Here is a 905,553-nt window from a genome sequence, read left to right as displayed (position 1 = left end):
TATCCGCAGGCAGCGCCTCGACGCCCAAGTCCGCCAGGGACAAGGACTCGACCGGCTTCTTCTTGGCTGCCATGATGCCCTTGAAATTCGGGAATCGGGCATCGGGCAATGCTTCGGTGATCGAAGCGACCGCCGGCAGCGGAGCGCTGACTTTGGCCGCGGCTCCGTCCAGCTCGCGCAAGCCGCTGATCGCGCCGTCGGCAATGTCCACCGAGGAGAGGGAGGTCGCCGCCGGAAGGTCAAGCAGCTCGGCCAGCATGACCGGGAGCATGCCTGCCGAACCGTCGGTGGACATGTTTCCGGTGAGGATCAGGTCGTAATTGCCCCGGCGCAAAGCCGCCGCAAGCACCTGCGCGGTGAGCACCAGATCGGCTCCGAGCAGCTCTTCATCGTTGATGTGCACGGCATCGGCGGCGCCCATGGCCAAGGCCTTGCGCAAGGTGGCCTGGGCCGATTCCGGACCCATGGTCAGCACGGTGATATCAGTTCCAGAATTAGCATCGGCATGCTTCAACGCGACTTCCAGGGTCCGCTCGCTGATTTCATCGAGCAACGTTTCTGAAGCGGCGCGGTCAGCCAGGCCGGTCTCCAGATCCAGCAGACGGTCCTCTCCGGTGTCCGGGACTTCCTTGATCAGAACCGCGATTTTCATCATTATCTCCTCTTGGCGCAGCAGTTTCCGCCCTAACCTCCGAGTGCCGGAAACCATCAAAGAATCCGCGATTCGCGGACCCTTACCACGGCCTTGGGCTGAAACTACTAGGAAATCCAAGTTCATTAATAGGCTCCGGTGCAGATTTCCTGCAGAACTTGAATCATTGTGTCGTAGGCTACATTCTTCTTTGCTGTTCATCTTGTCGGATCAAGTGCCAATGGTCAATGAAAGTGGACAAGAAAACAGCAAGTGAGCACGTTGAAGGACAAATGGTCTACAGATCGGCGGGGTATCCGAACGCGCTTTCGCGCAGGTGAGCCGCATCGCGCTTTTCGCCCGGTTCCGGGTGGGCACCGTAGGCTTTAACCAGAGACCCATTTCGGAATTAAAGGACGGCTCATGGCCAGCAAGAAGCGTCAAGGCAAGAAGAATTCGGGCGCAGGCAACCCTGCCAAGGCGGCAGCTCGCGGCCGCAGCGTGTTCAGAATCCAGGCTGAAGCGCAGGTCGACGCGCTTCGCGGCGACTACACGGCTTGGGTCGCGGAGCAGGTCCCTGTGTTCACTGCCGAACAGGCGTCACAGGCAGCGGGCATGCAGTCCGACCTCATCGGCCAGATCGCCGGCGAGTACGCCGACAACGCCCGCAGCTCCAACCTGTTCGACATGGACGTCGATGTCTTCGGCGAGACCCTGGCCATGCACCTTGGCAACCTGCCGGAATCATTGGCGCCAGAACCGATCTTCACCACCTGGCTGGAGTACTTCAACTTCGTCGATGACCGCAAGCTCTGGCAGGGTCCAGCGGAAAACCTCGAAGCCCTGCGCGAAATGCTGGAAGACACCCTCAACGGCTTCGCCGAAGGCGATGCGGAACTGTGCGAATTGCTGCGCGGAACCAAGCTGTTCACCCAGGTCAAGGCCTATGCAGAGGCGCTGGCCGACGGCGTGGACATGGAAGACTTCTCTGAAGCGGCGCAAGCCCCGCGCGCCAAGGTGCTGAATGCCGTTGGCCTGGATGCTGAAACCTTCGACCCCAATGGTCCGGCGCCGCTGGCTTTCAACTACATCTGGAGTGCCGGGCGCATGTCGGTCGTGGAGTCCGAAGGCTCGGTCCTGCGCACCGATCCGGACGCCTACGAATTGCTGATCGCCGGCGAGGAAGCAGGCAGCGCGCAACTGCTCTTCGAGATGGCTGTCGGCTGCGTCCAGGCGCACCTGAACCCGACCTTCGATGTGACCCTGCGCGATGAAGCCCATTACCTGGTGCTACGCAACCTGCTGGTCACCGCATCCACCGGACGCGAAGGGGACCTGGAAGGCTTGCGCCGCAACTGCGGCCCGAAGATCTACGATGAGGTGCTGCCAGAAGCTCGGACGGCCATGGATTCCTTGGCCGACTACGGCCTGATTTCCAAGGATGGCGAGCACTACAGCATCGACGAGCGCCTGGTTCCGGTCATCTCTGCCGGCATCACCGAGGTTGAGGTCTTCTTCGAAGAAGCCGAATAAAGCAGTACAGCAAGGCAGTTCAAGGCACCCGCAGCGCTATGGCCCTGCGGGTGCCGACCAAGGCAAGAAGAAATGCTCTAGTTGCAGATAGGCGGACCTGCCGTGGCCAGGACGAGCGAAAGGCCCATGAGGTGGCTCGCAGCAGTCAGCGGAATTTTCTTCGCGGTGTTGCTGATGATCGTTGATCCCTTGATCGCCGGAGCTGCCTGGTGGGCTGAGCCCGGCCTCTGGTTCCCTTTGGCCGTCCCGATGCTTCTTTGGCTTGCCATTGCCGCCGTCATGGCATGGCTGGGCGGCGCCAGCGACCGTTGGCTGCATGCGCTGTTGCTGAGCCTCGTTTCCTTGGCGGCCGGTGTGATTCCGGGCTTTTTCTGGACGCTTCTGCTCTTTGATGCCTTCCCCGAATCCGCCAGCCCGCAGCTGCCGATGACCGTCTCGCTCATCGCCGGCGCGGCAGTGATTGTGATGGGGGCAGTCGCAGGTTCCTGCGTCGCTCTCAGGCGCTTGAGCAAAGTTCGACTGGCCAGATAGCGCCACATCTGCGCGTTATTGGGCCTGGTCGTCCTGCCGCGAGGCGGCAATACCGATCAGCTTGCGCAGCACGTCCAGGTTGATATCCTCCAGCTTCTTCACGTACACGCAGCCGGCTCCTTCGGTGTACTTGCCCAGCTGCGGCAGCAGCTCGGCCCCTTCGGGCAGATCCTTCAGGCCATAGAGCGACAGCTGGGCCTTGCGCGGCGAGAAGCCAGTCTTGGGCCAGATGCCGGTGGTGCGCGCATTGGCAGGGGAGATATAGGTATAGCTTCCGTAGCCGATCATGCTCGGGCCCCACATCACCGGCTGCTCGCCGGTGGCTTCGCGGAAGATGCGGTCCAGCTCATGGCCGTCAATCCGGCGCTTGTCCGGGGTTGCCGCCGCGATGAACTCCTCAACGCTGGCGTCAGTTGGAAGGGTCTTCTGACTTGTTGGCAAGTGATGCCTCCTCGGGTGCAGCAGGCGATTCTGCCTGGAAAATTGCCGACAGCTTGCGATACTGGCTGGTGCCCATGGCCAGCAGCGCCACCACAATCATGATCAGTCCGCCGGCCAGGAAGATCAAGGCGATGCCACGCGCCTCGCCTTGCCCCACCAGCCAGCCGAACTGGGCATCGCCCTCGGGCGAACGCATGAACGGGATGACCAGGTACTGGGCTATGGGCGCGATCAGGAAGGCGGTAATCGGGGCCGCCGCAGCTTCGAGCATCTGTGCGAAGCCGAATACCCGGCCCTGACGGCGGAAGGCGACCACCTTCTGGATCACCGTTTGCTCCGAGGCTTCCACCGCGGGAATCAGCATCATGTAGAACCAGATGCCCAGCACATACAGCCAGGTCCACTCGCGGATGGTGAAGATCGCGCCGAGGAATCCCATGACGGCCACCAGCAGGAGCATGGTGCGGATCGGGTTGGCCCCCAAGCCGAACTTTGCGATGGCCAGGCCTCCGACGATGAAGCCGGTGGACGCCAGCCCGAAGGCGATGCCCCAGGCCTCGACCGGCATGATGGTCAGCCCGTAGGGGTCCATCAGCGCCATATAGGTGCCGCCGATGAAGTTGTTGAACATCGAGAAGATGATCAGGGCGAACAGTCCAGGAATGGCCATTACCGTGGTGAAGCCCAGGCGCAGGTCGCTGGTCTTGGTGCGCCCCTCCTCCTTTTCCGGCTCCTCCTCCGGGATGGAGATGCCCAGCAGGTGCAGCATCGTGATCACCACCAGCATGATGGCGATGGCCAGCGTCCACCCCATCCCCAGCAGCCCGATGGACAGCCCTGAGAACACGCTGGTGACGATGAAAGCGATGCCCTGCACCGTGCCCACCAGCCCGTTGGCATTCGCGTGGCGCTCGACCGGGATCAGCAGGGTGACGGTCGTGGACAGGGCGATGCCGCGCATCTGCTCGACGATCGCCCCGAACAGGATGACCAGGCAGAAGATCCAGAATTGCCACCCGCCGATGTCAAGGATGTCTTCGGTGGGCAGCACGAGGTAGATCAGCCCGGCCAGGCTGAAGGCCACCGCGGTGATGAGCGCGGAGAAGACGAAGACCGATTTCTTGCGGTGGTTGTCCACGATGGTCCCGAAAACCATGGAGAACAGGGAGATCAGCAGCATGAACGCGCCGCCGATGATGCCGGTGGCCATGACGTTCTCGGTTTCCAGGTACACCCAGAAGGTCAACGCGAACCACAGGTAGCTGGTGGTGAGGTTCGCAACGGCGGTATTCACCAGAATGTGCATGAATGAACGCTGGCCCTGCGGCGGAACCTCGGGGTTGCCGCTGCCGACCAGCGGATGATCCGTGGGTCCTTCATCGCGCATGGGGAGCCTGCTTTGCAAAAAGTGGGCTGGTGTTCGTATCAAAGAATACGCCGATGCATTGATAGGCAACAGGTGTTGACTCAGACGATCGAAAACATAGTAGTCAGATGACTAGCCCAAGCCTAGGCATAGCCCTAGTGTGACCGCGGGTACTTTCTGCCAAGGTTGAATCCATGCAAACCAGCTGCAGCGGTTTTCCCCTTTTGACGAGCATTGAATGGACGGAGCACGCCACGCCATGACCGAGACCCTGAACGAGGTATCCAGCCTGCTGGATAACGCCCTGGTTGACAGCCCGGAAACCGGAGAGTTCCGCGCCAATCGAAATATCTTCACCGACGAAGAGATCTTCGAGATGGAAATGAAGCACATCTGGGAAGGCAACTGGGTGTACCAGGCCCACGAATCCCAGATCCCGAACATCGGCGACTACTACACCACCAACATCGGCCGCCAGCCAATCATCATCTCGCGCAACAAGCAGGGCGAACTCAACGCCCTGATCAACGAAAGTTTATGCGAATAGTTATCCGCGTGAATACCGGTGAAAATCCCCAGTACCGGGAGTGGGGCAGTGGCTGTGGTTTTATCTGCTTGCTTGAGCCAGAGGGCGTGGCGGGCGCGTCAAGGCCGCGCGGAGGCCAAGGATTCCCATGGCTGCCAGCAATGCCAAGGCGAGGATGCTGGCGATGTACAGGGCCTCTTCCAGATTAGCAGCAGCGCCGGCGTTCCAGTCGGCAAAGGTATCGCCCACGGCGTTCATGTTGGCGAAGGAGCCGAAGAAATAGGCCGGTGCGCCGAGGGCAAGGATCAGGCTCCATGTCCCAATAGCGGCCCAAGCGGGCAGCTTGCGACCGGACGCGATGACGGAAACGAGCCAGGAGATGGCGAGGGCAATTCCGATTGCTGCGAAGACCCAACCTCCGATCGAGTCGTAATCCTGGTCCATAGCGGCCATTTCGGCGATTGTTTCATCCAGGGGGATTCCACTGGCTGCGACCACTGCCCAATTGTTCATGAGCAGTGCGCCGTAAACTGCGTAGGCCACGATGATGGCGGCACCGGTGGTGGCTAGAAGCTTGCGCATGCCGGTAGCCTACAGCGTGCAAGCGAAATACTTGGCATCACTAGCAGCTCGTGCGTCGGGTGCCGGTCTTGCATTGCAGGAGGCCGTGAAGCAGAGGCCCCGAATCGGTAAAGTGCATTATGTGCCGATCGGGAAAGCGCAGCGATCGCGCAAGCGACAACACCAAACGCTGCCATGCAGCGCTAATCGTCTGGAGGGGACTAGAAATGATCTTCACGAAGAAGGGCGACGCCGCTGTTCTGGCCAAGCTCAGCGCGGCGCCAGCACCTTATCGCGAGATTGCCGAGCGGCTGCATGCCATCATCGTGGAAAGCGCGCCGTCCCTGGAGCCGATCGTCCGCTGGGGACTTCCGTTTTATGTCCGGGACGGCAAGGATGTCTGCTATATCAAGCCTGACAAGGACTTCGTTGCCTTCGGTTTTGGCGAAGTGGTGAATCCCGCCTACGAGGAGGGTGCGCACATGCATCCGGTCGCCTGGACCATCACCTCGCTGGATGCTGCAACGGAAGACAAGATCCGCGAACTGGTGAAGAAGGCCGCGGGCTGACCCAGGGGGATCCAGCGGGCTGCGGCAGCGCCCTCGGTTGCCCTCAAGTGCACAGAAGGCCTCGGCAGGAATGGTCCTGCCGACATCGCGACGCGGGCGGCAAGATGGGTAAAGAAGAACGGGAGTACCGGTGCAGTTATCGCGGTCGGCGCCAGGTGCACGCTCAGAAGCGGTGGCAGGTCGGCCGGCAGTCAGAATCAGCTGGGCGTTGAAGTCGACGAGTTCGCCGAGATGGAGGATGGCTCCCCGGTATCGATCCGCTGGGACCGGGGATGCGCCATCAGTCTCAACGGATCCGGACGGCTCGGCGAGCAAGAGCTAGTGGAGCATCTCGATGGAGCGCTCCTGCTGGCGGAGCAAGGCATCAAGGCAATCGCCGAGGAGTTGAAGAGCTTGCCATGCTTCACCGAGCTGTCCTCCGATCTCAGGGCGCAGCTTCAATCTTGAAATCGCAGGTCGCACCGGTGCTTGGCAGCGCGGAAGGCCGCGGCTAGGGTGTGAATGTGACGCTGGGCACATCTTTCGTGCCCGCGCAGATTCCGACGAGGCGATCCATGAAGGGGTACGCAGATGAAGGCTTATGCCCAGGGCGAGAGCGAACCGCAGCTGATCGAAGAGACGATCGGAGCCAGCTTCGAACGCACGGCGGCCCGCTTCGGGCCGGCAGAAGCACTGGTCGAAGCCGCCACCGGACGGCGTTGGAGCTGGAGCGAACTGGACGCGCAGATCAGCCGCCTGGCCAAGGGCCTGCTGGCCGCCGGCCTGCAGGCAGGGGATCGGGTGGGCATCTGGGCGCCGAACTGCGCCGAATGGGTTTTCGCGCAGTACGCCACCGCGAAGATCGGCGTCATCCTGGTCAACGTCAACCCTGCCTACCGCACCCACGAGTACGCCTACGCGGTCAACCATTCGGGGGTGCGCCTGCTGCTGGCGGTCTCCGAATTCAAGACCAGCAACTACCGTGCGATGGTGGACGCGACCGGCGCCGACACCCCTGAACTTGAACGCGTTATCTACGTGGACACCGCGGACTTCGAGCAACTGCTGGCCGAAGGCGAGCGCATCAGCGACGAGGAACTGTCCCGGTGCCTGGCTGCCACCAAGCCGGAGGACCCGATCAACATCCAGTACACCTCGGGCACCACCGGATACCCGAAGGGCGCGGTGCTCAGCCACCGCAACATCCTGAACAATGGCTACCAGGTCACCGGCATGATCGACCTGGACGAGCATGACCGGCTGTGCATCCCGGTCCCGTTCTACCACTGCTTCGGCATGGTCATGGGCAACCTGGGCTGCACCAGCCGGGGCACTACGATCGTCATCCCGGCCCCGGGCTTCGACGCCGAAACCACGCTGCGGGTGGTGGCCGAGGAAAAGTGCACCGGGTTGTACGGGGTGCCCACGATGTTCATCGCGATGCAGAACCATCCCAGGTTCAAGGACCACGACCTCTCCTCGCTGCGCACCGGCATCATGGCCGGTTCCATCTGCCCCATCGAGGTGATGCGCCGCTGCGTCGATGACATGGGGATGAGCGCGGTCTCCATCGCCTACGGCATGACCGAGACTTCTCCGGTGTCCTGCCAGACCCGCGGCGACGACGATCTCGAGCGCCGCACCTCCACCATCGGCCGGGTGCACCCGCATGTGGAAATCAAGGTGGTGGATCCGGTCAGCGGCGAAACCCTGGAACGCGGGGAAACCGGCGAATACTGCACCCGCGGCTACTCGGTGATGCTCGGCTACTGGAACGACGAGGAGAAGACCCGGGCAGCCATCGACGACGAAGGCTGGATGCACACCGGGGATCTGGCGGTGATGCGCGAGGACGGCTACTGCACGATCGTCGGGCGCATCAAGGACATGGTGATCCGTGGCGGGGAGAACATCTACCCGGCGGAAATCGAGGAATTCCTCTACAAGCATCCGGACATCGAGGACGTACAGGTGATCGGGGTGCCCGATCAGAAGTACGGCGAGACGGTCTGCGCCTGCATACGCATGAAGGCAGGCCGCGAGCCTCTGGATGCAGCCGCGATCCGCGAGTATTGCGCCGGGCATCTGGCGCATTACAAGATCCCCGCGTATGTGCAGGTGCTGCAGGATTTCCCGACTACTGTCACCGGCAAGATCCGCAAGAACCAGCTGCGCGAGGATGCGGCGAAACTGCTCGAACTGTAGCCGCTTGCCGCCAGCCGGGGCATCAAGCCACAGCGATGCTTTGGGCGGAGGTGAGCTTCAGCACAAATACTGCGCGCGGGAATTTTCTGCATACTAGTTTTCCAAGTGGCTTGCGTGGGCTAACCTCGGGAGCGACAAGGAAAATCCTTACGTGAATGGGGTGCGTACGTGCAGAAGCATTTCAGCCGACTAGTGGGCATCGCTGTGATCATGATCGTGGTTCTCGCGGCCTCGCTGCTGGTGTGGGCGCTGAGCATCGCCGATCGCCCGGTGGGCATGTGGAACCCGATCGAGGTCCCCATCGGAAGGCTCTGGACAACCTTCTACAGCTCCGAACTGCCGGATTTGTCGATCCTGGTTTTCTCCGTTGCCGCCGCGGTGATCCTGGTGCTGGTGGTGGTCCTGGGCGAGCGTCTGGTCACCTGGCGCTATCGCCGGACGCCGATCGAGAAATCGAGCCGGCCGCTGGCGCCCAAGGCGGTGATGGCCCGCACCCGAGGCGTCTACGCAGGACCGGTCACCGTGACCGTGCTGATTCCGGCGCACAATGAAGAAGCTTCCCTGCCATACACCCTGAAAGCCCTGGAGGAGCAGAGCTTTGCTCCATCGCGCATCATCGTGGTCGCCGACAACTGCACCGACCGGACCGTGCAGGTCGCCGGCGAGCACGGGGTCGAGGTGTTCGAATCGGTGGAGAACAAGCACAAGAAAGGCGGGGCGCTGAACCAGGCGCTGCACTCCATCCTGCCCGGGATGGGCGATAACGACTGCGTCATGGTGATGGACGCCGACAGCCAGATCGGCGCGGACTTCCTGGCAACCGCCCGGGACCGCTTCACCTGGGACCGCGCGCTGATGGCGGTGGGCGGGCTGTTCCACGGCGAAGAAGGCCACGGGCTGATCGGCCAATTCCAGCGCAACGAATACACCCGCTACCAACGCGAAATCTCGCGGCGCGACGGCCGGGTCTTCGTGCTCACCGGCACGGCCTCGGTCTTCCGCGCCTCGGCCCTGCGCGAGGTGGCGGCTGCGCGCGGCAGCGTGCTTCCGGGAACCCCCGGCGAGGTCTATGACACGGCCGCCTTGACCGAAGACAATGAGCTGACCATCGCGCTGAAAACCCTCGGCGCGCTGACCACGTCGCCGCAGGACTGCACGGTAGTCACCGAGCTGATGCCCAACTGGAAGATGCTGTGGGCGCAGCGGCTACGCTGGCAGCGAGGCGCCTTGGAGAACCTGGGCGCGTACGGAGTCACCGCGCAGACCTCCCGGTACTGGGCGCAGCAGATCGGCATCGGCTATGGCGTGATCGCGCTGTTCAGCTATTTCGCGCTGATGATCATCATGCTGATCTCCATGGACACCTGGGTATGGTTCCCGTTCTGGATGCTGCTGGGCGCGCTTTTTGCTGTCGAACGCGTGGTCACGGTATGGCACGGCGGCTGGAAAGCCAGGATCGTCGCCGCACTGGTGATTCCCGAGCTGGTCTACGACGCCTTCCTCGATCTCGCATTCCTCAAGGGCGTCGGGGATATCGCCTTTGCCCGCAGCGCGGATTGGAAGCATGTCGACCACGCAGGTGCCGCACGGAAGGAAAACAACTCATGATGAATCTCATCGTCCAGATCCCGCGGGGAATCATTCTCCCCGAAAGCGTGCTGCTCAGCGATTGGTTCGCCGTGCTCGCCTCGTTCGTCGCGATCAACACCGTGCTCTATCTGGTCCTGGGCCTGGCCAAGCTGCTGCCGGTGATCCGGATCCGCAGCGCGCGGGGACGCGAACGCCGTTCAGAAACGCGGAATATCGATCCCGAGGCGTCCGTGTAGCTCATGCATCGCCGCGGGCAGGCCCGCCAGCTCGATGCCGGGGCTGAAATAGAAGCCTTGCGCATAGTCGAAGTCCAGCCTGCGGGCCAGCTCCAAGTGCTCGGCGGTTTCGACCCCCTCGACCAGCGTCTTGGCATTGATCTCGCGGGCGGCCGCCAGCAGGATGTCCACATGCTCGCGGGCCTCGGCCGATGCCAGGTAGTGGACGAACAGCGAACGGTCCAGCTTCACGATGTGCGGTTTCAGGCGCAGGATGCGCTCCCTGGTCGCGTAGCCGATGCCTGCATCGTCAACGAGCAGCAGGCAGCCGAGCTCATCGGCATCGACCCTGACCGCATCGCAAAGTTCCGGTGCGGACAGCTCGTGCAATTCCAGCCCCCAGTCGAGCCGGGGATCAAGTTCCGGGGCCGTGCGCGCGAAGGCTTTGATTGCAGGGCCCGAGGCATTCATGGTGAGCAGCAGCCCGTCGGGCAGCCCTTCGGCGGCGTGGACGATGCCCTCCAGGGCGCGCAGCTCCAGGGCCAGCAGATTGCCTTCGGCCCGGGCCTGGGCGAAATGCTCGTCCGGCCTGCGTCCGTCGCTGAATCGTGCCAGCGCCTCGAAGCCCAGCAGCGCGTCGGCGCGCAGGTTGATCAGGGGCTGGAATGCAAACTTCATGGTCCACCTAGGCTGGCGATGCGGATTGGCAACATGATGCTGGTTAGGCTGTTGTGTACGAAGGTGATATTACCCTGAAGCTGGCCAGGGATACGCGGTACTGATGAATTCACAAGGAAGCGGGAGCAGCATGCCCAGGACAAGGAACCGGCGGGCCAACGATGACGGAATCTGGTGGAGCCGGCTGCTGCCAGCCAGGCTCCGCAAGATCAAGCGACTGGAAGTTGCTGTCACAGGGATGGTGGCGGCCTTCCTGCTGGTGTTCTATCTGGTCAACCTGGGCAATGATTTCAGTTCTCCGCTCATCCAGACGCTTGCGGTGGCAAGGGTTGCAGGGACCTTGGCCATGGTGATCACCGTGTGGATGATGCTTGATCGTTTTCCACTGTGGATTGCCTATCTCGGGGCCCTGGCCGAGTTGTCGGCCTTTGTCGTCTTCGTGGGATTCTCGGTCAACCATGAGCAGATCGTCTTCAGGCTCCAGGAATTTCCGCTTATCGCGCTCTATATGTCCTGGCTCTTTCCGCCGCCGGTCACCCGGTGGACCATCTATCCGATCATGGCTTTCACGATTCCCTACGCGGTGTTCTTCGGCCCTGCAGTAGGCACCGAGCACCAAAGCGGGCCGTTGAACGTGCTGAGCCTGGTCTTCTTCACCGTAGTTGGCTTGTTCGTCGGCCACTACGTCAAGCGCCGGTTCCGCCAGCAAACCCAGGTTGATGCGCTGACCGGCGCCTTGAACCGCGTCGGGCTGTCAGCGCGTGGCGAGGCCGCCTTGCTCGCGTCGCGGAAGCACCGCAGGCCGCTGGTTGTGGCGCTGCTGGACATGGACGGATTCAAGGAGATCAACGACCAGGACGGCCATGACGCGGGGGACCGTGCGCTGAAGGAGCTGGTGCGGCATCTGCGCAGCTCGATCCGTGCCGGAGATCTGGTCTGCCGATTGGGCGGAGACGAATTCGTGCTGGTGTTCCCCAATACGACCCAGTGCCAGGCGCAGCTATTGATGGAGCGCATTGCGGGCTCATCCAAGCTGGCCTGGAGCTTCGGAACTGCGCAGGCCCGAGCCGACGACAACTTGAGCACCATGATCCTGCGCGCCGACCGGGACATGTACGCCTCCAAGCGCCAGCGTGCTGCCGAACGCGGCAAGCCCGCCGGGGAATGCTGAGTTCCGCCCCTATCCGAGCTTGCCGCCCATCCGGTCCTGCATCTTCTGGCTGGCCTCGTTCAGGCCCTGGATTTCCACACTCTTCCCGTAGCTGCCGTACTTGCTGCGGATCGAGTCCAGGGCGGCGACGGTCGAGGCATCCCAGAGGTGCGAGTCGGACATGTCGATGATGACCTTCTCGGGGTCCTGCGCGTAGTCGAACTGCATGTACAGGTCGTTGGAGGAAGCGAAGAACAGCTCTCCGTTGACCTTGTAGACGACGGCATCTTCGGTGGCGCTGCGGTCCACGGTGACCATATGCGCCACGCGATTGGCGAAGAGCACCATCGCCGCGAGGATGCCCGCGCCCACGCCGATGGCGAGGTTGCTGGTGATCACGGTGAGCGCCACGGTGATGGCCATGACGAAGGTTTCGCTCTTGGGCATCATCTTCAGCGTGCTCGGTCGGATGGAATGCCAGTCGAAGGTGGTCGCCGAAACCACTATCATCACCGCGACCAGCGCTGCCATCGGAATCTGCGCGACGATGTCGCCGAGCAGCACCGCCAGCATCAGCATGAAGATTCCGGCGAAGGCGGTGGAGAGGCGGGTGCGCCCACCGGAGACCTTCACTCCCACCATGGTCTGGCCGATCATCGCGCAGCCGCAGATGCCGCCGAAGAAGCCGGTGACGATATTCGCGGTGCCCTGCGCCCAGGACTCGCGGGTCTTGCTCGACGGGGTGTCGGTGATGTCATCGACCAGCTTGGCGGTCAGCAGTGATTCAAGCAGGCCAACGAAGGCCACCGCGATCGCATAGGGCGCGATGATCTGCAGCGTCTCCAGGTTCAGCGGCACGCCAGGCAGGTGGAAGATCGGCAGCGAGTCGGGCAGCTCGCCCTTGTCGCCCACGGTGGGCACGGAGACCTTCGCGAAGATGGTGACCGCGGTGAGCACCACGATCGCGATCAGCGGCGCCGGGACAGCCTTGGTGATCTTCGGGAAGAAGCAGACGATGGCGACGCCGAGGATCACCAGCGGGTAGACCATCCACGGGACATTGCGCAGCTCGGGCATCTGCGCCCAGAAAATCGAGATGGCCAGGCCATTGACGAAACCGATCATCACCTGGCGCGGGATGAAGCGCAGCAGCTTGGCCACTCCCAGAAAGGCCAGCGTGACCTGGATGATGCCGGCCAACACCACCGCGGCGAAGAGGTACTCAACCCCGTGGGTGCGCACCAGCGGGGCGACGACCAGGGCCACCGCGCCGGCGGCCGCGGAAATCATTGCCGGGCGCCCGCCGGTGATCGCGATGACCACCGACATGGTGAAGGAGGCGAAGATGCCCACGCGCGGGTCCACTCCGGCGATCACGGTGAACGCGATGACCTCGGGGATCAGTGCCAGCGAAACGACCAGTCCGGCGAGCAGTTCGGTTTTCAGCAGCCGCGGGGACTTGAGGGTGCGCAGCACCGATTGCCGTTGCAGGGGCGTCAATTCAGCGGTCGCGGTACTCACTGGGGCTCCGTTTCGTCAGGTGTCCCAGGAAAGGGAAGTGGGATCCCGTCTACGTTATCGCACCGGAGGTTGCCTGAGCCCGATCGGGCCCAGTGCTGCAGATTTGATGCGCGCGCTGAACGGCAAGTGGGACGTACGCGCTCGCCGGTTGGGAGAAGAGCAGATTGCTCAACAGTCAGTGTTCAAAAGCCCTCCGATGCCGCGAAGGTTGATTTCACCGACGTTGACTCTGTGCAGATATTGATCTGGTGCTTCTTGTTCAGCACTGTCACGACTGCAGTACAGGGCCGTAGGCTGCGGAGATTCCATGATCCCGAAGACTGGATTCCCATCGCCATCCTCGTCGGACGGCAACAAAGTAGTATGCGTGAGATACAGAATGCTGCCTGTTGCGACGTCCAGGCGTTCAGCGTTGTTCACCGTTCGTGCTTCCCAGCTGACTTCAGTTTCCGGGCACTTTTCTTGAATCTCAAAGCATTCACGCTCACTGGCCACGACCGCAATTATTGGCTCTATATGTTCCAGATCTGGAAATGGGCTGGGTTGTTTGCCATAGACAACGTAGACCGTCAGGTCCGCTGAATATTTCGGGCTAAGGTGATTCTTGATTCTTGACAGGATACTGCTCAGAGACGGCATGGATCTCACATTCTGTACAGGAACATAAGCATCAGCATAGTAAGTCCCGCCGTTTTAAGTTCGAAATCCCGGCGAATTGCTTCGCCGGGATTTCTCGATCATCACTCGCACCTTTATGAGGTACTTACCAATATAGGAGGCGAAGCTATGCCGGTGCTGAGCGCCGACTGCAGATTTGGGAAAACTGTGCCACCGGCTGCCTGCACAGAGATTGCATTCTGCGGGAGTCGCGGATTGCAGGACCCGGAATGGCAAATACAGTGCGCGCGCAGTTCGGGGTTTCGAGAATTGCTGGAGGCAGGCAAATGATTCTGCATACAGAAACTGGCACTGTCGCAAGACCGACAGTGCCAGTTTCCGCGTCATCACTCGCACCTTCATGAGGTACTTAAAACTCTAAATCGACATTCTGTGGATGCAATAAGCATGCACTGCGCGTAGGCCATGCATCGAGCGAGATGCTTCTGGTTAACCAGCAACTCCCGCTGGTTGCCCAGCGGGAGTTGCCTGATCAACCCTCGCACCTTCATGAGGTGCTTTCTACTCTAAGGGCGCTTCCTATGGCCCGGCTGGGATGTGGGTTCGGATTGCAGGAGTGCCGGGAGGCGCTCTAGTCGATGTCGGCCAGCTGTTCCGGCATGGCCTCGCTTTCGGACTTCGGTTTGGCCAGAGCCGGAATGCAGGCGGCTATGAGGCAATGCCAGCGGTGGAGAAATGCCAGAAGAAAAGGCCGGGATCAAGGGCCGTATCGCAGAAATCGAATATGAGCAGATCATGTTCAGCCGCTGCACCATCGCCCATCAGCTGTATTCGGGAGGGCTCGACGGCAGCTTGTACCTGTTGATGAGCCGCATCGATGGGCAGGGCCCGATGAGCATTACCGAACTGAGCCATGCCCTGCGCCTGGATAACTCGACCTTGCAGCGCCAGATGACCGCGGCCATCAAGGGCGGATACCTGGAACGCATTGCAGATCCCCAGGGAAATGTCGCCCGCACGATCTGCCTGACCGCGATGGGCGCCCAGCGGCTGTCGGATTCCCGCGCACTGTCGACCGCCTCGCTGGAGCAGATCCTGGGGGATTGGAGCTGCGCTGATATCGAGCAGTTCGCCAAATACCTGAATCGTTTCAACAGCTCGATCGAAGAGTACAGCGAAGCCAAGAGGGCTTAAAGAGAAGTTCCCGTTGGGCAATATCCAACGGGAACTCCTACGATCATCACTCGCACCTTCAAGAGGTGTTTACAACATTACTGGCAGTTTCTGTGCCGGCCCTTTGGCTCAGCTACGCATATTCGATGCTTCGGCACAGGCGGGCCGCACAGACTGCGCTTGGGCGAAATGCACATAGATCCACCGGCGGCCCGCAGCGAAACTTGGTCAAATTTCCATAGGCCCGCGAGCCGGTTCTCCCTAAGCTGGGAAGCATGACTCCAAAGCAGAAGCCAGCGCCCGCAGCTACTCGTCAGTTGAACGTGGCCATCGTGCCTGATTCCTTCAAGGGCAGCGCGCGGGCCAGCGAAGTGGCTGCGGCCCTGGCCGACGGCTTCGCCAAGGCAGCGGCCAGCCGCAAGCGCGACGTCGAGATCACCGCGGTGCCCTTCGCCGATGGCGGAGAAGGAACCCTCGAAGCCCTGATCGATGCCTGGGGAACCGAAGCGATCAGCGTGCAGACCACCGACGCCCTGGGCCGCCCTGTCGCGTCCCGGCTGGGACTGTCGGCCGACGGGAAGATCGCCGTGGTTGAAGCGGCCGAAGCTGCCGGCCTGCCGCAGGTCAGCGACGTCGAACGGCGGCCGCTGGAGGCAACGACCTACGGCCTGGGTGCGCTGGTCTCCCGTGCCCTGGAACTGGGCGTTTCGCAGATTATCTTGTGCTTGGGCGGCTCGGCCACCACCGACGGCGGCACCGGGCTGCTTGCTGCCCTCGGTGCCAGCTTCCTGGATGCCGACGGCGCGAAGCTGCCCGCTGGGGGCGGAGCGCTGCAGAATCTGGCCTCCATCGACGTTTCGGCGCTTGACCCGCGGGCGGCGAACGTCCAATGGCAGATCGCCTGCGATGTCACCAACCCGCTGCTCGGCGCCAAGGGCGCGGCCGCGGTGTTCGGTCCGCAGAAGGGCGCCAGCCAGGAGCAGGTGCAGCTCCTGGATTCCGGCCTTGCCCGGCTGGCCGATGTGCTGGAAGCCGATACCGGGCGCAAGCTGCGCGAGCAGCCGGGCATGGGCGCGGCTGGCGGCTTGGCCATCAGCCTCGGATCCTACTTCCAGGTGGATCTGGTCCCCGGCTGGGATTTGGTGGCGCAAGTGCTTGGCGCCCACGACATCCTCGAGGGCGCGGATCTAGTACTGACCGGGGAAGGGCGCCTGGATTCGCAGTCGCTGGACGGAAAGGTGGTCTCCGGGGTGCTGCAGGCAGCCGGCGAGAACGCCGAGGTGATCGTGGTTGCCGGGTCGGTGGACCTGACCGATGAGCAGTTGGAGGAATCCGGGATCCTGGCCGCTTATTCCATTGCCCCGGGGCCGGCAACGCTGGCAGAACTCTCCGCGCAGACCCTGTCCCTGGTGGAGCGCACCGCGTTCAGCGTGGCGCGCACCTACCTGCGCTAGCCTGCACGTCCGGGGTCAGCCGGCCGTGCGCAGGTACTCCTCGAGGGACATCGGCGGGGTGCCGGTGATGTTTTCGACGTGGTTGCTCACCTGAGACATCGCATCGCTGGCGATGGCTGTATAGGTGCTGACCCAGGCATCCAGCTGCCAGTCCGGGGCACCGAAGACCGCACGCGAAGCGTACGCCTCCTCGATGGTTTCGTTGTGGAACACGATCTGCTTGCCGCCGGCCCCGCTGAGGATGCGTGCCACATCGGCCCGGGCGACCGGAACGAAGCGGCCCTCGCCTGCCGGTCCGCGGATGACCCCGTCCTGTCCGGCAAGGTGCGGCATGAGGTCCTGGTAGAAGCTGTCGCGCAGGAAAGTCCAGCGCATCCCGGACTCCTTCAGGTATTGCTCGGTGGCGTGGTGCTCGCGGGCAAGGGTGAACAGCGCATCGGGTGCCGCGGCGGAAAAGGATGTATAGACGACCTGCGTGACCCCGGCCTTGCTGGCCGCGTCGATGAAGGCACGGTGCAGATCCATCCGCTGCGGTCCTTCCGGAGCGGAGACCATGAAGAGCACTTCAACGCCGTCAAGGGCCTCGGTGCTGGCGGACTGGTCGGCATAGTCGAATTGCCGTACCTCGGCCTCGGGCAATTCCGGGGCCTTCGACGGCGTGCGCGCCAGCAGGCGCTGGGCGATCCCGCGGTGGGCGAGCAGATGGGCCACCAGTGATCCGAGCGCGCCGGTGGAGCCGGTGACTGCAGTACTTGGCGTGGACCCCATGGCTGCTCGCTTCCCCTCTGGTGCAATGCCCAGTGCCAGCCTAGGCGAAGCGCGCCCTATTCGATACCCCAGCGTTGGGACGACTTCGGCGGCGTGAGGTGTCAACCGAGGGGTTGAGATCGGCTGCCCAGAATTACCTCAGCTTGCCGATGTCCTTGCGCGGGTGGATTTCTACGATTGAACCATGAACAAGAAAAGGTACCTCGTCGTTGGCTCCCTGAGCATCATTTCTGCGCTCCTGCTATCCGGATGCAGTGTCAGCGATCTGTTGTCGGACAAGCTGGATGAGTCAACGACTAGAACTGCGGAATCCTCCAGCAAAGCTGTGGCAGATGGCCTCTTGCCGAACTGGGTTCCTGAAGGCGGAACAAATATCGAGCTGGTGCAGCGCAACACAGGCAGCGAACGTATTTTCGTGATGGACTACGAAGGAAAACTCAACGATGGCCAGTGCACCGCTCTGAGCAAAGTCGGAGATCCAACCGACGCAGAATTGGCTAAGGCCTACGCTTCCGATCCGCGTACCAAGGATCTGGCAGCAGTCGAAATATCCAAAACTAGAACGCTGGATGCAGACTGGTGGCCAGACGACGCCCAGACGCGTACCACGGATCTCTGCGGACGGTTCTGGGTCCACCAGGCCGATGGAAAACTTTATGCCTTTGCCCCCGACTTGGTTGTCCAGGTGCAGGCCATTGAGAAAGAGCGCGCGGCGGCCGAGAACAACAAGTAGCTTTCAACTGGTCGGCCATGATTCGCAGGCCGCCAAGCCATTCTGCTGTGACCTGGCCGGTGGCTTGCGAATTCATGGTTCGAAGGAAGTCGGTCTCTAGCTGTTGGTGTTCGGAGCTAACCGAGTTGCGTACACAATGCAACCGGCCAGTCCGAGGAAGCTGAGCAGAATCGCAGAGAAACCGAGTAGGCCCGGAAGCTGCTGGCTCCAGGTCATATTGAACGTCACGAGCAGAGCGACCAAAAATCCCCCCGTCAGGTAGCTGACAGCTGAACTCATGATGAACCTTTCGTGGGGAGAACTTGCTTCAGCGAGCCTAGCATCTCCATGCGCGGGAGCCTAGGACCTTGAGCAGCTGTTTTGGACTTCCATGTCCGTATGGAAGGTGGCGGCTAGGATGAAGACATGAATCAAAAGGAGCAACCTCGGCTGGCCAGCGCATTGGCGCAAAAGGTCGTTGATACTATCGCTCCGACCATCAACCGCAACGTGAACATCATGAATGCTCACGGGGTCATCATCGCTTCGACCGATGCCGCGCGAATCGGCACCCACCACGACGGCAGCGCCGAGGCAATCAGTCGCAACGCCATCATTCGGGTCAGCCAGGCTGACGGTTCCGCGGGAACCCTGCCAGGGGTCAATGTCCCTCTGACGCTGAACGGCCAGCTGTGCGGAGTTGTCGGCGTGACCGGTGCTCCGCATGAGGTGGAGCCGCTGGCCGGCCTGATTGCCTTGACGGTGCAATTGCTCTTCGCCCAGGACTACGAGCACTCGCGCAGTGCGCGCCGCGAGACCGAGGCCCGCGACATCATTTCTGCGCTGATCGCAGGCCGCGTGGCCCCCGAAGTCATCGACCGCTCGCTGGCTGCCCATGGCTTGCGCGGGCCGAAGTGCATCGAAGCATGGCTCCCGCGAAGTGTCGAGGATCCGTTGCTCGGAGAACCTGCCAAGGAACACCACCGCACGTCTTGGATCAGCCTGTCCGGTGCGTTCTGGAGGCTGCGCGCAGCCCACGAGCCTGCTTTCGCTGAAGAACTCTTGAACGAGGAACGTTTCCTTGTGTCCATGCCGGTGGAAACTGCAGAGGAGCTCATGGCCGAAACCGAAGCGCTGCGCGTGCTGCTGGGGTACCCATCGCTCGTGCCCCGCCATGCCCAGCGCGGAATGTGGAGCCGGGAAATTGCGGTGGCTATCGCCCGCACCCCAGCGCGCAGCCTGGAACATGCCGCCGCTCCGGCGCAACAGCTCAACGAGGAACAAGCCAAAACCCTCTTGGTGGTTTCGACGGCTGCATCGATGAGCCAAGCCGCCTCGGATCTGCATATTCACCGCAACACCTTGGTGCAACGGCTTGAGCGGATCAGCCAGATCAGCGGTGTGGACATCCGGCAGTCCAGCGATTCACTGAAACTCCAGCATGCGATTTACGCCAGAGAGGCCTTGGGACAGCTGCATATTTTCTAGGACCCGGGAACTGGGTTGCGGTGACAGTTGTGGCAGTAGCCGGATATTTGCACACATTGACCCAAATCGAAAGAGGGCAAATATGGTCGTGTGCCCATAGGTAATCGGTGCGGGTTTTTCTAGTATTGGCAGGATGATCGATCTTTGCGCCCGAATTCCGTGGCGGCACGGAGGCATCTAGTCCAACAGCCAAGGCTTTGAGCAGCTTTGCCGACGGGGCTGATCCACCGGTTGTGCCATCGTGGGCCGGGAGCAGAGAACTACTGTTTTTGGCAAAGGAGCCAACCCGCCGTGTATGAACTTCTTGTTCTGCTGATCCTTGTCGTGGCCATCGTCATGGTCACGGCACGCTTGAAAATCAGCCCATTCCTCGCCCTCATTGGCGCCGCCATCCTGGCCGCCTTCGCCTACCGGATTCCGCTGGCCGACGTGGCCTCGACGGTCACCACGGCCTTTGGCAGCACCATGGGCAACATCGGTCTGGTGATCCTGTTCGGAACAATGATCGGAGTGATCCTGGAGAAATCCGGTGCCGCGATCTCCATGGCAGATGCGCTGATCAAGGTCCTGGGCACACGGTTCCCCAACCTGACGCTGTCGATCATCGGCTACATCGTTTCCATCCCGGTCTTCTGTGACTCCGGGTACGTGGTGCTCAACTCGCTGCGCAAAGCCATCACCCTGCGCACCGGAGTTTCCGCGCTGGCGACATCCATCGCATTAATGACCGGCCTGTACGCAACCCACACCATGGTGCCGCCGACTCCGGGCCCGCTGGCCGCAGCGGAAAGCATCGGGATTGCCTATAACCTGGGCCTGATCATCGCTGTCGGATTGCCAGTTGCCGCCATCTCAGCGCTGGCAGGTTTGGCCTATGCCAGCCGTTTCAACAAGTCCAAGTGGACCCCGCTGCCGAGTGAGGGCGAGGATGACATCTCCGAACTCGACTATGAGCAGCTGCGCGCAAGCTTCGGCAAATTGCCCAGCCCGGCATTGGCATTCATGCCGATCCTGGTTCCGCTGGTACTGATCTGCGCCGCCTCCATCGCGAAGCTGCCTTCGCACCCATTCGGCGAGGGCATTGCACTGGAAATCCTTTCCTTCATCGGCACCCCGGTGATCGCGCTGATCTTCGGCTTGATCTCCTCGACCTTCCTGCTCAGCGGTGACAGCAAGCTGGCGGTCTTCAACGAGCAGATGCATGAAGCCGTGCGTACCGCTGCCCCGATCTTGCTGATCACCGGCGCCGGTGCAGGTTTCGGCGCGGTGCTGGCGGCCTCGGATCTGACGATGATTCTGTCGGATTCACTCAGCGGCCTGGGCTTGGGCCTGGCGGTGCCGTTCCTGATCGCCGCTGCGCTGAAGTCCGCGCAGGGCTCGTCCACTGTGTCCATGGTGACCACCTCCGCGCTGGTCGCGCCAATGCTCGGCTCCTTGGGTCTGGGTTCGGAACTGGGCATGGTGCTCACGGTCTTGGCCGTCGGCGCCGGTGCGATGGTTGTCTCGCACGCCAACGACTCCTACTTCTGGGTCGTGTCGCAGCTCAGCCGCATTCCGGTGATTACCGCATACAAGACCTTGAGCGTGGCAACCGCCATCCAGGGCACCGCTGCTTTCCTGACGGTATTGTTCCTGGGCGCCGTGCTGCTGTAGCAAGACGCTGACCGCGCAAGCAACGGATCGCACCATCTGCCGATGGCGCGATCCGTTGCTTTAAGCATGTGTCTGAAAGTGGTAGCCGAAGAGCGACGGGCTGCCCGCTAGACGCCCCGCGCGGCCTTGTTCGCCTTGGCAGCCGAGACCATCAGCAACACGATAATGGCCAGATAACTTGCGCCGGTCGTGGCGAAGGCGAAACTGAACTGGCCCAGCACGCAGAGGATCGCTGCACCGGCCAGTATGGCCCAGCCGGACCAGGTAGCCGCGGCCACCAGCGGCGCAGCCCGCCGATGCCCTGCCAACCAAGCCTCGTCGCTGGCCAAGGTATGGCGTGTCTTGATGCCGATTGCCGCATTGCGCGCGAGCTTTCCATCCCGGGCCATGGGTGCGAGGAACGCTGCCACCACAGTGATGGCCAGCAACCCGAACATGAAGGGGATGACGCCTGCTGGATCCACGTTCCACCTGTTCTGCCTATTTGCCGTGAACAGCCATCCTATTCGGAAGCTGCGCAGTTCCCGGGTTCGAATTTCGTCATGCAAGTGTCATACGAAGGCCGCGCAGCCAGCGATCAGGCAAGCAGGAGGCTCGAAGGTGACGTATTCTGTCCTGCCGTTCCCTCGTATGACAGTGCCCTTCCGAGACTGCTGCCGGCATTTCACTAGTGACGCGGGAAAAGGATATCGTGTCCAGGTCGTTGGGCACGAGGTAGGTGCCGGAGAATTTCTCGGCGTGGGCCTCCCAGACTTCCAGGGGAGTGGTTCCGGGGACCAGGTGGTGCAGGGCCAGGGTGCGTGCCCCGGCCTCATGCGCAATCGCGATCGCCTGTTCCGGCGAGGTGTGCGAGGCGCGATGGTGGTCCATCGAGGCCTGGGCTTCCAAGGTGCCCAGCGAACCGTAGGCGCGTTCCACCCAGGCGAAGTCGATCGCTTCATGAAGCAGCAGGTCGGTGTCCTTCGCCAGGTCCACCAGGTTCCGGCAGGGCGCGGTGTCCCCGGAAATGGTCACCGAGCCTTCGGCGGTGTCGAAGCGGAAGGCGAAGGCCGGGGCGATCGGCGGATGCTTGACCAGCGTTGCGCTCACCGTGACCAGCTCGTCGCGGTAGATCTCGAATGGCGCGAAGTCCGCCGGGGTCGGGTTGGCATTGGGGTGGTACCCGGTGCAGGCAGGGATTTCGATGTCCGAGGCGATGAAGTGGTCCAGCGGGGAGGGGCGCAGCGCGTTGATCACGCGGTCGTTCAGGTCAGTGGCGTAGGCCTGCATCAGGTGCTCGAACATCGAGGCGGTGCCCGGGGGCGGGTTCTGCGCGAAGACCGGCTGCGGTGCGGTGGTGGCGCGTGGCGACGCTGGCGGCAGGGCGCCGCGGTCGCCCGGGCCGATGATGGCCAGCGACGCCAGGTCGATGGTGTGATCCGAATGCAGGTGGGTGAGGAAGATGCCGCGAAGGTTAGCCGGGGTGAAGCCCGCCTTCATCAGCTGGTTGCCCACGCCGGTTCCGGCGTCCACCAGATAGACGCTGTCGCCCACGACGACGGCGGTGGAAATGCCTGCGCGCTTTCCGGCGTTCTCGCCGGTCTACCGACGCTACCCCGCCGGCCGGCTTCGGCCGCCCTGACCTGACGGCCTTCGCGTCTCATCCCAATCGACCCTGATCGGGTCTGCAGATCCTCTCGACGAGAACGCAGCGACATCATAGCCACCCAACCCCGACCGTCCGGGAAGCCGGGGCACGTCGCATGGCCTGTGCTGCGGGCGTGACGAGTGGGGCGTCCAGGGGCGACGCAGGAGCGTCGACGCGACGTGCTGAGAGGTGGTTCTAAGGCATGGCGATAGGTCAGGAACGGCGTCGCTCCCTGCGCAGGAGGGAGCGCAGAGTCTCGGCATTCGCGTAGCCGACCCGTAGCGCGATTTCGGCGGAGGTGAGGTCCGTGGTTGCTGAGAGGTGCCGAGCTCGTTCGATGCGAAGCCGTTGGACGAAGCCGAGCGGAGTGAGGTTGAGCGCCGCACGGACTCGTCGTTCGAGGGTGCGCCGGCTGGTGCCGAGCGACTGCGCGACGAAGGCGACGTTGAACGGTTCGTCCAGGCGGGCGCGCACGAAGCGTTCGAACTCGACGACGATCGGGTCCTCGTGCCGGAGATGTTCGTAGGCGACGAAGGCCGCCTGCGACGGGCGCTCGTCGATGAGGAGGAGCTTGGCGACATGTTGGGCCAGGTCGGGGCTGATCGATCGCACGAGTGAGAGCGCGAGGTCGATGTGGGCGAAGGCGGCGCCGGCGGTGACGAGGTTCCCGTCGACCACGACCATGGTGTCGAGATCGAGGTCGACGGTCGGATAGCGCTTCAGGAACTCCGGCCCCAGGAACCAGCTGGTCGTCGCCCGTCGATGATGCATCCGTCCGGTCTCGGCGACAGCGAACACGCCGGTGCACGCCGCGGCGATCCGGGTGGTCGCCTCGTCGAGGCGTCCGAGCGAGGCGATGACCGAACGAGCATCCCGGCTCTGGAGGGCGTCGTTGGTAGCGGCGGTCGTAAGGGTTCCAAGCGCAGGGACGACGACCACGTCGCACTCTCCGGACTCCGACAGCGGGTGGTCCACCGACAGGGTCATCGATGCCGTCGTGGTCACTCGCCGTTTCGGTCCGAGGATGGCGAGTTCGATCGGGTCGATCCGCGGGTCGACATCGCCGCGGGCTCCGTCGGCCACCCGCACGATGTCGATGATCGACGCGATAGCCGAACCGAAGCAGCCGTCGATCGCGATCAGTCCTATACGCATGACGTAAACAATAGCATTACTGCCGTATACGCCACTTCTCACATGCCCTTGCTCGTCATAGACTGAACTAGCTTCACCAAGAAACCACGACACCTAGGAGAACCCCTCATGTCAACACCCACATCACTTCCGTATGCCTTCGTCGCCAAGATCGTCGCGGCCGATGGACAGCACGACGCGCTCGCCGATCTGCTCGCCGGCGCTGTCGCGCTCGCCAACGAAGAAGCAGGAACGATTGTCTGGTTCGCGGTCAGGACCCACGCCGACACCTTCTGGATCTTCGATGCATTCCCCGACGAGGCCGCTCGCGACGCCCACGCCAACGGCGCCATCGTCGCAGCCCTGATGGCCAACCAGCACCTCCTCGGCGCAGCACCCGAGATCCTGGCGGCCGACGTCCTCGCGTCCAAGCTCCCGTAGTCCGCCAACGCACGAGACCATCGCGCCCCGCCGAGCCGTCGCCAGGTCGCGACGCAACGCCACGCTGCGTTGCCGAGCGGTGCGAGGCCTATCGGCACACGGACAGGATGCCGGCCGCGAGCGCTCAGCCTGCGAGGGGTCCGTCGCAGAGGAGAGCGACGTTGGTGTCGGGCAGAGCCGTGAGGCCAGCGCATCGCGCGACCACCAGAACCGAACAGCCCCTGCCCTGCGTTTCCGCAGGTCAGGGGCTGTTCGCCGGAGCCGCCTGTCGAATTCGAACCGACGACCGAATCACGTCGGCTTTGCGTCTATCGCTTGATGCGCCCACTGGGCGAACGAGCCGCTGACCTGCGCAAACGCCGAGCGTGGGGACGCCGCCATCCGGTGGTGACCGACGACGGCCGACCAGTACCGACCGTTTCACCGGAGCTTGCGGCGGCGTCGAAGCCGAGTAAGCTCCATTCCTTTAGCTCACCGCGCCCTCCTCCTCGCCGGTCCCGTCGTCGTCGAAGACGTTTCAGGGGTCTTCTCAGATGACGGTGTAGGTCGGCCGGGCGCGTCGGTCCGCAGATAGACGTCGAGGTCTCCCGACGGCGGAGGTGCCTACGCCATCCATCCGAAAGACCTCGACGTGTCCGACGCTACCCCGCCGGCCGGCTTCGGCCGCCCTGACCTGACCGCCTTCGCTCGACTCGACGGCCTCGGTCTGAGCGTGACCGGACAACGACTTGAACCGGATCGTGCGGTCCTCGCGTGCCGCGTGGTGGAACCAGATCAGTGGTGCCGACGGTGCGGCAGCGAAGGCGCTGCTCGTGACACCGTGATCCGGCGGTTGGCCCACGAGCCGCTGGGCTGGCGACCGACCGTGCTGGAAGTTGTAGTGCGCCGCTACCGCTGTGCCGACTGCGGACACGTGTGGCGCCAAGACACCAGCGCCGCGGCGGAGCCACGCGCGAAGCTCTCGCGCACCGGGCTGCGGTGGGCGCTGGACGGGATCGTGGTCGCACACCTCACCGTCGCCCGTGTCGCCGAGGGACTCGGGGTCGCGTGGGACACCGCCAACAACGCGGTCCTGGCTGAAGGCAAGCGGCTACTGATCAACGACCCCACGCGGTTTGCGGGCGTGAAGGTCATTGGCGTCGATGAGCACGTCTGGCGCACACCAGGCGTGGCGACAGGTACGTCACCGTGATCATCGACCTCACCCCGGTACGCGATGGCGCCGGCCCAGCAAGGCTGCTGGACATGGTCGAGGGCCGGTCGAAGGCGGCGTTCAAGACCTGGCTCGCCGACCGCGACGACGCCTTCCGTGACGCGGTCACGGTGATGGATCCCTTCCACGTCGTGCGCCTGGCCGGTGACGCCCTCGACAGGTGCCGGCGCCGGGTCCAACTCGCGATCCACGGGCACCGTGGGTTCAGGGACGACCCGCTCTACAAGTCGCGGCGCACGCTGCACACCGGCGCGGACTTGCTCACCGACAAGCAGAGCGACAGGCTACGCGCGCTGTTCGCTGATGACGCTCACGTCGAGGTCGAGGCGACCTAGGGTGTCTACCAGCGCATGATCGCCGCCTATCGCCACGAGGACCGGCAACGTGGCCGCGAGCTCATGGAGAAGCTGATCACCGACCTCAGCGCCGGCGTCCCCAAGGTGCTCACCGAGCCCACCACCCTGGGCCGGACCCTGAAGAAGCGAGCCGCTGACGTGCTCGCCTACTTCGAACGACCCGGCACCAGCAACGGGCCGACCGAGGCGCTCAACGGACGGCTCGAACACCTGCGCGGCTCCGCACTCGGGTTCCGCAACCTGACCAACTACATCGCCCGAAGCCTGCTCGAGACCGGCGGCTTCAGACCCCAACTCCTACACCCCCGATTGGGATGAGCCAGATTGGTGGAGGCCATGGAATGCGCCCTTTCTTTCGTTCAAGTGCTGCAATCAATTATTATGCGCTGGATCACATCCGTAAAACTGTTTTTATCAACCAGCTAAATAAGTTTCACCGATGATTGGTTGGGTATGCTCATAGCATCGACGTACACCAAGGAGGGTCATGTCCGAGCCCGAACGCAGCCAGATCTCACGCTGGCTGCTGCCCGAGGGCAGCGAGCCCGACCCGCGCTTCACCCTTGCCAACGAGCGCACCTTCCTGGCCTGGGTTCGCACGTCTCTGACGTTCCTTGCCGGCGGCACAGCGCTGGAGGCCTTCGCCGCCGAGGCCTTCCCGTCGCCAGTTCGCACCTGGCTGGCGGTGCTGGTGATCGGCGTCGGCATCCTGATTGCCGCCGGTGCAGCCGTGCGCTGGGTCCGCGTGGAACGCAGCATGCGCACCGGGCGCCCGCTGCCGATTCCCGCCATTGTCCCATTGCTGGCCTTCGGTGCAGTGGTGGCCTCGCTGGCGGCCATCGCCATGATCTTCTGGTCTCTCGGCTCGTGAAAGACGAACCCATCGAGATCGCCGATGCGGGCCTGCAGCCCGAGCGGACCATCTTCGCGTGGAATCGCACGATGGTTTCCTTTCTCGTGGTCTCGGCCGTTTTCCTGCGCTGGCTGCCGCACTACGGCATCGGCATGATCCTGCTGATCGCGGTGTCCTCGTCGATGGCTCTGGGAATCCTGCTCTCGCAGCGTGCGCGCTATCGGCGCATGGCCCTCGGGGTGAAGCACGAGAAGGTCCAGGCGGACGTGGTCGTGGTGCTGATGACCACGCTGGCGCTCTGTGCGCTGGGCGGATACGCGTTGTTCCTGGTGCTGGGCCCCAACTAGTCACGGTGCGACCGCGTGCCGTTGATGCCGCTGCTGAAGGCATCGGAAAATCGCCGGATCCATTTGCCGCCAGCGGGCGTACAGTGGAACTACCGGTTCAGCTCGAATTCGCCGTAAAAGGGGATGATTTGCGATGCAGGCTGACGTTAGATTCAAGATGCCGTTCAATTTCGCCCAGGTGGTGATTGCGGCTTTCGGGGCCATGTCGCTGAGTGTCTTGGCCTACTTCATTGCCAGGGTCATCGGCGCATCCATGGAGTACTCCGGCGGCTTGTTCCAAAACCTGGACTTCATCCATATCGTGCGCTTCACCGCTCCGCCGATTCTCGTTCTCGGGTTTCTGACCTTCTTGATTGGCCGGGCCAAGCCGGGGTTCTGCCGCATCGCCCAGATCATCGGCGTTGCAGTCGTGCTGGCCTCGGCGGTGGTGCAGTGGTTCTTCGCCGAGGACTGGGGGACCGCCCTGACGGTGACGATCATGCACCTGGTGGTTGCGGCGTCCTGGTATATCGCGGTGAACTACTCGAATAGGAAGTTCAACGAGATCGCGGAACTGGACGGGCTGCGAAACTCGCAAAGGAGCGCCTGAGGCGGCGATTGCCTGGAACAAGCCGGTTGTGAGACCGATCGGGGAAGCCGGCTCTTCGTTCCGAGCCTTCCGAGAAGTTGGCGGACATGCCAACGGGCACGGATGAGTGTCGGCGTTTAGGAGTTTCCTCGCTTGTGAGATGGGCCCTGAATTGGCTGCATTTTTAGATGATCTAGCTGGACCCATCGGCGGTGGGGCAGAGTGCCCAGATCGAATGAGAAATCTTTGCCTGCGCAGGTCAATCAATGCATCCAATGCTGACAGCGTAAGAAACACGCGCAGAAGCGGAGGGTTGCCAGAACCATCCGGAGCCAATCGAAATTCCTCCGGATGCTCCGAACTTGATGGCCAAGGGTCAGGGATGCTGCTTGGGGAGGGGTGGCTCAGGATGCAGGCTTTCGGCCTGCCTCAAATAGTTATGATGTACATAAAGTGTCCATGTGAGTACGCTTGGAAACTATGAGTCCTTTAGATCCTAACTTCTACGAGATGTTCTTCTTCTATATTCTCCCCGCTCTTGTCGTGGTCGCCTTGGCAGTATTTGCAGTCAAGGCATACAAAAATTCGAAGAAGCCATCCGAGGGTCAGGGCACTGAAGAGCTCGATCCCATGGATCGGTGAACCGTTACTGCCGCAGGGGATCTGCTGGTAGATGCCATCAGCATTCGACTTGCTGCGCTGATCTTCTTGCCCGCGCCTTGCGGCCTTGGTTGCATTCCAAGCGTGCCATCGGCCCGGAACCAGGCTCGTGCGGTGAACTACTCGAACAGGAAGTTCAACGAGATCGCGGAGCTGGAAAACGTATAGTCACGCTAAGTGTCGCGGTTCTCACGGGCTATTGAGAGCCGTGGCACAGGTGCTCGGGAATAGAATGGTTGCGAACTTTCAACAATTCTAGGAGTGCCATGACGGCTCAGGGACAACCCAATAGCCCATTCAATTTCATCCAGGTGATTATCGGCGCGCTGGGTACCAGCTACCTGAACGTCATCATTTTCTTCCTGGCTGGCGCCGCTGGGGCATCCCGCCGGATCGGTCCGAACCCAACTGATGTTGTCGCCTTCGACCGCGTGCTGCAGCTCACCTTGATCCCGATCCTGTTCTTCGGCCTGGTGGTCTTCCTGATTGGACGGGCAAGCAAGGGCATTTGCAAGATCGCGCAGTGGGTCGGCCTGATTATTGCTGTCGTGTCGATCGCCTTCCCGATCATGCACGCAGCGGATGCCGCTACCGCCGTGGGCCTGAGCCTGATCCATATCGTGACCGGCATCGGCTGGTTCTTCTCGGTGCACTACGGCAACAAGAAGCTGCACGTTCCGTCGAAGGATGTAGCGGTGGCCTGAGCCTGAAAGCGAAACCTCGCAAAGCGATCAGTATTGATCTGCTCTGCGAGGTTTTTGCGTTAAACGGCCGTGCAGTAGTGGTGCCAGTCGGGCTATACCCCGACTTCTTCGAGCTGCGGATCATCGTAAGCCTTGCGCATGCGCGGCAGGAACAGCAGGCTCACGGCCGCCGCGAAGCACAGCGCCGCGGCGGTAATCCATGCGGCCAGGTAGCTGCCGGTGGTTTCCCGCGACAGCCCCGCGGTCAGCGAACCTGCGCCGGCGCCGATCATGTGGAAGGCGAAGACCCAGCCGAAGACCACGGTTGCCTTGACCGGACCGAAGTATTGGCGGCAGAGCACCACCGTAGGCGGCACCGTGGCCACCCAGTCCAGGCCATAGAAGATGATGAAGATCCACAGCAGCGGTTCGACGGTGGGCCCCATCAGCGAGTGCAGGAACAGCAGCGAGAGCCCTCGCAGCGCGTAGTACACCGCAAGCAGCAGCCACGGGCGTACGCGGTCGGTCAGCCACCCGGAGAAGATGGTGCCGAGGATGTCGAAAATTCCAATCAGTGCCAGCAGTCCGGACGCGGTGGTGGCCGGCATGCCGTGGTCATGCGCCGCAGGGATGAAGTGCGTTTGCACCAGTCCGTTGGTTGACCAGCCGCAGATCCAGAAGGTCATCGCCAGGACCCAGAATGCCGGGTAGCGCGAAGCCGAGAACAGGGCCTTGAGCGTCGCGGCGGCCATCGACCCTTGCTGGGGTTCGCCTGCCGGAGCGGCAGCGGCTTCGGTTCCGCCGTAGGGAAGCACCCCGGCTTCGGCAGGGGAGTTGGCAAAAGGCCAGCGCAGCAGCGGGATGATCAGCACCGCGAAAACGGCAACCACCAGGGCAGCGATCCGCCATGAATACTGCTCGATGATCACCACGATGCTCGGAAGAAACACCAACTGGCCGGCGGCATTCGCGCCGGAGAAGATGCCCATCACCAGGCCGCGGCGTTCGGAGAACCAGCGGTTGGCCACCACGGAACCGAAAACCAGCGCCATCGCTCCGGTGCCCAGTCCAACCAGCACGCCCCACAGCACCCACAACTGCCAGATTTGGCTGATGAACACCGATAATCCGGCACCCGCGGCCACCAGAGCTAGGGCGATGGCGGCCACCTTGCGCATGGAATAGCGTTCCAGCAAGGTCGCGGCGAAGGGTGCCGCCAGGCCGTAGACCACCAGGTTGATGGTCACCGCGGTCGACAGCTGGGTGCGGAGCCAGCCGAATTCGGATTCGAGCGGTTCGAAGAACGCTCCGGTGGTGGAGCGGAAAGCTGCTGTGGCAACGAGCGCCAGTGTGGTCACGATGGCAACCAGCCACGCTCTATGGATCCGCAATGGCTTTGGGGAACTCAATCGCACGCTCCTTATAGGTGATGCCTAAAACATTGCACCGGGGCCAACAGGCCTCGAAGTTCATGACACCCGCGGAACAAATATTGACTCCCCCGGTTGTGGAGCGCCTTGCATTACCGGGACTTGCTGCAACTGCCGAAGCGCAGTGGACGCAGGGTTCGCTATGCGGGGTCGTCGCCTTTGCCGGAGTTCTGGCGCCGGTTGCGAGGACGCCGGTCCTGCGCGGGCAGTGCACCCAGCGCCTGCCGCGGGAAGGTTTTCGGCTTGGACCCGGAGGGCAGTTCGTGCTTGCCCAGCGGATCCACTAGATCCGTCGGGCCAGCTGATGCGTGGCTTGCTGGGGTCGTCTTGGTTGTCTGGGCGGTGACCGGGGCATCGCGGATCACCGGCATCCTGCGCGGCGGCAGCGGGCGATGATGATGCACCAGATAAATCAGCATAGCCAGGGCCTTGTGCATGACAACGATGGTGAAGATCGCCGCTCCGGCATAGCAGCCCCAGGCGACCAGGTGCAGCGTGGTCACGTTCAGGACGTTCAGCTCCAATGCACTGTTGAGCATCATGACCGCGCCGATCTGCCCGATCACCACACCGAGCACGGCTAGTGAAATCGCAAACCAGAAGTACACCAGGGCATCGGCACCGGGTTTCTTCACCACAACCATGTGTACCTCCGTTGGCCAGCTGTCGGCGGTCATTGGTTCACACTATAGTGGCTCTTCGCAATCAAGGGTGTAACACCGGTCTGAACCCACCAGACTCCAACAGAGACCTCGCGATGCAATTCGAGAGGTTCCCGAACCCCAACGCCGAACCTCGAAGATGCTCCAAGCGCCCATTGATCGCCTCGGTTGGCCCGTTCGATGACCCCATATGATCGAAATACGCCAAGATATCCGACGCGCCGTTCTTCAACGTTGTCGCCAAGGACCTCACCTCGATCATTTCCTTAGGCAAGGCCTTGGCCAGGTCATGGATCAAATCCCTCAACCGTTCCTTCCCCTCCCGTAGGGAAGGAGCCCGGTATGCGGCTACCAGCCGTTGATAAACCTTCCACGTCGCTTCCACGAACGGGTCTGCTGAAGGTTTGGTTGACACCAAGGTTTACGCTGCCAGAGCGACAGACTCCTGTAGGCAGCTGAGCAGCTCAAAAAACACCGTTAATGGTGAGCCAACCGGTAAGATCTGCAAAATTCACTTGGACTGACCTGGAGAATCCACGCTAAGGGCTACCCAAACCACGTGCGTCGCTATGGCTGAGACGCGTCGCGTTCAAGAATCAGGGGAGGCCTTCGGCTTTTTCATCGAGACGCTCGCGCCAAGTTCCAAGCCAACTCTTGACCTGCAAATTAAGTATTGGATAGCAGTCAGACTCCTCGACATCAAGCAATCTGGCGAGGTGCGTTCTCGCCGTTGATTCGTCGGGTGCCCGATCAATGATCTCGAAGACCTCTGCTCTACGTTCCAAAGCCATTTTGAGGACATTCACCATTCGCAGGGTGTCCTGGCCGGAAGCGCGCTCGTCGTTGTTCATATCCAGAGTCTCCCATATCTTATTGTGCCTAAGACCGCATGGTTCCCCCCTAAAACGCCCCTTATGGGCAACCCTTGCTGGGCATCGAGGACGGTCAATTTTGGAAGCTCAACTCTTTTCCGTTTTGGACCGCCCGCGCATCCAGGAGAAAGAAACTCAATGGCAACAGATATTTGCCAGCACCTTGACAAGAATTAAGAAAAGCTATGTGGTGGAAATAACATATTCACACTGTGTAGGAAGGCATTAATGTTTACGTCAAAGATTCTTGCTTTGGCTGCCGTAATTGCGCTTTCGGCAACCATCGGCACTCCGAGCCTTGCGATGGAACCCGCGCAGCAGCTCGCACCGGACCAGGCCGAAATAACGACTCAGTTCGATGAGGCTGGAAATCAGGTGTTTTCGACTGAAGCAACAGAACTGACAATCTTGCCAGCAGAAGAATCTACATTCACGCAAGCTGAATATGCGTTGCTTGCTCCCAGCATTCGATGCGACCTCGGGGTCCACCACCCACACGGCTCACATCACGTAACCGCCACGATTAACGGCACCGCCAGCATCTCGTGCAGCGGTGGTAATGCCGTTAGCCTAACAATTCACTATTCGCTAATTCGTACAGCCCCCAACCCCACGCAGTGGGGCGGCTCCACAGAATCAAATTCCGGCAGGAACTATATCTCCACCAACCGAGGGGTCAGTTGCAAGGAAGGTCCTGGAGATTTTCGAGGATGGGGAAGGGTGAAATTAAGCCCCCTCCCGGATATGTACTCGACACTGCATCGACCTACCAAAAATACGGTTCCATCTTACCCATCGCCTGCGGCGCTGCTTCACTTTCTACACAATCAGAATCCGACTTGGCGTCTTTGATGACTGTCACGTTCGTGCGAGAAGGTCAAAAGAACTAAGTCTTCATTGCTCTTGGGGTGGGGCCGGCAGAACTGCTGGCCCCACCCTGTTGTACTACCCGGGGATGAATCTCCCGATTTCCGTCATCTCACCCATATTTGGGTCTCTCCCCTCAATGCGAATGAGAGCCGCCACCCGCGGCTTCCGATAATCATCGGGCACGGTTCCGTCTACCTCGACAAACAGCTCATAGGAGCGCCCTGCAGCATGGTCGCGTATCCATTCCTTCACCTGATTGACATCCAACGCGCCTGACACAACAAAGGCCTCTAGGTTAAAGCTCACCTGCCCCGGACCGCTCTGCCAAAAATTGACTCGGTAAGTCGGGTATTTTTCATAGTCTTCTGGCTCTGCATGCACGGTCGGAGTTACTTGCATACTCAGACAATATCTGGGCTTGAAACCATTCCGCCAGTTACCTTAGCCCAGGCCGTTAGTGCGTGTCGCGCACATCAGTGTTCGCTGTCAAAATCAGTCGTTTTTGGTGTCCCGTAGGAGGAACGCTAACTGGGAAGCTGACCCCGTCAATCTGGCGCGTAGGATGACTAACTTTCGTAGGCGTTGAGTCTTTCGGCAAGTCCGAATTTCACGGTTGGCCATTCGGCTTCGACTATGGAGAACACCACGGTGTCCCTGACGGTGCCATTCTCGAAGATCGTGTGGTTGCGAAGAACGCCGTCTTGCTTGGCACCGAGTCGCTCGATTGCGTGCCGGGATTGGTGATTGTGCCAATGCGCCCGGAACTCCACAGCGATGCATCCCAGTTCCTCAAACGCTCGCTGGAGCAACAGCATCTTGGCTGCGGCGTTGACTCCCGTTCCTTGAGCTTTCGACCCGATCCAGGTTGACCCGATTTCAAGACGACGGTTGGCGGGTTCGAGGTTCAAATACGTGGTCATTCCCACCGCACGAGAAGTCCGTGGATCGATGATGGCCCAAGGAACAATCCGACCCTCGGTGTGCAAGGAAACCCGACGTTTGATTTCCTTTTCCATGGTCGCAGGAGACGGGATATGCGTGTACCACGTCCGCCAAAGCTCATCGGTTTCAACTGCTGTAACGAGGTCGTCATGGTGCGTCTCGGAAAGCGGTTCGAGTCGAACGAACGGGCTTTCAAGCACGGCTACGTCTGTAAAGTCCACCTCTTGAGTCTAGCGTCGCTCAACATCAAGACGTTTTTCGGAGTGAAGGCTGGATATGTCCCGTATGACGGTCCCCGAGAGGAACGCCCGTAAGAGGAACCCTCACTGGGACTCCATCGCATGCGGTTGTGGTGGTAAACCGTAGTGGTTCCTAGTCATGCGTATTTTGGTGTGTTTCATTGCCTGATTGTGAGGCTTTGCAAGCGCTAGGAAGTGCCAGGCTTTCCGACAGAGAGTTCGCGAGCATATGCGTCAGCAGGATGATCCAGCACCGACAGAATCATCGTTGCCATTGACGCGGGATTGATTTCACGGTTGGGATCGTAAGAAGCCCCAAACGATTCACGAACTTTTTCCAGCATCCGAGTAGCCGTCCCCTTGGGGTAAATAGACGTGACGCGGATGCCGTTGCGTGATTCCTCCTCACGCAAAGAATCAGCAAACTCCCGTAGCGCAGCCTTGCTGGCAACGTAGCCTGACCAATTCGGAACACCTGACATTTTCGGTGCCGCATTGATAAATATCGCGTGTCCTTGTGCAGCCCGAAGCCCCGGCAGTATAGCAGTGGTTAACTTGGCCGGTGCCGAAACATTGACCCTGAACATTGTGTCCCATAGATCCGAAGACGTGGAAGCCACCGAAGCCACATCAGCCATGCCGGCGTTTTGCACAACCACATCCACCCGTTTCAAATTGAGAAGGATCTCGGGTGCCTCGGAATGAGTGGACATGTCCCATATAACGGGCATGACTTCCTCCGGCAATTCAGTCAACTTCTCATGGGACCGACCGACGGCAATCACTCGGTATTTCTGCTCCACCAACTGGGAAACCAGAGGAATTCCGAGGCCACCGGTAGCACCAGTGACGAGAGCTACGCGGTCGGTATGATCAATAACCATATACTGATCTTGACATGACGCTCGACAGGAATCGGGGACATCAAGCGCTGGTGTCGTGTTCCAAGGGCGACTGCAAATGCCGCCCGAAGCCCTCGGCACTTCGCTTGGGCGTCCGCAAGCCCAAGGCTCTACGGGACAGTCACACCAAAAATGTGGTTAGAGTATCGACCGCTGTTTCTCCCGTGTTGCTATGAGGTCCATTTTCTGACCGCGATGATCAATCTAACCTAGGTGATCAGCTTGAGCGATTTAGCTTATTCAAATGACTCCAGTATCCGACCAGCGGAACGACGGTGTAGACAACGGGAAATAAGAACACCACCAGCAAAGACAGTTCTAGCCATTCATTCCATGAGGCCACACGAACTCCCAAACCGACAAGCAGGAAGGCAATCAGCGCGATGACGCTGTAGCGAAGGTAGCGATCTCGATTTCGGGTAAGTTCGTCTCGTCGTGACTCGGCGGTGTGGATCGGAGCCGTTCCCGGTACTGCTTTAAAGATGTGCACGTCTCCCATCGAGATCACGAGCTCCCAGCCAGCCGCCTGGAAGATGTCGAAGTACTCCGACGATGCGTTGCTTTCGTAAGCGAGGTCGAAGACCGCCTCTTCGGGGACCCCATCGACGAAGCTCCATCCGTGACCCAGCTTCGCGATACCGTTCAGGTGTTTTCCCTGACCTGCCATGTCCGCGAACATAGCCAGGTCCTTCTCGGGGCTGACTGCCAGACCGTTGCTCATCTTGTTAGTGGTGCTCATGCTTCCTCCATGATGTGATCCGCCATGACCAGCAACTGGCGGCGACGTTCGATATTGCGGACGAGGACCTCGTGACCCTTCGCGGTTAGGTGGTAAGTCCGACGCGACTCGTCACCCTCGAGTTCCTTGATGAGGCCGGCGACGGCAAGCTTCTTGAGCGTCGTGTAGAGCGAGGCAGGCCCGAGTGTAATGGCCCCCTCGCTCTCCTGTTCGAGGAAATGCATCACGGCGTAACCATGGCGCGGGTGGACCAGTGCGAGCAGTACGTGCAGTGCAGTGTCGACAAGGTCTCCACTCTGATAACCAGAATTACGTCCCATTACGACACCTCGCAGAGAACGTATCATTAAACGATATATCCATGATAGATATATAAACACGGGAGTCCATATGAGGTCAAACCGACGACCGCCTCGTCGCATTACCGTGGTGCCCGTAAGCCGGTGGTGCAGTCAAACGGATAGACGCGACATTTCGCTACACAACTACTGACTCTCATCAGCCAAAGATCCGGGGATTGATGGGAGTCGGTAGTTTCCGAAGCGGGAGCAAATCCTCGATTCAATTGATCCAGAAAGTGGATGTCCCGCTCAGGGTTCCCCCATGGATAGGCAGTCGAGATTCCATCGCTACCCCTTAACCCCTTATGTACAAGCATCACCGAGACCAAGTGTCCAGGGCGACGACGACGCTCTCCGTCAGTCTGGCGAAGCTGCGCTCCAGGTCCACAGGAAGCTCGAATGCCCCGCGCGTTTCAAGATCAACGAAGCCATGGAGCGAGGACCGAAGGAATCGTGTGGCATCCACAGCGTCGTCCCCGAGGAGCCCGTAGCCCTCGAGGACGTTGAAAACGACGTCAGAGATTGACGATGAGGCACTAGCGTCATCGTCGTCGCCGGAAGCGGGCGCATGTACCGTCATCGGGTACTGTCCGGGATGTTGCAGTGCCCAACGACGATAAGCAAGCGCCAGCGCCCTGATGGCATCGTCTCGGGAGCGTCCGATGGCAGATTGTCCGAGGACGTGGGCCAGACTCGTTTTGGCACGGAGCATGATGTCGCGTTGCAGGCCTGGCATTCCGTCGATGTGCTTGTAGAGGGATGGGGTCCGCACACCTAGGCTCTCTGCCAGGACGGAAAGGCTCAATCCGTCTAGGCTACGGTCGAGAATCAGCGCCGCCCGCTCGACGACTATCGTTCTGTTCAGTCCGGGCCTAGACATGATTGGTTAGCGCGCTGAGGAACTTGATAATAGCGGTCGAGGTAATCCCTGGTTGCTGCGATTGGGGATAGTGGCCGGCCTCGGGAATGATGACGGCAGATCCGTGAAGTGTGTGCGCGATCCAGTCTGCTTCGGCCGTGGGGTCCTTGAAGTCCGGGTCTTTCTCTCCCATGAGGACAAGTGTCGGCGAATCCACCGCGGCTAGGCATTCGCCTGCCCGTAGGTGGTCGGTGCGCGTGGTGAGGCAGAAGGCCCTTCTGTAGCCGGGTCGTTTCATGCTCTTGATTGCTGCCTGGCGGTATTCGGCGAAGTCCGCGGGCTTGGTGCCGGCGTAGAGGGTAGGCAGATAAGCTTTCCAGGCCGCTGGTGCCCAGGGACGAGCCATCATGATCCGGAAGAGGAGGTTCTCGAAGGCGTTCGTGGATGGTTGGCGAACGAAGGGGCCGATCAGAACGAGTCCACTGATGAGCTCGGGGTGCTCAGCCGCAACGATTACTGCCGCACCTGCAGCCATCGAGTTGCCGACAACGATGGCGGGACCACCCAGTTTCCGTAGCAACCCCTCGATATCCTCGGCCGTGTCGACGTCGCCGTAGCTAGGGAACGAGGCATCGCTGTCCCCGTGTCCTCGCAGGTCCGTTGTGGCAACGGTGTATCCGGCGGCAACAAGCGCTGGGGTTAGGAAGCGGTATGTAGACCGCAGTTCGCCCATTCCCGGAACAAGCAGGATGAGCGGCCCTGCGCCTTGGATGTCGTAGGCAATTTTCCCCTGCGTTGGGAGCTGCAAGTATTTCGTTACGAGTCGCGATGCCATAAGGCTAATCTACTTAGCTGAAAAGATAAGTGCAATAGCCTTGAAGTTGTTGCGATGCCCCTTGCTCGGCGAAGCCTGGTGCTTCTACGCTTTGTCGTGAAATATGTGGAGCCCGAGTGTCCCACTTAACGTTCCTCTTACGGGCGGCAGTGCTGTGGACTATGGTGTGACTGTTAGTTTCATTTGGCGGGTTTTCACAGTTGGAATGGCGTATTGAGCAGCACGGGTACTGCCAGGACGATAACGCCAGGATCAAGCACACGGGCAAGGTGGAGCATAAAGGATGAGTAGCAGCCTCCAATTCTTCAAGGTGGCTACCCATCAATCGGTGCTATTTTTCGGGTTGGGCCTCTATAAACCATCATTTACGGGACGAAGAAAACCGCCATTCGAACGTCCGACTGTTAATTTCGTTTGGCGGTTAAATCGCAGTTTGGAGTGTCGGCTCCTAGTTCTAACACGTGAGATCACGCTAAAAGGGATTCCGGTTCATCCCATGAAAGCGCATCATCTCGCGCTTCAGGATCTGACCACCGCATTGCGTGGAAAATGCAGAAAGGACAGAAGAATCAGATTCTACCGCCCTCAATGCCCTTACAAAACCCTCTAATTTACCGGTCGAACCGTGATTGAGTCGATCGCATCGCTCGCATCTTTGGCCAAACGTTCTGGCATCGGCGCGCTCTTCGCAGAGTCAGCTGCGATCTTTTGCCCTTCTTCGCTGACCACGTAATGTCCGAAGGTTTTCACCAGATCAACGGTTTGGGCATCCGAGTATGAGCTACAGAACAGTAAATAGGAGACCAGCACCAACGGGTAGGCTCCGGGTGCGGTGGTATTGCGGTCCAGCTCAAGGGCAATATCGTGGGCGCCGCGGCCTTCGACGCGTTCAGATTCTGCCACGGCAAGGGCTGCTGCTTCTCCGCTGACCTCAACAAATTCGTCGCCCACCCTAAGCTTCGCCTTGCCGAGGCTTTGATCAACGAGCGAATCGTCAGCGTACGCAATGGTGCCAGGTGTGCGGGACACCGTGGTGACGACGCCGGCATTTCCCTGAGCCTTTTCCAGGGAGATATCGTTAGGCCAACTACCATCAGGCTCGTACCTCCACGCTTTTGGTGCGGCGCTGTGCAAATATTCGGTGAAGTTTTCGGTGGTTCCCGAATCATCGGATCGTGCCACCACTGTCATAGGAATGTCGGGCAGTTCTACGCCGGGATTTAGCGCTGCGATGGCAGGATCTTGCCAGCTGCGGATGTCCCTGTTGAAGATTCGGGCAATGGTATCCGCATCAAGGTTCAGTTCGCTGACACCGGGAATATTGAATGTGACGGCGATCGGGGAAATATAGGCGGGGATGTTGATGGCACCGCCTGGGCCGCAGGTCTGTTGGGAACGCTGGACTTCTTCGTCTTTGAGGAAAGCGTCGGAGCCGGCGAATTCGGTTGCTGCGGCGAGTAGTCCTTCGCGTCCTGCGCCCGAACCGACCGAGGCATACTGCACCTGGACTTTGGGATGGAGCACCGAGAATCCTGTGGTCCAAGCGTTCATCGCTGCATTCTGCGCGGTTGATCCGCCACCAGTTAGTGTGCCGCGCAAATTCGAGGTGTTAGCTTCGGCGGCCTTCTTCTGAGCTTCACCTAACGGGTAATCGGAACCGCACCCTGCCAGAAGCATGATGGATGCAAGACTGAACGCGGCAAGAGCACGAGGAGATCGAAGGAAAGGTTTTAGGGGTGATTGAGCGGGGCGCATTATGGCTCCTGAAGTACTCGAAGAAACGAGGATCGAACATGAGAGGGGTGGTGAGGCGGTGCCTGTTGCCAGACACCGCTTCACCAAGTAATCACTTGATATTACTTATCTGCTAATTCGGCGTTGCCGTGCAAGGTGCCGGTGGCAAAACCGATTGTGACCGGTTGCTTCGTGCCACAGCACGACTGCGCTGGCTCATCGCTCTGCTCGTTCGGCATTTCTGCTTCACCGCAGCCGGTAGCCGGTACAGCTCCCTCGGCCGATGTTCCGCAGCAGGCATCGACTGCCGCCGGCGCGCTTCCGCAGGAGCTGTCCTCAGCTGCCGGAGCATCGCACGATCCGCCAAGGTCGGTGGAGCAGACCCCTGTTTCGGGCAGGTCAAGCTCAACCCGGCGTGCAGCTTCAAGGTCCCCGGACAGGTGCGCCGCAATGGAGCGGACCTGCTCATAACCGGTGGCCATCAGGAACGTAGGGGCACGGCCATAGCTCTTCATACCTACGATGTAGAAGTTCGCCTCCGGGTGAGCCAGTTCCTTTTCACCGTGCGCGCTGACCGTGCCGCAGCTATGGAATTCCGGATCAATCAATGGACCCAGTGCGCTGGGAGCCTCGACTATCTGGTCGAGATTCAAGCGCAGCTCGGAGAGCATGCCCAAATCCGGGCGGAATCCGGTAGCCGGAACAATCCGGTCCACTTTCAGCACTCGCCCGTCGGCCAAGTTCACGCTCAGCTTGCCGCCAATCGCCAGGGAGCTGATTGACACGTTTTCCAGCAAGCTGACGTGGTTGTTTTCTACCAGTCGGCGAAGAGAAGTGCCCAGCTGCCCGCGTGCGGGCAGCTGGTCTGCGGCCCCGCCGCCATAAAGCCGGATCGGATTCGCCTGGCCACGTAGACCCCACAGTATTCTGGTGTCCGGCTGTTCCTTCTGCAAGCGTCCCAGCGAGATGATGGTGTTCGCCGCCGAATGCCCTGCGCCGAGCACCAGAATCGTCTTGCCTGCGAAGTCTTCTCTGTCGGTGCCTAGAGGGTCGGGCAACGGGGACGTGATGAAGCCTTGCGTGCGGGCCTCGGCTTCGCCGATTGCTTCGATGCCCGACCGGCCCACAGGGTTTGGCTGGCTCCAGGTACCGGTAGCGTCGATGACAGCACGCGCCAGCACATCCACATCGCCCAGCGCAGTTGTGGTGCGAACCAGGAACAGAGACTCATCACGGCCAGCAGTACGTGTCTTGTCGATGCCCCGACCATCTTGGTGCAGCCGGCTGATCTTGGTCACGCGGTGGCCGAACTTGATCTGCGAGGCCAATCGCGGGTGGTTTGCCAGTGGTTCGAGGTATTCGTTGAGCAGTTCTGCGCCGGTCGGAAGCTTGGTTTTGCGTGGGGCGACCCAGTCACCTGCGTAACTTTCGCTTGGGGTCTCCAGCAAACGCTGCGCCGCAGCATCGATATCAAAGCGCCACGGGGAGAACAGTTTGATGTGTTTCCACTGTTCAATGGCGGCGCCCACGCTCGTGCCGGCTTCGAGCACCAGAACATCTTGGTTTTGTTCGATGAGGTGTGCGGCGGCGGCCAGGCCGGTCGGTCCGGCACCAATGACCACTACGGGATGGGTTGTGTCCATCATGACTCCTTGAATTTTGGTGAACCGTCGTGAATCCTGAGAAGCGGATTTAGCCGGTGGGAAGCAGTTCTGCGATCAGTGCTTCGATGCGTGTGCGGATCTCGTCGCGGATCGGCCGGACAGCCTCAACGCCCTGGCCTGCCGGATCTTCCAGCTTCCAGTCTTCGTAGCGCTTGCCGGGGAAGAATGGGCAGGCATCTCCGCAGCCCATGGTGATCACGACGTCCGAGTCCTGTACGGCCTCGGTGGTCAGCACCTTGGGGATCTCGGCGGACATGTCGATGCCTTCCTCCAGCATTGCCTGGACGGCGGCCGGGTTCACCGAATCGGCCGGGGCGGATCCGGCCGATCGCACTTCGATGCGACCTTTGGACAGGTGGGAGAGGTAGGCGGCGGCCATTTGCGAGCGCCCGGCGTTGTGCACGCAGACAAAGAGGACCGAGGGCTTGGTGTTGTTTTCAGCCATGATTGTTTCCTTAGACAGAAGTGGTAGTTGGCTTGGCAGCGGGGAAGAATTTGCGCGACCACAGGGCCACGTAGACCAGGGCGACGAGGACCGGCACCTCGATCAGCGGACCCACCACCCCGGCCAAGGCCTGGCCGCTGGTGGCACCGAAGGTCGCAATGGCTACCGCGATGGCCAGCTCGAAGTTGTTGCCGGCCGCGGTAAAGGCCAGGGTGGTGGTGCGCGGGTACCCCAGCTTCAGCCAGTGGCCGATGAGCATGCCGGCACCGAAAACCACCACGAAGTAAACCAGCAGCGGGACGGCCATGCGCAGCACATCCAGCGGCTGGGAGATGATGTTATCTCCCTGCAGGGCGAAGAGCAGCACGATGGTGAACAGCAATCCGTACAGCGCCCACGGGCCGATCTTCGGCAGGAACTTGTTCTCGTACCAGTCCCGGCCCTTGGCCTTCTCGCCCAGGGTGCGGGTCAGGTATCCGGCCAGCAGCGGGATACCCAGGAAGACCAGCACCGAGGCGGTAATCGCGGCGATGGAGAACTCGGCGCTGGTGGTTTCCAATCCCAGCCAGGATGGGAGAAGCTGCAGGTAGAACCAGCCCAGGGCGCCGAAGGCGATGACCTGGAAGACCGAGTTGATGGCCACCAGCACGGCAGCCGCCTCTCGGTCGCCGCAGGCCAGGTCGTTCCAGATGAACACCATGGCGATGCAGCGGGCCAGGCCCACGATGATCAGGCCGGTGCGGTATTCAGGCAGGTCCGCCAGGAATACCCAGGCCAGCACGAACATGAATGCCGGTGCGAGTATCCAGTTGATCACCAGCGAGGTGACCATCAGCTTCTTGTCCGAGAGCACCTTGCCGGTTTCGTTGTAGCGCACCTTGGCCAGCACCGGATACATCATGACCAGCAAGCCAATGGCGATGGGCACCGAGACCCCCGCCACGGTGAAGCGGTCCAGCAATTCTCCCAGCTTCGGGAAGATGCGGCCCAGCCCCAAGCCCACGGCCATGGCGAGCAGGATCCACAGGGCCAGGTACCGGTCCAGGAAAGATAGTTTCGCCGCCACGGGGGCGGTATCGGGCACGGTCGCAGGTGTCATGCAATCATCACTCCAAGTTTAGACATCGACGAGCGTCGATGTTTCGAGTATGCTTGCCTATATCGATGTTTGTCAATTTCTATTGAGAGCCAAGAAATGAGCCGAGGCCGATGAGCACCTCCACCCTGAACCCCGCTGGCGAACACCCAGCCGCGGCAGCCGAATTATGCTGCGTCCCCTCGCAGGGCGAAGCGATCCTCCAGCTCGAAGAAGCCGAGCTGCTGGCATTGCGCTTCAAGGCCCTGAGCGACCCGAACCGCTTGCGCATCCTTTCCATCGTCTCAGCGAGCGAAGCAGCCGAAACCTGCGTTTGCGATCTGTCCGAGCCCCTGGAGCTCAAGCAGCCCACCGTCTCGCACCACCTGAAGATCCTGGTTGATGCCGGAATCCTGCACCGCGAGAAGCGCGGGGTGTGGGCCTACTTCTCGGTGATCCCCGGCGCCTTGGAATCCCTGGGCGCCAGCTTGGTGGCCAAGAAATGAGCGCAGCAGCCAAGCCAGCGGTGCTCTTCGTCTGCGTCAAGAACGGCGGCAAATCGCAGATGGCCGCTGGCCTCATGAACGCCCGCGCAGGCGCGCAGATCGACGTCTCTTCCGCGGGGACGCATCCGGGCTCGAAGATCAACGCCCTGTCAGCCGAAGTGCTGCTGGAACAGGGCATCGACATCACCGCAGAGCATCCAAAACAGCTCACCGAAGCACAGATGCGCCAAGCCGGACTGGTCGTCGTCCTGGGACGCGAAGCCCAGGTCCCGGAAGCGGACGGGGTGGATATCGAAATCTGGGAACTCGATGAGCCAAGCTCCCGCGGCATCGAAGGACGCGAACGGATGCTGCTCGTGCGCGACGAGATCAGCCGCCGCGTCGCAGACCTGGCCACCCGGCTGCTGTCCTGAGCAGCGAATACGCCATTACACCACTGGAGAAAGAATTCTTATGACCCCTGAAGAGATCCGTGAAGTCATCATTGTCGGCTCCGGCCCGGCCGGTTACACCGCCGCGGTTTATACCGCCCGTGCGAATCTGAACCCACTAGTCATCGCAGGCTCAGTCACTGCCGGCGGCGAATTGATGAACACCACCGACGTGGAAAACTTCCCAGGCTTCCCCGAGGGCATCATGGGCCCTGATCTGATGGACAACATGCAGAAGCAGGCCGAGCGCTTCGGCGCCGAGATTCTCTTCGACGACGTCACCGAAATGAACCTCGAAGGCGACATCAAGACGCTGTCCCTGGCTGACGGCACCGTCTACCGTGCCCGTGCTGTCATCGTCTCCACCGGCTCCGCCTACCGCGAGTTGGGCCTGCAAGACGAAAAGCGCCTCTCCGGCCATGGCGTCTCCTGGTGCGCCACTTGCGACGGGTTCTTCTTCCGCGACCAGACTATCGCCGTGATCGGCGGTGGCGACTCTGCCATGGAAGAAGCACTGTTCCTGACCAAGTTCGCCGCCAAGGTTACCGTGGTGCACCGTCGCCACGAGCTACGCGCATCGAAGATCATGGCCGACCGCGCCCTGGCCCACGAAAAGATCGAATTCATCTGGGACTCCGAAGTCATCGGCATCAACGGCGAAGACAAGGTCAACGGCCTGGTCCTCAAGAACCGTACCAGCGGCGAAGAGAGCACCTTGGACGTTACCGGTATCTTCGTTGCCATCGGTAATGACCCTCGCGTTGATCTGGTCAAGGACCAGCTCGAGCTCACCTCCGAGGGCACCATCGCTGTCGAAGGACGCACCTCGAAGACTTCGCTGCCAGGAGTTTTTGCTGCCGGCGACGTCATCGATTCCACCTACCGCCAGGCAATCACCGCAGCTGCTTCCGGTTGCGCCGCTGCACAGGACGTGGAGCACTACCTGGCCAACGTCACCGAAACCCTCGCTACCGTCTAATCAAGTTTTTTCAGAAAGGGGTTGTCTCTTATGAGCAACGCAAAAGCAGTAACTGAAGCAACCTTCCAGGCCGATGTCCTGGATGCCGACAAGCCAGTCATCGTTGATTTCTGGGCAGAGTGGTGCGGCCCTTGCCGCCAGCTAGGTCCAGTTCTGGATCAGATCGCAGAAGAGCACGCTGCGAAGGTCGACGTCGTGAAGGTCAACGTCGATGAGAACCAGGCCATCGCCGCGAAGTACGGCATCACCAGTATCCCAGCCGTATATGTCTTCAAGGGTGGCGAGCATGTTGCTACTTCCATCGGTGCCAAGCCTAAGGCTGTCATCGAGAAGGACTTCGCAGAATACCTGTAGGCCGGTACCAGCTGCTGAGAAGCGGCGCGCCGGGATTGCTGCCCGCCGCGCCGCTTCTGCCTTGGGCAAGCAGCTTGGTCAAAGCCGCAGTTCGTACAGGAAAGTATCCAGCCACTGCCCCGCCACTGCCCCTCGGGCACCCTGGGCAATCCGCTCGCGCCGGCCAACCTCGCGGAACCCTGCCCTAGCATGCAGCGCCCTGCTGGCTTCGTTGCCGGCGATGACGGCCGACTGCACCATCCAGTAATCTTCTTTCCTGGCCCGGGCGATCAGCTCGGCCAGCAGCCGGGCGCCAACGCCGCATCCGGCATAATCCGGATCAATGTACACCGAGTGCTCCACCACGCCGCGGTAGGCCGGGCGGGCTGAAACCGGGCTGGCCGCCGCCCAGCCGAGAACCTTGGCATCGGGCGCAATGGCCACCAGCGACAATGCAGGAATTTTCGCCGCGAAGAACTTCTGGCGTGCCGGCACCTCGGATTCGAAGGTGGCCAGGCCGGTCTCGATGCCGCTGGCATAGATGCGGGCGATATCCGCCCAGTGGCTCTCTTCCATCGCGGCTAAGCGGGTCTCCATGCTTCCGGCCTACTTGGTGCGAAGATCTGCGATGAAGGACTCGGCGCGCTGCAAGTTCAGCGCGAGCTTGTCGCGCTTGGCGCTGGCACGCTGGGTGTAGTCATCGAGCTTGGCCCGGGCGACGGTGTCCTGCGGATCTGCCGCGAGCGCGTCCACCGCGTCAAGCAGCTCCCCCATTTCCTCGAGCGAGAAGCCCAGCGGCTTCATCGAGCGGATCACCAGCATGCGGGCCAGATCCGAGTCGGTATAGATTCGGAAACCACCTTCGCTGCGGGTGCTCGCCGGCAGCAACCCCACCTCGTCGTAGTGGCGGATGGTGCGATGCGACAGGCCGGTGGCCTCGACCATGTCACCGATATGCATCGAACCGCCTGCACCTTCGGTCTTCGCTTGATCCATGAAGTCCTCCGTTTCCTCCAATTACAACCCTACCCTTACGTTAGGTTAGAGTTGTATTCGATGGCATCTGGTCTACGACCGCTCCGGCTGCTCTTGCCTCGTCTGCGGCGCAATGATGCCCATCCCATGAATTCTACGCACTGCACGTGCCCCACGCTTACTGGCTTGAAAAGAAGGGAGCTCACCTATGAGCACCAGCACCACAGCGGATCCTTCCGCACTGAGTCCGGCCGAGCGCCAATCGGTGTTGCGCACCCTGAAATCCCCGAGGTTGCTTAAGACCGAGGTCCTCGCCGGCCTGGTAGTAGCGCTGGCCTTGATCCCCGAGGCCATCGCCTTCTCCATCATCGCCGGAGTGGACCCGCGCATCGGGCTGTTCGCCTCCTTCACCATGGCGGTATCCATCTCCTTCTTCGGAGGCCGTCCTGCCATGATCTCCGCCGCCACCGGCGCCATCGCGCTGGTCATCGCGCCTTTGGTAGCCAGCCATGGAACCGACTACTTCATCGCCGCGGTCATCATGGCCGGGATCTTCCAAGTGGTGCTGGCACTGCTGGGCGTGGCGAAGCTGATGCGCTTCATCCCGCGTCAGGTAATGGTCGGTTTCGTCAACGCGCTGGCCATTCTGATTTTCCTGTCCCAGGTCCCCGAGCTGCTCGGGGTGACCTGGCTGGTCTATCCGCTGGTGGCGTTGGGCCTGTTGATCGTCTTCGGCCTGCCCAAGCTGACCACTGCGATCCCGGCCCCGCTGGTGGCCATCGTGGTGCTGACCGCGATCACGGTCATCGCCTCGCTCGCCGTCCCCACCGTGGGCGACAAGGGCCAGCTGCCCGAATCCCTGCCGACCCTGTTCATCCCTGATATCCCGCTGAACCTCGAAACTCTGCAGGTGCTCTTCCCCTATGCGCTGGCCATGGCCTTCGTGGGCTTGCTCGAATCGCTGATGACCGCCAAGCTGGTCGACGATGTCACTGACACGCACTCGAATAAGACCCGCGAATCCTGGGGCCAGGGTGCGGCGAACATCATTACCGGATTCTTCGGCGGCATGGGCGGCTGCGCGATGATCGGGCAGACCATGATTAATGTGAAGGCGTCCGGGGCGCGCACCCGCATCTCGACGTTCCTGGCCGGGGTATTCCTGTTGATCCTCGTGGTGGTTCTCGGCGATGTGGTGGCCTTGATCCCGATGGCCGCACTGGTGGCAGTCATGATCTTCGTTTCCATTGCGACCTTCGACTGGCACAGCATCCGGCCCTCGACGCTGCGGATGATGCCCAAAAGCGAAACCACAGTCATGCTGATAACTGTGGTTTTCACGGTGGTCACCCACAATCTGGCTATCGGCGTCGCCGCTGGAGTACTCACGGCCATGGTGCTCTTCGCCAACCGCGTGGCGCACCTGGTCACCGTCACCCGCAGCGTCGAGGAGCACTTCGGCGAGAAGATCGCCAAGTACGTGGTCAACGGGGAATTGTTCTTCGCCTCCTCTAACGACCTGTACACGCAGTTCAACTACGCCGAAGACCCGCAGAATATCGTCATCGACATGCACGACTCGCACCTGTGGGACGCCTCGACCATCGCGGCCCTGGACGCGATCACCGGCAAATACGAGAAATATGGCAAGACCGTGGAGGTCGAAGGACTGAATACCGCGAGCCTGAAGATGCGCGAACGCCTGGGCGGGAAGCTGGGCGGCGGGCACTAGCAACCAGTCCGCGACGCTTGCTCAACTTCCGTCTGGTGCCGGCAGGCTCGGCAGATTCCGGAGAAATCGTGGAAAATCCATGCTGATGGAAAGCGCCAGCTCTCCAGATCTCCGGTACAACAGCGACGGTGCGGGACGCTGATTGAATTCCGTGCAAACGCTCGACTGGAGTCCATTATCCAGTCGAGCGTTTTGCGTGGGCTTGAACCGCGCAGCTCCCGCGATAATGAGCACTAGATGGAGCGGGATCTGCTGCCTTTCCCGCCGTTCAACGATCGGTTTCACACTTCTATTGCCCAGCGCCAAGCTAGGCGTTCATAAACATTCGTTTTTGAAACGAGCGGCGAACCCGGGCGGCACACCGGGGTTTTTTGTTTCAGAAAGGTCTTTCAAAACCGAAGTGTTGCACAACCTGGCTGTGTACCGTTTTTTGATATGGCAGTCATTGGATACGCGCGAGTGAGCACGCGCGAGCAGAACCCGCAGGCGCAGGCGGCCGAGCTGCGCGCGGCCGGGGCCGAGCAGATATTTACTGACTGTGGGGAGTCGAGCAGGGAGGCTGCGCGGCCGCAGTGGGTCGCGTGCAAGGCGCAATTGCAGCCAGAGGAACTTTGGTCATCCGCGCCCTGGATCGCGTGGCAGGTGAAGAGCGGATGGCCATTGAGATTATCCGTGAGCTGGGGGAGCGCGGCGTGAGAATCAAAAGTCTTACCGAGCCATTCTTGAACGTGGACATACTCTACGCCGATGGGCGAAGTGTTCCTATTCCAATTTCCTTGCTTCTATTAAACCCGGTGCGATTCACTCCTTGGGATCCTATTAGTGCCTGCCTAAAGTGGCCCGGGCTTGGCGCAGCAGCGGTTCGTCGACCATCTGCCCCTCGAAAGCGAACACCCCTGGGTTCTCCTTGGCGGCGTCAAGGATCCGCCTCGCGCGGTCCAGTTCCGCTTCGGTGGGCGCAAAGGCCTCGCGGATGACCGGCATCTGGTTGGGGTGGATCGAGGCTTTCGCCGCGAATCCCGAAGCCTTGGCATCGCGGGACTCTTCGCCTAGGCCTTCCAGGTCGGGGATGTCCAGGTATACGGAATCAACCGCCGCCTTGCCGTTGGCCGCCGCATGCAGCAGCACCTGCGACCGCGCGAACCGCGCCACCTCGCGGTAGTTGCCGTCCTCGCCGCGCGAGGAGGTGCCGCCGATCGAGGCGATCAGGTCTTCGGCGCCCCACATCAGCGCGACGACATTCGGGGCCCCGGCAATCTGTCCGGCATTGGTGATGCCCTTGGCCGTTTCGCATAGCGCCAGCACGTCGTATCCGGCCAACGCGGACGGATCCTCCGCGGACTCGCACTTGGGCAGCATCACGGTGCGGTAGGCGGTCTGCTCCAGCGCTTCGAAGTCCTTGGTGAAGTGCTCGCTGTCCACCGGATTCACGCGCACAATCACCCGTTCGGGATCCAGCGGTGTTTCAAGCAGTGCGCGGCGGGCGGCCTCCTTGTTGGCGGGGGCCACCGCATCTTCCAGGTCGATGATGACCGCGTCGGCGCGCTGCGCCGCCTTGGCATAGCGCTCGGGCCGGTCTGCCGGGCAGAACAGCAGGGAAGGACCCATCAGGAAGCTAGCCATGGGCATTCTCCTCCTTGGCTTCCAGCGCGTCCTGGTGCGCCTGCCTGGTCCACATCAGGCAGGTGCGGGTGGCGGTGGCCACGATGTCGCCGTGCTGGTTGCGGCCGGTGTGCGTCATGGACGCCAGTCCCTGGCCGGGGCGCGACTTGGATTCGCGCAGCGCGGTGATCTCGGTTTCGGTGTAAAGGGTATCGCCGTGGAACATCGGATGCGGGAACTTCACGTCGTTGATGCCCAGCTGCCCCACAATGGTGCCTTCGGTCAGCTGGCCCACCGACTGCCCGATCATCGTGCTCAGCGTCAGCAGCGAGTTGACCAGCGGCTTGCCGAAGGGCTGGGTGGAAGCCCACGCGGCGTCCAGATGCAGGCCCTGGTTGTTCATGGTCATCGTCGTGAAGGCGACGTTGTCCGCTTCGGTCAGGGTGCGTCCGGGCTTGTGCACGTAGGTGGCCCCGAGCTGCAGCTCGTCGAAGTAGAGGCCGCGCTGCTCAACACGGTTGGGGGTTTGCTCGCTCATGCGTCCTGCTCCTGATGCTTCGCTTCGGTACTCTGCATTGCTTCCACGGTGGCCACGACCTGCTTGGCCTTGACCAGATCCCCGGACTTCAGGCCGGTCATCCGCACGATGCCATCGGCGGGGGATAGGAGCTGGTGTTCCATTTTCATCGCCTCGATGCTCAGCAGCAGCTGGCCGGCGGCGACCTCATCGCCATCGGCAACCTGCACGCTGATCACGGTGCCGGGCATGGGAGATTCGACATGCGGGGACAAGGTCCCGGACTCGATGGCGAGGGTGGCCAGGTGGCGTTCGAGGACTTCTTCGCGGGAAAGCTTGCGCACCGCCGCAGTCCACCCGTCCTCGCACAGCCACAGCGTGCCGTCTTCGGCGAAGCCATGCTGGAGTGCTGTGCGCTGGCCGTTGACCGACAGGGTTCCATCCGGTTCCTGGCGCACAGTGAATTCTTCGCTGCCCACGCGCACCAAGCTGGCATCCTGCTTCCTGAGCAGCGCGGTCTTGCCTTCGGCGGCCTCGGCATCGAAGTGCTGGATGCTGGCCCGGCGCTGCTGGGCCCGCCAGCCATCGCGCAAGCCCCACGGCGTATTCGCCGCAGGAATCCGCTGGTCCTCAAGGTGCGCTGCCAGTGCCAGTTCGCGGGGCCCGAGCTTGCGGAAAGCGAACTGGTCCAGCTTGCGCTCGATCAGGTTGGTGTCCAGACGCCCGGCCGCCACATCCGTATCGGCCAGCAGCAGCCGCAGGTACTCGCTGTTGGCCAGCACGCCCAGCACCACGGTGCCGGCCAGGGCCTGATCCAGCCGGGCCAGCGCCTCGGTGCGGTCCTCGCCCCAGGCGATGAGCTTGGAGAGCATCGGGTCGTAGTGGGCGCTGATCTCCAGGCCGTCGCGCAGCGAGGAATCCACGCGGACATTCTCCGGCTCGCTCACGCGCAGCACGGTGCCCACCGAAGGCAGGAAGCCGGAAGACGGGTCCTCGGCGTAGAGCCGGGCCTCGACTGCATGGCCGCACAGCGCCACCTGGTCCTGGGAGAAGTCCAGCGCCTGGCCGGCCGCGATGCGCACCTGCCACTGGACCAGATCCAGCTTTTCGCCGTTGACCCGCACGACTTCCTCGGTGACCGGGTGCTCCACCTGCAGGCGGGTGTTCATTTCCATGAAGAAGAACTCGTCGGGGTTCTGGTCGCTGACCAGGAACTCGACGGTGCCCGCGCCAACGTAGCCCACGGATTGCGCGGCGGCCACCGCGGCGGCGCCGATGCGCTCGCGGATCTGCGCGCCGTGCTCCAGGTTCTCGAACAGCGGGGCCGGGGCTTCCTCGATGACCTTCTGGTGGCGGCGCTGCAAGGAGCATTCGCGTTCGCCCAGGTGCACGGTGTTCCCGTGCGCGTCGGCCAGGATCTGCACCTCGATATGGCGCGGATTGCGCACCAGCCGCTCGAGGAACAGGGTGTCATCGCCAAACGCGCTGCGCGCGGTGCGCCGGGCGCTGGCCAGCGCCTCGGGCAGCTGCGCGGCGGATTCCACCGCGAACATGCCCTTGCCGCCGCCTCCGGCCGAGGGCTTGATCAGCAGCGGGAAGCCGACATCCGTGGCGGCCGCGAGCAGCTGCTCGTCGCCCAGGCCGGGTTCGGCGATGCCGGGAACCACCGGCACCTGGTGGGAGAGCACATGGTTCTTGGAGCGGATCTTGTCGCCCATCAGGTTGATCGAGTTCACCGGCGGGCCGATGAAGGTGATGCCGGCGGCTTCCAAGGCGCGGGCGAAATCCACGTTCTCGGAGAGGAACCCGTAGCCCGGGTGGACCGCCTGGGCGCCGGTGCGCCTGCAGGCGTCGATCACCGCGTCGATATCCAAGTAGCTTTCATTGGCCGGGGCCGCGCCGATGCGCACCGCGCGGTCGGCTTCGGACACGTGCAGGGCCCCGGCGTCGGCATCCGAGTACACGGCGACGGATTCGATGCCCAGGGCGCGCAGGGTGCGGATGATGCGCACCGCGATTTCCCCGCGGTTGGCGATCAGGACGGTATCAAAGAGCTTGGCAGTCATGGTGGTTTCCTCGCACTACATCCGGAAGAGGCCGAAGCTGGTCTCCGGCAGTGGCTGGCGGGCGCAGACATCCAGGGCCAGGCCGAGCACCCGGCGGGTATCGGCCGGGTCGATGACCCCGTCGTCCCATAGCCTGGCGGTGGAGTAGTAAGGGTTGCCCTGGGTTTCGTATTGCTCGCGGATTGGCGCCTTGAACGCTTCCTCTTCCTCATTGCTCCAGCTGCCGCCGGCCGCCTCGATCCCGTCGCGCTTGACCGTGGACAACACGGATGAAGCCTGGGCCCCACCCATCACCGAGATCCGCGCGTTCGGCCACATCCACAGGAAGCGCGGGGAGTAGGCCCGGCCGCACATCGAGTAGTTGCCGGCGCCAAAGGAGCCGCCGATGATCACGGTCAGCTTGGGCACCCGGGCGGTGGCCACCGCGGTGACCATCTTCGCCCCGTGCTTGGCAATGCCATCGGCCTCGTAGTCGCGGCCCACCATGAACCCCGCGAGGTTCTGCAGGAAGAGCAACGGAATGCCGCGCTGGTCGCACAGCTCGATGAAATGCGCGCCCTTCATCGCGGATTCGGAGAACAGCACGCCGTTATTGGCGATGATGCCTACCTGATGGCCATGGATGTGCGCGAAGCCGGTGACCAGGGTGGTGCCGTATTCGGCCTTGAACTCGTGGAACTTGCTGGAATCGACGATGCGGGCGATGACCTCGTGCACGTCGTAGGGCGCGTTGACATCCACCGGCACCACGCCGGCCAGTTCGCTGCCCGGGTACAGCGGCTCGGCCACCTGCTCCTCGACGCTCCAGGCAGGGGCCGGGTTGGCCGGCAGGGTGGAGACGATATCGCGGATGATCATCAGCGCGTGCTCGTCGTTCTCGGCCAGGTGGTCCACCACTCCGGAGGTCTTGGCATGCAGGTCGCCGCCGCCCAGTTCCTCGGCGGTGACGATTTCCCCGATGGCAGCCTTCACCAGCGGTGGGCCGCCGAGGAAGATCGTGCCCTGGTTGCGCACGATCACCGTCTCGTCGCTCATCGCCGGGACGTAGGCGCCGCCGGCGGTGCAGGAGCCGAGCACCGCTGCCAGCTGCGGGATCTTGGCCGCCGAAAGCTGCGCCTGGTTGTAGAAGATGCGCCCGAAGTGGTCGCGGTCCGGGAAGACCTCGTCTTGCATCGGCAGGAACGCGCCGCCCGAGTCCACCAGGTAGATGCACGGCAGGTTGTTCTCCAGCGCGATTTCCTGGGCGCGCAGGTGCTTCTTGACCGTCATCGGGAAGTAGGTGCCGCCCTTGACGGTGGCGTCGTTGGCGATGACCAGCACGTGCCGCCCGTGCACCAGGCCGATGCCGGCAATTACTCCGGCGCCGGGGCTGGCGCCGTCGTACATGTCCTCGGCGGCCAGCGGGGCGATTTCCAGGAAGGGTGAACCGTCATCCAGCAGCGCGTCCACCCGCTCGCGGGGCAGCAGCTTGCCGCGATCCACATGCCGTTGCCGGGACTTCTCGGAACCGCCACGGGCGGCGCGTTCCAGCCGTTCATGCAGTTCGGCCAGCAACGGCGCCTGGTCGGCGGCGTTGCGTTCGAACTGCTCGGGGTTCAGTTGGGAGGAAAGGGTCTTCACGAAGTCAGTCCTTGCTGGTCGGTTCGCTGGCGATTACCTGGGGTACGGGCAGCTGCTGCGGTGGCAGCGGGAATTCGTCGGGTACCGCGAGGATGCGCATGGCCAGGGAGATGAAGTTCAGCTGCACCTCGGCCAGCGAGAGCCGGCCGCCCTTGCGGTACCAGTGCGAGACGCCGGTGCCCATTTCCATCAGTGCCAAGCGGGCGATGCCCAGGTCCGCCGTGTTGAAGCTTCCCTGGCGCTCGCCGGCCTTCAGCGCATCGGAGAAGAGCTGCTCGTATTCGTCGCGCAATGCCTGCATCTGCTCGCGAGCGGAGGGGGACAGCGCGCGCATCTCGTGTTCGGTGACGCGTGCGGTGCTGGGGTTGGTGGCCGTGAACCCGACGTGGAAGGCCATGAGCAAGGCGAGCTGCCGTACCGGATCCGTGCTGCCGTCAAGCGCCTGCTTGGCACCGGAGATCATGGCGGACAGGCAGTCGTTCATGATGCCCAGCAGCAGGTCTTCCTTGCCGCCGACGTAGTGGTAGAGGGTGGCCGAGTTCAGTCCTACGGCGCTGCCCAGTTCGCGGATGCCCGTGGCAGCAAAGCCGCGCTGGGCAAAGCAGGCTACGGCTGCTTGCTGGACTCTTCCCAGTTCCATGGACACCACCCTGTGACTCAAAAGCCAATCAATCGATTGACAGTCTCCATCCAACCGAAGATTGGCTGTGGTGTCAATCACAGTCTTTGTTCGCCAAGATACTAAGTTCTGCCGAAATGTGACGCCTGCTATTCATGAATCAAATGCATAACACTAGACTGCTTGATGTTATTTACTGACAAACTATAGTTAATTCGGCTTGTCAGCTTGTCAGCTCATCAGGCGCGACAGGAAGGCATGATGCCGCAACCAGAATCAGCAACCCCCAAATGCAACGATGCAACCTCGACCGGGCCTTCGCGCCGCGGTCTGCTCGCCGGCGCTTCCGGGCTCCTTGCCCTCGCCGGGCTGGCAGCCTGCGCTTCGCCGCAAGCCCCGGATGCGGACCGCGCGCATCTGGCCGAACCGCCGCAGACCTCCGACGAGGTGCTGCAGGTGCTGCGTGCCGGAAACCAGCGCTATTGCGCTGGCAAGCCGGAGCACCCCAACCAGGCAACCAGCCGGCGCAGCGAGCAAGCCGAGCACCAGAGCCCCTTCGCCTTGATTCACGGATGCGTGGATTCCCGCGTCACCCCCGAGCTCCTGTTCGATCAGGGGATCGGAGACCTGTTCGTCACCCGGACTGCCGGAGCCGTGCTCGATGACACCCTGGTTGGCAGCATGGTATTCGCTGTCTCCAGTCCATACTCGGTACCGCTGCTGGTGATCCTCGGGCACACCACATGCGGAGCGGTAACGGGCACGTTGAAGGCGATGGAGAAGGACGCCGGGAATCCGCGGTTGCCCGGTGAGATGGATGACTTCGCCGAGCAGATTGCTCCCATAGCCCGCACGGCAGGAGTCGAGGGCTCGGGAAGCGAAGCGGTGGACACGGTGGTGCAGGCCAATGCCCGCGCCGTGGTGGAGCAGCTGCTCGAGCGCTCTGCCATCATCCGCAAGGCGGTGGAGGAACAGCGGACCCGGGTGGTACCGGCGGTCTACGATTTGGGCACCGGAGAGGTGAGCTGGCTGGAGGGCTGACCATCTGGAGACATCCAACTCGCAGGCTTAACGGCACGGTGCCGTGATGTGCCTGCAGTGGCACTGGTACTCTCGACGCTGGATGCCATTGCGGCATTCGCCAGTGACCAGTCCGCAGGAGCTGCGGTGAAAGGCCCCATGACAGCCACCGAATCCAGTGCCAACTCCCGCGCCCGTGCAGCAGTCGCCGCCCTGTTCCTCACCAACGGAGCACTTTTTGCCAATATGGCGCCGCGGCTTCCCGAGCTGAAACGGGAACTGGGATTGGACACCGCAAGCTACGGCTTGCTGGTTACCGCGTGGCCCATCGGGGCGATCCTTGCCGGTTTGGCCGCAGGCGCGCTGGTTCGCCGTTTCGGTTCCGCGCAGGTTGCTGTCTTCGGCACGATGGCTACCGGTGCAGCATTGCTCGCCGCCGGCAGCGCCCCGGGGGTGCTCTGGGTGGTGCTGGCCTTCGCCGTGGGCGGTGCCATGGACTCGATTACCGATGTCGGACAGAACGCGCAAGGCCTGGTGGTGCAACGGCGTTATGGTCGTTCGATACTGAACTCCTTCCACGCCTTGTGGTCTGTCGGAGCGGTGCTCGGCGGCTTGATGGCCGCCGGGGCGATTCAGCTGAACCTGGCGCTGCCGGTGCATTTGGGCATATCGATGGCGCTGTTCGCCGTGGTGGCGCTGATAGCATTGAAATTCTGCCTGCCCCGGTCCGCTGAGCAGGGGGCCATCGAACCCGTTGTGCCACCGGCCACCGGGACCGTCCGGACTGCGGGCCCAGCAGGATCCCGCGGCCGGATGCTGCTGATGATGAGCGCCTTGGTCTTAATCTCCGTGGCTGGAGTGATGGTCGAGGATGCCGGAAATTCCTGGTCAACACTGTATCTGGGAGAGCTCGGGGCACCAGCGGCGCTGGCGGCCAGCGGGTTCATCGCCTTGGTCGGCGCCCAGTTCATTGGCCGAATCCTCGGCGATGGGATGGTCAACCGCTTTGGACAGCGCAGCATGGCCCAGTTCGGCGGCGCACTGATAGCGCTCGGCATGGGCTTGGCGTTGCTGTTCCCCAGCGTGCCGGGCACTTTGCTGGGTTTCGCGGCGGCTGGATTCGGCTCGGCAACTCTGGTCCCGGCGGTGATGGACCAGGCCGACAAGCTGCCGGGGCTGTCCCCGGGAACTGGCCTGAGCATTGTCTCCTGGCTCATGCGATTGGGCTTCTTGCTCTCGCCGCCACTGGTCGGATTTCTTGCCGAGAATATCGGGTTGCGGCTGGCTCTGCTGGTTTTCCCAATCGCGGGTCTGGTAGTGCTGATTTGCTCGCCGGTGCTGCGCGGAAAGAAATCACCTGAGGACGGGGACGTGCAGAAAAGCGGTCGCGACTAGCGCTCATCTTGAAAACCTGCGGATAGGCTTGGAGCATGGAAGATGCGCTGAAGAAGATCAGCTGGCCGGTACGCACCGAGCGGCTGAGCTTGCGCCGGGTGACGTCGGATGATGTGGAAGCACTCTGGCGCTACCGGCAGCTTGCGGAAGTTACGCAGTGGATCACCGCTGGTCCTGGGACAATGGAAGATTTCCGCGCCATGTTCATTGCGAAGGACTATCCGCTGAAGGACCTGGCGGTAGAACTGGATACCGGCCAGGGGACCGAGCTGATTGGCACGGTCATGCTGAATATCGTGGATGGCTGGGGCCAAAGCGAAGTTGAGCAGAGTGCCAAAGGCGTTGAGGGAAACCTCGGCTGGAGCTTCGACCCGGCCTACTGCGGCAAGGGCTACGCCACAGAAGCCGTCTGTGCTGCCATCGGCCTGTGCTTCGGCCCTCTTGGCTTGCGCCGGGTGACTGCCGAATGCTTCGCTGCCAACGAGCCATCGTGGAGATTGATGGAGCGCGTGGGGATGCGCAAGGAATTCTACGGCCGCAAGGACAGCCTGCACCGCAACGGGGAATGGATGGATTCCATGGCCTATGCGCTGTTGGCCGAGGAATGGACGGACTCGACTTCCTGCTGAAGGGGCTCTTGGAGTTTTAGCATGGGAACCTCATCAAAGTTACCGAGACACAGCAAGACCCCATGACCACAGCTGGTCATGGGGTCTTGCTGTACTGAAATTTCGCGAACTCAGTAGTACACCGCCAGCGGGCCATTGGGGCCCGGAACGACGTTGACTGGGGTCTCGAAAACTTCGCTGAGGATCTCGTCCTGCATGATCTGCGTCGGGGTGCCGAAGTGCACCACCTTGCCCTGCTTCATGGCGCAGATGTAGTCCGCGTAGTGCCCGGCGAAATTGATGTCGTGCAGCACGATCACGATGGTGCGGTTCAGCTCGCGGGCAGCGCGCTGCAGGTGCTGCATCATCACTACCGAGTGCTTCATGTCCAGGTTGTTCAGCGGCTCATCGAGCAGCACCGTGTCGGTGTCCTGAGCCAGAACCATGGCCACGTAGGCGCGCTGGCGCTGGCCACCTGAAAGCTCATCCAGGTAGCGGCCTTCCAGCTCGCCCAGATCCAGGAAGTCGATGGAGCGCGAGATGATCTCTTCATCGGCCTGGGTCAACCGGCCCTTGGAGTGCGGGTAGCGGCCGAAGCCCACCAGCTGGCGCACGGTCAGGCGGGTGACGAAGTGGTTCTCCTGGCGCAGGATCGAGACGATCTTGGCCAGGTCCTTGGAATTGGTCTTGGACACGTCGTAGCCGGAGACCTCGATGGAGCCCTGGTCGATGCCCAGCAGGCGCCCGACCATGGTGAGCATGGTGGACTTGCCCGCTCCGTTCGGGCCCACCAGCGCCGTGATCCCGCCGGTGGGGATTTCCAAGCTGACCGGGCCGATGGAGACCGTGGAGCTGTACTGCTTGCTGACGGAATTGAGGGTAATCACAGCCGGCCCTTTCGCAGGATGAAGATCAAGAAGGTAATGCCGCCGACGGCTTCGATGATGATGCCAACCACGCCTTCGGCGTAGAAGACGTTCTTCATGATGAAGTAGGCGCCGGCCAGGACCACGAAGCCGATGAGGAATGACATCGGGTAGATGAAGCGGTGGTCATAGGTGTCGGCCAGCTGGTAGGCCAAGGTGGCCACCAGGAACCCGAGGAAGGTCAGCGGGCCAACCAGCGCGGTAGTGACGGCCATGAGGATGGAGATGAAGAACAGACTCTTCATGACTTCGCGGCGGTGGTTGATGCCCAGGTTGATGGTGGTTTCCTTGCCCAGGGCGAGGATGTTCATCTTCTTGGAGGACAGCACCAGGTAGCCGCCGGCGATCAGCACCAGCGGGATGGCCACCGGCATGTAGCTCATGTCGGCGTTGGCCATCGAGCCGAAAAGGCGTGCGGTGAGCACGTCGAATTCGCTCGGGGTCAGCAGGCGCTGCATGAAGGTCGAGATCGAGCCCAGCCCGGTGCCGATGATGATGCCCACCAGCAGCATGATCTGGATGTTGCCCAGCTTGCCGGACAGCAGCCAGCCGTACAGTGCCACAGACAGGCCCACCATGATCGCCACTTGCAGCACGAACTGGCTGACCCCGGTAAAGAAGGTCACCCCGGCCACCCCGAGCACGAAGATCGCGCCGGTCTGTACCACGCGGTACAGAGCTTCGAAGCCCATAATCGATGGGGTGATGATGCGGTTGTTGGTGACCGTCTGGAAGGCGACGGTGGCGATGGCTTGGCAGGCCGCCACAATCACCATGGTCAGGATGTTGCTGGCGCGCAGCTTGGCGATGATCCAGAATCCGTCGGAGCCAAATGGCATGGGGTTATCCCAGGCGAGCAGGCCGATCCCGAAGAACAGGGCCAGCCCGATCATGATGGACAAGGTGATCCAGTAGCGCTTGCGGACCTGCTTGGTGGGAAGCGGTCCTGCCGAGCGTCCGGCGTGATGGGTGCCCAAGGCGGGGTGAGTCATGAGATTAGCCAACTTTACGCTGCCTCAGTAGCAGGAAGATGAAGACAACCGCGCCGAGCACGCCCAGGATCAGCGATACCGGGACCTCGAACGGCATGATGATGGTGCGGCCGATCAGGTCGCAGGCCGTGGTGATCGCTATGCCCAGCAGGCAGACCCAGGGCAGGTTGCTGCGCAGGTCGTCGCCGCGGAGCATCGAGACGATATTCGGCACGATCAGCCCGAGGAACGGCAGGTTGCCGATGACCACGGTGACCACGCCGGTGGCGACAGCGATCAGCGCGGTGCCCAGCAGCATCACCTGGCGGTAGTTCAGGCCCACGTTAGTGGCGATTTCCTCGCCCAATCCGGCCACGGTGAAGCGGTCGGCAACGATGTAGATGGCCACTGCCACGATGGCCACGATCCACAGCACCTCGTACTGCCCGCGGATCACCGAGGTGAAGGAGCCGGCCAGCCAGATGCCCATGGACTGCAGCTTGTCGGTGGACAGGGCGAAGAAGGTGGAGAACGCGCCGACCACGGAGCCGAGCATGATGCCCACGATCGGCACGGTCAGCGAGGCCTTGAGCGAAACCCGCTGAAGGAACAGGAAGAAGATCATGGTGCCGATGAAGGCGAAGACAATCGCCACGCTCATCTTGGCCAGCAAGGTGGCGGTGGGGAAGAAGACCAGCATGGCCAGCAGGCCAAGGCCAGCCCATTCGGTGGTGCCGGTGGTGGTCGGCTCCACGAAGCGGTTCTGGGTCAGCAGCTGCATGACCAAGCCGCTCATGGCCATGGCGGCACCGGCGAGCACCAGTGCAATGGTGCGCGGAATGCGGGTGACGGCGAACATCATCCCGCCGTCATCCTGGCCGAAGATGTCGTAGACGCCGGTGAACAGGGAGAACGCCAGCAGCACGAGCACCGCGAGGATGCCCAGTGCGAGTTTGCCGGTGAGGACCTTGCTCTTGGTCCGGACCGGGAGGGTCGTGCTTGTCATAATGCCGCCGTGGAAATATGTGGTGGGAATACAGCTTTAGTGGCGAAGCCGGAATCCGGTTTCGCCACTAAAGGCCTGGGGAGGTCAAGACGCTTACTTTGCTGCTTCCAGAGCGTCAGCGAAAGTGTTCAGGAACTCGGTGTAGGTCTGGATGCTCTCGTTGGTGTAGGTGTCAGCCGGCATCACGACAACCTGGGCTTCCTTGGCGGCGGTGACGTTCTGCAACGCTTCGGAGTTCTCCAGTAGTTCCTTGGCAGGCTGGTAGTCGGCACCGTCAGCGCCAACAGCTGCGTCGCGGTCCATGACGATGATCCAGTCAGGGTTCGACTTGGCGATGGCCTCGACCGAAACGTCGTCGCCCTCATGGTCGGCGGAGGACTCTTCGAGCTTCAGTGCCGGGGTCAGGCCCAGGAAGTCGAACATCGGGCCGACGGTGCGGCCGGTGGTCGGAGCCGAGTAGCCCAGCTCGCCGCCCGAGGCAATCAGGCCCATGACGGTCTCGTCCTTGTCATAGGCGTCGGTTACGCGTTTTTCAGCAGCCTGGAATTCCTCGACGAGCTTCTTGGCCTCGGCCTGCTTGCCGAAGACTTCGCCCAGGGTGGTGACCTGGCGTTCCAGCTCGGTGTTGAATGGCTCGCCTTCGCGTGGGTCAAGGGAAACGATGGTGGCTTCCGGAGCCAGTTCCTTGAACTTCGGTGCGTGCTGGGTGTAGCGCTGTCCGTTGATGATCAGGTCAGGTTCTACGGTGACGACTGATTCCAGGTTTGGTTCCTTGTGGCTTCCCAGATCCAGGATGTTCTCGTCCTTGGTGTAGGAGATGGTGTCCGGCATCAGGGACACGGCGCCTGCGGTGAGCTCGATGCCCCAGGAATCAAGGGTTTCGAAGGTGCGGTTGTCGGTTGCAACGACGGACTTGGCGGGAACCGGGATGGTCTTCTCGCCTTCGTTGTCGGTGATGGTGACAGTCTTGGCGTCGCCGGCCTTGGCCGCGGCAGCGGTATCGGTTGCGGATCCGCAAGCGGTCAGGGACAGTGCGGCGATGCTCAGCAGTGCGGCAGCGCGAAGCTTCATGGAGGACATGTATTCCTTCTTCGAACAGCAACCGACTTTGGTTGCGCTATTGAGTGATCTGTTACTTAGCTTAGCCTTATCTGAGCTAATTAAGCTAAGTCGCCCTTATGTTAGCCCGGTCACTTTAAAGCGCTGTTTGGCAAGGCTGATCGACGCGAAACTTGGCGCTCGCTGAGCCTAACCCCAGTTGACTGGGAGATTTCCGAGAAAAATAAAAACCATCAGCCTTGTTTAATTAGTCCATATTTCTTGGGTGGCCGCGTCAGGGAACGTTATGAATTGCACCGGTAACGATTCCATGACGTAATAAAGGGCATTAATGCCTAATCTTTCCCGCGGCGTATCAGGCGGCCGGGTAGGTAATCCTCAGCTGCGGGCAAATCACGGCTCCAGGGCTCAGCTCAGCTGCCTTGGCCTCGGGTCCATCAACGATATGGAGAACTTCGGCGCCGCGGGCCAAGAGATAATCGGCAATGATGCGGCGGTGGCAACGCCACCACACCGCTTCGGCGCACATGATCGCAATCTTCTGGCCGACGGCCCGCTCCTGGAGTTGCTGGATTGCGTGGAGGAATTCATCGCCGAGTGCGTGGTCGGCGTAATTATGAAAGCTGCGGTTCCTCCACCACGCGTTGACCTCGAAATCGACGCTCTGGCTCACCGGGCGCCTGCCGGCCAGAGCCTCCTCGCGATGCAGGCCGATTCCTGCCGCTTTCAACGAGGCTTGCAAGGCATCGGAGTTGAACTGCGGGAACTTGCGGGATCCGGCCAGCTTACGAACGTCCACCACCTGCATGATTCCGTGCTGCATCAGCAGAGCGAGGAAATCCTCAATGGATCTTGTTGAGTGTCCAATGGTGAAAATCCTGGCGGGCAAAGTGCTGGCTCCTTGGAAGAGAATAGGAAACGGGCTAGTGCTGTTCGTGCTTGGCGGAGCTGAGCACCAGTTGTAGCAGCTCCTGGACCTCGGCAGCGCGGGACTGCCAGTATCCGGTATCAAGCCCGAAGCCGAGGGACGCTTCATCGGCACGTTTCTTGAAGTAGTCCCGATGGTCTTCAAGGGCATTGGCCAAATCTGCGAACTGGTCGTTGCTGAGTTCCAAATTCAGGGTTTTATGCTTCATGAGCTTCATCCTCGGTTGAGTGCGAATGCAATAAAGCAGAGAATACGCCGATTGCCAGCAAGAATGCTGTCAATTGAGCTGCCACTCAGGAAGAAGTCGGCGACACGGAAAGGGAATAGGCTCAGGGCAGGCCTCGTTGTGCCAAATACGAGCATCAACCAGAAGGAGCAATTCATGGCTGAAGGAAATCGAGTAGTACTCATTGGCGGACACGGCAAAGTCGCCCTGCTGGCGGCTCCCAAGCTGGCTGACCGCGGCTACGCTGTCGATTCGCTGATCCGCAACCCCGAGCACGCCGCCGATATCAAGGCAACAGGTGCCAAGCCGGTGATCCTCGATATCGAGAGCGCCGAGGTGGACCAGCTGGCGGAAGCCTTCACCGGTGCCAGTGCCATCGTGTTCTCGGCGGGAGCCGGCGGCGGCAACGAGCAGCGCACCCGCGCCGTGGATTACGAGGCGGCAGTGCGATCAATGAAGGCTGCAAAGCAGGCCGGGGTGGACCGTTTCGTGATGGTCTCCTACAGCCGTGCGCTGGTCGACGTGGACAACTTGGACCCGTCCAACTCCTTCTACGCTTATGCCAAGGCCAAGCATGACGCGGATGCCTTCCTGCGCAGCACCGACCTGGACTACACGATCCTGGGCCCGGGCGCGCTGACTTTGGAGCCTGCAAGCAAGCATGTGGTGCTGGCCGACGAGGCGGGGAACCTCAAGGATTCGGACGCTGACGGCGAGGGGATGCAGACTTCCCGCGAAAATGTCGCGGAAGTGATCACCCATGTGCTGGCCAACAATGCGGCACGCCGGGCCACGGTGAACTTCTACGACGGCAAGATGCCGATCGTCGAAGCGATCGTCTAGGTCGTGCGCGGGACAGGAGTCCGCGGCTTCCACTGAGTGGATGCCCGGGCTTCTGCCTGCGGGCCCTCGGTGGGATCATGTGCCCATGACCAAACTAGAACCTGCAGCGAACCACTAGGGACGCGATGTCTCGGCCAGGATTGGAAGCGCCGCTCCGAATCTGTTCGAGCAGTACCCGTTGCTGGCGGCGCTGTGGGAGGACGCCAAGAACCTTCTAGCGGTCCGGAGCAATGACGCCCACACGCTGTATTCGGTGTCCATTGCCCATCAGCTGCTGGAGCACCACCCGCATGCGGAGGCAAAAATCGTGTTGCCGGCCATGCTGCTGCACGACATCGGCTGGTCTGCCGTCGATCCGGACCTTGTGCTCAGTGCGATCGCGCCGGGTGCGGGCAACCCGGAACTCGTGCTGCAGCACGAAAAGGAAGGCGCCAAGCTGGCTGCGCGGCTGCTGGAAAAACATGATGTAGCGCAGGAAGATATCGAACGCATTGTCAATATCATCGATGGCCATGACTCCCGCGCCGAATCCACCGGCCTCGAGGATTCCCTGGTCAAGGACGCGGACAAGCTCTGGCAGCTGACCGGCCATGGGCTGGTACCATCATGGACTGGGAAAGGTCTACGCGGCGATGGGGCACCAGGACATCTTCCCCGAGCGCGGGATCGACCGGGCCGGTGCCTTGGTGGTCGTCCGCCCGGACATGTATGTCGCCCAGGTGCCTGAATTCTCCTAGTCCAATCCGGTCCTCGATGGAGAGCGTGCAAGAAGGAAACCCCGACGCCGAAGCGCCGGGGTTTCCTTTTGTCATCACTCGCACCTTCATGAGGTACTTACCACTCTAGAACGGCTGACTGTGAACTCTCTGGGCTGAGCCTGCCATTTAACTTGGCATTCAGCGGTTCGCCAGGCCGGCGACCACCGGGGCCATCGGAAAGCCGGTCACGGTCTTGGGCCGCGGAGGGGCGTAGGTGCGTACCTTGGAGGTGCTCAGCCCCATGCGGACCAGCGATTCGGCGGTGGTGACCGCCGCGCGCACGCCATCGACAATCGGCACGCCGGTGGCCAGGCGCACCTGCTCCTCCAGCTCAGCCATGCCGCCGCAGCCCAGACAGATCACCTCGGCCTTGCCCTGCTCCACCGCCTGGCGGGACTGCTCGACAATCGCCGCCACCGCACGCTGCGGATCGGATTCCAATTCCAGCACGCCCAGCCCGCTGGCACGCACCGAGGCCAGCCGGTCGGTCAGGCCTGCCAGCTTCAGCCGGTCCTCGATCAGCGGCACCGTGCGGTCCAGCGTGGTGACCACCGAATACTTGTGGCCGAGGAATTGGGCGGTGGAGGCAGCGGCTTCGGTGATGTCCACAACCGGGACATCCAGCAGCTCCTGCAGGCCCTCGCGGCCATGCCCCCTCGTAGCCCGCCTGGATGACCTTGTCCACTACGGCGATGGCGGCCAGGTAGCTTTCGAAATTGCCTTCGCAGGAATCGGCCCCGAAGTCCGGGGTGAGCTCGATAATTTCGGTGCCGGGCGAGGCGACCCACCGGGCTGAATCCCCGATGGCGCGGGTCATGGATTGCGTGGTATCGACGTTCAGTATCAGAATGCGCATGAGTAGTCCTAGTGGGTTGGGGCCACTGCGATCGGCTCGCCATCGATGCCTGCCAAATCGTGCTGGCGCTTGGCCATGGCCAGATAGGCCAGGGGACCGGCGCCCGAACCCAGGAACCAGGCGAACGGGCCAACAACGTGCAGGGCGGGAACTAAGGCCAGCACCAGTGCGATGACCGAGCTGATCACCAGCGCTCCGACGGCCCGGTAGTTCACGCCGCGGGGGAAGTAGTCGGCGCCATCGGCATCCGAGCGGTACAGGTCCATGACGTTGATCCGGGCTTTGCGGATCAGCCAGTAGTCGGCCATGATGATACCGAACAGCAGGCCGAGCAGCGCGCCCAGGCCGCCGAGGAAGTAGTTGATGATTTCGGGGGAGTTGTACAGGTTCCAAGGCAGGATGACCAGTCCGATGACCCCGGAGATCAGAGCGGCGGCACGGAAGTTCAGCTTCTTCGGGAACAGGTTGGTCAATGCGTAGGTCGGAGCCACGAAGTTGGCCATCAGGTTCACCGCGATAGTCAGCACCAGCAGGGCGGCGGAGGCCAGCAACAGCAGCATGGTGTTCGGGATGGCTTCGACAATATCCGACGGCGAGGTGATGACCTGGCCGTTAATGGAGAACTGCGTGCCGGTGAGAACCACCACGATGGCACCGAAGAACAGCATGTTCAGCGGAATGCCGAAGAAGTTGCCTTTGACGATGGCCTTCTTGGAGGATGCGCCGCGGGTGAAGTCGCAGAAGTTCAACACGAAGGTGCCGTAGATCGATACCCAGAGTGCGGCCGCACCGAACATCGAGGTACACATCCCGATGCCGGACTTCGGCTCGCCGGTGCTCATCGACACGTTGACACCGGATTCGAACAGCATCCAGATGGCCAGGCCCAGGAAGGTGGCCAAGATGACCGGGCCGGCGAAGGCCTCGTACTTGCGGATCATTTCCATGCCGTAGCTGACGATCACCAGCTGCACGGCCCAGAGGACCACGAAGCAGATCCAACCAAGCGCATTGAGCCCGAGGAAGCTGGTTTGCTCTAAGGCCGTGCAGCCCGGTGCCATCGCGATCACCATGACCGAGAGGACCTGGGCGGCGAGGTAGGTCTGGATGCCGAACCAGGCGATGGCCACGGCCCCGCGCAGCAGCGCCGGGACCTGGGCGCCGGTGATGCCGAAGGCGATGCGGCTCATCACCGAGAAGGGGACGCCGGTTTTCTCGCCCATGAACCCGGAGAAGTGCAGCAGCACGAAGAGCAGGACCGCTCCTATGCCCAGCGCGCCGAGGATCTGCCATCCGCTCATGCCCAATGCGAAGAGCCCGATGGCGAAGGTGTAGTTGCCCAGCGAGTGCACGTCGTTGGCCCACAGGGTGAAGATGCTGTAGGAGTTCCAGGTGCGTCCCTTGCGGGTGGCCGGTGCCAAATCCTGGTTGTACAGCGAAGCGCTCAGCTCGAAGGGATTGGCCCGGTCGATGGCGGGCGGGTTTTCCTGCGGTGCGTCCACGGGCACCATTTCAGGAGTCTTTTGCGACATGATGGACATCCTTGTCGAAGACTCATGTATCCGGGCAGGGCACAATAGGGCGTACTGCTGCAGGAAAAATGACAGATCTGGGGAAGCGGAGCGTTGGGTGCAACGGCCCGTGCCTGCCGTGCGGGGACGCAGGGCAGCGAGGCGGGCCCGCTTAAGGGTAGATCGGCTGTCCGAAATTAACGTAGAACTCGGCCCGCGAGCCGAGAAGCGGCATGGCCGGGCGCGGTGCGGCGGTAAGCCGCAGCGCGGTGTGCGCGAAGCACGATGGATAAAGCATGGCTGCTCCTGAGCTAGGAAGTCACTCCGAGATATGTGCCAGGTGAGTACCCACCACTGCATGCACTGGATCATATTACCGCAATAGAAAATGAAAATTTCGCAAAGCGGTATTTCTCCCGCATTCTGGAGCTTTCTATTCCATTCCGGGAAGCTGCAGGTGAACAGATCTTTGCCGCCTGCTTGGCCCTGTCGTCCACGCTAACCCCATGAAGACAGTTATTTAGGCAGTCTTCGGGCGGGTCGGCAAATTGCCGGGAAACCTTCTTGACAGTGATCGGCGTCTCGTCCTAGAGTTTTCATAAAGCAAAAGCTAACTTCCATAAAGCGGAATCTTTGGAAGGTGTTCTTGAAGGGAAATCCAGTGTCCTACACTCTGAACTGCTCGATCCTCCTCAGCGAGTTGCCACTGCTGCAGCGCGCGGATGCCGCCAAGCAGGCAGGTTTCGACAGCGTCGAATTCTGGTGGCCATTCAACGAAGCGGCGCCTTCCGATAAGCAGGTCGACGAATTCGTCGCTTCGCTGGCCAACGCCGGCGTCCAGCTGGACGGCCTGAACTTCTTCGCCGGCGACATGCCGGCAGGCGACCGCGGCCTGGTTTCTTGGCTGGGACGCGAAGCCGAATTCAAGGACAACATTGATGCCGTAGTGGCCATCGCCGAAGCCACCGGCTGCAAGGCCTTCAACGCCCTGTACGGCAACCGCATCGAGGGTGCCGACCCGGCGGCCCAGGATGCGCTGGCCTTGGAAAACCTGGTGGCCGCGGCCCAGGGCGTGGCCAAGGTGGGTGGCACCGTGCTGATCGAGCCGGTCTCCGGCACCGAGGCCTACCCGCTGAAGACCGCGGCCCAGGCGCTCGCTGTCGTCGACGCCGTCAAGGCGCAGGGCGAAAGCAGTATCGCGCTGCTGGCCGACTTCTACCACCTGTCGGTCAACGGCGATGATGTACCAGCCGTCATCGAAGCGCATGCCAAGGACTTCGGCCACATCCAGATCGCCGATGCGCCCGGCCGCGGGGCTCCGGGCACCGGAAGCCTGCCGCTGCTGGACTGGATCGCCCGCTCCCGCGAGCTGGGCTACGCCGGCAATATCGCCCTGGAATACAAGCAGGACGCCGCTACCGCCTTCGACTGGCTGCAGGCCGCCAGCAGCAGCACAACCGCCTAGAGAACACCTTTCGCACAAGACTTTTTGGAGAATCGCATGTCGCAGAACATCGCCTTCATCGGACTGGGCATCATGGGCCTGCCGATGGCAAAGAACTTGGTCAACGCGGGCTACAACGTCACCGGATACAACCGCAGCGACAGGGCCGGCAATGAGCTGGCGGCCGCCGGCGGAACCAAGGCAGCATCGATCGCGCAGGCCGTGGCCGATGCCGATGTCATCATCACCATGGTCCCTGACTCCCCGGATGTCCAAGGCGTCACCCTCGGCGCCGAAGGCGTCTTCGCCAACGCCAAGCCCGGCGCCTTGTGGATCGACAACTCCTCGATCCGCCCGGATGTCGCAGCGCAGCTCTCGGACGCGGCCCGCGAAGCAGGCCTGCGCCCGCTGGATGCCCCGGTCTCCGGCGGCGAAGCAGGAGCCATCGAGGGCGTGCTGTCCATCATGGTCGGCGGCGAGCAGGCGGACTTCGACGCCGCCAAGCCGGTCCTGGAAGCAGTGGGCAGGACCATCGTGCTGGTGGGCCCCTCGGGCTCGGGCCAGACCGTGAAGGCCGCCAACCAGCTGATCGTCGCCGCCAACATCCAGGCGCTTTCCGAAGCGGTGCTCTTCCTCGAAGCCTACGGCGTGGACACCGACGCAGCCGTCAAGGTTCTCGGCGGCGGCCTGGCCGGCTCGAAGGTGCTTGACCAGAAGGCCCAGAAGATCCTGGACCGCGAATTCACCCCGGGCTTCCGCCTGGCCCTGCACAACAAGGACATGGGCATCGTGACCTCCGCAGCCCGCGAAGCCGGCGTCGTGCTGCCGCTGGGTGCACTGGTGGCCCAGCTGGTCACCTCCACCGTCGCAAGCGGCGACGGCGCACTGGACCACTCCGGGCTCTTCCGCGGAGTGCAGCGCCTGGCCGGCAAGGTCGAGGCACCGGTTCCTGCCTAGGGGGAGATTCCCCAGGGCAAATGACTTCCTGCGGCGGGGAGGCCAAGGTATCTCCGCTTCCTCGGATGCCGGCCGCGCCATCGCGGGCCCGGCCGATGCAGGCCGCTTGATGACACGGCAAGCGGCCGGCGCAGGCCCGGCCTGCTGCGCAATGAGCTTTGTTCCAGTTCATTGCCGGCATCCGATGCTCAAGGAAACGGCGTTGTGGTGACTCATGCACCTTTCCGCCCCGCCGCAGGTTTCCTTATCTTTCTCCCAAGCAACCCACCTGCACCCTTGCCGGTGCTCCGAAGGACGTGACTGAAATGCCAAAGATGCGCGCAGTAGATGCCATCGTGCAGATCCTGCAGAAGGAGGGCACCACCGAGGCCTTCGGCCTGCCCGGCGCCGCCATCAACCCGCTGTACTCGGCCATGAAGGCCCACGGCGGAATCCGCCACACCCTGCACCGCCACGTCGAGGGCGCCAGCCACGCTGCCGACGGCTACTCCCGGGCCACCGGCAAGATCGGGCTGTGCCTGGGCACCTCGGGCCCGGCCGGTACCGACATGATCACCGGCCTGTACGCCGCGATCGCCGACAGCATCCCGATGCTGTGCATCACCGGGCAGGCGCCCACCAGCGTGCTGCACAAGGAAGACTTCCAGGCCGTGGACATCGAGTCCATCGCCAAGCCGGTCACCAAGTACGCCTCCACCATCCTGGAGCCGGGCCTGGTTCCGGGCACCTTCGCCAAGGCCTTCCAGATCATGCGCTCAGGTCGTCCGGGCCCGGCGCTGATCGACCTGCCGATCAACGTGCAGATGGCCGAGATCGACTTCGACATCGACGCCTACGAGCCCTTGGCTCCCTCCAAGCCGCAGGCCACCCGCGGCCAGGCCGAGAAGATCGTGGACCTGCTGGCCGGCGGGAAGAAGCCGATCATCATCGCCGGCGGCGGCGTGATCAACGCCAATGCTTCAGCGAAGCTGGTCGAGCTGGCCGAGGAATTGAACATCCCGGTCTCCCCGACGCTGATGGGCTGGGGCGCCATCCCGGATGACCACCGCCTGCAATCGGGCATGGTGGGCATCCAGACCCACACCAAGTACGGCAATGCCACGTTCCTGGAATCCGACGTGGTGCTGGGCCTGGGCAACCGCTGGGCCAACCGCCACACCGGCGATCTGGGCACCTACCGGGCAGGACGCAAGTTCATCCATGTGGACATCGAGCCCACGCAGATCGGCCGCGTCTTCTCCCCGGATCTGGGAATCACCTCGGATGCCGGCGCCGCCATAGATGCCATCCTGGACGTGGTGCGCGAGCGCAAGGCCGCCGGCACCCTGCCGGACTACTCGGCCTGGGCCGATGAGGCCACCGCTCGCAAGTCCACCGGCCACCGCAAGACCAACTTCGAGAACATCCCGATCAAGCCGCAGCGCGTGTACCAGGAGATGAACGCCGCCTTCGGCCAGGACACCACCTATGTGTCCACCATCGGCTTGAGCCAGATCGCCGGCGCGCAGATGCTGCACGTCTACGGCCCGCGCAAGTGGATCAACGCCGGCCAGGCCGGCCCGCTGGGCTGGACCGGACCGGCCGCCCTGGGCGTGGTGCGCGGCAAGCCGGGCGAGAAGGTCGTGGCCCTCTCCGGCGACTACGACTTCCAGTTCATGATCGAGGAATTGGCAGTCGGCGCGCAGTTCAGGCTGCCGTACGTGCACGTGGTGGTCAACAACTCCTACCTGGGCCTGATCCGCCAGTCGCAGCGCGTCTTCGAAATGGATTACCACGTGTCGCTGGGCTTCGACAACATCAACTCCCCGGAAACCAACGGCTACGGCGTGGACCATGTGAAGGTCGCCGAAGGCCTGGGCTGCAAGGCGGTGCGCATCGAGGATCCGAGCCAGCTGGCCGCCGGATTCACGCAGGCCAACGCCCTGGCCGAAGAGCACCAGGTGCCGGTCGTGGTGGAAGTGATCCTGGAAAAGGTCACCAACATCGCCATGGGCGCGCAGCTGGATGCCATCAATGAATTCGAAGACCTGGCCTTGGAGCCTGGCGATGCGCCAACCGCGTTGGTGCCGCTGGCAGCCTCGGCCACTGTGGGTGCCTGAAAGGGAAGTCGTCGCTGACCTGCACCCCGCAACGTTGGGCGCGGGGCACCGGTTCACCTTTTCGGGTGTGCCTCGCGCCACAGCAATCTAGACTTGGCATAGAGCTGCCGAGCACCAAGAAACCTGAGCTATCAACGAGTAGGAACGCCTCATGAGCATCAACGAAGCTGTCGGACGCGCATCGACCCAAGGCACCACCGGAACCACCTATGACCTGGTGTTGCGCGGGCAGCAAGTGCTGGCCGGACAGGACATCGCGCCGCGCGAGATCGGCGTGTGTGGTGGGAAGATTGCCGCCGTTGAGCCCTACGGCACCGCGCTGGCCGGTACCCGCGTGATCGAGGTGGCAGCCGACGAGGTGCTGCTTCCCGGACTCGTTGATACCCATGTGCACGTGAACGAGCCGGGCCGCACCGAATGGGAAGGTTTCGAATCGGCCACCAAGGCCGCGGCCGCCGGCGGCGTGACCACCATTGTGGATATGCCGCTGAATTCCATCCCGCCCACGGTGAACCTCGAAGCGCTGGAGATCAAGCGCGAGGCCGCTGGCAAGAACGCCTACGTCAATGTCGGCTTCTGGGGCGGTGCCATCCCGGGCAACAAGAAGGACCTGCGCGAGTTGCATGAAGCAGGGGTCTTCGGCTTCAAGTGCTTCCTCCTGCACTCGGGAGTGGACGAGTTCCCATCCCTGAGCGTCGACGAGATGGAAGAGGACATGGCCGAACTGGCCTCCTTCGACTCGCTGATGATCGTGCACGCCGAGGATGCCGAGATCATTGACAATTCACCGCAGCCGGTGGGCGGAAAATACGCCGGATTCCTGGATTCGCGCCCGCGCGATGCAGAGAACACCGCCATCGCCCAGGTGATCGAGCGCGCCCGCACCACCGGGGTGCGCGCCCACGTGCTGCACCTGTCCAGCTCGGATGCGCTGGAAATGATCCGCCAGGCGAAAGCCGAGGGCGTGAAGCTCACCGTGGAAACCTGCCCGCATTACCTGACCTTGCTGTCGGAGGACATCCCAGACGGGGCCACCGCCTTCAAATGCTGCCCGCCGATCCGCGAGAATGACAACCGCGAGCTGCTTTGGAGGGGCCTGGAGCAAGGCGTTATCGACTGCATCGTGTCGGACCATTCGCCTTCGACCATCGACCTGAAGGACGTGGAGAACGGCGACTTCGGTGTCGCCTGGGGCGGCGTGGCGTCGCTGCAGCTGGGCCTGCCGCTGATCTGGAGCGAAGCTAAGCAGCGTGGGCTGAAGCTGGAACAGGTTGTGCAGTGGATGGGCGTCAACCCGTCCAAGCTCGCCGGCCTGGGGGCCAAGGGCAGCATCGAGGAGGGCAAGGACGCCGACTTCGCGATCTTCGCTCCAGAGGACACCTTCGAGGTGGACGTGCAGAAGCTGCACCACAAGAACCCGATCTCCCCGTACCAGGGCAAGACCCTGCATGGGGTGGTGCGCCGCTCGATCATTGCCGGCAATGATGTGGACTTCCAGACCCCATCCGGCCAGCTGATCCGCCGCGAGCACTAGGCACTGGGAAATGGCTTCGGCATCCTGCAACTGGCAGGTTGCCGAAGCTTTTTTCGTGGGGAATTGCTTCTGATCAGGCACGGCGGAACACCGGAGTTTGGCGCGTATTCATCGCGTGGTTGCCAGGGGTCTGGGACATCCGTAACAAACGCATATCGATTGCCGTGTCCTGGCCCATTCCACTAACACAGCCCATAGACTAGCAGCCACGTGGGGATGAAGCAGACGCAACTCTAGATACAGGAATTGGGTATGGACACGATTACTGTTGCATCGGTGTTGACCCAGGAAGTCGAGGACCTTTCCTTGGGCGAGGTTGTCCAGGCTTCGGTAGTCCTAGGCTTCTCGGTCTTGGCAGTGTTGCTGGCCTTCGGCATCAAGACCTATGTCCATTGGCGTCGCCGCCTGAAGAACACCAAGCGTATCGGAGTTTCCCCGCCAGCTGGTTTCACTTGCCCCGGCAGCGAGGGTAATCAGCACCGGGCACCGCGACTGGACGTGCTCTCAGCCCTCGGGGATCTGCGTCGGCCGGAAACCTTGAAACGCAGTTTCGAGGATGGCAAATGACGCCAGCGCTCCGGCCTGCTGCAGCGCGGTGGCTAGCCAAGCGCGGTATTGGTACTCTCAAGGCCTAAGCAGGGCTGCAACGTCCGCGACCTGCGCGATAGTATCCCGGGGATTCAGTGATGCTTGAAGACCCCTTATGGGCGCCCTCTCGAGGCCAGGTCTGTGATTGCATACCGGATGTTTTGCAATAGCTAGTTTATGGTCAACCTGGGTATTTGCTGCGGCTATGATCTAGGCATGACAGAAAATTCCGTTCCTGACTTACCTCCTGTCAATGCAGAAGCTGCGCAGCGGATGTGGTCCGAGTATCTGGAGAGCAAAGGAATTCCGCTGGCCGATGCGCCGCATCATGTTGCCGAGTCGTTCGGGGACCATCCTGCGCTTGCCGATGAGCTGCTACACGAAATGCTGTACGGAACCAAGAGGGCGACGTCATCTCTTGCTAGCGACTACGCCTACTACAAAGAACGTGTCCCGCAGCCTGAAGACCGCTGCATCGTCTGCGACGGGGCCGGGCAGCCTCGAGCAATCTTGCGCGTGCTGTCCGTCGAACGCTCCTCATTCATCGATGTGGATGCCCAGTTTGCAGCAGCTGAGGGCGAAGGGGATCTCTCGTTGGAATATTGGCGTGCCGAACATGAGAAATTCTGGCGCCGTACGCAAAAATCAATTGGTGTGGATTGGAAACCTGAAGACACTCTCCAGCTAGGGGGAGAACTGATCCTGGAGCGCTTTGAAATTTGCTGGCCCATGGAGCATGCCGACTAGCCGTTCCAAGTTCGTCACGCCGGCCTGCGGCGAAGAAAGCGCAGGCGTAGGGTGGAAGCAAAGAGTTTCCCTGTCATCGAAACTCGGTCACGAAAGGTTGAACATGTCGATTGTCGTCATCAATGCCCTGTCGGTTCCTGGTGAAGCCGGACCGGAACTGGAGAAGCGTTTCGCCGCTCGCAAGCATTCGGTGGATTCTTCGCCGGGCTTTGAAGGGTTCAAGTTGCTGCGTCCGGTCAACGGTGGAGACAAGTACTTCGTGTACACCCAGTGGGCAACCCGCGAGGACTTCGAGAACTGGCGCGCGCAGCGCGCTGATGCGGCGCATGCCGGCAGCGAAGCCAAGAAGCCAGTGGCCACCGGAACCGAACTGCTGGAATTCGAGATCGTCGAACTCTAGGCACCCCCGAATCCAGAAAGCGTCTCGATGCTATCGCGGCATCGGGATGTTTTCTGCATCCAGGCTCGGCGGCTATCTCTTCCGCTTTTGCTGGCATCGTGCGGAATCTGTCAGCAGCGCCACGCCCAGAGCGATGCACAGTAGGGCGCCGAGCAAGAAAGTCATGTTGATGCCTTCGGGACTGGCCTCACCGTTAAGCCCTGGGTGGGTGGCGATGATTGCGGCGGAAATCGCTGTGCCGAAGGAGGAACCCACGGTGCGCAGCACCTGGTTGAAGCTCACGGAGCTGCCCAGTTCCTGTGCCGCCACGCTGCGCGCAATCAATGCCGGCATCGCCGCGTAGCTTGCGCCCATGCCGATGCCGAAGACCAGCATGCTCAGCAAGATCTCCCAGAGCGCCGCATGAAGCAGCCAGAGCATGGTTCCGGCAGCAGCCATGATGATCGCACCAATGGGAAGCATGACCTGGATGCCAACGTGCTTGGCCAATACCCGCACCGTGCGGTTGGCGGCCAGGCTTCCTACCGAGAGCGGGAAGATGACAAATCCCGCCCAGAAGACCGGGAGGCTCAGCCCATAACCCGTGGAGGCATCTGCTTGGGCAACCAGGGACGAGACGGACATGGCGATGTACAGTGCCGCACCCAGTGCGATGGCCGAGATATTGGCCAAGAGGACTTCGCCCTGCTTCAGCGTGCGCAGGTTGATCAAAGGGTGGTCCAGGCGGATTTCCACCCGTACCCAAAGGCCCAGCACGATGATCGAGAAGACGGCCAGTGCGAGGGTGATCCCAGATGCCCAACCCCACTTGGGGCCCTCGGATATTGTCAGAAGCAGGGAACCGAGGCCCACAGCCAGCAAGCAGGAGCCGGCGAAGTCGAAGGGGTGCTGCTCTGCGTGGTTATCTGGGCCGGAGGGGACGACTTTCCATACGACGAAGATGGTGGCCAGCACGAAGACAGCACCAAACCAGAAAGCGAAGGAGTAGTCGAAAATGCCGGCGATGATGCCGGTCAGCGGATAGCCGATGCCGATTCCGGAGGCAACGGTCACCGACAGGGTAGAGATGGTGTTCTGCGCCTGCTCAGCAGGCACATAGCGCCGTGCGATGGCGATGGTGACAGGGACAATTCCGTAGGACAGGCCTTGGAGCACGCGTCCGGCAAGAAACACCCCGAAGGTTGGGGCGGCCGCCGCCATGACCGACCCGGCGAACATGGTTGCCAGCGAAGCGAGCAGCAGCCGTTTCTTATGCGGACCATCGCTGAGGCGACCCATGATGGGTGTTGCCACGGCGCCAGCCAGGAGATTCGCTGTGAGCATCCACTGGGCGGTGGCAACGTCGACGTTGAAGCGCTGTGAAATCGAGGGGACCAGCAGCATGCCCAGCGAGGAGACGATGGCAGTGGCGAGCGCGGCAAATACCAGCGTCGGCACCAGCGGATTTCGGGCGGTTGCGGTGCGATTCATGGGCGGACCGCCGTGTTGATTTTTTTCAGTGCAGGCAAGGCGGCACGTATCAAGGAGAGCTCTTCATCGCTCAGGTTCTCGCTGATGGCTTGCGTCAATGCGGCCTGGCCAAGCTGGATTTCATGCTCCAGTTTTTGCCGGCCGGCATCGGTGAGCTGGAACCAGGGCTTGCGTCGGTCGGCTTCATCCCGGTGCCGCTCGATTAGTCCGAGGCCTTCCAACTCCTTGGTGGTCAGCAAGATGGCTTGCTGGCTGACCCCGATGTCCTGACGCATCCCGGCGGCACTTGCCCGGCCTTCGGTGGCGAGGGTGTGCAGGATGCCCAGTTTGCCCGGGGACATGGACCGGGCTGTGCGTATCAGGCTCAGCAGTGGTGAAAGCGCTTCATGCATCTGCTCGGAAAGGCCTGCCGACTCGTGCTCAATTTCCATAGCTACAGAATACAAATAACTCGTACAAGTATCTTGTGAAACTATTCGTGAGATAGGGCACCGCCTTTGGACGCTGGAACGCAAACGCAATCCCCGCCTGCATCTGTTGAAAATGCGGGCGGGGATTGCGTTGGCTGATTTTGTTCACGAGGAGAAGGACTAGTCTTTCGCCTTCACTGCAAGCACCGGGCAGTCGGCCTCGATCAGGATGCGCTGGGCGATGCTGCCCATGATCAGCTTGCCTACGCGCGAGCGCTTGCGCAGCCCGAGGACGATCAATGCGGCGGAATGCTCCTGCTCCGCCTGGAGGACGAAATCGGCAGCGTCGTGGACCGGGCCGTTTTGCGGCAGGATCTGCAGCGGAACCCCGAGATCCAGCAGGGCATCGAGGTCGATGCCCAGATGCTGCTCGGTGATCGGCTCCTTGTCCAGGTTCGCGATCAGCAACCGGTCCTGTGCCTTGTGGGCCTCGGCCAGCCCGCGCCGTACGGCCAAGCGGCCCGCGGGGGTGCCGCTGTAGCAAGCGATGATTGCCATGGTGTTCTCCTAGTGGATCTCGTGATCAGAGCCAGTTGGCCAGCAGGCCCTGGGGCAGGTCGATGGGAAGCAGGGATGGAAGAACCAGCATCAGAATGAACAGCACAGCCGTGTAGATGATGGTGGTCTTCAGCTTGGCGCGGGCCACGATGAGCAGGAAGGCCGGAACGAAGACCGAGATGGCTGCCAGGTATCCCACCAGCGAGGTGAGCACGAGGAACCCAGCCATCCAGCTGAAGGTTCGCAAGGCGAAAGATGCATCGCTGGTCCACTTGGGGCCCCAAGCCGAGTCGCGGCCAGTTCCAGCTGAGCTGGTTCCAGCCTGATATCCAGTGCCCGGATTGGTGTCCGGCTGCTGGATCGCAGCCGTCGCCTGGGCAGTGCCGGATGGTGCATGCCCTGCAGCTGCGGGGACGGTTTCGGCAGGCGCGGTGAAGTAGGCGGCGGCCGATACGTTAACCCGCCGATCCGCGGCCATTGCGGCCTTGCGGGTGCGCAGTTCGAGCACCAGCAGGATTCCGGACATGATGACTCCAACCCAGCCGACCAGCTGCGGGACAAGTTTCGCATCCGGGGAGTAGCTGGAGGAGAGCAGCAACGATCCGGCGAAGACCAGCAGCGGCACCGCGGCCGCGGCCAGAGACCACACCGAGTTCTTCAGCGGCGCTACGGCATCCGGAGCGCTGTCCGACTTCGGATCGTCGTCGACGCCGGCGGCGGTGCGGGCGTAGATCACCCCGCCGGTGCCGTTGACCAGCACCGGTTCCAGCTTGTCGAAGAAATAGCGCACCAAATCGCGGTCCAGCACCCACGGCACCACGGTGGTTGCGGTGCTCACCTGCAGTTCGGTCCCATCATCGGCGGCCGAGCTGGCGAAGCGGTTGCTGCCGGTAATGCCTTCGCCGCCGGCTTCGTTGATCGGGGCGAATCCTGGTTCCCCGGGAATGTCGTGCACCAGTTCCTGGCCGACGAAGCGAAGTGGGCCGTGATGTGGAGTTCCTCAAGGTGGGCGACGTCGTCTCGATGCCCTTCAACATCTCCTGCGGCCGCTGCCGCAACTGCAAGAGCGGCCAAACCGGCATCTGCTTGAATGTGAATCCCAACCGCCCGGGCTCGGCCTCCGGCGACGGGGACATGGCCGCCTGGCTGTCTTCCTGGACGATCTTCTACTGGGCATGGTGGGTTTCCTGGACCCCGTTCGTGGGCCTGTTCATCGCGCGGATCTCGCGCGGGCGCAGCATCCGCCAGTTCGTCACCGGCGTGCTGCTGGTTCCTTCCACCGTCACGCTGATCTGGTTCGCGATTTTCGGCGGTGGCGCCATCGGCCTGCGGGAGCGGGCCGAGCGCAACGGGGACATGGGCCAGGCGCTGGCGAGGATGGTGGATGGGGCACCGGACATCGACTTCGACTCGGTGCTCTTCGAGCTGCTCGGCGCGCTGCCGTTCCCCGAGTGGTTCTCCATTGCGCTGATGGGGCTGACCGTGGTGCTGATTGCCATCTTCTTCGTCACCGGGGCGGACTCGGCCTCGATCGTGATGGGCGCGCTCAGCGAGCGCGGCGCCGAGGATCCGTCGAAGAAGTCGGTGGTCTTCTGGGGTGTTTCGGTGGGCGCGGTGGTGGCGGTGATGCTGCTGGCCGGCGGGGATCATCCGGCGGAAGCCTTGAACGGGCTGACGAACATCACGATCGTCTCGGCGCTGCCCTTCGTGCTGGTGATGCTGCTGCTCTGCGTGGCGCTGTGGAAGGACCTGAGCCGCGATCCGCTGGTGCTGCGCGGCAAGGTGGCCATGGAGGTGCTGGAACAGGCAGTGGATGACGGCATCGACCGCCACGCGGGTGAGCAGTTCTGCCTGATGACCAGGGAGAACTCGATTGTCGCCGCCCCGGCGCTAGAGGCCGCAGCACAAGCGCCGGAAGCGCCGGCGGATGAGCTGGCGGACGATGGGCAAGAAGCCGAGGTGCGCGAAGCGCAGCAGCATCCCGATGCGGATCTGGAGCCCGAGGGTGCCGTACGCTAGCGTGCCGGCCGCGTCCCGGAGCGTCGGCTACGGGGCACGGCGCAGGGCCTGCTCGAAGTGGGCCACGTGCTCCGAGACCAGCCGCGAGGCCAGCTCCGCGTCGCCGTCGAGGATGGCGCGCAACAGGGCTGAATGCTCGGAAATGTGCTCGGCGATGGGCGGCATCTGGTCGATGACCAGGCACCAGATCCGGGTCACCAGGTTATCCAGGCGCACCAGGGTTTCCTCCAGGTGCTTGTTGGCCGCGGCCTTGTAGATGAGCCGGTGGATGTGCACATCGAGCAGCAGCAGCGAACGCTGGTCCAGCGTAGGGTCCAAGGCATCGATCTGCTGCAGGGAGCCGGCCAGCTCCTCGCGGATCAGTGGGTCCTTGTTGGCCGCCGCGTTGCGGGCGGCCAGCGGCTCGAGCACCTGGCGCATCTCGGAGATGTAGTTCAGCTCATGGAAATCCACTGCCGTGGCGAAGGTGCCGCGGCGCGGATAGGACACGACCAGGTGGTCGGTTTCCAAGCGCTTGAGGGCTTCGCGCATCGGGGTGCGCCCGACGCCGAGCTCTTCGGCGAGCTGCGGTTCGTGGATCGGATGGGTCGGCGCGATTTCCAGCAGCACCAGCCGGTCGCGCAGGGCGTTGTAGGCGCGATCGGCCATCGAGCCTTGCTCCGTGGCGGTGCTGGTCAATCCGGTGGGCCTTGGCATATTGCTCTCTTCATTGCTCAAAAATCATTTTGCCGACACACAAAGAGTATCGCCCCGGCTCCGAATTGGGCGCTTTTTCCGCGCGAATGCGCCTAATCCGCCGTTCGCTGCTGGTCGGCAACTGGGCTGAAAACCTGCTTGGAACCCTGCAGAAATCCAGCAGGAAAAGTCATTGACGCTGTGCTGGGGCACACCTAGTATTGCGATCAGCAACTGATATATCAGAGTCTGTCCGCGGATGCCGGGCATGCCGGCATCCGCTTTGAAGGGCAGTGCAAGGCGCGGATTATCGGCAGGTAAACCCCTGGCCCGGCGGCCCGGATTCCGCGGGGCAAAGCGGGCAAGCGGGCGCACTGCGCGACCGTATTCCTTTCATCTGAAAACCACACGAGTCATGGCGAAGCTATAGCCATCTCGGCGAAACCAAGGAGCGGCACGATGACCGAACCGAACAACAAATACGTCCTGACCCTCACCTGCGCCGAGCGCCCGGGCATCGTGCATGCGGTCACCGGTCTGCTGCTCAAGCACCACGGAGATATCCGGGAGCTGAAGCAGCATGATGACCAGCGTTCAGGAACGCTGTTCATGCGCATCGAGTTCGAAGTCGCCGAGTCGAAGGAAATTGCCGCGGAGATCTCGCAGCTCGAAGCAAGCCTCGGGCAGCTTGCCGAAGAGCACCAAGCTACCTGGGGGCCGCGCCCGGCAGGCCGTAAGAAGCGCGTGGTGGTGATGGTCTCCAAATTCGGCCACTGCCTGCACGACTTGCTGTTCCGCGCCCGGATGGGGGAGCTGCCGGTGCAGATCGCGGCAGTTGTCTCCAACCACCCCGATCACCGCCAGCAGCTCGAGTGGAACGGGATCCCGTTCTTCCATATTCCGGTCACCGCGCAGACGAAGCCCGAAGCCGGGTCCAAGCTGATGGACCTGGTGGAGCGCTTCGAGGTGGATCTGGTGGTCCTGGCCCGCTACATGCAGGTGCTCTCCGATGACCTCAGCCGCAAGCTCACCGGCCGGGCCATCAATATCCACCACTCGTTCCTGCCCTCCTTCAAGGGCGCCAAGCCTTACCATCAGGCGTTCGAGCGCGGCGTGAAGACCGTGGGCGCCACCGCGCACTACGTGAATTCGGAGCTGGACGAGGGGCCGATCATCACTCAGCGGGTCCAGGAAGTGGACCACAGCTTCGAGCCCGAGCATCTGGTGGCCGCGGGCCGCGATACCGAGTGCAAGGCGTTGTCCGACGCGGTGCGCTGGCACTGCGAGGACCGGGTCTTCCTCAGTGGCTCACGCACCGTCGTGCTGCGCTAGTTGCAGCAGTTCCAGACAGCCAGCCATGTTGCCATCGCTACGTGGCTGGCTTTCTGCGTCCCGGAGTTCCCGCGGACCCTTGCGGTGAAGTTTGATTCGTTTCCGCAATGCCGGTGCCGAGGCAGTCGTGGAGATTCGTGGAAATCTTGGCGTTACAGCGGACGGTAGAGCAGCGCGCCGACCACGGCGATGACCAGAATGACCAGCGTGGACAGCAAGGCCAGCACCAGCGAGCGGCCGCCTGAATTCACGATTGACTTCAGGTGCACGCCCAGGCCCAGTGCGAACATCGAGGCGGCCAGCAGCACGGTCTGCGCGGTCGAGGCCAGCTGCAGCAGCGTTTCGGGCAGGATGCCGGTGGTGCGGACCAGCATGGCTACCAGGAACAGCGCCACGAACAGCGGGATGACCGGTGGGCGCTTTCCGCCTTCGATGTTGTGCTTGCGGCTCATGTACAGCGACAGGCCCGCCATGATCGGGGCGAGCATGACCACGCGTGCCAACTTGACCGTCACGGCCACGCCCAGCGCGGTGGCGCCCACGGCGCCGCCGGCGGCGACCACCTGGGCCACCTCGTGGGTGGAAGCGCCGATCAGCACGCCGATGCTGGTTTCGCCCAGGCCCAACAGCGCGCCCAGCGCCGGGGTCAGCGGGATCATCAGGGTACCGAAGAGCACCACCAGGCCGATGGCCGTAGCCACCTGGTCCTGCTTGGCGCGGGTTGCGCCCTCGGCACCAGCCACGGCAGCAGCACCGCAAATGGAGAAGCCGGCGGCGATCAGCAGGCGCTGCGGCAGCTCAATGCCCATGCGTCCGCCGATCCACACGGTGGCCAGGAAGGTCACGCCCACGCAGAGCACCACGATGACCAGCACGCCCGGGCCCAAGGCCAGGATGGCGCCGAGCGAGAGCTGGAAGCCCAGCAGCACGATGCCTGCACGCAGTAGCGTCTTCGCGGAGAAGGTTACCCCTGGCTCGAAGACCGTGGGTACCGGCGCCAGATTGCGCCACAGCGCACCGAGCAGGATCGCGATCAGCAGTGCGCTCATCCCGGGGATGAGCTTCGCGGCGGCCAGCGCCACGCCGCCCATCACCAGGCACAGGAAGATGCCGGGCATGAATCCGCCTACACGCGTCGACAGTGACGGCTTGGGCTCGGCGGAAGTCGGGGTTTGGGTTCGCTGTGAATGTTCAGGGGCCATGCTTTTGACTCTTCCATGACTGGCCAGTGAGCAGTGAGGCCCTCTTGGCTATCACTGTCATATCACATTCATATGGCCCGAGGCTTGTCGTATGGGCATCCGGGCTTAGTGCACCGAGTCCCGTCGAATCGTTGCTGCGTAGTCGTCCAGAATGCGCAGGATGTGATCATGCTGCCAGACGCGCATTTTGCGCAATCCTGACTTCTCCTTCGCCGCGGGCGCCAGTGGTGCTTTGCTGAGCAGCGGACAGGAATCTCAATGCGGTCGTCGCTGTCGTTGTGCTTCATCGCTTCGTGCATCCTAGGTGATAGTTAACGACTCGCCTTACTATCACTTAGTCTTCTGCGGATGCAGGTACTGGTACTTCGCGGGCGAAATTGGGCCAATGCGCTGGAGTGCCGAAGTGGAGTTGATGCAATGGATGAAGAGGGCCCCTAGAGCAAAGTCTGAGCGGAGGGATTGACGTTGATGAGGCCGTTCAGGCGGTCGCCGTCGTGGCACTAGAAAACAGCCGGGGCGCGGATTGCTAGCGGCGGATCGAGTCCCCCGGAACTGATTGGCGGCGGCGAGGGCCATGAGCCCGGAAGAGCACTGGCGGTCGAGGCTCTGCCCAGGGACGCTGGCGGGCAGCCCGGCGTGCTGTACCCTCGTACGAGAACTCGGTAATCGGGCAAAGGACTTCATTTCATGCTCATCAGCAATGCCCGCCCTTGGGGCGGAGCGCCCAGCGACATCCTCATCGAGGGCGCCAAGATCACCTCGATCGCCGCCCATGATCCGCAGCGGATCCCGGAACCAACTGATGTGGATGGCAGGGGCCGCATCCTGATCCCGTCCTTCTCGGACGTGCACGTGCATCTGGACTCCACGCGCATCGGCCTGCCCTTCCGCGAGCACACCGGCCGGCCCGGTGTGTGGGGAATGATGAGCAACGACCGCGAAAACTGGCGGGATGCCGAAATTCCGCTGCCCGAGCGCGTTGCCGGAACCCTGGAACGGATGATCGCCCGCGGCACCACCCGGGTGCGTTCCTTCGCCCAGGTGGATGTGGATTCCAAGCTGGAGAAATACGAGGCAGTGGTGGCCGCGAAGGAGAAGTTCTCCAACGAGGCCGAAGTGCAGATCATCATCTTCCCCCAGGCCGGGATTCTGCGCGAACCGTGCACCGAAAAGTATCTGGAGGATGCACTGAAAGCCGGTGCGGATGCCATGGGCGGCATCGACCCCTGTGCACTGGACCGCGACCCGGTCCGCCACCTCGATACGGTGTTCGGGCTGGCCGAGAAGTACCAGGTGGATATCGACGTGCACCTGCATGAACCCGGCGCGCTCGCCGTGTTCTCCACGGAGCTGATTGCCGAGCGCACCCGGGCACTGGGGATGCAGGGCAGGGTCAACCTGTCCCATGCCTACGAGCTGGGCGGCGTCAGCGAGGCCACCAGCCGCCGGCTGATCGAGACCTTCGCCGAGCTGGATATCTCGCTGACCTCGGTGGCGCCAAGCACCTCCAGCCATTTGCCGCTGGTGGACCTGGTTGCGGCAGGGGTGCGTTTCGGTCTGGGCGAGGACGGGCAACGCGATTACTGGAGCCCCTACGGGAACTGCGACCTGCTGGAGCGGACCTGGCAGCTGGCGTTCGTCAATGGGTTCCGCAAGGACGAGCTGATCGAGCACGCGCTCGCCGTGGCCACCATGGGCGGCGCTTCGATCATGGACCGTGAGGTGCCGCGCTTGGCTTCGGTGGCCGACCGCCCGGGACTGGCTGCGGGAGACCGGGCCGAGTTGGTGCTGGTGGACGGCGAAACGATTTCCTCCACCGTGATGGACCGCGGCACCGACCGCACCGTCATCCACGACGGTCGCGTGGTGGCCGACGGGTTGAAGGTGCTGTCGGTTGAGACTGCCTATTAGCTACTGAGGAGTTTCCCTGCGGTCCGCGCATAATCCGGACCCTACTCTTCTCTAACCGAGCAGGGAAATGGGAACTGACAGGTGCTCGTTCAGAACCAGAGCCAGCTAGGAGCCGGGTCGCAGGGTATGGCCTAATATGCCAATTATCTGTAGCTTGGAAGGATCAGGAGGAGCTCATCATGCAAATTCGAAATGTTGTTCTGACCGAGCGCCGGAAGCAAGAACATGAGATCAGGCTTGCAGTCCTGCGCGAGCCCGTCCTTGCCGGCGCCGTGGATATCGACGCTGGCCGATGTGCCAAACTCGAGCACACTGACATCGATGATTTCGTGATGGCCTTGAGCCAGGAAGCGCGGCGCGAAGCGAAGCGATAGCAGTGTCCCCGGCCGTTGGCTCTGCCGCAGCCGGATACGCCGAAGGCCGCGGCGCCGGAACAAGGGAGTTCCTTCGCCGCGGCCTTCAATGGCAGCAATCTATTTGGCTCTCAAGGAGATGAAGGTCGCCGAGGCGACCTCGGTGACCGCTTGCTCCCAGTCGCCCATCAAGCCCAGCACATTCTGTCCGTCGGCGCGGCGGGCTTCCACCTGCCCGGCCAGTGCGGCCAGCGTCGCAGTGCGCAACTCGGTGTTCAAGTTGACCTTGCCCACTCCGAAGGAAATGGAACGCGAGAGGTCCGCAGGCGCGATGCCCGATGCTCCATGCAGTACCAGCGGAACCGCTGATTCGGCGTGGATGGCTTCCAGCACGTCCCAGTGGATTTTCGGTTCGCCCTTGTATCTGCCGTGGACGTTGCCGATGGCCACTGCCAGCAGCTGCGCGCCGCTGTCCTGGACGAAGCGGGCCACCTGGGCCGGATCGGTCAGCTGCGAGGCCGACTGCTCGAAGGCCTTGTCCTCGTTGCCAGGCAGGGCGCCTAGCTCGGCTTCCAGCACCACCTGCGGGCCGATCAGTGAACGCACCTGCTGGACGAAGGCGATGTTCTCCTCCAGCGTCCCGGCCGAACCGTCGGCCAGCACCGCGGTGGCGCCGGCCTGCACGGCGCGGGCAATCAGTTGCGCGTCGCTGGCATGATCCAGTTGGACCGCTACCGGCACGGCTGCCTGCTCGCCCAAGGTGCGCAGGGCCGAGATCAGCCGCAGTCCCGCGGTGCTTCCGGCGGTCTTCGGCGCGACATTCAGGATGACCGCGCGGCCCTGCTTTTCGGCTTCGGCGACCACTGCCAGTGCGGTGGTGAAGTCGTAGCAGGTGAACGCGGGGACGGCCTGTCCGGAGGCAATGGCCTCGGCGACCATCTGGTTCATGGGGGTGAGCATCGGGAAATTACACTCCTGCAGCGGTGATAATGGCGTAGGTGATGGCGGTGAGCGCGAATCCTGCCACGCCCAGCACTGTGGTCAGCACGGTCCAGGTGCGCAGGCCGTCGGCCACGGACAGGCCCAGGAAGCGGGTGACAATCCAGAAGCCCGAGTCGTTCACGTGGCTCAGGCCGAAGGCGCCGAAGCCCACGGAGGCCAGGATCAGCGCGGTCTGCACGGTGGAGTAGCCGCCGGCTTCCACGGCTGCGGCCAGCAGGCCGGTGGTGGTGATGATCGCGACGGTGGCGGATCCCTGCGAGGCGCGCAGGATCGCGGCCAGGACGAAGGCCATGACGATGATCGGCAGCCCGGCCTCGGCCAGGGATTCGGCCAGCACGGTGCCGATGCCCGATTCGGTGAGCACCTTGCCGAACACGCCGCCGGCGCCGGTCACCAGGATCACGATGGCCGCCGGGGCCAGCGCCGAGTCCATGACCTTGCCGGTCTGCTCGCTGCTCCAGCCGCTGCGAACGCCCAGCAGGTAGTAGGACACCAGTACGGTTACCAGCAACGCGACGGATGGCGAGCCGATGAAGCCCAGGAAGTTCGCCGCGGTGGATTCTGCGGGCACCAGGGAGCCGCCCACGGTGCCGAGCATGATCATCACGATCGGCAGCAGGATCATGGAAATAACCATGGAGGAGGTCGGGGCCTTGGTCTTGGTGGCCACTGCACCGTCATCGCCCTCAGCGGTGCCGAAGGATTCGAACTGCTCGGCGGTTTCGGCCAGCATCGGGATCTCGCGGCGGTTGATCCGCTTGGCCGCGAAGTAGCTCAGCACGCCCAGCGGGGCACAGAAAGCCAAGCCCAGGATGGTGGCCCAGCCGATGTCGGCGCCGAGGATCTCGGCACCGCCGACCACGCCTGGATGAGGCGGAACCACCACGTGGATGGCCAGCATGATCGCGCCGACCGGCAGGCCGATCTTCACCGGGGAGACGCCCAATGCCTTGGCGAAGCCGTAGATGATCGGCACCAGCACGATGAAGCCCACGTCGAAGAAGACCGGGATGGCCAGCAGGAAGGCAGCGGTGGTCAGCGCAGCGATCACCCGGCGTGGGCCGAAGAGCGCGGTGAAGCGGGTGGAGAGCACCTGGGCTCCGCCGGAGATCTCGATGACCTTGCCGAGCATGGCGCCCAAGCCCACCAGGACGGCGACGCTGCCCAGCGTGCCGCCCATGCCTGTGGTGACCAAACCGGCCACTTCCTGGATCGGGATGCCGGCGGCCAAGGCCACGAGGATGCTGACCAGCAGCAGGACGATGAAGGCGGGCATCTTGAATTTGATGACGCCGAGCAGCAGCAGGGCCACTCCGGCCACCGCAATCAGTAAGAGCATTAGCGGGCTCATGGGTTGTGTCGTCTCCTTTGACGCAGTGCGCGGGTGTCGAACCCGCGCGCTGATGACTTTACTGGGCAGCCTTCGGGGCCACTACCTTGATGACTGCTGAATCGTCGGCGGCGGCCAGCTCGTGGGCTTCGCCCAGCAGGTAGAGCTGCTCGGCCGCGGAGGCCACCGGGGTGGACAGGTGCAGGGAACGGGCCGCGCTGGTCACGATGCCCATGTCCTTCACGAAGATGTCCAGACGCGAGAGCACCTCGGCGCCGTCCTCGCTGTAGGCTTCGAGCATGCGCGGGCCGCGGTTGCCGAGCATGAAGGAATTCGCGGCGCCGGCCTGCAGCGCTTCGAGGGTGGTGGCCTGGTCAAGGCCGAGCTTGCCGGCCAGGGCCAGGGCCTCGGCGGCGGCTGCGATGTGCACGCCGCACAGCAGCTGGTTCACAGTCTTCAGCGCCTGGCCATCGCCCGGCTTGTCGCCCACGATGCTCAGGGTGGAAGCCAGCAGGTCCAGCACGTTGCGGACCTTGGCCAGTTCCGCCGGCTCGGCGCCGACCACGATCAGCAGGTCGCCTTCGCCGGCGCGCACCGGGCCGCCGGACAGCGGCGCATCCACCAGGCCGACGCCCAGTTCGGCCAGGCGCTTGGCGGTGGCAGGTACCGCGTCCAAGCCAACGGTGGAGGTCAGGATGACCACCGCGCCGGCCTTCAGCTGCCCGGCCACGCCCTGCTCGCCGAAGAGCACGGCGTCCAGCTGCTCGCCATTGCGCACGGCCAGCAGCAGCGCATCGGCGCCGGTGACCGCTTCGCGGGCGGAAGCAAAGGTGGCGATGCCCGCGTTGCTGGCCAGTTCCATGCGTTCAGCCGAGATGTCGAATCCGTTGACCTGAAGCTCGGTGGCCAAGCGGGTGGCCATGGGCAGGCCCATGGCGCCCAGGCCGAGGACTGCAACTGTAGTGGTGCTCATTGAAATCTCCAAGGAGTAGTAAAGATGGTTAGAAAGTGACGCTCAGCTTGGCGGTGACGGCAGTCAGCGAACTGTCATCGCCCACATTGCCGGCGAAGACGATGTAGGGGATGCCGGCTGCAGGCCCGTCCACCGATTCCCAGAGCGAGACAATGCCCGGGAGCATCGGTCCGCGCACGATCGCATGGCGGATTTCCAGGCCATGCGCGGCGACATCCGAAGAAGTGATCCCGCCCTTGGCGATGACGAAACGCGGGGGAGTAGCGTGCAGGATCTGGTTGACCACCGAAACCACCGCGGCGCTCACGGTGCGGGCGATGTCCAGCGATTGCGCCGCGTCGTCGGTTTTCACCAGCTTGCGCGAGGTGTGCACAATGACATCCTGGGTGGCCAAGGCGGCACCGATCTGCTCGGCCTTGCCTGCCAAGTAGGCCTCGGCCCCTTCGGCGAGGATGGCCGGGACATCCAGCTCGATGACCGTGGCATTCGAATGCTGGCCGGTCAGGTCGGCCAGCTGGCGGGTGGTCACGCCCACGTGCGAGCCCACGACGATCAGCCCGCCGGCGGTGCGCTGCTCGGCACCGTTCTCGGCATAGATCTCGTCTGCGGTGAGCGGCTGGCGCTTTTCCTGCCCGATGCGGGCGCGCATGAATGGCGGGCCCACGCGGTACAGCACGCGGGTTCCGGACGCTTCGGCCTGCTGCAGACCTTCGGCCAAGGCCAGCAAGTCGTTTTCGGTGACGATATCCGCGGTGGCCACCTGGGCGTTGGATGCTTCGGCCAATCGGCCGGCGATGGCTGCGGCGCCGGAGCGGATGGTATCCAAGTCCAGGATCATCACGTCTTCGGGCGCGATGCGCCCGCCGGTCTTCTTGGCGACGTAGTCAGGCAGGTAGCTGGTGCTGAAGCCGAAGGTGGCATCCTTGGCGAATTCAGTCTCGCTGACCTTGGCGACCTGGCCGTCGGTGGTGCGCATGTAATGCTCGCCGGCAACGGTGATACGCCCGGCTTCGCCGAAGGCGGGAACCATCAGCACTGCATCTACCGAGGAAGACGGATCAACGGACGCCGTGGTGGCCGCCAAGGTGTCGGTTTCCAGCGGGAAATGCCCGCGCAGGGTGGAATCGCTGCGGCTGACGAAGGATACCGAGAGGCCGGCTTCTGCAGCTGCCTGCAGGGCTGCCCGGGCTACCTGCTCATTGCGCAGTGCGGCATCGGCGGCATCCAGGGAACGCGTGTTAGTCAGCACGTAGACGGCCAATGGGCGTTCGCCATCCAGTTGCAGGTCGAAAGCCCAGCGGAAATCCTCGACGTCCCAACGAGTGAGCACCGGCAGGTTGCTCACGGACTGGGTTCCGGTCGGGTCGTCATCCAGGACCACCAGCACGCTGCCGGTGGAACGCGCCGTCTCGGCAATCTTCGCGGGCGCGATTTCGCGCTCCGGGAGATATCCGGCGAGCAACTCGGACTCAAGCATGGTCAAGGACTCCTTCGTCATTGGGCACCACATCTGCATCATAGGTAAGATGTCAGACATCTGTCATGACGAATAGTTTTACACGGATCGTGGTCTGCTGCAACTGCCTGCGGGACATAGACTAGACAGGTCTTTGGCGGGATGAGCAGTCCCGGGGATGGAGGAATCGTGGCCCGGAAGTCACTGGTCGTAGAGGTAGCGGACAGCGTGTTGGACCGCATAGTCAGCGGTGAACTGCCGGTTGACGAGTTGATTCCTGGCGAGCTGGAACTCTGCGAAACCTTGGACGTCAGCCGGATGACGGTCCGCGAGGCGATCAAGACGCTGGCGGCGCAGAACATCATCCGCGTCGAGCGAGGCCGTGGAACGTTTGTGAATCCGATCAATATGTGGAATTCACTGGAGGCTGTCGTTCGTGCCACGACCGCCGGCGTGGGTGCCGCCGCGGCCGCTGTGCAGCTGATCGAGTTGCGCCGGATGCTGGAGACCGGCGCCTGCGAACTGGCTGCCTCACGGATCACCGAAGGGCAGCTGGCAACGATGGGCGAACTGCTTGATGCCATGCGTGCTGCCCATGCATCTGCGGATTTGGATGGGTTTGTCGAAGCCGACTTGGAATTCCATGATGTGATCCTGCGGGCTTCCGGCAATGTTTTCGTTTCGGCGCTCTATGAGCCGCTGGGCCGCGTCCTTTCTTCACGCAGGCGCGAAACCAGCGCCTTCGAGCAGATCCAGAAGCATGCAATAGCGGAACATGAGCAGATCCTTGCCGCGCTTCGGCAGGGCGACAGCACACAAGCCCGCCAATCCATGGACAGCCACATGCAGCAAACGCTCGATGATCTGAACACTTACGTGCTCAAGCAGTAAGCGAGCCAGCGCATTGGAGTTGGCGAGGTGCACCCCTGAGAGCTAGGCGTTAAAGCACTCTGCGAGCAGGTGATAGGACTGCAGCCGGTCTGCCGGGTCGCTGACCAGGGTGTTGAGCATCAGTTCATCGGCACCGTGGGACTGCGCCAATGCCAGCAGCTCATCGCGGACCTTCTCAGGAGTGCCCACGATCAGCGCATGGCTGCGTTCCGTAGCCCTGGCACGTTCTTGCGCGCTCCACTCGTAGTTCGCTGCCGTTGCGGTCGAGGGGATTGGTCCATCGTGTCCGAGATCCTTGCGCACACGCCACAGCAAGAGCGCGTTGGCCAAGGCTTGGGCCTTCTCCTCGGTGTCAGCGGTGGCGAAGCGAACCGCCAGCACGGTATGGGCGGCGTGCCCGGAGTTGGCCGCGGCCTCGCGGTAGGCGCGGGTGGCAGGCTCGCCACCGGCAGGCCGCAGGAAGTGGCCGTGCACGTAGCCAGCGCCGAGCGTTCCGGGCAGGGGAGCGGTGGAACCGCCCGCGCCCAGCACCCAGACCCGGCCTGCCGGCTCAGTGTCCGAGGCTTCGTGGACTGCATCGAGGTCTTGCACGAGCGCGGCGATCTTCTGCGCGTAATACGGGTCGGATAGCGCAGCGCGGCCCACGCCGACATCCACCCGGTCCGGGTGCACAGCGGCCAGCAGGCCCATGGCTTCGATGACCTTCTGCGCCTGGTAATAGGGCAAGAGGATGGCTCCGGTGCCAACCCGGATGCGTGAGGTACGTTCCAACGCCAGTGCGGTCATCATTTCAGGGGCGGCGCTGGCGAAGGACTTGGAATGGTGGTGTTCGGCAAACCAGATGCGATGGTAGCCCAGTGCTTCGGCATCCTGCGCCAATTGCAGGGCGCTGGACAAGGCATCTCTCACGGTAGTGGCATGCTCGGTGAGCGGAACCTGATCAAGGATGGAAAGTCTCATGACGGCAGCCCTGCTATGCGATTATCAGGGGCAAACTGCAGCTGCATCATCAAGTCCTTTCAATGGCGGGGATCCGTGGGCGAGTTTACCCGCTTGTGCAGAGCCGCAGGACATCCAAGACGCGGAGCCCGAGAGGTGCTGGCGATGCAAGTCTCCACCCAGAGGCGGACGCCAACGAGCAGAGATCATTCTCGGCGTTGAGGACAGCAGGTGCGTACAAAACTAGTGTTGATCAGTAGATAGAGCATTACCCGCTTCAACCTCGGAAAAAGGAAAACCATGCACGGCACTTCCCGTTCGGCAATCAATCGCACTTCGACTTGGCTGGCAGCCAGTTCCGCGGCACTCGTCCTCGGCATGGGACTGACCGGCTGCGGTGCCGTTGATGATTGGGACAAAGCGACTGCGGATGCCTGGGCAGTGACCTACCAGGTGACCGTGAGCGGGGAAAACGCTGATGCGCTGAGCGATGTGTCCTACCTCGATTCGCCCAGCCGCGGCGAAGACTCTGCCGAGGTGACCGAGGACTCGGTGGCCACCACCAGCGACGCCGGCAAGAAGGACGGATCAAGCTGGACCGCCGAAAGCGTCATCACCGCAGAAAAAGACGCGGCCATTGCGGCCACGCCTGCCGAAGGCAGCACTGCTACCTGCCGGATCCTGCTCGACGGGGTGAAGGAAATTGCGGCGCAGACCGGCAAGCCCGGAGAACGCGTGGAATGCGCGGTCACGACCCCTGCTTTCGGCGAAAAATAGAGCCCGGCATCAGCCAAACCGAGGATCGGATCGGGTGCCGGAAGCATCTGGTGAGTAATTGGACTGCTTCGAAACTAAGCGAGCACCCCCAGATGCCGGTGGCGTCACGGAGCCCAGCTGGCAATAGTCACGAAGATGAAAAGCCGAAGTCCTGCAGTTATCACATGGCTGGCACCCTGCTGCAGTCAGCGAATGCAATGGCTCTTCGTCAAGTTAATTTCGACGATTTACAGAAAGCAAATTCTTTAGTAGTTGACTCATTCGCCATAGGACGCCATCAGCGCGACGGTGCGTTTCGGAAGTCGGTCCTTGAATGGAGATGGGGTATAAGATGTCACCTTCAGAGAAGCCAGTGCAAACCACCACCGATGGGCGCTACCTGATAATCAAGGGGCGGCGGTGGAGAGCCAGTGATCCCTCGATCCCTGCGAGACTGCGCCAAGAGCTGGTCAACGAGCTGATGTTAGCCCGCCGGGCCGTCAAGCAAGGCGAAGACGGAGCGAGAAAGCGTGTGAATGATGCCAAGCTCGCACTTGGCGAACGTGGACAGCCGTGGTGGGAGGATCCGGACTCGGATTCAATGGGAGAGCGAATTCGCGCGACCATTCGCACCTTGCTGAGCCATAGAGTAGACACGTCAATCTGCCCGAGCGATGTTGCACGCATAGTGGGTGGGCCGGACGAAGGGTGGCGCAAGTACATGGGCCAAGTGCGCCAGATTGCGGCGGCATTGGCCACGCAAGGTGAAGTCGTCGCAACACAAAATGGCGAGCCCGTGGAAGCTGACGGTGCCAAAGGCCCAATTCGGATTAGTCGCCGACGCCCAGACGAATAAAATAGCCCGATCTCTGGGGGGAAAACCGATGATATGCCGGTGCCAAGCTTTCATGCCCGATGCAGAGGGAGTGCTTCGGGTAAGAAACCGACCCTCCAGATGTCGTGCTCGGCAACCATGGGCCGGCTCTGGCTACTGAAGGTATCGAAAGCAATCCTGGAGCCCCTCGAAGAGGCAGTAGATCTCGTCATGCCGGTCAATATCGAGCACGACTCGGTAGGGGATAAATTTTTCGCTGAGCTCATCCAATTCATCCTGAAATGCCCAACTGCCGACGTTGCGATGAAAGTCGGCAGTTGATTGAAGCGGATGCTGCGTCCCAGGCAGTTTTCCGCGCTGATGGTGAGCTTTTCCTAACGCCTTTCACGAGAAGACGTCATTGAGAGGGGACTGGCAGGCAGAAGAGTCCGGTTCGAAGGCTACGAAGGGGGAGCGTCCTCGCTTCATGGGTGATGCCAACACGGTTTCGGGGCCTGTTTCTGGCCGCTGAGTTGTGACGGGTCCTGATATCCGCAAACCTGGATAAAGGACCGAGGCCAACAACTAGCCCCAGACGGCGCCCGGTTCTGGCTCGCCAGCCGTTCCACGGGGTATTGGCTGGCTGGCCAGGGGAATGAGCCAGAACCGGGGTTAAGGTGTTTACCTGCTAGTGCCCGCCGCGACGCGCTCGGCTCCAGATTGGTGTGCTGGCATCGGGTATCGAGCCGATGAGGTGGTTCGCGACTGCATCGCGGGGCAGGCCGGGATCTTGTGGGCGACGGCAGTGTTCTTCCAGAATTTCACGCGGAACTCAGCAATGAGCTCGGTTGCCAGGCGTTCGAAGAACTCTCCCATGGTGAGTCGATCAGCGCAGGCCTTGGTGACTTTCAGTGCTGCTTGGGGGACGGTGACATGCATCATGTGCAGTTCCTCGGTCTGCGGATCGAGCATGGCCACCAGCACTGCGCGGCCAGGGATCGATGCCATTCCCATGGCATCGTTGAGCGTTTCGTCCGGCTGGGTCATGACGATCGGCATTCCCTGCGCCCAGCCGTAGTCGGACAGGTGGGCTTTGCCTTCACGGGTGGCGAGAAAATCAGCGACTCTGACTGCGGTTCGGGTTCGTACGATTCGACCTGGCATTTTAGATACTTCCCTTTCTTGCACTGCTCATGAAAATAGCGATGTTGACGTAAGGCTCCGCGGCGGGATGCGCTTTGGAAAGGTTCTTTCGTTTTGGTGCTGCCGCTCTTAGCGGGCGGCGGGTGCTGCAGGTCCTAGGCCATGCTCAAATCTGCAGGGGATGCATCTGATTGACTTCCCGAACTGGCGGGTTCGAGACCTAACCCGGGGGTGGGGGTCTGCTTCGGTGCGGCGAAAGGCTGATCGAGCCAATGCGCGGGGAGTTCGGCCTCGGGTGCGTGCTCTGGTGCTGCGAGAAGGCTCTCCTTGCCCGCGACGGCGAACTGCAGATTCTTCACCTCGAAGCGGACACCGAGCGCTGTTTCCATCTGCGGCAGGAGGGTGTCGTTGACGTACTGCATCAACTCGGACACCTGGTCTTCGCTTTTTGCCGTGCATGCCAAGTTGATGACCAGCTGCTCTGGGGAGCCGGTAATGGTGCATATTGCTGAATGCACGGTATCCCGGCTCTGGCACTGTTCAGAGGCGAAGGTGGCGATCTTCTGGATTCGCGTGCTCCACGCGTTGCCTTGCTGCGGGGAGGTTTCTACGGGAACTGCTAAGGATTTTTTCATCTTTCACTCCGGTACTGATAGCTGTTTCGTAGTAGAATATCTTTAGACAGGCTAACTATTAGCTAGGTTACATGAATTTTTCGGTATTAGGCAAGCTGGACCTCGCGGAAAGGCATTGGAAGCCCCGGGTGTTGCAGGCATGGCGTTCGTATCCGGTGGAAGGAGTTCTTCTCATGAGCAGCTATCAAGCCAGCGGGTATTGGTATGGCGAGGGCGGTTCGGTGCCCGAGGCAGTGGATTTGCTGAATCTGATGCGCAGGTACCGTGAGGCCGAGCGCAGGATGCGAGCTGCGACCCGCGGTTCGATGGGGATGAACGAGACCGATATGTCCGCGCTGCGATTCCTGCTCGCCGCGCACCGCAAAGGGGTGACTCCCCGCCAGCGCGATTTTGCTGAGGAACTGGGGATTTCCAATGCTTCGGTGTCGGTATTGATCGACCGGTTATGCCGCGATGGGTATGCCGAGCGTGTCGTGCATCCTGCGGATCGACGGTCTGTGGGAATTGTGCCCACGGATTACAGCGATACGGAAGTTCGTGGAACGCTGCATCGGATGCATGAGCAGATGATGGATGCCGTGGGTACGCTCTCCGAGGCCGAGCGGGTTGCGGCAGCCAAGTTCCTGGAGGCTATGATCCGCAGTGTCGAGATCGATGACGAGCCAAGCCGGCCTTCTGTGGCAGGGGCGCGGTGAGGGAGAGTGCCCTGCTTTCGCGGTAGGCGCAAGGCGCAGGGCATGTGATTCGCCCATGGTGCGCAGCGTGGCTGCCGGCTTGACTGCCAGCTTTGCCGCGGGGCGGTCCTGGCTGGTCGGCTAGGGCATTTATCGGGCGAGTGTCAAATGTGCGAAAGAGCCCATTTCCGGGTTTCTGGGGAAAAGCTTATGGCTACTGCCATGGATAACCCAGGGCCGTAGGGTAGGGGCAGCAAAATTATTTAGCCGGTCTAACAAGTTAGGATGATGCAAATGAGACGAAAGCACCTTGACGTCAGTGTCAGCCATGACGAGTTCGAAGATCTGAATAACGCTCTGGAGGACCATCGAGATGGTTTCAAGAGGATGGCCGAAGAGGCGGCCAATGGCTTCGGCTTGGAACCGGAATACTGGGAAGGGCGAGCTGCGGAAGTCGAGGGTCTGCGCGAGACGATTCACGAGCACAGTACTGACGAGCTCGAACAGGGCGAGTCTTCCACCAAAAAAGCGGACACTGGCCCCGAGGTCGATTCGGCTCGGGATCGGGACTTCGAGTCTGATTCTCGTCAATGAACATCCGGCGCAGGCATGCCAGATGCGCTTCCTCGCACGGTAACGGTCCACCGCGATTCCGTGGTGGACCGTTGCTCTGCAGGTGCAGTTAGGCACGCTTTCGCGTGAGCACGCCCCAAATGACCAGTACGATCAACGAACCGCCGATGGCCAGAAGCCAACTGGACAGGGACCAGAACTGATCCACTCCTTCACCGAAGACGGCTGAGCCGATCCAGCCACCTACGACCGCGCCGACGATGCCCAGCAGTAAAGTAGCGAGCCATCCGCCGCCCTGCTCTCCGGGTTTGATGGCCTTGGCAATAGCACCGGCTATCAGTCCCAGAACGATCCAACCTAAAGTACCCATGAGCTCTCCTCCATTATTTTGTATCGGGTCTTGTTCGTCGTCGGCGACACTCGCCCCTTGTCCCGTAAGTTACCCGCAAGTAAGAGCCACTGGCTGATTGCTGGAAGATTCTTGATGGCTGAGGGAATGCGAAAGGGGCGTAAACGCCATTGCGTACTACCACGTTCAGAGGGTGGGAGACAAAAGTCCTCACGCTGCAAAAAGAGCAACATGACCCGGCTGCCGGGCTAGTAGGACGCTATCTGGCTTTCTCGGAAAAGAAAGCACTCTGAGAGCCTAAGAATGATTGACCGGGGATATTGATTAATATCTTATTGATATATCAGTAATCTGTTTCACACAGGAGGGAAGATCGAGCTGGTGGTCAATGGTTTTGCGGAAGATTACGCGCAGGTGGTGCCAGCAAGGGAGGCGGCTCCCGCAGGCAGGGTGGCCTGGCCGTTCAGCTTTCATCCAGCAGGCGCACGGCGAACGGAAGATGGCGGCGATAGAATTGCAAGCAGCCGCCGAGGCGTTCCCGGCGGGCGGAAAGGCAAATCAAGCAGTGGCCCCCAGGATTCCATCGAGCAAGCACAGTGCGAACTTTCCTGCCGCTGCGCTGCCCTCGGGCCGCGGGCTGCCCTTCCTGAAGCAGATCCTCAGATTCCTGCTGCGCGTGCTGAAGCTCAGCCATGTGCGGGTGCTCCGCTACCTTGCGGTCATCACCGCCCTGCAGGCGGCCAATGGCTTGCTGGTCATCCCCGCGATCAAGTACCTTTTCGGGCTGGCGCTGGAAAGCAGCAACCTGGGCAACGTCACCGACCGCACCTACACCGCGCTGCTGGCCCACCCGGTCTCGGTGCTGCTCCTGCTGGCCATTGCGGTGCTGGCTCTGGGTGCGGTGAGCGTGCAGTTCGTGGCGCTGATCGTGATGGTCAACCGCCAGCAATCCGGGCAGACTCCCAATCTGCGGGCCGTGTGCCGCGAAACCGCCTCCTGCCTGCGCCGGATGCTGTCCTATCCCTCGCCGCTGATGATGGCGTACTTCTTCCTCGCCCTGCCCCTGGGTGGTCTGGGCCTGTCGTCCGTGCTGATCCAGGGCGTGGGCATCCCGCCGTTCATCACCCGCGAATACCTCAAGGCGCCGCTGAGCACCGGCCTCTATCTGCTGATGATCGGCGCGATCATCTATGCCAACCTCCGTCTGGTGCTCACCTTGCCGCTGCTGGCCGTCGGACCGAAGAAGCCGCTGGCCGCCCTCGGCGCCAGCCTGAAAGCCACCCGCGGCAACAGCCTGCGCCACCTGCTGCTGATCGGGATCCCGCTGGGTGCCAGCGCCCTATGCGCCTCGCTGCTGGTCGAGGTGCTGGTATGGATCTCGGATCTGGCCACCCGCCTGCTTGGCGAGCAGGACTCGGCGCTGGTCGCGACCTTGTGCATCGGCGTGGGCCACACGCTGGGCTTCCTGCTGATCGGGGCGGCGACCGTGGTGGCGATCCAGGTCGTGGTGGCCCTGTGCCGCGAGCATCTGGAGCTGCCGGTCACCCTGCAGGAACGCTCGCAACGGCATCGCCGCGCGCAATCTCTCGTGCTGAAGGCCGCGGCCGGATCCGCGGCTGCCGCACTGGCGCTTTCGGGCAGCCTGGCCGCATCCCCGGCCCTGGGGCAGACCGCAACCGGAGCCGGGGAAGCGAAGATCCTGGCCCACCGCGGCTACTCGGCCGGCGGGGTGGAGAACACGCTGGCCGCCCTGGACGCCGCTGCGGCGCATCAGGCCGATATCGCCGAGGCGGATTTCCAGGAAACCGCAGACGGGCATTTCGTCGCCAGCCATGACACCAACCTGCTGGTGGTGGCAGGGGTGAACCAGAACATCCATGAGATGACCCTGGCCGAAGTCCGGAAGGTCACGGTCCGCGAAGGCGACTTCACCGGCCGCATCCCCACCATGCAGGAATACCTGAAGCGCGCCGAGCTGCTGGGCATCCAGGTGCTCGTGGAACTGAAAGTCACCGGCCATGAATCCAAGGACTATCTCACGCGCTTCCTGGCGCAGGCCGATGCCGCCGGAACAGCCACGGAGAACATCTACCATTCGCTGAACCCCCGTGCGGTCAAGGAAATCAAGCAGCGGCGCCCCGAGCTGCGGGTCGGGCTGACCGTGGCCATGAGCATGGGCGGGCTGCCGAAAACGAAGGCCGACTTCTACACGCTGGAGCAGGCATCCTTCACCCCCGAGTTCCTGGCCCAGGCCCATGCGCTGGACCGCGAGGTGCATGTCTGGACGGTCAACGACGAGTCGAGCATCCGCGAGCTGCTGGGCGCCGGCGTGGACGGCATCGTCACCGACAACGTCGAGCTGGCCATCCGCGACCGCTACCTGGTGGCCAACCATCCGGCCGCGGACTACAGCGTCGGTTCCACGCTGGCCTACCTGGACATCTTCCGCTAGCCTCGGCTGCTCAGGGCGTCTCCGGATAGGTGCCGTCACCCAGATCCGGATCCGCCAGGGACTGCAGCGGATCATGCAAGATCACCCGGCGCCCCTCATTGCGCAGCCGGCGCAGCCCCTCCAGCGTCATCCGCCGGGCCACGTCGGTGAAGGAGAACACCCGGGAGATATCCAGGTGCGCCGGCCCGTCGAAATCCGATGCGGCGAACAGGTCGAGCAGCTCGGCCGCGGCGGTGAACTGCACATTGCCCTGCAAGGTGAACGTCTCGCGGGTGCCCCCGCGCCGCACATCGACGACGTCGAGCCGTCCATGGCTCGGAGCCAGCAGATGCATGCCCATATCCGTGGAGAGCCTTTCGAAGGCCCGCCGCGATCGCTGGCTGTTGCCGTGCGGATCCAGCCGCGGCGAGAACGCGCCGATGCCCACCTGGTCCGGCAGCACGCCCACCAGCCCGCCGGCCACCCCGCTCTTGGCAGGGATCCCGACCCGGGTCAGCCAGTCGCCGGCCCCGTCATACATGCCGGCCACCGCCATCACCGACATGACCTGCCGGGCGGTGGCCTCGTCCATGATCCGCTCGTGCGTGCACGGCTGCACGCCGCCGTTGGCCAGGGTGGCTGCCATCGCCGACAGGTCGGCCACCGTGACCAGAATGGAGCACTGCAGGGTGTAGCCGGCCACCACCTCATGCGGGTCATCGGCAATGATCCCGTGCTTGCGCAGCATATGGGCCATGGACAGGTTGTGGTCGGCGGTGCCCAGCTCCGAAGCGAAAACCGACTCGTCGATGCGCAGCTGGCGTCCGGCCAGTGCCGAGAACAGCTGAAGGGCCCGGTCGACCCGTTGCTCGCCGGTGGCGTCGGCGCCGACCAGCAGCCCGTGGGCGGCGATGGCCCCGGCATTGATCATCGGGTTCTTCGGCCGGTTGGTCCCGGCTTCCAGCGACAGCTCGTTGAACGCCTCGCCCGAGGGTTCCACCCCGATGTGCTCCAGCACCTGCTCCAGGCCGCGGTCCATGATCGCCGCCGCGTAGGCGAAAGGCTTGGAAATGGACTGGATGGTGAACTCGATGCCTGCATCCCCGGCCGTGTAGGTGCTGCCCATGGCGGTGGTCACGGCCAAGGAGAAATAGTCGGGATTGGCTTCGGCCAGCTCGGGAATGTAGCCGGCGCGCTGCCCGGAGGTGTCATCGCGCAGCGCATCGAGCACTTCGTGGAGGTAATCGGGAATCGGATTCTTCATGGTGCCATGTCCTCTTGGATCTCGGGCGGATTCTGCCATTGTTCCGGTTATGGCCCACCCTATCGGCAAGAGCGCCCCATGCCGTGTGCCCATGCTTCTGGCAGGTCAGGAAGTGCCTGCAGAAGTTGCTGGAACTCTGCGACGTTCTGCCGCGCAGGGCTCTTCCCGTGCGGGACTTCTATGGGGCCAAAAAGCTGGCCCCGATCATGAGCAGAGCGATCATCAAATGCAAGCTGGCCATGCGTGCAATTTCGGCTTCATCGAGCCTTCTGGCGGATCCGCCAATGCCTTCGCCAATTACAGCGCAATTCAGCGCTTCGGAATCATGAGCGTCGAAGAAGGCCACTCAGCCGAAGATAAGGTTGAATCGGGACCGGATTGTCCCCATGCAACGAATATCCAGTTTTCTTAAGCGCGCCAGGTAAAACTAGGAAAAGGGCAGGATGAGCAAGATCTGGCCCCGTAGGCTGGGCTAGCTAAAAATAGTCCTGCACCGTACTAGCGGGGCCGCCGGGGGCTGCCGTGATGGGCGATGAGGATCTGGCCGGCAACCACTCGCTGCTGAGGCTGCTCTGATTTGGATTACACTGCCACTATCGCGCCTTGAGTCTCGGACAGGATGGTCGCTGCAGGACACTATTGTCCTCTTGGGATGGCCGCATTCTCGCCTGTCGATAATGCGTATAGGCCCAGCCGCGCGGCACCGGGGAAACTGGCATTAGACCCTGTTTCTGCAGGGATGTGCTACTTACCGAAAGGACGTCATCTTGTACTTTATTGTCGTTAAGTTCAAAGTCAAGCCGGATTGCTCGGACCGCTGGCCGGATCTGGTGCGCAATTTCACCGAGTCAACCCGTGCGGAACCAGGCAACCTTTGGTTTGATTGGTCGCGCAGCCTTGAGGACCCCAACGAATTCGTTCTGGTTGAAGCTTTCCAGGACGACGCAGCTGGAGACCACGTGGGCAGCGACCATTTCAAGCAGGCCATGATCGACATGGCGCCGGCCTTGGTTGAAACTCCGCACATTATCAGCCGGCAGATCGAAGGCGATACCTGGGATCGCATGGGCGAATTGGAAATCAGCTAGCAACTTTTGCGATGAACCCTGAAATTGCTGGGGCAAGGCCAGCGGCAGCTGCGACTCATATTGAAGTTCCCAGCTCACCTCGACAAGATGGGGTTATGGGATATAACGATTCACTAGCTGGCCTTGCTTCAGTTCAAAAAGCATTCGCCTTGCTGGACGTGGTGGCCGCGCATAACCGGGGTATGGCCGCCAAGGAGATCGCTGCAGAACTGCAGATGCCCTTGCCCACCGTTTATCGCCTGCTCAAGACGTTGACCCTGTCGGGCCACCTGGTCCACCTGCGCGATGAAGGGCTCTATGCCCTGGGCTACAAGCTTCACGCCCTGGATAACTCGTTGCGCCGGCAGGTAGGCACCCCGCCTTCGGTGGCGCGCTTGATCCGCGAATTGCATGTGCGGGCCGACGCCGCCGCCTACTACGCAGTGCACCGCGGGGAAGATATCGTGGTGGCCCACGTCGTTGAGTCGCCACTGCGCCCGCGCATCACCCCCATGGGCTTCGGGTTCAACAATGGTGCCCATGCCACAGCCTTCGGCAAAGTGCTGTTGGCGGCCATGGATGCCGAACGCTGCCACGCGTACCTCGACAAGCACGGCATGCCCGGAATGACCTCCGCGACCATCTGCGATCCGCAGGTCTTTGCCGCAGAACTGGACGCCGTGCGCGAGACCGGCATTGCCATCGAACGCGAAGAATTCATCCGAGGCGCCTCCTGCATGGCCGCCCCGGTAACCACGGGCGCCGGGCAAGTCATCGGATCGGTGGCAGTTTCCATGGACCCGGCAGAATTCCAGACCCGCCACCGAGACGTCTCCGTCCTGCTGCGCGATGTGGCTTCGCGGGTGAGCCGCGCGCTGCGGGGCACCTCGATGCTCGGCGCAGCTGGCGCCGACTGACGAGGTGCCCGGACAGCCTACAACTTGGCCTGGGCCATTTGCTCGACGATGTACTCGGCCTGGCGGATGGCTAGCGCCACGATGGTCAAGGTCGGGTTGGCCGCGGCGCCGGTGGTGAATTGCGAGCCATCGGAGATGAACAGATTCGCAACATCGTGGGCCTGGCCGAAGGCGTTGACCACCCCGTCTTCCGGACGCTGGCTCATTCGCGCCGTACCGAGGTTATGCGTCGAGGGGTACGGGGGCGTGTGATGCGTGGATCGCGCGCCCACCGCCTCGAAGAGCAGCGAACCCTGCTGGTAGCCGTGCGCTCGCATGGCGATGTCATTGGAGTGGTCGTCAAAATGGACATTCGGCACCGGCAGGCCCAAGCGGTCGGCCACGGTGTTGTTCAACGTGATTCGATTGCTTTCCTGCGGCATATCCTCACCGGTAATCCACATGCCCGCAGTGTTCAGGTAATCGTCCAGCAGCGTAGTGAATTCCGGCCCCCAGCCGCCGGGCTCCACGAAGCTGGCGAGGAACGCCGGCCCCAGCGCGATGGTTTCCATGTAGTAGCCACCGCAGAACCCGCGGTCCGGATCATGGCGGGATTCGTCGGCAATCAGCCCGGCCATCGTCTCGCCCCGGTGCATGTTCACCGGCTGGTCGAACTTGGCGTAGACGCTGCCGGTGGTGTGGCGCATGTAGTTGCGGCCCAGCTGGCCCGAGGAGTTCGCCAAGCCATCGGGGAACAGCGGCGAAGCGGACAGCATCAGCAAGCGAGGGGTTTCAATGGCGTTGCCGGCCACCGCCACGATGCGGGCTTTCTGGCGCTGCGGGTTCCCTTCGGAATCGATGTAGATGACTCCGTCCACCTTGCCGGCAGCGGTATGGGTGACTTGAACAGCATGCGATTCGGGACGCAAATCCAGCAGGCCGGTGCGCAGCGACTTCGGGATCTCCGAGACCATTGTGGACCATTTGGATTTGTTCTTGTCGCCCTGGAAGTTGAAGCCATCCTGAATGGATGCTGGCCGGCCGTCGTAGGGTTCGGCATTGGTTGCGTAGGGCCCGGTGGCGTACTGGCGGTAGCCCAGGCGCTGGGCGCCATTGGCGAAAACCTTGTAGTTATTGTTGGCCGGCAGCGCGGGACGCCCGTGGCGGTGGGTGCTGCCCATTTTCTGCTCGGCACGGTCGTAGTACGGTGCCACATCGTCCAGGGTGATGGGCCAGTCCAGCAGGTTGGCCCCGTCGATCCGGCCGTAGGTGCTGCGTGCCTTGAACTCATGTGCCTTGAACCGCGGGGTGGCCCCGGACCAGTGGGTGGTGGTGCCTCCGACCGCCTTGACGATCCAGGCTGGCAAATTGGGGAAGTCGCGGGCCACGCGCCATGACCCCGAGGTGGTTCGCGGATCCAGCCAAGCCATCTGGTTGAAGGCGGCCCACTCGTCCTGGTGGTAGTCCTCATTCTTCAGATACGGGCCGGCCTCGAGCATGACCACCTTGACTCCCTTGGAAACCAGCTCATGGGCCAAGGTTCCGCCGCCGGCGCCGGAGCCGATGACGACAACTACCGAGTCGTCGTCATGGTCGTGCATTGCCGATTGCTCTTCGGTGCTCATCGGGTTGTTCCTTCCTCGAGGATTCCTGAATCACCCAGGACGTTGTCCACGGGCTTGCCGCTGGTTTCTGGTGCGTAGGCTTTCACGGCATAGGGAAGCGGGCCCTGGTCTTGCACGGGCTCTCCGCTTTCCTCGATGCGCGGTTCGGGCAACCAATTCAGATCATTGAAACCGCGGTTAATGTAGCCGCCCTTGGAGAAGGATTCGCCTTCGTAGCCCAGGGCCTGATGCACTTCGGGGTCATCGTAGAAATTGAGGACTACAGTGCGGCGGATGAAGGCGAAGAACTCCAGATCCGCGATACGCTTGAGCGCCGCCAGTGCACGGTCATCGGGTAGATCCAGGAAGTGCTCTTCGCTGAGCGTATCCAAGGTCATCAAGCCCTGGGTCAAAGCCATGCGGAACCAGCTGGATTCGGCTGAAGCCTCGATGATTTTCTCTGTCATGCGCTCGTAGGGCCCATTCGGGAACTGCGGGTGCGGAAACGAAACCCGAATGATCCGGGTCAAGATCCGCCGAGCCTCATCCGAGAGCTCCAGGGCGTTGAGAGATGAATATTTTGCCGGGAACACCATTGTTGTCACCTCGATTATTAGACGGTTAGGTCAGTTCCTGCGCTGATTCTGCAGGGAAACCGGCAGTGAAGCCTTACTTGGATTATGTAACGCACATCACGGTGCTGCCAGCGTCGTTATCGGCTGGTGAGAATGGCCCGGCAACGCGCTCGGCGTCACGTTCCGGGCATTATCGCTCTGCGAGAACGAAGCTATCCCCGCAGCGAGCGCGGGGCCCGAGCTGGGCAGACTCGACGGGCTAAGGGGCCGCTTCAAAGTCCGAGCAGCATCTATCAGGAGGAATCACCGTGGCAGGATCCACCGCAGCGGTCGGACTCATCACCGGAGCAGGACGAGGGATTGGAAGGGCTATCGCCGAGCCTCTGGCTGATGACGGGCAGGGCATCATCGTTGCCGATATTCCGGGTGCGAAGAAGAATGTGGATGAGGTCATCGCCGCCGTCCAGCAGCGTGGACGCCGTGCAGTCGGGGTGGTCGGAGACGTGTCGAACCCCGAAGGCGTGGAGCGGATGATCAAGGAGGGTACCGAAGCCTTGGGCGACTTGACGGTGTTCGTGGCCAACGCCGGCATTGCGCAGGTTGACGAGATCCTGGACGTGAAACCCGACGCGTTGGACCGCATGCCCGACGTAAACTTCAAAGGCGTCTTCTACTCCTGCCAGCTGGCGGCCAAGCGCTTCATTGAGCAGGGCAGCGGTGGGAGAATCATTGGCGCGGCATCCATCGTTTCTTTCCGTCCGTTTCCCATCCTCGCCTCGTATTCGGCCCTAAATCGGCGGTGCGCGGACTGACCCAAGCGGCCGCCATGGAGCTCGCCAAGCACAACATCACCGTCAATTCCTATGCACCGGGCGTGGTGGGAACCGCGATGCGGAGTTTGATTGACGAGCGGCTCACGGCGCGTGAAGGAACCCCGAGAGGCAGTGCCCTGCAGGCGCAGGTGGACAACATCCTGGCTGGCCGGGTTATCCGAGCCGGAGAACGTCGCAAAGCTGGTGAGTTATTTGGCAGGGCCGGACTCGGACCACCTGATTGGCCAGACCGTCTTGATCGATGGCGGCATTAACTTCTCCTGACCCATGGGCATTAAAGAGGTTCGCCATGGAGCACTGTAGCTCCGCGGCGAACCTCTTCTCTGTCGGGTGAGCCGGCAAGCGACCGGCTCAGTGCCCACCGCCCAGCTCCCGCCAGGCATTCGCGGATCTTCAAGCTCGCGGTAGTCAGTCCTTCGATCTCCGCATTCTTGAGAGCCCTGCCTGTCGATAGCGATATTCTTCGGCGTAGTTGAACTGCGGGTCCAGGTCGTTGGAAGAAGCCAAGAGCAATCCGCCAGTGAGCCACGCCCGTCAGAAACTGGTGAAGACGGTAGTGCTCGGAAATGGAGCTTCTCCCTCTTGGGCGCCATGCGCCGGACCAGCGTCTTCCGCGGACTTAAAAGAAGCCAATGGATCTGAACCGAAGATACAGGTTTTGTTGCATCTCCGGCATAGCCGATCAGCTCGGCTGCCGGTAATCTTGTGAAATCTCTATGCAAGAGCAGGGGATTGGGAAAACAATTGTACGGTTCAACCAATTTGGCGCGCAGTATGCCGGATAATTGATGGAACACAGCAGGCCGGAGGAAGATACCCCGGCCGGAAGGGAATGATGGACGCTTCAGGCGACAGTAGATCTCATAGTTCCAGCCCTCTGCCCGGCATGATTGCCGGCCAGGCTTCGAAGGACAGGGGGTGCAGATGATGGAATGGATTTCTCTGGCTTTGGCCGTGCTCCTCATTCTCGGATGCGGGCTCTTCGTAGCCGCGGAATTCGCGTTGATCACGGTTAACCGAAATCAAGTCAAGCAGGCCGCCGCCGATGGCGACCGCCGCGCCCAGGGCGTGCTCAAGGGCATGAGCACCCTGTCCACCCAGCTTTCAGGTGCCCAGCTGGGCATCACCCTGACCAACCTCGGCATCGGCTTCCTGGCCGAACCCGCCATTGCCGCCCTCGTGGTGGGCCCGCTGCAGGACGCAGGCCTCGACGCGGCCCTGGCCCGCACGGTCTCCGTTGCCATCGCGCTGGTGCTGGCCACGATCCTGACTATGGTCTTCGGCGAGCTGGTCCCCAAGAACCTGGCCATTGCCAAGCCCTTTGCCACCGCCAAGGCGGTAGTTGGCTTCCAGCGCGGCTTCAGCACCGTCACCAAGCCTTTCCTCTCATTCTTCAACGGCAACGCCAACTGGATTGTCCGCCGGCTCGGCATCGAGCCGCAGGAAGAACTGGCCTCCACCCGCTCCGCCGAGGAACTCGTCGCGCTGGTGGGGCATTCCGCCCGCGAGGGCGTGCTGCCTTCGGAAACCGCGGAGATGCTGCGCCGGACCGTGGCCTTCGGCAACCGCCGTGGCCACGACGTGATGACCGCCCGTTCGCGGATGATCACCGTGACCGCGCAGCAGAGCGTCGAAGACGTGCTGCAGCTGGCCGCGCAAACCGGGCATTCGCGCTTCCCGCTGGTGGCCGAGGACGGCCACCGGGTGCTGGGACTGGTGCATATCCGCGCCTTGCTCGCCGTGCCTTTCGAGCAGCGCGCGCACACCGCGGTGGGGGACTACGCCCAACAGGCCCTGCTGGTCCCGGATACCATCGAGCTCGATGAGCTGATGGACCAGCTGCGCGGCGGCGGGATGCAGCTGGCGGTGCTGATCGACGAGACCGGCGACGTCGCCGGCATGCTGACCCTGGAAGACCTTGTGGAAGAGATTGTCGGCGAAGTGCGCGATGAGCATGACCCGCAGGACTCCAGCGTCCAAGTCCTTTCGGAGAATAGATGGCGGCTGGATGCGGCACTGCGCCCGGATGAAGCCAGCGAGCTGCTGGGCTGCCAGATCCCCGAGGACTCGGACTACGAGACCTTGGCCGGGTTGCTGACCGTGCAGCTGGGCCGCTTCGGCCAAGTCGGCGACGTGGTCGCCCTCGTAGTGCCCGGCGTTCCCGGCGGGCCGCGCAAGCAGCTGGAATTCACCATCCAGGCCACCGATGAGCAGCGGATCGCCGTCGTTGACGTGGAAGTGTCCGAACTTGATGAGGAAGAGGCCGGGCGATGAGCGATCTAGTCGGAATCCTTGTGACGATCCTGCTGCTCGCAGCGAACTTCTACTTTGTCGGCGCGGAATTCGCGCTGATCTCGGCACGCCGAAGCATCATCGAGCCCAAGGCGATGGCCGGCAGCCGCAGCGCCAAGCTGACCCTGTGGGCCATCGAGAACGTCTCGCTGGTGATGGCCGGCGCCCAGCTGGGCATTACCGTCTGCTCGTTGGCGCTGGGCTATGTCACCAAGCCGCTGGTGAAGTACGCGGTGGCCGGTCCCTTCGAGGCCATCGGGATTCCTGAGGGCATGATCGATGCGCTGTCCTACGCGATTGCGCTGATCGTGGTCACCTACCTGCACGTGGTGCTCGCCGAGATGGTGCCTAAGAACATGGCGCTGGCCGGCCCGGAGCGCATGGCGCTAATCCTCGGCCCGAGCATGGTGGTGCTGGTGAAGATCCTGCGCCCGGTGCTGTGGCTGATGAACGCCATGGGCAACCTGGTCCTGCGGATCTTCGGGGTGGCCCCGAAGAACGAGGTGGCCAGCACGTTCACCCGCGACGAGGTCTCCTCCATGGTGGCAGAATCCCGTGAGGGCGGTGTCCTGGACGAGCAGGACGAGCAGCTGCTGATGGGCGCCCTGCACTTCGATGCGCGCAGCATCGAGTCGGTGGCGATCAGCTTCGAGAAGGTGCAGACCTTGCCGGTGGATTGCACGGTGGCCGATATCGAGTCGGCGGCCGCGCACGGCTTCTCCCGCTTCCCGCTGGTGCAGGCCGATGGCACCCCGGTGGGCTATGTCCACGTGAAGGACGTGCTGGGTGCCGATGCGCACACCCGCAAGCGGCCGCTGCAGCCCAGCGACATCCGAAAGCTGCCGTCCTTTGCCCCGGAGCAAAGCGTGCGCACCGCGCTGCAGGAAATGCAGCTCACCGGTGCCCACCTGGCGCTGGTCCGCGAAGGCGGAACCGGAAAGGTCACCGGCATGGTGACCTTGGAGGACATGCTCGCAGAGCTGGTCGGCCAGATCAGGGATGAGCGCCGCAGCGCGCACTAGCGGCACAGCGCGCACTAGCGGCACAGCGCAGAAAGAATGCAGGGACATGGGGCTGGAGGCAGGACGGGAAACCGTCCTGCCTCCAGCCCCTTGCTGGTAGAGGGCGTCAGTGCTGCTGGTAGAGGGCGTCAGTGCGCCTTGGCGAACGGCGAATTCCTGCGCGAGAGCACCAGTGTCAGCGACGCGCCGAGCAGTGCGAAGAACGTGGTTAGCCACCAGGTGGCGTTCCACCCTCCGGTGAGCGTCGCCGTGGCTGCGAGCAGCATCGGGCCGGCGAAATTGCCGATATTGAAGATCTGCTGGGTCAAGCCCATCGAGGCAGGGGCCGAACCGCCGGGCGGAGCCAGGTCGACCACCACGCGGGTCATGGTGGTCGGGACGGCTGCTCCGGCCAGCGAGAAGAAGCCGACGCAGACCATTTGGATCAGCAGCAGCTCCGAAGGGTAGTCGATGGCGAAGGTCAGGATGGAGGTCAGTGACATCACGGCGAAACCGGTGAGCAGCAGGGTGCGCCCGTTGATCCCGCGCTGGAGCAGCGCGCCGCAGATGATCGCGCCCACCGCATTCAGCCCGCCGATCACAGCAGAAGCCAAACCACCGGCCACCGGATCCAGGCCGAATTCCTCGTAGATCGTGGGCAGGAACCCCACTACCGCCATCCATTGCACCGTATAGCAGCCGAAAATCAGTCCGCTGATCCACACGCGCGGTGCCCGGGCGGTGATGGCAATGCGCCGGGCAGCTTCGCGCAGGGCCGCCGAATCCGAGGGCCTATCCGCTGCCACGAACTTCAGTATCAGCGGAATGGGCAACAGGGTGATGAACGCGAGCAGGCCCCACCACAGGTGCCAAGACAGGTGCTGGAGCACCAGTGCGGTGGAGAAGACGCCGATGAAGGTGGCCATGCCCATGTAGGCGGCCCACCACCCCACTGCCATGTTCAGGTTCCTGATCGGGGCATGCAGGCGCACGAGTCCGGGCCCCATGACGGTGGCCATGATGACACCCGCGCCTTCCAGTATGCGGGTGGCCAGCAGCAGCGGCGCGCTGGGGGACAAGGCGCCTAGCGTGCTGCCCAGCACCAGCAGCAGCAAGCCGAGGATCAACGTGCGGCGCTGGGAGATGACTTCCGAAAGCAGGGAAACGGCCAGGCCGCCGACCATGCCGGCCACCTGGACCACGCCTAGCAGCACGCCGGAGAAGATCAGCGAGAAGCCCAGTTCGTCCTGGATCACGGTCAGCGCGGGGGCGAGCTTCCAGATGTGCAGGCCGGCCATCACACCGGAGGCCACGATGATGATCCAGGCCGCGTTGGCCCGTTGCTGGACCTGTTCCATTTTGGCTTGCACTGCCGCCGATGCCTCCTCGCATAGGACGCGCCAACTGGTGCTCGGCGCTATTTTCCACTTCGGATTGTGGCACGGGCCGGGCAGCGATCCGGCGTTCGTGTCATTGAACGGGAAAGCCCGTGGAAGGAAATTCCTTCCGGACCCAGTAGTCCAAAACGGAATCCGCGATCGGGATGGCGCAGGCTGGCGCGTGGCGCGAGGGGGAGCGCTCCGATGGCTGTCCGGGCTGGCCCGCCGGGCTAGCCGATGTCAGTCGTCGACCGGGTTGCCTGGACAGGCCTGTCGTTGCGGACAAAGCAGGGAATTTCGTGGAGTGCCGCGCTATGGGACCAAAAAGCTACGCGAAACGGCATCAATTTGTCCGTGCGGTGCATGTTGCACAGTTCGCTGATTGTGGTTCCCGCTGGCAGTGGCGGAACTTTGGGAAAAAGCGGGCTGGGCACCGTGATGTGCCATAGCTGCAGCTCATCGGTTTGGCCGTCATCAACAACCATGAGCACTGCCCGTCCATGGACCGATACGAAGCCCATGACTTCATCTACTGGATCGGCGTATTGGGCGAATACCACCGGCGTCCCCTCGAACCAGCCGTACGAGGTGAGAAGGGTTCTTGCCTCAGGGCAATGCAAAAGTTCTTCGACGCGTTGCATGGCGCGAATACGGCGTTCGGGCATGTTCATATAATCCTCCGCTGATGGCAGCTCTCCGAAAGGGGACCGCCCACGAAACCCTGTGGCGCGAAGCCGAGGGATCCCCGGGTTTCGCCATTGGCGCTCGGTGATCATCGTGGAGTGTTCTTCTGAGGATACCTCATGCCACGCAGGTGGACACGAATTCCGCGGAGCGCAGCCGCACCCGACTAGGTCGCAGAGTCCAATTGATTGCCTGCCTTGGCGGCTTACCTTGGCCTTTCCTCCTAATGGTGGTGATCTCCGGGGGATGCTGGCACGGTCATCCTCAAGCCGCTATTGCCGGCTGTGCAACCAGCGACACCGAAGGAGCGTCATGCATTTGCCCGTACCCCGCGGAGACCTGTCCCGAGAGCTGGCCAACGCGTTGCTGTGCAACCCTTCGGGAGAACACGCAGCCTACCTGGCAACGGTCGCAACCGGGCGGTTGGCTTCGGCTTCGGATGTGCTTGACGACGGGGACCTGCAGTTGAGCCTTTTCATGCTCTATGAGCTGCACTATCGGGGTTTTGCAGGCGTCGATGATCGCTGGGAATGGAACCCTGGGCTGATTTCGCTGCGGACCCAGATCGAGGAGGTTTTCGAGCAAGCGCTTCGCGAGGCTGCGGGCCCGGTTCCAAGGGTGGAGCCCAGCTCCTCGGAGGTGGCCCAAGCGCTGTTTGCGCTCGCTGCAAGTGATGCCGGGCCGTCGGTCTCGAAATTCATCCAGCGCAAGGCCAATGCCGCCCAGGCACGCGAATTCTTGATTCTGAAGTAGATCTACCAGCTGAAGGAAGCTGGCCCTCATACCTGGGCGATCCTGAAACTCGAGGGACGTGCAAAAGCTGCAATGGTGGAGATCCAGACCGATGAATACGGAAATGGGCATCTGCCTCGAATGCATAGCGAGCTGTTCAGGCAGACGATGAGAGGGGTCGGCCTGCGTGATGACTTCGGTGCCTACATCAATCGCATTCTGGCGGTGACGCTGGCGGCTGTCAACATGATTTCGCTCTTCGGCATGCACCGGCGCCATCGGGGAGCCATCACTGGCCACTTGGCGCTGTACGAGATGACTTCCTCGATACCCCAGGCGGCTTATGCCCGCGGCTTCCGGCGCCTGGGCTATGAATCTGCGGTCACCGATTACTTCGATGAGCATGTGGAAGCTGATGCGGTCCATGAGCAGATCGCCGGCTGCGACCTGGCTGGGGGACTGGCCGAAGACGAACCGGAGCTGGTCCCCGACATACTGTTCGGAGCCCAAGCCGCGGCGACCGTTGATGCGTTGGCCGGCGAACAGTATCTGGACGCGTGGGAAGCTGGCAGCTCGGCGCTGCTTGCCGGGGCCGGGGCCGAGGCCGGAGCTGGGGCAGTCGCATGAGCGGCGGGAACCGTGCCTCGGAAGCGGCCACCATTACAGTGTGCCCGCAGGGACCGTTGCTGCTCAGGGGAGATTTTGAAATCGTCGATGCCGAGGGGCAATCCATTGAAGCCCGGCAAGGGCCCGTAGCGCTATGCCGCTGCGGGGGCTCCGCCATCAAGCCCTTTTGCGATGGCACGCATAAGCTCACTAAGTTCGAGCGCCCGAAATAGGGCACTCGCCCGTGCCTGCAAGCAAGGGCCGCGTGGCAAACCCGCCTAGGGCTTAGGCGCCAAACTGGCGCCAAGGGATTCCAAGGCGCCGGGGACCACGGAGAAGTAGGCCCAGACCCCGCGCTTCTCGCGGTGCAGGATCCCGGCATCCACCAGGATCTTCAAATGGTGCGAGACGGTGGGCTGCTTGAGGCCCAGCGGCTCGGGCAGGTCGCAGACGCAGGTCTCGGCCGCCTCGCTGCTGGAGACAATGGACAGGATGCGCAGACGATTGGGGTCGCTCAGCGCCTTGAATCGCAGTGCCAGCAGTTCGGCTTCCTCGGCGCTCAGGATTGCCTCCCCGGGGGATGGCACGCAGCAGGCATCGGCAGCCGGCGCGGTGCAGGTGCCGTCGGCAGGATTCGCGGTGGCTGTGCTCATGGACCTCGGCTCTTTTCTTGTCTTGGCGTCTTGGCCGGCAGCAGAGATTGACAAACGTCGATATGTTTCATCATACTCAAAACATCGATAATCGTCGATGTCTATTCTTGGAGTGATGATTCAGTGGCACCTGCCCCTGCGCTAGACACGGCCCCCGTGGCGGCCAAGCTTTCCTTCCTGGACCGCTACCTGGCCTTGTGGATCCTGCTCGCCATGGCCGTCGGCCTGGGCCTGGGCCGCATCTTCCCGCAGCTTGGCGCCTTGCTGGACCGCTTCACCGTGGCCGGGGTGTCGGTGCCCATCGCCATCGGCCTGCTGGTCATGATGTACCCGGTGCTGGCCAAGGTGCGCTACAACGAAACCGGCCGCGTGCTGGCCGACAAGAAGCTGATGGTCACCTCGCTAGTGATCAACTGGATCCTCGCCCCGGCATTCATGTTCGTGCTGGCCTGGATCTTCCTGGCCGACCTGCCGGAATACCGCACCGGGCTGATCATCGTGGGGCTGGCCCGCTGCATCGCCATGGTGTTCATCTGGAATGACCTGGCCTGCGGGGACCGCGAAGCGGCCGCCGTGCTGGTGGCCATCAACTCGGTATTCCAGGTCATCGCCTTCGGTGCCCTGGGCTGGTTCTACCTGCAGGTGCTGCCTTCCTGGCTGGGACTGGAAACCACCAGCGCGCAATTCTCCATTGCCGCGATCACTGCCTCGGTGCTGGTCTTCCTGGGCATCCCGTTGGTGGCCGGCTACCTGACCCGCACGCTGGGCGAAAAGGCCAAGGGCCGCGACTGGTACGAGGGAAAGTTCTTGCCGAAGATCGGCCCGTGGGCGTTGTATGGATTGCTGTTCACCATTGTCCTGCTTTTCGCACTGCAGGGGGACAACATCATTTCCAAGCCGCTGGATGTGCTGCGCATGGCGATCCCGCTGCTGGTCTACTTCGTGGTGGTCTTCGGCGCCGGCATGGTCATTGGCCACTGGCTGAAGCTGGGGTACCCGCGCACCACCACCTTGGCCTTCACTGCGGCCGGGAACAACTTCGAGCTGGCCATTGCGGTGGCCATCGCGACCTTCGGCGCCACCAGCGGACAAGCCCTGGCCGGGGTGGTCGGCCCGCTGATCGAGGTGCCTATCCTGGTCGCCTTGGTCTACGTGGCCCTGTGGGCCCGGAAATTCTTCCCCGCATCCAGCACCGTCACAACTTCTGCCTGAGGAAAATAACCATGACTGCAACCGAGAAGCCTTCAGTTCTCTTTGTCTGCGTGCACAACGCCGGACGCTCCCAGATGGCCGCGGCCTTCCTCTCCCACCTGTCCGAAGGGCGGATCGAGGTCCGCTCGGCCGGCTCGGCTCCCGCTGATTCGGTTAACCCGGCGGCGGTCGAGGCCATGAAAGAAGTCGGCATCGACATGTCGGCGGAAATTCCCAAGGTGCTGACCACTGAAGCGGTGCAGGACTCCGATGTGGTGATCACCATGGGCTGCGGGGACGCATGTCCATTCTTCCCGGGCAAGCGCTATGAGGACTGGAAGCTGGAGGACCCTGCAGGCCAGGGCATCGACGGCGTGCGCCCGATCCGCGATGAAATCCGCACCCGGATAGAGCAGCTCATCGCCGAACTGCTGCCAGCCAGCTAAGCGGCACCCGCCACCCGGAATCCAGCAGCCAAGGAGAAATCCATGAACCAGAACCTTCCAGTGATCGTCATTGGCGCCGGACCCATCGGGCTGGCCACCGCAGCACACCTGCGCGAGCGCGGGGAGGACGTGCTCGTTCTGGAAGCCGGGGACAGTGCCGGCGCCGCGATTACCCAGTGGTCCCATATCAAGCTCTTCTCCCCATGGCGCTTCAATATCGATGGCGCTTCCCGACGGCTGCTGGAAACCCCCAGCGAAGGATACGCAGGGGATTGGGAAGCGCCGCGGATCACCAAGCTGCCCACCGGTGCGGAACTGGTCAGCGAGTACCTGCAGCCGCTGGCAGCCCACCCAGCACTGGCGCCACGCATCCGCTACGGCCACCGCGTGGTGAAGATCAGCCGCGTGCTGGCCGACGGCCGCGGCGCCGACAAGGCCCGCACCGCGAACCGCGACGACGCACCGTTTTTGGTGCGCACCGAAACCCCTGGCGGCCTGGTGGATCTGCTCGGCCGCGCCGTAGTTGACGCCAGCGGCACCTGGAACCAGCCAAGCCCGGTAGGCCGTGGCGGCATCGAGGCAATCGGCGAGGCCCAGGCACGCGAACAGGGCTTCATCACCGGCGGGCTTCCCGATCCGTTGGGCGCTGATGAGCAACAGCTGGCAGGCAAGGACCTGCTGGTGCTGGGCGCTGGGCATTCGGCGGCGAACACCATCATCGCCCTGGGCCGGTTGCAGAAGCAGTATCCGGACACCCGCATCCGCTGGGGCCTGCGCGGGGACGCCAACCCGATCCGGCTCTACGGCGGCGGAGCCGCAGACCAGCTTCCGGCCCGGGGCCAGCTGGGCACCTCGCTGCGCCGGCTGGTGGAAAACGGCCACGTGGAACTGCTGGAGAATGTCTCCGTCGCGTCGATGAACGCAGGGGAGCAGCTGGCAGTCGTGCTGGCTGATGGCCGCAAGCTGGCCGTTGACCGCATTATCGCCGCCACCGGTTTCCGCCCCGATCTGCAGATGCTTTCCGAACTGCGCCTGGAGCTGGACGAATGCGTCGAGGCTCCGCGCCAGCTCGGTCCCTTGATCGATCCGGAGTTCCACAGCTGCGGAACGGTCAGCGCGCACGGCGCCAAGGAACTGGCGCACCCGGAAAATAACTTCTACATCGTTGGCATGAAGAGCTATGGGCGGGCCCCGACGTTCTTGATGGCTACCGGCTACGAGCAGGTGCGCTCCATTGCCGCCGCCCTCTCCGGAGATGCGGAGGCGGCCGGCCGGGTGGAGCTGGAGCTGCCGGAAACAGGTGTTTGCTCAACGGACCTGGGCGGCTCCTGCGACGCTCCGGCCAGCGAAAACTCCTGCGGAACGGAACCGGCCGAGCCTGCCGAATTCAGCGGCTGCTGCAGTTCGCCGCAGCCGGTAAGCCTCGGGCTGTCCACCGGAACGCTGCACGGCAACAGCGAACTGGCAGCTGAACGGTAGGCCCGCCGTTCAGTTCACCGGCACCGGAGAGCTCCTGGACTGCGCCTCCAGCTTCTTCGAAGGGCCGCGGGAACCGGCACGCCGTGGCACCGGAATCCCGGCGAGTGCCACAGCGCACACGGAAGTCAGCACCAGTGCGGCGGCCGGTGCGATGGCTGTGAACGGAGCCCGCTCGACATAGTCGATGCCTTCGGCCAGCAGCAGCCCCCACTCAGGGGTGGGCGGCTGCGCCCCGAGCCCGAGGAATCCCAGGGCGGCCAAGGCCAAAGCCACCCCGGGCAGCCGCAGCATTCCATGCCGCAGCAATGCGGGAATCACCGCTGGCAGCAAATGCTGGATCCAGATCCTGCTCCGCGGCACCCCCGAGAGCGGAAGCCAGCGGATATGCGGCATGGCCCGCGCCTCATCAAGCAGCGAGGCCGCATGGGTAGCCAGCGGCGGCTAGCTCACGCAGAGCACGGCCAGCGCGGCACCGCCCACCGATGGGCCCACCAGGGCCGCGATGACGACCCCGGCAAGAATCGGCGGCGTCGCGTTGGCAATTACCGCCGGTCCGCGCGAGATCTCGCCGGCTGCCGCCCCAGCGGCAGCAGCGGGTGCAGGGCATCTTGGCCGCGTTGCGGAATGCAGCCAATGCGGCGCGAGTCGGCAATGCGGGTGCCGGAGAATTCCAATCCGGGTGCCCAGTGCCCGGTGATCATGGACAGCAGCAGCGACTTGCCAGCACCCGAGGGGCCGGTGATGACCACGCGCTCGCCGGGAAGAAGCGTGAACACTTCGATTTCCAGCAGAGCGCGGTTCTCCGTGCGCAGTCCCAGGCGTGCGTTGCGCAGGAGGAACACCGGAGCAGGCGGCTGGTGGGCGCCAGGCTGGCTGATCGATGGGGAATCCACATAAGTCATAATGAGAATCATTATCACTTAAACTTTTGCGGCGAGGCAAATCAATGGGCCCGGCCTAAGCGGCTGGGAATGCGTTGGGATAAGCACCGACGGGTTTGAGAAGCGCAAAAATGTTGGAAAGATGTTTGACTGGAGTTTACGAACTAGTTGAAACGTACCCCTATAATCCAGGAGCTGTTGTGCGCCCCACCCGCTTTGCCCCTCATTCACTTGCCCGCCGGGCAGGAGCAATCACCGCTTCCAGCCTTGGCCTGGCCCTGCTGCTCTCGGGCTGCGGTTCGGATTATCCGTTGGGGGAGGAGCAGCGCAAGGCCGCCGAAGCCAATACCTCCAACCTGGAAGGCACCCTGACCGGAGGCGGATCCACCGCGCAGAACTCGGCCATGAACGCCTGGAGCACCGAATTCTCCACCCTGCACCCCAAGGTCCAGGTGCAATACGCTTCGGTGGGATCCGGCGCCGGACGCGCAGGGCTGCTGGCCGGCGGTACCGAGTTCGCCGGATCCGATGCGTATCTGAAGGACGAGGAAGTTCAGCGTTCTATCGAAACCTGCGGGCCGCAGGGCGCGATCAATATTCCGGCGTATATTTCCCCGATCAGCATCGCCTTCAACCTGCCGGGCATCAAGGAACTGAATATGGATGCCGAAACGATCGCCCGGATCTTCTCCGGCGAGATCCGTTCATGGCAGGACCCGGCCATCGCCAAGCTGAATCCCGAGGTTCAGCTGCCGGATATCCCGGTAACCGGGGTGGCCCGTGCCGATGACTCGGGCACCACGGAGAATTTCACCGAATACCTGCATAGCGTGGTTCCCGAGGTGTGGACTCATGAGCCCGATGGCGGCTGGCCGGATGCCACCGGACTGGAGAAAGCCCAGGGCAATGCCGGTGTGGTCACCACCGTGACCCGCGCTGTCGGAGCGATAACCTACGCCGACGATTCGCTGGTGGATCAGTCGCTGGGCAAGGTGAAGCTGAAGGTCGGAGATGAATTCGTCGCCGTTAGCGGGGAAGCCGCGGCCAAGGCCGTGGCCGAATCCGAGCGTGTGGAAGGACGCGGGGAGCACGATATCGCCCTGGAACTTGACCGGAAGACCACCGCCGAAGGCGCATACCCGATGGTGCTGGTCTCCTACCTGCTGTTCTGCAGTGGTTATGAGGATCCGCAGACCGTGGAACTGGTCAAGGCTTTCGGGCAGTACGTGGTCAGTGATCAGGGGCAGAAGACGGCGGCTGACTCGGCCAAGAGCGCGCCCATGCCACAGCAGCTGGCAAAGGAAGCCCGCGAGGCCATCGATTCGATTACTGCGCGCTAGCAGGTCCGTTGACGCGTCTTGCTGCATCCGTCCGAGTGGCGGATGCAGCAAGACTTGCTACGCGCGCGAGGCGGCTGCCGCTCGGTACAGGCGATTTCGCGCCCCGAGGAGCATCGCGCCAATGAATGCGGCCAGCAGTGAGCCGCACAGCACCCCGACCTTGACATACTGCGCTTCATCCCCGCCTTGGCCGAAGGCCAGTTCGCCTACCAGCAGGGAGACGGTGAAGCCGATGCCGGCCACGAAGGAAAGGCCCAGAACGTCCGGCCACTTGATGCTGCTATCCAGCTTGATTCCGGGAATCCTGGTGACCAGGAAAGTGGAGCAGGTGATTCCAATCGACTTGCCCAGGACAAGTCCGAAGATGATGCCCAGCGCAACCGGACTCAGCAGCGATTCTCCCAAGCCGGAAAGGCCCCCGAGTGGAACCCCGGCCGCGAAGAAGGCGAACAGGGGAATTGCGAAGATCGATGAGGGAATGGACCATCGGTCGGCGAAATGGGCGGCCAGTCCCTCATGGATTTCGTCGCCCTGTTCGTTGGTTCCGATTCGGACATGGGCTCGCTGGGTAGCCACTACCGGAACCATGAAGCCCAGCAGTACGCCGGCTACCGTGGCATGGATTCCCGAGGCGTGCACCAATGCCCAGACGGCTACTCCGAGCGGGATGAGGATCCACCAGGCCCGGACCCCGCGCTGCACGGCGAAAGCAAACGCGGCTAGCGGGAGCAGGGCGATGAGCAGCGGCAGCCACGACAGGTTCTCGGTGTAGAAGATGGCGATGATGGAAATGGCCAGGAGGTCATCGACCACCGCCAGGGTGAGCAGGAAAGTGCGCAGGGCCGGTGGGAGGAACTTGCCCACGACCGCGATAACGGCAATTGCGAAGGCGATGTCAGTGGCCGCGGGAATCGCCCAGCCGTTGATGGCGGAGCTGCCCGAAGCGGAGATGGCAAGGACGTAGAACAGTGCAGGCAGCGCCACGCCTCCCACGGCGGCCGCGACGGGAACGATCGCCGTGCGTGGATTGCGCAATTTGCCGACAACGAATTCTTCTTTGAGCTCCAGGCCGACGACAAAGAAGAAGATGGCGAGCAAGCCATCTGCGGCCCAAGATCCTACCGAGAGGTTCAGATGCAGGGCCTCGGGGCCGAAACGGAAATCGCGCAGCCCCTCGTACCAGAGGGCTGCCGGGGAATTAGCCAGGATCAGTGCGGCGAGGGTGGCGCAGAGCAGCAGCAGTCCGCCCATCGAATCCTGCTTGAGGGTCTGGTGGACACCGCGCCAGATGGCGTGGGGTGCTTGGCGGGATACGCCAGTTGAAGGGTATGGCAAGGTAACGGGTCTTTCTGGGATCCGGGAAAAAGGGGCACGACGGCGCGCGGAATCCACGAAAGAAAGAAACAGGTGGTGGGACCGCGCAATTAGTGGCGCGGTGGCGGGCAGCCGGCGATCTCGCCGTGGGCGTTGGTTCCCCAGGAACTCAACCACCCGTTGGTGCCGCTGGCAAGTTTGGTCAGCAGTTTCCCGTTGGGGAAAACGGCAGCGCGAAGCCGCTGCGCATGCGTTGAAAGGACCAAAGCCATGCTTCCATTCTACAGATCGACGATGCTCTGGCGTAACCCGGAACGGCCCAGCTGCTTCGGGTCTGGCGCTAGTGCATCAGGCTGGCGAACATCTTCAAGCGCAGCGCCTTGGCGGTGGACATATGCTTCTGGATGAGTACGCTGGCCTTTGCGCTGTCGCGTTCGCGGACGTGATCCACGATTCGCTGGTGCTCGTCCAGCGATTCGGTCCAGCGCGATCCGACGGACAGCGTGGATGATGGGGCGTGGATCTGGTGGGTGGCCAGGCGCTCCAGCAGATCCTCGAGCACCGGACTGTGCGCTGCGCGCCAAAGCGCGCGGTGGAACTCGATGTTGGTGGCCAATCGGGTGGCATCATCCGGCTCGGCAAGTGCGCGGTCGCGGTCAACCAGGGCCTGCAGGCGCATCAGGTCCACTTCGGTGCGCACCGAGGCGGCTTCCTGGGCGGCCGGGCCTTCGAGCAGGATGCGCAGGTCATAGACCTGCATGATCTGCTCGGGGTCGATTTCCTTGACGAAAAGTCCACGGGCGCGGCGCTCTAGCAACCCTTCGTGCAGCAGGCGGGTCAGGGCTTCGCGCACCGGGGTGCGGGACACGCCAAAGCGTTCGGCCAAAGCAACCTCGCGCAGGGCGTCTCCGGGCTGGAATGCGCCTTGCAGCAAGTCGTCCTTGAGCTGGGCATGAACTGCGCCGTGCACTGACCGTGTCGGAAGGCGATATTGGAATCCTGGTGGACAGCTCCATCACGGTCATCCTCTACACCATCCTCGTGCTGGCCCTGGCCTTCACCGGCATCAAGCACATTTGCGAGAAGAAGGAGGCCAAAGCCCTGGCCGAGGAGCAGGGCCAGCCGGCCAACGCCTGAGCATCCTATGACCTGCACAGCAGGCCTTGCCGACTCCACGGTGGCAAGGCCTGCTGCATGCAACCAAGCCTTGCAGCAGGCAACGTCCCCCATTCGCAGCCGGCAGCTGGATGCTTCCTGAGCGCGGCTTGCCTTCGTTGGTTGCGCAAAGCACAGTGGGCAGTGGTCGATGAAAGGAGCATGAATATGCCAGATCTAGCAGGCAAGAAAGTCCTTGCGGTAGTTTCCAACCGCGGAGTCGAGCAGGATGAGCTGAAGAAGCCAGTGGAGCACTTGCGCCAAGCCGGTGCTGAGGTGGTGATCGCGGCCCCGGAGGCCGGCCAGGTCAAGTCGCTGGTTGGCGATTGGGATCTGGGGGAGGTCTTCGAAGCCAGCGAAGCACTGGCGGCAGTGGACGAGCAGGATTTCGACCTGCTGCTGATCCCCGGCGGAACGCTGAATGCCGACAACCTCCGCTTGGACGCCGACGCCCAGCGCATTGCCAAGTCCTTTGCCGGTTCAGGCCGGCCGATCGCTTCCATCTGCCATGGGCCATGGCTGCTGGTGGAAACCGGATTGGCCAAGGACAAGACCTTGACCTCGTACACCTCGATCAAGACCGATGTGGTCAATGCCGGCGGCACCTGGAAGGACGAACAGGTTTTCCGCTGCCCGGCGAACGGCTACGTGCTCATTACCTCGCGTAATCCGGACGACCTCGACGCGTTCAGCAGTGCCATTGCCGAGGAGCTCAGCTCCTAGCAATTGGCGGCCAGTCGGTCCAGCCGCCGTCCGAGCCAGCTTTCCGGACGGCGGCTTGGCTGTGCTGGGACCAGAGCCCGGCATCCAAGTCCTTGGTGATCCAAGGGCACGAAACCGCCGTCGAGGAAGAGCTGAGTATTGAAATCCTCCCGCAAACTGCGGGTGAGTTCCGCTGCCCCAGCTGGAAATCCTGCGACAGCGAACTCGCCTGGATTCCTGGGATTCCCGGTGTCTGGCGGTCTCGGCTTTTCGAACCGTTGCGTGTAGCGAAGGCGCTGAGGGCTTTGCCATGAACTGCATTGCCGAAGCGGGCACCCCTGCATGCCGGGTGCCCGCTTCGGCAATTCATCGTCTTGTCATGCCGCGTACGGGTCCCGAGGCTGTCCGGCCGTCTTCCGGGAGAGGAACAATCCCAAGGCAATCATGAGCGCACCGAGCCCGAGACGCAGCCAGTTATCCGCATCATTCAGGGGAATGAGGTTGGCTGCACTGTCGAAATCAATGACCAGCTCTAGACCCACAAGACCAGATAGATGATTCCGCTGCCGATGAGGTAGCTGCGAGAAGCAAGCAGGTCCGAGCCATCAGGTAGCCGGCGACCCCGAAGAGCAGATGCACGGCATTGTGCAGGTACGAGACCTGGAAGATTCCCCGCAACTTGGCCTCGGAGTCGTGGCCGGCACCTGAGAGCGATGCGTAGTTGGTGGTGATTCCCGGAATGAATCCGAGGACGCCGACCAGGAAGAACACGATGCCGACCGCCAGCGCGGCCTTTTGCACCAGCGGACGTTCTTCTACGACAGGATCTTTTGGATGTTCCATGATCTTGCTCCTTCACTCTGGCTGTTGCGATCGGAAGGAAACGCTGGACCGGCATGCTGGCCGCCGTCATGCTCTCCACGCTAGAGAATTGCCAGTTGGATGGCAGGGGAGTCTTCAAGTACCTAGGGAACGTCCAGCAATGGCGGTGCGCGGATCGGGGCGGAATCCGGCGCAAGCCTGATTCCGCCCCGATCACCGCTGCGTGCAGGTTCGGCTCCGGCGCTAGCGGGTCTGCCGGCCGCCTTCCCAGCCCTCGGCTTGCGCCTGTTCCATGCGCAATTGCGCTTCGCGGCGCTCTTCCTCGGTGATTGCTTCCTCTTCCAGGCTGACTCGCTCGACCGGATCAACAGCCTTCTTTGCAGCGGGGCGTTCCTCGTCCAAGGCCACCTTCTGCTCGTCCCCAGCCAGTTCGCCGCTTGTGCCGGCGGCTGCGGAATCCGTGATGGGCTCGCGCTCATGCCGCGCTTCCCCATGGCTTAACGGCACGGTGGTTGCCGCATCCCGGGTGACCACGTGCTTGCGCAGGCGCACTTTGCCGGTTTCCACGCCTTCGGTACCCACCTGCGGCTGCTCCTCGGAACGGACGGCAGAGGACCTTGGAGCGCCGGCTCCCGGACCGCGCACGTCTTCCCGCGAATACTCGGCGCGGGCATCGGTGTCCGAGACGCCCGGCTGCACGGCGGCCTGGTCCGCTTCATGATAGGACAGGCTGTAGTAGTGGTAGAGCTCCTGCTCCTGCTCTGGCGTGAGCTGGCCCTCGGGGTCGATGTTCGGGGCGTCCTTGACGGTCTGCTTGTCATAGGGCACCGAGAGCGTATCGCCTGCGACGGTCGCCTGGCTGAGCGGAACGAAGCTCTCGGAGAGGCCGAAGAGTCCGGTGCGGACAGTCGCCCATTCCGGCTGCCCGTTGCGGTCATCAAGGAAAATCTGGCCGAATTTGCCGATCTTCTGGCCGTCGGGGCCAATGACGGTGCCGCCAATTGCACTGAGTTCCTGAAGCTGTTCTGTGCTGATCATGGCTCTGTCCTCCTGCTGCGTTCGACTTCGGATCAATCCAGTAATCTCGATCCGGCTGGCCAGTAGCCGGCCGGGTGAAGCTGCGCCTCCAATTAGGCGTGACAGCCCGCAACTCTGCGTCTTGCGGTGCTTTGCCGAGCCGCGGTGAATCGATCGTCGCACACTACGCAAGCGCCCGCGCCAGGGCTTGTACTTGCATAGCCGCAAGCTCGGTAGCAGCTGTGAAAAGCAGGCAGCAGGTGCCCGGGGCAGCCATCGGGCGTAGGGCCAGAAGGTGAACGGGTGCCTGTGAACAGCCGCGTGCGTCGCTGCGGCGAAGCTGGAAAATCGTTGGGCTTCGTGCCTGGAACGGCCGTCCCGGCTAGCTGCGGTCTAATGTTCAGTTCGTACTGCTGCCCAGGGAAGGCGAACCAGCATCCATGAACAGGACCTTTGGGATCGAGGAGGAATTCTTCCTCGTGGATCCGGCAACTGCCGCCCCGGTGCCGATGGCCGATCCGCTCAGCGCCCAGCTGCTCGGCCTGGAACTGCCGGGCACCACGGTCCACCGTTAACTGCTGGCCAGCCAGCTGGAAATCGTCACCGGGATCTGCGCCTCGGCGGACGAAGCCCTGGAAGCGCTGGTGCGGCGGCGGACCGCCATTGAGCGGATATGCCGCGAACACCAGGTGCTTCCCTTTGCTTCTGGAACGGCGCTGCAGCTCCCGAGCGCTACGGACTTCACCACGGGCCAGCGCTACGCGACCATTCATGAGTTCGTCCCGGGGATCGCCCGCGAGCATTTCATCAACGGGCTGCACATCCATGTGCATATCCCGGATGCCGCAGCCGGAGTCCGGGCGCTGAATGCCTTGCGGCTGGTTGCCGCTGATTGCGGGAATTGGCGCGAACTCTCCCATCTGGAACGGGGAACTGACGGGTTTCGCGTCATGGCGGACGGTGCACTACCGCAGGTGGTCTGCGACAGGCATTCCGCCGGCTTTTGCGACAGTGCGTGAATACCAGCAGCGGGTGGAGGACATGATTGCTTCCAGAGCGCTGCTCGATCCGGGCCACATTAGCTGGGTCGCCCGCTTGTCGGTGAACCATCCGACCATTGAAGTCCGCGCTGCGGACACACAGATGACAGCCGGCGAATCCGTGGCCCTGGCCCTGCTCATCCGGGCCATTGTGGATACCGCCTCGGAAACTGACGGCTCTGCCGTCACGGCAGCATCCGAAGTGCTTGACCTGGGCCTGTGGCAAGCAGCGAAATCTGGAGTAGAAGGCACATATTTCGATAGCGAATCCAGGACCTCCGTGCCTGTCAAGGCCGTGATCCAGCGGGTGCTCGACTATACGGGCCGGGCATTGCATCGCAATGGCGATGAACAGGTCGTAGCCAATTACCTGGACTCGCTCGCCACTTTCGGCAATGGTGCCACGCGCCAACGTGAGAGCTGGAACCAGGGCGGAGCGAAGCAGGTAGCCGCTGATGCTGCCAAGCTGTTCGCGCAAGCCTGACAGGTTCTTGCAGGAGCAACGCGAACAACCAGGGGAGCGGCGCGCATGGAGAAATACCGCGGGTTCGGCAGAGGCCTACTATCAAGGCAGGGAGTCGATCCTGCATGAACGGCCAGCACGGGGGTGCTCGGACGGAGGAAAGTGATTCCTGCATACTCGCAACATCGAGGGGGAATCATGAGCACTCCAGCTGCAGTACCCGGGAGCATGACCAAGGAGCAGAAACGCGTCGCGGGAGCGACCATGGTGGGCACCACCGTGGAGTGGTACGACTACTTCGTCTACGCCAATGCGGCGGCCCTGGTCCTGGCCCCGCAATTCTTCACTCCCGCCGAAGCGTCGCTGGGATCCATCATCGCTTTCGCCACCGTCGGCAACAGCTTCCTCTTCCGCCCGTTGGGCGCGATCGTGATGGGCCGGGTGGGCGACAAGTACGGCCGCCGAGCGGTGCTGATCATCACCCTGGTCTTGATGGGTGTCGGCACCACGCTGGTCGGCCTGCTGCCGACCTATGCGAGCATCGGCATCTGGGCTCCGATTCTCTTGATTATCCTGCGTATCGTCCAAGGCTTCTCCGCCGGCGGGGAGTAGGGCGGTGCGGCCCTGATGGCAGTGGAGCACGCGCCGGATCATGCCCGCGGCAAGTTCGGCGCCTTCCCGCAGCTCGGTGTTCCCGCCGGCATGCTGCTCGCCTCGGCCGTCAGCGCGATCATTGCCGCAATGACATCGCCTGAGCAGTTCAGCGCGTGGGGTTGGCGTATTCCGTTCCTGCTCAGCTTCGTGCTGATCCTGGTGGGCTACTACATCCGGCGCAGGGTCGAGGAATCCCCGGTCTTCGAGGAAATGGCCCGGACCAATCAGACCGAGTCGGCCCCGCTGTCCACGCTGTTCAGCAAGCACCCCAAGAAGGTCATCCAGACGACGCTGGTTTTCATGGGCAACAACACTGTCGGGTACATGCTCACCGGCGGCTTCATCCTGGGCTATGCAACGAACAAGCTGGAACTGCAGGCTGGCGACATGCTGAACATCATCACCATCGGCTCGCTGGTCTGGCTGATCTCCACCTGGATCGGCGGAGTGGTCTCGGACCGCATTGGCCGCAAGAAGATGTTCATCATCGGCTGGGTGCTGTTGCTGGCCTGGCTCTTCCCGTTGTTCCTGCTCATCGAAACCCGGAACCTGGCCTGGGTCACCGTGTCCCTGGTAGTCTTCGGCGCTTTCATGGGCTTCTCCTACGTCCCGTTGCCGGCGCTGTATGCCGAGCTGTTCCCGGCCCGCATCCGCCTGAGCGGTTCCTCGATCAGCTACGCCCTGGGCTCGGTGATCGGTGGCGCGTTCGCCCCGACCATTGCCGCGGCGCTGGTGGGCCAGTTCAATACCACCGTGGCGGTCTCGACCTACCTGTTCATCTAGGTGGGCGCTTCGGTGATCGCAACTCTGACCTTGAAGGACCGCACCGGAGCTGATTTGTATCCGCAGGAGGACATCACCGGAGAATCGGGAGGCCACACAGAAGAAGCCGGGCCCGAGCATTTATGAGGTCTGATGGCGATAGGGCAACTAGCTGCCCGTAACATCTCTGATACAAACTGCTGATAACTTGTCGCTCATGACGTTGTCCATTGAACCCGCAGACTTCGAGGACCCCTCCCTGAGAGCTTTCCTTGAAGCTCACCTTGCTGACATGGCGCCGCAGTCGCCGCTGGAGTCCCAGCATGCCTTGGACTTGGCTGCGCTTCGCCAGCCAACCGTCCGGCTCTGGGCAGCGCAGAAGGACCATCGCATAGTGGGCACTTGTGCGTTGGCGGTATTGGAGCCGGGCCACGAGGAGCTCAAGAGCATGCGGACGGACCCGGACTTCCGCGGGCAAGGCTTCGCTTCCCGGTTGCTGCTCCATGCTCTGGAGGATGCCGCGCAGCGCAAGCTATCGCGCATATCCCTTGAAACGGGAGCGATGGAGTTCTTCGCACCCGCGCGCTCGCTGTACCGAAAGCACGGCTTCAAGCAATGCCAGCCCTTCGGTTCCTATCAGGAGGACCCCAACAGCATCTACATGACCCGGATCCTCAAACTGGACTAACTCTTGGGCAGGGCGCTGCCAGGACTTCTTGTGCCCGTTGGGACAATGGCAATGTAGGACACCAGATTCGGTCGATTCCGGGCAAGGCTGGAGTGCCGCCAAGGACTGGCTGCAGCAAGCTTGCTTTCAGACCCGCCAAGAGCCCGCCACTGGCAGATAGCTCTTGGCCATGGCGGGCTGATTGGATGTTTGAGCAGGCCGCACCGGAGCAGAGTTGTCTCCGCATGACCGGGCGGGCGTCGGCGATTCGGGCGGGGAGGCAGGGCCGAAGCACCTGTGACTTTTCTGGTGGTACAGGTCAAACCCAAATGGCACGACTGAATCGTTGGGGCTAGGCCCGGCTGCCGGGCTCAGGATCATATGCGGAGTAGGATGGGCTAATGAATCCATCCCCGTATCTGCAAACCCGCCGCCGCTTCGTGGCCGCCTCGCCTTCAGAGATCTTCGAACTGCTCAGGGATCCGGCCATGCACCCGGTCATTGACGGATCCGGAACGGTGCGGGCCTCGAACACCCAGGAAAGCAAGCTCACCCTGGGCAGCGAGTTCGGCATGCAGATGCGCTTAGGGGTCCCGTACCGGATCAGTAATACCGTGGTGGAATTCGAGCAGGACCGGCAGATCGCCTGGCGGCACTTCAGCGGGCATCGGTGGCGCTACGAGCTGGAAGCTGTCGGGTCCGGGACCATGGTCAGCGAAACCTGGGACGCGAGCCGGTTGCGGCACAAGTGGCTGCTGCGGCTGATGGGCTTTACCCGGAGCACCGGGCCCAATATGGAACGCACCTTGGAACGGCTGGCAGCGCAGTTCCCCGAGACCACCGAGTAGGCCCCCTTTGCCCTGAGTAGCTCGTTGATAGGTGATGGCCGGACTAATTGCGGCTTCAACGGTGACTGAGGGGTGATCGAAAAGTCCGTCGTGTGACAACGGGGTTTGTCCGATATCCGTGAAAATGGCGTAAGCAAATATTCTATCAATGAGGGCCATTATCCAGAGACTTACTCAATATGGTGTAGATTCCGTGGTTTACATTGATCGGAAGCCGTTCATGATGCTCCCGCAGTCCCCGCATGTACTCCACGCCTACGTATAAAGTCCCGGAACGAGTTCCATTGGGACGCCACCGGACATCGACCTGCACGTCGTCGAGAACAACCTGGAGCTGGGCCGCCACACTGGGAAAAGCATGTTTAGATTCGGCAGGGATGCGAAGGAAGCTCCGCGTACGGTCCTTGTCCGTAACTGGTTGTGAGTGAACCCATAACTCGGCAGGCGAAGCATCATCGGGTTCCATGGAAGTATCGCTTGGTGTTGAATGCGCCGATACTTTGCAGTTCAATAAACCGTGGCGCTTACGCTGGCCGTTGCCTATGTCAACATTGGCAAATGGAGCCACCCTATCAACGTCAAACAACTGCCGGCGACGTTCGGGTTCCACACTGGCGGCAAATGCAGCCAGCATGGTTTGTTCACGGCTAGAGACATCGTCGCACGATGCGAAATGAACGTACAACTGATCGAGACTTTCGAGAGTCTTCAGCCACCAACCACCGGCATGTGGCGCTCGCGCGCCTAACTCAGTCGAGTAGTACTGTTCAACTCGACTTCGAATTGAAGTGCTTGCCATGCCGATGTAGAGGAGTGGTTCGTTGGGGATCCAGAAGCGTCCAATCCGATCGGCCAAGGTGCTCGGCGTCGCTAGAACTCCGTCGACGCAGGCCTTGGGGCAAGCCGACAGTAGTTTGGCGAAGGCTGAGGGTGAAGGTGAATAACGATCGTGGTCCACGAATCGAGAATCCGGGTTAGCGGCCAGGCTGACGCAGTAAACGCCCGGAACGTTTGGAAGTTCGAGTTCACCCCATTTTGTTACGCCAGAGGAGTGTAGATCTGCAACGGCAAATAGCTCTCGAATTGTTAATGGCACGATGACAATTTATCGCAAGTTTCCCGCTCAGCTGTCTGCTCTCGAACGTTAACGCTGCTCTTTCATGCCGATCCAGACAGAACAAGTCAAGGACGATAAGGTAAAGCCCTGGAGCAGCACGTGCAGCGACTCAAATAGTCCCCTCTGTCCAGTAACCTAACATCATGGATATCGGTAATGACCAAAACGCGTTCGTCTTGGGTGAAGGAATCTTTGAGAGTCTCATTACCGATCACTTCGCAGGCCGGCTTCAGTCGCTGTCGGACTACAAGCAAACAGTAGAATCGATATTTCCGAAGAACGCACCGGGTGAACTGGCCAGCTATCTTGGTCGCGTAATTGAGCAGCGGTTTGGTGCGCTCCAACCGGACCAAATGATTGATCTGTCTAACCAGATACTAGACATGGTCGGGCACTCTGAGGATGTACTTCCAGGCCCTCAGAAACTTTTGGAGTTGCAGCGTGACGATGCAATTCGGGTGCGTTCATTTAAACGGCCCCAGACGTCATTGAGCGCCGCTGCGCTGCTCACGAACAGCCGCGAAGACCCACGACTTGCAGTTGAGCTGCGGGCAGAACTTTCCTCAGCTGACCGCGTTGACTTGCTTTGCGCCTTTATCAAGTGGGAGGGTCTGCGGCTGCTGTCTGAATCGCTTGCGACGCTCAAAGACCACGGCATCCCAATAAGAGTGCTTACCACAACATATATGGGTGCCACCCAGCGCCACGCAATCGATGAACTGGTTCGCCGTTTCGGGGCAGAGGTCCGTATCAACTATGAGACTAATGCGACGAGGCTTCATGCCAAAGCTTGGATGTTCCACCGAAATTCCGGTTTCGACACTGCCTACGTCGGAAGCTCAAACCTTAGTCGTCCCGCACTGCTCGACGGACTGGAATGGAATGTCCGACTCTCGGGTGTAGCAACACCAAGCTTGCTGCAAAAATTCTCGATGACCTTTGACAGCTACTGGGAAGACGACGCCTTCGTTCCATACGATCCCGATACCGACGCAGAGCGACTGGACGCTGCACTGAAACGTGCAGGCGGAACAACGGCTGAACGAATGCTCGGATCCACTGGCTTGGAAGTACTTCCGTTGCTGCACCAAAAGGAAATGCTCGAAGAACTAGAAGCTGCCCGCACAAACCGCAACGAGCACCGAAATCTGGTGGTCGCGGCGACCGGAACTGGCAAGACCGTACTTGCGGCACTCGATTACAAGCGATTGTGCGAAGCTGCTGGCCGGGAGCTCACCCTCCTGTTCGTGGCTCACCGCAAAGAAATCCTTGACCAATCACTCAAGACGTATCGCCGTGTTCTGGGTAAGGGTTCCTTTGGCGAGATGTTCGTTGATGGGCAAAAACCAAAAGTTTGGAAACATGTTTTTGCCAGTATCCAGTCCCTAGCCGCTTTCGGGCTGTCCAAGATCGACCCGCAGGCCTTCGATGTAGTCGTGATCGATGAATTCCACCATGCCGAAGCATCTTCATACCGCAAGCTCATTGAGCATCTGAAGCCCATCGAGCTGCTGGGACTCACCGCAACACCCGAACGTGGCGACGGCGTCAATGTGGCGGACACCTACTTTGGCGGACGCATTGCCGCGGAACTGCGCCTGTGGGATGCCCTGGACGCAGATCTCCTGGTTCCTTTCCATTATTTCGGTGTGGCGGACGATGTAGACCTCACTTCCATCGAATGGAAGCGCGGCTCCTACGATTTGGAACAGCTGAGCAATGTGTACACGGGCAATGACATGCGTGCGCTGAAGATCATCAACGAACTGCGCGATAAAGTGCTCAGCACGTCCATGATGCGTGCACTGGGTTTCTGCGTCTCGGTCCAGCACGCGCAATACATGGCCAAAGTCTTCAACGAGGCGGGAATCCCTTCAGCCGCGATATCAGGTAATTCAAGTACCGAGGAACGCGAGGGAGCGCTGGCTAAACTGCGTGCTCGCGAACTGAACTGTATTTTTGCCGTCGATCTTTTCAACGAGGGACTCGACGTTCCGGAGATCGACACTATTCTTCTGCTACGCCCCACGCAGAGCTCGACCGTCTTCCTGCAACAACTCGGCCGTGGCCTCCGACGAGCAGATGACAAGGCAGTGCTTACGGTCTTGGACTTCATTGGCCAACAACGTCGGGAGTTCCGATTCGACGTGAAGTACCGTGCCTTGCTGGATGTTCCGCGCAAGAAATTGGAGCGCATCATTGATGACGGTCCGCCCGGACTTCCCTCGGGTTGCCAACTCATGCTCGACCGAGTGGCGCGCACGATCGTGCTAGAGAACATTCGATCGCAACTAAAGCTCAATAAGCCTGCATTGGTAAACGAAATCAAGTCGCATGGGCTGACTGCCTTGGACGACTATCTCGATGAGTCCGGTCGGGATGTCAAAGACATCTATCGCAAAACGGGAGATTCGTGGACTGAATTGATTCGTCGAGCAGGATTGATCTCATCGCGTTCACCTTGGGAAGAAGAGCTGAAGCGAATTGGCGACGACCAATTAAATGAAGAACGTGAGCTTCTTAAGCGGGTTACTCGGTTCCTTCACGTTGACGACGCGGAGCGCGCTGATGCGTACTCGGCGTTGCTTTCAACAAGTGCCCCACGCTATGCAGAGTTGGAACCGCGAGTCCAAATATTTGCTCGCATGCTGTTCTATACTTTTTGGGACAACGGCGGTGGGTTCGTTACCTATGACCAGGGACTGGATTACATTCGTGCCAACGGATACTTGGTTGAAGAGCTGCGAGCTGCGTTTGCACGAGGTGTGGACCGCGGAGCTCACGCACCTAGGAGACTTCCTCTAGGACTGCAGCAGATTCCGCTGTATTCGCATTCCACATACTGGCGCTCTGAGGTCCTTGCTGCACTTGAATACGGATCTTTGGAACTTGGCAAGGGAGTCAACCACCGTGAAGGGGTTGCATGGTGTCCTCAGTCGAATACGGACGCGCTCTTCGTGACACTGGACAAGGATGAATCCGTTCACAATCCAAATACCCTCTACAAGGACTATGCGATCAGCCCGCAGCTATTTCACTGGGAATCACAGAACGCCACAAGTCCAACCAGCCCTACCGGTAAACGCTACTTGAACCGAAAAGAGCATGCCTCGCATATCTTGCTTTTTACCAGAGACGCCGCGAGGGACATTGACGGGCTGGTATTGCCTTTCACGTGCTTGGGCACAGTCGATTATGTGAAACACGAAGGTTCCAAACCCATCGCCATCACGTGGAAGTTGCATCGAGAGATGCCGGTCAACGTATTCACATCAGCGAATGCAGTGGCTCGTTGAAAATCTGGCGGTTATCTTGATGACAGTGAGGACTACCTGAGAAGTTCTGCGCAATTAGGAAGATGGGGAAAGGCATGCCGGAAAAGCTTGTAGCCGCAGACGGAGCCGAACAACGGCCGCCGATCCGTCTTCTGATCGACAACGACACCGGAATCGACGATGCCTTGGCGCTCGCGTACCTCTGCGCCTGCGATCATGTGAAGATCGAGGCCCTCACCAGCACGCCTGGAAATGTCGACGTAGAACAAGTCGCTGCGAATAATCGTGCTCTGCTGGCGTTCTGCGGACGCCCCGAAGTTCCGGCACTCATCGGTGTAAGGGAGCCCTTGCAGATTCCTCTAGTCACCACACCGGAAACTCATGGTCCGCAAGGCGTGGGCTACGCGACTCTTCCAGACCCAATGTACCCAGTGTCGATGGATCTCGATGCAATCGATTATTGGATCGAAGCAGCCCGCGCGAACCCTGGCGAATTAACCGTTCTCCTAAGTGCACCGCTGACAAACTTCGCTCTGGCACTTCGCCGCGAACCACGTCTTCCCTGGCTGCTGCGCAAGATAGTGATCATGGGTGGTGCTTTCTACTACCAAGGCAACACCACCCCTACCGCGGAGTGGAACACTCACGTGGATCCGCATGCGGCAAAGGAAGTTTTTGCTGCCTATGCAGCGGCGGCGGAACAAGGACTTGATTCCGAAAGGCTTCCAATCGTCTGTTCTCTGGACACCACGGAACGGTTCGAAATGCAGCCGGACTTCCTGACGAAGCTCTCCATTGAAGCAGAATGCGCTGAACCGGAAATAGTCGAGACCAGCGACCCGGAAGGGACATTGAGCACGTCATCGAATCCGCTGGTACGCTATCTCTCCGATGCCCTGCGCTTCTACTTCGAATTCCACAGGCACTACGACCAGGGCTACATCGCTCACGTGCACGACTACTTTGCAGCCGGGGTCGCAGCAGGAACCTTGGATTACGAAACGCGTCCCGCAACGGTGGACGTTGAGACAGAATCGGAAATGCTCTTTGGTACGACAGTGGCTGACTTCCGCGGGCTGTGGGGCAAACCGGCGAATGCACAAGTGGTCGTGGCAAATAATCCCGAGGCGGGATTTGCCGAGCTGGTCCAACGACTCGGTGCGCTGGCAAGAAAACTCAATGAGAATTCCTGAGCGCAGGCAGGTGGGCTAGAATCTTCTACCGGGTCGAGGTGACATAGACCCGCCATTCGAGCGTTGCGGGAGCAATCCTGCGCGCAATTAACTCGTATCCTCAGGATTGCCTCATCATGTCACCGAATCTTCTTTTGCCTGAAGCATCACCGACCCAGCTCCTGCGCCGCCGGGTGCTCGGTGCCGCGGGAACCTTGCTTCTCGTTGGAACTTACCTGTTTCTGGTCATCACCCAACCGGCGGGAATCGTCGAAGGGCTGGGCCAGGGAGTTGCTCTGGCAACTTTCGCCGCTTACCTGATCGCTGCCATCCTGCTGCTGCTCGCAGTCCTGCCGGATCTGCCAGTTTCTGCCCTGACGCTGATCCCGGTCGCCCTGGCGTTGAACATCATCCTGGGCCAATTCGTCGGATCCGTCATGGTCCCGCTCTACCTGGATTCCATCGGCACCGTATTGGTGGGCTTCCTGGCCGGACGCCGTGCCGGTGCCGCCACCGGTGTGCTCAGCACCCTGATCTGGTCGCTGTTTGCACCTACCGTATTGCCATTCGCAGCCGGAGCCGCGCTGGTCGGTTTCCTTGCGGGAACTGCCGCCCGCTACGGAGCCTTGCGCCGGCCATACCTTGCCCCAATCGCAGGTCTGGTTTCCGGTGTGCTGGTGGGCGTGGTCTCTTCCCCGGTAGCCGCGTTCGTCTACGGCGGCACCTCGGGAGTCGGTACCGGCGCAGTAGTTGCAGCCTTCCGTTCCATGGGTGATTCGCTGCTCTCCGCAGTCACCAAGCAGGCCCTGATCTCTGATCCGGGAGATAAGGCCATTGTCTTCCTTATCGCAGCACTGCTGGTCTTCGCCCTGCCGAAGCGCCTGAGCGGTTCCTTCGAATTCATCCGTCGCTACAAGGTGCTGGGCAAGAGCGGAAACAAGTAGTACACCGATGAAGCGCCGCATCACCGAGTTGCACCCTTTTACCGTGCTTTGCCTAGCCTTGTTCACGGTTGCCGTAGCCACGGCTGCCAACGTATGGTGGCTGAGCTGCGCGGTGATAGTCCTGTGCATGGCCATTGGCGCGGTGGCCGGCAAAGCCCGCAAACTCGCGGCGCTTAGCGGTGCAATCATGCTTCCAACCCTGCTGTCCTTGCTGATGATTCATGGACTGGCATCCCGGGATTCGTCTCCGGTGATCGCAGCGTGGGGACCATTAAACCTGACCTTTGGGGGAGTGGAAATTGCCACGGCCCTGGCTTTGCGTACCGGAGTACTGGTGGTGGTTGGCTTGCTCTGCGGTTTGCTGATCGACAAGCACCAGCTGGTGGCGGCCATCGACTTGTCGCCAGCTCCGCCGCAGGCGGGGTACTTGCTGGCGTCCACCTTGTTCCTTCTTCCGCAGATGATGGAAAAGCAGCATGCCATCGGCGAAGCCCAAGCTTTGCGGAAGGCAGGAACCGGCGGTGGCTTGGCTGGCTGGCTGCAGCGACTGAGGCTACGAGCTGTGCCGCTGGTGCTCTCCTCGGTGCAGGATGCCCATGACCGTTCGGTTCATCTGGCGGCACGCGGTTTTCCAGCCCGCGGCGAGCACAGCAGATTGCGCCAGGTCGCAGACTCGCGAATACAGCGAGGAGTCCGCTGGGTTGCCCTGGTGTGTTCGGTGCTGGTGCCGGCAGCGATTCTGGTGCCATTCGGAGGAGCCGCATGATGAACATGGAACACCGTGCACCAGTCGAAAGCACGTCGGCGCTGGACCTCAGCTTGGCAAGTTTCCGCTATGAAGACTCCGAATCCGATATCTTGCACGGAATCGAACTGGAATTGCCACCGGGATCCCTGACTGTCATTGCCGGTGCTTCGGGATCCGGAAAGTCCACACTCGGTGGGGTGCTTGCTGGCATGTTGCCGCGGCAGGGAACCGATCTATGCGAGGGAACGCTTATCCAGGCCGGGCAGCGGATAGATTATTCTCCGGAGCATTCGCCGCGAATAGACATCGCCGGCTGGGCCAGACATGTGGGATTGCTGCCCCAGGATGCTGGTCTCTACCTTTCGAGGATTCGCCAGACGGTGGCCGAAGAGCTAGTTTTCTCCTTGGAGAACGAGGGCATGCCCCGCGAAGAGATGAGCGCGCTCATCAATGAGCTATCGGCGCGGCTGTCCTTGGGGCATCTTCTGGAACGCGATCCATCCAGGCTTTCGGGCGGACAGGAACGCCTGGTCGCCATGGCCGCGCTATCGGCAGCCAAACCGTCCATCATCGTGTTGGATGAACCACTGGCCGGTTTGGATTCCATGGCAACTTCGGCAGTGACCGCGATGATCACGCGGTTGCGCGCAGGCGGCACCGCGCTGGTGGTGCTAGCTCGCACCACTGAAGCATGGGAAGCCGAAGCGGACGCGCTGTGGAACTTGGAGGACGGTACTTTGCGGCCGGCAGCTGAAACCGCCAGAATCACCTCGCTGCATGCCAGGCCAAAGGAGTCATCCGTTGTAGCAGCATCGGCCAAGCCGCTGTTGGCCTTTGCTGGTGTACAACTCGGTTACAAAGGTGCCAGCGCCCCGGTTCTTTCCAACCTTGACCTCGAAGTCCATGAGGGAGAATGTGTTGGGCTGGTGGGAGCCAACGGTACGGGAAAGACTACTCTGCTCAAAGCTGCTGCGGGGCTGCTTAAGCCGGTTGCCGGACAGATGCGGGTGGCAGCTGGTTCCGGGCTGCTCCTGCAGAATCCTGCGGATCAGCTCTTCGAACGCACCGTAGCCCGGGAGGTAGCTTTTGGTATTCCCAAGAAGAGCATCCAACGTGCCAGCGTACCGATGGTTCTTGAGCAACTCGGCTTGGAATCCTACGCTCAGACGCATCCTTACGAGTTGCAGGCATCGGCCCGACGGCTTGTTGCCTTGGCCACCGTACTGGTCCGTGAACCACGGCTGCTGCTTCTTGATGAGCCGACCGAAGCTCTGGATTCGGCTGGTCTTCGAATCCTCCATGAGGTCATCGATTCGGTGCTTGAACGCGGGGGAGCGGTGCTCTTCTCGTCCCATGATGAGCGGTTCACCGCGCGCACCGCGCACAAGGTGCACGAACTACGGAACAGCGGCCGAGCTCATGAGGATTTGGATGGCGCGTCGCCCGCTGATGCGGCAGTCGCGGGTGCCTTCAGAACTATGGGCAAACTGAAATCCCCAAAGCAACCGGAAGCGGGGATAGGGCACCTTGCAAGCATCGTTCCGATCCTCACTTCGGAGACCGGGCCCGCAGTTCCGCCTACGTGTCCGCGAAGCCTGCAATGACCGGTCTGGTCAACAACGCCGCAGTCGAGTATGCGACCCAGCAATAGCGGTGCCGTGGTGCATTTATCGAACGCACCCACGGCACCGTTTTTGACTGTTGTTCTTGCTACGACTGCTTCACCGATGCCAGTGCGTCGTGGTGGCGCTTGGCACGGGCGCCCGGGTTCCAGAACGCGTAGATCGTGGCGGCCAGAACCGGAGTGATGAAAACACCGAGGTTTGCACCCCATGCGCTGCCTGACTGGACCATTGCGATACCTACTGCGGCGGAAATAACCCAAGCGCTGACTCCGGCGGTATTGAACGCCGGGAACGTGCGATCCGGCAGGTTAGGGCTATCGGGCTGCAGTGCGAAGCGCTTTTCATAGCGGATGTGCATCAATGCAATGGAGACCCAGCCGGTGACCAGCGCACCCTGCAAGGACAGTGCCAACAGCAGGTACTGCACGACTGGCAGCAGCATGAGCAGGTAGATGATGACCGCACCGATGAATACCCACGCCCGGCTCGGCAGCTTTAGGCCCAATGCCCGGGTGCCGAATTCCTTCAGGTTCGAGATGCCAAGAGCATAGTTCGTGGTGTTGATACGGGTCTGTGAGACGAAGATGACTAGCAGGCCCAGTGGTCCCATGAGCTGAACCAGTGCCCCAGCGACACCAGTCTCTGTGGCCTCCGCTCCTGGAATGGTGAACGTCAGGTAGATGCCGATCAGCGAGTTGGCTCCGAAGGCGAGGATGTAGAACAGCCAGCCGAAGGTGAAGCGCTGATGGATCCTTACGTCCTTCGCGCGCCCCAGCGAGGCGAAGTCCACGGTATACATCATCAGGATCCACACGCCCATGAACGCGGCGCTTTGGTAGTCCCAGTCGCGGATAAGCCGCCGGTTCGATGATGGATGAAATCATCACCAAGTCAGAAACTCCGAGGGTTGGCCTGCTTGCAGCCGTTCTAGAGAGGATGGAATCTTACGTCATCAGTCAACACGGCTAGCTCGTGTTTTTCGTTGTCATAGGCTGAGTCTTTAGCTCTGCGGCAGAGACCAGGAATGCAACCAACAAGCAAAATCTCCTAAATGGATTTTCTGACGCCGTATGGGACTTTCGTAATGTCATGGCGCATGGTTCAACATCACCGAATCGACTTGCGTTTGGCATAGTATCAATAGATGGGGAGACACTTGATTTTCACGATTAAGTTTCCGCCCCACGGCACCACAAATACGCAATGATGGGGGAACCATGTCAGCTGTCCTGGACGGACTAAATATCGCACCAGGATCGGTCGTCCGGGTTCGTGATGAGGAATGGTTGGTGACTTCTACCGAACCATCGATCGACGGGACTTTGGTTCGCGTGCAAGGACTAACTGAGCTTGTGCGGGATACAACAGCAGCCTTCTACTCAGCGCTGGATCATATTGATGTGGTTGACCCTAAGGAATCTGAGGTTGTCGCAGATGGTACTCCCGGTTACCGGAAGGCGAGACTTTTCTTGGAAACTACGCTGCGGAAGACTCCGACTCCGCAGTTTGACGAGCACTTGACGGTCTCCACGGGAATGCTGGCCAACCAGCTTAAATATCAGCACCTTGCTGTTCAGAAAGCTCTCGACCCTAGAAACGTTCGTCCACGTATCCTGATTGCTGACGCAGTCGGCCTAGGAAAGACGTTGGAGATCGGTATGATTCTCAGCGAATTGGTCAAGCGTGGTCGTGGCGAGCGGATCTTGATTGTCACGCCCCGACATGTGCTGGAACAGATGCAGCATGAAATGTGGTGCCGCTTTTCGCTTCCGTTTGTCCGCCTGGACTCTGCCGGCATCCAGAAGGTGCGCCAGAAGCTACCTGCAACGCGCAACCCGTTCACGTATTACAAGCGTGCAATCATCTCGATCGACACCCTGAAGAGTGCCCGATACCGAGCACATCTGAGCAAACTGCGCTGGGACGCAGTTGTCATCGATGAGGCCCACAACGTGACCAATGTCGGTGTGCAGAACAACGAACTGGCACGTCTCCTGGCTCCGAACACCGAAGCCCTCATACTCGCCTCTGCAACCCCGCACAACGGTCGCAACGACTCCTTCGCGGAGCTCCTGCGTCTCCTGGATCCGACGGTTGTTCGTCCGGATGGTTCCTTCGAGGTCAAGGACGTTGAACGGCTCATCATCCGCCGACACCGACATAGCCCGGAGGTAGCGCAAGAAGTCGGCGCAGACTGGGCCGAACGAAGCGAACCAGATAACCGACTGATTCCCGCCTCCGGCCCGGAAAATTCCGTTGCACAAGAACTATCTGAAACCTGGCTCTATCCAGAAAACGGGGCATCCCCTTATTCGGGGAACACGCCTGGGCTCTTCGGATGGACATTGGCCAAGGCGTTCCTCTCCAGCCCCGCCGCGTTGGCAGAAACAGTCAGAGAACGCTTGAAGAAGCTGGACGGCAATCTTGCTTCGGAAGCCTGCGAAGTCGAAGCACTCAACAGACTCCAGGGCCTCGCCGAGGCATCGAATGCTGGCGAATCGGCAAAATACAACGAACTTGTGGCTTACCTAAAACAGATTGGCGTCAAGAAGTCCTCACCAATGCGCGCAGTCGTCTTCGCCGAGCGTGTGGCAACGCTCAAATGGCTCAAGGAGAAGCTGCCGAAGGCGCTTGGCCTGAAGCCGGAAAACATTGGCGTGCTGCATGGTGGCCTCAGCGACGTTGAGCAGCAGGACATCGTTGACCAGTTCAAACGAGGCAACTCCGATTTGCGCGTGCTAGTGACCGGTGACGTCGCTTCGGAAGGTGTGAACCTGCACTCGCAGTGTCACCACCTGATCCACTTTGACATCCCGTGGAGTTTGATCCGAATCGAACAGCGCAACGGGCGTATCGACCGCTACGGGCAGAAGCACAGCCCGCAAATTACCACGCTGCTGCTCGATCCTAACGATTCCCAGTTCTCTGGTGACCTGAAGGTCATTACCAGGCTCATGGAACGCGAGCACGAAGCCCATACCGTTCTCCAGGACGTCGCCTCGCTGATGGGCAAACACTCGGTGGCCCAGGAAGAAGACGCAATCCGCGACGTCTTGCTTGGCAAGAAGAAGTTTGAGGATGTCGTCCACGAACCCGATGAGGCTGAAGGCCTCGATGCCTGGTTCAACGAGTTCGACATCGAGGCACAGGAAACAGGCGTTGCCACCACCGATGTGCCTGTGGCCACGCCCCTGGGCCTGTACAAGTCTGATTTGGATTTCTTGGATGAGGCCCTCACCCAGGCCTTTGCCGATCCAGCCAAGAAGGTGGGGTGGCAGGTCCACAAGGCACACAGTATCGCCGAGCTGACACCGCCGAGGGACCTGCAACATCGTCTCGGCCACCTGCCGCAGGACTACCTCAGTGAACGCAAGGTCACCGAGACCCTTAAGCTGGCCACCTCACCGGAGGCAGGCCAGCGCGAACTTGACCGTGCACGTGAGTCGCAGGAGAATATGTGGCCCGAAGCCCACTTCCTGGGCCCGCTGCACCCAGTCCTTGACTGGGCCAGCGACCACGCACTTGCGGAGATTTCCCGCAGCCAGGTGCTCGCCGTGCGCGGCGACGTTGACACCCCGCAGGTGCTGCTCATGGGAACGCTGATGAACAAGCGCGGCCAGGTTGTCTCCAAGGCCTTCTACGCCGTGACTTTCCCGAACCAGGATAACCCGGCGTTCAGGATGTCGATGCCACTCCCGGACCTGGGCGCTCACCTAGCCGAGATTGGTTTGGGTGCCGGGGCTGCTAATCCCGGGCCGGTGGCCGGCATCAAGGACCTGCAGGCCCTTATCCCGCTGGCCGTTGACAGTAGTTCCCAGGCCATGGAGGCGACTTTTGAAGCCGCAGCGGATTATGCCAACGCGCGTCTCGACGCGTGGCGTCAACGTGCCCGTGGTTGGGAAGAGCTGTCTCACAACCTGGCGCAGAACAGCTCGGTCAAGACCCACCGGAAACGGGTGTCCGACGAACAAAAAATCGTCGAGTCACTCGCACCCGCGCAGCGGCTAATACGCCCGTTGCTCGTGATCGTTCCACGCAATACCCCGGCCGCAGGCCCCTCGGAAGGAACCAACTAACATGCCGTCCTTTGACTCGATCATCGTTGGCGAAGACTGGATCAGCGAGCACTACTTCACCACCGACTCCACCAAGGAATCCTTCCAAGGAGAAGTGCTCAAGCGCCGGAAAATGTGGGACGAGGATGCCAAAGCAGGTCATCCCTCCGCGCTGAGCCGATTCTCCCAGCACCGCGGTGAACTGCAGGTCCGTCTGGCCGCACTGGCCGAGGATCCTTCCAAGGTGAGGGAAGCATATGGGCTGATGCGCACCGCGCTGGGATTCAACGGTGCCACGGCGCCTTTCACAGCGGAGCGCAGTGGTACCGAGACAGTAGTCCCGGACGTGTGGAACGGAACCGGGGGAGAAATCATATTCCTTGAATCCGAGCCCGCGGATTCCATCGAGGACTTCCTGGGAACCGGCAAGCCACTCGGAAAAGTCATTGTCGATGGCAAGGAAGACACCGAACGAACCACGGCTAAGCTCATCTCCGAGCTATATCTCGCGGATGTAGCGCCGAAATACATTGTTGCGATGGCCGGGAAATGGCTGGTGCTCACCGAACAGGAACGCTGGGCCGAGGGCCGGTACCTCGCAGCGGACGTATTGCTGGTGGCCGACCGAAATGACGGCAAGAAAGGCCAGGAGATTGACCGTTTCCTGGCAACCTTTGGCCGTGACGCGCTCATGCCTTCCCCGGATGGAACCATCTGGTGGGACGACATCCTCGAGAGCTCCGTGAAGCACACCGTCGGAGTTTCCAAGGACCTGCGTGAAGGCATCCGTCGCTCAATTGAAATCATCGCCAACGATGTCCTGACCCGTCGTGCTACCCAGGGCCTTGCGCTTGAAGAGATCGATGGCCAAGAACTGGCCCGTCAGTCACTGCGTTTCCTCTACCGCATTCTTTTCCTGCTCTACGCAGAGGCATCGCCAGAACTCGGGGTGCTTCCGGTGGGTGCAGGCGAGTACAACGAAGGCTACGGCCTTGACAGGCTGCGCGAGCTAACGCTGGTTGAGATCCATGAGGACCGCTCGCTGCGGGGAACTCACTTCTTCGAATCCTTGAACGTGTTGTTCGAACGTGTCGATAACGGGCACAACCCCGAGGCCGGCTTGGAAGTGGACTCGGCGACCGTATCCAACGAAGGGTTGCGGTTCGATGCGCTGAAGGCTGACCTCTTCGCGGAAAAGGCCACGTCGCTGATTAATGAGACCAAGCTCAGCAACAGTGAGCTCCAACGGGTCCTGCAGCACCTACTACTGAGCAAGGAATCGCGTGGCAAGGACCGCGGCTTCATCTCCTATGCAGAACTGGGCATCAACCAGCTGGGCGCGGTGTATGAAGGACTGATGTCCTACACAGGGTTCATCGCCGAGACCGACCTGCACGAGGTCGCCAAGGACGGCGACTCATCGAAGGGATCATGGGTGGTTCCCGTGGACCGCTCTGAATCCATCGAGGCCAAGCACTTCATCAAGGAACGCAATGAGCGCACCGGCGAGCTGGAAACCGTAGTACACCCGAAGGGCTCCTTCGTGTTCCGTCTTGCGGGCCGTGAACGCCAGCAATCCGCGTCCTATTACACACCCGAGGTCCTGACGAAGTTTGTCGTATCCCAGGCTCTTGAAGAGCTGCTGGACCAGGACGGGAAAACGACGCCGGCCGACGACATTCTCAAACTCACAGTATGTGAGCCTGCTCTGGGTTCCGGCGCGTTCGCCATCGAAGCCGTCCGACAGCTGGCCAGTGAGTATCTGAAACGCAAGCAAGATGAGCTCGAGGTGAAGATTCCTGCCGACGAGTATCCGCAGGAATTGCAGAAGGTTAAAGCGCAAATCGCCTTGCACCAGGTACACGGTGTTGACCTAAATGCGACGGCTGTTGAACTTGCTGAAGTCTCTCTCTGGCTGGACACCATGACCAAGGACCTGCAGGCACCCTGGTTCGGCCTGCGGCTCAAACAAGGCAACTCGCTGGTCGGTGCCCGGCGTGCGACCTACTCCGTTGACCAGATTAGGTCTAAGAAGCACCTGGTGGAGGAACCGCAAACGAATCCACTGACGGGGCTGGCTGAAGCGCTTGAGCGTGACACACAAGATTCTTCGATTGTGGGCAGGGTTCACCACTTCTTGTTACCTGGCGAAGGTTGGGGTGCGGCAGCCGATGCCAAGGAAGTCAAAGACCTAGCCGGCGAAGAACAAAAGAAGCTCAAAGATTGGACGAAGAGCACCCGGCTAATGCTCACCAGGAACCAGATCGCTCGGCTGCAGGCTCTCGCAGAACGTGTGGAAGTTCTGTGGCAGATTACTTTACGACGAATGCGCATCGCCAGCGATGAGGCCAAGCGATTTGTGGACTACTGGCCGCATGAACGTGACTTGGAATCGACCAACGTATCGCGCGCGCAGATTGAGGCGGCCCTCAAGGACCCAGAGGGGTCATATCAGCGTTTGAAGCGAGTCATGAACGCATGGAATGCGCTGTGGTTCTGGCCCCTGACTGAACACGAGGTTAAGCCTCCATCTGTTGATCAATGGATTGACGGACTGGAAGCAATTCTCGGGAAGCCTTATGTGAAGGACAAGAAACCTCGAATTCAGCGACGTAGTTCTGGCCGTCGTTCTACTCCTACCAAGGTTGCAATCAATCAAAGTTCGATCTTTGATGAAGCCTCAATCGCTGCGATGAGGCAGAGCGATACTGGTCAAACCGAAATGCACGTCCGGGTGCCGAGCATTCAAGATTATCCTGAAGCCGTTGGCTTCGAGTCGGAGTTCGTGCAGGTTGATGCGCTCTCCGTTTCAGATTGGAACGGAATCGAAGTCTTTGAGATTTATGATCGGTCATCTGCCGAGCTGCTTTCTTCGGCACAACTCGATGAAGAATTCCCATGGTTGCGCATTTGTGATCGTGTCGCGTCCGAACAGAGCTTCTTTCACTGGGAGCTGGAATTTTCGACGGTCTTCGCAAATGGTGGCTTCGACCTTCAAGTAGGAAACCCTCCATGGGTTAGGCCCGATTGGGATGAAAGGTCCGTCTACGCCGAATTCGATCCATGGTGGCAACTCAATGACAAGACGCCTCAGCACGAGCAGAAGAAACGCAAAGAACTGGCTCACTCGGATGAAAACCAGCTCGTCTTCTTGAAGGATACTGCTGGTGGCATTATCGCTCTTCGAGCATTCCTCACAAGCGCGACCAATTACCCGATCGTTGCCGAGCTTCGGCCGGATCTCTATCGTTCCTTCATGGAACGAACCTGGAATTCGGCCTCGCAAAGAGGCGTCGTGTCGCTGATCCATCCGGAATCGCACTTCACGGAAAAGAAAGCTCAGAATCTTCGCGCCGCGACCTACCGACGGCTTCGGCGCCACTGGCAGTTCAACAACGAACTTGTCTTGTTTGAAATTGGTCACACACGAACATTCGGTGTCCATGTGTATGGAGTGGTTAAAGATGAACCTCACTTCAAGATGGCGGCTTCTCTTTACCACCCGGATACCGTGGCGCGATCTCTAACGCATGAGGGTGGCACCGAAGTTCCCGGGCTGAAGACTGCCGAAGGAAAATGGGATACCCGCCCGCACCCAGAACGCATCGTCAACGTGGATCTAGACGTACTCAAAGTCTGGGCCGACATCCTCGATGAGCCTGATACCTCTCCATGGCATGCGCGTATGGTGTACCCGGTCAACCGTGCCAGCATGACCGTGCTGGAAAAGCTGAGCAAGGCTTCGCGCGTACGCGAGCTCGGCCTACAGTACTCTTCGGGCTGGAACGAGACCACTGACAAAAAGAAAGGCTACTTCGAGGTTGGGTCCAAGGTTAACGACTCCTGGGACGACGTCATCCTTCAAGGCCCCCATATATCACTGGCGAATCCCCTTTATCAAACTGCAAACGAAACTATGAAAAATTCGCACGATTACACTCCCATAGATTTGGAGTCGTTGCCGAGTTCATTCATTCCAAGAACAAGCTACCAGCCTGTGAATTCCCCGGAATCTCGGGCCTATGATGATGGCTATGCCAAGTGGACGACCAAAAATGGAGGCAAATCACCACGAGAGTTCTTCCGACTTGCATGGAGGAAGATGGCTGCTCCAACGGGCTCACGTACCTTCTTCAGCACGGTGATTCCACCAGGAACTGCACATGTGAACTTGATTATTTCTGGAGCGCGGGCCGATAATCTCGATCCAGTACTGCTCCTTGGACTGCTTGGACAAATGTCTTCGTTGACTTTTGATTTCTTGGCTAAAACTGGTGGATTTAGCGACTTTTATGGTTCAGCTGTTGATGGATTCCCGCTCATCACAGATCTGAACATACTTCGTATGCTTGCCGTGCGCGCGGCCAAATTAGTCTGCCTGACAGAAGAATACTCGTCGCTCTGGAACGCAGTAATTTCAGCACCTTGGACGCCAACGGGGCCGTGTCGAGTAGCTCAATCGAGAAGACAATTGTTGATCGAACTCGATGTCATCAATGCGATCGGTCATCAGATTACGGCGGAGGAACTTTGCACTATATACCGAACTCAATTTCCCGTTTTGCGAAAGAATGAAAATTTTGACGTTTATGATGCCCAGGGCCGTGTTGTTCCATCGGCTATCTTGAAAGCGCATTATGAGACAGTCGGGTCCGAATTGACGAATGATGAGCGAACTTGGACCCACCCGCAAAGCGGCGTCGATTACCTCTTCGAGTTCCCTTTCCAGAGCTTCGATCGCGAAGAAGACATGCGTAAGGCCTACGCTCATTTTGAGCAGCTACTTGCGGAGAAACAGATCGAGGAACTGGCGAAGTGACCGAACTACTGCCTACATTCCAAGCCGACGACCTGCGGCGAGGGCTCTCCGACTACCTGGCAACCACGTTCGCACTGACGGATGGCACCGCGCAGGGAGCCATCAAGGATTTCCTTGGGCACCCCGATGACGGCTTGTTTAAGGGACCCTATGTTAGGTTGCGACTACCGTTCGAGCCAGCGCAGCCAGGATGGCGAGACTGCCTGGATTGGTACCAGGGATTTGACCCATACGGACACCAAGCGCGTGCATTTGCACGCCTAAGCAGTAAATCTGAAAATGGTCGCCATAGACGGCCTCAACCGACGTTGGTCACCACCGGCACAGGTTCGGGTAAGACAGAAGCATTCCTGTATCCGATTCTTGATCATGTCCTACGCGCCAAAAAAGAAGGCGTCGCAGGGACTAAAGCGCTTATCTTGTATCCCATGAATGCGCTGGCGAACGACCAAGCCAACCGATTGGCCGCGTTGTTGACGACCCATCCGGAGCTCTCGGGAGTCACTGCAGGCATTTACACCGGGCAAAAGGACTCCTCTCGCACCAAGGTTTCCGCTGACGGTCTCATCAATGATCGTGATGTCTTCCGTGAGGATCCACCGGACATTCTGCTGACCAACTACAAGATGCTTGACATGCTTCTGTTGCGTCACCAGGATGCACCGATCTGGCAGAAGTCGGCTACCAGCCTTCAGTACGTGGTCCTTGACGAATTCCACACCTATGACGGTGCCCAAGGCACCGATGTAGCCATGCTTTTGCGCCGTCTCGGAATCACGCTCAAGAGTCACTGGCCGGTAGAACTCGACGGCCATCCTAGCCTCGGGGAGAGTGACCGGCAGCGACCGCTAGGACAGGTAACCCCGGTGGCAACCTCCGCGACGCTCGGTAGCAAGGGCGATCCCGAAGCGATGCTTCGTTTCGCTGAAACCGTTTTTGGCGAGCTTTTTGACCACGACGCGGTCATCACCGAAACGCGGCTTTCCGCACGTCAGTGGTGTGCTTCTGGAGACGAAGCGGAGTCGTACAGCATCGATGAAATCGCCGAGTACCTTTCACAGTCAAACCACCATATTAGCCAGGCTCTCGAACTCAATCCTATTCCCGACGATCCAGACCCCGATGTCGATTATTGGGAACGACCGGACCTCTCACAGCTACACGGGGCCGTAGCAGAAACACTTTTCCGTCGAGTACCCAGCGACCTTGCGCGTGCCATAAGACGGCACCCACTTACCGAAGCAATACTTGAACATGCCACTGAAGCAATCTCATTGGCTGAACTTGCCAAGCGTATCTTCGGTCGTCGCATCCTCTTGTGGGATGTAACGTTGGCGGATGCCGAAGAGTATCTTTCCTCAGTCCTGGGACTTTACAGTCATATCCGAGCTGAAGAAGGCCGCTCAGAATTAACCGTTGAGACTCATTTATGGATCCGCGAAATGTCCCGAGTCGATGCAGCCGTGGACCCCGCGCCACGCTTCCGGTGGTCTGATGACGGAGTAGACCAATCGGACGCCAGGTTCTTCCCTGCCCTTTACTGCCGCAACTGTGGGCGTAACGGCTGGGCGGTGTTGCTGGCTCCCACCGGAACCGATCTGGAACTGGACGACTCCAAGATTCGCACCGCACGTCTGGCTAACAATGGTAGGTTCCGTGCCCTGATCTCCGCTGCCAACGAAGCCGACATGATTGAGTACGGCAAAGAAGGAGCAGCCGAAGTCCAAGGACTGCGCTGGCTGCATACAATCAACCGAACCTTGAATAAGGAAACTCCTGCCGCGGATGACCCCGATCTCAGCGAGGGCAGGATCATGCCCGTGCTGATGCTGGACGGTTCCGACGCCGATACGCTGTCGATGCAGGACACCTGCCCGTCGTGTCTTGCCAAAGACGGCATTGCCTTTATTGGTAGCGCCGTGGCCACCATGCTTTCGGTGACCATTTCCAACCTCTTCGGCGCTGAGGCCCTCGCCGACGGGGAAAAGAAGGCACTGGTCTTCACTGACAGCGTCCAGGATGCTGCACACCGCGCCGGATTCGTGCAGTCCCGGTCCCACACCATGACCCTGCGCACCGCATTACGCCGCGCATTGGGCAATGGGCCGGCGACGTTGGCCGAACTCGTGGACAACGCCATTTCCAGCGCCGCAACGCCTACCGACCGCTATCAGATCATTGCCCCGGAGTTTGTGGACCGTGAACTTTTCCGGCCCTTCTGGGATTCTGCAGCCAAGCCGGATGATCACATGCGCGCCCGCCGTGCAGCAAAAAAGAGGCTGCTTTTCGATGCAGCCTTGGAATTCGGCCTGCAATCGCGCACCGGCCGGACCTTGGAACTCACCGGCAGCGTTGTCGCAGAGACAGACGCCGGCAGTGCGGCACGAATTGTCCAGCTGGCTAGAAGCGCTTACGACTCGACATTGCATCAGCTGTCCCTTGACTACACACCACCCACTGATGCGGAACTAGTCCAATGGGTCCGTGGCACACTCGAACGCATCCGAACCCGTGGCGGCATCCACCACCCGTGGTTGGCCAAATACATCTCCACCGACGGCAAACGTTTCCAGATATGGGGAGGCCGCCCCAAGCACGAAGGCATGCCGGCATTTCCCAAGGGACGCCCGGCCCCGGCTTTCCCGCGCCTGGGCAAGGCTGAGGACGCCACCGACAACCTGGACCCGGTCAGCTCCTCCACCAGTTGGTACGCTCGCTGGACCGAACGCTGCCTGCGTGCCAGCCGGGCCGACAGCGGCTTCATGGCCAAAGCCCTCATCCTGGCCTTGGTGGAAGACGGCGTGCTAGGAACCTCGACCACCGGTTCCGGTGGTGCCGTGTACTGGCTGGACCCGGAGAAGATCGTCCTTCGATCGCCCTCCGCCGATGATCTTGCTGATGGCAAGCATCTGTTGGCGTGCAATACCTGCAAGGCAATCACGCCCGGCAGCGAGGCAGTCATTGAGCAGCTTGATGGCGCGCCCTGCCTGTTGGTGCGCTGTGCCGGCACCTTGGAACGCAAAAACGGCGAAATCCGCAACTACTACCGGGACCTGTATGCCTCCACGGAAAGCAAACGGGTCGTCGCCCGGGAACATACCTCCCTGCTGGATGATGAGAAACGGTTGCAGTACGAGCGCGAGTTCCGCGACGGCGCCGACAACCCGGATGCGCCAAACGTCCTGGTGGCCACCCCGACGCTGGAGATGGGCATCGACATCGGCGACCTGTCCTGTGTCATGCTCGCCTCCCTGCCCACCTCCGTCTCCTCTTACCTGCAGCGTGTTGGGCGTGCGGGCCGTCTGACCGGTAACTCGCTGGTCCTGGCTTTTGTCCGTGGACGTGGTGAACACCTGCCCAAATTGCATGATCCACTCTCCGTCATCAATGGGGAAGTTCGCCCACCGGCGACGTATCTGGACGCCGACGAAATCTTGCAACGCCAGTATGTTGCCCACCTGGTGGACCGGTTCGCACGCTTCAAGGACCGCCCGCACCCCAAGGACGCTGTGCAGGCCCTCGGCAAGGTCGATCCCGGATCATTCCTCGGGGACCTGATCGAGGACGCGACCGAAAACGCTGCCATGTATCTTGTGGAGTTCTTCGGGCAGTTCGGGGAACACCTTGCGCCGGAAAGCCGAGAACATTTATCTCTGTGGGCTTCGGCGCAGGAAGATGGGGAACCCAGCAATCTCTCTCGTCACCTGATCAGGGCATCCGAATTGTGGAATGCCGACGTGGCGGAGTTGGCGGAGCGTCGTAAACACATCGAAGAAGCTCTACCGGAACTCGAGGCCGCGATCGAGCGTACCAAGCAGCTCGGGGATGACGAACGCGAAGACATGCAGGCACTGCGGACAGCCAAGGCAACCCTTGGCATGATCGGCGGACAGCTCAAGGAATTACGCGGAGGTTACTGGATATCCGTTCTGGAAGCCTATGGCATCCTGCCGAACTACACCCTGCTGGATGACACGGTCACCCTGGACGTGGGGCTCTCCTGGAAAGATGCGGACACCAACGAATTCCAGACCGACTCGCTGAGCTACAGCCGCGGGGCATCCATCGCCTTGTCCGAACTGGCGCCCGGCGCCACGTTCTATGCGCAGGGGATGGAAGTTCTCATTGATGCCGTGGATCTTGGACCGCAAAACAGCCACATCCAAAAGTGGCAGATGTGCCCGAACTGTGGATGGGCTAAAACCGACGTGGCCACCAGCGTCATCTCCTCCACCTGCCTGCGTTGTGGCAGCGCAGGGATCGCCGACATGAGTCAGGTGCTAGATGTCGTTGTCATGAAAAAGGTCTCCGCGGAAGTGCGTCGCGACGAGGCTGCCATCGGCGACCGGAGGGACAACCGCATCCGCGAGCGCTTCAACATCCTTGCCGCCGCGGATATCGATCCACAGCATGTGCAGCGGACATGGTTCCTCGAGGGATATGACTTCGGTGCCGAATACCTGAACCGAGTAGACATCCGATGGGTCAACACCGGCAAAGCAGTAATGTCCGGGGGAACCCGAACGCTGGCTGGGGAAGAGATCAAGGCCCCCATGTTCCGGCTCTGTTCGCACTGTGGGCAGTTGGATCAATCGGCCAAGGAGAACAAACCTACCGAGCACCGCTTCTGGTGTAAATACCGCAAGGCAGAAGAGGAAAGCGTCAAGGAAGTTGCCTTGGCCCGCACGCTCGGAACCCAGGGCGTCGTGCTGCACCTTCCGCTGGAGGCCACACTCGGTGATGACTTCTCCGTTCCAAGTTTGCAGGCCTCGATTCTGCTGGGACTGCAAAAAGTCATTGGCGGCGCACCCGACCACCTGGATGTCATCCGGATCAGCGATCCGGCATTCGACGGTGACCGGATCGCCCTGCTGCTGCATGACAAGGTCCCTGGCGGTACAGGTTATCTTGCACGATTCGGAGACCCCCAGCGTGTCTGGGAACTGCTCGAAGCTGCCTGGAAGACGGTGTCCGGCTGCGCTTGCCGGCATGAGGAACGCCTTGCCTGCCATAACTGCCTGCTTCCGTTTGCCGATCCATGGAATATTGACCAGGTTGCCCGGGCCACCGCAGAACGTCTGCTGGGCAAGATCCTGCGCGCCGGCAATACGGCGGAGGATGCTGGCGTGCCGCCGACATACGCGGCCGACTGGACAGTGACCGAGGAAGCCCCGGTCCACACATCAAACATTGAATCGCTGTTGGAACAGCGGTTCCGTCAGGCATTCATGAAACGGCTCAAGGATTCTGGCGCGTTCCATAAGGTCATCCCAGGAGCGGGTGCGGACACAATTAATTTCCGTATCCCTGGTCAGCCATACACCTGGCAGCTGATCCCACAACTCGACCTGCACGGCACCCGGCCGGATTTCCTGCTCAAAGCTCCGGATCCGAATATCCCGGACCTGGCGATCTACACTGATGGGTTCCAGTTCCATGCCTCGCCCGAGCACAACCGCTTGGCCGATGACGCGCGCAAACGGGAGACCCTGCGGGCTCACGGTATTATTCCGTGGGCTGTGACATGGCAAGATGTGGAGGCTTTCTCTGCGACAGATTCGGTGAGTACACCACCTGACTGGGTCAATACCCAGCTGAACATGAAGCTCCAGGCGCAGTTCTCGCCGTCGGCCGCGCTGATGGCGTTGATCGGACGCGACGCAATGACGCAGCTCTGGCACTGGATTCATGAACCGGACGCCTACGCATGGGGTAGATTCTCCGATTTAGTGCCGTTCATGTTGCGTACTGGGAGCGCTGGAAAAACCGATCCGGATGCTGTTCCCCTGCTGGCCCAGGAATTTGCGCGGGGAACCCAACCAGAGCTTCCAGCTGGTGAGGCGATATTTTGGACGAGGTCCTTGGGAAGTGTTGCTTTCGCTTGCGCTGCCCAAGGGAAAAGTCCCGCGACGTTCTCTGTGGGGTTGTGTTTAGATGATCGTGAGCAAACCGTGGCCGGTGAAGAATTCGCCACGTCGTGGCGCGAATGGTTGCGTCTATCGAATCTCATGGCGTTCAAAACGGTTGGCCTTTCGATCAACACGGTTGAGCAAATAATTTCCGCTGGATCTATCGGGCAGGAATCAGCGCTCAAGGGGCATATCGAGCTGCCAGCAGGGTGGGAAGGACTCTTGGCTGACGCACTTGAAGAAGAACGACTTTTGTTGGTGGGCTTGGCAGATGCCGGGCTCATCGTTCCACCAGAGTTGGGGTTGGAATCCACATCGGGTTACGTACTATCTCTAGGTTGGACTGAGCAAAAGGTTGGTGTGCTCATCGAACAAGATTCGGAAACACAATCCGCATTGGAAAGCGAAGGCTGGAAGATCTTTGGGCCAGACGTAACGGCCATCATGAGCGCATTGCAGACCAACGACAATGTCGTGGATGTGGGTGCAAACCCCGGTGAAGAGGTTTCCCCAGCCTGGAGATCATTGTTGGAAGAAGCTTTGGAGAACGAGCGTGCCCTCATCACAGAGCTCGCTGCCGCGGGCGTGACGACGTTGCCAACACTAGGAGCTGAGATTGGCGACGGATATCCGATGATGTTGGTCTGGGATGAACGACAGATCGCAGTCACTTATATGGATGAAGAAACGCCAGATGGTTTGTTGTCGGATGGCTGGACAATAGTTGAACCTGATGCACAGCTCATTCTTGAATCATTGAACGAAAAGGGAATCAAATAATGCCCGGAATTATTTTCGCCAAAACTAAAGACAAGCTCGACAACTCGGTCAAGTCAGCGGTTATGGGCTTCTTGGAGAAGCTACAGATCGACGACTCGATACCAGGACTGCATATCGAGCCTCTCAAGAACGTCGTTGATGCACGTGTCCGTACAGGTCGAGTCAATGATATGTGGCGTGCTGTTCTATTCCGGCTGGAAACAGACAAGACACCAACCTACGTTTACTACGGAACGTGGCCTCACGATAAGGCCATTGAAGTAGCCGGCCGCAGTACACTACAGATGAACCCGGTCTTTGGTATTCCGGAAATCATCGAACAGACGATGCCCGAGCCTACGCACCCTTCACCGGAATTAGCGCCAACCCCTCAGAACAGCCCTACCCATGAAAATCCAAGAACCGAGGACTATGTTCCGCAGCCCACATGGACTAACGGTTTGGTCGAACATGGCTATGTATTGGATTTCTTGACTGATGCTGCAGGTCTGGACCCACAGATAGCTAAGAAGGCCTTACAGGCGAAAACAGCGCCTGAATTTCATAAGATAACTGACAAGGCGCCTGACTGGCAGGGGTTGCTTATCCTTGACCTTGCGGCTGGTAAAAGCCTGGAGGATAGCAAAGCAGATCTCGGCCTGGTGGATGAACGAGAAAATCCGGTAGAGACCGAGACCCCTAAGACTGAAGATGAAAAAATTATGGATGGCTTCAATAAAGAAGCTGCCAAACTTCAGTTTGCTTATATCGGAGATACTCCTGCTGCACTCCGTGAAGTCATTGAGGGTGGTAACGCGGATGCGTGGCGTACCTTCTTGCATCCTGAACAGCGTCGTTATGCTGACGGTTCCTGGAATGGGCCGTTCCGATTGACCGGTGGAGCTGGCACAGGCAAGACTGTGGTGATTTTGCATCGCGCCAAAACCCTGGCTGAGCGCAATCCAAATTCTCGTATTGTTCTGACAACCTTCACGAAAACGCTTGCTTCTTCTCTGAGCAGCAGTCTTTTGAAATTAGATGATGGATTGCCACTGGCGGAGAAGGTTGGCAACGCCGGCATATATATCAAGGGCATCGACGCGTTAGCTTGGCAGGTCTTTGATTCTGCGACCCCGGCTGAACGAAAAGAAGCGATCACATCAGTTCTGAGTGAAGCACATTCGGCTGCAAACTTACGAGCCGGAAACGGTGAAAAGAATCCTTGGAAGTCTCCTATCCAGGATACTGAGCACGGGCTCGATTCAGAACTAGCGAATCCTACATTCCTGGAACAGGAATATACCTCTGTCGTTCTCGCCAACTTCGTTACTAGCCGTGAAGAATATGTAAAGGTTCCTCGAGTGGGGCGCGGAACTGCGTTGACTCGGCCCAAACGCCTTGGTGTGTGGAAGATTATCGAGGCGTATCGTCAGCAACAGCGCACCAATGAAAGCATCTCGTTCCCTGAACTGGTGGCTGTCTCAGCCTACTTGCTAAAGCAACGTTCAAAGTCAGGCAAGCCCGCGCTTGCAGACCACGTTCTCATCGATGAAGCCCAAGACCTACACGCAGCGCACTGGCTATTCCTCCGTGAACTGGCGAGCAATGGCAAGGATGACCTCTTCATTGCCGAAGATGCACATCAAAGGATCTACGGTCAAAAAATTCCATTATCGCGGTACGGCATCGCGATCGTTGGGCGGTCCCGTCGTTTGTCGTTGAATTACCGTACAACGGCTCAAAACCTGGACTATGCTGTCAGCGTGCTCAGGGGCACTGAGATTGAGGACCTGGAAGGCGACAGCCAGGATTCAGCGGGCTACCACTCAGCTCGTAGCGGTCCCACTCCGGAAGAGTCTGGCGCCAAATCCTTGGCTGATGAACTTGATGTAGTAGCGAGGCACATCAGTCAGTGGAAGAAACAGGAAGTACCCGGCGAAATGATCGGCATAATCGCTCGTACCAAGTACCAACTGCAAAAACTTCAAACTGGCTTGGCTGAACGTAATGTTCAGGTACGAGATGTCGACTACCCCGGTGACGGAACGGCCCCGCTATACATGACAATGCACCGAGCAAAGGGCATGGAATTCTTCAAAGTAATTCTCTTTGGCGTCAACGAATCAACTGTTCCGTTGGCAGCAGCAACAAACGATCTAGCAGAAGCAGAGCGGAATGACAGTCTTCTACGTGAGCGGTCGCTACTTTACGTAGCTGCAACTCGTGCAAGAGACGAACTTGTTGTCAGCTGGAGCGGAACTCCATCGGAGCTCTTACCAGGAGTCAACTCTAAGATGTCGGTACGCTGAGCTAACCTGTTCAAACGCTTGCATTACAGGTTCAAATAGGGGAATGAACGATGACGTTAGTCAGCCAGAAGGGGGATCCTGTGGTTGTTGTTGAGCAAATTGATTATGAAGCTTGGAATGATGCCTTGGCTGGCGCATTCTTCAGTTCTGATCACTCTGGACAGATGGTTTATCTGGATCAAGACGACCATGCTTTTGAAACAGCTTACGTTTCGCTCGGCCTGGCTTCTGTCAACGAAGCTATCACGTCGCTGGCAGAGGCAGTGGCGAACAGGCTGTGTTGGTACCCTTCTGGTCGAGAAACATTCGCCGAATACGACATGCTCACGAAGCGATGGCTGTATGGACGTAAATCCGCGCTTGGGAAGAAGCAACCTGTACCAGCGCCACCGCATATTGCGTTGCTCATGTTGTTGTCCATCGCTGCAGAAAGGATGCAGACTTCTGCTTCTGGTGGAGCTTCAGGGGATGGAAGCTACTATGTTCAGTTAGAGCGCCTCTTAGAAATTCCTAATTCGGAATCTATACGATTGCGGCGTTCCTTCGCTATGTCGAGCGAGACATACTGGGAAGCGCTCAGCGTTTGGCTTGAAGACTTTTCCGGGACAAAGGGGCTGCCTAGCGCTTATGCATTGATGTACCGCTATGTTGGCCTGCCTATTTCTCAGGCGCTTATTCGCAATACCGAACGTCGAAATATAAATCGATTCTTTGCAGAGCAGGGATTTATCGCAGGTTCATCTGTATCGCATGCAGAAATGTTCGCTGCTTTGGACGTCTGGCTTACATTACCTGGCAGTAGTGCGAACCAGGCGCTTCGAATTATTTGGGCAAAACCTGGAAACCAGGACAGAGTAACTGAGCTTGCACTCGCTCAATTTGGAGTTTGGGAAGGCCCCAAGGCCACCGGATTCGGTGAGCGTCATGTTTCGAGAGCGGCGCGATGTATTCTGAGCTGGAGAAACGAACGACAGCTTCTATCGTCAGTCGCAAAATTCGGATTGATTGCAACCCATGGCGTCCCCGAAGATGGTGTCGGTCAAGTCATCGTTGAAGATGGGACTCATGCGACTGTCAGTTTCAAGCCTGCAGGTAACAACTCCTATGGTGTCAGTTTCGACGGGCATCAGATTGAGCCGGGATCGCTGGTGGGCTCCACAATCTCCATTACGACTTCCGAAGGCCAAAAGCTTCAACGTGCTCCCAAACGCATTGTCATCTTTGCTAAAGATGCACTGACTGCTTCATACGTCGAAGTTGACCGTGCCGTAGCTGGACTAGAAACACGCGTATTGCTCAAAAACGAAGAACGACTTGTCTCGAACGTTGAAGCAATCCTAAAAGATTCTGCTCAGCCGTCGTATAGAAAAGTTGAAGGTGGAGGGACAGAAGGAATCCCCCAAGGATGGGTCGCATACGTTGATGTCACACTTCTGCGCGCACCCAATGAAAAGCTTGTAGAACACACTGATTTCTCAGCTTTCCAACCTCGTCTGACTACCCAAATGACGTTGCAGGGCGGTCTGCGACTTCCCGGAAGAACAAGACGTTGGAGTTCACTCGCGCCTATGTCATTGATCATTACCTCGGAAGATCAAGGCCCAGTCGATCTATATAGGATCGATCTAAATCCAGACTCTCTAAAAACTACTGATGTATTGCTCCATGAGAACATTGTTCCGCCCTTCAAAGTCGGCGTGAAGAGTTTGTCGGGAGGACATGCTGATTTCACGCTCTCTTTGCGCCGAAAGAAGAAGACTCTCCAGAATTTGCAGCTCAGGTTACGCCACGCTGATTCATCGGACAGTGCCGATCCAGAACAACTTCGCTCAATTGCTCATGCAGTTGGTACCGCGCTGTGGCCACTTACCGCTGTTGAAGAAGCAGATACAGCAAAGGGATGGATTATGGGCGCCAATATCGATGCATCTCCTTTTATTGGTGATCTACAGGATTGTTCAATTTCCGCCAAAGTTATGTGGTCCGGTCGCAAGAACTTTGGTATGACACGTGCGAAGTTGAAACTCCCAAAACCTGGTGAAAAAAGCTGTGTCGTAACCGGAAGGCATGTTTTCACCGTGCCAACTTTCGATGGTAAGTACCCTAAAACTCCTTGGATGTATGCACAATGTAACGAATGCGGAATCAGCAAGCGCTATCCAACCCGTATTAAGGACGCTCGAAAGAAAGAATATTCAGGGACTGTGGCGAGAAAGTCGCTACCAAAAATTTCAGCAGCTCAAGCCAATCCAAACTTGAACGCAATGCTTGATGCAATGATGTTTTTAGGAGAGGGGACGCGTAAAGAGTTCTCCGTTCTGGCGAGGCAATTGGAAGATTCTGCTCTATTTGAGCGTACGCTACTTCTGTCGTTGGAATCCTTGGCTTTTATTGAGGTTGAACGTGATGAACGATTAGAAATTGTTGCTTGGGAGTCCGCTTATCAGTGTGTCGCAGGTGCCGATGACGGAACATGGCTCTTGACTGGTCCATGGAGTAATGCACTTGTTAAGGAGATTTCTGCGGGAGTCTCCTCAGCCGGAGGAATCGTGAAAGAATCGGACACGAACGACATGATCCTTGCGCATTTTGCCGACATTTCCAGGTCCAAACTAGTAGGAATCCTTGAAGAATATGTGGACGAAGAGGACATTGTTCCAAGAAACGGCCTCGCTCTTGCCGAAGCACTACCTCCTATGTCTACCCTCGTCCGTGATCTGAAGCGAGAGCCTTTCCCCTCCCTGAACCAGTATGAGTATTTCCTTCTCGACAGCGCGACCTGGATCGAAAGCCAGGCCGCAGAGATTCCAGGGTTATATCGACTTTCGCGTGTTCAAGGGGCTGGTTATTTTCTGAGAACTGAAGCGGATATCGAGAGTGGAACTGGTGCTCGCGTCTGGGCAGAACTAGGTAAACATCTATCCGCAAATATTCTTAAGAAACCTTTGTTGTCCTATGATTCAAATGAGAGAAAACTGCGGGTCCCACTAGGCGCTTCTTTGCCGGGACTATATGGACGGTCAGCAGTGCTGGCTTCGGGTGGTTTACCTGATGAAGAAACTCGACTTAATTCAATAACTTATAACGGGATTTCGCCAGAAACAGCCACCGTTATCATTAGAAAGGTCATGTCTTGAGCAAGAAGCCTAATCCTATGAGCGTGTCTCAGGATCTGAAGGAAGCATTTCTCCGTTATTTCAATACGAACTATCGTTTGCGTTCGAAAGGATTGTCAGCTGACCGCGAAGATCTTGTCGCGAAAGAAGGACAGATTTTTCGCGAAGCTCTTATCGAGCCGGTCTTGCCGTATCCAGCAACCGATGATTTGCTCAAGACGGCGGTTGCAGCGGGGTATTCTGAGAATGTAGCAAGAGTTGTGGGCACCGCGTTCTTTGGTGATTACATCAACGCGGAGAAGGGTGAACGCCTGATGCTGCGCAAGCACCAGGCTCTGGCGATAACTACCAACCGCGACGTTCATGACACCGGGAAACATAATGTTGTCGTGACCTCAGGAACCGGTTCAGGTAAGACTGAAGCTATGCTCCTCCCAATCTTGCTGAGACTGGTAGAAGAATCGGAGAACTGGGAAAAACCAGGCCCAGTCGAATGCTGGTGGCGAGGAACGAATGCCAAATACCAGCGAATGCGTGCGAGTGAAAGCCGTCCTGCAGCTGTTCGCGCAATGATTCTTTATCCAACGAACGCATTGGTAGAAGATCAGCTGACTCGTTTGCGGTCGGCTTTCAGACGTATCGCGAAAGATCTGCCTCAGGCGCGATTGTGGTTCGGGCGTTACACCGGCGCGACTCTAGGCAATAACCACCTGCCCACATCAAAAGATAAGAGCCGAGTCGGAGCGATTAGCAAAGAAATTCAGGAACTGGAGAAGGAATTCAACAGTTTGCAGGATTCTGCTCATGTGCATGAAGCAGACTTAGCGCTGTTCACGGATCCTACGAGAAACGAGATGGTTACGCGGTGGGACATGGTCCAGGATCCGCCCGACGTGTTTGTCTCGAACTTCTCAATGATTAACGCAATTTTGATGCGTGAATTTGAATCTCCAATTTTTGCTAAAACGAAAGCTTGGCTTGCTTCAGATCCCACTCACGTCTTCACTTTGGCTGTTGATGAGCTTCATTCATATCGTGGTGCATCCGGCAGTGAAGTCGCGTTGTTGCTCCGCCGTATCCTGGACAAGCTAGGGCTGGAGCCAAACAGCCCCCAGCTTCGAATTGTTGCTGCTTCTGCTTCCTTGGAAGGTGACGCCGATGGGCTGAACTTCCTTGAGGAGTTTTTTGGTGTTGATGCCTCGACTTTCGTTGTAACTGCCGGACAGCCACTAGAGCTCGAATCTCTGGAACCAATTGCCCGAAGCAGCGTACTATCTGCTGCCGAAAACGGCACACTAGTGGGACAAGCTGAAGAGCTCTCCAAAATAGTTGCGCAGGCATGCTTTGACCCTGAAGAGAAGCGGTACCGCGCGCAGTTCCTTAGCACTATCGCTGAGAGAATTTTTAATGAAGAAGATCAGGACCTCGCGGGCCTGGAAGCTGTATTAGCTGCAATCGGTGAAAAAGCAACGACACCAGTTCCTCTTCGCGGCCATATTTTTGCCAGAGTACTTTCGGGTTTGTGGGCCTGTACTAATCCCGAATGCAGTGGTGTATCGCCCGACAGGCGAGACGCGGAACGTCGCGTGGGAAAGATTTTTGGGCAGCCGCTGTCAACCTGCGACGATTGCGGGTCGCGTGTATTGGAACTCATTCTTTGTAGTGAATGTGGCGATGCGAGCCTTGGCGGTTATGTTCTTCCTCTTCATGACAACGAAGAAGCGCTAAGCGCTACTCCGACAGGTGTCTTGGGGGATGCCCCGGGGCTGACCACTAATCGTGCGCGAAAGGATTATCGATGGTTCTGGCCGTCTAGCGAACAAGTTCCTGTCGGTGCGAACAAAAAGTGGACCGTACAGGGGTTCAATGCATCATGGTTGCCAGCTGACCTGAATCAAGCGGGAATACTGAGTCTTGGCGGCTTTGACTGCAACGGTTGGGTACTTCAATTGGGCGGCCAGGAAGTAGGCGACGCACCAGCTATTCCACCGCGTTGCCCTCATTGCGGACAATCTGATACTCAGTCCGTGGACTTTAAACAGGGCCGTGTTGTATCTCCTCTTCAGGGGCATGCGACTTCTCCAGCCCAGGCAACATCTATCTACCTGCGTCAGTTACCTCGGACGCTAGGGTCGGAGCCCAAGGATTATCGGACCATAGTCTTTACTGATAACCGTGATTCTGCAGCCAGAACTTCAGCGTCCCTTGCGACGCGACAGTACGGCGATATTCTGGTCCAGATGTTGAGAAAGGGACTGAAAGAAGCATCGGCGACCAGCACCGTGGACATTCTGGAGCGTAGGGCAACAGATCCGCTGTCGCTGTCACCTCAAGAAGCTGCACAGACTGATCACATCCTCACTTCGAACACAGCCTTATTTATGGCAGTTTTGGCGCGAATGAGTGGGGCGGCTACGCCCGAACAAGTAGCTCTTATTGAATCTGCGGAAGCGGGCACAGAAACGGGGATTAGTTGGTCTGATCTGCGTTCTCGTGTTGAATCGCAAATGGTCCGGATTGGTTTGAGTCCTGCCGGCAGTTCCGCAAGCGCCCAATCTTCGTTCGGTGAACCTTGGTATAAGTTCTACGCGCCACCTTCTGCAGGATTATGGGAGCAGATGGACCCTTCGTCGACAGTTCGTACCCAAAGCCAATTTAGCAAGATGCTTGATAGTGAACTTGCTCGGCAGGTCTTCGACGCCGGACGTCGTGATGTTGAATCCACCCATCTTGCTTGGTTCCCTGTTTCTGTACCTGACGATGAAGCTAGCCCATTAGACGGTCAGATTTCTACGGAAGTACTTTCTAGTTGCGTACGCATACTAGGCCTTTCACGGAACTACGAAGGTCACTGGGCAGCTGATACTGCCACGAGTAAAACACCAGTTGCGATCAAGAGTTACCTGACTAAGGTTGCAGCAAAGCATGGAGTTGATGCTGATGTCCTAGAAGCCTGGGTCTATTCAGTTCTGGAGAGAATCGGTGTGACTTTGGGCTGGGTGCTGAAGCTCAACGGGAATTCAGGGAAAGTACGTTTTGCACTGGCTGGGGACAACGTTTGGGTTTGCAGTAAGTGCGCTTTCCAACATTTACATGGTTCAGCGGGAGTATGTGCGAACAAGGGTTGCGAATCAGTTGAGCTTCTTCTGCAGCCTTTGGACACTAGTGCCCAAGATTACTATGGCTGGTTAGCTGACCAAGAGGTGCGTCGCATCGCAGTAGCCGAGCTAACTGCACAAACAAAACCTGCTTCTGAGCAGCGTCGTCGTCAGCGTTGGTTTAAGGGTGTGCAGCTGCCTGCGCCGGACGAGAATTCGTTAACCTGTGAGCTCGATGTTCTTAGCGTAACCACCACAATGGAGGTCGGGGTGGACATTGGATCACTTAACGCGACATTGATGGCAAATATGCCGCCTCAACGGTTTAACTATCAGCAGCGCGTTGGCCGTGCTGGCCGCTCCGGCCAGGCGTTCTCATTTGCAATTACTTCTTGTCGTGACTCCGCGCATGATGAGTACTACTTCAATCATGCCTATAGGATGACCGGGGACTTGCCGCCTCAACCCTTCTTGGATTTGGGCCGAGTACGAATTGTTCAGCGAATTGTTGCCGCCGAGACACTGAAACGTGCTTTTGCGTCCTTACCTACCCCACCAGAGTGGGGGCCCGAAAGCCTCCATGGAACCTTCGGTACCGTTGACGAATGGGCAACTCGAAAAGCCGGAGTTGCTAAATGGCTGGCGTCGAATGACGATGTCGAGAGTATCGTTCATCGTTTGACTTCGTATACACGTCTCAACGACGACGAAGTCAAATCGGTCATTGAATGGACCCGTCATGACATCGTCAGCGAAATTGACAAGATTATTGCCCAACCTGACATTTCGGAGAATGAACTTAGCAAGGCACTTGCCTTGGGCGGGCTTCTGCCTATGTTTGGATTCCCAACTCGGGTGCGTCAGCTGTATGGGGATAAGTCTCCAACTGCCAAGTCTCTGGAATCCAAGACTGTTTCTGATCGCCCATTGAGCATGGCAATTACTAACTATGCTCCTGGTGCAGAAGTAGTTAGAGACAGAATGATCCATGTTGCCGCCGGGTTTGTTAACTACGAACACCGAAATGGGAAAGTGTTCTCGAGCGACCCGTTGGGCAAGGAACACACCGTATCAGGCTGTCCAGAGTGCTCGACTACCGTCATCGATAAGCCCAACGTGACTGTTTGCCCTAGCTGTAACTCGCAGATGAGAGTCTTTAGCCTTTATGAGCCATTGGGGTTCCGCACCACTTACATGCCAAGGCCGTACCGAATCGATCAGGCTCGTTCTCAGACGAAGAGCCTTCCGTCCTTTGTTTCAACTGGGGATGAACCTCAGGGTGAGCCGGTCGGCGCGGTAGACGTGCGACTTTACGAACAAGGAAAGTTGCTTCAATACAACGACAATCGGGGTCGTCTATTCGAATTGGTTAAGACCGATGACGATGACTCAGTTGTTGCAATTAATTCGGAATTGTACCGACGGGGTTGGAAAGGAAAACCAGAGAACGGCAAGGACCTCGGCAAAAGCGCTATCGGCGAAATCCGCACCACGGATGCCATGACGGTGGATTTCTCGCGTCTTGCCACTAGCGGAGGCTTTGTTCCTACGGCGCCACATGTGGTCCCCGCCGGTGAAGCCGCTTTGTGGTCTATGGCAGAAGTGCTGAGGACTGCAGCTAAACAACAGCTCGATATTGACCCTCAGGAGATGCAGGCGGGACTGCAGCACAGAACGGCCAACGGTGTTTCGTCAGCTCGTGTGTTCCTTGCAGACTCGCTTGAGAATGGCGCTGGATACGCAGCTCAAATTGCTAAGCCGGATGTCTTCGGCAAGCTCATCAAAGAGACTCGTCAAGCTCTTCAAGAAGAATTTGAGGGGAAGAGCCATCGTGCATGTTCAACTTCGTGCCCTGATTGTCTTCGTTCTTGGGATAACCAGCGGCTTCACGGCGTTCTTGATTGGCGCCTAGCCTTGGACGTATTGGATTTATCTTCGGGGCTTGAGCTGAATCTGTCGCGTTGGTTTGACCGTATTGATGAAGTTCGCTCGATCGCGGAAAGCCTGCACTCCGATATCAGAGTGGAGCGTGTGGGCGAGGACGGCACACCGATGATATTGCTGGATGATGCACGCGTTGGCGTTCTCATCGGCCATCCACTGTGGTTCCGCGATCGTGACAACCCGCTTCAGCAGCAACTGGCAACGGAGCGAGCAGCCGTGGCTCATGTTCCAGAGTATCGGGTATACCCAAGCGACTTTGTTGAGTTTGGACGAAAGGCCTTGCCAATCTTGCAAGCTGCGGTCAACGGGAAATCTGTGGCACTCAAACAGACCGTGTGATGAGCCTGTCAGTTTGATTGTTACGAAGCCCTGAATAACGGACGTGACTAGGGGCTTACACAATCAAACTGACAGGCTCTGCCGCGATAACAGCGGGGAAACTGCTCACTGGACCTTGTTCAACAGACTGCCCTGGCCGTTAGCCAGCTCATAATTCCAGCCGAACTGGAATACGTCAACGGAAAACCTAGTTGGACTATGCAAGTACAAATTCCACTTCAGGAGTCTTATCCCATGGATCTGTTTTCCCCTCTCGCCCTCGGCGACCTCAAGCTGTCCAACCGCTTGGTCATGGCACCGCTCACCCGTTCCCGTTCGGGCAAGGACGGCGTGCCCAACGCAGATGTAGTCGAGTATTACCGCCAGCGCGCGTCCCTGGGCCTGATTGTCAGCGAGGGCACCTACCCGAGCTTTGCCGGCCAGGGATTCGTCCGCCAGCCGGGCCTAGTCACCGAGGAACAGATTGCCGGCTGGAAGAAGGTCACCGACGCGGTGCACGCCGAAGGCGGCCTCATCGTCGCCCAGGTCATGCATGCTGGCCGCGTCACCCACCCGGAAACCACCGGTGTCGACTACGTCGAAGCACCCAGTGCCATCGCGGTTGAGGGCGAGTCGCGCACCTACACCGGAAAGCACGCCTACCCGGTTCCGCATGCACTGGGTTCTGAAGAACTCCCACGGATCATCGAGGAATTCGTGACTGCTTCGCGCAACGCCATCGCCGCCGGATTCGACGGCGTGGAGCTTCACGGTGCCAACGGCTACCTGTTGCACGAGTTCCTGGCACCTTCGGCCAACACCCGCACCGATAACTATGGTGGCTCCCCGGAGAACCGGGCCCGCTTTGTCATTGAAGTAGTGACCGCGGTTGCCAACGCCATTGGCGCCGGGAAAACCGGCCTGCGCATTTCGCCGGAACACAACGTCCAGGGTGCGCTGGAAAACGATCGCGCGGATGTGCTGGCTACCTACACCGAGCTGGTCCAGGGCATCGCGCCACTGGGGCTAGCCAACCTGAGCATCCTGCACCACGACCCAGCCGGCGAGCTGGTCCAGTCGCTGCGCAAGGAATTCGGCGGTCCGGTGCTGCTGAACACCGGCTTCGCTGAGATCACCACCTATGAGGAAGCCGCTCGCGTGGCTGCCGAAGGCTGGGGCGAAGCCGTTGTCGTGGGCCGCCCTGCGATTGCCAACCCGGATCTGGTGCGCCGCTGGAAAGAACAGCTGCCGCTGAACGAACCGGATTTCGCGACCTTCTACACCGAAGGTCCCAAAGGCTACATCGACTACCCGTTCTGGGAGAACTGATCACGCCAGCTCAATAGCAATGCCAGCGGCTCCGTCCAACCTGCATTGGATGGAGCCGCCGGCTTATTGTCCTGTTCTAGCTTCGAACCTACCCAAACCAGGGCTTCTCGGCCGCGGCGAGCGTTCCGTCGTTCTTGGCCATGTTCGGCCACTGGTTCACGTACTCCTGGAACTCGTCATCACCCAGCGGTAGCAGGGTAGGCCTTCTGGGAGAAGTTGAACGGCTTGTCCGGGTGCACTGCGCACAGCTCGGGATGCTCATTGGTCACCCACCGGGTTTCCGAGGCATCGGTGGTCATCACATCCGCCCGTGCGCTGCTGAAGTATCTGGCGACGCGATCCCTGGTTGCAGCCGAACGCTGGAATGATTTATCCATTGGACGCCGGCCGTAGCTTCACTTACCTCAGGTGCCGCAGCTGCCCTGTCCAGTTGGCCCGGAACGTGCCAGCGTGCCGAGGCCGGCGTGGAGGTCTTCAGCTTGCATCCCCTCGGAGTTTCATCTGCTCGTAGGCGTCCAGGGCGTCGAGCCGTGATTGCTTCAGATCCACGATGGGCTCCGCGGCCAACGGTGCGAATCGGGAGGCATAGCTTCCTTGCGGGTCGAATTTCTTGGCCTGCAATTCCGGATTGAAGACCCTGAAATACGGCGCAGCATCGGCGCCGCTGCCAGCAACCCATTGCCAATTGGCGGTATTGCAGGCAATGTCCGCATCCACCAAGGTGTCCCAGAACCAGCGCTCGCCGACCTTCCAATGCACCTGCAGGTTCTTGACCAGCAGGCTGGCTGCAACCATGCGCACCCGGTTGTGCATCCATCCGGTCTGCCAGAGCTGCTGCATGCCCGCGTCGACCAGGCGAAAGCCCGTCTTACCGCGCTGCCAAGCGGCGACGTGGTCCGAAGTTTGCGGATCGTCCTCCGGCCACGCCCAGTCGAAGTGGTCGAACTCTGCGCGAAGGTTCCGCTCCGGCAGGTGCGGGTGATGGTAGTACAGGTGCCAGCAGAAGTCTCGCCAGGCCAGCTGGCGCCGCATTGCGGTGGCCCCTTCGGCTGCTTTGGGATTCTCAGCGGCAAGCCGGCCCAGAGCATCCCACATCTCGTGGGGGCCCAGATGCCCCCAACGCAGCGCAGGGGACAGGGCGGAAGTTCCGTCCAGATCGGGCCGGTCATGGTGAACCGGATAGTCTTCGGCAATTGATTCCAGGACCTCTTCGAGCCGTTGGCGCGCAGGCGCTTCGCCGGGTTCCCACCGCTCTGCCAATCCTGCAGTCCAATCCGTTGTTGCCGGCAGCAGTTCGAGTTCTTCCAGTTCGAGACCGGAGGGGATTGCCGATTCGGTGACGTGATCTTGGGCTGCAGGTGCTGGGAGCGCGGGCCTGATGGTGCTGTCGCGCAAGGCATTGTAGAAAGGTGTGAAGACCTTGTAGCCGGTTTCGTTCTTGGTCATCAGTTCCCACGGTTCGTGCAATAGCGTGCCGGGATAGCTGTGAGCTTCGAGTCCGAGGGCGCGTAGTGCGGTTTTGGCTTGGGTATCCACCTCGCGTTCCGGTTGACCATAACGGCGGTTCCAGTGAACAGCCCCGGCCTTGGTTTGCTTGGCCAAATCCGTGATTTTTTCGTCCGCTGAACCTTTGAGTAGGACAAGCGGAATGCCCAGTTCCTCCAGCGACGCTTGTAGGCTTTTCAACCCCTGGTGCAGCCACCACTTGGCCGCACCACCCAATGGGCGAATGCCCGGGGAATCCTCGTCAAGAATGAATACTGCGATCACTGGTCCTGCGGATAAGGCGGAGGTTAGTGCGGGATTATCTGCGGTGCGCAGGTCATCGCGGAACCACATGAGCTGGACTGGCGGTGGCGAGTGGTTCATTTGAGAGCTTCCCTTTCGATGCGCTATTCAGGTAGTTAGCTTAGCTAATTAGATCCATGCACGGTTTCAACCTGTGTCGTGCGTCGGAAATTTCGGGCACTGAATCATGTTTTCCCTCGTCAAGTCAGTGGCAGAAACCTTGGGCTTGCCTGTGCGAGGGTGACGGCAGTGCCCGACACGGACTCGGCTGAGTACAGCTGAATCACGGCTGCAATGAATACTGGTCATTAGGCGGCATCTGCTTGCCAAACGCCCAGGCATTGCTGGCAGACTGGGCTGTGGACACTAATCGATGCGAAATCCAAGGAGCGGCATGAGCATGTATGCGGTAACCAACCCTGCCACCGGCGTCGTCGAGGCAACCTACCCGACCGCCACCGAGGAGCAGATCCAGGAAGCCATTGCCAAGGCGCATAACGCCTACACCCAGTGGTCGGTCTCCGCGCTGGAGGAGCGCGTCGCCCTGCTTGAGCGCGTGGCCGACATCTATGAGGCACGAGCCGAGGAACTGGCCGCGATCATCACCCGCGAAATGGGCAAGCCCATCAAGCAGGCGCTGGGCGAAATCGGCATCGTGGCGGCAATCTACCGCTACTACGCCAAGAACGGCCCGAAGTACCTGGAGGACGAGGAGCTGGAAATCGCCTCCGGCGGCACGGCGCTGGTGCGCAAGGAAGCAGTGGGCGCGCTGCTGGGCATCATGCCGTGGAACTTCCCGTACTACCAGGTGGCCCGCTTTGCCGGACCCAACCTGATGAACGGCAACACCATCCTGCTCAAGCACGCTCCGCAGTGCCCGGAGTCGGCGCTTGCCATGGAAGAGATCTTCCGCGAAGCCGGTGCGCCCCAGGGCGCGTACGTGAACATCTTTGCCACCAATGAGCAGGTCGCGGACATGATCGCGGACCGCCGGGTGCAGGGCGTCTCGCTGACCGGTTCGGAGCGTGCCGGCGCTGCCGTGGCGGAAATTGCCGGACGCAACCTGAAGAAGGTCGTGCTGGAACTCGGCGGCTCGGATCCATTCATGGTGTTCGAGGACGCAGACGTGGCGCGCACCGCCAAGCTGGGCATGCGTGCACGCTTCGGCAACACCGGGCAGGCCTGCAATGCCGCCAAGCGCTTCATCGTCGACTCCTCGGTCTACGATGACTTCTCCAAAGCGCTGGTGGAGCAGGTCTCCGGGATCGCCGTGGGCGACCCGTCCCAGCCAGAGAACTTCCTCGGCCCGCTGTCTTCGGCCGCAGCCCGGGACGGACTGGCCGCCCAGGTGCAGGATGCCATCGACAAGGGTGCCCAGGTGCTGGCCGGTGGCAAGCCGATCCAGGGCGATGGCGCATTCTACGAACCGACCGTGCTGGCCGGGGTGACTCCCGAGATGCGTGCGTTCTCCGAAGAACTCTTCGGCCCTGTCGCCGTGCTCTACAAGGTGGACGGCGAAGAGGAAGCCGTGGCCCTGGCCAACAGCACCGACTACGGGCTGGGAGCTTCCATCCACACGCAGGACATGGAACGCGCGCAGCGCGTGTCACTGCAGCTGCAAAGCGGCATGGTGGCCATCAATGAGCCATCCGCTACCTACCCTGAGCTGCCTTTCGGGGGAGTGAAGCGCTCGGGCATCGGCCGCGAGCTGGGCAAGTACGGCATGGACGAATTCATCAACCACAAGCTGGTGAAGATCGCCGGCCGCTAAGCCGCCGAAAAACTGCAACGGTCCTGCCTCCCGAAAAACTCGGGAGGCAGGACCGTTGCAGTTCACGGCACTTTTGCTGGTGCTAGATGCCCAGCGAATCGCGCAGGCGGCTGACATGCCCCTGGGCATCAACGCCGTATTCGATCTGGCTGATGGTGCCGTCTTGGCCAATAACCGCGGTGGAGCGCAGGGTGCCCACGAAGGTCTTTTCCCCGAAGGTCTTCTCACCATAGGAGCCGTAGGCCTTGGCTACTTCGCTGCCCGGGTCCGAAAGCAGTGGGAAGTTCAGTGCCTCGTCGCTGGCGAACTTGGCAATCTCTTCCGGCTCATCCGGGGAAATTCCCAGCACCGCGTAGCCGGAGCTGCGCAGCGAGTTGAGGTTGTCGCGGAAATCGCAGGCTTCGGTGGTACAGCCCGGGGTGGCAGCCTTGGGGTAGAAGTACACGATGACGTTCTGGCCGGCATAGTCGGACAGAGCTATGGTCTGACCCTCAGCGTTGCGTAGGGAAAAGTCTGGCGCTTGCTGGCCGACAGACAAAGGGGAGGACAGTTCTGACATGATTCCAACTTTCGTATTGTGGTATTTGGTTTTCATTATATGACCACTCGTAGTCGGAGGCTAGAGGGAAGCCTGGAATAAGTCTTACTGTGCGTTGCACGCCGGGATCCTTAACGCCACCTGCCAATGCATGATAGGCAATGAAAGCCATCGTAAAAGATGTTGGACTGTGCCGATGAAAGCTTGTTCGAGCGAACCAATTTTCCACGCACTGTTACGGATACCTTCGGCTGACCCCTTGCGCAGATTTGGCAATGAAAGTGCTGCTGGCCAGCAGGACCCTGAAGAAGAAATCAGGACCAAATGAATCAGCCGACGAAATCCCAGCGAACCGTCGGCCTGATCGCTGATCCGGGCATCGCCCGAGCCTTATCAAACCGCGTCTCCAAGCGATTGGAAATCAAGCTTAACCACGGTCATGAATCCGACTACGAATGGCAGGTTTACAGCGACACCTATACCCTGCCGCTCGGGGACAGCGGACGCGTGGCGCTGAACGACAAAGTACCGGAACTGAGGGAAAGGCACGGTTGGGACTTCATCATCTATCTCACCGATGTACCGCACTATGTACAGGAACGCCCCGTGCGTTCGGTGATCAGTCCGCAGGATGCTTCTGCGGTGTTGAGCGTGCCGACGATGGGCTTTTGCAGAATCGGAGTCCTCGCACAACACCTCGTCGAACTCGTGCAAGAGCTGACGACCGGTCAGGAACCACTGCGCACCGGCTCTCAACTAGCCAAGACCATCAGCATCCAAGGCAGTCTTCCCGACGGAGACCAGTCCCAAGATCGGGCCACCAGTATTGAGGGGCTGCGCGGGCGGATCTTGCTCATCGGAGGCATGGTCAGAAGCAACAGGCCGTGGAGACTGATGCCGAGGCTATCCTCAGCCATGGCTGGCGCCGTAGCCACCGGTGCCTTTGGCGTGTTCTACACCAGCATCTGGTCCATGGCTGATTACCTGTCGACACCGCGTCTGGCGGTGATCACGGTCTTCAGCATCGTTGTTCTGACCATGTGGCTACTGCTGCACAATCGGTTATGGGAGAGCCCGCAGGGCAGTCGCCGGCGAGAAAAGCTGGTGGTCTATAACGCAGCCACCTTGCTCACCGTCGGCATAGCCGCAGGCACCATGTACATCCTGCTGTTCCTGGCTCTATGGCTCGGTTCAGTGGTGGTCATTGACCAGGAGTATTTGGCTTCCGAGCTGGAACACCAAGTTGGCATGGCAGAGTATTTCAACCTCGCCTGGCTTGCCTCATCGTTGGGATTGATGGGCGGCGCTGTCGGTTCAAGCTTCGACGACGTGGCGCGCGTGCAGCGAGCGACCTTCAGCCAAAGGGAATGTGAACGCAGGAATATGGACTTTTCACTGGACGGGCCAGTTGAGGGCTCCGCATAAGTTGCGGAGCCCTCGATGGTGTTAATTGGTTGGTCAAAATCGGAATGTTAAGTCACGAATAATCCAGGATCTAGGCAGTCCGTGAATTGGGTGCAGTGGCGACACAGGAAGTTGCATAGGCTAAATTAGATGGACGTTCCCTGCTGCAATAACGCATATTGGGGTGAAGGAGCGTCTGACCATACATAGCTTCCATTGTTCGCAAGCGTTTCAATACAGAATCATGCGGCGCGTGCAGCCTTGTTCGCCACCGAAGTCGCATAAACGAGAAGGCCGACGTTGATCAGGACGCCTACCCAACCGGCCACTCCGGCCACGTGAGCGTTTCCGAGTGCCATCAACAGTCCGGTAGTGATGGCGCTTGCGGCTGCGACCGCTACCGTGCCCCATAAGATGGGGTTGGCCGCCCTGTGCCCAGCTTTCCAAGCATCGTCGGAAGCGAGAGTGTGCTTGGTTTTCAGCCCGAAGACGCGATTAGCGGAAAGCGAGTCTGTTCGACTCATATATGCCAACAGCGCGCAGATGATTACGAACAGGATACTTACGACGAGAGCTCCAAATGCCAGATCTTCCATGGTTCTTCCTTTAGATAGAGGTTGTTAATCGCTCGTCACGTACGCGATGAGCATCTTCATCCGGGATGGTTGTAGTTGGTGCTTCAGGTACCTCCGATACACGGGTACGTATCGCAATAGTTGGCATTTTCGCAGGAGTTCCTGCCATTGCTGCGACAACTCCGCCAATCATCACTAGAGCGAAGGACCAAAGACCGATGACGATAATAATTCCGACGTGCAAGGCTACACAGAGGCCTAAAGACACCAACCGAAAGCGATTTTTCCCAAAAAGCAGGAAGTAGGCGATCGCTAGTTCAGTAGCGATTGTTCCCCACGTCAGAGAAAGTTCGAGCCAGGGCACGGATGTTACCCAATGAACCGCGTTCTGGAGATGAGTTGGTGCTCCGAAAAATTCTCCACGAGTTACGTAGTAGATCGCAGTTCCGTCTTTCCATTCCTGTACGGAAAGTTTGGGAATCGCGGCATTAATATATATCCATGCCATCTGTAGCCGAATTACCCAATGAGCGGCCCACGTGAATCCCAACATTGGACCCTGCGGGGCGGTTCTCAACGACGCACTGTCCCAGTGGCTTCTCCTGCGATCACCGATTAGCAGGAAAACCAAGAACAGGGTGATCACTTGTGCTGCGGCCTCGCCACCGTCAGGAAGTGAGATTCCTGTTGAGATGGAAATCGTTGCCCAATAATGTGGCACGGCCGTTAGTGCGGGAAAAATTCCTACGATAACTAATAAGAGTATGGCAATAAGTAATACCGTGATCCACGGACGTGATTCCTCATTGCCGAGGCAGTATGCAGTAAGGCTCTTCCATCCATCACACTGTGGTTTTGGAGTTTCGCCAGCAATTGGCACAAAAAGAAAACGAGTTGGCGTAAAGCAAAGAACCGTTAGCTGTGCGATGGCGATTAGTGATCTTCCTGTCCCGACCCAGCGATCCGCACCTAAATAATTTTGGGTCGCGTTATGGATTCGTTGAAGTGTCACCGTCAGCATGACACCTCCATGATTGCCGCCCGCTTCGCAGTGCGTGTCGACGAGGAAAATTCTCTAAATGACCACCGAATTGGCTCGGTCTCGAGGGCAACGACTTTCCCGCATAATGTGGGAGCAGGAGTTATTGCATCGAACTCTTGAGGGGTCATTCCTTTATCCAGGGTATCTTCGGCGCAAATCTGGGGTTCGTTCGAATCGCAGTCTACCCACCGGGTAATCTCGTTAACGTAGCCAGCCAATTCAGGCCCCTGTGCACGTTGCGCGCGCGATAGCCCGAGGAGGTTTTTGAGTTCCGCCTGAGGCGGAGCTAACGCTGATACCGGCCCTGAATTAGCTCCCACGGAAAAAGGAACAATTTCGCTTTCGCTTGGGGGCTTGGTAAAAAAGGCCCATCCCTGTGGGAGTAATTCGGTGCTAGTCTGCCTCAGTGGGGAACCATCACGAGAAACAAGTACGTTACTCGGCAACGACATGATGATTGATATCAGTAGGATCAGAACAAAAACAGCCAATGACAGTAAGCCTCCCCATGCCGGGCCACGATTCGGTGATGCGCCTGTCTGAGTTTCCTGCATAGCGACGACTAGTTATTCAGCGCACGAGTCATTTTTGCGATGAACTCGTCTCGTTCAAAGGCAGTGCTCTGAGTAGGGTCATCCATTAGGTAGACCCAAGCCACAGCCAAGGTTGCCACCGCGAATGTGGCTGCCGCAACATTTGCATATACCACGCCATTCGCAACAGCAAGCACAGTGACGCCTACGCATACTTTAAAGGCACCACAACCAGCAGCGTTGGCCACGGGAATACCTGAACTATTTGATGAGGCGGCGCTCTTGCTCTTCAGATAATCTTGAAACGAAGATGTCAAATCGGACAGGGCTTTTTCAACTTCTCTTGGCTGTCCGGATGCGAGGCGATTTTGTACTGAAGCTGTGGTCTTTGGCGCAAATTTCACATAATCAGTGATCAGTTCTTCGAGAGCTGCTTCATCTGTTGCGGGGCGATCATCTGCGAACCCAAGGAGTCTAACCAGTTCGGGGTTTTTTCAGCTACGGGTCCCGTGCCAGCTAGAAGCAGTTTGAGAGTATCTTCTACTGAATATGAGCCGACGATATCCAGTTGGCTGGTGGCGGAAGGGATTGATTTTGGGGTCGATGTCTGTCCGGCAAATGCGCTTGTTGGAGCGACCAGAAGTGCGGACGTAACCAGTAGCGAAATGAGCTTCTTGTTCTTCAAGTTTGGATCCATATTCCTTATTGTGTTCTCAAGGAGACCAGCAAGTGTGAGCAATGATGGGCATGAACAATCAATTAGTAGTGATCAAATAAACTAACTGATAGCTCAATCCCTCTGGTTACGAGCGTAAATAGATTTATTAAAATTTGCAATCATACTTAAGTATGAGGGTAATGCCGTCGGTTCCAACTTCGACCACGTGGCGCTCGTGCAGCAAGTTACTTTCAGCCAAAGGGAATACGAGCGCAGGAATATGAACTTTTCACTGGACGGGCCAACCGAGGACTCCGCATAAGTTGCGAAGCCCCCGGACAGGCTACGGCTGGTTCTTGCCACCGTTAACATGCACGGTGGATCCCACAACATACGATGCCTCGTCACTGGCGAGGAAAACATAGGCCGGTGAAACTTCCACAGGCTGTCCAGCCCTGCCTAACCAGGTGTCGTGTCCGAATTCCGGCAGGGCTTCGATGGGCTGGCCATCCGAAGGCTGCAACGGAGTCCAAATAGGGCCCGGCGCCACTGCATTGACTCGAACGCCTTGTTTAGCTGCCTGCGAGGCCAAGGACTTGGTGAAATTGCTGATGGCACCCTTGGTGGCGGCGTAGTCCATCAAATGATCCGACGGGTCAAAAGCCTGGATGGAAGTGGTATTGATAATGGAGTCACCTTTGCCGATGACCTTCAGTGCGGCACGGGACAGTGCAAACATCGCAAAGATATTCACGTCGAAGGTCGCTTCGACCTGTTCATCGGTCAAGTCTTGGAGGGAGTCATCGCTGATCTGCTTGCCGGCGTTATTTACCAAGATATCTAATCCGCCCAAAGCGATGGCGGCATCATCTACCAATGAATCCCGATAGCTCCTCTCGCGCAGATCTCCGGGCAGATGCTTAACCTCCACTCCAGCGTCCTTGAGTACTTCAGCCACGGTCCGGGCATGGGATTTTTCCGCCGGAAGATAAGCCAACGCAACGTCAGCACCTTCACGGGCAAAAGCAATGGCCACCGCAGCGCCAATTCCCGAGTCGCCACCGGTGATCAGAGCCCGCTTGCCCTTGAGTCGCCCGTGGCCCTGATAACTGCGCTCGCCGTGATCGGCCTTGGGCTCCATCTGGCTATCCAGCCCAGGTTCCGGCTGGCGCTGTTTTGGTGGACTGATGCGTTCTATGCCCGCCCGCTGAGTATCTGGTGTGGGATCTTGTATGAGAATTCCTCCTGCAGCTGGTGGATGGTGCGGGGTATCTAGCCCGGCCATTTCGATCAAGGCCTAGTCTTCGCACAATGCGATCGAACTGACAGCTTCTGTATTGATCGTGGAGGCAACGGCCAGAGCATGCCCTGTTCGAGTACAGATTCACGCCCCGGCAGAATCTTCGTGGTATCGAGGAATCTGTGTCCGAGCGCAAAACCGTCTGCACCCCCTTTTATCTGGCCGTCGAGTTCGTTAGCGTGGGGCGCACAAGGTCCTGCACCCAACCGAGGTCTTGCAACAGCAAGCAAAGAACGGAGAGACGAATTGGCAGGAAAACCCCAAAGCCCCATCAAGGACGAAGAACTCTACGAAGAACTGCGCAAGGATGGGAACTCCAAGCAAAAGTCGGCCCGCATCGCCAACGCGGCAGCCCGCGACGGCCGCTCCGCAGTCGGCCAACGCGGAGGCGAGGCCGGCGACTATGAAGACTGGACGGTCGCTGAACTTCGCAAACGCGCCGCGGAAATAGGCATTGACGGTCGCTCGAAGATGGTCAAGAAAGAACTGATCAAAGCCCTGCGCAACTCGTGATCCTCGAATCAGAGCGAAAATCAGGAGGCCGGAATGAATGACCGAAAGACTCCAGAAGAGCCAGCACGCACCGCTGAATTTGATGAATCCACCGAGCCGGGGGATGAACGAGTAGTCCGTCGGGGCGAAATCAATAACGATCCTGATCAAGCAGAAACATCTGCAAACGACGATGGCCGGTTCGACGCCGGTTAGCACGATGAAGACAAAACAAAGCTGTCTTCACGCCTTACTAGGAATGGAGAACAGCCATGGGAATCATGGACAAGGTCAAAGAACTTTTTGGGCAGGCCACGGACAAGTTGAAGGATCCGGACCAGAATCTGGTTGAAAAAACTTGGCCAATGGGAGAACCCGACGATGAGCATCTGCCTCAAGAAGGGCAAGACCTCGAAGGCGAGCAGACCGCAGGTGAAGAATTCACTGACTCCATGGAAGGCGAAGAGCAGCCTTCCTCATCAAACCAGGGTGAGCCGGTCACTGGGGCAGACCCTGAGCTGACCGACCCGGAACGGGACAACTACTAGAAGCCGGCTCGGCCAGGGAGCTGGAAAAGAGGTGAACCATGAGCGGTACGGACATTCTCGACACCCAACAAGTTAATGAATACCTCCAAGAGCTTCCCGAGTGGCGACGCATGCCCGGAGCCATTGCGGTGGTATTTGAAACCCAGACTGCAGCAGCTGCTATCGAGCTGTTCAATGACATCGCCCGGGCGGCGGAACTCGACAACCACCACCCTGATGTTGACTGGCGATACAACCGTCTATTCGTGACCACAACTTCCCATGACGTGGGCGGAGCAGTCACCACCAGGGATATTGCCTTGGCAACCAAGATCTCCGATTTTGCCAAAGAGCGAGGAGCGACCGCCCGAACAGATCTCATCAAAGCTGTTTAAGTCGTGAGGGAGGCTGACGGTTAACAGAACGTCAGCTTTCAGTGAGCGTCGAGGTGCAAGATTGCCGGCGGTTGTAGCTTTACGGAGCTGAACCAGAATCCGCCGCGAGCAGGATCGGTAAACCGGAGAACGCGGCAGGCACTCAAACGAGCAGCGAGCTGGCAGATCCTATGATCTGCACCATCAGTGCCCGGATGTCTCCCGGAATCGCGGGGTTTATCAGAAGTTAATCAACGATTGGCGAAAATCAATCGCAAGGATGATTCAACTTGTCGGTGGATCAAACTAGACTGACATTTGCTCTTCAATCACCGCGCCCTTAATCCGAAGTGGCCTGGTGCCGGAGAGCGTGATGCCAGCGAGGATTTTCCACATGCTTCTCAAGCTCATCTTGAAACACTCCAAACCCTATGCCGGGTGGATCGTTGCAGTAGTCATATTGCAGCTGGCCACCACCATGGCTACGCTCTACCTTCCCAGCCTGAACGCCAAGATCATCGATGTCGGCGTGGTCAATGCCGATATCGACTACATCTGGCGCACCGGCGGACTGATGCTGGTGGTGGCCCTGATCCAGGTGGCCACCGCCGTCGCCGCCGTCTACTTCGGTGCCAAGACCTCCATGAGCGTCGGACGCGATGTCCGCCAGGCGGTCTTCGAGAAGGTCTCCACCTTCTCCGCCCAGGACGTCAACAAGTTCGGTGCCGCCACCTTGATCACCCGCGGCACCAATGACGTGCAGCAGATCCAGATGCTCACCCTGATGGCGCTGAACTTCATGATCACCGCGCCGATCATGTCCATCGGCGGCGTGATCATGGCGATCCGCGAAGACCCGGGGCTGTCCTGGCTCGTCTGGGTATCCGTGCCGCTGGTGCTCATTGTCGTCGGCCTGCTGGTCATCAAGCTGATGCCGTTGTTCCGCGACATGCAGACCCGCATCGACGGGATCAACGGCGTGCTGCGCGAGCAGATCACCGGCATCCGCGTGGTGCGCGCCTTCGTGCGCGAAGAGCATGAAACCGAACGCTATGCCGACGCTAACCAGAAGCTGACCGACCTGGGCGTGAAGGTCGGCAACCTGTTCGTGCTGATGTTCCCGGCGATCACCATGATCCTGCACCTGTCCACCGCCGCCGTGCTCTGGTTCGGTGGTCACCGCGTGGACAACGGCGACGTGGAGGTCGGTGCGCTGACCGCGTTCCTGCAGTACCTGCTGCAGATCCTCATGGCAGTCATGATGGGCACCTTCATGGCCATGATGGTCCCGCGCGCCATGGTTTCGGCCGACCGCATTGCTGAGGTGCTGGACAGCGAGCCGAGCATGCTCGACGCCGCCGAAAGGCAGATCGAGCTGCCCACCCCGGGCACCGTGGAATTCAAGAACGTCACCTTCGGATACCCGGGAGCCGAGGCTCCGGTGCTCTCGGACATCTCCTTCACCGCGAAGCCCGGGCAGACCACTGCCATCATCGGGTCCACCGGTGCTGGCAAGACGACCTTGCTGAACCTGATTCCGCGTCTCTACGACGCCACCGAAGGGGAGATCCTCATCGGCGGGGTGCCCTTGAGGGAGCTGGGCCGTGACACCATTTCGCGGAACATCTCCGCGGTCCCGCAGCGTCCGTACCTGTTCTCCGGAACCATCGCCAGCAACCTGCGCTTCGGCGCCCAGGAGGCCACCGAGGACGAGCTGTGGGAAGCGTTGCGGGTCGCCCAGGCCGAAGGGTTCGTGGCAGAGCGCGAGGGCCAGCTGGATTCCAAGATCTCCCAGGGCGGCACCAACGTCTCCGGCGGACAGCGCCAGCGCCTGTGCATCGCACGGGCCTTGGCCGCCAAGCCGAACACCTATCTCTTCGATGATTCCTTCTCGGCGCTGGATGTGAACACCGATGCCAAGCTGCGTGCCGCCCTGGCCGAACCGACCAAGGATGCCGCGGTGATCATCGTGGCCCAGCGCGTCTCGACGATTACCGGTGCAGACCAGATCCTGGTCCTGGACCATGGAGAAATCGTCGCCCGGGGAACCCACGAGCAGCTGCTCGAAACCTCGGAAACCTATCAGGAAATCGTTGCATCCCAGCTGAGCGTGGAGGAGGTGGCCTAAGTGGCGAAGAAGCAGAAGAATATCGATTCGGCGCAGCTCGAAAGCGAGCTCGCAGACGTCAACGAATTCGAAGCCGCGGCGGGAGCCGACGACTGGTCCGGCGGCGCCCCGGTGCGCAAGGCCCAGCACTTCTGGCCATCGGCCAAGCGGCTGATCGGGCTGATGTCCCCATACAAGCTGGGCATGGTGCTGGTCTTCGCCCTGATCACCGTATACGTGGTGCTCTCGGTGATCGCCCCGCGGATCCTGGGCAAGGCCATGGACGTGATCTTTGCCGGGCTGATCGGCAAGAACATCCCCGAGGGCACACCCGCGGAACTGGTCATTGCGCAGCTGCGCGACTCCGGGCAGGACACCCAGGCCGACATGCTCTCGAAGGTGGACTTCGTCCCCGGTCAGGGCATCGACTTCACCCAGCTCTCGCAGTACATCCTGATTGTGCTGTCCATGTACTTCATCGCCTCGCTCTTCTCGTGGGCCTCGGGCTGGCTGCTGAACAAGCTGGTCATGCGCGTGGTCTACAACCTGCGCAAGGACGTCGAGGACAAGATCAACAAGCTGCCGCTGAACTACTTCGACACGCGCCAGCGCGGCGACCTGCTCTCGCGCGTGACCAACGACGTGGACAACATCCAGAACGCGCTGCAGCAAGCGCTGAGCCAGCTGGTCTCCTCGATCATGACGGTGCTGGGCATCGTGATCATGATGTTCGTGGTCTCCTGGCAGATGGCGCTGATCGCGCTGGTGGCCCTGCCGCTCTCGGCAGTCGCCGCGGGCGTCATCGGCACCCGGGCGCAGAAGCTGTTCACCGCGCAGTGGAAGAACACCGGTGCGCTCAACGGCCAGATCGAGGAATCATTCTCCGGCCACGAGCTGATGAAGGTCTTCGGCCGTGAAGAGGACATGGTAGAGCGCTTCACCGCACGCAACGAGGAGCTGTACAAAGCCAGCTTCGGCGCCCAGTTCGTCTCGGGCATGATCATGCCGGTGATGAACTTCGTTTCCTACCTGGCCTATGTGGGCATCGCCGTGGTGGGCGGCTTGCGCGTGGCCTCGGGCACCATGAGCCTGGGCGATGCCACCGCGTTCATCCAGTACTCGCGCGAGTTCACCCAGCCGCTGGGCCAGATTGCCGGCGTGGCCAACATGCTGCAGTCCGGCGTGGCCTCGGCCGAGCGCACCTTCGAGCTGCTGGATGCCGAAGAACAGGAGCCGGACCGCGCGCAGGACACGCTGCCTGCCCGTACCGATGGCCATGTCTCCTTCGAGAACGTGTCCTTCTCCTACAGCGAAGACAAGCCGCTGATCGAGAACCTGTCCTTCGATGCGGATCCTGGCCACACGGTGGCCATTGTCGGGCCGACCGGCGCCGGCAAGACCACGCTGGTGAACCTGGTGATGCGCTTCTACGAGCTGAACTCGGGCAAGATCATGCTCGATAACCGCGACATCACCGAGCTCTCGCGCGCCGACCTGCGCTCGAAGGTGGGCATGGTGCTGCAGGATGCGTGGCTGTTCGGCGGAAGCATCATGGAGAACATCCGCTACGGCCGGCTGGATGCCACCGATGAGGAAGTCATCGAGGCGGCCAAGGCGACCTTCGTGGACCGCTTCGTGCGCGCCCTGCCCGATGGCTACGACACCATCATCGACGAGGAAGGCACCAACGTGTCGGCCGGCGAGAAGCAGCTGATCACCATCGCCCGCGCGTTCGTGGCGAACCCGTCGCTGCTGATCCTGGACGAAGCGACCAGCTCGGTCGATACCCGTACCGAGCTGCTGGTGCAGCAGGCCATGGCCGCGCTACGCAGCGACCGCACCAGCTTCGTGATTGCCCACCGTCTGTCCACCATCCGCGATGCCGACACCATCCTGGTGATGGAGGCTGGACGGATTGTGGAGCAGGGCAACCACGAGTACCTGCTGGGAACGAAGGGCGCCTACTACCGGTTGTACCAGTCCCAGTTTGCCGGCCCGGCCGAGGACGTGGATGCGAACCCGGATACGGCTGCGGTGCCTGCTACCGGCGGAATGCCGCTGTCCGACGCTGCGGTTCCTGCATCGGATCCGAAGCTGGATTCCTAGGAACCAGCGGTATCAGGGCCGCGGCCGGGATGGACTTTGCTTCATTCCGGCCGCGGCTTTTTGCATGCCCCGGACGCGCGACCCGTGGCGCGCGTGATGCAATGGACGGGTGATGTTTAGGCAATTGGAGTACTTCGTGGCGCTGGCCCGGGAACAGCATTTCGCGCGGGCCGCCCAGGAGTGCCGCATTTCCCAGCCGGCGCTGTCCGAATCCATCAGGAAGCTTGAAGCCGGGCTCGGGGTGCCGCTGGTGCGCCGCGGGCACGCGTTCCAGGGGCTGACCGCGGAAGGCGAAACGGCGCTGCGCTGGGCCCAGCGGCTGCTGGCGGACCGCGGTGCGCTGATCCAGGAAGTGGCGGCGCTGCAATCCGGGCTGACCGGCACGTTGCGCCTGGGTGTGGTGCCCGCCGCGTCCTCCACGGTCGCGCAGCTGGCCGATGCCTTCGCTCGTGCCAACCCGAAGGCCAGGGTCCACGTCCAGGGCAGCCTGCGCTCCACCGGCATCATTGCCCAGGTCCGCGGCTACGAACTCGATGCGGGGCTGGTCTACGCGGATCCTGCGCAGTTGAGTGGACTGCTCGCGCTGCCCTTGTACCGTGAGGAGCACGTGCTTCTCACCAAGGCAGGGATGTTCGCTGGCGAGGGGCAGCCAACCGCCGTGGACGAGGTGCTCTCGCTGCCGTTGTGCCTGCTGGATTCCTCCATGCGCGGCCGCCAGCTGCTGGACGAGGTGCTGGCTTCCCACGGGCGCAGCGCCGAGCCGCGCATCGAGTGCGATTCGATGATCACGCTGCTGGCACAGGTGGCCACCGGCCGCTGGGCGAGCGCGGTCCCGAAGCAGTGGCTCGAACCCCTGGGCGAGCTGCCGGGCCTTGTCCAGACGCCCCTTGCCGTTCCCCGCATCACCAGCCAAATCAGCTTGGTGATGGCCGGGCACCAGCCGCTGCCGCTCATGTTACGCGCATTGCTCTCTGTGACGGGCGACCTGTATCCATCCGTAACAAAGGATCTTGACTTGGCTTGATAAGTTAGTCCGATTGAAACATCAGAAATAATGCTTGGACATGATCAAAGTGTTGATGCAACTCTGAAGTGGCAGAACCGCTCCTTTTTGCAGGAAGCTGGACGACCCGCAAGGAGCGATCATGGCGAATTTCCGGAGCGTGGCGGCCGAGCAGGCCAGCATCCCGAAATCGGGAATCCTGGCCCCGGCGTTGGACTCCGCGGTGTGGCGGGGTCTTGTGCTGTCCCACAGCCCCGAGATCCGCCCTGCACTGCGCGTCGGCTTCGGATTGGCGATCCCCGGCGCCGCACTGCTGTTTTTGGGGCAGGTGGACCTCATGGTCTACGCGGTCTTCGGTTCGGTGGTCGGAATGTACGGCCGCAGCCCGCACCGGGTGCAGCGTCTCAAGGACCAGGCCCTGGCCGGAACCATGATGCTGTGCGCCGGCATATCCGGCATCGTCATCGCGCCGTGGGGACTTGACGGATGGGCGCTGCTCGCCGGAGGCATTTTCTGGGCCTGCACCAGTTCGCTGGCCACGGACCGCTACGGGCTCAAGCCCGGCGGCTCGTTCTTCCCGCTGTTCGCCTTTGGGGCGCTGGCCAGCCTCCCGGTAGGGCAATCGCCATCCGTGGCGGGCCTGGCGGCGTTCGTGGTCACCGCGCTTTTCTGCATCATCCTGGGTCAGGCCGCCAGGTTTGGCTCTGCGACCAGCGGTTTTCCCGGGCTTGATCCGATCGGCTGGCCGGAAGCGCTGCGCCGCGCCGCCTGCTACGCCAGCGTGGTGATGCTGGCAGGCACCCTGGCCATCGGGCTGCACCTGGAACACCTGCAATGGGTCATGGCCGGTTCGGTGGTGCCGCTGGCGGCGGGCAACGCCCGTGGCCGCCTGAGCAGGGGACTGCACCGTGTGGCCGGCACCGTCGCTGGACTGGGGGTGCTGCTGGGCATCTACCATCTGCAGCTGCCTCAGCTGGCCCTGGGGCTGGTGATCATCGTGCTGATGTTCCCCACCGAGGGCTACATGACCCGAAACTACGGGCTGGCACTGAGCTTTTTCACTCCGCTGATCATGCTGATGCTTGAGCTCGCCGACCCGAGCGTCAACGCGGAGGTTTTGTGGGAACGCGCCGGGGGCAACATGTTAGGTGTGCTCGCTGGCATCGTCGGTGCGCAGCTCTTCGATCGCAAACCCCGCTGACGAAGCACCGGGTTCGGCCCAGACGTTGCATGATTAACTAGGTCAGGCGTCGATTCGGCAATCTCGCTCGTATCGGGAACGGCTTTGCGCAGGACACCATCCAATCCGTGCCCAATGGAAGATTCCACCGCCGTGAAAACACAGTTCGGTTCTCCGCGACGATTAGCTGTTTCAACTGCCAGCGCACTGCTGGCCGGTGCGCTGGCCTTAGGCGGCCTGGTGCCGGCCGGTGCCGCGCAGCCGCACTCGGTTGCACAGCAACCTGCGTCTGCCCAGCCATCCGCGTTGCTATCAGCCCCCGGAGCACAGCGGTGCCTGCCGCCAAACGGGTAGTGCAGGTCAAGACCACCAGTAACCTGAATATGCGCTCCGGTTCCAGCACCAAGTTCCGCGTCATCCTGGTCATCCCGAAAAGCAGGACCGTCACCGTCAAGGCGCAAGCTTCCAATGGCTGGTACCAGGTCACGTACAACAAGAAGACCGGGTGGATCTCCAACAAATACACCAAGGTCACCAAGACCTCAGGCACCGGCGGAACGCCGAAGCCAGCGAAAAGCGTGAAGCTGTGGGTCACCCCGACATCGACGATGAATATCCGCAAGGAGGCGGGAACACAGCATGCAGTCGTCGGCAAGATAAGCAAGGGGCAGCCTGCCTACGCGACTTCCATGGCGGCCAACGGCTGGTACAAGATTTCCACCCAGGGCAAGACCGGATGGATCTCGGGTGCCTACGTCACGACCTGCTCCACGGGATGCGCCATCGACGCCGGCCCGTACACCACCAATCGCGCAGGACTATCGGACCGCTACTTCACCAAGACTTCGGGCGCAGACCTGTTTGCATCGGTCAAGGGCAAGAAGCGCATCGGCGACATCCCGAAGAACTCGATTGCCTATCGGGACAAGGCCTGGGAAAAGAAGGCCGGGCCGGTCTCCGGCTGGTACTACGTGCGCACCCAAGGGGCGGACGGCTGGATGAAAGCCTCGGCACTGAAGCGCGGCACCAGCACTAAAACAAGCAACACCGCGAAAATCACTCGTGCCACGGTGCTGAAGCAAGCCAATGGGAAGTTGCTCTCCTCGATGCTGGTAGCCCTGCCCTGGGACGAAGAGAAAACGCTGATCGCCGCACCGGCGGCTGCGGATCTGGGCCGGTTGAACGCGGCCTTCAAGAAGAAATTCGGGAAGAATCTGGATATCGATCTGGCCTACCGCACCCTGGATACGCAGAAATTCCTCTATCAGGAGCTCGGCCCCTACATCGCGGCAAAACCGGGCACCTCGAACCACGGTTGGGGTTTGGCCATCGATGTGCCGGAGACCTACAACTATTCGTTCAAGGGCAAGTACTACAAGTGGTTGAAAGCCAACTCGAAGAAATACAACTGGATCCACCGGAGCAATCTGGAAGAATTCCGTGCCAACGGAAGCAGGAACCCGTATGCCGAGGCATGGCACTTCGAATATGTGGGCAAATGATTCCCGGGCCATGAATGATCAAGAATCATTCGGGGCATGGCGCCGGGGGCTTCACACAGACTGGGGCTGTTTCATACCAGTGTGAAACAGTCCGAGGCCGTTGTTGCTTGAGTGCGTCAAACCCCAAACACAACGGATCCCCAGCAAGGGCAGATAGGCTAGGAGATATGCATCAGCTGCCTGACTACCCGAACTATCCTGTTCTTCCCCGACGCAGACAGCGTGTATTCGATGCAGGACCGTTCACCAAGGGCGACCTCTGGACCGTCATTGCCTACCTCGTCTTCTTTGTCGGCGGCGCGGCAGCCCTCATCGGCTTGATCCCCGGCTACATGAGCGCGTTTACGACCCAGGAACAGGCGCTGTTCGGGATCAACCTGATCCTGTATGTCACCTTCTTCATTCTTGCGATGATCCAGTGCGGCCCGCAATTCTTCGAATCCTTCAAGACCATGCGGTACTACCCCTGGGCCAAATGGCTGATGCTGCCCGGAGGCTGGTTCCTGACCATCATGGTCAACGGGATCATCGCCGCGTTGACGGGCCAGGCTGCCACCAGCGAAAACCAGGCGGCCCTGGAATCCATGGCCGGAACGGTGCCGCTGCCGGTCATGCTGGTAGTCACCGCGCTCTTCGGTCCATTTGTCGAGGAATACCTGTTCCGCCACCTGCTCATCGGCAAGCTGTCACGCAAGCTGAACGTCTGGCTGTGCGCGTTGATCTCCACGGTGCTGTTCGCCAGCATCCACTTCATTGGCGCAGACATCGCATCGTGGCTGGAAGTGGTCCCGTACTTCATGCTGGGCGTCATGATGGCTGTTGCCTACATCCTCAGCGGCAAGTCGTTGGCCTACTCCTACATGCTCCACGTCATCAATAATTCCATCGCGCTGCTGGTGGTCTACCTGATCTACCCGCTGCTTCCTGCCGGGGTCTAGGCCGTGGCATTTACCGGACTGGAACCGAATACTCCCGCTTATCAAGGCATGCTGCTGGCACTCTTTGCCGGCGGTGTCGCCACCTTCTCCCAGCTGTATGCGGTGCAGGGGCTGCTGCCCGTCATCGCCAGCTACTTCGAGATCACCTCCTCGCGAACGGCGTTGGCGGTGTCTTCGGCAACACTGGGGCTGGCCTTGGCGGTAACCCCTTGGGCGATCATCTCCGACAGGGTCGGGCGCCGCAAGGTCATCAGCATCGCCTTGGTTTCTTCGGTAGCCCTGGGATTGATCAGCTGCCTGGCGCCAAGCTTCGAGTTCCTGGTGGCGATCCGCTTCTTCGAGGGCATCGCCCTGGCCGGTGTGCCCGGTTCGGCATTGGCCTTCCTCGTCGACGAGGTCAATCCGCGAGCGGTCGCGGTGGCCAGCGGAACCTACATTTCCGGCACTACGCTTGGCGGGCTGGCCGGACGCTTGGTCGCCAGCTTTGTTGCGGACCCCGCAGGCTGGCGCTGGGGCATCGCGGCCGTGAGCATCATGGCAGGATTGGCGACGCTCTTCTTCCTGCTCAAAGCGCCCAGTGCTCAGGGTTTCGCCCCCATCCGGGACCAGAATTTGCGCAGCATCGCCAGGAAGTTCGCCCAGGCCTTCCGCGGCAAGATGGCGCTGGTCTATGCCCAGGGATTCTTGCTCATGGGCGGTTTTGTCGCCGTTTACAACTATCTGGCGTTCCGGTTGGAAGCCCCGCCTTACCTGATCCCGGCCTCGTGGGCGGCACTGGTTTTCCTGGCCTACCTGTCGGGAACCTATACGTCGGTGGCCAGCAGCAAACTCGTGGCCAAGACCGGACGCCGCACTACGCTGCGCATGAGCATCCTGCTCAGCGCGCTCGGCCTGCTGCTGACGCTGGCGGGGAACCTGGTCCTCGTCATCGCCGGGTTGCTGATCTTCACGGCCGGCTTCTTCGCCGCCCACGCGGTGGCCAGCGGGTGGGTTCCGGTGCTGGCGACGGGAGCCCGCGCCCAAGCTTCTAGCCTGTACAACCTGTTCTACTATGTGGGCTCATCGCTGCTGGGCTGGCTCATTGGCATCCCGTTCTTGCACCATGGGTGGGCTAGCGTGGTGCTCTGTGTGGGTGCGTTGCAGCTGGTTGCCCTGATCCTGGCTTCCTTGCTGTCCAAGAAGGATCCGTCCATCCGCAGTTGATTTATATTCCACTCAAGGAATATGAATTTCTGGATGGGTTATCAGGTCAGATCGTCGAATTCGCCGGATACCCAGCGCGCATAGCGGTCAGCGGAGAATTGCACCACCCGGTGGGCATCAGATCGGATGGAAGAGGCGAAGTTGTTGTAGAGACGGTCGAACTCCACCGGTTCCAGCGCCTTGGACATGCGCCGAACCACAGCAGCCGAGAGCGGGATGCGATTGGGATAGCTGCGCAAGAACGTCACATTGCCATCCGCCACGGGAAAAATCGCGTCACCTGCCAGCAGGACGCCACGGCCATCGGCGCCCGCTTCCCAGATGGCCACCGTGCTGCCGGGGAAGTGCCCTCCGAGCTGCATCAGCCTGATCCCGGGCAGCACGTCAAAGGGATCGGACCAGATGGAGATCGCGTCAGATGAATGCTGGACCCACCTGGCGTCCTTCTCAGCGACGAAAATCGGCACATTGCCCAACGCCTGGCTGTACTGCTGCTGCACCCCGTACATGTGCGGATGGCTTGCCGCAATCGCCGCCAGCTTTCCGCGGCTCTTGAGCCAATCAATGATGTCTGCGGTGATCAGTCCCGGCACATCGAAGAGCAGGTTGCCCCCGGTGGTCTCCACCAGCAGGGCGCTTTGGCCGATGCCGATCTCGGGAGATGCAATTGCATGCATTCCCGGTTCGAGCGACGTGATCGTCAGCTGATGCCCGGCCGCCGCCAACACTTCGGTGCGCACCCAGCGCTGGGTACCGCCGGGAATGTACTGGCGCTCGTCGGCGCAGATGGGACACAGGCCGGATGGTTGCGCACCCGGCGGAAATTCCACGGCGCAGCCTGCGCATTGCCAATGGCTGATCTGTTCTTCGCACATGGATGAATCCGTCCTCTATGGAGGGTGATGACTGCGCCCTGCTTGCCATCCAACCTAGTGCCCGCATGCGACACAGGAAAGAGCACCGCCTCAGGAGTCTTCTTGCCGGGGACGCAAATGGTGAAACTGCACGCCGCTTCGTAGAGTTGGGGTTGTGAACCCTTCAACCCCCACCGAATCCCCGCGGAGCCTAGGCCGGCAGATTCTTGCCCTGGCCGTTCCCGCATTGGGCGCGCTGATTGCCGAGCCGCTGTTCCTGATGGCTGATTCGGCCATTGTCGGCCACCTGGGTGTGGCCGAGCTGGCCGGCGCCGCGTTGGGCACCACGGTGCTGCATACAGCGGTGGGACTGATGATCTTCCTGGCCTACGCCACCACCCCTGCAGTGGCCCGCGCCCTGGGTGCCGGCGATCCGGGCAAGGCCATGGCCGCAGGCCGCGACGGCATGTGGTTTGCCGTCGTCCTGGGCGTGGTGCTGTCGCTGGCCGGATACTTCGGCGCCGGAAGCCTTGTCGGCTTGATGGGCGGAGAAGGGGAAACCGCTCGATTCGCCGTGGACTACATCAACTATTCGATGCCTGGCCTGACCGCGATGCTGCTGGTCCTGGCAGCCACCGGCGTGCTGCGCGGCATGCAGGATACGAAAACGCCGCTGGTCGTGGCCACCGTCGGCTTCGGATTGAATATCGTCCTGAACTTCATCCTGGTCTACTGGGCCGACATGTCGGTAGCGGGTGCAGCACTGGGCACTTCGATTGCCCAATGGATGATGGCACTGGTGTATTTGTGGATGATCATGCCGCGGATCAGGGCTCAAGGAATCTCCCTGGCACCGAGCTGGTCCGGGTTCATTTCCACCGGGCAGGTCGGCTCCTGGCTGATGCTGCGCAACCTGAGCATGCGCGCGGCCTTGCTGCTGACGGTTCTGGTGGCGACCAATGCCGGCACCCAGACGCTGGCCGCACACCAGCTGGTCTTCACCATCTTCAGCTTCCTGGCCTTCGCGCTGGACGCCTTGGCCATCGCGGCCCAGGCCCTGATTGGCCAGGAGCTGGGCCGCGGGGATGCCGAACAGGTCCGCAAGCTCACCGGCATCATGAGCCGCTGGGGCATCTACTTCGGCGTAGCCACGGGCGTCCTGCTGTTTGCCACGTCGTGGGTCTTCCCGATGATGTTCACTCCGGATGAGCAGATCCGCCAGCTGACCACCGTCGGGCTGTGGGTGCTGGCATTGTCCCAGCCGTTGTGCGGCTTGGTTTTCGTCCTGGATGGCGTGCTCATTGGTGCCGGGGATGCTCGCTACCTCGGCCTAGTCGGTGTCGTGAACCTCGCGGTGTACGCACCGATGCTCTGGGCGGTCCACGTCTTCGCCCAGGACGCCACCTCGGCGATCCTGTGGATCTGGGTAGCCTTCGCCCTGGGCTACATGGCGGCTCGCGGTGTGACCCTGTCGCTGCGCGCCAAGAACTCCGCATGGATGCGGCTGGGCAGCTGACAGCTGGCCTGGCCCAATGCCAGGTCTGGACTTTGTTCCGCTCGCTGATGGCTTCGGCATTTCTGCCCTGCTCGTCGGATACTGTGCCGCTGTTTCCCTCAAGGAGTGCAGATCCAGCATGGGCCGCAGCGAACGAGTGGAATGTAGCGTGAGCAATGCAGAATCAATTTCAATTCTTCTGGGGGCAACCAACGACGTAAAGGAATAAAGCATGTCATCAGACCAGTTGGGCCGTAAGGTCAGCGATTATCTATCCAGGCTGCACATGGGCGAACGAACAGAGCTTGGACCTGCCGAACTGGCCGCTGGGTATTTACGCACCTATCTCACTGGTGAGGACCCATTGCTAACGGACGTTTGGCCGGCAGTAGGGCGCCATTTCAACGAGCAACTTGAGTCGAACTCCGATCCTCTGGTGATCTCTGCGTCGGATGTAGTGGCTGTCTCGTTCCTTTCCGTCAACTTGCCCGCTAAAGCTGCCTGGACGATCCTTACTGATCTACGGGCGCAACTGACTAAGACGCTGGTGAAGATCCCGGACGACCTGTTCATCGAGGATCCACGATGCAACTATGAGCTGTATGCCACGGAAGGAGCGTCGGGTGAGTTGGCGCCTCTGCAGGAGCTGTGGGACCTGCTGCGCCGTGATCCCCAAGGCCGCAAGTGGGGCATGGGAGCCACAACGACGAGCAAGCTGATGGCGCGGAAGCGTCCGGGCCTCGTGCCAGTTCAGGACTCCGTGGTGGTGAACGCGCTGGGAGCCGAGGACTCCACGTACTGGCTCATGTGGTGGCAAGCTATGCATCTCAGGGACGATTCCGGCAGTGCCTTCGTGGCGAACTTCGCCCGTGCAGCGCGCGAGGCGGTGCCTGCCGCAACGAACCTGTCACTCTTGCGCGTGCTGGACATCGTGATCTGGATGCACGCCTCGTACCAGGTTGGGCGGTACGAAGCCCGCGTTCAGGACAATTGAGGTCCCAGCATTGCGGTGCGGATGGAGCCAAGGTGTGCGCGCATTGCTTCCTCGGCAGCTTTAGCATCACTCCGGGCCACGGCATCGAAGATCGCCCGGTGCTCGGCCAGCTCGTCCGATTGGGACATGTACGGCTGCATGGAAGGCAGTACGTAGTGGGCGCGGGCGGTTTGCGCGAAGCAGTTCTCCAGGCTGGCTACCAGGCGCGAATTGCGCGAGGCCGCCGCCAGTTCGCTGTGGAAGCGCTGGGCCGCATGCATGGAGGCGATGGGATCGCTGACCGACAGCTTCTCCTGGGCCTCCAGATGACCGGCCAGGGACACGACGAGCGCCGCCGAGTGCATGCTGGCCACCTGTCCGGCCACATGCGGTTCGAGCAGGCTGCGCAGCTCTAGGACTTCGTAGACATCGTTCAGCGAAATGGCGCACACCAGATAGCCCTTCTTGGGCAGGATCTGCAGCAGGCCTTCGCTGGTGAGCTGGCGCAGGGATTCGCGTACCGGGGTTTTGGAGACGTCGAATTCCTGGGCCAGTGCCGGCTCGATGATCAGGGTGCCTGGGGCGAGCTCCCCGCGGTTGATGCGTTCGCGCAAGGTGATGGTGAGCTGTTCGGAGAGTGAGCTGGCCATGATTCTCCGATTCTCCTGCGCGTAATGTAGCTACCTGATCTAGGTGTCGCCCTGGGCAACACTCTAGTCTTGGATGAAATATATTTCAGGAATCTTACGGGAACACTACTTCATCGCAAGGACTATGGCTGTGCCGATCACCCAGAACTCAACCAGCGGGCAGCAAGCGCGCAACCGGCGTCGAGCCCTGTTCGCCTCCGTCTTCGGCACGGCCATCGAATGGTATGACTACGCGCTGTATGGCGCGGCCGCGTCGGTGGTGATTGGCCCGCTGTTCTTCTCTGGGGCCGGCGACTCGGCGGCATCCATCGCCTCCTTTGCCACATTCGCGGTGGGCTTCGTAGCCCGCCCGCTGGGCGGAGTGGTCATCGGGCATCTGGGGGACAAGTTCGGCCGCCGCCCAGCGATGCTGCTCTCGGTCATCCTGATGGGCGTCGCCACCGTGGGCATCGGCCTGCTGCCCACCGCGGCCAGCTGGGGCGTATGGTCCGTGGGCCTGCTGGTGCTGCTGCGCCTGATCCAGGGCTTCGGCGCCGGCGCCGAGCTGACCGGGGCAATGACCCTGGTAGCCGAATACGTGGAGCCGAAGAAACGCGGCCTCTACACCTCGCTGGTGCTCGCCACCCCTCCGCTGGGCATTGCTCTGGCCACCGTGTTCTTCTTCCTGGTCTCGCTGGCCGGCGACGAGGCCTTGCTCGGCTGGGCCTGGCGCATTCCCTTCCTGATCTCGGCGTTGCTGTTCGTGGTGGCCATCTACATCCGCAACAAGCTGGAGGAAACCCCGGACTACGCCGCCGCCATGGCCTCGGCCCGCGCGAGCCAGCAGCAGGCCAAGCTGCCCATCGTGCAGGTGTTCGCCGGGCACTGGCGCCGGGTTACCCTGGGCTTCCTGGCCATCACCGGGCACAATGCGGTGAACTACATCCTCGCGGTCTTCGCGCTGAGCCTGATGGTCACCAGCGGCATGGAACGCAGCCAGGCGCTGCTGGCGGTCACCCTGGGCTCGCTGGTCTCCGTGGTGCTCACGCCGGTCGGCGGCTGGCTGGCTGACCGGTTCGGCGCCTCCAAGGTGCTGGCTGCTGGAAACATCTCCGGCCTGGTCCTCGCCTTCCCGATCTTCGCGATGGTCTCCACCGGCGAATTCGCCTACGGGCTATTGGGCATCGCCGTCGGCTACGCACTGGTGATTCCGTGCACCTCAGGTGCCCAGGGCGCCTTCCTCACCGAGCTGTTCCCCGTTTCGATCCGCTTCTCCGGGATCGCCCTGGCCCGCGAACTGAACGGCGCCATCGTCGCCGGACTCTCGCCGCTGATCGCCGCCGCGCTGCTGCAGGCAGGCAATGGCTCCATCGTGATGCCGGCCGGCTACCTGGCCCTGTGCTGCCTGTCCTCGGCCGTGGCGATCTTCATCGGCACCCGCGCGAGCACGCGCAACCTGTACTGAACGAACGCATTTCCACCGAAGAAGGAACAACCAATGGGTAACCTCAAGCGCCAGCTGCCGGACGTCGCCGAACTGGTCAGCCTGATGAAGTTCAAGCTCCCCACCACCGATCGCCGGGCCGCCCGCCTGGCCAGCGCTGCTGACCTCTGGGATCTGCGCAGGATCGCCAAGCGCCGCACCCCCGCCGCGGCCTTCGACTATGTCGACGGCGCCGCCGGCCGCGAGATCACCGCGAGGCGCGCCCGCGAGGTATTCGACAACGTCGAGCTGCTGCCGCGCATCCTGCACGGCACCGCGCACTCGGACCTGTCCACCACCATTGCCGGTGCGCCATCGGCGCTGCCTTTCGGCATCGCGCCCACCGGCTTCACCCGCTTCATGCACTCCGAGGGAGAAATCGGCGGATCCAGGGCTGCCCAGAAGGCCGGGATTCCCTTCAGCCTGTCCACCATGGGCACCCGCTCCATCGAGGAAGTCGCCGCGGCGGCACCGGAGGGGCGCAAGTGGTTCCAGCTCTATCTGTGGAAGGACCGCGAGAAGTCCAAGGCGCTGGTGCAACGCGCGGCCGCGGCAGGCTATGACACCCTGCTGGTCACCGTGGATACCCCGGTAGCCGGCCAGCGCCACCGCGATGCCCGCAACGGCATGAAGATCCCGCCAGAGCTGACGCTGAAGACCGTGCTGGACGCGTCCTACCGTCCGGAGTGGTGGTACAACTTCCTGACCACCGATTCGCTGAAGTTCGCTTCCCTGTCCGATACCTCGGCAGACCTGCCGACCATCATCAACTCCATGTTCGATTCCTCCCTGGACTTCGAGGACCTGGAATGGATCCGCGAGCTGTGGAAGGGCCAGCTCTTCGTCAAGGGCGTGCTCACCCGCGAGGACGCCGCCAAGGCCAAGGCCGCCGGTGCCGATGGCCTGGTGGTGTCCAACCACGGCGGACGCCAGCTGGATCGGGCGCCGATTGCTTTCGAAGCGCTCACCGAGGTGCGCGCCGAAGTCGGTGAGGGCATGGAAATCATCCTGGACTCGGGCATTATGTCCGGTGCGGACATTGTCGCCGCGCTGTGCGCGGGAGCCGACTTCGTGCTCATTGGCCGCGCCTACCTCTATGGCCTGATGGCTGGCGGCGAGGAAGGCGTCAGCCGTGCCATCGAATTGCTGGCCAAGGAAGTGGAAGTGAATATGCAGCTGATGGGCGCTGCCAGCATCAAGGATCTGGACGAGTCGCTGATCCGCCGCCGCGGCTGATGTGATTAACCCCGGGCGAAGTGGCGGTTAGTTCTATGAGCGGTAGAATAGAAATTGTGCCTGCACCAAAAACCACCCCAGTCCAAGCGTCAGATGTATTCCGCCCAGTGTTCCTGCGCGGTCTGGCAGCTCTGGCCTATGCCTTGATGTCGATTTTCTGGATCGGCGCAGATGAGAAGGTAGTGACCTACTCGACGGCAGCGTTCCTCGTTGTCACCGGCGTATTCATGTGGCAGTACGTATCGGTGGAAAGCGCACCCGAGAAGTCGCGCGCCCCCTACGCACTGGGTGCTGGCCTGATGCTCATGGCTGGCATCGCAACCATCTTCGTCAGCTCGATCAGCTGGGTCGGCTACGTGGCAGCGTTCGCTTTCCTGGCTGGCGGCATTGCCGAGCTGGTGGTCTTCGCCAAGCTCCGCGAAGCCTTCCCGCCGTTCAGGAACCAGCTGGTAACCGGCGCGGTGGGCGTGATCTTGGCCATTGCGCTGTGCTTCAGCGGCGGCATGGATGCACACGCATTGTTCGGCCTGATTGGCGGCGGCGCCATCGTTCTCGCGGTCTTCGCGCTGATTGCCGCCTTCGGCCATCGCCATGAGATGAAGACGGCCGCACCGGCCACGACCATTACCCCGGACCAGGACAACAAGTAGTCCTCAGGTCAGCAGCAAGAGTAGAAACGGAGTTTCTGGTGGGAAACAATAAGAAGAAGCAACCGTGGAGCCAGTCAATCAAGGGCCCACTGAGCTTCTCGCTGATCTTGGGCCTTGTCTCCGGCGTGGTCGGCCTGATCAGCTCCACCGGCGGATCGCAGAATCCACCGCGCTTCGACATCGGCTTGGCCGCTTTCGGAATCGCCTTTGTCGCCAGCCTGCTGGTCATCTCGGTATTGACCATGGCAGCCAAGGACAATGATCCGGAACTTGGCAAGGGCACCGGGGTCAATCGTTCCTCTGCCAACCCGGACAAGAAGTTTGAAGACTGACCATAAAGCTTAGCCACGCGGCATGACGCGCTGGGACTGTCCATCCTCGGATAGTCCCAGCGCGTTCTCTTTTTTTTGCCTCGCCCTATGGGGCAGCGGATCCCCCGGGCCCATGCAGCCGAGCTGGAGCGCTCAACCTTTCGTCATGCTCTGGGGCTGTGCACGCAAAGGGCTAAGCTGTGTGGTGGGACACTATCGCGGCTCAAGGAGGAAAACCATGCACCAGGAACCGATCAGCACTGCCGACCTCTACGACCAGCATGGAGATGCGCTGCAGTCTGTTTCGACGCAGTTCCAGGACTTCGGCGGGCGGCTGTCGTTCTACGGCCCGGCACGCACCGTGAAATGCCATGAAGACAACGGCCTGGTCAAGGAAATCCTGAGCTTCCCGGGCAACGGCGAGGTGCTCGTGGTCGATGGGGGAGCATCCCTGCGCTACGCCTTGCTGGGCGACATGATTGCCGAGAGCGCCGAAGCCAATGGCTGGGCCGGAGTCATCATCAGCGGCGCCGTGCGCGACCGGGCCGCACTGGCCGAACTGGAGCTGGGCATCAAGGCGCTGGGCAGCAACCCGCGCAAAACCGTCAAGCGCTCGCATGGCTCAGTGGACGAGACCATCAGCATCGGGGATGTGAACATCCGACCGGGCGCGATGGTGTACGCGGACATCGACGGAATTCTCGTCGAGCGCTAAACGGCCACTGGCGCCGCTAGGATTTGTCGCCGGCGCCTTCCCACTCCGCCCTGAACTCGTCGGTGCTCAAGGTTTCCAGGTCCTCGCGGATCTGGACTACCAGACGTTCAGCCTCTTCCAGGCTGGAGGTCGTGATGCGCAGGACTACCGAATCGTCCTGGCGCGAATGCACGACGACCTGCGGCTCATTCGCCTCGTATTCGGCGTCGCCCAAGGCTGCCGATGCCAGGGCTACGACCCAGCGGGCGGCGGCTTTCAGCGGGCCGCTCTCAGCCGCTTCGATCCGTGCTTCGTAATCATCCGAAGCGTGGGTTTCCTGAGTCATGGACTGCCCCTTCCAGTACTGCCATTGCCGGTGTCCCGGTTGTGTGTTCATCATATGGCCCGGGTATGGCAAAAGGCGAGGAGCACCGCGCAACGCGATCCTGGCCGGAGCGTCAGCCGGCCGCTACCTGCTGGCCTGAGCGCTTCGACGCCTTGCGCGCACGGTACGCGCGCACATGCTCGCGGTTCGCGCAGTTGCCGGTATCGCAATACAGCTTGGAGCGGTTGCGCGACAGGTCCAGCAGCGCCGCCTCGCAGTCCTCGGACGCGCAGATCCGCAACCGCTGCAACCCGCCGGAGCGGATCACTTCGGCCAGCGCCATCGCGGCATCCACGGCCATGCGGTCGTAGAGCGGGGTGCTGTTGGTGGTGGCGTGCAGGTGGTAGCCCATCGATTCGCTCTTGATCAGCTGCGGCTGGGCGTTGGCGTTGCGCAGGATGGCATTGACCCGGAACACCGATTCTTCTTCGGTGCCGATCCAGATGTTCTTCAGCTGGGAACGCAGCTGGCGGATGGAACGCAGCTCGGCCTGGTTGTGCGCGCGCGAGCCGTCGAAGTTCTCCGCCTCAAGGAACTCATCGAGATCAGCGACGGTGGAGAGCATATCCACGATTTGCACCTCGGTATTCAGCAGATTCACCACGGTCTTCAGCGACGCTTCGATATCTGGGGCAAAGGTCATAATTCGTTCCTGGAGGGTGGGTGGATTGACTGCCCCTCAAGCCTAACCGTATCGTCATGCTCATAGCCCCATTTGCCCCTGAACGGGGCATGAAATTCTGCGCGAAAGACCTTCATGAGCGACCTGCCTACCCACGGCGTGCCCGCGGCTTCCACCACCGCTGCGACCCGCCATCCCAGGCAATCGAAGGGCATTTGGATTGCGCTGGCCTCCTCGGCGGCCTTCGGGTTGTCGGGTTCCTTCGCCAAGGGGCTTTTCGATGCCGGGTGGACCCCTACCGCCGCGGTAGCCGCCCGCATGGCCGGCGCGGCACTGGTGCTGGCCGTCCCGGCCCTGCTGGCGATGCGCGGACGGTGGGTGCTGCTGCGCACCAACTGGGTCTCGATTGTGCTCTTCGGACTGTTCGGGGTGGGCGCTTGCCAGCTGTGCTACTTCCTGGCGGTGCAGCGCTTGGATGTGGGCGTGGCCCTGCTGCTGGAATACCTGGCTCCCGTGCTGATTGTGCTGGTGCTATGGGCCAGGCACCAGAAGAGGCCGTCCATGGTGACCATCGCCGGAACCGTGCTCTCGCTCGCTGGGCTGGTGGCGGTGCTCGACCTGACAGGCACGGCGCGGATCGATCCGATTGGCGTGCTCTGGGGATTGGGAGCCGCCATCGGGCTGACAGTCTACTTCTTCATCAGCGCCAAGGTCGATGGCGCGCTGCCGCCGATCATGCTCTCTGCCGGAGGCATGGCAGTCGGTGCGCTGACCGTGCTGGCTGTGGGGTCCCTGGGTATCCTTCCCATGCACTGGGCTCCCGGAACCGGGTCATTTGCAGGCTTCGAAACCCCGTGGTGGCTGGCGCTGACCGGGTTGATCCTGATCGCCACCGTGTTCTCCTACACCACCGGCGTGATGGCTGCGAGGGAACTGGGATCCAAGGTGGCAAGCTTCATCTCATTGACCGAGGTGCTCTTCGCGGTGCTCTGGGCCTGGCTGCTGCTGGCCGAGCTGCCCGGTGCGGTGCAGCTGTTCGGCGGGCTGCTGATCGTGGGCGGGGTGGTCCTGGTCCGCATCGACGAATTGCGGGCTGCCCGGATCCGCAAATAGGCGACGCGGCCCCGAACGGATAATGCGCACGCATTGCCAATTGCCGTGCGCCAGATGCTAATGGCGAAACCGCTGACCTGTACTGACTCGGAGAAACACGTTTCGCAGGCACCTCAAGGTGGGGGAGTATCCATGGGCAGCACATCGGTCATTGTCGTTGGAGCAGGTTCAGCAGGTGCGGTCGTCGCGCGCCGGCTGGTGGATTCCGGAGCGCAGGTGACCTTGTTCGAAGCCGGATCCGAGGACACCAACCCCGCCATCCACGACCTTTCGCGCATGGGCGAGCTGTGGCACAGCAAGGAAGACTGGGATTACCACACGGTCCCGATGGCCGGGGCCGCCAACAAGCCGATGCACCTGCCACGTGGCTAGGTGCTCGGCGGATCGCACGTGCTGCACGCAACCATCTGGGTGCGCTGCGCCCCGCAGGACTACGACGGCTGGGCCAAGGACTGCGGCGAGCAGTGGGCCTGGAAGAACGTCTTGCCGATCTACAAGGATATCGAGAACTCCTCTCCGGCGGCGCCAGCAAGTTCCACGGCACCGAAGGGCTGGTGCCGGTGGACAACGACTACGAGCTGGATGAAATCCACCATTCGATTATCGACGCGGCAGTGCAGTCCGGCATCGAGTTCAACCCCGACTACAACGGCGAGCAGCTGGACGGCGTGTCCAAGGAGCAGATCAACGTCGTTGGCGGCGAACGCATCAACACCTGGAAGGCCTACCTCAAGCCGGTACGCGAGCGTCTTGAGATCATCACCGACGCCGAAGTGCATTCGGTGATCCTGGAATCCGGCACCGCGGGGGCGTGCGCTACCAGAAGGACGGGCAGCTGCAGGAGCTGCGCGCCGATGAGGTGGTGCTCAGCGCCGGCGCCCTGGGCTCCCCGCAGATCCTCCTGCGCTCAGGAATCGGCCCGGCGGCCGAGCTCCGGGCAGTGGGCGTAGAGCCGCTGCATGAGCTGGACCAGGTGGGCAAGAACCTGCACGACCATCTGCTGGCTCCGATGATCGCCGAAACCACCACCCGGGACATTCCTGCCCCGCGCACCGGGGTCTCGGTCTCGCAATCGCACATGTTCTCCCGCTCCCGCGCAGACCTGGACCGCCCGGACACCCAGCCGATTTTCTTCGCCGTGCCGATGTACTCCCCGGGCATGGAACCGATCGAGGGCACCGCATCCACCCTGCACTCCTGAATCGTGACCCCGCACAGCCGTGCCGAGATCACCCTGAGCGGACCTGGACTGGAAGATCCGGTGAACATCGATTTGAATGCCCTGGATGATCCGCGGGATCTGGAGGCGTTCGTGTACTCGATGAAGCATTGCCGCGCGATGGTCTAGCAGGACGCCTTGGCCCAGGACTGGGGTGCCCGGGAGGTGTACCCGGGCAACGAGGTCCAAAGCGATGAGCAGCTCGCCCATGGCGCGCATGACGAAGAAGAGCATGAAGCCGATGATCATGTAGACGAAGATGACCGACGGGCCGGCGACCGAAATGGTCTTGCCGGAGCCCATGAACAGGCCCGTGCCGATCGCGCCGCCAATGGTGATCAGCTGGATGTGTCGATTGGAGAGCCCGCGCTCGAGAGTGGGGTCAGAACTGGTGGTACTCATGCTGGTTGCCTTCCAGGAGTGTGGCGTGACGCCCCGAAGCTGATCTGCCTCCAAGCCGGGTTGGCTTGGAGTGCAGTCTCGCTTCGATGAACACTTCCGTATCGGAGCAGTCCAGCAGGCTTGCCCGGCACGCTGCGCAAAGAGCAGGGACCAGGCCAGCCACGGGGAGTACCTCGAATCCGGTGCGCTCGGTGCGGCACTGTTCTTGGTCCCTCCCCAATCTGCATGTCGACCTGAGAGTTTTCACTTCGGCCCGTTTACTGGGCGAAGCTTGCTCCTTCGGTGAGTGCGGCCGTACCGCACTGCTTTCCAGATTTGCCTAGTCGTGGCGGTACGGGTGCCTGAGAGTTTTCCGGGGAGGAAATTGCTCCTACGGCGCCCGCCCATGGTGTGGGCGGGTTTCTCCCGCCACGCATCAGCGGCATATGTGGTGATTGCCATCACAGTATGCGCAGAAGCTTCAATGTGGCGCAAATCGCATTTTCATATTTCGCACCCCGCTAATTCGCATGGCTAGACGATTCCCCGGAAAAATGACGCGGAAAACCGTGTTTGGGCTTTCGTAATGATTCGCATCCGGCGATCTCCCGCTCCGGGAATGCACAGCACAGATCTCCGCCTCCCACGCCGTAGGCCACCGGTATGACGAAGGCCATGGGCAAAACCCCTGGGACATGCAGCGCAATTTCTCACGCGGCACGCCCCAGGGGTTGTTCCCGGCTGGTGCTAGTGCTTTCCGAAACGGCGCAGCCGTAGCGAGTTGAGCACCACCAGCACGGAGCTGGCTGCCATGGCTGCACCCGCGATCATCGGGTTGAGCAGGCCCAGGGCCGCCACGGGGATGCCCGCGGTGTTGTAGGCGAAGGCCCAGAACAGGTTCATCTTGATCGTGGACAGGGTCTTGGCTGACAGGTCGATGGCCTGGGTGACCTGGTGCAGGTTATTGCCCATCAAGGTAATGTCGGCTGCCTCGATGGCCACGTCGGTGCCCGAGCCCATCGCGATGCCCAGGTCCGCCTGGGCCAGTGCCGGCGCATCATTCACGCCGTCACCCACCATGGCCACGACCTTGCCCTGCTCCTGCAGCGTGCTGATCGCCTTGGCCTTGTCGGCAGGGAAGACGCCGGCGAAGACATCTTCTTCCTTGATGCCAACCTGCCCGGCCACCTCGGCGGCCACCGACTTGTTGTCGCCGGTCAGCAGCACGACGCGCAGGCCGCGTTCCTGCAGTTCGGCAATGGCCTTCGCGGAGCTGTCCTTGATCTTGTCTGCCACAGAGATCACTGCCTGGAACTGCTGGTCCACCGCGACCAGGATGGCGGTCGCGCCGGCCTGCTCGGCCTCGTGGAGCATCTGCCGGGCGGATTCGTCCAGCATGACGCCCTGGGATTCGAGCCATGAGGGGCGCCCGACGACCACCAGCTGGGTGCCTACGGTGCCCTTCACGCCGCCGCCTGGCTCCGCATGGAAGCCGGTGACCTCGGCCAGCGGGGCCTGGGCGGACGCCGCGGCGGCGATGGCCTGGGCGATGGGGTGCTCGGAGTGGTGCTCCACGGCTCCTGCCAGCGCCAGTGCGGTGGCCTCGTCGATGCCATCGACGGTGCGGGTTGCGGTGTGCGCCATGACGCCGGTGGTGACGGTGCCGGTCTTGTCCAGCACGATGGTGTCCAGCTTGCGGGTGTCCTCCAGAACCTGGGGTCCGCGGATCAGGATGCCCATTTGGGCGCCGCGGCCGGTGCCGACCAGCAGGCCGATCGGGGTGGCCAGGCCCAGGGCGCAGGGGCAGGCGATGACCAGCACGGTGACGGCTGCGACGAAGGCCGCGTAGGTATCACCGGTGACCAGCCACCAGGTGAGGAAGGTGAGCACGGCGATGCCCAGCACGATCGGCACGAAGACCGCCGAGATGCGGTCAGCCAGCCGTGCGATCGGGGCCTTGCCGGACTGGGCCTCCGAAACCAGCCGGCCCATCTGGGCCAGCGTGGTGTCCGAACCGACGCGGGTGGCCTCGACGACCAGCCGCCCGGAGGTGTTCAGCGTCGCACCGGTGACGTTGGTTCCGGGCTGTGCCTTCTGCGGCACCGATTCGCCGGTGATCAGCGAGGTGTCGATGGCGCTGGTGCCGGAGATGACCACGCCGTCGGTGGCGACCTTCTCGCCCGGACGCACCACGAAGTGCTCCCCGATGCGCACCTGGTCGGCCGGGATCTTCACTTCCTGGCCCTCGCGCAGCACGGTGGCGTGCTTGGCGCCCAGGTTCAGCAGCGACTTGAGCGCATCGGAGGCCGAGGACTTGGCCCGGTGCTCAAGATAGCGCCCGAGCAGCAGCAGTGTGGCCACCACGCCTGCCGTCTCGAAGTACAGCTGGTGCTCGCTCATGGCCATGCCGGTATGGGCGGTCATCTGCGGATCGAGGAACAGCTGAATGGCGGAGAACAGGTAGGCGGCCAGCACGCCCAGCGACACCAGCGTGTCCATGGTGGAGGCCAGGTGACGCGCGTTGATTGCGGCCGCCTTGTGGAATGGCCAGGCGCCGTAGAGCACCACGGGGGTGGCCAGTGCGAAGGCTACCCAGCCCCAGTGCGGGAACTGGGCGGCCGGAACCATCGAGATGATGAACAGCGGAATGGTGAAGACCGCGGAGACCACCAGCCGGCGCAGCAGGTGGTTGGGCACCAGATGCTCGTGCCCGCCGTGCTCATGCTCTTCGTGGTGCACGGGGGCCTTGGCCTCGGGCTTCAACGAGGCGCCGTAGCCGGCGGCCTTGACCGTGCTGATCAGCTCGTCATCGCTGATCCCCGCGGGGACCTGGACCTTGGCGCTTTCCAACGGGAGGTTGACCGAAGCGGTCACCCCGGGCAGCTTGCCCAGCTTGCGCTCTACGCGGCCAACGCAGGAGGCGCAGGTCATGCCCTGGATGTCCAGGTCTACGGTGCGCAATTCGGGGGAGTGGGTGGGGGTTTCGGAAGTCATGATGAAAATACCTTGAACTTTCCCGCCGCCGCCGCCGGCGGCGGCGGCGGCGCGGGTGCCTGTGCCGTGCGGTGGCTAGGCGTTGATGGCTTCGACGGTGTAGCCTGCCTCGTCGATAGCCTGGCGAATGGAATCCTCGGCGAGCGCCGAGGCGGAAGTGACCTTCACGGTGGAGATTCCCTGTGCGTCCAGTGCGACGTCCACGGAATCAACCCCGGCGATCTCCTTGAGTTCTTCGGTGACCGAAGCGACGCAGTGCCCACAGGTCATGCCCGAGACCTTGATTTCGGTCTGGGTCGGGGCCGCGGCGATGTCGGTGCGCGGCTGGATCTGCAGGCCCTGGTTGGAGTTCTTTTCCGAGGAGCATCCGCAGTTGCAGTTGTGGCTCATGATCTTGCTCTCTTTCGATGAATTCTGTGTGAATTGGAAAATTGGTGCGTGGGCGCGGGCTTAGCGCACCAGGCGGGATATGGCGGCCGTCGCTTCGGCAATCTTGCCTTGCACGATGGACGGGTCGCCCTGATCGATGGAGGACTTGGCCGCATCCACCACGCAGTGGCCGATATGGTCATCGATAAGCTGCACGCTGACCTTGTGCAATGCCGCGTTGATGGCGGAGATCTGGGTCAGGATGTCGATGCAGTACTTGTCTTCAGCTACCATCTTGGCCACTCCGCGCACCTGGCCTTCAATGCGCTTCAAACGTCGTTCCAAGGCGCTTTTGTCCGCGTGATAGCCGTGGTGCTCGGCTGTTTCATGTGGCGTGTGGTTGGTTTCCATACTCCGATGATACCCCCTAGGGGTATTAAGTCAAGTACCCCCTAGGGGTATCTGGCATCCCCCAATACGGAAGGGAAGCACGGTAGGATTTCACCCGTGAGCCACAACGAACTTCATGTGCGTCCGATATCCGGTACCGAGCACTCAGCATTCCTGGAGACCGCCCACGACGTCAGCTTCCTGCAGCGTCCCGAATGGGCTCAGGTCAAGGGCGGCTGGCGGGGCGAATCCCTCGGTTTCTTCGAGGAAGACGAACTGGTCGGCGCCGCATTGGTGCTGCACCGTGCGGCCCCGGTGATCAAGAAGACCCTCGCCTACCTGCCCGATGGCCCGGTCATCGACTTCGGCGCCTACGCGCCGGAAGCGGTCATCCGCCCGCTGGCCTCCTACCTGAAGAACCGCGGCGCCTTCCAATTGAAGATGGGCCCGGGACTTGCAGTGCGCACCTGGGGAGCCTCCGCCGTGCGCAAGAACCTGGGCAAGGAAGGCTTCATCCAGCTGAACGACATGGAAACCAAGAGCACATCGAGTACCGCACTGGCACTGAATGACGCGCTGGCAGATCTGGGGTTCACCAAGGAAGACGTGGGACTGGACTTCGCCGCTGGACAGCCCGAGTACGTGGCCCGCGTGGCGCTGCAGGATGAGGAGGGCAACCAGCTGGATGCCGAGCAGGTCATGGACAGCTACTCCTCAACCACCCGCAACGAGACCCGCAAGGCGCTGAAGAGCACCCTGGAAGTCGAGATCGGCGAAACCAAGGACATGGCCCGCTTCCATGCCCTGTACAACCACACCGCCGACCGCCAGGAGTTCACCGGCCGACCGCTGAGCTACTTCGAGAAGATGCACACCGTGCTCAACGAAGCGGTGCCCGGCTCCTGCACCCTGTACATTGCCAGCAATGAAGGCGTGGACCTCGCGGCCGCCATAGTCATCCGCTCCTCGAATCTTGCCTGGTACCTCTACGGCGCCTCCTCCTCGGAGCAGCGCAAGCTGTTCGCCCCGAAAGCGATCATGCACCACATGGTCAGCGACTCCATCGACGCCGGCTGCCGCTATCTGGACCAGGGCGGCGTGAGCGCAACCCTGGACAAGGAGCACCACCTGTCCGGGCTGACCAAGTTCAAGACCAACACCGGCTGCGACATCGTGCAGACCAACGGCGAATGGGACCTTGCGCTGAACAAGCCGCTGGCCTGGGCCTTCGAAAAGTACATGAACTGGCGCAAGAAGTAGGGAATCCACCACTGTGGCAATCGATCCAACCCAGCCCTTCGTCCCCGTCATCCTCGGCGGAGACATCGGCACCTACACCCTGGCGCGCGAATTCTACGAGGCCTACGGCGTGCGCTCGGTGGTCCTGCCGGCCGCCGGCAACGGCGTCATCGAGCACTCGGTCGCCATCGAGCTGTGCCCCATCGGCTCCATGGCCGATGAGGGACGCGTGGTCGCGGCCCTGACCGAGCTGGCCGATGAGCTGAAGGCCGAGGGGGACCGGCCGCTGATGCTCTTCGGCTCGCTGGACTTCCACATCATGCTGATCGCCAAGCACCGTGCGCAGCTGGAAGGCCAGTACGTCATCCCGTACCCCGAGCTGGAAACCATCGAGGGGGCGGCGCTGAAGGAGAACTTCTACGCGCTCGCCGAGAAGCTGGGCATCGCCCACCCGCGCACCGCCGTGTACTACCCGGGAGCCGAGCTGGAATCCCTGGTCGGCTCCTTCGACTACCCGGTCATCGGTAAGCCATCGAGCTCTGCTGAATGGATTGCCGCCAAGTTCGAGGGCAAGCAGAAGATCCACACCATCAGCAGCCGTGCGGAGCTTGAAGCGCTGCTGGCAAAGATCGATGGCAGCGGCTACGACGCGGGCTACATCCTGCAGGAATACATTCCCGGTGGCGATGATGCGATGCGGCTGTGCACCTATTTCGCCACCCAGGAAGGAAAGGTCATCTTCGCCGGTTATGGCGAAGTCGTGATCGAGGAGCATGCCCCGCTGGTGCTGGGCAACTCCGCCGCCATCGTCACCGGCCGGAACGACCAAATGGCCGCGGATGGAGCCCGTATGCTCGAGGAGCTGGGCTGGCGCGGGATCGCCATGATCGATGCCAAATACGACCACCGCGATGGCCAGATCAAATTCTTCGAGATCAACCCGCGCTTGGGCCGCAACCACTTCTACCTGACCGCGGCCGGGGTGAACCCTGCCCGTTTCTACGTCACCGAGTTCCTCGGAGCCCAGTTCGATGATTCGGACCCGGAAACGGACGCCGTGGTGGAGACCGGGGCAGGGGTGCTGCAGCTGTCGCGCCAGCGGCTGTTCACCGTGCTGCCGCACCATCTGCTGGGCCGCTTCTTCGACAGCGATACCGGCCGCAAGGCCGAGGCGCTGCTCAAGGCCGGCAAGGTGTCGAACCCGTTGAAGTTCTCCGCCGAGAAGCACCCCCGCCGCAAGCTCTACCTGCTGCTGAATGCGGTCAACCACTACCGCAAGTACAAGGCGTTCCCGCCGCGCGAGCAGTAGGCAACCTCGCCTAGGGCCTTGGCCGGGCAGGGGATTGCTGGGCGAAAGCGTCGGATGGAACTGTCCACCCGTCGCGGGCCTGGACCCACGGGCTCTGCGTGATCCACGCGCCATCCAGGATGTCAAGCGTTGTGGGCTGGCCGTCGAAGGCCGGTGCGAGCTCGACCGGTGTCATGCCCCTGGCCGCGGCAATTCCCAGCGCCACGGTTTCATCCGGATCCAGGGATGTCGACATGGCATTCCACTCCAAAGTCGAGATCACCGCTTCGCCGGCAGGGATGGCAACGCGCTCAAGGAGGATGCCCGGCTCGGGCTGCAGCTGGACATCCGGTTGGGCGTCGCCATCCGCGTTGAGGAAAGCGATCTGCGGGTAGGAGCGCAGCGCGCACGGGCCGGCAGAAATGTTCTTGGCAAACACCGGCAGGTACCGGGAACCGGCAGCCGCGTCGGGTGTTCCCAATGCAATGTCCACATCACCCTCCGCACACCATGGGGCCGACGGGTCCTGCGGCCAGCTGGTGACGTTATCGGGAAGAACCACCGGTCGGGGAATGAGCGACTCGGGTTTCTTGCCGCCAACCCAGCCTTCGGCAAGAACCTCATATCCAGCCGAGAACAACTGGTAGGGCATGGCCTCGTCAAATGCTTCATGCTGCTCCAGCCACACGCGGGTTTCCTGCTCGGCTGCTGCTGATGCCTGGTTGCCAAGGGTCAGGTTCAACCCGGAATTATCAATGCTGGCGTTCTGGAAGATCCCCCGCTTGGCGCCATCGGCAAGGAGCTGGAGCTCGGACATATCGGTGCGATCCGTGGGCGAATAGCGCACGCTGTGATCGGCGAGGACCAGCTCGGCCGGGTGCTTGGCTTGGGCCGTGAATTCTCCCAGCTTCAGCAGCTGCTCCAGATTGTCCGCCGTGGCCGAGCCATTGATCACGCTGGCCGCGCCATGGTTGCGCAGGCCGAAAGCAAAGGCTGCTTTCTCGCCGAGCAAGGCAGGTTTCGCTTGTTCGTCAGCGGCGGCGGGGGAGATAATTTCGCTGACTTCCAACGGGTAGGCCTTGGTCTTCGACCTCTGGATTTTCCGCGAGGGGCCTGCAACGAAAGAGAGGTGGATTACATTCATATCCAGCGCCGGGGCTCCGGCCTGGATGTCTTGGGCCATCTGGGTGACGGCTTCTCTGGCTTGCCCGGGGTCGAGCTGATCTGAGAGCTCGAATTGCACGTCAACTGACAGCTCCGGCGCGGCTAAGGCATCGTGCTCCGACACTCTGGAGGACACCTGGGAGCCCAAGACGCCATCTCGATCCGCGACGGTTGCCAGGAAATCGCACACGTCATCGGGAGCATCACAGGAGTCCCATGGTTTCCAGACCACCAGGAGAACTGCGATCAGCGCCAGCGCGGCAACGATGGCGCCAGCGCGCAGTGGTTTCATCTGGTCACTGTATCAAAAGCGTGTGCGTGCATCCGGGATGGCCCAGTGGAAAACAGCGTGGAAGCTATGCGAGTAAAATTTCAAGCACACGAAGTGAAAGGCAGTTCCCATGACTTTGAAAGATCGCCTGCGCGATGACAGCATCGCCCACCTGAAGGCCGGCAACGAGCTGGAGAAGACGACCCTGCGAAATATCCTCAGCGCCATCGGCACCAAGGAGAAGTCGGGGAAGAACCCCACGGAACTGAATGACCAGGATGTGGAGAACCTGCTGCGCAAGGAAGTTAGCAACCGTGAGGAAACCGCTGCCCTGGCTGCCAAGGACGGGCGTGCCGAACATGCCGAACGCGAGCTGGCCGAAGCCGCCTTCATCTCCACCTACCTGCCGAAGGCGCTGGGCGAAGCAGAAGCCCAGGAGATTGTCGACCGGGTCATGGCTGAGCTGGCGGCCGATCATGAGCTGACCATGAAGGATATGGGCCAGGCGATGAAGCTGGTTGGCGCCGAAATCGCTGGCCGCTTCGACGGCAAGGCGCTCTCGCAGATGGTGCGAGCCAAGCTGGGCTAATCCGCTGGGGTTGCCCGCGCCACGAGGCCGTCCCGTTTTCCGGGGCGGCCTTTTAGCGTAGTGAAGGCAACGGATATGGGATCCGTGAATTGAAGCGGATAGTCTGTGGATACCATGCCTGACTTCCCGAAAAACCACGCCACCCTGTCTAAGGGGTTTGGCGCGTTGCTGATCCTCGCGATCATCCTGGCCTCGCTGAATCTGCGGCCAGCCGTCACTTCCCTGGGGTCGCTGCTCGATCTGGTGATCGAGGACCTGCAGATGAATGGGTTCGTGGCCGGAATGATCACCGGCATCCCGCCGCTGTGCTTTGCGCTGATGGGTCCCTTGGCTCCGCGGCTGGCGGGCAAGCGCGGCCCTGAACTGGTGGTGGCCGCGGCCATGGCAGCTGTGCTGCTGGGCATCGCCCTGCGCGCGGCCTCGCCGGGAACCGGGTTCTTCCTGCTGTGCACCGCATTGGCATTGGCCGGCATCGCGGTCGGCAACATCCTGATGCCGGTGCTGGTCAAGCGCTGGTTCCCGGGAAAGATCGGGATCGTCACCGCTGCCTACACCACTGCGGTCGCCTTGGGCGCGTCCGGGGTGGCGGGCATCGCCGTGCCGGTGAATCAGCTGCTGGGCGGGAACTGGCGTGTGGGCCTGGGCTTCTGGGCGATATTGGCCTTGCTGGCGTTGGTGCTGTGGCTGCTGGTGTACTTCGGCATGCGCAACCAGATCGCGGCCCAGCAGCAGCTGGCCGGCAGTTCAACTGACGGGGCAGGCATCGGGCCGATGCGCAAGAATGCCACCGCGTGGTGGGTGGCCTTGTTCTTCGGCGGCCAGTCTGCCGTGGCCTATATCTTCATGGGATGGCTGCCCAAGATCTTCATCGACTTCGGAGTCTCCCCGACGTTTGCCGGATCCCTGCTGGCGATCCTGCTGGGCGTGGGCGTTCCCTTGTCCTTCGTGATGCCGGCGCTGGCTGCCAAATTCTCGAATCAGGCTCCGCTGGTGATCTTCAACGGGGTGGTGGGCATCATCGCGATCATCGGCATGCTGCTGGCCCCGGTCCAAGGCGCGGTGCTCTGGGCGGTGCTGCTGGGCATTTGCGGTTCGAACTTCCCGCTGGCGCTGACCATGATCGGATTGAAGGCCCGTACTGCGGCCGGGGTGTCGAAGCTGTCCACCTTCGGCCAATCGGCCGGCTACCTGATGGCCTTTCCCGGACCGTTCCTGGTCGGGGTGCTGCATGAAACCTCGGGTTCATGGGTTGCCCCGATCTGGCTGATCGCCGGCCTGATCATCTTCCAGACCCTGGTCGGGATCATGGCCGGGCGTCCGCGCTACATCGAGGACACCCAGCTTCGGGAAGTGCGCTAGCTGGCGACCTCGCCCGGAGAGGCCGAGTCGACGTGCTTGCCGAAACCGAGATCCGCCTTGAATCCTGCCACGCGTCCGGCCAATGAGGCATTGGCGCTGCCGGAGGAGGCGCGGTTCCGGCTGCGGCGCAGGAACGGGTAGTTGCTGCTGACGTAGTCGTCCACCTGCTCCTTGCGGCTGGCCAGGACGAGTTCGGTGCCGCTGCCGTTCTGCTCGCTTTCTTCCTGGTACAGGTTGGCGATGCGCGAGGCGACCTGCAGGTAGAAGCTGCGCTGGAATTCGCGGCGCTCGATGGTCTTCTCGGAGTCGGTGTACCAGTTCGTGTAGAGCTTGCCCTCCTGCGCCCACCAGTGGGCCATGGCGGCGGTGGCCTGGAGAACCAGGGAAGCGAAGAGGTTCTTGACCGTAGCGACATCCGATTCGTGGCCGATGATGTACAGCCGGCACGAGTTCGAGTAGTTGCTTTGCAGCATCGACACCGTGCGGAAGGCACGTCCCACCGCGGACAGCCCGTCGCGCTGGCCCAGCCGGTAGACGCCGCGCATATCGAAATGCTCCTCGACGATGGCTTCCTTCTTCTTGCCCCGGTCAGCCGAATCGGCATCCAGCTCGGCGCGGCCGATGCCGTAGCGCACCATGAGCCGTTCGGCATGCTCCTGGAACGCCTGCGCCTCATGCGGGAAATTGGTGTTCTCTGCCTTGTTCAGCAACAGGGTGATGCGTTCTTTCAAGCGGTGCAGCTTCTGCTCTGACGTGCTCATGGCTTCTTCCTTGGTAGCGGTCCTGCGGTGGCGAAACGGTGCGCTCCGGTTCTCTGCCCTAGTTTGCCACGAGGTGGCTGAGCCTGCTGGCGGGGCTGTGGGTAACTGCGTGCGGAAGACCCTAGCCGGTTGTGCGTTCCGCGCGTAGAGTGAAGGCACCAAGCAGGTCCAGCAGGCCGTGAGCGTCGCTTCGCGGCTGGTCATCGGGAGGTTGTGATGGGTGATTTTCGGGCATACACCATGGAAGAGCGGTCCACGTACCTGGCCCCTTCGTGCGAGCGCTGCGGGCAGCACCGCCACGTCGTGTGGGAACAGGTGGAGGGAACCGACACCTACCTTCCGCGCGATGCCGGTTGCTCCAATGAGGCTTGCACCGCGTAGCTAGCGCAGCCGGGCGGCAGGTGCTGTTTCAGGAGCGGACACCGAGGCTGGCGGAGATGCGCGCCGACGCGGCCGCGAGCACGTGGGCAATGCGGTTGCGGTCGCGTTCCAACGGCGGGTAGATCACGGCAATGGCCGCCGGCTTGCCCTGCGGAAGCAGCAGCGGAACGGCAATCGAGGTCAGCCCCGGGATCACTTCGTCATGGCTGAATTCGAATTCCTTGGCTGGATATTCTTCGGGATTGAGCATGGAGCGGATGACCCGTCCCGGTGCGCCGTTGTCGATTGGGTGGCGGGTGCCCGGGCGCTGGGCCACGGTGGCATCGGCCAGCCGGGGTTCTGCGGTGCTCAGCGTGACGGCCGCTTCGCCGTCGAAGACCACTAGCAGCGCGGTCATCTGCAGCTCATCGGAGACGGTGGCCAAATGCGGTGCGGCCGCGGCCTGCAGGGACTTGGCGACATTGCGTGCCAGGGCGCCCAGGCGTGCGCCCAATTCAAGTTCACCTGCCGGGTTGCGTTCCACGAAGCCGTACTGCTCGAAGGTCTTGACCAGCCGGTAGGCCATGGAGCGGTGCACGCCCAGCAACCCTGCGAGTTCCGAGACGCTCAGCGGCGCCGCGGATTCCCCGATCAGGGTCAATGCTTCCAGCCCGCGACCCAGGGTCTGCGAACCGCCTTCGGTGGTTTTGCTCATGATCCAATCATTTCATCTGGCATGCGCGGATGCTTCCCGCACTGTTCCCGGTGTGACGTACGTCTTGCCTCCAGCCTACGCGAAAGCTACGATTGTTCCTATAGTTACAACAGTGTCGCAACTATAGAGACAAAACAAGGTGGCGACACGGCACAAGGAGCCAAATAATGCAGATTCACCACAGGGGATACGTCTCCGGCGACCCGCGCGTCAAGGAAGCCGCCGGCTACGGAATCAACCGCGCCGAGGAAATCCCCGATGAAATGGATGTGCTGATCGTTGGCACCGGTCCGGCCGCCGCTGTGGTGACCGCGCAGCTCTCACGCTTCCCGAGCATCAACGCCCGCGCCATCGAGATGCGCCCGGGTCGCCTGGAAGTAGGCCAGGCCGACGGCATCCAGGCCCGCTCGGTGGAGACCTTCCAGGCCTTCGGCTTCGCCAACGAGGTCATCGAAGAGGCGTACCGCAATGTGGAGATGTGCTTCTGGACCCCGGACCCGGAAAACCCGGCCAACATCAAGCGCCACTCGCGCGCCGCGGACGACTCAACCGGCATGAGTGAATTCCCGCATATCTACGTGAACCAGTCGCGCATCCTCGACTACTTCCTGCGCGACGCCGAACGCGCACCGGGCAAGATCACCCCGGACTACGGCGTTGAATACGTCGGCTGCGAGATCGACCCGTCGGCCGAATACCCAGTCTCCGCGCACATCAAGTACGTGGCCGGGCCGCGTGCCGGCGAAGAGCGCACCGTGAAGGCCAAGTACCTGGTCGGCGGCGACGGCGCGCGCAGCCAGGTGCGCCGCTCGCTGGGCCACAAGCTGCATGGCGATGCCGCGCTGCACGCCTGGGGCGTCATGGACGTCATGGTCAACACCGATTTCCCGGATATCCAGGTCAAATGCTCCATCCAGTCCCATGACCAAGGCAATATCCTGCTTATCCCGCGCGAAGGCGGCTACCTGGTCCGCTTCTACGTGGACCTGGGCGAAACCACTGCGGAAGACGCAGGCGCCATCCGCAACACCCCGGTCGAGCAGATCGTGGACACGGCCAACCGGATTATCCACCCGTACACCATGGACGTGAAGAACGTCGCCTGGTTCTCGGTCTACGAGGTGGCGCACCGCATCACCGACGGCTTCGACGACGTCCCGGACGAACAGCGCGGCACCCGCAGCCCGCACGCCTTCATCATGGGCGATGCCTGCCACACCCACTCGGCCAAGGCCGGCCAGGGCATGAACGTGTCCATCCAGGATGGCTTCAACCTGGGCTGGAAGCTGGCCGCCGTACTCGAGGGCCGCGCCCCCGAGTCGCTGCTGGACACCTACGCCGAGGAACGCAAGGTCATCGCGCAGAACCTGATCGACTTCGACAAGGAATGGTCCACGCTGATGGCCAAGTCCGTCGAGGACTGGACAGACCCGGACGAGCTGGAGAAGTACTACACCCAGACCCAGGAGTTCCCTGCCGGATTCATGACCCAGTACACCGATTCCTCGATCACTACCGGCCTGGAGCACCAGGATCTGGCCCCGGGCTTCCCGGTGGGCAAGCGCTTCAAGTCCGCCGAGGTCATCCGCCGTTCGGATAACCGCTGGCGCCACCTGGGCCACCTCCACGAGGCCGATGGCCGCTGGCGCGTCTACGTCTTCGCCGACGCGGCCGCCCCTACGCTCGAAGGCACCAAGATGGCTGACTTCGCCGCCTGGTGGGCGCAGGACGCCAGCTCGCCGCGCAACCTGTACACCCCGGCTGGTGGCGACGAGGATGCGGTCTTCGATACCAAGGCCATCTACCAGCAGGACTACACCGAGGTGGAGCTGCATGACGTGCCCAAGGCCTTCCAGCCGCTGAAGGTCCCGTACGGCCTGCACGACATCAACCAGGTGTTCGCCGCCGGCCACGGCCGCGACATCTTCCGCGACCGCGAGGTCAGCACCGACGGCGCCATCGTGGTGGTCCGCCCGGACCAGTACGTCGCAGGCATCTTCCCGCTGGATGCGCGTGATGAGATCGCCGGATTCTTCGCCGGGAACATGCTGCCGGTCAACCGCTAGGAAACCGCTTGGGCCCGGTGGCCGCACCCTGCTCATGCAGTGGCGCGGCCCCGGGGCCCAGTGCTGTTCTGCGGGTGCCGAGCTGTCGCGGGCTGCTGATAGCCTCAGATTCATGAGCGCACCTTTCGACACGTTGCCGGTTCGCCGGATCACCGAGCATCCCAAGGCACCCATGGATCGCTCGGACTGGGCCGCCCGGATCCCGGCCGTGCGCCAGCTGCTGGACGAGGGGCTGGAACTTGGCCAGCTGACTGTGCTGGTCGGCGAGAACGGCGCCGGAAAATCGACGCTCGTCGAAGCAATCGCCGCGGCTTTCGGGCTGAATGCCGAGGGTGGAACCAACCACAGCATGCACCAGACGCAGTCCACCGAGTCCGGGCTGTCCTCGCATCTGCAACTGGAACGCGGAGCCGGGGCGTCCAAGGCAGGAGTGTTCCTGCGCGCGGAAACCATGCATGGGCACTTCGCCTATCTTGGATCCATCGGTTCGCACGGAAAGCACAATTTCCAGAGCCATGGAGAGTCCTTCATTGAGTTCTTCACCGAACGCTCCGCGGTGAACGGATTGTGGGTCTTCGACGAAGCCGAGTCCGCCCTGTCCTTCAACGGCTGCCTGATGCTGCTCTCGCATATTGCCGATCTGCTGCGTGCCGGGTCCCAGGTGATCCTCTCCACCCACTCGCCAATTCTCGCTTCCCTGCCGGAGGCGAAAATCTATGAAATCGGGGAATGGGGAATCCGCGAATCGGGCTATGACGACTTGGACATGGTGCGCAATTGGCGGCTTTTCCTGGACGCCCCGGGCCGGTACCTGCGCCATTTAACGTAGGCAGTTTCCCGACGCAGAAGGATCTCTGGTTAGAGCGCCACCGCTAATTCCCCTAAGCTTTAAGCAACGGAAGATGAAGGGACGCACTATGGCCAAGAAGCGCTCAATTTGGGCTCGGATTTTCGGTATCGGCAAGGCTAACGCCAACGCTGCCTTGGATGCCCTGGAGGATCCGAAGAAGATGCTGGACCAAACGGTCCGCGATTACACCAACAACATTGCCCAGGCCGAGCAGGCAGTTGCCCAGACCATCGGCAACCTGCGCATGGCCGAAGACGACCACGCCAAGTTCCTGCAGGAAGCCAGGGACTGGGGCGGCAAGGCGCTGGCCGCATCGAACAAGGCCGATGAATATGCCGCCGCCGGCGATTCCGCCAACCAGCAGAAGTTCAACCAGCTGGCCACGGTAGCGATCCAGCGCCAGATGGACGCCGAGAAGCGCGCCAAGAACCTGGAATCCACCATCACCACCCAGCGCGAAGTCGTGGACAAGCTGAAGACCGGCCTGAACACCATGCAGACCAAGCGCCAGGAACTGGTGGCCAAGCGCGATGAGCTGGTAGCCCGTGCGCGCAATGCCAAGACCCAGAACCAGATGATGGACACCCTCAAGGCCTTGGACATCAACGACCCAACCAGCGAGATCAGCCGCTTCGAGCAGAAGATCCGCCAGGACGAAGCCAAGGTCCGCGGTGCGCAGGAACTGGCAGCATCTTCCCTTGATGCGCAGTTCGCGCAGCTCGACGACCTCGGTGCGTCCACCGAAGTCGATGCGCGCTTGGCGGCTTTGAAGGCCAGCAACGCTCCGCAGGACATCCTGGAGGAAGGCGACGGCGCAGCGCAGATCGAAGCCGGCGAACCGCAGGTTTCCGAGATCGAAGCACGCCTGGCCGCCCTGAAGAAGAACCAGGCCTAGGCTCCAGGCTCGTACAGCAAAGCGTCCCTTCCTTCGATCAGTGAACTGATCGTAGGAAGGGACGCTGTTGCTTGTCCGGGAAAACCGGGACTAGCGGTCAATCGATTCCTTATCGGTGCCTTCCGGGTACAGGATGGCATTGCCGGCAGCCACCTGGATGGTGATCTTATGCGGCGAGTTCGGATCGGTGGCGAGCTGGTTCTCAACCGAACCGGCGGCCGTATTCTGCCGCAGGTCGTAGGTTCTCTCGGGCAGCTGCAGCTCCAGCGAGCCGGCGCTGACGCTGCCGTCGATGCTCTTGGGTGCCTCGCCCGACAGTTCGCCGATCAGTTCACCGGCCGAGATGTCGAACCGTGCGCTCTCGACATTCTCCAGCCGGATGGTTGCTTCGCCGGCACCCAGATCCACATCGGCGGTTTGCGCGCTGCCGGTGAGGTTCAGCTCCCCGGCGCCGACCTCCACCACGACGTTCTTGTAGTTGCCGATGGCATTGAAGGATCCGGCGGACAAATCGAAGCCGGCATCCAGGGTTCCGTTGTTCAGGGATTCGGGAAGCACCAGTGTTGCCTCGTTCGCGTCGAATCCGCAGCCGAAGAAGCAGAAGTTGTCCCAGGCGTTCGGGGCCTCGACGACAAGCCGGTTGCCCTCGCGATGCAGCTTCCAGTCGGCGGCCTTGGCGCTGCGGACCTCAAGGGTTGCCTTCTCGGTGTCTGCGAAGACCAGGTCGAAGCGTCCCGAGCTGGCCGAAACATCCAAGGCGGTCACCCCGGAGACCGCGGCTTCGTGGATCGAATGCTCCCGGGACATCGAAGCGAAAGCGCTGCGTGCCGTGGCGATGACCAGGGTGAGAATGACCAGCCCGCCTAGCACCGCGAGGATGATGTTCAGCGGTTTGCCGTTGTTGGAGGGAGCTGGAGGGGTTGGGGGTAGCGGCATGGCGTGCGTGGAAGTCATGATCCTGTCCTGTCTGTGCGGTTGGTGCCCAGGGTTTCGATATGGGCCAGGGCTGCCAGCACGCGCCGGTTGCCCGTTCCGTCGGCTTCCAAGCCGAGCTTCTGGAAGATGGAAGTGATGTACTTTTCAACGCTGGCTTCCGAGAGGAAGAGCAGCGCGGCGATGGCCTGGTTGGATTTTCCTTCGGCCAATGCGGCCAGGACTGTGCGTTCCCGGTCGGTCAGGTTCTGCATGCGGTCATCGTGATTTCGCCGGGTCAACAGCTGTGCCACCACTTCCTGGTCCAGGATGGTTCCGCCACCTGCAATCTGCTCCAGCGAGGCAATGAACTCGCTGACATCCGCAACACGGTCCTTGAGCAGGTAGCCGATCGCTCCGGACTGGGTGGAGATCAGTTCAGAGGCGTAGCGTTCCTCCACGTACTGGGAGAGCACCAGCACCGGCAGATCCGGATACTTCTTGCGCAGTTGAAGCGCCGCGCGGATGCCTTCATCCGTGTAGGTGGGCGGGAGGCGGACATCCAGGATGCAGATCTGCGGGAATTGCTCCGCGGCCGCGGTCTCCAGGAAATCCATCAGCTCGCTGGCCTCTGGCAAGTCAGCGACCACCTGGTGGCCGCTATGCGCCAGCAATCTGACCAGTCCTTCGCGCAGCAGGACCGAGTCCTCGCATATCAGTACGCGCATGGCACGTTCACCTCCACTGCGGTTGGCCCGCCGGCCGGGCTGTCCAGGTTCAGGGTGCCGCCGGCGGCGAGAACCCGGTTGTTGATTCCATCCAGGCCGCCACCGGGGGTGATGCGCGCCCCGCCGGTGCCGTTGTCCTCGATACGGGCCCACAGGCTTTGCTGCCACTCGTGCTCGCGCACCCTCACTGTGACCTGGCAGCGCTGGGCCCGCGAATGCTTGGCCGCGTTGGTCAGCGCTTCGGCGATGGCGAAGTACACCGCCGCTTCGGCGACCCGCGGGTAGCGGCCATTGAGCTGGACATCCAGGCCCACCGGGATGTGCGAGCGGCCTGCGATGGCCGAGAGCGCCGCATCCAGTCCACGGTCATCGAGCACCGAGGCGTAGATGCCGCGGGTGAGCTGGCGCAGTTCGGTGATTGCCGACTTGGTCGAAGCGTGGGCTTCGGCCACCAGTTCCTTGGCCTGCTGCGGATCGGAGTCGATCTGCTGGTGCGCTAGGCCGAGGGTCATGGCCACGGAAACCAGCCGGGGCTGGACCCCGTCGTGCAGGTCTCGTTCGATGCGGGTGCGTTCCACCTCTGCGGCGCGCACGGCGCCCTCGCGCTGCACCGCGGTAGTGCGAACGCGTTCCACCAGTGCGCTCTCGCGGGCAATCGAGCCGACGATTCCCACGGTGACCATGCGGTGCAAGAAGACCAAACCGACAACTACTGCCAGTCCCAGCAGCGCGGCCAGTACCAGCCAGGGGGCCTGGCCTACCGGGATCTGGAGGCCCCACAGCCCTGGAACGCTCGCCAGCGGATCGGCCTGATTCGATTGCAGGACCGGGGCGAAGGCCACGATGCCGGTGCGGACTGCCAGCTCCATTGCGCTGAGCATCAGTGAACCGGCCAGGCAGGAGAAGAGCAAGCTTCCCAGTAGCGCCCACATGCGTCCGTTGGCCAGGTTGCGCCCCAGCGAGCGGACGTATTCGCCGAAACCTTCGCGGCGGCGGGGCCGCCAGATCAGCGCACTGACGTCTATGTCGTAGAGGTTGCTGACTCGCATGAGCTCGAAGCGGGCGATGCCGAAGAGCGCATAGACCAGGCCGGCCAGGAAGAGCAGGCCCAGGCCGAGCAGCGGGGTCAGCGCGATGCCGAGCGAGAGCCATCCGAGCAAAAGTGAAAACATGATCAGGCCGGCGGAACCGAGCAACGCCATGTGCAGCAGCGTCAAGCCTAATCTCAGCGGGGGACGGGCCGGTGCGGTGCCCGGTGAAACCTTAGGTGTCGAAGTCATACCTCAACACTAGAGCGCGCAGGTCAGCGCCAACACCGAGGGAACCGGAGATCTTCCTTATGGAAAACCCGAAGAATTTTCCTGTCGGGTGTGCCATTGTGCCCATTCGAAGCGCAGGATGGACAGATGGACACGAATCTGGAACCGCAGACCGCCCGACCAGCGCCCATCGAGGTCAGACCCCTGACCGAGGAACGCATGGAAGACTTCGCCACGGTTGTGAATCCGAACCATCGCGAGAAGCACTGCTGGTGCTTGTCGCATCGGCTCAGTGCCAGCGAAATCAGGGAACGCGGCGCAGGTGACCGGTTCGAAGCCATGCGCTCGCTGAGCGCCGAGCCGATTGCTCCGGGCGTCATCGCTTATCGCGGCGGTGAACCGGTGGGCTGGTGCAGCATTTCGCCACGCTCGCAGATCCCGCTGCTGGCGAAGTCCAAGCTCATCAGGCCCGTGGATGAGCTGGAAGTCTGGAGCATCATCTGCATGGTGGTGCGCAGCGGCCACCGCCGCCAGGGCGTGAACCGGGCTATGCTCCACGGTGCAGTGGAATATGCGCGCGACCTCGGAGCACCAGCGGTCGAGGCCTACCCGGTGGATCCTGCAGGACGCATGGACTTGACCATGGCTTTCGTCGGAACGCGGAAGATGTTCGAGCAGGTCGGGTTCGAGGTCGTTGGAGTCAGCGACGCCCAGGCCAGCAAGATGCCGCGGCTGATCATGCGCAAGGTTTTCTGAACCGCCAGCGTTTGCCAGAATTTCAACAGCAAGCTTCCTGCTAGGCACTTTCGGCTTCTAGCGTCGGTAGCATGGGACGGCTGTTTATGGCGATCGGGGATTCCTTCACCGAAGGCGTGGGGGACTGGGAACCCAGGCTGCCCAACGGGGTGCGCGGCTGGGCTGATCGCGTGGCCAAGCAGCTGTCCAAAGCGGATCCCGAATGGCAGTACGTGAATCTCGGCATCCGCAGCCGCCGGCTCAAATCGATCATCGACGAGCAGATCCCGGTGGCCTTGGAACTCAGGCCGGAGGTGATTACCTTCTATGCCGGAGGCAATGACATCCTCGAGTTCCGCAAGGACATGAAGGAGTTCCTGGCGCAATATGCCCGAGCCGTAGACGCTCTGGTCTCAACGGGGGCCAAGGTCCTGTTGTTCACCGGGTTCGATATCCCGGTGCACCCGGTACTCGCCCCGTTCAAGCGGCGCAATTGGCGTTTCAACGAGTGCGTGCGCCAGCTGGCGGAACGCTACCCGGATTCGGTGGTGCTCGTTGACTACTGGAACTGGAATGCCTACCGGGACAAGCGCATGTGGGATATCGACAAGCTGCATATGAACCGTGCGGGCCACCGCTATATGGCCATCCGGATCTTGGAGCTCCTCGGGTATCCGCACCAGCTGGTTTTCGATCCCTTTGGCGACGCGGACCGGGTCGGGTTCTGGCAGGCCACCCAGCGAGATGTGGAATGGCTGAGGCAATGGGTGCTGCCGATGTTCGGGCGGCGCATGCGCGGCATTACCCTAGGCGACCAGCTGCAACCCCGCTGGCCTGAACCGATGTATCCGGCACAGGGGATGAAGAAGCAATTCCGCAAGCGCCGCAAATCAGAAGAGTCACGACACCTGCGGAATTCCGAGCTTGGCTAGCGGGTCAGCCGGCAGGGTTCTCCATTGCTTCGGGGCTCATCCACGCGATTTCCCAGACGTGCCCGTCCGGGTCCTGGACAGCTGCCTGGTACATGCCCGGGAAGGGCTCATCCGCTGGTCGGTAGACGCTGCCGCCGCCGGCCTCGGCCCGGGCGACAAAGTCGTCGACGCCTTCGCGAGTCTCCGCAGAGAGGGCATTGAGCGTTTCGCGCACGCCATTTCCGAGTGCCGGCTGATCACCATTGACCAGGAAGCTGGAGAAGAACTCCTGGCGCAGCACCATCACGAAGATGTTCTCGTCGATGATCCAGGAGGTGGCATTCTCATCGGAGAACGTCGGGTTCTTGGTAAAGCCCAGTGCCTCGTAGAACTTGTCGGCTCTGGCTAGATCTGCGGTCGGGAGGTTAACGAAAATCATCTGGCCCATGGGTTTCTCGCTTCTGCATAGGTGGGAATTCCTCGGTGCAAAACAACTTTGCTGGACGCGTGAACCCAGTGCAAGAGCGTGAGGTGAATTGCCTGCAAATAAAGCAAGGTCCCGCAGGGACACGCAACGAGGTGCGGCCGAGCGGGACCTTGAATTAAACCCTTGGTTTATTTAGGGCTTCGGGCAATCAGACGGAGGCTAGATCAGCGCCTTGGTGATTTCCAGCGGGATGCGATCGCGGGTGTAGGTGATGTGGTCATAGCCATGGGGCTCCGGCTTTCCATCTTCGCCGATGTTCACGAAGACGATCTTCTCGATGGTCAGGATCGATTCCTGGGTGAAGATGTTGCGCACCTCTGCGCGCAGGGTGATCGAGGTCCGGCCGAAGTCGATGGCGGTCAGGCCCATCTCGATCAAGTCACCTTCCTTTGCGGAGGCAATGAAGTTGATCTCGGACATGAACTTGGTGACAACGTGCTTGTTGCCCAACTGGATGATCGAATAGATTGCAGCTTCTTCATCGATCCAGCGCAACAGGCTGCCGCCGAACAGCGTGCCGTTTGCGTTCAAGTCTTCTGGGCGGACCCACTTGCGCGTATGAAAAGTAATACCCTTAGCCATACACAAAATGCTAAGTCAGGCGGAGGACTTTGCGCTGTTAGTTGCTCCACAATGTCGGGGAAAACACAGGGGATTCTCCAGTTGGAGGTCCGCGGCGAGCGTGATTCTGTCCGCTTCGAGCTTGACGCGAGGTGCCAAGCGCCGGAGCTGTTGATAAGGTCAAACCAAGCAGCATGGATCAATGGACTCAGGACCAGAGGCAGGTGAGAATGACCTATCCTTCGGAAGGGAATAACGAGACTATTCCTACCGACTTCGACGATGTCGTTCAGCAGGTTTCCACCGGTGAGCTGGAGCATAATCGCATCGACTCCTTGCTCAAGGAAGCCCATGAGCGCTACGCGGATGTCGATGATGGACTGCTGGCCCACTACATTCCGATCCTGGGCCAAGCCGATCCCGACCTCTTTGGCATCGCCATGTCCCACGTGGGCGGCTCGGTCCACACGGTGGGCGATTGCAGCCATCTCTTTTCGATCCAGTCGATCTCGAAGATGTTCGTCTATGCCCTGGTAGTCCAGGAGCACGGCCGCGAAGTCGTCCGGGACCGCATCGGAGTGAATAACACCGGCATGTCGTTCAATTCGGTCATGGCAGTGGAATTGAACAACGGGTTGCCGATGAATCCGATGGTCAATGCCGGTGCCATCGCCACCACCTCGCTGATGCCGGGGAAGACCGCTGCCAAGAAATGGGAGAACGTGCGCGAAGGACTCTCCGCCTTCGCCGGCCGGTCGCTGAGCCTGGATGACGAGGTCTACCATTCCGAGTCGTTGGCCAACGAGCGGAACAAGGCCCTGGGGCATTTGCTCAAGAGCTACGGCCGGTTGGATGGCGACCCCTATGATGCTGTGGATGTCTATACCAAGCAGTGCTCGCTGAACATCAACGCGCACGATTTGGCCATCATGGGAGCGACACTGGCTGACGGCGGCGTGAACCCGGTGACCGGACAGCGCGTTGTGGATGCTGATGTTTGCCGCGACACCTTGGCGACAGTTGCCTCCAACGGTTTGTACGAGCGCTCGGGTGAATGGCTGTTTGAAATCGGTATCCCGGCGAAATCAGGTGTTTCCGGTGGCATCGTCGCGGTGGCTCCGGGCAAGGGTGCAATTGGCGCGTTCTCGCCACCATTGGATATGGCGGGGAACTCGGTGCGGGCGCAGCTTGCCATCGGGCAGCTCTCGCGCGCCATGGGCCTGAATCTCTTTGCCTCGGCCCCGGACAGGGACAACTGATTCCCGGATTTTCTGAATTTATCCATAAGGGTGGATTGATTCGCTACCTAGCCAGGGTTTCATGGACAAACGGCTAAAACTTGCTGGCTACTAGCCGGCATCCGGCGTCAGGGTGTTGCTTGGGCCGGAAATTTCATGTTAAAAATACTGGCCAACTGCAGATTAAACAGAAGTGACGGTAGTCTGCACGCGCTCGTCTGCAGAAGCTGCAGTTCCCAGTTTGCGGGATCTGACGGCCGCAATGGCGAGTGGCGTGCAGGGGTTGAAAAACCTACTAAAAAGCTTTACTTAAAGTGTGTGTCACTGGGGGGCACGTGAACTTTGAGGATGCGTATTTCATGAAGAAAGTTACCAAGGCAACCATCGCTGCAGTCGCTGCCGAAACCGGCCATTTGAATTTGACGAACTATTCCTATATCAACCATCTGGTGACCAACGGCCGGGTAATCACCTGCAGCTTCGATGACCCCAACGACCAGCAGGCAGCTGGCATCCTGGCCGCCGACTATCCCGGCCGCCAGGTGGTTGGCGTGGATGCGCGCGAGCTGTTTGCCCGAGGCGGCGGCATCCACTGCCTCACCCAGCAGCTGCCCGCCGCTGCACGGGAACAGGCGGCTAGCTGATGCCTACTGCGTGGCGGCGCTGCAGGAAGACTGGCTTCGCCACCGTGCGGTTCGCCGAGAACTTCGGTTCGGCCGTGCGCCGGCCCAAGGCCAGCTCGGCCAGGTGCTCACCGATGGCGGGCACGAACTTGAATCCGTGGCCGCTGAACCCTGCGCCGACGGTGATCGGACCAAGCGAGTCGAGGATGAAGTGCTCGTCCTCGGTATTGGCGTAGGTGCAGGACACCGTTTCATAGCGCGAGGGATCGACCCCTGGAAGCCAGCGTTCCGCGTAGTCCTGCAGCCCGCGCAGCTGCTCCTCGCTGGCTTGGTGCGGACGGTGCTCTGGATCGATGATCTGCCCTGAGCCGTGCCAGCCCACCTTGATGCCTTCGCCGGGGGTGCGCATCCCGTAGACGGGACCGAAGATCCGGGAACCGATTTCCCGGTTCGGGTCCAGTATGTGGTTGAATCCCGGCCAGTGCGCAGGCAGGTCCTTCTGCGCAAAATGCACCGGATGCTCTTCGGTGACGTGGATGGCTGGCAGCCTGAGCCCATCTCCGAGCAGCGACCGGGTCCAGGCACCCGCGGTGACAATGGCATGACGGGCCCGGACGCGCGAGCTGGTTCCCCGGTGCTGGATCTGGACCTCGACACAGTCATCGGCAAGCACCTGAACGCTTGCCACCTGGTGCCCATGCTCCACGGACGCACCCTCGGCAACTGCCAGCTGCTGCAGAGAGGACACAGCGAGGTCGGCATTGATCTGGCCGCCGGTAGGGATATGCAGGACTTCGGTCTCGAACTTCATGCCGGCGAAACGCTCTTCCGCAGCTTTAATGGACAACAGCTCGCTGTCGAAACCTGCCTGGCCCAGCACCTCGTGCATGGCGCGCTGAGCTTCAACGATTCCGTGATTGACCAATCCGGTGCGCGTCAGGAGCGGCTTGCCGGAGCGTTGTGAGATCTCATCCCACAAGGTATTGGAGCGCCGCAGCAGGCGCAGGTACTCGGGTTCGGTATAGGCCGGATTGAAATTGCGGGTGGCCCCGTGCGAAGCGCCTTCCCGATGCCCCGGAGCAAAACGCTCAAGCAGCAGCACCTCGTGTCCGCGAGCGGCCAGCGACCACGCAGCGGCCGAGCCCATCGCCCCGCCGCCAATTACCAGGAAATCCACGTCATTGCGCATTCCTACAGCGTAGAACTCCAGCTGAAGCGTGCTCCATTCAAATGACTCATTGGCCGTGGACTAACGTAATAGTGGACAGCGACGAGGGATAGCGGAGGCAGCGTGGAGCAGGGCGTGCAGTTAGCGGCGATCATCGGCTTGGCAGCCGCAGTCTTCGTGGGTGCCTCCACACAGCGTATTTCCGGCATGGGATTCGCCCTGGTCGCTTCGCCCTTCCTGGTCATGGTCCTGGGGCCGCACGAAGGCGTCATGCTGGTCAACTTGCTCGGCGCCTGCAGCAGCCTGCTGATCTTTGCGCAGGTTTTCCGACAGGTCGAGTACCGGAAAGTCGCTTTCATGCTCATCCCCGCCATGCTCATGACCATCCCCGGGGCGTGGGTAGCGAACTCGCTGGATGGGCCGTGGTTGAATATCGGCATTTCCTTCATGGTGATCCTCGCGCTGTGCTCGAGTTTCGTGATCCGGAACCTCGCCATGGCCCAAAGCAGGGGATTGGCGATTGGCGCCGGGGCTGTCTCCGGTTTCATGTCCGTGACTGCCGGGGTCTCCGGTCCGGCCATTGCCGGATATGCGGTAGCCAGCCGCTGGCCGCAAGCCCAATTCGCCATATCCGTCCAGCTCTATTTCCTGGTGCTGTCCTTGACGTCGCTGATCGCGAAGGGCGGCATGCCGCAGCTGCATTGGCAGCAATGGGGCGCCTGCTTCGGCGCGATGGTGCTGGGCATCGTGCTGGGCAATTTTCTGGCCCCGAGGATTCCGCAGAAGTTCAGCCGCGCTTTCGTGGTGCTGATTGCCTTCAGCGGCGCGGTGAGCCTGATGGCCAGCGGCTTGCTCGCGTTGTCCCCGAACTAGCGCAAGGACCTGTTCCGCGGAGGACGGCCGGGCCGCGGACGGTACACGTTCTTCAATGAAATGAGAGAATGTACTACGTGCATTCCCAATATCCCGATGTCACTCTCAGCAAGCGCGTCACCGAACTGGACATCGAGCGCCGTGCCCTGTGGGCCGGCCTGCTCTGTTCTCTCTTCGGGCTGGTTGTCGGTTTCATCGTCTTCGCCGGTGAGCGTCCGCCGCTCTTTGGCGATCTGTCGGTAGGCATTGTTTCCGCTGTTTGCGGTGCCGTCTCGGCCGGAACCAGCAGCGCCTATGCGTTCCGCACCATGCTCCGGGCCCGCGAGACGTGGCTGAAGAAGATTCCCGCATGGCGCCAGATGGTTACTGCCCTTGGCCTCGTCTTGGTGCATATAGCCAGCACCATCATGATCATGCTGGTCGTGTTCCACCTGCTCCAGCAGGCTTTCTACGGGCTGCATCTGGACGTGCTTGCAGGGGCTCTGGCAGTCAGCGTAGCCACGGGCATCAGCGCCTACCTGTCCCTGGAGGCCACCGCGCGTATCAACGCGGAGTCCCTGTCGGTGGTGCTGGGGGTCTTCATGAGCGCCGGTGTGCTGATCAGCATGCTGCTCGCCGAAGACCAGAACTGGTGGAGGAGCATGTTCTCGTCGCTGGGGACCACGCAAGCCGGCATGGGATCCTTCTGGACCTTCAATCTCACCCTGGTGATTTCCGGCTTGGTGCTTGCCGCCTTCACCGAGTTCCTGACTCGCGACCTGGTCCGTTTGGCACAGACCTACCGTTGCCGCCCTGCGTTGGAACGCTACAAGATTGCACGCATGGTGCGTCCTCGTCCGAAGCTGGTGCGCTGGTGCCTGCTGCTTGTCTCCGTGGGAATTATCGGCATCGGCTTGGTCCCCTTCGACGTGGCCATGGAAGTGCATTCGGCCTTCGTGCAGATGGTCTCGGTGGCCATGATCTTCCTGCTGCTGGGCACTATCGTCCTGCTGCCGGGCTACCCGGTGGTGTTCCATCTGCTGTCCTATGCGGCTATCGGCGCGATCTGGGGCGCCTTCCAGCTGTGGACCAAATGGTCCTATTACAACCTGACCGGTTTCGAGCTGTCGGTGGTGGCCATCATGTTCAGCTGGATCTCGGTCTTCATCCGCACCACCTCGGCCATGACGCAGGATCGCTCCGAACCCCGGACCACCCATTTGCCATCCGAACTGGCCAAGGCCAATAAGAAGCCCACGGCCAAGGGCGACTGAACCTGAATATCCGTCGCAAGGCTGAAGATCTCCTCCAGTGCGGGCAGGTAGCCTGAGAACATGTTGATCGCAGAAAAGCTCTACTTGCTCATGGCCGATGACTCCGAGAAACCAGAAGCAGTTGTTTCAGCTACGGGATACGGCATGAACGCCGCCATCATCACCGACCTGATGATTGCCGGGCGTGTGGCGCTCAGCGAGGATGAGCAGCGGCAGATCCAGCTCATCGGTGCCGGACCCTGCCCGGATCCTGTGCTTGCCGCGCCATTGGAGCAGCTGGAAAGGCGGGGCAGCCTGAGCCTGGATGACGCAGTGAAGATCAATTCCCTGTGCGATGTCCGGTTGCTGACCGATTCCCTGGCCAAGGGCGGAATTATCGAATACGGCGAACGCACGATGCTGGGCTTGGGAAAGCAGCGGGTGCGCATCATCAACCAGCAGATCCAGCGCCAGATCAGAACCGACCTGCACGGTGCCCTTCACGGGCAGAAAATCCCTGGAACCAGCGATACCACCGTGCTCGCAATCCTTCAGGCCGTAGGCCTGGTTCACCCTGTGCTGGAGGAAGAGCTGGCGCCCATGACTTCGGCCCAAGCGCAGTCCCGGATAGCGGAACTCGCGCAGGATTCACCAGCAGCGGACTCGGCGCAGCGAGCAGTGGCGGCGATGAACGCCGCGATTGTCAGCGAGCGCGTCATTCCGCCTGCGCCAGGCAAGAAATAGCCGAACGGCGCACGCCTTTCAGCTCAGGGTGCTCAACCCAGCATCAATGACCACTTCGACGGTGGAACGGTAATGGTTTCCGAGCAGGTCGGCATCACGAGCCATAGCGGCATCCAGGATTTCCTGGTGCTCCTTCTCGCCGTTGCGCTTGCCTGCCACCCTCGACGGGGCGGCCCAGCGCCGGTAGAGCTCGGTGAAGTTCGCCAGGTCAGCGATTCGCGGATCACCGTCGTGCTGGTTTCGAATTGCACTGCCAATGCGGTCGGCTGCAGGCGGTCGCCGGGCGACCAGAAGCCATCAAGGATGGTCCGGCGGATACCCTCCAAGGAATGGGCTGATGCCTTTGCCGCGGAGCCTCTTTCCTGCTCGAGAGATTAAATCTGGCGTTAGAAACAATAATCATATTCTTCGCCGAAGATAGATAATCCACGCGTTGAGGGCAACAGAACATCGGGTGAATGCTGGCAATTCGCCGAAGCTGTTTACCATCGCTGGCAACGGCCCTAGGCTCGGGGCATGCCAGTGAAGATCCGCACGATCCAGACCGCAGTTCCCGCGACGCAACTTGCCCAGGACGAAATCCGTGATGTCTTCGCCAGCCAGCCGAATCTGAGCCGGCTGGGCGAACGGCTCATCGCCACTTCATTCAACTCCGCCGCGATCAGCACCAGATACAGCTGCGTCGACGAATTCGACCTCGCTCTGCCCCAGCCGAAACAGCCGATGTTCTATGACCGGACTGCCGGACTCCTGCTCTCCCCGAGCACCGCCGAACGCAACAACGTGTACGCGAAGCAGGCCGGGACGCTCTTCACCGACACCGCGAAGAAGGCGCTGGATGCCTGCGAGGACCTGGCCCCGGAAGACATCACCCACGTCATCACCGTCTCCTGCACCGGGTTCTACAACCCCGGTCCGGACTACCAGATCGTGCGGGCGCTGGGGCTTGCACCAAGCACCGTGCGCCATCATCTGGGATTCATGGGCTGCTATGCCGCCTTCCCCGCATTGCGTGCGGCCCGCGACTTCTGCCTGGCCGACCCGGACGCCACGGTGCTGGTGGTCTGCGCAGAGCTGTGCACCTTGCATGTGCACAGCTCGAATGACCCGGACACCATCATGGGCTCGGCCATCTTCGCCGACGGGGCGGCCGCGGTGATCGTTTCGGCAAAGGGCAGCGGGCCGCTGCAGATGGACGGCTTCGAAACCGTGCTCACCCCGGTAGGCGAAGAAGCAATGGCGTGGAATATCGGCGATCACGGATTCGAGATGGTGCTGGGTACCTACGTCCCTCACATCATCGACGAGCACATCACCGCAGCCCTGCAGCCGCTGCTGGACAAAGACGCGGATCCGGAACTCACGGTGGGCAGCATCCAGCACTGGGGACTGCACCCCGGCGGCCGGGCCATCCTTGACCGCGTGCAAAACCGGCTGGGCCTGGATGACCGGCAGCTTCAGCCGGCCCGCGCGATCCTGGATCGCTACGGAAACATGTCCAGCGCCACGGTGCTGTTCGTGCTCAAGGAAATCCTGGATTCCGCTGCAGCGGACAGCGGGGAACGGATCTGCTCCATGGCTTTCGGCCCTGGGTTGACCGTTGAAACCGGGCTGTTCACCGTATCCAGGAGGGAATGATGCTCCGGCTGAAGCGGGCCGCCGAAGCCATCGAGGAAATGGACCGGCCGGATTGCGACCCGGTGCTGCTGCACCGCACCTACGCCCAATTCCCCCTGGTGAACCGGGTCGTGGCGGGCTGGCGGGGCAACTACCTGGAATGCATCCGTCCGTTGCTAGTGCACCGGGCACGGGCCAGAATCCTGGACGTGGGCTGCGGCGGCGGGGATATCGCGGCGAATCTGGCCCGCTGGGCGCTCGCCGACGGATTCGAAGTCGCAGTGCACGGCATCGACCCGGATCCGCGGGCCATCAGATACGCCCGGCAAGCGTTGCACCGCAGCAAGCTGCCTGGCGGGGTGCTGGAATTCCATGAAACCACCAGCACCCAGCTGGCGGCCGCCGGCGAGCGATACGACCTGGTGCTCTCCAACCACCTGCTGCACCACCTGTTGCCGGATGAACTGCAGCAGCTGCAGCAAGACACCGAGCAGTTGTGCACCGGTCTCGGATTGCATAGCGATATCCGGCGCTCGCCGATGGCGCTGGGACTCTTCGGCCTGGCGACCCTGCCCTTGGCCGGCAGCTCGCTGATCCGACGCGACGGCCTGACCTCCATCAGGCGCAGTTATGAGCCGGAGGAGCTGGAGCACCTGCTCAGGGCCGGCTGGGAAGTGCGCACGCAGCGCCCGTACCGCAACCTGCTGTTCTGGGACGCTGGACGCCGTGGATGACGTTGCGATCATCGGTGCCGGACCGGTGGGCCTGGCCTTGGCCATCCTGCTCGCCCAACGCGGGCGCAGCGTCCGGGTCTTCGAACAGCGCAGTGTCCCGGCATCCCACTCGAGGGCCTTCGGCTTGCACCCTCCTGCGCAGCTGGTCCTGGATCGGCTCGGAGTGGGGGAGGCCGCGCAGTGCCACGGGGTGCAGATCCGTAGCGGGGTGGGGATCTCGCGAGGGCGGAGCATCGCCGCGATGGATTTCGCCACGATCGGCGGGCGGTACCCCTATGTGCTGTCCTTGCCGCAGCAGTCCACCGAGCATTTGCTGCGCGAGCGCCTGCAGCAATTGGCGCCGGGTTCGCTGGTGCCCGGATGCGCTTTTGAGAAGGTGCTGGGACAGTCCGAGCGATCCGTGGAGTTCGCAGCTGGCGGCGCTGCCGGCCGGGCACGATGGCTGGCCGGTGCCGACGGGGTCCGCTCCGCAGTCCGCACGGATCTCGGGGTGGATTTTGCCGGTTCTGCGCATCGCGACCGGTATCTGATGGGGGACTTTCCCGATACCACGGGACTGGCGCATACGGCGGCGTTGTTCCTGCATCGGCAGGGGATTGTCGAATCCTTCCCGTTGCCCGGTGCACGGCGGCGCTGGGTGGTGCGCGTTGAACAGAAGCTGGACAATGATTCACCGGGAATCTTGACCGAAATGATCATGGACCGGACCGGATACCTGCTTGACCCCGGGGCCTGCACCATGACCAGCTATTTCGGCACTGCTACCCGGATGGTGTCCTCGATGGTCCATGGGCGGGTGGTGCTGCTCGGGGACGCGGCCCATCAGATCAGCCCCATCGGCGGGCAGGGGCTGAGCTTGGGGCTGGCTGATGCGCAGGCAATAGCCGACCTCATTGCTGCCGGTGCACCAGCTGGTTCACTGGATGATCTGCGGCTCGCGGCCGCCCGCAGTGCTGCCCGGCGTGCGCAGGTCAACATGCTGCTGGGGCGGGCCCTGCCGAGCTGGTCCGTCCCGCTGCGGGATAGGGCGATTTCAGCATTGGCTGCCAGCGGATGGTTGAAGGAGAATGTGGCGCGAAGCTTCACGATGACCTCTCCCGGGCAGTGGACAATTCCCTTGGCATGACGAAATGGCAACGCTTCGGTTACTGATTGCGTGATTGCATCTATCAGTGCGATACCCGGCGACGCGATGATCACCCGGGAGCACTAGGAAGGGCTCCGCCACTGGAGCCAGGACCGCCCTGCCGCTGCCACCAGCAGATGCCTGGGGGGGCAGGGACCTGGCCGGGGCCGTGGGCAACATTGCCCACCTGAAGGAATCCTTCAAGTACTGAATACCCGTATGCAGCCGTGCCGCGCCGCCGGTAGATTGGCGGTGCGGCACTGCTTCGCGCGTGCCCAAACTCACCGCCAAACTCTCGCGGATACATGAAACAATAGGTAGCAATGACTTCCATCGATTCCACCCCACTTTCCGCCGAAGAACGCAAGGCGCTGCGCAACGAGCAGGCCGCGGCCCAGCGCGCCCAGCAGCTGCGCATCTCCAAGTCCCGAGCCGAAGCCGAAGGCCGCGCCCAGGTCGTGCCGACCGCCGAAGGCTGGAAGCAGGAGATGGGTGCCGATGGCCGTCCGGAGCTGCAGTTCTCCACCAAGCGCCGCGTCTCCCAGCCGCCAACGCACCTGGCCGACCTGTCCCTGGCCGAACGCCAGGCCAAGTTGAAGGAACTGGGACTGCCGGGCTTCCGCGCCAAGCAGCTCTCCGTGCATTACTTCCAGCACTACACCACCGACCCGGAGAAGATGAGTGACCTGCCGAAGAACGGTCGGGAGGAACTCGTCCAGGCGATGTTCCCGAAGCTGCTCACCGAGGTCAAGCGGCTGGAAACCGATGATGGCAAGACCATCAAGTTCCTCTGGCGCCTGTTCGACGGCTCGCTGGTCGAGTCCGTCTTGATGCGCTACCCGGGCCGCATCACCCTGTGCATTTCCTCGCAGTGCGGCTGCGGCATGAACTGCCCGTTCTGCGCCACCGGCCAGGCGGGCTTGACCCGCAACATGTCCACCGCGGAGATCCTGGACCAGATCGTCCAGGCCAACCGCGTGATCGCCGAAGGCGGCCTGGGCGGCCAGAAGCACCCGGATGAGCGTGTGGGCAACATCGTGTTCATGGGCATGGGCGAACCGCTGGCCAACTACAAGCGCGTGATGAACGCCGTGCACCGCATGGTCGCCGAGGCCCCGGAAGGCCTGGGCATGAGCGCCCGTGGCATTACCGTTTCCACCGTCGGCCTGGTTCCGGCGATCCGCAAGCTCGCCGACGAAGACGTGCCGGTGACCTTCGCGTTGTCCCTGCATGCTCCGGATGACGAGCTGCGCGACGAACTGATCCCGGTGAATTCGCGCTGGAAAGTCGACGAGGCGCTGGATGCCGCCTACGACTACTACGTGAAGACCGGACGCCGTGTCTCGATCGAGTACGCGCTGATCAAGGACATGAACGACCACGAGTGGCGCGCGGAAATGCTGGCCAAGAAGCTCAACGCCCGCGGTCGCGGTTGGGTGCACGTGAACCCGATTCCGCTGAACCCGGTGCCGGGCTCCATCTGGACCCGCAGCGAACCTGATATCACGTCGAAGTTCGTGCGCCGCCTGGACGAGCTGGGCGTGCCGACCACGTTGCGAGATACCCGCGGCAAGGAAATCGACGGCGCCTGCGGCCAGCTGGCCGCCGACGGCGACAAGTAGCAAAATTCGTGGAGACCAGCTTTCGCTGGTCTCCACGGTTCTTTAACCGGATGCCTTCGGGCAGGAGGGCTGCACGTGGATGTATGGTTCAACTATGGCCGTTTCAGACCCGATGCTCCTCGACAAGACCAATCCTGAGCTATGGACCTCGATTGGCCGATTCTCCAAAGATGTCGCCAACTCCTACCGCGCCGCCGGAATCAGCGACCGCACCGCCGAACTGGTCAACCTGCGCGTATCCCAGATCAATGGCTGCGCCTACTGTCTGGACCTGCATGCGCGCAAGGCACTGGAGGCCGGCGAAAGCCTGCAGCGGATCACCCTGCTGCGCACCTGGGATGAATGCGGGGGATTGTTCACCGAAGAAGAATGTGCAGCATTGGCCATCGCCGAAGCAGCCACCGACCTGCCTAACCCGGAAGAACGGATTGCAGCGGTGGCATCGGCCCGGCTGGTGCTGAGCGATGAGCAGGTGGCCGCGATCCAGTGGATCGCCATCGCCATGAACGCTTTCAACCGGATTTCCATCCTTTCGCGCCACCCGGTCAAGGAACGCGAACTGGGCACCACGGGCAAATAGCCAAAGGCCGCCGTATCCCGCTTGGGGATACGGCGGCCTTTGCATCGGATGCGCGCTGGGCGTTCAGCCTACAGCTTTTCCTGCGGGCTGGCTGCGCGCACGGCTTCGGTGAAGCGGCGCTCGAATTCACCCGCAGAAACCAGTTCGCGCTCGACACGGAACGAGGGTTCCTCGATGCCCAGCACCGCTGCGATCAAGGAGCGGGTGTAGAGGGAGATCTTGCGCGACTTGCGGGTGGAAGTCACATGATCCAATTCGGGAACCCAGATGTTCCACCAGCCGGCTTCCTTGGCGACTACTGCCTTGAAAACGCGCTGTTCACTCATGTCTTGTCCTGCTCCCTGCGCTGCTGCGCTCAGTGGCCTTTGCTCACTTCAATAGTCCACTACCTGCAGCCATGGCGACAAGTCGCCTGCTCCGCCAGAGCTACTTTGCCAGTGGCACCCCGTCCTTGCCTACCGCGAAGCGCACGACATCGTCATAGGCCCGCCGCTCGGTCTTCTCCAGCTGGTACTGCGAATCCAGCAGCGGGAAGATAAGCACGGGGGCCAAGGTCAGCTCGGCGCCCTGCGCGGTATTGGCCACGTCGATCTGCAGGTGCCCGTAGTGCACGCCGCCGGAGACCAGCTGCGGAACGCCGTTGGCATCCTCGGCCCAGGTTTCCGGTTCATCGGCCGGGGCCGACCACTGCGAATGCGAGTTGAAGCGCAACGGCTCGTACTCGCCTTCGGCATTCTGCACCAGCTTCTCACCGCGCAGGCCATCGGCTGCCACTCCGACGTCATAGGAGTGGAAACCGCGTCCGTCGCCGTCCTCATCCACCCAGGAACGCTCGAACATCTCATCGTGGCCGGAGATCACCGCTGCCACGCCGTGCTCCTCGAACATCGGAGTGTAGGCGCGCATTGCGGTGCCCGACTGGATATCCGGGTGCTCATGGTTGGGCAGGGTGCCGTGCACGCCGTTGGGGTAGGCCGCGTGGTGGAACTGGAGCAGCACGATCTGGACCTTGGCGCGGGCATCGGCCAGCTGCTTCTAGGCCCAAGCCCACTGCGCCGAAGCGGCATCCATGTTCGGCAGGTCCACGTCCTTATAGGTGGATCCGGGGAAAAGCTCCTTGAAGCCCTGGACGTAGGACTCGAAGGTGAACTCGCCCTGGGTATCGGTGGACAGCTTCTCTGCGTCCATATTCGTGTTATCGCCCAAGAACTTCTCACCGGACAGCTTGCCGGTCTTGGTGTTCTCCTCCGGGCGGCCGTTGGTGGAATCCAAGGTCATCACGGTGACCGGCCCGTGATCCACCCGGTAGTAGGAGCCCTTGTACTCGGGGTGCTGCGGATCCCGCGGCAGCGAGAAGTAATCCAGGAAGCGGTTGCGCGAAATGACCGCCGGGGTGCGGCCGGCATCCGTGCCGTAGCCGCCGTTCAGCGCGGCATAGGTTTCCCAGTTGCCCAGCGCCGGAAGCAGCGGGACATTGGAGGCCAGGTCCGAATGCTCCCCGGCCACATGGCCGAAGAACTCATCCCAGGCCGGCTGGTAGCCCGAACCCTGGGTGAGGTCGCCAGCCATCATGACCAGGTCCGGATCGGCGGCCTGGATGTGCTTGAGGTTCTCGTTGAAGGCGGCGGACTGGTCCAGCAAGTAGCGCAGGGTCGGCTGGCCGTAGCGGGTGGTCATGCCGAACTCTGGTCCCAGGCAGATCCCGCACCCGGGCGCTGCAGCGAATCCGCGGTGTAGCCGTTGACCGGAGAGAGTTCCCATTCGCGATGCTCGGTGCGTCCGCGCGGCTCGGTCTCGGAATCGGAGAACGCAATGATGCGCACGTTCTTCCAAGCGTCGCCCTTCGGCGCCGTCTTGAAAGCCGCACTGTGGGTTTCGCCGGACTGGGTCACCGTGTAGTTGTAGGTCTTTCCCGGCTTGAGATCTTCGAAGGTCACCGAGTGCTTGTAATTCGAATTCGACTTCAGCCACGAGCCCTGCTCCAAGCCCGCGATCTGCTCATCGAGCTCGGCCTGGGTGTATTCCATGAGATCCAGGTATGCCGGCTCGCTGCTCTGCTGGCCGGACTTGCCCAGGCCCGGTCCGCTCATGCCGATGGTGCCCGGCTCATCGGTTTCGCTGATCCAGTTGATGGTCATCGAGGTGGAAGAAGGGGCTTGCAAATATGGCAATACGCGGAACCCCGGTGAGGGGTCCTTGGCAACTGCCGCCGGAAGGGCAGCAGCCGCGGTTGCAGGCGAGGCTGCCGCTCCGGCGGTTGGCGCCAGGGCCAGGGGGAGCAATACTGCGGCGGCCAGGGCGGCTGAGAATGGCTTGTTCATGGTTCGTTCTCCTGTGCGAGGTGTCGCCTGCAATAGGCGGATACCTCGAGGATGCTCGGGGCGAATGCTCCAACGGTTGAGGGGAGGCAAACGGAGGGTGAACCGGGACAGTGAGCCTGCTCACCGGCTGTCCTTGGGCGCAATGCCACGCTGGAGCCGATAGCCTTGAAGCAGATAGCGCAGAAGGCCGCGGCGAGGATGCTCCGGTTCTTCGATGCCTGCGGAAAGAAGGACAAATAGTGCAAGCCTCCCAGCGTTCCAAGGTAGCCCCCTTTGAAGTGATGCAGATTGTCGAGAAGGTCGCCACGATGCGTACCGCTGGGCACGACGTGATCTCCTTGTGCGTGGGCGAACCCGGCGGCGGCGCGCCAGCTGCGGTCAATGAGCTGGCCGCCCAGCTGCATGCCGGGCACGCCGACTTCGGGTATACCTCCACCGCGGGCCTGCTCGAAACCCGCCAGGCGCTGTCCCAGCACTACCTCGATACCTATGGGGTGCAGATCCCGGCCAAGAACTTCGTGATGACCACCGGGTCCTCCGGAGCCTTCCAGCTCTCGTTCCTGGCGGCCTTCGATGCCGGAGACGTGGTGGCGCTGGCCCGCCCCGGCTACCCGGCCTACGCAAACATCCTCGGTGCCCTAGGACTGGAAGTGGTGGACCTGCCCACCGGCGCGGCACAGCGTTTCCAGCCCACCGTCCAGCTGCTCGAAGCGGCCAAGACGCAGCATGGCCGCCTGGATGGTCTGGTGATCGCCTCGCCGAATAATCCCACCGGAACCATGTTCAGCGCCCAGGAGCTCTCGGAGTTGGCCAGCTGGTGCGAAGCCAATGACGTGCGGCTGGTCAGCGACGAAATCTACCACGGCATCGAGTTCGTCCCGGACCGCAAGGGCCACACCTCGTGGGAGTTCTCCCGCACCTCCATCGTGGTCTCCTCTTTCTCCAAATACTGGGGGATGACTGGCTGGCGTCTGGGCTGGATGATCGTGCCCGATGACCTGGTGGCCACCGTTGACGCGCTGGCTTCGAACCTTGCACTGTGCGCTCCGGCGCCGGCGCAGCGTGCGGTGGTGGCCGCCTTCGAGCAGCCGAGCCTGGATGAAGCCAATGAGCGCGTGGCCGAGTTCGCCCGCACCCGGGCCCACGTGCTGGAGCACCTGGGCAGCCTGGGGACCAGCGAGGCGGCTCCCGCTGATGGGGCCTTCTACCTCTATGGCCGGTTGGCTCCCGAAGTCCTGGAGCATTTCGGTTCAGCGGGCCAGTACTGCCAGGCGGTTTTGGAACATGCGCATGTGGCGCTGACCCCGGGAGGCGACTTCGATCCGTTCGAGGGGCACCTGTTCATCCGCTTGTCGTTCGCGGCCGGATATGAGCGCGTGGCAGAAGCCGTGGAACGGGTGGCCGCGTTTTTGCGCCAGGCGCTTCCGGCGGATTAGTCCTTCATAGTGCACGAAAACAGCAGCCAAACGCTGACCGCGTTTGGCTGCTGTTTTCGTGCGCCAGCAACGAGAGAATTCCGTTGAGAAAATTCCTCGGGACCATTGTCAGCTAGTAACAGTGTTATGTACCATTTTACATGTTGTGATCCAACTTACTCCGCAAGCGTCTCACCTCGATGCGATATCTTCGAATGCTCTGAGGAAAATACATGGAAACTTTGACCGCGATTAGTGATGGACTCTGGAATCCCATGGCGTATTTCGCCCTGGCGGTCGGACTGTTCTTCACTGTTCTTACCCTTGGCGCGCAATTCAGGTTGCTGCCACATACCCTCACCCTGCTCTTCAAGCCCAAGGTGGACGATGCTGGGATTGCCCCGCTCCAGGCCCTGTTGCTGACCATTGCCTCACGCGTGGGCGTGGGAAACATCGCCGGAGTCGGAACGGCGATCGCTGCGGGCGGACCGGGCGCGCTGTTCTGGATGGTTGTCTGCGCGCTGCTCGGAGCTGCAAGCTCCTTCGCGGAATCATCCCTGGCCCAAGTCTTCAAGCGGAAGGTCAACGGCGAGCATCGCGGCGGCATGCCGTTCTACGTGAAGTTCGGTCTACGCCTCAAGTGGCTGGCGGCAGTTCTCGCGGTCATGACAGCTGTCGGCTACGGTATCGTGTTCCCCGGCGTGCAGTCGAACAACATCGCTGCCAGCATGAAGAACGCCTTCGGCATCGACCCGTGGGTCAGCGCCGTGGTTGTCACTGGCATTCTCGGCGTGGTCATCTTCGGTGGCACCAAGCGCCTGGTCAAGGCCGTGGATTTGATGGTCCCATTCATGGCGCTGGGCTACATCGTGGTGGCCCTAGTTGTCGTCGCTGCCAACTACTCCGAAATCATTCCAGCACTGCGGTTGATCTTCGAGAGCGCCTTTGGCTTGCATGAGCTCTTCGGGGGGATGGCTGGCATGGCTGTGGCCTGGGGCGTGCGCCGCGCCGTGTTCTCCAATGTCGCCGGCGTCGGCGAAGGTACCTACGGTTCGGCCGCGGCTTCGGCAAACCACCCTGCGACCCAGGGCCTGCTGCAGGGATTCTCGATCTTTATCGACACCGTGGTGGTCTGCTTCGCAACCGGCATCATGATCGTGATCACCGGCTCCTACAACGTCTTCTCCTCCGATGGCGGCACCGTGGTGGAAAACCTCCCCGGCGTCGAGGCCGGCGCGGGGTACACCCAGAATGCCGTTGACCAGGTTCTTCCGGGCTTCGGTCCAGGTTTTGTCGCCATCGCGCTGTTCTTCTTCGCTTTCACGACCTTAGTTGCGTTCTACTACATCGCTCACACCAACCTGGTATTCCTTTTCGGCAAGGAGCCGGGCTCGGTGGCAGCAATTCTGCTGAAGCTGGGCATGATGGCGATGACCTTCTACGGTTCGGTGGAATCCGCTGCAGTGATCTGGACGCTGGGTGATATCGGCTACGCTTCACTGGGCTGGGTCAACATGGTCTGCCTGCTGTTCCTCGCGCCGGTGGTCCGCAAGGTGATCCGCGACTACGACCGCCAGCGCAAGCTGGGCGGGGAAGTGCATTTCGACCCGCGCCCGCTGGGCATCGAAGGCGCAGAGTACTGGAAGGTGCGTGCCATCGAGCGCGAGCGCGGCTACGTGACCACCGAGCACGCGCCCCTGATTCAGCGCGATGATCTCGACGGAACAGGGAACTAGAAAATAATTCGCTTCTGCTATTGCACTGTAAAATTGTACATAGTACCTTAGATGTAGTGGATCGCACATAGAACCCCGGTGGCGGGGCTCAACCCCACCTCATCACAAACTTCATTGAAAGGAAGATCAAAGATGTCTCAGACCCGGAAGCCATGGCAGGGTGTACACGTAGCATCGTCGCTGCAATTCAACGAAGACCTGAGCGTTGACTACGACGGCTTTGCAGAGCACGTAGCCTTCTTGGCCGCCAACGGATGCGACGGAATCGCACCGAACGGCTCGCTGGGCGAGTACCAGGCACTGACCGAAGAAGAGCGCGCCCGCGTCATCACTACCGCGGTCCAAGCGGCACCGGACGGCTTCACCGTCATGGCAGGCATTGGCTCCTACGGCGGCCTGCAGGCACGCCACTGGGCCAACCAGGCCGCAGAAGCGGGTGCTTCCTCGGTGATGCTGCTGCCACCGAATATCTACCGCGCCAACGACGACGAGGTCATGGAGCACTACCGTCTGGTGGCCGAGGTCGGGCTGCCGGTGGTTGCCTACAATAACCCGATCGACACCAAGGTGGACCTGACCCCGAAGCTGATCGCCCGCCTGTTCGAGGCGGGATACATCGTGGGCGTCAAGGAATTCACCGGCGATGTGCGCCGCGCCTACGAAATCAGCGAACTGGTTCCAGAACTGGACCTGCTGATCGGCACCGACGACAGTGTGCTGGAAATGGGCATCGCCGGCGCCGTGGGCTGGGTTTCGGGCTACACCAACGCCTTCCCGCAGACCATGATGGAACTGTACAACCTGTCCACCAGCGGGGATCTGAACGACTTGGAGAAGGCCAAGGCCCTGTACCGCGAATCGCACTCGCTGCTGCGTTGGGACACCAAGACCGAGTTCGTCCAGGCCATCAAGCTGTCCATGGACATCGCCGGATTGAAGGGCGGCGCATGCCGTCCGCCGCGCGGCCCGCTGAGCGCCGAATTCCGCAAGGCGATCACCGCTGACACCGAAGCCGCGCTGGCCCACGGATACAAGTAAACAGCATGACTTGCCAGCCGGTGCCGAGGGGGCCCAGAATTTCCCTTGGCATCGGCTTAGCCCACCAATTCCACTAAGGACTTCAATGCGCACCACCCGTGTATTTCACGCTGTTGATTCCCACACCGAAGGCATGCCCACCAGGGTCATCACCGGTGGAGTAGGAACGATTCCAGGCAAGACCATGGCCGAACGCCGCCTGTGGTTCATGGAAAACAGCGACCACATCCGCAAGTTGCTGATGAATGAACCACGCGGCCACGCAGCCATGAGCGGCGCTATCCTGCAGCCTCCCACCAGGGATGACGCTGACTACGGCGTGTTGTACATTGAGGTCTCAGGCCTGCTGCCGATGTGCGGGCACGGAACGATCGGGGTAGCCACCGTGCTGGTGGAAACCGGGATGGTCGAGGTAGTGGAGCCTGTCACAGAGATTCGATTGGACACCCCGGCCGGCCTGGTCATCGCCTCCGTGCAGGTCAACGACGGCCATGCCACCGCGGTGACGATCAAGAACGTCCCATCCTTCGCGGACAGGCTGGACGCCTCGGTGCAGGTTCCGGGCCTGGGCGCCGTCAACTACGACCTTGCCTTTGGCGGGAACTTCTACGCCGTGGTCGACTTGGAATCCATCGGGCTGCCCTTCGAGCGCGAGCGCAAGCAGGAGCTGATCGAGGCAGGGCTGTCAATCATGGCAGCCATCAACGAGCAGGACGAACCGGTGCACCCCGAACGCGATGACATCCGCGGCTGCCACCACGTCTATCTCAAGGCCCCGGACTCCGACGCCGAGCACTCGCGCCACGCCATGGCCATCTACCCTGGCTGGTTCGACCGCTCGCCTTGCGGCACCGGAACCAGCGCGCGCATGGCGCAGCTGCACGCCCGCGGTGAACTGGAGCTGGAGACCGACTTCGTGAACGAATCGTTCATCGGCTCGCAGTTCACTGGCCGGCTGGTGGGCACCACCACCGTCGGTGGCAAGCCCGCAGTGATCCCGACAGTCACCGGACGCGCCTGGGTCACCGGCACCGCACAGTATTTCCTGGATCCCACCGATCCATTCCCGGAAGGATTCATCCTATGAACCTGCCCTACTTCGACGAGGCGACCCTCACCGAGAAGATCGACCCGGCCACCGCCGTGCAGATCCTGGCCGATGCACTGGCCGCGGGACTGGATCCGGAACTGGATTCCCCGCGCTTATTCGCACCGACCCAGCGTGGCGAGTTCCTGATCATGCCGGCGCTGGGAACCGAGCGCAACGGCGTCAAGGTGCTGACCATCGACCCGCAGAACACCGCGGCGGGCCTGCCCAAGATCCAGGGTTCATACCTGTTGTTCGACGCTGAGACCAGCGCGGTGCTGGCAGTGCTCGACGGTACCGTGCTCACCGCGCTGCGCACCCCTGGCACGACGGTGTTGGCGCTGCGCGAGATGGCCAGAGCCACCGCATTCTTCAGCTCCAAGCCGCAGGTGCTGGTCTACGGCACTGGCATCCAGGCCAAGAACCATATCCGCTACTTCCATGCTCTGTACTCCAGCTCGCAGTTCGCGCTCGTAGGACGCAGCCTGGATAAGGCGCAGGCTGCCGCAAATGAGTTGCGGGCCGAGGGCATCGGCGTTGTTGCAAGCCAGAATCCGGCCATTGAACAGGCGGATGTGATCATCTGTGCCAGTTCCTCGCCGACCCCGCTCTTCGACGGTTCGAGGGTCGCCTCCCACGCGCTGGTTGCGGCCATCGGCCAGCACGGGCTGGAGCATCGTGAACTGGATGCCCAGCTGATGCTTCGCAGCGACGTGGTGCTCGAAGGCCGTGCCTCAGCGATCCGCGAAAACGGCAACGCGGTCGACCTGCATGCCGACGGTGCATGGCATGGCCAGGCGCCGCTGAACGTGCAGGAGCTAGTGCTCGGAAAGTTCACCCGCACACCGGGCCGTCCCGCGGTGTACACCGGTGTCGGCATGGCTTGGGAGGATCTGGCCATGGCCAGCGCGGCGGTGGATTTATGCAATGTAGCATTGCAGTAAGTCGATAGCAGCTACATATGATGGGGGAGCCATGAACGCCTTGGCACTGGAACCACTGAACGAGCGCCGCAGCCTGCGGGAGACCGTGGCAGAAAAATTGCGTGCCGCGATCATCTCCGGAGACTTGGTTGAGGGCCAGCTCTACTCTGCGCCCGTGCTAGGCGATGCACTGGGGGTCTCGGCCACCCCGGTTCGCGAAGCGATGATGGACCTGACCCGCGAGGGCTTAGTTGAAACCATCAAGAACAAGGGGTTCAGGGTCACCGGCATGACCGACACGGAGCTGGAGAACATCGCAGCGATCCGTCTGCTGATCGAGCCGGAAGCCACCCGTCTGGCCGCAGAAAACCACACGAAGGCCAACATTGCGAAGCTGACGCAGATGGCGAAAGTCATCGTCGACGCAGCGCAGGCCGACGATATCGACGGCTACCTCAGCGCCGACCGCGCGTTCCACCACGAGCTCATGACACCCTGCGGCAATGCGGAACTGGTCGACCTGGCCACCAGCTACCGCATGCGCACCAGGCAGTACGGGCTGAAGTCACTGATGCGCGAGCGCAAGCTGACCACCATGGCCGCTGAGCACCTGCAAATGGTCAAGCTCATGGAAACGGGCGACAGCACGGCGCTGCACGCACTACTGATCAAGCACATCTCGCACGCCCGCGGTTTCTGGAATGTCGGAGACCCGAACGACGAGGTCAAACGCAAGGACTAATGAATGGCTCAAGGCACTGACGTTCTCATCATCGGCGCCGGCATCATCGGCAGCGCCATCGCCTATTTCGCCGCCCAGCAGGGGCTGAGCGTCGTAGTTCTCGACCGGGCCGGACCTGCATCGGGTACCAGCTCGCGCTGCGAGGGCAACATCCTGCTCAGCGACAAGGAGCTGGGCCCGGAGCTGGAGCTCTCGCAGTACTCTCTGGGCGTATGGAAGAACGATTTGGCTGAATTCGCGCACCTATGGGAATTCGAGGCCAAGGGCGGCTTGGTTGTCGCCTCGCAGGAATCCTCACAGGCTTCGCTTGACCGTCTGACCACCGCACAGCGCAGCAACGGCGTAGTTGCCGAGATCCTGGACCGCGACCAGCTGCTGTCGGCAGAACCGCACATCAGTCCCGATGCCCTGTCCGCGGCCTACTACCCGCAGGACAGCCAGGTCCAGCCCATGCTGGCGGCCTCCTGGCTGCTCCGCCTCGCCTGTGATGCGGGGGCGAAGTTCGTCCCCAACGCCCAGGTCACCGCGCTGCGCCGGAGCAACGGGCGGGTCATCGGCGTGGACAGCACCGCCGGCGCCTTCGCCGCAGGCAATATCGTGAACGCCACCGGCACCTGGGCCTCGTCAATCGCCGGCCTGGCCGAGGTGGCGGTGCCGGTGAACCCGCGCAAGGGCTTCGTCATGGTCACCGAACCGCTGCCGCCGAAGGTCTTCCACAAGGTCTACGCCGCCGAGTACGTGGATAACGTCGGCAGCTCGGATGCCGGGCTGCAAAGCTCCCCGGTGGTCGAAGGCACCCCTGCGGGCTCCATCCTGATCGGCTCCAGCCGCGAGCGCGTGGGCTTCGACGGCTCGGTGAACCTCAGCGCGCTGAAGCAGATGGCCAACAATGCGATCGGCCTCTTCCCGTTCCTGCGCGACGTCAAGATCATGCGCCACTACCACGGCTTCCGCCCCTACTGCCCCGACCACCTGCCGGTGATCGGGCACGACGAGCGCGCGCCGGGGCTGTGGCATGCGGCCGGGCACGAGGGCGCCGGTATCGGGTTGTCGGTAGGCACCGGCAAGCTGCTGGCCCAGGCCCTGGCTGGGCAAACTGCCGACCTGGACCTTGCGCCCTTCGCCCCGCACCGATTTGCCGAACACCCACTAGTGAAGCAGGAGTCGTGAATCCCATGGAGCAACCAATCACCATCAGCATCGATTCGTCCCTTGTCACCGTTGAGACCGGCACCACCGTGGCCGGCGCGATGATCTCCCAGGGCACTACCGCCTGGCGCAGCACCCGCAACAACGAGCGCCCCCGCGGCCTGTTCTGCGGCATCGGCGCCTGCTTCGACTGCCTGGTCACCATCGACTCAGTGCCGAACCAGCGCGCCTGCATGGTGCGCGTGTGCGAGGGGCAGCAGATCGATACTGACACCGCCAAGGAGCGCGCATGAGCCAGCAGATCCATGTGGCAGTGATCGGCGCCGGGCCTGCGGGTCTTGCCGCTGCGGCCAACGCACTGGCCCACGGGGCGCGCGTGACCTGCATCGACGCCAACGACCAGCCAGGCGGCCAGTACTGGCGCCACCGCTACGAGCAACCAGGCGTGAAGTCGGATTCCACCGGTCACCACGACTGGTCCACCTACCTTTCGCTGCGTAAGGCATTCGATGCCGGCATCAGCACCGGCACCCTGTCCTACCAGCCCAATACCCAGGTCTGGATGGCCCAGCAGGAAGCCGACGAAACCATCACCCTGCAGCTGACCAAGGCAACTGAGGCAGGCCATGAATCAGGCATGAGCACCCTGGCTGTGGACCGGCTTGTCGTGGCCACCGGCGCCTACGACCGGCAGATCCCCATCCCCGGTTGGGACCTCCCAGGGGTCATGACCGCGGGCGCCGTGCAGGCACTGATCAAGGGGCAGGGCGTGCTTGCCGGCGAGCGGATTGTGCTGGCAGGCACCGGCCCGTTCCTGCTGCCGGTGGCAAGCAACGTCGCCCATGCCGGAGGCAAGGTCCTGGGCATCTGCGAATCTGCCGACCTGACCGGATGGCTCAAGCACCTGAAGGAACCGCTGGCAGTTCCGGCCAAGGGCGTCGAGGGCGCTGGATACGCCTGGGATTTGCTGCGTCACCGCATCCCTTACAAGCGCAGCACAGTGATCACCGCCATCCACGGCACCGACAAGGTGGAAGCTGTCAGCATCGCACGCACCGACAAGTCAGGTGCTGTCATCGCCGAAAGCGAAGAGCGCATCGAGAACGTTGACTGCGTGGGCCTTGGTTTCGGCTTCACCACCCAGCTGGAGCTGCTCACCGCCTTCGGCGTGGATACCCACGTGGATGTCGACGGTTCCCTGGTAGCCGACGTGGACCAGTTCCAGGCAACCAGCCGTGCCAATATCCTTGCCGCCGGAGAGGTTACAGGCATCGGGGGAGCAGCGCTGGCAGTCGCCGAAGGCACTGTCGCCGGCTACCGTGCAGCCCTGGGCCAGGGACAGTACCCGGACCGGGCGCTGGTGAGCCGCGAGTTGAAGACCATCAAGCGCCACCGCGCCTTCGCCCGTGCCATGCACCAGGCACACCCGGTGCCCGAGTACTGGAGCGCGAACCTCGAAGAAGACACCGTGGTGTGCCGGTGCGAGGAAGTCACCGCGGGGCAGATCCACGACGCTCGCGACCACCTGCAGGCCACGGATGCGCGGAGCATCAAGTCCACCACCCGTGCTGGCATGGGTTGGTGCCAGGGCCGCGTGTGCGGCTATGCAGCTTCCTGCCTTGCCACCAACGGCGATACGGAAGAGCGCTTCGCCCAAGTTGTCGCCAGCACCTACAAACGACCGATTTCGATCCCGGTGCCGCTGGGCGAAATCGCAGACCTCGACGAATCACCGAAGGAATAGGAACATGCCGCAGAACACCATTGAACAGACTTCGGCTGAGCAGCTGGAACAGCTCCTGCAGCGTGCAGCGCTGGCCAGCGCACAGTGGGCCCAGATCCCGGCCGGCGAACGTGCCAGGATCATCGAGCAGGCAGCTGCTGCGCTGGCCGAAGCCGGCGATACGCTGGTGGCCATGGCCATGGAAGAAACCAACCTCCCCGAGCCTCGTCTGCACGGCGAGCTGAAGCGGACAGTATTCCAGCTTGGCCTCTTTGCCGAGACCATCCGCGATGGTGCCTGCTTTGATGCACGCGTCGACCATGCCGACGCGCAGTGGCCCATGGGAGCCGCCCGCCCGGACCTGCGCCGCATCCTGATTCCTGTGGGCCCGGTGCTGGTCTTCGCCGCCAGCAACTTCCCCTTCGCCTTCTCCGTGGCAGGCGGAGATACCGCCTCTGCGCTGGCCGCTGGCAATGCAGTCGTGCTCAAGGCGCACTCCGGTCATCCGAAGCTTTCGCAGGCCACCGCCTCCATCTTCGCCGCCGCGCTGGAAGAAGCAGGTGCTCCGGAAGGTCTCTTCTCCGTCATCTTCGGCACCGCCTCAGGCAGCGCGGCCATCGAGGATCCGCGCATCAAGGCGGCTGGATTCACCGGGTCGATCCCTGGAGGCCGCGCCCTATTCGACAAGGCTAGCGCCCGCCCGGAGCCGATCCCGTTTTTCGGCGAATTGGGCAGCAACAACCCGGTCTTCGTTACCAGCTCCGCTGCGACGGCGAATGCCGAGGACATCGTGGACCAGTTCATCGGTTCCTTCACCATGGGGGCCGGACAGTTCTGCACCAAGCCGGGAACCTTGGTGGTTCCAGAAGACTCGAACTTTACCCAGATCCTCGCTTCAAAGGAACTGCCAGCGGTTCACAAGCTGCTCAACGAGCGTATTGAGGCCGGCTACCTGCAGACCTTGTCGCAGCTAAAGGCCCATGAGGGAGTTGAAGTCCTGGCCCAGCACCCTGAGGCGGAAAATGACCATATCCAGCCCACCTTGCTGGTCACCACTGGCGAGCAGCTGCTGGCTGACCCGCAGGCGCTGCAGGAAGAATGCTTCGGCCCCGCCGCCTTGGTTGTGACCTACAAGGACGAGGCACAGTTGCTGGAGATCGCCAGCAGCTTCGCTGGCCAGCTCACCGCAACGATCTGCGGCGAAACAGGCGACGATGTGGCACAGCTGCTGGTCATCCTGCAGAACAAGGCAGGCCGCGTGCTCTGGAACCAGTGGCCCACCGGAGTTTCGGTGACCTACGCCCAGCAGCACGGCGGGCCGTACCCGGCTTCCACCGTGTCCAACTCCACCTCGGTGGGAACCGCCGCGATCACCCGCTTCCTGCGACCCGTGGCTTACCAGGGCTTCCCGCAAGACCTTCTTCCTGCAGCATTGCAGGATGATGCGGAAGGGGTCCGGTTGCTGGATGGCCAGCGCCAGGGGTAGTGTCCTGCAACTGAAGTCCCATTCATGAAACGGCCGAGCGATTCCAGGATCTGCTCGGCTGTTTTCGTCCACTCCAGCAGCTACGGAGACCCATTCCATCCCGTGGTTCATCGTGCAGGTCCCGGTCCGGTGCTGGCTTGGGCAGACCCCAGAACGGGCTGGCCAGGCAATATCAAAGACGCTCTCATGCTGAAAATCTTTGCATGGGCACGGAGTTGCCAGGCCGAGGCGTTCCCGGGGTTCCAGTGGGCCGCAACCGATGTTCGATGTTGTGCACCGATGGAGGTGACCGCCAGCAGCGATATTGTTCGACTGCACGCCGGGGAACACGATTCCGTAGCCGACAGCTGTCATGACCGCGAGAACTGCCGTCAGCTGACTTCCCGGTGTGGGTTAAAGCAGACCATGAAGAGCACACCCGGTAAAAACACTACAAATTAGTCCTTTACACGTTTTCACCGGGTAGCTTATATGCAAGCACATCGACGTTCTCAATGTTCGGGTCTACGCTGAACAGATCTGCACCCTGGGCAGCGAGCGCCTGACCAACGCCTCCAGATAAGTGAGCCTGGCGGGCCTCGTCGTCTGGGAACACGTCAAAGATCCCGAAGGTCGATGCATCGAACTTCAAGGCGAACCAGGCTCTCGTGCCTTCTTCTTGCTCGACAATGGAGCGCGCGCTACGGAGAAACTCCGCGACTTCCTCTTCTTTGCCTGGCTTGGCTCGCAGTTCTCCGCGATGTCGGAAGCGTTTTCCATGCTCTGTTCGGCCTGGTCTTTCTGGATGGTCATATCGTGTTTTTCCTAGTCTCTTTCTATCAATTGACTAGCCCAACTTTTTCATGACGGCCCGGAAACCCACCAACGCACGGCCTAAGCCACGCACTGGTGGGTTTCCCCATTCCTGGGCACGACGAAGAGCGCCAACCACTGGCGCACGTGCCGGCCACCACCCGCCGAAAAGCATTGCTGTTGAAGGAATCAAGAACCAGGAACCAGCGGCTCAGGCCGCCAAGTGCCCATTCCGCCACTGACCAGCCAACAGGCTGATCCGCTCCTGCAACAGCAGCACCAACCCCGCTTCCGGCGCGTCCTGGTTGACCAGGAGCCGCGGCTGGCGGCTGCCGGTGACCAGCTTCCCCGCCAGCGACCAGACGCGGTACCGCCACCTCTTCAAGTCCCAGCACCCAGCTATGTGCTCGGCTGGCAGCACGGCCAGTTGCAGCCATATCACCAGGTTCAAGGCGAACATCGCCAGGTTCGCCCAGGCCTGGTTCGCACCGAACGCGAAGAACGGCAGCTTGCCCAACCCGGCAGCCTTCAGCGACTTGATCCGATTCTCGCAACGGCCCCGCGCCCGATGCCGCACGTCCAGGAACGCCGGATCAAACCGCGGAGCATTGGTCAAAAACGCAGTCACCCGATTCCCGTCCGTGTCGAATAAGCTGGCCTTCGCCCCGGGATGCAGGGGCTCGGCCCGCAAATAGATCCTGGTGCCCGGCGGATAATCCCTCAACCCCAAGATCTTGGTCGCGTCGATCACCCACGCATCCTCACGCTGCTCGCCGGTGGCGGTCAGCGCCGGCTCCCAATACTTCTTCTCATTGATCCACCCGATGAACCGCTCATTGACCACCGGCAGCGCGTACGAAGTGGAGAACTGCAAACCCAGGGCATCCAGGTGGTGCAAAAACTCGCGGGACGCACCAGCACTATCGGTGCGGACCAGAATCTTCTCACCGATCAGACACCCGTTTTGGTCATAGAAATCATCGGGCAGCTGAGCCAGCGCCTCGGTGAGGATGCTGATATGGTCCGCCGCGCTGTTGGCTCCCTTATTGCCGGGGCGCATCCTCACCGCCAGCACCTCGCCAGTGCCGTGGCCCTGGCCGTAATCGGCCATGGCGATCATCGGAGCGAAGCCGTACCCGCGCTTATAAGTGCCCTTGGCACCTTCCTTATCCGAGTGCACATGCACCAACGACGCATCAATATCCACAATAAGAGGATGGGTGCGGGTCGCCCGGACGGCGGGGCTACGCTTTCCTGCGGCAGCCCAGAGCCGGGAGCGAACCTCCCTTTGCATGGTCGCGAAGGCGTAGTCGAACGCGCCGGGATGCTCGGCGAGGCGGGTGAAGAAGCGGCTGAACGTCGCCTCGGAGGCAACCTGCCCGAACACGCCTGGAGTGGTGCGTAGCTGATCGGTATCGGTCACGTGTTCCCCGCCAGAGGCGAGCATCAACACCAGGTCGCTGATCATCTTCCCTGGCCGGTGGGTCGCGGTGGCGGGGACGAACTGGCTGAGCCGGTCCTCGGCCAGTTGACGGAACCCGAGGGTGTTGAGCAGGCCGGTCAGCGTGGACAGTCCTGCGTGGGACACCAGATTCTGGGAGGTGGTCATGGTTGGGAGCTGGGGGTAAAGGCCGGTATGATTGTTCATTGAAAGAGTGATCCTTGAACTCATGGAATTTTGGCTTAGACACCTTTATTTTCCCAGTTCAGATCACTCTTTCGTCTTTAATGACAGTTAATGACGTGGCCCATCATGAAACACCCGGGCTAGGGGTCTTACACAATCCATCTGACAGGCGCGCGCTCATAGCTAAATAACCTTTTCGCGAGGTCGAGCTAAAGCGTTCCGGGGACACCCCGGAACGCTTTCTCATATTCACCCGAGCATCGAAAAGTCCGATGGCACGAAGCCTTTACCCCTATGAATTCAGCCAGTTGACCTATGAACGCTTCCAATGGAAGATAAACGCTATTTTCCTTAACTTTTCTAGAGAAAAATCAATGAAAGATATCACACCCACGATTCACATTCGTTCGTTATACTCTCAAATAACGAGAAAAGGTTTGGGGCGAGCATAGCTGCGGCCACAGCTCCTCAACGGAGAACGAAGCACCTATCTTCGGCCCGTCCCACCACTCCCACACTCTGAGGTATCCCTATGCGCAATCCATCTGCTCGCACCACTAAAATTGTCGGCTTCGCCGCGGCTCCCGTAGCCATCCTGCTAGCCGGCGCCATGGTGTGGCAGGCGTCCAACGCCGCTTTCACCGCCACCACTCGCAACTCCGGCAACTCTTGGGCCACCGGCCAGGTCGCACTGACCGACGATGACAAGGGCACCGCGGCGTTCACCGTCGATAAGCTTGTCCCAGGACAGAGCGGCACCAAGTGCATCGTCGTTACCTCAAACTCCACTGTTCCCGGCGAGGTGCGTTCCTACGTACAGAACCTCGCCACCTCAGCCGTAGGCTTGGAAAAGCACATCAAACTGAAAGTCGAGCGCGGCACCGGCGGAACATTCGACGACTGCGCCGGGTTCACCCCCATTGGTATCGCCCCGGAGGCCTACTCCCTCGAAGAACTCGCCACAGCAAACCAGGACTACGCCACCGGCGGCACAGCCACTGCGTGGGAGACTACGGGCACCGTCGGAGAATCGACCGTTTACCGTGGCACGTGGACTTTCGACGCTACAGGATTGAGCCAGCCGCAGCTCGACGCCCTGCAAGGTGCCCAAACCAGTATCGACCTGGTCTGGGAACTGCAGAGCGACGCGCCAGCCAACTAACTCCAACGCACTGAGTGGGCCATAGAAAACAACACCGAAAACCTGCAACACCCCGAATACCGGGGTGGGGCAGGCTACTTGGTTTTGCGCTAGCCGAAGGTTACCTCGTCGCCTTAGCCACTCTCGCCGCCATCGCTTTCGTCCCGGTGCTCTTTGGCTGGCACGCGACGATGGTCCAAACAGGCTCGATGGAACCACACATCAGTCCGGGCGATGTGGCTGTTGCCTCTCCTTGGGATGAGAACGATCCAGTACCCATGGGCGGCGTCGTACAGTATCGAAGCCCAGCAGCTGCCGAACCCGACGGGATTGAACGCCTACGCCTGCACCGCATCGTGGAAGCTAACGACGACGGAACATTTGTCACTGCCGGCGATGCGAATCACGATGTCGACAGCAGCTCACTGAAACGATCCCAGATTACTGGGCAAGCACGCATCTTGATCCCAATGATTGGGCTCCCTGGCTTCTGGTTGAACACAGGAAATTACGGTCCGTTGATTCTCTGGGGCCTAGTTACTTTAGCAGCCCTGATATTGGCTTTCAGAGGTCCCGGGCGCCACCCGGATACAAATGACGATTCCGAGGGGAAACCGGACCTACCCGAAGAAGAAGTGGCTGAAGAGCGTGTGGGTGTCACGGAAATTCTCTCGCCACGGCGTTTAGACCGGCGGACTGCGCTCACACTTATTGGCCTAGCCGCTGCGGGAAGCATCGTCGGTACCCAAGTACCAGTCTCGAGTGCGGCGTTCAGCACCAGAACCCGCACCAAGGCGAGCTGGTCCGTTGCGAAGTTGCCCGAACTCACACTGGGCAGAGCAGCCACGTACCTGCTCATGGCACATGAAAGCATTCAGCACAGCCCGACGCTGGGTGTCGGCACCACAATTTGGGGCAGTGTTGCCACGAGCCCGGGAACAAAAATTGAAGGATTCTGGCCCTGGGACATTACTGGAAGCACCGACCGCAATACCACCGGCGCACGCAACGCTAAAACAGACCTAATGGTTTTGTATGCAGCTCTGGACAAATATCCCGCGACTGCCATCCGAGACCCAGTGCTCTCGGGAACAATCAGACCAGGGGTGTACACGAGTTCCACCGGAAGCTTCACTATCAACGGCACGGTAACCCTTGATGGCCAGGGCGATCCCAACGCACGGTTCATTTTCCGCGCGAACACCATCACTTCCGCCAATGGAAGCACCGTTGTCTTCACACGAGGTACCAAAGCGGCCAACGTGTACTGGCGTAGCACCGGAGATATCACTCTTGGATCATCAAGCACTAACCGAGGCATCTACTTAGCCAACTCTCACGGTGTCATGCAGTCCCGCGCAGAACTATTCGGTTATCTCTACTCATGCACCAGCTCGCTGACGATAACGCGATCCACCATCCAGCCGGCGTAAAACCATAAATATTCAGGCTGGTGCTCTCAGCAGTTTCCGAGACACACTGCTTTGCAGCTAGTGGAGCAAAGAAACTCTCACTGACGACAGCGCGGGCAAGGAGAAAAGAATAGAGCGGGACATCAGCCAATCTCCGACTAGATGCCCCGCTCTATGAGAGGCTTGCAAGTACACTCCTATACCTACCATTTGATCATATCTTTGTTCAGCTGAGACCCACAACGCATCTAGAATCCGTTCAGGCAACACTCAGCTCCTAGTCGCACGCACACCTCTAGCGGACAATGCATTTCGTGCTCTCTGCTGACATCCAGCATCGCATAAGTCCAAATCTCAGCTCTTGAGCTACCCGGTGCGGTTACCTGCGCATGGGAAATGTCCGATGATTGAGCGGGTGAATCGGGATTGGAGAACGCCTTTGCTGCGCTCCACCCCGGCGACACGGGAGTTATTTCTGCTCTGACGCAACTCGGGGAGCTTGTCAGATTGTTTGTGTAAGCCCCTAGTCACATCCGTTATTCAGGGCTTCGTAACAATCAATTCAAATACGGCTCAATGCGCTCCGGGTCAGCCATCGCCAGCTGCTGCAAGGCTTGCTTCCAGCCGTTCGTTCCGGCCCCTTCCACCAGATGCGCTCCAGCGCCGGCCCGCGGGGTCCGGCCCTTCTTCTGCGCATCCTTGAAACGCTCCATCGCCCGCTTGTCCTCGATATTGCAGATCGCCAACCACAGCATCTTCACCGCCGCCGCATCGATAAGGAAATGGCCTCGGGACTTGGTGACCTTGCGCAACTGGTAGTTCATCGATTCGATCGCATTGGTCGTGTAAATGACCTTGCGCAGCTCCGGCGGGAACTCCAGGAACGGGGTGAACCGCTCCCACGCGTTGCGCCAGGTGGCCACCGCCGATGGATACTTCCTGCCCAGCTCGGATGCCTCGAAATCATCCAAGGATTTCAGCGCGGATTCGATGCTCGGAGCGGTGTAAATCGTCTTCAACTGCTTGCTGACCGCCCGACGATCCCCGTAGGAGACAAACCGGTTCGCCGCCCTAATCAGGTGCACCACGCAGGTCTGCACGGTTGCCCGCGCCCACGTCGCCTCGATCGCCTCCGGGAACCCGGTCAGCCCGTCGCAGCAAGCGATCAGGACATCCTTGACCCCGCGGTTGGCCAACTGCGCGCAGACCTGCGCCCAGAACTTCGCGCCTTCGTTTTCGGTGACCCAGATGCCCAGGACATGCTTGATGCCTTCCACGGTGACGCCGATGGCCATATGCGCGGCCTTGTTGCGCACCTGGTGCCCGTCGCGGACCTTGATGACAATCGCGTCCAGGTAGAGGATCGGGTAGAACTCCTCCAAAGGGCGTTCCTGCCAGGCCGCGACCTCGTCGAGCACTTCGTCGGTGATCTTGGAGATCGTGTCGTGGGACAGCTGGGTACCGACGGTAGTTTCCAAATGGTAGGCGATATCCCGGACGGTCATGCCTCCGGCGTAGAGGGAGATGATCATCTCGTCCAGGCCGCCGGTGCGGCGTGACCCTTTGGGCACCAGGGTCGGGGTGAAGGTGCCGGCACGATCCCTGGGGATCTGCAGGTCGATATCCCCGGCCACTGTGGACACGGTCTTCGGGTAGGAGCCGTTGCGGGAGTTCGGCGCGAACCGTCCTTGCCCGTCGCCTTTGTCGTAGCCCAGGTGGCTGCTCAGCTCGGATTTCAGGCCGCGTTCCAGGCCGGCGCGGATGATCTGCTGGATAAATCCGTCCTTGCCGTCGAGCTGGATCTCTCCGCGGTCGATGAATCCCATGAGTTCGTCGAAGGCTCCGGAGTCCTTGACGGCGTCCATGGAGCCGAGGGCTGCGATTTTCTCGGCGATGTCGGAGGCGTTTTCCATGCTCTGTTCGGCCTGGTCTCTCTGGATGGTCATAGCGTGTTTTTCCTAGTCTCTTTCTATCAATTGACTAGGGGTCTTACACAATCCATCTGACAGGCTCTCTGGTTGCCGGACGAGTTCCAGCATCTGCCCGGGTAGCTATCGGTCACCACGGAGATGCCCGGAAAGCTGTGCGGGCAGCCACCTCGGGGCTACCCGCACAGCTGTAGCAGGATCAAGCGGTGCGCACGCGCGCGTCCAGCCTGGTGTAAGCGATGTCGACCAGGATGTTCGCCACCGCGACGAACAAGCCGCCAAGCAACACCACGCCGATGATCACCGGGCGGTCCTGGGTCTGGACCGCCTGCACCGCCAGCGATCCGACACCGGCCAGGCCGAAGACCTGCTCGATCACGATCACTCCGCCGAGCATCACGCCGATGTCGATGCCCAACTGGGTGACCAGCGGGGTCATCGCGCTGCGGAAGGCATGCTTATAGACCACCGACGACTCGCGCACGCCCTTGGCGCGGGCGGTGCGGATGTAGTCCTCGCCGAGCACTTCAAGCATCTGTGCACGAGTCAGCCGGGCATAGACGGCGGCGGTGACCAGCGCCAGGGTGATCCAGGGCAGGACCAGGTGCCAGGCCCACTGCAGCGGATTTTGCCCTAGCTCGATGTACCCGCTGGGCGGGAAGAGCAGGAAACCGGCCTTGGCGGGCAGCGAGTACAGCGTGTAGAGCAGGATCATGCCCAGCACGAAGGTCGGGAAGCTGATGCCGGTCATCGCGAAGCTTTGCCCGATCCGGTCTCGCAGGCTGCCCGGTTTGCGAGCCGAGGCCACGCCCACCGGGATGCCGATCAGCAGCCAGAGCACCATCGCCCCGCCCACCAGGGACATGGTCACCGGCAGCCGGTCGAAGATCAGCTCGGTGACAGGCTGCTGGGAGCGGTAGGAGAATCCCAGGTCTCCTTGCAGCAGCCGGGAGGCGAAGTCGAGGTACTGCTGGTACAGCGGCTGGTTCAAGCCGAGGGTGTCGCGGATCTGCGCGAGCAGCTCCTCGGTGGCCTTGTCTCCGGCGATCGCCCGGGCCGGATCGCCCGGGGCCACGAAGAAGAGCAGGAAGACGAACAGGCTGAGCAGAAAGAGCACCAGCAGCCCGAAGCCCAGGCGCTTGAGAAGGAAGAAGAACATTTTTACTTGGCCTTTCTGCGGGTGCGCGGATCCAGTGCATCGCGCAGCCCGTCGCCCAGGACGTTGAACGCCAGGGTAGTGAACAGCAGCGCCAGGCCTGGGAAGAGCACCAGCCACCAGGCGGTCAGATAGATGGAGTTCCCAGAGGCCTCGGCCAACATGCCGCCCCAGCTGGCATCGGGTGGGACGATGCCCATGCCCAAAAATGACAGGGTCGCCTCGAAGACGATGGAGCTGGGGATCATCAGCGTGGCGTAGATGATGATCGGGGCCGCCAGGTTGGGCAGGATGTCGCGGAAGATGATGCCCCAGTGCCCGGCCCCCAAGCTCCGGGCCGCCTCCACGAATTCGCGTTGGCGCAGGGCGATGACCTGTCCGCGGATCACCCGGGCCAGTGAGGTCCAGGAGAAGAACACGATCACTCCCACGCTCAGCGGCAGGCTGGCGCCGAACACCGAAACCAGCGCCAGGGCGGCAAGCAGGAAAGGCACGGACATGACCAGGTCGATGCAGCGGCTGAGCACCGTATCCACCTTCCCGCCGAAGTACCCGGCGACCATGCCCACCATGATGCCGATGCTGGCCGCGGCGAGGGAAGCCACCACGCCGACGATCAGCGAGACCCTTGCGCCATAGGCCAGTCGCACCAGCACATCGCGGCCCAGCTGGTCAGCGCCCAGCCAGAATTCAGCGCCCGGACCCACCGGCACGCCGGCCGGGGTCAGCCCGGTCTCGCGGAACTGGTCATTGGCCGGGTGGCCGGTGATGGATGCCAGCAGCGGGGCGGCCAGTGCAAAGAGCACCAGCAGCACCAGGAAGCTGGCGGCGATCAGCGAGGCGCGGTCCTTGAGCAGGTAGTCGACGGTCATGCGCATCGAGCTGCGCTGTTTCACCTCCGGTGCGGCGGCGGCCGCGTCCGGAGAAAGTGTTGGTGCGCTCATTCTCAGCTCCTTGCGCTGGCGGCCAGCAGGGTCTTGGTGAAGTCGGTCTGCGGGTTTTCATAGAGCTGCTGCGCGCCGGCAAGCTCGATGATCTGCCCATGGTCCATCACGGCTACCCGGTCGGAGACGTGGCGCACCACCGACAGGTCGTGGGAAATGAAGATGTAGCTCAGCCCCAGCTCGCGCTGCAGGTCGGAGATCAGGTTCAAGATCTGCGCCTGCACCGACACGTCCAACGCTGAAACGGGCTCGTCGAAGAGCACCACCTTGGGTTTGAGTGCCAGGGCCCGGGCGATGCCGATGCGCTGGCGCTGCCCGCCGGAGAACTCAGAGGGGAAGCGGTTGTAATGCTCGGGGTTCAACCCCACCAGGTCCATCAGTTCGCGCACCCGGGACTTGAGCTGCTCGCCGCGCAGCTCCGTGTGGATCATGAAAGGGTCGGCAATGATCGAGCCCACTCGGCGCTTGGGGTTCAGCGAGCCGAAGGGGTCCTGGAAGACCATCTGCACCAGGTGCCGCGCCTGCTTCCAGGATTCGGTGTTCGGCGCTCCGAGCTGTTGGCCCTCGATCAGCACGCTGCCTTCCTGGGGCTGCAGCAGGCCCGCGATCACGCGGACCAGGGTGGATTTTCCGCAGCCTGATTCCCCCACGAGGCCCAGGGTTTCGCCTTCGTGCAGCTGCAGGTCAACGCCCTTGAGCACGTTCACCTGGCGCTTGTGCGGCCAGGAGCCTGCGCTGAAGGACAGCTTGATGCCCTGGACGCTGATGATCGGCGGCGTCCCCTCTTTTTGCCCGGCGCTGCGGGTCATGACAGGTTCGGGCGCAGCCAGCTCGGTGTCCGGGTGGAAGCAGGCGGCCAGCCGGCTAGGCCGGTGCTCTTCAAGCGGCGGCAGCGCGCCGCGGCACCGCTCGTCGGCCAGCTCGCAGCGCGGGGCGAAGGCGCAGCCCGTGGGCGGGGCCAGGAGGCTGGGCAGCGAACCGTCGATGGGCCGCAGCCGCTGGTCGGTATTGTGCACCGAAGGCGTGGCCGCCAGCAGCCGGGCGGTGTAGGGGTGCGAGGGACTGGCGAAGACCTCATCCGCAGCACCGAGTTCCATGCAGGTGCCCGCGTAGAGCACCATCATCTTGCTCGCCACCCGGGAAACCACCGACAGGTCGTGGGAAATCATGATCACCGTGGTTTTCAGCTCCCGCTGCATGGCCGCTAGCAGGTCCAGGATCTGGGCCTGCACCGTGGAATCCAATGCTGTGGTCGGCTCGTCGGCGATGATCAGCTCCGGTTCAAGCAGCAACGCCATGGCGATCATGATGCGCTGGCGCATGCCGCCGGAGAACTGGTGGGGGAAGCTGTCGGCGCGGCGTTCGGCGTCCTTGATGCCCACCTTGCGCATCATGGAGACCGCCTGGGAGCGGGCCTGGGAGGTGGACACCTTCTGATGGGTGGTGATCGCCTCAACCAGCTGCTGGCCCACGGTGTACTGCGGGTGCAGGGAAGAGAGCGGGTCTTGGAAGATCATGCTGATCTTCGCCCCGCGGATCCTGCGCAGCTCCTCGGCCGGCAGCCCGATCAGATCCCGCCCGTTGAACAGTGCCTGCCCGCTGAGCTTGGCCCCGGGCACCAGGCCCAGGATCGCCTGAACCAGTACTGATTTGCCGGAGCCTGATTCGCCGACGATCCCGAAGAAGTCGCCTGCCTCGACGTTGAAGCTGACATCGCGCACCACGTGCAGCGTGCCGTCCGCGGTAGGGAAGGAGACGCTGAGGTTCTTTACTTCAAGCAACGCCATGACTAATCCTGCAGCCAGACATTGGTCCAGTCGCCCTGGGTGGCCAGGGCGTAGGGCTGGAAGTTCTGCACGCGCTCGGAGTGGTAGAGTCGGGTGGTCGGGGCTGCCACCGGCACGATGATCGCATCGCCCATGACAATCTCATCCACCTGCGCCCACAGTTCCTGTGCCTTGGCGGCATCCGGTTCCTGGACCGCCTTGGCGGCCAGCTTGTCTGCTTCTTTGTTGTCGTAGTTGGTCAGGTTGTAGGTGCTTTCGGTACCGTTGTAGGTGAATAGCGGCTGGAACACGGAGCGGGCTGCGCCGCCTTGCCAGTCAGGGCTCCAGCCCATCGGGGCGATGTCCCACTTGCCCGACTTGGTGCCCTCGCGGTTAATCAGGAATTCGGTGTAGTAGTCGGTGGGGCTGACCGGGATGAGCTCGATCGTGATGCCGGCTTTCTCGTAGCCCGCCTGCAGGGTCTGGGCGATCTGCGGCTCGATGTCCTTGTTGCGGTACGGCATCTTCAAGGTGATGCCCTCCGGGTATCCTGCCTCTGCCAGCAGCTTCTTGGCCTTTTCCGGATCTCCCCGGTGCCCTTCGGTCGGGTAGAGGTCGAAGTCGTGGTAGCCCAGCACGCCCGGGCCGAAGATGCCGTTCTGCACCTTGGCCACCGCCTCGCCGCCCAGGGTCTGGACTACCGATGCCTTGTCGGTGGCGTACTGGATGGCTTCGCGGACTTTCTTGTCCGCCAGCGCGCCGTCGTTGCTCGGGGAATCCACGTTGATCCACAGGAACGGGTTGACCGAGCCGGCATCGATGGTGGAGAAGTTCGGGTCCTTGGCCGCCGCCAGCTGGGCCGCCACCGACGGGGCCAGACCGGTGTCGAATGACATATCAAGGGTGCCGGCCTGCAGCTGCTGGGTCACTGCATCGGCGCTCAGGCCCATGGTCATCTCGATGGAGTCCACATAGGCGTGGCGCAGGCTGTCGGTCTCCGGGTTCCACGCCTCGTTGCGCACCAGCTTCATCGACTTGTCAGCGGTGTACTCCTCGATTGTGTACGGTCCGGAGGCGACGAAGTTCTCGCGGTATTCGGGGGAGTCGGGCAGGTAGTCGAGCACTTCCTCAGGGGCCGGAGTGGCCGTTGCGAGGGTCAGCATGTAGATGAAGTCGCCTGCCGGTTCCTTGAGGTTGAACTCGACGGTGCGCTCATCCACCGCGCGCACGCCGGGCAGCTTGGCTGAGTTGATGTACTTGGCCATCGGCTCGGGCTTCGGATCGATCTTGGCGAAGCCTGCGCAGTATGCATCCATGCCGGTGAGCAGTGATTGGAAGTAGCCCAGCAGCGGGCTGGAGCGGTAGGGATTGCACAGGCGCTTGAAGCCGCGCACCACGTCTTCTGCGACGATCTGTCGGGCTCCGTCCGGTGCGTCCCAGTTCGCGCCTTCCTTGATGGTGAAGGTGTAGGTTTTGCCGTCATTGGTCGCTTCCGGGACTTCTTCAGCTAGGTCGGCCTTGACCTGGATGCGCGTGTTCTCATCGGTGGATGCTTCGTAGCTCAGAAGCTGGCGGTTGGTGGCGCGGATGAAGTTCTGGGTGGGCACATAGGAAGTCAGTGCCGGATCAAGGTGGTCGTTGTCGCCGTTGCTGCCGACCTTCAGGATTCCGCCTTTCTGGGCTTCGCCGGTAGGGGCCGAGCTGTTGCCCGAATCGAGGGCGCAGCCAGAGAGCAGGAGTGCCGAAGCGGCGAAGAGCGAGAGCGGAACCATAAGGCGTTTTTGCGGTGTCATTGGGTCCTCCAAGGGTGTGTGGGTTGGCTCACAAGTGGTGATCGAAATCCAGACTAGTGCCATTGCACTGTCACTGGGGGAGTTCTTTCAAAAATTGCACGGCGTAAACCTGACGTGCCTGACGGGGTGGCGACAATTGGTCAAAAACCATTGCAGAGCCCAACTGCCGCGGCCTAACGTTCAACCCCATGGGGCCGTGATGCGGATCGCAATCACGGAAGCAAGCAACAACGTGAAAAAATCGCGAAAGAGGAAAAATGCAAAGTTTGACCAAATCCGCGCCGCTGCGGCGAATCGCCGCAGCGGTCTCGATAGCGGCCCTGGGCCTGGGGCTGACCAGCGGCATCAGCCCGGCGCTGGCCGAGAAGCCGTCAACGGACAAGGGATCCGACAAGGGCGCCGCTACGGCTCCGAGCTTCGTGCTGGGAGAGTATTCTCCCGAGCTGGATCCGGTACTCGGCAAGGACGAGGCCCCGCGTCCGCTGGTGGACATGAAGCTGGTTGAAAAGAACCAGAAGGAAATCCAGAAGCTTGAAAAGAAGGCCAAGAAGAGCAGCGCCGGGCCGGAGTCTTCCGCCGGCGCCGCTGGGGCTGCCTGCAACCCGGGAGAGCTCGGGAACTTGAGCGGCTCGGCACTGGTCCAGGCGGTCAAGGCCGCGGACATGGAGTGCATCAACTCCCTGTTCAACGCCACCGGGAACACCGCCCGGGACCTGTTCAACCAGGCCGACATGCTCACCGTCGCCCAGGCGTTCAAGACCGACGCGCAGAACTTCAACGGCAGCAATTCCCAGTCGACCATGCAGCTGGTCTTGTTCCTCCGCGCCGGCTACTACGTGCAGTTCTACCAGTCCTCGACCGTGGGCAACTACGGCACGCAGCTGAAGTCAACCGTCGGCGATGCCCTGGAGCGGTTCTTTGCCAACCCCAAGTCCATGACGGTCAACGAGGACAGCGCCCAGGTGCTCTCCGAAGCTGTCACCCTGATCGATTCCTCGGAGAACAACGCCCGCTTCCTCGGCGTCCTGGTGGATCTGCTGGAAGACTTCAACGCGCAGCGCGAAGCAAGCTGGAACTTCCGCAACGCGACGAACAACGTGTTCACCGTGCTTTTCCGCGGACACCAGTTTGACGACTTCTCCGCAGCCGTCGTGGCCAACCCGCAGATCCTGACCACCCTGCACCAGTTTGCGGTGGAGAACATGGACCTGATGGGCGGCGACAGCGACTTCCTGGTCGCCAACGCCGGCCGCGAGCTGGCCCGCTTCCTGGGCGACAGCCAGCTGAAGGCGGCGGCCAAGCCGAAGGTGATCGACCTGCTCTCGCGCAGCTCGATGACCGGGGACACCGCGAAGCTCTATGTAGGCCTTGCCGACATGGTCGAATACTTCGATGCAAGCAACTGCTCGGACTACGGCACCTGCGATTTCTCCAGCACGCTGCGTGATACGGTGCTCAGCCAGGACCGCGATTGCAGCCCGAGCATCCGCTTCAACACCCAGTCGGTGAGCAACGCGGAATTCGATGAATCCTGCACCTCGCTCAAGGAGCAGGACGAGTACTTCTACGGTGCCGCCGCAACCCGGACCCCTGTGGCCAACGACCTGAACACCACGATCGACGTAGCGGTCTTCTCCTCCAGCAGCGACTACCAGACCTACGCAGGCGCCATCTTCGGCATCGACACGAACAACGGCGGCATGTACCTGGAAGGCGATCCAAGCCAGGCAGGCAACACCCCGACCTTCGTCGCCTACGAGGCCGAATGGATGCTGCCGACCTTCCACATCTGGAACCTGAACCACGAGTACACGCACTACCTCGACGGCCGCTTCAACATGCATGGCGACTTCGGGGCAGGACTGACGGTGCCGACGATCTGGTGGGTCGAGGGCTTCGCGGAATACGTGAACTACGGCTACCGCAACGAGGAGTACACCGCAGCCCACCAGCTGGCGGCGCAGAAGACCTACAAGCTCAGCGAGCTGTTCGACACCACCTACGAGAACAGCGACACGGACCGCATCTACCGCTGGGGCTACCTTGCGGTGAACTTCATGCTGAACAAGCACCCGCAAGAAACGCAGACCATCCTCGACTTCTACCGCCAGGGCAAGTGGCAGGAGTCCCGCAACTACCTGAAGAACTCCATCGGCACCATGTATGACGCCGAGTTCGCCAACTTCCTGGACACTTGTGCCGCCGGCGACTGCAAGCCACCGGCGCCAACCGATCCTGTCGACCCGGTGGAGCCAACCGACCCAGCTGAGCCAACCGACCCAGCTGAGCCTACCGATCCAACTGATCCGGAAGACTGCTCAGGAACCAGCGGCCAGACCTTGGCTTCGGGTTGCGCAGCGACGAACCTGTCGGGCAACAGCGATGACCTGAATTACTTCTACATCTACGTTCCCGAGGGAACCGAGGAGCTGGTGATCAACACCAGCGGCGGCACGGGGAACGCTGACCTGTTCTACAGCCCGTGGAACTGGGCCGGTCCGGACCACCACAACTACAGGTCCACCGAGTCCGGCAACAACGAATCGATTACCGTTCCGCACCCACCAGCCGGCTACAACTACATTTCGCTGAGCACCGATGGCGAATACTCGGGGGTGAGCCTGAAGGCAACTACCCGCTGATGAGCTGAAGAACGCCCCGGACCTGCGTGCACTGTCGCACAGGTCCGGGGCGTTCGGCTGCTTCAGTGTATCCGAGCCGGGGAAAATTATCGGCACCAGGACGGTGAACCGGATTTCCCTATCCACCGTCATTCAGGAACCTCCACACGACCGGCACTGATGAAACGCGGCAGAATCTGTGCGGACGCTCGGCTGCGCCGATGCGAGCACGAGGCGAACTGAAAATACCCAACCGGTTATTCGTAGTCAAAACACGTAAACAGCGTGTTGTGCACTATTCTTTCGAGAAGTCATGGAAAATTTTGCTGGTCCAGGGAAGACAGTGGCACAGATGCAGAACACCGCAGGGAAATCGGCAGTTCGCTGCCCGGGCTGGACGCTGGTCATGATGGCCCTGGCTCTTGCATCGCTGCTTGTGCTGGTTGACTGGAACGGTACAGGGGTGGCGAAACCACTGTGGATGTTTGCCTTTCCGCTGGCATTCGGCGCAGCAGGAGGCATTGTCGCGGCGGTGAAGAAAGCCCATGGGTGGGCTGCCGTCTCGGCAGGTTTCGGAATCATCCTGCTTCCGATCATGACTACGGCAATAACCCTATTCCAAGGTCCGTAATTCTCCAGTTTTGCCACTGGGCAGGACGCCAACAGCGGCCCGGCCATCATGGCCGAGCCGCTGTTTGAGTATGCGCCTGACTAGCAGTCCTAGCGCTGCAGCGGACCACCGAGTGCCTCCAGATTCTTCAGCAGACGGCGCAGCACCGACGGATCGTTGATCCCGTCGTGCTCATGCTCATTGGTCACCCATGCATGCAGATTGCCCACCTTTGACGCTGTATCCAGGGACAGGCCGGCATCCACGTACATGTCGTCGTGGTAGACGGCAGCTGCGACAGGCACCTGGTTGGCGGCCAGCTGTTCGCGGTCGTAGATCTTCCGGTGGGTACGGCGCACCGCCAGCTCCTTGACCGCAGGCAGGAAGGGCCGCAGCAGCTTGGTCTCATCGAAAGTACAGCGGAACATCATCTCCCCGGTGAACAGCAGCGGCTGTGCCTTGGTGGAGAACTCTGGATGCAGCTCCAGTTCGGCCTCGGCGGCGAAGCGAGCAGCCCCGTTGGCCCCGTCGCCGTAGATGTCTTCCTGCAGCACGGCGAACAGCGGGTTGGAAGCGAAGCTTGTGCGGTTCTGGACTTCCTGCAGCAGCGCATTGCTGATGTTCGTGCCGTCCCCGGAGAGTTCAAGAAGCCAGTGCAGACGCTCGAAGCCCGGCCCCATGCCGAAGTCGATGCCTAGCGACTGCAGCCGGCGCACGGTGAAGCGGTCGCCGTCCGGCAAGAAGTATTCGTCCTCGTTCAGCGTGCGGACAAGGTTTTCCACGCGGTGGCGGTCAGCCGGGTAGAGGTTGTAGAACTTCTCATTCTTGGCCCGCACCCGGGGGATGGTCCGCGCGTATACCGAGGCTGCACAAGGAGTAAGGCTGGGCAGCCCGCCAGTGATCAGGCAGCCTGCCAACGCCTCGGGGAAGAAGCTGAGATAGCTTAGCGTGAGGAACCCGCCGTAGCTCTGGCCCAGGGTGACCCATGGCTTGGAACCATAGCCGTGGATGCGGATGGCTTCAGCATCGCGGATGATCGAATCTGCGCGGAAGTTCTCAAGGTAGGCCGCGCCCGCCTCGCCTGAGTCGAAGCCCTCGATGACCTGCGTGGTCACCGGGGTGGAGGCGCCGGTGCCGCGCTGGTCCATGAGGATCACCCGGAAACGTTCCAACGCCACCGACAGCCAGCCGGAATCTCCGATGGGGCGCGGGCCTGCCCCGCCCGGGCCACCCTGCAGGTAGATCATCAGGGGCAATTCTTCATGCTGGCGGTGGGCTGCGACAACTTCGCGGTAGAACACGGTGATGTGTTCGCCCTCGGTGTGCTTCCAATCCAGCGGGACCTGCAACGAGTAGTCGCTCAAGTGCCTGCCTGCCACGGTGAAGCTGGCAATCAAGGTTGGTTTCATTTCATCCCTGCCAGCAAATCCAGCCCATCGATGCTGGCGGCTCCAGCCTGGATGACGGTGCGTGCCTTGGCTTCGGAGACGAGGTAGTCCAAGTTCTCGCGCGGATCCCCGTCGAGCACCAGCAGGTCGGCGATCTTCCCAGCAGCCAGTTGGCCGATCGAATCGTTGCCGATCAGCTGCGCATTGACCGAGGTGGCCGAACGCAGGACGTCGTCCACGGTGGAGGCGGCCGCCTGCAGGGCCAGGCCGTGCAGCTGTTCGTTGCCCAGCTCGCCCATCAAATCGCTGCCGAAGCCCACCTTGACCCCAGCATCCAGCGCATGGCGCACGGCTTGCTGCCCGCGTTCGAGCACGATCCGGTTCTTCTGCTGCGAGACCTCGGCCAGGCCCAGTTCTTCGCCGCGCAAGTCCATGGCAGCATAGGCGGCAAGGGTGGGGACCAGGAAAGCGTCGTGCTCTGCCATGAGCTTGGCGGTGTCTGCATCGAGCAGGTTGCCATGTTCGATGCTGCGCACCCCGTTTTGAACCGAGTGGCGGATGGCAGGCACCGAGTAGGCATGCGCACAGACGTAGGAGCCGCGGCGGGCCGCCTCGGAGGTGATGGTGCGGATTTCCTCGGGGGAGTACTGCGGAATTTCCAGCGGATCGGTCAGCGAGATAACCCCGCCGCTGGTCATGATCTTGATGGCGTGCGCCCCGGTGCGGAAGGCATCGCGCACGGCCACTCGCAGGGCATCACAGCCATCGACGATACGGCACATGTGCCCGTGGGTGAAGCAGGAGTCGAGGTGCGCTTCCCGCGGGTCGCCGTGGCCGCCGGTCTGGCTGAAAGCAGGCCCGGTGAAGTAGTAGCGCGGGGAGGCGAAGAGCTTCTCCTCGATGGCCCGGGCCAGGCCCAGGTCTCCGCCGGCCACATCGCGCACGGTGGTGAAGCCGCGGCGCAGCGCATCGGCCAGCCGGTGCGAACCTGCCAGCGCCGAATAGGACAGCGGACCCAGCTCGTTGTCCAATCCCTGCAGCGCCACCGCATAGGCGTGGAAGTGCGCGTCGATCAGCCCGGGCATCACGCAGCGCCCGGCCGCGTCGACGACCGTGCCCTCGCTCTGGGATCCAACGGCGGTGATCACGCCGTCGGCGACGGTGATATTGGTTGGGTTCTCGAGGAATACCCGGCCGTCGAAGACCAGCGCATCGGCTAAGGTGTATGTGCTCATGCGCTGGCTCCGCTCATTGCCTGATTCATCCAGTTCTGCAGGCCGGCGGCATCCAGCGGCAGCTCGGCAGAGAGGTTCTCATAGCCAGTCGCGGTGATCAGCAGGTCATCCTCGATGCGCACGCCCAGGCCGCGCAACTCCGGCGGAACCAGCTGGTCATGGGCGTGGAAGTAGAGCCCCGGCTCGACGGTGAGCACCATGTTCTCCTCAAGCGCCGCGCCCTGGTAGTCCTCGTATTGGGAGTGCGAGCAGTCGTGCACATCCAGGCCCAAATGGTGGCCCACGCCGCAGACCAGCCAGCGGCGGTGCTGCTGTCCGGTGGGGGACAGCGCCTCGTCCACGGAGACCGGCAGCAGATCCCAGTCGTGCAGACCCTGGGCGATGACCTCCATGCAGGCGAAGTGGAAGTCGCTGAAGGAATTGCCCGGGGCGAGGGTGGCAAGGCCTGCGCGGTGCGACTTCTCCACCAGGTCGTGCACTAAGCGCTGGGGCTCGGAGAAGGAGCCGGCCACCGGGAAGGTGCGGGTGACATCGGCGGTGTAGCAGGAGCGTTCCTCAACGCCCATGTCCAGCAGCAGCAGCTGGTCTTCGCTCACCGGTCCGTCGCAGCGGGTCCAGTGCAGGGTCGGTGCGTGGATGCCGGCGCCGATGATCGTGGCGTAGCCGGGCCCGTTGCCGTAGGTGCGGGCCACACGGTCGAAGGTGCCCTGCAGCCAGCGCTCGCCGCCCTCGGCGATGGACTGAGGGATGGCCGCCAGCACCTGGCGGAAGCCCTCCACGGTGTGGTCCACCGAGGCGCGCAGCTGGCCGATCTCCCAGGCGTCCTTGACCATGCGCAGCTGCGAGAGCACACGGCGCAGCACCGGCGAATCCTGCGCATTCAGCTTGGCCAGCTCGGAGGCCTTGGCGGAGCCTGCAGCGGCGAAAGTTCCTGCGCGCACAGCAGTTTCCAGCTCGGTGATGGAACGGACGGGAATGCCCAGGGCGGCGCTCCATTGAGCGGTGTTGTGGCTTGGGCCCACCCACAACTCACCATGGATGGCATTGGAGAAGAAGTCAGCGGTGCCAGGGGTGAATGGCACCGGCAGGAACAGCTCAAAATCGTGGCCGTGGCCGGTTGGATGACCCACCAGCACTGCGTCCTCGATCTGTGCGTTGATCAGGTAGATGAAGTCTGAGTGCGCACGGAACTCGTAGTAGCAGTCATTCGAACGCACCGGCGCGGAACCGGCAAAGACCATGATGCCCTGCCCTGTGAAAGCCGCCGAAAGCTTCTCGCGGTGGGCGGCCGCCGCTGCCGCAGCATCGGGGGCCACCGGGGCAGGCAGCTCGGGGGAGGCCCAGCCGGTGGCCATGAAGTCCACAAACGGCTGGCTCGATGCCAGACGCGGGATCGCGTTTTCGGTGGTGGTTGGTGCTGGCATGGACTTAGGCAGTTCAGCGCTCATTGACTAGATGCTCCTTTGACAACTCATCGTTGCATCTAGCTTTTCATGGTGGACAGCCCTGCGGTGTGCAAATACGTTGTCGTAAAACCGCCAAGTCGTTAACTGCGCCTAGTTGTCCACAATCAGGTGTTGGGCGCTGATGGCACCGAGCTGGAATCGGCTGGCCGCGCCGAAGTTGCGCTGCAGCGTCTGGATCTTGCGCTGGACCGTACGGACGCTCACACCCAGGGCGCGGGCCACCGACTCATCCTTCTGCCCGGCGGCCAACAGCCGCAGGATCTGAATTTCGTCATCCTCTAGGAAAGTACCGGATTCAAACTTGCGGTTGCTCACCTGCAGGGCGTTGTCCCAGACCTTGGCGAAGGTGTCGTTGATGAACTCTGCGAGCACCGGTGAAGACAGCTGGACCGCTAGGTAGTCCACCCCTGAGGCAGGGGTGGTGTGGATGATGAACTCTTCACGGTCGCGGATCAACAGCCTCGTGTTGAAGTTGGTGGAGACTCGGGCCTGTTCTCCCTGCCGCACCGATTCAAGCATGGCACGGGTGAGCTCTTGGCGCTCGAAGACCACTGGGTCGTAGACCACCCGGAAGCGGACTCCGCGCTTGAGCGCAGCAGGCTGCGAACGGGCCTGTGATTCGGCGTTCTCCGGCCGAGTGCCGCAGTCCAGTGCGTCGATGGAATGCACCGCACGGTCCTGGAAGGAATTGAAGGTTTCGACCAGATCGCTGCGCGAATAGATCAGCCGCAGGCTCAGCCCTTCGACCTGTTGGGCGCTGGGCAGCCCCGGGCTCGAATTCTGTCGAAGGTCATCAGCCAGCGACGCAAGCTGTTGGGAAAGCGAAAGCAGGGAATCAGCATCCATTAAACGCAGGTACCTCGATGATTAATTCGGCGGGCGGTGATGGTCATTTGATCATGGCATACAGCCAGTGCGCAGCCGTCCTAGATTGCACGGCACTTTCGCGCCAATGCTGTCGCAAAAGCGACGTGCCGCCCGGCTGTGCACAATCCGTTCCCGCAGAACTCCCAAGACCGGGTACGCGGGTGAGAGTGGAATTACATATCTACTACAACCAAGAGGAGTCGGCCATGACTGCTTTACCAGATCCCGTTGAGCACGAATGCCTGCCCTGCTATCTCTACAGGGTGTCGCTGGATAACAGCTGCCCGGGGCAGCTTGAGGCAGTGAAAAACTACAGGGACCACAATGCGCCACGTGCCACGGCGTTGGAACGCAAGATTATGCTTCTGGGCGGCTACTGCGACTGCGAGGTGCTGACCAATGCCTTCCGTCCCATCACCACTGCAGCTGCATTCACCATCGACGCCCGTGAAAATTTGGTCTGTAAAGGAGTACGCCGCGGCAGCATTCAACCCTGCGAACAGTGGGTGATGCGCCGCGGCGTACAGTGGGGCGGCGGACAATTCCGCCGGAGAAGTGCTTGAAAATCAGTCTTCGATGGTCTTGCTCTTCGGCCTGCGGGCCTTGAGCAGTTCGACACCGATGGGGATGACCGAAATGAGGACGATCAGGATGAAGATCAGGTCGATGTTCTCTTCGATCCAAGTGAACTGTCCCAGCCAATAGCCCAGCAGCGTGACGCCGATGCCCCACAGGGCAGCGCCGATCAGGTTGTAGATGACGAAGGTCTTGTGGTCCATCTTCGCAACGCCAGCGATTACCGGGACGAAGGTGCGGACAATCGGAACGAAGCGTGCCAGGATCACCGCGCGGCCGCCGAACTTCTCGAAGAACTCGTGGGCGCGCTCAACGTTCTTCTGCGAGAAGAAGCGGGAATCCGGCCTCTTGAAGACGGCAGGGCCGGATTTCTTGCCAATGATGTAACCGGTCTGGTCGCCAGCGAAGGCGCAGACGAAGATCGCGGCGCAGAAAAGCCACAGCGGGATATGGATAGTGCCGGTGGCGATGAGCATGCCGACGGTGAAGAGCATCGAATCGCCGGGTAGGAAGAATCCCACCAGCAAACCGGTCTCAGCGAAGACAATGGCGCACACCAGCAACAGTACCCATGGGCCAAGCGCAGGGTTGTTCAGGAAGACGGCAGGGTTCAACCAGTCGGGCAGGAATGCCGCGCCCATGGTCGGGGCCGCGTAATCGGTCACAAGGGAAAGAAACGAAGAATGATCTAGCACAGCAAAAATCCTACGGGAATACGCTGTGAGTTTCCCAGAGAGGAATCCGTAAAGCCTGATGGGGGATAACCCGACCACAAGGGCGGAAATTTCCAATTTGTTCGTTGACCCGGAGGATCATGGCATTTTCCAGGGCCTGCATACCGAGGCGAAGGCGCATCGCGCAGCGGCGAGTTGCCAAGCTCACAGCAGGTTTTCCAGCAATGATCAGCATAGTTGCGTCGAGCAACTGGTATTGGTCCATGACAACGGTCATGGGCAACCCATGACTTTCTGCTCTTCTGCCCGCCTGGCAAACGGAGAAAACTGGGAGTCATGGAAACGCTGACTAAAACCAATGCAGTTTCGCTCAGCGGCTTGAAGAAGACCTTCTCAACGCCGCGCAGCAAGGTCGAAGCCGTCAAGGGCATCGACCTGCAGATCCAGACCGGTCAGATCGTGGCCTTCTTGGGGCCCAACGGAGCCGGCAAGACAACAACCGTGGACATGATCCTCGGCCTGACCCAGCCCACCGAGGGATCGGCGCAAATCCTCGGCTTGGACCCGCGCCAGGCGGTGTTGGCTGGCAGGGTCTCGGCAGTGCTGCAAACCGGCGGGCTGCTGCGCGACATGACCGTCAAGGAAACGGTGTCGGTCATCGCCCACATGCATGAGCAGGCAGATCGCATTGGTGAGGTCATGGAACGCACCGGACTGGACAAGATCGCCAAGCGACGCGTGGGCAAATGCTCGGGCGGCGAGCAGCAGCGCATCAAGTTCGCGTTGGCGTTGCTGCCGGATCCGGATGTGCTGATCCTCGATGAGCCTACTGCAGGGATGGACGTGATGGCCCGCCGGGATTTCTGGGCCGCAATGCGCGTCGAAGCCACCGAAGGACGCACCGTCATCTTCGCCACGCACTATTTGGAAGAAGCGCAGAACTTCGCAGAACGCACCGTGCTGATGAACCACGGGCGCATCGTCGCCGACGGCGCCACCGAGGATCTGCGCAAGCTCATCTCCGGACGCACCGTCAGCGCTTCCTTCCCCTCGGCCGAGCATGCCGAACGAGCCGCCGCCTCCAGCGATTCGGTGCAGGTGGCTGAACGCAATGGCTTGCGCTTCGCCTTCCGCAGCTCCGACTCCGACAGCTTCGCAGCCGCCCTGCTGACCGAGTACCAGGGCTACGACCTGGAAATTTCCTCCCCGAGCCTCGAAGACGCCTTCATCCAACTGACCAAGGAAGCATCATGATGAGCACCTACATCCGCGTGGAATTCGCACGGCACTTCCGCGACGGATACAACCTGATCTTCGCCCTGCTGCTGCCTGCGGCAATGTACATCCTGTTCGGCAACATCCCCAGCTACACCGAGTTCGAGCTCGGCGCCGGCAACGTGAAGTTCTATCTGATGATTTCCATGGCGGCCTACGGAGCGGCAGTCAGCACCGTGGCCATCGCTGGCACCGTGGCCACCGAGACCATGCAGGGGTGGGGCCGGCAAATTTCGCTGACAAAAATGCCGCCGAGCATGTTCGTCAGCAGCAAGATGATAGTCGCGGCCACCGTTGCCGGCGCCTCGGCAGCGCTGGTCTTCGCCCTGGGCGCCGCTACCGGAGCCGAAGCGCAAGAAGGCTGGATCTGGGTCGCGAGCTACCTGATCATCCTGCTCGGTGCCATGATCTTCGCCTGCTACGGGATCGGGGTGGGCATGGCGTTCAAATCCGAATCGGCCCTGGGCTTGGCCTCGGGACTGATGGTGTTCTTCGCCTTCTTCGGCAACGTGTTCATGCCTCTGGAAGGAGGCATGCTCGACGCGGCCCGCTTCACCCCGATGTATGGCTACGTCGCGCTGGCCCGCTACCCATTGCTCAAGGACATGCCTGCCGGGGTCGATATGGCACCGGATGCGTTGTGGATCCCAACCGCTAATCTAGTGGCATGGGCACTCATCTTCGTTCTCTTCGCGGTCTTCGCCACCCGCAAGGCCAAGGCGCGCCAGTGAGCCCACGCCAGCCTGGCTCCGCGCCGGTGGACGACCCGCTCTGCGGCCTCGACGAAGACCAGAAATTCTGGGATCGCCGAGGCTGGCTGGTGGCCGGGGTCTGGGTGATCTTCCTGGTCTTCCCGGTGCTGGACCTGCTCGTCGAGGACCATTCGCTGCCCACCCGGATCATCGGCTTGGCGCTGATTGCCCTCTTCGCCGCCGTGTATTTGCAGTCCTATTCGAAATTCTCCTCGAAGATCGGGCAGGGCGGAACCAGTGCTCGCCGGGCGCACGTGAACTTCCTGGTGCTCTGCGCGATTATTGTGCTGGGCATCCCGGTCGTCGGGTTGACCACCATGGGGCTTTTCCCTTTCATCACCTCCTTCGCGATCTTCCTGCTGGGCAGGAGGTGGGCCATCGCGGCCTACTCGGCGGTGCTGGTGCTCAGCTTCGCGTTGCCAATCATCTACGGCCAGTTCATGGACGCGATCTTCCTGATCGGCCTGAACCTCGTGCTGATGGTGGTATATGCGATCACCGTGGCGGCCATCCGGCGCTCGACCGAAGCCGAAAAGATGCGCAGCGACTACCTGCTGGTCGCCGAACAGGAACGCGTTGCCCGGGACGTGCATGATGGGATCGGCCATTCGCTCACCGCATTGAACCTGAAGGCGCAGCTGGCCCTGCGCCTGCTGGACCAGGAGCAGTACGCCCGGGCCCGCGGCGAACTGGAACAGCTCAGCGCCTTGGCCGTCGATGCGCTGGACTCCGTGCGCACCACGGTGCAGGGGCTTAGCCGCCAGGACCTGGTCGCGGAATTGGCTGAGCTGCGGCAGGCCTGCAACGACAACAACCTCGAATTCACGGTGGCCGGATCCGCCGAGCAGGTCCCGATGCAGCTGCGTTCGCACGTGGCATGGATCCTGCGCGAAGCGGTCACCAATGTACTGCGCCATGCGCACGCCAGCAGGATCGTGCTGCAGCTGGAACCCGGACACGTCAGCATTGAAGATGACGGCGACGGCCTGCAGGCCAGCACGCCCGGCCACGGGATCCGCGGAATGCAGGAGCGTGCCAAGCAGTTCGGGGCCAGCTGCACGGTGGGGGCCTCGCGGCTGGGCGGAACCAGCGTGCAGATAGCCTTTGCGGCAGAGGGGAACGCCCGATGATCCGGATACTCATTGCCGATGACCAGCATCTGGTGCGCGGCGCGCTGGCAGCCTTGCTGAACCTCGAAGAGGACATCGAGGTCGTTGCGCAATGCGCCGACGGAGACGAAGTTGCCGCGGCGCTGGATGCGCATCGGGCCGATATTGCATTGCTGGATGTGCAGATGCCCCGGCAAGACGGGCTGAGCACCGCGGCAGAACTGAAGGACAGCCACCCCGAGGTGAAGGTGCTGATCCTGACCACCTTTGACCGTCCCGGGTACTTCCGCCAGGCTTTCGAAGCCGGAGCTCATGGTTTCCTGGTCAAGGATTCTCCGCCAGCCGAGCTGATTGCCGCCATCCGCAGGGTCTATGGCGGGGACAAGGTGGTGGATCCGCAGCGTGCGATGCTCAGCGTGGAGAGCCGCAGCAACCCGCTGACCGGGCGCGAACGCGAGATCCTGGCCTTGGCCGCGTCGGGTGCGCCGGTCTCGCAGATCGCCTCGACGGTGCACCTGTCGGTGGGTACAGTGCGCAACCACCTGTCCAATGCGATCGGCAAGACCAGCACAGCTAATCGCATCGAGGCCGCGCGCTATGCCAGGGAGATGGGCTGGATCTAGCGCATCACGAAGTGCATGATCATGCCGATGACCCAGATGGAGGACGCCAGCAGCACGCAGCCGAACTCCACTACGATGCCCAGGCCCATGGCCTTCAGCGCAGCCCAGGATGAGCCCAACGCCCCGGAGACCTCGCGGCGGCGCACGCTTTCACCGGCGAACAAGCCCACCGCGAAGCCGATGAACATGCCGACAACCGGGATGATGAACGCGCCGGCGATGGCGCCGACAACGGCGAAGAGGATGGATCCCTTGGGGATCTGATGCTCCTTGAGCTTCTTGCCGGTCAGGATTGCTGAGGCCGACCAGCCCAGCAGGGCAATCGCCATGCCCAGTCCGGCTGCCCACCAGGAGGCGCCGGATCCCAGCAGCCAGCCCCAGGCCAGGAGCGTGCCGATGGTCAGCAAGGACCCGGGCAGCACCGGGAAAATGGTGCCCAACGCGGAGACGACGAGCAGCAGTCCGGCGATGATGGTGTAAATAATCTGTGCATCCACACGCCTAGTTTCGCACAGGTGCCACCTGTTCAGAGGCCAGCGGAGCGTGGAGAGGTTCCGCAAGCTGGCTTATTCGCGATAGATTGCCAGAGACGCATGATGAATCGGGGAGGATCCTGATGGGCAAGGACAATAATGCACGGGTCAGCGTAGGGATTGCCGGGTCCACCGCAGTGGTGCGGCTGGAGAATCCGGGCCAATTCAATGCGCTCACCAAGGACATGTGCCTGCAGCTGGTGGGCGCCTTTGCCGGCCTGGCGACCAATGACGAGGTCGCTTCCATTGTGGTGCGCGGTGCCGGAGGGAACTTCTGCGCCGGGATTGCCATCGATGAAATGGACCAAGTGCTCTTCGATCGGGATGAGGACGGGGAACTGATCAACCACTTCGATCTGCTCGACAAGATCATCGTGCGCTGTCCGAAACCCACCATCGCGGTGGTGGAAGGCCATTGCTTCGGAGGCGCCTGGCAGCTGGCTTCCGCCTGCGATATCCAGCTGGCCTCGGACAATGTGCGCATCGCGATCACCCCGGCAAGAATCGGCCTGGTGTTCCCGCGCCCTGGCATCGAGCGGCTGGCGCGCACCGTGGGGGAGCACCGGGCCAAGTACCTGCTGCTCTCCGGCGCGGAGGTGTCCATTGCCGAAGCCGAACGCTGGGGAATGTTCACCAAAGTGGTTTCCCATGGGCAGCTCGAGGAGCAGCTGGACGCCTTGCTCGGCCAGCTGGCGGCGAACTCGCCGTATTCCATTTCGCGCACCAAGGAAGCGATCAACCTGGTGAGTGCTGGGGAAGCCGCCGACAGCTGGTGGGAAACGCTGTGGGAAGAAAACGGGGCGAACGCGGACCTGGCCGAAGGCAGATCCGCGTTCCTGGCACGCCGCACCCCGGACTACAGCGGGCTGCGCAAATAGGGTCCGCTAGCGCTGCTCGGCGGTGAACTGCGCGACCAGTTCGCGCTTGAGGATTTTCCCGCTGGGACCGAGCGGGAACTCGGTGACGATCTCGATCAGTCGCGGGTATTTGTAAGCGGCCATCTGCTCGCTGGCCCACGCCACCAGGTCCTGCGCGCCCAGGGTGGAGCCTGCCTCCAGCGTCACTGAAGCGGCGATCTCCTGCCCGTGGGTTTCATGTGGCACCCCGTACACGGCGGCGTTGGAAATCTCCGGGTGGGACACCAGCACCTCCTCGATTTCGCGCGGGTACACGTTGTAGCCGTTGCGCAGGATCATGTCCTTGGTACGGTCCAGGATGCGCAGGTAGCCATCCTCGTCCTTCGTGCCCAGGTCCCCGGTGCGGAACCAGCCATCGACCACCGCTTCGGCCGTGGCCTCGGGCCGGTTCAGGTAGCCGGAGAACAGGTTGTGCCCGCGGACCACCAGTTCGCCCAGCTCCCCGCGCGGCAGCAGCTGGATCTTCTCCGGGCTGGCCGGGTCCGCGATTTCCACATCCACTCCCCAGACCGGGGTGCCGACGGTGCCGGGCCGCGGTTCGATGCCCACATGGTTGAAGCAGGCCACTGGCGAGGTCTCGGTCAGCCCGTAGCCTTCGTGGATCCGCGCGCCGAAGCGCTGCTCGAAAGCGGTGAGGATGGATACCGGAAGCGATGCTCCGCCGGAAATGGCGTAGCGCAGCTTCTGGGGCGTGTCCGTGCGGTGCTTGCCCGCTTCGAGCAGGGCCACATACATGGTCGGCACCCCGAAGAAGACATCGATGCCCGCGTCCAGCAGCAGCTCCAGGGCGCCTTCGGCGGTGAACTTGGGCAGCAGCATCAACTCGGCGCCCGCCCGCAGCCCGGTATTGAGCACACAGGTCTGGCCGAAGGTGTGGAAGAGCGGCAGCCCGCCGAAGAGCCTGTCTCCGCGGCGCAAATCCATGGTGTTCAGCAGCGTGGTGTGAGTCTGCTCAACCAAGGCAAGGTGCGTGCCCATCGCACCCTTGGGCTTGCCGGTGGTGCCCGAGGTATACAGGATGGTGGCCAGGTCCTCCGGGCGCCGCGGCAGGTAGGTGGCAATCGGCGTAGCCTCCCGGGCCCGGTCTTCCAGCCGGTCGGTGCCCGAGCCTTCCGGAGCCAGCACACTGAACACCGGGACGCCTGAAGCGGCTGCTCCGGCAGCCCCCTCGGCGAGCAGTGGCGCCGCGCAGATCATCAGCTTGGCCTCGGAGTTCTCCAAGATGTAGGAGATTTCGCGGGCCTTGAGCAGTGCGTGCACCGGCACCACCACGGCGCCTAGGGCCAGGACCGCGTAGTAGGCACGGGCGAAGTCCGCGACATTGGGGATGAGCAGCGCCACCCGGTCCCCGGCAGTGATGCCATGGGCCTGCAATGCTCCGGCATATTCCCGCGTCTCATCCCACAACTGCGCATAGGTGGTGCTGTGGCCATCGACGGTGATGGCGTTCAGCTCACCGTAGCGGGCAGCCCCTTCTGCGAGGATGGCTGCCACTGAAACAGTGAGATTGGATGTGGGAACGCTCATTGTTAACTCCTCGGGTGAACCAACGATGCCATGTGTGTTATGTCACATTAAAGCATAGTGAAACCGCGGTTCATCGCAAGGCATCCAGTTTCGTAATATCTTGGTTGGCAGCAAATTTTCCGTTGCTGACATGAATGAAAAGGACATAGACTCAGGCCAAGCGAGCTTGATGAGTTCTGGAATGGGGAAGCGATGCCGGCACCAAGGGATCCACGAGCCGAACCCTGCTGGGTTGATCTGCTCACCAGCGACATGGAAGGCTCCGCCCAGTTCTACGCGCAGCTATTCGGATGGGAAATGCGCCGAGACGAGCCAGACGCGGACGAAGGATATGCCGAGGTCTATCTCAACGGCTCGATGGTCACCGACTTCATCGCCAATGACCCGGACTCCGAGGTACCGGACTGCTGGACCACCTACCTGAATGTCACCGATGTGCACGCCGCCGCCTACGCCACCAAGTTGCACGGCGGCAAGGTCTATCTCAAGCCCCTCGAGGTTCCTGGACAGGGAACCATGGCCATCATTGGGGATCCAGCCGGCACCGGAGTGGGACTCTTCCAGTCCTTCGCGCCAGCAGGAACGGCCACGAGCCGTGCACCGGGCACGCGGGTCTGGAATGAGCTGCACACCAAGCGCTTCGAGCCGGTGGCCCGCTTCTATCGCGAGGTCTTGGGTTGGATTTTGTCCCCAGTCTCGGACACGGACGAGTTCCGCTACCACACCTATGGCCAAGGGCCCGAGGCGGTGGCGGGCATCTTCGACATCTCCGGCTATCCGGACTCCAAGTCCGGCTGGCGCGCCTACTTCGCGGTGGCGGACACCGATGAAACCGTGGCGCTTGCCGAGAAGCTCGGCGGCACGGTCATCCATGAACCCCATGACTCCTTTTTCGGCCGCATGGCAGTGCTCGGCGATGTCACCGGAGCCGAATTCGCGATCATCTCCCCGCCGAAAAGCTAGCTGGAAGCGGCTAGCTTCCGGTTGACTCGCGTTTCCAAAGGTAAGGGGTCGTGGTGGAAACCTTCACCAGGCCCTGGCGTTCAAGGATCGGACGGGAATATTCGGTGCTGTCGCTGTGCACGTACTTGCGGCCCATGGCGATCGCGCTGCGTGCCCGGGCACCAACCAGGGCCCGGTAGACACCGCGTCCGCGGTATTCAGGCAGCACGCCGCCTCTCCAGAGGCCTGCGAATTCGGTGCCGGGCATCGACCTGGGCCCGCACCCGCCATCCGCCCCTCCAGCCAGGCGACCCACAGTTCCATGCCGTCATTGCGAGCCATGCGTGAAATCAGGGCTTGGGTGGTGGCGGGATCGTAGGGTTCGCCGAAGGCCTGGTCGACCATGCGGCACATTTCCTCAATTTCTTCTGCAGCGCTCACACGCCGCAATTCCAGCCTAGCCGGACCGGGGTCGCCACTGGGCAATGCCTGCAGCGGTCCGATCATGATTGATTCGCTCTCCTCGGCATTGAATCCCTATGCTTGCAAGCGCTCGGGCAGACCGGGTGCATGGTCGTGTCCGCGGGTCTTGAATTCCACCTTGGCGATCTGCGGCTGCGCCGCGAAATGCTCCAGTGCTGCTCCAGCCAGCTGGGCCAAGGTTTGCGGTTCTATTCCGTTGAAATGCGGATAGGTGATGAAACCGCGCCCATTGGCGTAGGTGGCCAGGCGCAGCGGACCGAGCCGGGCGATGGACTGGGCGCCCGGAGTCTCGGCATCGGTGCGCAGCTGCTCGTCGTAGAGCCTGAGGAGGCGGTCGCGATCGGTCTGCATCTGCATAGTTTACGGCCGCTGCCCCTCCACTTTGCCTCCTCTGGTCAACGGTGCCACACTCGGGGGATAAGGACAGCAGGCAGGAGATTTTCATGGGCCGCAAGATCGCGCGCCGCCGCATCGTCAGGGCAACGCTGGAGGGCTCGCGCGTGCGCGAGGAGAAGCTGGCCGGCGAGGAGCCGCTGGAGATCCGCTTCGGCCACACCTCCTACACCACCTCCATGCGCACGCCGGGCGACGACTTCGACATGGTCACCGGCTTCCTGGTGGGCGAGGGCATCATTTCCGCTCCCGAGCACCTGATCTCCCTGCGCTACTGCGCCGGCACCGACGAAGCGGGCAACCAGACCTACAACGTCATCGAGGTGCAGCTGGGCCCGGCAGCAAAGCACCCTGATCTGCTGGCCGCCCGCAACGTGGTCACCAGTTCCGCCTGCGGGATCTGCGGGACCAACTCCATCGACGCGGTGCGCAAGAAAGCCGCCTTCGCGCCCGCCCCGGAGGCCGGGCAGGTGGAGCTGGAAACCCTGCTGGGCCTGCCCGACGCCCTGCGCGAATCGCAGCAGCTGTTCTCCTCCACCGGGGGTGTTCATGCGGCCGGGTTGTTCTCCGCCTCCGGGGAGCTGCTGATCCTGCGCGAGGACGTCGGGCGTCATAATGCCGTGGACAAAGTCATCGGGGCTGCCCTGCGCGAGGGGTTGCTGCCGCTGGGCGACGCCGTCCTGCAGGTCTCCGGGCGTGCCTCCTTCGAGCTGGTGCAGAAGGCCGCGATGGCCGGAATCCCGGTGCTGGCAGCCGTCAGCGCGCCCTCGTCGCTGGCCGCGGATTTGGCCGAGGAATCAGGCCTGACGCTCGCTGCGTTCTCCCGCGGACGCAGCGTGAACATTTATACACATGCGCATCGGGTAATCACAGCGTAGCCTTGTAATATGTGAGCTGGATATCAGTCCCGCCCGCGCCAGCAACCAGGAGGGTCTCATGCATCGCTCGGCACCCAAGAAAGACATCAATGAAGATGATTTGAAGGTCAGCGAACCAAAGCACGCCGCCGCTGGCCTCAAAGCCGTGATGGTATCCATGGAGCGCGGCTTCGCCGAAGCCGGCCCGTCGCGCACCCTGCGCTCGATGCTGCGCGTCAACCAGCACGACGGTTTCGACTGCCCGGGCTGCGCCTGGCCCGAATCCATAACCGGAAAGCGCAAGCCCGCCGAATTCTGCGAGAACGGCGCCAAGGCCATCGCCGAGGAAGCCAGCGCCCGCACAGTCACCCCTGAATGGTTCGCGCGGCACTCCATCGAGGACCTGCGCGACAAGACCGAATACTGGCTGGGCTCGCAAGGCCGGATCACCACCCCGATGATCATCCGCGAAGGGGACACCCACTACTCGCCGATCAGCTGGGCCGAGGCCTTCTCGACCATTGGCGAGCACGTCAATGCGACCACCCCGGACAAGTGCGTGTTCTACACCTCCGGGCGCACCGCGAACGAGACCGCGTTCATGTACCAGCTGCTGGCCCGCAGCCTGGGCACCAACAACCTGCCCGACTGCTCGAACATGTGCCACGAGTCCTCCGGAACGGCGCTGAACCCGACCATCGGCATCGGCAAGGGCACCGTGTCGCTGGAGGACTTCGAGCACACGGATCTGATCTTCGTGGTGGGGCAGAACCCCGGCACCAACCACCCGCGCATGCTCTCCGCACTGTCCGACGCGCGCAAGCGCGGCGCCCGCGTGGTCGCGGTGAACCCGCTGCCCGAGGCCGGCTTCTTCGGCTTCAAGGACCCGCAGACCGTGGGCGGCATGCTGGGCAAGGCGGACCCGATTTCCAGCGACTTCCTGCAGATCAAGGTCGGCGGCGACCTGGCCCTGTTCCAGGCCTTCGGCCACCTGCTGCTGGAAGAAGAGAAGAAGAATCCGGGCACCGTGGTGGACCACGAGTTCATCGCCGCGGTGACCGACGGCTTCGAAGCCTACAAGGATGCGCGCGCCACCTTGGACTGGGACGCCACGGAAAAGGCCACCGGCCTGACCCGCACCCAGATCACCGAGATCGCAATGCTGCTGGCCAAGTCCAAGGCCACCATCATCTGCTGGGCGCTGGGGCTGACCCAGCAGCCGCACTCGGTGCCGACGCTGAAGGAAATCATCAACCTGCTGCTGCTCCAAGGCAACTTCGGCAAGCCCGGCGCCGGCGCCTGCCCGGTGCGCGGCCACTCGAATGTGCAGGGCGACCGCACCATGGGCATCTGGGAGAAGCCCACCGAGCAGCTGCTCGCCGCCTTGGATGCCGAATTCGGCATCGAATCCCCGCGTGCCCATGGCTACGATTCCACCGAAGCGCTGCACGCCTTCGAAAAGGACGAGGTGGATGTGTTCGTGTCCATGGGCGGCAACTTCGCCCTGGCCAACTCGGATACCGAAGCCCTGGAAGCCGGAATGCAGCGCGCCAAGCTGACCGTGCACATTTCCACCAAGCCCAACCGCTCGCATGTGGTGCACGGCAAGACCTCGCTGATCCTGCCGACCCTGGGACGCACCGACAAGGACGACAAGCACCCCACCGGTGCACAGTTCCTCTCCGTGGAGGACTCCATGTCGGTGATCAAGTCCACCCGCGGCCGGCTCACCCCTGTCTCGGACCACCTGCTGGCCGAACCGGTCATCGTCGCGCGCATGGCCCAGGCCATCCTGGGGGATAACCACCCGGTGAACTGGCGGGCGATGGCCGAGGACTATGACGTGATCCGCGACCACATCGAGAAGGTGCTGCCCGGCTTCGAGGACTTCAACCGCCGGGTGCGCGACAAGAACGGCTTCGTGCTGCCCAACCCGCCGCGCGACACCCGCTCCTTCGCCACCGATATCGGCAAGGGCCGCTTCACGGTTTCGGAATTCGAGGCTTTGGAAGCACCCGAGGGACACCTGATCCTGCAGACCATGCGCAGCCATGACCAGTACAACACCACGTTCTACGGGCTGGATGACCGCTACCGCGGAATCAAGGACGGCCGCCGCGTCATCCTGATCAACCCGGAGGACCTGGCCGAGACCGGATTCAGCGACCGCGACCTGGTGGACGTGATTTCCACCTTCGCCGGAACCGAGCGCCGAGCCAACCGTTTCCGCCTGGTGTCCTACCCGACCGCCAAGGGATGTGTGGCCGCCTACTACCCGGAAGCCAACGCGCTGGTGCACCGAGATCTAGTGGCACGCGAGTCCAATACGCCGGGCTTCAAGGCGATGATGGTGCGCTTCGTCGAGCACACCCAGCAGCCAGGGCGCACGCTGGACAGCTAGTTTCAAAGTGGCGAAGCCACGGTCGGGGGAAATCCATCCCGGCCGTGGCTTCATTCAGTTCAGCCGCTGTCGCCAATTCTTCTTGCGGCTCAGAGCAGTGCCGAGCCAATGGTCGGGCATTTGGATATCCGGCTGGAAATCCTGCGTCCAGCAACGCTCGTAATTGATGGTCGTTTCGGATTCATCTGGTAATCCTGCGACAGGATGTTCCGAGGGAATAAGCGGGACAGTGAGTTCAAGATGGACTGCCAGCATCAGCAGCAGCGGTAACGCCGCGCGGCCCACTGGCAATGCAAACTGCATCACATCAAGCGCTTGCCATAAGCGCTTGGATTTCTTATTGCGACACAATATAAAGTGTTCGGCGCCCTGACCAAGGTGCGCCAATCCGCAGTCCACCGAAGAGGAAATCCCCCATGAGTGCTGCCCGCAGCAATGCCGCTGAGAGCATCAGACCCGAAGACGAACGCCTGCCCGCTGCGAAAACCGTGGCCTACGGTTTCCAGCATGTGCTGACCATGTACGGCGGCATCATCGCCCCGCCACTGGTGATGGGCGGCGCCGCGGGCATGGACACGGCCGAAATGGGCGTGCTCGTTGCCAGCTGCCTGTTCATCGGCGGCCTGGCCACCATCCTGCAAACCCTGGGCGTGCCGTTCTTCGGTGCCCAGCTGCCGCTGGTCCAGGGCACGTCCTTCTCCGGCGTGGCCACCATGATCGCCATCCTCAACGGCGGGGGAGGCATGCCGGCAGTGTTCGGAGCGGTGCTTGCCTCGGGCGCCATCGGCATCATCATCGCCCCGTTCTTCGCCAAGCTGCTGCGCTTCTTCCCGCCGGTGGTCACCGGCGTGGTGATCACGATCATCGGCGTTTCGCTCTTCCCGGTCACCGCCGACTGGGCCATGGGCGGCGCCGGCGCCGGGGATTCCTACGGTTCGCTGGAGAACATCGCCCTGGCCGCCATCACCCTGCTGATCCTGCTGGCCTTGTCCAAGTCGGGCGTCCCTGCGCTTTCGCGCCTGTCGATTCTGCTGTCCATTGCGCTAGGCACCCTGGTGGCAGTGTTCATGGGCATGGCTGATTTCTCCCAGGTGCTCACCGGAGACATCTTTGCGGTGCCGACGCCTTTCGCCTTCGGCCTGCCGGTCTTCGAGATCGGTGCCATCATCTCAATGATGATTGTCATCCTGGTGACCTACACCGAAACCACCGCGGACATGCTCGCCGTGGCCGAGGTGACCGGGTCCAAAGTGGATTCGCGGCGCATCGCCAACGGCCTGCGCGCCGACATGCTCTCCTCCACGGTCGCCCCGGTCTTCAACACCTTCACCCAGTCGGCCTTCGCGCAGAATGTGGGACTGGTGGCGATTACCGGTGTGAAGAGCCGCTTCGTGGTGGCCGCCGGCGGCGGCATCCTGGTGGTCCTCGGCCTGCTGCCGGTGCTCGGCCGCGTGGTCGCCTCGATCCCTTCGCCGGTGCTGGGTGGTGCCGGCGTGGTGCTGTTCGGCTCCGTGGCCGCGGCAGGCATCCGCACCCTGTCCAAGGCCAAGGATGACAACATGAACATGCTGATCATCGCGACCTCGCTGGCCTTCGGCTGCATCCCGATGGTCAAGCCTGATTTCTACGCCGAATTCCCTGCATGGGTGAGCACCATCTTCCAGTCAAGCATCTCCTCCGCCACCATCATGGCCGTGCTGCTGAACATCATCTTCAATGAGCTGAACTGGGGCAAGAAGGAAACCTCGCTGCGTACTGTCTACAAGTACCAGCTGGCCGGGCTCGAAGACGGCGACCGCCTGATCGACGGGAAGCTGTACGACTCGAAGGGCCTGGAAATCCAGGTCATCTCGGAGCAGCCGGGCCACGCCGGCGACCGTCCGATGCCGCAAGGCTAGCGGAAGGACCCAGCCTAGACAGCCAAACGCCCCAGTTCAATGAACTGGGGCGTTTGGACGTGAAAGGCTTTACTGGCTGGAGTCCTTCTGCTTGTCACCGGTCATGGTGATTGGCTGGACGCCTGAGTTGGGGAAGCAGCCAATGGGGCTCTGGCCGGACTCGGCGACGATATCCAGACACTTGGACGTCAAGGTCTCAGGGGTCAGCGAGCGTTCTAGGATCTTGTTGGCTTCGGCTTCGGCTTCGCTGGTCTGCTTGCGCTGCTGGGCCACACGGGTCTTGGCGGTTTCCGCCTGCAGCTCGTTGATGCGGTTCTGAGTCGGCTCATCGAAATTGATGATCGGCAGGGTGACCGAGCGGATCTCGATCTGGGTCTTGACCTTGGCCTGCATCTTTTCCTGCACGGACTTCGCCAGTCCCTCCAAGTCCTGGCCGCCGCTGGCGGGTTCGCCGTATTCCAGCGGATCGTAGGTGGCCATGACCTCATTCAATGCGGCACGGAAGTTGCGATCGACCAAGTTGGACTGGATGCCTTCGAAGGTGCGGTAATCCAGGAAAACGTCCATGGCATCATCGGTTTTCAGCTGCCACTGGATGGACGCATCCACATCGGTGCGGCCGTTGTTGCCCAGTCGGACCGGGATGGCGCTGTCGGCGGAGTAGACATCGTTCTGCACCGAACCGTCCAGCTTCTCGACCTTTTCCCATGGCCACTTCAGGTGGAAGCCGTTGCTGACCACGGAGGTCGGCTTGCCCAGCGCGACCTTCACGCCGACGGTGCGTGGCTGCACGATGGTGGTGGACATGATGGCCAAGACGATCAGGGACACGACGAAAACGGTGATTCCAGTGAAGCGCGTGGCAGCACGGTTCTTGTTTTCCGGCTTCATGGCCTTGCCGGCAAGCAGGACAAGCAATCCTGCGATGGCGCAAAGGACGGTAATGATGGTGGGGAACATGATCTCCTCGATGACGTGATGGTATTCAATATTCTATCGTTTAGATAATTGAGAACCGATTTGGACACGGCAACGCGTCGAAGGAGATTTTGCCATCCCAAGGAAATCGTGCTGCGCAAACTAGAATTGTTGGCATGCAACAACGAGAACTTGGACGTACCCACCGCAACGTATCGGCCATTGGCCTGGGCACCTGGCAGCTCGGCGCCGACTGGGGGTCAGTCGATGAAGCCGACGCGCTGGCCGTGCTTGATGCCGCCTATGACGCCGGGGTGAACTTCTTCGACACCGCCGACGTGTACGGGGATGGCCGCAGCGAGCAGCTGATCGGCACCTGGCTGAAGGCCAACCCGGATGCGGACATTACCGTCGCCACCAAGATGGGCCGCCGCGTGGAGCAGGTGCCCGAGAACTACAACCTGGACGCCTTCCGTGCTTGGAACGACCGTTCCCGCAAGAACCTCGGCGTGGACACACTGGACCTGGTCCAGCTGCACTGCCCGCCCACCCCGGTGTACTCCAGCGATGAGATTTACGATGCACTGGACAGCATGGTGGATGAGGGCCGGGTCGCGAACTACGGCGTTTCGGTGGAAACCGTGGACGAGGCGCTGACGGCGATTGCCCGTCCGAACATCGCTACCGTGCAGATCATCATCAACGCCTTCCGCCACAAGCCGCTGGACACCGTGCTGCCGGCAGCCCGCGAAGCCGGTGTAGGCATCATCGCTCGTGTGCCGTTGGCCAGCGGACTGCTGACCAACCGCTACACCCTGCAGACCGAATTCGCCAAGGACGACCATCGCAACTTCAACCGCGATGGTTCCTCCTTCGACGTCGGCGAGACCTTCTCCGGCGTGGACTACGCCACCGGCCTTGAAGCCGCTGGCGAGTTCGCCAAGCTGGCTGCCGCCGAGGCACCGGAGGCAACCAGTGCGCAGGTGGCATTGGCCTGGCTGGCCGCCCATGACGGGGTGAGCACCATCATTCCCGGCGCCCGAAACGCTCAGCAGGCCCGCGCCAACGCGGCAGCCGGTTCGCTGCAGATCTCCGAGGGCTTCAACGCCTCGGTCCGCGATCTCTACGACGCCAAGCTGCGCGAGCAGATCCACCCGCGCTGGTAGCAGCGCGGGTGGGAAACAGCTCCTAGTTCCGCGGCGCCCCGACAGGGATGCTGGCACCTAGTGTCACCGGCTCGGCGGGGCGCTGCTGCCCCCGCTCCGAAACGTATTCCAGCGCGGTATCCGGAGCTGCGGTGTTCACGAAGGAGCGGAAACGCTTGAGCTTCACCGGGTCGGCCAGGGTCGCCGCCCACTCGTCCTCGTAGTTGGCCACGTGGGCTTCCATGGCATCTTCCAGCTCCTGTGCCAAGCCCAGCGAATCATCGATCACCACCTGCTTGGCGCGCTCCAGCCCGCCATCCAGGTCCTGGAGCCAATGCGCGGTACGCTGCAGCTTGTCCGCGGTGCGGATGTAGTACATCAGGTAGCGGTCGATGTACTTGAACAGCGTCTGCTCATCCAGGCCTCCTGCAAGCAGCTGGGCATGCGCCGGGTTGGCGCCGCCATTGCCGCCCACATACAGGTTCCAGCCATCGGTCGTGGCGATGACGCCGATATCCTTGGCGCGGGCCTCGGCGCATTCGCGGGCGCAACCCGATACGCCCATCTTCAGCTTGTGCGGTGCGCGCAGGCCGCGGTAGCGCAGCTCCATCTCGATGCCCAGCGCGGTGGAATCGAGCATGCCGTACCGGCACCAGGATGAACCCACGCAGGTCTTCACATTGCGCAGCGACTTGCCGTAGGCCTGGCCGGATTCGAAACCGGCATCCACCAGCTCGCGCCAGATCTCCGGCAGCTGCTCCAGCCGGGCGCCGAACATGTCGATGCGCAGGCCGCCGGTGAGCTTGGTGTACAAGCCGTACTTCTGCGCCACCGCTGCGATCACGCCCAGCTTTTCCGGGGTGATCTCCCCGCCCGGGATGCGCGGGACCACCGAGTAGGTGCCGTCCTTTTGCATGTTTGCCAGCACGCGGTCGTTGGTGTCCTGGGCACCGGCAAGTCCTGCATCCATCGGGTGCACGCTGGTCTGCGAGGAAAGGATGTTGGCGATGACCGGCTTGCAGATATCGCAGCCCTTGCCGGTGCCGAAACGCTCCATCACCTCGGTGAAGGTCTGCAACCCGGCCACGCGGATGGCTTCGTAGAGTTCCGGGCGGGAGAAGGAAATATGCTCGCACAGGGCGGTGGATACTTCAGCTCCGTCCTTGAGCATCTGCGCTTCCATGAGCTTCTTGAGCATCGGAACGCAGGATCCGCACTGGGTGCCGGCACGGGTGCACGCCTTCAGCCCGGAAACGGTAGTCACCGGAGCCTCGCCCTCGAAGCAGCCGCAACCGGAGACGGCATCGCGAATGGTACCGGCGGTGACCGAATTGCAGGAGCACAGCACCGCGTCATCGGGCAGTTCGCCCTCCGGTGCCTCGCCGCCCAATGCGCTGAGGTAAGCTCCTGGCTCGCCGGGCAGTTCCCGGCCGAGCAGCGGACGCAATGACTGGTACGGGGTGGCATCTCCCACGAAGATGCCGCCGAGCAGGGTCTTGGCGTCGGAGGAGACGACGAGCTTCTGGTACAGGCCGCGCGGGGCATCAGCGTAGACCACTTCCAGTGCCCCCTCGGTGCGGGCGAAGCCATCGCCGAAGCTGGCGACGTCCACCCCGGAGAGCTTGAGCTTGGTGGCGGTGTCGAAACCGGCGAATTCGGCGTCACCGCCGGCCAGCTGCTCGGCAACGATTTCCGCCATGGCGTTGGCCGGTGCGACCAGGCCGATGCAGAACCCCTCGTAGTTCGCGACCTCGCCAATTGCCCAGATGTGCTCGATATCGGTGGCGCAATGCGAATCGATGACCACGCCGCCGCGCGGGCCCATGCCGAATCGTGGTGCCTGGCTGCCGGCCTCGTCCAGGGCCGCGTTGTAGTTGCGGATCAGCTCGTCGCGGGGACGCACGCCGATCGACACGATGACCATGTCGGCTTCTATCACGCGTTCATCTGCCATCAGCACTCCGGTGACTACCGGGCTGCCGGAGTCCTGGCTGGTGAGGATTTCCTGCGGGAAGACCCCGTTGTGGACGGTGAATCCGGTCTGCTCAATGAGCCGGCCCATGGCTTGACCGGCACCTTCATCAAGCTGGGTGCCCATCAGCCATTTGCCGCCGTCAATGACTACAGCTTCTGCCCCCAGCGCCTGGGCACCTGCTGCGGCTTCCAGCCCGAGCAGTCCGCCACCGATGGTAGCCACTACCGGGGCGCGGCCCAGCGTGGTTGACAGTTCCTTGACCTTCTCAGCGATGGACCAGACATCTTCCAACGTGCGATAGACGAAGGTGTGCTCGTTACCGGCAATTGGCAAGGTGGCGGCGTTGGAACCGGTGGCGAGCACCAACTCGTCATATCTGAAGGTGCGTCCATCTTCGGTGGCGACCGTGCGCTGTGCACTGTCGATAGCCACGGCCTTTGCGTTGGTTTCCAAGGTGACATGCTCTGCTGCCCACAGCTTCGGATCGCCGAGGGTGAGATCGACCCCGGGGTTGGTCAACGCTTGGGAGAGCGCCACACGGTCGTAGGGGAGGTGGGTTTCCTCGGTCAGTACCGTGATGTGCAGATCTTGCGGTGCGCGGCTGGCCAAGGCTTCGGTGAAGCGGTGGGCTGCGGGGCCGCCGCCAATGACCAGGATGTTGCGTGCAGTGTGTGGTGTACCCATGATCTATTTCGACTTTCGCTGGGAAACGGTGAGTTTCTGGCTGATGAGACAACTGTAGAAAGTTCGTTTTGCACGGCAATTACCCTTGTGTTTCGGTCGGCGCAATTCTCTCCACCATGAGTCACTTCCCTAGTGAAGGCGCTGAAACATGAACGAATCATTCGGCAAGGAATTCGATTTCTCCAAAGGAAGGCAACATCAAAAATCCGGCGGAATTCCGGCAGGATTTTCGATTCACGTCGATCGAAATTGCTGTTAGTGATGCTTTACCGACCAGCAATCGCGTTGGGCATCGAGCGAAACATGCGGCTTCTAAGCTCGATTTGTCAGCGAAAACCAAACACGAAGGACTGGGAATCATGAGCACGCAAATCGAAGAAGGCACAAGTGAAGCTACGTTGAGCTTGGAGCCGCTGTGCCGCAGCGCAGAGCTGGAGCGCGGATGGGGAGAAGCGCTCTGGCTCGAGACCACGCAGCTGGCCCTTTTCCGCACCGAAGAAGACGCCTTCTTCGCAACCTCGCATCATTGCCCGACCAGCGGCGCGAAGGTCATGGCCCGTGGAATTCTGGGGGACACCGTGGTCGATGGCGATTCCGTGGCCACGGTAGCCTGCCCGCTGCACAAGGAAGTGTACCGACTGGATACCGGGGAATGCCTGAACGCCGATTCGCTGCCGCTGCCGGTGCAGCGGCTCATGGAAATCGAAGGACAGCTATGGATGGAGCAGATCAAATGAGCATCAAATCCGAGTGCAGCCTGAACGTGGAACATTTGGCCTGGCAAGGCTGGTTCGAAATCCTCGACGAGACGGAATCGCTTGCAACCAATTAGCTCCAGTCAGCGTACTGTCCAGCAACGGGGCGGAAGACCTAGACAACCCGCATCATCAACTAATCGCAGGGACGAAAGCCAGAGGCTTTCGTCCCTGCGTCAATTGGCAGCGTGCAGCATCCGGTTAGGAGCAAAGATGCCAGCAGGGTGGGGCCACGGACGTAGGCAGCCACAGCTGCGTGATGCTCCGCAACGGGGGTCTAGCCAGCGCACCAGCGGCTGCCCTAGGGTGGCACGTAGCAAGGCGGTCGGCTCGCTGGATTCCTGGCCGAATATCGTTGACAGCCTTTCCCTGGTGAAAAGGATCGAAGCAATAGCAACTGTGATTATCCATGCGACCATCACCTTCGATGGGTATCTCACTGATGCTGAGGGCGGGGTGGACTGGATGTTTGGCCGTCCCTCCGCCCTCGAAGATGATGGGGTCGTTGCCTTGGTCGTGGAGAAGATCGGAGCCATTGTCGGCGGTGCGAATCGGACGCAAACGATCGAGGAAGGCGAAATCCCTTATGGAGGGATGCTTCAGGTCCCGGTATACCTGATGACTCATAGAGCCACTGAGCCGGTGGTACGCGACGGCATCACCTACACCTTCGTTGTTGATGACATTGCAGGCGCAGTGGAACCAGCCAAGCAGGATGCCAAAGACGGTTTTTTCAGCTTATTGGACGGGAAAATATCGCGGCAGTGCCTTGCCCTGGGATTGGTCGACGAGCTGCACCTGGATATCGCCCCGGTATTGCTTGGCGGTGGCATATCCTTGTTCGAAGGTTTGGGGCAGCATATCGAGCTGGAACGCATTCAGACTTCGGCTTTCGCTAGCGAAGTGCATCTGGCGTACCGGGTGCTTCGCTGATCAGCTCTGCAACGTACCAGGAGCCGACAGCCCTCAGGATCGTTATGCCACGGCGGGAGCGTTGGCCAGCAGTTCCTCGATTTTTGCTTTGCACCCTCCGCATCCGGTGCCCGCGCGGCAGCTTTCGCCCACCTGCGTGACGGTGGTGCATCCGGCGTTCACCGCGTGGGCCACCTGGCCGTAGGTGGCGCCAGAACAACGGCAGAGCTGGTCTTCATCGCTGGGGATCGCAGAGATCTGTTCAGTTGCCGGATCATCCAGCCGCAGCAGGGTCGAACGATCTTCAGGAAGCGCGGTACCGCGCTCATAAGCCAGTGCAAGTTCGGCGCTGGCTTGCGGCAAGCCCATGGCCAGGAATCCGGTGACCGCATCCTGCCGGGTGACGATCTTGAGATAGCGTCCGCGCGCAGGATCCGCGTAAACGGTTGCCTGCAGGTCTGAGTCGTCCCAATACCCGGCGCTGATATCTCCGGCCGCGGTTACCTTGATGCCTTGGCCCTTGAGCATCAGCACATCGGACGCGGAGAAGTCCGGGGCAGGAAGCGGTTCGGCAGGTCCCGAACCAAACAGCTGCGAAAAGTACTGGGACAACCATGCGGCCTGGGCCCACCCCGGGGCCAGCAAGCCAACCGGCGGCCGCCCGGCAACTTCGGCGCAGTCACCCACGGCAAAAATTCGTTGCTCGGTATCGGCGCAGAGGAATTCATCGGTCTTGATGCCACGGCCTACGGTCAAACCGCAGCCGGTGGCTAGCTCGGTTCTCGCCCGCACGCCGGTGGAAATGAGCAGGGCGTCAGCTTGGACCAGTCCGTGGGTGGAGGTCATCAGCCCGGCGAATTCTTGCTCATCCTTTTGAATGCCAGTGGCCTTCACTCCGGAGATCACCTCGACACCGGCGGCGCGCAGATTCTTAGTCAGCAGCGCTCCGCCGTCGGCATCCACAACCCGTCCCAAAGGTGCAGGACCATGGTGCACCAGCACTGGTTGCGCCCCCGTAGTGGCAATGGCCAAGGCGGCTTCGATGCCCAACACGCCGCCGCCTAGAACTGCAATGCGCCGGCCGGCACCGAGCGATTCCCGCAGCTGATGGGCATCATCCACCGTGCGGAGGGCAAAGACCCCGGCAGGCAGGGAAGTTTCCGCATGCGGATCGAAGTTCAGGCCGTTGAGCGTCGGGACTACAGCCCGGGCACCGGTGGCGAAGACCAGACGGTCATAGGAAATATGGCCAGCGTCCTGCAGGTGGACCCGGCGTCGCGAACGGTCGATGCCGGTAGCCCGCACACCCAAGCGCACCTCGACTCCGGCATCTGCCAGCCGTTGCGGATCCACCATGCCCAGATGCTCGAGCTCGGCGGCTCCCACGGCCAGCTCAGCGAGCAGCACGCGGTTGTAGGCCAGATGATCTTCGGCGCTGATGACGGTGATGGCGCACTGGCCGGAAGCCGCCGCGGGCAGCAGCCCCTCGACGAGGGATGCGGCGACGGGGCCGAAGCCGATGATGACGATGCGTTGCGGGCGATGCTCGGTCATTGTTCCTCTTCCACAATGTTCAGCGAAACATGGGCGTGCTTGAATTCAGGCATCCTGCTGTGCGGGTCGACCTTCGCCTCGGTCAGCAGGTTCGCGGTCCCCGCCCCCGGGTAGTGGAACGGCAGGAAGACCGTGTCCAGCCGGGCATCAGCGGTCAGCAGCGCTCGGGCGGTCACCTCACCGCGTTCATTGCTGATCACGACCTTCTGTCCCTGGACAATCCGGTGCGCCAAGGCGGTTGCCGGATGGATTTCAAGCATTGGTTCTGGTGCGGCGTGGGCCAGCTCGGGAACTCGGCGGGTCTGCGCGCCGGACTGGTAGTGCTCCAGCAGGCGGCCGGTAACCAAGGAGACGACCGCGGCGCTCTTCCTGGGCGCAGGCTGGAATGCCACCGGAACCAGCACCGCACGCTGATCTGCGTGGGCAAAGCCGTCTAGGAACAGGCGCGGGGTGCCGTTGCGGATTCCGGGTTCGGCCGACACCTCGGTGCCTGCAGGACAGGGCCAATAGATGGCGGCACCGGCATCGAGATCATCCCAACGCACCCCCGAGTAGTCAGCCAAGCCGCCGGCTGACGCTTCTTTGAGTTCTTCGAAGACTTCCCGCGGATCGGAGGAGAAGTGGCCGGGAGCGTCCAGCCGCTGGGCAAGCTGGGAGAGGATCCACAGTTCGCTGCGCGCATTTCTCGGTGCCTCCAAGGCGGCGCGCCGGCGCAGGATCCGGCCCTCCAGGTTGGTCATGCTGCCTTCCTCTTCAGCCCATTGCAGCACCGGCAGCACCAGGTCCGCCTGCGCCGCGGTTTCCGAAAGGAAGAAGTCGCAGACCACCAGGAAATCCAGGCTGGCCAGGGACCTGCTCACCTTCGAGGCATCGGGTGCGGAGATCACTGGGTTGGCCCCGTGGATCATCATCATGCGCGGACCGGTTGGGGTGCCCAGCGCTTCGAGCAGCTCGACGGCAGGAAGCCCGGGACCGGGGATGGTTTCCGGGTCAATGCCCCAGACGCGGGCCACCTGCGCGCGGTGTTCCAGGTCGGTGATCTTGCGGTAGCCGGGAAGCTGGTCGCACTTCTGCCCGTGCTCGCGGCCGCCCTGCCCATTGCCCTGTCCGGTGATGGTGCCGTAGCCGCCGGCCATAGTTCCGGGCAGGCCGAGCAGCAGGGCGAGGTTGATTGCGGCGGTGACCGTGTCGGTGCCGTTGGCATGCTGTTCAATGCCCCGGCCGGTGAGGATGTAGACCGGCTTGCCGCCGGTCTTCGCTTCGCTGGACGCCTGCGCCAGGGCCCGGGCGGTGCGCCGGATCTGTTCGGCAGGAACACCAGTGACCTGGGCGGTCCGTTCCGGCCACCAGCCGGCCAACGAGGCTTTCACCGCGTCGAAACCATTGGTGCGGGCGGCCAGATAACCGGTGTCGACCAGGGACTCCGCCACCAGCACGTGGGCTAAGCCCAGCAGCAGCGGCAGGTCGGTGGCCGGGGTGGGCTGCAGGTGCCAGCCGGCATTATCTGCGCAGAGCTTGGCCGTTGCCGAACACCGTGGATCAACCACCACAAGCCCGCCATTCTCGCGCGCCCCGGCCAGATGCCGGACAAAGGGCGGCATAGTGTCGGCCACGTTGGAACCGAGCATCAGGATCATCCCGGCTTCATCCAGATCCGCCAGCGGGAACGGCAAACCGCGGTCCAACCCGAAGGCGCGGTTGGTGCCCGCGGCAGCCGAGGACATGCAGAACCGGCCGTTATAGTCGATGCGCGAGGTGCCCAGGGCCAGCCGGGCGAACTTGCCCAGCAGGTAGGCCTTCTCGTTGGTCAGCGACCCGGAACCGAAAACCGCCAGGGCATCGGCTCCGGATTCGTCCCGGATGACCCGGGCCTTGTCTGCCACCAGATCCAATGCCTGCTCCCAGCCGATCGGTGCAAGGCTGCCATCGGCTTGGCGGAGCATAGGTGCCTGCAGGCGTTCGGGATGATCCAGCAGCGTCGCGGCGCTGTACCCTTTCCGGCACAGCGCCCCGCCGTTGGTTTCGAAGTCGCGGCCCTTCAAGCTCACCGGCTCAGGGGCTTCGGCCTGCGTGCTGCGTTCGAGGGTGATGCCGCACTGCAGGGCGCAGTAGGGGCAATGGGTGGCGGTCATCCTAGACTCCGTGCTTCGCGAAGCGGGTGCCGGGCCGCGCATAGGTGAACCATGCGGTGGCCATGAGCAGCAGGTAGGCGGCGATGAAGATGATGAATGCCGCGGTGTAGGCTCCCGTCGTGGAAACGGACAGGCCCAAGGCTTGCGGAATCAGGAAGCCGCCGTAGGCGCCGATGGCCGAGATCAATCCGAGTGCGGCAGCAGCCTTGCGGGAAGAATCCACTTGTCCGGACTGCTGTCCCTGGCCGCTCAGGGCAAAGACTGCCGGGATCATGCGATAGGTCGAGCCATTGCCGATGCCGCTTGCGGTGAAGAGCAGCAAGAACAAGGCGAGGAAGACCCAGAAGTTCGCCCGGGGCAGGCTGATCACCAGTGCGGCGGTAATCAAGGCCATGGCCGCAAAGGTGGCCACGGTGATGCGTGCGCCGCCGAGCTTGTCGGCGATCTTTCCGCCATATGGGCGAGCCAGCGAGGCGACCAGCGGGCCGAGGAAGGCCAAGGTGATGGTGGCGGTGCCCAGCGGTAAGGCAGCGTATTCGGGGAAGGTGTCAACGATCAGCTTGGGGAAGACTGCCGAGAATCCAATGAAGGAGCCGAACGTTCCCACATACAGTGCCGAGATGACCCACAGGTGCTTTTCCTTCAGGCAGGCCACCGCGCCGCGGATATCCGAGCGTGCCGATGACAGATTGTGCATGTACTTCCAGGCGCCCCACGCGGCGAGCAGAATCAGCGGGATCCAGAGCAACCCCGCCAGCGGGAGCTGCAGCGCTCCGGCGGCGAACACCGTGACAATGACCGGCACGAGCAGCTGGGCGACGGCCGCGCCTAGGTTGCCGCCGGCAGCGTTCAGCCCCAGCGCCCAGCCCTTGCGGGCGGCCGGGTAGAAGTAGGTGATATTTGCCATCGAGGAGGCAAAGTTGCCGCCGCCGAAGCCGGTCAGCGCTGCGAGGCTGAGCATGACCCAGAACGGCGTGGACGCATCGGCCAGCGCGAGCGTTATGCCGCCGGCAGGAATCAGCAGGAGCAATGCGGAAATCACTGTCCAATTGCGTCCGCCGAACCGGGCGACCATGAACGTGTAGGGGATGCGCAGGGTCGCTCCGACGAGGCTTGGGATGGAGATCAGCCAGAACAGTTCGGTGGTGCTGTAGTTGAATCCGGCGGCCGGGAGATAGACCACGATGATGGCGAAAAGCTGCCATACGCTGAAACCGAGGAACTCGGCGAAGATGGACCACTTGAGGTTTTGGCTGGCTACCGCTGATCCTGTGTGCTTCCAGAAGGCAGGATCCTCCGGGGTCCAATTGCTGACCCAGCGTCCCGGCTGGATGTCCAGTGCCTGCGATGTGCCAGGTGCTTCTAGCTGTGCGCTCACGCTACCCGATCCCTTCTCTAGCGTTTGATGCTTCTGAGCTTTTCAAATCGGTATTTCACCGAGGTGCTCATGTTGTTGCGCCGAGGGGAACTTAATTTCACCTGAGGGATCGGGGAGTCGATAGGCGGCTGTAACGTGTTGGAAACCCGGCTGTGGCCCGAGCAGATCCGCGAGATCAACTCCAAGCGGTTCTCCAGCGCCATGCCGGCGTTGCCCACATCGAATACGAAGCCGATGGCCAGTTCAGTTGCCACCGGCATCGGCGCTGGGCTACCTGGAATACCTCGCCGGAGAGCCCAAGGCACCCCTACTGGCCTGAGCCGATACGGGCTATAGTAAGGATCCATCGAGGTGGCCTGGATCACCTTGAAGAGTTGGATGCATGTTGAACATCCGAATTCTGGAGGGCAATCATGGGCGGATGCCTCGCCTGGTCCAAGGGCCAGATCGCGCACGGACACTAATCACGCCGCGGCATGCGGCGGCACCTTGCCGAGCCTTGAATCGCCGGCAGGGAGCCAGATCCCGACCATCATCCAATTCATACATGGTGCGTCCGGAGATACCCGGGCGCAGGAGGTGTCAGCGGCATGAGCGCCGAGGCAACGCAAGAGACAAAATGCCTGGTTACCGTCAATGGGACGGTGCGGGAATTCGACGGACCGCCGCATGCCAACGCGCTGGATTTCCTGCGCGGACAGCAGCTGATCGGATGCAAGGAAGGCTGCGCCGAAGGCGAATGCGGCGCGTGCTCCATCCTGGTGGCCCGCAGCGACGGGGAGGGCAGCAGGTGGACCGCAGTCAACGCCTGCCTGTTGCCAGCCGCATCCCTGGACGGCCAGGAAGTGATTACCTCCGAAGGGCTGGGCAGCGTCGCGGACCTGCACCCGGTGCAGGTAGAGATGGCCAACCGCGGAGGATCCCAGTGCGGATATTGCACCCCCGGTTTTGTCTGCTCCATGGCCGCGGAATACTACCGCCCCGAGCGGACCTCCAATCCCGCAGTCAGCGCGGAGGACGGCGGCGAGCACGAGTACGGACCCAATGGCTTCGATCTGCACGCGCTGTCGGGGAATCTCTGCCGCTGCACCGGATACCGTCCGATTCGCGACGCCGCCTACGCGCTGGGCGAGCCCGAGGAAGATGACCCGCTGGCCGTCCGGACACAGCGCAGCGCCCCGGACCCGGTCGCCACGGACATCCAGCGTGCGGACACCCCCACCGGGGAACTGGGCCGGTTCCGCCGGGCCACGGACCTGGAATCGGCTCTGCAGATCCTGGCTGATGAACCTGACACCGTGCTGGTGGCCGGGGCCACGGACTGGGGCGTGGAAGTCAACATCAAGGGAGCCCGCGCCCGCTCGGTGCTGGCCATCGACCGGCTGCCCGAACTGCGCCAAATCCACTGGGGCGAGCAGTACCTGGAGCTCGGCGCAGGCTGCACGCTCAGCGAGCTGGAACGCCAGCTCGCCGGGCGCGTTCCGCTTTTGGGCAAGCTCTTCGGGCAGTTCGCTTCCCGGCTGATCCGCAATAGCGCCACCCTGGGCGGGAATCTGGGCACCGGCTCGCCCATCGGAGACACCCCGCCAGCGCTGCTGGCTCTGGAAGCGCAATTGGTGCTCTCCAGCATTCGGGACAACCGGATGGTGGCGCTCGCCGAGTACTTCACCGGTTATCGGCAGACCGTGCGGGAGCCGGGGGAGATGATCACCGCGATCCGCATACCGCTGCCGCTGGCCGAGCTGACCAGCTTCCAGAAGATCTCCAAGCGGCGCTTCGATGATATCTCATCCGTGGCCGTCGGCTACGCGTTGACGGTGGATGACGGCGTGATCTCCAAGGCGCGGATCGGGTTGGGCGGCGTGGCAGCCACCCCGCTGCGTGCCCGGGCCACTGAAGTGATGCTGGAAGGCAAGGAATGGGACCTGGACACCATCCGGGCCGCCGCACGGACCATGGGCCAGGAAGGCACCCCGATGGATGATCACCGGGCCAGCGCCAGCTACCGCAAGGCCATGCTGGCCTCTTCGCTGGAACGGTTCTACGCCGAGCAGCTGTCGCGCTCGGGTGCAGGGCAGGAGCAGAACTCATGAGCCAGCTATCCCAACGCCCCGATAACGCCGTGGTCGGCCAGCGCCACCGCCACGAATCCGCCGCCGCGCACGTCACCGGTACCGCACTGTATACCGATGATCTTGCGCAACGCCTGGTCGGGGTGCTGCATGCCTACCCGGTGCAGTCCACGTGCGCCCACGCGAAGATCCTGGGCCTGGATGCCAGTGCGGCGCTGGATGTGCCCGGGGTCGTCCGGGTGATCACTGCGGCAGATATTCCCGGGGTCAATGACCAGGGCGCCAAGCATGACGAACCGCTGCTCCCGGTGGACGAGGTGATGTTCTTCGGGCAACCGGTGGCATGGGTCTTGGGTGAAGACCTGGAAGCGGCGAAGGCCGGAGCCAAGGCGGTGAACGTCGACTATGAGCAGCTGGATTCTCTGATCACCATCAAGGAGGCCATCGCGGCCGGCAGCTTCCACGGCATCCAGCCCGAGATCGCCAAGGGGGACCCGGAGGCAGGCTTCGCGCAGTCGGCCCATGTCTTCGACGGAGAATTCGAATTCTCCGGACAGGAGCACTTCTACCTGGAAACGCAGAACTCGCTGGCCATGGTGGATGAGAGCGGACAGATCATGATCCATTGCTCCACCCAGCATCCCACCGAAACCCAGGACATTGTCTCGCAAGTGCTGGGCATCAGCGCCCATGAGGTGACCGTGCAAGTGCTGCGCATGGGTGGCGGATTCGGCGGCAAGGAAATGCAGCCCCACGGCTATGCCGCGCTGGCGGCCTTGGGTGCAGTGCTCACCGGGCGTCCGGTGCGGGTGCGGCTGGACCGCACCCTGGACATGACCATGACCGGCAAGCGCCACGGTTTCCATGTCACCTGGAAAATAGGCTTCGACGAGCAGGGCAGGATCCTCGCCCTGCAGGCCCAACTGACAGCTGACGGCGGGTGGAGCCTGGATCTGTCCGAACCGGTGCTGACCCGCGCCATGTGCCATATCGACAATTCCTATTGGATCCCGAACATCAAGGTTTCCGGACGCATCGCCAAATGCCATAAGACCTCGCAAACAGCGTTCCGCGGCTTCGGCGGTCCTCAGGGCATGCTGGTCATGGAAGACATCCTGGGCCGGGTGGCCCCGCAGCTGGGATTGGACCCCAAGGAACTGCGCCGCCGCAACTTCTACACCGAAGGCCAGGACACTCCCTACTACCAGCCGGTGAGGCATCCCGAACGGCTGGAAGCCGCCTGGAACCAGGTGCTCGATTCGGCAGCCATCGCCGCGCGCGAGCAGCAGATTGCGCAGTTCAACGCCACCCATGAACACGTCAAAAGAGGATTGGCCTTGACCCCGGTGAAGTTCGGCATCTCTTTCAACCTCACCGCCTTCAATCAGGGTGGGGCCCTCGTACTGGTCTACAAGGACGGTTCGGTGCTGGTCAACCACGGCGGTACCGAGATGGGCCAGGGCCTGCACACCAAGATGCTGCAGGTGGCCGCCACCGCCCTGGGCGCGCCGCTGTCCATGGTGCGCAACGCGCCAACGCGCACCGACAAGGTGCCCAACACCTCGGCCACCGCGGCCAGCTCGGGCAGCGACCTGAACGGCGGGGCGGTCAAGGATGCGTGCGAGCAGATCCGGGGACGGCTGGCTCAGGTGGCCGCCGGCATGCTCGGGGTTCCGTCCCAGGATGTCCGCTTCGGCGGCGGCCGGGTCGCCGCGCTGGGCAAGGGCGAAACCCTGGAATGGGCGGACGTGGTCAAGACCGCGTACTTCCAACGGATCCAGCTTTCGGCTGCCGGCTTCTACCGTACCGAGGGGCTGCATTGGGACCTGTCGCGGATGACCGGCAGCCCGTTCAAGTACTTTGCCTACGGGGTGGCGGCCAGCGAGGTGGAAGTCAGCCGCTTTGACGGCTCCTACGTGCTGCGCCGCGTGGATATCGTCCATGACGTCGGGGACTCCCTCTCGCCGCTGGTGGATTTGGGGCAGATCGAGGGCGGGTTCGTGCAGGGCACCGGCTGGCTGACCTTGGAGGACCTGCGCTGGGACACCTCCGATGGGCCGGGCCGGGGACGGGTCGCCACCCAGGCCGCGAGTACGTACAAGATCCCGAGCTTCTCCGAGATGCCCGAGATCTTCAACGTCAGCCTGCTACAGAAAGCGCATGAGGAAGGCGCGGTCTACGGTTCCAAGGCTGTGGGGGAGCCGCCGCTGATGCTCTCCTTCTCGGTGCGCGAGGCGATCCGGCAGGCGGTGGCCGCATTTGGGCCCGCCGGATGCTCCGTGCAGCTGGCGTCCCCGGCAACACCGGAAGCAGTGTTCTGGGCGATTGAATCGGTGCGGGAGGGGCAGTAGCCATGCGCTCGTGGATTGAAGCGGTCACCGTGCTGCGCAATGAGCGTCGGCCGGGCGTGCTGGCTACCGTCATCGCGGTGCGCGGGCATGCCCCGCGCGAGGCGGGAGCCAAGATGGTGATCTCCAGCCAGGAAATCTTCGGGACCATTGGCGGGGGCAACCTGGAGATGGCTGTGATGGAACGGGCCCGCCAGATGATCGCCGTGGGCGAGGGCCAGCCGCAGAGCATCAGCATGAAGCTCAGCGACAAGGCTCCAGCCAAGTTCGGCCGCCAATGCTGCGGTGGCGAAGTCACGGTGCTGCTGGAGCCCCTGCCGGTTGTTGCCACGGTTGCGATCTTCGGGGTGGGCAATGTGGGCATGGAATTGGCCCGCATCCTCTCCCGCCATGACCTGGAATTGCATCTGGTGGATTCGCGCCCGGAATTCCTGGAGGAGCTTCCCGTGCTTGAACCCAGCGTGGCGCAGATCCATCCGGCGGTGGCGGTGCTCGGGGAGCAGGTGCTCAGCGCCCTGCCCGACGGTGCCCACGTGCTGATCATGACCCATGATCACGCCGAGGATTTCCACCTGTGCGATGCCGCCCTGCGCCACCCGGGATTGGGGTCGATCGGGCTGATCGGGTCCAGCGCCAAGTGGGCGCGTTTCCAGAAGAATCTGGACGCCAGCGGCTTCAGCGATCAGCAGATCGCCGCGATCCAGTGCCCCATCGGGATCGAGCAGGTGCGCGGCAAGCAGCCGGCGGTGATTGCCGTGTCCGTGGCTGCCGAGCTGCTGGCGCGCATCACGGATGCCGCGACGCAGCCGGTGCCCGACGCAGAACCCGCGCAGAACCCAGAGCCTGCGCGGAGCGAAGCGAAGATGAGAATAGTCTAATGCGGGGAACAAGGAGCACTGCTGGGGAGTTTAATGATGTGAGAGCGGTGCCCCAGCGCACCGCGCCCGCAAAGCCTAGGAGGCCGATTTCATGTCCATGTTCGACAAGCTGCTGCGCAAGGGCAAGCAAATGGCTGGCCAGTATGTCCGGGAACAGCTCAGCCAGCGCAGCTCCAGCAGCAATCAGCGCGGTTATGATCGCGACCAGCGCGGCTACCAGCAGAACACTTCCGGCTACCAGCAGCCTTACCAGCAGCAGCGCCAGGACTACGGCAACCGCGGCTACGGCAATCCGCAGGCTTCAGCCCCTTCGCGCGAAGACCAGGCGGCGATCGAGAAGTACCGCTACATGCTGCGCACCGCTCCGCCGCAGGATATGGAACGCGCTCATGCCGAAGCCTTCGCCCGGCTGACCCCGCAGCAGCGAGAACTGCTGCACCACGAGCTGAACGAGCAGCTACCGCCGGCAGAACGCCCGAGGTCGCAGGATCCGCGGGACCTGGCCCGCTCGGCAACCCGAGCGGAAATCTCGCGTCCCGGATTCATGGACAAGCTCCTGGGCTCCGGCGGCAAGGGCCGCGGTCTGGGCATGGCTGCCGGGGCGGCCGGCGGCCTGGGCGTTGGCCTGCTCGGCGGCGTGGCAGGCGCGTTCATCGGCACCGCCATTGCCGGGCCGCTGCTTGACGGCTTTGCCGGCATTGGCGAAGAATTCGGTTCCATGGCCGATGGCCTGGGCGAAACCGTGGCCGGTGCCGGGGAACAGCTCGGCGGCCAGGCCGAGGGCATGTTCGGCGACTTCCTCGGCGGCGCTGGCGGAGACTTCGGCGACTTCGAGTTCTAGCCCCAGCACAGCGAAGCCGGCAGCAACTGCACGTTGCTGCCGGCTTTTTCGCGCCTACTGCTCCACGGACTACTGCTCCACAAGCGGAAGGTGCACCAGGGTGCGTTGGCCGTTTTGCACCATGAACCCGCGCCCCGGCGGGAATTCGTGGCGCTTGACGCGCGGGAACGGCACCTTGAACAGCGAGTCCCCGTCGTAGGCGTCGGGCTTCAGCGCGATGCCGTGGCGGTTGGACTTCAGCTCGCCGAGCAGCCCGAAGCTGGAGGAGAACGAGTTGATATCCCCATCGGCAATCAGGAAATGATCCGAGCGGTTAATGGCCTTGAGCAGTTCCTTCATCGGACGCTCCGCATCCGAATCGGCGAACTCGGTGAAGTTCTCCACGACAAACACCATCTTGCCCGGCATGGAATCATCCGAGACCAGATCCAGCATGTCCTTGGCGAACTGCCGGGTCTCGGTCGGGCCCGAAGCGGTGCCATTCCACTGCCGCCAGCCGCGCAGCTCGGCGCGCCGGCCGCCGAGGTGGAAGAACTGGGTGGCCGGGTTGGCGCGTTCCAGCGCGGTGACCATGGCGCGCATCGCATTGGTCTTCCCGCTCTGCGGCGGGCCGGCGATGACGAAGGTGCCGATGGACTCGAAGCCACACGGACCCAATGTGGTGTCGGAAAGGCCGATGGCCGGCAGCCCGTTGACAGTGTCGGGCAGCGACGCCGCCGCGAATTCCTGGGGGAGGGTTTCGACCCCGGCCGCCTGCGGGGCACCGGAAGCCGTGAGCTCCTGGGCCCAGCTGGTGGTCAGCGCGGTCTGCTCGGCCACGTTGGCGGTGCCGCCAAGCACCGCAATCTGCGCCTCGTGGCCCTTGATGATGGCCCGGCCGGGCACGCTGCGCTCATTGAGCACATCCTTGGCCACGCCCAGCACGTTGTACGCTTGCTCGTCGGCCATGCGCAGCACCACGCGCTGGGTGATGTTCGCGCTGATCGCGGTGGGCACCGCGCCGAAGCGGTCAGCGGTGGCCACCACGTGGATGCCCAGCGGACGGCCCTCGCCGACGATGCGCATGAACACCTGGTAGAACTCGCCGCGGCCGTGGCCCAGTTCCCAGTCGTTGCGGAACTGGCCGAAACCGTCGATCAGCAGGAAGATGCGCGGTTCGGACAGGTTGCCTGTCACCTGGCGGTACTCGCTCAGCGAAGCGGCATTCGCGTCCGCGTACCGGGTCGAACGCTCATCGAGGTGCTCGGCCAGGATGCGGAAGACGCGCTGGATGCGTTCCACGTCCTCGCCGCCGATGACGGCGCCGAGATGCGGCAGCGGTTCAAGCGAGCGCAGCGAGCTGGTCCCGAAGTCCAGCGCGTACACCGCCGCGGTGCCGGCCGCCGGGTTGGCTCCCGCGGCGATCGCGATGCTGCGCAGCGCCGCGGACTTGCCGGCGCCGGAGGTGCCGTAGACCAGCAGGTGGCCGTCGGTGTCGGGTTCGAACCAGGCGGTTTCCTGGGCCTGGTGCTCGGGGATGTCGGCCAGCGCCAGCGGGATCCGGCTGTCCGAATCCGGGGCGAGCTCGCGCAAATCCACGGTGGCCGAGAGGTCATCGAGCCATGGCCGGCGCGGGGCCGGGATCCCGGCGCCGTTCGAGGCGGCGATGAAGCTGGAGACCAGGCGTTTCTGGTCGTTCGGGCCGCTGTTCTCCTCGATGTCCGCATTCTCCGTTTCGGGCTGCTCCCAGACGCGCGCCCCGCCGAAGCGCAGGTCCTCCACGCGCACTTCGGCGGCTTCGGGCTCGTCGGTGGTCCAGCCGCCGGCGTACCCGGACTGGAAGGGCACCAGCCGGCCCGGGCCGGTCTTGGCGATGCCGCGCCCGGGCAGCGACGGGTCGAATCCGGCGGCGATCGGGTCCTCCACCACGTCGTTCGAGTCCGCGGCATCGGCCATGCGCAACGCCACGCGCAGGTTGGTGTTGGCGCGCAAATTGTCCTTGATCACGCCCGCAGGGCGCTGGGTGGCCAAGATCAGGTGGATGCCCAGGGAGCGGCCGCGCTGAGCGATGTCCACCACGCCGTCCACGAATTCCGGAACCTCTCCTGCCAGGGCGGCGAACTCGTCAACCACCAGCACCAGGGCCGGCGGGGTTTCCGGGTCCTGGCGCTTTTCCAGTTCCAGCAGGTCCTTGGCCTTCTTGCGGTGGAAGAGCTTCTCGCGGTGGTGCAGCTCGGCGCGCAGGCTGGTCAGCGCGCGGCGGACCAGATGCGGGGAGAGGTCGGTGACCAGCCCGACGCAGTGCGGCAGCTCCACGCAGTCGGCGAAGGCCGAACCGCCCTTGTAGTCCACGAACAGGAAGGTCACCCGGTCCGGGCTGTATTCGGCGGCCATCGCCAGCACCCAGGCCTGCAGGAATTCGGACTTGCCCGAGCCGGTGGTGCCGCCCACCAGGGCGTGCGGGCCCTGGGTGCGCAGATCCAGGCTCATCGCATCCGGGGTGCCCTGGCCGATGAAGGCGCGCAGCGTCCCGGCGCGCTTCAACCGCGGCCGGGGGCCGGTGGCGGCGCGGTCGATCACCGAGTTGTTCTGCTTCCAGCGTTCGAGCACCGCATCCGGGGATTCGGCCAGGTCCGGGCCGAGGATGCGCAGCAGCGACACCGAATCCGGGATGTCCGAGGAATCCGGGACCAGCGAGCTGGAGTCCACGATCGGCGCCAACCGGCGGGCGAAGTGCTCGGCATGCTCGCGCGAGACCCCTTCCACCGACACCTTGACGGTTTCCTCGCCGGCACGCACCCAACCCACGCGGGCATCATCCAGGCCCTCGGTGACGTCCACGAAGGTGCGGCAGGCGGCGGGCAGCGACTGCACGGTGGGGGCCACGAAGATCGTGTAGATGCCCACGGCCGGTCCGCGCTCGATGATCTGCGAAAGCCGGGCGCGGTCCACCGGGGCGTCGTTGGTCACGAAGAGCACCAGCGAAAGGTCCTTGGCCGTCGGCACGCCGGTGGACTGCTCGCCGGCTTCCCTGCCCAGCTCCATGGAGGTGTGCCGGGTAGCCAACGGGCCCAGCCGGTAGGACGACGGGTCGTTGCGCCGGGCGATGAGCTCTTCGAGCGCGTTGACCAGCACGGTGCCGGAGGTCTGCGTATCGGCCAGCGCCACCTGGGCCAGCGGGGAGCGCGGGCCGGTGGTGTGCGGCAGCCATTTGAACCATTCAAGGTCCTCGGTCCAGGCCGGGTCGATGATCGCGGCGGTGCACAGGTCGTTGGGCGCATGCAGGCCGAACAGCTGCACCGCAAGCGCGCGCAGCGCATCGGCTGACTGCAGCCGCGGCCCGGCAATGCCGACGGCGCCGGCCGAGGGCAGCAACTCGATGATCGGCACGTCCTCGATCATCCGGTATTGGGCGGTGAGCGCGTCGACGCGTTCCACGTATTCCTGCAGCCCGGTCCGGTCGGCCAGCGCGGCGACGGTGGTGCGGCTGCGCGCGGTACCCGAGCCCAGCCGCAGGGAGAGGAAGTTCCAGTGCTCCGGGCGCCGGGTCCACAGAAGCGGGCCCAGCGATTCAGCCTGCTCGAAGACGGTCGCGGTGGCCGGGGCCTCGCTGCGCCGGTGCGCGCGTTCGGCTTCCTCCCCGGCCAGCAGGGAATCTTCCAGCGCTTCGAATTGCCGTTCGAAGGTCTCGATTTCGAGGCGCAGCTTGTTGTTGTTCTGGGTGCGCTGGCCGATCAGGTTGCCCAGCATCATCAGCGGCGAGATCAGCACCACGATCAGCGACAGCGCGCGCTGGGTGAGCGAGAAGATTGTCAGGCCCATGATCAGCGGAGCGAAGATCATCGGCCAGGGGAAGAGCTTGGGGCTGGCCTCCTGCGGGATCGCCGGGCGCGGCAGTTCCTCGCCGGGGTAGCGGACCTCCACCCGCGGGGAACGGTTGAAGAGGATCGAGCCGCCCTTCTCATAGACCGGGGAATGGCCGGTGGCGCTCCCGGGCAGCAGCTCAAAGAAGACCTCGGTGGCGCCCAGAGTGATCAGCTGGCCGGGGATCACCGCGACGCGCTGGGCCAGCCCGCCATCGACCAGGATCCCGTTGGCGGAGTTCAAATCCACCAGCTCGATCTTGCTTCCCACCTCGATGCGCGCATGCCGGGTGGAGACCATGCGGTCGTTGAGCACCACGGTGGCCTTCTCCGAACGCCCCACATAGGAGGTGCCGGCGGGCAGCGCGAAGGCCATGCCCGCATCCGGGCCGTTGGCCACGCGCAGCACCGCTGCCGCCGAGCCGCCCGAGACGAAAGCATCGGTGGTCGGCACGACCTCGATGGTGAAGCCCGAACCCAGTTCCGCCTCGGCCAGCGGGGTGTGCGGATCCAGCTGGACCGGTGCGGTGCCAGCGGCGGTGGCCAGCAGCGTGGGATGCTCGGGAACCTGCTCCCCGGCCAGGGCCCGGGCGGCATCTCCCACGGTGGCGGTGGCATCGCAGGTCAGCACCACGTCGATGGTGCTGGTGTCCTGGCGCCGGAGCGTGGCCTTGATTTTCACTTCGCTGTCTCCTGGAAGGTAATGCGGAAGGTGCGGCTGCCGACCTGGACGACGTCCCCGTCATTCAGATGCAGGCGGACATGGGGTGGTGCATTGCGCGGGGTGCGGGAGGCGGTGGTGACCTGCGTGCCGTTGCTGGAACCCAGGTCCATGATCCAGGCATTCGCCCCGTCGCAGCCGAAGGCCAGATGCGTCTTGGACAGCAGCCGTTCGGGGTCCTTCAGCGCGACCAGCAGTTCATTACTGGACTCTTCCGTGGCCTGGGGCGCGCGTCCGATCAGTCCGGATTCGGGAACGGGGAGGTAGGATCCGTCGTCAAAGGCGAAGGCCGCGCGGCGGATGGTTCCCGTCTGCGGCGCAGCTGGCGAATGCCAGTCGCTGTTCTGCGCTCCGATGATGCCCGCTGTGGATCGGGGACGCGCGGGTACTGCGGCGTCATCGTATATGTCGTCCTCGGCGGACGTGCCCAGCGACGGCAGGTGCTCCGAAATATCCCGGTCCGGGCGGGAGATCAGGTATTCGGCACGGGCCAGCGCCCGCGGGTTGGTCGGATCCAGGCCCTTGCGGATATCAACCACGTAGGTTTGGGCGATCTTGTCCAGCCAGCTGCGGCGGTGCTCCCGGTCGAAGAAGCAGGACAGCAGCATCAGCAGTGGGCCAATGACCGGGATCAGATGGCTGAGCAGGAAGACGAAGGCGGCGAGGAGGATCCGGCCGAAGCCGGGTGCGGAAAAAGAATCCAGCCGGGCGGCGCGCAGGCGCATGGCGGACTTGCCGGGCGAAGAGCCCCTGCGGCTGTTCATCACGAGCAAGACAACCAGGTAGGCCACCAGCAGCAGGGCGCTGACTCCGGACAGGACCAGCGGGACCGTGGAGTAGTGACCTGTCACCAGGAAAATCACGTATCCGATGCCGGCGGGCAGCAGCGCGGCCAGCGAAATGGCGTAGTCGATGAGGCAGGACCAGATCCGGAGGCGTGCTTCGGCTGGCTGCATTCCGAGGGTTGAGGATCTGGCCAGTGCTGCTGCTGAAACTACGTCCATGGGATCTTTCTACTTCAGTTCAATGCCGGCGTGCCACGGGGAGTTCTCCCCATTGAGAGCAAGTCAGCTGCCACACTAGTCTAGTCTGTGGACGAAAAAAAGTGGCCCGGCAGCCGGGCCAGTCGACAAGTTGAGGAGCATTGTTGTGACTGATTTCAAGGCTAATTATGGCGAAATGGAAGCCATGGCATCGAAGCTTGACACCGGGCGCGAGGACTTGGACGGCGTGCTTGAGCAGCTGCAGTCCGGCGTGGACAAGCTGCTCGGCGAGGACTTCACCACTGAGCACGCTTCGGGCCAGTTCGGCGAAGGCTACAAGGACCTGAACGACGGCTTGAAGACCGCATTCGATGGCATCAACGACATGGCCACCGCGCTGCGCGACATGATGACACAGATCCAGGACACCGACCGCGGTATGGCCGGCCAGTAGGACCAACTGGGCCTTTCCGGTCATGTGGCCGCCCCGTTATTCACGGGGCGGCCACATTCTCGATCATGCTGTGTGCATGAGTCGAATTGGACGTTTGGATTTTAAGGAGTCGTTGCCCCGTGGCCGATGAGATATACCTGGCTCGCCTTGACGAGATCGTGACCAACCTGTACACCGGCATCCAGGAATTCAAGGATGCCTCCGACATCGCCAAAGGCATCGCCGAATCCGTAGGCTCGCCCATGGGAAAATCCGATCTCAAGGATCGCGTCAGGGACTTCGAGAATGACTGGAACAAGAACCGCGGTGAGCTCGTGGATAATCTCACGACCGTTCATGATCATTTGAAGGACATCAAGGAGGGGTTCGAAAAGTGGGACGAGGACACCATGAAAGCTTTCCTGAACTCCGCCGCTGATGATCAACCCAAACCCAAGAAGTAGACGGGAATTGCATCGAGAATGAGCTTGCAGTCACCATATACCCAGATCACCCTCCAGCTCATTGAGGGGGACGCCGGTAGCCTCCTGACAAGCGCAGAATCCCTAGTAGATTCGGGCAAACGGATGGACGTCTCCGCCAACCGCCTGGAAGCGATCAGCGAGGGAACTGGCGACCTGAAATCAGAAGCGGTGGACAAGGTCCGCGAGGCTGCGGGCGAGGTGTTCCCAGATCTGCGCAAGGCCGCAGACCGCTACCGCCTCACCGGCACGGCGCTCGAGAAGTATGCCAAGAAACTCGATAATGTCCAGAACTCGATGAATGGCGAATCAACCCCGCGGGGCGGCGCGGACTGGTACCCGTCCATGAGCTCCTTGATCAACGCCATCGAAGAAGCCAACCAAACGGTGGAGAACAAGAGGGATGCCGAGGAGACCGCACAAGACTCTGTGGATGATGCCGACGGAGGGCTCTTCGGAATTGGCGAGGGCACTGATGAGGAAAAAGAGCAGGCAGCCAGTGACCTGACCACGGCTACCACTGCGCGTGAGGAGGCCGAATCCGAACTCAACAAGCTCTGGGGCAAGTTCGATGGCCGAGTTTCCTACTGGGAGGACGCCTTCGACGATGCGGTATCCGACATCGAGAGAGCGTTCGAGATCGCTGACAACCAGGACAAATGGTATGACCACCTGGCTGATGCCCTGAGCATTGCCGGCTTGGTCCTGTTCGTTGTTGCGATTGTGGCGACCGGGCCGTTGGCCCTTGTAGCAGCCGCTCTGGCCTTGGTAGTCGGGATCGCGGCGCTGGGCATCGAAATCTACAAAATGGCTATCGGCGATGGTGATTGGACATCATTGATCATCGCGGCAGTGTCGATTATCCCGTTTGGCAAGGCCGGGGGCGCGCTTTTCAAGTTCGCCAAGACGCCAATCAAGTCGCTTGTCAACGGCTTTGGCAAAGCCAAGGGACTACCCAAGGCCATCAAGAACTTGAGCTTCAAGGATTTGAAGGGCTTCGCCATGCCATTCTCGAAGGCCAAGGGACTCGTGCGCAACTCGGTCGGCGATGCCCTCCCGGTGGCCTACAAGAAGCCAACGGGAAGCACATGGAACAAGGTCAAGACAAGCTTCTCGAATTCTTGGAGCGAGCTAGTGCATCCCTTCCGACAGCGGCAAGCCGGCCGGGAATTCATCGAGGGCTACGAGCACAAATTCCAGAACCGCCAGTTCGCTGAACGATTCACGGAAAACGTACTTGTGGGTTACAAGGACTCGCGGAACTATGTGCTTGCAGATTACATCATTGAGAATTCGAGAACTGCCGGTCCTGAAGCTATTGAATGGGCCACGAAAGTCCGTGGCGGTCGCGACGAAGCATTGCTCACCGGTACTGTTGATTTCTTGGGTGGCACGTTCTTCACCGTTTACGGAACCGGCCAAACGGCCAAGAACATGACGGTGTAACGTTCATGATGCATCCGGAGCAGGCCGGAGGAAAGGATACGATGGCTGAACTGACGCCCAAGAACAATCGCGGAATCGGATATGGAATGCTCTATCCCAAAGGCTGGCGTGAGTATCCAGTTACCGTGGAGGGCGAAGCGCAGCTGGCCAAGGTCGCGACTGACAAAGCCAAGAAGCTAGGTCGGGCCGATATCGTCCTGCTCATTCGCCGGAGCGTCCACGACACGTTCGAACGATTGCGCCGGCAGGGGGCGATTTCGACCGTCGTGCCCACCGAGACCATCAGCGAGAATTCGGTTATTCCGTCGTCATTGATCATCACACCGGTACGTGCCAATGCAGGCACGAGTCTGGAGGCTGCAGTGGCCAAGGCGGCCTTGGGGCAGCACGTCGCTACCGAGGAGATTGACGGAGCGCAATGGTTCCACTGGCTTGGTGCCGAAAAAAGGCATGAAGATGGCCAATTCGTGCAGGCGGAAGTGAATTTCGTTGTGCCGCGGCCCCGACAGGACGGCTCCATTGACCCGGCACCCGAGGTTGGCCTGCGCATCATCTACACCTATGGATTCCTCGAATCCCAACGCGGCTCGGAGGAGATCGAGTTGCTGCGAGAACTTGGCTACGGAATTATCGGCACGTTCAAGTGGGTGGGAATCGAATGACAAACTACACGGTGGAGCCGAATCTGGCTGATTGGATTCCCCTTCCCGGGGTGTTCCCGAACGAAACGTGGCGAACTCCTGAAGAGTGGGCGTCATCGATCGCGGAAGCCGCGATCAAGGACGACGAGGAAACCCGGGGACTGTTCAGGAAGTACGCAATCGATGTTATTCAGCATCGGAATGACCAAGCAGATCATTCATTCTGGTTTGCTCCCGAAGATGGCAGCAACATGGGCGTAGCAACCTTGAATGTCTATGTCGACGAACCCGGCATGACACTTGAAGAGGTCGTCGCACCGCCTTATGAGTCGTTGTCCCGCCAGCAACTCGATTCGGTCGCCTCGGAAACTTTCGGCGAGATCATCCAGTCGTTCACAACTTTTTCCACCGAGCAGATCGTCCCCGGCGAACCGGCGCAGTCGGTGGTGGGGCATATCAGGATGGCAGGACGGGCAGGGCGCGGACTCTTCGTGCTCAACGCCTTCGATTCGGACACGGTGGCATTGGCATTCATGGTGGATCCAATGGTGGAGTTGCTCGAATCGATCACCATCACCTCATGACCGCAGACCTGCCACCTACCGAAAGCCGATTAGTGAAATTCATCAGTACTCCGCAACTGCATGCCAAACGCCTGAAGCGCGGAATCATCCTGACCGTGCTGGGCCTTGCCTCGGCCGCCGCAGGATTCTGGATCCTGGGCCAGAACATCCGAGTGGGCGAGAGCAGCATCGCCACCAATTGGCTGAACTACGGGCTGATCGTCATCGCTGCGGCGTTGCTGACCTTCGGCATCGTGGGCATCGCAACCGGCCGGCAGGGCACGCGCCGCAGCGCCGGCGATGACTCGATCGACGTGATCGTCACCGAGCAGGGCCTGGTGACCCGTGGCGGCCGGGAGGTGCCGTGGTCGAATATCGGCCGCGCCGAGATCATCCGCTACATCAATGACTCGATGGTGCCGCTGCTCTGGGATTACTCGGTGCTCAACCGCGTGGTGCGGATCAACCTGCTGGACAACTCCGAAGTCGATCCGACGTCTCCCGGAGTGCGCGGGCGCGCGCCAATGCATTATCTGGAGATCGACCTGCGGCGTTATCCGATGGCCGAATACCAGGAGCACCTCGATGCACTGGTCGCCACGCTCAAGGAACGCCGCTTCCACACCAAGGAACGGTTCAAGCACAAGCAGTTCTGAATAGGACCCGACGACGTCAGGAACGCACACTCATGGCCAACGGCCGCACTCGGCGCCAACTGCCTAAGCACTTCATCACCGCCAAGGCCCACCATTGGCCGCGGGTGCAACGCAGTTCCCAGCTGCTGATGGTGGCCTGGATCCTGCTGCCGCTGGGGTTGTATCTGGTAGCCAACGACCTGCCGGAGACCTCCATCCGGCGTGCGCAACTCATGGCGAGCTACACGCCGACGCTCTTCGGTGCCATTCTGCTGCTCTTCGGTGCCTGGGGCGTGGGGACCGCGGTGCTGGCCATGCGCCGCAAGGGTGTCGATGCCATCGATGCAAAGATCCGCGCGTCCGGGCTCATCCTGCGTGGCGGGCGAAGGGTGGCCTGGGGTGACATCGGCTCGGTGACCGCGATCAGCTTCCAGAATGATGCCAAGGTGCAGCTGCTCTGGGACCGGGCCGAACTGCACCGCCGGCTGGAGGTGCAGCTGAAGCAGCCGGAAACCGGGACGCTGCGCATCGACCTGGTGCGCTATCCGGCCGTGGACTACCTCGGGCTCTATGAGTCGCTGCTGGACGAGTTCGAGCGCCAGCGCATCCCGGTGAAGCACCGGAAGAAGTGGATGCAAGCCTAGCCGGAGGGACTGGTCCCCGCCCCTGCCCGCTACAGCGAGCGCCCCGGAGTGAGGATTCCTGCCGGATCCAGCGCGGCTTTGACCGCCAGCTGCGCCGCACGGGTCGGCTCGTCCAGCTGCCAGGGCAGCTCGTGCTGCTTGACCTTGCCGATGCCGTGCTCCCCGGTGATGGTGCCGCCCAGCGAGAGGGCCAGCCGGGTGATCTCATCGATGACCTTTTCGGCGGCCGCATGGCCTTCGGGGGTGTCCTCCGCGTCGACGGTCGGGTGCAGGTTGCCGTCCCCGGCGTGCGCCACCACGGAGATCATCCGCCCGGTGCGCTGCGCGATCTCGTCGATCCCGCGGAACACCGCGGCCAGCTCGCCCACCGGAACCCCCACATCGCAGGAGACCCGCAGCCCGTTGGCGCTGAGCGCGGGATTGGCCAGCCGCCGCGCTTCCAGCAGCGAGTCGCCCTCGCCGATCAGCACGTCCGCTGCGCCGAAGCTGCGGCATAGCGCGGCGACCGACTGCGCGGCCTGCAGCGCATGGCGGCTGGTGAACTGGCCGATCAGCAGCGCCTGCCCGTCCACCGGCAGCCCGGAAGGGTGGAAGGCCTCGATGACCTGGACGCTGTGCGCGTCGAGCAGTTCGAGCACCTCCGGAAGGTACTCGCCGTTGACAATTGCTGTTACGGCGCGGCCGGCGTCCTCGACGGTGCGGAATCCTGCGCGGAAGGTCTGCGCGGCGCCCTCGGGTACAGGCTTGAGCCGTACCGTGGCCTCGGTGATGACCCCGAGGGTGCCCTCCGATCCGACGAACAGGCTGGTCAGGTCCAGGCCGACGACGTTCTTCCGGGTGCGTGCCCCGGTGTGCACGACGCGGCCATCGGCCAGCACCACGGTCAGTGCCGCGACCGAATCGCGGGTGACCCCGTGGTTCAGGCAGCGCAGCCCTCCGGCATTGGTGGCGATGTTGCCGCCCACGGTGGAGATCCGCGCACTGGCAGGATCCGGCGGGAAGAACAGGCCGTGGCCGCGCGCCGCCTCGTCGAGGTCCGAGTTGATGACCCCGGGCTGCACCACGGCCAGGCGGTTCACCGCGTCGATGTCCACGATCCGGTTCAGCCGTTCCAGGCTGATGACCAGCCCGCCCGGGTAGCCCGCCGCACCGCCGGAGAGCCCGGTGCCCGCCCCGCGCACCGAGACCGTCACGCCGTGGCGGTGCGCCCAGGCCAGCGCCTGCGAGACTTCGTCGGTGGATTCGGGGAAGACTGCCGCTGCCGGGCGCCCCTCGGGCTGGTAGCGCGACTGGTCGCGGGCCACGCGGTCCAATTCATCCGCTGCGGTGCTCAGTCGGGGACCGAAGACGGCGGTCAGTTCATCGAGTGGCAGAGTCGGTGCTGCGTGCTGGGTCATGGGTGCTCCTTTGCATGCGCGGTCCGGCAGGGGAGCCGCTGGGTGATTCCCGTTACACACTTTATATTATAAAATCTGAGGGTCAATCCGCGAGTGAAAGCAGGAACCATGGCGGCAAGCGAAGCGCAAGCGGAAAGCAAGCGCGGCCGGAGCAAGGCCGATCTGGCCTACGACTATTTGCGCGAACAGGTGCTGGGTGGCACGCTGGCACCGCGCCAGCGGGTGCGGGTCGGGCCTATTGCCGCACAGCTTGAGATCAGCGCCGTGCCGGTGCGCGAGGCAATCCACCGGCTGGCCGCCGAGGGCCTGCTGCAGATTGAGCGCAACGTCGGCGCGCGGGTCGCCGAAATCGACGAGCTCGCCTACCGCGAGGGCATGGAGGCGCTGGCGGTGCTCGACGGGTCGGCTACAGCGCTGGCAGCGCTGGCACTGGGTGGCGCCGCGCTTGATCGGGCGGAACAGATCAATGAGCAGCTCGCAGGTCTGTTGGGGGACTTCGACCCGGCCGAATACACCCGGCTGAACACCAAGTTCCACGCGGTGCTGCATGCCGGGTGCCCGAACGCGCGGCTGCGAGAGCTGGTCGAGGCAGAATGGCGCAAGTTCTCCGCACTGCATGCGGCGGAGCGTGCGGTGGATGCGCAGAGGGCGCACGCCGCTGTGGATGAGCACCGCGAACTGCTGCGGCTGATCCGCGACGGCGCGCCCGCGGCCCGCATCGAACAGGCCGCCCGCGACCACGTGCTGTCCTCGTTGCATGCGCGCACTGGATTCGTCAGCCAGCTGCGCTAACGCCGTAGCCCGGTGGCTGTTCCTTAACTGGAAAGCCGGGCCCGGTACGTCGAAATTCGACGTACCGGGCCCGGCTTTGCCGTGGGCTACTTCTTCAGGTGGTCAACCAGCTGCGAAGCGATGCCATTGTAGGTGCCCGGGGTCAGGGACTGCAGGCGGGCTTCAGCATCGGTGGACAGGCCCAGCTCGCCAACGAATTCCTTCAGGCGGGCTGCATCCACGCGGTGGCCGCGGGTCAGGTCCTTCAGGCGCTCGTACGGGTTGTCCATGCCCTCGACACCGGCGATGGCCTCGGCGCGCATGACCATCTGGATGGCCTCGGCGAGGACCTCCCAGTTGTGGTCCAGATCCTCGGCCAGCACGGCTTCGGCGACATCCAGGCGGTCAAGGCCCTTGGCGACATTGGAGATCGCCAGCACCGAGTGGCCGATGGCGGTGCCGATGTTGCGCTGCGAGGAGGAGTCGGTGAGGTCGCGCTGCCAGCGGCTGGTGACCAGGGTGGAACCCAGGGTGTTCAGCAGGCCGTTGGAGATCTCCAGGTTCGCTTCTGCATTCTCGAAGCGGATGGGGTTGACCTTGTGCGGCATGGTCGAGGAGCCGGTGGCACCAGCCACTGGGATCTGCGCGAAGTAGCCGATGGAGATGTAGCTCCAGACATCGGTGCACAGGTTGTGCAGGATGCTGTTGAAGCGGGCGATGTCTGCGTAGACCTCGGCCTGCCAGTCGTGGGATTCAATCTGGGTGGTCAGCGGGTTCCAGGTCAGGCCCAGGTGCTCGACGAAGTCCTTGGAGACCTTCTGCCAGTCGGCGGTTGGAACCGAAGCGTAGTGGGCTGCGTAGGTGCCGGTGGCACCATTGATCTTGCCCAGGTACTCGGTCTTCTCGACGCGGTCCAGCTGGCGGGTCAGGCGCCAGGCCAGCACTGCCAGTTCCTTGCCCAGGGTAGTCGGGGTGGCTGGCTGGCCATGGGTGCGCGAGAGCATTGGCACGTCACGGGATTCCTCGGCCATCTTGGACAGCTGGGCCACCAAGTCGCGGGCTGCCGGTAGCCATACCTGCTGCACGCCGCCTTGGACGCCAAGGGCGTAGGACAGGTTGTTGATGTCTTCGGAGGTGCAGCCAAAATGCACCAGCGGCTTGAGGTTGCCGATGCCAATCGCTTCCAGGCGGTTGGCGATGTAGTACTCCACTGCCTTAACGTCGTGAACGGTGACAGCCTCGATCTCGGCCAGTTCCTTCACCGAGTCAGCATTGAAATCGGTGACGATCTTGCGCAGCGCAGCTTTCTGGTCCGCAGTCAGCGGGGAGGTGCCTGGAAGAACGGAGTTGTCGGTCAAATGGATCAGCCATTCAACTTCAACGTGAACGCGGTCGCGGTTCAAAGCCGCTTCGGAAAGGTAGTCGACCAGCGGTGCCACGGCGCTGCGGTAGCGTCCGTCGAGGGCCGTCAAAGCCAGTGGTTCATTAGCAAGGGAAGTGCGCGCAATCTCAGCCATGCTCATATTCTTCCATCCTCGGCGCTGCATCACATCTTTTACACCGTTCCTGTTTCCACAACCGGGCCCAAATTTTGCTGGCACCGAATCGCGGCTGTCCATGATGGTGGACAAATTCTCAAGGATGCGGAGCAGGAAAATGATGTTTCAAGCGACGCTGCTGACGGTGGCGAGCCAGCTCGATGACGCACGGAAAACCACTCAATTCGCCATCGCGCAGTTGGGGTCAATCCATTCATTGACTTGGAACTCCAAGGCAGGCAAGGCGTTTTTGGACAATGTCGACGAGCTGAGCCGTCGGCTGGAAATGCTCAACAGCGAACTGGGCGACGCGGAAGAGTACGTGGGGGTAGCCATGCGGGAGATCCAGAACCTCGAAGCGCAAATCATGAACCAGCGAATGGCCTCGTAGCCATGGGATATGAAGTCAATTACAACTCGCTGGATTACGCCGAGGCCGGGGAGATCTGCCAGCGGGTTGCCAACGATATCGATGGCATATGCGATGTACTGCTCAAAGCCGCGCAGGCAGCAGATAGGTGCCAGCGCGACCTGGATCTGCAGTGCATGGTGTCAGGCATCGGTGCCAGGGGGTATAACGTCGGGTTGTTGGGCGACTTGATCAGGGACGCCTACCAGCAGTCCAGAGAAGGGCAAATTACAGCGTTCGATCTGACCGCAAAAGTCTCCGAAGCCATGCGGAACTATGAAGTTGCCGAGTCCGCTGCTGAACGGATGGTGCTAGCCAGCACGGGAGCCGTGCTGGTGGGAGACTTCATTTCCGAGACCCGCGACAACGACTGGCGTCCGCCCCTGGAAAGCATGGAAATGTTCCTGCGCCTGGTGTTCTCGTATCTGCCGCGCTTGCCCTTCGGATCGAACCTGACGCTGACCGAGCAAATCGAAGATGCAGCCAAGGATCTGTCGGGCTTTATCCGGCGGCTGGGAGAAGATCGCAATACGGAAATACAGCTCACCGGCCAGGATCCACCGCAGACGGTTGAAATCGATGGAAAAATGCAAAGCTATTTCCAGTTGCACCAAATGCTGGAAGGCGAAGGGACGGAGAACAACGGGAAAATCATGATCGTGAAGGCTGACGACGACACGTACATTGCGATCTTCCCGGGGACGCAGAATGACTCGGAAGTTCCTTCGCCTTTTGGCCCGGAAAGCATCGCCGACGGCTTCGGGGTGGAATCCGAGAACTTCGCGAAACCGCTTGATGAGGCACTGGAGATCAGTGGAGCGAAAGAGGGAGATGAGGTCATCCTCTCCGGGTATTCGCAAGGCGGCATTCATGTGGCCCAGTTGTCGAAGAACAAGTTCTTGAAGCACAAATACAAGCTGAATAAAGTCCTGACCCTTGGATCTCCCATCGGGACCATTGACCTGCCGGAAGACGTACGCAGCCTGTCAGTTGAAGACCAGAAGGATATGGTGCCCGGCACCGATGGCGGGCCCAATCCCGGAAAGGGGGAGCATTACACCACAACCTTCCCGGGCCCGCGGGAGCACATGGAGGACATCTTGCCCGACGATGGCATCTTTGGCGCTCCGCATAACCTCAAGAATTACGGTGACCACCTTCTGGAACTCGATGAGAACCCGAAGCTGGAAATCAGGGAGCACCTGAAGAAGTACTACCTTCCCGAATCCTTGGTGAAAATCCGCATGTTCAAGCTGGAGCGGAAACCAAAAGAACCTCGGCCTATCACGGAAGAGGAGAAGCAACGGCTCAAGCATGTGGCGCCGCCCCATTAAGATGCCCAAAGTTGCAGCGCGCTGTCCAAGGCCAGCATCTTCCGACGCCACAGTAAAAGGCAGCGGAAACGGGGAGATGACCGGGCCGGCGAATTGGGAAGTAACCAAAGAAGACGGCACCTGCCGGTTGCCGTCTTCTTCTTGCCGTGAGCGGTAGACCGCTTAGTCGTTATCGCTCTTGACGAATAATCCGAGGACCGCCGAGACAATGGCGATGATGATCGTGCCGGCGATGGCATCCCACCAGAACTGCTCGATGACCAGTTCGATGGGCGTGAAGGTCGTCAGCCATGAAGTCAGCAAGAGCATCAGGGCATTGATCACGATGGTGAACAAGCCCAGGGTGAGGCAGGTGATCGGCAAGGAGAAAAGCTTGACGATTGGACGGACCAAGGCATTGACCAAGCCGAAGATGACAGCAACGACCAGATAGGCGATGACCGTGCTCATGGTGCCTTCGCCTGCCGCGACGATCTTGAGGCCGGGCACCACCCACACGGCGGCGGCGAGGGCAAGCGCATTGACTATGACTCGAATCAGAAAGCTCATGGCTTAACTTTGGCACAGAAATCTGGGATTCGGATGAACCTTGGATATCGCTAAACCCATAGTGAAGACTAGGCTTTGAGGTATGACTGAGAACCCGGTGACCCAAGATCAGGTGCAGCCACGCTCCGTAGTTGCACGTTTGCCAAAATACGCTGCGGGCAAGCCGCCTGCTCCAGTTGAAGGCGTCCAAGCTTACAAGCTGTCATCGAACGAGATTCCCTTTGGCCCGTTGGAAGCTGTGCATCAGGCAGTCGTCGAGCAGGACAGCCTGAATCGCTATCCAGACCCGCTATCGACCAAGCTTCGTTTGGCCCTCGCCGACTATTTGGATGTGCCGGCTGAAGATATCGTGACCGGCGCCGGTTCCCTCGGCGCGCTGGTGCAGATTCTGAATACCTTCGCAGGCCAGAACGAGGACGGCATCCAGGATGAAGTCATCTATGCGTGGCGTTCCTTCGAGGCCTACCCGATTCTCGTGCAGACCGCCGGTGCGCTGCCGGTGGAGATTCCACTGCTGGAAGATGGGCGCCACGACCTGGAATCCATGATCGCCGCGGTGAACGAGAACACCTCAGTGATCTTGCTGTGCACCCCGAATAACCCGACCGGACCGGTACTCACCCAGGCCGAGGTCGATGATTTCCTGGCACGCGTTCCGAAGAACGTGCTGGTGGTCCTGGATGAGGCCTACACCGAGTTCGTCCGGGATGAGAAATCGGTGGATGGCATCCATACCTACAACGAGAACGAAAACGTCGTTCTGCTGCGCACTTTCTCCAAGGCCCACGGCCTGGCGAATCTCCGGGTCGGCTACTCGGTGGCCCACCCGCAGATCACCGAGAACATCCGCGTGGTCGCCACCCCGTTCGCCGTCTCCAGCGTGGCTGAGGATGCAGCAGTCGCTTCGCTGGCCAATATTGACCAGGTGCTTGAGCGTGTCGAGGGGCTGGTGGCCGAACGCGAACGGGTGGTCGCGGCCTTGGCCGAGATGGGCTGGAAGGTTCCTTCCACTCAGGCGAACTTCGTCTGGCTGCCGCTGGGAGAAAAGACCGGCCAGTTTGTCGAGCGGGCCAACGCAGTGGCGTTGTCTGTGCGCGGCTTCTCGAACGAGGGAGTGCGGGTCTCCATCGGCGAAGTTGAGGCAAACGATCGTTTTATTGATCTGTGCAAGGAATCACTCGACCTGGCATAGGGGTAACGGGCGCTGATTTCTCGCGTTTTGGCGGTCTAAGCCTATAGGCTTAGGAACTGGACAAGCCGTATATGTCCCATGCGGAATGTATTCCGCGTGGGGCATATTTATGACCGAAGGATGATAAATGACGCGAGCTGCGACCGAGGCGACGGAGCCGGATCTGATTCAGATCCTGACTCCGGACGGCCAGCGTCAGTCCCACGAAACGTACGATGCGTATCTGGGCGACGTTGATGATGACATGCTTCGCGGTTTCTACCGCGACATGGCATTGACGCGTCGATTCGACCAAGAGGCCACGGCTTTGCAGCGTCAGGGGCAGTTGTGCCTCTGGGTCCCGCTGCGCGGGCAGGAAGCGGCGCAGATCGGTTCCGGCCGCGCCACCCGCCGAAGCGACTACATCTTCCCCACCTACCGCGAGCACGGCGTAGCGCTGACCCGCGACGTCTCCTTCTCGGAAATGCTGCGCCTGTTCCGCGGCATCTCCGGCGGCGGCTGGGATCCCCGGGAAAACAACTTCCACATGTACACCATGGTGCTGGCCGCGCAGATGCCGCATGCCGCCGGCTACGGCATGGCGTTGAACATGGAGCAGCGCGGATGGGACGAAGCCCGCCGCGCCAAGGAAGGCAACGCTGTTGTCGCCTACTTCGGCGACGGCTCCTCCACCGAAGGCGAAACCCACGAATCCATGGTCTTCGCCAGCTCCTTCAACGCACCGGTGGTCTACTTCTGCCAGAACAACCAGTGGGCGATTTCCGTGCCTTTCGAGGTCCAGTCCAAGGTGCCGCTGGTCAACCGCGCCGCCGGCTACGGGATGCCCGGGATCCGCGTGGACGGCAATGACGTGCTGGCAGTCTTGGCGGTGACCCGCTGGGCGCTGGAACACGCACGCAGCGGCAAGGGCCCGGTGCTCATCGAGGCCGTCACCTACCGTCTCGGCGCGCACACCACCGCCGATGATCCGACCAAATACCGCATGAGCGAAGAGGAAGCCAAGTGGGCCCAGAAGGATCCGCTGGTCCGCCTGGAAACCTACCTGCGCGATAACAACCTGGTTGATGATGCCTTCTTCGAGCAGCTGTCCGCCGACACCGACGCGATGGCCGCCAAGGTCCGCGAAGACGCCATGGCCTTCCCTGTCCCGCCGCTGGCCAAGTCCTTCGAGCAGGTCTACGCCGAAGCGCATCCGCTGATCCAGGAAGAACTGGCCTGGCATCTGGAATACGAAGCAGGATTCGCCGATGCGGCTGAGGGAGAGCACTAAATGACCACCACGATGACCCTGGCCAAGGCCATTACCAGCGGCCTGGACAAGGTGCTGGAAACCAACGACAAGTCCTTGCTGATGGGTGAGGACATCGGACGCCTTGGCGGCGTATACCGGATTACCGACGGGCTGATCGACAAGTACGGCGAGCACCGCGTCATCGACTCGCCGCTGGGCGAGGCAGGCATCGTCGGCACCGCTGTGGGCATGGCCCTGCGCGGCTTCAGCCCGCTGGTGGAAATCCAGTTCGACGGTTTCGTCTTCCCTGCCTTCAGCCAGATCACCACCCAGCTGGCCAAGATGCACGCCCGCTCCGAGGGCCGGCTGACCACCCCGGTGGTCATCCGCATCCCGTACGGCGGCGGCATCGGCTCCATTGAGCACCACTCGGAATCCCCGGAAGCGCTGTTCGCCCACACCGCGGGCCTGCGCATCATCACCCCGTCCAACGCGCATGACGCCTACTGGATGATCCAGCAGGCAGCCAGCTGCCAGGATCCGGTGATCTTCTTCGAGCCCAAGCGCCGCTACTGGCTCAAGGGCGAAGTGGACACCGAGACCCCGGCGCTGGATGCGTTCAAGGCGCAGGTGGTCCGCCCTGGCACCGACGCGACCATCGTGGCCTACGGCCCGCTGGTGCCGATCGCCCTGGCAGCCGCGGATGCCGCTCTGGAAGACGGCCGCTCCATCGAGGTCATCGACCTGCGCTCGCTCTCGCCGATCGACTTCGACACCATCACCGAATCGGTGCAGAAGACCGGACGTCTGATTGTCACCCACGAAGCGCCGACCTTCGGCGGCCTGGGAGGCGAAATCGCCGCCCGCATCACCGAACGCGCCTTCCTCTCGCTGGAAGCACCGGTGCTGCGCGTGGGCGGATTCCACATGCCATACCCGATTTCCAAGGTGGAATCCCAGTACCTGCCGGATATCGACAAGTTGCTTGAAGCCCTCGACCGGTCCTTCGCTTACTGAGCGGAATCCAAGGAGTAGAAATGACAGTCTTTAATCTCCCCGATGTGGGCGAAGGATTGACCGAAGCGGATATCGCTTCCTGGAAGGTCAAGATAGGGGACACCGTCGAGGTCAACCAGATCTTCGTCGAGATCGAAACCGCCAAGTCGCTGGTCGAGCTGCCCTGCCCCTTCGCCGGTGTAGTCACCGCATTGCACGCGGATGAAGGCGACACCGTGCTGGTGGACAACCCGCTGATCACCATCGACGAAGAGGGCGGCAAGCCGGCCCCGACCGGCACCCCGGAACCAGCCGAGGCGCTGGCTACCGCGGCGCCGCAGGCCAACGAGGAACCCGGCCCGCTGGTCGGTTCGGGACCGACCGCTGATTCCCCGGTGCGCCGCAAGCGCACCAGCCGTCCCGCTCCGTCGGCTGCCGGTGCGCGCACCGCAGCGGTCCGCGCTTCCGGATCCGCACTGGCCGAGACCATCTCGCGCCGCGCGCAGTCCCTGGGCACCGCAGTGACCCGCGAAGTGGATCGCCGCAAGCCGGCGATGGCGAACTTCGTTGACCGCGTGCTGGCCAAGCCGCCGGTACGCCGCCTGGCCAAGGAGCTGGGCATCGACATCAACGATGTGGTGGGCACCGGAACCCAGGGCGAAATCACCCGCGAAGACGTCAACAGCTACCAGGCCCAGCGCGAAGCCGAGCATGCGGCGGCGCCAACCTACTGGGCCCACGGCCAGCTGGCCGACGCCCGCATCGAGCGCACCCCGGTGCGCGGCGTGCGCAAGGCCACCGCCAAGGCCATGGTCGACTCTGCCTTCACCGCACCGCATGTCTCGATCTTCGTGGACGTGGATGCCAGCCGCACCATGGAATACGTAGCCCGGCTGAAGAAGTCCCGCGACTTCGAGGGAATCAAGGTGTCGCCGCTGCTGGTGCTGGCCCGGGCCGTGATCTGGGCTGCCGCCCGCAACCCTTCGGTGAACGCCAGCTGGGTGGAGACCGAGAACGGCGCGGAGATCCACCAGAAGCGCTTCATGAACCTGGGCATCGCCGCTGCCACCCCGCGCGGTCTGCTGGTGCCGAATATCAAGGACGCGCAGAACCTGAACATGAAGGAACTGGCCATCGCGCTGAACGAGCTGGCCACCACCGCGCGTGCCGGCAAGACCCGCCCGGAGGACATGCGCGACGGTTCGCTGAGCATCACCAACATCGGCGCGCTGGGCATCGACACCGGTACCCCGATCATCAACCCGGGCGAGGTGGCCATCGTCGCCTTCGGCACGATCCGCCAGAAGCCGTGGGTTGTCGACGGCGAAGTGGTCCCGCGCTGGATCACCACTCTGGGCGGATCCTTCGACCACCGCGTGGTTGATGGCGACCTCTCGGCCCGCTTCATGGCCGATGTGGCATCGATCCTGCAGGAACCAGCCATGCTGCTGGACTGAGCTGCGGATAACAGCACCCCGGAGAGAACTTATGAAAAGAGTTCTCTCCGGGGTGTCACAGTTTAAGTCCCGGTTTCGACGTACTTTTGGAGGGTAGGAACTTACCCGGAAATCGAATGACAGGAGACACGCCATGCGCATGAATCTGAGCAAAACGCACAAAATAAGTGGTACGCCGCCGTACTGGGACTGGAAGCCTACGCCAGCCAGTCGGTGCCCAAGGAGCTCTACGAGCTGGTGAAGCTGCGCGCTTTGATCCTCAATGGCTGCTCCTTCTGCACCGATATGCACTCCCACGACGCGATGGAGATGGGCATGTCCATCGCGAAGCTCTTTGCCGTGGCTGCCTATAACGATTCGCCGCTGTTCACCGACGCCGGGCGCGCTGTTCACCGACGCCGAGCGCGCTGTCCTGCGGCTGACCGATGCGGTGACCCGGCTTGATCCTGCCACCGGGGTCAGCGACGAAGTCCGAGACGCAGCCGCTGACGAATTCAGCGAGGAAGAAATCGGCAACTTGATCCTGGCGATCGCCACCATCAATGTCTGGAACCGCATTGCCATCCCGACCCAGCTCGAACCGCCAGTGCGCGACTAGTGCCGGGAAGCGCAGGTAGAATCCGGCGCGTGGAGCAACCAACGGAATCTGCAGCGCTGGCGCAGTGGGACGCCGAGAAGCGTCGGTTGACCGTCTTGGCCTACAACATGCTCGGCGTGTGGGCGCAGACCGAAGACGTGGTCAGCGAAGTGGCCGAGCAGCTGCTCAAGCTCACCCCGGCAGCCACCGAACAGGTGCGGAACTGGCCGGCGTTCCTCACCACGCTTGCCACGCGCCGGGCGATTGACGTCCTGCGCTCGGCCCAGCGCCAGCGGACCGAATATGTCGGGGAATGGCTGCCCGAACCGGTACGGCAGCTGGCCCTTCCCGAAGAGGAGGCCCTGACTGGATCCATGCTTCGCCTCGGCGTGCTCTTCCTCCTCGAAGAGCTCTCGCCCCAGGCCCGGGCCGCCTACGTGCTGCACCATGCCCTGGGCCACAAGGCCGCGGAGATCGCCGAGGTGCTGGAGACGTCGCCGGACGCGGTCCGGCAGCTGTTGAGCCGTGCCAGCAAGGAACTGGGTCACGCCGAAGCGCCCAGCAGCGACGCAAACGAAACATGGTCATTGCTGTCTCACGTCGTTGCTGCAATACGCCACGGAGATGCTGAGGAACTGGTCAGGCAATTGGCCACGGATGCGGTGCTTTACTCCGATGGCTGCGGCAAGGCCAGGGCCCCGTTGAACCCGGTGCTTGGCGCGCAGCGCATTGCCCGCTTCCTGGTTGGCGTTGAGCGGAAAAACCCAGGGCGCAGCGTCTTACTGGGCGAAGCGAATGCGGCGCCGGCGCTGCTCTTCAAGCTCCATCACCGGCAGGATTTGGTGGCGATCGAAGTGTCCGCAGGACACATTCAAACCATCTTGCTGGTGTCCAACCCGAACAATCTCACCCATGCCAACGCGCAGTAGACATGCTGCACGGGTAGCGGCCGACGTGTTCCACGTGGAGCGAAGTTTCTCAAATCCTTGTTGATACAGTAGTTTCCATGAATCGACCCCGCAGTTTCGGTCCGTCGGCACTGGGCAGGATCCAGTGCGCATGCCTGCTGGCAGCCGCTGTCGTGCTCGGCCTCGGTACCGCCACCATCCCAGTCGACGCGTCCACTGCGGCCACGGAATCCGAAGCTCCGGCACCGGTGTACCCCTCGGCGACGCCCAGCGATGAGGCCGAAGACGAGGGCACGGTGCTCATCCCGTCGGTGACATCCCAGGAAGGCAACTTCTACCTTGCGGTGACCGACGCGGCACTCGATGACGTGGATTCGGAAAGGATCATGGACCAGGTCCGGCAGGCCGTGGGCGAGCAGGACGCGAAAATCCTGCTCGGGGTGGACCAGAAACCCAACAACCTCAAGGGAGCCGCGCAGCTGGTGCGCGGAATGTTGATGTTCGGGGACAGCGACGCGCTGAGCGATGACTGGCTGGAGAACGGAAAGACCCTGGGCTACGTGGGCAAAGGCTGGATTGCCATCGGCGTGATGCTGCCCGAGGACCCCGCCGATGAGGTCGAGGTCTTCGTGGATCCCGGGCGCGATATCCGCGAAACGGAACCCGGGTCCAGCCAGAAGATCCTGGCAGCCGGGGACGAGGCATTTAGGGCAGGGGACTACACCGCAGGCATCACCGAGGTCGCGCTGGCCACGACTCAGCACCTGCAGGCGCCGCCTGACCGGACGCTGGCCAAGGTGATCGCCGTGGGCGTGCTCGCGGTGGCAATCGTCTTCATGCTCGCCTGGGCGTGGCGCGCCAAACGCCGCAAGGCCAAGAAGGCTGCGGCCGCCGAACGACTCAAGCAGGCCGAAGTGCTCGAATCGCGGATCCAGCAAGCAAGCCGCTACCTCGGCAGCAACCCGGTCCCCGATCTCGGAGTGCAGGAACAGACCCGCTTGGCCGAGGCGATGGCGGAATTGGAAAAGCAGCGTGCCGGCACCCAGCACGGTGCCCAGCGGACACAGGACCTGGATCCGGGGATCGCCCTTCAGGGACAGGTCTCCGAAAAGCAGCTGGCAGATCTGCGCCGCCGCGAGCAAGAACTCTCACTGCTGCGCGGCGCGGTCCAGCTGGCCCACGACGTCTCGGGCCGGCCGCGGGATGCACGCGAAGCCTGGGACCCGATGTTCGAATACCACCGTGAGCGGCTGGAAGACCTGGCCTTGTTCCTCGACCTTCCAGCAGCTGGGCAGCTGGGCTGCGCCCAGGCCGCACGCACCGTGATTATCACCCATACCGATGAGTTGCAGCTGCTGCGCGCCCGAGCGGGCCGGCGGGGCACCGGGGCCCAGGACGCTCCTGGAATCCTTGAACGGCTCTGGGAGTTGCGCGACGAGCTCGATAGCGTGCTGCGCGATGCGCTGTCGCAAGCCGGACAAGCGCGGATCAAAGTACCTCTGGGGCTAGGGAAGCGGATGGCTGGGGCCCAACCTTCCGCCGATGCGCTGGAGAATGATCCCATCGCGGTGCTCAGGAATTTCCTGCCGGGAAGCGAGGTCCGCTGATGCCTGCTCGCTTGATGCATGATTCCACCGGCCGGCGCCTGCGCCGCCCCTTCCACTGGACCGCCATCGCTGCCATTTTCATGGCTTTGGTGACCACGGCCCTTGGCGTGCGCGCGGTGCTTGCGGTGCAGGCAGCCAACGTCCCTGCACCCTATGAGGTCACGGTAGTGGTCCAGGGTGAGAACGGCTTCAACATCACCCAGCAAGCGGTGGACGCTGAGCTGGCCCAGCACCCGGTGCGGGCTACCGCCCCGCTGGAACTGATCATCACCGATCGCTGGCTGAGCGGCGATGAATTGCTGCGCGGGGAAGTGCCCGAGAACCAGATCATCGTCTCGACCAAGATGGATAACAGGGATTCCGGGCAAAGCGAAGCCGTACAGCGCTTCTCCGGAGTGGGCCTGGACCGGAATCTGGTTGCCTCCGACGATGCGCATACCGACCTGCGCTTCGATATCGAGAAAGCATTCACCAAGAACGTATCGGTGGGCCATGGCCCCAAGGCCGCGGTGGCCGCCGCGCATACTGCCGCCGTGCTGCTGGATGATTCGCCCAGCAACTCGGCGATCTTCTGGTTCGCCGTGGTGGGCGCCAGCGCCATGGTCACCGCGGCGCTGCTAGCCAGCGCCCTGCGCTTCCGTTCCCGGTGGGCTTCCCGGCACCGGAGACTGGCCGCGGCCCAGCGCAAGCTGGCCCGTGTGGTCCTGGATCTCGAAGCGCTGGAAGCAACCTACCAGGCAGCTGATCCGGGGCACCGCCCGGCTGGCTTCACGAAGGCCTGGCAACAGCTCGAAGCGCTCTCCCTGGATGCCGCACGGCGCGAAGACCCCTTGGTACGCCAGATCTTCGACCGCGCCACCTGCCTGGACAAGAAGACCGGTCAGCAGCTGGCCGCCTTCGAAGCCGACGCGCGCAAGTTGACCGAATTGGCCGACTCCCTGATGGGCGCCGGCTCGGTGCATGCCGACCTGGCCGGCACCGGGTCCACGTTCGACAAGCTCAGCGCCCCGATCAATGATGCCGCCACGACGCTGCTGATCCGGCTGGAAACGGCCCCCGGCACCATGGTTGCCGGCAAGGACCTGGAGGATTTCCGCGGCGCCTTGGGCGAACTGCTCAACGCCGCCCACGGCGACACCGGCCAGCGCACGGCCGTAGAACGCTGGGCCGACGCCGAAAAGCAGCTGGCCAAGCTTGCCGCGAAGATCTCCACCCGGTTGCGCCGTTATCCGTGGGGCCAGAAGCAGGAGGTGCCGCCGATTGGTGCCCAGCACAATGAGCTGCGCGCCAGCCTGGGACTGCCGCCGGTTACCGAGCAGAGCGCTTTGCTGCGGATCGCCACGGCGAATGCGCTGGCCCGCGGGGTGCTCGGCGACACGCTGCAGACCGACCAGGCCGCCGGAGGGACATCGGGCGAACCTGCTGGCTGGCAGCGCATGCTGGCCCGGCTCGCCGGTACCCGCAAGGCAGCTGGCGATGAACCGCCGAAGCTGCGCCGGGCGTGGAAGTTTGGACTGCTTGCGGCCCTGCTGGTGGGCAGCCTGATCGCCTCGGGACTCATTGTCTCCTCGATAGCCAACGAACCCGAACGCACCTATGAGGGGTCCGGCCGGGGAATGGAACTTGAAATCGATGACCAGGGCCAGCTTGTTGACGAGGCAGAGATCCGCCGGTACATGGAGGAAGACTTCGACACCCCGCAGCGGATTCTGGTCGCGGTGCGCGATGCGGAGGTGTACCTGGATCTCAACGAGGTCGAAGGCTATGACTTCCGCGAATCGACACCCGAGAGCGTGCGCGCGGCGATCTTGCGGATCAAGGATGAATACTCCGATCGCGCGGATCCCGCCAGCGGCGAGCTGCCCGAAAACCTGACGATCATTCCGCTGCTGATCACGGATGAAGGCAAGGGCATCATGCCCGGGCTGATTTCCGGTGCGGTCATCAGCGGTACCGCCTCGTGGGGAACGACCGGCGGGTGGGAGCACGGAAGCATCTACGAGTCGAACTATCCGGCGATGGAAGCGGCCGGTGCGGCCGAGGACTTCGCCGTGGTGCTCAAGCGGGCCGGCTATGAGCAGCCGGACTACAACACGGCCTTGCTGTACTGGATGCTCGTGTTCATGCTGTTCTTCACGGTAATCAACGTTTTCCAGGTGATCCAGTACCTGCTCGGGGCCAGCACGCAGCTGACCCGGTTCTCCCGCGGTTCGCGGTCGGTGCAGCAATCACGTCGGCAGCTGGAGCAGCTGGCCATGGGCCTGGAGGATTCGCAGATCAATGCGGTGGCAGTGCTCGGTGCCAGTGAGGCGGGGACTGCCGACGAGGCAGGCCAGCGCTTGTTCGAGCGCGCCCTGATGATGGCCTGGCGCGAGGCCGAGGAATTGTCCTCGATGACCTTGGGACAGCGCCTGCAGGCCGGCTATGCCCAGCGTGCGGCGCATCTGGCAAAGCTGGTGGCATTGCTGGGCGAACGCGATGCCGATGTGGCGCGGCGGGCCAAGGCGCTGGTGCTGGCCAGCCGCGGTGCCGGCGGGGATGCGCCGGCGGAAGTCCAGCTGCCGGGACGTTAGTGCTTCCGCCCCGGCAGCCGGATTCTGCTCGGACTCAGCCCAGCAGCTCGGGCAGTTCCTGCGCCTCGTTGCCCAGCACCTTCTGGGAGAGGAACTCGGTGACGACCTGGTACCAGATCTTGGCGTGCTGCGGGGTGAGGATCCAGTGGTTCTCGTCCGGGAAGTAGAGGAACTGGTGCTCGGTGCTGCCGTCTTCCTTTTGCGGCAGCCCCGAATCAGCCAGCAGCTCGTACCACAGGCGCAGGCCCTCGCCGATGGGCACCCGGTAGTCCTTGTCGCCGTGGATGACCAGCATCGGGGTGACGATGCTGCCCACAGAATGATGCGGCGAGTTCAGCTCGCGCATTTCCGGGCTCATCTCGCGGGTCCAGTAGAACGCTGCGTCGGTGGTCTTCCCGAAGCCTTCCAGTGCCCACAGGCTGGCGTGCGTGACGATGGCCTTGAAGCGGTCCGTATGCCCTGCCACCCAGTTGGCCATGTAGCCGCCGAAGGAGCCGCCCATGGCCGCGGTGCGGGTTTCGTCGATGTCAGGGCGCGCCTCGGCCGCGTCGGTGATCGCCATCAGGTCCGTGTACGGCGCCTGGCCCCAGTTGCCCCAGCCGCGCTGGATGAAGTCCTGGCCATAGCCGGTGGACAGGGCAGGATCCGGCAGCAGCACCGCATAGCCCTGGGCTACCAGCAGCCATGGGCTCCAGCGCCAGCTCCAGGCGTTCCACGAGCCCAGCGGTCCGCCGTGGATCCACAGCAGCAGCGGCGCCTTGTTGGCAGCAGAAGCTGATTCAGGCAGTGCCAGCCAGGCGCGGACGCTCGATCCGTCTTCGGCCGTGGTGGTCACCTCGGTGAGCGTGCCGGGCAAGGAAGGACGGACAACCGGTGAGCGCAGCTCGGTCAAGGCAGCGAATTCGCCCGGCTCCAGGTCGCCGGTGTGCGCCAGGTCGATGGCTACCGGTTCGGCCGGGTGCAGATAGCTGGAGCGCAGCGCGTAGGCGGTACGGGAATCGCTGCTGATCACCACATCGGTGAACGCGCCCTCGTCGGTGAGCCGGGTGATCTTGTCGTTGTACAAGCTCAGGTGGAAGACCGGGGCATGGCCGTGGTCATCCGCGGTCAGCACCAGCGAGCGCCCATTGGGAACCCACTGCAAATCGCTGACCCAGCGATCCCATCCGGCGGCGATCCGATGGGTGGCACCGTCGGCCAGGTCCATCAGCCACAGCTCGAAGACCGGGGCGGTATCGGCGGTGGAACGCTCCCAGCGTGCGTAGGCCAGCTGGGTGGAGTCCGGGCTGATCTTGCCCAGCGTGTATTCGTACGTGTCGTCCGGGGCCAGCAGCATTTCGTGGGCGCCGGTGTGCAGGTCGATCCGCATCAAGCCCGGGGCCGAGGAAGCCCGGCCTTCGGGAACCTGCCATTCGGTGATCAGGAAGGCCCCGTTGGCAGCGACATCGTAGTAGGTATCCTCCAGGTTCGCGCCGATGCCCGGGGTGAGATCGGTGAGCTGGGTGCCGCTGGTGTCCTGGGGGTCCGGCAGGGAGCCGGTGTAGAAGTGCGGGGTGGACGGGCCCAGGTCTTCGTCCCAGAAGCGCACCGGGTAGCCGGTGTGCAGGATGGCCGAGACCTTCTTGTCCTTGCGGCCGGTGCGCAGTGCCGCTTCGGCCTCCAGGTCCTTGGCGCGGCTGAAGGCCGAGGTGCGCAGCACGATGGTCTGCGGTGACTGCTTGCAGATCCGCAAGGACTGCACCCCGGCCGGGTGCGAGATCACCGAGCGGGCTTCGCCTCCGGCCACCGGAAGGATCCATCCTTCGGCCTTGGCGTCTTCCTTGGAGGAGCGCTTGGCGACGAAGAGCAGGTCGCCGTTGGCGGTGAACTGCGGCTGCGATTCGCCGTGCTCGCCGAAGGTCAGCCGGCGTGCCGGTTCCTGGCCTTTGGGGTCCATCAACCAGAGGGCGCTTTCGTATTTCGTCTCATCCTCGGACAGTGTGCTGAGGGTGGTGACGAGCTTCGTGCCGTCGGGGGAGAGCGCCAGGCCGCTGAGCCGGCCCAGGCCGATAAAAGAATTTAAATTATGAAATGAATGCTTAGAGTGTTCCACTTCACATATCTTGCCACTGTTCGCGGCCGGGCACTACCGCATATCGAAAATTACGCGGCATCGGAACGAAAGGGCCGGTGCGACTTGTAACCAAGGCATGATGGCACAGCTATTGGAAAAACTTGCAAGGCCATGGAAGATGGGTTCCATGGGGGAGCTCGCGATGACAGCTGCATGACCGGATAATCGATCAAGGAGCTGGAAAAGATGAACCGTGCCAGAACCCGTCTAGGCGCGCTCCCGATGATGTGCGCGGCAACGCTGATGCTGGCTGCCTGCCAGGGAGCCGAGCCGGAACCAGCCGAAAGCCAGAACCCAGCACCCAGCGGAACCTCGCCATCGGCAAGCGCCAGCGCGCCGACCGCTTCCAGTCCCGAATCCAGCCCAACTCAAAGCACCGGAAGCCCGGATGCGCCAAGCTCGGCGGCGCCAGAGCTGAGCCAGGTGCATGAAGTGCATGGCATCCGCTTCTTTACCCCGGAACAGTGGACTGCCACCGGGGATGACTGCGACGGCGAATGCACCGAATGGGACGAATGGGAGATCAAGGATGCTCAAGGCAAGCACGTGCTGACCCTGATCCCCACCACGGCAACCTCTCCGGATGGAGACATGGCGCTGTATGAACGGGAACTGCTGGATCGCAAGGGACTTGAAAATCCCGGAACGGACACCGGATTCCATCCCACCAGCCTGATCGCCGAGTTCTGGGAATCGACGGACCAGGAAGACAGCGAGAAGGATTCAGGATTCGACATTGCCCTGATCGATGACGAAGAGCTCGCGAAGCGCGATGAGAATCCGGACCTGAACTTCTTCAGGATCGGCGAGCAGTCGCCGATGATGTGGGTTGAAGAGGATTACCTTGAAGACCATGGTGTTCCCGGCGACCCGACCAAGCAGCAAGCGCAGCAGTTCCTGGACACCGAGCAGTACGCGTTAGTGCGCGAGATCTTGCTCAGCGTGGAACCTGCCGTCGGCTAACCCAGCTGCGGAACGCAGAAAACCGGCCCGGACACAGCGCGATGCTGCATCCGGGCCGGTTCTGCGATCCTGCTATCCCTGGATGGCCGGCTGCTCGTTGCGCAGCCGTGCCTCGGCGATCTCGTTGATCCGTCCGCGGCACAGGTACCAGCCGCCGATGATCAGCGGGATGATGATCGCCAGCGAGGCAATGGTCCAGGTGCCCACCGGATTGTCGAAGGCCATCATCACCAGCACCAGGGCCAGGAAGCCCAGGGTGACCCAGCCGGAAACCGGGGCGAATGGCATCCGGAAGCTCGGTCGATCCTGCTCTCCGCGCTTGGCCGATTTCACCAGCGCCATCTGGCACAGCACGATCATCGCCCAGGAGGCAATAATGCCGATGGCAGCGAAGTTCAGCACGATCTCGAAGGCCTTGGCCGGGACCACGGCGTTGAGCACCACGCCGAGCACTGCCACCACGGCGGTGATCACGATGCCGCCGTAGGGCACTCCTGCCTTGTTCATGCGTCCGGCGAATTTCGGTGCCGACCCGTTCAACGACATGGAGCGCATGATGCGCCCGGTGGAGTAGAGCCCGGCGTTCAGCGAGGACAGCGCCGCGGTGAGCACCACCAGGTTCATCACCACGTCCATGCCCTGCACGCCGATGGATCCGAAGAAGGTCACGAACGGCGATTCCCCGGCGCTATAGGCCGAATAGGGCAGCAGCAGCGAGAGCAGCACCAGCGAGCCGACGTAGAACACGGCGATGCGGATGATCACGGTATTGATCGCCTTCGGCATGACCTTTTCCGGGTTTGCGGTTTCGCCTGCGGCGGTGCCGATCAGCTCGATGGATGCGTAGGAGAAGACCACGCCCTGCATCAGCACCAGCACCGGCAACAGGCCGTTGGGCAGCAGACCCCCATTATCGGCCAGCAGCGAGAAGCCGACCTCATGCCCGTCCAGCGGCGTGCCGAAGATGACGAAGTAGCAGCCGACAACCAGGAAGGCCACCACGGCCAGCGCGGCCAGCGCCCAGAGCCACTGCGGAACCGAGCTGATCCACCCCACGTATTTGCCGAAGAAGCCCATGTACAGGGCGACCGCGGTGATGTCCACGATGGCGGTCATCACCCAGTTCAGCCAGTACAGCCAGCCGGTGGCGAACGCCGCCTTCTCGCCGTAGAACTCGCGGGCGTAGGAGACGAAGGAGCCGGTCGACGGACGGTGCATGACCAGTTCGCCCAGCGCCCGCAGGATCAGGAAGGCGAAGAAGCCGCAGACCGCGTAGCTGATCACGATGCCCGGGCCTGCCGCCTCCAGGCGTCCTCCGGCGCCCATGAACAGGCCGGTGCCGATCGCGCCGCCAATGGCGATCATCTGCATCTGCCGGGAGGACAGGCCCTTGTGGTAATCGTTGTCGCCGGCAGTCAGCGCGGCATCGGGGACGTGCGCCGCGGTGGCGTGCGGGGTGGAATTATCCATAGGATTCCTTGGGTCTAGTCGGTGAGGTTGGCAAGCCGCTCGGGGGAGAGCAGCTCATTGAGGTCTTCGGCCGAAAGCAGGCCGCGTTCGAGCACCAGTTCGGCTACGCCGCGTCCGGTGTGCAGCGCTTCGAGGGCCACCGAGGTGGACGCCGCATAGCCCAGGCGCGGGTTCAGCGCGGTGACCAGCCCGATGGAATTCTCCACTTCGCGGCGCAGTGCCTGCTCGTCCACGGTGATCCCGTCAATGCACATGCGCGCCAGCGTCAGGCAGCCGTTGGCCAGGTGCTTGAGCGACAGGCCGATGGAATGGGCGATGACCGGCTCGAAGGCGTTCAGCTACAGCTGCCCGCCCTCGGCGGCCATGGTCACGGTCAAATCGTGGCCCACTACCTGGTAGGCGATCTGGCTGACTACTTCCGGGATCACCGGGTTGACCTTGCCAGGCATGATCGAGGATCCGGACTGCACGGCCGGCAGCTGCAGGTCGTTCAGGCCAGCGCGGGGTCCGGAGGAAAGCAGGCGCAGGTCGTTGCAGATCTTGGAGATCTTCAGCGCCACTCGCTTGAGCACGCCCGAGAGGTGCACGAAGGCTCCCACATCGCTGGTGGCCTCGATCAGATCCGGGCTGGTAGTCAGCGGCAGGCCGGTCAGCTCGCGCAGGTGCCGGCAGGCGGCCTCGGCGTAGCCGGCCGGGGCGTTCAGCCCGGTGCCGATGGCTGTGGCGCCGAGGTTGATCTCGGTGACCAGCGACAGGGATTCCTCCAGCCGTGCCCGATCCTCGCCCAGGGTCACGGCCCAGCCGCGGAACTCCTGGCCTACGGTCATCGGCACGGCATCCTGCAGCTGGGTGCGTCCCATCTTCACCACGGTGCGGAATTCTGCGGCCTTGGCGTTGCAGGAATCCTGCAGCACCTCGATGGCCGCCAGTAGCGGCTGGGTGGCGAAGTGGGTGGCGATGTTCACCGCGGTCGGGTAGGCGTCGTTGGTGGACTGCGACAGGTTCACATGGTCGTTCGGGTGCAGGTGCTGGTACTCGCCCTTTGCATGGCCGAGGATCTCCAGCGCCAGGTTGGCGATGACCTCATTGGCGTTCATGTTGGTGCTGGTGCCAGCCCCGCCCTGGATCGGGTCGATGATGAACTGGTCGTGCAGCTCGCCGGCGACGATGCGCTCGCAGGCCGTGTCGATGGCCGCGGCGCGCTGGGAGTCGAGCAGGCCGAGCTCGTGGTTGGCGCGGGCCACTGCCTGCTTCACGCGCGCCAGTGCGCGGATCAGGTGCGGGTTGCCGGACAGCGCGGTGCCGGTGATGTCGAAGTTCTCCTTGGCGCGCAGGGTGTGCACGCCCCAGTAGGCTTACACCGGGATCTCGCGGTCGCCGATCAGGTCATGCTCGGTGCGGGTCTGGCCGCTGAGCAAAGTTTCAGGCATGGTGGATTCTTCTCCAGTGTTCAGTGAATGGGTGGGAACGGGAAACTTCACAGTGCGGCCAGCAGGCCTACGGGCTGTCCGCCGCCGAGGGCCGGGCTGGTGGCCAGCGGCTCAAGGGCCAGAGCTGCTTCGGAGCCAAGGTGCTCGGCGAGCAGCTTGGCGGTGATCGGCATCCGGGCGCGGTCCGAGCCATCGGCGATCTTCACGGCCAGCGCGCTGCCATCGGGCAGGCCCACGGCCTGGATGCCTTCGAAGCCGTCTTTGGCCACGGCGCCGGGCAGCACGCGCATCAGCTCGGTGACGTCGCGGCCTTCGCCTGCCACCAGTTCCGGGTAGCCGGACATGGCCGCGGCCACGCGATGCTCGGCGGTGCCTTCGGCGGCGCTGGCCAGCTTGCCGAAGGCGCGGGCCAGTCCGGCCAGGCTCATCCGGTATACCGGGGTGCCGCAGCCGTCGGTGCTCACCCCGCTGATCTCTTCGCCGGCCAGCTCCTCGACGGTGTCCTGCAGCAGATCCAGCAGGCGCTGGTCATTCAGGTAGTCTGCGGTGTCCCAGCCCTTGAGCTGGCATAGGGCGGCCAGTGCCGCGTGCTTGCCCGAGCAGTTCTGCGCCAGCTGGGTGGCTTTGCCGCCGGCGGCAAGGTGGCGCTGGCGCTCGGCGGCGCCGTAGGGCAGGTCGCTGGAGTTGCGCAGCGCCTGCTCGTCCAGCCCGGCCGCTGCCAGCGTCGAGGCGGCAACCTGCTGGTGGCGTTCTGCTCCGGAGTGGCTGGCCGAGGCCAGGGCCAGCTGCTGGTCATCGAGCTGCAGCCCGGCGCGCAGCATTCCCACGGCGAACAGCGGCTTCAGCGCCGAGCGCGGGTAGAACACGGCCTGGGCATCGCCGCGGCTGGCGGCGATGGAGCCGGAGGCATCCAGCAGCACTGCCGAGCCGTAGTGGATGGACTCGACGGCGTCACCGCGGGTGGCGATGACCAGCGGTTCGTGCTGGGGCAGTGCCTGATTGGCCAGCGATGCGCGCAGGGTCTGGGGATCGGCGGAGGTCACTTCTTGCTCCTGACTATGGTGGATACTGCGTGCTGCACCGCGTTGAGGTGCTTGGCCATGGCAGCGGTGGCGGCTTGCTCATCCTGTGCTGCGATGGCCTGGTAGATCTCCTGGTGCTCCGTGTTCGAGGGCGCGCGGCGGCCGGCGACCAGGTTCACTGTCTCGGACTGGCGGGCCATGGCCTCGCGGATGTCGGCGACCACCTTGGTGAACACCGAATTGCCGCTGGCCTGCGCGATTGCCGCATGGAAGGCGGCATCCAGCTCCACCCAGGCGGCCGGGTCATCTTCCTGCTCCATGGCCTCGAGCAGGCCGCTGATCCGCTCAAGGTCCTCGGCGGTGCGCCGGGTGGCGGCGAAGGTGGCGGCCGGGATCTCGATGTGCGGGCGGGCCTCGTGCAGGTCATCGGATGAAAAGCTGCCCAGCTTCAGCTCGCGGGTGGGCCGGTGGGAGACCACGAAGGTGCCGCGTCCGGTTTCGGTGCGCGTCAGCCCCAGGGCTGCGCAGGAGCGCAGCGCTTCGCGGATGACCGAACGGCTCACGCCGTAGTCGGCCGCGAGGGCTGCTTCGGATCCCAGTTTCGCGCCAATGGCGATTTCCCGGGCTTCAATAGCTAAGCGGAGTGCATGGAAGACGCCTTCGGCAGCGGATCGGCGTTCGATCGGCTGTTGTCCGGGTGTCCAGCTGTCTGACAGGTTCACGCCTGTCAGTCTGGCAGTGTGATCCACCCAACGTCAAGTCGCTCCATTCGTGATCGCGAACACTCTAGTCAGTGCAGTGGCCTAGTGCGGGAACGCAGGAGTAGAACACCTGCGTCCCCGCACCTGGCTGAGCGTTGTCCTGCCTCCAGGACACGCTTGAGCATCCGCAGATCGGCGGTGTTCGCTCGGCGCATCATCGGGGTAGCGCTGGCGCCCGTCCTTCCTGGCGTTGAGCAAACCGGCTTCGATCAACAGCAACAGGTGTTGGGAGATGGCGGACCTGCTGACCGGGAAATGCCTGGCCAGCTCCGTCACCGTTCGTTCACCGGAGCCGAGCAGCTGGATCAGGCGCTTGCGTGTCGGTTCAGCGGCGACTTCCAGCACATCGAGCATATGCAATGCGTTAGCCGTTGCTAACGCATTGCATAAGGTCTGCCGGGAAATTAACCGCAAAAGGCGCACGGGCAGATTGCCAGTGCGCCTTTCGCGAAGAAGGAAGCCTAGGGAATGGTGACGATCTGGCCTGCGTAGGCCAGGCCGCCGCCGAAGGCGAACAGCAGCGCCTTGGACCCCGAAGGCAGCGGCTCATCCGAAGCCATCAGCTTGGACAGTGCCAGCGGCACCGAGGCGGCCGAGGTGTTGCCTGAGTAGACCACGTCGGTGGCCACGCGTGCGTTCGGTGCGCCGATCTTCTCGGCCAGCGGCTCGATGATGCGCAGGTTGGCCTGGTGCAGGACGATGGCATCCAGCTCTTCCGGCTTCATGCCCGCACGCTCGATAATCTGCGAAGCGATCTTCGGCAGCTGGGTCACGGTCCAGCGGTAGACGCTCTGGCCGTTCTGCGCGAACTTCATGTCGTTCTCGGCCTCGATGCGCACGGCATCGGACAGCGACGGGACTGAACCCCAGACGACTGGCGAAATGCCGTTGTCTTCCGACGCGGTGATCACGAAGGCGCCAGCGCCATCGGCGGTGAGCACGCAGGTGGTGCGGTCGGTGAAGTCGGTGTAGTCGGTGAGCATTTCGGAGCCGATAACCAGAGCGTTGGTGGCGGTGCCTGCCGCGATAGCACCTTGGGCGATGCCCACTGCATGGGCGAAGCCAGAGCAAGCCACGTTGACATCCATGGTGGCAGGGCCCTGCTCCATGTTCAGTGCATCGGCAACGCGGGCCGCCATATTCGGCGAGCGGTCGGTGGCGGTGCAGGTCGCGACAACAATCAAATCGATATCTGCTGCCTTGATGTCTGCCGAATTGCCGAAAGCCATCTCGGCGGCCTTGATGGCCATGGAGTCGACGGTTTCAACACCGGTGCCCCAGCGGCGTTCCTCGATGCCGACGCGGCGGGTAATCCACTCGTCGCTGGTTTCCACCAGCTTCTCCAGCTCGGTATTCGGGACGATGCGCTCTGGCTGGAAATGGCCAAAGGCGACGACTTTGCTGCCGGTCATGGATATAGCTCCTCGGTGGATTCAAAACTTCTCTCTTCAAGGTTAGTCGTTTTGAATGCTACTCGCTGTTCATATGCGCCATAAAGCATGTAATACGGGGTTTTCCCTGTCTTAGATAGCCCATTTGTCCGGCATTCGGGGAACCTTGATTCTTCAGGACTTCATATGGTGTCGGCGCCCTGTTCACCTGCTGGCCAAACCTCCGGCGTTCAATGGGATGAAATGCGGCAGCCGCACGGGAGGGAATAGATGGAGCCTCTGACGATCATCCAATTGAGCGACACCCACCTGCACTCCGAAGGGCAGCTGCTTCACGGGACCATTGATTCGTGGCAGCGCACCGAGCAGGCGCTGGAAGCGGCCGCATGCCTGGAGCCGGATGCCATCGTGGTGACTGGCGATATCGCCGACCGCGGTTCGCCCGTCCATGAGCGGGCCGCCGAGCTGTTCAACCGGACGCAGCGTGTACTGGATTGCCCGGTCATCAGCGTACCGGGCAATCATGACCCGTTGGGAGCGGTGGGGGAGTTGTTCAACACCAGGCGCCTGTCCACCGGTCCCCGTCCAGCCGACACGGTGCACGAGGTCCACGGGCTTCGAATCATCGGACTGGATAGCGGGGGATTCCAACTGGCCCAGGGGAACCTTGAGCGCGAGCAGCTCGATTGGCTTTCCGCGCTCCTGGTGGCGCCAGCGCCGCTCGGATCCCTCCTGCTGTTGCACCATCCTCCGGTGGAGGCCACCAATGAGGCCCGTGCTGGACGCGGACTGCAGAACCCCATGGAGCTGGCGGCCATTACAGCCGGTAGCGATATCCGTGCGATCCTTTGCGGCCACTACCATCAGGCGTCCACCAGCCAGCTGGTGAACACACAGGTGTTCATGGCTCCTGCAGTGTCCTACAACATGAATCCATTCGCCCCGACCCAGATCGTTGCCGAGCCCGCGGCGGCATTCAACGTCATCAATGTCGGGGCAAAAACAGTGGATGCGTTCGCTGCGTCCAGCGACCAGTGCTCTGCGCTGAACGAAAGCTCGGCCCTGCCCGCGCCAGTCAAGAGTTCGCAGACCAGCAACTGACTCGAAGAACAGAACTGAGCACCGGGCGCGTGTCGCCGCGGTGCAGGCCAGAAAGAAGAAGACGATGAGTGCACAGAAACTAGTACTGATCCGCCACGGACAGACCGAATGGAACAAGGCAGGACGACTGCATGGACGCAGCGACCTGCCGATGAACGACACGGGCATTCGCCAAGCCCAGCAGCTCACCGCCGAGCTGGCGCCTCAGGCACCGTGGGATGCGGTGTATTCCTCCCCGCTGTTCCGTGCCCGCCAAACCGCGCAGATCATCGCCAACAGCTTGGGCATCCGCGCCCTGCACGAGAACCCGGAACTGATGGAGCAGGACTTCGGCAATCTGGAAGGCACCTTGGTTGCCGATGGTGCCGATGAGCAGCGCCAGTTGCTGGTGGGCACCGGCGAAACCGAGGAGCACCTGGTGGGCCGTGCAGTGAATGCCCTGTTCAAGATCTGCCATCAGCATCCGGGACAGAATGTCTTGGTCGTCAGCCACAGTGCCTTGATCTGCTCGGTAATCGCTGCGCTCACCGCAGAAAGCAACCCGCGGATGGCCAATGGAACCTACATCGAACTGGACCCGCAACTGCTGATCAACCACGTATCGCGTGAGCCGCTCTGGCATTAGAAACGAAGCGCAAGGCACAGCATCGAAACATCAGGCGAGCAGCTCGAGAATTCTTGCTCGTGATCCACCGGGACAACGAAAAGCCGGTGCGGCCTGATCCCAGCAGGACCTGGCCGCACCGGCTTATCGGGTAGTTGCTACAGCGAGCGCAGGACCAATGCTGTGCCCTGGCCGCCGCCACCGCAGATGCCGATGGCGCCCAGCGAACCGGCAGGCAGCTCGTTCAGCTGGCGGGCCAGCGTACCGACGATTCGTGCACCGGAAGCACCGATCGGGTGGCCCAGGGCGATGGCGCCGCCATGCGGGTTCACGATGGAGGCATCCAGGCCCAGCACCTTGGTGGACTGCACCGACACGGCGGCGAAGGCCTCGTTGATTTCCACTGCCTTCAGGTCCTTCGCTTCAGCGCCTGCCTTCCGCAGGGCTGCGCTGATCGCGTTGGATGGCTGCTCGTGCAAGGTACGGTCCGGACCGGCAACAAAAGCATGGGAGACGATTTCCGCCAGCGGCTTCAGACCCAGGCGCTCAATGGCCGCGTCGCTGGCCAGCACCACTGCCGCGGCGCCATCGGTGATCTGCGAGGAGTTGCCCGCGGTGATGGTGCCTTCCTTGGCGAAGGCCGGGCGCAGCTTGCCCAGGGACTCCACGGTGGTTTCTGCGCGGACGCCGTCATCTTCGCTGATGGTGGTGTCGCCACGACGGCTGGAAATGGTGAAAGGCGCAATCTCGCCGGCTGCGAAATCGCGGGAAGCGGCAGCGCGCTGGTGGGAAGCAGCCGAAACCGTATCCTGGGCCTCGCGGGTCATCGACAGCTTGGCGTTGTGCTCCTCGGTGGAAGCACCCATCGAACGCTTCTCGGCGGCATCCGTCAGGCCGTCGTATTCCAGGGTGTCGATCATTTCGATGGCACCGTACTTGGCACCGGCACGGGCGCGCTGCACGTGCGGAGCCAGCGACATCGATTCCTGGCCGATGGCCAGGACAACATCTGCTTCGCCGCTGTTGATCAAGCGGGCACCTGCCACCACTGCTTCTGCACCTGAAAGGCACACCGCATTCACCGCGATAGCCGGAACATCCAGCGGAACACCGGCGCCCACAGCAGCTTGGCGGGCCGGATTCTGGCCAGCGCCGCCCTGCAGCACCTGGCCGACGACGACCTGCTGCACCTCGCTGGGTGCTACTCCAGCGCCTTCCAGTGCCGCCTTCGCGGCGTGCGCGCCCAGCTCGGTGGCGGGAACCGCGGCGAAAACGCCATTGAACTTCACGAACGGGGTACGGGCGTAGCCCACAATCTTTGCGGTCATGCTTTCAGATCCTCCACAATATCCACGGCAAATTCCGCTGCCGTGATTTCCTTGATGCTTTCCACGCTTTCCCCCGGGGCCACTGCACGCAGGGTCAAGCTCGAGTCCTCTATATCAAACACTGCTCGATCGGTGATGATGCGGTTGACCACGCCGACTCCGGTCAGCGGCAGGTCGCATTTCTCGACGATCTTGGATGTTCCGTCCTTGGCCACGTGATCGGTCAAGACGATCACGCGCGGGGTGCCGGCGACCAGATCCATGGCGCCGCCCATGCCCTTGACCAGCTTGCCCGGGATAGTCCAGTTGGCCAGATCGCCGTTGGCGGCGACCTGCAGGGCACCGAGGATCGCGGTCTGGACGTGGCCGCCGCGGATCATGCCAAAGGAGGTCGCCGAATCGAAGAAGCTGCCGCCGGGCAGTATCGTCACGGTCTGCTTGCCGGCATTGATCAAATCAGCGTCCTCTTCGCCTTCATAGGGGAAGGGACCCATGCCCAGCAGGCCGTTTTCGCTCTGCAGCTTGACCGATACGCCGTCCGGCAGGTTATTGGCCACCATCGTGGGGATTCCAATGCCCAGATTCACGTACTGGCCATCGGTCAGCTCGCTGGCGGCGATGGCCGCCATTTCATCTCGAGTCCACATGTTCATGCCTCCTTTCGGCTGCGCACGGTGCGCTGTTCAATGTCCTTGACGTCATCGGCCTGGACCAGCGTCTGCACGAAAATTCCCGGGGTTTCCACCAATGACGGGTCCAAATAGTCATCGAGGATCTCTTCGGCCTCGGCGAAGGTGTGCCGGCCCGACATGGCGGCCAGCGGGTTGAAGTTCTTCGAGGTCATCCGATAGCGCAGGTTGCCTTCCGCATCCGCCTGGTGCGCCTTGACCAGGGCGATGTCGGCGAAGATGCCGCGTTCCAGGATCGCCGGCTTGCCATTGAATTCCATGACTTCCTTGCCTTCGGCAATCGGCGTTCCCACGCCGGTTGGCGTGAAGAACGCGGGGATGCCGACACCGCCAGCACGCAGGCGCTCGGCCAAGGTGCCTTGCGGGCAGAATTCAACTTCCAGATCTCCATCAAGGAACTGCTGGGCGAACAACTTGTTCTCCCCGACGTAGGAGGCCAGGACCTTGGAAACCTGCTTGTTTTCCAACAGGACGCCCAGTCCCTTGCCGTCGACGCCCATGTTGTTTGAAACGATCGTCAGGTTGGTTGCCTTCGAGTCCCGCAACGCGGTGATCAGCCGGTTCGGGATGCCGGATAGGCCGAATCCGCCTACTGCGATGGTCATGCCATCCTTGACGACGGCAGCCAGGGCGGCGGCTGCGTCATCCTGAAACTTCGTTGTCATCGATTCCTCCATGTGTCCACTATGTGGAGCTCGGATCTGCTTAGTCCCTAACGTACGTAGTCGCAGGTGAGCATGCAATAGACCCGGAGATTTGCCGGTGAATTGGTCGGATGGTGAGGAAAAGCGGGCACCCTGTCCATATCATGGACGCATATGACGGGAGCTAGACGATGTCGAACTCGTTGCCTTCGATATCGAGCATGCAGATGGCGAAATGGCCCATCTCGGGCATGTCGTGAACGGTCTGGACCTTTGCCCCCAAACTGACCAGGCGCTCTGCCTCGTCGGTGATGATCTGCCGGCGCTGCTCGAAGCGGACACCGCGGCCGCCGCTGACTAGCAAATCCAGATGCAGGCGGTTCTTGACGTGCTTGGCTTCCGGCACCTGCTGGAACCAAATCCGGGGCCCACCACCGTGCGGATCGACCAGCGACTCCGGAACGTCGCCGGCGCCGGGCGGCAATTCATCCTCGGGCACACCCATCGACTGCCAGTAGGCGCGCCATGTCGCATGCCCGTCCGGGGCCGGTTCGGGAACATAGTGCAAAGCCTCAGCCCAGAAATCAACCATTGCTTGCGGATCAGCGCAGTCGATGACGATCTGCCATGTATTTTCCATATGCCGAATTATCCGCCGATCGGCCCCACGGCAACAGGGGTGCGGCGACAAAGTATGAAGCCGGAATTTAGCAGGCCCGAACCCCCATCGTCCATAATGTGGTCATGAGCAATTCCCCGGCTGGAACCCAGGTCGTTGGACGGCTGGCCGCCGTGCTGCGCGCCGTGAGCACCTCCATGCCCGAGGGCATCACCACGACGCAGGCCGCCCGGAGCACCGGGCTGGCTCGCCCCACCGTGCACCGGCTGCTCAGTGCGCTGGCTACCGAAGGATTCTGCGACCACGATAACCGCACCGGCCGCTGGCTGCTGGGACCCGAGCTCTACCTCATGGGCGCGGTGGCCGCCGAACGCTACGACATCAGCGAACTGGCCCGCGAGCACGTGGCAGCGCTCGCCGAAGCCACCGGAGAAAGCGCGTTCCTCTCGGCCCGCCGCGGGGACGAAACCGTGTGCCTGCTGCGCCAGGACGGGGCCTTCCCGATCCGCTCCTTCGTCCTGTATGAAGGCCGGCGCTTCCCGCTCGGTGTCGCCTCGGCCGGCATCGCCATTCTTGCGTTCCTGCCCGAGCAGGGGATCGAACGCTACCTGCGCAACGCTGACCTGGAGCCCGAATACGGGCCGGCGCATTCGCGCGACGAGCTGCGCAAGAAGGTCGCCGAAACCCGCCAGCTGGGCTATTCGGTGAACCCCGGCCTGATCGTTGAAGGCAGCTGGGGGATGGGTGCCGCCGTATTCGACAACTCCGGACAGCCAGCCTGGGCGCTGAGCCTGACCGGCATCCACACCCGCTTTGAAGAAGGCCGCCGCCAGGAATTGGGCAACCTCTTGCTGCACCACGCCCATGAGCTGTCCACCAAGCTGTCCAGCCGGCCAGGCACGCTGCCACGCTAGTTCTTCCTTCCCCTATACAAAGCTCCCTGCGGTAGTCTTTCAGATCGGCGGGAACGGAATTTCCAAGGTTCCCTGCGACGCAGTACACGTGCAAGAAGGACAGAAAATTTGGGCATTATCCCGGCCGGCATCAACACCCCGCAGATCATCGTTGACGTAGCGAAGCTCCAGCAGAACATCGACCGGGTGGCCCATCGGGTGGCAAGCCAAGGGCTGAAACTGCGCCCGCATGCCAAGACCCATAAGATGCATGAGATCGCCGAACGCCAGTTGAATGCCGGTGCCGCCGGACTCACCGTGGCCACCGTGGGCGAAGCCCTCGCCTTCGCGTTGCACGGTGTCGCCAAGATCTTCATCGCCTACCCGCTGTGGGTCAATGAATCCCAGGCAGAGCGGATCATGGAGCTGATGCGGCGGGCCAAGCTGAGCATCGGCACCGATTCGGTCGAAGCCGTCCAGCAGATGGCCAAGATGCTGGGGGAGAAGGCCTCCAAGGTCAAGCTCATCATCGAGATCGACAGCGGCCATCACCGAAGCGGCACCAGCCCGCAAGGAGCAGTCGAGATTGCCGAGGCCGCCCGTGCTTTGGGAATGCGCGTGCACGGGATCTTCACCTTCCCCGGCCACAGCTACTCGCCGGATGGCATTGACGCGGCCTTGAACGATGAGCACAAGGCCTTGGCCGAGGCGGCTTTCCTGCTGCGCGAGGCAGGGCATAAGATCAAGCGGATCAGCGGCGGCTCCACCCCGACGGCGGAACTCAGCGACAATTCGGTGCTGACCGAAGTGCGTCCAGGGGTCTATGTCTTCGGCGATGCGCAGCAGTTCGAACTAGGGCGCGTGCGCTGGGAGGATATTTCGCTTTCTGTCGCATCCACCGTGATCAGCCGGCATCAAGGCGATGCGCGGATTCCACGGCGCATCGTGCTGGACGCGGGCAGCAAGGTGCTGGGAGGCGACCGCCCGGCCTGGGCTACCGGCTACGGGCGCATCGCCGAATGCCCGGACGCCCGGATCAGTGCGCTGTCCGAGCACCATGCCACCGTGCTGTGGCCCGAAGACCAGCCGCTGCCTGCCCATGGCCAGCAGCTGCAGGTCATCCCCAACCACGTCTGCGTCGCAGTGAACCTGGTTGATACCGTGCTGGCCGTGCATGAGGACGGCACGAGCGAGGAATGGGATGTGGCGGCCCGCGGGCTGAATTTCTAGCCGCTCACGGTGTCCGAGGCGGGCCGCCAATCCAGCGCCGCGTCCAAGGAAATTTGCCGATTCGCGCCACTGGCCTCATCGATGAGTTCCTTCTCGCCGACAACCACCAGCAGGCTGCGTGCCCGGGAAAAGCCGACGTAGAGCTGCTCGGTAGCGCGCTGCATGTCCTTGAAGCCGTTGACGCAGAGGATCACCACGCTGCGTTCCAGCCCCTTGAAGCCGAGCACGTGCCCATAGAATTCCTCCTCATCCTGGTGGAAGGCTGGCCAGTACTCGCTGTCGATCGTTCCGTTCTCGAAGTGGTCCTGGTGAATGGGGTGGCGCCGGTTGGTGGTCAGCAGCGCGATCTGGTTGTTCGCCCACCCCTCGTCGAGCAAGGCGTCAACGCAATCGGAAGCGATATCCACGGCGTCTTCCGTTGCGCAATTGACGTAGCGGACAGCATAGCCCTCGCCGCCGCGAAGCTTTGAATGGTTGCCGATGATCTGCTTGAACGTATCGGCGATTCGGCGTGTATTGCGCAGGTTGTCGTCGACGTGGATCGGAACCAGCGGCATGCCATCTCCGGAGAACTGCCCATCCCAGCGCTGGTACACATCCTGGCGGTCATCCATGAAGGCGTAGACGTCGCCGTTTGCCGGATCCTTGGTGCAGGCCAGAAGCGCTTCCCACCAGCTGCCGGCGAAGTCCTGGGCTTCGTCAACAATCAACGCATCAAGCTTCTCTTCTTCGGGCAGGGTCCGGCTCAATGCGAGCAGATGCTGCGGCAATTCCACCTCGAAGTATTCTTGGCCGGTCCCATCGGGAACACCGAGCTTCCGGGCATATTCGTGGAATTCGCCAACGTGCACCGGCTTGTTCTGCCGCCAGGTTCCCACCTCGGACTGCAGGTATAGCCCCAGGCCCTTGTTGTAGCAGAACAGGCCGACGCGCTTGTCGTCCTTGGCGAGTTCCTTGGCCTTCCGCAACGCCATCCAGGTCTTGCCGCTGCCGGCACCGCCAAGGAACTGGACACGCTTCAGGGAGCGGGTGCAGGAGAGCAGGATGGACTGACGGGCGGTGAGCGTTTCCTGGATGTCCTCGTTGGACATGGCCTGGGCGTAATCGACCTCGGCCGGCGTCGCCCCCAGCGGACCGGTGTCCCCATTCAAATGCCTGATCATGCGTTCGGCGAACTCCGGAGCGAGCGTAGAGGACCCGGCACCGCGCTCATTGATGGCGTGGTGCACATGGGTGACGAGGCTTTCGACCTGGCCCCGGTCGATCACCAGATCGCGCGGAAGGCCCACCGATGAATAATCGGCTGGCCAATCGGTATAGGGGAAGCAGACGAGATCAGCGATGCGGCTGGTGAAGCGGCTGCCCATATGCTTGCCCAGCAGCTCGCGCAGCGCATGGGATGCGCTTTGCACCTGGGCCATGGGACTTTCCTTCAACGGATGCTTGTCCTTGGCCCCGGACTGGTACCAAGTGCCGTTCTCCACGCTGACCAGACCGCCCTTGACCTCGATAACTGCCACGCCGACTCCGGGCAGGAGTACCAGAAGATCAATTTCGTGTTCCGCCCGCTGATGGCGCAACTGCACGGAATGGAAAAGCAATGCGTCATCCGGCAAATCGCGACGCAGAATTTCCCACACCTTCTTTTCTGCGGCGGTCTTGTCGGTGAATTCAGGTTCCTGCGGGTAGCAGCGCACCATCATGGCCTCCTCATCTCCTATTGGCAGTCTATCCAGTGACGCAGGCAACATGCGCAAGATATTTCACCGCGCACCGCCGCCCTGAAATCGCGCCAGGGGCTGCAACAAGGCATGATTGGAGATATGGAAAATAGTGCTGCGCCCGCATGGGTGGCGAATTACCAGCCCGGAGTCCCCGTCGAAATCGAGCTGCCAACCGAACCGCTCAGCCGCATGTTCGAGCGCTCGGTTCGCGAAGCCGGTGACAGCCCGGCCACCGAATTCTTCGGACGCCGCACCAGCTACGCGGATCTGGGGGACCAGGTGGCAAAGGCCGCCGAAGGCTTGCGCAGGCTCGGCGTGCGTGCCGGGGATCGCGTCGCATTGGTCCTGCCCAACTGCCCGCAGCATGTGGTCGCGTTCTACGCGATCCTGCGCCTTGGCGCCGTCGTGGTGGAGCATAACCCGCTGTACACCTCGCGCGAACTGCGCCACCAGTTCGAAGACCACCAGGCGCGCATCGTGATTGCCTGGGACAAGGTCGTGGCCAACCTCCAGGAATTCCCCAAGGACGTGCAGCTCGACTCGATCGTCTCGGTCAACCTGCTCGAAGCTTTCCCTGCGGTCAAGCGCTTGGCGCTGAACCTGCCGGTGAAGAAGCTGCGCGAGACCAAGGCATCGCTCACGGCCCGCACCTCGGGCACTGTGGCCTGGAAGGAGCTGCTCTCCGGGCCGGCACTGGATGAAAGCCATCCGCATCCGGATGTCAACGACCTGGCGGTCATCCAGTACACCTCGGGCACCACCGGGCACCCCAAGGGCGCCATGCTCACCCACTTCAATCTGTACTCCAACGCCCTGCAGGGCGAGGCCTGGATGCTCGGTGCCAAGGAACGCGAGGAAATCCTCTACGCGATCCTGCCGATGTTCCATGCCTTCGGCATGACCCTGTACCTGACCTTCGGCGTGAAGAAGCAGGGCCTGCTGGTGCTCTTCCCGAAATTCGACCCGGACATGATCCTGGATGCCTGGAAGAAATCCCCGGCCACCGTGTACTGCGCGGTGCCGCCCATCTACGAACGCACCGCCCTGGCCGCCAAGGAACGCGGGATGTCGCTGAAGAGCGCCAAGTACTGCATCTCCGGGGCAATGAATCTGCCGGACCACGTGGTGGAGCTATGGGAATCGATGTCCGGCGGCCTGCTGGTGGAAGGCTACGGAATGACCGAGTCCTCCCCGGTGGCACTGGGCAATCCCTTCCACCCGAGCCGGCGCACCGGCACCATCGGTGTGCCCTTCCCCTCGACGCTGATGAAGGTCGTCGACGTGGAGGACCCCTCCCGCGAAGTGGCCCAGGGCGAGCCGGGTGAATTGCTGGTCAAGGGCCCGCAGGTGTTCCAGGGCTACTGGAACAACCCGGAGGAGACTGCCAAGGCCAAGACCGAGGACGGCTGGCTGCGTTCGGGAGATGTGGTCACCGTGGACGAGGACGGCTTCGCCCAGGTGGTGGACCGCGCCAAGGAACTGATCATCACCGGTGGCTTCAATGTTTCACCGACCGAGGTGGAGATCGCGTTGCGCCAGCATGCCGATGTTGCCGATGCCGCAGTCTTCGGCAAGCCATTGGCCCGTGGCGGCGAAATGGTGGTTGCCGCGGTGCAGCTCGAAGAAGGCGCCGGGCTGAACGAGGACGCGTTGCGCGCCCACTGCCGCGAGCTGCTGGCCGCCTACAAGGTGCCCAAGCGCATCGTGCAGATCGATGAGATGCCGCGCTCGCTGCTGGGCAAGATCCTGCGCAAGCAGGTCAAGGACCAGATGTCGGACCTGGTCTAAGGACTCAGAGCCTACGGGTAGTCGTGAGTGGCTGGAGTGCGGTGGTGTTCCGATTTAACGTATAGCGTTATTGACGCTCCGCGTTAAGCGTTGCATGCTGTAGGTGTGATCAGATCCTCCGCCGACAAGGCGACTGAGCGACTTTGGCATCGCGATAAGGCGCCGTCGGTCGATCCCCGTGTCCAGAAGGCAGCCATTCGAAAGTTGACGCAGATCCATGCCGCTCGATTCCTCGACTCGCTGCGCGTGCCACCTGGCAACCGGTTGGAGTCGCTGAAAGGCGACCGTGTGGGACAGCACAGCATCCGGGTCAACGATCAGTGGCGAATCTGTTTCAGCTGGCCAGAAGGAGGTGCCGAGAATGTCGAACTCGTCGACTACCACTGAGAAGTGGGATCCCGTTCATCCAGGTGAGGTTCTCATGGAGGACTTCATCGAAGGGTTCGGGATCACCCAGAACAAGCTGGCTGTATCTATCGGCGTGCCGCCACGCCGCATCAATGAGATCGTGCACGGCAAGCGTGCGATCACTGCTGACACGGCGTTGCGCCTTGGGCGCTACTTCGGGATCGACCCACAGTTCTGGCTCAACCTGCAGGCGCACTATGAGCTGGAGCTAGCCCGGGACCGGGTGTCGGAGCAGATCGAGGCGATCACACCTCTAGCCGTCGCCTGACCAGTACAGGATTCGTTGTTCGGCGCGACCGGCAGGCGCCTGAGGACGTCGCGAAGTTGCTCGCCACGGTCCCCGAGTGATTCGCGCGGCCGGATTCCAACGAGCATTACATCGAGGCAGCTCACTCCAAGGAGACGTGGGGTATCCGAAGCAGTGAGGGGACGGTCGTCGGCGTCACGCTGATCGATCGCCACTTTCCGCGTGTCGCTGAAGTGCATCTCACTGTCGTCATCGAGGCTGCTGAAGGCGGGTTTTGCCGAGGGCCGAGTGCTTGCCCCTCGCGAATTGAAGTCGTTGGTGCCCACCGTGAAGCGAACTGTCCAAGTCCCGTACTATAAGGTCCCAATCGGTGCCTTTGGCCTCCACGCTGGGGCTCGAGTGAGTGAGATCTACATTGGGATCGATGAGGAACCATCGCCGCTCATCGATTGACCTCTCGACGGTGCCCGCGCCTGAGGATCAACACAACCAGTTCAACGTCCACAACGTCATGAACGACTCGGTAGTCACCGGTTCCGATGCGATACGCCACGAATCAGTGGCCGACCTCGGCGGCGAGATCCTCGTGGTAGATGCGTTCGGTCTCTTGGCGCGCGGCCGCCGCGGCACGAATGTCGGCTTGATCTTCCAACGCCTGTAGCGCGCGATCGCAGAACTCCGGAGATACGACGACTGCGCGTCGACCAGCCCCGCGGGAGGTGATCACGACAGGCTCACGCTGTGCTGTGGCGATGAGATCGGCCTGGCGGTTGCGGACGTCGGCGGGGGCTACGGAAATCATGAACCCATGGTAGATCTTGTACAAGAAGGCAACATGGGTTTTGGCTTACAGGGGTTGTTATGAGCGGCGGCAATGCGGTGCACCTGCACTATCCCTTCACCGGGCTCTGGCTGGTCCAGAACAGCCCGGCGGACCGGGTGCCCAGCCACGGAACAACCCTGTTCGCCTCATCCTACGCCATCGACTTCGTCCAGGTCGCTGAGCAGGGAGGGTCCGCGCCAGTGACCGCCAGGACCTGGTTAGGCACAGAGGAGCCAACGATTTTTTTCGGTTTCGGGGTGCCCATCCTGGCGCCGTGCGCCGGGACCGTGATCGCGGCGGACGACTCGATGCCCGACCATCGCGCCCGACGCGGGCTGGCATCAGTTGGCTATGCGCTGACCCAACGCCAGCGGCTTGCCCAAGGGTGGCAGGCGCTCGCCGGGAACCACGTGATGATCCAAACCGGTGCAGCGGTAGTTGTGCTATGCCACCTGAAGCAGGGAAGCCTCGAAGTTGGCGTCGGAGACCACGTCGCGCTCGGGGATCTCATTGCCGCATGCGGCAACTCCGGCAATAGCACCGAACCGCATGTTCATGTGCAGGCTATCGACAGGCTGCCCGTGCACGCAGCAGAGGCGGTGCCGATGCTTTTCGACGGCCAGCTTCCGCGCAACGGCATGATTCTGGAAATTCCTTGAATAGCCCAAGTGTCGTCAAGCCAAGTATGGATGCCAGCATACTTAGCACGGGAGTCTAATGTGTGAAAAACATTATCCAGTTCCCGAGATGTTTCGATTCGCAGCAGAACAAGCACACAACACATGCTCGAACTGATGGTGTTGGTGTAAGTGCGTGAGTACCTCTCGGGATACGAATGACCCAAGCGATACTGGGGACGCGGTTAGAGGCCCTCAGCGCAACCGCGGCATGGCGGAGAGCAGCAGCTTCGTGTATTCCTGTTGCGGAGCTGCGAAGACCTGGGCTGTCGTACCCTGCTCGATGATCTTGCCCTGATGCATTACCGCGACGGTATCGCTCATATGCTCGATGACCGATAAATCGTGGCTGATGAACAGGTAGCTGGTCCCGGTCTCGACCTGGATCCTATCCAGCAGATCCAGCACGGTGGCCTGGATGGAAGCATCCAGCGCGGAGACCGGCTCGTCGAGGACCAGCACCGATGGCTTCGGCGCCAGTGCACGGGCAATGGCCAGACGCTGGCGCTGCCCGCCTGAAAGCTCACGCGGATTGCGCTCCAGCAAACCAGGGGATAATTCAACCTGTTCCAGTAGTTCGGCCACCGGGACCCGGTATTCGGCAGCGCGCTTGGACTTGCCCCGGCTCAGCGCATCGGCCAGTAGCTGGCCCACGGAATAGCGCGGGTCGAAGGATCCCAGCGGGTTCTGGTAGATCGCGCCCATTTGCTCGCGCAGCTTCCGGCGCTGCGGCTCATGGGCCGGGACGAAGCGTTCGCCGAGCAGCTCGACCGTGCCGGCATCCGGTTGCTGCAAGCCCAGGACCATGCGGGCAGTGGTGGTCTTGCCCGATCCGGATTCGCCAACGATGCCCAGGGTCTTGCCGCGGGGCACCTCGAAGCTGGCCGACTCGACGGCCGCCTGCTTTCCGAAGCTCTTCGACAGCCCCTTGGCCGACAGCGCGCTGGAAGCCGGCGCGGCATCTTTCTGCATCGGTGCGGCCAACGGCCTGCTGGATGCCGACAAGGGTGCGAAGCGCGGCACGCCCGAAGGCACGGCGCGTAGCAGCTGCCGGGTGTACTCGTGCTGCGGGTTGCCCAGGATCTGTGCGGTGGTCCCGGCCTCGACAATCTCGCCTTGGCGCATCACCGCGATGTCATCGGCCAGGTGGCCTACCTGGGCCAGGTCGTGGCTGATCATCAGCACGCCGCGGCCCTGCTTCTTCAGCTCGCGCAGCTGTGCGAGAACCAAGGCGGTCAGCGCCGAGTCCAGCGCGGTGGTGGCCTCATCGGCGATGACCACCTGCGGGTTGCCGGCCAGGGCCTGGGCAATCAGCGCGCGCTGGCGCATGCCGCCGGAAAGCTCGGTGGAACGCTGCCTGGCGCGGCGTTCGGGTTCGGGCATGCGCACGGACTCAAGCACCTGGATGACCCGCTGCTGCCGCTCGGCCCGGGGCAGCTTGCCGTGGGCCTTGAGCGCGTCGCCGATTTCCCGGCCCACCGGACGCAGCGGATCCAGCGCCATCAGGGCATCCTGCAGGATCATCGAGACGGAATTGCCGCGGATCTGCTGCCAGCTGCGCTCGGACAGCGACAGGGCATCCTGCCCGCAGACTGCCAGCTTATCCGCGGTCGCGATGCCGCCGGAGAGTCCCAGCAGGCTGCGTGCGGTCACGGATTTGCCGGAGCCTGATTCGCCCACCAGGGCCAGGCAACGTCCAGCCTGGACGGTGAAGGAAACGTTCTTCACCGCCACGGTGGAACCGAAGCTGACCGACAGGTTCCTGGCGGTGATCAATGCTTGCCCGTTCATACGGTCCTGGCCTTTCCGCCCAGCGCGCGGCCGATCAGGGTGGCGCCGGCGGCCACGAAAACAATTGCCAGACCGGGGAACAGGCTCATCCACCAGGCCAGGTGCAGGTAGGTGCGCCCGGCCGAGAGCATGGCGCCCCATTCGGGCGCTGGCGGCGGAGTGCCCAAGCCCAGGAAGGACAGCGCGGCGGCCCAGATGACCGCCTGGCCAATCCCCAAGGTCACCAGTGCCAGCAAGGGCTTCAGGGCGTTGGGCACCAGGTGGTTGCGCACGCGCAGCCAGGTGCCGCGGCCCAGCACGGTGGCCGCCTCCAGCATTTCCGAGCCCTTCAACGTGCGGATCTGGCTGCGCACCAGCCGTGCGTAGCCCGGCGCGGTGGACAGGCCTACCGCGACGATGGCAGGCCCGACGCCGGGCCCGGTGAAGGCGATGAGCAGCAGCGCCATCAGCAGGGAAGGGATCGCGTACAGCGCTTCGAGCACCCGCAGGATGATCTCATCAAGCCAGCGCGGGGACAGCGCCGCGGCGGTGCCCAAGACGATGGCCAGCCCCATGCCCAGCGCGGTGGCGGCCAACCCGATGGCCAGCGAGTCGCGGGCGCCATGGATGACGCGGGTATAGATGTCGCGGCCGGATTCGTCGGTGCCGAAGAAGTGCGAGGTGCCGGGCGCCTGGAATGCCTCGGCCGGGTTGATTGCCAACGGGTCGCCGGGAGCCAGTACAGAGGGAGCCAGCGCGACGAGCAGCCACAAGGCGATGAAGCTGAGGCTGAGGATCTTGGCGGTGCGGCTCATGAGCTCGCTCCTGCCGGGTCGATGGCACGTTCGAGGCCTTCGGTGATGGCCATGACCACGATGTACACCAGTGCGGAGAACAAGGCGATGCCGGTGACCATGGGAATGTCGCGGGCCAGCACCGCAGAGAGCAGCGAGCGGCCCAGGCCCGGGCGGGCGAAGACCGCTTCGACCACCACTGCCCCGGAGAGCAGCGAGGAAAAGGCCCACCCGGTCAGACCCAGTGCTGGCAAGGCCGCATGGCGCAGGCCATGGCGCCAGAAGACTGCCAGCCGGCTCTCGCCGCGGGCTCGGGCGGCCAGCGCGAACTGGCTTGACATGGCGTAGCTAAGCGAATCGCGCATCAGCTGGGTGAGGAAGCCGGCCAGCGGCAGAGCCAGGGTCAGCACCGGCAGGATGAGGCCCTGGGTCGTGCCGTTGTCCACCGCCGGCAGCCAGCCGAGCATCGAGGAGAAGAGCATGATCAGCACCGCGCCAAGCCAGAAGTGCGGCACCGCGGCGGCAATGATTTCCACGATATTCCCCACCCAGGCGCCCACCCGGTTGGCGCGCATGGCCAGGGCGGCGAAGCACAGGGACAGCACCCACGCAGCGGCCAGGGCGAGCAGCGCCAGCCAGAGGGTGTTGGGCAGGACCTCGCCCATGATGCCGATCACCGGCTGCTTGAGCGAATAGGAGGTGCCGAAATCGCAGGTGGCCAGCTTGCCCAGGTACATCAGGTACTGGGCGATGAGCGGCCGGTCCAGTCCGTACTCGGCGCGGGCAACGGCCAGCGCTTCGGCCGAGGCCTGGGAGCCGGGGCCGCCCATGATTGCTTCGGCCGGGTCGCCGGGGATCAGCCGGATGGCGATGAAGATGGCGGTGGCGACCAGCCACAGCACCACCAGCGCGCCGCCGATCTTGCGCCCGGCCCAAGCAATCGTGCCCACCGGTTGCTACTCGGTGATGAAGGTGTCGTAGTAGATCGGCGAGGACACGGCGGTGGTGGCGCCGACTCCGTGCACGTTCTTGCCGTAGAGGAAGTGGTTCTGCTGGTCGTAGAGCGGCAGCACGTAGTAGCCCTCGAGCACCAGCTTCTGCGCCTGCTCGTACAGCGAAGCGCGTAGCGCCTCGTCATTGGTCTGCTCGGCCTCGGCCAGGATCCCATCCAGCTTCTCGTTCTTCACCTGCGCGTTGTTGGCAAAGTAGCCTGATGGCGCAGGCACGGTCGAATTGGAGTGGTAGAGGATGCGCAGCACCGACGGGCCGACCTTGGTGTACGGAGCGGAGACCAGGTCGTATTCGTGCTTGGCCAGAGCGCCGTACCAGCTGGAGAGGTCCAGCAGCTGGATCTTCACCTCGAAGCCCACGGCCTTGGCCTGGGCCTGGAACTGCTCGAACAGCGACTGCTCGGCGGGAACCGACTGGTTGGTGGAGACCGGGAAGTCCAGGGACAGGCGCTTGCCGTCCTTCACGCGGTAGCCTTCGGCGTCGCGTTCGGTCCAGCCAGCTTCATCGAGCAGCTCATTGGCCTTGGCCGCATCGGTGCCGAACAGCGACTCGTCGGAGTAGCCCAGCGGCTCCACGGAAGAAAGCAGCGAGTAGCTGCGCTGCGCGGTGCCGAAGTACAGGGCGCTGATGCCGGAGTTGGCATCCACGGTGCGGATGAACGCTTCGCGCACGCGCTGGTCATCGAATGGCGCCTTGGAGCTGTTCAGCTCGATGCGGTTGGAAGCGCCCGGGCGCGGTGCATCCAGGTGGCCCAGCGAGTTGTCCTTCGTCGCGGTGGCAATGGTGTCCGGCTGCGCGTTGTCGATCACGTCGACCTCGCCGGACTGCAATGCGGCGTAGCGGGTGGCGGCCTCCGGGATGAAGCGCCAGGTGATGCCATCCAGATAGGCCTTGTCATCGGCACGCTCCGCGTCGCCCACCGGCAGGACGTAGTCGTCGTTGCGGACCAGGTTCACTGCCTTCTGGTGCTCCCAGGACTCGACCTTGAACGGGCCGGTGCCTACCGGGGAGGCGCAGTTGGTGGCCTGGTCGCGTTCCAGCGCCTTGGGGGATTCGATGGCGGTCCACGGCATGGACAGCGATTCGAGCAGCGCGTTATCCGGGGAGGAGAGTGTCAGCTTGGCGGTGAGCTCATCAACAATTTCGATGTCCACTACCTTGCCCACGGCCAGGTAGCCGGTGGAGGAGGCGGTATTCGGATCCTTCAGGTGCTGGATATTGGCCTTGATGGCCTCGGCGGTGAGCTTGGTGCCGTCGGTGAAGCTGATGCCGTCGCGCAGGGTGATGGTGCGGGACAGGCCGTCCTCGGACACTTCGGTGCTTTCAGCAAGCCACGGGATGATCTTCCCGTCCGCATCCTTGGTGAACAGGGATTCGAGGTACTGGCTGGCCACCAGGGCCTGCGGGTAGTTGCCGCCCACATGCGGGTCCAAGCAGGACGGCTCCGCATCGCCCGACGCGTAGACCAGGGTGCCGCCGGCTACCGGCTTCGCATTCTCTTCGGTGGAATCGGATCCGGCTCCAGCCGAGCAGCTGGCCAGCAGGGCTCCAATGAGCGGGAGCGCGATAGCGCAGCCGAGGATCCGGGATGCGCGCGAGTTTCGTTGCATGGGGAAGTGCTTACCTCGATGAACTAGTGGTGATGACCAAACCAACTCTAGTCATCCGGAACGCATTCGTCAGATCGGAGCGTCCCGCTCCGATCTGGCGAATGGCGGGCAGCGGCAGTCTGCGAAGCGGACTACTTTTCGCTGGCTACGGTCATGCGGCGGTTCTCGTGGACCGGGGTTTCGATCTCATCGAGGATCGCTACGGCGAAGTCCTGGGAGGAAACGAAGTCGCCAGCCGGCGAATCGGTGCCCAGGGTGTAGCTGCCGGTGCGGCGCGCTGGCATGATGACCGGGGCCGGGGCCACGACGGTCCAGGTGATGCCGGACACCGAGGTGAACATGTCGTAGACCTCGGCGCTGGTGGTAGCCTCGGCCTTGTATTCCTCGGGGAATCCCGGGGTGTCGATCAGGCGCACGCCCTCGACTTCGGTGGCGCCGGCGCCGCCGACCACGACCAGACGGGCCGGAACAAGGGTTTCGGTGATCTGCTCGAAGGCATCCAGGTATTCCTGGTGGTCGCCGCCGGTGCGCGATGGCGGCACGGCGATGACGATTACGTCGTTGCCCTTGCCCAGATCGCGGTAGGTTGCGCCGTCGCCCAGTTCGGCTGCCACTGCGGTGGTGCCTTCGACGTCCTTGCCCGAACGGGTGACCGAGGTGACCTCGTGGCCGCGGGAAATGGCTTCGGCAACAACTTCCGAGCCGACCATGCCGGTCGCTCCGTAAACTGCAATCTTCATGGTGCTCTCTTTCCTTGGGGAAGCAGGTTCGAGTCAATGGTATCTTTTAGATACCGGCCACTACAACGAAACCAGGTTTCCTCATGGATAGCCATGAACCCTTCGACGTGTTCGTGCAGGAATGCCCTTCACGTGAAATTATGCAGCGTCTAGGCGATAAATGGACACCGCTGGTGCTTCTGGCGCTGGCTGGCGGACCGCAACGTTTCTCTGCGTTACGCCAACGCGTCGGAGCTGTCACGCCCAAGGTGCTCACCCATACCCTGCGCAACCTGGAACGCGACGGGCTGGTGCAGCGCACCGTGTTCGCCCAGGTGCCGGTGCGGGTGGACTATGAGCTGACCGATTTGGGCCAGGGGATCCTGGAACCCATGGAAATCCTGCGCCTGTGGTCAGAGGAGCATGTGCCCAAGGTGCTCGCCGCCCGCGAACGGTTTGACGCGCGCGGCTAATGCTCCGCTGAAACGGCCGGGTCCAGGGGCAGGAACATGAAGTGCAGGCCCACCAGCCCCTGGATGGGATGCCTGAATGCTCCCGGGATGGTGCCCAGGATCGTGAAGCCCAGCGATTGCCACAGGTGCACTGCCGCCTCATTGGTTTCGACAACCGCATTGAACTGGATGCCGTGGTAGTTTTCCTGCCGTGCCCAGTCGATTGCGTAGCGGCCCAGCGTTCTGCCCACGCCGCGGCTGCGGGCTTCCGGATCGACCAGGAATGAGGCGGTGGCTATGTGGGATCCTGCCCCGGGCTTATTCGGGCCCATCTTCGCAGAACCGATGATCCTGCCGTCTTCCACGGCGACTACCGTTTGGCCTGGCGGCTCTTCCATCCACCACGGACGGGCTTCCTCAAGGGACTGGCCCTGCGGGAAAGCGTAGGTTTGCCCTTCATCCATGATCTTGCGGTAGAAGCCGTAGATATCAGGCCAATCCTCGGCGGTGCTTGTACGGATCTGCATGCGGTGAGCCCAACTTTTCGAAATGGATGCTTCGGAATTCAGCTGATTCGCCCCCAAGTGTATCTTGTGTCACATAGACTGAGGTCAAAGACGCAAGGTGCAGGCAAAGGAGCCGGTGTTGTTTGAAGTAAGCGATGACCAGAAGTCATTGATCGAAATGGTTCATGATTTCGCTGAGACCCGGATTGCTCCCAATGCCCTGAAATGGGACCAGGAGCAGCACTTCCCGGTGGATGTGCTGGCTGAGGCAGGCCAGCTGGGCATGGGCGGCATCTATGTTTCGGAAGACCATGGCGGATCGGGCTTGACCCGCAGCGATGCCGTGCTGGTCTTCGAGGAACTGGCCAAGGCCGATCCGACCCTGGCCGCCTACATTTCCATCCACAACATGGTGGTGTGGATGGTCGACACCTTCGGCAATGACGAGCAGCGTGCCGCTTGGCTGCCGTCGATGACCACGATGGAAGACCTGGGCTCCTACTGCCTGACCGAGCCGGGCGTCGGCTCTGATGCGGCGGCCCTGTCGACCCGGGCCCGCCGGGACGGAGACGAGTATGTGCTCAGCGGGGTCAAGCAGTTCATCTCCGGCGCCGGCAGCTCGGCGCTCTACATCGTCATGGCCCGCACCGCCGATACCGGTTCGCGCGGGATCAGCGCCTTCCTGGTTCCAGGAGATGCCGAGGGCCTGAGTTTCGGGCCGAACGAGAAGAAGATGGGCTGGAAGGCGCAGCCCACCCGTCAGGTGATCATGGAAGGCGTGCGCGTTCCCGCTGGCAATCTGCTGGGCGCCGAAGGGCAGGGATTCTCAATGGCCATGCAGGCGCTGAATGGCGGCCGGCTGAACATCGGTGCCTGCTCGCTGGGCGGCGGGCAGAGCGCGCTGGAGAAGTCGGCGCTGTACCTGAAGGAGCGCCAGGCCTTCGGCGGTCCGCTGACCAGGCAGGAAGCGTTGGTCTTCAAGCTGGCCGAGATGGACATGGAACTGGAAGCTGCCCGCTCGCTGCTGCGCCGTGCCGCGGCCGCCCTGGACGCGAAGAGCCCGGATCGGGTGCGGCTGTGCGCGATGGCGAAGAAGATGGCCTCGGATGCCGGCTTCAATGCCGCCAACAGCGCGATCCAGCTGCACGGCGGCTACGGCTACCTGGCCGACTACGGGATGGAGAAGATCGCCCGGGATCTGCGCGTGCACCAGATCCTGGAAGGCACCAACGAGATCATGTCGCTGATCGTCGGGCGCTCACTGCTGGAGTCCTGAGCCAGGACGGCGGCTAGCGCCTGGGTTGCCGCTCCGAGTCCCGCACCGGGTTTGACGACTGCGAATCCTCGGGATTCGGATGGACCGGGGAAATCACCGGCTTGCTGGACAAGATCCGCTCGATGCTGCCCAGCTCCATCGCATCCAGCAAGGTGCGTTGGGTGGGGCGCATCATCTTGACCTCGCCGCGCTCAAGCGCAGCGAACAGCGCCTCTGGACTGGTCCACTTGGAAATCACCGCTTCGGTGGTCTGGTGGACCGGTTCTTGGCCTGCGCGCAACGCGGCGACAAAGAAATAGGTGTCGAAGCGACGCGGGAATCCGGCTGGGGTGACCCAGTTGGCCCATGGGTGCAGCTGGCCAGGATCCAGCAGCAGCCCGGTTTCCTCGAAGACTTCACGCCGGGCGGCGAAGAGGACCTCACCGGCCAGGTGCGGCGCGCGTTCCGGGCCTTCGGCAAGGACCGAGGTGTACGCCCAACGCTGGACGTGGTCGCTGAGCACTAGAGGATCCAATTCGGCCTCTCCTGCCGCCTGCCCGTCCTGGAGATCAACACGTCCGCCGGGATAGACCACCATGCCTGCCGCGAAGTCCATCGTGTTCACGCGGTGCTGGATGAACACTTCGAATCCGGCGGCTGCCTGGCGCAGTAGCAGAACGCTGGCAGCCTTGCGGATGGGGACCTCAGCGGGGGTCGCAGGTATCGGGGAAGTCGTCATTGCCTACCGTGTCCTTGGCTCGTGGATTGCGAAATAGCCTTTGAATGCCAGCTTAGCTTCTGGTGCGCAACCAACGCGGATCCAACGGCAATCACTGTGCAAGCCTGCACATTTGCCTGCGGAATCTGCACAGCCAATGCCGTTGACCGGCTTGCTTGCCGGTGCCTACTTTGAAACGAAGGGCGCTGCACGCAACTGCGGCCAGCGCACCGGCACGATCCAGTGGAGCTAAGCAGAGGATAGGCAGCATGGCTGAAGAGAACAGGCAGAGTCCTGAAGGGCTGGCAGGGCGCCGCGCCTTGATTACCGGCGGCGCGTCGGGCATTGGCTTGGCCAGCGCGACGGCATTGACCCGAGCCGGCGCGGCCGTGACCATTGCCGATGTGGACGAGCGGGCGGCCGGGCAAGCAGCACAGGCACTTGGCGGGAAGGCATGGGCCGTGGATCTCTCGGATACCAAATCCTTGGAAGAGCTCAGCCTAGATATCGACATCCTGGTCAACAACGCCGGCGTGCAGAGGGTGGCTCCGATCCATGAGTTCGATCCCGAAGCCTGGCGGCTGATCCACCGGCTCATGCTGGAATCTCCCTTCCTGCTGATCCGTGCTGCATTGCCCGGCATGCGCGAGCGCGGCTTCGGGCGCATCATCAATATTTCTTCCATCCATGGGCTGCGGGCCAGCGCTTTCAAGAGCGCCTACGTGGCGGCCAAGCATGGGCTGGAAGGGCTGTCGAAGGCCACGGCGCTGGAAGGCGCGGACTTCGGGATTACCAGCAACTGCGTCAACCCCGGGTATGTGCGCACGCAGCTGGTCCAGAAGCAGATTGCCGATCAGGCCAAGGTCCACGGCATCGAAGAATCCGAGGTGGTGCAGAAAATCATGCTGACCGAGGCGGCGATCAAGCGGATGGTGGAACCCGAAGAGGTGGCGTCCCTGGTGGCTTGGCTGTGCGCTGATGCGGCGGGCATGGTCACCGGAGCGTCCTACGCCATGGACGGCGGATGGAGCGCGCGGTAAAGAAAATGGCTGTGCTTTCGGCAGGCGGCCAGTCCGACCTATCGAGTCGCCGCAGGCATATGATCGTGATATGGAAAGCGATTCACCCTCATCGAAAAGCCTGTCCCACTGGCTGCAGATCTCCTCGCTGGAATTGCTGGTGGGCATTGCCGACCACGGTAGCCTCAGTGCCGGGGCGCGGGCGGCCGGCATGGCGCAGCCCAATGCCTCGCGGGCCTTGAAAACCCTGGAACGCCGCTTGGGATATTCGCTGGTCACTCGAAAAACCACCGGCTCCACGCTGACCGCCGAGGGCGTGCTCACCGTGCAATGGGCCCGGGAAGCACTGGCCAGCTTGGAAGCCTTGGCTGCCGGTGCCAGGTCGCTGGCCGATGCGGAGGGATCCGAGCTGCAGTTCGGGGCGAGCATGACGGTGGCCGAATACTTGGCCCCGCAGTGGATCGGTCGGCTGCACCAGGTGCTGCCGCAGATCACGCCGCGCATGCGGATCATGAATTCGCAGGACGTCATCCGTGCCGTGCAGCAAGGCGAGCTCGGCCTCGGCTTCGTGGAAACCCCGCATATACCGCTGGGGCTCACGAGCAAGCCGGTGTTCCGCGACGAGATGCTGATTGTGGTGGCACCCGGGCATGAATGGGCGCAGCGCGAGCAGCCGCTGACCTTGCACGAGCTGCAGGGCACGCCGCTGATCGAGCGCGAGGAAGGCTCGGGCACCCGCGCATTCCTGGATTACATCGCCCATGCCCAGCGGCCCAAGCCGGTGGCCGAATTCAACAGCAATGCGACCATCTGCCAGTGCGCGGCCGGCGGCATGGGCCCGGCGGTGCTCAGCCAATTGGCCGTAGAAAGCCAGCTGGCGGCCGGAACCCTGGTGGAAATCGCCTTTGACGGACCCGCCCTGCTGCGCGAGCTGCACGCCATCTGGCCGGCGGCGCAGGTGCTGGGCCGCACCGAGCAGACGCTGCTGCAGATCGCCGCGGATCACGAGTCCCACTCCGCCTGAAGCAGGAAACCGGGCAGCTGCAACTGCAGCTGCCCGGTTTCGGCTGGGACCTGTGGCTGGGTCTTGCCTCTAGTTGGAGACCTTTTCGACCTTGCTGCCCAGCTCCGTGGTGGGCACCCTGTAGGTTTCGCGCGCGGTCATCGCCGCGGCGGAGGCGATCAGCGAGATCGCCGCGGTGAAGATGCTGATCTGCACCCACCCATTGGCTTCCAGGCCGCCCAGGGCGGCGACGATGGACGGGGCGAAGCCTGCCATCAAGAAGCCGATCTGGGTGCCGATGGCCAGGCCGGAGAAGCGGACCTGGGAGGAGAACATCTCGGCGTAGAAGCTCGGCCAGACCGCATTGGCCGCGGCATAGGCGCAGGAGAAGACCAGCACCGAGAGACCGAACTGCGCCAGCGCGTTATCCGTTTCCATGGAGCGCAGGTAGAAGGGCATGAAGGCCGCGGAGCCCAGCGCACCATAGATGAATACCGGCTTGCGCCCGATCTTGTCCGCCAGCATGCCGAACAGCGGCTGGGTGAATAGCGCGCCGATGTTGCCGGCCACCACCAGCCACAGGGTGATGGACTCGTCCATGTTGCCGATCGTCTTGCCGTAGGAGATGGCCAGCGTGCCGTAGACGGTGGACACCGCGGCGATGAAGGCGCAGAGGATGACGCGCAGCACGTCCTTCCAGTGGAACTTCAGCAGCACCGCCAGCGGGAGCTTGGCGATCTCGTTGTTCTTCTTGGCTTCCTCGAACTCCGGGGTTTCATGCAGCGAACGGCGGATGAAGAAGGTGACGATCACGACGACGGCCGAAAGCCAGAACGGGATGCGCCAGCCGATGCCGTACTTGATCTCATCGGGCAGGGCGACCACCGGAATGAAGATCAGCGCGGCCAGGATCTGCCCGCCCTGGGTGCCGGTCAGCGTCCAGGAGGTGAAGAAGCTGCGGCGGTGGTCCGGCGCATGCTCCAGCGACAAGGAGGAGGCCCCGGCCTGCTCGCCGGCGGCCGACAGTCCCTGGCACAGGCGGGCGAAGACCAGCAGGATCGGGGACAGCCAGCCGACCTGGTCGAAAGTGGGCAGGCAGCCAATCAGGAAGGTGGAGGCGCCCATCAGGATCAGCGTGAACATCAGCACCTTCTGCCGGCCCGGGCGACCTCGATGGGACGCGTGCTGATCGCGCAGCTGTCCAAGGCCGAGCAGGAATCCTTCCTGGAACGCGTGCAGCTCAAGCGGTACACCGAGCATACGGTGGCGGACCTGGATGCGCTGCGCCGGGAACTGGACACGGTGCGCGAGCAGGGCTGGTCCCTGGTCAACCAGGAACTCGACGAGGGGCTGCGCGGCCTGGCCGTGCCGGTCTACCGAAAGAACCAGCTGCTCGGGGCGCTGAACATCTCGGTCCAGGCCGGGCGCAACAATCCCGAGGCCATCAACCAGACCCTGCTGCCCAAGCTGCGCGAAGCCGCCGCCGCCATAGCAGATGACTTCGGCGGCCGGCTGGCCTGAGCATCCCTCCAATCATGCCGCCACGGCGACGGGAGCACCATCACCGCTACGGCCAATCCGGCGGGCCCATCGTGGCGCTGCACCACGAGCGGTTGCGGCGCGCCACTGCTACGAGCCGGACGGTGCAGGAGCTGTCGGGGCGTTGCCGGGAGGCATGCCTCCCGGAGCCCAGCTACCGGAAGGCCCGGTGTTCGTATCCACATTGACCGTGAGGCTGACAGCGTAGCCGGAGCCGGTGTTCCCCGTGACGGTTGCCAGTTGGGTGGCTCCCGAATCCTCGCCGAAGACGTTGTCCGACTCCAGGCTCACCCCTTGCATATTCTTCACCGACTGCTCGTAGCCGGTGGTTGCGTAGACCGCGGTGCAGGTATCCTGCGGCAAGGCGACCTGCGAGGTGGCGATCGCAGTGGTGTGATCGGTAATCGAATCGGTATCCGGGTACACCTCGAAGTGGATGTGCGGCCAGCGTCCGGCATAGCATGCCGGGAAGATGCTGGTGTAGCGCACCATGCCGTCGGCATCCGTCACCTGGACCCCGCGCAGGTAGTTCTCATCTTCCAGTCCACTGGAGTACATGGAGTATCCCCCGGACCGGTCGCAGTGCCACACGTACACTGCCACACCGGCGAAGGGCTGGTTGTTGTTGGCCATGTCCACGATCTTCAGCTCAAGGGTCATTTCGATGCCCTCGGCCGTGGTGGTGCTGGTGCCGAAGCTGGAACGGATGTCGCTGCGGACGATTCCGCTTTGCTCCAGCACGTCCGGCCCGTTGGACCCGTCGCCCGGATAGGGGCCGGCGGTCTCGTCAGGGATCTCCGCAGCGGTGGACGACGAAGCGGTGCCCTTGGTGCCGGTTGGGGAGCAGTCAGCCAGGGCGAACGCGAGCGTGCCCACTCCCACACCGGCCAGAACCTTGCGTCGCTCGATCAGGGTGCCGACGTCGAAGGACAGCCCCTGGTCTTCGAGATCTTCCTCGGGCCTCGGTAGCGGCCGGTTTCCAAACCAGCGCGGTGGGGGATTCATAGTGCACCCCTTGAGCCAGGTGAAATGGGGCTGTTTGCCGTGATCACTACCGTATGCAGACGGATCATGGCCCAGCACAGGAGGCACTGTGGGTTTTCTGAGAAGGGTTGGCCGCTATCCTTGGTTAGAGCCGATGGCCTGCTCAAGCAGCAGCGAGAGCCGGCGCACGCCCTCGGCGATGGTTTCCTCGTCTACCGAGCAGAACGCCAAGCGCAGCTTATTGCTGGCCTCGCCAGAGGGGCTGAATGCCGCACCCGGAATGAAGATGACCCCGGCCTTCACGCCCTGCTGGAGCAGCGTGTAGGTGTCGATGCCTTCGGGCAGGGTCAGCCAGATGAAGAATCCGCCCTCGGGGTGGGTGTGGCTGACCCCAGCAGGCAGGTACTTGGCCAAGGCGACGAGCATCGCATCGCGGCGCGAACGGTACAGGTCGTTGTACTTGGTGATCTGCCCCTTCCAGTCATGCTCGTTGAGGTAGGCGCTGATGATCATCTGGTTCAGGGTCGGCGGGCACAGGGCTACCGCTTCGCCGGCGAGATAGAAGCGGCGGAACAGGTGGGTGGGGACCGCGGCCCAGCCGATGCGCAGGCCCGGTGCGAAGATCTTGGAGAAGGAACCCATGTAGATCACGTTCTCCGGATCCAGGCTGCGCAGCGTAGGCGCCGGGGTTCCCTCGTAGCGCAGCATGCCGTACGGATTGTCTTCCAGGATCAGGATGCCGGCCTCACGGCAAATCTCCACGATTTCCTGGCGGCGCTCGGCAGCCAGCGTGATGCCGGAGGGGTTGTTGAAGTTCGGGATGGTGTAGAGGAACTTGATGCGCTCGCCGGCTGCGCGCAATTCGGCAATGCGCTCGCGCAGGGCGGAAGGAATCAGCCCGTTCTCGTCCGTGCCCACCGGGCGGGCGGTCACCTGGTAGGCCTCGAAGGTGTTCAGCGCGCCGACGTAGGTCGGGTCTTCGCAGAGCACCGTGTCGCCGGGATTGCAGAACACCTTGCATGCCATGTCCTGGGCTGATTGGGAGCCGTTGGTGACCACGACATCCTCGATGCCCACATTCGTGATTCCCTCGGCCGCCATCACGTCGATGATCTGCGCACGAAGTTCTGGGGTGCCCAGCCCGGAGCCGTACTGCAGAGCTTCGGGGCCCTGCTCGACGATGATGCGCTGGGCCATCTCGCCGATCTTTTCCAGCGGGAGCAGCTGCAGGAAGGGGTTGCCTCCGGCTAGCGATACCAGCGAAGGGTCCAGCGACAGTTCGAACACGTCGCGCACCGCAGATTGCTTGATTCCCGCCGCGCGCTCGGAAAGCAGGGACTCGTGCAAAGTGGTCAGCGATTGTGATGCGGTGGTCATGGTTCTCCTCGGCCGGGGCTCCCGCTGGCGGGGCGCGTGATTCCTGCGCTGGGTGCGGCACAAGAATTGTTTTCAAATAGAATACTTTGGTATTCCAGCAGGAAATTCAGGGCTTGGCAAGACCTGGGCATCTAGCAACGCGATTCCGTGCCTCAGCGCGAGGCATGGCGCTCCTCGATGGACAGCTGGGCCAACGCCGCGTTCACGCGATTGCGGAGTTTCTCCGCAAGATTCCGCGGCTTGCTCCCCGCCAGCCAGCACTGCGTGGCCAAATGGGCCAGCAGCTCGACGCAGTCCGCAGAAGCACGGAAATATCCGGACCGGGACAGGGGGATGGCAGCATCGATGATCAGCAATGACGCATCCAGTGCGCTATCGGCGGCTTGCGTGGCGCGCTGCCCGCTGGGTGCGTGGCGTTCGCGCATCACCAGCTCGCGGATCTCCGTGAGCTTTTCGGGAATGGAAACCACCGCGCGGTGCGCCCGGTTCTGCACCCCCATGAGCTGCAACGGCCTGATGGCGGCCAGCAGCATGCCGACCATGGCGAAGGCCGACAGGCCTGCAGCACCGAGCTTGGCCAGCAGGATTCCTACGGCGATGGCCAACCCTGCCACCCCGAGAACGATGAGGAAGATGGCCAGGCTGCCGAAACGCGGCTTCTTCGGTTCCGGGCGAAGCGCGCGGGTCCTGGTGATCCGGTCGAGGCTCGCGCGGATTTCGGACAGGTCGGGAAGGCCCAGCCGGCCTTGGGAGATCCGCTGGGCGTCGCGCCACGTCTGGATGCGCCGGCAGCTGCGCAGGACCTGGAAGATTTGCCACCCGGCCAGCAGGGGAAGGGCGAGCGCGAAAAGAGCAGCGCCGCGGTTCCCAAGCTGATGTCGCCTGCCTGGTGCATGCCGTAGGCGCCCATCCAGGCGAACAGGGAATACCCGGGAAGGCGGATCAGCAGGCGATCCCACCAGGCGACTTCCTGCGGAGCGCTGGCGGATGCGCCGGCCGGCTTGCTCATTTTCCGGTTTCGCCTCGCGAATCCAGCCATGCCTGAATGGCGCTCGGGCGAATGCGGCGATGCGTGCCGCGGTATTCCACCGGGATGATCCCGGCGTCGGCCAGCTTGCGCAGGTAGCTGTTGGAGATGCCTGCCATCTGGGCCGCTTGGGAAGTGTTGAGCAGCAATTCGGGAGTGCCAACGCTGACCGACTCGCCATCGGCGAAGCGGGACAGCACCTCGATCAGCGCCTGGTGGGCTTCCTTGGGCAGCTGCAAGGCAGTGCCGTTGACGAATACTGTTGTGTCATTCGACTCGTCCAACGCACGGCGCAAGCGCACCGTGGTCTTCTCGTCCAACGCTTCGAAAGTGCGGACCCTGCCCAGTGCTGAAGTCGGTGATGCCATGGCCCCAATTTTGCCCGAGATGCGCCTGAACCGCACCTCATGACGCTGGGCCTGGACCACCTGCGGCGCTTCGTTTGTGACGCGCATACGACGAAAGGGGGTTGAATTGCGGCAAACGGTTCCCGTATGGTGGAAAACGTAGGTCTAAAGAAAGTACTGACCAGCCATCTTCCGGCACACCATGACGGATCCTTCAGCCTCACCCGGCGTAGCCCAATTGGGAATTGTGTACATGGAAGCCTGACGCCCTCCTTAATTGACTGTGGGTCACGCTCCGTTGCGGTCGGATGAATGGTCATGCGCGTTCCTACGCTCTGCCACCAATTTCGTGGGTGCTGCGTTTTCGTCAATCAGAACTTTCTTGAAAGAAGAGCTATTCAATGTCTGTTGAATCCACCAAAGACCTGTCCACCATCACCGATGCAGAAGTTTTCGACGCCCACCTCGGCGGCAAGCTTTCCGTCTCCTCGCAGATGCCGCTGAATACCAAGCGCGACCTGTCCATCGCCTACACCCCAGGTGTCGCAAAGGTGTCCCAAGCGATTGCCGACGATCCAGCCAAGCACGCCACCCACACCTGGGCCTCCCGCCTGGTCGCTGTGGTTTCCGATGGCACCGCGGTGCTGGGCCTGGGAGACATTGGGGCCGCCGCTTCGCTTCCGGTCATGGAAGGCAAGAGCGCGCTGTTCAAGGAATTCGGCGGACTGGATTCCATTCCGCTGGTGCTGGACACCACCGATGTGGACGAAATCGTCGAGACCGTCATCCGCCTGCGTCCGAGCTTCGGCGCAGTGAACCTGGAAGACATCTCCGCCCCGCGCTGCTTCGAAATCGAGAAGCGTCTGATCGAGGCTCTGGACATCCCGGTCATGCATGATGACCAGCACGGCACCGCCGTCGTGGTGCTGGCAGCGCTGATCGGTGCGGCCCGCCAGACCAACCGCGACATCAGCTCGCTGAAGGTTGTCATCTCCGGCGCAGGTTCGGCCGGCGTCGCCGTCACCAACCTGCTGCTTTCGGCCGGCGTGGATGATGTCATCGTGCTCGACTCGCGCGGCACCATCCACCGCGAGCGCGACGACCTGAACCCGGTCAAGGCAGACCTGGCAGCGCGCACCAACCGCGAAGACATCATGGGCGGCTTGGCCGAGGCCCTGGACGGCGCAGACGTCGTCGTGGGCCTTTCCTCGTCGACCTTTGCTGAGTCTGCGGTGGCGAAGATGAACGAGAATGCGATCATCTTCGCGCTGTCCAACCCGACCCCGGAGATCATGCCGGATGTCGCCGCGAAGTATGCAGCTGTGGTCGCCACCGGACGCAGCGACTTCCCGAACCAGATCAACAACGTGCTGGCCTTCCCAGGCATCTTCCGCGGAGCCCTCGACTCGGGCGCCAAGAAGATCACCGAAGGCATGAAGGTCGCGGCGGCCCACGCCATCGCCAACCTGGTCGGCGATGACCTAGCTCCGGACTACATCATTCCTTCGGCAACCGACGACCGCGTAATGCCTGCGGTTGCGGCAGCTGTGGCTGCGGAAGCCGAAAAGAACCAGTAGATATTTCACGCGAAAAAGCTGCCTGCAACCTACCGTTGCAGGCAGCTTTTCCGTGCCCGGCACCCCTGGATGCGTTGAGCGAAGCTATCCACAATCGCGAAAGATTCTGCTGCGGGTGATGAATGAGCGCGAAACTGAATGGAATCGATTCACCCCAGAAGGAACGCCATGCCAGATCCTGCAGATTTCCACCTCAGTGTCCGCACCTCATTGCCCGACACACAGTTGATTGGCCTCGTTGCGGCCCTGGAAGCGGACGAAAATGGCTATGCCATCATGCTCTGCCATTCCACCAAGCATCAGCAGGTTTCTGCCTACACGCTGGGGCTGACCACGTTTGAGCATCCTGAAATCACTTGCGTTGGGGGAAACGAGGATGATGTTTTCGCCCTGGTCTCACATGTAGCCGAACAGGTCGTCGAGCACGGGCAGGTCTTTTCCGCAGGTACACACAGCACGTCATTGTTCAGCAAGCTCGCTTTTCATGATTCTTCGGCGAATTGGCACGAGCTTCCATACTCGCGCCTGATTCTTGGCGACGCTCCAGTCTCGTGGATCCAGTGCATGATGCCGTTGGACTTCATTAATATCCAGCCACAGACGCTGTCCGCGGATCTACGGCGCGTTGCTTGAACTAGAGCAAGAGTCCGCTGCGTTCATAGACAGGCACGGTAGGAGATTTTTTGTTGCGCTGGGTCGGGCTTGCCAGTCGTGGGCGTGCGCTGAAGGCCTGAGTCGGAGGTCCCATCCAGGCTTCTTCGGTGCCCGCAGGACGTGGCTGGAAGTACCGCGCTGTTCGGCGGGCTTCTGCTCTCGTGGCGGAGCGAAACTCGCGGTTGCATATTCGTGCCGAGCTACTAGCCTGCCCGATAGACCTCAGCTGCCTCGTTCTCCGCGGCAACCTTTGCCCGATGCGCAGCTCGCAGTGCCTGATGGCCTTCGGACTTGCGCACCTTGGCGTAGGACAGTCCAACGACGAAGAACCACAGCGGAGTAGCCAGCAACGCGGCGCGCGTATCGGCCTGAGTGGTCAATGCCCACAGGATGAAGACGAAGAAGGCGAGCACCATGTATGGGGCTCCCATGCCCCCGGGGACTTTGAACTTCGAGGCATCATGCAGGTGCGGGCGACGCTTGCGGAAGGCCAAATAGCTGATCAGGATCATTGACCAGACGAACATGAAGCACGACGCGGACACCGTGGTGACCAACGTGAACGCCTGGGCCACCGAGTCGCCCGCGTGCAGCAGGACCACGGCGGCAAGCAGGAACATGCAGGAGAACAGCAACGCATTGCGCGGCACCCGCGTGGTCGATAGCTTGCTGAACTTCTTCGGAGCATCTCCATCTTGGGACAGAGCGTACAGCATGCGGGAGGTCGAGTAGATTCCGGAATTGGCGCTGGACGCGGCCGCTGTCAGGACAACGAAGTTGACCAGCCCCGCAGCCGCGGCCAGGCCGGCCATCGAGAACATGCCAACGAAGGGCGATGCATCAGCGGAGAACTTGTACCAAGGGGTGACGGCCATCAGGACGGTCAACGCTCCGACGTAGAACAGGATCACGCGCAATGGAATTGAATTGATGGCCTTGGGCAGATTCTTCTCAGGATCCTTGGTCTCGGCCGCCGCAGTGCCAACCAATTCAATGCCAACGAAGGCGAAAACAGCGATCTGGAAGCCGGCGACAAAGCCCATGAAACCGGTGGGGAACATGCCGCCGTGCGCCCAGAGGTGGACGAAGGACGCGCTGTCTCCCTCTGCTGAGTTGAAACCGGTGACGATCATGGCCAGCCCGCAGACGATCAAGGCCAGGATGGCGACGATTTTCACCAGCGAGAACCAGAACTCGGTCTCGCCGAAGGCCTTGACGGTTGGCAGATTCAATCCGACCAATAGCAGGATGCAGCACAGCGCAGGAAGCCACAACGGGATCCCGGACCACCAGTAGGCGACGTACTGGGCGATGGCGACTACGTCGGCAATCCCGGTAACGACCCAGCAGAACCAGTAGGTCCAGCCGGTGAAGAAGGCGGCCCAAGGGCCCAGCAGGTCTCCGGCAAAATCTGCGAAAGTCTTGTAGTTCAAGTTGCTGAGCAGGATTTCGCCCATGGCGCGCATGACGAAGAAGAGCATGAAGCCGATGATCATGTACACGAAGATGACCGATGGTCCGGCGACCGAGATGGTCTTGCCGGAGCCCATGAACAAGCCGGTGCCAACTGCTCCGGAGATCGCCATGAGCTGGATATGCCTGCTGGACAGGCCGCGCTCAAGTTTCGTTCCGGCGGAATCGGTTTTCAGTTGCGTGGAATCGTTCGCCACGGCTGCACCTTTCATGAGCAGATTCCTTCGGTTTTCGAAGGAGACGGCCCTCGGGGAGGAAAGGACTAGACCGCAAAACGAGGTTATCGCAGATGCATTGACCGACTATATTTGGCCGTCACCGCAGACTGCGAGCAGGTTTAACAGTTGTGAAATTCGTTATATGCACCTGGCTCAAAGGATGATGCAAGCTGCTTCGCGCAATGGCTGGGGGAGCAGGCCTCGCCCTTGGGAGCGCTTAATCGAAGTGGCCAGTCGCAAAGCTGGCAGGAACGAGCAAGGAAGAAAGCCAATCAAATATCCATGAAGGAATTTCTCCGGTTCCGGCGAATGGAATTAGCGTGATGTGCTTGATTAGCTGATTTCGGATAATCGATGATCATTTCCAGCTTTGTGCGCATTGCCATCGAATATCGGAAATGGCAGATCCAAGTAAAGGTGAAACACCAGGATCACTACGAAATCCAAGCACATTTCCGCTGCAGAACAGCCAGTCTGGCGCGCTGGAGCACCACGAAACCCGGTTGCTTTTGCATTGTATTTCAAGGTAGCTGGTTCACTTGAAGCAAATACTGTACATGGCCAGTGGAAGCCATGCGTGGCAAGTGAGTAGTGTAGGACTTATGGCATTCCGAAATCGTCGAGCTGCGGCTCTTCCTGCAAAATTATCCCGTTCCTGGCTCTTGGTCAATGCTGCCAAGGAGGAAACTTTCGCCCCTTCACTAGCATGTGAAGCGGACTCGGTGATTTTCGATATGGAAGCTGCCGTTCCTGATGATCAGAAGATCCAGGCTCGCGACAACGTGGTACGCGCCCTGTCCAATGGCATGACTGCCTGGGTGCGCGTCAACGGCATTGACACAGATTTCTGGGCCGATGACCTTGCCGCCCTGTCGGGGGCCCCGGGCCTGCGCGGAATCATGCTGGCCATGACCGAGCAGCCTGAGCAGGTGACCTACAGCGCGATGCGCCTGCGCGCAGGCACCCCGGTACTTGCCTTGATCGAAACCGCCTTGGGCATCGAGAACGCAACGAAGATCGCTTCAGCGCCGGGCACCTTCCGCTTGGCGTTCGGCATCAACGACTTCCGCAAGGACACCGGCATCTCCGATGAGCCGATGGCCCTGGCCTACGCACGTGGCCGCCTCGTGATCGCTTCGCGTGTCGGCAAGCTGCCCGGCCCAATCGACGGACCACCGCCAGCGGGTGCCGACGCGGCCAAGGTGACCGAGGAAACCCGCGTCACCGCTTCCATGGGCATGACCGGCAAGCTGTCCCTTTCCGCTGACCACGTGGACGGCATCAACGCCGCGCTGGCTCCAAGCGAAGACGAACTGTCCTGGGCCATGGAACTGCTCGAAGCGCACGCTGCCGGCGCATCGGTGGGTGACGGCTCCTACCTGCCTCGCCTGGCCCGTGCCCAGAAGATTGCCGACCTGGCCGACTCCTACGGCTTGTGGAACGCCTAGGGCTTCAGCCGCAGTCCAACTGCAAAGGACCCGTTCGGCATCTGGAATCAACCAGATGCCGACCGGGTCCTTTTCGCTAGCTGCGCCTATGCCTCGTGGGCACCGCGGTTGCGCGAGGAGCCGACGACGTCGCCGGCCTTCCACTCGGCCCAGCCCGGACGATCGATCATGAAGTCCTCGATCTGCGCCTTGGTGGCTTCCAGCTTCGGGTCATGCTTGAGGTACCAGCGGGTTTCGCGTGCCACCATGCCCGACAGGATCAGCAGGCCGATCAGGTTCGGCAGCGCCATCAGGCCATTCATCATGTCCGAGAAGTTCCACACTGCGGTCAGCTCGGTGGTGCAGCCTACGTAGACGACCAGCGAGAACACGACGCGGAACGGCATGACCAGCTTGCGGCCGAACAGGCGCTCGATGTTGCGCTCGCCGTAGTAGCTCCAGCCCAGGATGGTGGAGAAGGCGAACATGACCAGGCCGATGGTCACGATCCAGTGGCCCCACTCGCCAGGCAGGCCGTTGGTGAAGGCCTGGCCGGTCATCAGCGCGGCGGAGATCTGCTCGCCGGTGGCCTCGTCGATCAGGTTCCAGGTGCCGGTGGTGATGATGACCAGGCCGGTGCAGGTGACCACGATGATGGTGTCGATGAAGGTCTGGGTCATGGAGACCAGGCCCTGGCGAACCGGGTGGGTGGTCTGTGCCGACGCGGCGGCGATGGCAGCCGAGCCCATGCCGGACTCGTTGGAGAAGATGCCACGGGCAACACCGTACTGGACAGCGATGATGATGGCCGAGCCGGCGAAGCCGCCTACAGCAGAGGTGCCGGTGAAGGCGTCGGTGAAGATAGTGGCGAAAGCGGCAGGGATGCCTCCGATGTTGGCGATCAGGATGTAGATCGCTGCCGCCACGTAGAAGACGATCATCACCGGAACGAAGCCAGCGGTCACTCGGCCGATGGACTTGATGCCGCCAACCAGCACCGCGATGGACAGCACGGTCAGGACCACGCCGGTAACCCATGGGGCCACGCTGAACGAGTTCTCCAGGTTCAGGGCGATGGAGTTGCCCTGAGTCATGTTGCCGATGCCGAAACAGGCCAGAGTGGCGGCGATGGCGAAGAACAATGCCAGGAACTTGCCGAAGGGACCCTTGATGCCGCGTTCGAGGTAGTACTGCGGACCGCCGGACTTTTCGCCGGCGGAGTCAGTGCCGCGGTAGCGCACGCCGAGGTAGGCCTCGGCGTACTTCGAAGCCATGCCGAGCAGGCCGGTGACCCACATCCAGAACAGGGCGCCCGGGCCGCCGATGCCGATGGCCGTGGCCACACCGACGATGTTGCCGGTGCCGACGGTGGCGGCCAGCGCGGTGGTCAGTGCCTGGAACTGCGAGATGTCGCCCTCGGCCTCAGCGTCCTTGCGCTTGAGCAGGCCAAGGCGCAACGCGGCGGCGAGCTTGAAGAACTGCAGGCCGCCCAAGCGGATGGTCAGGTACAAGCCGGTGCCCAGAAGCAGCGGGATGAGGACAAACGGTCCCCAAATGACGGAAGAGATATCCCCGAAGAGGGTGCCCAAAGCGTCCATGGATTCAATATCCTTATGTGCGAGTGACTGATGATGAAGAGTCTCAGGCGAGACGCCGATTCCCCTATGTGAGTGCCATCATATGGCACTCGGGAGAGGTGTGTCACAAAGCGCGCTGATTCAAGTCATGTCCAGTTCATTAACTTGTTTTCACCAATGGACCAGCTGTTTGGGCCGAAAAGGCTTGCCGGCATCCACTGCGGTGGATGCCGGCAAGCTGTGGGGCTTCAGCCCTGCCGCGCTTTCATGCGCGGATTCTTCTTGTTGATCACGAAGACGCGGCCGCGTCGTTTGACCACTTGCGATCCAGGTGCCTTCTTCAGTGCGCGGATGGAATTCCTAACTTTCATGCCATTCACCTCCCTCGTGATTCGCGGAGTTGAACAGCCCCTTGAGCTCTTCCTCGGTGACCTGGCACTGCTCGAAGACCTTTTCAAGCTGCGAAGCTTCATGCTCGGATCCGTAGAGCAGCAATTCTGAAACGGCGATATGCGAATGCCAGGCCCCAGTGTTCTCCATCCAGATGCGCGGACCGGCTCCGCCGATGGCAACGCGTTCGCTCAGCGCGCTGGCTACCCAGAGGACGCCGCGGATGCAGGTGCAGGACTCAGCCAGAGACGGCAGGGCTTGGCGGAAGCGCTCGGGGTGAAGCGGACGTTCCGCGTGCAGACGGATCGGCGCGCTGCTGGCATCAAAGGGTGTTCGCGGCAGATGCCCGGCGCTGGTGCGCTGCCGTGCCGCGGCGGGGTGGAAGGAGCCGAGTTCCCCTTCGTTCACGCAGATTTGCGCATGCGGCGCCATCTGCCGTGCCAGGCCGAGACCGGCTTCGTAGCTGGTGCCGCCAGCACGCCGCGGACCTGCAGCATCCTCAAGCAGCTGGGCTTCCAGGCCTTCAACAGGAATGATCGTATCTGCCTGCATCAGTTCGGTGAAGAAGAACTCTCCGGCAGTCCGCGCATCGTGCTCCATGGCGTTGAATCCCGATTCCCAGAGGGTATGCCGATCCCACATCTGGTTTTCCAATTCGGCTGGATCCAAGGCCAGCGCGATGCTGCTGATCTGCAGATCCAGTGGTTCGAGTTGCGTTTCGAGCATTTGGAGCACCGTGGCGCTATGCCAGGTGGAAGGCAGGCCCAAGACCATGGTGGATTCGGAATCCTGGGGTGCCAGGCGCCTGATGGTCGGCAGGATCTCGAATTTCGTGGCACAGCCGATGCAGGGATGCTCAAGCACTGCTTCGGCTCGTTCGGCGGCCGCCGATCCAAAGACGTGGCGCACCAGCCGATTGCCGTCGACGAAGTCATAGCGCAGGAAGATGGAATCTGGGCAGTAGCGTCGCAGGTGCTCCAAGCCGGTGTCGCGGCTGGAGGTGTCAAGTGCGGAGAGAGCAATGAGGTTCACGCATCACAGCTTATATGAGAATGAGTCTCAATAACAAAAGAGTTGCGATGCTTAACGGCCAGGGGCCTGCCCGCAATCGCGGACAGGCCCCGAGAAGCAGGTGAATATCAGTGCTGCGGCGCGTGGAAAACTACCGTCGAGGTTCCCAGTCCCTCAATCGAGGTTTCAAGCGCGTCGCCGTGCTTGAGCCACGGGTGGCGCCCATTCTCGTCCCGGCGTCCCAAGGCGACACCGGAAGGCGTGCCAGTGAGGATCACGTCGCCCGGCCGCAATTCGTTGAACGTCGAAAGATAGGAAACCAACTCATCCGCCGAGAAAATCAGGTCATCGATCTGCTCGTCCTGCACCACGGTGCCATTGACCTTGCTGCTGATGCGCGCCGAAGGATTCAGCTCATCAGGGGTCACGAGCCAAGGACCCAGGGGAGTCGAGTGGTCCCAGATCTTGCCCTGCAGCCATTCCTGGGTACGGCCCTGGTATCCGCGCATCGACACGTCGCTGGACACTGCATAGCCGGCAATATGCGCTGACGCATCTTCCTGGCTGATGCGACGGCCAGGCTTGCCGATAATAATGGCCAGTTCTGCTTCGTAGTCCACACGGTGGTCCTCAACGGGAATCTCAATCGAGTCATTGGCACCGCAGAGGGTGGAAGCGAACTTCGCGAAAACCGTCGGATACTTCGGCAGCTCTTCGCCGACCTCGGCTGCGTGGGTCTTGTAGTTCAAGCCGATGCAGTAGATTTTCTCCGGCTTGGGAATCAGCGGCGCGTAGTCGGCTTCGCCCTCGGCAATGGAATCACCCACCAGGGCCCGGGCAATGACTTCCTGCTGGAAGGCTTCCTCGAGCCGCAGGAAACGCTGCACCGAATCGAGGTTGTCCAAATAGTAGGCACGGCCATCTTCAATGACAGCCGCGGTGGTATGGCCTGGTTCGCTGGCGTGGCGGAGCGTGGCAAGTTTCATGAATCTATCTCACTACATTTCTCGCTGAAAGTGCACCATATTTCGTACCCGTCAGGAGATTCCCATCCTTGCTGAATACGGCCAAGCCAGAGCCGTGTTATCGAAACGTGGCTTGGTCAGGCTACGGCAACCCGGCTAAACTCAGGGCAAGCTCGGGTTGCAGTGACCAGTCCTGAAACAAAGATCTAGATACGAAACTAAAGTGAAGCAGGTTTTAATGTGGGTGACTTTATTGGCGAGAGATCTCGCCATATCCTCTTCGCCTCCTGGCAGCATTTCTCGCTCGTCGCGCAGTGCCTGATCCTGGCGACAATTATTTCTGTCCTTATTGCCGTACTGGTTTACCGCAATAAGTCCTTATCCGGTTTGGCCAACGGTATTAGCGCCATCGGCCTGACCATTCCATCCTTCGCCTTGATCGGTTTGCTGATTGTTCCCGTCGGCTTCGGCGTCACGCCGGCCGTCATCGTGGTGACGTTCTTCGCGGCCTTGCCGATTCTGCGCAATGCGATCGTAGGCCTGAACAACATCGAGCCAACCATTATCGAGTCGGCACGCGGCATCGGCATGAGCCGGCTGAAGACGCTGGTCTCCGTGGAAATACCGATGGCGTGGCCGGTGATCCTCACGGGCATACGCATTTCTGCCCAGATGGTGATGGGCGTTGCCGCAGTGGTCTCCTACGCCTTGGGCCCAGGCCTTGGCGGATTCATCTTCCAGGGACTGTCGCGTCTTGGCGGCGCGAACTCCCTGGAATCCGTGGTTACCGGCGTCGTTGGCGTCGTTATCCTGGCGCTCATCCTTGACTTGATTTTGCTCGGCATCGGCCGACTGACTACCCCGCGAGGTATCCGTGTCTGAAAATAAGATTTCCGAAAACGCCGTGGCCCAGAATGTCACCGGCGCTTCGATCATGCTCGAAGAAGTAACCAAGACGTATCCGGGGCAGAAGAAGTCGGCCGTCGGCGGCCTGACCCTCGAGATCCCCGCAGGATCCATCGTGATGTTCGTCGGGCCATCCGGCTGCGGCAAGACGACCACGCTGAAGATGATCAACCGGCTGATCGAGCAGACCAGCGGCAAGATTGTCATTGACGGCGAAGATGTCACCAGCATGAACGGCGACGAGCTGCGCCGTCGCATCGGCTACGTGATCCAGGCCGGCGGGCTGTTCCCGCACATGACCGTGGCTGCCAATATCGGCATGGTTCCAAAGATGCTGGGCTGGCCCAAGGAGAAGATCGCTGCCCGCGTGGACGAGCTGCTGGAGCTGGTCTCGCTGGACCCGGACCTGTACCGGAACCGTTTCCCCAAGGAACTCTCAGGTGGCCAGCAGCAGCGCGTGGGTGTGGCCCGTGCGCTGGCAGCGGATCCTCCGGTGCTGCTGATGGATGAGCCATTTGGTGCGGTCGACCCGATTACCCGCCAGCGCCTGCAGGATGAGCTGCTCAATATCCAGTCCGAGGTCCAGAAGACCATCGTGTGCGTGACCCACGACTTCGACGAAGCGGTGAAGCTCGGCGACTGGATCGCGATCTTCAACGAAGGCGCGCAACTGGAGCAATACGATTCCCCGGAACGGATCCTGGCCAATCCGGCCAGCGAGTTCGTGGAGAACTTCATTGGCTCGGGCGCGGGCCTCAAGCAGCTGACCCTAACGCGGGTGAACGAAGTGGAGCTGGAAGACGCGCTGACCACTATCCCGGGCAAGAACGCTTCGGATGTGCTCTCGCAGCTGCAGGGTGCCGGACGCAAATACGCTGTGGTGCTCGATTCGCGCGGACGTCCGCTGCGCAGGCTGGACCGCAGGCAGCTGTCGCGTGCCCAGATCATCGAGGGCACCTACGACGAAAACATGCCGGTAGTCGGCGAGCAGGCAACCTTGAATGACGCATTAGACACCATGCTGGTGGCCAGTTCCGAGTCGGCCCTGGTGACGGGGCGTCGTGATGTGCTCACCGGTGTCATTACCGTGCAGACCGTCATGGAGGCGATCGCCGCCGCCAACAATTCCGAGGATGCTGACCACGAAGCTCCGGTGGGCCTGAATTCCGGTGCCATCAATGTCGTGGACATCGACGGTGCCGCCGCCGGGCAGGGTGGTGAACCGGCATGAGATCCGAAACCCGCAGCTTGATTTGGCAAATCGCCGGAATCGCAGCTGCTTTTGCCATCCTGATGGGTTGGCTGGTGACAGCCGATCTGACCGAGACCGAACGGCAAACGCTGGATCCCACAACAATTTGGGGCTATACCCTTGACCACCTGAAGATCACGGTCATCGCTGCAGTCATCGTCCTGTTGATCGCCATCCCGCTGGGCGTGCTGCTGACCCGCCCGGGACTGCGCAAGGCCGCCCCGGCGGTACGCGCCATTGCAAACTTCGGCCAGGCGGCACCCGCCATCGGCGTTATCGTGCTCTTGGCGTTCTGGCTCGGCTTCGGTCCGAAAACCGCAATCATCTCGCTGGTGATCTACGCGATTCTCCCGGTGCTCTCCAACACCATTGTCGGCCTGCAGCAAGTTGATGCGCGCCTGGTGGAAGCCGGACGGGGAATCGGCATGAGCCAGATGGCGGTGCTGTTCAAGGTTGAACTGCCGTTGGCCGTCCCGGTGATGCTTTCGGGCATCCGCACCGCACTGGTGCTGCTGGTAGGCACCGCGACGCTGGCCACCTTCATCAATGGCGGTGGGCTGGGAATCCTGATCACCACGGGTGTGAACCTGAATCTGAATGTGGTGCTGATCGCCGGTTCGCTGCTCGTGGCCTTGCTGGCCTTGACGGTTGACTGGCTTGGCCGCGTCGTCGAACAGGTGGCCCGACCGAGAGGACTTTCGTGAACCGCAAACTGAAATTCGCTGTCCTGTCCATGGCCGCGCTGATCGGGTTGACCGGCTGCGGGCTGAGCCCCTCGACCGGCACGGTGCCCCCAGCTGGCCCGGCCGAGATCAAGCCGCTGGTCGACAACGCTGCAAGCACGTCCGTGACCGTGACATCCAAGGCCTTTACCGAGCAGCTGCTGCTGGGCAAGATCACCGTGATCGCACTCGAAGCCGCCGGGTATGACGTCACCGACCTGACCAATGTTCCCGGGTCCCAGCCGGCACGCCAGCTGCTGCTTTCCGGAGACGCGAGCGTGCTCTGGGAGTACACCGGTACCGCGTGGCTGACCTACTTGGGCCATGAGAAGCCTGTCGTGGGCGAGGAGGAGCAGTGGCAGGCCGTGCATGATGAGGATGTTGCCAACGGAATCGTCTGGGGGAACCCGGCTCCGTTGAATAACACCTATGCGTTGGCGATGAACGAGGAAACGACCAAGCGGTTGGGGATTAGCAAGCTTTCCGAGCTGCAGAAGCTGGATCCCGACGAACTGACGTTCTGCGTCGACCCGGAATTCAACTCCCGTCGCGACGGGCTGACACCGATGCTGGAGCATTACGGCATCGACCGTGGCTCTGAGGTGAGCGAGGACAATATCGGCTTGTATGATGTTGGCGCCATTTACCAGGCGACTGCTAATGGCGCGTGCAACTTCGGCGAAGTCTTCACCACTGACGGACGCATCAAGGCATTGAACTTAACCGTCCTGGAAGATGACCGGAAGTATTTCCCGAGCTACAACGCTGCCCCGGCTTTCAATGGAGAATTCCTTGACGAGCACCCGGAGATCCAGCAGATCATGGATCTGATCGCTCCATTGCTGACCGATCAGGTCTTGATGGACCTGAATTACCAGGTCGATGTCGTTGGACGTGAACCAGCCGATGTTGCCTTCGAATGGATGGTCGGAGAGGGCCTGGTCTCCGAACCCTGATCCCGGCAACGCAAATTGCAGGCAATAAATACTGGATCCCCGGCATCTCGATGCCGGGGATCCAGTTTAATGTTGCCGAGGATTCACTGGGGAGTGGTTCCGCTCCGATGGTTTTGCTTGCAGGATGGAGATAGGTGGATGCCCTCTGCCTACGGCTGATCACGGGTGCCGAGCTCGCCGTCGACTTCATCGGCGATTTCGGTGCTGGCAGCGGTAGTGATGGATTCTTCCTGCCAAATTTCCTCTAGCTCTGCAGATAGCTCGGCTTCCTCTTGGACATGATTGGGGTCTGGGTTATTTGCGTTCATGGCCTCAGTCTAGCCATGAACGTGCAGGAGTAAAGGGGTGATTGAAAAATAATTTCATCGGAAAATTTCCTAGTCAGATTCGAAAAATGAACCTTGCGACGATCCAGTTTGAACTTTTCTTGCGAAAAGAAGTTGACGCTTCAACTTCATTAGTGTCATACTGGTATCAGCAAAACAGATTGAGGCGTCAACTACTTGGCGGCCCGACGAAAGGATGTAGACATGACTGCAACTGCACTGACCACCGGAACCTGGAACCTCGACGCATCGCACTCCGAGATCGGCTTCTCGGTTCGCCACGCAGGCATCTCCAAGGTGCGCGGCAGCTTCACCGAATTCGATGCAACCCTGACCACCGGCGAGACCCTAGCCGACTCCTCGGTTGAGGCAACCGTCCAGATCGCATCGGTCAACACCAAGGATGCCAACCGCGACGCTCACCTGAAGGGCGAGGACTTCTTCAACGCTGAGCAGTTCCCAACCATGACCTTCAAGTCCACCGCAGTCAAGGGCGACGCCGGAGAGTTTGTTCTCGTTGGCGACCTGACCATCCGCGGCGTGAGCAAGGAAGTTGAATTCGAAGCTGAGCTCGGCGGCGAAGCTGTTGACGCCTTCGGTGCAACCCGCGTTGGCTTCTTCGCATCGACCACCATTTCCCGCAAGGAATTCGGCATCACCTGGAACGCAGCACTGGAAGCCGGTGGCGTTCTGGTCAGCGACAAGGTCAAGATCGAAATCGACGCTTCGTTCGTACTGCCAACCGCAGAGTAATAGTTTCCCGAAAGCCGTCATGGGGATGACGGCGCAAGGGCCGATACCGGAAAGCCCCCGGCTCACGAAAGTGAGCCGGGGGCTTTGCCGTTAAGAGCGTAATTGCGAGGTGCCTAGAACTCGCTGAATGACGGTTCCATGGAGAACATCAGAGCGCCGAAGATCATGAGGGCGAAATACGCAACCCAAAGGATGCCGAAAATGGTGCCGATCCAGCCGGTCACCTTGCCGACCGTGGCTGCCGTGTTGAATTCTCTCTCGGCTTTGTTGGCTTTGGAAATAGCAATCGGCCCAAGAATCACGCCTGCAACGAAAAGGGACAAGATGCCAAGAATCATCGAAGTCTGCGCCAACTGGGCGCCTTCGAAATGGGCTGCAGGCGGATAGCCGAAGTTGCCCTGGGGATATGGACCCGGCTGGCTGTGAGCCTGCTGGTTGTAGTACGGCTGCTGAGGCACGCCATTGAGCTCGTAGTAGCCAGGCTGCTGGTACTGCTGGTTCTGCCCCTGCTGTCCCGAAGAATAAGGGTTTCTCGGTTCTTCGCTTGGACTGGTCATGACAACCTGCTTTCCGTTCGTGAAGCTCATGCGCCTAGTTCAAGATTCTCTCATGCAGATGGCCAAAGCGCCTGAGCGATAGGAACTTTCCGCAACGAAATGAAGGCGCGAACCTGTCAGGATGCCTAGCTTTCAGGATGCTTTCGGCGCCACAGCGCATGGGTGCCGGTCGCCAACGCCACGAGCAGCAGGCTGAATGCCAACCCGAAGCCGAAGATCTGGCCGTAGCCGCCATGCTGCGCCAGATCCGCGGTGAGGTAGGTCGCCGCAGAAGCTCCGGCAAACAGGGCAAAGACGAAGAGCGAAACGGTGGTGGCCCTCGCGTCTGGCGAGATATCGGTTGCCCAGCCCTGCATGGACGAGTGCATGATGGCATTCGTGGCGCCCAGCAGGAATGCCGTGACGGTGTACGAGGCGGGGGATGGTGCGAATGCTGAAGGGAGGAACGCCGCGCAAAGCACCAGTCCGCCAGCGCCGATAAGCCACGTTCGGCTGAAACGTGCCACCAATTGGCGCATCAAGCGCGCGCCCAAGATGACTCCCAAAGCGAAAGCGCAGCCCAGCGCTCCGGCCAGCCCGATGGAGACACCTGATTCCTGCAAGGCCGGGACGATATAGGTCAGCAAGCCCATCAGCAGGCCGCCTTCGAGGAAGACGATGCCATAGAGGGCCAAATTCATTGGACGTAACGCGGCACGGAAATTGAACCCGGACCGGGAACGCTCCGGCTCTGCGGACTTCCGCAGGGAATACAGGGCAGCAATGCAACCGAGTGCAGGCAAGAAGAACACCAGCCGCCAATCGACAAAGGACGCCAATGCTCCCGAAGCTAACGTCGCCAAGGTCGTGCCCAGCGAGGAATAGATCTGCAGGTCGGAAAGGCCCCGCGCGCGTTCCACGCCGGTGCGGGTATCGCCCAACAGCGTCAAAAGGGTCGGGTACAGCGCACCGAACATGAGCCCGGTGACGGAGCGGGCAATGAGCAGCGGCAGGTAGTTGGTAAACAGGATGCTTGCGATTGCGGCCAGCGCGGCACCGATAAGCGCAGCACGCAACACCGCCAAGCGCCCGAAGCGGTCACTGAGCATGCCCCAGATCGGCTGGCCAATGGCATAGAACAAGGCATAGGACGCTACCAGTTGGACCGCTTGCGCGAAGCTGAGCGAGGTGCCGACCGACAAAGCGACCAGCATCGGCGGGGTGCCATAGCGGTCGAAGAAGGAGAGGAAGCCTATGAAGCGCAAAGCAGGATCGGGAACGCCATGTGCCCGAGACTGGAGGTCCTGATCTTGCCGCATTCCGGCCTTTCGCATCTATTTCTTCTGCTTACCTACCCATGTAAGCAGAGCGCACCATGCACAACTGCCATTCATGACAGTGGTGCAGGGCACAAGACGAGCCTCACGTCAGGCAGTCACCACGGTTCCGGCCATGAATCGGGCGAAGAACTCCGTCAGAGCCGAGGTGCCGTCCAAGGGCAGCACCATGGCGACGTACTGGTCCGGGCGAACGACCACCAGCGCCCCGGTGGCACGGTCGATGCCGCGAACCTCGTAGATTTCCTCCCCGCCATCAACCAGGTGCGAGGCAAAGGCCTTTTCATAGTCGCGCAGGCCGTACTTGCCCTTGGCCGGAACCAGCAGCGCCGGCAGATCCGCAACGGTGGTCTCGGTGTGCGAACCCTGGTGCACGCTGCGCAGGTCGAACACCACGTCGACATCTGCGCCGGCCGGCGTGAACCGCCGTAGCGGCGAGTCCGGGTCCTGCGCCAGGAACTGGATCAGGGCATCGCGCGTTCCACGGCCCACCGGCTCCTGGCCATGCTGGTGTACCGCGGTTTTGCCGACCAGGATGCCGCTCATCGATACATTCCCGGTCCGGCCTTGGGCATGGCACCGACGGGAATGAGCTGGACGGCAGAGCATCGCCGCCGCGTGCATCCGCACCTGCAGGCACTGGGCCATGAGCTGGACGAGACCGTGAACCTGATGGTCCGCGCGGGCACGCAAGCGCGTTTCCGGGCCACCGTCCAAGGCGCGTGGGGGATCGGCAAGGCGAGGTGATGCCGGCGCATTCCGCCTCTGCCAGGAAGGCCATGCTCGCCCAGCTGGGTCTCCCAGCGGTCAAGGACCTCTGTACCTGCTCAAATCGAGAATCAATGGCACCGACTTGCCGCAGTCCTGGTTTGCCGGTTTCAAGCAGGAGCTTATTACGGCCAACCGGCGGGGCTTTGCCGTGAACTTGGAAGAGACTGAAATCGGCGCCACCGCATTGGGCGTGGCCATCCGGGGCGGGGCCGGCGAGGTGGTCGCGGGACTGAGCGTTTCCATCCCGCCGGCGCGCTTCCGCCAGATGTTCGAGGCTGGGCGGTCCTCGGCGGTCTTCGCGGCGCGTGAGCGCATTGAAGCCGGCTTGGAAGATTTCGTTGCCGGGCAGTAACCGGCAATGGCAGCTGGAAGGCATTAACAACTCGCGGCCGGTTCCCTGGAGGTTTAGGAGGGGAACCGGCCGCGATAGTTCGGTGAGCTGGCTTTAGAGGCCGCGGACCATCAGGACGTCCAGCGTACGCGGGCCGTGTACGCCTTCGACGCGTTCCAGCTCGATATCACTGGTGGCCGACGGACCGGAGATCCAGGTCTGCGGACGGCTGATCGTCAGCCGAGGCATGGCTTCCGGCAGCAGGCGCACGATCGAGGAGATCGGCACGATGCACACATGGTGGTCTGGCACCAAGGAGATCGCCCGGCGTCCCTGGTCCGGCTCGCCATCAAGGATGATGGTGCCCGACTCGGCAACCGACACTGCCGAGGAGGTGACCACGGCGCTGGTTTCATCCAGCTCGGTGATGCCCAGGCGTGCGCCCGGGGCATCCACGCGCTGCTCAACGCTCTCGCCCAGCGCGGAGAGCCAACTGGTGTCCAGGCCGTGCGGGTAGACGACGCTGGAGGCGCCGGCCAGCTTGGCGGCCACGAATTCCGGGATCTGCGCGGCGTTGATGACGTCCACGCCGGCCTTGTAATCGACCAGGCGGTCGACCAGCAGCTCGATGAGTTCGGCTTCGCCCATATCCGAGGTCTTGCGGTATTCGCGGGGAATCTCATCGGCGACCGGAGCGTCGGCCAACGCTGAACGGATCCGTCCTAGGATTTCGTCTTTTGCGCTCACTTGGACTCCTTCTCGTCGCTCCACCAGTCGCGGAAGGACTTGCTTGGCGGGGCTGGAATGTCGCGGCTCTGGGTCCACCCTGCGGCGATACCCGGAAGCTTCTTGATCTTCTTATCCTTGCCAGCAGCCAAACGTCCCAGTGGCAAGGCTTTTTCGAGCAGGCCCAGGTTCTTGCCCTTGCCCAACGCCCAGGATCCGCCCATCATCAGCAGATCCATCTGGGTAGGGAGCTTGTGCTTATCGCGGTTGGCATCCACATCTTCGCCGCGCAGGTGCACGAGGATTTCCGGGATGTTGATCTTCACCGGGCAAGCGTCGTAGCAGGCGCCGCACAGCGAGGAGGCGTATGGCAGGGAGCCGTTTTCCTCGACCTCGATGCCGGTCATCAATGGCGAAAGAATCGCGCCAATTGGGCCCGGGTAGGTCGAACCGTAGGCGTGGCCACCGGTGCGCTCGTAGACCGGGCACACGTTCATGCACGCCGAGCAACGGATGCAGTTCAGTGCGGTACGGCCGAAGCGGTCAGCCAACGCGCGGGTGCGGCCGTTATCCAGCAAGACGATGTGCACGTTCTGCGGACCGTCATCTTCGGTCACGCCGGTCCACAGAGAGGTGTATGGATTCATCCGCTCGCCGGTGGAGGAGCGTGGCAGCAGCTGCATGAAGACCTCGATGTCTTCCCAGTGCGGGAGGACCTTCTCGATGCCCATGACGGTGATCAGGGTTTCTGGCAGGGTCAGGCACATGCGGCCGTTGCCTTCGGATTCCACAACGCCCAGGGTGCCGGTGTCAGCCAGCGCGAAGTTCGCACCAGAGATGGCGACCTTGGCGGAGAGGAACTTCTTGCGCAGGTGCTTGCGGGCGGCCTCGGCCAGCTTGGCTGGCTCGTCGGTCAGGTCCGGATCCACGACCGGCATCTCCTTGAGGAAGATGTCGCGCACCTCGGTGCGGTTCTTGTGGATGGCCGGAACCAGGATGTGGCTTGGCTTGTCGTTGCCCAGCTGGACGATCAGTTCGGCGAGGTCCGTTTCGAATGCGTCGATGCCTTCGGTTTCCAGGTGCTCGTTCAGGCCGATTTCCTGGGTGGCCATGGACTTGACCTTGACGACCTCATTCGAGCCGGTGGCCTTGACCAGCTCGGTGACGATCTTGTTGGCTTCGGCCGCGTCACGTGCCCAGTGGACAATGCCTCCGCGGGCGGTGAAGTTCTTCTCGAACTCCTCCAACCGATCTTCGAGGTTGGCCATGGTCGTGTTCTTGATTGCGCTGCCGGCGTCGCGCAGTTCTTCCCAGTCAGGAAGTTCGCCCACGACGTTCAGGCGCTTGTCGCGAATGGTGTGGGTGGCGTGGCGCAGGTTCTTGCGCATCTGGGTGTTGCCCAGTTCGCGGTGCGCCGCCTTGGGGAAGGGCTCGGTCTCGAACAGGTTGCCCTGTCCGCCGGCTGGCATGCCGAGGAATACCTGAGTCACAGTGACACCGTCTCTTCCATGGTGCTGGCCAGGATGTCGGCCAGGTGCAAGGTCTTTGGCTTGGCTCCTGTGCGCGAAAGGCCGCCGCCGATGTGCATCAGGCAGGAGGCATCGCCGCCCGCGCAGGCCGAGGCGCCTGTGGAGCAGATGTTCTTCATCTTGTCTTCGAGCATTGCCGAGGACACATCGGAGTTCTTGATCGCGAAGGTGCCGCCGAAGCCGCAGCACTGGTCGGCTTCCGGCAGCTCGTTGACGGTGATGCCGCCGACGGTCTTGAGCAGATCCAGCTGGCGGTCGCCGAGCTTCAGCGAACGCATGCCGTGGCAGGAAGGGTGGTAGGTGATGGTCTGCGGGAAGTAGCTGCCCAGCTGCTCTGCTGCGTTGGTGATGCCCAGGACATCCACCAGCAACTGGCTCAGCTCATAGGTGCGTTTGCCGACTGCAACTGCGCGGTCCTTCAGCTCGGGCTTGCCCAGGCGCTCGGCCAGGTAGGGGTGCTGGTGCTTGACCGAAGCGACGCAGGAACCCGAGGGGGCGACCGCGACGTCATAGTCTTCGGTGTCGAAGGCGTTGATGTGGTTTTCGACAACGGGCAGCGCTTCAGGCATATAGCCGGAATTCATATGCATTTGCCCACAGCAGGCTTGCGCCTTGGGGAAAATGACTTCATGGCCCAAGCGTTCCAGGATTTTCACGGTCGACTTGGCGGTTTCCGGATACATAGCATCCACAATGCACGTGGCAAAGAGAGCAATTCGCATAATAAATGACTCTTTCAGGGTGTGGTCAGACCATGCTATTCCACCCGCTTCTTGATAGTCAAGACTTGTTGTGATGGCTCTCACCTTGTACTCTTGGTGGTCGGACCACATATGGTCAGACCACCTCGAGTAAGGACGCCCACACCGTGTTTACACCATCCACGGATCCGATTGCGGGGAGCATTGCTGTTTCAGCACTTGTCGCGCTGATCCCGCTTGTAGCATTTTTCGTGCTCCTGGCAGTTATCAAGGTCAAGGCCCACTGGGCAGGCCTTGGCTCGCTAGTTGTAGCTATTATTGTCGCCATTTTCGGCTGGAACATGCCAGTCGGAATGGCATTGAATTCCGGACTGATGGGCATGGTCTTCGGTGCCTTCCCAATCGTCTGGATCGTCGTCATGGCGATCTTCCTCTACCAGGTCACCGTCAAGTCGGGCCGCTTCGAGGACCTGCGTCGCGTATTCGACGTCATCGGCGGCGGCGATGTGCGCATCCAGGCAGTGCTGATCGCCTTCTGCTTCGGCGGCCTGCTTGAAGCGCTGGCCGGATTCGGCGCCCCGGTGGCGATTACCGCCACCATGCTGCTGGCCCTGGGCCTGTCCCCGCTGCGCGCTGCCTGCGCCGTGCTGATCGCCAACACCGCCCCAGTAGCCTTCGGCGCCGTGGCGATCCCAATCACCACCGCTGGTGCTTTGACCGGCATCCCTGCTGCTGACATCGGTGCCATTGTCGGCCACCAATCGCCACTGCTGGCACTGTTCGTGCCATCGATCCTGGTGCTGATCCTCGACGGCTGGCGCGGTATGCGCCAGACCCTGCCAGCAACCCTGACCATCGGCATTTCCTTCGGTGTCGCGCAGTGGCTGTGCTCGACCTACTTCTCCTACGAGCTGACCGATATCGTCGCGTCGCTGGTTGGCCTGGCCGCAGCCGTCATCCTGCTTCGCTTCTGGACCCCGAAGGGTGCCGATGAGGCTCGCCAGCGCGTACTGACCGCTGAAGCCGCAGCAGTTCCCCATGAGGACAACACCAAGCTGCACATGGGCAACACCTGGATGGCTTTGTTCCCGTACCTGCTGGTTATCGTCATCTTCGGCGTTGCCAAGCTGTGGAAGCTGGGCGTGGACATTCCTGCATGGCTGGCAAGCACCGACATCAAGTTCGGCTGGCCGGGCCTGGATGGCAAGATCCTGAACGCCGAAGGCGAAGCGGTCACCTCCACCATCTACAACTTCCAGTGGCTGTCCTCCCCGGGCACCCTGCTGCTGATCACCGGCCTGATCGTGGCCCTGGTCTACTCGAAGAACGACGGCAACGGCGAATACAAGATGACCTTCGCCGAGGGCGTCGCCGAAATCGGCAAGACCATCTACAACATGCGCTTCGCGGCACTGACCATCCTGTCGGTTCTGGGCTTGGCCTACGTGATGAACCTGTCCGGCCAGACCATCACCGTTGGCACCTGGCTGGCGGGAACCGGCGCGTTCTTCGCCTTCCTCTCGCCAATCCTGGGCTGGATCGGCACCGCGGTGACCGGCTCGGACACCTCGGCCAACGCGCTGTTCGCCAAGCTGCAGCAGACCGCCGGCGTCAATGCCGGCATCGATCCGACCCTGCTGGTTGCCGCCAACACCTCCGGCGGCGTGGTCGGCAAGCTGATCTCGCCGCAGAACCTGGCCATCGCCGCCACTTCGGTGAAGATGGAAGGCCAGGAATCGGTGATCCTGAAGAAGGTTGCCGGTTGGTCCGTAGGCATGCTGCTGGTGCTGTGCTGCTTGGTTTACCTGCAGTCCACCCCGGTACTGTCCTGGATGCTGCCGTAGCCCTGACCGGCTAAAATAGATCCGATGTCAATGAATCCAGCTCCGCGTGCGTACCAGATCGTTCTCCAGGCAATTGAAGAAGATCTGCGTACAGAGAAGCTATCCGTAGGGGACCAGCTTCCCGGCGAGCGTGCGCTCGCGGAGCGGCATGGGATTTCGCGGGCTTCGGTCCGCGATGCCATCCGCATCCTTGATGTGATGGGCATTATCAAGACGTCTACCGGCTCCGGGCCCAACTCCGGAGCGGTGATCATCTCCAACCCCTCGGCCGGCATTTCGCAGGCCTTGCGGCTGCACTTGGCGGCCAAGGGCATCAACGTCCGCGAGATCGTCGAGTCGCGCATCCTGCTGGAAACCTGGGCCGCGCAAATGAACCCCCGCGACCCGGTTTACGCCCAGCAGGTCATCGACCGCACCGCGGTGCTGATCATGCGCATGGATGATCCGCAGCTTTCGCGCGAAGCCTTCCACCGCATTGATGCCGAATTCCATGTGCGCCTGGCATCCATGGCAGGAAATTCGGTGGTGGAATCGATGATGGAATCGCTGCGCAATTCGATCAGCGACTACGTCTCCGACTCGGTGCCCAGCGACGAGGCCTGGCAGCCGGTGGTGCGCGTGCTGCGCCGCCAGCACAAGGCCATCCACCACGCTTTTGCGACGAATCAGCGTGAACGGGCAGCCCAGCTGCTCGAAGAGCACATCAACTGGTTCTACTCGCAGACGCGGTAAGGATAAGCAAGAATTCAGCACGCGCATGGCGCCCCGCATAACGGTTCGGAAATTTTCCGATCCGGCCCCGGGGCGCCATTGCCGTATTTGCTAGCTGGCGATGCTCACCGCGGTTGTCACCGGTACCGGGTTGGCGAACAGGTCCAGTACCGGGCAGTGGGCATCCACTGCCTGGCGCAGTTCTTCATAGCGTTCGGCCGATTCGGGGCCGGAGATCTGGATATCCAGTTCTACCGATGAGAAGCCCGGGCGGATGGACTTGTCGATGCCGAAGAGGCCACGGACATCGAGGTGGCCGTTGGCCTGGATCTTGACCTCATCCACCTGGATGCCGAGGTTCTGCGCGTACAAGCGGTAGACCACAACCTGGCAGGAGATCAGCGCGCCGAGCGCATATTCCACCGGACTTGCCGCGACATCATTGCCACCCAGGGCAGCTGGCTCGTCGACCTGGAAGGTGTGCTTCCCGGAGACAATGTTGCTGGCTACCGAATCGAAACCCTCGCCCTGAACGGTAAAGGTCAATTTGGCGCTTTGCGGGGCCGCCGAGATGCGTTCGCCCCAGCCCTTGCCTGCTTCCTGCAGGCGCTGTGCGCGGTCTTCGGACACGGTCAGGGTAGATGCTGCATTAGACATGAGGAATTGATCCCCTTTCTGGCGCAAGGGGCGCCATCGCTTACGCACCTTGGCGTTCAAGATGCGTCGAATCTTCACCTGGGGCACCCCGCACAATGACGCAGGAGGGTTGCCGTCCGCTCAGCCAGGGCTCAAAGAGCGGAACTCGTGATTCTGTAGTTCTTTTCTATCGGCTGCGGTGCCAGCGTGTAAAGGGCAGGGGTAACTTTTCGTCATCGGGCATCTTGTCTGGCTGCTCGCTAAGATGGAATCGAGCTCTCGGGCACCCACTGCACGAACAATGAACGGCGAGTATGGAATTCCAGCTGACACTTTCTGCGGCCCAGACCTTGGTGACCGAATCCGAATACAATCTGGGCCAGTTCCTCTGCGATTCCGGAAAAGTGGAGATCGTCCACCGGGACATGAAGCCGGGATTTTCCCGCATTTCCGCAATGGTGCTGCGCGAATCGGTGATGGCCGAACTGCAAATCAACCGCGGCAATATCAGCTTCACCAGCTTCTGCAGCAAGCATCCGGGCGTTCAATCCTGCGAGGATGTCGCCGCCTTGCTCATTGAAGTCACCACCGAAGAGGACCAGGGCTTCTTCGTCTCCGACTCCGGCGCGGACCCTTTCGCATGGAAACGCAACAGCAAGCCGCAGTGGGAACGAACCCTTGACCGTCTGCTTCCAGCAATTCCAGATGAGCAACTGGTTGACGAGGAACCGCTGGGATTGATCCTTAAAGTGGTCAGCGAACCCCGCTACGGCGGCGCGGACGCGCTGACCTTGCAGGCGCGGCCGGCGCGCCGAGGCACCAAGAGCCCTTGGGTCCAGACCGGAGTCAGCTGGCGCAACGTCGCCTTCGATGAGCGCTTCTCCAAGAAGCAGCGCCGAGCGGTCGTTGAACTGGACCGATTGCGCGAACACGTGGAACAGAACACCTACCGGCATTCATGGGATCCCAAGGACTGGATCTCGCTGATGGATCTGCCTGGCCAAGACCTGCTGGATGCCTTCGAGGCCCTGCGCGACGCCGGAGTGCAGATCGTCAACGGCGGTTCCGCTGCCAAGCTCCCGGTGGAATTCAGTGCGCAACCTGCCATGGCCCACGTGGATGTGCGCCGCACTGAGCAGGGCCTGCGCATGGAAGGCAAGCTGCGTGGGCCGCACGAAGAGCACCACCACCTCTTGCCGATCGGTACGCCGCCGACCCTGCTGGCCTACGCTACCAGCCCGTTGCCGAAGGCCAAGGAACTCGGCTTGGCGCAGTTCGCTGAACCGGTCACGAAGGAACTGGCGGCGTTCATCGAATCCGGTGCGCACATCGTTCCGGATGGAGCCATCGATCTTTTCGAGACCCAGCATGTGGACCGATTGCGCTTGATGGCGCCGCTGAAGAGCGAAAATGGCAGCTACCGCATCCCGGTACCCGCGCGGCCCAGCCTCAAGCTGTCCTTGGAGAGCATCCAAACCCCGCTGACCGTGCGCTATTCCTGGGAGTACTCCACCAAGGGACCTCGCCAGCATGCCGTGGAAAAGGATATTGCCGCTTCGGTGCAGGACAAGCTCGGCGAGCTGGGTTCGCTGGGGAAGCTGACCTCATCAGGTATTTTCCCGCCGAAGGAATTCAGTACTTCTGAATCCATCGACTTTCTGGTCCACGCACTGCCACTGCTGGAAGAGCATCCCGATGTCATCATCGAGGAGCAGAACCGGCTGCCCAAGTACCGGATCAGCGATGCCCCGGCCACCGTCAGCGTCGAAGCGGGTGAAAGCACGGGGGACTGGTTCGACCTGTCCGTGGAAGTGCTCCTCGGCGAGATCAAGGTGCCGTTCGCGCTGTTGCTCGAAGCACTGACCAAGCAAGATGAATACCTCATCCTCGATGACCTGACGGTGATCCCGATTGATGGTGCGGACTTTGCCCAGCTGCGCCAGCTGATCTCCGAAGCCGGGGAGCTGGGCACGGTGCAGGGCGATACGATTCGCATCCACAAGTTGAGCATCGACTGGTGGCAGGAACTGGTGGATCTGGGAATTATCGAAGCCCAGCACAACCAGTGGCTGCAGACCATGAAGGCTTTGCAAGGCGGCGAAGAGATGAAGCCTGTTGAGCTCTCGGATACCTTCAATGCGCAGTTGCGCCCCTACCAGAGCCGTGGGCTGTCCTGGCTGGACTTCTTGCGCTCCCATGGCCTGGGCGGGGTCCTCGCCGATGACATGGGCCTGGGCAAAACCGTGCAGCTGCTGGCCTGCCTGGAACAGGCACGCGTTGAAGATCCCAGCCAGAAGTTCCTGGTGCTTGCCCCTACTTCGGTGGTGGGCAACTGGATCAACGAGGCTCAGCGTTTTGCCCCGCAGATGAGCGTCACTGGCATTACCTCTACGGCAAAGAAGAGCGGGCAGGATTTGGCTGCGCAGATCGGTGATGCGCAGCTGGTGGTGACCAGCTATACGATCTTCCGCTTGGCCTATGAGGATTTCGAGGCTGCCGGTTTCAACGTGATGATCATGGACGAGGCCCAGCAGCTGAAGAACCACGCGTCCAAGGGCTACAAGCAGGCCCGGCAGCTGCCGGTGCCGTGCAAATTCGTGGTCACGGGCACGCCCATGGAGAACAACCTCACGGAACTGTGGGCGTTGGTCTCGCTGGCCGCACCTGGCCTGCTGGGTGGTGCGAAGTCCTTCAAGGACAACTACCAGAAGCCAATCGTCGACGGGGACCAGGAACGGATGGAACGCTTGAAGAACCGTCTGCGACCGTTCGTGCTGCGCCGCACTAAGGAACAGGTCGTTCCCGAGCTGCCGGCAAAGACCGAACAGGTCCTGGAAGTCGAGCTGGAGCCAGGGCACCGGAAAGCCTATGACCGCCGCTTCCAGCGCGTGCGGCAAGAAGTGCTGGGCCTGGTTGGCGATGTTGATTCGAATCGGTTCCAGATTCTCCAGTCGCTGACCTTGCTGCGTCAGCTGGCTTTGGATCCCTCGCTGGTAGGCGAAGGCAATGCGCCCAGCGCGAAGCTGGAAATGCTGCGCGAGCTCATGGGGGATGCGGTTTCCGAAGGACACAAGATCCTGGTCTTCAGCCAATTCACCAGCTTCCTGTCCAGGGCACGCGACGTCGCCGAGGAGCTGGGCATTGAGCACGGTTACCTTGATGGCTCCACCAGTGGACCCAAGCGCAAGGAACTGATTGACGGTTTCAGCGAGGGGGATTTCCCGGTCTTCTTCATCTCGCTGAAGTCCGGTGGATTCGGCATCAACCTTACCTCAGCGGACTATTGCATCCTGCTTGACCCGTGGTGGAACCCCCAGGCCGAAGCACAGGCGATTGACCGTGCTCATCGCATCGGTCAGACCCGGCCCGTCTATGTGTACCGTTTGGTAGCCAAGGACACCATCGAATCCAAGGTGCTCGCGCTGCAGGCCAAGAAGACTCAGCTGTTCAACGATGTCTTGGGCGACACCGCCGAGGGAGCACAGAGCGCTGCGCTTAATGCCGATGATTTCTTGGCATTGATGGATTGATGTGCAAAAAGCTGAAGCCTTGGAAACCAGATGGTTTCCAAGGCTTCAGTTGCTTGTGGGGCATTAGAGTATCTCGTCAAAGCTGTGGTTGAGGCGATGCAGGAGATCTCCGAAGTTCTTCAGTTCGGATACTTCCCATTCCTTGAGCTGGCGGCGCAGTTCCTCACGCAACGTGTTGCCGCTCGAACGCCATTTTTCCTTGGCAATATCTGTTGCCGAGACCAGCTGGGCCCGGCCATCGGCAGGATCCTGGGTACGAGTGACGAGGTCCAAGGACTCAAGGTGCTGCACGAGGCGCGAAATGGTTGCCTTGTCCAAGCGCAGCTTCTCTGCGAGCGCCCCCTGCTGTTGCGCCTCATCACGGATGACCACTGCAAGCAAGCGGTACCCCGGGTCCTGCAGATCCGGATGGATGATCTTGGCACGACGGATCAGCATTTGGCGGGCACGCAATAAGATGGCGGTGAATTCTTCTTCGACCGTCTGCATCAATTCTTCTTCTTGCATAGAAACCATTCTAAAGTTCAACGGCCAATAAGTCTGATATTGGACTCCGTAGCCGTACTAATCCGAAGCGTGAAAAAAGGGACACACTAGCTGAACGTCATTCAGTGCCCGGAAAAGACGAGGTCGGCAAAATCGTCTGCGATTGTCGTTCTTCTGGGGGCGATCATGGATTCAGTAACAATGCCAGTAGAGGGGCCGAATAATAAAACTTGACGCTTCAACTAACGATTGCTAACTTTGAATCATGACTCAGCGATCCGACACACCTCCCGTCTTGTTCCTTAGCCATGGTGCGCCTCCATTGGCCGACGACCAGCGCTGGACCGGCGAACTAGCCGAATGGTCGGGCGCTTTCGAGAAGCCCAAAGATATTCTGATGATCTCCGCGCACTGGGAAAATGCGCCCGTGACACTGAGCGCCACCCGTCAGAAGAATGAACTGGTCTACGACTTCTGGGGTTTCCCGCAAAAGTACTACGACGTGCGTTACGACGCCCCGATGGCACCGGACCTGGCTAATGAAGTCGAGCGCCTCACTTCGGCCTACGGCCACCATGTGGAACGCGATGAGACCCGCGGTTTGGACCATGGAGCCTACGTGCCACTGAAGGAAATGTTCCCGGAAGCCGATATCCCGGTGGTGCAGATGTCCATGCCAACGCTGGATCCCTCGGGGCTTTTCGATTTGGGCAAGTCCTTGGCCCCCCTGCGGGATCGGGGAACCCTGATCGTCGGCTCCGGATTCACTACGCACAACCTCAAGTGGTTCAACCCGGCCGGCGGAGCGGATGCGGCCCCTCCTTCGGCCTCCAGCGAGTTCGACCACTGGGCCGAAGAATCCATGGCCCGCGGCGACGTGGACTCCATCCTCGACTTCCTCCACAAGGCTCCGGCAGCGCGCGAAGCGCATCCGCGTTCGGAGCACTGGGCTCCGCTGTATGTTGCACTGGGGGCGGCGTACGCCTCGGGAGGCATCGATGCCAAGACCGCAATTGACGGTTTTTGGTATGGCCTGTCCAAGCGCTCCTGGACCCTGAGCTAGTCGCTGCATGAAGCTTGACCGGCAGGAAGTGCGGCACCGCAAGGTGCCGCACTTCCTGCATTTAAACAGCTTCATCGAGGTGAAAGGCATGGGGGCTGGTGGAAATCTTAAAAATTTTCCGGCCCCGGCTCGCGGGGGGACTTGGATCAGAAGAACAAGGTCAACCCAAGTTGCTGTCTGGATAAATAGCCCGTGAATATGTTCTGCATCCGCGATTATTCGTGATGAGGCTCACCATGGTGACGTGTTTCACGTTATGCTCTTATGGTCAGACCATAGTGGTCTGACCATACATAGGTCATCTTGCTGCAATGATCGAGTCCACGCATGGGCGGAGTTCTGCGCGAGTATGGTCAGAAAGGACCATGGATATGGACAACTTAGGTGTGCTCGCACTGTTGGCATTGGCACCGATTCTTGTGGTGGGCATTCTTCTCGCCGGGCTCCGTTGGCCCGCAAAATACGCCATGCCCGTTGGATACGTCGTTGCGGTAGTAGTCGCGCTTTGGGTGTGGAAAATGGACTTCAACGGGGTGCTCGCAGCGTCCATTGAAGGCCTGGTTATCGCATCAACCATGCTGTATATCGTCTTCGGCGCATTGCTCTTGCTCGCGACCCTGACGGTCGGTGGCGCGATGAACACCATCCGGGCGGGCTTCAATAACATTTCAGCTGACCGACGGGTGCAGGCCATCATCATCGGCTGGCTCTTTGGCAGCTTCATCGAAGGCGCGTCCGGATTCGGCACTCCAGCTGCGGTGATTGCACCGCTGCTGCTCGCTTTGGGTTTCCCGGCGATGGCCGCGGTCATGGTTGGCCTGATCATCCAGAGCACCCCGGTCAGCTTCGGTGCTGTGGGCACCCCGATTCTGATCGGTGTGAACCAGGGGCTTGGCGGCGATCCTGCTGTGGCCGAACGCATCAATGTCCTCGGATTGACCATGCCCGAATTCATCAGCAGCATCGGTTTCCAAGTTGCATTCATGCACGGCATTATAGGCCTGCTGATCCCGTTGATCATGGTCTGCATGCTCACTGGATTCTTCGGGCCGGAACGCCGCTTCAGCGACGGCTTGAAAATCTGGCCATTCGCCATCTACGCTTCACTGGCCTTCACCGTGCCTTCGGTTCTGACCGCACGCTTCCTCGGCCCGGAGTTCCCGTCGCTGTTCGGTGCGCTGGTTGGCCTGGCACTGGTGATGTTCACGTCCAGCCGCGGCTTCCTGATGCCGAAGGAGATCTTCGACTTCGGACCACGAGCCAGCTGGAACGAGCGTTGGAACGGCAAGCTCGATCCGGAAAACGCCGTAGACAACACCGTTACCATCAGCATGAAGAGCGCCTGGGCACCGTACATCCTGATGGGCGTGCTGCTAGTGCTGACCCGTGTGATTCCGGAAGTGAAGACCTTCCTGACAGGACTCCAGATTCCGGTTGCCGACATCCTCGGCACGGGAATCACCACTTCGATCCAGCCGTTCTACCTGCCTGGATTCATGCTGATCTTGGCCTCCTGCCTGGCCTTCGCCATGCACAAGATGAGCGGCGCGCAGATCGCCCGTGCCTTCAAGGTTTCGGCAGCGCAGTTGTGGGGCACCGCGGTAGCGCTGCTCTTCGCAGTGCCCCTGGTGCGTATCCTGATCCAGTCCGGCCCCGAGCTGAATAACTCTGGTCTGGCCAGTATTCCGGTGACGCTGGCCGAGGGCGCCGCGGCGGTTTCTGGTGGCGTGTGGCCGCTGATCGCGCCGTGGATTGGCGCCTTGGGTGCATTCGTCGCCGGGTCCAACACCATCTCCAACCTGACCTTCTCGCAGTTCCAGTTCTCCACCGGTGCGCAAATCGGTGTTGCTCCAGAATCGATTGTGGCAGCCCAGGCGGTTGGCGGGGCCGGTGGCAACCCCATCTCGATTCACAACATCGTGGCCGCATCGGCAACTGTGGGATTGCTGGGCCGCGAAGGCGACCTGCTGCGCAAGACCATTTTGGTCACCAGCTACTACTGCCTGGCCGGTGGCGTCATCGCGTACCTGTTCGTCTACGGCATCGGCATGAATCCGGGAACGATCATGCTGGTGCTGCTCCTGTTGGCTTTGGCCGGCATCGGGGCATGGATGCTCAAGCGTGATTCGATTGCGGGACGAGCAGCCGATCTGCGCTAGGCACCGCAGATGAGCTAGAAAGCGAAGAACAGTGGGGCGCCGGATAATTCCGACGCCCCACTGCACTTAATTGGTAACCAGATGGAGATTCAGGGCTAGCTGATGGCTACCGCTGCATCATCGATGCGGAACAGCGTGGCCTGGGAGCTGTCTTCCACGCCCTTGAAGCGCAGGGTGACGGTCTTTCCGCGGAAGTTGCCCAGGTCAACGGTCTGCAGTTCGTAGGATGAGCTGGCATCCAGGTTGGACCAGGTTCCCATGTTGTAAGTTCCGTAGTTATCCAGGACCTGGACGGTCAGCTTGTCATACTGGCTGTAGGCGGTGGTTTCATTGGTCAGCACATGCAGGTAGAACTCCAGCTGCGCAGCAGAGGCATCTGCCGGGATGGTGACCTTCTGGTCCAAGGTGTAGGTGTTGGAGTTGCCCCAGCCATTCAGGCCAGCCAGGCCGTTGCCGGAACGGGCAGCCGAGCCGGTCTCGAAGGTGTCGGCGCGGTTAGCAGTCCAGTATTCCGAACCATTCTCGAAGCCCGCGTTCTTCAGCAGGTTGCCGCTAGGCTCCGGATCCGGGGTTGGCGTGGGGTCGGTGCCTTCCATGGCGCTCATGATCTTGGCAGCATCCACCAGACCGGCACCGCAACCGATGCTGCAACCGCCTGGCATCGCGCGGGTGCCCTGCTTCAATGCGGTTTCCACTGCAGCCGGGGACATCGACGGGTCGACCGACTTCATCAGCGCGACCATGCCCGCTACGTGCGGGGTGGCCATGGACGTGCCCTGGTAGAAGGTGTAGCCCTGGCTGGACGGGGTGGTGGTGCCGGTGTTGATCGTGGACAGCACGCCCTGGCCCGCGTAGCGGGTGTCGCCGCCTGGCGCGGTGACGTCAATGGCCGAGCCGTAGTTGGTGTAGTACGACGGAGCGCCCGATGGGTTGCTTGCCGCTACGGTAATGACATTCTCGCAGTTGGCCGGACGGGAATTCGAAGCGTTCTGGCTTTCGTTGCCGGCGGCAACAACCACCGACGTGCCACGGGACACCGCCGAGTTGATGGCTGCCTGGTAGGTGGAGCCGCAGGCGCCGCCACCGCCAAGCGACATGTTGATGGTGTCGGCCGGGGTCGGGTTGTTCGGAACGCCAGGGACCGAACCGCCCGAAGCCCAAATGATGGCATCGGCGATGTCGGAGAGGCTGCCGCCGCACTTGGCCAGAACGCGCACCGGCTGGATCTTGGCATCCGGAGCAACACCTGCCACGCCGCTGGAGTTATTGGTGACCGCGGCTACGGTGCCGGCCACGTGGGTGCCGTGCCAGGAGGAGCTGCCAGAGTAGCTGCCACCGCATTCGCCGGCGGCGTACCAGTCGCCTTCATCCTGCGGGTTGGCGTCGCGGCCGTTGCCGTCGCGGGCCGAGGCGGAGCTGGAGACGAAGTCGTAGCCGGAAACGACGTTGGCATTCAGGTCGGAATGCGAGGTAATGCCGGTATCCAGGACAGCGACGATGCTGCCTTCGCCGGTGGCGACGTCCCACGCCGACGGCAAGCGCATGCCGTTGGTGCCGCTGTAGTGCCACTGCTCGCCGTAGCGGGTGTCGTTGGGAGTCATGGAGATCTTCATGATGGCATCTGGTTCCACCGATTCCACGAGGCCGGACTGGGCGATATCGGCCATGAACTCCTTGGCGCCGTTGCCCTTGAGTTTCTTGTCGGCCTTCACCACGAAGCTGCCGGTGGCCATGGCGCGCATCTCCTTGACGGAAACGCCTGCCGCCTTGGCTGCCTTGCCCCAGGCCTTGGCGCGGGAGGACTTGCCCGCTTCCTTGGCTGATGCCTTGTAGGTGACGATGAACTGGTCGTAGGCTTCGCCTGATTCAACCGAACCGATCTTGACCTTGTCGTCTGTGCTGGCCTTGGGGAGGGACTTTTCAGCGGGAACCGGAACAGGGGAGGCAGTGGCTGGCAAGGCGCCAATGCCGAAGCCGCTCATGCCGATCACTACGGCCGCCAAGACGGCCAAGGTCCTCCGAAGAGGGGTGGAAAAACGTGCCATTGATGTTCTCCTTGTAGGGTTTTTGGGCGCACAAAAGCCGGTGATCAATCGATGTGGTGTGTGCCGGTAGGAGCGTACCTGCTCTCCAACTCCTAAAGGAAGTACTTTTCAAATAAATCTTTTATATTCACACATGTACTAAAAAGGTGTTTCACATATTTCAGTGCCTTAATGTGGAGGAAAATGCGGGTCTGCGAAATGAATGGAAGTTACTTTGCATGCGAAGTGGATAAAAATTTTCAGATCGATCTGACCACGGTAAATTTGTATGAGAATATTTGAAACATAGTCATTTACCCGCGACTGGCGATGGATTTCCGGATGGATCTCCTCACCCTCTATCGACTTCACCAAGTTCATGGCGTTAGTATCGAAGCAAAGCTAATCCATTGAATAACCTGTGTTCGGGGATGAGGATGCAGTGGCGGCGATGTTCCTCCGGGAGGTGCAATCGGGAAATCATGCTGTGGGGGACATGAACCGAGGTACAGAACCCAGGCATTTTCATCGAAAAACACATCAGCAACGAAATCGAGCGGGTTCAGAACACAGGTTCGCCAGCAGGCGTAGGCTAATGCTGATTGTGAAGGGAGAAGTGTCTATGGGGCAACGTGTCCTGGCAGTAGACGGCGGTCAGACAGGCATCAAGATCCGCTTCGAACACCGCGGCGAAGACCAAGAGCTGTGCTTTCCCGGCGTGCAAACCAGCGAACCGGTCCTGCCGCAACTGGCACGAGCTATCCGCCACGCGTTGGCCGAGACCCCCGGAGTAATCACGATGATTGGTGTCGGCACCACCGGCCTGGTGAAAGCCGAACACGACGCACGGCAGCTCTTTGAACTCATCGGATCCCCAGAGATCACTGATATTGCGCTGGCGCATGATTCGGTGACCAGCTATCTCGGAGCACTGGGCGACCGCCAAGGTGCGGTCGTTGCCGCCGGAACCGGTGTTGTCACCCTAGCGGTGGGCCCTGGCTCGGTTGCGCGAGTCGATGGCTGGGGCTACATCATGGGAGATGCCGGCAGCGGCTACTGGATTGGCCAGCAGGCAATGAGCGCCGCCATGCGGGGCTTTGACGGCCGTGGCCCAGCCACCGCGCTGACCGAGGAGCTCGCACAGCTCTGGCCGGACCTGACCGAGGCATATATCGACCTGCAGGCCATGCCCGACAAAGTGGCCACCGTAGCCGCCTTTGCGAAGAATGTTGCCCAGCTGGCGGCCACCGATGAAATCGCTGCCGGGATCTGTGCGCGGGCAGGAGAGGAATTGGCAGCCTCAGCCGCAGCGGCATTGCGCCGCGCGGGGTTGGAACAGGACGCCGGATCACTTCCGGTGGCGGCCATCGGGGGAGTGCTCGCCGGGGAATGCGTCAGGAACCGCTTCGAGCAGCAGCTGCAGCTGCTCATCCCGGCTGCACGCGTCCAGGACTCGACGGGCAATGGGCTGGATGGGGCCCAAGGTCTGGCGCTCTTGCCGGAGGACCACCCATTGCATCAGCTCGTATCGCGCTTTCGTGCGCAACAGTAAGTCGTGGACAGCGGTGAACACGGGCCATCAAATAGGTGCTGGCAAACAATAAGTGACAAGATTAGCTCAGAACCTAGTGATTATTAAGGAGTCATCGTGAGTTTCCGAGTTGGTCCCGTAGATCTTGTCCCAGAAGGCGAATCGCTGCTGGTTGAAGCCAAAGACAGCGGCGCAAGCGAAGACATCGCGATCTTCCATGCCGAAGACGGCAACTTCTATGCCCTGCAGGATGAATGCACGCACGAGGTCGCGTCGCTCTCCGATGGCTGGATCGAAGACTGCACGGTGGAGTGCCCATTGCACTCATCGAGCTTCGACTTGAAGACCGGCAAGGTGCTGTGCATGCCAGCTACCGTAGATGCCCGGACCTACACGGTGAACGTTGTGGATGGCTTCTTGGAGCTTGAAGTCTAGATGCCTTCCGTGCACATCATCGGGGGCGGGGTCGCCGGATACACCCTGGCCCGGCATCTGGTGCAGCAGAACTACCCCGGATCCATCAAGATCAGCGATGCCCAAGGCCTGCCCTATGACCGCCCTCCGCTGAGCAAATCCCTGCAGTTTGAACCGTTTGCACCGGTGTCCTGGTACCAGGACAATAATGTCGGGCTGATCCAGGAAGAGGTGGAGCGCCTGCAGCTGCCTCAGGCGGCCGATGACTGGGTGGTGCTGGCGACCGGCACCCGGCCCAAGGCATTGGAGATTCCCGGCGGGCACCACGCGCGCAGCCTGCACAGCGCGGTCGACGCGGCCTGGATCTCCGAGGTCCTGGAATCGGGGATGTTCGGCCAGCGCGTGCTGGTCATCGGAGCGGGACTGGTCGGGGCCGAGTTCGCTTCCACCGCCAAGATGCTCGGCGCGCAGGTCACCCTGGTTTCCAACTCCAACGCGCCGCTGGCCTATGTTCTGGGCCAAGAACTTGCCGAACAGCTGCACGCAGACCATGCCAACCACGGCATCACCACCGTGACCGGTGCGGTCACGGAGCTCGGTCCGAACCATGCCCTGGTCAACGGCCAGCGCCATGAGGCAGAGCTGATCGTTGCTGCCATCGGAGTCGAACCTGAAACCGCGCTCGCCGAGCAGCTGGGCCTGGAGGTGGATGACGGGATCCTGGTGGATGCGCAGCAGCGGTCGCTCAGCTGCCCGCAGGTGCTGGCCATCGGCGACGCCGCCCGGGAAGAACACCAGCCGCGCACCGTGCATTGGGAAGCCGCGATGGAAGATGCAGCCCAGGCGGCGGCGACGATCATGGGCACTGCCGCTGTGCAACGATCGGTACCGTGGTTCTGGAGCGACCGCCACGAAATGCACGTGGAAACGGTCGGAGACTTCAGCCAGGCCGCCAGCACCGTGACCCGCCTGAACCGGCGAGGCAAGATCCAGATGGTCTTCGGTCTCGATGCCAATGGCTCATTGGTATCAGCCTCGATGATCGATGGAGGCCTGATGGCCAAGGCAGTGAAACGGCTGATCGCCAAGTCAGCCACCCCAAGCATTGAACAATTGAAGGACCCAACCGTGGGTCCGCGCGAGTTAGGCCGGTAGGAAACTTATGAGCGCAGCCGAACCGATGGACGTTCCCGCGGCCCTGCGGACGCCCATCAAACGAGTTGGCCCCGGCTGGATCGCCGCGGTGGTCATTGTCCACATCGGCATCAATGTCGGCTTCTTCGCACCGATCCAGGTGCTGCTCGGCTTGCACGCCGAAGCGCTGGACGCCAGCCAGAAGAATGCGATCCTCTCGCTGGTCACCGGTGTCGGCGCGGCCGTCTCGCTGGTAGCCAACCCGCTGTTCGGCGCCCTGAGCGACCGCAGCACCTCGAAATTCGGGCGTCGCATTCCGTGGGTGTTCTTCGGAACAATCTGCGCTGCACTGGCCCTGCTGCTGATGTCGACGGCGCACACCGTCAGCACGCTGGTCATCGGCTGGGCGCTGACGCAAGCGGCCGGCAATGCAGCATTGGCAGCGATCTTCGCGGCCATCCCGGACAAGGTGCCGGTGGAGCAGCGCGGCATGGTTGGCGGCCTGGTGGCCCTAGGCCAAACCTGCGGTTCCCTGATCGGCGCGGTGATCGGCATGGTCGCTGCCAGCAACCTGGTCTTCGGCTATGCGATCGTCGCAACCGCTGTGGCGATTTGCTCCATTCCTTTCGTTCTGATGCGCCAAGACGTCGCACTGCCCAAAGGAGCGCTGGAGCCGCTGAAGCCGCTGGAATTCCTGCGCAGCTTCTGGATCAACCCGGTCAAGCACCGCGATTTCGGCTGGGCCTGGCTGACCCGCTTCCTCCTGTATCTGGGCTGCCAGCTCTGCCTGGTCTACCTGCTCTTCTTCCTGCAGGACGCGATCAAGCACCCGGAACCGGCACAGGGAGTGCTGGTGCTGACCGCGATCTACGCCTTCTGCGTCATCTTCTCCTCGGTGATTTCCGGCAAGCTCTCGGACAAGGACGGCAAGCGCAAGAAATACGTTATCCTCTCCTCGGTGATCGTGGCTGCCGCGGCAGGCGTGCTCACCTTCGCTACCTCGTTCACCACGGCCATCGTCGCAGCAGTGCTGTTGGGCATCGGCTTCGGCGCGTATCTGGCGGTGGACTTCGCGCTGCTGACCCAGGTCCTGCCGAATGCCGATTCGCGCGGCAAGGATCTGGGCATGATCAACATTGCCAACTCCCTGCCCCAGGTGGTCGCCCCGCTGATCGCCTGGCTGGCGGTGACCTGGTTCGGCGGCTACCCGACCCTGTTCCTGTGCTCGGCGGTAATCAGTCTCCTCGGCGCCGTGCTGGTACGCCAGATCAAGAGCGTTCCCTAGAACCCGGGCCAAGAATCCTGCTGCATCGCGCAGCCAAAGGCAGGGAAGCTGCGCGTCGCCGGGAACTGGTGGCGGAAAAGGGCCATGGGGCGCTACCTGAGGTCGTATGATGAATCCAGCGATCCGCAATTACAAGAAGCAGGTGCGGCCGAATGCCACTGAACGAACCAGGACGGGAAAGCCGTGCGCCGCAGCTTGACGGCATTGACCGCAAGCTGCTGGCGCTGTTGGCGAAGAACTCGCGGCGGACCAACAACTCCCTGGCAGAAGAGCTGGGCATCGCGCCGTCGACCTGTCTGGCCCGCTTGAACGCCTTGCGAGATTCGGGAGTCATCTCGCGATTCACCATCGAAGTCGACCCGGCGGTGCTGGGCCGCGAATTGGAAGCGTTGATCTTCGTGAAGATCCGACCCGGAGCGCGTCACCTGATGTCGAACTTCGCCAGTGACATGCGAAGCAAGCCCGGGGTGCGGCAGCTGTTCTTCCTTGGCGGCGCCGACGATTTCGTCCTGCACGTCGCGGTGCGCAACTCCTCGGACGTGCGCCAGTTCGTGCTCGACAACCTGTCTGCGAATCCTGCCGTCGCGACGACGCAAACGTCCCTGGTTTTCGAACACGGACATGGCAGTGGAGGTTTCTGACCCGCATTCTTGCCATTTTTCGACCGTTCGGTGTTCGCAGGAGCAGTCTGCCTCACGGCATTGATCGAAGAAACATGCTAAACTTGATGTTCTTCTCGTAGCATGGCTGCGGCCCGTTGGCCGCTGGGGACCGGTTCTCCAGCACGGCAGTGGAACCTGCCGCAGCTGCGACTGAATGAATGGGGAGGTTGAGAAGTCCATGAATTTTGACGCAACTCTGATCACCGCAGTGGTGACGTTGATTGTTCTGGCCGTTGCAACTGCTGTGCTGGTCATCCGGTACAAGCGCACTCATCAGGCGGAAATCCGCCAGGCGCTGATTGCCAAGGCGCGCAAGCGCGGCGTTACCTCGCCGGAAGACCTGTCGAACCACGACCTGGCATTGCAGATCCGCGCAGCGAAGCGCCAGCGCAAGCAGGATGGCAAGGATCTGAAGACCGCATAGGGTTTGGTCCTTTGCGCTGATTGTGCTGAGCCCCAGTCCATTTTTGGACTGGGGCTTTGCCGTGCCACGGGCCATGTCATCCGCTGGCCTGCGCATTTATCGAAGGCGAATAATCCATGAAATGGTACCGGTAGCAATTCCCTGCGACCTGCGAAATACAGGCCAATAACCACTGCGGAAAAATTGCGGAAACTATGCTCCCCGTCACCAGGAAAGTCGATTTAGCCCCAGAATCATGCGGATTGCATCACAAGAGCGTGTGGGCTTCTGAACAAACCACTTCTCAGTAGATAGACGGTCGGAAATGATGGATATGACTGGAAATGCGCAAAATGATAATTCCCTAGGAGCAGCAGCAATGGCCTCGATCCCACTCGGTGAAGACATCCTCTTGGCACGCCACGGCGCCAATATCGTCAAGCTTCGCCAGGATCGAAAGAACCGCATGACTGTTGCCTATTTGCGCAGCGGGGCAATCGATACTGCCTCGAACCTGCTCACCGCTCCGGTTCCCGCATTGACCCCGGCAGCCAGCATCACCGAAGGCGCAGCTCGCTACCTGAACGATGAAGCCGAGATCAGCCGCGGCGAGGTCCGCTCGCTGGTCAAGATCTCCCTGGGCTTTTCTGCCCTGATGGGCGTCGTGTTCGGCGGCCTGGTCCTGGCGTTGTACAAGGTCGGCGGCAACGAAGCGCTCCAGTCGCTGAGCTACATGAGCGCTGTACAGTAGCTTTCCCAAGCATTTTCAGAAGACGGGATCCCGGGGCAACTCGGGGTCCCGTTTTCGTGCGTCCCCGATTGGCATCGGTTATGCCTTGGGACTTGCGGCAAGTCTCGTATTTCTGGCCTTGCGGGCATAGGATGGCGGCAACCGACAAGGATGGGAGCAGGCCATGCGTTTTGTTTTGGAAGTCAACTTCGATACCGAGAACATGCAGCTCAAGCCGTTGGAAGAGCTGCAGAAGATTCTGCGGGACTGGTCGACGAACATCACGATGTATCCGATCGTTGCCGGTGCCCAGGAGGACGTCTACGACTCTGACAACGAGCAAGTAGGGGAGTGGGCTATCCTCGACGACTAGTTCCGTCGCTTTGAGAACCGCCCGATGGCGTAGCCTGCCGCCAAGGTGATCAGCAGGATCAGCCACAACGGCGCGGCGGTGTGGAAAAAGAAGAATTCCACGCGCACATAGGTCAGGTTCTGCAGGATGAAGACCAGCGCAATAGCCACCAGTGCAATTGAAGCCCACTGCTTGCCGGTGATCCGCGGCGTCGGCTCATTGTCCATGGTCATCAGCTTCCGTTGGCCAGCAGTCCGGATACCAGGGCCGCGAGCCCGCGCTGGAACGAATCATCACTGGTATCGAGCTTCGAGCGGCGTTGCGCCGCCACGGCCCGGGTGAAATGCGGAGTCAGATCCTGGTGGTTGCTGGTATCGAAAATATCATGGGGCGCGGCGGTGTCCATGGCCGAGCCGAAGATGAACGACTCCAGTGCGACAATCGTCGGCACAATCTCGTTTTCCGCCATGCCGAAATCCGCCAGTGCTTCGGCCACGCGCTCGTACATGCCTAGGGTGCGCGGGGAATCGGTGACCGGCAGGACCGCAATGACCGGGATCAGCGGAATGTGCCGGGCGAAGACGTTGCGGTAGCTCGTGGCCCACCGCAGCAGTGCTTCCTTGATGCCCGCCTCGTCGAATACCGAGGTGTCGATATCTGCCATGACCCATTCCTGGATCCACTGCAGCAGGTCGTGCTTCGAATCGACGTGGTTGTAGAGCGCCGAGGGCGAGACGCCAAGGGATTTTGCCAGCCGCTGCATGGTCAGCGACTCGTAGCCGTCCCCCGAAACCAGTTCCAGCGCATGCTGGGTGATGCGCTCCCGGTTCAGTACCGCCTTGCGTGGGCGGCCGGCTCGTCTCGCTTCCGTTTCGCTCATGCGGACCTCTTCCTGACGTGGGGTGCTTCACAACTGGATGTTCGTACCCTATGCTATATGACAGGTAAATGAACAATATTCATTTAATTGTGCAAGGGAGCGATCATGGAACATCTGGAACGCGACGTCGTTGTCATCGGGGCGGGGCCATCCGGGCTGACAGCGGCCTATGAGCTGAGCAAGGCCGGCAAGTCCGTCGCCGTGCTCGAAGCCCGCGACCGCGTGGGCGGCCGCACCTGGACCGATGTCATGGACGGGGCGACCATCGAAATCGGCGGCCAGTGGATCAGCCCCGACCAGACCGGCCTCTACTCGCTGATCGAGGAGCTGGGCATCGAGACCTTCGAACGCTACAAGGCCGGCAAGAGCGTCTATCTCACCGAGGACGGAGAGCGGATCGCCTACGAGGGCGAGGACTTCCCGGTGGCTGCCAGCACCGTAGCCGAAATGGAGAAGCTGGTGGCGCTGATGAACCAGCTGGCCGCCGGCATGGACCCGGACAAGCCATGGGAGCACCCGCAGGCCGAAGAGCTGGACAAGATCTCCTTCCACCACTTCCTGCGCCAGCACTCTGCCGACGAGCTGGCCTGCAACAACGTGGGACTGTTCATCGCCGGGGGCATGCTCACCAAGCCGGCGCACACCTTCTCCGCGCTGCAGGCAGTGCTCATGGCATCCTCGGCCGGCTCCTTCGACAACTTGGTCGATGAGGACTTCATCCTGGACCGGCGCATCGTGGGCACCATGCAGGGCGTCTCCAAGACCCTGGCCGAAAAGCTTGGCGAGGGCATCGTCTTCCTGGACAACCCAGTGCTCAAGCTCGAATGGTTCGACGGCGGCGTGGTGGCCCACGGCAGCACCGTGACAGTCTCGGCCAAGAAAGCGGTGCTGGCGGTGCCGCCGAACCTGTACTCGCGCATCTCCTACCTCCCGGCGTTGCCGCGCAAGCAGCAGGTCACCCACCAGCACCAGTCCATGGGCCTGGTGATCAAGGTCCACGCCGTCTACGACACCCCGTTCTGGCGCGAAGAAGGATTGTCCGGCACCTGCTTCGGACCGGCCAACCTTGTCCAGGAAATCTACGACAACACCTACATCGGCGAGGAAACCGGCACCCTGGTCGGCTTCATCTCGGACCTGCAAGCCGACGCCATGTGGGAACTGGACGAGCAGCAGCGCCGCGCGGCGATCCTCAAGTCCATGGCCGGCTACCTGGGGGAGAAGGCCCTGGATCCCAAGGTCTTCTACCTCTCGGACTTCGCCGCCGAGGAATGGACCCGCGGAGCCTACGCCACCAGCTACGATTTGGGCGGCCTGCACCGCTTCGGCCCGGCGCAGAACGAGAATGTCGGACCGATCTACTTCTCCTCCTCCGACCTGGCCGGCGAAGGATTCCAGCACGTGGACGGCGCAGTGCGCATGGGCCGGCGCTCGGCCGCGCGCATCATCGCCGCCCTGGACGGCACCGATTATGACCAGAGCTATGACGGGGTGGCCACGCTGACCGGTGCCAAGGAAGAGGCGAACGCCTAAGCCATGGAATTGCTTGTAGGCTACACCGCTGACCAGCGCGGCGCCGAAGCCATCGAACTGGCCAGCGCTCTGGTGGCCGGCACCCGCGATGCATCCTTGAAGATCGCCATCGTGCTGCCAGCCTCCACCCCCTTCAATGCCGTCTACCCCGGCGGGGATCATGGATTCTCCACCATCCTCTCCGCCCAGGTGGACCGCTGGGCGGCCGAAGCCCTGGCCCTGGTGCCAGACGGCATCGCCGCCTCGGTGGTGGCCCGCTCGGTGCCCTCGGTGGCCGAGGGACTCATCGCGCTGGGCGAGGAATACGGGGCGCACGGGATCGTGCTGGGCGGGCGCAAGCGCCACCGCGCCGGCTTCTTCAGCCCAGGGGCGATCGCCAACGCGCTGCTGCATTCATCGCCGATGGCAGTATTCATGTCCTCGCCGGCATCGTTGGCCACGCTGCGCGCGGCCAACGGAAAGATCACCCGGCTGACCGCTTTCGTCGGGGACCGCCGCGGCGCACGCGAGGTCATCGGCCTCTCGGCGCGGATCGCCGCCGCCTGCGCTTTGCCGCTGCGCGTGGCCACGCTCATCTCCCAAGCGGAGCTGGCCAACCCCGAGCAGGAGCTGGGCGACTACCTGGCCAAGACCCGCAGCTATCTGGAGGAACTGACCGAGTCCCTGGGCCTGGACGCGGCCATCGAGGTGGTCTCCGGGCAGGGACTGGATGAAGCCACGGCCCAGCTGTCCTGGCAGGACGGGGACCTGGCGCTGCTCGGTTCCGCCCGGCTGGCCGCTCCGCGCCGTCTATTCATCGGGCCCAAGGCCCAGCGGATACTCGGCCAGCTCAATGTGCCGATGGGCGTCATCCCGAGCCTGGATGCGGCCCGCTAGGGAACACCGCAACAATCCTGCACCACCCCTTAATTCCCCGGACGCCTGCCGCGAAACTGCGCGGACGGCGCCTCACTGACCCCTGACGGAAGGTGGCTCGGTACTTGTAGCCGACGCACGCGCACCCCGCTGAAAGTTTGAAGGTAACCACCATGTCGCAAGACCTGAGGCAGGCATCGACGCCTGCACGCTCCGAGAGCGGACTGCACGAAAAAGGACTGCCCAAGGGCACCGTGGGCGTATTGGGACTTGTCGTTATCGGCATCTCCTGCATCGCCCCGGCCTACACCCTCACCGCGGGGCTCGGCGCCACCGTGGCCGAAGTCGGTACCAGCCTGCCGGCGATCCTGCTGGCCGGATTCCTGCCGATGCTCCTGGTGGCCCTGGGCTACCGCGAGCTGAACAGCGCCATGCCGGATTCGGGCACCTCCTTCACCTGGGCGACACGTGCTTTCGGCCCGATGATCGGCTGGATGGGCGGCTGGGGCCTGATCGCCGCTACGGTGATTGTGCTCTCGAACCTGGCGGCCGTGGCCGTGGACTTCTTCTACATCCTCCTTGCCCAGCTCACCGGGCAGGATTGGATTGCTGAGCTGACTACCAACTTGTGGATCAACATTCCCACCACGCTGGTGTTCATTGCGGTGGCCGCCTGGATTTCCTATCGGGGCATGAATGCCACCAAGGTCTTCCAGTACGTGCTGGTCGGGTTCCAGGTCGCGGTGCTGCTGCTCTTCGCCATCATGGCGCTGACCTCCAGCCAGCCCAATGATCCGACGCCGATTACCTGGCAGATGTTCAACCCCGCCGGCATCGATACCTTCTCGGCCTTCGCCGCGGGCATCTCGCTGTCCATCTTCGTCTTCTGGGGCTGGGATGTCACCCTGACCATGAACGAGGAAACCACCGATCCGAAGAAGGTCCCCGGACGCGGCGCCACCTGGACCGTGCTGGTGATCATCGCGCTGTACCTGGCAGTGTCGCTCGGGGTGATCTACTGGGCAGGCGTGGGCACCACTGGCCTGGGTGCCGGCAATCCGGAGAACCAGGAATCGATTTTCGCTGTGCTGTCCGGTCCGATCATGGGCCCGCTGGCCATGCTGATGTCCCTGGCCATCCTGTCCTCCTCGGCCGCCTCGCTGCAGTCCACCATGGTCTCGCCGGCGCGCACCTTGCTGGCCATGGGATACTACAAGGCGCTGCCCTCCAGCTTCGCCAAGATCTCGGCGCGCTTCATGTCCCCGTCGGTGGCGACCTTCGCTGCCGCTGCGGCAGCTGCTGGCTTCTATGTGATCACCCGGCTGCTCTCGGAGAACGCGCTATGGGATACCATCACCGCGCTGGGCCTGATGATCTGCTTCTACTACGGGCTGACCGCGTTGGCCTGCGTCTGGTACTTCCGCGGAGAACTGTTCGATAATGCCCGGAACTTCTTCTGCAAGTTCTTGGCGCCGTTGATCGGCGGCATTGTGCTGCTGGTGATGTTCTTTGCCACCGCCGTCGAATCCATGAATCCGGAGTACGGTTCGGGCTCCGAAATCGGGGGAGTGGGCATGGTGTTCATCCTCGGGGTTGGCGTGCTGCTGCTGGGCGTGGCCATCATGCTGTGGATGCGCCTGCGCGACCCCGCATTCTTCAAGGGCGAAACCATCAAGACCCGCAAGCGGCTGAAGTAGCTCGGAAGCCACAAAGCCCAATGACCTGCCCATGAGCGAATCATGGGCAGGTCATTGGGCTTGCTGCATTTTTGGGCAGCAAACTACCGCGGTGCTGGATTCGGCAAGCCTAGGCCAGTAACGGGACTAGACGTTAGTTTTGGCCCCGGCCATGTGCATGGCTACTCCGATGGCTGCCAGCACGACGCCGAACGGGGTGAGCGCGTTATTGATCAATGCGTTAATGAAACTCAGCGGGACGTTGGCCAGTAGGGTTCCGCCATAGCCGGAATTCAGGCCCCACGACATCAAGGCCGGAATGAAGCTGCTGAGGAGAACACCAATCAGCATCACGACTACGCCGGTGACAATGATCTTCTTATGCACAGCGAGCATCTTTTCCTCCTGTTGCCGTGGGCTGAGTAGTCATAACCGTAGCCACATCCCCAGCTTTTAGCCATAGCGGCAGGACAACGATCTTGCGTAATGGGGCGCGGCACGGCACATTTCGCAACCTTTCCGTTGAAAGGCCACCAACCTGCGGGTCAATGGTTCAATAGGTTCATGGCTAACTCGGTACTTTTCATCTGCTCCCGCAATGCCGGCAAATCGCAAATGGCCGCCGCATTGATGGACTACATTTCTGAGGGGAAGGTGACCAGCTACTCGGCTGGAACCAACCCAGGTTCGGGCATCAACCAGGAAGCGGTTGAATCGCTCTCGCAGGCCGGCGCCGACATGTCTCAGGGCACGCCCAAGGCCATTGATCCGCGCGTTGTCGAGCAAGTCGACCGCGTGGTGATCCTTGGAACCGACGCGAATCCGCAATTCGATCCGTCCATTAAGACCGAACGCTGGGTCACCTATGAACCCAGCGAAGACGGCATCACCGGTGCGGAACGCATGAACATGATCCGCGATGAGATCGCCGACCGCGTGCGTGAACTGTTCCACGAGCTGGAGCGGTAGGAATTACTGTTCGCGATGCTGCCCGTAAGACGACTCCGTGGTGGCTTCCCGGCGTGTGCCTGGTGCTCACCGGATGGTGCGCCAACCAGTATGTTTCGCTGATCAGCTGGTATCAGCAATTCCGCGAACTTAGCGAGTTCGAGGCGATGCTGGTCATGGGCAGCTACCTGGCAGGCATGATCCCTGCCTTGGCATTCGGCGGTCCCTGGGCCGACAGATATGGACGCAAGCCTTTTTCGCTGCTTGCCTTGGCCTGCTCGATTCTAGGATCCTTCGGGCTCATGTTCGGATCGCTTCAGGAGTCCGGCCTCTATGCGGGCCGCATCTTCACCGGCTTCGGCATGGGCTTGGCCATGGTCGCCATCACCAGCTGGGTGAAATTGCTCAGTCCCGGTGCTGCCGGTGCAACGCGGGCCGCGCTGTGCACATCGCTGGGATTCGCCCTTGGCCCGGTCATTTCAGGGGCCATCGTCGGAGCCAGCGGTAGCCCGGAACTGGCGTATATCGTTCATGCCGCCACCGCTTTTGCCTGGCTGCTGCTGATGTTCACAACCCGTGAAGCTCCTGCGCTTGAACCAGCAGGGCGCAGTTCGCGGGGTGAAGCGACCACCCCGGCAAACCTCCAGCGGTTCTACCGTGTTGTCCTGCCCGCAGCCCCATGGGTCTTCGGCATGGCAGCGACAGGCTTTGCGGTAGTCCCCGCGCTGAGCAGTGGTGCGGGCGAGTCCAGCCTGTTCTACACGACCTTGGCTGTCGCGGTCACCATGGGCATGGGCACAGTGATCCAGCCATTCGTCAAAAGATTCAACGACCTGGGCAAGATCAGGCTGATCATGGCTGGGCTGGCTACCTCGCTGGCGGCGCTGCTGTTGATGATCGCCGTGTCGCTCAGCGGTTCAGAAATCCTGGGAATCATTGCCTTCGCCGTGGCCGGTTCTGCCAATGGCATCTTGCTGGTTGCCGGGCTGAGCCAGGTCCTGGATCTTGCCGGCAGCGCGGACGTTGGCAAGCTCACCGGCAGGTTCTACATGTGCTGTTTCATCGGTTTCACTTTCCCGACATTCTTTGCACTCTGGCGGACGGTCGCGCACCCGGCGTTATTCATCTCGATGCTTGCTGTGCTCTGCATGCTGTCAATGCTGCAGGTGCTCCGCTCGGCGAAATACCTGCCCGCTGCCAAGCTCCAGGAAGTGCCATCCAGCTCATAAAAACAAACGCCGTTGCCGGCGACCTTTCGGTGCCGGCAACGGTATTGGCGATTCTGCCCGTTGCTCGCTTGGAATCAGTCCTTGCTCAGCTTCTTGAGCAGCTCGGTGGTGCGGAACGGAATGACATCGCGCAGGATCATCGAGGTCGAAGTGCGGGTTATGCCCGGGCACAAGCGGATCTCTTCGCTGACACGGTAGAGGTCATCCGGGTCGGTCGCGGCCACGCGAATCAAGAGGTCGGTATCGCCGGCAGGAGCGACGCACTCGAGAACTTCAGGGATCTGGCGCAGCGCGACGATGGCCTCATTCAAGCTGGCCTGGTTCAACTCGGCGCTCACGAAAGCGCTGACGCCTCGGCCCATGGCCGCTGGAAGGATTCGCGACGTGTTCGGACGCAAGGCACCTGAATGGGCCAGGCGTTCCAAACGCGTCTGCACAGTGCCGCGGGCAAGGCCCAGCTGCTGGGCCAGCATCATGATGGGCACACGCGGATCCGCATCGAGTGCCATAAGGATACGCCGGTCGGTTTCATCGAGCTGATACGTATCCGAATTCATGTGGTGGTCTCCTGAGACAGGTTGTGTTGCGCGTGCATAAGTGCCAACCTTGACTTTAGTCAATATGACCAGTGGATCCCAAATGTATTGCGCGGATTGGCTGATATTGTTGCGCGCGACTCGGCTACTGCGGCCACTAGGGAGAACGGCCGGGCGGAATGCCGTCTTTAATCCACAAATTCAGCAAGCTGGGATCAAATGGACGCTAATCACAGTAACCTGTTGATATGAGGTTTTTGCGGTTGGAAGACGTGGCAGAAGAACTGAACGTGAAGCTGCCGCAGGTTCGCGCTCTGGTGAAAAGCGGCGAGCTGCCGGCCATTCAAATAGGCGGGCGCGGGATGTGGCGAGTGGAACGCGTCGCCTTGGAGAACTACATCCAGGAACGGTACGCGCAGGCCCGCGAGGATATTGCGAACGAAACCCAAAGCTGACCGCGCTGGGCGCGGCTGTTCCCGAGCGCATCGGGAACAGCCTCAGGCTAGTCGAGCTGGTTAGTGCGTTCGGCAAAGATCTGCAACGCGTCGTGAACGAATTCCGCATATCCGCCGTAGTTCTTCGCAAACCGCGGATCAGCCACATACATCTCGCCGAGGTTGCAGATATATGCCTTGCGCTGGGCCGGATCACCGGAATCCAGCGGGGTGCCCTTGGTGCTCTGAAGCCAGCGCACATGGCGAGCGGCTAGTTCCTGGGCTTCGACGCTGTCTGCTGGGACGGAATTCTTGCCCGCCTCGATCCAGGCCTGGTTTATCATTTTGACCTCTTCCATGAATGCGCTTTGCTCGTCTCCTGATTTGGAGCGCCACCAGCGATTCGATGTTTCGTAGGCGTCGGCGCCCCAGCGTTCGGATACCTCGTGCTTGTACTGCTCGTTGAAGCCGTCAAAGCTCTTTTCTGGTTCCATTGCTCCTCCTGTAATTAGTGTTGAAATGCTGTGATCCAGGGCCGCGATTTGCCGGTCCAGCGCCTCACGTTGCCTGTGGAGCTGTTCCTTGTGGGTGCGCAGCGCGGCTAACTCATTGCGTTGCTCGTCCAGGATTTCAGCGATGGTTTCCAGCTTCATGCCCAACTGCTTCAGCAAGAGAATCCGCTGGAGCCGGACCAGCTGCCTGTCGGTATAGAAGCGATACCCGTTGGCGGCCACGTGATCAGGCTCCAGCAAGCCGATCTGGTCGTAGTGCCGCAAAGTGCGGCTGCTGACTCCAGCGGATTTCGAGACCTGTGCGATCGAGTGGCGGACTTGTTTCGGACGGCCAGTTGAATCGTTCATGGCTACCACGCTACTGGTTGACGTTACGTCAAGGTCAAGTGCTTTGCTGGCAGGTTCAAACTGATTCTTGTGATTCAGCTCTCATGGCAGATTGGTGAATAATCGCGATATATAACTTGTCCAGTTGATCATATTGACTAATTGCATGCTTGCCTGTTGCACACGGTGATCTATGTGTTGTTCACTGAAAGTAGAGAAAGTTGAACGGGTTACCGCCGAATTCGACGAAGACCGCCTGATGACGTAAACCACCTGCATTTACGCAATCCAGGAGCAGTGGCCACCCACGCCAAGGCACGGTGAAAGCAGTAGTCCAGATGGCTCGTGGGCATTCCAGTTGGGTGGAATGCGCACGGGCCATCTGGCGTTCCCGGCGCAGTTCCCGGTGCGGGAGTCTGCTGTCTGGAGCAACTTGGGGGAAACGCCTGCCGGGATTCGCGATGCTCCGCGCTGGCTCTGGAACAATGAGCGCGTAGGAACACTGAGGAGTAAGAGTGGGTTCAATGAGACGCATCTGGCACAACTGGTGGATGCAATTGGTCGCTGGATTGCTGATCACTGCGATCGTGGTGTTGCCGTGGTTGTGGATTGGGGAAGAAGACCGGTCGATTCTCCCGCATGCCAGCGACGACGCCCAAGGGCTGTTGGTAGTTTTCTCCGTCATAACCTTCTGGGGCAGCTGGTTTGCCCGGCGCATTGGGTATGGGCGTACAGCGTTCACCGTTGTGACATCCGTGGGCATGGTCCTGGGACTCTTGGGGCTCGGGTTCCAGGGCCTTCACGCATTGGAGCCTGGGCTCGTGGGCGGGGAAATCTCCGCGGCATCGATTCGACATCTTTGGGTATTCGGGGGTCTGCTGCTGGTCAGCCAAGTCTGGTACTTCATGGCAACCAAATTGCGGCTGCCCATTGCAGTGCTTTTCTACGCGACGCTTACGGTGGGCGTCAGCTATTGGCTGCAGATCATCGTGTCGCTCGTCGCCGGCGCCCAGTCGTACTATGTCTACCTCTGGTATGCCGGGCCGCTGATCCTCGGCCTCATATTGGGCTTCGTCGGATTCTTGCGAATATTGAACCTGCTGATGTGGGTATTCGCGCTGGCGATCCAATGGGTCATGCCGGCCGTCGTGGAAAGCACCGCTCGAGTTATCGAATCGAAGGCAACAGGCTGGGATGCCATTGGTTCCTTCTGGAAAAAATTCGCCGGAAGCGTCCTGGACGTTCCGTGGCAGACTCCGCTTCTGGTCAGTTTGGCCACTGCCATGCTGACCAGCTTCGTGCTGCTGATCGTGCGCAAAGTTCGGCGACGCTAGGAAAATCTCTGCCATTGACGGTGCGGTCGATGAATAATTGGGTGATGTGATCCGTCGGTAAGGCAGCCTTGTGCGAACCATGACGGGGTACTGGCGCTAGCGAAGTATTGAAATTTGTTACGCACACCAAGAACAAGACCGAGGTGCGATGCGGGTCGCGCGCTGCAGTTGCGTTGGCAGCACACATCCCGACGGCAGCCTCCGTAGCCAGGGCGAGAATCTCTATACTGCGAACCAAGGTGTGAGACTCTGCAGTGCGAGAACGCGAACAGCGTCTTGATTCAGGCTTCGATCTTGGTAGAACCCGGCACGTCACGGTCCCCGGATGGATATCACTTTGTCGAGATGAACGCGTTGCTTCTACTTGCGGCTGTCGACGAGACCGGCATTAAAGCAAGGGGCGGCAAGTTTCACGAGACAGTTGGCTCCTGAAGCGAAAAAAGAGCATGCTGGTAGTTAATTCGACGTGGATTCAAAAGCACCGGAAGGCGGGAATTGCCTTGACTGAAAATATTATGGACGGACAATCTGAGCTGATTTCGTTGTCAGCGGCGGGCAATGCCGAGCGCAACCCAATCAAGCCAGGCAAGTATTCAGCCAAGAGAATTTTTGCCGGCGAGAAAGCGCAGATTACGGAGATAGCTTTCGACTCAAATGTTGAGCTGAAAGAGCACGTAGCGCGCACCCCGATCATCGTTTCTGTCATTGAAGGGGAAATCGAGTTCACGGTGGAAGGACGCAAGTTCCCGTTGGCTGTTGGGGGTAGCATCTTCGTTGAAGCCAACGTCCTTCACGCGGTGTACGCGCAGATCCCGGCGCGCATTACGGTGACCTTCCTCAGCGCATAGTATTAGAGTTGCAAGCTGAAGCTTTGCAGTCCGAAAATTCGGTTCTCTCATTCGCCATAGAATAAAACCATGACTGAACTGCGCGATCGCGACCCCGGGGAATTGATACAGCCCATCATCCTGCGAATCGACAAGGAGGATCCGTCGAGCGAGGATGAGGGCCTCTCGGCGGTGGCCCGCGCAGCCGTGATTGCCTACCTGCAAGATCCGCAGAACCCGGATTGGCAGCAGTGGGCTTCACAGGCATTCGCCAAGTCGGTGCGCCGGGCCAATCCCAAGATGTTCGCCAAGGTGCTGGAGATGTTCCCCGAGCAAATGGTCAGCGAAGTGGGCAAGGCGCAAGCTGTCGGCCTGCCCCCATTGCCGGCCGCCGACTTGCCGAAGCTGATCGCCAAGCTCCAGGTCTCCGGCACGCAACTGCCAAAGGCCGACGAGGTTTTGAACGCGGAAATCAACATCGTGTTGAACAAGTCCCTGGATATGTCCACCGGAAAGGCTGCCGCGCAGGCAGCACACGCGCTGTTCGCATGGCTGACCGAGGCCCCCGCCGAATCTGTCGAAGCGTGGCTGCAATCCCATGCACCGGTAGGCATCAGGCACCTGCCACGCAAGGACTTCGAGCAATTGTCTCGGCAGGCTGCCGGGCCTGTCATCCAGGACGCCGGACGAACCGAAATCGAGCCGGGTTCCGTGACTGCTTTCGTCATGCCCAAGGCGAGCTAGGTTCTTCAGATCACGGCAGGGCGAAATCGCCATTGCTGTGTCATTTTTTTCTTGGCGATCGCAATATCGCCGCCCACAGCGGAATGCCTTGGACTTCTGCTGACCGCAGGAATCGGCAGTTTGCCCTTGCTCGAAAGCACCCACATTGAAATATACGAATCGCATCCTGGGCCTGCTGCTGGCCCTGGTCCTGGCCTTTGGCACCGCAGCTGGCGCCAGCGCATCAATGCAGGCTCCAGCCGGTGTCGCCCAGCTTGCTGCGGCTCCTGCGGCAGTCGCCAAGCAGACCACCGCCAACTTGAATCTGCGCAAATCGCCATCGGTCCACTCCGCGTCGCTGCTGGTCATTCCCAAGGGCGCCAAGGTTCTCGTCTCCGGGGGTTCTTCCGGCTGGGTGCAAGCAACGTACAAGAAGAAGTCCGGCTGGGTCTCGGCCAAGTACCTAACCTCGCCCGCAGCGCCGGCCAAGCCCAAGAGCTCAGCCACCCGCTATCTGCTTTCCTTCCAGCCGGTCCGCAAGAAGGCGACGTCCGCCTCCCCGGCCTTGGCCGGAGCCATGCGCAAAGCCAAGGTCCAGCGCCTGGGTGCAATTGGATCGTGGAGCCGGATCAAGATCGGCAATGTCACCGGTTTCGTGCCTACAAGCCAGCTGTCCAGCTCAATGCCGGCACCCGTGTACCGGTATGCGAAAACTGCCCAGATTTTGCGGAAGTCCACCTCGTCCAAGGCAGCACGCGTGGCAAGTATTCCGGCGGGTGCCAAAGTCGAGTGGCTGCGCACCTCTGGCTCGTGGAGCTACGTAATTTCTGCCGGGAAACGCGGCTGGCTGCCTGCTAAGCAGCTGTCTGCCCAGCCCGTATCAACGCGCAAGACGATAGGGAACCGTTGGGTGCTCAGCACCAGCGTCCTGCGCCGATCGAATCACAGCTCCTCGGCTTCCCTTGGACGCCTCGCGCCGGGCGAAAAAGTCGGCTTGTACACAACCAGGGGATCCTGGTCCCAGATCAAGTCCACCCGTGGCATCGGCTGGGTGCCAACCGCCATCCTGTCCAGCACCGCCTATAAGCCCACCAACCCGGCACCACGCTGGATCCTGTTCAGCACGGCCGTGCGCGCCAACGCTTCGGGTACCGCCAAATCCCTGGGGACCGTGGCAGCCGGATCCAAGCTCACCCTGCACGGAACATCGAACGGCTGGGCGAGGGTGAAAACCGCCAAGACAACTGGGTGGGTTCCATCCAGCGCACTGGTGGACAATGCCTACACGCCGCTGAAAGCTGCCAAGCGCTGGACGACTGCCAACGTACACCTACGCTCCGGTTACTCCACCGGCTATAAATCGCTCGCGGTCATTTCCAAGGGGCAGCAGGTCAGCATCCTGGGAACGGCAAACGGCTGGTCACGCGTATCAACAACGAAGGGCACCGGATGGATCAGCAATGGCTATCTGGCAACCCGCAAACCCCAAGCGCCGCGACCGGCCCCGACGACCAAATACCGCTGGACCACTGCCAACGTCAATCTCCGGGCCGGCGCGGGAGTCAGCCACCTGAGCAAAGCCGTGCTGCCGGCCGGGCAGAAGGTCAGCTATCTGCGCAGCGATGCCGGCTGGGCCGAAGTCTCCGCGCCTCAAGGACGCGGTTGGGTCAGGGAAACCTACCTCTCCGAGAGCCAGCCGGGCGTCTTGCAACCCGACGCGCAACGGGTCATTGCAGCGCTAAAGGGGAGAACCGGCGATACGGTCAGCACTATCCACACCATTCGAAGGGGTTCTTCCGGGCACAGCTCCGGAAAGGCCGTGGACCTGATGATCCGAGACTACAAGAACCAGGCGCGCGTCGCACAAGGCGATAAATTGGCCCAGTTCCTGCTGGACAACCGAATCCAGCTGGGGATCTACTACCTGATCTGGCAGGACCGGATCTGGCTTCCCACCACTGGCTGGACACCGTATTCCGATTCGGGGAAGTACGGAAACCAGTTCACCGGCAACTGGAATGACACCACCCGGCACATGGATCACATCCATGTCGAGGTCTACGGCAATGCGGCCACGAAAGGGCCGCTGGACTACAGTGCGCTGAGTACCCGATAAACATCTTCTGTCCGGTGTTTCAGACGGAGAACCGCAGAAGGCATGGCGCGCTCGGGGCGCATCTGGTCAGCTGGAAGCATGGAGAATTTCGAGTTGCAGCTGGCGGTTGACCGGGCACCTGCTATCTGGACCGGACGCAATGACGGCACCGGCGAGCAGCATTTGAGATGGCACCAGCAGGTGAACCGCCAGCCTGCTGGCACCCCAGATGGGCGAAAGCCCGCGGCGTTGCTCGGTTTCGCCTCTGATGCGGGCGTGCTGCGCAACGAAGGCCGAGTTGGTGCCGCCCAGGGACCGCAGGCGCTGCGCGCCGCCCTAGGCTCGCTGGCCATTCACGAGCCGCGCCCGCTGGTGGATGCTGGCGATATCGAGGTGCTTGGTGACGAGCTCGAATCGGGGCAAAAGCGACTGGCGCAGTCGGTGAGTGCATTGCTCGCTGGAGAAAGGCTGCCAGTGGTGCTCGGCGGCGGCCACGAAACAGCCTACGGTTCATTCACCGGGCTGTTCGAGCATTTCAGGGACGAGCCGGGAACCCGGCTGGGCATCTTGAACCTTGACGCGCATTTCGATTTGCGCAGCGCACCGCGCCGGAGCAGCGGCACGCCGTTCTTGGATATCGCCCGGGATCTGCAGGCCGAAGGGCGCAATTTTAACTACGCGGTAGTGGGAATCAGCAAGCCGAACAACACACCGGTGCTCTTCGAACGGGCCCGCAGCTTGGGCGTCCGCTACCTGCTTGACGAGCAGTGCACGGCAGGTCAATTACCTGCCGTCCTGGAATTCGTCGAGGACTTCCTGGCTGGCATCGACAAGCTGTATCTGACCATCGATCTCGATGTGCTGCCTGCGTCGGTGGCTCCGGGGGTCAGTGCCCCTGCCGGTTTCGGGGTGCCACTGGAAGTGATCCACGGGATCTGCGCAATGCTGGCGGGCAGCGGCAAACTGGCATTGATTGACGTGGTGGAACTGAACCCGGGATTGGATATTGACGGGCGTACCGCACGCACTGCCGCCCGTCTGGTCAATACCCTGCTGGGGGTCTGAGACAGCACCCACAGCGAAATCTGCCGACGCGAACTTGCAATATTCGACCCCTCGAACATTATGATTGAGAGGGGCGAACTAATCGCCAGTTCGAGAAGCGGAATGGTGTGCAATGGTGCAAACGGCGAAACGTCGATCAGGGGCGGGGCAACGCGTAGGGTTTCTGGCCGCTGTTCTGTCCTGCCTGATCGCCCTCGCTGGCTGCGCGTCCAAGTCCAGCACTGAGCCCGCAGCCAGCCCGGACGACCGGCCGGTGGTGCTGACAACCTTCACGGTCCTGCAGGACATCGCCCAGAACGTCGCGGGCAAGCATTTGCGCGTTGAATCAATTACCCGACTTGGTGCAGAGATCCACGGATACGAGCCGACACCGGATGACTTGCGCCGCGCCTCGCATGCCGACCTCATCCTCGATAACGGCTTGAACCTCGAAGCCTGGTTCCAGCAATTCGTCGAGGACAATGACGCCCCGCACGCCACCGCCAGCCGGGGGATCAAGCCGATCGATATCGTCCAGGAAGAAGGGGCCGGAAAGTCCAACCCGCATGCCTGGATGAGCCCGCTGAACGTCAAGATCTATGCGGACCGCATCGCAGAGGCCTTCAGCGAACTGGATCCGGCCAATGCCTCCAGCTACCGGGAGAATGCAGCGGCCTACCAGGCCAAGCTGCAAGAGGTGCATGACGAGCTCGAGGCGGCGCTGGAGGAAATCCCCGAACGCCAGCGCGTGCTGGTGACCTGCGAGGGAGCCTTCAGCTACCTGGCGCGCGATGCCAACATGGCCGAGAAGTACCTCTGGGCCGTTAACGCCGAATCGCAGGCCACGCCGCGCAAGGTCGCCGCGGCCATCGACTATGTCAGGGACAACGATGTTCCCGCGGTCTTCTGCGAATCCACGGTCTCCGATGCGGCCATGCAACGAGTCGTGGAATCCACCGATGCCGCCTACGGCGGAACACTCTATGTGGATTCGCTGTCCGAACCCGGCGGTCCGGTGCCCAGCTACCTGGACCTGATCACGCATGACACCAGAACCATTGCCCGTGCTTTGAAAGGCGAAACACCATGAACGCGAAGCCTGGCACCGCCCTGGCCATCGACGTGTCGGGCGCGACCGTCCACTACGGCCCCGTGCTGGCCCTGGACCACGCCTCATTGCAGCTGGGCCGCGGCCGGGTCTGCGGATTGGTCGGGATGAACGGCTCGGGCAAGTCGACGCTGTTCAAGACCATCATGGGGCAGGTCAAGCCCGATACCGGCAGCGTGCGCATCAACGGCACCGACCCGCTGCAAGCGCGGAAAAGCGGCCAGCTGGCCTACGTGCCGCAGAGCGAAGCGGTGGATTGGAGCTTCCCGATCTCGGTGCGCGAGGTCGTGATGACCGGACGCTACGGGCAGATGGGATGGACCAGGCGCGCCAAGAAGCAGGACCATGCCGCCGTGGACGAGGCCCTCGAACGGGTGGAGCTGGCCAGCTTCGCCGATCGGCAGATCGGCCAGCTCTCCGGAGGGCAGAAGAAACGCGCATTCGTGGCCCGGTGCATCGCCCAGGGCGCCAGCATCATGCTGCTCGATGAGCCTTTTGCCGGCGTGGACAAGCGCAGCGAAGCGACTATCACCAAGCTCTTGCGCGAGGTAGCCGACGGCGGCGGCAGCGTGCTGATCTCCACCCACGACCTGCATGCGCTGCCGGAACTGGCCGATGAAGCGGTGCTGCTGATGCGCAAGGTCCTGATGCACGGACATCCGGACGTGGTGCTCCAAGCGGAGAACCTGGCCCTGGCCTTTGGCCTGGATCCGATGAAACGAGGCGGGGAATGAACCTCATTGAATTGCTGGCCGAGCCCTTGGGGTACACCTTCATGGTGCGCGCCCTGCTGGTGACCATCATCGCCGCTGCCCTGTGCGCGGTGCTTTCCTGCTGGCTGGTGCTCATCGGCTGGTCGCTGATGGGCGACGCGGTGTCGCATGCGGTCCTGCCCGGGGTCGTGCTGGCCTACATCGCCGGCGCTCCCTTTGCCCTGGGCGCACTGGTCTTCGGATTCCTCGCGGTGGCATTGATCGGGGGAGTGCGCGACACGACGAAGCTCAAGGAAGATGCGGCCATCGGCATCGTCTTCACCACGCTCTTCTCCATCGGGCTGGTGCTGATCTCGGTCACCCCGAGCCATGTGGATCTGAACCACATCATATTCGGCAACCTGTTGGGAGTCTCGGGCAGCGACCTGTGGCAGGTTCTGCTGCTTAGCGCGATCACGTTCGCGATCCTGGTGCTCAAGCGCAAGGACTTCACGCTCTATGCCTTCGACCAGACGCACGCGCATGCCTTGGGAATGAACCCGCGGCTGATCGGTGCCGTGCTCCTGGGGCTGTTGGCCATGACCTCCGTGGTGGCGCTGCAGGCCGTGGGCGTCATCCTGGTCGTCGCCATGCTGATCATTCCCGGCGCCACGGCCTACCTGCTGACTGACCGTTTCGGGAAGATGCTGGTTATTGCACCGGTACTGGCAACCTGTGCCGGAATCCTGGGCGTCTACGTGAGCTATTACCTCGATGCATCAACCGGTGGAATGGTGGTGCTGGCCCAGGCAATGATCTTCGCAATCGCCTATCTCTTCAGCCCGAAGCAGGGGCTGATCGCCACCCGCCTGGCCCGCAAGGGACGGCGCAAAGCGCTGGCCGCCAGCCGCTGAGCGGCGGCTGGCCAGCACTCCTTCCCGACCCGCAGGCGCGGGCGTAGGTTGAGAGCCACGCGCAGGATCCTGACGCGCGTCCGTGCAGTGCTGCCAAGGTCCGCGTGACAGGCAGCCGGGTGCCGCGGTATTGGGAACGGCAGTCACGATGCGGCGGTCCTTGCGCCCGCCGGACCGTCCATCCGGGGAACCGGGTGCCAAGCGAGGGCAATCCCTCGCGAACGGTTCGTGACAAGTGACATTCCGATGACTGGCAAGGCAAGAACTCGCATTTACGCTGTGATCACCGCTGCCTGCGCGGCCTGGCTGGCACCGGCCGCCGCGCAGGCGGACCCGGAAGGGAGCATCAGCTATGTGAACCTGGGTGATTCCTGTTCGGCAGGCTTCGGATCGGGGGCCATCGTGCCCGGGCCGCTGCCCGGCTGCCTGCAAACCACCGGCCCCTCCCATGTCAGCCAGATTGCGGCGCTGCCCGGGGTGGACCTGGGCATCAACGCGGCCTGCGCCGGGTTCACCGCCGAACAGGTGGGGATGGCGGCCGCCGCGCTGGCCGTCCCGCTGTCCACCGCCGACCTAGTGACGTTGACCCTGGGCGGCAACGACCTTCCCCGGGGGCAAGCAGTAGCCGCGTGCAGCACACAAGGCAGTGACTCCGGCTGCGACCAGGCGACAGCCGCCTTGGCGGCGGCCATCGGGTCCGTCGAACCACGGGTCCACCGGACACTGGAACGAATCGACTTGCTGAGCGCGGCAACCATCCTGGTAGCCGGATATCCACGCCTGTTCACCTTGTCCACCGGCGACCAGCCGCTGATCAGTGCCGCACATGCCCGGATGCTGAACCGCCTGGGCGATGAGCTGAACCGGGAGATTCGCGCGGCCACCCGCGGCACCAGTGCCAAATTCGTTCTGGTGCTCGGGGCATTCAACAACCACGGGGTCGGGGCGAGGGAGTAGTGGATCTACTTCAATCCGGCCAACCCGGTCGACCCCTTCAACCTCCACCCGACCAGCACCGGATACAGCCAGGGATATTTTCCGGCACTGGCGCACCGCATCAACCTCGGGGAACTGGCCGGCTGAGCGGAGCGCAGCGGCGCAAGGCGCTGGCGGGCCGGGCGTGGGAGAACTGCAGAAGGTCCCACGCGTGGACGTGAATCCACCCATGGGGCCTGCACGAGTGCTGCTGAATGAGCGGGCTAGGTGTAGTTCCCCGGGACGTTGTGAACACTAGCGAATGAAGAAGACCTCCGGCAGGATGTGGGTTACCACACTCACCATCGTGCACGGAGGTCTTCATGTCCCACGCTAACGCACCACTGACGCCCGAAGGAAGACGACGCCTAGCTTCCTTGATCATCGATGAGCACTGGCCCATCCGCCGCGCCGCCGAACGATTCCAGGTCTCGCCCGCAACAGCCAAAAAATGGGCAACGAGATACCATGCCAACGAATCCCTCGGCGACCGCTCCTCACGCCCTGTTTGCTCTCCGACACGACTGTGCCGCAAGAGCGAACGCCGCATCATTGCCCTACGCTTCAACCGGCAATGGGGACCGCACCGGATCAGCTACCACCTCGGCATTCCCCGTAGCACCGTCGGACGCGTCCTGGACCGCTACCGGATGCCCAAACTGGCGCATCTGGACCAAACCACCGGGCTGCCGGTACGCAAGCCCCGCCCTGTGCGCTACGAGAAGCAGGCACCGGGCGAGCTGGTGCATGTGGACATCAAGAAACTGGGCCGCATCCCAAAGGGCGGAGGCTGGCGCGCGCATGGTCGCGGTTCAGCCCAAGACCGCCAGGCCGGTGCCGCGCGGGACCGTGCGGCACGCCAGGGCGCCAAGGGGTCACGGGGCTATCTTTTCCTGCATCACGCGGTCGACGACCATTCGCGGCTGGCCTATTCCGAAATCCTCAACGACGAGAAGAAGGAAACCGCAGCCGGGTTCTGGCAGCGAGCCCGTGGATTCTTCGCCGCGGCTGGCATTGTCGTCACCGCGGTGATGACCGATAACGGTTCCTGCTACCGTTCCAAGGTGTTCGCCCAGGCGTTGGGGCCGGGCGTGAAGCACCGGCGCACCCGACCGTATCGACCTCAGACCAATGGGAAAGTCGAACGGTTCAACCGGACGTTGTCGCAGGAATGGGCGTACGTGAGGGCTTATGACAGCGAAGAAGCCAGGGCCGCAGCCTACGGCGCCTGGCTTCATCACTATAATTATCATCGACCCCATACCGGGATCGGTGGTCTTACTCCGTCAGATCGTGTTCACAACCTCACGGGGAACTACAGCTAGGTGAGAACCGGCAGACGGCAGCTAAATCCGCCAGCGCAGTTTGCCGTTGGCATCGGTTTTGCAGGTGTAGTACTTGCCGGCCTTGGACTTGCCGCGCTTTCCCTGATCCGACTTCTTGCAGTAGGCGCCAGGATGCACGGTGCCCTTGACCACGGAAGGAGCCTTCTTCGCGTCCTTCTTCGGCGAGGCCTTGGGCTTGGACCCGGCAGGCTTGATCGGGGTGACCTTCGCGGCCTTCTGGTTGCGGCACGTCTTCAGCACCTTGGACATGGCATTCTTCTCGGCTTTGGTCACCGACAGCGCGTACTTCTTCTTGACGCTGATCTGGGTTGCCACATACTGGCACCGGAAGGACTTATTCTTCGGGAGCCATTCGGCGGTGTTCTTGTCGCCCTTCTGGCGATTTGCCGAGGCGCTGGACGCCATCAAGTTCAGCGGGTCATTGGCCAGGGCCTGGCGCTGGGCCTGCGACAGTTTCTGGCCGCCGGAAATCCACGCGTTCTTCAGGGAGACCACGTGGTCGATGTCGACGCTGCCTGACTTGACCTTCCAGTTGATCTTCTTGCCGGTGTAGCTGTCATGCAACGTGCCCGAAGCCACGGTGCACTTCTTGCGGTCCTTGAACTTCACCTTGGACATGTCCCGGGACAAGGTGTCCTGGCGCTCGTCGCACTTGTCCTTGTCGAAGTCCTTCCAGCCATTGCCGAATTTCTTGTTCCGGTTGTATCCAGTGGCGGCCGCCTTGCCCTTCACCGGCAGGGTCGCCAGCATCGCGGTGGCTTTCGGGCCATTGAGCTTCGCCCCGGGCTTGACCTTCTTGCTGCTGGTGGCAACCCGTTCCACCTGCAACGGCTGGTCTGCTGACAACAGGTTGTCGGCCTGTGCGAGTTGATTGTTCTGAAGAGCAGGAGGATCTGCCGGTGCGCTGCAGCAAGCAAGCACCAATACTGCGGCGCAGAGCGCAGCGAAAAGTTTTCTAGGCAAGGCGGAGTCTTTCAAATGAAACGCAAAGTGATGGATGGCCAAGGATGCTGCAATGCACCCCCATGTAAAACTTGTACATTGCAGTATCCCGGGCTAGTCAACACTGTATTCCATGAAACGGACAGATTATCTGTTGGTGCTGAAAGGCGACGATGCCGCCAGGTCAATGACTAGATGGTATGGGGCGTAAAAAGGCTACACGGAGGAACGCGAGACCCACACCGCGGCAGCCGCACGCGATCCTAAGCGCAAGGTTTCCCCAGTCGCGCAGACCTGGACGTTCACCGTCTCGGAGAACTGCTCGCCGGGCGTTACCTGCAGACGCGTGCCGACAACGATCCGATGATCGGAGAAATACTGCAGCAGCTGCGAATCATCATCGGCAATGCGCTCGACCTCCACCCGGGCGTCATCGACGGCTTCGCTCAAATTGAAAGCCTGCGGAATGGAAATGCGGCCTTCGGCGGTCGGGATGGGGTCGCCATGCGGATCGCGGGTGGGATGCTCCAGCAGGCTGTCGATGCGTTCGATCATGAAGTCGGAGACGGCATGTTCCAGGCTCTCGGCCTCTTCATGCACCTGGTCCCAGCGGTAGCCCAGCATCTGCACCAGGAAAGTTTCGATCAGACGGTGGCGGCGGACCATGGTCAGCGCATACTCGCGTCCCAGCTCGGTGAGCGTCACGGCTCCATAGGGCGCATGGTCGAGCAGGCCCTGCTGGCGCAATTTGCTCAAGGCGCCGGACACCGTGGAGAGCTTCATTCCCGACTTGCTGGCAATGATGCTCGTGGTGACCGGATCGCTGGACCACTCGGTCAGGCCGAAAATGATCTTGAGGTAATTCTGCGCGCTATCTGAAAGCTGGTTGACCGACACAAACACTATCTTAGCGACCGCCGCGCCTGCTGGCTCGAAGTGACTTTGGTTATGGGAGGTTTTGCTTTGAAACCACGAGGCAACTAAAAGCAACTAGTCACCAACTTGAAAAATATAGTCTCTGGGTAGGGATTATTGGTAGGCCAGTGCAGTGTATTGACTTAATTTTCTTTGTGAGGAAAACTGTGTAATCGATTCCATGGAATCGATTGCACAATAAGCAAAGGGGCTTATCGCCATGAACGCTGTCACCATCAAAGATGTGGCACTTGCAGCCGGAGTATCCTCCGCCACTGCCTCGCGGGTGCTCTCAGGCCACCCCGCCACCTCGGCAGCTTCCCGGGAAAAGGTGGCAGCCGTTGCCAAGGAACTGGGATTCGTTCCCAACGCCCAGGCCCGCTCCCTGCGCTCCACCAAAACCGACACCATCGCGCTACTGATCTCCGATGTGCGCAACCCCTACTTCTCCGACCTTGCCCACGCTGTCGAGCAGCAGGCGCACGCCGCGGGAATGATGACCTTCATCGGCAACGCCAACGAGGACACCGAGCAGCAGGACCAATTCCTCGCAGCGATGCTCTCGCGCCGCGTCGACGGTCTGATTGTCGTGCCCCAGGGCCTCGACGAAGATGCCGACCGGCCCAGCCCGATGATGCAGCGCATCATCGCCTCGGGAACCCCCCTGGTCTTCGTGGACCGGACCCTTCCAGAGCAGCGCATCCCATCGATCACCGCCTCCAGCACCGGCGCCCTGGAAGAAGTCATCGCCCAGCTGAAGCACCTGGGCCACACCAGCATCGCCTTCCTCGGCGGCCCGGACCACGCCTCCACCGCTCGCGAACGCCACAGCGCCTTCGATTCGGCGATGGCGGCCAACGGCTTGAGCATCAATCCCGCCCTGCATTTCGCCGGCGACTTCCGTGCCGCCTCCGGCGCGGATGGCGCCCGCTGGCTGCTGGAGCATGAACTGCAGCCAACTGCGGTGGTCATCGCCGATGCGCCGATGGCCATTGGCGCACTAACCGTGTGGCGCGAAGCCGGCATTCGGGTTGGAAAGCAGCTTTCGGTGATCGCCTTCGACGAGGTGGACGCGATGCTCATGCACGATCCACCGATTGCCACGATCAGCCACGACCTGACCAGCATGGGCCGCGCCGCGGTCACCGCGCTGCAGGAAGTGATGGCCGGCAAGAGCCCGCAACCCCAAGAATTCATCAGCCGATTCACCGCTCGTGAGTCGCTGGCCCCAACGCAAGCAGCCACCGGCGCATAGGTGAGGATGGAAGGAACGAGAATGGGTAATGACGCTCTGCTGGTCCTGGACAAGGTCTGCAAGTCCTTCGGCCCGGTACAGGTGATCGACGAGGTCACAGTCGAGGTGCACGCGGGCAAGGTCTCCGTGCTGCTCGGCGAGAACGGCGCAGGCAAGTCCACGCTGATCAAGATGATCGCCGGCGTGCACGAGCCGGATGCCGGCCAGATCCTGATGGACGGCAAGGCCGTGAAGATCCCCAACACCAAGGCCTCCGAAGCCCTGGGCATCGCTACCATCCACCAGGAACTGAACCTGGTGCCGTCGATGACCATTGCCGAGAACATCACCCTGGGCCGCGTGCCGCGCAAGTTCGGCATCATCAACCGCCGCGCCATGCGGCAGATCGCCCGCGACGCGATGGACAAGCTCGGGCTGAAGCTGGATGTGGATACGCCGGTGGGCGAGCTGGGCCTGGCCCAGCAGCAGCTGGTGGAAATCGCCAAGGCCCTGAGCCTGGACGCCCGCGTGCTGATCCTCGACGAGCCCACCGCGGCCTTGACCAAATCTGAAATTGCGCACCTGTTCTCGGTGGTCAACACGTTGAAGGCGCAGGGAGTCGGCATGGTGTTCATCAGCCACCACCTCGATGAGATCGCCGAAATCGGCGACTTCGTGAACGTGCTGCGCGATGGCAAGTTCATCGCCACCGTCCCGGCCGACACCGAGGAGAACGAACTGGTCAGGCTCATGGTCGGCCGCGACATCGACGCCCAATTCCCGCGCGTGGCCACCGAGCCGGGAGAGCAGCCGCTGCTGAGCGTGAAGAACCTGTCCGACGGCATGCTCAAGGACATCTCGCTGGAGGTCCGCCCCGGCGAAGTAGTGGCCCTGGCCGGCCTGATGGGTGCCGGGCGCACCGAGCTGATCCGCGCGATCGCCGGAGCGGACAAGTACTCCAGCGGCAGCGTGGCGGTGAACGGCAAGAAGCTGGCCAGCTTCGACGTCGCGGCAGCCACCCGCGTCGGCATCGGCCATGTGCCCGAGGACCGCAAGACCCAGGGCCTGGTGCTGGATGCCTCGGTGGCCGAGAACATCGGCTACGCCACGATGGCTTCCACCGCCAAGAGCGGCCTGGTCGACCGCAAGGGCCAGAATGCCCGCGCGCAGCAGGTCGCCGAACGCCTGCGCATCCGCATGGGCAGCATCGACCAGCCCATCCGCTCGCTCTCGGGAGGCAACCAGCAGAAGGCGGTCTTCGGCCGCTGGTTCACCGCAGGAGCCAAGGTGCTGCTGCTCGACGAGCCGACCCGCGGCGTGGACGTGGGCGCGAAGGTCGAAATCTATGAACTGATCAATGAGATCACCGCCTCCGGAGGCTGCGTCTTGATGGCCTCCAGCGAACTGCCCGAAGTGCTGGGCATGTCCGACCGCGTCCTGGTGATGAGCCAGGGACGCATCGCCGGGGAACTGGCTACCGAAGAAGCCACCCAGGACGCCATCATGTCCCTGGCCGTCAGCAATGTGCACCGCGAAGAAGAAATGGGAACCAAGTAATGAGCAGCGTAGCTACAGCCCCGAAGAAGGGGTTCGACTTCAAGGCATTCCTTGCCAATAACGGAGCCTTGGTGGGCCTGGTCATCCTGTGCCTGGCCCTGTTCATCGCCACCCCGCGCTTCTTGACCGGGCCGAACCTGCTGAACATCGGCATCCAGGTCTCCACCATCGCGGTGATGGCCTTCGGCATGACCTTCGTGATCGTCGCTGCCGGCATCGACCTGTCCGTCGGCTCTGTGGCCGCGCTCTCGGCCATGGGCTCCTCCTACGCCATCACCACCGCCGGCCTGCCCGACGGGCTGTCCATCCCGATCGGCCTGGCCGTCGGCGCGCTGTGCGGCTGGGTCACCGGCGCGATGAGCGCCTACGGCAAGCTGCCCACCTTCATCGCCTCGCTGGCGATGCTCACCGTGGTGCGCGGGCTGACCCTGGTGATCTCCGACGGCCGTCCGATCTCCACCAGCTCCTCGGTATCCTGGTTGGGCGATGACCTCGGCCCGATCCCGATGCCGATCGTGATCCTCGTGGTCTCCGGCCTGCTTGCAGCCTTCGTGCTCAACCGCACCGTCATCGGCAAGAACGCCTTCGCAGTCGGCGGCAACACCGAAGCCGCGCGGCTCTCCGGCATCCCGGTCAAGCGCGTGCTGGTCACCGTATTCGTGATTTCCGGCGTGTTCGCCGCGCTGTCGGGCATGATCCTGGCCGGACGCCTGGACTCCGCCCAGCCGACCCTCGCCTCCGGCTACGAGCTGGATGCCATCGCCGCAGTGGTGATTGGCGGCGCCTCGCTCTCCGGCGGCGTCGGCCGCATCTCCGGCACGCTGATCGGTGCGCTGGTGCTGGCAGTGATCCGCAACGGCCTGAACCTGCTCTCGGTCTCCGCGTTCTGGCAGCAGGTAGTCATCGGCGCCGTGATCGCGATCGCCGTCGGCTTCGACGTGCTGCGCCGCAAGAACGTCAAGCACTAGATTTTCCACCCCGAACCCAATAATCCAACAGCAGTTCAAAGGAGAACCCCCATGAAGAACATCGTGCGCAAGACCGCAGCCGTCACCGTCGGCCTGGTCCTGGTGCTGGGCACCGCCGCCTGCAACCGCGGCACCGACGCCGAAGCCGGCTCGGCCACCTTGGCAGTGTCCACCCTGAACAACCCGTTCTTCGTCGACCTGCGCGATGGCGCCGAAGCCGAGGCCGAAGCCCAGGGCATCGACCTGTCGGTGGTCGACGCGCAGAACGACTCAGCAACCCAGGCCAACCAGCTGGCCACCGCCGCAACCAACGGCTCCGCCGGCCTGATCATCAACGCCGTGGACACCGAAACCGCCGAAGCCGGTCTGGCCCCGGTTGTCGAGGCCGGCCTGCCAATCGTTGCCGTGGACCGCGCCGTAGGCGACACCAAGATCGCTTCCTTCGTGGCGTCGGACAACGTGGCCGGCGGCGAGCAGGCAGCCAAGGCGCTGGCCGAGTCGCTGGGCGGCAAGGGCAAGATCATCGTGCTCGAAGGCGTTCCCGGCGCTTCGGCAACCAACGAGCGCGGCGAAGGGTTCGACAAGGGCCTGGCCGAGTACAAGGACATCGAGGTCGTCTCCTCGCAGACCGCCAACTTCGACCGTGCCGAGGCATTGGACGTGGTCACTAACCTGATGCAGGCCAACCCGGATGCCACCGGCATCCTGGCGATGAACGACGAAATGGCTTTGGGCGCCATCCAGGCGCTGGGCGACAAGGCCGGCAATGACGTCAAGGTAGTCGGGTTCGACGGCACCGAAGACGGCTTCAAGGCTGTCGAGGACGGCACCCTGGTTGCCACCATCGCGCAGAACCCTGCCGAGCTGGGCAAGCAGTCGGTGCAGATCCTGGCCAAGGCCATCAAGGGCGAGGAAGTCGAAGCCAACGTGCAGGTTGCAGTTGACACCGTCGACGAGAAGAACATCGCCGAGTACGCAGGCGAGTAATCTGCTTTCATAGCAGGAATCAAGCAGGACACCGGCACCCATCGGCCGCCGGGCAACGAGAACCAGGGGAATAACCATGCAGCAGCACATCCAGGTCACCATTGTGGGCTCAAGCAACGTGGACATCACCGCGTTGATGGCCCGCCTGCCCGGACCGGGAGAAACCGTGCTGGCAGATTCCTACCAGCTCTCGCCCGGCGGCAAAGGTGCCAACCAGGCGCTGGCCGCGGCCCTGGCCGGCGCCACCACCGAATTCATCGGCGCGGTCGGCAACGACTCGCACGCCGGCATCGCTTTGGGACAGCTTGAGGAAGCCGGCGTCAAGCTGGATCGCGTCACCCGCGCCAGCGAGCCGACGGGCGTGGCCATCATCCAGGTGGACTCCGCTGCGGAGAACTCCATCGCCGTGGTCTCCGGAGCCAACTCGACGGTCACCGGTGAGGCAGTGCAGGCCGCCGGGAGCATCGAGGGCATCCTGGTGCTGCAGGGGGAAATCCCTGCCTCGGGCATCAAAGCAGCCATGGATGCCGCCACCGACCGCATCGTGCTCAACCTGGCGCCGGTGATCGAATTGGACCGCGAGTACCTGCTCAAGGCCAACCCGCTGGTGGTCAACGAGCATGAGGCAGAGGCAGTGCTGCAGCAGCTGAACCCGCAGCTGAACCTGGAATTCGCGGGCAAGTATGAGCGCCTCGCCGGGTTGCTGGTGGACGAAGGCATCGACAGCGTGGTGATCACCCTCGGCGCCAACGGCTGCCTGGTCGCCGACCGCGCCCCCTTGGAAAACGGCGGAGCGCAGGTTCGCGCGCTGCCCGCGGTAAAGGTCAAGGCCGTGGACACCACCGGTGCCGGCGACGCGTTCACCGGTGCGCTGGCCGCCCGCCTGGCCAATGGGGACGACTTGGCGCAGGCAGCGGAATTCGCCGGCAAGTTCGCGGCCCTGACGGTGCAGGCCCACGGAGCCCAGACTTCCTACCCGCGTTCCCTGCAGAACCTCTAAGCCCCCTTATTCGAGCAAGACCTTAAGGAAGCCTCTGTGCTGAAATCCGAAATTCTCAACGCTCCGCTGCTGGCCGCCTTGGCCACCTGCGGGCATACTGACACCGTGGTGATCGCTGACTGCGGACTGCCGCTTCCGCACGGCCCGCAGGTCATCGACCTGGCCCTGGTCCAGGGGGTGCTCAGCTTCGAGCAGGTGCTCGATGTCCTGTCCCGCAACCTGGTGATCGAGAACAGCACCTTGGCATCTGAAGCAGAGAATGGCCCCGTGCAGGAACTGTGCCGCACCAAGGGCCTGGATCCCCAGTTCATCTCCCATGATGAGCTCAAGGCACAGCTGCCCCAGGCCAAGGTCATCGTGCGCACCGGCGAGGCGACCCCGTACGCCAACGTGATCCTGCACTGCGGTGTAGCTTTCTGACCAGCCAGCCGTGAGCCGGTGCCCGCCGCAAGTGCGGGCGCCGGCTTTCGCGTCCCAGCGGCTGCCTAGAATGGGATTATGGAGCACAGGAACCAGTCCGGAGAAAATGGCGAGCTGTTTTCCCGGATCGCGCCGGAAGCCGGGCTGCTGCTCGGAGCCGGCCGCGCCATCCTGCTCCAGTTGGCCCACCCGCAGATCGGACGGGCTATTGCCGAGCACTCGGGCTTCGCGGCCAACCCGCTGAGCCGTCTGGTCCATACCCTCGGGTACATCTATGCGCTGAGCAACGGCACGGCAGCACAGCAGCGAACCATCATCGATTACGTCAACGCGGCGCATCGGCCCGTGCGCGGAACGCGCTCGAACGGCATGCCCGCCTATTCAGCGCTGGATCCGAAGCTGCAATTGTGGGTAGCGGCCACGCTCTATGATTCGGCACGGACCATTGCCGGCCAGATCCTGGAAGAAAGCAAGAACGAGCAGGAAGAGCTCTACTCGCAGTACGCGCGGCTCGGCGATGCCTTGCAGATGCCGGGAGATTACTGGCCCAGGAACCTGAGCCGATTCGATGAATACCTTGCGCAGAACCTCGCCACGCTGCACGTCACCGAGCAGACCCGGGCGCTGGCCCGCGAGCTTTTCGAAGCCCGCAACACTCCGTGGTGGATCCGGATGGGCATGCCGCTGATGCGGGATGTGACCATCGCGCAGCTGCCGGCCTCGGTGCGCGAGGACTTCGGCTATCGCCTCACCGGTACGGCCGCGAAGCGCAACGCCCGAGTGATCGCTGTTGCCAGGGTGGCCACGCGGATTCTGCCGCGGTTCATCCGGCATGCCCCGATGCGCCTGGTCTTGCGACGGGTCGAGAAAATGGCCCGTGCCGGCGGAAACTCACGTCCCTGACTTGTCCTGTGCATGGTCCGGGATCAGGATCCGTGGCAGCGCCAAGAGCAGGAACAAGGCCACCAGGATCAGCGGCCCGCCGACCCACGCCCCGATCTGCCAGCCGAAAAGAACTTGCAGCACAAACCAGACGCAGCCCGAGACCAGCAGTCCCACGCCAATGCCCACGATCTTGACGATGACATGTCCCAGGTTGACCGTCTGCTGCTTCAGCCGCTGGCCGAAGAAATAGCGGTGCACTGCCACGGGCGTGATCAGCAGCAGAATCAGCAAGGTGGCAGCGACCAGCAGGATGATGTAGACGATTTCGTCGGTGCGGCTAAGCATCTCGAATCGTGCCTGGAACGGCAGCACCACGAGGAAAGCTGCAAGGATCTGCACACCGGTTTGCATCACGCGCATCTCCTGCAGCAGCTCATTCCATTGCCGGTGCGGTGCGCCATCGCTGGTATCGGGGTGGGAACGCCCGGTCATAACTGTTCTCCTTGGCCTCAATCCGTCGGCTGGCTGAACCTGCCGACCCAAAATGACTATGCCAAGCAAAGCCGTTGCGGGCAAGAGGCTTTTAATCCACCGAGCCAAACTGTAGGCCGCGGCCAGTACATTGGGGAGCCCAGCCAGACCTGAACATTGGAGGACAAGATGGAAATCGAGAGCTCCGCTGGGAGCAGTTTAGACGTGTGGTCGATGCCCAGCCGCGGCTTGGCCTGGTGCGATTGCGGCAAAGGCCATGAACTCACGGAAAGCATCGTGTACCGGGCCTTCGGTGAAGCCGGATACGAACCAAGCAGGCCGCTGACGCACGAGCAGCTGGTCGACCTGATTGCCCAGGTGTGGCACTACTCGGAAGTCTGCCGGTTCTTCCACTTGGCAGTCGAGCAGGCGGCAACGCGCATCCATGGCAAAGTCGATGCGTACTACCCGCTGGACCACAGCATCGACATCGTTGGGTTATTCTCGAAAACCTGGCAAGGCTGCCCGGATGCGGCCTGCCAGGCCGAAGGGTGAGCCAGCGGCCGGCGAATTGAGTCGAGCGTGCACGGGCGCATAGTGTGGGGAAGATGAACAGCTTTGCATCCTCCCGGGCCCCTGCCGAGCACGACGGATTCATCCATGTGCGGGGCGCCAATGAGAACAACCTGGACAATGTCGAGGTGCGTATCCCGCGCGATGCCATTGTCGCCTTCACCGGGGTTTCCGGTTCCGGGAAATCCTCCCTGGCCTTCGGCACGATCTTCGCCGAATCCCAGCGCCGGTTCCTGGAGTCCGTGGCGCCCTACGCCCGAAGGCTCATCGCCCAGGGGCACACGCCCAAGGTGGAATTCATCTCCGGACTTCCACCGGCCGTGGCCCTGCAGCAACGGCGTGGCTCCGCCAGTTCGAGGTCCACGGTCGGAACCCTGACCACGCTGTCCAACTCGGTGCGCATGCTGTTCTCGCGCGCCGGCGACTACCCCGACGGGGCAGCACGCCTGGATTCGGACGCCTTTTCCACCAACACCGCAGCGGGTGCCTGCACGCACTGCCACGGTGCGGGGACGGTGCATTCGGTCAGCGAGGCCTCGCTGGTTCCAGATCCCTCACTGAGCATCAGGGACGGGGCCATTGCCGCCTGGCCGGGGGCCTGGCAGGGCAAGAACCTGCGGGACATCACCACGCACCTTGGCTACGACATCGACGTCCCGTTCCAGCAGCTGCCCGCTGAGGCACGGCAGTGGCTGCTGTTCACTGAGGAACAGCCCGTAGTGGAAGTGACCCCGGAACGCGACCGCGTGGCCAAACCCTACAAGGGACGGTTCTGGAGCGCCGAACGCTATGTCCGGCACACGGTCACAACCTCTAAAAGCGAAAACTTGCGCACCAAGGCGCTGGCCTTCATGCATTCGCAGGATTGCCCGGAATGCTCGGGGACGGGCTTCCGCCCCGACGCCCTGCAGGTCACCTTTGGCGGCCTGGATATTGCGCAATTCAACCGCAAGCCGCTCAGTTCGCTGGCGGGGCTCTTGCGCCCCTTCGCAGCCGAGGCTGGGACTGAAGCGCAGGCCGAAGTAGTGAGCACCATCAGCGCCGACCTGCTGGGCAGGGTCGAAGTGCTGGTGGAGCTCGGGCTGGGCTACCTGAGCCTGGACCGCGGCACGCCGACGCTGTCGCCGGGGGAGATGCAGCGCTTGCGTATTGCCACCCAGCTGCGCGCAGGCTTGTTCGGTGTCATCTACGTGCTCGATGAGCCATCCGCAGGGCTGCACCCGGCCGATGTGCAGCCGCTGATCGAGGTGCTCGATGCGCTCAAGGCCGAAGGCAACTCGGTGTTCGTGGTGGAGCACAACATGGATGTGGTCAGCCGTGCGCAGTGGATTGTCGACGTCGGGCCGGGTGCGGGCAGCAACGGCGGGCAGGTGCTCTACAGCGGAGAAGTCGCCGGCCTGTCCGAAATCGAAGCATCCGTGACCCGGCGTTTCCTGGATCCGGGGCCGGCGCCGCGGCGCGAGCAGCGTGAACCCGGTGGATGGGTGCGCCTTCGCGGAGTGGAACTGCACAACCTTGCGGGAGTGGATGCGGCGTTCCCGCTGGGCGTCTTCTGTTCGGTCACCGGTGTTTCCGGCTCCGGAAAGTCCAGCCTGGTCTGCGGGGCCCTGGCCCAGGCTGCGGGCGGCCCAGTGGCCGAAGCGGAAGAGCTTGAGGTGGCAACGGAACGCGCGGTGATCGCCGAGGTGACCGGGGCACAGCAGCTCAGCCGGGTGGTGCTGATGGACCAGAAACCCATCGGACGCACCCCGAGATCCAATGTCGCCACCTACACGGGCCTGTTCGATGCGGTCCGCAAGGCGTTTTCCGAACTGCCGCTGTCCAGGGAACGCGGCTACAGTGCTGGCCGGTTCTCCTTCAATGTCGCCGGCGGACGCTGCGAAACCTGCCAAGGCGAAGGCTATCTGGAAATCGAGTTGCTCTTCCTGCCCGGGACCTATGGGCCATGCCCAGAATGCCACGGAGCCCGGTACAACGAGCAGACCCTTGAGGTCGAGTACCGGGGCAAGAACATTGCCCAGATCCTTGAGCTGGATGTGAGCGAAGCCGAGGAATTCCTCTCCGGGATTCCTGCGGCGGCTCGGGCGCTGGCTACCCTGCGCGAAGTCGGCCTCGGCTACCTGCAGCTAGGCCAGCCAGCTACCGAAATGTCAGGTGGCGAGGCCCAGCGCATCAAGCTGGCCACTGAGCTGCAGCGGCAGCGCCGTGGGCACACGCTCTACCTGCTCGATGAACCGACCACCGGTTTGCACCCTGCCGACGTGCAGCTGCTGGTATCGCAGCTGCAGCAGCTCGTCGACCAAGGCAACACCGTTATCGTGGTGGAGCACCAGATGGATGTGGTGGCCGCCAGCGACTGGGTGATTGACATGGGACCTGCCGGCGGAGATGGCGGCGGGCGCATTGTTGCCGAGGGGACCCCGACGCAGGTGGCGCACAACAAGGCCAGCCGGACTGCGCAATATCTTGCGCGCCGGCTGGCCTTGTGAAGCTGGATTACTTGCTGTTCAGCAGTGCGTGCGGCGGGGTCTGCACCCCGTCGGCCACTGCCTCGGCAGGGTCATCACCCAGGTGGATGATCCGGTTATCGGCATCCACATGCACCACGCTGGGCACGTAGCTGCGCGCCTCGGCATCTTCCATCTGCGCGTAGCTGATCAGGATGACCAGATCCCCTGGGTGCACCAGGTGCGCGGCCGCGCCGTTGATGCCGATAACCCCGCTGCCAGGCTCGCCGGCAATGGTGTAGGTTTCCAGACGTGCGCCGTTGGTGATGTCGACGATGCTGACCAGTTCACCGGGCAGGATATCCGAGGCTTCGAGCAGCTCGGAGTCAACGGTGACCGAGCCTACGTAGTGCAGGTCAGCCTGCGTGACAGTCGCCCGGTGGATCTTGGACTTGAACATGGTGCGTTGCATTAGATGATTCTTTCACGCGAGGTAAGTGGTTTCCCGGTATCCAAGTTTACGCCCCTTGCCCGCAGAAGCCTCAGCAATGTCCGGCACCCCACACAGTTGTCCTCGAACAGCTACTTCGCCAGATGGGTTTCCAGCACGCGATGCACTTCGCCGGTAGCCAGCAATTCGCAGGCCGCTTCCAGCTCGGCAGAGAGGAAACGGTCTTCGCCTGGACCTGCGACCTTGGTGCGCAGCAGCTCCAGCACGGCACCGGTGGCCGGCCCCGGCTGCAATGGCTTGCGCAGGTCCAGCGCACGGCCGGCAATCAGCATTTCAATGGCGAGGATGCGGCGCAGGTTGCCTACCGCGGTGCGCAATTTGCGGGCCGCATGCCAGCCCAGGGAAACATGGTCCTCCTGCATTGCCGATGACGGGATGGAATCCACGCTCGCCGGTACGGCCAAGCGCTTATTCTCGGCAACCAATCCCGCCTGGGTGTACTGGGCGATCATCATGCCCGAGTCCACGCCCGGGTCATCAGCCAGGAAAGCCGGCAGGTCGCGGGACCGGGCAGGGTCGAGCATGCGGTCGGTGCGGCGTTCGGCGATGGAGCCCAGATCGGCAACCGCGATGGCCAAGAAGTCCAGGACATAGGCGACCGGAGCGCCATGGAAGTTACCGTTGGAGGTGACCTCGCCCGAAGGCAGCACGACTGGGTTGTCGATGGCCGCCGCCAGTTCGCGGGTGGCAACCAGGCGTGCGTGGGCGATGGTGTCGCGCACGGCGCCGGTCACCTGTGGTGAGCAGCGCAGCGAGTAGGCATCCTGCACCCGGCCGTCGCCTTCGCGGTGCGAGGCGACAATGGGGGAACCGGAAAGGAAGTTGTACATGTTCGCCGCGCTGCGGCCCTGTCCCGGGTGCGGGCGCAGCGGCTCGTGCAGTTCGGCGCGGAAGACCTGGTCGGTGCCCATCTGGGCTTCGACGCTCATGGCGGCGGTGGCATCGGCAATGTCTGCGAGCTCTTCGAGATCCGCCAACGCCATCAGCAGCTGGCCGAGCATGCCGTCGGTGCCGTTGACCAGCGCCAGGCCTTCCTTCTCCGCCAGTTCCACAGGTTGAAGTCCTGCCTCTGCGAGGAGTTCCGGCACGGGGCGCTGCACGCCCTCGCGGTCGGTGGCTTCGCCTTCGCCCATCAGGACCAAGGCGCAGTGGGAGAGCGGAGCAAGATCGCCCGAGCAACCCAGCGAACCGTATTCGCGGACCACAGGGGTGATGCCGGCGTTGAGCAGTCCAACCATGGTCTCCAGCACGACCGGGCGTACGCCGGTGCGGCCGGAGGCCAGGGTCTTGGCGCGCAGGAACATCAGCGCACGCACCACTTCTCGCTCCACCGGTTCCCCCATGCCGGCTGCATGCGAGCGGATCAGCGAACGCTGCAGCTTGGCGCGGTCCTCGGGCGCGATATGGCGGGTAGCCAAGGCGCCGAAACCGGTGGAAATGCCATAGACCGGGGTGTCGGCCGAGGCGAGGGCATCGATGTGGGCGCGAACCGTGGCCAGTTCTTCGAAGACCTGTGGTGCGATGCGGATCTGCGCGTTGTGCCGTGCTACCGCAATGACGTCATCGGCGGTGGCGCCAGCCAGGTCGAGGGTTACGTTCGGGGAAGCAGTCATGATGTTCAATCCGTTCTCTGCGCTGCAATGAGGTCTCTAAACTCCATTGTTCGGCAGAACGGGATGGCACGGCATCGATAATCGGGTCATCTGTCCGAAATGCCAGACAGCGCCACGGAGGCAGAAGGGAACGGACCGCAATTGGCATGCCAATCGCGGTCCGTTGAAAATTCCGGGTTCTAGAAGGTGATGCCTTCGAAGGCGTCCTCGCCGAACTTGTTCGACGAACCGTTGTCAGTGAACTTGGCGTTCTCGTTGAGGGATGCGGCCGAATTACCGATGCCGCTAAAAGTTGCCTGCTTGATGTTCTTGACCGCTGCGATATTTCCGATGCCGCTTAGCTCGAGGTTCGTGATGTGCGGAGCGACGATCATGTTTCCGTCTCCAGAGACGGTGACGTTTTCACAATCACCGACGAGCTTGAGCATTTGGCCCATGTCGGTGATATCCATGCTGCCCGTGCATCTGACTTCGGTCGCTTGCGCATCGAGGAAATCATAGACGGACTGGAACGAGCTGTCCGCAGGTGATTTCGGAACATTAGGCGTGCCGGTAGCCGCGCCCTCCGAGGCCTTGGCGCTCGGGGTGACGGTACCTTCGATGGGACCAGCATTCTCCAGAGCCTTGGTCTCTTCGCTGGAGGATTCAATGCTCACGCAACCTGACAGCGCTACGGCAAGGAATCCAACCGCCAGCGGGCCAGCGAAGCGATTGGCAATTTTCGAGAACATTTACATCCTGTCAGTCGAACCGGCCAGCACATTCGGATACACGGTGCCTATATCCATTCTGCGTCGAACAGCAATTAATAACCAACGGGAGTGGAAGAGGAACGAACGAGTATTCAGGTCTGGGAGACCCAACCCGAGAAGATCTGCTGGCGATTCTGCGTCGCAAAAAGAATAATCGTTTCACCACTTGCCCGGTGCAAGCAGTGAAGCGATTACAAGTGCCCAACTGCAGAATGGGCCACAAATCTGGCTAGCAGGAGGACCTGCCGAGCTGCAAGCTCCCTAGGACTCTTGGCCTTGTTCTTGGGAACCAAACTGGCTTTCTTCGTTGCCGTACGCCTGGCCAGATTGGCTATCGCCCAAGGATTCCTGCCCCGAGTTGCTGCTGCCGTAAGACTGGCCCTCGTCCTTTCCGGATGATTCTTGGCTGGATTCGTTGTCGCCGCAGTAGGATCCTCCTTGGCTTTCGCCGCTGAATGATTCCTGGCCGGATTCGTTTCCGCCTCCAAAGGACTGCTGTTCTGACGGCTGGCTTTCAAATCCGCCATTGCTTCCTGAATCGAAATCTGAATTGGACTGGCTCTCATAGCCTTCAGATTCGTTGTTGTCGAAGTTCCCGAATTGCTCGTTTGCATCCTGCTCAGACATGTCGTCCTCCGTGGATCGGTGATTCCTTACGTGCCTAGGGCTAGGTGCCTGAAGGTGCCTGCTCAAGCTTTCCGGGAAGCTCTGAGCAGCTGGCAACCTGCAGATAATGCAATCCCCATGCAACTTGCAGAGACAGGCCAACATCCACCAAGTTGTGCTGCGACTGGAGCTGGCTCCAGCCAATTCCGTGAATCCGAAAGGCAGGCAGCATGGCTCGCGCGGGGATTGCAGGAGAACCTCAGCACGAGAGAAGAGAAAGCTGGACGTTGCCCGAAAGAAAGATCCACTCGTTCGGAATCGGGGTGCCAAGTCGATAGTGTCAAAAGTGGGACACCGAGAAAGGTCTTGCCCCAAGCGTCCATGACAACGTAAGGAGAAGCATTGGCTAATTCGAAGAATACTCCAGCGAAGAAAACCGATCGCGAGAACGCAGAGAATGGCTTCGTGGCCCCGGAGGTGCTGCGCGATTCCTTGCAGACCGTGCTGGTCCAGCTGCTGGATCTGCAGTTGGTAGGCAAGCAGATCCACTGGAATGTTGTCGGTCCCAACTTCCGCGACCTGCATCAGAACCTTGACGAAATCGTTGATATCGCACGTCGCGGTTCCGACGAAATCGCCGAGCGGATGCGCGCATTGCATGCCACTCCCGATGGACTGGCGGCAACGGTCACAAAGTACACCAAGTTGGAACAACCGGTGAACACCGAAATCCTCACGACTAATGCAGTGGACATGGTTGTCAAGGCGTTGCAGACAACCGTGGGCGTCATGCGCGAGGTCCATGATCCGGTAGACGAGGCGGATCCAACTACGGCCGACATCCTGCACCAGTACATTGCGGATCTGGAACAGCAGGCATGGTTCATCAGTGCCGAAACCCGTAAGCCATAGTGCCGGAAGTGATGACCAGCAATTAGATGACAATAGCTTGAGGCGCCACCTCGGTGGCGCCTCAAGCTGATTTAAAAGGGTGCTACTTCTCCTGCGCTGCCATCGGAATGCGCACTCCGCGCTCGGCGGCGACCTCGGCGGCACGTTCGTATCCGGCATCCACGTGGCGGATGACGCCCATGCCCGGATCATTGGTGAGCAGCGCTTCGAGCTTCGCGGCAGCCAGTTCGCTGCCATCAGCCAAGGAAACCTGGCCGGCGTGGATGGAACGGCCCATGCCGACGCCGCCGCCATGATGGATCGATACCCACGAGGCACCGGAGCTGGTGGCGGTCAGCGCGTTCAGCAGCGGCCAGTCGGCCACGGCATCGCTGCCGTCCCTCATGGCCTCGGTCTCGCGGTATGGCGATGCTACCGAACCTGAATCCAGGTGGTCGCGGCCGATGACGATCGGAGCGGACACCTTGCCTTCGGCCACCAGCCGGTTGAACAGCAGGCCCGCCTTGTGGCGCTCGCCGTAGCCCAGCCAGCAGATGCGCGCCGGCAGGCCTTCGAATTCCACATGCTTCTCGGCGGCATCGAGCCAGCGGTGCAGGTGCTCGTTCTCCGGGAACAATTCCTTCAGCGCCTGGTCGGTGACCTTGATGTCTTCCGGATCTCCGGACAGCGCGACCCAGCGGAATGGGCCCAGTCCCTCGCAGAACAGCGGCCGGATGTAGGCCGGGACGAAGCCCGGGAATTCGAAGGCGCGGGTGAAGCCGCCCTTGCGCGCCTCGTCGCGGATCGAGTTGCCGTAGTCGAAGACTTCGGCCCCTGCATCCTGGAACCCGACCATGGCCTCGACATGCGCGGCCATCGCGGCCTGCGACTTCTTGGTGAAGCCCACCGGATCCGCTTCGGCTTCGGCGTGCCACTGCTCCATGGTGTATTCCACCGGCAGGTAGCTCAGCGGATCGTGGGCGCTGGTCTGGTCGGTGACGATGTCGAAGGCGAATTCGCGGGCTTCGTGGCGCTTGAGCAGTGCCGGGAAAACCTCTGCGGCGTTTCCGACGTAGCCAACGGACAGCGGACGTCCCTCGGACTTGGCCGCCAGCACCTTCTCCAGCGCCTTGTCCAGATCCAGCTCGACCTCGTCGAGGTAGCGCTTGGATGCACGGCGGCGCAGGCGGGTTTCATCGACGTCGACAATCAGCACGGCACCGCCATTGAGGGTTACCGCAAGCGGCTGGGCGCCGCCCATTCCGCCGCAACCGCCGGTCAGGGTCAAGGTGCCGGCCAGCGTGCCGTTGAAGCGCTTCTTGGCGATCGCGGCGAATGTCTCGTAGGTGCCCTGCAAGATGCCTTGGGTGCCAATGTAGATCCAGGACCCGGCGGTCATCTGGCCATACATCATCAGGCCTTCGGCTTCGAGCTTGCGGAAGTGCTCCCAGTCGGCCCAGTCGCCAACGAGGTTGGAGTTGGCAATCAGCACCCGCGGCGCCCACTTATTGGTCTTGAAGACGCCCACGGGCTTGCCGGACTGCACCAGCAGCGTTTCGTTCTCTTCCAGATCCTTGAGAGTTTCGACAATTGCGTCGAATGCTTCCCAGGAACGGGCCGCCTTGCCGGTTCCGCCGTAGACCACGAGATCCTCGGGGCGTTCGGCAACTTCCGGATCCAAATTGTTCATCAGCATGCGCAGTGGGGCCTCGGTGGCCCAGGACTTGGCGGTCAGTTCGGTGCCGCGCGGGGCGCGGACGACTCGTGGTTCGTGGCTCATGGCAATTCCTTAAGAGGTAACGTAGCTAACTGATTCCATCATTGGCCATGAGCCATGGGTCGGACACCGGAGAATCGGCAGAGCTGTCCGGTATTTCAGAATTGCACGAATTTGCGGGTGTGTTCGGCTGTCATCTGGTTCAGATCAGCGCCAGCGCGCTGCTCTCGATCTCCTGCGGTCTAGGCAGGACGCTTGCCCTGCACCCGAGCGGTGATCGCCGCCGTGGTGGCGCGGATCTGGGCCAGCAGGGCCTCCCGCTTCTCTTCGGGAACCCGGTCAGCCAGGAAGGTGACGGCCACAGCAGCCACCGGCCAATCATTGGAGTCCCGGATTTCCATCGCCAGCGAGTGGAAATGCGGGGTGACATCCCCGCGCTCCACTGCGTAGCCGCGCTGCGTGCTCTGCTCCAGCTCGCGGCGCAATTGCGCGTAGCTGGAGATTGATGATTCGGCCACGCGCTCAGAGAAGCTGGCGGCGCTGGGGTAGAGCGCACGGACCTGCGATTTGGGCAGCGCTGCGAGAATGGCCCGGCCTGAGGCGGTCAGATGCGAGGGCAGGCGGACACCCACGTCGGTGACCAGTGATGGGCGGCCCTTGGCGCGTTCCTCGACGATGTAGAGCACGTCCGAACCGTGTAGCACTGCCAGGTGCGCGCTTTCACCGACCTTGTCGACCAGCTGGGCAATCAGCGGAGCGCCCAGCCGGGCCAGCGGTTCCTGGCGGGTATAGGCGCTGGACAGCTCGAACGCCGAGACCCCCAAACCGTAGGACTTGTCCTCTGGATAGTGGCTGATGAATCCGTGTTCCAGCATCACGTTCAGCAGCTGGTAGACGCTGGAGCGGGGAAGCTCCAGCAGCGTGGCGATCATCGCCGCCGGGGTAGGGGTCTTCCGGCTGGCCAGCAGCCTGAGGATCCGCAAGGTGTTGTCGGCGGCTGGAACCTTGCTCCCCATGGGGCCTCCTCGATGAATAAGGCAAATGCACTGCTAAGGAACTCTAGCAACCTGATCTGCATTTTTCGCGCTGCATCCAAGCCGCCCCGGCAGAACACGCCAGCAAAACACCTTCACCCACAACGGATGAAATGAAAAGCCGCTGGGATCAGCGCCTTTTCCAGGCGCAGATCCCAGCGGCCAGCTGCCATAACCAGAAGGTGCTAGCGCGTCGTAGTGCTGAGGAACTGGTTGAGCTCGTCTAGCGTTGGCGGGTTGGCGCCGGTGCGCGAGACGGTGATTCCCGCGCACACCGCAGCGATCTGCATGACCTTCTCCAGCTCCACGCTGTCCAATTCCGTGCCATCGCGCAGCGACTGGGCCAGCGAGCTGTCCAAGATGGCGTGCAGCAGCCCGGCCATGAACGCATCGCCCGCGCCAACCGTATCTTCTGTGCGCACCGAGATCGACGGGACCATGACTTCGGTGTGCTTGGTCCGTGCTTCCGCGCCGCGGGCACCGAAGGTGATGACCGCCAGGGATGCCCCGCGATCCAGGAAGTGTTCCAGGATGCGGTCGGTATCCCACCCCGGGTAGAGCCAGAGGGCGTCCTCGTCGCTGAGCTTGACGATATCCGCCAGCCCGGCCAGCTTCTCGATCTGCTTGACCGATTCGGCCCGGTCCTCAACCAGTTCCGGGCGCAGGTTCGGATCGAAGCTCAGGATCTGGCCCGCAGGGGACGCTTCGAACGCCTCATGGATCCGCGTGGCGCTGGGGCCCTGGAACGCTGCCACGGAACCTGAGTGGAACAATGCGGCCTGGGTTGACGCCATGCTCTGCAAGGTGCAGTTGAGCTGGAACTCGTAATTGGCGTCTCCGGACTCGTCGAGCATCACGGTGGCACTGGATGTCTGCGCATCGGTGTGCGATCCGGCAGCGAGTTGAACGCCAGAGGCCGCCACATGCTCAGCGATCAGCCTGCCATGCTCGTCATCGCCGATGTCGGTTTGGAGCAGGACGTCGTGGCCCAGCCGGCCCAGTCCAACAGCAACATTCATCGGGGAACCGCCGGGATGCGTTACGCCATCGACGATGTCGACTAGCGCCTCTCCGGCAACCTGAATAGTAACCATGACACCGATCCTACGTAACCCGGCGGGAAAAAGCCCATTCGGGCGATCAAACGTTCAGCCGATACCCGCGTTTGATGACCGTGGCGATGATTTCCGGCTGGGGCAATGCCTTGCGCAGGCGGCTCAAGGTCATGTCCAAGGCATGCTTGGAACTGGCTTCGGGCAGGGCCGCCCCCAGCTCGTCGCGTGAGAGCACGCTGCCGCCAGCCTCGATCAGCACCCGCACCAGCTCGGCTTGCCCGGGTGTCAGCTCGCAGTCCTCGTCCTGGACCGTCAGGGTGCGCCCGCGCAGCTGCACCTGGCCGTGGATTGTCTGTGCCTGCAAGGTGCCCAGCGAATCCAGGTGCTCCACGAGCTGCCCGATCATGGCACCCATGCGATAGCGCTCGGGCACCAGCGGGCTGATGCCAGCATCGATCAGCGGCGCCGCGGTCACCGGTCCAACGGTGGCCACAACGACGCGATCGGTCAGGGAGCGCAGCAGCGCGGGCAGGCGGTTGCGGGCCTTGGCGGCAGCGAACAGCGCGTGCACGCTCGGCGCGCTGGTGAAGGTCACCGCGTCGAAGCGGGCAGTGCACAGCCCTTCCACCAGGGCGGAGATCCCGCTGTCGCTGCTGGTGTCCTGCCAACGGTAGGGCTCCACCGCCATCACCCGGCGAGCGCCGAGCTCACGCAGGCTTTGCGGCAGGCCGTGATCGGAATCGGCATGCAGCTGCAGGGCGACGGTGGCCCCGTCGAGCTTTCCTTCAAGCAGCTGGAGCATGGAGGCGCTGCGCCCGTCCGCGGCGACGGCCGCCGGCTCCAGCCCCAGGGCCTTGACGGCGCCGTGGGCCTTGGCGCCGCGGACGTAGAGCCGCGCCTGGCCGAGCGCATTCAGCAGCTCGTCGCCGATGCCGGCCGCTTCGGAGGTTTCGACCCAGCGGCGCAAGCCGTAGGCGGTGGTGATGACCACTGCCTGCGGGCGCAACTCGATCAGCTTGCGGGTTTGCGCGATCAGCTGCTGCTCATCGTCCAGCGGTGCCAGCTGCAGCAGCGGGGTATGGGTGACTTCTGCTCCGCGGCGCTCGAAGGCTTCGATGAGTTCTGCCGAACGCCGGTCGCTGGTCACTGCCAGCCGGAAGCCGGCCAGGGGCTTGGGGCTGCCCATCAGGCCACCTCCAATTGCGGTGCCAGCAGGCTGGCCGGCAGCCCGGCAACCTCGCCGATGACGATGACCGCAGGGTTTGCATGGCCGCGGGCGGTGTCGGCCAGTTCGGCCAGCCGGGTGCAGCTGGTGCGCTGGATGTCGGTGGTGCCGGATTCGATGATGGCGCAGGGCATGCGCGGGTCCATGCCGACCCGGCGCAAGCCAGCGGCGGTCTGCTCGACGGTGCCCATGCCCATGAGGATCACGATGCTGCCGCCCAGCTTGGACAGGTGCTCCAGCTGCGCTTCGCTGAGCGGGTCGTGGGCCGAGACGACCGTGAACATGGTGTTCACGCCGCGGGCGGTCACCGGGATGCCGGCCGCTGCCGGAACGGTGATGCAGGAGCTCAGCCCGGGGATGACGCTGACCGGGATGCCGGCTGCGGTCGCGGCGGCGACTTCCTCGAAGCCGCGGCCGAAGACGAAGGGATCTCCGCCCTTGAGCCTCACTACTCGTGCTCCGCCGCGGGCGGCATCGATCATCTTGGCTTCGATGTCGCGCTGGGTGAGCTTGTGGTGCCCGGGGCGCTTGCCGACGTCGATGATGTCAGCTTGGGGCGCGAGCGCCGGCAGGTGCGCTGCGGGGCCGAGCCGGTCGGCGAAGACGATCTCGGCTTCGGCGAGCGCCCGGACCCCGCGCAGGGTGAGCAGATCCAGTGCGCCGGGCCCGCCGCCGAGCAGCGTGATGGATCCGGATTTGGGTGTGGGGCGCAGGCGAATCACTGGGATGCACGCTGCTTGCGCCAGGGAGGTGAAGCGCAGCGGGTCGGCATCGCAGATCACCAGCATTCCTGCCTGTTCCAGCAGCTGTATTGCCTCGAAGGGCTCCTCGGCGGCGAGCACCGTGGCGCCCTCTGCTTCGAAGCGTTTCGCGGTATTCTTGCTCCCGGATTTACTTCCAGCGATCAGTACCGTGCATCCGTGCAGTTCGAGGTCGATGCCAATCATGGTGTCCTTGATTCTGCTTGAGTTGCTCGGGGTGACATGGGGTTCTCCTTGAACTAGTGGATGCACTCAGCTTAGGTGCCCAGGTTTTCCCAGAGGTATCGCAATTGTTTCAAGCGCAATAAATCGAATAAGGGTTAACCTCTTCGAAATCTTTGCGGGGGCAAGACGAAACACAAAGTCACTATCGTCAATATTGTTGCAAGGCACCGTGCCGGCTTATCGTGCAAAGTTCAGTGAGCGAATACGCAGGAGACTTGCCGAGCCCTGCCCGCAACGGGCACGCTGGAAGCATGGAGTCGCTTTTCGATGACAGTGCATTGCCCCGCACAGGGGGAGCGGTGCGCCCTGGCGCCTGGCACTTGCCGGGATGGCTGGACGCGGCTGCGCAGCAGTGGATCGTGCGGCGTTTCTTCGGGTGGGGCAGCGGGCCGATTCCGCCGCACCGTACTCGTATCAACGGGCATCCGATGAGCGTGCAAAGCCTGTGCCTGGGCTGGCATTGGAGCCCGGGCAGCTATTCAAGGACCGCTGGTGACTTGGGTGGCCAAACCGTGGCGCCCATGGAAAACTGGCTGGTCCGCCTGGGCAAGCAGGCGGTAGCCGAGGCTACCGGGGATCCGCAGCGCGCGCAGGAGTACCAGCCGGATGCCGCCATCGTGAACTACTACGATGCGCACGCGGTGATGGGCATGCACCAGGACGCCGAAGAGCGGATTAACGCGCCGGTGGTTTCATTGTCCATCGGCGATTCGGCAACGTTCCGCTTGGGCAATACGGAGAACCGCAACCGGCCATGGCAAGAGATCCGGCTGGCCTCGGGAGACCTGTTTGTCTTCGACGGCCCCTCACGCTTCGCCTATCACGGGGTGACGAAGATCCATGCCGGGACCGCGCCGGCAGGCCTCGGACTTGGTGGCGGGAGGATCAACATCACGCTGCGCCAGACCGGGCTGGAAGCGGTCTAGTTCCCCAGATCGATGGTGGCCGCCAGCGCGTAGTGGTCGGAATCGCCGATTTCCAGACGCTCCAAGCCGGCTGATTCGACTCCGCGCAGCATCACATGGTCGATGCCGAGCATCGGGAACAGCGTCCGCGGCCAGGTCAGGGCCAGGCCCCAGTCGCTGTAGTGGGCTTCCTGCAACTGGTTGGCGACCGGTGCGAAGTGGCGGTCGGAACTGGTGGCGTTGAAATCGCCGGCCGCTACGATCTTCGAAGAATCGTCTTCGGCCAAGTAGCCGGCCAACGAACTGAGCATCATGTCCCGCTCGTGGTGACCGGTAGGCCTGGCCGACGCTGCATGCACCGCGTACAGTCGCACGTCGCCATTGCCGCTGGCCACGTCAACCCGCAACGCGCGGTCCCAGCCCAGGCCCAGGTCCAGGGGTTCCGGGTTCTTCAGCGGATAGGCGCTCCACACCCCGACGGTGCTGACCATGTAGCGGTAGGGGTGGGTTTCGGCCAGCTCGGCGGTGATCTCAGGTTCTTGGCCCTCGCCGATTTCCTGTAGGGTGATGACCTGTGCTCCGTGCGCGGCCAGCTCGCGGGCGGCTTGCACACCGGCGGACTCGTGGACGTTTTGCGTCCCGACCTGCAGCGAAGCGTCCGGGACGCGCTGATCCGAGGGCAGGAACGCCGGTCCGAAGAGGACCGCCCAGACCGCCATGGGCACAAGCAGCGCGATGAAGCTGATGCGCCCGCGCACCACCAAGGCCATCAGCAGGAGCACTGGAATTCCCAGGCCCATCCACGGGGCCAGATTGTCGACGATCAATCCAAGGCCCATGACATCGGGGATCTGCTGGTGGAACACCATCAGTCCGGCCAGCGCGAGGCAGAGCAGGGCAAAGAAGAACCTCGCGATAATTCGCGAGGCCGACAGGCGTTGATGCGATGAATGAGCCATAGGACTTAATAGAGTGGCACAAAATACTGTGGGAATCGTAATTTTCGGCTAGGGGATTGCCAGTCTCGCACGATGCAGTCACTACGATGGGTAAGAGCGCCGAGGGAGCCGCGTCCCAAGACCCTGCCACGAATTGAGAACTTGAATGACTGCCTACTTATCTGGCGGAAAATTGCTGCTGGCAATCCTCGCCTTGGCGATGGGCGGCGTCGGCATCGGCGTCACGGAATTCGCCATGATGGGCCTGCTCCAGGAAGGCGCTGCCGATCTTGAGGTGAGCTATGCGCAGATGGGCCTGATGATCAGCGCCTACGCGATTGGCGTGGTGGTGGGCGCGCCGGTGCTCACCGCGCTGGCCGCCAAGATCCCGCGCAAGCGTGCGGTGCAGCTGCTGATGCTCTTCTTCACGCTCGCCAACCTCTCCTCGTTCTTCGCCCCCGACTACAGCACCATGCTGGTGACCCGTTTCCTTGCGGGCCTGCCGCACGGGGCCTACTTCGGGCTGGCCGGTGTGCTCGCAGGCAGCCTGGTTCCTGCCACCATGCGCGGACGCGCCATCGCCTGGGTCATGCTCGGGCTGTCGGTGGCCAACGTTGCTGGTGTTCCGCTGGTGACCCGCTTGGGCCAGGAATATGGCTGGCGTTCGATGTTCCTGGTAGTCACCGCGGTTGGCGTGTTGACCGCCGTGCTGATCAGCGTGTTCGTGCCGTGGCGCAAGATTGACGCCGGAGCGAGCATCCGCCGCGAGCTGTCTGCCTTGCGCAGCGCCCAGGTCTGGTTGGCGATGCTCACCGGCATTGTCGGATTCGGCGGCTTCTTCGCGGTGTACTCGTACATCTCGCCTACGCTGACCGAAGAGGCGGGCCTGCCGATCGAGCTGGTACCGCTGGCCCTGGCGCTCTACGGCGTGGGCATGGTGGTCGGCTCGCTGGTCGGTGGCAGGCTGGCCGACTGGTCGATCTTCGGCGCAATCAAGCTGTCGTCGGTCTTCATGATCGCGACCATGCTGATTTTCGCTGCCGTGACCAGCTGGGTCGTTCCCACGATGATCATGGTCTTCGTGATGGGGGCGGTGGGTTCCCTGCTGATCCCTGCATTGCAGACCCTGCTGATGGACTCGGCTCCGCATGCGCAGTCGCTGGCCGCCTCGCTGAACCACTCGGCGCTGAACGTCGCCAATGCGTTGGGCGCCGCGCTGGGTGCCGCGGTGATCGCTGCCGGCTATGGCTTCCGTGCCCCGTCGGTGGTCGGTGCCGGCTTGGCCACCCTGGGCCTGCTGATTGCGTGGATCACCCAGATACGCGCGAAGAAGGTGGGCCTGCTCGTGGGCCGCGAAGCCTTGGAAGCCCGCGAGCAGGCACGCACCCACTAGCTGCTTGGGCTAGCTCGCGACCGCGGTGATGTTGAACATCCAGATTACGCCGAACTTGTCGCGCAGCTCTCCGAAGGAGTCGCCCCACGGTGCCTTCTCCAATGGCATATTGATCTGGCCGCCCTCGGCCAAGCCTTCCCACCACTTGGTCAGGGTTTCTGCATCGGCTCCGGTTGTCCCGTCGCTGCTCAGCGCCATCACGCCGTTGCCCCGGACGTCCATTTCCGGCGGGGTGTCCGAGGCCATGAGGTGCAGGCCGCGCTCGACGAATAGCGAGGAGTGCATGATCTGGTCGGCGAAGGCTGGATTGCCCTCATTCGCGCCTTCCCGGAAGGTCATCATGGAAAGCTCGCCACCTAGCACCTGGTGGTAGAACTCCATCGCTTCTTTGGCGTCTCCGGCGAAACGCAGATAGGGGGTCAGTCCGATGCTCATGGGAATGCGCCTTTCGAAGGAAGCGGCGGGACCGGTAGGTCCCGCCCACATTCTTCCACTACGAGGGCATCGTGTGAATAGCCGGATGTGATCAGCGTCTCGAGTTCCCGGTTTGGTGTTTTCGATAAGGCTCCGGTAGAGTTTTATCTCGGTTCAGGGGTTGTTCAAACTGCTGAAACCGTCTCATCTGGGGGTATGGCGCAGTTGGTAGCGCGTCTGCATGGCATGCAGAAGGTCAGGGGTTCGAATCCCCTTACCTCCACCCTTGTGAAGAGTCGAGACATCGTTGACAGATGAGTCGAGACATACTTTACAAATTTTGATCGGAATCCCTCGGCCACCGGCCGGGGGATTTCTGCTTATCCGGCCAGTAGTTTCGCTCCGCGTCAATCAAATGTCTGCTCAGGATTTCTGAGGTCTCGAGATCCAGCACGGTGACTTCGACGGTGTCGATGAGCATCATGACTTTCTTTCTGCGATGGACTTTGCGTACCCCTAAATGGTGCAGTTTTCCTTCGTGCCTCAGGGTTACTTTGCCGTCCTTGTCGATGCGATCGTAGCGGATGCGAAACTCGCGATCACGGGTTACAGCTATGAGGTTGGGGCGTGCTTTGAGGGTGCGCTGGTACCACTGTTCTGGCGTGTTTCGATTCAGTGCCCGGTGCGGTCGTTGGGTGTTGTAAACGTGCTGGAATTCGTCCAAGGTCGCTTGCAGCTCTGCGATCGATTCCGCTGGTGGTCGGGCATTGACCCATAAATGCTCGGTTTGGTGGAAGCGTTCAATTTTTCCTTGGGTTTGCGGGTGATAGGGGCTACCGTTTTTCTGGCGGATCCCGAGGGTGATGAGCAGTTTTTCGAACTTGTTCAGTCCTTTGAGCAGGCGGGTAGTGTAGACCAGCCCGTTGTCCGTCAGGGTGCTTTGCGGCGGTCCGTAGTGGTTGATGCACCAGGTGAAGCTGTCGATCACGATTTGCGTGGTGATTTCGTCGTGGACCGAGGCGTGGTGCAGGTAGCGGGAGTGGTCATCGATCCAATGCAGGATTTCGACTTTATGCCCGGTGGCGAGGGTGGCTTCAGTGAAGTCTGATTGCCATGTTTCATTGGGTTGATCTGCTTGGAAGCGGTGCAGGCTGCTTTTGGGGCGTTTCTTGGGTTGTGGTGTGATCAGGCCGTGCGCGTGCAGGATGCGGCGGATGGTGGAGTCTGAGGGGACGGGGACTGCCATATTGCCCAGGTGGTATTGGATGGTCAGTGGGCCGGCGTCGAGCCCTGCTGCGGTGAGTTTGGTGCGTAGTTCAAGGATGAGCTCGACAGTTTTCGGGTCGGTAGCTCGTGGGTTGCTCAGCGGCCGGCGTGATTGTGGTTCCAGGGCTTGATCGCCGCCGGCGTCGTACGCTTTGAGGAGCTGGTAGATGCGTTGGCGGGAGATTTTGTATTGGCGTGACGCGGTGGTGACGCTCATCCCGGCATCGCGGATTTGGTGGACGATGACATGATTCTTGGACATGTTTCAGTGTCAAGGATGACGCAGCTCATAGGTCAATGGGTGAGTGTCTAGGATGACTGGACTCATGTGTCTAATATGTCGTGAATCTACACACCCTTACCTCCACCCTATGCACAAGGCTCGAACCCTCGCCAACGGAAACGTTGGTCGAGGTTCGGGCCTTGTTCGCGTCTGCGGCCCAGGTCAGGGCGTTGGCGTTCACCTTCGGGGCTATAGGCAATAAATGGTGTCTGGCCCGGGTGTGTCACCCGGGCCAAACCCCGTTCTAGGTCCTAGTTCTAGCGAGTTCTTCCAGCCCAACCAGCCCTGGAATACAGTCCTTCCTCAGCCACTGCTGCTGTCCCGTAAAGTTCCGGCCCAACAGGTTCCTCCGCAGCTTTCTGCTTTGCCTCTGCCTGTTCTTGTTCGTAGGCCGTGGTGGCCTTGATCAGCGCTGGCAAGGTCGGGCCGTGAGCTCTTGTCCGCCTGCGTCCAGCAGAACCATTCGCACGCCCGCCTCCGGTGCTCAATCGGCATCCCGCGATGGTTGCGGATCATGTCCCGGATCCCGGAGTTGATCGCTCCTTCGATCATGTTCGTCGTCGCGTTGATCCCTCATCCTTCCAAATCGTGGTCGAGGTAGGTGAACAGGTGGCCACGCCGCAGCGCCCGGTTCATGCTCTCGTAGGCCTTGCGCAGCCTTTCGTGCGTGTACCACCAGGTCCGGGTCTTGCGCAGCCTTTTAGGCCGCGGGCCGGCCCCGTCGCGATCGTAGGTGCGTTCAGCGAGCAGGTCCTGGTGCTCGGTGTGCCAGGCAGCGAACGCGGCCATCCATGCCGCGGCTTCTTCTTGGGTTCGGATGGGCGTCAGTTGCAGGCTCAACTTGCGCAACGTCTTGCCTGCGGCCAGGCGAGGGTTCAGGGTCAGGTGCGTGCGCACGTTGCGCTGGATATGCACCAGGCACCGCTGGACCTTCACCTCGGGCCAGAGGTTCTTCAACGATTTCATCAGTCCTGAGCCGCCGTCGGTGACGATGACTTTCGGTTCCGGAAGATGCTGCAGCAGCGCGGTCCATGCTGCTGCTTTCTCGTGGTTGCACCATTGCCAGGAGATGACTTTGCCGTTGGTGATGGCGATCAAAAGGCACCAGCCGCGGCGCAGGTAGATTCCGTCGACTTGGATCTCGTCGAAGACTTCTCCGCTGTGCTTCAGGTAGGGGTAAATGTTCCAGCACCATTGGGTTTGGTGGCGGAAGGTGCGTCCGGTGCCACCGGCGTGTTCGGCTTGGGTGAGCTTGCCCATCAGCCAGGTGATGAAGCTTGCCAGTTGGTTCCGTGCGGTGACGTCTGGGCGGTTGTGTGTGGTGGAGGCGTTGCAGTTGGTGCAGCGCCAGCGTTGCCTGCCGTTGCGTCTCCCGTTCTTCTTTTGGGGGGCTTTGGCAGATACTACATGGGTGGGTGTTTTTTCTGTTAAGGGTCACGCCTATGGGAACAACATCCATAGTCGACTTGATTCTGCCCCGGATTCCCGGGGCAGGATCAGGTCGCGCGACACCACTTATTGCCTATAGGCCCACCTTCGGATCGAGGAGCATCTCGAAGGGTCGGCCCAACTCGACGCGCAGCTCGTTGTCCTCGTCGATGAAGACCTTGGTGAAGAATGCTTGGTTGCACAGGCGCAGATTGGTGTCGTCGCACCTGCGGTAGATGTTGGCGCAGTCACCCAGCAAGCCGAGCGCGTCGTCGAGGTGGGCGCGGGCTTCGGCATAGTCGCCAAAGTGGGCGTCGATGCGGCGGGTCACCTGGTCGAGTTCAGCGAGGATGCGGTCCTGCTCACGTTTGAGCACGGAAAGCGGGATCGCGTCGGCGTAGTGCGCCTGCATGAGCCGGTCCTGCTCGCCTTCGAGCCGGTCGCGGTTGTTGGTGAGGCGTTCCAGTTCTTCGGTTTCGGCGGCCATGAGCCGGTCGAACTCGTGGTGGAGGATGCCTGACAGGGCGTCTTGCTGGGCAGGCATGATCTGGACACGCGAGTAGTAGTCCTCAATGAGCTTCTCGACGTCCTCGATAAGCATTGCCTGGCGCGTGCAGTCAGTGCGCTTGGAGTGCCGCCCGGAGCGCACGAAATAGCAGTAGACGTTGCCGTGGCGGTTCTTCACGTTGGAGACGATGAGCCGGGAGCCGCACTGTCCGCAGTGGACGGTGCCTTTGAGGTAGTGGCCGTGGAATTGGGTCGCCTCGACGGCGCGCTGGTGCGCGGTGAGCACGGACTGGACCTGGTACCAGACCTCGGCAGGAACGAGCGCCGGGTGGTTGCCTTTGTAGCGGGTGCCTCGGTTGATGACATCGCCCTTGTAGTACGGGTTGGTCAGGAGCCGGTGGATGGAGGACACGGCCAGCGGCTTCGCGGGGCGTTTCGGCGTGGGCAGGCTGCCGTGCAGCAGCATCCCGGAGGGGGTCTCGTCGATGTTCTCGGACGCGGATACGAGCAGGACCCGCACTGTTGGAGTGCGAGGTGGATGCTCACGTCGTCGGCGCGGTTGAGGGCGAGCCGGTCGACCTTGTGAACGATGCAGTACGCGACCTTTTTGGCCTTGACGTACTGGATCATCCGCATCAGCTCGGGCCGGTCGGAAGACTTGGCTGACGCTCCCGCATCGACAAACTCCTCGACGATCCCGGCGCCGAGCTGTTCGGCCTTGCGCTTGGTCGCTTCGCGCTGGGCTGGGATCGAGAAGCCTTCATCGGTGCCGCCCTTCTCAGCCTGCTCGCGGTTCGAGACCCGCAGGTAGGACACAGCGGCGGCCATTGTCTTGGGCGGGTCGATGAGGCTGGCAGCCGGATCGTTGGCAATGGTGGTCATCGGGGGCTCACTCTCACGCGGTTCGACCCTCGCGCTCCCAACTGTTCGTGGGAGGGGTGTTGATCGTGAGAGCAGCCGGTGAAGACTGTAGGGCGAGACCCGATGGTCTCGGTGCGAGTTGCCCGCCGAGCGGCGAGGTTTAGGCCACAACACCCCGCATTGCGAGGCTTGCAGTGTTCATTCTACCGGGCGGCTTCAGAAGTGGCCAGATCATCCGTAGCCGCTCGGTAGGTGTCGGGTACCCGCGTGGCCGCGCGGGCCGCGCGGCTCTCGCCGGTCTCCTGCAAGGTCAGCCGGATGAGAACCTCGGCGAGCTTGTGCAGGTCGGCGCGTTCGCGGTGGACGGCCCGAACGGAGAACGAACGCTCCTCGTACGGGCGACGGTCGGTCTTCTTGGCATAGCGGCTCATCGGTCTACGGGCCCTCGTCGTCAGCCAGGTTGGCGTAGAACTCGTCTTCGGCCTCCTGGCGCTTGCGGACTTGGGAGATGACGAACTAGACGAACTCGGTGTCCCGGTTGGTGAATGTGAAGTCCTGGATCGCGGGTGCCGGGTCCTCACCGGGCCACGCAGCTTGCCGGGGCGGGCGGTCACGATCGCCACGAGTTCCACAGGCGGTGACTCAGTAGCGAAGGCGCTCGCGTGCGTCGGCGAAGTCGCGGTGCCAGCCGAGCGGCGCGGATGCGTTCTGCTCGGGATCGTAGGCCGCGAGCCAACGCCGATAGCTCCCAGACCATCTCCGGGTGCTGGTGCCAGAACGGCGGCACCACCGCGACGGTGAGGCCATAGGTGCGTCGCAGCCAGTCAACCCACCGGTTCAGCGCGAGCCATTCCTGCTCTAGCTCGTGCGCCCTCAGCAGGTTCCAGTTCACTGGGTGAGGCGGCTCGGGCATGTCCGCGTTGGTGACGCGGGGCGGTCCGTCGAAGACATCCGGCTCACCATCTCATGCTGATCGTTCATCGCTGTGGCTCCCGAACTCACATGCTGACCGGGGCGTGCGCCGTGGTCGCTGCTCGTTTCGTCGGCTCGTATGCCGCTGCGTCTCTGCCGACTCCGTTGCGCGGTGTGCGGTCCACCTCGTAGCGGGTCCGGGCCGCGTCGTGGCCGATCTTCTTGGCGACGAACGCTTCGCCTTCGATCGCCTGGCCGTTGCGCTCGTAGTTGACCGGCCGGGTGTAACCCTCGGCGACGAAGCTGTCGCCCTTGAAGAAGTTTGCGTGCGCGTGCTCAGCGGAACGCCCGAACATCACCAAGTGGTGGTAGGTCGTCTCGGTCTGCGTGAACGATCCGTCGTCCTCGCGGCGGAAGTGCTCCTTGCCGATACGTGCGAAGAATCCGGCGTCTCCCTTGGCTGTCTCGGTGAGTTGCGGCTCCGAAGCGATGAAGCCTGACAGCGATTCCTGGGTGTGAATGGCCATAATGGCCTCCTCCTGACTCGGGCGACCAACTGTGTGTCGATTGCTCTGTCAGGCAGGTGCGCCGCGTCCACGCGGTCCCGTCCTGGGGCGGGAACGGTGTTCCATCGACTGCGGCGGTGAGAGTGCCATCTTCTGCGACGGTGACGAGGACGTGCGGCAGGTCGACAGGTGCGGTCGTATCGTCGTTACTCGGGCTTGTTCGGCGCGGCCTAGTGCCAATGCCGTTCAGTTAAGTCACGGCCCCGGCTGTCAACCCCGTTTCCGCACCGATGATCTGCACGCGCAGCCGGGCCGGCAGGGTGGGGCCGTGTGGCTTATGAGCCCTGGCCTGGTACTCCGAGATCGCTCGTTTCACCGTGCGTGGCCCGGTGCGCAGCCTGCGCGCGGGCAGGAGTCCAGCCAGGATGCGTTGACCGATTGGCCCGGCCAGCGCACGCCACCCGGTGCCCGTGGGCCGGGTTCCGGGCCCTAGTACTACAGTCGCGTTTCGCGGGTGAACCCCCGCGCCCTGAAATGGCACTCCCGCGCCCGGAACTGATGCGCACGCCTCCACCGAGAACGATCCAGCACCAGTTCCGGGTCCGGCATCCGGGGCAAAACAACCAAACACAACAACCTGCGGATCTCAGGCAACGACAGCCTCACCAAAGCCCCGGAACCTGGATCAGAGCCCCCTTTTTAGCCCGCACCACGCTCAAGAACGCGTGGGCGAACATCGACAAGGTGATATGCCGATACCAACCGGTGTACTGGCGCACCTGGTAGTGATCCAGCCCGGCCTGGCCCTTGGACGTCTGGAAAGTTTCCTCGATCGACTACCGGGCCCCGGCCACCAAGGCCAGGGTGATCAGCGTGATGCCCTTGGGCGCGTAGCACACGAAATACGCCAGGTCTGTCGGGTCCTTCACGGACCGGCGGGGCAGCAGCCAATGCTCTCCGTCCTCGCCGGAGCCGTTAATCCGCAGTTTCGCCCACGCGTAGATCGGTTCGCCCTTGGCCCCGGTGCCGGCGGTGCGCTCCCTCCACGCCCGCGGATCCAGTGCGGCCACCAGCTCATCAACCCGCACCTGCACGCCGACCCCGTCGGCGGCCGGGGTGATGACCTGCTGGTTCATCGGCACGGCCATCACGTAGTGCATGCCGCGGGCTTCCAGCCGGCGGCGCAGTCCAGAATGCTGCCCGTAGACCGAGTCTCCGGTCACCCATTTACCCTGGACTCCGGCGTCCAGGGCCCGTTCGACCATCTGCGCGGCCAGTACCGGTTTGGTGGCCATGGCCCGGGTTGCGGGGATCCCGGCTTTGGCGCAGCGGGCCGGGTCATCCATCCAGGCCTTGGGCAAGTAGAGTTCCTGGTCTAGGAAGGTGCGCCCGTGCCGGGTGGCGTAGGTGAGGAACACGCCGATCTGGCAGTTTTCGATCCGGCCGGCGGTGCCCGAGTATTGGCGGGCGACCCCGGCCGAGGCGGTGCCCTTTTTTAGGAAACCTGTCTCGTCGATGGCCAGGATCCCCTCCTGGTCTCCCAGATGCTTGATAACGTAGCCGGTCAGCAGATCCCTGACGGAGTCGGGGTCCCAGTCCGTGGTGGACAGCAATCGTTGCATCCCGTCGGGAGTGCCGTGTCCGGCGCGTTCGGACAAGGGTCCAGGAGTTCTTGCGCTTCTCATCGGACAGCAGGCCTTCGATGTATCCGATGGCGTTGTTTCTCGGTTCGGTGCGGGCGAACTGCCCGCCGATCAGCTCACGGATTTCATTGAGTCCTTGGGCCCATTCACGTATTTCTGCCACACAAGTATCATCGCTCACGGATCAGGTTTAACAGGATTCTGGTGTGAAGTCCGATTAAACCGCCGTGAGCGATGAAAATAAACGCGACTGTAGTACTAGGATCGGCGTTCGGTGTCACGCTCAGCCTCGCCGTAGTTGTCATAGGCATCGCCCACGCTGCAGGCCACCTCGACCTCATGCACGCCATTCAGGCCGTCTACGACCCGCTGTCCGTCCTCACTTTCGTGTTCCTCTGCGCCGGGTTCGCTGTCCAGCCAGCTGCGCGCGGCGCCAAGCACCGATCCCGGCGTCAGCACACCATCTCGTTCACGGAGCAGTTGGAGCCGCTTTGGCTCCGAGCGACACACGCACGACCCGGGCTCAAATAGGCCGCCCCCTCGCCGCCAGCAGCGACGCCCCCAAGGGACACCTCCACCGCGTGATCGTCGAGATCCGCGACGCGATGATCGACCCCAGCATCACCTTCGACATCGGCGCCGACGACCGCGACCTACTCGAACGCGCCGAGCGCCACCTCGTCGGAAACGACATGGCCGTCGCAATGACGTTGCACGTTCCCAACATCGACGAGCGTGTAGCATGATCGGCTGCATCACTGTCGGTGCGGGGGGCGCAGCGGTAACGGCTGCTAGGGTCAGGTGGGCCATCGCTCGGCGGCTCACCACACCCGTCGGCCCACTCACGTTCGACCTCACTAATCGAGGTGTTGAGCACGACGGCAAAGATGACCTGATCGTGCTCGGCCACACCGACCAAACCACCGCGCCTGGCAGCTACCATCTTTGGTCCGAGCACGGAAGCTGGGCCAGCTATCCACCGAGATCGTCGATCGCGGAGCTACTCGCGTGGCGCGAGGGATCACCGGCACTGCACCTGGCCTCACCCCGAAGATCGGCGACCGTGTCTCCTGAAGCGGCATCTGCTAGGCCACACCAGCCGACGCCGGGCTCCGTACGCGCGAGATCACCATCACCACTCCGGCTGGACCTTGCCCGGCGTGGCGCATTGACGGCAACCCTTCGACGTGGGCGATCCACGTCCACGGGCTCGGCAGCACTCGATCAGGCACCCTCCGCGGCGTCCTCGCCGCGACCGAACTCGGCTACACCTCGCTCGTCCTCAGCTATCGCAACACCGCCGAAGGGCCGCGAGTCGGCACCGGGCGATCAACCCTCGTCGATACCGTGACTCCTGACGTTGACTAGGCCATCGGATACGTCGTACGACGCAGAGCCCCAAGAATCATTCTCTTCGGCTGGTCAATGCGTGCCGCCGTCGCACTCCAACTCGACGACCGGCCTCGCCACGAGGGACTAAACGCCGCGCCCGTCCTCGACTCACCAATCCTGAACTGGAGCGAGGTCATCAAGGCCAACTGCGCCCGAAGCGGACTGCCCGCACCAGCCGGGCACCTCTCGATTCGGTGGCTCACCATCACACCACTGGGGCGCGCAGACGGGTTACCACGCCGCGTCCCGCTCCGCTCCTTCGACTGGACTGCGTGGGCCCCAGACATAACCAAGCCGACCATGATCCTCCACGGCACCCGAGACGACAACGTACCGATCCGGCTCTCACAAACACTCCACGACGCACGCCCAGACCTTGTTGATCTGGCGACCTTTGACGCTGGCCACACCGTCTGCTGGAACGCCAACCCCGACCGGTGGCACGAGACAGTGGACCTGGCTCAAGGCCCGTGTCCGGGACTGATCGGCAGAACGCAGCGACCACCCTCGGCAGCCCACTCGTTCGGCCACGCCCGCAGAAACCCAACTCAAGCCGTACCTCCACTGGTATCATCATTAGTGTTGGCCTGCAAAGGCCAGAGCGAGGGAGGACCAACGTGGCTGAGCCGTGGCTGTCAGCAGACGACATCGCCGCCCACCTTGGGGTCACCAAAGACACCGTCTACACCTGGATCGCCGAGAAGGCCATGCCCGCTCACAAGGTCGGCCGCCACTGGAAGTTCCAAGCCTGCGAGATCGACGACTGGGTGCGACGAGGGGCTGCAGCCAGCGACCACGAGGCGCCGCAGCATGTCACGCCAATGTCGGTGGTCGTTCCTACGATTATGACGAAGAGCACAGGGAGGAGAGGCGATGACGCTGCGTGAAGTCCAGCGCTTAGTGAAGTCCAAGCAACGCGTTGCGGATCACGGCGAGGTGTTCACACCGGGGTGGATGGTCGAGGACATGCTCGATCTCGTCAAGCATGAGTCTGAGCGGATCGACTCTCGCGTGCTCGAACCCGCTTGCGGCTCGGGCAACTTCCTTGTCCCGGTCCTGGCTCGTAAGCTGGCGACCGTCCGGCTTTGCCACGGCAAAAGCGAGTTCGAGAAGCGCCACTACGCGCTATTCGCGCTGATGTGCACTTATGGTATCGAACTTTTAGTAGACAACGCCAACGAGTGCCGCGACAACCTTGCCGAGTTGTTCAACTTGTTTCTGGGCATCAGCAACGATGACCGGTGGGCGCAAGCAGCACGCGCGGTTCTAGCGGTGAACATTGTCCAAGGCGATGCCTTGACCATGACCGTGCCCAGCGGCCAACCGATCACTTTTCCTGAGTGGGGTTACCTCGGTAAAGGAAAATTCCAGAGGCGCGACTTTCGTTACGAAGACCTCACCCAGCGTGCTTCATACGAGGGGACCCTGTTCGGCGAACTCGACGAGGACGACCTATTCATCCCCGCGCAGACTTACCCGACGATGACCGTCAGCCAGATCGCGGAGGCCGCCGCGTGACCCTTGCACCATTCACCCTCCGACGGCATAACCCAGATGTCTTGACCTGCATCGCGAACCTGTCCAACGACGAGGTCTTCACCCCGCCAGAGTTCGCGAACCAGATGCTCGATACGCTCACAACCGCGTGGGCAGACGCCAACGACGGTGCGGACATCTGGGCTAACCCCGATGTCACGTTCCTCGATCCGTTCACCAAGTCCGGCGTGTTCCTCCGCGAGATCGTCCGTCGGCTCACCGACGGACTGGTCCGGGCAATCCCCGACCTCGACCAACGCGTCGATCACATCCTCACCCATCAGGTGTTCGGCATCGGGATCACCCAGCTCACTGCGCTGCTTGCGCGCCGGAGCGTCTACTGCTCGAAGTTCGCCAACGGCCCGCACTCGATCGCCAAGTCATTCACGACCGAGGACGGCAATATCTGGTTCGAGCGCACCGAGCACACCTGGGGCGGTGGGAAACGAGAGTTCCGATCCGATCCGCTGACCAGCGAAGAAGTCATCGTCTATACCAACCGCAAGTGCATCTACTGCGGAGCGGGCGAGGATGACTACGCACGTGGTGACGACCTTGAGACTCACGCCTATGCCTTCATTCATACCGACGACATCAAAGCTCGCATCGCGGAGCTGTTCGGAGACAACATGCAGTTCGACGTCATCATAGGCAACCCGCCGTACCAGCTCAGCGATGGAGGGGGTGCTGGGTCAAGTGCACGGCCAATTTATAACGCCTTTGTGGATCGCGCTAAAGCACTTGACCCTAGATTCTTGGCCATGGTGATCCCATCACGCTGGTTCGCTGGCGGCAAAGGCCTTGACGGTTTTCGAAGTGAAATGCTCGGTGACCGACGTCTTAAGAAGCTAGTGGACTTCCCCAATTCCAGGGACGTGTTTGGTGGCGTCGACGTTGCGGGAGGCGTGTGTTACTTTCTCTGGGACCGGAGCTGGCAGGGTCTCTGTTCTGTCGAGACCGTCGGGTCCGGTGGCGTAACGCGCGCGGAGCGGCAGTTGGACGCGTATAGCGTGTTCATCCGTGACAATCGGGTGCTCGAGGTCGTCGAACATGTCAATTCCTTAGGCAGCGATTCGTTTTCGACCATCGTGTCGAGCAGGCGCCCATTCGGGCTCGATGCTTCGCTACGTGCGTCGGCCTCTGGGAACACGCGTCTCTACTCGAGCTCGGGGGACGGGTGGACAGACCGCAATAATGTGACGCGGGGCGAAGATTTGGTCGACAAGTGGAAAGTGCTGTTGTCCAAGACGTCGAGCGAGCATGCCGGTCAGACGGACAAGAACGGAATGAAGCGCGTGCTATCACGTGTGGAAGTGATGCCTCCGGGGTCCGTCGCAACGGAGTCCTATTTAATCGTAGGTCCATTCGAGTCTGAATCAGAAGCCGAAAGCGCCGTTTCGTATTTACGCACGCGTTTCGCGCGGTTCCTTGTGTCGTCGATACTTCTCACGCAAAACATCACGCGGGCGATGTTCGAGTTTGTCCCGCTCCCTCCACTGGATCGAGTATGGACAGATGACGCCCTTTACCACGAGTATCAGTTGAGGGCTGAGCAAGTTGCACTGATCAACGAGACCATCAAGGAAATGGAGGAGGCAGGCCAATGACTAAACTTGTGTACGGCAAGAATCAGCAAGTGAGATTCATGAATGAGGCGGAGAAGAAAGAGGCGTTTGAGTACCTGATCAATTCTGAAGACGTGGAGTTTTACCATGAACAGAATCAGGAGCAGGGGGCTTGGGCGCCGGAGAAGCGGATTCACTTCTATTCCGAATCCGGCGTTCCCGTAGGCCTTACACGCAACTGGACGGCGGGGCGTGGTACTCGACTCAAGGCTCGAATCAACTGTGGTGAGCTATACGACGAGGTGCTCCCATTGCGTGATGATGCGCGGCGTTGAGGGTCTGCTCCCTGCAAAGCCCGAAGTGCGTCTTCGCATTTACGCGTGGTCACCGAAAACTCCACCGGTCGGATACGCAGGTCTATTGAAGGTGGGGCAGACGACGAAGACGGACGTTAATGCGCGCATTCGCGAGTCGCAGGGCCAGATGCAGCAAGCCTACACGCTGCACGTTGATGAACTTGCCGAGCGCCACGACGGGTCCATCTTTCGTGACTCAGATGTGCGCCAACGTCTGATCGACAAGGGCTTCGCGAACCCGATCTTCGGTTCGGCGCGAGAGTGGATGCGCTGCACTCCGGACGATGTGCGCGCAGCGATCACAGAGCTTCGCACCGGCGTGAAACTCAGTGGCACCCATCATGAGACGTTCCCGATGCGCCCGGAGCAGGCCAGCGCCGTGGACAAGGCCGAGGGGTACTACGAGTCCATATGGGCCGAGGATTCCCAGGCGGTGCCGCGGTTCCTGTGGAACGCCAAGATGCGCTTCGGGAAGACCTTCGCCTCCTACCAGCTCGCGAAGCGGCTCGGCGCGAGACGCATCCTCGTGGTCACCTTCAAGCCTGCGGTGGAAGATGCCTGGCAGACCGACCTGGAGTCTCACGCTGACTTCGACGGTTGGCAGTACCTCTCCTCGGCCACCGGGGGTAGCCCGGACGATGCCGACAAGACGAGACCGCTGGTCTACTTCGGCTCGTTCCAGGACCTGCTCGGGCGCGACCGGAAGACCGGGCTCATCAAAGCGAAGAACGAGTGGGTCCACACCACCAACTGGGACCTCGTCATCTTCGACGAGTACCACTTCGGTGCCTGGCGAGAGTCCGCCAAGGAGCTGTTCGAGGGCGAGGACGAGAAAGTCAAGCAGAAGGAACTGGCCGCCGAGTACAACGACGGCCTCATGGCCTTCGACGAGGAACTCGACGAGCTCGGCAACGACGAGGACGACTTCCTGCCGATCACCACCCGCGCCTACCTGTACCTGTCGGGAACGCCGTTCAAAGCACTGGCCACAGGTGAGTTCATCGAGGAGCAAATCTTCAACTGGACATACACCGACGAGCAGCGCGCCAAGGCCGAGTACGCAGTCGCGCACCCGAACGTCTGGAACCCGTACGGGGCACTCCCGGAGATGCGCCTGTTCACCTACCAGATGCCCGACGAGCTCATCGCCGTCGCGAACCAGGGAGAGTTCGACGAGTTCGACCTCAACGAGTTCTTCGAGGCGAAGGGCATCGGCAAGGACGCCGAGTTCACGCACAAGACCGACGTGCAGAAGTGGCTCGATCTCATCCGCGGTGCTCACCTGCCCACGCAGGTTGACGCGATGCGGATGGGCACCCGCCCGCCGTTCCCGTACTCCGATGTCCGGCTCCTGCCGTACCTCCAGCACTCGTTCTGGTTCCTGCCCAACGTTGCGGCGTGCCAGGCGATGGCGAACCTGCTCGCGGAGAAGCAGAACGTGTTCTGGCACGACTACCAGGTCCTCGTCGTCGCGGGTGCCGGCGCGGGCATCGGGCTGGATGCCCTTCCACCGGTACGGGCGGCGATCGGCGACGGCCACGACACGAAGACGATCACCCTGTCCTGCGGCAAGCTCACTACAGGCGTCACCGTCAAACAGTGGTCCTCGATCCTGATGCTGCGCAACCTCAACTCGCCCGAGACCTACTTCCAGGCAGCGTTCCGCGTGCAGTCACCTTGGTCGATCAAGAATCCCGACGGAGACAACCCGAGCGCCGAGGCCGTACTCAAGCCGGTGTGTTTCGTGTTCGACTTCGCGCCGACCCGGGCGCTACGTCAGATCGCCGACTACGGTGCCGGTCTGTCACCAGAGACGCCGAACCCGGAGCAGGCCGTCGAGGAGCTCGTGAAGTTCCTGCCCGTCTTGGCCTACGACGGGTTGAACATGACCCAGGTCGATGCCGGTGGCATCCTCGACATCGCCATGTCGGGCACCTCCGCAACCCTCCTGGCCCGCAAGTGGGAGTCCGCGATCCTCGTCAACGTCGACAACGACACCCTGCGCAAGATCATGAACAACCCCGACGCCCTAAGCGCCGTCATGAACATCGAAGGCTTCCGCGCACTCGGCAACGACATCTTCGAGACCGTCGTGAACAAGAGCGACGCCGTGAAGAAGGCTAAGAAGGAGAAGGGCGACGACATCACCCCGGCGGAGAAAAAGGAGCTCACAGCGGAGGAGAAGGAGTACAAGTCCAAGCGAAAGCAGATTCAGGAGAAGCTGGTCAAGTTCGCCACCCGCATCCCAGCGTTCATGTACCTGACCGACTTCCGCGAGAACACGCTCCAGGATGTCATCACCAAACTCGAGCCCGGCCTGTTCCGCACCGTCACCGGACTGACCGTCGAGGACTTCCACCTCCTCGTCAACCTTGGCGTCTTCAACGCGACCCACATGAACCAGGCTGTCTTCGCCTTCCGCCGCTACGAAGACTCGTCCCTGTCCTACACCGGGATCGAGTCCCACAAGGGGCTGCGGCGCTACGGCCTCTACGACACCGTGGTGGCCGTAGATGCCGACGCCATCGCCTGACCACCTGCCAGCCTTACCGAGAGAATCCACATGTCGTTCCAGACCCCGCGCAGCATCGAGGAGATGCTGACCGCTATCCACAAGCGCGAGTACCTGATGCCGGCGATCCAGAGAGAGTTCGTCTGGGGTGCCGATCAGATCACCAAGCTCGTCGATAGCCTCATGCGCGGGTACCCCGTCGGGTCCTTCCTGCTCTGGGACGTCAAGCCTGAAACCGCGCAGTCGTACACGTTCTACAAGTTCCTGACGAACTACCACGAGCGCGATAACCCCTACGCGGACAAGGCGACTGTTCCCGCCGGGAGCGGTACGACGGCGGTGCTCGATGGACAGCAGCGGCTCACCTCCCTGAACATCGCGCTGTACGGCAGTTTCGCGGAGAAGAAGAAGTACGCGTGGTGGAACAGCGCGGACGCGTTCCCCGTCAAGCGCCTCTATCTCAATCTCGTCGACGATCCCGACGACGAAGAACTCGGCACGAAGTACGACCTCCGGTTCCTCACCGACCAGGAGGCCTCTGCGGCGGACGGCGAGGCTGACAAGTGGTTCCGGGTCGGAGCGGTCCTCGATCTCGCCAACGCTGGCCCTGCGATCATGCGGGAGCTGGAGCAGCGGGGTATCGCTGGATCGGCTGACGCGTTCCAGCGGCTCTACGACCTGTACGAGGCGGTGCGGGTTCTCAAGCCGATGAACTACTTCCTGGTGACCGATCAGGACGCCGACAAGGTGCTCGAAATCTTCGTCCGCGTCAACAGCGGCGGCACCACGCTCTCCTACTCTGACCTGCTGCTGTCGATGGCGACGAACCAGTGGCAAGAGCTGGATGCGCGGGAGGAGGTCCGATCGCTGGTCTCGGAGATCAACAGCAACGCCGGCCGACAGTTCTCGTTCTCCAAGGATGTGGTGCTGAAGACCGCGCTGACGATCGCGGACGTGGACGTGCGGTTCAAGGTCACCAACTTCACCCAGGGGAACATGGCCAAGGTGGAGGCCGCTTGGCCGCAGATCAAGGGAGCCTTGCTCCGCGCCGCGACGCTGCTTCAGCAGTTCGGGTACAACGAACGCAACCTCACTGCTAACAGCGTGATCGTCCCGGTCGCGCACTACCTGCACCTGCGGGGTGCAGGCGACTCCTACCTCGACTCCACCGCGGACGCTGCCGACAGGCTCGCCCTCCAACGGTGGGTGACCCGCTCGCTGGTCAAGCGTGGCATCTGGGGTTCGGGGCTCGACACGCTCCTCACCCGCATCCGCGATGTCCTCCGGAGCAACTCGACGAATGGCTTCCCGGTTGTGGCGGTTGAGGAGGCGATGGCGGCCGTGGGCAAGAGTCTCGCGTTCGACAACGCCGAGATCGACGAGCTGCTCAACCTCAAGTACGCGGGCCAGCGGACGTTCTCAGTGCTGTCCGTGCTGTACCCGGGGCTGGACCTGAGCAAGAAGTTCCACGAGGATCACATATTCCCGAAGTCATGGTTCACCAAGAAGAAGCTTCTCGACGCCGGTGTCCCGCTCGACAGCGTCGACGACTATCTGGCTGCCGTGAACCTCTTGCCGAACCTCCAGTTGCTCGCCGGGACTGCCAACATCGAGAAGCAGGACGGCCTGCCTGCGGAGTGGATCGACACCGCCTTCCCGAGCGAGGACAAGCGCGCCACCTACCTCGCCGAGAACGACCTCGACGGCCTTCCGCTCGACCTGGCCGACTTCACGTCGTTCTTCGAGGGGCGCAAGCAGCGAATCCGGACCCGTCTACTCGCCGCTCTGGGAACAACACCGGGCGCACCGGAGGGCGCGGTTCTCTCGTAGCCGACGTTCACGCGGCGAGCAGCGACAGTGCGGACACGGCTTGGAGAGGTAGCACTCCGTTGCCAAGCGCGGTGATCTGCTGGTTCTGCGTCAACTCATCGGTGTCCGTGACCCATCCAGTCGGCAGGCCCATGAGCCATTCGACGAATGCTGGTGCCGGGCGGGGGCCGTCGGCGTCGTTCAAGAGGGCTGGCGCTGGCGCGGATCGTCCGGTGACGTGTTCCCAGCGGGTGATGGCGTCGGCGTAGCGTCCCCAGCGCTGAACAGTCCGTCGATCAGAGACCACAGAGTCTCCGATTCGGCTCTCCTGCTCGGCGAGCCAGCCGGTCCGTGGAGTGCGAAATCGATGATCTGGTGCGAGAGCGCGATCGTCCCTCGCCTCGCTCGCACCTGATCGCGAGTCTCCCCGCCGCGCGAGGAGTCCGTCGCCAGCGGGGTGCGGAACAGCGCGCCGGGCGAGGGCGAAGATGCGGAAGCGTTGGTGAGGAGCGCCGACAAGGGAAGCCGGCAGGCCGATCCATCGCGCATCCAGCCGCAGGTCGGCCAGATCGCCGAGAACGGCGCCGAGAGCCTGTAGAGGTCGAGCTGCGTTGTCTCCCAGATGCCACGGGTCGGATTCCACGCCGTGAAGGGTTGCGCCGTTGGGGTTGCATCGCCGGGGTTGCGTCGGTCATGGTCGTCTCCTTGTGCGGGTGGCCGCGTCGCGGGTGAGGACAGCAGCCCGCGAACGTTCTCGAGGACGACCCACTCGGGTTGAAGTACGTTGATGGCTGCCGCCATGTGCGCCCAGAGCCCCGAGCGCGTGCCGGGTGCGAGGCCGGCGCGCTTGTCGACGGTGGACGCGTCGTGGCACGGGAACCCGCCGATGAGGATGTCCACGGGCTCGACCTGGCTCCAGTCGATGGCCGTGATGTCGCCGAGGTTCGGTGCGTCGGGCCAGTGGCGGGCGAAGACGCGGGCGACGGGCGCGTTGAGTTCGGAGAACCACACGGTCTTGGCGTTGAAGACGTGCTCGACCGCGAGGTCGAGGCCGCCGTAGCCGCTGAACAGCGACCCGATCCTGAGTTCTGAGCCGCCGCTGGCGTCGAGGTCGTGCATGAAGTCCGCTCCGGTGACGGTCGTCCCCTGCATCGCCTCATCACGAAGCTGATGCAGCGCTGGTCACCTGTCAGGTGCACGGCTCCAGCACGCGCCCGCTGCTCAACCGAGCTCTCGCTTGTCGCCGCCCGATGCCTCCACCTCCGGCCTCCGCTCCGACCGCCGTCCGAGGTCACACGCCTCTTGCAGGTCGAGGTAGAAGTCACATGGTACGGGTGCTCACCTGCTCGCCAGGAGCGGAGGTGAACATGACGGTTTCGATGCGCGTGATGTCGGCGGGTGATGGCTACAAGTACCTGCTCAAGACCGTCGCGGCAGCCGACGGAGACCGGCCGCTCTCGACGCCGCTCACGCGCTATTACATGGAGGAAGGCACCCCGCCTGGCCGATGGCTCGGCGCGGGCGTCACGGCCCTGGGTAAGGGCGAGATCCAGGTGGGCGACCGAGTATCTGAACACCAGCTCCAGCTCCTGATGGGGAGGGGCCATGATCCGATCACCGACGAGCCGCTGGGTCGAGCGATCCCGACCTACCGGAGCCAGGAAGAACGAATCGAGGCGCGAATCACCGACCTGGACCCAACGATGACGCCCGGCGCCAAGGGCGAAGCAATCGCACAGATCGTCGCCGAGGAAACTGCCCGGAGCACACGCCGGGCGGTGGCAGGATTTGACTTCACCTTCTCAATCCCAAAGTCCGCATCGGTGCTGTGGGCCGCCTCCGATGCCGGGGTTCAGGCACTCATCGCCGAAGCCCACCATCGAGCGGTTGCGGAGGTGGTTGCGTTCATGGAACGCGAGATTGCGGCCACCCGCACGGGTGCATCCGCCGGGGACGGAGCCGTTGCACAGGTGGATGTCACCGGGCTCATCGCAACCGCCTTCGATCACTTCGATTCCCGCGCTGGCGACCCCCACCTCCACACACACGTCGTCATCAGCAATAAGGCAAAGACCGTATTCGATGGGAAATGGCGCTCGCTCGACGGCAGGCCGATGCATGCGGCCGTCGTTGCGCTCTCCGAACTACACGAAGCCGTGTTCGCAGACCACATGACACGCGTCTTCGGTGTCACGTGGGAGAGCCGAGAGATGGGCCGCGACCGTAACCCGGCATGGGCAATCACTGGGGTGCCCGAGGAACTGATCGCCGAGTTCTCGACCCGCGCCCATCACGTCAACGCAGAGACCGATCGCCTCATCACCGAGCACGTCGCCGCGCACGGACGACGCCCGTCACCAGCAGTGATCATGAGGTTGCGAGCGCAAGCCACACTCGCAACCCGGCCTGAGAAGGAGGTTCGCTCCCTTGCCGAACTCACTGCAGAGTGGCGATCCCGCGCAACGAAAACCCTCGGCAGGGACTCGACGATGTGGGCAGGTGAGGTCATCGACAACGACAGGCCGCTGCTACTGCGCGCCGACGACGTGCCGCTTGATGTGATCGGCGAGCTGGGTCGGTCGGTCGTTGAGGTGGTCGGTGAGAAGCGTTCGACCTGGCGTCGGTGGAATCTCATGGCCGAGGCATCCCGGCAGACGATGGGCTGGAGGTTTGCCACCATGCAGGATCGGGAAGCTCTCGTCTCGATGGTCGCCGACGCCGCCGAACTCGTGTCGCTCCGGCTGACGCCGCCTGAACTCTCCGCTTCGCCGGTCGTGTTCCGGAGGCCCGACGGCACCTCAGTGTTCCGTCCAAAGAGCTCAACCGTGTTCACCTCCGAGTCCCAGCTCGCGGCCGAAGACAGACTCCTCGAACGAGCAGCCAATCTGGCCGGCCCGACGGTGCAGCTCTCGACGGTCGAAAAGATCACGAGCAGACCAGACGCAGATGGTCGGATGCTCGGCGGCGACCAAGCAGACGCTCTGACCCATATCGCAGTATCGGGACGCGTGCTGGACGTGCTGGTCGGTCCCGCCGGGGCTGGAAAGACAACCGCGATGAATGCGCTCCGCCGCGCCTGGGAGGTCGAGCACGGCACCGGTTCCGTTGTCGGGCTTGCACCGTCAGCGATCGCAGCCCAAGTCCTCGCCGATGATCTCGGGATCGCGACGGAGAACACAGCGAAGTGGTGGCAGAACCACCTCATCAACGGCACCACCTTCGATGCAGGCCAGCTCGTCATCATCGACGAAGCCTCCCTCGCCGGCACCCTGTCACTGGACAGAATCACCTACCTCGCCCAAGACGCTGGCGCGAAGGTCCTGCTGGTCGGCGACTACGCCCAACTCCAATCCGTGGACGCTGGCGGTGCGTTCGCGATGATCGTCAGAGACCGGGCCGATACGCCCGAATTGGTCGACGTGCATCGTTTCACTCACGCCTGGGAGAAGTCCGCCTCACTTGAACTGCGTCACGGACGCACGGCGGCTATCGACGCATATCTCGCCCACGAGCGCGTCACCGGCGGCGACGCCGCGGCCATGACCGATGCCGCCTACAACGCATGGCGCGCAGACCGCGACGCCGGACTCATCTCGGTACTGATCGCCGAAACCCACGAAGGCGTGACCACGCCCGCGCCCGCGCCCGCGCCGACCTGATCCTCAACAAGACGCTGAACCCCGACCGCGAAGTCGAGCTGCGCGACGGCACTGCCGCAGGCGTCGGCGACACCATCATCACGCGGCTCAACAACCGGAAACTCCGCACCCTGACGGGGCGGGACTGGGTGCGCAACGGCGACATCTGGACTGTCACCGCCGTAGGCGACGACGGGACTATCACCATCGCACGCGACTACGGAACCAGCACCGCGGTCAGGGAAGACGGCACCATCAAGACTCGGAAGCGGGGGGCGCAGGTTTGGTGGCACCATCGTGATTCCGGCGTCGTACGTGGCTGAGCATGTCGATCTTGGATACGCGGTCACCGCCTACCGCGCTCAAGGCATCACGACCGACACCGCACATGTGCTGGTCGAACCGACCTCGACGAGAGAGACCCTCTACGTCGCGATGACCCGGGGGCGGCACTCGAACCACGCCTATGTGACGCTCGCCCGCGCTGACGACCACACGCATCCACATCCCGGCGACGACCCACGTGCCACCGTGCGAAGCGTGCTCTATGGCGTTCTACAGCACAGTGGCGCCGAGCTCTCAGCGCACGAGACCATCGTCGCCGAACAGGAACAGTGGGGTTCGATCGCTCAGCTCGCTGCCGAGTACGAGACCATCGCAGCAGCCGCCCAACACGATCGCTGGGCAACCCTCATTCGCAGCTCGGGGCTCACCGACGAGCAGGCCGAGTACGCCATCGAGTCCGACGCGTTTGGCCCACTCGCGGCTGAGCTTCGCCGGGCTGAAGCGAACCATCAGAACGTCGATGCGTTGCTTCCGCGCCTCGTCGCAGCGCGTGGATTCGCCGACGCCGACGACATCGCGGCCGTACTCCACTACCGGGTCGCGCGGGCGACCGCCACTCCCGCAGGCTCCGGCAGGCCTCGCAAGCCACCACGACTCATCGCCGGCCTCATCCCATCGGCGCACGGAGTCATCGATACTGAGATGCGATCAGCCCTCGACGAGCGAGAAGAACTCATCGAGGCTCGCGCCGACGCTGTACTCGAAGCGGCACTGATAAATAGCGCACCGTGGACGGAAGCTCTTGGAGCGCAGCCGAATGATCTACGACGGGCCGCAGCCTGGCGCAAGGCCGCCCGCGTGGTTGCCGCCTACCGCGACCGCTACCGGATCACCGATGACACATCCCTCGGCGCCCCACCCGAGTCTGCCGTTCAGAAGATCGACGCCGGGCGAGTGCGGGCAGCCCTCGATCAAGTGCGAGTAGTCGCTGAAGCAGTGGGTGATGCTCATACGGCCCGAAGCCCGTCGCGAGGTGGGCCATCGCGTGCAATGTTGTGGCAGTGTCAGCTCCCGAGGTCGGAGACCTGCGAACATCGGCGCGGCCAAGTAACTTCAGGGCCACATGGCAGTAGACTTGAATCCACATGACGACACGCGATTGAAGGAGGCGGAGGATGGCGCGCGCCGATCTACTCCTAGACCTCGTCGACGCCGAACGCCGTGGTGATCGGGAACGCTTCAAGGTGCTGGTTGAGTCCGTCATTGCCGAGGAACGCGCCAATCAGCACCATCTTCTCGCCGATCGACTCTCCCAACTCATTACGACGACCGGACAGGGGTCCGTCCGTGACGACCGGGCAGCGGCGATCCGCGACCTCGTGCATGAGGTCGTGCCAAATCGTCGGCTGCATGAGCTCGAACTTGCGCCGGTCCCGCAGCGAGTCGTGGCCGAATTGATCGAGGAACAGAAGCGCGCGGAGCTTCTACGTAGCTACGGTATTGAGCCGCGCAACCGACTTCTGCTGTCAGGCCCGCCTGGAAACGGCAAGACGAGCCTGGCGGAAGCAATCGCGGCAGAACTGATGCTTCCGTTCTACGTGATCCGCTACGAGGGAGTGATGTCGAGCTTCCTCGGCGAAACGGCCGCGCGGCTTGACAACGCGTTCGAGTTCGCTCGGACTCGCCGTTGCGTGCTGTTCTTCGACGAACTGGACACCATTGCCAAAGAGCGATCGGATGAGCACGAGACCGGCGAGATCAAGCGGGTGGTTTCGACGCTGCTTCTCCAAATCGACAGACTCCCACCTCACGTGATCTTCGTTGGCGCAACTAACCACGGCGAGCTGTTGGATCGGGCGGCATGGCGGCGGTTCCAGATTCGCACAGAGTTAGGTGCCCCTAGCCGTGCACAGGCGACAAGATTTCTCGAACGTCTTGCTGAACGCTTCGGGGGTGACCTTGGTTTTGCTCCTCGGACACTCGCCGACAAGTTGGCGGGGGCGAGCTTCGCTGAGTTGGAAGAGTTCGCACTTGATGTGCGCCGCCGTGCGGTGCTTGAACTTCCGGATGACAACATCCGCCGGATCGTGCAAGAACGCCTTGAACACCGCCGAGGTCAGGCGGCAGGGTGACGATTGAGTGGAGACCGCTTCTTGCGTTCGGGCCGGCGGAAGTTGTGGCGCGGCCAACCCAGACGCCGCGCGATCTTCCACGTCTGGCAAAGCCGGGCGCCGGGCGGCAAGGTGAACGACTCACTCCTCAGTTCAAGGACTTGGCCGTAGCTTTCGAAGCCGAACGTGCTCGTCTGAGCGCCGACACCCCAGAGGAGATCGACCCCGCGCTTGTGGTCGTATTTGATCTGGCAGGAAGCGTCAAGGACTTCCACAATGCAATCAACCGGATCGATGGCCTGGAGTTTCTGTCGGAGCTTCTCGGGGACCAATCTGATCCCGATGACGATTTTCACATGACGGAGCGTGAAACTGGACGGACAGACAAGCGCGTTTCGCACTCGCTGTACCTGGTCATGTCCAACGCCAAGGCGACCGACGAACTAATTCGGCTCTTCACTCAATGGCAGGCCGACCCGTCCGCGTCGTTCGAGCACGGGCTCGGCAAGTTCAAGTCGGCCTTCCAGCAACTGACAGCGATACGTCGGTGGGGCGCTGAGGATCGCATCCGTGAGACTGGTCTGCGCGAGCGCTGGGAAGAGACTCTCAGCTTGGTCGGTCAGTCGGTCAGCACCGTCCTCGTCGAGGTCGAACTTTGGCACAGGCGTGATGCCCCCCAGCGTGCGGCTGCCGAGGCGCACGTCGAGGAAGTCATCACTTCCAGCGCCGGCCGAGTCTTGGATCGCTCGCAGATCGGAGAGATCGAGTACCACGCGCTCCTGGTTGAACTCCCGATCCAGCAGGTCCAGTCGGTGTTGACCAACGGAGCTTCAGCCATTCGGCTTCTCACGACTGATGACGTCATGTTCGTCAGCCCCTTCACCCCGATGAGCGTTGCGCCAGGGACTCTTGAGCCAGTTGCTCAAACCCTCCTTGCTCGCAGCGACAGAATCGAAGGCAAGCCTCGGATCGCGCTGCTCGACGGGCTGCCGTTCACCAACCACGACGCGCTCCAAGGTCGGCTCTCGATCGATGACCCTGATGGGCTTGGTGAGAACTACCCCGTCGCGGCTCGCCACCACGGAACCGCCATGGCGTCACTTATCATTCATGGCGATCTCACGGATGGCGGTCCCGCGCTTGATCGTCCTCTCTACGTGCGCCCGATCCTGCAGCCCCACGAGTTCATGCCTGGGAACGAGCAGGTAGTCCCGAATCGTCTGCTCACTGACGTCCTTCACCGCGCGATCAGACGGATTGTGAAGGGCGAAGGCAATCAACCTGCCGCAGCGCCGAGCGTTCGCGTTGTGAACCTCTCCATAGGCGCGCAGACGCGAGCACTCACGCGTCGAATGAGCCCCGTCGGGCGCCTCCTAGACTGGCTCGCCCACTCGTATAACCTGCTGTTCGTCGTCAGTGCGGGTAACCACACAGACGAGTTCACGATCCCCGCCGTCGCCGCGCACGACACCGACGCCGCTCGCTTGGCTGCAATGCGGGTCGGCTTCGAGAAGGCGCTGCTACGCGGCATCCTTCCGCCTGGCGATGCACTCAACGCCCTCACCGTCGGTGCCACGCACTCAGACGGCCTCGGCGAGATCGCGGTTCCAGATACGGTGTGGGACATTACCAACCCGGACGCTCCCGCACACTACGGGTCGGTTGGGCCCGGCGCCGATCGGTCGGTCAAGCCGGACATTCATCACTCTGGAGGCCGCGCCTTCTACACGCGTCCCATCGTGCTGCCCGGTCAGACTGCCGTTGCAGTCGGCCTGGCGCGCACCGCCACGACGGGACCTGGCTTGCAGGTGGCCGCTCCTGGACGCGGCGGCGTTACCAACAGCACGGTTTTCACGAACGGCACCAGTAACGCGACGGCGCTCGTCACCCGTGAAGCCAGCAGGTTGTTTGACCTCCTTGAGTCTCGCAACGGCGATCCCGAAGACGCACCGCTTCCTGATCCGCAATACCACCCGCTGCTCGTGCGCGCTCTCCTTGCCCATGCAAGCAGTTGGGGTGCTTGGGAAAACAGCTTGCGCAACGATCTTGGCCTCAATGGTCAGGATGCTCGGCGGCAGTTGACGGCTTTGCTTGGCTACGGCCGTCTCGACCTCAGCAGACTCGGTGACGCCGCATCCAATCGAGCCGTCCTCGTCGCGGGCGGTCAAATCGCACGGAACGAGCGCCATACTTACGCCTTCCCACTGCCTCCCTCGCTCCGCGCGAAAGCGGAATGGCACCGCTTCACCATCACGTTGGCATTCATGGCGCCAACGGTTGGCCAGCTCACTCGGTACCGCAGTGCCAAGGTCTACTTCAGTACGCCAGACACGAAGCTCGCGGGCGGAGACCGAACCGATGCAGAGCACAACGCAGTGAGGCGCGGAAGCCTTCAACATGAGATCGTGCAGGGCACGCGTTCGATGTCTTTCGTTGATGGCGATGTCTTCCCGATCCACGTCGAGTGCATGGACGATGCCCAAAGACTCCGCGCCGGCAACACCATCCGATATGCGCTGGTCGTGTCGGCAGAGACTGCCGAACAGACCTCCAACACTATTCACGATGAAGTCCGCGACAGGCTGCGACTCCGCGCGCGTGACCGTGCCCGTGATCGAATCCGCCCGTAGACGGTCTAAGGCAGCGGCTACAGCTGTCGAACTTCCCGAGCGCTGCTGACAGTGCGTTCAGGCGTCAACAGACATGCAGCACTCCCGCTCTCGACATCGCGAGTCTCCAAGGCGCAGTAGAGGTCAGCAGCATTAGTGATGACCGCGCACTCCTTGTCGCGTAGCAGGCGGTGCGGCCCTACGCTTGGTGCGCTGGTCACCGGACCTGGTACCGCACCAACAGTCCGTCCCAACTCCTGGGCGTGCTCTGCCACCCTCATTGAGCCGGAGCGAGCTCCGGCCTCGACTATCACGGTCGCTGTGGAGAGCGCGGCCATCAGCCGTGTCCGAGCAATGAAGCGATGGCGCGTCGGCACCGCGCCCGGCGGAACCTCACTGACAAGGAGACCGAGGCCTGCCACTTGCTCAAGCAGTTCACGGTGACCCATTGGGTACATGCGGTCCACGCCGTTCGCCATGACAGCGATCGTGTCGCCGCCTGACGCGAGGGCCGCTCGGTGCGCAGCGCCGTCGATGCCGTACGCACCGCCGGCCACGATGATTCGCTCAGAACTGGCGAGGTCGGAGGCAAACTGACCGGCCACATGCTCGCCGTAGGAGGTCGAGGCCCTCGCGCCGGTGATCGTGACGAGATCGTTGAGCGGTCGCGCGAGGAACGACGTCGTGCCACGAGTCCAGAGGACGTACGGGCGCCGGTAGCCAAGATCGTCGAGCGCGGAAGGCCATTCTTTGTCGCCGGGAATCAGGGTGCTGATACCGGCGCGCTCTGCTCCGACGATGTTCTGCTCAAGTGTCCGAGCATCTGACCGTTGGAACTGGGCACGCCACACCTGAGCGTCAACGGTACTGAACCCCGGCACCGCGCTTTCACCCTCGGCAAGCCGAAACAGCTCAATCGCACCGAGCTCGCCCAGGAGGCGACCGGTCACTGCATCGTCCGGTTCAACGAGCATCGAAAGCGCCATCCGCGCCGTGCGCTCGTCCTGGACTACCTGGCTCAAGATCCTCATTGTCGGCTCCTCTCGCTTCTACAGAGAGGTGCGCGCGGCGACGCGGGAGCCGGAGGGTTCTGTGAACGCCAACCCCGGCGTACAGTGGATAGTGAGGCAGGTTCTCCTCATATTGCGGGTCCTCCGGGACGGCCTTCGGGCACTCACACACGTTCTGTCTTCTCGACGGAGTAACACGTGTGACGAGAGGTCAGCCATGTTCCGCTTTCTCTGGACACTCAGCGTTCGCACCCGCGATTATTTGCACCGCTACATGCCGAGCAACCGACTGCTCGCTGCCATCCGCACCCGTCGCGGACTCAAGTGGGGGACACCCGCGATGCTGGTCGCGCTTCCGTACATCTTGATCGCGAGCGTCTGCTCTGATGCGGCAGCCGATGGCGGTCCCGGTTGGCTCCACCTCATCGTGCTGTGGGCCTGCTGGAACGCACTGAAGTTCATCATCATGGGACCCGTGAGCGTCGTTCTGCTCATCCGTGCGCGCCTGCGCGAGGCCCCGATCCGTCGTCACCAGCGCCGCGAGGCGGTCGCCGAAGCAGACAGTCGTGTGCCAGTCCTTCATTCCTAGGCTCAACCGCCGACGGCAGCGGATGCCGTGATTCGCGAACGACGCCCTCCGCCAGGCCGGATCGCGACACCGTGCAAAGCGAGCGCTCGCCGGACAGCCTGAGGCCCCACCCCAACCTTCACGCCGACCTCTACCAGCGTTAACACGCTGAGGTAGAGGTCGGCTGCTTCATGGATACGGGAAGGATCGAACCGACCACGACGGTTCTTCACTTCCCGCCGGGTAAGGTGCATGGCGACCGTCCGGCGGTTCACTCCGAAGTTGGATGCCAGCTCGACGAGCGTCGCACCCTCGCGGTACTGAGCCACCAGATCGTCGACCTGCTCGGGGCGCAGCTGGGTTTGAGCCATCCCAAGTGATCGCACTACCCGTCCCCCGGAATCGGAAACGGTAGGCTCCGAGGAGCGCCGGTCGTGGTCGTAGAAGCCCCGCGACCTGCGCAAAGACAAAGTTTTCAGCGGTTGGCAGGGGTTCTCAAACTCTCTACGGAGGTCCACCAAATGAAAAAAACCGGGAAGCATCCAAAAGATGCTTTCCGGTTTTTTGCATTCTCCCCAGCTCGCGCTCGCCAGTGCTGTAGGGTTAGCCCAGAATTCACCTGGCCTCCGGCCATGAGCCAAGGGAGAAGAATGCGGGAACTGACCTACTTCGTTGCAATGAGCCTGGACGGATACATTGCCGGTCCGAACGGCGAATTCGATGCTTTCGCAGTCGAGGGTGAGCACGCAGCGCCCATCTGGGAGCGCTATCGCGGCACGGCGCCGACCCAACTGGCGGAGGCAGCCGGACTGCCCATCGACGGGTGCCCCTTCGACACGGTGCTGATGGGTTGGAATACCTACGCCGTCGGCTTGCCGGCACTGCCCAACCCCTATGCGCATCTGAAGCAGATTGTCTTCACGAGAGAGCACTCGTCACCCGAGGGGAGCGAAGCGGTGCAGTTCACCAACGCGGATCCGAGGGAGGTCGTCCGCGATCTCAAGGCCCAGCCAGGGGAGGGCATTTGGCTGTGCGGCGGCGGGCAACTGGCGGCCAAGCTGCGCACAGACATCGACCGGCTGGCGTTGAAAATCCAGCCGGTGATGTTCGGGTCGGGAGTCAGGCTCTTCGGGGACACCGGATATGCCCCGGAGAGCTGGAAGCTGGAAAGCATGCAGTCCTTTGCCTCTGGTGTTTCCCTTGCCGAGTACTCGCGGGCCTAGCGGCCGTTAGCGGCGACTACATACCTTCGTCGCCGATATGGCCCGCGGCGGTTGAGTCGAGCACACGCTCTACGAACGCCGCATACTCGCCCATGTAGTGGGCCAGGAACTTCTCTGTGTCAGGGTTGCTGATGCTCCCGTCCTCGCCGAAATCCTCGGGGCGGTATTGCAGATAGACCTCGGGGGAGTTCAACTGCGGAGCATCCAGGAAGCTGAGCACGCTGCGCATGCTGGACTGCATGACCGCTGTGCCGATGGCTCCGGGCGAGGCGCCGAGCAGGCCGGTGGGTTTGCGGGCGAAGGAATTGGTGCCCCACGGCCGGGAACCCCAGTCGATGGCATTCTTCAGCGCACCGGGAATCGACCGGTTGAACTCCGGGCTGATGAACAGCAGCCCGTCCGAGGCTTCAATGGCCTTTTTCAGAGCGGTCCCTGCTTCAGGGTAGTCGGCATCGTAGTCAGCACTGTACAAGGGCAGGTTGCCGATCTGGATTTCCGTGAAGCTGAGGTTTTCGGGTGCCAATGCAATCAACGCCTTGGACACGACGCGGTTGATGGAGTTCGAAGCGAGCGAACCAACGAAATAGCCGATGTTGTAACTCATGGCACCACTTCAGCACCGGGCATGCACCCAGCAAAAGAGCCTTGGGCATACTCCCAGCTAAGCCACGCGGCCGGCCCGGGCCCGTTGCGCTAGCTGGTGCGAACCGAAGGCCGAGAAGTCGGCATCGCCCGGAGGACCCCAAACGACCAGGACTCGCAGGGCATCCGTGCCGGTATTGCGCAGGTCGTGGTCCACCCCTGCATCGGCCAAGATGCTGTCGCCCGGGCTCAGCTTGTATTCGCGCTCGCCGACCCGCATCGTCGCCTGGCCCTCGATCACCTGGTAGAACTCCTGCAACGCCGCCTGTCCCTCGTGGCGGTGGAAGCCCTCGAAGCCGCCTGGTTCAATCACCCAGGTCTGGATGGCCATCGGCATTCCGGTGTGCCCGGCGAAATGGTAGCTGACTTTCATGGCCGAGCCTTCGTGCATCCGGTAGTCGAAGGCGTAGGAATCACGGGTTTCGAACGGGTCCATGGTTATCCTTCCGTGTGGTATCCGAGCCTCGTGCTGATGCGCCGTGCCGCGATCCGGGTGCTGGAGCACAGCTGCTCCAGTTCGTCGGCGCCGATGCGGTAGTACGGGGCGGCGGTCATGGCGCAGGCGACAAGCTCACCCCGGTGATCGAGAATTCCAGCGGCCACCCCGACTTCTTCTGCGGAGGTCTCTCCGTAGTTGACCGCATAGCCGCGTTCGCGCACCAGATCCAGGCGTGCCTCGTATTCGGCCGGGGAGGTACCGGCCAGATCGATCTCGCCGCTGGAGATCAGCTCCGCGCGGCGCGTTGGTTCCTCGTTGGCGAGGAATACCTGAACGGTGGCGCTCAGCCCCGAACGGTACCGGGATCCCATGACCGAGGTGTGCTTGACCGGATGGGTGGATGAGAGCTGTTCCACGGAAATCGACTCGCTGCCGTCCCAGATGTTCAGCACTGCGGTCTCGCCGGTCGCTTCGCGCAGGTCTTCCAGTAGGGGGTAGGCAACCTGGCGCACGTCCAGATTGGCCAGCAATGGGCCGGCGATGGCAATCAGTCCTACTCCCAAACGGTACTTGCGGGTTTCCTCTTCCCTATCCACCACGCGTTCCTGCTCGAGCGTGTTAAGGATCCGCGAGACGCTTGACTTGTGAAGGCCTACCTGTTCAGCGATTTCGGTGACGCCGACTACCGGATGCTCAACGGTGAAGCATCGAAGCACATCGAGCACGTTGACGATTACCGAGGCACCTCGTGTCTCGCTACGGGTTTCAGTCATTTTCCCTCCTGAGTTGCTACTATCCTACGGCTCATGCCAACGGTTTGCGGCTGGTTTCCACTGAGCAGGCTACGGCCACGAGCGAAACAACGGCTGCAGCCATCAAGTACCAACCTGGAGCCAGGACATTGCCGCTGGTGGCAATCAGCAAGGTTGCGACGAATGGCGCGGTTCCGCCAAAGAGCGCATTCGAGAGATTGAACGAGACCGCGAAGCCCGAGTAGCGGACCTTGGTCGGGAACATTTCGGCGAGGTAGCTTGGTAGCGTGCCGTCGTTGAGTGTGAGCATTGCGCCGAGCAGAATCTGGACCAGGACGATCACTAGGAAGTTTCCCGATTCCAGAGCCATGAAGGCTGGCACGGTGAAGAGGACGAACAAGACTGATGCGCTGATCAATACCCGCCTGCGGCCGAAGCGATCCGAAAGCATGCCGGTGAGGAAGATGAAACCAACATAGGTCAGCAGTGCAACGGTGGTGGCCAGGTAGGAACGAGTGGCGTCCAGTCCGAGTTCCTCGGACAGGTAGGTCGGCATGTAGGACAGGATGACGTAGAACCCGACGGCGTTCAGCAGGACCGCCCCTGCGGCCTGGAGCAGCTTGCGCCAGTGGTTCTTCAGCAATGACCCGACCGGGGAGCTTTCAGGTGCACCGGACTCGGATGCTTCAACGAAGGCTGGAGAGTCTTCCAGCTTGGTGCGGATGTAGCGGCCGATTAGCCCCAAGGGAGCCGCCAGCAGGAACGGAATGCGCCAGCCCCAGGTCTCCAGATCCTCAGTTGAGAGCAACCCGGTCAGCCCGGCGGCCATCAACGAACCGAAAAGCAGGCCGGTGGCAGTGCTTGCCGGAACGACTGCTGCGTACAGGCCGCGCCGGTTGGCTGGGGCGTACTCGACTAGGAAGGCCGAGGCTCCGGCATACTCGCCGGCGGCGGAGAAGCCTTGGACCAGCCGCAAGGCCAAGAGCAGCAGCGGCGCTCCGAAACCGATGGACGCGTAGCCAGGCAGCAGCGCGATACAGAAGGTGGCGCCGGTCATCAGCAGAATCGACCAAGACAGGGCCTCGCGCCGGCCAATCTTGTCGCCCAGATGCCCCCAAATGAAGCCTCCAATGGGGCGGACCAGGAAGGAGAGGGCGAAGACCCCGAAGGTCATCAGCAGACCCGCCTGCGGATCGTCGCTGGGGAAGAACACCGCGGCGATGGTAACGGCCAGATAGCCGTAGGCCGCGTAATCGAACCACTCCACGAAGTTGCCAATGAAGCTGGCAGTGATCACCTTGCGACGGGTCTTCGAATCAATGGTACGGGATGCAGCTGTGCCGGTGGCCGGCGCGGCCGCGGTTGCGTCAGTGGCTTGCAGTGGGGAGTTGCTGGAATGGTTCATGGTGCGAAACCGCCTCTGGAGGGTAGCGGCTTGGGCCAGTCCTGGCTTCTTTGCCGCTGGAATGATGAAGTGTTCCTATGGACCAGGTAGGTGGTCCTCGGTTCTTGGCGCAGCCCCCGTGCATGCCGCGCATCAGTTGGTTAAGGCAACCGTGGGGCGGGGTTCGGGCCCCGCCCCACGGTTATCGCTCGCCTTTAGGCGTCGATGATGTTGTTCTCCGGACCGAAACCGAACTTGGTGATGTTCTCAACGGTGTTATCCTCGCCGATGACCAGGATGTCGTGCTCGCGGTAGCCGCCGGCACCTGGCTCGCCGTCCATGACGGTGATCATCGGTTCCATCGAGACGACCATGCCTGGCTCCAGGACAGTCTCAATGTCCTCGCGCAGCTCCAGACCGGCTTCGCGTCCGTAGTAGTGCGAGAGCACGCCGAAGGAGTGGCCGTAGCCGAAGGTGCGGTTCGGCAGCAGGCCGTGGGCGATGTAGATCTCGTTCAGCTCGGCGGCGATGTCCTTACAGACGGCACCGGGCTTGATCAGCTCCAGGCCGCGCTTGTGCACCTCGACGTTGATGTTCCACAGTTCCAGGCTGCGGGCATCCGGCTCGCCCAGGAACAGGGTGCGCTCCAGTGCGGTGTAGTAGCCGGAAGTCATCGGGAAGCAGTTCAGCGACAGGATGTCGCCGCGCTGAAGCTTGCGGGTGGTGGCCCAGTTGTGGGCGCCGTCGGTGTTGATGCCGGACTGGAACCAGACCCAGGTGTCGCGCACTTCGCGGTGCGGGAAGGTCTTGGCGATCTCGTGCACCATGGCCTCGGTGCCGATCAGTGCGACCTCGTATTCGCTGATGCCTTCGCGGATCGCTGCCTTGATGGCTTCGCCGCCCAGGTCGCCGATGCGTGCACCGTGCTTGATGACCTCGATTTCCTCGGCCGACTTGATCATGCGCTGGCGCATGGCGTCCTGCGAGACATCCACCAGGGTTGCGCCGTCGAAGGTGTCGGCGATCTGCTGGCGGGTGCGGCCCGGCAGGAAGTCGTCTTCCACGCCGATCCGGGTTGCCTTCACGCCGTCGCGCTTAAGTGCTTCCTGCAGGCCGTAGAAGAAGTTGTCGCGCTTCCAGTCGGTGTACACGATGTTGTCGCCGTAGCTAGTGCGCCATGGCATGCCGGCATCGATGTTCGCGGTGACGGTGGTGGAGTTGCTGGCGGTGACCACCAGCGCGTAGTTGCGGCCGAAGGTGGTGTACAGGAAGTCCGAGTAGTACTTGATGCCGTGGTAGCTGGTCAGGATGACCGCGTCCAGCGACTTCGCGGCCATGATCTGGCGCAGGCCGGCCAGGCGGCGCTCGAACTCGGCATCCGAGAAGGTCAGCTGCTCCTTGGCGCCGTTGTGTAGGGTCTTCAGTCGGGCCAGTTCGGAAACATTGGTGGCGATATTGGCGGTAGTCATGGTTTTGGCTCCTTGTGGGAAATCAACTGTCAAGGGAGGCCGGCCCAATCAGATGGATTGCGAGGATTCATGGGAATCGCCGGAGAAGAAGTACGTGTTGCGCTCACTGCAACGCCGTTGCATTTAGATTATGTGTGCCCCGCGTCACTGTCAAGGGCGATTGTGAAAACTTTTTCTGCAGAGCGGTAAATCTGGAATGATCTGCATGAATCCCGGAAGTGACCGGAAAATGCGAAGGCCGCGGAACTCAATATGACGAGTTCCGCGGCCTTCGTTCCGATGCCGGATCCACTGCCTAGGTGTGGCGTTCCTGTCCTGGGACCTCCTTGAGGATCGCACCATCGCCGTCGGGGTCAGCGACGAAAACAAGGTTCGGGTCGGGATTGTTGATGTCCTTCTCCAGCTGCTTGATTGCCTTGTCGCGCTTGATCAATCGCCGAATCAGGTTGATGATCATCAAGATGATCACGAAGGAGAACGGGAAGGCTCCGATGATGGTGCCCGTCTGGACCGTATCGACCACCGCCGTGCCGCCTAGGGTGAGCAGCACCGTGGCGACGGTGGCGATGCTCAGCACCAGCACCACGCGGAAGACCGGTCCGGACTTATTTGGCGCCGAGACGAACTCGCTGAGCGCATAGATCCCGGAATCCAGCGAGGTGACATAGTAGGTCGCGACCAGGATGGTGGAGACCACCAGCAGGATCGTGCCGACCAGCGGAAGGTGCTCGAGCATCGCGAACAGGCCGGCCGAGGTGTCCGCGGACACGGCATCGCTGATGCTCCGGTTGCTCGCATCGTCATAGTAGATCGCGCTCGCCCCAATGACTCCGACCCAGATCATCACGATGAGCGTGGGGATGATGGTCACGCCGATGACGAATTCGCGGATGGTGCGGCCGCGCGAAATCCGCGCGATGAACCCTGCCACGAACGGCGAAAAGGCGATGACCCAGCACCAGATGAATACCGTCCACCAGCCATTCCAGCTGTCCTGCCAGCTGGCCAGGGGGCTGGAGGTGATGCTGGCATCGGTCCAGAGGCTCATATTCACGAAATTGGCCATGAAGCTGCCAAAGGTCTGCGAGAGCATCGAGACGATATACAGCGTCGGGCCGAAGACCAGCACCGCACCGACCAGCACAATGCTCAGAATGGAGTTCAGGCTGGAAATGCGCGCCATGCCCTTGCTGATGCCCACGATAGCGGAGATGCAAGTGATGCCCGCGAAGATCGCGATGACGACCAGCCACAGGGCAGGACTAGAAGACAGGCCGGTGAACGAGGAGAGCCCGGAAGTGAATTGCAAGGTGGCGAATCCGAACGAGGTCGCCAGGCCCAGCACGGTGGCGATGATGGCCAGCAGCTCGATGACCACGCCCGCACCGCGTCGCGACCAGCGGGGCAGGAGGTCCACGGTGGCTTCGCGGAAGGTCAGCGTCTTGCCCAGGTTGTGGTGCGAATAGGCCAGGCAGACCGCCACCACGCAGTACATGGCCCAGGCGGTCAGTCCCCAGTGGAAGTAGGTCCACACGATCCCGCCTTCGGCTGCGCCGGCAGGCGTGGTGGACGGGATGACAGGGTTCTCGTCGCGCAGCATGATCGGTTCTGCGACGGACCAGAAGATCAGGCCGATGCCCTGGCCGCATGCGAAGAGCATGGAGTACCAGGCGAACTTGCTGTGCTCGGGCTTGGCCTTGGGCCCGCCCAGGCGGATTCTGCCGACCTTGCTCATCGACAGCCAGAGGCACATCACCACGGTGAAGACCGAGTACAGGATGAACAGCCAAGTGAATTTCCCGGTGACAAAGGTGCGCATCTCGGAGATGGCCGCCGATGCCTGCTCGGGGGAAAGCAGTACCCAGAGCAGCACCGCGACGATCAATGCGGGCGGGATAATCCGGATGAGCAGGCGATCCAAGGGCGGGATCACGCGTCCCATGAAACGGGGCACTTCGACGGGCGCCTGGCTTGAGCCCTCGCCCTTCCGGGCGTTCTTCCGTTCGGTTTCGTTGAGGGACATGCTACTCGACCTCCACCTGGATGGATCCCAGGAGCAGCTCGCCCTGGAGCGAATCGGCTACGGCAGCCGTGACCGCATCCAGCAGCAGTTGGCCCTTTTCGGCGCTGGCGCCGGCGGCGCTGGAGAGGCAGCCGGTAGGCGGGGTGCGCGCGGGATCCTCGGGGAAGATGTCGTACGGGGTCAATTTGGCCGGCGGGTGGTCCACCACGCGGGTCATGTCCACTTTCTGCGGATGCAACAGGAGCATCAGCGAGGTCTCAAGCACCCCTCCGTGCTCGATATCCCATCCCAGGAAGCCGTCAGGGAATACCTTTTCCAACGTTGCCTCGTCGACGAAGTCCCAATAGGACAGCAGTACGGCACGGGATTCGGACCCCGTGGCGCGGGCGCGGGCGACGGCGTTGTCAAGGCCCTCGTAGATGAACTGGTAGTTCTCGAAATGGCCGTTGAGCACGACTACGTTCGTGAAGCCCTGGGCGATTAAGGACGTGACCACGTCGTCGACCATGCCAGTCAGGGCCGCGGCGCCCAGGCTCGTCGTGCCGACCCGGTGGTTGCCGCCGCCGGAACGCGGCTGGGACTTGTATCCGTAGGAGAAGACCGGAGCAACCAGGGCGCCGATCTTCTCGGCCACGATGCCGGCGATGGCCCTGGACAGCATGGCGTCCACGCCTAGTGGCATGTGCGGGCCGTGCTGCTCGGTGGCTCCGGTCGGGATGATGATGGTCGAGCCTTCGCGGACCACCATTGTGGCGTAAGATTCGGCGTCGAGTTCTTCGATGAACACAGAGGGCATCGTTGCCTCCTAGGCAATGGCAGGAGTTGGGAAAGGGTGATCGCCTTGCGAGATCCAGGAAAATTTTGGTTGCGATGAGTGCAACACTGTTGCACTGAATCATTCCAGTGGTGCATCTCACAGTCAAGAGTGTTAATTGCCAATAACTGCTGAATTCCTTTCGCGGGCCGCGGCAAGCGCTCAGCTGCCAGCCGGCTCCTCGGCAATGTCCTCGTTCCAGATCTCGGGGTGCTCGGCGATGAAGCGCTCCATCAGCGCTTCGGCGCGCTGGTCCTGAAGGACCTCGACCTGCACGCCGCGCTCGCGCAGCCAGGCGATCTCCCCGCTGAAGGTGCGGTCCTCGCCGACGATCACCCGCGGGATCTTGAACAGGACAATGGCCCCGGAGCATAGGGCGCAGGGAGCCAGCGTGGTGTACAGCGTCAGGTCGGGGTAGCTGCTGCGCCGCCCGGCCGCGCGCAGAGCGTCGATCTCGGCATGCGCGGTCGGGTCGCCCTGCTGCACCCGCCGGTTGTGCCCGGCCGCGATGACTCCTTCCGCTCCGGCCAGGCTGGAGCCGATCGGCACGCCGCCTTCGGCAGCGCCGGCGCGCGCAGCCTGCAGTGCCGCCTCGTAGCCTGTCTCGTCCATCGTTTCCTGGGTCATCGGGTCGTCCTTTCTTTGTACGTGCTTGGCGCCGCGTCCGGGGTTCCGGAGTCGGCGCCAGCCGAATATTCTATTCCAGCAGGTTAGCTGCCAGCCGGGGCCTTCTCTGGAGCGGCATCTGGTTCGGGAAGAGCAGCCGGCCTGCTGGCCACATGCTGCTCCTTGCGCGGGTCCTCGGCGCTGCTGAACTCCTTGATGAATGCACCCTCGGACAGGTCCATCTTCAGTCCCAGCGGAACCCTGGCGTTGATCCGGGCCCGGAAGCGGGGGTAGCCCAGGGCGAAGTAGACCGCGGCGCCGGTGAGCGTTCCGCCCGGCCATGAGAAATCGATGCCGCCCACGGCGCTGGCGATCGGGCCCTGCAGTGCGGGAACCGAGCCGTACATGCACATCCAGGTCATCACGATGCCGGCGGCGAAGGCGACGAACGCCGACCAGTTGACCGACTTCAGGCGTGAGGACTTCGGATCGAGGAACAGGTAGGAGAAGTCCTTGTGCTTGCGCTCGAAAATGAAGTAGGGCACTGCCATGATGCCGCCCCGGGTGGCGACCCGGGCCGAGATGGAGGCAATGGAGTTGTGCAGAAGTTCGGCATTGCAGGCCTGCTGCACTGCAACGAGCCGCTGCTCACGACCGGGGAAGCCGTTTTTCACCTGAAGCCCGAGGCACAGCTGGCCTATCTGGATTCGCTGTCCGAGCGCAGCGTGGCGGCCTTGTTGCTCGAGCCGCTGGTTCCGGAAACCAGGATCCCGGCGCGGTTCATCGAGCATGCCCAGCAGATCGGGCTGCCGGTTTTCCGGCTGGAAGTCACCGTGCCCTTTGTGGAACTGGCCGAGGGAACCAACCGCCGCATCGTCTCCGAGTACGCCTCGGCCCTGCAGCAGGACGACGAGATTGCCCAGCTGCTGGCCAGGCACATGGCCTCGGCTGGACCCAACTTGCGGCAGCTGCTGGAAATGATCGAGCAGGCACTGGGATCGTGCGCGGTGCTGTAGGAATTGGGCGGCCGGATGATTGCCGAATCCAGTCCGGCGGCCGAGGCTGGCGTGGCGCAGGCCGAAGCGTTGGAAGTGGCCACGGACCTGTTCATCGGCAGCGATACTGCAGCCCGGCTGGTGCTCCTCGGCTCCGAGTCGGTGTCCGCTGAGCGGCTGGAGCTGGTGGCCGAACGGTTGGGCAGCATCGTCGGCCTGGCCTATGCCCAGCATTACCGGTCGAGTGCGGTGCAGGCGGCCAATACGTCGCTGCTGCAGGCCATTGCCATCGGCGCCGACGGGCTCTTCGTGGCTGACTTGGCGCGGCAGGCGCCGATCGGCAGCGACGAGCCGTTGATGATGCTGGTATTCCAAAGCTACGACATGGCCAGGATCCGCGCCGGCTCCAGGCGCTGCTCGCGCTCGCCTCGGGTGATCCGCGCGGGGCCCGGAGGGAAGCGATCGCCAGCCTGCGCCGCGGCTTGTCGGGACTGTCGGTTGAATGCTGCGCCGGCCCTTCGGCCGAGGGGATCTGGCGCGCGCAGTGGTCCCTGGCCGAGGCACTGGTCGTGGAATCATTTCCCGAGTCCACCCTGGACCAGGGCAGGGTGCGCGATGCGTCGGACCATGCGCTGGAGAGGCTGGCGGCGAAGTTCGGGCACCGGGAGGATCTGGATCATTTCATTACAGAACAGCTGGGGAACTTGCTGCAGTACGAGGACCAGCGCGGCAACGTGCGGCTGGCCACGCTGCTGGTGTGGCTGGATGCCGGATGCAATACGACGAATGCAGCCCATCAGCTCTATCTGGAGCGCCAGACGCTTCATAAGCGCCTGGCGAGGATCTTCGCGCTGCTCGGCGGCGACCTGCATGAAGGCGGCCGGCTGCTGCGGGTGCATCTGGCCCGCTGGCTGGCCATGGGCAGGCCGCAACACGTGCGCACGCCACGTGTAGGGACCTAGAGAACGGATCGCACCGACTTCTCGAAATGGACGATATGCTCCCGGGCCAGTTCCTGCGCGCGTTGCGCGTGGCCATCGAGAATCGCCTGGAGCAGCGCTACGTGCTCGCCGATGTGCTCATCGATACTGGGCAGGCGATCCAGCGCCATGCACCAGATACGAGTGGCCAGATTATCCAAGCGGATCAGCGTCTGCTCCAGATGATGGTTGCCGGCTGCCTGGTAGATCAGCCGGTGCACTTCGAGGTCGTTTTCCATGAGCGTGCGTCGCAGATTTTCGCCCGAGAGCTGCTGGACCGCCTCCAGGGTGGCCTGGATGCCAGCCCGCGCGCTGCCTCCCTGGAGCGTGGCGGCTTTGGCCGCGGCCAAAGGCTCGAGGGCCTGCCGGACTTCGGTGATATCAGCTAGTTCGGTGATATCCACGCGGCTAGCGAAGGTGCCGCGGCGCGGGTAGGACTGCACCAGGTGGTCGACCTCCAGGCGCTTGAGCGCTTCACGTAGGGGAGTGCGGCCGATTCCGAGCTCGGCGACCAGCTGGGCTTCGTTGATCGGGTCACCGGGGGCGATGTCCATCATGATGAGCCGGTCGCGCAAGACCTGGTAGGCGCGCTCAGCCATCGATTCGGCACCCAGGGGGAGCTGCGTGGTGATTGTCATCCTGACTCCGATTTCTTTGCTCTGTTCCGCAGGGTTACTGCGTGCTGAAATATTTTCGGTTACCCATTGACCGGGGTGTGAGTTCCATCATACAGTGAATTGCAGATTGATATATCAGTTGTCGGCAATTCATACATTTAGGAATGGGCAATGGCACAAGCTTCAACACTCGCGGCAGATTCCCTGACCGCAGACCTCGCGCATCTCGACCCGGAGGTGGCGCAGCGCATTGACGCTGAGCTGGCTCGCCAGCAGCGCGGCCTGGAAATGATCGCCTCGGAGAACCACACCGCGCAGGCCATCATGCAGGCGCAGGGTTCGGTGCTGACCAACAAGTACGCCGAGGGCTACCCGGGCCGCCGTTACTACGGCGGCTGCGAGGAAGTCGACGTCATCGAGACGTTGGCGATTGAGCGCCTCAAGGAGTTGTTCGGGGCGAAGTTCGCGAACGTGCAGCCGCATTCCGGTGCCCAGGCTAATGCGTCGGTGTACCACGCGCTGGTTCGCCCAGGCGACACCGTACTGGGCCTGAACCTGGCTCACGGTGGACACCTGACCCACGGCATGAAGATCAATTTCTCCGGCCGCCTGTTCAACATCGTTCCTTACGGCGTGAACGAAGAGACCAACGTTGTGGACATGGACGAGGTCGAGCGCCTTGCCGTGGAGAACCAGCCAAAGATGATCGTTGCCGGCTGGTCGGCGTACCCACGCCAGCTGGACTTCAAGCGCTTCCGCGACATCGCTGACAAGGTCGGCGCCTACCTGTTCGTGGATATGGCGCACTTCGCTGGCTTGGTGGCCGCCGGGTTGCACCCGTCTCCTGTGCCGCATGCCCACGTGGTCACCTCGACCACCCACAAGACCCTCGCCGGTCCTCGTGGCGGCATCATCCTGTCCAACGACGCTGAAATCGCCAAGAAGCTGAACTCCGCAGTCTTCCCAGGCCAGCAGGGTGGTCCGTTGGAGCACGTGATTGCTGGCAAGGCTGTAGCCTTCAAGATCGCTGCGTCCGAAGAGTTCAAGGAGCGCCAGCAGCGCACCTTGGCTGGTGCCAAGATCCTTGCCGAGCGCCTGACCCGGGACGACGTGGCAGCCAAGGGCATCAGCGTGCTGACTGGTGGTACTGATGTGCATTTGGTGCTGGTGGATCTGCGTGACAGCGAGTTGGATGGCCAGCAGGCTGAGGATTTGCTGGCGCAGGTGGAGATCACGGTGAATCGTAATTCGGTTCCGTTTGATCCGCGTCCGCCGATGGTCACCTCGGGCCTGCGCATTGGTACTCCGGCATTGGCGACGCGTGGTTTTTCCGAGGCTGCGTTTGCTGAGGTTGCGGAGATTATTGCGCAGGCGTTGATTGCTGGGGCCGACGGCAATACGGCTGCACTGCCAGAGCTGAAGGAACGTGTTCTGGCGTTGGCTGAAGCCCACCCACTCTACCCAAATCTCAAGAAAGTAGCGGAATAATCATGGCTGATTTGCTCCCAGAACACCCGGAATTCCTCTGGAACAATCCGGAACCGAAGAAGTCCTACGACGTAGTCATCGTCGGCGGCGGCGGGCACGGCCTGGCCACCGCCTACTTCCTGGCCAAGAACCATGGCATCACCAATGTGGCGGTACTGGAAAAGGGCTGGCTGGCCGGCGGGAACATGGCCCGCAACACCACCATCATCCGTTCCAACTACCTCTGGGACGAGTCGGCAGGCATCTACGAGAAGTCGCTGAAGCTGTGGGAACAGCTGCCCGAGGACCTGGAATACGACTTCCTGTTCTCCCAGCGCGGCGTGATGAACCTGGCCCACACCCTCGGGGATGTGCGCGAATCAGTGCGCCGCGTGGAAGCCAACAAGCTCAACGGCGTGGACGCCGAATGGCTGGACCCATCGCAGGTCAAGGAAGCCTGCCCGATCATCAACGTGAGCGACAACATCCGCTACCCGGTCATGGGCGCGACCTGGCAGCCGCGCGCCGGCATCGCCAAGCACGACCACGTGGCCTGGGCGTTCGCCCGCAAGGCCAACGAAATGGGCGTTGACATCATCCAGAACTGCGAAGTCACCGGATTCATCAAGGATGGCGAGAAGGTCACCGGCGTGAAGACCACCCGTGGCACCATCAATGCCGGCAAGGTCGCTCTCGCCGGTGCCGGGCACTCCTCTGTGCTGGCCGAAATGGCAGGCTTCGAGCTGCCCATCCAGTCCCACCCGCTGCAGGCCCTGGTCTCCGAGCTGTTCGAGCCGGTGCACCCGACGGTGGTCATGTCCAACCACATCCACGTCTACGTCTCCCAGGCTCACAAGGGCGAACTGGTCATGGGCGCGGGCATCGACAGCTACAACGGCTACGGCCAGCGCGGCGCGTTCCACGTGATCGAGGAGCAGATGGCCGCCGCGGTGGAACTGTTCCCGATCTTCGCCCGGGCACACGTGCTGCGCACCTGGGGCGGCATCGTGGACACCACCATGGACGCCTCGCCAATCGTCTCCAAGACCCCGATCCAGAACCTGTACGTGAACTGCGGCTGGGGCACCGGCGGATTCAAGGGCACCCCGGGCGCCGGCTTCACCATGGCGCACACCATCGCCCACGACGAGCCTCATGGGCTGAACAAGCCGTTCAGCCTGGAGCGCTTCGAAACCGGCCACCTCATCGACGAGCACGGCGCAGCAGCCGTCGCACACTAGGAGCAACCGCCATGATGCTGATTGATTGCCCGAACTGCGGGCCACGCAACGAGAACGAATTCAAATACGGGGGAGAAGCCCACGTTGCCTATCCGGAGGATCCGAACGCGCTGAGCGACAAGGAATGGTCGCGCTACTTGTTCTACCGGCAGAACAAGAAGGGCATCTTCGCCGAACGCTGGGTCCACTCCGGCGGCTGCCGCAAGTGGTTCAACGCCCTGCGCGACACCGTCACCTACGAATTCAAAGCCGTCTACCGTGCCGGCGAAGCACGTCCAGAAATCCAGGCCACCGAAGGAGGCACCCGATGAGCAAGTCCCAGCGCCTTGCCGCCGCGCACAGCGCCGGCGCCCGCATTAACCGCGAGGAAGCACTGGCCCTGAGAGTGAACGGGCAGCAGCTTTCCGCCTTCCGCGGCGACACCGTGGCCAGCGCAATGCTGGCCAACGGGATGCGTTCATGCGGCAACTCGCTGTATCTGGACCGCCCGCGCGGCATCTTCGCCGCCGGCGTCGAGGAACCCAACGCGCTGATCACCGTCGACGCCCGGCACAGCCAGGACATCGCCGAGTCGATGCTGCCTGCCACCACCGTCCCGGTCACCGAATCGCTGAACGCCACCCTGCTCTCCGGACTGGGCGTGCTGGATCCGAACGAGGACCCCGCCTACTACGACCACGTCCACGTGCATACCGACGTGCTGGTGGTCGGCGCCGGGCCTGCAGGCCTGGCCGCTGCCCGCGAGGCCTCGCGCTCCGGCGCCCGGGTAATGCTGCTCGACGAGCGTGCCGAAGCCGGTGGCACCCTGCGCGATGCGGCCGGCGAGCAGATCGACGGCGTGGACGCCGCGGCGTGGATCGACACAGTCGCCGCCGAATTGGCAGCCGCCGAGGAGACCACCCACCTGCAGCGCACCACCGTCTTCGGCTCCTACGATGCCAACTACCTGATCGCCGCGCAGCGCCGCACCGTGCATCTGGACGGGCCGGCCGGCGACGGCGTTTCCCGCGAACGTATCTGGCACATCCGCGCCCAGCAGGTCGTGCTGGCCACCGGCGCCCACGAGCGCCCGATCGTGTTCGAGAACAACGACCGCCCGGGCATCATGCTCGCCGGCGCGGTGCGCAGCTACCTGAACCGCTACGGCGTGCGCGCCGGTCAGCAGATCGTGGTGGCCACCACCAACGACTCGGTCTACCCGCTGGTCTCCGAGCTGGCAGCCACCGGCGGGGTGGTTGCAGTGATCGACGCACGCACCACCGTCTCTGCGGCCGCCGCGGAAGCAGTGGCCGACGGGGTCACCGTGCTGACCGGCTCCGTCGTGGTGGACACCGAGTCCGACGCCTCCGGCGAGCTGTCGGCAGTGACCGTCGCCGAGCTGGACGAGCAGCGAAACCTCGGCGCGCCGCGGCGCTTCGAGGCCGACGTGCTGGCCGTGGGCGGCGGCTTCAACCCGGTGGTGCACCTGCACTCCCAGCGCCAGGGCAAGCTGGACTGGGACACTGCGATCCACGCCTTCGTCCCGGCCGCCGCAGTGGCCAACCAGCACCTGGCCGGCGCTGTCACTGGCCGTTTCGACACCGCCAGTGCGCTGAGCACCGGGGCCGCCACCGGCGCCGCGGCCGCCAGCGCAGCAGGCTTCCAGCGCATCGCAGAAGTTCCGCAGGCGGTAGCAGCCCCGGCCGGGGAAACCCGTCCGGTCTGGCTGGTGCCGTCGCTGAACGGCGACGACGCCGCGAACTACAAGACCCACTTCGTGGATCTGCAGCGCGACCAGTCCGTCGCCGACGTGCTGCGCGCCACCGGCGCCGGCATGCAGTCCGTGGAGCACATCAAGCGGTACACCTCGATCTCCACCGCCAACGACCAGGGCAAGACCTCGGGCGTCGCGGCAATCGGTGTGATCGCCGCGGTGCTGGGCATCGAGAACCCGGCACAGATCGGCACTACCACCTTCCGCGCACCGTACACCCCGGTGGCCTTCGCGGCGCTGGCCGGACGCACCCGCGGGCAGCTGCTGGATCCGGCACGCATCACCCCGATGCACTCCTGGCATGTGGAGCACGGCGCCGAGTTCGAGGACGTCGGGCAGTGGAAGCGCGCCTGGTACTACCCGCAGCCGGGCGAGAGCATGGACGAGGCGGTCTACCGCGAATCCGCCGCGGTGCGCGCTTCTGTGGGCATGCTCGATGCCACCACGCTGGGCAAGATCGAGATCCGCGGCAAGGACGCCGCCGAGTTCCTCAACCGCATCTACACCAACGGCTACACCAAGCTGAAAGTCGGCATGGGACGCTACGGCGTGATGTGCAAGGCCGACGGCATGATCTTCGACGACGGCGTGACCCTGCGCCTGGCCGAGGACCGCTTCCTGATGCATACCACCACCGGCGGCGCCGCCGACGTGCTGGACTGGCTGGAAGAATGGCTGCAGACCGAATGGCCTGAACTGGACGTCACCTGCACCTCGGTGACCGAGCAGCTGGCCACCGTCGCGGTTGTCGGGCCGAAGTCCCGGGAGGTCATCGCGAAGCTGGCCAGCTCGGTGGACGTGTCCAACGAGGGCTTCAAGTTCATGGCCTTCAAGGACGTGGTGCTGGACTCCGGGATCGAGGCGCGGATCAGCCGCATCTCCTTCTCCGGCGAACTGGCCTTCGAGATCGCGATCCCTGCCTGGCATGGGCTGCGCGTCTGGGAAGATGTGTACGCCGCCGGCGAGGAATTCAACATCACCCCGTACGGCACCGAAACCATGCACGTGCTGCGCGCCGAGAAGGGATTCATCATCGTCGGCCAGGATACCGACGGCACGGTGACCCCGCAGGATGCAGGCATGGAATGGGTGGTCTCCAAGCTCAAGGACTTCGTCGGCAAGCGCTCCTACAGCCGCGAGGACAATGTGCGCGAGGACCGCAAGCACCTGGTTTCGGTGCTGCCGGTGGACTCTTCGCTGCGCCTGCCCGAAGGCGCCGCGCTGGTGGCCGCCGACGCGCTGGCCACCGATGGCATCACCCCGATGGAAGGCTGGGTCACCAGCTCGTACAACTCGCCGGCCCTTGGGCGCACCTTCGGCCTGGCGCTGATCAAGAATGGGCGCAACCGCATCGGCGAAGTGCTCAAGACCCCGGTTGGCGGCCAGCTGGTCGACGTCCAGGTCTCCGAACTCGTTCTCTTCGACCCGGAAGGAAGCCGCCGTGATGGCTAACGACACCCTGATTGACACCGACGTGCGCCGCTCGCCGGCGCAGCACCTGGCAGCCCAGATGGACGCGGCCAGCGTCGCCGGCCGAGTGTCCCTGCGCGAAATCGCGTTCACGACCCAGATCTCGCTGCGCAACGCACCGGGCGGGGCAGCCCACGCGGCGCTGTCCGCGGCCACCGGCGTGGGCCTGCCCGCCACGGTGGGCCAGGTGGCCGGCGACGTATCGGGCACTGCGGTGCTCTGGCTGAGCCCGGACGAGTTCCTGGCCACCAGCCCGGAGAACGCCGAACTGGCAGGTGCGCTTGCCGCCGCCCTGGGCGATGAGCCCGGGCAGGTAGTCGACCTCTCGGCCAACCGCTCGGTGCTGGAACTGGAAGGCCCGGATGCGCCGCTGGTGCTGCGCAAGAGCTGCCCGGCGGACCTGCACCCGCGAGCCTTCGGCGTGAACCAGGCGATCACCACCTCGCTGGCGAACATTCCGGTGCTGCTGTGGCGCACCGGCGAAACCAGCTGGCGGATTTTCCCGCGCGCATCGTTCACCGAGCACACCGTGCACTGGCTGATCGACGCCATGGCGGAGTTCGCCGCACCACCGGTTCCGTAGCCGCACCACCGGTTCCGTAGCCGCACCGGCTGATCCGGCCCCGTCCCGACGCCGGGGCGGGGCCGGACTGGCCTGTACCCGCAAAGACCAAAGCACAAGCACGCAAAGCCACAATCCGGCCAGTTCGTGGCGTTCGGACACCGGCTCTGGCACAGTGCTGTCTAACCCGCTAGCCGAAAGGACCTGAAGCAATCATGAGCGAGCAAATCCGCCACGTGCTGACCCTGCAATGCCCCGAGGGAATGGGGATCGTCAACGCGGTCACCGGATTCCTGCTGAAGCACGAACGCACCATCGTCGAGCTCAAGCAATTCGACGACATGGCCGCCGGCCGGCTCTACCTGCGCGTGGACTTCGCCGGCGAGGGGCAGGCCGACCTGCTGGAGCAGATGCGTGCAGAATTCGCCGAGGTGGCGCAGCAGTTCGAGATGGACTGGCAGCTGCGCGAACGCGGTGAGAAGACCAAGGTGCTGATCATGGTCTCGAAGTTCGACCACTGCCTCAACGACCTGCTCTTCCGTGCCCGCACCGGCGAATTGCCGATCGAGATCGTCGCGGTGGTCTCCAACCACCAAGACAGCCGGTCGCTGGTCGAGTGGCACGGCATCCCGTACTACCATGTGCCGATCTCCAAGGAGACCAAGCCGCAGGCCGAGGCGGAGCTGCTCTCGCTGATTGCCAAGCACGAAGCGGAGCTGGTGGTCCTGGCCCGCTACATGCAGGTGCTCTCCGACGAGCTCTCGCGCGAGTTGACCGGCAAGACGATCAACATCCACCACTCCTTCCTGCCTTCCTTCAAGGGCGCCAAGCCATACCACCAGGCCTGGGAGCGCGGCGTGAAGACCGTGGGCGCCACCGCCCACTACGTGAACTCCGAGCTGGATGAGGGCCCGATCATCGCCCAGCAGGTCGTCGAGGTGGATCATACCTTCGGCCCGCAGGACCTGGTGGCTGCCGGCCGCGACACCGAGTGCAAGGCGCTGTCCAATGCAGTGCGCTGGCACTGCGAGGGCCGGGTCTTCCTCTACGGAAACCGCACGGTCATCCTGCGCTAGCTAGCTAGCGCTCCTCGCCGATCGCCCGGTAGTGCTGCTCGGCATCCACCGATTCGACCGCGTCGAGCTGGCGCAGCGCTGCGGCCACCTGCTCGCTGCCCTCGCCGATAATCTGGCCCAGGGCAGCGAGCACCTGTTTAACCCGCAGCCCGTGGGCCGCCAGCTCATCAACGATGGACTCGGGGGCCACCGTGGCCGCCACGGTGATCACATAGATATGCACTGTGTCGCCGCACATCCTATTGGCCTTCCGCTCCGGCCGGGGCCTGGACCAGCCCGGCTCCGGCATCCATGGCCGGCAGGGAGACATCGCGGGAAGTTGCCACCAGCTTGTCCCACAGCTGCTGGGAGCGCAGGCCGGTGGATTCGGCCAGCAGCGCTGCCACGCCGGCCACATGCGGGGTGGCCATGGACGTTCCGCTGATGGTGTTGTACCGCTTGGCGCCGGGCCACGAAGAGTAGATAGCAACGCCAGGGCCTGCAATATCCACCTCGCCGCCGTCGGTGTCCAACGCCTGGGCCGAGAAGTCCGCCACGGCCAGCTTCGAGTCCAAAGCCGCTACGGCCATGATGTACGGGCTGTTGGCCGGTGCGCCGACGAATCCCGGGTTCCCGGCAGAGCGCTGTGCATTATTTCCGGCGGCCGCCACGATCAAGGAGCCCAGCTCCAAGGCGCGGCGTCCGGCAGTGACATAGGGCGGGTGCACAGTTCTCACATCAGCACCCAGCGACATGGAGATGACCTCGCACTTGTTTTCCAGTGCCCAGTTGATGCCGGCCAGGATCGTGGAGTCCGAACCTGAGCCATCGGCGCCCAGCACCTTTCCAGCGAATATATTGGCTTCCGAGGCGACCCCGTAGCCCGGACCCTGCTGCGGTTCGCGCGGACCGCAGGCGCTGCCGATGCAGTGGGTGCCATGTCCATGGCCGTCAGTGGCGTCCTCGCCTGCGACAAAGGACTTGGCGGTCACCGTGCGGCCTGCGAAGTCCGGATGCGCACTGTCAAAACCGGTATCCAAGACGGCCACGTTGATGCCCTTGCCGGTGTAGCCCGAAAGCGAAGCGCCTACGGCCTGCAGGCCCCAGGTGAGTTGGCCGGTGTCCGCATAGGAGTGCGTAGCGGCCGGGGCGTCGGGCAGGATCCGGTAGACCAGCTCGGGTACCACCGAGGCTGGCAGCTTGTGCCCTGCGCAGCGCTGGCGGAAGTCCTCAAGCTGGTCAGCCGAGCTGGTGACCACAGCGATGCCCAGCATCGGGAAGTACTCGGTACTGGAATAGCCCTGTTCAGCCAGCAGCTGCGGAAGTTCTGATTCGCGCTGGGCTGCTGCGATGCCCGGGGCTCCGGATTCCTGCCGGTCGAAGACCAAGACGTAGCGGTTGGGAATTTCGGCGACGGTCGCTTGACGGGTCTGGTTGCTGTACATGACGGGGCTCCTTGCTGGTTCCGAGAGACTTTCATGCCAAGGCCTACGAGGTACCTCGCACTGTACCCGGTGGCATGGACAAACTGCCATGCCTGGCAACAAGCACCTATGCAGCGCACAGCAACCGCGGCGCACTGCCCGGCGATGCCCGACTGGCAGAAAGAAGTCACTATTCTTCGCTGGCCACTTGAATCTTCGCGGCGAAAGAACAAGGGTGGAAGTCCTAGGGCATTTCTCTGAGTGAAGGAGCCTGGACCATGACGAAGAACATTGACGAAGTTGAACCTCCCGAAGCAGATAATGGGCAGCACGCAAATGCTGCGCTGGAAGCATCCCCGCATACCGCGCCGATCCCGGTGCACATGCACATTGCCGAGGACGACACCGACGAGCAGATCACCGCGAAGCTGCGCCGGCAGGGCGTGCGCCTAGGCAAGGGCGGGATCGCCCCTGCGGTCTTCTGGCCGGCGCTGCTGGTGATCCTGGCTGTGGCGGTCTTCGCGATCCTCGCGCCCAACGCGGCGGACACGACTTTCAACGCCGTGCAGAACTGGATCGTAGCCAACCTGGGCTGGTACTACATGCTGATCATCGGCGGCTTCGTGGCGCTGGTGATCGCCATCGGCTTCTCCAAGCTCGGGCGGATCACCCTGGGCAATGACGGAGAGAAACCCGAATTCGGCTTGTTTAGCTGGTTCGCGATGCTCTTCGCCGCCGGCATGGGCATTGGCCTAGTCTTCTACGGGGTCGGCGAACCTCTGATGTACGCCACCGTGGATCCGAAGCCGGGTTGGGAAGGCAGCGAATCGGAGCTGGCCGGACTGGCCATGGCGCAGACCTTCATCCACTGGGGCCTGCACCCGTGGGCCATCTACGCGGTGATCGGCTTGGCTTTGGCCTACGCGATCCACCGCCGCGGGCGCCCGGTGTCCATCCGTTGGGCGCTGGAACCGATCCTGGGAGATCGGGTCAAGGGCTGGCTTGGAGATGTGATTGATGTACTGGCCATCTTCGGCACGGTGTTCGGCGTGGCCACCTCCCTGGGCCTGGGCGTGCAGCAGATCAGCTCGGGCATGAAGGCGATCGGACTGGTCGGTTCGGTGGATAACACGCTGCTGGTCATCCTGATCGTGGTCATCACGTTCCTGGCCACCATGAGCGTGGTCAGCGGCCTGGGCGCCGGGATCAAGTGGCTGTCGAACATCAACCTGTCCATGGCAGGCCTGCTGATGATCAGCGTGCTGCTGCTGGGCCCGACGCTGTTCCTGTTCCAGAATTTCGTGCAGTCCCTGGGCGTGTACCTGGCCAACTTCATGAACATGACCTTCGACGTGGGTGCCTTCCAGCAGGGTGAGGAATCGGCCACCTGGTTCTCCAGCTGGACGGTCTTCTACTGGGGCTGGTGGATCGCCTGGGCACCGTTCGTGGGCATCTTCATTGCCCGCATTTCGCGCGGGCGTACCGTGCGCCAGTTCGTCACCGGCGTGCTGCTGGTGCCGACCATAGTCGGTTTCCTCTGGTTCTCGGTCATGGGCGGGTCGGGGCTGTACCGCCAGTTCTTCGGCGCCGGGGATATGGTCGAGGATGGCGCGGTCTCCGCGGAGGGGTCGCTGTTCCAGGTGCTTGAAGCCTTGCCGCTGGGTTCGATCCTGTCGGTGGTGGCGATCTTGCTGGTCGCGATCTTCTTCATCACCTCTTCGGACTCCGGCTCGCTGGTGGTCGACATGCTCGCCTCCGGCGGGCACCCGAACCCGCCGACCTGGTCCAGGGTGATGTGGGCGGTGCTCGAAGGCGTGCTGGCCGCTGCCTTGCTGGTGGCCGGCGGGCTGCAGACGCTGCAGGCCGGTTCGCTGGCCACGGCCTTGCCATTCAGCATCATCATGATCATGATGTCGGTGGCCACGATCAAGGGGTTGCGCCATGAAAGCCGGGCCTTGGAAGTCATCGAGCAGAAGCGCCGGCTGGCGCGGGTCACCGAGCACGTCTCCGATGAGCTGTGGGGCGCCTTGGACGAGCAGCCCGAACTGCGCCGCTACGTCGATGACCGTATCGACTACCGGGTCTCGCGCACGCGCGGGATCTTCGGCAAGCGCGTGGAATCAGAAGCAAAATCCCGGCACGTGAAGCCAAGTGACGACTAGGTCCGTGGTCTGGCCTCCGATGCCTTGCCAAGCAGGGCATCGGGGTGTGAGGATCAAGGTGACAAGCACTATCCACTGGCCGCGGGCCGTCACCGCGGCGGGAAGCAGAGGGGTTGTTCCATGGACCAGGAGTCGATAGTCATCGTTGGTGCCGGGCTTGCCGCCGCCAGTACGGTGGCAGCACTACGCGAGCGGGGACATGCCGGCCCGATCATCCTGATTGGCGAGGAATCGCACCTGCCCTATGAGCGTCCGCCCCTGTCCAAGGGCTTCTTGCAGGGCAATGACGAGCCAGAAGACTTCACCGTGCATGACGCGCAGTGGTACGCAGCGCAGGAGGTCACCCTCCGGCTGGGAACCGCCGCAATCAGCGTGGAGACCGGCAAGCAGCAGGTGCTGCTGGCTGATGGCAGCGCGGTGGATTACGGGCAACTGGTGCTGGCCACCGGTTCGCGGGCCAGCGTGGGCGGGGACTCGCCAATGCCCGGTTATGACCTGCCAGGCGTGCACGTGCTGCGCACGCTGGAAGATGCCCAGTCGCTGCGCGAAAAACTGGTCGAGGGCGCGCAGGTGGCGGTCATCGGTTCGGGCTGGATCGGCATGGAAGTCGCTGCCACCGCACGCCAGCGCGGAGCCCGGGTCACCGTCTATTCACCGTCCGAGGTGCCGTTGGCCAAGGTCTTCGGAGAACGCTTCGGGAACCACCTGCGGGAGCTGCACCAGTCCAATGGAGTGGATGTGCGCACCGCACGCGTGCAGGGCATCGAGCAGGTCGACGGGCACCTGCAGGTGCTTTCGGATGCCGGCTCATCGCGTGCCGATGTGGTGCTGCTGGCTATTGGTGCCAAACCCAATCTGCAACTGGCCGAGACTGCCGGGCTGGCAGTGGATCACGGGGTGGTGGTCGATGCGTCGCTGCGCAGCAGCAACTCTAAGATTCTGGCCATCGGGGATATCGCCCAGGCGTTCAATACCAAGCTGCGCGCCCAATTGCGCGTGGAGCACTGGGACAACGCGATCCGCCAGGGCAAGCTGGCGGCCGCGACGCTCACCGGTGCCGACGCATCCTATGACTGGTTGCCGTATTTCTTCACGGACCAATTCGATCTGGGAATGGAATATGTGGGGCATAATTCCCCAGATAACGTATCGGTAGTCCGCGGCAGCATGGAAAGCGGAGAATTCTTGTTGTTCTGGCAAGATGGCGAGAAGATCACCGCGGCGGCAAATGTGAATATCTGGGACGTCAATGATCGCCTGCGTGAGCTGGTGGGTAAGACGGTGCCAGCCGCCTCGCTGGCGGATCCGGATATCGACCTCGGTGATTTATAGGATTTTCAGCAAGGAATGGACCGACTAGGAAAGCAGGAATAGCTGATGAGCACCATGGTCGTTGGCGTGGAAAAAGGCATGTCGCCGGCGGTATTGGCGGCGGCCGCCTCGCTGGCTCGCGGGCTGGATGCACGATTGGTGTGCATCCATGCAGATTACGGACGACTGGTGACCGACAAACTGTCCGAAGGCGACTTGCTGGCCTCGGCAGATTCGGTCTCCGAGGAGCTCGCCTGGGAAATCGCTTCGGTGGTGACCGGCGTGGAGTTCGAGAGCTATACGGTGCCCGGTGAACCGGCCAAGGTGCTGGCGGCGGTGGCGGAGCAGCTGGATGCGCAGATGATCGTCATCGGCACCCGCCGTCCGGGGATCCGCAGCAAGATGGCCCAGCTGCTCGACGGCTCGATTGCCGTGGCGCTGGCCCACAAGCAGCATCGGCCGGTGCTGGTGGTTCCGCAACAGCCTGCAGAGGAGAACGACCTGCCGTGGGACTAGGCTCCAGATTCCACCTCGAAGTACAGGTGCCGATGCGCCTTGCAGCCGGGATTGAATAGCGCCTGGCAGTTGGGGCAGGAATCGGCTTCCAGATACTGGGCAGGGCTCAGCTGCGTGCTGCAGACCCCGCAGAGCACCGCAGGCTCATCAAATTTGTCCGCCGGCCACGGCATCGCTTCGTGGCCGGCCAGTTCGCCATGGCATAGGTGGCAGGGATAGTAGATGCCGCAGCAGTGGTGCTTCAACGCAATCACATCGATCAGCGAGTGGTAGTGGGCGCAACGGGTGTGCACGTCCATGCGCACGCCGCGCAACGTGACCTGGTGCGCTGGGTTTTCCCAAGCTGTCATCGTCAACCCTTCCGCGAGTGGCCATGCCATGTGCAAAAATGCACGCTGAATGTGCAGAAACTGCCTCCAACTATGCCTCTTTCCGCCTATCTTTCGCCATGTGATCTAGGCCATACTCGCTGATGAAGCTGGTCCCGCAGGAGGTACTGGCGAAGGCGGAAGGAACGCACAGTGGCAAGCGAAACGTCATCGAAGGCCGAGCGCAAGGGATTGCGCCGGGTCGTAGCAGCCTCCATGGCTGGCACCGTCGTCGAATGGTATGAATTCTTCCTCTACGCGACGGCGGCGACGCTGGTCTTCAACAAGATCTTCTTCCCGGATACGGGCAACGATCTGGATAACATCATCAAGGCCTTCCTGACCTACGCGGTCGGATTCATCGCCCGCCCGATCGGCGGCATCGTCTTCGGCCACTTCGGTGACAAGTACGGACGCAAGCACCTATTGCAGGTTGCCATCGTTCTCGTTGGCGCAACCACGTTCCTGATGGGCTGCCTGCCCACCTTCGACTCCATCGGCTACGCCGCGCCGGTGCTGCTGATCGTGCTGCGCTTCGCCCAGGGCTTCGCGGTAGGCGGGGAATGGGGCGGCGCGGTGCTGCTGGTTGCAGAGCACGCACCAAACAAGGAACGCGGATTCTGGTCTTCCTGGCCGCAGGCAGCAGTGCCGGTGGGCAACCTGCTGGCCACGGTGGTGCTGCTGGTGCTCTCGGCAACGCTCAGCGAGGCTGCCTTCCTGGCATGGGGTTGGCGCATCGGCTTCTGGCTTTCGGTGGTCATCGTGGTAGTGGGCTATTACATCCGCACCCGTGTTTCCGATGCCCCGATTTTCAAGGAAGCCAAGGCGGAGCTGGAACAGAACGCGGCCGCCGGCTATGGCGTGGGCGAAGTATTCAAGCGCTACCCGCGCGGGGTGTTCACCGCCATGGGGCTGCGCTTCGGCGAGAACATCATGTACTACATGGTGGTCACCTTCTCCATCACCTACATGGCCACCCAGCTGAAGATGGACACCTCCACAATTCTGGGCCTGATGCTTGTGGCACACGTCTTCCACGCCATCCTGGTGCCAATTGTTGGACGCTTCACCGACAGCCGCGGACGCCGACCGGTCTATGCCACCGGCGTGGTGCTCATGGCAGTGTGGGGCGTGGCAGCCTTCCCGCTGTTCAACACTGGAAACGATGCGGTCATCCTGGCCACCATCATGCTGGGTCTGTTCGTGCATGGCCTGATGTATGCCGGGCAGCCGGCCATCATGGCGGAAATGTTCCCGACCCGCATGCGCTACTCGGGTGTCTCGCTGGGCTACCAGGTCACCTCGATTGTTGCCGGTTCGATGGCACCGATCATCGCAACCTTCCTGCTGAAGGTCTACGGATCCTGGGTACCGGTCGCCGGGTACATTGTCTTCGCCGCAGCAGTCACCTTGGTGGCGGTGTACTTCATGAAGGAAACCAAGGGGCTGGATCTCGGCGAGATCGACGAGGCTGACCGCTTGGCGTTGAACGGCGGGGACGCTTCGAGCGCCGAAATGAAGATGCAGAAGTAAGTCGGAGGAGCGAACATCAAGCCGGAGGCCAGTTCCGTTGCAGGGACTGGCCTTTGGCGTGCCCGCATCCAACGGGCAGAGAGATTGTTTGCCGGGACTGGTTCGATCTGCAATTCTGGTAGCCACATGCTGCTGGTGGCATCGGAGCCATCGGGAGAACAATGAGAAAGCAGCCAGGCAGGGGATCTCCAGATGAAGCAGTGCAGGCTGAATATCTTCGGTGCCAGCGGTAGTGGTACGACGACTCTTGCCCGTGCCGTGGCGAACGCCTGGTCAGTTCCGCATGCCGATAGCGACGACTATTTCTGGCCCCCTACTGACCCGCCCTACTCCCAGCAGCGAGCGCCAGCTGAACGCTCCAAGCTCATGCATGAGATCTTCATGCCACGCAGCGCATGGGTGCTTTCGGGATCCATGCAGGGGTGGGGGAATGATGTGCTGGCCGAATGCGATGCCTTCGTGTTCTTGACGCTGGATCCCGACGAGCGCCTGCGACGGCTTGCCGAACGCGAGCAACTTCGGCAGTCCGGGCAAGACCCGGATCCAAAGGCTGTGGAGCAATTCATGCTGTGGGCGGCTGGCTACGATGACTCGGAGTTCGCCGGACGCAGCCGCGCGCACCACGAGGCATGGTTGAAGGACGAGTCCCGTCCGGTGCTCCGCCTGGACAGCGCGCAATCAACAGCACGGATGTGCCAAGCCATCATTGACTGGGAACCAGCCCGAACGCCCTAGCTTCCGGACGTGCTCGGCACGGGGAACGGCGGAATGAACCAGTCGCCGGCGGTGGCAGCATCATTCAGTGCGCGAACCGTTTCCTGAACCGCACGGCTGCGCAAAGCCTCGTCGCGTCCCACCAGCCAATATTCGGAGCGGAAGGTGAACTCGTCGTGCAGCACCGGAATCATATTGGGGTAGTGCCGGGAGAGGAATGTTGGCAGCAGCCCGATGCCGGCATGGTTCATGGTGGCCGCATATTGCACCGCGATGCTCGTGGAAGAAATGGAGCGGCGCATCGGTGGCAGGGCGCTGGTGGCATCATCAAGCTTGTCCACCGTCAGAGCGGTATCGATGTAGTAGTTCAAGCTATGTCCTGCCAGATCCTCGATGGATCTTGGCGTTCCGTGGCTTTCCAGATATTCGGCAGTGGCGAAGAGCCGCAACTCGTAATCCAGGAGCTTCATCGAAGCCGCCTTGCGGACATGGGGTTCGCCGATGACAATCTCCAAGTCCATGCCGGTACGCGTCTGCCGTGCACGGGTGGTTTCCGAGACGATCTCGAAGACCAATTGCGGATGCTTTACCTGGAGCCTGGCCAGTGCCGGGGCAGCTAGGTGCGCGCTGAATGCATCGGGGGCAGCGACGCGCACATGGCCTGCCAGCGCTCCGGAGTCCTTCTCGGCGCCGATGGCCTCCACTGCCTGCTCGATGGTTTCCGCGCTGGCCATCGCCCGGCGTCCCAGATCGGTCAGTTCCCAGCCGTTGGGGGTGCGCGTGAGCAGGTGGCCGCCCATCGCCTTTTGCAGGGCATCGATGCGGCGGGAAATCGTCGAGTGGTTCACCCCGAGGACATTCGCGGCGGCGGTGTAGCGGCCCAGTCGTGCAACGGTCAGCAGGGCAATGAGTGATTCGAGATGGCGGTAATCGATCTGACGGTCCATAGACCACAGTCTGCCATGGACGGTGTGCGCTAGCGCACACCGGGCTTGCGCAATTGCCGTGCCGGGGTCCATTGAGTCCGGCCCGACCGTCATCCTACGCTGGCCTGAACGGGTAGTACACAACGATGAAGGGTGTGCAGATGAGCACGTACGCATGGATTGGCCTGGGCAACATGGGCGGACCGATGACAGCGAATCTGGTGGCCGCCGGGCACCAGGTGCGCGGCTACGACCTGGACGCGGAGGCCTGTGCCGCCGCGGCTCGAGGCGGGGTGCAGATCGCCGGCTCGGTGGCCGAGGCCATGGAGCATGCCGATGCTGTATTCACTATGCTGCCCAAGGGCGCGCATGTGCGCTCGGTATACGAGGGCGAGGCAGGCATCTGGGCCAACGCCACCAAGGACATGCTCCTGCTGGATTCCTCCACGGTGGACATTGAAACTTCCCGCTACATCCACGCAGGCTCCACCGAACGTGGACTGCACTTCGTTGATGCCCCGGTATCCGGCGGCATCTCCGGGGCCGCGGCGGGGACCCTGGCCTTCATGCTCGGCGGTGCACCGGAACTGATGGAACGGGCCGCCGGATTCATCGCCCCGATGAGCGGCAAGACCATCGTCGCAGGCGGGCCCTCCATGGGCATTGCCGCCAAGATCTGCAACAACATGATGCTGTTCATCGACCTGATGGCCAGCGCCGAGGGTTCCCAGCTGGCCGAGGCATTGGGCCTGGATCCCGAGGTCTTCTGGCAGATCGCCTCGGTCTCCTCGGGCCGTTCCTGGGCCCAGCAGACCTGGTACCCGGTGCCCGGCATCATCGATACCGCTGCGGCGAACAACAACTTCGAAGCGACCTTCCGCACCGATCTGGCACGCAAGGATGTCGGGCTGGCCTTGGATGCCGGCGAAAGCACCGGGGTGCGGCTGCCGGCAGCAACCCTGGCCCGCGAACACTTCGACGAACTGATCGAGCAGGGGCTGGGGGACAAGGACTGCTCGCTGATTGTGAAGAATCTGCTGCCTGATGGCGCCGCGCGCGGGTGGAGCCCGGAACCGGCCAAGGCCAAGCAGCCAGCTGAGGGCTGAGCATGCGCCAGATCCAGGCAGCGGTGCTGGGGCACACGCAGAACCAGCGCCCCTATGCCGAGCACCGGCCGCTGGCCATCCGCCAGCTGAAGCTGGGCGACCCCGGCCCCGGGGAAGTGCTGGTGCGCATTACGGCTGCCGGACTCTGCCATTCGGATTTGTCGGTCATCGACGGGAACCGGCCGCGTCCGGTGCCGATGGTGCTCGGGCATGAATCGGCCGGCATCATCGAGCAGGTTGGCGAAGGGGTTCAGCTGGACATCGGCCAGCAGGTGATCTCGGTCTTCCTGCCACGCTGCGAGAACTGCGCAGCCTGCGCCACCGGAGGCAAGCTGCCGTGCAGCGCCGGCACCGCGTCCAACACCGCTGGAACCCTGCTGACTGGCGCTCGCCGGCTGATGCTCGATGGCAAGCCGGTCCACCACCACCTGGGCGTCTCGGCCTTTGCCGATTACGCGGTGATGGATGCGCGCAGCCTGGTTCCGGTGGGCGTGGATGTGCCGGCCGAGGTGGCTGCGGTGCTGGGGTGCGCGGTGCTCACCGGCGGCGGCGCGCTGCGCAATGCCGCCAGGGCAACAGGTGCCGAGGATGTGGCCATCATTGGACTGGGCGGAGTGGGCATGGCCGCTTTGCTGGTGGCCGCCGGGCAGCGGACTACCGGCAGGATATTGGCCATTGATGCCAATGATCAGAAGCTGGCGGCCGCGCTGGCCTTGGGTGCCGATGAAGCCTGCACGCCGCAGGAGCTGGGGCAGCGCAGTGCGCAGATCGTGGTTGAGGCCGCCGGTCATCCGCGGGCCTTCGAAACCGCATTGCAGGCCACAGGCGTGGGCGGAACCCTGGTGACTGTGGGGCTGCCGGCCCCGGGCGCGATGAGCAGCATCGAGCCATTGGCCCTGACCGCCGGCGCCCGCACGATTATCGGCAGCTATATGGGCTCTGCGCTGCCAAAGCAGGATATCGGCTACTACGAGCAGCTTTGGCGCGCAGGCAGGCTCCCGGTAGAGAAGCTGGTGGAGACCAGGCCGCTGGCGCAGATCAACGAAGCCCTCGACGATCTGGCTGACGGGCGCTCGGTACGCCAAGTTCTGCTGCCCGGAATCGGGGAGGAAGCCCAGTAGGATTGGTGGGTGACTGATTCCACTGAGGGGCCCCGTGCCCTGGCAACCCTGACCGACATCCGGGTCTTCGACTACCTCTGCAAGGCCCCGGCGACACGGACCCGGATCGCCGCGGATCTGGGCATCTCCAAGCCCACCGCATCGCAGGCGATTTCGCGCCTGCAGGAGAACGGGTTGGCGTTGGCCATCGAGCGGGAAAACGAGCCCAAGCGCGGACGCGTACCAGAGCACTATGCGCTGGACAGCAGCTTCGGCCACCTGCTGGCCTTGTGCCTGCAGGCTGAATTCCTGCAGGTCCGCGCCACCGACCTGGCAGGGGAAACCCTGGTGGACCGCCTCTACCCGCTCACCGCGCAAAACACCGCAGCGGAAGTAGCGCAAATGGGTGCCAGGGAGATTTCGCGCGTGGCCGCCGAGCTCGGCTCCCCGCTGCTGGCCGCGGCCGTGAGCCAATCGGCCCCGGTGGAGCGCGATGGCGAGCTGCGCGTGCTGGCTACCCCGATTTTCCCTTCCTCCGGAGCTGACCTTGCAGGCCAATTTGCTGACGGTGTTCCGGTGCTGCTGGATAACGACGTGAACTGGATGGCCCTGGCCGAAGCGGGGGAGCAGGCAGACTCCTTGATGATGATCTATATCGGATCTGGCCTGGGCGCAGGACTGGTCATCGACGGTGCGCTGCACCGCGGCAAGCACGGCACCGCTGGCGAGCTGGAGACCCAGCTGGTGGGCGGGACAAACCTGCGCGAAGCGCTCGCCGAGGCGGGGATGTTCCAGACCCGCGTGCTCTGGGAGAAGCTGGCCGACGAACGGAACTGGTCGGCATTCCTTGCGCCGTTCGGCCAGGTCCTGGCCAACTTGATTGGCTTCGTCGATCCGCAGCGGGTGGTGGCCATCGGTCCGGGCCTGACCCCTGAATTGTGCGCCGCACTGGAGAGCGAGCTGAATGGGTTGCTGCCCAAGCCGGTCCATGTGCAGCTTTCCGCATTGGGAACCGAAGCCGCGGCACGCGGGGCACTGGCTGGTGCCCGGGAGCTCGCCATGGGCAACTTGTGGGAAAATTACCGGGCACGTTGACCAAAGTGATCCAAGCTATATATTGTAAAGAGTCCTTAAAATTCTATTTGCATCACCGGGGAGACCACTGATGGCACCATCTGACGCATCGGCATCCACGTCGCAGTTCGCTGCCATCGGCCTTGATCTGGGCGGCTCGTCCATCAAGTACGGATTGGTTGGAACCGACGGCAAGCTCGTTGAGAGCACCTTCAGCAAGGCCGCCACCCCAGAAGGCGCGCATCCGGAGGCCGTCGCCCAGGTGATGACAGGAATCATTGCCGACCTGCAGGAGCTCACCGGCGATGAGCTGGCCGGGATCCCCGCCGGTGTCACCGTGCCCGGCATCGTCATCGACGGCGTCGTGCACTCGGCGGCCAATATCGACAAGGCCTGGATCGGCTTGGATGTCACCGCCTCGTTCAGTGCGCTCCTGGGCCGCGACGTCTTTGTGCTCAATGACGCGGATGCCGCCGGCGTCGCCGAGGTCTACGCGGGTGCGGGAGCCGAGAATGGCAAGCCTGTCAAGGGCAGCACCTTGCTGCTGACCCTGGGCACCGGCATTGGCTCGGCCTTCTTCCGCGACGGAGTGCTCTTCCCTAACGTCGAATTCGGCCACCTCGAAATCGACGGCTTCAATGCCGAGAGCAAGGCCGCCGCGCGAGTCATGCGCGAGGAAAACCTCAGCTGGGAACAGTACATCGCCCGCCTGCAGCGCTACCTGTCCCATGTGGAATTCCTCTGCAGCCCGGATCTGATCATTATCGGCGGAGCGATCTCCGAAGACCACGAGAAATTCCTGCCGCAGCTGGAACTGCGTGCCAAGATCGTGCCCGCCCGCTTCAACAACGCCGCCGGGGTATTGGGCGCCGCGCATCGCGCGCTGAATCCCGGCAACTAGGAACCTATGCATACGATAGACCCGAACGCCCAGATCAAGCTCGTCGCCGTCGACATGGACGGCACCTTCCTGGACGGCGAGGGTCAAATCCCGGAGGCATCCTGGGCGCTCATCGACCGGCTCCAGGAACGCGGCATCAAGTTCGTGCCGGCTTCCGGGCGCCAGTTCGCCACCCTGCGCGAGCAGTTCGCCCCCTTGGGCGAGATCGCGATCATTGCCGAGAACGGCACTGTCGTGATGCATGGCGAGAACGAGATCTACTCCAACATCATCGGCAAGTCCTCGGTTGACGCGGTCATCCAGGCCGTCCGCGCGCAATCTGCGCTCGATGCCGGATTGGTGCTGTGCGGACGCCGCACCGCCTATGTTGAGCGCGCCGATGAAGCGTTCGCCGCAGCCATTGCCCCGTATTACCGTGCAGTGCAGGTGGTGGATGACCTGGCTTTGGTCGCGGACTCGATCATCAAGATGGCCGTCAACGTCGGCACCGGCGCCGTGCAGGAAATGGCGGCAGCGCTGCAGGTGCCGCTGCAGGTGGTGATCTCCGGCAGCCACTGGGTGGATGCCATGAACCACGGCGTGCACAAGGGCTTGGCCCTGAATGCGCTGCAGGAGAAGCTGGGAATCAGCGCCGATGAAACAGCAGTTTTCGGCGACTACCCCAACGACCTGGAAATGATCAAGGCCGCCACCTACTCTTTTGCGATGGCCAATGCCCATCCCGTGGTGGCAGAAGCCGCGAATTTCACTGCGCCGTCCAACCTTGAGCACGGCGTGCTGCAGGTGCTCGGCGCCTACCTCGACGGGCGCGCCCTGCTCTGACACGCCGGGAGCTGAAACAGCTCAGGGCCTGGGTGAAGGAAATTTTCCTTCACCCAGGCGCTTCGCGCTCTTGTTGGCTAGTTAGGCGCCGAGATAATGGCGTATTCCGGCCAAGGCTGCGCTCACGCCGGAATCCAACGCTCCACGGTACCCAGGCAGGAAGAACGGGGAGTGGTTGCCTGCCGGTGCCGGGTCCTGCGGGTCGGCGCCGCCGAACATTCAGAACACATTCGGCACGCCGATGGCATCGCCCAGCGAACCGAAGTTCTCGGATCCCATCAGCGGCGGCACCAGGCGGACCTTCTCCTCGCCGAACTCCTGGCGCAGCGCGCCGACGACTTTGCCGGTGTGCTCCGGGTCGTTGTACAGCCGCGGGAAGGTGTAGAGCTGTACGATCTTCGGCTGCGGTGCTCCCGAGGCGTCCGCTTCGGCATTGATGATCCGGGTGACTGCTTCCAGGACCTTCTCGCACACCGGCTCGGTGAGCGTGCGGATGTTCAGCGTGAATACCGCGGTGTCGGGGATGATGTTTTCCTTCAGGCCCGCGTGGAAGGAGCCGCAGGTGACCACGGCCGAATCCAGCGGAAGCAGCTCGCGCGAGGTGATGGTCTGGAGCCGGGTGATGATATTGGCTCCGAGCACAATCGGGTCGATGGAATCCTGCGGCTGGGAACCGTGGGCCTGCTTGCCGTAGAGGGTGACCTCCAGCGAGTTGGCCATGGCCATCGCCGATTCCGGGGTGATATGGATGGTCCCGGTGGCAAAGGGGAGTACGTGCTGGCCGAGGACCGCGGTTGGCCGCGGTGCCCGATCCCACAGGCCGTCGGCGAGCATTGCGGCGGATCCCGCGCTGGTTTCCTCGCCGGGCTGGAAGATGAACACCACGGTGCCAGCCCACTCATCGGTGCCGCGCACCAGCACCCGGGCCGCGCCCAGGGCGCTGGCCACATGGGTGTCGTGGCCGCAGCCGTGCATCACCGGGACCTCGGTGCCATCTGCCAAAAAGCCCTTGGCGGTGGAGGCGTACTCCGCCTTGGTGTCCTCGGCAATCGGCAGGCCGTCGCTATCGGCGCGGAAGGCCACCACCGGGCCCTCGCCGTTGCGCAGGATGCCCACCACGCCGGTGCCGCCGCAGCGGAAGTGCTCGATGCCCAGTCCGCTGAGCTTGGATTCGATGAACGCAGCGGTGTTGTGCTCCTGCATGGACAGCTCCGGGTCGCGGTGCAGGTGCAGATAGTCCTCGTGCAGGGCCTGGGTTTCGGCGTCGGTGAGTCCGTAGGTGTTCAGCATGCGATGATCCTCTAGCTTTCTGAAGTGTGGATTTTCTTGCGGTCGCGCAGGACCCAGGAGAAGATGATGGAGCTGATGACCACGGTGGCGGTGGCGAACATGCCCGTGGCAGGCGCCGCCGGAACCACCACGAAGTTCATGACCAGAGCCAGCGCCAGGGCGATGACGGTGGGACGCAGCGACTTCATGGCTACGATGCTCTGGACCAGGACCGCGCCCATCAGCGACGGCAGGATGTACAGGTGGCTGCTGCGCGGCGAGCACATCAGCATCCGCGCGCTGGTTGACCCGGCACTGATGGGGTTCAAGGTCGAAGCGCTGCTCTGGGTCCAGGTCTCCCCGGCCGATGTGGATGCGCTGGGAACCCTGCTCGCTGGATTGCCGCAGGTCAGATACGTTGCAGCGGTGGCCGGTGATGCCCAGTTTGCTGGTCGATGTCACCGTGCCGACCCAGCGGGATCTCTATGAATTCATTGCCAAGACCAACTGGGGTGAAATGGTCCAGCTGCGCACCTCGATGGTGCTCGGGGCGCGCAAGCGCGGCGGGCAGCCCGCGGAATCCTGAGCGGCGGGCAACGCAAAAGAATTCAGCGATAATTCACCGGTTTCTGGCTCTTGCTTCCGGTTCATTCCACCTGCGGCAAACGCTGGGTGAACACTTCATCGAATGACGAAAATAATGCGTAATATCGCCGAAACGGTTCGAAACGGTCCCGGAAGTGGCATAGTCTCACGATACCGAGCGGGGCAGCTGTTCTCGCGCGGTTAACAACCAGTTAACTCTGCAGGGGCGAAAGGAAGACCGGCAACCGTGAGCAAGAGGTTGACCTACGGGACGAACCAAGGAACGGCGACGCCCGAAAGCGCGTGGCGCAAGCGCAAGGATGCGTGGGAGCACTTGGGTTATGTACTCAGCGAGATTTCTTCTGAATACCAGGAGGAAGAACGCCGCACAGAACATGAGCTGGAAGCCGGCCGGTTGATGGGGCTACTGGCAGCCATCGAACCGTACTGGGCGAATCCCGGCATCGACTACTTCAACGAGGTTTCACGGCTCATGTCCGGCGGGCAGTATGAAGATGCCATGAAGCTGGTCTACCAAGCGAACCATACCTTCAGGAACCAGACCCAATATGTGGACATGGACAGCCATGAAGGGGCGGAAGCGGATCCGGCCCAGCTGGGCAATGTCGCACCGGGCCACGGCAAGGCACAGGTCCCGATGGTGGAAATCCTGCTGGTGGACAATGGGCCTGCGGAAGAAATTGAGCGTTTCAAGGACGAAATCGCCGAACAGCGCCAGCATACCGATCCTTTCCACTACAACTTTGTGGTGGTGCCCAGCGTGGAAGACGCCTTGGCCGCGATCCTGATCAATCCCGGCATCCAGGCGGTCGTGCTGACTGCCCGCTTTGATGTCTGCACGCGCCGCCGGCTCTCCTCGACGCTCAAGAATTTCATTGCCCGGCGGATGGAGGGCTACTTCCAATCCACCAAGCAGATCCGCGGCCTGCTGGATTTGGAAAACATCCTTGACCAGTTGCGGCCCGAAGTTCCGGTGTACCTGATCGCGGGAGTTGCGTTGGAATCCATCGCCCACGAAATCACCGGGCGCTTCCGCAGGATCTTCTCGCGTAACGACCGGATGGACCTGCACCTGTCGATTGTCTCGGAAGTGCTCGAACGGTACCAGACCCCGTTCTTCAATGCCCTGCAAAAGTACGCCAAACGGCCCGGTGGAGTCTTCCATGCCATGCCGATTTCCCGTGCCGGATCGGTGCAGAACTCCCCGTGGGCACGGGACCTGGTGGACTTCTACGGCAAGAACCTGCTGCTGGCAGAAACCTCGGCTACCTCCGGTGGGCTCGATTCCCTCTTGGATCCGCAGAGTTCCATCAAGAAGGCCCACGAGCTGGCGGCCCGCGCCTTCGGCAGCCACCGCACCTACTTTGTCACCAACGGCACCTCGACGGCGAACAAGATCGTGCACCAGTCGATCCTCGCGCCGGGGGACATCGTGCTGGTGGACCGCAACTGCCACAAGTCCCACCACTACTCACTGGTGCTTGCCGGGGCGAACGTCAGCTACCTAGAGGCCTACCCGCTCAACGAGCACTCGATGTACGGTGCGGTGCCGCTGGAGGAGATCAAGGGACGGCTGCTGCAGCTGCGCCGCGAGGGGCTGCTGCACAAGGTCAAGATGCTGACGCTGACCAACTGCACCTTCGACGGGATCATCTATGACCCGCGCCGGGTGATGGAAGAATGCCTGGCGATCAAACCCGATTTGGTATTCCTCTGGGACGAGGCCTGGTTCGCCTTCGCCGGGTTCCACCCGGTGTACCGACGGCGCACCGCGATGACCGTGGCTGGGGTGCTGGAAGCAGAACTGGACAGCGCCGAATATCGCGAGCGCTACGCCGCGCAGCAGGTTGCGCTGCCGGAACCCGGCACCATTGTGCACCCGGAGAACGACCAGGCCTGGCTGGACACCCGGTTGATTCCGGATCCGGAGCAGGTCCGCCTGCGCGTGTACTCCACCCAGTCCACGCACAAGACCCTGACCTCCTTGCGCCAGGGCTCGATGATCCACATCTATGACCAGGATTTCGCGGTGCGCAACCTCAACGCCTTCCGCGAGGCCTACATGACCCACACCTCCACCTCGCCGAACTACCAGATCCTTGCCTCGCTGGATATCGGCCGCCGGCAGGCCGAGCTGGAAGGCTATGCGCTGGTGCAGCGACAGGTCGATTTGGCGCAGTCGATTTCGCGGGCCATGGCGCGCAACGAGCTGCTGGGCAAGTATTTCAAGATCCTGCACTCGACGGATCTGATTCCGCAGAAGTACCGTCAGTCCGCGACGCAGAACCCGGTGCGCGACGGCCTGGCGGCTTGGGACGAAGCCTGGGCGGCAGACGAGTTCGTGGTGGACCCCTCGCGCTTGACCCTGGACATCAGCCGCACCGGCGTGGACGGGGACACCTTCAAGCACGAGTACCTGATGGATGGGCACTCGATCCAGGTCAACAAGACCAGCCGCACCTCGGTGCTGCTGATGACCAATATCGGCACCACGCGTTCCGCAGTGGCGCACCTGATCGAGGTGCTGGTGAAGATCGCCGAGGAACTGGACCGCAAGCGCCGGCTGGATGGCCGCGTGCTGGCGCTGGGGAAGAAGCCTGCGGCCGAAGAGATTCCACTGCCGGACTTCAGCGCCTTCGCTCCTGAATTCTCCGGGGGCGGCGGAAGCGGCGACATGCGCTCGGCCTACTACCTGACTTACCAGGATCCGGCGACGCATTTCCTGTCCTCGGCGCAGATCCGTACCCAGCTGCTGGCGGGGGACCGCGTGGTCTCGGCGGTGTTCGTCACCCCGTACCCGCCGGGCTTCCCGGTGCTGGTTCCGGGGCAGGAGATCACTTCGGGCATCTTGGACTACATGGACGGGCTCGATACCCGCGAGATCCACGGCTACCACCAGGACTTGGGCTACCAGGTGTTCACCTGCGAAGCCCTGGAACAGGTTGCGGCGCAGCAGTCCTGAGCGTGCAGAGCGGCTTGAGCTGAACACAGTGCGAATCCGCCCGGTTTTGCCGGGCGGATTCGCGCATCAGTTGTGCAGGGACTGGAGCGCTGGATGGCCGCCGGCGCAACGTCCTAGGCCCTGGTTCGCGCACGATACGCAAACCAAGGCCTTGGCCAGTGGCCTGGAGGCTATATTTTCCGTTCCGCCAGATGCGCCGAGATCGCCTCGAACGCGCGAATGGTCGGGAACAGCTTGGAAGCATCCTGCGGCAGCGGCCAGCTGGAGAGCTTGACCGCGACCAGCTTCGTCGCCGGATCCATGTAGATCATCTGGCCATGGATGCCCAGGGCCACTGCGGCCCCGGTGGCAGGGTTCGGGAACCAGATCTGGTTCCGGTAGTGCCCGCCGGGCATCATGTTATCGCCCGGCGATTGGGCAAATGCCTGGACCAGCGCGGGATCATCGATGAAGGTATCGGCAATCCATTCCTCGGAGAGCACCTGCTTGCCGGTCAGCGCCCGCCCGCCATTGACATAGAGATGGCCGAACCGCGCCAAATCGCGCAGGCAGGCGTTGAATCCGCCATCGAACATCCCGGTGCCGAACTGGTCAACACCCATCACCAGGTCTTGCTGGGCTCCGAGCTTCGACCACACAAAGTCCGACAGCAGTTCCTGCATCGGGGCGCCGCCGGCGGCTTCCAGCACCCAGCCGAGGGCATCTGTTTCGCAGGAACGGTATTCGAACACCGAGCCGTGCGGTCCCTTGGCCTTCAGGGTCAGCAGGAACTCGTACATCCCGATCGGGCCGATGCCGCCACGCTGCGGCGCCCAGCCGATGGCTTCTTCCAGCTGGCGCACTTCGGCCTGCGGATCCAGGTATTCCTCGGAAAACCTGATCCCCGAACGCATATCCAGCAGGTCGCGCACGCGGGCGCCGGCATAGCCGCTGCGCTCCAAGGCCGGCACGTAGGTGGTCACCGTCTGCTCGGTATCGAGCTTTCCGGCATCCACCAGCGCACCGGCCAGGGAGCCCACCAGGGTTTTGCTGACCGACATCAGCAGATGATCGGTCAACGAGGTCATGGTGTTGTAGTACTTCTCCCAGAGGATCCGCCCATTGTGCATGACCAGCACGGCATCGGTATTCGTCGCGTGCATTACCCCGCGCACGGTCAGTGCAGGGTCGGTAATGCTAGCTTTGGCAACTTCCAGCTTGCCCAGCTTCTCCTCGGCCAGGTGCAACCTGACGATCGGGCCGTCTCCGCGCGAAACCTTCACGGTGGGATGGATCCGGGCGATGTTCTGGAAAGAGCGCTTGATGTTCTGCGGGTACTGCCAGGTGGCGATGTTCAGCGCCTTGCTGGGAGGACCTGCGAGGTTAGCCGCCATCTCCCCGACGGCATCAGTCGCTTCAGTTGCCATGCTCTGATGGCGGAACGTCAATTCCCTTGTACTGGGATCGGATGCAGGAGATGAAGTGCTTGGCATCGATGCTGAGCTTGGTTTTCTTCTTGCCTTCGTACTGCAGCTTGGACTTGGTGACCAGGACCCCAAGATCGGCTCCCTTCCATCGGTAATCCTCAACGCCGTAGATGCGCAGGAAGAATGCTTCCTTGTGGGTCTGCAGCTGGTGCCAGTCCAAGGCGGAACGGGAAAACTGCAGCTTGCCGCGCGAGTCGAGGTAGTAGTTTCCGGTGCGCGGCGCGTGGGTGATGTACTGCAGGATGTCATCGGTTTCCTTGATGATCATGTGGCTCCACACATCTGCCCCGCTCATCTCTTCCCACCGGGCGTTGATCTCGTCGACATCCAGTTCGAAGTCCACGTCGAGGTATTCGAGCAGGTGGAAGAGGAACAGTGGAACATCGGCGTAGGCTCCGGCGGTGACGTTGGTGATGGCGCTGGCTCCTGAGATGCGTGGGTTCAGCTCGCCGAGGTACACCTCGTCGGTGTCGGTGTCCACCAGCACGTCCACCTCGAAGAAGCCGCGGTAGCCGGTGTCCTTCAGGCCGTTGCCGACCTTGCGCACCAGGTCGATGGCGCGCGAGCGCTGGGAGTCGGTGACTACATCCGGGTGCATCTCGTTGCCGCACCAGCCGCCCTTGTACGGGGTCAGCTCCTTGTATCCTGCCAGTTCGGTCAGGATCGGACCGACCACGGTGCCGCATTCGGTCAGCACCGCTTCGACGGCCACCGGCTGGTTGTTGATGCGCTTCATGATCTTCAGCTGCTCGCCGATGATGTTCTTGGAGTGCTGCTTGAACTGCGCCTTGGAATCGATGAAGAAGGTCGTCTTGCCCGAATCGCCGTAGGGGGTTTGCACCACCAGGTCATCGCCCAGGCCGGCTTCCTCGGCCAGTACCATGAGCTCCTCGTAGCTATCGGCGGTGCCCAGCACGTTGGGCACCGATGGGGCGCCGGCCGCATTGCCCAGCTTGGTGGTGACGATCTTGGAATCCAGTTCGATGCGCAGTGCCGCCGAAGGCAGGATCAGGTCGTAGCCCAGCTCCTCGCAGATCGCTTCGGTTTCCTCGTCGAAGAAGACCATCGCGATCTTCGGCCGTGGACCGCCCGGGGTGCACTGGGAATCGATGTATTCGCGGACTTCGGAGTTCTCCAGCAGCCAGTTGTTGATCTCTTCGGCGCTCTGGAAATCGACATAGGGCTTCTCGGCGGGGGTGAAGACCCGCGGGTGATGGCCATCCCAGCCGTCGTAGTAGGTGATGTAGCTGAACTTGCGGACCCAGCGGTCAAGGCCCAGCAGGTTGACCGGGGTGGCGCCGAGGAAGAAGATCGGGGTGGTGTTGGTGCGGAAGAAATGGCGGACTTCGCTCATGTTCTTCAGCTTGCGGTCCATGCGCAGGACCTTGGCCGGGAGATTTTCCGGTTCGGACTCGTTGTAGGCCGCGTCGACCGCGACGTTGGCGCTGAGCTGATCGGTGACGGTGCGTGCCTTGTGGCGCAGCTTGTCGAGATCGCTGGGTTTGGGCATGCGGTGGCGAGAAGCCGGGGCGTGGGCTTCAAGAATGTTGGCCATGATGTGGAGATGTCCTTTGAAACTGTCCGAAGTAGGGCAATGGCACGGCGCAATGCGTGACAGTTTCATGCTCAGGGCTCTTTGCAAGCACCGGCACACGTTCTGCTTAACGGGTGGTGAACATTGCGCCAGCACCCGCTGTTGCAGCTTGTGACTTGGCATGCAACGGCGGGCGCGGGATCAATGCGCGGTGAAGATCACTCCCCATTGCAGCAGCGCACGGACGCTAGCTGGATACCGTGGCCGCGAAATCCAGCTGCTGGAACTCGAATCCTGCCTGCTGCAGGACTTCGCTGGTGACCTTGCGTCCGGTCAACGCGACCCGGGCGTTGGAGCCCATGACTGCGGCGCCGACCTTCGGAAGCACCGAACCGGTGGGCAGGCCAGGCAACCCAGCGATGGAGCGCAAGGCTGCCATGACCTCGGCATTGCGCAGCGGTTTCGGGCAGGCTGCATGCACCAGGCCGGCAGGGATGGCCGGCTCCTCGAAGCCGAGCAGGCGGCGGATCAGGCGCAACCAGTCTTCCAGCCCGATCCAGCTGAACCACTGCTTGCCATCGCCCATCGGACCGCCCAGGCCGGTATTCACCAGCAGGTTCAGCGGGCCGAGCAGCGGAGCGTCGGGGTGCATCACCATTGAAGTGCGCAGCAGGTAGCGCTGCTCGGCATTGACCTCGGCCTCGGTGAAGGCCTGTTCCCAGGCGGAGGCGACTCCGGTCATTTCCGGCAGGGCGCGCTGGTCGGTGGGGACCGGGCTGGATTCGGTCAGCTCCTCTTCGCCGGCATCGCCGAAGATCGCGGTGGTGCTGGCCTGGATCCAGGTGGCAAGCTTCGGTGCCGTCGCAGCGGCTTCGGCCAAGGTCTGGGTGGAGGCCACGCGCGAACCGGTGAGCGCCGCCAAGTTTTCCGGGGTGTTGCGCTTGTCGACGCGCTCGCCGGCCAGGTTGACCAGGTGCACCGGATTCTTGCTGGCCAGCACATTGGCCCAGGCACCCTGGTGGACTCCGTCCCAGCTGTACTGCTCGGCAGGGAAACCATCCTCGGGGTTGCGCGTCAGCACCGAAACCGAGAGTCCGCGGCAGACCAGGTCCGCGACCAGATTGCGGCCGAGGAATCCGCGTCCGCCGGAGATGACCACCTGGGCATCGCGCTTGCGGTGCGCGCTCGGGGCGATGATCCGGTAGAGGCGGGCCGCGGCGATGGCGAAGTCCTTGCACAACGCGTTGGCCACGGTGAATTTGAAGGCGGTGGTGCCCGGGCCATTGAGCTCAACGGTGAAGCGCAGCACGCAGCCGTGCTCAAGCGGCTCGACCTGCCAGCGCAAGACCATCTCGCCGGCGGGCTGCGGCTGGGTGAATTCCACCATCAGGGTGTCCAGGTTGCGCCGGGTGATGGAACCCGACGGGGCGGTGCTGCGGTGCAATGGGCCGAAGAGCTTGCCCGGCGGCAGCAGGTCGACCTTCGTGCCCACCCCGCGCTGGTCATCGTGCACGATGAAGCCGTCGAAGCTCTTCATCCACTGCCCGGTCTGCGACAGGTTGCCCACGATCGAGTAGACGGCTTGCGGGTCAGCGGCCAGGAATTGCGACTCAGTGCGCTGCCAGTGCGTGAACTTGCTCGTGGTGCTCATCTTGGAATCGTTCCTTCCAGCTCGGTTACTCGGGCATAGCTCTAGGCTACTGTGCCCTGTGCGCTTCGGCTGGCAGGAGCTGAAAGCCAGGCCGAACTGTTACACCGGGCCCTGCAACGGGAAAGCTCCCCTGGCCCAGAAGACCAGGGGAGCTTTGCACCGGGATGCCGGCTAGGCGGTGACCTTCGCGCCGACTTCCTGTTCCATTTCGGTGAACTCGGCTTCGATCTCCGCGTTCGGGCGGTAGGTGGCCTTCGAGACCAGCCATGCGACCACCAGGGCGGCGAGGAAGCCCGGGACGATCTCGTACATGGCCGCGGACAGCGGCTTGACGTTGCCCCAGATGAAGACCACGACGGCGCCAGTGACCATGCCGGCGAAACCGCCTACGGCGGTCAGCTTGCGCCAGTACAGGGCCAGCAGGACGACCGGGCCGAAGGCGGCGCCGAAGCCCGCCCACGCGAAGGAGACCAGCTTGAGAATGGACGAGCCAGGGTCCAGCGCCAGCAGGGCCGCGATGATGGCCACTAGGAGTACGCAGGCGCGGCCCAGGTTGACCAGGGCCTTCGGCGAGGTCTTGCGGCCGGTGATGTTGTAGAGGTCCTCCACCAGTGCCGAGGAGCAGACGATCAGCTGCGAGGACATGGTGGACATGATGGCTGCGAGCACCGCTGCCAGCACCAGGCCGGCGATCAGCGGGTGGAAGAAGATCTGGCTGAGCAGCAGGAAGACGGTCTCGCTGCTGGCCTCATCCAGCGGCTCCTTGGCAAAGTAGGCGACGCCGATGAACGCGGTGGCCACGGCGCCCAGGGTGGTCAGGAACATCCAGCCGATGCCGATGCGTCGTGCGGTCTTGGCCTCGGCGGGGGTGCGCAGCGCCATGAAGCGCACGATGATGTGCGGCTGGCCGAAATAGCCCAGGCCCCAGGCAGCGGTGGAGAAGATGGCCACGGTGGCAAGGATCGCACCGTTGTCATTGAAGGAGGAGAACAGGTTGAAGGCTTCGGGATTGACTTCGGTGACCTTCGAGGTGATGTCCCCGATGCTGCCGATCTGGATGACTGCCACGATTGGCACGGCAATCAGCGCCGCGAACATCAGCACGCCCTGGACCATATCGGTCAGCGAAGCTCCGAGGAAGCCGCCGAACAGGGTGTAGAGCAGGGTGATGACTGCGACGAAGATCATGCCCGCAAGGTACTGCCAGCCGAAGGATGCCTGGAAGAACTTGCCTGCGGCCACCATGCCCGAGGAGACATAGAAGGTGAAGAACACCAGGATGATCAGCGAGGAGCCGATGCGCAGCAGGTGCGCCTTGTCCTTCAGGCGCTTTTCGAAGAAGCTCGGGATGGTGATGGCGTTCTGCGCGATTGCGGTGTAGGAGCGCAGGCGTGGGGCGACGAACTTCCAGTTCAGCCAGGCGCCGATGAGCAGGCCGATGCCGATCCACGACTCGTGCAGGCCGCCGAGGTAGATGGCGCCGGGCAGGCCCATGAGCAGCCAGCCTGACATGTCGGAGGCGCCGGCGGACAGGGCGGCAACCCAGGGCTTCAGGCCGCGGTCGGCCAGCATGTAGTCGTCAATGTTGTTGGTGCGGCGATATGCAATGTAGCCGATGCCAAGCATCGCGGCCATGTAAATTGCGATCGCAATCATCTGGAAAGTCTGGTCGGACATTTTTCCTCATTACCGTTTGTGCCCGCGGCTATTCCCAGCCGCCAAAGGCGCGGATTTCTGTGGTGCGAGTCACCACTATGGCACTATTTCCCGGGTTTGTCGCCGGGTGTCATTCGGTCTGTGATCTATCTGTCATCTAGTCGACCGTATCGAAGTCTGCAGGTGTAGCCAAAATCGCCGAGTTGCTTGCATCACTCATTCCGGGCTGCGCATGCAGCGATTTGCGTACCGCGCGGATGGCCGGGGACTGGACGGAAGAATGCCGCATGGCGGTGAAGATCGTGCGCTCGGGAGCGCCGGGAAGATCTACCGTGCGCAGCGCGTGGCGCTGGTCGCGCAGCACCAGTTCCGGGAGCATCGCCACGGCATTGCCTGAGGCGACAAGCTGCACGTGAGCCTGCAAATCAGCGGTTTCGTAGCGCAGGTCAGGCTCGAACCCGGCCAGCCGGCAGGCCTGCAGTGCCCAGTGCCGGCTGGCGGCCCCGTCGGGCTCGACCACCCAGGGCAGGGAAAGGGCATGCTCCAGGTGGTGCACCCGGTCGAATTCGGCGTTCCCGGCTCCGCCTCGCGCCGGCAGGGCCAGGCGGATCGGATCGTGAGTCAGAACACGCCGGTCGAGGTTGTCGTAGTGCGGCGCCGAGTGCCCCGAGTACTGCTCGGCGACCACCAGATCGAAGTTGCGGCTGCTGGTTTCATTCAACGCATCGGCTGGTTCCTGCTGGCTCATTTCCACCCGCAGGTTCGGGTGCTTGGTGCGCAGCTCGCGCAGCACCGGCGGCATGAGACGCAGCATGGCGGTCTGGAAAACTGCCAGCCTGACGGTGCCTGACACCGTGGACATGGCCGAGGACAAATCGGCTTCGGCACGTTCCATCGAGTCGAGCAGCTCTTCGGTGTGGGCCACCAGGATCTGTGCCTGCGGGGTGAGCTTGAGCGTGCGCCCTGTGCGCCGCAGGAGCTCCACCCCGGTTTCCGCTTCCAGCTGGCTCAGCTGCTGCGACACCGAGGAGGGCGAGTAGCTCAGCGCATCGGCCACCTCGGCAATGGTTCCGCGGATATGCAGCTCGCGAAGCAGGCGCAATCTTCTCAGTTCAAGCAAGGTTTTCCCGCCATTCAGTTAATGCGGACTCACCGAGCCCGGATACTTTGGCAAAACCGAACGATTATCTTCAGCTTTGTTCACTTTTGCTTAAGACAATAAGGGTTCATACTCGATCTTGCACACAGCTTTTTCTTGCGCTCCGCCGGCAACGGCCAAACGCCGGGAAAAGCCATAACGACATCAGCGTTCGGTGCCGAACCACAAGTACGAATTGCATCGAAGGGACCACCAGTGTCTTTCACCCATACCCAGCAGGCAGTGCCAGCCGCACTAGATGCCGACGGGAACCCGCTCACCTCGCCGGCCGAACTTGCTGACGACGTCATCAAGCTGGTGCGCCGCTGGCTCACCGAAGCCTCCGACTACCCGGTGGATGCCGCCGCCGCCCGCCTGGCCGGCGTGCTCAAGGATCCCAAGGGCCTGGACTTCACCGTGGGCTTCGTCGATGGCGTGATCCGCCCCGAAGACCTGAAGGTCGCGGCGGCCAACCTCAAGCAGCTGGCCCCCATGGTTCCAGGCTTCCTGCCCTGGTATATGCGCAAGGCCGTCGCCGTCGGCGGCGCCCTGGCCCCGGTTATGCCGCAGGTAGTTGTCCCCATCGCCCGCAGGGTCCTGCGCGAAATGGTGGGCCACCTGATCATCGACGCCTCCGACGCCAAGCTCGGCGGCGCGATCTCCAAGATCAAGCGCGAGGGCGTGCACCTGAACGTCAACCTGCTCGGCGAGGCCATCCTCGGCGAAGGCGAAGCCGCCCGCCGGCTGGATGGCACCACCAAGCTGCTTGAACGCGATGACGTGGACTACGTCTCGATCAAGGTTTCCTCCACCGTCGCCCCGCACAACCACTGGGCCTTCGACGAAGCAGTGGAGCACATCGTTCAAAAGCTGCAGCCGCTGTACCAGCTGGCTGCCAGCAGCCCGAAGAAGAAGTTCATCAACCTGGACATGGAAGAGTACAAGGACCTGGAGCTGACCATCGCGGTCTTCACCAAGATCCTGTCCAAGCCGGAGTTCAAGGAGCTGCCAGCCGGCATCGTGCTGCAGGCCTATCTGCCCGATGCCCTGGGCGCGATGATCCAGCTGCAGGAATTCTCCGCGGCCCGCGTGGCCGACGGCGGCGCGCCAATCAAGGTCCGCGTGGTCAAGGGCGCCAACCTGCCCATGGAAACCATGGAAGCGGACATCCACGGCTGGCCGCTGGCCACCTGGCACACCAAGCAGGACTCCGACACCAGCTACAAGTCGGTGCTGGAATACGCACTGCGCCCGGAACATGTGGAGAATATCCGCATCGGCATTGCCGGGCACAACCTCTTCGATGTCGCCCTGGCCTGGCTGCTGGCCAAGTCGCGCAACGTCACCGATGGCATCGAGTTCGAAATGCTGCTGGGCATGGCCACCGGCCAGGCCGAAGCGGTGCGCAAGGAAGTTGGCTCGCTTCTGCTCTACACCCCGGTGGTGCATCCGCAGGAATTCGACGTGGCCATCGCCTACCTGATCCGCCGCCTCGAAGAAGGCGCCAGCCAGGAAAACTTCATGTCGGCAGTCTTCGAGCTGGCCAAGAACGAGGAATTGTTCGAACGCGAGAAGAACCGCTTCCTCGCGTCGCTGGAAACCATGACCAATGTGGTTCCCGCCCCGCACCGCGTGCAGAACCGCCAGGTCCAGGACCCTGAGCTGGGCGCCCGCGTGGCAGGTTTCGCCGACGGCACCACCAAATTCTTCAACACCCCTGATACCGACCCGGATCTGGCGCAGAACCGTGCCTGGGGACGCGAGATCCTGTCCAAGATGCAGGACTCGCCGCTGGGCAAGGACCTGGTGAAGGGCAATACGCTGAATAGCGCCGGCGAGCTCGACGAGGCTATCGCCATGGGCGTGGATGCGGCAGCCGGCTGGCAGCAGCTGGGCTCGGCCGAGCGTGCGCAGATCCTGCACCGCGCCGGCCTGCTCTTCGAGGAGCGCCGCGCCACCCTGCTGGAGGTGCTGGGCTCCGAATGCGGCAAGACCATCGACCAGGGCGATGTGGAAGTCTCCGAAGCCATCGACTTCGCGCATTACTATGCCGAACTGGGCCGCGAACTGGATGACGTGGACGGCGCGAAGTTCGTCCCCTCGAAGCTGACCGTGGTGACCCCGCCATGGAACTTCCCGATGGCGATCCCTGCCGGCTCCACGCTCTCGGCGCTGGCTGCCGGGTCCGCGGTGATCATCAAGCCTGCCACCCAGGCCGCCCGCGTGGGCGCCGTCATGGTGCAGTGCCTGTGGGATGCCGGTGTGCCCAAGGACGTGCTGCAACTGGTCTTCGTGGGCGACCGTTCGCTGGGCCAGCAGCTGGTTGCCGATGAGCGCGTTGACCGCCTGATCCTCACCGGCGGCTACGAGACCGCCGAGCTGTTCCGCTCCTTCCGCAAGGACCTGCCGCTGCTGGCCGAGACCTCCGGGAAGAATGCCATCATCGTCACCCCGAACGCGGACCTTGACCTGGCCGCCCGCGATGTCGTGGCCTCGGCTTTCGGCCACGCCGGCCAGAAGTGCTCGGCCGCCTCGCTGGTGGTGCTGGTGGGCTCTGTGGCAGAATCCCGCCGCTTCAACAACCAGCTGATCGACGCGGTGAAGTCGCTGAAGGTCGGCTACCCGTGGAATCCGGAATCGCAGATGGGCCCGCTGATCGGCGAACCGGGCGAGAAGCTCAAGCGCGGTTTGACCACCCTGGGCGCCGGGGAGCGCTGGGCTATCGAGCCGAAGCAGCTCGATGATTCGGGCAAGCTCTACTCGCCGGGCGTGCGCTATGGCGTGGCCCGCGGCAGCGAATACCACAAGACCGAATACTTCGGCCCGATCCTCGGCGTGATGACCGCCGATACGCTGGAAGAAGCGGTAGAGATCGTCAACGAGGTGGACTACGGACTGACCTCGGGCCTGCACTCGCTGGATTCGGCGGAGATGGGCTACTGGCTGGAGAACATCCAGGCGGGCAACATCTACGCCAACCGCGGCATCACCGGCGCCATCGTGCAGCGCCAGCCATTTGGCGGCTGGAAGAAGTCGGCCATCGGCGCAGGCACCAAAGCCGGCGGCCCGAACTACCTGGTCGGCATGGGCTCGTGGACCGATGCCCCGGCCAAGCAGGGCGCGGCGCTCTCGGCCTTCGACGAACGCCTGCTGAACACCGCCGAACTGGAAGCCGAGCAGGCGCAATGGCTGCGCTCCGCGCTGGCCAGCGACAAGCTGTGGTGGAACAACGAGTTCAACCAGGCCAAGGACCGCTCGGGCCTGCTCGCAGAACGCAACATCCTGCGCTACCGTCCGGTCGATGTGACCGTGCGCTTCGAGGAAGCCACCAGCGGCCACGGCCTGGCCGAGGCGCTGCGCGTTATCGCCGCCGGCGTCACCGCAGGGTCCCGCGTCCTCTTCTCCGCTGATGTGCCGCTGCCGCTAGGCGTGCGCAACTTGCTGGCCGAGAACTCGGTCACCGTGGTGCGCGAGGATGCCGCGGCCTTCGCCGCCCGCGCGGCGAAGCTGGCTGCGAAGACCGGCCCGGATTCCGCTGCCCGCATCCGCCTGATTGGCGGCTCGGTGAAGGCGGTTGCCGAGGCCACTAACGGCAAGCCGGACGTGGCCGTCTATGCTTCTCCGGTTACCGCTGCCGGGCGTGTGGAGATGCTTCCGTTCCTGCATGAGCAGGCGGTATCCATTACCGCGCACCGCTTCGGCACCCCTAATCACCTCAGCGATGAGTTGATCTAGCGAGTAAGCACATATGGCTGTGGCCAGCATCCAGGTGAATGGATGCTGGCCACAGCCTTTTTCTTGAGAACTATCTACTTCTTGCGTTCCTTGAGCTTGGCGGCCAGGGAATCGGCCGCGGCGGCGAGCAGCGCAGGAACAAGGTAGCGCGCCAAGGTCGCCAGGGTGAAGGCGAAGACGGATCCGCTGGCCGAACCAGCTACCGACAGGGCAACGAAGCCCAGGCCCACCGCGGAGAGCAGGCCGACAATCCAGCCGGCGAGCTTGCGCGGACGCAGGATGAACCAGCCGGCCAGCGACAGCACAGGGAGCACGATGCCCCACACGGTGAAGTAGCCGGTGTACATGCCGGTCAGATCCAGCGCGGAGACCAGGAACCAGTCGCCGTACTCCACGGTGTCCAGCACTGGCAGCTTCAGCAGGATGTCCAGGACCAGCGACAGCAGGACCAGCAGCATCGCGAAGATCTTCGTGTCCTTGCGTGCTTCGAGCAGCCAGAAGCTGCCGATCGCCACGAGCCTGATCACCCAGAGGGCAATCAGCGAGAACAGGCTGCCACCGGTGACATAGTCGGCGGTGGACAGCAGCGTGGATCCGGTAATGCCAACGATCAGCACCAGCCAGACAATGATCAGGCGGGCCGGCAGATGCAACAGTGGTTTTTCTTCGCTCACTTGTTCAAGTCTAGTGACGCTGGCTGTGCAACGTCTTGGTCCCGCTTCACCGGCTCAGACCTCGAGCTTCAGTGCCTTGCGCAAAGTCAGCGCGCCACCGGTGTGCATTACCGCCCGGCGGTAGATCCGCTCCGCGAACAGCAAGACGAGCCAGCAGGCGGCAAGCAGGATAGCCAGGGAAAGCACCGGTTCCCAGATCGCTACCTCGCCGGAGAGCAGGCGGATGGGCATCGCGGCCGAGGAGACGATGGGAATGTAGGAAGCGACCACCAGGAAGCTGCCCTTGGCATACAACCCGATGAACAGCACCGCCATCAACAGCCCTACCACCGGCCCGCTGGACTGCTGCAGATCCTCGGTGCGGGTAGCCAAGGACCCCAGGGCCGCCCAGATCCCGGCCAGGAGCAGGAAGCCGCCGAAGAAGAACACCACGAACCATCCGGCCACCTGGGTGACAATTCCGAGGAACGGAATCTGGATCGGGGAAATATAGGCGGCCAGCAAGCCGATGCTGAGGAAGGACAGCAGCTGGAGCATCGCCAGAATGACATTGCCGATGATTTTTCCTGCCAGCAGCTGGCGCAAGCGGATGGTGCTGGCCAGTATCTCGACCACGCGGTTCTGCTTCTCCTCAATTACCGAATTGGCAATGGGCATGCCGAACAGGAACGCTGCCATGTAGAAGAGGAAGGAGAAGACCAACCCCATGACACTGGCCATCGCCGCCCGTTCGGAATCGCCGTGAAGCTGCTCAGTGACCAAATCGTCGTTTTCCGGCATGCTGGATGAGTCCAGCCCGGCCTCGGCAAGCAGCCGATCGGTCATCACCGTTTTCATCGCCTCGCGAACCAGTGAACTGAGCTCCTGGTCAACCTCGGCGAAACCGGTCAACGTGAATTCCTGTGCGTCATCCGAAGCGGACAAGATGGCGCTCAGCTGCTCGGCGGAGAGCTGCTGCTTTGCATTCTCGGCAGTGAGCCGTGAAATGCTCAATTCCACATCGTCGGGGCGATCCTTGATCACCTGCTCCAGCACCTGGTAACTCGTATCGTCGGTGGCCGCCACGGCGAAATGCGAGGTGCGATTTCCCAGGACACCGGTAATGGCCACCGAGCCGACGATGAACAGCAAGGTCACGATGGTGCTGATGATGAAGGCCTTGTCGCGCAGCTTCGTTTCTACTTCGCGCAGGGCAACGATGAGCCATGGGGCTGTGGAAGCGTTCACTTGATGATCTCCCGGTAGATGTCGGCCAGCGAAGGGCGGTGGACCGCGAACTCTGCCACCGGGCCGCGGCTCATGGCGGTGGCCAGCACTCGCTGGGCATCTGATTCGGAATGGAAATTCACCAAAGCCTCGTGGCCTGAAATATCGATGACGGTGACGCCCGGTTCGCTGCGCAGCCACCCGGTGTCGGATCCCAGGGAGAGCCGGTGCCGGGAAGCCTGGGTTGCACGGAGCTCGGCAGCCGAGGAATTAGCCAGGATCCTGCCGTCCTGGATGATCACCAGGTGATCCACCAGCACATCGAGCAGGTCCAACTGATGCGACGAGAAGAGCACCGGAACGCCGCGCGCCGCATAGTCGCGCAGGATGGAGCTCATTGCATCCACTGCGATCGGGTCGAGGCCGCTGAAGGGTTCGTCGAGGATCAGCACGTCGGGTTCGTGCAGCAAAGCAGCGGTAACCTGCACGCGTTGCTGGTTGCCCAGGGACAGCGATTCGAGCTTCGACTTGGCCCGGTCATCGAGTCCGAAGCGGGCCAGCAGGTCCATGGCGCGTTCGCGCGCACCGGACCGGGAGATGCCATGCAGCTGCCCGAGGTAGACCAGCTGGTCGATAACGGGCTGCTTGGGATACAGTCCGCGCTCCTCGGGCATGTAGCCGAAGTTGGGGCGCGTAGCCCCGGTCAGCGGCTGGCCGTTGAGCGTCACGGAACCCGAATCGGCACTGAGCAATCCCATGATGATGCGCATGGTGGTGGTCTTCCCGGCACCGTTGGCGCCGACGAATCCGGTCAGCGCCCCGCCGGGAACGGTGAAGCTGATGTCGTTCAGGACTGGATTCTGCGCGAATGACCGCGAGACATGATGTAGCTCAAGCATGCTTTCCTCTGCCAGATATTGTTCCTGGTCATCAGCTTAGGAAAAGACGGAGCATTTGCGCTCCCTCTGGGGAATGAAACTATTGGATGAGTCCGGCGCGGTGGGCGAAGAGGACACCCTGCACCCGGTCGCGCAGGTGCAGTTTTGCCAACAGGTTGGACAGGTGGGTCTTCACCGTGGCTTCAGACAGCGAGAGCACCGCGGCGATTTCCTGGTTGTTCTTGCCCTGGGCCAGCTCGGACAGGACTTGGCGTTCGCGTTCGGTGAGCGTTTCAAGCTGCTGTGCTTCGGCAGATGGCTCTGCCGAATCCGCGCCAGCGTCAGCCCCGGTCCCACGCTGGATGAGCTTCAGCGTGACTTCGGGGGAGAGCAGCCCATGGCCGGCGGCGACCTGGTGCACAGCGGTGACCAGCATTTCAGGGTCGGCATTCTTCAGCAGGAAACCGCTGGCGCCGGCATCCATGGCGTCAAAGAGGTAGTCGTCGCGGTTGAAGGTGGTCAGCACGATGACCTTGGTCTGCGTGGTGCTGGCGATGAGCTTGGTGGCTTCGATGCCGTCCATCTGCGGCATCTGGATATCCATCAGCGCCACCGTGGGATTCAGGTCGCGGACCATGTCCAGGCCCGCTTGGCCGTTCTCTGCGGTGCCGATGACCTGGATCTGCGGGTCGGTTTGCAAGATCAATTTCAGCGACGACAGGATCAGGGACTGATCGTCGCAGATCACCACGGTAATTTTGCTCATGATGACAGTCTAGTTGCCGCGTCGGAGACCACCCGCAACCGGGCTCGGGTACGCCAGCCGTGCGGAATGCGCGGGCCGATTTCCACCAACCCGTGATGCAGCTTGGCACGTTCGCGGATGCCTCGCAGACCGTAGCCGCCTCCGGCTGAATCGGGACGCGGGCGGCCGTTGTCGGTGACTTCGACTTCTACCCATGCGCCCTCCGCATCGGTTCCCGAGCGCAGCGAGAAGGTGGCTGTGCGGGCAGTGGAATGCGCGCGGACGTTGGCCAAGGCCTCGCCGCTGATGCGGTAGAGCGCGAGAGACAGGCCGGCTGGCAGGGAAGAAATGAAGCCGGGCTGGTGCTCATCGCACGAGAGCTGGATGCCCAGTCCCTGCCGTTCATTCGTGGCGATCAGCTCATCGAGCTGCGCCATGGACGGTTCGGGGTTCCGTGCGCGCTCGGCCGAGCCCGGCACATCATCCGGGTCGTCATGTTCGCGCAATACGCCCAGCAGGGCGCGTGTTTCGCTGACCGCGCTGCGCGCCGAGGATTCGATGCCGCGCATCAGCTCGATTGACTGCTGGGGATCCCGGTCATGCACCATGCGGGCGGCCGAAGCCTGGACTCCCACCGAGGCGATGTGGTGCGCGATCACATCGTGCAATTCGCGGGCAATGCGCAGCCGTTCCTGGTTGACCGCGCGGTCTGCCAGCTGCTGGGACTGCTCGGCAATGCGCTGCGCCTGGATTTCGACGATCTGGCTGGCGTAGGCGTTGGTCCAGCTGACCATGCCAAGGAAGATCGCACCACCGAAGAACATCAGGTTCATCAGCAGGTTGTAGAGGACGAAGGCCGTGGCTGCGGGCAGGACGCCTGCCGGTTCTTCGACCATGGAGGTGCCGGTCGACTTGAACAAGTCCGAGGAGAAAAAGGAAATGATCAGCCAGGTGGCCATGAACAACAGCACCAGGCTCATCGCTGTCCACAGGCCCCGGCGGTTCTTCGACCAGGTAACCGCCGTGTAGATGCCAATGAAATAGGCCAGCTGCGCGCAGAGTTCCATGCCGACCCGGTAGGTGTTCTCGTTACCGGCGCCGAAGAAGGCAGCCGAGCCGATGAGCATCATCGAAATCGGCCAGCGCCGGCGGAACATCAGCGGCACGATCAAGGACGCCAGGACCAGGTAGGCGAGCAGGCGATCTGGCGCGTCCTCCCGTTCGGTCAGGGACTGCATGAGTTCGTGCATGGCCAGCGCCAGCAGCAGGAAGCCCGCGGCAACGATCACATCGCGGCGCAGTCCCTTCCGACCGGGAGCGGGGCGTTCCCAATCCACCGGAGGCAGCGTCGGGAGCCGACGGTGAACTAGCTCGGGCAGTCGGCGCATGATGTTCCTTGTTTGTTGCGTTGGCGAGGCATTGGAACCGATTTTACCGTTTTGCGCTGTTCCGGGCATGAGCCTGGAGGCTTAGTCTCGATGCTGAGCTGGGAAGGACATGATCTAGGAATAAAGGTTACTAACGAGTAATGTGATGGTATGCACATGATTTTCCGAATCCTCCTGGTCTACCTGAAAAGCAAGACGGCTTCCAAGCTGACCTTGTTCGACACCAGCTCAGTGGACATGCGCGCCACGCTGACCGATATCGACTTTGCCGGCCACATCAACAACGGCATGTACTTCTCCATCTTCGACCTCGGACGCTTCGATCTGATGTTCCGCTCAGGCGTCTGGGACATCATGTCCAAGAACAAGTGGGTTCCGGTCGTGCAGACCGAGACCATCACCTTCCGCAAGTCGGTCCGCCTGGGAACCAAGTTCTCGCAGGAAACCCGGCTGATCGGCATGGACGACAAGTGCATCTACTTCGAGCAGCGCATCGTGGTGAAGGGCGAGATCTACGCCCGCGCCTACATTGCCACCCGCATGACCTCGAAAAAGGGCGCAGTTCCCAATGAGGAAATCCTGGCGGCTGTCGGCTTGGAAATGCCGGAAGACCTGGTGCTGCCTCAATGGCTGCACCAATGGCGCGAGGACGGTGCGCTGCCCAGCACCCGCAAGCCCGCCCCGCATAACTGGATCCGCTGAATCAGCTGTCGCGGGGAGCTTGGCTAGGACTTGGCTGCTTCGATGAAACTGGCGATCAGCTTGGGATCCTTGACCCCGCGCGCTGACTCCACGCCGGAAGAGACATCGGCGCCGAAAGCGCCGGAGGTGTCCAAGGCTTCAGTCACATTCTGCGCGGACAGCCCGCCGGCCACCAGCCAGCGGCGTCCCGCGGCCAGGTCCTTCACCGCCGCATAGTCCCAGCTTTCGCCGCTGCCTGGAACCGAGGCGTCGATGAGCAGCAGCTCCTCGCCCCAATCGGCGAACTGCTCTTCGGGGTCATTGCGGCGTACCGCACGGATGACCTTGAACCCCGCCTCGTGGGCGGCGGCCACATCCGTTGCGGTGCGCTGGCCATGCAGCTGCACCCAGCCCACGCCGGCCTGTCCGGCCCGCTCCAGCACCTTGCCGATGTCCTCGCCGCGGAAGACTGCGACGGTGGCAATGCCTGCGGGAACCGCCTTGACCAGTTCGGCAGCGCGCTGGACCGGAATTTCGCGGACGCTTTCGGTCAGCACGAACCCGACGGCATCGGCGCCGTGGGCCACGGCGACGTCCACGTCCTGGGCTGTGGAGAGGCCGCAAACCTTGACGAATGGCTTATCTGTGCTCACTTGGCGTTCTCCTCGGCCAGATGCACTGGGGTGTAGCCGCCGGGCGCGTTCGCGCGGATGGCCAGCAGATCGCGGGCGTGATTCCAGAGCCGCCGGTCCTCCTCGGAGACCGGGACCCACGGCTTGACCGGAACAGCAGTCCCGGTTTCATCCCGCGTGACCATCACGGTCAGGCAGTAGGTTGTCAGCTGCATGTCGGTGGTCTTCGGATCGCCCGAACGCACATGCACGGCAATGTGCATGCCCTTGTTCCCGGTGTAGACCAGGCGGGCTTCGACCTCCACCAGGTGGCCGATGAACAGCGGCCGGTAGAAGCGCACCCCGCCGGAAAACACCGCAACGGTTTCCTGCTGGCAGTAGCGGGCCGAGCACAGCTCCGCGGCGTCATCGATCCACTTCATCACAATGCCGCCATGCACCTTGCCGCCCCAGTTCACATCGGTCGGCGCGGCCAAAAAGCGCAGGACCACGCGCTCGGCGGTGCCCTCATCGGTGTAGACTTGGCCATTCATGGACGCGACAATCTGCTCGCGGATCTCGATACGGGCCAGCGCATTCTCGCGCATGGCGATTTCCTTGGCCGTGCCCGGGGTGAACGTTGGAACCGGTGTCGGCTTGCCCTCCTCGTCCACGGCTACGAAGATCACCAGGCAGCTGCTGGATTTCACTGGCCGCAATTCGCGCGGATCGCTGAAGGACACCTCGGTATGGATATGCATCGAGCTGGTGCCGGTGTACACCACCGAAGCGGTGACCTCCACCAGATCCCCGGAGTGGATCGGGTCCTCGAAATGGATGTTGCCGACATAGGCGGTGACGCAATAGCTGGAGGACCATCCCACCGCTGCGGCGTAGGCGGCCTTGTCGACCCATTCGAGAACGGTGCCCGCAGCCACAATCCCGGTCACATCGACGTCGGTCGGCGCGGCGAGGAACCGCAAGGTGACAGAATGCGGACGTTGTTTCAGCTCCGGAGTGCTCATGCACTCCAGTTTCGCGCACTTCGCAGGCCACAGGCAACGTATGACGCTTCACGGCCCGCGCTTTGACGGCACATTCCGCGGCGGGCGGCTGCCGGGTGGCTCTGGCCTAGGATAGGAGGGTGCGTAGGGTCTTTGGAATTTTTTCGGCGTCAACAGCCATAGTGGTGGCACTGAGCCTGATTGCCGCGGCCGGAACCGCCGGCCTGGTGATCGTCGTGGGCCAGGGCCTGGATGAGCTCTTGTCCCATCGCCAGCTGGGCGCCCAATGGTATTTCAGTGCTATCGGCGAGCTGCTGGCCATGGCCGTCGCCACCTTCCTGATTCCCGTGGTGATCTCGCGCAACGGCCAAGACCTCACCGAGCACCACCGCCTGAAGCTGCTCAAGCACTATCTGTCCATAGGCCCGCTGGCGGCGCGTGCCGCAGGCGAGGGGGAACTTGTCCATGCGGCCATGGATTCGGTGGAACGATCGGTGAAGTACCGTTCCAGCTTCATCGGCCCGGCTGTCTCCGCAGTGGCCACCCCGGTGTTGATCCTGTGCTTCATCGCCTTTGCCATTGACCCGCTCAGCGCACTGCTGATGCTGGTTCCCACCGCCCTTGTCCCGGTCATCGTGCTGGGCTTCCAGCGACGCTTCGGCGCCTCGAACGGAGAATACCGCCGAGCCCAGGGCATCCTCTCAGCGACCTTCCTTGATGCGCTGCGCTCCCTGGGCATGCTTAAGCTCAACGGCGGCAGCCGTTGGATGGGCGCCCGCATCGAAAAGGCAACCGAAAGGGTACGACAGCAGGTGATGAAGCTGCTGGCCCGCAACCAGCTGATCCTGCTGGTCATCGATTCAAGCTTCGCCGTGTTGCTGCTTGCCACCGCCTGCCTGCTGGCCTGGTGGCGCGCCGGCTCCGGGGCCATCTCGCCCGGTGCAGCGCTGTCCCTGGTGATCCTGAGCTTCTTGATGCTCGCCCCGGTGAACTACGTGGGCAGCTTCTTCTACATCGGGATGACCGGTAAAGCCGCCGAGAAGAAGCTGGCGGAAGTCGCTGGCATCCCGATGCACCGTTCCATGGCCAACCCGCTGGACGTGGACCTGCGCCACCGCGATCTGATCCTAGAAGGCGTCAGCGCCGACTACGACAGCGGGCAGCATGCGCTATCCGGCATTTCCTGGCATTTCCCGGCAGGCTCGCGGACGGCCATCATCGGGCCTTCGGGCAGCGGCAAGACGACCCTGTTGCGCGTGCTCCAGGGCCAGCTCGAGGCGTCAGAGGGCACTATCCGCGATGCCCGCCAGGCCATGGGCCCGGCTACCCTGAAAGCCAGCACCGCCGTGGTGGAACAGCAGGCAACGCTCTTTGGCATGAGCCTGCGCGAGAACCTCCTGCTCGGCGCGCCCGGCGCCAGCGACGGCGGCCTGCTCCACACGCTGCGCCGGGTCGGGTTGGGACCGTGGTTCGACGGACAGCCCGATGGATTGAACCAACGCCTGGGCGAAGGAGGGGCACGCCTCTCAGGCGGCCAAGCCCAACGCCTGGCGCTTGCCCGGGCTTTGCTCGCGCAGCGTCCGATACTGCTGCTCGATGAACCGACCAGCGCCCTGGATGTGCAGAGCGAAGCGGAGGTGCTCGGAACCCTGCGTGGCTTGGACCGCAGCACCACGGTCATTACCGTCACCCACCGTCTGGGTCTGCTCGCCGACTACGACTATGTGCTGGTCATGGACCAGGGACAGCTCATCCAGGCCGGAAGCCGCGAAGAACTGCTTGCCACCGATGGCTATCTCAAAGAGGCAATGGACGGATTCCGCCACCGCGCCGAAGCCTTGCACACCGGTGGCCGGACCGAAATAGGGGAGGGAAACTGATGCATACGCGGAAAACCTCCACGCTCAAGACCGTCGCCTGGCTGCTGGGCAGCACCAGGGATCTGCTCCCGCCGCTGCTGCTGGCCTGCGTGCTCGCCTGCGCTACCCGGCTGGCGTCCCTGGGAATCTACGTCATCGCCGGCCTCGGCCTGGCCAAGGCCGTGCAGCTGGACACCGGGATGCTGCCAGCCGGCACCGGCTGGGGCATGCTGGCAGCCGCGGTGATCTTCTTGGGACTGGCCAAGGGAGCACTGCGCTACCTGGAGCAGTATGTTGGCCACCGGGTGGCGTTCCTGTCGCTGGCACGATTGCGCAACCGCATGTACGAGGCCTTCGAACGCCAAGCGCCGTTCACCGCGGGCACCAAGAATTCCGGCGGGATGCTCGCCAAGGCCACCAGCGACATCGACAAGGTCGAGGTGTTCTTCGCGCACACCCTGCCCCCGGCCGTGGCGGCCGTGGTGGTCAGCGTCCTGGCAACATGGGGCACCTGGACGCTCTTCGGCAGCGAACCAGCCCTGGTGCTGCTCGCCGGCTATGTGCTCATTGGCGTGCTCATCCCGGCCATCGGCGTCGGCTCCCTGCGCTCCAGCGCCAGGAGCACCGCCGCCGCCCGCGGCGTCCAGAATCAGCTGCTGACCGACACGCTGGCTGGCATCGACGTGATCCACGGCTTCAACGCCGGCAAAACGGTCATGGAGAGCCTGCGCGGCAGCCTGCAGCAGACCAGGAAGGCCGCCCGCTCGGCCGGTATCTGGACCGCAGTACGGGCCACGCTGACCCAGCTGGTGATCTGGGGCAGCCTGCTCACGCTCTTTGTCCTGCTGGGATCCGCCGGGGAATTCGGCACGCTGCTCCTGGTGTGCTGCGCCCTGGTCCCGTCCTATGAAGCGGCGCGCGCCGTGGACGGCTTCATCCTGGGCCTGCAGGATTCGCTGGCCAGCGCTCGCCGGCTGCATGCCACCGCAGCAGCAAGCCATCCGGTGCATGAAACGGCCAACCCGCTGCCACTGCCTGCCACCGGCACCTTGCGCGTTTCGGATCTCTGTGTTGAATTCGACGGCTGTCGCGCCGTTCAGGGCGTGGACTTCGACCTCGAACCGGGATCCTTGATCGCCATGGTGGGCGAGAGTGGCTCCGGCAAGTCCTCGATCGCCGCCGCCCTCGTGCGGTCGGTGGAAGCGGAAGGCATGACGAGCTTTGCTGATGTGCCGCTGGAAGCGGCGAGCTTGGCGCAATTGCGCCAGCGAATCATCCTGGTCTCCCAAGAGGCGGTGATGATCCGCGGCACGCTGCGCGAGAACCTGCTGCTCGGTGCCGAGGGGATCAGCGACGCGGCGATGGAAGCGGTCCTTGAAGAGCTGGGAATGGGGCCATGGCTGCGCAAGCAGAAGGACGGTTTGCAGACCCGGCTGGGGGATCGCTTTGCACGGCTTTCCGGCGGCCAGCGGCAGCGGGTGGCCCTGGCCAGGGCGCTGCTGCGCCAGCCTGCGGTGCTGATCCTCGATGAATCCACCAGCGCGCTGGACGCCAGCAGCGAGCAGCTGGTCCTGGATGCTGTGGAGCGCCGGCGCGCCGAAGGGATGGCGGTGCTGATGATCAGCCACCGGCTCTCGATCCTGCACCGGGCACAAAGCGTGCTGGTGCTCCGCGATGGCCGGGTGTGCGAACGCGGTGCGGCGCAGGATCTGCTGGCCGACGAGCAATCCTTGTTCTCCCGCATGTCCGTGCGCGAAGCAGACAGGGTCCTGCCCAGCTGATTCATGGGCGCTGGCTTGAGGGGACTGACAAGCTGGAAGGGACGTACTAGGCTCGCAATATGATGCGAATAGTGGTTCTCCTGTTTCTGGCTGTCCTATTCACTGGCTTCGTGGTGACGGCGATCCTTGCCGGCACCTCCGGAGAATGGGTCTGGTGGATCCTTGTCGTGCTGACCGGCTTGCTGGTGCTGCTGGGCATCAGGGACCTGTGGCAGAAGAAGCACGCGATCCTGCGCAACTTCCCGATCGTCGGGCACGCCCGCTACCTTTTCGAGTTCATCCGCCCCGAGATCCAGCAGTATTTCATCGAGCGCAATACTGATGGACGTCCCTTCAGCCGCGATACCCGCTCGCTGATCTATGCACGGGCCAAGGGCGCAGATAGCCACAAGGCCTTCGGCACGGAGCTGAACGTCAATGAAGTCGGCCACGAATACCTGCTGCATTCGGCGGCCCCGGTGGCTCCGGCAACCTCGCAGCACCGCGTCCGGGTGGGCTCCAGCCAGTGCTCGAAGCCCTATGAGATCTCGCTGATGAACATCTCCTCGATGAGCTTCGGTTCGCTGTCCGCCAACGCCGTGCTGGCCATGAACAAGGGAGCGGCTATGGGCGAGTTCGTCCACGAAACCGGCGAGGGCGGGCTGACCAAGTACCACCTGGAATACGGTGCCGACCTGTTCTGGGAAATCGGTTCGGGCTACTTCGGTTGCCGCACCCCGGAAGGCCGTTTCAACCCTGAAACCTTTGCGGCCAAGGCGAACCACGAGAACGTCAAGGGCATCACCATCAAGCTCTCCCAGGGCGCCAAGCCCGGGCTCGGTGGCGTGCTGCCAGCTGCCAAGGTCACCGAAGAGATCTCCGCGGCCCGCGATGTCCCGATGGGCGTGGACTGCATTTCGCCCGCAAGCCACGCAGAGTTCTCCACCCCGCGCGAATTGATGCATTTCGTGGCGAAGCTGCGCGAACTGAGTGGAGGCAAGCCGGTGGGGATCAAGTTCTGCGTCGGTTCCCGCACCGACGTCATGGCCTTGTGCAAGGGCATGCTGGAAACCGGAATCCTGGTGGATTTCATCACCATTGACGGTGCCGAGGGCGGCACCGGCGCCGCCCCGCTGGAATACGAAGACCATGTCGGCGCGCCGCTGACCGAAGGGTTGATGCTGGTGCACAACACCCTGGTGGGTGCCGGATTGCGCGATGAAATCCGCCTCGCCGCCGCGGGCAAGGTCGCCAACGGCTCGGACATCATCAAGCGGCTGATCCAGGGTGCGGACTTCACCTTCTCGGCACGCTCCATGATGATGGCCACCGGCTGCATCCAGGCCCAGCAATGCCACACCAACCACTGCCCGGTGGGCGTTGCCACGCAGAACAAGCGCCTGATGCGCGCACTGGATGTGGAGGACAAGGGGCACCGCGTCTACAATTACCATCGCCTGACTGTGACCGAATGCGCGCAGATCATGGCCTCGATGGGGCTGACCAGCCCGGAACAGCTGAACACCAGGATGCTGCGCCGCCGGGTGAACCTGCAGTCCACCCGCTCCTACGCTTCGCTGTTCCAGTGGCTGCGTCCTGGCGAGCTGCTAGAGGACATTCCAAGTTCCTGGAAGGACGATTGGGACGAGGCGGATGCGGACCACTTCGGCGAGCATGCACCGCTGGACTATGCGGCACCCAGGAGCGTGGACATCACCCCGTCGACGGTCTATGAACCAGAAGATGCGGTGAGCGCACCGCGCATCGAGCCGCGGGAATCAGCGAAGGTGCGTCCGGTGCATGCGGATGTGACCCGGCCAGAAGGCAAGCCCGGGGCCGACAGCTAGCCTTCGGAACCAGTAGCCAGGGACCGCAAGGCCGCGTGGTCGACTTCGTCCAGCGAAGACGGAATCCATGTGGGATTGCGGTCCTTGTCAATGACCTGGGCACGGATTCCCTCGGCAAGATCCGGGCGGTGCATCAGGTAGCGGGCCGAGCGCAGTTCGCGGTCCAATGCCGAACGCAGGTCCTGCTCAGCACGGGCGGCACGCACGTTGTAGAAGGCGCTGGCCATGCTGGTGGGGCAGTTCGCTGCCAGTAGCTGCGCTGCACGCTGCGCCGCGGGATGGATCATCTGCTCCAGTCGCTCGATGACTTCCTGCGGGGAGCCGGCGCTGAAAGCATGGTCGATCCAGCCGCGGTCCATCTCCAGGGCGAAGGATTCCGGGGCTCCGTGCATGACCTCGATGGCTGCCGCGATCTCGCCGGCATTCAGCCCGGCGAATTCCTCTAGCTCATCGAGGATGTTCGCGGCGAATTCCTCGGTGATCACGACGTCGGCGAAGCCGAGAAGCACTGCATCTGCTCCGGTGAAGGACTGCGCGCTCATGGCGTAGTATTCGCCGAAGTGTCCCGGTGCGTTGGCCAGCAGGTGGCTGCCGCCCACATCAGGGGTGTAGCCGATCTTCGCTTCGGGCATTCCCATGGTGGCGTTCGGGGTCACCAGACGCACCGGTGCGTGCGAGGCCAACCCGATGCCTCCGCCCATGGTGATGCCGTGGGCCAAGCTGATCAGCGGCTTGGGGTAGGCGGAGATCAGATAGTCGAGCTCGAATTCGGCGGAGAGCAGATCAACAAAATCCTGGTGCCGTCCGGTGGTGACCGCTGCATGGAAATCGGCAATATCCCCGCCGGCGCAAAAGGCGCGCTCGCCGCGGCCGGTGAGCAACACCAGGGAAATCGAAGGGTCCGCGGCCCATGCGCGCAGCACCCGGCCCAGCTCGGTAAGCATTTCCAGAGTCAGCGCATTGAGCTTGCCGGCGCGGTTCAGCTGGATATGGCCAATGGGGCCATGCACGGCCGAGATGACCACGCTGTCGCTGGAGGATGCAGGGCTTGGGTTCTCCACCGGGATACTCCTCTTTCTTGGGACTCAGGCGGCCATCGCTGGGGCCGCGGCGCAATGAATTAGCGGGAGAGGACCTGGGCGAGCCGGTCCAAGACCAGCGCTGCCTTCGGTTTCCTTGAATTCTCAGGCTTCAGCGCGAAGATGGAGCGGGCCAGCCGGATTTCGGGCGCATCCACGATGCGGATGCCTTCCGGAGCGTTGGCCATGGCCAGATCGGGGACCAATGCGGCTCCCAGACCCGAGGACACCAGGCTCAGCGACGCATTGAAGTCATCGCAGTAGGCGGCCACCTGCGGGTGGATGTTGTAGGACGAGAACAACCGGGAAATCAGGGTGGCGTCCGAGGTGCCCGGGTGGTGGAAGATCCATGGCCATTCGGCCAACTGGTCCACGGTCAGCTGGGAGTCTTCGGCGATTGGCCAGGATGCCGGGATGACCACGCGGAATTGGTCATCGCCCAGCCAGGTGCGTTCAAGGGATGCCGGCCAGGACAGTCCGCCGGGTCCCACCTGGAAAATCAGTGCGAGGTCGAGGTCGCCGCCGGTGCCGAGCCCCGCGACAGTCTGCTGGGGTTCGCCGATCCACAGGCGCAGGTTGATGCCCAAGGAGGACCAATCCGGGGCCTTGAGAATTTGCGGCAGTGCGTAGGTGGCCAGCGATGGGAAGATGCCGAGCTTGATTTCCTCAAGGTCAGTAGGCTCGGTGGATATCGTGGCGACGTCTGCCATGAGTGCGTCGAGGTCGGTCAGGACTCGTTTGGCGTGGCGCACCATGCGCACCGCCCCTGGCGTCGGGGTGATGGAGCGTGCGCCGCGCAGGAACAGCGTGGTTCCGGTGCTCCGCTCCAATGCTGTCATCTGCTGGGAGACAGCGCTGGCCGTGTAGCCCAAGCGGGTTGCGGCCGTGGCAAAGGAACGATGCGCCACCACTTCGAGCAATGTGCGCAGATGAACTGGATTAATCACTTCTAAAGTCTATGGCCTTTAGCCCAAGGTTTGCTTAGCCCGCGGACTAGAGTTCGTCCTCAAGATCAACGAGCTCCGAATTTTCCCCGTCCTCGTCTTCTTCTGAGGTGAATTCGTTGTCCAGATCATCCTCGGTTTCCAGATCATCGTCATAGAGGTAGTGGCGTTGTGCCAGCGGGTCGAGATTGCGCATCGTCTCGGGCATGTCGCTGGAGCCCTCATAAGCCTGGGAATCCCGACCGTCATCGGGTTCGTAGATATCGTTGCCGTACTCCGGCGCAAATTCTGTAGTGTCGAAATCCTTGCTCATTGCGTACTCCTTCGTCGAATACGAGGGATCCGCCGGAAGCCGGGGATTTACCTCGTGACTTCTCGTATTCCCAGAGTAGGACCCGAATACTCGAAACGAAAGACTTGTTTTCTGCAGTGGATAGTGAATGACTTCCTAGTGGTCATGTTCCGCATAATGCTCCAGCAGGGGAGCGGCACGGTAGGCCAAATGCGTATGGAGCGCGAAGGTGGTTTCCGAACGGGTGACCCCCTTGATGCGCAGGATCTGGCGCAACGCCGACTGCAGCTGGTGGGTGTCGGTGGCGATGAGCCGCACCCAGACATCGCCGCGTCCGGAGGTCTCATGGATTTCGAGCACGTTGGGGATCTGGCGCAGTGCGGTGATGACCGAATCCAGGTCGCGGTGGTTCACCTCCAGGGTCACGAAGGCCAGGACGTCATAGCCGAGCTTGCTCAAATCGATGTCACGGCCGCCATCACGCAGGATTTCGGCACGCTGCAACCGGCGCAAGCGCGACTGCGCTGTGTTGCGCGCAACACCGACCTCATCTGCGAGTTCAGAGATCTGGATGCGGGGATCCTTGATCAGCGCGAGCAGCACTTTCAGGTCTACATCATCTAATCGCACTATATGCTCACTCCGGGTCAATTGCAGGGCCAATTTTTTGAACAAACTGCTCAAATTCTAGCAAGAAATATCCCTGGTTGCTTCTGACGAGCGGATATTAGTGATTGAACGGTCTGTTGCAGTAGACAAACGCAAGCAGAACGCTCAACTCACCGGTGGGGTAGCGAGTGGCCCCACCGGTAAAAACTTTTCCGGGCACCGTTCTTGCCCAATTGGTAGTGGCTACTTTGATTCTGGGAGTGAATTTGTCGGTCATCAGCGAGCTGCGCATGCAGCCCATGAACCATCGCGTCCTCTCTTGGAACCCGGGGCTCACCGCCCGGCTGGTGATCACCGTGGCAGTCAGCTTCCTGCTGCTGGTCGGGGCCAACCTGGCTACCCCCTTATACCCGGCGCTGCAAGCCGAATTGCGTCTGGGTGCCATGGGAACCACAGTGGCCTTCGCAAGCTATGTCTGTTCGCTGATGCTCTTCCTCTCGACGGTGGGACACTGGTCGGATCATATAGGCCGCCGTGCAGCGCTGGTGGTAGCAGTCGTCGTCTCGATCGCCGGTACCCTCGTGTTCGCTTCGGCCAGCAATCTGCTGGAACTGTGCCTTGGCCGTGGACTGCAGGGCACCGGGGTCGCCTTGGCTACAGGCGCCAGCGCAGCGGCGCTTCGTGAGCTGCTTCCATCCCGGCCCGAGTGGGCCTCGCGCTTCACGCTGCTGGCATCTTCTGGAGGTGTCGCCTTCGGTCCGGTGCTCGGCGGCGCCCTGGCGGACCTGCCCGGCGGACGCCACACAGTGTTCGTGGTGCAGGCATTCTTGCTGCTGCTGGTCTTGATTCCCTTGAGCACCCTGCAGGCACGTCCCGCAATCGCACTGGTCGAACGCGGTCAGCGGAGCAAGGCGCTGGCCCCACGCCCCTTGGGGATCCCCAGCTCGGCCCGGGAGCAATTCTGGCTCGCTGCCCTGGTCGGCTTCTTGAGCTTTGCCATCTTCGGGTTCGTGCTGTCGTTGGCCCCGGGCTATTTCGCCAGTGCCTTCGGCCTGGAGTCGCTGTTGGCCATTGGCCTGATTGCCGGCCTACCCCTGGGCATCTCCGCCCTGTCGCAGCTGGTGGTGCGTGGCGGGAAGGAGTTGCTGCCGATTGGACTCGGGCTGTTGGCAACCTCCACCGTAGGGTTGGCGGTGGCCGCCGAGCATCGTCAGCTGGCCTGGGCGATCGCTGCCTTGGTGCTCCTTGGCCTGGGCCAGGGCATCGCCTTCCGCACCGCATTCGCCTCCGCTGTGGATGCAGTCAGCGACCATCAGCACGCCCAAACGGTGTCCACCATCTACCTGGTGACCTACCTTGGCAGCGCTGTTCCGGTCATCGCGTTGGGCTGGGCCGTGGGAGTCTTCGGACAGCAGCAAAGCATCTTGGTCTTCTCCCTCTTCTGCTCCGTGGTGGCCGCTGCGCTCACGATCTGGGCATGGACGGGACTGCGCCGAGCACGCTAGGATCCGGCGTACTGTGGAAGCATGACTAGTTCTTTGCACGCGCTTGCCAGCACGGGCGCCAAGTGCGCTATGGCCGCACGGATCTACATTCCTGCACTGTGGCTCGGCCTGATTATCGGCATCTCGTTCATCGAGGCTCCACTGAAATTCACCGCACCCGGGATTACCATTCCCTTGGGCTTGGGCATTGGCCGCCGGGTCTTTTTCGCCATGAACATGGTCGAGATCCTGTTCTTCATCGCCCTGCTTGCCGGTTCGCTCAAGCGTGGTGCCGGCAAGGCATGGAGTTGGGGCGTAGGGCTGGTCGGATTGATGCTGCTGCTTAAAACCGCAGCGATCCGCCCTGGACTTTCCGCGCGTACCGATGCGGTACTTGCAGGAAATTCGGATGGCGGATCGCTATGGCACTATGCCTATATTGGCGTCGAGTTCTGCTTGACCCTCGCCCTGGTGGCGCTGCTGGTGATGGCAGCAAAGCGCTGGATCGGAATTACTGGGCAATAGCCAGCTGGCAGGCCTCGGCGGTAATCATCACCGAATCCAGCCGGGCCTGCTCCTCGGTGGGGTAATGGATGGTGATCAGTTCATCCGCCTGCGCTGCCGAAGCGAAGTGGCGCAAGTATTCAGCTACCTGCTCCCCGGTGCCCACTGCCGTGTAGCGCATCATGTCCAGGATCTGCTGCGCCTGCGGAGTATCCATGAGCATATCGACCTCTGCTTCGGTGAACTCCTTCTTCGCCGAGCGGCCGATGAAGCTGGCCACCCGATGGCGCTGGGCAACTTCCAGCAGTTCATGCGCGCGCTGGGCAGTTTCCGCAGCCAGTACGCCTACTCCGGCAATGACATACGGTTCAGCCAGCTGCTCTGATGGGGTGAATTCGTCGCGGTAGATGCGGATTGCCTCATGCAGCGCCGCAGGTGCGAAATGCGAAGCGAAGGAATATGGAAGGCCCAGCTGGGCTGCGAGCTTTGCGCCGAAAAGCGAGGATCCCAAAATGTACAGCGGGACGTTGGTCCCTGCACCCGGGGTGGCTGCCACGGTGGGAACCCGGGATTCGCCGGCCAGGTAAGCCTGCAGTTCCAGCACGTCATGCGGGAAGGAATCAGCGGCCGAGGGATCGCGGCGCAAGGCGCGCAAGGTGGTCATGTCGGTGCCCGGGGCGCGGCCCAAGCCCAGGTCGATGCGGTCGCCGTAGATTTCGGCCAGCGTGCCGAACTGCTCGGCGATCACCAGCGGGGAGTGGTTTGGCAGCATGATGCCGCCCGAGCCCAGCCGGATGGTTTCGGTGTGGTGGGCAATGTGGCTGATCAGCAACGAGGTCGCACTGGAAGCGATGGTGGGCATATTGTGATGTTCCGCGTACCAGACGCGTTCATACCCGTGGCGTTCTGCGGTTTGCGCCAGGCGGACGGAGGACTTGAAAGAATCGGAAATCGTTGACCCGGGTGCAACCGGTGCCAGATCCAGGATAGAAAGCTTCACATCCGGTACAACCGCCGATGGCTAGGAAATATTCCTTCAATTTCTGCCGCAGACGCAGGAAACGGCTACCCGCTGTGCGGATAGCCGTTTCCTAGGCTAAGTCTGGCGTAAGTGCCAAAGCCCTGCTTTAGAGAGCGCGAATGTCTGCAGCCTGCAGACCCTTTGGACCCTCAACGACTTCGAACTCCACCTTCTGGCCCTCGTCCAGGGTGCGGAAGCCCTGGGTCTGGATTGCGGAGAAATGTGCGAAGACGTCTGGATCGCCGCTGTCTGGAGCGATGAAGCCGAAGCCCTTTTCAGCGTTGAACCACTTGACGATTCCGGTTGCCATATTCTTATTTGGTCCTTTCAGACGTTTCTCGCCGTTTAGCCGGCGAGCTTGGTTGTAATCTACGCACCGTTCGGCATCCGGGAAGGATTACGAATGATGCGAAGCAGCCAAGTCATTCACTTCACGTCTAGAAGGGGCTCGCGTCAACCGAGGTGGTAAGACATTCACAAACTTCTAACGGGTACTTCGCGAATTACTTTGGAACTACATTGCCTAGCCTACGTGTTTGCTGACGACAAATGAACAACTTTGAACCAATTAATCAAAAATTTGGGTAACTGGTTCGAGGAGTTCATCGAAATGCGGGTTTGATAACGCGGAACACCACTGCTGCAGCGACCAGTGACAAGACTGCGGCGATACCGGAAGTGAGCACCACGCCGTGGTCGAAAGCCAGCGCGGCGGAGTCCAGCAGGGCCTGCGCGTCGGCAAGCTGCAGCGAAGCGGCCACATGGTGTGCACCACCCAATGTCTCACCTGCCAGCTGCGCCTGGGTGTCGGTGAGCGAGCCCGGAACCAGCAGCCGCGAGGAATAGACAGTATTCAAGATGGTCCCCAGCACCGCGACACCCAGTACCGACCCCACCTCGTAGGCGGTTTCAGAGATGGCCGAGGCCGCGCCGGCCTTGGACGCTGGAACCGCTGCGAGCACCATGTCATTGGACAAGGTCTCGGTCATGCCGATGCCCGTGCCCAGGACTGCAAATGCGGCCAGCAGCAGGAAAGTGTTGGAACCTTCTCCTGCCATGATCACCATGAGGTAGGCGGCCGCGGAGAGGATCAGACCAATGGCCATGACATTCGGCGTGCCGAAGTGGCGGGACAGTGCCACCGAGAGCAAGCCGAAGCCCATGGTCAGCACCAGACCGGGCGTCATCCAGAGCCCCGCCTGGAGCGGGGAGAACCCTGCAATGAGCTGCAGATGCTGTGAGACGAAGTAGATGAAGCCCACCAGCGAGAAGATGCCGATCAGGTTGACCATCAGCGCGCCCGAGAACAGCGCGTTGCTGAACAGCCGGACATCGAGCATCGGCTGCTGGGTCTTGAGCTGGCGGCGCACGAAAGCAACGCCGCACACAATGGCGAGGACGATGGCCGCGGCTGAGAAGTACCACGGCGCGCTGACCGCGGTCTTGATCGCGTAGACGAAAGGCAGCAGGGTGAAGACCACGAGCAGGATCGAGAATGGATCCACACGGCCAGGGTTCGGGTCCTTGGATTCGGGAACAAGGATCATGCCGCCGATCAGCAGGGGAAGCAGCATTGGCACGGCCATCAGGAAGACCGAGCCCCACCAGAAGTGCTCCAGCAGCACGCCGCCGACAATTGGGCCCAGCACTGCGCCGCCGGAAAATGCAGCCGCCCAGACCGCAATGGCGGTGCGGCGTTCAACATCATCCGGGAAGATGTTTCGGATCAGCGACAGCGTGGCCGGCATCAGCATGGCGCCGAAGATGCCCAGCAGGGCGCGGGCTGCGACCAGCTGTGTGGCGTCCGTGGCGAAGGCTGCCAGTGCCGAGACCAGCGCGAAGCCGGTAGCGCCGATCAGCAGCAGCTTGCGCCGGCCGATGCGGTCGCCCAGTGAACCCATCGGCACCAGCAATCCGGCCAGGATCAGCGGGTAGATGTCGATGATCCACAGCAGCTGGTTTCCGGTTGGGGACAGTGCTTCGGTGATTGACGGCACCGCGAAGGACAGCACAGTGTTGTCGACAGAAATCAGCAGGACGGGGAACAGCAGGACAACCAGCGCCGCCCAACGGCGCGGCTTGCTGAGCATGAGTGCGCGTTCGGAGATATTCGAGGTCATGACGTTCGCCCTTGGGTAGGAAGTGGAATGCGCGGCTCTCTGCCGCAGTTAATAACTGTACCGTCTAGACGGTATAGTTACAATTGTTGGTAAAGTCAGATCGATCACGAACTATGCCCTGGAAAAGGAGAACTATGGCTCGCCCACCCGCTGCCCGCGGCAAAGTGCTTGACGCCTACATCGCACTATTGTGCGAAGAAGGGGAGCGGGCTGCCACGCTGGACGCCACGGCCGCACGCGCTGGAGTCTCCAAGGGAGGGCTGCTGTACCACTTCGCCTCCAAGGAAGTCCTGGCCGACGCAGTCATCGAAGCCGCGGAGGAGCATGTTGCCCGGGATGCGGAGTCGATGCGCACCGCGGCGGAGGGCGCGTCGGTTTATTACGTGCGCACCAGCGCGGAAGTCGATACCGAATTGGACCGGCATCTGGTGGCCCTGCAACGCCTGGCCCAGGCCGGGGTCAAGGCGGCGACGGAGAAAATCGAGAGCACCAATGAGCGGTGGTACCGGTGCATTCTGGATGAAGTCGGCAGCAAGGACATCGCGCATCTGGTGATGCTTGCCGGCGAGGGGCTCTACGCAAACCTGGCCCTGCCCGGGACTTGGTACGAGCGCAATTTTGATGGTGAGCTCGATCGCTTACTAGAGTTAGTTTCGAAAATAAAAAAGTTGGGAAACCTCAACGAATAGCGAGCAGGTAGAAATCAATGAAGAACCAGAGCGTCGCTTCTCCAATCAGAGGACGAGTTGGAGCACTGCTTGGCATCCTGCTGCTGGCGCTCTCGCTCCGCGCCGCAGTGGTCTCCGTATCCCCACTGCTCTCCCGCATTGAGTCGGACATTGAATTCACGGAGTTCACCATCGGCCTGCTGGCCATGCTCGCACCCATTGCGTTCGCGGTCTTCGGGCTGCTCACCCCGCGGCTGATCAAGGCGTTCGGTCTGGAAAAAACCCTGATGATCTCGCTGGCATTGGCAGTCATCGGCCAGGTCGCCCGGGTCTTCATGCCCGAGGTCTACTCCTTCCTCGCCCTGTCGATCATTACCTTGGCCGGCTACGGCATGGGCAACGTGGTGCTGCCGCCATTGGTCAAGAAGTACTTCCCGGACCGCATCGGCATGGTCACCAGCGGCTATGTCACGATGCTGGCCGTCGGCACCTGGATGGCCCCGCAGTTCTCTGTCCCGCTGGCCAACCTCAGCGACTGGAAGGTGTCCATCGGCTCCTGGGCCGCCCTGTCGGGCATCGTTCTGGTGCCCTGGGTGGTGCAGCTTTTCGCCGACCGCGGGACGCAACGCCCGGATAACCCGGTGCACCCCAGTGGGCTACCGCAGCCGATCGCCAAGATCAACCCGTGGAAGTCCAAGGTGGCATGGGGCCTGGCGATTTTCCTGGCGGGCAACTCGGCGCAGACCTACGTCTACTTCACCTGGCTTCCGCCGTACCTGCAGGACCGCGGCCTGGACGAACTGGCTGCCGGCAACATGCTCGCGCTCTTCGCGATCCTCGGCTTGCCGGTCAGCCTCCTGGTCCCGCTCTGGGTACCGCGCTTGAAGCATCCGATCATTGCAGTGCTGGTCTTCACCGCCTGCTGGGTCTCCGGCCACCTTGGCATCTACCTGTCGCCAACACAGAATACGGCGCTGTGGATCTGCCTGGCCGGGCTCGGGCAGGGCACCTTTGCCGTCGCCTTGCTGATGATGAACTTGCGCTCGCGCACTACATACGGCTCGGGGGTACTCTCCGGTTTCGCCCAGGGACTGGGCTACGCAGGCGCCGCAGTGGTTCCGATGCTCTTCGGCGTGGTGCAGAAGGCCACCGATTCGTGGGGAGCAGCCTTCTCCATGCTCGGTGGCTGCGTCGTGGTGATGCTGATCGGTGCGATCATCATCAACCCGCCACGCACCATCGAAGACGATTCGCCAGGCACCGAAGAGCTGGGCAAGCTCGAGCGCATCGACTAATAGTGGCGCTGGGGACCATCACTGGGCCCCGGCGCGGGATGGGATCGATGCCAATGGCCAGCGGCCAGCGGCACCGACCAACTGAAGCGGATGGATGCGACGCGGATAGCGAAAGCCAAAGCGGCAATGCCCGCACCCACCGGAACGTTCATCACACCCAGATGCCATGCCACGGCGGTAAGCGCCGCGCCCACCATGGCGGCCAGCGCATAGATGTCGCGCGGGTTGAACAAATCAGGGGTGACATTGGAGATGACATCGCGCATCAAGCCGCCGCCCACGCTCGTGATGACACCGAGCAAGACCGCCGTAACCGGATTAAAGTTGTTTTCAAGGGCCTTGAGCGTACCGGTGACGCAGAACAGGCCCAGCCCCGCCGCATCGAAGAGCTGGACCAGTCGGTGCAATTTCTGCACCGCTGGGGTAAACGCGTAAACGCACAGTGCAGCGAGCAGCGGGGGCACAAAATACACTGGGTGCTCGAACGTCGCCGGTGATTGATTGAGAATCAAATCCCGGACCACTCCACCGCCCAAACCGCAGACTCCGCCGAGGAAGGCGGAGCCGAGCAGGTCAAATCCGCGGCGCGCGGCCATCAAGGAACCCGCGACGGCGAAGAAGAAAATGCCAATGAGTTCGATCAGGATGTACATTCCGAAGCCTTTTGCAGGTCAATCAGGGGGACAAGGCTCAATTATTGCTCACCGGCGATCTCAGCCAAGAATCTTTGCGACCTTGACCAGGGTGTTGTGGTTCCTGGTCGTCACCAGGCGTTGCTTAGCCTGGGCGTCCATGAGCTTCCCGACGGGATTCGTGGTGCTCTGCCCCTTGCGGACAATCCATGCCACGGCACGGTCCTGGACCAGATGGGCTGCGGGCTCAGCCAGGTCCTGGATGGCAGAGCCCAACGCCTGGGCATCCGCAGCTGATTCGCAGAGCGAGTAATACCCGTGGTGCTCGCTGGCCGGTTCAGGCAAAGGCAGCGGGAAAGGCTGGGAGAGCCGTTGGATTTCCTCTACGGTGCAGACAATCGTGGGAATCGGCCGCTGATAGTGTTCGGCCAGGACCGCATCGCATTTTTCCTTGACGGCCAGCAGGTCAGCACTGCGCGCGCTGAGCACGACATTGCCACTGGCCAGAAGCGTTTTCACATCGGTGAAACCAGCATCTTCAAGCAGGCGGACCAGATCTTTCATCAGGACCTTGACCCCGCCGACGTTCACACCACGCAGGAAAACTGCATATCTCGTCATGGATCAATCCAAGCGCATGGAATTGATTCTTGTCGAGGGTCGTGATGAATCGCAAAAATCGCTAGGATCAAGAATATGCCTACGCACTTGCCATTTGGATCCTGGCCATCATCGATTTCCGCGCATGACGTTGCAGCTGGAACCAAGCCACTGGGCGGTGCCTGCTTCTACGGGGACAAATTGATTGTCCAAGAAGGCCGTCCCGCCGAAGGCGGGCGCATCACGCTCATGGAATACGGCACCGACGGCACGCCCGGCGCAGAACTCATCCAGGCCCCGTACAACGTGCGCTCCCGAGTCCACGAATACGGCGGCTCCAGCTGGATGCTCATTGAAAGCAGCACGCCGGCCATTGTCTTCGCGAACTTCGCTGACCAGCGGGTGTACTCCCAGACTGCAGGCACGCACAACCCCACGGCACTGACACCGGCCAGCGGCAACGGCGCAGACCCGCAGCTGAGATTCGCAGAATTCACCGAAGGCCCGGAAGGCACCATCCTGGCCATCATGGAAGACCTGCGAGCAGATCCGGTACGCCATATCGTGCAAATCCCGCTGGACGGCAGCGCAGCCGAAGACCTGGACAAGATCCGCATGCTCAGCGCCCCTGCGCGATTTGTCGCAGCGCCTCGGATGAATCCAGCTGGAACCCGGTTGTCCTGGATCAGCTGGGAACACCCGAATATGCCGTGGGACTCCACCGAACTGCACCTGGCCGATTTCGCTGGCGAAGGCGAACTCAAGGACACTGTCATTGCCGGTGGAACCGATATCTCGGTCATGCAGCCAGAGTGGCTTGACGATGACCAGTTGACCTTCATCTCGGATGCCAGCGGCTGGTGGAACCCTTATCTCTACCAGGACAGCTCAGCGCGCATCACCCGGCTCGTTGACCGTCCCGCAGAATTCGCTGGCCCGCTCTGGCAGGTAGGTACCGGGTGGTACCTGGCAGAAAGCGCCCGCACCATGCTCTGCTCCTACGGCACGGGAACCACCAGACTGGCACGCCTGCACGCGGATACCGGTGGACTGGAGGACCTCGACCTGCCGTTTACCCGCGTTCGACCGTTCGCGGTGCGTGAGGGCTGGCTGCTCGCCGGCACGTCATCGATGACCCAGGGCGAAGAAATTACCTTAATCAACCTAGATACGCTGGAGCATCACGCGGTGACCCGAGCGATCGCCCAGCTGCCGAACCCAGCGATGCTTCCAGACGTCGAGGAATTCGAGTGCAAGAACCTCGCGGGACAATCCGTCCATGCCCTGCTCTACCGCCCATCCCAGGAAGGCTATGCAGGAATGGAAGGTGAACTGCCGCCATTCGTCACCTTCGTGCACGGCGGGCCAACCAGCCAAGCCTCGCCGACGCTCAGCGCCACGGTGGCCTACTACACCTCGCGCGGAATCGGTGTTGTCGACGTGAACTATGGCGGCTCCACCGGCTACGGACGTGAGTACCGCAACCGCCTGCGCGGTGCCTGGGGCGTGGTTGATGTGGCCGATACGGTCGCCGTGGTCAATGCGCTGGTGGCGCAGGGGATCGCCGACCCGGCACGCATCGGCATCGAAGGAGGCAGTGCTGGCGGGTGGACCGTGCTGTGCGCACTGACCTTCTCAGACGCCTTCACCGCAGGCATCAGCCGCTACGGCGTCTCGGATCTGGTGGGATTGGTACAGGACACCCACGACTTCGAATCCCAGTACATGTTCTCGCTGGTGGGACCGTACCCTCAAGCCGCTGAACTGTATGAGAAGCGCGCGCCAATCAACCACGTATCCAAGATTTCCTGCCCGGTACTGCTGCTGCAGGGTGATGAAGACAAAGTGGTGCCGCCGGCGCAGTCGCAGGTGGTAGCTGACGCGCTCGCCGAACGCGGCATCGACCATGCCTACATCCTCTTTGAAGGGGAACAGCACGGTTTCAGGAAGTCGGAAAACATCATCAAGGCGTTGGAAAGCTCCTTGGCTTTCTACGCGCAGATCTTCGGATTCACCACCGACGTTCCGGCGATTGAACTGTCCTAGAACAGATCAGAACCTGATTGAGGGGCCTGCCAGGAATCCCGCAAGCGATCCATTTCGCGGCGGTCCTTCTTGGTGGGCCGGCCGGCGCCACGCTCGCGAATCGGTACCTGGGGAATGACCAGGCGCTCGCGGGGCGGCGTGTGGTCGATGTAGCATTTGGCGGCAACTGGCGCGCCAACACGCTTCGAGATCAGCCCGCTGACTTCCAGGTCACGGTCGAAACCGTCTTTGCGCACACGGATGCGATCACCGGAAACCACAGCTTGCGAAGCCTTAACCGGGTCGCCGTTCAAGCGGACATGCCCGGCGCGGCAGGCAGTGGTCGCAGCCGAACGGGTCTTGTAGATGCGCACCGCCCACAGCCAAGCATCGAGACGTACTTTGCCGCTTGTTGGAATGTCGACCATGAGAGAAGTCTAGATCACCGGATACTTGGTGCAGCCCACGGCGGCTAGTTGGAAATTTCCGCTTCGTCGCAAATCTGGACCAGGCGCTGCTGCAGGGCTTCGGGTGCCTGGTCTCCGGAGTTCGCCAGCTCTTGGAGCACATCAACCAATTCCTGTGGCAGGCCGCCACCTTGAACTGATTTCACTATGGATGAGAGGACGCGAAGTTCGCTTGCGTCGATCGTGCCGTCCTGGACGGGAGCGCACGCCTGGCGCACGATTTCCTTGGACGCTGCATCAGTCAACTGATTGGCTGCATCGGCTGCAGTGTCCTCGACAAATGCGCATCCGCTGCTCAAAAGCGCCATGCTTGAAATAGCAATTAGCGCCGCTGACTTTCGAACTTTCACAATCCCCATAACAACAAATCATAGCTACGGAGATTGAGTTTCTGCTGAATGCCAACCGAGTCGATCATCAGAAGATCGGACCGCATGATGCACAATGGATCGGTGACTAGCGAGCAGAAGAACACCGCAAAAGACAGCGCGACCGGGCAGCACATCATTGCCCAACTGGCCAGGGAACTTTCCAGCGAATCCGCTGTGGCACCATGGCAGATCAAGGCAGCGATCGAGCTCTTGGACTCCGGATCAACGGTTCCCTTTATTGCCCGCTACCGCAAGGAAGTCACAGGCATGCTCAGCGATAGCCAGTTGCGTTTGCTCGAAGAACGTCTGCGGTACCTGCGCGAGCTGGAGGACCGCCGAGCGGCTGTCCTTGAAGCCATTGCCGAAGCCGGAAAGCTGACAGACCAGCTGGCCCAGGCCATTCGTGCGGCCAGCACCAAGGCGGAGCTCGAAGACCTTTACCTGCCATTCAAGTCAAAGCGCCGCACCAAAGCCCAGATTGCCCGCGAAGCCGGATTGGAACCCCTGGCTGATCTGCTGCTCTCTGATCCATCGACGGATCCGGTGCAGGCAGCTGCCGGCTACCTGAACCCGGAGGCAGGTTTTGCCACCGATGCCGATGTGCTGTCTGGCGCGCGTTCCATCGTGACCGAGCGGGTATCCCAAGACGTTGTTCTCGCTGGGGAATTGCGCGAACGCCTGTGGAAGACCGGAAAAATCGGTGCCAGCGTCGCTGCCGGCGCGACCGCAGAAGGACAGGGAAAGTACTCCGATTACCTGGACTACGTGGCAGATCTTGATCGCTTGCCCTCTCACCGGGTCCTTGCCCTGTTGCGTGGCGAACGTGAAGGGGTGCTGAATCTGCAGCTTGCCGAAGCTGACCCACGAGATGAACAGGCTTTGGCCGACGCCCGAGGCAATTACGAGAACGCCATTGCCGCGTCCCTGGGGCTGAATGTTCCTGGCGATGCACCTGCAGCCAAATGGATTGCGCAGACCGTTCGGTTGGCGTGGAAAGCCCGCCTGCTGACCCGTTTCGAATCCGACCTGCGTTCGCGATTGTTCGAAGCCGCCGAAGATGAATCGGTGAAGATCTTCGCGGCAAACCTGCGCGACGTCTTGCTGGCTGCACCGGCTGGCAACAAGGCCGTGCTGGGCTTGGACCCAGGCCTGCGCACCGGTGTGAAGGTTGCCGTGGTGGACCTGACCGGCAAATCGGTGGAAACCGCGACGATCTATCCGCACGCACCAGCAAATAAGTGGAATGAATCCATCGCAGTGCTGGCTAATCTGGCAAAGAAGCACGACACGACGCTGATTGCGGTGGGCAATGGCACGGCCGGGCGTGAAACGGACCGACTGGCGGCTGAAGTCATCAAGGCGCTGGGCGGCGAGGGCATCAGCAAGGTGATCGTTTCAGAAGCTGGCGCTTCTGTGTACTCGGCCTCGGAACTGGCCAGCCAGGAACTGCCGGATATGGACGTGTCACTGCGTGGCGCGGTATCGATTGCCCGCCGCTTGCAGGACCCGCTGGCCGAGCTGGTGAAGATTGATCCGAAGTCCATCGGCGTGGGGCAATACCAGCATGATGTCACTGCCTCGAAGCTGGACCGCGCACTGGACGCGGTGGTCGAGGACTGCGTGAATGCCGTGGGTGTCGATGTGAATACCGCATCTCCGTCGCTGCTGGCCCGCGTGGCCGGCGTGGGACCGCTGCTCAGCCGCAACATCGTGGATCACCGCAACGCAAACGGACCGTTCGCCACCCGCAAGGATTTGCTGAAGGTACCGCGTCTGGGAGCCAAGGCTTTCGAGCAGTGCGCGGGATTCCTGCGCATCACTGGAGGCAAGGAGAAGCTTGACGCTTCCTCGGTGCACCCTGAAGCCTACGCGTTGGCCAAGACCCTGCAGGCCAGCGCCGAGGCCCAGGGCCGCCGGCTTGAGGAGCTGAACCCGCAGGACTTCGCCACTGAGCAGTTTGGCGAGCCAACCATTCGCGACGTGATCGCGGAGCTGCGGCGGCCTGCCCGTGACCCCCGTGGAGAGTTCGTGACGGCCACGCTGAAAGAAGGCGTGGAGACCATCAAGGACGTCAAGCCGGGGATGATCATGGAAGGCACAGTCTCCAACGTCGCGGCTTTCGGTGCGTTCGTGGATCTCGGTGTCCACCAGGACGGCCTGATCCACGTGTCGGCCATGAGCAACAAGTTCATTTCGGATCCTCGCGAGGTGGTCAGCTCCGGCCAAATCGTCAAGGTCAAGGTGCTGGACGTGGACATTGCACGCAAGCGCATTTCGCTGACCTTGCGCCTAGACGATGAACTGCCCGCGGCCGGGGAAACAGCCAAGGGCTCCGGACCGCGCGAGCGGAAGGGGCAGGGAATCGATGGTTCTGCACGCACTGGCCAGCACCGGAACGGGCAGAACCGCAATGCCCGTTCCGCCCAGGGCAAACCTGCTGCACCGGGCAACACCGCGATGGCTGAGGCACTGCGTCGGGCAGGGTTGGGCAAGTAGATTGCGAGCGGTTCGGTTGACCTAACCTAGGTTAGTATCGGCTATGTTAACTTGATCCCAACTTGGGATGATTCCCTAATTCAGGTTGGACTAAGTGAGTCCAAACTTCGGTGACAAGGCCCTTGTCCAGGGTTATTCTGGAGGCATGGAACTTACAGGAAAACTGGCAGAAGCCTTCAGCACCCAGGTAACTCTCGAACTAACCGCAGCCACGGTTTACCGTCAGCTGGCAGTTGAAATGGACGTTTTGAGCCTCCCAGGCATTGCTGGCTGGTTCCGCGCCCAGGCTGGCGAGGAAATTGTGCACGCGGAAAAGTTCATGACCCACATGACCGACCGTTCGGCCCACCCGAAGATTGGCGAGCAGCCTGCACCGACCGTCAACGTGAACAGTGTTGCCGACGCGTTCGCTGCCTCGTTGGCGCACGAGCAGAAGGTCTCCGAAGCAATCCGCGAGCTGTACCGCTTGGCACAGACCGAGGGAGACATCGACTCCATGCCGCTGCTGCACTGGTTCATCGACGAGCAGGTGGAAGAGGAAGCCACTGTTGGCGAAATCCTGGACCGCGTCAAGCTGATCGGCAGCGACGGAAGCGGCCTGCTGCGACTGGACGCAGAACTCGGTTCGCGCTCTTCCGCATCCTAAGAGGCTGCGAAGCACGCATCTTCTAAATATGGAATAAACTTAGGGAAGCAACCGGTGGTTGCTTCCCTAAGTTTTTCAGTTGAGGTGGTCGTGAACCAGGTGGGCTTTCCACATCAGTCGGCGCGGACGTCGTCCGTTGCCAATACCCACCGGACGACTGCCCCGCTCAAGCTGCGCAAGGGCGCCGGCCGCCACTATGTAGTGCAAAGCCATTTGGAGCAAGGCACCGAGCTGGTTCTGATCGAGGTCAAGGGCTCGTGGGCGCACGTTCTCGTGCACCATACGTATGGTTGGTTGCCGAATATCTATCTTGAACCGATTCCAGCGGTATTCGACGAGCCGGCAGTTGCAGAAGACGATGACGAACTGGCCGAGCCGGTTCTTTCACGTTATTCATTGATCGAAGCCACCCATGTGACGACAGCTACGTTGAATCTGCGCAAGGGCGGCGGCACCGGTTATCCGGTACTCAAGGTCATTGACCAGGGATCCAAGGTCCGCTCGATGCTCCAGCAGGGCCTATGGTCCCAAGTGCAGTGCGGCAAATTGCTCGGCTGGGTTCCAAGCATGTACTTGCAGGAGATTCCATCGCGTCCAGCCAAGGGCGGTTTGATTGCCGTTCCCAACCAGCGTGCACTGACCACCATTGGCTTGAACGCGCGTCGTGGTCCTGGCGACCATTATTCGTTGGCGCGAATCCTGCCTGTAGATACTGCAGTTGTCATTGTGGCCCGACAGGGCGCGTGGCGGCGGATCGACCGTGACGGCGAAGAAATGTGGATCCCTGCCAGCCAGCTGCGTACGGTGTATTAACGAACCGGGCAATAACGCTAGGCGATCTGCAGATCTGCTGAAGAAACTAGTCCGCATTCTGTAGCAATGACCGCAAGCTGCACCCTGTTGGCACATCAAGTTCCTCCATGATGCGTGCCAAGTGGAGCTTAACCGATCCCTCGAAGATGTGCGAGATACGCGCGATCTGCGAGTTCGTCATCCCCGCCGCGACCAAGCGTGTAAGGCTGCGATCACGTTCACTGAGTTTGCGTAAGGCAGTTTGCTGCGTTGCTCGGCGGACAATACTCGTTGTCGGCTCCCAGCCATCTTCGGGTTGGGTAAACAGCTGGTACCCGGCGATGAGCATCCGCAGCGCGCTGGGCAATTCAGTGCTGATGGAGCTTTTCGACAGCAAAGCAGAGCTGCCAGCATCGTAGGCCTGTGTGATCTCGTCGCGACGGTATCGGGTAGCCGGTACAACGATCTTGGTAGTTGGGGTTTTTCGGATATTTCCCGGATCGAGCAGAGCAGGTCTGTCCCGTTGAGCGACGATTCCAAGATGACAACGTCAGGCTTCAACTCGCTCGCCGCCTGAACAGCTTCTGACATGCAATCCGAACCATACTCGATATCCATGTCATTGGCAGCAGCCAAGACGCCAGCAATCCCGGCCCGTGAAAAAGGTCACTATCGGCCAGATTAATACGCTTATTCGCACCACGATGGGATGGTCTGTGGCCATCGCGAGTATTGGATCAATCGTTCTGCAAGTCAGCTTCCCAGGGGCACTGCTATTCCGGTGGACACGAGTACCGGTGCTTTTCGCGATGGTGTCGTTCCATATCGGTATTGCCATCTTTATGGGTCTTCCGTGGTTCTCCTTGGCAATGGTTGGCGTAGATGCCATCTTCATCCGTGACGTCACCTGGAGCCGCTTAGCGAATTGGTTCAAGAAGGCAGCCAAGGATACGCCTGCCGATGTTGCCGTTCCAGAGGGGAAGAGGACTGTGGACGACGAACGGAATGAAGAGCTGCACGAAAAAGTCAGCGTCTAGTACCCGATAAAACCGAGGGGCCGTCTCCTGAATAATCAGGAAACAGCCCCTCGCTGCGCTTGGCGGACTATTCGCCTACGTAGAACAGGCGCTTGTTCACGAACTCGTCCATGCCTAGCGGGCCAAGTTCGCGGCCGAAGCCTGAACGCTTCACGCCGCCGAATGGCATTTCTGCACCTTCCGCGCTGGCTGCGTTCACGTTGGTCATGCCGGACTGCAGCTTCTGCGCCACCTTGGAGGCGCGCTCGACGTCGGTGGAGTGCACCGAACCGCCCAGGCCGTAGATGGTGTCGTTAGCCAGCTCAGTGGCTTCCTCATCGCTGGAGACCTTGTAGACCACGGCTACAGGGCCGAACAGCTCCTCGTAGTAGGCGCGCATGTCCTTTGTGACACCGCTCAGCACCGCAGGGGAGTAGTACGCGGAAGGGCCGTCGTGCAACACACCGCCGGCATGCAGGGTCGCACCCTTGGAGACCGCATCCTGCACCTGTGCGTGAAGATCCTCGGCGGCCTTGCGCGAGGACATCGGGGCGAACGTGCCTTCCTCTTCCTTCATCGGGTCGCCGGCCTTCAAGCCCGACGCACGCTGGGTCAGCTCGGCAACGAAATCATCGAAGATGTCTTCCATGACGATCATGCGCTTGTTCGAGTTGCAAGCCTGACCGGTGTTGTCGATGCGGAAGCCCCACGCGGTCTCGGCAATGCCGGCGACGTCGTCGGAGTCCAGCACGACGAAGGGATCCGATCCGCCCAGTTCCAGCACTGCCTTCTTCAGGTTGCGGCCCGCCTGTTCGCCGATGATCGCGCCCGCGCGTTCCGAACCGGTCAGCGAAACGCCCTGGATCCGGGGATCAGCGATGATGGTCGAGATCTGATCGTGGGTGGCGAACAGGTTGTTGTAGACGCCCGCAGGCATGCCGGCCTCATCCATGATTTCCTGGATGGCCAGAGCCGAGCGCGGGCAGGACTCTGCATGCTTCAAGATGATGGTGTTGCCCAGCATCAGGTTTGGCGCCGCGAACCGGGCCACTTGGTACAGCGGGAAGTTCCACGGCATGATGCCCAGCAGCGGGCCCACCGGGCGCTTCTGTACGATGGCTTTGCCGCCGGAGAAAGACTTGATCTCCTGGTCCGCAGCCAATGCAGGGCCCTCGGTGGCGAAGTACTCGAAGATCTCCTGGCAGAATTCTGCCTCGCCTACGGCCTCGGACAGCGGCTTGCCCATCTCGGTGGTCATGATCTTGCCGAGCTCGGCAGCGCGCTCGGCGAAGAGCGCTCCGACCTTGGAGACGATCTTGGCGCGTTCGTTGATGTCAACGTCCTGCCATGATTCGTAGGCGGTCTGCGCTGCAGCCAATGCCTGCTCGACTTGCTCGTCGGTTGCTGCGTCGAACTCCTCGACAACTTCACCGGTAGCCGGGTTCAAGACCTTGTAGGTTGGGGCGCTCATCAATGCTCCTGTCGTTTGCACAAAAAGTGGCCAGCGAAAGCCGCGTGGCCCTAACGGTAGTGGACTCCACACAATAAATGAATGTAATTCACTTCATATTGCGTCTACTCCGAGCTTATCCGCAGAAACAAGTTTCAGCCACCAAGGAACAGCAGGAATTTCGCTTGCGAAAAAGATGCAGACAGAAGCGAGCGAAAAAGCCGTGGTTTCCAAGTCATGTCTTGGAAACCACGGCTTCAGAACACAGATAAATACACTGTGATCAGTGGATCGCTAGCTGATAGCGGAAGTTCGCCACCAATCGATTCCTGCATCGCCCTGGGCAATCGTGGCAATCTGGGTCAATTCAGCCTCGGAGAAGTCGAGGTTCTCCAACGCACCAAGGTTCTCGTCCAGCTGCTTGGTGGACGAAGCGCCAATCAAGACTGAGGTTGCCGCACCATCGCGCAGCAGCCAAGCCAAGGCCATCTGCGCCAGCGACTGCCCGCGCTTCTTGGCGACCTCGTTCAGGTTTCGGATCTTGGCGAGGTTCTCATCGGTCAGCTGGGCTTCGAGCGTGCGGCGTCCGCCCTGGCGCACCACATCGGTGGTTTCCAGATACTTGTCGGTGAGCAGGCCCTGGGCCAGCGGGGTGAAGGCAATGGAGCCCATGCGTTCCTTCTCCAGGGTCTCCAGCAGGCCGTGCTCCACCCAGGGGTTCAGGATGTTGTACGACGGCTGGTGGATGACCAGCGGGGTCCCCAGGTCCTTGGCGATGGCGGCGGCTTCAGCAGTGCGTTCTGCCGAGTACGAGGAGATGCCCACATAGGTGGCCTTGCCTTGGCGGACCAGAGTGTCCAGTGCGCCGATGGTTTCGTGCAGGGGAGTCTTCGGGTCGAAGCGGTGCGAATAGAAGATGTCCACGTAGTCCAGATTCATCTTCTTCAGCGAAGCCTCGCAGGAGGCCAGCAGGTACTTGCGCGATCCGAAGGTGCCGTGCGGGCCTGGCCACATGTCGTAGCCGGCCTTGGACGAGATGACCAGCTCGTTGCGGTAGGGCTTGAAGTCCTTGAGCATCATGCGGCCGAAGTTCTCTTCGGCTGAGCCTGCCGGGGGGCCGTAGTTGTTGGCCAGGTCGAAGTGGTTGATGCCGTGGTCGAAGGCGTGGCGCAGGATCTCGCGCTGGGTGTCGAAGGGGCGGTTGTCGCCGAAGTTCCACCACAGGCCCAGGGACAGCGGCGGCAGGCGCAGGCCGGACTCGCCCACGCGGCGGTAGCCGAAATGCTCATAGCGGTCTGCCGCGGCGGTGTAGGGGCGGTGCAGTTCAGGGATGGACGGGAGGCGTTCGTATTCCACGAGGCACCTTTCTGCCAGGCCAAGCACTGGCGTGCGGAAGTCGATGTGAAGTCAATTTCCACAATAGGCCAGAGGCTGAACTAAACAAACAGAGGGCAGATAAATCCGCTGTGTGCGTAAAGGATTAGTGGATCGCGTTAAATGATGAACCGACCCGCCAGGCCAAGGAGGTAACGCCTGTGCGGGTCGGTTCATCTAGATCACTCGCACCTTGAGAAGGTATTAACAACACTAGGAGCTGATTCTTGTAAATAGCTGAGCACTACGTGTGCGGTCTCTCAGGGAAATGTTGTTGCTAATAATTCGAGGGCGGATCCGAAGCGGGGAATGATTCGTCTTCCCACTCTTCAACGAGCGCTTCATCGTGCTCGTCATGGTGCTTCTTTTCCTCTTCCGCAAGCCGCAGCTTTTCCTCTTCAACGCCTTCGGGCTGCCCAGCAGCTGATTGTTCAGGCATGCTCTTCCTCCCAACTTCCGTGGGCCACCCCCAACGGGTGGCTTGACCCTGTGTCTTCAGTGTTCACCTATTCGGCGCGGTTGTCGAGGGCGGGACGGAACTCTGATTTCGACTTCACCGTCGCCACAGGATTTAATCGGAGGCATGCCGATGATCAATAATCCCGCCGACGGTTCCGAAATCTTCTTTGACGATGACGGTGCTGCCGGGGAACCGATTCTGTTCCTCCACGGCTCCGCCCTGTCCCGCTCCATCTGGCGGGGACTCGGCTATACCAAGGCGCTGGGCAAAGACCGCCGCACCATCCGCATGGACCTGCGCGGGCATGGGAAATCAGCCAAATCCCACGACGTTGCCGACTACACCATGGACAAGGTGGTCAGCGACATCCACGCCATGATGGATCACCTGGGCATCGAACGCATCCATATCGTCGGCTACTCCTTCGGCGCACGCACCGGATTGCACATGGCCATGCACCACCCGGAGCAGGTGATTTCGTTGATCATGCTCGGCGGCACCTATGAAATCACCCCCGGGGAAATCGGGAAGCTTTTCTTCCCCGGATATCTAGATGTCCTGCGCAGCGGCGATATCGAAGGTTTCGTCACCGGGCAGGAAAAGAATGGGCGTCTGGATCCATCAACCCGTCTGGCCTTCAGGTCCAATGACCCGCTGGCGCTGGCCGCCTACTACGAGGCTGCCGAGACCCTGCAGAACATCTATGTATCCGAGCTGGCGAAGATCCGGATCCCTACCTTGCTGCTGATCGGCACCCGGGACCAGCCGCGCTTCGACCAGAACAAGATCATGGTCCGCACCCTGCCCAATGCGCGCATGGTCGCGCTGCCGGGCAGGACCCATGGCAGCACCTTGTACCCGATTGAACCGGTAGTGAGCGCCATCGAGTCCTTCTGGGCAGGTCGTCAGGCATGAGTTTTGCCCCCTTCGACCTGAACCGGATCTCCTCCGGTCTGGCCTTCGGGCCCAGCAGGGAAGTGCTCTTCGCATCCGTGGCGGCCAATCCCGCGCAGCCGCTGGTGATCCAGGCTCCGCCGGGATCCGGCAAGACGACCATCGTTCCGCCCACGGTAGCCAACGCGCTGCATCAGGCCGGGTTAGCCGGCAAGGTCATCGTGACCCAGCCGCGCCGTGTCGCAGCACGCGCGGCAGCCCGACGCCTCGCCCAGCTGGATGGATCGGAGGTGGGGCTGCGCGTCGGCTTCGCCGTGCGAGGCGAACGCAAAGTGTCGGCGCAGACCCGTGTGGAATTCGTGACCGCCGGACTGATGCTGCGCCGGCTGCTGGCGGATCCGGATCTTGATGGTGTGAGCGCGGTGATCATTGACGAGGTCCATGAACGGTCGATTGATACCGATTTGCTGCTGGCCATGGTCAACCAGGTCAGCGAATTGCGCGATGACTTCTCGCTGATCGTGATGAGCGCTACCTTGCATGCACGCGAGCTGTCGGCGCTGATGGTGCGCGATACGGCAGCACCGGTGCTCAGCGCGCAAACCGCCCAGTTCGAGGTGCAAGAAGCCTTCGACAGTTTCGCGGGGATCAGGAATGCCGAACGCGGGCTGAACGACGGCTACCTGCGCCATGTAGCGTCCGTCGCGGTACGCCATGCGGCGGAGGCCAATGCGGCCAGTGGCACCCCGGTGGACACGTTGGTCTTCGTGCCCGGCGTTCGGGAAGCCGAACGCGTCTGCTCGCAGATCACTGCCGCCGGCCTGCAGGCCTTTGCCTTGCACTCGCAGATTTCTTCCAAGGAACAGGACCGGATCCTGGGCGAACCGGAACCCGGCAGCGACCCGCGCATCATCGTCTCCACCTCCATCGCTGAATCATCGGTTACGGTGCCGCGGGTGCACCTGGTCATCGATGCCGGCTACGCCCGCGAGCCGCGCCGAGACAGCTCGCGCGGATTCTCCGGGTTGATGACCGTGGTGGCCAGCCGTTCCGCAGCCACCCAGCGGGCGGGCCGTGCAGGACGCCTGGGGCCGGGCAAGGTGGTGCGCACCTTGGATCCGAAGTCCTTCGCGGCGGCACCGGAGCACTCCACGCCGGAAATCCGCACAGGAGATCTGGTGGCAGCGGGCTTGTCGCTGGCAGCGTGGGGAACCCCGCGCGGCGAGGGGCTTGCCATGTGGGAGGCACCGCCAGCTGGAGCCATAGCCAGCGACGAACAGGTCCTGCGCAGCCTGGACGCAGTGGATGAGGCAGGCCAGATCACCTCGCTGGGCGAGCAGATGATGAAGATTCCAGCGGACCCGCGTGCTGCCCGCGCGCTGCTGGAGGGAAGCCGGATCTTCGGTGCCCGGGCTGCTGCGGATGCTGTTGCCTTGCTGGCCAGCTCCGAGCGCATCGCGAGCGCGGACCTGAACGAGCTGCTGGCCGCGGTGGCCCGGAATTCGCATCCGGCGCACCGCGCCTGGAAGCATGAAGCGCAGCGCCTGGAAAAGCTCGTGGGAGCTACGGGGCCGAGCACCGGAAGGCAGGCAGCATCGGCAGCCACGGCGTTGGCAGGGGTGTGCGCGTTGGCGTACCCGCAATGGATTGCCTGCAAAGCCGGGCCGGACGAGTACCTGCTGGCCTCGGGAACCCGGGCCACACTGCCTCGGGGCAGCGCGCTGATGCATGAAGAATTTCTCGCGGTCGCCGAGGTGTCCCGCACCGGATCCAAGGCCATGATCCGGCGGGCTACCGGCATCGACTTGGAGACGGCCATAGACCTGCTGCCGCAGATGCACCAGATGCGTGAGGTGGCAGAAATGTCCGACGGCAGGATCACCGCCCGCCGGATCGAAAGCTTCGGCGAGATCGAGCTGGCAGCCCATCCGATCAAGGCCACCGAGGAACTGGGGATGCAGGCTGTGGCCAGCGCCCTTGCCACGCATGGTATGCGCTTCTTCGGTACCCACGAGAAATTCGATGCCTTGCGCCGGCGCATGGCAGTGGCCCACCGCTTGCTCGGGGAACCTTTTGTTCCGGTTGACGACCAGAGCCTGGTTGACGCGGCGGATCACTGGCTGCAGCCGGTCCTGCGGAAGATTGCTTCCGGCACGAACGCGGCCAAAGTCGACCTGTATTCGGCATTGCGGACATTGCTGCCCTGGGAGCATGCCCATGACTTCGATTCCCTGGTGCCTGAGCGGCTGCAGGTGCCTTCCGGATCGAGAATTTCCGTGGCCTACCCCGAGGTCGGTGAATCTGGTCCTGCGGTTGTTGCGGTGAAACTGCAGGAATGCTTCGGGCTGGAGGATTCGCCCCGCTTGGTCAAAGGCAAGCTGCCGGTGCAATTCCACCTGCTGTCGCCAGGTGGCAGGCCGCTGGCGGTAACTGATGACTTGGTGAGTTTCTTCAATGGACCCTATGACCAGGTGCGTGCCGAAATGCGCGGGCGCTACCCGAAGCATCCCTGGCCGGAGAATCCGTGGGATCACGTGGCCACGGCAAAGACCAAGAGGCGCTTGGGCGAGCAATAGAAAAAGCACGCCCGGACCGCGGCTCAGAAGATTGAGTCAGGTCCCGGCGTGCTTTCCTGCGTCCGGGTACTAGGCGAAGGCGGAGAAGCCGGTGATCTCGCGGCCCATGATCAAAGCCTGCACGGTTTCGGTGCCTTCATAGGTGTGGATCGCTTCCACATCGGCGAAGTGGCGGGCCACGCGGTTGCTGGTCAGGATGCCGTTGCCGCCGAGCAGGTCGCGGGCATTCGCCGCGATGGAGCGTGCGGTGCGGGTGGCGGTGTACTTGGCCAGCGAAGCCTGCGGCCCGGTCAGCTCACCGGAGGTTTCGCGCTTGGCCGTCTGCATCACCAGAACCTGGATGGTGGCCAGCTCGGACTGCATGCGCGCCAGCCGTTCCTGGACGATCTGGCTGGCAGCCAGCGGGCGGCCGAACTGCACGCGCTGCTTGGCATAGTTCACTGCAGACTCGTAGCATGCGGTCGCGTGGCCCACGGCAGACCAGGCGACGCCCAGGCGGGTGGCGAACAGGACGCGGGAGGTGTCCTTGAAGCTCTTGGCTTCCGGCATCACATCCTCATCCGGAACGAAGACGTTGTCCATGCGGATGTGCGCCTGCCAGATGGCGCGAAGGGACAGCTTGTTCTCGATGGTGGTGGCCTTGTAGCCCTCGGCATCTTGGTGGACGATGAAGCCGCGGACCTTGCCCTCGTCATCACGAGCCCAGACGATGCTCACGCCGCCGATGGAGCCGTTGCCGATCCATTTCTTCTCGCCGCTCAGACGGTAGCCGCCCTCGACCTTGGTTGCGCGGGTTTCCAGCGATACCGAGTCGGAACCGTGGGTGGGCTCGGTCAGCGCGAAGGAGCCTGGGAGCTCGCCGCGCAGCATGGGGATGGCGTACTTCTGGATCTGCTCTTCGTTGCCGCAGTACAGCACGGAGCGGAGGGCCAGGCCGCCCTGGACGCCGACAATAGTGGAGACGGAGCCGTCGCCACGGGCCATTTCCATGTTGACCAGGCCGGCAGCCAACGGACTCATTTCCTCGTAGCCCTCGCGATTCAGGCCATCGCGCAGGAGATCTGCATCGCCAAGCTTCTTGACCAGGTGCAGCGGGTAGTCGGCCTTGTCCCAGTACTCGTGGATGTCGCGCTTGACCTCATCGAGGATGAACTTGCGGGCCTTGTTACGCCAAGCATTGTCCGCTTCGCCGACTTCGGCAAAGACTCCGGTCGGATCGATGTTGACGTCCTCCGACCACAGGTCGTATTCGGGTTCGACAACGCCTGCGGGAAATTCGAATTCGGGCTCCAGCTGGGACATTTCGGGTGCTCCTAATAGCTAGGGTGAAAAAGCTTCACTCACTAGACTAGTGGAACGCAGTGCCATGTCAAGAAACTAGGTTTCAAAGTGTGGGGATTGATTATTCTCCGTGCTCTTTGAGCGCGCGCGATACCGCCTGGAGAATATCCTTCTCCTCGGCGCCGGCGTCCAGCACCGAGACCACCACGCTGGGGGCCACGGGCTTGGCAGGGGCTGCATTCTGGTCCGGATCGAGCAGATCTGCGAAGCGGTTCAGGAACTGGCGTACATCGTTGGCCAGCTTGGTGCGGTCAGTGCTGTGCGCATCTTTCAGCCAGCTGCGCAGATGGTCATTATGGATGGCCACCAGACCGGCGCTGACGCCTAGGCACAGCGACTTCTCCGATGCGGTCTTCGCCAAGTCGCGGCGCTTCAAGAATCCATAGAAGGCGCGTTCGTATCGGTGGGTGGAAACCAGCTCGCGCTCGCGCAACGATGGCACCGAGGAGAGCAGCTTGTGGCGCAGCGTGGCTCCTTCGGGATTGACCGTGTACTGGTCGAAAACTACATGCGCTGCATCGATGAGCGTAGTGATTGCATCCACCGACGAGGCTGCAAGCGTGGTCTCGACGTGGGCAATGATCATTTCCTGGTCGGCAAAGACCATGTTCTCTTTCGAACCGAAACGGCGGAAGAAGGTGGAACGGGAAATACCGGCGGCAGCTGCCAGCTCGTCGACGCTGGTGGCATCGAAGCCCTGCGTAATGAGCAGATCTAAGGCTGCTGGGGGAACTGCGGAAGAAGCGATCATGATTCACGAATTTAGCATGATTCAAGCTGGGAGATTCTTGGGTTCAGCTTTGCGCGCCGCCCAAATGATTGTGAACTACTGCGCCCATGACTACGCTGAACATCAGGGCGTTCTATAGAAGATCGCCATTTCTGGACGAAAAGAAAGAGGAGTGAGGGCCCATGGGAATCTCGATTGCAAACGCCGCGCTACGTTTGGTCAGTGGCGCGTTCATTCTCAACAGCGGCATCAACAAGTTGCGCATCGATGAAGCGAGCGCGTCAGGCCTGCAGCAGATGGCAGCCAACGGCGTGCCGCAGCTGGCCGAGCTGGAACCAGCAGTTTTCGGCAAGGCTGTCTCCATCAGCGAGATCTCGCTGGGTAGCGCCCTGCTGCTTCCCTTGATTCCATCGCGTCTTGCCGGCTTGGGCCTGGGTGCCTTCTCCGGCGTGCTGCTGGCTTCCTACCTGCGCACCCCGGGCATGACGGAATCCGATGGCATCCGTCCGACCCCGGACGGCACCGCCTTGGCCAAGGATGTCTGGCTGGCAGGTATTGCTGTGGCCTTGATCTTTGGCCGCAAGGCAGCCAAGAAGATCAAGAAAGCGAAATAAACGCTTGAGCAAAGTGCTCAGCTGGCCTTAAGTTGATCTTGAAGACTGCGGTTTTCAGCGGCCATATTTGAACCACAAGCTAAGAGGAGAACCAATGGGTTTCTTAGATGAAGCAAAGAAGAAGCTGGGCGAGGCAGTCGAAAACGCGAAGGAATTCGCCGGAGACGCCAGCGAGAACATCAAGAGCTTCGCAGCTGATGCCCAGGAGAAAATCGGTGAGAAGGTCGACGAGTTCAAGCACGGCGACAACGAAGAAGATCCTGAAGACAAGGTCTAAGGGCCATAAGGCAAGCGCCTGATCCACCGACGTTCACGTCATTGATCAGGCGTTTGCCTTTTACGCTTTGCCTAGCGACGGGCTTTCTGGCCGTCGCTGAGGAACGACACAACCAGCACGGCGGCCACGGCGATGAAGCCTGGCAGCATCAACGCCTGCCCCAAGCCGAGAGACATGGCTTCCATGATCACCGCAGGTTCCTTGGAGTCCGCTTGCGCGATCTGCGCAGAAACGCGGGCATCCATCATGACCGCGATCAGCGCCGAACCAAGGACCGAGCCGATTTGCCGGGTGGTGTTGTAGATTCCCGAACCGGCACCGGCATCACGTGCGGTCAGATCCTTGGTGGCTGCCAGCGACAAGGACGGCCAGATCATGGCTGAACCGACGCCTTGGACCGCCGATGGGATGAGCAGGGCCCACAGCGGGATATCGGCGTGCATCATTAAGGCATAGGCCACCGTGGCACCGCCAAACAGGAAGAACCCGGGCACTGCCAGGATCCGCGGACTGAGCTGATTGACCTTCTTGCCCAGCTGAGGAGCGATGAAGATCGCCACCAGGGCCATTGGGGAAATCATCAATGCGGATTCGGTCGGACTCAGACCGCGCACGTTCTGCAGGAAGAACACCATAGGCAGGGCGATGGTCGCGATCGTCAGGCCCATGAACGTGATAGCGACGTTGGCCAGGGAGAAATTGCGCACCGTGAACAAGCGCAGCGGAACCAGCGGTTCGGACTTGGTCTTCGACTGCCACCAGACGAAGACACCCATCAGCACAATGCCGATGATGATCAGATGCCACGAATTCAGCGGGCCAATGAATGGTTCCCAATTGGTGGCGTCGCCTTCCTGGATGCCGAAGACCAGGCAGAACATGGCCAGCGCCGAGAGGAAGACGCCGAACCAGTCGAAGGAATGCGCATGGGCTTCAAGAGCGGGAACGAACTTGAAGACCATGGCCAGACTGAGAACCGCGATGGGCAGGTTGATGAAGAAGATCCACTCCCAGCCAACGGAGTCCACCAGCAAGCCGCCGGCAATCGGTCCGATCAGCGAGGCGATGCCCGCTACCGCACCCCACAATCCCATGGCCGCGCCGCGGTGCTGATACGGGAAGAGCCGGGTAATCAGGGTCATGGCCTGCGGGGAAATCATCGACGCGCCCAGGCCTTGGACGGCGCGTGCTGCCACCAATGAACCGAGGGAATCGGACAGGCCGCACCACAGCGAGGCCAGCGAGAAGACCACCATGCCGATGAGATAGATGTTGCGCGGGCCAAAGCGGTCGCCGAGCCTTCCGGTGACCAGCAGCGGCACGGCGAAGGTGAGCAGGTAGGCGCTGTTGACCCACAGGATGCTGGAGATGTCGGCATCCAGCGATTTCATGATGGCAGGCATCGCGGTGGACACGATGGTGGTGTCCAGCAGGATCATGAAGAAGCCGATGACCAATGCCCAGAGGGCGCGCCACGCGGTTTTTCTGTCGAAGTGTGATTCGGGATTCGCAGTATCAGGCACCGCTCAAGGCTAGTCCCTATTCGCCGGATGCGGAACCGATAGCGAACCTATGAAGGTTAATCAGTCGAAGCTCACATCACCGGAGATGCGGGTGGCGACATCACCGCTGACCCAAACACCACGTTCGGTCGCTTCGATATGCAGGATCGCTGCACGACCCAGGCGGGTGCCCTGGCGTACCGTATAGCGCTGCGGCGCATACCCGGATTGCGTCAGCCAGGTACCGAACGCCGCGTTCAGCGAACCAGTGGCAGGGTCTTCAGGAACGGCCTCGCCGGGGATGAAGGCACGGACCTCATAGTCGGCCGGAGGCTGGAGCACAACATTGCGGAAACGCTCCTCGGAACGCTCGAAATCAGAAAAGTCCAAGGGACGCAGTTCTTCACGAGTCCCGGAAACCCGCGGGATGACCGATCCGTGCGGTTGCCACACGCTCTGCGAGACGCTGGAGGCCGTGTAGGGGCCGATCACGCCGACTTCCAACCCCTGGAGCGCCACGTAGTCCGGTTCGATACCCAGCACGATATCGGCGTCACGCAGCACCAGGCCGGCAGGATGCGGGCCGTTGACCAGCCACTGGTGGTCCACCACGTCTTCCTCGCGAATGCCCAGACCGGCAATCGCCCATTGCAGGACATCCGGCTCCAAAGGACCGGAGCGGGTCAGCGGGGGAGCGAGGAAAGCCAAGCGCCGCGAGTGCCGGTCGTTGCTCTCGCGCTCCACGCGCACCGGGATCAAGCCGGCGCCGCACTGTTGGATCAGATGGCCGGACAGGCCGGCTTCCCCTCCGGATTCCAGCCAGGCATGAGCCGCGCCAAGGGTGGGATGGCCGGCAAAGGGAAGCTCGGTGCTCGGGGTGAAAATGCGGATGGCGTAGTCGGCTTCCTCGTCGGTCGGTTCGACGAAGAATACGGTTTCAGCAAGATTCATCCACTGCGCAAAGTGCTGCATCTGGACATCGCTCAGGCTGTCAGCATTGAACACGACTCCCAGGCCATTGCCGTTGAAAGCAGTGGGTGCAAAGACGTCAACCTGCTGATATGAGAATGTGCGCGACATATTTAGCATGGTGGCACATTAACCAGCAGGTTGACCCGGTGTTACGTGGTAGGTCACGCAAAAAGTTGCGAACGCATCATGCAAGCGAACCTTCTCTACCAATGATGCGCAACATCGATGACCAAGCGGGAACCGTCGCCAGGTCCAGCCAGGGTGAACACCCGCATCGGAAGCCGGGCCCTGGTGGAGATCCCCACCTTGGTCTGGCCTTCAAAGCTGCCCAGCCAGATCAACTGGCGGAACGTCGTATAGCCCAGGTTCTTCACCTTCGCTCCAAGATTGAACCCCGGAGCTGTTGGTGCCTGCACCAGGATTTCCAAGTTGGCTCCGCCCGTCGTGGCCACCGGCAGGCCGGAACCGATTCCAGTCAGTTCGCTGACATATCTGGCCGAGTAGCTGGCAGCCGGTCCTGCCAGATCAATGACCAGCCGGTCAAAGCACAAATGGCGTCCGGTACGCAGATCCTGAACCGTGGAATGCGTGGACAAGGAACCGGTTTTGGCCAAAGAACCCCAATAGACCGTTGGACAGGAGGTGGATGCCTGGGCGGCCGGTGCGGGAGCCGCCGCGGAAGCCGGCGTCACTACGAGCAAGGCCGCCGCCACCGCGCCCAGCGCGATTCCGATTTTTCCGTGGCGCATAGGGATCACCGTCTTTCTTGGTTTGCGCCTGCAGGCAGAGCATACTGCCAGTGAATCTACTAAAGGCCTGGAGCATGTGAAGCACAAGGGCAAAAAGGAATTGGAACCACACTGAGACGGTTCTGCAATGGTGCTGGAAATCTCCCGATCCCTAGGGTGGAAAGAAGGTTCCGCACAGCATTTATTTAGCGCCATATGACATGCTTAAAGCATGTCTCCTACCCCCGTTGAACCTCTAGACGAAACCGTCGAGGAAGTCATTACAGCATCAAGCTTCCTCCCCGAATCGTTGCAATTCTGGGTTGTCCTGCTGATTGGTGCGCTCGTAGCCGCAATCTTGGCATTCGTTTTCAGCGGCGTGGCACGCCGCGTGCTGCGCCGGATCGGCGTGGATGAAGCCGATGTGAAAGCCACCAGATTCCCGTTCTTCGGCATGGTCACATCGATCATCGCGAAGTCGGCCTTCGCGGTCTTCTATAGCGATCGTCCCTGGTACAACCCCTGGCAGTTCGCCATCCTGATCGTCCTGGTCTTCTTCCTCACCTGGTTCATCATCAAGCTGGTGCGCGTGATTGAAGCCGGAATGATGGCACGCTTCGAGTCGAGATTTGGCCCAGGTCGCAGGCTTGCCAAGGTCCAGACGCAGGTCGGCCTGATGCGCCGCGTGCTGATTGCGGTGCTGTGCATCCTTGCCGTCGCCGCGGTTCTGCTGACAATCGAACAGGTCAGGGCGCTGGGCGCCGGCCTGTTGGCTTCGGCCGGTCTGGCATCTGTGGTCGTCGGCTTGGCCGTGCAATCAACCTTGGCCAACGTCTTCGCCGGCTTGCAGGTCGCCTTTACCGACTCCATCCGCGTGGATGACACGGTGGTGGTCGAAGGGGAACGCGGCACCGTCGAGGAAATCACCCTCTCCTATGTCGTCGTGCATCTGATCGATGGGCGCCGGATGATCCTGCCATCGACCTATTTCACCACCACGCCGTTCGAGAACTGGTCGCGGCGCAGCACCGAGATTTCCGGAAATGTCGCACTGCAACTGAAGCTCAATGCGCCGATTGCCTACCTGCGCCAGCGCAGCACCGAACTGCTTGAGTCCTCCGACTGGTGGGACGGACGGGATAATGAGCTACTCGTGACGGATGCCCAAAATGGCTTGCAGACAGTGACCATTTATTTATCTGCGCGCAACGCCGGGGACCTGTGGAACCTGCGCAACATGCTGCGGGAGAAGCTGCTGGCCGAGCTGGTGGAAAACTACCCTGACTGCCTGCCAGATCCCCGGATGATCCCGAGCAACCCGGTCTGATGGCAAAGAGATAGCCACTGATTCCAGTCCTTCGAACTGGTTTCAGTGGCTATTGCCGTTTTCCGGTGAAATCAGAGCCGCAACGCCGCAGGCCCGTAGTCGTTGTAGCGCTCCTGACGGGCCGTCGCCTCGCGCAATGCGTCGATCAGCGACTCGGCCTTGCTAATCAGATCGCTGATCAAATCATCGTCCCGTTCCACCCAGAGGTATTCTGGAACCGCGCGCACCGGCACGAAATTGTCGTGTTCTTCCCAGACGAACAGCGTGCGTTCGGCACCGATCACGTGCTGCTGCCACAGGATCTGGCGCAGATAGTTCTTCGGGATCTTCTTGAACGGCTTATTGGTGGTCTTGATTTCAGCCAATACCGGAACCCCCGAAGCGTCAAAGCCAAGGCCATCGGGAGTCGCCAGATGCAGCTTCGATTGCTGCGAGTGGAAGAGCTGGGTGGAAGGAAAAATATTGAAATTCTCTTGGACCCAGGCGGCAATGACCGGTTCGCGGCTGCGCCCATGGTCGGTGTAGGGATTGCCGGAGAAGCCATTGCCGTACAGCTTGTCCCACGCGGCATTCTTGATGGACTTCTCGGTGGACAGCTTGGCCACGTCCGTTGCCGTGATGCCCTGCGCTCGTGCCCGCAGCCACTCGATACGGTTGGAAGAGTCAGCTAAAACACGTTCGAAGCATTCATGGTGGACGCCGGGCACAGTAATCACTTGATCCATTCTTCCCCATGAAGGGGCAAGAATCGTGCACCTTGGCCTCGCAGCCGGCGTGAGACTACTCGCTGGATCCGGCGATAGCGGTCAACAGCTGATTGATAGTCGGCGTCTCACTGGCACGGAATTTCTCTGTGCCATCCTGCAATAGACGGATGACCGGGGTGCTGGTGATTCCCAATTCCTCGCCACGGGTCACCTGCTCCACGACGTTGATCTCTTCGACCTCCAACGCGGGCAGCAATTCCTGCACTCGGGCGACGGTTTGCCGAGTGCGGACGCACGGCGCGCAAAATGGCTGCGTATACAATTCCAGCTTCATTTGCCGCTGACTGCTCCTGCTGTAGTTGTGAACAAGGTGCCGGCAACTCCTACCGGGGGATGAGCCCGGCTGGAGGCGACTTGGCCCCCTGCGCCGATGCGCGCGAGGACCCATGATTGAAAACATTGGGTCATGCTTGAAAATTCCCTTGGCCATCCAGCCGTCCTCGACGCTCACGGACTCTACCGCAGCTTCGGCTCCACCGCCGCACTGAACGGCATCGACCTGCAGATTGCACTGGGCCAATCGCTGGCCATCATGGGTCCCTCGGGGTCCGGCAAATCCACGCTGCTGCATGCACTGGCCGGTATCGAACTTCCGGATGCCGGCAGCATCATGCTGAGCCTCCCGGGCCGAGCACCAAAGGATATCCAAGGGCTCAAGGACAAGGCGCGCACCAAGCTGCGCCGCGAATCCTTCGGCTTCGTCTTCCAATCCGGACTGCTGATTCCCGAGCTTACCGCCGAGGAGAACGTGGCCATGGCCCTGATGATCAACGGGGTGCCACGCAATGCCGCCATTGCCAGCGCCGGATCGGCGTTGGCCGAACTGGGCCTTGCGGGGATGGAGCAACGCCGCATCGGCCAGCTCTCGGGCGGGCAGCAGCAACGCGTTGCCATTGCCCGCGCGCAGGTCACCGGGGCCATGGTGGTCTTCGCCGATGAACCCACCGGCGCCCTGGATTCAACCACGGGATTCGAAGTGCTTGATACTTTGCTGCGTTGCACAGTCGGTGCTGGAAAATCACTGGTGATGGTGACCCATGATCCCAACGTGGCCGCACGCTGCGACCGCATTGTGCAGCTGCAGGACGGCCAGCTGACCAGCGACAGCCTACACCCGTCGAACGCCGCGAAGGGCGGTGTCCAGCAGTGAATATTCTGCACCTTTCATGGATGCTCGGCCGGCCGGCGAAATCCCGGCTGGCACCGCAGATCCTGACCGCCAGCGCCTACGCCATGGTCAGCGCGATCCTGCTGATTGTGCTTGGCGGCGCGTACTCCTTCACCAGTTTCGAGCTCGAAGCCCAGGGGACCTATCTGCCATTGGCCATCTTCGCCGTGGTGCTGCTGGTGGTCCCGCTGCTGGTGCTCGGCTCGGCCGCGGCCCGGCTTTCCGCACGCTCCAATGACCGTGCACTGTCATCGCTGCGTTTGCTCGGCGCCACCGGTGCGCAGATCAGCCTCGTGGCAGTGCTCCAGGCAGCAGGCACGGCACTGGCAGGTGCGCTCGCCGGTATCGCGCTGTATTTCCTGGCAGCCCCGTTGGCGTCCTTGATCCAGTTCCAAGGTGCGCCGCTTGGCACGGCCATCTACTTGCCGCTGTGGGTGCTGGCGATAGCAGTAGCCGCTATCGTGCTCCTCTCGGCGGGCAGTGCAGCTGCCGGCCTGCGCAAGCTGGTCATCACCCCGCTGGCAGTAGCAACCCGCAGCACGGTGCCCACGCCCAGCTGGCTGCGCGCGGTGATCTCCATCGGCGGCATCCTGCTGCTGTACGCGCTGTTCTCGAACATGGGCCAGTTCATGCAGTCCATCGCCGCGATCATCGCAGTGATAGCTGGCGGTTTCGGCCTGGGCTTGCTGGTGATGAACCTTCTCGGCCCGTACCTGGTGGCCAAGGTGGGCAAGGGCAAGCTGCGCAAGGCCAGCACTCCGCAGCAGCTGCTGGCGGCCCGCATGATCCTGGAAAGCCCTGCCGAGTCATGGCGCCAGGTCTCCGGGGTGGCCATGGCTTCCTTCGTCGCGGTGGTGGGCGGCAGCGGTGCCGCCCTGATGGCATCGCCCGGCAATGAATTCGGCCAGGGCACCTGGATGGAGCATGTGCCGGCAGATATCGTCACCGGCGTGCTGGTGACCCTTGCCATCAGCTTCATCTGCGTGGCCGCCTCGGCAGCGATTTCGCAAAGCGCCAGCACCTTGGACCGTGCCCCGCTGTATCGGGGGCTGAACCGCTTGGGCATGCCCTACACGACGATGAACGCCGCGCGCACCAAGTCGATCATGATCCCGGCGCTGACTGCCTCGATCGGTTTCGCCATCGCCTCCACAATCCTCGTGCTGCCCTTGGCCGGGGCCGCCGTCCTGCTCCAGCCGCTGACGGTCATCACCGTCATCGCCTGCGTCGTGCTCGGATTGCTGCTGGTGCGGACGGCAATTTCTGTTGCCGATCCGCAGAAGCTGCTAGCAAGTAGAGAATAAATTCTCTGGTCAGCACACCGAAATAATGACCCGATTTGGTTAGGGTCACTTCCGGGTCGGTGATTAGAGACGTTTCGTGTTGCGTAATGCTGATAAAAACGCGTATTGTGGCATACGGCCCGGATAGGCTTGCCTAACCTTGCTGACCGATACGCTTACAGTAACCTCGCATAGTCTGGAATTACCGACCCATGAAAAATTCACGTCGCGCCGGAATTTTCGCCGCATCATCCGTCATCCTCGCCCTCGGCCTGACCGCCTGCGGCGCGTCGAGCAACTCGGCGGATCCATCGGCTGACACCTCTGCCAAGGCTGCAGAAGACTTCACCCCGGTCACCATCGAGAACATCTATGGCGAGACCACCATCGAAGAAGTCCCAGAACGCATTGCGACCATCTCGTGGGTCAACGCCGACACCCTGCTGGCACTGGATACCGTGCCGGTTGGCATGGACACCGACACCTACGGCATGAACGAGAACAACTCCACCGCGTGGAAGGACGACGCGCTTCAAGAGCAGGGCGCCGCCATCGGCTCCGAGAACGCCCCCGTGCAGTACAAGGTGGGCGACGACATCGACTACACCGGCATCGCCGCCAGCGACCCGGATGTCATCTTCGCTCCATACTCGGGCCTGAAGAAGGAGCAGTACGAGAAGCTGCAGGAAATCGCCCCGGTCGTTGGCCCCATCGAGCCGAACTACCTGACCAGCTGGGAGCAGGCAACCGAGGCCGCCGGCCAGATGCTGGGCAAGGAAGAAGAAGCCGACGCCCTGATCGAAGAGATCGAAGGCAAGCTGGCCAAGGTCGGCGAAGACAATCCAGTGCTCAAAGACACCACCTTCATCGCCGCCGACCTGTCGGCTCCGGACACCGCCTACGTCTACTCCGAGGGCGACACCCGCCCGCGCTTCCTGAGCGCGCTGGGCATGACCCAGGCCGAGTACGTGCAGGAGAACGCCGCCAAGGACACCTTCTTCTTCACCGTTTCCCCTGAGAAGGTCAACGAGTGGGATTCGGACATCGTCTTCGCCTCGGCAGTTGCGGGCAACACCATGGACGACATCGTCAAGGGCCAGCCGCTGTACGGCCAGATCCCTGCCGCGAAGAACGATGCGGTGGCACTGCCAGGCACCGACGAGGCAACCCTGGCCATCTCCGCGGCGTCGCCGCTGTCCATCGAATGGGCACTGGAGAACGTGGTTCCAGGCATCGTGAAGGCTGCCGAAAACGCGGCTGCCGCGAAGTAGCTTCGGGCTAGGGATTCACTGACAGATAGTGCAATTGCGCTTCCAGGGAATGGGTAGCCGCGCCCACCAGGCGCGCGTCGAGGTCGGGGTAGACATGCTCCAGCAATTCTGCTGGCTGCGTGTCCGCCCCGGCCTTGCCGAGTTTCTGCAACGCCGCACGCACCTGGTCCAGCCGGGACTGGCGGTGCTCGATATACATCTGCAGCAGTGGTTGCGAGGACTCATGCTGTTCGCCGTGCGCCGGATGCAATGCCATGTCGGGCAGCGCCAGCAGACGCTGCAGGGAATCCAGGTAATCGGCGAGCGTGCCATCGGGATGCTCCAGGATGGTGGTGCCGCGGCCCAGCACCGTATCCCCGGTGAACAGGTGGGCGCGTTCGCCCTGGCGGATGAAGCACACCGAGTCCGAGGTGTGTCCCGGGGTGGAGAGCACCTGGATGCTGGCCCCGGCCGCGTGGATCACCTCGCCATCGGCGAGGACCGGCGCATCCCGGCAGTACTCGGGGAGCTTGGCGCGCACCGGCGCCGCGGCCATCCGGTAAAGCGCATCGATGCCTCCGGTGTGATCGGCATGCCGATGGGTAATGAGCACCAGCTGGATGTCGAACACCGCCAAGGCCTGCAGATGCTCTTCGAGCTCGGGGCCCGGATCGATCAGCACCACCGGTGTTCCCGGCGCAAGTTCGCCCGCAGCCGGGTCGAACAGCAGATACGAGTTGGTCCCGTCCAAAGTCATTTCAGAAGGATTCGGCGCGCACAGCACGCCAATGCCGGGGGCGATAATAGTGGGCAAGGGAAGAAGAGCCATAGCCATGAGTGTAGGAACCAATGACCGCGACTGAAAGCGTGACGCGCCAATCACCGGGGGCCGGGCCGGCGAAAACCACCCGGAAGCTCGGCGCCGTGCTGCTGCTGATCGCGCTGCTCGCACTTGCGCTGTTCGCCTCGCTGCTGCTGGGTGCGCGCAGCGTCTCGATCGGCACCGTCATCGATGCCATCTGGAATTTCGACCCGTCCAATGGAGACCAGGGCGTGGTCGCCTCGCGCTTCGCACGCACCGTCGGGGCCATCGTGGTTGGCGCCGCCCTGGGGTTGGCCGGGGCCGGTCTGCAGGGGCTGACCCGCAACCCGCTGGCCGATACCGGCATCCTCGGACTGAACGCCGGATCCTCCATGGCAGTGGTGCTGGCGATCGCCTTCCTCGGGGTCAGCTCGCTGGGCGGAATCATGGTCGCCGCCTTCGCCGGCGCCGCCGGGGTGATGGCGCTGGTCTACCTCGTGGCGAATGTGGGCCGCGACGGCGCCACCCCGATCAAGCTGGCTTTGGGCGGCGCCGCCATGGCGGTGGGCGTCGGCGCGATCACCAATGCGATCCTGATGATTTCCGATGCCACCGTGGACCGCTTCCGCATGTGGCAGGTGGGCACGCTGTCCAGCAGCGGCATCGACACCTTCCTCGGCGCCATTCCGGTGGTAGCCGCCGGCGCGCTGATCGTGCTGTCCACCGCCAGGGTCTCCAACGCGGTGTCCATGGGCGATGACACCGCGATCGCCCTGGGCTTCAACCTGAACCGCGCCCGGCTGATCGGCTCCATCGGGGTGGTCATCCTCGCCGGCACCGCCACCGCGGTGGCCGGGCCGATCGCCTTCGTCGGCCTGATGATCCCGCATGCGGTGCGCCTGCTGGTCGGTTCCGACTACCGCTGGCTGATGCCGGCATGCCTGGTCGCCGGACCGATCCTGCTGCTGGTCGCTGATACGGTGGGACGGGTCATCGCCCCGCCCAGCGAAATCCAGGTAGGCGTCATGTGCGCCATGCTCGGCGGACCGATCTTCATCATCATGATGCGCAGCGGCATAAAGTCGGTGAGCCTGTGAGCACGAGCGAAATGGAAGCAACCACCATGACCCAGCCGACCAGCACCGGGGAAGCGGACGTGCCGGCGAACCCGGCTGCCGCCCAGTCCGGCACGACGCTGGCGGTGCGGCGCCGCTCCCGCATGCGCCGCACCGCCCAGTGGATGGTCGTGGCGCTGGCGCTGGCCATCGTCGCCTACCTGTTCTGGGGACGGGACCGCCTTCCGGCGGCCGAGGTGCTCCAGGTGCTGGGCGGCGAGAAGGTGCCGGGCACCAGCTTCATCATCATGGCCGACCGCCTGCCGCGCATCGCCGTGGGCGTGCTCGCCGGTGCTGGCCTGGGCATTTCCGGAGCGTTGTTCCAGCGCTGGCTGGGCAACCCGCTGGCCAGCCCCGACGTGATCGGCGTGGGCTACGGCGCCTCGGCGGCCGCCGTCTTCGCCATGATCATCCTCGGCTACACCGACTGGAAGCTCAACGCCTTCTCGCTGGCCGGCGGGCTGCTGGTCGCAGCGCTGATCTATTGGCTCTCAGCCGCGGGCAAGCGCACCGGGTCCCGGCTGATCCTGGCTGGCTTGGCCATTGGCGCAATGCTGCAGGCGCTGATCCAGTACTTGCTCACCCAGGCGCAGGTGAACACCGCCAGCGATGTCATGCACTGGCTGACCGGTTCACTGGCCAGCAGCAACTGGGAGAACGCGCTGCTGCTGCTGGTCTCCCTCGGCGCCATCGGCATCTTGCTGCTGCCGCTGGTGCTGCGCCAGCTGAAGATGCTGGAGCTGGGTGAGGACGCCGCGGCCGCCCTGGGCCTGCATGTGGGTTGGGCCCGTGCCCTGCTGGTCTTCGTGGCCGTGGCCATGGGCGCCCTGCCGATCGCCGTCACCGGGCCGATGGCGTTCGTCGCCTTCCTGGCCGGCCCGATTACCGCCGCGCTGACCCGCGGACCGATCAACATCCTGCTGGCCGGCCTGACCGGAGCCACGCTGGTGACCATCGCCAATTTCTTTGCCGCGAACTTGTTCGCGGACCTGTCGCTGCCGGTGGGCGTTATCACCGGCGCATTCGGCGCACCCTTCCTGATTTGGATTCTGGTGCGCGCCAACTCAACTGGAAGCGGGGCATAACCCATGGCCACTTTGCAGGCTAGCGATCTGACCTTGGCCTATGACAAGGTCACCATCGTCGACGAGCTGTCGCTGGATATCCCCACCGGGCAGGTGAGCATCGTCGTCGGAGCCAACGGCTGCGGCAAGTCCACCCTGCTGCGCGCCCTCTCCAGGCTGATGAAGCCGGCCGGGGGACAGGTGCTCCTGGACGGCGCGGATATCCACTCGAAGCCGGCCAAGGAGGTCGCCAAGACCCTGGGCCTGCTGCCGCAGTCGCCGACAGCGCCGGACGGCATTACCGCCCGCGAGCTGATCAGCCGCGGCCGCTACCCGCACCAGGGCCTGTTCAAGCGCTTCTCCGCCGAGGACGAGGCGGCGGTGAACCGCGCGATGGAACTGACCGGAACCACCGAGCTTGCCGACCGCTCGGTGGACGAGCTCTCCGGCGGGCAGCGCCAGCGCGTCTGGATCGCCATGGCCCTGGCCCAGGAGACCGACCTGCTGCTGCTCGATGAGCCGACCACCTTCCTGGACGTGGCGCACCAGCTCGAAGTCCTGGATGTGGTCAGCGAGCTGAACCGCAGCCGGGGGATCACCGTGGTGATCGTGCTGCACGATCTGAACCTGGCTGCCCGCTACGCCGACTACCTGGTGGCCCTGCGCCACGGCAAGATCTACGCCGCCGGCCACCCCAACGACGTGGTCACCGAAAAGACGGTCAAGGACGTCTTCGGCATGCCAAGCCGCGTGATCCCGGACCCGGTCGGAGGCACCCCGCTGGTGCTGCCCATTGGCCGGCACCGCGTGCTGCGCACCGAACAGGTCCTGGCTTCCAAGGGCATCTACCGCAGCGAAGCGTCGGCGCAGGACACCGCGGTGAAGCAGGCCGCCAGCGTGAAAGAAGCTGCCGAAGTCGCGGCGCAGCTCGATCCGCAGGCCATGCGCCCGGCCCATGAGCATGTGCCGACCCTGGCCTTCGACACCACCGTGGTCAAGAGCCAGCAGCTGGCCCCGTCCTTCCGCCGGCTCACCGTCAGCGGCGAGGATCTGGAATACTTCGGCACCAACAGCCACCCGCTGGATATGCGCATCAAGCTGCTGCTGCCGCCGGCCGGCGGAACCGCGCTGACCGATGAGATCGCCTCGATGCGCCCCGAGGCGCTGACCAGCCCGGCTGAGCAGCAGGGCTGGTACAAGCGCTGGCTGTCCATTGATCCGGACACCCGCGGTTACATGCGCACCTATACGGTGCGGGCCTTCCGCGAGGCAGGGCACCGGGACAATATCGGGGCCACCGCGGAGCTGGACATCGACTTCGTGATGCACGGGCATATTGTGGACGGCCAGCTGCAGGGCGGACCAGCGACGGAATTCGGCGACCGGGCCAAGGTCGGCGACCAGCTCTTGCTGCTGGGCCCGAACAAGACCCTTAACGACTCCACCTACGGCGGTATCGAATTCCGCCGCGGCGAGGCAACCCGGGTGGTGCTGGCCGGCGACGAAACCGCCGCCCCGGCGATCTGCGCGATCCTCGAAGAGCTGCCATCGAACGTGACCGGCCATGCGCTGATCGAGGTTCCGGAGACCACCGATATCCTCGGTGCCTCCACCCGCTCAGGCGTTTCGGTGCAGTGGCTGACCCGCGGCAGCCATGAGCATGGCGAATTGCTGCAGGCCGCCTTGCGCCAGGTGGTCGCGATTCCGGCCGCCGGAGTGGTGCATACCAATGCCGAGCCGGAAGATATCGATGTGGATGCCGACATCCTGTGGGAGACTGGCCAAGCGAACACCGCGCCGTTCTACGCATGGATTGCCGGCGAGGCCGGCACGGTCAAGGAAATGCGCCGTTATCTGGTGCGCGATGCCGGTGTGGACCGCAAGCAGGTGGCCTTCATGGGCTACTGGCGCCGCGGAAAGACCGAGAACTAGGCGGCAGCGTCAACCAGTACCAGGGCCCCGGCACACTGTGCCGGGGCCCTGGTTCGTTCTGGCAGCGGTCCGCTATTTTTCTTTGGCCGGGTTCTGGCACGTGCCGCGTGCAGGCCGCGGGTTTTCGCGGTCGAGGATTGCCAGCAGCCGGGCGAGCTCTGCGCGGTCCTCGTCGCCGAGCTTGTCGAAGTAGCCATCCATGCTGGAACGGCGCAGCTCCGTGATTTCCCCGAGCTGGGCACGGCCCGTGGCGCTGAGCGCGATCAGCGTGGCCCGGCGGTCCGCTGGATCAGGGGTGCGCACGACCAATTTCTTGGCCTCCAGCTGGTCGACCACCTCAGTGGTCGAGCGGGCGGCGATATGCAATCGTTCTGCAAGCTGCGAGTTGCGCAGCCCTGCGTCTTCGGCGCGGGCCAACAGGGCCAGCACCCGTGATTGGTGCGGAGTGATTCCCAGGGGAATCAAGCTGTCCCGCCACCTGCCGCGAAGCATGCGCGAAACGTGAAGGAAAAGATCTGCCAAGTCAGGCTTGGACTCGTCGTTCTGCATGTCTTCAAGAATAGTGTGTTTCCGCGGACATTTTCAAGAAGCAACCTCATAGTGAGGTTCCCTCTGTTATTCTGGACTTGAGAAATCCAGGACGAGGAGGGGGCTTATGAGTGCCATGGGAATGCCAGGTCCGCATCCAGGCGGTGGCGGACGGGGCCGGTCCGCGAATGCCGCAAGGGACAAGCAGTGGCTCTCCGAGCATCCGGTGTCGCTCGCACGCATCGCCGGGCTCTTCCGTCCTCATCTGGGGTCGGTGATTGCCGTCATGCTGCTGATTGTGGCATCCTCGATCATCGGCTTGGCCCAGCCGTTCATCATCCGGGAACTCATTGACGACGCCATTCCCAACAGCAACGTCCGATTGCTGCTCTGGGGCGCCGGGGGACTGGTGCTGATCGCCTTGGCCACCGCGATCCTGGAAGTCCTCCAGACCTGGCGGGCGACCCTGATGGGCCAACGCGTGATGCATGGCCTGCGGACCGGACTGTTCACGCACCTGCAGAAGCAATCCCTGGGATTCTTCACCAACTCCCGCTCCGGGGACGTGCAGTCCCGCCTGGTCAACGACGTGGGGCAGATGCAATCGGTGATCACCAATTCGGCCACGAGCATTGCCTCGAACCTGACCACGGTCGTTGCCACCGCCTGCGCGATGGTGGCGATTTCGTGGAAGCTGAGCCTGATCTCACTGGTCGTCCTGCCGCCAGCTGTGCTGCTGGCCAAACAAACCGCGAAGCTGCGCCGCGCCGTGACAGGAAAGCGCCAGCGCGAGATGTCCAACTTGACCTCGCTGATCGAAGAACGCCTGAGCATCTCCGGGGTCCGGCTCTCCAAGATCATGGGCACCGGCACCGCCGATGCCCAAGCTTTCGGAGACTCCAGCCGCAAGCTCATCGACTTGGAAATGAAAAGCGCCTTGGCCGGGCGTTGGCGCATGGCCACGATGAGCATCATCTTCGCTGCCATCCCCGCGGTGCTCTACATCGTGGCTGGCCTGCCCGTAACCGGGCAGGGCATGAGCATCGGCACCCTGGTGGCCTTCACCGGACTGCAGGCCGGGATCTTCCGTCCAGTCATGGGGCTGATGCAGATTTCGGTCCAGTGGATTTCGGCCTTGGCCCTGTTCAGCCGCGTCTTCGAATACCTCGATACCGACCAAGCGCTGCCGGTACCCGAGCACCCGCGGGTGATTGAGCCCGAGAAGCTGCGCGGCGAAGTGCAGTTGCGCAATGTCAGCTTCCGCTACCCCGAAGCCGATCGCGCCACCCTGGATCAGCTGAATCTGGAGCTGGAAGCCGGGACCATCACCGCGGTGGTTGGCGCTACCGGCTCGGGCAAATCCACCCTGGGATCCTTGCTGCCCCGGTTGCTTGATCCCACCGAGGGCCAGGTGCTGCTCGACGGCATTGATCTGAAGGAATTCGACCCCGAGGGGATCGCGCAGGCAGTCTCCGTGGTGGCTCAGGAAAGCTACCTGCTGCATGCCTCGATTCGCGAGAACCTCTTGTGGGCGGCGCCGGAGGCAACGGAAGAAGAGCTCTGGGATGCATTGGAAGCCACGCAGATTGCGCCACTGATCCGCAGTCTGCCACGCGGCCTGGACACCCAGGTGGGGCAGCGCGGGCACCGCTTCTCCGGTGGTGAGCAGCAGCGACTGGCCATTGCCCGCACCATGCTGCGCAAGCCGAAGGTTCTGGTGCTCGATGAAGCCACCAGTGCGCTGGATACTGTCACCGAGGCACTGGTGCAGCGGGCGCTGGATGAGCTGGCGGTGGGGCGCACCACCTTGCTCATCGCGCACCGGTTGAGCACGGTGATGCGGGCAGACCGCATCGTGGTGCTGGAGGATGGCCGGATTGCCGAATCCGGTACCTTTGATGAACTGGTCCAGCGTCGGGGCCAGTTCGCCCAGCTGGTAGCCAAGAGCGAACTAGCCCAAAAGGCCAGCTAGTACCCGTCCGGCTTCAGGCCCTGCTACTCCAGGGAAGCCAGGATCTTGGGCAGCGCCGATTCGAAGGCGGCGCGCTCGGATGGGTCCAGCGAGTCGAAGATGGTTTCACGCACGAAGTTCACGTGGCTTGGCGCGGCCTCTTCGATGGTCTGGCGCCCTTCGGCGGTCAGCGTGATCTGGTGTCCGCGGCGGTCGGTTTCATCCGAGCAGCGGCTGATCAGGCCCTTGGCTTCCATGCGGCGCAGCAGGTGGGAGAGGCGGGAGCGATCCCAGCGCAATGCGGTGGCCACGTCGGCCGGGCGCAGGCTCGGCTCGGTCGTTTCCGAGAGTACGGCCAGCACCGAGTATTCGCCGGTCTGCATCTTCGAATCGCGGAGCATCTGGCGGTCCATGGCGCTGGGGAACTGCCAGAGGAATTCGCGCAGGGTGCGCCAGAGGTCCTGCTCGCTATCGGTGAGCCAGCGGGTCTCTTCGCTCTTCATTCTCTATTCCTAACCATGTTCTGCCCAACGGGGATGTTGAAATTTTGTTGACGCATCAATTATCTCCTGTATGGTGGGAAATGGCAAGAGATGATGACGTGTCAACTAAATTGGTTGGCCGCAGAGCTCCAAGGAGAATTGAATTGTCGAAGATCGCTATCGTTACCGGGCCCACCCGTCCAGGCCGCGTCAACCAGTCTGTCGCGCATTGGGTTCTGGCCAAGGCCGAGGAATTCGGCGGTGCCGACTACGAGCTGGTGGACATCGTGGATTTCAACCTGCCGATGCTCGATGAGCCGTTCCCGGCCGCCTACCAGAACTACCAGAACGAGCACACCAAGGCCTTCGCCGCCAAGATGAGCGAATTCGATGGCTACATTTTCAATGTTGGCGAGTACAACCACTCTGTCCAGCCTGCCTTGGCCAACGCACTGAGCTACCTGAACGCCGAGCTGAACAACAAGGCCGCAGGCATGGTCGGCTACGGCTCCGCCATGGGCTCGCGCGCGGTGGAGCACCTGCGTGGAATCCTCTCCGAACTGCAGCTCGCCCATGTGCAGAAGACCGGCATGTTCTCGCTGTTCACCGACTTCGAGAACTTCTCAACCTTCGCACCGACCGAGCAGTCCGCTGGCAGCGTGCAGCCGATGTTCGAGCAACTTCTTGCCTGGAGCAAGGCCATGGCTACCGTGCGCGACAGCGCCTCGGTCAACGCCTGAGGAAGGTCGAATATGGCGGGTGCTGGCAATCGGCACCCTGCCATTTCCAAACTTGTCCAACTGCCATAGTCTCGACATGAATGGTTTATGCACGGGACCGCAAAATTCTTTGGAAGGAATGCGATGAGCGACGAATACTCGACCAAGGGCTCCTACGTCACCGGCGGAGAATTCACCCGGGACACCAACTACATCCAGGATCGCATCGTCGCTGATGCCAGCGCCGAGCACTATGGGCATAAGGACAGCCACAGCAAAATCGGGCATCCCGACGCAGGGATATCCGAAGGTGCCCAGCTCTGGCCGGTGGAGGCCGGCCGCTACCATCTGGTGGCTGCCCGCGCATGCCCATGGGCCAACCGAACCCTGATAGTCCGCCGCCTGCTCGGCCTGGAAGACGCGCTGTCCATCGGACTGCCCGGTCCCATCCACGATGCGCGCAGCTGGACCTTCGATCTGGACCCGGAGGGCAAGGATCCCGTGCTGGGCACCGAGCGGATCCAGGAAAACTACTTCAAGCGCTTTGCCGATTATCCACGCGGGATCACCGTTCCGGCCATTGTCGATATCCCCACCGGCGCGGTTGTCACCAACGATTACCCGCAAATCACCTGGGACATGTCCACGCAGTGGAAGGAATTCCATCGTGAAGGCGCACCGGATCTCGTTGCCCATGACCAGCTCGATGAGATGCTGCCGCTGATCAAGCGGATTTTCACCGAGGTGAATAACGGCGTCTACCGTGCCGGGTTCGCGGGGGACCAGAAGTCCTACGACGACGCCTACGACAGGCTATTCACCACGTTGGACCACCTCGAAGAACGGCTATCCACCCGCCGCTTCCTCATGGGCGATTACATCACCGAGGCCGACGTGCGGCTGTTCACCACTCTGGTGCGATTCGACCCGGTCTACCATGGCCACTTCAAGGCCAATCGCAACAAGCTCATCGACATGCCCAACCTCTGGGGCTACTCCCGGGATCTGTTCCAAACACCAGGCTTTGGCGACACCATCGACTTCGAGCAGATCAAGGCCCACTACTATGTGGTCCACGAAGACATCAACCCGACCGGGATCATTCCGAAGGGACCGGACTTGGCGAACTGGCTCGAAGCCCCTGACCGGGAAGAACTGGCAGAGCACGGCCCATTCCTGAACGGCACGGCACCGGACGAAGTCCGTGCCGAGGAACGTGTCCAGTCGGGACACAACCCGCTGTACCTTGCCTAGGCTCCGGAAGAACCAGCCTGGCGGCCCGGGATCCGCTCCATACTATGGAGCGGATCCCGGGCCGCTGTGCTTTATTCGAAGTCGAAGCCCTGCGCTTCGCATGCCTTCTGGAATGCTTCCAAGTCGGTGATCTTCGGCGTGCCGGCGTTATCGGTGGCCACGGCGGCGCTGATTTCTCCGGTGGCTGCCTTCGCCCCATGCTCAGCGGCTTTCGCCATGTTCGTCGCGCCCATGCCCTCGGGGTCAACCATGCCCCCGCCAAAGTGCACGCACGCCGTATGGCCCTGCGGATCTTGCTCGCGCAGCTCATCGATCGACGGGCTGCCGCAAGCGGTGAGCGCCAAGGCTAGGGTGGCCAGTACAGGCATAATTTTCTTCATAACCCAATCCTAGGCGTGGATCAGCTGGGATGCTGCGATCCTCTCTGCAGGAATTCGCTGGCGACATGGCCCTATGCCTGAAACCCCGCGGTGCGGTGAACGTGGCAGGATTAAACCATGACAATCATTGCAGCGGCGGATGGATCAGCCTTAGGGAATCCCGGACCAGCAGGTTGGGCCTGGTACGTGGATCAGGACAACTGGGCCGCTGGCGGTTGGGACCACGGAACCAACAACATGGGCGAGCTCCAGGCGGTGCTCGAGCTCTTCCGGGCCACCGAGCACCTGCCAGATGAAGAACTGAAGATCCTGTGCGACTCGCAGTACGCGATCAACTGCATCAGCAAATGGATGCCAGGGTGGAAGAAAAAGGGCTGGAAGAAGGCCGACGGCAAACCGGTACTGAACCAGGACATCCTCAAGGAACTGGATCAGGCTATCTCGGGGCGCAAATACACTTTTGAATGGGTTAAGGGCCATGACGGCCATGAGCTGAATGAAGCAGCAGACGGACACGCCCGCGCAGCAGCCACCGCGCACCAGCAGGGTACGGCAGTAGAGGCTGGACCAGGCTACACTGCCGGTGGATCAGCCCCTTCCAGCTCACCGGCCGAGGCGGATGCGGCACCGGCACCGGTGGAAGAAACCGCTGCCACGCCAGAACCCGGCATGGACATCGCGGCCGCCGTCTACGAGTTGGAGCAGGGTTTTCTCGACCCGCAGATCCGCGCCAGCTTCGCCGAGCTCACTGACTTCCTGCATCCTGGGTACCAGGAAGTGACCCGCCATGGTGGTCTGCTGGATGTGGCGACGGTCCGATCCATGCTGGAATCCGGGGCAGCTTTGCCAAGCACCGGTGCGGTGCAGGTGCTTGCCGCGCGTGAAGTGGATGCGCAGATGGTGCTGCTTGCCTACCGCATGAAGCCCTCGGATTCCCCGGTGCTCGTGGTCTCGTCGTGGTGGCAGCGCACCGAACGGGGCCTGAAGCTTCGTTTCCGCCAGGAAACCGTCGAGCAGGCGGCGTAGAAAACGCGCTTGACGCAGCGATGCCCGCCGAATCAATCGGCGGGCATCGCTGCGTCAAGAACCAGGGATCAGTACTGGCCCGGGCGGGTTTCAATGACGCCCTTCTTGTAGCTGATCCGGTTGACCAGCCAAGTGACGGCCCACAGTGCAACGCCGATCACCAGCAGTAGGCCGGCAATCTCGTACTGTACCCAGTCCTCGCGCGCACGAGCCCACGGGCCGGCAAGGAACAGGCAGAAGACCACGCCGAGGATCGGGATGATCGTTGGCGCACGGAATGCGCCAGGCTCCGGCTTGTCGCGGCGCAGCACCAGCAGGGCGACGTTCACGACAGCGAACACGCACAGCAGCAGCAGCGCGGTGGTGCCGCCCAGCGAGCCGACGATGCTGCCGGTATCCAGGTTCACGTAGGCAATCAGTGCGATGGCCAGCGCGGTGCTGAACAGGATTGCAACCCATGGGGAGCGTCGGGTCGAGTGCACTTTGCCCAGGAACTGCGGTAACACGCCCTGGCGGGCCATGCCGTAGAGCAGGCGGCTGGCCATCAGCATGTTCATCAGCGCCGTGTTGACCACCGCGAAGACGGTCAGGAACGGGAAGATCGTGTCAACCGGCAAATTCGGCAGGCCAATGCGCACCACATCCAGCAGGATGCCGGCGTCCGGGTTCTTCGGATTCAGCAGATCACCGGTAGGGATCACCATGATAACGGTGACGGCCACCAGCATGTAGATCACGGCGCAGATGCCCAGGCCAATGAGCATGATCTTCGGGAAGACCTTCTTCGGGTTCTTGGTTTCCTCCACCAGGTTCACCGAGTCCTCGAAGCCCACCATGGCGAAGAACGCAATGGCGGTACCCATGGTCACTGCGGCGAAGACGCTGCGATCGGTCGGGGTCTCGAAAACCACCAGACGGGAGATGTCCCCGTGGCCCGAGGCGATCGCGGCGAAGCCGATGCCGATGATCGCGGCCATGATGGCCAGCGACACGATGGTCAGGAAGAGATTGAACTTCACGCTCTCGCCGACACCACGGAAGTTGACGATGGCGAGGATGACGATCACCGCAATAGCCGCCCACATGCCCGCTTCGGGCGTGTTGGGAACGCCCTCGACGAACTGGCCGATGCCGATCAGCAGGTTCCGCCCGACCAGGGTGGCCGAGGTGGCGGCGCTGGTGATGCCCGAGCAGGCAACGGTGAAGGCCACCAGGAAGGTCACGAAGTGGATGCCGAAGGCCTTGTGGATGTACAGGGCGGCACCCGCTGCGTGCGGGTACTTGGTGACCAGTTCGAGGTAGCTGAAGGCGGTGAGGGTCGCGATCGCGAAGGCGATCAGGAACGGCAGCCAGGCGGCTCCACCCACCTGGCCGGCAACCTTGCCGGTAATGGCGAAAATGCCGGCGCCGATGATATCGCCCATGATGAGGAATAGCAGCAGCTTCGGGCCAATCACCCGGTGGAGTTCTGTTTCCTTGCCGTCGGTAACGGCCGTGTCACTGTTCACAGTCATGCGATCGAGATCATCTCCTTCAAATTTGTAGGCAAACGTTACAACTTTAGGGTCAGCGCATGAAGTGGGCAAACCGGGATCTGAGCTGGCTCACAGAATCGCGGGACGAAAGGCATTGCTACGTCGGCGAGTGGCTTAATTGCTTCAAAGGTGTGAGCTGACCTACCTATATGCTGGGTGGTGGACAGCATGTGGAACCTTCGGGAAATGGGAGCACTGCGGTTAGGGTTGGTTGTTGAGGAACAAGCACTTTAAGGATTTAGATGCAATCGGTGATCACTGAGGATTTCGCGCCCCTGGCCCAGGCTTTGGAAGCGCGTGCCGCTGAGGAAGAAGGCTACTCGGCGCAGCTGGCCGTATACCACCGCGGAGAACTGGTGCTCAGCCACACCGTCGGAGAGCACCTCTCGGGCGACGCGTTGACCTGTGTTTTCTCCTGCACCAAGGGCCTGGGCGCGCTGGTCGTGGCACTGCTGGTGCAAGATGGCCTGATTGATCCGAATGCGCCCATGGCCACCTACTGGCCTGAATTCGGAGAGAACGGGAAATCCAGGCTCACCGTCGGCGAGGTGCTCAGCCACCAGGCCGGCGTGCTGGGCGTTCCCGGGGGCGTGCCCAGCAAGATCCTTCTGGACTCCGCCGAGTACGCCAAGGTGCTCGCTTCCATGCCCAGTGTCTGGCCGCTGGGGCAGAATATCGTCGGCTACCACGCGATCACCATGGGCGTGCTCATGGAAGAACTGGTCCGCCGGGTCACCGGCAAGGAGCTCAAGGAGGTCTTCGAGGAGCGCATCCGCAAGCCGCTGGGCGCCGAGGCCTACATTGGCCAGGACCCAGCGCTGGAATCGCGCTACCGCGATGTGCTGCCAGCTGCCGAAGCTGCCACCGAATTCTTCGACCCGTTTTCCCCGGCCGGTCTGGCGGTGAATTCGGCCTCCGGGTTCGCGCTGGAAACCGGCCCGGTCTACAACTGGCACGAACTGGCCAACGCGCCGCAGGTGCGCGAACTGGGTCCGGCATCCATGGGAGCGGTGGCCAACGCCCAGGGCCTGGCCGCCATCTATGCCGCCTCCTTCGGTGCAGTTCCGGCACTGGGAACCACGCGCGGATTCCTTTCCGCCGACACCTGGTCCCAGGTATCCACCGAACTGGTCTACGGCCATGACCGGACCAATGGACTGCTGCAGGCCTTCGCCCTGGGATTCATGAAGGCCACCGCACGCAACAATTACGGCTCGATTTTCGCCTACGGCCATGACGGTGCGAACTCCTCGCTGGCCTTCGCCGATCCGGCCCACCAGCTGGGCTTCGGATTTATCCCCTCGCGCAATGAAGGTCTCAAGGAGACCTCCACCGGGGTGAAGCTCAGCCAGCTGGCGCGCCAGCTGATCATGCAGAAGAACATGGCGGCCCAGTCTGCCGGCAACAACGCATAGCCGCCCCACCGGGCAAGGAACGAAGCAGGAGCGAAGTGAAGAAGTTTGTGGCACTGGGTGACTCGTTCACCGAAGGCGTTGGCGACGCGGATCCGGTCCGCCCTAACCAGGTGCGCGGCTGGGCGGATCGGGTGGCCGAGGTGCTCTGCGCCGAAGGAGAATGGGAATACGCCAATCTGGCCGTGCGCGGCAAGAAGATCGGCCAGGTGATCAACCAGCAGCTGGACCAGGCCCTTGCGTTGGGCCCGGACCTGGTCTCCATCTACGCCGGCGGCAATGACATCCTGCGGCCCAAGGCCGACCTGGATGCGCTGATGCGCGGCTATGCCGGCATGGTGCGCCGTTTTTCCGAAGCCGGAAGCACGGTGCTGCTGTTCACCGGTTTCGACACCGTGGACTCGCCGCTGTTCTCCAAGACCCGTCCGCGCACTGCCGTCTACAACGAGAAGGTCCGCGAAATCGCGGACGAATACGGTGCGCTGATCGCCGACTACTGGCGCTGGCGTGAATTCTCGGACCTGCGCTACTGGGCGCCGGACCGGCTGCACATGAATGAGCTGGGCCACACGCTGATGGCCTCCAAGGTCCTGGACGTGCTTGGCGCCGGGCAGATCACCGAGGAGAACTGGTCTGCGAAGATCCACCAGCCGTCGCTGCCGGAGCTGGCGGTGAACTCGCGCGGCGAGAAACTGAAGCAGGAATTGGGCTGGGCCAGGGAGCATTTGGCTCCGTGGATCAAGCGACGGCTCACCGGCACCTCATCGGGAGATTCCTTATCAGCGAAGTATCCCGATTACATCCGTTTAACTGCCGGCGCAAACTGAACGCGTTTATGACTTTTCCTGTTTCTGCTCCTGTTTGACGTTGGGGGCGAGGCGGGTAACATGGTGGTGTGCTGCAGGTCTCCGGCCGGCAGTACACGCCATAGACGGATGGCGGGAGAGTCCCGTTCACACCATGGACGGGCGCCGTAGGAGCAATTCCTCCCCAGGAAACTCTCAGGCACCCGTACCGCCATCATGAGGCAACTCTGGAAAGAAACCGGCCCGTTCCGGTTCACCGAAGGTGCAAGTACCCGGCTTGGTTTGCTGGATGCGTAAAACTCTCAGGTTATGAAACAGGGATGGGGAGGTAAAAAGACCTTCCTTTGGCATGCGCCAAGACAGATCCCATGGAGATACCCGCACCATGACCATCACGCAGACTTCGGCACCAGCGAATACTGAATTCGTCTCCCGCCATATCGGCCCGCGTCCTTCCGACGTTGCCACCATGCTTCAGACCCTGGGCTACGACAGCCTGGAAGCACTGATCGATACCGCCGTTCCGGCAGGTATCCGCCAGGACTCCGCACTGGATATCCCTGATGCGCTGAGCGAAACCGAAGCCTTGGCCCACCTGCGTGCGCTTGCCTCGAAGAACGTCATGAAGACCCAGATGATCGGCCAGGGATTCTACGACACCATCACCCCAGCGGTAATCCGCCGCAACATCGTGGAAAACCCTGCCTGGTACACCGCCTACACCCCGTACCAGCCAGAAATCTCCCAGGGCCGCCTCGAAGCCCTGCTGAACTTCCAGACCATGGTCATGGACTTGACCGGCCTGCCGATCGCCAACGCTTCGCTGCTGGACGAATCCTCGGCCGCCGCCGAAGCCGTGCTGATGATGCGCCGCGCCAACAAGAAGAAGGCCAAGGGCAAGACCGTCCTGGACTCCAACATCTTCCCGCAGACCCTGAAGGTCGTGCAGGGCCGCGCCGACGCGCTGGGCTTCGAGATCGAGGTCGCCGACCTCTCCGCCGGCCTGCCCGAGGGCGACATCTCCGGCATCGTGCTGCAGCAGCCAGGCAACAACGGATCGATCGCCGACCACGCCTCGATCATCGCCGCCGCCAAGGAAGCTGGCGCCATGGTGACCGTGATCGCCGACCTGCTGTCGCTGACCATGATCACCCCTCCGGGCGAGCAGGGCGCCGACATCGCCGTGGGCAACACCCAGCGCTTCGGCGTGCCGCTGTTCTTCGGCGGACCGCACGCAGCCTACATGGCTGTTGCCGACGGCCTGACCCGCTCCATGCCAGGCCGCCTGGTGGGCGTTTCGGCCGATAACGCCGGAGTTCCCGCCTACCGCCTGGCGCTGCAGACCCGCGAGCAGCACATCCGCCGCGAGAAGGCCACCTCCAACATCTGCACCGCGCAGGCCCTGCTGGCCATCTGCGCATCGATGTACGCCGTCTACCACGGCCCAGCCGGCCTGAAGCAGATCGCAACCCGTGCCAACAACCACGCCCGCGTGGTCGCCAGCTCGCTGGTCGCAGGCGGCTTCACCCTGGCCTCGGATACCTTCTTCGACACCGTTGTGGTGAACGTCGAGAACGCAGATGCCATCATCGCCAAGGCCGTCGAAGCAGGCATCAACCTGCGCAAGGTCGGCGAAACCCAAGTGGGCATCTCCACCGACGAAACCACCACCTCCGCCGTGGTCAAGACCCTGCTGGAGGTCTTCGGTGCGGAACTCTCGGCTCCGGAAGGCTTCGAGCTGCCCGAGTCGATGGTGCGCACCAGCGACTTCATGACCCACCCGATCTTCAACTCGATCTCCTCCGAGACCCAGATGATGCGCTACCTGCGCCGCCTCTCGGATCGCGACCTGGCACTGGACCGCACCATGATCCCGCTGGGCTCGTGCACCATGAAGCTGAACTCGGCCGCCGAGATGGAATCCATCACCTGGCCTGAATTCGCATCCATCCACCCCTACGCACCTGCCGCGCAGACCGCCGGCTGGCGCGAGCTGATCACCGACCTGGAAGGCCGCCTGACCGCCATCACCGGCTACGCAGGCGTCTCCATCCAGCCGAACGCCGGCTCGCAGGGCGAGTACGCCGGCCTGCTGGCCATCTCGGACTACCACCGTTCGCGCGGCGAAGGCCAGCGCGACCTGTGCCTGATCCCTGCATCGGCGCACGGCACCAATGCCGCTTCGGCGGTGCTGGCAGGCATGCGCGTGGTCGTCGTGAAGACCGCGGCCGACGGCACCATCGACGCCAATGACCTGGATGCCAAGATCGAGGCCAACAAGGACGTCCTTGCCGCCATCATGATCACCTACCCATCCACCCACGGTGTCTACGACGCCGACGTGCGCGAGGTCTGCGACAAGGTCCACGCCGCCGGCGGCCAGGTGTACATCGATGGCGCGAACATGAACGCCATGGTGGGCCTGGCCCAGCCGGGCAAGTTCGGTGGCGACGTGTCGCACCTGAACCTGCACAAGACCTTCTGCATCCCGCACGGCGGCGGCGGTCCGGGCGTTGGCCCGATCGGCGTAGGCGAGCACCTGCTGCCATTCCTGCCAGGCGACGCCTCGGGCACCTACTCCGAGCGCGACGGCGTGCCGGTGGTGGCTACCGCCTTCGGATCGGCCGGCGTGCTGCCGATCTCCTGGGCCTACATCGCGATGATGGGCGGGGACGGGCTGACCGAAGCCACCAAGCATGCGATCCTGAACGCGAACTACATCGCCAAGCGCCTGAACGAGCACTTCCCGATCCTGTTCACCGGCAATAAGGGCCTGGTAGCCCACGAGTGCATCCTGGATCTGCGCGAACTGACCGCCAAGACCGGGGTCACCGCCGAGGATGTCGCCAAGCGCCTGATCGACTTCGGCTTCCACGCACCAACCCTGTCCTTCCCGGTAGCAGGTACCTTGATGGTCGAGCCGACCGAGTCAGAAGACCTGGCCGAGATCGAGCGCTTCATCGAAGCCATGATCACCATCCGCCAGGAAATGGACGAGGTGCTCTCCGGTGCCTACAGCATCGAGGAATCCCCGCTGCGCAACGCCCCGCACACGGTCTCGGCAGTGGTCAACAGCAACTGGGACCGCAAGTACTCGGTGGAGCAGGCAGCCTTCCCGGTAGCGAGCCTGAAGTTCGACAAGTACTTCCCGACCGTGGGCCGCATCGACGGTGCCGGCGGCGACCGCAACCTGATCTGCTCCTGCCCGGCTCCCGAAGCCTTCGAAGACTAAGGAAGAGTTAGAGATGACTGAGACTACCCGAGCACTCAAGCACACCGCACTGCACGCCCAGCACGAAGCTTTGGGCGCGAACTTCACCGACTTCGGCGGCTGGGACATGCCGCTGAAGTACGGTTCGGAACTGGCAGAGCACAAGGCTGTGCGCTGCACCGCCGGCCTGTTCGACCTGTCCCACATGGGCGAGGTCTACCTCACCGGCCCGGAAGCCGGCGTCGCGCTGAACACCGCGCTAGCAGGCAACCTGAGCATCATGAAGGTCGGCAAGGCGAAGTACTCGCTGATCCTGAACGCCGAGGGCAAGATCATCGACGACCTGATCGTCTACCGCCTGGAGGAGGAGAAGTTCCTCGTCGTGCCGAACGCCGGCAACGCACCGGTGGTCGCAGCAGAGCTGGCAGCCCGCGCCGCTGATTTCGATGTTGTCGTCGATGACGCATCGGGCCGGCAGTCGCTGATCGCGGTCCAGGGTCCGAACGCCGAGGCGATCGTGAGCAAGCTGGCCTCCGATGAGGCAACCGCCCAGGCCGTCGCAGAGTTGAAGTATTACGCGGCTGTGAAGCTGGTGCTCGGCGGCATCGACGTGCTGCTGGCCCGCACCGGCTACACCGGCGAGGACGGCTTCGAGCTGATCATCGAGAACGAGGATGCGGCAGCCCTCTGGGAGAAGACCGTTGAGGCAGGCAAGGACCACGAGCTGGTTCCTTGCGGCCTGGCAGCTCGCGACTCTCTGCGCCTGGAAGCCGGCATGCCGCTGTACGGCAACGAGCTGTCCCTGGAACGCACCCCATTCGATGCGGGCTTCGGTCCGGTGGTTTCCTTCAAGAAGGAAGAGAACTTCGTGGGCCGCGAGGCACTGGAAGCGCTGCGCGGCACCACCCCGCCACGCAAGCTCGTGGGCCTCAAGGGACTGGGCAAGCGCGCCGGCCGCGGCGGCTACGCCATCGTCAAGGATGGCGCCGTCATTGGCGAAATCACCTCCGGACAGCCATCGCCAACGCTCGGCTACCCGGTGGCACTGGGCTACGTCGATGCCGAATTCGCTGGGACCGGAACCGAGCTGGAGGTCGATCTGCGCGGTAAGACTTTGCCATTTGTCGTAGTCGAACTGCCGTTCTACACCCGAGCCAAGTAACGTTAAACATCAGTAGGGCTAAGCTAAGCGCCCGCTAATTCCCTTGGGAGAGGAAATACCGTGAGTAAAGTTCTTTCGTCATTGCGATACTCGGCTGAGCACGAGTGGATCGATGCATCGTCCCCAGCAAAGATCGGCATCACCCAGGTTGCCGCTGACGCCCTGGGCGACGTGGTCTACGTCGACCTGCCAGAGGTTGGCGGCGCCGTGACCGCAGGCGAGACCTGCGGCGAGGTCGAGTCCACCAAGTCGGTCTCCGACCTGTACTCGCCAGTGACCGGCACCATCGTTGAGGTCAACCAGGAAGCCGTGGACAACCCGGCCATCCTGAACGAGGACCCATACGGTGCCGGCTGGCTGTTCACCGTTGAGGTCACCGAAGAAGGACCGCTGCTCTCGGCAGCAGACTACGCAAGCGCGAACGGTGGAAACGTCGAGTAATGAGTAACCAGACCTTTGAAACCGTTGCCTCGAGCTCGCTGACCCAGTCGCTGGCATCGCTGGACCCGGAGGTGGCGCAGCGCATTGACGCTGAGCTGGCTCGCCAGCAGCGCGGCCTGGAAATGATCGCCTCGGAGAACCACACCGCGCAGGCCATCATGCAGGCGCAGGGTTCGGTGCTGACCAACAAGTACGCCGAGGGCTACCCGGGCCGCCGTTACTACGGCGGCTGCGAGGAAGTCGACGTCATCGAGACGTTGGCGATTGAGCGCCTCAAGGAGTTGTTCGGGGCGAAGTTCGCGAACGTGCAGCCGCACTCCGGTGCCCAGGCTAATGCGTCGGTGTACCACGCGCTGGTTCGCCCAGGCGACACCGTACTGGGCCTGAACCTGGCTCACGGTGGACACCTGACCCACGGCATGAAGATCAATTTCTCCGGCCGCCTGTTCAACATCGTTCCTTACGGCGTGAACGAAGAGACCAACGTTGTGGACATGGACGAGGTCGAGCGCCTTGCCGTGGAGAACCAGCCAAAGATGATCGTTGCCGGCTGGTCGGCGTACCCACGCCAGCTGGACTTCAAGCGCTTCCGCGACATCGCTGACAAGGTCGGCGCCTACCTGTTCGTGGATATGGCGCACTTCGCTGGCTTGGTGGCCGCCGGGTTGCACCCGTCTCCTGTGCCGCATGCCCACGTGGTCACCTCGACCACCCACAAGACCCTCGCCGGTCCTCGTGGCGGCATCATCCTGTCCAACGACGCTGAAATCGCCAAGAAGCTGAACTCCGCAGTCTTCCCAGGCCAGCAGGGTGGTCCGTTGGAGCACGTGATTGCTGGCAAGGCTGTAGCCTTCAAGATCGCTGCGTCCGAAGAGTTCAAGGAGCGCCAGCAGCGCACCTTGGCTGGTGCCAAGATCCTTGCCGAGCGCCTGACCCGGGACGACGTGGCAGCCAAGGGCATCAGCGTGCTGACTGGTGGTACTGATGTGCATTTGGTGCTGGTGGATCTGCGTGACAGCGAGTTGGATGGCCAGCAGGCTGAGGATTTGCTGGCGCAGGTGGAGATCACGGTGAATCGTAATTCGGTTCCGTTTGATCCGCGTCCGCCGATGGTCACCTCGGGCCTGCGCATTGGTACTCCGGCATTGGCGACGCGTGGTTTTTCCGAGGCTGCGTTTGCTGAGGTTGCGGAGATTATTGCGCAGGCGTTGATTGCTGGGGCCGACGGCAATACGGCTGCACTGCCAGAGCTGAAGGAACGTGTTCTGGCGTTGGCTGAAGCCCACCCACTGTACCCGGACCTGCCAAAGGTTTCCGAGTAGCAGCAAGCTAGTGAAGATGCGGGCCCGGAAGGTGGAATTAGGCGCTTTTCGGGCCCGCAGTCTCTCACCATCCAAAGTTCCACCAGCCGCCGCGATACCTGCAGCGGCCCGGGGGGAATTTGGAACCACACTTCATAGATCCGGGGCCCAAGCTCTCGGATTACCAAAGTTCTAAGGATGTGACCCGCATGGCGGTTAGCGTATTCGATCTTTTCTCGGTTGGCATTGGACCATCGTCCAGCCATACCGTGGGACCAATGCGTGCAGCGCACGCATTCATTGCCCAAGTAATCCGAGAAGGCCAACTGGACGCACTGGAAAATATCCGTGTGGACGTCTATGGATCTCTGGCTGCTACCGGCCGCGGCCACGGCACCTTCACCGCCATCATGCTCGGGCTCGAAGGCTTCGAACCTGAAACGGTGCTGCCAGCACAGGTCGATCAGCGCCTGGCAGACATGGAAGCCACCGGCGTGCTGCGCTTGGCCGAACAGCTGGACCAGCGCAAAGACCTGGACTACAAGGTCGAGGACATGATCCAGCACCCGCTGACCGTGCTTCCGCGCCACACCAACGGGGTAAAGTTCATTGCCCTGGATGCCGAAGGCAACGAAATCGCCAACGAGACCTTCTTCTCCGTGGGCGGCGGCTTCATCGTGCGCGAAGGCGCCGAAGACCGCATCGAGAAGAACCTCGAAGAGAAGCTGAACAAGCAGCCTTACCCGTTCACGACAGCAGCCGCACTGCTGGAACATGTGAAAGAAACCGGCTTGTCCATTGCCGAGATCATGATGGCCAACGAGGAAACCTATCGCACCCGCGAGGAGATCCGATCAGGCCTCATCCACATCTACGAAGTGATGGAAGGCTGCAAGGACTCCGCGCTGGAACGCACCGGCGTGCTGCCCGGCGGCCTGAAGGTCCGCCGTCGCGCTCCAGAATGGCATGAACGCCTGCGCAAGGAAGACAAGGACCGCGATCCGGTCTACTGGCAGGAATGGATCAACCTCGTCGCGCTGGCCGTCAATGAGGAGAACGCCTCCGGCGGACGGGTTGTCACCGCTCCCACCAACGGCGCCGCCGGCATCATCCCGGCAGTGCTGTTCTACGCCACCCACTACGCGCCGGGCGCGAAGTACTGGAACGAGGAGGAAAAGCACGACGCAGTCGTACGCTTCCTGCTCACCGCAGGCGCCGTCGGCGTGCTGTACAAGGAACAGGCATCGATTTCCGGAGCGGAAGTCGGCTGCCAGGGCGAAGTCGGTTCGGCCTCCTCGATGGCCGCCGGTGGCCTGGCCGAAATCCTTGGCGCCACCCCAGCCCAGGTGGAGAACGCCGCGGAAATCGCAATGGAACACAACCTCGGCCTGACCTGCGACCCAATCGGCGGCTTGGTCCAGATCCCATGCATCGAACGCAACGCCATTGCCGCTTCGAAGGCAGTGAATGCGGCGAAGATGGCACTGATGGGCGACGGCGAACACCACGTCACCCTCGATGAAGTCATCATCACCATGCGCGAGACCGGCAAAGACATGAGCGACAAATATAAGGAAACTGCGATGGGTGGCTTGGCCGTCAACGTGGTCGAATGCTAATTCGCTAAAACTACGCAGCGTGCCACCGGATTTCTCCGGTGGCACGCTGCGTTTTTGGTGGTTGAGGGGCTTTAGGATTTGGCCGTTATCAGGGGCGTCCATTCTTGGGGCTCGCCGATAGTGTTGGCACCTGCCTGGAAAAACAGTGCAACGGTGACCGCTCCTGGATCCAGCACACCGCGGGCCAATTCGCCCACGTAGCTAGCACGCCCGCGGGCGGCAATCAATTCTTCGGTGGATTCGGCTCCCTTGCGAGCAGCCTGCGCCGCAGCCAGAAGACCTTCGGCCAGCGTGCTGCCCTGTTCTGCCGAAGCGCTCAGGGCTACAGATGCCGGTTCTAACGCGTCAACCATCGTATTGTCGCCCACCTTGGCGCCACCAAGTTTCTGGATGGTCGCCAGACCAGCAGCGATACCTGCCGCGAGGTCTGAAAGAGAAGCGCTCTCATCGGTGGCACTCTTGGCAATTGAACGGAACCACATGCCAAATAGTGGACCGCTGGTGCCGCCGGTGGCCATGAAACCACTACTTGCGCCCTTGAACACGGAAGTGAAAGTGGCCTCGGATTCAGCCGGTAGAGCCTCGTGGGCCCTACCCAGGGCCGAGGATATATTCGTCCCGAAGTCGCCATCACCGGCAAGTCGATCCAACTCAGTCAGACTTGCCTGAGCCGAGTCGAAGTCTTGGGCAAAGGACGTGAACCAAGCCAGAGCCAAAGTTCCGTTGATTTGCGTAGTCATGTTCTCTCCTTGATAAGTAGTGGTGGTTACCAGCTCAGGGCACTGGTGCGTACCGGAGCATCCCAGAGCTTGACCAATTCGTCATCGGCGACAGTGAGCGTCACCGATAATCCGTGCATATTCAGTGAGGTCACGTAGCTACCGGCCAGTGAACGAGCGACGCTGATACCGCTGGCGTTCAGCAGCCCGTGCACCCTGCGGGCAGCGATGGATAGCTCGAGTGGGTAGGCTCCTCCGAGTCCGTTCACGAGCGCGATTACCGACTGACCGCGTTTGATTTCCAAACTTTCCACTAATGGGGTGACCAGCTGTTCAACTAGTTCATCTGCGCTGGCGTAGTTGATGCGTGCGGTACCGCGTTCACCATGAATGCCAATCCCGAATTCGACCTCATGTGGTTCAAGTTCAAAGGCTGCGGTGGACTCACCCGGGTGTGCGCCAGCGTCCAAAGCGATGGCCAGGCTGCGCGAACGAGAAACTACATCGCGTCCGATCGTAGCGATAGTTGCACGGTCAGCTCCGCGTTCGGCCAGCGCTCCACAGATTTTTTCGACGGTCAGCACCGCGGCAGTCCCACGACGTCCGGGCCCACCCTCACTTTTCTGCGAGGCCAGATCATCATCAACGATGATCTGCTCGACAGCGATGTTCTCATCGTCAGCCAATTCGCCGGCGATACTAAAGTTCAAAACGTCCCCGGTGTAGTTCTTCACGATCTGCACCACACCTGCTCCGGTGTCTGCGCCGACGGTGCCAGCTAGCACTTGAGCAGCGGTGGGACTTGCAAAGACTGCGCCACAGACTGCGACGTCCAGCATGCCGTTACCGACAAATCCGGCATGCAATGGTTCGTGGCCAGAGCCTCCTCCGGAGACCAGCCCGACTTTTCCTTGCGCCGGATTCTTGCGCAAAATCAGGTTGTTTTCTGGATCAAAATTCACCAGATGAGGATTGCTCAAGGCGAAGCCTTCCAAAGCTTCATCGATGACATTTTGTGGGTTGTTGATGATGTGACGACGCACTGCGTTGGGCATTGGACTGCTCCGATTCCTATTGCGTGGTGAAATGGGATTTATGGTCGGACGGGGTTAGGCGATAGCTGGCCAAAACCCTGACGAACCAAGTTTTTTATGGCCTGCACGGCTTGGGTGGCATCAATGCCTTGGGCTTTGATGAGGATTTTGTCGTTGTTCTGGGCTCCGAGGGAAAGAAGCTCAATAAGACTGCTTGCGTTGGCTGGTCCTCGTCCAGAAGTGGTATCGCTCAACCAGATCTCAGAGCGATACTCGGCTGCCAGTTGCACCAGCGCAGAAGCAGTGCGGGTATGGATTCCGAATTGGTTGATCAGTACCTCTTGGCTGCTGGCTACCTCGGTGCCCCGGGGCATATTCGAGCTAGCAACATCGGCTGCTGCACCGGAGCCGACCGTGGATTTGGCCGCCAGCGCGTTGTCCGCCTCATAGGCAACTTCGGTTAAGGTTCTTCCCGACCTTGCACCAATCACCGCTGCCATGGTTCCTTCAATAAATGGTCCGATGCTGATGAGCACCGGGTGGTTGGTAGTACGAAGATCCATGGCCAGCGTCGTACTCAGTTGCGCCGATCCAAGATCGGTCATGACCACCACACCCTGGGTTTCGGCCAGATCATCAATGGCTTGAGCGATGGCCGTGGCGTCGGTACCGAATCCTCCATCAGCTCCTGCAGCAATCCGAATCGGTGGTGGTTGCCCCTGAATCATCTCCAATGCCAGTTCCATCGTTGATTGCGCAAGTGCCAAACTATGCGAAACGAGAACGATGCCAATCACAGGACTGATCCTGCCCGAATACTGGCGTGCAGTGCATGAAGCAGGATATGCGCAGATGCTGCTCCCGGATCGATATGATCGACACTGCGTTCGCCTAAATACGAGGCCCTGCCCTTGCGGGCCACCAGCGGGAAGGTACTCTGGGTGCCCGCATTGGCTGCACTGACCGCTGCTGCGATCGAGTCGTTGAGTCCCACGCCGTTCGCTATTGATTCTGTGAGCACTAACGACGCGGGTTCCAGTGTGTCAATCATGGTCTTGTCGCCAATGACTGCCTGTCCGCGGGAGACCACCGCGTTAACTCCGGCGCGGAAAGCTACCTGAAATTCTGAGGCCTGAATCTGTGTTCCGCTCGGGCTGCTAGTACTCATCTCTAGGAACAACGTTCCGTACAATGTGCCGCTGGCTCCGCCAACACGAGAAATCAGGGTCATACCCACGACATTGAACGATTCGCGGATAGTGTCCGGTGACCCCTTAGCAAGTAATGACGAAATTGCTTGAGCTCCGCGAACCATATTAACTCCGTGGTCGCCATCCCCGATGGCAGAATCAAGTTCGGTCAACCAGGGTTCATTGTTGATGATCTCGGTGGAGAAGTGGTGCATCCACCCTTCGATTGCTTCTAAAGTCAGATTCTCGGACATGTTAATCCTTCCAACGCAGTGCAGGTGTGTTTACGGGTGCATCCCATAGGTCAAGCAATTCGTCAGTCACCGGAACCAAGGTTAAAGAACACCCTGCCATGTCCAGGCTCGTCATGTAGTTACCGACAAGTGAACGTGCCACGGGAATTTGGCGTTCGCTCAGTCGGTCGTGAAGTTCGGCAAACATTGAATACAGCTCGATCAGTGGTGTTGCGCCTAGACCACTGAGCATGGCTATCACTTGCCGGCCTTGAAATGATCTCTCAGCGGTAATCGACTCGACTATCGTTTGGGAAAGTTGGGTGGCGGACTGCAAAGGAACTCTTTGTCGTCCAGGCTCACCGTGGATGCCGACTCCTAGTTCCATTTGCCCCTCCGGGAGATCGAAGGTTGGTCGGCCAAGAGCCGGGAGACTACAACTGGAAAGTCCCGCACCCATTGAGCGTCCAGAATCCGCGACTTGTTGGGCAATTTCTCGGACCTGCTCCAAAGGCAAACCTCGTGCCGCGGCAGCGCCAGCGATCTTGTCAACGATCAGGCTGGTTCCCATTCCTCGTCGGCCTGGGCCGTCGTTAATAGCCTCGGGTGTTGCTTCATCACCAACGATGACGGTTGCGACATGAATGCCTTGTGCTTGGGCTAATTCTGCAGCCATTTCGAAGCTGAGTACGTCCCCTGTGTAGTTTTTGACTACGAATAATACGCCAGCACCGGTGTCTACCTTCAGTGCTGCACAGAGGATCTGGTCGGGGGTTGGTGAGGTGAAGATTTCTCCGATACAAGCGGCGTCCAGCATGCCTGCTCCGACAAAACCACCGTGCATGGGTTCATGACCAGATCCACCACCGGCGACAATGCCGACTCGACCAGCACGGCTTATGGTGCTGAAGATAATGCGCTCTTCAACGTCGACCATGAGCTGTGGGTAAGCAGCGCTGAATCCTCGAAGCGAATCCGCGATCAGCGTGCTCGCTGAATTTTGTAGTCTGTTCATACCTTCACGCCCTGCATAGTCAAAAGACGTGACTGGTGAAAAAGGTTTGCCTCGGTGCCCCTAATGGTTTCCCGAATTGAGTCAGCAAAATGCTGGACGCTGGGGGAGGAGGTAGGAGCAGAAAGTATTGGTGTGTTAACAAGAACGCGCTGAGCTGTACCGATCACTTTGGTCGAACTCTGGCGCTGCATACGGTTTTCACCCATGCCTTCGGTTCTCCTTTGAACAACGAACGTCAACGACGAAAAATAAAATTCGACAATGTCGAATTCAATTCGGTAATATCAAATAATGCCGTTCGGGTTCCTTGGTTGTCAAGGGTTCCAACGGATATGTTGAACAACGAAGTCAACGGATGATGGGAGCATGCGCTGTGATTCAGTCAATTGACCGTGCAGCGAAAATACTCGGTCTACTCCAGGGCGCAAGACGTCTGGGTATCTCGGAATTAGCATCTGCGTTAGAGCTCCCGCCATCGACGGTTCACGGGATAGTTAAATCCCTTCAGGCCCATGGATTGGTGGCCCAAGAAGCAACAGGAAATCGCTACGTTCTCGGCCCGGCACTACTCAAACTTTCCAGTGTCTATCTTGATACGCTCGATGTTCGGGCCCGTGCCATGCGATGGATGCACGAACTGTCGCGGAGCACAGGTTTTGCCGCGCGACTCGGTGTGAACCTGCTTGGTGAAGTACTGATCATTCATCATGATCCTCGCCCAGATGGAACCGAACAGATGCCTGAAACGGGGCTCAATCTGCCAGCTCATGCCTCCGCTCTAGGCAAGGTCCTGCTTGCGCACATCCCAGAGATGCAACTCGACGTGCACAGCCGCCCGTTGACCGAACTTACCGGTTGTACGATCACTGAACCAGAACTCCTAAATGCCGAACTTGAGCAAGTGCGCTTTAACGGAATTGCGCTGGAAAATGAGGAAGCCGTCATTGGTGAGTCCTCTCTGGCGGCGCCGGTGTTTGGTGAGAATTCTATGATTGTCGCCGCCCTGTCTCTGGTGGTTCCGGCTAACCAGTGGCCAGTCGACGAGAAAATAGTTCAAGATCTTCGTGATGCTGCACGGACGATTTCCAAGGAGCTGGGAGCGCAGGTTCGAGCTGTGAACCCCGGAGAATAGCCAGGGGTTCCCGCTGTTCTTTTGCTTCACTTTGATAAGTGACTAATCTACTGAATATTGTTCGTGCCCATGTCTGTGGTTCTTTGGGGGAAACCGCGGAATCACCGGGAATATGATGAATTGTGGAATTGAAAACCGGTTGACTTTTCAGTTAGTCGCTCGGGGAGTGAGCGTTAAATCGGACTGTGGCTGTTGGGGTGGACTTGTTGCTGTTTTTCTGACCGTTGAGTCAGAGGTAAAACGCTTTATTGCTGATCCTGTTGAGCGTTTTTTGAAATTCGTTGCAAGCGCGGGAAAAATACTTGCGCGCGCAATGTCGTATCAGGTATGCCTGAAAGCAAGTTATTTAGCCCCGTAACCATTCCAACCAAGTCCGGCGAAGGACTGACGCTACGCAACCGCGTTGTTTTGCCACCAATGTGCCAGTACGTCATTGATGAGCGCAACGGCGTTCCAACCACCTGGCACCTAGCCCATTTGGGCTCCATGGCACACGGCGGATTCTCTCTGGTCATCACCGAAGCCACCGCAGTTGCTGCCGAAGGTCGAATCTCAGACCGAGACGCTGGGCTGTGGAACCAGGCACAGGTTGAAGCGTGGAAGCCTGTGACCCAGTATGTGCGTTCGCACGGCGCTGCCATTGGCGTTCAGTTGGCTCATGCCGGCGCCAAGGCTTCAACCTATGGATGGCTCGAAGAGCTAGAAGATGCCGGCAAGCTCGGCAGTATCAGTGCAGAAGAAGGTGGCTGGGATACGGTCACCGCAAGTTCCAGCGAGATTTTCGGTTTGAAGCCCTCGACGGCAATGAGCACCGAGCAGATCGCTGCTTCGGTCCAGGACTGGGCCGCTGCCGCACAGCGTGCCGACGCTGCAGGTTTTGATCTGATCCAGATCCATGCGGCCCACGGCTACTTGATCCACCAGTTCCTCTCTCCGCTGACCAATAAGCGCACCGACGAATATGGTGGAAGTTATGAAAACCGAACCCGCTACTTACGCGAAATAGTTCAGGCTGTCGCCAAGGTTTGGCCGGCCCACAAGCCGCTGGGAATCCGCTTCTCCGGCGAGGACTGGGTCGAGGAAGGCTGGGGCATTGCCGATACGGTCAAGCTGGCCCAAGAATTGTATGAGCTTGGTGTCCGTGCCTTTGATCTTTCCAGCGCGGGCATCGGCGCATTCCATGGCCCAACCGGACCCGGCTACCAGGTGTCGCTGGCGCAGGCAGTCAAGCAGGCACTGCCTGAAGACGCGTTTGTCACCGCGGTGGGAGTCATCACCGACGCCATCCAGGCAGAACATATCGTGGTCTCGGGCCAGGCCGATGGCGTGAGCATCGGACGGGCCGCCCTGGGCAATCCGCAGTGGCCGAATCACGCCGCGCAGCTGCTTGGAGCCGAGAAATCACACCCTCCGCAGTACTGGCGCGGCCGCTGGTAAATTGTTGCCGCCATGCTGATTTCTTCCAAATCACGAGTTAGTTTCTGGTTAACTCTTCCAGCCGCTGAATAGTGATGTTAGGTTAGTCCCACGGATCTAGTCGCAACGCGGCCAAGGGTCGCGTGCGGAAGGGAGTCAGCATGGCACTACGCGCGGATTCTAATGGAATCGACGCTTCGCTCTATCGGAGAAACGGCTCGTGGAGCACCGCCCTCGTGGACGCATCGTTGGGAACCACTGCCGCCCAAGAAGCCGCAGATCGGCTTCCGGGCGAAGTAGCCAAGCTGCTCAAGAGCCAGCAGGCACAGCCGGACGATGTCCAAGCACTGATCGGCGCACTGGAACCAGCCGAGGGCCTGCGAGCACCCGTAGCAAGATTCGTCGCCGTTCATGACGGCGAAGTCGTGCTCAACGAAATCATTCCAGGACTCAAGGTCCAAACTCCATCGGTGGATGTGGGTCCATTCCCGAACTTCACGGCGCTGGCTCGCGCTCGTGGCGGATCGTTCTCCTACCTCGTAGCCGAAGTCAGCAGGGACGGAGGTGAAGTGCACCTCTATAACACTGCGTCCCCTGAACGCCTTGGCAGCCGTGGCATTGTCGGATTGCCCGAGGAAATCCACCATGCGCGCAAGGTGCCCGGCGAATATGACCAGCCGAAGGCCCAGGCGGCCGCCGATGAGATGGTACGCCGAAATGCTGATGAGGTCGCCGGCCTGATCAGCGAGATGTCCACCGAGAACTACGTCCGTCTGGTCATTCTTTCCGGCGATATCAAGGCCCGTGAAATAGTGTTCGGGGCACTTCCGGTGGCACTGAAGGAATACGTAGAAGTCATCGACTCGCATACGCGTACCGGAGGTGCGGACGCCAAGCAGGTCGATGCCCAGATCACCAAGCTGGTGGAGGAGGTCAAAGCCAAGGATCTGGCTGAATTGGAGTCGAAGGTTGCCGCCCAGTCCGGCAACGGCCGAGCTCAATTGGCTGTCGGATTGAATGAAGTCGTCACTGCACTCCAATCGGCGCAAGCCGAAATGGTGCTGGTTGGGCAATACCAAAGCGAGCATACCCTGCGGGCCTTGAGCGCAGAACCGTGGATTGCCCATCAAGATGGGGATGACCATGCAGAGTTGGTGGTCGGCGAGTGGCCAGCGCCGGAAGTGCTCTTGCGCGCGACCGCGCTGACGGACGCCAGCATCCGATACGTACCGGAATCGATGATCCCTGACGGAGCAGGAATCGCGGCCTTGCTGCGCTGGGCCAAGTCCTGAATAAGCACACTAGATGAAATTGCAGGAAACGAAACGATCCGCACAGGAGCTCCTGTGCGGATCGTTTTTTGCGCTTGAGCTGCGTGATGCCTAGCGGTCCGATGGGTCGGGTGCCCGAGGCGCTGGTGGGGAATCCACCGGCGGATTGCCGGCGTTCGGCTGCTGCTCTGGCTGATATGCCGGAGGAGCCCAGTATGGCTGGTTAGGGTGAAGCGACGGCTGGTTCATTTGCCATGGCTGCAGCATCGGACGGCGGTCTGCAACCGGGATTGGGCCAGCCGTGCGGGCGATGCCCTGCCTGTCCGCAAGCTTGACAAGCATGAAGGTCAACAGAGCCATGAAGCACACCGAGAAGACTAATGAAACCGGGTTGGATTCCGTGGCGTTCAGATCGACAACGCCGACTGCGCCGAGCAGGAACAAGAAGGTGTTGTTGATGATGTGCATGGCCATCGCCGCTTCCAGGCCGCCGGTGCGCCACGTCAGATAGCCTGCTGCGATAGCGAAGGCTGCCACATCGAGAAGCCCCCAGATGTCGTAGAGGTGGCCGATGGTGAACAGCGGCACCGGTAGCAGGATGGCGAACAAGGGATGCTTCAGCCAGCTGCCGATGACCTGCATGAACGCACCGCGGAAGACGAGCTCTTCGGCTGCGCACTGGAACGGTGTCAAGAGGATAACCAGCAGGGCATAGAACAGCGGATCCGTGGGCAGGCTGCTGGCAGGCACGGGCTCGGACGCGCCAATTCCCACTGCGCCCAGCCCGAAGTTCACCCCGAAATACAAGGCGAACAAAACGGCGCTGGCAGCCAACGCCAGGCCGAACCATCGCCAGCGCAATTTGCCGGTGACCGAAATCAACAGGCCGACAGGCTTCGGCCCGATAAGCAAATAAGCGAAAAAGACCGCAGGGATCATGATGATCAATGAGGCCATGGTCATCGAGAAGTCCGTCGCCGATGCCATATTCAGCATTGGATCCATGAGGAATTGGCCGGGGGCCTCTTCCGAATTATCGGCAGCCCACGTCATCGGGTTCATGAGCAGTGCGGCGAACATCGCCAGCATTGCAATGAGCAAAGCTGCGAGGTAGAAGCCAATGCCGACGCCGGAGAACGCCAGCGGACGCCACCAGCGATAGTTCGCACTGCGTCTCATCAGGCGATGGAACGGATAGCTCATTTCACCTTCGGCGCCCTGCGGCGAGGGTGGCAAATTCATGGGTAAGCTCATGGCTCAATTCTCTCGTTCCGCGACGCTGGAAAGCATGAACCTTGGGGAGGATTTATCGCGTCATCCTTTTGAGCGTCCACGCACAGCGCGGGAAGACGCGGACTGCGTCCATATGAAACTCCCAGGGGTCAGCTCTTAGACTTGGTAAGGACGATTCGCCTTTATTGATTTGGAGCAGCGCCACGTGGGCCAGCATCACCATGACGAACCGATTTTGCAGGATCCCAAGCGCCGACGGCGTGCCTCGATTATCCTTTGGGCTCTGCTTGCGCCCATAGGTGCTTTGGCCATGGTCATGGTCATCCTGTTGTGGCCGCAAGGCAACTAAGACAAGTTCGCCCTCAACGGAGCCATGGATACTACCGGCGGAGCGACGATGGAAGTTGGCACCGTTACGCGCAGCGCCGTCCAGGATTGCCCTTCCTCCCAAGGGTTGGAAGAAGTAGGCGGCAAGGTGCTCGAATGCCAGGTCACCTATGTGATGCCCGAATCCGGTGGCGCTGAAATCCAGTTGGAGATCCCGCCGGAAATGCTGCAATCACGGGATGCGCGCGCGGGCGACAGCATTCGTTACCTAGATCTTTCCGCGGTCGACACCACCAGCGGTAGCCCGTACGTGTTCGTTGACTTCGTCCGGACATTGCCCATGGCCCTGCTGGCCATCGCCTATGGCGTGGTGGTGGTGCTCGTCGCCGGTTGGCGCGGCACCCGGGCCATGATCGGACTGATCGGCGGCATCGCCTTCATGATCGTCTTCATGGTTCCGGCCTTGCTTGAAGGCGGCAATCCGGTCTTGGTGGGACTCACGGGCTCCACCGCCATCATGTTCGTCGCGCTGTATTTCGCCCATGGACTTAACGCGAAGACATCCACAGCGCTGCTGGGAACGCTCTTCGGTCTTGCGGTGACGGCAGGGATGGTGCTCTGGTTGACCGATGCGGCCGCGTTGACCGGGGCCAATGATGAATCGACAATCACCTTGTCGACGGTGGCCCCGCAAATATCTTTGCCCGGCTTGCTGATCTGCGGTGTCCTGGTCGGCGGCATGGGTGTGCTCAATGACGTGACGATCACCCAATCGGCCACCGTGTGGGAATTGGCCGAGAGCTCGCCGAAGGCTTCTGCCAGGGAATTGTTCTTCCGGGGCATGCGCATAGGCCGCGATCATATCGCTTCGACTGTTTACACGATTGCTTTCGCCTATGCTGGTGCGGCCCTGCCAGTCCTGGCCATTGCCGCATTGAGCAACCAGAGTTTCGGCGTCACCCTGGGCTCCGGCGCCATGGCCGAAGAAGTCATCCGCATTCTGATCGGCTCCATTGGATTGGTCCTGGCAATTCCGGTAACGACCGCAATTGCGGTCATGGTCGTGAAGGCGACCGGCACCGGCGGTGCCCACGGCAAACGCTCCTTGCAACGCGTGGGTTCCGACTCCTAGGTGCGAACCATTCTCATATGTAATGTAGAATAGTTCTCAATAGCGATCCGATTTAGATGGAGACACCCATGAAGAACCACCGCTCGCTGCTCGCAGCGGCTGTCGCCCTGCCTGCTGCTGGACTGATCCTCGCCGGATGCGGTAGCAGCACAGCCAGCGAATCAACGGAAGCGGATTCTGCTGCGATCAGCGTAGTGGCCACGACGAACGTCTACGGACAGATCGCCCGTGCCATTGGCGGAGAAAGCGTGGAGGTCAGCGAGATCATCACTTCGGCTGCGCAGGATCCGCACTCCTACGAGCCAACCGCCCGAGATAAGCTGGCGATCTCCAATGCCTCGTTGGTGCTGGCTAATGGCGGAGGGTATGACCAGTTCATGGACTCCCTGGTTTCCTCGATTCCAGAAGGCAAGGCTGGCGAGATCACGCTCGTGCACGCGGTGGATTCCTCGCCGGTAGCCGAGGACTCGGAAGCAGCTGGGCATGAGGGTGAAAGCGCCGAAGAGCATGCGCAGCACGCCGAAGAGGATTCGCATGAGGGCCACGACCACGCGGCCTACAACGAGCACATCTGGTATGACCTGGAATCCATGGGCGACCTGGCTGATGCGCTGGCTGAATCCTTCGGAAAGGCCGATAGCGCCAACGCCGAGCAGTACCAACGGAATGCGGTTTCCTTCAACGAAGGAATCGACAAGCTGGAGCAACAGCTCGCTACCGCGAAGCTGGATGGCAAGAGCTTCGTGATGACCGAGCCTGTACCATTCCACTTGCTGCATGCTGCAGGCATGGAGGATGCCACCCCGGAAGGGCTGAGCGAAGCCATTGAAGAGGGCGAAGGCATTGCACCGATGACCATGAAGAAGGCCGAAGACCTGCTTTCCGCAGGCAATGCTGACGTACTTGCCTACAACGTGCAGACTGAAGGCAGTGAAACCAAGGCGCTGAGGAAGAGCGCAGAGCAGGGGCAGATCCCCGTGGTTGACTTTGCAGAAACCATCCAGGATGACTCCAGCTACCTCGAGTGGATGGAGTCCAACATTTCCGACTTGGCTTCCGCGATCAACGGCTAAACCTACGTAGACTAAATGCATGGCATTGTTCTCCTCCCAGATAACTGAAGCGACAGGAAAAGCACGCTCCCTCCTCGCGGAGCGGTCAGTCCGAGCAGAAATCGCCCACTTGGACCGGGGAATCGAACAAGCCGACCATGTGCTGTTCTTCGCCGAAGGCCCCGGCCAGTTCTACCAGCTCGGAGTCTGGCTGGGGACCTTTGAGCGATTGGCTGCCCAGGGCCTGAGCATCGGAGTGGTGCTCATGGACGCCCTGAGCGCACGCCAGGCGCTGGAAGCGACGACTCTGCCGATCATGTTCTCGCGTTCCATGGAACAGATCGAGAACAAGCTGCGCGAGTGGGATGCCAAATCCATCAACTATGTGAATAACGCCCAGCGGAACTTCACGATGCTGCGTTTCAATGGGCCGGCGCACATTCACCTGAACCACGGTGAAAGTGAAAAGGCGTCGATGGTCTCCAACCAGCTCAAGGCCTACGACTTCGCCTGCGTGGCGGGTGCCGCTGCGGTCGAGCGCATCACCGAAAGCATTGCCCGTTTCGACCCAACGCATCTGGTGCAGATCGGCCGCCCGCAGCTCGACAGCCTGGAATGGCCCGAGCCATCCGAGAAGATCCGGGTGCTCTACGCGCCGACATGGGAAGGCGATTCCCAGGCCATGGCCTACTCGTCCGTGGCCACATTGGGGGAGCGGATCCTCGCCCAGCTGAGTAACGATGAACGCTTCGACGTGCGTTTCCGACCTCATCCGAAGACCGGAGATGTTTCCGCTGAAGCGAAGAAGGCAGTCCTCGGCCTGAAGAGCAATTATGCCGCCACGTTGGACCCGATCGGCGATGCTGCGCAGTCATTGGTGTGGGCGGACGTGGCCATCTGCGACACCTCGGCGATGGCCTATGACGCGGTAGCGCTGAACATCCCGCTGCTGTTGTCGGGGGATCCCGAAAGCAAGCTCCATGCCGGGCTGCCATTGAACCAGCGGCTGGGCAACGCGAACGCCCTGGCCCAGAAGGTAGCTGACCTGGCCGCCTCGCCCGTGGCCGGGGCGCAAAAACAGCTGGCCCAGTACTTTTTTGCCACCACCGAACCAGGGGTGGCAACCAAGAAGCTGAACCAGCTGCTTTCCAGTCTCTAGTATTTCGCGCCTAGCGGTGCTTGAAGACCGTATCCTGCCATTCACGGTGGGCACGGGGATCGTGGGAGATCATCACGTGCTTGACGTTGGTGTACTCATCGAAAGAATACTGGCTCATGTCCTTGCCCATGCCGGAAGCTTTGTAGCCGCCATGCGGCATGTCTGAAACGATCAGAATATGCTCGTTGATCCACACGCAACCGGCCTGGATCTCCGCGCTGGCACGCATCGCCCGGTCCACGTTCTTGGTCCATGCGCTCGCCGCCAGGCCATACAGGGTATCGTTAGCCAGTTCGATGGCCTCATCGTCGGTGCTGAACGGCAGAGCCACCAGAACCGGTCCGAACACTTCCTGCTGCACGATCTCCGAATCCTGGGCGGCTCCAACCACCAAGGTAGGACGGTAGAAGAAGCCATCGCCCTCAAGCTGACGGCCGCCAGCCAGTACCTGCGCTCCTTGATCCTTGGCCCGCTGGACCATCGAGGAGACCTTCTGCAGGTGCGCTTGGCTGATCATCGAGCCCATGTCGGTTTCGGGGTCGGTGGGATCTCCCACCACCATGGCCTCCATCAGCTCGGCCACACGGCTGGTGAACCGCTCGAAAACCGAGGAATGCACATAGGCGCGGGTGGCCGCGGTGCAATCCTGGCCTGAATTGATCGTCGAGCCGGCTACCGCACCGTGCGCGGCGGCTTCGATATCCGCATCATCGAAGACCACCAGCGGGGCCTTCCCACCGAGCTCCAGATGCACCCGGGTACCGCTCTCGGCGGCCATGGACATGATCTTCAGGCCCACCGTGGTGGAGCCGGTGAACGAGGTCATCTTCACCAGCTGGTGGCGCACTAACGGCGCACCGACGCTGGGACCGTCGCCAACCACAATATTGACCACCCCGTCCGGGAGCCCTGCATCCTTGGCAGCCCGGGCAAAGAGCACCGAAGTGCCCGGGGTCAGCTCGCTGGGCTTGAGCACAATCGTGTTGCCGGCGGCGATCGCGGGCAGGATCTTCCATGCAGCCATCTGCAACGGGTAGTTCCAGGGGCTGATCGAGCCGATCACGCCGATGGCTTCGCGGCGAATCATCGAGGTGGTGTTCCCGGCATAGTCCCCGGCGGCCAAGCCCTGCAGGTTGCGTGCGGCGCCAGCAAAGAAGTTCACGTTGTCGATGGAACCGGGCACATCGAACTGGGTGGACATGCGGATGCTCTTGCCGGTTTGCGCGGTCTCCACCGTTGCAATCTCATCGGCATGCTGCTCAAGTTCGCGGGCGAAGGCCAGCAGGTGGTCGGCACGCTCGCCCGGGGTGAGCTTGGACCAGGTTGTGAAGGCCTCGGCTGCCGCCTGCACCGCCTGGTCAACCTGCTCAAGGCTTGCGGTATCGACGTCCAGCAGCTTTTTCCCGGTGGCAGGATTCACGCGTTCCAGCACTGGGCCGAGCCCGCGGACTTGCTGGCCGTTGATGAACTGGTGTCCGAGGGAACTATCGTAGTAGGCCATGTGGATTCTCCTAGGGATGCTCAGAGGGTGAAGTAGATCTTGCGCAGGGTTTCGGTGACGGTCCAGAGCGTGCTCATGCCAGCATGAAGCCTGGCAAGGCTGCCCGGAACCAGCCGGAGTTCCTGGGCGCCGAAGCCGCCGGCTTCCAGGATCTGCACGGTGGCGCGGCCGGAAAGCACAACAAAATATTCGTCGGATTCGATATCCCGCATGGCGCCGCCAGACATTTCCCAGATGCCGACTTCCGCATCCCCGAGGGTGCCCAGTTCCGCATAGCCTGTGGTCGCGGGTGCCTGTCCGTCAGCCCGCTGGTCTTCGCCGATCGGTTCGTGGCTCAGCTCCGCATCGCCGGCCTGGACGATACTGGCTCGAAGGTCTTTTGCGGGCATCAGGAATCGAACCCCATTCCGATCTTGTCCATCAGCTTCAAGAAGGCCGAGCGCTCGCCGTGATTGCGGTCGGCCTTGGCCAGCTGGCTGGTCATGAGCTTCACGCCCACCCAGGCGGCAGGCTCGGGCGGGAAAGGGATCGGCTTGGTGCGCACCAGTTCCAATTCGGTCAGCCCCGTTTTCTTCCCCGAGAGCAGATCCAGCATGACCTTGGCACCGAAACGCGTGGCACCCACACCCAGGCCGGTGAAGCCTGCGCAGTAGGCGACCTTGCCGCCATAGGCCAGATCGAAGAATGAGAAGAAGCGCGAGCAGGTATCGATAGCGCCACCCCATGCGTGGGAGAACTTCACATCCATCAGGTCCGGGAAGCTGCCGAAGAAATGCGCGACGAGCTTTTCGAAGGTCCGCTGGTTGGTGTCGTAGCTGGAGCGCACCTTGCCGCCGAAATGGTAGACCGCGTCGTAGCCGCCGTAAAGAATGCGGAAGTTCCCCTCGGCATCGATGGTGGGGCGGGCATAGTGGAAGCGGTTGTTCAGATCTGCCAGGCCCACCATGTCCGCCCAGCCGATGGCTGTGCGCTGCTGGGCTGTGAGTGGTTCGGTCATCAGCGCGTAATCGTAGACCGGGATGATGCGTGCGCGGTGGCGCTTGAGCAGCGAGGGGAAGACGTTGGTGGCCAGGGCTACGCGCTGGGCGGTGATCTGGCCGTCGGCGGTGAGCACCTGGACCTGCGTGCCGGTATTCTCCATCTCCAAGGCGTGGGTGTGCTCGTAGAATTCAACGCCCAGTTCGCGGCACACGCGGGCCAGTTCCCAGACGAGCTTGGCCGGGTGGATCAGCGCGGTGGAATGGTTGTCGCGGGCGCCGGCCAGGAAATCCGGGGAGTTGATCAGCTGTTTGACCGCGTCGGCGTCCAGGTAGTCGACGCCCGGGGCTTCAGCTTCCTCGGCCACCCACGCGATCTGATGCTGCTCGGTGGCCACGTTGATCGAGCCGTGGCGGATGAAGTCCACGTCCATGGCGTAGCGCTGCACCGTTGCTTCGAACTCGTCGAGGTTCTGCGCCCCGAGCTCGGCGAGCAGCTCGATTTCTTCCGGCAGGTGGTTTGCGCCATTTGCTTCGCCGTGGACCAGCGATGCTTCGCAGAAGCCGCCATTGCGCCCCGACGCGGCCCAGCCCAAGCGCTGGCCCTCGATCAGCACCACCTTGCGGGCAGGATCCCGTTCCTTGGCTTGAAGCGCGGTCCATAATCCGGTGTAGCCGCCGCCGATAACCAGCAGGTCGGTGGTGATTGACCCGTGCAGTGCCGGGTGGGGCGCGGGGCGCTGGACGTTGTCCAGCCAGTAGCTGGTGCGCTTGGCATCTGCCAGTGCCCGGGCGACTAAGGCGGGGGAGACTTCGGCTTCATGCCTGTCAAACGTCAGTTCATTGGTGGTGGCCATTGGTACTTTCCTCGAAGATAGCTGGTTCGGTGGACGCTATCGATGCAGGGGAACGACCAATGGTCCTTGCGGCTTTGTGGTCTGCTGGGCACCGAGGATGCCAGATGAGTGCCTGTCGGCGGTCAAGGCTATCCCTCTTCTCGGAAAAGTTGAACACAAATTGAATGTGATTCATTACTCATCTAAGCCGGTGCATCTCGGGGTTGTCAAGATCCGGGAGCAGGCAGAAACCCGGCCTTGAGAACAGCGGAGCGTTGCATTCAAGACCGGGTCTGGCTAGGCGGGAAGAGCCGCGGGTTCTGAGCTATCCGGTTGATCGGCACGGCGTAGGACGCTGCCTGCGGTGTGGCGGCTGAGCCAAGCGGCGCCGAACATCACGAGGAATTCGGCAGCCGCGATGCCCAGCATCACCGGCGCATGGTGCGTGACATGCCCCGCATGCGCTCCGTGATGGCCGGTGAACCAGGGCATCCCGATCACCATCGCCACGTGCGAAGCACCCATCAGCGCGCTCATCACCAGCAGGCTCATGGGAGAGCCGCCGCGCAGCACGCACCAGGAGCATTTGACGCACCAGACCGCCATTGCCAGCAAGGCCAGGGTCCACCACAGCGTGTGCGGCAGCACTGTCAGCACCAGCAGGTGGGCCGCCGCCAGGCACAGCGAGCCGATGCCCAGCGCGCGGTGCCCGGCGGAAACCCTGGCAGTGAGACTAGTCGCCGCTGCCACAGCAGCCGTCGGATTCCGTAGTGGCACAGCAGCCGTGCTGGACCGGTGCCGGGACATCAAGCACAGGGGAGCGGTCGAAGAATCCTTCGGGGCGGATGGTGAATCCGACCTTGTCCACGGGCATCATCGGCCAGTCCTCGGTGCGCGGGAAGTGGGTCAGCGCGAAGGTGTGCCACAGGCTGATCTGCTCGCCATCGATGTTCTTGTCGTCCTCGATCCAGGAGCCGATGCCGTCAACGCCAGGGTTCTGGTTCACGAAGTCGCCGGTGGGGTAGCGCTGGCCATCCTCGCGCTTGGTCACCCACAGGGCCTTGGAAGCGAACTCGGCGCGGCGGTGGATGGAGGATCCCTCGGCGGCCAGCAGGGTCGGGAGTCCCTGGGACATCAGCTTGTAGCCTACCGGCTTGCCCAGGTAGTTCTGCTTCTCGGGGTTGGTGACCACCCAGGTGCGCCCGGCGGTCGGGTTGTTCTCGCGTACCGCCTGCTTTTCGGTGGCCAGCACAGTATGGCTGCGGGTAAAGGCGTTGCCGCGCGGATTCTCCTTGCTGATCGGCAGGCGGACGGCTTCTTCCTCGATGACGCGGCTCGGGCCGCCATCCAGCGCGAAGTCCAGGCGGGCGCCGAAGATGTGCTGGTGGAACGGCGCGGTCAGCCCCGGAGCGATCTCGGATGAGAAGCGCTCGTCGCCCATGGCCGAGGTGAACACGATGCCGGTGGCCTTGGCCTCGAATTCGATGGTGCCATCCAGGTAGAGGTACCAGTAGAAGCCATAGTCGTAGTTGCCCACGGTGGTGAAGAAGCTGATCACCAGGCGGCGGTTGCGCCGGGTGTACTTCACTCCGGACCAGTCATCGGCATGCTTGGAGAGGATCGAGGCGTCCTCCTCATGCATGCAGATGCCGTTGGCGATCGTCTGCGCATTGCCGTCGGCATCGGTGACCACCGGTGAGATGTAGTGGATTTCGCCCAAGCAGTCGCAGCCGAGCTCCAGGGAGTTGGCCAGGCGCCCGATGAGGTATTCGCCGGTGTCGAAGTAGTTCTGCCAGCTGCGTACCGGCGACGGATCCCCGTAGGGCACGACCATTTCCGCGATGGAGGCCCGGTCGGCTCCACCTCATACACATGCGCAGTGCCGTCCAATGCAGCGATTTCGGCTGCCAATCCTGCGCCATCGGCTAATACGGTGAAGTAGATGTGGTTCATGGTGACTTCGGGCCGATAGTTCGAGGGGAAACCGGGAGATAGCAGATCCCCGGGGCGCAATGCTGCCTTGGTGCCGTGGAAAAAGGTCCCTGGTCAAGATCCTGGCTCATGCGCACTGAGCTTAGCCGATGCACTGGCAGAGCGAAAGAGCAACCCAAACGTGCCCTGATTGCCGTTGCGGCTTTGCGGGATGCACCAGTCAGTGCACGTATATTGGAGATGAACCGGCCACCACCACTGGAGATCCCCGCGTGCCCATTTTGAACAAAGACATGTCCCTCTGCATTTCGCTCTCCGGGCGTCCATCGAATATCGGGACGCGTTTCCACAACTACCTGTATGACGAGCTCGGCCTGAACTTCATCTACAAGGCCTTCTCCACCGAGGACCTGCCAGGAGCAATCGCCGGGGTACGTGCCCTGGGCATTCGCGGCTGCTCGGTCTCGATGCCGTTCAAGGAAGAAGTCATGGAACTGGTAGACGAAATCGAGCCTTCTGCAGCTGCCATCGATTCGGTCAACACGATTGTGAATCACGGTGGCCGGCTCGTGGCATCGAATACCGACTTCGAGGCGATCGCCGCCCTGATTGCCCGCCATGGTTTGAATGCGCGCAGCAGCGTCCTGGTGCGCGGTTCCGGCGGCATGGCCAAGGCAGTGGTTGCCGCTTTCCGTGAGGCCGGATTCAGCGACGTGACGGTGCTGGCACGCAATGCGCACGCAGGCAAAGCGCTGGCAGACAAGTACGGCTACCGCCACGCCTCGGCAGATCCAGTTCCAGGCCATCAGATCCTGGTCAACGTCACTCCATTGGGCATGGATGGGGAGAATGCCGAAACGCTGTCGTTCACCGCTGAGCATATTGCTTCGGCACAAAGCGTCTTCGACGTGGTCGCCTTCCCCAGCCAGACGCCGCTGATCCGTGCCGCGCGAGACGCCGGCAAGCAGGTCATCACCGGAGCCGAGGTCATCGCGCTGCAAGCCGCGGCGCAGTTCGAAAAGTACACCGGGCACCCGCTGACCGAAGAACAAGTCCTGCGCGCGTCGGAGTTCTCACGGCAGTAGGAACGAGGCTACGGTTCCGCGCCAATTTCGGCAATTGCAGACGGAGTAGGTAGAAAACTTTCCAGTGACACGAATAAAGTGATTGGAACCAGCTGAACAGAGTCAAGGCAACAGAGGGGTGGCCAGTTTGCGCGGCAAATTATCAACGCTCAAGGAAATGGAGTACGACAACTATTCAGCTTGGAAGCGCCACCGGCCGTGGATATTCCGTGTGGCTTCTGCCTTACTCTTCTTCTGCGCCAGTTGGTTGCTTCTGCTCAATGCGTTTTCGCTCACCAACACGATTGACAACACTGCCCTAGCCGGGATGGCTTTCGGCTCGATTATTCTGTTCGGTGTTGGACTCTTCTTCTTGATGACTTCGTTCGGGAAGATGCGACTTGCCTGGCGGGCATTTCGCCGTTCTAAGGGACACTACACGAAATCCGAAATGGTGATCGTGAATGAAAGAGCGGAGCTTGCGCGGGCACAGATTGCTGCCGCCCAGTTGGCGGGCGACCTTTATGACGGAACATGGCGACCTCAAGACCCGCCATGGGACGTTGTTACGGAGTCGAATGAACTTGTAATTTGCGCCGCCAACGCCAACTATGCGCGATTTTACGGTTCCGATGTCACCTACATGCAGAGTTCGGGATTCCTGATGGGGCATCCAACTTTCGTCGCAGTTGGCGTACTGGCTATGGCGTGGGGAAACAGAACGCGTCGTACTCAAGCCGAAGCGTTGGCAAAGGAACAGTGGCGTGAGCAGCAGGAGGTGTTAGCAGTGATCACGAATCACCGGGTGATCTGCCGACGCCAAGATGGCGTTTGGCTAAGCTTCTACTTCCACGGAGCCAGCAGCATGGACATCGACAGCTCAACGGGCACGATGATCATGCAGTTCCCGGATACCCAGCCGCTGATACTAGGAGGTACCGGTGGTTTATACGCTGCCGTAGCCGCAGTCTGGGCAGTACGTGGAGCACGTGGGTTGGAAGGACATCCAGGGCTTGCCTACCTGCGTTCTTTGGAAGAGGCTCCCAGCGCCTGACCGGTCAAGCAAGCAAGAGGGCCCGGCGCTTGCGCGCCGGGCCCTCACCGCTGGTCAGCTGCTAACCGCGCAGCACAACCTCAACTTCTTCCATCTGCTGTCCGGCAGGATATTGGCCGTTGAACAGCTTCGAGCCAGCCTCGGTGAGCACCGCCGAGAAACGGGTCTTGACCAACCCAAAAGCGTTCGAAACGCTGGTTTCGGTAAGCTCGGCAATGGCTACGCGCTCGCCGGCCTCGTCAATGGTGAGGGTGATGCGGTCATCGTGGTTCACGATGCGCGGCTCAATGAGATCCAGCTTCATCATGCCTCCGTGCCCGGAGAAGGAAACACGGCCGTTGAACCAGATTTCATTCTCCGGAACCTCGGTAGCGGGGGAGAGAGGGAACGCCAACGCGTTGCCTGCCTGCCACACCCCGTTGGCGGCCTCGATGCGTCCGTCGGCGAGGGAAGAAATGTAGCTCACGAACGAAGCCTTCAGGCCCCATTCAAGATGCGGCTGGAACGGATCGCCTGCTGGCGCGCCACTTCCGATCATGGTCTTTTCCCTCCACAGGATATTGGCGTGAATAAATGCTGTGGCCAGTATTTCACACTGAAGTCAGATCCGGGTTCGCAGTTCTCTGCCAGCTAATCCTTCGTCATCTTGGGCTCGACGAGCGGGCGGTATTCGGCCTGCATGGAGATCTGGGCGTCCTCGTAGCTCGTGCCATCGGGGAGGGTGATGTCCGCAGTGGCCCACGACCCGTTCCAATACTTGATATCCAGCTTGGTCGGCGAGTATTCCTTGTGGATATTTGCTTCGAGATTGCTCATCGCGGTGCTGTAGCCGGTGATCCCCATGACCAGGAAGACGGCTGTCGCGACTGCTGCAAGTCCGGCTGAAATGAATTCGGTGCGAATGGACGAGCGCCGGGCATAGGTCTGCTCCCCGTCACGCAGGCTGGCGAACGCCCTGCGGCGGATCAGTGCGTGGATTGCCAGGGGCACCGCGATCAGCAGGAGGACCACGGACAACGCCACGGACATGAGCGGAAGGCCGAAGGCTACTGGTAGATAGTCATCCATGTACTTACCCTACCCACGTCAGCGCCTGACTTCCAGAGTCAGATCGCCTTCCCCGGGTTCAAGATGCCCTGCGGATCGAACACCGCGCGCAGCCGCCGTTGCAATGCCAGCGAGGTCTCGCCCAGCTCCTCGGCCAGCCAATCCTGCTTGAGCAGGCCGATGCCGTGCTCGCCGGTCAGCGTGCCGCCCAGCAACTGGGCAAGGTGGAACATGTCGCCCAGCGCCGCTTTCGGCGCACCACTGGTGATCGACTGCCCTTCGGGCACCACGATGATCGGATGCAGGTTGCCGTCGGCGGCATGGGCAATGGTGAAGATCGAAACTCCGCGCTCGTCCTCGATGCGCTGCAGGCCGGCGAACGCCTCGGCCAAACGGTGCCGCGGCACGCCGATATCGCAGATCGAGGCGGTGCCCAGCAGCTCCATGCTCGGGATGGCCTGCCGCCGGGCCTCGATGAGCGCCGCGGCTTGTTCCTGGTCGCTGGCAATCTCGATGAACCCGGCCAGCGGGGCAATCGCCTCCTGCAGCGCCTGCATTTCCAGATGCGCGCCGTAGCCATCGGTCTGCGCGAGCAGCAAGGCTCCGCCGCGCGACTGGTGATCCGTTCCCAGCGCTGCATCCACCGCCTTCAAGGTCTTGCCGCACATCAGCTCCAGCACCGAGGGAGTCAGCCGTTCGGCGATCACCGCCGAGGCAGCCTTCGCCGCGGCATCTTCATCGGGGAAATAGGCGACCAGGGTGGAGGTGTGCTTGGGCTTGGGGCGCAGCCGCAGCAACGCCTCGACCACGATGCCCAGGGTGCCTTCCGAACCAATCATCAGAGCATTCATGTCGTAGCCGGCCACGCCCTTGATGGTCCTCCGCCCGGTGCGCAGCAGCTGCCCGTCGGGCAGCACCACTAGCAAGCTAAGTACCGACTCGCGGGTGACCCCGTACTTGGCGCACCACATGCCTCCGGCGTTGGTGGCGATATTCCCGCCGATGGAGCAGATCGCGGTGCTGGCCGGATCCGGAGCGTAGAACAGCCCATGCTCACCGGCCGCCTGGTTCACCGCTGCATTGATCACCCCGGGCTGCACCACCGCGGTGGCCTCCACCGGATCAATCTGGAGGATCTTGTCCATCCGGGACAGATCGAGCACGATCTGCCCAGCCTGCGCGCTGGAACCTGCCGCCAGCCCGGTACCTGCCCCGCGCGGCACGATCTCCGCCCCATGCTCATGGGCCAGCTTCATCGCCAGCACCACGTCGTCGATGCTCTGGGCAAAGATCACCCCGTCGGCGAAGCTCGGGGGCACATAGCCGGAGCGGTCAATACTGGCTGTTTGGCGCTCGGCCTCATCGAGCGAGGCACGCGGGTGGGCGCTGAGTACGGCGTGGGTGGCGGCTGCATTCACGGTGGACTCCTGTTAAGAGAACTGGCAGGACAGCGGTGCTGTCCTGCCAGTAGGGGATTATTGAACGAACGTGTCGGCCACGGCCAGTGCCTGCTCAAGGCGATCCAGTGCTTCGATCAGCACGTCGTCCTCGATATTCATTGCAGGCACCACATGCAGCCGGTTGAAGTTGGCGAAAGGCAAAAGCCCTGCGGACTTCGCCGCGGCAATCACCTGGTTCATTTGTGGGCTGCTGCCGCCATAGGCAGCCAGCGGCTCACGAGTGTCCCGGTTCTTCACCAGCTCGATCGCCCAGAACACCCCGGTGCCGCGCACCTCTCCCACCGATGGGTGCTCGGCCGCGAACTGCGCCAGGCGCGGCCCGATGATCTCCTCGCCCAACCTCTTGGCGTTCTCCACCATGCCTTCTTCTTCCATCGCGGTGATGGTGGCTACCGCCGCCGCGCACGCCAGCGGATGGCCAGAATAGGTCAGACCGCCCGGGTAGACCCGCTCGCGGAAGGTCTCGAAGATTTCCGGGCTGATCGCCACGCCGCCCAAAGGCACGTAGCCGGAGTTCACGCCCTTGGCGAAGGTCAGCAGATCCGGAACCACGCCGGCATGATCCACCGCGAACCACTTACCGCTGCGCCCGAAGCCGGCCATCACCTCATCGGCGATGTACACGATGCCGTGCTTCTTAGTCAGCTCGCGCACCCCTTCAAGGTAGCCCGGAGGCGGCAGGTAGATCCCGGCCGTGCCCGGAATGGATTCCAGGATGAGCGCGGCAATGGTGCCCGGCCCCTGAAGCAGAATCGTGTCTTCCAGGTGCTTGAGCGCCCGTTGCGTCTCCTCTTCGGGAGTCGTTGAATTGAAGTAGGAGCGGTACGGGTAGGCCGGGAAGAAATGCACCACCCCGTCGGTTGCATGATCCGAGGCGAAGCGCCGCGGATCCCCGGTGATGTTCACCGCCAGGTGCGTGCCGCCATGGTAGGAACGGTACGCCGAAAGCACCTTGTGCTTGCCGGTATGCAGCCGCGCCATGCGCACCGCGTGCTCCACTGCATCGGCTCCGCCATTGGTGAAGAAGATCTTGTTCAGCTCACCGGGGGTGTGCTTGGCAACCAAGCGTGCTGCTTCCGAGCGCGCGTCGTTGACATGCTGCGGGGCGATGGTGGCCAGCTTGCCGGCCTGTTCCTGGATCGCGGCGATGACCTTCGGGTGCTGGTGGCCGATGTTCGTGTTCACCAGCTGGCTGGAGAGGTCAATGAGCTTGGTGCCCTCCCCGTCCCACACGTACGAGCCCTCGGCCTTGAGCACCGTCATCGGGGTGAACGGGCCCTGGGCCTGCCAGGAGTGGAAGACGTGTTCGCGGTCCAGCTCGTAGGCGCGCTTCCCGGCGGCGATCTGCTCGCCGGTGATTTCTTCAGTCATTTGCTCGCTCATGGTCCTAGTCGTTCTGCGGGAAGCCGAGGTTGATGCCGCCGTGGCTCGGGTCGAGCCAGCGCTTGGTGATCACCTTGTTGCGGGTGAAGAACTTGAAGCCCTCCGGGCCGTAGGCGTGCTGGTCGCCGAACAGCGAGGCCTTCCAGCCGCCGAAGGAGTGGTAGCCCACGGGGACCGGGATCGGCACGTTGACCCCGACCATGCCCACCTGGATCTCGTCCTCGAAGCGGCGGGCCGCGCCGCCGTCATTGGTGAAGATCGCGGTGCCGTTGCCGTACGGCGAGGAGTTGATCAAATCGATGCCCTCGTTGAAGCTGTCCACACGGACCACCGACAGCACCGGGCCGAAGATCTCCTCGGTGTAGATGGACATGTCCGTGCCGACCTTGTCGAACATCGTCGGGTGCAGGAAGAAGCCCTCGCCATCGGCATCCACCGTGCCGGTGCGGCCATCGAGCACCAGCTCGGCGCCGGCAGCGACGCCTGCGTCGATGTAGCCGGCCACCTTCGCCTTGTGCTCGCCGGTGATCAGCGGGCCCATGTCGCAGCCGCGGGTGCCATCGCCCACGCGCAGCGTCTTGGCGCGCTCGGCGATCTTGGCGACCAGCTCATCGGCGATGGTGTCGAGCGCGACGACCACGGAGATCGCCATGCAGCGCTCGCCGGCCGCGCCGAAGCCCGCGTTGACCGCCATGTCGGCGGCCAGGTCCAGGTCGGCATCCGGCAGCACCAGCATGTGGTTCTTCGCGCCGCCGAAGGCCTGCACCCGCTTGTTGTGGGCGGTTCCGGTGGAGTAGACGTACTGCGCGATCGGGGTGGAACCCACGAAGGACACCGAGTTCACCCGCGGATCGGTCAGCAGGGTGTCCACCGCTTCCTTGTCGCCGTGCACCACATTCAGCACGCCCTCGGGCAGACCGGCCTCGGTGAACAGCTCGGCCAGCCAGTTGGCGGCCGACGGGTCCTTCTCCGATGGCTTGAGCACCACGGTGTTGCCGGCGGCGATGGCTACCGGGAAGAACCACAGCGGCACCATGGCCGGGAAGTTGAAGGGAGAGATGATGGCCGAGACGCCGACCGGCTGGCGCAGGGACTGCACGTCGATGCCGGTTGAGGCGTTCTGCGAGAACTCGCCCTTGAGCAGGTAGGGGGCGTTGCAGCACAGCTCGACGACCTCCAGGCCGCGGGCCACCTCGCCCAGCGCGTCATCCAGCACCTTGCCGTGCTCGGCGGTGATGATCGCCGCCAGCTCGCCCTTGCGCTCGGCCAGCAGCTGGCGGAAGTTGAACATGATCGCGGTGCGGCGGGCCAGCGAGGTGTCGCGCCAGCCCGGGAAGGCGTCCGCGGCGGCGGCGATCGCGTGCTCGGTGGTGGCCTTGGAGGCCAGCGCCACGTGGCGGGAGACCTCGCCGGTGGCCGGGTTGTAGACCTTGCCGGTGCGGTCATCGGCGGAGTAGCTGGCGTTGTTGATCCAGTGCTGCAAGGTGTCGGTCAGCGTTGCGGTCATCGTATCGGCCTTTCGAAGTTGGGTGCCTGCATTCATCATGGGTCATGGATGTGAGGGGCAACACCATCACTGTGTCATGATTTAAGCACTATCGATGACGGAGTGTAAAATGCTGACGGTGAACGACGTGCTGCACCTGCCGGTGGTGCAGGCCGCCGACCCCCAGGTGCTCTGCGCCGCCGGGATGGACGCGCAGCTGCGCTGGGTGCACGTCACCGAATCCACCGAGAACATCGACCTGTTGCTGGGCCGCGAGCTGATCCTCACCACCCTGCGCAACGTGAGCGATGTGCGCGCCTTCATCACCGCGCTGCGCGAGGCCGGAGCGGTCGGGGTGATCATCGAGGACTTGTCCGGCGCCGAGCTGGATGTCGCCGACCTGGGCCTGCCGGTCATCGCCCTGCGCACCACCACCCGTTTCGTGTCGATCACCGAGGTCATCCACCAGAAGCTCGTGGCCGAGCAGCTCGAAGCCGTGCAGTTCTCCCGCACGGTGCACGAAATCTACACCGGGCTCTCGCTGACCGAGGCCGACGAAGCGCAGATCGTGGCCCGCACCGCGCAGCTGCTCTCGGCCCCCGTGGTGCTCGAGGATGTCCGCCACCATGTGCTCGCCGAAGCCGGCGCGCAACTGGAAGACTGGATCACCCGCTCCCGCTTCGTCGGGTACCTGGAGCACACCGGGCGCGCCACCGGCACCGAGAACTGGCTGCAGACCCCGGTCGGGGCGGTGCGCAGCCGGTGGGGCCGGCTGATCGTCCCGGCCGTGCTGGATGACGACGATCGCGCCGCGCTGGTCCTGGAGCGTGCCGGCCAGGCGCTGACCATCGCCCGGCTTTCCGGGCGCGACCAGCGCGAACTGCTCTACCAGGCCCGCACCTCCACCCTGCACGAACTGCAGTCGGGGCACAGCTACAGCGACAAGGAGATCGCCATCCGCACCCAGGCTCTGGGCCTGGCCGCCGCCCCCTACTACGTCCCGGTGGTCATCTCGCTGGCCGGCTCCGGCACGCCCACCGAAACCCAGCTGGCCGACCGCGCCCTGCTCGAAGTGCTCGACCAGCTCGCCGACACCCTGCACCTGGGCATCCTGGCCGGCTCGCTCAAGCCCGGGTATCTGGGGTTGATCCTGCCGCTGCGCGCCCGCGAACTGGTGGACTCCACACTGCAGGGCTTCACCCGGCGGCTGGCCGAGCAGCTCACCGCACCGGTAGCCATCGGGGTGGGCCCCGAAGGCACGCTGGCCACCAGCATCGCCGGGCTGGAAGAGGCCGCGCACGTCGCGCAGATCGTCCCGCACCTGCCCACCCGTGCCCAGCCCTATTACCGCTTCGCCGACCTGCGCCTGCGCGGGGTGCTTTCGGCCATGGGCGGCGACCCGCGGATGCGTTCCTTCGCGCAGGCCGAGCTCGCCGGCCTGCTCAACCCGGTCGACGAGCAGGGCCTGGACCTGCTCGATCTCTACCTGGCCCACGGCGGGAACAAGACCGCACTGGCTAAGGCCGGCTACCTTTCGCGGCCGACCCTGTACTCCCGGCTGGCCAAGCTCGAAGCAAAGCTGGGGGTGCAACTGGACTCCGCCGAATCCCGGGCCTCGCTGCAGGTCGCGCTGCTTTGGTACCGCATGCACGGCTGAGGTTTTCCACATTCCGCCCCGGCGCACCCGCGGCACGACATTTCGGGCGCATGCTGGTTCCCATGAGCACAGACATCGCGCAAGCACTGAAGGACCTGGCCAACGCCAAAGCGCTGGCCGCTTCAGCGACCCGGCGCCTGGCCCACGCGGGACTCACCGCAGGCCAGGCCGCCTATTTCGCGCTGCTCACCGAAGAGATGACCCAAGAACTCACCCGTACGCAGGTCCACGCGGCTGCCGCCCTGCGGAGCACCGGCGCGCACAAGCTGGACCAGGAATCCTTCCAGGCCATCACGGACCTCGGGCCCGACCCCACCATCGAGGAGATCGATGCGGCGAAGGGGCGCACCACCACGGGGCGCACGCATTTCAAGGATGCCAAAGGGTTGATGACCGGATGGCTGGATATCCCGCGCAGCACCGCGGCCGCCCGGCTGGTGCAGGCCGACTGCCTGCTCGGCGGCGTAGACGAAGCAGGAGAACCAACGGAACCATGGCTGCCCGAACTCGCCGTGCAGTTCGAAGACCCGGGCATCGATCCGCGGCTGGTCGCCTCGGCGGCGATGAAGCTGCATTCGGTGCGCAAGGACCTGGGCGAAGGGAAAGCGGCCGAAGCGAAGAAGCAGCAGCTGCAGGCCGAGTCCGCGGCGTTCCTGCGGTCGGAGCCGAAATCGGCGCGCAAGCACATCAACGACCTGGTCGCGCAGGTCAAGGCCGGCAAGCGCCCGCTCAAGGCCCTGCTGGATGGGATCGGGATCTTCAAGCGCGGGATGCGCAAAGGCCTGGTTGAGTATCTCGTTCGTGTTCTTCCTTCGCAGTCCGCTTATATCGAGGCGTATTTCGCGAATTTGGATAATCCTTCCACCGTTGCCGGCAACCGGCAGGGGTTGAAAGACGTCGATGCCCAGTTCACCGGCGGGGAAACCAGTGGCTGGGATGATGAGGACAGCATGCCGGATTGGGCAAAAGACAGACCCGGTGAAGAGGACATCGAGGACATCGAGGACATCGAGGATGACCCGCCGGACGAAGATGATCACCACTCCGAAGAAGAGGACATCCACCCGGAAAACGAGGATCTCCATTCCGAAGAAGATGGACTACCGACGGAAGATGTTTCAACAGAAGCGGAGCTGGCAAGCGGTGAATGGGAAGATCTGAAACCCGAGCGGCGGCGGCTCGTTGGTTTTATGGCTTTGCTGATGAGCGAACGAAGACCGAATGGTAGCCCGCCGGAACAGCAAGCCGGGTTTGCCAGTTCGCAGGTGAGCGTCATCTTGGATTGGGAGAAGATGCAGGAGCAAGCCGAGGATTTCGCGGTGACGTCTTCGGGGATCCAGCTGTCCCCGGGCGAGGCGCGGACGGTATTGTGCACTGCCGGTGTTCTTCCGGTGGTGCTCAACGGCAGGAGCTTGCCGTTGGATCTGGGACGGACCCAGAGGTTGTTCTCCAAGGCGCAGGTGCGTGCTTTGCGGGCGGCTTATCGGGGGTGTTCGTATCCTGGGTGCAGCATGCCAGCACAACGATGCGAAGCGGATCATCTGGATCCGTGGGAGAAGGGCGGTCGGACTGATATCGAGTCTGCGGTGTTGAATTGCTTGATTCACCATACGGCCAGGCATTGCGGGTTGTTCCATGCGGTGAAGATCCCTGGCAGCCGGCCGATGGTGCTGTTGCCTCCGGAGTTGGATCCGGAGCAGAAGTTGCGGGTCAACACGTATTTCATGACTCCGGCTGAAGCGTTGGAGGCTGAGGCGTTGGCGGAGGAGACCACTGTGCGGTGGCGTGCGGGGTTGCTGGACGTAGAAATCGCCGAGCCTTAAGACTCCTTCCCATACGGCCAGCGCACATCCTCGCGAACCTCATCGGACCACTGGGCGATCCAGACGCCGGTGCCTTCAGAGGCATCGCGGACCCCTTCTTCCAGCCACTGGAACTTGCCGCCCAGCAGGTCGGCGGCGAGCTGCCCGTCGGAATGCGTCGTGTTGTTCCAGAGCTTCTCGAAGTGCTCCTCGCAGCGCTGCGCAGCCTGCTCGCAGAAGGCCAGGGCAAGGCACTGCGCCGAGTCGCGCTGTCCAGCAGGAGACTGCGGCAGCGCGGTGGTCTTGGCAATCACTGCGGACATGGCGAACAGCTCCGCGCCGATATCCACGATATGGCCGAGGAAAACCTGCTGCTTTTCCATGCCTGCCTGCCAGCGTGCCATGCCGGCGAACGTCTGGCGAGCGAGGCGGCGCGAGGTCCGTTCCACATAGCGCAGATGCTTCGCCAAGGGGCCATGCCCGGAATAGGACGTCGGCACCGAGCCTGCGCCCACGGCGAGCTTGGGCAGCCAGCGGACATAGAATGCCGACGCGGATGCCGCGGCCCGAGCCTTTTCCTCCATGCTCGCCCCGGCACGAGCCAGGTCTCCCGCGGCCTGCAGGTGGGTATCCACCGCCTCGCGGGCAATCAGCAGGTGCATGATTTCGGTGGAGCCCTCGAAGATGCGGTTGATCCGCAGATCGCGTAACAGCTGCTCCACCGGCACCGCCCGCTCGCCGCGCGTCGCTTGGGACCGGGCGGTCTCGAAGCCGCGGCCGCCACGGATCTGCAACAGCTCATCGGCGATCGTGCACGCGACCTCCGAAGCCCAGAGCTTGGCCAGGGCCGCTTCGATGCGGATATCCTTCGTGCCGGCATCGGCCAGCCGGGCCGAAACCTCGAAAACCGCTTCCAGCGCATAGCTGCTGGCAGCAATGTAGGCGAGCTTGCCGGCGACCGCCTGGTGCTTGCCGACCGGCTTGCCCCACTGCACTCGCGCCGCGGACCATTCGCGGGCAATCTTCGTGGACCATTTGCCGGCCCCGGCGCACATCGCCGGAATGGACAGGCGCCCGGTATTCAAAGTGCTCAGCGCGATCTTCAGCCCCGAGCCTTCCTTGCCCAGCCGGTTGGCCACCGGGACGCGCACCTCGCGGAAGCGTGTCACCCCGTTCTCGATGCCGCGCAGGCCCATGAACTGGTTGCGATTCTCCACGACGATGCCCTCGGTATCAGCCTCGATGATGAAGGCGGTGATTCCTCCGCGGCCCGCCGGCTCTTCACCCACGGCCTCATGCGGCTTCACCGCGGCCATCACCACCAGCAGCTCGGCGACCACCCCGTTGGTGGTCCACAGCTTTGCCCCGTCCAGGAGATAGTGGGTGCCATCGTCGCTGAGCCGGGCCGTGGTGCCCAACCGGGCAGGGTCCGAACCGACATCATTCTCGGTGAGCAGAAAGGCGCTGATTGCTCCGGCCGCGCAGCGCGGCAGGTATTCGCGTTTTTGCTCCTCGGTGCCGAAGGACTTCACCGGCTCGGGGACGCCAATGGACTGATGGGCCGAAAGCAGCGCGCCGAGCGCGGGGCACACCACGCCGACCCGCATGAGCGCCCGGCCGTAGTCAAGCAGGCTCAGGCCCAGCCCGCCGTATTCAATCGGGATCTTCATGCCGAAGGCGCCGATGCGGCGCAGCTGCGCAATGTACTCGTCGGGGATGCGTGCCCCGGCTTCGATGCGTTCCGGGTCGATGGAATCGAGCACCGCTTCGAGCTGCGGCAGGAACGCCTGGCCGCGTTCCGGGTGCACGGCACCCGGCAGCGGTTCGATCAGGGAGAAGTCCACGGCGCCCATGTACAGGCCCTTGGCGAAGCTGGGGCGGTTGAACTGCTCGCGGGATTCCTCGGCGATTTGCCGGGACGTCTCGGCGTTGGCTTGCATGGCGATCCCCTTTTGGCTCGGCGATCGGCCGCGGCGCCATCGCCTGGTGGCACCAGCGTAGCCCCGAATCCGCGGGGTTGCTAGAGCGCGCGCAGGTGGCCGCGGAGTCCCTCGCCGGCTTGATGCAGGTTCCCGCCGTCGAGCACCACGAAGGCCTGCCCAAAGGTGAGCTCATGGATCTGCGCAGCGGTCTGCCCCAATTCGCGGGCGATCCGTGCCGTGCTGGCCCGATGATCGAGCTGCAACGAGGGGAAGACCAGCGAGAACACACGGGAGACGAGTTGCTGGTGCCCTGCGGCCGGTTCCAGAGCCAGTTCCTGGGACAGCCAGCGGTAGTTGCCGTCGCCCAGCAGGCCGCAGGCCCGGGCGTGGGCCAGGATCGCCGTGGCAGGTGCCCCGAAGTGCTCTTCGAGAACCAGCAGCTGCGGGATCTGCAGCGAGTCTGAAACCCTGACCTGTAGGGACAAGGAAGGCAGCAGCAGGCGTGCGGCGAATTCATCGGCCTCGCGCTCGGCGGTGGCCATCTGCTCGCGGTTCTCGCCCAGCGAGGAGTGCATCAGCAGATGCCCCAGCTCGTGGGCCATGTCCAGACGTTGCGCATTGCGGCTGCCGGCGGCCAGGAAGATGAAGGCCTGTCCGTCTTCCCAGAAGCTGAAGGTCTTGACCGCGTCCAGCGAGGCAGGCAGGCTCAGCACCCGCACCCCGTGGGATTCGAGCAGGTGCAGCAGATCGGGCAGCGCGCCGCAGCCCAGATCCCATTCGGTGCGCAGCTGCGCTGCTGCATCTTCCGGGGTGAAGCCGCACAGCTCGGGGATCTCGGTTTGCGGTAGACGGAAGTTCCGCGTGATCAGGTGGTAGAGCTCCACGCCGTTGCGGCCCAGGGCGGCGGCTGCCACTTTCTGCGCAGTGCTGGTGCGGCGAGGGGAGCGGAAGAAGATCCGTTCGGTGTCGATGCCCCGGGTGGCGGGAAGCCGGAAGTACTGCGGTGCGCAGTCCAGCGCATCGGCCAACGCAAGGGAAAGATCCTCGGGAGCACGAGCTAGTTCGCGCTCGCAAATGCCCAGCGAGGCGGCCAAGGCGGACCGGCTCAGCGCCGCACGTTCGCGTGCCAGCCTGATTCTGGTCGGTTCCAAAGTCATGGGGTTCCTGCAATCTTCCAAAAGGCGATCTTAATCGTCTAATGACCTCAGAATAGTGGCCTATGCCACAAAGTACCAATTGGGCGTAGCTTCGTGAAGTAACACGCTCTGACTAGTGCAAAAGGCCCGCAGGTGATGACTGCGGGCCGTGCCGCACCTAGATCTTGCTGGACGCTTCCTGCAGCACGGTGCGCAGGATTGATTCGATCTGGTCGAACTCCGGCTGCCCGATGGTGATCGGCGGAGCCAGCTGGATGACCGGGTCGCCACGGTCATCTGCGCGGCAATACAGTCCGGCCTCCCATAGCGCCGGGCTCAGGTACCCGCGCAGCAGCCGTTCGGACTCGGCATCGTTGAAGGTTTCCTTGGTCGCCTTGTCCTTGACCAGCTCGATCCCGTAGAAGTACCCGGCACCGCGCACGTCGCCGACGATATCCAGGTCGGTGAGCTTGGAGAGCGTGGACTTGAACGCATCGGCATTGTTCTTGACGTTATCGTTCAGGCCCTCGCGTTCGAAGATGTCCAGGTTCGCCATCGCCACCGCAGCCGCCACCGGATGGCCGCCGAAGGTGTAGCCGTGGTAGAAGGTGGTGTCTCCCTTGGTGAACGGCTCGAACAGCTTGTCGGAAACGACCATCACGCCCAGCGGGACGTAGCCGCTGGTCAGCGCCTTGGCCGAGGTGATGATGTCCGGGACGTAGCCGAAGTCGTTGCAGGCGAACATCGATCCGATGCGGCCGAACGCGCAGATGGTCTCATCGGAGACCAGCAGCACGTCATGCTCGTCGCAGATCTCGCGGACCCTCTCGAAGTATCCGGGAGGCGGCGGGAAGCAGCCGCCGGAATTCTGCACCGGCTCCAGGAAGACCGCGGCCACCGTGTCGGGGCCTTCGAATTCTATGGCTTCGCGGATGCGCTCGGCGGCCCACAGCCCGAAGTCCTTCTCGTTGTCCGCGAACATCTCCGGGGCGCGGTAGAAGTTGGTGTTCGGCACGCGGAAAGTGCCGGGCACCAGGGGCTCGAAAGGGGTCTTCATATCCGGCAGCGAGGTGATGGCCAGAGCGCCTTGCGGGGTGCCGTGGTAGGCCAGGGCGCGGGAAATGACCTTGGTCTTGCCCGGTTTGCCCTTCATCTTGAAATGCTGCTTGGCCAGTTTGAAGGCCGATTCGACAGCTTCGCCGCCGCCGGTGGTGAAGAAGACGCGGTTCAGGTCGCCCGGCGCATAGCTGGCCAGGCGTTCGGCCAGGTCGATCGCCGGCTCATGGGCGTAGGACCACAACGGCATGAAGGCCAGCTTCTCGGCCTGCTTGGCCATGGCCTCGGCAAGTTCGGCGCGGCCGTGCCCGGCGTTGACCACGAACAGCCCTGCCAGGCCGTCGAAGTATTCGCGACCGGCATCGTCGTAGATCTTGTGCCCCTCGCCGCGCGAGATGATCGGCACCTGCGCGCCGTTGGAAATTCCGGAGTGCCTGGCCATATGCATCCATAGGTGATCGCGAGCGGCCTGCTGGCGATCGGTACCACGTGGTGTGTTCATCGTGTTCCCCAGTTGTATTCCTGTTTTTTGAGTGAAAGGTAGGTGTACGTATTGGTGCTGACCACGCCTTCGAGCCCGCGGATCGTTCCGATCACGCGCAGCAGGTCTTCATCGTTCGAGCAGATGACCTCGGCGAGGATGTCCGAGCTGCCGGCAGTGACCACGCAGTAGTCGACCTCCGGCAATTCAGCGATCCGGTCGGCGGTGTCGCTGATATCGCTGGCGGCGACGATGCCGATCATGGCCTGGCGGGTGAAGCCCAATTCCAGTGGATTGGTGACTGCGACGATTTGCACGACGCGGCTCTCGATCAGCTTCTGCACGCGCTGGCGCACAGCCGCTTCGCTCAGGCCGACTGCCTTGCCGATGGCGGCATAGGAGCGACGGCCATCTTCCTGCAGCTGCTCGATGATCTCCTTGGAAATTTCATCAATGGCCTGCGCGGTATGCGAGGGCAGCGTCATATCGACCTCCTAGGTCTAAGGGACTTTCCACAGACCCTACCTTTACTGAATCAGTTGCGAAAGAGGTGTTTTCAAAAGATTTCAGTTTTCGTAACGCAATTTTTACAAGGAAACTTGCGTTCAGGTCTTGTTGCACCTGCGCATTGCTGGCAGGATGATCGTCAACACTTTCATGTGTGGCCGATCACATTCGTCGTTAGGATTCCAGCCATGTCGCACTCGCAACGCCGACTTCCGCAAGACCCGCAGATCCGCGCACTCGTACAGGCCATGGGCCAGCGCAGCTACTCCCGCCGCTCGGTGCTTTCCGCCGCCGGCGCCCTGGGCCTGACCGGGCTGCTCGCGGCCTGCGGCACTGGTGGCAGCAGCACGCAAGCAGCCCCGTCGATCACGGACATTTCCGAAACCGATCCGACGGTCAACTGGGCCAACTGGACCCTGTACCTGGATTACGACGATGAGAAGAAGACCTATCCGACCCTCGATGCTTTCACCAAGAAGACCGGCATCGCGGTGAACTACCGCGAGGACATCGACGGCAACGACACCTACTACGGCAAGGTGCAGGGCCAGCTCAAGTCCGGCCAGGACATCGGCCAAGACATCATCACGCTGACCGACTGGATGGCCGGGCGCATCATCCGCCAGGGCTACGTCCAGGAACTGGACCTGGCGAACATCCCCAACTCCGCCAACCTGCTGCCGAGCCTGAAGGAAGTCGACTTCGACCCGGGGCGCAAGCACTCGCTGACCTGGCAGTCCGGATATGCCGGCATCGCCTGGAACAAGAAGGCGTTTCCGAAGGGCCTGAAGTCCGTCGAGGACCTCTGGGATCCGAAGCTCAAGGGCCGTGTCACCGTACTCGACGAAATGCGCGACACCATCGGCCTGCTGATGATGCAGAACGGCGTGGACATCGCCGGCCAGTGGGGCGAAAGCGAATTCGGCGCCGCGACCGACGTGTTGCGCGAGAACATTGACAATGGCCAGATCCGCCAGGTCAAGGGCAACTCCTACAAGGAGGACTTCATCTCCGGCGATGCGATCGCCGGCATTGTCTGGTCAGGGGACATCGTGCAGATGAACTTCGAGAACGACGACCAGTGGGAGTTCGTGCTCCCCGAAGCCGGCGGCACCCTGTGGAGCGACAACCTGATGGTTCCAGTCGCGTCGCAGCGCAAGGCCAACGCCGAGAAGCTCATGGACTTCTACTACGACCCGGCCGTGGCCGCAGAGGTTGCGGCCTACGTGAACTACATCTGCCCGGTGGTCGGCGCCAAGGAGGAAATGGAGAAGATCGACCCGGAACTGGTCAGCAATCCGCTGATCTTCCCGACCGATGCCGATCTGGCCAAGGCGCGCGTCTTCCGCTCGCTGGAGGCGGAGGAAGAGACCACGTTGAACTCTGAATTCCAGAGTGCCATCGGCGCCTAGAAGCGGGGAATTCCATGCGACATCGAGCCCATATCTGCACGCGCAGAGGCGCAGTCCAGGCGCCTCGCCGTTCGGCGCCAACCGTTGACCAGAACCAGTTCCAGGAAGTGATAGGGGCATGACAATTTTGGCACCGCGTACTGAAACCACTGCCACGGGTGCGGACCTGCACCTGTCGGGGATCACCAAGCGCTTTTCCAGCTTCGTGGCGGTCAAGGAGCTCGACCTGGTTGTCCCTTCGGGCACCTTCTTCGCCCTGCTCGGTCCGTCGGGCTGCGGCAAGTCGACCACCCTGCGCATGATCGCCGGCCTGGAAGCGCCCAGCGAGGGCAGCATTTCGATCGGCGGGCAAGACGTGACCGGGTTGGCCAGCCACCAGCGTCCGGTGAACACCGTGTTCCAGTCCTATGCGCTGTTCCCGCACATGAGCGTGCTGGAGAACGTGGCCTTCGGGCTCAAGCGCAAGAAGGACAAGCAGGCAATGGACAAGGCGAAGGCCGGGCTGGAGCTGGTGGAGCTGGGGCATCTTGCAAACCGCAAGCCGATCCAGCTCTCCGGCGGCCAGCAGCAGCGGGTGGCACTGGCCCGCGCGCTGGTCAACCGCCCGCAGGTGCTGCTGCTCGATGAGCCGCTGGGAGCGCTGGATATGAAGCTGCGCCGGCAGATGCAGCTGGAGCTGAAGAACATCCAGACCGAGGTGGGCCTGACCTTCATCCACGTCACCCACGACCAAGAAGAGGCCATGACCATGGCCGATGTGGTCGCGGTGATGAATGGCGGGCGAATCGAGCAGATGGGCCCGCCGCGCGAATTGTACGAACTGCCCAAGACCGCGTTCGTCGCGAACTTCCTGGGCAAGTCCAACCTGATGCGCGGCACGGTCACAGGCCAGGAGGCAGGGATGCTCAGCGTCCTGGTCAACGGGCAGAGGATCCTGCTGCCCGCCGACCGCGCGGTGCAGGCTTCGGGCGAAGTGGTCGTCGGCGTGCGCCCGGAGAAGATCTCGATCTCGCGCGACGGGTATGCGGGGGAGAACCGCCTGTCAGGGACCGTGATCGACGTGTCCTTCACCGGCACCACCACCGAATACCTGGTCGAGGTGGACGGGATCGGCACCATCGGGACGTTCGCGCAGAACCGCGGCCAGCAGCCGGCCGCCGAAGGCGACACCGTGCACCTGTCCTGGGATGCCCAGCATTCCTTCGGCCTGGCCGGCGCCGAGCATGAGGACGCGGGGGTGGACCAGACATGACGCTGATGACTAGGAAGGGGATCGCCGACCTGCGCAGCCGCGAGGAAATCCGGGCGGAACGGCGCAAGGGGCGCACAGGTGTCTACCTGATTGCCCCCGGCATGCTGGTGCTGGCCCTGTTCTTCGCGCTGCCCGTGGTCGTGCTGCTGGCGATGAGCCTGTATGTGAAGCCCGAAGGCGCGGAAATCGGCGAGTTCGTGCCGGGCTTCGAAATCGGCAACTACGCCACGGTGCTCGCCGCCTACTGGCCCGAGCTGCTGCGTTCCTTCGGCTTCGCGCTGATCGCCACCGTGCTGGCGCTGCTCATCGGCTTCCCGATGGCCTACCTGGTGGCGGTCCGCCTGCGCGAGAAATCGCTGCTGCAGGGCATCTTGCTGGTGCTGCTGATCGCCCCGTTCTTCTCCAGCTTCATCCTGCGCACCCAGGCCTGGAAGCAGATCCTGGCCGACGAGGGGTTCATCGCCCAGACACTGAAGTTCCTCGCGATCCTGCCGGCCGACGGGCACCTGACCGCCACGCCGTTCGCGGTGGTCGCCGGCCTGACCTACAACTTCCTGCCCTTCATGGTGCTGCCGATCTACGCGAACCTGGGCAGGCTGGACACCCGGCTGCTCGAAGCCTCGGGGGACCTGTATGCCAGCCCGATGACCTCGTTCTTCAAGGTGACCCTGCCAATGAGCGCCCCGGGCGTCTTCGCCGGCACCCTGCTGACGTTCATCCCCGCCGCCGGCGACTACGTCAACGCGGCCCTGCTGGGCAATAACCGCAATACGACGATGATCGGCCAGGTGATCGACTCCAGGTTCTTCAAGGTCATCGATTACCCCGGCGCCTCGGCCCTGAGCTTCGTGCTGATGGTCTCGATCCTGATCCTGGTCACGATCTATATCCGCCGCTTCGGCACCGAGGAGCTGATGTAGCATGAAGCAGAAAATCGGACGCTGGTTCATTCCAGCCGTCGGCGGGCTGGCCTTCATCTACCTCCTGGTCCCGATCGCCTACATCTTCGTGTTCTCCTTCAACGACGCAGGCCGCACCAACCTGGAATGGCGCGGCTTCACCCTGTCGAATTGGCAGAACCCCTGCGGCGCTCCGGCAGTGTGCGAATCGCTGGTTCACTCGCTGCAGGTCGGCACGGTGGCCACCATTGTCGCCACCGCCCTGGGCACGCTGATCGCCATCGGCCTGGTCCGCTACAAGTTCCGTTTCCGCAAGCTCACCGACGTGCTGATCATCCTGCCGCTGGCGACGCCGGAAGTGGTGCTCGGCGCTTCGCTGCTGGCGCAGTTCCTGAACCTCGGTTGGGAACTGGGCTACACCACCATCGTGATCGCCCACATCGTGTTCTGCATGTCCTTCGTGATCGTCACGGTCAGGGCGCGGGTTTCCTCGCTGGACCCGCGATTGGAGGAAGCTGCCGCCGATCTCTATGCCTCGCCGCGCACAGCTTTCTGGAAGGTGACCTTCCCGTTGCTGCTGCCGGGCATCGTGGCCGCCGCGCTGTTGTCCTTCGCGATGAGCTTCGACGATTTCATCATCACGAACTTCAACTCCGGCACCTTCCAGACCTTCCCGAAGTTCATCTATGTGGCAGCGACCCGCGGCATTCCAGCCCAGGCGAATGTCATTGGCTCGGCGATGTTCATCCTCGCCCTGCTCGTGGTGGTCATCGGGCAGGTGATCAGCTACCGCAAGAGGAAGCAGCTGGAAAATTCCTAGCTGCCCCGGAATCCGTGCCCGGGTCCGCGCTCCTGGAGCGCGGACCTTTGGCATGCCCTGCGTGCCGGTCCGGCAAAGCCGTCGGGAGACCCTGGCCTGGTACGGAGCGTGGGCATGCGCATCGGCCGGTGGCAGTTCTTCCGCTTAAACGCAGGAGCGTGCCGGCGCAAAGAGCCCGAGACGAGAGCCCATTAGGATGGCTAGCGGATGGAAATATTGGCACAGAGCTGATTTATGGGCACCTGACATATAGTAAATACTTAGCTTTACGGTATGTACCCTACTGTTTGATACATTCCCGAACCGATAATTGCAGTTCTCGAAACGATTGGAAACTTCATGAGTGATAAGCCAGTTTGGCTCTCTCAGCCTGAACGCGACGCCTGGCTTGGACTACATGCGGTCATGACTTTGCTGCCGGCTGCCCTGGATTCCGATCTGCAGGGACTGGAAGGCATCACGCTTTTCGATTATCACATGCTCGCCATGCTCTCCGAGGCCAAGGACCACCAGTTGACGATGACGACACTGGCCTCGCATACCAGCGCCTCGCTGTCACGGCTGTCGCATGTGGTGAAGAAGCTGGAGAAGCGCGGATGGGTGATCCGCGAGCAGTCTGGGGAAGACGCCCGTGTGAAAATCGCCTCATTAACGCAAGAAGGGTGGGAAGCTGTGCAGCGCATGGCGCCTCATCACGTCGCCTCGGTGCGCGGGCTGCTCTTCGATACCCTTGATGACAAGGATGTTAAGGATCTCACGCGGATCACGCGCAAGATCACGACAGCTCTCGATGCTGATCATTGGATCCTGAACTTAGAGAATTCCGATTTGGAACACTGAGAAATTCTCGATAAGCTAATCAGGCGTTAATCGCGTGTGTTGCTATGCCGTCTGACGGCAGAACGACTGCGCGTTGCCCGTAATACCGAATATCGTGGCCAACTGAGTACGGGGAAATTGCTCGACCGGTTGCGAAGTTCACCGACTTACATACTTTAAGGCTCTTCGGTTGGTTCTCACCCAGCCTGGTTACCTTCCTAGTGTGCAGTATTAACGGTGTTTCACTGGTTGGCGGGACTCATAACGCATCAAGCCGTGTCGATATTTAGGTATGGGCACTGTGCGCGAGTACCGCCGAATTTTACTACTAACTAACTGAGGAGTGATCATGGCAGCTGTTTGCCAGGTAACCGGTACTACTCCGGCCTTCGGACATAGCATCTCCCACTCGCACCGTCGCAACAAGCGCCGTTTCGATCCGAACATCCAGAAGAAGACCTACTACGTGCCTTCGCTGCGCCGTAAGGTGACCCTGACCCTGTCGGTCAAGGGCATCAAGGTAATCGATGCTCGCGGTATCGACGCTGTTATTGCTGACCTGATTGCGAAGGGTGTGAAGCTCTAAACATGGCAAAGAAGGATAAGGACGTACGTCCGATCATCAAGCTGAAGTCCACCGCTGGAACCGGTTTCACTTACGTAACCCGTAAGAACCGCCGTAACAACCCTGACCGCATGGTCATGAAGAAGTACGACCCGGTAGTCCGCAAGCACGTAGAATTCCGAGAGGAGCGCTAAGACATGGCCAAGAAGTCCAAGATCGCAAAGAACGAACAGCGCAAGGTCATTGTCGAGCGTTACGCTGCAAAGCGCCTCGAACTGAAGAAGACCCTGGTTGATCCAAACGCAACCGACGAAGCTCGCGAAGCTGCACGCGTAGGACTGCAGAAGCTTCCACGTAACGCTTCCCCAGTGCGCGTCCGCAACCGCGACGCCATCGACGGTCGCCCACGCGGTACCTTCCAGAAGTTCGGCATCTCCCGTGTTCGCTTCCGCGACATGGCACACCGTGGTGAGCTTCCGGGCATCACCAAGTCTTCCTGGTAAGACCTGCAAGTCTTTTGACTTAGCAAGCCGCCTTCCCGTTTCGGGAGGGCGGCTTCGCCATTTAACGCCGCCACCACCGGCGTTTCGGGGGCGCTTGCTCTTCCTGCGGTGCAGGTTTGTCCGCGCGGCGCTGTTGCCAGCCAAGCACCTCGGTAGTGGAATCGCGCAACGCGGTGATCACCGGAGGTCCGCCGAGCAGCTGGCGCCGGGCCTCAATGATGCGGGCGTTGAAATCCTCGATATGCGCCCGCACCGCACGCTCGGTGGGCAAGCGGTCCAGGGTTTGCTCCATCTGCTCATCCTCAACCCGCAAGGTCAGCGCAGGTGGCCCCAGACCGGTGAGCTGCTCACGGCGCATCATCGACTTCAGCCACCAGTCGGGATCGTCATTGCTGGTGATGTGGTCGATCTTCTGTCCGGCAAGAGCCAGATTGTCGAAGTCGCCGCGGGCGAAGGCCTCATCGAGCACCGAATTGGCCACCTCCCAGGCCTCGTCTTCGGCATGCAGCTGCAGGGGAGTCTTCTGCTTCTCAACGGGAGCCATCCCGGTGGCCTGCGCATACTCATCCACGGGCAGCGGCTCGCTGTCCTGCTTCATCTTGTACCGGGCCGCATTCAGCGCGGCATCGTTATGCTCCATCTTCCAATGATCCCACCGCGGGCCGGAACCCGGCAATGCGCGTGCAGGCTTTCCAGAGCAATCCACGCAGGAGCTGGGCGAATAAAATCAATCCACGCGGGTCCGGGCGGATCGCCGAAGATCATGGGCACCACATGCTGCTGCGAGGTCGCTGGGGGTTTGGCTCAACTGACATGTCCCACCGGCATTCTGGCGCCGGCCCTGTAGTAGCGTGTAACCATGAAGCCAGCGACCTCCTATCCGCGACCCGCCGCCGACATCTACGCGAACCGGGAGCGGTGGGCGCCACTGGGCCATGGCAAGACCGTCGTAGTGACCGGCGCGAATAGCGGCCTCGGCTTCTTCGCCAGCCTCGGCCTGGCGCAGGCCGGCGCACAGGTCATTCTTGCCTGCCGCAACCAAAGTCGCGCAGAACATGCGATGGAGCAGATCCGGCGGCGCGTGCCGGGGGCCCGTGTCGAATTCATGCAGTACGACTCCTCACGCATTGAATCTGCCATGGGACTGGCGGCCGAGCTGCGCAATCGGCCACTGGACGCGCTGATCGCCAACGCCGGGATCATCCGGGCGCCGCGGGAACGCCAAGCGGGCCTGCTCGGTTACGAGCTGACTATGAGCACCAACTTCATCGGGCACGCACGATTGGCCGGCGAACTCGCCGACCGCTTCAGCCAGCCGATGCGGTTCATCGGCCTGGGGTCGATGTCCACCCGAATGCTGGCCACCGATCCGAAGAATCTGGCGTTGGCCCGCGATTACCATCCCTACCGCGCCTATGTGCAGTCCAAGGCGGCAGTGCAGGCGTTTACCCTGGCCCTGGACCACCGGCTGCGCCAGCTGGAACTGCCGGCTCGTGCGCTGGCGATCCATCCGGGATATGCGCTCTCCGGGCTGTCCCCGCAGGTGCTCAGCATCAATGAGCCGGACTATGCCAAGCGGCTGATCGGCCAATTGCAGGCTGGTTTCGCGCAGGGCAAACACGAAGGAGCGGTGGCCTTGGTCGAAGCGGCCTTGGCACCTGAATTGGATGCCGCGCCACGAGGCTGCTACCTGGGGCCGAAATTCCTGACGAAGGGCCCAACGGTACTGGCCAGCCCGGCGAAAGCGACCCGCGGCAAAGAGCTGCAAGGCAAAGCCTGGGAGCTGTTCGTGAAGGCAAATGAGGGACTCGATCCATTCGCGCTGTAGGTCCCGGGTGAACTTTCACACCTTCGATTTGGCTAAGAATTCAGCAGAATCCGCATGATGATGCACTTTTTGTCGCCGCCAGCTGGTAAGTTCAACTCTTGATAAGTCCGTGCGACCGCGCGGCGTCCGGGCCCGGAAGAGGGTCTTGGATCACTAGTCCAGGAGGACCATACATTGGCTATGAACCGTAGCGAACTTGTTGCTGCTGTTGCAGCGAAGACCGAAAACTCCCAGATTGCAGTCAACGGTGTTCTGGATGCAGTCTTCGAGGTTTTCGTCGACCAGATTTCCAAGGGTGAGAAGGTGTCGATCCCAGGTTGGTTGGCTGTAGAGCGCACCGATCGTGCAGCTCGTACCGGCCGCAACCCGCAGACCGGTGAAGCAATCCAGATTCCTGCTGGCCACTCGGTCAAGCTGACCGCTGGTTCGAAGCTGAAGGCTGCTGTAGCCAAGAAGTAAGCTTCATGTAGAGCTTTGCGCAAGGCCCGCCATCTGTCCTCGGTTTGGCGGGCCTTGCCGCGTTAAGCAGCGTTGCAATGGCTTTCATTCAGCTCGAAAATGGTGCCGTTGAGCCAAGAAATCTGCAATTAGTTGAAAAAATCCCGGTTTTCCGCCTGTTTTCCGGTGTTTCGGGGCAAAACGTTTGATATGTTCTCACTGATAAGTCCGTGCGACCGCGCGGCGCCCGGGCCCGGAAGAGGGTCTTGGATCACTAGTCCAGGAGGACCATACATTGGCTATGAACCGTAGCGAACTTGTTGCTGCTGTTGCAGCGAAGACCGAAAACTCCCAGGTTGCCGTCAACGGTGTTCTGGATGCAGTCTTCGAGGTTTTCGTCGACCAGATTTCCAAGGGTGAGAAGGTGTCGATCCCAGGTTGGTTGGCTGTAGAGCGCACCGATCGTGCAGCTCGTACCGGCCGCAACCCGCAGACCGGTGAAGCAATCCAGATTCCTGCTGGCCACTCGGTCAAGCTGACCGCTGGTTCGAAGCTGAAGGCTGCTGTAGCCAAGAAGTAAGCTTCCTGTAGAGCTTTGCGCAAGGCCCGACCCGCTCCGGAGAAATCCAGGAGTCGGGGACGGGCCTTTCGCTTTATCTGATGCCATTTGGGCACCGTTTGAGGCATACTTCTACTTCGCGTAGAATCAGCCATGATTGAAGATTTCTACTAAGAATGGCTGCCCACCGTGTCACAGAAACGCGCTGCCCGCGTACTGCGCGGCTGGTTAGCGGCAAGCGTGTGCACCTGGACAGCCTTTGCCGCCCATGCCCACAGCGCACCGACCGCGCTGTCGGTCGTGGCCATGGTGCTGATCACCTGCGTTTCCGCGGCGATCAGCGTTGTGCTGGTTGGCCGCAAATTCTCCCTGTGGGCGACCAGCTTGGTTGTGCTGCTCAGCCAAGGGCTCTACCACCTGAGCCTGTCGGTGATGAGCCACCCGAGCGGCGATCTTTCCGGCATGGAGCACGTCCATCATGCGGGACGAAATCTGGAGCTGGCGCAGAACATCACTGCGCAGTACGCCAACGTGCATACCGAATCGATGCTCTACGCCCACGTGCTGGCCGCGATCGCCAGCATTGTGGTGCTCAACGGCGGTGAACGCCTGCTCAAGGTCTTGGGCGGCTGCCTCACCCTGTCAACGGCTCGGCGGATCCTCGCGCGCATTCGCGTGCAGGCTCCTGCTGCCCGGCCGCTTCGCGCCTACTTCCCCTTGCGCTTCCAACTCAAGCTGGCGCAACTGGGAAGGCTGCCGGAGCGCCGTGGTCCTCCCTGCTTCATTCTTGCCGCCTGAGTAAAGAATCGAAGCGCCCCGACAGGGGCTTGGAAGGAAAACCATGACCGTAGCAACCAAGAAGTTCTCGCGCGTGATCGCCGTACTGGCGCTCTCCCTGCTGGCCTTTGCCAGCTCGATTAGCGCGGCCAACGCCCACGACCAGCCGATCGGCTCCACCCCGAAGGACGGCGCCACCGTCAAGCAGGCCCCGGAAGACATCACCCTGGAATTCTCCGGTGTGCTCCAGAGCCTATCCGGCGTGGACTCCACGGTGGTCTCGCTGACCCTGGATGGGGAAAAGATCGACACCGAAGCGCAGACCAAGGGCACCAAAGTCACCGTCACCCCGGCACAGGAACTGGCCAACGGGGAGTACCAGCTGGCCTACCGCGTGGTGTCCTCTGACGGGCACCCGATCGAGAACAAGATCGGCTTCAGCATCGACGCGCCGCAGGCCGAGCCGACCCTGGTCAGCTCCAGCGAGCCAGCCGCTCCAAGCGAAACTGCCGGGTCCGCCGACGAGGAACCAGGCCAGAACCCGGTCCAGGAACTGGGCAGCTCGATGAGCCCGGTGATCTGGGTGATCATCGGCGTGGTCATCCTCGGCGGTGCGCTGGGCGTGCTTGCCAAGTTCATGCGCCAGTCCAAGTAACTCCCGCTCTTCCGGTGCGCCAGAGGCCACCGCTGCCTTTGGCGCGCCTGCACACCGATTTTGAAAGCTTGAGAACATGAAATTCCAAAAGACCACTGCATTGGCCCTGGCCTTTGGCTTGCTGCTGACAGGCTGCGCACAGGGCGCAGGCTCGCCCGCACCGGGCAGCGAGCAGGAAACAGGGCGCAGGCTCGCCCGCACCGGGCAGCGAGCAGGAAACAGCGCGGCAAGCCGACGCCCTGTCCACCAGCGAGACCTGGGCCAAGGCCGCCGAATCCGGCATGAGCGCGGCGTTCGGCATCCTGCACAACACGTCGGCCACCCCGATTGCGCTGCACCAGATCAGCAAGCCTCAGGGCGACGAGATCCAGATCCACGAAATGCGCGGCACCGGCACCGGGATGACGATGGCGCAGCTCGAAGGGGACCTGGTGATCGAACCCGGGAAGGACGCGGTGCTGGCACCGGGCGGAAACCACCTGATGTTCATGGACCTGCAACAGCCGCTGGTGGTCGCCCAGACGGAGAGGCTGACGCTGGAGTTCGCCGACGGGTCGAGCACCGAGGTCGATTTTCCGATCCGCAACTTCGACGGAGCCAAGGAAAGCTACGACGAGCATGCCGGGCATTAGCGTGGATCGCCGGACACTGCTGGGCACCACAGCGGCCGCCGCGCTGGGCGGAATGCTCGCCGGTTTCGGGACCGGCAAGCTCAGCGTCCCAGCGGCCGCCGCCGTGCCTGGCTACCGCCCGTTCTATGGCAAGTACCAGTCGGGGATCATCGATCGCCAGCAAGCCCACGCGGTGTTCGCCGGATGGGATCTGCATTGGCGCGAAGGATCGAAGAAGGACCAGCTGCGCGCGATGCTGCAGATGATCACCGATGATGCGGCCAGGCTGGCCAGCGGCCGCGGAGTGCTGGCCGACACCGAACCGGAAATGGCGCAGCCCGGATGCGAACTGACGCTCACCGTGGGGCTGGGCCAGAGCCTGCTCGACGTGGCCGGGCACGGGCAGGTCGGCACGTTGCCGCATTTCGCCGGCGACCAGCTCGAACAGCAGTACGGGCAGTGCGATTTGCTGATCCAGTTCTGCGCGCAGGATCCCACGGTGCTGCAGCATGCAGTGCGGGCGGTGTCCAAGAACCTGCGCGGCCTGGCTTCCCGCCGCTTCGCCCAAACCGGGTTCGCCAGCCCCGGCGTGCACGGGTTCCGCAACCTGTTCGGCCAGCTGGACGGGATCAGCAACCCCGAGGGGGAGCTGCGCGAGGAAGCGGTGTTCGGCCAGCCGGGCTGGATCGAGAACGGGACCACGCTGGCGCTGCGCAGGTTCGAAATGGACCTGGACGGCTGGGACGAGGTGGACACCGCGGGACGCGACCACGCGCTGGGCCGGCGGCAGGCCGACGGTTCGCCGCTGTCCGGCAGCAGCGTCGATGACCCGGTGGACCTGGCCGCGGCCAATGGGCTGGGGCTTCCGGCAATCGCGGCCAACGCCCACGTGGCTCTGGCCAGGCCGGGCAGCGCCGATGAAGTCATGCACCGGCGGGGCTACAACTTCGCCGGGCAGGCTTCGGGCCTGCTGTTCGCCAGCTACCAGCGCGACCCGGCAACCAGCTTCATCCCGGTGCAGCACCGGCTGGCGGCCGCGGATGCGCTGAACACCTGGCTGAAGCCGGTGGGATCGGGCCTGTATGCGATCCTGCCCGGGGTGGCTGAAGGCGGCTACCTGGGGGAGCAGCTCAAAATGTGAGATGCGCCCAACCCGACCGGCCGCACGGTGACCGGCCGGGCGAACAATGAGATGATGAGAAGGTTATGGATACACAGCGTACAGTTTCAATTGCCCGCTTCATCCTGCCCGGAATCATCGCTGCGGCGGTGGCCTTCCTGGCGGCGGTGTTGTTCACCGGGATTGCCCGGCCGGCGGAATTGGCCGATCCCGGGGCGTTCGTGCGCTGGTCGCTGCCCATCTCCCGGGCCATCCACCACGCCTCGATGTCGCTGAGCATCGCAGCTCTGGTCTTCGCAGCGGCGATCATCCCGCGGGCCGCCAAGGTCACCCGCGATACCGAAGGGGACGCCCATCCGGCGTTCACCCGCACGATGAATATCGCGGCCGGGGCGGCTGTGGTGTGGACCCTGTCCGCGGCCACCGTCATGCTGCTGACCTTCTGGGACCTGGCCGGCATCCCGATGAGCCTGGATCCGCAGTACTCGGCAGCGATCCTGGACTACATCCTGTCGATCACCACCGGACGGGCCTGGGCCTGGATGGTGGTGATCGCGGCGATCACCAGCTCGCTGGCGCTGGCCGTGCGCTCCAAGACCACGGTGGGGCTCAGCGCCCTCTTCTCGCTGTTCGGCATCCTGCCGCTGACGTTCATCGGCCACACGGCCGGGGGAGACGACCACTTCGCCGCGGTGAACTCCATCGGCCTGCACCTGCTGGCCGTGGTCCTCTGGTTCGGCGGCATCATGGTGCTGGCCCTGCTCGCCCCGACGCTGGCAGGCGAAGCGCCAGGCCGGGTCCGCGGGCAGGTGCTGGCCGGGGTGGTGCTCAAGCGCTATTCAGCGCTGGCCACCTTCGCGGTATTCCTGATGATCGGCTCCGGGCTGGCTTCCGCGGTCATCCGCATCACCGACTGGGACCAGTGGCTGACCCCGTATGGAACCCTGGTGATCGTGAAGCTGCTGATCACCCTGGCACTGGGCATGCTGGGCCTGTGGCACCGGCGGATGGTGATCCCGAAGCTGCTGGAAGGCAAGTTCACCGCGCTGCGCGCGGCCTGGCAGGTCGTGGCCGCCGAGGTCGTCCTGATGGCCGCAGTGATGTCGGTGGCCACCGTGCTGGCGCGCACCGCCCCGCCGACCTCCGATGCCCCGCCGGCCGAAGCGACCCCGGCACGCCTGCTCACCGGCTATGACCTGCCGCCGGCACCGGACGCGGCCGCCTGGTTCACCACCTGGCGGATGGACTGGATCTGGGTGGCGGTCTGCCTGTTCGGCCTGGCCGTGTACCTTTGGGCGTTCATCAAGCTCGTCCGCCGCGGGGACAAGCCCAGCGTGCTGCGCCTGGCCAGCTGGATCGTCGGCCTGTTCGCGCTGTTCTACGTGACCAGCGGCGCGGTGGCGGTGTACGGCAAGATCCAGTTCTCCACCCATATGGTCGATCACATGTCGCTGACCATGATCGTGCCGATCTTCCTGGTCCTGGGCACGCCGGTCACGCTGCTGCTGCAGGTGCTGCCTTCGCGCGCCGATGGCACCCGCGGCCCGCGCGAATGGATCCTCTACCTGGTGCACTCGCGCTACTCGAGGGTGATCACCCACCCGATCTTCGCTGCCGTGAACTTCGCCGGCTCGATTGTGGTCTTCTACTTCACCCCGCTGCTCGAACCGGCCATGCGCTACCACGCCGGCCACGAGCTGATGAACCTGCACTTCCTGCTCACCGGCTACCTGTTCGCCCTGTCGTTGGTGGACGCCGACCCGGTTCCCAAGCGCTACCCGTACCCGATGCGCCTGGTGGTGCTGCTGGCCACCGTCGCCTTCCACGCCTTCTTCGGCGTCGCGCTGATGAGCACCGAAACCCTGCTGGCCCCCGACTACTTCGGGAACATGGGCCGCACCTGGGGCGGCACCGCGCTGGAGGACCAGGTGGTGGGCGCCGGGGCGATGTGGGCGATCGGCGAGGTGCCGACGCTGGTGCTGGCGATTTTCGTGGTCATCTCCTGGCTGCGCCAAGACAAGAAGGACACCAAGCGCTACGACCGCCAGGCCGAGCGCGACAACGATGCCGAGCTGGCTGCCTACAACGAAATGTTCGCCCGCTACAAGCAGGCCGACCGAAGGGACCCCCGTGCCTAGCACCAAGAAGATCCTCGCCTCCTCGCTGCTGGCCTGCGCGCTGCTCGCGGCCACCGCCTGCTCCGCGGAGCAGGAGATGCCGCAGGACGAGACCCACAAGATCGCCGTGCAGGGCACCGCGACACCCAGCGCCTCCGAGAAAGCTGAAGAGCCTGCGGAAATGACCACCGCGCAGGTGGCCACCACCGCCGGGGCAGTGATGGCCGCCGAGCTCGGCTTCCCCGCCAGCGCGAAGATCCAGGGCAAGGACCTCGAATCCCTGGCCACGCCGCCCACCGACACGCTCAAGGACATCGTGGTGCTGCCGGCCCAGTGCTCGGGCCCGATCGAGGATTTGAATTGGTCGCCGGTGCAGCTGGGCACCGAGGCGGCGCGCACCGACTTCACCAACGAGAACCAGTCGATCACCGGTTCGGTGGAGGTCGCCAAGCTCGGCGATAAGGCGGCCAAGGTCGCGGCGCACAACAAGAACGTGGCCACCATCCTGGACGAATGCAAAACCGTGAAGCTCAACGGCCTGGATTACCGCGAGACCCTGAAGTTCTCGGATCCCGGCGTGCCGGAAGCCGATTCGGCCCTGTACTACAGCCGCGACGGGCAGTATGCGCAGGATTCGCTGGTGCTGATCAAGAGCACCGATCAGTACGCGGTGATGGTTTCCTTCATGTCCGCGACCTCGCTGCAGGATGCCACTTTCAACAAGGTGGCCACCAGCATCATGGACACAGTGCTCGCGCAGCTGCCCTAACGGGAATACCCGGCCCGGGCCGGTGGTTGCACCAGCAAGAACTTCACACTTTTCTCAATGTTGCTTAACACCGTTCGCCCGTTCGGGCGGCGGTGGCAGATAATTGAGGTTCGAATTGCCGCAGCCGCGGTGACAGCGAAAGGACCACCATGAGCACTTCCGAATCCGTCCGCGCCAATTACAAGGTGCGCGCCAGCGAGCTGCTGGGCCGGAACTGGCTGAATACCGGCGGCAAGCAGCTGGATCTGGATGCCTTGCGCGGCAAGATCGTGATCCTGGACTTCTGGACCTTCTGCTGCATCAACTGCCTGCACGTGCTCGACGAGCTGCGCCCGCTGGAGGCGAAATACTCGGATGTGCTGGTCACCGTCGGCGTGCATTCGCCGAAGTTCGAGCACGAAGCCGATCCGGACGCGCTGGCCGCAGCCGTGGAACGCTATGAGATCCACCACCCGGTGCTCGATGACCCGGAGCTGGTCACCTGGCAGGCCTATGGGGCGCGTGCTTGGCCAACCCTGGTGGTGCTGGATCCCGAGGGCTACATCGTTGCCCACCTTTCCGGCGAGGGCCACGCCCAGGGCCTGGGCTCGCTGATCGAGGAACTGGTGGCTGAGCACGAAGCCAAGGGCACGCTACACCGCGGCAACGGGCCGTACGTGGCTCCCGAGGCCCGCGAAGGCGACCTGCGCTTCCCGGGCAAGGCCATCGCCCTGGCCAATGGCAACTTCCTGGTGGGCGACTCGGGCCACCACCGGCTCGTCGAGCTGGCGGGCGACCTGACCGTCGTGCGCACCATCGGCTCCGGGGCGAAGGGCTACGCCGATGGCGATGCGCAGACCGCCCAGTTCAATGAGTTGCAGGGGCTGGCCGCGCTGCCGGCCGAGCTGGCCGCGGAACTCGGCTATGACGTTGTGGTCGCCGACACCGTCAACCACCGCCTGCGTTCGGTCAACCTCGCCACCGGGCAGGTGGGCACCCTGGCCGGCAACGGCGTGCAGCGCCTGCTGGACTCGGAGAACGCCCGCCAGGAAGTCCAGCCCACCGAGCTGGGCACCGACGCGCTGAACATTTCGCTGTCCTCCCCATGGGATGTGCTCTACCACCCTTCGGGCAAGATCATCATCGCAATGGCCGGCACCCACCAGATCTTCGCCTTCGACCCGCGCACGTCCGCTGTGTCGGTCTTCGCCGGCACCGGCCTGGAAGGGCTGGCCGACGGGGCACCGGACCAGGCTTGGTTCGCCCAGTCCTCGGGCCTGGCCCTGGATGGCGAGAACGTGTGGATCGCCGACTCGGAAACCAGCGCCCTGCGCTGGATCGAGGTCGAGGACGGCCAGGCCCAGTCGGTGCACACCGCGGTGGGCACCGGGCTGTTCGACTTCGGCTTCCGCGACGGCGACGCCGAGGCGGCGCGCCTGCAACACCCGCTGGGCGTTGCGGTGCTGCCTGACCACTCGATCGCGATCGCCGACTCGTACAACGGGGCGGTGCGCCGCTTCGACCCGGCCACCAAGACCGTTTCCACCCTGGCCAAGGGGCTGAAGGAGCCGGCCGACGTGCTGGTGGACGCCACCGTGGACGGCGACCCGGTGCTGCTGGTCGTGGAGACCAACACCCACCAGCTGGTGCGCATCCCGATTCCTGCCGAGGCCCTGGTGGTGGACGAAGGCGCCAGCCAGACCCAGCGCCCCAAGACCCGTGTGCAGGCCGGAAAGCACGAGATCCTCGTGCGCTTCGCCGCGCCGAAGGGCCAGAAGCTCGATGACCGCTGGGGCGATCCGACCCAGCTGAAGATTTCGGCCAGCCCAGAGGAGCTGCTCCTCGATGGGGCCGGCACCTCGGTGGGCCTGACCCGCACCCTGGAGCTGAACCCGGAGGTGGCCGACGGCGTGCTGCACATTACCGCCCGTGCGGCGGCCTGCGACGGCGAGCCGGGCGGCGAGATCCCCGATCACGCGGCCTGCCACCTGTACCAGCAGGACTGGGGCATCCCGGTGGTGCTGGACGCGGACGGCGAGAACGAGCTGCTGCTGGATTTGCGCGGCGTGAACTAGAAAAAGGCGCACCCGAGGGTGCGCCTTTTCCATGCCCGTCGAAAGCTGCCGGATGGCATCACAGCGATAATCTGAGGAAACCTCAGCATTTTCCCGCCCAAGTCGCTAGACTGGAGGGCGGGAGGAGCCGGAGGGATCCGGCGATAAGTATGGCGTCGAAAATGTTCCGTGCACTGGAAATACCAAATTACCGGTTGTGGGTGATCGGCGCGCTGGTCTCCAATATCGGAACCTGGATGCAGCGCGTGGCCCAGGACTGGCTGGTGCTCACCGAGCTCACGGACCACGATGCGGTGGCCACCGGCATCACCACAGGCCTGCAATTCCTGCCGGTGCTGCTGCTGGGCCCCTATGCCGGACTGATCGCCGACCGCTTCAACAAGCGCCGGCTGCTGATCTTCACCCAAAGCTTCATGGGAGCCTGCGCCCTGATCCTCGGCCTGCTGGTAGTCACCGGCACCGCGCAGCTCTGGCACGTCTACGTGCTGGCCACCCTGCTGGGCATCGGTTCCTCCTTCGATGCGCCGGCACGCCAGGCATTCGTCTCCGAAGTGGTCCCCGGCTCCCATCTGGCCAACGCGGTGGCGTTGAACAGCGCGAACTTCAACCTGGCCCGGCTGGCCGGTCCAGGCGTGGCCGGCGCGGTCATCGCCCTGGTCGGTACCGGTCCGGCCTTCCTGCTCAATGGCGCTTCCTTCCTTGCGGTGATCTCCTCGCTGGTGTTCATGCGCAAGGACGCGCTGAACCCCTCCAAGCCGGTAGAGCGGGCCAAGGGGCAGGTGCGCGAAGGCATCGCCTATGTGAAGAATCGCAAGGACCTGCTGCTGATCTTCTTCCTGGCCGGGGTAATCGGCACCTTCGGGCTGAACTTCCAGATGACCAACGCGCTGATGGCCACCGAGGTTTATGGGGTGGGAGCCGGGGAGTACGGGATCCTGGGCTCCATCATGGCAGTGGGCACCTTCGGCGGCGCGCTGCTGGCGGCACGGCGTTCGGCTCCGCGTTGGCGCTACTTGATCGGCGGCGGCGTGTTCTTCGGCATCGCCGGGGTCGCCAGCGCATGGATGCCCAACTACATCGCGTTCGCCCTGGTGCTGATCCCGGTGGGACTGGGGTCGCTGACCTTCCTGAACAGCTGCAACACCATGGTGCAGACCTCGGTGCCGCCGCAGTACCGGGCGCGCGTGCTGGCACTGTACCTGATGGTGGTGATGGGTGGAACGCCCATTGGCTCGCCGCTGATCGGCTGGTTCGCCGAACTGTTCGGGATCCAGATCGCCGTGACCATCGGGTCCGGGCTGTCGCTGGCCGCCAGCCTGGCGGCGCTGCTGGTCTGGCAGAAGTTCAAGACCAACGCGGTGCCGCTGCGCAGCCAGTTCCGCGAACTGCTCGGGCGCTAGCCGGCCACCTGTTCGCCGCCGGCCACCGGAACCACCGACACCTCGGTGGTGCTGGTAGTCAGCTGTGCGGTGAAGGAGTAGTCCTCCTTGACGGTCTTCTTCGCCTTGGCGCCGGTGCGCAGATCCTGCTCGGTCAAGGTCAAGGTGGCGGTGGTCTTCAGCGGGGAGAGCACCCAGGCGCCGTTGTAGTAGTTCACTTCAATGGCCGGGTACTTCGAAATGGACCAGTCGATAGTTGCCGGATCCACGCGCGCGGAGGTGTTGTAGGCGAACGGGCAGCCCGAGGGCATCAGAACCTGCTCCTCGGCGCAGTCGTTGAGATACTTCTTTACCTTCGTGTTGATGGCGGCGATGAATTCCTTGGTCGGCTCCGTCTTCAACGCGATCTCCACCGGTTCCGCGGCAGGCCTTGTGACCACTATGCCGCGGGTGTCGGCCGCGAAATTCTTGGTGCTGAAGCTCGCGTCGAGGATCGCAGGGTAGAACACCGGCAGGGTGCTCACGCCGGCGGACAGCGGGATCTTCTGCTCGTTGACCATGACCTCGTTGACGGTGTTGGCCTTGATCCTCACGCTGGGCAGCGTGCTCGGCTCGAAGGCCCACTTGTCGAACAGCAGCCAGGATTTGCCGGCGTGGCGCAGCGTGTAGGTGGAATCCTTATCCACGCCGTGGGCCTTGTAATGCGCGGTGACGGTGCGCAGCTGCTCATCGCCGTCGACCGGCTGGGCCTTGTCCGTGGTGAATTCCGTAATCCCGGCCTGGGTGCGCTTGAGCACATCCCCGTCCAGGGCCACCGCGTCGCCCTCCGGGACCTGGGCCTGCATCAGGCCCAAGGCCTCGGCGCCTTCGCCTTTGGCCAAATGCTGCTGCAGCGCCTTCACCTGATGCTGCGGGGAGAAGAGCGTGCGGTTGGCGGCGATCGATCCGGCAATGACCAGAACGATGACTGCCACTGCGGCCAAGGCCCAGCGAAGGGCCAGGCGGGCAGCGGAGATCGGCATGGAATTACGAGTGTTCATCAGTAGCTAGGCTATCTGGTTTCCGGGCGCAGTGAGTAAACGGCGTGCTGGAATGGCGGGTAATACTACCGGCGGCGGCGCTTGCGGTTGCCGAAGAAGCCGCGGATCAGCTCCCGTCCAATCACCTTCGCGGCATCCATGGCCATGTCCATCATCGGGTTCTCCTCCTGCCGTGGCCGGCTCTGGCGTGGGGCGCTTTCCCTGCGCGGTTCCGGCGCCGCCTCGGGAACAGCTTGCACCGGCTGCGCGGCCCGTGCTTCGAGCATTTCACGGGCGGAATCGCGATCCACCGCGGCGGAATACTCCGCAGCCAGCGTCGAGCTGCCGCGGACCTGCGCCATCCGCTCCGGGGAGGCTGGCCCGATGGTGGATCCCGGCGAGGACATCTTGGTCCAGGCGACCGGGGTCGGCGCACCCTTCTCGCCCAGCACGGTGACCACCGCTTCGCCGACACCAGCCTGGGTCAGCGCCTCCTGCAGGTCCAGCTCGCCGGAGGGGAAGGTCTTGATGATCTGCTTCAGCGCGCTCTGGTCCTTGGCCGTGAACACGCGCACCGCATGCTGGATGCGGTTGCCCAGCTGGCCGAGCACCTCATCGGGCAGGTCGGTCGGGGACTGGGTGATGAAGAACAAGCCCACGCCCTTGGATCGGATCAGCCGCACGGTGCTGATGATCGCGTCGGTGAACGCCTTGGTCGCATCCTTGAAGAGCAGATGGGCTTCGTCGAGGAAGAACACCAGCTTGGGTTTGTCCAGGTCGCCGGCTTCTGGCAGGTCTTCGAACAGGTCGGCCAGCAGCCACATGAGGAAGGTGGAGAAAAGCATGGGCTGGGAGCTGACCGAGGGCAGTTCCAGGATGCTGATGACCCCAGCGCCGTCGCGCACCTGCAGGAAGTCGGCGGTATCGAACTCGGGCTGGCCGAAGAACTGGTCCAGGCCCTGGGTCTGCATGATGGTGATGCCGCGCTGGATCACCGACGCGGTGGACGAGGAAACCCCGCCGAGGCCCGCCAGCGCCGGGGCGCCGTCGTCGCTGAGCAGGAAGCTGATGACCGCCTTCAGGTCGCTGAGGTCATCGAGCGGAAGCTTGTTGGAGTCGGCGTAGTGGAAGATCAGCTGCAGGCATTCTTCCTGGGTCTCGTTCAGTTCCAGGACGCGGGCCAGCAGGATCGGTCCGAAAGCGTCTACGCTGGCGCGTACCGGAACGCCCTCGCCCTTGCCGCCGAGGCTGAGGAATTCGACCGGGTTGGTGCGGGCGGTGAATTCGTGGCCCAATTCGGCCAGCCGGGCAGTGAGCTTGTCCGACGGTTCGGCAGGCTGCGCGAGACCGGTCAGATCGCCCTTGACGTCGGCGAGGAATACCGGAACGCCGGCCACTGAGAGCTGTTCTGCCATGGTCTGCAGGGTGACGGTCTTGCCGGTGCCCGTGGCGCCGGCGATCAGGCCGTGGCGGTTGAGCATCTTCAATGGCAGGCGGACCTGCGCAGTCGGCTCCGGCTTGCCGTCGATCAGTGCGGCCCCGAGCTCCAGGCATGCGGATTCGAAGGCATATCCTTCAACGAGGCTGGTCAGCAGGGTATTCGATTCCTGTGTCATGGTTTCACTCTATTGCTTTTAGAACGGGTGCAAAAGACGCTGGACGAAACTTTGAGTCCGCGGGTTCCTCGGCGTGCCGAGCACCTGTGCGGCTGGGCCGGTCTCCACGACCACCCCGCCATCCATGAACACCACGGTGTCGGCCACATCCCGGGCGAACGCCAGCTCGTGGGTCACCAGCACCATGGACCAGCCTTCCTGGGCCAATTCCTTGATGACAGTGAGCACTTCGCCGACCAGCTCCGGATCCAGCGCGCTGGTGGGCTCGTCGAAGAGCAGCAAATCAGGCTGCTGCATCAGCGCGCGCACGATTCCTACGCGCTGCTGCTGTCCGCCGGACAGTGAATTCGGGTAGTCATCGGCCTTGGCTTCCAGGCCCACGCGGGCCAGCAGCTTCTTCGCCTCGGCCAGCACCTGGTCCCTGGGACGCTTCTGCACCTCGATCGGACCGATGCTCACGTTCTGCAGGACCGTCAGATGCGGGAACAGGTGGTGCCCCTGGAACACCATCGCAGAGCGATTGCGCAGGATCTGCGCGGACTTGGGCTTCATCCCGGCGCTGAAGGACACTTCCGGGCCGCCGGCGAATCCGACGGAACCGGCATCTGCGATTTCCAGGCCGTTCAGGCAACGCAGGGCGGTGGTCTTACCGGAGCCTGACGGGCCGATCAGGGCCAGCACCTCGCCGGAATGCACGGTGAAGTCGATGCCCTTGAGCACCTGGTTCGCCCCGAACGCCTTGTGCAGGCCGGTGACCGCCAGCAGGGGGGAATTACTTGGCGACATACTTTTCAAGCCTTCCTTCAACAGAGTTTTGCAGGGCCGAAAGCACCAGGCAGATCACCCAGTAGATGGCCGCTGCTTCGCAATAGAGCAGCAGGAACTCATAGGTGGAAGCCGTGATCTCCTGGGCCTTGCGGAACATTTCGGTGACCAGGATGGTGGAGGCCAGCGAGGTGTCCTTGACCAGCGAGATGAACGAGTTCGACAGCGGTGGCACGGCCACCCGGGTTGCCTGCGGCAGGATCAGCCGGTAAAGGGTGCGCGTGCGCGACATGCCAAGGGTATAGCCGGCTTCCCATTGGCCCCGGGGGACCGAGAGGATTGCCGCACGGATGATCTCAGCGGCGTAGCCGCCGATATTCAGGCTGAAGGCGATGATGGCGCTGGGCCACGGGTCGATGACCAGGCCCACCGAGGGCATGCCGTAGAAGATGACGAACAGCTGCACCAGCAGCGGTGTGCCGCGGATGATGGAGATGTAGATCCGGGCGATCGAGGAGACCACCGGGTTCTTGCTGATCCGCATCAGCGCCATCAGCAAGGCGATGACCAGGCCCAGGGCCATGCTGATCAGGGCCAGCGGAATGGTTGCGGTGATCGCACCGAGGGCCAACGGCCCGAGCGAGTCGAGGAATAATTGCCATTTCGGATCCATGGGCTACCTTTTGCGCAAATGAAACTGGCTCCACGCGTTCTCACGTGTGGAGCCAGTCTACTGATAGTGCTTGCTACTTGCTGACGTCTTCGCCGAAGTACTTCTCGGAGATCTTCGTCAGTTCCCCGTCGGCGCGCAGCTCGTCCAGGGCAGTGTCGATGGCCTTGGCCAGTTCGGTGGAATCCTTGCGCAGGGCGACAGCGGATTCGCTCTTCTGATCGGATTCAGCGGCGATCTTGATGCTGTCATCCGGGTTGGCCTTCTGCGCGTCCAGGAAGGTCAGTTTGTCGTTAACGGTGGCATCGACACGGCCCTGCTTGAGCAGGGTGATCGACTGGGCCCAGCCTTCAACCGGTTCGACATTCGCACCGGCATCCTTGGCGGTCTCGTAGAAGTTGCTGGTCAGCGACTGCGCGGTGGTCTTGCCCTTGAGCGTGTCGAAGGACGTAATGTCGGTATTGTCGCTCTTGGTCACCACCACGCCGGTGGAAACGGTGTAGGGCTGGGTGAACAGGTACTTCTCTTCGCGTTCCGGGTTGATCGAGACCTGGTTGGCGATGACGTCGAAACGGCCGGCATCCAGGCCGGCGAAGATCGCGTCCCACTGGGTCTCTTGGAACTTGACTTCGACGCCCATCTTCTCGCCGACGGCTTCGATCACCTCGACGTCGTAGCCGGTCAGCTCGCTGCCCTCATGGTATGAGAAGGGACGGTAGGTGCCTTCGGTGCCCACGGTCAGCACTCCGGAATCCTTGACCTTCTTCAAGGTGTCGCCGGTTTCGGCAGAGGCGCCACCCGATGCGCTGGGGGAGGCCGGCGAGCCGGAGGACCCGCAGGCGCTCAATGACAGGGCGACGATTGTGGCGGCAGCCAGCAGGGGTGCAGTGCGCTTCATGATGACCTCACTAGGGGAGCGGATAAAACCAGTAGTCCATACAACACTCTAGTGATGATCGATTATTCCTGCGGTGCGAAGCTACCTCAGATTCCGAGGATGATCGCCAACAGCATCATCAGGGGGATCGCGCAGATGGTGGTGACCAGCACCGTGTCTTTCGCAACGACCACCCCGTGGTCGTAGCGCATGGCCGTCACGAAAATGTTCTGCGCGGTCGGCAGGCCGGCCATGATGACCGAGGCCACCAGCAGCTCTCCACGCAATCCGAACACCCAGTAGGCCAGCACCCAGGCCAGGAACGGGTGCAGGAGCAGCTTGGCTGCCGCGGCGATCAGCACGTCGGCGCGGCGGCCGGATTTCTTTTCCAGCGGCTTAGAGCCCACCAGCGAAATGCCGAAAGCCATGAGCATGGCGGGAATCGAGGCGCCGGCAATCAGATTGATGGGTTCCAGCACCATCGAAGGCAGCTCGACGTCGGTCAGCGCCACGACCAGACCGAGCAGCGAACCGATGATCATCGGGTTCTTCGCGGTAGCCAGCAGCAAGGCGATTGGGGTGGTGCGGTGCCGAGAGGTGGTGGCATCCAGCATCGCCAGATTGACCGGCTGGTAGAGGGCCAGCTGGAAGAGTATGATCGGGGCCGCATAGGACATGTCGCCGAGCACGTACAATGCGATGGGCAGCCCCAGGTTCGCGGAGTTCACCGTGGAGGCGGACATCGCGGCGATGATGCTCTCCGATGCCGGCCGCTTCAGCGTCCGCACCGTCGCCAGGTAGTAGATCGCCGCGGTCAAGGCCGCGGACAGCGCAGCCACCCAGAGCAGCGGCCCGAGCACGGAGACCGGATCGGACTCGACCAGGGTGGTGAACAGAAGGGCCGGGCTGGCCACGAAGAAGGTGACCCGGCTGAGAACGTGGCGGCCCTGGTCGCCGAGGACCCCGGTGCGGCCCACCAGATAGCCGACGAGAATGACGACCCAGATGATGGAGAAGCCTTCGAGGACTCCGGTCATCGTGCTCCTTCGCTGGCTGCAGGGACAGAACCGCCGGAGCACCATTGGTGCCCCGGCGTTCGCTTGAGCGGGCGACGGGAATCGAACCCGCGTATCGAGCTTGGGAAGCTAGCGCTCTACCATTGAGCTACGCCCGCAGTGCTCCGAGCGGCCTATTGACGGCCCGGGCATCAAAAGCATATCCCACGAATCTTGCGCACCGGCAAACGGCACGGGAAATCGTGGCAAAAGTTACGAAATGCTATTCCGGACGCTTCTGGTTGAGCAGCTGTTCGCGCAAAATCGCCACCCCATCAGCAGGGACTTCGAAGCTGAGCTCGTCGCCTGGGTTCACCACGAAGCCGGTGTTCTCCAATGCGCGCACCACGGTGGCGCCCTGGACCTTCACGCCGTAGGGTGCCATGTCGATGTACGAGGAAGGGATGCGCTCCAGGGTGGTGAAGACCGCTACCACCGCTTCGCCCGAAGGGTTGGTGAGCATCATCGGCTGGGCGTTCTTGTTCTCGCCGGTGACCTCTTCGCGGGAGAGGAAGTACACCTCTGCACTCATGAAAGCGCCGATGACCGAACCGGAGAGCTCGGGTTTGTTAAGCCCGGCCTGAAGCATCATCTCGAAGTGCGTTTTGGGCTGAGCCCGCTGCTTGTCCATCGGGGTTTCAATGACCGCATCTGGGCCCTGGGCAGGCTTTTGGTTCTCGTGCGCTTCGGAGGCGTTCTCGTTGCTCATGCATTACAGCATGTCGCGATAAACCCTCAGGTGCAAACGGCGAATGCGGTTAATTCGGGGTAAAGGCATAAAATGGCAGGTGAGCACCCACGATTGAATCAAGGACTGAGCATGCCTGAATTCCGTTATGAGGATCTTCTGCCCATTGGCGAAGACACCACCAAATACCGCAAGATTTCCTCCGAAGGCGTCGAGGTTGTCGCCGGCCCGGACGGGAAGAACTTCCTGAAGGTCGCACCCGAAGCCTTGGAGCAGTTAGCCGAGACCGCGCTGCACGACATCTCGCACTACCTGCGCCCGGCCCACCTGCAGCAGCTGCGCAACATCCTCGACGATGAGGAAGCCAGCCCGAACGACAAGTTCGTGGCCTTGGACCTGCTGAAGAACGCGAACATCGCCGCCGGCGGCATCCTGCCGATGTGCCAGGACACCGGCACCGCTATCGTCATGGGCAAGCGCGGCCAGCGTGTGCTCACCGAAGAGCAGGACGAGATCTCGCTCTCGCGCGGCATCTACAACGCCTACACCCGGCTGAACCTGCGCTACTCGCAGCTGGCTCCGATCACCACCTGGGAAGAGAAGGCCACCGGCAACAACCTCCCGGCGCAGATCGACCTGTACGCGAACACCAAGGACGGCGCTGACACCAGCTACAAGTTCCTGTTCATGGCCAAGGGCGGAGGATCGGCCAACAAGTCTTTCCTCTACCAGGAGACCAAGGCGATCCTCAACGAGAACTCGATGCTGAAGTTCCTCGACGAGAAGCTGCGCTCGCTGGGCACCGCCGCGTGCCCTCCGTACCACCTGTCCATCGTCATCGGTGGCACTAGCGCCGAGATGGCGTTGAAGACCGCGAAGTACGGTTCGGCCAAGTACCTGGACTCGCTGCCTACCGAGGGCGCGATGACCGGCCGCGGCTTCCGCGATACCGAGCTGGAAGACAAGGTACTGGAGCTGACCCGCCACTTCGGCATCGGCGCCCAGTTCGGAGGCAAGTACTTCTGCCACGACGTGCGCGTGGTGCGCCTGCCGCGCCACGGCGCTTCGATGCCGGTGGCCATCGCAGTATCCTGCTCGGCCGACCGCCAGATGCTGGCCAAGATCACCGAGGAAGGCCTGTTCGTCGAGCAGCTGGAAACCGATCCGGCCCGCTTCATGCCGGACGAATCCCACCCGGCTATTGCGGCCCACGACCACGAGACCGATGGTGTCACCGGCACCGGCGGTTCTTCAGTGGTGAAGATCGACCTGAACAAGCCGATGAACCAGATCCTGGCGGAGCTGACCAAGTACCCGGTCAAGACCCGCCTGTCGCTGACCGGCCCGCTGGTTGTGGCCCGCGACATCGCGCACGCCAAGATCAAGGAGCGCCTGGACGCCGGCGAAGAGATGCCGCAGTATCTCAAGGACCACCCGGTGTACTACGCAGGTCCTGCCAAGACCCCTGAGGGCATGCCGTCGGGTTCCTTCGGCCCGACCACCGCAGGCCGCATGGACTCCTATGTCGACCAGTTCCAGGCTGCCGGCGGCTCGATGGTCATGCTGGCTAAGGGCAACCGCTCCAAGCAGGTCACCGATGCCTGCAACACCCACGGCGGCTTCTACCTGGGCTCCATCGGCGGCCCTGCCGCGCGCCTGGCCCAGGATTGCATCAAGAAGGTCGAGGTGCTCGAATACGAGGAGCTGGGCATGGAAGCGATCTGGAAGATCGAGGTCGAGGACTTCCCGGCCTTCATCGTCGTCGATGACAAGGGCGAGGACTTCTTTGCCGAGACGCTGAAGCCGACCTTCACCGGCATCCCAGTGCGCGCGAAGTAGGACTTCAAGCTGCTAGGAGCCGCCAGCAAAAAGCTGGTGGCTCCTTTTCCAGTTCAGGCTGCTTTGTCCCGTCGCCGGGAACCAGGTCCGTGCTTGGCAGCGAATCCTGCCTCGGGGTGGCTACTGGGTGAAGCCGAAGCCCCAGTCGCGGTACGGCGGAAGGAAACGCAGGACCAGCAAGTCCTCGTCCACGACAACACCTTCGCCAGCCTTCTGGGATTCTTCCTTCGGCTTTTCGTCCTTGGCCTTTGCCGGTTCCTTCTCGATGGCAACCTCGGCTTCGCGTTGCTTGGCGCTCTCCATCGAGTCGGCGAGCATCTGGTGGTACTCCTCGAAGGTTTCTGCGCCGGAGGCCAGCATTGCTTCGGCGTGCTCGGTTCCGATGTAGCGCACATGCCACGGCTCGTACTTGTAGCCGGTGATCTCTTCCTTGCCCTGCGGATAGCGGATGATCAGGCCGTACTCCACTGCATGCTCGGCGATCCACAAACCGGCCGGAGTCTGGCCGAACTCTGCCTTCAATTCGGCATGGCTGTTGGTGTAGCCCAGATCTGCGGCCAAACCGAGCTGGTGCTCGCTGGTTCCGGGGCGTGCAGAAATGCGCTCGGCATAGGTAGTGCCGTATTTGGCTTGGTACTGGTTGAACAGCACCGCCTGGCGCTCGTAGGAACGGTAGGCGCTGAGCAGCTTGATCGAGTGGCCAGCGGCGCGTGCGTCGGCAATGAGCGCTTCGACCGCCTTGGCTGCCTCAGGTCGCAGGGTCATCGAGCTGCCGGCAACACTCACCAGCTTGCCTGGAACGTAGTCTTCTGGCGAAAGCTTCGTGCTGGGGTTGATCAGGGCCAAGGGGCTCGATGCCTTCGTCAGCTGCGAGCTCTCCACCGCAGGCAGATCCTCAGCCGGCGCAGCGAATGCGGCGGTGCCGGAGAGCAGCAGTGCCGAGGCGAGAACGGTGCCAGTCAGCGCGGAGGCTAGACGCATCTTGAATAAACCCTTGTGTTGCGGAGCGATGATGGGAAACCCAACTTAACGATAGCTGGAAACACTGGGTATTTGGTGAGAAATCCGCCACCAGCGGGTGAACAGGAAGCGCCCGCGGGAATTGACTCACCGTACATATTTGGCCCAATAGTTCGGCTGCCGGGGAAAGTCAGGATAAATTTATATCCGTGTTGTATTCAGATGGTGATATTCGTCGAGAAATAGCGTCAGGTGAGATCGGGCTGGAGCCCTTCGAGCCGGCGATGGTCCAGCCCGCGTCCGTGGATGTTCGACTTGACCGGTTCTTCCGGCTTTTCGACAACCACAAGTATGCGCACATCGACCCTTCTGTGGAGCAAGACGAGCTCACCCGCCTGGTCGAGGTCGACCCCGATGAGCCATTCATCCTGCACCCGGGCGAATTCGTGCTCGGCTCGACCTATGAAGTGGTGACCTTGGGCCACGGCGTGGCGGCCCGTCTGGAGGGCAAGAGCTCCCTGGGACGGCTCGGACTGCTAACCCACTCCACCGCAGGCTTCATCGATCCGGGCTTCTCCGGCCACGTCACCTTGGAACTGTCCAACATGGCAACCCTGCCCATCAAGCTGTGGCCCGGTTCGAAGATCGGCCAGCTGTGCTTCTTCAAGCTGACCTCGGACACCGAGCACCCTTATGGTTCCGGCCCTTACGGCAACCGCTACCAAGGCCAGCGCGGCCCAACGGCTTCGCGCAGCCACCTGAACTTCCATCGAACCAGCATCGAGAACTAGCGACAGCACGCCTGGTCATCTCGCAAACGGCGCTGGCTCCCAACGATTGTTGCGAGCCAGCGCCGTTTGCACTCGGGTTCGCTCAGGTGGCCTTCTTCGGCGCGCGGATCGGCAGGAGCAGCAGCAGGCCGAGAGCCAAGACCACCAGGATGCCCAGGATGCCGTAGCGCTGAGCTTCACCGGATGCCACCAGCGGGGTGGCGATGGCGATGGCCCCGGCGAACAGCGCAGGTGCCAAGAAGGACACGGCGCGGCCGGTCGTTGCATACAAGCCGAAGAGTTCCCCTTCGCGCCCTTCGGGAATCAAGCGCGAGAGATAGGAACGTGAAGCTGCCTGTGCCGGTCCGACGAACAGGCACAGCAGCAGGCCGAAGATCCAGAAACCTGTGGCTTCGGGCGAGAAGAAGACGCCGGCACCGGCCACCAGCAGGCCGATGAGCGAACCGACAATGACAGCCTTCGGTCCCGCCCAGTCATCGACTCGGCCGCCAAGCACGGCACCCAGGGCGGCAACCACGTTGCCGACGATCGCGAAGATGATCACTTCGGTCAATTCGAAACCGAAGGTGCCGGCGGCAATGACCCCGCCGAAGGTGAAGATCGCTGCCAGCCCGTCGCGGAAGACGGCCGACGAGCACAAGAAGAACAGCAGGTTGCGGTCGCTGCGCCACAGTTCCTTGATGTTGTTGAACAGCACCTTGTAGGTCTGAACCAACGGGATCTTCTTCGACGTGCTCGGCGGTGCTTCAGGGATCACGAAGAACAGCGGCAGCGCGAAGAGCAGGCACCATGCGGCCGAGAATATTGCCACCCAGCGCAGGTTCAGGGATTCATCGGTATTGGCACCCGGCCATTCCACAATGGGTTGCACGAACAGGAAGAGCACCAAGGCGAGGGCAAGGATGCCGCCGACATAGCCCATGCCCCAGCCGAAGCCGGAGACCTTGCCGACCGTTGCCTTGGTGGAAATCTGGTTCAGCACCGCGTTGTAGTTCACGCCGGCGAATTCGCCGACGACAGACATGCCCGCGATGAGAATAGCGCCGAACCAGAGGTAGGAAGGGTCGGGGTAGACGAAGAAGCAGACCGCGCAGATCACCACTAGAATCAGCGTGTTGACCACGATCCACAGCTTGCGCCGTCCGGCAACATCGGCCCGGAGCCCGGTGACTGGCACCAGCAGGGCGATGGCCAAACCGCCGATGGCCAGTGCCTGCGAGAGCACCAATGAAGCATGATCGGTATCGCCAAAAAGCTCGCTGGTCAGATAGACGGTGAAGACGAAGGTAATCATTACCGCGTTGATCGCCGCTTGGCCCCAGTCCCAGCTGGCCCAGGCCCATGTGTACCTATTAAGCCACTTTTCGCGAATCGCTGACGGTTCGACCTGATTGATTCTCATGCTCGCATCGTACCGGCAACTGGTAATCAGGAAATGAATAGGAACGAATTTTTAGAGAAAATCGAGCGATTCAGAAAATCAGCTGATTGCGGAAAACGCGGGGAATATTCCTTAAACGACACATTCCTGCAATGGCAGGCTGCTGCTGGCTGATAAAATTACAGATGCAGACGCTTTTTGCGGCGTTCTGGATACTCTGCCCACCACCAGCCGACAGAGGAAATGCGTGCTAATAATTCTCACTGCGCTGTTTGTGACCGCTCTTTTATGCCCACTGATATTCAGGGCCCTGAAGCGTAACGGTTTCTACGTTGTGGCGGTCGTTCCTGCAGTGGGATTCATTTGGTTGCTGACCCGCATGCCTGCGGTGCTTTCCGCTGACAATTCACTGGCCAATGGTGCGCCGAATGCGCCGCCATCAGTTCAGATGGAATGGATTCCCGGGCTGAACATCGCCCTGAATTTCCGCATGGATTCCTTGGCCGCGACAATCCTGCTGCTGATCCTGGGCGTGGGCGCGCTGGTGCTGTTCTATTGCGCCCGCTACTTCAAGAATGATGATCCGCAGATCGGCGGCTTCGCGGCGAAGATGGTAGCTTTCGCCGGGGCCATGACCGGCCTGGTGACGGCAGATGACATCATCATCATGTTCATTTTCTGGGAAATCACCAGTGTCCTTTCCTACTTGCTGATCGGTTTCAGCCAGGCCCTGATCACCGCGCGCCGTTCGGCCATGAACGCGCTGATCATCACGACCCTCGGCGGTCTGGTGATGCTCGCCGGCATCCTGATGCTCGGCGCGGCGGCCGGCAGCTACCAGCTGTCGGAAATCCTGGCGTCAGCCGATGCGCTGGTGGCGATGGGGACCTTCACCGATGTTGCGGTGGCACTGATCATCGTTGGGGCGATCTCCAAGTCGGCCCTGGTGCCCTTCCACTTCTGGCTGCCCGGGGCCATGGCGGCCCCGACTCCGGTCTCCGCGTACCTGCACGCGGCGGCCATGGTCAAGGCCGGCGTCTACCTGATCGCGCGCCTGGCCCCCGGCTTTGCCGAGACCGCGCTGTGGGCACCCATGACCGTCGGCATCGGCATTCTGACCATGCTCATCGGAGGATACCGGGCGCTCAAGCAATACGACCTCAAGCTGATCCTCGCGTTCGGCACGGTCTCGCAACTGGGCTTCATCATCGCGGTCTTCGGCTTCGGCACCCACGAAGCCGCCTTCGCGGCACTGGCCATGACGCTGGCGCACGGCCTGTTCAAGGCGACGCTGTTCTTGAGCGTGGGCATCATCGACCACAACACCGGTACGCGTGATATCCGCAAGCTCACCGGTTTGGGCTGGGTCATGCCGATCCTGGCCACGACCACCGGCATTGCCGCCGCCTCCATGGCCGGCGTGCCGCTGCTGTTCGGCTTTGTCGCCAAGGAAGCTATCTACGAGGCAGCCCTGCACCTGGATACTGGGTGGTCGCTGGCGGCGCTCATCGGCCTCCTGCTAGGCGCGGCGCTGACCATGGCCTATTCGCTGCGCTTCTTCTTCGGCGCGTTCGGCGTGAAGAAGAAGAAGCTGCCTGCGCTGCAGTGCAAGGCCCCGACGCTGATCTTCCTGGCCCCCTTGCTGGTTTTGTCGGCGGCAACGCTGTTCCTGGGGCTCTACCCGCAGCTGGTGGAGCCGTTGGCCATCCACTGGTCGGCCGCGCAGGGCGGACCGGGCAAGATGCACTTGCTGCCCTTCGCCGGCTTCAACGCGGCCCTCGGACTGAGTGCCATTTCCGTGGGCCTGGGCCTGTGCTTCTTCTGGCTGCGCCACCGCACCGACACCGGCGCCCCGCTGCGCCGGATGATCACCTCAGCCGAGGAAATCTACCGCATGTCGGTGAACGTGCTGGACAAGGCGGCCATTTGGATCACCGGTCGCACCCAGCGTGGTTCGCTGTCCTTCTACCTGGGCGTCATCCTGGCCGTGGTGCTGGTGATTCCGCTGGCCATCGCGCTGACCGTCTACACCCCGTGGCCGACGAACTGGATCATTGCCGACCATCCGGCGCAGCTGCTGATCGGTGCGGTGATCATCGCCGGTGCGGTGGTTGCCATAACCGCGCCGAAGCGCTTCATGGCGGTGCTGATGGTTTCGGTAACCGGCTATGGCATGGTCGCGATCTTCGCCCTGCAAGGTGCCCCCGACCTGGCACTGACCCAGCTGCTGGTGGAGACCATCGTGCTGGTCTCCTTCGTGCTCGCCCTGCGTGCCTTGCCCAAGCGGCTGTGGGTCGGACTGACCAAGATCAAATGGGGCCGGGCGATCCTGGCGATCTCATTGGCCTTGATGGTCGTCTACATCGCCATCGCGATGATGGCCGCGCGCACCGAGGCACGCATTTCCCTGGCTTGGCCCGATCTGGCCTACTACGACGGATTCGGCAAGAACATCGTCAACGTGGCCCTGGTGGATATGCGCGTGTGGGATACCTTCGGCGAAATTACCGTGCTGGCGGCGGCAGCCACCGGTGTGGCGTCGCTGATCTTCGCCGGACGAAGCTTCGGCAACCGGGTACGCGCCCACCACGTGGCTCCGGGCAGCATCGACGCCGGCTCCGAAGCCATAGGCACCAAGGACTCGAAGGAAACCGAACTGCGCATCGCCCGGCGTTTCGCTTCCAGCTCCAACCAGGACTGGCTGATGGCCGGCAACACGCTCGTCGCTGAACGCCGCTCGATCATTTTCGAAGTTGTCACCCGGCTGATGTTCCACACCGTGCTGATCATGTCGGTGTACACGCTGCTGACCGGGCACAACACCCCAGGCGGCGGCTTTGCCGGCGGGCTGATTGCCGGTTTGGCGCTGACCATCCGCTACCTGGCCGGAGGCCGCGTGGAACTGTCCGAGTCGATGCGCATCGCTCCGGGCATGCTGATTGGCGGCGGCATTGCGCTGGCCGGCCTGACCGGCATCGTGCCGCTGCTGCTGGGCGATGGAATCTTCACCACTTATGCCCTGGAATTCTGGTTCTTCGGCGAGCACAAGTTCGTTTCCTCAACGATTTTCGATATTGGAGTGTATCTGGTGGTCCTTGGCCTCGTGCAGGATGTGCTGCGTTCCCTGGGCAGCGAAATCGATTCGCTGTCCGAAGGCCGCAGCCCGGTGGACCGCCACGATGAAATCCAGGCATCACGGACAGGAGTTGGCCGATGAGCGTGAATATCACCTTCCTCGTCGTCACCGGCGTGCTGCTGGCCGCCGGCTTCTACCTGGTGCTCGAACGCACCCTGACCCGTGTGCTGCTGGGCATCATGCTGCTGGGCAACGGCATCAACCTGCTGCTCCTCACCAGTGGCGGCCGCAAGGGAGCCGCGCCGCTGTTCAACCCCGAGGTGCCCGCGGACGAGTATTCCGATCCGCTGCCGCAGGCGCTGATCCTCACAGCGATCGTGATCACCTTCGCAGTGACCGCGTTCCTGCTCGCGATGATCTACCGGTCCTGGACCTTGACCAGCGCCGATGAGCTCACCGATGACACCGAAGATATCAAGGTGTCCCAGAAGACCGCCTACGACGAGGAAGAGGACTCGCCGGTGGCTGAGGACACGACCGAATTCGTCGATGAAGAAGGCCGCCCAGTGCGCGAGGGGGAAGAGTGAATTTCCTGGATCTAGCCCCGTTGGCAGTGGTGCTGCCGATCTTCGGTGCCGGTGCCGCGTTCCTGGCCCGCCGCCAGGTCCGCATGCAGCGCCTGATCACCATCGGCATCCTCACCCTGACCCTGCTGCTCGAAGCCGGCATGCTCGCCGCCGTGTGGGGCGGGGAAAGCTATGCCATCCACATTGGCGGCTGGGACTCGCCTTTCGGCATCGCGCTGATGGTCGACGGGTTCAGCTCGTTCATGCTGCTGGTTTCCACGGTCGTTTCGCTCGCCGTGCTGCTCTTCGCCACCAGCCAGGGCCTGGCCGATGGCGATGAGCCAGGGCCGGTGTCGATTTTCCATCCGGCCTACCTGATCCTGCTCGCCGGCGTGTCCAACGCCTTCCTGGCCGCCGATCTCTTCAACCTGTATGTCGGATTCGAAATCCTGCTCACCGCCAGCTATGTGCTGCTGACTCTCGGCGGTACCGCAGAGCGCATCCGCGCCGGCACTACCTATGTGGTGGTCTCAGTGGTCTCCTCGGTGATCTTCCTGATGGCCATCGCGATGATCTACGCGGCCACCGGCACGGTGAACATGGCAGACCTCGCGGTGAAACTGCCTGAACTAGGCCAGGGCCCGCAGTTGATCCTGCATGTGCTGCTGCTGATCGCCTTCGGCATCAAGGCCGCGGTCTTCCCGCTGTCACTGTGGCTGCCGGACTCCTACCCGACCGCGCCGGCACCGGTCACCGCGGTGTTCGCCGGGCTGCTGACCAAGGTGGGCGTCTATGCGATCGTCCGCACCGAAACCCTTCTCTTCCCGGGCGGCTCGGTCAACGCCGGCTTGCTGGTGGTGTCCGCGCTGACCATGGTCATCGGCATCCTCGGTGCGCTGGCGCAGACGGACTTCAAGCGCATGCTCTCCTTCACGCTGACCAGCCACATCGGCTACCTGATCTTCGGCGTGGCAGTGGGCGGGCCGCTGGCCATCTCCGCGACCATCTACTATGTCGGCCACCACATCATTGTGCAGACCTCGCTGTTCATGGTGGCGGGCCTGATCGAACGCCGTGCCGGCAGCTCGAATGTCACCCGGCTCGGCTCGCTGGCCAAGCTGTCCCCGGCGCTCTCCCTGCTCTTCTTCATCCCGGCCATCAACCTGGGCGGCATCCCGCCATTCTCCGGGTTCCTGGGCAAGTTCGGGCTGCTGCATGCTGCCGCGCAGGATGCCGACCCGCTGACCTGGGTCGTGATCGGCGCCGGGTTGCTGACCAGCTTGCTGACCCTGCTGGCGATCATCCGCGTGTGGGCCCGCGTGTTCTGGCGCCGTGCCGCCGATGCCGAGGTGCCAAACCAGGAGCTGGTGGCCGAAGCGATGCAGGTCGCCGGCGAGACGCTGGCCGGCGGCGCGCAGAACCCACGCCTGGGCTTGAAGCTGGCCAAGCAGTTGGAAGCCGACTCCTTGCCCTGGGGCATGCGCTATGCCACTGGTTCGCTGGTGCTGGCGGGCATCGGCCTGACCGTCTTCGCCGGGCCCATCTTCGAATTCTGCGAGCGGGTGGCAGCTGAGCTAATCGCCCGCGAACCTTATATCAGCTCGATCTTGCCATTCTGATTGGAGGGATGATGCCGAACAAGAACTTTGAACCGCGCGACCAGCGCATCGACGATGCGCTGGATACCTCCGGCGTGCGCCACCGTGCGACACTCAAGCAGGAATGGCCGCTCTTGCTGCTGCTGCTCTTCGTCTGGGGCGCCCTCTGGCAGGACTTCTCGCTGGCGAACATGATCTTCGGGGCGGTCATTGCCCTGGTGATCGTGAACCTGTTCCCGCTGCCGCCGGTAGTCCTTTCGGGCCGGATCAACCTCTGGTACTGCGTGAAGCTGTTCATCTGGTTCCTCGGACAGGTTGTCGCGGCCAGCGTCCACGTGGCCTGGCTGGCGGTGGCACGCGGAAAGAGCACCCGCAGCGCGATCATCGCCGTCCCGCTGCGCACCGGCTCGGACCTGATCGTGATGACCGTGGGCCACATGCTCACGCTGATCCCCGGATCCTTCGTGATCGACGTGGACCGCAGCTCCTCGACCCTGTACCTGCACTACATCAACATCCAGTCTCAGGAGGATGTGGAGAAGGCACGGGCAGCTATCCGGGACATCGAACGCCGGCTGATCATGGCCATCGGCAGCCGTGACGAGTACGAGGCGATCAAGAGCGAATGCGGACCGGACGTCGTCGCGAGGAAGGGATAAACATGCTGGATATCGTCATCTGGATCTGCGGCATCATGCTCGGGCTGGGCGCCATCGCCTGCCTGATCCGGGTTGCCAAGGGGCCATCAATCCTTGACCGGGTGCTTGCCCTGGACGTGATGCTGCTGATCATCTCCGCCGCCCTGTGCCTGGAGATGGTGCTGCACGAGCACACCGACTACATGCTGTTCGTGGTTGCCGCGTGCATGCTCGGCTTCATCGGCTCTGTGACCGTCTCGCGCTTCGTCTCGGATCAGAGGAATGCCTAATGGAACTCTTCCTCGATATCCTCGTCGCCATCCTGCTGATCCTCGGCTGCCTGATGTCCTTGATCGCAGGCATCGGCTTGCTGACCTTCCCGGACATGCTCACCCGCATGCATGCGGCCACCAAGCCGCAGGTGCTCGGCTTCCTGCTGATCTTCGCCGGGTTGGCCATCTACCTGCGCAGCTGGGCGGTCATCCCGGTCCTCGCGTTGGCTTGGGGCATGCAGCTGCTGACAGCGCCGGTTTCCGCCCACATGATCGGCCGTTCCGGCTACCGCACCAAGCACGCGGCCAAGGAAACCCTGTTCTCCGATGAGCTCAGCCTTGTGGTCAACAGGGTCAATGGCGCACCGCCCACCGGAGCAACACCGATGTCCAAGGCCGAAGCGCCAGAGGACAAGTAATGCGAAAAGAGCGGGAGCAGTTCAGCCGAACTGCTCCCGCTCTCGGCTTGCCGCCGAAGCCTATTTGGTGAACTTGGCAACAACCTTGTTGGCGCTGCGGTCGGCCACGGTCTGCATGATCGCTGCCACCAGGGCCGAGACGATCGCGAAGCCCAATGCGCGGCGGAAGGACGCTTCAGCCGCTTCCTCGGTGCCCTTGCGTGGCGCCTTGCTGCCGGTTGCCTTCAACCAAATGAAATCAACCAGCTTGCCACCGAGCATGCCCGCGCCAACGGTGATGCCGGTAGTGACAAGTTTCTGCACTTTATCCATTTTTTCCTCGCGATCAAGCTCGTGACACATCGTTCCTCTGCCCAGCATACCTGCGGTATGGTGGGGGAGCAGTAATTATTCCGACAGGGGAGCGTCAGACTTCTACGAAGTCGCAGGACGCTGAGAGTGCGATGGATCGCAGACCCTCGAACCTGCCCCGGCTAGTACCGGCGAAGGAAGTCGAGCATCTCGGATGCGGATAGGCGCAGCATGCCCTCATTCCGTGCATCCCCCCTCCTTTCCACAGGAGGACCAACAATGAACGAAACAATTTCGAAGCATCGTACCGGCTGGCGTGTCGTCGATATCGTCGTGGCATCGGTGATCGCCGTGGCTTCAGGAGTCATTTTCTGGGCATGGAGTGCCGGCTACGGCCTGTTTTCGCTGGCCTTCGCGGCTTTCCCTCCAGCCACCGCGCTGCTCACCGGCATGTGGCTGTTCCCCGCGGTGCTCGGCGCATTGATTATCCGCAAGCCCGGCGCCGCGATCTACTGCGAGATGCTGGCCGCCGTGGTTGAAGCGCTGCTCGGCTCGCACTACGGGTTGACCGTGCTGATCTCCGGCCTGGTCCAGGGCCTGGGCGCGGAGCTGGTCTTCGCGGCATTCCGCTACCGCAAGTGGAACCTGGGCGTGGCACTTCTGGCAGGCCTGTCCTCCGGCCTGTTCGCCGGCATTACCGAGGCATACATCCTGGCCTACTACGTCGAGTACACCGCCGGGATGAAGATCTTCCACGTGATCGCCACCGGTGTTTCCGGTCTGGTCATCGCCGGGTTGCTGTCCTGGCTGGCCACGCGCGGACTGGCGAAGACCGGTGCCCTGAGCGCACTGGCGAGCCGGCGTGCACACCTGGAAACCGCAAAATGAGTTCAGTTGCCAATTCCGATGCCGCCTCGCTGACCCAGCGCGGAGCGTCAATCACCGCAACTGGTTTCGGCTGGCAGCACTCGGAGCGGCAGGAACCTGCCATCTCGGGGCTGGATCTGCAGATCCACGCCGGTGAAAAGGTGCTGCTGCTCGGTCCATCCGGTGCCGGCAAGTCGACGTTGCTGCATGCAATGGCCGGGCTGCTGGAAGCCGATGAGGATCAGCAGCTTGCCGGACAGCTGCTGATTGATGGCAACGATGCGTTCCGCCGGAGCCACCCGGTGGGCTTGATGCAGCAGGACCCGGAAACCCAGGTCGTGCAAAGCAGGGTCGCCGATGATGTGGCCTTCGGAGCGGAGAACCTCGGGATGGATCCGGGCGTGATCCGCCAGCGGATCCCCGAAGTGCTGGACGCGGTCGGATTGGGCGCGCTGTCCTTCGACCACCGCACCCAGCAGCTCTCCGGCGGGCAGAAGCAGCGCTTGGCCCTGGCTGGCATCCTGGCCATGGAACCCGGCCTCATGCTGCTCGATGAACCGACCGCCAACGTGGACCCGCAGAGCATCGGGCCGTTGCGCGATGCGGTGCTGAACGCCGCGAAGCTATCCGGTGCCACGCTGGTTGTGGTCGAGCATCGGCTCGAAGCTTGGGCAGAGCATATGGACCGGGTTATCGTGCTGGAACCGGGCGGGGGAGTCGCGCACGACCTGGATCCGCGTCAGCTGTACACCGAAGAACCCGTGCGCCAGGAGCTGGCTGCCGCCGGGCTATGGGTTCCCGGATATGTTCCGCAGGTGGCACCGGCCGAGAACCTTGCCGGAGCTATGCTGCTGGAAGCGCGGCAGCTGGTCTGCGCCCGCACGGCTACCGCGCCGCATACCCAGGCGGTGGATATGGAAGTGCAGGCGGGCACCGCCACGGTGATTCTCGGCGAGAACGGCGCCGGCAAATCGACGCTGGCCCTGGCCTTGGGCGGTTTGCTGGCCCCGGCCAGCGGTGAGCTGACGGCCACCGCGCAACTGGCCGACGGCCTGGGCAATTCCCCGTTTGCTTGGAAAGCCGGTGCACTGATCGGGCGGATCGGCTCGGTCTTCCAGGAGCCCGAACACCAGTTCGTGACGCAGAGCGTCCGCGAAGAGCTGGCTTTCGCACCCAGCCGTGCGCAGGCGAGCAGCGCCAACGCGCCGAAGTACGACCCGGCCCAGGTCCAGGCGCGCGTCGATGCGTTGCTTGAACGCTTGGGGTTGGCGCATTTGGCTGAGGCGAATCCGTTCACGCTCTCCGGCGGAGAGAAGCGCCGGCTGTCCGTGGCCACCGTTTTGGCAGCCGCGCCAGAGGTGCTGATCCTCGACGAGCCGACATTCGGGCAGGATGCGAACACCTGGCGGGAGCTGGCCGGGTTACTGGTCGAAGAGCTGCAGCAGGGCACTGCGATCATTGCAGTCACCCACGATGAGCATTTTGCCTCGGTGCTCCAGGCCAATCAGCTGGTGCTCGCTTCCGGCACCCCGGATGCTGATGCCCCGCGCCAAGGGCCGGTGCTCGATGCGCCGGTAGGGCACAGCTGGCTGGCGAAGATCAATCCGCTGGCCAAGCTGGGTGCGGTGGCCGCGGCAACGCTGCCGCTGATCACCACCTTGGATTGGGTCTCGGCACTGGTGATTATCCTGGCGACCGTGGTGTTCTTCCCGCTGGCCGGGCTGAGCCTGCTGAAATTCCTCAAGCGTGCGTGGCCGTTGCTGCTTGCCGGGATCTTCGCGGCCTGGGGCATTGCCCTGGTGGGCCAGGACAGCGGCATGGTGTACGCGCAATTCGGCGCCTTCAGCATCACCGAGGGATCGGTAGCCGGCGGCATAGCCACCGGACTGCGCGCCTTCGCACTGGCCATCCCGTGCATCTTGCTGCTGGCCACCACGAACCCCAGCGATTTGGGCGGGGCGCTGTCCCAGCAGCTGAAGGTCCCGCACCGGTTTGTGCTCGGGGCGCTGGCAGGCATGCGATTGCTTGGGCTGATGGTGGAAGAATTCACCACGCTCACCCTGGCCCGGCGTGCTCGCGGTGTCGGAAACTTCGGCACCGTGGGCCAGCGCATCAGGGCAACCCTCGGCCAGGTGCTGGCGTTGCTGGTGCAGGCGATACGCCGCGCCGGACGGCTGGCAACCACGATGGAGGCCAAGGGGTTCGGCACGGCCAAGCGCACCTGGATTCGCACGGCCACCTTCACCTGGCGTGATGGCATGGTGCTGGCAACCGGAATCCTGCTTGGCACGGCCGCCATGGCTGCGGCCGTGCTGGCAGGGACCTACAACCTGGTGTGGTCCTAGCGGATTGCGTCGCTCAGGGCGCTGAGCTCCTCATGGAGCTCGGCGTCCAGCCGCAACGGCTTGGCATCGATGGTGCGCACCGGGGTGAGCAGGCGGATCGATGACACCAGCCACACGCCGTCGGCCTGGTACAGGTCCTCAGGGCGAAGCGGGCCATAGCCCAGCTCCCAGCCGTCCTGCGCCGCCGCATCGAAGATCGCGCTTTGCGTGGTGCCTGGCAGAATGCCGGTTTCCAGCATCGGGGTGAGCAGTCGCTTGGTCTCGTCATCGCGCTGGGCAACCAGCACGGTCGAGGTCGGAGCTTCGAGGATGATGCCGTCAGCCGAAGTGAAGATGACGTCATGGGCGCCGTGCTTGTGCGCGTAGCGCAGGGCGGCCATGTTGATCGAATAGGAGAGGGTCTTGGCGCCCATCATGAGCCATGGTGCGCGTTCGGCCAGCTTCGAGTCGTAGCCGCGGTCCAGCAGCAGGACATCCACGCCGGTTTCGCGCTGTTCCTTGCCCAGCGCCGGTGCCGGGGTGACGGTGACCCAGCAAATGGTGGGATCGCTGTCGTGCTCGCCGCGTGCAGCAACCAGCTTCACCACGGCCTCTTCGGCGCCGCCGGTGGCGTCGAAGTCGGCAACCGCGGTGTCGACCGCGGCATACCAGCTGCGCGAATCGGGGATGGCCAGGTCTGCAACTTCAGCAGAGATTGCCAACCGTGACAGATGCGCTTCGAATTTGCGGACGGCCTGGTTGGTGTAGAGCATCGATTCGAAGATGCCATCACCTCGCGTGACTCCCTGTGCGGTGACCAGAAGTTGCGGTGCGGTGATATCGGCAAGACGTCCAGCCGGATAGGCAGGATCCAAGAATACAAGTGAGCTCATAAAGACAGATTATCGAACCCCAGCGTCTTCTGCGTGATTTCTGCGGGCGGAGATTCAGACAAGCAGGGGATTGTTCGATAAGCTAAGCGAAGGATTTTGGCCTGTATATCGCAGATCAGAGGCCGAAATGCCAACTTCGAGTGTATAGCCAAAGGGGGTGCCTACGTGTGGCCAAGCAATGAAGTCTTCTTGCAGATCGGCGGCGTTCTCTGGAGCGTGCTGGTGGCGATCGAGCTAGCGGTCCGCTACTTCATGATCGGGATCGTTCCGGGCAACCGGCGCCCCACCACCGCAATGGCATGGCTCTTGGCCATCTTCTTCCTGCCCGTGGTGGGACTTGTCGCCTATTGGCTTTTCGCCAACCCGCGTCTGTCGCGCAGCCGGCTGGAAAAGCAGCGCCGGGCCCATGATGAAATCATGAAGGCCACGAGCCACATGCAGCTGCCCGAAGAGTTCCATTCCCAGGAGGAATGGGTCGAATCGGCGGTCATGCTCAATCGCAACCTCGGTGCCATGCCGCTGGAAGGCGGAAACCAGGTTGAGGTCCTCTCCGATTATCGTGCCTCGCTTGACGCGATGCGCGTGGAAATCGAAAAGGCCACCCGCTATGTTCATATCCAGTTCTACATCATGGGCGATGACCCGGATTATGTTGGACCGGTACTCGATGCGCTGGAAGCGGCAGCGGATCGCGGCGTGCACGTCCGCTTGCTCTTCGACCACTTGGGAACCTTGCGCGTAAAGGGCTACAAGGATTTCAAGAAGCGCCTGAAGAAGTCCAATATCAACTGGCGCCCGATGCTGCCCATCGACCTGATTGGCCGTCGTTGGCGACGTCCGGATCTGCGCAACCACCGCAAGATCCTGGTGGTTGACGGCGAGGTGGCTTTCACCGGGAGCCAGAACCTGATCGAACCTGGCTACAAGCGCGAGTCCGCCCACAAGGTTGGCCGCGAATGGGTTGAGATGATGTTGCGCGTCGAAGGCCCGCTGGTGCGCAGCCTGGACGTCACCTTCGCTACCGACTGGTGGCAGGAGGACGACGACCAGGAAGTGCTGATGGACATGGCTGAGGCTCGCCACCCGCTGGCCTACGAGGAACGCCCGGGCTCCACCCTGGCGCAGCTGCTGCCCAGCGGCCCAGGCTACGGGACCGAGAACAACCTGCGGCTGTTCAATACGCTGATCTATTCGGCTTCCGAACGTCTGGAGATCACCAGTCCCTACTTCGTTCCCGACGATTCGTTGCTCTACGCCATCACAACTGCCGCACAGCGCGGGGTGGAAGTCGAGTTGTATGTTTGCGAAGAAGGCGACCAGTTCCTGGTGCACCATGCACAGCAGTCGTATTACCAGCAGCTGCTGGAAGCCGGCGTGCGCATCCACCGGTACCCGGCTCCCATGGTGCTGCATACCAAGTGCTTCACCGTGGATAACGAGGTGGCGGTGGTGGGATCCTCGAATATGGATATGCGTTCGTTTAGCCTGAACATGGAAATATCCGTGATGCTGCTGGGCCAGGAAATGGTCGATGCGGTCAACCAGGTGCAGAACCACTATCGGGATATTTCTTCGGAGATCACCCTGTCGCAGTGGCGTCGCCGGCCGCGCATGCAACGTTGGATCGACAACGTCGCACGCCTGACGGCCACCTTGCAGTGACGCGTAGCGCTTAGGATTCGTCCGGGAAGCTGGCCCCCAGCGCCTGGAGCACACCACGGGATTTGGTGATGACCTCGTCCCATTCGTCGGCGGGTACCGAATCTGCGGTAATCGCTCCGCCCAAGCCCAAGCTCAAGCGCCATGACTGGTCAGCCAGCTGGTCGCATACCAGGGTGCGGATCACCACTGAGAAGTCGGCAGCGCCATCAGCACCCAAATAGCCCACCGCCCCTGAGTACAGTCCGCGGGCACGATGGTCTTCCAGCTCATCCAGGATATTCATTGTGGACAGCTTCGGTGCACCGGTCATGGAACCGGGAGGGAACGCTTCACGCAGGGCCTCGGCGGCCAAGCGCGGGGAGGACAGCGTGGCGTCGATGGTCGAGACCATCTGGTGCACCGTCGCATAGGATTCCACCGCGCACAGCCGGGCTACCTTCACCGAACCGGGAACCGCATGGTGCGACAGGTCGTTGCGCAGCAGGTCGACGATCATGATGTTCTCGGCCCGGTCCTTGGGATGCGTAGCCAAATCATGCTTCAAAGCGAGATCCGATTCTTCATTCTCGCCGCGCGGACGGGTGCCCTTGATCGGCTCGGCCCGCAGCTGCCCGTCCTTGGACAGCGCGAGGAAGCGTTCCGGCGACATGCTGGCGATCTGCAGATTGGCGAAGCGCAGGTAGTGGGCAAAGGGTGCCGGGCTGGAGCGGCGCATGCGGCAATAGGCTTCGAATGGATCGAACTGTTCGGCATGGGCGGTCAACTCGGTGGTCAGGCACACTTCGTAGGTGTTGCCTTCATAGATCTCCCGTTGAGCTTTGCGGATCTTGTGCTTGTATCCGGTTGCAGTATCCGCGCAGCTGAATTCCGGGATGGGCAATTCCCGCCCGCTGCGCAGTTCTGGCGGGTTGCCCAATAGCATGCTCACTGCCGCTGCGGGCTCGGCAATGCTGTGCAGATGCATCTGCTCTTGGTGATGGTCGATGACCACCACGGTGTCCGGCGCGAAGAACTGGGCATCCGGGCGTACCCGTCCGGGTTCAACCACAGCCTGCAGATCTGCGGCGCCGACCTCGCGTTTCAGCTCATACCCGAGATACCCCACCCATGCGGGCAACGGATAGCCGGTTTTCGCATCGATAGGCGAGCCAGGCCAGCAGCCAGCCAGGGCGCGGAAGAAATCTTTGCCCAGCCGTACTTCCGCGCCGGGCAGTCGGATGCTCGTGCCGTGGCTGGTAGCGCTCAGCAACGGCGGCTGCTGAGCAGTGGAGAGAGCAAGCACCGAATAGCGATTGCGTCCCAATGGGTCGCTGAGCTTGTGGCTTGTCGATTCCAATAACGCGGCATGCGGAAGGGCAGCGGCCAGTTGCTCGAAAAGCGAGGCCGCATCATCTGGCGCCTCGTAGCTCTGGCGGAATTCCAGGACGCTGGGAGCCGTGTTGGGGCCTGCGCACCGCTGGCGTATTCCGGCGGGCAGGTATCGGCAGGCCAGTGCCCAGATTTGCATGGGATCGCGGTCGCTGGTGGCGTCCATCACCAGGTCGGCCGCGTGGTGCGGGTTATGGGCCTTCAGGTACCGATCTTCCTGCTCGGCCCACATGTCCCAGTACGGGCGGTAGGTCTCGCCGTCGCGGGCCAGCGCCCGGTCGCGGCGGCAGTTTTCCGGGGCCTCAAGCCAGATTCCGAGGTCGAGGTACTTCCGGGCTGCGACATGGAGCGCGCCGACGCCTTCAACGACAACGATCTCGGCAGGCGAGAAGTTGCTGGATCGGCCGAGGGTACTCGATTCCCAATCCCAGGTGGGGTATGCAGCGGTGATCCCTGCTGCCAGCTGCGGCAGGATCCGTTCATACAGCTCGAAGGAACTGTGCAGTCCATCCCAACCGTGGTACAGGTCTTCAAGGCGCAAAATAGCTACGGAGGCGGTGGCTTCCAAGTATTCCGCTAGGTCTGTTGCAAAGGTGCTTTTGCCGGATCCGGAACGCCCGTCAATGGCAATAAGTGTCGGTCTAGCGGTTTCCACGAGAGGTGATATTACTCCGCACGTAATCTACAAGGGCAGGCAGGGAAGCAGAAATGAGTTTCCAGGTCTCGCGGAAATCTCCCGCGTCACCGTACCAAGGGTCGTAAATGCCCTGCTGGTCGTGCGGGGAGCTCGCGGTTCCCGGATCGAAGGAACGGAACATCCTCAGCTGCGGGCGTTCGCTCGGATCGATCTCGGCCAATTCGGGAACGAGATCCTCGAAGTGGTCGGTGTCCATTGCCAGGACAAGATTCATCTTGGCAATTTCGTCCGAGTCGATCTGGGCGGCAATGTGCTCAGCAGCATCAAGCCCATGGCTGCGCAGCGTACTGGCGGCCCGCTCATCGATGCGCTTGCCGACTTCGCCGTCGGTGATGGCTCGCGAAATGACCTCCACCTGCGAGACTTCGGCGTCCTTGAGCGCATTCTTGAGCATGTACTCGGCCATGGGGGAACGGCAGATATTTCCCGTGCACACGATCATTATCCGGAACATGGCATCAGTCTATGGGCACAAGGCGATTCGATCGATAGCTACGCGCCCGTTTCCCGGCAACAAAACGGCAACGATTCGGTGCGCAGGGCCATGAATGGGTTACGACTAGGGGTTCGAGACGGCTTTGGGGGAGAAAAATTAGTGGATCAGCAACAGCAGCGCGGCGACCAGGATGAATAGGATGCCGAAGAGGATGTTCAGCAGCTTGGCACCCCGGTAGGTGGCGGTGAAGCGCTGGAAGGTACGGGCGGTGCCGGCAAAGAAGAAGAACATCACCAGGATGTCCACCACGATGACCGTGCCGATGAAGATGGCGTATTGGGGCAGCAAAGGCTGATCGGTCCGGATGAACTGCGGGGTGAATGCCAGGAAGAAAACGATGGCTTTCGGATTAAGCAAGTTGACCAGGATTCCGCGGTTGAGCATTGCCCAGCGTGTCAGGCGGTGCCCGGTGCTGGTCCCGTCAGAGGCTACTTCCGGTTTGGAGAGCATCATGCGGATGCCCAGATAGACCAGGTAGGCGGCGCCGGCGTAGCGGATGATGCTAAAGAGCAGCGGGGAACTGGCTACCAGCAGTCCCACTCCTGCCGCGACAATGACCACATGGATCAGCAAAGCGATCTGTTGCCCGATGACACCCCAGATGGATGCACGCCAGCCTTGGCGCATCGAGTTGCTCATCGTGTTTATTGCTCCGGCGCCGGGAGTGAAGCTGATGATGATGCAGGCGCTGAGCAGGGAAATCCAAAGTGAAAGTGTCACCTGATGATGTTAGTACCCGGCTATGGCGCGGCTGGTTTGGTCGCACGCTGTGTTACGACTTCTTCGCGGGCGCTGTCCACACCGGCGACGGCTTCGGCCATGAATTTACTGATGACTTGCAGCTGTTCTTCGTCATATCCGCTGAGGATGTCGAGCATCTTGATCCCCAGCGGCATGAACATTTCCCTGCCCTTGGTGCGGGCCTTGGAGGTCATGGCGATGCGGATGACGCGGCGGTCGCGGTCAGAGCGCTGGCGCTCGATCATGCCCAGCTTTTCCAGACGGTCCAGCATCGCGGTAGTGGCCGGTGAACTCAGCTGCAGCTCGCGACTCAGATCACGCGGGGAGGGCAGCAGGCCGCGTTGCTCGTAGTTAATAATGATGGACAGCGCATTCATATCGGTTCGGTGGGTCCCGTAGATTGCTCCAGTGGATTCAACGTAGCGGTCCGAGGCTTGGCCGAATTCCTGCAGGAGCCTAACCACGTGATGGTGTTCTCGTGCGCTCATAATCGTAATCGTAGCTGGAAAATAATTTAATAGCTTGGCGAGTATTTCTATAATGGAAATAAATCTTGTACTATTGCCTTCTGGGTCGCTGTGCGATCCGCTGCCAGCAATCACGAGTGAGGATAGATCAGTGGCGCACCTAGCGAAAACCGATCAACCAGCAAGCAGGAAGCGGTTGGATAAGAAGGGTATTGGCCTCAGGGCAGGGATTTACGCCCTGCTGATCATCCTGTGGCTGGCAGTGGCCGGTATCGGCGGCCCGACCTTCGGCAAGCTCTCCGAGGTCCAGACCAATGACCAGACCTCATTCCTTCCGGCGAGCGCCGAAGCCACCGAGGCGCTGCAGTGGCAGGGTAAATTCCGCTCCACCGAAGCAATCCCGGCCGTAGTCCTGCTTACTAGCACCCAGGGGGTTAGCAAGGAAGATGCCGGGCGGATCGGCGAGGCCTTGAAAGACTTCACCCATCTGGACGGCGAAATCACCGGCCCCTTCCTTTCCGAGGACGGCAAGGCTGCTGAATTCATCGTTCCGGTCTCCGGCGAGGTGAAAGCCGACGCCGGAGTCGAAGGGCTGCGCTCGCTGATCGCCGCCGAAAAGCCTGATGGCTCCACCGCCTATGTCACCGGACCTGCTGGCTTCAGCGCCGATCTGGTTGAGGCCTTCGGCGGCATCGACGGCGTGCTGCTGGGCGTGGCCCTAGTGGCAGTGCTGGTGATCTTGCTACTGGTCTACCGCTCGATCCTGCTTCCCTTCACTGTGCTGCTCACCTCGGTCGTGGCGCTGTGCGCAGCTATCCTCGCCGTGTACTTCATGGCCTCCGAAGGCTGGATCAGGCTTGATGGCCAGGCCCAGGGCATCTTGTCCATCCTGGTGATCGGCGCAGCTACCGACTATTCGCTGCTGTTCGTCGCCCGCCACAAGGAAGCCCTGGTCGCAGGCCAGGACAAATGGCAGGCTGTGGCGACAGCCTGGAAGAGGTCCCTGGAGCCGATCCTCGCCTCGGGCGGCACCGTGACAGTGGGCCTGCTGTGCCTGCTCTTCTCCGACCTGAACTCCAACAAGGCATTGGGTCCAATTGGCGCCTCAGGCATTATCTTCTCGATCATCGCCGCGCTGACTTTCCTGCCGGCAGTGCTCGGGCTGCTGGGCCGGGCAGCCTACTGGCCATTCGCCCCCAAGCCTGCGGTCGTAGATGCCCAGGGCCAGGAGAAGGAAGGTATGTGGGGCCGCATTGCGCGTTTCGTTGCCAGACATCCGCGTCCAATCTGGATCATTACCGCCGTGCTGCTCGCCGTGGGAGCGCTGGGCATGACCCAGCTCAGGGCCCATGGCGTGCCGCAAAGCGAGCTGGTGGTTGGCGGTTCCGAGGCGCGCGACGGACAGATCGCCTTGGGCGAGCATTTCCCTGGTGGTTCGGGATCCCCGGCCACAGTGATCGTCGATGAAGCCCAGGCGAAGGTGGCCTTGGAGAAGGCGCTGGATGTTACCGGCGTGGATTCGGCCTACCTGCAGGCCGAGGATGGTGGCCCGGCAATGCCCGCCCGTGGTGCTGATCCGATGAACGTCGAAGGCCGGAACCTGATCTCGGTGACCCTGGCTGATGCGGCGGACTCGGATGCCGCCAAGCAAACCGTGCTTGAGCTGCGTGAGCAGATGCATGCGGTGGATTCGGATGCATTGGTCGGCGGCACCACCGCAACGCAGATCGATACCAACGAGACCGCGATTGCGGACCTGTTCAAGATCATCCCGATCACGTTGCTGGCGATCTTGCTGATCCTCATGCTGCTGCTGCGCTCCATCCTGGCCCCGGTGCTGCTGATCCTGAGCACGGTGCTGTCCTACGGCACGGCGATGGGAGTCAGCGCACTGGTCTTCAACAACGTCTTCAACTATGTTGGCGCGGACCCTTCAGTGCCGCTGTTCGGCTTCGTGTTCCTGGTGGCCTTGGGCGTGGACTACAACATCTTCTTGATGACTCGTGTGCGCGAGGAATCCTTGAAGCGTGGAACCCGTGAGGGCATGCGCGTTGGCCTGAAGGTCACTGGTGGGGTGATTACCTCCGCCGGCGTGGTGCTCGCTGCAACCTTCGCCGCCTTGGGCGTAGTGCCAATCATGTTCCTGGGCCAGCTGGGCTTCATCGTGGCATTCGGAGTGCTCTTGGATACCTTTGTGGTCCGCAGCCTGCTGGTTCCCGCGCTGGTTGAGGAAATTGGACCAAAGGTCTGGTGGCCCTCGAAATTGGCGAAGAAGAAGTTCGAATTGAACTAGCAAGAAGTTCGCAGAATCCGGGAGTGCAGGTGGTGAACATCTCCCGGCATAGCAGTGCAAAGCGGGGCCGCTCACAGACGTGCCCCGCTTGAGCACTGTAGTATGGATCTTTGTGCGTCACCGGAAAATTCTGTGGCGTATGCGTCGACAGTTTTGATTTCCCCTCCAGTAGATCGCCCGGACAACCTCCGCCGGTTCACTTTTGGTAGCAGGCCTTGGCCTTGCACGTTGCGGACTTCCTCCTGGCTCGGCGAAACCCAACGCCTGCATCAGGCGTGCGAATCAGAGAGAAAGTTTGAATATGTCCGTAACTTTTAGCGCCCTCGGTGTGCCCGAATATCTTGCCAAGGTCCTTGCCGACAGCGGAATCGAATCCGCCTTCCCGATCCAGGAAGCGACCCTGCCTTCGACTCTCGCCGGCGGCGACGTCCTGGGCCGCGGCCAGACCGGTTCCGGCAAGACCCTGGCTTTCTCGCTTCCACTGGTAGCGCGTTTGGCAGATCGCCCGCAGCGCCGCAAGGCTCGTTTCCCCCGTGCGCTGATCATGGCTCCAACCCGCGAACTGGCAACCCAGATCGCCAAGACCGTTGAGCCTTTGGCGAAGGCTGCCGGCCTGCGCACCACCGTGATCTACGGTGGCGTGGCCCAGAGCCGCCAGGAAAAGGCCATGAACGAGGGCGTTGACATCGTCATCGCCTGCCCAGGCCGCCTCGATGACTTGATCAAGCAGAAGATCGTCGACCTGTCCCAGCTGGAAATCTCCGTGCTGGACGAGGCCGACCACATGGCAGACATGGGCTTCTTGCCTGTAGTACGCCGCATCATGGACCGCATGCCAACCGGCATCCAGCACATGTTGTTCTCCGCCACCTTGGATAACGGCGTGGACAAGGTAGTCAAGCGCTACCTGAGCCACCCGACCATTCACTCGGTGGATGCGCCCGAGGCCGCTGTGAACACCATGGAGCACCACGTCTTCGTCATCGGCAACGATGATAAGAAGGACCTGATCCGCGTCCTGGCTCAGGGCACTGCCCGCCGCATCATGTTCATGCGCACCAAGCACCACGCCAAGAAGATGGCGCTGACCCTGTCCAAGGCTGGCGTTCCAGCAGTGGACCTGCACGGCAACCTGTCGCAGAATGCCCGTGACCGCAACCTTGCTGCTTTCGCTTCAGGCGAGGCGAAGGTGCTTGTCGCTACCGACGTTGCCGCTCGTGGCGTGCACGTTGATGGTGTGGAACTCGTGGTTCACATTGATCCACCTGCGGAGCACAAGGCTTACACCCACCGTTCGGGCCGTACCGCACGTGCCGGTTCGGATGGAACTGTAGTGACCATCTGCACCCCTGATCAGCAGGGCGACGTTTCGACTTTGCTGAAGCAGGCCGGGCTGAAGGTACCTTTCGAAAAGGTCAACCTGAACTCGCCAGTTGTGGCTAAGGTCGTCGGCGAAGTTGCTGAGCATGTTCCATACGTTGCTCCAGTGCAGCAGAAGCGTAACCCGGCGAAGAAGAAGCCTGCTGGCGAAACTTCGAACGCACGCGGTGGGCGTGGCGGCGGACGAAATGCTCGTGGTGGGAAGCCTGCCGGTGAGGCACATGGCCGCGGTGGAGACCTTCGCCGTTCAGATCGTTCCGGTGCATCGAACCAGTCGGAGCGTCCAGCACGCGAATCACGCGGTGCTAACGCTGAGCGTCCTTCACGTGGTGCCAACACCGAGCGTCCTTCACGTGGTGCCCGCGGTGCTAACGCGGACCGTCCAACAAACTCCTCGCGCTCAGCACGATCCGGTGGTCGCAATGCTGCAGGTGCCGCAGGTGGCCGCTCACGTGGACCACGCCGTGCATCAAGCCCTGCTACCGGCGGGCGCTAAGAACTAGTACCCAAAAGAAGCTCCAGACAGCCAAAAGCTGTCTGGGGCTTCTTTTTGGTGGTGGGGTTGCGAGCGGATCGGAAAATGAGAATCGGGACTTTTACACCAGATTGTGCAAGCGTTTCCTATGTAATAAGTTGGAAAATTACTGAAAATTTTGATGTTTTACCTGCATCCGAGTGTAAAAGTTGGAAACGCTTGCACTTGATGGAATTCGCTCAGTAGTGTGGGATGAATCACTGGCAAGCCACCTAGTGTGGCCTGCCGCTCGCACCTTCGAATTCAATGGAGCATTTCATGAACAGCAGAAACGCTGCTTCCTCCGTGCGCAGTCAGTCACTGCCACCAGGCCTTCATAAACGTAGTTGGCGTCGTTGGGTCACCGCCTTGGCCGCGACCCCGATGCTGGCGCTCGCACCCATGGCGCCACTGGCTAGTATTCCTGCCGCGGCAGATGAAACTTCTGTGACTCTGGCCGGTTCTTTTCAGTCGTTGTTGGGATGTTCCGCTGACTGGATGGCTGACTGTGAAGCTACCAGTCTGCAATCCACGGACCAGGAAGGGCAATACAGCCTGGAAGTGGAAGTTCCGGCGGGGAACTATGAATACAAAGTAGCGTTGAACAAAAGCTTTGACACGTCTTATGGACTCGACGGGGGCGAAGAGAACATTCCCCTAGCACTGAGCGCGGATAGCCGATTGCGCTTCACCTTTGATACGGCTACGGGGCTGACGCAGGTTGTACCACTGGACCTTCGCGGAGAATATTCCGATACTGACGCCGATTTGGTCTCTGCGCCGGTCAGGCAAGCCGGCTCTGGTGAGCAGTTTTATTTCGTCATGACAGACCGCTTTGCCAATGGGTCAACGGCTAACGACACCGGCGGTTTGGAAGGCGATCGGCTAACCACCGGGTTTGATCCGACGAACAAAGGATTCTTTCAAGGCGGTGACATCGCAGGCTTACGCTCCAAGCTTGACTACATTCAAGGCCTTGGCACCAGCGCTATCTGGCTCACACCCAGTTTTAAGAACATGCCGGTTCAGGGTAGTGGTGATGATGCCAGCGCCGGATACCACGGCTATTGGGTCACCGATTTCACTCAGATCGACCCACATCTAGGCACCAACGAAGAACTCTCCGAACTGATCGATGACGCCCACAAACGTGGCATCAAGGTGTATTTCGACATCATTGTGAACCACACCGCAGATCTCATCGATTATAAGGAAAAGAAGTATTCCTACGTTGAGCAATCTTCCGTTCCTTATAAGGATGCTCAGGGCCAAGCCTTTGACCCGGCGGACTACGCAGGCAGTGATACCTTCCCAGAGCTAGATGCTTCCAGTTCCTTCCCCTATACCCCGGTTGTTTCTGATCAAGTCAAGAAGGTTCCCGACTGGCTCAATGATCCAACGCTCTATCACAACCGCGGGGACTCAACATGGGAAGGCGAGTCGGTCACCTACGGCGATTTTCAAGGTCTTGATGACCTCATGACCGAAAATCCTAAGGTCGTCAACGGTTTCGCAGAGGTCTACAAAAACTGGGTGGACTTGGGAATTGATGGCTTCCGCATAGACACCGCAAAACATGTGAATTTCGAATTCTGGGAACAATGGACCAAACAAGTTCAGGACTACGCACGAGCCCAGGGTAAAGACGACTTCTTCATGTTTGGCGAAGTTTATGATGCCGATGCAAAAAAGCTATCGCCCTACGTGCGTAAGACGGAAATGAATTCCGTCCTTGATTTCACGTTCCAATCTGCGGCTGCCGGTTTCGCGGGAGGAAATTCAGCCAAAACGCTAAGCACGCTGTTCTCGGCGGATGACTACTACACCACGGCAAACACCTCAGCTGATGCCTTACCAACCTTCCTCGGCAATCACGATATGGGCCGCATTGGGTACTTCCTGAACAACAGCAATCAGAAACTCAAACGTGTTGAACTGGCCCATGAACTGATGTTCCTGACCCGTGGCCAGCCGGTGGTTTACTACGGTGACGAACAAGGATTTGCCGGCACCGGTGGAGACAAGGATTCTCGCCAATCACTGTTCGCTTCTCAAGTCTCGGACTATCAGAACCAAGAATTGATTACAGGAGAAAAGCTCGGAACCCAAGATCGTTATGACAGTGATTCTCCGCTGTATCAGCACATCGCGGCCCTCTCTAAACTTCGCGAATCAAACAAAGCGCTGAAGGGAGGGGCACAAGTAGAGCTATACGCCCAAGATTCCAAGGGAGTTTATGCTTTCTCGCGTGTGGACCGTGACGAGAAAACCGAATATTTGGTGGCCCTGAACAATTCGGAAGAATCCGCTGATGTCGAGTTGACGACTCTGACCTCCGACGCAAGTTACTCAGCGCTCTATGGTGCGGAAGACAAACTCAGCAGTGCTGCGGACGCTAAACTCAACGTGACGGTGCCAGCGCTATCTGCGGTGGTTTATAAAGCTGACAAAGACGTAGACAGTGCTGCCTTCACACCTGAGATTTCCGCTCCAAAATCTGGGGCAGGGCTCAGCGGCGTATCACCCGTATCCGTGGATCTAGGCGAACAGGCGTGGGCTGAGACAAGCATGTCGTGGCGTGAAGTAGGCACCGAGAAGTGGCACCTACTGGGCGTGGCAGAAGGCCACACCCCACGAGTCTTCCACGACGTTTCATCGCTACCACAAGGCACCTTGGTGGAATATCGTGCGGTGAGTACCAATGCCGCAGGTGAACACAGCGCCGCTTCCACTTATGCTTCCGTGGGCAACGATGTATCCGGGTTCGCGAAGGAAAAACCGGTTGAATCGGACATCTCCATGGTCACCGTGCCAGGAAGCCATAACACCGAAATGGGTTGTGTCACGGACTGGGATCCGGCCTGCGAGGCCGCCAAACTCACTGAACAGCCTGGCGGGGTCTACTCTGGTGAATTCGAAGTCCCGGCAGGGGACTATGAATACAAGGTAGCCATCAACGGATCATGGGATCTGAACTACGGCGTTGGTGGCGTTGCCGGTGGTGACAACCTCAAATATTCTCACGAAGGCGGGTCCGTCAAGTTCTTCTTCGATCCACGCAATAACATCGTACAAAGTGATCAACAAGGTCCCATGATCACCTTGCCAGGAAGTTTTCAAGATGAGTTGGGCTGTGCTTCCGACTGGGATCCAACCTGTTTGGCAACTTTGATGGCTGACCCAGATGCTGACGGTACCTACGAATTCACTACGGAGAAAATTCCGGCCGGCACCTACGAGTTTAAGGTGTCGCATAACTTCGGGTGGGAGGAAAATTATGGCGTTGACGGTGCTGCCGGAGGTGCTAACTACAGTCTCTCGGTGACCGAGGGGAAGCCGGTGAGCTTCAGGTATGACTCGAAGACTCACTTGCTGCAGATTGGTTCTGACACCCAAACGGTCGACGGCGTTGGTCAAATGAAAGCGCAGTGGATTTCTGCAGATACGATTGCTATTCCCCGTGATCTGGGTAGTGGCGAAAGCTATGCCCTCTACGTTGCCAAGGACGCCGGCTTGAAATTGGAGGGAAAAGAGATCTCCGGTGCGAAGCCACTTGAGCTCAAAGAAGTTATTGGCGGGTTGAGTGCAGAGCAACGTAAGAAGTTCCCGCATCTTGCTGACTACCGTGCTTTGCGTATTGACCTTAAACGCGAGGACGTAGCCTCTGCATTGCGCTCACAAATGGCCTTGGCACGATTCGACGGTGAAGGAGATTCCAAGAAACTCACCGCCTTCACCGGAGTCCAGAGTGCTGGTGTCATCGATGATCTCTATGCCAAGGCGCTTGAAGATGTAGAACTCGGCGTGAGTTTCACCGGGAAACGCCCTACTTTCAGGCTCTGGGCACCCACGGCCCAAAACGCAACACTGCTGATTACTGATAAGAAGGAGAAGACCACACGATACGCTGCTAGCTATTCGGAGGACAGCGGTGTGTGGACGGTGAAGGGCAAGCCTCAGATGGCTGAGGCGAAGTACCGGTGGGAAGTCCTAGTTTATGTCCCGGAAACCGGCAAGATTGAAACGAACATCGTGACGGATCCTTACTCGGTAGCACTCACGACTAATTCCACCCACTCGGTGGCTGTGAGCTTGGAAGATCCTCGCCACCAGCCAAAACAGTGGCGTAAGGCCAAAGCCAAAAACGTCGAAAAGGACGTGGACCGCAGCATCTATGAACTGCAGATCCGTGACTTCTCAATTTCAGATGCTTCGGTGCCCGAGAACCAGCGGGGCCGCTACGGAGCGTTTGGAGCCAACGGAGCCGGAAGCAAGCAGCTCAAACAGCTCTCCGAGGCTGGCCTGACTACCGTTCACCTGCTGCCAAGTTTTGATATCGCCACCATTGAGGAGGAACAGTCTCAACGTGTTGAGACGGACTGTGATTTGAAGTCGCTGCCGGCAGCCTCGAGCAAACAACAAGAGTGCGTTACCGCTCATGGTGATGAAGACGGATTCAACTGGGGCTATGATCCCTTCCATTTCATGGCTCCGGAAGGTTCATACGCAACGAACCCTGAAGGCGCTAATCGGGTGGAAGAATTCCGCTCAATGGTCGGTTCCTTGCACAGCATGGGGCTAGAAGTAGTGCTTGATCAGGTGTTCAACCACACGGCAGCCTCAGGTCAAGCCGATCGCAGTGTGCTCGATAAGATCGTGCCTGGTTACTACCACCGACTTGATGCCACCGGGAAAGTCGAAACTTCGACCTGCTGCCAGAACCTGGCTACGGAACACGCTGCGGCGCAGAAACTGATGGTTGATGCCGTGGTGGTGTGGGCCAAGGACTATAAGGTTGATGGATTCCGTTTTGACCTCATGGGCCACCACTCGCGAGAGACTATGGAAGCGGTACGCAGCGCATTAGATGAACTGAAACCGGGACGTGACGGAGTGGATGGCAAGTCCATTTACCTCTACGGTGAAGGATGGAACTTTGGGGAAGTGGCGGACAATGCTCGCTTCTATCAAGCGACTCAAGGGCAATTGAACGGTACCGGCATAGGGACCTTTAATGACCGACTGCGCGATGCCGTTCATGGTGGCAGTCCTGTTGATTCATCCTCAACATTCCGTCAGGGCTTTGGTACTGGCTTGGGCACGGATCCCAACGGCAATAAGGTCAATGGGAGCACCGAGGAAGCATTGAAAGACCTCGGCCACGAAACAGACCTGGTGAAGCTCGGCTTGGCTGGCAATCTGGAAGGGTTCGAGTTCCTCACTTCGGATGGCAGCGTGCACCGTGGTGATGAGTTGAATTACCGCGGAGCGAAAGCGGGCTATGCCTCGCAGCCGGGGGAAGTGATCAACTATGTTGACGCGCACGATAACGAAACGCTCTACGACCTCACTGTGCTCAAGTTGCCACGAGATACTTCCATGGAAGATCGAGTGCGAATGAATACCCTCTCGCAGGCAACCGTTATGTATTCACAAGCTGTTCCGTTCTGGCATGCCGGAACCGAGTTATTGCGTTCAAAGTCTTTGGACCGAAATTCCTATAACTCGGGGGACTGGTTTAACCGCATCGACTTCTCCGGCGTGGAGAACACTTTTGGCTCCGGGCTTCCACCCAAGGCGGACAACGGTGAGAAGTGGGATCTGATGGCTCCACTATTAGAAGACCCTGCGCTCAAGCCGGATGCAAAGGCCATGGCTGCTGCTGAAGGCGCTGCTCTGGACTTGCTGCGGACTCGTAAAGAGGTAGTTCTCTTGCGTTTGGGCTCAGCTGATCTCATCGAGCAAAAGGTGAGCTTCCCGCTGGGTGGGTCCGAAGCCGAACCAGGAATTATCGTGATGCGTATCGACGATACCGTGGGCAAGGATGCTGATCGTAAGCATGATGGGGCCTTGGTGCTCTTCAACGCCTCGCCGAAAGATAGCACGCAGACCCTTGAGGAATTAGTAGGTCACGATTATTCGCTCGCTAAGGCGCTCGCGGGTGGAAGTGATGACCGGGTGAAGTCGGCTTCGTTCGACAGTGCCACCGGTGAGCTGACTATTCCGGCGCGCACGGCGGCAGTCCTAGTGGAACCTCAGGGGTCGGCTAAGTAGTAGATCGGAGCATTCCTACTGGATCATCTGTCGGGATTATCCGCAGGAACATTGTTGGTTGACGATCTGATCTAGCCAGTGTGGCAACCGAGGTTTTCATTGCCAAAGCGTCCACGCTGACAGCGAACAACCCGTTCTCGTTTTCGCGAGAGCGGGTTGTTTCATTGTGCCTGTAGATCAGTTTTGAGGGTCTTTGCGACGACCAAGAATGACGTAGGAAAGGCTTCCCAGTACGTTGAGGCAACTGAGCACGGCCCACAGGGGTTTTGGCCCTCTTATCAGCTGAGCGGGGCGCCGACGAAGATCGTGCAACGCTGCAAACATCAAAGTCAGTTCGATAATTCCAGCGGCGACTGCAGCAATTTGAGTTCGGCGATCCAGCTCCCGGAAGGACCGTTTTTCGGTAGGTTGTGGCGCCGGGAGCGCAGGGTGGATTGTCCTTGAGTGCCTTGCGTGTCCTGTGTCTGAAAATTATTTTTCGGCATGGGAATCAATCTTGCACTTTGTTCGTTGAACAAGGCAGAACGCAAAGTTGAGTGTGATTGGCTCAAGTTAATTTGACAGTCGAAACGGGCTGAGTAAACTTGAGTGCAGAACGCTCAATGGGGTAAATCCTCAGCGTTAGTACTTTCAACCAAGGCAAAGGAGAGACATTATGTCGCGTGCCGTAGGCATTGACCTGGGAACCACCAACTCGGTCGTATCCGTGCTCGAAGGTGGTGAGCCAACCGTTATCGCAAACGCGGAAGGCAACCGCACTACCCCGTCCATCGTTGCTTTCTCGAAGAGCGGCGAAGTCCTGGTTGGCGATATCGCCAAGCGCCAGGCAGTAAACAACATTGACCGCACCATCGCTTCGGTCAAGCGCCACATGGGTACCGACTGGTCCATCGACATCGATGGCAAGAAGTACACCGCACAGGAAATCTCGGCTCGTACCCTGATGAAGCTGAAGAACGACGCTGAGTCGTACTTGGGCGAAAAGGTCACCGACGCTGTGATCACCGTTCCTGCTTACTTCAACGACGCTGAGCGCCAGGCTACCAAGGAAGCCGGCGAGATCGCTGGCCTGAACGTGCTGCGCATCGTCAACGAGCCAACCGCAGCTGCACTGGCTTACGGCCTGGAAAAGGGCAACGAAGACGAACTCATCTTGGTCTTCGACCTCGGCGGCGGTACTTTCGACGTTTCCCTGCTGGAAGTTGGCAAGGATGAAGACGGCTTCTCGACCATCCAGGTCCGTTCCACCGCAGGCGACAACCGCCTGGGCGGCGACGACTGGGATCAGCGCATCGTAGATTGGCTGCTGGCTCAGGCCAAGGCTAAGGGCGCAGACCTGTCCAAGGACAAGATTGCCCTGCAGCGCCTGAAGGAATCCGCTGAGCAGGCCAAGAAGGAACTGTCCTCGGCTACCAGCACCAACATCTCCCTGCAGTACCTTTCGGTGACGCCGGAAGGCCCAGTGCACCTGGACGAGCACCTCTCGCGTGCCAAGTTCCAGGACCTGACCAAGGACCTGCTGGAGCGCACCCGCAAGCCATTCAACGACGTTATTGCAGAAGCAGGCGTCAAGGTTGCCGACATCGCTCACGTGATCCTGGTTGGCGGTTCGACCCGTATGCCAGCCGTTGCTGAACTGGTCAAGGACCTGGCCGGCAAGGAAGCTAACAAGGGCGTGAACCCTGATGAGGTTGTAGCTGTTGGCGCAGCACTGCAGGCAGGTGTACTGAAGGGCGAGCGCAAGGACGTTCTGCTCATCGACGTCACCCCACTGTCCCTGGGTATTGAAACCAAGGGCGGCGTGATGACCAAGCTGATCGAGCGCAACACCGCGATCCCGACCAAGCGTTCGGAAACCTTCACCACCGCTGAAGACAACCAGCCTTCGGTTTCCATCCAGGTCTTCCAGGGCGAGCGCGAGTTCACCCGTGACAACAAGGCTCTGGGTACCTTCGAGCTGACCGGTATCGCACCGGCTCCTCGCGGCATCCCACAGGTCGAGGTCACCTTCGACATCGACGCCAACGGTATCGTGCACGTATCCGCTAAGGACAAGGGCACCGGCACCGAGCAGTCGATGACCATCACTGGTGGCTCCTCGCTGTCCAAGGAAGACATCGAGCGCATGGTTCAGGAAGCTGAAGCACACGCCGAAGAGGACAAGGCACGCCGCGAAGCTGCTGAGACCCGCAACGCTGCCGAGCAGGCAGCCTACTCGGTGGACAAGCTGATCAAGGACAACGAAGACAAGCTGCCAGAAGAGGTCAAGACCGAGGTTCAGGCCGACGTTGACGCACTGAAGGCTGCTCTTGAGAAGCAGGACAACGACGACGAGGTCAAGGACGCGTTCGAGAAGCTGCAGGCTTCGCAGACCAAGCTGGGCGAGGCAATCTACGCCAACACCCAGGCTGAGGGCGCTGCTGCACCTGAGGGCGAGCAGGCTCCAAATGCTGATGAAGATATCGTCGACGCCGAGGTAATCGACGAAGACGAAGCTGACAAGAAGTAGGGAGTTAGGGAATATGTCCGAGGCACAGGACCAGAACGAGAACTTCGACGAGCAGTCGGAGAACCAGCCAGAGGCAGCTAACGAGCAGCCAACCGCTGACGCCCTGGGTCAGGCCGAGGCGATCCTGAACGAAGCTGCTGCTGGCGCTGACGCCGAAGCAGAGCAGCCAGTAGAGGCCGGTGCGGTGGAAGCCGAACTGCGCAACGACTTGCTGCGTCTGCAGGCTGAATACGTCAACTACCGCAAGCGTGTGGAGCGCGACCGAGCTGTAGCGCGTGAAAACGCCGTGCAGTCCGTGCTCAACACACTGCTTCCGATTCTTGATGACATCGATGCAGCCCGAGCCCACGGTGACCTCACCGATGGCCCGTTCGCATCGATCGCCAACAAGCTTGACTCCGTGCTGGCTCAGCATGGCTTGGAGCGTATCAACGAGGCCGGCGTCGAATTCGACCCGAACGTCCACGAAGCGCTGCTTCGCCAGGCTGTTCCGGAGATTCCAGCTGACCACGTGGGACAGGTGCTTCGCACCGGTTACCGCAAGGGAACCACCATCCTGCGTGCGGCCCAGGTGCTGGTAGCAACCGGCGAATAGCCACGAATAATCAATTGAAACTGCCCACTGCCGATACTTCGTCAGTGGGCAGTTTCGAATTGGCATTGAAAGGATGGGGCCCTGATGGCAAGTCAGGACTGGATCGAAAAAGACTTTTACGCCATTCTGGGCGTCTCCAAGGACGCCAGTGAGGCGGACATCAAGAAGGCGTACCGCAAGCTTGCGCGCCAGTACCACCCCGACACCAATCAGGGTGATGCGGCCGCTGAAAAGAAATTCAAGGACATCTCGGAAGCCAACTCGGTGCTTTCGGATAAGGAAGAACGCGAGCAGTACGACGCAATCCGCGCCATGGGCGGCGGAGCTCGCTTCTCGGCCGGGGGACCAGGCGGTGCCCCGGGAGGACAGGCCGGTTTCGAGGACATCTTCTCCAACCTCTTCGGAGGCGGGGGGAGTGGCCCGCGGGGCCGCGGCGGACAGCCGGACTTCTCCGACCTGTTCGGCGGGGGCGGCGGCTTTGGCGGTGGCGGCTTCGGACAGAGCGCCCCACCGCGCAAGGGTGCTGACCGCACGGCCAGCACCACGATTTCCTTTGCCGGATCCATCAAGGGCACCACTATCGGCCTGCGCGAGCAGAACGGCGAAGTCATTGACGTGCGCATTCCTGCGGGTATCAAGGACGGCCAGTCGGTGCGCGTGCGCGGCAAGGGCCAGCCAGGGGCCGCCGGCAACGGTGACCTGCTGGTCAAGGTCAAAGTCACTGAGCACCCGTTCTTCAAGCGCGAAGAGAACAACATCCGCATCCACGTGCCGGTGACCTTCGACGAAGCGGTACTCGGAGCAAAGATCCATGTGCCGACCTTGGACGGGGAATCCGTCGCGGTGAAGGTGCCAGCCGGATCCAACTCCGGACGAACCTTGCGCTTGAAAGGCCGCGGAGTGACAACTTCCAAGGCCGCCGGCGATTTGCTGATCGTCTTGGACATCGCGATCCCGCAGAACCTGTCGGATGCTGCAAAGAAGGCCGTAGAGGAATTCGCCGCAGCCACCGAGGGCGAGGATCCACGAGTGGACTTGGCCGCCAAGGCCAAGCTCTAGGCTCAATAGGCTGTTTTCCCTGACCGGCCATCGAATTGGCTGGGCGGGGAAGATAGACTCACAAACAAAAGGGCCCGAACCCGGGCTCCTTGCAGAAAGGTGGTAGAAGCAACGTGAACGGGGAGTACCTGCGACCTGTCTTCGTCATTTCCGTCGCCGCCCAACTTGCAGACATGCATCCGCAGACGCTGCGCCAGTATGACCGCATCGGCTTGGTCTCGCCGAGCCGCCAAAGCGGGAAGCAACGCCGCTACTCGCAGCACGACGTATCGCTGTTGCGCCAGGTGCAGTCGCTGAGCAAGGAAGGCGTCTCGCTGGAAGGCATCAAGCGGATCCTGGATCTGCAGGACCAAGTTGCGTTCCTGCAATCCGAAGTCAATGGACTGCGCCAGGAACTCAGCGCAGTACGCCAGGGCCAATCGCGCATTTTCGCCGCCGGAACCTCTGGCGGAGACGTGGTTTCGCTGGCTCGGGGCATGAGGCCCGAACGCCGCGAGCAGCCTTACACGTTCTTCGCCGCCCGCCGGGCCATCGGACGCTAGATGCGGCCGTGGCGCGCTAGGCGCGCGTTCAACTGGGTGCGCACGGCAGGCCATTCGTGGGGGAGTATCGAGAAGAGCACGGTATCGCGCAAGGTGCCGGTGACCGGATCATATTTGTGATTGCGCAAGACGCCATCCTGCTTGGCACCCAACCGGGTAATTGCCGCCCGTGATGCGGCATTATGCCAATGCGTGCAGAACGCCACCGAATAGCACTCCAGCTGCTCGAAGGCTCGCTGCAGCAGCAGATATTTCGCTGCGGGATTGATCCCGGTGCCCTGGGCGGATATGGCCAGGAACGTTGATCCGATTTCCACGCGGTGATTGGCCGCGTCGATATTCAAAAACGTCGTGGCACCTACGGCCCTGCCGGTAGCCAGATCAATAATGGCAAAAGGCGCCATTTTACTGGCCTGCTGCAAAGCCAAACGGTGCTCAATATTTTCTGCCATTGCCTGGGCCGTAGGCGTGCTGGCAAACCACGCGTCATCCAACTGGCCCTGCTCGGCAAGGGCCACCAGATCTGGCGCATGCTCCAAAGAGAGCTGTTCCAAGCGGACCCCGGCATATTCCATCGTCGGGGCTTGGGCATGGGGAAGATTTTGCGCAGCAGAAAGGGCCATGGAATCCATTCTAGAATTCCATGGCCCTGACTAAGGTTTCATTACGGCGGTTAGCCGATGCGGGTGTAGGCCAAGTCGAAGACCAAGCGGCCGGCCTTCAAGGCCTTGCCCTCGAAGCTGGTGAGAATGCGGCGTTCGAAACGCGGCGCCCAGCCACCTTGCCCATCGACGAATTCCGGCTCCGGGTCGAAGCCTTCCATTCCATCGCGGCGGACCTTGGTCAGGTTGCTTTCTTCGCCGGCCAGATTCCCTGGATGCTGGTTTTCGAAGTCTGGGTGGGCATTGAGCACTTCACGCATCTGCTCTGCGTAGTTGGACCAGTCCGTGGCCAAACGCAGGGTTCCACCTGGCTTGAGCACGCGCGAGACCTTGTCCAAGAACGAAGCCTTGATCAGACGGCGCTTGTGGTGGCGCGGCTTGTGCCATGGGTCGGAGAAGAAGATCCAGATCTCGTCGGCGCTGTTTTCATCAAGCATGACGTCCAGAACTTCTGGAGCGTTGGCCTGAACGGCGCGGACGTTGCTGATGCCGAAGGATTCGACCTTCAGCATCAGCTGGGCCAGCCCCGGACGGTAGACCTCAACTGCCAGGTAGTTGCGCTCCGGATCATCCTTGGCGGCGTTGGCGATGCACTCGCCCAAACCGGTGCCGATCTCCACGATCAGCGGCGCGGTGCGGCCAAAGGCCTGGGCCGGATCGAGCTGGAAGTCATCAGCTACCGAGGTGTCGGCAATCTTGCGAGGAGGCTCGATGACGTACTGCTCGGCATTGCGCTCCCACGCGCTGGCGCGGCGGCCTTGCAGGCGGTTGCCGCGACGCACGAAGGACACCGGCTCGGCACGGAAAAGGTCTGGGTTCCTGGGGGCGGAGCCATGGGGTGGACGCTGCTGCTCGCTCGATTCGCTCATGATGATTAATCCTAGCCGAGCAACCTGCACCGATGCTTGCCGAACGGTGGGGGATTGGACACCCCTAGCGGGAATTCGGGGTGATCCCCGATGGAGCATGAGAGGCAAAAGAAGGAGAATGTAGCCATGACTGATTTAGTGCGCGGTATTCTCAACATTATTTGGCTGCTGTTCGGCGGCCTGTGGCTGGCCCTGGGTTACGTGCTGGCAGGCATCATTTGCTGCGTGCTGATCGTGACCATTCCCTTCGGCATCGCCTCGTTCCGCATTGCCGGTTATGCGCTGTGGCCCTTCGGCCGCACCGTAGTCGACAACGGACCGGTCGGCGCGTTCTCCACCCTGGGCAACATCATCTGGATCATTTTTGCCGGCATCTGGATTGCCATCGGGCATCTGCTGACCGCGATCCCGATGTTCGTATCGATTATCGGCATCCCGCTGGGCATCGCCAACCTGAAGATGATTCCGGTGTCCCTGATGCCCCTGGGCAAGGTCATCGTACCTTCGGATAATTTCATTGGCGACGTGCGCCGCTAAGCAGCACCAAAACAGCCATGGCTGCCAACTCCAATGAGTTGGCAGCCATGCCCTTTAAGCCTGAATCGGATCAGCTCTTCAGGTACTCATCGTGCTGGCGGTGCGCCTCGGCGACCTCGACGCGGATCTTTTCCACGTCCTTGGCCTTGTCGCGGTATTTCTTCTCCATGGTCTTCACATACGCTTCTTCTTCCACCAGGGCGCGGTAGATGCGTTCGCGTTCGTTTGGATCCGAGGTGTAGCTCAGGTCGTTGTAGCTGCTGGCATGGCGGCGAAGGTTGCTGATGGCGGTTTGGGCCTTGCCAGCCTTGCTGAACAGCGAAGCGAGAATGGTCAGCACGAGGACGCCGATGATCACGCTCAGCGACAGCCCGGTGCTGATTTCGATGACCATCACGTGCTCGCCGTCATTGATGAATGGCAGGTTGTTCTCGTGCAGCGCGTGCAGGATCAGCTTCACGCCGATGAACGCCAGGATCGCTGCTAAGCCATAGGACAGGTAGATCAAGCGGTCCAACAATCCATCAAGCAGGAAGTAGAGCTGGCGCAGGCCCATGAGCGAGAACGCGGTAGCGGTGAACACGATGTAGACGTTCTGGGTGAGTCCGAAGATCGCTGGGATGGAATCCAGGGCGAAGAGGATGTCGGTTCCGCCGATGGCCACCATGACCAGCAGCATCGGGGTCAGGACCTTCTTGCCGTCGATCATGGTGAACAGCTTGTCGCCGTCGTACTTGTCGGTGGTGTGGAACAGCTTCTTGGCCAAGCGGATGATGAAGTTGTTGGCCTCGTCGGATTCGTCGTCCTTCTTCAGCAGGTTGCCTGCGGTGAGCAGCAGGATCAGGCCGAACAGGTAGAAGACCCAGGCGAACTGGTTGATCAGCGCCGCGCCGACAAAGATGAACGCGGTGCGGGCGATCAGCGAGAAGACGATGCCGAAGAGCAGCACTTTCTGCTGGTCTTCGCGGGGGACCCTGAAACTGGCGATGATGATCAGGAAGACGAACAGGTTGTCGACGGACAGGGCCTTTTCGGTGATGTAGCCGGCGAAGTATTCGGCGCCCATGTCGATGCCGCCGAAGATGAGCACCAGCACACCGAATATGAGGGCCAAGCCGACATAGATGCTGGACCAGATCGCTGCTTCACGCAGGGATGGAACGTGGGCCTTGCGGATGTGGAAGAAATAATCGAAGGCCAGTAAGGCGAGAACCACGACAATCGTGATGCCCCAAATCATAGGGGAAGCTCCCATAGGGATTCCTGCTTTCGTAAGTTGCGCGCTGACGCGTCCGAGTAAGTCTCTTCACCGACACTGTGGTTGGCCGTAAAACCCGGCAGGTCCATGAAGTCCTGCGTATTGACGGATTCAACGATTGTGAATACTCCCTTACGATCGTTAACCCTAACCCGAAGCGGTGCTTCTGGAAAAATTCTGGTCTAAGGATGTCATGTTGATCTGTAATGTACTTCGTCTTTGCCCAGTTGGGTAGGCGTCATATGTAATTCGAAGGATGTGGTGGGCAAAGTGATCGACTGCATTCTTCGGCCCAGGTCTCGGGTCGCCTTGGAAATCCTCGCAGGACTCGGAGCGCTGGCAACAGCATGCGCGGTACCTGCCGATGATGCGTGGCCGGCTATTTCCGTGCGGACAGGATTTGCTCACGCAGGATATCGGCGTGCCCGCAATGCTGCGCCAATTCGCGCAGCATGTGCAGCTGGATCCAGCGCAGCGGCAACGACCCGCGCCGATTGCCGGAGAAAACGTGATCCCCGGTCTTGCCCTTGACCACTTCACGTGACAGTTCGATGGCCTGGGCATAGTCACGCCGAATGGATTCGATGGTGTCGGACGCGGACAAGTCGAAGGACTTGCTGGGCGACGACGCAATGCCCAGTTTGGCCCGGCTCTTGCCGGTGGCTGCTTCGCCAAACCAGACACGTTCGACGAAGATCGCATGTTTCACCAGCCCGAGCAACGTGGTCTTGGATTCAACCAGCTTCAACCGCGCTTCGTGTTCGTCCAGCCCGTCGAGGCTGGAAAGCAGCATCTGCCGGTGCTGATCGATGAATACCTGGACCATCTCATCGTGGGGCAGGGAAAAAATATCTTGGGAATCCGGGTTGGCCATGCCTCATCCTAAGACTGCAAATCGCGCTCCACAAGGGGTTTTGCCGCAGAGGCAAAGAGAAGAAAAAATATCTCGAGAATCTTGCTCTAGCTGGAATAGTAGGACTAGGAGTAGAGTTGAGTTAAGTACACTCAAGTTTATGGGTTCACTCCATTAGAGAAAGGATGCGCGTGGACACGAAACTCACCACTAAGAGCCAAGAAGCTCTCTCAGCTTCCGGGATGAACGCTTCAACCGCAGGCAATCCGCAGATTGAACCTGCGCACCTGCTGAAGGCATTGCTGGACCAGCGCGAGTCCGTCGCAGTCGCCCTGCTGAAGACTGCCGGGTTGGATGTCGACGCGCTATCCGTCAAGGCAAGCGCTGTCATCAACGCGTTGCCCTCCAGCTCTGGCACCTCGGTCGCCCAGGCGCAGTACTCCCGGCAACTGCTGCAGGTCGTAAGCAACGCGCAGGCCGCCGCCGCGGAAATGGGGGACACCTACGTCTCCACGGAGCATCTGCTCATCGCCCTGGCATCGGACCAGACCAACGCAGGTGAAGCCCTGCGCGAGTTCGGCGCCACCCGTGAACTGCTGGTGGGTACCTTGCCGACCATCCGCGGCGACCGCAAGGTCGATAATCCGGATCCCGAGGCCACCTTCCAGTCCCTGGAGAAGTTCGGCACCGATATGACCGCCCTGGCGCGCTCGGGCAAACTGGATCCTGTCATCGGCCGCGACCGCGAGATCCGGCGCGTGGTGCAGGTGCTCTCCCGCCGCACCAAGAACAATCCAGTGCTGATCGGTGAACCCGGCGTGGGCAAGACCGCTGTCGTGGAAGGGCTGGCCCAGCGCATGATCGCTGGCGACGTCCCGGAGTCGCTGCGCGGCAAGACCTTGATCTCCTTGGATCTGGGTGCCATGGTCGCCGGTGCCAAGTACCGCGGCGAATTCGAAGAGCGGCTGAAGTCGGTGCTGGAAGAGATCAAGGCCTCGGATGGCCAGATTGTCACCTTCATTGACGAGATCCACACCGTGGTCGGTGCTGGCGCCTCCGAGGGTGCGATGGACGCCGGCAATATGCTCAAGCCGATGCTCGCCCGTGGCGAGCTGCGCCTGATCGGTGCCACCACACTGGACGAGTACCGCGAGAACATCGAGAAGGACCCGGCCCTGGAACGCCGCTTCGCCCAGGTATACGTGGGCGAGCCGAGCGTGGACGACACCATCGCCATCCTGCGTGGGTTGAAGGAGCGCTACGAGGCGCACCACAAGGTCTCCATCGCCGACTCCGCACTGGTGGCTGCTTCCACGCTGTCCAACCGCTACATCTCCGGACGCCAGTTGCCGGACAAGGCCATCGACCTGGTCGATGAGGCCGCCAGCCGGCTGCGCATGGAGATCGATTCGGCGCCGGAGGAGATCGACGAGCTGCGCCGCGAGGTGGACCGATTGACCATGGAAGAACTGGCTCTGTCCGATGAGACGGATCCAGCTTCGGTGGAACGCCTGGATGCCCTGCGCAAGGACATGGCTGACAAGAAGGAAAAGCTGGATGCGCTGAATTCCCAGTGGGAAGCGGAGAAGGCTGGCCTGAATCGCGTCGGCGATCTGAAGGTCAAGCTCGATGAACTGCGCAGCCAGGCCGACAAGGCCCAGCGCGAGGGGGATCTGGAGAAGGCATCGCGTCTGCTCTACGGGGAGATTCCGACGCTGCAACAGGAACTGGATGCGGCGGCCGCCGCCGAAGCCGACAAGGCCGAGACGCACACCATGGTCGCCGAGGAAGTCACCGCGGATGACATTGCGGAAGTCATCTCGGCCTGGACTGGCATCCCGGCTGGTCGCATGCTGCAGGGCGAAAGCCAGAAGCTGCTGGAGATGGAAGAGATCATCGGGCAGCGCCTGATGGGCCAGAAGCAGGCCGTCGCCGCGGTCTCCGATGCTGTGCGCCGTACCCGTGCCGGAATTGCCGACCCGAACCGGCCCACCGGTTCCTTCCTGTTCCTCGGTCCAACCGGTGTCGGCAAAACCGAGCTGGCCAAGTCGCTGGCGGACTTCCTCTTCGATGATCCGCGCGCGATGGTGCGCATCGACATGTCCGAATACTCGGAGAAGCATGCGGTGTCCCGCCTGGTCGGTGCCCCTCCGGGCTACGTGGGATACGAAGAGGGAGGACAGCTCACCGAAGCTGTACGCCGCCGCCCGTACTCGGTGATCCTGCTGGACGAGGTGGAGAAGGCGCACCCCGAAGTCTTCGACATCCTGCTGCAGGTACTCGATGACGGCCGGCTGACCGATGGCCAAGGGCGAACGGTGGACTTCAGGAACACCATCCTGATCCTCACCTCCAACCTGGGTTCCCAGTTCCTGGTGGATCCAAGCCTGGAAGACGACGCCAAGAAGTCAGCGGTGATGAACGTGGTCAACGCATCGTTCAAGCCGGAATTCTTGAACCGCCTGGATGAGGTCATCCTCTTCGACCCGCTGAGCATCGAGGAGCTGGGCAGCATCGTCAAGCTGCAGATCGACCTGCTCGCGCAACGCCTGGCCGATCGCCGCCTGAACCTGGAAGTGGACCAGGCCGCCAGCGAGTGGCTGGCCCTGACCGGTTATGATCCGGCCTACGGTGCTCGTCCACTGCGCCGATTGGTGCAGCGCGAGATCGGCGACCGGCTGGCCAAGGAGATCTTGGCTGGAGCGGTGCAGGATGGCGACACCGTTGCCGTCACCCTGGACGAAGCCGGCGACCAGCTCAAGGTGGCCAAGAAGTCCTAGGCAACTGGCAACGGCGAGGGCGTGAACAGATGGAAATCCGTTCACGCCCTCGCCATTACTGCGCTAAAGCTGCTTAGCTGTCGGTGGTCTCTTCGCCATCGGACTTGTCGTCTGCCGGCTTTTCGTCCTCGGACTTCTTCTCTTCGGAGCTCCCCGATTCTTCATCGGTGGCGCCCTCGGGCAGCAAGGAGTTGCGGACGTTGCCCTCCGACAGGCTCAGGAAGCAGGAAACGGTGCGGTCGCCCTGGGCCCAGGTGCTCTCCGATGGGCGGGAGAAGTGGTAGGTCCAGGTGGAGTCCAACCCTGCACGCGGGTCCAGCGAGACCGACTTGCACAGGTCTTCGGACTGGGTGAGCAGCACGTTGGCACCGGGGTACTCCTCGCCATTGACCTGGAAGATGCCGATCACCTGCGCATTGTGGGAGGAATCACAGGTCACGACGGTCTGCGGATCCAGTGGCGACGTGAATCCCCGCAGGCAATCGCCTTGCTCCAGCTGCGTAGGCGGCATCCCGGTGACAATGATGCCGTCGAGGCCTGGATTCTCATTGCGTTCCACATTGTTCGCAGTTGGCGAAGCAGGTGGATCCACGAGCCTTAACACCACGAAAACCACTGCAGCGGCCAGCGCCAGAACGGCGACAATCATCAGGGCCCATTGGGCACTCTGCCGCTTCGGCTTCTCCGGTTCTGGCTGCAATGGCGGCAAAGCCGCCTGCGGCTCGGGCAGATTGTTTTCCACCACCAGTTGAGCTCCTTCGTGGTTGGGGCAGGCGATCGCTCGCCGGCTCAATACATAGTCGTTGGACTAATCCACAGTCTAGCTGTTTCGTTGGGTGTTGCATTCAGCGCTCGCCGGTGAATCGTGTTAACCTTTAATTACGAAAGAACTGATCACATATTCGGGGGCCTTCACTTCTTACCGGTGGACCACCTCCCGACTCTACTGAAAAGAGGGGGTCACGCCATGGGGCGCGGCCGTCAAAAGGCTAAAGCACAGCGTCAGGCGCGAGATATCAAGTACTACTCGCCATCCACTGACCTTTCGGCACTTGAACGCGAGTTGGGCGTTCGGTCCGATCATCATGCTCAGAATTCTGAGCGTAATGATTCATCGTATGACGACGAATACTCGGAATACGACGAGCTGACTAAGAAGTACTCGGGAGATGACGAAGACGAGTAGCCTCGTCTTCTGATGCCGGGAGTCCTTGGCTCAGAGTGCCACACCTTAAGCATTGAGTGGTACAGCTCTTCAGTACATTTTGCGACAAGCCGCAGAGACTAAGCTAAATTAGCTTTTAGTCGCTGCGGCCTTTGTCGTGCCCAGCAATTCTAAGGTGGAACGTGAGCACTCCAGAAGAACTGTCGATCCAGATGGCGCATCATTCGGCGATCCGCTCCATGAAGCGCATTGTGGAGCAGCAAGCGGCGCCCTCGCCGGAAAACGAGGCCCGGGACGGAGTCCAGCGGATGCTGAATGCCGGGAATGTGCTCGTGGTGACTGGCGCCGGCGTATCCACGGATTCGGGAATCCCGGATTACCGCGGCCCCAATGGTTCATTGCAACGCCACCGGCCAATGACCTATCAGGAATTCCGTTTCCGCCCCGAAGCCCGTCAGCGCTACTGGGCCCGCGGCTACGTCGGCTGGCGGCATATGGACAAAGCAGAGCCCAACCGCATCCACCGGCGCCTGGTGCAGTGGGAAGAACAGGGGAAAATCAGCGGCATCATCACCCAGAACGTGGACGGGTTGCATCAGCAGGCAGGATCCAAGCGCGTGATTCCGGTGCATGGCGACCTGTCGATTGTCCGCTGCCTGGACTGCGGGAACAGTGAGAACCGCATTGACTTCGATCTGCGTCTCCAAGCAGCCAATGAGGGATATCCGGAAGCCGTGGAGATCGATCCCAGCGCGGTGAACCCCGACGGCGATGTGGAGCTGCCCCAGTACCTGGTCGACCGGTTCAACATGGCGGCCTGCTTGCGCTGCGGATCGCTCGCGCTGAAACCTGACGTGGTGTACTTCGGCGAGAGCGTTCCAGCCGAACGCAAGGAGCGTATCGCGGCACTGGAAGCAGAATCCACGGCGCTGCTGGTGATGGGCTCCTCGCTTGCGGTCATGAGCGGCTACAAGATCCTGTTGAACTTCGTCAAGCGGGATTTGCCGGTGGCGCTGATAACCAATGGCCACGTCCGCGGCGAGCAGAAGGCCACTTGGCGCTGGCGGGTGCCGTTGGAAGACGCGCTGGAGCAATTGGACTAGCGGCGAATATTTCGCTCCGCAAGGCCATGGTGGTTAAAACCCGATGCGCCGCACTGGAATCAATGCGGCGCATCGGGTTTATAGGAGCTTTCGGTGGCCTACTTGGCGTAGTTGCCGGTCAGCAGCACTGCGCCGCCGTCCACGCCCTTGGCACCCTGGACAAAGTCCAGTCCGGCATCGGCAGCCGACGGATCGATGTTCTCGACTCCGCCCATGACCCACGCGCCCATGCCCGCAGCGTTCAGCAGCTCGACTGCACGATCAGCGACGGCTGGGTCAACGACAGCAACCATGCCCACGCCCAGGTTCAGGGTGCGCTCCAGATCAGGCTGCGGCACGTTGCCCAGCTGCGCGACGGTGGAGAAGACTGCTGGCAGCGCCCATGTGGAGCGGTCCACGCGGGCCATCAGGCCGCGGGGCAGCACACGCGCGAGGTTGGCAGCCAGGCCGCCGCCGGTGACGTGGCTGAAGCCGTGCACGCCGAAGTTCTCCCCGTTGTTCAGTGCGCCGACCAGGTCCAGGCAGGCGGTGGTGTAGATGCGGGTCGGAACCAGCAGCTCCTCGCCAAGGGTCTTGCCGAATTCGTCGACCTGGCGGTCCAGTTCCCACTTGGCGTGGGCGATGACGCGGCGCACCAGCGAGTAGCCGTTGGAGTGGATGCCGGAGGAGGCCATGCCGATGACCACGTCGCCGGCTTTTACGCGCTCCGGGCCGAGCAGCTGGTCGGCCTCGATGACGCCGGTGGCGGCACCCGCTACGTCGTACTCGTCCTCAGCCAGCAGGCCCGGGTGCTCGGCGGTCTCGCCACCAACCAGCGCGGTGCCCGCCAGCTTGCAGCCCTCGGCGATGCCGCGCACGATGTCGGCAATGCGCTCCGGGACGACCTTGCCGGTGGCGATGTAGTCGGTCATGAACAGCGGCTTGGCGCCCACCACGACGATGTCATCGACCACCATGCCGACCAGGTCCTGGCCGATGGTGTCGTGGATGTCCAGCTTCTGGGCGATGGCGACCTTGGTGCCCACGCCGTCGGTGGAAGTGGCCAGGTACGGCTTCTTGTAGCCGGTGAGGAACGATACGTCGAAGAGCCCGGCGAAGCCGCCGACCCCGCCCACGACGCCGGAGGTGTGGGTTGCCTTGATCGCGCCCTTCATCAACTCAACGGCACGGTCACCGGCCTCAACGTCAACGCCGGCACCGGCATAGGTGATGGAAGTTGGCTGCTGATCATTGCCGCTCATGGCAGTCGGTTCCTTTTCTGTTCGGGGCGCCGCGGATGCGGCGCCCTTTGCAACGGGATGGTTGGGGATCGTGAAGGGACTAGCTGTTGATTTCGAACTCGGCATCAGGGCCCGGCTCGCAGCCGGCCTGGTTGCTGCGCTCCAGCAGGTTCTTGCCGCGGCGCTCCTCGTTGGCCAAGGCGATCGGATAGTCGCCGGTGAAGCATGCGGTGCACAACCGTTCGCGCGGCTGGCGGGTGGCCTCGATCATGCCGTCTTCGGAAATGTACGCCAGCGAGTCGGCGCCGATGGAGGTAGCGATCTCGTCCACGGCCGCGCCGTTGGCGATCAGCTCGGCACGCGACGCGAAGTCGATGCCGTAGAAGCAGGGCCACTTCACTGGAGGCGAGGAGATCTTCACATGCACCTCGGCGGCACCGGCCTCGCGCAGCATGCGCACCACCGCGCGCTGGGTGTTGCCGCGGACAATCGAATCGTCCACCACGACCACGCGCTTGCCGCGCAGCACGGTCTCCAGGGCGTTGAGCTTGAGCTTGATGCCCAGCTGGCGCAGGGTCTGGCTCGGCTGGATGAAGGTGCGGCCCACATAGGCGTTCTTCACGAAGCCGTGGGTGAACGGGATGCCGGATTCCTCGGCGTAGCCGATGGCGGCCGGGGTGCCGGACTCCGGGACCGGGATCACGATGTCCGCCTCGGCGCTGTTCTCGCGGGCCAGCTGGCGGCCCATCTCCACGCGGGACTCGTACACCGAGCGGCCGGCAATGGCGGCATCTGGACGCGCCAGGTAGACGTACTCGAAGACGCAGCCCTTGGGGGTGGATTCGGCAAAGCGGGTGGAACGCACGCCGTTCTCATCGATGGCGATCATTTCGCCTGGCTCGATTTCGCGGATGAACGAGGCACCGACGGTAGCCAGGGCCGGCTGCTCGGAGGCAACCACCCAGCCGCGGTCCAAGCGGCCCAGGACCAGCGGGCGCACGCCATGCGGGTCGCGGGCGGCGTACAGGGTGTCCTCGTTCATGAAGACGAAGCAGAAAGCGCCTTCGATCTTCGGCAGCAGCTCCAGCGCGGTTTCTTCCAGCGACTGGCCTTCGGAGCCGGCCAGCAAGGCGGTGACTAGTGCGGTGTCGGTGGTGTTGCCCTGGGCGAGTTCGCCGCGGACCTTGCCGCCTTCGGCCTGCTGTTTGGCGGAGACCATATCGGCCAGGTCGGCGGAGTTGGTCAAATTGCCGTTGTGGGCCAGCGCGACGGTGCCGGTCTGGGTCGGGCCCAGGGTCGGCTGCGCATTGGCCCAGTGGCTGGCACCGGTGGTCGAATAGCGGCAGTGGCCAATGGCCAGCTGGCCGGTCATGGAGTTCAGCGTATTCTCGTCGAATACCTGGGAGACCAGGCCCATGTCCTTGTAGACATTGATGCGCGCGCCATCGCTCGTGGCGATGCCGGCGGATTCCTGTCCGCGGTGCTGCAGGGCATACAGGCCGTAATAGGTGAGTTTTGCGACCTCTTCGCCAGGAGCCCAAACGCCGAAAACGCCGCATTCATCCTGCGGGCCCTTGTCGCTTGGAAGCAGGTCGTGATTTAAGAATCCATCGCCACGCGCCATGTTGGTTATTCTCTCATGTTCCGGTTGGTCGACACCGACCAAGAATGTGGTGGGTGGCGGCCAGGTGCGCGGCCGCCTGCTCTTCTAACTCAGGAGAAAAGCTGCCTAGCCTTGCTGTCCGCTGGAGTCAGTGTCCTCGGCCAGAGGAACTGCCAGATGCTTGGTGGTTTTGCGTGAGGTCACGCGGTCAACAATCACGTATGCCAGTGCGCCGATGCCTACGCCCAAGCCTGCGCCGAAGATTGCAAAGAATCCAGAGGCCGAGGCACGGGTGTATTCCTGCGACGGTTCGCCAAGCAGGCCAATGATGAGGCCGACTAGCGCACCGAAGACCGCGAAGGTCAAAATGAACGGCCAAAACTTGGGCGATGAGTGAATTTGCACTTCAACGCCCTGATCGGCAGGCGACGGTGTAGCGGGGTGTTGCTCCATGCCCTTAAGGGTACTCAATAAGTGGTAGGTGTGCTGACAAGTCTGCCCTAAGTCCCGAAGCGTGCAATTGCCCAGTTTGCAGGGCTTCGGCCCAACTTATGCGGCCAGTAGCCAAGGAAAGCCAGAGTTCAGCAGGCATTTCGACCACATTCGGGGGAGTTCCGCGGGTATGCCGAGGCCCGGCTATGCACTGAGTCACACCGAAGGGCGGAACGCGCACCTCGACCGAATTGCCTTCGGCGCGGGAAGCCAGCTCCTCCAGCGAAAACCGCACTGCTGTGGCCAGCACCGGCCGGGCTGTTTTTCCTTGTCCCTGCGCGGTTGAGGACCATTCTCGCAAGGCCGCTCGGCCAGCGGTTTCATCAACGCGCCTTTTGATTGCCATGGGTCGATTCCACTTTCTCTCAATGACAGAGAAACGTCATATTCCTCTGTTCAAGATCTCTGCCGCGGATCCGGGACAACCGTAAATCCAGCCATGCCAACTCTAGTCCAGCTGGCCGAACGCCAGCTGACAGCTTCGAAGGTGCTCAGGTGCAATACCGGAAGCGAACTCGCCCGGCGTGCGGGGACCCGGCAGCCGTTCGAGTGCAGGGCTGGACGCTGGCCTCGCGTGCGTCATAGACGCGGTTGGCCCATGGATTCTCCGGTAAACTCGACCGCGTGAAGGTACTGGTTATTGGCCCAGGCGGCCGTGAACATGCAATTGTCCGTGCACTGAGTGCAGACCCCTACGTCAACGAAGTTCATTGCGCCCCCGGCAACGCCGGTATCGCACAGGACGTCACCACCCATGCAATCGACGCGCAGGACCCTGCAGCAGTCGTCGCGCTGGCCCAGGAACTCGGCAGCGACCTGGTGGTTGTCGGACCTGAAGCGCCCCTGGCCGCGGGCGTCGCCGATGCCCTGATCGCCGCGCAGATCCCGGTCTTCGGCCCGACCCAAGCCGCCGCACAGCTCGAAGCCTCCAAGGCTTTCGCCAAGAACGTCATGGCTGCCGCCGAGGTTCCCACCGCGATGGCCCATGTGGCCGCGACCCGCGAGGAAGCCGCCAATGCGCTGGATGACTTCGGTGCACCGTACGTGGTCAAGGACGACGGCCTGGCCGCCGGCAAGGGCGTGGTGGTCACCAGCGATCGCGAGGAAGCCCTGGAGCACGCAGATGCGTGCTTCGCTGCCGACGGCACCGTCGTCATCGAGGAATTCCTCGACGGCCCGGAAGTGTCCCTGTTTGTCATCTGCGATGGCAAGCATGCGGTTCCGCTGTCCCCGGCGCAGGACTTCAAGCGCATCTTCGACAATGACGAAGGCCCGAACACCGGCGGCATGGGTGCCTACTCGCCGCTGGAATGGCTGCCGGAGAACTTCGTCGACGAGGTCATGGACCGTGTCGCCTACCCGACCCTGCGCGAGATGGAAAAGCGCGGCACCCCGTTCACCGGCGTGCTGTACTGCGGCTTGGCCATCACCAAGCGCGGCATCCGCGTGATCGAGTTCAACGCCCGCTTCGGCGACCCGGAAACCCAGGCTGTGCTGGCACGCCTGAAGACCCCGCTGGGCGGGGTGCTGCTGGCTGCCGCCACGGGCCGGCTCGATGATGCAGAGCAGCTGACCTGGTCCGCGCAGACCGCTGTCGATGTGGTCATCGCCGCCGAGAACTACCCGGACACCCCGGTCAAGGGGGCAGCGATCTCCGGTCTGGAAGCAGCTAACGCAATCGACGGCGTGCACGTGATGCATGCAGGCACTTCTGCCGACGCGGACGGGAACATCATCGTTTCCGGCGGCCGCGTGCTGGCAGTGGTGGGCCTGGGCGATGGCCTGGCCGCGGCCCGCGCCGCGGCCTATGCCGGGGTAGCCGAGATCAGCTGGGATGGCGCCCAGTCGCGCACCGACATTGCGCTGAAGGCCGAACGCGGCGACATCGTCATCGCCAACGACAGCAAGTAGAGGACAACAGAACTCATGGCAGGATTCCAGACCGAAGTGCTCGACCTTAAAGGTTGGGATCATTTCTACTCGGGCAAGGTACGCGACCTGTACGTGCCTGCAGGAGCCAGCTTCGAGGAGACCGACCGGGTCCTCGTGGTGGCCTCCGACCGCATCAGCGCCTACGACTTCGTGCTCGCCAGCGAAATCCCGGACAAGGGCAAGGTGCTCACCCAGCTCAGCCTCTGGTGGTTCGAGCAGTTGGGCGGCTTCGCCAACCACGTGATCTCCACCGATGTGCCGGCCGCCGTGGACGGCCGCGCGATGGTGTGCAAGAAGCTTGAGATGCACCCGATCGAGTGCATCGCCCGCGGCTACCTGACAGGTTCCGGCCTGGCCGAATACAAGGTATCGCAGACGGTGTGCGAGCTGCCCCTGCCCGAGGGCCTGGTGGATGGTTCGCGCCTGGAACCGGCGCTGTTCACCCCGTCGGCCAAGGCCGAGGTGGGGGAGCATGACGAGAATATCTCCTTCGCCCAGACCGTGGACCGCGTGGGTACCGAGGTAGCCGAAGCGCTGCGCGAAAAGACCGTGGCCTTGTACGAGCAGGCCGAGAAGATCGCCCGCGCACGCGGCATCATCCTGGCCGATACCAAGGTTGAATTCGGCGCCGATCCGGCGACCGGCGAGATCACCCTGGGCGATGAGGTGCTGACCCCTGATTCCTCGCGATTCTGGGATGCCGAAACATACAAGCCGGGCCAGGCGCAGGCCAGCTTCGACAAGCAGTTCGTCCGCGATTGGCTGACCTCGGCCGAATCGGGCTGGGACAAGAACTCGGGCGAAGAGCCGCCGCTTCTGCCAGCGGAGATCATCGAGAAGACCCGTGCCCGCTACATCGAGGCCTATGAACGGCTGACCGGACAGGCCTTCAACGCCTAGCCCAGATGAACAGCGACAGGACCCCGCACCGCCGATTAAGGCAGTGTGGGGTCCTTGGGCTTAAGCCGAGCCATCTGGCGGCGGTTGGAATCGGGTGGTTAGACTCAAGGCATGGCTGGCAAAGCGGCAACGGTGGAAGCGTATCTCGATGCGCTGGAACCGGATTTCCGGGCGGAGCTGGAAAGGATTCGCGCCCTGGTGAAGGGACTGGTTCCGGAAGCGGAAGAAACCATGAGCTATTCGATGCCCACCCTGAAGTACAAGCAGCGTGCCTTGGTTTACTTCACCGCGTCGAAGAAGCACCTGAGCTTCTACCCATCCTGCCGGGCCATTGAGGAACTGGAAGACCGGTTGGAGGGCGTCAGCAAGACCGTCCATGCCATCCGATTCACTTAGGCCGCGCCGTTGCCCGACGACCTGGTCAGGGACCTCGTGCTCGTCCATGTCCGGGAGATTGACGCGGGAAGGCAGTAGGCGCCCGCCAAGCTACACCAGCGAGTCCTTCCACGCCTTGTGCAGGGCCGCGAAGCGCCCGTCATCGGCAATCAGCTGGGCCGGGGTGCCGTCCTCGGCGATCTTGCCGTCGTGGACCACCAGCACCCGGTCGGCGATCTGCACGGTGGACAGGCGGTGCGCAATGATCAGTGCGGTGCGGTTGCCCAGCAGGGTCTGCAGTCCGCGCTGCACTGCACGCTCGGAGGGGATATCCAAGGAGCTGGTGGCCTCATCCAGGATCAGCACCGCGGGATCGGCCAGGAAGGCGCGGGCGAAGGAGATCAGCTGGCGCTGGCCGGCCGAGACCCGTCCGCCACGCTTGTTCACGTCGGTGTCATAGCCTTCGGGCAGTTCCATGATGAACTCATGGGCACCGACTGCGCGGGCCGCATCCTGGATCTGTTCCAGCGATGCGCCGGGACGGCCCAGCGCGATATTCTCGGCCACCGAGCCGGAGAAGAGGAAGGCTTCCTGGGTGACCATAACGACGTGCTGGCGCAATTCCTTGTTGGACAGTTCGTTGACCGGCACCGAATCCAGTTCCAGGGTGCCCGAACGCAGGTCGTAGAAGCGGGCAATGAGCTTGGCCAGCGTGGACTTGCCGGCACCGGTCTGACCCACCACCGCCACGGTTTGTCCGGCCGGGATCCGCAGGTCGAATTCCTCCATGATCACCGGGCCGTCGCCGTAGCCGAAGACCGCGTCCTTGAAGACCAGCTCGCCGGCCACCTTGCCGATGCTGCGCGGGACGGCAGGCTCGCGCACGCTCGGTTCCTCCTCCAGCAGTCCCGAAACCTTCTCCAGTGCGGCGGTGGCAGACTGCAGCGAGGAGTAGAACATGGCGATCTGCTCGACTGGCTGGAACAGGCGCTTGGATGCGAGCAGGATCGCCACCATCGCGCCGACCTGCATGGTGCCGTCAATGATGCGGAACCCGCCGTAGGCCAGCAGCGAGGCCACCGTCAGGTTGCCGATCAGCACCAGGCCGGGCTGCAGCACGCCGAAGAGGTTGAAGGAACGTACCGAGTTCACCCGGTACTGCTCGGCGAGATCCGAGTAGTTCTCGTCGTTGGCTGCCTCGCGGCGGAACGCCTTGACCGCGCGGATGCCGGTCATCGTCTCCACAAAGGTGGAGATGACCCGGGCCGACACCACGCGGGATTCGCGGTAGAGGACCTCGGATTGGCGCTGGTACCAGAAGAACAGGAGCGTGACCGGGATGGCTGCAACGCAGACCACCAGGCCGCTGCGCCAGTCGAGGAAGAAAATCGAGGCCAGGGTGAAAACCACGAACACGCAGGAGGAGGCCAGTTCCGAAACGCCCTGGTCCAGCAGTTCGCGCAGTGTTTCCAGATCAGAGGTCTGCCGGGAAATGATCCGCCCGGAAGTGTAGTTCTCGTGGAATTCGAGGCTCAAGCGCTGGGTATGGCGGAAGACCTGCTGGCGAAGATCCAAGAGCATCGCCTGGGAGATCCGTGCCGCGCTGGTGATGTACCAGGAGAGCAGTACGCCGCTGAGGACCGCACCGAGGATGTAGCCTGCACCGGTCAGCCCCAACGCGCCCCAGTTGCCTTCGCGCACCTGCGGCAAGGTCCAGTCGATGGCGAAGGCGATCAGCACCGGAAGCAGCACGCGCGCCGCATTGGATACCAGCACCAGAACCACGGTGAGGATGAAAAGCTTCTTCTGCGGCATGGCCAGGGCGGCCAGCAGCCGGAAGGAGCGCTGGCGCACGACCTTGCGTTCGGCCGCAGAGAGCTTGATGGCGTCTTCATTGGCAACGCCCAGGGGCTTGCTCATCGGGAAACCTCCGAGGTGGCTGGCTGCTCTTCGTCGTCCAGGCTGGCGATGACGAAACGGTAATGCTCATTGGTGCTCAGCAGATGGGTGTGGCTGCCCACCGCATCGATGCGGCCGTCACGCAGCAATGCCACCCGGTCGGCGAGCATCACGGTTGAGGGCCGGTGCGCCACGATCAGCGTGGTGGTCCCGGCCAGCACTTCGCGCAGCCGCTCGGTGACCAGTTCCTCGGTGCGCACATCCAGGGCCGACAGCGGGTCGTCGAGAACCAGGACGCTCGGGCGTGCCGCGATGGCACGGGCCAGGGCGATGCGCTGGCGTTGCCCGCCGGAGAGCGAAAGGCCCTCCTCGCCGATCAGGGTGTCCACCCCGTCGGGCAGGGTATAGGCGAACTGCGCCTGGGCGACGTCCAATGCTTCTGAAAGCAGCGCTTCGCGCTGCCGCTCATCGAGGTGTTCCGGTGCGCCGAGCAGCACATTGCCGCGAATGCTGGTGGAAAACAAGGTGGTGTCCTCGAAAGCCACGGCGATTTCCGCTCGCAGCTGCTCAAGGTCCCAGTCCTTGACGTCCTGGCCATGGACCAGCACCTTGCCAGCGGTGGCTTCATGCAGGCGAGGCACCAGGTTCAGCAAGGTGGACTTGCCCGAACCGGTGATGCCCACCAGCGCCATGGTTTCCCCGGGGCGGATTTCCAGATTGATGTCGGCCAGGATCGGCCGGCGGGTGCCGGCGGTATCAGGGTAGGCGAAGCGCACATGCTCCAGCTTCACGCTGCCATCGCGTTCTGCCGGGATCTGCGGCTGTGCGGGGGAGGCGATGTCGTTGATTGAATCCATCACTTCGAAATGCCGGTCCAGGGCAGTTTTGGTGCTCAGCGTCATGCCCAGCAGCATGCCCATGCCTTCGACGGGGCCGGCGATGACCGCGGCGATCGCGAAATAGGCCACCAGCGAGCCGACGCTCAACGTGCCGTTGGCGACCTGGGCAAGGCCGATGACCAAGCCGATGCCCAGAATGGTTTCGGGGACGGCAACGACGGTGAGCAGGAAGCTGGCCAGCGTCTTGGCCTTGGTGATTTCGGTTTCCTGCAGGGACTTGGCCTGGGCGTTGAAGCCCTCGTAGACGTGCGGCCCGCGGCCAAAGGCCTTGATGACCCGGATGCCGTGCACGGATTCTTCCACGGCGGTGGCCAGATCGCCGGCTTGGTCCTGGCTTCGCCGGCTGGCGGCCCGGTAGTCGTTGCGGAAGCGGTAGGCCTTGATGGCAATCGGGATGGAACCCAGCAGGTAGAGCAATCCCAGGATCCACGAATGGGTGAACATCAGCACCAGGCCGGTGATGACGGTGACGGTTTCAACTACCAGCATCATCGCGCCGAAGGCGAGCCAGCGGCGCAAGAGGGACAGGTCCGACATGGACCGGGAGAGCAGCTGTCCCGAGCCCCAGCGTTCGTGAAACGCCACAGGCAGGCGTTGCAGGTGCTTGTAGAAGCGGATGCGCATCTGCGCTTCAAGGCCTGCTGCGGGATTCAGCACGAATTGGCGGCGCAGGAAGATCAGCAGCGCTTCGACGAAGCCCAGCGCGGCGATGATGCCGACGGAAATCCACACTTCCGAGGCCGCTCCATCACGCTGCAGCACGACGTTCACCAGCCAGGCGAGGACCTGTGGGATGGCCAGGGCGACAATGCCTGCTCCGAGCGCGCAGAGGAAACCGCAAACGAGCCGAGGGAAAATCGGCTTGACGAAGGGAGCGAGACGCTTCAGTGTTGCAGTGAGCGGGACCGGATCATCGGATCCATTCGGTTGAGCCTGAGCCACGGTACCCCGCATTCATCCAGAAGTTTGACAGATCTACAGACTACCGGCAGTAGTTGGGATAATTCAATCAATACGCCACTTTGGGAAAGAAGTGCTTCACAATGGATGCTAATAATCCCCGGCCGAGCACCAGCAAGGTGCTAGACCGGGGATTATCTGGAAGAATTTCCTGCTTTAGCCGCGGGCCGCCAGGGTGACCAGCACGGCCTCCGGCGGGCAGGCAAAGCGGATCGGAGCGAATCTCGAAGTGCCGATGCCGGCGGAAACGTTCAACGGAACGGTGTTGCCGTTGTAGTCCCAATCGGTCAAGCCGCGGGCACGCCAAGTCGGCAGGTCGCAGTTGGAGACCAATGCGCCGTACCCGGGGATGCAAACCTGGCCGCCATGGGTGTGGCCGGCGAAAATGACATCGGCCTGCGCCTCGGTGAATTGGTCCAGGACCCGCTGGTAGGGAGCGTGGGTGAGCGCGATCCGCACGTGGGGCGCCTGGTTGCTGGAGGAGGACCCGCGCGGCCAGCCCGCGAAGTGGTCGAGATCGAGGTGCGGATCATCGACACCTGAAAGGTCCAGGCGCAGGCCGTTGAGCACGGTGGAATGCGCGCGGTTGGACATATTGATCCAGCCGGCGCTGCCGAAGGCACGGTGCATCTCTTCGAACGGTAGCTTGTCGCGGGAGGCTGGACTGGGGGTTCCGGTTGAGGGAGCCAAGTACTTGAACGGGTTCTTCAGCTTCGGAGCGTAATAGCAGTTCGAGCCGGGAACGAACGCGCCGGGGAAAGCCATCAGCGGTTCCAGCGCCTTGATCAGGGCCGGTACGCCCTTGCGGTGGCTGAGGTTGTCGCCGGTGTTGATGACGAAGTCGGGCTCCAGATCTGCCAGGCTGCGCAGCCACCGGGTTTTGGCTTCCTGCCCCGGAACCATGTGGATGTCCGACAGGTGCAGGACCTTGATGTCGCCGTATCCGCGCGGCAGGACCTTGAGCGTCTCATGGCGCAGCCCGAACTTCTGGGCCTCCAGCATGCCGTAGCCCACTAGTGCGCCGCCGATGGCCAGGGCGCCGCTGGCGGCGAGGGCCGCCGTGCCACTGGCGTGGCGCAATGCCGAAACGAAATTATTCTGTTCAACCATGACTTCTGTGCCATCGTCCTTTCAAGCCCTGCGGCCACTTCTGCTGAAGTTCTCCTATGCCAATCTAAACCGGAAGGCCGCGTTCAACCAAAGTTGAACGCGGCCTTCACAGCTCACGAGCTAGTCATCGGACTTATTGCCGTTTCCGTTGCCATTCCCATTGCCGTTGTCGTTTCCCCGGCCAATGTCGCGGGCGTCAGGCTTCGAGGAGGATTCTTCCTTCGGCTTGGAATCGTCATTCGACTCTTCCTTGTCGTTGTCCTTCTCATCCGAGTTGGACTTGGATTCCTCTTCTTCCTTCGGCTTTGGCGGAGGCGGCTGGCGGCGGGCCGAGCCGAAGGAGCCGCGGTCGTATTCGTACACTGCCTCTTCCATGAAGTCCACCCAGAGCGGGGCGGCGTAGGTCGAGGAGTCGACCATCCACGGTGCCTTCTCGTCGTTGATCATCGCGCCGTGCATCTGGTTCTTCTCTTCACCGGCCTTGCCATCCAGACGGCCTACCCACGCCGCGGTGGAAATGCCGGTGGTGTAGCCGACGAACCAGGTCGATGAGGCGTAGTTGTTGGTCCCGGTCTTGCCAGCGATCGGGCCGGCTACCCGGCCCTTGGAGACGCGCTTGGTGGCGATCTTCTGCAGGGTGCCGTTCAGATCGGCAATATAGGTCGGGTCGATCTGCTGGGAGCAGGATTCCTTCTTGACCTTGTACTCGTTGCCGTCCTTATCGGTTACGCCGGTGATGGCGCGTGGTTCGCAGTATTCGCCCTTGTTGGCGAACGCCGCAAAGGCCGCGGCCTGGGACAGCGGAGTGATTTCTGCCGAGCCAATGACGAACGAAGGGTTCGCCGGGCTGATTGGAGCTGGCCCGCCCTTGGCACCTTGATCGAGCACCCCCAATTTCTCGGTGTAGTCGGCGATGGTGCACAGGTCGGTCTTGAAGGCCTCCTGGACAGTTGCGGAGTTAATCGACCAGTACAGGCCGGTATCCACGGTCATCGTGCGGTAGAAGCCAGGCGATGCATTCCTTGGTTCCCACTTTGAACTGACAGATGTCGTGCCGCCGGGAAGGCATGACGCACGCCACTTGGTTCCGGGCATGAAGGCCTGCTTCTTGGCATTGATCTTGTCGTACATGTTGTTGCCTTCGGACAGCCAGCCCAGCGTGGTGTACGGCTTCATGGTCGAGCCGCCCTGGAAGCCGCCGGCACCGCCAAGCGAACGCTCTACAGCGAAATTGTAGTAGGTGTTCTCGCCCGAGTTCTTAATTTCCGGACCGTAAGTGGTGTTCTGCGCCATGGTCAGGATCTTGCCGGTGCCCGGCTCGACCGAAACGATGGAGGAGTAGACATCCGTGTTGGACTTGGCCTTCGGATCAATGGCCTTCGCGGAGTCCTTGGCAGCCTTCTTGTTCAGCTTGCTGTTCAGGGTGGTCTTGACGGTCAGGCCCCCGCGGTACAGCAGGTTTTCGCGATCTTCCTTGGTCTTGCCATAGGTGTCATCGGCAAGGATCAAGTTGGTGACGTAGTCGCAGAAGTAGGCATTTTCCTTGGCCGCGGTGCAGCCGGAAGGCGAGATGCTCGGATCCAGTTCAAGATCCGACTTGACTGCCTGGTCGTATTCCTTTTTGGTGATCGCGCCGGTGCGGTACATGTTGCCCAGCACCTTGTTGCGGCGATCGATGGAACGCTCAGGGTTGTTGATCGGGTTGTAGACGTTAGGCAGCTGGACCATGCCGGCAAGCATGGCAGACTGCTGCAAGTTCAAGTCCTTGGCGTCGACCGAATAGAAGCGCTGAGCGGCAGCCTGCACGCCATACTCGCGACCCGAGAAGAGGACCAGGTTCAGGTAGCCCTCCAGGATCTCGTCCTTGGACATTTCCTTTTCGATAGCCACCGCATACTTCAGTTCGCGGATCTTGTCTGCATAATCCTTCTGGCCGGAGACGGTGGATTCTTCCGCACCAGTGAGCACCTGGTTGTTCACCAGCAGGTTGTTGACGTACTGCTGGGTCAAGGTGGAAGCGCCAGAGCGGCTCGAGGAGGTGAGGTTGCCGACAACTGCACGGGCGATGCCCTTGGGGTCGATGCCCTTGTGCTCGTAGAAGCGCTCGTCTTCCACCGAGATGATCGCCTTGCGCATGTTCGGCGAGATGTCATCTAGCTTCACAGGCTGGCGATTTTGCTGGTAGAAGGTCGCAATCGTCTTGCCGTCCGCGTCAAGGATCGTGGAAGGCTCCGGGATAGGGAGCTTCTCGAATGAGCTCGGGAGGGCGCTGACGATGTTGTTACCAGTGGTCAAACCGGTTTTAGCGATAGCTGCAATGGGCACGAGCATGCCTGCTGCGAGCACACCACACAGGGCGCTGATTCCGAAGAATGCAACGACTTTTCCCAGAGTGGTAGCTGTATCAAAAAAGGGGGACTTCTTGGCTGCCATACCCACTAGTTTACAAGGACGCGCTAACGTATCGAGTATGACTAAATGGGAATACGCCACTTTGCCGCTTTTGATTCACGCTACGAAGCAGATTTTGGACCAGTGGGGTGATGACGGCTGGGAGCTGGTAACCGTCGTTCCTGGACCCAATGGCTCATCTCCAGTGGCCTACATGAAGCGTCCGAAAGCCTAACGGGCATCAACATTTACTGAAGGAGAAATCCCATGCAAGAAGCTACTTCCTCGCGTGTCGAGGCTCGCCTGGCCGAGCTTGGCCATGCCTTGCCAGCTGTGGCAAAGCCGGTTGCGGCGTACCTGCCTGCCGTTACTTCCGGCAACTACGTTTACACCTCCGGTCAGCTTCCGCTGATTAAGGGTGAACTCACAGCGGTTGGAAAGGTTGGCGCCGAAGTTTCAGCCGAGGAAGCAAAGGCCCAGGCACAGACCGCCGCGCTCAACGCGCTGGCAGCCATCAAGGCGGAAATTGGTGATCTAGATCGCATTAAGCGCATCGTGAAGGTTGTCGGTTTCGTGTCGTCGGCACCGGACTTCACCGGACAGCCAGGAGTCATCAACGGAGCCTCCGAATTCTTCGGCGAAGTTCTCGGCGATGCAGGCCTGCATGCACGTTCGGCCGTCGGCGTAGCCGTACTGCCGCTGGATGCACCTGTCGAGGTTGAGGTCATCGCCGAATTTGAGTAATTCAGGCCAGTTTCCCGTTGCGCGGTCCCGACGGGCTTTCCCGTCGGGACCGCGCAGCGGCATGGTTCGACGGCTCTTCGACCTGCCGCCGCATCAGATTGCCACCGCCGAAAACTGGTTCTCTTTCGGTTCGCGCACCCCGCGCACCCCGCGGCGAGCGTCCTCTGTGTGCCTTGTGAGGGATTCCTCCCACGGTGTGGAAACCTACCTGACTTATCGCCCCGGGGGCTCTCCTCTGGGCAACGTAGCCTTCCCGGGCGGCAGCCATGAGACGAGCGACCGTGCCACCTACCAATGGTTCGGCCCGAGCCTGTCCCAATGGTCCAAGCGCATGGACTTGCTGGATCAGCAGCTGGTTCAGGCCTATCTTGTTTGCGCCATTCGCGAGCTCTTCGAAGAGACCGGGATCCTGCTGGCCGGAACCGACGAGCAATCCGTCGTTGAAATGACCGATGCCGAAGACTGGATGACCGCCCGCGAAGCCATCGCCGGACAAGATCTTGCCTTTGACGAATTCCTGCGCCGCCGCGGACTCGGTTTGCGTACCGACCTTCTGCGTCCTGTATCGCACTGGCTCAATCCGAACTTTGCCCTGCGCCGCTTCGACACCTGGTACTTCACCGCCACCGTGCCGAACCGCCAGGAAGCCTCATTGCTGCGTGGCAAAGGAAAATGGGGACGTTGGTCTGCTGCCGGAGACATCTTGGCAAAGCGCGGCACCAGCGAGCTGGGGGACAGCATTGGCCAACCGAACACGGTGAACCTCACGCTCTCGGAGATCAGCTACCCGGCGGTGGAAATGATCCTGGAGGCCATGGCGGAAGCCAACGGAGTGATCGCCTACCTCTCGCGGGCGCGATCGCTGAACCTCAAGCATCCGGATCTGCTGGTGCGCGATGGAATCTACTACCTGGAAGTCCTGGGATCCATCAGCGCCGAGTCCTCCCGGCCGTGGCAGACCACTGCCGGGCACTGAGCACACTGCTTAAAACACAACAGGCCGAAAATCCTTTGAGGATTTTCGGCCTGAAATGCTTTGTCGTACTTTAGCGCGAACGCTGGCGCAGGCGCTGGATGTCCAGGATCACGACGGCGCGTGCTTCCAGGCGCAGCCAGCCGCGCTGGACGAACTCGGCCAGGGCCTTGTTCACGGTTTCGCGGGAAGCACCAACCAGCTGAGCCAGCTCTTCCTGAGTCAGTTCGTGGGCAACCAGGATGCCGTCGGTAGCCGGGCGGCCGAAGCGGTCAGCCAGATCCAGCAGCGCCTTGGCAACGCGGCCAGGAACGTCAGAGAAGACCAGATCGGCCAGGGACTCATTGGTGCGACGCAGACGTGCAGCCAGAGCCTGCAGCAGCTGGATCGAGACCTCAGGGGAGTTCAGGATAGCCTTGCGCATGTTCTCGTGGCTCAGGCCAGCCAGGCGGGTTTCAGACACGGCGGTGGCGGTAGCGTTGCGTGGGTGTGGATCGAACAAAGCCATTTCGCCAAACAGTTCGCCCGGGCCAAGAACAGCAATCAGGTTCTCGCGACCATCCGAAGAGGTGCGGCCGAGCTTGATCTTGCCAGAAACGATGAAGTACAGACGGTCACCCTGATCGCCTTCACGGAACACCGATGCACCGCGGGACAGATCAACCTCGGTCAATTCTTCGGTTAGCGCGGTGAAAACTTCGTCACCAAGCGACGCAAACAGTGGCGCGCGACGCAGTACCTCGATATCCATTAAATCTCCTGTCAACAGTAGTAGGCGCTTACTTCATTGTGCCGTATTCGGTAACAATGTGACAGTTTCCACACGTGGTTTAACCAAGAAAATGTTGAAAATCACGCACATTCGACTAAAACTCGCGAATCTGCTCGCAGAAATCCATCAGCTTCTAAGGGTACCTTGGGTCTATACGAACTTAATGAATGAACTGGGGTCTGGGTGCTGGGAATTTTCAGCTGGCTCGATGTAGTCATCTGCGGTGTGTTGCTGATGTTCTTCATCGTTGGAGTTCGCCGAGGCTTCCTCCTGACAGTTGGCGACATGCTCGGCCTGCTCGTCGGTGGCGTCGCCGCATTCTTCGCGATCCCGTTGGTCTCCACTTTTGCCACGAACCCCTGGTGGCGTGTCGGGCTGATGATCGCCACCGCAGCGGTGCTGATCATCCTCGGCCAAGCGCTGGGACGGGTGATTGCCACCCGGATCCGGCACTGGATGAATGTCGATTTCCTGCGTGCGGCAGACCGCATTGCCGGTGGCGTGCTGTCGGTGTTCATCACCGCCACAATCATCGGTGGCTTGGCCTTTTCCACAGCAAGCATGGGCATTCCGAGGCTTTCGCTGGAGATCAGCAAGTCCAAGATGATCGACTCGATTCGCGGCCTGACACCCGAGTTTGTCGATGCGGCCATATCCACCGCACGATCCAAGGTGATCGCTGAAACCCTGCCAGCGTTCCTGGAGCCATTCGCGCCTCCGGTACAGGCGCCAGTGGACACCGAATGGGCCGCCAATGACCTGCAGCTGGCGGCCGCGCAATCGGCGGCCAAGATCTCCGGCACCGCCGTGCAGTGCGGCGTGAACCTGACCGGCTCGGGCTTCGTTGTCGACCACCAATTGGTCATGACGAATGCGCACGTGGTGGCCGGATTGAGCGCGGCAACCGTGGAAGTCGGCGGTGACGAAGTTCACCGCGGAAAGGTTGTCTATTTCGATCCCCAGGCGGACATCGCGCTGCTTTACGTCGAGGGACTGCAGGCTGAGCCCATCGACCTGGCCACCGATGACCTGATGCGTGGCGACTCGGCAACATTCGTCGGCCACCCGTCGGGAGGACCGCAGCAGATCCGCGGAGCGCTGATCGCCTCGCGCGCCTTCGTCTCCATCGCCAACATCTATGGCGAAGACCCGTCGCGGATTTCGGTCTACCAGCTCAGTGCGGAAGTGGCGCAGGGCAATTCCGGCGGACCGCTGCTGGATGAATCCGGCGACGTGGTGGGTCTGATCTTCGCCAAATCCCGCAGCGATGACGAGGTGGGCTTCGCCCTGAGCCTCGAAGAGATCGAGCGAGCCTTGGAACTCGGCAGCCAGCGGCGCACCAGCATCAAGACCGGCGACTGCGTTTCCGGCTGATGCCTGCGGCTACTTGCCGAGCAAATGCGCGAGCTGCTGCACCGCAAGCTTGTAGCCATGCACGCCCGCACCGATGATGATCGAGCTGGCTACCGGCGAGATATAGGAATGGTGGCGGAAGGCCTCGCGCTTGTGCACATTGGAGATGTGCACCTCGATGGCCGGCAGCTGCACACCGCTGATCGCATCGGCCAGCGCTACCGAGGTATGGGTGAACGCACCGGGGTTCATGATGATGCCGACCGCGGTCGTGCGGGCATCGTGGATCGCGTCGATGAGCACGCCCTCGTGGTTGGACTGCACCGCGCGCACTTCCAGGCCGTAGGCGGCAGCGGTGTCGCTGGCCAGCTGCTCGACATCGGCCAGCGTGTCGTGGCCATAGATTTCCGGTTCCCGGGTGCCCAGCAGATTCAGATTGGGGCCGTTGAGCAGCAAGATGGCGTTCGATGCGTTCTCAGTCATGAACCCAAATCTATTACACGGAAGGCATAATCCAGCGTCGTTGCGCCGGGTCCGTAATACAAGAAGCCACCGTTCTTCCGCACCAGCGGTGCAGATGAACGGCGGCTCTTGCGGCAGCGCGTGCAGCGGCTACTTGCCCATGGACTGCGCGATCTGGCTCATGACCGTCGAATCCGAGAGCGTGGTGGCGTCGCCGACCTCGCGGCCTTCGGCCACGTCCTTGAGTAGGCGGCGCATGATCTTGCCCGAGCGGGTCTTGGGCAGCTCGGGCACCACCAGCACGTGCTTCGGCTTGGCGATCGGACCGATGTCCTTGCCCACGTGGTTGCGCAGGGTCGCCACGACATCCTCGCCCTCGGCAGGCTCGGTCTGCAGGATCACGAACGCGACGACTGCCTCGCCGGTGGTCTCGTCCTTCGCCCCGACCACCGCGGCTTCGGCCACGTACGGGTGGGCTACCAGCGAAGACTCGATCTCGGTGGTGGACAGGCGGTGGCCGGACACGTTCATCACATCGTCCACGCGGCCCAGCAGCCAGATGTCGCCGTCGTCATCCTTCTTCGCGCCGTCGCCGGCGAAGTACATGTTCTCGAAGCGGGACCAGTAGGTGTCCTTGTAGCGTTCCGTGTCGCCCCAGATGCCGCGCAGCATGGCGGGCCATGGTTCGCGGATGACCAGGAAGCCGCCTTCGCCGTCGGCCACGGATTCGCCGGCTTCGTCCACCACGTCAATGGCGATGCCCGGTACAGCGACCTGGGCCGAGCCCGGTTTGGTGGCGGTGACGCCCGGCAGCGGCGCGATCATGTGCGCACCGGTTTCGGTCTGCCACCAGGTGTCCACGATCGGAGCCGGGTGCTCCTTCTTCTCGCCGTTCTTGCCGTTGTTGGAGCCGATGACATCGCGGTACCACATCCAGGCTTCTGGGTTGATCGGTTCGCCCACCGAACCGAGCACGCGCAGCGAGGAGAGGTCGTAGCCGTCCGGGATCTCGCGGCCCCACTTCATGAAGGTGCGGATGGCGGTCGGCGCGGTGTACAGGATGGTGACGCCGTACTTCTCCACGATTTCCCACCAGCGGCCCTGGTGCGGGGTATCCGGGGTGCCTTCGTAGATCACCTGGGTGGCGCCGTTGACCAGCGGCGCGTAGGTGACGTAGGAGTGGCCGGTGACCCAGCCGATGTCTGCGGTGCACCAGAAGACATCGGTTTCCGGGTGCAAATCGAAGGTGTCGCGGTGGGTGACCGCGGTCTGAGTGAGGAAGCCGCCGGTGGTATGCACGATGCCCTTGGGCTTGCCGGTGGTGCCGGAGGTGTAGAGCACGAACAGCGGGTGCTCGGAGTCGTGGGGCACCGCGGTGTGCTCAGTGGCGGCGTTGCCGACCACGTCATCCCACCACTTGTCCAGCGCGCCGAATTCGGTAGGTTCGCCGTTGCGCTTGACCACCAGCACGTTTTCCACGGTGTGCCCCGGTGCTTCCAGGGCGGCATCCACTGCAGGCTTCAGCGGGCTCGGCTTGCCGCGGCGCCAGGTGCCATCGGCGGTGACCACGAGCTTGGCGTCGGCATCATCGATGCGGCTGCGCAGCGCGTCGGCGGAGAAGCCGCCGAAGACCACCGAGTGGATGGCGCCGATGCGGGCGCAGGCCAGCATGGTGATCACCGCTTCGGGGATCATCGGCAGGTAGACGGCGACGCGGTCGCCCTTGGCCACGCCCAGGGACTCGAAGGCGTTGGCGGCCTTCTTCACTTCCTCGGCCAGCTGTGCGTACGTGTAGCTGCGGGTATCGCCCGGCTCGCCTTCGAAGTAGATGGCCACGCGGTCGCCCCGGCCGTTCTCCACATGGCGGTCCAGTGCGTTATAGGCTGCGTTGAGCTTGCCGCCGACAAACCACTTGGCAACCGGCGCTTCAGACCAGTCGAGGGTTTCGGTGAAATCGGTGTCCCAGTCCAGTACCTGGCGGGCCTGGTCCGCCCAGTAGCCCAAGCGGTCTTCCTTGGCTGCGCCGTAGCGGGCCTGGGTGGCGATGGCTTGATCGCTGAAGTCCTTGCTTGGGGCAAAGGAGCGGGTTTCGGTCGACAGGTTGTCCAGGGTTTTCGAATCACTCACTGTGTTCGCGTCCTTCCACGTAGTCACAAATGTTTCTTTGTGATCAAAGTTACAGCCTCGGAGGATGAAGGTGTGCTTTGTGTCACTGCGATAACGGAAATCGGGTAATTTGTGCGCCAAGCGGTGGATTGAACGCGATGAACAGCATGCCGGGGCAGTGTCCCGGGGTGAAAACCCAGCGAGCTCATGACACGATCTAAAGCGTGGCGAAGAAACGTGAGAATGAAACCGAGCTGGGGCTGACGCGCCGGGCACGCAAGATCAACCGGGAACTGGCGCAGGCCTACCCCTACGCGGTGCCCGAGCTGGACTTCGAGACTCCCTTCGAACTGCTGGTAGCCACCGTGCTGTCGGCGCAGACCACCGACGTGCGGGTCAATGCCATCACTCCAGCGCTCTTCGCCCGTTTCCCCGACGCCCTCGCAATGAGCCAAGCCGAGCGTGCCGAGCTTGAGCAGCTGATCCGCCCCACCGGCTTCTTCCGCGCCAAGACGGATGCGCTGCTCGGGCTATCCGCTGCGCTGGTGGAACGCTTCGACGGCGAAGTGCCAGCCAAGCTCGACGAGCTGGTGAAGCTTCCCGGAGTGGGACGCAAAACCGCCAACGTCGTGTTGGGCAATGCCTTTGGTGTCCCCGGAATTACCGTGGACACCCATTTCGGGCGGCTGGCCAACCGCCTGGGCTGGACCGCTGAAACCGACCCGGTGAAGGTCGAGCACGCGGTGGGCGAACTATTCGAGAAACGCGACTGGACGATGCTCAGCCACCGGGTGGTCTTCCATGGCCGGCGCGTCTGCCATGCGCGCAAGCCCGCCTGCGGGGCGTGCGTTATCGCCAAGCTGTGCCCGTCGTACGGCATCGGCGAGGAAATACCGGCCAAGGCCAAAGCGTTGCTCAAGTATGAGCTTGCACCAGGACGGGAAGAACTGCTGGGGAAAATGATCGCCGGAGCAACTCGCCGCGAGCTGAGGGCTGAAGGATACGGATTGGACGCATGAGCGCACGCTTGGAATTGGAACAAGTCATCGCCCGCCACACGGCGCAGGTCGGGGCAACGCAGCGGCTGCCAAACGAGTGGGTGATGAACGAGATGGAGCTCGGTGCCGCGCGCCGGGCCGCGGTGCTGATCCTGTTCGGCGCGGCCGGCGAGGCAGTGCTGGAACCGCAGTCCCAGATGGACGACCTGGACCTGTTGTTCGTGGAGCGGGCAGCGACCCTGCGCAAGCATGCCGGGCAGATCGCCTTCCCCGGCGGCGGCATCGACCAGGAGGATCCGAGCGTTGCCAGCGCCGCTCTGCGCGAGGCATGGGAAGAAACCGGCGTGGATACCGCCGGCATCGAAGTGCTGGGTACCTTGGGGGAAACCGAGCTGCCGGTGTCGAACTTCCTGGTCACCCCGGTGCTCGGGTGGTGGCATACCGAATCCGAGGTGTATCCGGCGGACCCGGAAGAAAGCGCTGGGGTATTCCGCGCCCCGGTGGCGCACCTGCTGGATCCGAAGAACCGCTTGACCGGCGTGGTGCATCGCGGCACGCGGAAATTCAAGTCCCCGGCCTTCGATTTCGAAGACCGGATCATCTGGGGCTTCACCGCGATCGTGCTGGACCGTCTGTTCAACGAGCTGGGGTGGACCCGTCCGTGGGATAATCGGCGCGAACTGCGCATGGCCTGAGGCCGGCTATTTCGCGTCCGCGTAATTCCCTGAAATCGCTACGCTGACCGGGAAACGCGGCGAGGCCTGGCCGAACAGCGAGCGTCCGGCGAGCATGGCGGCGTGGCGGATTAGCTCCTGCAGCTGCCCGGCTAATTCGGTGGGGCATTCGAAGACAATTTCGTCATGGACGAAGAACACCTGGCGGCAACTTCGGCTCCACCCGGCCTGATGGATCAGGTGGCGCGCGTGGCCCATCCACACCAAGGCCCACTCGGCCGCGGTAGCCTGCACGACAAAATTCCTGGTGAACCGGCCACGGGCCCGCGCCGCCGAGTCAGCGGCCCGCTGCGATGCCTCATCGCTGGTTGCCCGCTGCGCCGCCAGCCACTGCTCATCTGCGGGAGGGCAGCCGCGGCCAAGGAAACTGCGCACACCTCCACCCTGTTCGCCAGCCTGTGCCGCCTGTCCGACAAAACGCATGGCGGTGGGAAAGCTGCGGGTCAGCGCCGCGCCGACGGTGCCCGAAGCACCGCCACCTCCGCCATAGATGACCGAGAGCATGCCCAGCTTGGCTTCATCGCGCGAAGCGACAAGCTTGGCGTCCAGCAGCCACTGGTACAGATCGTCTTGCTGGCCAGCCTTTTGCAGCTGCTGGTCATGGGAAATGGCCGCCAGGATGCGCGGTTCCAGCTGCCTGCCGTCGGCCACCACAAAGGTCGAACCTGCTGGGGCGCGAACGACCTGCCGGATGGAATGCGGCAATTGGAGCGCACCGCCACCTGAGGCCGCCCAACGTCCTGAAATGACGGTTCCCAGCACATAGTGCGGATGGAACCTGCCATTTTCCACCCATTGATCCAGCCAGGCATCGCCGTGGGTACTCGCAAGGCGGGAGAGCTTCTTGTATTCGAGGACCTCGGTAATCAGCGGATGCTTGATCTGCTCAAGTTCCCATGCCCGCACCGAGCTCACCGCGAAGCCGGCCTTGTGCAGGGCGCGCAGCAGTTCCTGCGGCGAATCGGGATTGAGTCCGGGACTGCCCAACGCCTCAGCCAGCTGCTGGGCCTTGGCAGCCAGCTTGGGAGGTCGTCCGTAGTCGGAGACGCGTTCGCCCAATTGCTCGCGCAGCAGGGCGCGGTGCCCGGCTTCATCCCACGGCAAGCCGGCCTCTTCCATTTCGCAGGCAATCACGGCGCCTACCGATTCGGCATGGATCAATAATTCCAGCCGACGGCGGGCATCGGGTTCTTGCGGCAGTGCGTCGCGTTGGGCAAGGTACATGGCGATCAGCTCGGCCAGCGACTCGCCGGTGACAGGTGCGGAGAAGAGCGCATCCTGGTTGGCCCATTCCCTGCCCTGGGGTGGCTGTTCAAAGTTGAAGTCATCGAGCGTCTTCGCGCTCAGCGGGGAACGGTGCAGGATGCGCTGCGCCAAGGAGAGAATGTAGGCCTTGGCCAGAAAAACCCCGGCTGCCGCGAGCGGCTGCATCCATGGGGTGGTGCGGAACATGGCCCAGCGGGGCGAATGCCGTGCCTCGGTTTCAGCGACGAATCCAGCCAGCTCTTCGCGGGAAACAGAGGAGACCGGCTGCAGCGAGTTGCCAGTGAGCTGGTCGCGGAGGTCGATGAGGGCATAGCCATCCGGGTCGGCGGCAAGGAAGGCGATGACACTCATGGATCTATTGTGCCGTGCCAGTGGACGATATCCCCAGCCGGTTGGCTGGCCGCACGCAAATGATTGGATGGATGCCACGCTCGATGCATGAAATGGCTATCAGAATCCCCATCGGCCCAGCCGCTGAAGGTTGCGCAACGATTTGTGATGACAGAATCGGATTTCGAACAGCTGCCTCCGAAGAGAACCGGCGCGCCGGCGGCTGGTGAACGCACTGCGGAGGATGAGCCGGTCTGCACCATCGTGAGCAACGACGCGCGGATTATTGAGCGATGCGCGGTGATCGCGGTCGGCGCGGCGGTGCGAATCAACCAATGCGCTGATCCGCAGCTTTTGCCCGGCGATGGCTCGGGACCGGTGCTGTGGGGCAGCGACATGGCAGCACTGGCCGAAAACACGAGCCGGCCGGTAGATGTGCTGGTCGGCATGGAAGATGGCGAGTCCCTCATCTGGACTCTGGCCAGCAGGATTCCCAAGGCACGAGTGGCTGTTCTGCCATCGGCGAGCCAATGGCTCGGCGAATACCTCGGCCTTTGGGCCATGCGGGCAGGACACGGGCACACGCTGGCGCTGAGTTCCACGGCCGGCGGGTTGGGGACGACAACCCTCGCCCTGCTGCTGGCGCACGCGGGAACGCTCAGCGGCCTGCGTAGCGCCATGATTGATTTGGATCCGCATTCACAAGGTGCATGGCCACTGGTGTGCGCGCAGCCGCCCGCCGGAATCGGCTGGGAGGAATTGCAGCAATCCGGCGGCGCGCTGGCGGCCCATCAACTGGCCGAAACTTTGCCGAAACTGCGCGATACAACCATCCTGACCTGGTCCCGAGCCAACCGAACGCAGGAGCTGGAAGACCAGCTGGTGATTCGGCTGCTGGCTGCGGCCCGGCAAGGATTCGATCTCGTCGTGGTGGATGCCGGACGTGCACCGCATCCGCAACGGTTGGCGATGAACCAGTTCATTGACCGGAATATCGCCACTGCCAGCTCCATGACCGTGCCAGCTTTAGGGGAAGTGGTGCTGTGCGGGGAGCAGAAACTGCGATGCACCCCTCAAGGTTTTCCGGAGATGCTTGGCGCCTTCCCTGTCATTCCGCGGATTAGCAAGGCCCTGGAGCGCGGACAGCTCTTCGACACTTTCAAATCCCGGGCACTGCGCCAGCACCTGTCCAATCTGTGCCTGATACCGCAGGTGAAGGAGCAGCGCCCATGAGCCCGGGACGGCACAGCCACAACGCCACCCCAGCAACGGGCGGACCCGTGCTGGATGCCAAGATTCTCGAATCAGTGCGTGAACGCGCGCTGCTCACCGGCGGGCAGCTGGACGCGATTGCCTTGGCCGGAGCCGTCCATGACTCGGGCGTGGCCCTCGGATCGCAGGGCGCCGCCCAGTCATTGGAATCGCTGCAGCACGAAGTGGCAGGACTGTCTGTCCTTGAGCCATTCGCCCAGCGGCCGGAAGTCACCGATGTCCTGGTGGACGGTCAGGGGAGGGTCTGGACTGATTCTCCGGCCGGACTGGAACCCACTGAATTCCGGTTTTCCTCTCCGGAGCAGGTGCGGACGCTGGCCGTGCATCTGGCGACCCTCGCTGGACGACGGCTGGATTCAGCGAGCCCATTCATGGACATGAGCTTGAAGAACTACCGTGTCCACGCCGTGCTGCCGCCGATTGCCACGGCCGGTCCTTTGATCTCGATACGAGTCAAGCGCAGTGCCCAGCTTGAACTGGGCATGGTCCTGGAAGGATCCCACGGGTTCTGGCTGCCGCTGCTCCAAGCCCTTGTCCAGCGCCAGATGAACTTCCTGATTACCGGCGGTACGGGCAGCGGAAAAACAACCCTGCTGCAAGCCATGCTGGCCGAGGCCAACCCGCAGCACCGATTGGTCATCGTCGAGGACTCGCAGGAACTGCAAGTGCCGCACCCGCACGTCGTATCCTTGCAAACCCGTTCGGCCAACGTCGAATCCGCCGGCCAAGTGGAACTGAAGGATCTGGTTGTCCAGGCCCTGCGCATGCGCCCCGACCGATTGGTCGTTGGCGAGTGCCGCGGGTCGGAGATACGCGATTTCCTGGCAGCGATGAACACCGGGCATCAAGGAGCGGCTGGCACCATGCACGCCAACAACCCGCAATCGGTTCCGGCACGCCTGGCGGCGCTGGGTGCGCTCGCCGGATGGAGTGTGCAGGCAACCGCGTTGCAGGCCTCCAGCGCATTGGATCTCGTCATTCACATGAACAGGGGCAGCCATGGGCAGCGCGGACCGGTGGCACTGAGCAGCTTGGAGACCGGTAGCGACGGCCAGATGCAGATGAGGCACCTGATCGATCTGGAGGCTGCCGAACCGTTTGCCGAATACGGTCGACGCTTCTTGGCGGACAGGTTCGGCCATGCACTCGCACGCAGCGTCGCCACGGCGCTGGATAACGAAAGCATCAAGGAGCATTGAACCATGCTGATCCTCATCTTGGGCGCGTTGGCCTTGTGGTTCTGGATTCCCGCGCACCCGGCCAGCAAAAGGGCTCCGGGCTCATTACTCAGTCGCTGGAACCGCGGGGGAGAACGCCGCCCGGCAGGAGAGCAGCTGCTGAGCACCGACGCACGGATCATCCGCGAATTATCGGCGCTGCTCCGAAGCGGTCTGGGGTTTCATCCAGCTGTTGATGTGTTGCTCGAAGCCGAAGACGACACCGGGGACATTCTCGGTGCGCTCAAGGATCTCCAAGCGACACATCGGCTCGGCAACAGCGCACCCGGACCGGATGCAGCACAGGGAAAAGGACAGGGACCGGCGGTGCAACGGCTGCACTGGTGCCTGGAACTCTCCGAACGCAGTGGTGCCAGTCTTGCCGACGTCTTGGAACGGCTTGCCGAAGACCTCGAAAGCGCACTGGTAGCCCAGCAGGCGTTTGACGCGGCCATGGCTGGACCGAAAGCAACGACCAAATTGCTGACCTGGCTGCCGCTGGTGGGGTTTGGATTTGGTCTGCTTCTGGGCATTGACGTGCTGGGCACGATAGCGCGATCATGGGCGGCGCAACTCAGCGTGTTCATCGGGGCATTGCTGTGGATCGCCAATCGGATCTGGTGCGAGCGGCTCATGCATGCAACCTCTAGCCAGGCAATGTCATGATTCTCTTGATTCTGCTCTTTGGCGCTCTTGCCATCGCTTTGGCACTGGGGCCGTCCACTGCGCGAACAAGCGGAGAAGGCAAGGCAGCCCAATGGCTTTGGAACAGACGGCAGGACAACGACAAGCCAATCGAGCTGGTCCTGGATCTCAGCGCCAGCCTGCTGGATTCGGGAATGCCCATCACCGAGATCCTGGATCTGCTTGGAAACAGCATTGAACAGTGCGCGGTGCTACGCAGCGTCGCGCGCTGCCTGGAAATGAACATGGAGTGGGACAAAGCGTGGGAAGCCGTGCCTGCCTGGCTCGCGCCGCTGAGGAAGGCCCTGCACTTTGCGCACAGGACGGGCGCTCCGGCAGCCAACCTGCTGCGCAATACTGCGATTCTGCAACGCCGTGAGCATACGCAGCAAGTTGCACGCCTCGGCGCGCAATTCGGTACCCGTCTTGTGCTTCCCCTGGGAGCCTGCGCATTGCCGGCCTTCATCGCCCTAGGCGTCGTTCCACTGATCATCGCGCTGTTCCCAAGCTTCCAGTAAATCCCGGTCCAAGGTTATGCCCAGCTCGCAAGAAACCGATCTCTGCGCCGTCTGCGCTCGCCGAAGGTAGTAGCACAAGGTCCCCGGCATCGGCGCCGGGGACAGGTATCCAGAAAGGAAAACACAATGAACCGACGGTTCCGTGAAATCAGGGATCTGCTCCAGGAAGAGCAGGGATCCACGACAGCCGAATTCGCTATGGTCACCCTGGCTGCCGTAGCCTTTGCCGGCCTGCTGATCAGCATCCTGTCCAGCGGCGATGTACGCGGCATGCTGATGGGCCTGATCACTAAAGCACTGTCGCTGTAGGCCATGAGATTCAGTGATGAATCTGGCAGCAGCACCGCAGAATTTGCGGTGCTGCTGCCAGCAGTTGCGATCATGCTGTCCTTGGCTCTGTGCTTTGGTGTCGTTGGGATCCAACAGATTCAAGTTCAGCAGGCAGCCGGGGCCATGGCCAGGGAATTGGCCCGCGGCGAGGATGATGCCACCGCTCGCGCCAGCGGGGTTCGGCTAGCAGGAACCCAAGCCCGATTCTCGCTGTCAACATTCAACGGCTACTCGCAAGTGCACGTTAGCAAAACCGTGCGGCTTCCAATTGTCGGCAGCCTGCAGGTTCACGGACAAGCCAGCGTGGCAGTCGAATGAGCAAGCTGCAACGCCTCCGAAACGAACAGGGCAGCGGGACTGTCATGGCGACGGCGCTCGTCGTTGTTGCGCTGCTTATCGCTGGTGCGGTCTTGGCATGGGTTGCAGCAACACGAGCTGCGATGCAGGCAGCCAGCGCTGCAGACATGTCGGCGCTGGCTGCCGCAGATACGGCCCGTGGGCTGCGTCCTGGCGAACCCTGCACCGTAGCTGCGCAGCTTGCGCAATCCAGCGGTGCGCAGTTGGCATCATGCACGGTGGAACCCGGTGGCGAGTCGGTGCGTGTAGCAACCTTTGTTCCTGTCGGATTCCGTGCCATGGGCGTGGAACTGTATCAGGCCGAAGCCCGGGCGCGGGCCGGAGCGCCACCGCTGGATGCTCCGATGCCCTGAGCAGGCACATGGGTTCAGCGGTGGTGGGCTGGTTCCACGTCATCGAGCACGGCGGACAACAGCAAGATGGCGCCAGCCTTGTCCAACGGATTATTGCGGTTGCCGCACTTGGGGGATTGCACGCAGCTGGGGCACCCGTGCTGGCATTCGCAAGCCTGGATGGCATCTCGGGTGGCCCTAACCCAATCGGTGAAGCGCTCGAAACCGCGCTCGGCAAACCCTGCACCACCGGGCTGGGCGTCGTAGACGAAAATTGTCGGATGTCCGGTATCCATATGCAGTGCGGTGGATACTCCGCCAATATCCCAACGGTCGCTCGTGGCAACAAGGGGCAGCAAGCCGATCATGGCATGCTCGGCTGCATGCAAGGCTCCGGGGAATTGGTCAACCGCCAAGCCAGCTCGCAATAGCCGCTGCTCGGTCAGCGTGAACCAAACGGACTTGGTGTTCAGATCCCTGGCTTCAAGTTCCAGGGGCTCTTCTGAGAGCACCTCGTTGGAAACCACCGACTTTCGCTGGAAGGAAACGACCTGGGTGGTCACCGTCACTTCGCCGAAATGAATCGTCAGGTCCCGATGGTTGCGCTCGCGTTCCTCGGAATCGATGGCGACCGTGGTGAGATCGCGAGCTGTGGTGTAGTAGTCGGGATTGACCCGGGTCACGATCACAACGTGGTTCTGCTCGTCAAGTTCTTCCACATGGTAGCTCGCACCCTGGTGGACATAGATGGCTCCCGGATGCGCCTGATAATGCGTTTGCGGGGAATCCATGGTGCCGAGCAATGCGCCGGTTTCCGCATCGATGATGTCAACTGGTCCACCGCCATCGGCGCGGATGGAGAACATCGCCGCCGCATGCTGCGGATGTGTCCAAAACCATCCGGCAGGGCGTCGGCGCAAGTATCCGCGTTGCACCAGCGAATCCAGAAGCTGCTCGGTTTGCGGACCGAAAAGTTCGAGCTCTTCAGGGCGCAGGGGAGATTCTTGCGCGGCCGCGCAGAGGTGGCCGCTGAGCACATACTTGTTTTGCGGATCAAAGACCGTTGCTTCTACTCCCAAATCGAAGATGGCTTCGGGGTGATGCGCCAGGTAGGTGTCCAACGGATCTTCGGCCGCGACAAAGATCGCGAGCGCATCCTGGCCGGAACGTCCGGCACGGCCGATTTGCTGGAAGAACGACGCGCGGGTACCCGGCCAGCCAGCCACCACAACGGCGTCCAGACCAGCAATGTCGATGCCCAATTCCAGTGCCGAGGTCGAGGTGACGCCCAGCAGCTCGCCGCTGCGCAATTGCTTCTCCACCGCTCGGCGCTCACTGGGCAGGTAGCCCGAGCGGTAGGCCGCAAGCCGGACGGATAGTTCTGGAGCAAATTTTTCCAGATGCTTGCGAGTGAGCGTTGCGATGGTTTCAGCGCCCCGGCGAGACTTGATGAAGACAATGGTTCGAACATGGTCGGCCATCAGGTCGGTGAGGATCGAGGCGCTTTCGGCAACGGCGGTGCGACGTACTGGCGCACCGTTTTCACCTCTGTGCTCGCTCATCGGGGGTTCCCACAAAGCCATCACCAGTTCGCCGCTGGCAGAGAAATCATTGGTTACCGCTTGCGCTGGTGCTCCGATGAGGCGCCCGAAGGATTCTTCCGGGTCTGAGCTCGTAGCGGACGCACCGATGAACACCGGGTAATTGCCGTAATGGGCGCAAACGCGTCGCAATCGGCGCATCAGGTTGGCGACGTGCGCGCCGAAGACTCCGCGGTAGGAATGCGCCTCATCAATGATGATGTAGCGAAGGCGCTTGAAGAACCGGGACCAAGCCGGATGGTTGGGCAGGATGCCGCGATGAAGCATATCGGGATTGGTGAAAACGAAGTTGGCATGCTGGCGTACCCAGGCACGCGTTGCCTGATCGGTATCCCCATCGTAGGGAGCGGCTCGGACACCGGGAACCTTCAAGGATTCCACCGCGGATAGCTGGTCGGCCGCCAGCGCTTTGGTGGGGCAGATATAGAGCACCGATGCTCCGGCATCGGCATCGTTGAACCCGCTGTCCTTGGCTCCAAGCAATTGTTCCAAGCTCGGCATCAGGTAGGCCATGGACTTGCCCGAAGCGGTACCGGTGGAAACGATGGTGTGATGGCCGGCGTGGATGAGATTAGCCGCCTGGGCTTGATGCAGCCATGGCTGCTGGATGCCCAGGCCCTGGAAGATCTCGATGAGCTCGGCGCTGAGCCACTGGGGCCATGGGCTGGTGATCTCGTCCTTGGCAGTCCTGGTACGGCGGTGCACCACACCGTCAGGATCATTGGTCCGGTCGAAGGGATCTAAGAGAGAACGCACTGATTTCACGAGGACGCCTTCCGGACCGGGAACTGCTGGAGTTAAAGACTATCGCCGCGCTTGACGCGGATACGTCAAGCACGGCGATGAGAGCAATTGTGGAGGCTCTAGGCCTTGAACATGACAACCTTGCCCAGCGAAGTCCAGCCAAGTGAAGCATAAAGCTGCTGGCCATCGACCGAAGCGATCAGCAGGCCTTCATCCACGTCGTGTTCCTGGGCCAGCGAAGCCAGCGCACGCATGATCAATGTGCCTAGTCCCTTGCGGCGGAAATCGGCGCCGGTGATGATGCGGTCGAAGATCGCATATCCGTCGACTGCCGAGACGTGGCCGGAGGCGGCAACTACTTCCTGGTTGTCTTCAGGATGCAGCGACACATAGGCATGCGTGCCATCGCGTTCAATCTGGAAAACGAAGCCGTCTGCAGGCAGCGGGACCTCGACGTCGTGCACGGCTAGTTCTGTGACCATCAGCGCTTCGTCGTCGGCGGTAACCTGCAGCCCAACCTCGGTCGCCATGGCGACCAGATTTTCGGCGGAGTCGTCGAATGCCGTCAGGCGGCGATTTGGGTGCTTCGCCAAGGTCTCGGCGACTGCGGCGAGTTCCTCTTTGGAAGGGCCATAGATGACGTATTCCCAGTCTTCAGTGGTGTCGTGGCGCAGCGCAGCGTGGACTCGTCCTTCGTTACGAGTTTCATAACCACGAGCCCCAGCCCAGCCTGCTACCCAGGTGCCAATCAGTTCATCGCTTGCGTTTGATGCCATAATTTGACCCTACCTTGTCTTTCCTAGGAATTAGCTGACATTGAACTAATCGTTGCCTACTTGAAACTATCGCACTGTCCGAGAGCCGATATTCCTGGGAAAGATCAATGTGACATTGCTCTTTTCCTCGGCGTTTCGCGGCCCGAAGCTACTAACATTGTAGGGTGGCCATTCATCGCATAGTTCTGTATTACGCTTTTACTCCGCTCCCAGATCCGGAAGCAATCCGCCTTTGGCAGCGCTCTCTGCTGGAGCGCTGGGGCCTGCGCGGACGCATCATCATCTCCAAAGACGGCATCAACGGCACCGTGGGTGGCGAGATCTCCGCAGTCAAGGCCTACGTCAAGGCCACCCGGGAACTTCCCGCATTCAAGAAGATGGATATCAAGTGGTCTGAAGGCTCGGCTGAGGACTTCCCGCGTATCTCCGTCAAGGTTCGCGACGAGATCGTCACCTTCGGCGCCCCTGGGGAACTCGAAGTCGACGAGAACGGCGTGGTAGGTGGCGGCACCCACCTGCGCCCCGAAGAACTGCACGAACTGGTTGACGGCAGGAAGAAGGCCGGCGAGAAGGTGCACTTCTTCGATGGCCGCAACGCCTTCGAAGCGCAGATCGGCAAGTTCAAGGACGCGATCGTTCCTGACGTGGAGACCACCCGTGATTTCGTTGCAGAACTGGATTCGGGCAAGTACGACCACCTGAAGGACCAGCCGGTCGTCACCTACTGCACCGGCGGCATCCGCTGCGAGGTGCTCTCTGCTTTGATGGTCAAGCGCGGCTTCCAAGAGGTGTACCAGATGCAGGGCGGCATTGTCCGCTATGGCGAGAAGTACGGCGATGCAGGACTCTGGGAAGGTTCGCTGTACGTCTTCGACAAGCGCATGCACACAGAATTCACCGAAGACGCGGTGACTATCGGTGAATGCGTTGGCTGCCAGGGCCCGACGAACAAGTTCGAGAACTGCTCGAACCCCGCCTGCCGCAATCTGCGCCTGTTCTGCGAGGACTGCGCGAAGGATGAAGAGCTGCGACGCTGCCCAGAGTGCAGCACCGTGGACGCCTGATCACCGCATGGACCAACGGCGGCCCGGAGTGTCGAAGTCCGGGACGCAGTCCTATCTTTCCGTCGCCGGCCACAAGCCGGTCGAGGCGTCCTTGACCTCGGTCTGTTCCGCCTCGGTCCGGTAAATCTTCAGCCCGCGTGCTTGGTAATTCGGCAGCGCCGCCGGCCCGTCCAATGAGCACGTATGCAACCACACCCGGCTGACCGCAGGCAGCTGCGTCCAGCGCGAGCCCAGGGTCCAAGCCTGCCGCAGTGCTTCGCTGAGCAGCACTCCGCCGAGGCCGCGACCGGTAGCTTCAGGAAAGAGCCCGAAGTAGAAGATCTCGACTTCGCTGCCGGCTTCCACGACTTCCGTGACGAGCTCCACATATCCCTTGGGAGCACCCTGCTGGTAGAGCACCCACGTTTCAGAGCCGGGACGTCGGAGCACTTCGTCCCACTGCTCGCGGGTGGAATCCAGGCGATCAGCCCAGTTCAGCTCGCTGCCGACGCTTTGGTAGAGGAACCGCGAAAATTCCGGGGTGATCTCGTCGGCCAGTTCAATCCGGGCGTCCTCGGGCAGGGATTTGGACGAAGGGATGACCTCCGCAGGATTGAGCTGTTGCAGATAGGTCACGGTTACTTGGGTCATGCCCACATCATAGGCCGGGCCAAGTTGACTAGCCTAGCTCCCGCCGGTTGCGTTACTCGGTAGACTTGGCGTTGTGAATGCTGCTGAATTTTCTTCCATTGATGACGCTCCGCAGAGCCATAATCAACTGCTCATCGACTCGCTGGCCAAAGACCTGACTGCTGTCGGGTACAACTATGAAAATGTCGAGGGGCTGCTGGGCGAGGAAGCCGCCGCAGCATTTGCGCGCGACCAGCTGCACCCTGCATTGCGCAATCTGGATCGGCGCGGGGAGGATGTTCCTCTGGCTTGCGTAGTTCGCCTCTTCCAATTGGGCCAGACCCAGGAAGAAGCTGCCATCAATGCCGCCTTCCCGACGCTCAAGACCGACGGCCTGCTCAAGCTGGGGCTCGTCGAGTCCTGGGCCAGCGGTTACCGTGCCAAGATCGCCTTGGCACTGCATTCATCGGATGCCGATGGCGAATTGTGGGTGGCCCACGACTTGGGCGCACACCAGCGCCCCGGCGTGCTGCGCACTGACCATGTGCTCGGCATTGGCCAGGCTTCGCTGACCCTGGCGCAGATCACGATCCGCGCAAAGGTCGAGCGCGCGCTGGACTTGGGCACCGGCTGCGGCATCCAGCTCTTCCACCTGCTCTCGCATGCGGAACACGTCACCGCCACGGACCTGTCGGCCCGAGCCCTAGGATTCACCCGGTTCAACCTGATGCTCAACCACCAGGCCTTGGCGCTGGATCCAGAGAACCTCGATTCCCGGGTCACCTTGCTCCAGGGAAGCCTGTTCGAGCCGGTGGCGGGATCCACGTTCAATTTGATCGCCAGCAACCCGCCGTTCGTCATCACCCCGCGAAGTAGCACAGAGCGGGCCAAGGACCGTTTCACCTACCGTGATGGGGGAATGGCTGGCGACACCTTGGTGAGCACCCTGATCGAGCAAGCACCCGAATTCTTGGAGCCGGGTGGTTCCATGCAAATGCTTTCAAACTGGGAGATTCCTCTTCTAGACGATGAATCGAACCAAGCATGGGATGCCCGGGTGCGCCAGTGGTTCGGCGACAAGCTGGACGTGTGGGTGATTGAGCGCGAGCAGACGACCCCAAGCGGCTACGCCGAAACCTGGTTGCGCGACTCTTCGCAGACCGAAGACAGTAGCTCGTATGTCTCCGCCTACAACGCGTACCTCGATGACTTCGAGTCCCGCGGCGTGGGGGCCATAGGCTTCGGCTTGGTGTACTTCCGCCGCCCGGTTGCAAGCCGCCCAGTCCTGCAGCGCTACGAGCAGATCTCGCATCAGGTGGAACAGCCGCTGGCCCCGACATTGCAACGCGATATTGCGATGGCTGACCAGCTGGCAGCGGCCGGCGAAGGATACAAGGATTGGCACCTGCTGGTGCCTGAGGACGTCACCGAGGAACGCCACCAGCGTCCGGGAGCAGAGCACCCGGGCGTGATCTTGCTGCGCCAGGGTGCTGGCCTGCGCCGAACTGAATTGCTTGATACTGCGCAGGCAGGATTTGTTTCCGCCTGCGATGGCGAATTATCTGTATCGCAACTAGTCAATGCGCTGGAATCGCTGATAGGCGAGGGGCAGGAAGACTTCTCAGACGTGCTTTATGAAGCAGTGAAGCGGCTCTTGCGACATGGCCTGCTTCAGAAAATGTGAAACAAGCGCTAAAGTTTTTCCCTATGACACGGAACACAATTGAGGAACAAGGTGGAGCCGCCTCGCAAGATGCGGCAAAAATTCCACAAGTTGTCTCGATCACTGACCCCCAAGCGATTCGAGCGTTGGCGCATGACGCTCGACTGATCGTCTTGGATGAGCTCTTTGCTTCGCAGACCACCCGCACCGCTACGGAACTTGCATCGCTGTGCGCGTTGACCCCCAGCGCAATGAGCTATCACCTTCGAGCTCTGGAGAAGTACGGGTATGTGATCCGTGCAGCTAGTGAGGGCGACGCGCGCGAGCGCCGCTGGCGTGCGGCCGGTGAACGGCTTGAACTGAACACGCAGATCGATTCGGCCAACGCCAAGACCGCGTACTTGAACGTGCAGTTGAACGCATTCCGCACCCGTCTGAACGCTGAAGTGCAGCGTCGCGAGTCGGAGGCGAAGGCCGGAATCGCTCCAGACCCGGATCGTCCGCCGATGCTGACTAGTGGTTTGGTCTTCCTTTCTGAGGCCAAGCAACTGGAATTCAACCGGAGAATGCACGAGCTTGTCTGGGAATATGAAGCACAGGCAACGGCCGAGGAACGCAGTATTGATTCGCGGCGTATGTTCTACTTAATCTCGTTGCTTCCCGAATACCAGAGCAAGGGGGAGGCAACATCATAAAGATGCTTTGCTCAAAGCGCACAAATCCTTCGGTGTAAGATCATCGAGAAATGTGGCTATAGAGTAGGCATGAAGAACGAAGCTGCGATGGCGGATCGAGCAAGCCCCGGGAATGGGTGCCGAAGATCCGTGTTGTCTAAAGGAGTGCTGTGCCCCCCAAGGCCAAGGAAAAGACTGGTAAGAAACTCGTAATCGTGGAGTCTCCTGCCAAGGTGAAGTCGATCGCCAAGTATTTGGGCGAAGGCTTTGACGTGGATGCCTCTGTGGGCCATATCCGCGACCTTCCGCAGCCCTCAGAACTGCCAACCGAGCTGAAGAAAACCTCGGTAGGCAAGTTCGCTGTCGATCTGGACAACGACTTCGAGCCGTACTACATGGTCTACCCGGACAAGAAGAAGCGCGTTTCCGAACTGAAGGCGAAGCTCAAGGAAGCTGACGAACTTTACCTCGCAACCGATGCGGACCGCGAGGGCGAAGCCATCGCGTGGCACCTGCTGCAGGTCCTGAAGCCAAAGGTTCCGGTACGCCGCCTGGCCTTTACCGAAATCACCAAGGAAGGCATCGCCCGCGCCCTGGAGAACATGCGCGAACTGGATACCGACCTCGTCGACGCCCAGGAAACCCGCCGTGTCCTGGACCGCCTCTACGGTTACGAAATTTCTCCGGTGCTCTGGCGCAAGGTGGCCCGCGGCCTGTCCGCAGGCCGTGTGCAGTCCGTGGCAACCCGTCTGGTCGTTGAGCGCGAACGCGAACGCATGGCCTTCATCCCCGCCGGATACTGGGACGTGAAGGGCAACTTCGCTACCACTGACGGCGAAGCTTTTGCGGCAAAGCTGTCGGCAGTTGACGGCGCCCGTGTCGCCACCGGCCGCGACTTCGATGACCGCGGCCAGCTGAAGACGACCCGCAACAAGCTGGCTCACCTTGACCAGGAATCGGCCCAGTCGCTGGTAGCCAACCTGTCGAAGACCGACTTCGAGGTGACCTCTGTCGAGGATAAGCCGTACACCCGTCGTCCGGCAGCGCCGTTCACCACTTCCACGCTGCAGCAGGAAGCATCCCGCAAGCTGCGCTGGAGTTCAAAGATCACCATGCAGATCGCCCAGCGCCTGTATGAAAACGGCTACATCACCTATATGCGTACCGACTCGGTCTTCCTCTCTGGCGAGGCAGTGACTGCCGCGCGCAAGCAGGCCACCGAGCTGTACGGAGCAGATTCCGTTCCGGCCAAGCCACGCGTCTACAAGGCGAAGAGCGACGCGGCGCAGGAAGCCCACGAAGCGATCCGCCCGGCCGGCGACATGTTCCGCCGCCCGAAGGACGTCCGCTCATCGCTGTCCAAGGACGAATACGCGCTCTACGAGCTGATCTGGAAGCGCACCGTCGCCTCGCAGATGGCCGATGCCAAGGGCTTCACCGCTACCATCAAGCTGCAGGGCACCGCCAGCGATCAGCGGGTGGCAGAATTCTCGGCTTCCGGCACCGTCATCACCTTCCGCGGTTTCCTTTCCGCCTATGAGGAGGGCAAGGACGAGCAGCCTGTGGAAGCCGCGGCAGAGAATGCCGAGGCTCGTCTGCCGCAGCTGGCCGTGGGCCAGCAGCTGGCTGGCGACGAGCTGACCGCACTGGGCCACGAGACCACCCCGCCAGCTCGCTACACCGAAGCGTCGATCGTGGCTGAGCTGGAAAAGCGTGAGATCGGCCGCCCGTCGACCTACGCGCCAACCATCTCCACCATCATGGACCGCGGCTACGTCACCAAGCGTGGCGGCGCCCTGGTGCCGAGCTGGATCGCGTTCTCGGTGATCCGCCTGCTCGAAGAGCACTTCGCGAAGTATGTGGACTACGATTTCACCGCCCGGCTGGAAGATGATCTCGATGAGATCGCCAACGGCCAGCGTGCCCGCACGGACTGGCTGAACCTGTTCTACTTCGGCAAGGGCGCGGATGCCGAGACCGAGGGCTTGAAGCATGTGGTCGACAACCTGGGCGATATCGACGCCCGGGCGATCAACTCGATCAAGGTCACCGATGACATCACCTTGCGTGTGGGCAAGTTCGGCCCGTACCTGGAGCGCGCCATCCCGGAAGGTGCCGAGGAAGGCACCGAGCCGCAGCGCGCCAACGTGCCTGAGGACCTGGCTCCGGATGAGCTGACTGCCGAAAAGGCCGAGGAGCTCTTCGCCAATTCGCAGGTCTCGGAGAAGGATCTGGGCAATGATCCGGAAACCGGTCGCAGGATTGTTGCCAAGGATGGCCGCTACGGCGCCTACGTCACGGAGATCATCCCGGAGCCAACCGCAGAGGAATTGGCGGCGCTGCCGGTCGAGTACTACAAGAATGGCAAGCCCAAGCCGCCGAAGAAGCCAACCAAGGTCAAGCCGCGCACCGCGTCGCTGTTCAAGTCCATGACCGTGGAATCGGTGACCTTGGAAGAAGCCCTGAAGCTGATGAGCCTGCCACGTGTGCTGGGTGCTGACGCCGAAGGCGAAGAGATCACCGTGCAGAACGGCCGCTTTGGCCCGTACCTGAAGAAGGGCAGCGATTCGCGCTCCATCGAGAGCGAAGAGCAGATCTTCACGATCACCCTGGACGAAGCGCTGGAGATCTACGCGCAGCCGAAGCAGCGCGGCCGGCGTGCCTCAGTGCCCCCATTGGCTGAGTTCGGCGTCGACCCGACCAGCGAAAAGAACATCGTGGTCAAGGACGGCCGCTTCGGACCGTACATCACCGATGGCGTCACGAACATCACCGTGCCACGCGGCACCTCGCTGGAGGAGCTGACCCGCGAGCAGGCTATTGAACTGCTGGCGGACAAGCGTGCCCGCGGACCGGTGAAGCGCACGGCAAAGAAGGCCCCGGCCAAGAAGCCGGCAGCCAAGAAGGCCCCGGCCAAGAAGCCGGCAGCCAAGAAGGCCCCGGCGAAGAAGGCAACGGCCAAGAAGACCACCGCAAAAAAGACTGACTAGTCTTTCTTGCCAGGCCTAACGAGGAGAGCACCATGAGACTCGGTGTATTGGATATCGGTTCAAATACCGTTCACCTCTTGCTTGTCGACGCATATCCGGGCGCACGCCCGGTTCCCTATGCCTCGCACAAGCGACCCCTGTCCCTGGTGCGCTACCTCAATGAGTATGGCGCCATCACCGAGGAAGGCCAGCTCGAGCTGATCTCCTTCATCAAGGAAGCTGCGCAGTTTGCAGAAAACCACCAGGTCGAGGACTTCATGGCTTTCTGCACCTCGGCGATCCGCGAATCCTCCAACGGCGCTGCAGTGCTGGAACGCGTCGAAGCCGAGACGGGCGTGAGCCTGATGGAACTGACCGGTGAGGAAGAAGCCGGCATGACCTTCTACTCGGTACGCCGTTGGTTCGGCTGGTCATCTGAATCCATCTTGAACCTGGACATGGGCGGCGGCTCGCTGGAGCTGGCCCTGGGGGTTGACGAGTTCCCCCAAACCGCATTCTCTGTGCCACTGGGCGCCGGCAGGCTGACCCGCGAATGGCTTCCCAACGATCTGCCGTCGATGAAGGAAGTCAAGGAACTGCGTACATACGTACGCGATGTCCTCGCCGACCCGACCACTGAACTGCGCCAGTACGGCAAGCCCACCTTGGCCACCGCGACTTCCAAGACTTTCCGTTCCCTGGCGCGCATCACCGGCGCCGCGCCAAGCACGGAGGGGCCTTACGTCAAGCGTGTGCTCCATCGGGATGCACTGAAATTATGGACCAACCGCTTGACGGCGATGAGCTGGGCAGAACGTGCAGAATTGCCCGGCGTTTCAGAGATCCGCGCCCCGCAATTACTCGCTGGCGCGATCGTAGCCCACGAGGCGATGAGTGCCCTGAAGCTGAAATCTGTGCGAATTTGCCCTTGGGCTATCCGTGAAGGCTTGATGCTGAGACGATTTGATCACGTGATGTTTGACTCTGCGACACCGCTCAGTAGTAGCGTGGGAGTTGGGGAAGTAGCGCTGGACAACGAGAAGTACAAGTTTCTCGCCAAACCCAGCAGCTAACCTTCTTGGCTAAACGGTGCCTGCAAAGTGGGCACGGTAACAGGAGGTAAGGCATGGAAGACCAGAAGAGCACAATGAAGGTGCCAGTCACCCTCTCTAGCGCGTCAGTTTATCCGCTGACCGTCCATGATGCCTTCGCTATGGCCAAAGACGTGGGATACGACGGGCTGGAAGTGCTGATTACCGGCAATGCGGCCAGCCAATCTGCCACCGCGCTCAAAGCCTTGATGGACAAGTACCAACTGCCGATCCTGGCCATTCATGCTCCGACACTGCTGCTCACCCAGCAGGTGTGGGGCTCTGCCTGGGCAAAGATTGAACGCTCGGTCATCCTGGCTCAGGCCGTCGGCGCCAGCGTGGTTGTCGCCCACCCGCCTTTCAGGTGGCAAGGTTCCTACGCCGAGCAATTTGCCGAAGGCGTGCAGCGGCTGACTGACTCCACTGGGATGAAGATCGCCGTGGAGAACATGTATCCGTGGCGTGCCCGGGGCCGAGAAGCCAAGATGTATCTTCCGCACTGGAACCCCGTCCCGCAGCACTACCAGAATGTGACCTGGGATTTCTCCCATGCCGCCATCGCCAATATGGATTCACGCCAAGCAGTCGAGGATCTGGGCCAGCGGCTGGCTCACGTGCACCTGTGCGATGGCCTGGACAACGGCAAGGACGAGCACCTGGTGCCAGGCCTGGGAACCCAACCAGTGGCCGAAACTCTGCAATACCTGCGAGATGCCAATTGGGGCGGGACTATAGCCGTCGAGGTGTCCACCCGCAAGGCGCGCAATGCGGGGCAAAAGGAAGAATGGCTGGGAAAGACCCTAGAATTTGCCCGCCAGCACTTAACAGTCGGCAGTGACCCCAAGCCAATGACACAATAGCCATATGAGTGAAGCAACAAAGAATCTGTCCCTGTCCTTCCTCGGTGCTGGCTCCATGAACGGCGCCATCCTGCGTGGCATCATCGGATCAGGCCATGATCCGAAGCTCATCACCGCCACCGTCCGCAGCGGCAAGCGCGCTGCGGAACTGCGTGACCTGGGCATCAACGTCTTGGTCAGCGCGGACGACCCAGAATCCAACCGCAAAGCCGCGGCCAGTGCAGACATCATCTTCCTGGGAGTGAAGCCGGTCGGCATCACCGACCTGTGCGAAGAGATTTCCGGATCTCTGGACGCGCAGAAGGTCGTTGTTTCCGTGGCCGCCGCAATCAGCCTGAGCAGCATGCAGGCACATCTGCCGCAGGGCCAGCCGGTGATTCGCTCCATGCCGAACACCCCGTTGATGGTCGGTGCAGGCGTTGTGGGCATCAGCCCGGCTGAAAGCGTCAGCGAAGAGCAGACCAAGCTGGTCACCGACCTGCTCTCCGGCTCCGGCGATGTGCACGTCATCGGCGAGGAGCAGCAAAACGCGCTTTCCGCAATTTCCGGTTCGGGTCCTGCCTATGCCTTCTACCTCGCTGAAGCCATGGCCAACGCCGGTGTGGCCATGGGCTTGGACGAGAAACTGTCCATCGCGCTGGCCCGTGCCACCGTGGCCGGTGCAGGCAAGATGCTCGCGGACCCTGATGCGGATCCGGCGACCCTGCGCAAGGCAGTGACCAGTCCGAAGGGCACCACCGAGCAGGCCATCGCTACCTTCGATGAGCACGGCATTCCAAAGATTATTGCTGCCGGAACCCAAGCGGCAGCGGCCCGTGCGGCCCAATTGAGCGACGAGCTCGGCTAGATGCCACCGCCGTTTTCGAATCCGTTGACTCTAGGGGCGTGCCGCGAAACGCTCCAGTAGATCCACGTGCCCCGAGACGATCAGGACATCTCGACGCGTCACCATGGTATCGGGGATGGCGTAAGTGAAATCCTCACCAGGGGGCTTCACCCCGACAATGGTCACCCCGTACTTGGAGCGGACCTGGGACTGGGCCAAGGTGAAGCCCTGGGTCTCCTTGGGCGGGTACATCTTCACGATGGCGAAGCCGTCATCGAATTCGATGAAGTCGAGCATGCGACCGCCGACCAGGTGCGCGGCACGCACCCCGGCATCGGCTTCCGGATAGATGACATGGTTGGCTCCGATGCGCGTAAGGATCTTGCCATGGGACGGAGTGATCGCCTTGACCCACAGGTGCTCGATGCCCAGATCCACCAGGTTGACGGTGATCAGCACCGAAGATTCGATGGAAGTGCCGACACCAACGACAGCAGAGGAGAATTCCTGGGCGCCGAGCTGGCGCAGCGCATCGATGTTTGTTGCGTCTGCGGCGACAACGTGGGTCAGGGTGCTGGCCCACTGCTGGACGAGCTCCGGGCTGCGCTCGATGGCCAGCACTTCGCGACCCTGCTTGACCAGCGTCTCGGCGACAGAGGCACCGAAGCGGCCCAAGCCGATCACCAGTACCGGGGCATTGTGGTCCATGTTCTTGTCAGCCAATGAGCGGCCTTTCTTCTGGAAGTCTGAACAACGTGTTGCGGTGGCGCATGGTCAACGCGCTGGCGAGTGTAATGCTGCCGATGCGTCCGGCAAACATCAACGCACTGAGCACGTATTTGCCAGCCGGAGGCAGTTCTTGCGATACGCCGGTGCTCAGCCCCACGGTAGCAAAGGCCGAGATCGACTCGAACAGGGCACGCGAGAAGCCCACCGACTCGTCAATAGTCACTAGAGCTCCGGTAGCGACCATCACCAGTGAAGCGCCCATGGCGACCACTGAGATGGCCACGCGCATCGTGCCCTGCGGAATCTGCCGGCCGAAGGCCTTCGTATCCGTATCGCCGCGGACCTCGGCCAGAATGGCCAAGAACATCACGGCAATGGTGGTGACCTTGATGCCGCCTGCGGTGGAAGCTGAACCGCCACCGGCAAACATCAATGCGTCGGTCAGCAGGACGGTCACCTGGTGGATGTCGTTCTGGTCCACCAGATTGAATCCACCGGAACGGGTCATCGTCGAGGCGAAGAATCCATGAATGATCTTGTCGCTCAAGGACAGACCCCCAATGGTCTTGGGATTGGCCCATTCGAATACCAGCCACAGGAAGGATCCGGCAAAGAGCAGGATCGTGGTGGTGAGCATGGTCAGCTTAGTATGCAGGTTCCACTTCTTGATGTTGAACTTGTGCGCCAGGAGCACCATGATGACCGGGAACCCCAAGGAACCGGTGAAAACGCCGGCCATCAGGGGGCCCAGGATCCACAGGTCGGTTTCATAGGGAACCAAACCATCGGAGTGCGGGGTGAAGCCTGCATTGTTGAAAGCCGAGACCGCATAGAAAATTCCGTGCCAGATGGAGGACAGCACGCTTTCACCCAGCATGTAGAAGCGCGGGATCAAGAACAGCGCGATCACCGCCTGCAGGCTGATCGCCGTGAGAATCACGATGCGCAGCAGCGAGCTGACTTCGCCTAGCGCAGAGGCTCCAGAACTGTTCATGGAGTTCTGAGCCATCAGCTTGGCGCGCACGCCCAGCTTGCGCGATACCGCCAAGGACATGATAGAAGCCAAGGTCAAAATGCCCAACCCGCCCATGAACGTCGCGATCAGCATGATCAGCTGGCCGGCAAATGACCAATGCACCGCGGTGGAGACGGTGGTGAGGCCTGTAACGCACACGGCCGACACGGCCGTGAACAAAGCGTCATGCAGCGCGGTGGCTTCGCCTGTTGCCGAGGAAAACGGTGCGGCCAGCAGGGAAGTGAACAGCGTGATGGCCAAGAGGAAAGCGCCAAGAGTCAAGCGCGCAGGGGAGCGCACGGTGAAGTCGGCGACTGCGATGCGAACCGCCAGCCATTTCTTGCGTCGCCGTTCACGCATTTCAGCTGCCCGGGCGCTGGGGCCCGGTGCACTGGCTGTGCTCATTTATTTCTCGCCGTTTCCTTGGGAACAGTTCTTTGCCATGCGGATTTGAAGTCCTCCTAGTAATTTACGCGTTTCCACCGCTTAACGCTTGCGTTGCCCGCCTGAAGACCCGACAAGCCTCGCATTCTGCCATAAATTCATGAGTTGGATCACTATCGGGTAGCCTGAAATCGTGTTAGATCCGCAGCATGCCCCACGGCCCACCATGGTGATGTGGGATGAACAGTATCTGAAGTACAAGTTCAGCGACTGGCATCCGATGCACCCTTCGCGGCTAGAGCTGACCTATCGGCTCAGCGACGAGCTGGATGTTTTCGATGCGCAGAACGTCTCGATCCAGGCGCCAGAAGTTGCCGAGGACGCGGTTATCGGCACGATTCACGACCAGACCTATATCGACCAGGTGCGGCGGGTCAGCCAGGATCCGGCACTGGTTGCCGAAGAATTCGGCTTGGGCACTGAAGACGACCCGGTATTCGCCGGGATGCATGAAGCAGCCGGACGCATCGTGGGAGGGTCGGTGATGGCGGCCCAAGCCATCATGGATGAAGATGTTGTCCGTGCAGTGAATTTCGCCGGCGGCATGCACCATGCAGCGAAGAGCAAAGCCAGCGGTTTCTGCATCTACAACGATGCTGCCGCCGCGATCCATCGCATGCTGGAGCAGGGCGCGAAGCGGATAGTCTACATCGATGTCGACGCGCATCATGGGGATGGCACCGAATCGATCTTCTGGGATGACGAACGTGTGCTGACAATTTCCATCCATGAATCGGGATTGTCGCTTTTTCCGGGAACCGGATTCGCCAATGAAATCGGCGGCAAGGATGCCCAAGGCAGCGCAGTCAATGTCGCTCTTCCGGCCATGACCGGGGACTCCGGGTGGATGCGTGCTTTCCATGCGATCGTTCCCCAGCTGGTGCGCGCCTTCAAGCCGGAAATCATTGTCTCCCAGCATGGATGCGATGCGCACCGTGAAGACGACATGACCAATTTGAAGCTGTCGGTCGATGCCCAACGCCAAGCCGCCTTGGATATTTCCCAGCTGGCGGACGAACTGTGCGAAGGCCGTTGGCTGGCTACCGGAGGCGGGGGTTATAACGTCACTGCCGTCGTTCCGCGTACCTGGACGCATCTGACCGCGATTGTTGCCGGCAAGCCGGTGCCATTGCGCACCTATGTCCCCGAGACTTTCCGCCGTTATGTCCTGGAGAAGTACGGGCGTGCCATGCCTTATCTCATGGGCGACGATGCCCAGTTGTGGTGGCGCAACTGGGAAGTTGGCTATGATCCGGCCGATCCGGTGGACAGGACCATCATCGCTACCCGCAAGGAAGTTTTCCCGCTCTTTGGCCTTGATCCCTGGTTTGACTAGCCTCGGGTCGATGCGACCACTGGGCGCAGCAACAAGACTTCACATTTTTTCGACATGGAAATCGATTGCCATTAGTTCATATGCCGTTAGGGTTATGAGTGTGGCAATTGATGGAGTATTTTCGGCGTTGGCTGAGCCGAACCGACGAAAGATTATCGAGGCGCTTAAAAACGAGCCGAAGGCCGTGGGCACTCTGGTTACCGAACTGGAGATCTCCCAGCCAACCGTTTCCAAGCACCTGAAGGTATTGCGCGAAGCTGAGCTTGTCAGCATGGCCGCTGCCGGGCAGCGACGCATCTACAGCATTGACACCGCTGCGCTGGAGGATCTCGTGCATTGGTGCACCGAATTGGTTCCTGCACCCGAGACGGGCCAGGAATCGGCAACGGCTGAAACCGGAACCGAGAGGCAGCTGGCTGTGGCATCGAATCCGACTGCCCAGCAGATCGGCCGCCGCGTGGGCCAAGGTTTGGAACAAGTTACGGGACGTGCGCAGGAGTTCTTCGAGAAACTTCCTCGGTTCGGGCGCCGCCGCTAGGCGTTGTCCAGTCTTCGACGTTGCAACCGGGCAAAATGGTCAATCTTTTAAGTTACGCGCGCAATCCTGTTTTATAACAAGAAAATTTTGTTCAGAATGCACAGCGTGGCATTCTCGTGTGCGGGGCAGTGACGCCGGCTATGAGGCCCCTTGTGCGCCTGTGCCTGCCCCAAGTGATGAGGAGAAGAACTTGGACAAGCACTTAGCGACGATTCGCGACGAAGTCTTCCGCCGCAATCCCGGCGAAGCAGAATTCCATCAGGCCGTCACAGAAGTATTCGAGAGCCTTGAAGCCGTATCGGTCAAGCACCCTGAATACGCTGAAGCCGCAATCCTGCAGCGTTTGTGCGAACCTGAACGCCAGATCATCTTCCGCGTGCCATGGGTTGACGACGACGGACGCGTGCAGATCAACCGTGGCTTCCGCGTTGAATTCAACTCGGCACTAGGCCCATACAAGGGCGGTCTGCGCTTCCACCCATCGGTCTACCTTGGCATCGTCAAGTTCCTGGGGTTCGAGCAGATCTTCAAGAACTCCCTGACAGGCATGCCAATCGGCGGCGGCAAGGGCGGCTCGGACTTCGACCCCCGCGGCAAGTCCGATGGCGAAGTCATGCGCTTCTGCCAGTCCTTCATGACCGAGCTCTACCGACACATTGGCGAGTACACCGACGTGCCGGCAGGCGATATCGGCGTGGGTGGCCGCGAGATCGGCTACCTCTTCGGCCAGTACAAGCGCATCACCAACCGCTACGAGTCCGGCGTGCTGACCGGCAAGGGCTTGAGCTGGGGCGGTTCCCTGGTTCGCCCGGAGGCCACCGGCTACGGCGCCGTGATCTTCACCGAAGAAATGCTCAAGACCCGCGGCCAGACCTTCGATGGCCAGCGCGTGGTCGTTTCCGGTTCGGGCAACGTGGCAATCCACGCCATCGAGAAGGCGCAGGCACTGGGAGCCAAGGTAGTCACCGCTTCCGATTCGGCCGGCTTCATCGTTGACGAAGGCGGCATCGACCTGGATCTGCTGCGCCAGATCAAGGAAGTCGAGCGCGGCCGCATCTCCGAGTACGCCGAACGCCGGGGCAGCAAGAAGGTCAAGTACGTCGCAGGCGGCAGCGTCTGGGACGTTGAAGGCACCGTGGCGCTGCCTTGCGCAACCCAGAACGAGTTGGGTGCCGAGGCTGCGAAGAAGATGGTCGCCGCTGGCACCATCGCCGTCGCCGAAGGCGCCAACATGCCTACCACCGCTGAGGCAACGTCGATCTTCCAGGATGCCGGAGTGCTCTTCGGCCCGGGCAAGGCTGCCAACGCTGGCGGTGTTGCCACCTCGGCCCTGGAGATGCAGCAGAACGCCAGCCGCGATGCATGGACCTTCGAGCACACCGAGCGACGCCTGACTGAAATCATGGTCGGCATCCACGACAGCTGCGCAGCCACTGCCGACGAGTACGGCATGCCAGGCAACTACGTTGCCGGTGCCAACATCGCAGGCTTCGTGAAGGTCGCTGACGCCATGCTCGCACAGGGCGTCATCTAATAATTCAGTCTGTTGCAATCCGCGTGGATACATCGGAACCCCGGTGAATCCACGCGGATTATCTCGTTCTGGCATCGAAATATGTGATTCAGACGGTCGCCGGTGTGTTTCGTGATGCAAAAGTTACAAAAGTGCGATTAGACTAGTACAAAGCGAACGTGAACCTGAACCGCCGATGTTGATCCAAAGTCGTGTAAGTTCATCTTCGCTAAAATAACGCGACGAATTAGAGATCAGCGTCAGGAGAATATCCCGCATGACGGATAAACAGAATTTTGCCGGAGCCCGATTCATGACTGTGGCCGAAGTTGCCGACATGATGCGTGTTTCCAAAATGACCGTTTATCGGCTGATCCACGCCGGTGATCTGCCAGCTGTTCAGTTCGGTCGCTCCTATCGCGTTCCGGAAAACGCCGTGGAATCATATCTGAATGCCGCGGCCATTGATCCGCAGCACGGTACCGGTTCCTACGGTCGATAGTCCGCGCGATGGTCAGAGCATGGCCGAAAAGCGGGTAATCTGTTAAGGAACGTTTAACGTCCGGTCAACCTTGTCCTTGTGCTCGCGCGCAAGCAGGCGTTTAGGGTTGACGCATTTATTTAGTTTGTGAGGAACCACTATGGGCTCTGTTATCAAGAAGCGCCGCAAGCGTATGTCGAAGAAGAAGCACCGCAAATTGCTTCGCAAGACCCGCCACCAGCGTCGCAACAAGAAGTAAATCTGCTTCTGAGCATTTGCCGTTTGGCAATCATCGCCACCGCTTCACAGTGAAACTGCTGAACGGTGGCGATTGCTTTATCCAAAACCGCTCAATGCCCGACTAAGAGCCGGAACGGCGCAGGAATGAACGTCGGGCAGCCCAGAGCGCCCCAAGGACGCCAGCGGCTTTCAGGCCCAGTTTCGCGGCCCGCTGGCCGGTGCGGAAGTCATAGACCTGCCAGCCGCGGCGCTTGGCGTAGGCGCGCAGGCGTGCATCGGGATTAATGCATACCGGATGGCCCACGGCTTCAAGCAGGGGAACATCATTGTAAGAATCCGAGTAAGCCCAGGACTTCGATAGCGAGATTCCGCGAGCCTTCGCCAAGGAGCGCACAGCCTGGGCCTTTTCTGCTGCATGCAGGATCGGGCTGGCCAGCGCTCCGGTGTAGAAACCGTCTTCGCTGGCCACTACGGTGCCCAATGCGCCGGTCAGGTCCAGGCGATCCGAGATGACGTTCGCCACTTCCAGGGGAGTGGCAGTGACCAGCCAGACTTCACGCCCCACCGTCCGATGCTGGCGGGCAATGGCTACCGTTCCGGTCCACAGTTTGGGTTCGATGTATTCGTCATAGATCTCGTTGCCGATTTTCTCGATCTCGGATACTGGGATCCCGCGGACCATCATCAACGCGCGGTCGCGGATCTGGTGGATGTCCCCGAGGTGCTCGCCGCGGGCGGCGAAGCGCAGCTGCTTGAGGGCGAACCAGAGGATTTCGCGGAACTGGAAGAAACGGCGCTCATGCAGCTTCCGCGCCAGCAGATACAGCGACGCACCGCGCACAAGGGTGTTGTCGACATCGAAAAAAGCGGCGACAGTTTCCGGAGCCAGGGCGGAATTCGGGCTGGGGTGAGGATCGATGGAAGGCATTTGATCCAGTTTATTTCATCGCCAAGTTTAAGCGTGGTTACGGCTCGTGAGATTATAGGCAGGTGAGTACTTTGCATCAGATCCAGCTATTGGTTCGAGAAGGCTGCCACCTGTGCCACGCGGCACGCGCAACCGTGGCCGAGGTGACTGGACGGTTGAATATGGAGTTTTCGGAACTCGATATCGACCAGCACCCTGAACTGCTGGCAAAGCACCACGAAGAAGTGCCGGTGCTGCTCATCGACGGAGCTGTCCGCGATTTCTGGCACATCGACGCACAGCGTCTCGAACGGCTGCTGCGCAGCTAGGCGCTGCGAAAATCATGAATATGCGTTGTGCTCGTCCAGGGCACCGAAAAGTGCGGGAGAACGAAGATGTCAGAGCTTGAAGTCCGGGTACTGCCTGAGGCTACCCTGGCTCGACTGACGCAATACCTGCGCGCGCTGAACGCTCTGGAAGCCCAAGGCCTGGAACGCACCAGTTCCGGAGTGCTGGCCAAGGAAGCTGGCGTTAACCCCTCCATCTTGCGCAAGGACCTATCCTGGCTGGGATCCTACGGAACCCGCGGAGTGGGCTATGTGGTCCGCGAGCTGGCAGAACATATCAGCCGCACCCTCGGCTTGAACCAGGACTGGCGTGTGGCCATCCTCGGCGCAGGCAACCTCGGCCGCGCGCTCAGCGGCTATGCAGGGTTCAGCACTCGTGGCTTCAACGTAAAGGCGATCATGGATGTCGACCCAGCTTTAGTGGGCAGCGCAGTTGGCGAATTGCAGGTGGAAGCCATCGCGAACTTGGCCGCTGTTGTGGAACGCGAGGAAATCAACATTGCTGTCCTTGCCGTTCCCGGAGAAGCAGCGCAGGATCTGGTCTATGAACTGGCCGAGCTATCGGTCCGCTCGGTGCTCTCCTTCGCACCGAAGCCGCTGCGCGTACCAGCGGGAATGAATCTGCGGCGCGTCGACCTGTCCACCGAATTGCAGATCCTTGCCTACCTCGCCGTCCAACGCTGAAACCCCGGCAAACAGAACGGCGCAGCCGCACCATCCTCCGATGGGATGACGCGGCTACGCCTTGATTGTTCTTGCGGGGCCTAGCGAAGGTGCAAGGCCGCGGGTTTAGCGGAAGCCCGCGAGACGGGCCTGGCGGCGCTGCGCAATGTATTGCGAAGACGGGCGCAGCCAGGAGAAGACCACGCCGGCGACGCCCAGCAAGATGCCCACAACGTAGACGGCGTTGATGATTCCGGCTTGGGTGTCGGCGAACATGCTGATCATTGGAACAGTCGTCACCAGGTTCAGCAGCGAAATCGCAGCGAGGATCGTGGCAATAATGCGCATGGCGCCGACGCCGCGGCCAACGAAGAAGCCCACCAGGAAATACAGGCCCAAGGTGATGATCATGCCGACAATCACGAAACTCGACATCATGGAATTGACCTGGGACATGAACGCTTCAGGGCTGGCCATCATCTGCTCGACCATCGGATCCTGCTCCATGCCAGGGGTGCTCTGCATCTGCTTCTGGAACTCTTCTTGGACCAAGGACCACTGCTGGCCAATCATGTTCGCCATCATGTTGGAGCTGGCCATGAACCAGCTGGCCAGGGCGCTGAAAATGCCGGCGAGCATGATCAAGCCGAAGGCGATAGCCAAGGTCCGCGGACGCTCGGTCGGCGGCTGCACGCCAGCGTAGCCTCCCTGCTGGCCATACTGGTCGTAGCCCGGAGCCTGCGGCTGCCCGTAGGGAATCGGATTCTGGCCGTATGGGTTTTGGCCATATGGGGAGGGCTGCTGGCCATAGGGGTTTTCGCCGTAAGGGTTCTGCGATGGACCCTGGCCCGAAGTGTTCGGGTTGTAGGGCCGTCCCGGCTGGTTAGGATCGTAGTCGCTCATCATGCATCCTTCTGGGTCGAACTATCTTATTTACCAAGCGTAGTGGCAGGTGATTGTGAGCAACCCCTCCGAAAGGATGGTTTTTGCATATGGGATTCCAATGCGTGTCCTGTGAATAGTTGATGGTGGCCACAATATGGCTAATTCGCACCGATTATTTGAGAGACTGGAAACATGCTTTTATCGACTGTCCATTTGTTGCGCCATGGGGAAGTTTTCAACCCTGACCGTATGCTCTACGGCAGGATCCCTGGCTTCGGGCTCTCGGACCTGGGATTCCAGATGGCCGATGGGGCAGGCGAATATTTTGCCAAGCGCCAGGCAGACGGCGGCAACGTGGTCCGGTTGGTAGCTTCTCCGCTATTGCGTGCCCAGCAGACGGCCGCACCGACTTCCAAGGCCTTGGACCTGCAGATCCACACCGACGAGCGGGTGATTGAAGCGGGCAACAAGCTCGAAGGCCTGTCCAAGGTCGCCGAGCACCTGCGCCAGCCGAAGTATTGGCCGCTGCTGGTCAACCCGCTGAAGCCTTCATGGGGCGAAGCCTACGTCGAACAAGTAGCCCGTATGCGCCAGGCCATGGACGAGCATCGCAAGGCTGCGGTCGCCGAACACGGCGAAGGCTCCGAGGTCATCATCGTCAGCCATCAGTTGCCGATCTGGGTGACGCGCCGAGCCGCCGAGAAGAAGCGTCTGTGGCACGATCCACGCCAGCGAGAGTGCACGCTGGCATCCATCACCAGCTTTGATTTTGAAGGAGACGAATTGGTCTCCGTGCGTTACACCGAACCGTGCCCCGAGCTGCTTGCCGGCGCGGCGAATATCCCTGGAGCCTAAAGCAAATGACTGATCCCGTGCCTAATCCTCGCCCGTTGAGCCGCCGTACCATGCTGCGATCGCTGATGGTTGCCGCCGCCGTCGTGCCGCTGGCTGCCTGTAGCGGCAAGGAAGATGCGCTGACCGCGCAAGCGAACAGCGGCGACGGCAAGAACTACATTGCCGGCGACGGTGCAGTGGAAGAATACGAAGTCTCCAAGCGCAGCGAACCGGTGGCCATCAAGGCCACCACGTACCATGGCACGGACATCGACTTCACGCAGTGGCAGGGCAAGCCGGTCGTCATGAACTTCTGGTATGCCGCCTGTGCACCGTGCCGCATCGAAGCGCCGGATCTGAAGGAAATTGCCGAAGAGTTCGGCGAGAAGGTCGAATTCATCGGCATCAACGTACGCGACGAAGCCGAAGCCGCGAAGGCCTTTGAACGCACCTTCGACGTTCCCTACGAGTCCGTGCAGGACACTGACGGGGCGATCCAGCTGGCGATGACCAAGTACGTGCCGCTGCAGGCTGTTCCATCCACGCTGGTGCTGGACCGCAAGGGACGTGTCCGTGCCCGCGTGATCGGTGCGGTGGAGCCGGGTACTCTCAAATCGTTGATCAGCACCGCTCTGACCGAAGAGTTGTGAGCTGAGCAGTGACCTCTAATCCCTTTGCCGACATCGTCCTGGACGGGTCGTTGCTCCTGGCCGCACCCGTGGCCCTGCTGGCTGGATTGGTCTCCTTCCTCTCGCCTTGCGTCCTTCCGCTTGTGCCGGGCTATCTCGGCTACGTCACTGGATTGACCGGCGCAGATTTGAAGGACCACCGCCGCGGCCGGGTCGTCTCCGGGGTGCTACTCTTTGTCCTGGGATTCTCTGTGGTCTTCATTGCCGCCGGCGTGCTCTTCAGCCAGGCGTCCGCATGGCTGAGGTTCAACGGCTCCTGGGTCACCCAGGCGTTGGGGTTGGTCGTGGTCTTCATGGGCATCGTCTTCATGGGCGGATTCTCCTGGATGCAGCGGGACCGCAAGATCCATAAGAAACCGCCTGCCGGCCTGTGGGGCGCCCCGGTGCTGGGCTTGACCTTCGGGTTGGGATGGGCGCCGTGCATCGGCCCGACGTTGAGCGCGGTATTGATCATGTCCACCGGAGTGGACGCGAACGTGGGCCGCGGAACCCTGCTGACCGTGTTCTATTGCCTCGGGTTGGGCCTGCCCTTCATCCTGATCGCAATGGGTCTGCAGCGCGGCATGCAGGCGCTGGCGTTCTTCCGCAAGCACCAAGTACTGATCATGCGTTTGGGCGGGGGACTGCTCATCGCCTTGGGCCTGGTCATGGTGACAGGGCTCTGGGGAACATGGGTAGCAGAACTGCAAAACTGGTTTGCCAATGAAGTGAGGTTGCCAATTTAATGGCGAAACAACAACGGAAGTCCAAGGGAACCAGCGACGCGCCTGCCTTGGGATTCGTAGGTTCCATGCGCTGGATCTGGACCCAGCTGACATCGATGCCCACAGCACTGTTCCTGCTGCTGCTGCTCGCTGTCGCTGCGGTGCCGGGCTCGATTTTCCCGCAGCGCGATGCCAACCCCGAATCTGTCGCCCAGTACCTGGAGCAGCACAACACCGCCGGCCTCTGGCTGGACCGCTTCCAGATGTTCGACGTGTACTCCTCGGTGTGGTTCTCCGCGATCTACATCCTGCTGTTCATCTCGCTGATCGGCTGCATCCTCCCTCGTGTGAAGAAGCACGCCAAGGCCTTGCGCACCCCGCCACCGCGGACCCCTGCGCGCCTGGACCGCCTGCCCCAGTACAGCACGCATGAAATTCTTGAAGGCGAAGCCGATACGCCCGATGACCAGCAGGTCATCGATGATGCGTTCAGGATCCTGAAGAAGCGCGGCTACCGCGTCGAGCGCCGCGAGGATGCCACCGGTGCCTCGGTGGCCGCCGAGCGCGGGTACACCCGCGAAATAGGCAACCTGCTCTTCCACATCTCGCTGGTGGGTGTCCTTGCTTCCGCGGCGATCGGCGGCTCCCTGGGCTACAACGGACAGCGCGTCGTCGTCGAAGGTGAAACCTTCGTGAACTCGCTGGTCGCCTATGATTCCTTCACCCCTGGCACGAACTTCAACGCCGATAACCTCCCGGGCTACGCGGTGACCCTGGACAAGTTCGATATCGTCTTCGACCGCGAATCCGAATCCCACTTCGGCCAGCCGCTGGACTTCACCGCCCACGTGCAGGTGCGCGAATCGGCAGACGCGGAGCCTGTGAAGCAGGAGCTGAAGGTCAACCACCCGCTGCGCATCAAGGGCGCCGGCGTCTACCTGGTGGGCAACGGCTACGCCCCGGTGATTACCGTCAAGGACGGCAACGGAAACGTCGCCTACTCCGGCCCGGCGGTCTCCATCCCGCAGGACTCGGTCTACACCTCCATGTTCGTGCTGAAGGTGCCGGACGCGGAACCTTCGCAGCTGGGCTTCCAGGGCTTCCTGCTGCCCACCGCGCTGGTGGACGAGAACGGCTTCGGCATTTCCGGCGACCCCAATGCCATCAACCCGCAGCTGCACCTGAACTCGTACTTCGGCGATCTCGGACTGGATGACGGCAACCCGCAGAACGTGTTCGTGCTGGACACCGACAAGATGGAGCCGCTGAACAGCCGTGATCTGGATGCCGGCGGCATCATTCTCGAAGCCGGGCAAACCTACGAGCTGCCCGACGGCAAGGGCTCGATCACGTTTGACGATCTCAAGCGCTATGTCGCGTTGGATGTGAACTACGACCCGGGCCAGCTGCCGATCGGCATCTCCTCGGCTCTGGCCTTGATCGGCTTGTCGATCTCGCTGTTCACCCCGCGTCGCCGCGTTTGGGTGAAGCTGAAGAATGAGGACGGCAAGCGTAGGATCGAATACGCATTGCTGGCACGTGGCGAGGATCCGCGTCTGGAACGCGAAGCCGCAGAACTACAAAAGATCTTTGACAAGGCTTGGCCATTGGCAAGCCAGGAGCAGAACCAAGGAGCCGTAAATGGATAACGCAGGGGCATTAGCGCCTATCAATGAAACGCTGGGTGAATACAGCCAGCTGTTCATGCTGCTGGCCGCCATGGTCTATGGGGTCGTCTTCATCATTTTCGCCTTGGACCTGGCAAAAACCAACAAGTCCATCAGCGAAATGGATTCCCAGGCGCTCAAGCGCGACGAGGAACTGCTGGTCAGCGCCGGCAGCGCCGCGGTGGGCACCAAGGCCCGTGCCCGCAGGGGTGCCGCTGAGCGTGCCGATAACGTCGGCGAGCACATCGTGACCGACAAGATGGAATACACCCAGCTGTCGTCCAAGCGTCCGATGGCCCGCATCGCCGTGGTGCTGATGTGGCTGGCAGCGGTCCTGCACGGCGGCGCAGTGGTTTCCCGCGCACTGGCAGCACACCGCGTGCCGTGGGGCAACATGTACGAGTTCCTGTCGACCGGTGCTTTCCTGGTGGCCCTGGTGTACCTGCTGGTGCTGATCTTCAAGGACCTGCGCTTCATGGGATCCTTCATTTCCGGCATGGTGACCTTGATGCTGTGCGGTGCCACCATCGGCTTCCCCACACCGGTGGGCCACCTCGTTCCCGCTTTGCAGTCGCCATGGATCGTCATCCACGTTTCCATCGCGGTGCTGGCTTCGGCGCTGTTCGCCATCAGCTTCGCCATGAACGTGCTGCAGCTGATCCAGCATGCCCGCATGAACCGCCTGGCCGCTGGCCAGAAGGACAAGTTGCCTTTCATGCGCGTGGTGCCGGGCGCCGGCGCACTGGAGAACTTCGCCTACCGCATCAACACCATCGCCTTCGTGATGTGGACCTTCACCGTGATCGCCGGAGCGATCTGGGCTGAAGCCGCCTGGGGCCGTTACTGGGGTTGGGATCCAAAGGAAGTCTGGTCCTTCGTGATCTGGGTGGTCTATGCAGGCTACCTTCACGCACGCGCCACCGGCGGTTGGACGGGTCCACGCTCGGCCTGGTTGTCCATCATCGGCTTCCTGTGCGTGGTCTTCAACTTCACCATCGTGAACATCTTCTTCAACGGCCTGCACTCCTACGCCGGAGTCTAGACCCAAAAGAAATCGGCACTGCGAGCGGTTTCCCTTTCAGGGGAGGCCGCTCGCAGCGTTTTAACCGCGCAGTGCAGGGCGCCGTGTCCAGCCGAGGCGCAAGTAGCCTGCAAGTGGCCCATGGAGCCCGTCCGGAGCCCGGAGAAGCGGTCCGGGGCTAGTGTCCTGCCACACGGTTGCCCCGGGGCTCCAGGGCACAAATAAAGCCCAGCTGCGCTGGCTAGGCGTGCTGGGCTGGTTGCCGGGAACCCCGGCAGGTCGAGAGGGCTATTCGGAGTCAGGCGAAGCGCTGTCTGAGCCTTCTGGGTTGTTCTTGTGCTCCGCGCTGGGCTTTGGCTCCTTGGCCTCCGGCTTGGCTGGTTTCGCGTCGTCGGCCTTCTGCGCTTCCTCGCGTTTGGTGAGGTCTTGCTCACGCGCCTTCAGGTCGGCTTCACGCTGCTGCTGGCGGCGCCAGATCTCCAGCTGGCGCAGGAAATCCTCGTCATCGTCCGGAGCCATGGACTTCTGCGCCGGGGCATCATGAGATGCTGCAGGGCGCCCCAGGAGGAACCACAAACCGGCTCCGACGAGCGGTAGCAGGATGATGACCGCGAACCACGCAGGCTTAGGCAATGAACGTATGCGGCTGCGTTCTGCACGAGCGCATTCGATCAGGGTGTAGATCGTCAAAGCAACCGAAACCACTGCGGCGAAAATTAAAATGCGGACCATGCTTCCATTCTAGTGATAATCCTGTTCACAGGTTCATCGGTAGACTTGAGACTATGCAGTTCGTGAAATATACCGTTATCCGCCTAGGCGTATTCCTAGCCGTTTTCCTGGGCCTCTGGTGGGGTCTGAGGTGGCCAATCTTCGTTTCTGGAATTATTGGCCTCATCGTGGCCTTCGCGGTGGCCTACCTTTTCTTCAACAAACTTCGTCTACGGGCGAACGAAGATATCCGCAATGCCTTCAACAAGACCTCGGCCAACAAGACCAAGAAGCAGCTGGACGACGAAGCTGTCGAGGATGAATTCGACGAATCGCAGCGCAAGCAGACGCCTCACGCCGAGTAGTTCCCGCTACGCAGGTCAATCGAGAACTGCATGGCCCAGCCAACCACCCTGGCTGGCACGGCAATTAACGAGATGGGCTGGCCGGATCGCATGATCCGGCCAGCCCATCGTCTTATGCAGTCACCGCTGGAGCCTAGGCTAGAACCTCGATGGCGATCGCCAGGGCGAAGAGCACCGCGTAGACCATATTCACAATGCCGGTCTGCTTGAGCACCAACACCAGTTTGGGAAGCCGCTGCTCGCGAAGCATCAGCAGCGATGGCGCCGCCGCAGGAATGAAGGTGATCAGGATCAGCCACATCCACGGGAAGTCGCCGGTGGCCAGCAATGGCAGCAGGATGGCTGCCGCCAGCATCAGCACATAGCTCAGGCGGGCGTTATGTTCGCCAAGGCGTACCGCCAAGGTAATCTTCCCCACCTCTTTGTCGGTAGGAATGTCGCGCACGTTATTGGCCATCAGCAGGGCGCAGCCAATCAGCCCGGTGCCGATGGCACCCCACAGTGAAGCCATGGTCAGCTGGTTGATCTGGGTGAAAGTGGTGCCCAGGGTGGCAACCAGGCCGAAGAAGATGAAGACGTAGATATCGCCCAGACCTCGGTAGCCATAGGGGTTCTTGCCGCCGGTGTAGCCCCAGGCGGCGAAGATCGCGGCAACGCCGACCAGCAGCAGCGGCCAGGCTGAGGAAAGGATAACCAGGGTCAGGCCGAAGGCGGCGGCCAACCCGAAGCACCCGAAAGCGGCATTGCGCACGTTCTTCGGCTCCGTGAGCTTGGAACCGGTCAGGCGCAGCGGGCCGACGCGTTCGTCATCGGTGCCGCGGATGCCATCCGAGTAGTCGTTGGAGTAGTTCACTCCCACTTGGAGCAGCAGGCCCACGAGCAGAGCCAAGATGAAACGGATCCAGTGAATGGTTCCGGTTTCACCGAGCGCGGCCGCGGTGCCGATGACGACCGGGGCAATGACGATGGGCAAGGTGCGCAAGCGCGCTCCGGAAACCCATTGGGAAAGTGTGGCCACTTCCTGTCCTTTCAGGGCAAGTGAAAACTCGTACCCTCTAGTTTCCCGCGATTAGCCGTGCAAGGCGAATTGAGGCTAGTCGCGAATGCCCAGTTCCTCGATGAGCAGCCGCCGGTTGAACTTGCCGTTGGGCAGCTGCGGCAAGCCATGGGGGTAGTGGCGCACGTGCTTTGGCACAGCCTCCTTGCCCAGGGTCCGGCGCACCGCGTCAAAGGCATCGGCGGTGCTGGTCGGGCCCGAATAGGCCAGGCCCACGCTTTGGCCCCATTGCGCATCGGGCACCGGAACCACGATTGCCTGCGTAAAGAATTCCTCCAGCAGCCCTTCGATCTTCGATGCCGAAAGCTTGATGCCACCGGAATTAATCACGTCATCGACGCGTCCGATGATCTTCAAGCGCTGTCCGTCAACCGTGCCCAGATCATCGGTGACATACCAGCGCGCACCATCTCGTTCAACGAAGTGCTCGGCCGTGGCTTCGGGGGCGTTGGCGTATCCGTCGGCCAGCATCGGTCCGGAAACCCAGATGCGTCCCTCATGCTCGGCCAGCTGCACGCCGGGAAGCGCGGTGCCGTTGTAGACCAGGCCGCCGGAGGTTTCCGAGGAGCCGTAGGTCTGGAAAATCTTCAGCCCGTGATGCCGGGCGCGGGTCAGCAGATCCCGGCTGGCTCGTGCCCCGCCCAGGAGGATGGCATCGAAGCGCTTCAGCGCCTGCAGGGTTTCCGGAGCCGGGTTGTCCAGCAGCCGGGCCAGCTGGGTCGGCACCAGCGAAGTGATCCGGCGGGACTCGACCATTTGATTGGCCGCTTCGGTGAAAGCCGTGGCCGAGAAGCTTCCCCTGGTGTCCATGGCCACTGGCTTGGTGCCGGCGAACAAGGAACGGGTCAGCACGCTCAGGCCCGCCACATAGTGCACCGGCAAGGCCAACAGCCATTGGCCTTCGAAGCCGAGGAACTCGGCCGTGGCCTGCGCGCTGGATGCCAACGCCGAAACGCTGAGCACCGTGCGCTTGGCCCGGCCGGTGGAACCGGAGGTCCGCACTACCGCCATGGGCTGCTCGAAACCCGGCAAGTCCGTTGGGGCCAGGTACGCGATGCGCCAGCCATTGGGGCTGCGCTCATCGAGCAGCACCTCAACGGCCGGGCCCTCGTCATTGGCCGCCTTGGCCAGGGCCGCGAGCAGTTCAGCGAGTTGTGCGTCCATATCCGGTCCTCGTTCCTCCGCGCTGGATTAGAAGTAGTAGGGGTAGTTGGACCAATCCGGGTCGCGCTTGCCCAGGAACGCGTCGCGCCCCTCCACTGCTTCGTCGGTCATGTAGGCCATGCGGGTGGCCTCGCCTGCGAAGACCTGCTGTCCGGCCAGGCCATCGTCGGCCAGGTTGAAAGCGAACTTCAGCATGCGGATGGCCTGCGGGGACTGGCGCGCGATATCGGCTGCATACTTCAACGCCACCTCTTCGAGGCGTTCGTGATCCACCGACTCGTTGACCGCACCCATGCGGACCATGTCATCGGCCGAGTACTCGCGGGCGAGGAAGAAGATTTCGCGGGCTGTCTTCTGCCCGACCTGGCGGGCGAGCAGCGCCGAACCGTACCCGGCATCGAAGGAGCCGACGGTGGCGTCGGTCTGCTTGAACTTGCCGTTCTGCTTCGAGGCGATGGTCAAATCCGAGACCACGTGCAGCGAGTGCCCGCCGCCGGCAGCCCAGCCATTGACAACGCACACCACAACCTTTGGCATGGTGCGCATCAGGCGCTGGACCTCCAGGATGTGCAGGCGTCCGGCACGGGCCGGGTCGATGGACTCGCGGGTCTCGCCTTCGGCATAGCGGTAGCCGTCGCGGCCGCGGATGCGCTGGTCGCCGCCGGAGCAGAAGGCGTGCCCGCCGTCCTTCTGCGATGGTCCGTTGCCGGTCAGCAGCACGGTGGCCACATCGCTGGTCATGCGGGCATGGTCCATGGCGCGGTACAGCTCGTCCACGGTGTGCGGGCGAAAGGCGTTGCGCACCTCGGGGCGGTCGAAGGCGATGCGCACGGTGGGAAGGTCGCGCACGATGCTGCCATCAGCGGTTCGCTCAACCTGGCGATGGTAGGTGATGTCGGTGAAGTCGAATCCCTCGACCACGCGCCAGCGCGTTGGATCGAAGACATCGGAGACCTTCTCGGGCAATGCGGAATTATTCAGGCTACTCACCCTATGAATGCTAGTCGGTTTCTTCGCGAACTCTAAGAAAGGTGGAACAGACTCTTCACGGCCCGACTCGCGGTCGCGCGCGGAATTACCGCCACGAAGCCTTGGACCATCCAGTGACTCACCGGATTCATTTCACGATTTTGCACGGATTCATCCAACGCGTCCGTAGGCCAGGAGTTCATCTATGCCATCTGCCCAGCATCAACCGGCAGCCCCGGAAATCAGCGCCGAGGGCTACAAGAAATCCCTGAGCCGCCGCCACGTCCAGATGATCGCGATCGGCGGCGCCATCAGCGTGGGGCTGTTCATGGGCTCCGGCGGGCGGCTGGCCTCGACCGGGCCAGCGCTGGTGCTGTCCTATCTGGTGGCCGGCGCGCTGGCCTACCTGCTGATGCGGGCCCTGGGTGAATTGATCATGTACCGCCAGACCTCCGGCTCCTTCGTCTCCTACGCCGCTGAGCTCTTCGGCCCGAAGGGCGCTTTCGTCTCCGGATGGATGTACGTGCTGAACTGGATCATGACCGGCATCGCCGAATTGATCGCCATCGGCCTGTACTTCCAGTACTTCTTCCCAAATGTCCCGGTCACTGTGTCCGCATTCTGCGCGTTGCTGTTGCTGGTGGCCATCAACCTCTTCAGCGCCAAGGCATTCGCGGAGTTCGAGTTCTGGGCGGCCTGCATCAAGGTTGCCGCGATCCTGCTGTTCCTGGCCGTGGGCACCTACATGGTGGTGACCAACACCCAGGTCGGAGCGCACACCGCATCGGTGGTCAACCTGTTTATCGGCGATGAGAACGGAGAGGGCGGCATGTTCCCGCGCGGCTTCTTCGTCAGCATCCTGGTCCTGAATTCGGTGATCTTCGCCTACAACGCCATTGAACTGGTGGGCATTGCCGCCGGCGAGATGGAGCACCCGGAAAGGGAAGTTCCTTCGGCAATCCGCGCCGTGGTCGTCCGCATCCTGGTCTTCTATGTCGGCAGCGTGTCCCTGCTGGCCATGGTGCTGCCCTGGAACGAGTATGAATCCGGGGTCAGCCCATTTGTCACGGCCTTCGAGAAGATGGGCCTGGGCTGGGTGGGAAGCGTCATGAACCTGGTCGTGATTACCGCCGCGCTGTCCTCCTGCAATTCGGGCTGGTACTCCATCGGCCGCATCCTGCGAACCATGAGCGGCAACGGGCATGCCCCGCAGGGGCTTTCCGAGATGAACAAGCAATTTGTCCCTCCAGCCGGCATCATCACCGTGGGCGTGGTCTATCTTGCCGGTGTCATCCTGAACATCTGGCTTGGCGATTCCTTCGCTTTCGACCTTGCCTTGAACACCGCATCCATTGGTGTGCTGTTCACCTGGGCCTCGATTTTCGGATGCCAGCTGATGCTGCGCAAGAGAAAGGGCGCGGTGTCCTCGCTGCCCATGCCGGGTTCGCCCATTACCGGCTGGATCGGCTTGATTTCCCTGCTGGTGATCACCGTCCTGATTTCCTTCGATACGCTGACCGGGGAGGACGGCGAGGTATTCCCGGTAGGGCTGTGCACGATCGCCGCGATTCCGCTGTTCGCGGTGCTGCTGTGGGTCGGCTGGCGGTTCGCCCGCAGTCACGCCCAGTCGAGCATCGACTTCTAGCCGCCGGGCTTTCGGCACCAAGCACCAAAGGGGGCGCATCTGCACTGCAGATGCGCCCCCTTTGGTGTTGCGCTGGCTCAGGACGTCCGGGTTTCGTCCTGTTGCACCGTGGCCAGGATACCGGTGTCCAGGGCGTCGGGGATTTCCGTGCCGCGCAGCGAGGCGCCGGCGGTCTCCGGCATGAACTTGATGGCGATCGCGCCGATGACGCAGGCTGCCATCATGTAGATCGCAGGGAAGAGCAGGAAGCCGGTGGAATCGATTGCCGCTTCGTTGACCATCGCGGCGGTACCGCCGAAGACGGCGGTGGAGATGTTGTAGGTGATCGCGAAGCCCGCGAAGCGCACCTGCGAAGGGAACATCGCCGGGAAGGTCGCGGTGATGGTCGCCAGCTGCGGGATGTACAACAGGCCAAGCACGGCGAAGCCGACAATGGCCAAGGCGAAGGACTGGCCCATCAGCCAGAACATCGGCAGTGCCAGCACGAACAGTCCGATCACCGAGGCGTACCACATCGGACGGCGTCCCACCTTGTCGGAGAGCGAGCCGGCGAACGGGATGACCGCCATCATGGCAACCTCGCCGATCAGGATGGTGGCCAGCGATGCGCTGGAGCTCAGCCCCAGCTGGGTTTCCAGGTAGGTCGGCATGTAGCTGAGCAGCGTGTAGTTCACGACGTTCAGCGCGATGACCAGGCCGCTCATGGTCAGCATCGGGCGCCAGTACTGCATGACCAGTTCCTTGAGCGAACCGCCCTGCTGGGCCTCGCCGGCCTCTTCCATCTCTTGGAAGACCGGGGTGTCTTCCAGCTTGCTACGCAGGTACAGGCCGATCAGGCCCATGGGCAATGCGAGGAAGAACGGGATGCGCCAGCCATAGGCCATCATGGCCTCTTCGCCGAGCATCAGCTGGAGGGCCAGCATTACCGCGGTACCGAGGGCGAAGCCGCCCAAGGTGCCGAATTCCAGGAAGGAGCCGAAGAAGCCGCGCTTGCGGTCCGGCGCGTATTCGGCCATGAAGGTTGCCGCGCCGCCGTATTCGCCACCGGTGGAGAAGCCCTGGACCATGCGCAGCAGCACCAGCAGGATCGGGGCTGCGACGCCAATGGCTTCATAGGTGGGCAGGACGCCGATGAGGAAGGTGGCCAGCGACATCATGATGATCGTCAAGGCCAGGATCTTCTTGCGGCCCAGCTTGTCGCCCAGCGGGCCCCAGACCAGGCCGCCAATCGGGCGGACCAGGAAGGAGAGGGCGAAGGTGGCCAAGGCCATGAAAGTGCCGCCCTCGGTGGGGAAGAAGTGGGCGGTGATGTAGGTGACGGCTACGGCATAGACACCGTAGTCGAACCATTCGGTCATGTTGCCCATGGCCGAGGCGGCAGTGGCCTTGCGAACCTCTTGCCGGCCTTCCTGCGTGCTCATGTCCGGGCCAATGTCGTGGTCCAGGTCGGGAGTGAAATTATGAGAACTCGAATTGTCGTTTGGCTGGCTATGTTCCGGTTGCATTACTGCTCCGTCGTTTTCAGCTTTCCGTCGACCGATCGCCCAAAGGCCAGATGGAAATTCATCGCCTTGGCCGCGGTCCACGATCCGAGGGTTCCCCGGAGTCGGTTAAATACCAGAGGCTATTCGAATCATTTTGCAAAATCAAGCACTGACATGGAATTGGTTCCGAGGGTTCGCGGATAAAACGGTGGTTGGCCCGTGGGCTGGCCATGTGGAGCCGGCAACCTAAAAATGTTCAATTGTGAAAAAGCGGCCATCCGCGACTTTATTATTGAACGAATGGTCGGTAAGTTTAGGTGTTGAGGGTCACTAACCATTTCGGCATAAGGAGCATAAATGACCGAGGCATTTCTCGTAGGTGGAGCACGCACGCCGGTAGGACGCTACGGAGGGGCGCTCAGTGCTGTGCGCCCTGACGACCTGGCTGCGCTGACGATCCGCCGCGTCATCGACGACGCAGGCATCGACCCGGCAGACATCGATGAAGTCATCTACGGAAACGCCAACGGCGCCGGCGAGGAGAACCGCAACGTGGCCCGCATGGCCGCGCTGCTGGCAGGACTTCCCGTCACCGTTCCGGGTATCACGGTCAACCGCCTCTGCGCCTCCGGCATGAGTGCCATCACCATGGCCAGCCACATGATCAGGGCCGGTGCCGCCGACATCGTCGTCGCTGGCGGCACCGAATCCATGTCGCGGGCTCCCTGGGTCATGGAAAAGCCGGCCAAGGCTTTCGCCCAGCCGGGGGCAACCTTTGACACCTCCATCGGCTGGCGCTTCACCAATCCGCAATTCCTTTCCGGGGAGTATGCCCGCGATGGCAAGGCCACCTTCTCCATGCCGGAAACCGCCGAGGAAGTCGCCCGGGTCTACAGCATCTCGCGCGAGGACTGCGACCAGTTCTCCGTCGAATCCCACGCCAAGGCCATCGCCGCTATCGAGGCTGGGCGCTTCCGCGATGAAATCGTTCCGGTGACGGTCAAGGGCCGCAAGGGCGACACCATCGTGGATACGGATGAGGGGCCTCGGCCTGGCACCACCATGGATGTGCTTTCCGGACTGCGCCCAGTAGTCAAGGGCGGCAGCGTGGTCACCGCAGGCAACGCCTCGACGCTGAACGACGGCGCTTCGGCGATCCTCGTGGTTTCCGAACGCGCCATCAAGAAGTACGGCCTGACCCCGCGCGCACGTATCGTCGACGGGCAGGCCGCAGGCCTTGAGCCGGAGATCATGGGCATGGGCCCGGTCCCGGCGACCCGCAAGGTCCTCGAACGCGCCGGCGTGGGCATCGAGCAGATCGGTGCCATGGAAATCAACGAGGCCTTTGCCAGCCAGTCCCTGGCCAGCATGCGCGCGCTGGGCGTGGACGCCTCAATCGTCAACCGCGACGGCGGCGCCATTTCGCTGGGCCACCCGCTGGGTTCCAGCGGTTCGCGCATTGTCATCACCCTGCTGGGCCGCATGGAACGCGAACTGGCCTCCGAGCAGCGCAAGCTGGGTGTGGCCACCATGTGCGTGGGCGTCGGCCAGGGCGCCGCAATCTTGCTGGAAGGCGTCTAGGCATGAGCGATCTGAAGAGCGAATTCACCACCCTCAAGCTGTCGGAAACCGATGTCCGGCTCTGGGTGCGCCTGCACCGGCCGGATGTGCGCAACGCCATCGACCAGGCCATGGTCGACGAGCTGCACGCCATCTGCGCCTACCTGGAGAAGAGCCCCAAGATCCTGATTATCGCAGGCACACCCGCAGAAGCGCCGAGCGAAGCCAACCCCAAGGGACGCAAGGGCATTTTCGCTTCGGGCGCGGATATTGCCCAGCTGCGCGAACGCCGTCGCGATGATGCGCTCGCCGGGATCAATTCGGGCATCTTCGACAGGATTGCCAAGCTGCCGATGCCGGTGATTGCAGCCCTCGACGGCTTCGCGCTGGGCGGCGGTGCCGAGCTGGCCTATGCCGCGGACTTCCGCATCGGCACCCCCGAGCTGCGCATGGGCAACCCTGAAACGAACCTGGGCATCATGGCCGCCGCCGGCGCCACCTGGCGGCTGAAGGAGCTGGTCGGCGAACCACTGGCCAAGGAAATCCTGCTGGCCGGCAAGGTGCTCACCGGCGAGCAGTGCCTGGCTGCCAACCTGGTCACCGAATTGCATCCGGCTACCGAGCTGGATGCGGCGGCCGACGCCTTGGCTGACCGCATCGGAGCCCAGGATCCGCTGGCGGTTCGCATCACCAAGTCGGTCTTCCATACTCCCCGCGAAGTCCACCCGGTCATCGACACCTTGGCCCAGGGCATGCTGTTCGAGTCCCAGGCAAAATTCGACCGCATGCAAGCATTCCTAGATCGAAAGAAGAAGTAAGCATGAGTGCACAGACCAGCTTCACCTCCGGCGCACTGCCGCAGCAGATGGGCGTGCTCGGCGGAGGGCGCATGGGCGCCGGCATCGCCCACGCGTTCCTGATCAGCGGCAGCTCGGTGACTGTTGTCGAACGCGACAGCGAGTCGGCGCAGGCCGCCTATGAGCGCGTGGCAGCATCAGTGGACAAGTCGATTGCCCGCGGCGGGGTGAGCGAAAGCCGCGAAGAGCTGCTGGCTCGTTTCTCCACCAGTACCGATTACGGGCAATTCGCCAGCGCGCAGCTGGTGATTGAAGCAGTCCCTGAAATCTGGGATCTGAAGGTCTCCTCGCTGCAAGCGGTGGAGCAGGCCTTGGGCAGCGATGCCGTGCTCGCATCCAACACCTCGTCGCTGTCGGTCAGCGGACTGGCCGAGGAATTGCAGCGTCCGCAGAACTTCCTGGGCCTGCACTTCTTCAACCCGGTCCCGGCTTCCACCTTGATCGAGGTCGTGATCGGCAAGCAGACCGACCAAGCGCTGGTGGGTGCATCGCGCGGTTGGGTTGAAGGCTTGGGCAAGACCGCGGTCGTCGTCAATGACGCTCCGGGCTTCGCATCATCCCGCTTGGGCGTGGCAATCGCCCTGGAAGCCATGCGCATGGTGGAAGAAGGCGTCGCCAGCGCCGAAGACATCGACAATGCGATGGTCCTAGGGTACAAGCACCCGACCGGACCGCTGAAGACTACCGACATTGTCGGGCTGGATGTGCGCCTGGGAATCGCAGAATACCTGCACGAGACGTTGGGGGAGCGCTTCGCCCCGCCGCAGATCCTCAAGGATATGGTCGCCGAGGGCAAGCTGGGGCGCAAGAGCAGCCAGGGCTTCTACAGCTGGTAGGAAACCCGCCATATAACCTTCAGCGACAATGGCCTCCGTCGGTCAGGAATGACTGGCGGAGGCCATTGTCCCTCTGGATCCTAGAAGAGATGTCCTAGCAGTGAAGCAAACAGCTCATCTGGATCATGTGACAGTCCCTTGGAATCAAACCACTCGCACAAATTGACGCAGTCGCGGTGCAAGAAGTCCATGCCTTGTGGATTGCCCGCCAGATCCACGCACTGCGGAACATCGATGACCACTAGACGCTCGCCGGAAACCAGGAGGTTGTAGGCGGACAGGTCGCCATGGGCAATGCCCAATCCAGCGAACTTCTCAAGGGCGTCTGTGAGTTGATCCCATAGTGCGGGAAGCCGTGGATCAAAGCGCGCAAGCTGTTGCAGGCGGGGTGCTGCCGCCAGCGAATTGTCCGGGTCGGCAATGAATTCCATGAGGATTTCGGTGCCGTCAATCTGTACCGGATACGGCACCGGAATGCCGGCTTCGTAACAGCGCAAGAGGTAGGTCCATTCCGCGTTGGCCCACTGCAAAGCGGCGATGTCCCGGCCGTAGGCGGACTTGTTGCTGATGGCTCGATTATCGCGCGAGCGCCGGGCAGACCTGCCATCGCTATAAGCTTGCGAACGGCTGAATTGCAGGTGGTCGCGGGAGCGATAACGTTTGGCGGCCAGTAAGCTTGAGCGCTCCTGCGTTGCTCGTTCCAACAGGAAGACGTCGCCTTCTTTGCCGGTTTTGAGGATGCCTAATTCGGTGTCTACGGCACCGGCGTCCTCAATCAGCCATAGCGGGTAGGGCTGTGGCCCGCGCATGCCCTTTTCGATAAACGGCCAGGTGGAGTAGCGCTGGCCAGCCGGTGACTCATCCGAGGATGATTCGATCCATGCGGGCTTGTGCCTGCGGAATTTGAGTTTGGTATCTGCGTCAGCGAAGTTGGACGAGGTTACCTGTGAGCTGGTGGTTGGTTCTCCAGCAGGAAAATGCATGGGGATAAGTCCTTAGAAAAAGAGATCAATGACCGGGAACGGCGGTAAGCCATCATCGTTACCCCTCCTTCAATAGACTGATTGGCAGTTGCCAATGAGTAGAACTCTACAACAGGGAATCAATATGTTGCAATGGGTAAATGAGCCAGGGTCTGAACTATCAAAAGCAAAGCGGAGATCTGGAATGGGAAGGATCCGTGAATGCGCGGCATATTTGCGGAGCCTTTTATCGAATGGGTCGCCACGAGTGGCTTAGTGTCCGGGGCTGGCAGCAAATGCACGAGGGCGGAGTCAGCAAGGTCGTGGACCTGCGCAACCCCAACGAGATCCGCCGGCGGGAGCATGACCCCGCCGTACCCCAGGCAGCGTTCTCCGGCATTGAACTGGTGAACCTGCCGCTGGAGACGCCCGGCAATCCGAGGTTCGAATCGATTGCCGTACCATATATGAATCACACCGCCATGTACAGGTTGGTGTGCGAAGAATTCGGCGGCCAACTGCGTGCAGTCTTCGAGAATTTGGCGAACTCCCAAGGGCCAACCGTGATCCACTGTTCGGCAGACCGCGACCGCTCTGGCTTGATTGCCACCATGCTGCTGGATCTCGCAGGTTCCCGGGATCAGATTCTCGTCCATGATGAGCTGGCGGTGCGGGGTATCAATGAATGGCATCGTGTCTCGCCGCGAAAGCATCCCTACGAGAGCTATCGGGGTGAAGAAGAGCTGCGGGAAATCATTCAAGAAAGAGCCACGGCCCTGTCGGAATTCTGTGCATGGCTTGGTTCGGCCCGCTCCTATCTGCTGTCCCAGGGCATGATCGAGGAGGGTCTCGATCACCTGAGTGATCTCGCGCGGAATTCCTGAGTAGCGGGCGGGGTGGAGAATTCTCGCGAACAACAATTTGAGGTGTTCCCGGCCACTCTCTTGCTGATAAGGTTAAGGTTAATACTGACCGACCGTTCAGGAAGGAATTGCGTCAATGTCGACAAAACAGATCAGCGTGGTACCCAGCTTTATCGCCGGAGAATGGCGGACCCCGCAGTCCGAGGGCGGAACAGAAGTCCGCGACGCCAACACCGGAGAACTTCTAGCCACTGTCACCAATGACAAGCTGGATGTTGCAGCGGCGGTGGACTATGGCCGTGGCACCGGGCATCAGGAACTGGCCAAGCTCTCCTTGCATGAGCGCGCACTCAAGCTCAAGGAACTCGCGCTGTATCTGAATGAGCGACGCAAAGACCTTTACGAGATTTCCTTCAAGACCGGGGCCACCAAAATCGATTCCATGGTGGATATCGATGGCGGAATCGGTGTTCTGTTTACATTCTCATCCAAGGGCCGCCGTGAACTTCCCAATAGCAATGTCATTCTGGACGGGCCAACGGAACCGCTGAGCAAGGACGGCTCTTTTATCGGCACGCATATCTACACCGCAATGAGTGGTGTCGTGGTGCAGGTCAACGCGTTCAACTTCCCGGTATGGGGCATGCTCGAAAAGTTTGCCCCGGCGTTTATCGCTGGTGTTCCCACCATCGTCAAGCCAGCGACTCCAACGGGGTACCTCACCGAGGCAGCCGTGAGGATGATGCTGGAATCAGGCATCCTTCCCGAAGGGTCCCTGCAGCTTCTCTCGGGATCAGCCCGCGACCTGATGGACCACCTCGACTACCGTGACATGTTCGCCTTCACCGGCTCGGCCGCCACGGCCAGCAAGCTGAAGTCCCATCCAAATGTCATCGACGGGGGAGTGCGCTTCGCAGCAGAAACCGACTCCCTGAACGCGGCCATTCTCGGCCCTGATGCAGAGGAGGGAACAGCGGAATTCGAGGCCTTCGTCAAGGTCGTCGTCACCGAGATGACCTCCAAGGCCGGCCAGAAGTGCACCGCGATCCGCCGCAATATCGTGCCTTCCCATCTGGTAGAACCGGTCATTGCCGCCATCGGCCAGCGAATCGAGCAGCGGGTTGTCATTGGCGACCCCCGTGTCGAGGGCGTGACCATGGGCGCCTTGGCTTCCCTGGAACAGCTGGCTGATGTGCGTGCTGCAGTGCAGGACATGATTGACGCTGGTGGCGAGCTTGCCTATGGCCGCCTGGATGCCCCAGCCGTACGCGTGGCACCAGAACGTGACGCCGTGGCCGAATCCGGTGCTTTCATGTCTCCGGTGGTTCTGCGATGGGCCGATGCCCGCAACCCGCTTGTGCACTCCCGCGAGGCCTTCGGACCGGTCAGCTCCGTCATCGGCTACGACAATCTTGACGAAGCCGTGCAGCTGGCCGCCATGGGTGCAGGCTCGCTGGTAGCCACCGTGTGCAGCAATGACGCCGACACCGTGCGTTCACTGGCCCTGGGAATCGCCGCCCACCATGGCCGCGTGCACATCCTGAACCGGGAAACCGCGCGATCAACGACCGGTCACGGTTCACCAGTGCCACACCTGGTCCATGGTGGCCCAGGGCGCGCCGGCGGTGGCGAGGAGCTGGGCGGAATCCGATCAGTGAAGCACCATATGCAGCGCACTGCCGTTCAGGGCTCGCCGAATATGCTCACTGCGCTCAGCGGCGTGTGGCATGCCGGCGCTGAACAGCGCCTGGCCGGAAGCGAAAAGTTCGGCGGACAGGGGCAATACGCGCACCCGTTCCGCAAGTCGCTGGCCGAGCTGCAAGTAGGTGATGGCTTCGCCTCTGATCTGCGCGTAGTGAACCTTGAAGAGATCAGCGAATTCGCCAAGAAAACTGGCGACACCTTCTACGCCCACACCGATGCAAAGGCAGCCGAAGTGAACCCGTTCTTCCCGGGAATCGTCGCCCACGGGTACCTGCTCGTGTCGTGGGCTGCCGGCCTCTTCGTAGAGCCAGCGCCGGGGCCAGTGCTAGCCAACTACGGATTGGCATCCCTGCGCTTCATCACCCCGGTGGCTGCCGGAGATTCAATCCGCGTGACCCTGACGGCCAAGAAAATCACGCCGCGAGTCACCGATGAATATGGCGAGGTCGCATGGGATGCGATCTTGCGCAACCAGAATGATGAGATTGTCGCGACCTACGATGTCTTGACCTTGGTGGAGAAAGAAAACCTCACCTACGCCAACTTCGAAGGCTAAAACGCAACTTCAGCAAGGGTGGATGCCGTCAACCACGGCATCCACCCTTTTGCGTGCTCGGAGCCAGGACAGCTTCGCCGGATATTTATGAAAGCGTTTCCAATTTTGGCAAGAATTGGCGTGGAGTGAAAAAATTTTAGGGCAATTTACGCGGACAGTTTCGAGGGTTTAACGTATTTACAGAAATTTACTTATTGGAGAGAGCTAAGAAAACGCTTACAGTTGTGTCGCAGGCCACGCGTTGATGGGGAATGTGTGGTTGAGCGATCCCGACGCTGTCGCGTCGAGCTATCGCAGCCCGATCATCACAACATAAGGAGTTTTTCTGTGGGACTTTTGCCATCACGCGCCAAATCAACACAACGCCGGCACGGAGCCAGGACGGTGAAGCCGGTGGCAGCACTCGGCGTCTCGGTCGCCCTGCTCGCCGCACCGTTGTTCGCGGCACCCGCCCAAGCCGCCACCCCATCCAACGACGGCAAGGATGTCATCCTCAACCTGTTCCAATGGAACTGGAATTCGGTAGCCCAGGAATGCGAGTCCAGCATCGGTCCAGCAGGATATGGCTACGTCCAGGTCTCGCCTCCAGCTGAGCACCTGCGCGGCACTGCATGGTGGACCTCGTACCAGCCGGTGAGCTACAAGGTGGACTCGAAACTGGGCAACCGCGAGGAATTCTCTGCCATGGTCAAAAGCTGCAACGATGCAGGCGTGAAAGTGATCGCAGACGCCGTGGTCAATCACATGACCGGAGCCGGGCAGGCCGGTACTGGAACCGCAGGCTCGGCTTTCTCCGATGACAACTTCCCAGAGTATTCGGCCCAGGACTTCAACGATTGCCGCACCAACATCACCAACTATGCCGACCGCTGGCAAGTGCAGAACTGCCGCCTTGTGGGCTTGCAGGATCTGAAAACCTCCAGCAGCTACGTCCAGCAAAACATCGCCGACTATCTCGATGACCTCGTCTCGCTTGGGGTATCCGGATTCCGCATCGATGCCTCGAAGCACATGCCCGCAACGGACCTCGAAGGCATCAAATCCAAGATGAAGAACCCCGGCGTGTACTGGGTCCACGAGGTGATCGGGGCGTCGGGTGAACCGATCCAGGAGAGCGAATACCTCGGCAGTGGCGACTCGCACGAATTCGACTATGCGCGGCAGCTCAAGCATGATTTCGACGCGCAAATCGCCAACTTGCGCTTCATCGGCGACGGTAAGCTCACCAGTGACCGGGCCGGGGTTTTTGTCGCCAACCACGACACCGAACGCAACGGCGAATCCATGAACTACAAGTGGGGCGCCAAGTACCTGCTGGGCAATGTTTTCATGCTGTCCTGGCCCTACGGGTCACCCACCGTGTATTCCGGATACAAGTTCACCGACAAGGATGCAGGCGCTCCGGGCGCCAGCGACGCATCGGTACCCAATGCCAGCTGCGACTCCTCCGCCTGGACCTGCGAACAGCGGCAAGATGAAATCACCGGAATGGTGGGCTTCAACAACGCCGTCGGCGACGCGGCTGTCAGCAATTGGTGGGACGATGGCGGCAACCAGATCGCATACGGCCGCGGCAATAAGGGCTTCGTAGCCATCAACAACACCTCGGCGGCAACCACCCGCGAATACACCAGCTCGCTGGCCGCTGGCACCTATTGTGATGTGGTGGCCGGAGGCGATTGCTCGAAGACCATCACTGTGGGCGCCGACGGCAAGTTCACCGCGACACTGCCTGCCTATGGTGCCATGGCCCTGCACATCGGTGCAGTATCCGATGGCGGATCAGGAACGCCGGATCCGGTCGAGGACACCGCTGATGTCAGCGTCGCAGTCACCGCCCAAACCGTCTGGGGGCAGAACATCCGCATCGTCGGCAACCAGCCGGAACTAGGCAGCTGGGATCCGGCCAAGGCGCCACAGCTATCAGCTGCCAGCTACCCGAGCTGGAGCGGAACGGTGGACCTTCCGGCAGGAACGCAGTTCGAATACAAGTACGTCAAGTACGACCAGAGCGGCAATGCCAAGTGGGAATCAGGGGCCAACCGCATCGCGACCGTGAATGCGGACGGTTCCCTGAACCTGAACGACAGCTGGCGCAATTAGCCACAAAAAATGATCCCGCCCCAGTTCACACTGGGGCGGGATCATTCTAGGTTCAGCTACTTTTCGGTTTCGGCATTCAGGTTCTCCAAGGTTGCCTGCTTGGCTTTTTGCAAGGCCAGCTCTTCCTCGTCCAGCTCGACCTGCACCGGCTCGGCAGCCTGGGCAGGAAGGCCGCGCCACAGGAAGTAGCCGTACGCGGCGGCCAGGGCGATGAAGACGTAGAGGCCAAGCATGCCCAGCATTGGCGAAATCAAGAAGTACACCACCAGGTCCGCGATAGCTGCTACAGCCAGCAGCAGCCAGCCTTCGCGAACACCGCGCGCAATCATGACGAAGGAAGCGAAAATGGCGGCGTCAGCGAAGTACATCACCCAGACTTCCGGGGTGGCGGTCAAGAAGCCGGAGTTGAAGAGGAATGGGCCGAAGCGCAAGGCCACCAGCAGGATCAAGCCGACAACCATGCCCACGGCAGACCTGAGGGTGACCGGGGTCTTGGTCACTTCGCGAGTGAACTTGCCGTTGAGCTTGAACTGCGAAAAACGCCATAGGCCGAAAATCGGCAGGAGTAGCAGCGGGATCGCGTAGATCAGGCCCAGCAGGTCATACTGCAACGCGGAGATCATGGGGCCTACGAAAACCGAGAGGATCAGCGTCCACCAACCCAAATCATTGCGGTGCCCAAGAAGGATTGCGGAGACGAAAACTAGCAGCATGCTAGCGGCTGACAGCAGGATCTGGACATAGGAACTACCGCTGTCTGCAGTAGCCATGAACAGGGTTTCTAAGAAGGAATCCACGGTGCTCTTCACTCGATCGATTGGCAACGACAGGTGCACAAGGCACCCCTTAGATGCTAACGGTGATTCCTGTGAGTCCGTAAATTCCCAAAGGTTGGATGCGCCACAGCGACCAAGTGTTAATTCCGCATCAACGCATTGAGGCTCCCTGCTCAAAAAGCAGAGAGCCTCAATAATGGCAAATGAATGCGGCTACTTCACCACGGTGTGCAGGCCATGGAAGAGCAGTGACACCGCTTGTTCTTCCAGCGCCGAAGCCTCCAGTGGGCCATCAACCCGGTACCAATCCACTACCGAGTTGATCATGCCGAACAATAGTCGGGCCGTGGCGCGGGGCTCCAGGTCATCGCGAAGCTTCCCGTCGCTTTGCGCGGACGTGACCAACTCAGCGAGCTGGCGGTCCATGGCGCGGCGCCGTTCCAGCGCTTGGCGCTCCAATTCGGTGTTGCCACGCAAGCGCAGCAGCAAGGTCACGTAGGGGCGCTTTTCGATCAAGATGCGGATGGTTGAGCGCAAGAAGAATTCCAAACGCTCGTCGGCACTGCCCTCGTGCGTGCGCACTTCGGTGATGACCGCTTCCAAGGGGAAGAGCGCTTCGTCCAAGGCGCGGCGCAGCAGGTCTTCCTTGGAAGGCACGTGATGGTAGATCGCGGACTTGCTGATCCCCAAGCGATCGGCAAGCTTGCCCATGGAGGTCGCGTCGTAGCCGTATTCGTTGAATGCCTCGACGGCAATTCTCAGTACGGTTTCCTGGTCGTACCCGGGGCGCCCGCGTTTCACCGGGCGGCTGGCAGTGTCGGTTGTGTCCATGATGAGTCGATTATTCCATGTCCCTGCGCATATTACTGATTACGCAGATCATAGATTCGCTTGAGCTTGCCCATTGATCGCTCCAGCGACTCGGGCTCAACGACATCGATGGCGCAGGACGAGCCGATGTGGATCTTGATGAGCTTGGCCAGTTCCTTCCCTGCGTGTTCAGCCTGCTCGGCCGTCGCATCCATGCGGCGTTCGACTTTCACTGCCAGTTGATCCATGCGGTCGGGGCGCGAAAGGATGAGCTGGAAGTGAGGAGAGAGGCCTGGAACCTTGAGAATCAGCTCTTCGATCTGGCTGGGGAAGAGATTGACTCCGCGCAGAATGATCATGTCATCGCTGCGCCCGGTGATGCGGCCCATCCGGCGGTGTCCCGGGCGGACGCTGCCAGGCATCAGGCGTGTCAGGTCATGGGTCCGGTAGCGGATGATTGGCAGGGCTTGCTTGGTCAGCGAGGTGAAGACCAGCTCGCCATGTTCTCCATCGCCCAGGACCTTGCTCGAATCGAAGGCGTCGATGATTTCGGGACGGAAATGGTCTTCCCAGATGTGACTTCCATCTTTGCGTTCATTGGATTCGCCGGCTACACCTGGGCCCATGACCTCTGAGAGTCCGTAGATATCGCAAGCATCGATATTGAACATCTCTTCGAGTTCATGGCGCATTTCTTCGGTCCATGGTTCGGCGCCGAGAACAGCGACCTTCAGTGACGAGCTGCGCGGATCGATGCCCTTGCGCTGCATGGCATCGCCGATGGTTAGCAGGTAGGTCGGGGTGCAAAGGATCGCATCAGGGGCGAAGTCCTGGATCAGTGAAATCTGCTTGTCGGTTTGCCCTCCGGACATGGGGATGACCGTTGCACCAAGATGTTCCGCAGCAGCGTGGGCTCCCAACCCGCCGGTGAACAGCCCATAGCCGTAGGCGTTGTGGACCTTCCAGCCCGGCTTGACTCCGGCCATGCGCAGGCATCGGGCACCGAGCTTGGCCCAGTCTTCCAGGTCCTTCTTGGTGTAGCCAACCACGGTGGGCTGTCCAGTGGTGCCCGAGGAAGCATGGATGCGGGCGACTTCATGCTGCGGAACGGCAAACATGCCGAAGGGATAGTTCTTGCGCAGATCTTCTTTGTCCGTGAACGGGAACAGCGCAAGGTCGCCCAGTTCCTTGAGATCCTCGGGGTGGACTCCTGCCGCATCGTATTTTTCTTTGTAATGCGGGACGTTGGTGTAGGCGTGGTGAAGGGTTTCCTTCAGCCGTTCAAGCTGGATGGCTTCAATTTCATCGCGACTCATGGTCTCTTCTGGATCCAGGGGATTGGGGAGAGCGTCGCGGTTGGAAGTCTGAGACATGCTGGAACTTTCGTGTCGAGTGAACTGAAGGGTGGCCTTAGCGCGGCTTGGGCACGGTGCGGGAACGTCCGCGGAATTCGGCTACGACTTCGGTACTGCCGTCGCTGGATTCCTGGGTCACCGTGATGTCATAGATCCCGCTGCGACCTTGCTGCGAGACCCGTTGGCCGGTGGCGGTGAGTGTTCTTCCGGGAATGGCTGGCCGAAGGAAATTGATATCTGCTCCGGAGGCGACGGTGATGCTCTCATCGGAGCCTTCTGCGGGGTTGCAGCTCAAGGCAAAGGCGGTGTCTGCCAGAGCGAAGATCATTCCGCCGTGGCCGATTCCAAAACCGTTGAGCATTTCAGGGCGCAGTTCCATGGTGATGACCGCACGCCCTTCGCGAACTTCGACGACGTTGATGCCCATCCATTGAGTCGCGTAGTCATTGCGGAGAATGGCGTGGGGTGCTGGTTCTTCTACCTGGGTATTGGTCATCATTGTCCTTCGCCGATTTATTTACCGAACGATCATTAGGTAATAACAAAATGTGAGCTAAGTCAAGTTATATAGCGGTAAACAATGATCTGTTGCGAAGCGGAAAGCTGGAAGCTACGAGGCGAAGAGCTTGTGATGCAAGGCCAAGATGAACGGCTCCTTGATCCGGTTGTAATCCATGACCAACCCATCTTCGCCCTGCTCGGCCAGCAACTGGGCCGCGGCCTGTCGCTTGACCTGCGCGTAAGCCTGCCGGTCAGCGGCATCGCCCTTGAGGTGTTCGCGGAAAATGACCATGCGCAGATACTCCGGGCTGCCGGCGGAGAACACGTGGATATTGGCATCGATGCTGCTGCCAGCTGGCGGCTTGAACATGCGGTGCGCGTACCAGCCAGGCTCGCGATGCCAGAACACCAGGCCAGCACCCTCCAGCGCCGGAACATAGCTGGGCTCGACATTGGCGTCGGGGACCAGCAAAGAAATATCGATAATCGGTTTTGCCGGGAGCCCCGGAACCGACGTGGAGCCAGTATGCTCAATGGCCAGAGCCTGCGGGCCCAAGGCACCAGCGATTAGGCGCGCGAAGTCCTCGAAATCCTGCGGCCAGCTCGGCGAGGGCTCAACAATGCGAATATTGCCCCGGGTCAGCTGGCCATTGACCGCCTCGTACTCCGGGTCTTCCGTCGGCTGGTTGTTCAGCAGAGGAAGATATGGAAGGGTGCCCAAGTACCGCGCGACGCCGGGCCACCTGGGGTCCTCGGCGGAATTGGAAACCACGCCGCCCAATGCCCGGTAGAAGTCGATGGCATCATCATCTGTTGTGGCCCAGACGTTCTTGCGGTGCATCGAGCGCAGTTCCTCAACCAGGGCCCGGCCCAACCCGCGTTGCTGGAATTCGGGCAGCACCGCAAGATATTCCAAGCACAGCGAGTACTGATCGCTGTGCCGATAGGCTGCCAGCGCTGCGATGGTCCCGTCCTCGGCGATATGTGTCAGGACCTGCAGGTCCTGGCACTCATCAAGCAGGTCTTCCAGGCCTTGTTCGCCTGCGGGATCGGCGGCCAGCACCAATAACCGGCGTACCGACGAATCGTCACGATGGTCTTTGATCTTGATGTGGCGCATGGCCGCCGTTCCTCCGGTTGTCAGATTTCTTCAGTGCATCCCAGCGCATCCAAGGCGAAGGAATAGTCCCACGCACGGGACTTCCAGGACTCGTAGCGCCCCGACGCGCCGCCGTGCCCGCCATCCATCTCGGTCTTCAGCACAATCGGTTCCTGCCCAGTGCCGATTTCACGCAGCTTGGCCACCCATTTGGCTGGCTCTACGTACAGTACACGGGTGTCGTTCAGCGAGGTGACCGCCGCGATCTTCGGGTAGTCCTGTGCAGTGACATTTTCGTAAGGGGTGTAGGACTTCATGTAGTGGTAGACCTCCTTGCTCTCGATCGGGTTGCCCCATTCTTCCCATTCCAAGGCCGACAGCGGCAGCTCGGGATCAAGGATGGAGGTCAGCGCATCGACGAAAGGCACCTGGGCGATGATCGCCGTATACAGCTGCGGGGCCATATTCGCGATGGCACCCATCAGCAGTCCGCCGGCCGAACCGCCCAGCGCGGCGATGCGCTGCGGATCGGCCCAACCGGAATCGATCAGGTACCGGGTGGAATCGATGAAGTCGGTGAAGGTGTTCTTCTTGTGCAGCTTCTTGCCCTGCAGGTACCAGTTGCGGCCGAGCTCCCCGCCGCCGCGCACATGGGCGATGACAAAGACCACGCCGCGATCCAGCACGCTCAAGCGGGGAATGCCGAAACCAGGATCCATCGAAGCCTCATAGGAACCGTAGCCGTAGATCAGCACCGGCTGGGGAACCGAGGTGTCCAGGTCGGCCCGGCGCATGATGGTCAAGGGAATCCTGGTGCCATCGGCCGCGGTGGCCCATTCGCGCGTGGACAGGTAGTTGGCCGGGTCGAAGTTGTTCACCGGAGTCTGCTTGCGCAGCACCAGCGACTGGTCTTCCAGCCACAGGTCGTAGACGCGTGCGGGGGTGAAGTCAGCGGTATAGCCGATGCGGATCAACGGCGCCTCCAATTCGGCGAAGGTCGCCGAGGCGGTAAACAGCTCATCTTCGAAGTCCGGTTCAATGGCCGGCTGCTGGGCTTCGGTGCCCAAGCCGTCCAAGGCAAGCAGCTGGACGCGCTCGCAGGTGTCGCGACGAACCGAGAGCACCACGTGCGAACCGGTTACTGCCGTGCCTTCGATCTTGACCGTGTCCTCATGGGCCACCACGGTGCGCCACTTGGCGGGGTCGGTGTTCTCGCCCAGCTGGTCCACGGACGCCAACGACACCATATTGTTCGGTGCTTCATGGTCGTGGGTGATCAATGCCTGGCCAGCGCCCGGCATCAAATCGATTCCGTGCAGCAGGCGCAAGCTGCGCGGCACCAGCAGGACCACTGCCGCCGAAGGATCGAGCAGATCCAGCATGCTGGTTTCGGCGAATTCGGAGTTGCCGCTGGAGATCATCAGAGTCTTGCGGTCCGGGCTCAGATCGAAGCCGAGCCACATGCCTGGATCAGTCTCCTCGAAAATGATCTTGTCGTCCGCTGGGAGGGTGCCCAGCCGGTGGGCGCGGATCTGGTGCGGACGCCAGGTTTCGTCAACTACCGTGTAGAAGATCGTTGAAGAATCGGGGGAGAAGGCCAGCCCGTAGAACACCCCTTCAATGGTGTCGCTCAGCAGCTTGCCGGTTTCAAGGTCCTTGATGAACAGGGTGAATCGTTCATCGCCGGCATTGTCGACGCAGTAGGCGAGCAGGTTGCCGTCCTCATTCAGGGCCATGCCGCCGAGCGAGAAGAACGGCTGCCCCTCGGCCAATGCGTTGCCGTCGAGCAGCACCTCTTCGGCAGGCAGCGCGGTTTCCGGGTCGATGACCGGGGGAGTCCAGTCGGCCACCAGGTCCCCGGTGTCCGAGGCTTTGACACGGCACTGGATCGTGTAGGGCTTGCCTTCGGCCGAACGGGTGAAGTACCACCAGCCGCGACGACGCACCGGAACCGACAGGTCGGTTTCAACGGTGCGGCCCTTGATCTCGCTGAACAAGGCATCGCGCAACGGCTGCTGGCCAGCGGTAATGATGTCGGTGTACTCGTTCTCCGCGGTTAGGTGGGCGATGACCTCCGGGTTGGATTTCTCGCGCAGCCATTCGTAGTTGTCGATGAAGTCGTCGCCGTGGAAGCTGCGGGTGGTGGGCAGCTTCGCGGCACGAGGAGCATTTGCGGTCAATGATTCAGGAGTCATACCACTATTCAATCCCACCGCCGATGCTTGCGGGGGTAGCTATGCTCAGCGCGGACAGAACCGCGGTTTCAAACCGGTAACGATGCAAATGCAGGCGAGTCGTGGGGTACCGGCTAGGCTTTATTCGTCCTAGGCTTGCAGGCAGAACGTATCATCTGCACCTTGGGCCATTCGCCCTTCAGCACGAGAAAGCGATTCATCAGTGGATAAGAAAAGAACAGCTGCCCCGGCCGGGCGCCTGGCCAGGTGGATAGCCGCGGCTGCCATCGGTTTGATGGCATTGGTCGTGGGCGCACCATCGGCCATGGCCCAAGGCAGCGAAAGCGTCGAGGGCCAAACCTATGTCATCGGCACGGATACGACGTTCGCGCCGTTCGAGTTCCGCCAGAACGGTGAGCTGACCGGTATCGACATGGATCTGCTGCGCACCATTGCCGAAGACCAGGGATTTGAAGTCGAAATCAGGTCCTTGGGCTTCAACGCCGCCTTGGCAGCCCTCTCCTCCAACCAGGTGGACGGCGTGATCGCCGGCATGTCGATTACCGACGAGCGCAAGGAGATCTACGACTTCTCCGAGCCCTACTTCGAGTCCGGCGTCCAGATGGCTGTCGCAGCGAACAATGACGAGATCACCAGCTACGAGGACTTGAAAGGCAAGACCGTTGTCGCCAAGACCGGCGCCGAGGGCGAGACCTACGCCAAGTCCATTGCCAAGGAATACGGCTTCCAGGTCAAGTCCCTGGACCAGTCAGCCACCATGTACGAATCGGTCAAGGCCGGCTCCGCCGTTGCCGTTTTCGATGACTACCCGGTGCTGGCCTACGGCATCGCCCAGGGCAATGGCCTGAAGACCGTCACCGACAAGGTTCCTGGCGGTTCCTACGGCTTCGCCGTGAACAAGGGTGAGAACACCGCGCTGCTGGCGGCCTTCAATGATGGGCTGGCCGAGCTGAAGGCCAGCGGAGAGTACCAGCAGATCCTGGACTCCTACCTTGCCGATCCGACCGCGGCGCAACCGAGCAACTTCTTCGATCTGCTGGTCAAGTCCATGCCGGCGTTGATGACCGGTTTGTGGCACACCCTGCTGGTGACAGCGATTTCCTTTGCCATCGCCATGGCGTTGGGCCTGATCTTCGGATTTATGAAGATCTCCGGGAACATCGTGCTGCGCGGCATCGCCACGACCTTCGTGAACATCTTCCGCGGCACCCCGCTGCTGCTCTGGGCATTCATGTTCTACTTCGGCCTTCCGCAGGTGACCGGCTGGGAGATCAGCGTCTGGACCGCTGGTGTGCTGACGCTGTCGTTGAACGCCGGCGCCTATGTCGCCGAAATTGTTCGCGGTGGTATCCAGTCGGTGGATCCAGGCCAGCTCGAAGCGTCCCGTTCGCTGGGCTTGGGCTACGGAAAGTCGATGCAGAAGGTCGTGATCCCGCAGGCCTTCAAGATGATGACCCCGTCGCTGATCAACCAGCTGATCATCAGCCTGAAGGACTCCTCGCTGCTGCTGGCTATCGGCTTCACCGAGCTGCTCTACCAGGGCCAGCAGATCTACGCGGCGAACTTCCGTGTCACTGAAACCCTGCTGATCGTCGGCATCATCTACTTCATCGCCATCATGGCGCTGACCAAGTTGGCAAATTATGCCGATCGGAGGTTCAACAAGTGAACACCTCAACCGTGCAAAGCGACAACGTGAAGATCCAGGTCAAAGACCTGCATAAGTCCTTCGGATCCAACAATGTGCTCAAGGGCATCGACATGGACGTGCGCGAAGGCGAAGTGGTGTGCGTGATCGGACCGTCCGGGTCCGGCAAGTCCACCTTGCTGCGTTGCCTGAACAAGCTCGAGGACATTACCTCAGGCAAGGTGGTTGTCGACGGCTTCGATGTCACCGATCCGAAGGTGGACATCAACGAGGTGCGCCGCCATGTGGGCATGGTGTTCCAGCACTTCAACCTGTTCCCACATATGAGCGTTGCAGAGAACATCATGCTGGCTCCGGTCGAGCTCAAGAAGATGGGCAAGGCCGAAGCCCGGGAGCGTGCCCTGGAGCTCTTGGAACGCGTGGGCCTGCGCGAGAAGGCCAACGCCCGTCCGGCCTCGCTCTCCGGCGGCCAGAAGCAGCGTGTGGCAATCGCCCGCGCGCTGGCCATGGCTCCGGGCATCATGCTCTTTGACGAGGCGACCAGCGCTCTGGATCCCGAGATGGTCGGCGAAGTGCTGCAGGTCATCAAGGAGCTCGCCGATAGCGGAATGACCATGGTCCTGGTGACGCACGAGATGGGCTTCGCACGTGAAGTAGCCGACCGGGTGGTCTTCATGGCTGACGGAGTTGTCTGCGAGCAGGGCGAGCCTGAACAGCTGTTCGGCAATCCGCAGCAGGCGCGCACCCAGGACTTCTTGTCCAAGGTCCTCTAGGCAGCAGCCGCACAGCCAGCCGGAAACCGTGCTGTCCGCAACTAGTTGCATCTGGTTACGGGCAGCACGGTTTTTCGTGACTAAGCTCTTCCGTGGCAAATTCCCTCATATTATTGAAGTTTCAACTAATTTTCCAATAGGGTTGGGGCAGTAACTGAACGGGACTTGTCCCTGCATCTCAACCATTAGGAGTCCACTAATGCCCGCTCTGGAAAATAACGCAGGCCTGCAGACCGCTGCCCGCATCCTGCTTCGCTTGGCTTTCGGTTTCCTCTTCCTGGCCCACGGCTGGCAGAAGTACTTCCAGTTCACCATCGAGGGAACCATCGCGGCCTTTGGCCAAATGGGTGTTCCTGCCGCCAACCTACTTGCCCCGGTGGCTGCAACCTTGGAGATCGCTGGCGGTGCCGCGATTATCCTCGGCCTGCTTACCCGCGTGTTCGCAGGCCTATTGGGGGTGCAGATGATCGTCGCGCTGTTCATGGTTCACGCTGCAGATGGAGTCTTCGTGGAAAATCGCGGCTTCGAGCTTGTCTTGGCACTGGCTGCCGGCGCACTGGCGCTGCTTCTGGTGGGCCCTGGCCGGATCTCGCTTGATGCGCTGATCTTCAAGGGCACGAAGGCGGGCAAAGCGCTCGTCAACGCCTAAGCGCCAGCTTTCGCAAACCCCGGGAAATCTTTCCCGGGGTTTTGTTGCGCCTGGAGGCGGGTTCATGTTGACGTGATCGAGCGCACTCTGACATACTGAACGAACGGTCAGTATGTAATTTGTTTTCGATGAGGTGAACCCATGGCCCCGACCACACCGCAGGAGCCGGGACTGAGTGCCGTCCCGAGCTACGAAGAAGAGCAGTCCCAAGAGCGTTTCGACGCCTTGATCGATCAGGACTCCCGCGTCGAGCCACGCGATTGGATGCCTGAGAAGTACCGCAAGACCCTCAGCCGCCAGATCTCGCAGCACGCGCACTCCGAAATCATCGGCATGCAGCCTGAAGCGAACTGGATTACCCGCGCTCCATCGCTGAAGCGCAAGTCCATTCTGATGGCCAAGGTGCAGGACGAAGCCGGTCACGGCCTCTACCTCTATTCGGCCGCCGAGACCTTGGGCACCACCCGCGACGAGTACAACGAGCAGCTACTCTCCGGCAAGGCCAAGTACTCCTCGATCTTCAACTACCCCGCACGCACGTGGGCGGACATGGGCGCTATCGGCTGGCTGGTCGATGGGGCGGCGATCGCCAACCAGGTTCCGCTGTGCCGTGCTTCCTACGGCCCCTACGGTCGCGCCATGGTCCGCGTGTGCAAAGAAGAATCCTTCCACCAGCGCCAGGGCTTCGAGATCTTGCTCTCGCTCTCGCGCGGCACCGATGCGCAGAAGAAGATGGCGCAGGATGCCATCAACCGCTTCTACGAGCCAGCCCTGATGATGTTCGGCCCGCCAGACGAGCAGTCGCCGAACTCCCAGCAGTCCATGGCCTGGAAGATCAAGCGCTTCTCCAACGACGAACTGCGCCAGCGTTTCGTCGGCATGATCGCCGAACAGGTCAAGGTTCTCGGCCTGACCCTGCCAGACCCCGAGCTGCACTTCGATGAAGAAAAGAAGCAGTGGATCCACAAGGATCTGAACTGGGACGAATTCATGGCAGTCATCAAGGGCAACGGCCCAGTGAACGCGCAGCGCATGGAACGCCGACGCGAAGCGCACCGCGAGGGCGCCTGGGTCCGTGAAGCCGCCGCAGCATACGCAGCAAAACAAGCACAAAGTGAGGTTGCCTAGCATGAGCCAACAGAGCAATTGGCCCCTGTGGGAAGTATTTGTCCGTTCATCCCGCGGACTCTCGCACGTCCACGCCGGATCCCTGCATGCACCGGATGCCCAGATGGCCGTGCGCAACGCCCGTGATCTGTACACCCGACGCAACGAAGGCGTGTCTCTGTGGGTTGTGAAGTCCACCGACATCATCAGCTCCGACCCTGATGAGAAGGACGCCTTCTTCGAATCCCCTCAGGGCAAGGACTACCGCCACGCGACCTATTACAAGGCCAGTGAGGGAGTGAAGCACCTGTGAAGCACGAAGAACTCGACGAAGCCCTCGACAGCTTCGGTGATGCGCTGGCCTCGGCCACCCGCGTCACCCCGGGCAACGCCTTGCGTCCGGAAGACATCGCTGTGGACGGCGTCAAGCCGAGCGAAGAAGTTGCGCAGTATGCACTGACTCTGGGCGATGATGCCCTCATCCTGGCGCAGCGCATGTCGCACTGGATTTCCCGCGCTCCCGAACTGGAAGAAGACGTTGCCCTGGGCAACATTGCACTGGATGTCCTGGGCCACGCCCGCTCCTTCCTTACCTACGCCGGGCTGGCGTGGGACAAGACCGAAGACGATCTAGCCTACTGGCGCGAGGAAGAGGAATTCACCTCGCTGTGGATCGTCGAGCAGCCCAACGGCCACTTCGGCGTCACCATCATCCGCCAGCTGATCGTCTCGATCTTCCAGAACCTGCTGTACAAGCAGCTGACCGAATCCAAGGACGAAACCCTGGCCGCCATCTCGGCCAAGGCAGTCAAGGAAGTCGACTACCACCGCGACCACGCCATCCAGTGGACCATCCGCCTGGGTCAGGGCACCGAGGAATCGGCCGCCAAGATGCGCCACGCCCTGGAAATCCTGTGGCCATACGTCGATGAGATGTTCCGCGATGAAGAAGTTCACCAGAACCTTCAGGGCATTGCCGTGCTGCCTTCCACCCTGCGCTCCGCGTGGGAAGAAGAAATCACCGCGGTACTGGACGCAGCCGGCTTGGAGATTCCTTCCACCGGTCAGGCCATGGCCTACGGCCGCCGTGGCGAGCACTCCGAACACCTGGGCTACTTGTTGGCGGAGATGCAAGTTCTCGCCCGCAAGCACCCCGGTGCCAGCTGGTAATTACGCAACTTTTGCCCGAATAAGGGGGGAAGCAGTCTTGAGCAAAACGATCGCTGATGCCAAGGATCTGTTCGCTATCGCATCGAAGGTGACCGACCCGGAAATCCCGGTGCTGTCCATTGCAGACCTGGGAATCCTTCGTGAAGTGGACATGGCCGAGGACGGAACCGTGCAGGTGGTCATCACCCCAACCTATTCAGGTTGCCCGGCGATGGATGCCATCAATGAGGACCTGTACGCCGTTTTCGGCGATGCCGGATATGAAAAGGTTGACGTCAAGCTGGTGCTGACCCCAGCGTGGTCAACTGATTGGATGACCGAGGAGGGGAAGAGCAAGCTCGAAGAGTACGGGATCGCTCCACCCACCGGCAAGGGCCATGCAGGCCGCGTCACCCTCGGCATGAGCGTGAAGTGCCCGCGGTGCCACTCGCTGAACACGCGCGAGCTGGCCCGCTTCGCCTCGACTTCCTGCAAGGCGCTCTACACCTGCAAAGACTGCTTGGAACCCTTCGACTACTTCAAGGTGCTCTCATGACCGAACAAACCACACCCACCCGACGCCGGGCGTCCTTCCATCGGCTCACCGTCTCGAACGTGCGCCGGCTGACCAAGGACTCAATCGAAGTCACTTTCGCCATTCCCGCGGAACTGAGCGAGGAATACGACTACGTTGCAGGCCAATACGTGGCACTGCGCAAGGAAATTCCCAACGCCGAGGGCGAACTCGTCGAGCTGCGCCGCTCCTATTCCATTTGCGCCGCTCCAACCGGGGATGAGATCAAGGTAGCGATCAAGCGCGACCTCGGAGGCCTGTTCTCCACCTGGGCCAACGAATCCCTGGCTGCGGGCGACCAGATCGATGTGATGAGCCCCGCTGGTGCTTTCATTTCCAAGCACAAGCTCACGGAGATCAACGATCCATCGACCATCGACACCAAAGCCCAAGACCGCTTCGTGGCCGTGGCCGCCGGCTCCGGCATCACCCCGGTGCTGGCCATCGCCCGCACGATCCTGGAAGCCAATGACCACACCCGCTTCGACCTGATCTACGCGAACAAGGCAGCCATGGACGTCATGTTCCTTGAGGAATTGGCTGACCTGAAGGACCGCTATCCATCGCGTCTGGCGCTGCACCACGTGCTCAGCCGCGAACAGCGCATCTCGCCGCTGCTCTCCGGCCGCATCGACGCAGAGAAGCTCACCACGTTGCTGACCAACGTGGTCCAGGCGCCGAACGTGGACGAATGGTTCCTCTGCGGCCCCTTCGAGCTCGTTCAGCTGGTCCGCGACCAGCTATCCAGCCTGAACGTTCCCGCGGAAAAGGTCCGTTTCGAGTTGTTCACCACCGGTGAGCCGACCAAGCCGCAAGGGCATATCGGCCGCCCGGTCGAGGTGGACGAGAACGAGGAAAGCTATGAGATCAGCTTCAACCTCGATGGCCTTAAGGGCGAAGTCAAGTCACCGGTGCGCGCCAACGAAACCGTGCTGAACGCCGCACTGCGCGTCCGGCCGGACGTTCCGTTCGCCTGTGCGGGCGGCGTGTGCGGCACCTGCCGCGCCAAGGTCACCAGCGGTTCGGTCACCATGGCCGAGAACTACGCGCTGGAACCGGACGAGGTCGAGGCAGGCTACGTGCTGACCTGCCAGTCGCACCCGACCACCGAAAAGCTCAGCGTCGACTTCGACGCCTAGTTCAGGCAGGAAGACTTCATGATCGAACTGACGATTGCCGATTCCATCGCACGGGTGGTGCTCGATGCGCCGCAGAAGATGAATTCACTGGATGAGGCTGCATTGGCCGAGTTGTCCGAGGCCTATGACAAGGCCGCAGCGGCCGTGGAAACCGGAGAGGTCCGGGCCCTGGTGCTATCCGGCGAAGGCCGCGGCTTCTGTGCCGGACGCGACATCTCAGGGGTCAACCCGGCAGATGACGACGTCATCGGCTACCTTGAAGGCAAGGTGCAACCGCTGCTGGAAAAGATGTCCAGCTTCCCTGCTCCCACCTTCGCCCTGGTGCAGGGTGCCTGCCTGGGCGTCGGCCTTGGCCTGGCCGTGGCCACCGACGTGGTGTACGTGGCGGAGAGCGCCAAGATCGGCTCGCCGTTCGCCAACCTGGGCGCGACCTTGGACTCCGGAGGACACTGGCTGTTCACCGAGCGCCTCGGGGCTCACCGCACGCTGGACATGATCTACACCGCTGAGCTGATTTCCGGTGCCGAAGCTGTGCGTTCTGGCCTGTTCTCCCGCGCCTTCCCGGCCGAGGAATTGGCCGAGCGTGGCGAGGAGATCATCGCCAGGGTGGCACAGGGGGCCACCCAGGCGTTCGTTGCATCCAAGCAGCTCGTGGCGGAAATCCGCGACCAGCGGGTGGGCCTGTGGAATTCAATGCGCACCGAAAACCGGGCGCAGGCAGCCTTGTGCGACACCGCTGATTACGCCGAGGGATTCAAGTCATTCCAGGAAAAGCGCAAGCCGGTGTTCACCGGCAAGAAGTAGTTTCCCAACGAACACGAGAAGAGCACCTGGATGGCCTCCAGGTGCTCTTCTCGTGTTTTAAACGTGCCGGCTATCGGGTGTCGGTGTCTTCGAAGATCAGCAGGGTCTGCGTATCCAGGACCGTTGGCAATGACTGCAATTGCTCAAAGACCACACGGCGCAAGTCCAAATTGTCTTTGGCACGAACCAGCAGGATCACGTCGAAGTTGCCGCCGACCAGGCCCACATGGTGCACCTCGGGAATCGACGCCAGATGGTCACGCAACTCGCGCCAGGAATGCTGGCGGAGCTTCAATGTCACATAGGCGCTGGCCTTGAGCCCGGCCTTGACTGGATCAATGACCGCCGTATACCGGGTAATCACCCCGGAATCCTGGAGCTTTGCGATACGTGAGTAGGCGTGGGCCCGCGATACGTGCACCTTTTGCGCCACGGTGGTGACCGACTGGCGTCCGTCGCTGGTCAGCTCCGCGAGGATCGCATGATCGACATCATCGAGTTTTAGCTCCGCTTCCGCGGCCATTGATTCTCCTTGTTGACGTGCCGGACGTCTCTATTCCAAACACAATCTATTGACACTTTTCGTCTACGAGTATACGGATACTATTCGCAACTTTCCACGATTCCCCGCCGGACTGGATACAGAATGCCACTCATACCCATAATTGATTGCAAATGATGTTTAGGTGAAGTGAGTCACAAGGGGTTGTGCTCATGGACCAGCCAGAACCACGAAAGGTGGGAGAACATGAGCACTGAAGCGCATGCGGATCGCATCTCTGAGGTCAGCAAGAAATTCGGGATTACCCCTGAGGACTACATGCTGCCAGCACGCCACATGATCAACCTGTTGAACCCGGACGGAACCCTGCGCCCAGAGGATCAGCAAGGCACTGAGCCGGGCCACGAGTACCCGCTGCCGAGCCCGGCCCGGCTGCTCGAAGCCTACGCTGCCCTGGTCACCGGCCGACGTGTCAACGACCAGAACTCCGCGCTGGTCCGCCAGGGCCGCATGGCGGTCTATCCCTCCAGCCATGGACAGGAAGCCTGCCAGATCGCGGCGGCATTGTGCCTGGGCGAGAACGACTGGCTCTTCCCGACCTATCGCGACACCGTAGCGGTGCTGACCAAAGGCGTTGCACCGATGGAAGTCATGACCAGTTTCCGCGGCGAATGGCACTGCGGCTATGACCCGAAGGCCTATAACTGCGCACCGATGTCCACTCCGCTCACCACCCAGCTGCTGCACGCAGTGGGTGTTGCACACGCTGCCAAGCTGCGCGGCGAAGACACCGTTGTCGTGGCGATGTGCGGCGATGGCGCCACGAGCGAGGGCGACTTCCACGAAGCGCTGAATTTCGCAGCGGTCTTCAACCTGCCGGTGATCTTCTTCGTGCAGAACAACAAGTACGCCATCTCGGTTCCGCTCTCGCAGCAGAGCGCAGCCCCATCCTTGGCTCACAAGGCTGTCGGCTACGGCATGGCCGGCGAGCGCGTGGATGGCAACGACTTGATGGCCTTGATGGCCATCATGACCCGCGCGGTGCGCATGGCCCGCGAGGGCAACGGCCCGCTGCTGATCGAGGCCCACACCTACCGCATGCAGGCGCACACCAATGCCGATGACGACAAGCGCTACCGCGAGGACTCCGAAGTCCAGGAATGGATCGCCAAGGATCCGGTGACCCGAATGAAGGCATACCTGGATGATGCAGGACTGTTGACCGATGAGACCGTCGCCAAGATCACTGCGGATGCCGAAGCCGTTGCCAAGACCCTGCGCGATGGCATGAACCAGGAAGCTAACACCGATCCACGCGAGCTGTTCGAGCATGTGTACTCGGCCAAGAGCCAGCAGCTTGCGGAACAGCAAGCCATTCTTGTCGACGAACTAGACCGTGAGGAAGCCTAGGATGACTGCCACTACTTCGCGCGTGAACCCGAACGTCAGCGCTGCCACCGCACGAGCCGCAGCAAAGGCTGCCAACGAGAACCAGCCGGTGACCTTCGGCAAGGCGCTGAATACCGCCTTGGCCGATGCGCTGGTTGCCGATGACTCGGTAGTGATCTTCGGAGAGGATGTGGGAACCCTCGGCGGTGTCTTCCGCATCACCGATGGCCTGACCGCGCGCTTCGGCTCCGAGCGCTGCTTCGACACTCCTCTGGCCGAATCCGGCATCGTCGGCATGGCCGTAGGAATGGCCATCAACGGCATGCGACCGGTCATCGAGATGCAGTTCGATGCGTTCGCCTACCCGGCCTTCGAGCAGATCGCTTCGCATGTTGCCAAGATGCGCAACCGCACCCAGGGCAAGCTGAATCTGCCAATGGTGATCCGCATTCCTTACGCCGGCGGCGTCGGCGGCGTGGAGCACCACTGCGATTCCTCGGAAGCCTACTACGCGCACACCCCGGGCCTGAAGGTCTTCACCCCCTCGTGCGTCGAGGACGCCTACCTGATGCTGCGCGAAGCCATCGATTCGGATGATCCGGTGGTCTTCTTCGAGCCGAAGAAGCTGTACTGGTCCAAGGAACAGGTTGACCTTGGGCACCTGGCCGAACAGTACGAGGCAAAGAAGAGCGCCACGACCGAGGGGCAGGCACGCATCGCCCGCCCGGGCAGCGATGCCACGCTGATCACCTATGGTCCAAGCGTTTCCACCGCAATGGAAGCCGCCAAGCTGGCAGCCGAAGAAGGCATCAGCCTGGAAGTAGTTGACATCCGCAGCATTGTGCCATTCGATGACGAGACCGTCTGCGCATCGGTGCGCAAGACCGGTCGGGCCATCGTGGTCGCCGAAGCCCAGGGCTTCGCCTCGGTAGCCAGCGAAATCGTAGCCCGGGTGCAGGAACGCTGCTTCCACTCGTTGGCGGCTCCGGTGCTCCGCGTGACCGGATTCGATATTCCTTATCCGGCACCAACGCTGGAAAAGTTCCATCTGCCAAGCGCCGAACGAATTCTCGACGCGGTTGACCAGCTTCAGTGGGAGGCGTAAATGAGCATCAAGACTTTCCTCTTGCCAGACCTTGGCGAAGGGCTGACCGAAGCCGAGCTGGTGCGTTGGATGGTTGCCGCCGGTGACGTCGTTGCGGTCGACCAGCCCATTGCAGAGGTGGAAACCGCGAAGTCGCTGGTGGAAATTCCTTGCCCATTCGAAGGCGTCGTCTCCACCTTGCATGGGGATGCCGGCCAGATGATGCTGGTGGACGAGCCCTTTATTTCGGTGAACACCGGCGGTGAAGACGCAACGACTCCTGCAGGCGAAGAAGCCGAACGTGCCCAGTCCTACCGCGAGGAAGAGCGTGCCGGCACCCAGGTTCCTGCCGAGGAGGATGCAGAATCCGATGAAGGCAGCGGAAATGTGCTCATTGGCTACGGCACCTCCTCTGCCCAGCGCAAGACCAGCCGCCGGCGCAAGCCGCGCTCAGGGGTCGCGTCGGCCGCAGTCCAGGCACCAGCTGAAGCGGTGCGCGTGATCAACCCGCTGGTACGCAAGCTGGCTCGTGACAACGCATTGGACATCACCACGGTTCAGGGCACCGGTCCAGAAGGGCTGATTCTGCGCGCAGACGTGGAAGCCGCCTTGTCAGCTGATGCGGTGCAGCCTGAAACGGCAACACCTGCAGCGCCGATGCCAACTCCCGCAGCCTCAGCTTCGGCCTCGGTGGCGGTGCCGGTGGCCCAAACTGGGGAAGCTGATGCGAAGACCGGCCTGCCTGTAGCTTCCTCACAGGTGCTTTCGGGCGTGCGCAAGACCATCGCCAACGCGATGAGCACGTCGCGCCGGGAGATCCCCGAAGCGACCGTGTGGGTGGATGTCGACGTCACCAAGCTGCTGAAGCTGCGTTCGAAGATCAAGGAGGCAGACGGCCAGGCCCCGAGCGTCATGGCGCTGGTCGCGCGCTTCGCTGTGGCCGGATTGCAGCGTTTCCCGGAACTGAACAGCCGCATCGACGTTGAGGCTGATGGTGGATTGCGCCATACCCTCTTCGAGGGCGTGAACCTTGGCTTCGCCGCCCAGACCGACCGCGGCCTGGTTGTGCCCAATGTGCGCGATGCCCACAAGCTGAATGCCAAGGAACTGTCGGCCGAGTTCGCTCGGCTGGCTTCGGTGGCACGCGAGGGCAAGGCCGGCGTTGCAGACCTGTCCGGCAGCACCTTCACCATCAACAACTATGGCGTGTTCAATGTTGACGGCTCCGCGGCCATCATCAACTACCCGGAAGCTGCCATCCTGGGGCTTGGACGCATCGTCGAGAAGCCGTGGGTGGTCAATGGCAAGATCAAGGTCCGCTCCATCTGCGAGATGACACTGAGCTTCGACCACCGGGTTTGCGATGGCGGAACCGCGGCCGGCTTCATGCGCTATGTCGCTGACGCGATGACAGATCCAAAGGCCGCGTTGGCGTCGCTCTAGCGTCCACACTGCCCAGTTCTCGCTCTTGCGAGTGAGCATGGTGCCCGTCGACCCTCAGGAGGAACGGCGGGCATCATTCTTTTTGCTGGCATTGTTTCAATGCCCGACGATTCATTCCCATGTCAACCGCTAGTTGGTAGAGTAAAATCGATAATCATTTCTGTGCTGGAAATAAGTTGCGCCCGTCTGCTTGCTCGGAAAGTGGGCCAACCGGCACAAAGCAGCGTAAGCAGGGGATCGGGATGGCAATCGCAGGGACCGGAATCAGGAATCGGCCGCTGACCTGCCTGCTGCTTCTTCTCCCGGCAGCCCTTTCGGGTGCCACCTATGCGCTGCTTGCTGGCGACCTGCCGGAAATGACCGCCACGCACTGGAGCTCTACCTACCCGGACGGGTTCACCCGAACCGCCGTCTTTGTCCCGGTCTGCATCGGGCTGACCATCATTGGTGCCATCACCGGGATGTTCTCCTTGATGCTGCGCAACAAACCGGCTTTGCTCATGATGCTGCTCTTTGCCGGTGGCCTGCTCGCGTGGAGTGCAGCTGGCGTTTTCGTCAGCTCGGCGGCAGCGACAGCGCTCGCCGAAACACCTGAAACGGCAGTGCTGGGCGGCATGATGGTTTTGCTTATTGCCTGCGCGTTGCTGGGCATAGCGCCGCTGTGGGCCAGCGGCATCTACCAGCAGTGCACATGGCAGTTCAACGAGGGCCGCCAGCAACGAATCGATGCAGCCCAAAGCGTACAGCGGACTGACTCGGCGGAGGCATTCGCCGAGCCACAGCCAGATTCCAGGCAAGCGGAGTTCAAGCAAACTATGGCCGCACCATGGTGGATGTGGATGCTATGCTTCGTGCTGTTCGCAACACTGATCGTTGTTGTAGTGCTGCCCTTTCTGGCCGGTGGAAGCCACGACAGCAGCTTGGCGAGCGTCATCCTTCCCGTGGCCCTGTCAGCCGCAGTCTGCGTGCTGATGCTAGGCGTGATCTGGATCCGCGTATCCATCATCGGCGATCGTTTCCGGGTATCTTCCGCGCTCTTGGGGATCCCAATGCGAACTATCAAGATCACTGACATTGAATCTGTGACCAGCGAAAAGATCAATCCCATGATGTGGGGAGGCTGGGGCTGGCGGATCATTCCAGGCGGTTCGGCCATCGTGATGAAAGAACACGAAGGCCTCGTTTTCGACCTCAAGAACAAGAAGCGATTCGCCGTGACCATTCCGGACTCACTGCAGGCCGCGGACGTTCTCAACGCCCGCATGGGCTAGGCGGAACAGCAGCCTGCTTGATTCCTGTGCCGGTGCCCTATTTCTTTAAGGTGCGCATGGGGCCGATAACCACCGAGCGCAGCACTAAGCCGGATACCAGCGACGCGGCCACGACATGGATAATCCCCAAGACAGCGTAGGCCAGTTGCAGGAACTCCGGAATTTTCTGGATGTGCGGGTGCGGCAGGACGAATGACAATCCGATGACCGCAGCCCAGAGAACCAAGCTGCCCGCCCCGACATTCCTCGACCAGGATCCCTTGGGAACTTCGTGGCTCAGCGGCTGGATGCGCTGGAGCACTGCCGAAGCCAGAACCAGCCAGAATCCTGCCACCACGAAACCAGCGGCAATGTCGCTTGGGCGGTGCCAGCCGCATATCAGGGTGGCCAGTCCCGTCACCGTGGCGAATAACCAGGCAATCGGTTGCACCACTGGACGCAGCTTCGGTGGCGACACCAGATACATCAGTCCCATGGCGGCAGCGGCGGCGGTGGTATGTCCCGAGGGGAAGGAATTTCCTGTGGTGCCGAAATTGAAATCCGGGCGGGTCAAGACCTCGTGCTTCAGAAGCTGCGTAGTGCCGGCTGCGGCTGCGGCCGCGAGGATCGCTACGATGGCCCGAAGGAAATGGCGGTCGCGAATCACCCGATACAGCAGGAATACTGCAGCAATCGCGCCACAAATTGCTGGCAAGAGATCCAGGAATTCGCGGACCGGATTGAGCAAGTCGGTCCGGGGCCACCATTGCGACCACGCGATGAATCCTGCCTGATCCGCCCATTGCCCACTGCGTTGCTGAACGAAAAATATGTACTCAAGACAGAAAAGCGCAACCAGCAGCAGCAAGGCCCACCACCACCTGATATGGTGCGGGCGCGTGGAGGCTGAATGGCGTGGCATATCTCTAGGGTGTCATATCCGGCAGGCGGAACGGCACCGTTCAGGCATGTAACCATGCCCACGCTCGCTAGGCTTGGACTATGAGCTTTGAACTACCGCCCCTTGAAGAATTGCTGGCGCATTCCCATGTTGTCCGCCTTCCGATGCGCGTGAAATTCCGTGGCGTCACCCAGCGCGAGGCCCTGCTGATCGAAGGGCCGGAAGGCTGGGGCGAATTCTCTGCCTTTACCGAGTACGGAGCTGCGGAAGCCGCGCGATGGCTGGCCGCCGGAATCGAGGCCGCCTACCAGCCGTTCCCCGAACCGCTGCGCACCAGTATCCCGGTCAACGCCACCCTGCCAGCGGTTGCGGCGAAGGATGTAGGGGCGGTTCTTGAACGCTACGACGCGCCGCACACCATCAAGATCAAGGTGGCAGAACAGGGCCAATGCCTCGACGAAGACCTGGCCCGCGTGGCTGAAACCCGGCGGCTCTACCCGCAGGCAGCGCTGCGCGTGGACGCCAATATGGGGTGGGATATCGCCCAGGCCGTTCCCGCACTGAAAGCACTGAGCGAGTACGACCTGCAATACGCAGAACAACCAGTGCCTGGCATTACCGGGCTGGCGGAAGTCCGCGAGCAACTGCGCAACACCGGAAACCCGTTGAAGATCGCCGCAGATGAAGCGGTACGCAAGCACACCGACCCCCTGGAAGTCTCGCGGTTGGGCGCGGCGGATCTGATGGTCATCAAGGCCCAGCCGCTGGGCGGCATCAGCGCTGTGCTGGACATTGCCAAGCACGCGGAACTGGATGTCGTCGTCTCCAGCGCATTGGATACCTCGGTAGGCCTGGCCCAAGCGGCAGCCTTGGCCAGCGCACTGCCAGCATTGCCCTATGCCTGCGGCCTGTCTACCGGTACCTTGTTCGCCGAAGACGTTTGTGCCGAGCCGTTGCTGGCTACCGCCGGATATTTGCCGGTGCGCCGCATTGAGCCGGATCACCAGAAACTGGAGAGCCTGCGTCCAGAAGAGGCGCGCGTAGGCTGGTGGCGGCAGCGGCTGGAATCTTGTTATGCGGAACTGGCTAGGGAATAGCACTACTCAGGAATCTGTTTCCCTGGCGTTCACCTTTGCGTCGCTTTTAGAACACTTCCAAGTGAAAACCTCAGTTCGAGTCATTCCCCTGACGATGAGCCACATACTGAGGAAGTGAGCGGATCATGAATCCAACCCGTACCTTTTTGCCAATGCTGGGCCACACCCGCGGCGGCCGTTCTGCAGCTACTTGCCACTTCAAGTGCGCTGACGCCTGCACCAAGCCGGATTGCAACACTTCGTCCAATGGCTACTTCAAGGACATCGCCGACAAGTCGATGTCCCGCCGCAGCATGCTTGGCCTGGGCGCCGTCGGCGCCTCGGCACTGGTCATCGGCCCGCAGCTCTTCGGCGCAGCCGACGCGACCGCGGCGCCACTGGTGCCAATGAAGCCAGGCAAGGGCGGACACCTTTCGTTCGACGCCATTGAGCCGGTGTCGCGTTCGGTAGATACCGTTTCAGTTCCTGACGGCTACGACTGGAACGCCATCATCCGCTGGGGCGATCCGCTCTTCAAGAACACCCCGGCATTCGACGCCTCCAAGCAGTCGGCCCGCAAGCAGGCCGAGCAGTTCGGCTACAACTGCGACTACCTGGACATCATCGTCGACAAGTATTCGGGCCGTACCGGCGTGCTGGTGGCCAACCACGAATACACCAATGAAGACATGATGTTCGACGCTGCCTGGTTCGAAGCGAACAAGGACGAAGCCCGCAAGATCGCGATGAACGCCCATGGCTTCTCGGTCGTCGAGGTCAAGCGCAAGAAGAGTGACAAGAAGTGGAGCTACGTGCAGGGTGGCGAGCGCAACCGCCGCATCACCGCCAGCACCGAATTCCTGGTAGACGGCCCGGCGGCAGGCAGCGACCTGCTCAAGACCGCCGCTGATCCAACCGGAACCAAGGTCCTTGGCACCCTGAACAACTGCGCCGGCGGCACGACCCCGTGGGGCACCGTGCTCTCCGGCGAAGAGAACTTCGACCAGTACTTCCGCGGCAAGGGCACCGCTCAGGAAGCCCGCTACGGCATCGGCACCGGCGCGACCGGCCGAGGCTGGGAAGACATCGACCCGCGTTTCGGCCTGCACAACGACGGCTACGAGAACGAGGCTAACCGCTTCGGCTGGGTCGTCGAAATCGATCCGCAGGACCCAACCTCCACCCCGGTCAAGCACACCAGCCTGGGCCGCTTCAAGCACGAAGGCGCCAATGTGCGCATTGCCAAGAACGGCAAGGTCGTTGCGTACTCCGGCGACGACTCGCGCTTCGAATACCTGTACAAGTTCGTCTCGAAGAACACCTATTCCAAGCACGATCGCAAGCACAACATGGGCCTGCTTTCCGAGGGCGACCTGTACGTTGCGAAGTTCGAAGGCAACTCGCCAGCAAGCGAAATCGACGGCAGCGGCGCTGTCCCGTCCGATGGTGCCTTCGACGGCATGGGCACCTGGCTGCCGCTGGTGAAGAATGGCGAATCCAAGGTCGAGGGCATGAGCATCGACGAGGTGCTGGTCTACACCCGCCAGGCAGCCGACAAGGTCGGAGCCACCAAGCTGGACCGCCCGGAAGATGTCGAGCCGAGCCCTGTCTCCGGCAAGGTCTACGTGGCGCTGACCAACAACACCGACCGCGGCAAGGAAGGCAAGGAAGGCGCCACCGAAGTCAGCCCGCGCGTCCGCAACCGCGATGGCCACGTACTGGAAATCACCGAAGCCGGAAACGACGCCACCGCGGCGAAGTTCACCTGGAACATTCTGCTGGTGGCCGGTGACCCCAATGTGAACGGATCGACCTACTTCTCCGGCTACCCAGCCGACAAGGTCTCGCCAATCTCCTGCCCGGACAACCTGGCCTTCGACTCCAAGGGCAACCTGTGGATCTCCACCGACGGCGCACCCGGCACCATCGGCTACTCCGATGCACTGCACAAGGTCACCCTGACCGGCAAGGATCGCGGCCGCGTCGAGCAGTTCCTGGCCGTGCCAACCGGCGCAGAGACCTGCGGCCCGCTGATCCATGACAAGGACAACTCGGTCTTCGTTGCCGTGCAGCACCCGGGCGAAGGCGGCAGCTTCGCCAGCCCTACCTCACTGTTCCCCGATTTCGTGAAGAACGCGGCAGAAGCAGGCAGGGGCCAGTTCTACGGTCCACGCCCATCGGTAGTCCAGGTCTTCAAGGAAGACGCGAAGCCGGGCAAGGGCAAGGGCCGCAACAAGTAGGCGCAGCTCCAGGCCAAGCTTCCAGGGCGCCGGCAGGATCCATCAGAGGATCCTGCCGGCGCCGTGGCGCATTCCAAGTCGGTTCTCCGGCAGCCCAAGGCATAGACTTGGATAATTGCCTTCAGCTATGGAATCTAAGGAGTCACGCAGCGTGGGAATGCAGCAACCTGACGAGCAACGCGCCATCACCACCGCTCGCCACGTACTCTCCGCAGTGATCCAGGCGGGAATCAGGGATCTGGTGATTTCTCCCGGTTCACGCAGCGCCCCGTTGGCCTACGCCGCGGCCGAGGCGGCGGCTGCCGGGATCCTGGATATCCACGTGCGCATCGATGAACGCTCCGCCGCGTTCATGGCACTGGGCCTGGCCCAAGGCACCGGGCGGCCGGCAGCAGTGGCCGCCACCAGCGGCTCGGCCATCGGGCAGATGCTACCGGCGGTGATGGAAGCCAACCACACGGCGACACCGCTGCTGGTTCTTTCTGCTGATCGCCCCGATGAATTGCACGGCACCGGGGCAAGCCAGAGCACCCGCCAGAAAAACCTCTTTGGCGAGCACGTGCGCCTGGCGGCCAATGTTCCTGCCGGTGCTGACCCGCAGCATGAACTCGCACAGGTCTTGGCTGCCTTGGCCGGCAACGAGCAGGATCCGGCCGGACCGGTCCAATTGAACCTGCAGTTCCGGGATCCGCTGACTCCAGCACCCCAAGAGCGCATCGAGGAACAACGCTGGACTGCGATTGAACCCGTGCAATGGCCGGCACCGCGCCAGCCGGATATGTCGACCCTGCCCGTCCAGCAGCTCAAGCCACGCCGGAGCGTGGTCGTCGCCGGGCATGGGGCTGGCGAGGAGGCGCAGCAATTCGCCCAGGACCTGGGGCTGCCATTGTTCGCCGAGCCATCGTCCAACGCACGTTTCTCGGCCAATGCCATAGGCCACTACCGCCCGCTGATCACCGTGGGCCTTGAGCGCATTGAACGCGTGGTGCTTTTCGGCCGCCCGACCCTAAGCCGACCGGTGGGCAAGCTGCTGGCCGACCCGGCAATCAAATCAGCGATCTGGCAGCCGGTGCCGGTGGCCTGGTATGAGGAGGGCCGGCGGCGCGAGACCCCGGTCAGTTCCTGGAGCGAGCTGCGCCAATTCGCAGGCATCGGTGCAGAGGGCTGGCTGGAATCATGGCAGCAGCTCGATGCGCAGGCGCTGGAGGTGCGCCAGGGCCTTAGCCGTGCATCGTCAGTCAATGGGGCAACTGTCGCCGAGGCCATTTGGGAACACGCGCCGGAAGTTCTGTTGCTCGGCTCGTCGAACATTGTCCGCGACTTCGACCTGGCGGCTCGCCCAGCACCAGCACGGACCATGAGAGTGCACGCCAATCGCGGCCTGGCCGGAATCGATGGAACCATCGCCACCGCCCTGGGACTGGCCCAGGGCAGCAAGCGTCCGACACTGGCGGTGATGGGGGACATCACCTTCGCCCATGACGCCAGCTCGCTGTCCTGGACTCCGGGTGAAGAGCAGCCCGTGGTGGACATCGTGGTCTACAACGACGGGGGAGGAGCAATCTTCTCCACCTTGGAGCACGGTGAAGTAGACGCTTCGGGCCGCTACGCCAATGCGGTGGAACGGCTCTTTGCCACCCCGCAGCGGCTGAGCCTGCCTGCGCTCGCCGAAGCCTATGGCTGGCAGTACGCCAAAGCAGAAACCAAGGAAGAGCTTGGCGCCGTTCTGGCCGCACGGCGCACGGCAAACCTGCGGCTGATTGAAGTGCCGGCCTCGCGCAGCAACCTGCGCGCCGAGACGCTTGAGCTGAACCAGGCGATCGGGCAGCTGTCCTGGCCAACCCCCTGAAGGCCGCTGCGAGACAAAAAGGAATCCCCTGCGCTGCCAGTACATTTCACTGGCAACGCAGGGGATTCCTGATGCGCTGTGGTGCTTAGATGTCGACGTGCGTCGGATCGAGCACGCGGCGTAGGAAGTCCTGCGTACGCGGCTGCTGCGGATTGCCGATGACATCCGCTGCCTTGCCTTCTTCCACCACGACCCCGCCGTCCATGAAGAACACCCGGTCTGCAACTTCCTTGGCGAATGCCATCTCGTGGGTGACCACGAGCATGGTCATGCCCGCCTGGGCCAGGTTCTTCATGATGGACAGCACCTCGCCTACGGTTTCCGGGTCCAACGCACTGGTTGGCTCATCGAAAAGCATCAGGGTCGGTTCCATGGACAGCGCGCGTGCGATGGCTACGCGCTGCTGCTGGCCGCCGGAAAGCTGATCGGGGTAGCGGTCGCCGAAGTCGCCCAGCCCTACGCGTTCCAGGTGGCCCAAGGCGATTTTCTCCGCCTCGGCCTTCTTGCGCTTGAGCACCTTGATAGGCGAAACGGTGCAGTTTTCCAGCACCGTCAGGTGCGGGAACAGGTTGAACTGCTGGAAGACCATGCCCACTTGCTGGCGCATCTTGTCCAGGTTCACATCGGGATCGGTGGCGTTGAAGCCGCCGACCATGATGGTGCCGCCATTTGGCTGCTCCAGCAGGTTCACGCAGCGCAGCAGGGTGGACTTTCCCGAGCCGGAAGGACCGATCAGGCAGACCACCTCGCCCGGAGCAACATTCAGGTCAATGCCCTTGAGCACTTCGTTGCTGCCGTAGGCCTTGCGCAGTCCGGTGATTTCCACGCCCGAAGCATGGACTGAAAGCTTATTGGTGTCGCTCGACATTTCCAGGTCCTCTCTATCGCTTGGTCTTTGCGGCGCGGGATTCGAACTTGCGGGCCACCAAGCTCAGCGGGATGGTGATCACCAAGTAGAACAGGCCGGCGACAACCAGCGGGGTGATGCCGGCATCGATTTGCGAGATGCCGTCGCGGCCGAACTTGGTCATTTCGTACTGGGCCATCGAAGCACCGAGGATGAAGGCCAAGGAGGTGTCCTTGGTCAGCAGGATGATTTCGTTGGTCATCGGCGGCAAGACGATCTTGAAGGCCTGCGGGATCACGATGGTGACCATGGCGCGCCATGCTGGCATGCCCAGTGAACGAGCGGCTTCGGTCTGCCCCTTGGGCACTGCCTGCAAGCCTGCACGCAGGGTTTCTGCAATGTATGCTGCCGAGACCAAGCCCAGGGCGCACATGACGTTGACCGGCTGCGGCCACTGTGTTCCAAAGGCCTGCGGCAAGCCGAAGCCGAAGGCCAAGAGCACCAGGATTGCCGGGACGCCGCGGAAGAATTCAATGAATGCGGTGGCGAACCAGCGGTAGGGCGCAAATGACGCCATTTTCATCAGTGCCAGAAGCAGGCCAAGGACCAAGCCGAAGGCGAAGGAAATGATGGTGTAGAAGATGGTGTTCTTCAGGCCCACCAGGATCATGCCTGGGAACATTGGCCCCAGCTTGTCGAAGGAGAAGAAGGCGTAGACTGCCTTGTCCCAGTCGACTGCCAAGACCAATGCGATGATCGCGATGATGAAGATGGCGATCTGGATGGTCTTGCTCATGCGGGCGCGCTGACGGGTGGTCATTGCCATGCTTGATTACCTCTCATGCAGGAAGCGGAGGCAGGGCTGCCAACCTGTGGGCGCAGCCCGATGCCCCCGCTTGCCTTGAAATCAGATGATGCTCGAGAATTACTTCTCTCCGAACCACTTCACGGTCAGTTCTTCCATGGTTCCTGCATCAGTCAAGCGCTTAAGGGTGCCATTGACCAGCTCCAGAGTCTCTGGCTGGTCCTTTGGAACTGCAACGCCCAGCTGCTCGCCGGTCTTGAAGTCGGCAACAACGCTGAAGCCTTCTTTGTCCTTGATGGAGTAGCCGAGTACCGACTGGTTGCCCAGCAGCGCGTCGACCTGGCCAGCCAGCAGCGCCTGGGTCTGCAGCCCGGCATCCTCGAAGCCGACGATGTTGGTCAGGCCCTGTTCCTTGGCGTACTTCTCACCGGTGGTCGCCTGCTGGACGCCGACCTTTTTGTCCTTGGCGGTTTCAAGATCCTTGATGCCGGAATCGTCTGCCGAAATCAGCACCAGGTCGTCATCCATGTACGGGGTGGAGAAATCCATCTTGGCCGAACGCTCTTCGGTGATCGAGATGGAGGAGATCGCGATATCGCATTGGGTGTTGAACAGGCCGGATTCGATGGAATCGAAGCTGGCGTCGATGACGTTCAGATCCAGTTCTGCATCCTTGGCAATCTCAGCTGCGATGTCCATGTCGAATCCGACGTTCTTGCCATCCTTGACGAACTCGAATGGCTCGTAAGGAATATCTGAGCAAATGGTGAGCTTGCCTTCGTTGAGCGGGAAGGAACCAGCTTCGGCTTCACCTTCAGAACCGGAGCCGGAACCGCAGGCGGTGAGCGCCAGCAGTGCAACGGAGGTGACGGCAACTGCGGAGGCGAACTTCTTCTTGAGACTACGCATAGGATCAGAACCTACTTTCGGGTAATGCGAGTGGATCACTGCGTAGCCATAATCATAACCACGCCAGCACTAGGCTGAGATTCACCTCACACATGACGCGCCGAGAGTAAGGATTGTTTATGCTCAACCGGGTGCTACCCGGCCATCGTCCCTCGCACGGACTGGGCCTATTCGGCTCCCAAGGCTTGGCGCATGGGACGCATCTTGGCCCACGACTCGGCTAATTCATCTTCCGGCACCGAGCCGGGGACAATGCCGCAGCCGGCGTACAGGCGCATCAGCTTCTCGTCTTCCAGGATTCCGCCGCGCAAGGCGATGCCGAATTCGCCATCTCCACGGCTGTCAACCCAGCCGACCGGACCGGCATACGGGCCGCGGTCCATTCCTTCCAGTTCGCGCAAGAGCACGCCGGCCTTCTTGGTCGGGGTGCCGCACACGGCTGCGGTGGGATGGAAAATCTCGGCAACATCCAGTGCAGTAGGCAGGATACCGGCGCCATCTGCGCGCAACTGGGCACGGACATCGCTGGCCAAATGCCACACATTGGGAAGCTGGAGAATGAATGGTTCGTCCGGAGCATTCATGCCGTGCGAAATGGGATTCAAGGACGCGGTAAGCGAATCAATAGCCAGCTGGTGCTCATTGCGCTGCTTCGGATCTTCGAAGAGGTTGCGGTGCGCGAAGTCGGGATCTTCGGCACCAGCGGCAGCGCGGTCCAGGGTTCCGGCCAGGACGCGGGCCTCGGCCAAGCCTCCGGTCACGCGCACCAGCATCTCCGGGGTAGCGCCCACCAAGCCGTCAACAGAATAGGTCCAGCAATTGCCATACTGCTCGGTCAGCGCATCGACAACGCGGGCCAAGTTGATCGGGGTGGAACTATGCGCCAATACGTCACGGGCCAGCACCAGTTTGGAGATTCCGCGTTCCTCGAAATAGCCCAGCGCACGGTCCACGGCTTCAAGATAGGAACCGGCGGTGAGCTGTCCGCTGGTCAGCTCGATGCTGCCCTGCTCGCCTGCCGGCAAGGATGCATCTGCCATCGCTGATTCGGCGCGTGCCAGGGCCTGCTGGTAGGTCAGCCCGTCAAGTTCCTCGGCGCTGCCGGTAACGGTGACCCAGGACGTCTCCTCATCACGGCCGATAACCAGCTGGGGGATGACCATGCGCGATTCGAAGACGCTGGTGAAGGAAAACGCGAAAGAGCCAAAAGACACCAGGCCGCTGCCCGGGCGGGAGATCGGGTCGATGATCCGAGCCTGCTCGGTGACCTGCGCGAACCAGGCTCGCGCACGCGCAAAGCGCTCTTCTCCGTGGGTGTGCAGCCGGGCGGCAGTGCCGAAGCCGACCAAGCCGTGGCCGTTGCGGGTCCATACCAGGCTTCGGTGACGCAATGAGTCGGCCAGCAGTGTTTCGGGGGCATCGAGGTATTCGAAGGTGATGCTGGTGAGAACAGGAGCCGACGGCTGATGAGCGCTGGCGCTAAGAACGGGCGAATCTGCAGACATGATAAGGCTAAGCCTACCGCGCAATGCCGGGGAAAAAGGCTTGCGGGTGTCTGTGGTCACCCCTGTGAGATCGGCCGGGTCGGGTGAGAACTGCAGGGGGAACCCGGTAAACTCTAAATCGACCTCTCAGGTCGCTGGTACCAGACCGGTAGGCCCGGCTCCGGCCATGCCAGCAATATGCAGTGGAAAGCATCGGCTAGAGTGAAGAGATGTTTGCGTGCATCTTGCAGGCAAGATTGCCTTCGCACACCGCGATGGCCAACCCGATGAAAGATAAGTAAGCCGTAGAACAGTGACTGATTCGAAGAGCAACTGGACCGCAGCCGGACATGACGTGTCCGACTCGATTGAGCTGAATCCTGAAACCGCTGCATTAGCTGCGGCCATCAATCTTCCCTCGGGCTTCGCTTTGCTGGCCGAGGATCCGGACTTCGGTCCGGCTATTTCCATGGGCATGGCAAAGGTGGAGAAGCTGCTGCGCGACGCGCTGGCCAACTCCGATCCCTTGATTGACGCATCCAGCCGCCACCTGGTCGAGGCCGGGGGCAAGCGCGTACGCCCGTTGCTGGTGCTGCTGACCTCCCTGCTCGGCGATGGTGTCAACGATGAGGTCATCAAGGCGGCGGCTGTCGTGGAACTCACCCACCTGGCCACTTTGTACCACGATGACGTCATGGACTCCGCTCCGATGCGCCGCGGCGCACCGACCGCACACGAAGTGTGGGGAAACTCCGTTGCCATTCTCGCAGGCGACCTGATCTTCGCCCGTGCCTCGGTGTTCGGCTCCGAGTTGGGCCCAGAAGCAGTCATGTGGCAATCACGCACCTTCGAACGCCTGTGCCTGGGACAGCTGCATGAATCCATCGGCCCTCGCGAGGGCGACGATGCCATCGAGCACCACATCCAGGTGATCAGCGACAAGACCGCATCGCTGCTTTCGACCTCCGGTGCTTTCGGCGCGCGTTTCGGTGGCGCCCCTGACTACATCGAGGTGCTGCGCGAGTACGGCGAGAAGGTTGGCATTGCCTTCCAGGTCGCCGATGACGTGATTGACCTGGCATCCAAGGAAGCCGATTCGGGCAAGACTCCGGGCACTGATTTGCGCGAAGGCGTGCCGACCCTGCCGATTCTGCTGCTTCGCCAGGCGGCTGCGGACGGCGATACCCAAGCACAGCAGGCTGTCGAACTGGTCGATGCGGACCTGACCAGCGATGAAGCCCTGGCGGCCGCTGTAGAAGCCGTGACCGCCCATCCGGCAATCCACGATGCCTGGAAGGCCGCGCGCAAGTGGGCCGATGATGCGATTGCCGTCCTGGCTCCGCTGCCGGAGGGCACCGTGAAGCAGGCGCTGATCTCTTTCGCCGATGCGGTGGTTACCCGCGAAGCCTAGACGGGATTGAACAAGGAAACCCCGGAAGACTGCGAAAGCCTTCCGGGGTTTCCTTGTGCTCCGGGCCTGCTTCTGCCCACGTGCATGCTCCTGCTTATCTGACGATATCCTCGCAGGTTAGCGGCTGCGGATGATCGGGGGAGAAGAGCGCCTGGCGCAGCTGTTCCGCTTTGCTCGCCCGCTCCTGGATTGAAACCCGGTGGCGCAGCTGCCGATAGAGCTCGTCATCGGCGTAGCGCGGGAAAACATGCTGGTGATAATGCCACACGTGCTGATTGCCCGCCGGCTCATTATGCTGCCGGGTACTCGTGCCTTCCGGATCCCAGGCCAGCTTCATCGCCAAGGCGACGCGCTTGGTCTCGCGCATGACCGCGGCACCAGTGGCCTCATCGAGGTCATAGAGCGCCTCCAGATGCGCGGTAGGAATGATCATCACATGACCGCCGTAGTTCCCGAACCCATCACAAGCCATGATCGCTGCCACAAGTTCGGTCTGATAGATCAGATCTGTGGGCGCGCACAAGTTGTCCTGGCTGAAGGGCAGGTCGTTGACCAGCTCGCAGAAAGGGCACGCGTAATTGGCTGGTTCATGGGAACGGTGGAGCACTAGTCCTCCAATTCGGCGGCCAGCTCTTCGAAGATCCAGGCGAACATGTCCAGGGTGAATTCGCTGAAGGTGCCTTCCTCGCTGGTCCATTTGCCCTTGGCATTGTTGCGGCGGTAGACGATTGGATCGGGAACATCGAGCTGGGACGCCTTGAAGCCCCAGACGAACTTCTCTTCCTCGTCTTCCAGGAACAAGAGGTAGCCGTCTTCGATTTCCAGTTCTTCCGGATCGAAGAAGTAGTGGTAGGCCTCCATGAAATCTTCATTATTGCCCAGCGCACGATAGAACTCTTCAAGGACGAAGGGAATTGGCACCTCGGACTGCGCCAGCCCTTCGCGCAATTCTTCGGCGCTCAGGCCATCGGCCTCGTTCCACTGGTCTTCCAAGTACTTGGGAACCAGGGAACAGAACTTCTCTAGAAACATGTCTGCCATGTCTCTATCCTATCGAGATTAGCCTAGCTCAAGGGCGCTCAACGCGATCCAGAGCTGGACTCGGTCGCTAGTCACATTCGGGTCGTAGCCGGAAAGGTCTGAAATCTGCTGGATCCGGTAGCGCACCGTGTTGCGGTGCAGGCCCATGGACTCTGCCACCGCGCCCACCGAGCCATCGCGGTTGAGATACTCGCTCAACGTCAGCAACAGGTCGGAATCGTGGGAGGCATCGAACTCCTGCAGCGGCCCCAGCGCTTCGATGGCCAAATCCTGCAGGGGAACATCGTGGGCGGCGAGCAGGAGCGAGGTGAGTGACAGCTTGGTGGGCTCGTTGACCCGTTCGCCGTGGCGCAATGACTCCAGGGCCTCGAAGTAGCTCCAGCGGATGCCTGTGGTATTCGGGTAGCGTCCGCCGTAGCCCACGCGCGCCGGAATGCCGGCCGCGAGCAGATACTCATCGAGGTGCTTGACCGACAGCTGCACCTTGCTATGCGCAACGATGATTGCCAATCGGCCATCGATGATCGCCGAAACCTGCGAGGAGAGATCGGAAGGCAGCGGCAGGGTTTGCAAGCGCTCGATCTGGCTTGGCGCCTGCACCAGGATGACCGAGTGCTCGCGCTGGGTGTTCAAGCCCAGAGCGCCCAGGCGTGCAGCCGCATCGGCGCCGACCAGGGCGCCGCCGGCGAGGTCTTCGAGCACTTGGCCGTTGGCGTGGCGCTGCGAAGCGCGTAGCCGGGACTTGTTGGCCAGTTCCAGTCCGATCAGCGACTGCGCGTAGTCGACTACTTGCTGGTGGACGTAGGGTTCGGCAATATGCAGGGTGCACTTGTCGCGCAGCCCGGTGGCCACGGGGCGTTCATGCCAGGACTGCGCCGGATCATAGTTGCCGCTGATCACTTCTCCGTGCAGGGTCAGCGCCACCTGGGTGCCGAGCATGCGTTCGAGTTCCTCGAGCATGCTGTCAAGATCCGAGGAGAGCAGTGTCTGGGCCAGCTTCTGGTGGGACTTCAGCAAGCCTTCAACGCGCTTGAGATGATCAGCATTCAGTGCTTCGGCGATCAGCCGGGTGATCGCCGCAAAAGGTATCTGATAGGGAACTTCGAAGACGGGAAGTCCTACTTCTCGGGCGGCGTCGACGGTCGCCTGCGGTACTGAATCGTGCTCCAGGCCTGTACCAAAACCCAAAGCTACGGCATCATTGGCCGCAAGGACATTGACGAACTGCCGTTGCGCGGCTTTGGTTTTCTGGCGAACGCCAGTAGTCAAGACAATTTCGCGTCCGGTCAAGAACTGAGACGGGTCGAGCAGCTCGGTCACCGCACCCCAGGTGATGACCATGCCATCGCGGTGACTGTTTTCAGTTAGCGGCCGAAGATCGAGCTCGTCATGTTCCAGAAGACCGCGTAAACTAATTGCCATATAGTCATTCTAGTGGGAACGTGAAAAGTTCCCGATTTAGCAAAATGCTCAAAATGTGGACACGCAAGCTCTAGACATGACCACAATGTGAAAGTTTTGCAGTAGCTTAGACACATGAGCACTCCATCTTCATCGCAGGGCGCTCCACTCGCAACAGAGAAGCGTGAGACTTTCAGCTCCCGAAAGTTGTTCATCCTCTCAGCGATTGGTTCGGCCGTTGGTCTGGGAAACATCTGGCGTTTCCCCTATGTCGCCTACGAAAACGGCGGCGGCGCATTCTTGATCCCGTACCTGGTCGCAATTCTCTGCGCCGGCATCCCGCTGCTGTTCCTCGACTACTCGATCGGCCACCGCTACCGCGGCTCCGCCCCGCTGGCTTACCGCCGGGCTAACCGCAAGGCTGAGGTCCTGGGTTGGTGGCAGGTACTGATCTGCTTCATCATCGCCATCTACTACGCGGCCATCATTGCCTGGGCCGCCATGTACTGCTGGTTCTCCATCACCAAGGCATGGGAAACGAACGCAGACGGCGCCTCCGGCTTCTTCATGAACGACTTCCTCAAGGTCTCGGACAACGTCAATGTCGGGTTCGACTTCGTGGGCAACATCTTCATCCCGATGTTCTTCGTCTGGCTGGTCACCATCGTGATCATGGTCGCCGGCGTGAACAAGGGCATTTCCCGAGCCAACGCGGTCTTCATGCCGCTGCTCATCGTGATGTTCCTGATCCTGGTCGTCCAGTCGGTCTTCCTGCCAGGGGCCATCGATGGCCTGAATGCCTTCTTCACCCCGGACTTCGCGGCACTGTCCAACCCAGCGGTGTGGGCTGCAGCCTTCGGGCACATCTTCTTCTCGCTGTCCGTTGCCTTCGGCATCATGGTGACCTACTCGTCCTACATGAAGCGCAAGAGCGATCTGACCGGTTCGGGCTACGCTGTCGCCTTCGCCAACTCCAGCTTCGAACTGCTGGCAGGCATCGGCGTCTTCGCCGCTCTGGGCTTCATGGCCTACAACGCCGGCAGCGCCGTGGACGAGGTTGCCACCTCCGGCATCGGCTTGGCTTTCATTGCCTTCCCGACCATCGTGTCCGAAGCGCCGCTGGGCTCGCTGATCGGTGTGCTGTTCTTCGGCTCGCTGGTCTTCGCAGGCCTGACCTCGCTGATCTCCATTCTTGAGGTGATCGTGGCGGCATTCCAGGACAAGCTGGGCTGGAAGCGCGTCCCAGCGACCCTGGTCGTGGGCATTCCGGTTGCAGTGATTTCGCTGGTGCTGTTCCCGACCACCACTGGCCTGTATCTGCTGGACACCATGGATGCCTTCGTCAACCAGTTCGGCATCCTGGCCTGCGCCTTGGTACTCGTGATCGTCTTCGGTGCCGGCCTGGGCATGCTGCCGAAGCTGGCCAAGCACCTGAACCGCCATAGTTCCATCAAGCTGGGAACCGGTTGGAAGGTCCTCGTTGGCGGCATCGGACCAGCAGCCTTGGGCTACATGCTGATCAACGAATTGCAAAGCAAGATGGCTGAGTCCTACAGCGGTTACCCTGTCTGGTTCAACGGCATCTTCGGCTGGGGCATGGCCGGTGCGCTGATCGTTGGCGCGATCGTGCTCTCGCTGATTCCATGGAGCAAGAACTCGAAGATCGATGACCCCGAGTTCGACCAGCATCGTGCGAATGTCGAGGCCGAGGAAGTTCCTGAAGTCGCCGGAAAGGAGTACTAGCCATGAGTGCCATCGCGATTGTCTTCATGATTATCTCCATGCTCACCATCTGGGGCGGCCTGGCCGTCTCGCTGATCAATCTGAGTCGCCATCCTGAAAAGCAGGACGACGATGTGATTGAGCCAGCTGGCTCGGCAGGAAACTAGAACCTGCACGCAGCATCAGGATTAGAGGCCTCTGCGCTCCAAGCTACGGCTTGGAACGCAGAGGCCTCTTTCTTGTGCAAATGCACTAGGCGACACGGAATGCGTTGTGCCATTCAGCGTAGTCCGCTGGTGGCCAGGAGAATACTCTCTAGTTATAGAGAAAACTGGGCAAGCGAGCTCACCAACAAGTTCTGGAAGGACAAGCACATGGACGTTACCTACCGCATTGATCAGAAGCGCAAGATCAACGGTCCATTCCCCGGCCCGAAGTCGCAGGAACTGACCGCACGCCGAGCCAAGGCTGTTGCTGCAGGCGTAGCATCCAGCATACCGGTATACGCCGCAGACGTGGATGGCGGCATCATTGTCGATGTCGACGGCAACCAGCTGATCGATCTGGGATCCGGCATCGCGGTGACCACCGTTGGCGCTTCGAATCAGGCGGTAGCCAAGGCCGTCGCCGAGCAGGCAGCCCGCTTTACGCACACCTGCTTCATGGTCGCCCCGTACGAGAACTACATCGAGCTGGCCGAGAAGCTCGCTGCCATCACCCCGGGCAACTTCGAGAAGCGTGCGGTCTTCTTCAACTCCGGTGCCGAAGCGGTAGAGAACGCCATCAAGGTCGCCCGCATTGCCACCGGCCGCCAGGCAGTGGTCGCCTTCGACCACGCCTACCATGGCCGTACCAACCTCACTATGGGTCTGACCGCCAAGGCAGCTCCATACAAGCGCGGCTTCGGACCGCTGGCACCGGAGATCTACCGCATGCCAATGAGCTACCCGTTCCGCGAGGAAAACCCGAACATCTCCGGCAAGGAAGCTGCCGAGCGCGCCATCCTGGCCATGGAGAAGCAGATCGGTGGCGACCAGATCGCGGCGATCATCATCGAACCGATCCAGGGCGAGGGCGGCTTCATTGTCCCAGCGACAGGCTTCCTGCCGCGCATTGCCGAGTGGGCCAAGGAAAACGGCATTGTCTTCATTGCCGACGAAGTCCAGGCAGGCTTTGCCCGCTCCGGCGCATGGTTCGCGTCGGATATCGAGGGCATCGAGCCTGATATCGTCACCCTGGCCAAGGGCATTGCCGGTGGCATGCCGCTGTCGGGCATCATCGGCCGCGCCGAACTGCTGGACTCGGTGCACGGCGGCGGACTGGGCGGCACCTACGGCGGCAACCCGGTAGCAGTGGCCGCGGCCCTGGAATCCATCAAGTTCATGGAAGAGCAGGACCTGGCGGGCCGCGCCCGGCAGATCGAAGAGAAGTTCTTCACCCGCTTCGGAGCGCTGCAGAAGGACATCAAGGAACTGGGCGACATCCGTGGCCGTGGCGGCATGGTCGCGATGGAATTCGTCAAGGCCGGGGGCAAGGAGCCGGATGCCGCACTGACCAAGGCGATCGCCGACGAATGCCTGGCCCAGGGTGTGCTGATCCTGACCTGCGGCACCTACGGCAACGTGGTGCGCCTGCTGCCGCCGCTGGTCATTGGCGATGAGCTGCTCGAAGATGCGTTCAACGTCCTGGAAGACGCCATCCGCAAGGCTGTCGCCTAAGCAGCAGCGATCTAGGCCGAGTACGGCGAAAGCCTCGAACCTCCCTTCGGAGATTCGAGGCTTTCGCTTACTCAGTTCTCATGCCAATCGGTGCTCAGCCCAGCTTCTTCGGTTCGGGCATGGAACCAGTGCGAGGAATTCGCATCATGTCCACGAGTACGAAGATGACTGCAACCCAGACCAGTGCGAAGCCAACCCAGCGTTCAAATGGCATGTGCTCGCCGAAGACCAATAAGCCCAAGATGAACTGCAAGAGCGGGGCGAGGAACTGCAGCGAGCCCAGCGTGCTCAAAGGCAAACGGCGTGCCGCACCCCCGAAGAGCAACAGCGGAACAGCGGTGATAATTCCGCTGCCTGCCAAGAGCAAGAGTCCCGGAACGTCAGCCGAGAACAGTGCCGACTGACCGTCAACAGCCAGCCACAGCAGGTAGCCGAATGCCAGCGGAGCCAGCCAAACGGTTTCAACGGTCAACGACCCCAGAGCAGTACCGCTTTGGCCCACCTTGTTCTTCACCAGTCCATAGAAGCCAAAGGAGAAGGCCAGCCCGAGGGAAATCCATGGAACCCGCCCCAGACCGACGGTCAGGACCATCACGGCAATGGTGGCGACGCCGACTGCGATCCACTGCAGGCGACGCAATTTTTCCTTCAAAACAACGACGCCCAGCAAGATCGCCACAATCGGGTTGATGAAGTAGCCCAGCGATGCTTCCAGCACATGCCCGGTCAAGACTGCCAGCGCATAGAGGGTCCAGTTGGCCGCGATCAGCACACTGGCCAGTCCCAACTGCCACATGGCTGTGGAATCCTTGAACATGGCCAGGAACCCCTTGAACTGGCGGGTGAACGCCAGCAGAAGCAGGCAGAAAACCAGCGAGAAGATAACCCGGACGGCAACGAATTCGAATGCCGAGATGGCAGGCAGCAGTAGGAAGTAGGCCGGGAGCATGCCCCAAATCAGGTATGCGGAGGTGCCTTGGATCAACCCATAACTATGTTCTGAACGGATCGGTTTGGCAGTGCTTAAGGACATGCAGGGCGCACACTTTCAGAATCGCAATAGGGCGGGGGAGCGGACCAGCCGGAAATAAACTGTGGCACCGCATCTTAAAACTACAACGTCCAGCCTCCCGGTATATTCCCCTGCCCTGCGGATGCCTGCAACCGGGTGCGCCGATGTGATCTTCTCACCGGAACATATTTGGATTTCCAGTCGTTGACTAGACTAGAGAACACCAACTTGGTTTGCTTCATTGAGGGAGTGCATCGCCGTGCATGGACATAACAACGGACTCAAGACCGCCTTTTTGATGGGTGGAATGTTCGCCCTGCTGCTGGCCATCGGTTCGCTGATTTCCGCGGGTACCGGCCGTTCGATGTTCATTTGGATCTTCGCCCTGATTGGCCTCGCAAGTACTGCCTACAGCTATTGGAATAGCGACAAGCTGGCCTTGAGCTCAATGCATGCCTACCCGGTCAGCGAAGCGGAACAACCGGGAATGTACCGCATCGTGCGCGAGCTGTCGATGAACGCGCAGCAGCCGATGCCGCGCCTGTATGTTTCGCCAACTACCTCGCCGAACGCCTTTGCTACCGGTCGCAACCCGCAGAACTCGGCGGTGTGCTGCACCGAAGGCATCTTGCAGCTGCTAAATGAACGCGAATTGCGCGGTGTGCTGGGCCATGAACTGATGCACGTCTACAACAGGGACATCCTCACCTCGTCGGTCGCCGCGGCAATTGCCGGCGTGATCACTTCGGTGGCGCAGTTCCTGATGTTCTTCGGAGGCGGCAACAGCAATGACAACCGCGGGGTGAACCCGATCGCATTGATTGCGTTGTCGCTGCTGGCACCGCTGGCTGCGTCCATCATCCAGATGGCCGTGAGTCGTACCCGCGAATACGATGCCGATGAAGATGGTGCCAAGCTGACCAACGATCCGCTGGCACTGGCAAGCGCGCTACGCAAATTGGAATCGGGGATCTCCCACGCTCCGCTGGCGTCGAATGACCAGAAGCTGGTCAACAGCTCGCACCTCATGATCGCGAACCCTTTCGGTTCGCGCCTGAAGCGCATGTTCTCCACCCACCCTCCGATGGAAGATCGCATCGCGCGGCTTGAAGCAATGGCCGGCGGCCGCGGGTACTAAGCCGAATGCGCTGGAGCAGGTGACCGCTCCTGCGGATCGACCTGTTGTAGCAGCGCTCTACGGGCGATCGGAGACTCGCGTCTGCGGGAAGTTGAAGCCCTGGGGGAAGCCTGAAAGGCGTTAACCCAGAACCGTGATCGCGGCATGCTTCTCATCAACAGACCACGAGGAGAAAGAAAAATGACGGACGGCGAAATCCGTTTTCCTACGCTGGGCGATGCGATTGCTGGCCGGTTGACAACGGGGGTTGTAAAGGGAGCTGTTGCCCTCCTGCTCGCGTGGATAATCACACTGTTTATCGATGTCGACGTGACCTTTGACAGGATCGCGGTCTCGCTTGTTCTTGCATTTGTCATATCCGAGGTTGTAGGCGCAGTCATTGAGCGGCCCATCGTCCTCCGCGAACGCAGGTCCAATCCCGGCGGGTTTGCCTATGTTTTTCTGCCATTCACTGCGTCCATTGTGATCAGTTTTGTTGCTTCTTTCGCACTCGACCGTTCAATCATCGCTAGCGCAGTGGTGACGGCGGCCGTAGCCATGTGCAATTTGGCAGAGTTGCTCTGGACGAAAAGTTGGATTCCTGGGCCGACCCCTGAAGAAGAGCAGGCCACGTTCGATGAATTCAAGGCAATGACGAAGGAGCATTTTGCTGACGATGTGGAGGAGATCAAGCGTCGTGCCAGGGACAGGACCCGCGACAGGTACTACAAGAAGAAGGCCCGTGACGAGGCCAAGGCGCAAAAACGCACAGGCGATGGCAAACGGATACGTTGAGCAGTCGGACGAGAGTTTTCGGTAATCCAGCAAAGAGCCGAGGGCTGTCACCCATCCACCACGGATGGGTGACAGCCCTCGGCTCTTGCGAAGTACTTCTAGCAGGCTGAGATGTGCCCTACCGGAAGTTCACGAACTGCAGGTCTGCTTCCTCGAAGTCGCGCAGCAGAGCCATGGTGGCCTGAAGATCATCGCGAGACTTGGACGAAACGCGCAGCTCGTCGCCCTGGATGGTGGACTTGACGCCCTTAGGCGCCTCATCGCGGATCAACTTGTTGATCTTCTTGGCGACATCCTGGGCAATGCCCTCCTTGATGCTTGCTTCGATGCGGTATTCCTTGCCCGAAGCGAATGGGTCACCGGCATCCAACGACTTCAGTGAAATGCCGCGCTTGACCAGCTTGGACTGGAAAACATCCAGCACAGCGTTGACGCGCTCTTCCGAGTTGGCCTTCATCAGGATCTTCTCGCCGCTGAAGTCAATTTCAGCGCCTACGCCCTTGAAGTCGTAACGCTGGGCGATTTCCTTCTGGGCCTGGTTCATCGCGTTGGCGACTTCCTGGCTATCAACCTTGCTTACGACGTCGAATGTGGAATCACTAGCCATGTGAATACTCCTAGTTGAAACGGGTCTGATTCGCTTCATAGCCTACCGGTTTTAACCTTCAAATTCGGGGTGTGATCAGGCTTACAGCAAAAATGCCCCTCTCGATTTCACAACGCCGGAAAACTCCTGTAGAGTTATTTCTCGTTCCGACAAGAGTAAACGTTCTTGAAGCGAACCTACTCGGCAGATTACCCGAGTGGCCAAAGGGGGCTGACTGTAAATCAGCTGGCAACGCCTTCACTGGTTCGAATCCAGTATCTGCCACAAATAACTCCCGGATCCCAGGATCCGGGAGTTTTTTGCATCCGGAGAACTTGCGCGGCAATCGGGTACGTTTTTATTCCCGTGTTCAACCAAGATCACCTTTCTACGTATTTCAAATAGGGATCGGCTACCGTATAACCATGGCAACGAAAAATGTGAGCGAAGACGAATTCGCGCAGCTGATTGATGAGAACGACATCGTCCTGGTGGACTTCTGGGCTGCCTGGTGCGGTCCATGCCGCAATTTTGCGCCGGTGTACGAGCAGACCTCCGAGAAGTTCACCGACGTAGTATTTGCCAAGGTGGATACCGAAGCGGAGCAGGGCTTGGCCCGCGCTGCGAATGTCACCTCGATTCCGACCATCATGGCGTTCCGCGAGAACGTCCTCGTGTTCTCGCAGGCTGGTGCGCTGAACCAGACCCAGCTCGAAGACCTTGTTACTGCCGTCAAGGGCATTGACATGAGCGAAGTGCATAAGCAGATCGCAGAGGAAGCCGCGCAGGCAGACTCCTAGGAATTCCCAGAAACTTCGGGCTCCCTTACCGCCGCCGGTGATCCAGCGGTGCGTATCGGGGCCCGAAGCTTTGTTTTCTCTGCCCCGAGAGCTGCAGCAAACGGACCACGCGTTGCCGATGCGGGGCATAGGGCGCCAGCAGGTCAAGCATCTGCGCATCGCTGATTCTCGAACCGGCCAGCACCTGGCCAACGAAATCTGCCAGATGGAAATCTCCGACGGAAATGTGATCAGCAGATCCATGGGAACGCTGCAGCGTTTCGGCAATGGTCCATGGGCCGACCCCTGACACCGACGCCAACGCCGCCTCCAGGGTTCCCGGTGCCATCGCCGCGGGCTTTGGTTGGTTTATCGGCTTATCCGCCCACCACTGCAAGCTGCTGGCAACCCGCACCACACGCGCCATCGTGGTAGCCCGTTGCCCTTCAACACGCGCTGTTTGCCAGTCCCACCGCTTCATCGTTGCCAATTTCTGCGGACCGGGGAAAATCATCAGGTCCTCGGGCGCCGGGCCCGGGGCCCGGTGGCCCAGATGGCGGATCAGCCAGCGCCACGCGTAATTCGCTTCGATCCCGGTGACCCGCTGTTCCAGGATCGCCCCGGCCACGTGCTCGAAGATCCTGCCGGTGCTGGGCAGAATGAAATCCGGATGCTCGAAGCGGGAGCGCGCGATGATCTCCGGGAACTTGCCTTCTTTGACTCCCGCGTCGAAATCGGTCCAGTCATCTTTCGCACCCAGCAAGTTCGGTGCCGATTCCATGGCCCACTGGGCGCCAGGACCCCAGGCCTGCAATGCGGCTGGCGAGCTCGGGGAGGGCTTATGGATGTGCAAGGTGGCATCCCCGAGTGGCGTTGCGAAGGCCAGCCACGCCTCGGTCTGCGACAGGCGGATTGTCGGATCGCCCAGGCCGCGGCGCAAGATGCCCAAGGATTTGGGCAAGGCCACCGGGCGCTGCGGATCGTAGCTGGCGCTCAACGACTTCTCCATGAAACGCATCCTATAACTTTGCCCCCGGGATTCCTGGACGGTATCCCTATCACCAGAGAAAAGCGTGCGTCCACTGCGTGACGTTTCGCTACGCCTCGGAACGACATGTATGACATCCGCCGGTAAAGTTCTTGACATGAAGTATGCGTCCACAGTTCTAGACCTGATCGGCAATACCCCTTTGGTGAAGCTCAACCGAGTCACCGACGGGATCAAAGCCACCGTACTGGTGAAGCTCGAGTACCTGAATCCGGGCGGTTCCATCAAGGACCGTATCGCATTGAAAATGGTCGAGCGTGCCGAGGAATCCGGCCAGCTCAAGCCTGGTGGAACCATCGTGGAACCGACCAGCGGCAACACCGGCGTCGGCCTGGCGATGGTAGGCCAGCTCAAGGGCTACAACACCATTTTCGTCACCCCCGATAAGGTGGGCGAGGAAAAGCGCGACGTGCTGCGCGCCTACGGTGCCAAGGTAGTAGTTACCCCAACCGCGGTGGCTCCGGATTCGCCCGAGTCCTACTACGGCGTATCCGACCGCCTGGTCACCGAAATCGATGGCGCATACAAGCCCGACCAGTTCTCCAACCCGGGAGCGCCTGACAGCCACTTCGAGACCACCGGCCCGGAAATCTGGAATGACACCGACGGCAAGCTGACCCATGCGGTCATCAGCGCAGGAACCGGCGGCACCATCACCGGCACCGGACGCTACCTCAAGCAGATCTCCGCTGACCGCGCTTCCGGCCCGGTGAAGATCATCGCCGCTGACCCGGATGGCTCGGTCTACTCCGGCGGCACCGGACGCCCCTACTTTGTCGAAGGCGTCGGCGAAGACATGTGGCCGGGAAACTACGACCCCTCCGTGCCGGATGCCGTGGAGCCGGTCACCGATGCCGAAGCATTTGAGATGACCCGCCGTCTGGCCAAGGAAGAGGGCCTGCTGCTGGGTGGTTCCTCGGGCATGGCTGTCGTCGCCGCGTTGCGCGTCGCCAAGGATCTGGGCGAAGACGACGTGGTTGTCGTGATCGCACCGGATGGCGGCCGCGGCTACCTGGCCAAGATCTTCAACGACCAGTGGATGCTGGACCAGGGTTTCACCACCGATGAATACTCCGCGCTGGACTTCATCGGCGAGGCGCTGGCCAAGCAAGGCACCGCGACAGTGCCATTGGACACTACCCTGGCCGAGGCGGCCAAGGCGCTGCGCGAGCAGGGCGATGACGCGCTGGTCGTAGCCACTGCACCACTGCCTGCGCGAATCGGCGAGATCCGCGGCGTAATCGGTGCCAGCGACATCACCGACGCGCTGTTGGCCGGTGCAGAACCAACCAGCACGCTGGCAGATCTGGGCGACCTGGCAATGCCATTCATTGGCACCGCAGACACCCCGGAGCATGCGCAAGACTTGCTCAAGAGCCACCCGGCCGTGCTGCTGACCAAGGGCGGCGAAGTGATTGCCGCGGCCACCGCAGCCGACCTTCTGGCCTACACCACCCGCTAGAGACTTCACCACAAAGGATTGATATCGATGACTGAAAACCATCAGGGCGCAAACACCCGCTTTGTCCACGCGGGCCAGGAATTCGAACCGGTTACCGGCGCGGTAGTTCCGCCGCTGCACTTCTCGTCCACCTACGCGCAGGACGGCATTGGCGGCCTGCGCAACGGCTACGAGTACGGCCGCGGCACCAACCCGACCCGCGACTCGCTGCAGGCGCAGCTGGCCGGCGCCGAATTCGGCAACCACGCTTTCTCCTTCAGCTCGGGCCTGGCCGCCGAGGATTCGCTGATCCGCGCAATCCTGCGCCCGGGCGACCACATCGTGCTGGGCAACGACGCCTACGGCGGAACCTTCCGCCTGATTGACCGCGTCCTGGGTGCATGGGGCATCGGCAACACCCCGGTGGACATGGGTGACGAGGCGGCCCTGGCCGCTGCCATCGAGAAGAACAAGGCGAAGCTGGTGTGGGTGGAAACCCCGTCCAACCCGATGATGAAGATCACCGACATCGCCAAGGTCGCTCAGATTGCCCACGCCGCCGGGGCACTGCTGGTCGTGGATAACACCTTCGCCAGCCCGTTCCTGCAGCAGCCGTTGACCCTGGGTGCAGACATCGTGGTGCACTCGACCACCAAGTACATTGGCGGCCACTCCGACGTGGTGGGCGGTGCGGTGATCGTCAAGGACGCCGAGCTGGCCGAGAAGATCGGCTTCATCCAGTTCGCAGTGGGCGCTGTTTCGGGCCCAATGGATGCGTTCTTGACCACCCGCGGCCTGAAGACTCTGGGCGTGCGCATGCGCACCCACTCGGAGAACGCCGCACAGGTTGCCGGGTGGTTGCGCGAACGCAGCGAAGTCGAGCGCGTGCTCTATCCGGGCTTCGAAGACCACCCGGGCCACGAGATTGCCAAGAAGCAGATGTCCGGCTTCGGCGGCATGGTCTCCGTCCAGTTCAAGGGCGGGGAATCGGCGGCCCGCAAGATTGCCGAGAGCACCAAGCTGTTCACCCTGGCTGAATCCCTGGGCGGCATCGAGTCGCTGATGAACTATCCGTCGGAGATGACCCACGCTTCGGTGAAGGGCACCGAGCTGGCAGTTCCAGTGAACCTGCTGCGCCTGTCGGTCGGCATCGAAGACCCTGCAGATCTGATTGAAGACCTGGAGAAGGCCTTCACCAACCTGTAAGCCGTAAACGCAAAGGACCTGGGTTCTGCTGCCGCCAAGGGCAGCAGAACCTAGGTCCTTCGTGCATTGAACCGGGTTCCGGTCCGGCTACCGGCGGCGCTTGGCCGGCTTGGGATCGACGATCTTGAAGTACCTGTTGCTTGCCGGCAACCACATCAGCACCACGCTGAACATGATGATGGCGGCCAGCAGCGAATAGCGTCCGAAGCGCAGCAGCAGCGGCAGTGCGGCAATCAGCCCCAGCCAGGACAGCTTGGCGCGCGCTGCCCGGTCGCCGGTGAACAGCCGGTATCCCAGCACGCCGCAGGCGATGCCCGCTGCGGCGAAAAAGACCATCAGCGCAATGCTGCCGAAATCCAGTGTGGAATCCCGGCTCTGCTCATAGGCCAGGAAGCCGCCAAAGCCGAGAAAAAGCACTCCGGCCAGGAACCAGAGCATTTGGGCGACGAACAGTCCGCCGGGGGTGGGCTCATTGGGACGCCTTGGAAAAAGAGGTTTCTTCACGTGCTTAACCCTACGTGCTCTGTCGCGGTGCCCGATCTCACACGGCTTCGACACTGACAACTCAGTGCCGTTCAAGCTAGCATTAAGTGTTCGCGAACATCAGGGTATCCCTCTCGCATCCAGCCCAATTTTTGAGGTTGGAGCCTTCTCGTGTTGTATTTTCCGCAAAGTGTGTGCGGGTCTTTATGTCATAGGGGAGCGCTTGATGAGCGTGACTTGTATCTGACTGTGCAGCCTATACGTCGTTTCTTTGGGGACGGCCAAGGCCTATCCCCAAACGAATGAGGTAATTCTTCGTGTCTTCTGACATGCCCGTAAACACCAACGACAACCAGACCCCGGAAGAGCCAACCGTGCTCTTCTCCGAGCTTGGCCTGGATGCCCGCGTGCTTGCATCGCTTGCCGACCTTGGCTACGAGAAGCCATCGCCAATCCAGGCAGCGACCATTCCACTGCTCCTCGAAGGCCGCGACGTTGTCGGCCTGGCCCAGACCGGTACCGGCAAGACTGCTGCTTTCGCACTGCCTGCCCTGTCCCGCATGGCCGAACTGGCTGACACCAACGGCCCAGCCAAGACCCCGCAGATCCTGGTCCTGGCTCCAACCCGCGAGCTGGCCCTCCAGGTCGCCGAGGCCTTCACCTCCTACGCCAAGTACCTGCCGAACTTCACCGTTCTGCCCGTGTACGGCGGCTCCCCATACGGCCCGCAGCTCAACGGCCTGCGCCGTGGCGCACAGGTCGTCGTGGGCACCCCCGGCCGCGTGATCGACCACATCAACAAGGGTTCCCTCGACCTGTCGAACCTGCAGTACGTGGTGCTGGACGAGGCCGACGAAATGCTGCGCATGGGCTTCGCCGAAGAGGTCGACAAGATCCTGGAAGCGACTCCGGAAGAGAAGCAGGTTGCCCTGTTCTCGGCCACCATGCCGCGCACCATCCGCCGCATCGCTTCGGAATACCTGCGCAACCCGCAGGAAGTCGCCGTGAAGTCCAAGCAGTCCACCGGCACCAACATCACCCAGCGCTTCCTGCAGGTCATGGGCGCCCACAAGCTGGACGCCATGACCCGCATCCTCGAATCCGAGGAATTCGACGGCGTGATCACCTTCGTGCGCACCAAGATGGCTACCGAAGACCTGGCCGACAAGCTCAAGGCCCGCGGCTTCACCGCTGCCGCCATCAACGGCGACATCCCGCAGCAGCAGCGCGAGCGCACCGTGGAGAACCTGCGCTCGGGCAAGATCGACATCCTGGTGGCTACCGACGTGGCAGCCCGCGGCCTGGACGTCGAGCGCATTTCGCACGTGATCAACTTCGACATCCCGCATGACACCGAGTCCTACGTGCACCGCATCGGCCGCACCGGCCGTGCCGGCCGCAAGGGCGACGCAATCCTGTTCATGACCCCGCGCGAGAAGTACCTGCTGCGTGCCATCGAGAAGGCGACCCGCCAGCCGGTGACCCAGATGCAGCTGCCGTCGCTGGATTCGGTCAACGACCGCCGCATCCAGAAGTTCACCGACCGCATCGACAAGACCATCAGCGGCCAGGACCTGACTACTTTCCGCGAGATCGTGGAGAAGTTCGCTGCCGAGCACGAGGACCTGGACCACCTGGAAATCGCGGCTGCACTGGCTTTGATGGCCCAGGGCGGACGCCCGCTGCTGATGACCGAGCCGGTCATCTCGCCTGCGAAGAAGGCCCGCATGGATCGCCCGGAGCGTGGCGAACGCGGTGAGCGCGGTCCACGTGCCCGCAAGACCGCTGCCGAGGGCAACGCCATGTACCGTCTGGCAGTTGGCCGCCGCAACCGCGTTCAGCCAGGCTCGATCGTTGGCGCACTGGCCAACGAGGGCGGCTTCGATTCTTCGGAAATCGGCGGCATCGACATCCGATCGGACCACACCCTGGTGGAGCTGCCAGCAGAGCTGAGCAAGGACCAGTGGCGTGCACTTTCCAAGACCCGCATCGGCGGCGAAGCCATCGATCTCCAGCTCGACAATGGCCGCAGCCCGCGCCGTGATGACGATGGCGACCGCGGAGGTTTCCGTGGTAGCCGTGGCGGCTACGGTGGTGGACGTGGCGGCCGTGGTGGATTCGGTGGCGGACGCAATGGCGGCCGTGGCGGATTCGGTGGCGGACGCGGCGGCAAGGACCGCTACAGCGATTCGAACCGCAGCGGTGGACGTCGCGACTACTAAGCCTGCAGCTACAGCTGAGTAGCACTGGATAACGCCCTTGGGGCAAGCCGAAAGCTTGCTCCAAGGGCGTTATCGCATGCCGGGCTAATTATTCGGCAGGGGTCCCGATCGGAATCTCATCCCCGAGATAGACCGTGCCGCCGCTTTCCAGGAACTGCCGGCTCTTCTGCGCCATCCCGGCCAAGGCCGCTTGTGCCTCGGCCGAGCCGTATTCGTCGCGGATGTCCTGGGAAATGCGCATGGAGCAGAATTTCGGCCCGCACATGGAACAGAAGTGGGCGGTCTTCGCCGGCTCGGCCGGCAGAGTCTCGTCATGGAATTCCTGCGCGGTGACCGGGTCTAGGGACAACGCGAACTGGTCATTCCAGCGGAATTCGAAACGAGCCTTGCTCAGCGCATCATCACGGGCCGTGGCACCCGGATGCCCCTTGGCCAGATCTGCTGCGTGAGCCGCGATCTTGTAGGTGATCACGCCGGTCTTCACGTCATCCCGGTTGGGCAGCCCCAGATGCTCCTTGGGCGTGACATAGCAGAGCATTGCGGTACCGTAGCGGGCGATCTCCGTGGCACCGATGGCGCTGGTGATGTGGTCGTAGCCCGGCGCGATGTCGGTGACCAGCGGGCCCAAGGTGTAGAACGGGGCCCCGTCGCACAATTCCTGCTGGCGCTCCACATTCTCGCGCACCAGATGGAACGGGATATGCCCCGGTCCCTCGACCATCACCTGCACGTCGTAGTGCCAGGCGCGCTTGGTCAACTCGGCCAGCGTATCCAGCTCGGCGAACTGCGCTGCGTCGTTTGCGTCCGCAATGGAGCCCGGGCGCAGCCCGTCGCCCAGCGAGAAGGCGACGTCGTACTGCGCGAATATCTCGCACAGCTCATCGAAGTGGGTGTAGAGGAAATTCTCCTGGTGGTGCGCCAGGCACCATCCGGCCATGATGGACCCGCCGCGTGAAACCATGCCGGTAACCCGGTTGGCGGTCAGTGGGATGTAGCGCAGCAGCACGCCAGCGTGGATGGTCATGTAGTCCACGCCCTGCTCGCACTGCTCGATGACAGTGTCGCGGAAGATCTCCCAGGTCAGCTTGTTGGCTTCGCCATTGACCTTCTCCAGCGCCTGGTAGATCGGCACGGTGCCGATGGGCACGGGGGAGTTGCGGATGATCCATTCTCGGGTGGTGTGGATGTCATCTCCGGTGGACAGGTCCATTACCGTGTCGGCGCCCCATTTGGCGGCCCACTGGAGCTTGGAGACCTCTTCTGCGATGGAGCTGGTCACCGCCGAGTTGCCGATATTCGCATTGATCTTGACCAGGAACGCCTTGCCGATGATCATCGGCTCGGATTCCGGGTGGTTGATGTTCGCCGGGATGATGGCTCGTCCGGCCGCGAGCTCGCTGCGCACCAGTTCTACATCGCATTCCTCGCGCAGCGCCACATAGCGCATTTCCGGGGTGATGATCCCGGCACGTGCATAGTGCATCTGCGTTACGCGCGCTCCGCCAACGGCCCGCAGCGGAGGGGCTGAACGTCCAGCCCATTCCGCGCTGGCCGTGCCGCGGCGGACCGCCGAGCGCCCGTCGTCGTGCAGATTGCGCTCGCGGCCTGCGTAAGTCTCCACATCCCCGCGCTCCAGGATCCATTGCTCGCGGAAGGGCGGCAAGCCCTGGGTCGGTTCGCTTCCCGGTCCGCTGGTCCGATACACCGACAGCGGCTCGTTGGGCTTTCCATTGGGAGAGTCTGCCAGATGGATCTGCGTGACGGGAACAGAAATTCCCGCAGATTCGCGGTAGGCAAGGGTGTGGGCAGGGTGCTGTTCAAATTGTTCCACTGGGGAAACTCACTTCCTTCGCCGGCATGACCCGGACAGGTTCAACGGTCGCGGACGGCGATAGCCCGATCTCAGCCCTTGCCAGGGCACCCGTGTGGTCGCGAACAACTTAGCACGCTTGGGAGGAAGAAACGCAAATCCAGTGGTCAGAAGGGTGACAGCAATTCAGGATGCGGGCACTGGCCCGGCGGCAGGAGCTAGCTTGTACAAGCGATCAGCCTCTTGCAGCGCGAATCGGGAATCTGGGGAAGACGGCGTGGCAGAAGACTGGCGAAGCAGCGCGAGCGAAGGCTGAGGCGAAGGCCGCGCGATGGGGCACTAAGAGCGGCAGATAAACGAAAAGAGAAGCAATCTGGAATCAGATTGCTTCTCTCATTGCGAGCCCCCTGCCGGAATCGATCCGGCGACCTCGTTCTTACCAAGAACGCGCTCTACCACTGAGCTAAGGGGGCAACAGGTAAATACTTTACACAGGTTTTCGAGGTTTGCAAAATCTCCCGGGGATTTGTTGCTGACGTCACAATATTCCTAATCAAGACGGAAATAGGAGTCGGGTTGCCTAGGTGAATTCCGTGCGCGTGAGAGCTTGCTTCATGCCTCCTGGATTACTTTCGCGGCGCGTTGTGGCGACTCCGCGCACCGGATGCCAGATGCCCTTCCAGGTAATCCATAATCCCAGGGTCGAGGGACTGGGGGAGTTGAGCCTCCTATGTTTTGCGCGGGAGATCTGTGGTTCTGCCACGAGGGAAAGTGTCTCGGGATTTTATCCTGCGCGTCTGGTCGAATCCGCGATTGACCACAAGGGACACCTCAGTGAGCATCGTCACCCGAGCACCTTTTGTCCCAGTCTTCGTCCTTGAAGATCTAGGGTGAGTGGCTAATCTCAATTTGACTAGTGGTTTTATGGAAATTTCGGGGTGTTTTCCAGGTCGGTTTGCCGATTTTTCTTTGCCGGGAAATGCGTGTAGAGTATTTACTCGTTGCCCCCTTAGCTCAGTGGTAGAGCGCGTTCTTGGTAAGAACGAGGTCGCCGGATCGATTCCGGCAGGGGGCTCTGAGTGAGAAGCTTTCTTGGCTTCTACTGGATTGTTTCTCACTTGTGGCGGCGTAGCTCAGCTGGTTAGAGCGCACGACTCATAATCGTGAGGTCCCGGGATCGAGTCCCGGCGCCGCTACCAAATCAAAGATCCTCAGCTTCGGCTGAGGATCTTTTTTGGTTTCCGGGTTCGAAGCGGTCTTCAGGGACCCGTCGTTTCGAAGCCAATAACGCTTAGTTGTCCGCACCCTTTTCAGGGCTCCTTGTGCTGGCTTGCTGTGCCAGCGAGAGCAGTCCCTGGAAGGCCTTCGTATCGAAATTCGTCTCTTGTCCTGCTGCATCATTGGCATCATGGCCGTGTACTTCGGTATGCAAGCGTTGCATTTGCATATCGAGTTTCGTTGCAACAGCTGCCGCATCGGCGAGCTCCTGTACTAGATGTTCTGGAACCTCCCCCTCGTACTTGTAGAAAATTTTATGCTCCAGGCTTGCCCAGAAATCCTGGGCGATCGTGCGGATTTGCAACTCCACTACGACGTCGACAGGGCCGTCGGATAAGAAGACCGGAATTTGCACAATTGCATGGACACTTTTATAGCCGCTTGGCTTCGGGTTCTTGATGTAATCCTTGATCTGGATGACCTTCAGGTCATTTTGAGCGGTCAAGGTGTTCAGGACCTTATAGATGTCCTTGACGAAACTGCAGGTAATGCGCACACCCGCAATATCGCTGATGTTCTCGCGTATGGCAGTAAGGGACGGCGCGATGGCCCGGCGGGCAACCTTGCGCATGATGCTCTCCGGAGTTTTCACCCGGGAGCTGACGTGCTCGATTGGATTGTATTTGTGCAAGTACAAGAACTCTTCACGCAAGATCGAGACCTTGGTCAGCACTTCGTCCACCGCAAACTGGTATTCCATCATGAAGCGCTGGAAATCGTGGTGGAAGGCCTTCGTCAATCGCTGCAACTCGGCCGGGGACGGGGTAGTTCCAGCAGCCGTGATTGCCACTGCACGCGTCTCGTCATCAAATGGGACTGAAATCCTGGATCACCTCAACAGATTGTGGCCCGGTCCGCGGTACGTTTCCGGTGCAGTTTCAGCCTAAGGGCATCTCCTAAGAATTAGGCCAGAACCAAACGGGAATTCGTCCAGCTAACTTTCGGACTTTGCGAATCGGCCAACCTGCCCAACGGACCTGGCCCTCTGCAGTGAACTATCGTTGGAGGTGAAACTTCAGAAAGGTCCTGATGGAATTCGCTTCAGCTACCCGGCAGCTATGCCACGGCATCAGCTTCGCAGAACACGAACCCGCTCCGATGCTCCGGCTGCGCAGCGGCGAAACCTGGGGGACCGAGTACCTGGAAGCGGGACGTTCACTGGCCCTGGAGATCGGAGAACTGAAGTTCTGCCTGGGCTACATCACGATGAACGCCGACGGCTCGCGCAATGCGCTGACATGCCCCAAGAACAAGGCCCTGCGCACAGGCACCCAATGCGAGAGCTGCCGCCGGCTGGACCAGTCGAAGTTCATGCACCATTTCCACAAGACCGGCGAGGCCCCCGAAGGCCTACGCAAGTACCTGGAACAGCCGCACTTCTTGTATATCGCCAGCTTCGCCCACGGAGCGACCAAGGTCGGCACCACCTCGGCCCAGAGCAAATGGACACGGCTGGCGCAGCAGGGCGCAGTCATTGCGCGCTATGTCGCCCGCGCCACTGACGGGGCGGCCATCCGGGTGATCGAAGACCTGGTTACCGAGCATGTGGGCCTGAGCCAGCAGGTGCGGCAGAAGTCCAAGGTCAAGGGCTTGGCCAGCTGGGAACTGGACTACGCCCAGCTTGATCAGATCAACGCCGACGCGGCAGGCCGGGCCAGGGACTTCCTCGGCGCGCAGCGCGGCCTGGAGACCTTTGGCGTGCAATTGCGCGACGAGCTGTGGGAGCAGCCGGCCTTCGCCCGCCCGGTCATTGGCGCCTGGGATGCGCATGCGCTGCATGCCTGGACCACGACCCTGCCCGGAAGCACCGTGAACCTGCGCATCCGCGGCGTGCTGGGACAGAGCATCCTCGCCGACAGCGGCGATGGCACCACCCTGCGCTTGCTGGATGCCGCCGAGCTGAAAACCCGCGAGGTCGCGGTGGTGGAGCAGCGCGGGGACTTCAAGGAAGAGCAATCCGCCCTGTTCTGAGGCCGGAGCGTTGTCGGGGGAGTCACGCGGAAATGCCCCGGCGGCAATGAGCGCTCCCGGCCCGGGCTGAACTAGACTTGAGCCATGACCAACACTCCTTGGGAATCCGCCTCGCCCCGCTACAAGAAGCTCGTCTTCGCCGCCATGGGCATCATGGGCGTGGGCATTATCCTGGCCATCATCGGCGCCAACATTCCGTCCCTGCCCACGGTCTACATCGCGATCGGCATCATGGTCATCGGCATGCTCTGCCACATCGCCAGCCTGGTCGTCCGGGCCAAGGACGCACGCCAGTGGCGCATCGACAACGGCCTCGCCGCGCCACAGTCCAACAAGCGCCCCGCCGACGGGCAGAACTAGGCTCTCGCAAGAATTCCACAGTGTGACCGGGCAGCTGCGCCCGGATTTCGTATCCAGCGGCATCCACGCCCGGCCACGTCCAACAACGTTCAGGAGAACCCATGGGTATCAACCCCGACCTGGTAGGGCGCATCTACCCTGCCGGCGAGTCCTACCAGGTAGGCCGCGAGAAGATCCGCGAATTCGCCGCCGCCACCAAAGCCGCCAACCGGGCGCATTACGAAGTGCAGGCAGCCCGCGGGCTGGGCTACAGCGACGTTGTCGCCCCGCCGACCTTCGCAATCATCATCGCCCAGCGGGCCGACGCGCAGCTGATCTCCGACCCGGCCAGCGGCATCGACTTCTCCCGCGTGGTGCATGCCGACCAGCGCTTCACCCACCACCGACCGATCGTGGCCGGCGATGAACTGCTCGCCGAGCTCTACGTGGACCAGATCCGCGAGATGGGCGCCGGCGCGATGATCACCACCCGCGCCGAAATCACCACCGCGGCCGGCGAGAAGATCGCCACCACCGTTTCATCGCTACTGGTACGAGCTGAGGACTAAGCATGATTGAATTCGAAAGCCTCGAAAAGGGACAGGTCATTGGCTCGCACACGGTGCAGGTCAACCGCGCGGACCTGGTTCGCTATGCCGGAGCCTCGGGCGACTTCAATCCGATCCACTGGAATGAGCGCTTCGCCAAGGAGGTGGAACTGCCTTCGGTGATCGCCCATGGCATGTTCACCATGGGTTCGGTCATCGACCTGGTCTCGCAGTGGGTAGGGAACCCGGGCGCCATCATCGACTACCAGACCCGTTTCACCAAGCCGGTCGTCGTCGAGGACCCGGAAGGCTCCAACCCATCGGAGCATGAAGGCACCACCATCTCGGTGGAAGGCAAGGTCGGCGCCTTGGACGCCGAAGCCCGCACCGCCCGCATCGACCTGGCAGTTTCGGCCGATGGAGCCAAGGTGCTGCTCAAGTGCCAGGCAGTGGTGCAGCTCTAGGCATGCAGCTTCCAGGTGATGCGCAACGGCCGGCAACCCAGTGGCGCAATGCGCTGATGGCCGCCTACCTGGCCAGCGGCCTGCTGATCTCGGCACTGGTCTCGCGCTTGCCAGCGGTGCGCGACGCCCTGGCGCTGGACCACGCCAGTGTCGGCCTGCTGCTGCTGTGCCTGAGTGCAGGGTCCTTCCTGTCCGTGTCGGTCTCGGGGCAGCTGGTCCTGCGGCTGGGCGCCACCAGCGTCATGCGCATCGCCGCGACTCTGGCCGCCGGCTCGCTGATCCTCGTCGGCGTCGGTGCCGGGATCTTCGGCAGCGCCGTCATCTGTGGCATCTTCCTCTTTGCCCAGGGACTGGGCACCGCCTCGTGGAATGTCGCCTCCAACGTCCAAGGCGCGGCCATGGAACGGGCTCTGGGCAAGAGCATCATGCCTGCCCTGCACGGCTTCTTCTCCATTGGCACGGTAATCGGCGCCGGCGCCGGCGCGCTGGGCGCACGCCTGCAGATCCCGCTGCAGTACCACTACGGCTTCATGGGCCTTCTCATCATCGCCATGGTCCTGTTCAGCGCACGATTCTACGGCGAAGACTTCAGCCGGACCCCGCGCACCAGCAGCAACGGGTCCTCGCTGAAGAAGGCCTGGACCGAACCGCAGACCGTGCTCCTGGGCGTGCTGGTGCTGGGCATGGCCCTGGCCGAAGGCGCTGCCGGAGACTGGGTGGCCATGGCGCTGGTGGACGGGTACCAGACGAAGGAAGGCATGGGAGCCATCGGCTACGGCGTCTTCGTGACCGCCATGACCCTGACCCGCCTGCTCTCCGGCGATTTGATCCTGCGGATGGGCAGGGTTTTCATGATCCGTGCCAGCGCCATCAGCGCGCTGGTTGGCGTGCTGCTCTTCGCCTTCGGCAACAATCTGCCCCTGGCCTTCGTGGCCTTGGCCATCTGGGGCATGGGCGTGGCCCTGACCTTCCCGTTGGCCATGAGCGCTGCCTCGGATGATCCGGTGCATGCGGCGACCCGCGTCTCGGTGGTGTCCACCATCGGCTACGGCGCGTTCCTCGGCGGCCCGCCCCTGCTGGGCCTGCTGGCCGAAGTCATCGGACTGCTGCCCGCCCTGGGTTCCATCTCCATCCTGGTGGTTGTGGCCTTCTGCCTGTCCTCGAATGCCGCCGGAAGCCGTGCCGGCGGCGAGCCCAAGGCCTAGCACGCGCCCCTGGCCGCAGACCATCGTCCTCATACCGAAAGTAAACTGAAGCAATGCTGAAGAACCTGACCACGACCCGCGTCGGCGGGCCAGCCCGGCATATGGTGACCGCAACCAGCGAAGCCGAACTGGCTCACGCAGTAGCCGCAGCCGATGCTGCTGGGCAGGACGTCCTGCTCATTGGCGGGGGCTCCAACCTGGTGATCTCGGATGACGGCTTCCCGGGTGTTGCCGTGCAGATTGCCACCCGTGGACTGCACCTGGACGAGCAGCCGAATAGCAAGGTGCTGCTGCGTGCCGCCGCCGGCGAGAACTGGGACACGACCGTTGAATACAGCTTGGCTGAGGGCCTGAGCGGGCTGGAAGCGCTCTCGGGCATCCCTGGATGCACCGGTGCCACCCCGGTGCAGAACGTTGGAGCCTACGGTGCAGACGTGTCCCAGACCTTGGCGTGGGTGCGCGCCTATGACCGCGAGAGCGACCAGGTACTCAAGCTGGACAACGCCGAACTTGAATTCGCCTACCGGGAGTCGCTCATCAAGCGCACCAGCAACAATGGGTCCCCGCGCTATGTGGTCCTGGAGGTGGCGTTCCTGCTGGCCCGCGAGAACGAATCGGCTCCGATCCGCTACGCAGAGCTGGCCCGCCGGCTCGGGGTTGAAGCCGGAGACCGCGCCAACGCGCTTCAAGTGCGCCAAGCAGTGCTCGAATTGCGCCGTTCCAAGGGCATGGTCTTCGATATCAAGGACGCCGACTCGCATTCCACCGGTTCCTTCTTCACCAACCCCATCGTTGAATCCAGCGTCCTGGACAAGCTTCCGCCGAACGCCCCGAACTACCCGGTGGAACAGGCCGGCTTCGTGAAGCTGTCCGCTGCGTGGCTTATCGACCAGGCCGGTTTCTCCAAGGGCTACGGCTTGGAGGGGACCGGCGGATTCGCGCTCGCCGATGGCCGCGCCTCGCTGTCCACCAAGCACACGCTGGCCATCACCAACCGCGGGGAAGCCACTGCCCAGGACATTCTGGCCATCGCCCGCTCAGTACGTGCCGGCGTGCAGGAACGTTTTGGGATTGAACTGGTCAACGAGCCGTTGCTGATTGGCGAAGTGCTCTAGGTGAAATGCTTCCCGGCGGTTGCCGGGGCAAGGGAGGAATGCCGTGGCGGAAGTATCCCTGCGCAAGCTCTGTCCAACAGATATCGACCTGCTGGAGGTGAACTTCCAATCCGTCCAGGGCGCCGGCGAAGCCCAATGGTTCGGCTTCTGGGATACCAGCAAGCTGCGCAACCGCGTGGCCCAAGACCAGATGATCGGCAGCGCTGACGGTGCGCTGGCAGTTTGCCTGGGAGAGCAGGTCATCGGCAAAGCCGATTGGTTCACCGTCACGTCGTGGGGCCGGGCCAACACCTCTGCCTGCTGGGAAATCGCCATCGGCATCTTTGCCGAGTTCCGCGGCCAGGGCCTTGGCACCCGAGCGCAGGAGTTGCTTGTCGATTACTTGTTCTCCCATTACCCGCGCCATCGGATCCAGGCCACGACAGCCGCTGAAAACCTGGCCGAGCAGAGGTGCCTGGAGAAGCTGGGGTTCACCCGCGAGGGTGTCATCCGCCAAGCCCAGTGGCGGGCCGGTGCGTGGCATGACCAGCTGATCTATTCGGTGCTCAGGAACGAGTGGGCCCACTAGCGCTCACCTGCAGGGAAATGGCAAACAGCCCGGAACAGAAATTCTGTTCCGGGCTGTTTGCCATGGTTTGCGCTTCAGGGATGGCTAGAGGCGGCCCTGGGCGATAGCGAGCATGCGGCGCAGCGGTTCCGCTGCGCCCCACAGCAGCTGGTCGCCGACGGTGAAGGCCGAGATGTATTCCGGGCCCATTTCCAGCTTGCGGATGCGGCCCACCGGGATGTCCAAAGTGCCCGAAGCTGCGACCGGAGTCAGCTGATCCACGGTGGCTTCCTTCTCGTTCGGAATGACCTTGGCCCACTCGTTGTCGGCTGCCAGCAGCGACTCGATTTCGGAGACCGGCAGGTCTTCCTTCAGCTTCAGCGTCAGTGCCTGCGAGTGCGAGCGCATGGCGCCAATACGAACGCACAGTCCGTCCATGATGATCTGCTTGTCGCCGGCAGTCTGCAGGATCTTGTTGGTCTCAACGCCTGCCTTCCATTCCTCGCGGGACTGGCCGTTGCCCAGATCCGCATCGATCCATGGAATCAGCGAGCCGCCCAGCGGAACACCGAACTGCGACGCGTCGAGGTTTCCACGCTGGGTTTCCAGAACCTTGCGGTCGATTTCCAGGATGGCGCTGGCCGGATCAGCCAGTTCGCTGCCCACCGACGCGTTGATGTCGCCGAACTGGGTGAGCAGTTCGCGCATATGGCGTGCACCGCCGCCCGAAGCAGCCTGGTAGGTCATCGCGGTGCCCCACTCGACCAGGTTGTTCTTGAACAACCCACCCAAGCCCATGAGCATGCACGAGACGGTGCAGTTGCCGCCAATGTAGTCCCTGGTGCCAGCGGCCAGGGATTCATCGATCACCGAACGGTTGACCGGATCCAGGACGATGACCGAATCATCGTTCATGCGCAGCGAGGATGCGGCATCGATCCACAGGCCGTCCCAGCCGGACTTGCGCAGCTCGGTGTGGACCTTGGTTGTGTAGTCGCCACCCTGGGCGGTGACGATAATCGGCAACTTCGACAGCGTGTCAATGTCGAACGCGTCCTGCAGCGGGCCGGTGCCCTCAGCGAATGCCGGGGCGTTGCCGCCAGCATTGGAAGTCGAGAAAAATACCGGGTCGATCTGGGCAAAATCGCCCTCGTCGAGCATGCGCTGCATCAGCACGGATCCAACCATGCCTCGGTAACCTACAAAACCAACAGATGAAGTCATGTCTCCATGGTAGGTGCGATGATCGGGCAGAGCCCGGTTCGTTACAAGAGTTAAAGCAGAATCACACCCAAGCCCCAGCAGGGTTCAGGTGTGATTCGGTACAGCGAAAGTTTTACTTTTCCTCAAGCAGCAGCTTGCGGTTCTTGATCGCCCACATCGCCGAGAAGATGAAGATCTGCGTGGGAACCAGCAACAGGATCAGTCCGAAAATCTTGTGGCCGCCCAGAACCATGAAGAAGCCGAGTGCGGCCACTACCAATGCCAGCAGCGGGAAGAGCATGTATCCGAGAATGAAGAGTGCCTCGGGGTGCTGCTTGAGCTCTCCGATGTATTTTTTCATGGTCGTTCTAGTCCTTTTGGCGAAGCCAGGTTTCGAAGCGGTAGCGGGTACCGGTGGAGGAAACATGCCAGCGGGCAGCTTCCGAATCTTGGGATGGATCGCAAGCACCCAGAGCGAAGTCGGCGGTGAGCGACGGCGCGGAGGTATCTCCTTCGGGGGAGACATCAAGCTTGGTGACCACCGCGAGGTCCAGCAGGTCCAGTGCCTGTGCGTAGACGTTGCCGCCGCCAATGATCCAGACTTCTTCGCCGCCTTCGCTGCGCTGTGCCAGGGCAATGGCTTCTTCCAGGCTCGAGACGGGGACTGCGCCATCCTTGCGCAGTTGCCCATGTGCATCGGCCTGCGTGGTCAGCACGATGTTGGTGCGGCCTGGCAGGGGGCGGAACTTCGCCGGGAAAGAATTCCATGTGGCGCGGCCCATGATTACCGGATGGCCTGCCGTGGTGCGCTTGAAGTGGGCCAGATCCTCGGGAACATGCCATGGCATGGCGCCGCCAGCGCCAATGATGCCGTTCTCGGCTTGGGCCCAAATGGCGCCAATCAGCGGTTGCACCTCGTGCGCGTGGCGCGGATTGCGGGTCATACGGCTACGGTGCCCTTGATGGTTGGGTGGTGCTGGTAGTCGTTGACGCTGAAATCTTCCAGCGTGTAGTCGAAGATCGACTTTGGCTTGGAATTGAGGCTGAGCGTCGGATATGGGTAAGGATCGCGGGAGAGCTGCTCCTGGACCTGTTCCAAGTGGTTGGTGTAGATATGCACGTCGCCGCCGGTCCAGATGAACTCGCCTGGTTCCAGGTCGAGCTGATGCGCCAGCATGCGGGTCAGCAGGGCATAGGAAGCGATGTTGAAGGGCACGCCCAGGAACATGTCTGCGCTGCGCTGGTAAAGCTGGCAGGAGAGCTTGCCATCGGCGACGTAGAACTGGAAGAACACGTGGCATGGCGGCAACGCCATGTTGTGGATTTCTGCGACGTTCCACGCCGAGACGATATGGCGGCGGGAGTCGGGATTATTGCGCAACGAGTCGACCAGCTGGGAAATCTGGTCAATGTGGCCGCCTTCGGGAGTTGGCCAGCTGCGCCATTGGACGCCGTAGACCGGGCCGAGTTCGCCGTGCTCATTAGCCCATTCGTTCCAGATGCGAACGCCTTGGTCCTGCAGCCACTTCACGTTGGATTCGCCGCGCAGGAACCAAAGGAGCTCGGCAGCCACAGACTTGAAGTGCACCCGTTTGGTGGTGATCAGCGGGAAAGAATCCTTCAGATCGAAGCGGATCTGGCGGCCGAATACCGACAGGGTTCCGGTTCCGGTGCGGTCTTCCTTGGAGGCGCCGTTTTCCAGCACGTCTCGAAGCAGATCTTCATAGGGGGTCGCGATTGAACTCGTCATCATACCTGTCTGCTGGTCGTCGGCGCTGGCATATTCACACGTTCCAGTTTAGATCAATTGGAATGCCGCCGAAACTACGGACATTGATGACTCTGCTCGCATTCGAGGCTAGCTGGCGGAAACCACCATGTCGTTGTATTCCGGGTAGCGGTGCAGGTAGTCCTGGACATAGCTGCATTCGGGAATGATCTTCAGCCCTTCGTCGCGGAACTTGTCCAGAACCAAGGTCACCAGGGCACGAGCGTATCCTCGGCGTCCGAATTCCTCGTTGACGATGGTGTGCTGAATCGTGGCGATCCCGTCTTCTTCGTGGTAGCCGAGGAAGCCGACGAAAGTGGAACCGTGCCACAGCGAATAGCGGCCACGGCTCGCGTCGTGATCCAGACGCAGGCCATGGTGCACAATCTTCTCGACTGGCTGGTGCGGCTGCTTGGCAGTCATGGCATTACCTCATTCTCGGCTGTGATGTGTGTCCTATTTACAGTCTTATCCCTAATCGGAGCCAGATGCAACGGGTTTCGCCAAGCCATGAGAGAACACCTATGCACGGCATGCATTGGACGGGTAGCGGCCGCCGAGGCTAGTCGTGGTACGGCGTGTGGATCTCGAATGAGACGATGCGCGGCTTGCCGGCTTGGACCTGCTGTGCAACGATCAAGGATCCTGGTTCCAAATAGGGATCTTGATCCGGCAGCGCCTGGGCCAGTTCAGCGGTGGAGTTCTTTACGAGGACCTCCAGTACGAAGGGCAGCACCGGCCGATGCGTGCAAATGACCTGGGAACGGTACTTGTCGAACAGCTTCTGCACGGCCTTGCGGGCTCGCTCAGGCTTGCGCGTGGCAGCATGTTCGGTCAGTGCCTTGATGCTCTTGAGGTTCAACGCGTGCAAGGCTGCGTAGGGCGTAATCGTCTGTACGCAACGCATCCACGGCGAAGAAGCCACATGCATGGGCTTCCACGCTTCGAGCATCCGCGAAACAGCCTGCGCTTGGCGCCGTCCGGTCGCCGCCAGCGGGCGGTCGCCCTCGGCGCGCGTCCATTTGCCACGCGGCTTGGCCTTGGCATGGCGGACGATCAGCACCGGGTGCGTATCGAGCACGCCAGCGTCATGGGCCCTCAGCAGGTCGTCCAGCGGCTGGTTGTCGGTGGCCGCGGACAGCATCCCGGCAGCTTTCTTGGGGCTGACCCAGCGCGTCTCGTCGCATTCTGCGCCGTCGGGTTCGATCACCGTCTGCGGATCGGTCTTGGCCGCCCAGTAGTAGACGACCTTGGTTTTCTGCCCGACTTTGTAGGCAGTGGCCGAAAGCGGGATGCCCAAGGTTATGCGCAACCCGATTTCCTCGCGGACCTCGCGCAACGCGCACTCTGCGATGGATTCGCCCTGCTCCAGCTTTCCCTTGGGCCAGGACCAGTCGTCGTACTTGGGACGGTGGATCAAGAGAACTTGCAGTTTGCCGTCCTTCAGCCTCCAGGGGATCGCCCCGGCAGCCACGATGTCGTATTCGCCAAGGCGGATTTCCTCGGCGTCTGCGGATCGGATGATGTCACGAGCCCTGGTGCGGGTATCGCGCAGCTCTGATTCGTTCACTAGCTGTTACGTCCACTGTTCCGTCGGCGGGCATGTTCTTCTACTAGCCAGAACTGGACATCGGAGAGCGGCTTGCCATCCTCGTCCTGGTAATGGCGGATCCATTCTCCATCGGAGTTCAAGTGCCAGGAAGCGGTCTTGTCATCCATGTAGCGGGCCAGCAGCGTGATCATGCGATCGATGTCTTCCGGGTTGCGCAGCGAAACCAGGGCTTCCACGCGCCGGTCCAGGTTGCGGTGCATCATGTCGGCGGAGCCGATGTACACCAGTGGATCTCCGCCATTTTCAAACTTGAACACGCGGCTGTGCTCAAGGAACCGGCCAAGGATGGAACGCACTTCGATGTTCTCGCTCAGTCCGGGGACGCCCGGGCGCAGGGCGCAGATGCCGCGAACAATGACTTCCACCTTGACGCCTGACTGGCTGGCCCGGTACAGCGCATCGATGATGGCTTCATCCACGATCGAGTTGACCTTGATGACGACCTTCGCCGGCTTGCCCGCGGTGGCGTTGACGATTTCCTTCTCGATGTGCGCCAGCAGTCCGGTGCGTACCGAACGCGGAGCAACCAGCAAGCGGTTGTATGTCGAGCGCGGGGCGTAGCCCGAGAGCTGGTTGAAGAGCTTGGAGATATCCTCGCCCACCTCGTCGTCGCAGGTGAGCAAGCCGAAGTCCTCGTAGTAGCGCGCGGTGCGCGGGTGGTAGTTTCCGGTGCCGATATGGCAGTAGCGGCGCAGCTTGTCGCCTTCGCGGCGAACCACCAAGGAGAGCTTGGAGTGGGTTTTCAGGCCAACGATGCCGTAGACCACATGCACTCCGGCCTGCTCCAGCTTGCGAGCCCAGGAGATGTTGGCCTGCTCGTCGAAGCGCGCCTTGATTTCCACCAGGGCCAGGACCTGCTTGCCGGCTTCTGCCGCGTCGATCAGCGCATCGACAATTGGCGAGTCGCCGCTGGTGCGGTACAGGGTCTGCTTGATGGCCATGACCTTCGGGTCAGCTGCGGCCTGTTCCAGGAAGGCCTGCACGCTGGTGGAGAAGGAATCATAGGGATGGTGAAGCAGGATGTCGCGGCGGCGTACGGCCGCGAACACATTGGCGGCCTTGGCAGTTTCCGATTCGTTCAGGTAGTTGGAAGTATGGCCGACATGCTTGGTGTAGTGCAGCTCGGAACGATCGAGCGACGCGATGACACCGAGGCCGCGCAGGTCCAATGGGGCGGGAAGCTTGAAGACCTCGTCCTCTTCCACACCTAGTTCGCGGGTGAGCAGTTCCATGATTTCGGGGTTGATGTCATCGGCGACCTCCAGGCGGACCGGTGGACCGAAGCGGCGGCGCAGCAATTCCTTCTCCAGCGCCTGCAGCAGGTTTTCTGCATCGTCTTCTTCAACTTCCAGGTCTTCGTTGCGGGTAACGCGGAAGAAGTGGTGCTCAACGATTTCCATGCCGGGGAACAGCAGCTCCAGGTGTACCGCGATGAGCGCTTCGAGAGGGATGAAGCGGGCGGTGCGCAGCGACGAGTGCGCAGCGCGGGTGCCGTCGATGCTGATCAGGCGGGCGATGGTGTCCGGCACCTTCAAGCGGGCGAAGAGTTCTTTGCCGGTCAATGGGTTGCGGACTACCACGGCCAAGTTCAGCGAGAGGCCGGAGATGTAGGGGAATGGGTGGGCGGGGTCAACGGCCAGCGGGGTGAGTATCGGGAACACCTGGGAAACGAACCATTTGGAAAGCAGTTCTCGTTCGGAGGCCGAAAGGTCTTCCCATGTGGTGATGCGGATCCCTTGCTCGGTCAAATCCGGGTAGACCGAGTCGGCGAAGACCTTGGCGTGGCGGGTCTGCAGTGCGTGGGCCGAGGAGAGTAGCAGCTCCAGCTGGTCTACCGGGTTCATGCCGTTTGCCGCTGGCACTGCCAGTCCTGCGTGGATGCGGCGCTTCAGCCCGGCAACGCGAACCATGAAGAACTCATCGAGGTTCGAGGCGAAGATGGACAGGAAGTTCACACGTTCCAGCAATGGCAGATCGGTGTCTTCGGCCAGTTCCAGGACACGGGCGTTGAAGTGCAGCCAGCTGAGCTCGCGGTCAAGGAAACGTTCATTTTTGAATCCGCCATCAGGATGCAAGTCCGGCAACGAATCGGCAGGTTCTATGCGGTCCTCGTTGACTTTCGAAGAAGGGACATCGCGTAGTTGAGTACCAGTTTCCTTGGGGTAGCTATTCATCTGCTGAACTCACTTCTTTCCTGCAAGTGGACGCTAAAGACACCGCTAGTGGCAGTCCCGAAATAATCGGAACTGCCGGTACCCCTAGTCTATCTTCTGCGGACCGTACATGATGTCGGCATCCCAAAGTGTGAAGCCCAGCGAGCGGTAGAGCTTCACCGCTGCCTCATTATCGGCATCGACGTACAGGATCACCGCATCAACGCCCAGTTCAAGCAGGTAGTTGACGCCCGTGGTGGTCAAGGAGCGGCCCAAGCCTAGTCCCTGCGCTTCGGGAACCACCCCGACAACATAGACTTCGCCGGTGGGACGTGCCGCGTCACCGGAGGCAGGATGGATCTTGGTCCAGTGGTAGGCGAGCAGATTCTCCTCCGCATCGAATGCGAGGAAGAAGCCGGTTGGATCGAACCAGTCCTCGGACATGCGTGCTTCGAGGTCGTCAAGGGTCAGCGAGCCCTGCTCGGGATGGTGGGCGAAGGACTTGGCGTTGGCTTCCAGCCACTGAGGCTCATCCTCGCCAACGCGGAACGTGCGAACCATGATGCGGCGGTCAATCGGGGATTCTTCCAAATAATCGGTGCCTTCGCGGCGCATCCGGAACAGCTCGCGTACGCGGTTCAGTCCTACGCCGGCGGCCAGCTTCTTGGCCGCCTCGTGGTCGCCGTGCGCCCACGCCTGGATTTGCGAGAGGTCCAGCAGCTCGCCGAGCTTGCCCAACAGGGCGCGGCCAATACCGGCCCGACGATGCTCAGGGTGGACCACCAGTTCCATGACCCAAGGGTGCTCCTCGGATTCCCGAACCGCGACAGCCACGCCGGCCAACGTGGAATCCGCACCTTCACCGGCTTCAGCGAGCAGTGCAATTAGATTTCCGTTTGACTCATCGGCTGCCAAGGCCACCAGGGTCTGATCGCTCAACGGCGGATTGCCATCGGCTTCCTGCGCATCGAGTGCTAGTTGACGCACGTCGGACAGTACCCGTTCATCAAGCTCACCCGGGACGTGCTGAATGGAAACAGTGTTCTGTGGCAGTTCGCTCATGCATTTCACGATAGTCGCAAAATGTGGGAAGTGGGTAGGAGTTATCCGAAAGTTATGATTCGGCGTGGAAGCGGTAGCCGACGTTGCGCACCGTTCCAATGAGCTGCTCATGATCGGTGCCGAGTTTCGCGCGCAAACGGCGCACATGCACGTCAACGGTACGGGTGCCGCCGTAGTAGTCATAGCCCCACACCTCATGCAGCAGCTGCTCGCGGGTGAAGACCCGACCGGGAAACTGCGCGAGGTACTTGAGCAGCTCAAACTCTTTGTATGTCAGGTCCAGCATGCGGTTATCGATACGGGCGGTGTAGCTCAACTCATCGATGCGCAGGCCCGAAGAGCTTTCGGGCTCGACCTGCGCCGGGGCAGGGGCCGATGCGCCTGAGAGCATCAGACGGATGCGTGCATCAAGTTCGGCAGGAATCGCGGAAGGCAGCAGGAAATCCGTCGCGTGCCAGTCCGAATTCAAAATGCCCAGTGCGCCCTCGCTGACAACCAGCAGCAAGGGGAGATTCAAGTTGGCGTGCAAGAGCTGTGCCAAAGAGCGAGCCGGAATCAGATCGGTGCGGGCATCGAGAATGAGCGCATCGCATTCCGGGAGTTGGCTCAGCGACTCTGTGGTTGCAGGGAAGAATGAAATCTCGTGCATCAACAGTTCAAGTGCCGGAAGAACTTCAGCGGCATTTTCGGCATGATTACTTAGGAGCAGTAGGTGAGCCAATCGGTCTGCCTCCTGCCAGATAGTTGCGAAAAAATCACTTTTACGTGTCACAGTATAAGGAATGAATCAGTTGAAGCACGCATGTGAACACGCAAGTGCGGACACATTACCGTCAGGAATCGGAATTTGAGAATCAAGGTTTTATTCAGTGGGCTCGTTGCAGCAGCACTGCTTGTCGTTGTCGCAAGTCTGGATTCGATGAGCTGGCTGATGGGTGTGCTCACCGCGGTATTGCAGCTGATTTTCGCCTATACGTGGCCCCGCATGGTTCGCTCCGATGCGCCATGGCCGATCACCATCATCTTGGCGCTATGCTCGTTGGCTGCCACGGCCTTGGCCATGTTCTTGCCGGGCGGGTCGATGATGTCACATAGCGTCGAAGTCATCGCGGTTGGCGTGCTTCTGGTATTTATAAGCCAAGTATTGCGCGGTGCAGAAGCCGAAGGCCGGTTGGCCGGCGTGGTTTCCGGTGTGACTGGCATTGTCCTGGGTGTGCTCGGGTCTGCCTGGGCCGCCAGCGCTTACGCACCATACGGCTTTGGGTTGACCGTGATCACCGTGGTCGCGCTGCTCGGGGCTGGTGCGGTGTCCGCAACCCGTCTGCCGAACCGGATGACGATGATTCTTGCACCTGTGGTTGCTGCAGCTTTGGGCGCGGCGTCCAGTGCGTTGCCGATAGATATCCTTTGGTACCAGGGCGCGATCCTCGGGTTGCTTGCAGGACTGCTGGTTGGTTCGTTACGCGCCTTGGCTTTGGTCAGCCGCAGCGTGCGCAATCTAAGTGGAATCCTGGGCTTGGCCTGCGCCATCTTGCTGATGAACGGTGCTGTCAGCTGGTATGCAATGGAAGTGCTAGCATTCATTTAACGGTGAGCGGTTCAAATATGATGCAAGCTGCGTCACGCGTGTCGAAGTTCTCCGGGCTCGCACGCTAAGATGAAGCCATGAATGAAAATTACCTTGCAATCGAAATTTTCTTCCAGGCACTTGTAGTGATCGCCGGTCTCGGAATGGCCGGGTTCGCAGGCCTGGTAGTGAAGCGCCTCTTCCAGGGCCAGAAGTAGAAACAGCGCACACAACAACGTGTGCGCTGTTTTCATTTCATCACTAACTGAATTAGGAGCGAGTAGTCCATGGCCTTTGACCTACCTACGGACCTCACCCCGGAACTTGTACCTTTCGCTTGGATCATTGGCACCTGGGAAGGTGCCGGCCGTCTTGGCGAAGGCGAAGCCGAGGACGAGTTTTTCTGGCAGCAAGTCACCTTCCGTGACCTTGGCGGCCCTTACCTTGAATACCGCAGCGAAGCCTGGCTGACAGAAGCCGATGGCACGAAGCTGCGCATCCTGGCAGTTGAATCCGGGTTCTGGTCGCTGGACCGCGAACAGCAGGATGCCGATGCCGGTCCCGGCATGGTGCCGGGGGATATCTTCCCGGTATTGCGTTCGGCGGACGATGTGCAGAAGCTGCACACCGAGGACGGCTTCAAGATCCAGGCGCATATCGTCCGGCCTGATGGCATCTCAGAGCTGTATTACGGCCTGATTGATGGGCCGCGTATTCAGCTTGCCACCGAGAGCCTGCTGCGCAGCAAGAACGCCCAGGCTTACGCATCGTCCACTCGCATCTACGGCCTGGTCAATGGCGAGCTGTTCTGGCGCTGGGACGTCTCCAAGGGCAATATGGACCTCCAGGCGCACGCCTCCGCGGCGCTCAAGCGCGTCACGGCCGAAGGAACGGCGAACTGATCATGGCCGCTGGATACCGTTCAATTCTGCTCGATCGCGCTGGGGCTGTGGAAGCTGGCGGTGTTGATGCCGGTGTCGCAGCCCACTACGGCGCTCCGACCCGTGAAGCACGCAAGCTCGCCGAGGGCCAGGCAATTGCCGATCTGAGCCACTTCGACGTTGTCGAGATCCGAGGCGATGATCGCCAGAGCTGGCTCGATACGCTCAGCAGCCAGCGAATTTCCCATCTGAAGCCAGGGGACAGCACCCAAGCGCTGCTGCTTTCGGTCCAGGGTCGCATTGAGCACGAGATGAAGGTGCTCGCCACCGAAGACCGTTTGCTGCTGATTGTTGAACCGGGCGCCGGGGCAGCGTTGGAGCAGTTCTTGAACTCGATGCGCTTCATGCTGCGCGTTGAGGTGAATGACCTTTCCTCCAGCTATGGCGTTCTGGCAGCTCCCCGCAAGATCGGCACCGCTGGATCGCTGGTCTGGGAGAACCCATGGCCGGGCATTACCGAGGGCGGTTGGGCCTATTCCCGCGCAGACCACCCAGGCAAGGAACGTCCATGGTTCTTGCACATCGTGGAGCTGGAAAAGCTGGCCGAAGCCGTAGCTGACGAAGAACTATCCGGCATGATGGCGGTCGAAGCCTTGCGCATCGCCGCGTGGGAACCGCGCTTCGGCGCTGAGATCGACGACAAGACCATTCCCCACGAGCTGGACTGGCTGCGTACTTCGGTGCATTTGAACAAGGGCTGCTACAAGGGCCAGGAAACGATTGCCCGCGTGCACAACATCGGCCACCCGCCGCGCCGACTGGTCTTCCTGGACCTTGACGGTTCCATGCACACGTTGCCAGCCGCAGGGGCCGAAGTGAAGCTGGGCGAACGCACGGTAGGCCGGATCACTTCCGCGACCCTGCATTATGAAGCAGGCCCCATTGCCTTGGCCGTGGTCAAGCGCAACGTTGACCCGGAAGCGGTGTTGTCCGTGATTGACGGCGAAACGAGCTATCCGGCTACGCAGGACGTCATCGTGGCTACCGATGCCGGCCAGGTGGCTGGGCGCTTTACCGGGTTCCTGAGGACCCCGCCCCAAGGCTAGAAGCCAACAACAAGGGCGTGGGGTGAAAAGCATATCCAATGCATTTCACCCCACGCCCTTGTTGCGTCTCCAGGATCAGCCGAAGAGCACAGCGGCTTCTTCGTAGCGTTCCATGGGCACGCGCTTGAGGTTGTTCAAGGCGGCCCGCAGAGGCACACGCAGCACCTTCGTGCCGTGCAGGGCCACCATGGTCCCCCAGGCCTTGGCGTGAATGGAATCCACAGCAGCCATTCCCAGCCGGGTGGCAAGGACACGGTCGAAAGCGGTAGGCACGCCGCCGCGCTGAATATGGCCCAGCACCGTTGCACGCGTTTCAATGCCGGTACGTTCCTCGATCACTGGCGCGAGCATCTCGCCAATGCCGCCGAGGCGAGCACGGCCGAAGGAGTCGAGGCCGCGTACCGAGAACGCCTCTTCCATGCCTTCGGGCACGAAGCCTTCGGCGACAACTACCAATGGGGCGCGTCCGCGTTCATGGGCTTCGTTCACCCACTGGCAGATCTGCTCCATGGTGGTGGACACCTCTGGGATGAGCACGGCGTGCGCACCGGATGCCATGCCTGCGTGGAGGGCAATCCAGCCCACGTGCCGTCCCATTACTTCAGCGACCATGCAGCGGTGGTGCGAGTCGCCGGTGGTGCGCAGGCGGTCGATGGCTTCGACGGCGATCTGGTTGGCGGTATCGAAACCGAAGGTGTAGTCCGTGGCGTCCAGGTCATTGTCAATGGTCTTGGGGACGCCAACGATAGGCAGGCCCGCCTCGCAGAGGCGCTGGGCGCCGGCTAGCGTGCCTTCGCCGCCGATGGCGATCAGCGAATCGATGCCATTGGACTTGAGGACTTTGGAAATGTTCTCGGCGCCACCGAGATCACCCTCGAACGCATTCGTGCGCGAGGTGCCCAAGATGGTGCCGCCCTGCTTGGCGATGCCGCGCACAGCGGTTCGGGGAAGATCAAAGAAGTCGCCTTCCTTGACGCCACGCCAGCCGTCACGGAAACCGACGAACTCGTAATCGTAGCTTTTGATGCCGTTCAGTACCGCTCCGCGGATGACAGCGTTCAAACCTGGGCAGTCGCCGCCGGAGGTCATGATTCCAATGCGCATTGGTCCTCGCTTAGTAAAGGGAAAGCCTTGTGCAGCAACTGGAGCAAGCAGGCTCCCGATCTAGCTGCGACAGCAAGGATTTCCATTCGGATGTCGTTCAATATCCGCGCGCCATTGAGCATCTACTCTGCGTGCCATTGTACGTGCTTAAAGCCACTAGGGCGAGTCTCACGTCACGGAAGTGCTTGAGACCCGCCCTAGTAGGATCATGGCGCCAAGCTTCGTTCGCCGAGTTGGCCGGTCGGGACCAGAATTTAGAATTTGCGCAGCCAGTTCTGCAAGATGATGGTGTTGTCCTGTGCCGGGATCAGGATCCACGCCAGAATATATGCCGCAACGCCCATGACCGGAAGCAGGAACGAAAGCAGCAGCGCAATGCGCACCAAGGTGACATCCCATCCGAACTTGTCGGCAATGCCTCCTGCGACGCCGCCGGCCAAGCGGCCTGGTCCGCGGCGAAGCGGCATGGAACGAAGCGAGTTGAAGAATGCGTCCATCAGATAACTCCTAATAGTTGGAAAAGCGTGGAAACTTAGAGGTTGGGGTCCGTGGGCAGTGGTGGTTCAGCTGCGGATTTCCGGGCCTTGCCGGCCGCGGCCAGACCGGAGAAGATCATGGCAACACCGGCCAACGCGACGATGGTGATGAAGAACAACGGCATGTCGAAACTCCATTGCAGAACCAGTCGGCTGAGCGATGCCAGGGCGACAACGATCATGATCAGCCCGAAGACCAAGGTTCCGGTAGGGAATTTTCTAGCTGGAGTGGAAGAAGTATTCATGAAGCTCAGTCCTTAGAAATCCTTGTTGCTGGGGTTCAGGATGCTGGGGGTATCCACGCTGGTGGAGAAGCTGGAAAAAGCGCCGTCGACTTCAACGGTCAGCGTTGGTGCATCGCCGGGCAAGGACCGTAGATCCTGAGGCAGCTCCAAGTCCATTTCGGACAGGAACGCGCCTTCAGTTTGTACCTTCACCGGAACATTCTCCGGCAGGAGCAGGTCCAGCTTGGAAAATACGGAGTCGATCTCTACCGTAGTGGGCTTGGTAATCGTGCCCAAGTGGGTCAGGTCTACCGTGGAGCTGCTGAATGCTGCACTGTACTGGCTGTCGTCTCCGGTAGCCGAGCGAAGGAACCCGCGGGTTGAATCACCGAAGGACGTTACAGAGAAGATCACCGTCAACACCAGCAGAGGAATTGCCAAGCCTAAAAGGCCTCCGCTGGTGCGCCCGGAAAGGGCGGCCAGGACTATGACGAGCCCAACCAGCAGCAGTCCGCAAGCCAAGGCCACCGTCCAGCCCGAACCAGGCAAAGCAACGATATCCAAGTAATCGGCCAGCATGACCACAGCGATCACCAGCACGGTGAGGCCGAAGACGGTCGTTCCGAGCCATCCCGGAATCGGGTGGCTGACCGGCTTGCGATTCACCTTGGAACTGTAGGCCTTGGTGTATGCAGGATCTGGTGAGTAGCTAGTCTCGTGCTGGCGTGTGGGGCCAGAATCAGCTGAACTCATGGGGTACTCCGTAGTTGGCGCATCTGGATTACCGGCCGCAAACCGGTTCGCCGCGCTTGCATTGAAACTCTGGGGGCCATCTTCACGCCATGGATGCTCCAACGCCGTCGTCTTGCCGGCAGGCTTGGGCGAGGCGACAGGACTGGTACCGGTTGGCGCCGTCTTTCGTGCCCCGTCCGGACGTGCAAATCTGGTGTTTTTCCTGCTGAAGATGATGAATGCGATGGCCGCGACAATCGCCACGGGCCACAAGATCGGTGCCAGAGAATCCAGGAACCAGGGAGCCGGGAAGATGCCCACCGCCAAGATGATGACTGCGCCGGTCATGCCGCTGGTCCAGTTGCGATTCACTGCACTTTCCAAATGGATCTTTCCAGCGGCATCTGGCAGCAACGCCCAAGCCAGACCATAGAGGACCATGCCCAAGCCGCCGAGGACACCGAGCACCACGAAGATGCCGCGGATCAGGACCACATCGACCTTGAAATAATCGGCCAGGCCAGTTGCGACGCCACCGAGCCACTGAGAGTCCTGGCGGATGACCGGTGATTTGCGCAGCTGTTCGTAGATGCCACGACGACGTTGAGACCCTTCGTTATTCATAGTTCAATGTTCTCGCGTTGCCGGGGTCCCGCGCTATGAGGGGATACCCTGAACTTCCCCTAGGGGTGCCCCCTAGATCCGGTGATCAACCGCGAAGAAACGCTAAGAACGTGCTTGACTTAGAACTATGGAAAGTCCTGAACGACCTTTGATGGTTCGCAGCGAAAACCGGCTCATCGCTGGTATCTGCGGCGGCCTCGCGGAGCATCTGAATTTGCCGCTGAAGTACGTCCGGCTGGGGTTTCTGGGACTATCCGTATTGGGCGGCGTCGGCATACTGCTCTATGCCTGGCTCTGGGTATTCGTCCCGAGCGCCGAAGAAGCGCACGCGGATGAGCTCCGCTCCTGGGGCACCAGGTCACGCAGCCTTGCTGAAGAGATGAACCGAGTGCAGCAAGGCATTTTCCGTCCACGCGAAGGGTGGGAAAGGAACTCCACCTGGCGTGACACGTTAATAGGTGCGAGCTTGCTGGCGCTCGCCGTCCTGGCCTTCGGACAATGGGCCGGCTGGAATATCCGCTGGGATTTGATCTGGCCTTCCTTGTCCATTATTGCCGGCATTGTGCTGGCCTGGATCCAATTCGACGATGGGATCACCGATGGCAAGAAACGCCTGGCCCTGCCATTGTTGCTGCGCTTGGCTTTTGGACTGGTCTTGGTCATCGGCGGGCTGCTGGCCTTGCTGGGAAACGTTGTCGGAGCCGCGGACCTGCTCGGTGGCCTGTGGGCGGCTTTGGCGATAATTGTCGGCGCGACCGTTGTCTTGCTTCCTTGGGGCACGCGGCTATGGCGGGACTTCATCGCTGAACGAAGCTCGCGCCAGGCGGCGGCCCAACGTGCAGAGTTCGCCGCTCACCTGCATGATTCGGTATTGCAAACCTTGGCGGTGATTCAAAAACGCAGCGAAGACCCAGCTGCGGTGAGGGCCTTGGCACGTGTCCAGGAACGTGAACTGCGCCAATGGCTGTATGGCAATCAGGACCTAGATGACGAAGATGTCATCGTTGAGATCCAGCACGAGGCAAGCCACATTGAACAGCTGCTTTTGCGCGATGTTGAAGTCGTTGCGGTCGGAAAAGTGCAGGGCTTTGCCGGACAGCAGGCAATGGTGGCCGCTAGCCGCGAGGCGATGATGAACGCGGCCAAGCATGCTGATGGCAAGATTTCTGTTTTCATCGAATGCTCGTCTGCCCAAGTAGAAGTGTATGTGCGCGACCGTGGCACGGGTTTTGATATCGATGGAATACCGGTGGATCGTCACGGTGTCAGGGAATCAATTATTGGCCGCATGGAACGCGCAGGCGGTACGGCGCAGATCCGCAGCGGCGCATCCGGAACTGAAGTGCAGTTGAGCATGCCACTGGACATGGAGGAAGAATAGGAATATGAGCGCAGAAAACGCCTCCGGGCTTTACCAAGTGGTGCTGGTGGATGACCATGCCATCTTCCGCTCGGGATTACGTGCCGATTTAGCCAGGGATATCGAGATTGTCGGCGAAGCCGGCACCGTGGAAGAAGCCATTGAGGTGATCAACGCGCAGCAGCCGGATGTGGTGCTCTTGGATGTGCATCTGCCCGGCGGCCGTGGCGGCGGCGGCGCCGAAGTGCTCAAGGGCTGCACCGGGCTGCTGGGGTCAACGCGCTTTCTGGCATTGAGCGTTTCCGACGCGGCGCAGGACGTCGTGACGGTTATTCGTTCCGGTGCCCGCGGCTACGTCACCAAGAGCATTTCCGGGGCAGAGATTTCCGATGCGGTGCGGCGCGTGGCCGGGGGAGATGCCGTGTTCTCGCCGCGCTTGGCCGGGTTCGTCTTGGATGCCTTCGGCAGCAACGCACCGGTGGCGGAATTTGATGAAGAACTGGATCTGCTGTCCGACCGCGAATTGCAGGTAATGCGGCTGATTGCCCGCGGATACAGCTACAAGGAAGTCGCCAAGGAGCTGTTCATCTCGGTGAAGACCGTAGAGTCCCATGTCTCGAATGTGCTGCGCAAACTGCAGCTATCAAACCGGCATGAGCTCACCCGTTGGGCTGTCGACCGCAAGATATTCTGAGCAGCACTGGGGAAAACAATGAAGCCGGGAAATCCATGATCGTGGTGGATTCCCCGGCTTCTTGCGTGGTGACTTTTGCTTACTTGGCTTCGCCCAGCAACTTGGCCATCCGTGCAACGCCTTCTTCAAGGTCTGCATCACCGAGCGCATAGGACATGCGGATGTATCCGGACGGGCCGAACGCTTCACCTGGAACGACGGCAACTTCTGCGTGCTCCAGGATGAAGGCAGCCAGTTCTGCACTGGTGTTGTTCACGACTCCCCGGATCTCGCGACCCAGCAGTCCGCGCACGTCCGAGTAGGCGTAGAACGCGCCCTCCGGGGTTGGGCAGTGCAGTCCGTCAATTGCGTTCAGCGACTCGACGATGGCCAGCCGGCGGCGGTTGAAGGCGACCTTCATTTCGTTGACTGCATCCAATGGCCCGGCAACGGCTGCCAAGGCGGCGCGCTGCGAGACGTTGGAAACATTCGAGGTCGCGTGGGACTGCAGGTTAGTGGCGGCCTTGATGACATCCAGTGGACCTGCCATCCAACCCACGCGCCAGCCGGTCATGGCATAGGTCTTTGCGACGCCGTTGAGGATGACAACTCGGTCTTCGAGCTCTGGGACCAAGGTCGCGATGGAGCTGAAAGAAGCATCGCCGTAGGTCAAGTGCTCGTAGATTTCATCGGTAACGACCCACAGGCCCTTGGATGCGGCCCACTGGCCGATCTCGCGGACCTGCTCTGGGGTGTACACCGCACCGGTCGGGTTTGACGGGGAAACGAACAGCAGCACCTTGGTGCGTTCGGTCAGCACGGACTCGAGCTGTTCGACGGTCACCTTGTAGCCCTGCTCTGGACCGGCGAAGATCGATACAGCCTTGCCTCCGGCAAGCTGGATGGCTTCAGGGTAGGTGGTCCAGTAGGGCGCTGGAACGATGACCTCGTCGCCTGGATCAAGCAGCGTAGCAAACGTGTTGTACACCGCCTGCTTGCCGCCGTTGGTGACCAGGACCTGGTTGGCGTTCAATGCGTAGCCCGAATCGCGCATGGTCTTCGTGGCGATTGCTTCACGCAGCTCGGGAAGACCGGCAGCAGGGGAGTACCGGTGGTTCTTCGGATCCTGGGCGGCTTTGACCGCTGCTTCAACAATATAGTCAGGGGTTGGGAAGTCAGGTTCACCGGCACCGAAACCGATGACTGGTCGACCTGCTGCTTTAAGAGCCTTCGCCTTGGCATCTACTGCGAGAGTCGCGGATTCGGAAATTGCGCCGATGCGGCGAGAAATGCGAGACATTGGGGATTCGTCCTGAAATCTATGGAGACAGCTGTTACACCTCAGTTTAGTTTGCGACCTTGCACTTCAGCATCACAATCTTGAAAATGACACAATATGGTGCAGATCGGGGTCCGGGAACGCGTTCTGCGCCACACCGGAGGTTGTCAGTTCGACATTTCCGATTTCGTTGCGTAAAGTTATTTCTCGTTGCCGAGACATCGCAACGGACAAAGCAGAAAGTTTTATCCGCTAAGATGTTCTAGGTGGGAGCGATAAAAAGCTCCGAAGGGTAGTGGCGCAATTGGTAGCGCAGCGGTCTCCAAAACCGCAGGTTGCAGGTTCGAGTCCTGTCTGCCCTGCGCAATAGCGATTTATCGCTTAGCGAATTATCTCATCACGGTGTGTTGCAGTCGAATAGACTATGGCACACCGTGATTGTTTCAACTGGCCAAATTTTTGAAACGAGGAAGAACATGACCGAATCTGCTCTCAGCTCCGGTAAGGGTGGACAGAAGTTGGGTTTCTTTGCCCGGATCTTCTTGTTTTTCCGTCAGGTAATCGCAGAACTTAAGAAGGTCGTCACCCCGACCCGCAGCGAACTGGTGAATTACTTCCTGGTTGTTGTCGGTTTCGTGGTCGTGGTGATGCTGATCGTGACGGCCCTGGACTTCGTCTTCGGGCAGGGGTCGATCCTCCTGTTCACCAACAAGGTAGAACAGTAATTTTGTTGCCTCGGCGGTATGATTACCCCGAGGCAATTTAGTGTCATTCAGTCAAAGAAAGCAGGAGCTGCAGTGTCCGACAAGGAACTCGAACCGCAGATTAATGACGAGGTCGATAACGAGTTCGTTGAAGCCGCCGGCGATCAGGTAGAGCCAGCTGTTGAAGCTGGCATCGACCCAACCGAAGCACCAGCACAGGACGCTGAAGACGCTCAGGTTTCCGAAGGTGCAGCTGAAGAAGCTGAAGGCGAAGACAACGAAGCCGAAGCTGAAGACAACGTAGCAAAGCTCAAGGAAGAATTCCGCGCTAAGCTCCGTCGGCTTCCGGGTGACTGGTTTGTGATCCACACCTACGCTGGCTATGAAAACCGCGTGAAGGTCAACCTTGAGACCCGTATCCAGACCCAGGACATGGATGAGTACATCTTTGATATCCAGGTTCCGATGGAAGAGGTCGTTGAGGTTAAGAACACTCAGCGCAAGATCGTTCGCCGCGTGCGCATTCCGGGCTACGTCCTGGTTCGCATGGAACTGACCGATGCTTCTTGGGGTGTTGTTCGCCACACTCCAGGTGTCACCGGATTCGTTGGCAACGCCCACGATCCAAACCCATTGAACCTTGATGAAGTGTTCTCCATGCTGGAGCACACCATCGTTGATCCGGTAGAGCAGCCTTCGGCGTCGAAGCCAGGCCGTGCTCCAATTACTGAGGTCACGGTTGATTTCGAAGTTGGCGAATCGGTCATCGTGAACGACGGGCCGTTCGAGACGATGCCGGCAACCATCTCGGAAATCAAGCTGGATGCCGCTCAGCTGGTCGTGCTGGTTTCGATCTTCGAACGCGAAACCCCAGTGACCTTGAACTTCAACCAGGTCACCAAGATCCAGTAGTATTTAGTCTTCGTGCTCCATATCGGTCGCTTATCGATGTGAGAGCACGGTTGGCTGTCGCGCCACGACAGCCAGATCCCCGTACCACGCTCCTGTGCTGCGGGAAACGCAAGAGTAGAAGGACCCGACATGGCCCCAAAGAAAAAGGTCACCGGACTCATCAAGCTGCAGATCCAGGCAGGTGCTGCTAACCCAGCTCCTCCAATCGGTCCAGCCCTTGGTCAGCACGGCGTCAACATCATGGAATTCTGCAAGGCTTACAACGCAGCGACCGAGTCGCAGCGCGGTAACGTGATTCCAGTTGAAATCACCGTATACGAAGACCGTTCGTTCACTTTCATCACCAAGACTCCGCCTGCAGCTGAGCTGATCAAGAAGGCCGCTGGCATCGCCAAGGGCTCGGGTGTCCCGCACACCAACAAGGTCGCCAACCTGACCCAGGCACAGGTTGAGGAAATCGCCAACTCCAAGATGGCTGACCTGAACGCCAACGATCTGGCTGCTGCAGCCAAGATCATCGCCGGCACCGCCCGCTCCATGGGTGTGACCGTAGAAGGCTAATTCCGCCTTCCGCTATTCACCTCGTGAACAGCAACAAAGAATTTAATCTAAGGCGTCTCGATCCGTTGATCGATTCGCCCGTGGCAGGACCGGGCGCGGTCCATATGACCACGACTGCATAAGGAGATAACGCAGATGGCAAAGCGCAGCAAAGCATACGTAGCCGCCGCGGCTAAGATCGACGCGGACAAGTTCTACGCTCCAGCCGAGGCAATCGCCCTGGCCAAGGAGATCGCAGGCGACAAGGCAAACTCGACCGTTGAGGTTGCTTTCCGCTTGGGTGTTGACCCACGCAAGGCTGACCAGATGGTTCGCGGTACCGTGAACCTTCCACACGGCACCGGCAAGACCGCCCGCGTGGTAGTTTTCGCTAACGGCGACAAGGCAGAAGCAGCTCGTGAAGCTGGCGCCGACTTCGTTGGCTCGGACGACCTGATCGAAAAGATCCAGGGCGGCTGGACCGACTTCGACGCAGCAGTTGCAACCCCTGACCTGATGGGCAAGGTTGGCCGCTTGGGTAAGGTTCTGGGTCCTCGTAACCTGATGCCAAACCCTAAGACCGGCACCGTGACCATGGACGTGGCCAAGGCTGTCACCGACATCAAGGGCGGCAAGATCGACTTCCGCGTCGACAAGCACTCGAACCTGCACTTCATCATTGGCAAGGTTTCGTTCGATGCAAAGCAGCTGACCGAGAACTACGCTGCAGCCCTGGACGAGGTTCTGCGCCTGAAGCCTTCGGCTTCGAAGGGCCGCTACATCTCGAAGGCAACCATCGCTACCACCTTCGGTCCAGGTATTCCTGTTGACGCGAACGTAACCCGCGTTGAGGCCTAAGCCTAGTAGCTAGCTAGTTTGAGGGAGCATGTCGAAATTCGGCATGCTCCCTCCACTTTTAAGCCAATAAATTCCCTCGTTGCCGGCACACGAAAGCATGTCTGTGTTTCATGCCGGGCGGCCGCCGGTGATAAGCTTTGACTACCGAGTATTCGGACGTCCGCGTATGGATCCCCCAAGGCCCTACGCGGGCGAGGCACGAAAGTTTCCCCAAGACTTTCATGTCGGCGGGGCTTGTTGCCAGCGTTCCCCAAGCGCGGGCAAACGAGTCCCGCCATTCTAATTTTTATCTTCCCAGTGACCAGGATCATGGGGATGCTTCCGGCATTGATTTGCTGTCGCGTCGACTGCTCCTATAAACTGGAACTACCGAAGACCGTCGGTTGAACATCTGGTTTCCATTTGTTCCTAAGGATCCGCAAGGATGACCAACGCAGGTTACATAGATTTTTTGACTTTGAATAAGTTGAAACGCCCTGTGCTCCTGCGCGGGGCTATTTTTATGGCCTCGCCGGTTTTGAAACGGTACCGAACAAATCCCCGGAAGGAGTGTTATGGCAACCCCAAGCAAGACTGCAGCGATTGAAGAAATCACTGCGGAATTCAACGATTCGTCGGCGGCTGTCTTGACCGAATACCGTGGGCTTACCGTTGCACAGCTCAAGGATCTGCGCCGCTCGCTTGGTCAGGAGACCAAGTACGCAGTCGTGAAGAACACCTTGACCGCAATCGCAGCGAAGAACGCTGGCATCGATGCTTTCGATGAGCAGCTTTCTGGTCCAACCGCAATCGCCTTCATCAAGGGCGACGCAGTTGCTGCCGCTAAGAGCCTCACGGAATTCGCCAAGACTAACGACAAGCTGGTCATCAAGACCGGTTGGTTCGAAGGCAAGGCACTGGATCAGAGCGGCATCGCTGCTCTGGCTGCGCTGGAATCCCGCGAAACTCAGCTCGCCCGCGTTGCAGCAGTGCTGCAGGCTCCAGCTTCCGCTGCTGCCCGCGCTGTCGAAGCTCTGCGTGCAAAGCTCGAAGAGAACGGTGGCGAAGCTGCCGAGGAAGCTCCGGCAGAAGCCTAAGCTTTCGATTTCTCTCGCAACGTAAACCCAAATTCATCGGCCCTCAAGGCCAAAAACCGAAAGGACGCCCATCATGGCGAAGCTCAGCAACGAAGAGCTGCTTTCCGCATTCAAGGAAATGACCATCATCGAACTGTCCGAGTTCGTTAAGGAATTCGAAGAGACCTTCGACGTAACCGCTGCTGCTGTTGCAGTTGCTGGTCCAGCTGGCGGCGGCGAAGCTGCTGCTGAAGAGAAGACCGAATTCGACGTAATCCTCGAATCGGCTGGCGACAAGAAGATCGCAGTCATCAAGGAAGTTCGCGGCATCACCTCCCTGGGTCTGAAGGAAGCTAAGGAGCTCGTTGACGGCGCTCCAAAGGCTCTGCTGGAAGGCGTTGCCAAGGACGCAGCCGAGAAGGCTAAGGAAGCTCTGGAAGCTGCCGGCGCAACCGTCACCGTTAAGTAAGTTCAGCGGTCACTCGCAACTTATTGCCAAAGGTCCACAGACGAAAGTCTGTGGGCCTTTGGCCGTTGAGCTGGGAAATTGATACCAATAGTTTTATAACGTTTCTATTAACAGGGTTCATTCAAGTTCATTGTTTACAGTGAAAATGTGCCAAAAACCGTAGCTACCCAGACCCAGAAGCCAGCACCGCGCCTAGGGCTCCTAGACGCCCTGAGAATCACTGCTGCGCTGATTGTCGTGCTCTACCATTACACCGCATGGGGACACGATCATTGGGGAACGCAAGCTGCCGAGTTCTGGCCGGTGCTTTCCGAATTCACCCGCTATGGACAGCTGGGCGTCCAGCTGTTCTTCCTGATATCGGGCTTCGTGATCCTGATGTCCCTCCAGGGGAAGAACGTCATTGGCTTCATCGGATCGCGCGTCGGAAGGCTCTACCCGGCGTACTGGCTCGCGGTGATCGCCGCGGCAGTACTCTCGCTTCGCATCTGGCCCTCCGGTAACGAAGGCAGGTCAGCCAGCGATATTCTTCCCAATCTGACCATGATGCAGGCTGGATTCGGCATCACCGATATGGACGGCGTTTACTGGACACTATGGGTCGAGTTGCGTTTCTACGTGCTGCTCGCCCTGCTCTTGTCCTTGGGCTTCGTGAAGAACAAGCACATCCTTGTGCTTTCGGCTGTTTGGCCAGCATTGGGCCTGTACCTGCATTTCACCAGCTTGGACAAGCTTCAGGAATGGATCGCAGGACAGTATGCGGCATTGTTCGCGGCCGGTATGGTGCTCTTCTTGATCTATCAAAGCGGCCATAGCCGTCTGCGGTGGTTCATGGTCGCTGCCAATACGGCTATCGCAGCATTCTTTACCGGCATCAAGGGGCGCAATGACGCGGACTTGCTCTCAGGCCTGGATATCCCCGCCTGGCATTTCCAGCTGCTGACCGTATTGTGCGTGGCCCTGCTGGCAGCGTGTACCCTGACCCCGCTCAAGAACGTCCAGGGCAAGTGGCTCGCAGTGGCAGGTTCCCTGACCTACCCGTTGTACCTGGTGCACCAGTTGTGGGGTTGGTGGCTGATCGACCAGCTGCACGGTGCCGTGAACAAGTACGTCCTGCTAGCCGGTGTGCTGGTGCTGATGCTGATCATCGCCTACCTGGTGGCACGCTTCGTCGAGCAGCCATTGGGGCTGAAGCTGCGCAACGCAACGATCAGGGGATTGACTGCAGCGCAGGCTTGGACCAAGAAAATATTTGCCAAGCCTGGGCCGGTTATTCCGGAGTCGAAATATCAGCAATCGTCGCATCAAATCCGCTAACTAAATCCTTGGCGCGAACGAGAAGCCCATGAGCGCGGTCGCCGCTGCCCAATCCGATCTGTTCTGGAACAGGCTCTTCGAAGACGCTGGCATCGACGTATACCGGCAGTACCGTGTGGGAGCCGAAAGGAGTGATCGTTCCGCTCTCGTAGTGCGTGACATCCCAAGCGATATCGGAGGATGGCAGCGAGAGCTTGTTGACGCCCATGACGCCACGAAGCTTCGCCCAATCAAGTTTCCGTCCACCGGGAATGAGCGCGAAGACGAAGGTGCCATCCGCGCGTTTGATCACGAGTGTCTTGAGCAGTGCCGAGGTCGAGATACCCATGGCGTCCGCTGCCTCTTCCAGAGAACGGACCTTGTCGCGAGGGACAATCTCGATCGGGATGTTCCTGCGCGAGGCGTCGAGGGTGACTCGGGTCAGTGCTTCATCTGATTGCAGCTTATTCACTTCGTCTCCTAACCGTGGATGTTTGCTCGATCATAGCTAGTGGCCATGGAAGAAGCCACCGGACACACGACGGCGTGGACGCTTCTTACCTGCTCGGGATAAGAAGCGGTACAACGTTTCCGGATGACCAGGTAAGGTTCGCAGCGAAGCTTACCGGGATGCTGGAATCCCGGATTTTGATGGTTTTGGAACTCTTCGAACTTGGATGTGACAAAACGCATAGCGATGCCGAATGTCCGGAATATGAATCATGCTTTCAACGCATCCCGAGCCTCTGCTTTTCTGGGCAACCCGCGCAAACTCGCGTATCAGTTGGGAAAATGCGTGAGGTTCTCGTGGAACGATCACGCCAAGTTTCTTGCCGGAACTACGCAGAGGCACCGAATTGGCGGAGCAGGTGAAAATGGGGGCGAAAACTATAGCACGAATTTCTGCACCGAGTATCGACAACCGGATTTTCCTCCGGTAGAGTAGAAATTTGCGCCTTGCTGTTTGCGCGCGCGGCCTTCATATAGCGGTGGGTTCGTGCGGACGAAAAAGAGGAACTGTCCTATGGCAGGAACCTTAGCACGGTAAGCGTTCGGAAACCTGACGGTCTTTGGAAGGATCCATCTTGGTCGCCTCGAGCAACCCTAACAACCAAACCGCTAGTTCGGCTCGCGATGCTGCATACGCTGGCCGACTTTCTTTTGCAAAGATTCACGAACCCCTTGAAGTGCCTAACCTGCTGGCTTTGCAGACCGAGAGCTTTGACCGCCTCGTCGGCAACCAGAACTGGGTAGAGCGTCTGGCCAAGGCAGAAGCCGCTGGCGACTTCAGCGTGCCCAACACCTCGGGCCTGGCAGAAATCTTCGAGGAAATCTCCCCGATCGAGGACTTCCAGGACACCATGTCCTTGAGCTTCTCGGATCCGGAGTTCGCTGATCCGAAGTACTCGATCGCAGAGTGCAAGGACCGCGACGCCACCTACGCGGCACCGCTGTATGTCAAGGCCGAATTCATGAACAATGAAACCGGCGAAATCAAGCAGCAGACCGTGTTCATGGGCGATTTCCCGCTGATGACGGAAAAGGGCACCTTCATCATCAATGGCACCGAGCGTGTCGTTGTCTCCCAGCTGGTTCGTTCCCCAGGCGCATACTTCGAGTCCGCGCCGGACAAGACCAGTGACAAGACGATCTTCTCGGCACGCATCATCCCATCGCGCGGTGCATGGTTCGAGCTGGAAATCGACAAGCGCGACCAGATCGGCGTACGCCTTGATCGCAAGCGCAAGCAGTCGGTCACCGTCTTGCTCAAGGCACTGGGCTGGAGCGAAGAGCAGATCCTGTCTGAGTTCGGCCAGTACGATTCGATGCGCGCTACCTTGGAAAAGGACAGCATCAAGGATCAGAACGAAGCCCTGCTGGACATCTACCGCAAGCTGCGTCCAGGCGAGCCTCCTACGGTTGAGGCTGCCCAGGCACTGCTGAAGAACTTGTACTTCGAGCCAAAGCGCTACGACCTGGCAAAGGTCGGCCGCTACAAGCTCAACCGCAAGCTGGGCGTGGAGACTCCGGTCAACGCCGAAAACGCTTCGGTGCTGTCGCTGGACGACCTGGTGGCCATGATCCGCTACCTCGTTGCACTGCACGCCGGCGAGCAGACTGTCCAGGGCACCCGCAAGGGCGAGATCGTCGACATTCCGGTGAACGTCGATGACATCGACCACTTCGGCAACCGCCGCATTCGCGCCGTGGGCGAACTGATCGAGAACCAGGTCCGCACCGGCCTGTCCCGCATGGAGCGTGTTGTGCGCGAGCGCATGACCACCCAGGACGTCGAGGCGATCACCCCGCAGACCCTGATCAACATCCGCCCTGTGGTGGCAGCGATCAAGGAGTTCTTCGGTACTTCGCAGCTCTCGCAGTTCATGGACCAGAACAACCCGCTGGCCGGACTGACCCACAAGCGCCGCCTGTCGGCTCTGGGCCCGGGCGGCCTGTCCCGCGACCGCGCAGGCATGGAAGTCCGAGACGTGCACCCTTCGCACTACGGACGCATGTGCCCGATTGAAACTCCCGAAGGCCCGAACATCGGCCTGATCGGTTCGTTGGCTACCTACGGCCGCATCAACGCCTTCGGCTTCATCGAGACCCCGTACCGCAAGGTGGCCAACGGCCTGGTGTCCAACGAGGTCGAGTACCTGACCGCGGACGACGAGCTGCAGCACTACATCGCGCAGGCGAACGCGCCGCTGGATGAGAACGGCCGCTTCGTCGAAGACACCGTGCTGGTCCGCGAAAAGGGCGGTGGCGGCGAGCCTGTCATCGTCGACGCCGATGAAGTGACCTTCATGGACGTTTCCCCTCGCCAGATGGTGTCGGTTGCTACCGCGCTGATTCCATTCCTCGAGCACGACGACGCCAACCGCGCACTGATGGGCGCCAACATGCAGCGCCAGGCTGTGCCGCTGCTGAAGTCCGAGCGCCCGCTGGTGGGTACCGGCATGGAGAAGTTCGCCGCGGTTGACGCCGGCGACTCCGTTGTCGCGTCCAAGCCAGGCGTGGTCACCGAGGTTTCGGCCGACCTGGTTGTCGTCATGAACGACGACGGCACCGAGTCGATGTACCCGATCATGAAGTTCGCCCGCTCCAACCAGGGCAACGCCTACAACCAGCGCGTGCGCGTTTCGGAAGGCGACCGCCTGGAGTACCAGTCGATCATCGCCGACGGTCCTTCGACCGACTCCGGCGAGCTCTCGCTGGGCAAGAACCTGCTCGTGGCATTCATGTCCTGGGAAGGCTACAACTACGAGGATGCGATCATCCTCTCCCAGCGCATGATCTTCGACGACGTGCTCACCTCGATCCACATCGAAGAGCACGAGGTCGACGCCCGCGACACCAAGCTGGGTGCCGAGGAAATCACCCGCGACATCCCGAATGTCTCGGAAGACATCCTTTCCCAGCTCGATGACCGCGGCATCGTCTACATCGGTGCAGAGGTCGAGGCCGGCGACGTGCTGGTAGGCCGTGTCACCCCTAAGGGCGAGACCGAGCTGACCCCGGAAGAGCGCCTGCTGCGTGCCATCTTCGGCGAGAAGTCCCGCGAAGTGCGCGACACCTCCCTGAAGGTTCCGCACGGCGAGTCCGGCACAGTGATCGGCGTGCGCATCTTCGACCGCGACAACGACGACGACCTCTCGCCTGGTGTCAACCAGCTGGTCCGCGTCTACGTTGCGCAGAAGCGCAAGATCTCCATTGGCGACAAGCTTGCAGGCCGCCACGGCAACAAGGGCGTCATCTCGCGCATCATGCCGCTGGAGGACATGCCATTCCTCGAAGACGGCACCCCGCTGGATGTCATCCTGAACCCGCTGGGCGTGCCAGGCCGCATGAACGTCGGACAGGTTATGGAAATCCACCTGGGCTGGGCCGCAAAGCAGGGCTGGAAGATCGAGGGCGAGCCTGAGTGGGTCAAGAACCTGCCGAACCTGCCTCGCGAGACCGGTTCCACCACCGTGGCAACCCCGGTCTTCGACGGCGCTTCGGAAGAGGAAATCCGCGGCATCCTGGATTCGACCAACAAGACCCGTGACGGCGTGCGCCTGATTGGCAACTCCGGCAAGGCGAAGCTGTTCGACGGCCGCTCCGGCGACCCGCTGCCTGATCCGGTATCCGTGGGCTACATGTACATCTTGAAGCTGCACCACCTGGTGGACGACAAGATCCACGCCCGTTCCACCGGTCCATACTCCATGATCACCCAGCAGCCGCTGGGCGGTAAGGCCCAGTTCGGTGGCCAGCGCTTCGGCGAAATGGAAGTTTGGGCGCTGGAGGCATACGGTGCCGCTTACACGCTGCAGGAAATCCTGACCATCAAGTCGGATGATATCCACGGCCGCGTGAAGGTCTACGAAGCTATCGTCAAGGGCGAGAACGTTCCAGAGCCTGGTGTTCCAGAATCGTTCAAGGTGCTCATCAAGGAAATGCAGTCGCTGTGCTTGAACGTCGAGGTACTCGGTACCGACGGCAACACTATCGAAATGCGTGAGTCGGACGAGGAATCGTTCCGCGCCGCTGAAGAGCTGGGCATCGACCTTTCACGGTCGGAGCCGAACTCCGTAGAGGAAGTGTAATCTGGCGCCCTGCCTGCAGGACCTGCAGGCAGCGGCGGCACATTTCCAACCTCATTCGTATCGACTTCAGACACCACAGAAGAGAGAAAAGGACCATATGTCCAGCGATTCCTCATTCGGCCTCATGCGAATCAACCTTGCCACCGCGGATGAAATCCGTGGCTGGAGCTACGGCGAGGTCAAGAAGCCGGAAACCATCAACTACCGCACCCTGAAGCCGGAGAAGGACGGTCTTTTCTGCGAAAAGATCTTCGGCCCTTCCCGCGACTGGGAATGCTACTGCGGCAAGTACAAGCGCGTGCGCTTCAAGGGCATCATCTGCGAGCGTTGCGGCGTCGAGGTGACCCGCGCGAACGTACGCCGTGAGCGCATGGGCCACATCGAGCTTGCAGCCCCAGTGACCCACATCTGGTACTTCAAGGGCGTTCCATCGCGCTTGGGCTACCTGCTTGATCTGGCTCCGAAGGACCTCGAAAAGGTCATCTACTTCGCTGCCTACATGATCACCAGCGTGAACGAGGAACGTCGTCACGCCGAGATGCCGAACCTGCAGGCCCAGCACGACCTGGAGCTGCGCAACCTTGCGAACAACGCGGAAGCCGACAAGAAGGCTGTTGCAGCCGACCTGGAAGCCGAGCTGGAGCGCATGGAAGCAGAAGGCGCCAAGAACGCCGAGCTGAACAAGGCACGCACCCTGGCCGAGAAGACTGTTCTGCAGATCGACAAGCGCGCCAAGGCCGAGGCCGAGCGCCTGCGTGCGGTTTGGGAGCGCTTCAAGAACCTGAAGGTCGCCGACCTGGAAGGCGACGAAGGCCTGTACCGCACCATGCGCGAGAAGTACGGACTGTTCTTCGAAGGGTCCATGGGTGCAGAAGCCATCCAGAAGCGCCTGGAGAACTTCGATCTGGTGGCCGAAGCTGAAGAGCTGAAGACCGTGATTGAGAACGGCAAGGGCCAGAAGAAGGCCCGCGCCCTCAAGCGACTGAAGGTCGTCAACGCGTTCCTGGCCAACGGCAACTCGCCTAAGGGCATGGTCCTCGACGCTGTTCCGGTGATCCCGCCAGAACTGCGCCCGATGGTCCAGCTCGATGGTGGCCGTTTCGCCACCTCGGACCTGAACGACCTGTACCGCCGCGTGATCAACCGCAACAACCGCCTCAAGCGCCTGCTTGATCTCGGTGCCCCTGAGATCATCGTGAACAACGAAAAGCGCATGATGCAGGAAGCTGTGGACTCGCTGTTCGACAACGGCCGCCGCGGCCGTCCGGTCACCGGTCCAGGCAACCGTCCGCTGAAGTCCCTGAGCGACATGCTCAAGGGCAAGCAGGGCCGTTTCCGCCAGAACCTGCTCGGCAAGCGCGTTGACTACTCGGGCCGTTCGGTCATCGTGGTCGGCCCGCAGCTGAAGCTGCACCAGTGCGGCCTGCCTAAGCAGATGGCTCTGGAGCTGTTCAAGCCGTTCGTGATGAAGCGCCTGGTTGACCTCAACCACGCACAGAACATCAAGTCGGCTAAGCGCATGGTCGAGCGCTACCGTCCACAGGTTTGGGATGTCCTCGAAGAGATCATCACCGAGCACCCGGTACTGCTGAACCGTGCACCGACCCTGCACCGCTTGGGCATCCAGGCCTTCGAACCACAGCTCATTGAAGGTAAGGCACTGCAGCTGCACCCACTGGTGTGTGGCGCGTTCAACGCTGACTTCGACGGCGACCAGATGGCAGTGCACCTGCCGCTGAGCCCAGAAGCCCAGGCTGAAGCACGCATCTTGATGCTGTCCTCGCACAACATCTTGAAGCCTTCCGATGGCCGCCCAGTCGCACAGCCTTCGCAGGATATGATCATCGGCTTGCACCACCTGACCACCAAGCGTCCAAATGAAATTGGCGCCGGTCGCGTGTTCTCCAGCGTTTCCGAGGCCATCATGGCCAAGGACCTGGGCGAGCTGCACCTGAACGCACCGATCAAGGTCCGCGTGGAGAACTTCGTTCCTTCCGCAGACCAGCCAGCCCCTGAGGGCTGGGAGCCAGGCACCCCGGCATTGCTGGAGACCTCGCTCGGCCAGGTGCTGTTCAACGACACCCTGCCTGCGGACTACCCATGGGTTGCCACCGTGGCCGGCAAGGACGCGCTTTCGGAGATCGTGAACGACCTGGCAGAGCGCTACCCGAAGATCGTTGCCGCGGCCACCCTGGACAACCTGAAGGACGCCGGTTTCTACTGGTCGACCCGTTCGGGTGTCACCGTGGCGATCTCGGACATCACCTCGAATATGGACAAGACCGCAATTCTTGCTCCATACGAGGAGAAGGCCGCCAAGGTCCAGGCTTCCTACGACAAGGGCCTGATTGCCGATACCGAACGCCGCCAGGACCTGATCGACATCTGGACCAAGGCTACCGACGAGGTTGCCGAGGCGATGAAGAACGGCATGGAAGAGCTGAACACCATTAACCGAATGGTGACTTCCAAGGCTCGTGGTAACTACCTGCAGCTGCGTCAGATCGCGGGTATCCGTGGTCTGGTGTCCAACCCGAAGGGCGAGATCATCCCTCGCCCGATCAAGTCCTCGTACCGCGAAGGCTTGTCGGTTCTGGAGTACTTCATCGCTACCCACGGTGCCCGCAAGGGCCTGGCGGATACCGCGCTGAAGACCGCGAACTCGGGTTACCTGACCCGTCGCCTGGTCGACGTTTCGCAGGATGTCATCGTTCGCGAAGAGGACTGCGGCACCAAGCGCGGCCTGACCGTTGCCATTGCGGACAACTCCGCCGGCATCCGTGTCAAGCACGAGACCGTGGAGAACTCGGCCTACACCCGTACGCTGGCTGCCGACGTGAAGGACGCTGAAGGCAACGTGCTGGCTACCGCCGGCTCGGATGTCGGAGACGTGCTGATCGACGAGCTGTACGCTGCAGGCGTGGACGAGATCCGCGTCCGCTCCGTGCTGACCTGCGACTCGGCTGTCGGAACCTGTGCACTGTGCTACGGCCGTTCGCTGGCCAGCGGCAAGACCGTGGACATCGGCGAGGCTGTGGGCATCATCGCCGCGCAGTCCATCGGCGAGCCTGGTACCCAGCTGACCATGCGTACCTTCCACACTGGTGGTGTGGCATCGGCTGACGATATCACCCAGGGTCTGCCTCGTATCCAGGAATTGTTCGAAGCCCGTACCCCGAAGGGTGTGGCTCCGATGTCCGAGGTCGCCGGTCGCGTGTCGATCGAGGACGACGAGAAGCAGCTGCGTGTCATTGTCACCCCGGACAACGGCGACGAGAAGCAGGCCTACCCGGTTCTGCGTCGTGCTCGGCTGCTGGTTGAAGAAGGCGAAAGCATCGTTGCCGGAACCCAGCTGACCAGCGGTACCCTGGATCCGAAGCAGGTTCTTCGAGTCCTCGGCCCGCGTGAGGCACAGAAGTTCCTGGTCCGCGAGGTCCAGGACGTGTACCAGTCGCAGGGTGTGGGCATCCACGATAAGCACGTGGAAGTCATCGTCCGCCAGATGCTGCGCCGCGTCACCGTCATCGAGTCCGGTGAGACCGACTTGCTGCCAGGCGAGTTGGCCGATCGTTCGCGCTTCACCGCGGCGAACCGCAAGGCTGTCTCGGAAGGCAAGCGTCCAGCTGCCGGCCGTGACGAGATGATGGGCATTACCAAGGCATCGCTGGCCACCGATTCGTGGCTGTCGGCTGCTTCCTTCCAGGAAACCACTCGCGTCCTGACTCAGGCCGCGATGGAAGGCAAGGAAGATCCGCTGCGCGGCCTGAAGGAGAACGTGATCATCGGTAAGCTGATCCCGGCCGGTACCGGCCTGGACCGCTACACCCAGGTCAACGTCGAGCCAACCGATGAGGCAAAGGCAACTTTGTTCACCGGCACCTCGGCCTTCTCCTCCGGCCTGTACGACGATGCGCTGGAAGGCGGGTTGTCGCCTGAATTCCGGGCCATCTCGATGGACGACTACGACCACGGCTCGGACTTCCGCTAAACCGGAAAGCCCGGCGCCGTAAGGTAGCCTGAACCGATGCCTGCCCGCACACTGTGCGGACAGGCATCGGGCGTTTAACCGGGAATGAGCGCGACGGGCGGGGGAGAAGCCAACCGCCGTCATGGCAGATAAGTAGGTGACGAATCGTCTGGGAGATCTAGCTCCTGGTTAACTGCGCAAGCGAATCCCACCGGCAGCAACAGGCGCTCAGCAGCTGGAGACCAGTGCGGGGTTCAGGTAGTTTTCACCTGGCGGCCCAGTGGCGTTCAGCTGCGGGAGATAGCGTCGTCACTACCCAAGCCGGCTCGATGGCGGAAGAGGCTGGAGGGGCCTGGGCGGTGAGTTAGCTTACTGTACATGGTGGCTCGGTGGATTAATGCTAGACTGAGATCAATTGTTTTATGTGTGGCAAAATGGACTCCGTCCGGGTTGCGGGTAGGTTGCGCAACGAATGCCACACTTTCGCACGCCTAGGGACTTTTGATTCTGAGTGCGCGGTAAAGCAAGCAGCTAGCTACATTGCGAAGCGCTAAAACTTTTCTAGGCTTAGGCGTTTTCGTCGTGTTGCCGAAGAACTTAGACAATGGAAGGACACGAAAGTGCCTACTATTCAGCAGCTGGTCCGCAAGGGCCGCTCGCCTAAGGTCGTCAAGACCAAGGCCCCTGCCCTTAAGGGCAACCCAATGCGCCGTGGCGTGTGCACCCGCGTGTACACCACCACCCCGAAGAAGCCAAACTCGGCTCTGCGTAAGGTCGCACGTGTGCGCCTTGCCGGTGGCGTCGAAGTTACCGCTTACATTCCAGGTGTCGGACACAACCTGCAGGAACACTCCATCGTGCTCGTTCGCGGTGGTCGTGTGAAGGACCTTCCAGGTGTCCGCTACAAGATTGTTCGTGGTGCTCTGGATACCCAGGGTGTGAAGGATCGTAAGCAGGCTCGTTCCCGCTACGGTGCAAAGAAGGATGGTAAGTAATGCCTCGTAAGGGTCCGGCGCCAAAGCGCCCACTAGTTTCTGATCCAGTCTTCGATTCCCCATTGGTCACCCAGCTGATCAACAAGGTTCTCGTAGACGGCAAGAAGTCCACTGCAGAGCGCATTGTTTATGGTGCACTCGAAGGTGCCGCGGCAAAGTCCGGCACCGATGCTGTTTCGACCCTCAAGAAGGCCATGGACAACATCCGTCCAGCCCTCGAGGTTCGTTCCCGCCGTGTCGGTGGCGCTACCTACCAGGTTCCTGTTGAGGTCAAGCCAGGCCGTGCAACCGCACTGGCTCTGCGCTGGCTGGTTGGCTACTCGAAGGCTCGCCGCGAGAAGACCATGATCGAGCGTTTGATGAACGAGATCCTGGACGCATCGAACGGTCTGGGTGCCGCTGTGAAGCGTCGCGAAGACACTCACAAGATGGCTGAGTCCAACAAGGCCTTCGCCCACTACCGCTGGTAAGAACCGCTCGGAAAAGCTGGGCATCAACCGATGCCCAGCGATTCCGGCCTCACCTTATAGGGAGACAACGTGGCACAGGACGTGCTTACTGACCTTAACAAGGTCCGCAATATCGGCATCATGGCTCACATTGACGCCGGTAAGACCACTACTACTGAGCGCATCCTTTTCTACACGGGTGTGAACCACAAGCTCGGTGAAACCCACGACGGTGCTTCGACCACCGACTGGATGGAGCAGGAAAAGGAACGCGGTATCACCATTACCTCCGCGGCCGTGACTTGCTTCTGGAACAAGAACCAGATCAACATCATCGATACCCCGGGCCACGTTGACTTCACCGTTGAGGTGGAGCGCTCGCTGCGCGTGCTCGATGGCGCCGTTGCCGTCTTCGATGGCAAGGAAGGCGTTGAGCCTCAGTCCGAGACCGTTTGGCGCCAGGCCGACAAGTACAACGTTCCACGTATCTGCTTCGTCAACAAGATGGACAAGCTGGGTGCTGACTTCTACTTCACCGTAGACACCATCATCAAGCGCCTGGGTGCCAAGCCGCTGGTCATGCAGCTGCCAATCGGCTCCGAGTCGGACTTCATCGGTGTTGTCGACCTGCTGACCATGAAGGCTTTCGTTTGGGAAGGCGACGCCAAGGGCGACGTTTCCCTGGGTGCCGCTTACGAAACCCGCGAAATCCCTGCAGACCTGCAGGAAAAGGCTGAAGAGTACCGCGCCAAGCTGGTTGAAGATGTCGCTGAGGCATCCGAAGAGCTCATGGAGAAGTACCTCGAAGGCGAAGAGATCTCCCTCGAGGAACTGAAGGCTGGCATCCGCAAGCTGACCGTGAACTCGGAAGCTTATCCGGTATTCTGTGGTTCGGCGTTCAAGAACCGCGGCGTGCAGCCAATGCTCGACGCTGTTGTCGACTTCCTGCCAAGCCCGCTCGACGTGGGCGCAATGGTCGGTCACGATCCAAAGAACGAAGAAATCGAGCTCACTCGCGAGCCTTCCGAGGATGCACCATTCTCGGCACTGGCATTCAAGATTGCCGCTCACCCATTCTTCGGCCAGTTGAACTTCATCCGCGTTTACTCCGGCAAGGTAGAGTCCGGCGCACAGCTACTGAACTCCACCAAGCAGAAGAAGGAACGCGTTGGCAAGCTCTTCCAGATGCACTCCAACAAGGAGCAGCCGGTAGACGAGATCCACGCAGGTCACATCTACGCTGTGATTGGCCTGAAGGACACCACCACCGGTGACACCCTGTGCGATCCGCAGAACCCAATCGTTCTTGAGTCGATGACCTTCCCGGATCCAGTGATCTTCGTGGCCATCGAACCAAAGACCAAGGGTGACCAGGAGAAGCTGTCGACCGCTATCCAGAAGCTGTCGGCAGAAGACCCAACCTTCACCGTGTCCCTGAACGAAGACACCGGCCAGACCGAAATCGGCGGCATGGGCGAGCTTCACCTGGACATCCTCGTTGACCGCATGAAGCGCGAATTCCGCGTTGAGGCCAACGTTGGCAAGCCGCAGGTTGCATACCGCGAAACCATCAAGAAGGCTGTGGAGAAGGTTGACTTCACCCACAAGAAGCAGACCGGTGGTTCGGGCCAGTTCGCAAAGGTCCAGGTATCGTTCGAGCCTCTGGAAGTTGTCGACGGCGTAACCTACGAGTTCAAGAACGCTGTGACCGGTGGTCGTGTTCCTCGCGAATACATTCCTTCGGTTGACGCAGGTATCCAGGACGCAATGCAGTACGGTATCCTTGCAGGCTACCCGCTGGTTGGCGTCAAGGCTACCCTCATCGATGGTGCTTACCACGATGTCGACTCCTCGGAAATGGCCTTCAAGATCGCTGGTTCCCAGGTATTCAAGGAAGGCGCACGCCGCGCTAACCCTGTTCTGCTTGAACCGCTGATGAGCGTTGAAGTCCGTACCCCAGAAGAGTACATGGGCGACGTTATCGGTGATATTAACTCCCGCCGTGGTTCCATCCAGGAGATGTCCGACGCTGCTGGCGTCAAGGTCATCCGCGCTGGCGTGCCGCTGTCCGAGATGTTCGGTTACATTGGTGACCTGCGTTCCAAGACCCAGGGTCGCGCAGTTTACTCGATGACCTTCGACAGCTACTCTGAGGTTCCGAAGGCAGTAGCCGACGAGATCATCCAGAAGTCCCGCGGCGAGTAATCGTCTCGGAATAAAACCTGGCCGTGACCCCCATTGCGGGGAAGTGGCCGATCGCGGGCCGGTTCCGTTGGGAAACGGAGCCGGCGCCGCAAACGGCCAACGAGGGATTTGCATCACAATGCAGGTCCCGCAGAGGACCGGAATTTCCTAAATTATCCAAGCCCCCAGTAGACTATTTCTAGTTCGTTTGCGAACCGCGCAGACGAAGAATGTCTTCTGTAAATGTTTCTAGGAGGAACTTGTGGCAAAGGCAAAGTTCGAGCGCAACAAGCCGCACGTCAACATTGGTACCATCGGTCACGTTGACCACGGTAAGACCACTCTGACCGCGGCTATCTCCAAGGTTCTGGCTGACAAGTACCCAGACCTGAACGAACAGCGCGACTTCGCTAACATCGACTCGGCACCGGAAGAGCGCCAGCGCGGTATTACCATCAACATCTCGCACATCGAGTACCAGACCGAGAAGCGCCACTACGCACACGTAGACGCTCCAGGTCACGCTGACTATGTCAAGAACATGATCACCGGTGCTGCACAGATGGACGGCGCAATCCTCGTTGTTGCCGCCACCGATGGCCCAATGGCTCAGACCCGCGAGCACGTTCTGCTGGCCCGCCAGGTTGGTGTTCCAACCCTGATGGTCGCACTGAACAAGTCGGACATGGTTGAGGACGAAGAGCTGCTCGAGCTCGTGGAGATGGAAGTTCGCGAACTTCTGTCCTCGCAGGGCTTCGATGGCGACGACGCTCCAGTGATCCAAGTTTCGGGCCTGAAGGCTCTGGAAGGCGATCCAAAGTGGGTTGCAGCTGTTGAGGAACTGATGGACGCTGTTGACAGCTTCATCCCGGATCCAGTTCGCGACCGCGACAAGCCATTCCTGATGCCAATTGAAGATGTCTTCACCATCACCGGCCGCGGTACCGTTGTTACCGGTCGCGCCGAGCGTGGCACCCTGGCAATCAACTCGGAAGTTGAGATTGTCGGCATCCGCCCAATCCAGAAGACCACCGTTACCGGTATCGAGATGTTCCACAAGCAGCTCGACGAAGCATGGGCAGGCGAGAACTGTGGTCTGCTGCTTCGCGGTCTGAAGCGCGACGATGTTGAGCGCGGCCAGGTTGTCGTAGCCCCAGGCTCGATCACCCCGCACACCAACTTCGAAGCTAACGTCTACATCCTGTCGAAGGACGAAGGCGGACGTCACAACCCGTTCTACTCGAACTACCGTCCGCAGTTCTACTTCCGCACCACCGACGTTACCGGCGTTATCACCCTCCCAGAGGGCACCGAAATGGTTATGCCAGGCGACAACACCGAAATGTCGGTTGAGCTGATCCAGCCAATCGCTATGGAAGAGGGCCTTGGCTTCGCAATTCGCGAAGGCGGCCGCACCGTTGGTTCGGGCAAGGTTACCACCATCACCAAGTAGTCATTACTTGACGGTGTAGTTCCTTAGCGGACTGAGAAGATCCCCCAGCACTTATGTGCTGGGGGATTTTTTGGTTAATTGCGAGCGTCAGCTAGTGAATATATCTAGAAGGTGGTCTAATTGAAGAGCGTACCAATTCATTAACTGGGGGAGTGGCTTCAATGATCGGCTGGGTCATCGTATCTATCATGTTGATCCTGCTGGCCTTCGGCCTTGGCCGACACCAGGGAAAACGAGCTGCTTCGCACAGCCAGCAACAGCTGGATGCTCTGGGCGAAGCCTGGCAGAGAGGCTACGACGAGGCCGTCAGATACTTGGGACAATCCGGTGGGAAGGCTCCCGCGGAGCCAGCCGTCGACGAAGCCCTGGGGGGCCCGGTACCGCCGGATAATGCGCAACCCGCGCAGCCGCAACTGGCAGCCGTCAGCGACACCGCGCCGGTCGCTTCAGGGGCCGAGGCAGTTCGTGGCAACCAGCCGTACCTCCAGCAAGTTCCTGCTAATGCAGCTTCCGCCTACGGCGCCCCTGCCCCCGCGGCGGCGACCGGGTCTACGGTGCCGGCAAAGCCGATGAAGGTCCTGACCAAGCGCGAGCGCGAATTGCGCAATATCAATATCACGCTCTACGTCGCGGCTCTAATGATCGTTGCTGCCGGCGCGCTATTCCTGAGCTTCGCGTTGCCGCCGCTCTCCAAGCTCGTTGCCCTCTTCTTGCTCTCGGCTGCGTTCTATGGCGGTGGTCTGGTCACCTATGCCATGAAGCCCTCGTTGCGGCCCGCGGGTGCCGCCTTTGCCGGTACCGGGTTGGCCTTGCTGCCGTTGTGCGCCATCGCCACGTACAGCACGCTGGAGATCTCCGGGCCAGCGACCTGGCTGGTATTCTCGGCCATCGGCACGGTAGCAGTGGGCCATGCGACGCTGGCGTTCAAGTCCCGTGTCTTGGCCTGGGTGGCCGTGCTGATTCTGGTCAGCACCGCCATGGCTGGCGCGGCCACGATGCAGCGCGGAGTCCTCTACTACATGCTGATCCTGCTGGTGCTATCGATCGTGCTGATGCTTCTCGCCGCACGCAGCGAAAGGATCCGCGCCTCGATATTCTTCCAAGCACTGCTCGGCACCGCGCAGCTGCTGCCTGCGTTCGTCTTCGTGCTGGCGACGATCCTTGCCGAGATGCTCACCAGCCGGGATCTGTTCTGGATCTTCGCCTTGCTCACCGCCCAGTTGCTGCTCAGTGTCAGGCTGCTCGCCAACCGGCGTTTGCTTCGCACGTATGCCGCCCGCGCCGCGTTCATGGGCATGCTCGTGGCCGGCTGCAACTATCTCGGCTTGACCGCAACGAGCGCCTGGCTGGTGCTTGCCTACGCCTTCGGGCTCCAGGCCGTGGCAGCCCTGCGCTGGGCGACCGGATACCGGCAGAGATTGGGATTGGCACTCAAGCACTTGCAAATTGAACGCGCGGTGCTGTGGAGCGCCGGGATTGCCTCGGTCGCCTTCGCGTACTTTGCCGCAGAGGGCATCGAGACCTTCATGCTCAGCTGCATCGCGGTCCCCATCTTCATGGCGTTGGCAGTGACGGGCCTGCTGCGCGGAGCCAAGCTGGAAATTGGAGCGATTGCGGTTCTTCCGCTCGTGACGCTGGTGGATCTGCAGATTTACACCTGGCGTCCGCTGCCGGCCTTCATGCTGGCGCTGCTCGGCCTTTCGCTGGCGCATCGCCGCACTCGCGGCCTGCTTAGGGAAATCACCGGCCACGTGCGCTGGGTACTGGCGCTGGTTGGCGCAGGAGTGCTCGGCGCGGCGCTCCAGGAGCTCGAGACCGAGGGCGACGGATCAGCGAATGGCACCGCCTCGTTGATTGTGCTGCTCCTGGTGATGTTCATCATGTGGGTGGCGAATCTGGCGAGCCGATCCTTGCTGGAACGAGGATTGGCGCAGGCGCACCGGCTGGGCCGTGTGGGTGCTTCGGCGCTGCTCGGCGTGGTACTTCTGCTCGGCCTGAGGGTGCTGTCATCCAGGGGCGAAGATGGCTACGGTGCAAGTTTCGTGGCGTTCCTCGGGCTCAGCTCGCTGGCCTGGTTTATCGTCGGCCTGGTGATTGCAGTGGGCCTGGTCATTGCCTCGGCGTGGCGGCTTCGCGATCTTCCTTCCCAGCGACCCGGGCTGGGACGGCCGATCAGCCTGGGGGCCGCCGGCTTGCTGCTGGGGCTCTATGCGCTCAGCTTCGGCAGGGATTTCTGGCCGCTGGCGATCTTCGTCGGGGCAGCGTCCTTGGGTTATTTCGCCTGGTGCCTGCGCCGTAGCATCAATCAGCAGTGGAAGGTCATCTACGCCGCGTTGGCCCAAGTGTTCTTCAGCTCCATGGTGTGGTGGGTTGCCTACAGCATGGAATTCGACATCCACGGCAGGTTCTGCCTGCTGCTGGTTTCGGTGGCCATCCCGCAATTGGTCCGCTTGCTGGCCGGCATCCGCAGAGGCAATGCGCTGCGTAGCGAATTGCGGTGGATGGCAGTTGGGCTACTGGCGGGCATTCCAGCAGCAACGTTGGCTTACGGGGCGTTCGCCGGCGGCTTTGATCGGGGAGCGGTTCTTCTTGCCTGCTTGTTCTTCGGACTGCACGGACTGGCTGCATTCAAAGCTGAGACTGGCCTAGCGGTAGTCAAGCGACAGCTCTATCTGGTGGCCCCGACTCTGTCGCTGATCCTGCTGATCAGCATTCCGGCGCTGGCGATGCCTGACGCGACCGGGTGGGTCCGCACCAGCTGGTGGAGTTCGCAAGCTGCTTGCGCCATGCTGCTGGCGCTGGGTCTCGGCGCCCTCATCCTTGAATGGCGTTTGCGCGCCAAGAAGCAGTATTCGCTGGCAGTGGCGCTGGCCATCTTCCTTCCGGCGGTATGGGCCGGCGCATGGCAGGCAGGTTCTTGGTGGGCAGTTGCTGCGCACTTGTTGATGGCTTGCGCGTTCATCCTCATGGTGCACACGCGCACGAGTGCCTGGTATGCCTCCGGATCGAGCATCATGCTGGTTGTGGCAATCCTGCGTGCGGTCTTCGAAGTGCGGCAAGCTGGCGGGGCCCTTGCGATGGAAGCGATGGATGCCGCATGGGCGCTGGCAGGCGCGGGCATGGCGCTGTATCTGCTTGCCATCTTCCATGGGCGAATGACGGAACCAGTACCGGAATATCCTCATTTCGGCTACCTCCATGCGGATCCGCCCGGTGCTGCTTCGCGATTGTATTTTGCCGGCATGCTCCTCGCGTTGCTGCTGGCAGGTGGGATCGGCCACCTCGATGCTGGCGCAACCTGGCAGGTGGTCGGCGGCGCGCTGCTCATCTTCGGCGTTGCGGTGCTGGTGCGGCTCTACGAGCTTCCCCAGGCGCTGGTGCCTTTCGCGGTGGACGGCTTCATTCTCCTCGGGGCCCTGCTGGCGCTCAGCAGCTATGCGCAGATCGCCGGCGCGCCGCGGGCCAGCAGCGTGGCAGCCTATGCCTGCGTTGTTGCAGTAGTGCTGGTGGTGTGGCGCAATGCCAGAGCCGATGCGCGATTGCAGAAGATCTACCTGCTGGCTGCATCGGCTGCCGGCAGCCTGGCTTTGCTTACGGCGCTGGTCGAATCCAATGGTGCAGCCCAGGTGATCGGCCTGGTCTTCTTCGGCGCACTGGTGGCGTGGGGGTTGAAACTGGGGGAGCGGCTGTTCATCTGGTGGGGTGCGGCAGCCATCACCCTGGCAGTCTTGTGGTTCCTGCGCGACCTGGCGTTCCTCTGGCTGGTGATCATCGGCCTGGGGCTGATTGCCGCCGCGGTCTTCAAGCTGGTGAAAGTTGACAAGCAGGAATCCGTGCCGGCGAAGCAAGGAAGCCTGGCAGATCCACCGCTGCCTGCGGGGCCGGAGCGGACCGGACAGGATGGGCCAGAGTCGTCGTGAGGTCAAGATCACGGGCACGGATAGGCATAAAAGATTTGCGCGATCGTGGCCGACCTGTCAGACTAGATAAGTTGCTTCAGTGCAACCCGGTCCCCATTTATGGGGTAACCGGATCTGGTTTGAACGACCGGGATCGACTCTCACGCAGGATAATGCCTGGGGTTCGGGATCGATACAACTGCTTCAAACTATAAGGCCCCTCGATAAGGTGAAAACTTTGTGGGTGTTTTGTGACTGAAATTTTCACGACACGCCCGAGCGCGGGGGTCGGAGCCTCCTGCGGGTGAGGAACCCGGATCTGATCCGGATTCAGCCGCAGAGCAAGGCGTGCCGGTCCGGAAGGACCCGTATACAGGCACAGAAACTTTAGATAGTGCTAACAGAAAGAGGCATGACGCCATGGCGGGACAGAAAATCCGCATCCGGCTGAAGTCGTATGACCACGAGGTCATTGACGTTTCGGCCCGGAAGATCGTTGAGACGGTCACGCGCGCAGGCGCAACCGTAGTCGGCCCAGTGCCGCTGCCAACGGAGAAGAACGTGTACTGCGTTATCCGTTCGCCACACAAGTACAAGGACAGCCGTGAGCACTTCGAAATGCGCACGCACAAGCGTCTGATCGACATCGTTGATCCGACCCCGAAGGCTGTTGATTCGCTGATGCGTCTCGACCTGCCAGCGGATGTCAACATCGAAATCAAGCTTTAAGGGGAGGTGGCGAGAAAACTATGACCGCAACCCGTAATTTCAAGGGCCTGTTGGGCACGAAGCTCGGCATGACCCAGGTTTGGGATTCGAACAACAACCTGATCCCTGTCACCGTCGTGCAGGCTGACAGCAACGTTGTCACCAAGCTCATCACTGAAGAGCGCGATGGCTACACCGCAGTTCAGATCGGCTACGGCCAGATCGATCCTCGCAAGGTCACCAAGCCAATGGCTGGCCACTTCGAGGCTGCTGGCGTTACCCCACGTCGCCACCTGGTAGAACTGCGCACCGCAGACGCTGCCGAGTACACCGCAGGCCAGGAGCTCTCCGTAGAGGTCTTCGAAGCCGGCCAGAAGGTCGACGTCGTAGGCACCTCGAAGGGTAAGGGCTTCGCCGGCGTTATGAAGCGCCACAACTTCCACGGTGTTGGCGCATCGCACGGTGCTCACAAGAACCACCGTAAGCCAGGTTCCATCGGCGGCGCATCGACCCCAGGTCGCGTATTCCGCGGACAGAAGATGGCCGGTCGCATGGGTGCTGAGCGTGTTACCACTCAAAACCTGACCATTCACGCTATCGACGTTGAGAAGAACCTCCTGCTGATCAAGGGTGCCGTTCCAGGTGCCCGCGGCCGCGTCGTTCTCGTACGCAACGCCGTGAAGGGAGCATAAGTAAATGACTAAGGCACTTAACGTCGAACTGCCTGCAGAGATCTTCGACGTACAGACCAACGTCCCGCTGCTGCACCAGGTTGTCGTCGCACAGCTTGCTGCTGCCCGCCAGGGTACCCACAAGACCAAGGACCGCTCCGAGGTTTCGGGTGCAGGTCGCAAGCCGTTCAAGCAGAAGGGTACCGGCCGCGCCCGCCAGGGTTCGATCCGTGCTCCGCACATGACCGGCGGTGGCATTGTCCACGGTCCAACTCCACGTGACTACTCGCAGCGTACCCCGAAGAAGATGAAGGCTGCTGCACTGCGCGGCGCCCTGTCTGATCGCGCACGCTTCGATCGCGTCCACGTGATTGAGAACCTGGTTGCTGGCGAAACGCCTTCGACCAAGGAAGCTCTGGCTACCTTGCGTTCGCTCACCGAGCGCAAGAACCTGCTTGTCGTCATCGATCGCGCCAACGATGTTGCAGCCCTCTCGGTTCGCAACCTCGTCAATGTGCACGTTCTGTACGTCGACCAGCTGAACACCTACGATGTTCTGGTTTCGGATGACGTAGTCTTCACCAAGGCTGCCTTCGATGCCCTGGTCCAGAAGGAGGAAGCCAAGTGAGCGCGTTCTCAAAGGCTCCACACGACGTGGTCATCGCACCTGTCGTTTCGGAAAAGAGCTACGGTCTGATCGACGAAGGTCAGTACACCTTCGAGGTGGCACCAGGCTCCAACAAGTCGGAAATCAAGTACGCCGTTGAAGCCATCTTCAACGTCAAGGTTGACTCCGTTAACACCATCAACCGAGCTGGCAAGCGCAAGCGCACCCGCTTCGGGTGGGGTGCGCGCAAGAACACCAAGCGCGCCATCGTCACCTTGAAGGACGGCTCGATTGACATCTTCGGCGGTCCGCTTTCCTAAGCGGAGACCACTTTAACGAGGAATATAAATAATGGGAATTCGTAAGTACAAGCCGACTACCCCGGGCCTTCGCGGCTCGTCGGTAGCCGACTTCGCAGAAATCACCCGATCGACTCCGGAAAAGTCGTTGGTTCGTCCACTGACCAAGTCAGGCGGCCGTAACAACTCCGGTAAGATCACCACCCGTCACAAGGGTGGCGGACACAAGCGCGCCTACCGCGTGATCGACTTCCGTCGTCACGACAAGGACGGCGTTCCGGCAAAGGTCGCTCACATCGAGTACGACCCGAACCGTACCGCACGCATTGCGCTGCTCCACTACGTGGACGGCACCAAGCGTTACATCATCGCACCGAACAACCTGAAGCAGGGCGACGCTATTGAGGCCGGCGCAAACGCCGACATCAAGCCAGGCAACAACCTGCCACTGCGTAACATCCCGGTTGGTACCGTGATCCACGCTGTTGAGCTCCGCCCAGGCGGCGGCGCCAAGATGGCTCGTTCCGCTGGTGCATCGATCCAGCTGGTAGCCCGCGAGGGCCGCTACGCTCAGCTGCGTTTGCCTTCGGGCGAAATCCGCAACGTTGATGTGCGCTGCCGCGCAACCATCGGCGAAGTTGGCAACGCTGAGCAGATCAACATCAACTGGGGCAAGGCCGGCCGCATGCGCTGGAAGGGCGTACGCCCAACCGTTCGCGGTGTTGTCATGAACCCAGTTGACCACCCACATGGTGGCGGTGAAGGCAAGACCTCCGGTGGTCGTCACCCGGTCAACCCTAACGGTAAGCGTGAGGGACGCACCCGTCGTCCAAACAAGGAAAGCGACAAGCTCATTGTGCGTCGCCGCAAGACCGGCAAGAACAAGCGATAGGAGCCTGGAAACATGCCACGCAGCCTGAAGAAAGGCCCCTTCGTCGATCAGCACCTGTTCCTGAAGGTCGTTGCTGAAAACGAAAAGGGCACCAAGAACGTCATCAAGACGTGGTCCCGCCGTTCGATGATCATCCCGGACATGCTGGGACACACCATCGCCGTACACGACGGTCGCAAGCACATCCCAGTGTTCGTCACCGAATCGATGGTTGGACACAAGCTCGGAGAGTTTGCCCCAACCCGTACGTTCCGTGGCCACGTGAAGGACGACAAGAAGGGCAAGCGCCGCTAGGCCCCGCGAGGGTACTAGTATCGCTTAGCACTTCTTCGATAGACGAGAGAAGGATAGCAATGGAAGCCAAGGCAATTGCGCGTCACATCCGCGTAACGCCTATGAAGGCCCGGCGCGTCGTCAACCTTGTTCGTGGTCTGCAGACCAACGAGGCACTGGCCATCTTGAAGTTTGCCCCACAGGCAGCTTCGGAGCCGGTATACAAGGTTGTCGCATCGGCAGTGGCTAACGCCCGTGCCGCCGCGGACCGCGCAGGTGAAGCATTCAATGAGGACGAGCTGTTTATCAGCGAAGCGTTTGTTGACGAAGGTCCGACCATGAAGCGGTTCCAGCCGCGTGCACAGGGTCGCGCATTCCAGATCAAGAAGCGCACCAGCCACGTGACTGTGGTTGTTTCAACCACGCAGAAGGGTGGGGAGAACTAAATGGGACAGAAGATTAACCCGAACGGTTTCCGTCTCGGCATCACCACCGATCACGTTTCCCACTGGTTCGCTGATTCCAGCAAGCCAGGCCAGCGCTACGCTGACTACGTGAAGGAAGATGTCCAGATCCGCGCCCTGCTGTCTAACGGCATGGACCGCGCTGGCATCGCCCGCGTCGAGATCGAGCGTACCCGTGACCGCGTACGTGTGGATATCCACACTGCACGTCCAGGTATCGTCATTGGTCGTCGCGGCGCAGAAGCTGACCGCATTCGCGGCGAGCTGGAAAAGCTCACCAAGAAGCAGGTTCAGCTGAACATCCTCGAGGTCAAGAACCCTGACATGGAGGCCATGCTGGTCGCCCAGGGCATCGCCGAGCAGCTTGCTTCCCGCGTGGCTTTCCGCCGTGCGATGAAGAAGGCAATGCAGTCGGCAATGCGCGCTGGTGCCAAGGGCATCCGCGTTCAGTGCTCCGGTCGACTTGGCGGCGCAGAAATGTCCCGCAAGGAGTTCTACCGCGAAGGCCGTGTGCCGCTGCACACCCTGCGCGCGAACATCGACTTCGGCAAGTTCGAAGCCAAGACCACCTTCGGCCGCATCGGCGTGAAGGTCTGGATCTACAAGGGTGACGTTACCGCCAAGGAACTAGCTGCACAGCAGGCTGCTGCTCCAGCTCGTGGCGGCCGTGGCGGCAACGACCGTCCACGTGGCGGCGAACGCCGTCGTCGCAACGATCGCAAGGGCGCTGCAGCTCCGGCTGCGGAAGGAGGACAGGCTTAAATGCTTATCCCACGTCGTGTGAAGTTCCGCAAGCAGCACCACCCGAAGCGTTCGGGCGCTGCTAAGGGCGGCACCACCGTAGCATTCGGTGAGTTCGGTATCCAGGCGTTGACCCCGGCTTACGTGACTAACCGTCAGATCGAAGCCGCTCGTATCGCCATGACCCGTTACATCAAGCGTGGCGGTAAGGTCTGGATCAACATCTACCCAGACCGTCCGCTGACCAAGAAGCCTGCCGAAACCCGCATGGGTTCCGGTAAGGGTTCGCCGGAGTGGTGGGTCGCCAACGTCAAGCCAGGACGAGTCATGTTTGAACTCGGTGGCGTCAGTGAAGAGGTAGCTAAAGAGGCATTGCGTCTTGCAATCCACAAGCTGCCAATGAAGGCACGCATCGTGCGTCGTGAAGGTGGTGAATAGGGATGTCTATCGGTTCGAAGGACCTTAGCATTGAGTCCCTGGACGGCTTCGATACCGCTCGTTTGAACGAGGAATTGAAGAAGGCCAAGGCAGAACTGTTCAACCTGCGTTTCCAGTCGGCTACCGGCCAGCTGGAATCCCACGGGAACCTGAAGGCAATCAAGCGCGATATCGCCCGCATCTACACTGTGCTGCGCGAGCGCGAGCTGGGCATTCGTGAGGATGTCGTTGTTCCGGTTGAAGAAACCAAGAAGGATTCCAAGTAATGAGCGAGAAGGAGAACGGTGTGGATAACGCTACCGAGCGTAACGACCGCAAGACCCTCCGTGGTTACGTGGTATCCGACAAGATGCAGAAGACCATCGTCGTAGACGTTGAGGACCGTGTGAAGCACGCCCTCTACGGCAAGGTTATGCGTCGCAACAAGAACGTAAAGGCTCACGACGAGAACAACGAAGCCGGCATCGGCGACTTGGTTGTCATCGCTGAGACCCGCCCGCTGTCCGCTGACAAGCGCTGGCGTCTCGTTGAGATCGTAGAGAAGGCTAAGTAAGCTTCTCCGCGATTTCACGGATCTCGTGATTGAAGAATGCCCCGAACACTTCGCAAGAAGTGTTCGGGGCATTTCTGAATTTAAAACCAGTGGAGCTACATTGAAGGTAAACATGCTCTGCATGAGGGCCGCATGGAGAGCACTGACCAGATACGGGTTGGTGTAAATTATTCCAAGCCAACACTTAGTCGAAAACAAAAGGGTAGCCTTAGCACTGTGACTGACCAGAGCCTTGAATTGTCCGAAAAAACTTCAGTATTCCCAGAGCGGGTAGACCACATCTACTGTGTTTCAATCGACGCGACCGAGACAGAGCCAGATAACGTTTATATCGGCCAATCGGTCACCCCAGGAAGAGCGCTTAAGCACTTCAAGAGCCATAACGGAAGGCTCCAACAGCGTCTTGCACATACAAGTTCGTGGACGATAAGTTTTCAAAGCCTGGCAAGAGCATCGGCAGAAGATCTCAACATTTTTGAGTCTCTTGCGATCGACATTATTTCCCACGATCACAGGTTTAATTCCTTGAACGGATCGCTGGGAGCTCAAATTTTTCGGCCTCGATCGTTCTACCCCGAAGAGAACTTACCGGTGAAAAACGGTGTATATGTTCTTTGGGAATACAGCAACGGCCATAACCAAGTCGTCGAGGTAACCGACCTCGCGCCAGTCCATGATCCGTCGACTGACACTCAAAGAAAGCGCTGGTGGGTGACTCCATCCTTGCACCCTGAGAATATCGAATCAGTTGTTGAGGGCATCGAATCGTTGCTGCAGACAGTTGCCACGAATGAATCTGTCACCTTGCAGAGCCCGTATTTCCAATATCTGGGCGAGATGGGATTGCAGCCCTCGTATAGGCTTCCGGCATCGGGTGGCATGGTTGAACTTGGAGACCTCTATGAGGAGCTCAAGGGATCTTTCATTTACGTGCAAATAAACGACCAAGTTTTTGAACAGCCAGGCAACATTCGCGGGGGACTCAAGCCAGGACTGGATCACAACGTACTGCAGGATCGGTTAGAAAAGTTCTGGCACAAGGGTTCGTCTTCTCAATCCGGAACACGAACTCTCAGTAAGCTGCTTACGTATCAGGACCGAGTTAAATTGCCCGAACACTCAATTCCCCGATATCTGGTGGGAGTAGTCAGTGGGTCGCGAGTAGTTCTTGGAATCTGGAACTTGGATGCTCTATCTTCAAATTCCTGGCTGGACGACGAAACGGGAAAGGTTATTTTCCCAATCCAGGCAGCCGCCGACCCACGGCTCCTAAACAAGTTTGTGGGAGCGCGGATCGGGTCGAAGCTTTCGTTGAACAGTAAAGCCGTAAAGTGGATAGATGTGATGCCATGAAGCGATTCCATGAGTGTCGGTTGTCTTGCTTAGTCTCTTAATTCAGCTGAGTCGATTGGGCTCGGGAAATACGACCGGCCTTCCAGCAGCGTCGGGCATGGAAATCGATCAAGAAATTTTTTGAGTTGTCGATTTATATCGAATAAGGATGTAATCGAATTACTCATGGGGGACTCTCACTGTGCTTTTGGCGAGAAAAGCTAGTCGGAGAGAGCGGTGCAAAAAACGAAATTCCCCGTAATTCTGGGATTTTTTAGCGATACGAGTGTGACCAACGACGCTCGCCTTTCTCTTACCACACCATTTCGGATTCGCGCCACTCTAGGCTAGACTTAAGAATCTGTGCGCATGATGTTCGAGGACTATCCACCTTCGGCATAATGCAGTGCGGTCCAAATTCGTTTGGCCGCGCAAGCGCAGCCTCGATATTTTACGCCTCGGCCCTGCCGGCAATTGGGATCAGCATTCGGTGCGCCCGCGCCAGTGGGGGTAAGCGATACGTATCGTGGAGACCATATCCGTTCCGCAAGGCTCATTCATGAGAACCAGCGAGACGACAGGAGTAAGAAGTGATTCAGCAGGAGTCGCGACTGAAGGTTGCCGATAACACCGGTGCCAAGGAAATCCTTGCCATTCGTGTTCTTGGCGGCTCGAAGCGTCGCTACGCAAGCATTGGCGACACCATTGTCGCTACCGTCAAGGATGCAATTCCTGGCGGCAACGTGAAGAAGGGCGATGTCGTCAAGGCAGTCGTCGTTCGCACCAAGAAGGAAATCCGTCGTGCAGACGGTTCCTACATCAAGTTCGACGAGAACGCTGCAGTGATCCTCAAGGGTGACGCTGCCGATCCTCGTGGCACTCGTATTTTCGGCCCAGTGGGCCGCGAGCTTCGTGACAAGAAGTTCATGAAGATCGTTTCCCTGGCTCCGGAGGTGCTGTAACCATGGGCGCAAAGATCAAGAAGGGTGACCTGGTCCAGGTCATCGCTGGCAAGGATCGTGGCCTGCAGGGCAAGGTCCTGAAGGTCATCACCGAGTCCAACCGCGTGCTGGTCGAAGGCGTCAACCGCGTCACCAAGCACACCAAGGCAGGTCAGACCGAATCCGGTTCGGCCACCGGCGGCATCGAGGTTGTCGAGGCTCCAGTGCACGTTTCCAACGTTGCAGTGGTTGACCCAGAGACCAAGAAGCCAACCCGCGTCGGCTTCCGCGAGGAAACCGTTGAAAAGAACGGCGTGTCCAAGACTGTACGCGTCCGTTACGCCAAGGCTTCCGGAAAGGATCTGTAATGACTGAAGCAGCCACCAAGATCCAGCCACGTCTGAAGGCTAAGTACGCAGCAGACATCCGCCCTGCCCTGCAGGAGCAGTTCAACTACGCCAACCCAATGCAGGTACCATCCCTGACCAAGGTTGTCGTGAACATGGGTGTTGGCGAAGCAGCCAAGGACTCGAAGCTCATTGAAGGCGCCGTACGCGACCTGACCGCAATTACCGGTCAGAAGCCAGTGGTTACCAAGGCCCGCAAGTCGATCGCTCAGTTCAAGCTGCGTGAAGGCATGCCAATCGGTACCCACACCACCCTGCGTAACGATCGCATGTGGGAATTCGTCGACCGCCTGATCACCCTGGCACTGCCTCGTATCCGCGACTTCCGCGGCCTGAGCGACCGCCAGTTCGATGGCAATGGCAACTACACTTTCGGTCTGACCGAACAGTCGATGTTCCATGAAATCGATGTGGACAAGGTTGACCGCGTACGTGGTATGGACATCACCGTCGTTACCACTGCCAAGACTGATGAAGAAGGCCGCGCCTTGCTCAAGGCTCTGGGCTTCCCATTCAAGACCAACAACTAATCTCACTACGTTACAGGTCCGCTAAGGAAACCGTAACGAGGAAGGGCTGAAGCCCACATGTCTATGACAGATCCAGTCGCAGATATGCTGACTCGTCTGCGCAACGCCAACTCGGCTTACCACGACACTGTGTCGATGCCGTCGAGCAAGCTGAAAGTGCGCATTGCCAACATCCTCAAGGAACAGGGCTACATCGCCTCGTTCGAGGAAGTTGCAGCAGAAGTCGGCAAGACTCTGACTATCACTTTGAAGTACGGCCCATCGCGTGAGCGTTCGATCGCTGGCGTACGCCGTATCTCCAAGCCAGGTCTTCGCGTATACGCAAAGTCCACCAACCTGCCTCACGTGCTCGGTGGCCTTGGCATCGCTATCCTGTCCACCTCCTCCGGTCTGCTTACCGACCGTCAGGCTGCAAAGAAGGGCGTGGGTGGGGAAGTCCTCGCCTACGTCTGGTAACGGGAAAGGGGAAACATACAATGTCACGTATTGGACGTCTTCCGATTTCCGTACCTGCCAACGTTGAGTTGAATGTCGACGGCCAGCTGGTCGCCGTCAAGGGTCCCAAGGGTGAACTTTCGATCACCGTCAAGGCTCCTATCACCGTTGCCAAGGACGAGAACACTGTTACCGTCAGCCGCCCGAACGACTCCCGCGAGGCTCGTTCGCTGCACGGTCTGACCCGCACCCTGATCAACAACATGATCGTTGGTGTGACCGAGGGTTACGAGAAGAAGCTCGAAATCCACGGTACCGGTTACCGCGTACAGGCTAAGGGTGCCGACCTGGAGCTTGCTCTGGGCTACTCGCACCCAGTGAAGGTTGCTGCCGTTGACGGCATCACCTTCTCGGTCGAGGGCAACAACAAGATCACCGTTGCTGGTATCGACAAGCAGCACGTCGGTGAGGTTGCCGCTAACATCCGCAAGCTGCGTAAGACCGAGCCTTACAAGGGCAAGGGCATTCGCTACGCTGGCGAGATCATCCGCCGCAAGGTCGGAAAGGCTGGTAAGTAAACATGGCTATCGGAATCAAGGGCAAGAGCAAGTCCGCTCAGCGCGGTCGTCGTCACCAGCGTTTGCGCAAGCACATCGTTGGTACGTCCGTTCGTCCACGCCTGGTTGTCAACCGCTCGGCTCGTCACATCTTCGTACAGATCGTAGACGACTCGCAGGGCATCACCCTGGCCAGCGCATCGACCATGGAAGCAGATCTTCGCGCAAGCGATGCCGACAAGACCGCAAAGTCCAAGCGCATTGGCGAGCTCGTTGCAGAGCGCGCCAAGGCTGCTGGCATCGAAGCAGTTGTCTTCGACCGCGGTGGCAACAAGTACCACGGTCGCGTGGCTGCTGTTGCTGAAGGCGCACGTGAAGGTGGGCTGGCACTGTGAGCGAAGCAACTAACAAGAAGGAAACTCAGGTGTCTGAAGCTACTGAAGCAGTCGAGACTGCATCGGCTCCCGCTACCGAGAACGCAGGATCCCGTCGCGGCGAAGGCCGCGGTCGTGGTGAAGGCCGTGGACGTGGCGAAGGCCGCGGTCGTGGTCGCGACCAGAAGGATAACCGCAACGAAGACAAGGACAAGTTCCTTGAGCGCGTTGTAGCTATCAACCGCGTCTCCAAGGTCGTCAAGGGTGGTCGTCGCTTCAGCTTCACCGCACTTGTGGTCGTTGGCGACGGCAACGGTCTGGTTGGCGTTGGCTACGGTAAGGCCAAGGAAGTTCCTGCTGCTATCGCCAAGGGCGTTGAAGAGGCCAAGAAGTCCTTCTTCCGCGTTCCACGCGTTGGCACCACCATTCCACACCTGGTCAAGGGTGAGGCCGCCGCTGGCGTCGTCTTGCTCCGCCCAGCAGCTCCTGGTACCGGTGTTATCGCCGGCGGTCCAGTGCGCGCCGTGTTGGAGTGCGCAGGCATCCACGACATCCTGTCGAAGTCGATGGGTTCGCAGAACCAGATCAACATCGTTCAGGGCACCATTGCTGCACTGAAGGCTCTGGAAGAGCCTCAGGCTGTTGCTGCTCGCCGCGGTCTTCCGCTGGACGAGGTTGCACCAGCAGCAATGCTGCGTCACATCCAGTCCCAGAAGGCAGGTGCTTAATCAATGGCTAAGAACATTGTTCCAAGCGACGCCAAGCTGGCAATCACCCAGGTCAAGTCCATCATTGGTGGTAACCAGGGCCAGCGCGACGTTGTTCGCTCGCTGGGTCTGAAGCGCATCGGTCACACCGTTGTCCGCACCGCCGATCCTGTGACTGTTGGCATGGTCAACAAGGTCCCACACCTGCTGAAGGTCGAGGAGGCGAAGTAGAGATGGCTGAAGAAAAAGCACTTAAGGTTCACCACCTGCGCCCAGCTGAGGGTGCCAAGACCGCTAAGACCCGCGTGGGTCGCGGTGAGGGCTCGAAGGGCAAGACCGCAGGTCGCGGTACCAAGGGTACCAAGGCTCGTTACCAGGTGAAGGCAGGCTTCGCAGGTGGTCAGCTTCCGCTGCACATGCGTCTGCCAAAGCTGCGCGGCTTCAAGAACCCATTCCGCGTCGAGTTCCAGGTTGTAAACCTGGACAAGATCTCGGAGCTGTTCCCAGAAGGTGGCGAAGTCACCGTCGAGGCACTGGTTGCCAAGGGCGCCGTTCGCAAGAACCAGCCTGTCAAGGTCCTGGGCACCGGCGACATCACGGTCAAGGTTGACGTGAAGGTTGACGCCTTCTCGACTTCCGCAGCCGAGAAGATTGCTGCTGCTGGCGGCTCGGCAAACACCCTCTAATCCAGGGTCAAGCCTTTGAATAGTCCCGGTTCGGGTTGAGCAATCAACGCGAACCGGGACTTTCTTTTCCTCTCGGCGAAACATTCTAAGATTTCTAATAATTGCTTGGCTGATTAGTCGGTTTAGTTCCAATTCTGCAAACATTCCTGAGCTTTTCGTGTGGCGCATTTGGCAGGATTGCCTAACTGACCGCTAGAATCGTTAGATCTGGGAAGAATCTCTTCCCCAGACTCAAGCACTTACTTCAGGAGGACGCTTGTTCAGCGCCATAGCCCGAGTTTTTCGGACGCCTGATCTGCGTAACAAGTTGCTGTTCACGCTTGGGATCATTGCGATCTATCGTGTCGGCGTATTCATTCCCGCACCGGGCATTGATTACAGCAACGTTCAGCAGTGTCTGGCAATGGGTGAAACCACCGGTGGACTTTATTCATTCGTGAACCTGTTCAGCGGCGGAGCCCTGTTGCAGGTATCGGTTTTCGCAATGGGAATCATGCCGTATATTACTGCGGCAATTATTGTCCAGTTGTTGCGTGTGGTGATCCCGCACTTCGAGGCACTGCACAAGGAAGGCCAAGCCGGCCAGGCCAAGATGACGCAGTACACGCGTTACCTGACCATCGCCCTGGCACTGCTGCAGGGAACCACCTTGGTCACTCTGGCGCGTACCGGCAGCCTGTTCCCAAGCTGCACCCTTCCGCTGATCCCGGATGACTCGCTGATCGTCATCTTGCTGATGATCATCACCCTGACGGCAGGCACCGGCCTGATCATGTGGATGGGCGAGCTGATCACCGAACGCGGCATCGGCAACGGCATGTCCATCTTGATCTTCATCTCCATCGCTTCGGGCTTCCCATCCTCGATGGGCGCGATCTTCCAGGCGCAGGGCATCATGACCTTCATCGGCGTGCTGCTGGTGGGCCTGCTGATTGTGGCCCTGGTGGTCTTCGTTGAGCAGTCCCAGCGCCGTGTCCCGGTGCAGTACGCCAAGCGCACTGTGGGACGCCGTACCGTGGGCGGCACCTCCACGTATATTCCACTGAAGCTGAACATGGCGAACGTGATCCCAGTGATCTTCGCCAGCTCCATCCTGGCGCTGCCGCAGATGATCGTTCAGTTCAACCAGAACGACGACGGCACCCTGCCCGAGTGGGCGATGTGGCTGCAGGAGCACTCGGCGACGTCCTCGCCGTGGTACATGCTGGTGTACACCCTGCTGATCATCGGCTTCACCTACTTCTACGTTGCGATTACCTTCAACCCTGAAGAGGTCGCAGACAACATGAAGAAGTACGGTGGATTCATCCCGGGCATTCGCGCAGGTCGTCCGACCGCGCAGTACCTGCAGTACGTGATTTCCCGTATTACCTTCCCGGGTGCCCTGTATCTAGCGTTCGTTGCGTTGATTCCACTGATTGCCTTCGTGCTGTTCAACGCTGATCAAAGCTTCCCATTTGGCGGTACATCGATCCTGATTATGGTTGGTGTGGGTTTGGAAACCGTCAAGCAAATCAATGCTCAAATGCAGCAACGGAACTATGAAGGGCTTCTGCGATGAGTCGACTGCTAATTATTGGACCTCCCGGTGCCGGCAAAGGCACTCAGGCCGTAAAGATCTCCGAGCGCTTGGACATTGTTGCCATCTCGACCGGTGACATCTTCCGTGCCAACGTCAAGGGCGGCACCCCGCTGGGCCTCGAAGCCAGCAAGTACATTGACAACGGGGACTTCGTCCCTGATTCGGTCACCAACAACATGGTTGAAGACCGCCTGAACCAGGACGACGTAGCCAACGGCTTTCTGCTGGACGGCTACCCACGCACCAGTGCGCAGGTCGATGCACTTGATGCGATGCTGGCCAACAAGGGCATCGCCCTGGACGCAGTGCTGCAGCTGACCGCCGATGATGACGAGCTGGTTGCCCGCCTGCTGAAGCGTGCCGAAATCGAAGGCCGCGCCGATGACACCGAAGAGGTCATCCGCCACCGCCTGAGCCTGTACAACGAAGAGACTCGCGTCGTTGTAGAGCGCTACGAGGAACGCGGCATCGTGCGCAAGGTCGATGGCCTGGGTGCTATCGACGAAGTCACCGAACGTGTTCTTGCGGCGTTGGACGTCAACGCCTAGACACAAGCGTTACAACGCGCAGGGACCGTGCAGCAACAATGGATGTTGCAGCCCGGTCCCTGCGCACTTTTTGCATTGATGGACCTTGCAGATGCCGGCAACGGCACAGGGCGGGACAACACACTTTAAGGCAGGGGAATCACATTGGCATTAGGACAGCCGACAATCGAGTACAAGTCCAACTCCGAGATGTTGAAAATGCGCAAGGCCGGGTTGGTTCTGGCTGAAGCACTGGACGAAGCTGTCGCGATGGCCCGCCCGGGCGTGCGGACCGAAGCTATCAACGAGGTTTTCGGCAAGGTGCTGGAACGCCACAACGCAACCAGCAACTTCCTCGGCTACCACGGTTTCCCGGCCAACATCTGCGCGTCGGTCAACCATGAGGTAGTCCACGGCTTCCCGTCCGACTACGAGCTGAAGGACGGCGATGTGCTGAAGATCGATGGCGGCGCCGTCGTGGAGGGCTGGCACGCCGACTCAGCCCGCACCGTTCTGGTCGGGGAAAACATCGACCCGGCTGACCAGCGCCTGAGCGATATCACCGAGCAGGCCATGTGGGCCGGCATTGCTGCCGCTGCCAACGCACGCTTCGTCGGCCAGATCGGGCAGGCCATCGATGACTACGTCACCAGCCAGCCAGGCGATGAGCTTGGCATCCTCGAAGACTACTGCGGCCACGGCATCGGCTCGCAGATGCACATGGCACCGGACGTGCTCAACTACAACTCCGGACACCGCGGCCCACGGATCAAGCCAGGTATGTGCTTGGCCATTGAGCCAATGCTCGTACGCGGCGGCATCGAGACCTCCGTGCTGGAAGATGACTGGACTGTAGTCACCAACGACAAGTCCAACGCCTCGCAGTGGGAGCACACCGTAGCCTTCCACATGGGTGGCATCTGGGTATTGACCGCGCACGACGGGGGAGCGGCGGGCCTGGCTCCATTCGGCGTGACACCATCGCCGATCCAGGGCTGACGCCACACCGGAAACCATGGGATCCAGTACGCTACTGCCTTGTGGCGTGCTGGATCTAACATTTTAAATATCGATGAACGATTGGCACTGCGAGAACTAATGCCGTATCGTTGTTTGTTGGTTCTTGATTTAATTGCGCCTAAAACCCTTAGGTTTTCGGTACAGCGATCAAGAGCCGGAACCAATTACTTGTTGGTGGAAAATGCCAACAAAAAAAGTTAGCGGGGAAAATGGGCAAGAAGGAAGGCGTCATCCAGGTAGAGGGTACCGTCTCGGAGGCACTGCCGAACGCGATGTTCCGCGTGGAGCTGCCAAATGGACACGTAGTGCTCGCCACTATCTCGGGTAAGATGCGTCAGCACTACATTCGAATCCTCCCAGAGGACCGAGTGCAGGTTGAAATGAGCCCATACGACCTCAACCGAGGTCGCATCGTCTACCGCTACAAGTAAATCTGCACAACCCAAGACATTCCCAGCAGGCCAAAGCGCAGTCATGCGCAACAACCGCTGGATGATTGTTCTTGGGCGAAGCTATTTACTGCTCCACATTTAACTGCAACCGCAAAAGGACAAAGCCTTGAAGGTTAACCCTAGCGTGAAGCCGATCTGCGACAAGTGCAAGGTGATCCGTCGTAACGGCGTGGTCATGGTGATCTGCGAGAACCCACGCCACAAGCAGCGTCAGGGCTAATTCCGTTCTTACGGGATTCCCACGCGTAGTCAATTAGGCAGTATCAGCCAGGACGGAAGTTCTGGTGCACCCCCGGATTCGGAGGCCGGGGCCGTGAGCAATCACGGAAGATGCTGCTCCAGACCTCCGTTCGTTGAAAGGTAGCCACTTGGCTCGTTTAGCAGGCGTGGATATTCCACGCGAGAAGCGCGTAATCATCGCGCTGACTTACATCTACGGCGTGGGCAAGACCCGTGCAGAAGAGACCATCGCAGCGACCGGTATCAACCCGGACACTCGCGTCAAGGATCTCAGCGATGACCAGCTCGTGCAGCTGCGCGACTTCGTCGAAGGCACCTACAAGGTAGAAGGTGACCTGCGCCGCGAGGTTCAGGCCGACATTCGCCGCAAGGTAGAGATCGGATCCTACGAAGGTATTCGTCACCGTAAGGGCCTGCCGGTCCGCGGTCAGCGCACCAAGACCAACGCACGTACCCGCAAGGGCCCGAAGCGTACCGTCGCCGGTAAGAAGAAGACTCGCTAAATCTTAGCGATCTAGTTCAAATACTTTTTTCGTAGGAGAAGAAATGCCCCCAAAGACTCGTGGAGCGGTACGTAAGCCGCGTCGCAAGGACAAAAAGAATATTGCGCAGGGACAGGCGCATATCAAGAGCACCTTCAACAACACCATCGTATCGATCACCGATCCGACTGGCGCTGTGATCTCGTGGGCTTCGGCCGGCGAGGTAGGCATGAAGGGTTCGCGCAAGTCGACCCCATACGCTGCCCAGATGGCTGCCGAGTCCGCTGCAAAGCGCGCTCAGGAGCATGGCATGCGCAAGGTTGACGTTTTCGTCAAGGGCCCAGGCTCGGGACGCGAAACCGCGATCCGTTCGCTGCAGGCTGCTGGCCTTGAGGTTGGATCCATCCAGGATGTTTCCCCAAGCGCTCACAACGGTTGCCGCCCATCGAAGCGTCGCCGCGTCTAATTGATTCGCTAGGCTTAGCCTAAGAAGTCACCGAAGCATTCACTCGTTGGTGCTCCGGTGACTATCTTGGACTTATTAGCCTGCAAAAGACGAACGGCCACCTCAGGCTACCGTCGTTTCCACCCCCGTGAGGCGTCATATAGCGGACGCTCGCTGAAAGGAAATGTAAGTGCTCATTACGCAGCGCCCAACCCTGACCGAAGAAGTAGTTGCCGAAAACCGCTCCCGGTTCGTTATCGAACCACTGGAGCCAGGCTTTGGCTACACCCTTGGTAACTCGCTCCGCCGTACCCTGCTCTCTTCGATTCCTGGTGCTTCCGTCACCAGCATTCGAATTGACGGTGTACTGCACGAGTTCACCACCGTAGCCGGTGTCAAGGAAGACGTCACCGAACTGGTCTTGAACATCAAGAACCTGTCGGTGTCTTCCGAGCACGACGAGCCAGTCGTTGCCTACCTGCGCAAGCAGGGCCCTGGCATCGTTACTGCAGCGGACATCACCCCTCCAGCAGGTGTGGAGTTCCACAACCCTGATCTGCACATCGCCACCCTCAACGCCAATGGCAAGTTCGACATGGAACTGACCATTGAGCGCGGCCGTGGCTACGTGTCTGCCGCTCAGAACAAGAACATTGATGGCGAGATTGGCCGAATCCCAGTTGATTCGATCTACTCCCCAGTTCTGAAGGTGACCTTCCGCGTGGAAGCAACCCGTGTTGAGCAGCGCACCGACTTCGATCGCCTGATCGTTGACGTGGAGACCAAGGAATCGATCACCCCGCGCGATGCAGTTGCATCCGCAGGTACCACCCTGGTTGAGCTGTTCGGTTTGTTCCGCGAACTGAACACTCAGGCTGAAGGTATCGAAATCGGTCCATCGCCAACCGATGCAGCCATGGCTGCTGACATGGCGCTGCCGATCGAGGATCTGGAACTCACCGTTCGTTCGTACAACTGCTTGAAGCGTGAGGGCATCCACTCCGTGGGTGAACTCGTTACCCGCTCCGAGGCCGACTTGATGGACATCCGCAACTTCGGCGCAAAGTCCATTGACGAAGTCAAGGCCAAGCTGGTTGAACTGGGTCTGGCCCTGAAGGATTCCCCTCCAGGCTTCGATCTGGCCGCTCGTAGCGCCATCGACGATGGCGACGAATACGACGAAGGTCTGTAAGACCCGCGTCAAGCGACACACTACTTCATCCGACTGGACGACAGATTCGTCCAGTACGGGTTATTCATCTAGGAGAACTACCATGCCTACCCCTACCAAGGGTCCGCGTCTCGGCGGCAGTGCAGCACATGAGCGATTGATTTTCGCTAACATGTCGGCACAGCTCTTCGAGAACAAGAAGATCACCACCACTCTGACCCGTGCCAAGCGTCTGCGTCCACACGCAGAGCGCCTGATCACCTTCGCAAAGCGCGGTGACCTGGCTTCGCGTCGCCGCGTCCAGGCCGTCATCGCTTCGCGTTCGCGCACCAACAAGTCGATCGTTCACGAACTGTTCGAGAACATCGCACCAGCAATGGCAAACCGCGAGGGTGGCTACACCCGCATCACCAAGATCGGCAACCGCAAGGGCGACAACGCTCCTATGGCTGTTATCGAGCTCGTGATGGAGCCAGTTTCGCCAAAGCAGGCTGTCGTCAAGGAAGCCACCCAGGCTGCCGAGAAGGCCGCTGAGACCGAAGAGGCCTAAGCTTCTTCGAGCTGAAGCTCCCTCGCCTGCAAGGGCAAAAAGAGTCCCGTTGGATCCGCAAGGAGCCAACGGGAATCTTTTGTTTAAGCCTGTTCAGCGATGCTTGCCGGAGCGCGTGCCCGTCAGATGGCGGGTCACGAGCATCCGCAACGTGGAATTTCCTAGCTGAACGAATCCATGTCTGGGCAGGCCGTATTCAGGTATTCAGTAGCCTCCGAGGCTTCGGCAGTGTCGAGCTCGGCGACTTTTTGCGAAATCTCCATCATATTGCTGCCGTCTGCTTCAGCCAACAAGTCTGCCATTTCCTTGTTCTGCCCGGCAGCTGCGTTCAACGACGCAGCAAGCTTGTTGTCTTTGGTTTTCTCAGCGGCTTCACCCAAGATGGCATCGAACTCGTGCATGACCTCGACGTATGCTGAAGTATCGCCCGCCATGAGTTTTGCGCTGGAATCATCTGCCTTCTTCTGCAGCTCGCGTTCGGCTACCTGGTCGTTAATGAAAGCGCAGGTGTCCTCTGTGGACATTTTTCCATCACCGCAACCAGTGAGCATGAGGGAAGCAATCGCGAGCGCAGCTGCAGGTGCCGCGAACTTTTTCAACATGGAGATCCTTAGATGGTGAACCGCTGGTCTAGCAGGGTAGCCATTGAGGACTACTTGATTATTCTATAGTCAGGATTTACTGCACGCGGTGCCTGACGTGCTTGGGTCTGCGGACGAAACGCTTTTACGGCTCGACCGTGCCGGATTCCTCACCGGAAATCGCGCAGGCCTGATCCACATAGTCCGAATATTGGTCTGTCAGATCGACCGCGGCCGCTTCAAGGTCTGCCTCGAACGTTGGATCATCGAAAGTGCGGCCCTCAATGAGGTCGACGAAGTCCTGGACCCTGCTGATTTCTGAGTCCAATGCAGTGCGCAGTTTCCCATTTCTGGTCTGCTCGGAAACTTCTTGGTAGATGCCGATGGTGGCTTCCATGGCATCTACGACAGGTTGCGTGTCTTGCTCAATAACGCCCATATATGCCAGCCCCCACTTGTCCCCGATCGATTGCTCGATAGCCATTTCATTAAGCAGGTTGCATGACTGCTCGGTGTTCAGCTGGCCGGAACTGCAGCCACTCAAGCAAAGCCCAATGGCGGTTGATGCTGCAATGATGCTTGCGGTAGTCCTTCGCATGGGAAGTCCTTAGAACGGTGATGATGGCCTTGCCGCCTAAGTGGCAGGACGTTGGATGCACACAGGCTACCTCCGGGGAGAGTTGCGTTTTTGCGCCTGTGGATAACCGGCCGTAAGGCGGCCGTTGATTCGACGGTTGCGCAGGTCCTTACGCATAATTGAATGCATGAGTATCCAGCCAGAGAGCATCGATCCCATGGGCACCAACGCATTGGGGGCCACTGCCGCACCAGCGTGGCTCCGGATGCGCATGGTCCTCGGATACGACGGCGCCGCCTACAGCGGTTGGGCACGCCAGCCCAATGTCCTAGGCGTGCAGCAGCTGGTTGAGGAAGCATTGGAAATGCTGGTGCGCCGCCGTGTGCGAGTGGTTGTCGCGGGCCGCACCGACGCAGGCGTGCATGCGCGTCACCAGGTGGTGCATTTCGACCTGACCGATGACGAATACGCGGGTCTGCCGCGCAAGGCGCCCCTGGCTCCCGGCCCAGCGCTCGTACGCCGCATCAATGGCATTCTTGGCCGCCAAGAGGGTGCCGTGTGGGTCCATGAAGCCGAGCGTGCTCCAGAAGGCTTCGACGCCCGGTTCTCGGCGCTGGCCCGCCGCTATTCCTACCGGATCGCCGATGGCCAGCAGCGCTGGGATCCGCTGACCCGACACCTGACCGCATGGCACCGCGAAGAGCTCGATGTCGAGGCCATGAATCGCGAGGCGCAAAGCGTGCTGGGCCGCCATGACTTCTTGTCCTACTGCAAGCCTCGTCCGCACGCCACGACCATTCGCACCTTGCAGGAATTCTCCTTCACCCGCGGTGCCGACGGCCTGGTGCTGGCGCACCTGAAAGCCGATGCCTTCTGCCACAATATGGTCCGTGCGCTGATTGGCGCTGCAATGATGGTGGGGGACGGGCGTGAGCAGCCGGGCTTCTTGGCCCAGCGGCTGGAGCAGATGGTCCGTGACTCGAAGACCAAGCTTTCGCACCCGCGGGCGCTGGTTCTCGAAGAGGTCTATTATCCGGAAGCGGGAGAGCTGGCAGAGCGGGCACTTAGGACCCGCGCGCTGCGCACCGATGATGAAGTAGATACGGCCCGCTCGGAAGGCTGATTGGCGTTGAGCCCCGGAATCTTAAGGGTGTTGTTGCTCACGGCATACATCCTTTTTTGGCCGGAAACACTTTAATCCGCTAAACTTTTATGAGTTGTGTATGTCCACGTTCGACACTACACGCCCAAGCGTGACGGCTTAGTTGCATAGTCGCTGGTCTGCTGGGTGTGCGAACAGCATATGGACGGCCGGTTATCATCAGTCCTCACCTGACGTACTGGTCTAAACACAAGAACAACACGACAGTGCCTGTCACTGGGGGATCTCACCGCCTTCAGCCAAGCGACTGTTTGACCAGAAACGAATCAACGTAAGGCAATTACTGTGCGTACGTACACCCCAAAGCCGGCTGACCAGACTCGTCAGTGGTATGTCATTGACGCCACCGACGTAGTGCTCGGCCGTCTCGCCGTCCAGGCCGCAACCCTGCTGCGCGGCAAGCACAAGCCAACCTATGCTGCACACATGGACATGGGCGACCATGTCATCATCATCAATGCAGACAAGGTTGCACTGACCGGTAAGAAGCTGCTGAACAAGCGCGCTTACCGCCACTCCGGTTTCCCAGGTGGCCTGAAGAGCATCAACTACGCAGACCTGCTGGAAAAGAACCCAGTACTGGCTGTTGAGAAGGCTATCAAAGGCATGCTGCCTAAGAACAAGCTTTCGGATGCCCAGCTGTCGAAGCTGAAGGTATACCGCGGCGCAGAGCACCCACACGCTGCTCAGTCGCCGAAGGCACTGGAAATCACCCAGGTCGCTCAGTAGTCCTGGCCCCGAGAAGAAATACTTAATAGGAGATTATCGTGGCTCAGAACGCTGAAGAAACCACTGAATTCGAGGGTGAGACCCCTTCGACCTACACTACCGAGACCGCAGCTTCGACTGTTGTTGCTGACACCGAACGCGCTCCGCTGACCGTGCCAGGTGCAGCTGTTGGCCGTCGCAAGCAGGCTATCGCCCGCGTTCGCCTGGTACCAGGCTCCGGCAAGTGGACCGTAAACGGTCGCGAGCTGGACAACTTCTTCCCAAACAAGCTGCACCAGCAGGATGTTAACGAACCATTCAAGGTTCTGGGTCTGGAAGGCGCATACGACGTTATCGCACGCATCAACGGCGGCGGCATCTCCGGTCAGGCTGGCGCACTGCGCCTGGGCATCGCCCGCGCCCTGAACGAGATCGACCGCGACGCTAACCGCGCCACCCTGAAGAAGGCCGGTTACCTGACCCGTGACGCACGCGTCATCGAGCGTAAGAAGGCTGGTCTGAAGAAGGCACGCAAGGCTTCGCAGTTCTCGAAGCGCTAAACCTTACTTCAAGGTCTTTCCGAGGGCCCTGTCATCCTGCAAAGGATGTCAGGGCCCTTGGGCATTTAACGCCGAGGAACGCAAAATGCTATTAAACTTTTCTCATATCACTGTAATTCCGGGGCTTTGAGCCATTTAAATCAATGCAGAGGGCATATGATTGAATGCGATGGCAAGGTTATTTGGGACCGATGGGGTCCGAGGAAAAGCAAACGAACTGTTAACTCCCGAGCTCGCGCTGGAACTGGCGCAGGCGGCATCCGTGGTGCTGGGCTTGAGCCAACCAGAGGACGGCTACAAGCCAGTCGCAGTGGTTGCCAAGGATCCGCGCATCAGCGGTGACTTCCTGTCCGCCGCAATCGAGGCCGGCCTGGCTGCCTCCGGCGTCGACGTGATGGATGCCGGCACGCTGCCCACTCCCGCGGCGGCATTCCTGGTAGGGGACTTGAACGCTGACTTCGGCGTCATGATTTCCGCCTCGCACAACGCGGCTCCGGATAACGGTATTAAGTTCTTGGCCCGTGGCGGCAAGAAGCTGGACGATGCGTTGGAAGACGCCATCGAAGCCTGCTTGAAGATGCCAAAGCCACGCCCAACCGGCGGCGAAGTAGGACGTGTCTCGCGTTTCGCCGACGCTGAAGACCGCTACATCATGCACCTGCTGCAGGCACTGCCTAACCGGCTCGACGGCTTGAAGGTAGTCCTGGACTGCGCCCACGGCGCTGCTTCGGGATGCTCCCCGGAGGTCTTCAAGGCTGCCGGCGCCGAAACCATCGTCATCGGCGCAGATCCGGATGGCATCAACATCAATGACGGCTACGGCTCCACCCACCTGGAGAAGCTGCAGGCCGCTGTGCTGGAGCACGGAGCGGACTTGGGCATCGCCCACGACGGCGACGCCGACCGCTGCCTGGCCGTTGACCATGAAGGCACGATCGTTGACGGCGACCAGATCATGGCCATCATGGCACTGGACATGAAGGACCGCGGCGAGCTGAAGGACAACACCCTCGTTGCCACCGTGATGAGCAACCTCGGCCTGACCCTGGCCATGGAAGCTGCAGGCATCACCGTCAAGCAGACCGGCGTGGGTGACCGCTACGTGCTCGAAGGCATGCGTGAAGGCGACTTCTCCCTGGGCGGCGAGCAGTCCGGCCACGTGATCTTCTCCAAGCACGCCACCACCGGCGACGGTGTCCTGACCGGCCTGATGATCGCGGCTCGTGTGAAGGCTACCGGCAAGACCTTGAAGGAACTTGCTGCTGTGCTGACAGTCCTGCCGCAGGTCCTGATCAATGTACGCGGCGTCGACAAGGCCGGAGTTCCGGACTGCGATCCGCTGCAGGACGCTGTTGCCGCCGCCGAGGCCCGCTTGGGCACCACCGGTCGAGTGCTGCTGCGCCCTTCGGGTACCGAGCCTGTAGTCCGCGTCATGGTTGAGGCGGCTACCCACGACCAGGCCCAGACAGAAGCTGAAACCCTGGCCGAGTCGGTCAAGGAGCACCTGTCCCTCTAGGCTCTGCAACTGCCCAGCAACCACTACGTAAATATCAAGAAAACTCACACCCCCGCAGTGCGTTCCATGCCGGAACACGTTGCGGGGGTGTGGCATGCTAACTAGTAGGAACCGATCTGGGTTCGCGTTCTCGGAGAGAAGGACTTTCGTGACTCTACGCATCAGCGTGATCGGCACCGGCTACCTCGGTGCAACCCATGCCGCCTGCATGGCTGAACTGGGCTATGAAGTCATTGGACTGGACGTGGACACGGCCAAGCTCGAAGCCTTGGCCGCTGGTGTTCTGCCTTTCCACGAGCCGGGCCTGCCCGAGCTGCTGCGCAAGCACGTGGCCTCCGGGCGCCTGCGGTTCACCGACAGTTACGCAGAAGTCGCTGCCGGCGCGAATATCCACTTCATCACCGTGGGAACGCCGCAGCGTGCTGATTCGCAGTCCGCAGACATGTCCTACGTCGATGGTTCCGTGGACTCCCTGCTGGAGCACATCACCGGCGAAGCGCTGATTGTCGGCAAGTCCACCGTCCCGGTAGGCACCGCACGACGGCTGAGCGAGAAGATTGCCCAATCTGCCAAGCCGGGAAGCGACATAGCGCTGGCCTGGAATCCAGAATTCCTGCGTGAGGGTTTTGCTGTCCAGGACACCCTGCGCCCCGACCGGCTGGTCTATGGATTGCAGGATGGGCGAGGCCTGGAACTGCTACGCAAAGTCTATGCTCCGATCCTCGCCTTGGACACGCCGGAGATCGCCACGGATCTGGAAACCGCGGAACTGGTCAAGGTCGCGGCCAACGCCTTCCTGGCTACCAAGATTTCCTTCATCAATGCTTTTGCCGAAGTCACGGAGACCGTGGGTGGCGACATCAAGGTCCTCGCCGACGCCATTGGGCACGATAAGCGCATTGGACGCCGCTTCCTGAACGCCGGGGTGGGGTTTGGCGGTGGATGCCTGCCGAAGGACATCCGCGCGCTCCAAGCCCGGGTCAGCGAGCTTGGGTTGAGCCAGACCATGGGCTTCTTGGCAGAAGTCGACCAGATCAATCTGCGCCGCCGTGACCGCGTGGTCTCGCTCGCCTCGCACATGCTCGGCAACGAGCTGGCAGGCAAGCAAGTGTGCGTACTCGGCGTGACCTTCAAGCCGGACAGCGACGACGTGCGCGACTCTCCAGCCCTGGATATCGCCGTACGCCTGTACAACGAAGGCGCTGAAGTCTCGGTCTACGACCCAGAAGGCAACGCCAACGCTGCCCGGCGCTTCCCGCGCTTGAACTATGTGGACTCCTGCAAGGAGGCCGCGCAGAAGGCAGATTTGACCTTGGTGCTGACCGAATGGAACGAGTTCCGGGAAATGAACCCGTCCGACCTTGCCGACGTGGTTGCAAGCAAGCAGCTAATCGACGGTCGCAATGTCCTGGACCGCCCAGAATGGCGGAAGCAGGGCTGGACCATCACCGGCCCGGGAGAGTACTTCGAGCTGGGCAACATGGCTCCGGCGACCACCTCGATTCCGGCGCAGGCCTGAACGGTGTAGCCGGACATGGAAGAGGCGGTTCTCCGCATTAGGAGAACCGCCCCTTCTACGTGTTGCATACGCAGGCTAGAAGCCGAACTGCTTCATGACCTTGGGAAGATTATCGATCAGGCGAGAAGCATTCACGGTGCCGTCCGTGGCGGTCACCCGGCCCAGATGGCCGTGGATGTACGCCGCGCACGCAGTCAACTCCATCATGCGGCGGTTGGGCACGGTTCGCAGGCCTTCGGTGCCCGTCAGCGAGCTGTCGGAGAGCATGTAGCCGAGGATGCCGGTCAAGACATCTCCGCTGCCCGCAGTGGCCAATTCTGGTGCCGAGTGGCTCACCATCAGGCTGTCGCCATTAGGCGCAACAATGTAGCTGGTCGGGCCCTTGAGCAGGACTACAGCGTTGTAAGCCAAGGCGGCCCAACGGGTCCAGCGAATCGGGTCCTGGGAAAGCTCATCAGGGGTGATCTTCACGCCCGCGCGGCCAAGCATCATGCGCAATTCCTTGGCGTGGGGCGTCAGCACGCGGGGCTGCTCGCTGGGCCCGGCAGGAACCACATCCAGGCCGGATGCGTCGATGACAGCTGGCTGGGGGCTGGCGAAGACATCAGCGATGGCACCAGTCGGGGGAGTGCGTCCATCCAAGCCCGGACCAATAGCCCACGCCTTGATCTTGGCGCTCTTGCCGTGGATCTGGCGGCGCGAGAATGACAGCGCTTCCTTGATCTGCTCATCATCCAACGGCACGGACTCCGGCACGGAGACTGCCATAAGCGGCTGGATGGAATCGGGTACGTGGGTGCGAAGCAGCCCGACCCCGCAAGCCACGGCGGCCTTGGCGGTCAGCTGGGCAGCTCCGGGATACAGGTCGGAACCTGCGATGAGGCCAAGGACTCCACGCTGGTATTTGTGGCGTCCGGCATCCCGCCAGGAGCGGTGCTGGTCCAGCAGCTCGCGGGCAGCCTGCTCGTCCACTAGCTGGGTGCCGGGCTGGACGGAAGAAAAGTCGAATTCCAGATCAGCCACGGTGATCTCGCCGGTAACCAGCGGTCCATCCACGGACAGCAGGCCGGCCTTCATGGCGCCGAAAGTCACCGTGCGTTCAGCGCGGAGAACCGAGTCCTGCGCAACGCCGGTTTCAGGGTCCAACCCTGAAGGAACATCGCACGCTAGCACCCGTACACCAGCCGGAACCGACGGCACGTCGGAACCGGCTCGATATCCAAGACCATAGATGGCGTCGATAACGAGCGAGGCATTCGCCAGTTCTCCGTCGCCATCTGACAGATCCAGCATGGTGCCGCCGGCGGCTTGATACGCTGCAGCAGCCTCTGCGTTAATCTGCTCGTGGCATTGTAGAGCCAGCGTGGAAATCTTCTGCTGCTGAAGCTCAGCCAGTGCATACAAGCCATCGCCACCGTTGTTGCCCGGGCCGATCAGTCCGACCACGAACGCCGGTTCGGTGCTGTGTCCTTCGGCCAGCATGGCGACAGCCGTTGAAGCTAAATGGGCGGCGGCTTGCTTCATTAAGCTGGTCTCGCCCCGCTTGGATTTCTCCTGGGCTTCAACCGCACGAATTTGCGCAACACTGTAGACAGGAATCATAAGACAAACAATACTCAAGGCTTCTGTGCGATGCCCTACTTAATGAGATACGTGTCGTTATTCTTTCGTCGTAGCGTTGGTGCTCAGCGTTCGGCAACCACCATTGCGATCGCCATGTCGCCATCGTGGGACATGGTCAGGTGCCAGGATTTGATGCCGCGCAGCTCGCTGGCTGCGGCCACTGAGCCGGTGTTGTGAATCTGGGGATCACCGGCTTCGTCCTTGCGGATGGTGCAGTCCTGCCAGTTCATCCCGGCAGGAGCGCCCAGTGCTTTGGCGATTGCTTCCTTGGCTGCGAAACGGGCTGCAAGAGAACGCAGGGGCAGGTCCCGTTCTTCTTCGGTGAAGAGCCGGTCGCGCAACCGTGGAGTCTTCTCGAGCTGACGACCGAAACGTGGCACATCAACGATGTCCACTCCAATACCTGCAATCATGCCTATCAGTTTATCCAGTGCCTGCAAGGCAAAAAAATTACAGACTAGTAGGGAAATAATTCAGATTGTCGGTGGTGTGATGTTTTATTGATCTTGGAGAAAGAACCGAATCTGATGAAAGCGCCTGATGGAAACTCACACACGCAGCCCACGCGACCTTTTTGAAGGAAAAGAGCACTACGAAATCCCGGCTTTTCAGCGTCCTTACGTATGGACGGAAGAAGATCAATGGGCACCTTTATGGGACGATGTTCGAAAGGTTGCAGAAACCTACATCGCAGTGAAACAGGCAGATTCCGAGGCGGAGCCTGAAATCCAACACTTCATGGGTGCTGTAGTTTACGAGTCAAAAAAGCCGATTGCAGGCGATGTTACTCGCCACGATGTCATTGATGGTCAGCAACGAATGACCACAATCCAGATCCTTCTTGATGCTGTGCACGTCGTCCTAGAGCATCGCGGACACATTGATCAGGCTGAATCCTTGGAAGAGCTGATAATCAATGGCGCGGCGCGGTTCAAAGGTAAGCGGGAGAGATTTAAGTTGTGGCCTTCTCAGACTGACCGCAAAGCATTTGAATTTGCTATGGATCCTGCGTCGGATGACAGCGTCGAGCACAGAATCGTCGAAGCGCACAAGTTCTTTCACAATGAAGCCAAAGATTGGATCCTTGGGACTTCAAATGAAGATGGGATCGTCCCGCCTGGAGACGAATCCTTACGAGTTGAAGCCTTGAGCTCAACGCTTCAAGACAGATTGCTCCTGGTCGCGATAGATCTAACCGGGCACGATGATTCTCAGCTTATTTTTGAGACACTGAATGATCGCGGCACTCCGCTGCTCAAAGCAGACCTAATCAAGAACTGGGTTTTCCGGAAAGGCGAGCAAATTCAGGCCGACGTAACTAGGTGGGCCGACGACCTTTGGGCCGAATTCGACGGAGAATGGTGGCGATCTGAGGTCCGCCAGGGCCGACTCACACGTTCTAGGGTCGATATCTTCTTGCATTATTGGATGACCATGCGCATGCAAGATGAATTTAAAGCAGATCAGGTTTTCCGCGCATTTAAAGAATACGCAGAGCCGTTTATGCGGACCGCGACTGACGCAGAGCGTTTGCTGAACGAACTTCGGAAAGATGCTGATACGTTCCACGAGTTCTCGATACTTGAAAAAAGCACTCCGGAAGGTCAGTTCTACGTTCGCGTGATTGATCGTCTGGATATGGCCGCAACTACTCCGGTTTTCCTCTGGATGCTATCGGCGAACCACGCTGTACCCGCCGAGCAACGTCGCATCGCGTTGGAGGCGCTGGAAAGTTGGGCGATCCGACGTATGCTACTTCGGTTGACTTCTAAGGATATGAATAAGTTTGCCATTGTAATTCTCAAGATGCTGGAATCCTGTAGCAAAGATGAAGTGGGCGACAAGCTGGTCGAGTTCCTCGCCAACCAAACGTCTGAAACGAGAAGGTGGCCAGTTGATTCTGAGATGCAATCAGTTCTCTCAACTCAACGTGTTTATGGTTTTATCCGGCAGGACCGTCTGCGTGTTATTTTCATTGCTATTGAGCAGCACCTTAGGACGCAAAACTCGAAATACGAAGCCATTAGTCTGCCAGAAAAACTCGAAATTGAGCACTTAATGCCACGAGGCTGGCGTACTCATTGGGACACTGACCCGAAAATGGAACTGGAGCGTGCACAACAACGAGATGTGCTCGTCAATTCTCTTGGAAACCTAACTCTAATTACGAAATCGTTGAATGGTTCCTTATCTAACCGTCCTTGGACCGATCAAGAAGCGAAAGGCATGAGGGACGGTGGAGCGCCGGGTACTGGAAAGCACAGCCTTTTGGATGAATATAGTCTGCTGGTTTTGAATAAGAAGATACTCTCTAATCATGTAGAGGGCTGGAACGAGAACGATATTACAGCCCGTTCGGCATCATTGGTCGAGAGCATTTGTGAAGTTTGGAAAAGGCCGAATGAACAAGAACTCTCGACTGTCGACCACTTTTCCAAAGAGCCGTAAATAAAAATGCGGCGTCCTCTAAGAGGACGCCGCATCTACTTGATACTGGGTGGATTACTCCACGGTCACCGACTTGGCCAGGTTACGTGGCTGGTCAACGTCGAAGCCCTTCGCGGATGCCAGCTCGCAAGCGAAGATCTGCAGTGGCACAGTGGCCAGCAGCGGCATCAGCAGTGTTGGGGTTTCAGGTACGTAGAAGACCCACTCGGAGAAGTCCTTGACGGCGGAATCTCCGTCTTCGGCAATAACCAGGGTCTTGGCGCCACGGGCGCGGACTTCCTGGATATTGGAGACAACCTTGGAGTGCAGCGAGTCGCGGCCACGAGTGGAAGGAACTACCACGAACACCGGCTGGCCATCGTCGATCAGCGCGATAGGACCGTGCTTCAGCTCGCCGGCGGCGAAGCCTTCGGCGTGGATGTAGGCGATTTCCTTGAGCTTCAAGGCGCCTTCCATTGCCACCGGGTAGCCGACATGGCGGCCCAGGAACAGCACGGAGTTGGCTTCCGACATGTTGCGTGCCAGATCCTTGATCTCGTCCGCACGGTCCAGGATGTCCTGGATCTTGGAAGGGATCTTGCCCAGGTCGGCAAGGATGTCCTTGATCTGGCCCTGGAACAGGTTGCCGCGCAACTGCGCCAGGTACAGTCCCAGCAGGTAGGTCGCGGTGATCTGCGCCAGGAATGCCTTGGTGGAAGCCACTGCGATTTCTGGACCAGCGTGGGTGTACAGCACCGCGTCCGACTCGCGCGGGATGGTCGATCCGTTGGTATTGCAGATCGACATGGTCTTGGCGCCCTGCTCCTTGGCGTAACGCACGGCCATCAAGGTGTCCATGGTTTCGCCGGACTGGGAGATCGATACGATCAGGGTCTTGTCGTCAACGATTGGCTCGCGGTAGCGGAACTCGTGGGAGAGCTCGACCTCGACCGGGATACGGCACCAGGACTCGATCGCGTACTTGGCAACCGAGCCGGCGTAGGCCGAAGTGCCGCAAGCAAGAACCACGATCTTGGAGATGGCAGCCAGCTCTTCCGGAGCGATTCGCAGTTCGTCCAGGGTCAGGCGGCCATCGGCGTCCGAGCGGCCCAGCAAGGTATCGGCAACAGCTGCCGGCTGGTCGAAGATTTCCTTCTCCATGAAGGATGGGAACCCGCCCTTTTCAGCGCTGGCGGCGTCCCAGTCAACGGTGAATTCCTTGCCTTCGGCAGGGTTGCCGTCGAAATCGGTGATGGAGTGGGTATCCGGGGTGATGGTGACGATCTGGTCCTGACCCAGCTCGACGGCACGACGGGTGAAGTCGATGAAGCCGGAGACATCCGAACCCAGGAAGTTCTCGCCCTCGCCCAGGCCCAGAACGAGAGGGGAATTGCGGCGGGCCGCGACGACAACGCCTGGGTGGTCCTGGTGAACGGCCAAGAGGGTGAAAGCACCTTCGAGCTGCTGAACAGCAAGCTGCATGGCGCGGGTCAAATCGCCCGCTGCCTCGGTGCTGTAGAGCTTGCCCAGGAGAGCTGCGGCAACCTCGGTATCGGTATCTGAGAGGAACTCAACGCCCTCCGCTGCCAAACCGGCCTTGATGCCGGCGAAGTTCTCAATGATTCCGTTGTGGATCATGGCAAGCTTGCCACCATCGGCCAGGTGAGGGTGAGCGTTCTGATCGCTCGGCCCACCGTGGGTTGCCCAACGGGTATGCCCAATGCCGGTCATCGACTGAGGCAAAGGAGACTCGGCAATCTCATTTTCAAGGTTGACCAGCTTGCCGGCCTTCTTCCGAGAATGAATGGCACCGTCGGCAACTACCGCGACTCCAGCCGAGTCGTAGCCACGGTATTCCAACCGACGCAAACCTTCAATTAGAACGTCGAGGGCGCCGTGATCGGCGATCTGGCTCGAGGTTCCTGCATATCCAACAATTCCGCACATGAGAAAAATCCTACCGGTTCAATCCCCATCGATGGGAATAATCGTGGCGCAGCACTCAAAATTACTTATGTCTTAGCTCACCAGGCCGCCGTATTTCACCGAAACTAATTGCCTTGTTGATCTTGCTAATTGGGATGTGGAGCATATTCTTGGCAGAATTTACCCTCGTGGAACCACACGGAACACTAGAATCATCCATCTCGCCGTTTGTTGAACTTGAACGCGAGACATGGGCGCGACTGTCCAACAAGATGGAACAGCCGCTGAACTACTCCGACATCGAACGCCTTCGCGGCCTCGGTGATCAGCTGGACCTCCAGGAGGTCCGCGACGTCTACCTGCCACTGAGTCGCCTCCTGTCGCTGTACGTGGAGGGAGCCGGTGCAACGCATCAGGCGACCACTACCTTCTTGGGTGAGCAGACCAATCGGACGCCTTTTGTCATTGGCGTCGCCGGATCCGTTGCCGTGGGAAAATCCACGACCGCTCGTGTATTGCAGGAAATGCTGCGCCGCTGGCCGCATACTCCTGATGTCCAGCTCATCACTACTGACGGTTTCTTGTACCCCAATGCGGAACTCGAGCGCCGCGGGATCATGCACCGCAAGGGTTTCCCTGAATCCTATGACCGTCGTGCATTGCTGCGCTTCGTCTCGGCAGTGAAGTCGGGTGCCCCGGAAGTCAGTGCCCCGGTGTACTCGCACCTGACCTACGACATCATCCCGGGGGAGCGCAATGTAATCCGCTCGCCGCAGGTGCTCATTGTCGAGGGATTGAACGTGCTGCAGCCGGCGCGTACTCGTTCCGATGGAACCGCAGGACTGGCGTTGAGCGACTTCTTCGACTTCTCCGTATATGTAGATGCACGTACGGCGGATATCGAAGAGTGGTACATCAAGCGATTCATGCGCCTGCGCTCGGGAGCCTTTTCCGATCCGGCGAGCTACTTCCATCGCTATTCCCAGCTCACCGATGTGGAAGCGCGGGAAACGGCGCACGGCATCTGGAAGCGCATCAACGAGCCGAATCTCAAGGAGAACGTCTTGCCCACGCGAGGACGGGCGCAATTGGTACTGCGCAAGTCAGCGGATCATTCGGTGCGACGAATGCTGTTGCGGAAAATCTAGGCTTTTCACCGGATATTTAAGCAAACGAATCCTGTGAATTTGCCGAACTATTGGAAATCGCTCCACAAAATCGTAGTGGTGCTGTGTTTTGCCTGTGTATGCTCTAACTATGCTTAAAGGTTTCCGCGATTTTATTATGAAGGGCAACGTTGTCGATCTGGCCGTTGCCGTCGTTATCGGCGCTGCCTTCGGCGCCGTCGTTACCGCTTTGGTCGACAATGTGCTGATGCCATTGATTGCCGCCCTGGTTGGTTCTCCAAGCTTCGACAGCTTCCTGTTGCTAACTATTAACGGGGTAGAGATCAAGTTTGGCGTCTTCCTGACCGCCCTGGTCAACTTCCTGCTGATTGCCGCAGCCGTTTACTTCGCATTGGTTCTGCCGATGACCAAGCTGAACGAGCACATCGCAGCGCGCCGTGCTGCAGGTGTAGAAGAACCTGAGGAAGAAGTAGACCCACAGCTGGAGCTGCTTGCCCAGATCCGCGATGAGCTGAAGACTCTTCGCTAACCCCCGAAAATCATCCGTCTTCAAGGAGCGGGTTCGAACAGCAAACTTGTTCGTACCCGCTCCTTCCGGCTTTAACCAGCCTCATGTGCCGAACTGCGCATGGGTGAACAAAGCAAGTGATTCCGAAAAGTGCGAAGATGAATGGGTGAACTCTGAAGCGCTTGAAGAAAGCAACATGACAAACAGCACCAGCAGTGCACAGGCGATTGGCTTTGAACGCCGCGCAGTCATTGACCTGTCGGCCATCCGCAACAACGTCAAGCAGATTTCTGATGTTGTGGCCCCAGCCGCAGTCATGGCCGTCGTCAAAGCTGACGCGTACGGGCACGGAGCCATCCCAGTAGCCAAAGCTGCCTTGGAAGGCGGAGCCCGGTGGATAGGTTGCGCCCATGTCACTGAAGCACTCGCCCTGCGTGACGCGGGAGTCGATGCGCCCATGGTGGTCTGGCTGCATACTGAAGACACTCCGTTCGAGGCCGCCATTGACGCCGGTCTCGACCTCGGAGTATCAGGCTGGGAGCTTGAATACGTTGCCGCCGCGGCACGTGCAGTGCAGACTCCGGCACGGATCCATATCAAGGTAGACACCGGGCTTGGCCGCAATGGCTCCACCATGGATGCCCTGCCGGATCTGCTGAACCGCGCCAGCGATTTCCAAGAAGAGGGGCTGTTGCGTGTAGTTGGCATCTTCTCCCATCTGGCGGTGGCAGATGAACCTGAGCGCCCGGAAACCGATGAACAGCTGGAACTCTTCGACAGGGCCATAGAACTAGTGGAAGCTGCCGGCTTCGATTTGGAAGTGCGCCATATCGCCAACACTCCTGGGATTCTTTCCCGACCGGATTCACATCACGAAATGGTTCGCCTGGGACTGGGCCTGTATGGCCTTAGCCCGTTTGACGGTGAATCGCCAGAGAGCTTCGGGCTGCGCCCAGCTATGACAGTGAAGACCCGGGTTGCGAATGTCAAGAAGGTTCACCCGGGGCAGGGTGTTTCCTATGGCCTGAATTACAAGACCGAAGGGGAAACCTACCTCGGCCTGATCCCCATGGGTTATGCCGATGGACTGCCAAGGATCGCAACCGGTGCTCCAGTGACTGTCAATGGGCGCACCTATCCAGTACGTGGTCGCATTGCCATGGACCAGTGCGTCATCGATTTGGGAGCAGGCATCAACCCAGAAGAATTCCTGGGAGCTGAAGCAATTATCTTCGGTGACGGCGGGCAGTCGGTTAACACCTGGGCCTACGCAGCGAACACCATCAACTACGAAGTGGTGACCCGCATTTCGCCACGTGTACCTCGCTACTACATTGAAGGCAGCTGGGGTGAGGCCGGTGAATAACCCGATATCGGAATTCTCCTGCCAGCTGGATGACCTCACCGTCACCGAAGCGATGGGCGAAGCCCTAGGCGCTCAGCTCAAGGCCGGTGACCTGGTCATCCTTACGGGTGCACTTGGAGCTGGCAAGACAACGCTGACCCAGTCGCTGGGCGTGGGACTGAACGTCCGTGAAGGAATCATCTCCCCGACGTTCGTACTGGCTCGCCAGCACCCATCACTTGGGGATGGACCCGGTCTGATCCACGTAGATGCCTACCGTCTCAAGGACCATGATGACGTTGACACCCTGGATCTTGAATCAACCTTGGCGGATTCAGTTACCGTCGTGGAATGGGGCTTGGGGAAGGTCGAACACCTTACCGATTCACGCTTGGAGATCCAGTTGGATCGCGAAGCCCTGGCCGCACCAGTCGGCAACCCATGGGAAGAAGCCGACGGGGAACTGGATGAGCCGCGGTTGTTCAGCCTGAAAGCTATCGGCCCCCGTTGGGACGAAGATGCCTTTGCCCAGCTGAAAGATTCATTGCTGTCTGCGGTTGCGGCACAGCGCACGGAAGAAAAACATGCCTAATTACTTAGCTATCGACACCTCTGCCAACGCATCGGTGGCACTAGTTGACGAAACCACCGGTTTACTTGTCGACAAGCGCGTTTCCTCCAAGGGAAACGACCAGACCGAAACCTTGTCGGCATACGTCAAGGAGCTATTGGACACCCACGGCC

General features: G+C 61.8%; 847 protein-coding genes, 7 tRNA genes, 20 pseudogenes and 5 riboswitches (2 of these 879 only partly in view). Of the genes and pseudogenes, 505 read left to right on the top strand and 369 right to left on the bottom strand.

Translation table 11 applies throughout. The features are described from left to right. On the bottom strand, window positions 1-652 hold the 5' portion of the coding sequence (locus ACLQ8T_RS15850) for an electron transfer flavoprotein subunit beta/FixA family protein (protein ID WP_413455252.1). The gene continues 125 nt to the left of window position 1, outside the view; 652 of the gene's 777 nt are visible here — the first part of the coding sequence; it begins with the start codon at window positions 650-652; the stop codon falls past the left edge of the window. A 402-nt stretch (window positions 653-1,054) separates the two neighbouring features. Here ACLQ8T_RS15850 and ACLQ8T_RS15845 point away from each other — a divergent pair, with 402 nt between their 5' ends. Continuing rightward, window positions 1,055-2,164, top strand: a complete 1,110-nt coding sequence (locus ACLQ8T_RS15845) for a hypothetical protein (protein WP_413455251.1) — start codon at window positions 1,055-1,057, stop codon at window positions 2,162-2,164. A gap of 126 nt (window positions 2,165-2,290) precedes the next feature. Then, on the top strand, window positions 2,291-2,695 hold the full coding sequence (locus ACLQ8T_RS15840; RefSeq protein WP_413455250.1) for a hypothetical protein: 405 nt from the start codon (window positions 2,291-2,293) through the stop codon (window positions 2,693-2,695). A gap of 15 nt (window positions 2,696-2,710) precedes the next feature. On the opposite strand, the gene ACLQ8T_RS15835 is transcribed toward ACLQ8T_RS15840, so the two are convergent. Both ACLQ8T_RS15835 and ACLQ8T_RS15830 read right to left on the bottom strand, forming a co-directional pair. After that, window positions 2,711-3,136: a DUF1801 domain-containing protein gene (locus ACLQ8T_RS15835; RefSeq protein WP_413455249.1), complete on the bottom strand. Its 426-nt coding sequence runs from the start codon at window positions 3,134-3,136 to the stop codon at window positions 2,711-2,713. Beyond that, entirely contained in the window at window positions 3,105-4,523 is a 1,419-nt protein-coding gene (locus tag ACLQ8T_RS15830) for an MFS transporter (protein WP_413455248.1), read from the bottom strand. The genes ACLQ8T_RS15835 and ACLQ8T_RS15830 overlap by 32 nt, the downstream gene beginning before the upstream one ends. Before the next feature lie 238 nt (window positions 4,524-4,761). Between ACLQ8T_RS15830 and ACLQ8T_RS15825 the strand changes: the two genes are divergently transcribed. Further along, window positions 4,762-5,049 (top strand): hypothetical protein, encoded by a 288-nt coding sequence (locus ACLQ8T_RS15825; protein ID WP_413455247.1) that lies wholly within the window; start codon window positions 4,762-4,764, stop codon window positions 5,047-5,049. A gap of 60 nt (window positions 5,050-5,109) precedes the next feature. Here ACLQ8T_RS15825 and ACLQ8T_RS15820 read toward each other — a convergent pair whose 3' ends face one another. Beyond that, window positions 5,110-5,610, bottom strand: a complete 501-nt coding sequence (locus ACLQ8T_RS15820) for a hypothetical protein (RefSeq protein WP_413455246.1) — start codon at window positions 5,608-5,610, stop codon at window positions 5,110-5,112. 206 nt (window positions 5,611-5,816) lie between these two features. Between ACLQ8T_RS15820 and ACLQ8T_RS15815 the strand changes: the two genes are divergently transcribed. The 5 genes from ACLQ8T_RS15815 (at window position 5,817) to ACLQ8T_RS15795 (ending at window position 10,168) form a co-directional block, all read left to right on the top strand. Continuing rightward, a complete protein-coding gene (locus ACLQ8T_RS15815; RefSeq protein ID WP_413455245.1) occupies window positions 5,817-6,158 on the top strand; it encodes a DUF1801 domain-containing protein in 342 nt (113 codons plus the stop codon). 321 nt (window positions 6,159-6,479) lie between these two features. Further along, on the top strand, window positions 6,480-6,605 hold the full coding sequence (locus ACLQ8T_RS15810; protein WP_413455244.1) for a hypothetical protein: 126 nt from the start codon (window positions 6,480-6,482) through the stop codon (window positions 6,603-6,605). 123 nt (window positions 6,606-6,728) lie between these two features. Continuing rightward, window positions 6,729-8,342, top strand: a complete 1,614-nt coding sequence (locus ACLQ8T_RS15805; protein WP_413455243.1) for an AMP-binding protein — start codon at window positions 6,729-6,731, stop codon at window positions 8,340-8,342. Window positions 8,343-8,510: 168 nt separating this feature from the next. Next, complete coding sequence (locus tag ACLQ8T_RS15800) at window positions 8,511-9,950, top strand: glycosyltransferase family 2 protein (protein WP_413455242.1); 1,440 nt, start codon at window positions 8,511-8,513, stop codon at window positions 9,948-9,950. Next, window positions 9,947-10,168 (top strand): hypothetical protein, encoded by a 222-nt coding sequence (locus tag ACLQ8T_RS15795; protein ID WP_223308829.1) that lies wholly within the window; start codon window positions 9,947-9,949, stop codon window positions 10,166-10,168. Before ACLQ8T_RS15800 ends, ACLQ8T_RS15795 begins: the two co-directional genes overlap by 4 nt. Here ACLQ8T_RS15795 and ACLQ8T_RS15790 read toward each other — a convergent pair. After that, window positions 10,130-10,825, bottom strand: coding sequence for an EAL domain-containing protein (locus ACLQ8T_RS15790; RefSeq protein WP_413455241.1), 696 nt, complete (start codon window positions 10,823-10,825; stop codon window positions 10,130-10,132). The genes ACLQ8T_RS15795 and ACLQ8T_RS15790 overlap by 39 nt on opposite strands. A gap of 130 nt (window positions 10,826-10,955) precedes the next feature. Between ACLQ8T_RS15790 and ACLQ8T_RS15785 the strand changes: the two genes are divergently transcribed. Then, the gene (locus tag ACLQ8T_RS15785; RefSeq protein ID WP_413455240.1) at window positions 10,956-11,996 is read left to right on the top strand and encodes a GGDEF domain-containing protein; all 1,041 of its coding nucleotides are present in this window, start codon (window positions 10,956-10,958) and stop codon (window positions 11,994-11,996) included. Between the two features lie 9 nt (window positions 11,997-12,005). On the opposite strand, the gene ACLQ8T_RS15780 is transcribed toward ACLQ8T_RS15785, so the two are convergent. Beyond that, complete coding sequence (locus tag ACLQ8T_RS15780) at window positions 12,006-13,496, bottom strand: SulP family inorganic anion transporter (RefSeq protein ID WP_413455239.1); 1,491 nt, start codon at window positions 13,494-13,496, stop codon at window positions 12,006-12,008. Window positions 13,497-13,664: 168 nt separating this feature from the next. Then, the gene (locus ACLQ8T_RS15775; RefSeq protein ID WP_413455238.1) at window positions 13,665-14,135 is read right to left on the bottom strand and encodes a hypothetical protein; all 471 of its coding nucleotides are present in this window, start codon (window positions 14,133-14,135) and stop codon (window positions 13,665-13,667) included. Window positions 14,136-14,849: 714 nt separating this feature from the next. Here ACLQ8T_RS15775 and ACLQ8T_RS15770 point away from each other — a divergent pair. Both ACLQ8T_RS15770 and ACLQ8T_RS15765 read left to right on the top strand, forming a co-directional pair. After that, window positions 14,850-15,308, top strand: coding sequence for a MarR family winged helix-turn-helix transcriptional regulator (locus tag ACLQ8T_RS15770; protein ID WP_413455237.1), 459 nt, complete (start codon window positions 14,850-14,852; stop codon window positions 15,306-15,308). Window positions 15,309-15,562: 254 nt separating this feature from the next. Beyond that, the gene (locus ACLQ8T_RS15765) at window positions 15,563-16,741 is read left to right on the top strand and encodes a glycerate kinase (RefSeq protein ID WP_413455236.1); all 1,179 of its coding nucleotides are present in this window, start codon (window positions 15,563-15,565) and stop codon (window positions 16,739-16,741) included. A 15-nt stretch (window positions 16,742-16,756) separates the two neighbouring features. Here the strand turns inward: ACLQ8T_RS15765 and ACLQ8T_RS15760 are convergent, their stop codons facing one another. Continuing rightward, window positions 16,757-17,509 (bottom strand): NAD(P)H-binding protein, encoded by a 753-nt coding sequence (locus tag ACLQ8T_RS15760; protein WP_413455235.1) that lies wholly within the window; start codon window positions 17,507-17,509, stop codon window positions 16,757-16,759. 184 nt (window positions 17,510-17,693) lie between these two features. Between ACLQ8T_RS15760 and ACLQ8T_RS15755 the strand changes: the two genes are divergently transcribed. From ACLQ8T_RS15755 to ACLQ8T_RS15745, 3 genes are all read left to right on the top strand, one after another. Continuing rightward, window positions 17,694-18,242: a hypothetical protein gene (locus tag ACLQ8T_RS15755; protein ID WP_413455234.1), complete on the top strand. Its 549-nt coding sequence runs from the start codon at window positions 17,694-17,696 to the stop codon at window positions 18,240-18,242. Between the two features lie 405 nt (window positions 18,243-18,647). Beyond that, window positions 18,648-19,709, top strand: a complete 1,062-nt coding sequence (locus ACLQ8T_RS15750) for a CdaR family transcriptional regulator (RefSeq protein ID WP_413455233.1) — start codon at window positions 18,648-18,650, stop codon at window positions 19,707-19,709. 291 nt (window positions 19,710-20,000) lie between these two features. Then, entirely contained in the window at window positions 20,001-21,362 is a 1,362-nt protein-coding gene (locus ACLQ8T_RS15745; RefSeq protein ID WP_413455232.1) for a GntP family permease, read from the top strand. A gap of 107 nt (window positions 21,363-21,469) precedes the next feature. Here ACLQ8T_RS15745 and ACLQ8T_RS15740 read toward each other — a convergent pair whose 3' ends face one another. The 3 genes from ACLQ8T_RS15740 to ACLQ8T_RS15730 form a co-directional block, all read right to left on the bottom strand. Continuing rightward, window positions 21,470-21,826, bottom strand: coding sequence for an SdpI family protein (locus ACLQ8T_RS15740; protein ID WP_413455231.1), 357 nt, complete (start codon window positions 21,824-21,826; stop codon window positions 21,470-21,472). Between the two features lie 76 nt (window positions 21,827-21,902). Continuing rightward, complete coding sequence (locus tag ACLQ8T_RS15735) at window positions 21,903-22,895, bottom strand: MBL fold metallo-hydrolase (RefSeq protein ID WP_413455230.1); 993 nt, start codon at window positions 22,893-22,895, stop codon at window positions 21,903-21,905. A gap of 307 nt (window positions 22,896-23,202) precedes the next feature. Next, a complete protein-coding gene (locus ACLQ8T_RS15730; protein ID WP_413455229.1) occupies window positions 23,203-24,144 on the bottom strand; it encodes a GlxA family transcriptional regulator in 942 nt (313 codons plus the stop codon). 108 nt (window positions 24,145-24,252) lie between these two features. Between ACLQ8T_RS15730 and ACLQ8T_RS15725 the strand changes: the two genes are divergently transcribed. From ACLQ8T_RS15725 to ACLQ8T_RS15700, 6 genes and pseudogenes are all read left to right on the top strand, one after another. Continuing rightward, entirely contained in the window at window positions 24,253-24,564 is a 312-nt protein-coding gene (locus ACLQ8T_RS15725) for a putative quinol monooxygenase (RefSeq protein ID WP_413455228.1), read from the top strand. Window positions 24,565-25,195: 631 nt separating this feature from the next. After that, window positions 25,196-26,451, top strand: a pseudogene (locus ACLQ8T_RS15720) (ISL3 family transposase). Window positions 26,452-26,620: 169 nt separating this feature from the next. After that, window positions 26,621-27,004, top strand: coding sequence for a YidH family protein (locus ACLQ8T_RS15715; RefSeq protein WP_413455227.1), 384 nt, complete (start codon window positions 26,621-26,623; stop codon window positions 27,002-27,004). Continuing rightward, window positions 27,001-27,333: a DUF202 domain-containing protein gene (locus ACLQ8T_RS15710; RefSeq protein ID WP_413455226.1), complete on the top strand. Its 333-nt coding sequence runs from the start codon at window positions 27,001-27,003 to the stop codon at window positions 27,331-27,333. The genes ACLQ8T_RS15715 and ACLQ8T_RS15710 overlap by 4 nt, the downstream gene beginning before the upstream one ends. A 157-nt stretch (window positions 27,334-27,490) precedes the next feature. Next, window positions 27,491-27,922, top strand: coding sequence for a DUF6069 family protein (locus tag ACLQ8T_RS15705; RefSeq protein WP_413455225.1), 432 nt, complete (start codon window positions 27,491-27,493; stop codon window positions 27,920-27,922). 905 nt (window positions 27,923-28,827) lie between these two features. Next, window positions 28,828-29,265 carry a DUF6069 family protein gene (locus tag ACLQ8T_RS15700; RefSeq protein WP_413455224.1) on the top strand — a complete coding sequence of 146 codons (438 nt, stop codon included), beginning with the start codon at window positions 28,828-28,830 and terminating at the stop codon, window positions 29,263-29,265. 92 nt (window positions 29,266-29,357) lie between these two features. Here ACLQ8T_RS15700 and ACLQ8T_RS15695 read toward each other — a convergent pair whose 3' ends face one another. The 4 genes and pseudogenes from ACLQ8T_RS15695 to ACLQ8T_RS15680 all read right to left on the bottom strand — a co-directional run bounded on the left by ACLQ8T_RS15695 (window position 29,358) and on the right by ACLQ8T_RS15680 (window position 32,187). Further along, window positions 29,358-30,659 (bottom strand): MFS transporter, encoded by a 1,302-nt coding sequence (locus ACLQ8T_RS15695; RefSeq protein WP_413455223.1) that lies wholly within the window; start codon window positions 30,657-30,659, stop codon window positions 29,358-29,360. A 155-nt stretch (window positions 30,660-30,814) separates the two neighbouring features. Further along, window positions 30,815-31,318 carry a hypothetical protein gene (locus ACLQ8T_RS15690; protein WP_413455222.1) on the bottom strand — a complete coding sequence of 168 codons (504 nt, stop codon included), beginning with the start codon at window positions 31,316-31,318 and terminating at the stop codon, window positions 30,815-30,817. Window positions 31,319-31,379: 61 nt separating this feature from the next. Beyond that, window positions 31,380-31,721 (bottom strand): annotated as a pseudogene (locus tag ACLQ8T_RS15685) (transposase); the annotation flags it as partial. A 211-nt stretch (window positions 31,722-31,932) separates the two neighbouring features. Further along, complete coding sequence (locus ACLQ8T_RS15680) at window positions 31,933-32,187, bottom strand: hypothetical protein (protein WP_204719542.1); 255 nt, start codon at window positions 32,185-32,187, stop codon at window positions 31,933-31,935. Window positions 32,188-32,436: 249 nt separating this feature from the next. Here ACLQ8T_RS15680 and ACLQ8T_RS15675 point away from each other — a divergent pair, with 249 nt between their 5' ends. Beyond that, window positions 32,437-33,060, top strand: a complete 624-nt coding sequence (locus tag ACLQ8T_RS15675; RefSeq protein ID WP_413455221.1) for a hypothetical protein — start codon at window positions 32,437-32,439, stop codon at window positions 33,058-33,060. Window positions 33,061-33,153: 93 nt separating this feature from the next. On the opposite strand, the gene ACLQ8T_RS15670 is transcribed toward ACLQ8T_RS15675, so the two are convergent. From ACLQ8T_RS15670 to arsB (ACLQ8T_RS15620), 11 genes are all read right to left on the bottom strand, one after another. Continuing rightward, window positions 33,154-33,459, bottom strand: a complete 306-nt coding sequence (locus tag ACLQ8T_RS15670) for a hypothetical protein (protein WP_413455220.1) — start codon at window positions 33,457-33,459, stop codon at window positions 33,154-33,156. A 185-nt stretch (window positions 33,460-33,644) separates the two neighbouring features. Continuing rightward, window positions 33,645-34,241 (bottom strand): GNAT family N-acetyltransferase, encoded by a 597-nt coding sequence (locus ACLQ8T_RS15665; RefSeq protein WP_413455219.1) that lies wholly within the window; start codon window positions 34,239-34,241, stop codon window positions 33,645-33,647. Window positions 34,242-34,447: 206 nt separating this feature from the next. Next, window positions 34,448-35,143 (bottom strand): SDR family NAD(P)-dependent oxidoreductase, encoded by a 696-nt coding sequence (locus tag ACLQ8T_RS15660; protein WP_413455218.1) that lies wholly within the window; start codon window positions 35,141-35,143, stop codon window positions 34,448-34,450. A gap of 235 nt (window positions 35,144-35,378) precedes the next feature. Next, window positions 35,379-35,900: a DUF2812 domain-containing protein gene (locus ACLQ8T_RS15655; RefSeq protein WP_413455217.1), complete on the bottom strand. Its 522-nt coding sequence runs from the start codon at window positions 35,898-35,900 to the stop codon at window positions 35,379-35,381. Further along, window positions 35,897-36,220 carry a PadR family transcriptional regulator gene (locus tag ACLQ8T_RS15650; RefSeq protein WP_096256521.1) on the bottom strand — a complete coding sequence of 108 codons (324 nt, stop codon included), beginning with the start codon at window positions 36,218-36,220 and terminating at the stop codon, window positions 35,897-35,899. The genes ACLQ8T_RS15655 and ACLQ8T_RS15650 overlap by 4 nt, the downstream gene beginning before the upstream one ends. A gap of 337 nt (window positions 36,221-36,557) precedes the next feature. Then, on the bottom strand, window positions 36,558-36,821 hold the full coding sequence (locus ACLQ8T_RS15645) for a TetR-like C-terminal domain-containing protein (protein ID WP_413456427.1): 264 nt from the start codon (window positions 36,819-36,821) through the stop codon (window positions 36,558-36,560). Between the two features lie 292 nt (window positions 36,822-37,113). Then, the gene (locus ACLQ8T_RS15640) at window positions 37,114-37,935 is read right to left on the bottom strand and encodes an alpha/beta fold hydrolase (RefSeq protein WP_413455216.1); all 822 of its coding nucleotides are present in this window, start codon (window positions 37,933-37,935) and stop codon (window positions 37,114-37,116) included. A 606-nt stretch (window positions 37,936-38,541) separates the two neighbouring features. Continuing rightward, window positions 38,542-39,690 (bottom strand): phosphate ABC transporter substrate-binding protein PstS, encoded by a 1,149-nt coding sequence (gene pstS / locus ACLQ8T_RS15635; RefSeq protein WP_413455215.1) that lies wholly within the window; start codon window positions 39,688-39,690, stop codon window positions 38,542-38,544. 101 nt (window positions 39,691-39,791) lie between these two features. Further along, window positions 39,792-41,312 (bottom strand): FAD-dependent oxidoreductase, encoded by a 1,521-nt coding sequence (locus ACLQ8T_RS15630; RefSeq protein ID WP_413456426.1) that lies wholly within the window; start codon window positions 41,310-41,312, stop codon window positions 39,792-39,794. 49 nt (window positions 41,313-41,361) lie between these two features. Next, window positions 41,362-41,778, bottom strand: coding sequence for an arsenate reductase ArsC (locus tag ACLQ8T_RS15625; protein WP_413455214.1), 417 nt, complete (start codon window positions 41,776-41,778; stop codon window positions 41,362-41,364). Between the two features lie 10 nt (window positions 41,779-41,788). Further along, a complete protein-coding gene (gene arsB / locus ACLQ8T_RS15620) occupies window positions 41,789-42,877 on the bottom strand; it encodes an ACR3 family arsenite efflux transporter (RefSeq protein ID WP_038992397.1) in 1,089 nt (362 codons plus the stop codon). 110 nt (window positions 42,878-42,987) lie between these two features. On the opposite strand from arsB (ACLQ8T_RS15620), the gene ACLQ8T_RS15615 reads away from it, so the two are divergent. The 4 genes from ACLQ8T_RS15615 to trxA (ACLQ8T_RS15600) are packed head-to-tail and all read left to right on the top strand — an operon-like array spanning window position 42,988 to window position 45,123. Then, on the top strand, window positions 42,988-43,359 hold the full coding sequence (locus ACLQ8T_RS15615) for an ArsR/SmtB family transcription factor (RefSeq protein ID WP_413455213.1): 372 nt from the start codon (window positions 42,988-42,990) through the stop codon (window positions 43,357-43,359). Continuing rightward, window positions 43,356-43,772: a low molecular weight phosphatase family protein gene (locus ACLQ8T_RS15610; RefSeq protein ID WP_204719519.1), complete on the top strand. Its 417-nt coding sequence runs from the start codon at window positions 43,356-43,358 to the stop codon at window positions 43,770-43,772. The genes ACLQ8T_RS15615 and ACLQ8T_RS15610 overlap by 4 nt, the downstream gene beginning before the upstream one ends. Window positions 43,773-43,812: 40 nt before the next feature. Continuing rightward, window positions 43,813-44,769 carry a thioredoxin-disulfide reductase gene (gene trxB, locus ACLQ8T_RS15605; RefSeq protein ID WP_413455212.1) on the top strand — a complete coding sequence of 319 codons (957 nt, stop codon included), beginning with the start codon at window positions 43,813-43,815 and terminating at the stop codon, window positions 44,767-44,769. Between the two features lie 30 nt (window positions 44,770-44,799). Next, window positions 44,800-45,123 (top strand): thioredoxin, encoded by a 324-nt coding sequence (gene trxA / locus ACLQ8T_RS15600; protein WP_413455211.1) that lies wholly within the window; start codon window positions 44,800-44,802, stop codon window positions 45,121-45,123. Window positions 45,124-45,201: 78 nt separating this feature from the next. Here the strand turns inward: trxA (ACLQ8T_RS15600) and ACLQ8T_RS15595 are convergent, their stop codons facing one another. Then, window positions 45,202-45,699, bottom strand: coding sequence for a GNAT family N-acetyltransferase (locus tag ACLQ8T_RS15595; RefSeq protein WP_239543081.1), 498 nt, complete (start codon window positions 45,697-45,699; stop codon window positions 45,202-45,204). Between the two features lie 9 nt (window positions 45,700-45,708). Beyond that, the gene (locus ACLQ8T_RS15590; RefSeq protein ID WP_038992406.1) at window positions 45,709-46,098 is read right to left on the bottom strand and encodes a MerR family transcriptional regulator; all 390 of its coding nucleotides are present in this window, start codon (window positions 46,096-46,098) and stop codon (window positions 45,709-45,711) included. Window positions 46,099-46,285: 187 nt separating this feature from the next. Here ACLQ8T_RS15590 and ACLQ8T_RS15585 point away from each other — a divergent pair, with 187 nt between their 5' ends. After that, complete coding sequence (locus ACLQ8T_RS15585) at window positions 46,286-47,809, top strand: SulP family inorganic anion transporter (protein ID WP_204719524.1); 1,524 nt, start codon at window positions 46,286-46,288, stop codon at window positions 47,807-47,809. Window positions 47,810-48,244: 435 nt separating this feature from the next. After that, window positions 48,245-48,505 carry a recombinase family protein gene (locus ACLQ8T_RS15580; RefSeq protein ID WP_239543475.1) on the top strand — a complete coding sequence of 87 codons (261 nt, stop codon included), beginning with the start codon at window positions 48,245-48,247 and terminating at the stop codon, window positions 48,503-48,505. Between the two features lie 123 nt (window positions 48,506-48,628). Here ACLQ8T_RS15580 and ACLQ8T_RS15575 read toward each other — a convergent pair whose 3' ends face one another. The 5 genes from ACLQ8T_RS15575 to ACLQ8T_RS15555 are packed head-to-tail and all read right to left on the bottom strand — an operon-like array spanning window position 48,629 to window position 54,254. Beyond that, a complete protein-coding gene (locus ACLQ8T_RS15575; RefSeq protein WP_413455210.1) occupies window positions 48,629-49,432 on the bottom strand; it encodes an HpcH/HpaI aldolase/citrate lyase family protein in 804 nt (267 codons plus the stop codon). Continuing rightward, window positions 49,425-49,949: a MaoC family dehydratase gene (locus ACLQ8T_RS15570; RefSeq protein ID WP_413455209.1), complete on the bottom strand. Its 525-nt coding sequence runs from the start codon at window positions 49,947-49,949 to the stop codon at window positions 49,425-49,427. The genes ACLQ8T_RS15575 and ACLQ8T_RS15570 overlap by 8 nt, the downstream gene beginning before the upstream one ends. Further along, complete coding sequence (locus ACLQ8T_RS15565) at window positions 49,946-51,994, bottom strand: biotin carboxylase N-terminal domain-containing protein (RefSeq protein WP_413455208.1); 2,049 nt, start codon at window positions 51,992-51,994, stop codon at window positions 49,946-49,948. Before ACLQ8T_RS15565 ends, ACLQ8T_RS15570 begins: the two co-directional genes overlap by 4 nt. Window positions 51,995-52,009: 15 nt before the next feature. Then, entirely contained in the window at window positions 52,010-53,614 is a 1,605-nt protein-coding gene (locus tag ACLQ8T_RS15560) for a carboxyl transferase domain-containing protein (protein WP_413455207.1), read from the bottom strand. Between the two features lie 4 nt (window positions 53,615-53,618). Continuing rightward, a complete protein-coding gene (locus ACLQ8T_RS15555; protein WP_413455206.1) occupies window positions 53,619-54,254 on the bottom strand; it encodes a TetR/AcrR family transcriptional regulator in 636 nt (211 codons plus the stop codon). 237 nt (window positions 54,255-54,491) lie between these two features. On the opposite strand from ACLQ8T_RS15555, the gene ACLQ8T_RS15550 reads away from it, so the two are divergent. The 3 genes from ACLQ8T_RS15550 to ACLQ8T_RS15540 all read left to right on the top strand — a co-directional run bounded on the left by ACLQ8T_RS15550 (window position 54,492) and on the right by ACLQ8T_RS15540 (window position 57,277). Further along, a complete protein-coding gene (locus tag ACLQ8T_RS15550; protein ID WP_413455205.1) occupies window positions 54,492-55,274 on the top strand; it encodes a carbonic anhydrase in 783 nt (260 codons plus the stop codon). Between the two features lie 138 nt (window positions 55,275-55,412). Next, a complete protein-coding gene (locus ACLQ8T_RS15545; RefSeq protein WP_413456425.1) occupies window positions 55,413-56,648 on the top strand; it encodes an MFS transporter in 1,236 nt (411 codons plus the stop codon). 35 nt (window positions 56,649-56,683) lie between these two features. After that, window positions 56,684-57,277 (top strand): GNAT family N-acetyltransferase, encoded by a 594-nt coding sequence (locus ACLQ8T_RS15540; protein WP_413455204.1) that lies wholly within the window; start codon window positions 56,684-56,686, stop codon window positions 57,275-57,277. Window positions 57,278-57,387: 110 nt separating this feature from the next. Here ACLQ8T_RS15540 and ACLQ8T_RS15535 read toward each other — a convergent pair whose 3' ends face one another. From ACLQ8T_RS15535 to ACLQ8T_RS15510, 6 genes are all read right to left on the bottom strand, one after another. Next, a complete protein-coding gene (locus ACLQ8T_RS15535; RefSeq protein ID WP_204719500.1) occupies window positions 57,388-58,143 on the bottom strand; it encodes an ATP-binding cassette domain-containing protein in 756 nt (251 codons plus the stop codon). Beyond that, window positions 58,140-59,174, bottom strand: coding sequence for an iron chelate uptake ABC transporter family permease subunit (locus ACLQ8T_RS15530; RefSeq protein WP_413455203.1), 1,035 nt, complete (start codon window positions 59,172-59,174; stop codon window positions 58,140-58,142). Before ACLQ8T_RS15530 ends, ACLQ8T_RS15535 begins: the two co-directional genes overlap by 4 nt. A gap of 4 nt (window positions 59,175-59,178) precedes the next feature. After that, window positions 59,179-60,159, bottom strand: coding sequence for an ABC transporter permease (locus ACLQ8T_RS15525; protein WP_413455202.1), 981 nt, complete (start codon window positions 60,157-60,159; stop codon window positions 59,179-59,181). 93 nt (window positions 60,160-60,252) lie between these two features. Then, a complete protein-coding gene (locus ACLQ8T_RS15520; RefSeq protein ID WP_413455201.1) occupies window positions 60,253-61,239 on the bottom strand; it encodes a siderophore ABC transporter substrate-binding protein in 987 nt (328 codons plus the stop codon). 334 nt (window positions 61,240-61,573) lie between these two features. Next, window positions 61,574-62,107 (bottom strand): DUF488 family protein, encoded by a 534-nt coding sequence (locus ACLQ8T_RS15515; RefSeq protein WP_275587935.1) that lies wholly within the window; start codon window positions 62,105-62,107, stop codon window positions 61,574-61,576. Between the two features lie 34 nt (window positions 62,108-62,141). Beyond that, window positions 62,142-62,354: a hypothetical protein gene (locus ACLQ8T_RS15510; protein ID WP_038992925.1), complete on the bottom strand. Its 213-nt coding sequence runs from the start codon at window positions 62,352-62,354 to the stop codon at window positions 62,142-62,144. A gap of 174 nt (window positions 62,355-62,528) precedes the next feature. Here ACLQ8T_RS15510 and ACLQ8T_RS15505 point away from each other — a divergent pair, with 174 nt between their 5' ends. The 3 genes and pseudogenes from ACLQ8T_RS15505 to ACLQ8T_RS15495 all read left to right on the top strand — a co-directional run bounded on the left by ACLQ8T_RS15505 (window position 62,529) and on the right by ACLQ8T_RS15495 (window position 63,952). Further along, window positions 62,529-63,215, top strand: a complete 687-nt coding sequence (locus ACLQ8T_RS15505) for an SDR family oxidoreductase (RefSeq protein ID WP_413455200.1) — start codon at window positions 62,529-62,531, stop codon at window positions 63,213-63,215. 253 nt (window positions 63,216-63,468) lie between these two features. Then, window positions 63,469-63,729: pseudogene (locus ACLQ8T_RS15500) on the top strand (metal-dependent phosphohydrolase); the annotation flags it as partial. A 76-nt stretch (window positions 63,730-63,805) separates the two neighbouring features. Further along, a complete protein-coding gene (locus tag ACLQ8T_RS15495) occupies window positions 63,806-63,952 on the top strand; it encodes a hypothetical protein (protein WP_413456431.1) in 147 nt (48 codons plus the stop codon). Window positions 63,953-64,111: 159 nt separating this feature from the next. Here ACLQ8T_RS15495 and ACLQ8T_RS15490 read toward each other — a convergent pair. The 3 genes and pseudogenes from ACLQ8T_RS15490 to ACLQ8T_RS15480 all read right to left on the bottom strand — a co-directional run bounded on the left by ACLQ8T_RS15490 (window position 64,112) and on the right by ACLQ8T_RS15480 (window position 66,638). Further along, a pseudogene (locus tag ACLQ8T_RS15490) lies at window positions 64,112-64,829 on the bottom strand (aspartate/glutamate racemase family protein). An 8-nt stretch (window positions 64,830-64,837) separates the two neighbouring features. Further along, window positions 64,838-66,361 (bottom strand): NCS1 family nucleobase:cation symporter-1, encoded by a 1,524-nt coding sequence (locus ACLQ8T_RS15485; RefSeq protein WP_413455199.1) that lies wholly within the window; start codon window positions 66,359-66,361, stop codon window positions 64,838-64,840. 151 nt (window positions 66,362-66,512) lie between these two features. Beyond that, a complete protein-coding gene (locus ACLQ8T_RS15480; protein ID WP_413455198.1) occupies window positions 66,513-66,638 on the bottom strand; it encodes a hypothetical protein in 126 nt (41 codons plus the stop codon). 363 nt (window positions 66,639-67,001) lie between these two features. Here ACLQ8T_RS15480 and ACLQ8T_RS15475 point away from each other — a divergent pair, with 363 nt between their 5' ends. From ACLQ8T_RS15475 to ACLQ8T_RS15445, 7 genes are all read left to right on the top strand, one after another. Continuing rightward, window positions 67,002-67,805 carry a hydroxypyruvate isomerase family protein gene (locus ACLQ8T_RS15475; protein WP_413455197.1) on the top strand — a complete coding sequence of 268 codons (804 nt, stop codon included), beginning with the start codon at window positions 67,002-67,004 and terminating at the stop codon, window positions 67,803-67,805. A gap of 36 nt (window positions 67,806-67,841) precedes the next feature. Further along, entirely contained in the window at window positions 67,842-68,741 is a 900-nt protein-coding gene (locus tag ACLQ8T_RS15470; RefSeq protein ID WP_413455196.1) for a 2-hydroxy-3-oxopropionate reductase, read from the top strand. A gap of 305 nt (window positions 68,742-69,046) precedes the next feature. Then, a complete protein-coding gene (gcl, locus tag ACLQ8T_RS15465) occupies window positions 69,047-70,840 on the top strand; it encodes a glyoxylate carboligase (RefSeq protein WP_413455195.1) in 1,794 nt (597 codons plus the stop codon). Window positions 70,841-70,991: 151 nt separating this feature from the next. Beyond that, window positions 70,992-72,374 carry an allantoinase AllB gene (gene allB, locus ACLQ8T_RS15460; protein WP_413455194.1) on the top strand — a complete coding sequence of 461 codons (1,383 nt, stop codon included), beginning with the start codon at window positions 70,992-70,994 and terminating at the stop codon, window positions 72,372-72,374. A gap of 252 nt (window positions 72,375-72,626) precedes the next feature. Next, window positions 72,627-72,941: a hypothetical protein gene (locus tag ACLQ8T_RS15455; RefSeq protein ID WP_413455193.1), complete on the top strand. Its 315-nt coding sequence runs from the start codon at window positions 72,627-72,629 to the stop codon at window positions 72,939-72,941. Window positions 72,942-73,178: 237 nt separating this feature from the next. Continuing rightward, entirely contained in the window at window positions 73,179-73,709 is a 531-nt protein-coding gene (locus ACLQ8T_RS15450; protein ID WP_413455192.1) for an ASCH domain-containing protein, read from the top strand. Between the two features lie 103 nt (window positions 73,710-73,812). Further along, window positions 73,813-74,109 carry an antibiotic biosynthesis monooxygenase family protein gene (locus ACLQ8T_RS15445; RefSeq protein ID WP_204719472.1) on the top strand — a complete coding sequence of 99 codons (297 nt, stop codon included), beginning with the start codon at window positions 73,813-73,815 and terminating at the stop codon, window positions 74,107-74,109. Between the two features lie 72 nt (window positions 74,110-74,181). Here the strand turns inward: ACLQ8T_RS15445 and ACLQ8T_RS15440 are convergent, their stop codons facing one another. The 4 genes from ACLQ8T_RS15440 to ACLQ8T_RS15425 all read right to left on the bottom strand — a co-directional run bounded on the left by ACLQ8T_RS15440 (window position 74,182) and on the right by ACLQ8T_RS15425 (window position 77,502). Next, window positions 74,182-75,579: an MFS transporter gene (locus ACLQ8T_RS15440; protein ID WP_413455191.1), complete on the bottom strand. Its 1,398-nt coding sequence runs from the start codon at window positions 75,577-75,579 to the stop codon at window positions 74,182-74,184. Next, a complete protein-coding gene (locus ACLQ8T_RS15435; RefSeq protein WP_413455190.1) occupies window positions 75,576-76,010 on the bottom strand; it encodes a MarR family winged helix-turn-helix transcriptional regulator in 435 nt (144 codons plus the stop codon). The genes ACLQ8T_RS15440 and ACLQ8T_RS15435 overlap by 4 nt, the downstream gene beginning before the upstream one ends. Window positions 76,011-76,169: 159 nt before the next feature. Continuing rightward, complete coding sequence (locus tag ACLQ8T_RS15430) at window positions 76,170-76,547, bottom strand: universal stress protein (protein ID WP_413455189.1); 378 nt, start codon at window positions 76,545-76,547, stop codon at window positions 76,170-76,172. A 25-nt stretch (window positions 76,548-76,572) separates the two neighbouring features. Further along, entirely contained in the window at window positions 76,573-77,502 is a 930-nt protein-coding gene (locus ACLQ8T_RS15425; RefSeq protein ID WP_413455188.1) for a hypothetical protein, read from the bottom strand. Window positions 77,503-77,525: 23 nt separating this feature from the next. Between ACLQ8T_RS15425 and ACLQ8T_RS15420 the strand changes: the two genes are divergently transcribed. Then, a complete protein-coding gene (locus tag ACLQ8T_RS15420) occupies window positions 77,526-78,566 on the top strand; it encodes a BCCT family transporter (protein WP_413455187.1) in 1,041 nt (346 codons plus the stop codon). Between the two features lie 27 nt (window positions 78,567-78,593). Here ACLQ8T_RS15420 and ACLQ8T_RS15415 read toward each other — a convergent pair whose 3' ends face one another. Beyond that, complete coding sequence (locus tag ACLQ8T_RS15415; protein ID WP_149597485.1) at window positions 78,594-79,262, bottom strand: GntR family transcriptional regulator; 669 nt, start codon at window positions 79,260-79,262, stop codon at window positions 78,594-78,596. A gap of 438 nt (window positions 79,263-79,700) precedes the next feature. Between ACLQ8T_RS15415 and purU (ACLQ8T_RS15410) the strand changes: the two genes are divergently transcribed. Further along, window positions 79,701-80,573 carry a formyltetrahydrofolate deformylase gene (gene purU / locus ACLQ8T_RS15410; RefSeq protein ID WP_413455186.1) on the top strand — a complete coding sequence of 291 codons (873 nt, stop codon included), beginning with the start codon at window positions 79,701-79,703 and terminating at the stop codon, window positions 80,571-80,573. Window positions 80,574-80,725: 152 nt separating this feature from the next. On the opposite strand, the gene ACLQ8T_RS15405 is transcribed toward purU (ACLQ8T_RS15410), so the two are convergent. Further along, window positions 80,726-81,691, bottom strand: a complete 966-nt coding sequence (locus tag ACLQ8T_RS15405; protein ID WP_413455185.1) for a YeiH family protein — start codon at window positions 81,689-81,691, stop codon at window positions 80,726-80,728. A 771-nt stretch (window positions 81,692-82,462) separates the two neighbouring features. Between ACLQ8T_RS15405 and ACLQ8T_RS15400 the strand changes: the two genes are divergently transcribed. Both ACLQ8T_RS15400 and ACLQ8T_RS15395 read left to right on the top strand, forming a co-directional pair. Beyond that, on the top strand, window positions 82,463-83,686 hold the full coding sequence (locus ACLQ8T_RS15400) for an amidohydrolase family protein (protein WP_038992959.1): 1,224 nt from the start codon (window positions 82,463-82,465) through the stop codon (window positions 83,684-83,686). Between the two features lie 179 nt (window positions 83,687-83,865). Then, window positions 83,866-84,060: a hypothetical protein gene (locus ACLQ8T_RS15395; protein WP_413455184.1), complete on the top strand. Its 195-nt coding sequence runs from the start codon at window positions 83,866-83,868 to the stop codon at window positions 84,058-84,060. 99 nt (window positions 84,061-84,159) lie between these two features. Here ACLQ8T_RS15395 and ACLQ8T_RS15390 read toward each other — a convergent pair whose 3' ends face one another. The 4 genes from ACLQ8T_RS15390 to ACLQ8T_RS15375 all read right to left on the bottom strand — a co-directional run bounded on the left by ACLQ8T_RS15390 (window position 84,160) and on the right by ACLQ8T_RS15375 (window position 88,821). Beyond that, window positions 84,160-84,999 (bottom strand): class II fructose-bisphosphate aldolase, encoded by an 840-nt coding sequence (locus ACLQ8T_RS15390; protein WP_413455183.1) that lies wholly within the window; start codon window positions 84,997-84,999, stop codon window positions 84,160-84,162. A gap of 7 nt (window positions 85,000-85,006) precedes the next feature. Further along, window positions 85,007-86,380: a GntP family transporter gene (locus ACLQ8T_RS15385; protein WP_413455182.1), complete on the bottom strand. Its 1,374-nt coding sequence runs from the start codon at window positions 86,378-86,380 to the stop codon at window positions 85,007-85,009. Between the two features lie 70 nt (window positions 86,381-86,450). Further along, window positions 86,451-87,344: an NAD(P)-dependent oxidoreductase gene (locus ACLQ8T_RS15380; protein WP_038992963.1), complete on the bottom strand. Its 894-nt coding sequence runs from the start codon at window positions 87,342-87,344 to the stop codon at window positions 86,451-86,453. A gap of 28 nt (window positions 87,345-87,372) precedes the next feature. Next, window positions 87,373-88,821 (bottom strand): four-carbon acid sugar kinase family protein, encoded by a 1,449-nt coding sequence (locus ACLQ8T_RS15375; protein ID WP_413455181.1) that lies wholly within the window; start codon window positions 88,819-88,821, stop codon window positions 87,373-87,375. 168 nt (window positions 88,822-88,989) lie between these two features. On the opposite strand from ACLQ8T_RS15375, the gene ACLQ8T_RS15370 reads away from it, so the two are divergent. Next, window positions 88,990-89,691, top strand: coding sequence for a FadR/GntR family transcriptional regulator (locus ACLQ8T_RS15370; protein WP_141356077.1), 702 nt, complete (start codon window positions 88,990-88,992; stop codon window positions 89,689-89,691). A 42-nt stretch (window positions 89,692-89,733) separates the two neighbouring features. Here the strand turns inward: ACLQ8T_RS15370 and ACLQ8T_RS15365 are convergent, their stop codons facing one another. Beyond that, window positions 89,734-90,651 (bottom strand): LLM class flavin-dependent oxidoreductase, encoded by a 918-nt coding sequence (locus ACLQ8T_RS15365; RefSeq protein ID WP_413455180.1) that lies wholly within the window; start codon window positions 90,649-90,651, stop codon window positions 89,734-89,736. A gap of 279 nt (window positions 90,652-90,930) precedes the next feature. On the opposite strand from ACLQ8T_RS15365, the gene ACLQ8T_RS15360 reads away from it, so the two are divergent. Both ACLQ8T_RS15360 and ACLQ8T_RS15355 read left to right on the top strand, forming a co-directional pair. Then, window positions 90,931-91,407 (top strand): hypothetical protein, encoded by a 477-nt coding sequence (locus ACLQ8T_RS15360; RefSeq protein WP_066142461.1) that lies wholly within the window; start codon window positions 90,931-90,933, stop codon window positions 91,405-91,407. A 352-nt stretch (window positions 91,408-91,759) separates the two neighbouring features. Then, the gene (locus ACLQ8T_RS15355; protein WP_413455179.1) at window positions 91,760-92,242 is read left to right on the top strand and encodes a DUF3253 domain-containing protein; all 483 of its coding nucleotides are present in this window, start codon (window positions 91,760-91,762) and stop codon (window positions 92,240-92,242) included. Between the two features lie 639 nt (window positions 92,243-92,881). On the opposite strand, the gene ACLQ8T_RS15350 is transcribed toward ACLQ8T_RS15355, so the two are convergent. Next, the gene (locus tag ACLQ8T_RS15350; protein ID WP_413455178.1) at window positions 92,882-93,364 is read right to left on the bottom strand and encodes a hypothetical protein; all 483 of its coding nucleotides are present in this window, start codon (window positions 93,362-93,364) and stop codon (window positions 92,882-92,884) included. 134 nt (window positions 93,365-93,498) lie between these two features. Then, a complete protein-coding gene (locus ACLQ8T_RS15345) occupies window positions 93,499-93,978 on the bottom strand; it encodes a hypothetical protein (protein ID WP_413455177.1) in 480 nt (159 codons plus the stop codon). A gap of 71 nt (window positions 93,979-94,049) precedes the next feature. Between ACLQ8T_RS15345 and ACLQ8T_RS15340 the strand changes: the two genes are divergently transcribed. Both ACLQ8T_RS15340 and ACLQ8T_RS15335 read left to right on the top strand, forming a co-directional pair. Further along, complete coding sequence (locus tag ACLQ8T_RS15340) at window positions 94,050-94,673, top strand: MarR family winged helix-turn-helix transcriptional regulator (protein WP_413455176.1); 624 nt, start codon at window positions 94,050-94,052, stop codon at window positions 94,671-94,673. A gap of 273 nt (window positions 94,674-94,946) precedes the next feature. Continuing rightward, window positions 94,947-95,246, top strand: coding sequence for a hypothetical protein (locus tag ACLQ8T_RS15335; protein WP_413455175.1), 300 nt, complete (start codon window positions 94,947-94,949; stop codon window positions 95,244-95,246). Between the two features lie 88 nt (window positions 95,247-95,334). On the opposite strand, the gene ACLQ8T_RS15330 is transcribed toward ACLQ8T_RS15335, so the two are convergent. Then, window positions 95,335-95,595 carry a GlsB/YeaQ/YmgE family stress response membrane protein gene (locus ACLQ8T_RS15330; protein WP_413455174.1) on the bottom strand — a complete coding sequence of 87 codons (261 nt, stop codon included), beginning with the start codon at window positions 95,593-95,595 and terminating at the stop codon, window positions 95,335-95,337. 544 nt (window positions 95,596-96,139) lie between these two features. Here ACLQ8T_RS15330 and ACLQ8T_RS15325 point away from each other — a divergent pair. Next, complete coding sequence (locus ACLQ8T_RS15325) at window positions 96,140-98,026, top strand: glycerophosphoryl diester phosphodiesterase membrane domain-containing protein (protein ID WP_413455173.1); 1,887 nt, start codon at window positions 96,140-96,142, stop codon at window positions 98,024-98,026. 10 nt (window positions 98,027-98,036) lie between these two features. Here the strand turns inward: ACLQ8T_RS15325 and ACLQ8T_RS15320 are convergent, their stop codons facing one another. Further along, entirely contained in the window at window positions 98,037-99,269 is a 1,233-nt protein-coding gene (locus ACLQ8T_RS15320; protein ID WP_413455172.1) for a glutaminase, read from the bottom strand. A gap of 49 nt (window positions 99,270-99,318) precedes the next feature. Here ACLQ8T_RS15320 and ACLQ8T_RS15315 point away from each other — a divergent pair, with 49 nt between their 5' ends. The 3 genes from ACLQ8T_RS15315 to ACLQ8T_RS15305 all read left to right on the top strand — a co-directional run bounded on the left by ACLQ8T_RS15315 (window position 99,319) and on the right by ACLQ8T_RS15305 (window position 101,253). Beyond that, window positions 99,319-99,681 (top strand): cold shock domain-containing protein, encoded by a 363-nt coding sequence (locus tag ACLQ8T_RS15315; RefSeq protein WP_413455171.1) that lies wholly within the window; start codon window positions 99,319-99,321, stop codon window positions 99,679-99,681. Window positions 99,682-100,036: 355 nt separating this feature from the next. Then, on the top strand, window positions 100,037-100,357 hold the full coding sequence (locus ACLQ8T_RS15310) for a putative quinol monooxygenase (protein WP_413455170.1): 321 nt from the start codon (window positions 100,037-100,039) through the stop codon (window positions 100,355-100,357). 95 nt (window positions 100,358-100,452) lie between these two features. Continuing rightward, the gene (locus tag ACLQ8T_RS15305) at window positions 100,453-101,253 is read left to right on the top strand and encodes an IclR family transcriptional regulator (protein WP_204719416.1); all 801 of its coding nucleotides are present in this window, start codon (window positions 100,453-100,455) and stop codon (window positions 101,251-101,253) included. 17 nt (window positions 101,254-101,270) lie between these two features. Here ACLQ8T_RS15305 and ACLQ8T_RS15300 read toward each other — a convergent pair whose 3' ends face one another. Next, the gene (locus tag ACLQ8T_RS15300; protein ID WP_413455169.1) at window positions 101,271-102,857 is read right to left on the bottom strand and encodes a GMC family oxidoreductase; all 1,587 of its coding nucleotides are present in this window, start codon (window positions 102,855-102,857) and stop codon (window positions 101,271-101,273) included. Further along, on the bottom strand, window positions 102,854-103,303 hold the full coding sequence (locus ACLQ8T_RS15295; protein ID WP_413455168.1) for a hypothetical protein: 450 nt from the start codon (window positions 103,301-103,303) through the stop codon (window positions 102,854-102,856). The genes ACLQ8T_RS15300 and ACLQ8T_RS15295 overlap by 4 nt, the downstream gene beginning before the upstream one ends. Before the next feature lie 416 nt (window positions 103,304-103,719). Between ACLQ8T_RS15295 and ACLQ8T_RS15290 the strand changes: the two genes are divergently transcribed. The 4 genes from ACLQ8T_RS15290 (at window position 103,720) to ACLQ8T_RS15275 (ending at window position 107,558) form a co-directional block, all read left to right on the top strand. Beyond that, window positions 103,720-104,223 (top strand): SDR family NAD(P)-dependent oxidoreductase, encoded by a 504-nt coding sequence (locus tag ACLQ8T_RS15290; RefSeq protein WP_413455167.1) that lies wholly within the window; start codon window positions 103,720-103,722, stop codon window positions 104,221-104,223. Between the two features lie 14 nt (window positions 104,224-104,237). Beyond that, on the top strand, window positions 104,238-104,498 hold the full coding sequence (locus tag ACLQ8T_RS15285; protein WP_413455166.1) for a hypothetical protein: 261 nt from the start codon (window positions 104,238-104,240) through the stop codon (window positions 104,496-104,498). Window positions 104,499-105,171: 673 nt separating this feature from the next. Further along, on the top strand, window positions 105,172-106,518 hold the full coding sequence (locus ACLQ8T_RS15280; RefSeq protein WP_413456424.1) for a hemolysin family protein: 1,347 nt from the start codon (window positions 105,172-105,174) through the stop codon (window positions 106,516-106,518). Then, a complete protein-coding gene (locus ACLQ8T_RS15275; RefSeq protein WP_413455165.1) occupies window positions 106,515-107,558 on the top strand; it encodes a hemolysin family protein in 1,044 nt (347 codons plus the stop codon). The genes ACLQ8T_RS15280 and ACLQ8T_RS15275 overlap by 4 nt, the downstream gene beginning before the upstream one ends. Before the next feature lie 128 nt (window positions 107,559-107,686). On the opposite strand, the gene ACLQ8T_RS15270 is transcribed toward ACLQ8T_RS15275, so the two are convergent. Continuing rightward, window positions 107,687-108,907 carry a CynX/NimT family MFS transporter gene (locus ACLQ8T_RS15270; RefSeq protein WP_413455164.1) on the bottom strand — a complete coding sequence of 407 codons (1,221 nt, stop codon included), beginning with the start codon at window positions 108,905-108,907 and terminating at the stop codon, window positions 107,687-107,689. A 239-nt stretch (window positions 108,908-109,146) separates the two neighbouring features. Next, window positions 109,147-109,587 carry a hypothetical protein gene (locus ACLQ8T_RS15265; RefSeq protein WP_413455163.1) on the bottom strand — a complete coding sequence of 147 codons (441 nt, stop codon included), beginning with the start codon at window positions 109,585-109,587 and terminating at the stop codon, window positions 109,147-109,149. A 325-nt stretch (window positions 109,588-109,912) separates the two neighbouring features. On the opposite strand from ACLQ8T_RS15265, the gene ACLQ8T_RS15260 reads away from it, so the two are divergent. From ACLQ8T_RS15260 to ACLQ8T_RS15250, 3 genes are read left to right on the top strand one after another with little or no spacing between them, the layout of a single operon-like run. After that, window positions 109,913-110,353: a hypothetical protein gene (locus ACLQ8T_RS15260; protein ID WP_413455162.1), complete on the top strand. Its 441-nt coding sequence runs from the start codon at window positions 109,913-109,915 to the stop codon at window positions 110,351-110,353. After that, window positions 110,354-110,959 (top strand): iron-containing redox enzyme family protein, encoded by a 606-nt coding sequence (locus tag ACLQ8T_RS15255; protein ID WP_413456423.1) that lies wholly within the window; start codon window positions 110,354-110,356, stop codon window positions 110,957-110,959. After that, window positions 110,956-111,171 (top strand): CDGSH iron-sulfur domain-containing protein, encoded by a 216-nt coding sequence (locus tag ACLQ8T_RS15250; RefSeq protein WP_204719398.1) that lies wholly within the window; start codon window positions 110,956-110,958, stop codon window positions 111,169-111,171. Before ACLQ8T_RS15255 ends, ACLQ8T_RS15250 begins: the two co-directional genes overlap by 4 nt. 45 nt (window positions 111,172-111,216) lie before the next feature. Here the strand turns inward: ACLQ8T_RS15250 and ACLQ8T_RS15245 are convergent, their stop codons facing one another. Beyond that, a complete protein-coding gene (locus ACLQ8T_RS15245) occupies window positions 111,217-111,591 on the bottom strand; it encodes an ArsR/SmtB family transcription factor (protein WP_254589340.1) in 375 nt (124 codons plus the stop codon). Between the two features lie 123 nt (window positions 111,592-111,714). On the opposite strand from ACLQ8T_RS15245, the gene arsB (ACLQ8T_RS15240) reads away from it, so the two are divergent. From arsB (ACLQ8T_RS15240) to ACLQ8T_RS15230, 3 genes are read left to right on the top strand one after another with little or no spacing between them, the layout of a single operon-like run. Further along, window positions 111,715-112,803, top strand: coding sequence for an ACR3 family arsenite efflux transporter (gene arsB / locus ACLQ8T_RS15240; RefSeq protein ID WP_413455161.1), 1,089 nt, complete (start codon window positions 111,715-111,717; stop codon window positions 112,801-112,803). 11 nt (window positions 112,804-112,814) lie between these two features. Then, window positions 112,815-113,228 (top strand): arsenate reductase ArsC, encoded by a 414-nt coding sequence (locus ACLQ8T_RS15235; protein WP_066142401.1) that lies wholly within the window; start codon window positions 112,815-112,817, stop codon window positions 113,226-113,228. Between the two features lie 42 nt (window positions 113,229-113,270). Further along, on the top strand, window positions 113,271-114,707 hold the full coding sequence (locus ACLQ8T_RS15230; protein WP_413455160.1) for an FAD-dependent oxidoreductase: 1,437 nt from the start codon (window positions 113,271-113,273) through the stop codon (window positions 114,705-114,707). Window positions 114,708-114,716: 9 nt separating this feature from the next. On the opposite strand, the gene ACLQ8T_RS15225 is transcribed toward ACLQ8T_RS15230, so the two are convergent. Continuing rightward, window positions 114,717-115,100 (bottom strand): ABC transporter permease subunit, encoded by a 384-nt coding sequence (locus ACLQ8T_RS15225; RefSeq protein ID WP_413455159.1) that lies wholly within the window; start codon window positions 115,098-115,100, stop codon window positions 114,717-114,719. A 149-nt stretch (window positions 115,101-115,249) separates the two neighbouring features. Next, window positions 115,250-115,609, bottom strand: coding sequence for an ATP-binding cassette domain-containing protein (locus ACLQ8T_RS15220; RefSeq protein ID WP_413455158.1), 360 nt, complete (start codon window positions 115,607-115,609; stop codon window positions 115,250-115,252). Window positions 115,610-115,788: 179 nt separating this feature from the next. Between ACLQ8T_RS15220 and pstS (ACLQ8T_RS15215) the strand changes: the two genes are divergently transcribed. Beyond that, window positions 115,789-116,928, top strand: a complete 1,140-nt coding sequence (gene pstS / locus ACLQ8T_RS15215) for a phosphate ABC transporter substrate-binding protein PstS (protein ID WP_338085722.1) — start codon at window positions 115,789-115,791, stop codon at window positions 116,926-116,928. A 57-nt stretch (window positions 116,929-116,985) separates the two neighbouring features. Here the strand turns inward: pstS (ACLQ8T_RS15215) and nhaA are convergent, their stop codons facing one another. The 3 genes from nhaA to ACLQ8T_RS15200 all read right to left on the bottom strand — a co-directional run bounded on the left by nhaA (window position 116,986) and on the right by ACLQ8T_RS15200 (window position 119,212). Next, a complete protein-coding gene (gene nhaA / locus ACLQ8T_RS15210) occupies window positions 116,986-118,263 on the bottom strand; it encodes a Na+/H+ antiporter NhaA (protein ID WP_413455157.1) in 1,278 nt (425 codons plus the stop codon). Between the two features lie 89 nt (window positions 118,264-118,352). Beyond that, window positions 118,353-118,514, bottom strand: a complete 162-nt coding sequence (locus tag ACLQ8T_RS15205) for a hypothetical protein (protein WP_204719387.1) — start codon at window positions 118,512-118,514, stop codon at window positions 118,353-118,355. Window positions 118,515-118,582: 68 nt separating this feature from the next. Continuing rightward, entirely contained in the window at window positions 118,583-119,212 is a 630-nt protein-coding gene (locus tag ACLQ8T_RS15200) for a GntR family transcriptional regulator (RefSeq protein WP_413455156.1), read from the bottom strand. 32 nt (window positions 119,213-119,244) lie between these two features. On the opposite strand from ACLQ8T_RS15200, the gene ACLQ8T_RS15195 reads away from it, so the two are divergent. Further along, window positions 119,245-119,379, top strand: coding sequence for a hypothetical protein (locus ACLQ8T_RS15195; RefSeq protein ID WP_256370181.1), 135 nt, complete (start codon window positions 119,245-119,247; stop codon window positions 119,377-119,379). A gap of 186 nt (window positions 119,380-119,565) precedes the next feature. Next, window positions 119,566-120,120, top strand: coding sequence for a type 1 glutamine amidotransferase domain-containing protein (locus tag ACLQ8T_RS15190; protein ID WP_141356144.1), 555 nt, complete (start codon window positions 119,566-119,568; stop codon window positions 120,118-120,120). A gap of 356 nt (window positions 120,121-120,476) precedes the next feature. On the opposite strand, the pseudogene ACLQ8T_RS15185 reads toward ACLQ8T_RS15190, so the two are convergent. Together ACLQ8T_RS15185 and ACLQ8T_RS15180 are read right to left on the bottom strand one after the other, a co-directional pair. After that, a pseudogene (locus tag ACLQ8T_RS15185) lies at window positions 120,477-120,942 on the bottom strand (DUF4383 domain-containing protein). Between the two features lie 222 nt (window positions 120,943-121,164). Then, window positions 121,165-121,959 (bottom strand): YsnF/AvaK domain-containing protein, encoded by a 795-nt coding sequence (locus ACLQ8T_RS15180; RefSeq protein WP_413455155.1) that lies wholly within the window; start codon window positions 121,957-121,959, stop codon window positions 121,165-121,167. A 419-nt stretch (window positions 121,960-122,378) separates the two neighbouring features. Between ACLQ8T_RS15180 and ACLQ8T_RS15175 the strand changes: the two genes are divergently transcribed. The 6 genes and pseudogenes from ACLQ8T_RS15175 to ACLQ8T_RS15150 all read left to right on the top strand — a co-directional run bounded on the left by ACLQ8T_RS15175 (window position 122,379) and on the right by ACLQ8T_RS15150 (window position 126,372). Further along, window positions 122,379-122,513: a hypothetical protein gene (locus tag ACLQ8T_RS15175; RefSeq protein WP_413455154.1), complete on the top strand. Its 135-nt coding sequence runs from the start codon at window positions 122,379-122,381 to the stop codon at window positions 122,511-122,513. Beyond that, entirely contained in the window at window positions 122,514-122,957 is a 444-nt protein-coding gene (locus ACLQ8T_RS15170; RefSeq protein ID WP_413456422.1) for a glutamate-cysteine ligase family protein, read from the top strand. It begins immediately after the preceding gene. Further along, a complete protein-coding gene (locus ACLQ8T_RS15165) occupies window positions 122,839-123,462 on the top strand; it encodes a glutamate-cysteine ligase family protein (protein ID WP_413456421.1) in 624 nt (207 codons plus the stop codon). Before ACLQ8T_RS15170 ends, ACLQ8T_RS15165 begins: the two co-directional genes overlap by 119 nt. 177 nt (window positions 123,463-123,639) lie before the next feature. Further along, a pseudogene (locus ACLQ8T_RS15160) lies at window positions 123,640-124,878 on the top strand (MFS transporter). 196 nt (window positions 124,879-125,074) lie between these two features. Then, window positions 125,075-125,545, top strand: coding sequence for a GNAT family N-acetyltransferase (locus tag ACLQ8T_RS15155; protein WP_345471363.1), 471 nt, complete (start codon window positions 125,075-125,077; stop codon window positions 125,543-125,545). Between the two features lie 380 nt (window positions 125,546-125,925). Further along, window positions 125,926-126,372 carry an SRPBCC family protein gene (locus ACLQ8T_RS15150; protein ID WP_345471361.1) on the top strand — a complete coding sequence of 149 codons (447 nt, stop codon included), beginning with the start codon at window positions 125,926-125,928 and terminating at the stop codon, window positions 126,370-126,372. 145 nt (window positions 126,373-126,517) lie between these two features. Here the strand turns inward: ACLQ8T_RS15150 and ACLQ8T_RS15145 are convergent, their stop codons facing one another. Further along, complete coding sequence (locus ACLQ8T_RS15145) at window positions 126,518-127,468, bottom strand: hypothetical protein (RefSeq protein WP_413455153.1); 951 nt, start codon at window positions 127,466-127,468, stop codon at window positions 126,518-126,520. A gap of 164 nt (window positions 127,469-127,632) precedes the next feature. Between ACLQ8T_RS15145 and ACLQ8T_RS15140 the strand changes: the two genes are divergently transcribed. The 5 genes from ACLQ8T_RS15140 to ACLQ8T_RS15120 all read left to right on the top strand — a co-directional run bounded on the left by ACLQ8T_RS15140 (window position 127,633) and on the right by ACLQ8T_RS15120 (window position 135,232). After that, the gene (locus tag ACLQ8T_RS15140) at window positions 127,633-130,785 is read left to right on the top strand and encodes a DUF3427 domain-containing protein (protein ID WP_413455152.1); all 3,153 of its coding nucleotides are present in this window, start codon (window positions 127,633-127,635) and stop codon (window positions 130,783-130,785) included. Between the two features lie 74 nt (window positions 130,786-130,859). Beyond that, window positions 130,860-131,957, top strand: coding sequence for a nucleoside hydrolase (locus ACLQ8T_RS15135; protein WP_413455151.1), 1,098 nt, complete (start codon window positions 130,860-130,862; stop codon window positions 131,955-131,957). 116 nt (window positions 131,958-132,073) lie between these two features. After that, a complete protein-coding gene (locus ACLQ8T_RS15130) occupies window positions 132,074-132,880 on the top strand; it encodes an ECF transporter S component (protein WP_413455150.1) in 807 nt (268 codons plus the stop codon). Window positions 132,881-132,887: 7 nt separating this feature from the next. Beyond that, complete coding sequence (locus ACLQ8T_RS15125; protein ID WP_413455149.1) at window positions 132,888-133,646, top strand: energy-coupling factor transporter transmembrane component T family protein; 759 nt, start codon at window positions 132,888-132,890, stop codon at window positions 133,644-133,646. Continuing rightward, window positions 133,643-135,232, top strand: coding sequence for an ABC transporter ATP-binding protein (locus tag ACLQ8T_RS15120; protein ID WP_413455148.1), 1,590 nt, complete (start codon window positions 133,643-133,645; stop codon window positions 135,230-135,232). Before ACLQ8T_RS15125 ends, ACLQ8T_RS15120 begins: the two co-directional genes overlap by 4 nt. 106 nt (window positions 135,233-135,338) lie before the next feature. Here ACLQ8T_RS15120 and ACLQ8T_RS15115 read toward each other — a convergent pair whose 3' ends face one another. Further along, a complete protein-coding gene (locus ACLQ8T_RS15115; protein ID WP_413455147.1) occupies window positions 135,339-136,073 on the bottom strand; it encodes a hypothetical protein in 735 nt (244 codons plus the stop codon). Window positions 136,074-136,470: 397 nt separating this feature from the next. Here ACLQ8T_RS15115 and ACLQ8T_RS15110 point away from each other — a divergent pair, with 397 nt between their 5' ends. The 7 genes from ACLQ8T_RS15110 to ACLQ8T_RS15080 all read left to right on the top strand — a co-directional run bounded on the left by ACLQ8T_RS15110 (window position 136,471) and on the right by ACLQ8T_RS15080 (window position 162,909). Further along, complete coding sequence (locus ACLQ8T_RS15110; RefSeq protein WP_413455146.1) at window positions 136,471-139,329, top strand: helicase-related protein; 2,859 nt, start codon at window positions 136,471-136,473, stop codon at window positions 139,327-139,329. A 1-nt stretch (window position 139,330) separates the two neighbouring features. After that, complete coding sequence (locus ACLQ8T_RS15105; RefSeq protein WP_413455145.1) at window positions 139,331-144,127, top strand: Eco57I restriction-modification methylase domain-containing protein; 4,797 nt, start codon at window positions 139,331-139,333, stop codon at window positions 144,125-144,127. Next, window positions 144,124-150,816, top strand: coding sequence for a DEAD/DEAH box helicase (locus ACLQ8T_RS15100; RefSeq protein ID WP_413455144.1), 6,693 nt, complete (start codon window positions 144,124-144,126; stop codon window positions 150,814-150,816). The genes ACLQ8T_RS15105 and ACLQ8T_RS15100 overlap by 4 nt, the downstream gene beginning before the upstream one ends. Continuing rightward, a complete protein-coding gene (locus ACLQ8T_RS15095; protein WP_413455143.1) occupies window positions 150,816-153,104 on the top strand; it encodes a 3'-5' exonuclease in 2,289 nt (762 codons plus the stop codon). Before ACLQ8T_RS15100 ends, ACLQ8T_RS15095 begins: the two co-directional genes overlap by 1 nt. 50 nt (window positions 153,105-153,154) lie before the next feature. Continuing rightward, entirely contained in the window at window positions 153,155-156,241 is a 3,087-nt protein-coding gene (locus tag ACLQ8T_RS15090; protein ID WP_413455142.1) for a hypothetical protein, read from the top strand. Between the two features lie 17 nt (window positions 156,242-156,258). Then, a complete protein-coding gene (locus ACLQ8T_RS15085) occupies window positions 156,259-161,601 on the top strand; it encodes a DEAD/DEAH box helicase (RefSeq protein ID WP_413455141.1) in 5,343 nt (1,780 codons plus the stop codon). A 234-nt stretch (window positions 161,602-161,835) separates the two neighbouring features. Next, the gene (locus ACLQ8T_RS15080) at window positions 161,836-162,909 is read left to right on the top strand and encodes an alkene reductase (protein WP_413455140.1); all 1,074 of its coding nucleotides are present in this window, start codon (window positions 161,836-161,838) and stop codon (window positions 162,907-162,909) included. A 179-nt stretch (window positions 162,910-163,088) separates the two neighbouring features. Here the strand turns inward: ACLQ8T_RS15080 and ACLQ8T_RS15075 are convergent, their stop codons facing one another. Both ACLQ8T_RS15075 and ACLQ8T_RS15070 read right to left on the bottom strand, forming a co-directional pair. Beyond that, window positions 163,089-163,286, bottom strand: a complete 198-nt coding sequence (locus ACLQ8T_RS15075) for a hypothetical protein (protein WP_413455139.1) — start codon at window positions 163,284-163,286, stop codon at window positions 163,089-163,091. A gap of 97 nt (window positions 163,287-163,383) precedes the next feature. Beyond that, on the bottom strand, window positions 163,384-164,778 hold the full coding sequence (locus tag ACLQ8T_RS15070) for a cryptochrome/photolyase family protein (protein ID WP_413455138.1): 1,395 nt from the start codon (window positions 164,776-164,778) through the stop codon (window positions 163,384-163,386). 313 nt (window positions 164,779-165,091) lie between these two features. Here ACLQ8T_RS15070 and ACLQ8T_RS15065 point away from each other — a divergent pair, with 313 nt between their 5' ends. Then, on the top strand, window positions 165,092-166,468 hold the full coding sequence (locus ACLQ8T_RS15065; protein WP_413455137.1) for an NAD-dependent succinate-semialdehyde dehydrogenase: 1,377 nt from the start codon (window positions 165,092-165,094) through the stop codon (window positions 166,466-166,468). An 82-nt stretch (window positions 166,469-166,550) separates the two neighbouring features. On the opposite strand, the gene bcp is transcribed toward ACLQ8T_RS15065, so the two are convergent. Then, a complete protein-coding gene (gene bcp / locus ACLQ8T_RS15060) occupies window positions 166,551-167,027 on the bottom strand; it encodes a thioredoxin-dependent thiol peroxidase (RefSeq protein ID WP_204723143.1) in 477 nt (158 codons plus the stop codon). A gap of 303 nt (window positions 167,028-167,330) precedes the next feature. Between bcp and ACLQ8T_RS15055 the strand changes: the two genes are divergently transcribed. Then, window positions 167,331-168,431: a hypothetical protein gene (locus tag ACLQ8T_RS15055; protein ID WP_413455136.1), complete on the top strand. Its 1,101-nt coding sequence runs from the start codon at window positions 167,331-167,333 to the stop codon at window positions 168,429-168,431. Window positions 168,432-168,652: 221 nt separating this feature from the next. Here the strand turns inward: ACLQ8T_RS15055 and ACLQ8T_RS15050 are convergent, their stop codons facing one another. The 6 genes from ACLQ8T_RS15050 to ACLQ8T_RS15025 form a co-directional block, all read right to left on the bottom strand. Next, complete coding sequence (locus ACLQ8T_RS15050) at window positions 168,653-169,006, bottom strand: SdpI family protein (RefSeq protein WP_204723141.1); 354 nt, start codon at window positions 169,004-169,006, stop codon at window positions 168,653-168,655. A gap of 10 nt (window positions 169,007-169,016) precedes the next feature. Then, window positions 169,017-170,006, bottom strand: coding sequence for a sporulation-delaying protein SdpB family protein (locus ACLQ8T_RS15045; protein ID WP_204723140.1), 990 nt, complete (start codon window positions 170,004-170,006; stop codon window positions 169,017-169,019). After that, window positions 170,000-170,479 (bottom strand): SdpA family antimicrobial peptide system protein, encoded by a 480-nt coding sequence (locus ACLQ8T_RS15040; RefSeq protein ID WP_413456420.1) that lies wholly within the window; start codon window positions 170,477-170,479, stop codon window positions 170,000-170,002. The genes ACLQ8T_RS15045 and ACLQ8T_RS15040 overlap by 7 nt, the downstream gene beginning before the upstream one ends. Before the next feature lie 110 nt (window positions 170,480-170,589). Beyond that, a complete protein-coding gene (locus ACLQ8T_RS15035; RefSeq protein WP_413455135.1) occupies window positions 170,590-170,964 on the bottom strand; it encodes a hypothetical protein in 375 nt (124 codons plus the stop codon). Between the two features lie 11 nt (window positions 170,965-170,975). Beyond that, the gene (locus ACLQ8T_RS15030) at window positions 170,976-171,245 is read right to left on the bottom strand and encodes a hypothetical protein (RefSeq protein WP_413455134.1); all 270 of its coding nucleotides are present in this window, start codon (window positions 171,243-171,245) and stop codon (window positions 170,976-170,978) included. 316 nt (window positions 171,246-171,561) lie between these two features. Then, window positions 171,562-172,503 carry an SDR family oxidoreductase gene (locus ACLQ8T_RS15025; protein ID WP_413456419.1) on the bottom strand — a complete coding sequence of 314 codons (942 nt, stop codon included), beginning with the start codon at window positions 172,501-172,503 and terminating at the stop codon, window positions 171,562-171,564. A 261-nt stretch (window positions 172,504-172,764) separates the two neighbouring features. Between ACLQ8T_RS15025 and ACLQ8T_RS15020 the strand changes: the two genes are divergently transcribed. The 11 genes from ACLQ8T_RS15020 (at window position 172,765) to ACLQ8T_RS14970 (ending at window position 183,950) form a co-directional block, all read left to right on the top strand. Next, window positions 172,765-173,031, top strand: coding sequence for a Rho termination factor N-terminal domain-containing protein (locus tag ACLQ8T_RS15020; protein WP_204723137.1), 267 nt, complete (start codon window positions 172,765-172,767; stop codon window positions 173,029-173,031). Between the two features lie 33 nt (window positions 173,032-173,064). Further along, window positions 173,065-173,226, top strand: coding sequence for a hypothetical protein (locus tag ACLQ8T_RS15015; RefSeq protein WP_204723136.1), 162 nt, complete (start codon window positions 173,065-173,067; stop codon window positions 173,224-173,226). A 56-nt stretch (window positions 173,227-173,282) separates the two neighbouring features. Next, window positions 173,283-173,558 (top strand): hypothetical protein, encoded by a 276-nt coding sequence (locus tag ACLQ8T_RS15010; RefSeq protein WP_204723135.1) that lies wholly within the window; start codon window positions 173,283-173,285, stop codon window positions 173,556-173,558. A gap of 38 nt (window positions 173,559-173,596) precedes the next feature. Continuing rightward, window positions 173,597-173,932: a 4a-hydroxytetrahydrobiopterin dehydratase gene (locus ACLQ8T_RS15005; protein ID WP_204723134.1), complete on the top strand. Its 336-nt coding sequence runs from the start codon at window positions 173,597-173,599 to the stop codon at window positions 173,930-173,932. A 373-nt stretch (window positions 173,933-174,305) separates the two neighbouring features. Then, window positions 174,306-176,039: an ABC transporter ATP-binding protein gene (locus ACLQ8T_RS15000; RefSeq protein ID WP_413455133.1), complete on the top strand. Its 1,734-nt coding sequence runs from the start codon at window positions 174,306-174,308 to the stop codon at window positions 176,037-176,039. After that, window positions 176,040-178,124: an ABC transporter ATP-binding protein gene (locus tag ACLQ8T_RS14995; protein ID WP_413455132.1), complete on the top strand. Its 2,085-nt coding sequence runs from the start codon at window positions 176,040-176,042 to the stop codon at window positions 178,122-178,124. A gap of 112 nt (window positions 178,125-178,236) precedes the next feature. After that, on the top strand, window positions 178,237-179,148 hold the full coding sequence (locus ACLQ8T_RS14990; protein ID WP_413455131.1) for a LysR family transcriptional regulator: 912 nt from the start codon (window positions 178,237-178,239) through the stop codon (window positions 179,146-179,148). Between the two features lie 121 nt (window positions 179,149-179,269). Continuing rightward, window positions 179,270-180,328 (top strand): FUSC family protein, encoded by a 1,059-nt coding sequence (locus tag ACLQ8T_RS14985; RefSeq protein ID WP_413455130.1) that lies wholly within the window; start codon window positions 179,270-179,272, stop codon window positions 180,326-180,328. A gap of 311 nt (window positions 180,329-180,639) precedes the next feature. Next, entirely contained in the window at window positions 180,640-181,809 is a 1,170-nt protein-coding gene (locus tag ACLQ8T_RS14980) for an SH3 domain-containing protein (RefSeq protein WP_413455129.1), read from the top strand. Window positions 181,810-181,976: 167 nt separating this feature from the next. Continuing rightward, the gene (locus ACLQ8T_RS14975; protein WP_204723128.1) at window positions 181,977-182,747 is read left to right on the top strand and encodes a CPBP family intramembrane glutamic endopeptidase; all 771 of its coding nucleotides are present in this window, start codon (window positions 181,977-181,979) and stop codon (window positions 182,745-182,747) included. Between the two features lie 3 nt (window positions 182,748-182,750). After that, on the top strand, window positions 182,751-183,950 hold the full coding sequence (locus tag ACLQ8T_RS14970; protein ID WP_413455128.1) for an MFS transporter: 1,200 nt from the start codon (window positions 182,751-182,753) through the stop codon (window positions 183,948-183,950). 41 nt (window positions 183,951-183,991) lie between these two features. Here the strand turns inward: ACLQ8T_RS14970 and ACLQ8T_RS14965 are convergent, their stop codons facing one another. Next, window positions 183,992-184,780 carry a hydrolase gene (locus tag ACLQ8T_RS14965; RefSeq protein ID WP_413455127.1) on the bottom strand — a complete coding sequence of 263 codons (789 nt, stop codon included), beginning with the start codon at window positions 184,778-184,780 and terminating at the stop codon, window positions 183,992-183,994. A gap of 199 nt (window positions 184,781-184,979) precedes the next feature. On the opposite strand from ACLQ8T_RS14965, the gene ACLQ8T_RS14960 reads away from it, so the two are divergent. Together ACLQ8T_RS14960 and ACLQ8T_RS14955 are read left to right on the top strand one after the other, a co-directional pair. Beyond that, the gene (locus ACLQ8T_RS14960; RefSeq protein WP_413455126.1) at window positions 184,980-186,320 is read left to right on the top strand and encodes an MATE family efflux transporter; all 1,341 of its coding nucleotides are present in this window, start codon (window positions 184,980-184,982) and stop codon (window positions 186,318-186,320) included. A 211-nt stretch (window positions 186,321-186,531) separates the two neighbouring features. Next, window positions 186,532-187,293, top strand: coding sequence for a DUF6308 family protein (locus ACLQ8T_RS14955; RefSeq protein ID WP_413455125.1), 762 nt, complete (start codon window positions 186,532-186,534; stop codon window positions 187,291-187,293). Here ACLQ8T_RS14955 and ACLQ8T_RS14950 read toward each other — a convergent pair. After that, a complete protein-coding gene (locus ACLQ8T_RS14950) occupies window positions 187,281-187,922 on the bottom strand; it encodes a GntR family transcriptional regulator (protein ID WP_128469412.1) in 642 nt (213 codons plus the stop codon). The genes ACLQ8T_RS14955 and ACLQ8T_RS14950 overlap by 13 nt on opposite strands. Window positions 187,923-188,046: 124 nt before the next feature. On the opposite strand from ACLQ8T_RS14950, the gene ACLQ8T_RS14945 reads away from it, so the two are divergent. The 5 genes from ACLQ8T_RS14945 to rraA all read left to right on the top strand — a co-directional run bounded on the left by ACLQ8T_RS14945 (window position 188,047) and on the right by rraA (window position 192,296). Continuing rightward, entirely contained in the window at window positions 188,047-189,366 is a 1,320-nt protein-coding gene (locus ACLQ8T_RS14945; protein WP_413455124.1) for an MFS transporter, read from the top strand. 33 nt (window positions 189,367-189,399) lie between these two features. Next, window positions 189,400-190,620 (top strand): alpha-hydroxy acid oxidase, encoded by a 1,221-nt coding sequence (locus ACLQ8T_RS14940; protein ID WP_413455123.1) that lies wholly within the window; start codon window positions 189,400-189,402, stop codon window positions 190,618-190,620. 56 nt (window positions 190,621-190,676) lie between these two features. Further along, complete coding sequence (locus ACLQ8T_RS14935) at window positions 190,677-191,270, top strand: DUF308 domain-containing protein (RefSeq protein ID WP_204723124.1); 594 nt, start codon at window positions 190,677-190,679, stop codon at window positions 191,268-191,270. Window positions 191,271-191,308: 38 nt separating this feature from the next. Further along, window positions 191,309-191,602, top strand: coding sequence for a hypothetical protein (locus ACLQ8T_RS14930; protein ID WP_413455122.1), 294 nt, complete (start codon window positions 191,309-191,311; stop codon window positions 191,600-191,602). A 217-nt stretch (window positions 191,603-191,819) separates the two neighbouring features. After that, on the top strand, window positions 191,820-192,296 hold the full coding sequence (rraA, locus tag ACLQ8T_RS14925; protein ID WP_204723123.1) for a ribonuclease E activity regulator RraA: 477 nt from the start codon (window positions 191,820-191,822) through the stop codon (window positions 192,294-192,296). Window positions 192,297-192,312: 16 nt separating this feature from the next. On the opposite strand, the gene ACLQ8T_RS14920 is transcribed toward rraA, so the two are convergent. Both ACLQ8T_RS14920 and ACLQ8T_RS14915 read right to left on the bottom strand, forming a co-directional pair. After that, a complete protein-coding gene (locus tag ACLQ8T_RS14920; RefSeq protein ID WP_204723122.1) occupies window positions 192,313-192,621 on the bottom strand; it encodes a hypothetical protein in 309 nt (102 codons plus the stop codon). 112 nt (window positions 192,622-192,733) lie between these two features. Next, the gene (locus ACLQ8T_RS14915) at window positions 192,734-193,303 is read right to left on the bottom strand and encodes a CGNR zinc finger domain-containing protein (protein ID WP_204723121.1); all 570 of its coding nucleotides are present in this window, start codon (window positions 193,301-193,303) and stop codon (window positions 192,734-192,736) included. A gap of 114 nt (window positions 193,304-193,417) precedes the next feature. Here ACLQ8T_RS14915 and ACLQ8T_RS14910 point away from each other — a divergent pair, with 114 nt between their 5' ends. The 6 genes and pseudogenes from ACLQ8T_RS14910 to ACLQ8T_RS14885 all read left to right on the top strand — a co-directional run bounded on the left by ACLQ8T_RS14910 (window position 193,418) and on the right by ACLQ8T_RS14885 (window position 195,743). After that, entirely contained in the window at window positions 193,418-194,395 is a 978-nt protein-coding gene (locus ACLQ8T_RS14910; RefSeq protein ID WP_413455121.1) for an EamA family transporter, read from the top strand. Window positions 194,396-194,527: 132 nt separating this feature from the next. After that, window positions 194,528-194,767, top strand: coding sequence for an FAD-dependent oxidoreductase (locus ACLQ8T_RS14905; RefSeq protein WP_413455120.1), 240 nt, complete (start codon window positions 194,528-194,530; stop codon window positions 194,765-194,767). Beyond that, complete coding sequence (locus ACLQ8T_RS14900; protein WP_413455119.1) at window positions 194,768-195,181, top strand: GMC family oxidoreductase N-terminal domain-containing protein; 414 nt, start codon at window positions 194,768-194,770, stop codon at window positions 195,179-195,181. A 25-nt stretch (window positions 195,182-195,206) separates the two neighbouring features. Beyond that, window positions 195,207-195,335, top strand: a pseudogene (locus tag ACLQ8T_RS14895) (GMC family oxidoreductase N-terminal domain-containing protein); the annotation flags it as partial. Then, window positions 195,336-195,596 carry a hypothetical protein gene (locus ACLQ8T_RS14890; protein ID WP_413456430.1) on the top strand — a complete coding sequence of 87 codons (261 nt, stop codon included), beginning with the start codon at window positions 195,336-195,338 and terminating at the stop codon, window positions 195,594-195,596. 3 nt (window positions 195,597-195,599) lie between these two features. Then, on the top strand, window positions 195,600-195,743 hold the full coding sequence (locus tag ACLQ8T_RS14885; RefSeq protein ID WP_413455118.1) for a hypothetical protein: 144 nt from the start codon (window positions 195,600-195,602) through the stop codon (window positions 195,741-195,743). Window positions 195,744-195,803: 60 nt separating this feature from the next. On the opposite strand, the pseudogene ACLQ8T_RS14880 reads toward ACLQ8T_RS14885, so the two are convergent. The 4 genes and pseudogenes from ACLQ8T_RS14880 to ACLQ8T_RS14865 form a co-directional block, all read right to left on the bottom strand. Then, a pseudogene (locus ACLQ8T_RS14880) lies at window positions 195,804-196,016 on the bottom strand (D-serine/D-alanine/glycine transporter); the annotation flags it as partial. A gap of 319 nt (window positions 196,017-196,335) precedes the next feature. After that, window positions 196,336-196,434: riboswitch (glycine riboswitch) on the bottom strand. Between the two features lie 308 nt (window positions 196,435-196,742). Continuing rightward, complete coding sequence (locus ACLQ8T_RS14875; RefSeq protein WP_413455117.1) at window positions 196,743-198,989, bottom strand: heavy metal translocating P-type ATPase; 2,247 nt, start codon at window positions 198,987-198,989, stop codon at window positions 196,743-196,745. A gap of 75 nt (window positions 198,990-199,064) precedes the next feature. Then, window positions 199,065-199,379 carry a heavy-metal-associated domain-containing protein gene (locus ACLQ8T_RS14870; protein ID WP_083515604.1) on the bottom strand — a complete coding sequence of 105 codons (315 nt, stop codon included), beginning with the start codon at window positions 199,377-199,379 and terminating at the stop codon, window positions 199,065-199,067. Window positions 199,380-199,439: 60 nt separating this feature from the next. Further along, window positions 199,440-199,769, bottom strand: coding sequence for a metal-sensitive transcriptional regulator (locus ACLQ8T_RS14865; protein ID WP_413455116.1), 330 nt, complete (start codon window positions 199,767-199,769; stop codon window positions 199,440-199,442). 96 nt (window positions 199,770-199,865) lie between these two features. On the opposite strand from ACLQ8T_RS14865, the gene ACLQ8T_RS14860 reads away from it, so the two are divergent. Beyond that, entirely contained in the window at window positions 199,866-201,008 is a 1,143-nt protein-coding gene (locus ACLQ8T_RS14860; RefSeq protein ID WP_413455115.1) for a lipid II:glycine glycyltransferase FemX, read from the top strand. A 13-nt stretch (window positions 201,009-201,021) separates the two neighbouring features. Continuing rightward, entirely contained in the window at window positions 201,022-202,296 is a 1,275-nt protein-coding gene (locus ACLQ8T_RS14855) for a carbamoyl-phosphate synthase (protein ID WP_413455114.1), read from the top strand. A 10-nt stretch (window positions 202,297-202,306) separates the two neighbouring features. On the opposite strand, the gene ACLQ8T_RS14850 is transcribed toward ACLQ8T_RS14855, so the two are convergent. Next, the gene (locus ACLQ8T_RS14850; RefSeq protein ID WP_413455113.1) at window positions 202,307-203,731 is read right to left on the bottom strand and encodes a DUF4232 domain-containing protein; all 1,425 of its coding nucleotides are present in this window, start codon (window positions 203,729-203,731) and stop codon (window positions 202,307-202,309) included. A 109-nt stretch (window positions 203,732-203,840) separates the two neighbouring features. On the opposite strand from ACLQ8T_RS14850, the gene ACLQ8T_RS14845 reads away from it, so the two are divergent. Together ACLQ8T_RS14845 and ACLQ8T_RS14840 are read left to right on the top strand one after the other, a co-directional pair. Continuing rightward, the gene (locus tag ACLQ8T_RS14845) at window positions 203,841-204,299 is read left to right on the top strand and encodes a GatB/YqeY domain-containing protein (RefSeq protein WP_413455112.1); all 459 of its coding nucleotides are present in this window, start codon (window positions 203,841-203,843) and stop codon (window positions 204,297-204,299) included. Window positions 204,300-204,413: 114 nt separating this feature from the next. After that, a complete protein-coding gene (locus ACLQ8T_RS14840) occupies window positions 204,414-205,658 on the top strand; it encodes an MFS transporter (RefSeq protein ID WP_413456418.1) in 1,245 nt (414 codons plus the stop codon). On the opposite strand, the gene ACLQ8T_RS14835 is transcribed toward ACLQ8T_RS14840, so the two are convergent. Continuing rightward, the gene (locus tag ACLQ8T_RS14835; RefSeq protein WP_413455111.1) at window positions 205,655-206,419 is read right to left on the bottom strand and encodes a DUF2786 domain-containing protein; all 765 of its coding nucleotides are present in this window, start codon (window positions 206,417-206,419) and stop codon (window positions 205,655-205,657) included. The two genes, ACLQ8T_RS14840 and ACLQ8T_RS14835, sit on opposite strands and share 4 nt — an antisense overlap. Before the next feature lie 216 nt (window positions 206,420-206,635). Between ACLQ8T_RS14835 and ACLQ8T_RS14830 the strand changes: the two genes are divergently transcribed. Then, window positions 206,636-206,800 carry a hypothetical protein gene (locus ACLQ8T_RS14830; protein ID WP_204723109.1) on the top strand — a complete coding sequence of 55 codons (165 nt, stop codon included), beginning with the start codon at window positions 206,636-206,638 and terminating at the stop codon, window positions 206,798-206,800. A 28-nt stretch (window positions 206,801-206,828) separates the two neighbouring features. Here ACLQ8T_RS14830 and ACLQ8T_RS14825 read toward each other — a convergent pair whose 3' ends face one another. Then, window positions 206,829-207,494 (bottom strand): IclR family transcriptional regulator, encoded by a 666-nt coding sequence (locus ACLQ8T_RS14825; protein WP_204723108.1) that lies wholly within the window; start codon window positions 207,492-207,494, stop codon window positions 206,829-206,831. A 167-nt stretch (window positions 207,495-207,661) separates the two neighbouring features. On the opposite strand from ACLQ8T_RS14825, the gene ACLQ8T_RS14820 reads away from it, so the two are divergent. The 3 genes from ACLQ8T_RS14820 to ACLQ8T_RS14810 all read left to right on the top strand — a co-directional run bounded on the left by ACLQ8T_RS14820 (window position 207,662) and on the right by ACLQ8T_RS14810 (window position 211,305). Continuing rightward, window positions 207,662-209,560 carry an FAD-dependent monooxygenase gene (locus ACLQ8T_RS14820; RefSeq protein ID WP_413455110.1) on the top strand — a complete coding sequence of 633 codons (1,899 nt, stop codon included), beginning with the start codon at window positions 207,662-207,664 and terminating at the stop codon, window positions 209,558-209,560. Window positions 209,561-209,672: 112 nt separating this feature from the next. After that, window positions 209,673-210,389: an AAA family ATPase gene (locus ACLQ8T_RS14815; RefSeq protein WP_413455109.1), complete on the top strand. Its 717-nt coding sequence runs from the start codon at window positions 209,673-209,675 to the stop codon at window positions 210,387-210,389. 73 nt (window positions 210,390-210,462) lie between these two features. Continuing rightward, a complete protein-coding gene (locus tag ACLQ8T_RS14810; protein ID WP_239543445.1) occupies window positions 210,463-211,305 on the top strand; it encodes a PspA/IM30 family protein in 843 nt (280 codons plus the stop codon). Between the two features lie 90 nt (window positions 211,306-211,395). On the opposite strand, the gene ACLQ8T_RS14805 is transcribed toward ACLQ8T_RS14810, so the two are convergent. Genes ACLQ8T_RS14805 through ACLQ8T_RS14795 form a run of 3 tightly spaced genes read right to left on the bottom strand, consistent with a single transcriptional unit; the run spans window position 211,396 to window position 214,225 of the window. Then, complete coding sequence (locus ACLQ8T_RS14805; RefSeq protein WP_413455108.1) at window positions 211,396-212,259, bottom strand: hypothetical protein; 864 nt, start codon at window positions 212,257-212,259, stop codon at window positions 211,396-211,398. Further along, the gene (locus tag ACLQ8T_RS14800) at window positions 212,256-212,945 is read right to left on the bottom strand and encodes a response regulator transcription factor (RefSeq protein ID WP_413455107.1); all 690 of its coding nucleotides are present in this window, start codon (window positions 212,943-212,945) and stop codon (window positions 212,256-212,258) included. Before ACLQ8T_RS14800 ends, ACLQ8T_RS14805 begins: the two co-directional genes overlap by 4 nt. Continuing rightward, window positions 212,933-214,225 (bottom strand): sensor histidine kinase, encoded by a 1,293-nt coding sequence (locus tag ACLQ8T_RS14795; RefSeq protein ID WP_413455106.1) that lies wholly within the window; start codon window positions 214,223-214,225, stop codon window positions 212,933-212,935. Before ACLQ8T_RS14795 ends, ACLQ8T_RS14800 begins: the two co-directional genes overlap by 13 nt. 126 nt (window positions 214,226-214,351) lie before the next feature. Here ACLQ8T_RS14795 and ACLQ8T_RS14790 point away from each other — a divergent pair, with 126 nt between their 5' ends. Together ACLQ8T_RS14790 and ACLQ8T_RS14785 are read left to right on the top strand one after the other, a co-directional pair. After that, the gene (locus tag ACLQ8T_RS14790) at window positions 214,352-214,960 is read left to right on the top strand and encodes a GNAT family N-acetyltransferase (protein ID WP_413455105.1); all 609 of its coding nucleotides are present in this window, start codon (window positions 214,352-214,354) and stop codon (window positions 214,958-214,960) included. A 71-nt stretch (window positions 214,961-215,031) separates the two neighbouring features. Further along, window positions 215,032-215,871: an SGNH/GDSL hydrolase family protein gene (locus ACLQ8T_RS14785; RefSeq protein WP_413455104.1), complete on the top strand. Its 840-nt coding sequence runs from the start codon at window positions 215,032-215,034 to the stop codon at window positions 215,869-215,871. Between the two features lie 4 nt (window positions 215,872-215,875). Here the strand turns inward: ACLQ8T_RS14785 and ACLQ8T_RS14780 are convergent, their stop codons facing one another. Further along, a complete protein-coding gene (locus ACLQ8T_RS14780) occupies window positions 215,876-216,298 on the bottom strand; it encodes a VOC family protein (protein ID WP_204723101.1) in 423 nt (140 codons plus the stop codon). 198 nt (window positions 216,299-216,496) lie between these two features. Beyond that, complete coding sequence (locus ACLQ8T_RS14775; RefSeq protein WP_083515601.1) at window positions 216,497-216,919, bottom strand: acyl-CoA thioesterase; 423 nt, start codon at window positions 216,917-216,919, stop codon at window positions 216,497-216,499. 209 nt (window positions 216,920-217,128) lie between these two features. Here ACLQ8T_RS14775 and glsA point away from each other — a divergent pair, with 209 nt between their 5' ends. Together glsA and ACLQ8T_RS14765 are read left to right on the top strand one after the other, a co-directional pair. Beyond that, on the top strand, window positions 217,129-218,157 hold the full coding sequence (gene glsA, locus ACLQ8T_RS14770; RefSeq protein ID WP_413455103.1) for a glutaminase A: 1,029 nt from the start codon (window positions 217,129-217,131) through the stop codon (window positions 218,155-218,157). 404 nt (window positions 218,158-218,561) lie between these two features. Then, window positions 218,562-218,780 (top strand): annotated as a pseudogene (locus ACLQ8T_RS14765) (agmatine deiminase family protein); the annotation flags it as partial. On the opposite strand, the gene ACLQ8T_RS14760 reads toward ACLQ8T_RS14765, so the two are convergent. Beyond that, entirely contained in the window at window positions 218,773-219,936 is a 1,164-nt protein-coding gene (locus tag ACLQ8T_RS14760; protein WP_413455102.1) for an FAD-dependent oxidoreductase, read from the bottom strand. The pseudogene ACLQ8T_RS14765 and the gene ACLQ8T_RS14760 sit on opposite strands and share 8 nt — an antisense overlap. Window positions 219,937-220,062: 126 nt before the next feature. On the opposite strand from ACLQ8T_RS14760, the gene ACLQ8T_RS14755 reads away from it, so the two are divergent. From ACLQ8T_RS14755 to ACLQ8T_RS14745, 3 genes are all read left to right on the top strand, one after another. Further along, on the top strand, window positions 220,063-220,800 hold the full coding sequence (locus ACLQ8T_RS14755) for a TSUP family transporter (RefSeq protein WP_204723098.1): 738 nt from the start codon (window positions 220,063-220,065) through the stop codon (window positions 220,798-220,800). 77 nt (window positions 220,801-220,877) lie between these two features. Continuing rightward, the gene (locus ACLQ8T_RS14750) at window positions 220,878-222,053 is read left to right on the top strand and encodes a hypothetical protein (protein ID WP_204723097.1); all 1,176 of its coding nucleotides are present in this window, start codon (window positions 220,878-220,880) and stop codon (window positions 222,051-222,053) included. 60 nt (window positions 222,054-222,113) lie between these two features. After that, window positions 222,114-222,776 carry a GOLPH3/VPS74 family protein gene (locus ACLQ8T_RS14745; protein WP_190264048.1) on the top strand — a complete coding sequence of 221 codons (663 nt, stop codon included), beginning with the start codon at window positions 222,114-222,116 and terminating at the stop codon, window positions 222,774-222,776. A gap of 18 nt (window positions 222,777-222,794) precedes the next feature. Here ACLQ8T_RS14745 and ACLQ8T_RS14740 read toward each other — a convergent pair whose 3' ends face one another. After that, the gene (locus ACLQ8T_RS14740; RefSeq protein ID WP_413455101.1) at window positions 222,795-222,935 is read right to left on the bottom strand and encodes a hypothetical protein; all 141 of its coding nucleotides are present in this window, start codon (window positions 222,933-222,935) and stop codon (window positions 222,795-222,797) included. 357 nt (window positions 222,936-223,292) lie between these two features. Between ACLQ8T_RS14740 and ACLQ8T_RS14735 the strand changes: the two genes are divergently transcribed. The 5 genes from ACLQ8T_RS14735 (at window position 223,293) to ACLQ8T_RS14715 (ending at window position 228,455) form a co-directional block, all read left to right on the top strand. Next, complete coding sequence (locus tag ACLQ8T_RS14735; RefSeq protein ID WP_413455100.1) at window positions 223,293-224,414, top strand: type III polyketide synthase; 1,122 nt, start codon at window positions 223,293-223,295, stop codon at window positions 224,412-224,414. Further along, window positions 224,414-225,127, top strand: a complete 714-nt coding sequence (locus ACLQ8T_RS14730; protein WP_413455099.1) for a methyltransferase domain-containing protein — start codon at window positions 224,414-224,416, stop codon at window positions 225,125-225,127. The genes ACLQ8T_RS14735 and ACLQ8T_RS14730 overlap by 1 nt, the downstream gene beginning before the upstream one ends. Further along, complete coding sequence (locus tag ACLQ8T_RS14725; RefSeq protein WP_413455098.1) at window positions 225,120-226,253, top strand: FAD-dependent oxidoreductase; 1,134 nt, start codon at window positions 225,120-225,122, stop codon at window positions 226,251-226,253. Before ACLQ8T_RS14730 ends, ACLQ8T_RS14725 begins: the two co-directional genes overlap by 8 nt. A gap of 323 nt (window positions 226,254-226,576) precedes the next feature. Next, a complete protein-coding gene (gene rlmN / locus ACLQ8T_RS14720) occupies window positions 226,577-227,875 on the top strand; it encodes a 23S rRNA (adenine(2503)-C(2))-methyltransferase RlmN (protein ID WP_239543439.1) in 1,299 nt (432 codons plus the stop codon). Window positions 227,876-227,969: 94 nt separating this feature from the next. Next, the gene (locus tag ACLQ8T_RS14715) at window positions 227,970-228,455 is read left to right on the top strand and encodes a carboxymuconolactone decarboxylase family protein (protein WP_413455097.1); all 486 of its coding nucleotides are present in this window, start codon (window positions 227,970-227,972) and stop codon (window positions 228,453-228,455) included. A 68-nt stretch (window positions 228,456-228,523) separates the two neighbouring features. Here ACLQ8T_RS14715 and ACLQ8T_RS14710 read toward each other — a convergent pair whose 3' ends face one another. The 4 genes from ACLQ8T_RS14710 to ACLQ8T_RS14695 all read right to left on the bottom strand — a co-directional run bounded on the left by ACLQ8T_RS14710 (window position 228,524) and on the right by ACLQ8T_RS14695 (window position 230,776). Then, window positions 228,524-228,781 carry a hypothetical protein gene (locus ACLQ8T_RS14710; RefSeq protein ID WP_413455096.1) on the bottom strand — a complete coding sequence of 86 codons (258 nt, stop codon included), beginning with the start codon at window positions 228,779-228,781 and terminating at the stop codon, window positions 228,524-228,526. 100 nt (window positions 228,782-228,881) lie between these two features. Further along, complete coding sequence (locus ACLQ8T_RS14705) at window positions 228,882-229,454, bottom strand: hypothetical protein (protein WP_413455095.1); 573 nt, start codon at window positions 229,452-229,454, stop codon at window positions 228,882-228,884. Window positions 229,455-229,490: 36 nt separating this feature from the next. Continuing rightward, window positions 229,491-230,132: a metallophosphoesterase family protein gene (locus ACLQ8T_RS14700; RefSeq protein ID WP_413455094.1), complete on the bottom strand. Its 642-nt coding sequence runs from the start codon at window positions 230,130-230,132 to the stop codon at window positions 229,491-229,493. Further along, entirely contained in the window at window positions 230,129-230,776 is a 648-nt protein-coding gene (locus tag ACLQ8T_RS14695; RefSeq protein ID WP_413455093.1) for a fibronectin type III domain-containing protein, read from the bottom strand. Before ACLQ8T_RS14695 ends, ACLQ8T_RS14700 begins: the two co-directional genes overlap by 4 nt. A 239-nt stretch (window positions 230,777-231,015) precedes the next feature. Here ACLQ8T_RS14695 and ACLQ8T_RS14690 point away from each other — a divergent pair, with 239 nt between their 5' ends. The 10 genes from ACLQ8T_RS14690 (at window position 231,016) to ACLQ8T_RS14645 (ending at window position 242,075) form a co-directional block, all read left to right on the top strand. Then, window positions 231,016-232,212 carry a pyridoxal phosphate-dependent aminotransferase gene (locus ACLQ8T_RS14690; protein ID WP_413455092.1) on the top strand — a complete coding sequence of 399 codons (1,197 nt, stop codon included), beginning with the start codon at window positions 231,016-231,018 and terminating at the stop codon, window positions 232,210-232,212. Between the two features lie 212 nt (window positions 232,213-232,424). Then, entirely contained in the window at window positions 232,425-233,927 is a 1,503-nt protein-coding gene (locus ACLQ8T_RS14685; protein ID WP_204723088.1) for an alanine/glycine:cation symporter family protein, read from the top strand. A gap of 132 nt (window positions 233,928-234,059) precedes the next feature. Next, window positions 234,060-234,965: a dihydrodipicolinate synthase family protein gene (locus ACLQ8T_RS14680; RefSeq protein ID WP_038993140.1), complete on the top strand. Its 906-nt coding sequence runs from the start codon at window positions 234,060-234,062 to the stop codon at window positions 234,963-234,965. A gap of 85 nt (window positions 234,966-235,050) precedes the next feature. Continuing rightward, window positions 235,051-236,052 (top strand): proline racemase family protein, encoded by a 1,002-nt coding sequence (locus tag ACLQ8T_RS14675; RefSeq protein WP_413455091.1) that lies wholly within the window; start codon window positions 235,051-235,053, stop codon window positions 236,050-236,052. Beyond that, entirely contained in the window at window positions 236,049-236,996 is a 948-nt protein-coding gene (locus ACLQ8T_RS14670; RefSeq protein ID WP_038993143.1) for an ornithine cyclodeaminase family protein, read from the top strand. The genes ACLQ8T_RS14675 and ACLQ8T_RS14670 overlap by 4 nt, the downstream gene beginning before the upstream one ends. A gap of 31 nt (window positions 236,997-237,027) precedes the next feature. Then, window positions 237,028-237,717, top strand: a complete 690-nt coding sequence (locus ACLQ8T_RS14665) for a GntR family transcriptional regulator (RefSeq protein ID WP_204723086.1) — start codon at window positions 237,028-237,030, stop codon at window positions 237,715-237,717. A gap of 3 nt (window positions 237,718-237,720) precedes the next feature. Then, window positions 237,721-238,887, top strand: coding sequence for an NAD(P)/FAD-dependent oxidoreductase (locus ACLQ8T_RS14660; protein ID WP_413455090.1), 1,167 nt, complete (start codon window positions 237,721-237,723; stop codon window positions 238,885-238,887). 5 nt (window positions 238,888-238,892) lie between these two features. Next, window positions 238,893-239,159, top strand: a complete 267-nt coding sequence (locus tag ACLQ8T_RS14655) for a (2Fe-2S)-binding protein (RefSeq protein WP_038993146.1) — start codon at window positions 238,893-238,895, stop codon at window positions 239,157-239,159. Further along, window positions 239,156-240,610 carry an NAD(P)/FAD-dependent oxidoreductase gene (locus ACLQ8T_RS14650; RefSeq protein WP_413455089.1) on the top strand — a complete coding sequence of 485 codons (1,455 nt, stop codon included), beginning with the start codon at window positions 239,156-239,158 and terminating at the stop codon, window positions 240,608-240,610. Before ACLQ8T_RS14655 ends, ACLQ8T_RS14650 begins: the two co-directional genes overlap by 4 nt. A gap of 4 nt (window positions 240,611-240,614) precedes the next feature. Beyond that, window positions 240,615-242,075 (top strand): aldehyde dehydrogenase (NADP(+)), encoded by a 1,461-nt coding sequence (locus tag ACLQ8T_RS14645; RefSeq protein ID WP_413455088.1) that lies wholly within the window; start codon window positions 240,615-240,617, stop codon window positions 242,073-242,075. A gap of 445 nt (window positions 242,076-242,520) precedes the next feature. On the opposite strand, the gene ACLQ8T_RS14640 is transcribed toward ACLQ8T_RS14645, so the two are convergent. Together ACLQ8T_RS14640 and ACLQ8T_RS14635 are read right to left on the bottom strand one after the other, a co-directional pair. Beyond that, a complete protein-coding gene (locus ACLQ8T_RS14640; protein ID WP_239543890.1) occupies window positions 242,521-242,805 on the bottom strand; it encodes a putative quinol monooxygenase in 285 nt (94 codons plus the stop codon). A gap of 273 nt (window positions 242,806-243,078) precedes the next feature. Next, window positions 243,079-244,515, bottom strand: coding sequence for an IS1380 family transposase (locus ACLQ8T_RS14635; RefSeq protein WP_413455087.1), 1,437 nt, complete (start codon window positions 244,513-244,515; stop codon window positions 243,079-243,081). 511 nt (window positions 244,516-245,026) lie between these two features. On the opposite strand from ACLQ8T_RS14635, the gene ACLQ8T_RS14630 reads away from it, so the two are divergent. Further along, window positions 245,027-245,656 carry a hypothetical protein gene (locus ACLQ8T_RS14630; RefSeq protein WP_413455086.1) on the top strand — a complete coding sequence of 210 codons (630 nt, stop codon included), beginning with the start codon at window positions 245,027-245,029 and terminating at the stop codon, window positions 245,654-245,656. Between the two features lie 188 nt (window positions 245,657-245,844). Then, the gene (locus tag ACLQ8T_RS14625) at window positions 245,845-247,068 is read left to right on the top strand and encodes an ice-binding family protein (protein ID WP_413455085.1); all 1,224 of its coding nucleotides are present in this window, start codon (window positions 245,845-245,847) and stop codon (window positions 247,066-247,068) included. Between the two features lie 536 nt (window positions 247,069-247,604). Here ACLQ8T_RS14625 and ACLQ8T_RS14620 read toward each other — a convergent pair. The 5 genes from ACLQ8T_RS14620 to ACLQ8T_RS14600 all read right to left on the bottom strand — a co-directional run bounded on the left by ACLQ8T_RS14620 (window position 247,605) and on the right by ACLQ8T_RS14600 (window position 254,634). Next, on the bottom strand, window positions 247,605-248,993 hold the full coding sequence (locus ACLQ8T_RS14620) for an IS256 family transposase (protein WP_413455084.1): 1,389 nt from the start codon (window positions 248,991-248,993) through the stop codon (window positions 247,605-247,607). 181 nt (window positions 248,994-249,174) lie between these two features. Further along, window positions 249,175-250,134: an ABC transporter permease gene (locus tag ACLQ8T_RS14615; RefSeq protein WP_413455083.1), complete on the bottom strand. Its 960-nt coding sequence runs from the start codon at window positions 250,132-250,134 to the stop codon at window positions 249,175-249,177. Between the two features lie 2 nt (window positions 250,135-250,136). Next, window positions 250,137-251,075 (bottom strand): ABC transporter permease, encoded by a 939-nt coding sequence (locus ACLQ8T_RS14610; RefSeq protein ID WP_204723071.1) that lies wholly within the window; start codon window positions 251,073-251,075, stop codon window positions 250,137-250,139. Window positions 251,076-251,077: 2 nt separating this feature from the next. Beyond that, window positions 251,078-252,862: a dipeptide ABC transporter ATP-binding protein gene (locus ACLQ8T_RS14605; protein ID WP_413455082.1), complete on the bottom strand. Its 1,785-nt coding sequence runs from the start codon at window positions 252,860-252,862 to the stop codon at window positions 251,078-251,080. Window positions 252,863-252,864: 2 nt separating this feature from the next. After that, window positions 252,865-254,634 (bottom strand): ABC transporter substrate-binding protein, encoded by a 1,770-nt coding sequence (locus ACLQ8T_RS14600; RefSeq protein ID WP_413455081.1) that lies wholly within the window; start codon window positions 254,632-254,634, stop codon window positions 252,865-252,867. Window positions 254,635-254,891: 257 nt separating this feature from the next. Between ACLQ8T_RS14600 and ACLQ8T_RS14595 the strand changes: the two genes are divergently transcribed. Both ACLQ8T_RS14595 and ACLQ8T_RS14590 read left to right on the top strand, forming a co-directional pair. Continuing rightward, window positions 254,892-257,276, top strand: coding sequence for a M9 family metallopeptidase (locus ACLQ8T_RS14595; protein ID WP_413455080.1), 2,385 nt, complete (start codon window positions 254,892-254,894; stop codon window positions 257,274-257,276). 292 nt (window positions 257,277-257,568) lie between these two features. After that, window positions 257,569-257,886, top strand: a complete 318-nt coding sequence (locus tag ACLQ8T_RS14590; protein WP_413455079.1) for a hypothetical protein — start codon at window positions 257,569-257,571, stop codon at window positions 257,884-257,886. Between the two features lie 89 nt (window positions 257,887-257,975). Here ACLQ8T_RS14590 and ACLQ8T_RS14585 read toward each other — a convergent pair whose 3' ends face one another. From ACLQ8T_RS14585 to ACLQ8T_RS14570, 4 genes are all read right to left on the bottom strand, one after another. Then, entirely contained in the window at window positions 257,976-259,274 is a 1,299-nt protein-coding gene (locus ACLQ8T_RS14585; protein ID WP_413455078.1) for an alpha/beta fold hydrolase, read from the bottom strand. Further along, on the bottom strand, window positions 259,271-260,488 hold the full coding sequence (locus ACLQ8T_RS14580; RefSeq protein WP_413455077.1) for an amidohydrolase family protein: 1,218 nt from the start codon (window positions 260,486-260,488) through the stop codon (window positions 259,271-259,273). The genes ACLQ8T_RS14585 and ACLQ8T_RS14580 overlap by 4 nt, the downstream gene beginning before the upstream one ends. After that, window positions 260,485-261,936 carry an aminopeptidase P family protein gene (locus tag ACLQ8T_RS14575; RefSeq protein WP_413455076.1) on the bottom strand — a complete coding sequence of 484 codons (1,452 nt, stop codon included), beginning with the start codon at window positions 261,934-261,936 and terminating at the stop codon, window positions 260,485-260,487. The genes ACLQ8T_RS14580 and ACLQ8T_RS14575 overlap by 4 nt, the downstream gene beginning before the upstream one ends. Before the next feature lie 108 nt (window positions 261,937-262,044). Continuing rightward, complete coding sequence (locus ACLQ8T_RS14570; protein ID WP_204723065.1) at window positions 262,045-262,800, bottom strand: helix-turn-helix transcriptional regulator; 756 nt, start codon at window positions 262,798-262,800, stop codon at window positions 262,045-262,047. 227 nt (window positions 262,801-263,027) lie between these two features. On the opposite strand from ACLQ8T_RS14570, the gene ACLQ8T_RS14565 reads away from it, so the two are divergent. Then, window positions 263,028-263,384, top strand: a complete 357-nt coding sequence (locus ACLQ8T_RS14565) for a DUF2695 domain-containing protein (RefSeq protein WP_204723064.1) — start codon at window positions 263,028-263,030, stop codon at window positions 263,382-263,384. Window positions 263,385-263,387: 3 nt separating this feature from the next. Here ACLQ8T_RS14565 and ACLQ8T_RS14560 read toward each other — a convergent pair whose 3' ends face one another. Both ACLQ8T_RS14560 and ACLQ8T_RS14555 read right to left on the bottom strand, forming a co-directional pair. Then, window positions 263,388-264,062 carry a DedA family protein gene (locus ACLQ8T_RS14560; RefSeq protein WP_413456417.1) on the bottom strand — a complete coding sequence of 225 codons (675 nt, stop codon included), beginning with the start codon at window positions 264,060-264,062 and terminating at the stop codon, window positions 263,388-263,390. A 40-nt stretch (window positions 264,063-264,102) separates the two neighbouring features. Further along, complete coding sequence (locus tag ACLQ8T_RS14555; protein ID WP_413455075.1) at window positions 264,103-264,348, bottom strand: hypothetical protein; 246 nt, start codon at window positions 264,346-264,348, stop codon at window positions 264,103-264,105. A 59-nt stretch (window positions 264,349-264,407) separates the two neighbouring features. On the opposite strand from ACLQ8T_RS14555, the gene ACLQ8T_RS14550 reads away from it, so the two are divergent. The 4 genes from ACLQ8T_RS14550 to ACLQ8T_RS14535 are packed head-to-tail and all read left to right on the top strand — an operon-like array spanning window position 264,408 to window position 267,830. Next, complete coding sequence (locus tag ACLQ8T_RS14550; protein WP_204723063.1) at window positions 264,408-265,325, top strand: ABC transporter ATP-binding protein; 918 nt, start codon at window positions 264,408-264,410, stop codon at window positions 265,323-265,325. Continuing rightward, on the top strand, window positions 265,322-266,077 hold the full coding sequence (locus ACLQ8T_RS14545; RefSeq protein ID WP_413455074.1) for an ABC transporter permease: 756 nt from the start codon (window positions 265,322-265,324) through the stop codon (window positions 266,075-266,077). Before ACLQ8T_RS14550 ends, ACLQ8T_RS14545 begins: the two co-directional genes overlap by 4 nt. Further along, window positions 266,074-267,228, top strand: a complete 1,155-nt coding sequence (locus ACLQ8T_RS14540; RefSeq protein WP_413455073.1) for a sensor histidine kinase — start codon at window positions 266,074-266,076, stop codon at window positions 267,226-267,228. The genes ACLQ8T_RS14545 and ACLQ8T_RS14540 overlap by 4 nt, the downstream gene beginning before the upstream one ends. After that, on the top strand, window positions 267,225-267,830 hold the full coding sequence (locus ACLQ8T_RS14535; protein ID WP_073706883.1) for a response regulator transcription factor: 606 nt from the start codon (window positions 267,225-267,227) through the stop codon (window positions 267,828-267,830). The genes ACLQ8T_RS14540 and ACLQ8T_RS14535 overlap by 4 nt, the downstream gene beginning before the upstream one ends. Here the strand turns inward: ACLQ8T_RS14535 and ACLQ8T_RS14530 are convergent. Continuing rightward, window positions 267,827-268,327: a DUF456 domain-containing protein gene (locus tag ACLQ8T_RS14530; protein WP_172511592.1), complete on the bottom strand. Its 501-nt coding sequence runs from the start codon at window positions 268,325-268,327 to the stop codon at window positions 267,827-267,829. The genes ACLQ8T_RS14535 and ACLQ8T_RS14530 overlap by 4 nt on opposite strands. 119 nt (window positions 268,328-268,446) lie before the next feature. Between ACLQ8T_RS14530 and ACLQ8T_RS14525 the strand changes: the two genes are divergently transcribed. Then, window positions 268,447-269,241 (top strand): enoyl-CoA hydratase/isomerase family protein, encoded by a 795-nt coding sequence (locus ACLQ8T_RS14525; protein ID WP_413455072.1) that lies wholly within the window; start codon window positions 268,447-268,449, stop codon window positions 269,239-269,241. 6 nt (window positions 269,242-269,247) lie between these two features. On the opposite strand, the gene ACLQ8T_RS14520 is transcribed toward ACLQ8T_RS14525, so the two are convergent. Continuing rightward, window positions 269,248-270,807 (bottom strand): long-chain-fatty-acid--CoA ligase, encoded by a 1,560-nt coding sequence (locus ACLQ8T_RS14520; protein WP_413455071.1) that lies wholly within the window; start codon window positions 270,805-270,807, stop codon window positions 269,248-269,250. Between the two features lie 192 nt (window positions 270,808-270,999). On the opposite strand from ACLQ8T_RS14520, the gene ACLQ8T_RS14515 reads away from it, so the two are divergent. After that, complete coding sequence (locus ACLQ8T_RS14515) at window positions 271,000-271,770, top strand: VOC family protein (RefSeq protein ID WP_413455070.1); 771 nt, start codon at window positions 271,000-271,002, stop codon at window positions 271,768-271,770. A gap of 10 nt (window positions 271,771-271,780) precedes the next feature. Here ACLQ8T_RS14515 and ACLQ8T_RS14510 read toward each other — a convergent pair whose 3' ends face one another. Beyond that, window positions 271,781-271,978, bottom strand: a complete 198-nt coding sequence (locus ACLQ8T_RS14510) for a hypothetical protein (protein ID WP_413455069.1) — start codon at window positions 271,976-271,978, stop codon at window positions 271,781-271,783. A gap of 308 nt (window positions 271,979-272,286) precedes the next feature. Further along, a complete protein-coding gene (locus ACLQ8T_RS14505) occupies window positions 272,287-272,589 on the bottom strand; it encodes a hypothetical protein (protein WP_413455068.1) in 303 nt (100 codons plus the stop codon). A gap of 86 nt (window positions 272,590-272,675) precedes the next feature. Between ACLQ8T_RS14505 and fdhD the strand changes: the two genes are divergently transcribed. Both fdhD and ACLQ8T_RS14495 read left to right on the top strand, forming a co-directional pair. Continuing rightward, entirely contained in the window at window positions 272,676-273,503 is an 828-nt protein-coding gene (gene fdhD / locus ACLQ8T_RS14500) for a formate dehydrogenase accessory sulfurtransferase FdhD (protein WP_413455067.1), read from the top strand. A 58-nt stretch (window positions 273,504-273,561) separates the two neighbouring features. Beyond that, window positions 273,562-275,883 (top strand): FdhF/YdeP family oxidoreductase, encoded by a 2,322-nt coding sequence (locus ACLQ8T_RS14495; protein ID WP_413455066.1) that lies wholly within the window; start codon window positions 273,562-273,564, stop codon window positions 275,881-275,883. 54 nt (window positions 275,884-275,937) lie between these two features. Here ACLQ8T_RS14495 and ACLQ8T_RS14490 read toward each other — a convergent pair whose 3' ends face one another. After that, on the bottom strand, window positions 275,938-276,270 hold the full coding sequence (locus ACLQ8T_RS14490) for a hypothetical protein (protein ID WP_413455065.1): 333 nt from the start codon (window positions 276,268-276,270) through the stop codon (window positions 275,938-275,940). Between the two features lie 29 nt (window positions 276,271-276,299). Here ACLQ8T_RS14490 and ACLQ8T_RS14485 point away from each other — a divergent pair, with 29 nt between their 5' ends. Next, window positions 276,300-277,781: a nucleobase:cation symporter-2 family protein gene (locus ACLQ8T_RS14485; RefSeq protein ID WP_128469324.1), complete on the top strand. Its 1,482-nt coding sequence runs from the start codon at window positions 276,300-276,302 to the stop codon at window positions 277,779-277,781. 69 nt (window positions 277,782-277,850) lie between these two features. Here ACLQ8T_RS14485 and ACLQ8T_RS14480 read toward each other — a convergent pair whose 3' ends face one another. Beyond that, entirely contained in the window at window positions 277,851-278,741 is an 891-nt protein-coding gene (locus ACLQ8T_RS14480) for an SPFH domain-containing protein (protein WP_413455064.1), read from the bottom strand. Window positions 278,742-278,875: 134 nt separating this feature from the next. Here ACLQ8T_RS14480 and ACLQ8T_RS14475 point away from each other — a divergent pair, with 134 nt between their 5' ends. Beyond that, complete coding sequence (locus tag ACLQ8T_RS14475) at window positions 278,876-279,865, top strand: aldo/keto reductase (protein WP_413455063.1); 990 nt, start codon at window positions 278,876-278,878, stop codon at window positions 279,863-279,865. 22 nt (window positions 279,866-279,887) lie between these two features. Here the strand turns inward: ACLQ8T_RS14475 and nirB are convergent, their stop codons facing one another. Next, complete coding sequence (gene nirB / locus ACLQ8T_RS14470; RefSeq protein ID WP_413455062.1) at window positions 279,888-282,503, bottom strand: nitrite reductase large subunit NirB; 2,616 nt, start codon at window positions 282,501-282,503, stop codon at window positions 279,888-279,890. A gap of 359 nt (window positions 282,504-282,862) precedes the next feature. Here nirB and nirD point away from each other — a divergent pair, with 359 nt between their 5' ends. Both nirD and ACLQ8T_RS14460 read left to right on the top strand, forming a co-directional pair. Further along, complete coding sequence (gene nirD, locus ACLQ8T_RS14465) at window positions 282,863-283,240, top strand: nitrite reductase small subunit NirD (protein WP_128469586.1); 378 nt, start codon at window positions 282,863-282,865, stop codon at window positions 283,238-283,240. A 324-nt stretch (window positions 283,241-283,564) separates the two neighbouring features. Continuing rightward, window positions 283,565-284,191, top strand: a complete 627-nt coding sequence (locus ACLQ8T_RS14460) for a dihydrofolate reductase family protein (RefSeq protein ID WP_413455061.1) — start codon at window positions 283,565-283,567, stop codon at window positions 284,189-284,191. A gap of 42 nt (window positions 284,192-284,233) precedes the next feature. Here the strand turns inward: ACLQ8T_RS14460 and ACLQ8T_RS14455 are convergent, their stop codons facing one another. From ACLQ8T_RS14455 to ACLQ8T_RS14440, 4 genes are read right to left on the bottom strand one after another with little or no spacing between them, the layout of a single operon-like run. Then, the gene (locus ACLQ8T_RS14455; RefSeq protein WP_413455060.1) at window positions 284,234-285,724 is read right to left on the bottom strand and encodes an FAD-dependent oxidoreductase; all 1,491 of its coding nucleotides are present in this window, start codon (window positions 285,722-285,724) and stop codon (window positions 284,234-284,236) included. Next, complete coding sequence (locus ACLQ8T_RS14450; protein ID WP_413455059.1) at window positions 285,721-287,856, bottom strand: molybdopterin oxidoreductase family protein; 2,136 nt, start codon at window positions 287,854-287,856, stop codon at window positions 285,721-285,723. Before ACLQ8T_RS14450 ends, ACLQ8T_RS14455 begins: the two co-directional genes overlap by 4 nt. A gap of 1 nt (window position 287,857) precedes the next feature. Beyond that, window positions 287,858-289,234: an MFS transporter gene (locus ACLQ8T_RS14445; RefSeq protein ID WP_204723047.1), complete on the bottom strand. Its 1,377-nt coding sequence runs from the start codon at window positions 289,232-289,234 to the stop codon at window positions 287,858-287,860. A 17-nt stretch (window positions 289,235-289,251) separates the two neighbouring features. Continuing rightward, entirely contained in the window at window positions 289,252-289,494 is a 243-nt protein-coding gene (locus ACLQ8T_RS14440; protein WP_204723046.1) for a hypothetical protein, read from the bottom strand. Between the two features lie 330 nt (window positions 289,495-289,824). On the opposite strand from ACLQ8T_RS14440, the gene ACLQ8T_RS14435 reads away from it, so the two are divergent. The 4 genes from ACLQ8T_RS14435 (at window position 289,825) to ACLQ8T_RS14420 (ending at window position 295,373) form a co-directional block, all read left to right on the top strand. Then, window positions 289,825-291,327: a xanthine dehydrogenase small subunit gene (locus tag ACLQ8T_RS14435; protein WP_413455058.1), complete on the top strand. Its 1,503-nt coding sequence runs from the start codon at window positions 289,825-289,827 to the stop codon at window positions 291,325-291,327. After that, complete coding sequence (gene xdhB, locus ACLQ8T_RS14430) at window positions 291,324-293,657, top strand: xanthine dehydrogenase molybdopterin binding subunit (RefSeq protein WP_413455057.1); 2,334 nt, start codon at window positions 291,324-291,326, stop codon at window positions 293,655-293,657. The genes ACLQ8T_RS14435 and xdhB overlap by 4 nt, the downstream gene beginning before the upstream one ends. 2 nt (window positions 293,658-293,659) lie before the next feature. Beyond that, the gene (gene xdhC, locus ACLQ8T_RS14425; protein ID WP_413455056.1) at window positions 293,660-294,532 is read left to right on the top strand and encodes a xanthine dehydrogenase accessory protein XdhC; all 873 of its coding nucleotides are present in this window, start codon (window positions 293,660-293,662) and stop codon (window positions 294,530-294,532) included. Window positions 294,533-294,623: 91 nt separating this feature from the next. Continuing rightward, entirely contained in the window at window positions 294,624-295,373 is a 750-nt protein-coding gene (locus ACLQ8T_RS14420) for a hypothetical protein (RefSeq protein ID WP_413455055.1), read from the top strand. Window positions 295,374-295,442: 69 nt separating this feature from the next. Here ACLQ8T_RS14420 and ACLQ8T_RS14415 read toward each other — a convergent pair whose 3' ends face one another. Continuing rightward, window positions 295,443-299,897 (bottom strand): FtsK/SpoIIIE domain-containing protein, encoded by a 4,455-nt coding sequence (locus ACLQ8T_RS14415; protein ID WP_413455054.1) that lies wholly within the window; start codon window positions 299,895-299,897, stop codon window positions 295,443-295,445. After that, complete coding sequence (locus tag ACLQ8T_RS14410; RefSeq protein ID WP_413455053.1) at window positions 299,894-300,940, bottom strand: RDD family protein; 1,047 nt, start codon at window positions 300,938-300,940, stop codon at window positions 299,894-299,896. Before ACLQ8T_RS14410 ends, ACLQ8T_RS14415 begins: the two co-directional genes overlap by 4 nt. A 145-nt stretch (window positions 300,941-301,085) precedes the next feature. On the opposite strand from ACLQ8T_RS14410, the gene ACLQ8T_RS14405 reads away from it, so the two are divergent. The 7 genes from ACLQ8T_RS14405 (at window position 301,086) to ACLQ8T_RS14375 (ending at window position 305,763) form a co-directional block, all read left to right on the top strand. Further along, on the top strand, window positions 301,086-301,373 hold the full coding sequence (locus ACLQ8T_RS14405; protein ID WP_038993214.1) for a WXG100 family type VII secretion target: 288 nt from the start codon (window positions 301,086-301,088) through the stop codon (window positions 301,371-301,373). A 119-nt stretch (window positions 301,374-301,492) separates the two neighbouring features. Then, entirely contained in the window at window positions 301,493-301,816 is a 324-nt protein-coding gene (locus ACLQ8T_RS14400; protein ID WP_204723039.1) for a hypothetical protein, read from the top strand. Between the two features lie 18 nt (window positions 301,817-301,834). Further along, window positions 301,835-303,280 (top strand): hypothetical protein, encoded by a 1,446-nt coding sequence (locus ACLQ8T_RS14395; protein WP_413455052.1) that lies wholly within the window; start codon window positions 301,835-301,837, stop codon window positions 303,278-303,280. A gap of 41 nt (window positions 303,281-303,321) precedes the next feature. Beyond that, on the top strand, window positions 303,322-303,942 hold the full coding sequence (locus ACLQ8T_RS14390) for a hypothetical protein (RefSeq protein ID WP_204723037.1): 621 nt from the start codon (window positions 303,322-303,324) through the stop codon (window positions 303,940-303,942). Continuing rightward, complete coding sequence (locus ACLQ8T_RS14385) at window positions 303,939-304,505, top strand: hypothetical protein (protein WP_204723036.1); 567 nt, start codon at window positions 303,939-303,941, stop codon at window positions 304,503-304,505. The genes ACLQ8T_RS14390 and ACLQ8T_RS14385 overlap by 4 nt, the downstream gene beginning before the upstream one ends. 32 nt (window positions 304,506-304,537) lie before the next feature. Continuing rightward, window positions 304,538-305,140: a hypothetical protein gene (locus tag ACLQ8T_RS14380; protein WP_413455051.1), complete on the top strand. Its 603-nt coding sequence runs from the start codon at window positions 304,538-304,540 to the stop codon at window positions 305,138-305,140. 32 nt (window positions 305,141-305,172) lie between these two features. After that, window positions 305,173-305,763 carry a hypothetical protein gene (locus ACLQ8T_RS14375; RefSeq protein ID WP_413455050.1) on the top strand — a complete coding sequence of 197 codons (591 nt, stop codon included), beginning with the start codon at window positions 305,173-305,175 and terminating at the stop codon, window positions 305,761-305,763. Window positions 305,764-305,792: 29 nt separating this feature from the next. Here the strand turns inward: ACLQ8T_RS14375 and ACLQ8T_RS14370 are convergent, their stop codons facing one another. Further along, the gene (locus ACLQ8T_RS14370; RefSeq protein WP_413455049.1) at window positions 305,793-307,160 is read right to left on the bottom strand and encodes an FAD-binding oxidoreductase; all 1,368 of its coding nucleotides are present in this window, start codon (window positions 307,158-307,160) and stop codon (window positions 305,793-305,795) included. Between the two features lie 93 nt (window positions 307,161-307,253). On the opposite strand from ACLQ8T_RS14370, the gene ACLQ8T_RS14365 reads away from it, so the two are divergent. Further along, window positions 307,254-307,952, top strand: coding sequence for a GntR family transcriptional regulator (locus ACLQ8T_RS14365; protein ID WP_413455048.1), 699 nt, complete (start codon window positions 307,254-307,256; stop codon window positions 307,950-307,952). Window positions 307,953-308,038: 86 nt separating this feature from the next. Here the strand turns inward: ACLQ8T_RS14365 and purB are convergent, their stop codons facing one another. Next, the gene (purB, locus tag ACLQ8T_RS14360) at window positions 308,039-309,448 is read right to left on the bottom strand and encodes an adenylosuccinate lyase (protein WP_413455047.1); all 1,410 of its coding nucleotides are present in this window, start codon (window positions 309,446-309,448) and stop codon (window positions 308,039-308,041) included. A 139-nt stretch (window positions 309,449-309,587) separates the two neighbouring features. On the opposite strand from purB, the gene ACLQ8T_RS14355 reads away from it, so the two are divergent. Continuing rightward, window positions 309,588-309,860 carry a hypothetical protein gene (locus ACLQ8T_RS14355; protein ID WP_413455046.1) on the top strand — a complete coding sequence of 91 codons (273 nt, stop codon included), beginning with the start codon at window positions 309,588-309,590 and terminating at the stop codon, window positions 309,858-309,860. 155 nt (window positions 309,861-310,015) lie between these two features. Beyond that, window positions 310,016-311,212 carry a hypothetical protein gene (locus ACLQ8T_RS14350; RefSeq protein ID WP_413455045.1) on the top strand — a complete coding sequence of 399 codons (1,197 nt, stop codon included), beginning with the start codon at window positions 310,016-310,018 and terminating at the stop codon, window positions 311,210-311,212. Window positions 311,213-311,374: 162 nt separating this feature from the next. Here ACLQ8T_RS14350 and ACLQ8T_RS14345 read toward each other — a convergent pair whose 3' ends face one another. Further along, window positions 311,375-311,761, bottom strand: a complete 387-nt coding sequence (locus tag ACLQ8T_RS14345) for a phage holin family protein (RefSeq protein ID WP_128469292.1) — start codon at window positions 311,759-311,761, stop codon at window positions 311,375-311,377. An 82-nt stretch (window positions 311,762-311,843) separates the two neighbouring features. Between ACLQ8T_RS14345 and ACLQ8T_RS14340 the strand changes: the two genes are divergently transcribed. The 9 genes from ACLQ8T_RS14340 (at window position 311,844) to ACLQ8T_RS14300 (ending at window position 322,302) form a co-directional block, all read left to right on the top strand. After that, the gene (locus tag ACLQ8T_RS14340) at window positions 311,844-312,953 is read left to right on the top strand and encodes a histidinol-phosphate transaminase (protein WP_413455044.1); all 1,110 of its coding nucleotides are present in this window, start codon (window positions 311,844-311,846) and stop codon (window positions 312,951-312,953) included. Window positions 312,954-313,080: 127 nt separating this feature from the next. Beyond that, complete coding sequence (gene pdhA / locus ACLQ8T_RS14335) at window positions 313,081-314,223, top strand: pyruvate dehydrogenase (acetyl-transferring) E1 component subunit alpha (protein ID WP_413455043.1); 1,143 nt, start codon at window positions 313,081-313,083, stop codon at window positions 314,221-314,223. Then, window positions 314,224-315,201: an alpha-ketoacid dehydrogenase subunit beta gene (locus ACLQ8T_RS14330; RefSeq protein ID WP_413455042.1), complete on the top strand. Its 978-nt coding sequence runs from the start codon at window positions 314,224-314,226 to the stop codon at window positions 315,199-315,201. A 20-nt stretch (window positions 315,202-315,221) separates the two neighbouring features. After that, a complete protein-coding gene (locus tag ACLQ8T_RS14325) occupies window positions 315,222-316,637 on the top strand; it encodes a dihydrolipoamide acetyltransferase family protein (protein WP_413455041.1) in 1,416 nt (471 codons plus the stop codon). A gap of 213 nt (window positions 316,638-316,850) precedes the next feature. After that, a complete protein-coding gene (locus ACLQ8T_RS14320) occupies window positions 316,851-317,081 on the top strand; it encodes a carboxymuconolactone decarboxylase family protein (RefSeq protein ID WP_413455040.1) in 231 nt (76 codons plus the stop codon). Beyond that, a complete protein-coding gene (locus ACLQ8T_RS14315; RefSeq protein ID WP_413456429.1) occupies window positions 316,972-317,235 on the top strand; it encodes a carboxymuconolactone decarboxylase family protein in 264 nt (87 codons plus the stop codon). The genes ACLQ8T_RS14320 and ACLQ8T_RS14315 overlap by 110 nt, the downstream gene beginning before the upstream one ends. A gap of 29 nt (window positions 317,236-317,264) precedes the next feature. Further along, complete coding sequence (locus tag ACLQ8T_RS14310; protein ID WP_413455039.1) at window positions 317,265-318,143, top strand: sigma-70 family RNA polymerase sigma factor; 879 nt, start codon at window positions 317,265-317,267, stop codon at window positions 318,141-318,143. Window positions 318,144-318,220: 77 nt separating this feature from the next. Continuing rightward, window positions 318,221-319,729 (top strand): hypothetical protein, encoded by a 1,509-nt coding sequence (locus ACLQ8T_RS14305; protein ID WP_413455038.1) that lies wholly within the window; start codon window positions 318,221-318,223, stop codon window positions 319,727-319,729. Continuing rightward, window positions 319,729-322,302: a hypothetical protein gene (locus tag ACLQ8T_RS14300; protein WP_413455037.1), complete on the top strand. Its 2,574-nt coding sequence runs from the start codon at window positions 319,729-319,731 to the stop codon at window positions 322,300-322,302. The genes ACLQ8T_RS14305 and ACLQ8T_RS14300 overlap by 1 nt, the downstream gene beginning before the upstream one ends. Before the next feature lie 34 nt (window positions 322,303-322,336). On the opposite strand, the gene ACLQ8T_RS14295 is transcribed toward ACLQ8T_RS14300, so the two are convergent. Then, complete coding sequence (locus ACLQ8T_RS14295; protein ID WP_413455036.1) at window positions 322,337-324,394, bottom strand: S9 family peptidase; 2,058 nt, start codon at window positions 324,392-324,394, stop codon at window positions 322,337-322,339. Window positions 324,395-324,601: 207 nt separating this feature from the next. On the opposite strand from ACLQ8T_RS14295, the gene ACLQ8T_RS14290 reads away from it, so the two are divergent. Then, on the top strand, window positions 324,602-325,378 hold the full coding sequence (locus tag ACLQ8T_RS14290; protein WP_413455035.1) for a hypothetical protein: 777 nt from the start codon (window positions 324,602-324,604) through the stop codon (window positions 325,376-325,378). 72 nt (window positions 325,379-325,450) lie between these two features. Here ACLQ8T_RS14290 and ACLQ8T_RS14285 read toward each other — a convergent pair whose 3' ends face one another. From ACLQ8T_RS14285 to ACLQ8T_RS14260, 6 genes and pseudogenes are all read right to left on the bottom strand, one after another. Then, window positions 325,451-326,848 carry an amino acid permease gene (locus ACLQ8T_RS14285; protein ID WP_413455034.1) on the bottom strand — a complete coding sequence of 466 codons (1,398 nt, stop codon included), beginning with the start codon at window positions 326,846-326,848 and terminating at the stop codon, window positions 325,451-325,453. Window positions 326,849-326,862: 14 nt separating this feature from the next. Continuing rightward, window positions 326,863-328,278 (bottom strand): annotated as a pseudogene (locus ACLQ8T_RS14280) (aspartate ammonia-lyase). Window positions 328,279-328,325: 47 nt separating this feature from the next. Beyond that, on the bottom strand, window positions 328,326-329,321 hold the full coding sequence (locus ACLQ8T_RS14275) for an asparaginase (protein WP_413455033.1): 996 nt from the start codon (window positions 329,319-329,321) through the stop codon (window positions 328,326-328,328). Further along, window positions 329,318-330,022, bottom strand: coding sequence for a FadR/GntR family transcriptional regulator (locus tag ACLQ8T_RS14270; RefSeq protein WP_413455032.1), 705 nt, complete (start codon window positions 330,020-330,022; stop codon window positions 329,318-329,320). Before ACLQ8T_RS14270 ends, ACLQ8T_RS14275 begins: the two co-directional genes overlap by 4 nt. An 81-nt stretch (window positions 330,023-330,103) precedes the next feature. Continuing rightward, entirely contained in the window at window positions 330,104-330,415 is a 312-nt protein-coding gene (locus tag ACLQ8T_RS14265) for a metalloregulator ArsR/SmtB family transcription factor (protein ID WP_413456416.1), read from the bottom strand. 107 nt (window positions 330,416-330,522) lie between these two features. Then, window positions 330,523-331,473, bottom strand: a complete 951-nt coding sequence (locus tag ACLQ8T_RS14260; RefSeq protein WP_413455031.1) for a beta-ketoacyl-ACP synthase III — start codon at window positions 331,471-331,473, stop codon at window positions 330,523-330,525. Window positions 331,474-331,722: 249 nt separating this feature from the next. Here ACLQ8T_RS14260 and ACLQ8T_RS14255 point away from each other — a divergent pair, with 249 nt between their 5' ends. Further along, complete coding sequence (locus ACLQ8T_RS14255; protein ID WP_413455030.1) at window positions 331,723-332,553, top strand: metallophosphoesterase family protein; 831 nt, start codon at window positions 331,723-331,725, stop codon at window positions 332,551-332,553. Window positions 332,554-332,617: 64 nt separating this feature from the next. Beyond that, on the top strand, window positions 332,618-333,178 hold the full coding sequence (locus ACLQ8T_RS14250) for a histidine phosphatase family protein (RefSeq protein ID WP_413455029.1): 561 nt from the start codon (window positions 332,618-332,620) through the stop codon (window positions 333,176-333,178). Window positions 333,179-333,315: 137 nt separating this feature from the next. Here ACLQ8T_RS14250 and ACLQ8T_RS14245 read toward each other — a convergent pair whose 3' ends face one another. The 4 genes from ACLQ8T_RS14245 to ACLQ8T_RS14230 all read right to left on the bottom strand — a co-directional run bounded on the left by ACLQ8T_RS14245 (window position 333,316) and on the right by ACLQ8T_RS14230 (window position 336,458). Next, window positions 333,316-334,485, bottom strand: a complete 1,170-nt coding sequence (locus tag ACLQ8T_RS14245) for an acetyl-CoA C-acyltransferase (RefSeq protein WP_413455028.1) — start codon at window positions 334,483-334,485, stop codon at window positions 333,316-333,318. Next, window positions 334,482-335,132 (bottom strand): CoA transferase subunit B, encoded by a 651-nt coding sequence (locus ACLQ8T_RS14240; RefSeq protein ID WP_066141785.1) that lies wholly within the window; start codon window positions 335,130-335,132, stop codon window positions 334,482-334,484. Before ACLQ8T_RS14240 ends, ACLQ8T_RS14245 begins: the two co-directional genes overlap by 4 nt. Before the next feature lie 2 nt (window positions 335,133-335,134). Next, a complete protein-coding gene (locus ACLQ8T_RS14235) occupies window positions 335,135-335,839 on the bottom strand; it encodes a CoA transferase subunit A (RefSeq protein ID WP_204723009.1) in 705 nt (234 codons plus the stop codon). Window positions 335,840-336,002: 163 nt separating this feature from the next. Then, entirely contained in the window at window positions 336,003-336,458 is a 456-nt protein-coding gene (locus ACLQ8T_RS14230; protein ID WP_413455027.1) for a VOC family protein, read from the bottom strand. A gap of 104 nt (window positions 336,459-336,562) precedes the next feature. Here ACLQ8T_RS14230 and ACLQ8T_RS14225 point away from each other — a divergent pair, with 104 nt between their 5' ends. Together ACLQ8T_RS14225 and ACLQ8T_RS14220 are read left to right on the top strand one after the other, a co-directional pair. Continuing rightward, window positions 336,563-337,351 carry an IclR family transcriptional regulator gene (locus ACLQ8T_RS14225; RefSeq protein WP_413455026.1) on the top strand — a complete coding sequence of 263 codons (789 nt, stop codon included), beginning with the start codon at window positions 336,563-336,565 and terminating at the stop codon, window positions 337,349-337,351. Window positions 337,352-337,459: 108 nt separating this feature from the next. Beyond that, window positions 337,460-338,560, top strand: a complete 1,101-nt coding sequence (locus tag ACLQ8T_RS14220) for an alanine racemase (RefSeq protein WP_413455025.1) — start codon at window positions 337,460-337,462, stop codon at window positions 338,558-338,560. Here the strand turns inward: ACLQ8T_RS14220 and ACLQ8T_RS14215 are convergent. Further along, complete coding sequence (locus ACLQ8T_RS14215; protein ID WP_413455024.1) at window positions 338,557-340,263, bottom strand: NERD domain-containing protein; 1,707 nt, start codon at window positions 340,261-340,263, stop codon at window positions 338,557-338,559. The genes ACLQ8T_RS14220 and ACLQ8T_RS14215 overlap by 4 nt on opposite strands. A 120-nt stretch (window positions 340,264-340,383) precedes the next feature. Here ACLQ8T_RS14215 and ACLQ8T_RS14210 point away from each other — a divergent pair, with 120 nt between their 5' ends. The 4 genes from ACLQ8T_RS14210 to ACLQ8T_RS14195 all read left to right on the top strand — a co-directional run bounded on the left by ACLQ8T_RS14210 (window position 340,384) and on the right by ACLQ8T_RS14195 (window position 343,388). Further along, window positions 340,384-342,072 (top strand): long-chain-fatty-acid--CoA ligase, encoded by a 1,689-nt coding sequence (locus ACLQ8T_RS14210; RefSeq protein ID WP_413455023.1) that lies wholly within the window; start codon window positions 340,384-340,386, stop codon window positions 342,070-342,072. A gap of 105 nt (window positions 342,073-342,177) precedes the next feature. Next, window positions 342,178-342,459, top strand: coding sequence for a type II toxin-antitoxin system RelE/ParE family toxin (locus ACLQ8T_RS14205; RefSeq protein WP_413455022.1), 282 nt, complete (start codon window positions 342,178-342,180; stop codon window positions 342,457-342,459). Beyond that, window positions 342,434-342,748, top strand: coding sequence for a HigA family addiction module antitoxin (locus ACLQ8T_RS14200; protein WP_038993262.1), 315 nt, complete (start codon window positions 342,434-342,436; stop codon window positions 342,746-342,748). Before ACLQ8T_RS14205 ends, ACLQ8T_RS14200 begins: the two co-directional genes overlap by 26 nt. Window positions 342,749-343,151: 403 nt before the next feature. Further along, window positions 343,152-343,388 (top strand): hypothetical protein, encoded by a 237-nt coding sequence (locus tag ACLQ8T_RS14195; RefSeq protein ID WP_413456428.1) that lies wholly within the window; start codon window positions 343,152-343,154, stop codon window positions 343,386-343,388. Here the strand turns inward: ACLQ8T_RS14195 and ACLQ8T_RS14190 are convergent. Then, entirely contained in the window at window positions 343,284-343,529 is a 246-nt protein-coding gene (locus tag ACLQ8T_RS14190) for a type II toxin-antitoxin system prevent-host-death family antitoxin (RefSeq protein ID WP_413456415.1), read from the bottom strand. The two genes, ACLQ8T_RS14195 and ACLQ8T_RS14190, sit on opposite strands and share 105 nt — an antisense overlap. A 59-nt stretch (window positions 343,530-343,588) precedes the next feature. Here ACLQ8T_RS14190 and ACLQ8T_RS14185 point away from each other — a divergent pair, with 59 nt between their 5' ends. Continuing rightward, the gene (locus ACLQ8T_RS14185; protein ID WP_413455021.1) at window positions 343,589-344,209 is read left to right on the top strand and encodes a M23 family metallopeptidase; all 621 of its coding nucleotides are present in this window, start codon (window positions 343,589-343,591) and stop codon (window positions 344,207-344,209) included. A gap of 213 nt (window positions 344,210-344,422) precedes the next feature. Here the strand turns inward: ACLQ8T_RS14185 and ACLQ8T_RS14180 are convergent, their stop codons facing one another. The 5 genes from ACLQ8T_RS14180 to ACLQ8T_RS14160 form a co-directional block, all read right to left on the bottom strand. Beyond that, window positions 344,423-346,018, bottom strand: a complete 1,596-nt coding sequence (locus ACLQ8T_RS14180; RefSeq protein WP_413455020.1) for a dipeptide ABC transporter ATP-binding protein — start codon at window positions 346,016-346,018, stop codon at window positions 344,423-344,425. Continuing rightward, window positions 346,015-346,812, bottom strand: a complete 798-nt coding sequence (locus tag ACLQ8T_RS14175; RefSeq protein ID WP_204723000.1) for an ABC transporter permease — start codon at window positions 346,810-346,812, stop codon at window positions 346,015-346,017. The genes ACLQ8T_RS14180 and ACLQ8T_RS14175 overlap by 4 nt, the downstream gene beginning before the upstream one ends. After that, complete coding sequence (locus ACLQ8T_RS14170) at window positions 346,809-347,741, bottom strand: ABC transporter permease (protein WP_413455019.1); 933 nt, start codon at window positions 347,739-347,741, stop codon at window positions 346,809-346,811. Before ACLQ8T_RS14170 ends, ACLQ8T_RS14175 begins: the two co-directional genes overlap by 4 nt. A 6-nt stretch (window positions 347,742-347,747) precedes the next feature. Further along, on the bottom strand, window positions 347,748-349,412 hold the full coding sequence (locus ACLQ8T_RS14165; RefSeq protein WP_413455018.1) for an ABC transporter substrate-binding protein: 1,665 nt from the start codon (window positions 349,410-349,412) through the stop codon (window positions 347,748-347,750). 131 nt (window positions 349,413-349,543) lie between these two features. Further along, window positions 349,544-350,152, bottom strand: a complete 609-nt coding sequence (locus tag ACLQ8T_RS14160) for an NAD(P)-dependent oxidoreductase (protein ID WP_413455017.1) — start codon at window positions 350,150-350,152, stop codon at window positions 349,544-349,546. Window positions 350,153-350,235: 83 nt separating this feature from the next. Between ACLQ8T_RS14160 and ACLQ8T_RS14155 the strand changes: the two genes are divergently transcribed. After that, complete coding sequence (locus ACLQ8T_RS14155; protein WP_128469259.1) at window positions 350,236-350,604, top strand: winged helix-turn-helix transcriptional regulator; 369 nt, start codon at window positions 350,236-350,238, stop codon at window positions 350,602-350,604. Here the strand turns inward: ACLQ8T_RS14155 and ACLQ8T_RS14150 are convergent. Next, a complete protein-coding gene (locus ACLQ8T_RS14150) occupies window positions 350,601-351,110 on the bottom strand; it encodes a GNAT family N-acetyltransferase (RefSeq protein ID WP_204722996.1) in 510 nt (169 codons plus the stop codon). The two genes, ACLQ8T_RS14155 and ACLQ8T_RS14150, sit on opposite strands and share 4 nt — an antisense overlap. 118 nt (window positions 351,111-351,228) lie before the next feature. Between ACLQ8T_RS14150 and ACLQ8T_RS14145 the strand changes: the two genes are divergently transcribed. Then, window positions 351,229-352,365, top strand: a complete 1,137-nt coding sequence (locus tag ACLQ8T_RS14145) for an acyl-CoA dehydrogenase family protein (RefSeq protein WP_204722995.1) — start codon at window positions 351,229-351,231, stop codon at window positions 352,363-352,365. Between the two features lie 13 nt (window positions 352,366-352,378). Here the strand turns inward: ACLQ8T_RS14145 and ACLQ8T_RS14140 are convergent, their stop codons facing one another. Next, window positions 352,379-353,083, bottom strand: coding sequence for an NUDIX hydrolase (locus ACLQ8T_RS14140; protein WP_413455016.1), 705 nt, complete (start codon window positions 353,081-353,083; stop codon window positions 352,379-352,381). Window positions 353,084-353,331: 248 nt separating this feature from the next. Between ACLQ8T_RS14140 and ACLQ8T_RS14135 the strand changes: the two genes are divergently transcribed. Together ACLQ8T_RS14135 and ACLQ8T_RS14130 are read left to right on the top strand one after the other, a co-directional pair. After that, entirely contained in the window at window positions 353,332-354,102 is a 771-nt protein-coding gene (locus ACLQ8T_RS14135; RefSeq protein ID WP_413455015.1) for a 3-hydroxybutyrate dehydrogenase, read from the top strand. A gap of 70 nt (window positions 354,103-354,172) precedes the next feature. Continuing rightward, window positions 354,173-355,105: a LysR family transcriptional regulator gene (locus ACLQ8T_RS14130; RefSeq protein WP_413455014.1), complete on the top strand. Its 933-nt coding sequence runs from the start codon at window positions 354,173-354,175 to the stop codon at window positions 355,103-355,105. Window positions 355,106-355,174: 69 nt separating this feature from the next. Here the strand turns inward: ACLQ8T_RS14130 and ACLQ8T_RS14125 are convergent. Beyond that, a pseudogene (locus ACLQ8T_RS14125) lies at window positions 355,175-356,251 on the bottom strand (MFS transporter); the annotation flags it as partial. Window positions 356,252-356,257: 6 nt separating this feature from the next. Between ACLQ8T_RS14125 and ACLQ8T_RS14120 the strand changes: the two are divergent. After that, window positions 356,258-356,605: an IclR family transcriptional regulator C-terminal domain-containing protein gene (locus ACLQ8T_RS14120; protein WP_413455013.1), complete on the top strand. Its 348-nt coding sequence runs from the start codon at window positions 356,258-356,260 to the stop codon at window positions 356,603-356,605. 108 nt (window positions 356,606-356,713) lie between these two features. Here the strand turns inward: ACLQ8T_RS14120 and ACLQ8T_RS14115 are convergent, their stop codons facing one another. From ACLQ8T_RS14115 to ACLQ8T_RS14100, 4 genes are all read right to left on the bottom strand, one after another. After that, a complete protein-coding gene (locus tag ACLQ8T_RS14115; RefSeq protein ID WP_413455012.1) occupies window positions 356,714-357,628 on the bottom strand; it encodes an intradiol ring-cleavage dioxygenase in 915 nt (304 codons plus the stop codon). A 114-nt stretch (window positions 357,629-357,742) separates the two neighbouring features. Continuing rightward, window positions 357,743-358,984 (bottom strand): PLP-dependent aminotransferase family protein, encoded by a 1,242-nt coding sequence (locus tag ACLQ8T_RS14110; RefSeq protein WP_413455011.1) that lies wholly within the window; start codon window positions 358,982-358,984, stop codon window positions 357,743-357,745. 152 nt (window positions 358,985-359,136) lie between these two features. Further along, the gene (locus tag ACLQ8T_RS14105; protein WP_413455010.1) at window positions 359,137-359,943 is read right to left on the bottom strand and encodes a hypothetical protein; all 807 of its coding nucleotides are present in this window, start codon (window positions 359,941-359,943) and stop codon (window positions 359,137-359,139) included. Window positions 359,944-359,989: 46 nt separating this feature from the next. Continuing rightward, a complete protein-coding gene (locus tag ACLQ8T_RS14100; protein ID WP_413455009.1) occupies window positions 359,990-360,379 on the bottom strand; it encodes a helix-turn-helix domain-containing protein in 390 nt (129 codons plus the stop codon). 380 nt (window positions 360,380-360,759) lie between these two features. Here ACLQ8T_RS14100 and ACLQ8T_RS14095 point away from each other — a divergent pair, with 380 nt between their 5' ends. Both ACLQ8T_RS14095 and ACLQ8T_RS14090 read left to right on the top strand, forming a co-directional pair. Further along, a complete protein-coding gene (locus ACLQ8T_RS14095; protein ID WP_413455008.1) occupies window positions 360,760-361,935 on the top strand; it encodes an NAD(P)-dependent malic enzyme in 1,176 nt (391 codons plus the stop codon). Window positions 361,936-362,073: 138 nt separating this feature from the next. After that, the gene (locus ACLQ8T_RS14090) at window positions 362,074-362,568 is read left to right on the top strand and encodes a DUF4262 domain-containing protein (protein ID WP_413455007.1); all 495 of its coding nucleotides are present in this window, start codon (window positions 362,074-362,076) and stop codon (window positions 362,566-362,568) included. Window positions 362,569-362,792: 224 nt separating this feature from the next. On the opposite strand, the gene ACLQ8T_RS14085 is transcribed toward ACLQ8T_RS14090, so the two are convergent. Next, window positions 362,793-364,274 carry an amino acid permease gene (locus tag ACLQ8T_RS14085; RefSeq protein ID WP_413455006.1) on the bottom strand — a complete coding sequence of 494 codons (1,482 nt, stop codon included), beginning with the start codon at window positions 364,272-364,274 and terminating at the stop codon, window positions 362,793-362,795. A gap of 608 nt (window positions 364,275-364,882) precedes the next feature. On the opposite strand from ACLQ8T_RS14085, the gene ACLQ8T_RS14080 reads away from it, so the two are divergent. Then, the gene (locus ACLQ8T_RS14080) at window positions 364,883-365,728 is read left to right on the top strand and encodes an HpcH/HpaI aldolase/citrate lyase family protein (RefSeq protein ID WP_204722983.1); all 846 of its coding nucleotides are present in this window, start codon (window positions 364,883-364,885) and stop codon (window positions 365,726-365,728) included. A gap of 86 nt (window positions 365,729-365,814) precedes the next feature. Here ACLQ8T_RS14080 and ACLQ8T_RS14075 read toward each other — a convergent pair whose 3' ends face one another. The 4 genes from ACLQ8T_RS14075 to ACLQ8T_RS14060 form a co-directional block, all read right to left on the bottom strand. Next, the gene (locus ACLQ8T_RS14075; protein ID WP_413455005.1) at window positions 365,815-367,305 is read right to left on the bottom strand and encodes an alanine/glycine:cation symporter family protein; all 1,491 of its coding nucleotides are present in this window, start codon (window positions 367,303-367,305) and stop codon (window positions 365,815-365,817) included. 227 nt (window positions 367,306-367,532) lie between these two features. Then, window positions 367,533-367,655, bottom strand: a complete 123-nt coding sequence (gene ykgO / locus ACLQ8T_RS14070) for a type B 50S ribosomal protein L36 (RefSeq protein ID WP_413455004.1) — start codon at window positions 367,653-367,655, stop codon at window positions 367,533-367,535. Then, entirely contained in the window at window positions 367,645-368,706 is a 1,062-nt protein-coding gene (locus ACLQ8T_RS14065; protein WP_413455003.1) for a GTP-binding protein, read from the bottom strand. The genes ykgO and ACLQ8T_RS14065 overlap by 11 nt, the downstream gene beginning before the upstream one ends. A gap of 107 nt (window positions 368,707-368,813) precedes the next feature. Then, the gene (locus tag ACLQ8T_RS14060) at window positions 368,814-369,671 is read right to left on the bottom strand and encodes a fumarylacetoacetate hydrolase family protein (RefSeq protein ID WP_413455002.1); all 858 of its coding nucleotides are present in this window, start codon (window positions 369,669-369,671) and stop codon (window positions 368,814-368,816) included. A 219-nt stretch (window positions 369,672-369,890) separates the two neighbouring features. Between ACLQ8T_RS14060 and ACLQ8T_RS14055 the strand changes: the two genes are divergently transcribed. From ACLQ8T_RS14055 to ACLQ8T_RS14040, 4 genes are read left to right on the top strand one after another with little or no spacing between them, the layout of a single operon-like run. Continuing rightward, window positions 369,891-370,532: an ABC transporter permease gene (locus ACLQ8T_RS14055; protein WP_073707787.1), complete on the top strand. Its 642-nt coding sequence runs from the start codon at window positions 369,891-369,893 to the stop codon at window positions 370,530-370,532. Next, window positions 370,525-371,787 carry a betaine/proline/choline family ABC transporter ATP-binding protein gene (locus ACLQ8T_RS14050; protein WP_413455001.1) on the top strand — a complete coding sequence of 421 codons (1,263 nt, stop codon included), beginning with the start codon at window positions 370,525-370,527 and terminating at the stop codon, window positions 371,785-371,787. The genes ACLQ8T_RS14055 and ACLQ8T_RS14050 overlap by 8 nt, the downstream gene beginning before the upstream one ends. After that, the gene (locus ACLQ8T_RS14045; protein ID WP_413455000.1) at window positions 371,784-372,512 is read left to right on the top strand and encodes an ABC transporter permease; all 729 of its coding nucleotides are present in this window, start codon (window positions 371,784-371,786) and stop codon (window positions 372,510-372,512) included. Before ACLQ8T_RS14050 ends, ACLQ8T_RS14045 begins: the two co-directional genes overlap by 4 nt. After that, window positions 372,509-373,486 carry a glycine betaine ABC transporter substrate-binding protein gene (locus ACLQ8T_RS14040; RefSeq protein WP_413454999.1) on the top strand — a complete coding sequence of 326 codons (978 nt, stop codon included), beginning with the start codon at window positions 372,509-372,511 and terminating at the stop codon, window positions 373,484-373,486. Before ACLQ8T_RS14045 ends, ACLQ8T_RS14040 begins: the two co-directional genes overlap by 4 nt. Window positions 373,487-373,635: 149 nt before the next feature. On the opposite strand, the gene ACLQ8T_RS14035 is transcribed toward ACLQ8T_RS14040, so the two are convergent. Next, window positions 373,636-373,794, bottom strand: a complete 159-nt coding sequence (locus ACLQ8T_RS14035; RefSeq protein WP_158024707.1) for a hypothetical protein — start codon at window positions 373,792-373,794, stop codon at window positions 373,636-373,638. 222 nt (window positions 373,795-374,016) lie between these two features. Here ACLQ8T_RS14035 and ACLQ8T_RS14030 point away from each other — a divergent pair, with 222 nt between their 5' ends. Beyond that, a complete protein-coding gene (locus ACLQ8T_RS14030) occupies window positions 374,017-374,565 on the top strand; it encodes a YceI family protein (protein ID WP_121867356.1) in 549 nt (182 codons plus the stop codon). A gap of 113 nt (window positions 374,566-374,678) precedes the next feature. On the opposite strand, the gene ACLQ8T_RS14025 is transcribed toward ACLQ8T_RS14030, so the two are convergent. From ACLQ8T_RS14025 to ACLQ8T_RS14015, 3 genes are all read right to left on the bottom strand, one after another. Then, complete coding sequence (locus ACLQ8T_RS14025; protein WP_413454998.1) at window positions 374,679-375,122, bottom strand: hypothetical protein; 444 nt, start codon at window positions 375,120-375,122, stop codon at window positions 374,679-374,681. Window positions 375,123-375,247: 125 nt separating this feature from the next. After that, window positions 375,248-376,435 (bottom strand): MFS transporter, encoded by a 1,188-nt coding sequence (locus tag ACLQ8T_RS14020; RefSeq protein WP_413454997.1) that lies wholly within the window; start codon window positions 376,433-376,435, stop codon window positions 375,248-375,250. Window positions 376,436-376,528: 93 nt separating this feature from the next. After that, complete coding sequence (locus ACLQ8T_RS14015) at window positions 376,529-376,984, bottom strand: hypothetical protein (RefSeq protein ID WP_413454996.1); 456 nt, start codon at window positions 376,982-376,984, stop codon at window positions 376,529-376,531. Here ACLQ8T_RS14015 and ACLQ8T_RS14010 point away from each other — a divergent pair. Next, window positions 376,886-377,185: a helix-turn-helix domain-containing protein gene (locus ACLQ8T_RS14010; RefSeq protein ID WP_413456414.1), complete on the top strand. Its 300-nt coding sequence runs from the start codon at window positions 376,886-376,888 to the stop codon at window positions 377,183-377,185. The genes ACLQ8T_RS14015 and ACLQ8T_RS14010 overlap by 99 nt on opposite strands. 172 nt (window positions 377,186-377,357) lie before the next feature. Further along, window positions 377,358-377,561 (top strand): IclR family transcriptional regulator C-terminal domain-containing protein, encoded by a 204-nt coding sequence (locus tag ACLQ8T_RS14005; protein WP_413454995.1) that lies wholly within the window; start codon window positions 377,358-377,360, stop codon window positions 377,559-377,561. 93 nt (window positions 377,562-377,654) lie between these two features. Here the strand turns inward: ACLQ8T_RS14005 and ACLQ8T_RS14000 are convergent, their stop codons facing one another. From ACLQ8T_RS14000 to ACLQ8T_RS13990, 3 genes are read right to left on the bottom strand one after another with little or no spacing between them, the layout of a single operon-like run. Beyond that, window positions 377,655-378,287, bottom strand: coding sequence for a LutC/YkgG family protein (locus ACLQ8T_RS14000; RefSeq protein ID WP_413454994.1), 633 nt, complete (start codon window positions 378,285-378,287; stop codon window positions 377,655-377,657). After that, window positions 378,284-379,735 carry a LutB/LldF family L-lactate oxidation iron-sulfur protein gene (locus tag ACLQ8T_RS13995; RefSeq protein WP_413456413.1) on the bottom strand — a complete coding sequence of 484 codons (1,452 nt, stop codon included), beginning with the start codon at window positions 379,733-379,735 and terminating at the stop codon, window positions 378,284-378,286. Before ACLQ8T_RS13995 ends, ACLQ8T_RS14000 begins: the two co-directional genes overlap by 4 nt. A gap of 17 nt (window positions 379,736-379,752) precedes the next feature. After that, a complete protein-coding gene (locus ACLQ8T_RS13990) occupies window positions 379,753-380,517 on the bottom strand; it encodes a (Fe-S)-binding protein (protein ID WP_073707794.1) in 765 nt (254 codons plus the stop codon). Window positions 380,518-380,663: 146 nt separating this feature from the next. On the opposite strand from ACLQ8T_RS13990, the gene ACLQ8T_RS13985 reads away from it, so the two are divergent. Further along, on the top strand, window positions 380,664-382,340 hold the full coding sequence (locus ACLQ8T_RS13985) for an L-lactate permease (protein WP_413454993.1): 1,677 nt from the start codon (window positions 380,664-380,666) through the stop codon (window positions 382,338-382,340). A 24-nt stretch (window positions 382,341-382,364) separates the two neighbouring features. After that, window positions 382,365-383,072, top strand: a complete 708-nt coding sequence (locus tag ACLQ8T_RS13980; RefSeq protein ID WP_204722970.1) for a FadR/GntR family transcriptional regulator — start codon at window positions 382,365-382,367, stop codon at window positions 383,070-383,072. Between the two features lie 90 nt (window positions 383,073-383,162). Here the strand turns inward: ACLQ8T_RS13980 and ACLQ8T_RS13975 are convergent, their stop codons facing one another. Next, window positions 383,163-383,708, bottom strand: a complete 546-nt coding sequence (locus ACLQ8T_RS13975) for an OsmC family protein (RefSeq protein ID WP_204722969.1) — start codon at window positions 383,706-383,708, stop codon at window positions 383,163-383,165. A 31-nt stretch (window positions 383,709-383,739) separates the two neighbouring features. Further along, window positions 383,740-383,861: riboswitch (SAM riboswitch) on the bottom strand. A 140-nt stretch (window positions 383,862-384,001) separates the two neighbouring features. On the opposite strand from ACLQ8T_RS13975, the gene ACLQ8T_RS13970 reads away from it, so the two are divergent. Next, a complete protein-coding gene (locus ACLQ8T_RS13970) occupies window positions 384,002-387,217 on the top strand; it encodes a DEAD/DEAH box helicase (protein ID WP_413454992.1) in 3,216 nt (1,071 codons plus the stop codon). Window positions 387,218-387,280: 63 nt separating this feature from the next. On the opposite strand, the gene ACLQ8T_RS13965 is transcribed toward ACLQ8T_RS13970, so the two are convergent. Beyond that, window positions 387,281-387,724: a MarR family winged helix-turn-helix transcriptional regulator gene (locus ACLQ8T_RS13965; RefSeq protein WP_052254053.1), complete on the bottom strand. Its 444-nt coding sequence runs from the start codon at window positions 387,722-387,724 to the stop codon at window positions 387,281-387,283. Between the two features lie 244 nt (window positions 387,725-387,968). On the opposite strand from ACLQ8T_RS13965, the gene ACLQ8T_RS13960 reads away from it, so the two are divergent. After that, window positions 387,969-388,766: a dioxygenase gene (locus ACLQ8T_RS13960; protein WP_413454991.1), complete on the top strand. Its 798-nt coding sequence runs from the start codon at window positions 387,969-387,971 to the stop codon at window positions 388,764-388,766. Window positions 388,767-389,137: 371 nt separating this feature from the next. Further along, the gene (locus tag ACLQ8T_RS13955) at window positions 389,138-390,925 is read left to right on the top strand and encodes an L-lactate permease (RefSeq protein ID WP_413454990.1); all 1,788 of its coding nucleotides are present in this window, start codon (window positions 389,138-389,140) and stop codon (window positions 390,923-390,925) included. Between the two features lie 95 nt (window positions 390,926-391,020). Here ACLQ8T_RS13955 and ACLQ8T_RS13950 read toward each other — a convergent pair whose 3' ends face one another. Next, window positions 391,021-392,970: a S8 family peptidase gene (locus ACLQ8T_RS13950; RefSeq protein WP_413454989.1), complete on the bottom strand. Its 1,950-nt coding sequence runs from the start codon at window positions 392,968-392,970 to the stop codon at window positions 391,021-391,023. 574 nt (window positions 392,971-393,544) lie between these two features. Here ACLQ8T_RS13950 and ACLQ8T_RS13945 point away from each other — a divergent pair. From ACLQ8T_RS13945 to ACLQ8T_RS13910, 8 genes are all read left to right on the top strand, one after another. Continuing rightward, window positions 393,545-394,501 (top strand): N-acetylglucosamine kinase, encoded by a 957-nt coding sequence (locus ACLQ8T_RS13945; RefSeq protein WP_413454988.1) that lies wholly within the window; start codon window positions 393,545-393,547, stop codon window positions 394,499-394,501. 96 nt (window positions 394,502-394,597) lie between these two features. Further along, on the top strand, window positions 394,598-394,915 hold the full coding sequence (locus ACLQ8T_RS13940) for a bifunctional 3-phenylpropionate/cinnamic acid dioxygenase ferredoxin subunit (protein ID WP_038993327.1): 318 nt from the start codon (window positions 394,598-394,600) through the stop codon (window positions 394,913-394,915). After that, entirely contained in the window at window positions 394,916-396,049 is a 1,134-nt protein-coding gene (locus ACLQ8T_RS13935) for an NAD(P)/FAD-dependent oxidoreductase (RefSeq protein ID WP_413454987.1), read from the top strand. 7 nt (window positions 396,050-396,056) lie between these two features. Beyond that, window positions 396,057-397,313, top strand: a complete 1,257-nt coding sequence (locus ACLQ8T_RS13930) for an MFS transporter (protein WP_413454986.1) — start codon at window positions 396,057-396,059, stop codon at window positions 397,311-397,313. A 152-nt stretch (window positions 397,314-397,465) separates the two neighbouring features. Continuing rightward, window positions 397,466-397,954: an Lrp/AsnC family transcriptional regulator gene (locus tag ACLQ8T_RS13925; protein ID WP_204722960.1), complete on the top strand. Its 489-nt coding sequence runs from the start codon at window positions 397,466-397,468 to the stop codon at window positions 397,952-397,954. A 199-nt stretch (window positions 397,955-398,153) separates the two neighbouring features. Beyond that, window positions 398,154-398,399, top strand: coding sequence for a hypothetical protein (locus ACLQ8T_RS13920; protein ID WP_204722959.1), 246 nt, complete (start codon window positions 398,154-398,156; stop codon window positions 398,397-398,399). A gap of 358 nt (window positions 398,400-398,757) precedes the next feature. Further along, window positions 398,758-399,129, top strand: a complete 372-nt coding sequence (locus ACLQ8T_RS13915) for a hypothetical protein (protein ID WP_413454985.1) — start codon at window positions 398,758-398,760, stop codon at window positions 399,127-399,129. A gap of 163 nt (window positions 399,130-399,292) precedes the next feature. Continuing rightward, window positions 399,293-399,481 carry a hypothetical protein gene (locus ACLQ8T_RS13910; RefSeq protein ID WP_038993331.1) on the top strand — a complete coding sequence of 63 codons (189 nt, stop codon included), beginning with the start codon at window positions 399,293-399,295 and terminating at the stop codon, window positions 399,479-399,481. On the opposite strand, the gene ACLQ8T_RS13905 is transcribed toward ACLQ8T_RS13910, so the two are convergent. Continuing rightward, a complete protein-coding gene (locus ACLQ8T_RS13905; protein ID WP_413454984.1) occupies window positions 399,478-399,693 on the bottom strand; it encodes a hypothetical protein in 216 nt (71 codons plus the stop codon). The genes ACLQ8T_RS13910 and ACLQ8T_RS13905 overlap by 4 nt on opposite strands. Beyond that, complete coding sequence (locus tag ACLQ8T_RS13900; RefSeq protein WP_413454983.1) at window positions 399,693-400,340, bottom strand: TetR/AcrR family transcriptional regulator; 648 nt, start codon at window positions 400,338-400,340, stop codon at window positions 399,693-399,695. The genes ACLQ8T_RS13905 and ACLQ8T_RS13900 overlap by 1 nt, the downstream gene beginning before the upstream one ends. A gap of 105 nt (window positions 400,341-400,445) precedes the next feature. Between ACLQ8T_RS13900 and ACLQ8T_RS13895 the strand changes: the two genes are divergently transcribed. The 3 genes from ACLQ8T_RS13895 (at window position 400,446) to ACLQ8T_RS13885 (ending at window position 404,425) form a co-directional block, all read left to right on the top strand. After that, on the top strand, window positions 400,446-401,873 hold the full coding sequence (locus ACLQ8T_RS13895) for a flavin monoamine oxidase family protein (RefSeq protein ID WP_413454982.1): 1,428 nt from the start codon (window positions 400,446-400,448) through the stop codon (window positions 401,871-401,873). A 3-nt stretch (window positions 401,874-401,876) separates the two neighbouring features. Beyond that, window positions 401,877-402,749 (top strand): universal stress protein, encoded by an 873-nt coding sequence (locus ACLQ8T_RS13890; RefSeq protein ID WP_413454981.1) that lies wholly within the window; start codon window positions 401,877-401,879, stop codon window positions 402,747-402,749. A gap of 152 nt (window positions 402,750-402,901) precedes the next feature. Then, window positions 402,902-404,425: an APC family permease gene (locus tag ACLQ8T_RS13885; protein WP_413454980.1), complete on the top strand. Its 1,524-nt coding sequence runs from the start codon at window positions 402,902-402,904 to the stop codon at window positions 404,423-404,425. Window positions 404,426-404,551: 126 nt separating this feature from the next. Here ACLQ8T_RS13885 and ACLQ8T_RS13880 read toward each other — a convergent pair whose 3' ends face one another. Then, window positions 404,552-404,800, bottom strand: coding sequence for a hypothetical protein (locus ACLQ8T_RS13880; protein ID WP_413454979.1), 249 nt, complete (start codon window positions 404,798-404,800; stop codon window positions 404,552-404,554). 168 nt (window positions 404,801-404,968) lie between these two features. Between ACLQ8T_RS13880 and ACLQ8T_RS13875 the strand changes: the two genes are divergently transcribed. Together ACLQ8T_RS13875 and ACLQ8T_RS13870 are read left to right on the top strand one after the other, a co-directional pair. Further along, complete coding sequence (locus ACLQ8T_RS13875; protein WP_038993337.1) at window positions 404,969-405,373, top strand: low molecular weight phosphatase family protein; 405 nt, start codon at window positions 404,969-404,971, stop codon at window positions 405,371-405,373. A gap of 53 nt (window positions 405,374-405,426) precedes the next feature. Continuing rightward, on the top strand, window positions 405,427-406,581 hold the full coding sequence (locus tag ACLQ8T_RS13870; protein WP_413454978.1) for an MFS transporter: 1,155 nt from the start codon (window positions 405,427-405,429) through the stop codon (window positions 406,579-406,581). 74 nt (window positions 406,582-406,655) lie between these two features. Here ACLQ8T_RS13870 and ACLQ8T_RS13865 read toward each other — a convergent pair whose 3' ends face one another. Beyond that, window positions 406,656-407,138 (bottom strand): Lrp/AsnC family transcriptional regulator, encoded by a 483-nt coding sequence (locus ACLQ8T_RS13865; protein ID WP_413454977.1) that lies wholly within the window; start codon window positions 407,136-407,138, stop codon window positions 406,656-406,658. A 227-nt stretch (window positions 407,139-407,365) separates the two neighbouring features. Here ACLQ8T_RS13865 and ACLQ8T_RS13860 point away from each other — a divergent pair, with 227 nt between their 5' ends. Continuing rightward, a complete protein-coding gene (locus ACLQ8T_RS13860; RefSeq protein WP_128469195.1) occupies window positions 407,366-407,572 on the top strand; it encodes a helix-turn-helix domain-containing protein in 207 nt (68 codons plus the stop codon). Between the two features lie 47 nt (window positions 407,573-407,619). Here ACLQ8T_RS13860 and ACLQ8T_RS13855 read toward each other — a convergent pair whose 3' ends face one another. Further along, the gene (locus ACLQ8T_RS13855; protein ID WP_413454976.1) at window positions 407,620-408,411 is read right to left on the bottom strand and encodes a MerR family transcriptional regulator; all 792 of its coding nucleotides are present in this window, start codon (window positions 408,409-408,411) and stop codon (window positions 407,620-407,622) included. Window positions 408,412-408,914: 503 nt separating this feature from the next. On the opposite strand from ACLQ8T_RS13855, the gene ACLQ8T_RS13850 reads away from it, so the two are divergent. The 10 genes from ACLQ8T_RS13850 (at window position 408,915) to ACLQ8T_RS13805 (ending at window position 419,427) form a co-directional block, all read left to right on the top strand. Next, a complete protein-coding gene (locus ACLQ8T_RS13850) occupies window positions 408,915-409,724 on the top strand; it encodes a hypothetical protein (RefSeq protein ID WP_413454975.1) in 810 nt (269 codons plus the stop codon). Between the two features lie 500 nt (window positions 409,725-410,224). Then, window positions 410,225-410,572: a cupin domain-containing protein gene (locus tag ACLQ8T_RS13845; RefSeq protein ID WP_413454974.1), complete on the top strand. Its 348-nt coding sequence runs from the start codon at window positions 410,225-410,227 to the stop codon at window positions 410,570-410,572. 69 nt (window positions 410,573-410,641) lie between these two features. Beyond that, entirely contained in the window at window positions 410,642-411,295 is a 654-nt protein-coding gene (locus tag ACLQ8T_RS13840) for a peptidyl-tRNA hydrolase (protein ID WP_413454973.1), read from the top strand. Between the two features lie 145 nt (window positions 411,296-411,440). Continuing rightward, window positions 411,441-413,390: an SH3 domain-containing protein gene (locus tag ACLQ8T_RS13835; RefSeq protein ID WP_413454972.1), complete on the top strand. Its 1,950-nt coding sequence runs from the start codon at window positions 411,441-411,443 to the stop codon at window positions 413,388-413,390. 78 nt (window positions 413,391-413,468) lie between these two features. Next, window positions 413,469-414,434 (top strand): formimidoylglutamase, encoded by a 966-nt coding sequence (gene hutG / locus ACLQ8T_RS13830; protein WP_413454971.1) that lies wholly within the window; start codon window positions 413,469-413,471, stop codon window positions 414,432-414,434. Window positions 414,435-414,546: 112 nt separating this feature from the next. Then, entirely contained in the window at window positions 414,547-415,503 is a 957-nt protein-coding gene (locus tag ACLQ8T_RS13825) for a metal ABC transporter substrate-binding protein (RefSeq protein WP_413454970.1), read from the top strand. Beyond that, a complete protein-coding gene (locus tag ACLQ8T_RS13820; protein ID WP_413454969.1) occupies window positions 415,500-416,255 on the top strand; it encodes a metal ABC transporter ATP-binding protein in 756 nt (251 codons plus the stop codon). Before ACLQ8T_RS13825 ends, ACLQ8T_RS13820 begins: the two co-directional genes overlap by 4 nt. Continuing rightward, on the top strand, window positions 416,252-417,127 hold the full coding sequence (locus tag ACLQ8T_RS13815; RefSeq protein ID WP_413454968.1) for a metal ABC transporter permease: 876 nt from the start codon (window positions 416,252-416,254) through the stop codon (window positions 417,125-417,127). Before ACLQ8T_RS13820 ends, ACLQ8T_RS13815 begins: the two co-directional genes overlap by 4 nt. A 246-nt stretch (window positions 417,128-417,373) precedes the next feature. Continuing rightward, complete coding sequence (locus ACLQ8T_RS13810) at window positions 417,374-418,084, top strand: GDSL-type esterase/lipase family protein (protein WP_413454967.1); 711 nt, start codon at window positions 417,374-417,376, stop codon at window positions 418,082-418,084. A 341-nt stretch (window positions 418,085-418,425) separates the two neighbouring features. After that, window positions 418,426-419,427, top strand: coding sequence for an IS481 family transposase (locus tag ACLQ8T_RS13805; RefSeq protein WP_413454966.1), 1,002 nt, complete (start codon window positions 418,426-418,428; stop codon window positions 419,425-419,427). 21 nt (window positions 419,428-419,448) lie between these two features. On the opposite strand, the gene ACLQ8T_RS13800 is transcribed toward ACLQ8T_RS13805, so the two are convergent. Continuing rightward, a complete protein-coding gene (locus tag ACLQ8T_RS13800) occupies window positions 419,449-420,294 on the bottom strand; it encodes an HNH endonuclease family protein (protein ID WP_413454965.1) in 846 nt (281 codons plus the stop codon). A gap of 312 nt (window positions 420,295-420,606) precedes the next feature. After that, entirely contained in the window at window positions 420,607-421,287 is a 681-nt protein-coding gene (locus ACLQ8T_RS13795; protein WP_413454964.1) for a metal-dependent transcriptional regulator, read from the bottom strand. A 238-nt stretch (window positions 421,288-421,525) separates the two neighbouring features. On the opposite strand from ACLQ8T_RS13795, the gene ACLQ8T_RS13790 reads away from it, so the two are divergent. The 7 genes from ACLQ8T_RS13790 (at window position 421,526) to ACLQ8T_RS13760 (ending at window position 428,374) form a co-directional block, all read left to right on the top strand. Further along, the gene (locus ACLQ8T_RS13790; RefSeq protein WP_204722937.1) at window positions 421,526-422,560 is read left to right on the top strand and encodes a LacI family DNA-binding transcriptional regulator; all 1,035 of its coding nucleotides are present in this window, start codon (window positions 421,526-421,528) and stop codon (window positions 422,558-422,560) included. Between the two features lie 21 nt (window positions 422,561-422,581). Next, a complete protein-coding gene (locus ACLQ8T_RS13785; RefSeq protein ID WP_413454963.1) occupies window positions 422,582-424,096 on the top strand; it encodes a sugar ABC transporter ATP-binding protein in 1,515 nt (504 codons plus the stop codon). Further along, a complete protein-coding gene (locus tag ACLQ8T_RS13780; RefSeq protein WP_038990903.1) occupies window positions 424,096-425,064 on the top strand; it encodes an ABC transporter permease in 969 nt (322 codons plus the stop codon). The genes ACLQ8T_RS13785 and ACLQ8T_RS13780 overlap by 1 nt, the downstream gene beginning before the upstream one ends. A 51-nt stretch (window positions 425,065-425,115) precedes the next feature. Then, window positions 425,116-426,051, top strand: a complete 936-nt coding sequence (locus ACLQ8T_RS13775) for a substrate-binding domain-containing protein (RefSeq protein ID WP_413454962.1) — start codon at window positions 425,116-425,118, stop codon at window positions 426,049-426,051. A gap of 76 nt (window positions 426,052-426,127) precedes the next feature. Then, the gene (locus ACLQ8T_RS13770; protein ID WP_413454961.1) at window positions 426,128-427,051 is read left to right on the top strand and encodes a ribokinase; all 924 of its coding nucleotides are present in this window, start codon (window positions 426,128-426,130) and stop codon (window positions 427,049-427,051) included. A gap of 36 nt (window positions 427,052-427,087) precedes the next feature. Continuing rightward, a complete protein-coding gene (gene rbsD / locus ACLQ8T_RS13765) occupies window positions 427,088-427,471 on the top strand; it encodes a D-ribose pyranase (RefSeq protein ID WP_149597300.1) in 384 nt (127 codons plus the stop codon). A 78-nt stretch (window positions 427,472-427,549) separates the two neighbouring features. Next, a complete protein-coding gene (locus tag ACLQ8T_RS13760) occupies window positions 427,550-428,374 on the top strand; it encodes an oxygenase MpaB family protein (protein WP_149597299.1) in 825 nt (274 codons plus the stop codon). Here ACLQ8T_RS13760 and ACLQ8T_RS13755 read toward each other — a convergent pair. Next, the gene (locus ACLQ8T_RS13755) at window positions 428,363-428,848 is read right to left on the bottom strand and encodes a DUF6328 family protein (RefSeq protein WP_038990906.1); all 486 of its coding nucleotides are present in this window, start codon (window positions 428,846-428,848) and stop codon (window positions 428,363-428,365) included. The genes ACLQ8T_RS13760 and ACLQ8T_RS13755 overlap by 12 nt on opposite strands. 168 nt (window positions 428,849-429,016) lie before the next feature. Here ACLQ8T_RS13755 and ACLQ8T_RS13750 point away from each other — a divergent pair, with 168 nt between their 5' ends. Further along, complete coding sequence (locus tag ACLQ8T_RS13750; protein WP_413454960.1) at window positions 429,017-429,382, top strand: hypothetical protein; 366 nt, start codon at window positions 429,017-429,019, stop codon at window positions 429,380-429,382. Window positions 429,383-429,435: 53 nt separating this feature from the next. Further along, window positions 429,436-431,889 carry an ABC transporter gene (locus ACLQ8T_RS13745; RefSeq protein ID WP_413454959.1) on the top strand — a complete coding sequence of 818 codons (2,454 nt, stop codon included), beginning with the start codon at window positions 429,436-429,438 and terminating at the stop codon, window positions 431,887-431,889. Between the two features lie 7 nt (window positions 431,890-431,896). Here ACLQ8T_RS13745 and panD read toward each other — a convergent pair whose 3' ends face one another. From panD to ACLQ8T_RS13725, 4 genes are all read right to left on the bottom strand, one after another. After that, the gene (gene panD / locus ACLQ8T_RS13740) at window positions 431,897-432,319 is read right to left on the bottom strand and encodes an aspartate 1-decarboxylase (RefSeq protein WP_022876070.1); all 423 of its coding nucleotides are present in this window, start codon (window positions 432,317-432,319) and stop codon (window positions 431,897-431,899) included. A gap of 110 nt (window positions 432,320-432,429) precedes the next feature. Continuing rightward, the gene (hutH, locus tag ACLQ8T_RS13735; RefSeq protein ID WP_413454958.1) at window positions 432,430-433,971 is read right to left on the bottom strand and encodes a histidine ammonia-lyase; all 1,542 of its coding nucleotides are present in this window, start codon (window positions 433,969-433,971) and stop codon (window positions 432,430-432,432) included. A gap of 179 nt (window positions 433,972-434,150) precedes the next feature. Then, on the bottom strand, window positions 434,151-434,702 hold the full coding sequence (locus ACLQ8T_RS13730) for a DUF3060 domain-containing protein (RefSeq protein ID WP_413454957.1): 552 nt from the start codon (window positions 434,700-434,702) through the stop codon (window positions 434,151-434,153). Window positions 434,703-434,984: 282 nt separating this feature from the next. Beyond that, complete coding sequence (locus tag ACLQ8T_RS13725; RefSeq protein ID WP_413454956.1) at window positions 434,985-435,350, bottom strand: hypothetical protein; 366 nt, start codon at window positions 435,348-435,350, stop codon at window positions 434,985-434,987. 381 nt (window positions 435,351-435,731) lie between these two features. Between ACLQ8T_RS13725 and ACLQ8T_RS13720 the strand changes: the two genes are divergently transcribed. Next, window positions 435,732-436,241: a Dps family protein gene (locus tag ACLQ8T_RS13720; RefSeq protein ID WP_038990915.1), complete on the top strand. Its 510-nt coding sequence runs from the start codon at window positions 435,732-435,734 to the stop codon at window positions 436,239-436,241. An 82-nt stretch (window positions 436,242-436,323) separates the two neighbouring features. Here the strand turns inward: ACLQ8T_RS13720 and hutU are convergent, their stop codons facing one another. The 5 genes from hutU to cobA all read right to left on the bottom strand — a co-directional run bounded on the left by hutU (window position 436,324) and on the right by cobA (window position 442,198). Beyond that, window positions 436,324-438,000, bottom strand: a complete 1,677-nt coding sequence (hutU, locus tag ACLQ8T_RS13715; protein ID WP_413454955.1) for a urocanate hydratase — start codon at window positions 437,998-438,000, stop codon at window positions 436,324-436,326. Between the two features lie 179 nt (window positions 438,001-438,179). Beyond that, window positions 438,180-438,953: an IclR family transcriptional regulator gene (locus ACLQ8T_RS13710; protein ID WP_413454954.1), complete on the bottom strand. Its 774-nt coding sequence runs from the start codon at window positions 438,951-438,953 to the stop codon at window positions 438,180-438,182. 203 nt (window positions 438,954-439,156) lie between these two features. After that, window positions 439,157-440,065, bottom strand: coding sequence for a carbohydrate kinase family protein (locus ACLQ8T_RS13705; protein ID WP_413454953.1), 909 nt, complete (start codon window positions 440,063-440,065; stop codon window positions 439,157-439,159). 46 nt (window positions 440,066-440,111) lie between these two features. Beyond that, window positions 440,112-441,212: a uroporphyrinogen-III synthase gene (locus tag ACLQ8T_RS13700; RefSeq protein ID WP_413454952.1), complete on the bottom strand. Its 1,101-nt coding sequence runs from the start codon at window positions 441,210-441,212 to the stop codon at window positions 440,112-440,114. Further along, window positions 441,212-442,198, bottom strand: coding sequence for a uroporphyrinogen-III C-methyltransferase (gene cobA, locus ACLQ8T_RS13695; RefSeq protein ID WP_204722919.1), 987 nt, complete (start codon window positions 442,196-442,198; stop codon window positions 441,212-441,214). The genes ACLQ8T_RS13700 and cobA overlap by 1 nt, the downstream gene beginning before the upstream one ends. 233 nt (window positions 442,199-442,431) lie before the next feature. Here cobA and ACLQ8T_RS13690 point away from each other — a divergent pair, with 233 nt between their 5' ends. Then, window positions 442,432-443,163: an alpha-ketoglutarate-dependent dioxygenase AlkB family protein gene (locus tag ACLQ8T_RS13690; RefSeq protein WP_413454951.1), complete on the top strand. Its 732-nt coding sequence runs from the start codon at window positions 442,432-442,434 to the stop codon at window positions 443,161-443,163. Here ACLQ8T_RS13690 and ACLQ8T_RS13685 read toward each other — a convergent pair. Beyond that, on the bottom strand, window positions 443,160-444,101 hold the full coding sequence (locus ACLQ8T_RS13685; RefSeq protein ID WP_413454950.1) for an endonuclease/exonuclease/phosphatase family protein: 942 nt from the start codon (window positions 444,099-444,101) through the stop codon (window positions 443,160-443,162). The two genes, ACLQ8T_RS13690 and ACLQ8T_RS13685, sit on opposite strands and share 4 nt — an antisense overlap. 145 nt (window positions 444,102-444,246) lie before the next feature. Between ACLQ8T_RS13685 and ACLQ8T_RS13680 the strand changes: the two genes are divergently transcribed. Beyond that, complete coding sequence (locus ACLQ8T_RS13680; RefSeq protein ID WP_413454949.1) at window positions 444,247-445,473, top strand: MFS transporter; 1,227 nt, start codon at window positions 444,247-444,249, stop codon at window positions 445,471-445,473. Window positions 445,474-445,482: 9 nt separating this feature from the next. On the opposite strand, the gene ACLQ8T_RS13675 is transcribed toward ACLQ8T_RS13680, so the two are convergent. After that, a complete protein-coding gene (locus ACLQ8T_RS13675; RefSeq protein WP_204722916.1) occupies window positions 445,483-445,908 on the bottom strand; it encodes a VOC family protein in 426 nt (141 codons plus the stop codon). 189 nt (window positions 445,909-446,097) lie between these two features. On the opposite strand from ACLQ8T_RS13675, the gene ACLQ8T_RS13670 reads away from it, so the two are divergent. Beyond that, window positions 446,098-446,170 (top strand) — tRNA-Ala (locus tag ACLQ8T_RS13670). Between the two features lie 48 nt (window positions 446,171-446,218). On the opposite strand, the gene ACLQ8T_RS13665 is transcribed toward ACLQ8T_RS13670, so the two are convergent. The 9 genes and pseudogenes from ACLQ8T_RS13665 to ACLQ8T_RS13625 all read right to left on the bottom strand — a co-directional run bounded on the left by ACLQ8T_RS13665 (window position 446,219) and on the right by ACLQ8T_RS13625 (window position 453,752). Then, window positions 446,219-447,415 carry an IS481 family transposase gene (locus ACLQ8T_RS13665; protein WP_413454948.1) on the bottom strand — a complete coding sequence of 399 codons (1,197 nt, stop codon included), beginning with the start codon at window positions 447,413-447,415 and terminating at the stop codon, window positions 446,219-446,221. Between the two features lie 278 nt (window positions 447,416-447,693). Continuing rightward, window positions 447,694-448,895 (bottom strand): annotated as a pseudogene (locus tag ACLQ8T_RS13660) (IS1249 family transposase). A gap of 63 nt (window positions 448,896-448,958) precedes the next feature. Continuing rightward, window positions 448,959-449,783: a recombinase zinc beta ribbon domain-containing protein gene (locus ACLQ8T_RS13655; protein ID WP_413454947.1), complete on the bottom strand. Its 825-nt coding sequence runs from the start codon at window positions 449,781-449,783 to the stop codon at window positions 448,959-448,961. Continuing rightward, window positions 449,759-450,253, bottom strand: a complete 495-nt coding sequence (locus tag ACLQ8T_RS13650) for a recombinase family protein (protein WP_413454946.1) — start codon at window positions 450,251-450,253, stop codon at window positions 449,759-449,761. The genes ACLQ8T_RS13655 and ACLQ8T_RS13650 overlap by 25 nt, the downstream gene beginning before the upstream one ends. 182 nt (window positions 450,254-450,435) lie before the next feature. Then, a complete protein-coding gene (locus tag ACLQ8T_RS13645) occupies window positions 450,436-450,663 on the bottom strand; it encodes a hypothetical protein (RefSeq protein WP_413454945.1) in 228 nt (75 codons plus the stop codon). Between the two features lie 4 nt (window positions 450,664-450,667). Beyond that, window positions 450,668-451,145: pseudogene (locus ACLQ8T_RS13640) on the bottom strand (hypothetical protein). Window positions 451,146-451,230: 85 nt separating this feature from the next. Continuing rightward, entirely contained in the window at window positions 451,231-451,671 is a 441-nt protein-coding gene (locus ACLQ8T_RS13635; RefSeq protein ID WP_413454944.1) for a single-stranded DNA-binding protein, read from the bottom strand. Window positions 451,672-452,312: 641 nt separating this feature from the next. Next, window positions 452,313-453,474 (bottom strand): annotated as a pseudogene (locus tag ACLQ8T_RS13630) (IS701 family transposase). A gap of 77 nt (window positions 453,475-453,551) precedes the next feature. Beyond that, entirely contained in the window at window positions 453,552-453,752 is a 201-nt protein-coding gene (locus ACLQ8T_RS13625) for a hypothetical protein (RefSeq protein WP_413454943.1), read from the bottom strand. Window positions 453,753-453,874: 122 nt separating this feature from the next. Between ACLQ8T_RS13625 and ACLQ8T_RS13620 the strand changes: the two genes are divergently transcribed. The 7 genes and pseudogenes from ACLQ8T_RS13620 (at window position 453,875) to ACLQ8T_RS13590 (ending at window position 462,484) form a co-directional block, all read left to right on the top strand. Continuing rightward, the gene (locus ACLQ8T_RS13620; protein ID WP_413454942.1) at window positions 453,875-454,039 is read left to right on the top strand and encodes a hypothetical protein; all 165 of its coding nucleotides are present in this window, start codon (window positions 453,875-453,877) and stop codon (window positions 454,037-454,039) included. Window positions 454,040-455,302: 1,263 nt separating this feature from the next. Then, window positions 455,303-455,479, top strand: a pseudogene (locus ACLQ8T_RS13615) (helix-turn-helix domain-containing protein); the annotation flags it as partial. Window positions 455,480-455,558: 79 nt separating this feature from the next. Then, window positions 455,559-456,203, top strand: coding sequence for an N-6 DNA methylase (locus tag ACLQ8T_RS13610; protein WP_413454941.1), 645 nt, complete (start codon window positions 455,559-455,561; stop codon window positions 456,201-456,203). After that, window positions 456,200-457,828 (top strand): Eco57I restriction-modification methylase domain-containing protein, encoded by a 1,629-nt coding sequence (locus tag ACLQ8T_RS13605; protein ID WP_413454940.1) that lies wholly within the window; start codon window positions 456,200-456,202, stop codon window positions 457,826-457,828. Before ACLQ8T_RS13610 ends, ACLQ8T_RS13605 begins: the two co-directional genes overlap by 4 nt. Next, window positions 457,825-458,121: a hypothetical protein gene (locus ACLQ8T_RS13600; protein WP_413454939.1), complete on the top strand. Its 297-nt coding sequence runs from the start codon at window positions 457,825-457,827 to the stop codon at window positions 458,119-458,121. The genes ACLQ8T_RS13605 and ACLQ8T_RS13600 overlap by 4 nt, the downstream gene beginning before the upstream one ends. Window positions 458,122-458,212: 91 nt before the next feature. Then, window positions 458,213-460,675 (top strand): restriction endonuclease, encoded by a 2,463-nt coding sequence (locus ACLQ8T_RS13595; RefSeq protein WP_413454938.1) that lies wholly within the window; start codon window positions 458,213-458,215, stop codon window positions 460,673-460,675. Between the two features lie 30 nt (window positions 460,676-460,705). Beyond that, window positions 460,706-462,484, top strand: coding sequence for a DUF262 domain-containing protein (locus ACLQ8T_RS13590; RefSeq protein WP_413454937.1), 1,779 nt, complete (start codon window positions 460,706-460,708; stop codon window positions 462,482-462,484). Window positions 462,485-462,491: 7 nt separating this feature from the next. Here ACLQ8T_RS13590 and ACLQ8T_RS13585 read toward each other — a convergent pair whose 3' ends face one another. Both ACLQ8T_RS13585 and ACLQ8T_RS13580 read right to left on the bottom strand, forming a co-directional pair. Then, window positions 462,492-462,668: a hypothetical protein gene (locus ACLQ8T_RS13585; RefSeq protein WP_413454936.1), complete on the bottom strand. Its 177-nt coding sequence runs from the start codon at window positions 462,666-462,668 to the stop codon at window positions 462,492-462,494. Next, window positions 462,665-463,615, bottom strand: a complete 951-nt coding sequence (locus ACLQ8T_RS13580) for a DNA cytosine methyltransferase (RefSeq protein ID WP_413454935.1) — start codon at window positions 463,613-463,615, stop codon at window positions 462,665-462,667. Before ACLQ8T_RS13580 ends, ACLQ8T_RS13585 begins: the two co-directional genes overlap by 4 nt. A gap of 215 nt (window positions 463,616-463,830) precedes the next feature. Between ACLQ8T_RS13580 and mobF the strand changes: the two are divergent. From mobF to ACLQ8T_RS13565, 3 genes and pseudogenes are all read left to right on the top strand, one after another. Next, window positions 463,831-467,535: pseudogene (gene mobF, locus ACLQ8T_RS13575) on the top strand (MobF family relaxase). Window positions 467,536-467,561: 26 nt separating this feature from the next. Continuing rightward, window positions 467,562-468,518, top strand: coding sequence for an AAA family ATPase (locus ACLQ8T_RS13570; RefSeq protein WP_413454934.1), 957 nt, complete (start codon window positions 467,562-467,564; stop codon window positions 468,516-468,518). Beyond that, entirely contained in the window at window positions 468,515-471,127 is a 2,613-nt protein-coding gene (locus ACLQ8T_RS13565) for a S8 family peptidase (RefSeq protein WP_413454933.1), read from the top strand. The genes ACLQ8T_RS13570 and ACLQ8T_RS13565 overlap by 4 nt, the downstream gene beginning before the upstream one ends. Window positions 471,128-471,144: 17 nt before the next feature. Here the strand turns inward: ACLQ8T_RS13565 and ACLQ8T_RS13560 are convergent, their stop codons facing one another. Further along, on the bottom strand, window positions 471,145-472,137 hold the full coding sequence (locus ACLQ8T_RS13560) for a DNA-processing protein DprA (protein ID WP_413454932.1): 993 nt from the start codon (window positions 472,135-472,137) through the stop codon (window positions 471,145-471,147). Window positions 472,138-472,333: 196 nt separating this feature from the next. On the opposite strand from ACLQ8T_RS13560, the gene ACLQ8T_RS13555 reads away from it, so the two are divergent. Beyond that, entirely contained in the window at window positions 472,334-472,705 is a 372-nt protein-coding gene (locus ACLQ8T_RS13555) for a sulfate permease (RefSeq protein WP_413454931.1), read from the top strand. A gap of 2 nt (window positions 472,706-472,707) precedes the next feature. Here the strand turns inward: ACLQ8T_RS13555 and ACLQ8T_RS13550 are convergent, their stop codons facing one another. Then, on the bottom strand, window positions 472,708-473,055 hold the full coding sequence (locus ACLQ8T_RS13550; RefSeq protein ID WP_413454930.1) for a hypothetical protein: 348 nt from the start codon (window positions 473,053-473,055) through the stop codon (window positions 472,708-472,710). Window positions 473,056-473,334: 279 nt separating this feature from the next. On the opposite strand from ACLQ8T_RS13550, the gene ACLQ8T_RS13545 reads away from it, so the two are divergent. Then, window positions 473,335-473,907, top strand: coding sequence for a dihydrofolate reductase family protein (locus tag ACLQ8T_RS13545; protein WP_413454929.1), 573 nt, complete (start codon window positions 473,335-473,337; stop codon window positions 473,905-473,907). 16 nt (window positions 473,908-473,923) lie between these two features. Here the strand turns inward: ACLQ8T_RS13545 and ACLQ8T_RS13540 are convergent, their stop codons facing one another. The 9 genes from ACLQ8T_RS13540 to ACLQ8T_RS13500 form a co-directional block, all read right to left on the bottom strand. Beyond that, a complete protein-coding gene (locus tag ACLQ8T_RS13540; protein WP_121867304.1) occupies window positions 473,924-474,511 on the bottom strand; it encodes an NADPH-dependent FMN reductase in 588 nt (195 codons plus the stop codon). Window positions 474,512-474,568: 57 nt separating this feature from the next. Next, complete coding sequence (locus ACLQ8T_RS13535; RefSeq protein ID WP_413454928.1) at window positions 474,569-474,985, bottom strand: cupin domain-containing protein; 417 nt, start codon at window positions 474,983-474,985, stop codon at window positions 474,569-474,571. A gap of 2 nt (window positions 474,986-474,987) precedes the next feature. Then, on the bottom strand, window positions 474,988-475,761 hold the full coding sequence (locus tag ACLQ8T_RS13530; RefSeq protein WP_128469161.1) for an IclR family transcriptional regulator: 774 nt from the start codon (window positions 475,759-475,761) through the stop codon (window positions 474,988-474,990). A 31-nt stretch (window positions 475,762-475,792) separates the two neighbouring features. Then, window positions 475,793-477,145 (bottom strand): MFS transporter, encoded by a 1,353-nt coding sequence (locus ACLQ8T_RS13525; RefSeq protein WP_413454927.1) that lies wholly within the window; start codon window positions 477,143-477,145, stop codon window positions 475,793-475,795. A 194-nt stretch (window positions 477,146-477,339) separates the two neighbouring features. Next, the gene (locus tag ACLQ8T_RS13520) at window positions 477,340-478,593 is read right to left on the bottom strand and encodes an aminopeptidase P family protein (protein WP_038991777.1); all 1,254 of its coding nucleotides are present in this window, start codon (window positions 478,591-478,593) and stop codon (window positions 477,340-477,342) included. Window positions 478,594-478,888: 295 nt separating this feature from the next. After that, complete coding sequence (locus ACLQ8T_RS13515; protein WP_190263923.1) at window positions 478,889-480,616, bottom strand: BCCT family transporter; 1,728 nt, start codon at window positions 480,614-480,616, stop codon at window positions 478,889-478,891. Window position 480,617: 1 nt separating this feature from the next. After that, window positions 480,618-481,412, bottom strand: a complete 795-nt coding sequence (locus tag ACLQ8T_RS13510) for a creatininase (RefSeq protein WP_413454926.1) — start codon at window positions 481,410-481,412, stop codon at window positions 480,618-480,620. A gap of 180 nt (window positions 481,413-481,592) precedes the next feature. After that, entirely contained in the window at window positions 481,593-482,057 is a 465-nt protein-coding gene (locus ACLQ8T_RS13505) for a nucleoside deaminase (RefSeq protein ID WP_413454925.1), read from the bottom strand. Between the two features lie 83 nt (window positions 482,058-482,140). Further along, entirely contained in the window at window positions 482,141-482,668 is a 528-nt protein-coding gene (locus tag ACLQ8T_RS13500) for a hypothetical protein (protein ID WP_413454924.1), read from the bottom strand. Between ACLQ8T_RS13500 and ACLQ8T_RS13495 the strand changes: the two genes are divergently transcribed. After that, window positions 482,636-483,052 carry a PucR family transcriptional regulator ligand-binding domain-containing protein gene (locus ACLQ8T_RS13495; RefSeq protein WP_413454923.1) on the top strand — a complete coding sequence of 139 codons (417 nt, stop codon included), beginning with the start codon at window positions 482,636-482,638 and terminating at the stop codon, window positions 483,050-483,052. The genes ACLQ8T_RS13500 and ACLQ8T_RS13495 overlap by 33 nt on opposite strands. Window positions 483,053-483,513: 461 nt before the next feature. After that, window positions 483,514-483,993 (top strand): PucR family transcriptional regulator, encoded by a 480-nt coding sequence (locus ACLQ8T_RS13490; RefSeq protein WP_413454922.1) that lies wholly within the window; start codon window positions 483,514-483,516, stop codon window positions 483,991-483,993. Here the strand turns inward: ACLQ8T_RS13490 and ACLQ8T_RS13485 are convergent. Continuing rightward, entirely contained in the window at window positions 483,990-484,649 is a 660-nt protein-coding gene (locus tag ACLQ8T_RS13485; RefSeq protein WP_121867298.1) for a GntR family transcriptional regulator, read from the bottom strand. The two genes, ACLQ8T_RS13490 and ACLQ8T_RS13485, sit on opposite strands and share 4 nt — an antisense overlap. Before the next feature lie 150 nt (window positions 484,650-484,799). Here ACLQ8T_RS13485 and glyA (ACLQ8T_RS13480) point away from each other — a divergent pair, with 150 nt between their 5' ends. The 6 genes from glyA (ACLQ8T_RS13480) (at window position 484,800) to purU (ACLQ8T_RS13455) (ending at window position 492,197) form a co-directional block, all read left to right on the top strand. After that, complete coding sequence (glyA, locus tag ACLQ8T_RS13480; RefSeq protein ID WP_413454921.1) at window positions 484,800-486,116, top strand: serine hydroxymethyltransferase; 1,317 nt, start codon at window positions 484,800-484,802, stop codon at window positions 486,114-486,116. A 2-nt stretch (window positions 486,117-486,118) separates the two neighbouring features. Then, complete coding sequence (locus ACLQ8T_RS13475) at window positions 486,119-487,336, top strand: sarcosine oxidase subunit beta family protein (RefSeq protein ID WP_413454920.1); 1,218 nt, start codon at window positions 486,119-486,121, stop codon at window positions 487,334-487,336. Between the two features lie 11 nt (window positions 487,337-487,347). Further along, entirely contained in the window at window positions 487,348-487,647 is a 300-nt protein-coding gene (locus tag ACLQ8T_RS13470) for a sarcosine oxidase subunit delta (protein ID WP_038991587.1), read from the top strand. Further along, window positions 487,644-490,541, top strand: a complete 2,898-nt coding sequence (locus tag ACLQ8T_RS13465; RefSeq protein ID WP_413454919.1) for a sarcosine oxidase subunit alpha family protein — start codon at window positions 487,644-487,646, stop codon at window positions 490,539-490,541. Before ACLQ8T_RS13470 ends, ACLQ8T_RS13465 begins: the two co-directional genes overlap by 4 nt. Further along, window positions 490,534-491,142: a sarcosine oxidase subunit gamma gene (locus ACLQ8T_RS13460; protein WP_413454918.1), complete on the top strand. Its 609-nt coding sequence runs from the start codon at window positions 490,534-490,536 to the stop codon at window positions 491,140-491,142. The genes ACLQ8T_RS13465 and ACLQ8T_RS13460 overlap by 8 nt, the downstream gene beginning before the upstream one ends. Window positions 491,143-491,336: 194 nt before the next feature. After that, complete coding sequence (gene purU, locus ACLQ8T_RS13455; RefSeq protein WP_413454917.1) at window positions 491,337-492,197, top strand: formyltetrahydrofolate deformylase; 861 nt, start codon at window positions 491,337-491,339, stop codon at window positions 492,195-492,197. A 4-nt stretch (window positions 492,198-492,201) separates the two neighbouring features. Here purU (ACLQ8T_RS13455) and ACLQ8T_RS13450 read toward each other — a convergent pair whose 3' ends face one another. Both ACLQ8T_RS13450 and ACLQ8T_RS13445 read right to left on the bottom strand, forming a co-directional pair. Continuing rightward, window positions 492,202-492,435 carry a hypothetical protein gene (locus tag ACLQ8T_RS13450; protein WP_066141456.1) on the bottom strand — a complete coding sequence of 78 codons (234 nt, stop codon included), beginning with the start codon at window positions 492,433-492,435 and terminating at the stop codon, window positions 492,202-492,204. A gap of 1 nt (window position 492,436) precedes the next feature. Beyond that, window positions 492,437-493,621, bottom strand: coding sequence for a S8 family serine peptidase (locus tag ACLQ8T_RS13445; protein WP_413454916.1), 1,185 nt, complete (start codon window positions 493,619-493,621; stop codon window positions 492,437-492,439). Window positions 493,622-493,878: 257 nt separating this feature from the next. Between ACLQ8T_RS13445 and ACLQ8T_RS13440 the strand changes: the two genes are divergently transcribed. From ACLQ8T_RS13440 to ACLQ8T_RS13430, 3 genes are all read left to right on the top strand, one after another. Further along, window positions 493,879-495,762 (top strand): BCCT family transporter, encoded by a 1,884-nt coding sequence (locus ACLQ8T_RS13440; RefSeq protein ID WP_413454915.1) that lies wholly within the window; start codon window positions 493,879-493,881, stop codon window positions 495,760-495,762. A 120-nt stretch (window positions 495,763-495,882) separates the two neighbouring features. Further along, entirely contained in the window at window positions 495,883-497,094 is a 1,212-nt protein-coding gene (locus tag ACLQ8T_RS13435; protein ID WP_413454914.1) for an NAD(P)/FAD-dependent oxidoreductase, read from the top strand. A 45-nt stretch (window positions 497,095-497,139) separates the two neighbouring features. Then, window positions 497,140-497,589, top strand: coding sequence for a universal stress protein (locus ACLQ8T_RS13430; protein WP_204722894.1), 450 nt, complete (start codon window positions 497,140-497,142; stop codon window positions 497,587-497,589). Here ACLQ8T_RS13430 and ACLQ8T_RS13425 read toward each other — a convergent pair. Continuing rightward, complete coding sequence (locus ACLQ8T_RS13425; RefSeq protein WP_204722893.1) at window positions 497,586-497,939, bottom strand: CHY zinc finger protein; 354 nt, start codon at window positions 497,937-497,939, stop codon at window positions 497,586-497,588. The genes ACLQ8T_RS13430 and ACLQ8T_RS13425 overlap by 4 nt on opposite strands. Window positions 497,940-498,110: 171 nt before the next feature. Here ACLQ8T_RS13425 and ACLQ8T_RS13420 point away from each other — a divergent pair, with 171 nt between their 5' ends. Both ACLQ8T_RS13420 and ACLQ8T_RS13415 read left to right on the top strand, forming a co-directional pair. Beyond that, complete coding sequence (locus ACLQ8T_RS13420; protein ID WP_413454913.1) at window positions 498,111-499,490, top strand: MFS transporter; 1,380 nt, start codon at window positions 498,111-498,113, stop codon at window positions 499,488-499,490. A 192-nt stretch (window positions 499,491-499,682) separates the two neighbouring features. Beyond that, window positions 499,683-500,225, top strand: a complete 543-nt coding sequence (locus tag ACLQ8T_RS13415; protein WP_413454912.1) for an AAA family ATPase — start codon at window positions 499,683-499,685, stop codon at window positions 500,223-500,225. Here ACLQ8T_RS13415 and ACLQ8T_RS13410 read toward each other — a convergent pair. Beyond that, window positions 500,222-501,151, bottom strand: a complete 930-nt coding sequence (locus tag ACLQ8T_RS13410; RefSeq protein ID WP_239543407.1) for a LysR family transcriptional regulator — start codon at window positions 501,149-501,151, stop codon at window positions 500,222-500,224. The two genes, ACLQ8T_RS13415 and ACLQ8T_RS13410, sit on opposite strands and share 4 nt — an antisense overlap. Before the next feature lie 140 nt (window positions 501,152-501,291). On the opposite strand from ACLQ8T_RS13410, the gene mmsB reads away from it, so the two are divergent. The 5 genes from mmsB to ACLQ8T_RS13385 all read left to right on the top strand — a co-directional run bounded on the left by mmsB (window position 501,292) and on the right by ACLQ8T_RS13385 (window position 506,133). After that, window positions 501,292-502,236: a 3-hydroxyisobutyrate dehydrogenase gene (gene mmsB / locus ACLQ8T_RS13405; RefSeq protein ID WP_413454911.1), complete on the top strand. Its 945-nt coding sequence runs from the start codon at window positions 501,292-501,294 to the stop codon at window positions 502,234-502,236. Window positions 502,237-502,238: 2 nt separating this feature from the next. Further along, window positions 502,239-503,357: an alcohol dehydrogenase catalytic domain-containing protein gene (locus tag ACLQ8T_RS13400; RefSeq protein ID WP_413454910.1), complete on the top strand. Its 1,119-nt coding sequence runs from the start codon at window positions 502,239-502,241 to the stop codon at window positions 503,355-503,357. A 9-nt stretch (window positions 503,358-503,366) separates the two neighbouring features. Beyond that, window positions 503,367-504,431, top strand: coding sequence for an ROK family transcriptional regulator (locus tag ACLQ8T_RS13395; RefSeq protein ID WP_413454909.1), 1,065 nt, complete (start codon window positions 503,367-503,369; stop codon window positions 504,429-504,431). Window positions 504,432-504,501: 70 nt separating this feature from the next. Next, window positions 504,502-505,311: a polyphosphate--glucose phosphotransferase gene (ppgK, locus tag ACLQ8T_RS13390; RefSeq protein ID WP_413454908.1), complete on the top strand. Its 810-nt coding sequence runs from the start codon at window positions 504,502-504,504 to the stop codon at window positions 505,309-505,311. 6 nt (window positions 505,312-505,317) lie between these two features. Continuing rightward, window positions 505,318-506,133, top strand: a complete 816-nt coding sequence (locus tag ACLQ8T_RS13385) for a Cof-type HAD-IIB family hydrolase (RefSeq protein WP_413454907.1) — start codon at window positions 505,318-505,320, stop codon at window positions 506,131-506,133. Window positions 506,134-506,214: 81 nt separating this feature from the next. Here ACLQ8T_RS13385 and ACLQ8T_RS13380 read toward each other — a convergent pair. Then, window positions 506,215-507,423, bottom strand: a pseudogene (locus ACLQ8T_RS13380) (amidohydrolase). Window positions 507,424-507,434: 11 nt separating this feature from the next. Beyond that, window positions 507,435-507,731: a hypothetical protein gene (locus ACLQ8T_RS13375; protein ID WP_413454906.1), complete on the bottom strand. Its 297-nt coding sequence runs from the start codon at window positions 507,729-507,731 to the stop codon at window positions 507,435-507,437. A 107-nt stretch (window positions 507,732-507,838) separates the two neighbouring features. Here ACLQ8T_RS13375 and ACLQ8T_RS13370 point away from each other — a divergent pair, with 107 nt between their 5' ends. Together ACLQ8T_RS13370 and ACLQ8T_RS13365 are read left to right on the top strand one after the other, a co-directional pair. After that, window positions 507,839-507,988 (top strand): hypothetical protein, encoded by a 150-nt coding sequence (locus tag ACLQ8T_RS13370; RefSeq protein WP_413454905.1) that lies wholly within the window; start codon window positions 507,839-507,841, stop codon window positions 507,986-507,988. A gap of 246 nt (window positions 507,989-508,234) precedes the next feature. Then, on the top strand, window positions 508,235-510,970 hold the full coding sequence (locus ACLQ8T_RS13365; RefSeq protein WP_413454904.1) for an aminotransferase class I/II-fold pyridoxal phosphate-dependent enzyme: 2,736 nt from the start codon (window positions 508,235-508,237) through the stop codon (window positions 510,968-510,970). Between the two features lie 170 nt (window positions 510,971-511,140). Here the strand turns inward: ACLQ8T_RS13365 and ACLQ8T_RS13360 are convergent, their stop codons facing one another. The 5 genes from ACLQ8T_RS13360 to ACLQ8T_RS13340 form a co-directional block, all read right to left on the bottom strand. Next, complete coding sequence (locus ACLQ8T_RS13360; protein WP_413454903.1) at window positions 511,141-512,376, bottom strand: serine hydrolase domain-containing protein; 1,236 nt, start codon at window positions 512,374-512,376, stop codon at window positions 511,141-511,143. Continuing rightward, window positions 512,366-513,991: a biotin carboxylase gene (locus ACLQ8T_RS13355; protein ID WP_413454902.1), complete on the bottom strand. Its 1,626-nt coding sequence runs from the start codon at window positions 513,989-513,991 to the stop codon at window positions 512,366-512,368. Before ACLQ8T_RS13355 ends, ACLQ8T_RS13360 begins: the two co-directional genes overlap by 11 nt. Window positions 513,992-514,217: 226 nt before the next feature. Further along, window positions 514,218-515,621 carry an NAD-dependent epimerase/dehydratase family protein gene (locus tag ACLQ8T_RS13350; protein WP_413454901.1) on the bottom strand — a complete coding sequence of 468 codons (1,404 nt, stop codon included), beginning with the start codon at window positions 515,619-515,621 and terminating at the stop codon, window positions 514,218-514,220. Between the two features lie 171 nt (window positions 515,622-515,792). Further along, complete coding sequence (gene putP / locus ACLQ8T_RS13345; RefSeq protein ID WP_204722874.1) at window positions 515,793-517,298, bottom strand: sodium/proline symporter PutP; 1,506 nt, start codon at window positions 517,296-517,298, stop codon at window positions 515,793-515,795. Between the two features lie 136 nt (window positions 517,299-517,434). Next, the gene (locus tag ACLQ8T_RS13340; RefSeq protein ID WP_413454900.1) at window positions 517,435-518,397 is read right to left on the bottom strand and encodes a LysR family transcriptional regulator; all 963 of its coding nucleotides are present in this window, start codon (window positions 518,395-518,397) and stop codon (window positions 517,435-517,437) included. A gap of 234 nt (window positions 518,398-518,631) precedes the next feature. Between ACLQ8T_RS13340 and ACLQ8T_RS13335 the strand changes: the two genes are divergently transcribed. Beyond that, window positions 518,632-522,150, top strand: a complete 3,519-nt coding sequence (locus ACLQ8T_RS13335; protein ID WP_413454899.1) for a bifunctional proline dehydrogenase/L-glutamate gamma-semialdehyde dehydrogenase — start codon at window positions 518,632-518,634, stop codon at window positions 522,148-522,150. Window positions 522,151-522,224: 74 nt separating this feature from the next. On the opposite strand, the gene ACLQ8T_RS13330 is transcribed toward ACLQ8T_RS13335, so the two are convergent. The 5 genes from ACLQ8T_RS13330 to ACLQ8T_RS13310 all read right to left on the bottom strand — a co-directional run bounded on the left by ACLQ8T_RS13330 (window position 522,225) and on the right by ACLQ8T_RS13310 (window position 527,041). After that, window positions 522,225-522,824 carry a hypothetical protein gene (locus ACLQ8T_RS13330; RefSeq protein WP_413454898.1) on the bottom strand — a complete coding sequence of 200 codons (600 nt, stop codon included), beginning with the start codon at window positions 522,822-522,824 and terminating at the stop codon, window positions 522,225-522,227. 54 nt (window positions 522,825-522,878) lie between these two features. Continuing rightward, window positions 522,879-524,051 (bottom strand): ABC transporter permease, encoded by a 1,173-nt coding sequence (locus ACLQ8T_RS13325; protein ID WP_413454897.1) that lies wholly within the window; start codon window positions 524,049-524,051, stop codon window positions 522,879-522,881. Then, window positions 524,048-524,929 (bottom strand): ABC transporter ATP-binding protein, encoded by an 882-nt coding sequence (locus tag ACLQ8T_RS13320; RefSeq protein WP_204722869.1) that lies wholly within the window; start codon window positions 524,927-524,929, stop codon window positions 524,048-524,050. Before ACLQ8T_RS13320 ends, ACLQ8T_RS13325 begins: the two co-directional genes overlap by 4 nt. A gap of 79 nt (window positions 524,930-525,008) precedes the next feature. Further along, the gene (locus ACLQ8T_RS13315) at window positions 525,009-525,674 is read right to left on the bottom strand and encodes a response regulator (RefSeq protein ID WP_204722868.1); all 666 of its coding nucleotides are present in this window, start codon (window positions 525,672-525,674) and stop codon (window positions 525,009-525,011) included. Then, complete coding sequence (locus ACLQ8T_RS13310) at window positions 525,671-527,041, bottom strand: sensor histidine kinase (RefSeq protein ID WP_413454896.1); 1,371 nt, start codon at window positions 527,039-527,041, stop codon at window positions 525,671-525,673. Before ACLQ8T_RS13310 ends, ACLQ8T_RS13315 begins: the two co-directional genes overlap by 4 nt. A gap of 150 nt (window positions 527,042-527,191) precedes the next feature. Here ACLQ8T_RS13310 and ACLQ8T_RS13305 point away from each other — a divergent pair, with 150 nt between their 5' ends. Further along, complete coding sequence (locus ACLQ8T_RS13305) at window positions 527,192-527,743, top strand: acyl-CoA thioesterase (protein ID WP_413454895.1); 552 nt, start codon at window positions 527,192-527,194, stop codon at window positions 527,741-527,743. A gap of 23 nt (window positions 527,744-527,766) precedes the next feature. Here the strand turns inward: ACLQ8T_RS13305 and ACLQ8T_RS13300 are convergent, their stop codons facing one another. Both ACLQ8T_RS13300 and ACLQ8T_RS13295 read right to left on the bottom strand, forming a co-directional pair. Further along, window positions 527,767-528,375: a phosphoribosylanthranilate isomerase gene (locus ACLQ8T_RS13300; protein ID WP_413454894.1), complete on the bottom strand. Its 609-nt coding sequence runs from the start codon at window positions 528,373-528,375 to the stop codon at window positions 527,767-527,769. Then, window positions 528,372-529,358 (bottom strand): acyl-CoA thioesterase, encoded by a 987-nt coding sequence (locus tag ACLQ8T_RS13295; RefSeq protein WP_413454893.1) that lies wholly within the window; start codon window positions 529,356-529,358, stop codon window positions 528,372-528,374. The genes ACLQ8T_RS13300 and ACLQ8T_RS13295 overlap by 4 nt, the downstream gene beginning before the upstream one ends. A gap of 119 nt (window positions 529,359-529,477) precedes the next feature. Here ACLQ8T_RS13295 and ACLQ8T_RS13290 point away from each other — a divergent pair, with 119 nt between their 5' ends. The 3 genes from ACLQ8T_RS13290 (at window position 529,478) to ACLQ8T_RS13280 (ending at window position 534,803) form a co-directional block, all read left to right on the top strand. After that, window positions 529,478-531,217 (top strand): ABC transporter ATP-binding protein/permease, encoded by a 1,740-nt coding sequence (locus tag ACLQ8T_RS13290; RefSeq protein ID WP_413454892.1) that lies wholly within the window; start codon window positions 529,478-529,480, stop codon window positions 531,215-531,217. Beyond that, window positions 531,217-532,977, top strand: coding sequence for an amino acid ABC transporter ATP-binding/permease protein (locus ACLQ8T_RS13285; RefSeq protein WP_413454891.1), 1,761 nt, complete (start codon window positions 531,217-531,219; stop codon window positions 532,975-532,977). Before ACLQ8T_RS13290 ends, ACLQ8T_RS13285 begins: the two co-directional genes overlap by 1 nt. Window positions 532,978-533,039: 62 nt before the next feature. Further along, window positions 533,040-534,803: an FMN-binding glutamate synthase family protein gene (locus ACLQ8T_RS13280; protein WP_239543856.1), complete on the top strand. Its 1,764-nt coding sequence runs from the start codon at window positions 533,040-533,042 to the stop codon at window positions 534,801-534,803. Here the strand turns inward: ACLQ8T_RS13280 and ACLQ8T_RS13275 are convergent. The 4 genes from ACLQ8T_RS13275 to ACLQ8T_RS13260 all read right to left on the bottom strand — a co-directional run bounded on the left by ACLQ8T_RS13275 (window position 534,800) and on the right by ACLQ8T_RS13260 (window position 537,748). Continuing rightward, window positions 534,800-535,864 carry an enoyl-CoA hydratase/isomerase family protein gene (locus ACLQ8T_RS13275; protein ID WP_413454890.1) on the bottom strand — a complete coding sequence of 355 codons (1,065 nt, stop codon included), beginning with the start codon at window positions 535,862-535,864 and terminating at the stop codon, window positions 534,800-534,802. The two genes, ACLQ8T_RS13280 and ACLQ8T_RS13275, sit on opposite strands and share 4 nt — an antisense overlap. A 59-nt stretch (window positions 535,865-535,923) precedes the next feature. Beyond that, window positions 535,924-536,829 carry a LysR family transcriptional regulator gene (locus ACLQ8T_RS13270; protein WP_413454889.1) on the bottom strand — a complete coding sequence of 302 codons (906 nt, stop codon included), beginning with the start codon at window positions 536,827-536,829 and terminating at the stop codon, window positions 535,924-535,926. A gap of 46 nt (window positions 536,830-536,875) precedes the next feature. Further along, on the bottom strand, window positions 536,876-537,139 hold the full coding sequence (locus tag ACLQ8T_RS13265) for a hypothetical protein (protein ID WP_204722858.1): 264 nt from the start codon (window positions 537,137-537,139) through the stop codon (window positions 536,876-536,878). 135 nt (window positions 537,140-537,274) lie between these two features. Continuing rightward, window positions 537,275-537,748 (bottom strand): Lrp/AsnC family transcriptional regulator, encoded by a 474-nt coding sequence (locus ACLQ8T_RS13260; protein ID WP_174520626.1) that lies wholly within the window; start codon window positions 537,746-537,748, stop codon window positions 537,275-537,277. A gap of 218 nt (window positions 537,749-537,966) precedes the next feature. Here ACLQ8T_RS13260 and ACLQ8T_RS13255 point away from each other — a divergent pair, with 218 nt between their 5' ends. Both ACLQ8T_RS13255 and ACLQ8T_RS13250 read left to right on the top strand, forming a co-directional pair. After that, entirely contained in the window at window positions 537,967-539,232 is a 1,266-nt protein-coding gene (locus ACLQ8T_RS13255) for an MFS transporter (RefSeq protein WP_413454888.1), read from the top strand. 21 nt (window positions 539,233-539,253) lie between these two features. Next, window positions 539,254-539,736: a hypothetical protein gene (locus ACLQ8T_RS13250; RefSeq protein WP_204722856.1), complete on the top strand. Its 483-nt coding sequence runs from the start codon at window positions 539,254-539,256 to the stop codon at window positions 539,734-539,736. Here ACLQ8T_RS13250 and ACLQ8T_RS13245 read toward each other — a convergent pair. The 3 genes from ACLQ8T_RS13245 to ACLQ8T_RS13235 all read right to left on the bottom strand — a co-directional run bounded on the left by ACLQ8T_RS13245 (window position 539,723) and on the right by ACLQ8T_RS13235 (window position 542,856). Next, window positions 539,723-540,715: an LLM class flavin-dependent oxidoreductase gene (locus ACLQ8T_RS13245; RefSeq protein ID WP_413454887.1), complete on the bottom strand. Its 993-nt coding sequence runs from the start codon at window positions 540,713-540,715 to the stop codon at window positions 539,723-539,725. The two genes, ACLQ8T_RS13250 and ACLQ8T_RS13245, sit on opposite strands and share 14 nt — an antisense overlap. Window positions 540,716-540,842: 127 nt before the next feature. Continuing rightward, complete coding sequence (locus ACLQ8T_RS13240; protein WP_013349999.1) at window positions 540,843-541,046, bottom strand: cold-shock protein; 204 nt, start codon at window positions 541,044-541,046, stop codon at window positions 540,843-540,845. Between the two features lie 292 nt (window positions 541,047-541,338). Further along, a complete protein-coding gene (locus ACLQ8T_RS13235; RefSeq protein ID WP_413454886.1) occupies window positions 541,339-542,856 on the bottom strand; it encodes an MFS transporter in 1,518 nt (505 codons plus the stop codon). A 134-nt stretch (window positions 542,857-542,990) separates the two neighbouring features. On the opposite strand from ACLQ8T_RS13235, the gene ACLQ8T_RS13230 reads away from it, so the two are divergent. Together ACLQ8T_RS13230 and ACLQ8T_RS13225 are read left to right on the top strand one after the other, a co-directional pair. Beyond that, the gene (locus tag ACLQ8T_RS13230) at window positions 542,991-543,545 is read left to right on the top strand and encodes a TetR/AcrR family transcriptional regulator (RefSeq protein WP_413454885.1); all 555 of its coding nucleotides are present in this window, start codon (window positions 542,991-542,993) and stop codon (window positions 543,543-543,545) included. Between the two features lie 17 nt (window positions 543,546-543,562). Next, entirely contained in the window at window positions 543,563-544,819 is a 1,257-nt protein-coding gene (locus ACLQ8T_RS13225; protein ID WP_413454884.1) for a CynX/NimT family MFS transporter, read from the top strand. On the opposite strand, the gene ACLQ8T_RS13220 is transcribed toward ACLQ8T_RS13225, so the two are convergent. Next, window positions 544,816-545,472, bottom strand: coding sequence for a trimeric intracellular cation channel family protein (locus ACLQ8T_RS13220; RefSeq protein WP_413454883.1), 657 nt, complete (start codon window positions 545,470-545,472; stop codon window positions 544,816-544,818). The two genes, ACLQ8T_RS13225 and ACLQ8T_RS13220, sit on opposite strands and share 4 nt — an antisense overlap. 60 nt (window positions 545,473-545,532) lie before the next feature. Next, on the bottom strand, window positions 545,533-546,072 hold the full coding sequence (locus tag ACLQ8T_RS13215) for a DUF1697 domain-containing protein (protein WP_204722851.1): 540 nt from the start codon (window positions 546,070-546,072) through the stop codon (window positions 545,533-545,535). A gap of 75 nt (window positions 546,073-546,147) precedes the next feature. Here ACLQ8T_RS13215 and ACLQ8T_RS13210 point away from each other — a divergent pair, with 75 nt between their 5' ends. Beyond that, window positions 546,148-548,097 carry a prolyl oligopeptidase family serine peptidase gene (locus ACLQ8T_RS13210; protein ID WP_204722850.1) on the top strand — a complete coding sequence of 650 codons (1,950 nt, stop codon included), beginning with the start codon at window positions 546,148-546,150 and terminating at the stop codon, window positions 548,095-548,097. Here ACLQ8T_RS13210 and ACLQ8T_RS13205 read toward each other — a convergent pair. Both ACLQ8T_RS13205 and ACLQ8T_RS13200 read right to left on the bottom strand, forming a co-directional pair. Then, on the bottom strand, window positions 548,094-548,504 hold the full coding sequence (locus ACLQ8T_RS13205) for an RNA-binding S4 domain-containing protein (RefSeq protein WP_204722849.1): 411 nt from the start codon (window positions 548,502-548,504) through the stop codon (window positions 548,094-548,096). The two genes, ACLQ8T_RS13210 and ACLQ8T_RS13205, sit on opposite strands and share 4 nt — an antisense overlap. A gap of 44 nt (window positions 548,505-548,548) precedes the next feature. Further along, complete coding sequence (locus ACLQ8T_RS13200) at window positions 548,549-548,851, bottom strand: hypothetical protein (protein WP_413454882.1); 303 nt, start codon at window positions 548,849-548,851, stop codon at window positions 548,549-548,551. Window positions 548,852-548,977: 126 nt separating this feature from the next. Between ACLQ8T_RS13200 and ACLQ8T_RS13195 the strand changes: the two genes are divergently transcribed. The 3 genes from ACLQ8T_RS13195 (at window position 548,978) to ACLQ8T_RS13185 (ending at window position 552,869) form a co-directional block, all read left to right on the top strand. Continuing rightward, complete coding sequence (locus ACLQ8T_RS13195; protein ID WP_413454881.1) at window positions 548,978-551,410, top strand: Tex family protein; 2,433 nt, start codon at window positions 548,978-548,980, stop codon at window positions 551,408-551,410. 145 nt (window positions 551,411-551,555) lie between these two features. Next, window positions 551,556-552,056 (top strand): ferritin, encoded by a 501-nt coding sequence (locus ACLQ8T_RS13190; protein ID WP_204722846.1) that lies wholly within the window; start codon window positions 551,556-551,558, stop codon window positions 552,054-552,056. A 99-nt stretch (window positions 552,057-552,155) separates the two neighbouring features. After that, entirely contained in the window at window positions 552,156-552,869 is a 714-nt protein-coding gene (locus ACLQ8T_RS13185; RefSeq protein WP_413454880.1) for an SH3 domain-containing protein, read from the top strand. Window positions 552,870-552,915: 46 nt separating this feature from the next. Here the strand turns inward: ACLQ8T_RS13185 and ACLQ8T_RS13180 are convergent, their stop codons facing one another. After that, a complete protein-coding gene (locus tag ACLQ8T_RS13180) occupies window positions 552,916-553,050 on the bottom strand; it encodes a hypothetical protein (protein ID WP_413456412.1) in 135 nt (44 codons plus the stop codon). Between the two features lie 454 nt (window positions 553,051-553,504). Here ACLQ8T_RS13180 and ACLQ8T_RS13175 point away from each other — a divergent pair, with 454 nt between their 5' ends. After that, the gene (locus tag ACLQ8T_RS13175) at window positions 553,505-553,885 is read left to right on the top strand and encodes a hypothetical protein (protein ID WP_204722843.1); all 381 of its coding nucleotides are present in this window, start codon (window positions 553,505-553,507) and stop codon (window positions 553,883-553,885) included. 67 nt (window positions 553,886-553,952) lie between these two features. Here ACLQ8T_RS13175 and ACLQ8T_RS13170 read toward each other — a convergent pair whose 3' ends face one another. The 3 genes from ACLQ8T_RS13170 to ACLQ8T_RS13160 all read right to left on the bottom strand — a co-directional run bounded on the left by ACLQ8T_RS13170 (window position 553,953) and on the right by ACLQ8T_RS13160 (window position 557,127). Further along, window positions 553,953-555,335, bottom strand: a complete 1,383-nt coding sequence (locus ACLQ8T_RS13170; RefSeq protein ID WP_413454879.1) for an NAD-dependent succinate-semialdehyde dehydrogenase — start codon at window positions 555,333-555,335, stop codon at window positions 553,953-553,955. 273 nt (window positions 555,336-555,608) lie between these two features. Continuing rightward, a complete protein-coding gene (gene mgrA / locus ACLQ8T_RS13165; protein ID WP_413454878.1) occupies window positions 555,609-556,670 on the bottom strand; it encodes an L-glyceraldehyde 3-phosphate reductase in 1,062 nt (353 codons plus the stop codon). Between the two features lie 295 nt (window positions 556,671-556,965). After that, a complete protein-coding gene (locus tag ACLQ8T_RS13160) occupies window positions 556,966-557,127 on the bottom strand; it encodes a hypothetical protein (protein ID WP_204722841.1) in 162 nt (53 codons plus the stop codon). A gap of 150 nt (window positions 557,128-557,277) precedes the next feature. Here ACLQ8T_RS13160 and ACLQ8T_RS13155 point away from each other — a divergent pair, with 150 nt between their 5' ends. Beyond that, window positions 557,278-558,063, top strand: a complete 786-nt coding sequence (locus ACLQ8T_RS13155; RefSeq protein WP_413454877.1) for an alpha/beta fold hydrolase — start codon at window positions 557,278-557,280, stop codon at window positions 558,061-558,063. Continuing rightward, entirely contained in the window at window positions 558,060-560,618 is a 2,559-nt protein-coding gene (gene hrpB, locus ACLQ8T_RS13150) for an ATP-dependent helicase HrpB (protein WP_413454876.1), read from the top strand. The genes ACLQ8T_RS13155 and hrpB overlap by 4 nt, the downstream gene beginning before the upstream one ends. A gap of 69 nt (window positions 560,619-560,687) precedes the next feature. Here hrpB and ACLQ8T_RS13145 read toward each other — a convergent pair whose 3' ends face one another. Then, the gene (locus ACLQ8T_RS13145) at window positions 560,688-561,920 is read right to left on the bottom strand and encodes an acyl-CoA dehydrogenase family protein (protein WP_413454875.1); all 1,233 of its coding nucleotides are present in this window, start codon (window positions 561,918-561,920) and stop codon (window positions 560,688-560,690) included. A 100-nt stretch (window positions 561,921-562,020) separates the two neighbouring features. Then, a complete protein-coding gene (locus tag ACLQ8T_RS13140) occupies window positions 562,021-562,710 on the bottom strand; it encodes a TetR/AcrR family transcriptional regulator (protein ID WP_413454874.1) in 690 nt (229 codons plus the stop codon). A gap of 161 nt (window positions 562,711-562,871) precedes the next feature. On the opposite strand from ACLQ8T_RS13140, the gene ACLQ8T_RS13135 reads away from it, so the two are divergent. Together ACLQ8T_RS13135 and ACLQ8T_RS13130 are read left to right on the top strand one after the other, a co-directional pair. After that, window positions 562,872-563,303, top strand: a complete 432-nt coding sequence (locus ACLQ8T_RS13135; protein ID WP_413454873.1) for a hypothetical protein — start codon at window positions 562,872-562,874, stop codon at window positions 563,301-563,303. Between the two features lie 94 nt (window positions 563,304-563,397). Further along, window positions 563,398-563,580 carry a hypothetical protein gene (locus ACLQ8T_RS13130; protein WP_413454872.1) on the top strand — a complete coding sequence of 61 codons (183 nt, stop codon included), beginning with the start codon at window positions 563,398-563,400 and terminating at the stop codon, window positions 563,578-563,580. 71 nt (window positions 563,581-563,651) lie between these two features. Here ACLQ8T_RS13130 and ACLQ8T_RS13125 read toward each other — a convergent pair whose 3' ends face one another. From ACLQ8T_RS13125 to ACLQ8T_RS13115, 3 genes are all read right to left on the bottom strand, one after another. Continuing rightward, window positions 563,652-565,103, bottom strand: a complete 1,452-nt coding sequence (locus tag ACLQ8T_RS13125; RefSeq protein ID WP_413454871.1) for a DHA2 family efflux MFS transporter permease subunit — start codon at window positions 565,101-565,103, stop codon at window positions 563,652-563,654. A gap of 60 nt (window positions 565,104-565,163) precedes the next feature. After that, on the bottom strand, window positions 565,164-566,162 hold the full coding sequence (locus ACLQ8T_RS13120; RefSeq protein WP_413454870.1) for a PhzF family phenazine biosynthesis protein: 999 nt from the start codon (window positions 566,160-566,162) through the stop codon (window positions 565,164-565,166). Between the two features lie 95 nt (window positions 566,163-566,257). Then, complete coding sequence (locus ACLQ8T_RS13115; RefSeq protein ID WP_413454869.1) at window positions 566,258-566,803, bottom strand: hypothetical protein; 546 nt, start codon at window positions 566,801-566,803, stop codon at window positions 566,258-566,260. A 211-nt stretch (window positions 566,804-567,014) separates the two neighbouring features. On the opposite strand from ACLQ8T_RS13115, the gene ACLQ8T_RS13110 reads away from it, so the two are divergent. Further along, window positions 567,015-568,109, top strand: a complete 1,095-nt coding sequence (locus tag ACLQ8T_RS13110) for a mechanosensitive ion channel family protein (RefSeq protein ID WP_052254100.1) — start codon at window positions 567,015-567,017, stop codon at window positions 568,107-568,109. Between the two features lie 71 nt (window positions 568,110-568,180). Here the strand turns inward: ACLQ8T_RS13110 and ACLQ8T_RS13105 are convergent, their stop codons facing one another. Both ACLQ8T_RS13105 and ACLQ8T_RS13100 read right to left on the bottom strand, forming a co-directional pair. Further along, window positions 568,181-568,834, bottom strand: a complete 654-nt coding sequence (locus ACLQ8T_RS13105; RefSeq protein ID WP_413454868.1) for a YqaJ viral recombinase family protein — start codon at window positions 568,832-568,834, stop codon at window positions 568,181-568,183. A 55-nt stretch (window positions 568,835-568,889) separates the two neighbouring features. Then, on the bottom strand, window positions 568,890-569,150 hold the full coding sequence (locus tag ACLQ8T_RS13100) for a glutaredoxin family protein (RefSeq protein ID WP_204722833.1): 261 nt from the start codon (window positions 569,148-569,150) through the stop codon (window positions 568,890-568,892). A 132-nt stretch (window positions 569,151-569,282) separates the two neighbouring features. Here ACLQ8T_RS13100 and ACLQ8T_RS13095 point away from each other — a divergent pair, with 132 nt between their 5' ends. The 3 genes from ACLQ8T_RS13095 to ACLQ8T_RS13085 all read left to right on the top strand — a co-directional run bounded on the left by ACLQ8T_RS13095 (window position 569,283) and on the right by ACLQ8T_RS13085 (window position 572,598). After that, on the top strand, window positions 569,283-570,026 hold the full coding sequence (locus ACLQ8T_RS13095) for an ABC transporter ATP-binding protein (RefSeq protein ID WP_204722832.1): 744 nt from the start codon (window positions 569,283-569,285) through the stop codon (window positions 570,024-570,026). After that, a complete protein-coding gene (locus ACLQ8T_RS13090; protein WP_413454867.1) occupies window positions 570,023-571,348 on the top strand; it encodes an FtsX-like permease family protein in 1,326 nt (441 codons plus the stop codon). Before ACLQ8T_RS13095 ends, ACLQ8T_RS13090 begins: the two co-directional genes overlap by 4 nt. A 191-nt stretch (window positions 571,349-571,539) precedes the next feature. Further along, complete coding sequence (locus tag ACLQ8T_RS13085; RefSeq protein ID WP_413454866.1) at window positions 571,540-572,598, top strand: ABC transporter substrate-binding protein; 1,059 nt, start codon at window positions 571,540-571,542, stop codon at window positions 572,596-572,598. Between the two features lie 7 nt (window positions 572,599-572,605). Here ACLQ8T_RS13085 and ACLQ8T_RS13080 read toward each other — a convergent pair whose 3' ends face one another. After that, a complete protein-coding gene (locus tag ACLQ8T_RS13080) occupies window positions 572,606-573,391 on the bottom strand; it encodes an MBL fold metallo-hydrolase (protein WP_413454865.1) in 786 nt (261 codons plus the stop codon). Window positions 573,392-573,426: 35 nt separating this feature from the next. On the opposite strand from ACLQ8T_RS13080, the gene ACLQ8T_RS13075 reads away from it, so the two are divergent. From ACLQ8T_RS13075 to ACLQ8T_RS13065, 3 genes are read left to right on the top strand one after another with little or no spacing between them, the layout of a single operon-like run. Beyond that, the gene (locus ACLQ8T_RS13075; RefSeq protein WP_413454864.1) at window positions 573,427-574,476 is read left to right on the top strand and encodes a FecCD family ABC transporter permease; all 1,050 of its coding nucleotides are present in this window, start codon (window positions 573,427-573,429) and stop codon (window positions 574,474-574,476) included. Beyond that, window positions 574,473-575,579, top strand: a complete 1,107-nt coding sequence (locus tag ACLQ8T_RS13070) for a FecCD family ABC transporter permease (protein WP_413454863.1) — start codon at window positions 574,473-574,475, stop codon at window positions 575,577-575,579. Before ACLQ8T_RS13075 ends, ACLQ8T_RS13070 begins: the two co-directional genes overlap by 4 nt. Window positions 575,580-575,582: 3 nt before the next feature. Continuing rightward, the gene (locus ACLQ8T_RS13065; RefSeq protein WP_413454862.1) at window positions 575,583-577,490 is read left to right on the top strand and encodes an SIP domain-containing protein; all 1,908 of its coding nucleotides are present in this window, start codon (window positions 575,583-575,585) and stop codon (window positions 577,488-577,490) included. 72 nt (window positions 577,491-577,562) lie between these two features. Here ACLQ8T_RS13065 and ACLQ8T_RS13060 read toward each other — a convergent pair whose 3' ends face one another. Continuing rightward, entirely contained in the window at window positions 577,563-578,039 is a 477-nt protein-coding gene (locus ACLQ8T_RS13060) for a MarR family winged helix-turn-helix transcriptional regulator (protein ID WP_413454861.1), read from the bottom strand. 106 nt (window positions 578,040-578,145) lie between these two features. On the opposite strand from ACLQ8T_RS13060, the gene ACLQ8T_RS13055 reads away from it, so the two are divergent. After that, entirely contained in the window at window positions 578,146-579,990 is a 1,845-nt protein-coding gene (locus tag ACLQ8T_RS13055) for an ABC transporter ATP-binding protein (RefSeq protein ID WP_413454860.1), read from the top strand. Between the two features lie 23 nt (window positions 579,991-580,013). Here ACLQ8T_RS13055 and ACLQ8T_RS13050 read toward each other — a convergent pair whose 3' ends face one another. Further along, window positions 580,014-580,472 (bottom strand): MarR family winged helix-turn-helix transcriptional regulator, encoded by a 459-nt coding sequence (locus ACLQ8T_RS13050; RefSeq protein ID WP_413454859.1) that lies wholly within the window; start codon window positions 580,470-580,472, stop codon window positions 580,014-580,016. A gap of 143 nt (window positions 580,473-580,615) precedes the next feature. Between ACLQ8T_RS13050 and ACLQ8T_RS13045 the strand changes: the two genes are divergently transcribed. Together ACLQ8T_RS13045 and ACLQ8T_RS13040 are read left to right on the top strand one after the other, a co-directional pair. Beyond that, window positions 580,616-581,191: an NADPH-dependent FMN reductase gene (locus ACLQ8T_RS13045; RefSeq protein ID WP_413454858.1), complete on the top strand. Its 576-nt coding sequence runs from the start codon at window positions 580,616-580,618 to the stop codon at window positions 581,189-581,191. Window positions 581,192-581,314: 123 nt separating this feature from the next. After that, complete coding sequence (locus ACLQ8T_RS13040; RefSeq protein ID WP_413454857.1) at window positions 581,315-582,424, top strand: glutathione S-transferase C-terminal domain-containing protein; 1,110 nt, start codon at window positions 581,315-581,317, stop codon at window positions 582,422-582,424. Window positions 582,425-582,495: 71 nt separating this feature from the next. On the opposite strand, the gene ACLQ8T_RS13035 is transcribed toward ACLQ8T_RS13040, so the two are convergent. Next, window positions 582,496-582,804, bottom strand: a complete 309-nt coding sequence (locus ACLQ8T_RS13035) for a hypothetical protein (RefSeq protein WP_204722821.1) — start codon at window positions 582,802-582,804, stop codon at window positions 582,496-582,498. Between the two features lie 117 nt (window positions 582,805-582,921). Here ACLQ8T_RS13035 and ACLQ8T_RS13030 point away from each other — a divergent pair, with 117 nt between their 5' ends. Further along, window positions 582,922-583,830: an RNase H family protein gene (locus ACLQ8T_RS13030; RefSeq protein WP_413454856.1), complete on the top strand. Its 909-nt coding sequence runs from the start codon at window positions 582,922-582,924 to the stop codon at window positions 583,828-583,830. Between the two features lie 68 nt (window positions 583,831-583,898). Here the strand turns inward: ACLQ8T_RS13030 and ACLQ8T_RS13025 are convergent, their stop codons facing one another. Next, a complete protein-coding gene (locus tag ACLQ8T_RS13025; protein ID WP_413454855.1) occupies window positions 583,899-585,344 on the bottom strand; it encodes an APC family permease in 1,446 nt (481 codons plus the stop codon). 263 nt (window positions 585,345-585,607) lie between these two features. Here ACLQ8T_RS13025 and ACLQ8T_RS13020 point away from each other — a divergent pair, with 263 nt between their 5' ends. The 7 genes from ACLQ8T_RS13020 to ACLQ8T_RS12990 all read left to right on the top strand — a co-directional run bounded on the left by ACLQ8T_RS13020 (window position 585,608) and on the right by ACLQ8T_RS12990 (window position 595,317). Continuing rightward, the gene (locus ACLQ8T_RS13020; RefSeq protein ID WP_413454854.1) at window positions 585,608-586,780 is read left to right on the top strand and encodes a serine hydrolase domain-containing protein; all 1,173 of its coding nucleotides are present in this window, start codon (window positions 585,608-585,610) and stop codon (window positions 586,778-586,780) included. Window positions 586,781-586,815: 35 nt separating this feature from the next. After that, the gene (locus ACLQ8T_RS13015) at window positions 586,816-587,604 is read left to right on the top strand and encodes an SGNH/GDSL hydrolase family protein (protein WP_413454853.1); all 789 of its coding nucleotides are present in this window, start codon (window positions 586,816-586,818) and stop codon (window positions 587,602-587,604) included. Window positions 587,605-587,706: 102 nt separating this feature from the next. Beyond that, a riboswitch (glycine riboswitch) is annotated at window positions 587,707-587,804 on the top strand. Between the two features lie 164 nt (window positions 587,805-587,968). Then, complete coding sequence (gcvP, locus tag ACLQ8T_RS13010) at window positions 587,969-590,815, top strand: aminomethyl-transferring glycine dehydrogenase (protein ID WP_413454852.1); 2,847 nt, start codon at window positions 587,969-587,971, stop codon at window positions 590,813-590,815. 13 nt (window positions 590,816-590,828) lie between these two features. Next, a complete protein-coding gene (gene gcvT, locus ACLQ8T_RS13005) occupies window positions 590,829-591,956 on the top strand; it encodes a glycine cleavage system aminomethyltransferase GcvT (RefSeq protein ID WP_413454851.1) in 1,128 nt (375 codons plus the stop codon). Between the two features lie 60 nt (window positions 591,957-592,016). Continuing rightward, window positions 592,017-592,397 (top strand): glycine cleavage system protein GcvH, encoded by a 381-nt coding sequence (gcvH, locus tag ACLQ8T_RS13000; protein ID WP_204722815.1) that lies wholly within the window; start codon window positions 592,017-592,019, stop codon window positions 592,395-592,397. Continuing rightward, entirely contained in the window at window positions 592,397-593,719 is a 1,323-nt protein-coding gene (gene glyA, locus ACLQ8T_RS12995) for a serine hydroxymethyltransferase (RefSeq protein WP_413454850.1), read from the top strand. Before gcvH ends, glyA (ACLQ8T_RS12995) begins: the two co-directional genes overlap by 1 nt. A gap of 188 nt (window positions 593,720-593,907) precedes the next feature. Further along, entirely contained in the window at window positions 593,908-595,317 is a 1,410-nt protein-coding gene (locus ACLQ8T_RS12990; RefSeq protein ID WP_204722813.1) for an L-serine ammonia-lyase, read from the top strand. Between the two features lie 71 nt (window positions 595,318-595,388). Here the strand turns inward: ACLQ8T_RS12990 and dhaL (ACLQ8T_RS12985) are convergent, their stop codons facing one another. The 6 genes from dhaL (ACLQ8T_RS12985) to ACLQ8T_RS12960 are packed head-to-tail and all read right to left on the bottom strand — an operon-like array spanning window position 595,389 to window position 599,714. Next, window positions 595,389-596,057 (bottom strand): dihydroxyacetone kinase subunit DhaL, encoded by a 669-nt coding sequence (dhaL, locus tag ACLQ8T_RS12985; RefSeq protein WP_204722812.1) that lies wholly within the window; start codon window positions 596,055-596,057, stop codon window positions 595,389-595,391. A gap of 26 nt (window positions 596,058-596,083) precedes the next feature. After that, window positions 596,084-597,091 (bottom strand): dihydroxyacetone kinase subunit DhaK, encoded by a 1,008-nt coding sequence (locus ACLQ8T_RS12980; RefSeq protein ID WP_239543394.1) that lies wholly within the window; start codon window positions 597,089-597,091, stop codon window positions 596,084-596,086. 38 nt (window positions 597,092-597,129) lie between these two features. Next, window positions 597,130-597,867 carry an HPr family phosphocarrier protein gene (locus ACLQ8T_RS12975; RefSeq protein ID WP_413454849.1) on the bottom strand — a complete coding sequence of 246 codons (738 nt, stop codon included), beginning with the start codon at window positions 597,865-597,867 and terminating at the stop codon, window positions 597,130-597,132. Then, entirely contained in the window at window positions 597,864-598,514 is a 651-nt protein-coding gene (gene dhaL / locus ACLQ8T_RS12970) for a dihydroxyacetone kinase subunit DhaL (protein ID WP_413454848.1), read from the bottom strand. The genes ACLQ8T_RS12975 and dhaL (ACLQ8T_RS12970) overlap by 4 nt, the downstream gene beginning before the upstream one ends. A 1-nt stretch (window position 598,515) precedes the next feature. Further along, entirely contained in the window at window positions 598,516-599,508 is a 993-nt protein-coding gene (gene dhaK, locus ACLQ8T_RS12965) for a dihydroxyacetone kinase subunit DhaK (protein WP_413454847.1), read from the bottom strand. After that, window positions 599,505-599,714, bottom strand: coding sequence for a hypothetical protein (locus tag ACLQ8T_RS12960; protein ID WP_413454846.1), 210 nt, complete (start codon window positions 599,712-599,714; stop codon window positions 599,505-599,507). The genes dhaK and ACLQ8T_RS12960 overlap by 4 nt, the downstream gene beginning before the upstream one ends. 149 nt (window positions 599,715-599,863) lie before the next feature. Here ACLQ8T_RS12960 and ACLQ8T_RS12955 point away from each other — a divergent pair, with 149 nt between their 5' ends. From ACLQ8T_RS12955 to ACLQ8T_RS12945, 3 genes are all read left to right on the top strand, one after another. After that, on the top strand, window positions 599,864-600,640 hold the full coding sequence (locus ACLQ8T_RS12955) for an IclR family transcriptional regulator (RefSeq protein ID WP_338085828.1): 777 nt from the start codon (window positions 599,864-599,866) through the stop codon (window positions 600,638-600,640). Window positions 600,641-600,967: 327 nt separating this feature from the next. Next, a complete protein-coding gene (locus tag ACLQ8T_RS12950; protein WP_204722806.1) occupies window positions 600,968-602,077 on the top strand; it encodes an NADH:flavin oxidoreductase/NADH oxidase in 1,110 nt (369 codons plus the stop codon). A 140-nt stretch (window positions 602,078-602,217) separates the two neighbouring features. Beyond that, a complete protein-coding gene (locus ACLQ8T_RS12945) occupies window positions 602,218-603,348 on the top strand; it encodes a hypothetical protein (RefSeq protein WP_413454845.1) in 1,131 nt (376 codons plus the stop codon). Window positions 603,349-603,438: 90 nt separating this feature from the next. Here ACLQ8T_RS12945 and ACLQ8T_RS12940 read toward each other — a convergent pair whose 3' ends face one another. After that, entirely contained in the window at window positions 603,439-604,569 is a 1,131-nt protein-coding gene (locus ACLQ8T_RS12940) for a type II CAAX prenyl endopeptidase Rce1 family protein (RefSeq protein ID WP_413454844.1), read from the bottom strand. A 364-nt stretch (window positions 604,570-604,933) separates the two neighbouring features. Between ACLQ8T_RS12940 and ACLQ8T_RS12935 the strand changes: the two genes are divergently transcribed. The 3 genes from ACLQ8T_RS12935 (at window position 604,934) to ACLQ8T_RS12925 (ending at window position 608,230) form a co-directional block, all read left to right on the top strand. After that, entirely contained in the window at window positions 604,934-606,019 is a 1,086-nt protein-coding gene (locus tag ACLQ8T_RS12935) for a YibE/F family protein (protein ID WP_413454843.1), read from the top strand. Between the two features lie 68 nt (window positions 606,020-606,087). Beyond that, on the top strand, window positions 606,088-607,092 hold the full coding sequence (locus tag ACLQ8T_RS12930; RefSeq protein ID WP_413454842.1) for a metal ABC transporter solute-binding protein, Zn/Mn family: 1,005 nt from the start codon (window positions 606,088-606,090) through the stop codon (window positions 607,090-607,092). Between the two features lie 109 nt (window positions 607,093-607,201). Beyond that, window positions 607,202-608,230: a CDP-glycerol glycerophosphotransferase family protein gene (locus tag ACLQ8T_RS12925; RefSeq protein WP_413454841.1), complete on the top strand. Its 1,029-nt coding sequence runs from the start codon at window positions 607,202-607,204 to the stop codon at window positions 608,228-608,230. A gap of 10 nt (window positions 608,231-608,240) precedes the next feature. Here the strand turns inward: ACLQ8T_RS12925 and ACLQ8T_RS12920 are convergent, their stop codons facing one another. The 6 genes and pseudogenes from ACLQ8T_RS12920 to ACLQ8T_RS12895 all read right to left on the bottom strand — a co-directional run. Further along, the gene (locus ACLQ8T_RS12920) at window positions 608,241-609,731 is read right to left on the bottom strand and encodes a gamma-aminobutyraldehyde dehydrogenase (RefSeq protein ID WP_413454840.1); all 1,491 of its coding nucleotides are present in this window, start codon (window positions 609,729-609,731) and stop codon (window positions 608,241-608,243) included. 20 nt (window positions 609,732-609,751) lie between these two features. Further along, window positions 609,752-610,120, bottom strand: coding sequence for a cupin domain-containing protein (locus ACLQ8T_RS12915; protein ID WP_413454839.1), 369 nt, complete (start codon window positions 610,118-610,120; stop codon window positions 609,752-609,754). Further along, window positions 610,120-611,565, bottom strand: a complete 1,446-nt coding sequence (locus ACLQ8T_RS12910) for an NAD(P)/FAD-dependent oxidoreductase (RefSeq protein ID WP_413454838.1) — start codon at window positions 611,563-611,565, stop codon at window positions 610,120-610,122. The genes ACLQ8T_RS12915 and ACLQ8T_RS12910 overlap by 1 nt, the downstream gene beginning before the upstream one ends. A gap of 276 nt (window positions 611,566-611,841) precedes the next feature. Continuing rightward, window positions 611,842-612,294 carry a hypothetical protein gene (locus ACLQ8T_RS12905; RefSeq protein ID WP_413454837.1) on the bottom strand — a complete coding sequence of 151 codons (453 nt, stop codon included), beginning with the start codon at window positions 612,292-612,294 and terminating at the stop codon, window positions 611,842-611,844. After that, window positions 612,278-613,399 (bottom strand): annotated as a pseudogene (locus tag ACLQ8T_RS12900) (histamine oxidase); the annotation flags it as partial. The gene ACLQ8T_RS12905 and the pseudogene ACLQ8T_RS12900, both read right to left, overlap by 17 nt. 50 nt (window positions 613,400-613,449) lie before the next feature. Then, window positions 613,450-613,557 (bottom strand): annotated as a pseudogene (locus tag ACLQ8T_RS12895) (NAD(+)--rifampin ADP-ribosyltransferase); the annotation flags it as partial. A 191-nt stretch (window positions 613,558-613,748) separates the two neighbouring features. On the opposite strand from ACLQ8T_RS12895, the gene ACLQ8T_RS12890 reads away from it, so the two are divergent. Then, window positions 613,749-614,561, top strand: a complete 813-nt coding sequence (locus tag ACLQ8T_RS12890; RefSeq protein WP_413454836.1) for a shikimate 5-dehydrogenase — start codon at window positions 613,749-613,751, stop codon at window positions 614,559-614,561. Between the two features lie 118 nt (window positions 614,562-614,679). Continuing rightward, entirely contained in the window at window positions 614,680-615,594 is a 915-nt protein-coding gene (locus ACLQ8T_RS12885; RefSeq protein ID WP_204722797.1) for a hypothetical protein, read from the top strand. A gap of 61 nt (window positions 615,595-615,655) precedes the next feature. On the opposite strand, the gene ACLQ8T_RS12880 is transcribed toward ACLQ8T_RS12885, so the two are convergent. From ACLQ8T_RS12880 to ACLQ8T_RS12860, 5 genes are all read right to left on the bottom strand, one after another. Then, the gene (locus tag ACLQ8T_RS12880; RefSeq protein ID WP_413454835.1) at window positions 615,656-616,132 is read right to left on the bottom strand and encodes an HtaA domain-containing protein; all 477 of its coding nucleotides are present in this window, start codon (window positions 616,130-616,132) and stop codon (window positions 615,656-615,658) included. 92 nt (window positions 616,133-616,224) lie between these two features. Continuing rightward, entirely contained in the window at window positions 616,225-616,662 is a 438-nt protein-coding gene (locus ACLQ8T_RS12875; RefSeq protein ID WP_413454834.1) for a hypothetical protein, read from the bottom strand. Between the two features lie 38 nt (window positions 616,663-616,700). Then, the gene (locus ACLQ8T_RS12870) at window positions 616,701-618,059 is read right to left on the bottom strand and encodes an FAD-binding oxidoreductase (protein ID WP_413454833.1); all 1,359 of its coding nucleotides are present in this window, start codon (window positions 618,057-618,059) and stop codon (window positions 616,701-616,703) included. A gap of 57 nt (window positions 618,060-618,116) precedes the next feature. Further along, window positions 618,117-619,472: an aspartate aminotransferase family protein gene (locus ACLQ8T_RS12865; protein ID WP_413454832.1), complete on the bottom strand. Its 1,356-nt coding sequence runs from the start codon at window positions 619,470-619,472 to the stop codon at window positions 618,117-618,119. Window positions 619,473-619,488: 16 nt separating this feature from the next. Beyond that, window positions 619,489-620,991 carry a CoA-acylating methylmalonate-semialdehyde dehydrogenase gene (locus tag ACLQ8T_RS12860; RefSeq protein WP_413454831.1) on the bottom strand — a complete coding sequence of 501 codons (1,503 nt, stop codon included), beginning with the start codon at window positions 620,989-620,991 and terminating at the stop codon, window positions 619,489-619,491. A 109-nt stretch (window positions 620,992-621,100) separates the two neighbouring features. On the opposite strand from ACLQ8T_RS12860, the gene ACLQ8T_RS12855 reads away from it, so the two are divergent. Continuing rightward, window positions 621,101-622,627 carry a PucR family transcriptional regulator gene (locus tag ACLQ8T_RS12855; protein WP_204722791.1) on the top strand — a complete coding sequence of 509 codons (1,527 nt, stop codon included), beginning with the start codon at window positions 621,101-621,103 and terminating at the stop codon, window positions 622,625-622,627. A 62-nt stretch (window positions 622,628-622,689) separates the two neighbouring features. Beyond that, the gene (locus tag ACLQ8T_RS12850) at window positions 622,690-624,450 is read left to right on the top strand and encodes a DUF222 domain-containing protein (protein ID WP_413454830.1); all 1,761 of its coding nucleotides are present in this window, start codon (window positions 622,690-622,692) and stop codon (window positions 624,448-624,450) included. On the opposite strand, the gene ACLQ8T_RS12845 is transcribed toward ACLQ8T_RS12850, so the two are convergent. The 4 genes from ACLQ8T_RS12845 to ACLQ8T_RS12830 all read right to left on the bottom strand — a co-directional run bounded on the left by ACLQ8T_RS12845 (window position 624,447) and on the right by ACLQ8T_RS12830 (window position 629,509). Then, window positions 624,447-626,369, bottom strand: coding sequence for an acyl-CoA dehydrogenase family protein (locus tag ACLQ8T_RS12845; protein ID WP_413454829.1), 1,923 nt, complete (start codon window positions 626,367-626,369; stop codon window positions 624,447-624,449). The two genes, ACLQ8T_RS12850 and ACLQ8T_RS12845, sit on opposite strands and share 4 nt — an antisense overlap. 80 nt (window positions 626,370-626,449) lie before the next feature. Next, complete coding sequence (locus tag ACLQ8T_RS12840; RefSeq protein ID WP_413454828.1) at window positions 626,450-627,508, bottom strand: ImmA/IrrE family metallo-endopeptidase; 1,059 nt, start codon at window positions 627,506-627,508, stop codon at window positions 626,450-626,452. Window positions 627,509-627,665: 157 nt separating this feature from the next. Continuing rightward, on the bottom strand, window positions 627,666-629,045 hold the full coding sequence (locus tag ACLQ8T_RS12835) for an aspartate aminotransferase family protein (RefSeq protein WP_204722787.1): 1,380 nt from the start codon (window positions 629,043-629,045) through the stop codon (window positions 627,666-627,668). Further along, window positions 629,042-629,509 carry an Lrp/AsnC family transcriptional regulator gene (locus tag ACLQ8T_RS12830; protein WP_204722786.1) on the bottom strand — a complete coding sequence of 156 codons (468 nt, stop codon included), beginning with the start codon at window positions 629,507-629,509 and terminating at the stop codon, window positions 629,042-629,044. The genes ACLQ8T_RS12835 and ACLQ8T_RS12830 overlap by 4 nt, the downstream gene beginning before the upstream one ends. Window positions 629,510-629,719: 210 nt before the next feature. Here ACLQ8T_RS12830 and ACLQ8T_RS12825 point away from each other — a divergent pair, with 210 nt between their 5' ends. From ACLQ8T_RS12825 to rpsN, 8 genes are all read left to right on the top strand, one after another. Further along, entirely contained in the window at window positions 629,720-630,943 is a 1,224-nt protein-coding gene (locus ACLQ8T_RS12825; protein ID WP_413454827.1) for an ABC transporter substrate-binding protein, read from the top strand. Between the two features lie 118 nt (window positions 630,944-631,061). Next, window positions 631,062-632,195, top strand: a complete 1,134-nt coding sequence (locus tag ACLQ8T_RS12820) for an ABC transporter ATP-binding protein (protein WP_413454826.1) — start codon at window positions 631,062-631,064, stop codon at window positions 632,193-632,195. After that, on the top strand, window positions 632,192-633,115 hold the full coding sequence (locus ACLQ8T_RS12815) for an ABC transporter permease (protein WP_204722783.1): 924 nt from the start codon (window positions 632,192-632,194) through the stop codon (window positions 633,113-633,115). The genes ACLQ8T_RS12820 and ACLQ8T_RS12815 overlap by 4 nt, the downstream gene beginning before the upstream one ends. A 1-nt stretch (window position 633,116) precedes the next feature. Next, window positions 633,117-633,914, top strand: coding sequence for an ABC transporter permease (locus tag ACLQ8T_RS12810; protein WP_204722782.1), 798 nt, complete (start codon window positions 633,117-633,119; stop codon window positions 633,912-633,914). A 339-nt stretch (window positions 633,915-634,253) separates the two neighbouring features. Beyond that, entirely contained in the window at window positions 634,254-634,754 is a 501-nt protein-coding gene (locus ACLQ8T_RS12805) for a MarR family winged helix-turn-helix transcriptional regulator (protein ID WP_413454825.1), read from the top strand. A gap of 328 nt (window positions 634,755-635,082) precedes the next feature. Then, window positions 635,083-635,319, top strand: a complete 237-nt coding sequence (rpmB, locus tag ACLQ8T_RS12800) for a 50S ribosomal protein L28 (RefSeq protein ID WP_013349911.1) — start codon at window positions 635,083-635,085, stop codon at window positions 635,317-635,319. A gap of 2 nt (window positions 635,320-635,321) precedes the next feature. Beyond that, the gene (gene rpmG / locus ACLQ8T_RS12795; RefSeq protein ID WP_013349910.1) at window positions 635,322-635,492 is read left to right on the top strand and encodes a 50S ribosomal protein L33; all 171 of its coding nucleotides are present in this window, start codon (window positions 635,322-635,324) and stop codon (window positions 635,490-635,492) included. A 3-nt stretch (window positions 635,493-635,495) separates the two neighbouring features. Beyond that, window positions 635,496-635,801: a 30S ribosomal protein S14 gene (rpsN, locus tag ACLQ8T_RS12790; protein ID WP_038990287.1), complete on the top strand. Its 306-nt coding sequence runs from the start codon at window positions 635,496-635,498 to the stop codon at window positions 635,799-635,801. 61 nt (window positions 635,802-635,862) lie between these two features. Here the strand turns inward: rpsN and ACLQ8T_RS12785 are convergent, their stop codons facing one another. Next, window positions 635,863-636,441 (bottom strand): DUF1992 domain-containing protein, encoded by a 579-nt coding sequence (locus tag ACLQ8T_RS12785; RefSeq protein WP_413454824.1) that lies wholly within the window; start codon window positions 636,439-636,441, stop codon window positions 635,863-635,865. Between the two features lie 219 nt (window positions 636,442-636,660). Here ACLQ8T_RS12785 and ACLQ8T_RS12780 point away from each other — a divergent pair, with 219 nt between their 5' ends. From ACLQ8T_RS12780 to ACLQ8T_RS12730, 11 genes are all read left to right on the top strand, one after another. After that, complete coding sequence (locus tag ACLQ8T_RS12780) at window positions 636,661-637,629, top strand: SDR family NAD(P)-dependent oxidoreductase (protein ID WP_413454823.1); 969 nt, start codon at window positions 636,661-636,663, stop codon at window positions 637,627-637,629. 174 nt (window positions 637,630-637,803) lie between these two features. Continuing rightward, complete coding sequence (locus ACLQ8T_RS12775) at window positions 637,804-638,088, top strand: HU family DNA-binding protein (protein ID WP_204722778.1); 285 nt, start codon at window positions 637,804-637,806, stop codon at window positions 638,086-638,088. A 274-nt stretch (window positions 638,089-638,362) separates the two neighbouring features. Beyond that, the gene (locus ACLQ8T_RS12770; RefSeq protein WP_013349906.1) at window positions 638,363-638,647 is read left to right on the top strand and encodes an HU family DNA-binding protein; all 285 of its coding nucleotides are present in this window, start codon (window positions 638,363-638,365) and stop codon (window positions 638,645-638,647) included. Window positions 638,648-638,815: 168 nt separating this feature from the next. Then, a complete protein-coding gene (locus ACLQ8T_RS12765; RefSeq protein ID WP_413454822.1) occupies window positions 638,816-639,424 on the top strand; it encodes a hypothetical protein in 609 nt (202 codons plus the stop codon). Between the two features lie 43 nt (window positions 639,425-639,467). After that, window positions 639,468-640,058, top strand: a complete 591-nt coding sequence (locus ACLQ8T_RS12760; protein ID WP_254589704.1) for a copper resistance protein CopC — start codon at window positions 639,468-639,470, stop codon at window positions 640,056-640,058. A gap of 281 nt (window positions 640,059-640,339) precedes the next feature. Then, a complete protein-coding gene (locus ACLQ8T_RS12755) occupies window positions 640,340-640,690 on the top strand; it encodes a copper chaperone PCu(A)C (RefSeq protein WP_204722775.1) in 351 nt (116 codons plus the stop codon). Then, the gene (locus tag ACLQ8T_RS12750; protein ID WP_413454821.1) at window positions 640,677-641,810 is read left to right on the top strand and encodes a Dyp-type peroxidase; all 1,134 of its coding nucleotides are present in this window, start codon (window positions 640,677-640,679) and stop codon (window positions 641,808-641,810) included. Before ACLQ8T_RS12755 ends, ACLQ8T_RS12750 begins: the two co-directional genes overlap by 14 nt. A 65-nt stretch (window positions 641,811-641,875) precedes the next feature. Continuing rightward, window positions 641,876-643,927, top strand: a complete 2,052-nt coding sequence (locus ACLQ8T_RS12745) for a cytochrome c oxidase assembly protein (protein WP_254589707.1) — start codon at window positions 641,876-641,878, stop codon at window positions 643,925-643,927. Further along, window positions 643,920-644,675 (top strand): hypothetical protein, encoded by a 756-nt coding sequence (locus ACLQ8T_RS12740; protein ID WP_413454820.1) that lies wholly within the window; start codon window positions 643,920-643,922, stop codon window positions 644,673-644,675. The genes ACLQ8T_RS12745 and ACLQ8T_RS12740 overlap by 8 nt, the downstream gene beginning before the upstream one ends. Before the next feature lie 149 nt (window positions 644,676-644,824). Continuing rightward, a complete protein-coding gene (locus ACLQ8T_RS12735) occupies window positions 644,825-646,729 on the top strand; it encodes an NHL domain-containing thioredoxin family protein (protein WP_413454819.1) in 1,905 nt (634 codons plus the stop codon). A 161-nt stretch (window positions 646,730-646,890) separates the two neighbouring features. Further along, window positions 646,891-648,129 (top strand): MFS transporter, encoded by a 1,239-nt coding sequence (locus ACLQ8T_RS12730; RefSeq protein WP_413454818.1) that lies wholly within the window; start codon window positions 646,891-646,893, stop codon window positions 648,127-648,129. Here ACLQ8T_RS12730 and ACLQ8T_RS12725 read toward each other — a convergent pair. The 8 genes from ACLQ8T_RS12725 to ACLQ8T_RS12690 form a co-directional block, all read right to left on the bottom strand. Next, complete coding sequence (locus ACLQ8T_RS12725; protein WP_413454817.1) at window positions 648,126-649,148, bottom strand: hypothetical protein; 1,023 nt, start codon at window positions 649,146-649,148, stop codon at window positions 648,126-648,128. The two genes, ACLQ8T_RS12730 and ACLQ8T_RS12725, sit on opposite strands and share 4 nt — an antisense overlap. 65 nt (window positions 649,149-649,213) lie before the next feature. Further along, entirely contained in the window at window positions 649,214-650,743 is a 1,530-nt protein-coding gene (locus tag ACLQ8T_RS12720; RefSeq protein WP_413454816.1) for a helicase HerA-like domain-containing protein, read from the bottom strand. 18 nt (window positions 650,744-650,761) lie between these two features. Beyond that, a complete protein-coding gene (locus tag ACLQ8T_RS12715) occupies window positions 650,762-651,529 on the bottom strand; it encodes an amino acid ABC transporter ATP-binding protein (RefSeq protein WP_128471241.1) in 768 nt (255 codons plus the stop codon). Beyond that, the gene (locus tag ACLQ8T_RS12710) at window positions 651,516-652,181 is read right to left on the bottom strand and encodes an ABC transporter permease subunit (RefSeq protein ID WP_128471242.1); all 666 of its coding nucleotides are present in this window, start codon (window positions 652,179-652,181) and stop codon (window positions 651,516-651,518) included. Before ACLQ8T_RS12710 ends, ACLQ8T_RS12715 begins: the two co-directional genes overlap by 14 nt. Window positions 652,182-652,254: 73 nt before the next feature. Beyond that, window positions 652,255-653,076: an amino acid ABC transporter substrate-binding protein gene (locus ACLQ8T_RS12705; protein WP_204722767.1), complete on the bottom strand. Its 822-nt coding sequence runs from the start codon at window positions 653,074-653,076 to the stop codon at window positions 652,255-652,257. Window positions 653,077-653,162: 86 nt separating this feature from the next. Next, window positions 653,163-654,092 (bottom strand): AEC family transporter, encoded by a 930-nt coding sequence (locus ACLQ8T_RS12700; protein ID WP_413454815.1) that lies wholly within the window; start codon window positions 654,090-654,092, stop codon window positions 653,163-653,165. Between the two features lie 66 nt (window positions 654,093-654,158). After that, window positions 654,159-654,229: transfer RNA gene (locus ACLQ8T_RS12695), tRNA-Gly, on the bottom strand. A gap of 104 nt (window positions 654,230-654,333) precedes the next feature. Further along, window positions 654,334-654,819, bottom strand: a complete 486-nt coding sequence (locus tag ACLQ8T_RS12690) for an SseB family protein (protein ID WP_128471245.1) — start codon at window positions 654,817-654,819, stop codon at window positions 654,334-654,336. A gap of 111 nt (window positions 654,820-654,930) precedes the next feature. Here ACLQ8T_RS12690 and ACLQ8T_RS12685 point away from each other — a divergent pair, with 111 nt between their 5' ends. Then, on the top strand, window positions 654,931-656,637 hold the full coding sequence (locus ACLQ8T_RS12685; protein WP_204722765.1) for a fumarate hydratase: 1,707 nt from the start codon (window positions 654,931-654,933) through the stop codon (window positions 656,635-656,637). Between the two features lie 120 nt (window positions 656,638-656,757). Here the strand turns inward: ACLQ8T_RS12685 and ACLQ8T_RS12680 are convergent, their stop codons facing one another. After that, entirely contained in the window at window positions 656,758-657,618 is an 861-nt protein-coding gene (locus tag ACLQ8T_RS12680) for a D-alanyl-D-alanine carboxypeptidase family protein (protein ID WP_204722764.1), read from the bottom strand. 188 nt (window positions 657,619-657,806) lie between these two features. Between ACLQ8T_RS12680 and dcd the strand changes: the two genes are divergently transcribed. Then, window positions 657,807-658,388 (top strand): dCTP deaminase, encoded by a 582-nt coding sequence (gene dcd / locus ACLQ8T_RS12675; protein WP_038991749.1) that lies wholly within the window; start codon window positions 657,807-657,809, stop codon window positions 658,386-658,388. Window positions 658,389-658,470: 82 nt separating this feature from the next. Here the strand turns inward: dcd and ACLQ8T_RS12670 are convergent, their stop codons facing one another. Continuing rightward, window positions 658,471-659,790 (bottom strand): MFS transporter, encoded by a 1,320-nt coding sequence (locus ACLQ8T_RS12670; RefSeq protein WP_204722763.1) that lies wholly within the window; start codon window positions 659,788-659,790, stop codon window positions 658,471-658,473. A gap of 226 nt (window positions 659,791-660,016) precedes the next feature. Here ACLQ8T_RS12670 and ACLQ8T_RS12665 point away from each other — a divergent pair, with 226 nt between their 5' ends. Genes ACLQ8T_RS12665 through mnhG form a run of 6 tightly spaced genes read left to right on the top strand, consistent with a single transcriptional unit; the run spans window position 660,017 to window position 666,338 of the window. Then, window positions 660,017-662,986, top strand: coding sequence for a Na+/H+ antiporter subunit A (locus ACLQ8T_RS12665; protein ID WP_413454814.1), 2,970 nt, complete (start codon window positions 660,017-660,019; stop codon window positions 662,984-662,986). After that, window positions 662,983-663,432: a Na(+)/H(+) antiporter subunit C gene (locus ACLQ8T_RS12660; protein WP_038991744.1), complete on the top strand. Its 450-nt coding sequence runs from the start codon at window positions 662,983-662,985 to the stop codon at window positions 663,430-663,432. The genes ACLQ8T_RS12665 and ACLQ8T_RS12660 overlap by 4 nt, the downstream gene beginning before the upstream one ends. After that, on the top strand, window positions 663,429-665,030 hold the full coding sequence (locus ACLQ8T_RS12655) for a Na+/H+ antiporter subunit D (protein WP_413454813.1): 1,602 nt from the start codon (window positions 663,429-663,431) through the stop codon (window positions 665,028-665,030). Before ACLQ8T_RS12660 ends, ACLQ8T_RS12655 begins: the two co-directional genes overlap by 4 nt. Window positions 665,031-665,038: 8 nt before the next feature. Then, a complete protein-coding gene (locus tag ACLQ8T_RS12650) occupies window positions 665,039-665,668 on the top strand; it encodes a Na+/H+ antiporter subunit E (RefSeq protein ID WP_413454812.1) in 630 nt (209 codons plus the stop codon). A gap of 2 nt (window positions 665,669-665,670) precedes the next feature. Next, window positions 665,671-665,937, top strand: coding sequence for a monovalent cation/H+ antiporter complex subunit F (locus tag ACLQ8T_RS12645; protein ID WP_204722759.1), 267 nt, complete (start codon window positions 665,671-665,673; stop codon window positions 665,935-665,937). Continuing rightward, window positions 665,937-666,338, top strand: coding sequence for a monovalent cation/H(+) antiporter subunit G (gene mnhG / locus ACLQ8T_RS12640; RefSeq protein ID WP_038991739.1), 402 nt, complete (start codon window positions 665,937-665,939; stop codon window positions 666,336-666,338). Before ACLQ8T_RS12645 ends, mnhG begins: the two co-directional genes overlap by 1 nt. Window positions 666,339-666,398: 60 nt before the next feature. Here the strand turns inward: mnhG and ACLQ8T_RS12635 are convergent, their stop codons facing one another. Then, window positions 666,399-666,650 (bottom strand): DUF4235 domain-containing protein, encoded by a 252-nt coding sequence (locus tag ACLQ8T_RS12635; RefSeq protein ID WP_038991737.1) that lies wholly within the window; start codon window positions 666,648-666,650, stop codon window positions 666,399-666,401. A 75-nt stretch (window positions 666,651-666,725) separates the two neighbouring features. Beyond that, window positions 666,726-666,846: riboswitch (TPP riboswitch) on the top strand. A 62-nt stretch (window positions 666,847-666,908) separates the two neighbouring features. Here ACLQ8T_RS12635 and ACLQ8T_RS12630 point away from each other — a divergent pair. After that, window positions 666,909-667,517: an ECF transporter S component gene (locus ACLQ8T_RS12630; protein WP_413454811.1), complete on the top strand. Its 609-nt coding sequence runs from the start codon at window positions 666,909-666,911 to the stop codon at window positions 667,515-667,517. Continuing rightward, complete coding sequence (locus ACLQ8T_RS12625) at window positions 667,514-669,841, top strand: ATP-binding cassette domain-containing protein (protein WP_413454810.1); 2,328 nt, start codon at window positions 667,514-667,516, stop codon at window positions 669,839-669,841. The genes ACLQ8T_RS12630 and ACLQ8T_RS12625 overlap by 4 nt, the downstream gene beginning before the upstream one ends. Here ACLQ8T_RS12625 and ACLQ8T_RS12620 read toward each other — a convergent pair. Next, complete coding sequence (locus ACLQ8T_RS12620; protein WP_413454809.1) at window positions 669,838-670,713, bottom strand: aminodeoxychorismate lyase; 876 nt, start codon at window positions 670,711-670,713, stop codon at window positions 669,838-669,840. The two genes, ACLQ8T_RS12625 and ACLQ8T_RS12620, sit on opposite strands and share 4 nt — an antisense overlap. 189 nt (window positions 670,714-670,902) lie before the next feature. Between ACLQ8T_RS12620 and cls the strand changes: the two genes are divergently transcribed. Continuing rightward, complete coding sequence (gene cls, locus ACLQ8T_RS12615) at window positions 670,903-672,375, top strand: cardiolipin synthase (RefSeq protein WP_128471295.1); 1,473 nt, start codon at window positions 670,903-670,905, stop codon at window positions 672,373-672,375. 10 nt (window positions 672,376-672,385) lie between these two features. Here cls and ACLQ8T_RS12610 read toward each other — a convergent pair whose 3' ends face one another. From ACLQ8T_RS12610 to ACLQ8T_RS12595, 4 genes are all read right to left on the bottom strand, one after another. After that, window positions 672,386-674,398, bottom strand: a complete 2,013-nt coding sequence (locus tag ACLQ8T_RS12610; protein ID WP_338085796.1) for a chorismate-binding protein — start codon at window positions 674,396-674,398, stop codon at window positions 672,386-672,388. Next, window positions 674,385-674,882 (bottom strand): low molecular weight protein-tyrosine-phosphatase, encoded by a 498-nt coding sequence (locus tag ACLQ8T_RS12605; protein ID WP_413456411.1) that lies wholly within the window; start codon window positions 674,880-674,882, stop codon window positions 674,385-674,387. The genes ACLQ8T_RS12610 and ACLQ8T_RS12605 overlap by 14 nt, the downstream gene beginning before the upstream one ends. Window positions 674,883-675,032: 150 nt before the next feature. Further along, complete coding sequence (locus tag ACLQ8T_RS12600; RefSeq protein WP_204722753.1) at window positions 675,033-675,656, bottom strand: LysE family transporter; 624 nt, start codon at window positions 675,654-675,656, stop codon at window positions 675,033-675,035. Window positions 675,657-675,676: 20 nt separating this feature from the next. After that, on the bottom strand, window positions 675,677-676,165 hold the full coding sequence (locus ACLQ8T_RS12595; RefSeq protein WP_128471257.1) for a MarR family winged helix-turn-helix transcriptional regulator: 489 nt from the start codon (window positions 676,163-676,165) through the stop codon (window positions 675,677-675,679). A 130-nt stretch (window positions 676,166-676,295) separates the two neighbouring features. Between ACLQ8T_RS12595 and ACLQ8T_RS12590 the strand changes: the two genes are divergently transcribed. The 7 genes from ACLQ8T_RS12590 (at window position 676,296) to ACLQ8T_RS12560 (ending at window position 691,090) form a co-directional block, all read left to right on the top strand. Further along, window positions 676,296-678,437 carry an efflux RND transporter permease subunit gene (locus tag ACLQ8T_RS12590; RefSeq protein ID WP_204722752.1) on the top strand — a complete coding sequence of 714 codons (2,142 nt, stop codon included), beginning with the start codon at window positions 676,296-676,298 and terminating at the stop codon, window positions 678,435-678,437. Between the two features lie 301 nt (window positions 678,438-678,738). Next, complete coding sequence (locus tag ACLQ8T_RS12585) at window positions 678,739-680,313, top strand: DEAD/DEAH box helicase (protein WP_204722751.1); 1,575 nt, start codon at window positions 678,739-678,741, stop codon at window positions 680,311-680,313. A gap of 297 nt (window positions 680,314-680,610) precedes the next feature. After that, window positions 680,611-686,385: a pullulanase-type alpha-1,6-glucosidase gene (gene pulA / locus ACLQ8T_RS12580; RefSeq protein ID WP_413454808.1), complete on the top strand. Its 5,775-nt coding sequence runs from the start codon at window positions 680,611-680,613 to the stop codon at window positions 686,383-686,385. 655 nt (window positions 686,386-687,040) lie between these two features. Beyond that, on the top strand, window positions 687,041-688,894 hold the full coding sequence (gene dnaK / locus ACLQ8T_RS12575; protein ID WP_413454807.1) for a molecular chaperone DnaK: 1,854 nt from the start codon (window positions 687,041-687,043) through the stop codon (window positions 688,892-688,894). 13 nt (window positions 688,895-688,907) lie between these two features. Beyond that, the gene (locus tag ACLQ8T_RS12570; RefSeq protein ID WP_413454806.1) at window positions 688,908-689,489 is read left to right on the top strand and encodes a nucleotide exchange factor GrpE; all 582 of its coding nucleotides are present in this window, start codon (window positions 688,908-688,910) and stop codon (window positions 689,487-689,489) included. Window positions 689,490-689,573: 84 nt separating this feature from the next. Further along, window positions 689,574-690,548 carry a DnaJ C-terminal domain-containing protein gene (locus tag ACLQ8T_RS12565; protein ID WP_413454805.1) on the top strand — a complete coding sequence of 325 codons (975 nt, stop codon included), beginning with the start codon at window positions 689,574-689,576 and terminating at the stop codon, window positions 690,546-690,548. A gap of 113 nt (window positions 690,549-690,661) precedes the next feature. Further along, window positions 690,662-691,090, top strand: a complete 429-nt coding sequence (locus tag ACLQ8T_RS12560; protein WP_204722746.1) for a heat shock protein transcriptional repressor HspR — start codon at window positions 690,662-690,664, stop codon at window positions 691,088-691,090. Here ACLQ8T_RS12560 and ACLQ8T_RS12555 read toward each other — a convergent pair. Then, entirely contained in the window at window positions 691,087-691,713 is a 627-nt protein-coding gene (locus ACLQ8T_RS12555; protein WP_204723309.1) for a GNAT family N-acetyltransferase, read from the bottom strand. The two genes, ACLQ8T_RS12560 and ACLQ8T_RS12555, sit on opposite strands and share 4 nt — an antisense overlap. 50 nt (window positions 691,714-691,763) lie before the next feature. Beyond that, a complete protein-coding gene (gene trmB, locus ACLQ8T_RS12550; protein ID WP_204722745.1) occupies window positions 691,764-692,621 on the bottom strand; it encodes a tRNA (guanosine(46)-N7)-methyltransferase TrmB in 858 nt (285 codons plus the stop codon). Between the two features lie 126 nt (window positions 692,622-692,747). On the opposite strand from trmB, the gene ACLQ8T_RS12545 reads away from it, so the two are divergent. Then, a complete protein-coding gene (locus tag ACLQ8T_RS12545) occupies window positions 692,748-693,158 on the top strand; it encodes a YccF domain-containing protein (protein WP_239543382.1) in 411 nt (136 codons plus the stop codon). 70 nt (window positions 693,159-693,228) lie between these two features. Here the strand turns inward: ACLQ8T_RS12545 and ACLQ8T_RS12540 are convergent, their stop codons facing one another. Both ACLQ8T_RS12540 and ACLQ8T_RS12535 read right to left on the bottom strand, forming a co-directional pair. Beyond that, entirely contained in the window at window positions 693,229-694,413 is a 1,185-nt protein-coding gene (locus ACLQ8T_RS12540; RefSeq protein WP_204722744.1) for a TerC family protein, read from the bottom strand. Between the two features lie 382 nt (window positions 694,414-694,795). Next, entirely contained in the window at window positions 694,796-695,290 is a 495-nt protein-coding gene (locus ACLQ8T_RS12535; protein ID WP_204722743.1) for a DinB family protein, read from the bottom strand. A gap of 170 nt (window positions 695,291-695,460) precedes the next feature. Here ACLQ8T_RS12535 and clpB point away from each other — a divergent pair, with 170 nt between their 5' ends. Further along, window positions 695,461-698,049, top strand: a complete 2,589-nt coding sequence (gene clpB, locus ACLQ8T_RS12530; protein WP_204722742.1) for an ATP-dependent chaperone ClpB — start codon at window positions 695,461-695,463, stop codon at window positions 698,047-698,049. A 73-nt stretch (window positions 698,050-698,122) separates the two neighbouring features. Here clpB and ACLQ8T_RS12525 read toward each other — a convergent pair whose 3' ends face one another. After that, complete coding sequence (locus ACLQ8T_RS12525; protein ID WP_413454804.1) at window positions 698,123-698,794, bottom strand: septum formation family protein; 672 nt, start codon at window positions 698,792-698,794, stop codon at window positions 698,123-698,125. Between the two features lie 222 nt (window positions 698,795-699,016). On the opposite strand from ACLQ8T_RS12525, the gene ACLQ8T_RS12520 reads away from it, so the two are divergent. Beyond that, window positions 699,017-699,235, top strand: a complete 219-nt coding sequence (locus ACLQ8T_RS12520) for a DUF3073 domain-containing protein (RefSeq protein ID WP_038991764.1) — start codon at window positions 699,017-699,019, stop codon at window positions 699,233-699,235. A gap of 191 nt (window positions 699,236-699,426) precedes the next feature. After that, on the top strand, window positions 699,427-700,317 hold the full coding sequence (locus ACLQ8T_RS12515; RefSeq protein ID WP_413456410.1) for a Sir2 family NAD-dependent protein deacetylase: 891 nt from the start codon (window positions 699,427-699,429) through the stop codon (window positions 700,315-700,317). Between the two features lie 98 nt (window positions 700,318-700,415). Here ACLQ8T_RS12515 and purM read toward each other — a convergent pair whose 3' ends face one another. The 4 genes from purM to ACLQ8T_RS12495 form a co-directional block, all read right to left on the bottom strand. Further along, window positions 700,416-701,558, bottom strand: coding sequence for a phosphoribosylformylglycinamidine cyclo-ligase (purM, locus tag ACLQ8T_RS12510; protein ID WP_204722739.1), 1,143 nt, complete (start codon window positions 701,556-701,558; stop codon window positions 700,416-700,418). A gap of 79 nt (window positions 701,559-701,637) precedes the next feature. Next, window positions 701,638-703,161, bottom strand: a complete 1,524-nt coding sequence (gene purF, locus ACLQ8T_RS12505; RefSeq protein WP_413454803.1) for an amidophosphoribosyltransferase — start codon at window positions 703,159-703,161, stop codon at window positions 701,638-701,640. 105 nt (window positions 703,162-703,266) lie between these two features. Beyond that, window positions 703,267-703,545, bottom strand: a complete 279-nt coding sequence (locus tag ACLQ8T_RS12500) for a hypothetical protein (RefSeq protein WP_413454802.1) — start codon at window positions 703,543-703,545, stop codon at window positions 703,267-703,269. A 52-nt stretch (window positions 703,546-703,597) separates the two neighbouring features. Beyond that, window positions 703,598-703,978: a sterol carrier family protein gene (locus tag ACLQ8T_RS12495; protein ID WP_204722737.1), complete on the bottom strand. Its 381-nt coding sequence runs from the start codon at window positions 703,976-703,978 to the stop codon at window positions 703,598-703,600. Window positions 703,979-704,256: 278 nt separating this feature from the next. Here ACLQ8T_RS12495 and purD point away from each other — a divergent pair, with 278 nt between their 5' ends. The 3 genes from purD to ACLQ8T_RS12480 all read left to right on the top strand — a co-directional run bounded on the left by purD (window position 704,257) and on the right by ACLQ8T_RS12480 (window position 706,860). Then, window positions 704,257-705,543 carry a phosphoribosylamine--glycine ligase gene (purD, locus tag ACLQ8T_RS12490; RefSeq protein WP_204722736.1) on the top strand — a complete coding sequence of 429 codons (1,287 nt, stop codon included), beginning with the start codon at window positions 704,257-704,259 and terminating at the stop codon, window positions 705,541-705,543. 15 nt (window positions 705,544-705,558) lie between these two features. Beyond that, entirely contained in the window at window positions 705,559-706,464 is a 906-nt protein-coding gene (locus tag ACLQ8T_RS12485) for a phosphoribosylaminoimidazolesuccinocarboxamide synthase (protein ID WP_413454801.1), read from the top strand. Window positions 706,465-706,575: 111 nt separating this feature from the next. Next, window positions 706,576-706,860, top strand: a complete 285-nt coding sequence (locus ACLQ8T_RS12480; protein WP_204722734.1) for an iron chaperone — start codon at window positions 706,576-706,578, stop codon at window positions 706,858-706,860. A gap of 90 nt (window positions 706,861-706,950) precedes the next feature. On the opposite strand, the gene ACLQ8T_RS12475 is transcribed toward ACLQ8T_RS12480, so the two are convergent. The 4 genes from ACLQ8T_RS12475 to ACLQ8T_RS12460 form a co-directional block, all read right to left on the bottom strand. Then, complete coding sequence (locus ACLQ8T_RS12475) at window positions 706,951-708,759, bottom strand: ABC transporter ATP-binding protein (protein ID WP_413454800.1); 1,809 nt, start codon at window positions 708,757-708,759, stop codon at window positions 706,951-706,953. Continuing rightward, window positions 708,756-710,591 (bottom strand): ABC transporter ATP-binding protein, encoded by a 1,836-nt coding sequence (locus tag ACLQ8T_RS12470; protein ID WP_239543378.1) that lies wholly within the window; start codon window positions 710,589-710,591, stop codon window positions 708,756-708,758. Before ACLQ8T_RS12470 ends, ACLQ8T_RS12475 begins: the two co-directional genes overlap by 4 nt. A 162-nt stretch (window positions 710,592-710,753) precedes the next feature. Next, window positions 710,754-711,707 (bottom strand): metallophosphoesterase, encoded by a 954-nt coding sequence (locus ACLQ8T_RS12465; RefSeq protein ID WP_073705827.1) that lies wholly within the window; start codon window positions 711,705-711,707, stop codon window positions 710,754-710,756. Between the two features lie 120 nt (window positions 711,708-711,827). Further along, window positions 711,828-714,038, bottom strand: coding sequence for a transglycosylase domain-containing protein (locus ACLQ8T_RS12460; RefSeq protein WP_413454799.1), 2,211 nt, complete (start codon window positions 714,036-714,038; stop codon window positions 711,828-711,830). Between the two features lie 327 nt (window positions 714,039-714,365). Here ACLQ8T_RS12460 and ACLQ8T_RS12455 point away from each other — a divergent pair, with 327 nt between their 5' ends. Together ACLQ8T_RS12455 and ACLQ8T_RS12450 are read left to right on the top strand one after the other, a co-directional pair. After that, window positions 714,366-714,842 carry a RidA family protein gene (locus ACLQ8T_RS12455; RefSeq protein ID WP_073705829.1) on the top strand — a complete coding sequence of 159 codons (477 nt, stop codon included), beginning with the start codon at window positions 714,366-714,368 and terminating at the stop codon, window positions 714,840-714,842. 61 nt (window positions 714,843-714,903) lie between these two features. Continuing rightward, window positions 714,904-715,818 (top strand): NUDIX hydrolase, encoded by a 915-nt coding sequence (locus ACLQ8T_RS12450; RefSeq protein ID WP_038991698.1) that lies wholly within the window; start codon window positions 714,904-714,906, stop codon window positions 715,816-715,818. Between the two features lie 70 nt (window positions 715,819-715,888). Here ACLQ8T_RS12450 and ACLQ8T_RS12445 read toward each other — a convergent pair whose 3' ends face one another. Continuing rightward, on the bottom strand, window positions 715,889-716,566 hold the full coding sequence (locus tag ACLQ8T_RS12445; protein WP_131088916.1) for a Crp/Fnr family transcriptional regulator: 678 nt from the start codon (window positions 716,564-716,566) through the stop codon (window positions 715,889-715,891). 204 nt (window positions 716,567-716,770) lie between these two features. Between ACLQ8T_RS12445 and ACLQ8T_RS12440 the strand changes: the two genes are divergently transcribed. After that, the gene (locus tag ACLQ8T_RS12440) at window positions 716,771-717,961 is read left to right on the top strand and encodes a MarP family serine protease (RefSeq protein ID WP_204722730.1); all 1,191 of its coding nucleotides are present in this window, start codon (window positions 716,771-716,773) and stop codon (window positions 717,959-717,961) included. A 9-nt stretch (window positions 717,962-717,970) separates the two neighbouring features. Here ACLQ8T_RS12440 and aroQ read toward each other — a convergent pair whose 3' ends face one another. Together aroQ and acs are read right to left on the bottom strand one after the other, a co-directional pair. After that, window positions 717,971-718,423: a type II 3-dehydroquinate dehydratase gene (gene aroQ / locus ACLQ8T_RS12435; protein WP_204722729.1), complete on the bottom strand. Its 453-nt coding sequence runs from the start codon at window positions 718,421-718,423 to the stop codon at window positions 717,971-717,973. A 129-nt stretch (window positions 718,424-718,552) separates the two neighbouring features. Then, window positions 718,553-720,529 carry an acetate--CoA ligase gene (gene acs, locus ACLQ8T_RS12430; RefSeq protein ID WP_204722728.1) on the bottom strand — a complete coding sequence of 659 codons (1,977 nt, stop codon included), beginning with the start codon at window positions 720,527-720,529 and terminating at the stop codon, window positions 718,553-718,555. A 203-nt stretch (window positions 720,530-720,732) separates the two neighbouring features. Between acs and nth the strand changes: the two genes are divergently transcribed. Continuing rightward, window positions 720,733-721,527, top strand: a complete 795-nt coding sequence (gene nth, locus ACLQ8T_RS12425; protein ID WP_413454798.1) for an endonuclease III — start codon at window positions 720,733-720,735, stop codon at window positions 721,525-721,527. Continuing rightward, on the top strand, window positions 721,524-722,201 hold the full coding sequence (locus ACLQ8T_RS12420; protein ID WP_413454797.1) for an NUDIX hydrolase: 678 nt from the start codon (window positions 721,524-721,526) through the stop codon (window positions 722,199-722,201). The genes nth and ACLQ8T_RS12420 overlap by 4 nt, the downstream gene beginning before the upstream one ends. Window positions 722,202-722,207: 6 nt before the next feature. Here ACLQ8T_RS12420 and ACLQ8T_RS12415 read toward each other — a convergent pair whose 3' ends face one another. Then, on the bottom strand, window positions 722,208-723,857 hold the full coding sequence (locus ACLQ8T_RS12415) for a bifunctional 3'-5' exonuclease/DNA polymerase (protein ID WP_204722725.1): 1,650 nt from the start codon (window positions 723,855-723,857) through the stop codon (window positions 722,208-722,210). An 87-nt stretch (window positions 723,858-723,944) separates the two neighbouring features. On the opposite strand from ACLQ8T_RS12415, the gene ACLQ8T_RS12410 reads away from it, so the two are divergent. The 7 genes from ACLQ8T_RS12410 (at window position 723,945) to ACLQ8T_RS12380 (ending at window position 728,567) form a co-directional block, all read left to right on the top strand. Beyond that, complete coding sequence (locus ACLQ8T_RS12410; protein ID WP_413454796.1) at window positions 723,945-725,069, top strand: hypothetical protein; 1,125 nt, start codon at window positions 723,945-723,947, stop codon at window positions 725,067-725,069. Continuing rightward, the gene (locus tag ACLQ8T_RS12405; protein WP_413454795.1) at window positions 725,066-726,307 is read left to right on the top strand and encodes a TadA family conjugal transfer-associated ATPase; all 1,242 of its coding nucleotides are present in this window, start codon (window positions 725,066-725,068) and stop codon (window positions 726,305-726,307) included. The genes ACLQ8T_RS12410 and ACLQ8T_RS12405 overlap by 4 nt, the downstream gene beginning before the upstream one ends. Before the next feature lie 3 nt (window positions 726,308-726,310). Beyond that, window positions 726,311-726,991: a type II secretion system F family protein gene (locus ACLQ8T_RS12400; RefSeq protein ID WP_413454794.1), complete on the top strand. Its 681-nt coding sequence runs from the start codon at window positions 726,311-726,313 to the stop codon at window positions 726,989-726,991. Then, entirely contained in the window at window positions 726,988-727,527 is a 540-nt protein-coding gene (locus ACLQ8T_RS12395) for a type II secretion system F family protein (protein WP_413454793.1), read from the top strand. Before ACLQ8T_RS12400 ends, ACLQ8T_RS12395 begins: the two co-directional genes overlap by 4 nt. A 126-nt stretch (window positions 727,528-727,653) precedes the next feature. After that, window positions 727,654-727,836, top strand: a complete 183-nt coding sequence (locus tag ACLQ8T_RS12390) for a DUF4244 domain-containing protein (RefSeq protein ID WP_038991688.1) — start codon at window positions 727,654-727,656, stop codon at window positions 727,834-727,836. A 3-nt stretch (window positions 727,837-727,839) separates the two neighbouring features. Continuing rightward, a complete protein-coding gene (locus ACLQ8T_RS12385; RefSeq protein WP_204722720.1) occupies window positions 727,840-728,175 on the top strand; it encodes a TadE family type IV pilus minor pilin in 336 nt (111 codons plus the stop codon). Further along, window positions 728,172-728,567, top strand: coding sequence for an Rv3654c family TadE-like protein (locus tag ACLQ8T_RS12380; protein WP_204722719.1), 396 nt, complete (start codon window positions 728,172-728,174; stop codon window positions 728,565-728,567). Before ACLQ8T_RS12385 ends, ACLQ8T_RS12380 begins: the two co-directional genes overlap by 4 nt. A 14-nt stretch (window positions 728,568-728,581) precedes the next feature. On the opposite strand, the gene ACLQ8T_RS12375 is transcribed toward ACLQ8T_RS12380, so the two are convergent. Both ACLQ8T_RS12375 and ACLQ8T_RS12370 read right to left on the bottom strand, forming a co-directional pair. Further along, window positions 728,582-730,912, bottom strand: coding sequence for a DEAD/DEAH box helicase (locus tag ACLQ8T_RS12375; RefSeq protein ID WP_413454792.1), 2,331 nt, complete (start codon window positions 730,910-730,912; stop codon window positions 728,582-728,584). A gap of 98 nt (window positions 730,913-731,010) precedes the next feature. Then, window positions 731,011-731,667 (bottom strand): GNAT family N-acetyltransferase, encoded by a 657-nt coding sequence (locus ACLQ8T_RS12370; RefSeq protein WP_128471034.1) that lies wholly within the window; start codon window positions 731,665-731,667, stop codon window positions 731,011-731,013. Window positions 731,668-731,831: 164 nt separating this feature from the next. Here ACLQ8T_RS12370 and ACLQ8T_RS12365 point away from each other — a divergent pair, with 164 nt between their 5' ends. Next, a complete protein-coding gene (locus ACLQ8T_RS12365; RefSeq protein WP_413454791.1) occupies window positions 731,832-732,731 on the top strand; it encodes a rhodanese-related sulfurtransferase in 900 nt (299 codons plus the stop codon). Window positions 732,732-732,782: 51 nt separating this feature from the next. Here the strand turns inward: ACLQ8T_RS12365 and ACLQ8T_RS12360 are convergent, their stop codons facing one another. Next, window positions 732,783-733,361: a GNAT family N-acetyltransferase gene (locus ACLQ8T_RS12360; RefSeq protein WP_413454790.1), complete on the bottom strand. Its 579-nt coding sequence runs from the start codon at window positions 733,359-733,361 to the stop codon at window positions 732,783-732,785. 73 nt (window positions 733,362-733,434) lie between these two features. Here ACLQ8T_RS12360 and ACLQ8T_RS12355 point away from each other — a divergent pair, with 73 nt between their 5' ends. The 6 genes from ACLQ8T_RS12355 to proC all read left to right on the top strand — a co-directional run bounded on the left by ACLQ8T_RS12355 (window position 733,435) and on the right by proC (window position 741,444). After that, complete coding sequence (locus tag ACLQ8T_RS12355) at window positions 733,435-735,024, top strand: methyltransferase (protein ID WP_413454789.1); 1,590 nt, start codon at window positions 733,435-733,437, stop codon at window positions 735,022-735,024. Then, a complete protein-coding gene (locus tag ACLQ8T_RS12350; RefSeq protein ID WP_338085794.1) occupies window positions 735,021-735,698 on the top strand; it encodes a helix-turn-helix domain-containing protein in 678 nt (225 codons plus the stop codon). The genes ACLQ8T_RS12355 and ACLQ8T_RS12350 overlap by 4 nt, the downstream gene beginning before the upstream one ends. 149 nt (window positions 735,699-735,847) lie before the next feature. Then, window positions 735,848-738,667: a type I DNA topoisomerase gene (topA, locus tag ACLQ8T_RS12345; protein WP_413454788.1), complete on the top strand. Its 2,820-nt coding sequence runs from the start codon at window positions 735,848-735,850 to the stop codon at window positions 738,665-738,667. Window positions 738,668-738,699: 32 nt separating this feature from the next. Further along, the gene (locus ACLQ8T_RS12340) at window positions 738,700-739,719 is read left to right on the top strand and encodes a Ppx/GppA phosphatase family protein (protein WP_038991675.1); all 1,020 of its coding nucleotides are present in this window, start codon (window positions 738,700-738,702) and stop codon (window positions 739,717-739,719) included. A gap of 53 nt (window positions 739,720-739,772) precedes the next feature. Next, complete coding sequence (locus ACLQ8T_RS12335) at window positions 739,773-740,597, top strand: sugar phosphate isomerase/epimerase family protein (RefSeq protein ID WP_413454787.1); 825 nt, start codon at window positions 739,773-739,775, stop codon at window positions 740,595-740,597. A gap of 4 nt (window positions 740,598-740,601) precedes the next feature. After that, on the top strand, window positions 740,602-741,444 hold the full coding sequence (gene proC / locus ACLQ8T_RS12330; RefSeq protein WP_413454786.1) for a pyrroline-5-carboxylate reductase: 843 nt from the start codon (window positions 740,602-740,604) through the stop codon (window positions 741,442-741,444). A gap of 30 nt (window positions 741,445-741,474) precedes the next feature. Here the strand turns inward: proC and ACLQ8T_RS12325 are convergent, their stop codons facing one another. Then, entirely contained in the window at window positions 741,475-742,131 is a 657-nt protein-coding gene (locus ACLQ8T_RS12325) for a potassium channel family protein (protein ID WP_204723305.1), read from the bottom strand. A gap of 7 nt (window positions 742,132-742,138) precedes the next feature. Beyond that, complete coding sequence (locus tag ACLQ8T_RS12320) at window positions 742,139-743,572, bottom strand: TrkH family potassium uptake protein (RefSeq protein ID WP_413454785.1); 1,434 nt, start codon at window positions 743,570-743,572, stop codon at window positions 742,139-742,141. Window positions 743,573-743,777: 205 nt separating this feature from the next. On the opposite strand from ACLQ8T_RS12320, the gene ACLQ8T_RS12315 reads away from it, so the two are divergent. The 5 genes from ACLQ8T_RS12315 (at window position 743,778) to ACLQ8T_RS12295 (ending at window position 747,738) form a co-directional block, all read left to right on the top strand. Continuing rightward, on the top strand, window positions 743,778-744,947 hold the full coding sequence (locus tag ACLQ8T_RS12315) for an acetoin utilization protein AcuC (protein ID WP_204723304.1): 1,170 nt from the start codon (window positions 743,778-743,780) through the stop codon (window positions 744,945-744,947). Between the two features lie 100 nt (window positions 744,948-745,047). Continuing rightward, window positions 745,048-745,485, top strand: coding sequence for an ArsR/SmtB family transcription factor (locus ACLQ8T_RS12310; protein WP_413454784.1), 438 nt, complete (start codon window positions 745,048-745,050; stop codon window positions 745,483-745,485). Window positions 745,486-745,675: 190 nt separating this feature from the next. Further along, a complete protein-coding gene (gene gdhA / locus ACLQ8T_RS12305) occupies window positions 745,676-747,019 on the top strand; it encodes an NADP-specific glutamate dehydrogenase (RefSeq protein ID WP_204722709.1) in 1,344 nt (447 codons plus the stop codon). 256 nt (window positions 747,020-747,275) lie between these two features. Then, the gene (locus ACLQ8T_RS12300; protein WP_013349804.1) at window positions 747,276-747,500 is read left to right on the top strand and encodes a helix-turn-helix domain-containing protein; all 225 of its coding nucleotides are present in this window, start codon (window positions 747,276-747,278) and stop codon (window positions 747,498-747,500) included. Window positions 747,501-747,639: 139 nt separating this feature from the next. Then, the gene (locus ACLQ8T_RS12295) at window positions 747,640-747,738 is read left to right on the top strand and encodes a 30S ribosomal protein bS22 (protein WP_005504750.1); all 99 of its coding nucleotides are present in this window, start codon (window positions 747,640-747,642) and stop codon (window positions 747,736-747,738) included. A gap of 102 nt (window positions 747,739-747,840) precedes the next feature. On the opposite strand, the gene ACLQ8T_RS12290 is transcribed toward ACLQ8T_RS12295, so the two are convergent. Further along, on the bottom strand, window positions 747,841-748,647 hold the full coding sequence (locus tag ACLQ8T_RS12290) for an HAD family hydrolase (RefSeq protein ID WP_204722708.1): 807 nt from the start codon (window positions 748,645-748,647) through the stop codon (window positions 747,841-747,843). A gap of 62 nt (window positions 748,648-748,709) precedes the next feature. Here ACLQ8T_RS12290 and ACLQ8T_RS12285 point away from each other — a divergent pair, with 62 nt between their 5' ends. Both ACLQ8T_RS12285 and ACLQ8T_RS12280 read left to right on the top strand, forming a co-directional pair. Continuing rightward, window positions 748,710-748,955, top strand: a complete 246-nt coding sequence (locus ACLQ8T_RS12285; RefSeq protein ID WP_307723203.1) for a glutaredoxin family protein — start codon at window positions 748,710-748,712, stop codon at window positions 748,953-748,955. Window positions 748,956-749,021: 66 nt separating this feature from the next. Continuing rightward, a complete protein-coding gene (locus ACLQ8T_RS12280) occupies window positions 749,022-749,657 on the top strand; it encodes a redox-sensing transcriptional repressor Rex (protein WP_413454783.1) in 636 nt (211 codons plus the stop codon). 105 nt (window positions 749,658-749,762) lie between these two features. On the opposite strand, the gene ACLQ8T_RS12275 is transcribed toward ACLQ8T_RS12280, so the two are convergent. Further along, window positions 749,763-750,539, bottom strand: a complete 777-nt coding sequence (locus ACLQ8T_RS12275; protein WP_413454782.1) for a hypothetical protein — start codon at window positions 750,537-750,539, stop codon at window positions 749,763-749,765. Between the two features lie 174 nt (window positions 750,540-750,713). On the opposite strand from ACLQ8T_RS12275, the gene ACLQ8T_RS12270 reads away from it, so the two are divergent. Genes ACLQ8T_RS12270 through ccsB form a run of 5 tightly spaced genes read left to right on the top strand, consistent with a single transcriptional unit; the run spans window position 750,714 to window position 755,457 of the window. Then, the gene (locus ACLQ8T_RS12270) at window positions 750,714-751,376 is read left to right on the top strand and encodes a histidine phosphatase family protein (RefSeq protein WP_413454781.1); all 663 of its coding nucleotides are present in this window, start codon (window positions 750,714-750,716) and stop codon (window positions 751,374-751,376) included. A gap of 5 nt (window positions 751,377-751,381) precedes the next feature. After that, the gene (locus ACLQ8T_RS12265; protein ID WP_254589745.1) at window positions 751,382-752,005 is read left to right on the top strand and encodes a TlpA family protein disulfide reductase; all 624 of its coding nucleotides are present in this window, start codon (window positions 751,382-751,384) and stop codon (window positions 752,003-752,005) included. An 8-nt stretch (window positions 752,006-752,013) separates the two neighbouring features. Then, the gene (locus ACLQ8T_RS12260) at window positions 752,014-752,769 is read left to right on the top strand and encodes a cytochrome c biogenesis CcdA family protein (protein WP_073705841.1); all 756 of its coding nucleotides are present in this window, start codon (window positions 752,014-752,016) and stop codon (window positions 752,767-752,769) included. Next, the gene (locus ACLQ8T_RS12255; protein ID WP_413454780.1) at window positions 752,769-754,397 is read left to right on the top strand and encodes a cytochrome c biogenesis protein ResB; all 1,629 of its coding nucleotides are present in this window, start codon (window positions 752,769-752,771) and stop codon (window positions 754,395-754,397) included. Before ACLQ8T_RS12260 ends, ACLQ8T_RS12255 begins: the two co-directional genes overlap by 1 nt. Continuing rightward, window positions 754,390-755,457, top strand: coding sequence for a c-type cytochrome biogenesis protein CcsB (gene ccsB / locus ACLQ8T_RS12250; protein WP_413454779.1), 1,068 nt, complete (start codon window positions 754,390-754,392; stop codon window positions 755,455-755,457). Before ACLQ8T_RS12255 ends, ccsB begins: the two co-directional genes overlap by 8 nt. Before the next feature lie 267 nt (window positions 755,458-755,724). On the opposite strand, the gene ACLQ8T_RS12245 is transcribed toward ccsB, so the two are convergent. Continuing rightward, window positions 755,725-756,168, bottom strand: coding sequence for a PLD nuclease N-terminal domain-containing protein (locus ACLQ8T_RS12245; RefSeq protein WP_038992304.1), 444 nt, complete (start codon window positions 756,166-756,168; stop codon window positions 755,725-755,727). A gap of 53 nt (window positions 756,169-756,221) precedes the next feature. Here ACLQ8T_RS12245 and ACLQ8T_RS12240 point away from each other — a divergent pair, with 53 nt between their 5' ends. After that, window positions 756,222-756,512, top strand: coding sequence for a DUF4229 domain-containing protein (locus ACLQ8T_RS12240; protein WP_038992302.1), 291 nt, complete (start codon window positions 756,222-756,224; stop codon window positions 756,510-756,512). Window positions 756,513-756,645: 133 nt separating this feature from the next. Here the strand turns inward: ACLQ8T_RS12240 and ACLQ8T_RS12235 are convergent, their stop codons facing one another. From ACLQ8T_RS12235 to ACLQ8T_RS12225, 3 genes are all read right to left on the bottom strand, one after another. Next, window positions 756,646-757,530 carry a 1,4-dihydroxy-2-naphthoate polyprenyltransferase gene (locus tag ACLQ8T_RS12235; protein WP_413454778.1) on the bottom strand — a complete coding sequence of 295 codons (885 nt, stop codon included), beginning with the start codon at window positions 757,528-757,530 and terminating at the stop codon, window positions 756,646-756,648. Between the two features lie 75 nt (window positions 757,531-757,605). Then, window positions 757,606-758,733, bottom strand: coding sequence for an AMP-binding protein (locus tag ACLQ8T_RS12230; protein ID WP_413454777.1), 1,128 nt, complete (start codon window positions 758,731-758,733; stop codon window positions 757,606-757,608). 27 nt (window positions 758,734-758,760) lie between these two features. After that, a complete protein-coding gene (locus ACLQ8T_RS12225) occupies window positions 758,761-759,723 on the bottom strand; it encodes a 1,4-dihydroxy-2-naphthoyl-CoA synthase (protein WP_413454776.1) in 963 nt (320 codons plus the stop codon). 184 nt (window positions 759,724-759,907) lie between these two features. On the opposite strand from ACLQ8T_RS12225, the gene ACLQ8T_RS12220 reads away from it, so the two are divergent. Beyond that, window positions 759,908-761,347, top strand: a complete 1,440-nt coding sequence (locus ACLQ8T_RS12220) for an amino acid permease (protein ID WP_413454775.1) — start codon at window positions 759,908-759,910, stop codon at window positions 761,345-761,347. A gap of 77 nt (window positions 761,348-761,424) precedes the next feature. On the opposite strand, the gene ACLQ8T_RS12215 is transcribed toward ACLQ8T_RS12220, so the two are convergent. Continuing rightward, window positions 761,425-762,852 (bottom strand): MFS transporter, encoded by a 1,428-nt coding sequence (locus ACLQ8T_RS12215; protein ID WP_413454774.1) that lies wholly within the window; start codon window positions 762,850-762,852, stop codon window positions 761,425-761,427. 336 nt (window positions 762,853-763,188) lie between these two features. Between ACLQ8T_RS12215 and ACLQ8T_RS12210 the strand changes: the two genes are divergently transcribed. The 3 genes from ACLQ8T_RS12210 to ACLQ8T_RS12200 are packed head-to-tail and all read left to right on the top strand — an operon-like array spanning window position 763,189 to window position 766,084. After that, a complete protein-coding gene (locus ACLQ8T_RS12210; protein ID WP_204722697.1) occupies window positions 763,189-764,412 on the top strand; it encodes a thiolase family protein in 1,224 nt (407 codons plus the stop codon). A gap of 2 nt (window positions 764,413-764,414) precedes the next feature. Beyond that, a complete protein-coding gene (locus ACLQ8T_RS12205; protein ID WP_413454773.1) occupies window positions 764,415-765,209 on the top strand; it encodes an enoyl-CoA hydratase/isomerase family protein in 795 nt (264 codons plus the stop codon). A 2-nt stretch (window positions 765,210-765,211) separates the two neighbouring features. Beyond that, window positions 765,212-766,084 carry a 3-hydroxyacyl-CoA dehydrogenase family protein gene (locus tag ACLQ8T_RS12200; protein ID WP_204722695.1) on the top strand — a complete coding sequence of 291 codons (873 nt, stop codon included), beginning with the start codon at window positions 765,212-765,214 and terminating at the stop codon, window positions 766,082-766,084. Window positions 766,085-766,164: 80 nt separating this feature from the next. Here ACLQ8T_RS12200 and ACLQ8T_RS12195 read toward each other — a convergent pair whose 3' ends face one another. After that, a complete protein-coding gene (locus ACLQ8T_RS12195; protein WP_413454772.1) occupies window positions 766,165-767,067 on the bottom strand; it encodes a serine protein kinase RIO in 903 nt (300 codons plus the stop codon). 140 nt (window positions 767,068-767,207) lie between these two features. Here ACLQ8T_RS12195 and ACLQ8T_RS12190 point away from each other — a divergent pair, with 140 nt between their 5' ends. The 3 genes from ACLQ8T_RS12190 to ACLQ8T_RS12180 all read left to right on the top strand — a co-directional run bounded on the left by ACLQ8T_RS12190 (window position 767,208) and on the right by ACLQ8T_RS12180 (window position 772,272). Further along, the gene (locus ACLQ8T_RS12190; RefSeq protein ID WP_413454771.1) at window positions 767,208-767,930 is read left to right on the top strand and encodes a tyrosine-protein phosphatase; all 723 of its coding nucleotides are present in this window, start codon (window positions 767,208-767,210) and stop codon (window positions 767,928-767,930) included. Window positions 767,931-768,045: 115 nt separating this feature from the next. Next, window positions 768,046-770,169, top strand: a complete 2,124-nt coding sequence (paaZ, locus tag ACLQ8T_RS12185; protein WP_413454770.1) for a phenylacetic acid degradation bifunctional protein PaaZ — start codon at window positions 768,046-768,048, stop codon at window positions 770,167-770,169. 327 nt (window positions 770,170-770,496) lie between these two features. Further along, the gene (locus ACLQ8T_RS12180) at window positions 770,497-772,272 is read left to right on the top strand and encodes a carbohydrate-binding module family 20 domain-containing protein (RefSeq protein WP_413454769.1); all 1,776 of its coding nucleotides are present in this window, start codon (window positions 770,497-770,499) and stop codon (window positions 772,270-772,272) included. Between the two features lie 56 nt (window positions 772,273-772,328). On the opposite strand, the gene ACLQ8T_RS12175 is transcribed toward ACLQ8T_RS12180, so the two are convergent. The 6 genes from ACLQ8T_RS12175 to ACLQ8T_RS12150 form a co-directional block, all read right to left on the bottom strand. Continuing rightward, window positions 772,329-773,069 (bottom strand): nicotinamide mononucleotide transporter, encoded by a 741-nt coding sequence (locus tag ACLQ8T_RS12175; protein ID WP_413454768.1) that lies wholly within the window; start codon window positions 773,067-773,069, stop codon window positions 772,329-772,331. 192 nt (window positions 773,070-773,261) lie between these two features. Next, window positions 773,262-773,879, bottom strand: coding sequence for a TetR/AcrR family transcriptional regulator (locus ACLQ8T_RS12170; protein WP_204722690.1), 618 nt, complete (start codon window positions 773,877-773,879; stop codon window positions 773,262-773,264). Window positions 773,880-773,911: 32 nt separating this feature from the next. Further along, window positions 773,912-775,231, bottom strand: coding sequence for a phenylacetate--CoA ligase family protein (locus tag ACLQ8T_RS12165; protein ID WP_413454767.1), 1,320 nt, complete (start codon window positions 775,229-775,231; stop codon window positions 773,912-773,914). A gap of 37 nt (window positions 775,232-775,268) precedes the next feature. Next, the gene (paaI, locus tag ACLQ8T_RS12160; RefSeq protein ID WP_413454766.1) at window positions 775,269-775,709 is read right to left on the bottom strand and encodes a hydroxyphenylacetyl-CoA thioesterase PaaI; all 441 of its coding nucleotides are present in this window, start codon (window positions 775,707-775,709) and stop codon (window positions 775,269-775,271) included. 114 nt (window positions 775,710-775,823) lie between these two features. Next, window positions 775,824-776,834 (bottom strand): GNAT family N-acetyltransferase, encoded by a 1,011-nt coding sequence (locus ACLQ8T_RS12155; RefSeq protein WP_413454765.1) that lies wholly within the window; start codon window positions 776,832-776,834, stop codon window positions 775,824-775,826. Window positions 776,835-776,854: 20 nt separating this feature from the next. Further along, entirely contained in the window at window positions 776,855-779,008 is a 2,154-nt protein-coding gene (locus ACLQ8T_RS12150) for a S9 family peptidase (protein ID WP_413454764.1), read from the bottom strand. 202 nt (window positions 779,009-779,210) lie between these two features. On the opposite strand from ACLQ8T_RS12150, the gene ACLQ8T_RS12145 reads away from it, so the two are divergent. From ACLQ8T_RS12145 to ACLQ8T_RS12105, 9 genes are all read left to right on the top strand, one after another. After that, window positions 779,211-780,677 (top strand): amino acid ABC transporter substrate-binding protein/permease, encoded by a 1,467-nt coding sequence (locus ACLQ8T_RS12145; protein ID WP_413454763.1) that lies wholly within the window; start codon window positions 779,211-779,213, stop codon window positions 780,675-780,677. After that, the gene (locus ACLQ8T_RS12140; protein WP_413454762.1) at window positions 780,674-781,429 is read left to right on the top strand and encodes an amino acid ABC transporter ATP-binding protein; all 756 of its coding nucleotides are present in this window, start codon (window positions 780,674-780,676) and stop codon (window positions 781,427-781,429) included. Before ACLQ8T_RS12145 ends, ACLQ8T_RS12140 begins: the two co-directional genes overlap by 4 nt. 199 nt (window positions 781,430-781,628) lie before the next feature. Further along, window positions 781,629-782,078 (top strand): DoxX family protein, encoded by a 450-nt coding sequence (locus tag ACLQ8T_RS12135; protein WP_413454761.1) that lies wholly within the window; start codon window positions 781,629-781,631, stop codon window positions 782,076-782,078. A 141-nt stretch (window positions 782,079-782,219) separates the two neighbouring features. Continuing rightward, window positions 782,220-783,206 carry a 1,2-phenylacetyl-CoA epoxidase subunit PaaA gene (gene paaA / locus ACLQ8T_RS12130; RefSeq protein ID WP_413454760.1) on the top strand — a complete coding sequence of 329 codons (987 nt, stop codon included), beginning with the start codon at window positions 782,220-782,222 and terminating at the stop codon, window positions 783,204-783,206. 1 nt (window position 783,207) lies between these two features. Further along, window positions 783,208-783,498 (top strand): 1,2-phenylacetyl-CoA epoxidase subunit PaaB, encoded by a 291-nt coding sequence (paaB, locus tag ACLQ8T_RS12125; RefSeq protein ID WP_038992280.1) that lies wholly within the window; start codon window positions 783,208-783,210, stop codon window positions 783,496-783,498. After that, the gene (gene paaC, locus ACLQ8T_RS12120; protein WP_204722684.1) at window positions 783,495-784,355 is read left to right on the top strand and encodes a 1,2-phenylacetyl-CoA epoxidase subunit PaaC; all 861 of its coding nucleotides are present in this window, start codon (window positions 783,495-783,497) and stop codon (window positions 784,353-784,355) included. The genes paaB and paaC overlap by 4 nt, the downstream gene beginning before the upstream one ends. Window positions 784,356-784,392: 37 nt before the next feature. Next, entirely contained in the window at window positions 784,393-784,890 is a 498-nt protein-coding gene (gene paaD, locus ACLQ8T_RS12115; protein ID WP_128471071.1) for a 1,2-phenylacetyl-CoA epoxidase subunit PaaD, read from the top strand. Then, the gene (paaE, locus tag ACLQ8T_RS12110) at window positions 784,887-786,047 is read left to right on the top strand and encodes a 1,2-phenylacetyl-CoA epoxidase subunit PaaE (RefSeq protein ID WP_413454759.1); all 1,161 of its coding nucleotides are present in this window, start codon (window positions 784,887-784,889) and stop codon (window positions 786,045-786,047) included. Before paaD ends, paaE begins: the two co-directional genes overlap by 4 nt. A gap of 18 nt (window positions 786,048-786,065) precedes the next feature. Then, a complete protein-coding gene (locus tag ACLQ8T_RS12105; protein WP_413454758.1) occupies window positions 786,066-786,851 on the top strand; it encodes an enoyl-CoA hydratase/isomerase family protein in 786 nt (261 codons plus the stop codon). A 70-nt stretch (window positions 786,852-786,921) separates the two neighbouring features. Here the strand turns inward: ACLQ8T_RS12105 and ACLQ8T_RS12100 are convergent, their stop codons facing one another. After that, window positions 786,922-787,374, bottom strand: a complete 453-nt coding sequence (locus ACLQ8T_RS12100; RefSeq protein WP_038992273.1) for an Lrp/AsnC family transcriptional regulator — start codon at window positions 787,372-787,374, stop codon at window positions 786,922-786,924. Window positions 787,375-787,599: 225 nt separating this feature from the next. On the opposite strand from ACLQ8T_RS12100, the gene pdhA (ACLQ8T_RS12095) reads away from it, so the two are divergent. From pdhA (ACLQ8T_RS12095) to ACLQ8T_RS12080, 4 genes are all read left to right on the top strand, one after another. Then, window positions 787,600-788,763, top strand: a complete 1,164-nt coding sequence (pdhA, locus tag ACLQ8T_RS12095; protein ID WP_204722681.1) for a pyruvate dehydrogenase (acetyl-transferring) E1 component subunit alpha — start codon at window positions 787,600-787,602, stop codon at window positions 788,761-788,763. 1 nt (window position 788,764) lies between these two features. Then, on the top strand, window positions 788,765-789,847 hold the full coding sequence (locus ACLQ8T_RS12090; RefSeq protein WP_413454757.1) for an alpha-ketoacid dehydrogenase subunit beta: 1,083 nt from the start codon (window positions 788,765-788,767) through the stop codon (window positions 789,845-789,847). After that, window positions 789,848-791,269, top strand: coding sequence for a dihydrolipoamide acetyltransferase family protein (locus ACLQ8T_RS12085; protein ID WP_413454756.1), 1,422 nt, complete (start codon window positions 789,848-789,850; stop codon window positions 791,267-791,269). It begins immediately after the preceding gene. Between the two features lie 242 nt (window positions 791,270-791,511). After that, on the top strand, window positions 791,512-792,540 hold the full coding sequence (locus ACLQ8T_RS12080; protein WP_413454755.1) for a hypothetical protein: 1,029 nt from the start codon (window positions 791,512-791,514) through the stop codon (window positions 792,538-792,540). 37 nt (window positions 792,541-792,577) lie between these two features. On the opposite strand, the gene ACLQ8T_RS12075 is transcribed toward ACLQ8T_RS12080, so the two are convergent. Beyond that, on the bottom strand, window positions 792,578-793,387 hold the full coding sequence (locus ACLQ8T_RS12075; RefSeq protein ID WP_413454754.1) for a phosphatase PAP2 family protein: 810 nt from the start codon (window positions 793,385-793,387) through the stop codon (window positions 792,578-792,580). Window positions 793,388-793,521: 134 nt separating this feature from the next. Between ACLQ8T_RS12075 and ACLQ8T_RS12070 the strand changes: the two genes are divergently transcribed. From ACLQ8T_RS12070 to menD, 3 genes are all read left to right on the top strand, one after another. Continuing rightward, the gene (locus ACLQ8T_RS12070) at window positions 793,522-794,517 is read left to right on the top strand and encodes an o-succinylbenzoate synthase (RefSeq protein ID WP_413454753.1); all 996 of its coding nucleotides are present in this window, start codon (window positions 793,522-793,524) and stop codon (window positions 794,515-794,517) included. A gap of 125 nt (window positions 794,518-794,642) precedes the next feature. Next, window positions 794,643-796,736 carry a PhoX family protein gene (locus ACLQ8T_RS12065; protein ID WP_204722675.1) on the top strand — a complete coding sequence of 698 codons (2,094 nt, stop codon included), beginning with the start codon at window positions 794,643-794,645 and terminating at the stop codon, window positions 796,734-796,736. A gap of 157 nt (window positions 796,737-796,893) precedes the next feature. Beyond that, window positions 796,894-798,585: a 2-succinyl-5-enolpyruvyl-6-hydroxy-3-cyclohexene-1-carboxylic-acid synthase gene (menD, locus tag ACLQ8T_RS12060; RefSeq protein ID WP_413456409.1), complete on the top strand. Its 1,692-nt coding sequence runs from the start codon at window positions 796,894-796,896 to the stop codon at window positions 798,583-798,585. Window positions 798,586-798,670: 85 nt separating this feature from the next. Here menD and ACLQ8T_RS12055 read toward each other — a convergent pair whose 3' ends face one another. The 4 genes from ACLQ8T_RS12055 to ACLQ8T_RS12040 form a co-directional block, all read right to left on the bottom strand. Then, window positions 798,671-799,453, bottom strand: a complete 783-nt coding sequence (locus ACLQ8T_RS12055; RefSeq protein WP_066140860.1) for an amino acid ABC transporter ATP-binding protein — start codon at window positions 799,451-799,453, stop codon at window positions 798,671-798,673. A gap of 13 nt (window positions 799,454-799,466) precedes the next feature. Then, window positions 799,467-800,258, bottom strand: a complete 792-nt coding sequence (locus ACLQ8T_RS12050) for an amino acid ABC transporter permease (protein ID WP_073705867.1) — start codon at window positions 800,256-800,258, stop codon at window positions 799,467-799,469. A gap of 99 nt (window positions 800,259-800,357) precedes the next feature. Next, window positions 800,358-801,146 (bottom strand): transporter substrate-binding domain-containing protein, encoded by a 789-nt coding sequence (locus ACLQ8T_RS12045; protein ID WP_413454752.1) that lies wholly within the window; start codon window positions 801,144-801,146, stop codon window positions 800,358-800,360. A gap of 167 nt (window positions 801,147-801,313) precedes the next feature. Then, on the bottom strand, window positions 801,314-802,651 hold the full coding sequence (locus tag ACLQ8T_RS12040) for an isochorismate synthase (RefSeq protein WP_413454751.1): 1,338 nt from the start codon (window positions 802,649-802,651) through the stop codon (window positions 801,314-801,316). Window positions 802,652-802,943: 292 nt separating this feature from the next. On the opposite strand from ACLQ8T_RS12040, the gene ACLQ8T_RS12035 reads away from it, so the two are divergent. After that, window positions 802,944-804,041 (top strand): polyprenyl synthetase family protein, encoded by a 1,098-nt coding sequence (locus ACLQ8T_RS12035; protein ID WP_204722669.1) that lies wholly within the window; start codon window positions 802,944-802,946, stop codon window positions 804,039-804,041. Between the two features lie 94 nt (window positions 804,042-804,135). On the opposite strand, the gene ACLQ8T_RS12030 is transcribed toward ACLQ8T_RS12035, so the two are convergent. From ACLQ8T_RS12030 to ACLQ8T_RS12020, 3 genes are read right to left on the bottom strand one after another with little or no spacing between them, the layout of a single operon-like run. Next, window positions 804,136-804,648 (bottom strand): HIT domain-containing protein, encoded by a 513-nt coding sequence (locus ACLQ8T_RS12030; protein WP_204722668.1) that lies wholly within the window; start codon window positions 804,646-804,648, stop codon window positions 804,136-804,138. Next, the gene (locus tag ACLQ8T_RS12025; protein WP_413454750.1) at window positions 804,648-805,082 is read right to left on the bottom strand and encodes a hypothetical protein; all 435 of its coding nucleotides are present in this window, start codon (window positions 805,080-805,082) and stop codon (window positions 804,648-804,650) included. The genes ACLQ8T_RS12030 and ACLQ8T_RS12025 overlap by 1 nt, the downstream gene beginning before the upstream one ends. Window positions 805,083-805,100: 18 nt before the next feature. Continuing rightward, window positions 805,101-806,504, bottom strand: coding sequence for a PucR family transcriptional regulator (locus ACLQ8T_RS12020; protein ID WP_413454749.1), 1,404 nt, complete (start codon window positions 806,502-806,504; stop codon window positions 805,101-805,103). Between the two features lie 114 nt (window positions 806,505-806,618). Between ACLQ8T_RS12020 and ACLQ8T_RS12015 the strand changes: the two genes are divergently transcribed. The 3 genes from ACLQ8T_RS12015 (at window position 806,619) to gabT (ending at window position 809,923) form a co-directional block, all read left to right on the top strand. Continuing rightward, window positions 806,619-808,226, top strand: coding sequence for a sodium-dependent transporter (locus ACLQ8T_RS12015; RefSeq protein WP_413454748.1), 1,608 nt, complete (start codon window positions 806,619-806,621; stop codon window positions 808,224-808,226). A 2-nt stretch (window positions 808,227-808,228) separates the two neighbouring features. Continuing rightward, window positions 808,229-808,372 carry a methionine/alanine import family NSS transporter small subunit gene (locus ACLQ8T_RS12010; RefSeq protein ID WP_073705872.1) on the top strand — a complete coding sequence of 48 codons (144 nt, stop codon included), beginning with the start codon at window positions 808,229-808,231 and terminating at the stop codon, window positions 808,370-808,372. 207 nt (window positions 808,373-808,579) lie between these two features. Continuing rightward, the gene (gabT, locus tag ACLQ8T_RS12005) at window positions 808,580-809,923 is read left to right on the top strand and encodes a 4-aminobutyrate--2-oxoglutarate transaminase (protein WP_413454747.1); all 1,344 of its coding nucleotides are present in this window, start codon (window positions 808,580-808,582) and stop codon (window positions 809,921-809,923) included. Window positions 809,924-810,017: 94 nt separating this feature from the next. Here the strand turns inward: gabT and rarD are convergent, their stop codons facing one another. Next, window positions 810,018-810,956 (bottom strand): EamA family transporter RarD, encoded by a 939-nt coding sequence (gene rarD, locus ACLQ8T_RS12000; RefSeq protein ID WP_413454746.1) that lies wholly within the window; start codon window positions 810,954-810,956, stop codon window positions 810,018-810,020. A 238-nt stretch (window positions 810,957-811,194) separates the two neighbouring features. Here rarD and htpX point away from each other — a divergent pair, with 238 nt between their 5' ends. Both htpX and ACLQ8T_RS11990 read left to right on the top strand, forming a co-directional pair. After that, window positions 811,195-812,073: a zinc metalloprotease HtpX gene (gene htpX, locus ACLQ8T_RS11995; RefSeq protein WP_413454745.1), complete on the top strand. Its 879-nt coding sequence runs from the start codon at window positions 811,195-811,197 to the stop codon at window positions 812,071-812,073. A 180-nt stretch (window positions 812,074-812,253) separates the two neighbouring features. Next, complete coding sequence (locus tag ACLQ8T_RS11990) at window positions 812,254-812,847, top strand: hypothetical protein (RefSeq protein ID WP_413454744.1); 594 nt, start codon at window positions 812,254-812,256, stop codon at window positions 812,845-812,847. 118 nt (window positions 812,848-812,965) lie between these two features. Here the strand turns inward: ACLQ8T_RS11990 and ACLQ8T_RS11985 are convergent, their stop codons facing one another. Continuing rightward, window positions 812,966-813,454, bottom strand: a complete 489-nt coding sequence (locus ACLQ8T_RS11985) for a YajQ family cyclic di-GMP-binding protein (RefSeq protein ID WP_038992247.1) — start codon at window positions 813,452-813,454, stop codon at window positions 812,966-812,968. Window positions 813,455-813,636: 182 nt separating this feature from the next. On the opposite strand from ACLQ8T_RS11985, the gene ACLQ8T_RS11980 reads away from it, so the two are divergent. Together ACLQ8T_RS11980 and trxA (ACLQ8T_RS11975) are read left to right on the top strand one after the other, a co-directional pair. Next, window positions 813,637-813,718 (top strand) — tRNA-Tyr (locus ACLQ8T_RS11980). A 140-nt stretch (window positions 813,719-813,858) separates the two neighbouring features. Next, window positions 813,859-814,233 (top strand): thioredoxin, encoded by a 375-nt coding sequence (gene trxA, locus ACLQ8T_RS11975; RefSeq protein WP_204722660.1) that lies wholly within the window; start codon window positions 813,859-813,861, stop codon window positions 814,231-814,233. Window positions 814,234-814,258: 25 nt separating this feature from the next. On the opposite strand, the gene ACLQ8T_RS11970 is transcribed toward trxA (ACLQ8T_RS11975), so the two are convergent. After that, a complete protein-coding gene (locus ACLQ8T_RS11970) occupies window positions 814,259-815,221 on the bottom strand; it encodes a DNA-3-methyladenine glycosylase family protein (RefSeq protein WP_413454743.1) in 963 nt (320 codons plus the stop codon). A gap of 136 nt (window positions 815,222-815,357) precedes the next feature. On the opposite strand from ACLQ8T_RS11970, the gene ACLQ8T_RS11965 reads away from it, so the two are divergent. Both ACLQ8T_RS11965 and ACLQ8T_RS11960 read left to right on the top strand, forming a co-directional pair. Further along, window positions 815,358-816,722 carry a pyridoxal-phosphate dependent enzyme gene (locus tag ACLQ8T_RS11965; protein ID WP_413454742.1) on the top strand — a complete coding sequence of 455 codons (1,365 nt, stop codon included), beginning with the start codon at window positions 815,358-815,360 and terminating at the stop codon, window positions 816,720-816,722. Window positions 816,723-816,749: 27 nt separating this feature from the next. Continuing rightward, window positions 816,750-817,907: a cystathionine gamma-synthase gene (locus ACLQ8T_RS11960; protein ID WP_128471092.1), complete on the top strand. Its 1,158-nt coding sequence runs from the start codon at window positions 816,750-816,752 to the stop codon at window positions 817,905-817,907. An 87-nt stretch (window positions 817,908-817,994) separates the two neighbouring features. Here the strand turns inward: ACLQ8T_RS11960 and ACLQ8T_RS11955 are convergent, their stop codons facing one another. Continuing rightward, window positions 817,995-818,411 carry a hypothetical protein gene (locus ACLQ8T_RS11955; protein WP_413454741.1) on the bottom strand — a complete coding sequence of 139 codons (417 nt, stop codon included), beginning with the start codon at window positions 818,409-818,411 and terminating at the stop codon, window positions 817,995-817,997. A gap of 308 nt (window positions 818,412-818,719) precedes the next feature. On the opposite strand from ACLQ8T_RS11955, the gene ACLQ8T_RS11950 reads away from it, so the two are divergent. Next, window positions 818,720-820,612, top strand: a complete 1,893-nt coding sequence (locus ACLQ8T_RS11950; protein WP_413456408.1) for a DEAD/DEAH box helicase — start codon at window positions 818,720-818,722, stop codon at window positions 820,610-820,612. A gap of 88 nt (window positions 820,613-820,700) precedes the next feature. Here ACLQ8T_RS11950 and thiC read toward each other — a convergent pair whose 3' ends face one another. Further along, entirely contained in the window at window positions 820,701-822,443 is a 1,743-nt protein-coding gene (gene thiC, locus ACLQ8T_RS11945; protein ID WP_413454740.1) for a phosphomethylpyrimidine synthase ThiC, read from the bottom strand. After that, a riboswitch (TPP riboswitch) is annotated at window positions 822,440-822,547 on the bottom strand. It overlaps the preceding gene by 4 nt. Window positions 822,548-822,823: 276 nt before the next feature. After that, window positions 822,824-822,895: transfer RNA gene (locus ACLQ8T_RS11940), tRNA-Thr, on the bottom strand. Window positions 822,896-823,425: 530 nt separating this feature from the next. Here ACLQ8T_RS11940 and ACLQ8T_RS11935 point away from each other — a divergent pair. Both ACLQ8T_RS11935 and ACLQ8T_RS11930 read left to right on the top strand, forming a co-directional pair. Beyond that, window positions 823,426-823,497 (top strand) — tRNA-Thr (locus ACLQ8T_RS11935). Window positions 823,498-823,544: 47 nt separating this feature from the next. Further along, a tRNA-Met gene (locus ACLQ8T_RS11930) sits at window positions 823,545-823,621 on the top strand. 92 nt (window positions 823,622-823,713) lie between these two features. Here the strand turns inward: ACLQ8T_RS11930 and ACLQ8T_RS11925 are convergent. Next, window positions 823,714-824,490, bottom strand: a complete 777-nt coding sequence (locus tag ACLQ8T_RS11925) for a GTP pyrophosphokinase family protein (RefSeq protein ID WP_338085790.1) — start codon at window positions 824,488-824,490, stop codon at window positions 823,714-823,716. A gap of 239 nt (window positions 824,491-824,729) precedes the next feature. Between ACLQ8T_RS11925 and ACLQ8T_RS11920 the strand changes: the two genes are divergently transcribed. The 7 genes from ACLQ8T_RS11920 to ACLQ8T_RS11890 all read left to right on the top strand — a co-directional run bounded on the left by ACLQ8T_RS11920 (window position 824,730) and on the right by ACLQ8T_RS11890 (window position 829,910). Then, window positions 824,730-825,671 (top strand): DUF2797 domain-containing protein, encoded by a 942-nt coding sequence (locus ACLQ8T_RS11920; protein ID WP_413454739.1) that lies wholly within the window; start codon window positions 824,730-824,732, stop codon window positions 825,669-825,671. 84 nt (window positions 825,672-825,755) lie between these two features. After that, window positions 825,756-826,031 (top strand): hypothetical protein, encoded by a 276-nt coding sequence (locus ACLQ8T_RS11915; protein ID WP_413454738.1) that lies wholly within the window; start codon window positions 825,756-825,758, stop codon window positions 826,029-826,031. Between the two features lie 101 nt (window positions 826,032-826,132). Beyond that, window positions 826,133-826,579 carry a MaoC family dehydratase N-terminal domain-containing protein gene (locus ACLQ8T_RS11910; protein WP_413454737.1) on the top strand — a complete coding sequence of 149 codons (447 nt, stop codon included), beginning with the start codon at window positions 826,133-826,135 and terminating at the stop codon, window positions 826,577-826,579. Between the two features lie 2 nt (window positions 826,580-826,581). Next, window positions 826,582-827,022 (top strand): MaoC family dehydratase, encoded by a 441-nt coding sequence (locus tag ACLQ8T_RS11905; protein ID WP_128471097.1) that lies wholly within the window; start codon window positions 826,582-826,584, stop codon window positions 827,020-827,022. Between the two features lie 2 nt (window positions 827,023-827,024). After that, window positions 827,025-828,227 carry an MFS transporter gene (locus tag ACLQ8T_RS11900; RefSeq protein ID WP_413454736.1) on the top strand — a complete coding sequence of 401 codons (1,203 nt, stop codon included), beginning with the start codon at window positions 827,025-827,027 and terminating at the stop codon, window positions 828,225-828,227. Window positions 828,228-828,280: 53 nt separating this feature from the next. Beyond that, a complete protein-coding gene (locus ACLQ8T_RS11895; protein ID WP_413454735.1) occupies window positions 828,281-829,342 on the top strand; it encodes a UDP-N-acetylmuramate dehydrogenase in 1,062 nt (353 codons plus the stop codon). Between the two features lie 43 nt (window positions 829,343-829,385). Then, window positions 829,386-829,910 (top strand): GNAT family N-acetyltransferase, encoded by a 525-nt coding sequence (locus ACLQ8T_RS11890; protein ID WP_413454734.1) that lies wholly within the window; start codon window positions 829,386-829,388, stop codon window positions 829,908-829,910. 84 nt (window positions 829,911-829,994) lie between these two features. Here ACLQ8T_RS11890 and asd read toward each other — a convergent pair whose 3' ends face one another. The 9 genes from asd to ACLQ8T_RS11845 all read right to left on the bottom strand — a co-directional run bounded on the left by asd (window position 829,995) and on the right by ACLQ8T_RS11845 (window position 838,408). After that, window positions 829,995-831,077 (bottom strand): aspartate-semialdehyde dehydrogenase, encoded by a 1,083-nt coding sequence (gene asd, locus ACLQ8T_RS11885; protein ID WP_413456407.1) that lies wholly within the window; start codon window positions 831,075-831,077, stop codon window positions 829,995-829,997. A 148-nt stretch (window positions 831,078-831,225) separates the two neighbouring features. After that, a complete protein-coding gene (locus tag ACLQ8T_RS11880) occupies window positions 831,226-831,453 on the bottom strand; it encodes an NF038396 family protein (protein ID WP_204722648.1) in 228 nt (75 codons plus the stop codon). A 7-nt stretch (window positions 831,454-831,460) separates the two neighbouring features. After that, window positions 831,461-832,036, bottom strand: a complete 576-nt coding sequence (locus ACLQ8T_RS11875; RefSeq protein WP_275587984.1) for a dihydrofolate reductase — start codon at window positions 832,034-832,036, stop codon at window positions 831,461-831,463. Continuing rightward, window positions 832,033-832,842, bottom strand: coding sequence for a thymidylate synthase (locus tag ACLQ8T_RS11870; protein ID WP_413456406.1), 810 nt, complete (start codon window positions 832,840-832,842; stop codon window positions 832,033-832,035). Before ACLQ8T_RS11870 ends, ACLQ8T_RS11875 begins: the two co-directional genes overlap by 4 nt. Before the next feature lie 108 nt (window positions 832,843-832,950). After that, the gene (locus ACLQ8T_RS11865; protein ID WP_066140787.1) at window positions 832,951-833,283 is read right to left on the bottom strand and encodes a GNAT family N-acetyltransferase; all 333 of its coding nucleotides are present in this window, start codon (window positions 833,281-833,283) and stop codon (window positions 832,951-832,953) included. A gap of 139 nt (window positions 833,284-833,422) precedes the next feature. Next, window positions 833,423-834,430: an NUDIX hydrolase gene (locus tag ACLQ8T_RS11860; protein ID WP_413454733.1), complete on the bottom strand. Its 1,008-nt coding sequence runs from the start codon at window positions 834,428-834,430 to the stop codon at window positions 833,423-833,425. Continuing rightward, window positions 834,430-836,646: an RNA degradosome polyphosphate kinase gene (locus tag ACLQ8T_RS11855; protein WP_413454732.1), complete on the bottom strand. Its 2,217-nt coding sequence runs from the start codon at window positions 836,644-836,646 to the stop codon at window positions 834,430-834,432. Before ACLQ8T_RS11855 ends, ACLQ8T_RS11860 begins: the two co-directional genes overlap by 1 nt. An 84-nt stretch (window positions 836,647-836,730) precedes the next feature. Then, a complete protein-coding gene (gene mshD / locus ACLQ8T_RS11850) occupies window positions 836,731-837,687 on the bottom strand; it encodes a mycothiol synthase (RefSeq protein WP_204722644.1) in 957 nt (318 codons plus the stop codon). Window positions 837,688-837,739: 52 nt separating this feature from the next. Next, entirely contained in the window at window positions 837,740-838,408 is a 669-nt protein-coding gene (locus ACLQ8T_RS11845) for a winged helix-turn-helix domain-containing protein (RefSeq protein WP_128471104.1), read from the bottom strand. Between the two features lie 126 nt (window positions 838,409-838,534). Here ACLQ8T_RS11845 and ACLQ8T_RS11840 point away from each other — a divergent pair, with 126 nt between their 5' ends. The 3 genes from ACLQ8T_RS11840 (at window position 838,535) to ACLQ8T_RS11830 (ending at window position 841,241) form a co-directional block, all read left to right on the top strand. After that, window positions 838,535-839,275, top strand: coding sequence for a hypothetical protein (locus ACLQ8T_RS11840; RefSeq protein WP_413454731.1), 741 nt, complete (start codon window positions 838,535-838,537; stop codon window positions 839,273-839,275). A 266-nt stretch (window positions 839,276-839,541) separates the two neighbouring features. Beyond that, window positions 839,542-840,156, top strand: coding sequence for an FABP family protein (locus ACLQ8T_RS11835; RefSeq protein WP_413454730.1), 615 nt, complete (start codon window positions 839,542-839,544; stop codon window positions 840,154-840,156). Between the two features lie 2 nt (window positions 840,157-840,158). After that, entirely contained in the window at window positions 840,159-841,241 is a 1,083-nt protein-coding gene (locus ACLQ8T_RS11830; RefSeq protein ID WP_413454729.1) for a YgfZ/GcvT domain-containing protein, read from the top strand. Between the two features lie 75 nt (window positions 841,242-841,316). On the opposite strand, the gene ACLQ8T_RS11825 is transcribed toward ACLQ8T_RS11830, so the two are convergent. The 4 genes from ACLQ8T_RS11825 to ACLQ8T_RS11810 all read right to left on the bottom strand — a co-directional run bounded on the left by ACLQ8T_RS11825 (window position 841,317) and on the right by ACLQ8T_RS11810 (window position 844,461). Further along, entirely contained in the window at window positions 841,317-842,345 is a 1,029-nt protein-coding gene (locus ACLQ8T_RS11825) for a 6-phosphofructokinase (protein ID WP_204722640.1), read from the bottom strand. 254 nt (window positions 842,346-842,599) lie between these two features. After that, window positions 842,600-842,842 carry a PspC domain-containing protein gene (locus ACLQ8T_RS11820; RefSeq protein WP_105656871.1) on the bottom strand — a complete coding sequence of 81 codons (243 nt, stop codon included), beginning with the start codon at window positions 842,840-842,842 and terminating at the stop codon, window positions 842,600-842,602. Window positions 842,843-842,877: 35 nt separating this feature from the next. Then, complete coding sequence (locus ACLQ8T_RS11815) at window positions 842,878-843,126, bottom strand: hypothetical protein (protein WP_204722639.1); 249 nt, start codon at window positions 843,124-843,126, stop codon at window positions 842,878-842,880. A gap of 12 nt (window positions 843,127-843,138) precedes the next feature. Further along, window positions 843,139-844,461, bottom strand: a complete 1,323-nt coding sequence (locus tag ACLQ8T_RS11810) for a PspC domain-containing protein (protein ID WP_413454728.1) — start codon at window positions 844,459-844,461, stop codon at window positions 843,139-843,141. A gap of 151 nt (window positions 844,462-844,612) precedes the next feature. On the opposite strand from ACLQ8T_RS11810, the gene ACLQ8T_RS11805 reads away from it, so the two are divergent. Next, window positions 844,613-845,842, top strand: a complete 1,230-nt coding sequence (locus ACLQ8T_RS11805) for a PspC domain-containing protein (protein WP_413454727.1) — start codon at window positions 844,613-844,615, stop codon at window positions 845,840-845,842. A 4-nt stretch (window positions 845,843-845,846) separates the two neighbouring features. After that, complete coding sequence (locus ACLQ8T_RS11800) at window positions 845,847-846,515, top strand: LuxR C-terminal-related transcriptional regulator (RefSeq protein WP_413454726.1); 669 nt, start codon at window positions 845,847-845,849, stop codon at window positions 846,513-846,515. Window positions 846,516-846,594: 79 nt separating this feature from the next. Here ACLQ8T_RS11800 and ACLQ8T_RS11795 read toward each other — a convergent pair whose 3' ends face one another. Then, window positions 846,595-847,794, bottom strand: a complete 1,200-nt coding sequence (locus ACLQ8T_RS11795; protein WP_413454725.1) for a pyridoxal phosphate-dependent aminotransferase — start codon at window positions 847,792-847,794, stop codon at window positions 846,595-846,597. 268 nt (window positions 847,795-848,062) lie between these two features. Here ACLQ8T_RS11795 and ACLQ8T_RS11790 point away from each other — a divergent pair. From ACLQ8T_RS11790 to ACLQ8T_RS11755, 8 genes are all read left to right on the top strand, one after another. Further along, window positions 848,063-848,135: transfer RNA gene (locus ACLQ8T_RS11790), tRNA-Trp, on the top strand. A gap of 114 nt (window positions 848,136-848,249) precedes the next feature. Next, window positions 848,250-848,498, top strand: a complete 249-nt coding sequence (secE, locus tag ACLQ8T_RS11785; protein WP_038992215.1) for a preprotein translocase subunit SecE — start codon at window positions 848,250-848,252, stop codon at window positions 848,496-848,498. A 72-nt stretch (window positions 848,499-848,570) separates the two neighbouring features. Next, on the top strand, window positions 848,571-849,389 hold the full coding sequence (nusG, locus tag ACLQ8T_RS11780; RefSeq protein WP_204722634.1) for a transcription termination/antitermination protein NusG: 819 nt from the start codon (window positions 848,571-848,573) through the stop codon (window positions 849,387-849,389). A gap of 129 nt (window positions 849,390-849,518) precedes the next feature. Beyond that, window positions 849,519-849,950, top strand: a complete 432-nt coding sequence (gene rplK, locus ACLQ8T_RS11775) for a 50S ribosomal protein L11 (RefSeq protein WP_066140756.1) — start codon at window positions 849,519-849,521, stop codon at window positions 849,948-849,950. A gap of 135 nt (window positions 849,951-850,085) precedes the next feature. Then, window positions 850,086-850,787 (top strand): 50S ribosomal protein L1, encoded by a 702-nt coding sequence (gene rplA / locus ACLQ8T_RS11770; protein WP_038992212.1) that lies wholly within the window; start codon window positions 850,086-850,088, stop codon window positions 850,785-850,787. A gap of 554 nt (window positions 850,788-851,341) precedes the next feature. Next, a complete protein-coding gene (gene rplJ / locus ACLQ8T_RS11765) occupies window positions 851,342-851,863 on the top strand; it encodes a 50S ribosomal protein L10 (protein WP_038992211.1) in 522 nt (173 codons plus the stop codon). A gap of 73 nt (window positions 851,864-851,936) precedes the next feature. Continuing rightward, window positions 851,937-852,311 (top strand): 50S ribosomal protein L7/L12, encoded by a 375-nt coding sequence (rplL, locus tag ACLQ8T_RS11760; RefSeq protein ID WP_066140753.1) that lies wholly within the window; start codon window positions 851,937-851,939, stop codon window positions 852,309-852,311. Window positions 852,312-852,458: 147 nt separating this feature from the next. Beyond that, a complete protein-coding gene (locus ACLQ8T_RS11755; RefSeq protein WP_413454724.1) occupies window positions 852,459-853,628 on the top strand; it encodes an acyltransferase family protein in 1,170 nt (389 codons plus the stop codon). Here the strand turns inward: ACLQ8T_RS11755 and ACLQ8T_RS11750 are convergent. Beyond that, window positions 853,582-854,079, bottom strand: coding sequence for an aminoacyl-tRNA deacylase (locus ACLQ8T_RS11750; protein ID WP_073705895.1), 498 nt, complete (start codon window positions 854,077-854,079; stop codon window positions 853,582-853,584). The genes ACLQ8T_RS11755 and ACLQ8T_RS11750 overlap by 47 nt on opposite strands. Window positions 854,080-854,692: 613 nt before the next feature. Between ACLQ8T_RS11750 and ACLQ8T_RS11745 the strand changes: the two genes are divergently transcribed. The 37 genes and pseudogenes from ACLQ8T_RS11745 to rplQ all read left to right on the top strand — a co-directional run. Beyond that, window positions 854,693-858,199 (top strand): DNA-directed RNA polymerase subunit beta, encoded by a 3,507-nt coding sequence (locus tag ACLQ8T_RS11745; RefSeq protein WP_413454723.1) that lies wholly within the window; start codon window positions 854,693-854,695, stop codon window positions 858,197-858,199. A 97-nt stretch (window positions 858,200-858,296) separates the two neighbouring features. Continuing rightward, the gene (locus tag ACLQ8T_RS11740) at window positions 858,297-862,187 is read left to right on the top strand and encodes a DNA-directed RNA polymerase subunit beta' (protein WP_204722630.1); all 3,891 of its coding nucleotides are present in this window, start codon (window positions 858,297-858,299) and stop codon (window positions 862,185-862,187) included. Window positions 862,188-862,786: 599 nt separating this feature from the next. Continuing rightward, window positions 862,787-863,161, top strand: coding sequence for a 30S ribosomal protein S12 (gene rpsL, locus ACLQ8T_RS11735; RefSeq protein WP_013349694.1), 375 nt, complete (start codon window positions 862,787-862,789; stop codon window positions 863,159-863,161). Next, window positions 863,161-863,631: a 30S ribosomal protein S7 gene (gene rpsG, locus ACLQ8T_RS11730; protein ID WP_038992204.1), complete on the top strand. Its 471-nt coding sequence runs from the start codon at window positions 863,161-863,163 to the stop codon at window positions 863,629-863,631. Before rpsL ends, rpsG begins: the two co-directional genes overlap by 1 nt. A gap of 69 nt (window positions 863,632-863,700) precedes the next feature. Continuing rightward, complete coding sequence (gene fusA, locus ACLQ8T_RS11725; protein ID WP_204722629.1) at window positions 863,701-865,815, top strand: elongation factor G; 2,115 nt, start codon at window positions 863,701-863,703, stop codon at window positions 865,813-865,815. A gap of 241 nt (window positions 865,816-866,056) precedes the next feature. Next, window positions 866,057-867,247 carry an elongation factor Tu gene (tuf, locus tag ACLQ8T_RS11720; protein WP_413454722.1) on the top strand — a complete coding sequence of 397 codons (1,191 nt, stop codon included), beginning with the start codon at window positions 866,057-866,059 and terminating at the stop codon, window positions 867,245-867,247. A 152-nt stretch (window positions 867,248-867,399) separates the two neighbouring features. After that, window positions 867,400-871,167, top strand: coding sequence for a hypothetical protein (locus ACLQ8T_RS11715; protein WP_413454721.1), 3,768 nt, complete (start codon window positions 867,400-867,402; stop codon window positions 871,165-871,167). 399 nt (window positions 871,168-871,566) lie between these two features. Continuing rightward, window positions 871,567-871,875: a 30S ribosomal protein S10 gene (gene rpsJ / locus ACLQ8T_RS11710; RefSeq protein WP_013349689.1), complete on the top strand. Its 309-nt coding sequence runs from the start codon at window positions 871,567-871,569 to the stop codon at window positions 871,873-871,875. 20 nt (window positions 871,876-871,895) lie between these two features. Beyond that, window positions 871,896-872,546 (top strand): 50S ribosomal protein L3, encoded by a 651-nt coding sequence (gene rplC, locus ACLQ8T_RS11705; RefSeq protein ID WP_413454720.1) that lies wholly within the window; start codon window positions 871,896-871,898, stop codon window positions 872,544-872,546. Between the two features lie 4 nt (window positions 872,547-872,550). After that, window positions 872,551-873,153: a 50S ribosomal protein L4 gene (gene rplD / locus ACLQ8T_RS11700; RefSeq protein ID WP_038992197.1), complete on the top strand. Its 603-nt coding sequence runs from the start codon at window positions 872,551-872,553 to the stop codon at window positions 873,151-873,153. Beyond that, window positions 873,150-873,452: a 50S ribosomal protein L23 gene (rplW, locus tag ACLQ8T_RS11695; RefSeq protein WP_038992196.1), complete on the top strand. Its 303-nt coding sequence runs from the start codon at window positions 873,150-873,152 to the stop codon at window positions 873,450-873,452. The genes rplD and rplW overlap by 4 nt, the downstream gene beginning before the upstream one ends. Window positions 873,453-873,483: 31 nt before the next feature. Beyond that, on the top strand, window positions 873,484-874,323 hold the full coding sequence (gene rplB / locus ACLQ8T_RS11690) for a 50S ribosomal protein L2 (protein ID WP_038992195.1): 840 nt from the start codon (window positions 873,484-873,486) through the stop codon (window positions 874,321-874,323). Between the two features lie 12 nt (window positions 874,324-874,335). Then, window positions 874,336-874,617: a 30S ribosomal protein S19 gene (rpsS, locus tag ACLQ8T_RS11685; protein WP_022874134.1), complete on the top strand. Its 282-nt coding sequence runs from the start codon at window positions 874,336-874,338 to the stop codon at window positions 874,615-874,617. Window positions 874,618-874,676: 59 nt separating this feature from the next. Beyond that, a complete protein-coding gene (gene rplV, locus ACLQ8T_RS11680; RefSeq protein ID WP_013349683.1) occupies window positions 874,677-875,042 on the top strand; it encodes a 50S ribosomal protein L22 in 366 nt (121 codons plus the stop codon). Beyond that, window positions 875,043-875,822 carry a 30S ribosomal protein S3 gene (gene rpsC / locus ACLQ8T_RS11675; protein ID WP_038992194.1) on the top strand — a complete coding sequence of 260 codons (780 nt, stop codon included), beginning with the start codon at window positions 875,043-875,045 and terminating at the stop codon, window positions 875,820-875,822. It abuts the gene before it with no gap. After that, window positions 875,823-876,239, top strand: coding sequence for a 50S ribosomal protein L16 (rplP, locus tag ACLQ8T_RS11670; RefSeq protein WP_022874131.1), 417 nt, complete (start codon window positions 875,823-875,825; stop codon window positions 876,237-876,239). 2 nt (window positions 876,240-876,241) lie between these two features. Then, a complete protein-coding gene (gene rpmC, locus ACLQ8T_RS11665; RefSeq protein ID WP_038992193.1) occupies window positions 876,242-876,505 on the top strand; it encodes a 50S ribosomal protein L29 in 264 nt (87 codons plus the stop codon). Continuing rightward, window positions 876,505-876,792, top strand: a complete 288-nt coding sequence (gene rpsQ, locus ACLQ8T_RS11660) for a 30S ribosomal protein S17 (protein ID WP_013349679.1) — start codon at window positions 876,505-876,507, stop codon at window positions 876,790-876,792. Before rpmC ends, rpsQ begins: the two co-directional genes overlap by 1 nt. A gap of 132 nt (window positions 876,793-876,924) precedes the next feature. After that, window positions 876,925-878,145, top strand: a complete 1,221-nt coding sequence (locus ACLQ8T_RS11655) for a hypothetical protein (protein ID WP_413454719.1) — start codon at window positions 876,925-876,927, stop codon at window positions 878,143-878,145. A 569-nt stretch (window positions 878,146-878,714) separates the two neighbouring features. Next, window positions 878,715-879,086: a 50S ribosomal protein L14 gene (rplN, locus tag ACLQ8T_RS11650; RefSeq protein WP_038992191.1), complete on the top strand. Its 372-nt coding sequence runs from the start codon at window positions 878,715-878,717 to the stop codon at window positions 879,084-879,086. A 2-nt stretch (window positions 879,087-879,088) separates the two neighbouring features. Continuing rightward, complete coding sequence (gene rplX / locus ACLQ8T_RS11645) at window positions 879,089-879,433, top strand: 50S ribosomal protein L24 (protein ID WP_128471124.1); 345 nt, start codon at window positions 879,089-879,091, stop codon at window positions 879,431-879,433. Further along, window positions 879,433-880,002: a 50S ribosomal protein L5 gene (gene rplE / locus ACLQ8T_RS11640; protein ID WP_204722625.1), complete on the top strand. Its 570-nt coding sequence runs from the start codon at window positions 879,433-879,435 to the stop codon at window positions 880,000-880,002. The genes rplX and rplE overlap by 1 nt, the downstream gene beginning before the upstream one ends. Window positions 880,003-880,059: 57 nt before the next feature. After that, window positions 880,060-880,458 carry a 30S ribosomal protein S8 gene (gene rpsH, locus ACLQ8T_RS11635; RefSeq protein WP_013349671.1) on the top strand — a complete coding sequence of 133 codons (399 nt, stop codon included), beginning with the start codon at window positions 880,060-880,062 and terminating at the stop codon, window positions 880,456-880,458. A 20-nt stretch (window positions 880,459-880,478) separates the two neighbouring features. Beyond that, on the top strand, window positions 880,479-881,015 hold the full coding sequence (gene rplF / locus ACLQ8T_RS11630) for a 50S ribosomal protein L6 (RefSeq protein ID WP_038992188.1): 537 nt from the start codon (window positions 880,479-880,481) through the stop codon (window positions 881,013-881,015). Window positions 881,016-881,017: 2 nt separating this feature from the next. Then, on the top strand, window positions 881,018-881,389 hold the full coding sequence (rplR, locus tag ACLQ8T_RS11625; RefSeq protein WP_038992187.1) for a 50S ribosomal protein L18: 372 nt from the start codon (window positions 881,018-881,020) through the stop codon (window positions 881,387-881,389). A gap of 29 nt (window positions 881,390-881,418) precedes the next feature. Continuing rightward, window positions 881,419-882,096, top strand: coding sequence for a 30S ribosomal protein S5 (rpsE, locus tag ACLQ8T_RS11620; RefSeq protein ID WP_174520608.1), 678 nt, complete (start codon window positions 881,419-881,421; stop codon window positions 882,094-882,096). A 3-nt stretch (window positions 882,097-882,099) separates the two neighbouring features. Then, window positions 882,100-882,306: a 50S ribosomal protein L30 gene (rpmD, locus tag ACLQ8T_RS11615; protein ID WP_038992184.1), complete on the top strand. Its 207-nt coding sequence runs from the start codon at window positions 882,100-882,102 to the stop codon at window positions 882,304-882,306. Window positions 882,307-882,308: 2 nt separating this feature from the next. Beyond that, window positions 882,309-882,761: a 50S ribosomal protein L15 gene (rplO, locus tag ACLQ8T_RS11610; RefSeq protein ID WP_038992183.1), complete on the top strand. Its 453-nt coding sequence runs from the start codon at window positions 882,309-882,311 to the stop codon at window positions 882,759-882,761. 256 nt (window positions 882,762-883,017) lie between these two features. Next, window positions 883,018-884,322, top strand: coding sequence for a preprotein translocase subunit SecY (gene secY, locus ACLQ8T_RS11605; RefSeq protein ID WP_038992182.1), 1,305 nt, complete (start codon window positions 883,018-883,020; stop codon window positions 884,320-884,322). Further along, window positions 884,319-884,891: an adenylate kinase gene (locus ACLQ8T_RS11600; protein ID WP_413454718.1), complete on the top strand. Its 573-nt coding sequence runs from the start codon at window positions 884,319-884,321 to the stop codon at window positions 884,889-884,891. Before secY ends, ACLQ8T_RS11600 begins: the two co-directional genes overlap by 4 nt. Before the next feature lie 144 nt (window positions 884,892-885,035). Continuing rightward, window positions 885,036-885,869: a type I methionyl aminopeptidase gene (gene map / locus ACLQ8T_RS11595; protein ID WP_413454717.1), complete on the top strand. Its 834-nt coding sequence runs from the start codon at window positions 885,036-885,038 to the stop codon at window positions 885,867-885,869. A 230-nt stretch (window positions 885,870-886,099) separates the two neighbouring features. Then, window positions 886,100-886,321, top strand: coding sequence for a translation initiation factor IF-1 (gene infA / locus ACLQ8T_RS11590; RefSeq protein ID WP_013349662.1), 222 nt, complete (start codon window positions 886,100-886,102; stop codon window positions 886,319-886,321). A 127-nt stretch (window positions 886,322-886,448) separates the two neighbouring features. Further along, window positions 886,449-886,562: a 50S ribosomal protein L36 gene (gene rpmJ / locus ACLQ8T_RS11585; RefSeq protein ID WP_013349661.1), complete on the top strand. Its 114-nt coding sequence runs from the start codon at window positions 886,449-886,451 to the stop codon at window positions 886,560-886,562. Between the two features lie 148 nt (window positions 886,563-886,710). Further along, on the top strand, window positions 886,711-887,085 hold the full coding sequence (rpsM, locus tag ACLQ8T_RS11580) for a 30S ribosomal protein S13 (protein WP_413454716.1): 375 nt from the start codon (window positions 886,711-886,713) through the stop codon (window positions 887,083-887,085). A 43-nt stretch (window positions 887,086-887,128) separates the two neighbouring features. Next, a complete protein-coding gene (rpsK, locus tag ACLQ8T_RS11575) occupies window positions 887,129-887,530 on the top strand; it encodes a 30S ribosomal protein S11 (protein ID WP_038992179.1) in 402 nt (133 codons plus the stop codon). Between the two features lie 169 nt (window positions 887,531-887,699). Then, entirely contained in the window at window positions 887,700-888,701 is a 1,002-nt protein-coding gene (locus ACLQ8T_RS11570) for a DNA-directed RNA polymerase subunit alpha (RefSeq protein WP_038992178.1), read from the top strand. Window positions 888,702-888,783: 82 nt separating this feature from the next. Beyond that, window positions 888,784-889,224 (top strand): annotated as a pseudogene (gene rplQ, locus ACLQ8T_RS11565) (50S ribosomal protein L17); the annotation flags it as partial. 167 nt (window positions 889,225-889,391) lie between these two features. On the opposite strand, the gene ACLQ8T_RS11560 reads toward rplQ, so the two are convergent. Both ACLQ8T_RS11560 and ACLQ8T_RS11555 read right to left on the bottom strand, forming a co-directional pair. Further along, window positions 889,392-889,829, bottom strand: a complete 438-nt coding sequence (locus tag ACLQ8T_RS11560; RefSeq protein WP_413454715.1) for a hypothetical protein — start codon at window positions 889,827-889,829, stop codon at window positions 889,392-889,394. A gap of 127 nt (window positions 889,830-889,956) precedes the next feature. Next, window positions 889,957-890,295 carry a hypothetical protein gene (locus ACLQ8T_RS11555; RefSeq protein ID WP_413454714.1) on the bottom strand — a complete coding sequence of 113 codons (339 nt, stop codon included), beginning with the start codon at window positions 890,293-890,295 and terminating at the stop codon, window positions 889,957-889,959. 280 nt (window positions 890,296-890,575) lie between these two features. On the opposite strand from ACLQ8T_RS11555, the gene truA reads away from it, so the two are divergent. The 5 genes from truA to ACLQ8T_RS11530 all read left to right on the top strand — a co-directional run bounded on the left by truA (window position 890,576) and on the right by ACLQ8T_RS11530 (window position 895,853). After that, window positions 890,576-891,511, top strand: coding sequence for a tRNA pseudouridine(38-40) synthase TruA (truA, locus tag ACLQ8T_RS11550; protein ID WP_083515551.1), 936 nt, complete (start codon window positions 890,576-890,578; stop codon window positions 891,509-891,511). A gap of 324 nt (window positions 891,512-891,835) precedes the next feature. Next, window positions 891,836-892,279, top strand: a complete 444-nt coding sequence (rplM, locus tag ACLQ8T_RS11545; RefSeq protein ID WP_038992172.1) for a 50S ribosomal protein L13 — start codon at window positions 891,836-891,838, stop codon at window positions 892,277-892,279. Window positions 892,280-892,317: 38 nt separating this feature from the next. Next, entirely contained in the window at window positions 892,318-892,818 is a 501-nt protein-coding gene (rpsI, locus tag ACLQ8T_RS11540) for a 30S ribosomal protein S9 (RefSeq protein ID WP_052253868.1), read from the top strand. 169 nt (window positions 892,819-892,987) lie between these two features. Next, window positions 892,988-894,334: a phosphoglucosamine mutase gene (glmM, locus tag ACLQ8T_RS11535; RefSeq protein ID WP_204722620.1), complete on the top strand. Its 1,347-nt coding sequence runs from the start codon at window positions 892,988-892,990 to the stop codon at window positions 894,332-894,334. A 148-nt stretch (window positions 894,335-894,482) separates the two neighbouring features. Then, entirely contained in the window at window positions 894,483-895,853 is a 1,371-nt protein-coding gene (locus ACLQ8T_RS11530) for a UDP-glucose dehydrogenase family protein (RefSeq protein ID WP_413454713.1), read from the top strand. Window positions 895,854-895,928: 75 nt separating this feature from the next. Here the strand turns inward: ACLQ8T_RS11530 and ACLQ8T_RS11525 are convergent, their stop codons facing one another. Beyond that, window positions 895,929-897,377 carry an NAD(P)H-hydrate dehydratase gene (locus ACLQ8T_RS11525; RefSeq protein WP_413454712.1) on the bottom strand — a complete coding sequence of 483 codons (1,449 nt, stop codon included), beginning with the start codon at window positions 897,375-897,377 and terminating at the stop codon, window positions 895,929-895,931. A gap of 161 nt (window positions 897,378-897,538) precedes the next feature. Continuing rightward, the gene (locus tag ACLQ8T_RS11520) at window positions 897,539-897,889 is read right to left on the bottom strand and encodes a holo-ACP synthase (protein ID WP_066140694.1); all 351 of its coding nucleotides are present in this window, start codon (window positions 897,887-897,889) and stop codon (window positions 897,539-897,541) included. A 127-nt stretch (window positions 897,890-898,016) separates the two neighbouring features. Here ACLQ8T_RS11520 and ACLQ8T_RS11515 point away from each other — a divergent pair, with 127 nt between their 5' ends. Then, the gene (locus tag ACLQ8T_RS11515; RefSeq protein ID WP_413454711.1) at window positions 898,017-899,924 is read left to right on the top strand and encodes a DUF262 domain-containing protein; all 1,908 of its coding nucleotides are present in this window, start codon (window positions 898,017-898,019) and stop codon (window positions 899,922-899,924) included. Between the two features lie 54 nt (window positions 899,925-899,978). On the opposite strand, the gene glmS is transcribed toward ACLQ8T_RS11515, so the two are convergent. Next, window positions 899,979-901,850, bottom strand: coding sequence for a glutamine--fructose-6-phosphate transaminase (isomerizing) (gene glmS / locus ACLQ8T_RS11510; protein ID WP_204722616.1), 1,872 nt, complete (start codon window positions 901,848-901,850; stop codon window positions 899,979-899,981). Between the two features lie 167 nt (window positions 901,851-902,017). Between glmS and coaA the strand changes: the two genes are divergently transcribed. From coaA to tsaB, 5 genes are all read left to right on the top strand, one after another. Next, a complete protein-coding gene (gene coaA / locus ACLQ8T_RS11505) occupies window positions 902,018-902,977 on the top strand; it encodes a type I pantothenate kinase (RefSeq protein WP_204723297.1) in 960 nt (319 codons plus the stop codon). A gap of 109 nt (window positions 902,978-903,086) precedes the next feature. Beyond that, window positions 903,087-903,485 (top strand): large conductance mechanosensitive channel protein MscL, encoded by a 399-nt coding sequence (gene mscL / locus ACLQ8T_RS11500; RefSeq protein WP_413454710.1) that lies wholly within the window; start codon window positions 903,087-903,089, stop codon window positions 903,483-903,485. Between the two features lie 175 nt (window positions 903,486-903,660). Continuing rightward, window positions 903,661-904,830, top strand: coding sequence for an alanine racemase (alr, locus tag ACLQ8T_RS11495; RefSeq protein ID WP_413454709.1), 1,170 nt, complete (start codon window positions 903,661-903,663; stop codon window positions 904,828-904,830). Beyond that, on the top strand, window positions 904,823-905,401 hold the full coding sequence (gene tsaE / locus ACLQ8T_RS11490) for a tRNA (adenosine(37)-N6)-threonylcarbamoyltransferase complex ATPase subunit type 1 TsaE (RefSeq protein ID WP_413454708.1): 579 nt from the start codon (window positions 904,823-904,825) through the stop codon (window positions 905,399-905,401). Before alr ends, tsaE begins: the two co-directional genes overlap by 8 nt. Then, window positions 905,394-905,553, top strand: partial view of a tRNA (adenosine(37)-N6)-threonylcarbamoyltransferase complex dimerization subunit type 1 TsaB gene (gene tsaB, locus ACLQ8T_RS11485; RefSeq protein ID WP_413454707.1) — the 5' end (the start) only. Its footprint extends 518 nt past the window's final position; the window shows 160 of its 678 coding nt (coding positions 1-160); its start codon is at window positions 905,394-905,396; its stop codon lies off the right edge, out of view. The genes tsaE and tsaB overlap by 8 nt, the downstream gene beginning before the upstream one ends.

It is taken from the genome of Glutamicibacter sp. FR1 (genome assembly GCF_047300825.1).
GTDB lineage: Bacteria > Actinomycetota > Actinomycetes > Actinomycetales > Micrococcaceae > Glutamicibacter > Glutamicibacter nicotianae.
This window is presented reverse-complemented; position numbering and strand designations above follow the sequence as displayed.

Bases quoted from the DNA above. Each gene is read 5' to 3' on its own strand.
- ACLQ8T_RS15845 (WP_413455251.1), top strand. From the start codon at position 1,055: ATGGCCAGCAAGAAGCGTCAAGGCAAGAAGAATTCGGGCGCAGGCAAC.
- ACLQ8T_RS15840 (WP_413455250.1), top strand. From the start codon at position 2,291: ATGAGGTGGCTCGCAGCAGTCAGCGGAATTTTCTTCGCGGTGTTGCTG.
- ACLQ8T_RS15830 (WP_413455248.1), bottom strand. From the start codon at position 4,523: ATGCGCGATGAAGGACCCACGGATCATCCGCTGGTCGGCAGCGGCAAC.
- ACLQ8T_RS15825 (WP_413455247.1), top strand. From the start codon at position 4,762: ATGACCGAGACCCTGAACGAGGTATCCAGCCTGCTGGATAACGCCCTG.
- ACLQ8T_RS15820 (WP_413455246.1), bottom strand. From the start codon at position 5,610: ATGCGCAAGCTTCTAGCCACCACCGGTGCCGCCATCATCGTGGCCTAC.
- ACLQ8T_RS15815 (WP_413455245.1), top strand. From the start codon at position 5,817: ATGATCTTCACGAAGAAGGGCGACGCCGCTGTTCTGGCCAAGCTCAGC.
- ACLQ8T_RS15805 (WP_413455243.1), top strand. From the start codon at position 6,729: ATGAAGGCTTATGCCCAGGGCGAGAGCGAACCGCAGCTGATCGAAGAG.
- ACLQ8T_RS15795 (WP_223308829.1), top strand. From the start codon at position 9,947: ATGATGAATCTCATCGTCCAGATCCCGCGGGGAATCATTCTCCCCGAA.
- ACLQ8T_RS15790 (WP_413455241.1), bottom strand. From the start codon at position 10,825: ATGAAGTTTGCATTCCAGCCCCTGATCAACCTGCGCGCCGACGCGCTG.
- ACLQ8T_RS15785 (WP_413455240.1), top strand. From the start codon at position 10,956: ATGCCCAGGACAAGGAACCGGCGGGCCAACGATGACGGAATCTGGTGG.
- ACLQ8T_RS15775 (WP_413455238.1), bottom strand. From the start codon at position 14,135: ATGCCGTCTCTGAGCAGTATCCTGTCAAGAATCAAGAATCACCTTAGC.
- ACLQ8T_RS15770 (WP_413455237.1), top strand. From the start codon at position 14,850: ATGCCAGAAGAAAAGGCCGGGATCAAGGGCCGTATCGCAGAAATCGAA.
- ACLQ8T_RS15765 (WP_413455236.1), top strand. From the start codon at position 15,563: ATGACTCCAAAGCAGAAGCCAGCGCCCGCAGCTACTCGTCAGTTGAAC.
- ACLQ8T_RS15760 (WP_413455235.1), bottom strand. From the start codon at position 17,509: ATGGGGTCCACGCCAAGTACTGCAGTCACCGGCTCCACCGGCGCGCTC.
- ACLQ8T_RS15755 (WP_413455234.1), top strand. From the start codon at position 17,694: ATGAACAAGAAAAGGTACCTCGTCGTTGGCTCCCTGAGCATCATTTCT.
- ACLQ8T_RS15750 (WP_413455233.1), top strand. From the start codon at position 18,648: ATGAATCAAAAGGAGCAACCTCGGCTGGCCAGCGCATTGGCGCAAAAG.
- ACLQ8T_RS15730 (WP_413455229.1), bottom strand. From the start codon at position 24,144: ATGCGTATAGGACTGATCGCGATCGACGGCTGCTTCGGTTCGGCTATC.
- ACLQ8T_RS15725 (WP_413455228.1), top strand. From the start codon at position 24,253: ATGTCAACACCCACATCACTTCCGTATGCCTTCGTCGCCAAGATCGTC.
- ACLQ8T_RS15715 (WP_413455227.1), top strand. From the start codon at position 26,621: ATGTCCGAGCCCGAACGCAGCCAGATCTCACGCTGGCTGCTGCCCGAG.
- ACLQ8T_RS15705 (WP_413455225.1), top strand. From the start codon at position 27,491: ATGCCGTTCAATTTCGCCCAGGTGGTGATTGCGGCTTTCGGGGCCATG.
- ACLQ8T_RS15700 (WP_413455224.1), top strand. From the start codon at position 28,828: ATGACGGCTCAGGGACAACCCAATAGCCCATTCAATTTCATCCAGGTG.
- ACLQ8T_RS15690 (WP_413455222.1), bottom strand. From the start codon at position 31,318: ATGGTTGTGGTGAAGAAACCCGGTGCCGATGCCCTGGTGTACTTCTGG.
- ACLQ8T_RS15680 (WP_204719542.1), bottom strand. From the start codon at position 32,187: ATGAACAACGACGAGCGCGCTTCCGGCCAGGACACCCTGCGAATGGTG.
- ACLQ8T_RS15675 (WP_413455221.1), top strand. From the start codon at position 32,437: ATGTTTACGTCAAAGATTCTTGCTTTGGCTGCCGTAATTGCGCTTTCG.
- ACLQ8T_RS15660 (WP_413455218.1), bottom strand. From the start codon at position 35,143: ATGGTTATTGATCATACCGACCGCGTAGCTCTCGTCACTGGTGCTACC.
- ACLQ8T_RS15655 (WP_413455217.1), bottom strand. From the start codon at position 35,900: ATGAGCACCACTAACAAGATGAGCAACGGTCTGGCAGTCAGCCCCGAG.
- ACLQ8T_RS15650 (WP_096256521.1), bottom strand. From the start codon at position 36,220: ATGGGACGTAATTCTGGTTATCAGAGTGGAGACCTTGTCGACACTGCA.
- ACLQ8T_RS15645 (WP_413456427.1), bottom strand. From the start codon at position 36,821: ATGACGGTACATGCGCCCGCTTCCGGCGACGACGATGACGCTAGTGCC.
- ACLQ8T_RS15640 (WP_413455216.1), bottom strand. From the start codon at position 37,935: ATGGCATCGCGACTCGTAACGAAATACTTGCAGCTCCCAACGCAGGGG.
- pstS (WP_413455215.1), bottom strand. From the start codon at position 39,690: ATGCGCCCCGCTCAATCACCCCTAAAACCTTTCCTTCGATCTCCTCGT.
- ACLQ8T_RS15630 (WP_413456426.1), bottom strand. From the start codon at position 41,312: ATGGACACAACCCATCCCGTAGTGGTCATTGGTGCCGGACCGACCGGC.
- ACLQ8T_RS15625 (WP_413455214.1), bottom strand. From the start codon at position 41,778: ATGGCTGAAAACAACACCAAGCCCTCGGTCCTCTTTGTCTGCGTGCAC.
- arsB (WP_038992397.1), bottom strand. From the start codon at position 42,877: ATGACACCTGCGACCGTGCCCGATACCGCCCCCGTGGCGGCGAAACTA.
- ACLQ8T_RS15615 (WP_413455213.1), top strand. From the start codon at position 42,988: ATGAGCACCTCCACCCTGAACCCCGCTGGCGAACACCCAGCCGCGGCA.
- ACLQ8T_RS15610 (WP_204719519.1), top strand. From the start codon at position 43,356: ATGAGCGCAGCAGCCAAGCCAGCGGTGCTCTTCGTCTGCGTCAAGAAC.
- trxB (WP_413455212.1), top strand. From the start codon at position 43,813: ATGACCCCTGAAGAGATCCGTGAAGTCATCATTGTCGGCTCCGGCCCG.
- trxA (WP_413455211.1), top strand. From the start codon at position 44,800: ATGAGCAACGCAAAAGCAGTAACTGAAGCAACCTTCCAGGCCGATGTC.
- ACLQ8T_RS15595 (WP_239543081.1), bottom strand. From the start codon at position 45,699: ATGGAGACCCGCTTAGCCGCGATGGAAGAGAGCCACTGGGCGGATATC.
- ACLQ8T_RS15590 (WP_038992406.1), bottom strand. From the start codon at position 46,098: ATGGATCAAGCGAAGACCGAAGGTGCAGGCGGTTCGATGCATATCGGT.
- ACLQ8T_RS15585 (WP_204719524.1), top strand. From the start codon at position 46,286: ATGAGCACCAGCACCACAGCGGATCCTTCCGCACTGAGTCCGGCCGAG.
- ACLQ8T_RS15580 (WP_239543475.1), top strand. From the start codon at position 48,245: ATGGCAGTCATTGGATACGCGCGAGTGAGCACGCGCGAGCAGAACCCG.
- ACLQ8T_RS15575 (WP_413455210.1), bottom strand. From the start codon at position 49,432: ATGGCTAGCTTCCTGATGGGTCCTTCCCTGCTGTTCTGCCCGGCAGAC.
- ACLQ8T_RS15570 (WP_413455209.1), bottom strand. From the start codon at position 49,949: ATGAGCGAGCAAACCCCCAACCGTGTTGAGCAGCGCGGCCTCTACTTC.
- ACLQ8T_RS15565 (WP_413455208.1), bottom strand. From the start codon at position 51,994: ATGACTGCCAAGCTCTTTGATACCGTCCTGATCGCCAACCGCGGGGAA.
- ACLQ8T_RS15555 (WP_413455206.1), bottom strand. From the start codon at position 54,254: ATGGAACTGGGAAGAGTCCAGCAAGCAGCCGTAGCCTGCTTTGCCCAG.
- ACLQ8T_RS15550 (WP_413455205.1), top strand. From the start codon at position 54,492: ATGATGCCGCAACCAGAATCAGCAACCCCCAAATGCAACGATGCAACC.
- ACLQ8T_RS15545 (WP_413456425.1), top strand. From the start codon at position 55,413: ATGACAGCCACCGAATCCAGTGCCAACTCCCGCGCCCGTGCAGCAGTC.
- ACLQ8T_RS15540 (WP_413455204.1), top strand. From the start codon at position 56,684: ATGGAAGATGCGCTGAAGAAGATCAGCTGGCCGGTACGCACCGAGCGG.
- ACLQ8T_RS15530 (WP_413455203.1), bottom strand. From the start codon at position 59,174: ATGACTCACCCCGCCTTGGGCACCCATCACGCCGGACGCTCGGCAGGA.
- ACLQ8T_RS15525 (WP_413455202.1), bottom strand. From the start codon at position 60,159: ATGACAAGCACGACCCTCCCGGTCCGGACCAAGAGCAAGGTCCTCACC.
- ACLQ8T_RS15520 (WP_413455201.1), bottom strand. From the start codon at position 61,239: ATGTCCTCCATGAAGCTTCGCGCTGCCGCACTGCTGAGCATCGCCGCA.
- ACLQ8T_RS15510 (WP_038992925.1), bottom strand. From the start codon at position 62,354: ATGAAGCATAAAACCCTGAATTTGGAACTCAGCAACGACCAGTTCGCA.
- ACLQ8T_RS15505 (WP_413455200.1), top strand. From the start codon at position 62,529: ATGGCTGAAGGAAATCGAGTAGTACTCATTGGCGGACACGGCAAAGTC.
- ACLQ8T_RS15495 (WP_413456431.1), top strand. From the start codon at position 63,806: ATGGGCTGGTACCATCATGGACTGGGAAAGGTCTACGCGGCGATGGGG.
- ACLQ8T_RS15485 (WP_413455199.1), bottom strand. From the start codon at position 66,361: ATGTCGCAAAAGACTCCTGAAATGGTGCCCGTGGACGCACCGCAGGAA.
- ACLQ8T_RS15480 (WP_413455198.1), bottom strand. From the start codon at position 66,638: ATGCTTTATCCATCGTGCTTCGCGCACACCGCGCTGCGGCTTACCGCC.
- ACLQ8T_RS15470 (WP_413455196.1), top strand. From the start codon at position 67,842: ATGTCGCAGAACATCGCCTTCATCGGACTGGGCATCATGGGCCTGCCG.
- gcl (WP_413455195.1), top strand. From the start codon at position 69,047: ATGCCAAAGATGCGCGCAGTAGATGCCATCGTGCAGATCCTGCAGAAG.
- allB (WP_413455194.1), top strand. From the start codon at position 70,992: ATGAGCATCAACGAAGCTGTCGGACGCGCATCGACCCAAGGCACCACC.
- ACLQ8T_RS15455 (WP_413455193.1), top strand. From the start codon at position 72,627: ATGGACACGATTACTGTTGCATCGGTGTTGACCCAGGAAGTCGAGGAC.
- ACLQ8T_RS15450 (WP_413455192.1), top strand. From the start codon at position 73,179: ATGACAGAAAATTCCGTTCCTGACTTACCTCCTGTCAATGCAGAAGCT.
- ACLQ8T_RS15445 (WP_204719472.1), top strand. From the start codon at position 73,813: ATGTCGATTGTCGTCATCAATGCCCTGTCGGTTCCTGGTGAAGCCGGA.
- ACLQ8T_RS15440 (WP_413455191.1), bottom strand. From the start codon at position 75,579: ATGAATCGCACCGCAACCGCCCGAAATCCGCTGGTGCCGACGCTGGTA.
- ACLQ8T_RS15435 (WP_413455190.1), bottom strand. From the start codon at position 76,010: ATGGAAATTGAGCACGAGTCGGCAGGCCTTTCCGAGCAGATGCATGAA.
- ACLQ8T_RS15430 (WP_413455189.1), bottom strand. From the start codon at position 76,547: ATGGCAATCATCGCTTGCTACAGCGGCACCCCCGCGGGCCGCTTGGCC.
- ACLQ8T_RS15415 (WP_149597485.1), bottom strand. From the start codon at position 79,262: ATGCCAAGGCCCACCGGATTGACCAGCACCGCCACGGAGCAAGGCTCG.
- purU (WP_413455186.1), top strand. From the start codon at position 79,701: ATGACCGAACCGAACAACAAATACGTCCTGACCCTCACCTGCGCCGAG.
- ACLQ8T_RS15405 (WP_413455185.1), bottom strand. From the start codon at position 81,691: ATGCCCGGCATCTTCCTGTGCCTGGTGATGGGCGGCGTGGCGCTGGCC.
- ACLQ8T_RS15400 (WP_038992959.1), top strand. From the start codon at position 82,463: ATGCTCATCAGCAATGCCCGCCCTTGGGGCGGAGCGCCCAGCGACATC.
- ACLQ8T_RS15395 (WP_413455184.1), top strand. From the start codon at position 83,866: ATGCAAATTCGAAATGTTGTTCTGACCGAGCGCCGGAAGCAAGAACAT.
- ACLQ8T_RS15390 (WP_413455183.1), bottom strand. From the start codon at position 84,999: ATGCTCACCCCCATGAACCAGATGGTCGCCGAGGCCATTGCCTCCGGA.
- ACLQ8T_RS15385 (WP_413455182.1), bottom strand. From the start codon at position 86,380: ATGCTCTTACTGATTGCGGTGGCCGGAGTGGCCCTGCTGCTGCTCGGC.
- ACLQ8T_RS15380 (WP_038992963.1), bottom strand. From the start codon at position 87,344: ATGAGCACCACTACAGTTGCAGTCCTCGGCCTGGGCGCCATGGGCCTG.
- ACLQ8T_RS15375 (WP_413455181.1), bottom strand. From the start codon at position 88,821: ATGCTTGAGTCCGAGTTGCTCGCCGGATATCTCCCGGAGCGCGAAATC.
- ACLQ8T_RS15365 (WP_413455180.1), bottom strand. From the start codon at position 90,651: ATGAGACTTTCCATCCTTGATCAGGTTCCGCTCACCGAGCATGCCACT.
- ACLQ8T_RS15360 (WP_066142461.1), top strand. From the start codon at position 90,931: ATGCACGGCACTTCCCGTTCGGCAATCAATCGCACTTCGACTTGGCTG.
- ACLQ8T_RS15350 (WP_413455178.1), bottom strand. From the start codon at position 93,364: ATGCCAGGTCGAATCGTACGAACCCGAACCGCAGTCAGAGTCGCTGAT.
- ACLQ8T_RS15345 (WP_413455177.1), bottom strand. From the start codon at position 93,978: ATGAAAAAATCCTTAGCAGTTCCCGTAGAAACCTCCCCGCAGCAAGGC.
- ACLQ8T_RS15340 (WP_413455176.1), top strand. From the start codon at position 94,050: ATGAATTTTTCGGTATTAGGCAAGCTGGACCTCGCGGAAAGGCATTGG.
- ACLQ8T_RS15335 (WP_413455175.1), top strand. From the start codon at position 94,947: ATGAGACGAAAGCACCTTGACGTCAGTGTCAGCCATGACGAGTTCGAA.
- ACLQ8T_RS15330 (WP_413455174.1), bottom strand. From the start codon at position 95,595: ATGGGTACTTTAGGTTGGATCGTTCTGGGACTGATAGCCGGTGCTATT.
- ACLQ8T_RS15320 (WP_413455172.1), bottom strand. From the start codon at position 99,269: ATGAAGAATCCGATTCCCGATTACCTCCACGAAGTGCTCGATGCGCTG.
- ACLQ8T_RS15315 (WP_413455171.1), top strand. From the start codon at position 99,319: ATGGCCCACCCTATCGGCAAGAGCGCCCCATGCCGTGTGCCCATGCTT.
- ACLQ8T_RS15305 (WP_204719416.1), top strand. From the start codon at position 100,453: ATGGGATATAACGATTCACTAGCTGGCCTTGCTTCAGTTCAAAAAGCA.
- ACLQ8T_RS15300 (WP_413455169.1), bottom strand. From the start codon at position 102,857: ATGAGCACCGAAGAGCAATCGGCAATGCACGACCATGACGACGACTCG.
- ACLQ8T_RS15295 (WP_413455168.1), bottom strand. From the start codon at position 103,303: ATGACAGAGAAAATCATCGAGGCTTCAGCCGAATCCAGCTGGTTCCGC.
- ACLQ8T_RS15285 (WP_413455166.1), top strand. From the start codon at position 104,238: ATGGAGCTCGCCAAGCACAACATCACCGTCAATTCCTATGCACCGGGC.
- ACLQ8T_RS15280 (WP_413456424.1), top strand. From the start codon at position 105,172: ATGGAATGGATTTCTCTGGCTTTGGCCGTGCTCCTCATTCTCGGATGC.
- ACLQ8T_RS15275 (WP_413455165.1), top strand. From the start codon at position 106,515: ATGAGCGATCTAGTCGGAATCCTTGTGACGATCCTGCTGCTCGCAGCG.
- ACLQ8T_RS15265 (WP_413455163.1), bottom strand. From the start codon at position 109,587: ATGAACATGCCCGAACGCCGTATTCGCGCCATGCAACGCGTCGAAGAA.
- ACLQ8T_RS15260 (WP_413455162.1), top strand. From the start codon at position 109,913: ATGCATTTGCCCGTACCCCGCGGAGACCTGTCCCGAGAGCTGGCCAAC.
- ACLQ8T_RS15250 (WP_204719398.1), top strand. From the start codon at position 110,956: ATGAGCGGCGGGAACCGTGCCTCGGAAGCGGCCACCATTACAGTGTGC.
- ACLQ8T_RS15245 (WP_254589340.1), bottom strand. From the start codon at position 111,591: ATGAGCACAGCCACCGCGAATCCTGCCGACGGCACCTGCACCGCGCCG.
- ACLQ8T_RS15235 (WP_066142401.1), top strand. From the start codon at position 112,815: ATGACTGCAACCGAGAAGCCTTCAGTTCTCTTTGTCTGCGTGCACAAC.
- ACLQ8T_RS15230 (WP_413455160.1), top strand. From the start codon at position 113,271: ATGAACCAGAACCTTCCAGTGATCGTCATTGGCGCCGGACCCATCGGG.
- ACLQ8T_RS15225 (WP_413455159.1), bottom strand. From the start codon at position 115,100: ATGCCGCATATCCGCTGGCTTCCGCTCTCGGGGGTGCCGCGGAGCAGG.
- ACLQ8T_RS15220 (WP_413455158.1), bottom strand. From the start codon at position 115,609: ATGACTTATGTGGATTCCCCATCGATCAGCCAGCCTGGCGCCCACCAG.
- ACLQ8T_RS15205 (WP_204719387.1), bottom strand. From the start codon at position 118,514: ATGGCTTTGGTCCTTTCAACGCATGCGCAGCGGCTTCGCGCTGCCGTT.
- ACLQ8T_RS15190 (WP_141356144.1), top strand. From the start codon at position 119,566: ATGCCAGATCTAGCAGGCAAGAAAGTCCTTGCGGTAGTTTCCAACCGC.
- ACLQ8T_RS15180 (WP_413455155.1), bottom strand. From the start codon at position 121,959: ATGATCAGCACAGAACAGCTTCAGGAACTCAGTGCAATTGGCGGCACC.
- ACLQ8T_RS15175 (WP_413455154.1), top strand. From the start codon at position 122,379: ATGAACAGGACCTTTGGGATCGAGGAGGAATTCTTCCTCGTGGATCCG.
- ACLQ8T_RS15155 (WP_345471363.1), top strand. From the start codon at position 125,075: ATGACGTTGTCCATTGAACCCGCAGACTTCGAGGACCCCTCCCTGAGA.
- ACLQ8T_RS15150 (WP_345471361.1), top strand. From the start codon at position 125,926: ATGAATCCATCCCCGTATCTGCAAACCCGCCGCCGCTTCGTGGCCGCC.
- ACLQ8T_RS15140 (WP_413455152.1), top strand. From the start codon at position 127,633: ATGGATATCGGTAATGACCAAAACGCGTTCGTCTTGGGTGAAGGAATC.
- ACLQ8T_RS15135 (WP_413455151.1), top strand. From the start codon at position 130,860: ATGCCGGAAAAGCTTGTAGCCGCAGACGGAGCCGAACAACGGCCGCCG.
- ACLQ8T_RS15130 (WP_413455150.1), top strand. From the start codon at position 132,074: ATGTCACCGAATCTTCTTTTGCCTGAAGCATCACCGACCCAGCTCCTG.
- ACLQ8T_RS15125 (WP_413455149.1), top strand. From the start codon at position 132,888: ATGAAGCGCCGCATCACCGAGTTGCACCCTTTTACCGTGCTTTGCCTA.
- ACLQ8T_RS15120 (WP_413455148.1), top strand. From the start codon at position 133,643: ATGATGAACATGGAACACCGTGCACCAGTCGAAAGCACGTCGGCGCTG.
- ACLQ8T_RS15115 (WP_413455147.1), bottom strand. From the start codon at position 136,073: ATGGGCGTGTGGATCCTGATGATGTATACCGTGGACTTCGCCTCGCTG.
- ACLQ8T_RS15110 (WP_413455146.1), top strand. From the start codon at position 136,471: ATGTCAGCTGTCCTGGACGGACTAAATATCGCACCAGGATCGGTCGTC.
- ACLQ8T_RS15105 (WP_413455145.1), top strand. From the start codon at position 139,331: ATGCCGTCCTTTGACTCGATCATCGTTGGCGAAGACTGGATCAGCGAG.
- ACLQ8T_RS15095 (WP_413455143.1), top strand. From the start codon at position 150,816: ATGCCCGGAATTATTTTCGCCAAAACTAAAGACAAGCTCGACAACTCG.
- ACLQ8T_RS15090 (WP_413455142.1), top strand. From the start codon at position 153,155: ATGACGTTAGTCAGCCAGAAGGGGGATCCTGTGGTTGTTGTTGAGCAA.
- ACLQ8T_RS15085 (WP_413455141.1), top strand. From the start codon at position 156,259: ATGAGCGTGTCTCAGGATCTGAAGGAAGCATTTCTCCGTTATTTCAAT.
- ACLQ8T_RS15080 (WP_413455140.1), top strand. From the start codon at position 161,836: ATGGATCTGTTTTCCCCTCTCGCCCTCGGCGACCTCAAGCTGTCCAAC.
- ACLQ8T_RS15075 (WP_413455139.1), bottom strand. From the start codon at position 163,286: ATGGATAAATCATTCCAGCGTTCGGCTGCAACCAGGGATCGCGTCGCC.
- ACLQ8T_RS15070 (WP_413455138.1), bottom strand. From the start codon at position 164,778: ATGAACCACTCGCCACCGCCAGTCCAGCTCATGTGGTTCCGCGATGAC.
- ACLQ8T_RS15065 (WP_413455137.1), top strand. From the start codon at position 165,092: ATGAGCATGTATGCGGTAACCAACCCTGCCACCGGCGTCGTCGAGGCA.
- bcp (WP_204723143.1), bottom strand. From the start codon at position 167,027: ATGTCAGAACTGTCCTCCCCTTTGTCTGTCGGCCAGCAAGCGCCAGAC.
- ACLQ8T_RS15055 (WP_413455136.1), top strand. From the start codon at position 167,331: ATGAATCAGCCGACGAAATCCCAGCGAACCGTCGGCCTGATCGCTGAT.
- ACLQ8T_RS15050 (WP_204723141.1), bottom strand. From the start codon at position 169,006: ATGGAAGATCTGGCATTTGGAGCTCTCGTCGTAAGTATCCTGTTCGTA.
- ACLQ8T_RS15045 (WP_204723140.1), bottom strand. From the start codon at position 170,006: ATGCTGACGGTGACACTTCAACGAATCCATAACGCGACCCAAAATTAT.
- ACLQ8T_RS15040 (WP_413456420.1), bottom strand. From the start codon at position 170,479: ATGTCGTTGCCGAGTAACGTACTTGTTTCTCGTGATGGTTCCCCACTG.
- ACLQ8T_RS15025 (WP_413456419.1), bottom strand. From the start codon at position 172,503: ATGGCCGGGCTAGATACCCCGCACCATCCACCAGCTGCAGGAGGAATT.
- ACLQ8T_RS15015 (WP_204723136.1), top strand. From the start codon at position 173,065: ATGAATGACCGAAAGACTCCAGAAGAGCCAGCACGCACCGCTGAATTT.
- ACLQ8T_RS15010 (WP_204723135.1), top strand. From the start codon at position 173,283: ATGGGAATCATGGACAAGGTCAAAGAACTTTTTGGGCAGGCCACGGAC.
- ACLQ8T_RS15005 (WP_204723134.1), top strand. From the start codon at position 173,597: ATGAGCGGTACGGACATTCTCGACACCCAACAAGTTAATGAATACCTC.
- ACLQ8T_RS15000 (WP_413455133.1), top strand. From the start codon at position 174,306: ATGCTTCTCAAGCTCATCTTGAAACACTCCAAACCCTATGCCGGGTGG.
- ACLQ8T_RS14990 (WP_413455131.1), top strand. From the start codon at position 178,237: ATGTTTAGGCAATTGGAGTACTTCGTGGCGCTGGCCCGGGAACAGCAT.
- ACLQ8T_RS14985 (WP_413455130.1), top strand. From the start codon at position 179,270: ATGGCGAATTTCCGGAGCGTGGCGGCCGAGCAGGCCAGCATCCCGAAA.
- ACLQ8T_RS14975 (WP_204723128.1), top strand. From the start codon at position 181,977: ATGCATCAGCTGCCTGACTACCCGAACTATCCTGTTCTTCCCCGACGC.
- ACLQ8T_RS14955 (WP_413455125.1), top strand. From the start codon at position 186,532: ATGTCATCAGACCAGTTGGGCCGTAAGGTCAGCGATTATCTATCCAGG.
- ACLQ8T_RS14950 (WP_128469412.1), bottom strand. From the start codon at position 187,922: ATGGCCAGCTCACTCTCCGAACAGCTCACCATCACCTTGCGCGAACGC.
- ACLQ8T_RS14945 (WP_413455124.1), top strand. From the start codon at position 188,047: ATGGCTGTGCCGATCACCCAGAACTCAACCAGCGGGCAGCAAGCGCGC.
- ACLQ8T_RS14940 (WP_413455123.1), top strand. From the start codon at position 189,400: ATGGGTAACCTCAAGCGCCAGCTGCCGGACGTCGCCGAACTGGTCAGC.
- rraA (WP_204723123.1), top strand. From the start codon at position 191,820: ATGCACCAGGAACCGATCAGCACTGCCGACCTCTACGACCAGCATGGA.
- ACLQ8T_RS14920 (WP_204723122.1), bottom strand. From the start codon at position 192,621: ATGACTCAGGAAACCCACGCTTCGGATGATTACGAAGCACGGATCGAA.
- ACLQ8T_RS14915 (WP_204723121.1), bottom strand. From the start codon at position 193,303: ATGACCTTTGCCCCAGATATCGAAGCGTCGCTGAAGACCGTGGTGAAT.
- ACLQ8T_RS14910 (WP_413455121.1), top strand. From the start codon at position 193,418: ATGAGCGACCTGCCTACCCACGGCGTGCCCGCGGCTTCCACCACCGCT.
- ACLQ8T_RS14905 (WP_413455120.1), top strand. From the start codon at position 194,528: ATGGGCAGCACATCGGTCATTGTCGTTGGAGCAGGTTCAGCAGGTGCG.
- ACLQ8T_RS14875 (WP_413455117.1), bottom strand. From the start codon at position 198,989: ATGACTTCCGAAACCCCCACCCACTCCCCCGAATTGCGCACCGTAGAC.
- ACLQ8T_RS14870 (WP_083515604.1), bottom strand. From the start codon at position 199,379: ATGAGCCACAACTGCAACTGCGGATGCTCCTCGGAAAAGAACTCCAAC.
- ACLQ8T_RS14865 (WP_413455116.1), bottom strand. From the start codon at position 199,769: ATGGAAACCAACCACACGCCACATGAAACAGCCGAGCACCACGGCTAT.
- ACLQ8T_RS14850 (WP_413455113.1), bottom strand. From the start codon at position 203,731: ATGAAACCACTGCGCGCTGGCGCCATCGTTGCCGCGCTGGCGCTGATC.
- ACLQ8T_RS14845 (WP_413455112.1), top strand. From the start codon at position 203,841: ATGACTTTGAAAGATCGCCTGCGCGATGACAGCATCGCCCACCTGAAG.
- ACLQ8T_RS14840 (WP_413456418.1), top strand. From the start codon at position 204,414: ATGCCTGACTTCCCGAAAAACCACGCCACCCTGTCTAAGGGGTTTGGC.
- ACLQ8T_RS14835 (WP_413455111.1), bottom strand. From the start codon at position 206,419: ATGAGCACGTCAGAGCAGAAGCTGCACCGCTTGAAAGAACGCATCACC.
- ACLQ8T_RS14830 (WP_204723109.1), top strand. From the start codon at position 206,636: ATGGGTGATTTTCGGGCATACACCATGGAAGAGCGGTCCACGTACCTG.
- ACLQ8T_RS14825 (WP_204723108.1), bottom strand. From the start codon at position 207,494: ATGAGCAAAACCACCGAAGGCGGTTCGCAGACCCTGGGTCGCGGGCTG.
- ACLQ8T_RS14820 (WP_413455110.1), top strand. From the start codon at position 207,662: ATGCAGATTCACCACAGGGGATACGTCTCCGGCGACCCGCGCGTCAAG.
- ACLQ8T_RS14815 (WP_413455109.1), top strand. From the start codon at position 209,673: ATGAGCGCACCTTTCGACACGTTGCCGGTTCGCCGGATCACCGAGCAT.
- ACLQ8T_RS14810 (WP_239543445.1), top strand. From the start codon at position 210,463: ATGAAGGGACGCACTATGGCCAAGAAGCGCTCAATTTGGGCTCGGATT.
- ACLQ8T_RS14805 (WP_413455108.1), bottom strand. From the start codon at position 212,259: ATGACTTCCACGCACGCCATGCCGCTACCCCCAACCCCTCCAGCTCCC.
- ACLQ8T_RS14800 (WP_413455107.1), bottom strand. From the start codon at position 212,945: ATGCGCGTACTGATATGCGAGGACTCGGTCCTGCTGCGCGAAGGACTG.
- ACLQ8T_RS14795 (WP_413455106.1), bottom strand. From the start codon at position 214,225: ATGACTTCGACACCTAAGGTTTCACCGGGCACCGCACCGGCCCGTCCC.
- ACLQ8T_RS14790 (WP_413455105.1), top strand. From the start codon at position 214,352: ATGGACACGAATCTGGAACCGCAGACCGCCCGACCAGCGCCCATCGAG.
- ACLQ8T_RS14785 (WP_413455104.1), top strand. From the start codon at position 215,032: ATGGGACGGCTGTTTATGGCGATCGGGGATTCCTTCACCGAAGGCGTG.
- ACLQ8T_RS14780 (WP_204723101.1), bottom strand. From the start codon at position 216,298: ATGGGCCAGATGATTTTCGTTAACCTCCCGACCGCAGATCTAGCCAGA.
- ACLQ8T_RS14775 (WP_083515601.1), bottom strand. From the start codon at position 216,919: ATGGCTAAGGGTATTACTTTTCATACGCGCAAGTGGGTCCGCCCAGAA.
- glsA (WP_413455103.1), top strand. From the start codon at position 217,129: ATGACCTATCCTTCGGAAGGGAATAACGAGACTATTCCTACCGACTTC.
- ACLQ8T_RS14745 (WP_190264048.1), top strand. From the start codon at position 222,114: ATGTTGATCGCAGAAAAGCTCTACTTGCTCATGGCCGATGACTCCGAG.
- ACLQ8T_RS14735 (WP_413455100.1), top strand. From the start codon at position 223,293: ATGCCAGTGAAGATCCGCACGATCCAGACCGCAGTTCCCGCGACGCAA.
- ACLQ8T_RS14730 (WP_413455099.1), top strand. From the start codon at position 224,414: ATGCTCCGGCTGAAGCGGGCCGCCGAAGCCATCGAGGAAATGGACCGG.
- rlmN (WP_239543439.1), top strand. From the start codon at position 226,577: ATGACTTCCATCGATTCCACCCCACTTTCCGCCGAAGAACGCAAGGCG.
- ACLQ8T_RS14715 (WP_413455097.1), top strand. From the start codon at position 227,970: ATGGCCGTTTCAGACCCGATGCTCCTCGACAAGACCAATCCTGAGCTA.
- ACLQ8T_RS14710 (WP_413455096.1), bottom strand. From the start codon at position 228,781: ATGAGTGAACAGCGCGTTTTCAAGGCAGTAGTCGCCAAGGAAGCCGGC.
- ACLQ8T_RS14700 (WP_413455094.1), bottom strand. From the start codon at position 230,132: ATGACCACCCGCTACGGCCAGCCGACCCTGCGCTACTTGCTGGACCAG.
- ACLQ8T_RS14695 (WP_413455093.1), bottom strand. From the start codon at position 230,776: ATGAACAAGCCATTCTCAGCCGCCCTGGCCGCCGCAGTATTGCTCCCC.
- ACLQ8T_RS14685 (WP_204723088.1), top strand. From the start codon at position 232,425: ATGGAAACTTTGACCGCGATTAGTGATGGACTCTGGAATCCCATGGCG.
- ACLQ8T_RS14680 (WP_038993140.1), top strand. From the start codon at position 234,060: ATGTCTCAGACCCGGAAGCCATGGCAGGGTGTACACGTAGCATCGTCG.
- ACLQ8T_RS14675 (WP_413455091.1), top strand. From the start codon at position 235,051: ATGCGCACCACCCGTGTATTTCACGCTGTTGATTCCCACACCGAAGGC.
- ACLQ8T_RS14670 (WP_038993143.1), top strand. From the start codon at position 236,049: ATGAACCTGCCCTACTTCGACGAGGCGACCCTCACCGAGAAGATCGAC.
- ACLQ8T_RS14665 (WP_204723086.1), top strand. From the start codon at position 237,028: ATGAACGCCTTGGCACTGGAACCACTGAACGAGCGCCGCAGCCTGCGG.
- ACLQ8T_RS14660 (WP_413455090.1), top strand. From the start codon at position 237,721: ATGGCTCAAGGCACTGACGTTCTCATCATCGGCGCCGGCATCATCGGC.
- ACLQ8T_RS14655 (WP_038993146.1), top strand. From the start codon at position 238,893: ATGGAGCAACCAATCACCATCAGCATCGATTCGTCCCTTGTCACCGTT.
- ACLQ8T_RS14650 (WP_413455089.1), top strand. From the start codon at position 239,156: ATGAGCCAGCAGATCCATGTGGCAGTGATCGGCGCCGGGCCTGCGGGT.
- ACLQ8T_RS14645 (WP_413455088.1), top strand. From the start codon at position 240,615: ATGCCGCAGAACACCATTGAACAGACTTCGGCTGAGCAGCTGGAACAG.
- ACLQ8T_RS14635 (WP_413455087.1), bottom strand. From the start codon at position 244,515: ATGAACAATCATACCGGCCTTTACCCCCAGCTCCCAACCATGACCACC.
- ACLQ8T_RS14630 (WP_413455086.1), top strand. From the start codon at position 245,027: ATGCGCAATCCATCTGCTCGCACCACTAAAATTGTCGGCTTCGCCGCG.
- ACLQ8T_RS14625 (WP_413455085.1), top strand. From the start codon at position 245,845: ATGGAACCACACATCAGTCCGGGCGATGTGGCTGTTGCCTCTCCTTGG.
- ACLQ8T_RS14620 (WP_413455084.1), bottom strand. From the start codon at position 248,993: ATGACCATCCAGAGAGACCAGGCCGAACAGAGCATGGAAAACGCCTCC.
- ACLQ8T_RS14615 (WP_413455083.1), bottom strand. From the start codon at position 250,134: ATGTTCTTCTTCCTTCTCAAGCGCCTGGGCTTCGGGCTGCTGGTGCTC.
- ACLQ8T_RS14610 (WP_204723071.1), bottom strand. From the start codon at position 251,075: ATGAGCGCACCAACACTTTCTCCGGACGCGGCCGCCGCCGCACCGGAG.
- ACLQ8T_RS14605 (WP_413455082.1), bottom strand. From the start codon at position 252,862: ATGGCGTTGCTTGAAGTAAAGAACCTCAGCGTCTCCTTCCCTACCGCG.
- ACLQ8T_RS14600 (WP_413455081.1), bottom strand. From the start codon at position 254,634: ATGACACCGCAAAAACGCCTTATGGTTCCGCTCTCGCTCTTCGCCGCT.
- ACLQ8T_RS14595 (WP_413455080.1), top strand. From the start codon at position 254,892: ATGCAAAGTTTGACCAAATCCGCGCCGCTGCGGCGAATCGCCGCAGCG.
- ACLQ8T_RS14590 (WP_413455079.1), top strand. From the start codon at position 257,569: ATGGAAAATTTTGCTGGTCCAGGGAAGACAGTGGCACAGATGCAGAAC.
- ACLQ8T_RS14585 (WP_413455078.1), bottom strand. From the start codon at position 259,274: ATGAAACCAACCTTGATTGCCAGCTTCACCGTGGCAGGCAGGCACTTG.
- ACLQ8T_RS14580 (WP_413455077.1), bottom strand. From the start codon at position 260,488: ATGAGCACATACACCTTAGCCGATGCGCTGGTCTTCGACGGCCGGGTA.
- ACLQ8T_RS14575 (WP_413455076.1), bottom strand. From the start codon at position 261,936: ATGAGCGCTGAACTGCCTAAGTCCATGCCAGCACCAACCACCACCGAA.
- ACLQ8T_RS14570 (WP_204723065.1), bottom strand. From the start codon at position 262,800: ATGGATGCTGATTCCCTGCTTTCGCTTTCCCAACAGCTTGCGTCGCTG.
- ACLQ8T_RS14565 (WP_204723064.1), top strand. From the start codon at position 263,028: ATGACTGCTTTACCAGATCCCGTTGAGCACGAATGCCTGCCCTGCTAT.
- ACLQ8T_RS14555 (WP_413455075.1), bottom strand. From the start codon at position 264,348: ATGACCGTTGTCATGGACCAATACCAGTTGCTCGACGCAACTATGCTG.
- ACLQ8T_RS14550 (WP_204723063.1), top strand. From the start codon at position 264,408: ATGGAAACGCTGACTAAAACCAATGCAGTTTCGCTCAGCGGCTTGAAG.
- ACLQ8T_RS14545 (WP_413455074.1), top strand. From the start codon at position 265,322: ATGATGAGCACCTACATCCGCGTGGAATTCGCACGGCACTTCCGCGAC.
- ACLQ8T_RS14535 (WP_073706883.1), top strand. From the start codon at position 267,225: ATGATCCGGATACTCATTGCCGATGACCAGCATCTGGTGCGCGGCGCG.
- ACLQ8T_RS14525 (WP_413455072.1), top strand. From the start codon at position 268,447: ATGGGCAAGGACAATAATGCACGGGTCAGCGTAGGGATTGCCGGGTCC.
- ACLQ8T_RS14520 (WP_413455071.1), bottom strand. From the start codon at position 270,807: ATGAGCGTTCCCACATCCAATCTCACTGTTTCAGTGGCAGCCATCCTC.
- ACLQ8T_RS14515 (WP_413455070.1), top strand. From the start codon at position 271,000: ATGCCGGCACCAAGGGATCCACGAGCCGAACCCTGCTGGGTTGATCTG.
- ACLQ8T_RS14505 (WP_413455068.1), bottom strand. From the start codon at position 272,589: ATGCAGATGCAGACCGATCGCGACCGCCTCCTCAGGCTCTACGACGAG.
- fdhD (WP_413455067.1), top strand. From the start codon at position 272,676: ATGGGCCGCAAGATCGCGCGCCGCCGCATCGTCAGGGCAACGCTGGAG.
- ACLQ8T_RS14495 (WP_413455066.1), top strand. From the start codon at position 273,562: ATGCATCGCTCGGCACCCAAGAAAGACATCAATGAAGATGATTTGAAG.
- ACLQ8T_RS14485 (WP_128469324.1), top strand. From the start codon at position 276,300: ATGAGTGCTGCCCGCAGCAATGCCGCTGAGAGCATCAGACCCGAAGAC.
- ACLQ8T_RS14480 (WP_413455064.1), bottom strand. From the start codon at position 278,741: ATGTTCCCCACCATCATTACCGTCCTTTGCGCCATCGCAGGATTGCTT.
- ACLQ8T_RS14475 (WP_413455063.1), top strand. From the start codon at position 278,876: ATGCAACAACGAGAACTTGGACGTACCCACCGCAACGTATCGGCCATT.
- nirB (WP_413455062.1), bottom strand. From the start codon at position 282,503: ATGGGTACACCACACACTGCACGCAACATCCTGGTCATTGGCGGCGGC.
- nirD (WP_128469586.1), top strand. From the start codon at position 282,863: ATGAGCACGCAAATCGAAGAAGGCACAAGTGAAGCTACGTTGAGCTTG.
- ACLQ8T_RS14455 (WP_413455060.1), bottom strand. From the start codon at position 285,724: ATGACCGAGCATCGCCCGCAACGCATCGTCATCATCGGCTTCGGCCCC.
- ACLQ8T_RS14450 (WP_413455059.1), bottom strand. From the start codon at position 287,856: ATGACCGCCACCCATTGCCCCTACTGCGCCCTGCAGTGCGGCATCACC.
- ACLQ8T_RS14440 (WP_204723046.1), bottom strand. From the start codon at position 289,494: ATGCCGGTGGCAACTGAACTGGCCATCGGCTTCGTATTCGATGTGGGC.
- ACLQ8T_RS14435 (WP_413455058.1), top strand. From the start codon at position 289,825: ATGAGCGCCGAGGCAACGCAAGAGACAAAATGCCTGGTTACCGTCAAT.
- xdhB (WP_413455057.1), top strand. From the start codon at position 291,324: ATGAGCCAGCTATCCCAACGCCCCGATAACGCCGTGGTCGGCCAGCGC.
- xdhC (WP_413455056.1), top strand. From the start codon at position 293,660: ATGCGCTCGTGGATTGAAGCGGTCACCGTGCTGCGCAATGAGCGTCGG.
- ACLQ8T_RS14420 (WP_413455055.1), top strand. From the start codon at position 294,624: ATGTCCATGTTCGACAAGCTGCTGCGCAAGGGCAAGCAAATGGCTGGC.
- ACLQ8T_RS14410 (WP_413455053.1), bottom strand. From the start codon at position 300,940: ATGGACGTAGTTTCAGCAGCAGCACTGGCCAGATCCTCAACCCTCGGA.
- ACLQ8T_RS14395 (WP_413455052.1), top strand. From the start codon at position 301,835: ATGAGCTTGCAGTCACCATATACCCAGATCACCCTCCAGCTCATTGAG.
- ACLQ8T_RS14390 (WP_204723037.1), top strand. From the start codon at position 303,322: ATGGCTGAACTGACGCCCAAGAACAATCGCGGAATCGGATATGGAATG.
- ACLQ8T_RS14385 (WP_204723036.1), top strand. From the start codon at position 303,939: ATGACAAACTACACGGTGGAGCCGAATCTGGCTGATTGGATTCCCCTT.
- ACLQ8T_RS14375 (WP_413455050.1), top strand. From the start codon at position 305,173: ATGGCCAACGGCCGCACTCGGCGCCAACTGCCTAAGCACTTCATCACC.
- ACLQ8T_RS14370 (WP_413455049.1), bottom strand. From the start codon at position 307,160: ATGACCCAGCACGCAGCACCGACTCTGCCACTCGATGAACTGACCGCC.
- purB (WP_413455047.1), bottom strand. From the start codon at position 309,448: ATGGCTGAGATTGCGCGCACTTCCCTTGCTAATGAACCACTGGCTTTG.
- ACLQ8T_RS14355 (WP_413455046.1), top strand. From the start codon at position 309,588: ATGATGTTTCAAGCGACGCTGCTGACGGTGGCGAGCCAGCTCGATGAC.
- ACLQ8T_RS14350 (WP_413455045.1), top strand. From the start codon at position 310,016: ATGGTGTCAGGCATCGGTGCCAGGGGGTATAACGTCGGGTTGTTGGGC.
- ACLQ8T_RS14345 (WP_128469292.1), bottom strand. From the start codon at position 311,761: ATGAGCTTTCTGATTCGAGTCATAGTCAATGCGCTTGCCCTCGCCGCC.
- ACLQ8T_RS14340 (WP_413455044.1), top strand. From the start codon at position 311,844: ATGACTGAGAACCCGGTGACCCAAGATCAGGTGCAGCCACGCTCCGTA.
- pdhA (WP_413455043.1), top strand. From the start codon at position 313,081: ATGACGCGAGCTGCGACCGAGGCGACGGAGCCGGATCTGATTCAGATC.
- ACLQ8T_RS14330 (WP_413455042.1), top strand. From the start codon at position 314,224: ATGACCACCACGATGACCCTGGCCAAGGCCATTACCAGCGGCCTGGAC.
- ACLQ8T_RS14325 (WP_413455041.1), top strand. From the start codon at position 315,222: ATGACAGTCTTTAATCTCCCCGATGTGGGCGAAGGATTGACCGAAGCG.
- ACLQ8T_RS14305 (WP_413455038.1), top strand. From the start codon at position 318,221: ATGAATCGACCCCGCAGTTTCGGTCCGTCGGCACTGGGCAGGATCCAG.
- ACLQ8T_RS14300 (WP_413455037.1), top strand. From the start codon at position 319,729: ATGCCTGCTCGCTTGATGCATGATTCCACCGGCCGGCGCCTGCGCCGC.
- ACLQ8T_RS14290 (WP_413455035.1), top strand. From the start codon at position 324,602: ATGAACCGTGCCAGAACCCGTCTAGGCGCGCTCCCGATGATGTGCGCG.
- ACLQ8T_RS14285 (WP_413455034.1), bottom strand. From the start codon at position 326,848: ATGGATAATTCCACCCCGCACGCCACCGCGGCGCACGTCCCCGATGCC.
- ACLQ8T_RS14265 (WP_413456416.1), bottom strand. From the start codon at position 330,415: ATGCTCGATGTGCTGGAAGTCGCCGCTGAACCGACACGCAAGCGCCTG.
- ACLQ8T_RS14260 (WP_413455031.1), bottom strand. From the start codon at position 331,473: ATGACCGGCAGCAAAGTCGTCGCCTTTGGCCATTTCCAGCCAGAGCGC.
- ACLQ8T_RS14255 (WP_413455030.1), top strand. From the start codon at position 331,723: ATGGAGCCTCTGACGATCATCCAATTGAGCGACACCCACCTGCACTCC.
- ACLQ8T_RS14250 (WP_413455029.1), top strand. From the start codon at position 332,618: ATGAGTGCACAGAAACTAGTACTGATCCGCCACGGACAGACCGAATGG.
- ACLQ8T_RS14245 (WP_413455028.1), bottom strand. From the start codon at position 334,485: ATGACCGCAAAGATTGTGGGCTACGCCCGTACCCCGTTCGTGAAGTTC.
- ACLQ8T_RS14240 (WP_066141785.1), bottom strand. From the start codon at position 335,132: ATGTGGACTCGAGATGAAATGGCGGCCATCGCCGCCAGCGAGCTGACC.
- ACLQ8T_RS14235 (WP_204723009.1), bottom strand. From the start codon at position 335,839: ATGACAACGAAGTTTCAGGATGACGCAGCCGCCGCCCTGGCTGCCGTC.
- ACLQ8T_RS14230 (WP_413455027.1), bottom strand. From the start codon at position 336,458: ATGGAAAATACATGGCAGATCGTCATCGACTGCGCTGATCCGCAAGCA.
- ACLQ8T_RS14225 (WP_413455026.1), top strand. From the start codon at position 336,563: ATGAGCAATTCCCCGGCTGGAACCCAGGTCGTTGGACGGCTGGCCGCC.
- ACLQ8T_RS14215 (WP_413455024.1), bottom strand. From the start codon at position 340,263: ATGATGGTGCGCTGCTACCCGCAGGAACCTGAATTCACCGACAAGACC.
- ACLQ8T_RS14210 (WP_413455023.1), top strand. From the start codon at position 340,384: ATGGAAAATAGTGCTGCGCCCGCATGGGTGGCGAATTACCAGCCCGGA.
- ACLQ8T_RS14200 (WP_038993262.1), top strand. From the start codon at position 342,434: ATGTCGAACTCGTCGACTACCACTGAGAAGTGGGATCCCGTTCATCCA.
- ACLQ8T_RS14195 (WP_413456428.1), top strand. From the start codon at position 343,152: ATGAGGAACCATCGCCGCTCATCGATTGACCTCTCGACGGTGCCCGCG.
- ACLQ8T_RS14190 (WP_413456415.1), bottom strand. From the start codon at position 343,529: ATGATTTCCGTAGCCCCCGCCGACGTCCGCAACCGCCAGGCCGATCTC.
- ACLQ8T_RS14185 (WP_413455021.1), top strand. From the start codon at position 343,589: ATGAGCGGCGGCAATGCGGTGCACCTGCACTATCCCTTCACCGGGCTC.
- ACLQ8T_RS14180 (WP_413455020.1), bottom strand. From the start codon at position 346,018: ATGAACGGGCAAGCATTGATCACCGCCAGGAACCTGTCGGTCAGCTTC.
- ACLQ8T_RS14175 (WP_204723000.1), bottom strand. From the start codon at position 346,812: ATGAGCCGCACCGCCAAGATCCTCAGCCTCAGCTTCATCGCCTTGTGG.
- ACLQ8T_RS14165 (WP_413455018.1), bottom strand. From the start codon at position 349,412: ATGCAACGAAACTCGCGCGCATCCCGGATCCTCGGCTGCGCTATCGCG.
- ACLQ8T_RS14160 (WP_413455017.1), bottom strand. From the start codon at position 350,152: ATGAAGATTGCAGTTTACGGAGCGACCGGCATGGTCGGCTCGGAAGTT.
- ACLQ8T_RS14155 (WP_128469259.1), top strand. From the start codon at position 350,236: ATGGATAGCCATGAACCCTTCGACGTGTTCGTGCAGGAATGCCCTTCA.
- ACLQ8T_RS14150 (WP_204722996.1), bottom strand. From the start codon at position 351,110: ATGCAGATCCGTACAAGCACCGCCGAGGATTGGCCTGATATCTACGGC.
- ACLQ8T_RS14140 (WP_413455016.1), bottom strand. From the start codon at position 353,083: ATGACGACTTCCCCGATACCTGCGACCCCCGCTGAGGTCCCCATCCGC.
- ACLQ8T_RS14135 (WP_413455015.1), top strand. From the start codon at position 353,332: ATGGCTGAAGAGAACAGGCAGAGTCCTGAAGGGCTGGCAGGGCGCCGC.
- ACLQ8T_RS14130 (WP_413455014.1), top strand. From the start codon at position 354,173: ATGGAAAGCGATTCACCCTCATCGAAAAGCCTGTCCCACTGGCTGCAG.
- ACLQ8T_RS14120 (WP_413455013.1), top strand. From the start codon at position 356,258: ATGGGACGCGTGCTGATCGCGCAGCTGTCCAAGGCCGAGCAGGAATCC.
- ACLQ8T_RS14115 (WP_413455012.1), bottom strand. From the start codon at position 357,628: ATGAATCCCCCACCGCGCTGGTTTGGAAACCGGCCGCTACCGAGGCCC.
- ACLQ8T_RS14110 (WP_413455011.1), bottom strand. From the start codon at position 358,984: ATGACCACCGCATCACAATCGCTGACCACTTTGCACGAGTCCCTGCTT.
- ACLQ8T_RS14100 (WP_413455009.1), bottom strand. From the start codon at position 360,379: ATGGCATCACCGACTTCAGCACTGGGCAGGGTCCGCACTTTCGAAGCG.
- ACLQ8T_RS14095 (WP_413455008.1), top strand. From the start codon at position 360,760: ATGTCTGTTGAATCCACCAAAGACCTGTCCACCATCACCGATGCAGAA.
- ACLQ8T_RS14090 (WP_413455007.1), top strand. From the start codon at position 362,074: ATGGAATCGATTCACCCCAGAAGGAACGCCATGCCAGATCCTGCAGAT.
- ACLQ8T_RS14085 (WP_413455006.1), bottom strand. From the start codon at position 364,274: ATGAAAGGTGCAGCCGTGGCGAACGATTCCACGCAACTGAAAACCGAT.
- ACLQ8T_RS14080 (WP_204722983.1), top strand. From the start codon at position 364,883: ATGGCATTCCGAAATCGTCGAGCTGCGGCTCTTCCTGCAAAATTATCC.
- ACLQ8T_RS14075 (WP_413455005.1), bottom strand. From the start codon at position 367,305: ATGGACGCTTTGGGCACCCTCTTCGGGGATATCTCTTCCGTCATTTGG.
- ykgO (WP_413455004.1), bottom strand. From the start codon at position 367,655: ATGAAAGTTAGGAATTCCATCCGCGCACTGAAGAAGGCACCTGGATCG.
- ACLQ8T_RS14060 (WP_413455002.1), bottom strand. From the start codon at position 369,671: ATGAAACTTGCCACGCTCCGCCACGCCAGCGAACCAGGCCATACCACC.
- ACLQ8T_RS14045 (WP_413455000.1), top strand. From the start codon at position 371,784: ATGAGATCCGAAACCCGCAGCTTGATTTGGCAAATCGCCGGAATCGCA.
- ACLQ8T_RS14035 (WP_158024707.1), bottom strand. From the start codon at position 373,794: ATGAACGCAAATAACCCAGACCCCAATCATGTCCAAGAGGAAGCCGAG.
- ACLQ8T_RS14030 (WP_121867356.1), top strand. From the start codon at position 374,017: ATGACTGCAACTGCACTGACCACCGGAACCTGGAACCTCGACGCATCG.
- ACLQ8T_RS14025 (WP_413454998.1), bottom strand. From the start codon at position 375,122: ATGACCAGTCCAAGCGAAGAACCGAGAAACCCTTATTCTTCGGGACAG.
- ACLQ8T_RS14020 (WP_413454997.1), bottom strand. From the start codon at position 376,435: ATGCGAAAGGCCGGAATGCGGCAAGATCAGGACCTCCAGTCTCGGGCA.
- ACLQ8T_RS14015 (WP_413454996.1), bottom strand. From the start codon at position 376,984: ATGAGCGGCATCCTGGTCGGCAAAACCGCGGTACACCAGCATGGCCAG.
- ACLQ8T_RS13995 (WP_413456413.1), bottom strand. From the start codon at position 379,735: ATGCCAGCCGGCGGACAGGGCAACCTGTTCGAGACCGAGCCCTTCCCC.
- ACLQ8T_RS13990 (WP_073707794.1), bottom strand. From the start codon at position 380,517: ATGCGAATTGCTCTCTTTGCCACGTGCATTGTGGATGCTATGTATCCG.
- ACLQ8T_RS13980 (WP_204722970.1), top strand. From the start codon at position 382,365: ATGTCAATGAATCCAGCTCCGCGTGCGTACCAGATCGTTCTCCAGGCA.
- ACLQ8T_RS13975 (WP_204722969.1), bottom strand. From the start codon at position 383,708: ATGTCTAATGCAGCATCTACCCTGACCGTGTCCGAAGACCGCGCACAG.
- ACLQ8T_RS13970 (WP_413454992.1), top strand. From the start codon at position 384,002: ATGGAATTCCAGCTGACACTTTCTGCGGCCCAGACCTTGGTGACCGAA.
- ACLQ8T_RS13965 (WP_052254053.1), bottom strand. From the start codon at position 387,724: ATGCAAGAAGAAGAATTGATGCAGACGGTCGAAGAAGAATTCACCGCC.
- ACLQ8T_RS13960 (WP_413454991.1), top strand. From the start codon at position 387,969: ATGACTCAGCGATCCGACACACCTCCCGTCTTGTTCCTTAGCCATGGT.
- ACLQ8T_RS13955 (WP_413454990.1), top strand. From the start codon at position 389,138: ATGGACAACTTAGGTGTGCTCGCACTGTTGGCATTGGCACCGATTCTT.
- ACLQ8T_RS13950 (WP_413454989.1), bottom strand. From the start codon at position 392,970: ATGGCACGTTTTTCCACCCCTCTTCGGAGGACCTTGGCCGTCTTGGCG.
- ACLQ8T_RS13945 (WP_413454988.1), top strand. From the start codon at position 393,545: ATGCTGATTGTGAAGGGAGAAGTGTCTATGGGGCAACGTGTCCTGGCA.
- ACLQ8T_RS13935 (WP_413454987.1), top strand. From the start codon at position 394,916: ATGCCTTCCGTGCACATCATCGGGGGCGGGGTCGCCGGATACACCCTG.
- ACLQ8T_RS13930 (WP_413454986.1), top strand. From the start codon at position 396,057: ATGAGCGCAGCCGAACCGATGGACGTTCCCGCGGCCCTGCGGACGCCC.
- ACLQ8T_RS13925 (WP_204722960.1), top strand. From the start codon at position 397,466: ATGCCACTGAACGAACCAGGACGGGAAAGCCGTGCGCCGCAGCTTGAC.
- ACLQ8T_RS13920 (WP_204722959.1), top strand. From the start codon at position 398,154: ATGAATTTTGACGCAACTCTGATCACCGCAGTGGTGACGTTGATTGTT.
- ACLQ8T_RS13915 (WP_413454985.1), top strand. From the start codon at position 398,758: ATGGCCTCGATCCCACTCGGTGAAGACATCCTCTTGGCACGCCACGGC.
- ACLQ8T_RS13910 (WP_038993331.1), top strand. From the start codon at position 399,293: ATGCGTTTTGTTTTGGAAGTCAACTTCGATACCGAGAACATGCAGCTC.
- ACLQ8T_RS13905 (WP_413454984.1), bottom strand. From the start codon at position 399,693: ATGACCATGGACAATGAGCCGACGCCGCGGATCACCGGCAAGCAGTGG.
- ACLQ8T_RS13900 (WP_413454983.1), bottom strand. From the start codon at position 400,340: ATGAGCGAAACGGAAGCGAGACGAGCCGGCCGCCCACGCAAGGCGGTA.
- ACLQ8T_RS13895 (WP_413454982.1), top strand. From the start codon at position 400,446: ATGGAACATCTGGAACGCGACGTCGTTGTCATCGGGGCGGGGCCATCC.
- ACLQ8T_RS13890 (WP_413454981.1), top strand. From the start codon at position 401,877: ATGGAATTGCTTGTAGGCTACACCGCTGACCAGCGCGGCGCCGAAGCC.
- ACLQ8T_RS13885 (WP_413454980.1), top strand. From the start codon at position 402,902: ATGTCGCAAGACCTGAGGCAGGCATCGACGCCTGCACGCTCCGAGAGC.
- ACLQ8T_RS13880 (WP_413454979.1), bottom strand. From the start codon at position 404,800: ATGCTCGCTGTGCATAAGAAGATCATTGTCACCGGCGTAGTCGTGATG.
- ACLQ8T_RS13875 (WP_038993337.1), top strand. From the start codon at position 404,969: ATGGCTAACTCGGTACTTTTCATCTGCTCCCGCAATGCCGGCAAATCG.
- ACLQ8T_RS13865 (WP_413454977.1), bottom strand. From the start codon at position 407,138: ATGAATTCGGATACGTATCAGCTCGATGAAACCGACCGGCGTATCCTT.
- ACLQ8T_RS13860 (WP_128469195.1), top strand. From the start codon at position 407,366: ATGAGGTTTTTGCGGTTGGAAGACGTGGCAGAAGAACTGAACGTGAAG.
- ACLQ8T_RS13855 (WP_413454976.1), bottom strand. From the start codon at position 408,411: ATGAACGATTCAACTGGCCGTCCGAAACAAGTCCGCCACTCGATCGCA.
- ACLQ8T_RS13850 (WP_413454975.1), top strand. From the start codon at position 408,915: ATGAGACGCATCTGGCACAACTGGTGGATGCAATTGGTCGCTGGATTG.
- ACLQ8T_RS13840 (WP_413454973.1), top strand. From the start codon at position 410,642: ATGACTGAACTGCGCGATCGCGACCCCGGGGAATTGATACAGCCCATC.
- hutG (WP_413454971.1), top strand. From the start codon at position 413,469: ATGGAGAATTTCGAGTTGCAGCTGGCGGTTGACCGGGCACCTGCTATC.
- ACLQ8T_RS13825 (WP_413454970.1), top strand. From the start codon at position 414,547: ATGGTGCAAACGGCGAAACGTCGATCAGGGGCGGGGCAACGCGTAGGG.
- ACLQ8T_RS13820 (WP_413454969.1), top strand. From the start codon at position 415,500: ATGAACGCGAAGCCTGGCACCGCCCTGGCCATCGACGTGTCGGGCGCG.
- ACLQ8T_RS13815 (WP_413454968.1), top strand. From the start codon at position 416,252: ATGAACCTCATTGAATTGCTGGCCGAGCCCTTGGGGTACACCTTCATG.
- ACLQ8T_RS13810 (WP_413454967.1), top strand. From the start codon at position 417,374: ATGACTGGCAAGGCAAGAACTCGCATTTACGCTGTGATCACCGCTGCC.
- ACLQ8T_RS13805 (WP_413454966.1), top strand. From the start codon at position 418,426: ATGTCCCACGCTAACGCACCACTGACGCCCGAAGGAAGACGACGCCTA.
- ACLQ8T_RS13790 (WP_204722937.1), top strand. From the start codon at position 421,526: ATGAACGCTGTCACCATCAAAGATGTGGCACTTGCAGCCGGAGTATCC.
- ACLQ8T_RS13785 (WP_413454963.1), top strand. From the start codon at position 422,582: ATGGGTAATGACGCTCTGCTGGTCCTGGACAAGGTCTGCAAGTCCTTC.
- ACLQ8T_RS13780 (WP_038990903.1), top strand. From the start codon at position 424,096: ATGAGCAGCGTAGCTACAGCCCCGAAGAAGGGGTTCGACTTCAAGGCA.
- ACLQ8T_RS13775 (WP_413454962.1), top strand. From the start codon at position 425,116: ATGAAGAACATCGTGCGCAAGACCGCAGCCGTCACCGTCGGCCTGGTC.
- ACLQ8T_RS13770 (WP_413454961.1), top strand. From the start codon at position 426,128: ATGCAGCAGCACATCCAGGTCACCATTGTGGGCTCAAGCAACGTGGAC.
- ACLQ8T_RS13760 (WP_149597299.1), top strand. From the start codon at position 427,550: ATGGAGCACAGGAACCAGTCCGGAGAAAATGGCGAGCTGTTTTCCCGG.
- ACLQ8T_RS13755 (WP_038990906.1), bottom strand. From the start codon at position 428,848: ATGACCGGGCGTTCCCACCCCGATACCAGCGATGGCGCACCGCACCGG.
- ACLQ8T_RS13750 (WP_413454960.1), top strand. From the start codon at position 429,017: ATGGAAATCGAGAGCTCCGCTGGGAGCAGTTTAGACGTGTGGTCGATG.
- ACLQ8T_RS13745 (WP_413454959.1), top strand. From the start codon at position 429,436: ATGAACAGCTTTGCATCCTCCCGGGCCCCTGCCGAGCACGACGGATTC.
- panD (WP_022876070.1), bottom strand. From the start codon at position 432,319: ATGCAACGCACCATGTTCAAGTCCAAGATCCACCGGGCGACTGTCACG.
- hutH (WP_413454958.1), bottom strand. From the start codon at position 433,971: ATGACTGCTTCCCCGAACGTAACCCTCGACCTGGCTGGCGCCACCGCC.
- ACLQ8T_RS13730 (WP_413454957.1), bottom strand. From the start codon at position 434,702: ATGTTCTCGAAAATTGCCAATCGCTTCGCTGGCCCGCTGGCGGTTGGA.
- ACLQ8T_RS13725 (WP_413454956.1), bottom strand. From the start codon at position 435,350: ATGTCTGAGCAGGATGCAAACGAGCAATTCGGGAACTTCGACAACAAC.
- hutU (WP_413454955.1), bottom strand. From the start codon at position 438,000: ATGAGCCACGAACCACGAGTCGTCCGCGCCCCGCGCGGCACCGAACTG.
- ACLQ8T_RS13710 (WP_413454954.1), bottom strand. From the start codon at position 438,953: ATGGGGAGCAAGGTTCCAGCCGCCGACAACACCTTGCGGATCCTCAGG.
- ACLQ8T_RS13705 (WP_413454953.1), bottom strand. From the start codon at position 440,065: ATGGTTACTATTCAGGTTGCCGGAGAGGCGCTAGTCGACATCGTCGAT.
- ACLQ8T_RS13700 (WP_413454952.1), bottom strand. From the start codon at position 441,212: ATGGGCAGCCCCAAGCCCCTGGCCGGCTTCCGGCTGGCAGTGACCAGC.
- cobA (WP_204722919.1), bottom strand. From the start codon at position 442,198: ATGATTGGCATCGACCTCGAACTGCACGGATGCACGGTACTGATCGCT.
- ACLQ8T_RS13685 (WP_413454950.1), bottom strand. From the start codon at position 444,101: ATGGCTCATTCATCGCATCAACGCCTGTCGGCCTCGCGAATTATCGCG.
- ACLQ8T_RS13680 (WP_413454949.1), top strand. From the start codon at position 444,247: ATGACTGCCTACTTATCTGGCGGAAAATTGCTGCTGGCAATCCTCGCC.
- ACLQ8T_RS13675 (WP_204722916.1), bottom strand. From the start codon at position 445,908: ATGAGCATCGGACTGACCCCCTATCTGCGTTTCGCCGGAGACGCCAAA.
- ACLQ8T_RS13665 (WP_413454948.1), bottom strand. From the start codon at position 447,415: ATGTCCAAGAATCATGTCATCGTCCACCAAATCCGCGATGCCGGGATG.
- ACLQ8T_RS13650 (WP_413454946.1), bottom strand. From the start codon at position 450,253: ATGACCACCATTGCCAACGATCCGGCTGCCAGCCTCATCGACCCGCCC.
- ACLQ8T_RS13645 (WP_413454945.1), bottom strand. From the start codon at position 450,663: ATGAGCCGCTATGCCAAGAAGACCGACCGTCGCCCGTACGAGGAGCGT.
- ACLQ8T_RS13635 (WP_413454944.1), bottom strand. From the start codon at position 451,671: ATGGCCATTCACACCCAGGAATCGCTGTCAGGCTTCATCGCTTCGGAG.
- ACLQ8T_RS13610 (WP_413454941.1), top strand. From the start codon at position 455,559: ATGACGCTGCGTGAAGTCCAGCGCTTAGTGAAGTCCAAGCAACGCGTT.
- ACLQ8T_RS13600 (WP_413454939.1), top strand. From the start codon at position 457,825: ATGACTAAACTTGTGTACGGCAAGAATCAGCAAGTGAGATTCATGAAT.
- ACLQ8T_RS13590 (WP_413454937.1), top strand. From the start codon at position 460,706: ATGTCGTTCCAGACCCCGCGCAGCATCGAGGAGATGCTGACCGCTATC.
- ACLQ8T_RS13580 (WP_413454935.1), bottom strand. From the start codon at position 463,615: ATGCAGGGGACGACCGTCACCGGAGCGGACTTCATGCACGACCTCGAC.
- ACLQ8T_RS13570 (WP_413454934.1), top strand. From the start codon at position 467,562: ATGGCGCGCGCCGATCTACTCCTAGACCTCGTCGACGCCGAACGCCGT.
- ACLQ8T_RS13560 (WP_413454932.1), bottom strand. From the start codon at position 472,137: ATGAGGATCTTGAGCCAGGTAGTCCAGGACGAGCGCACGGCGCGGATG.
- ACLQ8T_RS13555 (WP_413454931.1), top strand. From the start codon at position 472,334: ATGTTCCGCTTTCTCTGGACACTCAGCGTTCGCACCCGCGATTATTTG.
- ACLQ8T_RS13550 (WP_413454930.1), bottom strand. From the start codon at position 473,055: ATGGCTCAAACCCAGCTGCGCCCCGAGCAGGTCGACGATCTGGTGGCT.
- ACLQ8T_RS13545 (WP_413454929.1), top strand. From the start codon at position 473,335: ATGCGGGAACTGACCTACTTCGTTGCAATGAGCCTGGACGGATACATT.
- ACLQ8T_RS13540 (WP_121867304.1), bottom strand. From the start codon at position 474,511: ATGAGTTACAACATCGGCTATTTCGTTGGTTCGCTCGCTTCGAACTCC.
- ACLQ8T_RS13535 (WP_413454928.1), bottom strand. From the start codon at position 474,985: ATGGACCCGTTCGAAACCCGTGATTCCTACGCCTTCGACTACCGGATG.
- ACLQ8T_RS13530 (WP_128469161.1), bottom strand. From the start codon at position 475,761: ATGACTGAAACCCGTAGCGAGACACGAGGTGCCTCGGTAATCGTCAAC.
- ACLQ8T_RS13525 (WP_413454927.1), bottom strand. From the start codon at position 477,145: ATGAACCATTCCAGCAACTCCCCACTGCAAGCCACTGACGCAACCGCG.
- ACLQ8T_RS13520 (WP_038991777.1), bottom strand. From the start codon at position 478,593: ATGACTACCGCCAATATCGCCACCAATGTTTCCGAACTGGCCCGACTG.
- ACLQ8T_RS13515 (WP_190263923.1), bottom strand. From the start codon at position 480,616: ATGTCCCTCAACGAAACCGAACGGAAGAACGCCCGGAAGGGCGAGGGC.
- ACLQ8T_RS13510 (WP_413454926.1), bottom strand. From the start codon at position 481,412: ATGCCCTCTGTGTTCATCGAAGAACTCGACGCCGAATCTTACGCCACA.
- ACLQ8T_RS13505 (WP_413454925.1), bottom strand. From the start codon at position 482,057: ATGACCCAGGAAACGATGGACGAGACAGGCTACGAGGCGGCACTGCAG.
- ACLQ8T_RS13485 (WP_121867298.1), bottom strand. From the start codon at position 484,649: ATGACAATCACCACGCAGCTCCCCCTGGGTGCCGAATCGATGGCTGAG.
- glyA (WP_413454921.1), top strand. From the start codon at position 484,800: ATGGCACAAGCTTCAACACTCGCGGCAGATTCCCTGACCGCAGACCTC.
- ACLQ8T_RS13475 (WP_413454920.1), top strand. From the start codon at position 486,119: ATGGCTGATTTGCTCCCAGAACACCCGGAATTCCTCTGGAACAATCCG.
- ACLQ8T_RS13470 (WP_038991587.1), top strand. From the start codon at position 487,348: ATGATGCTGATTGATTGCCCGAACTGCGGGCCACGCAACGAGAACGAA.
- ACLQ8T_RS13465 (WP_413454919.1), top strand. From the start codon at position 487,644: ATGAGCAAGTCCCAGCGCCTTGCCGCCGCGCACAGCGCCGGCGCCCGC.
- ACLQ8T_RS13460 (WP_413454918.1), top strand. From the start codon at position 490,534: ATGGCTAACGACACCCTGATTGACACCGACGTGCGCCGCTCGCCGGCG.
- purU (WP_413454917.1), top strand. From the start codon at position 491,337: ATGAGCGAGCAAATCCGCCACGTGCTGACCCTGCAATGCCCCGAGGGA.
- ACLQ8T_RS13450 (WP_066141456.1), bottom strand. From the start codon at position 492,435: ATGTGCGGCGACACAGTGCATATCTATGTGATCACCGTGGCGGCCACG.
- ACLQ8T_RS13445 (WP_413454916.1), bottom strand. From the start codon at position 493,621: ATGTACAGCAACCAGACCCGTCAAGCGACCGTCGCCGAAATTCCCAAC.
- ACLQ8T_RS13440 (WP_413454915.1), top strand. From the start codon at position 493,879: ATGACGAAGAACATTGACGAAGTTGAACCTCCCGAAGCAGATAATGGG.
- ACLQ8T_RS13435 (WP_413454914.1), top strand. From the start codon at position 495,883: ATGGACCAGGAGTCGATAGTCATCGTTGGTGCCGGGCTTGCCGCCGCC.
- ACLQ8T_RS13430 (WP_204722894.1), top strand. From the start codon at position 497,140: ATGAGCACCATGGTCGTTGGCGTGGAAAAAGGCATGTCGCCGGCGGTA.
- ACLQ8T_RS13425 (WP_204722893.1), bottom strand. From the start codon at position 497,939: ATGACAGCTTGGGAAAACCCAGCGCACCAGGTCACGTTGCGCGGCGTG.
- ACLQ8T_RS13415 (WP_413454912.1), top strand. From the start codon at position 499,683: ATGAAGCAGTGCAGGCTGAATATCTTCGGTGCCAGCGGTAGTGGTACG.
- ACLQ8T_RS13410 (WP_239543407.1), bottom strand. From the start codon at position 501,151: ATGGACCGTCAGATCGATTACCGCCATCTCGAATCACTCATTGCCCTG.
- mmsB (WP_413454911.1), top strand. From the start codon at position 501,292: ATGAGCACGTACGCATGGATTGGCCTGGGCAACATGGGCGGACCGATG.
- ACLQ8T_RS13400 (WP_413454910.1), top strand. From the start codon at position 502,239: ATGCGCCAGATCCAGGCAGCGGTGCTGGGGCACACGCAGAACCAGCGC.
- ppgK (WP_413454908.1), top strand. From the start codon at position 504,502: ATGGCACCATCTGACGCATCGGCATCCACGTCGCAGTTCGCTGCCATC.
- ACLQ8T_RS13385 (WP_413454907.1), top strand. From the start codon at position 505,318: ATGCATACGATAGACCCGAACGCCCAGATCAAGCTCGTCGCCGTCGAC.
- ACLQ8T_RS13370 (WP_413454905.1), top strand. From the start codon at position 507,839: ATGCCCAGTTTGCTGGTCGATGTCACCGTGCCGACCCAGCGGGATCTC.
- ACLQ8T_RS13360 (WP_413454903.1), bottom strand. From the start codon at position 512,376: ATGGCAACTGAAGCGACTGATGCCGTCGGGGAGATGGCGGCTAACCTC.
- ACLQ8T_RS13355 (WP_413454902.1), bottom strand. From the start codon at position 513,991: ATGGCCAACATTCTTGAAGCCCACGCCCCGGCTTCTCGCCACCGCATG.
- ACLQ8T_RS13350 (WP_413454901.1), bottom strand. From the start codon at position 515,621: ATGAGCACCACGAGCAAGTTCACGCACTGGCAGCGCACTGAGTCGCAA.
- putP (WP_204722874.1), bottom strand. From the start codon at position 517,298: ATGTCCGACCAGACTTTCCAGATGATTGCGATCGCAATTTACATGGCC.
- ACLQ8T_RS13320 (WP_204722869.1), bottom strand. From the start codon at position 524,929: ATGCTTGAGCTACATCATGTCTCGCGGTCATTCGCGCAGAATCCAGTC.
- ACLQ8T_RS13315 (WP_204722868.1), bottom strand. From the start codon at position 525,674: ATGAGCAAAATTACCGTGGTGATCTGCGACGATCAGTCCCTGATCCTG.
- ACLQ8T_RS13310 (WP_413454896.1), bottom strand. From the start codon at position 527,041: ATGCGCCGACTGCCCGAGCTAGTTCACCGTCGGCTCCCGACGCTGCCT.
- ACLQ8T_RS13305 (WP_413454895.1), top strand. From the start codon at position 527,192: ATGCACATGATTTTCCGAATCCTCCTGGTCTACCTGAAAAGCAAGACG.
- ACLQ8T_RS13295 (WP_413454893.1), bottom strand. From the start codon at position 529,358: ATGAGCACTCCGGAGCTGAAACAACGTCCGCATTCTGTCACCTTGCGG.
- ACLQ8T_RS13285 (WP_413454891.1), top strand. From the start codon at position 531,217: ATGCATACGCGGAAAACCTCCACGCTCAAGACCGTCGCCTGGCTGCTG.
- ACLQ8T_RS13280 (WP_239543856.1), top strand. From the start codon at position 533,040: ATGCGAATAGTGGTTCTCCTGTTTCTGGCTGTCCTATTCACTGGCTTC.
- ACLQ8T_RS13265 (WP_204722858.1), bottom strand. From the start codon at position 537,139: ATGAGCAAGGATTTCGACACTACAGAATTTGCGCCGGAGTACGGCAAC.
- ACLQ8T_RS13250 (WP_204722856.1), top strand. From the start codon at position 539,254: ATGACTAGTTCTTTGCACGCGCTTGCCAGCACGGGCGCCAAGTGCGCT.
- ACLQ8T_RS13240 (WP_013349999.1), bottom strand. From the start codon at position 541,046: ATGGCAACCGGAATCGTCAAGTGGTTCAACGCTGAAAAGGGCTTCGGC.
- ACLQ8T_RS13235 (WP_413454886.1), bottom strand. From the start codon at position 542,856: ATGACCTCGAATATCTCCGAACGCGCACTCATGCTCAGCAAGCCGCGC.
- ACLQ8T_RS13230 (WP_413454885.1), top strand. From the start codon at position 542,991: ATGGCTCGCCCACCCGCTGCCCGCGGCAAAGTGCTTGACGCCTACATC.
- ACLQ8T_RS13225 (WP_413454884.1), top strand. From the start codon at position 543,563: ATGAAGAACCAGAGCGTCGCTTCTCCAATCAGAGGACGAGTTGGAGCA.
- ACLQ8T_RS13220 (WP_413454883.1), bottom strand. From the start codon at position 545,472: ATGTACATCCTGATCGAACTCATTGGCATTTTCTTCTTCGCCGTCGCG.
- ACLQ8T_RS13215 (WP_204722851.1), bottom strand. From the start codon at position 546,072: ATGACGAGATATGCAGTTTTCCTGCGTGGTGTGAACGTCGGCGGGGTC.
- ACLQ8T_RS13210 (WP_204722850.1), top strand. From the start codon at position 546,148: ATGCCTACGCACTTGCCATTTGGATCCTGGCCATCATCGATTTCCGCG.
- ACLQ8T_RS13205 (WP_204722849.1), bottom strand. From the start codon at position 548,504: ATGGTCGACATTCCAACAAGCGGCAAAGTACGTCTCGATGCTTGGCTG.
- ACLQ8T_RS13200 (WP_413454882.1), bottom strand. From the start codon at position 548,851: ATGGCGCTTTTGAGCAGCGGATGCGCATTTGTCGAGGACACTGCAGCC.
- ACLQ8T_RS13195 (WP_413454881.1), top strand. From the start codon at position 548,978: ATGATGCACAATGGATCGGTGACTAGCGAGCAGAAGAACACCGCAAAA.
- ACLQ8T_RS13190 (WP_204722846.1), top strand. From the start codon at position 551,556: ATGGAACTTACAGGAAAACTGGCAGAAGCCTTCAGCACCCAGGTAACT.
- ACLQ8T_RS13180 (WP_413456412.1), bottom strand. From the start codon at position 553,050: ATGACGAACTCGCAGATCGCGCGTATCTCGCACATCTTCGAGGGATCG.
- ACLQ8T_RS13170 (WP_413454879.1), bottom strand. From the start codon at position 555,335: ATGAGCGCCCCAACCTACAAGGTCTTGAACCCGGCTACCGGTGAAGTT.
- ACLQ8T_RS13160 (WP_204722841.1), bottom strand. From the start codon at position 557,127: ATGCCTGAACAATCAGCTGCTGGGCAGCCCGAAGGCGTTGAAGAGGAA.
- ACLQ8T_RS13155 (WP_413454877.1), top strand. From the start codon at position 557,278: ATGATCAATAATCCCGCCGACGGTTCCGAAATCTTCTTTGACGATGAC.
- hrpB (WP_413454876.1), top strand. From the start codon at position 558,060: ATGAGTTTTGCCCCCTTCGACCTGAACCGGATCTCCTCCGGTCTGGCC.
- ACLQ8T_RS13145 (WP_413454875.1), bottom strand. From the start codon at position 561,920: ATGTCCCAGCTGGAGCCCGAATTCGAATTTCCCGCAGGCGTTGTCGAA.
- ACLQ8T_RS13140 (WP_413454874.1), bottom strand. From the start codon at position 562,710: ATGATCGCTTCTTCCGCAGTTCCCCCAGCAGCCTTAGATCTGCTCATT.
- ACLQ8T_RS13135 (WP_413454873.1), top strand. From the start codon at position 562,872: ATGGGAATCTCGATTGCAAACGCCGCGCTACGTTTGGTCAGTGGCGCG.
- ACLQ8T_RS13130 (WP_413454872.1), top strand. From the start codon at position 563,398: ATGGGTTTCTTAGATGAAGCAAAGAAGAAGCTGGGCGAGGCAGTCGAA.
- ACLQ8T_RS13120 (WP_413454870.1), bottom strand. From the start codon at position 566,162: ATGTCGCGCACATTCTCATATCAGCAGGTTGACGTCTTTGCACCCACT.
- ACLQ8T_RS13115 (WP_413454869.1), bottom strand. From the start codon at position 566,803: ATGCGCCACGGAAAAATCGGAATCGCGCTGGGCGCGGTGGCGGCGGCC.
- ACLQ8T_RS13110 (WP_052254100.1), top strand. From the start codon at position 567,015: ATGTCTCCTACCCCCGTTGAACCTCTAGACGAAACCGTCGAGGAAGTC.
- ACLQ8T_RS13105 (WP_413454868.1), bottom strand. From the start codon at position 568,834: ATGGATCAAGTGATTACTGTGCCCGGCGTCCACCATGAATGCTTCGAA.
- ACLQ8T_RS13100 (WP_204722833.1), bottom strand. From the start codon at position 569,150: ATGAAGCTGGAATTGTATACGCAGCCATTTTGCGCGCCGTGCGTCCGC.
- ACLQ8T_RS13095 (WP_204722832.1), top strand. From the start codon at position 569,283: ATGCTTGAAAATTCCCTTGGCCATCCAGCCGTCCTCGACGCTCACGGA.
- ACLQ8T_RS13085 (WP_413454866.1), top strand. From the start codon at position 571,540: ATGAAAAATTCACGTCGCGCCGGAATTTTCGCCGCATCATCCGTCATC.
- ACLQ8T_RS13075 (WP_413454864.1), top strand. From the start codon at position 573,427: ATGACCGCGACTGAAAGCGTGACGCGCCAATCACCGGGGGCCGGGCCG.
- ACLQ8T_RS13065 (WP_413454862.1), top strand. From the start codon at position 575,583: ATGGCCACTTTGCAGGCTAGCGATCTGACCTTGGCCTATGACAAGGTC.
- ACLQ8T_RS13060 (WP_413454861.1), bottom strand. From the start codon at position 578,039: ATGCAGAACGACGAGTCCAAGCCTGACTTGGCAGATCTTTTCCTTCAC.
- ACLQ8T_RS13055 (WP_413454860.1), top strand. From the start codon at position 578,146: ATGAGTGCCATGGGAATGCCAGGTCCGCATCCAGGCGGTGGCGGACGG.
- ACLQ8T_RS13050 (WP_413454859.1), bottom strand. From the start codon at position 580,472: ATGAAGAGCGAAGAGACCCGCTGGCTCACCGATAGCGAGCAGGACCTC.
- ACLQ8T_RS13040 (WP_413454857.1), top strand. From the start codon at position 581,315: ATGAGCGACGAATACTCGACCAAGGGCTCCTACGTCACCGGCGGAGAA.
- ACLQ8T_RS13035 (WP_204722821.1), bottom strand. From the start codon at position 582,804: ATGAAGAAAATTATGCCTGTACTGGCCACCCTAGCCTTGGCGCTCACC.
- ACLQ8T_RS13030 (WP_413454856.1), top strand. From the start codon at position 582,922: ATGACAATCATTGCAGCGGCGGATGGATCAGCCTTAGGGAATCCCGGA.
- ACLQ8T_RS13025 (WP_413454855.1), bottom strand. From the start codon at position 585,344: ATGACTGTGAACAGTGACACGGCCGTTACCGACGGCAAGGAAACAGAA.
- ACLQ8T_RS13020 (WP_413454854.1), top strand. From the start codon at position 585,608: ATGCAATCGGTGATCACTGAGGATTTCGCGCCCCTGGCCCAGGCTTTG.
- gcvP (WP_413454852.1), top strand. From the start codon at position 587,969: ATGACCATCACGCAGACTTCGGCACCAGCGAATACTGAATTCGTCTCC.
- gcvT (WP_413454851.1), top strand. From the start codon at position 590,829: ATGACTGAGACTACCCGAGCACTCAAGCACACCGCACTGCACGCCCAG.
- glyA (WP_413454850.1), top strand. From the start codon at position 592,397: ATGAGTAACCAGACCTTTGAAACCGTTGCCTCGAGCTCGCTGACCCAG.
- ACLQ8T_RS12990 (WP_204722813.1), top strand. From the start codon at position 593,908: ATGGCGGTTAGCGTATTCGATCTTTTCTCGGTTGGCATTGGACCATCG.
- dhaL (WP_204722812.1), bottom strand. From the start codon at position 596,057: ATGACTACGCAAATCAACGGAACTTTGGCTCTGGCTTGGTTCACGTCC.
- ACLQ8T_RS12980 (WP_239543394.1), bottom strand. From the start codon at position 597,091: ATGCCCAACGCAGTGCGTCGTCACATCATCAACAACCCACAAAATGTC.
- dhaL (WP_413454848.1), bottom strand. From the start codon at position 598,514: ATGTCCGAGAATCTGACTTTAGAAGCAATCGAAGGGTGGATGCACCAC.
- dhaK (WP_413454847.1), bottom strand. From the start codon at position 599,508: ATGAACAGACTACAAAATTCAGCGAGCACGCTGATCGCGGATTCGCTT.
- ACLQ8T_RS12960 (WP_413454846.1), bottom strand. From the start codon at position 599,714: ATGGGTGAAAACCGTATGCAGCGCCAGAGTTCGACCAAAGTGATCGGT.
- ACLQ8T_RS12955 (WP_338085828.1), top strand. From the start codon at position 599,864: ATGATGGGAGCATGCGCTGTGATTCAGTCAATTGACCGTGCAGCGAAA.
- ACLQ8T_RS12950 (WP_204722806.1), top strand. From the start codon at position 600,968: ATGCCTGAAAGCAAGTTATTTAGCCCCGTAACCATTCCAACCAAGTCC.
- ACLQ8T_RS12945 (WP_413454845.1), top strand. From the start codon at position 602,218: ATGGCACTACGCGCGGATTCTAATGGAATCGACGCTTCGCTCTATCGG.
- ACLQ8T_RS12940 (WP_413454844.1), bottom strand. From the start codon at position 604,569: ATGAATTTGCCACCCTCGCCGCAGGGCGCCGAAGGTGAAATGAGCTAT.
- ACLQ8T_RS12935 (WP_413454843.1), top strand. From the start codon at position 604,934: ATGGATACTACCGGCGGAGCGACGATGGAAGTTGGCACCGTTACGCGC.
- ACLQ8T_RS12930 (WP_413454842.1), top strand. From the start codon at position 606,088: ATGAAGAACCACCGCTCGCTGCTCGCAGCGGCTGTCGCCCTGCCTGCT.
- ACLQ8T_RS12920 (WP_413454840.1), bottom strand. From the start codon at position 609,731: ATGGCCTACTACGATAGTTCCCTCGGACACCAGTTCATCAACGGCCAG.
- ACLQ8T_RS12915 (WP_413454839.1), bottom strand. From the start codon at position 610,120: ATGCCCGCAAAAGACCTTCGAGCCAGTATCGTCCAGGCCGGCGATGCG.
- ACLQ8T_RS12910 (WP_413454838.1), bottom strand. From the start codon at position 611,565: ATGGCCACCACCAATGAACTGACGTTTGACAGGCATGAAGCCGAAGTC.
- ACLQ8T_RS12880 (WP_413454835.1), bottom strand. From the start codon at position 616,132: ATGATCGGAAGTGGCGCGCCAGCAGGCGATCCGTTCCAGCCGCATCTT.
- ACLQ8T_RS12875 (WP_413454834.1), bottom strand. From the start codon at position 616,662: ATGGATGACTATCTACCAGTAGCCTTCGGCCTTCCGCTCATGTCCGTG.
- ACLQ8T_RS12865 (WP_413454832.1), bottom strand. From the start codon at position 619,472: ATGACTGAAGAAATCACCGGCGAGCAGATCGCCGCCGGGAAGCGCGCC.
- ACLQ8T_RS12860 (WP_413454831.1), bottom strand. From the start codon at position 620,991: ATGACCGCAACGCTGACCGACACCTTGCAGCACTGGATCAACAACGCC.
- ACLQ8T_RS12855 (WP_204722791.1), top strand. From the start codon at position 621,101: ATGCTGACGGTGAACGACGTGCTGCACCTGCCGGTGGTGCAGGCCGCC.
- ACLQ8T_RS12850 (WP_413454830.1), top strand. From the start codon at position 622,690: ATGAGCACAGACATCGCGCAAGCACTGAAGGACCTGGCCAACGCCAAA.
- ACLQ8T_RS12845 (WP_413454829.1), bottom strand. From the start codon at position 626,369: ATGCAAGCCAACGCCGAGACGTCCCGGCAAATCGCCGAGGAATCCCGC.
- ACLQ8T_RS12840 (WP_413454828.1), bottom strand. From the start codon at position 627,508: ATGACTTTGGAACCGACCAGAATCAGGCTGGCACGCGAACGTGCGGCG.
- ACLQ8T_RS12835 (WP_204722787.1), bottom strand. From the start codon at position 629,045: ATGAACACACCACGTGGTACCGATCGCCAGCAGGCCGCTCGCGATCAC.
- ACLQ8T_RS12830 (WP_204722786.1), bottom strand. From the start codon at position 629,509: ATGACGCTGCCCTCGCATACCGCGCAGGCCATTGATGAAATTTCCAAG.
- ACLQ8T_RS12825 (WP_413454827.1), top strand. From the start codon at position 629,720: ATGTCGCACTCGCAACGCCGACTTCCGCAAGACCCGCAGATCCGCGCA.
- ACLQ8T_RS12820 (WP_413454826.1), top strand. From the start codon at position 631,062: ATGACAATTTTGGCACCGCGTACTGAAACCACTGCCACGGGTGCGGAC.
- ACLQ8T_RS12815 (WP_204722783.1), top strand. From the start codon at position 632,192: ATGACGCTGATGACTAGGAAGGGGATCGCCGACCTGCGCAGCCGCGAG.
- ACLQ8T_RS12810 (WP_204722782.1), top strand. From the start codon at position 633,117: ATGAAGCAGAAAATCGGACGCTGGTTCATTCCAGCCGTCGGCGGGCTG.
- ACLQ8T_RS12805 (WP_413454825.1), top strand. From the start codon at position 634,254: ATGAGTGATAAGCCAGTTTGGCTCTCTCAGCCTGAACGCGACGCCTGG.
- rpmB (WP_013349911.1), top strand. From the start codon at position 635,083: ATGGCAGCTGTTTGCCAGGTAACCGGTACTACTCCGGCCTTCGGACAT.
- rpmG (WP_013349910.1), top strand. From the start codon at position 635,322: ATGGCAAAGAAGGATAAGGACGTACGTCCGATCATCAAGCTGAAGTCC.
- rpsN (WP_038990287.1), top strand. From the start codon at position 635,496: ATGGCCAAGAAGTCCAAGATCGCAAAGAACGAACAGCGCAAGGTCATT.
- ACLQ8T_RS12785 (WP_413454824.1), bottom strand. From the start codon at position 636,441: ATGGAGCATAACGATGCCGCGCTGAATGCGGCCCGGTACAAGATGAAG.
- ACLQ8T_RS12780 (WP_413454823.1), top strand. From the start codon at position 636,661: ATGAAGCCAGCGACCTCCTATCCGCGACCCGCCGCCGACATCTACGCG.
- ACLQ8T_RS12760 (WP_254589704.1), top strand. From the start codon at position 639,468: ATGACCGTAGCAACCAAGAAGTTCTCGCGCGTGATCGCCGTACTGGCG.
- ACLQ8T_RS12755 (WP_204722775.1), top strand. From the start codon at position 640,340: ATGAGCGCGGCGTTCGGCATCCTGCACAACACGTCGGCCACCCCGATT.
- ACLQ8T_RS12750 (WP_413454821.1), top strand. From the start codon at position 640,677: ATGCCGGGCATTAGCGTGGATCGCCGGACACTGCTGGGCACCACAGCG.
- ACLQ8T_RS12745 (WP_254589707.1), top strand. From the start codon at position 641,876: ATGGATACACAGCGTACAGTTTCAATTGCCCGCTTCATCCTGCCCGGA.
- ACLQ8T_RS12735 (WP_413454819.1), top strand. From the start codon at position 644,825: ATGAGCACTTCCGAATCCGTCCGCGCCAATTACAAGGTGCGCGCCAGC.
- ACLQ8T_RS12730 (WP_413454818.1), top strand. From the start codon at position 646,891: ATGTTCCGTGCACTGGAAATACCAAATTACCGGTTGTGGGTGATCGGC.
- ACLQ8T_RS12725 (WP_413454817.1), bottom strand. From the start codon at position 649,148: ATGAACACTCGTAATTCCATGCCGATCTCCGCTGCCCGCCTGGCCCTT.
- ACLQ8T_RS12720 (WP_413454816.1), bottom strand. From the start codon at position 650,743: ATGACACAGGAATCGAATACCCTGCTGACCAGCCTCGTTGAAGGATAT.
- ACLQ8T_RS12715 (WP_128471241.1), bottom strand. From the start codon at position 651,529: ATGTCGCCAAGTAATTCCCCCCTGCTGGCGGTCACCGGCCTGCACAAG.
- ACLQ8T_RS12710 (WP_128471242.1), bottom strand. From the start codon at position 652,181: ATGGATCCGAAATGGCAATTATTCCTCGACTCGCTCGGGCCGTTGGCC.
- ACLQ8T_RS12705 (WP_204722767.1), bottom strand. From the start codon at position 653,076: ATGAAGCGCACTGCACCCCTGCTGGCTGCCGCCACAATCGTCGCCCTG.
- ACLQ8T_RS12700 (WP_413454815.1), bottom strand. From the start codon at position 654,092: ATGACCGGAGTCCTCGAAGGCTTCTCCATCATCTGGGTCGTCATTCTC.
- ACLQ8T_RS12690 (WP_128471245.1), bottom strand. From the start codon at position 654,819: ATGAGCAACGAGAACGCCTCCGAAGCGCACGAGAACCAAAAGCCTGCC.
- ACLQ8T_RS12685 (WP_204722765.1), top strand. From the start codon at position 654,931: ATGCCTGAATTCCGTTATGAGGATCTTCTGCCCATTGGCGAAGACACC.
- ACLQ8T_RS12680 (WP_204722764.1), bottom strand. From the start codon at position 657,618: ATGCGTCTAGCCTCCGCGCTGACTGGCACCGTTCTCGCCTCGGCACTG.
- ACLQ8T_RS12670 (WP_204722763.1), bottom strand. From the start codon at position 659,790: ATGAGAATCAATCAGGTCGAACCGTCAGCGATTCGCGAAAAGTGGCTT.
- ACLQ8T_RS12660 (WP_038991744.1), top strand. From the start codon at position 662,983: ATGAGCGTGAATATCACCTTCCTCGTCGTCACCGGCGTGCTGCTGGCC.
- ACLQ8T_RS12650 (WP_413454812.1), top strand. From the start codon at position 665,039: ATGATGCCGAACAAGAACTTTGAACCGCGCGACCAGCGCATCGACGAT.
- ACLQ8T_RS12645 (WP_204722759.1), top strand. From the start codon at position 665,671: ATGCTGGATATCGTCATCTGGATCTGCGGCATCATGCTCGGGCTGGGC.
- mnhG (WP_038991739.1), top strand. From the start codon at position 665,937: ATGGAACTCTTCCTCGATATCCTCGTCGCCATCCTGCTGATCCTCGGC.
- ACLQ8T_RS12635 (WP_038991737.1), bottom strand. From the start codon at position 666,650: ATGGATAAAGTGCAGAAACTTGTCACTACCGGCATCACCGTTGGCGCG.
- ACLQ8T_RS12630 (WP_413454811.1), top strand. From the start codon at position 666,909: ATGAACGAAACAATTTCGAAGCATCGTACCGGCTGGCGTGTCGTCGAT.
- ACLQ8T_RS12625 (WP_413454810.1), top strand. From the start codon at position 667,514: ATGAGTTCAGTTGCCAATTCCGATGCCGCCTCGCTGACCCAGCGCGGA.
- ACLQ8T_RS12620 (WP_413454809.1), bottom strand. From the start codon at position 670,713: ATGAGCTCACTTGTATTCTTGGATCCTGCCTATCCGGCTGGACGTCTT.
- ACLQ8T_RS12605 (WP_413456411.1), bottom strand. From the start codon at position 674,882: ATGATCGTGTGCACGGGAAATATCTGCCGTTCCCCCATGGCCGAGTAC.
- ACLQ8T_RS12595 (WP_128471257.1), bottom strand. From the start codon at position 676,165: ATGAGCGCACGAGAACACCATCACGTGGTTAGGCTCCTGCAGGAATTC.
- ACLQ8T_RS12585 (WP_204722751.1), top strand. From the start codon at position 678,739: ATGTCCGTAACTTTTAGCGCCCTCGGTGTGCCCGAATATCTTGCCAAG.
- pulA (WP_413454808.1), top strand. From the start codon at position 680,611: ATGAACAGCAGAAACGCTGCTTCCTCCGTGCGCAGTCAGTCACTGCCA.
- dnaK (WP_413454807.1), top strand. From the start codon at position 687,041: ATGTCGCGTGCCGTAGGCATTGACCTGGGAACCACCAACTCGGTCGTA.
- ACLQ8T_RS12570 (WP_413454806.1), top strand. From the start codon at position 688,908: ATGTCCGAGGCACAGGACCAGAACGAGAACTTCGACGAGCAGTCGGAG.
- ACLQ8T_RS12565 (WP_413454805.1), top strand. From the start codon at position 689,574: ATGGCAAGTCAGGACTGGATCGAAAAAGACTTTTACGCCATTCTGGGC.
- ACLQ8T_RS12555 (WP_204723309.1), bottom strand. From the start codon at position 691,713: ATGGCCCTTTCTGCTGCGCAAAATCTTCCCCATGCCCAAGCCCCGACG.
- trmB (WP_204722745.1), bottom strand. From the start codon at position 692,621: ATGAGCGAATCGAGCGAGCAGCAGCGTCCACCCCATGGCTCCGCCCCC.
- ACLQ8T_RS12545 (WP_239543382.1), top strand. From the start codon at position 692,748: ATGACTGATTTAGTGCGCGGTATTCTCAACATTATTTGGCTGCTGTTC.
- ACLQ8T_RS12540 (WP_204722744.1), bottom strand. From the start codon at position 694,413: ATGGGAGCTTCCCCTATGATTTGGGGCATCACGATTGTCGTGGTTCTC.
- ACLQ8T_RS12535 (WP_204722743.1), bottom strand. From the start codon at position 695,290: ATGGCCAACCCGGATTCCCAAGATATTTTTTCCCTGCCCCACGATGAG.
- ACLQ8T_RS12520 (WP_038991764.1), top strand. From the start codon at position 699,017: ATGGGGCGCGGCCGTCAAAAGGCTAAAGCACAGCGTCAGGCGCGAGAT.
- ACLQ8T_RS12515 (WP_413456410.1), top strand. From the start codon at position 699,427: ATGGCGCATCATTCGGCGATCCGCTCCATGAAGCGCATTGTGGAGCAG.
- purM (WP_204722739.1), bottom strand. From the start codon at position 701,558: ATGAGCGGCAATGATCAGCAGCCAACTTCCATCACCTATGCCGGTGCC.
- purF (WP_413454803.1), bottom strand. From the start codon at position 703,161: ATGGCGCGTGGCGATGGATTCTTAAATCACGACCTGCTTCCAAGCGAC.
- ACLQ8T_RS12495 (WP_204722737.1), bottom strand. From the start codon at position 703,978: ATGGCAATCAAAAGGCGCGTTGATGAAACCGCTGGCCGAGCGGCCTTG.
- ACLQ8T_RS12485 (WP_413454801.1), top strand. From the start codon at position 705,559: ATGGCAGGATTCCAGACCGAAGTGCTCGACCTTAAAGGTTGGGATCAT.
- ACLQ8T_RS12480 (WP_204722734.1), top strand. From the start codon at position 706,576: ATGGCTGGCAAAGCGGCAACGGTGGAAGCGTATCTCGATGCGCTGGAA.
- ACLQ8T_RS12475 (WP_413454800.1), bottom strand. From the start codon at position 708,759: ATGAGCAAGCCCCTGGGCGTTGCCAATGAAGACGCCATCAAGCTCTCT.
- ACLQ8T_RS12470 (WP_239543378.1), bottom strand. From the start codon at position 710,591: ATGCGGGGTACCGTGGCTCAGGCTCAACCGAATGGATCCGATGATCCG.
- ACLQ8T_RS12465 (WP_073705827.1), bottom strand. From the start codon at position 711,707: ATGGTTGAACAGAATAATTTCGTTTCGGCATTGCGCCACGCCAGTGGC.
- ACLQ8T_RS12460 (WP_413454799.1), bottom strand. From the start codon at position 714,038: ATGCTCGTGCCCATTGCAGCTATCGCTAAAACCGGTTTGACCACTGGT.
- ACLQ8T_RS12455 (WP_073705829.1), top strand. From the start codon at position 714,366: ATGCAAGAAGCTACTTCCTCGCGTGTCGAGGCTCGCCTGGCCGAGCTT.
- ACLQ8T_RS12450 (WP_038991698.1), top strand. From the start codon at position 714,904: ATGGTTCGACGGCTCTTCGACCTGCCGCCGCATCAGATTGCCACCGCC.
- ACLQ8T_RS12445 (WP_131088916.1), bottom strand. From the start codon at position 716,566: ATGGATATCGAGGTACTGCGTCGCGCGCCACTGTTTGCGTCGCTTGGT.
- aroQ (WP_204722729.1), bottom strand. From the start codon at position 718,423: ATGACTGAGAACGCATCGAACGCCATCTTGCTGCTCAACGGCCCCAAT.
- ACLQ8T_RS12420 (WP_413454797.1), top strand. From the start codon at position 721,524: ATGAGCGCACGCTTGGAATTGGAACAAGTCATCGCCCGCCACACGGCG.
- ACLQ8T_RS12415 (WP_204722725.1), bottom strand. From the start codon at position 723,857: ATGAGTGTCATCGCCTTCCTTGCCGCCGACCCGGATGGCTATGCCCTC.
- ACLQ8T_RS12410 (WP_413454796.1), top strand. From the start codon at position 723,945: ATGAAATGGCTATCAGAATCCCCATCGGCCCAGCCGCTGAAGGTTGCG.
- ACLQ8T_RS12405 (WP_413454795.1), top strand. From the start codon at position 725,066: ATGAGCCCGGGACGGCACAGCCACAACGCCACCCCAGCAACGGGCGGA.
- ACLQ8T_RS12400 (WP_413454794.1), top strand. From the start codon at position 726,311: ATGCTGATCCTCATCTTGGGCGCGTTGGCCTTGTGGTTCTGGATTCCC.
- ACLQ8T_RS12395 (WP_413454793.1), top strand. From the start codon at position 726,988: ATGATTCTCTTGATTCTGCTCTTTGGCGCTCTTGCCATCGCTTTGGCA.
- ACLQ8T_RS12390 (WP_038991688.1), top strand. From the start codon at position 727,654: ATGAACCGACGGTTCCGTGAAATCAGGGATCTGCTCCAGGAAGAGCAG.
- ACLQ8T_RS12385 (WP_204722720.1), top strand. From the start codon at position 727,840: ATGAGATTCAGTGATGAATCTGGCAGCAGCACCGCAGAATTTGCGGTG.
- ACLQ8T_RS12380 (WP_204722719.1), top strand. From the start codon at position 728,172: ATGAGCAAGCTGCAACGCCTCCGAAACGAACAGGGCAGCGGGACTGTC.
- ACLQ8T_RS12370 (WP_128471034.1), bottom strand. From the start codon at position 731,667: ATGGCATCAAACGCAAGCGATGAACTGATTGGCACCTGGGTAGCAGGC.
- ACLQ8T_RS12360 (WP_413454790.1), bottom strand. From the start codon at position 733,361: ATGACCCAAGTAACCGTGACCTATCTGCAACAGCTCAATCCTGCGGAG.
- ACLQ8T_RS12340 (WP_038991675.1), top strand. From the start codon at position 738,700: ATGAGACTCGGTGTATTGGATATCGGTTCAAATACCGTTCACCTCTTG.
- ACLQ8T_RS12335 (WP_413454787.1), top strand. From the start codon at position 739,773: ATGGAAGACCAGAAGAGCACAATGAAGGTGCCAGTCACCCTCTCTAGC.
- proC (WP_413454786.1), top strand. From the start codon at position 740,602: ATGAGTGAAGCAACAAAGAATCTGTCCCTGTCCTTCCTCGGTGCTGGC.
- ACLQ8T_RS12325 (WP_204723305.1), bottom strand. From the start codon at position 742,131: ATGGACCACAATGCCCCGGTACTGGTGATCGGCTTGGGCCGCTTCGGT.
- ACLQ8T_RS12320 (WP_413454785.1), bottom strand. From the start codon at position 743,572: ATGAGCACAGCCAGTGCACCGGGCCCCAGCGCCCGGGCAGCTGAAATG.
- ACLQ8T_RS12315 (WP_204723304.1), top strand. From the start codon at position 743,778: ATGGTGATGTGGGATGAACAGTATCTGAAGTACAAGTTCAGCGACTGG.
- ACLQ8T_RS12300 (WP_013349804.1), top strand. From the start codon at position 747,276: ATGACGGATAAACAGAATTTTGCCGGAGCCCGATTCATGACTGTGGCC.
- ACLQ8T_RS12295 (WP_005504750.1), top strand. From the start codon at position 747,640: ATGGGCTCTGTTATCAAGAAGCGCCGCAAGCGTATGTCGAAGAAGAAG.
- ACLQ8T_RS12290 (WP_204722708.1), bottom strand. From the start codon at position 748,647: ATGCCTTCCATCGATCCTCACCCCAGCCCGAATTCCGCCCTGGCTCCG.
- ACLQ8T_RS12280 (WP_413454783.1), top strand. From the start codon at position 749,022: ATGTCAGAGCTTGAAGTCCGGGTACTGCCTGAGGCTACCCTGGCTCGA.
- ACLQ8T_RS12275 (WP_413454782.1), bottom strand. From the start codon at position 750,539: ATGAGCGACTACGATCCTAACCAGCCGGGACGGCCCTACAACCCGAAC.
- ACLQ8T_RS12270 (WP_413454781.1), top strand. From the start codon at position 750,714: ATGCTTTTATCGACTGTCCATTTGTTGCGCCATGGGGAAGTTTTCAAC.
- ACLQ8T_RS12265 (WP_254589745.1), top strand. From the start codon at position 751,382: ATGACTGATCCCGTGCCTAATCCTCGCCCGTTGAGCCGCCGTACCATG.
- ACLQ8T_RS12255 (WP_413454780.1), top strand. From the start codon at position 752,769: ATGGCGAAACAACAACGGAAGTCCAAGGGAACCAGCGACGCGCCTGCC.
- ccsB (WP_413454779.1), top strand. From the start codon at position 754,390: ATGGATAACGCAGGGGCATTAGCGCCTATCAATGAAACGCTGGGTGAA.
- ACLQ8T_RS12245 (WP_038992304.1), bottom strand. From the start codon at position 756,168: ATGGTCCGCATTTTAATTTTCGCCGCAGTGGTTTCGGTTGCTTTGACG.
- ACLQ8T_RS12240 (WP_038992302.1), top strand. From the start codon at position 756,222: ATGCAGTTCGTGAAATATACCGTTATCCGCCTAGGCGTATTCCTAGCC.
- ACLQ8T_RS12230 (WP_413454777.1), bottom strand. From the start codon at position 758,733: ATGGACGCACAACTCGCTGAACTGCTCGCGGCCCTGGCCAAGGCGGCC.
- ACLQ8T_RS12220 (WP_413454775.1), top strand. From the start codon at position 759,908: ATGCCATCTGCCCAGCATCAACCGGCAGCCCCGGAAATCAGCGCCGAG.
- ACLQ8T_RS12215 (WP_413454774.1), bottom strand. From the start codon at position 762,852: ATGCAACCGGAACATAGCCAGCCAAACGACAATTCGAGTTCTCATAAT.
- ACLQ8T_RS12210 (WP_204722697.1), top strand. From the start codon at position 763,189: ATGACCGAGGCATTTCTCGTAGGTGGAGCACGCACGCCGGTAGGACGC.
- ACLQ8T_RS12205 (WP_413454773.1), top strand. From the start codon at position 764,415: ATGAGCGATCTGAAGAGCGAATTCACCACCCTCAAGCTGTCGGAAACC.
- ACLQ8T_RS12200 (WP_204722695.1), top strand. From the start codon at position 765,212: ATGAGTGCACAGACCAGCTTCACCTCCGGCGCACTGCCGCAGCAGATG.
- ACLQ8T_RS12195 (WP_413454772.1), bottom strand. From the start codon at position 767,067: ATGCATTTTCCTGCTGGAGAACCAACCACCAGCTCACAGGTAACCTCG.
- ACLQ8T_RS12190 (WP_413454771.1), top strand. From the start codon at position 767,208: ATGAGCCAGGGTCTGAACTATCAAAAGCAAAGCGGAGATCTGGAATGG.
- paaZ (WP_413454770.1), top strand. From the start codon at position 768,046: ATGTCGACAAAACAGATCAGCGTGGTACCCAGCTTTATCGCCGGAGAA.
- ACLQ8T_RS12170 (WP_204722690.1), bottom strand. From the start codon at position 773,879: ATGGACACAACCGACACTGCCAGCCGCCCGGTGAAACGCGGGCGCCCC.
- ACLQ8T_RS12165 (WP_413454767.1), bottom strand. From the start codon at position 775,231: ATGTCTCAGACTTCCAACCGCGACGCTCTCCCCAATCCCCTGGATCCA.
- paaI (WP_413454766.1), bottom strand. From the start codon at position 775,709: ATGACCAATACCCAGGTAGAAGAACCAGCACCCCACGCCATTCTCCGC.
- ACLQ8T_RS12155 (WP_413454765.1), bottom strand. From the start codon at position 776,834: ATGCGCCACATCAAGATCAAAGACCATCGTGACGATTCGTCGGTACGC.
- ACLQ8T_RS12150 (WP_413454764.1), bottom strand. From the start codon at position 779,008: ATGACTCCTGAATCATTGACCGCAAATGCTCCTCGTGCCGCGAAGCTG.
- ACLQ8T_RS12135 (WP_413454761.1), top strand. From the start codon at position 781,629: ATGCCCGCTCTGGAAAATAACGCAGGCCTGCAGACCGCTGCCCGCATC.
- paaA (WP_413454760.1), top strand. From the start codon at position 782,220: ATGGCCCCGACCACACCGCAGGAGCCGGGACTGAGTGCCGTCCCGAGC.
- paaB (WP_038992280.1), top strand. From the start codon at position 783,208: ATGAGCCAACAGAGCAATTGGCCCCTGTGGGAAGTATTTGTCCGTTCA.
- paaE (WP_413454759.1), top strand. From the start codon at position 784,887: ATGACCGAACAAACCACACCCACCCGACGCCGGGCGTCCTTCCATCGG.
- ACLQ8T_RS12105 (WP_413454758.1), top strand. From the start codon at position 786,066: ATGATCGAACTGACGATTGCCGATTCCATCGCACGGGTGGTGCTCGAT.
- ACLQ8T_RS12100 (WP_038992273.1), bottom strand. From the start codon at position 787,374: ATGGCCGCGGAAGCGGAGCTAAAACTCGATGATGTCGATCATGCGATC.
- pdhA (WP_204722681.1), top strand. From the start codon at position 787,600: ATGAGCACTGAAGCGCATGCGGATCGCATCTCTGAGGTCAGCAAGAAA.
- ACLQ8T_RS12090 (WP_413454757.1), top strand. From the start codon at position 788,765: ATGACTGCCACTACTTCGCGCGTGAACCCGAACGTCAGCGCTGCCACC.
- ACLQ8T_RS12085 (WP_413454756.1), top strand. From the start codon at position 789,848: ATGAGCATCAAGACTTTCCTCTTGCCAGACCTTGGCGAAGGGCTGACC.
- ACLQ8T_RS12080 (WP_413454755.1), top strand. From the start codon at position 791,512: ATGGCAATCGCAGGGACCGGAATCAGGAATCGGCCGCTGACCTGCCTG.
- ACLQ8T_RS12070 (WP_413454753.1), top strand. From the start codon at position 793,522: ATGAGCTTTGAACTACCGCCCCTTGAAGAATTGCTGGCGCATTCCCAT.
- ACLQ8T_RS12065 (WP_204722675.1), top strand. From the start codon at position 794,643: ATGAATCCAACCCGTACCTTTTTGCCAATGCTGGGCCACACCCGCGGC.
- menD (WP_413456409.1), top strand. From the start codon at position 796,894: ATGCAGCAACCTGACGAGCAACGCGCCATCACCACCGCTCGCCACGTA.
- ACLQ8T_RS12055 (WP_066140860.1), bottom strand. From the start codon at position 799,453: ATGTCGAGCGACACCAATAAGCTTTCAGTCCATGCTTCGGGCGTGGAA.
- ACLQ8T_RS12050 (WP_073705867.1), bottom strand. From the start codon at position 800,258: ATGGCAATGACCACCCGTCAGCGCGCCCGCATGAGCAAGACCATCCAG.
- ACLQ8T_RS12045 (WP_413454752.1), bottom strand. From the start codon at position 801,146: ATGCGTAGTCTCAAGAAGAAGTTCGCCTCCGCAGTTGCCGTCACCTCC.
- ACLQ8T_RS12040 (WP_413454751.1), bottom strand. From the start codon at position 802,651: ATGTCTGCAGATTCGCCCGTTCTTAGCGCCAGCGCTCATCAGCCGTCG.
- ACLQ8T_RS12025 (WP_413454750.1), bottom strand. From the start codon at position 805,082: ATGGCAGACATGTTTCTAGAGAAGTTCTGTTCCCTGGTTCCCAAGTAC.
- ACLQ8T_RS12020 (WP_413454749.1), bottom strand. From the start codon at position 806,504: ATGGCAATTAGTTTACGCGGTCTTCTGGAACATGACGAGCTCGATCTT.
- ACLQ8T_RS12015 (WP_413454748.1), top strand. From the start codon at position 806,619: ATGAGCACTCCATCTTCATCGCAGGGCGCTCCACTCGCAACAGAGAAG.
- ACLQ8T_RS12010 (WP_073705872.1), top strand. From the start codon at position 808,229: ATGAGTGCCATCGCGATTGTCTTCATGATTATCTCCATGCTCACCATC.
- gabT (WP_413454747.1), top strand. From the start codon at position 808,580: ATGGACGTTACCTACCGCATTGATCAGAAGCGCAAGATCAACGGTCCA.
- rarD (WP_413454746.1), bottom strand. From the start codon at position 810,956: ATGTCCTTAAGCACTGCCAAACCGATCCGTTCAGAACATAGTTATGGG.
- ACLQ8T_RS11990 (WP_413454744.1), top strand. From the start codon at position 812,254: ATGACGGACGGCGAAATCCGTTTTCCTACGCTGGGCGATGCGATTGCT.
- ACLQ8T_RS11985 (WP_038992247.1), bottom strand. From the start codon at position 813,454: ATGGCTAGTGATTCCACATTCGACGTCGTAAGCAAGGTTGATAGCCAG.
- trxA (WP_204722660.1), top strand. From the start codon at position 813,859: ATGGCAACGAAAAATGTGAGCGAAGACGAATTCGCGCAGCTGATTGAT.
- ACLQ8T_RS11970 (WP_413454743.1), bottom strand. From the start codon at position 815,221: ATGGAGAAGTCGTTGAGCGCCAGCTACGATCCGCAGCGCCCGGTGGCC.
- ACLQ8T_RS11965 (WP_413454742.1), top strand. From the start codon at position 815,358: ATGAAGTATGCGTCCACAGTTCTAGACCTGATCGGCAATACCCCTTTG.
- ACLQ8T_RS11960 (WP_128471092.1), top strand. From the start codon at position 816,750: ATGACTGAAAACCATCAGGGCGCAAACACCCGCTTTGTCCACGCGGGC.
- ACLQ8T_RS11950 (WP_413456408.1), top strand. From the start codon at position 818,720: ATGCCCGTAAACACCAACGACAACCAGACCCCGGAAGAGCCAACCGTG.
- ACLQ8T_RS11920 (WP_413454739.1), top strand. From the start codon at position 824,730: ATGGAATTCGCTTCAGCTACCCGGCAGCTATGCCACGGCATCAGCTTC.
- ACLQ8T_RS11915 (WP_413454738.1), top strand. From the start codon at position 825,756: ATGACCAACACTCCTTGGGAATCCGCCTCGCCCCGCTACAAGAAGCTC.
- ACLQ8T_RS11910 (WP_413454737.1), top strand. From the start codon at position 826,133: ATGGGTATCAACCCCGACCTGGTAGGGCGCATCTACCCTGCCGGCGAG.
- ACLQ8T_RS11905 (WP_128471097.1), top strand. From the start codon at position 826,582: ATGATTGAATTCGAAAGCCTCGAAAAGGGACAGGTCATTGGCTCGCAC.
- ACLQ8T_RS11900 (WP_413454736.1), top strand. From the start codon at position 827,025: ATGCAGCTTCCAGGTGATGCGCAACGGCCGGCAACCCAGTGGCGCAAT.
- ACLQ8T_RS11895 (WP_413454735.1), top strand. From the start codon at position 828,281: ATGCTGAAGAACCTGACCACGACCCGCGTCGGCGGGCCAGCCCGGCAT.
- asd (WP_413456407.1), bottom strand. From the start codon at position 831,077: ATGGTTGGATCCGTGCTGATGCAGCGCATGCTCGACGAGGGCGATTTT.
- ACLQ8T_RS11880 (WP_204722648.1), bottom strand. From the start codon at position 831,453: ATGAAAAAATACATCGGAGAGCTCAAGCAGCACCCCGAGGCACTCTTC.
- ACLQ8T_RS11875 (WP_275587984.1), bottom strand. From the start codon at position 832,036: ATGACCCGCAATCCGCGCCACGCGCACGAGGTGCAACCGCTGATTGGC.
- ACLQ8T_RS11870 (WP_413456406.1), bottom strand. From the start codon at position 832,842: ATGACGAGTTCAATCGCGACCCCCTATGAAGATCTGCTTCGAGACGTG.
- ACLQ8T_RS11865 (WP_066140787.1), bottom strand. From the start codon at position 833,283: ATGACTGCCAAGCAGCCGCACCAGCCAGTCGAGAAGATTGTGCACCAT.
- ACLQ8T_RS11855 (WP_413454732.1), bottom strand. From the start codon at position 836,646: ATGAATAGCTACCCCAAGGAAACTGGTACTCAACTACGCGATGTCCCT.
- mshD (WP_204722644.1), bottom strand. From the start codon at position 837,687: ATGAGCGAACTGCCACAGAACACTGTTTCCATTCAGCACGTCCCGGGT.
- ACLQ8T_RS11835 (WP_413454730.1), top strand. From the start codon at position 839,542: ATGGCCTTTGACCTACCTACGGACCTCACCCCGGAACTTGTACCTTTC.
- ACLQ8T_RS11830 (WP_413454729.1), top strand. From the start codon at position 840,159: ATGGCCGCTGGATACCGTTCAATTCTGCTCGATCGCGCTGGGGCTGTG.
- ACLQ8T_RS11825 (WP_204722640.1), bottom strand. From the start codon at position 842,345: ATGCGCATTGGAATCATGACCTCCGGCGGCGACTGCCCAGGTTTGAAC.
- ACLQ8T_RS11820 (WP_105656871.1), bottom strand. From the start codon at position 842,842: ATGGACGCATTCTTCAACTCGCTTCGTTCCATGCCGCTTCGCCGCGGA.
- ACLQ8T_RS11815 (WP_204722639.1), bottom strand. From the start codon at position 843,126: ATGAATACTTCTTCCACTCCAGCTAGAAAATTCCCTACCGGAACCTTG.
- ACLQ8T_RS11810 (WP_413454728.1), bottom strand. From the start codon at position 844,461: ATGAATAACGAAGGGTCTCAACGTCGTCGTGGCATCTACGAACAGCTG.
- ACLQ8T_RS11805 (WP_413454727.1), top strand. From the start codon at position 844,613: ATGGTTCGCAGCGAAAACCGGCTCATCGCTGGTATCTGCGGCGGCCTC.
- ACLQ8T_RS11800 (WP_413454726.1), top strand. From the start codon at position 845,847: ATGAGCGCAGAAAACGCCTCCGGGCTTTACCAAGTGGTGCTGGTGGAT.
- ACLQ8T_RS11795 (WP_413454725.1), bottom strand. From the start codon at position 847,794: ATGTCTCGCATTTCTCGCCGCATCGGCGCAATTTCCGAATCCGCGACT.
- secE (WP_038992215.1), top strand. From the start codon at position 848,250: ATGACCGAATCTGCTCTCAGCTCCGGTAAGGGTGGACAGAAGTTGGGT.
- rplK (WP_066140756.1), top strand. From the start codon at position 849,519: ATGGCCCCAAAGAAAAAGGTCACCGGACTCATCAAGCTGCAGATCCAG.
- rplA (WP_038992212.1), top strand. From the start codon at position 850,086: ATGGCAAAGCGCAGCAAAGCATACGTAGCCGCCGCGGCTAAGATCGAC.
- rplJ (WP_038992211.1), top strand. From the start codon at position 851,342: ATGGCAACCCCAAGCAAGACTGCAGCGATTGAAGAAATCACTGCGGAA.
- rplL (WP_066140753.1), top strand. From the start codon at position 851,937: ATGGCGAAGCTCAGCAACGAAGAGCTGCTTTCCGCATTCAAGGAAATG.
- ACLQ8T_RS11740 (WP_204722630.1), top strand. From the start codon at position 858,297: ATGTCCAGCGATTCCTCATTCGGCCTCATGCGAATCAACCTTGCCACC.
- rpsG (WP_038992204.1), top strand. From the start codon at position 863,161: ATGCCTCGTAAGGGTCCGGCGCCAAAGCGCCCACTAGTTTCTGATCCA.
- rpsJ (WP_013349689.1), top strand. From the start codon at position 871,567: ATGGCGGGACAGAAAATCCGCATCCGGCTGAAGTCGTATGACCACGAG.
- rplC (WP_413454720.1), top strand. From the start codon at position 871,896: ATGACCGCAACCCGTAATTTCAAGGGCCTGTTGGGCACGAAGCTCGGC.
- rplD (WP_038992197.1), top strand. From the start codon at position 872,551: ATGACTAAGGCACTTAACGTCGAACTGCCTGCAGAGATCTTCGACGTA.
- rplB (WP_038992195.1), top strand. From the start codon at position 873,484: ATGGGAATTCGTAAGTACAAGCCGACTACCCCGGGCCTTCGCGGCTCG.
- rpsS (WP_022874134.1), top strand. From the start codon at position 874,336: ATGCCACGCAGCCTGAAGAAAGGCCCCTTCGTCGATCAGCACCTGTTC.
- rplV (WP_013349683.1), top strand. From the start codon at position 874,677: ATGGAAGCCAAGGCAATTGCGCGTCACATCCGCGTAACGCCTATGAAG.
- rpsC (WP_038992194.1), top strand. From the start codon at position 875,043: ATGGGACAGAAGATTAACCCGAACGGTTTCCGTCTCGGCATCACCACC.
- rplP (WP_022874131.1), top strand. From the start codon at position 875,823: ATGCTTATCCCACGTCGTGTGAAGTTCCGCAAGCAGCACCACCCGAAG.
- rpmC (WP_038992193.1), top strand. From the start codon at position 876,242: ATGTCTATCGGTTCGAAGGACCTTAGCATTGAGTCCCTGGACGGCTTC.
- rpsQ (WP_013349679.1), top strand. From the start codon at position 876,505: ATGAGCGAGAAGGAGAACGGTGTGGATAACGCTACCGAGCGTAACGAC.
- ACLQ8T_RS11655 (WP_413454719.1), top strand. From the start codon at position 876,925: ATGGAGAGCACTGACCAGATACGGGTTGGTGTAAATTATTCCAAGCCA.
- rplX (WP_128471124.1), top strand. From the start codon at position 879,089: ATGGGCGCAAAGATCAAGAAGGGTGACCTGGTCCAGGTCATCGCTGGC.
- rplE (WP_204722625.1), top strand. From the start codon at position 879,433: ATGACTGAAGCAGCCACCAAGATCCAGCCACGTCTGAAGGCTAAGTAC.
- rpsH (WP_013349671.1), top strand. From the start codon at position 880,060: ATGTCTATGACAGATCCAGTCGCAGATATGCTGACTCGTCTGCGCAAC.
- rplF (WP_038992188.1), top strand. From the start codon at position 880,479: ATGTCACGTATTGGACGTCTTCCGATTTCCGTACCTGCCAACGTTGAG.
- rplR (WP_038992187.1), top strand. From the start codon at position 881,018: ATGGCTATCGGAATCAAGGGCAAGAGCAAGTCCGCTCAGCGCGGTCGT.
- rpmD (WP_038992184.1), top strand. From the start codon at position 882,100: ATGGCTAAGAACATTGTTCCAAGCGACGCCAAGCTGGCAATCACCCAG.
- rplO (WP_038992183.1), top strand. From the start codon at position 882,309: ATGGCTGAAGAAAAAGCACTTAAGGTTCACCACCTGCGCCCAGCTGAG.
- ACLQ8T_RS11600 (WP_413454718.1), top strand. From the start codon at position 884,319: ATGAGTCGACTGCTAATTATTGGACCTCCCGGTGCCGGCAAAGGCACT.
- infA (WP_013349662.1), top strand. From the start codon at position 886,100: ATGGGCAAGAAGGAAGGCGTCATCCAGGTAGAGGGTACCGTCTCGGAG.
- rpsK (WP_038992179.1), top strand. From the start codon at position 887,129: ATGCCCCCAAAGACTCGTGGAGCGGTACGTAAGCCGCGTCGCAAGGAC.
- ACLQ8T_RS11555 (WP_413454714.1), bottom strand. From the start codon at position 890,295: ATGGCTATCGAGCAATCGATCGGGGACAAGTGGGGGCTGGCATATATG.
- truA (WP_083515551.1), top strand. From the start codon at position 890,576: ATGAGTATCCAGCCAGAGAGCATCGATCCCATGGGCACCAACGCATTG.
- glmM (WP_204722620.1), top strand. From the start codon at position 892,988: ATGGCAAGGTTATTTGGGACCGATGGGGTCCGAGGAAAAGCAAACGAA.
- ACLQ8T_RS11525 (WP_413454712.1), bottom strand. From the start codon at position 897,377: ATGAAGCAAGCCGCCGCCCATTTAGCTTCAACGGCTGTCGCCATGCTG.
- ACLQ8T_RS11520 (WP_066140694.1), bottom strand. From the start codon at position 897,889: ATGATTGCAGGTATTGGAGTGGACATCGTTGATGTGCCACGTTTCGGT.
- ACLQ8T_RS11515 (WP_413454711.1), top strand. From the start codon at position 898,017: ATGGAAACTCACACACGCAGCCCACGCGACCTTTTTGAAGGAAAAGAG.
- glmS (WP_204722616.1), bottom strand. From the start codon at position 901,850: ATGTGCGGAATTGTTGGATATGCAGGAACCTCGAGCCAGATCGCCGAT.
- mscL (WP_413454710.1), top strand. From the start codon at position 903,087: ATGCTTAAAGGTTTCCGCGATTTTATTATGAAGGGCAACGTTGTCGAT.
- alr (WP_413454709.1), top strand. From the start codon at position 903,661: ATGACAAACAGCACCAGCAGTGCACAGGCGATTGGCTTTGAACGCCGC.